The 909,339-nt window shown below is 69.4% G+C and carries 861 protein-coding genes, 22 tRNA genes, 3 rRNA genes, 2 other RNA genes and 2 riboswitches (2 of these 890 only partly in view); of the genes, 362 read left to right on the top strand and 526 right to left on the bottom strand.

Annotated elements, in window-relative coordinates; genetic code table 11:
• The 5 genes from ABCU91_RS11590 to ABCU91_RS11570 all read right to left on the bottom strand — a co-directional run.
• Positions 1–39 carry the beginning of a YciI family protein gene (locus ABCU91_RS11590; protein WP_413353776.1) on the bottom strand. It extends 294 nt beyond the left edge of the window, so the window shows 39 of its 333 coding nt (coding positions 1–39); its start codon is at positions 37–39; the stop codon falls past the left edge of the window.
• 164 nt (positions 40–203) lie between these two features.
• Positions 204–1,127, bottom strand: coding sequence for a carbohydrate ABC transporter permease (locus tag ABCU91_RS11585; RefSeq protein ID WP_091354930.1), 924 nt, complete (start codon positions 1,125–1,127; stop codon positions 204–206).
• Complete coding sequence (locus tag ABCU91_RS11580; protein ID WP_240741345.1) at positions 1,124–2,080, bottom strand: carbohydrate ABC transporter permease; 957 nt, start codon at positions 2,078–2,080, stop codon at positions 1,124–1,126. Before ABCU91_RS11580 ends, ABCU91_RS11585 begins: the two co-directional genes overlap by 4 nt.
• Before the next feature lie 62 nt (positions 2,081–2,142).
• Positions 2,143–3,489: an ABC transporter substrate-binding protein gene (locus ABCU91_RS11575; protein ID WP_413353775.1), complete on the bottom strand. Its 1,347-nt coding sequence runs from the start codon at positions 3,487–3,489 to the stop codon at positions 2,143–2,145.
• A gap of 30 nt (positions 3,490–3,519) precedes the next feature.
• Positions 3,520–5,625 carry a beta-galactosidase gene (locus tag ABCU91_RS11570; protein WP_413353774.1) on the bottom strand — a complete coding sequence of 702 codons (2,106 nt, stop codon included), beginning with the start codon at positions 5,623–5,625 and terminating at the stop codon, positions 3,520–3,522.
• A 107-nt stretch (positions 5,626–5,732) separates the two neighbouring features.
• Here ABCU91_RS11570 and ABCU91_RS11565 point away from each other — a divergent pair, with 107 nt between their 5' ends.
• Positions 5,733–6,731 carry a LacI family DNA-binding transcriptional regulator gene (locus ABCU91_RS11565; protein WP_413353773.1) on the top strand — a complete coding sequence of 333 codons (999 nt, stop codon included), beginning with the start codon at positions 5,733–5,735 and terminating at the stop codon, positions 6,729–6,731.
• A 48-nt stretch (positions 6,732–6,779) separates the two neighbouring features.
• Here ABCU91_RS11565 and ABCU91_RS11560 read toward each other — a convergent pair whose 3' ends face one another.
• Both ABCU91_RS11560 and ABCU91_RS11555 read right to left on the bottom strand, forming a co-directional pair.
• Positions 6,780–7,262, bottom strand: a complete 483-nt coding sequence (locus ABCU91_RS11560; protein WP_413353772.1) for a hypothetical protein — start codon at positions 7,260–7,262, stop codon at positions 6,780–6,782.
• Positions 7,262–8,434, bottom strand: coding sequence for a hypothetical protein (locus tag ABCU91_RS11555; protein WP_413353771.1), 1,173 nt, complete (start codon positions 8,432–8,434; stop codon positions 7,262–7,264). Before ABCU91_RS11555 ends, ABCU91_RS11560 begins: the two co-directional genes overlap by 1 nt.
• Positions 8,435–8,518: 84 nt before the next feature.
• On the opposite strand from ABCU91_RS11555, the gene ABCU91_RS11550 reads away from it, so the two are divergent.
• The 3 genes from ABCU91_RS11550 to ABCU91_RS11540 are packed head-to-tail and all read left to right on the top strand — an operon-like array spanning position 8,519 to position 9,874.
• Complete coding sequence (locus tag ABCU91_RS11550) at positions 8,519–8,944, top strand: MarR family winged helix-turn-helix transcriptional regulator (protein ID WP_231916581.1); 426 nt, start codon at positions 8,519–8,521, stop codon at positions 8,942–8,944.
• On the top strand, positions 8,941–9,354 hold the full coding sequence (locus ABCU91_RS11545; protein WP_413353770.1) for a hypothetical protein: 414 nt from the start codon (positions 8,941–8,943) through the stop codon (positions 9,352–9,354). The genes ABCU91_RS11550 and ABCU91_RS11545 overlap by 4 nt, the downstream gene beginning before the upstream one ends.
• A gap of 58 nt (positions 9,355–9,412) precedes the next feature.
• A complete protein-coding gene (locus ABCU91_RS11540; protein WP_406923902.1) occupies positions 9,413–9,874 on the top strand; it encodes a DUF3817 domain-containing protein in 462 nt (153 codons plus the stop codon).
• Positions 9,875–9,877: 3 nt separating this feature from the next.
• On the opposite strand, the gene ABCU91_RS11535 is transcribed toward ABCU91_RS11540, so the two are convergent.
• Positions 9,878–11,008, bottom strand: a complete 1,131-nt coding sequence (locus ABCU91_RS11535; protein ID WP_413353769.1) for a methyltransferase — start codon at positions 11,006–11,008, stop codon at positions 9,878–9,880.
• A gap of 60 nt (positions 11,009–11,068) precedes the next feature.
• Between ABCU91_RS11535 and ABCU91_RS11530 the strand changes: the two genes are divergently transcribed.
• Complete coding sequence (locus ABCU91_RS11530) at positions 11,069–11,449, top strand: hypothetical protein (protein ID WP_307470505.1); 381 nt, start codon at positions 11,069–11,071, stop codon at positions 11,447–11,449.
• A gap of 69 nt (positions 11,450–11,518) precedes the next feature.
• On the opposite strand, the gene ABCU91_RS11525 is transcribed toward ABCU91_RS11530, so the two are convergent.
• The 8 genes from ABCU91_RS11525 to ABCU91_RS11490 form a co-directional block, all read right to left on the bottom strand.
• On the bottom strand, positions 11,519–12,787 hold the full coding sequence (locus tag ABCU91_RS11525; protein WP_406923905.1) for a sugar ABC transporter permease: 1,269 nt from the start codon (positions 12,785–12,787) through the stop codon (positions 11,519–11,521).
• Positions 12,784–13,572 (bottom strand): ATP-binding cassette domain-containing protein, encoded by a 789-nt coding sequence (locus tag ABCU91_RS11520; protein ID WP_406923906.1) that lies wholly within the window; start codon positions 13,570–13,572, stop codon positions 12,784–12,786. Before ABCU91_RS11520 ends, ABCU91_RS11525 begins: the two co-directional genes overlap by 4 nt.
• An 87-nt stretch (positions 13,573–13,659) precedes the next feature.
• Positions 13,660–14,748 (bottom strand): sugar ABC transporter substrate-binding protein, encoded by a 1,089-nt coding sequence (locus ABCU91_RS11515; RefSeq protein WP_406923907.1) that lies wholly within the window; start codon positions 14,746–14,748, stop codon positions 13,660–13,662.
• A gap of 159 nt (positions 14,749–14,907) precedes the next feature.
• Entirely contained in the window at positions 14,908–16,095 is a 1,188-nt protein-coding gene (locus ABCU91_RS11510) for a sugar ABC transporter permease (RefSeq protein WP_413353768.1), read from the bottom strand.
• The gene (locus ABCU91_RS11505; protein ID WP_413353767.1) at positions 16,092–16,931 is read right to left on the bottom strand and encodes an ATP-binding cassette domain-containing protein; all 840 of its coding nucleotides are present in this window, start codon (positions 16,929–16,931) and stop codon (positions 16,092–16,094) included. The genes ABCU91_RS11510 and ABCU91_RS11505 overlap by 4 nt, the downstream gene beginning before the upstream one ends.
• Before the next feature lie 11 nt (positions 16,932–16,942).
• Positions 16,943–17,995: a sugar ABC transporter substrate-binding protein gene (locus tag ABCU91_RS11500; protein ID WP_413353766.1), complete on the bottom strand. Its 1,053-nt coding sequence runs from the start codon at positions 17,993–17,995 to the stop codon at positions 16,943–16,945.
• Complete coding sequence (locus ABCU91_RS11495; protein ID WP_413353765.1) at positions 17,992–19,173, bottom strand: ROK family transcriptional regulator; 1,182 nt, start codon at positions 19,171–19,173, stop codon at positions 17,992–17,994. Before ABCU91_RS11495 ends, ABCU91_RS11500 begins: the two co-directional genes overlap by 4 nt.
• A gap of 58 nt (positions 19,174–19,231) precedes the next feature.
• Positions 19,232–20,095, bottom strand: a complete 864-nt coding sequence (locus tag ABCU91_RS11490) for an NYN domain-containing protein (protein ID WP_413353764.1) — start codon at positions 20,093–20,095, stop codon at positions 19,232–19,234.
• Positions 20,096–20,177: 82 nt separating this feature from the next.
• Between ABCU91_RS11490 and ABCU91_RS11485 the strand changes: the two genes are divergently transcribed.
• Positions 20,178–20,540 (top strand): PLD nuclease N-terminal domain-containing protein, encoded by a 363-nt coding sequence (locus ABCU91_RS11485; protein ID WP_413353763.1) that lies wholly within the window; start codon positions 20,178–20,180, stop codon positions 20,538–20,540.
• Positions 20,541–20,547: 7 nt separating this feature from the next.
• On the opposite strand, the gene ABCU91_RS11480 is transcribed toward ABCU91_RS11485, so the two are convergent.
• Positions 20,548–21,528 carry a Gfo/Idh/MocA family protein gene (locus ABCU91_RS11480; RefSeq protein WP_413353762.1) on the bottom strand — a complete coding sequence of 327 codons (981 nt, stop codon included), beginning with the start codon at positions 21,526–21,528 and terminating at the stop codon, positions 20,548–20,550.
• 48 nt (positions 21,529–21,576) lie between these two features.
• On the opposite strand from ABCU91_RS11480, the gene ABCU91_RS11475 reads away from it, so the two are divergent.
• Complete coding sequence (locus tag ABCU91_RS11475; protein WP_413353761.1) at positions 21,577–22,920, top strand: M20/M25/M40 family metallo-hydrolase; 1,344 nt, start codon at positions 21,577–21,579, stop codon at positions 22,918–22,920.
• A gap of 1 nt (position 22,921) precedes the next feature.
• On the opposite strand, the gene hrpA is transcribed toward ABCU91_RS11475, so the two are convergent.
• The 12 genes from hrpA to ABCU91_RS11415 all read right to left on the bottom strand — a co-directional run bounded on the left by hrpA (position 22,922) and on the right by ABCU91_RS11415 (position 44,948).
• Entirely contained in the window at positions 22,922–26,794 is a 3,873-nt protein-coding gene (gene hrpA, locus ABCU91_RS11470) for an ATP-dependent RNA helicase HrpA (protein ID WP_413353760.1), read from the bottom strand.
• Positions 26,795–26,870: 76 nt separating this feature from the next.
• Entirely contained in the window at positions 26,871–27,617 is a 747-nt protein-coding gene (locus ABCU91_RS11465) for a hypothetical protein (protein ID WP_413353759.1), read from the bottom strand.
• Complete coding sequence (locus tag ABCU91_RS11460; RefSeq protein ID WP_413353758.1) at positions 27,617–28,156, bottom strand: hypothetical protein; 540 nt, start codon at positions 28,154–28,156, stop codon at positions 27,617–27,619. Before ABCU91_RS11460 ends, ABCU91_RS11465 begins: the two co-directional genes overlap by 1 nt.
• Positions 28,149–28,994: a PP2C family protein-serine/threonine phosphatase gene (locus ABCU91_RS11455; RefSeq protein WP_413353757.1), complete on the bottom strand. Its 846-nt coding sequence runs from the start codon at positions 28,992–28,994 to the stop codon at positions 28,149–28,151. Before ABCU91_RS11455 ends, ABCU91_RS11460 begins: the two co-directional genes overlap by 8 nt.
• A gap of 2 nt (positions 28,995–28,996) precedes the next feature.
• Positions 28,997–30,214 (bottom strand): FHA domain-containing protein, encoded by a 1,218-nt coding sequence (locus ABCU91_RS11450; protein WP_413353756.1) that lies wholly within the window; start codon positions 30,212–30,214, stop codon positions 28,997–28,999.
• A 48-nt stretch (positions 30,215–30,262) separates the two neighbouring features.
• Entirely contained in the window at positions 30,263–32,740 is a 2,478-nt protein-coding gene (locus tag ABCU91_RS11445) for a transglutaminase domain-containing protein (protein WP_413353755.1), read from the bottom strand.
• Positions 32,737–34,086 carry a DUF58 domain-containing protein gene (locus tag ABCU91_RS11440; RefSeq protein ID WP_413353753.1) on the bottom strand — a complete coding sequence of 450 codons (1,350 nt, stop codon included), beginning with the start codon at positions 34,084–34,086 and terminating at the stop codon, positions 32,737–32,739. The genes ABCU91_RS11445 and ABCU91_RS11440 overlap by 4 nt, the downstream gene beginning before the upstream one ends.
• Entirely contained in the window at positions 34,083–35,075 is a 993-nt protein-coding gene (locus tag ABCU91_RS11435) for an AAA family ATPase (RefSeq protein WP_413353752.1), read from the bottom strand. Before ABCU91_RS11435 ends, ABCU91_RS11440 begins: the two co-directional genes overlap by 4 nt.
• 53 nt (positions 35,076–35,128) lie before the next feature.
• Positions 35,129–41,023, bottom strand: a complete 5,895-nt coding sequence (locus tag ABCU91_RS11430) for an Ig-like domain-containing protein (protein ID WP_413353751.1) — start codon at positions 41,021–41,023, stop codon at positions 35,129–35,131.
• 30 nt (positions 41,024–41,053) lie between these two features.
• Positions 41,054–42,211 carry a serine/threonine-protein kinase gene (locus ABCU91_RS11425; protein WP_413353750.1) on the bottom strand — a complete coding sequence of 386 codons (1,158 nt, stop codon included), beginning with the start codon at positions 42,209–42,211 and terminating at the stop codon, positions 41,054–41,056.
• Positions 42,208–43,329 carry an FHA domain-containing protein gene (locus ABCU91_RS11420; protein WP_413353749.1) on the bottom strand — a complete coding sequence of 374 codons (1,122 nt, stop codon included), beginning with the start codon at positions 43,327–43,329 and terminating at the stop codon, positions 42,208–42,210. The genes ABCU91_RS11425 and ABCU91_RS11420 overlap by 4 nt, the downstream gene beginning before the upstream one ends.
• 26 nt (positions 43,330–43,355) lie before the next feature.
• Complete coding sequence (locus ABCU91_RS11415) at positions 43,356–44,948, bottom strand: dolichyl-phosphate-mannose--protein mannosyltransferase (RefSeq protein WP_413353748.1); 1,593 nt, start codon at positions 44,946–44,948, stop codon at positions 43,356–43,358.
• 23 nt (positions 44,949–44,971) lie between these two features.
• Between ABCU91_RS11415 and rsmI the strand changes: the two genes are divergently transcribed.
• Positions 44,972–45,802, top strand: a complete 831-nt coding sequence (gene rsmI, locus ABCU91_RS11410; RefSeq protein ID WP_413353747.1) for a 16S rRNA (cytidine(1402)-2'-O)-methyltransferase — start codon at positions 44,972–44,974, stop codon at positions 45,800–45,802.
• Here rsmI and ABCU91_RS11405 read toward each other — a convergent pair.
• The 4 genes from ABCU91_RS11405 to ABCU91_RS11390 form a co-directional block, all read right to left on the bottom strand.
• Complete coding sequence (locus tag ABCU91_RS11405; RefSeq protein ID WP_413353746.1) at positions 45,792–46,721, bottom strand: sugar ABC transporter permease; 930 nt, start codon at positions 46,719–46,721, stop codon at positions 45,792–45,794. The two genes, rsmI and ABCU91_RS11405, sit on opposite strands and share 11 nt — an antisense overlap.
• Positions 46,721–48,328 carry an ABC transporter permease subunit gene (locus tag ABCU91_RS11400; protein WP_413353745.1) on the bottom strand — a complete coding sequence of 536 codons (1,608 nt, stop codon included), beginning with the start codon at positions 48,326–48,328 and terminating at the stop codon, positions 46,721–46,723. Before ABCU91_RS11400 ends, ABCU91_RS11405 begins: the two co-directional genes overlap by 1 nt.
• A 67-nt stretch (positions 48,329–48,395) precedes the next feature.
• Positions 48,396–49,643: an extracellular solute-binding protein gene (locus tag ABCU91_RS11395; RefSeq protein ID WP_413353744.1), complete on the bottom strand. Its 1,248-nt coding sequence runs from the start codon at positions 49,641–49,643 to the stop codon at positions 48,396–48,398.
• Positions 49,644–49,786: 143 nt separating this feature from the next.
• Positions 49,787–51,808 (bottom strand): beta-galactosidase, encoded by a 2,022-nt coding sequence (locus ABCU91_RS11390; RefSeq protein WP_413353743.1) that lies wholly within the window; start codon positions 51,806–51,808, stop codon positions 49,787–49,789.
• 181 nt (positions 51,809–51,989) lie between these two features.
• Between ABCU91_RS11390 and ABCU91_RS11385 the strand changes: the two genes are divergently transcribed.
• The 3 genes from ABCU91_RS11385 to ABCU91_RS11375 all read left to right on the top strand — a co-directional run bounded on the left by ABCU91_RS11385 (position 51,990) and on the right by ABCU91_RS11375 (position 55,525).
• Complete coding sequence (locus ABCU91_RS11385; protein ID WP_091354808.1) at positions 51,990–53,003, top strand: LacI family DNA-binding transcriptional regulator; 1,014 nt, start codon at positions 51,990–51,992, stop codon at positions 53,001–53,003.
• A 63-nt stretch (positions 53,004–53,066) separates the two neighbouring features.
• Positions 53,067–54,635: a methionine--tRNA ligase gene (metG, locus tag ABCU91_RS11380; RefSeq protein ID WP_413353742.1), complete on the top strand. Its 1,569-nt coding sequence runs from the start codon at positions 53,067–53,069 to the stop codon at positions 54,633–54,635.
• The gene (locus ABCU91_RS11375) at positions 54,632–55,525 is read left to right on the top strand and encodes a TatD family hydrolase (RefSeq protein ID WP_413353741.1); all 894 of its coding nucleotides are present in this window, start codon (positions 54,632–54,634) and stop codon (positions 55,523–55,525) included. The genes metG and ABCU91_RS11375 overlap by 4 nt, the downstream gene beginning before the upstream one ends.
• On the opposite strand, the gene ABCU91_RS11370 is transcribed toward ABCU91_RS11375, so the two are convergent.
• Complete coding sequence (locus ABCU91_RS11370) at positions 55,504–56,532, bottom strand: LacI family DNA-binding transcriptional regulator (protein WP_413353740.1); 1,029 nt, start codon at positions 56,530–56,532, stop codon at positions 55,504–55,506. The two genes, ABCU91_RS11375 and ABCU91_RS11370, sit on opposite strands and share 22 nt — an antisense overlap.
• Entirely contained in the window at positions 56,529–57,800 is a 1,272-nt protein-coding gene (locus tag ABCU91_RS11365) for a glutamyl-tRNA reductase (protein ID WP_413353739.1), read from the bottom strand. The genes ABCU91_RS11370 and ABCU91_RS11365 overlap by 4 nt, the downstream gene beginning before the upstream one ends.
• Positions 57,801–57,859: 59 nt before the next feature.
• On the opposite strand from ABCU91_RS11365, the gene hemE reads away from it, so the two are divergent.
• From hemE to hemL, 8 genes are read left to right on the top strand one after another with little or no spacing between them, the layout of a single operon-like run.
• Positions 57,860–58,981 (top strand): uroporphyrinogen decarboxylase, encoded by a 1,122-nt coding sequence (hemE, locus tag ABCU91_RS11360; RefSeq protein ID WP_406924553.1) that lies wholly within the window; start codon positions 57,860–57,862, stop codon positions 58,979–58,981.
• Entirely contained in the window at positions 58,978–60,339 is a 1,362-nt protein-coding gene (locus ABCU91_RS11355) for a protoporphyrinogen/coproporphyrinogen oxidase (protein ID WP_413353738.1), read from the top strand. The genes hemE and ABCU91_RS11355 overlap by 4 nt, the downstream gene beginning before the upstream one ends.
• Positions 60,329–61,012: a hydrogen peroxide-dependent heme synthase gene (gene hemQ / locus ABCU91_RS11350; RefSeq protein ID WP_413353737.1), complete on the top strand. Its 684-nt coding sequence runs from the start codon at positions 60,329–60,331 to the stop codon at positions 61,010–61,012. The genes ABCU91_RS11355 and hemQ overlap by 11 nt, the downstream gene beginning before the upstream one ends.
• On the top strand, positions 61,009–62,247 hold the full coding sequence (locus ABCU91_RS11345; RefSeq protein ID WP_413353736.1) for a ferrochelatase: 1,239 nt from the start codon (positions 61,009–61,011) through the stop codon (positions 62,245–62,247). Before hemQ ends, ABCU91_RS11345 begins: the two co-directional genes overlap by 4 nt.
• The gene (gene hemC, locus ABCU91_RS11340; protein WP_413353735.1) at positions 62,244–63,161 is read left to right on the top strand and encodes a hydroxymethylbilane synthase; all 918 of its coding nucleotides are present in this window, start codon (positions 62,244–62,246) and stop codon (positions 63,159–63,161) included. Before ABCU91_RS11345 ends, hemC begins: the two co-directional genes overlap by 4 nt.
• Positions 63,158–63,928 carry a uroporphyrinogen-III synthase gene (locus ABCU91_RS11335; protein WP_406923941.1) on the top strand — a complete coding sequence of 257 codons (771 nt, stop codon included), beginning with the start codon at positions 63,158–63,160 and terminating at the stop codon, positions 63,926–63,928. The genes hemC and ABCU91_RS11335 overlap by 4 nt, the downstream gene beginning before the upstream one ends.
• Positions 63,925–64,920: a porphobilinogen synthase gene (gene hemB / locus ABCU91_RS11330; protein WP_413353734.1), complete on the top strand. Its 996-nt coding sequence runs from the start codon at positions 63,925–63,927 to the stop codon at positions 64,918–64,920. The genes ABCU91_RS11335 and hemB overlap by 4 nt, the downstream gene beginning before the upstream one ends.
• Positions 64,917–66,221, top strand: coding sequence for a glutamate-1-semialdehyde 2,1-aminomutase (gene hemL / locus ABCU91_RS11325; protein WP_413353733.1), 1,305 nt, complete (start codon positions 64,917–64,919; stop codon positions 66,219–66,221). Before hemB ends, hemL begins: the two co-directional genes overlap by 4 nt.
• A gap of 93 nt (positions 66,222–66,314) precedes the next feature.
• On the opposite strand, the gene ABCU91_RS11320 is transcribed toward hemL, so the two are convergent.
• Positions 66,315–66,737 carry a YkvA family protein gene (locus ABCU91_RS11320; protein ID WP_406923944.1) on the bottom strand — a complete coding sequence of 141 codons (423 nt, stop codon included), beginning with the start codon at positions 66,735–66,737 and terminating at the stop codon, positions 66,315–66,317.
• Between the two features lie 54 nt (positions 66,738–66,791).
• On the opposite strand from ABCU91_RS11320, the gene rsmA reads away from it, so the two are divergent.
• Positions 66,792–67,631 carry a 16S rRNA (adenine(1518)-N(6)/adenine(1519)-N(6))-dimethyltransferase RsmA gene (gene rsmA, locus ABCU91_RS11315; protein WP_413353732.1) on the top strand — a complete coding sequence of 280 codons (840 nt, stop codon included), beginning with the start codon at positions 66,792–66,794 and terminating at the stop codon, positions 67,629–67,631.
• Positions 67,632–67,866: 235 nt separating this feature from the next.
• A complete protein-coding gene (locus ABCU91_RS11310; protein WP_413353731.1) occupies positions 67,867–68,781 on the top strand; it encodes a phosphodiesterase in 915 nt (304 codons plus the stop codon).
• Here the strand turns inward: ABCU91_RS11310 and ABCU91_RS11305 are convergent.
• Entirely contained in the window at positions 68,741–70,309 is a 1,569-nt protein-coding gene (locus ABCU91_RS11305) for a stealth conserved region 3 domain-containing protein (protein WP_413353730.1), read from the bottom strand. The genes ABCU91_RS11310 and ABCU91_RS11305 overlap by 41 nt on opposite strands.
• A gap of 93 nt (positions 70,310–70,402) precedes the next feature.
• Between ABCU91_RS11305 and mgrA the strand changes: the two genes are divergently transcribed.
• From mgrA to ABCU91_RS11280, 5 genes are read left to right on the top strand one after another with little or no spacing between them, the layout of a single operon-like run.
• A complete protein-coding gene (gene mgrA, locus ABCU91_RS11300; RefSeq protein WP_413353729.1) occupies positions 70,403–71,476 on the top strand; it encodes an L-glyceraldehyde 3-phosphate reductase in 1,074 nt (357 codons plus the stop codon).
• The gene (locus ABCU91_RS11295) at positions 71,473–72,399 is read left to right on the top strand and encodes a 4-(cytidine 5'-diphospho)-2-C-methyl-D-erythritol kinase (protein WP_413353728.1); all 927 of its coding nucleotides are present in this window, start codon (positions 71,473–71,475) and stop codon (positions 72,397–72,399) included. Before mgrA ends, ABCU91_RS11295 begins: the two co-directional genes overlap by 4 nt.
• A 38-nt stretch (positions 72,400–72,437) precedes the next feature.
• The gene (locus ABCU91_RS11290) at positions 72,438–73,748 is read left to right on the top strand and encodes a GNAT family N-acetyltransferase (RefSeq protein WP_413353727.1); all 1,311 of its coding nucleotides are present in this window, start codon (positions 72,438–72,440) and stop codon (positions 73,746–73,748) included.
• A gap of 2 nt (positions 73,749–73,750) precedes the next feature.
• Complete coding sequence (locus tag ABCU91_RS11285) at positions 73,751–74,014, top strand: hypothetical protein (RefSeq protein ID WP_413353726.1); 264 nt, start codon at positions 73,751–73,753, stop codon at positions 74,012–74,014.
• Between the two features lie 58 nt (positions 74,015–74,072).
• Entirely contained in the window at positions 74,073–75,881 is a 1,809-nt protein-coding gene (locus ABCU91_RS11280; RefSeq protein WP_406923952.1) for an ABC-F family ATP-binding cassette domain-containing protein, read from the top strand.
• Here the strand turns inward: ABCU91_RS11280 and ABCU91_RS11275 are convergent, their stop codons facing one another.
• Complete coding sequence (locus ABCU91_RS11275) at positions 75,882–76,796, bottom strand: pseudouridine synthase (protein ID WP_413355401.1); 915 nt, start codon at positions 76,794–76,796, stop codon at positions 75,882–75,884.
• Between the two features lie 13 nt (positions 76,797–76,809).
• Entirely contained in the window at positions 76,810–77,307 is a 498-nt protein-coding gene (locus ABCU91_RS11270; protein WP_091354740.1) for a MarR family winged helix-turn-helix transcriptional regulator, read from the bottom strand.
• An 86-nt stretch (positions 77,308–77,393) separates the two neighbouring features.
• On the opposite strand from ABCU91_RS11270, the gene ABCU91_RS11265 reads away from it, so the two are divergent.
• The 7 genes from ABCU91_RS11265 (at position 77,394) to ABCU91_RS11235 (ending at position 86,693) form a co-directional block, all read left to right on the top strand.
• Positions 77,394–81,002, top strand: coding sequence for a glycosyl hydrolase 53 family protein (locus tag ABCU91_RS11265; RefSeq protein ID WP_413353725.1), 3,609 nt, complete (start codon positions 77,394–77,396; stop codon positions 81,000–81,002).
• A 68-nt stretch (positions 81,003–81,070) separates the two neighbouring features.
• Positions 81,071–81,142 (top strand) — tRNA-Gln (locus tag ABCU91_RS11260).
• 1 nt (position 81,143) lies between these two features.
• The gene (gene glmU / locus ABCU91_RS11255) at positions 81,144–82,616 is read left to right on the top strand and encodes a bifunctional UDP-N-acetylglucosamine diphosphorylase/glucosamine-1-phosphate N-acetyltransferase GlmU (protein ID WP_413353724.1); all 1,473 of its coding nucleotides are present in this window, start codon (positions 81,144–81,146) and stop codon (positions 82,614–82,616) included.
• Positions 82,588–83,625 (top strand): ribose-phosphate diphosphokinase, encoded by a 1,038-nt coding sequence (locus tag ABCU91_RS11250; protein ID WP_406923956.1) that lies wholly within the window; start codon positions 82,588–82,590, stop codon positions 83,623–83,625. Before glmU ends, ABCU91_RS11250 begins: the two co-directional genes overlap by 29 nt.
• A 178-nt stretch (positions 83,626–83,803) precedes the next feature.
• Positions 83,804–84,280: an FMN-binding protein gene (locus ABCU91_RS11245; protein WP_413353723.1), complete on the top strand. Its 477-nt coding sequence runs from the start codon at positions 83,804–83,806 to the stop codon at positions 84,278–84,280.
• Positions 84,277–85,143, top strand: coding sequence for an FAD:protein FMN transferase (locus ABCU91_RS11240; protein WP_406923958.1), 867 nt, complete (start codon positions 84,277–84,279; stop codon positions 85,141–85,143). Before ABCU91_RS11245 ends, ABCU91_RS11240 begins: the two co-directional genes overlap by 4 nt.
• Positions 85,140–86,693, top strand: coding sequence for an FAD-dependent oxidoreductase (locus tag ABCU91_RS11235; RefSeq protein WP_406923959.1), 1,554 nt, complete (start codon positions 85,140–85,142; stop codon positions 86,691–86,693). Before ABCU91_RS11240 ends, ABCU91_RS11235 begins: the two co-directional genes overlap by 4 nt.
• Before the next feature lie 7 nt (positions 86,694–86,700).
• Here ABCU91_RS11235 and ABCU91_RS11230 read toward each other — a convergent pair whose 3' ends face one another.
• From ABCU91_RS11230 to gndA, 4 genes are read right to left on the bottom strand one after another with little or no spacing between them, the layout of a single operon-like run.
• Entirely contained in the window at positions 86,701–88,182 is a 1,482-nt protein-coding gene (locus ABCU91_RS11230; RefSeq protein ID WP_413353721.1) for a sensor histidine kinase, read from the bottom strand.
• Complete coding sequence (locus ABCU91_RS11225; RefSeq protein WP_133399886.1) at positions 88,179–88,904, bottom strand: response regulator transcription factor; 726 nt, start codon at positions 88,902–88,904, stop codon at positions 88,179–88,181. Before ABCU91_RS11225 ends, ABCU91_RS11230 begins: the two co-directional genes overlap by 4 nt.
• Before the next feature lie 50 nt (positions 88,905–88,954).
• Positions 88,955–89,377, bottom strand: coding sequence for a VanZ family protein (locus ABCU91_RS11220; protein ID WP_413355400.1), 423 nt, complete (start codon positions 89,375–89,377; stop codon positions 88,955–88,957).
• 56 nt (positions 89,378–89,433) lie between these two features.
• Complete coding sequence (gene gndA, locus ABCU91_RS11215) at positions 89,434–91,023, bottom strand: NADP-dependent phosphogluconate dehydrogenase (RefSeq protein WP_413353720.1); 1,590 nt, start codon at positions 91,021–91,023, stop codon at positions 89,434–89,436.
• A 486-nt stretch (positions 91,024–91,509) separates the two neighbouring features.
• On the opposite strand from gndA, the gene ABCU91_RS11210 reads away from it, so the two are divergent.
• The 3 genes from ABCU91_RS11210 to mfd all read left to right on the top strand — a co-directional run bounded on the left by ABCU91_RS11210 (position 91,510) and on the right by mfd (position 96,435).
• A complete protein-coding gene (locus ABCU91_RS11210) occupies positions 91,510–92,142 on the top strand; it encodes a 50S ribosomal protein L25/general stress protein Ctc (protein WP_406923963.1) in 633 nt (210 codons plus the stop codon).
• A 66-nt stretch (positions 92,143–92,208) separates the two neighbouring features.
• Positions 92,209–92,793, top strand: coding sequence for an aminoacyl-tRNA hydrolase (gene pth / locus ABCU91_RS11205; RefSeq protein WP_406923964.1), 585 nt, complete (start codon positions 92,209–92,211; stop codon positions 92,791–92,793).
• Positions 92,794–92,847: 54 nt separating this feature from the next.
• Complete coding sequence (gene mfd / locus ABCU91_RS11200; protein ID WP_413353718.1) at positions 92,848–96,435, top strand: transcription-repair coupling factor; 3,588 nt, start codon at positions 92,848–92,850, stop codon at positions 96,433–96,435.
• A 74-nt stretch (positions 96,436–96,509) separates the two neighbouring features.
• Here the strand turns inward: mfd and ABCU91_RS11195 are convergent, their stop codons facing one another.
• Together ABCU91_RS11195 and ABCU91_RS11190 are read right to left on the bottom strand one after the other, a co-directional pair.
• Positions 96,510–99,182, bottom strand: coding sequence for a phosphoenolpyruvate carboxylase (locus ABCU91_RS11195; protein WP_413353717.1), 2,673 nt, complete (start codon positions 99,180–99,182; stop codon positions 96,510–96,512).
• 74 nt (positions 99,183–99,256) lie between these two features.
• Positions 99,257–100,687: a basic amino acid/polyamine antiporter gene (locus ABCU91_RS11190; protein WP_413353716.1), complete on the bottom strand. Its 1,431-nt coding sequence runs from the start codon at positions 100,685–100,687 to the stop codon at positions 99,257–99,259.
• Positions 100,688–100,751: 64 nt separating this feature from the next.
• Here ABCU91_RS11190 and ABCU91_RS11185 point away from each other — a divergent pair, with 64 nt between their 5' ends.
• From ABCU91_RS11185 to ABCU91_RS11170, 4 genes are all read left to right on the top strand, one after another.
• Positions 100,752–101,402 (top strand): MazG family protein, encoded by a 651-nt coding sequence (locus tag ABCU91_RS11185; RefSeq protein ID WP_413353715.1) that lies wholly within the window; start codon positions 100,752–100,754, stop codon positions 101,400–101,402.
• A 57-nt stretch (positions 101,403–101,459) separates the two neighbouring features.
• Entirely contained in the window at positions 101,460–102,716 is a 1,257-nt protein-coding gene (gene hisS / locus ABCU91_RS11180; protein WP_413355399.1) for a histidine--tRNA ligase, read from the top strand.
• A gap of 31 nt (positions 102,717–102,747) precedes the next feature.
• Entirely contained in the window at positions 102,748–103,200 is a 453-nt protein-coding gene (locus ABCU91_RS11175; protein ID WP_413353714.1) for a YdeI/OmpD-associated family protein, read from the top strand.
• 77 nt (positions 103,201–103,277) lie between these two features.
• A complete protein-coding gene (locus ABCU91_RS11170; RefSeq protein WP_413353713.1) occupies positions 103,278–104,156 on the top strand; it encodes an SGNH/GDSL hydrolase family protein in 879 nt (292 codons plus the stop codon).
• Here ABCU91_RS11170 and ABCU91_RS11165 read toward each other — a convergent pair.
• Complete coding sequence (locus ABCU91_RS11165; RefSeq protein WP_413353712.1) at positions 104,062–105,309, bottom strand: APC family permease; 1,248 nt, start codon at positions 105,307–105,309, stop codon at positions 104,062–104,064. The two genes, ABCU91_RS11170 and ABCU91_RS11165, sit on opposite strands and share 95 nt — an antisense overlap.
• Positions 105,310–105,371: 62 nt before the next feature.
• On the opposite strand from ABCU91_RS11165, the gene ABCU91_RS11160 reads away from it, so the two are divergent.
• The 9 genes from ABCU91_RS11160 to ABCU91_RS11120 all read left to right on the top strand — a co-directional run bounded on the left by ABCU91_RS11160 (position 105,372) and on the right by ABCU91_RS11120 (position 112,762).
• Positions 105,372–105,728 carry a GntR family transcriptional regulator gene (locus tag ABCU91_RS11160; protein WP_413353711.1) on the top strand — a complete coding sequence of 119 codons (357 nt, stop codon included), beginning with the start codon at positions 105,372–105,374 and terminating at the stop codon, positions 105,726–105,728.
• Positions 105,718–106,728 (top strand): DUF1648 domain-containing protein, encoded by a 1,011-nt coding sequence (locus ABCU91_RS11155; protein ID WP_413353710.1) that lies wholly within the window; start codon positions 105,718–105,720, stop codon positions 106,726–106,728. Before ABCU91_RS11160 ends, ABCU91_RS11155 begins: the two co-directional genes overlap by 11 nt.
• A gap of 8 nt (positions 106,729–106,736) precedes the next feature.
• Positions 106,737–107,417 (top strand): O-methyltransferase, encoded by a 681-nt coding sequence (locus tag ABCU91_RS11150; protein WP_413353709.1) that lies wholly within the window; start codon positions 106,737–106,739, stop codon positions 107,415–107,417.
• A gap of 94 nt (positions 107,418–107,511) precedes the next feature.
• Positions 107,512–108,792: a phosphopyruvate hydratase gene (gene eno, locus ABCU91_RS11145; protein WP_413353708.1), complete on the top strand. Its 1,281-nt coding sequence runs from the start codon at positions 107,512–107,514 to the stop codon at positions 108,790–108,792.
• 42 nt (positions 108,793–108,834) lie between these two features.
• The gene (locus ABCU91_RS11140) at positions 108,835–109,338 is read left to right on the top strand and encodes a septum formation initiator family protein (RefSeq protein WP_406923976.1); all 504 of its coding nucleotides are present in this window, start codon (positions 108,835–108,837) and stop codon (positions 109,336–109,338) included.
• Between the two features lie 87 nt (positions 109,339–109,425).
• Positions 109,426–109,896, top strand: coding sequence for a DUF501 domain-containing protein (locus ABCU91_RS11135; protein ID WP_406924557.1), 471 nt, complete (start codon positions 109,426–109,428; stop codon positions 109,894–109,896).
• Positions 109,893–111,173, top strand: a complete 1,281-nt coding sequence (locus ABCU91_RS11130) for a S8 family serine peptidase (RefSeq protein WP_406923977.1) — start codon at positions 109,893–109,895, stop codon at positions 111,171–111,173. The genes ABCU91_RS11135 and ABCU91_RS11130 overlap by 4 nt, the downstream gene beginning before the upstream one ends.
• A gap of 32 nt (positions 111,174–111,205) precedes the next feature.
• On the top strand, positions 111,206–112,600 hold the full coding sequence (locus ABCU91_RS11125) for an NAD(P)/FAD-dependent oxidoreductase (RefSeq protein ID WP_406924558.1): 1,395 nt from the start codon (positions 111,206–111,208) through the stop codon (positions 112,598–112,600).
• Between the two features lie 89 nt (positions 112,601–112,689).
• Positions 112,690–112,762: transfer RNA gene (locus ABCU91_RS11120), tRNA-Leu, on the top strand.
• Between the two features lie 5 nt (positions 112,763–112,767).
• Here ABCU91_RS11120 and ABCU91_RS11115 read toward each other — a convergent pair.
• Positions 112,768–113,580 (bottom strand): hypothetical protein, encoded by an 813-nt coding sequence (locus ABCU91_RS11115; protein ID WP_406923978.1) that lies wholly within the window; start codon positions 113,578–113,580, stop codon positions 112,768–112,770.
• A gap of 111 nt (positions 113,581–113,691) precedes the next feature.
• Here ABCU91_RS11115 and ABCU91_RS11110 point away from each other — a divergent pair, with 111 nt between their 5' ends.
• From ABCU91_RS11110 to ilvA, 3 genes are read left to right on the top strand one after another with little or no spacing between them, the layout of a single operon-like run.
• Positions 113,692–114,258 carry a LemA family protein gene (locus tag ABCU91_RS11110; RefSeq protein WP_091354640.1) on the top strand — a complete coding sequence of 189 codons (567 nt, stop codon included), beginning with the start codon at positions 113,692–113,694 and terminating at the stop codon, positions 114,256–114,258.
• A 55-nt stretch (positions 114,259–114,313) separates the two neighbouring features.
• A complete protein-coding gene (locus tag ABCU91_RS11105) occupies positions 114,314–115,498 on the top strand; it encodes an AI-2E family transporter (RefSeq protein ID WP_413353707.1) in 1,185 nt (394 codons plus the stop codon).
• Positions 115,495–116,742 (top strand): threonine ammonia-lyase, encoded by a 1,248-nt coding sequence (ilvA, locus tag ABCU91_RS11100; RefSeq protein ID WP_413353706.1) that lies wholly within the window; start codon positions 115,495–115,497, stop codon positions 116,740–116,742. The genes ABCU91_RS11105 and ilvA overlap by 4 nt, the downstream gene beginning before the upstream one ends.
• 19 nt (positions 116,743–116,761) lie before the next feature.
• On the opposite strand, the gene greA is transcribed toward ilvA, so the two are convergent.
• Positions 116,762–117,241, bottom strand: coding sequence for a transcription elongation factor GreA (gene greA, locus ABCU91_RS11095; RefSeq protein WP_413353705.1), 480 nt, complete (start codon positions 117,239–117,241; stop codon positions 116,762–116,764).
• 71 nt (positions 117,242–117,312) lie between these two features.
• Positions 117,313–117,717, bottom strand: a complete 405-nt coding sequence (locus ABCU91_RS11090; RefSeq protein ID WP_413353704.1) for a DUF4307 domain-containing protein — start codon at positions 117,715–117,717, stop codon at positions 117,313–117,315.
• Between the two features lie 60 nt (positions 117,718–117,777).
• On the opposite strand from ABCU91_RS11090, the gene ABCU91_RS11085 reads away from it, so the two are divergent.
• Positions 117,778–118,068: a hypothetical protein gene (locus ABCU91_RS11085; RefSeq protein WP_406923983.1), complete on the top strand. Its 291-nt coding sequence runs from the start codon at positions 117,778–117,780 to the stop codon at positions 118,066–118,068.
• On the opposite strand, the gene trhA is transcribed toward ABCU91_RS11085, so the two are convergent.
• Complete coding sequence (trhA, locus tag ABCU91_RS11080; protein ID WP_406924559.1) at positions 118,040–118,744, bottom strand: PAQR family membrane homeostasis protein TrhA; 705 nt, start codon at positions 118,742–118,744, stop codon at positions 118,040–118,042. The genes ABCU91_RS11085 and trhA overlap by 29 nt on opposite strands.
• A 119-nt stretch (positions 118,745–118,863) precedes the next feature.
• Here trhA and ABCU91_RS11075 point away from each other — a divergent pair, with 119 nt between their 5' ends.
• From ABCU91_RS11075 to ABCU91_RS11065, 3 genes are all read left to right on the top strand, one after another.
• On the top strand, positions 118,864–119,649 hold the full coding sequence (locus ABCU91_RS11075) for an isoprenyl transferase (protein WP_413353703.1): 786 nt from the start codon (positions 118,864–118,866) through the stop codon (positions 119,647–119,649).
• 71 nt (positions 119,650–119,720) lie between these two features.
• Positions 119,721–120,869: an aminotransferase class V-fold PLP-dependent enzyme gene (locus tag ABCU91_RS11070; RefSeq protein ID WP_413353702.1), complete on the top strand. Its 1,149-nt coding sequence runs from the start codon at positions 119,721–119,723 to the stop codon at positions 120,867–120,869.
• 179 nt (positions 120,870–121,048) lie between these two features.
• Complete coding sequence (locus tag ABCU91_RS11065) at positions 121,049–122,404, top strand: PhoH family protein (protein ID WP_406923985.1); 1,356 nt, start codon at positions 121,049–121,051, stop codon at positions 122,402–122,404.
• Between the two features lie 59 nt (positions 122,405–122,463).
• On the opposite strand, the gene ABCU91_RS11060 is transcribed toward ABCU91_RS11065, so the two are convergent.
• From ABCU91_RS11060 to xseA, 7 genes are read right to left on the bottom strand one after another with little or no spacing between them, the layout of a single operon-like run.
• On the bottom strand, positions 122,464–123,120 hold the full coding sequence (locus ABCU91_RS11060; RefSeq protein WP_413353701.1) for a response regulator transcription factor: 657 nt from the start codon (positions 123,118–123,120) through the stop codon (positions 122,464–122,466).
• Positions 123,117–124,097 carry a sensor histidine kinase gene (locus ABCU91_RS11055; protein ID WP_413353700.1) on the bottom strand — a complete coding sequence of 327 codons (981 nt, stop codon included), beginning with the start codon at positions 124,095–124,097 and terminating at the stop codon, positions 123,117–123,119. The genes ABCU91_RS11060 and ABCU91_RS11055 overlap by 4 nt, the downstream gene beginning before the upstream one ends.
• A gap of 10 nt (positions 124,098–124,107) precedes the next feature.
• A complete protein-coding gene (locus tag ABCU91_RS11050; protein WP_413353699.1) occupies positions 124,108–125,505 on the bottom strand; it encodes a class II fumarate hydratase in 1,398 nt (465 codons plus the stop codon).
• A gap of 47 nt (positions 125,506–125,552) precedes the next feature.
• On the bottom strand, positions 125,553–126,191 hold the full coding sequence (locus tag ABCU91_RS11045; protein WP_406923988.1) for a carbonic anhydrase: 639 nt from the start codon (positions 126,189–126,191) through the stop codon (positions 125,553–125,555).
• Positions 126,188–126,811, bottom strand: coding sequence for a DUF4245 family protein (locus tag ABCU91_RS11040; protein WP_413353698.1), 624 nt, complete (start codon positions 126,809–126,811; stop codon positions 126,188–126,190). Before ABCU91_RS11040 ends, ABCU91_RS11045 begins: the two co-directional genes overlap by 4 nt.
• The gene (locus tag ABCU91_RS11035; RefSeq protein WP_406923990.1) at positions 126,811–127,032 is read right to left on the bottom strand and encodes an exodeoxyribonuclease VII small subunit; all 222 of its coding nucleotides are present in this window, start codon (positions 127,030–127,032) and stop codon (positions 126,811–126,813) included. The genes ABCU91_RS11040 and ABCU91_RS11035 overlap by 1 nt, the downstream gene beginning before the upstream one ends.
• Before the next feature lie 10 nt (positions 127,033–127,042).
• Positions 127,043–128,332: an exodeoxyribonuclease VII large subunit gene (gene xseA, locus ABCU91_RS11030; RefSeq protein ID WP_413353697.1), complete on the bottom strand. Its 1,290-nt coding sequence runs from the start codon at positions 128,330–128,332 to the stop codon at positions 127,043–127,045.
• 85 nt (positions 128,333–128,417) lie between these two features.
• Here xseA and ABCU91_RS11025 point away from each other — a divergent pair, with 85 nt between their 5' ends.
• The 3 genes from ABCU91_RS11025 to ABCU91_RS11015 all read left to right on the top strand — a co-directional run bounded on the left by ABCU91_RS11025 (position 128,418) and on the right by ABCU91_RS11015 (position 131,294).
• Positions 128,418–129,452 carry a 4-hydroxy-3-methylbut-2-enyl diphosphate reductase gene (locus ABCU91_RS11025; protein ID WP_413355398.1) on the top strand — a complete coding sequence of 345 codons (1,035 nt, stop codon included), beginning with the start codon at positions 128,418–128,420 and terminating at the stop codon, positions 129,450–129,452.
• Positions 129,449–129,973: a DUF6264 family protein gene (locus ABCU91_RS11020; protein ID WP_413353696.1), complete on the top strand. Its 525-nt coding sequence runs from the start codon at positions 129,449–129,451 to the stop codon at positions 129,971–129,973. Before ABCU91_RS11025 ends, ABCU91_RS11020 begins: the two co-directional genes overlap by 4 nt.
• Before the next feature lie 232 nt (positions 129,974–130,205).
• Positions 130,206–131,294: a peptidoglycan DD-metalloendopeptidase family protein gene (locus ABCU91_RS11015; RefSeq protein ID WP_413353695.1), complete on the top strand. Its 1,089-nt coding sequence runs from the start codon at positions 130,206–130,208 to the stop codon at positions 131,292–131,294.
• A gap of 66 nt (positions 131,295–131,360) precedes the next feature.
• Here the strand turns inward: ABCU91_RS11015 and fbaA are convergent, their stop codons facing one another.
• Positions 131,361–132,392 (bottom strand): class II fructose-bisphosphate aldolase, encoded by a 1,032-nt coding sequence (gene fbaA, locus ABCU91_RS11010; protein ID WP_413353694.1) that lies wholly within the window; start codon positions 132,390–132,392, stop codon positions 131,361–131,363.
• A gap of 183 nt (positions 132,393–132,575) precedes the next feature.
• On the opposite strand from fbaA, the gene glpX reads away from it, so the two are divergent.
• Together glpX and ABCU91_RS11000 are read left to right on the top strand one after the other, a co-directional pair.
• Entirely contained in the window at positions 132,576–133,565 is a 990-nt protein-coding gene (gene glpX, locus ABCU91_RS11005; RefSeq protein WP_307470361.1) for a class II fructose-bisphosphatase, read from the top strand.
• Between the two features lie 136 nt (positions 133,566–133,701).
• Positions 133,702–133,983, top strand: coding sequence for a hypothetical protein (locus ABCU91_RS11000; protein ID WP_091354578.1), 282 nt, complete (start codon positions 133,702–133,704; stop codon positions 133,981–133,983).
• Here the strand turns inward: ABCU91_RS11000 and ABCU91_RS10995 are convergent.
• Positions 133,961–135,280 (bottom strand): DNA recombination protein RmuC, encoded by a 1,320-nt coding sequence (locus tag ABCU91_RS10995; protein ID WP_413353693.1) that lies wholly within the window; start codon positions 135,278–135,280, stop codon positions 133,961–133,963. The two genes, ABCU91_RS11000 and ABCU91_RS10995, sit on opposite strands and share 23 nt — an antisense overlap.
• Before the next feature lie 29 nt (positions 135,281–135,309).
• On the bottom strand, positions 135,310–135,900 hold the full coding sequence (locus tag ABCU91_RS10990; protein ID WP_406923996.1) for a 3'-5' exonuclease: 591 nt from the start codon (positions 135,898–135,900) through the stop codon (positions 135,310–135,312).
• Between the two features lie 110 nt (positions 135,901–136,010).
• Between ABCU91_RS10990 and ychF the strand changes: the two genes are divergently transcribed.
• A complete protein-coding gene (gene ychF, locus ABCU91_RS10985; protein ID WP_406923997.1) occupies positions 136,011–137,084 on the top strand; it encodes a redox-regulated ATPase YchF in 1,074 nt (357 codons plus the stop codon).
• A gap of 37 nt (positions 137,085–137,121) precedes the next feature.
• Positions 137,122–137,961, top strand: a complete 840-nt coding sequence (locus tag ABCU91_RS10980; protein WP_413353692.1) for a hypothetical protein — start codon at positions 137,122–137,124, stop codon at positions 137,959–137,961.
• Positions 137,962–137,996: 35 nt separating this feature from the next.
• Here ABCU91_RS10980 and ABCU91_RS10975 read toward each other — a convergent pair whose 3' ends face one another.
• Positions 137,997–138,500 (bottom strand): hypothetical protein, encoded by a 504-nt coding sequence (locus ABCU91_RS10975; protein WP_413353691.1) that lies wholly within the window; start codon positions 138,498–138,500, stop codon positions 137,997–137,999.
• A gap of 344 nt (positions 138,501–138,844) precedes the next feature.
• Here ABCU91_RS10975 and ABCU91_RS10970 point away from each other — a divergent pair, with 344 nt between their 5' ends.
• Positions 138,845–139,618 carry an alpha/beta fold hydrolase gene (locus ABCU91_RS10970; protein WP_413353690.1) on the top strand — a complete coding sequence of 258 codons (774 nt, stop codon included), beginning with the start codon at positions 138,845–138,847 and terminating at the stop codon, positions 139,616–139,618.
• A 15-nt stretch (positions 139,619–139,633) separates the two neighbouring features.
• Here ABCU91_RS10970 and ABCU91_RS10965 read toward each other — a convergent pair whose 3' ends face one another.
• Positions 139,634–140,566 carry a helix-turn-helix transcriptional regulator gene (locus tag ABCU91_RS10965; RefSeq protein ID WP_413353689.1) on the bottom strand — a complete coding sequence of 311 codons (933 nt, stop codon included), beginning with the start codon at positions 140,564–140,566 and terminating at the stop codon, positions 139,634–139,636.
• Between the two features lie 17 nt (positions 140,567–140,583).
• The gene (locus tag ABCU91_RS10960; protein ID WP_406924002.1) at positions 140,584–140,916 is read right to left on the bottom strand and encodes an ATP-dependent DNA ligase; all 333 of its coding nucleotides are present in this window, start codon (positions 140,914–140,916) and stop codon (positions 140,584–140,586) included.
• Between the two features lie 144 nt (positions 140,917–141,060).
• Between ABCU91_RS10960 and ABCU91_RS10955 the strand changes: the two genes are divergently transcribed.
• Complete coding sequence (locus ABCU91_RS10955) at positions 141,061–141,984, top strand: helix-turn-helix domain-containing protein (protein WP_413353688.1); 924 nt, start codon at positions 141,061–141,063, stop codon at positions 141,982–141,984.
• A gap of 24 nt (positions 141,985–142,008) precedes the next feature.
• Here the strand turns inward: ABCU91_RS10955 and ABCU91_RS10950 are convergent, their stop codons facing one another.
• Entirely contained in the window at positions 142,009–142,245 is a 237-nt protein-coding gene (locus ABCU91_RS10950; RefSeq protein ID WP_413353687.1) for a hypothetical protein, read from the bottom strand.
• A gap of 101 nt (positions 142,246–142,346) precedes the next feature.
• On the opposite strand from ABCU91_RS10950, the gene ABCU91_RS10945 reads away from it, so the two are divergent.
• The gene (locus ABCU91_RS10945) at positions 142,347–142,913 is read left to right on the top strand and encodes a copper resistance protein CopC (protein WP_413353686.1); all 567 of its coding nucleotides are present in this window, start codon (positions 142,347–142,349) and stop codon (positions 142,911–142,913) included.
• 30 nt (positions 142,914–142,943) lie between these two features.
• Here ABCU91_RS10945 and ABCU91_RS10940 read toward each other — a convergent pair whose 3' ends face one another.
• The gene (locus ABCU91_RS10940; RefSeq protein ID WP_307470342.1) at positions 142,944–143,492 is read right to left on the bottom strand and encodes a type 1 glutamine amidotransferase domain-containing protein; all 549 of its coding nucleotides are present in this window, start codon (positions 143,490–143,492) and stop codon (positions 142,944–142,946) included.
• 87 nt (positions 143,493–143,579) lie between these two features.
• On the opposite strand from ABCU91_RS10940, the gene ABCU91_RS10935 reads away from it, so the two are divergent.
• Complete coding sequence (locus ABCU91_RS10935) at positions 143,580–143,717, top strand: hypothetical protein (RefSeq protein WP_406924007.1); 138 nt, start codon at positions 143,580–143,582, stop codon at positions 143,715–143,717.
• A 17-nt stretch (positions 143,718–143,734) separates the two neighbouring features.
• On the opposite strand, the gene ABCU91_RS10930 is transcribed toward ABCU91_RS10935, so the two are convergent.
• Positions 143,735–145,213 (bottom strand): MDR family MFS transporter, encoded by a 1,479-nt coding sequence (locus ABCU91_RS10930; protein WP_413353685.1) that lies wholly within the window; start codon positions 145,211–145,213, stop codon positions 143,735–143,737.
• A gap of 144 nt (positions 145,214–145,357) precedes the next feature.
• Here ABCU91_RS10930 and ABCU91_RS10925 point away from each other — a divergent pair, with 144 nt between their 5' ends.
• Complete coding sequence (locus ABCU91_RS10925; protein WP_413353684.1) at positions 145,358–147,235, top strand: ABC transporter ATP-binding protein; 1,878 nt, start codon at positions 145,358–145,360, stop codon at positions 147,233–147,235.
• Between the two features lie 4 nt (positions 147,236–147,239).
• Here ABCU91_RS10925 and ABCU91_RS10920 read toward each other — a convergent pair whose 3' ends face one another.
• From ABCU91_RS10920 to ABCU91_RS10895, 6 genes are read right to left on the bottom strand one after another with little or no spacing between them, the layout of a single operon-like run.
• On the bottom strand, positions 147,240–148,202 hold the full coding sequence (locus tag ABCU91_RS10920; RefSeq protein ID WP_413353683.1) for a glycosyltransferase family 2 protein: 963 nt from the start codon (positions 148,200–148,202) through the stop codon (positions 147,240–147,242).
• Positions 148,202–149,341 carry a cysteine desulfurase family protein gene (locus ABCU91_RS10915; protein ID WP_413353682.1) on the bottom strand — a complete coding sequence of 380 codons (1,140 nt, stop codon included), beginning with the start codon at positions 149,339–149,341 and terminating at the stop codon, positions 148,202–148,204. The genes ABCU91_RS10920 and ABCU91_RS10915 overlap by 1 nt, the downstream gene beginning before the upstream one ends.
• 1 nt (position 149,342) lies before the next feature.
• A complete protein-coding gene (nadC, locus tag ABCU91_RS10910; RefSeq protein WP_413353681.1) occupies positions 149,343–150,197 on the bottom strand; it encodes a carboxylating nicotinate-nucleotide diphosphorylase in 855 nt (284 codons plus the stop codon).
• The gene (gene nadB, locus ABCU91_RS10905) at positions 150,197–151,729 is read right to left on the bottom strand and encodes an L-aspartate oxidase (RefSeq protein ID WP_413353680.1); all 1,533 of its coding nucleotides are present in this window, start codon (positions 151,727–151,729) and stop codon (positions 150,197–150,199) included. The genes nadC and nadB overlap by 1 nt, the downstream gene beginning before the upstream one ends.
• Positions 151,726–153,039, bottom strand: a complete 1,314-nt coding sequence (gene nadA / locus ABCU91_RS10900) for a quinolinate synthase NadA (RefSeq protein WP_413353679.1) — start codon at positions 153,037–153,039, stop codon at positions 151,726–151,728. Before nadA ends, nadB begins: the two co-directional genes overlap by 4 nt.
• A 15-nt stretch (positions 153,040–153,054) precedes the next feature.
• A complete protein-coding gene (locus ABCU91_RS10895; protein ID WP_413353678.1) occupies positions 153,055–153,732 on the bottom strand; it encodes an NUDIX hydrolase in 678 nt (225 codons plus the stop codon).
• Positions 153,733–153,872: 140 nt separating this feature from the next.
• On the opposite strand from ABCU91_RS10895, the gene ABCU91_RS10890 reads away from it, so the two are divergent.
• The 5 genes from ABCU91_RS10890 (at position 153,873) to gcvP (ending at position 161,075) form a co-directional block, all read left to right on the top strand.
• On the top strand, positions 153,873–155,042 hold the full coding sequence (locus tag ABCU91_RS10890; RefSeq protein WP_413353677.1) for a MarP family serine protease: 1,170 nt from the start codon (positions 153,873–153,875) through the stop codon (positions 155,040–155,042).
• Positions 155,043–155,104: 62 nt separating this feature from the next.
• Positions 155,105–155,190, top strand: a riboswitch (glycine riboswitch).
• Positions 155,191–155,283: riboswitch (glycine riboswitch) on the top strand.
• A gap of 74 nt (positions 155,284–155,357) precedes the next feature.
• Positions 155,358–156,722 carry an L-serine ammonia-lyase gene (locus tag ABCU91_RS10885; protein WP_406924017.1) on the top strand — a complete coding sequence of 455 codons (1,365 nt, stop codon included), beginning with the start codon at positions 155,358–155,360 and terminating at the stop codon, positions 156,720–156,722.
• Positions 156,723–156,733: 11 nt separating this feature from the next.
• Positions 156,734–157,852: a glycine cleavage system aminomethyltransferase GcvT gene (gene gcvT / locus ABCU91_RS10880; RefSeq protein ID WP_406924018.1), complete on the top strand. Its 1,119-nt coding sequence runs from the start codon at positions 156,734–156,736 to the stop codon at positions 157,850–157,852.
• The gene (gene gcvH, locus ABCU91_RS10875) at positions 157,849–158,229 is read left to right on the top strand and encodes a glycine cleavage system protein GcvH (protein WP_406924019.1); all 381 of its coding nucleotides are present in this window, start codon (positions 157,849–157,851) and stop codon (positions 158,227–158,229) included. The genes gcvT and gcvH overlap by 4 nt, the downstream gene beginning before the upstream one ends.
• Before the next feature lie 53 nt (positions 158,230–158,282).
• The gene (gene gcvP / locus ABCU91_RS10870) at positions 158,283–161,075 is read left to right on the top strand and encodes an aminomethyl-transferring glycine dehydrogenase (RefSeq protein ID WP_406924561.1); all 2,793 of its coding nucleotides are present in this window, start codon (positions 158,283–158,285) and stop codon (positions 161,073–161,075) included.
• 276 nt (positions 161,076–161,351) lie between these two features.
• Here the strand turns inward: gcvP and ABCU91_RS10865 are convergent, their stop codons facing one another.
• Together ABCU91_RS10865 and ABCU91_RS10860 are read right to left on the bottom strand one after the other, a co-directional pair.
• Positions 161,352–162,374, bottom strand: coding sequence for a hypothetical protein (locus ABCU91_RS10865; protein ID WP_406924020.1), 1,023 nt, complete (start codon positions 162,372–162,374; stop codon positions 161,352–161,354).
• A 217-nt stretch (positions 162,375–162,591) separates the two neighbouring features.
• Entirely contained in the window at positions 162,592–163,374 is a 783-nt protein-coding gene (locus ABCU91_RS10860; RefSeq protein ID WP_406924021.1) for a CPBP family intramembrane glutamic endopeptidase, read from the bottom strand.
• Positions 163,375–163,582: 208 nt separating this feature from the next.
• On the opposite strand from ABCU91_RS10860, the gene ABCU91_RS10855 reads away from it, so the two are divergent.
• The 17 genes from ABCU91_RS10855 to ABCU91_RS10775 all read left to right on the top strand — a co-directional run bounded on the left by ABCU91_RS10855 (position 163,583) and on the right by ABCU91_RS10775 (position 182,236).
• Positions 163,583–165,211 carry an ABC transporter substrate-binding protein gene (locus ABCU91_RS10855; protein ID WP_406924022.1) on the top strand — a complete coding sequence of 543 codons (1,629 nt, stop codon included), beginning with the start codon at positions 163,583–163,585 and terminating at the stop codon, positions 165,209–165,211.
• Between the two features lie 189 nt (positions 165,212–165,400).
• Positions 165,401–166,330: an ABC transporter permease gene (locus ABCU91_RS10850; protein WP_307470304.1), complete on the top strand. Its 930-nt coding sequence runs from the start codon at positions 165,401–165,403 to the stop codon at positions 166,328–166,330.
• Positions 166,320–167,255, top strand: coding sequence for an ABC transporter permease (locus tag ABCU91_RS10845; protein WP_307470302.1), 936 nt, complete (start codon positions 166,320–166,322; stop codon positions 167,253–167,255). Before ABCU91_RS10850 ends, ABCU91_RS10845 begins: the two co-directional genes overlap by 11 nt.
• Positions 167,252–168,976: an ABC transporter ATP-binding protein gene (locus ABCU91_RS10840; RefSeq protein ID WP_413353676.1), complete on the top strand. Its 1,725-nt coding sequence runs from the start codon at positions 167,252–167,254 to the stop codon at positions 168,974–168,976. Before ABCU91_RS10845 ends, ABCU91_RS10840 begins: the two co-directional genes overlap by 4 nt.
• Complete coding sequence (locus ABCU91_RS10835) at positions 168,973–169,539, top strand: hypothetical protein (RefSeq protein ID WP_413353675.1); 567 nt, start codon at positions 168,973–168,975, stop codon at positions 169,537–169,539. The genes ABCU91_RS10840 and ABCU91_RS10835 overlap by 4 nt, the downstream gene beginning before the upstream one ends.
• A 142-nt stretch (positions 169,540–169,681) precedes the next feature.
• Positions 169,682–170,665: an ABC transporter permease gene (locus ABCU91_RS10830; RefSeq protein ID WP_413353674.1), complete on the top strand. Its 984-nt coding sequence runs from the start codon at positions 169,682–169,684 to the stop codon at positions 170,663–170,665.
• Positions 170,666–170,667: 2 nt separating this feature from the next.
• On the top strand, positions 170,668–171,594 hold the full coding sequence (locus tag ABCU91_RS10825) for an ABC transporter permease (RefSeq protein ID WP_413353673.1): 927 nt from the start codon (positions 170,668–170,670) through the stop codon (positions 171,592–171,594).
• Positions 171,587–173,701 carry a dipeptide ABC transporter ATP-binding protein gene (locus ABCU91_RS10820; protein WP_413353672.1) on the top strand — a complete coding sequence of 705 codons (2,115 nt, stop codon included), beginning with the start codon at positions 171,587–171,589 and terminating at the stop codon, positions 173,699–173,701. Before ABCU91_RS10825 ends, ABCU91_RS10820 begins: the two co-directional genes overlap by 8 nt.
• Before the next feature lie 49 nt (positions 173,702–173,750).
• Positions 173,751–175,439 carry an ABC transporter family substrate-binding protein gene (locus tag ABCU91_RS10815; RefSeq protein ID WP_413353671.1) on the top strand — a complete coding sequence of 563 codons (1,689 nt, stop codon included), beginning with the start codon at positions 173,751–173,753 and terminating at the stop codon, positions 175,437–175,439.
• Positions 175,440–175,579: 140 nt separating this feature from the next.
• Positions 175,580–177,493: a translational GTPase TypA gene (gene typA / locus ABCU91_RS10810; RefSeq protein WP_406924029.1), complete on the top strand. Its 1,914-nt coding sequence runs from the start codon at positions 175,580–175,582 to the stop codon at positions 177,491–177,493.
• Between the two features lie 2 nt (positions 177,494–177,495).
• Positions 177,496–178,200, top strand: a complete 705-nt coding sequence (locus tag ABCU91_RS10805) for an AzlC family ABC transporter permease (RefSeq protein ID WP_413353670.1) — start codon at positions 177,496–177,498, stop codon at positions 178,198–178,200.
• Positions 178,197–178,511: an AzlD domain-containing protein gene (locus tag ABCU91_RS10800; protein ID WP_133400195.1), complete on the top strand. Its 315-nt coding sequence runs from the start codon at positions 178,197–178,199 to the stop codon at positions 178,509–178,511. The genes ABCU91_RS10805 and ABCU91_RS10800 overlap by 4 nt, the downstream gene beginning before the upstream one ends.
• Before the next feature lie 26 nt (positions 178,512–178,537).
• On the top strand, positions 178,538–178,930 hold the full coding sequence (locus ABCU91_RS10795) for a histidinol dehydrogenase (protein WP_406924031.1): 393 nt from the start codon (positions 178,538–178,540) through the stop codon (positions 178,928–178,930).
• A 9-nt stretch (positions 178,931–178,939) separates the two neighbouring features.
• Complete coding sequence (gene fdxA / locus ABCU91_RS10790) at positions 178,940–179,260, top strand: ferredoxin (protein WP_018188277.1); 321 nt, start codon at positions 178,940–178,942, stop codon at positions 179,258–179,260.
• Positions 179,261–179,267: 7 nt separating this feature from the next.
• On the top strand, positions 179,268–180,380 hold the full coding sequence (gene dapC / locus ABCU91_RS10785; protein ID WP_413353669.1) for a succinyldiaminopimelate transaminase: 1,113 nt from the start codon (positions 179,268–179,270) through the stop codon (positions 180,378–180,380).
• Positions 180,381–180,504: 124 nt separating this feature from the next.
• Positions 180,505–181,776 carry a citrate synthase gene (locus ABCU91_RS10780; RefSeq protein WP_406924562.1) on the top strand — a complete coding sequence of 424 codons (1,272 nt, stop codon included), beginning with the start codon at positions 180,505–180,507 and terminating at the stop codon, positions 181,774–181,776.
• A 28-nt stretch (positions 181,777–181,804) separates the two neighbouring features.
• The gene (locus ABCU91_RS10775; RefSeq protein WP_413353668.1) at positions 181,805–182,236 is read left to right on the top strand and encodes an SHOCT domain-containing protein; all 432 of its coding nucleotides are present in this window, start codon (positions 181,805–181,807) and stop codon (positions 182,234–182,236) included.
• A 5-nt stretch (positions 182,237–182,241) separates the two neighbouring features.
• On the opposite strand, the gene dapD is transcribed toward ABCU91_RS10775, so the two are convergent.
• Entirely contained in the window at positions 182,242–183,186 is a 945-nt protein-coding gene (dapD, locus tag ABCU91_RS10770) for a 2,3,4,5-tetrahydropyridine-2,6-dicarboxylate N-succinyltransferase (RefSeq protein ID WP_413353667.1), read from the bottom strand.
• 37 nt (positions 183,187–183,223) lie between these two features.
• Here dapD and dapE point away from each other — a divergent pair, with 37 nt between their 5' ends.
• The 3 genes from dapE (at position 183,224) to ABCU91_RS10755 (ending at position 185,748) form a co-directional block, all read left to right on the top strand.
• Positions 183,224–184,300 (top strand): succinyl-diaminopimelate desuccinylase, encoded by a 1,077-nt coding sequence (gene dapE, locus ABCU91_RS10765; RefSeq protein WP_413353666.1) that lies wholly within the window; start codon positions 183,224–183,226, stop codon positions 184,298–184,300.
• A complete protein-coding gene (locus tag ABCU91_RS10760; protein ID WP_413353665.1) occupies positions 184,282–185,481 on the top strand; it encodes a hypothetical protein in 1,200 nt (399 codons plus the stop codon). Before dapE ends, ABCU91_RS10760 begins: the two co-directional genes overlap by 19 nt.
• Before the next feature lie 93 nt (positions 185,482–185,574).
• Entirely contained in the window at positions 185,575–185,748 is a 174-nt protein-coding gene (locus tag ABCU91_RS10755) for a DUF3117 domain-containing protein (protein ID WP_064506455.1), read from the top strand.
• Between the two features lie 65 nt (positions 185,749–185,813).
• Here the strand turns inward: ABCU91_RS10755 and ABCU91_RS10750 are convergent, their stop codons facing one another.
• A complete protein-coding gene (locus ABCU91_RS10750; protein ID WP_406924037.1) occupies positions 185,814–186,452 on the bottom strand; it encodes an O-methyltransferase in 639 nt (212 codons plus the stop codon).
• 74 nt (positions 186,453–186,526) lie between these two features.
• Here ABCU91_RS10750 and ABCU91_RS10745 point away from each other — a divergent pair, with 74 nt between their 5' ends.
• Positions 186,527–186,913 (top strand): Sec-independent protein translocase TatB, encoded by a 387-nt coding sequence (locus ABCU91_RS10745; RefSeq protein WP_413353664.1) that lies wholly within the window; start codon positions 186,527–186,529, stop codon positions 186,911–186,913.
• 19 nt (positions 186,914–186,932) lie between these two features.
• On the opposite strand, the gene ABCU91_RS10740 is transcribed toward ABCU91_RS10745, so the two are convergent.
• The 3 genes from ABCU91_RS10740 to ABCU91_RS10730 are packed head-to-tail and all read right to left on the bottom strand — an operon-like array spanning position 186,933 to position 189,861.
• Positions 186,933–188,066: an Mrp/NBP35 family ATP-binding protein gene (locus ABCU91_RS10740; protein ID WP_406924039.1), complete on the bottom strand. Its 1,134-nt coding sequence runs from the start codon at positions 188,064–188,066 to the stop codon at positions 186,933–186,935.
• Positions 188,063–188,599 (bottom strand): DUF1003 domain-containing protein, encoded by a 537-nt coding sequence (locus ABCU91_RS10735; protein WP_091354419.1) that lies wholly within the window; start codon positions 188,597–188,599, stop codon positions 188,063–188,065. Before ABCU91_RS10735 ends, ABCU91_RS10740 begins: the two co-directional genes overlap by 4 nt.
• A complete protein-coding gene (locus tag ABCU91_RS10730) occupies positions 188,599–189,861 on the bottom strand; it encodes a magnesium transporter MgtE N-terminal domain-containing protein (protein WP_091354415.1) in 1,263 nt (420 codons plus the stop codon). The genes ABCU91_RS10735 and ABCU91_RS10730 overlap by 1 nt, the downstream gene beginning before the upstream one ends.
• Before the next feature lie 72 nt (positions 189,862–189,933).
• On the opposite strand from ABCU91_RS10730, the gene ABCU91_RS10725 reads away from it, so the two are divergent.
• Together ABCU91_RS10725 and ABCU91_RS10720 are read left to right on the top strand one after the other, a co-directional pair.
• Entirely contained in the window at positions 189,934–190,644 is a 711-nt protein-coding gene (locus ABCU91_RS10725) for a general stress protein (protein ID WP_307470266.1), read from the top strand.
• Complete coding sequence (locus tag ABCU91_RS10720; protein ID WP_413353663.1) at positions 190,641–191,312, top strand: alpha/beta family hydrolase; 672 nt, start codon at positions 190,641–190,643, stop codon at positions 191,310–191,312. Before ABCU91_RS10725 ends, ABCU91_RS10720 begins: the two co-directional genes overlap by 4 nt.
• Here ABCU91_RS10720 and ABCU91_RS10715 read toward each other — a convergent pair.
• From ABCU91_RS10715 to ABCU91_RS10705, 3 genes are read right to left on the bottom strand one after another with little or no spacing between them, the layout of a single operon-like run.
• On the bottom strand, positions 191,294–193,072 hold the full coding sequence (locus ABCU91_RS10715; RefSeq protein WP_413353662.1) for a gamma-glutamyltransferase family protein: 1,779 nt from the start codon (positions 193,070–193,072) through the stop codon (positions 191,294–191,296). The genes ABCU91_RS10720 and ABCU91_RS10715 overlap by 19 nt on opposite strands.
• A 10-nt stretch (positions 193,073–193,082) precedes the next feature.
• Positions 193,083–194,495 carry an aminopeptidase P family protein gene (locus tag ABCU91_RS10710; protein ID WP_413353661.1) on the bottom strand — a complete coding sequence of 471 codons (1,413 nt, stop codon included), beginning with the start codon at positions 194,493–194,495 and terminating at the stop codon, positions 193,083–193,085.
• A 31-nt stretch (positions 194,496–194,526) separates the two neighbouring features.
• Positions 194,527–195,540, bottom strand: a complete 1,014-nt coding sequence (locus tag ABCU91_RS10705) for an endonuclease/exonuclease/phosphatase family protein (protein WP_413353660.1) — start codon at positions 195,538–195,540, stop codon at positions 194,527–194,529.
• Between the two features lie 56 nt (positions 195,541–195,596).
• On the opposite strand from ABCU91_RS10705, the gene ABCU91_RS10700 reads away from it, so the two are divergent.
• The gene (locus ABCU91_RS10700; protein ID WP_413353659.1) at positions 195,597–196,472 is read left to right on the top strand and encodes a PHP domain-containing protein; all 876 of its coding nucleotides are present in this window, start codon (positions 195,597–195,599) and stop codon (positions 196,470–196,472) included.
• 14 nt (positions 196,473–196,486) lie between these two features.
• Here the strand turns inward: ABCU91_RS10700 and ABCU91_RS10695 are convergent, their stop codons facing one another.
• On the bottom strand, positions 196,487–198,007 hold the full coding sequence (locus ABCU91_RS10695) for a DEAD/DEAH box helicase (protein WP_413353658.1): 1,521 nt from the start codon (positions 198,005–198,007) through the stop codon (positions 196,487–196,489).
• A 144-nt stretch (positions 198,008–198,151) separates the two neighbouring features.
• Between ABCU91_RS10695 and ABCU91_RS10690 the strand changes: the two genes are divergently transcribed.
• Complete coding sequence (locus tag ABCU91_RS10690) at positions 198,152–198,886, top strand: ferritin-like fold-containing protein (protein WP_406924047.1); 735 nt, start codon at positions 198,152–198,154, stop codon at positions 198,884–198,886.
• A 16-nt stretch (positions 198,887–198,902) separates the two neighbouring features.
• Here ABCU91_RS10690 and ABCU91_RS10685 read toward each other — a convergent pair whose 3' ends face one another.
• Positions 198,903–199,193: a hypothetical protein gene (locus ABCU91_RS10685; RefSeq protein WP_413353657.1), complete on the bottom strand. Its 291-nt coding sequence runs from the start codon at positions 199,191–199,193 to the stop codon at positions 198,903–198,905.
• A 1-nt stretch (position 199,194) separates the two neighbouring features.
• Positions 199,195–199,416 (bottom strand): DUF3107 domain-containing protein, encoded by a 222-nt coding sequence (locus tag ABCU91_RS10680; protein ID WP_091354373.1) that lies wholly within the window; start codon positions 199,414–199,416, stop codon positions 199,195–199,197.
• 165 nt (positions 199,417–199,581) lie between these two features.
• Between ABCU91_RS10680 and ABCU91_RS10675 the strand changes: the two genes are divergently transcribed.
• Positions 199,582–202,659, top strand: coding sequence for an ATP-dependent helicase (locus ABCU91_RS10675; RefSeq protein WP_413353656.1), 3,078 nt, complete (start codon positions 199,582–199,584; stop codon positions 202,657–202,659).
• Entirely contained in the window at positions 202,656–205,937 is a 3,282-nt protein-coding gene (locus ABCU91_RS10670) for a UvrD-helicase domain-containing protein (protein WP_413353655.1), read from the top strand. Before ABCU91_RS10675 ends, ABCU91_RS10670 begins: the two co-directional genes overlap by 4 nt.
• 28 nt (positions 205,938–205,965) lie before the next feature.
• Here ABCU91_RS10670 and ABCU91_RS10665 read toward each other — a convergent pair whose 3' ends face one another.
• Positions 205,966–207,195: a phosphotransferase gene (locus ABCU91_RS10665; RefSeq protein ID WP_413353654.1), complete on the bottom strand. Its 1,230-nt coding sequence runs from the start codon at positions 207,193–207,195 to the stop codon at positions 205,966–205,968.
• Positions 207,196–207,259: 64 nt separating this feature from the next.
• Between ABCU91_RS10665 and nudC the strand changes: the two genes are divergently transcribed.
• Positions 207,260–208,162, top strand: coding sequence for an NAD(+) diphosphatase (nudC, locus tag ABCU91_RS10660; RefSeq protein WP_413353653.1), 903 nt, complete (start codon positions 207,260–207,262; stop codon positions 208,160–208,162).
• Positions 208,159–209,871, top strand: a complete 1,713-nt coding sequence (locus ABCU91_RS10655) for an ATP-dependent helicase (protein WP_413353652.1) — start codon at positions 208,159–208,161, stop codon at positions 209,869–209,871. The genes nudC and ABCU91_RS10655 overlap by 4 nt, the downstream gene beginning before the upstream one ends.
• A 789-nt stretch (positions 209,872–210,660) precedes the next feature.
• Here ABCU91_RS10655 and ABCU91_RS10650 read toward each other — a convergent pair.
• Positions 210,661–212,079, bottom strand: coding sequence for a zinc-dependent metalloprotease (locus ABCU91_RS10650; RefSeq protein ID WP_413353651.1), 1,419 nt, complete (start codon positions 212,077–212,079; stop codon positions 210,661–210,663).
• Between the two features lie 126 nt (positions 212,080–212,205).
• Between ABCU91_RS10650 and ABCU91_RS10645 the strand changes: the two genes are divergently transcribed.
• Complete coding sequence (locus tag ABCU91_RS10645; protein ID WP_413353650.1) at positions 212,206–213,330, top strand: PDZ domain-containing protein; 1,125 nt, start codon at positions 212,206–212,208, stop codon at positions 213,328–213,330.
• Between the two features lie 78 nt (positions 213,331–213,408).
• On the top strand, positions 213,409–216,327 hold the full coding sequence (locus tag ABCU91_RS10640; protein WP_413353649.1) for a UPF0182 family protein: 2,919 nt from the start codon (positions 213,409–213,411) through the stop codon (positions 216,325–216,327).
• Positions 216,328–216,354: 27 nt separating this feature from the next.
• Here the strand turns inward: ABCU91_RS10640 and ABCU91_RS10635 are convergent, their stop codons facing one another.
• The 7 genes from ABCU91_RS10635 to idi are packed head-to-tail and all read right to left on the bottom strand — an operon-like array spanning position 216,355 to position 221,919.
• A complete protein-coding gene (locus tag ABCU91_RS10635) occupies positions 216,355–217,230 on the bottom strand; it encodes a prenyltransferase (protein ID WP_413353648.1) in 876 nt (291 codons plus the stop codon).
• A complete protein-coding gene (locus tag ABCU91_RS10630) occupies positions 217,227–217,535 on the bottom strand; it encodes a lycopene cyclase domain-containing protein (RefSeq protein WP_413353647.1) in 309 nt (102 codons plus the stop codon). The genes ABCU91_RS10635 and ABCU91_RS10630 overlap by 4 nt, the downstream gene beginning before the upstream one ends.
• The gene (locus tag ABCU91_RS10625) at positions 217,532–217,873 is read right to left on the bottom strand and encodes a lycopene cyclase domain-containing protein (RefSeq protein WP_413353646.1); all 342 of its coding nucleotides are present in this window, start codon (positions 217,871–217,873) and stop codon (positions 217,532–217,534) included. The genes ABCU91_RS10630 and ABCU91_RS10625 overlap by 4 nt, the downstream gene beginning before the upstream one ends.
• Positions 217,874–217,878: 5 nt before the next feature.
• A complete protein-coding gene (crtI, locus tag ABCU91_RS10620; protein ID WP_413353645.1) occupies positions 217,879–219,432 on the bottom strand; it encodes a phytoene desaturase family protein in 1,554 nt (517 codons plus the stop codon).
• Positions 219,429–220,313: a phytoene/squalene synthase family protein gene (locus tag ABCU91_RS10615; RefSeq protein ID WP_413353644.1), complete on the bottom strand. Its 885-nt coding sequence runs from the start codon at positions 220,311–220,313 to the stop codon at positions 219,429–219,431. The genes crtI and ABCU91_RS10615 overlap by 4 nt, the downstream gene beginning before the upstream one ends.
• The gene (locus ABCU91_RS10610; RefSeq protein ID WP_413353643.1) at positions 220,310–221,374 is read right to left on the bottom strand and encodes a polyprenyl synthetase family protein; all 1,065 of its coding nucleotides are present in this window, start codon (positions 221,372–221,374) and stop codon (positions 220,310–220,312) included. The genes ABCU91_RS10615 and ABCU91_RS10610 overlap by 4 nt, the downstream gene beginning before the upstream one ends.
• Complete coding sequence (idi, locus tag ABCU91_RS10605; protein ID WP_413353642.1) at positions 221,371–221,919, bottom strand: isopentenyl-diphosphate Delta-isomerase; 549 nt, start codon at positions 221,917–221,919, stop codon at positions 221,371–221,373. Before idi ends, ABCU91_RS10610 begins: the two co-directional genes overlap by 4 nt.
• A gap of 72 nt (positions 221,920–221,991) precedes the next feature.
• Here idi and ABCU91_RS10600 point away from each other — a divergent pair, with 72 nt between their 5' ends.
• Positions 221,992–222,465, top strand: a complete 474-nt coding sequence (locus tag ABCU91_RS10600) for a MarR family winged helix-turn-helix transcriptional regulator (RefSeq protein ID WP_413353641.1) — start codon at positions 221,992–221,994, stop codon at positions 222,463–222,465.
• A 57-nt stretch (positions 222,466–222,522) separates the two neighbouring features.
• Here ABCU91_RS10600 and ABCU91_RS10595 read toward each other — a convergent pair.
• Positions 222,523–222,596 (bottom strand) — tRNA-Met (locus ABCU91_RS10595).
• 82 nt (positions 222,597–222,678) lie between these two features.
• Between ABCU91_RS10595 and ABCU91_RS10590 the strand changes: the two genes are divergently transcribed.
• Both ABCU91_RS10590 and ABCU91_RS10585 read left to right on the top strand, forming a co-directional pair.
• Positions 222,679–223,188: a DUF6328 family protein gene (locus ABCU91_RS10590; RefSeq protein ID WP_413353640.1), complete on the top strand. Its 510-nt coding sequence runs from the start codon at positions 222,679–222,681 to the stop codon at positions 223,186–223,188.
• The gene (locus ABCU91_RS10585; protein ID WP_406924066.1) at positions 223,185–223,994 is read left to right on the top strand and encodes a carbon-nitrogen hydrolase family protein; all 810 of its coding nucleotides are present in this window, start codon (positions 223,185–223,187) and stop codon (positions 223,992–223,994) included. The genes ABCU91_RS10590 and ABCU91_RS10585 overlap by 4 nt, the downstream gene beginning before the upstream one ends.
• 15 nt (positions 223,995–224,009) lie before the next feature.
• Here the strand turns inward: ABCU91_RS10585 and ABCU91_RS10580 are convergent, their stop codons facing one another.
• Positions 224,010–225,218 (bottom strand): aminotransferase class I/II-fold pyridoxal phosphate-dependent enzyme, encoded by a 1,209-nt coding sequence (locus ABCU91_RS10580; RefSeq protein ID WP_413353639.1) that lies wholly within the window; start codon positions 225,216–225,218, stop codon positions 224,010–224,012.
• Positions 225,219–225,344: 126 nt separating this feature from the next.
• On the opposite strand from ABCU91_RS10580, the gene ABCU91_RS10575 reads away from it, so the two are divergent.
• The 3 genes from ABCU91_RS10575 to ABCU91_RS10565 are packed head-to-tail and all read left to right on the top strand — an operon-like array spanning position 225,345 to position 229,543.
• Positions 225,345–226,808, top strand: coding sequence for a S1C family serine protease (locus ABCU91_RS10575; RefSeq protein WP_413353638.1), 1,464 nt, complete (start codon positions 225,345–225,347; stop codon positions 226,806–226,808).
• Positions 226,809–226,859: 51 nt separating this feature from the next.
• Entirely contained in the window at positions 226,860–228,101 is a 1,242-nt protein-coding gene (locus ABCU91_RS10570; RefSeq protein WP_413353637.1) for a CDP-glycerol glycerophosphotransferase family protein, read from the top strand.
• Entirely contained in the window at positions 228,098–229,543 is a 1,446-nt protein-coding gene (locus tag ABCU91_RS10565) for a CDP-glycerol glycerophosphotransferase family protein (RefSeq protein ID WP_413353636.1), read from the top strand. Before ABCU91_RS10570 ends, ABCU91_RS10565 begins: the two co-directional genes overlap by 4 nt.
• A gap of 6 nt (positions 229,544–229,549) precedes the next feature.
• Here the strand turns inward: ABCU91_RS10565 and ABCU91_RS10560 are convergent, their stop codons facing one another.
• The 6 genes from ABCU91_RS10560 to ABCU91_RS10535 form a co-directional block, all read right to left on the bottom strand.
• Positions 229,550–230,617 (bottom strand): glycosyltransferase family 2 protein, encoded by a 1,068-nt coding sequence (locus tag ABCU91_RS10560; protein WP_413353635.1) that lies wholly within the window; start codon positions 230,615–230,617, stop codon positions 229,550–229,552.
• Positions 230,614–233,145 (bottom strand): CDP-glycerol glycerophosphotransferase family protein, encoded by a 2,532-nt coding sequence (locus ABCU91_RS10555; RefSeq protein ID WP_413353634.1) that lies wholly within the window; start codon positions 233,143–233,145, stop codon positions 230,614–230,616. Before ABCU91_RS10555 ends, ABCU91_RS10560 begins: the two co-directional genes overlap by 4 nt.
• 29 nt (positions 233,146–233,174) lie before the next feature.
• Positions 233,175–234,317, bottom strand: coding sequence for an acyltransferase family protein (locus tag ABCU91_RS10550; protein WP_307470210.1), 1,143 nt, complete (start codon positions 234,315–234,317; stop codon positions 233,175–233,177).
• 76 nt (positions 234,318–234,393) lie between these two features.
• Positions 234,394–234,618, bottom strand: coding sequence for an SCO4848 family membrane protein (locus ABCU91_RS10545; protein WP_406924073.1), 225 nt, complete (start codon positions 234,616–234,618; stop codon positions 234,394–234,396).
• Positions 234,619–234,627: 9 nt separating this feature from the next.
• Positions 234,628–235,464, bottom strand: coding sequence for a hypothetical protein (locus tag ABCU91_RS10540; protein WP_406924563.1), 837 nt, complete (start codon positions 235,462–235,464; stop codon positions 234,628–234,630).
• 37 nt (positions 235,465–235,501) lie between these two features.
• A complete protein-coding gene (locus ABCU91_RS10535; RefSeq protein ID WP_413353633.1) occupies positions 235,502–236,191 on the bottom strand; it encodes an NTP transferase domain-containing protein in 690 nt (229 codons plus the stop codon).
• A 266-nt stretch (positions 236,192–236,457) separates the two neighbouring features.
• Between ABCU91_RS10535 and ABCU91_RS10530 the strand changes: the two genes are divergently transcribed.
• From ABCU91_RS10530 to ABCU91_RS10520, 3 genes are read left to right on the top strand one after another with little or no spacing between them, the layout of a single operon-like run.
• The gene (locus tag ABCU91_RS10530) at positions 236,458–237,606 is read left to right on the top strand and encodes an ABC transporter ATP-binding protein (protein ID WP_413353632.1); all 1,149 of its coding nucleotides are present in this window, start codon (positions 236,458–236,460) and stop codon (positions 237,604–237,606) included.
• Positions 237,582–239,135 carry a hypothetical protein gene (locus ABCU91_RS10525; protein ID WP_406924075.1) on the top strand — a complete coding sequence of 518 codons (1,554 nt, stop codon included), beginning with the start codon at positions 237,582–237,584 and terminating at the stop codon, positions 239,133–239,135. The genes ABCU91_RS10530 and ABCU91_RS10525 overlap by 25 nt, the downstream gene beginning before the upstream one ends.
• 41 nt (positions 239,136–239,176) lie before the next feature.
• Positions 239,177–239,443 carry a DUF3039 domain-containing protein gene (locus ABCU91_RS10520; protein ID WP_091354268.1) on the top strand — a complete coding sequence of 89 codons (267 nt, stop codon included), beginning with the start codon at positions 239,177–239,179 and terminating at the stop codon, positions 239,441–239,443.
• Here ABCU91_RS10520 and ABCU91_RS10515 read toward each other — a convergent pair.
• Positions 239,422–240,750 carry a nicotinate phosphoribosyltransferase gene (locus ABCU91_RS10515; RefSeq protein WP_413353631.1) on the bottom strand — a complete coding sequence of 443 codons (1,329 nt, stop codon included), beginning with the start codon at positions 240,748–240,750 and terminating at the stop codon, positions 239,422–239,424. The genes ABCU91_RS10520 and ABCU91_RS10515 overlap by 22 nt on opposite strands.
• A 56-nt stretch (positions 240,751–240,806) precedes the next feature.
• Here ABCU91_RS10515 and murI point away from each other — a divergent pair, with 56 nt between their 5' ends.
• From murI to ABCU91_RS10490, 5 genes are all read left to right on the top strand, one after another.
• Positions 240,807–241,634, top strand: a complete 828-nt coding sequence (gene murI, locus ABCU91_RS10510; RefSeq protein ID WP_413353630.1) for a glutamate racemase — start codon at positions 240,807–240,809, stop codon at positions 241,632–241,634.
• The gene (gene rph / locus ABCU91_RS10505) at positions 241,631–242,374 is read left to right on the top strand and encodes a ribonuclease PH (protein WP_307470199.1); all 744 of its coding nucleotides are present in this window, start codon (positions 241,631–241,633) and stop codon (positions 242,372–242,374) included. Before murI ends, rph begins: the two co-directional genes overlap by 4 nt.
• Positions 242,371–242,964 (top strand): RdgB/HAM1 family non-canonical purine NTP pyrophosphatase, encoded by a 594-nt coding sequence (gene rdgB / locus ABCU91_RS10500; RefSeq protein WP_406924078.1) that lies wholly within the window; start codon positions 242,371–242,373, stop codon positions 242,962–242,964. Before rph ends, rdgB begins: the two co-directional genes overlap by 4 nt.
• Positions 242,965–243,060: 96 nt before the next feature.
• Positions 243,061–243,972 (top strand): cation diffusion facilitator family transporter, encoded by a 912-nt coding sequence (locus ABCU91_RS10495; protein WP_413353629.1) that lies wholly within the window; start codon positions 243,061–243,063, stop codon positions 243,970–243,972.
• Positions 243,973–243,995: 23 nt separating this feature from the next.
• Positions 243,996–244,358 (top strand): bleomycin resistance protein, encoded by a 363-nt coding sequence (locus ABCU91_RS10490; protein WP_413353628.1) that lies wholly within the window; start codon positions 243,996–243,998, stop codon positions 244,356–244,358.
• A gap of 9 nt (positions 244,359–244,367) precedes the next feature.
• Here ABCU91_RS10490 and ABCU91_RS10485 read toward each other — a convergent pair whose 3' ends face one another.
• The gene (locus ABCU91_RS10485; protein ID WP_413353627.1) at positions 244,368–246,752 is read right to left on the bottom strand and encodes an ATP-dependent DNA ligase; all 2,385 of its coding nucleotides are present in this window, start codon (positions 246,750–246,752) and stop codon (positions 244,368–244,370) included.
• A gap of 61 nt (positions 246,753–246,813) precedes the next feature.
• Between ABCU91_RS10485 and ABCU91_RS10480 the strand changes: the two genes are divergently transcribed.
• Positions 246,814–247,725, top strand: coding sequence for a Ku protein (locus tag ABCU91_RS10480; RefSeq protein WP_413353626.1), 912 nt, complete (start codon positions 246,814–246,816; stop codon positions 247,723–247,725).
• Here ABCU91_RS10480 and ABCU91_RS10475 read toward each other — a convergent pair whose 3' ends face one another.
• Both ABCU91_RS10475 and ABCU91_RS10470 read right to left on the bottom strand, forming a co-directional pair.
• Positions 247,726–248,505 (bottom strand): DedA family protein, encoded by a 780-nt coding sequence (locus ABCU91_RS10475; RefSeq protein ID WP_413353625.1) that lies wholly within the window; start codon positions 248,503–248,505, stop codon positions 247,726–247,728.
• Between the two features lie 71 nt (positions 248,506–248,576).
• Positions 248,577–248,658 (bottom strand) — tRNA-Leu (locus tag ABCU91_RS10470).
• A gap of 112 nt (positions 248,659–248,770) precedes the next feature.
• On the opposite strand from ABCU91_RS10470, the gene ABCU91_RS10465 reads away from it, so the two are divergent.
• Genes ABCU91_RS10465 through ABCU91_RS10435 form a run of 7 tightly spaced genes read left to right on the top strand, consistent with a single transcriptional unit; the run spans position 248,771 to position 253,174 of the window.
• Complete coding sequence (locus ABCU91_RS10465) at positions 248,771–249,934, top strand: CpaF family protein (protein ID WP_413353624.1); 1,164 nt, start codon at positions 248,771–248,773, stop codon at positions 249,932–249,934.
• Positions 249,931–250,791, top strand: coding sequence for a type II secretion system F family protein (locus ABCU91_RS10460; protein ID WP_413353623.1), 861 nt, complete (start codon positions 249,931–249,933; stop codon positions 250,789–250,791). The genes ABCU91_RS10465 and ABCU91_RS10460 overlap by 4 nt, the downstream gene beginning before the upstream one ends.
• Positions 250,788–251,699 carry a type II secretion system F family protein gene (locus ABCU91_RS10455; RefSeq protein ID WP_413353622.1) on the top strand — a complete coding sequence of 304 codons (912 nt, stop codon included), beginning with the start codon at positions 250,788–250,790 and terminating at the stop codon, positions 251,697–251,699. Before ABCU91_RS10460 ends, ABCU91_RS10455 begins: the two co-directional genes overlap by 4 nt.
• Before the next feature lie 23 nt (positions 251,700–251,722).
• The gene (locus ABCU91_RS10450) at positions 251,723–251,926 is read left to right on the top strand and encodes a hypothetical protein (RefSeq protein ID WP_413353621.1); all 204 of its coding nucleotides are present in this window, start codon (positions 251,723–251,725) and stop codon (positions 251,924–251,926) included.
• A gap of 9 nt (positions 251,927–251,935) precedes the next feature.
• Positions 251,936–252,325, top strand: coding sequence for a TadE/TadG family type IV pilus assembly protein (locus ABCU91_RS10445; protein WP_413353620.1), 390 nt, complete (start codon positions 251,936–251,938; stop codon positions 252,323–252,325).
• Positions 252,300–252,767, top strand: coding sequence for a TadE/TadG family type IV pilus assembly protein (locus tag ABCU91_RS10440; RefSeq protein WP_413353619.1), 468 nt, complete (start codon positions 252,300–252,302; stop codon positions 252,765–252,767). The genes ABCU91_RS10445 and ABCU91_RS10440 overlap by 26 nt, the downstream gene beginning before the upstream one ends.
• Entirely contained in the window at positions 252,764–253,174 is a 411-nt protein-coding gene (locus ABCU91_RS10435) for a pilus assembly protein TadG-related protein (RefSeq protein ID WP_413353618.1), read from the top strand. Before ABCU91_RS10440 ends, ABCU91_RS10435 begins: the two co-directional genes overlap by 4 nt.
• 7 nt (positions 253,175–253,181) lie before the next feature.
• On the opposite strand, the gene ABCU91_RS10430 is transcribed toward ABCU91_RS10435, so the two are convergent.
• Positions 253,182–254,456 carry an MFS transporter gene (locus ABCU91_RS10430; protein ID WP_413353617.1) on the bottom strand — a complete coding sequence of 425 codons (1,275 nt, stop codon included), beginning with the start codon at positions 254,454–254,456 and terminating at the stop codon, positions 253,182–253,184.
• Between the two features lie 26 nt (positions 254,457–254,482).
• Between ABCU91_RS10430 and prfB the strand changes: the two genes are divergently transcribed.
• The 4 genes from prfB to smpB all read left to right on the top strand — a co-directional run bounded on the left by prfB (position 254,483) and on the right by smpB (position 258,221).
• The gene (prfB, locus tag ABCU91_RS10425; RefSeq protein ID WP_406924091.1) at positions 254,483–255,595 is read left to right on the top strand and encodes a peptide chain release factor 2; all 1,113 of its coding nucleotides are present in this window, start codon (positions 254,483–254,485) and stop codon (positions 255,593–255,595) included.
• A 93-nt stretch (positions 255,596–255,688) separates the two neighbouring features.
• Positions 255,689–256,768 carry a cell division ATP-binding protein FtsE gene (ftsE, locus tag ABCU91_RS10420; protein WP_413353616.1) on the top strand — a complete coding sequence of 360 codons (1,080 nt, stop codon included), beginning with the start codon at positions 255,689–255,691 and terminating at the stop codon, positions 256,766–256,768.
• A complete protein-coding gene (ftsX, locus tag ABCU91_RS10415) occupies positions 256,765–257,679 on the top strand; it encodes a permease-like cell division protein FtsX (protein ID WP_413353615.1) in 915 nt (304 codons plus the stop codon). The genes ftsE and ftsX overlap by 4 nt, the downstream gene beginning before the upstream one ends.
• A 65-nt stretch (positions 257,680–257,744) precedes the next feature.
• Positions 257,745–258,221, top strand: coding sequence for an SsrA-binding protein SmpB (gene smpB, locus ABCU91_RS10410; RefSeq protein WP_091354186.1), 477 nt, complete (start codon positions 257,745–257,747; stop codon positions 258,219–258,221).
• Between the two features lie 2 nt (positions 258,222–258,223).
• On the opposite strand, the gene ABCU91_RS10405 is transcribed toward smpB, so the two are convergent.
• Positions 258,224–258,442, bottom strand: a complete 219-nt coding sequence (locus ABCU91_RS10405) for a hypothetical protein (protein ID WP_413353614.1) — start codon at positions 258,440–258,442, stop codon at positions 258,224–258,226.
• Complete coding sequence (locus tag ABCU91_RS10400; RefSeq protein WP_413353613.1) at positions 258,439–259,908, bottom strand: SDR family NAD(P)-dependent oxidoreductase; 1,470 nt, start codon at positions 259,906–259,908, stop codon at positions 258,439–258,441. Before ABCU91_RS10400 ends, ABCU91_RS10405 begins: the two co-directional genes overlap by 4 nt.
• A 41-nt stretch (positions 259,909–259,949) precedes the next feature.
• Between ABCU91_RS10400 and ABCU91_RS10395 the strand changes: the two genes are divergently transcribed.
• Together ABCU91_RS10395 and ssrA are read left to right on the top strand one after the other, a co-directional pair.
• A complete protein-coding gene (locus tag ABCU91_RS10395) occupies positions 259,950–260,357 on the top strand; it encodes an NUDIX hydrolase (protein ID WP_413355397.1) in 408 nt (135 codons plus the stop codon).
• Between the two features lie 117 nt (positions 260,358–260,474).
• Positions 260,475–260,846: a transfer-messenger RNA gene (gene ssrA / locus ABCU91_RS10390) on the top strand.
• A 60-nt stretch (positions 260,847–260,906) separates the two neighbouring features.
• Here ssrA and ABCU91_RS10385 read toward each other — a convergent pair.
• Together ABCU91_RS10385 and ABCU91_RS10380 are read right to left on the bottom strand one after the other, a co-directional pair.
• A complete protein-coding gene (locus ABCU91_RS10385) occupies positions 260,907–261,479 on the bottom strand; it encodes a hypothetical protein (protein WP_413353612.1) in 573 nt (190 codons plus the stop codon).
• Complete coding sequence (locus tag ABCU91_RS10380; protein ID WP_413353611.1) at positions 261,476–262,300, bottom strand: inositol monophosphatase family protein; 825 nt, start codon at positions 262,298–262,300, stop codon at positions 261,476–261,478. The genes ABCU91_RS10385 and ABCU91_RS10380 overlap by 4 nt, the downstream gene beginning before the upstream one ends.
• A 115-nt stretch (positions 262,301–262,415) precedes the next feature.
• Between ABCU91_RS10380 and ABCU91_RS10375 the strand changes: the two genes are divergently transcribed.
• Positions 262,416–262,488: transfer RNA gene (locus ABCU91_RS10375), tRNA-Lys, on the top strand.
• A 78-nt stretch (positions 262,489–262,566) separates the two neighbouring features.
• Here ABCU91_RS10375 and corA read toward each other — a convergent pair.
• The 9 genes from corA to ABCU91_RS10330 form a co-directional block, all read right to left on the bottom strand.
• Complete coding sequence (corA, locus tag ABCU91_RS10370; RefSeq protein WP_413353610.1) at positions 262,567–263,565, bottom strand: magnesium/cobalt transporter CorA; 999 nt, start codon at positions 263,563–263,565, stop codon at positions 262,567–262,569.
• A gap of 311 nt (positions 263,566–263,876) precedes the next feature.
• On the bottom strand, positions 263,877–264,089 hold the full coding sequence (locus ABCU91_RS10365) for a DUF2945 domain-containing protein (RefSeq protein WP_091354169.1): 213 nt from the start codon (positions 264,087–264,089) through the stop codon (positions 263,877–263,879).
• Complete coding sequence (locus ABCU91_RS10360) at positions 264,077–264,679, bottom strand: DUF2238 domain-containing protein (RefSeq protein ID WP_413353609.1); 603 nt, start codon at positions 264,677–264,679, stop codon at positions 264,077–264,079. The genes ABCU91_RS10365 and ABCU91_RS10360 overlap by 13 nt, the downstream gene beginning before the upstream one ends.
• Complete coding sequence (locus ABCU91_RS10355; RefSeq protein WP_413353608.1) at positions 264,676–265,494, bottom strand: endonuclease/exonuclease/phosphatase family protein; 819 nt, start codon at positions 265,492–265,494, stop codon at positions 264,676–264,678. Before ABCU91_RS10355 ends, ABCU91_RS10360 begins: the two co-directional genes overlap by 4 nt.
• Positions 265,491–266,282 carry a glycosyltransferase family 2 protein gene (locus tag ABCU91_RS10350; RefSeq protein ID WP_413353607.1) on the bottom strand — a complete coding sequence of 264 codons (792 nt, stop codon included), beginning with the start codon at positions 266,280–266,282 and terminating at the stop codon, positions 265,491–265,493. Before ABCU91_RS10350 ends, ABCU91_RS10355 begins: the two co-directional genes overlap by 4 nt.
• Positions 266,283–266,285: 3 nt before the next feature.
• Positions 266,286–267,200, bottom strand: coding sequence for an ABC transporter substrate-binding protein (locus ABCU91_RS10345; protein ID WP_413353606.1), 915 nt, complete (start codon positions 267,198–267,200; stop codon positions 266,286–266,288).
• Between the two features lie 38 nt (positions 267,201–267,238).
• A complete protein-coding gene (locus ABCU91_RS10340) occupies positions 267,239–267,961 on the bottom strand; it encodes an ABC transporter permease (RefSeq protein ID WP_413353605.1) in 723 nt (240 codons plus the stop codon).
• Positions 267,958–268,635 carry an ABC transporter permease gene (locus ABCU91_RS10335; protein WP_413353604.1) on the bottom strand — a complete coding sequence of 226 codons (678 nt, stop codon included), beginning with the start codon at positions 268,633–268,635 and terminating at the stop codon, positions 267,958–267,960. The genes ABCU91_RS10340 and ABCU91_RS10335 overlap by 4 nt, the downstream gene beginning before the upstream one ends.
• A gap of 7 nt (positions 268,636–268,642) precedes the next feature.
• Positions 268,643–269,479 carry an ABC transporter ATP-binding protein gene (locus ABCU91_RS10330; RefSeq protein WP_406924105.1) on the bottom strand — a complete coding sequence of 279 codons (837 nt, stop codon included), beginning with the start codon at positions 269,477–269,479 and terminating at the stop codon, positions 268,643–268,645.
• 135 nt (positions 269,480–269,614) lie between these two features.
• Between ABCU91_RS10330 and ABCU91_RS10325 the strand changes: the two genes are divergently transcribed.
• Positions 269,615–271,030 carry a dihydrolipoyl dehydrogenase family protein gene (locus tag ABCU91_RS10325; RefSeq protein ID WP_413353603.1) on the top strand — a complete coding sequence of 472 codons (1,416 nt, stop codon included), beginning with the start codon at positions 269,615–269,617 and terminating at the stop codon, positions 271,028–271,030.
• Positions 271,031–271,036: 6 nt separating this feature from the next.
• Here ABCU91_RS10325 and ABCU91_RS10320 read toward each other — a convergent pair whose 3' ends face one another.
• The gene (locus tag ABCU91_RS10320) at positions 271,037–271,828 is read right to left on the bottom strand and encodes an IclR family transcriptional regulator (RefSeq protein WP_413353602.1); all 792 of its coding nucleotides are present in this window, start codon (positions 271,826–271,828) and stop codon (positions 271,037–271,039) included.
• Between the two features lie 104 nt (positions 271,829–271,932).
• On the opposite strand from ABCU91_RS10320, the gene ABCU91_RS10315 reads away from it, so the two are divergent.
• From ABCU91_RS10315 to ABCU91_RS10305, 3 genes are read left to right on the top strand one after another with little or no spacing between them, the layout of a single operon-like run.
• Entirely contained in the window at positions 271,933–272,706 is a 774-nt protein-coding gene (locus ABCU91_RS10315) for a CoA transferase subunit A (protein WP_413353601.1), read from the top strand.
• Position 272,707: 1 nt separating this feature from the next.
• Positions 272,708–273,358 carry a CoA transferase subunit B gene (locus tag ABCU91_RS10310; protein WP_413353600.1) on the top strand — a complete coding sequence of 217 codons (651 nt, stop codon included), beginning with the start codon at positions 272,708–272,710 and terminating at the stop codon, positions 273,356–273,358.
• Positions 273,355–274,536: an acetyl-CoA C-acetyltransferase gene (locus tag ABCU91_RS10305; RefSeq protein ID WP_413353599.1), complete on the top strand. Its 1,182-nt coding sequence runs from the start codon at positions 273,355–273,357 to the stop codon at positions 274,534–274,536. The genes ABCU91_RS10310 and ABCU91_RS10305 overlap by 4 nt, the downstream gene beginning before the upstream one ends.
• A 12-nt stretch (positions 274,537–274,548) precedes the next feature.
• On the opposite strand, the gene ABCU91_RS10300 is transcribed toward ABCU91_RS10305, so the two are convergent.
• On the bottom strand, positions 274,549–274,803 hold the full coding sequence (locus ABCU91_RS10300; RefSeq protein ID WP_311856886.1) for a hypothetical protein: 255 nt from the start codon (positions 274,801–274,803) through the stop codon (positions 274,549–274,551).
• Positions 274,804–274,876: 73 nt separating this feature from the next.
• On the opposite strand from ABCU91_RS10300, the gene ABCU91_RS10295 reads away from it, so the two are divergent.
• The 9 genes from ABCU91_RS10295 (at position 274,877) to serA (ending at position 284,903) form a co-directional block, all read left to right on the top strand.
• The gene (locus ABCU91_RS10295; protein WP_413353598.1) at positions 274,877–276,289 is read left to right on the top strand and encodes an alpha,alpha-trehalose-phosphate synthase (UDP-forming); all 1,413 of its coding nucleotides are present in this window, start codon (positions 274,877–274,879) and stop codon (positions 276,287–276,289) included.
• Positions 276,286–277,053, top strand: coding sequence for a trehalose-phosphatase (gene otsB, locus ABCU91_RS10290; RefSeq protein ID WP_413353597.1), 768 nt, complete (start codon positions 276,286–276,288; stop codon positions 277,051–277,053). Before ABCU91_RS10295 ends, otsB begins: the two co-directional genes overlap by 4 nt.
• Positions 277,054–277,062: 9 nt before the next feature.
• Entirely contained in the window at positions 277,063–278,769 is a 1,707-nt protein-coding gene (gene ilvD / locus ABCU91_RS10285; RefSeq protein WP_406924113.1) for a dihydroxy-acid dehydratase, read from the top strand.
• A 41-nt stretch (positions 278,770–278,810) separates the two neighbouring features.
• Positions 278,811–280,604, top strand: coding sequence for an acetolactate synthase large subunit (locus ABCU91_RS10280; protein ID WP_413353596.1), 1,794 nt, complete (start codon positions 278,811–278,813; stop codon positions 280,602–280,604).
• A 2-nt stretch (positions 280,605–280,606) separates the two neighbouring features.
• The gene (gene ilvN, locus ABCU91_RS10275; RefSeq protein ID WP_020097174.1) at positions 280,607–281,116 is read left to right on the top strand and encodes an acetolactate synthase small subunit; all 510 of its coding nucleotides are present in this window, start codon (positions 280,607–280,609) and stop codon (positions 281,114–281,116) included.
• A 45-nt stretch (positions 281,117–281,161) separates the two neighbouring features.
• Entirely contained in the window at positions 281,162–282,187 is a 1,026-nt protein-coding gene (ilvC, locus tag ABCU91_RS10270) for a ketol-acid reductoisomerase (RefSeq protein WP_406924115.1), read from the top strand.
• 157 nt (positions 282,188–282,344) lie between these two features.
• Positions 282,345–282,827 (top strand): hypothetical protein, encoded by a 483-nt coding sequence (locus ABCU91_RS10265; RefSeq protein WP_413353595.1) that lies wholly within the window; start codon positions 282,345–282,347, stop codon positions 282,825–282,827.
• A 4-nt stretch (positions 282,828–282,831) separates the two neighbouring features.
• Positions 282,832–283,176: a hypothetical protein gene (locus ABCU91_RS10260; protein WP_413353594.1), complete on the top strand. Its 345-nt coding sequence runs from the start codon at positions 282,832–282,834 to the stop codon at positions 283,174–283,176.
• Positions 283,177–283,298: 122 nt separating this feature from the next.
• Positions 283,299–284,903, top strand: coding sequence for a phosphoglycerate dehydrogenase (gene serA / locus ABCU91_RS10255; protein WP_413353593.1), 1,605 nt, complete (start codon positions 283,299–283,301; stop codon positions 284,901–284,903).
• Positions 284,904–284,942: 39 nt separating this feature from the next.
• Here the strand turns inward: serA and ABCU91_RS10250 are convergent, their stop codons facing one another.
• Positions 284,943–285,485 carry a TetR/AcrR family transcriptional regulator gene (locus ABCU91_RS10250; protein WP_406924119.1) on the bottom strand — a complete coding sequence of 181 codons (543 nt, stop codon included), beginning with the start codon at positions 285,483–285,485 and terminating at the stop codon, positions 284,943–284,945.
• 65 nt (positions 285,486–285,550) lie between these two features.
• Here ABCU91_RS10250 and ABCU91_RS10245 point away from each other — a divergent pair, with 65 nt between their 5' ends.
• The 8 genes from ABCU91_RS10245 (at position 285,551) to ABCU91_RS10210 (ending at position 293,331) form a co-directional block, all read left to right on the top strand.
• Positions 285,551–287,098: an MFS transporter gene (locus tag ABCU91_RS10245; protein WP_413353592.1), complete on the top strand. Its 1,548-nt coding sequence runs from the start codon at positions 285,551–285,553 to the stop codon at positions 287,096–287,098.
• A gap of 34 nt (positions 287,099–287,132) precedes the next feature.
• Positions 287,133–288,185: a 3-isopropylmalate dehydrogenase gene (locus ABCU91_RS10240; RefSeq protein ID WP_413353591.1), complete on the top strand. Its 1,053-nt coding sequence runs from the start codon at positions 287,133–287,135 to the stop codon at positions 288,183–288,185.
• A 49-nt stretch (positions 288,186–288,234) separates the two neighbouring features.
• Entirely contained in the window at positions 288,235–289,329 is a 1,095-nt protein-coding gene (locus ABCU91_RS10235; protein WP_413353590.1) for a branched-chain amino acid aminotransferase, read from the top strand.
• A 3-nt stretch (positions 289,330–289,332) separates the two neighbouring features.
• Positions 289,333–290,100: a fumarylacetoacetate hydrolase family protein gene (locus ABCU91_RS10230; RefSeq protein WP_413353589.1), complete on the top strand. Its 768-nt coding sequence runs from the start codon at positions 289,333–289,335 to the stop codon at positions 290,098–290,100.
• A complete protein-coding gene (locus ABCU91_RS10225; RefSeq protein WP_413353588.1) occupies positions 290,093–291,328 on the top strand; it encodes an MFS transporter in 1,236 nt (411 codons plus the stop codon). Before ABCU91_RS10230 ends, ABCU91_RS10225 begins: the two co-directional genes overlap by 8 nt.
• A gap of 42 nt (positions 291,329–291,370) precedes the next feature.
• A complete protein-coding gene (gene gltX, locus ABCU91_RS10220) occupies positions 291,371–292,885 on the top strand; it encodes a glutamate--tRNA ligase (protein ID WP_413353587.1) in 1,515 nt (504 codons plus the stop codon).
• A gap of 69 nt (positions 292,886–292,954) precedes the next feature.
• Positions 292,955–293,026, top strand: a tRNA-Gln gene (locus ABCU91_RS10215).
• An 86-nt stretch (positions 293,027–293,112) separates the two neighbouring features.
• A complete protein-coding gene (locus ABCU91_RS10210) occupies positions 293,113–293,331 on the top strand; it encodes a hypothetical protein (RefSeq protein ID WP_406924126.1) in 219 nt (72 codons plus the stop codon).
• 2 nt (positions 293,332–293,333) lie between these two features.
• Here ABCU91_RS10210 and ABCU91_RS10205 read toward each other — a convergent pair whose 3' ends face one another.
• Positions 293,334–295,346, bottom strand: coding sequence for a DUF262 domain-containing protein (locus ABCU91_RS10205; RefSeq protein ID WP_413353586.1), 2,013 nt, complete (start codon positions 295,344–295,346; stop codon positions 293,334–293,336).
• A 123-nt stretch (positions 295,347–295,469) separates the two neighbouring features.
• Here ABCU91_RS10205 and ABCU91_RS10200 point away from each other — a divergent pair, with 123 nt between their 5' ends.
• From ABCU91_RS10200 to ABCU91_RS10180, 5 genes are all read left to right on the top strand, one after another.
• Positions 295,470–296,243, top strand: a complete 774-nt coding sequence (locus ABCU91_RS10200; protein ID WP_065570413.1) for a hypothetical protein — start codon at positions 295,470–295,472, stop codon at positions 296,241–296,243.
• Positions 296,244–296,359: 116 nt separating this feature from the next.
• A complete protein-coding gene (locus ABCU91_RS10195; RefSeq protein WP_413353585.1) occupies positions 296,360–297,142 on the top strand; it encodes a DeoR/GlpR family DNA-binding transcription regulator in 783 nt (260 codons plus the stop codon).
• Entirely contained in the window at positions 297,139–298,122 is a 984-nt protein-coding gene (locus ABCU91_RS10190) for a 1-phosphofructokinase family hexose kinase (RefSeq protein WP_413353584.1), read from the top strand. The genes ABCU91_RS10195 and ABCU91_RS10190 overlap by 4 nt, the downstream gene beginning before the upstream one ends.
• Positions 298,115–300,190: a fructose-specific PTS transporter subunit EIIC gene (locus ABCU91_RS10185; protein WP_413353583.1), complete on the top strand. Its 2,076-nt coding sequence runs from the start codon at positions 298,115–298,117 to the stop codon at positions 300,188–300,190. The genes ABCU91_RS10190 and ABCU91_RS10185 overlap by 8 nt, the downstream gene beginning before the upstream one ends.
• An 18-nt stretch (positions 300,191–300,208) precedes the next feature.
• On the top strand, positions 300,209–300,478 hold the full coding sequence (locus tag ABCU91_RS10180; RefSeq protein ID WP_018188079.1) for an HPr family phosphocarrier protein: 270 nt from the start codon (positions 300,209–300,211) through the stop codon (positions 300,476–300,478).
• A gap of 72 nt (positions 300,479–300,550) precedes the next feature.
• Here ABCU91_RS10180 and ABCU91_RS10175 read toward each other — a convergent pair whose 3' ends face one another.
• Complete coding sequence (locus ABCU91_RS10175) at positions 300,551–301,189, bottom strand: MBL fold metallo-hydrolase (RefSeq protein WP_406924132.1); 639 nt, start codon at positions 301,187–301,189, stop codon at positions 300,551–300,553.
• 115 nt (positions 301,190–301,304) lie between these two features.
• Between ABCU91_RS10175 and ABCU91_RS10170 the strand changes: the two genes are divergently transcribed.
• Positions 301,305–301,377 (top strand) — tRNA-Glu (locus ABCU91_RS10170).
• Positions 301,378–301,434: 57 nt separating this feature from the next.
• Here ABCU91_RS10170 and ABCU91_RS10165 read toward each other — a convergent pair.
• Both ABCU91_RS10165 and ABCU91_RS10160 read right to left on the bottom strand, forming a co-directional pair.
• Positions 301,435–302,496 (bottom strand): DUF4349 domain-containing protein, encoded by a 1,062-nt coding sequence (locus ABCU91_RS10165; RefSeq protein WP_413353582.1) that lies wholly within the window; start codon positions 302,494–302,496, stop codon positions 301,435–301,437.
• Entirely contained in the window at positions 302,493–303,053 is a 561-nt protein-coding gene (locus ABCU91_RS10160; RefSeq protein WP_413353581.1) for an RNA polymerase sigma factor, read from the bottom strand. Before ABCU91_RS10160 ends, ABCU91_RS10165 begins: the two co-directional genes overlap by 4 nt.
• 104 nt (positions 303,054–303,157) lie before the next feature.
• Between ABCU91_RS10160 and ABCU91_RS10155 the strand changes: the two genes are divergently transcribed.
• Complete coding sequence (locus tag ABCU91_RS10155) at positions 303,158–304,252, top strand: TerC family protein (RefSeq protein WP_413353580.1); 1,095 nt, start codon at positions 303,158–303,160, stop codon at positions 304,250–304,252.
• A 9-nt stretch (positions 304,253–304,261) separates the two neighbouring features.
• On the opposite strand, the gene ABCU91_RS10150 is transcribed toward ABCU91_RS10155, so the two are convergent.
• Both ABCU91_RS10150 and ABCU91_RS10145 read right to left on the bottom strand, forming a co-directional pair.
• Entirely contained in the window at positions 304,262–305,572 is a 1,311-nt protein-coding gene (locus ABCU91_RS10150; protein ID WP_413353579.1) for an LLM class flavin-dependent oxidoreductase, read from the bottom strand.
• Positions 305,569–306,888, bottom strand: a complete 1,320-nt coding sequence (locus ABCU91_RS10145; RefSeq protein WP_413353578.1) for an O-acetylhomoserine aminocarboxypropyltransferase/cysteine synthase family protein — start codon at positions 306,886–306,888, stop codon at positions 305,569–305,571. Before ABCU91_RS10145 ends, ABCU91_RS10150 begins: the two co-directional genes overlap by 4 nt.
• Positions 306,889–307,111: 223 nt before the next feature.
• Here ABCU91_RS10145 and leuC point away from each other — a divergent pair, with 223 nt between their 5' ends.
• The 6 genes from leuC to ABCU91_RS10115 all read left to right on the top strand — a co-directional run bounded on the left by leuC (position 307,112) and on the right by ABCU91_RS10115 (position 313,467).
• Complete coding sequence (leuC, locus tag ABCU91_RS10140) at positions 307,112–308,554, top strand: 3-isopropylmalate dehydratase large subunit (protein ID WP_413353577.1); 1,443 nt, start codon at positions 307,112–307,114, stop codon at positions 308,552–308,554.
• 1 nt (position 308,555) lies between these two features.
• Positions 308,556–309,152: a 3-isopropylmalate dehydratase small subunit gene (gene leuD, locus ABCU91_RS10135; protein ID WP_406924138.1), complete on the top strand. Its 597-nt coding sequence runs from the start codon at positions 308,556–308,558 to the stop codon at positions 309,150–309,152.
• A 66-nt stretch (positions 309,153–309,218) separates the two neighbouring features.
• Positions 309,219–310,583 (top strand): UDP-N-acetylglucosamine 1-carboxyvinyltransferase, encoded by a 1,365-nt coding sequence (gene murA, locus ABCU91_RS10130; protein WP_406924139.1) that lies wholly within the window; start codon positions 309,219–309,221, stop codon positions 310,581–310,583.
• Positions 310,580–311,350: a lysophospholipid acyltransferase family protein gene (locus ABCU91_RS10125; RefSeq protein WP_413353576.1), complete on the top strand. Its 771-nt coding sequence runs from the start codon at positions 310,580–310,582 to the stop codon at positions 311,348–311,350. The genes murA and ABCU91_RS10125 overlap by 4 nt, the downstream gene beginning before the upstream one ends.
• The gene (locus ABCU91_RS10120; protein WP_406924141.1) at positions 311,340–312,488 is read left to right on the top strand and encodes an NAD(P)H-dependent glycerol-3-phosphate dehydrogenase; all 1,149 of its coding nucleotides are present in this window, start codon (positions 311,340–311,342) and stop codon (positions 312,486–312,488) included. Before ABCU91_RS10125 ends, ABCU91_RS10120 begins: the two co-directional genes overlap by 11 nt.
• Entirely contained in the window at positions 312,388–313,467 is a 1,080-nt protein-coding gene (locus ABCU91_RS10115; RefSeq protein WP_091354010.1) for a D-alanine--D-alanine ligase family protein, read from the top strand. Before ABCU91_RS10120 ends, ABCU91_RS10115 begins: the two co-directional genes overlap by 101 nt.
• Positions 313,468–313,473: 6 nt before the next feature.
• Here the strand turns inward: ABCU91_RS10115 and ABCU91_RS10110 are convergent, their stop codons facing one another.
• Positions 313,474–313,950, bottom strand: coding sequence for a DUF3515 family protein (locus ABCU91_RS10110; protein WP_091354006.1), 477 nt, complete (start codon positions 313,948–313,950; stop codon positions 313,474–313,476).
• A 22-nt stretch (positions 313,951–313,972) separates the two neighbouring features.
• Between ABCU91_RS10110 and thiL the strand changes: the two genes are divergently transcribed.
• Entirely contained in the window at positions 313,973–314,944 is a 972-nt protein-coding gene (gene thiL, locus ABCU91_RS10105; protein WP_413353575.1) for a thiamine-phosphate kinase, read from the top strand.
• Here the strand turns inward: thiL and rsmD are convergent.
• Positions 314,914–315,522, bottom strand: a complete 609-nt coding sequence (gene rsmD / locus ABCU91_RS10100) for a 16S rRNA (guanine(966)-N(2))-methyltransferase RsmD (protein WP_413353574.1) — start codon at positions 315,520–315,522, stop codon at positions 314,914–314,916. The two genes, thiL and rsmD, sit on opposite strands and share 31 nt — an antisense overlap.
• 38 nt (positions 315,523–315,560) lie before the next feature.
• Between rsmD and ABCU91_RS10095 the strand changes: the two genes are divergently transcribed.
• The 6 genes from ABCU91_RS10095 to mutM all read left to right on the top strand — a co-directional run bounded on the left by ABCU91_RS10095 (position 315,561) and on the right by mutM (position 320,701).
• Positions 315,561–317,708 carry an ATP-dependent DNA helicase RecG gene (locus tag ABCU91_RS10095; RefSeq protein WP_413353573.1) on the top strand — a complete coding sequence of 716 codons (2,148 nt, stop codon included), beginning with the start codon at positions 315,561–315,563 and terminating at the stop codon, positions 317,706–317,708.
• 42 nt (positions 317,709–317,750) lie between these two features.
• Positions 317,751–318,248, top strand: a complete 498-nt coding sequence (gene coaD / locus ABCU91_RS10090; RefSeq protein WP_406924145.1) for a pantetheine-phosphate adenylyltransferase — start codon at positions 317,751–317,753, stop codon at positions 318,246–318,248.
• A 113-nt stretch (positions 318,249–318,361) separates the two neighbouring features.
• On the top strand, positions 318,362–318,865 hold the full coding sequence (locus tag ABCU91_RS10085; protein WP_413355396.1) for a YceD family protein: 504 nt from the start codon (positions 318,362–318,364) through the stop codon (positions 318,863–318,865).
• 2 nt (positions 318,866–318,867) lie between these two features.
• Entirely contained in the window at positions 318,868–319,077 is a 210-nt protein-coding gene (gene rpmF / locus ABCU91_RS10080) for a 50S ribosomal protein L32 (protein ID WP_018188062.1), read from the top strand.
• 10 nt (positions 319,078–319,087) lie between these two features.
• Entirely contained in the window at positions 319,088–319,780 is a 693-nt protein-coding gene (rnc, locus tag ABCU91_RS10075) for a ribonuclease III (protein ID WP_413353572.1), read from the top strand.
• A gap of 6 nt (positions 319,781–319,786) precedes the next feature.
• On the top strand, positions 319,787–320,701 hold the full coding sequence (mutM, locus tag ABCU91_RS10070; protein WP_413353571.1) for a bifunctional DNA-formamidopyrimidine glycosylase/DNA-(apurinic or apyrimidinic site) lyase: 915 nt from the start codon (positions 319,787–319,789) through the stop codon (positions 320,699–320,701).
• Here the strand turns inward: mutM and ABCU91_RS10065 are convergent.
• Positions 320,698–321,786, bottom strand: coding sequence for an N-acetyltransferase family protein (locus ABCU91_RS10065; protein WP_413353570.1), 1,089 nt, complete (start codon positions 321,784–321,786; stop codon positions 320,698–320,700). The genes mutM and ABCU91_RS10065 overlap by 4 nt on opposite strands.
• A gap of 60 nt (positions 321,787–321,846) precedes the next feature.
• A complete protein-coding gene (locus ABCU91_RS10060; RefSeq protein ID WP_413353569.1) occupies positions 321,847–322,104 on the bottom strand; it encodes a hypothetical protein in 258 nt (85 codons plus the stop codon).
• A 423-nt stretch (positions 322,105–322,527) separates the two neighbouring features.
• Here ABCU91_RS10060 and smc point away from each other — a divergent pair, with 423 nt between their 5' ends.
• Genes smc through ABCU91_RS10040 form a run of 4 tightly spaced genes read left to right on the top strand, consistent with a single transcriptional unit; the run spans position 322,528 to position 327,690 of the window.
• On the top strand, positions 322,528–326,031 hold the full coding sequence (gene smc, locus ABCU91_RS10055) for a chromosome segregation protein SMC (RefSeq protein WP_413353568.1): 3,504 nt from the start codon (positions 322,528–322,530) through the stop codon (positions 326,029–326,031).
• A 48-nt stretch (positions 326,032–326,079) separates the two neighbouring features.
• Positions 326,080–326,244: an excalibur calcium-binding domain-containing protein gene (locus ABCU91_RS10050; protein WP_413353567.1), complete on the top strand. Its 165-nt coding sequence runs from the start codon at positions 326,080–326,082 to the stop codon at positions 326,242–326,244.
• A gap of 28 nt (positions 326,245–326,272) precedes the next feature.
• A complete protein-coding gene (ftsY, locus tag ABCU91_RS10045; RefSeq protein WP_413353566.1) occupies positions 326,273–327,145 on the top strand; it encodes a signal recognition particle-docking protein FtsY in 873 nt (290 codons plus the stop codon).
• Between the two features lie 44 nt (positions 327,146–327,189).
• Entirely contained in the window at positions 327,190–327,690 is a 501-nt protein-coding gene (locus ABCU91_RS10040) for a DUF2004 domain-containing protein (RefSeq protein WP_065570437.1), read from the top strand.
• A gap of 3 nt (positions 327,691–327,693) precedes the next feature.
• On the opposite strand, the gene ABCU91_RS10035 is transcribed toward ABCU91_RS10040, so the two are convergent.
• The 3 genes from ABCU91_RS10035 to lipB all read right to left on the bottom strand — a co-directional run bounded on the left by ABCU91_RS10035 (position 327,694) and on the right by lipB (position 329,781).
• Positions 327,694–328,023, bottom strand: a complete 330-nt coding sequence (locus ABCU91_RS10035) for a hypothetical protein (protein ID WP_413353565.1) — start codon at positions 328,021–328,023, stop codon at positions 327,694–327,696.
• A 124-nt stretch (positions 328,024–328,147) separates the two neighbouring features.
• Complete coding sequence (lipA, locus tag ABCU91_RS10030) at positions 328,148–329,113, bottom strand: lipoyl synthase (RefSeq protein WP_413353564.1); 966 nt, start codon at positions 329,111–329,113, stop codon at positions 328,148–328,150.
• A 26-nt stretch (positions 329,114–329,139) separates the two neighbouring features.
• Positions 329,140–329,781: a lipoyl(octanoyl) transferase LipB gene (gene lipB, locus ABCU91_RS10025; RefSeq protein WP_413353563.1), complete on the bottom strand. Its 642-nt coding sequence runs from the start codon at positions 329,779–329,781 to the stop codon at positions 329,140–329,142.
• A gap of 58 nt (positions 329,782–329,839) precedes the next feature.
• On the opposite strand from lipB, the gene ABCU91_RS10020 reads away from it, so the two are divergent.
• Both ABCU91_RS10020 and ffh read left to right on the top strand, forming a co-directional pair.
• On the top strand, positions 329,840–330,421 hold the full coding sequence (locus ABCU91_RS10020; protein ID WP_406924153.1) for a TetR/AcrR family transcriptional regulator: 582 nt from the start codon (positions 329,840–329,842) through the stop codon (positions 330,419–330,421).
• A 12-nt stretch (positions 330,422–330,433) separates the two neighbouring features.
• Positions 330,434–331,984 carry a signal recognition particle protein gene (ffh, locus tag ABCU91_RS10015; protein WP_413353562.1) on the top strand — a complete coding sequence of 517 codons (1,551 nt, stop codon included), beginning with the start codon at positions 330,434–330,436 and terminating at the stop codon, positions 331,982–331,984.
• Positions 331,985–331,990: 6 nt separating this feature from the next.
• Here the strand turns inward: ffh and ABCU91_RS10010 are convergent, their stop codons facing one another.
• Positions 331,991–333,148 (bottom strand): glutamate--cysteine ligase, encoded by a 1,158-nt coding sequence (locus tag ABCU91_RS10010; protein WP_413353561.1) that lies wholly within the window; start codon positions 333,146–333,148, stop codon positions 331,991–331,993.
• A 185-nt stretch (positions 333,149–333,333) separates the two neighbouring features.
• On the opposite strand from ABCU91_RS10010, the gene rpsP reads away from it, so the two are divergent.
• The 13 genes from rpsP to ABCU91_RS09945 all read left to right on the top strand — a co-directional run bounded on the left by rpsP (position 333,334) and on the right by ABCU91_RS09945 (position 342,316).
• The gene (rpsP, locus tag ABCU91_RS10005) at positions 333,334–333,744 is read left to right on the top strand and encodes a 30S ribosomal protein S16 (RefSeq protein ID WP_133399687.1); all 411 of its coding nucleotides are present in this window, start codon (positions 333,334–333,336) and stop codon (positions 333,742–333,744) included.
• A 4-nt stretch (positions 333,745–333,748) separates the two neighbouring features.
• Positions 333,749–333,979: an RNA-binding protein gene (locus ABCU91_RS10000; RefSeq protein WP_018188045.1), complete on the top strand. Its 231-nt coding sequence runs from the start codon at positions 333,749–333,751 to the stop codon at positions 333,977–333,979.
• Position 333,980: 1 nt separating this feature from the next.
• Positions 333,981–334,586 carry a ribosome maturation factor RimM gene (rimM, locus tag ABCU91_RS09995; protein ID WP_406924156.1) on the top strand — a complete coding sequence of 202 codons (606 nt, stop codon included), beginning with the start codon at positions 333,981–333,983 and terminating at the stop codon, positions 334,584–334,586.
• A gap of 1 nt (position 334,587) precedes the next feature.
• The gene (trmD, locus tag ABCU91_RS09990) at positions 334,588–335,298 is read left to right on the top strand and encodes a tRNA (guanosine(37)-N1)-methyltransferase TrmD (RefSeq protein ID WP_413353560.1); all 711 of its coding nucleotides are present in this window, start codon (positions 334,588–334,590) and stop codon (positions 335,296–335,298) included.
• 46 nt (positions 335,299–335,344) lie between these two features.
• On the top strand, positions 335,345–335,812 hold the full coding sequence (locus tag ABCU91_RS09985) for an MFS transporter permease (protein ID WP_413353559.1): 468 nt from the start codon (positions 335,345–335,347) through the stop codon (positions 335,810–335,812).
• Between the two features lie 168 nt (positions 335,813–335,980).
• Complete coding sequence (gene rplS / locus ABCU91_RS09980; RefSeq protein ID WP_065572175.1) at positions 335,981–336,328, top strand: 50S ribosomal protein L19; 348 nt, start codon at positions 335,981–335,983, stop codon at positions 336,326–336,328.
• A 135-nt stretch (positions 336,329–336,463) separates the two neighbouring features.
• Complete coding sequence (gene lepB, locus ABCU91_RS09975) at positions 336,464–337,204, top strand: signal peptidase I (protein ID WP_406924159.1); 741 nt, start codon at positions 336,464–336,466, stop codon at positions 337,202–337,204.
• Positions 337,204–337,863 (top strand): ribonuclease HII, encoded by a 660-nt coding sequence (locus ABCU91_RS09970; RefSeq protein ID WP_406924568.1) that lies wholly within the window; start codon positions 337,204–337,206, stop codon positions 337,861–337,863. The genes lepB and ABCU91_RS09970 overlap by 1 nt, the downstream gene beginning before the upstream one ends.
• A gap of 39 nt (positions 337,864–337,902) precedes the next feature.
• Positions 337,903–338,226: a DUF2469 family protein gene (locus ABCU91_RS09965; protein WP_036309185.1), complete on the top strand. Its 324-nt coding sequence runs from the start codon at positions 337,903–337,905 to the stop codon at positions 338,224–338,226.
• Between the two features lie 89 nt (positions 338,227–338,315).
• Positions 338,316–338,678, top strand: a complete 363-nt coding sequence (locus ABCU91_RS09960) for a YraN family protein (protein WP_406924160.1) — start codon at positions 338,316–338,318, stop codon at positions 338,676–338,678.
• On the top strand, positions 338,675–340,201 hold the full coding sequence (locus ABCU91_RS09955) for a YifB family Mg chelatase-like AAA ATPase (protein ID WP_413353558.1): 1,527 nt from the start codon (positions 338,675–338,677) through the stop codon (positions 340,199–340,201). The genes ABCU91_RS09960 and ABCU91_RS09955 overlap by 4 nt, the downstream gene beginning before the upstream one ends.
• Positions 340,195–341,361, top strand: a complete 1,167-nt coding sequence (dprA, locus tag ABCU91_RS09950) for a DNA-processing protein DprA (RefSeq protein ID WP_413353557.1) — start codon at positions 340,195–340,197, stop codon at positions 341,359–341,361. Before ABCU91_RS09955 ends, dprA begins: the two co-directional genes overlap by 7 nt.
• Before the next feature lie 55 nt (positions 341,362–341,416).
• Positions 341,417–342,316: a tyrosine-type recombinase/integrase gene (locus ABCU91_RS09945; protein ID WP_413353556.1), complete on the top strand. Its 900-nt coding sequence runs from the start codon at positions 341,417–341,419 to the stop codon at positions 342,314–342,316.
• A 9-nt stretch (positions 342,317–342,325) separates the two neighbouring features.
• Here ABCU91_RS09945 and ABCU91_RS09940 read toward each other — a convergent pair whose 3' ends face one another.
• On the bottom strand, positions 342,326–342,817 hold the full coding sequence (locus ABCU91_RS09940) for a murein hydrolase activator EnvC family protein (RefSeq protein WP_413353555.1): 492 nt from the start codon (positions 342,815–342,817) through the stop codon (positions 342,326–342,328).
• Between the two features lie 286 nt (positions 342,818–343,103).
• Between ABCU91_RS09940 and rpsB the strand changes: the two genes are divergently transcribed.
• From rpsB to ABCU91_RS09900, 8 genes are all read left to right on the top strand, one after another.
• Positions 343,104–343,985 carry a 30S ribosomal protein S2 gene (gene rpsB, locus ABCU91_RS09935; protein ID WP_406924165.1) on the top strand — a complete coding sequence of 294 codons (882 nt, stop codon included), beginning with the start codon at positions 343,104–343,106 and terminating at the stop codon, positions 343,983–343,985.
• 78 nt (positions 343,986–344,063) lie between these two features.
• Entirely contained in the window at positions 344,064–344,891 is an 828-nt protein-coding gene (tsf, locus tag ABCU91_RS09930; protein ID WP_406924166.1) for a translation elongation factor Ts, read from the top strand.
• An 87-nt stretch (positions 344,892–344,978) separates the two neighbouring features.
• Entirely contained in the window at positions 344,979–345,698 is a 720-nt protein-coding gene (gene pyrH, locus ABCU91_RS09925) for a UMP kinase (RefSeq protein ID WP_091353904.1), read from the top strand.
• A 56-nt stretch (positions 345,699–345,754) separates the two neighbouring features.
• Positions 345,755–346,309: a ribosome recycling factor gene (frr, locus tag ABCU91_RS09920; protein WP_091353901.1), complete on the top strand. Its 555-nt coding sequence runs from the start codon at positions 345,755–345,757 to the stop codon at positions 346,307–346,309.
• A 7-nt stretch (positions 346,310–346,316) separates the two neighbouring features.
• Positions 346,317–347,348 carry a phosphatidate cytidylyltransferase gene (locus ABCU91_RS09915; protein ID WP_413353554.1) on the top strand — a complete coding sequence of 344 codons (1,032 nt, stop codon included), beginning with the start codon at positions 346,317–346,319 and terminating at the stop codon, positions 347,346–347,348.
• A 29-nt stretch (positions 347,349–347,377) separates the two neighbouring features.
• Positions 347,378–347,902, top strand: a complete 525-nt coding sequence (locus ABCU91_RS09910) for a DivIVA domain-containing protein (RefSeq protein WP_413353553.1) — start codon at positions 347,378–347,380, stop codon at positions 347,900–347,902.
• Between the two features lie 43 nt (positions 347,903–347,945).
• Positions 347,946–348,677 carry a phage tail tip lysozyme gene (locus ABCU91_RS09905; protein WP_413353552.1) on the top strand — a complete coding sequence of 244 codons (732 nt, stop codon included), beginning with the start codon at positions 347,946–347,948 and terminating at the stop codon, positions 348,675–348,677.
• Between the two features lie 4 nt (positions 348,678–348,681).
• On the top strand, positions 348,682–348,963 hold the full coding sequence (locus ABCU91_RS09900; protein ID WP_091353888.1) for a hypothetical protein: 282 nt from the start codon (positions 348,682–348,684) through the stop codon (positions 348,961–348,963).
• A 1-nt stretch (position 348,964) separates the two neighbouring features.
• Here the strand turns inward: ABCU91_RS09900 and ABCU91_RS09895 are convergent, their stop codons facing one another.
• A complete protein-coding gene (locus ABCU91_RS09895; protein ID WP_091353885.1) occupies positions 348,965–350,038 on the bottom strand; it encodes an AI-2E family transporter in 1,074 nt (357 codons plus the stop codon).
• 157 nt (positions 350,039–350,195) lie between these two features.
• Between ABCU91_RS09895 and ABCU91_RS09890 the strand changes: the two genes are divergently transcribed.
• Positions 350,196–351,974 carry a glycosyl transferase gene (locus ABCU91_RS09890; protein ID WP_413353551.1) on the top strand — a complete coding sequence of 593 codons (1,779 nt, stop codon included), beginning with the start codon at positions 350,196–350,198 and terminating at the stop codon, positions 351,972–351,974.
• Positions 351,971–352,912, top strand: coding sequence for a tetratricopeptide repeat protein (locus ABCU91_RS09885; RefSeq protein WP_413353550.1), 942 nt, complete (start codon positions 351,971–351,973; stop codon positions 352,910–352,912). Before ABCU91_RS09890 ends, ABCU91_RS09885 begins: the two co-directional genes overlap by 4 nt.
• Positions 352,913–352,951: 39 nt before the next feature.
• Here the strand turns inward: ABCU91_RS09885 and glgB are convergent, their stop codons facing one another.
• The 3 genes from glgB to glgX are packed head-to-tail and all read right to left on the bottom strand — an operon-like array spanning position 352,952 to position 359,304.
• Entirely contained in the window at positions 352,952–355,087 is a 2,136-nt protein-coding gene (glgB, locus tag ABCU91_RS09880) for a 1,4-alpha-glucan branching protein GlgB (protein ID WP_406924172.1), read from the bottom strand.
• Complete coding sequence (locus ABCU91_RS09875; protein WP_406924173.1) at positions 355,084–357,159, bottom strand: maltotransferase domain-containing protein; 2,076 nt, start codon at positions 357,157–357,159, stop codon at positions 355,084–355,086. The genes glgB and ABCU91_RS09875 overlap by 4 nt, the downstream gene beginning before the upstream one ends.
• Before the next feature lie 45 nt (positions 357,160–357,204).
• Positions 357,205–359,304, bottom strand: coding sequence for a glycogen debranching protein GlgX (glgX, locus tag ABCU91_RS09870; protein ID WP_413353549.1), 2,100 nt, complete (start codon positions 359,302–359,304; stop codon positions 357,205–357,207).
• A 54-nt stretch (positions 359,305–359,358) separates the two neighbouring features.
• Between glgX and ABCU91_RS09865 the strand changes: the two genes are divergently transcribed.
• Both ABCU91_RS09865 and mnmA read left to right on the top strand, forming a co-directional pair.
• The gene (locus ABCU91_RS09865; RefSeq protein WP_413353548.1) at positions 359,359–360,540 is read left to right on the top strand and encodes a cysteine desulfurase family protein; all 1,182 of its coding nucleotides are present in this window, start codon (positions 359,359–359,361) and stop codon (positions 360,538–360,540) included.
• Positions 360,541–360,549: 9 nt separating this feature from the next.
• The gene (gene mnmA / locus ABCU91_RS09860; RefSeq protein WP_413353547.1) at positions 360,550–361,647 is read left to right on the top strand and encodes a tRNA 2-thiouridine(34) synthase MnmA; all 1,098 of its coding nucleotides are present in this window, start codon (positions 360,550–360,552) and stop codon (positions 361,645–361,647) included.
• Here mnmA and ABCU91_RS09855 read toward each other — a convergent pair.
• Positions 361,604–362,626, bottom strand: a complete 1,023-nt coding sequence (locus ABCU91_RS09855) for an epimerase (RefSeq protein ID WP_413353546.1) — start codon at positions 362,624–362,626, stop codon at positions 361,604–361,606. The two genes, mnmA and ABCU91_RS09855, sit on opposite strands and share 44 nt — an antisense overlap.
• A 41-nt stretch (positions 362,627–362,667) precedes the next feature.
• Here ABCU91_RS09855 and ABCU91_RS09850 point away from each other — a divergent pair, with 41 nt between their 5' ends.
• Together ABCU91_RS09850 and ligA are read left to right on the top strand one after the other, a co-directional pair.
• Positions 362,668–363,363 carry a DUF4166 domain-containing protein gene (locus ABCU91_RS09850; protein WP_413353545.1) on the top strand — a complete coding sequence of 232 codons (696 nt, stop codon included), beginning with the start codon at positions 362,668–362,670 and terminating at the stop codon, positions 363,361–363,363.
• Positions 363,336–365,660, top strand: a complete 2,325-nt coding sequence (ligA, locus tag ABCU91_RS09845; protein WP_413353544.1) for an NAD-dependent DNA ligase LigA — start codon at positions 363,336–363,338, stop codon at positions 365,658–365,660. The genes ABCU91_RS09850 and ligA overlap by 28 nt, the downstream gene beginning before the upstream one ends.
• A 3-nt stretch (positions 365,661–365,663) precedes the next feature.
• Here the strand turns inward: ligA and ABCU91_RS09840 are convergent, their stop codons facing one another.
• Positions 365,664–367,364: a long-chain-fatty-acid--CoA ligase gene (locus tag ABCU91_RS09840; RefSeq protein WP_406924180.1), complete on the bottom strand. Its 1,701-nt coding sequence runs from the start codon at positions 367,362–367,364 to the stop codon at positions 365,664–365,666.
• Positions 367,365–367,420: 56 nt separating this feature from the next.
• On the opposite strand from ABCU91_RS09840, the gene gatC reads away from it, so the two are divergent.
• The 6 genes from gatC (at position 367,421) to ABCU91_RS09810 (ending at position 373,009) form a co-directional block, all read left to right on the top strand.
• A complete protein-coding gene (gene gatC, locus ABCU91_RS09835; protein ID WP_413353543.1) occupies positions 367,421–367,720 on the top strand; it encodes an Asp-tRNA(Asn)/Glu-tRNA(Gln) amidotransferase subunit GatC in 300 nt (99 codons plus the stop codon).
• Positions 367,717–369,228: an Asp-tRNA(Asn)/Glu-tRNA(Gln) amidotransferase subunit GatA gene (gene gatA, locus ABCU91_RS09830; protein ID WP_406924182.1), complete on the top strand. Its 1,512-nt coding sequence runs from the start codon at positions 367,717–367,719 to the stop codon at positions 369,226–369,228. The genes gatC and gatA overlap by 4 nt, the downstream gene beginning before the upstream one ends.
• On the top strand, positions 369,228–370,745 hold the full coding sequence (gene gatB, locus ABCU91_RS09825) for an Asp-tRNA(Asn)/Glu-tRNA(Gln) amidotransferase subunit GatB (protein WP_413353542.1): 1,518 nt from the start codon (positions 369,228–369,230) through the stop codon (positions 370,743–370,745). The genes gatA and gatB overlap by 1 nt, the downstream gene beginning before the upstream one ends.
• Before the next feature lie 73 nt (positions 370,746–370,818).
• Positions 370,819–372,075 (top strand): DNA polymerase IV, encoded by a 1,257-nt coding sequence (dinB, locus tag ABCU91_RS09820; RefSeq protein WP_413353541.1) that lies wholly within the window; start codon positions 370,819–370,821, stop codon positions 372,073–372,075.
• A gap of 54 nt (positions 372,076–372,129) precedes the next feature.
• Complete coding sequence (locus ABCU91_RS09815; RefSeq protein WP_406924185.1) at positions 372,130–372,453, top strand: hypothetical protein; 324 nt, start codon at positions 372,130–372,132, stop codon at positions 372,451–372,453.
• The gene (locus tag ABCU91_RS09810; RefSeq protein ID WP_413353540.1) at positions 372,437–373,009 is read left to right on the top strand and encodes a hypothetical protein; all 573 of its coding nucleotides are present in this window, start codon (positions 372,437–372,439) and stop codon (positions 373,007–373,009) included. Before ABCU91_RS09815 ends, ABCU91_RS09810 begins: the two co-directional genes overlap by 17 nt.
• Positions 373,010–373,020: 11 nt before the next feature.
• Here the strand turns inward: ABCU91_RS09810 and ABCU91_RS09805 are convergent, their stop codons facing one another.
• The 7 genes from ABCU91_RS09805 to ABCU91_RS09775 form a co-directional block, all read right to left on the bottom strand.
• Positions 373,021–373,509 carry a DUF2017 family protein gene (locus ABCU91_RS09805; protein WP_413353539.1) on the bottom strand — a complete coding sequence of 163 codons (489 nt, stop codon included), beginning with the start codon at positions 373,507–373,509 and terminating at the stop codon, positions 373,021–373,023.
• Entirely contained in the window at positions 373,506–373,805 is a 300-nt protein-coding gene (clpS, locus tag ABCU91_RS09800; protein WP_413353538.1) for an ATP-dependent Clp protease adapter ClpS, read from the bottom strand. The genes ABCU91_RS09805 and clpS overlap by 4 nt, the downstream gene beginning before the upstream one ends.
• On the bottom strand, positions 373,796–374,146 hold the full coding sequence (locus ABCU91_RS09795) for a metallopeptidase family protein (protein WP_091359555.1): 351 nt from the start codon (positions 374,144–374,146) through the stop codon (positions 373,796–373,798). The genes clpS and ABCU91_RS09795 overlap by 10 nt, the downstream gene beginning before the upstream one ends.
• 25 nt (positions 374,147–374,171) lie before the next feature.
• Positions 374,172–374,247: transfer RNA gene (locus tag ABCU91_RS09790), tRNA-His, on the bottom strand.
• A 34-nt stretch (positions 374,248–374,281) separates the two neighbouring features.
• The gene (gene orn / locus ABCU91_RS09785; protein WP_413353537.1) at positions 374,282–374,902 is read right to left on the bottom strand and encodes an oligoribonuclease; all 621 of its coding nucleotides are present in this window, start codon (positions 374,900–374,902) and stop codon (positions 374,282–374,284) included.
• Between the two features lie 46 nt (positions 374,903–374,948).
• Positions 374,949–375,021 (bottom strand) — tRNA-Arg (locus ABCU91_RS09780).
• 27 nt (positions 375,022–375,048) lie between these two features.
• On the bottom strand, positions 375,049–375,657 hold the full coding sequence (locus tag ABCU91_RS09775; RefSeq protein ID WP_413353536.1) for a YczE/YyaS/YitT family protein: 609 nt from the start codon (positions 375,655–375,657) through the stop codon (positions 375,049–375,051).
• Between the two features lie 60 nt (positions 375,658–375,717).
• Here ABCU91_RS09775 and ABCU91_RS09770 point away from each other — a divergent pair, with 60 nt between their 5' ends.
• On the top strand, positions 375,718–377,142 hold the full coding sequence (locus ABCU91_RS09770) for a PLP-dependent aminotransferase family protein (RefSeq protein WP_406924190.1): 1,425 nt from the start codon (positions 375,718–375,720) through the stop codon (positions 377,140–377,142).
• A gap of 10 nt (positions 377,143–377,152) precedes the next feature.
• Here ABCU91_RS09770 and ABCU91_RS09765 read toward each other — a convergent pair whose 3' ends face one another.
• The gene (locus ABCU91_RS09765; RefSeq protein ID WP_413353535.1) at positions 377,153–377,398 is read right to left on the bottom strand and encodes a hypothetical protein; all 246 of its coding nucleotides are present in this window, start codon (positions 377,396–377,398) and stop codon (positions 377,153–377,155) included.
• Positions 377,399–377,521: 123 nt separating this feature from the next.
• Between ABCU91_RS09765 and msrA the strand changes: the two genes are divergently transcribed.
• From msrA to ABCU91_RS09740, 5 genes are all read left to right on the top strand, one after another.
• Complete coding sequence (msrA, locus tag ABCU91_RS09760; RefSeq protein WP_091353812.1) at positions 377,522–378,046, top strand: peptide-methionine (S)-S-oxide reductase MsrA; 525 nt, start codon at positions 377,522–377,524, stop codon at positions 378,044–378,046.
• A 181-nt stretch (positions 378,047–378,227) separates the two neighbouring features.
• Positions 378,228–378,698: a single-stranded DNA-binding protein gene (locus ABCU91_RS09755; protein WP_406924192.1), complete on the top strand. Its 471-nt coding sequence runs from the start codon at positions 378,228–378,230 to the stop codon at positions 378,696–378,698.
• A 45-nt stretch (positions 378,699–378,743) separates the two neighbouring features.
• Positions 378,744–379,235 (top strand): DUF6993 domain-containing protein, encoded by a 492-nt coding sequence (locus ABCU91_RS09750; protein ID WP_406924193.1) that lies wholly within the window; start codon positions 378,744–378,746, stop codon positions 379,233–379,235.
• 50 nt (positions 379,236–379,285) lie between these two features.
• A complete protein-coding gene (ettA, locus tag ABCU91_RS09745; RefSeq protein ID WP_406924194.1) occupies positions 379,286–380,965 on the top strand; it encodes an energy-dependent translational throttle protein EttA in 1,680 nt (559 codons plus the stop codon).
• Positions 380,958–381,437 (top strand): acyl-CoA thioesterase, encoded by a 480-nt coding sequence (locus tag ABCU91_RS09740; RefSeq protein ID WP_406924195.1) that lies wholly within the window; start codon positions 380,958–380,960, stop codon positions 381,435–381,437. The genes ettA and ABCU91_RS09740 overlap by 8 nt, the downstream gene beginning before the upstream one ends.
• Positions 381,438–381,443: 6 nt before the next feature.
• Here the strand turns inward: ABCU91_RS09740 and ABCU91_RS09735 are convergent, their stop codons facing one another.
• Entirely contained in the window at positions 381,444–382,316 is an 873-nt protein-coding gene (locus ABCU91_RS09735; protein ID WP_413353534.1) for an acyl-CoA thioesterase, read from the bottom strand.
• 61 nt (positions 382,317–382,377) lie between these two features.
• Here ABCU91_RS09735 and ABCU91_RS09730 point away from each other — a divergent pair, with 61 nt between their 5' ends.
• Positions 382,378–383,052, top strand: coding sequence for a hypothetical protein (locus ABCU91_RS09730; protein ID WP_406924197.1), 675 nt, complete (start codon positions 382,378–382,380; stop codon positions 383,050–383,052).
• An 11-nt stretch (positions 383,053–383,063) separates the two neighbouring features.
• Here the strand turns inward: ABCU91_RS09730 and ABCU91_RS09725 are convergent, their stop codons facing one another.
• The 7 genes from ABCU91_RS09725 to pepN (ABCU91_RS09695) all read right to left on the bottom strand — a co-directional run bounded on the left by ABCU91_RS09725 (position 383,064) and on the right by pepN (ABCU91_RS09695) (position 391,008).
• Positions 383,064–383,513, bottom strand: coding sequence for a globin (locus ABCU91_RS09725; RefSeq protein WP_406924198.1), 450 nt, complete (start codon positions 383,511–383,513; stop codon positions 383,064–383,066).
• Positions 383,510–384,613, bottom strand: a complete 1,104-nt coding sequence (locus ABCU91_RS09720) for a mechanosensitive ion channel family protein (protein WP_413353533.1) — start codon at positions 384,611–384,613, stop codon at positions 383,510–383,512. Before ABCU91_RS09720 ends, ABCU91_RS09725 begins: the two co-directional genes overlap by 4 nt.
• Positions 384,614–384,623: 10 nt before the next feature.
• The gene (locus ABCU91_RS09715) at positions 384,624–385,349 is read right to left on the bottom strand and encodes a response regulator (protein WP_413353532.1); all 726 of its coding nucleotides are present in this window, start codon (positions 385,347–385,349) and stop codon (positions 384,624–384,626) included.
• Positions 385,346–386,599, bottom strand: coding sequence for a sensor histidine kinase (locus tag ABCU91_RS09710; RefSeq protein WP_413353531.1), 1,254 nt, complete (start codon positions 386,597–386,599; stop codon positions 385,346–385,348). Before ABCU91_RS09710 ends, ABCU91_RS09715 begins: the two co-directional genes overlap by 4 nt.
• A gap of 9 nt (positions 386,600–386,608) precedes the next feature.
• Positions 386,609–387,439, bottom strand: a complete 831-nt coding sequence (locus tag ABCU91_RS09705) for an ABC transporter permease (RefSeq protein ID WP_406924200.1) — start codon at positions 387,437–387,439, stop codon at positions 386,609–386,611.
• Positions 387,436–388,350, bottom strand: coding sequence for an ABC transporter ATP-binding protein (locus tag ABCU91_RS09700; RefSeq protein WP_406924201.1), 915 nt, complete (start codon positions 388,348–388,350; stop codon positions 387,436–387,438). Before ABCU91_RS09700 ends, ABCU91_RS09705 begins: the two co-directional genes overlap by 4 nt.
• Before the next feature lie 108 nt (positions 388,351–388,458).
• Positions 388,459–391,008, bottom strand: coding sequence for an aminopeptidase N (pepN, locus tag ABCU91_RS09695; RefSeq protein WP_413353530.1), 2,550 nt, complete (start codon positions 391,006–391,008; stop codon positions 388,459–388,461).
• Positions 391,009–391,132: 124 nt separating this feature from the next.
• Between pepN (ABCU91_RS09695) and ABCU91_RS09690 the strand changes: the two genes are divergently transcribed.
• The 6 genes from ABCU91_RS09690 to lnt are packed head-to-tail and all read left to right on the top strand — an operon-like array spanning position 391,133 to position 396,985.
• Complete coding sequence (locus tag ABCU91_RS09690) at positions 391,133–391,669, top strand: ribose-5-phosphate isomerase (protein WP_406924203.1); 537 nt, start codon at positions 391,133–391,135, stop codon at positions 391,667–391,669.
• On the top strand, positions 391,669–392,661 hold the full coding sequence (locus ABCU91_RS09685; protein ID WP_413353529.1) for an Fpg/Nei family DNA glycosylase: 993 nt from the start codon (positions 391,669–391,671) through the stop codon (positions 392,659–392,661). The genes ABCU91_RS09690 and ABCU91_RS09685 overlap by 1 nt, the downstream gene beginning before the upstream one ends.
• Positions 392,662–392,683: 22 nt before the next feature.
• Positions 392,684–393,337 carry an FMN-binding negative transcriptional regulator gene (locus tag ABCU91_RS09680; protein WP_413353528.1) on the top strand — a complete coding sequence of 218 codons (654 nt, stop codon included), beginning with the start codon at positions 392,684–392,686 and terminating at the stop codon, positions 393,335–393,337.
• Complete coding sequence (locus ABCU91_RS09675) at positions 393,334–394,836, top strand: amidohydrolase (protein WP_413353527.1); 1,503 nt, start codon at positions 393,334–393,336, stop codon at positions 394,834–394,836. Before ABCU91_RS09680 ends, ABCU91_RS09675 begins: the two co-directional genes overlap by 4 nt.
• Positions 394,837–394,844: 8 nt before the next feature.
• A complete protein-coding gene (locus tag ABCU91_RS09670; protein WP_413353526.1) occupies positions 394,845–395,375 on the top strand; it encodes a gamma carbonic anhydrase family protein in 531 nt (176 codons plus the stop codon).
• A gap of 56 nt (positions 395,376–395,431) precedes the next feature.
• Positions 395,432–396,985 carry an apolipoprotein N-acyltransferase gene (lnt, locus tag ABCU91_RS09665; protein WP_413353525.1) on the top strand — a complete coding sequence of 518 codons (1,554 nt, stop codon included), beginning with the start codon at positions 395,432–395,434 and terminating at the stop codon, positions 396,983–396,985.
• 3 nt (positions 396,986–396,988) lie between these two features.
• Here the strand turns inward: lnt and ABCU91_RS09660 are convergent, their stop codons facing one another.
• The 4 genes from ABCU91_RS09660 to ABCU91_RS09645 form a co-directional block, all read right to left on the bottom strand.
• Positions 396,989–397,360: an RNA polymerase-binding protein RbpA gene (locus tag ABCU91_RS09660; protein WP_091353755.1), complete on the bottom strand. Its 372-nt coding sequence runs from the start codon at positions 397,358–397,360 to the stop codon at positions 396,989–396,991.
• Positions 397,361–397,466: 106 nt separating this feature from the next.
• Positions 397,467–398,240 carry a glycerophosphodiester phosphodiesterase family protein gene (locus tag ABCU91_RS09655; protein ID WP_413353524.1) on the bottom strand — a complete coding sequence of 258 codons (774 nt, stop codon included), beginning with the start codon at positions 398,238–398,240 and terminating at the stop codon, positions 397,467–397,469.
• Entirely contained in the window at positions 398,237–399,193 is a 957-nt protein-coding gene (locus tag ABCU91_RS09650; protein WP_413353523.1) for an SPFH domain-containing protein, read from the bottom strand. Before ABCU91_RS09650 ends, ABCU91_RS09655 begins: the two co-directional genes overlap by 4 nt.
• Entirely contained in the window at positions 399,190–399,660 is a 471-nt protein-coding gene (locus tag ABCU91_RS09645) for an NfeD family protein (protein WP_406924211.1), read from the bottom strand. Before ABCU91_RS09645 ends, ABCU91_RS09650 begins: the two co-directional genes overlap by 4 nt.
• 134 nt (positions 399,661–399,794) lie before the next feature.
• Here ABCU91_RS09645 and ABCU91_RS09640 point away from each other — a divergent pair, with 134 nt between their 5' ends.
• Positions 399,795–400,556 (top strand): SDR family oxidoreductase, encoded by a 762-nt coding sequence (locus tag ABCU91_RS09640; RefSeq protein ID WP_406924212.1) that lies wholly within the window; start codon positions 399,795–399,797, stop codon positions 400,554–400,556.
• A gap of 13 nt (positions 400,557–400,569) precedes the next feature.
• On the opposite strand, the gene ABCU91_RS09635 is transcribed toward ABCU91_RS09640, so the two are convergent.
• Positions 400,570–401,502: an AEC family transporter gene (locus ABCU91_RS09635; RefSeq protein WP_406924213.1), complete on the bottom strand. Its 933-nt coding sequence runs from the start codon at positions 401,500–401,502 to the stop codon at positions 400,570–400,572.
• An 85-nt stretch (positions 401,503–401,587) separates the two neighbouring features.
• Here ABCU91_RS09635 and ABCU91_RS09630 point away from each other — a divergent pair, with 85 nt between their 5' ends.
• From ABCU91_RS09630 to ABCU91_RS09620, 3 genes are read left to right on the top strand one after another with little or no spacing between them, the layout of a single operon-like run.
• The gene (locus ABCU91_RS09630) at positions 401,588–402,052 is read left to right on the top strand and encodes a DUF2975 domain-containing protein (RefSeq protein WP_406924214.1); all 465 of its coding nucleotides are present in this window, start codon (positions 401,588–401,590) and stop codon (positions 402,050–402,052) included.
• Positions 402,052–402,279: a helix-turn-helix domain-containing protein gene (locus tag ABCU91_RS09625; RefSeq protein WP_307469600.1), complete on the top strand. Its 228-nt coding sequence runs from the start codon at positions 402,052–402,054 to the stop codon at positions 402,277–402,279. Before ABCU91_RS09630 ends, ABCU91_RS09625 begins: the two co-directional genes overlap by 1 nt.
• A 24-nt stretch (positions 402,280–402,303) precedes the next feature.
• Positions 402,304–403,308: a hypothetical protein gene (locus ABCU91_RS09620; RefSeq protein WP_413353522.1), complete on the top strand. Its 1,005-nt coding sequence runs from the start codon at positions 402,304–402,306 to the stop codon at positions 403,306–403,308.
• 58 nt (positions 403,309–403,366) lie between these two features.
• On the opposite strand, the gene ABCU91_RS09615 is transcribed toward ABCU91_RS09620, so the two are convergent.
• The gene (locus tag ABCU91_RS09615; RefSeq protein ID WP_413353521.1) at positions 403,367–404,596 is read right to left on the bottom strand and encodes an ROK family protein; all 1,230 of its coding nucleotides are present in this window, start codon (positions 404,594–404,596) and stop codon (positions 403,367–403,369) included.
• A gap of 187 nt (positions 404,597–404,783) precedes the next feature.
• On the opposite strand from ABCU91_RS09615, the gene ABCU91_RS09610 reads away from it, so the two are divergent.
• From ABCU91_RS09610 to ABCU91_RS09590, 5 genes are read left to right on the top strand one after another with little or no spacing between them, the layout of a single operon-like run.
• Positions 404,784–406,028 (top strand): ABC transporter substrate-binding protein, encoded by a 1,245-nt coding sequence (locus ABCU91_RS09610; RefSeq protein ID WP_413353520.1) that lies wholly within the window; start codon positions 404,784–404,786, stop codon positions 406,026–406,028.
• A 17-nt stretch (positions 406,029–406,045) separates the two neighbouring features.
• Positions 406,046–407,032: a carbohydrate ABC transporter permease gene (locus tag ABCU91_RS09605; RefSeq protein WP_413353519.1), complete on the top strand. Its 987-nt coding sequence runs from the start codon at positions 406,046–406,048 to the stop codon at positions 407,030–407,032.
• Positions 407,029–407,877, top strand: a complete 849-nt coding sequence (locus ABCU91_RS09600; RefSeq protein WP_413353518.1) for a carbohydrate ABC transporter permease — start codon at positions 407,029–407,031, stop codon at positions 407,875–407,877. The genes ABCU91_RS09605 and ABCU91_RS09600 overlap by 4 nt, the downstream gene beginning before the upstream one ends.
• A 31-nt stretch (positions 407,878–407,908) precedes the next feature.
• The gene (locus tag ABCU91_RS09595) at positions 407,909–409,192 is read left to right on the top strand and encodes an ROK family protein (RefSeq protein WP_413353517.1); all 1,284 of its coding nucleotides are present in this window, start codon (positions 407,909–407,911) and stop codon (positions 409,190–409,192) included.
• Positions 409,193–409,212: 20 nt separating this feature from the next.
• Positions 409,213–410,523 (top strand): glycoside hydrolase family 27 protein, encoded by a 1,311-nt coding sequence (locus tag ABCU91_RS09590; protein ID WP_413353516.1) that lies wholly within the window; start codon positions 409,213–409,215, stop codon positions 410,521–410,523.
• A 12-nt stretch (positions 410,524–410,535) separates the two neighbouring features.
• On the opposite strand, the gene ABCU91_RS09585 is transcribed toward ABCU91_RS09590, so the two are convergent.
• From ABCU91_RS09585 to ABCU91_RS09570, 4 genes are read right to left on the bottom strand one after another with little or no spacing between them, the layout of a single operon-like run.
• Positions 410,536–412,788 carry a beta-L-arabinofuranosidase domain-containing protein gene (locus ABCU91_RS09585; protein WP_413353515.1) on the bottom strand — a complete coding sequence of 751 codons (2,253 nt, stop codon included), beginning with the start codon at positions 412,786–412,788 and terminating at the stop codon, positions 410,536–410,538.
• On the bottom strand, positions 412,785–414,254 hold the full coding sequence (locus ABCU91_RS09580) for an alpha-N-arabinofuranosidase (RefSeq protein WP_413353514.1): 1,470 nt from the start codon (positions 414,252–414,254) through the stop codon (positions 412,785–412,787). The genes ABCU91_RS09585 and ABCU91_RS09580 overlap by 4 nt, the downstream gene beginning before the upstream one ends.
• A 36-nt stretch (positions 414,255–414,290) precedes the next feature.
• Positions 414,291–416,333, bottom strand: coding sequence for a TIM-barrel domain-containing protein (locus tag ABCU91_RS09575; protein WP_413353513.1), 2,043 nt, complete (start codon positions 416,331–416,333; stop codon positions 414,291–414,293).
• Positions 416,330–417,334, bottom strand: a complete 1,005-nt coding sequence (locus ABCU91_RS09570; RefSeq protein WP_413353512.1) for a substrate-binding domain-containing protein — start codon at positions 417,332–417,334, stop codon at positions 416,330–416,332. The genes ABCU91_RS09575 and ABCU91_RS09570 overlap by 4 nt, the downstream gene beginning before the upstream one ends.
• Positions 417,335–417,521: 187 nt before the next feature.
• On the opposite strand from ABCU91_RS09570, the gene ABCU91_RS09565 reads away from it, so the two are divergent.
• Complete coding sequence (locus tag ABCU91_RS09565; protein ID WP_413353511.1) at positions 417,522–419,225, top strand: glycoside hydrolase family 35 protein; 1,704 nt, start codon at positions 417,522–417,524, stop codon at positions 419,223–419,225.
• Between the two features lie 15 nt (positions 419,226–419,240).
• On the opposite strand, the gene ABCU91_RS09560 is transcribed toward ABCU91_RS09565, so the two are convergent.
• Entirely contained in the window at positions 419,241–419,543 is a 303-nt protein-coding gene (locus ABCU91_RS09560; RefSeq protein ID WP_091353688.1) for a DUF427 domain-containing protein, read from the bottom strand.
• A gap of 64 nt (positions 419,544–419,607) precedes the next feature.
• Between ABCU91_RS09560 and ABCU91_RS09555 the strand changes: the two genes are divergently transcribed.
• Positions 419,608–420,948, top strand: coding sequence for a nitrate/nitrite transporter (locus tag ABCU91_RS09555; RefSeq protein WP_406924227.1), 1,341 nt, complete (start codon positions 419,608–419,610; stop codon positions 420,946–420,948).
• Between the two features lie 62 nt (positions 420,949–421,010).
• Here ABCU91_RS09555 and ABCU91_RS09550 read toward each other — a convergent pair whose 3' ends face one another.
• The 6 genes from ABCU91_RS09550 to polA all read right to left on the bottom strand — a co-directional run bounded on the left by ABCU91_RS09550 (position 421,011) and on the right by polA (position 428,987).
• Positions 421,011–421,268: a DUF6458 family protein gene (locus ABCU91_RS09550; RefSeq protein WP_091353681.1), complete on the bottom strand. Its 258-nt coding sequence runs from the start codon at positions 421,266–421,268 to the stop codon at positions 421,011–421,013.
• A 92-nt stretch (positions 421,269–421,360) separates the two neighbouring features.
• Positions 421,361–422,131, bottom strand: a complete 771-nt coding sequence (locus ABCU91_RS09545) for an SGNH/GDSL hydrolase family protein (RefSeq protein ID WP_413353510.1) — start codon at positions 422,129–422,131, stop codon at positions 421,361–421,363.
• Positions 422,132–422,147: 16 nt separating this feature from the next.
• Positions 422,148–423,497: an MFS transporter gene (locus tag ABCU91_RS09540; RefSeq protein WP_406924229.1), complete on the bottom strand. Its 1,350-nt coding sequence runs from the start codon at positions 423,495–423,497 to the stop codon at positions 422,148–422,150.
• A 34-nt stretch (positions 423,498–423,531) separates the two neighbouring features.
• A complete protein-coding gene (locus ABCU91_RS09535; protein ID WP_413353509.1) occupies positions 423,532–424,578 on the bottom strand; it encodes an LLM class flavin-dependent oxidoreductase in 1,047 nt (348 codons plus the stop codon).
• 73 nt (positions 424,579–424,651) lie between these two features.
• On the bottom strand, positions 424,652–426,328 hold the full coding sequence (locus ABCU91_RS09530; protein ID WP_413353508.1) for a DUF885 domain-containing protein: 1,677 nt from the start codon (positions 426,326–426,328) through the stop codon (positions 424,652–424,654).
• Positions 426,329–426,359: 31 nt separating this feature from the next.
• Positions 426,360–428,987, bottom strand: coding sequence for a DNA polymerase I (gene polA / locus ABCU91_RS09525; RefSeq protein ID WP_413353507.1), 2,628 nt, complete (start codon positions 428,985–428,987; stop codon positions 426,360–426,362).
• A gap of 84 nt (positions 428,988–429,071) precedes the next feature.
• Here polA and ABCU91_RS09520 point away from each other — a divergent pair, with 84 nt between their 5' ends.
• A complete protein-coding gene (locus ABCU91_RS09520; protein WP_413353506.1) occupies positions 429,072–429,503 on the top strand; it encodes a PaaI family thioesterase in 432 nt (143 codons plus the stop codon).
• Positions 429,504–429,508: 5 nt separating this feature from the next.
• Here the strand turns inward: ABCU91_RS09520 and ABCU91_RS09515 are convergent, their stop codons facing one another.
• Positions 429,509–430,021 (bottom strand): N-acetyltransferase family protein, encoded by a 513-nt coding sequence (locus tag ABCU91_RS09515; protein WP_413353505.1) that lies wholly within the window; start codon positions 430,019–430,021, stop codon positions 429,509–429,511.
• Between the two features lie 10 nt (positions 430,022–430,031).
• Positions 430,032–430,655 (bottom strand): ANTAR domain-containing response regulator, encoded by a 624-nt coding sequence (locus tag ABCU91_RS09510; RefSeq protein WP_091353649.1) that lies wholly within the window; start codon positions 430,653–430,655, stop codon positions 430,032–430,034.
• 57 nt (positions 430,656–430,712) lie between these two features.
• Here ABCU91_RS09510 and ABCU91_RS09505 point away from each other — a divergent pair.
• A tRNA-Leu gene (locus ABCU91_RS09505) sits at positions 430,713–430,798 on the top strand.
• Positions 430,799–430,851: 53 nt separating this feature from the next.
• On the opposite strand, the gene pyk is transcribed toward ABCU91_RS09505, so the two are convergent.
• From pyk to ABCU91_RS09265, 48 genes are all read right to left on the bottom strand, one after another.
• Positions 430,852–432,300: a pyruvate kinase gene (pyk, locus tag ABCU91_RS09500; protein ID WP_413353504.1), complete on the bottom strand. Its 1,449-nt coding sequence runs from the start codon at positions 432,298–432,300 to the stop codon at positions 430,852–430,854.
• A gap of 42 nt (positions 432,301–432,342) precedes the next feature.
• Positions 432,343–433,809: a glutamate synthase subunit beta gene (locus ABCU91_RS09495; protein WP_413353503.1), complete on the bottom strand. Its 1,467-nt coding sequence runs from the start codon at positions 433,807–433,809 to the stop codon at positions 432,343–432,345.
• Positions 433,802–438,394 (bottom strand): glutamate synthase large subunit, encoded by a 4,593-nt coding sequence (gene gltB, locus ABCU91_RS09490; protein ID WP_413353502.1) that lies wholly within the window; start codon positions 438,392–438,394, stop codon positions 433,802–433,804. The genes ABCU91_RS09495 and gltB overlap by 8 nt, the downstream gene beginning before the upstream one ends.
• A gap of 57 nt (positions 438,395–438,451) precedes the next feature.
• Positions 438,452–439,423: a prolipoprotein diacylglyceryl transferase gene (lgt, locus tag ABCU91_RS09485; RefSeq protein WP_413353501.1), complete on the bottom strand. Its 972-nt coding sequence runs from the start codon at positions 439,421–439,423 to the stop codon at positions 438,452–438,454.
• Positions 439,424–439,433: 10 nt separating this feature from the next.
• Entirely contained in the window at positions 439,434–440,234 is an 801-nt protein-coding gene (gene trpA, locus ABCU91_RS09480; protein WP_413353500.1) for a tryptophan synthase subunit alpha, read from the bottom strand.
• On the bottom strand, positions 440,231–441,490 hold the full coding sequence (trpB, locus tag ABCU91_RS09475) for a tryptophan synthase subunit beta (protein ID WP_413353499.1): 1,260 nt from the start codon (positions 441,488–441,490) through the stop codon (positions 440,231–440,233). The genes trpA and trpB overlap by 4 nt, the downstream gene beginning before the upstream one ends.
• Positions 441,487–442,263 carry an indole-3-glycerol phosphate synthase TrpC gene (gene trpC / locus ABCU91_RS09470; protein ID WP_406924240.1) on the bottom strand — a complete coding sequence of 259 codons (777 nt, stop codon included), beginning with the start codon at positions 442,261–442,263 and terminating at the stop codon, positions 441,487–441,489. Before trpC ends, trpB begins: the two co-directional genes overlap by 4 nt.
• A 1-nt stretch (position 442,264) precedes the next feature.
• A complete protein-coding gene (locus ABCU91_RS09465; RefSeq protein WP_091353625.1) occupies positions 442,265–442,492 on the bottom strand; it encodes a DUF6704 family protein in 228 nt (75 codons plus the stop codon).
• Between the two features lie 93 nt (positions 442,493–442,585).
• A complete protein-coding gene (locus ABCU91_RS09460; protein ID WP_413353498.1) occupies positions 442,586–443,170 on the bottom strand; it encodes a Trp biosynthesis-associated membrane protein in 585 nt (194 codons plus the stop codon).
• Positions 443,167–443,526 carry a phosphoribosyl-AMP cyclohydrolase gene (gene hisI / locus ABCU91_RS09455; protein WP_413353497.1) on the bottom strand — a complete coding sequence of 120 codons (360 nt, stop codon included), beginning with the start codon at positions 443,524–443,526 and terminating at the stop codon, positions 443,167–443,169. Before hisI ends, ABCU91_RS09460 begins: the two co-directional genes overlap by 4 nt.
• Complete coding sequence (gene hisF, locus ABCU91_RS09450) at positions 443,523–444,287, bottom strand: imidazole glycerol phosphate synthase subunit HisF (RefSeq protein WP_406924243.1); 765 nt, start codon at positions 444,285–444,287, stop codon at positions 443,523–443,525. Before hisF ends, hisI begins: the two co-directional genes overlap by 4 nt.
• Position 444,288: 1 nt before the next feature.
• The gene (gene hisG / locus ABCU91_RS09445; protein ID WP_018186765.1) at positions 444,289–445,131 is read right to left on the bottom strand and encodes an ATP phosphoribosyltransferase; all 843 of its coding nucleotides are present in this window, start codon (positions 445,129–445,131) and stop codon (positions 444,289–444,291) included.
• A 46-nt stretch (positions 445,132–445,177) separates the two neighbouring features.
• The gene (locus tag ABCU91_RS09440) at positions 445,178–445,441 is read right to left on the bottom strand and encodes a phosphoribosyl-ATP diphosphatase (RefSeq protein WP_018186764.1); all 264 of its coding nucleotides are present in this window, start codon (positions 445,439–445,441) and stop codon (positions 445,178–445,180) included.
• Between the two features lie 56 nt (positions 445,442–445,497).
• Positions 445,498–446,181 (bottom strand): ribulose-phosphate 3-epimerase, encoded by a 684-nt coding sequence (rpe, locus tag ABCU91_RS09435; protein ID WP_406924245.1) that lies wholly within the window; start codon positions 446,179–446,181, stop codon positions 445,498–445,500.
• Positions 446,182–446,196: 15 nt separating this feature from the next.
• Positions 446,197–447,552 carry an RsmB/NOP family class I SAM-dependent RNA methyltransferase gene (locus tag ABCU91_RS09430; protein WP_413353496.1) on the bottom strand — a complete coding sequence of 452 codons (1,356 nt, stop codon included), beginning with the start codon at positions 447,550–447,552 and terminating at the stop codon, positions 446,197–446,199.
• Positions 447,549–448,481: a methionyl-tRNA formyltransferase gene (fmt, locus tag ABCU91_RS09425; protein WP_406924247.1), complete on the bottom strand. Its 933-nt coding sequence runs from the start codon at positions 448,479–448,481 to the stop codon at positions 447,549–447,551. Before fmt ends, ABCU91_RS09430 begins: the two co-directional genes overlap by 4 nt.
• 8 nt (positions 448,482–448,489) lie before the next feature.
• Positions 448,490–450,439 carry a primosomal protein N' gene (locus tag ABCU91_RS09420; protein WP_413353495.1) on the bottom strand — a complete coding sequence of 650 codons (1,950 nt, stop codon included), beginning with the start codon at positions 450,437–450,439 and terminating at the stop codon, positions 448,490–448,492.
• 5 nt (positions 450,440–450,444) lie between these two features.
• Positions 450,445–451,638, bottom strand: a complete 1,194-nt coding sequence (gene metK, locus ABCU91_RS09415) for a methionine adenosyltransferase (RefSeq protein ID WP_406924249.1) — start codon at positions 451,636–451,638, stop codon at positions 450,445–450,447.
• 116 nt (positions 451,639–451,754) lie between these two features.
• A complete protein-coding gene (rpoZ, locus tag ABCU91_RS09410; RefSeq protein ID WP_064002061.1) occupies positions 451,755–452,009 on the bottom strand; it encodes a DNA-directed RNA polymerase subunit omega in 255 nt (84 codons plus the stop codon).
• A gap of 105 nt (positions 452,010–452,114) precedes the next feature.
• The gene (locus tag ABCU91_RS09405) at positions 452,115–452,693 is read right to left on the bottom strand and encodes a CoA-binding protein (RefSeq protein WP_406924250.1); all 579 of its coding nucleotides are present in this window, start codon (positions 452,691–452,693) and stop codon (positions 452,115–452,117) included.
• Positions 452,690–454,027 (bottom strand): O-acetylhomoserine aminocarboxypropyltransferase/cysteine synthase family protein, encoded by a 1,338-nt coding sequence (locus tag ABCU91_RS09400; protein ID WP_406924251.1) that lies wholly within the window; start codon positions 454,025–454,027, stop codon positions 452,690–452,692. Before ABCU91_RS09400 ends, ABCU91_RS09405 begins: the two co-directional genes overlap by 4 nt.
• A gap of 43 nt (positions 454,028–454,070) precedes the next feature.
• Positions 454,071–456,086 carry an acetate--CoA ligase gene (gene acs / locus ABCU91_RS09395; protein ID WP_413353494.1) on the bottom strand — a complete coding sequence of 672 codons (2,016 nt, stop codon included), beginning with the start codon at positions 456,084–456,086 and terminating at the stop codon, positions 454,071–454,073.
• Positions 456,083–456,904 carry an ABC transporter permease gene (locus ABCU91_RS09390; protein ID WP_413353493.1) on the bottom strand — a complete coding sequence of 274 codons (822 nt, stop codon included), beginning with the start codon at positions 456,902–456,904 and terminating at the stop codon, positions 456,083–456,085. Before ABCU91_RS09390 ends, acs begins: the two co-directional genes overlap by 4 nt.
• 2 nt (positions 456,905–456,906) lie before the next feature.
• The gene (locus ABCU91_RS09385; protein WP_413353492.1) at positions 456,907–457,935 is read right to left on the bottom strand and encodes an aliphatic sulfonate ABC transporter substrate-binding protein; all 1,029 of its coding nucleotides are present in this window, start codon (positions 457,933–457,935) and stop codon (positions 456,907–456,909) included.
• Complete coding sequence (locus ABCU91_RS09380; protein ID WP_413353491.1) at positions 457,932–458,771, bottom strand: ABC transporter ATP-binding protein; 840 nt, start codon at positions 458,769–458,771, stop codon at positions 457,932–457,934. The genes ABCU91_RS09385 and ABCU91_RS09380 overlap by 4 nt, the downstream gene beginning before the upstream one ends.
• Before the next feature lie 84 nt (positions 458,772–458,855).
• Positions 458,856–459,752 carry a guanylate kinase gene (gmk, locus tag ABCU91_RS09375; RefSeq protein WP_413353490.1) on the bottom strand — a complete coding sequence of 299 codons (897 nt, stop codon included), beginning with the start codon at positions 459,750–459,752 and terminating at the stop codon, positions 458,856–458,858.
• Positions 459,745–460,608 (bottom strand): orotidine-5'-phosphate decarboxylase, encoded by an 864-nt coding sequence (gene pyrF / locus ABCU91_RS09370; protein ID WP_406924257.1) that lies wholly within the window; start codon positions 460,606–460,608, stop codon positions 459,745–459,747. The genes gmk and pyrF overlap by 8 nt, the downstream gene beginning before the upstream one ends.
• Positions 460,605–463,892 (bottom strand): carbamoyl-phosphate synthase large subunit, encoded by a 3,288-nt coding sequence (gene carB, locus ABCU91_RS09365; RefSeq protein WP_413353489.1) that lies wholly within the window; start codon positions 463,890–463,892, stop codon positions 460,605–460,607. The genes pyrF and carB overlap by 4 nt, the downstream gene beginning before the upstream one ends.
• Complete coding sequence (gene carA / locus ABCU91_RS09360) at positions 463,885–465,045, bottom strand: glutamine-hydrolyzing carbamoyl-phosphate synthase small subunit (protein ID WP_406924259.1); 1,161 nt, start codon at positions 465,043–465,045, stop codon at positions 463,885–463,887. The genes carB and carA overlap by 8 nt, the downstream gene beginning before the upstream one ends.
• A complete protein-coding gene (locus tag ABCU91_RS09355) occupies positions 465,042–465,575 on the bottom strand; it encodes a hypothetical protein (RefSeq protein ID WP_413353488.1) in 534 nt (177 codons plus the stop codon). The genes carA and ABCU91_RS09355 overlap by 4 nt, the downstream gene beginning before the upstream one ends.
• Positions 465,572–466,876, bottom strand: a complete 1,305-nt coding sequence (locus ABCU91_RS09350; RefSeq protein ID WP_413353487.1) for a dihydroorotase — start codon at positions 466,874–466,876, stop codon at positions 465,572–465,574. Before ABCU91_RS09350 ends, ABCU91_RS09355 begins: the two co-directional genes overlap by 4 nt.
• Positions 466,873–467,844, bottom strand: coding sequence for an aspartate carbamoyltransferase catalytic subunit (locus tag ABCU91_RS09345; RefSeq protein WP_406924262.1), 972 nt, complete (start codon positions 467,842–467,844; stop codon positions 466,873–466,875). The genes ABCU91_RS09350 and ABCU91_RS09345 overlap by 4 nt, the downstream gene beginning before the upstream one ends.
• Positions 467,841–468,371: a bifunctional pyr operon transcriptional regulator/uracil phosphoribosyltransferase PyrR gene (gene pyrR / locus ABCU91_RS09340; RefSeq protein ID WP_133399591.1), complete on the bottom strand. Its 531-nt coding sequence runs from the start codon at positions 468,369–468,371 to the stop codon at positions 467,841–467,843. Before pyrR ends, ABCU91_RS09345 begins: the two co-directional genes overlap by 4 nt.
• Before the next feature lie 214 nt (positions 468,372–468,585).
• Positions 468,586–468,993 (bottom strand): transcription antitermination factor NusB, encoded by a 408-nt coding sequence (nusB, locus tag ABCU91_RS09335; RefSeq protein WP_091353558.1) that lies wholly within the window; start codon positions 468,991–468,993, stop codon positions 468,586–468,588.
• A gap of 7 nt (positions 468,994–469,000) precedes the next feature.
• The gene (efp, locus tag ABCU91_RS09330) at positions 469,001–469,561 is read right to left on the bottom strand and encodes an elongation factor P (protein WP_091353554.1); all 561 of its coding nucleotides are present in this window, start codon (positions 469,559–469,561) and stop codon (positions 469,001–469,003) included.
• Positions 469,562–469,651: 90 nt separating this feature from the next.
• Positions 469,652–470,098, bottom strand: a complete 447-nt coding sequence (locus ABCU91_RS09325; protein ID WP_413353486.1) for a type II 3-dehydroquinate dehydratase — start codon at positions 470,096–470,098, stop codon at positions 469,652–469,654.
• Positions 470,099–470,107: 9 nt separating this feature from the next.
• On the bottom strand, positions 470,108–470,641 hold the full coding sequence (locus ABCU91_RS09320) for a GNAT family N-acetyltransferase (RefSeq protein WP_413353485.1): 534 nt from the start codon (positions 470,639–470,641) through the stop codon (positions 470,108–470,110).
• Positions 470,638–471,717: a 3-dehydroquinate synthase gene (gene aroB / locus ABCU91_RS09315; RefSeq protein ID WP_091353542.1), complete on the bottom strand. Its 1,080-nt coding sequence runs from the start codon at positions 471,715–471,717 to the stop codon at positions 470,638–470,640. Before aroB ends, ABCU91_RS09320 begins: the two co-directional genes overlap by 4 nt.
• Complete coding sequence (locus ABCU91_RS09310) at positions 471,714–472,259, bottom strand: shikimate kinase (protein ID WP_413353484.1); 546 nt, start codon at positions 472,257–472,259, stop codon at positions 471,714–471,716. Before ABCU91_RS09310 ends, aroB begins: the two co-directional genes overlap by 4 nt.
• The gene (aroC, locus tag ABCU91_RS09305) at positions 472,246–473,472 is read right to left on the bottom strand and encodes a chorismate synthase (RefSeq protein WP_413353483.1); all 1,227 of its coding nucleotides are present in this window, start codon (positions 473,470–473,472) and stop codon (positions 472,246–472,248) included. Before aroC ends, ABCU91_RS09310 begins: the two co-directional genes overlap by 14 nt.
• 4 nt (positions 473,473–473,476) lie before the next feature.
• Positions 473,477–474,310, bottom strand: coding sequence for a shikimate dehydrogenase (locus ABCU91_RS09300; protein WP_413353482.1), 834 nt, complete (start codon positions 474,308–474,310; stop codon positions 473,477–473,479).
• Positions 474,310–475,710, bottom strand: a complete 1,401-nt coding sequence (gene mltG, locus ABCU91_RS09295; RefSeq protein ID WP_406924268.1) for an endolytic transglycosylase MltG — start codon at positions 475,708–475,710, stop codon at positions 474,310–474,312. Before mltG ends, ABCU91_RS09300 begins: the two co-directional genes overlap by 1 nt.
• A 19-nt stretch (positions 475,711–475,729) precedes the next feature.
• Positions 475,730–476,182: a Holliday junction resolvase RuvX gene (gene ruvX, locus ABCU91_RS09290; protein WP_406924269.1), complete on the bottom strand. Its 453-nt coding sequence runs from the start codon at positions 476,180–476,182 to the stop codon at positions 475,730–475,732.
• Entirely contained in the window at positions 476,179–478,845 is a 2,667-nt protein-coding gene (gene alaS / locus ABCU91_RS09285; protein WP_413353481.1) for an alanine--tRNA ligase, read from the bottom strand. The genes ruvX and alaS overlap by 4 nt, the downstream gene beginning before the upstream one ends.
• A gap of 70 nt (positions 478,846–478,915) precedes the next feature.
• Positions 478,916–479,164: an ATPase gene (locus ABCU91_RS09280; protein ID WP_413353480.1), complete on the bottom strand. Its 249-nt coding sequence runs from the start codon at positions 479,162–479,164 to the stop codon at positions 478,916–478,918.
• Positions 479,165–479,245: 81 nt separating this feature from the next.
• Positions 479,246–479,902, bottom strand: coding sequence for a 30S ribosomal protein S4 (gene rpsD, locus ABCU91_RS09275; RefSeq protein WP_018186731.1), 657 nt, complete (start codon positions 479,900–479,902; stop codon positions 479,246–479,248).
• 139 nt (positions 479,903–480,041) lie between these two features.
• Positions 480,042–480,953, bottom strand: a complete 912-nt coding sequence (locus tag ABCU91_RS09270; protein WP_413353479.1) for a tetratricopeptide repeat protein — start codon at positions 480,951–480,953, stop codon at positions 480,042–480,044.
• Positions 480,946–482,298, bottom strand: coding sequence for a replication-associated recombination protein A (locus ABCU91_RS09265; protein ID WP_406924273.1), 1,353 nt, complete (start codon positions 482,296–482,298; stop codon positions 480,946–480,948). Before ABCU91_RS09265 ends, ABCU91_RS09270 begins: the two co-directional genes overlap by 8 nt.
• Before the next feature lie 127 nt (positions 482,299–482,425).
• Between ABCU91_RS09265 and ABCU91_RS09260 the strand changes: the two genes are divergently transcribed.
• From ABCU91_RS09260 to ABCU91_RS09250, 3 genes are all read left to right on the top strand, one after another.
• Entirely contained in the window at positions 482,426–482,728 is a 303-nt protein-coding gene (locus ABCU91_RS09260) for a dioxygenase (RefSeq protein WP_413353478.1), read from the top strand.
• A gap of 60 nt (positions 482,729–482,788) precedes the next feature.
• A complete protein-coding gene (locus ABCU91_RS09255) occupies positions 482,789–484,051 on the top strand; it encodes a DUF349 domain-containing protein (protein WP_406924275.1) in 1,263 nt (420 codons plus the stop codon).
• A 113-nt stretch (positions 484,052–484,164) separates the two neighbouring features.
• The gene (locus tag ABCU91_RS09250) at positions 484,165–484,716 is read left to right on the top strand and encodes an SAM-dependent methyltransferase (RefSeq protein ID WP_413353477.1); all 552 of its coding nucleotides are present in this window, start codon (positions 484,165–484,167) and stop codon (positions 484,714–484,716) included.
• On the opposite strand, the gene ABCU91_RS09245 is transcribed toward ABCU91_RS09250, so the two are convergent.
• The 10 genes from ABCU91_RS09245 to pdxS all read right to left on the bottom strand — a co-directional run bounded on the left by ABCU91_RS09245 (position 484,695) and on the right by pdxS (position 494,906).
• Positions 484,695–486,962: a RelA/SpoT family protein gene (locus ABCU91_RS09245; RefSeq protein WP_091353502.1), complete on the bottom strand. Its 2,268-nt coding sequence runs from the start codon at positions 486,960–486,962 to the stop codon at positions 484,695–484,697. The two genes, ABCU91_RS09250 and ABCU91_RS09245, sit on opposite strands and share 22 nt — an antisense overlap.
• A 69-nt stretch (positions 486,963–487,031) precedes the next feature.
• Positions 487,032–488,021, bottom strand: coding sequence for a protein translocase subunit SecF (gene secF, locus ABCU91_RS09240; protein WP_406924277.1), 990 nt, complete (start codon positions 488,019–488,021; stop codon positions 487,032–487,034).
• Entirely contained in the window at positions 488,021–489,736 is a 1,716-nt protein-coding gene (gene secD / locus ABCU91_RS09235) for a protein translocase subunit SecD (protein WP_406924278.1), read from the bottom strand. The genes secF and secD overlap by 1 nt, the downstream gene beginning before the upstream one ends.
• A 38-nt stretch (positions 489,737–489,774) precedes the next feature.
• Positions 489,775–490,227, bottom strand: a complete 453-nt coding sequence (locus ABCU91_RS09230; protein ID WP_413353476.1) for a preprotein translocase subunit YajC — start codon at positions 490,225–490,227, stop codon at positions 489,775–489,777.
• Between the two features lie 76 nt (positions 490,228–490,303).
• Complete coding sequence (gene ruvB / locus ABCU91_RS09225; protein WP_413353475.1) at positions 490,304–491,335, bottom strand: Holliday junction branch migration DNA helicase RuvB; 1,032 nt, start codon at positions 491,333–491,335, stop codon at positions 490,304–490,306.
• Positions 491,328–491,939 carry a Holliday junction branch migration protein RuvA gene (ruvA, locus tag ABCU91_RS09220; protein WP_413353474.1) on the bottom strand — a complete coding sequence of 204 codons (612 nt, stop codon included), beginning with the start codon at positions 491,937–491,939 and terminating at the stop codon, positions 491,328–491,330. Before ruvA ends, ruvB begins: the two co-directional genes overlap by 8 nt.
• 47 nt (positions 491,940–491,986) lie before the next feature.
• Positions 491,987–492,550, bottom strand: a complete 564-nt coding sequence (ruvC, locus tag ABCU91_RS09215; protein ID WP_413353473.1) for a crossover junction endodeoxyribonuclease RuvC — start codon at positions 492,548–492,550, stop codon at positions 491,987–491,989.
• Between the two features lie 55 nt (positions 492,551–492,605).
• A complete protein-coding gene (locus ABCU91_RS09210; protein ID WP_406924283.1) occupies positions 492,606–493,370 on the bottom strand; it encodes a YebC/PmpR family DNA-binding transcriptional regulator in 765 nt (254 codons plus the stop codon).
• A gap of 58 nt (positions 493,371–493,428) precedes the next feature.
• Positions 493,429–494,019, bottom strand: coding sequence for a pyridoxal 5'-phosphate synthase glutaminase subunit PdxT (gene pdxT / locus ABCU91_RS09205; RefSeq protein ID WP_413353472.1), 591 nt, complete (start codon positions 494,017–494,019; stop codon positions 493,429–493,431).
• Entirely contained in the window at positions 494,016–494,906 is an 891-nt protein-coding gene (gene pdxS / locus ABCU91_RS09200; RefSeq protein WP_406924285.1) for a pyridoxal 5'-phosphate synthase lyase subunit PdxS, read from the bottom strand. The genes pdxT and pdxS overlap by 4 nt, the downstream gene beginning before the upstream one ends.
• A 40-nt stretch (positions 494,907–494,946) precedes the next feature.
• Between pdxS and ABCU91_RS09195 the strand changes: the two genes are divergently transcribed.
• On the top strand, positions 494,947–496,299 hold the full coding sequence (locus tag ABCU91_RS09195; RefSeq protein ID WP_413353471.1) for an aminotransferase class I/II-fold pyridoxal phosphate-dependent enzyme: 1,353 nt from the start codon (positions 494,947–494,949) through the stop codon (positions 496,297–496,299).
• Complete coding sequence (gene pdxY / locus ABCU91_RS09190; RefSeq protein ID WP_413353470.1) at positions 496,296–497,147, top strand: pyridoxal kinase PdxY; 852 nt, start codon at positions 496,296–496,298, stop codon at positions 497,145–497,147. The genes ABCU91_RS09195 and pdxY overlap by 4 nt, the downstream gene beginning before the upstream one ends.
• A gap of 21 nt (positions 497,148–497,168) precedes the next feature.
• On the opposite strand, the gene ABCU91_RS09185 is transcribed toward pdxY, so the two are convergent.
• The gene (locus tag ABCU91_RS09185; protein WP_406924288.1) at positions 497,169–497,720 is read right to left on the bottom strand and encodes an HIT family protein; all 552 of its coding nucleotides are present in this window, start codon (positions 497,718–497,720) and stop codon (positions 497,169–497,171) included.
• Complete coding sequence (gene thrS, locus ABCU91_RS09180; protein WP_406924289.1) at positions 497,717–499,726, bottom strand: threonine--tRNA ligase; 2,010 nt, start codon at positions 499,724–499,726, stop codon at positions 497,717–497,719. Before thrS ends, ABCU91_RS09185 begins: the two co-directional genes overlap by 4 nt.
• A 154-nt stretch (positions 499,727–499,880) precedes the next feature.
• Here thrS and ABCU91_RS09175 point away from each other — a divergent pair, with 154 nt between their 5' ends.
• Positions 499,881–501,047, top strand: a complete 1,167-nt coding sequence (locus ABCU91_RS09175) for an SLC13 family permease (protein ID WP_413353469.1) — start codon at positions 499,881–499,883, stop codon at positions 501,045–501,047.
• Between the two features lie 4 nt (positions 501,048–501,051).
• On the opposite strand, the gene ABCU91_RS09170 is transcribed toward ABCU91_RS09175, so the two are convergent.
• Both ABCU91_RS09170 and ABCU91_RS09165 read right to left on the bottom strand, forming a co-directional pair.
• Positions 501,052–501,708, bottom strand: coding sequence for a DNA alkylation repair protein (locus tag ABCU91_RS09170; RefSeq protein WP_413353468.1), 657 nt, complete (start codon positions 501,706–501,708; stop codon positions 501,052–501,054).
• Between the two features lies 1 nt (position 501,709).
• Positions 501,710–502,222, bottom strand: a complete 513-nt coding sequence (locus ABCU91_RS09165; protein WP_406924292.1) for a glycine cleavage system protein R — start codon at positions 502,220–502,222, stop codon at positions 501,710–501,712.
• Between the two features lie 76 nt (positions 502,223–502,298).
• Between ABCU91_RS09165 and ABCU91_RS09160 the strand changes: the two genes are divergently transcribed.
• Positions 502,299–503,342 (top strand): NAD(P)-dependent alcohol dehydrogenase, encoded by a 1,044-nt coding sequence (locus ABCU91_RS09160; protein ID WP_406924293.1) that lies wholly within the window; start codon positions 502,299–502,301, stop codon positions 503,340–503,342.
• Between the two features lie 18 nt (positions 503,343–503,360).
• On the opposite strand, the gene ABCU91_RS09155 is transcribed toward ABCU91_RS09160, so the two are convergent.
• Positions 503,361–503,711, bottom strand: coding sequence for a YnfA family protein (locus tag ABCU91_RS09155; RefSeq protein ID WP_406924294.1), 351 nt, complete (start codon positions 503,709–503,711; stop codon positions 503,361–503,363).
• Positions 503,712–503,847: 136 nt separating this feature from the next.
• Between ABCU91_RS09155 and ABCU91_RS09150 the strand changes: the two genes are divergently transcribed.
• Positions 503,848–504,162: a hypothetical protein gene (locus tag ABCU91_RS09150; protein ID WP_406924295.1), complete on the top strand. Its 315-nt coding sequence runs from the start codon at positions 503,848–503,850 to the stop codon at positions 504,160–504,162.
• A 50-nt stretch (positions 504,163–504,212) separates the two neighbouring features.
• Here ABCU91_RS09150 and ABCU91_RS09145 read toward each other — a convergent pair.
• From ABCU91_RS09145 to ABCU91_RS09135, 3 genes are all read right to left on the bottom strand, one after another.
• Positions 504,213–504,284: transfer RNA gene (locus ABCU91_RS09145), tRNA-Val, on the bottom strand.
• 24 nt (positions 504,285–504,308) lie between these two features.
• Positions 504,309–504,382, bottom strand: a tRNA-Cys gene (locus ABCU91_RS09140).
• A gap of 55 nt (positions 504,383–504,437) precedes the next feature.
• A tRNA-Gly gene (locus ABCU91_RS09135) sits at positions 504,438–504,509 on the bottom strand.
• 160 nt (positions 504,510–504,669) lie between these two features.
• Between ABCU91_RS09135 and ABCU91_RS09130 the strand changes: the two genes are divergently transcribed.
• Positions 504,670–504,742: transfer RNA gene (locus tag ABCU91_RS09130), tRNA-Val, on the top strand.
• A gap of 45 nt (positions 504,743–504,787) precedes the next feature.
• Here the strand turns inward: ABCU91_RS09130 and ABCU91_RS09125 are convergent.
• The 6 genes from ABCU91_RS09125 to zapE form a co-directional block, all read right to left on the bottom strand.
• Positions 504,788–505,258, bottom strand: a complete 471-nt coding sequence (locus ABCU91_RS09125) for a type II toxin-antitoxin system PemK/MazF family toxin (protein WP_413353467.1) — start codon at positions 505,256–505,258, stop codon at positions 504,788–504,790.
• Positions 505,259–505,290: 32 nt separating this feature from the next.
• On the bottom strand, positions 505,291–506,574 hold the full coding sequence (locus ABCU91_RS09120) for an ABC transporter substrate-binding protein (RefSeq protein WP_406924297.1): 1,284 nt from the start codon (positions 506,572–506,574) through the stop codon (positions 505,291–505,293).
• A gap of 104 nt (positions 506,575–506,678) precedes the next feature.
• Positions 506,679–507,431, bottom strand: a complete 753-nt coding sequence (locus tag ABCU91_RS09115; RefSeq protein ID WP_406924298.1) for an MBL fold metallo-hydrolase — start codon at positions 507,429–507,431, stop codon at positions 506,679–506,681.
• A 2-nt stretch (positions 507,432–507,433) separates the two neighbouring features.
• Positions 507,434–507,883, bottom strand: a complete 450-nt coding sequence (locus tag ABCU91_RS09110; protein ID WP_413353466.1) for a DUF6098 family protein — start codon at positions 507,881–507,883, stop codon at positions 507,434–507,436.
• A gap of 127 nt (positions 507,884–508,010) precedes the next feature.
• A complete protein-coding gene (locus ABCU91_RS09105) occupies positions 508,011–509,279 on the bottom strand; it encodes an ammonium transporter (protein WP_413353465.1) in 1,269 nt (422 codons plus the stop codon).
• A gap of 165 nt (positions 509,280–509,444) precedes the next feature.
• Positions 509,445–510,476: a cell division protein ZapE gene (zapE, locus tag ABCU91_RS09100; RefSeq protein WP_413353464.1), complete on the bottom strand. Its 1,032-nt coding sequence runs from the start codon at positions 510,474–510,476 to the stop codon at positions 509,445–509,447.
• A 64-nt stretch (positions 510,477–510,540) separates the two neighbouring features.
• Here zapE and ABCU91_RS09095 point away from each other — a divergent pair, with 64 nt between their 5' ends.
• Positions 510,541–511,245 carry a dihydrofolate reductase family protein gene (locus tag ABCU91_RS09095; protein WP_413353463.1) on the top strand — a complete coding sequence of 235 codons (705 nt, stop codon included), beginning with the start codon at positions 510,541–510,543 and terminating at the stop codon, positions 511,243–511,245.
• Here ABCU91_RS09095 and ABCU91_RS09090 read toward each other — a convergent pair.
• A complete protein-coding gene (locus ABCU91_RS09090) occupies positions 511,217–512,437 on the bottom strand; it encodes an alpha/beta hydrolase family protein (RefSeq protein ID WP_413353462.1) in 1,221 nt (406 codons plus the stop codon). The genes ABCU91_RS09095 and ABCU91_RS09090 overlap by 29 nt on opposite strands.
• Before the next feature lie 25 nt (positions 512,438–512,462).
• Between ABCU91_RS09090 and ABCU91_RS09085 the strand changes: the two genes are divergently transcribed.
• The 4 genes from ABCU91_RS09085 (at position 512,463) to ABCU91_RS09070 (ending at position 517,664) form a co-directional block, all read left to right on the top strand.
• Positions 512,463–513,044 (top strand): DUF3000 domain-containing protein, encoded by a 582-nt coding sequence (locus ABCU91_RS09085; RefSeq protein ID WP_406924304.1) that lies wholly within the window; start codon positions 512,463–512,465, stop codon positions 513,042–513,044.
• A complete protein-coding gene (locus tag ABCU91_RS09080) occupies positions 513,037–514,233 on the top strand; it encodes a ribonuclease D (RefSeq protein ID WP_406924305.1) in 1,197 nt (398 codons plus the stop codon). The genes ABCU91_RS09085 and ABCU91_RS09080 overlap by 8 nt, the downstream gene beginning before the upstream one ends.
• Positions 514,234–514,305: 72 nt before the next feature.
• Positions 514,306–515,511 carry a thiolase family protein gene (locus ABCU91_RS09075; protein WP_413353461.1) on the top strand — a complete coding sequence of 402 codons (1,206 nt, stop codon included), beginning with the start codon at positions 514,306–514,308 and terminating at the stop codon, positions 515,509–515,511.
• A gap of 11 nt (positions 515,512–515,522) precedes the next feature.
• Entirely contained in the window at positions 515,523–517,664 is a 2,142-nt protein-coding gene (locus ABCU91_RS09070; RefSeq protein ID WP_406924307.1) for a 3-hydroxyacyl-CoA dehydrogenase NAD-binding domain-containing protein, read from the top strand.
• Between the two features lie 55 nt (positions 517,665–517,719).
• Here ABCU91_RS09070 and pepN (ABCU91_RS09065) read toward each other — a convergent pair whose 3' ends face one another.
• From pepN (ABCU91_RS09065) to dut, 7 genes are all read right to left on the bottom strand, one after another.
• Positions 517,720–520,227: an aminopeptidase N gene (pepN, locus tag ABCU91_RS09065; RefSeq protein ID WP_413353460.1), complete on the bottom strand. Its 2,508-nt coding sequence runs from the start codon at positions 520,225–520,227 to the stop codon at positions 517,720–517,722.
• A gap of 20 nt (positions 520,228–520,247) precedes the next feature.
• A complete protein-coding gene (gene dxs, locus ABCU91_RS09060; RefSeq protein ID WP_413353459.1) occupies positions 520,248–522,215 on the bottom strand; it encodes a 1-deoxy-D-xylulose-5-phosphate synthase in 1,968 nt (655 codons plus the stop codon).
• Positions 522,216–522,289: 74 nt separating this feature from the next.
• Positions 522,290–525,154 carry an aconitate hydratase gene (locus tag ABCU91_RS09055; protein WP_413353458.1) on the bottom strand — a complete coding sequence of 955 codons (2,865 nt, stop codon included), beginning with the start codon at positions 525,152–525,154 and terminating at the stop codon, positions 522,290–522,292.
• A 149-nt stretch (positions 525,155–525,303) separates the two neighbouring features.
• Complete coding sequence (locus ABCU91_RS09050; RefSeq protein ID WP_406924310.1) at positions 525,304–525,945, bottom strand: LON peptidase substrate-binding domain-containing protein; 642 nt, start codon at positions 525,943–525,945, stop codon at positions 525,304–525,306.
• Between the two features lie 42 nt (positions 525,946–525,987).
• On the bottom strand, positions 525,988–526,764 hold the full coding sequence (locus ABCU91_RS09045) for a DUF3159 domain-containing protein (RefSeq protein ID WP_413353457.1): 777 nt from the start codon (positions 526,762–526,764) through the stop codon (positions 525,988–525,990).
• A complete protein-coding gene (locus ABCU91_RS09040; protein WP_406924312.1) occupies positions 526,761–527,345 on the bottom strand; it encodes a DUF3710 domain-containing protein in 585 nt (194 codons plus the stop codon). Before ABCU91_RS09040 ends, ABCU91_RS09045 begins: the two co-directional genes overlap by 4 nt.
• Complete coding sequence (dut, locus tag ABCU91_RS09035) at positions 527,342–527,791, bottom strand: dUTP diphosphatase (RefSeq protein ID WP_406924313.1); 450 nt, start codon at positions 527,789–527,791, stop codon at positions 527,342–527,344. Before dut ends, ABCU91_RS09040 begins: the two co-directional genes overlap by 4 nt.
• A 12-nt stretch (positions 527,792–527,803) precedes the next feature.
• Between dut and ABCU91_RS09030 the strand changes: the two genes are divergently transcribed.
• The gene (locus ABCU91_RS09030) at positions 527,804–528,274 is read left to right on the top strand and encodes a DUF3093 domain-containing protein (protein WP_406924314.1); all 471 of its coding nucleotides are present in this window, start codon (positions 527,804–527,806) and stop codon (positions 528,272–528,274) included.
• Positions 528,275–528,286: 12 nt separating this feature from the next.
• Here ABCU91_RS09030 and ABCU91_RS09025 read toward each other — a convergent pair whose 3' ends face one another.
• Positions 528,287–528,580 (bottom strand): DUF4193 domain-containing protein, encoded by a 294-nt coding sequence (locus ABCU91_RS09025; RefSeq protein ID WP_018186686.1) that lies wholly within the window; start codon positions 528,578–528,580, stop codon positions 528,287–528,289.
• 218 nt (positions 528,581–528,798) lie between these two features.
• Here ABCU91_RS09025 and sepH point away from each other — a divergent pair, with 218 nt between their 5' ends.
• On the top strand, positions 528,799–529,827 hold the full coding sequence (gene sepH, locus ABCU91_RS09020; protein ID WP_413353456.1) for a septation protein SepH: 1,029 nt from the start codon (positions 528,799–528,801) through the stop codon (positions 529,825–529,827).
• Between the two features lie 2 nt (positions 529,828–529,829).
• On the opposite strand, the gene ABCU91_RS09015 is transcribed toward sepH, so the two are convergent.
• Positions 529,830–530,960, bottom strand: a complete 1,131-nt coding sequence (locus ABCU91_RS09015) for an alkaline phosphatase family protein (protein WP_413353455.1) — start codon at positions 530,958–530,960, stop codon at positions 529,830–529,832.
• A gap of 75 nt (positions 530,961–531,035) precedes the next feature.
• Between ABCU91_RS09015 and ABCU91_RS09010 the strand changes: the two genes are divergently transcribed.
• Complete coding sequence (locus ABCU91_RS09010; RefSeq protein WP_413353454.1) at positions 531,036–533,489, top strand: DNA gyrase/topoisomerase IV subunit A; 2,454 nt, start codon at positions 531,036–531,038, stop codon at positions 533,487–533,489.
• 7 nt (positions 533,490–533,496) lie between these two features.
• Here the strand turns inward: ABCU91_RS09010 and ABCU91_RS09005 are convergent, their stop codons facing one another.
• Both ABCU91_RS09005 and ABCU91_RS09000 read right to left on the bottom strand, forming a co-directional pair.
• On the bottom strand, positions 533,497–533,745 hold the full coding sequence (locus ABCU91_RS09005) for a DUF4287 domain-containing protein (RefSeq protein WP_413353453.1): 249 nt from the start codon (positions 533,743–533,745) through the stop codon (positions 533,497–533,499).
• Between the two features lie 25 nt (positions 533,746–533,770).
• Positions 533,771–535,843: a DNA gyrase/topoisomerase IV subunit B gene (locus ABCU91_RS09000; protein ID WP_413353452.1), complete on the bottom strand. Its 2,073-nt coding sequence runs from the start codon at positions 535,841–535,843 to the stop codon at positions 533,771–533,773.
• A 193-nt stretch (positions 535,844–536,036) separates the two neighbouring features.
• On the opposite strand from ABCU91_RS09000, the gene ABCU91_RS08995 reads away from it, so the two are divergent.
• Positions 536,037–536,258 (top strand): hypothetical protein, encoded by a 222-nt coding sequence (locus tag ABCU91_RS08995; RefSeq protein ID WP_091353368.1) that lies wholly within the window; start codon positions 536,037–536,039, stop codon positions 536,256–536,258.
• Between the two features lie 68 nt (positions 536,259–536,326).
• Here ABCU91_RS08995 and ABCU91_RS08990 read toward each other — a convergent pair whose 3' ends face one another.
• The 5 genes from ABCU91_RS08990 to ABCU91_RS08970 form a co-directional block, all read right to left on the bottom strand.
• Positions 536,327–537,340: a sugar-transfer associated ATP-grasp domain-containing protein gene (locus tag ABCU91_RS08990; protein ID WP_413353451.1), complete on the bottom strand. Its 1,014-nt coding sequence runs from the start codon at positions 537,338–537,340 to the stop codon at positions 536,327–536,329.
• A gap of 24 nt (positions 537,341–537,364) precedes the next feature.
• Positions 537,365–538,387: a sugar-transfer associated ATP-grasp domain-containing protein gene (locus ABCU91_RS08985; RefSeq protein WP_413353450.1), complete on the bottom strand. Its 1,023-nt coding sequence runs from the start codon at positions 538,385–538,387 to the stop codon at positions 537,365–537,367.
• 2 nt (positions 538,388–538,389) lie between these two features.
• A complete protein-coding gene (locus ABCU91_RS08980; RefSeq protein ID WP_091353357.1) occupies positions 538,390–539,094 on the bottom strand; it encodes a coenzyme F420-0:L-glutamate ligase in 705 nt (234 codons plus the stop codon).
• The gene (locus ABCU91_RS08975) at positions 539,091–540,422 is read right to left on the bottom strand and encodes an RNA polymerase sigma factor (protein ID WP_413353449.1); all 1,332 of its coding nucleotides are present in this window, start codon (positions 540,420–540,422) and stop codon (positions 539,091–539,093) included. Before ABCU91_RS08975 ends, ABCU91_RS08980 begins: the two co-directional genes overlap by 4 nt.
• 225 nt (positions 540,423–540,647) lie before the next feature.
• Complete coding sequence (locus tag ABCU91_RS08970) at positions 540,648–541,574, bottom strand: proteasome assembly chaperone family protein (protein ID WP_406924323.1); 927 nt, start codon at positions 541,572–541,574, stop codon at positions 540,648–540,650.
• Positions 541,575–541,660: 86 nt separating this feature from the next.
• Here ABCU91_RS08970 and ABCU91_RS08965 point away from each other — a divergent pair, with 86 nt between their 5' ends.
• The 3 genes from ABCU91_RS08965 (at position 541,661) to sucB (ending at position 546,267) form a co-directional block, all read left to right on the top strand.
• On the top strand, positions 541,661–543,133 hold the full coding sequence (locus ABCU91_RS08965) for a leucyl aminopeptidase (RefSeq protein WP_413353448.1): 1,473 nt from the start codon (positions 541,661–541,663) through the stop codon (positions 543,131–543,133).
• Positions 543,130–544,500, top strand: a complete 1,371-nt coding sequence (gene lpdA, locus ABCU91_RS08960; protein ID WP_413353447.1) for a dihydrolipoyl dehydrogenase — start codon at positions 543,130–543,132, stop codon at positions 544,498–544,500. The genes ABCU91_RS08965 and lpdA (ABCU91_RS08960) overlap by 4 nt, the downstream gene beginning before the upstream one ends.
• Positions 544,501–544,563: 63 nt before the next feature.
• A complete protein-coding gene (gene sucB / locus ABCU91_RS08955) occupies positions 544,564–546,267 on the top strand; it encodes a 2-oxoglutarate dehydrogenase, E2 component, dihydrolipoamide succinyltransferase (protein WP_413353446.1) in 1,704 nt (567 codons plus the stop codon).
• A gap of 18 nt (positions 546,268–546,285) precedes the next feature.
• On the opposite strand, the gene ABCU91_RS08950 is transcribed toward sucB, so the two are convergent.
• Positions 546,286–547,584 (bottom strand): hypothetical protein, encoded by a 1,299-nt coding sequence (locus ABCU91_RS08950; protein ID WP_413353445.1) that lies wholly within the window; start codon positions 547,582–547,584, stop codon positions 546,286–546,288.
• Positions 547,585–547,700: 116 nt separating this feature from the next.
• Between ABCU91_RS08950 and ABCU91_RS08945 the strand changes: the two genes are divergently transcribed.
• Positions 547,701–548,411, top strand: a complete 711-nt coding sequence (locus ABCU91_RS08945) for a DUF4191 family protein (protein ID WP_413353444.1) — start codon at positions 547,701–547,703, stop codon at positions 548,409–548,411.
• A 6-nt stretch (positions 548,412–548,417) separates the two neighbouring features.
• On the opposite strand, the gene ABCU91_RS08940 is transcribed toward ABCU91_RS08945, so the two are convergent.
• Positions 548,418–548,846: an RDD family protein gene (locus tag ABCU91_RS08940; protein ID WP_091353333.1), complete on the bottom strand. Its 429-nt coding sequence runs from the start codon at positions 548,844–548,846 to the stop codon at positions 548,418–548,420.
• A gap of 131 nt (positions 548,847–548,977) precedes the next feature.
• On the opposite strand from ABCU91_RS08940, the gene glnA (ABCU91_RS08935) reads away from it, so the two are divergent.
• Positions 548,978–550,402: a type I glutamate--ammonia ligase gene (gene glnA, locus ABCU91_RS08935; protein ID WP_018186667.1), complete on the top strand. Its 1,425-nt coding sequence runs from the start codon at positions 548,978–548,980 to the stop codon at positions 550,400–550,402.
• Between the two features lie 84 nt (positions 550,403–550,486).
• Here the strand turns inward: glnA (ABCU91_RS08935) and ABCU91_RS08930 are convergent, their stop codons facing one another.
• The 7 genes from ABCU91_RS08930 to ABCU91_RS08900 all read right to left on the bottom strand — a co-directional run bounded on the left by ABCU91_RS08930 (position 550,487) and on the right by ABCU91_RS08900 (position 557,714).
• Positions 550,487–550,846 carry a GntR family transcriptional regulator gene (locus ABCU91_RS08930; RefSeq protein WP_406924329.1) on the bottom strand — a complete coding sequence of 120 codons (360 nt, stop codon included), beginning with the start codon at positions 550,844–550,846 and terminating at the stop codon, positions 550,487–550,489.
• Positions 550,847–550,917: 71 nt separating this feature from the next.
• Positions 550,918–551,844, bottom strand: a complete 927-nt coding sequence (gene glsA / locus ABCU91_RS08925; RefSeq protein WP_413353443.1) for a glutaminase A — start codon at positions 551,842–551,844, stop codon at positions 550,918–550,920.
• Positions 551,841–552,107, bottom strand: coding sequence for a hypothetical protein (locus ABCU91_RS08920; RefSeq protein ID WP_091353326.1), 267 nt, complete (start codon positions 552,105–552,107; stop codon positions 551,841–551,843). Before ABCU91_RS08920 ends, glsA begins: the two co-directional genes overlap by 4 nt.
• Positions 552,108–552,188: 81 nt before the next feature.
• The gene (locus ABCU91_RS08915) at positions 552,189–553,097 is read right to left on the bottom strand and encodes a DUF808 domain-containing protein (protein WP_413353442.1); all 909 of its coding nucleotides are present in this window, start codon (positions 553,095–553,097) and stop codon (positions 552,189–552,191) included.
• 31 nt (positions 553,098–553,128) lie between these two features.
• Positions 553,129–556,110 carry a bifunctional [glutamine synthetase] adenylyltransferase/[glutamine synthetase]-adenylyl-L-tyrosine phosphorylase gene (locus ABCU91_RS08910; RefSeq protein ID WP_413353441.1) on the bottom strand — a complete coding sequence of 994 codons (2,982 nt, stop codon included), beginning with the start codon at positions 556,108–556,110 and terminating at the stop codon, positions 553,129–553,131.
• Between the two features lie 4 nt (positions 556,111–556,114).
• Positions 556,115–557,452, bottom strand: a complete 1,338-nt coding sequence (glnA, locus tag ABCU91_RS08905) for a type I glutamate--ammonia ligase (protein ID WP_091353318.1) — start codon at positions 557,450–557,452, stop codon at positions 556,115–556,117.
• A gap of 79 nt (positions 557,453–557,531) precedes the next feature.
• Entirely contained in the window at positions 557,532–557,714 is a 183-nt protein-coding gene (locus ABCU91_RS08900; RefSeq protein WP_413353440.1) for an SPOR domain-containing protein, read from the bottom strand.
• A gap of 91 nt (positions 557,715–557,805) precedes the next feature.
• On the opposite strand from ABCU91_RS08900, the gene ppgK reads away from it, so the two are divergent.
• Positions 557,806–558,627, top strand: a complete 822-nt coding sequence (gene ppgK, locus ABCU91_RS08895; RefSeq protein ID WP_413353439.1) for a polyphosphate--glucose phosphotransferase — start codon at positions 557,806–557,808, stop codon at positions 558,625–558,627.
• Between the two features lie 20 nt (positions 558,628–558,647).
• Here the strand turns inward: ppgK and rnpB are convergent.
• From rnpB to ABCU91_RS08880, 3 genes are all read right to left on the bottom strand, one after another.
• Positions 558,648–559,008: RNase P RNA component class A (gene rnpB / locus ABCU91_RS08890), an RNA gene on the bottom strand.
• Between the two features lie 31 nt (positions 559,009–559,039).
• Positions 559,040–560,803, bottom strand: a complete 1,764-nt coding sequence (locus tag ABCU91_RS08885) for a bifunctional 3'-5' exonuclease/DNA polymerase (protein ID WP_413353438.1) — start codon at positions 560,801–560,803, stop codon at positions 559,040–559,042.
• The gene (locus ABCU91_RS08880; RefSeq protein WP_413353437.1) at positions 560,761–561,492 is read right to left on the bottom strand and encodes a zinc ribbon domain-containing protein; all 732 of its coding nucleotides are present in this window, start codon (positions 561,490–561,492) and stop codon (positions 560,761–560,763) included. Before ABCU91_RS08880 ends, ABCU91_RS08885 begins: the two co-directional genes overlap by 43 nt.
• Before the next feature lie 107 nt (positions 561,493–561,599).
• Here ABCU91_RS08880 and ABCU91_RS08875 point away from each other — a divergent pair, with 107 nt between their 5' ends.
• A complete protein-coding gene (locus ABCU91_RS08875) occupies positions 561,600–563,099 on the top strand; it encodes an amino acid permease (RefSeq protein WP_413353436.1) in 1,500 nt (499 codons plus the stop codon).
• A 20-nt stretch (positions 563,100–563,119) separates the two neighbouring features.
• On the opposite strand, the gene ABCU91_RS08870 is transcribed toward ABCU91_RS08875, so the two are convergent.
• Positions 563,120–563,195, bottom strand: a tRNA-Val gene (locus ABCU91_RS08870).
• Positions 563,196–563,346: 151 nt separating this feature from the next.
• On the opposite strand from ABCU91_RS08870, the gene aceE reads away from it, so the two are divergent.
• The 6 genes from aceE (at position 563,347) to ABCU91_RS08840 (ending at position 570,895) form a co-directional block, all read left to right on the top strand.
• Positions 563,347–566,073: a pyruvate dehydrogenase (acetyl-transferring), homodimeric type gene (gene aceE, locus ABCU91_RS08865; protein WP_406924337.1), complete on the top strand. Its 2,727-nt coding sequence runs from the start codon at positions 563,347–563,349 to the stop codon at positions 566,071–566,073.
• Positions 566,074–566,081: 8 nt separating this feature from the next.
• Entirely contained in the window at positions 566,082–567,284 is a 1,203-nt protein-coding gene (locus ABCU91_RS08860; RefSeq protein WP_413353435.1) for a PucR family transcriptional regulator, read from the top strand.
• An 87-nt stretch (positions 567,285–567,371) separates the two neighbouring features.
• Positions 567,372–568,289 (top strand): ACP S-malonyltransferase, encoded by a 918-nt coding sequence (locus tag ABCU91_RS08855; RefSeq protein WP_413353434.1) that lies wholly within the window; start codon positions 567,372–567,374, stop codon positions 568,287–568,289.
• On the top strand, positions 568,286–569,287 hold the full coding sequence (locus tag ABCU91_RS08850) for a beta-ketoacyl-ACP synthase III (protein ID WP_091353294.1): 1,002 nt from the start codon (positions 568,286–568,288) through the stop codon (positions 569,285–569,287). Before ABCU91_RS08855 ends, ABCU91_RS08850 begins: the two co-directional genes overlap by 4 nt.
• Before the next feature lie 70 nt (positions 569,288–569,357).
• The gene (locus tag ABCU91_RS08845; protein ID WP_065570643.1) at positions 569,358–569,606 is read left to right on the top strand and encodes an acyl carrier protein; all 249 of its coding nucleotides are present in this window, start codon (positions 569,358–569,360) and stop codon (positions 569,604–569,606) included.
• A gap of 50 nt (positions 569,607–569,656) precedes the next feature.
• On the top strand, positions 569,657–570,895 hold the full coding sequence (locus ABCU91_RS08840; RefSeq protein WP_406924340.1) for a beta-ketoacyl-[acyl-carrier-protein] synthase family protein: 1,239 nt from the start codon (positions 569,657–569,659) through the stop codon (positions 570,893–570,895).
• A 169-nt stretch (positions 570,896–571,064) separates the two neighbouring features.
• On the opposite strand, the gene ABCU91_RS08835 is transcribed toward ABCU91_RS08840, so the two are convergent.
• Positions 571,065–571,568: a DUF3145 domain-containing protein gene (locus ABCU91_RS08835; protein ID WP_065570645.1), complete on the bottom strand. Its 504-nt coding sequence runs from the start codon at positions 571,566–571,568 to the stop codon at positions 571,065–571,067.
• Between the two features lie 197 nt (positions 571,569–571,765).
• On the opposite strand from ABCU91_RS08835, the gene ABCU91_RS08830 reads away from it, so the two are divergent.
• Entirely contained in the window at positions 571,766–571,912 is a 147-nt protein-coding gene (locus tag ABCU91_RS08830; protein ID WP_413353433.1) for a hypothetical protein, read from the top strand.
• Between the two features lie 574 nt (positions 571,913–572,486).
• On the opposite strand, the gene ABCU91_RS08825 is transcribed toward ABCU91_RS08830, so the two are convergent.
• A tRNA-Ile gene (locus ABCU91_RS08825) sits at positions 572,487–572,560 on the bottom strand.
• A gap of 14 nt (positions 572,561–572,574) precedes the next feature.
• Entirely contained in the window at positions 572,575–573,651 is a 1,077-nt protein-coding gene (locus ABCU91_RS08820; protein ID WP_406924342.1) for a DMT family transporter, read from the bottom strand.
• 41 nt (positions 573,652–573,692) lie between these two features.
• Between ABCU91_RS08820 and def the strand changes: the two genes are divergently transcribed.
• Together def and ABCU91_RS08810 are read left to right on the top strand one after the other, a co-directional pair.
• Positions 573,693–574,259 (top strand): peptide deformylase, encoded by a 567-nt coding sequence (def, locus tag ABCU91_RS08815; RefSeq protein ID WP_413353432.1) that lies wholly within the window; start codon positions 573,693–573,695, stop codon positions 574,257–574,259.
• 9 nt (positions 574,260–574,268) lie between these two features.
• Complete coding sequence (locus tag ABCU91_RS08810) at positions 574,269–574,658, top strand: ester cyclase (protein ID WP_406924344.1); 390 nt, start codon at positions 574,269–574,271, stop codon at positions 574,656–574,658.
• A gap of 3 nt (positions 574,659–574,661) precedes the next feature.
• Here the strand turns inward: ABCU91_RS08810 and ABCU91_RS08805 are convergent, their stop codons facing one another.
• On the bottom strand, positions 574,662–575,405 hold the full coding sequence (locus tag ABCU91_RS08805; RefSeq protein WP_413353431.1) for a DUF4328 domain-containing protein: 744 nt from the start codon (positions 575,403–575,405) through the stop codon (positions 574,662–574,664).
• A 72-nt stretch (positions 575,406–575,477) separates the two neighbouring features.
• Between ABCU91_RS08805 and ABCU91_RS08800 the strand changes: the two genes are divergently transcribed.
• Positions 575,478–575,915 (top strand): hypothetical protein, encoded by a 438-nt coding sequence (locus ABCU91_RS08800; RefSeq protein WP_413353430.1) that lies wholly within the window; start codon positions 575,478–575,480, stop codon positions 575,913–575,915.
• Between the two features lie 63 nt (positions 575,916–575,978).
• Here the strand turns inward: ABCU91_RS08800 and ABCU91_RS08795 are convergent.
• Positions 575,979–576,054, bottom strand: a tRNA-Asn gene (locus ABCU91_RS08795).
• A gap of 61 nt (positions 576,055–576,115) precedes the next feature.
• Positions 576,116–576,883 carry an ATP-binding cassette domain-containing protein gene (locus ABCU91_RS08790; protein ID WP_406924346.1) on the bottom strand — a complete coding sequence of 256 codons (768 nt, stop codon included), beginning with the start codon at positions 576,881–576,883 and terminating at the stop codon, positions 576,116–576,118.
• A gap of 101 nt (positions 576,884–576,984) precedes the next feature.
• Here ABCU91_RS08790 and ABCU91_RS08785 point away from each other — a divergent pair, with 101 nt between their 5' ends.
• The gene (locus tag ABCU91_RS08785; protein WP_413353429.1) at positions 576,985–578,307 is read left to right on the top strand and encodes a DUF222 domain-containing protein; all 1,323 of its coding nucleotides are present in this window, start codon (positions 576,985–576,987) and stop codon (positions 578,305–578,307) included.
• A gap of 77 nt (positions 578,308–578,384) precedes the next feature.
• Here the strand turns inward: ABCU91_RS08785 and dnaG are convergent, their stop codons facing one another.
• The 3 genes from dnaG to dusB are packed head-to-tail and all read right to left on the bottom strand — an operon-like array spanning position 578,385 to position 582,764.
• A complete protein-coding gene (dnaG, locus tag ABCU91_RS08780; RefSeq protein ID WP_413353428.1) occupies positions 578,385–580,235 on the bottom strand; it encodes a DNA primase in 1,851 nt (616 codons plus the stop codon).
• Positions 580,235–581,632 carry a deoxyguanosinetriphosphate triphosphohydrolase gene (locus tag ABCU91_RS08775; protein WP_413353427.1) on the bottom strand — a complete coding sequence of 466 codons (1,398 nt, stop codon included), beginning with the start codon at positions 581,630–581,632 and terminating at the stop codon, positions 580,235–580,237. The genes dnaG and ABCU91_RS08775 overlap by 1 nt, the downstream gene beginning before the upstream one ends.
• Entirely contained in the window at positions 581,604–582,764 is a 1,161-nt protein-coding gene (dusB, locus tag ABCU91_RS08770) for a tRNA dihydrouridine synthase DusB (protein WP_413353426.1), read from the bottom strand. Before dusB ends, ABCU91_RS08775 begins: the two co-directional genes overlap by 29 nt.
• A 63-nt stretch (positions 582,765–582,827) precedes the next feature.
• Here dusB and ABCU91_RS08765 point away from each other — a divergent pair, with 63 nt between their 5' ends.
• Entirely contained in the window at positions 582,828–583,322 is a 495-nt protein-coding gene (locus ABCU91_RS08765; protein ID WP_406924351.1) for a glutathione peroxidase, read from the top strand.
• A gap of 66 nt (positions 583,323–583,388) precedes the next feature.
• On the opposite strand, the gene ABCU91_RS08760 is transcribed toward ABCU91_RS08765, so the two are convergent.
• The gene (locus ABCU91_RS08760) at positions 583,389–584,066 is read right to left on the bottom strand and encodes a DsbA family protein (protein WP_413353425.1); all 678 of its coding nucleotides are present in this window, start codon (positions 584,064–584,066) and stop codon (positions 583,389–583,391) included.
• 60 nt (positions 584,067–584,126) lie between these two features.
• On the opposite strand from ABCU91_RS08760, the gene ABCU91_RS08755 reads away from it, so the two are divergent.
• On the top strand, positions 584,127–584,690 hold the full coding sequence (locus tag ABCU91_RS08755) for an AAA family ATPase (RefSeq protein WP_413353424.1): 564 nt from the start codon (positions 584,127–584,129) through the stop codon (positions 584,688–584,690).
• Between the two features lie 3 nt (positions 584,691–584,693).
• On the opposite strand, the gene ABCU91_RS08750 is transcribed toward ABCU91_RS08755, so the two are convergent.
• Positions 584,694–585,500: an isoprenyl transferase gene (locus ABCU91_RS08750; protein WP_413353423.1), complete on the bottom strand. Its 807-nt coding sequence runs from the start codon at positions 585,498–585,500 to the stop codon at positions 584,694–584,696.
• Entirely contained in the window at positions 585,497–586,225 is a 729-nt protein-coding gene (recO, locus tag ABCU91_RS08745) for a DNA repair protein RecO (protein WP_406924355.1), read from the bottom strand. The genes ABCU91_RS08750 and recO overlap by 4 nt, the downstream gene beginning before the upstream one ends.
• 35 nt (positions 586,226–586,260) lie before the next feature.
• Between recO and ABCU91_RS08740 the strand changes: the two genes are divergently transcribed.
• Positions 586,261–586,947: a trimeric intracellular cation channel family protein gene (locus ABCU91_RS08740; protein ID WP_400364670.1), complete on the top strand. Its 687-nt coding sequence runs from the start codon at positions 586,261–586,263 to the stop codon at positions 586,945–586,947.
• Between the two features lie 33 nt (positions 586,948–586,980).
• Here the strand turns inward: ABCU91_RS08740 and leuA are convergent, their stop codons facing one another.
• Entirely contained in the window at positions 586,981–588,741 is a 1,761-nt protein-coding gene (leuA, locus tag ABCU91_RS08735) for a 2-isopropylmalate synthase (RefSeq protein WP_413353422.1), read from the bottom strand.
• 186 nt (positions 588,742–588,927) lie between these two features.
• Between leuA and ABCU91_RS08730 the strand changes: the two genes are divergently transcribed.
• Entirely contained in the window at positions 588,928–589,554 is a 627-nt protein-coding gene (locus tag ABCU91_RS08730; protein WP_413353421.1) for a hypothetical protein, read from the top strand.
• A 7-nt stretch (positions 589,555–589,561) separates the two neighbouring features.
• Here the strand turns inward: ABCU91_RS08730 and ABCU91_RS08725 are convergent, their stop codons facing one another.
• The 12 genes from ABCU91_RS08725 to lepA all read right to left on the bottom strand — a co-directional run bounded on the left by ABCU91_RS08725 (position 589,562) and on the right by lepA (position 601,381).
• A complete protein-coding gene (locus ABCU91_RS08725; RefSeq protein ID WP_413353420.1) occupies positions 589,562–590,491 on the bottom strand; it encodes a quinone oxidoreductase family protein in 930 nt (309 codons plus the stop codon).
• Positions 590,492–590,524: 33 nt separating this feature from the next.
• A complete protein-coding gene (gene era / locus ABCU91_RS08720) occupies positions 590,525–591,421 on the bottom strand; it encodes a GTPase Era (protein WP_413353419.1) in 897 nt (298 codons plus the stop codon).
• Positions 591,418–592,734: a hemolysin family protein gene (locus ABCU91_RS08715; protein ID WP_413353418.1), complete on the bottom strand. Its 1,317-nt coding sequence runs from the start codon at positions 592,732–592,734 to the stop codon at positions 591,418–591,420. Before ABCU91_RS08715 ends, era begins: the two co-directional genes overlap by 4 nt.
• Entirely contained in the window at positions 592,731–593,198 is a 468-nt protein-coding gene (gene ybeY / locus ABCU91_RS08710; protein ID WP_406924361.1) for an rRNA maturation RNase YbeY, read from the bottom strand. Before ybeY ends, ABCU91_RS08715 begins: the two co-directional genes overlap by 4 nt.
• The gene (locus ABCU91_RS08705) at positions 593,195–594,223 is read right to left on the bottom strand and encodes a PhoH family protein (RefSeq protein ID WP_231916591.1); all 1,029 of its coding nucleotides are present in this window, start codon (positions 594,221–594,223) and stop codon (positions 593,195–593,197) included. The genes ybeY and ABCU91_RS08705 overlap by 4 nt, the downstream gene beginning before the upstream one ends.
• A gap of 46 nt (positions 594,224–594,269) precedes the next feature.
• Complete coding sequence (locus ABCU91_RS08700) at positions 594,270–594,617, bottom strand: histidine triad nucleotide-binding protein (RefSeq protein ID WP_091353211.1); 348 nt, start codon at positions 594,615–594,617, stop codon at positions 594,270–594,272.
• Positions 594,618–594,661: 44 nt separating this feature from the next.
• The gene (locus ABCU91_RS08695) at positions 594,662–595,399 is read right to left on the bottom strand and encodes a 16S rRNA (uracil(1498)-N(3))-methyltransferase (protein ID WP_413353417.1); all 738 of its coding nucleotides are present in this window, start codon (positions 595,397–595,399) and stop codon (positions 594,662–594,664) included.
• A 2-nt stretch (positions 595,400–595,401) separates the two neighbouring features.
• Positions 595,402–596,517, bottom strand: a complete 1,116-nt coding sequence (gene dnaJ / locus ABCU91_RS08690; RefSeq protein WP_413353416.1) for a molecular chaperone DnaJ — start codon at positions 596,515–596,517, stop codon at positions 595,402–595,404.
• A 31-nt stretch (positions 596,518–596,548) separates the two neighbouring features.
• Positions 596,549–597,583, bottom strand: coding sequence for a heat-inducible transcriptional repressor HrcA (hrcA, locus tag ABCU91_RS08685; RefSeq protein ID WP_091353200.1), 1,035 nt, complete (start codon positions 597,581–597,583; stop codon positions 596,549–596,551).
• A 70-nt stretch (positions 597,584–597,653) separates the two neighbouring features.
• Positions 597,654–598,871 (bottom strand): radical SAM family heme chaperone HemW, encoded by a 1,218-nt coding sequence (gene hemW, locus ABCU91_RS08680; RefSeq protein WP_413353415.1) that lies wholly within the window; start codon positions 598,869–598,871, stop codon positions 597,654–597,656.
• Entirely contained in the window at positions 598,871–599,521 is a 651-nt protein-coding gene (locus ABCU91_RS08675; protein ID WP_091353193.1) for a DUF1990 family protein, read from the bottom strand. Before ABCU91_RS08675 ends, hemW begins: the two co-directional genes overlap by 1 nt.
• A gap of 9 nt (positions 599,522–599,530) precedes the next feature.
• On the bottom strand, positions 599,531–601,381 hold the full coding sequence (lepA, locus tag ABCU91_RS08670) for a translation elongation factor 4 (protein WP_413353414.1): 1,851 nt from the start codon (positions 601,379–601,381) through the stop codon (positions 599,531–599,533).
• Between the two features lie 214 nt (positions 601,382–601,595).
• On the opposite strand from lepA, the gene ABCU91_RS08665 reads away from it, so the two are divergent.
• The 3 genes from ABCU91_RS08665 (at position 601,596) to rpsT (ending at position 607,533) form a co-directional block, all read left to right on the top strand.
• On the top strand, positions 601,596–606,326 hold the full coding sequence (locus ABCU91_RS08665) for an ExeM/NucH family extracellular endonuclease (RefSeq protein WP_413353413.1): 4,731 nt from the start codon (positions 601,596–601,598) through the stop codon (positions 606,324–606,326).
• Between the two features lie 84 nt (positions 606,327–606,410).
• Positions 606,411–607,145 carry an alpha/beta fold hydrolase gene (locus ABCU91_RS08660; RefSeq protein WP_413353412.1) on the top strand — a complete coding sequence of 245 codons (735 nt, stop codon included), beginning with the start codon at positions 606,411–606,413 and terminating at the stop codon, positions 607,143–607,145.
• Positions 607,146–607,272: 127 nt separating this feature from the next.
• Positions 607,273–607,533 carry a 30S ribosomal protein S20 gene (gene rpsT / locus ABCU91_RS08655; RefSeq protein WP_065570668.1) on the top strand — a complete coding sequence of 87 codons (261 nt, stop codon included), beginning with the start codon at positions 607,273–607,275 and terminating at the stop codon, positions 607,531–607,533.
• Between the two features lie 68 nt (positions 607,534–607,601).
• Here rpsT and holA read toward each other — a convergent pair whose 3' ends face one another.
• The 7 genes from holA to ABCU91_RS08620 all read right to left on the bottom strand — a co-directional run bounded on the left by holA (position 607,602) and on the right by ABCU91_RS08620 (position 616,857).
• On the bottom strand, positions 607,602–608,636 hold the full coding sequence (holA, locus tag ABCU91_RS08650; RefSeq protein WP_413353411.1) for a DNA polymerase III subunit delta: 1,035 nt from the start codon (positions 608,634–608,636) through the stop codon (positions 607,602–607,604).
• Positions 608,637–608,656: 20 nt separating this feature from the next.
• Positions 608,657–609,295 (bottom strand): Pr6Pr family membrane protein, encoded by a 639-nt coding sequence (locus tag ABCU91_RS08645; protein WP_413353410.1) that lies wholly within the window; start codon positions 609,293–609,295, stop codon positions 608,657–608,659.
• Positions 609,296–609,313: 18 nt separating this feature from the next.
• Complete coding sequence (locus ABCU91_RS08640; protein WP_413353409.1) at positions 609,314–611,617, bottom strand: ComEC/Rec2 family competence protein; 2,304 nt, start codon at positions 611,615–611,617, stop codon at positions 609,314–609,316.
• Positions 611,618–611,768: 151 nt separating this feature from the next.
• Positions 611,769–612,203 (bottom strand): hypothetical protein, encoded by a 435-nt coding sequence (locus ABCU91_RS08635; protein WP_413353408.1) that lies wholly within the window; start codon positions 612,201–612,203, stop codon positions 611,769–611,771.
• 34 nt (positions 612,204–612,237) lie between these two features.
• Positions 612,238–612,828, bottom strand: a complete 591-nt coding sequence (locus ABCU91_RS08630) for a ComEA family DNA-binding protein (RefSeq protein ID WP_413353407.1) — start codon at positions 612,826–612,828, stop codon at positions 612,238–612,240.
• A gap of 92 nt (positions 612,829–612,920) precedes the next feature.
• A complete protein-coding gene (gene leuS, locus ABCU91_RS08625; protein WP_413353406.1) occupies positions 612,921–615,500 on the bottom strand; it encodes a leucine--tRNA ligase in 2,580 nt (859 codons plus the stop codon).
• A gap of 67 nt (positions 615,501–615,567) precedes the next feature.
• The gene (locus ABCU91_RS08620) at positions 615,568–616,857 is read right to left on the bottom strand and encodes an anthranilate synthase component I family protein (RefSeq protein ID WP_413353405.1); all 1,290 of its coding nucleotides are present in this window, start codon (positions 616,855–616,857) and stop codon (positions 615,568–615,570) included.
• 33 nt (positions 616,858–616,890) lie between these two features.
• On the opposite strand from ABCU91_RS08620, the gene ABCU91_RS08615 reads away from it, so the two are divergent.
• Genes ABCU91_RS08615 through ABCU91_RS08590 form a run of 6 tightly spaced genes read left to right on the top strand, consistent with a single transcriptional unit; the run spans position 616,891 to position 620,956 of the window.
• Positions 616,891–617,568: a DedA family protein gene (locus tag ABCU91_RS08615; RefSeq protein WP_406924375.1), complete on the top strand. Its 678-nt coding sequence runs from the start codon at positions 616,891–616,893 to the stop codon at positions 617,566–617,568.
• Positions 617,569–617,572: 4 nt separating this feature from the next.
• The gene (locus ABCU91_RS08610; RefSeq protein WP_133399507.1) at positions 617,573–618,619 is read left to right on the top strand and encodes an App1 family protein; all 1,047 of its coding nucleotides are present in this window, start codon (positions 617,573–617,575) and stop codon (positions 618,617–618,619) included.
• 10 nt (positions 618,620–618,629) lie between these two features.
• Positions 618,630–619,337 (top strand): SOS response-associated peptidase, encoded by a 708-nt coding sequence (locus ABCU91_RS08605; protein WP_406924376.1) that lies wholly within the window; start codon positions 618,630–618,632, stop codon positions 619,335–619,337.
• A gap of 11 nt (positions 619,338–619,348) precedes the next feature.
• Complete coding sequence (locus tag ABCU91_RS08600; RefSeq protein ID WP_413353404.1) at positions 619,349–620,245, top strand: 3-methyladenine DNA glycosylase; 897 nt, start codon at positions 619,349–619,351, stop codon at positions 620,243–620,245.
• 41 nt (positions 620,246–620,286) lie between these two features.
• Complete coding sequence (locus tag ABCU91_RS08595) at positions 620,287–620,481, top strand: hypothetical protein (protein WP_413353403.1); 195 nt, start codon at positions 620,287–620,289, stop codon at positions 620,479–620,481.
• 49 nt (positions 620,482–620,530) lie between these two features.
• Positions 620,531–620,956: a hypothetical protein gene (locus ABCU91_RS08590; RefSeq protein ID WP_406924379.1), complete on the top strand. Its 426-nt coding sequence runs from the start codon at positions 620,531–620,533 to the stop codon at positions 620,954–620,956.
• A gap of 223 nt (positions 620,957–621,179) precedes the next feature.
• Here the strand turns inward: ABCU91_RS08590 and ABCU91_RS08585 are convergent.
• The 10 genes from ABCU91_RS08585 to rplU all read right to left on the bottom strand — a co-directional run bounded on the left by ABCU91_RS08585 (position 621,180) and on the right by rplU (position 627,916).
• Positions 621,180–621,255 (bottom strand) — tRNA-Ala (locus ABCU91_RS08585).
• 72 nt (positions 621,256–621,327) lie between these two features.
• Positions 621,328–621,705, bottom strand: a complete 378-nt coding sequence (gene rsfS, locus ABCU91_RS08580) for a ribosome silencing factor (RefSeq protein ID WP_413353402.1) — start codon at positions 621,703–621,705, stop codon at positions 621,328–621,330.
• Positions 621,705–622,730, bottom strand: coding sequence for a hypothetical protein (locus ABCU91_RS08575; RefSeq protein ID WP_413353401.1), 1,026 nt, complete (start codon positions 622,728–622,730; stop codon positions 621,705–621,707). The genes rsfS and ABCU91_RS08575 overlap by 1 nt, the downstream gene beginning before the upstream one ends.
• Positions 622,727–623,323: a nicotinate-nucleotide adenylyltransferase gene (nadD, locus tag ABCU91_RS08570; RefSeq protein ID WP_133399504.1), complete on the bottom strand. Its 597-nt coding sequence runs from the start codon at positions 623,321–623,323 to the stop codon at positions 622,727–622,729. The genes ABCU91_RS08575 and nadD overlap by 4 nt, the downstream gene beginning before the upstream one ends.
• A gap of 10 nt (positions 623,324–623,333) precedes the next feature.
• The gene (locus tag ABCU91_RS08565) at positions 623,334–623,558 is read right to left on the bottom strand and encodes a hypothetical protein (protein WP_413353400.1); all 225 of its coding nucleotides are present in this window, start codon (positions 623,556–623,558) and stop codon (positions 623,334–623,336) included.
• A 44-nt stretch (positions 623,559–623,602) separates the two neighbouring features.
• Positions 623,603–624,862: a glutamate-5-semialdehyde dehydrogenase gene (locus ABCU91_RS08560; protein ID WP_413353399.1), complete on the bottom strand. Its 1,260-nt coding sequence runs from the start codon at positions 624,860–624,862 to the stop codon at positions 623,603–623,605.
• A 38-nt stretch (positions 624,863–624,900) separates the two neighbouring features.
• Complete coding sequence (gene proB / locus ABCU91_RS08555; protein ID WP_413353398.1) at positions 624,901–625,731, bottom strand: glutamate 5-kinase; 831 nt, start codon at positions 625,729–625,731, stop codon at positions 624,901–624,903.
• Positions 625,728–627,236: a GTPase ObgE gene (gene obgE, locus ABCU91_RS08550; RefSeq protein WP_133399502.1), complete on the bottom strand. Its 1,509-nt coding sequence runs from the start codon at positions 627,234–627,236 to the stop codon at positions 625,728–625,730. The genes proB and obgE overlap by 4 nt, the downstream gene beginning before the upstream one ends.
• 92 nt (positions 627,237–627,328) lie before the next feature.
• Positions 627,329–627,586 carry a 50S ribosomal protein L27 gene (rpmA, locus tag ABCU91_RS08545; protein WP_064002214.1) on the bottom strand — a complete coding sequence of 86 codons (258 nt, stop codon included), beginning with the start codon at positions 627,584–627,586 and terminating at the stop codon, positions 627,329–627,331.
• Positions 627,587–627,607: 21 nt separating this feature from the next.
• Positions 627,608–627,916 (bottom strand): 50S ribosomal protein L21, encoded by a 309-nt coding sequence (gene rplU, locus ABCU91_RS08540; protein WP_413353397.1) that lies wholly within the window; start codon positions 627,914–627,916, stop codon positions 627,608–627,610.
• 211 nt (positions 627,917–628,127) lie between these two features.
• Here rplU and ABCU91_RS08535 point away from each other — a divergent pair, with 211 nt between their 5' ends.
• Positions 628,128–628,400 carry a DUF4031 domain-containing protein gene (locus ABCU91_RS08535; RefSeq protein WP_413353396.1) on the top strand — a complete coding sequence of 91 codons (273 nt, stop codon included), beginning with the start codon at positions 628,128–628,130 and terminating at the stop codon, positions 628,398–628,400.
• Between the two features lie 9 nt (positions 628,401–628,409).
• On the opposite strand, the gene ABCU91_RS08530 is transcribed toward ABCU91_RS08535, so the two are convergent.
• On the bottom strand, positions 628,410–630,809 hold the full coding sequence (locus ABCU91_RS08530; RefSeq protein ID WP_413353395.1) for an Rne/Rng family ribonuclease: 2,400 nt from the start codon (positions 630,807–630,809) through the stop codon (positions 628,410–628,412).
• Positions 630,810–631,109: 300 nt separating this feature from the next.
• On the opposite strand from ABCU91_RS08530, the gene ABCU91_RS08525 reads away from it, so the two are divergent.
• Positions 631,110–631,715, top strand: coding sequence for a vitamin K epoxide reductase family protein (locus tag ABCU91_RS08525; protein WP_413353394.1), 606 nt, complete (start codon positions 631,110–631,112; stop codon positions 631,713–631,715).
• Between the two features lie 51 nt (positions 631,716–631,766).
• On the opposite strand, the gene ndk is transcribed toward ABCU91_RS08525, so the two are convergent.
• From ndk to ileS, 4 genes are read right to left on the bottom strand one after another with little or no spacing between them, the layout of a single operon-like run.
• Positions 631,767–632,183 (bottom strand): nucleoside-diphosphate kinase, encoded by a 417-nt coding sequence (gene ndk, locus ABCU91_RS08520; RefSeq protein WP_091353108.1) that lies wholly within the window; start codon positions 632,181–632,183, stop codon positions 631,767–631,769.
• 1 nt (position 632,184) lies between these two features.
• Entirely contained in the window at positions 632,185–632,583 is a 399-nt protein-coding gene (locus ABCU91_RS08515) for a DUF4233 domain-containing protein (RefSeq protein ID WP_413353393.1), read from the bottom strand.
• Positions 632,580–633,932 carry a bifunctional folylpolyglutamate synthase/dihydrofolate synthase gene (locus tag ABCU91_RS08510; RefSeq protein WP_413353392.1) on the bottom strand — a complete coding sequence of 451 codons (1,353 nt, stop codon included), beginning with the start codon at positions 633,930–633,932 and terminating at the stop codon, positions 632,580–632,582. The genes ABCU91_RS08515 and ABCU91_RS08510 overlap by 4 nt, the downstream gene beginning before the upstream one ends.
• Positions 633,929–637,306, bottom strand: coding sequence for an isoleucine--tRNA ligase (gene ileS, locus ABCU91_RS08505; protein WP_413353391.1), 3,378 nt, complete (start codon positions 637,304–637,306; stop codon positions 633,929–633,931). Before ileS ends, ABCU91_RS08510 begins: the two co-directional genes overlap by 4 nt.
• A 221-nt stretch (positions 637,307–637,527) precedes the next feature.
• On the opposite strand from ileS, the gene ABCU91_RS08500 reads away from it, so the two are divergent.
• A complete protein-coding gene (locus tag ABCU91_RS08500; RefSeq protein WP_406924392.1) occupies positions 637,528–638,190 on the top strand; it encodes a hypothetical protein in 663 nt (220 codons plus the stop codon).
• Positions 638,187–638,699 (top strand): GNAT family N-acetyltransferase, encoded by a 513-nt coding sequence (locus ABCU91_RS08495; protein WP_406924393.1) that lies wholly within the window; start codon positions 638,187–638,189, stop codon positions 638,697–638,699. The genes ABCU91_RS08500 and ABCU91_RS08495 overlap by 4 nt, the downstream gene beginning before the upstream one ends.
• Here ABCU91_RS08495 and ABCU91_RS08490 read toward each other — a convergent pair.
• Positions 638,696–639,109 (bottom strand): OsmC family protein, encoded by a 414-nt coding sequence (locus ABCU91_RS08490; protein ID WP_406924394.1) that lies wholly within the window; start codon positions 639,107–639,109, stop codon positions 638,696–638,698. The two genes, ABCU91_RS08495 and ABCU91_RS08490, sit on opposite strands and share 4 nt — an antisense overlap.
• 48 nt (positions 639,110–639,157) lie before the next feature.
• Between ABCU91_RS08490 and ABCU91_RS08485 the strand changes: the two genes are divergently transcribed.
• The 5 genes from ABCU91_RS08485 to ABCU91_RS08465 all read left to right on the top strand — a co-directional run bounded on the left by ABCU91_RS08485 (position 639,158) and on the right by ABCU91_RS08465 (position 644,458).
• Positions 639,158–639,901 (top strand): ATP-binding cassette domain-containing protein, encoded by a 744-nt coding sequence (locus ABCU91_RS08485; RefSeq protein WP_406924395.1) that lies wholly within the window; start codon positions 639,158–639,160, stop codon positions 639,899–639,901.
• Complete coding sequence (locus tag ABCU91_RS08480; protein WP_406924396.1) at positions 639,898–640,590, top strand: methionine ABC transporter permease; 693 nt, start codon at positions 639,898–639,900, stop codon at positions 640,588–640,590. Before ABCU91_RS08485 ends, ABCU91_RS08480 begins: the two co-directional genes overlap by 4 nt.
• Before the next feature lie 24 nt (positions 640,591–640,614).
• Entirely contained in the window at positions 640,615–641,424 is an 810-nt protein-coding gene (locus ABCU91_RS08475; RefSeq protein ID WP_413353390.1) for a MetQ/NlpA family ABC transporter substrate-binding protein, read from the top strand.
• Between the two features lie 207 nt (positions 641,425–641,631).
• Complete coding sequence (gene valS, locus ABCU91_RS08470; RefSeq protein ID WP_413353389.1) at positions 641,632–644,208, top strand: valine--tRNA ligase; 2,577 nt, start codon at positions 641,632–641,634, stop codon at positions 644,206–644,208.
• 1 nt (position 644,209) lies between these two features.
• The gene (locus ABCU91_RS08465; protein ID WP_091353075.1) at positions 644,210–644,458 is read left to right on the top strand and encodes a hypothetical protein; all 249 of its coding nucleotides are present in this window, start codon (positions 644,210–644,212) and stop codon (positions 644,456–644,458) included.
• Positions 644,459–644,465: 7 nt separating this feature from the next.
• On the opposite strand, the gene ABCU91_RS08460 is transcribed toward ABCU91_RS08465, so the two are convergent.
• Positions 644,466–644,681, bottom strand: a complete 216-nt coding sequence (locus ABCU91_RS08460) for a hypothetical protein (RefSeq protein ID WP_413353388.1) — start codon at positions 644,679–644,681, stop codon at positions 644,466–644,468.
• The gene (locus tag ABCU91_RS08455; RefSeq protein ID WP_413353387.1) at positions 644,678–645,280 is read right to left on the bottom strand and encodes an ArsR/SmtB family transcription factor; all 603 of its coding nucleotides are present in this window, start codon (positions 645,278–645,280) and stop codon (positions 644,678–644,680) included. Before ABCU91_RS08455 ends, ABCU91_RS08460 begins: the two co-directional genes overlap by 4 nt.
• Positions 645,281–645,362: 82 nt before the next feature.
• Between ABCU91_RS08455 and ABCU91_RS08450 the strand changes: the two genes are divergently transcribed.
• Positions 645,363–647,420: a M3 family metallopeptidase gene (locus ABCU91_RS08450; RefSeq protein WP_413353386.1), complete on the top strand. Its 2,058-nt coding sequence runs from the start codon at positions 645,363–645,365 to the stop codon at positions 647,418–647,420.
• Between the two features lie 2 nt (positions 647,421–647,422).
• On the opposite strand, the gene ABCU91_RS08445 is transcribed toward ABCU91_RS08450, so the two are convergent.
• From ABCU91_RS08445 to ABCU91_RS08420, 6 genes are all read right to left on the bottom strand, one after another.
• Positions 647,423–647,986 (bottom strand): dihydrofolate reductase family protein, encoded by a 564-nt coding sequence (locus ABCU91_RS08445; RefSeq protein ID WP_413353385.1) that lies wholly within the window; start codon positions 647,984–647,986, stop codon positions 647,423–647,425.
• 43 nt (positions 647,987–648,029) lie between these two features.
• On the bottom strand, positions 648,030–649,298 hold the full coding sequence (clpX, locus tag ABCU91_RS08440) for an ATP-dependent Clp protease ATP-binding subunit ClpX (RefSeq protein ID WP_413353384.1): 1,269 nt from the start codon (positions 649,296–649,298) through the stop codon (positions 648,030–648,032).
• A gap of 131 nt (positions 649,299–649,429) precedes the next feature.
• Positions 649,430–650,095, bottom strand: coding sequence for an ATP-dependent Clp protease proteolytic subunit (locus ABCU91_RS08435; RefSeq protein WP_018186570.1), 666 nt, complete (start codon positions 650,093–650,095; stop codon positions 649,430–649,432).
• Positions 650,096–650,112: 17 nt separating this feature from the next.
• Positions 650,113–650,937 (bottom strand): ATP-dependent Clp protease proteolytic subunit, encoded by an 825-nt coding sequence (locus ABCU91_RS08430; protein WP_413353383.1) that lies wholly within the window; start codon positions 650,935–650,937, stop codon positions 650,113–650,115.
• On the bottom strand, positions 650,876–652,387 hold the full coding sequence (gene tig / locus ABCU91_RS08425) for a trigger factor (RefSeq protein WP_413353382.1): 1,512 nt from the start codon (positions 652,385–652,387) through the stop codon (positions 650,876–650,878). Before tig ends, ABCU91_RS08430 begins: the two co-directional genes overlap by 62 nt.
• 70 nt (positions 652,388–652,457) lie before the next feature.
• Positions 652,458–652,531 (bottom strand) — tRNA-Pro (locus tag ABCU91_RS08420).
• A gap of 94 nt (positions 652,532–652,625) precedes the next feature.
• Here ABCU91_RS08420 and ABCU91_RS08415 point away from each other — a divergent pair.
• Positions 652,626–652,699: transfer RNA gene (locus tag ABCU91_RS08415), tRNA-Gly, on the top strand.
• A gap of 17 nt (positions 652,700–652,716) precedes the next feature.
• On the opposite strand, the gene ABCU91_RS08410 is transcribed toward ABCU91_RS08415, so the two are convergent.
• From ABCU91_RS08410 to ABCU91_RS08375, 8 genes are all read right to left on the bottom strand, one after another.
• Positions 652,717–655,176, bottom strand: a complete 2,460-nt coding sequence (locus ABCU91_RS08410) for a DEAD/DEAH box helicase (protein ID WP_413353381.1) — start codon at positions 655,174–655,176, stop codon at positions 652,717–652,719.
• Entirely contained in the window at positions 655,173–655,928 is a 756-nt protein-coding gene (gene tatC / locus ABCU91_RS08405) for a twin-arginine translocase subunit TatC (protein ID WP_413355394.1), read from the bottom strand. The genes ABCU91_RS08410 and tatC overlap by 4 nt, the downstream gene beginning before the upstream one ends.
• Before the next feature lie 61 nt (positions 655,929–655,989).
• A complete protein-coding gene (gene tatA, locus ABCU91_RS08400) occupies positions 655,990–656,247 on the bottom strand; it encodes a Sec-independent protein translocase subunit TatA (RefSeq protein ID WP_406924408.1) in 258 nt (85 codons plus the stop codon).
• A gap of 59 nt (positions 656,248–656,306) precedes the next feature.
• The gene (locus tag ABCU91_RS08395; RefSeq protein ID WP_406924409.1) at positions 656,307–657,266 is read right to left on the bottom strand and encodes a helix-turn-helix transcriptional regulator; all 960 of its coding nucleotides are present in this window, start codon (positions 657,264–657,266) and stop codon (positions 656,307–656,309) included.
• Positions 657,263–658,261 carry a helix-turn-helix transcriptional regulator gene (locus tag ABCU91_RS08390; protein WP_406924410.1) on the bottom strand — a complete coding sequence of 333 codons (999 nt, stop codon included), beginning with the start codon at positions 658,259–658,261 and terminating at the stop codon, positions 657,263–657,265. Before ABCU91_RS08390 ends, ABCU91_RS08395 begins: the two co-directional genes overlap by 4 nt.
• A 44-nt stretch (positions 658,262–658,305) precedes the next feature.
• Positions 658,306–659,271, bottom strand: coding sequence for an FKBP-type peptidyl-prolyl cis-trans isomerase (locus tag ABCU91_RS08385; RefSeq protein WP_413353380.1), 966 nt, complete (start codon positions 659,269–659,271; stop codon positions 658,306–658,308).
• Between the two features lie 4 nt (positions 659,272–659,275).
• Positions 659,276–660,289: a tRNA (adenine-N1)-methyltransferase gene (locus ABCU91_RS08380; RefSeq protein ID WP_413353379.1), complete on the bottom strand. Its 1,014-nt coding sequence runs from the start codon at positions 660,287–660,289 to the stop codon at positions 659,276–659,278.
• Complete coding sequence (locus ABCU91_RS08375) at positions 660,286–660,966, bottom strand: HAD family hydrolase (protein ID WP_413353378.1); 681 nt, start codon at positions 660,964–660,966, stop codon at positions 660,286–660,288. Before ABCU91_RS08375 ends, ABCU91_RS08380 begins: the two co-directional genes overlap by 4 nt.
• A 78-nt stretch (positions 660,967–661,044) precedes the next feature.
• On the opposite strand from ABCU91_RS08375, the gene ABCU91_RS08370 reads away from it, so the two are divergent.
• Positions 661,045–661,908: a PAC2 family protein gene (locus ABCU91_RS08370; protein WP_406924414.1), complete on the top strand. Its 864-nt coding sequence runs from the start codon at positions 661,045–661,047 to the stop codon at positions 661,906–661,908.
• Between the two features lie 11 nt (positions 661,909–661,919).
• Here the strand turns inward: ABCU91_RS08370 and ABCU91_RS08365 are convergent, their stop codons facing one another.
• The 5 genes from ABCU91_RS08365 to ABCU91_RS08345 form a co-directional block, all read right to left on the bottom strand.
• A complete protein-coding gene (locus ABCU91_RS08365) occupies positions 661,920–662,753 on the bottom strand; it encodes an undecaprenyl-diphosphate phosphatase (RefSeq protein WP_406924415.1) in 834 nt (277 codons plus the stop codon).
• 9 nt (positions 662,754–662,762) lie between these two features.
• Positions 662,763–664,061 carry a M20/M25/M40 family metallo-hydrolase gene (locus ABCU91_RS08360; RefSeq protein ID WP_413353377.1) on the bottom strand — a complete coding sequence of 433 codons (1,299 nt, stop codon included), beginning with the start codon at positions 664,059–664,061 and terminating at the stop codon, positions 662,763–662,765.
• Positions 664,062–664,152: 91 nt separating this feature from the next.
• Positions 664,153–664,237, bottom strand: a tRNA-Leu gene (locus ABCU91_RS08355).
• A 105-nt stretch (positions 664,238–664,342) separates the two neighbouring features.
• Positions 664,343–665,446: a VIT1/CCC1 transporter family protein gene (locus ABCU91_RS08350; protein WP_413353376.1), complete on the bottom strand. Its 1,104-nt coding sequence runs from the start codon at positions 665,444–665,446 to the stop codon at positions 664,343–664,345.
• Positions 665,447–665,532: 86 nt separating this feature from the next.
• The gene (locus ABCU91_RS08345; RefSeq protein ID WP_413355392.1) at positions 665,533–667,377 is read right to left on the bottom strand and encodes a DEAD/DEAH box helicase; all 1,845 of its coding nucleotides are present in this window, start codon (positions 667,375–667,377) and stop codon (positions 665,533–665,535) included.
• Between the two features lie 99 nt (positions 667,378–667,476).
• Between ABCU91_RS08345 and ABCU91_RS08340 the strand changes: the two genes are divergently transcribed.
• Positions 667,477–668,319 (top strand): SGNH/GDSL hydrolase family protein, encoded by an 843-nt coding sequence (locus ABCU91_RS08340; protein WP_413353375.1) that lies wholly within the window; start codon positions 667,477–667,479, stop codon positions 668,317–668,319.
• Positions 668,320–668,321: 2 nt separating this feature from the next.
• On the opposite strand, the gene ABCU91_RS08335 is transcribed toward ABCU91_RS08340, so the two are convergent.
• On the bottom strand, positions 668,322–669,113 hold the full coding sequence (locus tag ABCU91_RS08335) for a TrmH family RNA methyltransferase (protein ID WP_413353374.1): 792 nt from the start codon (positions 669,111–669,113) through the stop codon (positions 668,322–668,324).
• A gap of 102 nt (positions 669,114–669,215) precedes the next feature.
• Here ABCU91_RS08335 and ABCU91_RS08330 point away from each other — a divergent pair, with 102 nt between their 5' ends.
• Together ABCU91_RS08330 and ABCU91_RS08325 are read left to right on the top strand one after the other, a co-directional pair.
• Positions 669,216–670,127, top strand: coding sequence for a Sir2 family NAD-dependent protein deacetylase (locus tag ABCU91_RS08330; protein WP_406924420.1), 912 nt, complete (start codon positions 669,216–669,218; stop codon positions 670,125–670,127).
• A complete protein-coding gene (locus ABCU91_RS08325; RefSeq protein ID WP_413353373.1) occupies positions 670,090–670,695 on the top strand; it encodes a histidine phosphatase family protein in 606 nt (201 codons plus the stop codon). The genes ABCU91_RS08330 and ABCU91_RS08325 overlap by 38 nt, the downstream gene beginning before the upstream one ends.
• 9 nt (positions 670,696–670,704) lie before the next feature.
• Here the strand turns inward: ABCU91_RS08325 and ABCU91_RS08320 are convergent, their stop codons facing one another.
• From ABCU91_RS08320 to pdhA, 4 genes are read right to left on the bottom strand one after another with little or no spacing between them, the layout of a single operon-like run.
• Positions 670,705–671,859: an acyl-CoA dehydrogenase family protein gene (locus ABCU91_RS08320; protein WP_413355391.1), complete on the bottom strand. Its 1,155-nt coding sequence runs from the start codon at positions 671,857–671,859 to the stop codon at positions 670,705–670,707.
• Positions 671,860–671,867: 8 nt separating this feature from the next.
• Entirely contained in the window at positions 671,868–673,196 is a 1,329-nt protein-coding gene (locus tag ABCU91_RS08315; protein ID WP_413353372.1) for a dihydrolipoamide acetyltransferase family protein, read from the bottom strand.
• The gene (locus ABCU91_RS08310) at positions 673,193–674,203 is read right to left on the bottom strand and encodes an alpha-ketoacid dehydrogenase subunit beta (protein ID WP_406924423.1); all 1,011 of its coding nucleotides are present in this window, start codon (positions 674,201–674,203) and stop codon (positions 673,193–673,195) included. Before ABCU91_RS08310 ends, ABCU91_RS08315 begins: the two co-directional genes overlap by 4 nt.
• Positions 674,200–675,321, bottom strand: a complete 1,122-nt coding sequence (pdhA, locus tag ABCU91_RS08305) for a pyruvate dehydrogenase (acetyl-transferring) E1 component subunit alpha (RefSeq protein WP_413353371.1) — start codon at positions 675,319–675,321, stop codon at positions 674,200–674,202. The genes ABCU91_RS08310 and pdhA overlap by 4 nt, the downstream gene beginning before the upstream one ends.
• Before the next feature lie 177 nt (positions 675,322–675,498).
• Here pdhA and ABCU91_RS08300 point away from each other — a divergent pair, with 177 nt between their 5' ends.
• Positions 675,499–675,972 (top strand): Lrp/AsnC family transcriptional regulator, encoded by a 474-nt coding sequence (locus ABCU91_RS08300; RefSeq protein WP_091352975.1) that lies wholly within the window; start codon positions 675,499–675,501, stop codon positions 675,970–675,972.
• Here ABCU91_RS08300 and ABCU91_RS08295 read toward each other — a convergent pair.
• Positions 675,920–676,921: an EamA family transporter gene (locus tag ABCU91_RS08295; protein WP_413353370.1), complete on the bottom strand. Its 1,002-nt coding sequence runs from the start codon at positions 676,919–676,921 to the stop codon at positions 675,920–675,922. The genes ABCU91_RS08300 and ABCU91_RS08295 overlap by 53 nt on opposite strands.
• Before the next feature lie 91 nt (positions 676,922–677,012).
• On the opposite strand from ABCU91_RS08295, the gene ABCU91_RS08290 reads away from it, so the two are divergent.
• On the top strand, positions 677,013–677,570 hold the full coding sequence (locus ABCU91_RS08290; RefSeq protein WP_413353369.1) for a CGNR zinc finger domain-containing protein: 558 nt from the start codon (positions 677,013–677,015) through the stop codon (positions 677,568–677,570).
• On the opposite strand, the gene ABCU91_RS08285 is transcribed toward ABCU91_RS08290, so the two are convergent.
• Complete coding sequence (locus ABCU91_RS08285) at positions 677,530–678,426, bottom strand: alpha/beta fold hydrolase (RefSeq protein ID WP_413353368.1); 897 nt, start codon at positions 678,424–678,426, stop codon at positions 677,530–677,532. The two genes, ABCU91_RS08290 and ABCU91_RS08285, sit on opposite strands and share 41 nt — an antisense overlap.
• An 87-nt stretch (positions 678,427–678,513) precedes the next feature.
• Here ABCU91_RS08285 and ABCU91_RS08280 point away from each other — a divergent pair, with 87 nt between their 5' ends.
• Positions 678,514–679,341, top strand: coding sequence for an exonuclease domain-containing protein (locus ABCU91_RS08280; protein WP_413353367.1), 828 nt, complete (start codon positions 678,514–678,516; stop codon positions 679,339–679,341).
• Positions 679,342–679,401: 60 nt separating this feature from the next.
• Here the strand turns inward: ABCU91_RS08280 and ABCU91_RS08275 are convergent, their stop codons facing one another.
• The 3 genes from ABCU91_RS08275 to glgA all read right to left on the bottom strand — a co-directional run bounded on the left by ABCU91_RS08275 (position 679,402) and on the right by glgA (position 681,752).
• Positions 679,402–679,653 (bottom strand): type B 50S ribosomal protein L31, encoded by a 252-nt coding sequence (locus ABCU91_RS08275; RefSeq protein WP_018186539.1) that lies wholly within the window; start codon positions 679,651–679,653, stop codon positions 679,402–679,404.
• An 80-nt stretch (positions 679,654–679,733) separates the two neighbouring features.
• Complete coding sequence (locus ABCU91_RS08270; protein WP_413353366.1) at positions 679,734–680,519, bottom strand: ABC transporter ATP-binding protein; 786 nt, start codon at positions 680,517–680,519, stop codon at positions 679,734–679,736.
• A 39-nt stretch (positions 680,520–680,558) separates the two neighbouring features.
• A complete protein-coding gene (gene glgA, locus ABCU91_RS08265; RefSeq protein WP_413353365.1) occupies positions 680,559–681,752 on the bottom strand; it encodes a glycogen synthase in 1,194 nt (397 codons plus the stop codon).
• Between the two features lie 76 nt (positions 681,753–681,828).
• On the opposite strand from glgA, the gene glgC reads away from it, so the two are divergent.
• Genes glgC through ABCU91_RS08250 form a run of 3 tightly spaced genes read left to right on the top strand, consistent with a single transcriptional unit; the run spans position 681,829 to position 684,473 of the window.
• Entirely contained in the window at positions 681,829–683,073 is a 1,245-nt protein-coding gene (gene glgC, locus ABCU91_RS08260; RefSeq protein WP_406924431.1) for a glucose-1-phosphate adenylyltransferase, read from the top strand.
• A 40-nt stretch (positions 683,074–683,113) separates the two neighbouring features.
• The gene (gene serB / locus ABCU91_RS08255) at positions 683,114–683,749 is read left to right on the top strand and encodes a phosphoserine phosphatase SerB (protein WP_413353364.1); all 636 of its coding nucleotides are present in this window, start codon (positions 683,114–683,116) and stop codon (positions 683,747–683,749) included.
• Between the two features lie 40 nt (positions 683,750–683,789).
• On the top strand, positions 683,790–684,473 hold the full coding sequence (locus tag ABCU91_RS08250) for an alpha/beta fold hydrolase (protein ID WP_413353363.1): 684 nt from the start codon (positions 683,790–683,792) through the stop codon (positions 684,471–684,473).
• Positions 684,474–684,479: 6 nt separating this feature from the next.
• Here the strand turns inward: ABCU91_RS08250 and fabG are convergent, their stop codons facing one another.
• The gene (gene fabG / locus ABCU91_RS08245) at positions 684,480–685,190 is read right to left on the bottom strand and encodes a 3-oxoacyl-ACP reductase FabG (RefSeq protein ID WP_406924434.1); all 711 of its coding nucleotides are present in this window, start codon (positions 685,188–685,190) and stop codon (positions 684,480–684,482) included.
• Between the two features lie 91 nt (positions 685,191–685,281).
• On the opposite strand from fabG, the gene ABCU91_RS08240 reads away from it, so the two are divergent.
• Genes ABCU91_RS08240 through ABCU91_RS08225 form a run of 4 tightly spaced genes read left to right on the top strand, consistent with a single transcriptional unit; the run spans position 685,282 to position 687,204 of the window.
• Positions 685,282–685,785 (top strand): DUF4190 domain-containing protein, encoded by a 504-nt coding sequence (locus ABCU91_RS08240; RefSeq protein WP_406924435.1) that lies wholly within the window; start codon positions 685,282–685,284, stop codon positions 685,783–685,785.
• Positions 685,686–686,159, top strand: coding sequence for a DUF3099 domain-containing protein (locus ABCU91_RS08235; RefSeq protein WP_413353362.1), 474 nt, complete (start codon positions 685,686–685,688; stop codon positions 686,157–686,159). The genes ABCU91_RS08240 and ABCU91_RS08235 overlap by 100 nt, the downstream gene beginning before the upstream one ends.
• On the top strand, positions 686,156–686,380 hold the full coding sequence (locus ABCU91_RS08230) for a hypothetical protein (RefSeq protein WP_413353361.1): 225 nt from the start codon (positions 686,156–686,158) through the stop codon (positions 686,378–686,380). Before ABCU91_RS08235 ends, ABCU91_RS08230 begins: the two co-directional genes overlap by 4 nt.
• Positions 686,377–687,204 carry an SURF1 family protein gene (locus ABCU91_RS08225; RefSeq protein WP_413353360.1) on the top strand — a complete coding sequence of 276 codons (828 nt, stop codon included), beginning with the start codon at positions 686,377–686,379 and terminating at the stop codon, positions 687,202–687,204. Before ABCU91_RS08230 ends, ABCU91_RS08225 begins: the two co-directional genes overlap by 4 nt.
• A gap of 22 nt (positions 687,205–687,226) precedes the next feature.
• Here ABCU91_RS08225 and ABCU91_RS08220 read toward each other — a convergent pair whose 3' ends face one another.
• Positions 687,227–688,777: an ABC-F family ATP-binding cassette domain-containing protein gene (locus tag ABCU91_RS08220; protein WP_413355390.1), complete on the bottom strand. Its 1,551-nt coding sequence runs from the start codon at positions 688,775–688,777 to the stop codon at positions 687,227–687,229.
• A 211-nt stretch (positions 688,778–688,988) separates the two neighbouring features.
• On the opposite strand from ABCU91_RS08220, the gene ABCU91_RS08215 reads away from it, so the two are divergent.
• The 5 genes from ABCU91_RS08215 to ABCU91_RS08195 are packed head-to-tail and all read left to right on the top strand — an operon-like array spanning position 688,989 to position 693,887.
• Positions 688,989–690,035, top strand: a complete 1,047-nt coding sequence (locus tag ABCU91_RS08215; RefSeq protein WP_406924439.1) for an iron-siderophore ABC transporter substrate-binding protein — start codon at positions 688,989–688,991, stop codon at positions 690,033–690,035.
• Between the two features lie 25 nt (positions 690,036–690,060).
• Entirely contained in the window at positions 690,061–691,110 is a 1,050-nt protein-coding gene (locus ABCU91_RS08210) for a FecCD family ABC transporter permease (protein WP_406924440.1), read from the top strand.
• On the top strand, positions 691,107–692,156 hold the full coding sequence (locus ABCU91_RS08205; RefSeq protein WP_413353359.1) for a FecCD family ABC transporter permease: 1,050 nt from the start codon (positions 691,107–691,109) through the stop codon (positions 692,154–692,156). The genes ABCU91_RS08210 and ABCU91_RS08205 overlap by 4 nt, the downstream gene beginning before the upstream one ends.
• Positions 692,153–692,962 (top strand): ABC transporter ATP-binding protein, encoded by an 810-nt coding sequence (locus tag ABCU91_RS08200; protein WP_406924442.1) that lies wholly within the window; start codon positions 692,153–692,155, stop codon positions 692,960–692,962. Before ABCU91_RS08205 ends, ABCU91_RS08200 begins: the two co-directional genes overlap by 4 nt.
• Before the next feature lie 19 nt (positions 692,963–692,981).
• Entirely contained in the window at positions 692,982–693,887 is a 906-nt protein-coding gene (locus tag ABCU91_RS08195) for a siderophore-interacting protein (RefSeq protein WP_406924443.1), read from the top strand.
• 59 nt (positions 693,888–693,946) lie between these two features.
• On the opposite strand, the gene ABCU91_RS08190 is transcribed toward ABCU91_RS08195, so the two are convergent.
• Genes ABCU91_RS08190 through sufB form a run of 5 tightly spaced genes read right to left on the bottom strand, consistent with a single transcriptional unit; the run spans position 693,947 to position 698,011 of the window.
• Positions 693,947–694,276 carry a metal-sulfur cluster assembly factor gene (locus tag ABCU91_RS08190; RefSeq protein ID WP_400364787.1) on the bottom strand — a complete coding sequence of 110 codons (330 nt, stop codon included), beginning with the start codon at positions 694,274–694,276 and terminating at the stop codon, positions 693,947–693,949.
• A gap of 9 nt (positions 694,277–694,285) precedes the next feature.
• Entirely contained in the window at positions 694,286–695,056 is a 771-nt protein-coding gene (gene sufC, locus ABCU91_RS08185; RefSeq protein ID WP_406924444.1) for a Fe-S cluster assembly ATPase SufC, read from the bottom strand.
• A gap of 14 nt (positions 695,057–695,070) precedes the next feature.
• Positions 695,071–695,400: a non-heme iron oxygenase ferredoxin subunit gene (locus tag ABCU91_RS08180; protein ID WP_091352925.1), complete on the bottom strand. Its 330-nt coding sequence runs from the start codon at positions 695,398–695,400 to the stop codon at positions 695,071–695,073.
• A complete protein-coding gene (gene sufD / locus ABCU91_RS08175) occupies positions 695,397–696,593 on the bottom strand; it encodes a Fe-S cluster assembly protein SufD (RefSeq protein ID WP_406924445.1) in 1,197 nt (398 codons plus the stop codon). Before sufD ends, ABCU91_RS08180 begins: the two co-directional genes overlap by 4 nt.
• Positions 696,593–698,011, bottom strand: coding sequence for a Fe-S cluster assembly protein SufB (gene sufB, locus ABCU91_RS08170; RefSeq protein ID WP_091352920.1), 1,419 nt, complete (start codon positions 698,009–698,011; stop codon positions 696,593–696,595). The genes sufD and sufB overlap by 1 nt, the downstream gene beginning before the upstream one ends.
• A gap of 220 nt (positions 698,012–698,231) precedes the next feature.
• On the opposite strand from sufB, the gene ABCU91_RS08165 reads away from it, so the two are divergent.
• Both ABCU91_RS08165 and ABCU91_RS08160 read left to right on the top strand, forming a co-directional pair.
• On the top strand, positions 698,232–699,161 hold the full coding sequence (locus ABCU91_RS08165) for a COX15/CtaA family protein (RefSeq protein WP_413353358.1): 930 nt from the start codon (positions 698,232–698,234) through the stop codon (positions 699,159–699,161).
• 95 nt (positions 699,162–699,256) lie between these two features.
• Complete coding sequence (locus ABCU91_RS08160; protein WP_406924447.1) at positions 699,257–699,631, top strand: dinucleotide-utilizing enzyme; 375 nt, start codon at positions 699,257–699,259, stop codon at positions 699,629–699,631.
• A gap of 21 nt (positions 699,632–699,652) precedes the next feature.
• Here the strand turns inward: ABCU91_RS08160 and ABCU91_RS08155 are convergent, their stop codons facing one another.
• Positions 699,653–700,579: a heme o synthase gene (locus ABCU91_RS08155; protein ID WP_406924448.1), complete on the bottom strand. Its 927-nt coding sequence runs from the start codon at positions 700,577–700,579 to the stop codon at positions 699,653–699,655.
• 223 nt (positions 700,580–700,802) lie between these two features.
• Here ABCU91_RS08155 and tkt point away from each other — a divergent pair, with 223 nt between their 5' ends.
• Genes tkt through pgl form a run of 5 tightly spaced genes read left to right on the top strand, consistent with a single transcriptional unit; the run spans position 700,803 to position 707,260 of the window.
• On the top strand, positions 700,803–702,884 hold the full coding sequence (tkt, locus tag ABCU91_RS08150; RefSeq protein ID WP_413353357.1) for a transketolase: 2,082 nt from the start codon (positions 700,803–700,805) through the stop codon (positions 702,882–702,884).
• A complete protein-coding gene (tal, locus tag ABCU91_RS08145) occupies positions 702,881–703,993 on the top strand; it encodes a transaldolase (RefSeq protein ID WP_413353356.1) in 1,113 nt (370 codons plus the stop codon). Before tkt ends, tal begins: the two co-directional genes overlap by 4 nt.
• Positions 703,994–703,996: 3 nt before the next feature.
• The gene (zwf, locus tag ABCU91_RS08140; RefSeq protein WP_413353355.1) at positions 703,997–705,544 is read left to right on the top strand and encodes a glucose-6-phosphate dehydrogenase; all 1,548 of its coding nucleotides are present in this window, start codon (positions 703,997–703,999) and stop codon (positions 705,542–705,544) included.
• On the top strand, positions 705,541–706,473 hold the full coding sequence (locus tag ABCU91_RS08135) for a glucose-6-phosphate dehydrogenase assembly protein OpcA (RefSeq protein WP_413353354.1): 933 nt from the start codon (positions 705,541–705,543) through the stop codon (positions 706,471–706,473). Before zwf ends, ABCU91_RS08135 begins: the two co-directional genes overlap by 4 nt.
• A gap of 7 nt (positions 706,474–706,480) precedes the next feature.
• On the top strand, positions 706,481–707,260 hold the full coding sequence (pgl, locus tag ABCU91_RS08130; protein ID WP_406924452.1) for a 6-phosphogluconolactonase: 780 nt from the start codon (positions 706,481–706,483) through the stop codon (positions 707,258–707,260).
• A 37-nt stretch (positions 707,261–707,297) separates the two neighbouring features.
• Here pgl and ABCU91_RS08125 read toward each other — a convergent pair whose 3' ends face one another.
• From ABCU91_RS08125 to ABCU91_RS08075, 11 genes are all read right to left on the bottom strand, one after another.
• Positions 707,298–707,654: an RNA polymerase-binding protein RbpA gene (locus ABCU91_RS08125; protein WP_091352889.1), complete on the bottom strand. Its 357-nt coding sequence runs from the start codon at positions 707,652–707,654 to the stop codon at positions 707,298–707,300.
• Positions 707,654–707,902: a preprotein translocase subunit SecG gene (gene secG / locus ABCU91_RS08120; RefSeq protein WP_091352885.1), complete on the bottom strand. Its 249-nt coding sequence runs from the start codon at positions 707,900–707,902 to the stop codon at positions 707,654–707,656. The genes ABCU91_RS08125 and secG overlap by 1 nt, the downstream gene beginning before the upstream one ends.
• Before the next feature lie 97 nt (positions 707,903–707,999).
• Entirely contained in the window at positions 708,000–708,791 is a 792-nt protein-coding gene (tpiA, locus tag ABCU91_RS08115; protein ID WP_413353353.1) for a triose-phosphate isomerase, read from the bottom strand.
• The gene (locus ABCU91_RS08110; protein WP_413353352.1) at positions 708,779–709,996 is read right to left on the bottom strand and encodes a phosphoglycerate kinase; all 1,218 of its coding nucleotides are present in this window, start codon (positions 709,994–709,996) and stop codon (positions 708,779–708,781) included. The genes tpiA and ABCU91_RS08110 overlap by 13 nt, the downstream gene beginning before the upstream one ends.
• Before the next feature lie 2 nt (positions 709,997–709,998).
• On the bottom strand, positions 709,999–711,009 hold the full coding sequence (gene gap, locus ABCU91_RS08105) for a type I glyceraldehyde-3-phosphate dehydrogenase (RefSeq protein ID WP_091352875.1): 1,011 nt from the start codon (positions 711,007–711,009) through the stop codon (positions 709,999–710,001).
• Between the two features lie 137 nt (positions 711,010–711,146).
• The gene (locus ABCU91_RS08100; protein WP_065570773.1) at positions 711,147–711,773 is read right to left on the bottom strand and encodes a superoxide dismutase; all 627 of its coding nucleotides are present in this window, start codon (positions 711,771–711,773) and stop codon (positions 711,147–711,149) included.
• A 113-nt stretch (positions 711,774–711,886) separates the two neighbouring features.
• Positions 711,887–712,864, bottom strand: a complete 978-nt coding sequence (whiA, locus tag ABCU91_RS08095; RefSeq protein WP_091352869.1) for a DNA-binding protein WhiA — start codon at positions 712,862–712,864, stop codon at positions 711,887–711,889.
• 56 nt (positions 712,865–712,920) lie between these two features.
• A complete protein-coding gene (gene rapZ, locus ABCU91_RS08090) occupies positions 712,921–713,793 on the bottom strand; it encodes an RNase adapter RapZ (RefSeq protein ID WP_413353351.1) in 873 nt (290 codons plus the stop codon).
• Between the two features lie 33 nt (positions 713,794–713,826).
• Positions 713,827–715,746 carry an excinuclease ABC subunit UvrC gene (gene uvrC, locus ABCU91_RS08085; protein WP_413353350.1) on the bottom strand — a complete coding sequence of 640 codons (1,920 nt, stop codon included), beginning with the start codon at positions 715,744–715,746 and terminating at the stop codon, positions 713,827–713,829.
• Position 715,747: 1 nt separating this feature from the next.
• Positions 715,748–718,633 carry an excinuclease ABC subunit UvrA gene (gene uvrA, locus ABCU91_RS08080; RefSeq protein ID WP_413353349.1) on the bottom strand — a complete coding sequence of 962 codons (2,886 nt, stop codon included), beginning with the start codon at positions 718,631–718,633 and terminating at the stop codon, positions 715,748–715,750.
• A 54-nt stretch (positions 718,634–718,687) separates the two neighbouring features.
• Positions 718,688–719,128: a MarR family winged helix-turn-helix transcriptional regulator gene (locus ABCU91_RS08075; protein ID WP_413353348.1), complete on the bottom strand. Its 441-nt coding sequence runs from the start codon at positions 719,126–719,128 to the stop codon at positions 718,688–718,690.
• A 40-nt stretch (positions 719,129–719,168) separates the two neighbouring features.
• Here ABCU91_RS08075 and ABCU91_RS08070 point away from each other — a divergent pair, with 40 nt between their 5' ends.
• Positions 719,169–719,405 carry a hypothetical protein gene (locus ABCU91_RS08070; protein WP_406924459.1) on the top strand — a complete coding sequence of 79 codons (237 nt, stop codon included), beginning with the start codon at positions 719,169–719,171 and terminating at the stop codon, positions 719,403–719,405.
• Between the two features lie 15 nt (positions 719,406–719,420).
• Here the strand turns inward: ABCU91_RS08070 and uvrB are convergent, their stop codons facing one another.
• The 6 genes from uvrB to ABCU91_RS08040 form a co-directional block, all read right to left on the bottom strand.
• Complete coding sequence (uvrB, locus tag ABCU91_RS08065; protein WP_406924460.1) at positions 719,421–721,502, bottom strand: excinuclease ABC subunit UvrB; 2,082 nt, start codon at positions 721,500–721,502, stop codon at positions 719,421–719,423.
• A gap of 65 nt (positions 721,503–721,567) precedes the next feature.
• Positions 721,568–722,164 carry a dephospho-CoA kinase gene (gene coaE, locus ABCU91_RS08060; protein WP_413353347.1) on the bottom strand — a complete coding sequence of 199 codons (597 nt, stop codon included), beginning with the start codon at positions 722,162–722,164 and terminating at the stop codon, positions 721,568–721,570.
• A 23-nt stretch (positions 722,165–722,187) separates the two neighbouring features.
• Positions 722,188–723,375, bottom strand: coding sequence for a diguanylate cyclase (locus ABCU91_RS08055; protein WP_406924462.1), 1,188 nt, complete (start codon positions 723,373–723,375; stop codon positions 722,188–722,190).
• Positions 723,372–725,021, bottom strand: coding sequence for a sensor histidine kinase (locus tag ABCU91_RS08050; protein WP_406924463.1), 1,650 nt, complete (start codon positions 725,019–725,021; stop codon positions 723,372–723,374). Before ABCU91_RS08050 ends, ABCU91_RS08055 begins: the two co-directional genes overlap by 4 nt.
• 164 nt (positions 725,022–725,185) lie before the next feature.
• Positions 725,186–726,637, bottom strand: coding sequence for a 30S ribosomal protein S1 (gene rpsA, locus ABCU91_RS08045; protein ID WP_065570782.1), 1,452 nt, complete (start codon positions 726,635–726,637; stop codon positions 725,186–725,188).
• Between the two features lie 147 nt (positions 726,638–726,784).
• Positions 726,785–727,204 carry a YchJ family protein gene (locus ABCU91_RS08040; RefSeq protein WP_413353346.1) on the bottom strand — a complete coding sequence of 140 codons (420 nt, stop codon included), beginning with the start codon at positions 727,202–727,204 and terminating at the stop codon, positions 726,785–726,787.
• Positions 727,205–727,295: 91 nt separating this feature from the next.
• Here ABCU91_RS08040 and ABCU91_RS08035 point away from each other — a divergent pair, with 91 nt between their 5' ends.
• The 3 genes from ABCU91_RS08035 (at position 727,296) to ABCU91_RS08025 (ending at position 729,656) form a co-directional block, all read left to right on the top strand.
• On the top strand, positions 727,296–727,817 hold the full coding sequence (locus ABCU91_RS08035) for a hypothetical protein (RefSeq protein WP_413353345.1): 522 nt from the start codon (positions 727,296–727,298) through the stop codon (positions 727,815–727,817).
• A gap of 125 nt (positions 727,818–727,942) precedes the next feature.
• The gene (locus ABCU91_RS08030) at positions 727,943–728,722 is read left to right on the top strand and encodes a hypothetical protein (protein WP_413353344.1); all 780 of its coding nucleotides are present in this window, start codon (positions 727,943–727,945) and stop codon (positions 728,720–728,722) included.
• Positions 728,723–728,738: 16 nt separating this feature from the next.
• Positions 728,739–729,656: a 5'-3' exonuclease gene (locus ABCU91_RS08025; protein WP_413353343.1), complete on the top strand. Its 918-nt coding sequence runs from the start codon at positions 728,739–728,741 to the stop codon at positions 729,654–729,656.
• Between the two features lie 4 nt (positions 729,657–729,660).
• On the opposite strand, the gene ABCU91_RS08020 is transcribed toward ABCU91_RS08025, so the two are convergent.
• Both ABCU91_RS08020 and trpD read right to left on the bottom strand, forming a co-directional pair.
• A complete protein-coding gene (locus tag ABCU91_RS08020; RefSeq protein ID WP_413353342.1) occupies positions 729,661–730,653 on the bottom strand; it encodes a PHP domain-containing protein in 993 nt (330 codons plus the stop codon).
• A gap of 7 nt (positions 730,654–730,660) precedes the next feature.
• Entirely contained in the window at positions 730,661–731,713 is a 1,053-nt protein-coding gene (trpD, locus tag ABCU91_RS08015) for an anthranilate phosphoribosyltransferase (protein ID WP_091352829.1), read from the bottom strand.
• A gap of 122 nt (positions 731,714–731,835) precedes the next feature.
• Here trpD and ABCU91_RS08010 point away from each other — a divergent pair, with 122 nt between their 5' ends.
• The 5 genes from ABCU91_RS08010 (at position 731,836) to ABCU91_RS07990 (ending at position 736,745) form a co-directional block, all read left to right on the top strand.
• Positions 731,836–732,480 carry a heme-copper oxidase subunit III gene (locus ABCU91_RS08010; RefSeq protein WP_091352826.1) on the top strand — a complete coding sequence of 215 codons (645 nt, stop codon included), beginning with the start codon at positions 731,836–731,838 and terminating at the stop codon, positions 732,478–732,480.
• A 24-nt stretch (positions 732,481–732,504) separates the two neighbouring features.
• On the top strand, positions 732,505–733,305 hold the full coding sequence (locus ABCU91_RS08005) for a c-type cytochrome (RefSeq protein ID WP_091352823.1): 801 nt from the start codon (positions 732,505–732,507) through the stop codon (positions 733,303–733,305).
• A 39-nt stretch (positions 733,306–733,344) separates the two neighbouring features.
• Entirely contained in the window at positions 733,345–734,421 is a 1,077-nt protein-coding gene (locus tag ABCU91_RS08000) for a ubiquinol-cytochrome c reductase iron-sulfur subunit (protein WP_307468871.1), read from the top strand.
• On the top strand, positions 734,418–736,241 hold the full coding sequence (locus ABCU91_RS07995) for a cytochrome b (protein ID WP_413353341.1): 1,824 nt from the start codon (positions 734,418–734,420) through the stop codon (positions 736,239–736,241). Before ABCU91_RS08000 ends, ABCU91_RS07995 begins: the two co-directional genes overlap by 4 nt.
• Positions 736,242–736,319: 78 nt before the next feature.
• A complete protein-coding gene (locus ABCU91_RS07990) occupies positions 736,320–736,745 on the top strand; it encodes a rhodanese-like domain-containing protein (protein WP_406924470.1) in 426 nt (141 codons plus the stop codon).
• Positions 736,746–737,053: 308 nt separating this feature from the next.
• On the opposite strand, the gene ABCU91_RS07985 is transcribed toward ABCU91_RS07990, so the two are convergent.
• The 5 genes from ABCU91_RS07985 to ABCU91_RS07965 form a co-directional block, all read right to left on the bottom strand.
• Positions 737,054–737,488 (bottom strand): cytochrome c oxidase subunit 4, encoded by a 435-nt coding sequence (locus tag ABCU91_RS07985; RefSeq protein ID WP_091352812.1) that lies wholly within the window; start codon positions 737,486–737,488, stop codon positions 737,054–737,056.
• Complete coding sequence (gene ctaD / locus ABCU91_RS07980; protein WP_133399447.1) at positions 737,489–739,231, bottom strand: cytochrome c oxidase subunit I; 1,743 nt, start codon at positions 739,229–739,231, stop codon at positions 737,489–737,491.
• The gene (coxB, locus tag ABCU91_RS07975) at positions 739,231–740,130 is read right to left on the bottom strand and encodes a cytochrome c oxidase subunit II (RefSeq protein WP_406924471.1); all 900 of its coding nucleotides are present in this window, start codon (positions 740,128–740,130) and stop codon (positions 739,231–739,233) included. The genes ctaD and coxB overlap by 1 nt, the downstream gene beginning before the upstream one ends.
• A 114-nt stretch (positions 740,131–740,244) precedes the next feature.
• Positions 740,245–740,610 carry an iron-sulfur cluster insertion protein ErpA gene (gene erpA / locus ABCU91_RS07970; protein ID WP_091352806.1) on the bottom strand — a complete coding sequence of 122 codons (366 nt, stop codon included), beginning with the start codon at positions 740,608–740,610 and terminating at the stop codon, positions 740,245–740,247.
• 116 nt (positions 740,611–740,726) lie between these two features.
• Positions 740,727–742,118 carry a dipeptidase gene (locus tag ABCU91_RS07965; protein ID WP_413353340.1) on the bottom strand — a complete coding sequence of 464 codons (1,392 nt, stop codon included), beginning with the start codon at positions 742,116–742,118 and terminating at the stop codon, positions 740,727–740,729.
• Positions 742,119–742,170: 52 nt separating this feature from the next.
• Here ABCU91_RS07965 and ABCU91_RS07960 point away from each other — a divergent pair, with 52 nt between their 5' ends.
• Positions 742,171–742,731 carry a DUF3043 domain-containing protein gene (locus tag ABCU91_RS07960; RefSeq protein WP_406924473.1) on the top strand — a complete coding sequence of 187 codons (561 nt, stop codon included), beginning with the start codon at positions 742,171–742,173 and terminating at the stop codon, positions 742,729–742,731.
• Between the two features lie 65 nt (positions 742,732–742,796).
• Here ABCU91_RS07960 and ABCU91_RS07955 read toward each other — a convergent pair whose 3' ends face one another.
• The 5 genes from ABCU91_RS07955 to dnaE all read right to left on the bottom strand — a co-directional run bounded on the left by ABCU91_RS07955 (position 742,797) and on the right by dnaE (position 750,372).
• A complete protein-coding gene (locus ABCU91_RS07955; RefSeq protein WP_133399445.1) occupies positions 742,797–743,816 on the bottom strand; it encodes a quinone-dependent dihydroorotate dehydrogenase in 1,020 nt (339 codons plus the stop codon).
• A 37-nt stretch (positions 743,817–743,853) separates the two neighbouring features.
• Positions 743,854–744,327, bottom strand: a complete 474-nt coding sequence (gene nrdR / locus ABCU91_RS07950; RefSeq protein WP_091352791.1) for a transcriptional regulator NrdR — start codon at positions 744,325–744,327, stop codon at positions 743,854–743,856.
• Positions 744,328–744,340: 13 nt separating this feature from the next.
• Positions 744,341–745,642 carry a histidinol dehydrogenase gene (gene hisD, locus ABCU91_RS07945; RefSeq protein ID WP_413353339.1) on the bottom strand — a complete coding sequence of 434 codons (1,302 nt, stop codon included), beginning with the start codon at positions 745,640–745,642 and terminating at the stop codon, positions 744,341–744,343.
• A 20-nt stretch (positions 745,643–745,662) separates the two neighbouring features.
• Positions 745,663–746,757 carry a hypothetical protein gene (locus ABCU91_RS07940; RefSeq protein ID WP_413353338.1) on the bottom strand — a complete coding sequence of 365 codons (1,095 nt, stop codon included), beginning with the start codon at positions 746,755–746,757 and terminating at the stop codon, positions 745,663–745,665.
• A 96-nt stretch (positions 746,758–746,853) separates the two neighbouring features.
• Complete coding sequence (gene dnaE, locus ABCU91_RS07935; protein WP_413353337.1) at positions 746,854–750,372, bottom strand: DNA polymerase III subunit alpha; 3,519 nt, start codon at positions 750,370–750,372, stop codon at positions 746,854–746,856.
• A gap of 48 nt (positions 750,373–750,420) precedes the next feature.
• Between dnaE and ABCU91_RS07930 the strand changes: the two genes are divergently transcribed.
• On the top strand, positions 750,421–750,894 hold the full coding sequence (locus tag ABCU91_RS07930; protein WP_133399441.1) for an NUDIX hydrolase: 474 nt from the start codon (positions 750,421–750,423) through the stop codon (positions 750,892–750,894).
• 22 nt (positions 750,895–750,916) lie between these two features.
• Here the strand turns inward: ABCU91_RS07930 and ABCU91_RS07925 are convergent, their stop codons facing one another.
• The 19 genes from ABCU91_RS07925 to ABCU91_RS07835 all read right to left on the bottom strand — a co-directional run bounded on the left by ABCU91_RS07925 (position 750,917) and on the right by ABCU91_RS07835 (position 769,376).
• Positions 750,917–751,837 carry an RluA family pseudouridine synthase gene (locus tag ABCU91_RS07925; RefSeq protein WP_413353336.1) on the bottom strand — a complete coding sequence of 307 codons (921 nt, stop codon included), beginning with the start codon at positions 751,835–751,837 and terminating at the stop codon, positions 750,917–750,919.
• Positions 751,824–752,456, bottom strand: coding sequence for a signal peptidase II (gene lspA, locus ABCU91_RS07920; protein ID WP_133399439.1), 633 nt, complete (start codon positions 752,454–752,456; stop codon positions 751,824–751,826). Before lspA ends, ABCU91_RS07925 begins: the two co-directional genes overlap by 14 nt.
• A gap of 11 nt (positions 752,457–752,467) precedes the next feature.
• Positions 752,468–753,082: a DivIVA domain-containing protein gene (locus tag ABCU91_RS07915; RefSeq protein WP_091352762.1), complete on the bottom strand. Its 615-nt coding sequence runs from the start codon at positions 753,080–753,082 to the stop codon at positions 752,468–752,470.
• A 114-nt stretch (positions 753,083–753,196) separates the two neighbouring features.
• Positions 753,197–753,499, bottom strand: coding sequence for a YggT family protein (locus ABCU91_RS07910; protein ID WP_091352759.1), 303 nt, complete (start codon positions 753,497–753,499; stop codon positions 753,197–753,199).
• Between the two features lie 4 nt (positions 753,500–753,503).
• Complete coding sequence (locus ABCU91_RS07905) at positions 753,504–753,959, bottom strand: cell division protein SepF (protein ID WP_091352756.1); 456 nt, start codon at positions 753,957–753,959, stop codon at positions 753,504–753,506.
• Between the two features lie 32 nt (positions 753,960–753,991).
• Positions 753,992–754,675, bottom strand: a complete 684-nt coding sequence (locus ABCU91_RS07900) for a YggS family pyridoxal phosphate-dependent enzyme (RefSeq protein ID WP_091352753.1) — start codon at positions 754,673–754,675, stop codon at positions 753,992–753,994.
• A 7-nt stretch (positions 754,676–754,682) separates the two neighbouring features.
• The gene (gene ftsZ / locus ABCU91_RS07895; RefSeq protein ID WP_091352750.1) at positions 754,683–755,843 is read right to left on the bottom strand and encodes a cell division protein FtsZ; all 1,161 of its coding nucleotides are present in this window, start codon (positions 755,841–755,843) and stop codon (positions 754,683–754,685) included.
• Positions 755,844–756,000: 157 nt separating this feature from the next.
• Positions 756,001–757,032 carry a cell division protein FtsQ/DivIB gene (locus tag ABCU91_RS07890; protein WP_413353335.1) on the bottom strand — a complete coding sequence of 344 codons (1,032 nt, stop codon included), beginning with the start codon at positions 757,030–757,032 and terminating at the stop codon, positions 756,001–756,003.
• A 35-nt stretch (positions 757,033–757,067) separates the two neighbouring features.
• Entirely contained in the window at positions 757,068–758,468 is a 1,401-nt protein-coding gene (gene murC / locus ABCU91_RS07885) for a UDP-N-acetylmuramate--L-alanine ligase (protein ID WP_413353334.1), read from the bottom strand.
• 69 nt (positions 758,469–758,537) lie between these two features.
• The gene (locus ABCU91_RS07880; protein ID WP_413353333.1) at positions 758,538–759,611 is read right to left on the bottom strand and encodes a UDP-N-acetylglucosamine--N-acetylmuramyl-(pentapeptide) pyrophosphoryl-undecaprenol N-acetylglucosamine transferase; all 1,074 of its coding nucleotides are present in this window, start codon (positions 759,609–759,611) and stop codon (positions 758,538–758,540) included.
• A gap of 10 nt (positions 759,612–759,621) precedes the next feature.
• Positions 759,622–760,836, bottom strand: a complete 1,215-nt coding sequence (gene ftsW, locus ABCU91_RS07875; protein WP_091352737.1) for a putative lipid II flippase FtsW — start codon at positions 760,834–760,836, stop codon at positions 759,622–759,624.
• Positions 760,793–762,334, bottom strand: coding sequence for a UDP-N-acetylmuramoyl-L-alanine--D-glutamate ligase (murD, locus tag ABCU91_RS07870; protein ID WP_091352735.1), 1,542 nt, complete (start codon positions 762,332–762,334; stop codon positions 760,793–760,795). Before murD ends, ftsW begins: the two co-directional genes overlap by 44 nt.
• Positions 762,331–763,440, bottom strand: coding sequence for a phospho-N-acetylmuramoyl-pentapeptide-transferase (mraY, locus tag ABCU91_RS07865; RefSeq protein WP_091352732.1), 1,110 nt, complete (start codon positions 763,438–763,440; stop codon positions 762,331–762,333). The genes murD and mraY overlap by 4 nt, the downstream gene beginning before the upstream one ends.
• Complete coding sequence (locus tag ABCU91_RS07860) at positions 763,437–764,849, bottom strand: UDP-N-acetylmuramoyl-tripeptide--D-alanyl-D-alanine ligase (RefSeq protein ID WP_413353332.1); 1,413 nt, start codon at positions 764,847–764,849, stop codon at positions 763,437–763,439. The genes mraY and ABCU91_RS07860 overlap by 4 nt, the downstream gene beginning before the upstream one ends.
• Positions 764,850–764,876: 27 nt before the next feature.
• Positions 764,877–766,688 (bottom strand): peptidoglycan D,D-transpeptidase FtsI family protein, encoded by a 1,812-nt coding sequence (locus ABCU91_RS07855; RefSeq protein ID WP_413353331.1) that lies wholly within the window; start codon positions 766,686–766,688, stop codon positions 764,877–764,879.
• Between the two features lie 4 nt (positions 766,689–766,692).
• A complete protein-coding gene (locus ABCU91_RS07850; protein WP_091352724.1) occupies positions 766,693–767,301 on the bottom strand; it encodes a hypothetical protein in 609 nt (202 codons plus the stop codon).
• The gene (gene rsmH / locus ABCU91_RS07845) at positions 767,298–768,257 is read right to left on the bottom strand and encodes a 16S rRNA (cytosine(1402)-N(4))-methyltransferase RsmH (RefSeq protein WP_413353330.1); all 960 of its coding nucleotides are present in this window, start codon (positions 768,255–768,257) and stop codon (positions 767,298–767,300) included. Before rsmH ends, ABCU91_RS07850 begins: the two co-directional genes overlap by 4 nt.
• A gap of 103 nt (positions 768,258–768,360) precedes the next feature.
• Entirely contained in the window at positions 768,361–768,792 is a 432-nt protein-coding gene (gene mraZ / locus ABCU91_RS07840; protein WP_091352717.1) for a division/cell wall cluster transcriptional repressor MraZ, read from the bottom strand.
• A 206-nt stretch (positions 768,793–768,998) separates the two neighbouring features.
• A complete protein-coding gene (locus tag ABCU91_RS07835; RefSeq protein WP_091352712.1) occupies positions 768,999–769,376 on the bottom strand; it encodes a DUF3040 domain-containing protein in 378 nt (125 codons plus the stop codon).
• Between the two features lie 60 nt (positions 769,377–769,436).
• On the opposite strand from ABCU91_RS07835, the gene ABCU91_RS07830 reads away from it, so the two are divergent.
• Complete coding sequence (locus tag ABCU91_RS07830) at positions 769,437–770,531, top strand: polyprenyl synthetase family protein (RefSeq protein ID WP_413353329.1); 1,095 nt, start codon at positions 769,437–769,439, stop codon at positions 770,529–770,531.
• A 19-nt stretch (positions 770,532–770,550) separates the two neighbouring features.
• Here the strand turns inward: ABCU91_RS07830 and ABCU91_RS07825 are convergent, their stop codons facing one another.
• Positions 770,551–770,877 carry an Rv2175c family DNA-binding protein gene (locus ABCU91_RS07825; protein ID WP_091352706.1) on the bottom strand — a complete coding sequence of 109 codons (327 nt, stop codon included), beginning with the start codon at positions 770,875–770,877 and terminating at the stop codon, positions 770,551–770,553.
• A gap of 167 nt (positions 770,878–771,044) precedes the next feature.
• On the opposite strand from ABCU91_RS07825, the gene ABCU91_RS07820 reads away from it, so the two are divergent.
• Both ABCU91_RS07820 and pknB read left to right on the top strand, forming a co-directional pair.
• Positions 771,045–772,253: a LysM peptidoglycan-binding domain-containing protein gene (locus ABCU91_RS07820; RefSeq protein WP_413353328.1), complete on the top strand. Its 1,209-nt coding sequence runs from the start codon at positions 771,045–771,047 to the stop codon at positions 772,251–772,253.
• Between the two features lie 69 nt (positions 772,254–772,322).
• Entirely contained in the window at positions 772,323–774,281 is a 1,959-nt protein-coding gene (gene pknB / locus ABCU91_RS07815; protein ID WP_413353327.1) for a Stk1 family PASTA domain-containing Ser/Thr kinase, read from the top strand.
• A 69-nt stretch (positions 774,282–774,350) separates the two neighbouring features.
• Here pknB and ABCU91_RS07810 read toward each other — a convergent pair whose 3' ends face one another.
• Genes ABCU91_RS07810 through ABCU91_RS07800 form a run of 3 tightly spaced genes read right to left on the bottom strand, consistent with a single transcriptional unit; the run spans position 774,351 to position 777,353 of the window.
• Complete coding sequence (locus ABCU91_RS07810) at positions 774,351–775,679, bottom strand: class II 3-deoxy-7-phosphoheptulonate synthase (RefSeq protein WP_091352699.1); 1,329 nt, start codon at positions 775,677–775,679, stop codon at positions 774,351–774,353.
• A gap of 50 nt (positions 775,680–775,729) precedes the next feature.
• On the bottom strand, positions 775,730–776,416 hold the full coding sequence (locus ABCU91_RS07805) for a lysophospholipid acyltransferase family protein (protein WP_413353326.1): 687 nt from the start codon (positions 776,414–776,416) through the stop codon (positions 775,730–775,732).
• Between the two features lies 1 nt (position 776,417).
• Positions 776,418–777,353 (bottom strand): ROK family protein, encoded by a 936-nt coding sequence (locus tag ABCU91_RS07800; protein WP_091352696.1) that lies wholly within the window; start codon positions 777,351–777,353, stop codon positions 776,418–776,420.
• A gap of 146 nt (positions 777,354–777,499) precedes the next feature.
• Here ABCU91_RS07800 and ABCU91_RS07795 point away from each other — a divergent pair, with 146 nt between their 5' ends.
• A complete protein-coding gene (locus tag ABCU91_RS07795) occupies positions 777,500–779,335 on the top strand; it encodes an AMP-dependent synthetase/ligase (RefSeq protein WP_133399427.1) in 1,836 nt (611 codons plus the stop codon).
• A gap of 50 nt (positions 779,336–779,385) precedes the next feature.
• On the opposite strand, the gene ABCU91_RS07790 is transcribed toward ABCU91_RS07795, so the two are convergent.
• Genes ABCU91_RS07790 through ABCU91_RS07780 form a run of 3 tightly spaced genes read right to left on the bottom strand, consistent with a single transcriptional unit; the run spans position 779,386 to position 784,840 of the window.
• Positions 779,386–779,874: a peptide deformylase gene (locus tag ABCU91_RS07790; RefSeq protein WP_413353325.1), complete on the bottom strand. Its 489-nt coding sequence runs from the start codon at positions 779,872–779,874 to the stop codon at positions 779,386–779,388.
• Positions 779,874–781,379 carry a MinD/ParA family protein gene (locus ABCU91_RS07785; protein WP_413355389.1) on the bottom strand — a complete coding sequence of 502 codons (1,506 nt, stop codon included), beginning with the start codon at positions 781,377–781,379 and terminating at the stop codon, positions 779,874–779,876. Before ABCU91_RS07785 ends, ABCU91_RS07790 begins: the two co-directional genes overlap by 1 nt.
• Before the next feature lie 53 nt (positions 781,380–781,432).
• Complete coding sequence (locus ABCU91_RS07780) at positions 781,433–784,840, bottom strand: pyruvate carboxylase (RefSeq protein ID WP_413353324.1); 3,408 nt, start codon at positions 784,838–784,840, stop codon at positions 781,433–781,435.
• A 97-nt stretch (positions 784,841–784,937) separates the two neighbouring features.
• Between ABCU91_RS07780 and ABCU91_RS07775 the strand changes: the two genes are divergently transcribed.
• Entirely contained in the window at positions 784,938–785,753 is an 816-nt protein-coding gene (locus tag ABCU91_RS07775) for a ParA family protein (protein WP_406924504.1), read from the top strand.
• Between the two features lie 48 nt (positions 785,754–785,801).
• Here the strand turns inward: ABCU91_RS07775 and ABCU91_RS07770 are convergent, their stop codons facing one another.
• From ABCU91_RS07770 to ABCU91_RS07760, 3 genes are all read right to left on the bottom strand, one after another.
• Entirely contained in the window at positions 785,802–786,347 is a 546-nt protein-coding gene (locus ABCU91_RS07770) for a MerR family transcriptional regulator (protein WP_406924505.1), read from the bottom strand.
• A gap of 100 nt (positions 786,348–786,447) precedes the next feature.
• Positions 786,448–787,128, bottom strand: a complete 681-nt coding sequence (locus ABCU91_RS07765; protein WP_406924506.1) for a MerR family transcriptional regulator — start codon at positions 787,126–787,128, stop codon at positions 786,448–786,450.
• Positions 787,125–787,613, bottom strand: coding sequence for an FHA domain-containing protein (locus ABCU91_RS07760; RefSeq protein ID WP_065572210.1), 489 nt, complete (start codon positions 787,611–787,613; stop codon positions 787,125–787,127). Before ABCU91_RS07760 ends, ABCU91_RS07765 begins: the two co-directional genes overlap by 4 nt.
• Positions 787,614–787,858: 245 nt before the next feature.
• Here ABCU91_RS07760 and ABCU91_RS07755 point away from each other — a divergent pair, with 245 nt between their 5' ends.
• Together ABCU91_RS07755 and lpdA (ABCU91_RS07750) are read left to right on the top strand one after the other, a co-directional pair.
• Positions 787,859–788,428: a copper resistance protein CopC gene (locus tag ABCU91_RS07755; protein ID WP_406924507.1), complete on the top strand. Its 570-nt coding sequence runs from the start codon at positions 787,859–787,861 to the stop codon at positions 788,426–788,428.
• A 29-nt stretch (positions 788,429–788,457) separates the two neighbouring features.
• Entirely contained in the window at positions 788,458–789,858 is a 1,401-nt protein-coding gene (gene lpdA, locus ABCU91_RS07750; RefSeq protein ID WP_406924508.1) for a dihydrolipoyl dehydrogenase, read from the top strand.
• A 112-nt stretch (positions 789,859–789,970) separates the two neighbouring features.
• Here lpdA (ABCU91_RS07750) and ABCU91_RS07745 read toward each other — a convergent pair whose 3' ends face one another.
• The 8 genes from ABCU91_RS07745 to ABCU91_RS07710 form a co-directional block, all read right to left on the bottom strand.
• Entirely contained in the window at positions 789,971–790,600 is a 630-nt protein-coding gene (locus ABCU91_RS07745) for a CYTH domain-containing protein (protein WP_413353323.1), read from the bottom strand.
• On the bottom strand, positions 790,590–790,832 hold the full coding sequence (locus ABCU91_RS07740; protein WP_091352663.1) for a response regulator: 243 nt from the start codon (positions 790,830–790,832) through the stop codon (positions 790,590–790,592). Before ABCU91_RS07740 ends, ABCU91_RS07745 begins: the two co-directional genes overlap by 11 nt.
• A gap of 88 nt (positions 790,833–790,920) precedes the next feature.
• Positions 790,921–793,404 carry a glycogen/starch/alpha-glucan phosphorylase gene (locus ABCU91_RS07735; RefSeq protein ID WP_413353322.1) on the bottom strand — a complete coding sequence of 828 codons (2,484 nt, stop codon included), beginning with the start codon at positions 793,402–793,404 and terminating at the stop codon, positions 790,921–790,923.
• A gap of 85 nt (positions 793,405–793,489) precedes the next feature.
• Positions 793,490–794,503, bottom strand: coding sequence for a YihY/virulence factor BrkB family protein (locus ABCU91_RS07730; RefSeq protein ID WP_406924511.1), 1,014 nt, complete (start codon positions 794,501–794,503; stop codon positions 793,490–793,492).
• Between the two features lie 74 nt (positions 794,504–794,577).
• The gene (locus ABCU91_RS07725) at positions 794,578–795,099 is read right to left on the bottom strand and encodes a prepilin peptidase (RefSeq protein WP_413353321.1); all 522 of its coding nucleotides are present in this window, start codon (positions 795,097–795,099) and stop codon (positions 794,578–794,580) included.
• A gap of 4 nt (positions 795,100–795,103) precedes the next feature.
• Complete coding sequence (locus ABCU91_RS07720; RefSeq protein WP_406924513.1) at positions 795,104–795,400, bottom strand: DUF1905 domain-containing protein; 297 nt, start codon at positions 795,398–795,400, stop codon at positions 795,104–795,106.
• A 57-nt stretch (positions 795,401–795,457) separates the two neighbouring features.
• Positions 795,458–796,444, bottom strand: a complete 987-nt coding sequence (locus ABCU91_RS07715; RefSeq protein WP_406924514.1) for an aldo/keto reductase — start codon at positions 796,442–796,444, stop codon at positions 795,458–795,460.
• A 5-nt stretch (positions 796,445–796,449) separates the two neighbouring features.
• Entirely contained in the window at positions 796,450–797,418 is a 969-nt protein-coding gene (locus ABCU91_RS07710) for a LysR family transcriptional regulator (protein ID WP_413353320.1), read from the bottom strand.
• An 80-nt stretch (positions 797,419–797,498) separates the two neighbouring features.
• Here ABCU91_RS07710 and ABCU91_RS07705 point away from each other — a divergent pair, with 80 nt between their 5' ends.
• Positions 797,499–798,539, top strand: coding sequence for an aminotransferase class V-fold PLP-dependent enzyme (locus ABCU91_RS07705; protein WP_413353319.1), 1,041 nt, complete (start codon positions 797,499–797,501; stop codon positions 798,537–798,539).
• 6 nt (positions 798,540–798,545) lie between these two features.
• On the opposite strand, the gene ABCU91_RS07700 is transcribed toward ABCU91_RS07705, so the two are convergent.
• Positions 798,546–800,213: a cation:proton antiporter gene (locus ABCU91_RS07700; protein ID WP_413353318.1), complete on the bottom strand. Its 1,668-nt coding sequence runs from the start codon at positions 800,211–800,213 to the stop codon at positions 798,546–798,548.
• 68 nt (positions 800,214–800,281) lie between these two features.
• Here ABCU91_RS07700 and ABCU91_RS07695 point away from each other — a divergent pair, with 68 nt between their 5' ends.
• A complete protein-coding gene (locus ABCU91_RS07695) occupies positions 800,282–801,304 on the top strand; it encodes an NADPH:quinone reductase (protein WP_413355388.1) in 1,023 nt (340 codons plus the stop codon).
• Between the two features lie 31 nt (positions 801,305–801,335).
• Here the strand turns inward: ABCU91_RS07695 and ABCU91_RS07690 are convergent, their stop codons facing one another.
• The 3 genes from ABCU91_RS07690 to ABCU91_RS07680 all read right to left on the bottom strand — a co-directional run bounded on the left by ABCU91_RS07690 (position 801,336) and on the right by ABCU91_RS07680 (position 807,341).
• A complete protein-coding gene (locus ABCU91_RS07690; protein ID WP_413353317.1) occupies positions 801,336–801,665 on the bottom strand; it encodes a ribonuclease E inhibitor RraB in 330 nt (109 codons plus the stop codon).
• A 67-nt stretch (positions 801,666–801,732) separates the two neighbouring features.
• Positions 801,733–806,973 (bottom strand): GDSL-type esterase/lipase family protein, encoded by a 5,241-nt coding sequence (locus tag ABCU91_RS07685; protein ID WP_413353316.1) that lies wholly within the window; start codon positions 806,971–806,973, stop codon positions 801,733–801,735.
• A gap of 294 nt (positions 806,974–807,267) precedes the next feature.
• Positions 807,268–807,341 (bottom strand) — tRNA-Pro (locus ABCU91_RS07680).
• A 104-nt stretch (positions 807,342–807,445) separates the two neighbouring features.
• Here ABCU91_RS07680 and ABCU91_RS07675 point away from each other — a divergent pair.
• From ABCU91_RS07675 to ABCU91_RS07665, 3 genes are read left to right on the top strand one after another with little or no spacing between them, the layout of a single operon-like run.
• The gene (locus tag ABCU91_RS07675; protein WP_413353315.1) at positions 807,446–808,024 is read left to right on the top strand and encodes a GNAT family N-acetyltransferase; all 579 of its coding nucleotides are present in this window, start codon (positions 807,446–807,448) and stop codon (positions 808,022–808,024) included.
• Positions 808,021–808,524: an O-acetyl-ADP-ribose deacetylase gene (locus ABCU91_RS07670; protein ID WP_413353314.1), complete on the top strand. Its 504-nt coding sequence runs from the start codon at positions 808,021–808,023 to the stop codon at positions 808,522–808,524. Before ABCU91_RS07675 ends, ABCU91_RS07670 begins: the two co-directional genes overlap by 4 nt.
• Before the next feature lie 40 nt (positions 808,525–808,564).
• Positions 808,565–808,921: an RNA-binding S4 domain-containing protein gene (locus tag ABCU91_RS07665; RefSeq protein ID WP_413353313.1), complete on the top strand. Its 357-nt coding sequence runs from the start codon at positions 808,565–808,567 to the stop codon at positions 808,919–808,921.
• Here the strand turns inward: ABCU91_RS07665 and ABCU91_RS07660 are convergent.
• The 36 genes from ABCU91_RS07660 to ABCU91_RS07485 all read right to left on the bottom strand — a co-directional run bounded on the left by ABCU91_RS07660 (position 808,907) and on the right by ABCU91_RS07485 (position 846,651).
• Complete coding sequence (locus ABCU91_RS07660; RefSeq protein ID WP_413353312.1) at positions 808,907–809,323, bottom strand: DUF2809 domain-containing protein; 417 nt, start codon at positions 809,321–809,323, stop codon at positions 808,907–808,909. The two genes, ABCU91_RS07665 and ABCU91_RS07660, sit on opposite strands and share 15 nt — an antisense overlap.
• Positions 809,302–810,198: an NUDIX domain-containing protein gene (locus tag ABCU91_RS07655; protein ID WP_413353311.1), complete on the bottom strand. Its 897-nt coding sequence runs from the start codon at positions 810,196–810,198 to the stop codon at positions 809,302–809,304. Before ABCU91_RS07655 ends, ABCU91_RS07660 begins: the two co-directional genes overlap by 22 nt.
• A 170-nt stretch (positions 810,199–810,368) precedes the next feature.
• A complete protein-coding gene (der, locus tag ABCU91_RS07650; RefSeq protein ID WP_413353310.1) occupies positions 810,369–811,898 on the bottom strand; it encodes a ribosome biogenesis GTPase Der in 1,530 nt (509 codons plus the stop codon).
• Positions 811,895–812,572: a (d)CMP kinase gene (gene cmk, locus ABCU91_RS07645; protein WP_406924525.1), complete on the bottom strand. Its 678-nt coding sequence runs from the start codon at positions 812,570–812,572 to the stop codon at positions 811,895–811,897. The genes der and cmk overlap by 4 nt, the downstream gene beginning before the upstream one ends.
• Positions 812,565–813,680 (bottom strand): prephenate dehydrogenase, encoded by a 1,116-nt coding sequence (locus tag ABCU91_RS07640; protein WP_406924526.1) that lies wholly within the window; start codon positions 813,678–813,680, stop codon positions 812,565–812,567. The genes cmk and ABCU91_RS07640 overlap by 8 nt, the downstream gene beginning before the upstream one ends.
• Positions 813,677–814,459 carry a pseudouridine synthase gene (locus ABCU91_RS07635; RefSeq protein ID WP_133399408.1) on the bottom strand — a complete coding sequence of 261 codons (783 nt, stop codon included), beginning with the start codon at positions 814,457–814,459 and terminating at the stop codon, positions 813,677–813,679. The genes ABCU91_RS07640 and ABCU91_RS07635 overlap by 4 nt, the downstream gene beginning before the upstream one ends.
• A complete protein-coding gene (gene scpB / locus ABCU91_RS07630; RefSeq protein ID WP_413353309.1) occupies positions 814,456–815,061 on the bottom strand; it encodes an SMC-Scp complex subunit ScpB in 606 nt (201 codons plus the stop codon). Before scpB ends, ABCU91_RS07635 begins: the two co-directional genes overlap by 4 nt.
• Positions 815,051–815,905 carry a segregation and condensation protein A gene (locus ABCU91_RS07625; protein ID WP_413353308.1) on the bottom strand — a complete coding sequence of 285 codons (855 nt, stop codon included), beginning with the start codon at positions 815,903–815,905 and terminating at the stop codon, positions 815,051–815,053. Before ABCU91_RS07625 ends, scpB begins: the two co-directional genes overlap by 11 nt.
• The gene (locus tag ABCU91_RS07620) at positions 815,889–816,722 is read right to left on the bottom strand and encodes a ParA family protein (RefSeq protein WP_091359460.1); all 834 of its coding nucleotides are present in this window, start codon (positions 816,720–816,722) and stop codon (positions 815,889–815,891) included. The genes ABCU91_RS07625 and ABCU91_RS07620 overlap by 17 nt, the downstream gene beginning before the upstream one ends.
• A 146-nt stretch (positions 816,723–816,868) precedes the next feature.
• Complete coding sequence (gene xerD / locus ABCU91_RS07615; protein ID WP_413353307.1) at positions 816,869–817,792, bottom strand: site-specific tyrosine recombinase XerD; 924 nt, start codon at positions 817,790–817,792, stop codon at positions 816,869–816,871.
• 6 nt (positions 817,793–817,798) lie between these two features.
• Positions 817,799–818,449: an NUDIX domain-containing protein gene (locus ABCU91_RS07610; protein ID WP_413353306.1), complete on the bottom strand. Its 651-nt coding sequence runs from the start codon at positions 818,447–818,449 to the stop codon at positions 817,799–817,801.
• A 3-nt stretch (positions 818,450–818,452) separates the two neighbouring features.
• Positions 818,453–820,153 (bottom strand): CTP synthase, encoded by a 1,701-nt coding sequence (locus ABCU91_RS07605; RefSeq protein WP_413353305.1) that lies wholly within the window; start codon positions 820,151–820,153, stop codon positions 818,453–818,455.
• Positions 820,154–820,225: 72 nt separating this feature from the next.
• Positions 820,226–821,920, bottom strand: coding sequence for a DNA repair protein RecN (gene recN / locus ABCU91_RS07600; protein ID WP_413353304.1), 1,695 nt, complete (start codon positions 821,918–821,920; stop codon positions 820,226–820,228).
• A complete protein-coding gene (locus ABCU91_RS07595) occupies positions 821,917–822,837 on the bottom strand; it encodes an NAD kinase (RefSeq protein WP_413353303.1) in 921 nt (306 codons plus the stop codon). Before ABCU91_RS07595 ends, recN begins: the two co-directional genes overlap by 4 nt.
• Complete coding sequence (locus tag ABCU91_RS07590) at positions 822,834–823,640, bottom strand: TlyA family RNA methyltransferase (protein WP_413353302.1); 807 nt, start codon at positions 823,638–823,640, stop codon at positions 822,834–822,836. Before ABCU91_RS07590 ends, ABCU91_RS07595 begins: the two co-directional genes overlap by 4 nt.
• A complete protein-coding gene (locus tag ABCU91_RS07585; RefSeq protein WP_157681063.1) occupies positions 823,637–823,801 on the bottom strand; it encodes a hypothetical protein in 165 nt (54 codons plus the stop codon). The genes ABCU91_RS07590 and ABCU91_RS07585 overlap by 4 nt, the downstream gene beginning before the upstream one ends.
• A 56-nt stretch (positions 823,802–823,857) precedes the next feature.
• The gene (locus ABCU91_RS07580) at positions 823,858–824,889 is read right to left on the bottom strand and encodes an HAD-IIA family hydrolase (RefSeq protein WP_413353301.1); all 1,032 of its coding nucleotides are present in this window, start codon (positions 824,887–824,889) and stop codon (positions 823,858–823,860) included.
• Positions 824,889–825,674, bottom strand: a complete 786-nt coding sequence (locus tag ABCU91_RS07575) for a hypothetical protein (protein WP_413353300.1) — start codon at positions 825,672–825,674, stop codon at positions 824,889–824,891. The genes ABCU91_RS07580 and ABCU91_RS07575 overlap by 1 nt, the downstream gene beginning before the upstream one ends.
• The gene (locus ABCU91_RS07570; RefSeq protein WP_413353299.1) at positions 825,602–826,204 is read right to left on the bottom strand and encodes a hypothetical protein; all 603 of its coding nucleotides are present in this window, start codon (positions 826,202–826,204) and stop codon (positions 825,602–825,604) included. Before ABCU91_RS07570 ends, ABCU91_RS07575 begins: the two co-directional genes overlap by 73 nt.
• A gap of 183 nt (positions 826,205–826,387) precedes the next feature.
• Positions 826,388–826,504 (bottom strand): 5S ribosomal RNA (gene rrf / locus ABCU91_RS07565).
• A gap of 98 nt (positions 826,505–826,602) precedes the next feature.
• Positions 826,603–829,708, bottom strand: a 23S ribosomal RNA gene (locus tag ABCU91_RS07560).
• A gap of 375 nt (positions 829,709–830,083) precedes the next feature.
• Positions 830,084–831,606 (bottom strand): 16S ribosomal RNA (locus tag ABCU91_RS07555).
• Together the 16S, 23S and 5S rRNA genes form the textbook arrangement of a ribosomal RNA operon.
• Positions 831,607–832,188: 582 nt before the next feature.
• Positions 832,189–833,502 (bottom strand): tyrosine--tRNA ligase, encoded by a 1,314-nt coding sequence (gene tyrS / locus ABCU91_RS07550; RefSeq protein ID WP_413353298.1) that lies wholly within the window; start codon positions 833,500–833,502, stop codon positions 832,189–832,191.
• A 32-nt stretch (positions 833,503–833,534) separates the two neighbouring features.
• A complete protein-coding gene (locus ABCU91_RS07545; protein WP_406922210.1) occupies positions 833,535–833,885 on the bottom strand; it encodes a VOC family protein in 351 nt (116 codons plus the stop codon).
• Positions 833,886–833,923: 38 nt separating this feature from the next.
• Positions 833,924–834,619, bottom strand: a complete 696-nt coding sequence (locus ABCU91_RS07540; RefSeq protein WP_413353297.1) for a hypothetical protein — start codon at positions 834,617–834,619, stop codon at positions 833,924–833,926.
• Positions 834,616–835,257: a SatD family protein gene (locus tag ABCU91_RS07535; protein ID WP_413353296.1), complete on the bottom strand. Its 642-nt coding sequence runs from the start codon at positions 835,255–835,257 to the stop codon at positions 834,616–834,618. The genes ABCU91_RS07540 and ABCU91_RS07535 overlap by 4 nt, the downstream gene beginning before the upstream one ends.
• A gap of 73 nt (positions 835,258–835,330) precedes the next feature.
• A complete protein-coding gene (gene argH / locus ABCU91_RS07530) occupies positions 835,331–836,761 on the bottom strand; it encodes an argininosuccinate lyase (RefSeq protein WP_413353295.1) in 1,431 nt (476 codons plus the stop codon).
• Positions 836,758–837,885, bottom strand: coding sequence for a DUF418 domain-containing protein (locus ABCU91_RS07525; protein ID WP_413353294.1), 1,128 nt, complete (start codon positions 837,883–837,885; stop codon positions 836,758–836,760). The genes argH and ABCU91_RS07525 overlap by 4 nt, the downstream gene beginning before the upstream one ends.
• Entirely contained in the window at positions 837,864–838,787 is a 924-nt protein-coding gene (argF, locus tag ABCU91_RS07520; protein ID WP_413353293.1) for an ornithine carbamoyltransferase, read from the bottom strand. The genes ABCU91_RS07525 and argF overlap by 22 nt, the downstream gene beginning before the upstream one ends.
• Complete coding sequence (locus tag ABCU91_RS07515) at positions 838,784–840,028, bottom strand: acetylornithine transaminase (RefSeq protein WP_406922216.1); 1,245 nt, start codon at positions 840,026–840,028, stop codon at positions 838,784–838,786. Before ABCU91_RS07515 ends, argF begins: the two co-directional genes overlap by 4 nt.
• Positions 840,025–840,924 carry an acetylglutamate kinase gene (gene argB / locus ABCU91_RS07510; protein ID WP_413353292.1) on the bottom strand — a complete coding sequence of 300 codons (900 nt, stop codon included), beginning with the start codon at positions 840,922–840,924 and terminating at the stop codon, positions 840,025–840,027. Before argB ends, ABCU91_RS07515 begins: the two co-directional genes overlap by 4 nt.
• Positions 840,921–842,078 carry a bifunctional glutamate N-acetyltransferase/amino-acid acetyltransferase ArgJ gene (gene argJ, locus ABCU91_RS07505; RefSeq protein ID WP_413353291.1) on the bottom strand — a complete coding sequence of 386 codons (1,158 nt, stop codon included), beginning with the start codon at positions 842,076–842,078 and terminating at the stop codon, positions 840,921–840,923. The genes argB and argJ overlap by 4 nt, the downstream gene beginning before the upstream one ends.
• The gene (gene argC / locus ABCU91_RS07500; RefSeq protein ID WP_413353290.1) at positions 842,075–843,124 is read right to left on the bottom strand and encodes an N-acetyl-gamma-glutamyl-phosphate reductase; all 1,050 of its coding nucleotides are present in this window, start codon (positions 843,122–843,124) and stop codon (positions 842,075–842,077) included. Before argC ends, argJ begins: the two co-directional genes overlap by 4 nt.
• A 208-nt stretch (positions 843,125–843,332) precedes the next feature.
• Entirely contained in the window at positions 843,333–844,319 is a 987-nt protein-coding gene (locus tag ABCU91_RS07495) for an NAD-dependent epimerase/dehydratase family protein (RefSeq protein WP_413353289.1), read from the bottom strand.
• The gene (locus ABCU91_RS07490; RefSeq protein WP_413353288.1) at positions 844,316–845,899 is read right to left on the bottom strand and encodes a hypothetical protein; all 1,584 of its coding nucleotides are present in this window, start codon (positions 845,897–845,899) and stop codon (positions 844,316–844,318) included. Before ABCU91_RS07490 ends, ABCU91_RS07495 begins: the two co-directional genes overlap by 4 nt.
• A complete protein-coding gene (locus ABCU91_RS07485; RefSeq protein ID WP_406922222.1) occupies positions 845,881–846,651 on the bottom strand; it encodes an ABC transporter ATP-binding protein in 771 nt (256 codons plus the stop codon). Before ABCU91_RS07485 ends, ABCU91_RS07490 begins: the two co-directional genes overlap by 19 nt.
• A 59-nt stretch (positions 846,652–846,710) precedes the next feature.
• Here ABCU91_RS07485 and ABCU91_RS07480 point away from each other — a divergent pair, with 59 nt between their 5' ends.
• A complete protein-coding gene (locus ABCU91_RS07480; RefSeq protein ID WP_413353287.1) occupies positions 846,711–847,835 on the top strand; it encodes an AAA family ATPase in 1,125 nt (374 codons plus the stop codon).
• Between the two features lie 2 nt (positions 847,836–847,837).
• Here ABCU91_RS07480 and ABCU91_RS07475 read toward each other — a convergent pair whose 3' ends face one another.
• The 11 genes from ABCU91_RS07475 to infC form a co-directional block, all read right to left on the bottom strand.
• Positions 847,838–848,236 (bottom strand): hypothetical protein, encoded by a 399-nt coding sequence (locus tag ABCU91_RS07475; RefSeq protein WP_413353286.1) that lies wholly within the window; start codon positions 848,234–848,236, stop codon positions 847,838–847,840.
• A gap of 59 nt (positions 848,237–848,295) precedes the next feature.
• Entirely contained in the window at positions 848,296–850,806 is a 2,511-nt protein-coding gene (gene pheT / locus ABCU91_RS07470) for a phenylalanine--tRNA ligase subunit beta (protein ID WP_413353285.1), read from the bottom strand.
• On the bottom strand, positions 850,806–851,846 hold the full coding sequence (gene pheS / locus ABCU91_RS07465; RefSeq protein WP_406922226.1) for a phenylalanine--tRNA ligase subunit alpha: 1,041 nt from the start codon (positions 851,844–851,846) through the stop codon (positions 850,806–850,808). The genes pheT and pheS overlap by 1 nt, the downstream gene beginning before the upstream one ends.
• Before the next feature lie 48 nt (positions 851,847–851,894).
• Positions 851,895–852,815 (bottom strand): amino acid ABC transporter permease, encoded by a 921-nt coding sequence (locus tag ABCU91_RS07460; protein WP_406922227.1) that lies wholly within the window; start codon positions 852,813–852,815, stop codon positions 851,895–851,897.
• On the bottom strand, positions 852,812–853,468 hold the full coding sequence (locus tag ABCU91_RS07455; protein ID WP_091352501.1) for an amino acid ABC transporter permease: 657 nt from the start codon (positions 853,466–853,468) through the stop codon (positions 852,812–852,814). Before ABCU91_RS07455 ends, ABCU91_RS07460 begins: the two co-directional genes overlap by 4 nt.
• A gap of 70 nt (positions 853,469–853,538) precedes the next feature.
• Positions 853,539–854,435 carry a glutamate ABC transporter substrate-binding protein gene (locus tag ABCU91_RS07450; RefSeq protein ID WP_406922228.1) on the bottom strand — a complete coding sequence of 299 codons (897 nt, stop codon included), beginning with the start codon at positions 854,433–854,435 and terminating at the stop codon, positions 853,539–853,541.
• Positions 854,436–854,495: 60 nt separating this feature from the next.
• Positions 854,496–855,290, bottom strand: a complete 795-nt coding sequence (locus ABCU91_RS07445) for an amino acid ABC transporter ATP-binding protein (RefSeq protein WP_091352495.1) — start codon at positions 855,288–855,290, stop codon at positions 854,496–854,498.
• 77 nt (positions 855,291–855,367) lie between these two features.
• The gene (locus tag ABCU91_RS07440; RefSeq protein ID WP_091359454.1) at positions 855,368–856,168 is read right to left on the bottom strand and encodes a TrmH family RNA methyltransferase; all 801 of its coding nucleotides are present in this window, start codon (positions 856,166–856,168) and stop codon (positions 855,368–855,370) included.
• A gap of 83 nt (positions 856,169–856,251) precedes the next feature.
• Positions 856,252–856,632, bottom strand: a complete 381-nt coding sequence (gene rplT, locus ABCU91_RS07435) for a 50S ribosomal protein L20 (protein ID WP_064003211.1) — start codon at positions 856,630–856,632, stop codon at positions 856,252–856,254.
• 30 nt (positions 856,633–856,662) lie between these two features.
• A complete protein-coding gene (gene rpmI, locus ABCU91_RS07430; RefSeq protein ID WP_018187228.1) occupies positions 856,663–856,857 on the bottom strand; it encodes a 50S ribosomal protein L35 in 195 nt (64 codons plus the stop codon).
• Between the two features lie 47 nt (positions 856,858–856,904).
• Positions 856,905–857,579 carry a translation initiation factor IF-3 gene (infC, locus tag ABCU91_RS07425; RefSeq protein WP_406923395.1) on the bottom strand — a complete coding sequence of 225 codons (675 nt, stop codon included), beginning with the start codon at positions 857,577–857,579 and terminating at the stop codon, positions 856,905–856,907.
• 202 nt (positions 857,580–857,781) lie between these two features.
• Between infC and ABCU91_RS07420 the strand changes: the two genes are divergently transcribed.
• Positions 857,782–858,180, top strand: a complete 399-nt coding sequence (locus tag ABCU91_RS07420; protein ID WP_413353284.1) for a DUF1844 domain-containing protein — start codon at positions 857,782–857,784, stop codon at positions 858,178–858,180.
• Positions 858,181–858,225: 45 nt separating this feature from the next.
• On the opposite strand, the gene ABCU91_RS07415 is transcribed toward ABCU91_RS07420, so the two are convergent.
• The 6 genes from ABCU91_RS07415 to ABCU91_RS07390 are packed head-to-tail and all read right to left on the bottom strand — an operon-like array spanning position 858,226 to position 862,577.
• Entirely contained in the window at positions 858,226–859,005 is a 780-nt protein-coding gene (locus ABCU91_RS07415; RefSeq protein WP_413353283.1) for an SseB family protein, read from the bottom strand.
• Positions 858,989–859,735, bottom strand: a complete 747-nt coding sequence (priA, locus tag ABCU91_RS07410; protein WP_406922232.1) for a bifunctional 1-(5-phosphoribosyl)-5-((5-phosphoribosylamino)methylideneamino)imidazole-4-carboxamide isomerase/phosphoribosylanthranilate isomerase PriA — start codon at positions 859,733–859,735, stop codon at positions 858,989–858,991. Before priA ends, ABCU91_RS07415 begins: the two co-directional genes overlap by 17 nt.
• A 50-nt stretch (positions 859,736–859,785) precedes the next feature.
• Complete coding sequence (gene hisH / locus ABCU91_RS07405) at positions 859,786–860,433, bottom strand: imidazole glycerol phosphate synthase subunit HisH (protein WP_091352483.1); 648 nt, start codon at positions 860,431–860,433, stop codon at positions 859,786–859,788.
• Complete coding sequence (gene hisB, locus ABCU91_RS07400; RefSeq protein WP_413353282.1) at positions 860,430–861,041, bottom strand: imidazoleglycerol-phosphate dehydratase HisB; 612 nt, start codon at positions 861,039–861,041, stop codon at positions 860,430–860,432. The genes hisH and hisB overlap by 4 nt, the downstream gene beginning before the upstream one ends.
• Before the next feature lie 57 nt (positions 861,042–861,098).
• Positions 861,099–862,172, bottom strand: a complete 1,074-nt coding sequence (locus ABCU91_RS07395) for a histidinol-phosphate transaminase (RefSeq protein WP_406922234.1) — start codon at positions 862,170–862,172, stop codon at positions 861,099–861,101.
• Positions 862,173–862,199: 27 nt separating this feature from the next.
• On the bottom strand, positions 862,200–862,577 hold the full coding sequence (locus tag ABCU91_RS07390) for a LysM peptidoglycan-binding domain-containing protein (protein ID WP_406922235.1): 378 nt from the start codon (positions 862,575–862,577) through the stop codon (positions 862,200–862,202).
• 303 nt (positions 862,578–862,880) lie between these two features.
• On the opposite strand from ABCU91_RS07390, the gene lexA reads away from it, so the two are divergent.
• Positions 862,881–863,546, top strand: coding sequence for a transcriptional repressor LexA (gene lexA, locus ABCU91_RS07385; RefSeq protein ID WP_091352471.1), 666 nt, complete (start codon positions 862,881–862,883; stop codon positions 863,544–863,546).
• Between the two features lie 57 nt (positions 863,547–863,603).
• Here lexA and metE read toward each other — a convergent pair whose 3' ends face one another.
• Both metE and ABCU91_RS07375 read right to left on the bottom strand, forming a co-directional pair.
• Positions 863,604–865,925 (bottom strand): 5-methyltetrahydropteroyltriglutamate--homocysteine S-methyltransferase, encoded by a 2,322-nt coding sequence (metE, locus tag ABCU91_RS07380; protein ID WP_413353281.1) that lies wholly within the window; start codon positions 865,923–865,925, stop codon positions 863,604–863,606.
• On the bottom strand, positions 865,922–866,878 hold the full coding sequence (locus ABCU91_RS07375) for a methylenetetrahydrofolate reductase (protein ID WP_413353280.1): 957 nt from the start codon (positions 866,876–866,878) through the stop codon (positions 865,922–865,924). Before ABCU91_RS07375 ends, metE begins: the two co-directional genes overlap by 4 nt.
• Before the next feature lie 245 nt (positions 866,879–867,123).
• Here ABCU91_RS07375 and ABCU91_RS07370 point away from each other — a divergent pair, with 245 nt between their 5' ends.
• Positions 867,124–869,019, top strand: coding sequence for a S9 family peptidase (locus tag ABCU91_RS07370; RefSeq protein ID WP_413355353.1), 1,896 nt, complete (start codon positions 867,124–867,126; stop codon positions 869,017–869,019).
• A gap of 18 nt (positions 869,020–869,037) precedes the next feature.
• Here ABCU91_RS07370 and hflX read toward each other — a convergent pair whose 3' ends face one another.
• On the bottom strand, positions 869,038–870,552 hold the full coding sequence (hflX, locus tag ABCU91_RS07365; RefSeq protein ID WP_091352457.1) for a GTPase HflX: 1,515 nt from the start codon (positions 870,550–870,552) through the stop codon (positions 869,038–869,040).
• 78 nt (positions 870,553–870,630) lie between these two features.
• Between hflX and ABCU91_RS07360 the strand changes: the two genes are divergently transcribed.
• The gene (locus tag ABCU91_RS07360; RefSeq protein ID WP_413355352.1) at positions 870,631–871,272 is read left to right on the top strand and encodes a class I SAM-dependent methyltransferase; all 642 of its coding nucleotides are present in this window, start codon (positions 870,631–870,633) and stop codon (positions 871,270–871,272) included.
• A gap of 5 nt (positions 871,273–871,277) precedes the next feature.
• Here ABCU91_RS07360 and dapF read toward each other — a convergent pair whose 3' ends face one another.
• The 21 genes from dapF to thyX form a co-directional block, all read right to left on the bottom strand.
• Positions 871,278–872,144, bottom strand: coding sequence for a diaminopimelate epimerase (gene dapF / locus ABCU91_RS07355; protein ID WP_091352451.1), 867 nt, complete (start codon positions 872,142–872,144; stop codon positions 871,278–871,280).
• 38 nt (positions 872,145–872,182) lie between these two features.
• Complete coding sequence (locus ABCU91_RS07350) at positions 872,183–872,761, bottom strand: TetR/AcrR family transcriptional regulator (protein WP_413355350.1); 579 nt, start codon at positions 872,759–872,761, stop codon at positions 872,183–872,185.
• Positions 872,754–873,608: an alpha/beta fold hydrolase gene (locus ABCU91_RS07345; RefSeq protein ID WP_413355349.1), complete on the bottom strand. Its 855-nt coding sequence runs from the start codon at positions 873,606–873,608 to the stop codon at positions 872,754–872,756. The genes ABCU91_RS07350 and ABCU91_RS07345 overlap by 8 nt, the downstream gene beginning before the upstream one ends.
• A 48-nt stretch (positions 873,609–873,656) precedes the next feature.
• Entirely contained in the window at positions 873,657–874,577 is a 921-nt protein-coding gene (miaA, locus tag ABCU91_RS07340) for a tRNA (adenosine(37)-N6)-dimethylallyltransferase MiaA (RefSeq protein WP_413355348.1), read from the bottom strand.
• Positions 874,578–874,581: 4 nt separating this feature from the next.
• Positions 874,582–876,138 (bottom strand): tRNA (N6-isopentenyl adenosine(37)-C2)-methylthiotransferase MiaB, encoded by a 1,557-nt coding sequence (gene miaB, locus ABCU91_RS07335; RefSeq protein WP_413355347.1) that lies wholly within the window; start codon positions 876,136–876,138, stop codon positions 874,582–874,584.
• A gap of 49 nt (positions 876,139–876,187) precedes the next feature.
• Positions 876,188–877,066, bottom strand: coding sequence for an ABC transporter permease (locus tag ABCU91_RS07330; RefSeq protein WP_413355346.1), 879 nt, complete (start codon positions 877,064–877,066; stop codon positions 876,188–876,190).
• Positions 877,063–877,983 carry an ABC transporter ATP-binding protein gene (locus ABCU91_RS07325; RefSeq protein ID WP_413355345.1) on the bottom strand — a complete coding sequence of 307 codons (921 nt, stop codon included), beginning with the start codon at positions 877,981–877,983 and terminating at the stop codon, positions 877,063–877,065. The genes ABCU91_RS07330 and ABCU91_RS07325 overlap by 4 nt, the downstream gene beginning before the upstream one ends.
• Before the next feature lie 65 nt (positions 877,984–878,048).
• Positions 878,049–878,756, bottom strand: a complete 708-nt coding sequence (locus ABCU91_RS07320) for a regulatory protein RecX (RefSeq protein ID WP_406922246.1) — start codon at positions 878,754–878,756, stop codon at positions 878,049–878,051.
• A 2-nt stretch (positions 878,757–878,758) separates the two neighbouring features.
• Positions 878,759–879,814 carry a recombinase RecA gene (recA, locus tag ABCU91_RS07315; protein ID WP_307468575.1) on the bottom strand — a complete coding sequence of 352 codons (1,056 nt, stop codon included), beginning with the start codon at positions 879,812–879,814 and terminating at the stop codon, positions 878,759–878,761.
• A 227-nt stretch (positions 879,815–880,041) separates the two neighbouring features.
• Positions 880,042–880,263 carry a DUF3046 domain-containing protein gene (locus tag ABCU91_RS07310; RefSeq protein ID WP_091352418.1) on the bottom strand — a complete coding sequence of 74 codons (222 nt, stop codon included), beginning with the start codon at positions 880,261–880,263 and terminating at the stop codon, positions 880,042–880,044.
• 7 nt (positions 880,264–880,270) lie between these two features.
• Positions 880,271–880,591, bottom strand: a complete 321-nt coding sequence (locus ABCU91_RS07305; RefSeq protein ID WP_091352414.1) for a helix-turn-helix domain-containing protein — start codon at positions 880,589–880,591, stop codon at positions 880,271–880,273.
• A 149-nt stretch (positions 880,592–880,740) separates the two neighbouring features.
• Positions 880,741–881,277, bottom strand: a complete 537-nt coding sequence (locus tag ABCU91_RS07300; RefSeq protein ID WP_091352411.1) for a CinA family protein — start codon at positions 881,275–881,277, stop codon at positions 880,741–880,743.
• Positions 881,277–881,843, bottom strand: coding sequence for a CDP-diacylglycerol--glycerol-3-phosphate 3-phosphatidyltransferase (pgsA, locus tag ABCU91_RS07295; RefSeq protein ID WP_406922247.1), 567 nt, complete (start codon positions 881,841–881,843; stop codon positions 881,277–881,279). The genes ABCU91_RS07300 and pgsA overlap by 1 nt, the downstream gene beginning before the upstream one ends.
• Before the next feature lie 31 nt (positions 881,844–881,874).
• Positions 881,875–884,583, bottom strand: a complete 2,709-nt coding sequence (locus ABCU91_RS07290) for a DNA translocase FtsK (protein ID WP_413355344.1) — start codon at positions 884,581–884,583, stop codon at positions 881,875–881,877.
• Between the two features lie 57 nt (positions 884,584–884,640).
• On the bottom strand, positions 884,641–885,132 hold the full coding sequence (locus ABCU91_RS07285) for a GNAT family N-acetyltransferase (protein WP_413355343.1): 492 nt from the start codon (positions 885,130–885,132) through the stop codon (positions 884,641–884,643).
• Positions 885,133–885,170: 38 nt separating this feature from the next.
• A complete protein-coding gene (locus ABCU91_RS07280) occupies positions 885,171–886,847 on the bottom strand; it encodes a ribonuclease J (protein WP_091352397.1) in 1,677 nt (558 codons plus the stop codon).
• Positions 886,844–887,821, bottom strand: a complete 978-nt coding sequence (gene dapA, locus ABCU91_RS07275) for a 4-hydroxy-tetrahydrodipicolinate synthase (protein ID WP_413355341.1) — start codon at positions 887,819–887,821, stop codon at positions 886,844–886,846. Before dapA ends, ABCU91_RS07280 begins: the two co-directional genes overlap by 4 nt.
• Positions 887,822–887,980: 159 nt before the next feature.
• Positions 887,981–888,247 carry a DUF559 domain-containing protein gene (locus ABCU91_RS07270; protein WP_413355340.1) on the bottom strand — a complete coding sequence of 89 codons (267 nt, stop codon included), beginning with the start codon at positions 888,245–888,247 and terminating at the stop codon, positions 887,981–887,983.
• A gap of 51 nt (positions 888,248–888,298) precedes the next feature.
• A complete protein-coding gene (locus ABCU91_RS07265; protein WP_413355339.1) occupies positions 888,299–888,853 on the bottom strand; it encodes a type IV toxin-antitoxin system AbiEi family antitoxin domain-containing protein in 555 nt (184 codons plus the stop codon).
• A gap of 192 nt (positions 888,854–889,045) precedes the next feature.
• The gene (locus ABCU91_RS07260) at positions 889,046–889,798 is read right to left on the bottom strand and encodes an SDR family NAD(P)-dependent oxidoreductase (RefSeq protein ID WP_413355338.1); all 753 of its coding nucleotides are present in this window, start codon (positions 889,796–889,798) and stop codon (positions 889,046–889,048) included.
• A 27-nt stretch (positions 889,799–889,825) separates the two neighbouring features.
• On the bottom strand, positions 889,826–890,569 hold the full coding sequence (gene thyX, locus ABCU91_RS07255; RefSeq protein WP_413355336.1) for an FAD-dependent thymidylate synthase: 744 nt from the start codon (positions 890,567–890,569) through the stop codon (positions 889,826–889,828).
• Positions 890,570–890,652: 83 nt separating this feature from the next.
• On the opposite strand from thyX, the gene ABCU91_RS07250 reads away from it, so the two are divergent.
• The 4 genes from ABCU91_RS07250 (at position 890,653) to ABCU91_RS07235 (ending at position 893,052) form a co-directional block, all read left to right on the top strand.
• The gene (locus ABCU91_RS07250) at positions 890,653–891,090 is read left to right on the top strand and encodes a TlpA family protein disulfide reductase (protein ID WP_091352384.1); all 438 of its coding nucleotides are present in this window, start codon (positions 890,653–890,655) and stop codon (positions 891,088–891,090) included.
• Positions 891,083–891,649, top strand: coding sequence for a DUF4395 domain-containing protein (locus ABCU91_RS07245; RefSeq protein ID WP_413355333.1), 567 nt, complete (start codon positions 891,083–891,085; stop codon positions 891,647–891,649). The genes ABCU91_RS07250 and ABCU91_RS07245 overlap by 8 nt, the downstream gene beginning before the upstream one ends.
• 94 nt (positions 891,650–891,743) lie before the next feature.
• Complete coding sequence (locus tag ABCU91_RS07240; protein ID WP_091352375.1) at positions 891,744–892,169, top strand: OsmC family peroxiredoxin; 426 nt, start codon at positions 891,744–891,746, stop codon at positions 892,167–892,169.
• The gene (locus ABCU91_RS07235; RefSeq protein WP_413355332.1) at positions 892,162–893,052 is read left to right on the top strand and encodes a TIGR01777 family oxidoreductase; all 891 of its coding nucleotides are present in this window, start codon (positions 892,162–892,164) and stop codon (positions 893,050–893,052) included. The genes ABCU91_RS07240 and ABCU91_RS07235 overlap by 8 nt, the downstream gene beginning before the upstream one ends.
• 4 nt (positions 893,053–893,056) lie before the next feature.
• On the opposite strand, the gene ABCU91_RS07230 is transcribed toward ABCU91_RS07235, so the two are convergent.
• The 6 genes from ABCU91_RS07230 to ABCU91_RS07205 form a co-directional block, all read right to left on the bottom strand.
• Positions 893,057–893,506: a tetratricopeptide repeat protein gene (locus tag ABCU91_RS07230; protein ID WP_413355331.1), complete on the bottom strand. Its 450-nt coding sequence runs from the start codon at positions 893,504–893,506 to the stop codon at positions 893,057–893,059.
• Entirely contained in the window at positions 893,503–894,315 is an 813-nt protein-coding gene (gene dapB / locus ABCU91_RS07225; RefSeq protein ID WP_413355330.1) for a 4-hydroxy-tetrahydrodipicolinate reductase, read from the bottom strand. Before dapB ends, ABCU91_RS07230 begins: the two co-directional genes overlap by 4 nt.
• Before the next feature lie 9 nt (positions 894,316–894,324).
• Positions 894,325–895,146 carry a TSUP family transporter gene (locus tag ABCU91_RS07220; RefSeq protein ID WP_413355329.1) on the bottom strand — a complete coding sequence of 274 codons (822 nt, stop codon included), beginning with the start codon at positions 895,144–895,146 and terminating at the stop codon, positions 894,325–894,327.
• Position 895,147: 1 nt separating this feature from the next.
• Positions 895,148–895,747: a histidine phosphatase family protein gene (locus ABCU91_RS07215; RefSeq protein WP_406922259.1), complete on the bottom strand. Its 600-nt coding sequence runs from the start codon at positions 895,745–895,747 to the stop codon at positions 895,148–895,150.
• A gap of 73 nt (positions 895,748–895,820) precedes the next feature.
• Positions 895,821–896,840, bottom strand: coding sequence for an aldo/keto reductase (locus tag ABCU91_RS07210; protein ID WP_406922260.1), 1,020 nt, complete (start codon positions 896,838–896,840; stop codon positions 895,821–895,823).
• A gap of 214 nt (positions 896,841–897,054) precedes the next feature.
• Positions 897,055–899,319 (bottom strand): polyribonucleotide nucleotidyltransferase, encoded by a 2,265-nt coding sequence (locus ABCU91_RS07205; RefSeq protein ID WP_413355328.1) that lies wholly within the window; start codon positions 899,317–899,319, stop codon positions 897,055–897,057.
• Between the two features lie 295 nt (positions 899,320–899,614).
• Between ABCU91_RS07205 and ABCU91_RS07200 the strand changes: the two genes are divergently transcribed.
• The gene (locus ABCU91_RS07200; RefSeq protein WP_413355327.1) at positions 899,615–899,797 is read left to right on the top strand and encodes a DUF5302 domain-containing protein; all 183 of its coding nucleotides are present in this window, start codon (positions 899,615–899,617) and stop codon (positions 899,795–899,797) included.
• A 63-nt stretch (positions 899,798–899,860) separates the two neighbouring features.
• Here the strand turns inward: ABCU91_RS07200 and ABCU91_RS07195 are convergent, their stop codons facing one another.
• Positions 899,861–901,300: a cation:dicarboxylate symporter family transporter gene (locus tag ABCU91_RS07195; RefSeq protein ID WP_413355387.1), complete on the bottom strand. Its 1,440-nt coding sequence runs from the start codon at positions 901,298–901,300 to the stop codon at positions 899,861–899,863.
• 125 nt (positions 901,301–901,425) lie between these two features.
• On the opposite strand from ABCU91_RS07195, the gene ABCU91_RS07190 reads away from it, so the two are divergent.
• Both ABCU91_RS07190 and ABCU91_RS07185 read left to right on the top strand, forming a co-directional pair.
• Positions 901,426–902,691, top strand: a complete 1,266-nt coding sequence (locus ABCU91_RS07190; RefSeq protein WP_413355325.1) for an ATP-binding protein — start codon at positions 901,426–901,428, stop codon at positions 902,689–902,691.
• Positions 902,688–903,368, top strand: coding sequence for a response regulator (locus ABCU91_RS07185; RefSeq protein ID WP_406922262.1), 681 nt, complete (start codon positions 902,688–902,690; stop codon positions 903,366–903,368). Before ABCU91_RS07190 ends, ABCU91_RS07185 begins: the two co-directional genes overlap by 4 nt.
• 7 nt (positions 903,369–903,375) lie before the next feature.
• Here ABCU91_RS07185 and ABCU91_RS07180 read toward each other — a convergent pair whose 3' ends face one another.
• Entirely contained in the window at positions 903,376–905,331 is a 1,956-nt protein-coding gene (locus tag ABCU91_RS07180; protein ID WP_406922263.1) for a GDSL-type esterase/lipase family protein, read from the bottom strand.
• A 152-nt stretch (positions 905,332–905,483) separates the two neighbouring features.
• Here ABCU91_RS07180 and ABCU91_RS07175 point away from each other — a divergent pair, with 152 nt between their 5' ends.
• Complete coding sequence (locus ABCU91_RS07175; protein WP_413355324.1) at positions 905,484–906,080, top strand: DedA family protein; 597 nt, start codon at positions 905,484–905,486, stop codon at positions 906,078–906,080.
• Between the two features lie 4 nt (positions 906,081–906,084).
• On the opposite strand, the gene ABCU91_RS07170 is transcribed toward ABCU91_RS07175, so the two are convergent.
• Positions 906,085–906,729 (bottom strand): FMN reductase, encoded by a 645-nt coding sequence (locus ABCU91_RS07170; protein WP_413355323.1) that lies wholly within the window; start codon positions 906,727–906,729, stop codon positions 906,085–906,087.
• Positions 906,726–907,922 (bottom strand): LLM class flavin-dependent oxidoreductase, encoded by a 1,197-nt coding sequence (locus tag ABCU91_RS07165; protein WP_406923396.1) that lies wholly within the window; start codon positions 907,920–907,922, stop codon positions 906,726–906,728. Before ABCU91_RS07165 ends, ABCU91_RS07170 begins: the two co-directional genes overlap by 4 nt.
• Positions 907,923–908,064: 142 nt before the next feature.
• Here ABCU91_RS07165 and ABCU91_RS07160 point away from each other — a divergent pair, with 142 nt between their 5' ends.
• Positions 908,065–909,177: an acyltransferase family protein gene (locus ABCU91_RS07160; protein ID WP_413355322.1), complete on the top strand. Its 1,113-nt coding sequence runs from the start codon at positions 908,065–908,067 to the stop codon at positions 909,175–909,177.
• Here ABCU91_RS07160 and ald read toward each other — a convergent pair.
• Positions 909,150–909,339 carry the final stretch of an alanine dehydrogenase gene (gene ald, locus ABCU91_RS07155; RefSeq protein ID WP_406923397.1) on the bottom strand. It continues 920 nt past the right edge of the window, so only the last 190 of its 1,110 coding nucleotides appear in the window; its start codon lies beyond the right edge, outside the window; the stop codon is at positions 909,150–909,152. The two genes, ABCU91_RS07160 and ald, sit on opposite strands and share 28 nt — an antisense overlap.

Raw genomic sequence — 909,339 nt, 5'->3', positions numbered from 1 at the left:
GGCGGCGGGATCGCTGACGATGAACAGCAGATACTCCATGGTTCTCTCTTTCGAAGGTCGGTGTCACAGGGACGACGCAGGTGGGGTCCGGACGAGGACACCGTGTGGAAGATCCGGTCGTTCCTGATTACACGACGGATGCCCCGCCGCCCAGAGGACATCTGGGACAGCGGGGCATCCGTCGACGTCACGCCGGGCGTCGATCAGCCCTTGACGCTCCCGGTCGCCAGCCCGCTCTGCCAGTACCGCTGCAGGAAGAGGAACGCGATGATCAGCGGCAAGATCGAGACGAACGAGCCCGTGATCACCGTGGAGAACAGCGCCTGCGCGCCGCCGCCCGCGGAGGCGGCGGACTGCAGCTGAGCGAGTCCCACCGTGACGGGGTACAGCTCCGACGTGTTCAGCATGATGAGGGGCAGGAAGTAGTTGTTCCAGGTCGCCACGAGCGAGAACAGGAACACCGTGACGAGGCCGGGCCCGAGCAGACGCAGCCCGACCTGCCAGAAGATCCGGAACTCGCCCGAGCCGTCCACCCGTGCCGCTTCCATGAGCTCGGTCGGAATGGAGTCGGCCGCGTAGACGCGCATCAGGTACACGCCGAAGGGGCTCACGAGCGACGGGACGATGATCGCCCACGGCGTGTCCGTCAGACCCGCGTTCGAGAACAGCAGGTAGGTCGGCAGTGCGAGGGCGGTGAGCGGGATCATGATGGCGCCGAGGGTCGCGCTGAACAGCGCCTTCTTGCCCGGGAAGTCGTACTTCGCGAACGCGTAGCCGGCCATCGCCGAGAGGAGGGTCGCCCCGGCCGCCGACACGACGGCGTACAGCACCGTGTTGACGAGCCAGCGCCAGAAGATCCCGCCCCGCACGGTGAAGAGGGTCGCGAGGTTGTCCCACAGGTGGAAGTCGCCGCTGAACCACAGTCCGAAGGTCGCGAACAGGTCGGAATTGTCCTTCGTCGCCGACACGATCAGCCACCACAGCGGTAGGACGAAGTACGCGGCGCACAGCCACAGCAGCACGGTCAACGGCACGTTCCGCTGACGCCCGCGGTCGTAGGCGCGACGGGCGCCGACTCGGCGTGCAGGCGTGCCGGTCACGACAGCCCGGGTCTCCAGATCGGTCATCGGACGGCCTTCCGTTCGCGACGCTCGCTGCGCTGGCTGGCGAGCTGGACGACGTACGAGACGATCGCGATGAACAGTCCGAGCAGGAATGCGATCGCCGCGGCGTAGTTCAGCTCCTGGTTGATGAACGCGAGGTTGTACGCGTAGTAGTTCGGCGTGTACGAGTTGGTGATCGCGTCCGGCGCGATGTTGTTGAGCAGGCTCGGCTCGGCGAACAGCTGGAAGGTCCCGATGATCGAGAAGATGACCGTCAGCAGGATGGCGGGGCGGATGGCCGGGATCTTGATGCTCCACGCGACACGGAACTGTCCCGCTCCGTCGATCTCCGCCGCCTCGAACAGGTCGGCGGGAATCGCGCGCAGCGCCGCGTACATGATGATCATGTTGTAGCCGACGAACTCCCACGTGACGATGTTCATCATCGAACCGAGGATGCTGCCGGGCGAGAGGAACTCCGGAGTGCCCCAGCCGATGCCGCGGGCGATCTGCGCGATGGGGCCGAAGTCGGGCCCGTACAGGTAACCCCACATGAGGGTCGCGACGACCGCGGGCACCGCGTACGGCATGAACACCAGCAGGCGGACGCTGCGCGAACCGCGCACCCGGCCGCTGTCGAGCGCGAGCGCGAGGAACAGCGCGAGCCCGAGCATGATCGGCACCTGGATGACGAGGAACAGCCCCATACGTCCGATGCTCGCGAGGAATGCGGAGTCCTGCAGGGCGCGGACGTAGTTGGCGAAGCCGGCGAACACGTCGCCGCCGATGAGCTTGCTCTGGAAGAGCGAGAGGTAGCCGGAGTAGGCGAGCGGCACGATCAGCATCGCGATGAACACGATGAAGAACGGCAGGATGAAGAGGTAGGCGGCGACGTTCTGTCGGCGGCGGTTCGAGCCGGTGCGACCGCGAGACGCGGCGGGGGAACGCTCAGCGCTGAGCGTCGAGGTGGTGGTCACGGATCCTCCTGGGATCGGATGCGGAGGGGATCGGGGCGCCCCGAGGGACGCCCCGATCGCACTCACTTGACGGTGAAGCCCTGGTCCTTCGCGTAGGAGACGAGCTGGTCCTGCCAGGTGTCCAGCGCCGCCGCGATGTCGCCCTTGTCGGCGATGACCGTGCCGAGGGTCTCTTCGTAGCTGGAGTAGACGTACTCCATGAAGGGGAGCCACTGGAAGTCGGTGTCGACCGTCTGAGAGATGTCGGCGAACAGCTTGTTCACCTGCTGGCCGCCGTAGAACTCCGACGTAGCGTCGAGGAACGCGGGGTCTTCGAGCACCGAGTTCTGCGGCGGGAAGAAGAACTGCTCCGTCGCCAGCATCATGGCGGACTCCTCGTCGTGGTTGATGAACTTCGCGAGCTCGGCTGCCGCGATCTTGTTCTCCGACGATGCGAGGACGGCGTCCGAGGACCCGCCCCAGTTGCCCGAGACCTGCGACCCGGCATCCCACTGCGGGAGCGGTGCGGCGCGCCAGAGACCGGACGTGCCCTCGGCGGTGCCCTGCAGGAACACGGGCCCCCACGCGGCGGTCAGCCATCCGGCGTATTTGCCGCTGGCGAGGCCCTGGTACCACTGGTCGTTGAAATCGACGTCGGTCGAGACGAGGTCGCGCTGGATGAGATCAGTCCAGTAGGCGGCGACCTCCTTGGCCTCGGTGCTGTTGACGTCGATCGACACGGTCTCCTTGCCGTCGTAGCCGAACGGCTTGATGCCGCGCTGCCAGAAGAACCCGATGAGCTGGCCGGCCTGGGTCGCGCCGAGGTTCGAGATGTACGAGCCCGTCTTGGACTTCACCGCCTCCGCGGCCGTCGCGTACTCCTCCCACGTCGTGGGGGCCTCGGTGACGCCGGCCTTCTTCAGGATGTCCTCGCGGTAAAGGTTGCCCATGGGGCCGACGTCCTGCGGGATCGCCCACACCTCATCGCCAGGGGACACTTGGTTCCACGCCCATTCGACGTAGTCGCCCGAGAGGTCGTCGGCGCCGTAGGGCGCGAGATCGAGGAGCGAGTCGGCCAGGACGAACGACGGGATGTACTGATACTCGATCTGCGCGACATCGGGCGCACCCTGGCCGGCTTCGATGGAGCTCCGGAGCTTCTGGTAGTGGGGGAGGCCCTGGCCGACGTTCTCGACCGTGACGTCGATCTTCGGGTACTTCTTCTCGAAGAGGGCCACCTCCTTCTCGATGTCGGGCACCCACGTCCAGAACGTGAGCTTGGTGGGGGTGTCCATCGCCTCGTCGATCTGATCCTGCGTGACCGTCTCCTGCGAGGGCCCGTCGGAGGATGCCGGGGCGCAGGCCGCGAGCCCGCCGATGGACATGGCGCCGACTGCCAGCGCCGCTGCTGTCTTGCGTGCCGTTCTCATGTGATCTTCCTTCGTGGTGGGTGGGGTGGTTCAGTTGTCGGGAGTGGAGCTGAGGAAGCAGCGGGTCGCCCACGCTGCGAGGACGAGGTCTGCGCCGGGAGCGAGCTCTTCGCCCGTCACCGCGTCGCGCGCGCCGACGGCGAGCTCGACGGTCTGCGGCTCCCAGCCCCAGTTGAAGACGAACCAGGCCCGGCGACCGTCCGGAAGCGTGCCGGACGCGACGGAGACGGGGAGGGCGGCCTTGTGGAGCAGTCCCACCGAGATCGGTTCGGGGACGGCCCAGCGCACCAGATCGGCCGCGAGGGCGGGGGAGGGCAGCGTGCCGACGACCGTGATCCTGCCGCTGCCGTGCGAGCGCGTCGTGACGGCAGCGAAGTCGCGGAACCGCGGGTGATCGTAGGTCACGAGCGTGTCCGCATCCGTCGGCATCAGTCCGTCGGCCCAAGCCTCCGCAGTCGCGCCGGGCGTCACCTCGAAGGTTCCGACACCGATCGCGGTCACGGACCGCTGAAGGTTCGAGAACTCCTCGTACGAGACTCCGGCGGGCCCGGCGAGGCGGGCCGGCGCGACCTCGATACGGGCCCGCGCCTCGTGATCGCCGTAGCCGGTGCGGATGCCGACGATCAGGTGGCCACCGGCATCCGCGTAATCCCGGAGGAACTCGAGAGCGTCGTCGTCGGCGACGTAGACACCGGCCGCGATGAGGACGGGGAAGCGTGCCGCGAGCTCGGCTGCGCCGAGATCGCGGGCCTGCGCGACGTGGATGACCCGTGCCTGGGCGCCCGCGTCGAAGACACCCCGGTACGAGGCGTCGAAGATGCGCTCGTACGACGCGGCGGCAGGTTCCCCGGCGTCGTCCATGAGAGGCGGGAAGAAGTCGAACGCGAACCGGCTGTCGGTGGACCAGAGGAGGGCGACGTCGGCGTCGGGCTCGAAGCCGTCGAGGGTCGGCCCGATGGCTCCGAAGGCCGCGCCGACCTCGGACAGCTCGCGGTACACACGTCCGGGCTCGAGGCTGTGGGGCAGGATGCCGCCCCAGTAGGTCTCCGTGCCGTACGGCAGCGTGTGCCAGTGCCAGTACTCGATCATGGCCGCGCCGCGCGAGACGAAGGCGAAGGCGGCTTGCGTCAGCTGGCCCGGGTAGGGCGGCAGGTTGAAGGCGGAGCCGCCGATGGACTGGGCATCGGTCTCGGTGATGAGGAACCGCTCCTGCTTCGAGGAGAACGTGCGGTCCGCCTGGCGGAACATGCTGCTGACGCCCGACGTCGTCCACGGCGTGACCGGGGGGAGTTCCTGGGTCGCGTCGAGGTGGTCCTGCATCGCGTAATAGGGGTTGCCCGCCGTCACGTCGAGTTCGAGTGTCACCGAGCGGTCGTCGAGGGCCGGTCGCGGATAGGCGATGCAGGTCGTCACGAATTGGTCCGGTGAGGCGTACTCCCGCACGATGGCGGCCTGCCAGGCGATGAACTCGGTCGTGAGGTCGGCCTGGTAGCGCCGCCAGGCCAGGTCGTACTGCGGCAGGCTGTTGCCGTCCGGTGTCCACAGTTCCGACCAGTCCGCGATGCGGTGGGACCAGTAGGTGAGCCCCCACTCTCGGTTGAGCGTCTCGACGTCGCCGTAGGTGGCAGCCAGCCGCCGGACGAATCGCTGGAACGTGCTCCGGTTGTGAGGCAGGAGCATGCCCGGTTCGTTGTCCACCTGGTAGCCGATCACGGCAGGGTGATCGGCGTAGCGGGCGACGACGGCGCGGATGATGCGCTCGGCGTAGTGGCGGAAGGTCGGATGGGAGTAGTCCACTTCCTGACGAGCTCCCCGCGGGTGCGGATGGCCGGTGGCGATCTCCGCAGCGATCTCGGGGTGGGCGGCCTGAAGCCACGGCGGGACGGCGTAGGTGGGCGTGCCGAGGATGACCGCGATACCCCGGTCGTGCGCCCCGTCGAGCACGGGCTGCAGCCAGTCGAGGTCGAACTCGCCGTCACGGGGCTCCCAGGTCGACCAGACCGACTCGCCGACACGGATGACGGTGAACCCCGCCTGCTTCATCAGGTCGAGGTCGAGTTCGGTGCGCTCCGTCCAGTGGTACTCCGCGTAGTACGCGGCGCCGAACAGAAGGTGCGAGGGCAGGGGCGCAGGCATGCAGGGACTCCGTCGTCAGGCTGGATGTTGTCGGAAACATCTCCGATGCGCACCATGATGTTTCCGATAACATCAGATGTCAAGTAACAGTTCGGGGACGAGGGTGCATGGCTGGTCGGAGCACGAAGCCGGCGACGATCTACGACGTCGCCGAGGCGGCCGGTGTCTCGCATCAGACTGTCAGCCGGTACTTGGCGGGGTACGAGGGCATCCGCCCGGCGACCCGGGAACGCGTCGAGCATGCCCTCCACCGGCTCGAGTACCGGCCCAACCTCAGTGCGCGGGGCCTGAAGCTCGGTCGATCGCACATCATCGCCGCCCTCACCCACGAGCTCGGGCAGGTGGGGCCGGCACGCGTTGCCGAGGGTGCCGCGGCCGCAGCCCGCGAGGCCGGGTACGTCCTCGACCTCATCACCCTCGACGTCCACAATCCGCGCGCGATCGAGGAGTCTCTGCGTCTGCTGAATCAGCAGACGCTCGCCGGCGTCCTCGCGCTGTCCTCGACGGACGAGATGAACCGGGTGTTCGCCGGAGCCGACTTCGCCGTGCCCCTTCACGTGCATTCCGAGCCCGACGATGCGACGGGCGCCCACGACACCGGTCTCCCGACGCTCATCGCGCACCTGGCCGCGCTCGGCCACCGTCGCATCGTGCACATCTCCGGCGCGGGCAACTGGCCAGCCAGCCGTAACCGCAGTCGGGCCGTCGCGGCCTCCGCGGCCGCCCACGGGCTCGAGGTGGTCGCGGAGTTCCAGGGCGATTGGTCGGCGGCGTCGGCTCACGCCGCCCTCGCTTCGCTCGAGCGGCTGCCCGCGGCATCCGCCTACGTCGCCTCGAATGATCAGATGGCACTCGGTGCCATGCTCGCCCTCAAGGAGCGCGGTCTGCGCGTGCCGGAGGACGTCAGCGTCGCGGGTATCGATGACATCCCCGAGGCGGCGTTCTTCGACCCGCCGCTCACCACGCTTCGCGTCGACTTCGCTGCGCGCGGGCGTCAGATCGTCGCCGACATGCTCGACAAGATCGGCGCTCCCGCTCCCGCGAGCCCCGTCGTCGACGTGCCGACGCTGCAGGTCCGCAGCTCCACGGCCCCACCGCCCGACTGAACGGGTGCGGCTGTCGAGCGGAGGAGAACGGCGACGACCGGCGCCCCGTCACTCGATCCGGCCGCAGGGTGAGACGGCGAGGATGTCGAGCGTCTTCGGGCCGCCACCGGCCTGTTCCGTCACGTCCACCGACACTCCGGTTCCCGCCCGGTTCACGCGGACGGTGGCGACGTCGGTGTCGATGCCGACGGGCTCGACGGCCCACTCCTCGCCCAGGGTCGTGGGGAGCTCGGTCAGTACGGCCCCGGTGTCCGCCGTGTCGGGGAGCACCGCCGACCCGTGGAACGTGGCGAAGGCGGTTCCCTCGGGACCGGTGGGGCCCGCGGTGCCGCTGTCGCACGCGGTCGACGTGGGGTCCCCGGTCGGGGTGAACTCGGCTCCGTCGGGCAGGGCGGCGACGACATCGGCGACCGCCTCTTGGGCGTGAGCGCGCACCGATGCGAACGTCGCTCCCTGCGGTGAGGCGCATCCCGCGAGGGCGATGACGAGAAGACCGACGAGCACCGTTGCTGCGGCGGAGCGGGGTGCCATCAGCCGGTTCTCTCGCGAGCGAGGGAGGTGAGGAGGAGGCGGACATCGGCGAGCACGGTTCCGTTGGCCGACGCGTCGCCGCTGAACAGGCGGTTGTGGAGCGTCAGCCCGCGAGCGAGCATGCCGCCCATCGCCGAGACGGGAACGTCGGACAGGCCGGGATCGATGATGGTGATGCCGGGGAATTCCTCGGGTCCGACGCCGTAGCCGATGTCGCCCATCTGGAATCCGGCGTAGAGGCGGTTGATGTCGTCGGTTGCCTGGGCGGCGTAATAGGCCGTGCCGGGGGAGGTCGTGTAGCCGTCGGTCGCCCCGACACCGGCCGCGAGGAAGCGGGCGTCGAAATGGGCACCGTCTTCCTCGGCGGCGCTGCCGACCTGCGATCCGGCGCTGTGCTCGTAGCTGAGCGTCGGTAGACCCGGGAAAGCGACGTCGATTCCCTCCACGATACGAGCGTAGCTCGCGCCCGCTGCCGTCGCGATCGTGTTGTTCTGCGGCCCCGAGGCGAGATCGATCGAGAGCTGCGGCATCGGGGCGGCGAGCACGGTGAAGGCGAGAACGGGTGTCGACGGGTCCGCGTGGTCCACCTGCCAGTCGGCGAATGCGGTCACGGGGTCCGGCACCATGAAGCTTCGTACCGTTGCGTTCGTCCCCGGAACGACCAGGAGGATGCCGGTGGCGGTCGCCGGTTCTCCCGTCATCTCGACGAGGGCGCCGCGGTCCGGGGCGAAGAGGTAGAGGTTCACCGCGCCGCTGACGACTCTCGCCAGGTAGGAGTGCTCCTGCAGCAGGGGCTCGAGTTCCGCCTCCGACGCGGGAGCGGACACCCGTCGCGCGAGTGTCGCGAGGACCGTCTCTAGCTTGCTGAGTCGTTCTCGGGCCGCGACGCGGTTGGCGGCGACACGCACGTCGGCCGGAAGGCCGTCGAGTGCGCCGATCTGCTCGGGGGAGGACCGGATGAGGGTCTCGCGGGTCGCGGGGGAGAGGCTCGACCACCACACGGCGGCGGCATACGGACCGATGTGACCGGCGTCGATCGGTGTCGGCGCGTCGGAACCGGGGGAGTCGTGAGCGGGAGAATGGCGCGTGCTCCCCGACGATCCGATGTGGCCGAAGAGCAGGACGGCGGCAGCGGTCAGCGCGACGGCGGGGTGGGCGAGCGCGCTCAGCATACCGCTGATGATAGAGCTCCGCAGAGATGCTCATCTCCCTCTTGAATACTGACCGCGGGCGCGGGTGACTCATAGACTTCTGCCGTGGTAGATACCCCCGCAGAGGACGCACCGCGTTTCAGCCCCGTCATCGCGCTGCTCGCCGTCTCGGCATCGTGGGAGGCCCAGCTCGCGGCAGAGCTCCGGGGCCTCGGTATCTCGACCCGGAAGTTCGGGTTGCTCGGGCACATCGGGGCCGAGCCGGGGATCTCCTTCTCGGAGCTCGCCCGTCGCTCGCGCATCACCGTCCAGTCCGCTCATGCCGCCGTGCACGCTCTGGTGGACGACGGACTCGTCGCCGACGCGACGGCCCAGGCCGGGGCGGCGAGCGACCTGAGCGTGACCGAACGCGGTGCCCAGGTGCTGCGCGACGCTCAGGACCGCCTCGAGCGACTCGACGATGCGCTGTCGCAATCGCACCCGCGCATCGCGGACTCCCTCGGCGGCATCCGTGCGGGCGTGATCGAGTGACCTCTCGCCGCGGCCGGTCGCTCACGGTCGTCCGCGGGGTGGCGCGGGCCCTTCTCGCCGTCCTCCTGACCGGGGCGGGCCTCGGCCACTTGACGGTGCTCCGGCGCGGGTTCCGGGTTGCCGTCCCCGACTGGTCCACCCGCGTGCTGCGGATGGACAAGGACACCATCGTCGTCGCCTCGGGCGTCGTCGAGATCATGCTCGGCGTCGCCCTAGCCGCACTGCCTCGAGAGCGACGTCGGGTCGGGTTCGCCATCGCGGCGTTGTTCGTCGCCGTCTTCCCCGGGAACATCCACCATTGGCGCTCGGGGCGGGACGTGCCCGGGCTCGACTCGGACGCGAAGCGGTTCGGGCGGCTCTTCCTCCAGCCGGTGCTCGTCGCATGGGCCGTGTGGTCGACGCGGCGCTGACCCGCGTTCCCGCCACGCCGCGTTCTCACCGCCCCGGTCCTTCAGGTAGGCTGAAGGCGTGTTCCGCACCCCTCTCTCGATCTTCCGCATCCTCGCCATCGCCGAGGTGTTCTCGTGGACCCTGCTCATCGCGGGTCTCATCATCCGTGCCGTGGGAGGACCCGCGCTCGCCGTCACGATCGGCGGCGGCATCCACGGCTTCGTCTTCCTGTCCTACGGGGCGACCGCGCTCGTCGTCGCCCTCAACAACCGGTGGGGTCTCGGCACGGCGGTACTGGCGGTCGGATCGGCCGTCGTCCCCTACGCGACGCTCCCCGTGGAGATGTGGCTGCGACGCAGCGGAAGGCTCGACGGTGCGTGGCGACTCGAGGAGACCTCGGACCCGCGCGACCGTCGCCCCGTCGACCGGCTGCTGCGCTGGTTCCTGCGGCACGCCGGCATCCTGATCGCGCTCGTCGTGGTCGCGGTCGTCGCTCTCTACGTCGTCCTTCTGATCGTCGGCCCTCCCGGAGGGCGTTGATCGTCAGCGACGCGTCGACACCGTCACGGTGAACTTGGCGTCCCTCGCCACCTGACGGGTGGGCCCGACGAGGCGTTCGAGATCGCCGCGGTACCGCATTCCCGAATTCCAGACGCACCAGAGCTCGCCGCCCGGGCGCAGGACGCGTGCCGCGTCCGCGAACAGATGGAACGCCAGCCGCTCGGTCAGCGCCGCTCCGCTGTGGAACGGGGGGTTCAGTGCGATGAACGAGGCGGATGCCGCGGCTCGGCTCGCGAGCAGATCATCGCGGACGACCTCGATCCGGTCCGCGACGCCGTTCGCGGCTGCCGTCGCGCGCGCCGAGGCGACCGCTGCCGCGGACTGGTCCGAGGCGTAGACGGAGGCTGCGGGATGCCGCTTCGCGAGGTGTGCGGCGACGGCACCCGTTCCGCACGCCATGTCGATGAGCGGATCCTCCGGCGATCCGCCGGCAGGGTGCTCCGGCAGGTTTGCGAGGAGGAGCCGGGTGCCGTGGTCGAGGCGCGCGCCTGCGAATGCGCCGCCGAAGGCGCGGATCTCGAGATCCCTCTCGCGTCCTTCGGCAGGCACGGGGTCGCCGCCGTATCGCGGTTCCCGTGCGAACAGGACGCGGGATTTCTGTCGGGCGTGCGAAACGTCGATGCGTCCGAAGTGCTCGCCCAGGACGTCGTTCATCGTCGGGGTCATGTGCTTCAATCGGCCGCCGGCCACCACGACGACGTCGGGGGAGGCGTGGGCGGAGATCAGCCCCGCGACGTCGCGGAGCGCGTCGAGCGCGCGCGGCAGGCGCACGAGCACGACCCGAGCGTCTCGGACGGCGTCGGCGTCGAGCCCGACGACCCGGACGCGATCGCTCAGCCCGAGCTCCGCGGCGTTCCGGGAGATCGCCTGCTCGCCGGCCAGCGCATCCTGATGGACGCGGACGCCCTGCGCGCCGTCATGCGCGGCGGCCAGGGCGAGAGCGCCGTGGGTGTCGCCGATCGCGACGATCGACCCGGCCGGTGCACCGGCGCGGAGGTCGGCGGACTCGTCCAGGATGAGCCGGTCGGCGGCATCCGATGCCACCAGATCCGGACCTTCGACGTCGGGGCGACGGGAGAGCCGGTCGAAAGGGAACGGGTCTGGTCGCGTCACCTCACCAGCGTAGGTGAGGGCATCGGCCGGTTCGTCGCCTGCGCGGGGGATACTCGGAGGATGAAGACAATCGCTCGCTGGGCTCTCGCCGGCGCCATGGTGTTCGCCGGTCTCAGCCACCTGTTCTGGGCGCGCAAGGAGTTCCAAGCTCAGGTGCCCGACCTCGTGACGGACACCCTGCCGATCGACAAGGACGGTGTCGTCGTCGCGTCCGGGGCCGTCGAGATGATGCTGGGCGCCGCGCTCGTGGTGCTCCCGAAGGAGCGGCGCCGGATCGGCGTCATCCTCGCGGCCTTCTTCGTCGCGATCTTCCCCGGCAACATCGGTCAGGCGCTCGGCAAGCGCGACGGGTTCAGCCTCGACAGCGACAAGGCTCGGTGGGGCAGGCTGCTGTTCCAGCCCGTGCTCGTCGCGTGGGCTCTCTGGTCGACGCGCGACTGACCCGGCCTGACACGCGACGAGGCCCTCGACCTGCTCCGGTCGAGGGCCTCGTCGCGTCACTGCGGACGATCAGGTCCGCATGCCGCCCGTTCGCAGTCGCGACAGGGCGTCGACGGTGGCGGCGAGGATCAGGACACCGCCCGTGACGATCAGGTTGAAGCCGGCATCCATCTTCAGCAGGCCGAGACCGTTGATGATGACGGCGATGACGAGCGCACCGATCGCGGCGTGGATGAGCCGGCCGCGACCGCCGAACAGGCTCACGCCGCCGACGACAGCCGCCGCGACACCCGACAGGACGACGTCGCGTCCGACCGCACCATCCACGGATCCGACGCGCGTCTGCGCGAACAGCAGCGAGACCACAGCGAGGCCCGACGCGGCGACGAAGCACCACCACTTCACCCAGCGCACCTTGATCCCCGCGCGACGAGCTGCCTCGGCGTTGCCGCCGATGGCGTAGACGTAACGGCCGAACCGGGTGCGGTCCAGGACGAAGGTGCCGATGAAGAGGATCGTCAGCACCACCGGGACGATGATCGGGACGCCCTCGATCGGGATGATCGACTGCGACCGGTTGAGGTTGAGGACGAAGACCGCGGCACCGCCGAACAGCGCGATGACGGCGAGCTTGGCCCACACGAGCGCCATGGGCCGGTTGGGGACGCCGGCGCGGGTGCGACGGCGACGATCCCAGAACGACAGGCCGCCCGAGATCAGAAGCATGACGGCGAGCATGGCCCACCCGGCCCATATCGGCATGCGTCCGTTCTGGAGTGCCAGGAGTTCGGGCACCTGGATCGGGTAAAGCCCGCCCGCTCCGATGATGAGGAGAGCGAGACCCTGGTACCCCAGGAACAGACCGAGGGTGACGACGAAGGACGGGATGCCGATCCTCGCCACCAGGAAGCCGATCAATGCTCCGGTCGCCAACCCGATCAGGAAGCCGATGGCCAGGGCGAGGGGCCACGGGAACTCGAACTTGACGTTGAGCACCGCGAATGCCGCGACGCCGACACCGCCGGTCACACCGGCCGACAGGTCGATCTCGCCGAGCAGCAGGACGAACACGAGCGCCATGCCGAGCACGACGAGCGAGGCTGCCTGGCTCATGAGGTTCGCGAAGTTCACCGGGGTGAAGAAGAACCTGCTGAGCACGCTGAAGAGGATCACGAGCAGGATCAGCCCGCCGACGGCGGGGAGTGCGCCCATCTCGCCGCCGCGCACGCGCTGCCACCAGGCGCCTATCTGGTCTCCGACGCCGCCTTCGACGCCGCTTCCGATGAGGTCGCTCGCGACGGGGTCGGGTGCCGCCGCGGTTCGGGTGCTGGTGCTCATGCGTCGCCTCCGACGGGGATGGTGGACGTGCCCACGAGCTGGACGCCCGGCGGGACCTTGGTTCCGGTGATGTAGCCGACGATCTCGTCGCGGGTCGACTCGGTGGTCGGCACCTGCGCGACCATCTGGCCGAGGTAGAGAACGGCGATGTCGTCGGCGACCGCGAAGACATCGGCCAGGTTGTGGCTGATGAGGACCACGGCGACGCCCTGGTCGGCGAGGCGACGGACGAGGTTCAGCACCTGCTCCGTCTGGGCCACGCCGAGCGCGGCGGTGGGCTCGTCGAGGATGACGACGCGCGCCTTCTTGAGCACGGCGCGCGCGATGGCGACCGTCTGACGCTGGCCGCCGGACAGGCTCGACACCTTCTGCCGGACGCTCTTGACGGTGCGCACCGACAGAGACCGCAGGGTGTCGGAGGCCTCTTTCTCCATCCGACCTTCGTCGAACGTGCCCGCGCTGACCTCTTCGCGCCCGAGGAACATGTTCTGGACGATGTCGAGGTTGTCGCAGAGCGCGAGGTCCTGGTAGACGACCTCGATGCCGAGGGCACCGGCATCGCGAGGCGTGCGGAGGTGCTCCTCGGTGCCGTCGACGAGGATCTGGCCGGTGTCGTAGGGCTGCACACCGGCGAGGCCCTTGATGAGGGTGGACTTTCCGGCGCCGTTGTCGCCGACGAGGGCGGTCACCATGCCCGGGCGGACCTTGAGGTCGACGCCCTTGAGGACGCTGACGGGACCGAAGGACTTCGTGACGTGCCGGAGTTCGATGATGGGTTCGCTCATGCGGTTTCTCCTGAGAGATCGAGGGGGATCAGCGCAGACAGAGGGGAGTGGGGATGCCGCGGGTGCGGCATCCCCACTCCCGTCAGATCACTCGACGCCGAACTCGGCGCACTTGTCGGCGAGGCTCACGCCGGCGATGTCGCCCGAGCAGATGTCCGAGGCCGACGCGTCACCGGCGGCGACGACGTCCTTGACCTTGTCGGGGCCGACGAGCTGAGGCGTGACCGCGATGTACGGCGTGCCGTCCTCGAGCTTCTGGTCAGCCGTCGGGGTCGAACCCTTGAGGAGGTCGGTCGCGACCTTGATGGCGGCCTCGGCCTCGTCCTTGACCGGCTTGTAGACCGTCGCGGTCTGCCATCCTGCGAGGATGTTGCGCAGGCCCTCGACGTTGGCGTCCTGACCCGAGACGGCGACACCCTTCAGGTCGCGATCCTGGAGCACCTTGATGACGCCGTCGGCGTTCGTGTCGTTGGCGGCCCAGACGCCGTCGACCTTGCCGCCGTTGGCGGTCAGTGCCTGCTCGAAGTTGGTCTGGCTCTTCGCGCCGTCCCATGCCCCCGGAGGCTCGGCGACCGGCTTGATGCCCGCCGCTTCCATGACCTCGACGGCGCCCTTGCGGAACATCGCGGCGTTGCCATCGGCGGGGTCCCCGCCGATGTAGAAGACGGCGGCCGTCTTCGGGTCCTTGCCCGCAGCCTCGAGGCCGTCGAGCACGGTCTGGCCTTCGAGCTTGCCGACCTCGACGTTGTCGAACGAGACGTAGTAGTCGGCGCCCGCGAAGGGGCGGTCGTAAGCGATGACCGGGATGCCCTGCGACTTCGCCTTGGAGGCGACACCCGCGGCAGCGCCGTTGTAGTCGACGAGGAGCATGACGCCGCAGCCCTGGGTGAGCTGCTGGTCGGCGATCGTCGCGTACTTGGACGTGTCGCCCTGGGCGTTCTGGATGTCGACCTCGAAGCCGGCGCTCTTGAGCCCCTCGTCGAGGTACTTGCGGTCGAAGTTCTCCCAGCGGGGCGACGACGCGGCGTCGGGGAGGATGACGCAGGCGCGGCCGGCGTCGGCGGGGGCGTCGCCGCCGCTCGACCCGCCGGGAGCGGGGGTGCTCGTGCTGGAACAGCCTGCGAGCAGGAGTGCCGCGGCCCCGAGGGCTGCGGCAACGGACAGGGACTTCTTCATCGTTCGCCTTTCGACAGTGAAATCGAGCGAGCGCGACTTCGCGCTTGACGACGATCTTGATGTGTTCACGAAATGAAGTCAAGATGTGAACATAACGCTTTCGTCACCGTCGACGGTCGTCCCGAGCCCTCTCCGGAAGCGGCGTCCGGCGTGCCAGGATCAGGTCCGGCCGGTGCCGAGCTGCATGCGTCGCGTGATGGCGTCGAGAGCGACGGCGAACACCAGGACGGCGCCGGTCACCATGAACTGGACGGCCGAGCTGAGGTTGATCAGGGTCAGCCCCGACGAGATCGCCTGGATGACGACGACGCCCAGGAGAGCGGCGAAAGCCGAGCCGCGCCCGCCGAACAGGGACGCGCCGCCGATGATCGCCGCGGCGATCGCGTTGAGGTTCGTGTCGGCTGCACCTGTGCTCTGGTTGGCGGCCGCCAGTCGGGCGGCGGCGAGGACACCGCCTGTCGCCGCCAGGACCGAGCAGAGGACGAACACCGAGACGACGATCCGGTTGACCCGGATGCCGGCACGCCGCGCGGCCTCGATCGAGCCGCCGACCGCGAACACCGCCCGCCCCCACCGGGTACGGGTCAGAGCGAAATGGGCGATCACGACGAGAACGACGAACAGGACGAACATGACGCCCACGCCGCGGGACAGGTTGAGGTACCAGGACCCGCCCACGAGTCCGACGAGCAGAAGCCCGCCGCGGATGAGGATGCTGACCGTGCGATCACTCTCGAGTTCGGCAGCCGTGCGTCGCCGCGCGCGACTGAGCAGAGTGCCGGTGTAGCCGAGCGCGGTGGCCGCCGACAGGGCGTACGACAGCCACGCGGGCAGGTACCACTGCTGCGCGAACTGGACGATCCACGAGTCGAAGGGCAGGTTGATCGACCCCGCGTCGCCGAGGACCCACAGCTGCACGCCCAGCAGGCCCAGCAGGCCCGCCAACGTCACGACGAAGCTCGGGAGGCCCAGCGTCGTGCGGAGCAACCCGTAGACCGCGCCGACGACCGCTCCGGCGGTCAGAGCGGCCCCGATCGCGAGCCCGAGCGGCCATTGCAGCTGCACCGCGCCCACGGTCAGGATCGCGGCGGCCACACCGGACATGGAGCCGACGGAGAGATCGATCTCGCCGATGAGGAGGACGAGCACGATGCCGAGCGAGATCGTCCCGAGCGCGGCGCACTGCATGAGCATGTCGCTCAGGTTCCGGCTCGTGAGGAACACGGGGTTCAGGGCCTGGAACACGATCGCGATCACGACCAGGGCGAGCACCACCGGCATCCGTCCCACGTCCCCGGACCGGACACGGGCGACGACGCGTGCGAGGATCCCGTCGTCGCGGTTCACCGGTCGCCGTCCAAGCGGCGTCGGGCGCCCGCGAGGGGGATGACCGGAGCGCGCGGCTCCTCGGGAGGCGGCACCGGTCGCGGAGTGTCGAGCGCGCCGGTGATGGCGGCGATCAGGACTTCGCTCGTGGCCGTCTCCGCATCGAACTCGCCGTTGTTGCGGCCGAGACGGAGGACGACGATGCGGTCCGCGACGGCGAGGACGTCGGTCAGGTTGTGGCTGATGAGGATCACGCCGTGGCCGCGATCGCGCAAGCGTTCGATGAGGTTCAGGACTTCTGCCGTCTGCGCGACGCCGAGGGCGGCGGTCGGTTCATCGAGGATCACGATGCGCGGCTCGCCGATCAGCGACCGGGCGATCGCCACCGTCTGACGCTGGCCGCCGGAGAGCGTCGAGACGGGGACGCGGACGGAGGGGATCTTCGCCGCGAGCTCCCGCAGCAGCATCCACGTCCGCTCCTCCATGCCGACCTCGTCGAGGCGTCCGCGGTCGATGAGCTCGCGACCGAGCCAGAGGTTGGCGACGACGTCGAGGTTCTCGCAGAGAGCGAGGTCCTGGAACACCGTCGCGATGCCGAGGTCCTGCGCGTCGGCGGGGCTCGAGAGCTGCACGAGCTCGCCGTCGAGCTCGATCGTGCCGGCGTCGGCGGGGTGCACGCCTGCGAGGACCTTCACGAGGGTCGATTTGCCCGCGCCATTGTCGCCGACGAGGGCGACGACCTCGCCCTCGCGTACACGGAAGTCGACGCCGTTGAGCGCGCGCACAGCGCCGAATCGTTTGTCGATGCCTCGCATCGACAGGACGTGGTCGCCGGTGCGACGGGAGGAGACGCTCACGCGGGGTGCTCTCATTCCAGGCCTGCGGCGGCGCAGGCCTCGGCGTAGGGGGGCGTGCAGATGTCCTCGACGGTCCAGAAGCCGTCGGCGACGACGGTCGAGGCGATGTCCTTCACGGTCACGGCGACGGGGGTCAGGAGGGTGGAGGGGATGCCGTCCACCGTCGTGTCGCCCGTGGGTCGCTTGCCCGCCGCCAGCTCCGTCGCGACGTCGGCGGCGATCGTCGCCTGTTCGCGGATCGCCTTGTAGACGGTCATGTACTGATCGCCCGAGACGATGCGTTGCAGCGCCGTGAGTTCGGCGTCCTGTCCGGTGACGATGGGGAAGGGTGAGACGTCGGCGGCACGCAGCGCGGCGATCGCTCCGCTCGCGGTGCCGTCGTTCGCGGCGTAGACCGCCGCGACCTCGTCGCCGTACTGCGCGAGTTGCCCCGCGACCCAGGACTGAGCCTTGTCGGGACTCCAGTCGGGGGTGTCGTATTCGGCGAGGACGCGCAGGCCCGCCTTCTCGATCACACGCCGGGCACCCTCGCGGAACTGCGCCGCGTTGCTGTCGGTGGGAGCCCCGTGCACCATCAGGATGCCGCCGTCCGTTCGGCCTTCGGCGTTCAGACCGGCGACGAGAGCTTCGGCCTGCAGTTCGCCGACGCGCTCGTTGTCGAACGAGACGTAGTAGGCGGGCTCTCCGCCCCCGATGATCATCCGGTCGTACGAGACGACCGGCACGCCTTCGGCTGTCGCGGAGGCGAGGATGGATGCCGCGGCCCGCCCGTCGACGGGATCGAGGACGAGCACCGCAGCGCCCGCCGCGAGTGCCGATTCCGCCTGCTGCTGCTGGCGGGCGGCATCCTGATCGGCGTTCGTGTACAACACCTGCGCGTCACCGAGCTCGGCGATCCGCTTCTCGAACACGGGGCGATCGAACGTTTCGTAGCGCGCCGTCTTCTTGTCGGGCAGGAGCAGCGCGATCGTCGTCTGCGCGGGTGAGTTGTCGGGAAGGGCGCACCCCGAGAGTGCGGCAGCAGATGCCGCCGCGAGCACGACGGCGGTGACGAGTCGCCTCATGCGGGAAGAGCGACCAGATCGGCGTCGACGGCCACGTGGTCCAGGGCCAGGGCGATCGCCCCGCGGGTCTCGGCCCACTCCGCGAAGGCGGACGCGACGATTTCAGGAACCCCGCCGCCGAGGATCGCGCGTTCCAGGGCGTGTCGGAGCGGTGCCAGGAGGATCTCGCCGGCACGCGCCAACTCGCCGCCCACGACGATGCGTTCCGGATCGATGAGGTTGCACAGGCTCGCCGCGGCGATGCCGATGTGGCGGCCGGCATCCGCGATCGTGCGCTGCGCGGCCGGGACGCCGTCGCCCGCCGCCGTCACGAGATCACGGAGGCGATGGATGCCGTCGGCTTCGCTGAAGCCGGCCAGGAGAGCGGGACCTGCGGCCACTGTCTCGAGACAGCCTCGGTTGCCGCAGCGGCACAGCGCACCGTTCTCGTCGATCGTCATGTGACCGATCTGACCGGTGCGGCCGCTGACTCCGCGGAAGAGCTCGCCGTCGACGAGGAGCCCTGCGCTGATGGAGTGGCCGACCGTGACGTACACCGACGACGAGGCGCCTCGGGCGGCGCCTTCGCGCGCTTCGGCGAGCGCACCGAGGTTCGCCTCGCTGTCCACGTGCACGGGGCGGCCGATCCGCGCGGAGAGGCTGCGGGCGATGTCGACCCCGTCCCATCCGGGCAGGAGGCCGGGCGTCGAGATGACGGACGTGCGCGGATCCACCGGGGCGGGCAGCGCCAAGCCGACGCCCAGCAGATCCGACAGGGACCCGCCGAGCCCGTCGACCATGTCGCCGAGCAGCAGACTGAGCCGATCGAGCTCGGCATCGTGCCGGTGGTCGGGGGCGAGGGGGATCGATGCCTCGGCGACGACGGACCGCGTGGCGTCGGCGATCGCGACGTGGAGCTTGCGGGTCGAGAAGTGCGCACCGGCGACGAGGCCGACCTGCCGGGCGAGCGAGACGAGGGTCGCGCGGCGGCCGCTGCGGGACGTGAAGGAGGTGTGGAGCACGCCGGAGGCGGTGAGCTCCTTGACGATGTTCGACACCGTCGCGGGGGAGAGGCCGGTGGCGCCGGCGAGCTCGATCTGCGTCAAGCGCCCATGCCTCTTGAGCGAATCGAGCAGTCGTGCACGATTCGCCTCTCGCAGTGAGGACTGCGAGCCGGGCGGAGTTGACCGGCGAGCCACGGGGACACCCTACCGTGCCGGGGGTCGTCCGAGTCGGGATGCGGCCCGGATCGCGCCGTCAGGAGCCGTCGACGGCGCGCACGCGGACGATGTTCGTCGATTCGTCGAGTTCGGCGATCTTCGGGTGCGCCTTCACGAAGTCCGAGAACGAGCGGTGACCCAATGCCTTCTCGCTGAAGGACGGGTCCATGCGCTTGAGCAGGTTCTTGACCGCCGAGAGGTGCATCCACTCCTCGTCGGTGCGGACCTGCTCGAGGCGCAGCGCGCGGGAGAGGAGCTGCTCCACGGGATCGACGGCCTTTCGGCGGCGGCGTGCCGTCGAGGGTGCGGTCTCCGGGGCGGGCTCGGGCTCGCGGGTCGCGACGCCCGGCAGGGCGTCGTAGGCGTCGAACTGGTCGCAGGCGGCAGCGAGCGACTTGGCGGTCGAGCCCGCGACGCCGACGGCGACGACGACGCGCCCCAGCCGCTTGCACCGCTGCGCGAGCGGGACGTAGTCGCTGTCGCCCGCGACGATGACGACGTGGGTGAGGTCCTCGAGACGGAACAGGTCCTCAACGGTGTCCACGGCGAGTCGGATGTCGGCGCCGTTCTTCGCGTAAGCGGCCGCCGGGAACAGCTGAACGAGGTCGACCGCGCGCGCGACGAGCTGCTGACGGTACAGCGAGTTCACGGGCGACGACCAGTCCGCGTACGCGCGCGTGAGGACGAGCGTTCCGAAGGATGCCGCGTAGTCCATGATCGCGCCGACGTCGATCATCGCGGCGGCCAGGCGCTCCGAGATCTCCTTCTCGTCGGGGTCGGCGGCGATCCGCTGGCGGTCCCGCGAGTAGCTGTTGCGACCGTGGACCCGGTCGTACCAACTCATGACGATGTTGTCGAAATCGAGGTAGACCGCGACGCGAGGAGTGGAGGAATCCGGCATCCCCCCAGTCTTACAGCTTGTCCCGCGAGGGTGGTGAGGACGAGGGTGCGCGACGACATGGCGCACTCATAGACTCTGGCCCATGCCGTACCTCATCTCGCTCGTCGTGCTGGCGGGCATGATCTTCGCGCTGATCGACATCATCACGCGGGACCAGAGCCTCGTGAAGCACATGCCCAAGACGATATGGCTGTTCGTCGTGATCCTGCTGCCGTTCCTCGGCACGGTGCTGTGGTTCGCGATCGGCCGGGAATACCCGCAACGCGAGGTGCGCCGCGCGCCGCAGTTCGCGCCGTGGGCGACCGAGCCGGCGGCCGCGCCGGTGCGCCGATCGGACGCCCGATCGACCGAGCAGCAGCTCGCCGATCTCGAGCGTGAGATCGAGGAGGAGCGGCTGCGCGCCGAGCTCGCCCGGCGTCGCCGGGAGCTCGGAGACCCGGCCTGAGGCGAACTCAGCTGCGCGGGTAGACGACGCCGATCTGGCGCCGGATCTCGTCGAGGGTGCCCATGATGGCGACGCTCTCGTCGATCGGCAGGAGCTCGCTGTCGGTGCGGCCCTCGGCGATGAGCTGTTCGGCGTAGAGCGCCTGGAACTGCATGCCGCGTCCCTCGATCTCGGTGCGGAACTCCTCGACGACCGCGCCGTCGATATCGAACACCCGGAAGGACGTCGGGGCGTAGAAGACCCCGTCGATCTCGATCCGCCCCTTCGTCCCGACGATCTGCGCCGCGTTGGCGCCGGCGCCCCGCATGGAGGTGAGGAGCGACGAGACCCCGCCCGACGCGTGGCGCACGGAGATCGCGACGTCGGTGTCGGCGCCGGTCTCGCCGAGCTGCGCCGTCGCGAGGATCTCGGCGGGCGCGCCGAGGACGTCCCACGCGAACGAGACGGGGTAGATCCCGAGGTCGAGGAGCGCACCGCCGCCGAGCGCGAGATCGTTGAGCCGGTGACCGGAGTCGGTGGGGAGGTTCTGCGTGTGGTCGGCGCTGAGGACCCGCACCTCGCCGATGACGCCCGCCGCGAGGACCTCCCGCAGGCGCACCATGTGGGGCAGGTACCGCGTCCACATCGCCTCCATCGCCAGCAGGCCGTGCTCGGCGGCGCGGTCGCGGATCGCGACGGCCTGGTCGGCGTCGAGGGTCAGGGGCTTCTCGATGAGCACATGCTTGCCGTGCTCGAGGGCGAGGGTCGCGCACGCGAGGTGGTGGCTGTGGGGCGTCGCGATGTAGACGATGTCGACCTCGGGGTCGGCGACGAGCTCTTCGTACGACCCGTAGGAGCGGGGGATGCCGTACTTCGCGGCGAATTCCTGCGCCGACTCCGAGCGGCGCGAGCCCACGGCGGTGACCGTGAGACCCGCCGTCTTCAGGTCGGCGGTGAAGGCGTGCGCGATGCCGCCGGTGGCCAGGATTCCCCATCGAAGAGCGGTCATGCCCCGAGCCTATCGGCGGGCGCGGGTGGGTCGATCTAGAGTCGGACCGTGGCCCGCACCTCCGATTCCTCCCTCGGCCGCTTCCGCGAACTCCTGCAGATCCCGACGGTCTCCCTGGATCCGGGTGATGCCGACGCCGACGGCACGCACTTCCTCCGTTTCCACGACGCTCTCGTTCGTCTCTACCCGGCCCTGCATGCGGTCCTCGAGCGGGAGGTGGTGGCCGGCTATTCGCTCCTCTACCGCTGGCGCGGGCGGGATGCCGCGTCCCCGCTCGTCCTCATGGCGCACATCGACGTCGTTCCCGTCGTCGCGTCGGAGTGGTCGCATGAGCCGTTCGGCGCCGAGCTCGTCGGTTCCGGGGACACCGCCGAGATCCGTGCGCGCGGCGCCGTCGATGACAAGGGGTCCCTCGTCGCGATCCTCGAGGCCGTGGAATCGCTCGTCGCGGAGGGCGTTGTGCCCGAGCGTGACGTGTACCTGGCCTTCGGGCACAACGAGGAGGTCGCCGGCGACGGTGCGCAGGCGATCGTCGAGGTGCTGCGACAGCGGGGCGTGCGTCCATCGCTCGTGCTCGACGAGGGTGGTGCCGTCGTCGAGGGAGCGCTGCCGGGGGTGACCGTCCCGACCGCCGTCATCGGCGTCGCCGAACGCGGCGTGATGACGGTGCACCTGACCGCCCGCGAGCTCGGCGGGCACGCCTCGACGCCGCCCCGCGATCCCGCGACCGCACGGCTCGCCCGAGCCGTCCTGCGGCTGCACCGGCGCCCGTTCCCGACCCGCCTCGTGCCGCCGGTGCGCGCCATGTTCGAGACGGTCGCGCCATACACGTCGGGGCCGCTCCGGCGCGTGTTCGCGAGCATCGGGGTGACCGGCCGGCTCCTCGTGAAAGTCTTCCCCCGCCTCGGGCCGGAGCTCAACGCGCTCGTGCGGACCACCGCGGTGGTGACCGAGCTCTCCGGTGCAGCCGGGGCGAACGTCCTGGCCACGGCGGCACGGGCGAGCGTCAACGTCCGGCTCCTCCCCGGAGACACCGCGACGTCGGCGGAGGCGCGCATCCGCCGTGTCGTCGGCGACCCGCTCGTCGAGGTCGACGTGGTCTCGGCATCCGACCCGTCACCCGTGTCACCCTGGTCGGGTCCCGCGTGGGACCGTCTCGCGGCGGCGACGCGGTCGGCGCTCGGCGAGGAGGTCCTGCCGACCCCCTACATCCAGCTCGGCGCGAGCGACAGCCGCTGGTTCACCGAGATCAGCGGACACGTGTACCGCTTCACGCCGTTCCACCTGACGCGGGGCGAGCGCGAGGCGCTGCACTCGCACGACGAGCGGATCCGTGTGGGCTCGTGGCTGCGCGGCATCGAGTTCTACCGCGAGCTGCTGCGGGCGAGCTGACTCAGCCCGCGAGCGCCTTCGAGATGCGCTGCAGCGAGACGGGCTCGGCTGTGCCGAGGCGCTGCGCGAACAGGCTCACGCGGAACTCCTCGAGCAGCCAGCGAGCGTGTTCGAGTCGCGCGGAGGTGCCGGCGGGCAGCGGGAGGGTGCCCCCGGCATCCGCGAACAGGGCGGCGGCGCGCTCGTACTCGGTCATTCGCTGCCGGTCGCGACCGGGGTTGTCCGAGAGCCCGTCGACCCGCTCCTTCGCCCCCTGCAGGTAGCGGGGAAGGTGCGCGAGGCGCGCGGTGCCGGTGCGCGAGAGGAACCCGGGGTGGATGAGGCCGGCGAGCTGGCCCTTCACATCTCCCAGGGCGGCGAGGAGCGTCATGGAGTTCTGGTTCTTCACCGCCCGCTCGACGTCGCGCTGCAGGGTGAGGATGCGGGCGGCCAGCGACACGGTCTGGAACAGCTCGTCGACGACCCGGGAAGAGAACGCGTCGCGGGCGGCGATGAACGCGGCCTCGGTCCGGATGACCGCGTCCCCCATGACGGCGTCGGCGACCGCGACCCGGGCATCTTCGATGAGGGCCTTCGCCGACGGATAGGGCGAGGCCGCCAGGGCGAGCTTCTCGGGCGCCGTCAGGTGGTCCATGACGTAGCCGGTGGGCGAGGGGACGGCGAGAAGCAGCAGCCGCCGGGCGCCGGCGCGGGTCAGGTCGGCGGCGCGTTCGGCGGTCGCCTCGATGCGCAGCGACACCCCGTCCTTCGCGTCGACGAGCGCCGGGTACCCGCGGACGACGCCGCCGGCGACCTTCGTGTCGACGACCTCGGGCAGGTCCCCGACGTCCCACGTCGTGATACCGGTGCGCTCGACGGGGGCGCTCGCGGCGGCGACGGCCGCGGCGGGGGATGCCGCCGGCTGCGGGCCGCGCTTCGACGCGAGCGAGCGGGCGACCGACTCGCGGGCGCGGCCGGCGAGGCGGTCCTGGAGCTCGCGCAGGTCGCGGGAGGACCCCACGGTACGGCCTCGCTGGTCGACGGCGCGGAACGAGACACCGAGGTGGGCGGGCACGCGCTCGAGGTCGAAGTCGCCCTCGGTGACCGGCTGGTGCGCGACGCGCTGGATGCGCGCGGCGAGGGCTGCACGGAGCGTGGATGCCGGGAGTCCGTCGGTGTCCTCGGGGCCCGACCCGCGCAGCTCGTCGCCGAGGGTGCTCGCCCAGTCCGCGGCGGGGACGACGTGGCGGCGGATCGCCTTGGGGAGCGCCTTGATGAGCCCGGTGACGAGCTCGTCCCGCATGCCGGGGACCTGCCAGTCGAACCCGTCGGGGCGCAGCTGCGCGAGCAGGGCGAGGGGCACGACGACGCTGACACCGTCGTCGGGTGCACCGGGCTCGAAGCGGTAGGCGAGCGAGAGCACCTGGTCGCCCTGCCGCCAGCGCGTCGGGAAGTCGCGCTCGTCGGTGCGCGCGGACTCGCCGAGGAGGTCGGCCTCGGTCATGTCGAGGAGCTTCGGGGCGGCGGGCTGCGTCTCGCGCCACCACGCCTCGAACGAGCGGACGTCGAACACGTCGTGCGGCACGCGGGCGTCGTAGAAGGCGTACACCGCTTCGTCGCCGACGAGGATGTCGCGGCGGCGCTCGCGCTCCTCGATGCGTTCGAGCCGACGCCGCAGCTCGCTGTTGCGGCGCTCGAACGCGGTGAGCCGCTTGTCGAGGTGCTGACTGTTCCACTCGCCCTCGACGAGCGCGTGGCGCAGGAACAGCTCCCGGGCGAGGTCGCGGTCGCGGCGGGCGAGCTGCACCCGGCGGCGCGGGATGATCTCGACGCCGAAGAGCGTCACCTTCTCGGCCGCGACGGCAGCGCCGGCATCCTTCGACCAGTGCGGGTCGCTGAGGCTCCGGTGCGCGAGGTCGCCGGCGAGGTCCTCGGCCCACGCGGGATCGATCGCGGCGACCGTACGGCCGAACAGGCGGGAGGTCTCGACGAGCTCGGCGGCCATGACGGCGTCGGGGGAGGCCTTGCGGAGGCCCGAGCCGGGGAACACGGCGAACGAGGCGCCGCGCGCGCCGCGGTACTGGGGCAGGGGCTTCCGGGCGTTCTTCTTCGCCGGATCGGTCGTCACCGAACGCGTATCGAGGATGCCGATGTGCGAGAGGAGCCCCGACAGGACGGCCCGGTGGAGCGCGTCGGGATCGGCGGCGCCCGCGGCCTGACGCGGGGCATCCTTCGGCGAGCCGGAACGCGACAGCGTCGAGAGCTGCCGGTGCACGTCGAACCATTCGCGGACCCGCACGTAGTTCAGGTGCTCGCTGCGGCAGAGGCGCCGGAACGCGCTCGAGCCGAGCTCGCGCTGCTGCTCGCGCAGGTGGTTCCAGAGGTTCAGCAGGGTGAGGAAGTCGCTCGTCGGGTCGACGAACCGCGCGTGCAGGCGGTCGGCCTCCTCGCGGCGCTCCTCGGGACGCTCGCGGACGTCCTGGATGGACAGCCCCGACACGATCGCGAGGACGTCGCGCGAGACGCCGAGCTTCTCGGCCTCGAGCAGCATCCGCGCGAACCTCGGGTCGATCGGCAGGCGCGCGATGCGGCGACCGAGGCTCGTGAGCCGCAGTGCGCCGGTGCGCCCTGCGACGGCGCGGAGCTCGGTCAGCAGCTCGACGGCTGCCTTCACGCCGCGGCTGTCGGGTTTGGTGAGGAACGGGAACTCGGTGACGTCGCCGAAGCCGAGCGAGAGCATCTGCAGGATGACCGACGCGAGCGAGGTCCGCAGGATCTCGGGCTCGGTGAACTCGGGGCGCGCGGTGAAGTCGTCCTCGCCGTACAGGCGGATCGCGATGCCCGCCGACGTGCGGCCGGCGCGGCCGGAGCGCTGCTGCGCCGAGGCCTGCGAGATCGCCTCGATCGGCAGACGCTGGATCTTCGACCGCACGCTGTAGCGCGAGATGCGCGCCGTGCCGGTGTCGATGACGTAGCGGATGCCGGGGACCGTGAGGCTCGTCTCGGCGACGTTCGTGGCGAGGATGATCCGTCGCCGGACGCCGGCGACCGCGGACGGCTCGAAGACACGGTGCTGCTCGGCGGACGAGAGCCGTCCGAACAGAGGCAGCACCTCGGTGGGACGGGCGTCCTTCGCGTACAGGCCCCGGACGGCATCCATCGCGTCGCGGATCTCGGCCTCGCCGGGGAGGAAGACGAGCACGTCCCCGTCGGGCTCCCGGTCGAGTTCGCGGAGCGCCGCGAGCAGACCGTCGACGTCGTCCTCCGTCTCCTCGTCTTGGGCGCGGTAGCGGATCTCGACGGGATACGTGCGGCCCGACACCTCGATGATCGGGGCGGGGACGCGCTCGCCGTCCGGCGCCGCCCCGGCGAAGTGCGCCGCGAAGCTATCGGGGTCGATCGTCGCCGAGGTGATGATCACCTTCAGGTCGGGGCGCTCGGGCAGGATGCGGGCGAGGTAGCCCAGCAGGAAGTCGACGTTGAGGGACCGCTCGTGAGCCTCGTCGACGATGATCGTGTCGTAGCGGCGCAGCAGCCGGTCTCGGTGGATCTCGTTGAGCAGGATGCCGTCGGTCATCAGCGTGACCTGCGTGGCGTCGGTCACCTCGTCGGTGAAGCGGACCTTGTAGCCGATGGCGCCCCCGAGGGGCACCTGCACCTCGTGCGCGAGGCGCTCGGCGATCGACCGCGCCGCGATACGCCGTGGCTGCGTGTGCGCGATGCGCGTGCGGCCGAGCTCGAGGCACATCTTCGGCAGCTGCGTCGTCTTGCCCGAGCCGGTGGCGCCGGCGACGATGACGACCTGGTTCTCCGCGATGGCGCGCGTGATCTCGTCCCGCGCGGCGCTGACGGGCAGCTCCGGGGGATACGAGAGGACGGGGGCGGGTGCGGACACAGCCTTCGATGCTATCGCGCGGGCGGATGCCGGCGGGCGCCCGCGCGTGTCGGGCCCGCCGCGCGCCGCCGCAGGCTCAGCGGTCGGTGTTCTGCGGTTCGTCGAGCAGCGGCAGGTCGGCCGCCGTCACGAGGCGCGAGAGGATCGCGTGCTCGACGAGGCGTGCGCGCCGATTGGTGGCCAGCTTGCCGACGCCGCCGCGGAGCCCCTGGACGCCCTCGCGGTCGAACTTGTCACACACGTTGTCGAGCTTGCGGTTGAAGGTCGTCAGCGGCCACCCGAGCCGTTCCGCGGCCTTCGCGGACGTCGGGATCTGGCTCGAGCCCATCATCCCGCCGCGCAGGATCGGCTCGCAGAGCGCGATCAGGAGGAGACGCTGACTGGCCGTCAGAGGGACCGCGCCGATGGTCGTGCCCCCGTCGGTGCTGTCGCCGTCGAGCCCCGTGATCCGGCCCGTGAACCGAGCGGCTCCGTTGCGGATCGTGAATTCGTACGTGTAGGCCCCGGCCGTGAACATGACGATCAGCTCGGGGAAGACGAGCGGCACCCGGGTGCCGGGACCGAGCATCGCCTGGTAGGCGCCGTCCGAGGTCGCCAGGGCGACGGAGATCGATCGCCCCGTGTTGGTGAGCCACCACATGCCCTGGGAGGACTCGATCTCGAGCAGCCGTCGGTGCAGGTACGGGTTCGTGTCGATCACGAGATCGGCGTCGCGTCCGATCGAGTACGTCTGGCCCGGCGTCGGGTGGAACCACTCACCGCAGAACTCGATGCCGAGCTCGGCGGCATCCGTCTCGGCTGTCAACTCGACGTCTTCTCTCATCACATGCCCCCTTGAACGATCTGGATGATCCCCCACACGGCGCCGGCGACGAGCGTCACGCCGACGACCGCGATCGCGATGAGACCACCGCGGCGCGGACGTGCCGCCGGCGCGGGGGTCGGCGCGGTCGGCGGTGCGACCGGTGCGCGGGTGATCGCCGGCGGTGCCTCGCCGCCACGAGGCGCGTAGACCGCGCGGGAAGCCAGGGTCCCCGCCGCCGAGGCGGAGCGGGGCGTGTCCGCCCGCCCGTGGACGACACCGCGCCCGGGGGGATCGGATGCCTCCCGCCGTTCGGCCACCCGGGTCTCCTCGTCGACACGTCGCTCGGCGAGGAGCGTCGCGTCGTCGGCCCGTCGCTCGGCGAGGAGCGTCTCATCGTCGGGCGTGCGGCGCGCCGCGAGCAAGGTCTCGTCATCAGGTGACCGCCGCTCGACCAGAAGCGTTTGGTCGTCCGGGGCGTGTCGCGAAGCGAGCAGGGTCTCGTCGTCGAGGTCGTCGTGGTCGGCGCGATGAGTGCGGTCGTCGACCGGATCAGTCATGACGTCTCCGGCGGGAGGGGACCGTCTCGACCTCGATCGTGCCGGAGGCGGGTTCGCTCGTGACGAGGCCGCCCGTCGTGTCTTCGAGCCGGGGATGGATGCCGCCGCCCACCACGTCCACGACGATCGCCGTGACGTTGTCGCGACCACCGTGAGCCAGGGCCTGCGAGATGAGCGCGCCGGTCGTCTGAGCGGGGGAGGCTCCCGAGAGGAGCCCGGCGCGGATCGCCTCGTCCGTGATCTCGCCGGAGAGACCGTCCGAGCACACGAGCAGGCGCTCGCCGGTGACCACGGGCAGGAGCCAGAAGTCGGCGGGGCTCTGCTCGCCGCCGACGGCTCGCGTGATGACGTTGCGTCCCTCGAACGACGACATGTCCTCGCGGGCCAGCCGGCCGGCATCCACCATCTCCTGCGCGACCGAGTGGTCGACGGTGAGCTGCTCCAGACGCTCGGACAGCAGCCGGTACACACGGGAGTCCCCGACGTTGACGACGAGCCAGCGGTTCTCGCCGTTCTGCTGGACCGCCACGATGCCGGTGAGCGTCGACCCCGCGCCGCGCGTCGTCCGGCGCGAGATCGCGCCGACCGACGCATGCGCGGCGTGGACCGCGTCGGCGACCTCTTGGGGCGTCACGTCGCCGCGGCCCACGAAGCCGCGGAATGCATCGATCACGGCGGCGGAGGCGAGATCGCCCGCCTCGTGGCCGCCCATCCCGTCGGCGACGACGAAGACGGGGAAGCTCGCGAGGTGCGAGTCCTCGTTTACGCGACGGCGGAGCCCCGTGTCGGTGAGGGCACCGCTGATGACCTCGAACGGGAGAGGTGAAGGTTCGCGCATCGTCATCGCGTACCTGCGTCGAGGGTGAGTTCGGCGTCGCCGAGGAGGAACCGGCCGGCCAGGGGAGTCGGCGTCCCGACCGGGATCTCGGACTCGCTGTCGCCCACGAGAACGCCGTTCGTGGACGAGAGGTCGGTGATGGTCCAGCCGTCATCCGTGCGGCACAGGAGCGCGTGGGTCTTCGAGACCGTACGGGTCGCGTCGTCGATCGCTACGGATTGCGCCCCCGGCTCGTCGGCCGGCGGTGCGGGGTTGCGGCCGAGCACGACCACGGCGGCGGTGAGCGCGACGGTCTGCCCGGTCGGCAGCCGGAGCGTGGCGCTCGGCCGGCGGTGCGCGGCGAGGACGGTGTGCTCCTCGATCCCGGTCTCGGCGGCCGGCGCCGCGTCGAACGACGGTGCGACGGGAGCGGCGATGATCGGAGCGGCGGCCGGCGTCGTGGCCGCGAGCGGCGGCGGGGACCAGGGATTCGTCGGTACCGGCGCGCCCGGCTGCAGGGGCACCGCGACGGGGGTCGGGGATGCGATCGGCGGTGCGGGAGCGGCCGGGGCGGGAGCGGGCGGCGGCGCGAAGGCGGTGGTGTCGGCGGCCACGGGCGCGGCGGTCGGGGCAGCGGGGGGCGCGGCGAACGGAGTCGGCGGGATCCCGCCCCGAGGGATGCCCTGCCAGGTCGCCGAACCCCACCCGATCACCGAGGCCCAGACGGGGAGGAGCAGGGCGCCGAGCACGACGAACCCGCCGCCGCGGCCGAAGCCGCGGTTGAGGGGACCCATCATGCGCAGCATCAGGATCACGGCGGCCGCGGCGAACACCAGGAAGAAGACGACCGGGACGACGGCCGCGGCCAGGAGGGCGCCCGAGGCGTCTCCGCCCCCGCCGAACGCGGCGTTCTGCGCGGACTGAGCGAACAGCGACGCCGTCACCGTCGACAGGATGACGGTCAGGATGCCGCTGCCCACCAGGACGGCAGCCCACCAGCCCTTCATCCCGGCGAGTTCGAACAGCAGCCAGAGGTTCCACACCGGGACCCAGGCCCGACCGGGCGGACGGTCCGTCTTGCGGAAGACGGCCGCGAGCGCCATCGACCCCCAGACGTACACGCCGACCGCTGCGATCAGCTGGATCACGACGGCGACGAGTGACACCGCTGCGACACCCGCCAACGATCCGGCGGCGTCTTCGGCGATCGGGAGCACGCTCCCCGTCGTCACGCTCTGCATCTGTCCTCGTCCTCCGTCATCGGTTCCCTCGGTCCCGCATCGCACACCCTATCGGCGCCGAGGCCGTGCGCGCGGCAGCAATGAGCGCAGCGACAGTCGCGCCCGCAGTCGCGCCCAGAAGCCCTTGTCGGCCGCGAACCGGGAACGCTCGGCCGCCACGATCCGCCAGAACTCCTCGTTCTCCTCCGTCGTCGGAGGAGCCACATCGAACACCGAGCGGTCGGCCCACGTCGCCAGCCGTGTTCCGGCGCCCCCTGCGGTACCCTGCGCGAACAGGAGCGCGAGCTCTTGCCGCGTGAGATGCGCCGGCGCGGGGTATCCGTGGTCGACCGCTGTGTCGACGTACTCCTCCCAGCCGCCGGTGAACCGTCCGGCGACATCGGGGCGGCGCCGTCTGCCGCGTCGTCGAAGCGCCTTGATCGCGAGAACCGTGACGAGCGGGCCGACGAGGACGACGACGGCGAGCAGGGAGATGCCGCCGATGCGGACCGCCGTCCAGAGCGCGGAGAGGTCCGCCTGCTCTTCCGGCGCATCCTGCGCCGTGCGGTCGCCGTCGGCGGGAGACGCGTCGGCGGGCAGGACCGGCTCGGCCTCGTCCCGTCGGACGTCCGTCGGGTTCTCGGGATCGCGTCGCTGTTCGAGGTCGGGGGAGGGGAAGCTCTCGTGCTGCGGCGTCACGTCGATCGGAGTCCACCGGCCCGCGGCATCCTGCACCTCGATCCACGCGGCGAGATCCCCGCCGCGACAGGTGCCCTCGTCGCACACCGGCAGGTCCTCGGCGGACGCGAGGCGGGTGCCGACCACGACGCGGGCGTCGAAGCCGAGCTGATCGGCGATGAGCATCCCGGCGACCGCGAACTGCTCGTCGTCGCCCACGGCGGCCACGAGGTCGGCATCGGAACGGCCGGGCGCCTCCGCCTCGCGGTCCAGGAGCTGAGTGAAGAGCGCACCGATCCGGTCCGCGGAGTGACCGGCTCGCGACGATTGGAAGCCGCCCTCGCCGAGGTCCTGCAGCCACGACGGGGTCTGACCCGGGGTCAGCTGCAGCGCGTGGCTCAGGTAGCCGCGCGAGCGCAGCCGGTCGAGCAGCGTCTCGAGTCCGCTCCCTCCCGCTCCCGCCTGCTGCGCCTCGATCCATTCCGTCAGCGACGCCGGGACGACGTCGGCCGGCAGTGACGATCCGGTGCGCGACGGAACGAGGGATGCCACGGGTGCTGCGGCGGGCTCCGGGGCGACTTCGAGCCGGTACGCGTCTTCCTCGGCGAGCCCGGGGTCGGCGATCTCGATGGCGCCTCCGGTCGCCGCGTTGTGGAAGAACCCGTCGGCGAGGTCGGCCGCACGCGGTCCCTCGAACGCGATCGCCCGGAGGGTGCCGATGGTCGGAACCCAGATGCCGGTGCCGGTGCCCATCCGCACCGTGACGACGGCGGTGCCGGCCGCACTCTCGTCGAGGCTCGAGGGAACCCGGGTGAAGGAGGTCAGCGGGTCCGTGGTGCCCGTGGCCGGGTCGACCGCCCGGACGGTGCGACCGTCGTAGAACGGGAGCGTCGCGAGTCGCACGCGATCGATCCCCGTCGACGCCGTCACAGTGAACAGCGTCTCGTCGTACCGTTCATCGGTGAACGACGCGCGGTAGGCGGCAAGCGGACTCGGTGCCCGTTCGAGTTCGAGGATCGGGTCGACGACGCTCCGCGCGACCGACCGGGGCTGGTCGGCGAGAGCCCACGGGCCCCAGGCGGCGGCGGCCGCGATCGCGACGACGACCATCCCGACCGCCGTCGCGGCACGTGCCGCGCTGCCCCGTCGGCGGCCACCGGGTCCCCGGACGACCCCGGTCGCAGCGCTCGCTGTCGCGAGAGCCCGACGGCGTTCGTCGGCCCTCCGCCAGATGACCGCGACGAGAGCGGTCACGAGGGCAGCGACGCCCACCAGCGTCTCGGGCTGAACCGCCACCGGACCGACGCGCAGGGGCGCGGCGAGCGAGCGGGCGCCGAAGACGACCCCGAAGACGGCGGGCACGAGCGCCACGGCGACCGCAGGCATCCACCATCTCGTTCCCCGCCAGGCGATCGAGAGAGCCGCGACGGCGCTGCCGAAGAAGAGCAGCAGGGTGGGCGCGAGGGTCGCCTGGTAGCTGCCGAGAGGCAGGTCGAGGGTGAGGAGGTCCTTCCACCCGGTCACGGGGGCTGTCGCGACGCTCACCAGCGCCCGGAGGGCGGCGTCGGCCGAGGAGAGGGATCCGGCGGCTGCGACGGGCACGCCCAGGGCCAGGTATGCGCCGAGTGCCGCGAGCGCGACCCACCAGCCCGACCAGCGCCACCGGGCGCCCATGGCGGCCACGCCGTGGCCCGCGGCGATGCCCGCCGAAACGACCACGATGAAGGCCGTGCTGCGATAGATGGGCCAGGCAGCGATCGCGCCCACCGCCAGGAGCAGGTCGATGACGACCGCCTGACCGACGTAGAAGCCGAGGCGCGAGGATCCCCGGCGCCGACGGGCGTCGCGACGGGTCGGTGCGGCGGTCATGATCGCCCGCCCCGTGCCAGGAGCTGCCGGAGGTCTTCGAGCAGACCGATGGAGATGACCGTCATGCTCCCGAGGCGCCGGATGCCGGGGGCCGCGGTCGGCGCGCACACGAGGGCGACGACGGCGACCTCGGAACCGAACGCGAGGGCTGCGCTCTGCAGTTGGGTGGGAGTGGGGGCCGAACCGCACACGAGGAAGGCGATCGAGGCATCCGGATGACGTCCCGAGGCGAGCGCCGCGACCTCGCGCAGCCGACTCGGGTTCTCGCCGCGCTCGATGCCGGCCAGGTCGTCGAGGAGGGTTCGGCTGGAGATGGTCGTGAGAGTGCGGAAGGTCCGCATCCGGCTGCGCGCGAACTCGGGGATCTCCGACCCCGCGACGACGTCGACGTCGCGCCCGTCGCGGATGCCGCGGACGCCGATGGATGCCGTAGCGCTGACGGCGAGCTCGAACTCGTCCTCGTCGGCGTATTCGTCGGCGCCGAGGGCGAGGACGAGGATCATGCGGGAGCGCCGGGTCTCCTCGTACTGACGCACCATCATGGCGCCGGTCTTCGCCGTCGACTTCCAGTGCACCTGGCGGGGGGAGTCTCCGGGGGCGTAGGGGCGCAGCGCGTGGAACGAGAAGTCCGCGTCGACGATGGTGCGGGAGGGGCTGCCCTCGAGGTCGCGGATGAGGCCGGCCGCGGAACTGCGGAGCGCGGTCGTCACGGGGTGCACGTAGAGCGTGTGCGTGTCCTGCCAGGTTGCTTCGCGGGTGAGGATGCCGAGAGGGTCGCCGCGGACGGTGCGCGCGGGACCGACCGTGATGACGCCACGATGCTGCGTCGGGATGACGACGGTCTCGGAGAGCTCGTGCCCTGGACGCAGAAGCGGCACGTGCACGTCGACGAGGCCGTCACCGACCGGCAGATCGACCCTGCCGGGGAGCGCCGTGCGCCTGCCGACGTTCGTGACGACGAGAGCGCCCTCGACCGGGGTTCCCGCCACGACGCGGTCATGGGCCAGGCGGAGGGTGACCTGGTAGGCCCGCGCCCCGAAGAGGAACGGGACGGACAGAGCAAGGAGCAGAAGAGCCGCGCCGCCTGCGACGGCGAATTCGAGCAGTCCGAATCCGAGCCCGAAGCCGAGTCCCACGACCGCCACCGCGACGACGACCCAGCCCGCGGGCGCGACGGTCTCAGCGGTGTTCCGCGCGGCACGGGCGACGGCGCGGCGGAGCCGCCGCCAGCCCTGGACACCGCGAACGGCGAGCACGGCCGCCGAACGCTCCGAGCCGAAACGGGTGCGGGTGTACCCCGTCGTCCCCGAGGTCCGGGTGAGACGGGACTCGGTCGACGAGCTCACACGTTCTCTCGCTGACGACGGTCGTCCGCGCGCTCCTGCTGCGACGGCGGGACGACGTCCAGAAGGACCTGCCCGATGACGGCCTCGGCGGTCACGCCGTCGAACTCGGCCTCGGGGTCGAGGATGAGGCGGTGGGCGAGAACGGGGACCGCGAGCGCCTTGATGTCGTCGGGGGTCACGTAGGTTCGCCCGTGGGCCAGGGCCCACGTCCGGGAGGCCTTCGTGAGAGCGAGCGCGCCGCGGACGCTCACGCCGAGACGAACCTCGCGGGCGAGACGGGTCGCCTCGACCAGGCGCGCGATGTAGTCCAGGACGAGCGGCGCGAGATACCCCCCGCGCGCGATGTCGGCCATGCTGACCACGCCCTGCGGAGTGACGACGGGCGCCACGTCGCGGGATGCCTCGCCGGAACCCTCGAGGATCCGCAGGGTCGCGGCGTGATCGGGGTAGCCGAGCGAGGTCTTCATGAGGAACCGGTCGAGCTGGGCTTCGGGCAGCCGGTACGTTCCGGCCTGCTCCACCGGGTTCTGCGTGGCGACGACGAGGAAGGGGACACCCACGTCCCGGGTGATGCCGTCGACGGTCACGTGCCCTTCCTCCATCACCTCGAGGAGGGCGGACTGCGTCTTGGGGGACGCGCGGTTGATCTCGTCGGCGAGGACGATGTTGGCGAAGATCGGGCCCTGGTGGAACTCGAACTCGCCGCGCCGCTGGTCGTAGACGGTGATGCCGGTGACATCGCCCGGGAGGAGGTCCGGTGTGAACTGGATGCGGGAGCTCGTCCCCTGGACCGAACGTCCCATCGCCCGCGCCAGCGAGGTCTTGCCCGTGCCGGGGTAGTCCTCCAGGAGCAGGTGGCCCTCGGACACCATGGCGGTGAAGGCCAGCTCGATGACGTGGCGCTTACCGAGCACGACCTGCTCGACGTTGTCGACGAGCGAGGTGAAGGTCTCGGCGAACCAGGCGCTCTGCTCCTGGGTGATCGTCATCGTGTTCCTCTCGAAGAACGGGTGTTCTTGGTGATCTCGGCGGCGGGGGCGATTCAGCCCGCCGGGGCCTCGGGATCGGGCTCCGGCTCGGGATCCGGCGGCGCGATCTGGCGGCAGTCGACGGTGATACCCGGAGGGCTCTGCAGCTCCGCGAGCGCGCCCGTCCAACGGATCGTATACGTGACCGACACCGGGCCGAGGTCACCGGGTAGCACGCTCGTCTCGACGGTCGCGACATTGCGCCCGATGCCGCGGGGGAACCAGTCCCGTACCGCCTCGTCGGATCGGCAGGAGGGGATGTCGTCGGTGGCGACGTACACGGGCCAATCCGCGCTTCCGGACGCAGGCTCGATGGGCGTCTCGCCGGAGCATTCCGCGTCGAACCCGAGGAACGTGTCGCACCAGACGGCGCCCCAGCGGTCGCCGGGTTGGTTGAGTCGCGGCACGAACGCGTCCACGGCTCGACCGTTGAGCCGGTAGCGCAGCTGTGCTACCTCGAACGGCGGGGCGCCGGCGTTGCTGTGTCCGCTCGCGGCGTAGGTGAAGCCGGAGCCCTGGTTCCCGCTGGGGCTCGAGGAGACGGTGTAGGTCAGGCGCGGGGGTGCGTCGACACTGCCGGTCGGCCGCGCGGTGATCTGATCGCTCGTGACACCGAACCCTCCTGTGCCGTTGAAGGTGCTCGTCACGCAGACGTAGATCGTCTTGCGCTGGAAAGCGACGGCGTCGAACCTCTGGTTGGACGAGCGGCTGTTCGGAGTGCAGGCGGGAGACTCGCTGAACCCGAACAGCGGCTCGGTCCCGGCGCTCTGTCCGGTGACGCGGACCGACACCGTCATCGAGCTCGACGTCGTCGTTTCGGACAGCTCGATGGTGGGCGCACCCACGCCGTGAGCGGAGAGCTCCAGCGCGCGTCCCTCGCTCGATCCGCCCGCGATCGGAGGCAGGTCGAATTCGGTGAGCGGCGTCGCGGTGAGCTGGGTGGGCTCGTTCGACCCGACGCGGTAGCCCGTGAAGGTCGCCGTTCCTCCGCTCACCGGCTGCGTCGCGCTGCCCGCGACTCCGCCCGACAGTCGCACCGTCCCCGTCGTGTCGTCGAGGCCTGTGACGGTGATCGTGGCCACGCCGCCGTCGCGCCCGTTCGGCTCGGGCTGGAACGACGCGGACCCGGGGCGGGCGGGCGGGCGGTACGACCAGGCCGTCGTCCGGACGGCGCCGCGGGACGCGCCGACGTCGTTCGTCGCGCGCGCCTCGTACACGCGCTGCTCGCCGACGGGCGCGGAGATCGGTGCGCACACACCCGAGGCGGGGCAGGTCGCGACCTCGCGGCCGCCCGTCGTGATGCGATAGCCCTGGACCGAGGGGTAGGAACCGGCATCCGATGTCACCCGGAGGCTCACCGAGTCCTCGCTGTAGGCGGTCCATTCGACGCGCGTCGGGTTCGCGGGGAGCCCCCGCAGGTCCAGGACGATGGAGCCGTTGCGGTCGCCGCTGGACTGCCGGCCCTGGGCGTCCTCGACGACGAAGGTCCCGGCACAGCGTGCCGCCCCCTCGGCATCCGAGCTCCAGCTGGCGCGGACGGCGCGGTCTCCCGCAGGCGCGAAGCGCACGCCGTCGCAGTTGCCCGAGCTCGATGCGGCGACCACGCGAAGCGGCGTGCCGGGGAGGGGATTGACCTCGCCGTCGGCGCCGACGACGTCGATCGTGCAGGAGGTGGTGCCGTCGGCCTGTGAGCACGTCTGGACCGCGGAACCGCCGCGGGGGAGCGTCGAGGGCGACGGGCCGACGGTGAGGATGAGGCTCGCGGCGGCGGCGTCGGGATGGCTCGGCAGCGAGACCGTCACCTCCTCCTCGCGCCCGGGACGGGCCTCGTCGCGCCCGGTTACCGTCACGACGGCATCCTTCTGCGTGACGTCGAACTGGTCGCCGCGGTACGAGACGTCGAACTCGAGCGCCCCCTCGTCGGCGGCACCCGCCCATCGCACCATCCGCGTGAGGTCGAAGGTCTGCGTCTGCCCCGGCCGCACCCCGATCGATGCGCTGCGCAGCGACGGCTGCGGGATCTCCGCCTCGATCTGCACGGGCACGGGCAGCACGGTCGGGGTGTCTCCCCCCGCCAACCGCGCCGTCACGATGCACGAATCGGTCCACGGTGCGCCGCGTCCCGCGCTGTAGCGGATGACGGTGCCCGACAGGATGCGGCAGGTCGCCTCCGGGCGGGCGCCCCCCGCTTTCGTCCCCGTGCCGTCCAGCACGAGCGTCGCGTTTTCGGGAAGCGCGACGAGCTCGGCGAGATCCGCGTCGACGCTCTCGCCCTCACGCACGCGGAGCGGCTCGGCCCCCGCGCGGAGCGTGAGACGCACCTCGTCCGTCCCGGGAACGCGCAGGAATCCGTACGTCGTGACCTCGGTGCCGTCGAAAGCCGTTCCGGTCACCTCGAAGGGGATGAGGCGGCTCTGCGCGGGCAGCTCGCCCGAGATCTCCCAGCCGGACACGCGCAGATCATCCGGGGCGCCCCACAGGCGCAGCGTCAGTGACGACGGGTCCCCGCCGGTCCAGGCGACCCGTCCGCTCAGGACGTCGACACCGGTCGGGAACCGGTCCCGGTCCTCGATCGTCAGCACCGTGTCCGAGACGACGGGGTGGTCCGGCACCGGGTCCCGCACGACCTTGACGACCAGCAGACCGATCGCGGTGTCGCCGTCGGCATTGGCGACCTCGTACGAGTAGGAGAACGTCCCGAGGGCCGTACCCGCCCGGACCGTGACGGCGGGGCCGTCGACGCTGACTCGATCGGCCAGCGCGGCGTATTCGGGGCTGTCCGCGGGGGCGTTCGGGACGACGTCGGTGAGTTCGAGAGCGCTGCCGAACGGATCGACGTCGTTGTCGGCGGGCCGGACGACGACGGTGCTGTCGGCTCCCGCCTGCACCTGCACGTAGTCGCTGAAGGTCACGGGGCTGGGGTCGCTCTGACCGGCGATGACGCCCACGCGGACCTCGCCGACACCGGTGGCACCACGGGCATCCTTCACCTGGTACCCGAACCGCACCTGCCCCGACGTGCCCTCGCTGCTCGTGTAGACGATCGACCGGCCGTCGGCGGAGATGGCGGCGGAACCCTGCTCCGGCTGGGTGGTGATCGTCTCGAGCACGACGTCGTCGCCGTCGGGGTCGACCGCGTACGGATCGAAGCGGATCGTGACGGACTGTCCGGCGACGACGCGTCCGACGAGGGTGCGCGGCACCGGGGAGCGGTTGTCGTCGCCGCCGGTGACGGTCACGGTCACGCGCGCCGTGTCGACGACCTCGGGGAAGCCCACCCGGTAGATCGTGTAGGTGAGGGCGTAGGTGCCTGCTTCGCGCGGTGCGAGGTAGCGGAGCACGCGTCCCGAGGCGAAGGCGAGACCGCCACCGGTCTCGTTGACGACGGACCCCGGGTCGATGCCGATGAGTGCACCCGCGGGCGCCCGGTCGTTGTCCAGGACCGGGATGTCGATCTGCGTACCGCTGCGCACGGTGACGGCGTCGTCGACCGCTATCGGCTGCTCCGCGGAACCTGCCGGCAGCAGGATGACGGTGACCTCGCCCTCCGCGGTCGTCGCGTCTCCACCTCCGTCGGTGAGCGTGTACCGGACGACCCCGAGGCGTCCGGGCCTGCCGTCGCCGGTGGTGCCGCTGACGCGGAGGAGGCTCTGCCCCACGAGGTCGACGCTGAGGGATGCCGTCGGGTCGCTGTCGGGACGGACGTCCTCGAGCAGGAGGACGAGCCCGGCGGGGTTCGCCGCGGCCGACGCGACGTCGATCGTCGCATCCTCGCCGGGGCGGACGAAGGCGGTGAGCGGCGGCGTCGTCACGACGGTGTCGGCGGGTTCGCGGACCGTCACCCGGGCGAGGGCGGATGCCTCGGTCACGCCGTCGCGCACGGAGTACTGGACCACGTACGAGCCCGCCTCGCGTGCCGTGAAGGTCATGCGCAGGGCCGAAGGGGTGGGCGTCACCGTGGCGCGCTCGGAGTCCAGCGCGACGAGGGATCCGATCGTGAGCGGACCCGACGCGCCGGTGACGTACGGGGTCAGGTCGACGTCCAGCGGTTCGCCGACCACGCCGGTCACCGCGAAAGACTCGGCCCGCAGGTCGGGGGCGGGGGTCACCTGCACCGTGACGGACTGCGTGGTCGTGGCGCCGCGCGAGTCCGAGACCACGACCGGGACCGGGATGCTGGCCGCCTCCGTCTCGCTCGGATCGGGATGCTGGTACGTGAACTCTCCCTCGGGGGAGGTCGTGGCCGTCCCCACGGAGGGTGCCCCGTCGATCCCGGCGAGATAGACCGGGTCGCCGTCGGGATCCACCCAGCCCCGGAGGAGGTCGGCCGACACGGTTCCGCCCGGCGCCACCGACAGGACGGGCCAGGTGGCGAGGCACTCGGCGACGCCGCACCAGACGGGAGGCGAGTTCTCCTCCTCGGGAATCACGCGGACGGTGACCGTCGCATACGCCGACAGACGTCCTCCCGACGACGTGCCGTCGGTGACGCGGTATCGGAACGTCGTCGTGCCCGTCGCGTCGGGGGCGACGTCGAGGGCGATCTGCTGTTCGGCGCCGGTGATGCTCGCGCGGCCGAAGGCGGCATCCACTCCGTCGAAGCCGCCGACGTCGATGCTGAGGACGTCCTCGTTCGGATCGTGGTCGTTCAGCAGCACCGGGAGCAGGGCGACAGAGCCGGCGCGGACCCCGAACTCGTCATCGACGGCCACGGGCGGTTTGGGTTCGAGGACCCGCTCGACGTCGTCCTCGGTGTCGGGTGCGGCTTCGCTCGTGTCCTCGGGGCGCCACTGCTGCGACGACGGCACGATCGCGCCGTCGGGCACCCGCCACACCCAGCCCGACCCGCGATCGTTGACGGCCAGCCTCGATCCGTTGCCGACGAAGACCGGGTCGACGCCGTCGCCGATGTCGGCACCGGCGTAGTCGAGGGGAACGGTCGCATCCGGTCGAGCGCTGGACCAGAGGCTGCCGCTGCCGGTGCCGTCCCCGAGCCATGCAGCGTGGACGGTGTTCCCCGACGGCGTCGGGACGGCGGGCGTGCCGAGGCCCGGGGACTCCACCGGGCGGTCCGCGGTGCCCGACTCGATCGGAACGCGCGTGAGGCCGGTCGGGTCGGCGATGTAGGCGGCGTCGCCGCTGGTCGCCGCGCGCTGCAGCACGGCGCCGGGGAGCGGGGTGGTCTCCACCAGGCCGTCCCGGCCGCGGACGGCCACGTCGCCCGTCGTCACGTCGTAGAGGACCCAGCGGCCGCCCACGGCGCTCAGCTGGGCGTCGACCGGGGCGATGGGGGTCTCGTCCTGCCCGACGATGCGTCCGGTGGCGGCGTCGGCGCGGACGATGAGCTTCTCGGCGGCTGAGTAGGCGTAGACGAGGCCGTCAGCGTCGACGGCGACGGCGGATGCCGAGAAGCGCGGCGCCTGCTCGTCGGCGTCGCGTTCGACCTCCGCGTACGGGTCGATGGGGGAGGCCGCACCGCCGCCGGACAGGGTCGCTCCGAAGACGCCGCCGCCCTCGGTGCGGTAGACGATCGCGTCCCCCGCGGTCACGATCTCGACGGTGCCCGCGGGCGTCGGCGCCGTCGTGTCCTCGTCCTCACCGGTCAGATCGGCGGGCTGGGCGAGGTCGACGTCGGAGAAGGCGGAGCCGCCCTCGCTGAAGACGAACAGGCGGTCCGAGGTCTGCGCGACCTGGGTGCCGTTGACGACCTGCTTGACGGTGTCGATCTCGCCGAGGTCGAGGTTGACGCGGGCGTAGCCGCTGCCGGCACCGGTCTGCAGCGCCCACACCGTCGGATCCTCGACGGGCGTCTGCTGCGCGTCGTAGCCGGGCCAGACGACGGCGAGCGTGCCGACGACGGCGACGACCGCCGTGACGGCGCCCGCGCCGATCCAGGTCGACCTGCGCACGCGCGGTCGCTCGGTGCTCGCGCGCGCCATTCAGCCGGCTCCGCCGAGAAGGACGAACGTCGTCGCTGCGGTCGCCGCGGCGACGAGGACGCCGGCGCCGACGATCAGCGCGACGACCGTGCCGCGCCGCATCCGCGATGCGGGTTCCGCGCCCGCCAGGATCGTGCCCTCGTCGGGCCGGCGTGCGGGCGTACTCCGGCGTCGCGCGGGACGGGACGAGGCGTACTCGACGGCGGGTCGCACCGGGCCGCGTGGCTGGTCGTCGGCGAAGTCGACGGTCGCCCCGGCGGACGCCCACTCGTCCACCGCGACTTCGAGCGGCGTGTGCGGCAGGCCCATCCGGTGCTGGATCAGTTGCAGGTCGTGGGCGAACGCCGCGGCGGAAGGATGCCGCGCGGCGGGGTCGCGGTTCAGGGCGCGCGCAAGGACGGCATCCAGTTCGCTGGGGACGTCTGCGCGCCCGATCGGCGTGTAGACGGCCTTGCGGATGCGGGCCTTCAGCTGGTCGCGGGTGTTCTGGCCCCGGCCGGGACGTTCGAAGGGGCTGCGGCCTGCCAGCAGGGAGTAGACGGTGGCGCCGAGGCTCCAGACCTCGGCGGCGATCGATCCGGAGACGCGCTCGTCGACGACCTCGGGTGCGGACCACGGCACCGACATCGCGAAGACCTCCTCCGTGTCGGGACGGGCCTCGACGGCGGCAGCGATCCCGAAATCGGACAGGACGGGCGATCCGAACGCCGTGATGAGGATGTTCGACGGCTTGATGTCGCGGTGCAGGAGTCCCGCTCGGTGCGCCGTCTCGAGCGCGGAGCCGATCTTGACGCCCAGCTGCAGGACCTCCGCGACGGGGATCTCCTCGCGGCGGTAACGGTGCGTGAGCGAGGTGGGGCAGTACTCCATGACGAGGTACGGCCGCCCGTCGGCCGACACCGACGCCTCGTGGATCGTGAGGATCGACGGATGGGCGCTGAGGCGGGCCATCACGTCTGCCTCGGCGTTGAACATCCGCAGCACGTTCTCGTCGACCACGTCCTCCAGCAGCACCTTCACCGCGACGGGGCGCCGCGGGAGGTTCTGCTCGAAGAGGAACACGTCGGCGAAGCCACCCGCGCCCAGCGGACGGACGTACGTGAACCCGGACAGCCCGGGCGGCGAAGACGGAAGCCTGCTGGACACGCGCTCGATCATCCCGCCGTCGAGGGTTCGAGCGCGTCGAACACGGCGGTCACACCGTCGCCGAGGTCCAGCTCCGTTCCGACCGGCACGCGGGAGGCCGCGCCTCCGCGCAGCAGTGCAGCCGCACCGGTGGGCGGGCGCACGATCGTGCCGTTCGTGGAGCCCAGGTCGCGGACCACCAGGGTGGCCCCGTCGAGGACCGCCTCGAGGTGCGTCCCGGAGATCTCCTTGTGCGGCGAGGACACCCGCTCGATGCGGGCGTCGGGGTGCTCACCCGCGCGCGGCCCGCGACCGAGGACGACGGGCCTGTCGAGCGGGACCGTCCGGCCGCCCGGGAGTCTGAGACCGTAGGACGTCGCGGGTGCGGCCGGACGCGAGCCGCGTCGCGAACCGAACCGCGTGCGCTCGTCCGGAAGGTCCCCGCCGCGCGCGTCGTCGCGCAGGAAGTCGGGGAGCTCGAGGTCGTCCTCGTCCTCGAAGAGCCGTGCGAAGAGGCTGCGGTCGACCGAGATGGTCTGGAGGACGTCGATCTCCTCATCGCGGGCCACCGGCGCCGGCGTGCGAGGAGCAGGGGCGGCCGGGGCGATCGTGGGGACGGCGACAGTCACGGGCGCGAGGGTGCCCGGAGGAACCTCTCCCGCGGCGGCGGGCGTGACGTCGGCATCCGGTTCGCGGCCGGCGGGGAAAGGTCGCCCCCATGACAGCTCGTGGGCGCGCGTGACACCGAGGCCGAGGGGCAGCAGGTCGCCGCCGGCGGGTCCGGTGCCGAGGGCGAGACGGATGCCGACGGCCCCCGCGAGCGCCGTCTCGATCCACGTCCGCGCATCGGCACCCGACACGCGCGTGCGATCGGAGGTCTCGACGATCGCGGCACCGCGCACGGCGACGCGGACTGGCTGCGCATCGTCGTCGGGGAACTCGGCCACGGCGAAGTCCGGAAGGTCGTGGATGCCGCCGGCGACGAGCACGCTGAGGACGTCCTCGAGGACGGCGGTCTCGGCCGCGGCGGCGTTCCACAGCCGTGCGATCACGCCCTCCGTGACGCCGGCACCGAGCAGGATGGCGAAGCGATCGCCGGCGATCGCGTACCCCGCCTCGGCGGCGAGCGTCGGGGTGGGGTAACGGAACACGGTCACAGCCTACTGATGGCTGACACTCACACCCATCCGCGAAGCCAGTTGTGCATCCAGTAGAACTCCATCGGCACGCTGATCGCGGCCCAGAGCGGATACCAGAACACCGAGACGGCGAGGACGATCGCCGCCGTCGCGAGCACGATCCGCCGGCCCGCGAGCCGCGATCCCGCCGCGTGGCGCCCCGACCCCCAGAGCGTACGGAGCGCGAAGACGACGGCCAGCAGCAGGAAGGGGAGGATCAGCACCGTATAGAACTGGAAGATCGTCCGCTCCGGGTAGAACAGCCACGGCACGTAGGTCGACCCGACACCGACGAGCACGATCCCCGCGCGCCAGTCGCGGGTGCGGACGCCGTGCACGGCGAGCCACAGGACGGCCAGGACCCCGAGCCACCACAGGATCGGGTTCGGCATCGAGTACAGGATCTCGATGCAGCCGCGCGCACTCACGCACCCGTCGACGCCGTTCGCCGTGTTGCCCACGTACATCGATGTCGGGCGCAGCAGGAGAGGCCACTGCCAGGCGGGACTCGCGTAAGGGTGCGAGGAGGTGATCTGCGCCGTCGCCGTGTAGATCGTCTCGTGGTAGTGCCACAGGTTCTGCAGGGGGAGGGGCACCCACGACCAGAACCCCTGTGCCGGGGTGGCGTCGACCGCGTGCCTGCCGTAGCCGCCGTCGCTCGACAGCCAACCGATCCAGGTCGACAGGTACACGACGACCGCGACGGGAACGAACACGAGGAAGGTCGCCGCGCCCTGGCGGACGGCATCCATCGGCCAGAAGAAGACGCCGAGCCGCCGCCGAGCCAGGGCGTCGCTGATGACCGCGTAGATCCCCAGCGCACCGAGGACCCACGCGCCCGACCACTTCACGCCGCACGCGGCGCCGCCGGCGATGCCCGCCGCGAACAGCCACGGACGCCACCACAGCACCGGCCCCCACCACGGCGCCCGGCCCGCGGCATCCCGTCGCTGCATCGTTCGGGCGAGCCGATCGAGGTGACGCCGACGGTCCAGCAGGACGAACCAGACCATGAGCAGGACGAAGAGGGTGAGCAGGATGTCGAGGATCGCGACCCGGCTCATGACGATCGCGAGTCCGTCGATCGCCATGAGTCCCGAGGCGACCGTGCTGAAGACGATCGAGCGGCTCAGCTGCCACGCGATCGCGTAGAGGACGAGGACGGCGAGGGTGCCCGCGAGGGCGACCGCGAAACGCCAGCCGAACGACGACGTCGGCCCGAACAGCGCCATCCCCGCGCCGACCAGGAACTTCCCGAGCGGCGGGTGGACGGCGAAACTCGGCTCCGTCTCGTAGATGCCGGTCTCGCCGTCGGCGAAGCGCTGGTCGGCGTCGTCGGGCCAGGTGGCGGCGTAGCCGAGGCTCCACTGGGTCCAGGCATCCTTCACGTAGTACGTCTCGTCGAAGACGATCGCGTGCGGGTGGCCGAGATTCCAGAACCGCAGGATGCCGGCGAGGATCGTGACGATCAGCGGCGCGATCCACGACGCGGCTGGGAGAGTGTTCACCCGGCGGAGCAGGGCGTCCGCGCGGGCGTCGAGGCGAGGACGGACCGGGAGCGGCGGCAGCAGCGGTTCCGCGGTCGAGCTCACGGCGACCAGCCTATGCTGGGGCGGTGCTGATCCTCGCCGCGACCCCGATCGGAAATCTGGGCGACGCGACCGGGCGCCTGCGGACCGCCCTCGAGGACGCCACGATCGTCGCCGCCGAGGACACCCGCACGACGCAGCGACTGCTGCAGGCCCTCGGGATCGAGAACCGGCCGAGGCTCATCGCCCTGCACGACCACAACGAGAAGCAGCGCGCCACGGAGCTCGTCGCCCTCGCTGCGACCGAGGATGTGCTGCTGCTGAGCGATGCCGGGATGCCGACGGTCAGCGACCCCGGCTATGCGGTCGTCGCGGCCGCCGTCGAGCAGGGCGTCGACGTCACGGCGCTCCCGGGGCCCAGCGCCGTGATCACCGCGCTCGCCCTGGCCGGCCTGCCGACGGACCGTTTCACCTTCGAGGGCTTCGCGCCCCGCAAAGCGGGCGAGCGGCGGACGATCTTCGGCGCGCTCGCCTCGGAAGCCCGCACGATGGTCTTCTTCGAGGCCCCATCGCGCCTGGCCGACACGCTCGCCGCGATGGGGGAGGCGTTCGGCGCGGAGCGTCGCGCGGCCGTCTGCCGCGAGCTCACGAAGCTTCACGAGGAGGTCGTCCGCGGCCCGCTCCGCGACCTGGCGGAGTGGGCCGCCCAGGGCGTCCGCGGCGAGATCGTCGTCGTGGTCGAGGGAGCGAGCGTCCGCGCCGTCAGCGAGGACGACGCCGTCGCCCAGGTGCAGGCTCTCGTGGCCTCCGGCATCCGGTTGAAGGATGCCGCCGGCGAGGTCTCGCGAGAGACCGGACTGCCCTCGCGAGACCTCTACCGTGCCGCCGTCGCGGCGAAGAAGCCGCTCAGCCCTTGACGGACCCGGCAGTCAGACCGCCGACGATGTAGCGCTGCAGCGACAGGAACAGCGCCAGCACGGGGATCGACGCCAGGATCGCACCGGCGGCGAACAGACCCCAGTTGCTGGCGAGCTGGTTCGAGACCCACTGGAACATGCCGACCGCGAGGGTCCAGTTGTCCTCCGAGACGAGGACGATCTTGGCGATGATGTAGTCGCCGAACGCCGCGATGAAGGCGAGCAGCCCGACGACCGCGAGGATCGGGGTCACGAGCGGCATGATGAGGCGCCAGAAGATCTGCGCGTGCGTCGCGCCGTCGATCTTGGCCGATTCGTCGATCTCCATCGGGATCGTGTTGAAGAACCCGTACATCAGGAACGTGTTCACGCCCAGCGCGCCACCGAGGTAGACGCAGATGAGGGCGATCTTGGAGTTGAGCCCGAGGACGGGGAACACCTCGCCGAGGGTCAGCAGCATGAGGAAGATCGCGACGAACGCGAGCGCCTGCGGGAACATCTGGACGATGAGGAGCGCCGTCAGGCTGATCCGTCGTCCGGTGAAGCGGAAGCGCGAGAACGCGTACGCGGCCGCCGCACCCATGAGGACGGCCCCGGCCGCCGAGGCCCCGCCCACGATGAGCGTGTTGCCGTACCAGGCCCAGTAGCTCGTGCCCGACAGTGCCGTGTAGTTGCCGATGTCGATGACCGAGAACAGCGCGTTCGCCGCCGACAGGGTGCCGTTCGGGTTGAACGACGCCGACAGGATGTAGACGAGCGGGAACATCGCGTAGAAGAGGATGCCGGCGGCCACGAGGTACTTCCAACCGACCTCGAGCACCCAGCGCTTGCGCTGAGCAGGACGGAGGGCGGCGGTACGTGTCGCGGAGGAACCGGTCGTGATCGTCGCGGTGTTCGCGGCGGTGGAGGGAGCGGACATCACTGGTACTCCTCGAGCTTCTTGGTCTGACGGAACGCGAGGGCCGATACGACGCCCACGACGATGAACACGAGGATCGACAGGGCGCTGGCGAGGCCGTAGTCGGCTGCGCCCCCTGAGACGCCGGAGATGTCGTAGATCGCCGAGATCAGGATGTCGGTGTAGCCGAGCGCATACGGCGCTCCGGGGATGGCCGGACCGCCGTTGTTGAACATGTAGATGATCGTGAAGTTGTTGAAGCTGAACGCGAACGACGAGATCAGCAGCGGTGCCGTCGAGACCAACACGAGGGGCAGGATGATCGAGCGCAGCTGACGGAACCGGCCCGCCCCGTCGATCGACGCCGCTTCGAGCGCGTCCTGGGGGAGCGCCTGGAGGGCGCCGGTGCACACGAGGAAGTAGTACGGGTACGTGAGCCAGACGTTGACGAACAGCACGGCGGCCCGGGCCAGCCACGGATCGCCGAGCCAGTCGATGTTCTGGCCGCCGAAGAAGAACTCGTTGATCACGCCGAACTCGGCGTTGAACATGCCGCGGAACAGCAGCGCGGACATGAAGGCCGGGAACGCGTACGGGAGGATGAACAGCGTCCGGAGAATCTTCCGACCGCGCACGCGCGGGTCGTTGAAGATGAGAGCGAAGATCAGACCCATCGCGAACGGGATGAGTACGGACAGGACCGCCCAGACGAAGGTCCACCCCGTCACGAGTCCGAGGGGCTCGAGGATCGCGGGGTTCGTGAACAGTTCCACGAAGTTCGAGAAGCCGACGTTGACGACCCAGCCGGTCGGCAGCGTCGTGCCGTCGTCGGCGACGAAGTTGCCGGTCGGGCTCGCGGTGTAGACGAGGCCGGTGGCGCTGTCGGTGATGGTCTGCGACTCGGCATCCCACGTCATCGTCGAGAGGTAGGTGGCGCCGCTCGACCCGTCGCGGGTGCGGATCGAGCCGTCGTTGGGGTCGTCCGAGACCGGCACACGGAGGTCGATGACCGCCTGCTGAGTCGCCTGGTCGCCGATGATCTGGTTGCGGGGGACGACGTTCCACCCCGGGACCTCCGTCGCGGCACCGGATGCCGGGGCCGGACCGACCACACTGAGCGGGTCGTCGGCGGAGCCCGCCAGCAGCTGGCCGTCCTCGACGACGGCGAAGCCGAGGTCACCGTCGCGCTCGACGACGGTGAGAGGGAGCGTGGGAGCACCCTCGACGCGGCGCTCGCCCTGCGCGAGCGAGGCGGCGACCGCCTGCTCCTGCGAGCCGATGTGGCCGGCGCCGTAGTTCGTGAAGGCGATGTACCCGGTGTACAGGAAGATGAACACCTGGAACACGAGCAGGAACGACAGCCCCGGCAGCAGGTACTTGAGGGGGAGCGCGCGTTTCGTGAAGTAGACGACGTCGGCTGCGAGCAGCAGCGCGACGGCGACGCCGAACACGATCCAGGACTCGGCCTGGAATGCGGCGATGATGCCCAGCAGGCCCACCGCGTTGATGAGGCCCATCAGGACCAGCTTGACCAGGAAGCCCCAGCCGAGGCCTGACCAGCGCCGGGCGTGGGACTCCGCCGTCGGCGGTGCCTCTTCCGGCAGGGTGGGGCTCTGCAGAGCCGTCATGTCGTCTCCCTCTCGAGGAAAGTGGTCTCCGGGGGCGGGGCGTGGCCGCCCCGCCCCCGGAAGTGTGTCAGCCGATGGTCTTCTCGAGGTCGGCGACCATGGTGGTCCAGGTCGACTTGGGGTCGGCGCCCTTGATGATCTGCACCTGCGCGGCGTTCCAGAGGTCCCACACCGATCCCATCTGGGGGATGTTGGGCATCGGAACGCCGTTCTGCGACGAGGCGACGAAGCCGGCGATCACCGGGTCGGACGAGACCTCTTCGGCGAGGTCGGACCAGGCCGGGATGCGCGGGTCGGCCTCGTACAGAGCCTTCTGCGCGTCGTAGGTCGCGAGGTACTTCGTCAGGAACTCCTGAGCGACCAGTGCGTTCTTGCTCTCGGCGCTGATGTAGAAGCCCTGCACGCCGACGAACGGCGACGCGGTCTCGTCACCGGCCGAGGGGATCGGGTTGACCTTGATCTTCGCGCCCTGTGCGGTCAGCGCCTCGACGGCCCACGGACCCTGGATCGTGTACGCGGCCTTGCCCGAGGCGAACAGCTCGTTGTTGGTGTCGTAGTCGATCGTGGTCGAGATGTCGCCCGACCCCTTCTCACCGTTCTCACCGAGCCACTCGGCGAAGGCGTCGCCGGCGTCGCCGCCCATGCCGACCTCGGCCGTGTACGAGCCGGAGTCGTCCTGGACGAAGACCGGAGCGCCGAACGAGGTCTGGAACCCGTACATCGTGTACGCGTCACCGGTCTGACCGGCCGTGTTGATGACGACGGGACGCTCGGCGCCCGCCTCCTTGGCCGCGGCGATCATGTCGTCCCACGTCGCGGGGGCGTCCTCGCCGACGAGGTCCGTGTTCTGCACGAGGGCGATGGTCTCGAGCGAGTACGGCAGCGCGTAGGTCTGGCCTTCGTAAGTGAACGCGTCGGTGGCGACCTTCTCGAAGTTCGCCGCGGACTCGCCGAGGTCGACGGTGGCCACGACACCCGCCTGGACGAGGCTGCCCAGCCAGTCGTGCGCACCGATCGTGATGTCGGGGCCCTCGCCGGTCGGGACCTGGTTGGTGAAGTCGTTGCGGATGTCCTCGAAGTTCTTCTGGACGAGCTCGATCTTGGCGCCGGTCTCCTCCTCGAACGTCTTCGCCGCAGCCTCGATGGCGGGCTTGCGGTTCTCGTCCGTCCAGACGGTGAGGGTCACGCCGCTGGCGTCGATCGGAGCCGCGGACTCGGACTGTGCCGGGGCGGTGTTGCCGCTGCCGCCGGCGCAACCGGCCAGCAGCAGGGAGCCGGCCGCCAGTGCGGCGATGCCGATACCCATCTTGCGCATGGATCTTCCTTCCGGATGTGGTCGCTCCGGCGGCCCTCTTGCGAGGTCGCGCCGTCACGACCGGGGTGTGATCGCCGCAGCCGGGTGGCCGCGACGGGTTTTCTCTCAGTGCGTTCGACGGTGTCCCGTCGTGGGGCGATCGGTCATCGATCCCCCCGAGGAGCTGTGTGCGCCAGTCGGACGACGGCGACGTCGCCCCCCGGAAGCACCAGCGTGTCCCGGACCTCGGCCTGCGCCAGCAGGTCGGTTCCGGAGGTCGTGAGCGACACCTCACGGGTGCCGTGGTTGATGGCGACGAGGTAGTCCGCGTCGCATCCGTGACGGACGATCGTCTCGACGCCGTCGGGCGTCGCGGGGATCTCGATCCCGGCGTCGGCGTAGACCTCGCGCATGATCGCGCGGAGACCCTCGGCATCCGGTCGCGTGCTGATGTACCAGCCGACACCCTGACCGTGGACGTTCCGCGTCACGGCGGCTCGACCCTCCGCAGGACCGGAGGTGTAGGTCCCGCGGACGTCGGCGGTGGTGACGACGAGGTCCTCCTGCCAGATGTCGGCGGCGACGTCCCCGTCGCCCAGGCGGATGCCGGTGACGTGACCTTCGCGCAGGGGCAGGTGCTCCTCGACGCGGACTCCGAGCGCGTCCGCCAGCACGGCGCCGTAGCCGCCGGGGTGGACGGCGTCGTTCTCGTCGACGACGGCCGAGAAGAAGGAGACGACGAGCGTCCCGCCCTGGGCGACGTAGGCCGTGAGGTTCGCGGCATCCGCTGCGGTCAGCAGATACTGCGACGGGACGACGACCAGGCGGTAGCGCGACAGGTCGTGACCGGGGAGGGCGAAGTCGACGGTGATGTCGTCGCGCCAGAGCCGCTCGTAGAAAGCCCGGATGCGCTCGTCGTGGCTCACGTCCTCGGAGGGGCGCCACTCGAGGTCCTGCGCCCAGAACGACTCGAAGTCCCACAGGACGGCGACATCGGCCTCGACACGCGACCCCTGCACCTCGGCCAGGCGGCCGAGCTTCGCGCCGAGGTCCACGACCTCGCGGAAGACCCGGGACTCGGTACCGGCGTGGGGGAGCATCGCGGAGTGGAACTTCTCGGCGCCGGAGCGTCCGGCGCGCCACTGGAAGAAGAGGATGCCGTCGGCTCCGCGACCGAGGTGGCTCAGGGAGTTCCGGGCCATCTCGCCGGGGCGCTTCGCGACGTTCCGCGGCTGCCAGTTGACGGCGGAGGTGGAGTGCTCCATGAGGATCCAGGGCTTGCCGCGGCCGACGGAGCGGCTGAGGTCGGCGGCGATCGCGAGCCCGATCTCACCCTCCTCGTCGGCTGCCCACAGATAGTGGTCGTCCGAGATGATGTCGACCTCGTCGGCCCAGGCCCAGAGGTCCACGCCGTGGTGCTGGTTGGCCATGAAGTTCGTCGTGATGGGCTGCGAAGCGTGCGCGCGGATCGCGTCCTTCTCGGTGCGGAAGCACGCGCGGAGCATCTCGTCGGTGAACCGCGCCCAGTCGAGCTTCTGCGACGGGTTGATCGTCGAGGGAGCCGCGGCGGGCGCGCCGACGTGGTCCCACTCCTCGTAGTGCTGGCCCCAGAAGGCGGTGCCCCACGCGGCGTTGAGCCCCGCGACATCGCCGTACTTCTCCTGCAGCCAGAGGCGCCAGGCGCGGACGGAGTGCGGGGAGAAGTCCTCTCCGACGGGCACGCCGTATTCGTTGTGGATGTGCCAGAGGACGACGGCGGGGTGGTCGCCGTATCGCTCCGCGAGCGCTCCGGCGATGCGGGAGATCGCGGTGCGGTATTCGGGAGCGGAGTGCGACACCATGCCGCGCGCGCCGAAGCCCATCGGGACGCCGTCCTTCGTGACGGCGCGGGCCTCGGGGTACTGCGCGAAGAACCAGGCCGGGGGTGAGGCGGTCGGGGTGCCGAGATCGACGGCGATGCCGTTCGCGTGCAGGAGGTCGATGATGTCGTCGAGCCAGGCGAAGTCGAATTCGCCCTCGCGGATCTCGAGGAGACCCCACGAGAAGATGCCGATGCTCACCATCGTGACGCCGGCTTCGCGCATGAGCCGCACGTCGTCGTCCCAGACCTCGCGGGGCCACTGCTCCGGGTTGTAGTCACCGCCATAGGCGATGCCGTCCAGTCGCGGCCAGGCGGGGGTCGTCATGCTGCGGTGCCATCCTCATCGATCGAAGCGCTGACCGGTGCCGCGGTGATGCGACTGGGACCGGTAACAGGTACGTCTGGAAGTGTAAATCGGATGCCGCGCCCCACCGGCCCCCGTTACCGAACTGTGACCGGTCCCAGAAGTGATCGGCGCCGTCGCCGCCGGGGTATAGAGTCAGCGCGTGGTTCTCCCTTCCGAACGCAGACGTCCCACCATCCGCGACGTCGCGGAGGTCGCGGGGGTGTCGCACGGGACGGTGTCGCGCGTCATCAACGGCGGACGCTGGGTGTCGGAGGAATCCCGCCTCGCCGTCGAAGAGGCGATCCATGCGACCGGCTACACCGTCAGCCACGCGGCCCGCTCCCTGGCGACCGGCAGGGCGAACTCCGTCGCGTTCCTCCTGACCGAGCCGCAGCACCTGCTCTTCGCCGATCCCACCTTCGCCCTCCTGCTGCGCGGGGCGACGGAGGCCCTCGCCGCCCGCGACATGACGCTCGTCCTCCTCATCGCGGAGCACCCCTCGCAGTACGCGAACATCGAGCGCTACGTCCGTGCCGGCCACGTCGACGGCGTCCTGCTCATCTCGTCGCACGAGTCCAATCCGCTGCTGGCCGCGCTGACCGAAGCCGGCGTCCCGACGGTGTGCACGGGGGTCCCTCTCGGCGACCGGGCGCACGTGCCCACCGTCTCCGTCGACGAGGAGGCGTCGGCGCGCGCGATGACCCGTCATCTGATCGGCCGCGGTTACGAGCGCATCGCGATCATCACCGGTCCCGACGACACCCCGGGCGGCCGCTACCGGTTGGTCGGCTTCCGAGACGAGATGGGCGAGCGCTTCGACCCCTCACTCGTCGAGCAGGATGTCTACTCCAGCGACGCGGGCGAGGCCGCCATGACGCGACTCCTTCGACGGGCGCCCGACATCGACGCCGTGTTCGCGGCATCCGACATCATGGCCGTCGGGGCGATCGCCGCTCTCCGAAAAGCCGGACGACGCGTCCCCGAGGACGTCGCCGTCGCCGGCTTCGACGACTCGGGGCTGGCGGCCACCACCGACCCGCCGCTCACCACGATGCGCCAACCGTGGACGGAGATCTCGCGGCGCATGGTCGAGGTGCTGCTCGAGGTCGTGGACGGCGGTCCCGGCCAGTCCATCGTGCTGCCGACCACGCTCGTACCGCGCGCGAGCGCCTGAGCGACCGGGGGATGGACCCGTCATGAACGACGGGGGTCGCCGCGTCGCCCGTAGAATCTCCAGGTGACTTCCGGCGGCGCCTTCTACATCACCACCCCCATCTACTACCCGAGCGATCTGCCCCACATCGGGCACGGGTACACGTCGGTGGCGGTGGACACGCTCGCGCGCTGGCACCGCCAGTCGGGCGACGACACCTGGATGCTCACCGGCACCGACGAGCACGGGCAGAAGATGCTCCGTGCCGCGACGGCGAACGGCGTCACCCCGCAGGCGTGGGTCGACAAGCTCGTCGAGGAGTCGTGGTTCCCGCTGCTGAAGACCCTCGATGTCGCCAACGACGACTTCATCCGCACGACGCAGCCTCGCCACGAGGAGCGCGTCAAGACCTTCGTGCAGGCGCTCTACGACAGCGGGTACATCTACGCGGGTGAATACGAGGCGCTGTACTGCGTCGGCTGCGAGGAGTTCAAGCCCGAGGCCGAGATCGTCGACGGCACCGGCCCCTTCGAGGGCCTCAAGGTCTGCGCGATCCACTCCAAGCCGCTCGAGCTGCTGCAGGAGAAGAACTACTTCTTCAAGCTCAGCGAGTTCCAGGACCGCCTTCTCGAGCTCTACAAGACCCAGCCCGACTTCGTGCGCCCCGACTCCGCCCGCAACGAGGTCGTCTCCTTCGTCCGCTCAGGCCTCAAGGACCTGTCGATCTCGCGGTCCGCGTTCGACTGGGGCATCCGCGTCCCGTGGGACGACTCGCACGTCATCTACGTGTGGGTCGATGCGCTGCTGAACTACGCGACCGCCGTCGGATACGGCGACGACCCCGAGCAGTTCGAGCGTCGCTGGCCGGCGTATCACGTCGTCGGCAAGGACATCCTCCGCTTCCACGCCGTCATCTGGCCCGCCATGCTGATGGCCGCGGGTCTCGAGGTGCCGAAGGGGATCTTCGCGCACGGCTGGCTGCTCGTCGGCGGCGAGAAGATGTCGAAGTCGAAGCTCACGGGTATCGCGCCGACCGAGATCACCGACGTGTTCGGATCGGATGCCTACCGGTTCTACTTCCTGTCGGCGATCGCCTTCGGCCAGGACGGCTCGTTCTCGTGGGAGGACCTGTCCGCGCGCTACCAGGCCGAGCTCGCCAACGGGTTCGGCAACCTCGCCTCGCGCACCGTCGCGATGATCGGTCGCTACTTCGACGGCGTCGTGCCGGCCGCGGGTGAGGCCGCGGAGATCGACCTGCGGGTGCAGCGGACCGTGGCGGATGCCGCGACCGCTGCGGACGCCGCGATGACGGCGTTCCGTCCCGACGAGGCGATCGCGGCGATCTGGACGATCGTCGACGAGCTCAACGGCTACATCACCGAGAACGAGCCGTGGGCGCTCGCGAAGGACGAGGACAAGCGCGAGCGGCTGTCGACCGTGCTCTACACGGCGGCGGAAGGGCTGCGGGCCCTCGCCGTGCTGCTCTCGCCCGTCATGCCGCAGTCGACGGCGACGCTCTGGAACGCTCTCGGCGCCCCCGGCGAGCTGACGGCTCAGCCGCTGCGCGACGCCGGGACGTGGGGCCAGCTCCCCGCAGGGAGCCGCGTGGCTGCGCTCGCACCGCTGTTCCCCCGCGTCGAGCAGACCGCATGACGACGGAACCGACGGATCCGAGCGGCTACGTCCGTCAGCGCGAACAGTCGGCGCGGGACGTCCGCTGGCCGGACGCGCCCGAGCCGCTGCCCGTGGCCGTCTACGACAACCACACGCACCTCGAGATCGAGGACGGCGATGAGCCGCGCGGCCTCGATGAGCAGCTCGCCCTCGCAGCGGGCGTCGGTGTGGCGGGTGTCGTGCAAGCCGGCGGCGACATCGATTCGTCGCGCTGGTCCGCGTGGGCCGCGGCATCCCACCCGTCGGTGCTGGCAGCCGTCGCCATCCACCCGAACGAGGCGCCCGCCTACAAGACGGCCGGGCGTCTCGACGAGGCGATCGCCGTCATCGACGAGCTCGCTGCGCAGCCGCGTGTGCGGGCCGTGGGCGAGACGGGGCTGGACTTCTTCCGCACGGACGCCGAGGGCATCCCCGCGCAGGTCGAGAGCTTCGAGGCTCACATCGACATCGCGAAGCGCCACGGCATCGCGATGCAGATCCATGACCGCGACGCCCACGACGCCGTCCTCGAGACCTTGGAGCGGGTCGGTGCGCCCGAGCGCACGGTCTTCCACTGCTTCTCGGGCGACGCGGACATGGCCCGCTACTGCGCCGACCGCGGCTATTGGCTCAGCTTCGCCGGGAACGTGACGTTCAAGAACGCGCAGAATCTGCGGGACGCCCTCGCGGTCACCCCGCGTGAGCGGATCCTCGTCGAGACGGACGCCCCCTTCCTCACGCCCGTGCCGCACCGCGGGCGACCGAACGCTCCGTACCTCGTGCCGGTCACGGTGCGCTTCCTCGCGGCGGAGCTCGGCATCGACCTCGACGACCTGTGCGCGCAGCTGGCGCAGAACACCCTCGAGGTCTACGGAGCCTTCACCGACTGAGCCGCCTGAGCGGCGACGAGGCTCGCCGTGAGAGGTGGCCGCGTCGTCGCTCCGGGGACGAGCTCCCACGGCAGGTCGACGACGCGAGGCCCCTCGTCCAGGAGGGCGGCCGGAAGTGTCTCGAACATCGCCTCGGCGGCGAGGTCGGGACGGATGCAGACATGGGTGACGCCAAGTCTCCGGTTGACGGCGCAGTCGGTCGTGCAGAGGGCCACCAGCTGGACGTCCCGCGGGATGACGAGGCGCATCTCCTCGAGCTGGAGGTAGACGTCGGGCCCGTCTTCGGCGCCCGCGAAGACGGCGTCGGCTCCGTCGGAAAGGGCCTCGGTGAGGAGGCGGGGGAGCGTCCGACGGGACGGGTCGACGGCGCGCACGAGCGGCTCGCGTCCGCGCACCGAACTCCAGATCTCGTACGCCGCGCGCCCGATCTCGTCGCGGGGCTCCCGCCCCTCCTCGGTCAGGAAGAGGATCCGCTTGGCCCCTGCGCGCTCGAGCTCGTCGAGTCCGGCACGGACGGCGGCGTCGTAACCGGTGCGGATGCTGAGGCCGCGCGAGCCGTCGACGAACTGGTCGTCGGCGACGATCGGGATGCCGCGGGCGATGGCCGCCTGGAGGAGTGGCTGATTGCCCCGCGCATCGGGCACGTAGAGAGCGTCCAGGGTCGTGCCCGAGATGAGATCGGGGTTCGAGTCGGGGAGGACGGTAACGGTGAATCCGTGGACGGCGGAGGCGCGGACGAGCGAGATGAGTTTGCGTGCGCGCTGCAGTTCGGCGCGCCGGTCGGCCTCGGAGTCGTCGACCATGACGAACCCGACCGTCATCGTGCGGCCGCTGCGGAGGGCGGTGGCGTGCCGGTTGGGTACGTAGCCGAGTTCGGCGGCGATCGCCTTGATGCGCTCGCGCGTCTCGGGACGCATGCTTCCGCGATCGTTGAGCGCCTGGCTGATGGCCGCCGTCGACACGCCTGCGGCGCGCGCGATGTCCTTCAGCGTGACGCTCGGGCTCACGGCTGTTCGCCCTCGTCCGGCGAGATGCCCTCACGGCTGTCCGGAAGGACCGTACGGATCGCCTCGGCCCACTCGGTGCCCGCGCCCGAGGAGGCGAGCGTGTGGCCGCGGGCGATGAGCTGGTGCATCAGGACGCCCGAGAAATGGCGCAGGGCCGTCTCGACCTCGGGCGAGTCGCCGCGGCGGCGCGCGCGTGTCAGCTCCTCGTCGAGGACGCCGTGGACGAATCCGCGGAGGTCGACGACAGAGGGTGCGACCTCGTGCACGCGGCGGGCGGCGGCGTGGCGCTGTGCGGCGGCCTGCACGATCTCGCGGGCCTGACCGACGGTCTCGGCCTCGTCGACGGGCGCGTGGAGACGGATGGTCTCGAGGTCGAGCAGTTCGACTCCGGGCAGGAGTGCGACTTCGGGGTCGACGTTGCGGGGAAGACCGAGGTCGATGACGACCTGGGCCTGTGTGCTGCCCGCGCGGGCCGTCGCATGCGAGAACGCCTCGAGGGCGAAGGTGTCGGTCGTCGCCGTACACGTGACGACGACGTCCGCGGCGGCCGCCTCCTCGGCATAATCCTCGGTGCTCACGTGGACCAGGTGCTCGCGATTCGCGAACCGCTGGCGTCCGGACCGGGAGTGCACGCGGATGTCGGTGGCGCCGACGGCGCGGAGGGCGGCGAGCGCCGCCGCGGCGTAGCGTCCGGTGCCGACGAGCAGGACGCGCGCGGTGTCCCAGTCGACGCGGGAGCTCACGAGGTCGACGGCGAGACGGACGAGCGAGCGGCCGGATTCGCCGAGGCGCGTCGTGTTCTTGACGGCACGGGAGGTCTCGGTCGCGCGTTGGAAGAGATGCTCGAGGGGTGCGGTCGTCAGGCCGCGACCGCGGGCGGCCTCGAGGGCGCGCCGCACCTGTCCGGCGATCTCGTCCTCGCCGACGGCGACCGAGTCCAGGCCCGACGCGACGGTGAAGAGGTGATGGGCGACCTGATTGCCGTGGGCGAAGTCGACGTTCTCGCGAAGCGATCGGTAGTCCATGTCGGCGGCGCCGGCGATCGCCTCCATCGCGGCATCCATCGCGGGGACGGGGGAGGCGAGGTCGGGCTCCTCAGCGAGGTCGAAGTACGCCTCGAAGCGGTTGCAGGTGGCGAGGACGACGGCGCCGCGCACCGAGTCGTGGACCGCGGACAGACGCTCTGCGAGGTCGTCGCCGACCGTCGAGAGCCGCTCGAGCGAGTCGAACGGTGTGGAGCGCTGATGCGCGGTCAGGCAGACGAGCACGGTGCGGAGAACCCCCTTGGATCGCGACTAGTATATCGATTAACCGATTCGAGGAGTTCATCATTCCCGGCCTCAGCCACCCTCTCGTCGCCGCACGCACCCGCGAGTCGCGACTCGTCCGTGCACTCCTGGGCGACCGCCCCGACATCACCCCCGTCTGGTTCATGCGCCAGGCGGGTCGTTCGTTGCCGGAGTACCGGGCGCTGCGGTCCCAGGGGACGATGCTCGACGCGTGCCTCGACCCTGCTCTGGCGAGCGAAATCACGATGCAGCCCGTGCGCCGTCACGGCGTCGACGCGGCCATCTTCTTCAGCGACATCATCGTGCCGCTCGCGCTCCTCGGCATCGACGTCGAGATCGCCGCCGGCCGAGGCCCCGTGTTCTCCGAGCCCCTGCGCACCGCCGCCGACATCGCCCGCACGACGGCGATCGACCCGGCGCTCGTGACCGAGCGCGGTGAGGCCATCGCGGATGCCGTCGGTCGCACGACCGCCATGCTCGCCGACCTGTCCGAGGAGCGCGGTGAGCCGCTGCCGCTCATCGGGTTCGCCGGGGCCCCGTTCACCCTCGCCGCCTACCTTGTCGAAGGCGGACCGTCGAAGGATCACCTCGCCGCCCGGCGCCTCATCCACGAGGATCCCGCGGCATGGCAGGACCTCACGATGTGGCTCGCCGAGGTCACGGGCCGATTCCTCGCCCTCCAGATCGAGGCGGGCGCCAGCGCCGGACAGCTGTTCGACTCGTGGGCGGGTGGCCTGAACCCCGATGACTACCGCGCGTCGGTGCTCCCGGCATCCGTCGCCGCACTTCAGCACGCGCGGTCGCTCCCGCTCCCGGAGGGCGTCGACCGCCTGCCGCTCGTGCACTTCGGCGTCGGCACGGGCGAGATCCTCGCCGACATGGCGACGCCCGACATCGACGCGCTCGGCGTGGACTACCGCGTGCGCCTCGCCGACGCACGTGAGCGGATCGGACGCGACCTGACGCTGCAGGGCAACCTCGACCCGGCGCTGCTGTTCGCTCCCGAGGCGGTGCGGACGGCGGAGGTCCACCGCGTCCTCGAGGACGGCCTCGCCGCCCGCGCCCACGTCTTCAACCTCGGTCACGGCGTGCCGATGGAGGCCGACCCCGACGCCATTTCGGCGGTGGTCCGGACCGTCCACGATTGGCGGGCACCGTGACCTCCGACGTGACCCACGACGTCGTCATCGTGGGCGGCGGCATCGCCGGCCTGACGATCGCGTGGGAACTCGCCCGCGCGGGTCGGGACGTCGTCCTCGTCGAGGCGTCGGACGACGCCGGTGGGATGTTGCGTCGCGGTGCGGTGGCCGGCCTCGACGCCGACCTCGGCGCCGAATCGTTCGCCACCCGGACGACGGGGGTCGCCGACCTCGTCGCCGACGCGCGCCTTCCCGTCCAGCTCGTCGAGCCCGCACCCGCCGGCGCCCACGTCGCCTTCCGCCGCCGGTCCGGCCGGGTGGACCGGGCGCCCCTGCCCCGCCGCGCTCTCGTCGGGATGCCCGCCGACCCGCCGGCCGCCGACGTCGTCCGCATCATCGGGCGCGCCGGCGCGCGGCGCGCGGCGCAGGAACGCTCGATGCCCTGGTCGACCGGCCCCGAGCCGACGCTCGCCGAGCTCGCCACGAGCCGCTACGGTGCGCGCGTCACGGCCCGCCTCGTCGAGCCGCTCTGCCGAAGCGTCTACTCGCAAGCCGCCGACAGCGTACGTCTGTCCGCGCTCCACCCGGTGCTGTGGGAGAGGGCAGAGGCCCTCGGCTCTCTGACCGCTGCGGTCGACGCTCTCGCGCCGGCCGTCCGCGCCGGATCCGCCGTCCGCGGCGTCGAGGGCGGGCTCTGGCGTCTCGCCGCGGAGCTCCACGCCGCTGCGCTCCGCGTGGGCGCCGTCATCCGCACCGGTGCGCCCGCCCGCGCCGCCACGGCGACGACCGTCGAACTCGACGGCGAAACCCTCTCGGCGCGCGCCGTGGTCCTCGCGACCGGGCCGACGGCCGCGGCACGGCTCCTCCACGTCGAGGTCGCTCCCGCGCCGCCGGTCGGACTCATCGTCGCCGAGGTCGTCGCCGACGCCTTCGACGCGTTCCCGGTGGGGTCCGGGGTCATCGCCGCCCCTGACATAGACAGTGCGGCGAAGGCGCTGACCCACGTCGACGCGAAGTGGGAATGGGCCGCGGCCGCCCTCCCCGCCGGCACGCACCTCGTCCGCCTCTCCGCGCAGGAGGGTCGCCACGGGGAACTGACGGATGCCGCCGGTGCCGCCACCGCGATCCGCACCCTGACCGGGGTCCGCATCACGCCCGCCGACGTGCGACGCGTCATCCCGGTCGCGTGGCCGGACGCCGTCGCGACCCCGTCCGCCCGCGCGGCGGTCACCGAGGCTGCGGCGACCCGCGGCATCCGACTCGCGGGAGCCGTCGCGGCCGGAACCGGACTCGCCTCGGTCATCCCGCATGCGCGAGCCCTCGCCGCCGCCCTCACGTCCTCTCCCACCCCATCCGAAGGAGCACGTCATGTCCGCTGACGAGACTGTCCCCGGCCTCGGCTACACCCTCTTCGCGATCCTCGCGGGTCCGCGTCCCCGTGCGGGGACCCCGTCGCCGAGCGATCTCGACGCCCTGCGTGCCGTCGCCGAGGGACTCCCCGCGGACGGCGTCACCCTGCGCGGTCTGTACGACGTCACGGGCATGCGCGCCGAGGCGGACCTCATGGTGTGGCTGCACGGCGAAGATCCCGCTGCGCTCCAGAAGGCCCTCCGTCAGCTGCGTCGGACCTCCCTGCTCGCCTCCTTCACCAACGTGTGGAGCGCGATGGGCGTGCACCGCGAGGCCGAGTTCAACAAGCGTCACGTGCCCGGCTACCTGCGCGGCGAGCACGCGCGCGGCTGGTTGTGCCTCTATCCCTTCGTCCGCAGCTACGAGTGGTACCTGCTCCCCGAGGACGAGCGCTCGCGGATGCTCGCCGAGCACGGCCGCAAGGGCGCCGCGTTCCGCGACGTCGTCGCGAACACGGTCTCGACCTTCGGGCTCAGCGACTACGAGTGGCTGCTGCCGCTCGAGAGCGACGACCCGATCAGCCTCGTCGACATGATGCGGGAGCTCCGGGCCACCGACGCGCGTCGCCACGTGCGCGAGGAGGTCCCGTTCTACACCGGCCGTCGCGTGGAGATCGATGAACTGACGGAGGTGCTCTCGTGAGCGCACAGAACATCGGCGCGAGGAACCCGGAGTTCCGTCCCAAGCCGCCGCGGGCGAGCGGCGTGGTCGTCGCCGAGGGCGCCGTCATCCCGAACGCGACCGAGGGGGCGCGCGCGGGCGATCCGCACGCGACGATCCCCGTCGACTACGACGGGATCCTGCTACTCGGCTTCGGCGGACCCGAAGGACAGGACGACGTCATCCCGTTCCTGCGGAACGTCACGGCGGGCCGCGGCATCCCCGACGAACGTCTCGAGGAGGTCGCGCACCACTACCGTCACTTCGGCGGCGTGTCGCCGATCAACGAGCACAACCGCGAGCTGAAGGCGGCGCTCGACGCCGAGCTCGCGTCCCGCGGACTCGACCTGCCCGTCTACTGGGGCAACCGCAACTGGATGCCATACGTCACCGATGCGATCGACTCCGCCGTTGCGGACGGGCGACGCAAGCTCCTCGCGATCGCGACGAGCGCGTACAGCTCGTACTCGTCGTGCCGGCAGTACCGCGAAGACCTCGCCGACGCCGTCGAGGCCACCGGCCACCAGACCGACGTGCAGATCGACAAGGTCCGGCAGTTCTTCGACCACCCCGGCTTCGTCGCGCCGTTCGTCGACGGCATCCGAGCGGGCATCGCCGAGCTCGCCGAGCGCGGAGTCACCGACCTCGCGAACGAGGTCGAGATCCTCTTCTCGACCCACTCCATCCCGACCTCCGACGCCGACCGCTCCGGCCCGCCCGAGCGCGGCTTCGGCCCCGGCGGCGCCTACGTCGCGCAGCATCTCGCGGTCGGCGAGGAGATCATCTCGCGCCTCGGCTTCCCGGGCGCCTGGCAGCTCGTCTTCCAGAGCCGGTCCGGCCCGCCGCAGGTCCCGTGGCTCGAGCCCGACATCAACGACGCGATGCAGGAGCTGCCCGGCCGCGGCCGGAAGGCGGTCCTCATCGTGCCCCTCGGCTTCGTGAGCGACCACATGGAGGTCATGTGGGACCTCGACACCGAGGCGATGGAGACGGCGGAGGAGCTCGGCCTCGTCGCCGTCCGCACCGCGACCCCCAGCACGCACCCGACCTACGTCGCCGGTCTCGTCGACCTCGTCGAGGAGCGCCTGAAGGGCACTCCGGCTGCCGATCGACCCGCCGTGACGGACCTCGGTCCCTGGTACGACGTGTGCCGTCCCGGGTGCTGCGAGAACAAGCGCCTCGGCTTCCAGCCCGCTCTGTCGGGGGTCGCACCGTGACCGGCGCCTTGCGTCTCGGCACCCGGGCGAGCCTGCTCGCGACGACCCAGTCGCAGCATGTGGCGGATGCCGTGGCCGCGGCATCCGGTCGCGATGTCGAACTCGTGCCGATCACCAGCGAGGGCGATGTCCTCACCGGGCCGCTCGCGCAGATGGGCGGCACCGGCGTCTTCGCGACGGCGCTTCGCGATGCGCTCCTGCGGGACGAATGCGACTTCCTCGTGCACTCGATGAAGGACCTGCCGACGGCGCCGTACCCCGGCATCGTCGTGGGCGCCGTGCCGGCGCGCGCCTCGCAGCGCGACATCCTGCACTCCCGCGACGGGCTGACCCTCGACGCGCTGCCCGCCGGCGCCCGTGTCGGCACCGGCTCGCCGCGTCGCGTGGCCCAGGTGCTCGCGCGCCGCCCCGACCTCGTCGTCGAGGGCATCCGCGGCAACGTCGACAGTCGACTCCGCAAGGTCACCGACGGTCAGTACGACGCGATCGTCCTCGCCGAGGCGGGCCTGCGACGCATCGGGCGCGACGCCGCGATCACCGAGGTGCTCGACTGGCCGACCTCGGCCGCACAGGGCGCCTTGGCCGTCGAGATCCGCGACGGGGATGCCGCCGTGGCCGACGCCGTGCGACTCATCGAGGACGCCGACACGGCCCTCGCCGCGAACCTCGAACGCGCTGTGCTGCGTCGGCTCGAGGCGGGCTGCGCCGCGCCGGTCGCGATCGACGCGGAGCACCACGGCGACACGGTGACGCTGGTGGCCCACGTGTACGCCGAGGACGGGCGCCGGTCCGTCGTCGCGTCCCGTCGCCTCGACCCGCACATCGATGCGGATGCCGCTGCCGCCGACGTCGTCGCCGAGCTGCTCGAGGGCGGTGCCGCCGACCTCGCCGATCTCGCGGGGTCGTCGCGATGAGCGGCGCGTTGCACGGCGCACGCGTCCTCGTCCCCCGCGCGGGGGCGTGGGGGGAGCGGGTCCGCGCCGACCTCGCCTCGCGGGGCGCGGAAGCCGTGGTCGCGCCGGTGATCTCGTCTGCGCCGCCGCGCGACACGACGACCCGCGATCGCGCGTTCGCCGCCCTCGCGCACGGTGCGTACGCCTGGCTGTTCGTCACGAGCGCCGCGAGCGTGGAGCAGCTGCGTCAGCACGGTGTCGTGATCCCCGCGACCACCCGGATCGCCGCCGTCGGTCGGGCGACCGCCCGCGCCGTCGCCGACGCCGGGTGGGAGGTCGACTTCGTCCCCGCGGGTGCCTCGTCGGCTGTGGCCCTGGTGACCCAGTGGTGCGCGGCCCGCACGCCCGCCACGACCGGCCGCGCCCTCGTCGTCCGCAGCGATCTCGCGCAGGCCGTCGTGAGCGACGAACTCGAGGTCCGCGGCTTCGCCGTCGACGTCTGCATCGCCTACCGGACGATCGGGGTCGACCTCGCGCCCGCCGTGGTCGAGGGGCTCCGGTCCGGGGACATCGGCGTCGTCCTGCTCACGTCGCTGAGCGTCGGACGCGAGCTCCGCCGGCAGGTCGGAACCCTCCCGGCATCCACCCTCGTCGCCTCGATCGGTCCCGGTACGACCCGCGACGCCACCGCCCTCGGGTTCACCGTCGGCCACACCGCCCAGAGCCAGAGCATCGACGCGCTGATCGCCGAGCTCGACGCCCGCGTCCTTTCGGAGAAGTCCTCATGACCTCGTTCCCCACCCGCCGTCTCCGTCGTCTCCGCGGCACGCCCGCCCTGCGCCGCCTCGCCGCCGAGCACCACCTCGTGCCGTCGCAGCTCGTGCTGCCGGTGTTCGTGAAGGAGGGCATCACCGCCTCGCAGCCCATCGCGAGCATGCCGGGGGTGTCGCAGCATCCGATCGACGCGATCGCCGCCGTCGTCGACGAGGCCGCCGCCGCGGGCATCGGCGGGATCATGCTCTTCGGCGTCCCGGCCGTCCGCGACGCGGTCGGCAGCGGCGCCACCGATCCGGACGGCATCCTCAACCGCGCGATCGCCGTCGCGGCGCGCGCCGCCGCGGGTCGCCTCACGGTGCAGGCCGACCTGTGCCTCGACGAGTTCACCGACCACGGCCACTGCGGCCTGCTCGCCGCCGACGGCTCGGTCGACAACGACGCGACCCTCGAGGTGTACGCCGAGATGGGCGTCGCGCAGGCCCGCGCCGGCGCCGACGTGCTCGGCCTCTCGGGGATGATGGACGGCCAGGTCGCCGCGGTCCGTGCGGGACTGGATGCCGCCGGCTTCGCGCACGTCGCGATCCTCGCCTATTCGGCCAAATACGCCTCCGCCTTCTACGGCCCGTTCCGCGACGCCGTCGAGTCGACCCTGCAGGGCGACCGCCGGACGTACCAGATGGACCCCGCGAACGCCCGCGAGGGCGTCGAGGAGGCGCTCGTCGACATCGCCGAGGGCGCCGACGTCGTCATGGTCAAGCCCGCCATGCCGTACCTCGACGTGCTCGCCCGGGTCTCCGACCGCTCGAACGTGCCGGTCTGGGCGTACCAGGTGTCGGGGGAGTACGCGATGATCGAGCATGCCTCGGCCGCGGGCCTCATCGACCGAGAGCGCGCCATCGGCGAGAGCCTCCTCGGCATCCGCCGGGCCGGCGCCGACGTCATCCTCACCTACTGGGCCGTCGAGGTCGCGCACTGGCTGCGCGCCGGGAAGGAACTCGCATGAGCCGCAATCAGGAGCTGTTCGACCGCGCCCGCGGAGTGATCCCCGGCGGTGTGGACTCGCCCGTCCGGGCCTACGGATCGGTCGGCGGCACGCCGCGGTTCATGGTGTCGGCGCAGGGCGCCTACGTGACGGATGCCGACGGCCGCGACTACGTCGACCTCGTCGCCAGCTGGGGGCCCGCCCTGCTGGGTCACTCGCACCCTGCCGTGATCGACGCGGTGGTGCAGGCCGCCCAGCGCGGGCTCTCGTTCGGAGCGCCGACGGCGGCCGAGACCGAGCTCGCCGAGGGGATCCGCTCGCGCGTGCCCGCCGCGGAGAAGATCCGACTCGTCTCCACCGGCACCGAGGCGACGATGACCGCGATCCGCCTCGCGCGCGCCGCGACCGGCCGCGACCTGCTGATCAAGTTCGCCGGGCACTACCACGGGCACTCCGACGGCCTCCTCGCGCAGGCGGGCTCGGGCCTCGCGACCCTCGCCCTGCCCGGCTCGGCGGGCGTCCCGGCTCCGATCGCGGCGCAGACCCTCGTCATCGGCTACAACGACCGCGCCGCCGTCGAGGAGGTGTTCCGCGCCCACGAGGGCCGGATCGCCGCGATCATCACCGAGGCCGCTGGCGCCAACATGGGCGTCGTGCCCCCGGCATCCGGCTTCACGTCGTTCCTCTCCGAGATCGCACACCGGAACGGCGCGCTTCTCATCAGCGACGAGGTCCTCACCGGGTTCCGCTCGTCGCGCTCGGGCTATGCCGGTGTCCTCGAGGCGGCGAGGGAGCACGTCGTCCCCGACCTCATCGCGTTCGGCAAGGTCATCGGCGGCGGGCTCCCCGTCGCCGCCGTCGCCGGGCGGGCCGACATCATGGACCTCCTCGCGCCGACCGGTCCCGTCTACCAGGCCGGCACGCTGTCGGGGAACCCGGTCGCCGTCGCCGCGGGCCTCGCGACCCTCACGCACGCCGACGACGCGGTGTACCGCACGCTCGACTCCGTGGCGCACACCGTCGCGGACGCGGCATCCGCTGCGCTGACGGATGCCGGGGTGCCGCACGTCGTGCAGTGGGCGGGGACCCTGTTCAGCATCTTCTTCGGCGAGTCCGTCGTGAACGGCGTGCCCGACTACGCGACGGCGACGTCGCAGGATGCCGACGCCTACGGCCGTTTCTTCCATGCGATGCTCGAGGGCGGCGTCTCGATGCCGCCATCGGCGTTCGAGGCGTGGTTCGTCACGGCCGCGCACGACGACGCGGCCATCGGCCGGATCGTCGACGCCCTGCCCGCTGCTGCGAAGGCGGCCGCCGGCTGAACGACCGTCCGGGCGACGACGGCACGGTCCGTCGCCCGGACCTCGTCCCGCCCGCCCCTCGGGATCATTCCCGTCCCGGCGGTCGCGCACCCGTCAGCGCGTGCGTGAGCGACCGACGAGCGCGAGCACGCTGTCGAGTCCCGCCGGAGTGCCCGGCCAGTGCCGTTCGAGGGCGTCCCTCCCGGCGTGACGCAGGGCGAAGCGCAAGGCGATGACCACGACGATCGCATCGTCCGCGTACCCGAGGACGGGGATGACGTCGGGCACGAGGTCGATCGGTGACAGCAGGTAGACGAGGAGCCCCGCGAGCCACCAGCGGACGGCGCGGGGCACGGTGTCGTCGGCGACCAGCCGGCGGATCAGGCGAACCACGTCGGGAACGAGCCGCACCGCCTCGCGCCAATCGATCGTGCCGCCGGAACGTCGCACCTGCACCCAGAGCACGACGAGCAGGGCGACCCACAAGAGGACGACGCCGCCGACGATGCTCGCCGCGACCACCCAGCCGTCCACCATGAGCTCATCATCCCCTGATCGGCGGCACGGGGCCCGGCAACTAGGCTGGAACCCATGCCCGTCACCCTCCTCGGAGCCGCCGAGATCCGCGCCCTCGCCGCCGACCTCGACGTCACTCCCACCAAGAAGCTCGGGCAGAACTTCGTCGTCGACGCCAACACGGTCCGCAAGATCGTCACCGCCGCGCGGGTGACCTCGGCCGACCGCGTCGTCGAGGTGGGGCCGGGCCTCGGCTCGCTGACCCTCGCCATCCTCGAGACCGGCGCCCCCGTCACCGCCGTCGAGATCGACCACCGCCTCGCCGAGCGCCTGCCGGCCACGGCCGCGGCGCACGGCGTGCCCGACGGAGCCCTCACCGTCGTGGCCCAGGACGCCCTGCGGGTGAGCGAGCTCCCCGGCAACCCCGACGTCCTCGTCGCGAACCTGCCCTACAACGTCAGCGTCCCGGTGCTCCTGCACTTCATGGAGCACTTCCCGACCATCCAGCGCGGCGTCGTCATGGTCCAGGCCGAGGTCGGCGAACGCCTCGCGGCGCCGTCGGGGTCGAAGGTCTACGGCGCCCCGAGCGTGAAGGCTGCCTGGTACGGCACGTGGCGCCTCGCCGGCACCGTCTCGCGTCAGGTGTTCTGGCCCGTCCCCAATGTCGACAGCGTCCTCGTCGGCTTCGAGCGGGATGCCGCGGCCCGGGGCACCGAGCAGGAGCGCCTGCGCACCTTCGCGATCGTCGACGCGGCGTTCCAGCAGCGCCGCAAGATGCTCCGCCAAGCGCTCTCGACGGTCCTCGGCGGCTCGTCCGCTGCGGCGAGCGAGGTCCTCGAGCGCGCCGGGGTCGCCCCGACTGCGCGCGGCGAGGAACTCACGATCGAGGACTTCGTCCGCATCGCCCGCGCCTGAACCAGCGGCATCCCACCGACGGGCACTCGCGCGCAGATTCGCGAGGAGATGACGCGTCCAGAGGAGCGGATGCCGGGCCTCTGCCCTCGGCATCCGTCATCTCCTCCCGAAGCGACACAACGCCCCGTTCTCAGCGTGTTCGCGCGTCGTTCATCACAGGTTCCCGAAACATGCCGGTAACGTGGCGGAGCAAGGCGGGGGCACCCGAGCTCTCGCACTGACGGAAGAAGTGACCATGCGCCGCGCCGAGCATCCGGCCGCCGAACGGATCCTGCTCCACCTGAGTGACACCCATCTGCGCGGCCCTGGCCCGCAGTTGTTCGACAGCGTCGACGGCGAGGCGTCCCTCACCGCCGCTCTCGACGCCATCGAATCCAGCGGCATCGCCCCCGACGCAATCGTCTTCACGGGCGACCTCGTCGACCTCGGCGAGGCAGCGGCCTACGACGCGATACGCGCGCTCGTCGACCCGTTCGCCGATCGCCTCGGGGCGCGTCTGCTGTGGGTCATGGGAAACCACGACGACCGCGGTGCGTTCCGCGAGCACCTGCTCGACGAGACGCCCGCCGACCCGACGGCGCCCTACGACCGCGTCGACGAGCTCGACGGGCTCCGGATCGTCACCCTCGACACGAGCGTTCCAGGTCATCACCACGGCGAGCTCTCGGCCGAGCAGCTCGAGTGGCTGCGCGACGTGCTCGCTACCCCGGCCCCGCTCGGTACCGTCCTCGCGATGCACCACCCGCCGGTTCCGAGCGTCCTCCCGCTGGCGGCGAGCGTCGAACTCCGCGACCAGAACCGGCTCGCGGACGTCCTCCGCGGCACGGATGTCCGCGCGATCATCGCCGGACACCTGCACTACTCGACGTTCGCGACGTTCGCGGGCATCCCCGTCTCGGTCGCGTCGTCCACCTGCTACGCGCAGGATCTGACCGTCCCCGTCGGCGGATCGCGTCCGCAGGACGGCGCGCAGGCGTACAACCTCGTGCACGTCTACGACGACACGGTCGTCCATTCGGTCGTCCCGATCGACGTGCCGCGGCCGCTGGAGTACATCGCCCCCGACGAGGCTCAGCGACGCCTGCGGGAGGCGGGCGTCACCGGGTCCGTCACGCGTGCAGCTCGACCGGGCGTGCCGGCGCTGCACTGACCGCGGGATCCTCCCATGGCGCGCGCACCGGGAAGAGCCGCTCGAGCAGACCCGTCACGGCGCGCACGCGCACCGCTTCGGGCACCTCGAGGTCGCCGCCGTCGTTGAGGCAGAACATGTCCACATCGCTGCGCTCGGCGAGTCGCTCCATGCGGCGGAGCGACGCGGCCTGCGTCGTCTGGAAGTACCGCACGCGCGGCGCGGTCGACGCGATCGCGCGCCCCGTGAACTGCGCGTAGTAGTGGTACAGGCAGTTGGTCACCGACACGTCGGTGGCGGACCGGAAGCGGGATGCCGCGGTGCGCCGGATCTCCTCGGGGAACTCCCGCTCGAGCTCGAACATCACCGAGCGACGCAGGGGCGCTGCGCAGTGCTCGAGGTCGCGGACGATCGTGCGGCCGAACCGCTCCTGCAGCAGCTCGCGGTTGAGGCGCAGCGCGTTGTCGTGGCCGCTGCGGGCGACGCGACGTGGTCCGGTGCCGATGCGCACGTCGCACTCGACGAACGACGAGACGCCCGCGGGCGAGAAGAAGAGCTCGGGCGACAGCGGCCGACCGAAGAACATGTCGTCGTTCGAGTAGAGGAAGTGCTCCGACAGCCCCTCGATGCGGTGCAGCTGGGCTTCGACCGCGTGCGAGTTGTGGGTCGGCAGCACCGAGGTGTCCTCGAAGAACTCCTCGCTGCGGACGATCGTCACCTTCGGGTGGTCGAGCAGCCACGCGGGGGCGGGGGAGTCGGTCGCGATGAAGATGCGGCGCACCCACGGCGCGTACATGTGGACGCTCCGCAGCGCGTACCGCAGCTCGTCGACGTGTCGGTAGCGCGCGGGCCCGTCGTCGCCGTCGCCGACCACGTACTCCGACATCTGCGCCGCGCGCTGGCGCTGGAACTCCGACGACGAGCCGTCGACCCACGAGAAGACCATGTCGATCTCGTGGGTCACGTCGCCCGGATGCGGGTCGAACATGCCGTGCAGGGTCTGCCAGGTGCGGCCGTACCGGTCGACGGTCGCCGGCTCGACGTCTTCGGCCGCGAAGACGCGACGCGTGAGGTCGTTGGTGTGGGGCGCTTCGACCAGCTCCTCGCCGAAGCGCCAGAACTCGACCCGCACGCCGTGGCCGGCGCCGTAGCGCAGCTCTCCGGCGATGCGCGGGCGGAACACCCGCACCGAGGAGGGTCCCGACGCGCGCAGGCGGAGCTCGCCGAGCGGCACGGGCGTACCGCCCTTGGCCTTCGCGTACAGCGGCTCGGTGACGGCCCGATCGGCGAGCGCGCTCAGCGCGCGGTCGCGGTGGTCGAGGTCGACGACGAGACCCGGCACGGAACGGGAGTGGCGGATGAGGAGATGCGGGATGCCGGCATCCGAGAGGGAGTCGGCGATCAGCAGCAGGTCGGCGATGCGCGCCTGCTCGGGAGTGGTGTCGTCATGGCGCAGATGCAGCATGCCTCCGATGAGGACGATGTCCTCGCGTTCGAGGAGTGCGGTCCAGGAACCACCCTCGGACGGCAGTGCAGTCAGTCGCGCCATATGTTCTCCTTGTTGTGCATGTTCGGTCGGGCAAGAGTAGATGTCGGTCGTTTCGCCGACGTTTCGGGTGTCCGGCATCGCTAGCCTGGGGTGATGACCGACTACCCGGACCGTTTCCCCTCGTCGCGCAATGGCGACACCCACCGCCCCTATCAGGCGGCGTCCTCCCGCTACGATGCGGGGGCCTTCCGCCAGGTCGGCTCGAGCGGCCTGTATCTGCCGGCGATCTCGCTGGGACTCTGGTGGAACTTCGGGGACAACATCCCCTTCGACAACCAGCGTACTCTGCTCCGGCACGCCTTCGATCGAGGCGTCACCCACTTCGACCTGGCGAACAACTACGGCCCGCCGTTCGGTTCGGCCGAGACGAACTTCGGCCGCATGATGCGCGAGGACTTCGCGCCCTACCGTGACGAGCTGATCCTCTCCTCCAAGGCCGGCTACGACATGTGGCCGGGTCCCTACGGCAACTACGGGTCGCGGAAGTACCTCATCGCGAGCGCCGAGCAGTCACTCACGCGAATGAGCGTGGACTACGTCGACATCTTCTATTCGCACCGCGCGGACCCCGTGACGCCCATTGAGGAGACCATCGGCGCCCTCGACACGCTCGTGCGTCAGGGCAAGGCTCTGTACGTCGGGATCTCCTCGTACAGCGCCGAGCGCACCGAAGAGGCCGTTGCGGTGGCGAAGAGCCTCGGCACGCCGCTCATCATCCACCAGCCCTCGTACTCGATCCTGAACCGCTGGGTCGAGGACGGGCTCACGGACTCGCTCAAGACGGCGGGTATGGGGGCCATCGCGTTCACCCCGCTCGCGCAGGGACTCCTCACCGACAAGTACCTCGGCGACGGCCGCGCGGAGCGCGCCCAGAGCCGCTTCTCGCTGCCCGACGGGCAGCTCAACGAGAAGGCGCTCGACACCCTGCGCTCGCTCAACGACATCGCTCAGCAGCGCGGGCAGACGCTCGCGCAGATGGCCATCCAGTGGGTGCTGCGCGACGAGGTCGTCACCTCCGCGCTCATCGGGGCCTCGCGTCCGGAGCAGCTGGACCAGAACCTCGCCGCCGTCGACGGGGCGCCGTTCGACGACGATGAACTCGCCCGCATCGACGAGCTGTCCGGGGCGATCGACGTCGACCTGTGGGCCGACTCGGCGAACGCGTGAGTCTGCCCTTCGATGACGCCCGGCGCGTCCACGTGCGCGCGCCGGGCAAGATCAACCTCTTCTTCGAGGTCGGTCCCGTCGGAGACGACGGCTACCACGACGTGGCCTCCGTCTATCAGGCGGTCTCGCTGTTCGAAGACGTCTGGGCTTCTCACGCCGACACCACCTCCCTCTCCGTCAGCGGCGACGTCGACGTGTCGGGCGTCCCGCTCGACGAGTCGAACCTCGCCCTGCGCGCGGCCCGCCTGGTGACGGGCGCCGTCGGATGGGAGGGCGGCATCCGCCTCGAGATCCACAAAGGTGTCCCCGTCGCCGGCGGCATGGGAGGCGGGTCGGCGGACGCGGCGGCCGCTCTCGTCGCGGTCAATGAGCTGATCGACGGCGGTCTCAGCGCGGCTGACCTGCACGCGCTGGGTTCGCAGCTCGGCGCGGACGTCCCGTTCGCGCTCCTGGGCGGCACAGCGGTCGGGACGGGGCGCGGAGACGAGCTCGCTCCGGCCCTCGGTCGCGGTTCCTTCGCGTGGGTCCTCGTCGCGGACGGCGGCGGGCTCTCGACCCCCGAGGTGTACGGCACGCTGGACCGCCTGCGCGCGGACGCCGACATCGCCCCCGACCGGGCGACCCCGTCGGTCGGCCCCGCGGTCCTGCGGGCTCTTCGATCGGGGGATGCCGCGGCCCTGGGCGCGGCGATCCGCAACGACCTCCAGCTCGCCGCCGTCCACCTCCGCCCCGACCTCGCCGTGCTCCTCGATGAGGGGCTGGACGCCGGTGCGCTGGGCGGCATCGTGTCAGGGTCGGGCCCGACGACCGCGTTCCTCGCCTCGAGCGCGGGACACGCCCGCGAGGTCGCGGAGCGTCTGGGGGCGGCCGGTCGGCAGGCCCACACGGTCTCGGGTCCGGTCGCCGGCGCGAGGCTGATCTGACCTGGCATCGTGTCGCCACCCCCGCATAGCCTGGGGGCATGAGCTCTCTCGCTGACCAGTTCCATTCGGCCGCGCTCGACGAACAACTCGCCTCGACATTCGAGGCCCGGGGCCTCCAGGCTGCTCGCGTCGGAGACGACGATCGTGAAGGCACACGCCGGTGGCAGGATGCCGTCGCCCGCGGCTTCCTGGACGGAGAGCCCACCGAGGTCCAGTACACCGAGTCCTTCGCGCGCAACGGATACCGGCGCAAGGTGGGCGTCTACGACGACGGCGGTGTACAGGCGGACGTCCCGGTCGCGACATTCGCGTCGTGGGGGACGGAGCTCACCCTGCCTGGCGGTTCGGCGATCCCGATGTGCGCCATCAGCGCGGTCACGGTGGCGCCCACGCATCGGCGCCGCGGCATCCTCAGCACCCTCATGCGCGGCGAGCTGCGCACAGCGGTCTCGCTCGGCTTCCCGATCGCGGGGCTCACCGTCAGCGAGTCCGGCATCTATGGCCGGTTCGGCTTCGCTCCCGCGGTCACCGCCACCTCGTGGGAGATCTCCACACGCCGCACCGGGTGGATCGGCCCGGTCGCCCCGGGGCGCATCGACTACGTCACGCGGGAGCAGGGGCGGGATGCCGCGACCGCGCTGTACGAGAGGGTCCGTCTGGACACACCCGGCGAGATCACCATGCCCGGGGGCCACTGGGACCGCACATTCGGCACGCGCCCTGATGTCGAGAAGGCCGACAAGCTGCGCGTCGTCCAGTACCGATCGCCGTCGGGTGAGGTCGAGGGCGTTGCGATCTACAGCATCAGCGAGGACGACGACGATTGGGCCGCCTCGACGGCCACGGTGTCGCGGGTGGTGGCGGGGACGGATGCCGCCTACGCCGGGCTCTGGCGCTTCCTGCTATCCCTCGATCTGGTGGGCACCGTCCGGGCCAGCGAGCTCTCGGTCGACGAGCCGCTCTGGTGGATGATCGATAACAAGCGAGCGGCCCGCATCACCAGTCGCGACCACCACTACCTGCGCGTGCTGGACGTCCCGGCGACCCTGGCGGCACGCAGCTACGACGTCGACGACGTCATCGCACTCGAGGTGAGCGACCCGCTCGAGATCGCCGGCGGCACGTTCATCCTGTCGGCGGGTGAGACTCCCGGCGTCGACGTCGTCGACGAGCCGCCCCTCGGGGTGCCCGTCGTCCGACTCGGCGTCGCGGAGCTGTCCGCGATCCTCCTCGGCGGGGTCTCGCCGGTGACCCTCGCGCGGGCCGGCCGCATCGAGACGGACGACCCGCACCGCGCCGCGCGGGTCTTCGCCGCGACCACCACGCCGCGCCTCAGCTTCTGGTACTGACCGTGGACACGCTCGCCTGGGTAGGGATCTTCGTCGGCGGTGTCCTGCTGGCGTGGTCGCTCTGGGCGACGCTGCGCGCCAACGCGGGACGCCGCATTCCGATGCTGAGGAATGCGGACGTCGTGCCACCCGGGTCGATCGTGACGCGCGTCGTCGGCATCGTCGTTTTCGTGTTCTCGGCGTTGAGCCTCGCGGGCCGTTCGGGTGTATGGCCGGCGGTCATCCTCTTCGCGGGCGCGCTCGTCGGTCTTCTCGCGATCGCCTAGCACAATCGGCAGACCGCACACGCGGGCCGGTCAGGCGACGCCGCGTAGCCTGGAGGCGATGGCACATCTTCTCGGGGCCGAGGCCCTGCACCTGGAATACCCGACCAAGGTCGTCTTCGACGGCGTCTCGCTCGGCGTCGACGAAGGCGACCGCATCGGCATCGTCGGCCGCAACGGCGACGGGAAGTCGAGTCTCATGGCGATGCTCGCGGGCCGTCGCGAACCCGACTCCGGCCGGGTGACCGTTCGCGGCGGAGTGACGATCGGGGTGCTCGAGCAGAGCGACGTCCTCCCCGACGACCTCACCGTGGGACGCGCCGTGGTCGGCGACGGCCCCGAGCACGAGTGGGCGCGGGACGCCCGCGTCCGCGACGTCATCGCGGGCCTGCTGTCCGACCTCGACTGGGATGCCGCCATCGGCACGCTCTCTGGCGGTCAGCGTCGCCGTGTCGCCCTCGCGCAGCTGCTGACGGGGGACTGGGACGTGCTTGCGCTGGACGAGCCCACGAACCACCTCGACGTCGAGGGGATCGCCTGGCTCGCCGAGCATCTGAAGCGGCGCTGGTCGGCCTCCTCCGGGGCGCTCATGGTGGTGACGCACGACAGGTGGTTCCTCGACGAGGTCTGCACGAAGACCTGGGAGGTGCACGACCGCATCGTCGAGCCGTTCGACGGCGGCTACGCGGCGTACATCCTGCAGCGCGTCGAGCGCGATCGCCAGGCGGCCTCGATCGAGGCGCGGCGCCAGAACCTCGCACGCAAGGAACTCGCCTGGCTCCGCCGCGGTGCCCCCGCCCGCACGAGCAAGCCGAAGTTCCGCATCGACGCGGCCAACGAGCTCATCGCCGACGTCCCCGAGATCCGCGATCGGGTCTCGCTGCAGTCCCTCGCGGTCGCACGGCTCGGCAAGGACGTCGTCGACCTGCTCGACGCGGGTGTCGCGTACGACGGCCGTGACATCCTGCGCGGGGTCGAGTGGCGCATCGCGCCGGGGGAGCGCACCGGCATCCTCGGCGTAAACGGCGCCGGCAAGTCAACGCTCCTCGGTCTCGTCTCCGGCGCCGTTCAGCCCACGAGCGGACGGGTCAAGCACGGCAAGACCGTGAAGGTCGCAACCCTCACGCAGCGGATGGACGAGCTCGATCCGCATCTGCACGAGCCCGTGCGCGTCGTCGTCTCGCGGTTGCGGACGACCTACACGTTCGGTGCCGGTTCGAAGGCTCAGGAACTCACGCCCGGGCAGCTGCTCGAGCGGATGGGCTTCGCCTCGGCGCAGCTCTCCACCCCCGTGAAGGACCTCTCGGGCGGTCAGAAGCGGCGCCTGCAGCTGCTGCTGATCCTCCTCGACCAGCCGAACGTGCTGATCCTCGACGAGCCGACGAACGACCTCGACACCGACATGCTCGCGGCCATCGAGGACCTCCTCGACTCCTGGGCGGGAACGCTCATCGTCGTGTCCCACGACCGCTACTTCATGGAGCGCGTGACCGACCAGCAGTACGCGGTCATGGGCGGCGGGCTCCGTCACCTCCCCGGCGGCATCGAGGAGTACCTGCGCCTGCGGGCCAGCCAGCCGCAGGCGACGGGAGCGGCGACTCCCGGTGGTCAGAAGGCGGATGCCGCGGCACCGACGGCATCCGCTCTGTCGGGCGCCGACCGCCGCGCGGCCGAGAAGGAGGTCACGAGCCTCGAGCGCAGGATCGCCAAGCTCTCCGACCAGATCACGAAGGCGCGGACGGCGCTCGCCGATCACGACCAGGGCGACTACGTCGGTCTCGGCGAGAAGATGCACCAGATCACCGCGATGGAGACCGAGGTCGCCGAGGCGGAGGAGCGCTGGTTCGAACTCAGCGAGCAGCTGGGCTGATCAGACGCGACCCGCTTCGCGCAGCGCCAGGCCGGTCGTGAACTCGCGCGTTTGGCCGCTCAGGGGATCTACGAAGCGCAGTTCGCGGGCCAGCAGCTGCAGCGGGTGCTCGGGGTCGTCGGGCGCCTCGTCGAGGAGATCGGGGTAGAACCGGTCGCCCAGGATGCCGAGGCCGATCCCGGCGAGGTGGGAACGCAACTGGTGCATGCGGCCGGTCCGCGGGTGCAGGCGCAGATGGGCGGCGGTCTCGCCGATGCGGATCGCCTCCACGAGCGTCTCGGCGTTCGGCTCGCGGTCGTCGTGCACGACCGCCCGGAGGCTCCCGCGCGTGCTCGTGAGGTGGGATCGGACGACGAGGGGGAGCTCCGGCATCCCGTCCGCCGGAACCGCGGTGACCGCCTCGTACACCTTCTCGACGGTGCGGTCGGCGAACAGGGTCTGGTACGCGCCGCGGGTCGCGGGGCGGACGGAGAACATCACGAGACCGGCCGTCGCCCGGTCGAGTCGGTGGATAGGCGTCAGATCCGGGTTGTCGAACCGCCGGCGCAGACGCACGAGGGCGGAGTTCATCAGGAACCCGCCGCCCGGTGTCGTCGGCAGGAAGTGCGGCTTGTCCACGACCAGCAGATGGTCGTCGAGGTGGCGCACCGCGACGTCGTACGGGATGTCGGGCTCGTCGGGCGGCTCGCGGTAGTACCAGACGAAGTCCTCGGCCCCCAGCGGTGTCTGCCGCGTGAGCTGCGAGCCGTCGAAGGCGACGACCTCACCGCGGTCGAAGCGGCCGAGGAGGATCTCAGGGTCGATGTGCGAGAACCGCCCGGTCACGTAGTCGGCGATCGTCTCCCACGGACCCGTCCGCGGTACCCGCAGCCGGGTGGGACCCACCCCGTCGCGGACGGGGAGCGGAGCGCGCATCGCCATGTCGCGCTCAGGCGTCGAAGCCGAGGCTGAGCTTGCGCAGCAGCCCGGCGAGCCGCTCGCGGTCGGCGCGGGAGAGCTGGCCGAGCAGCTCCGCCTCGGCGTCGACGAGCCTCGTGATCGCGGCATCAACTCGGTTCCGGCCCTCTTCGGTCAGGGTCACGAGGACGCCGCGGCCGTCGCCGGGATCGGCGGCACGGACGACCAGCCCGCGCTCGACCAGGCGGTCGATGCGATTGGTCATCGTGCCGCTCGAGACGAGGGTCTGCTGCAGGAGCTGCTTCGGGCTCAGCGTGTAGGGCTCGCCGGCGCGGCGGAGCGCGGAGAGCACGTCCCACTCCCACGGCTCCAGATCGCTGCGGTGGAACGCCTCGCGGCGGGCGCGGTCGAGGTGGCGAGACAGACGGTCCACGCGCGAGAGGACCTCGAGGGGGGAGAAGTCGAGATCGGGCCGCTGTGCGACCCACGCGCTCACGATCCGATCGACCTCGTCATGTTCGGGGACCATCCCCTCATCATCGCAGAGCGCCTGCTACTGTGACCGGTAACAGGCGGGCGATGACGTGACCGCCGAGATCGAAGAGGATCCCCTCGATGCCTGCATCGCGCGCCCGGCGGACGACCGCCGTCTCCACCACCACCGCCCTCGTCCTCGGCCTGCTGGGTGCCGGCGCGATCGTCGCGCCCGCCGCTTCGGCCGCGGAGGGACCCGTCGACGCGGGCATCGCCGTCCGAAAGGTCGACGGCCTGCCGGCCGATTTCATCAACGGCGTGGATGTCTCCTCCGTGCTCTCCCTCGAGGCCTCCGGCGTCGTCTTCCGCGACGACGAGGGTGAGCCCGCCGACCTGTTCGACGTCCTCGCCGATCACGACGTGACCGACGTCCGCGTCCGCGTCTGGAACGACCCGTTCGATGCCGACGGCAACGGTTACGGCGGCGGTGACGTCGACGTCGACCGCGCCGTGGAGATCGGGAAACGCGCCACCGAGGCCGGGCTGCGCGTCCTCGTCGACTTCCACTACTCGGACTTCTGGGCGGACCCGGCGAAACAGCAGGCGCCGAAGGCGTGGCGGGATCTCAGCGTCGATGAGAAGGCCGGTCGGACCCGGGAGTACACCACCGACGCCCTCGAAGAGTTCGCCGACGCGGGTGTCGACGTGCACATGGTGCAGGTCGGAAACGAGACGAACAACGCCGTCGCAGGGGTCACCGGGTGGCCGGGGATGTCGAAGATCTTCTCCGCCGGTTCGGCCGCCGTCCGCGACGTGTTCCCCGACGCGCTCGTCGCGGTGCACTTCACCAACCCCGAGACCGCGGGCCGCTATGCCGGTTACGCCGCCAACCTGAAGTCCTACGGCGTCGACTACGACGTCTTCGCGTCGTCCTACTACCCCTTCTGGCACGGGAGCACCGCGAACCTGACCTCCGTCCTCCGGCAGGTGGCCGACACGTACGACAAGAAAGTCATGGTCGCCGAGACGTCGTGGGCGCACACCCTCGACGACGCCGACGGCCACGGCAACGTCATCGACCTCCCCTCCGAGGCGACGCAGTACCCCGTCTCAGTGCAGGGACAGGCGACCGCGGTGCGGGACGTCATCCAGGCCGTCGTCGACGTGGGCGACGCCGGTATCGGCGTCTTCTACTGGGAGCCGGCTTGGCTCCCCGTTGGCCCGCCCGAGCGGCTCGAGCAGAACAAGGTGCTGTGGGAGCGCGACGGATCAGGCTGGGCGTCGAGCTTCGCGGGCGGATACGAGCCCGAGGACGCCGGGCACTGGTACGGCGGATCGGCGTGGGACAATCAGGCGCTCTTCGCCGCGGACGGTGTCCCGCTCGAATCGTTGAACGTGTTCTCCTACGCCCGCACCGGCGCCGTCGCCCCGCGCCAGGTCGTCGACGTCGAGGAACCCACGGTCACCCTCACCGACGGGGACGAGATCGTCCTCCCGTCGACGGTCGCCGTCACCTTCAACGACGGTTCCGTCGACGACGAGACGGTCGAATGGTCGCGGGATGCCGAGTGGATCGGCGGACCGGGCACGTACACGCTCGGTGGCACGACCGCATCGGGACATGCGACGACGGCGACTGTCGTCATCCGTCCGGTCAACGCACTGCGGAACCCCGGATTCGAGGACGCGGACGTGTCCATGTGGCGTGCCACCGGTGCGGGACTGACGCTGCGGTCCACTGACGATCCCCGCACGGGGGAGCGCTCGGCTCACTTCTACTCCGGGTCGGCCTACACCTACACGCTCCGTCAGACCGTGACGGGGCTCCCCGCGGGCCGGTACACCGCATCGGGAGCGCTCCAGGGCGACGGGGAGGGCAGCGACGGGACCGTCCGGCTGACCGTCTCGTCCGGGGACGCTGCGGCCTCGGCTGACTTCGGGCTCGACGGCTGGCGTGCCTGGTCGACGCCCGCGACGGACGCCGTCACCGTCGTCGAGGGCGGCACCGCGACCATCGAGGTCACAGCATCCCTCCCGGCCGGTGCGTGGGGCACGCTCGACGACCTCGTGCTCACCCGGGCCGCCGACGCGGTCGACACCGCCGACCTCCGGGCGCTCGTCACGCGAGCGGGCGACGTCGAGCGCTCGGCTGCCACCACGGGATCGATCGAGACGCTCGACGAGGCCGTGCGCATCGCGCGTCTCGTCTTGTCGTCGTCGGCCCCGAGCGCCGACCGCGTCACCGCCGCCGAGACCGCGCTGGCGGCTGCCTTCGAGGGTCTCGTGCTCGTCGGCGAGGCACCCGCGCCCGTCGTGCTGCCGGTCGCCGTGACCGTCGGCGAAGGCGAGCCGGTGGCCCTGCCCGCCGCCGTGACCGTCCGCGCCTGGGACGGTGCGGTCCGCACGACGCCCGCTACGTGGTCGGACGCGGTCTCATGGATCACCGGGCCGGGCGAGTACACCGTGAGCGGTCGTGCCGCCGACACGGACGTGACGGCCGCCGTCACCGTCACCGCAGCCGCCTGGGTGCGCGACGGGGGCTTCGAATCCTCGGGCGCATCGCCGTGGACCGTGACCGGCACCGGCGCCACGATCGGTGCGACGACGGATGCCGCGGCCGGCGCTCGTGCCGTGTCGTTCTGGTCCGGGTCCGCGTACCGGTTCGCCGTGACGCAGCGCATCGAGGGCGTCACGCCCGGCACCTACGCCGTCTCGGCGACCGCGCAGGGAGACGGAGAGGGGAGCGGCGCCCTCACGGTCACCGCGACCAGCGGAGGCCGCACCGCCGATGCACGCGTCCCGCTGGAGGGCTGGCAGCAGTTCCGCGCCGGCACGACCCCCGCCATCACGGTCGGGTCGGACGGGATCCTCACCGTCGGTGTCGCCGCCGATCTGCCCGCCGAGGCGTGGGGCACCGTCGATCAGATCCGCGTCGTCCGCACCGGCGACCGGGTGTCGACCGACGAGCTCGCCGCGCAGATCGCCGAGCTCGCCGAGCTCGACCCCGCACCGTACACGGCGTGGTCGGCGAAGCGGATCCCGGCGGGGCTCGAGAAGGCCCGCATCGTCGTCGCCGCCGCCTGGCCCACTGCGGCCGACGTCGACCGCGCCCGGGCCCTGCTGTCCGACATCCGCGCCGGACTCGTCCGGGCGGACGGCGACACCGCCACGGCGCGGCCGGCGGAGGCGACCCTGTCGAACGACAACGGTTACGACACCGGACTGAGGGACGGCGACTTCACCGTCACCATGAACCTCTGGTGGGGTGAGAACGCGTCGTCGGTGCGCTTCTACGAGAACGGCACTCTCCTGAGCACCGTGCCCCTCGCGTACCGGGGTACGCGGGCGCAGACCGCCCGGGTGCCGGTCACCGGACGAGCCGACGGCACGTACCGCTACACCGCCGTGCTGGCGAACACGCGCGGCGAGACGCGCACCGCGGAGATGACGGTCCTTGTGGATGCCGCGGCCCCCGGCATCCCCGTCCTCAGCCACGACGACTACGACGGCGACGGCAGCTTCACCCTGATCGCGGACCTGTGGTGGGGCACGAACGCCACGTCCTACCGGGTGTTCGAGGGCGGGCGCGTCGTGGCGGAGGGCGACCTGGCGGCGCGTACACCCAAGGCGCAGCGGGCGAGCTATGCGGCATCCGGTCTCAGCCGCGGATCGCACGTGTTCACGGTGGAGTTCCGGAACGCCGCCGGGACGACGACGAGCAAGCCGCTCACGGTGACGGTGCGTCGCTGACGCGCCCGGAGGGACGGCGGTCGCATGGCAGACTTGTCAGGCGGCCGCCGGACCCCGGACGGCTGCGGTCCGCCGTGGTGTAATGGCAGCACGACAGCCTTTGGAGCTGTGAGGTCTAGGTTCGAGTCCTGGCGGCGGAGCATGACCGAGAACCTCGATTCGCGCCTGGCCGTCGTCATCCTCGCCGCTGGACAGGGCACGCGGATGAAGTCCTCCCTCCCCAAGGTCCTGCACCGCATCGGCGGACGACCTCTCCTCGGTCACGTCCTCGACACCGCACTCGACCTCGGGCCCGCGCACGTCGTGGTCGTCGTGCGACACGAGCGCGACCAGGTCGCCGACGCCGTGCTGGGCGTCGCACCCAAGGTCGTCGTGGTGGATCAGGATGAGATCCCCGGGACGGGACGTGCCGTCGAGGTCGCGCTCGGTGCGCTGACCGACTTCGACGGGGACGTCCTGGTTCTCAGCGGCGATTGCCCGCTGGCCGACTTCGGCACGCTCGACGCCTTCGTCGCCGAGCACCGTGCAACCCGGGCAGAGGCGACGCTCATGACCGCCGTCGTCGACGATCCGACCGGGTACGGCCGCATCATCCGCGAGAGCGACGGCAGCGTCGCCCGCATCGTGGAGCAGAAGGATTCCTCGCCCGACGAGGCCGCCGTGACCGAGGTGAACGCGGGGATGTACGTCTTCGCGGCATCGGCCCTCCGCACGCACCTGCCGCAGCTCGGCACCGACAACGCGCAGAGCGAGAAGTACCTCACCGACATCGTCGCGCTGCTGCGCCGCGCGGATGGGCGGGTCGCGGCATCCGTCGCCACGGACGTCACCGTCACGTACGGCGTGAACGACCGCGTCCAGCTGTCCGAGGTGGGCCGGCTGCTCAACGCCCGCACCGTCCGCCGCTGGCAGCTCGAGGGCGTCACGATCATCGACCCGGCGACGACGTGGATCGACGTCACGGCGACGCTCGCCCCCGACGTGACGGTGCTGCCGAACACGCACATCCTGCGCTCGACGAGCGTCGCCGAGGGTGCGACCATCGGGCCCGACACGAGCCTGGTCGACTGCGAGGTCGGTGCCGGTGCGACCGTGACGCGCACGGACGCGACCCTCGCCGTGATCGGTGCCGGCGCGACCGTCGGTCCGTTCGCCTATCTGCGTGCGGGAGCCGAACTCGGCGAGCGCGGCAAGGTCGGCACCTTCGTCGAGATCAAGAACTCCGTCATCGGCGAGGGCAGCAAGGTTCCGCACCTGTCCTACATCGGTGACACGACGATCGGGCGAGGGGTGAACCTCGGCGCCGGGGCGATCACCGCGAACTACGACGACCTCACCAAGCACCGCACCGAGATCGCGGACGAAGTCCACGCCGGCTCGCACAACGTGTTCGTTGCGCCCGTTAGGATCGGTGAGGGCGCGAAGACGGGTGCAGGAGCCGTCATCCGCAAGGATGTTCCGGCCGGCGCCCTCGCCCTCAGCATCGCCCCCCAGCGGAACATCGCCGGGTGGGTCGAGAACAATCGACCGGGAACGGGAGCGGCAGAAGCCGCCGCTCGCGCCCGGTCCGCACAGGAAGCTGGCGATGGGTCGCAAGAAGCAGCAGACGGTTGACCTCGACACCGAGCGCGGAATCGCGCCGGGCCTGGTAGCCAAGACCAAGAAGCGCCTCGTCGTCGCGTCGGGCCGCTCGCACGAGGAGCTGTCGACCGACGTCGCCGCAGCCCTCGGCACCCAGCTGGTGCCCACCGAGCACCGCACCTTCGCCTCGGGGGAGATCCTGACCCGTTTCGAGGTCTCGATCCGCGGCTGCGACTTCTTCCTCATCCAGAGCTTCGGTCCGCCGGTCAACGAGTGGCTGATGGAGACGCTCATCATGCTGGATGCCGCCAAGCGTGCATCCGCCAAGCGGATCACCGTCGTCGCGCCCTACTTCCCGTACTCGCGTCAGGACAAGAAGGGCCGCGGCCGCGAGCCGATCAGTGCCCGCCTCGTAGCGGACCTCTTCAAGACCGCCGGCGCTGACCGGGTCATGAGCGTCGACCTCCACGCCGCCCAGATCCAGGGCTTCTTCGACGGCCCCGTCGACCACCTGTTCGCCAAGCCCGTCCTCCTCGAGTACTTCGAGAACACGCTCTCGGCCGAGGACCGCGCCAAGCTCACTGTCGTCTCGCCCGACACCGGCCGCGTGCGGGTCGCCGACACGTGGTCCGACAGCCTCGGCGCACCCCTCGCAATCATCCACAAGCGCCGGGACCCCAACGTCGCGAACCAGGTCACGGTCAACGAGATCGTCGGCCAGGTAGACGGCCGCGTCTGCCTCCTCGTCGACGACATGATCGACACCGGCGGCACCATCGTGAAGGCAGCGCAGGCGCTCAAAGCGAACGGCGCCGAGCGCGTGATCGTCGCGGCGACGCACGCGATTTTCAGCGACCCCGCCGCCGAGCGTCTCCAGGATGCGTCGATCGACGAGGTCGTCGTCACGGACACGGTTCCGCTGCCCCCCGAGAAGCGTTTCGAGAGCCTGACGATCCTGCCGATCGCCCCGCTGCTCGCGCGCGCCATCCGCGAGGTCTTCGAGGACGGGTCCGTGACGAGCATGTTCGACGGCGCGGCCTGATCTCAGGTCCTCGTGCTGGACAGGAACCCGGCTGTCCGTTAACCTCGCGTTCACGTACGGCCGTCGTCTTCAGCCGATGCATAGGCTTCTGCAAGCATCGGCATGTGAGGACTGGCTTTTCTTGAGGTCAACGCCCCCTACCCCAGACCGGGCGGGAACGACACAAGGAGGACCTCTCATGATCCGCACCACCGCCGTACCCCGGCCGATCCGCGTCGGTGCCGCCGCCGCATCCGTCGCGGGGCTCGCCCTGCTCGCCGGCTGCGCCGGCCAGACCACGTCCGGATCAACGGACGCCGGCACGTCGTCGCAGAACCCTTCCGCCTCCACCGACGCGGGGAGCGGTGCGTCGACCGGCACCTACAAGGACGGTACGTACACAGCCAACGGCACGTACCAGACCCCGGAATCGGTCGAGGAGATCTCGGTCACCCTGACCCTCGCGGACGGCACCGTCACCGACGTCGAGGTGACCGGCGAGCCGAAGGCTCGGGAGACGCGCCAGTACCAGGGCGACTTCATCGGCGGCATCCAGGACGAGGTCGTCGGCAAGAAGCTCGACGACATCTCGGTCGACAAGGTCGGCGGCTCCTCCCTCACCAGCGGCGGGTTCAACGCCGCTGTCAAGGAGATCCGGACCGAAGCCGCGTCATGACCGAGATCGCCCCCCTCGCCCACTCCTGGGCGTTCGAGGCGATCGGAACGGTATGGCGAATCGACGCCGCATCCCCACTCGACGATGGCGTCCGTGACGAGATCACGGACGCCATCGCCGCGTTCGACCTGGAGTGGTCGCGTTTCCGCGCCGAGTCGCTCGTCAGTCGGCTGGGGACGGAAGGCGGGGAGGTCCCGGCTCCCGCCGACGCCGTCGCCATGCTGAACGCCTACGACGCTCTCGACACCGCCACCGCCGGGGCAGTGAATCCCCTCGTCGGAGATGCGCTCGCGCGGCGCGGCTATGACGCCGACTACTCTCTCGTCGACCGCGGTGTCGTATCGGCACCGCAGAACTGGCGGGATATCCTCGCGTGGTCTCCCGGCACGCTCTCCCTCGCAGAGCCTGCCCTGATCGACGTCGGAGCGCTCGGCAAGGGGCGTCTCGCGGACATCGTGCTGGATCTCGTCCCGGCGGGCCCCGCGGTCGTGGATGCCGGCGGCGACATCGCCGTTCGCGCGGTAACGCAGCGGATCGCTCTCGAGCATCCGTACGACGCGTCGCGTGCGATCGGTGTCTGGTCGGTGACGGATGCCGCCCTCTGCGCCTCGGCGATCAACCGGCGCGCATGGGGCGACGGTCTCCACCACGTGCTCGACGCCCGCACCGGCCAGCCGGTGCGGCGATACGCGGCCACCTGGGCCGCATCCTCCGACGCGATGACGGCCGATGCCGTCGCGACCGCGTTGTTCTTCGACGGCGGCCCTCAGCTGGCCGCCGAATGGGGAGCCGAGTGGGTGCGAATGGGCACCGACGGCTCCGTCGAATGGTCCCCCCGATGCGAAGCGGAGTTGTTCTCGTGATCTCGTCCCTCAGCGCCGGATGGACGCGCCTCATCGGCGCGCTCGGTCGGCTGTCCATGTACCGCCTGGTCCTGCTGGCGTTGTCGGCTCTCGCCGTCATCGCGCTGGTGCTCTCCTTCACCGGTGCGGTGTCGGTGGCCCCGCTCGACCTCGTGGTCTCGTTCGCCGTCCTCGCCGCATCGATCATGGTGGTGGATGCCGTTGCCCAGCGGATCGTCCGCAGGCCGTGGCGCATCGAATCGGCCCTCATCACCGCCCTCATCCTGATGTTCGTCCTCCGTCCGGGGATCGAACCAATGGCGCTCCTGGGGCTCGCCCTGGCCGGGGCGATCGCGTCGGCGTCGAAGTACATCCTCGCCTGGCAGGGGCGCCACATCTTCAATCCCGCAGCGGTGGGTGCGAGTGCCCTCACGATCATCAGCATCTGGGCGCCGGATCTCGGATTCTCCGCCTGGTGGATCGGCTCTCCCGCGATGACCGTTCCCGTGGTCCTGCTGGGGCTGGCCGTTCTCGTGCGCACCGAGAAGGTGCGCGTGGTGGGGCTGTTCCTCGTCGTCGCGATCGCTGTCGGCCTCGTCCGCACGATCGTGCAGGCGCAGGAAGCGGGCCTCGCCCTCGATCCCGCCATGACGTTCTCGAGCCTCGTCCTGTCGTCGCCGTTCCTGTTCCTCGGCGCGTTCATGCTCTCCGAGCCGCTGACGCTCCCGCCGCGACGGTGGCAGCAGTTCATCGTTGCGGCCGTGGTCGGCATCCTGGCGGGCTGGCCTCTCGCGGTCGGCGACATCACCCTCGGCCAGGAGCGTGCGTTGCTCATCGGCAACCTCGTCGCTTTCGTCTTCGCACTCCGGACCGCCGTCCGCCTCACGATCGTCGAGCGCACCGCGGTGACGCCGAGCGTGCGCGAGTACAGCTTCCGCGCGGAGCGGCCGGTGAAGTTCACTCCGGGCCAGTACCTCGAGCTCGAGGTGCCTCATGCGCGACCCGACTCGCGCGGCACACGGCGCGAGTTCAGCATTCTCTCTTCGCCGGCAGAACTGCCGGTCGTGCGGATCGCGATGCGGGAGGGGTCTCAGTCGAGCTACAAGAAGGCGATCGCGACGGTCGAACCGGGGGACGAGCTGACCATCACCGGCATCTGGGGTGACTTCGTGCTGCCGCGCAAGACCGAGACGCCCGTCCTCATGGTCGCCGCCGGCATCGGGGTCACGCCGTTCGTGTCGCACCTGCGGCACCTGCGGATGACCCAGGAGCAGCGCGATGTGGTGTTCGTCTACGTGGCATCAGCGAGCGAGGAGCTGGCCTTCCGCGACGACCTCGAAGCCGCCGGCATTCCGGTCATCGTCGTGACCCGTGACGAACCGGCGAACCTGCCCGACGGCTGGACGTGGGGCGGCGGGAACCGGCTCGATGCCGAGAGCCTCGTGCGCCACGTTCCCGACATCGACCGGCGACACGCCTTCGTGTCCGGTCCGCCGGCGCTCATCGCCACGCTGACACCCGCGCTGAACCGCGCGAAGTCCGTCACCACGGACGCCTTCAGCGGCTACTGAGCTGCCTTCACTCGGTGGTGGCGTCGGCGGGGGAGTCGGGGCGGGCGGGCAGCCGCACCTCGAACGTGGTCGAGCCGGGCTCGGAGTCCACGACGATCCGGCCGCCGTGTCCGGTGATGATCGCCCTGGCGATCGAGAGCCCGAGTCCGGTACCGCCGGTCTGACGGGCTCGCGAGGAGTCCGCCCGGCTGAACCGCTCGAAGAGTTCGTTCACGACGGAGGGGTCGATGCCGGGGCCGTCGTCGTGGATCCGCAGGATCGCCTCACCGTCCTCGGTTTCGACGGTCGTCGTGACACGGGTGCCGGCGGGGGTGTGGAGTCGGGCGTTCGCGAGGAGGTTGGCGGCGACCTGGTGCAGGCGCCCTGCGTCACCGGCGACGATCACCGGGTCGTCGTCGACCTCGAGCACCCAGTCGTGATCGGTGCCCGCGACACGGGCGTCCGAGACCGCTTCGACGGCGAGCCGGGTGAGGTCGACGGCGCTGTAGACCAGTTCCGTGCCCTCGTCCAGGCGAGCCAGGAGCAGCAGATCCTCGACGAGCGCCGTCATCCGGAGAGACTGCGCCTGGATCCGCTCCAGAGACTCCTTCGTCGTGTCGGCGATCACCCCGGACGCGTGCGGGGCGGACGCCTCCGCCTGACGGATGCCGCGGAGGGAGAGTTCGGAGTATCCGCGGATCGAGGCGAGGGGCGTGCGCAGCTCATGGCTCGCATCGGCGACGAACGCCCGCATCCGATCCTCGTTGCGCTGGCGGGCGGCCAGGGAGCTCTCCACATGGTCGAGGAGGGTGTTGAGGGCGTGACCCACCTGTCCGACTTCCGTGTGCGCGTCGGTGTCCTCGTCGGGGACGCGCTCGGTGATCGTGACGGCACCCTCTGCGAGGGGGAGCGACGCGACACGGGATGCCGTCGCGGCGACCGATCGCAGCGGTGCGAGCGCGCGACGGATCAAGAGGGCGATGACCGCGGCGAGCACGAGGAGACCGCCCGTCGTCAGCAGCGCGACTGTCGTGACGATGCGGGCGCTGACGCTCGTCACCTCCGAGGTGGGAAGGCCGGTGATGGTCGTGTACGGCCCCGGCTCTTCGTGGACGCGATAGTGGCCGAGGCCGGTGACGGTCGCGTCGGCCCAGCCGTCCTGGTCCGACGGGACGAGCATGATGCGGCTGACATCGAGCGAGCGCACATCGTTCTCGTCATCGACGTACGCCGCGGTGATGCCGCTGATGTTGCTGACGACGAGGATCGTGCCCCGTTCCTGACGGCTGCGGCTGAGGATGTCTTCGGCGCGGTTGTTGAGATCGACGTAGATCGAGTCCTGCGCTCGGGTGACCTTCGCGTCGAGGTTCTCCCGCAGGATCGACTCGAGCACCGTCCCCGTCCCGAGCCCGACGGTGATGAGGATCACCGACACGAACGAGACGACGGCGGTGATGAGCCGCGCCTGCAGACTCCAGCGGTGCCGCCGCCGTCGGGGTTTCGTGCTCACTGGCTCGCTTTGATCATGTATCCGACGCCGCGCACGGTGTGGATGAGGGGCTCCTTGCCCGCGTCGATCTTCTTGCGGAGGTAGGAGATGTAGAGCTCGACGACACTCGAGCGTCCGCCGAAGTCGTAGTTCCAGACGCGGTCGAGGATCTGCGCCTTCGACAGCACGCGGCGCTGATTGCGCATGAGGTAGCGGAGCAGTTCGAACTCGGTGGCGGTCAGTTCGATCTCGTCGTCGCCGCGGAACACCTCGTGAGAGTCCTCGTTGAGCGTGAGGTCGCCGACGCGGAGGATCGGGTCGGCGGTGTCGGTGGATGCCCCGGCCCGGCGCATGAGGCCGCGCAGGCGTGCCACGACCTCCTCCAGGCTGAACGGCTTCGTGACGTAGTCGTCGCCGCCGGCGGTGAGGCCGGCGACGCGGTCGCTGACCGAGTCCTTCGCGGTGAGGAAGAGGACGGGGACGTCGTCCCCGGCCTGGCGGAGGCGCTGCAGGACGGCCATGCCGTCGAGGTCGGGCATCATGATGTCGAGCACCATGGCGTCGGGGGCGAATTCGCGCGCCACGTTGAGCGCGTCGAAGCCGGATGCCGCTGTGCGGACCTCCCATCCCTCCATGCGGAGCGCCATCGAGAGCAGGTCGGTCAGCATCTGCTCGTCGTCGACGACGAGGACGCGCAGAGGGGAGCCGTCGGGGCGCTGGAGGAGGGGGGCAGGCATGGTCATGTCTCTCATTCTCATGACATTCCTATGCGCACGCTATGCGGTGCCTTCGGTCACGCTTCGGATCGCACCGGATGCCGCGGGCGGGGCGGCGAGAGCAGGAAGGCGAGCAGGAGCATGAGGCACATGCCGATCACCGAGCCGAGGGTATTGGCGACGACGTCGCGCACGTCCGAGACGCGGGTGTCGATGAAGATCGCCTGGAGCACCTCGATCGCCGCGCTCCCGAGGGCGCCGAGGATCGGGGCCGCCCACCAGCCCCGCACGCCGAACCACAGGACCGCGATGACCCCGAGGGGCACGAACATCGCCACGTTCGCGCCGAACTCCACCCGGTCGAAGGTGATCCACGCGGTGGAGGGCCGTTCGGCGAACCAGGCCAGCAGCCTGTCCAGGGCGGAGCCGATGTCCGACCCGTACGGCGCCGCGCGCAGCGTCATCCACCCCACCGTCCACGCATAGAGCGCGGTGAGGATCGCGAGGACGATGCGCGCGGCGACGCGGTGGACGCGGAGCGCCGTGTCGGTGCGACTCAGTGGGTGTCCTCGGCCTCGATCTCACTGCGGTCGCCGGACCACACCGTGTGGAAGGTGCCGTCCTTGTCGATCCGCTTGTACGTGTGCGCGCCGAAGAAGTCGCGCTGCCCCTGGATGAGGGCGGCCGGCAGGCGGTCCGCACGGAGCCCGTCGTAGTACGCCAGCGACGAGCTGAAGGCGGGAGCCGGGATGCCGGCGGCCGCCGACACGCGGACGATCTCGCGCCAGGCATCCTGCGTGCGGCCGAGGGCCTCGACGAAGTAGGGCGCCGTCAGCAGGACGGGCAGGTCGGCCTGCTCGTCGTACGCGTCGGCGATGCGGTTCAGGAACTGCGCACGGATGATGCAGCCGCCGCGCCAGATCTTGCTGACCGCTCCGAGGTCGATGTTCCAGCCGTACTGGGCGGCTCCGGCGCGGATCTCATCGAAGCCCTGGCTGTAGGCGACGATCTTCGAGGCGTAGAGGGCGAGGCGGACCTGCTCGATGAACGCGTCCGCGTCGGGGACGGTGAAGTCCTCCGAGGACGGGCCGGGGAGCTCACCCGCGACGTCGCGCTGTTCGCGGTGGCTCGAGAGCGACCGGGCGAACGTGGCTTCGGCGATGCCGGAGACGGGGACGCCGAGGTCGAGCGCGGTCTGCACCGTCCACGCGCCGGTGCCCTTGGCGCCCGCCTGGTCGACGATGACGTCGACGAGGGGCTTGCCGGTGGCGGCATCCGTCTGACGGAGGACTTCGGCGGTGATCTCGATCAGGTACGACTCGAGTTCGCCGCGGTTCCATTCGGCGAAGACGTCGGCGATCTCGGCGGGGGACTTGCCGGTGCCGCGGCGGATGAGGTCGTACGCCTCGGCGATCAGCTGCATGTCGGCGTACTCGATGCCGTTGTGCACCATTTTCACGAAGTGACCGGCACCGTCGTGGCCGATGTGGGTGACGCAGGGCTCGCCCTCGGCGACGGCGGCGATCGACTTCAGGATGGGGCCGAGGGTGACCCAGGCCTCGTCGGGGCCGCCGGGCATGAGGGACGGGCCGTTGAGCGCGCCCTCCTCGCCGCCCGAGACGCCCATGCCGACGAAGTTGTATCCGGCTTCGGAGACCGCCTTCTCGCGGCGGATCGTGTCGGTGAACAGGCTGTTGCCGCCGTCGATGATGATGTCGCCGGGCTCGAACACGCGCATGAGCTCGTCGATGACGGCATCCGTCGGCTTGCCTGCCTTGACCATGATGATCGCGGTGCGCGGCTTCTGCAGCGACGCGGCGAACTCCTCGTAGGTGAACGCGGGGACGAACTCGGCCTCGGGGTGGGCCTCGATCAGCTCGTCGGTCTTCGACCGCGACCGGTTGAAGACGGCGACCGTGTTGCCCTCGCGGGAGGCGAGGTTGCGGGCGAGGTTCGAGCCCATGACCGCGAGGCCCACGACGCCGATGTTGGCGGATCCGGACTCGGTGCCGGTGGACGCCGCCTCCGGGTGGGTGGGGCGGTCGACCTCTTCGGGCTGCGGCGCCCCCTCGTGCTGCTGCGTGGCTTCGTTCGGAGCCTGGTCCTGGTCGTTGGAATGTCCGGTGGAAGAGGGGGACGACGACATGCGTAGCTCCAGGTCTGCGTGGGGTTCGAGCGGGAGGGAGGGGATGCCGGGAACCGGCTGAGCCCCATCGGTCACTGTATCGGCTGGACCGAAGGGGCGATTCGGTGTTGCGCTATCAGTCCTTGTAGCCGCGGCCCATCGAGAAGAACGCGCCGACGACGCAGACGGCGGTTGCGGCGCTCAGCGCTCCGACGAACCAGAGCAGTGCGTGCGACATCCATCCGTAGTCCATGGGTTCCTCCGTCTTTCGGGCGTGGCGGGACTGACGTTCCATCGTATCCATCGCGCTGATAGACTCGGTGCGAACTTCGGCGAGGGATGCACTGCATCCGTGATCGACGCGGTGAGCAGGCTTCGCGGCTTTCCTCACGCGCATGCGTTCGAGTCGAACCACAGACCACGTCGAGGCCGTATCGGCCCCGATGACAGACGAGGCCGTACCGGCCCCGATTGACTGGGCCGCGAAGGCCCGCAAGGAGAACACTCATGTCGACTGAGACCGACACCAAGGTCGTCGCCGAGCTGCGCGAGCAGTTCGGCAAGGGATTCGCCCGCCGTCTGCGCGCCGCCGGCAAGATCCCCGCCGTCATCTACGGCCACGGCACGGACCCCGTGCACGTCGCGCTGCCCGGCCACCAGGTCTCGCTGCTCATCCGCCGCGCCAACGCGCTGCTCGAGCTCGAGATCGACGGCAAGCAGCAGCTCACGCTGGTCAAGGACGTCCAGAAGGACCCCGTGCACCAGATCATCGAGCACATCGACCTCCTCGTCGTGAAGAAGGGCGAGAAGATCCAGGTCGACGTCCCCGTCTCCGTCACCGGCGAGCCGTTCTCCGGCACGATCGCGACGCTCGAGTACACGACCGTCACGGTCGAGGTCGAGGCCACGCACATCCCGCAGAACGTCGAGGTCTCGGTCGAGGGCCTCGAGGACGGTTCGCACATCACCGCCGGCGAGCTCACGCTGCCCCGCGGCGCCGTTCTGGTGACCGACCCCGAGACGCTCGTCGTGGCCGTGGCTCTGCCGCCGGCGCCTGTCGAGGACGAGGCGGAGGAGTCCGAGGAGGGCGCCGAGGCTGCCGACTCCGACGAGGCTCCCGCCGAGGAATCCGCCGAGTAAGACATCCACGTCCGAAGCCCGTCGCCGCATCCGCTGCGACGGGCTTCGTCGTCGAAAGGACCGTTCATGGCCGACACCTGGCTCATCGTGGGACTCGGTAACCCGGGCCCGCGCTACGAGGCGACCCGTCACAACGTTGGGCAGATGGTGATCGACGAGCTCGCGCGGCGCCGGTCCGAGTCGCTGCGCTCCCACAAGGCGGGGGCGCGCGTGGCGGAGTCCTGGCTGCGGCCGGGTGGCGCCAAGCTCGTGCTCGCGAAGCCGAACTCGTTCATGAACGTCTCCGGCGGGCCGGTCGCCGGTCTCGCCTCGTTCTACGGCGTGCCCGCTGAACGCGTCGTCGTCGTCCACGACGAGCTCGACATCCCGTTCGATTCGCTCAAGCTCAAGGTCGGTGGCGGGCACGGCGGGCACAACGGCGTCCGCGACGTGGCCAAAGCGCTCGGCACCCCGGACTTCCCCCGCGTGCGCGTCGGCATCGGCCGTCCGCCGGGACGCCAGGACCCGGCCGACTGGGTCCTCGATCCGTTCGGTTCGGCTGAGCGTCAGACGCTGCCGATCATGATCGGGGAGGCGGCGGACGCCGTGGAGCAGCTCGTCGACGAGGGGCTCCTCGCGGCCCAGCAGCGCCACCACGCGCCGCGCGCCTGAGCGGGCAGTGTCCGCGGCGGATCCGATGTCGGATGCGCCGCGTAGACTTCCCCGGTGACAATTCCCGGGATCGTGCGCGCCCTCGAACAGGCTGACAGCTTCCGGGAGGCCCTCGACGGCGCCGCCTCGGACGTCGACTTCTCGGCGGTGACGGGCCTCGACGCACCGTTGCTCGCCGCTCTCCTCGAGCGGCGCGCCGCGTCGGGACAGCCTCCCGTGCTGCTCCTCGTGGCGCCTACGGGCCGCCGCGCCGAGAGCATCGGCGCCGCCCTGCAGTGCCTTCTGCCCCACGCCGCCGTGCGCCACCTGCCCGCATGGGAGACGCTCCCGCACGAGCGCCTCAGTCCCAGCGCCGAGACCGTCGGGCGCCGTCTGAGCGTCCTCCGCGAAGCCGCGGACTGGGATGGTCGCACGCCCCTCGTGGTCACGGCATCCGTCCGCGGCGCGCTGCAGCCGATCGCGGCGGGACTGACGGATGCCGGTGTCGTCCGGCTCGAGCTCGGCTCGCGCGGGCAAGAGCTCGACGACATCGTCCACCGCCTCGTCGACCTCGCCTACCACCGCGTCGACATGGTCTCGCGCCGGGGCGAGTTCGCCGTGCGCGGCGGCATCCTCGACGTCTTCCCGCCGGTCGCGGACCACCCGTACCGCGTCGACTTCTTCGGCGACGAGATCGATCAGATCCGTGCGTTCTCGGTCGCCGACCAGCGCTCGCTGCCCGGCGACGTGCGCGACGTGACCCTGCTCCCGAGTCGCGAACTCCTCCTCACCGACGCCGTCCGCGAGCGCGCCGCGGGCCTTCGCGACCGGATGCCGGGGCTCGGCACCATGCTCGAGAAGATGAGCGAGGGCATCCCGGTCGAGGGCATGGAGTCGCTCCTCCCGGCCGTCGCCGACGCCGTCCTGCCGCTCGTGGACTACCTTCCCCAGGGTGCGGCCGTCGCGGTCGTCGACCCCGAACGCGCGGTCACCCGTGCGATGACCCTCTCCGAGACGAACCGCGAGTTCCTCGAAGCCGCGTGGAGCGCGGCGACGGCGGGCGCCGACAGCCCCGTCGACCTCGGCGCCGGGGACTTCCTGACCCTGCCCGAGCTGCGCGACGCGGCATCCGCCCGCGGCGGCGTGTGGTGGAGCCTCAGCACCTTCGACTCCGGTGCGGCGGACGCCGCCGAGGAAGGCCTCGTCGAACGGGCGGATGCCGCGGTGCGGATCCCGGCGACGGCCGTGCCCTCGTTCCAGGGCAACGTCGAGGGCGCGAGCGAGCACATCGGCAACCTGCTCGGCGCCGGATGGCGCGTCGTCGTCGCCGCTTCCGGCTCGGGGCTCGTCGACCGCTCGCGCGATGTGCTGTCCGAACGCGGGCTCGCGGCGCGGACCGCCGACGCGATCACCGAGGTCCCCGACGCGGGCATCGCCGTGTCGACCGTCGCGACGCTCGAGGCGGGGTTCCTCTTCGCCGATGCGAAGCTCGCCGTCTTCACCGAGAGCGACTTCTACGGCCGCACCATCGGCGGCGACAACCGGGTCGTGAAGAAGCTCGCCTCGCGCCGGCGCAACGTCGTCGACCCCCTGCAGCTGACGCCGGGCGACCACGTCGTCCACTCCACCCACGGCATCGGCAGGTTCGTCGAACTCGTCCAGCGCGAGGTGTCCTCGGGCGGACGGAACGCCGTCAAGAGCAAGCGCGAGTACCTCGTCCTCGAGTACGCGCCCTCCAAGCGCGGCCACCCGGGCGACAAGCTCTACGTGCCCACCGACCAGCTCGACCTGCTGTCACGCTACGTCGGCGGCGAGGCGCCGCAGCTGTCGAAGATGGGCGGTTCGGACTGGGCTGCGGCCAAGGGCAAGGCCCGCAAGGCGGTCCGCGACATCGCGGTGGAGCTCGTCAAGCTGTACTCCGCGCGCATGTCGTCGAAGGGCTACGCCTTCGGCCCCGACACGCCCTGGCAGCGCGAGCTCGAAGAGGCCTTCCCGTTCGCCGAGACGCCGGACCAGCTCCAGACGATCGACGAGATCAAGGCCGACATGGAGAAGCCGATCCCGATGGACCGCCTGCTCTCGGGCGACGTCGGCTTCGGTAAGACCGAGGTGGCCGTCCGGGCCGCGTTCAAGGCGATCCAGGAGGGCAAGCAGGTCGCAATGCTCGTGCCGACGACGCTCCTCGCCAAGCAGCACCTCGAGACGTTCTCCGAGCGGTTCGCCGGCTTCCCCGTCAAGGTGCGCCCGCTGTCACGGTTCCAGACCCCCAAAGAGGCGAAGGACACCCTCGCCGGGCTCGCCGACGGCACGATCGACATGGTCATCGGGACGCACCGCATCCTCACCGAGAAGGTGGTCTTCAAGGACCTCGGCCTCATGATCATCGACGAGGAGCAGCGGTTCGGCGTCGAGCACAAGGATGCGCTGAAGAAGCTGAAGACGAACGTCGACATCCTCGCGATGAGCGCCACACCCATCCCGCGCACGCTCGAGATGGCGGTCACCGGCATTCGCGAGATGTCGACGCTCGCCACGCCGCCCGAGGAGCGGCATCCGATCCTCACCTACGTGGGACCGCGCAGCGACAAGCAGATCGCCGCGGCGATCCGTCGCGAGCTGCTGCGCGAGGGACAGGTGTTCTTCGTGCACAACCGCGTCTCGTCGATCCAGCGAGTCGCCGCGCAGCTGGCCGAACTCGTCCCCGAGGCGCGCATCGCCGTAGCCCACGGCCAGATGGGCGAGCACGCCCTTGAGCAGGTCGTCGACGACTTCTGGGAGCGCCGGGCAGACGTCCTCGTCTCGACCACCATCATCGAGACCGGCCTCGACATCGCGAACGCGAACACGATGATCATCGACCGCGCCGACAAGTACGGCCTCTCGCAGCTGCACCAGCTGCGAGGCCGCGTCGGGCGTGCCCGCGAGCGTGCGTACGCCTACTTCCTGTACGACGAGAACAAGCCGCTGAGCGAGACCGCCGCCGACCGTCTCGAGACGATCGCGGTCAACAACGACCTCGGCTCCGGCATGCAGGTGGCGCTCAAGGACCTCGAGATCCGCGGCGCGGGAAACCTGCTCGGGGCCGAACAGGCCGGCCACATCGCCGGCGTCGGCTTCGACCTCTACCTCCGCATGATCGGAGAAGCGGTCGCGACCTTCCGCGGCGAGGACACCGAAGGCCCCACCGAGCTGCGCCTCGAGCTGCCCGTTCAGGCGCGCATACCCGAGTCGTACATCGACAGCGAGCGGCTGCGTCTGGAGGCGTACCAGAAGCTGTCCGCGGCGGCATCCGTCACGGCGGCGGACGATGCGATCGACCTCGTCCTCGAAGAGCTCCGCGACCGATACGGCACGCCGCCCGCGGAGGTCGACGGCCTGATCGCGATCGCGCGACTGCGTCGTCGCGCCGCGCAGTCGGGGCTCTCCGACGTCGTCGCGATGGGACCGAACCTCCGGATCGCCCCCGCGCACCTCGCGGACTCGATCCGCGTGCGCCTGCAACGGCTGCACCCGAAATCGAAGGTCGTCTCGGGCGGCGAGGCGATGGTCGTGCCGCTGCCGACCGCCGCGGGAGAGGCGCTCGCGGACGCGGACCTCATCGCTTGGACGAGCACGCTGCTCGACCAGATCTTCCCGCTGCCGACGGGCGACGCCACGGCCTGACTCACAGAACGGCCCGAACGAGGAACGCCCCGCCCGACGTCGTGTCGGGGCGGGGCGTTCGTCGGCTCGGGGTCTCAGCCGGTGTTCTGCAGGCCGGCCGCGACGCCCGACACCGACAGCAGCAGCAGGCGCTGCAGCTCGGGGTCGACCTCGCCGCCGGTCGAGTCCCGGAGTCCGCGAAGAGCACGCAGCTGCAGGAGCGAGAGGGCGTCGACGTACGGGCTCCGCATCTTCACCGCGCGGCCGAGGACCGGACGGTTGGAGAGCAGCTCGGTCCCGCCGGTGAGTTTCACGACCCAGGCCCGGGTGAGCGCCATCTCGTCGCGGACGAGGGACGCGAGATCGTCACGGTCGCCGAGCTCGAGATAATGCCGGGCGATGCGGTCGTCGGTCTTCGCCAGGCTCATGGCGACGTTGTCGATGAGGGTGCGGAACAGCGGCCACTGCTCGTAGGCCTCGCGGAGCGCATTCTCGTCGCCCACCGCGTCGAGAGCCGTGCCGAGGCCGAACCAGCCGGCCAGGTTGATGCGCGCCTGCGTCCACGCGAACACCCACGGGATGGCGCGGAGATCCTCGAGGGACTCGACCGACAGTCCGCGACGCGCGGGGCGGGACCCGAGTGCGAGCAGTCCGATCTCCTCCATCGGGGTGACCTGAGCGAACCACGGAGCGAACCCGGGCGCCTTGACGAGGGCGAAGAACCGCTCCCGGGATGCCGCATCCATGACGCGGGCGATGCCGGCGTACCGCTCGGCCGCCGACCGGTTCCGCTCCTCGATCGAGGGTGCCGAGGCGAGCAGCATGGCGCCCGCCACCTGATCGATGTGTCGCATCGCGATCGAGCGGTCGCCGTAGCGGGCGAAGATGACCTCGCCCTGCTCGGTCAGCTTGAATCGGCCGTCGACGGAGTGCGGCGGCTGCGCGAGGATCGCGGAGTTCGCGGGACCGCCGCCGCGCCCGAGCGCACCGCCGCGGCCGTGGAACAGCGTCAGTTCGATGCCCTGTTCGACGGCCCATGCCGAGATCTCGGCCTGGGCCTCGTAGAGTGCGAGGTTCGCGGCAACGGGCCCCACGTCTTTCGACGAGTCGGAGTACCCCAGCATGACCTCGAGCCGCCGGCCGGTCGAGGCGAGGCGCGACGCGAACTGCGGGTGCTCGACGATCTCGGCGAGGATGCCAGGGGCCGCCTGTAGGTCCGCGAACGTCTCGAACAGCGGGATGACGTCGAGCACCGGGGGAGTGCCGTCGGGGCCGACGGCGTGACGCGCGAGCGTGTGCACGGCGGCGAGATCCTCGGCCGACCGGGTGAAGGACACGATGTACCGGCCCGCGGCGCGGGGTCCGTAGCGCTCCTGCAGGAACCCGATCGTGCGGAACACCTCGAGGACTTCGTCGGCGAGCTCGGAGCGCGTCGAACCGCCTTCCTCGAGCTCGGCGAGCACCTTCGCGTGCACGGCGGAGTGCTGACGCACCTCGAGCTCGGCGAGGTGGAACCCGAAGGTCTCGACCTGCCAGATGAGCTGCTGCAGGTGGCCGTACGCCTGGCGTGGCGCGCCGGCCTGCACGAGCGCGTCCTGCACGATGCGCAGATCCGCCAGCAGGTGCTCGGGGTCGCTGTAGGCGAGGTCCGCGTTGCGGGTGCGGGTCGCGGCGATCTTGCGTGCGAGCAGCAGCAGGATGCGGCGGTACGGCTCGTTCGGCGAGCGCTTGGCGATCTCGGCGGCGGCGTCCTCGTCGGCATCCTTCAGCTTCTGCCAGAGGGCGAGCGCGGCGGACGTCGGCGGGGTGGTCGTGGCGTCCAGGGTCAGCGTCCGGCCCACACGGCCCGCGGTCCGCTCGAGGCCGAGGAGGACGTGCTCGCTCGCGATGCCGGCGGCTTTGCGGGTCGTCTTCGCCGTCACGAACGGGTTGCCGTCGCGGTCGCCGCCGACCCAGGAGCCGATGCGCACGAAAGGCTTCACGAGCGGGGGACGGGCACCGGCATCCTCACCCTGCAGAGCGTCGTCGACGCGGCGGTACACGTGCGGGATGGCGGTGTAAAGGGTCTCGTCGAAGACGCCCATGACCGAGCGGACCTCGTCGGTCGGCGAGGGCTTCTCGGCGCGCAGCGGCGCGGTCCGCCACAGGGTGTCGACCTCTTCGAGCATGCGTCGCTCCGCACGGCGGCGATCGGCGCTGTCGGTGTCGGTGGCGTCGCGGTCGGCGAGCAGCTCGGCGAGGCGTCGGATGCTGGAGGACACCGCGCGGCGTCGCGCCTCGGTCGGGTGCGCCGTGAAGACCGGGTGGAAGCGCAGACCCTGCAGGCGTTCGCGGGCGGCGTCCTCACCGATCTCGGATGCCAGGCTCCGGTAGGCCGCGGTGATCGAGTCGCTCGCGTTCTTCTCGTTCCCGCGGCCGCCGCGCTCGCGGAGGATGCGCACACGCTGGTGCTCCTCGGCGAGGTTCACCAGGTGGAAGTAGCACGTGAACGCCCGGGCGACCTCCTCGGCGCGTGCGAGCGTGTAGGACTCGGCGATCGCGGCCGCACGGGCGAACGCCTCGGGGTTGTCGTCGGTGTAGGCCTGGATCGTTGCGATCCGGAGGCGCTCGACGTCCTCGAACAGGCCCGGGGAACCGCTCTCGCGGAGTACTCGGCCCAGGAGCGAGCCGAGAACGCGCACGTCGGCGCGCATCTGTTCCGGGATGTTCTGCTCCGCCTCGTACCGTCCGACGAGGTCGATCGCTTCGGTGTTCGTGAGTTCGTGCACCGTCTCACGCTAGCGGGGGTTCTCGGGGCTTCCTGACACGATGACGCGGTGCGACCGCGGAGGCGCGGGCTCCGTCAGATCGAGATGGCGCCGGTTGCGATCAGCACGACGGCGACCGCCGCGCCGGCCGCGGCGAGGACGAAGAGCCCCCACTCGACGGGCGTGAAGACTCGGGCCCTCTGCTCGCGTCGGCCGATCATGTAGAGGATCGTGCCCGGCACGATGATCAGCAGGCACAGCAGCAGGTAGGTGAGCCCCGCGGCCCAGAGCAGGTACGCCGTGTAGATGGTCGCTGCGGCGGAGATGATCAGTTCGCCGGTGCGGCGGGACGCGCCGTCCTGGATCGCGAGCTTCAGCCCGTAGGCCGCCGAGAGGAAGAACGGGATGAGGACCAGCGCGCTCGTGAGCTCGAGGGCGGCATCGAAGGCGTTCTGCGCGAACAGGACCACGACGAGCATGACTTGCGCGAGCACCGTCGAGAGGGTCAGCGCGCCGATGGGCGTGTCGTTCTTGTTGGTGCGGCGCAGGAACGCGGGGAGGTCGCCGGCCTGCGCAGCCGACAGGAGGACCTCGGCGGCCATGAGCGTCCAGGCGAGGTAGGCGCCGAGGACGGCGACGATGAGTGCCACCGCGACGAACACGGCGCCCCAGCCGCCGACGGCCTGCTCGAGCACGCCGCCCATCGACGGCTGACGAAGTGCCGCCAGCTGCCCGCGGGGAAGGATGCCGTAGGACACGATCGTGACGGAGGCGAAGACCGCGAGCACGCTCAAGAACCCGAGCACGGTCGCCCTACCCACGTCGCTACGACGGCGGGCGTGACGGGAGTTGACGCTCGCCCCTTCGATGCCGATGAAGACGAAGACCGTCACGAGCATCGTCGCGCGGATCTGCTCGCCGAGGCCGGTCATGTCGCCGCCGCCCCAGTTCGCCGCGAAGACGGCGGGATCGAACACCGTCAGGCAGAGCACGACGAAGACGACGATCGGCAGGACCTTCGCGACCGTCACGACGCGGTTGAGCGCGGCCGCCTGCCGCACACCGCGGCGGATGAGCAGGAAGAACAGCCAGATCCCCACCGACGAGACCACCACCGCGAGAAGCGTGTTGCCCTCACCCAGGGCGGGGAAGACGCCGCCGAGGGTGGAGGTGATGAACACCCAGTAGAAGACGTTCCCGACGCACGCACTCGCCCAGTAGCCGAACGCCGCGAAGAAGCCGAGGTAGTTGCCGAAGCCCGCTTTCGCGTAGCTGAAGATCCCCGCATCGAGATCGGGGCGGCGGAGGGCGAGCCGGTGGAAGACGAGGGCGAGCATCAGCATCCCGCCCCCGGCGATCGCCCACGAGATGAGGGCACCGGCGACACCGGTCGATTCGGCGAAGGTCGAGGGCAGCGAGAACACGCCGGCGCCGATCATCGATCCGACGACGAAGGTCGAGAGCGTGAACATCGAGACGCGGGTCCCGCCGGCCGCGGGCGCCGCCGTCGAGACGGGGGAAGTCATCGAACCAGGGTACGTCGGCCGTCCCCGGATGCCGCGGCCCGGCATCCCTCGTATCGTTGCGGTCATGTCGCAGCCCCTTCCCTCGTCGAGCGACGCTCTCCGTCGCGCCGCCGAGACGATGCACGCCGTCCGCGACCGGTGCGTTTGGACGCAGCGGATCGATCACGACGACCTCGTGCCGTACCTGCAGGAGGAGGCGGCGGAGCTCGTCGACGCCGTCGAGACCGGCACGCGCGCAGACCTGAAGGAGGAACTCGGCGACCTCCTCTGGCAGGTGCTCTTCCACGCCGAGATCGCGTCGCGGGACGATCAGGACCCCTTCGACATCGACGACGTCGCCGATGCGCTCGCCGAGAAGATGGTCCGCCGGCATCCGCACGTGTTCGGCGACGCGGTCGCCACGACGCCCGAGCAGGTCCTCGTCCACTGGAACGCGGCGAAGGCGGCTGAGAAGCGGACGCGCACGAGCGTGCTCGACGGGGTGTCGACGCACATGCCCTCCCTCGCGCTCGCGCAGAAGATGCTCGGTAAGGCGTCGCAGGTGGGGGTGACGGGGTCGCCGGCACCGGCGGACCCCGCGGACGAGTCCGAGCTCGGCGACGCGCTCCTCGCCCTCGTCGCCCGTGCCCGTTCGGAGGGATGGGACGCCGAGCGCGCCCTGCGGCAGCGACTGCGCGCGCTCGCCGACGAGGTGCGCGCGGCCGAGTCCTCCTGAGCGCACGGCGCGGTCTGGAAGAATGGGGCCGTGCCCTCCGTGAACCCGCCGCGCGGTATGCGCGACTTCCTCCCCGCCGACAAGGCCCGCCGCGAGCGCGTACTCGCCGTCATCCGTGACCGCTACCGCGCCCACGGCTTCGACGAGATCGAGACGCCCGTCGTCGAGGACTACGAGCGGCTGCACTCGGGGATCGGCGGCGACAACGAGAAGCTCGCCTTCAACGTCCTCCGTCGCGGTCTCGACGCCGACGCGATCCGGGATGCCGCGGACGACCCGGCGGCACTGTCCGACCTCGGTCTGCGCTACGACCTGACGGTGCCGCTCGCGCGGTTCTACGCGACCAACCGGGCTCAGCTCCCGTCGGTGTTCCGCGCGATCCAGATCGCGCCGGTGTGGCGTGCGGAGCGCCCCCAGAAGGGCCGATACCGCCAGTTCGTGCAGTGCGACATCGACATCATCGGCGACGCGACGCCGCGAGCGGAGGTGGAGCTCCTGACCGCGAGTCTCGACGTCCTCGACGCGCTCGGCCTCGAGGGCGGCACGATCCGGATCAACGACCGTCGCGCGCTTGACGCGATGCTCGCGGTCTTCGGCTTCGCCGACGCCGACCGCGCGGGCGTCCTCATCACGATCGACAAGCTCGACAAGGTCGGTCCCGCAGGCGTCGTCGCCGAACTCCGCGACCGGGGAGCCGACGAGGCCGCCGTCGCCGCACTGGAGGCGTTCCTGACCCGCCCGCAGACCCGCGAGTACCTGCCGTTCGGCGAGGCGCAGATCCGCAAGGCGCTGCCCGCCGGGGTTCCCGACGACGTCGTGGCCCACCTGGTCGGGATCGGCGAGGCGGTCGCCGCGGCTCGCGGCGAGACCGACGTGCCGCTGCGCTTCGACCCCTTCCTCGTGCGCGGCATGGGCTACTACACCGGCACGATCTACGAGCTCGCCCACCCGTCGGTGTCGTACTCGCTCGGCGGCGGCGGTCGCTACGACGGCATGATCGGCCGGTTCCTCGGGCAGGACGTCCCCGCCGTCGGGTTCTCGATCGGCTTCGAGCGGATCGTCGACCTCGTGGGAGCGGCGGAGGATGCGGCATCCGCTGCCATCGTCCTCATCGCCGACCGCGACGTCCCGCTCGCGGAACTGGCGACCCACAAGGCGTTCCTCGTCTCGCAGGGTGCCCGTGTGCGCCTCGAGCAGCGCACGAAGAACCTCAAGGGTCTGCTGGAGCGCTCCGCAGCGGATGGGTACACATCGTTCGCGACCGTGTCGGCCGGCGCGGAATCGTCCTCGCTCGAGACGCGTCCCCTCGGCTGACACGGCAGGGTCTCGCTGCTAGCGTGCGGCCATGACTCTTCACGTCCGCACGGTGCTGCCGAAGAACGGGCCCGCCACCGCGATCGAGCTGACCGACGAGCAGGTCGAGGACCTCGGCGGCGGCAAGCGCGCCGCAGTCGTCGTCACGATCGACGGGCGCACTGCGCGCGTACGTCTGGGCGTCATGGGCGGACGCAACCTCATCGGCCTGTCGAAGGCCGCGCGCGCCGAGCTCGGCGTCGAGATCGGTGACGAGGTCGACGCGCAGATCGATCTCGACAGCGAGGAGCGCGCCATCGAGGTCCCGGAAGACCTGGGACGCGCCCTGGATGCCGAGCCGCAGGTTCGCGCCGCCTTCGAGGCCCTCGCGCCGTCGAGGCGCAAGGAGATGGTGCGCTCCGTCCTCGAGGCCAAGAAGGCGGAGACCCGCGAGAAACGGATCGCCTCGGCCGTCGATTCACTGCGCTCGCCCGGGAGCGCCTGAGCGCTCCTCCGCGAAGCGTCTCCCGCCCGATACCGGTGCGTCGGGTGCTGTTCACCCTTCGGGTGTGTGCTGTCCGCGTGGCACGTACGACGCGGACCCCCCTCGGACTCACCCTGCTCGCCTCGGGCGGCGCCGTGGCCGGAGCGCTGGCCGTCGGCATACGCGTGGGGCTCTCGCGCCAAGCAGCGCTCGCGCGGCGACGGATCGGCAAGCCCCTCGGTGAGACTCCGCCCGTGGCCGACCGCATCTGGCGGTCCGGGCTCGGCGGCGAGCCCGTCGACCTGCTGATGCTGGGGGATTCGATCGCCGCGGGACTCGGCGCCCAGCACCGCAAGGAGACCCTCGGCGGCCGGCTCGCGAAGGCGCTCGCGGGGGAGCTCGACCGGCCGGTGCGGCTCATGACGGGGGCGGTGGTCGGGGCCGAGTCGTCCGATCTGGCGGGTCAGCTCGCCGCGCTGCCGAAGGACTACCGCGCCGACGTCGCGGTGATCATCGTCGGGGGCAACGACGTCACGCACCGCGTTCCGGTCCCCGTGGCGACCGCCCACCTCGCGGACGCCGTCCGGCGGCTGCGAGAGATGGGCACCGCCGTCGTCGTGGGGACGTGCCCGGACCTCGGGGCGCTCCGTGCCGTCCCTCAGCCTCTGCGGAGCATCGGCTCGCGTGCCTCGCAGCAGCTCGCCGAGGCGCAGTCCGATCACGCGCGTTCCGCGGGCGCGGACATCGTGTCGCTGCGCCGGGCCGTGGGACCGTTCTTCCGCATCGATCCCGACGGCATGTTCAGCCTCGATCGATTCCACCCCAGTGCGCTCGGGTACCGCCGGACGGCGGAGGCGCTCCTCCCCGTGGTGAGGGATGCGTTCAGGCGCGCTGACGCCGAAGCCGCAGCATCCGATACCCCAGTCCCGCCAGGAGCACCCCGACCCCGGCGGGAACAGCCGGCCACGGCAGCGTGACGACGAGCGCGACGCACCCGGCCGCCCCGACGATCTGCAGGATGCGCGGATAGCGGCGGGCGTCGCCCGTCTGGCGGAAGGCCGCGATGTTGGCGACGAGGTAGTAGAGCAGGACCCCGAAGGACGAGAACCCGATCGCTCCGCGGACGTCCCCGAGGGCGACGATGACGACGACCACCGCAATGACGGTGATCTCCGCATTCCGCGGCACCCGCCACCGCGCATCCACCGTCGCCAGGATCCGCGGGAGGTCGCCCTCCCGAGCCATCGCGAACGAGGTGCGCCCGACTCCGGCGATCAGGGCCAGGAGGGCACCGAGGGATGCCGCCGCCGCACCGATCCGCACGGCCGGGTCAGCGGCATCCCACCCTGCGGCACGAACGACGTCGACCAGTGGCGCGGAGGACGCCGCGAGTGCGTCGGGCCCCAGGACGCCCAGTGCGACGACGCCGATGAGGGCGTAGACCAGCAGTGCCCCCGAGAAGGCGAGGACGATCGCGCGCGGGATGGTGCGCTCGGGGTCCCGGACCTCCTCGCCGAGGGTCGCGATGCGGGCATAGCCTGCGAAGGCGAAGAAGAGGATGCCGCCCGCCTGGAGGATCCCGAGAGGCCCCGCTGCGAGGGGGCCGGCGCTCCACCCGAGAGCGGACGGCGGCGCGGAGAACCCCGCCACGGTGACGAGCGCGAGGATCACGAGGACGACCGTCACGAGGGTGCGCGCCACCTGGGCGGTGCGCGTGATCCCAAGCAGATTCACGGCGCCGAGAGTGACGGCGGCGAGCGCCGCGAGAGGGCGTTCCCATCCGGGCGGCGCGACGTAGGCGGCGAAGGTGAGGGCCATCGCCGCGCAGCTCGCGGTCTTGCCGATGACGAAGCCCCAGCCCGCGAGGAACCCCCACCACGGACCGAGCTCCGCGCGACCGTACGCGTAGACCCCTCCCGAGGTGGGGTGCACGGCGGCGAGCTGCGCTGTCGATGTCGCGTTTCCGAAGGCGACGACCGCCGCGATCCCGAGCCCGATGAGGAGCCCGCTGCCTGCCGCCTGGGCCGCCGGGGCGAACGCGGCGAACACCCCGGCACCGATCATCGCTCCGAGACCGATGACGACGGCATCGCCGAGCCCGAGGCGACGGGACAGGCCGGGGGAGGACACGGCGCGAGCGTACCCGACCCGGGGAAACGTGAGGATAGTTATAGTTGCGCTATAATTACTGCATGCTCATCCGCGTCGACCCGCAAAGCACGGTGCCGTTGTTCGCGCAGATCGCGGACGCGCTCCGCGCCGACATCACCGGGGGCCACCTCACCGTCGGCGAGCGTCTGCCCTCCGCTCGGGAGGTGGCCGAGGCGCTGCAGGTGAACCTCCACACCGTGCTCCACGCCTACCAGGACCTCCGCGACGAGGGTCTCGTCGACCTCCGCCGCGGTCGCGGGGCGGTCGTCACCCCCGCCGGTGCGGCGCTCGCCGGCCTCCAGGCCGAGATCGTCGCGCTGGTCGACAAGGCGCGGTCCCTGAACGTCTCGCCCGACACCCTGTCCGCCCTCGTCAAGGAGGCTGCTCGTGACCGCTGACACCCTGAACATCGCCCGCCGCCGGTTCACTCTGATCGCCCTCGTCGTGCCGGCTGTCGTGACCGTCGCCGCGGCCGCGGCTCAACTGCTGCTGGTGGCACGCGTCCCCTCGACGGTCGCGACGCACTGGGGGTGGAGCGGCGCGCCGGACGGGTTCGCTCCCGCGTGGACCGTTCCCCTCGCCACGGTGCTCATCGGAATCGGGATGCCGGTCGCCCTCTTCGCCGCCAGCGTCGGAGGACTCCGCCGCGGTGACCACGGCACGGCCTATCGACTGCTGGGTGCGGTCGCCCTGGGCGTCGCCGTCCTGGTCGGCGCGCTCGGCACGGCGACCCTCGGCATCCAGATCGATCGGACGGACCCCGCCGTGACGCTCCCGGTCCTCCTCATCCCGACCGTGCTCCTCGCCGCTGTCGCCGCAGGCCTCATCGGGTGGGCGATCCAGCCCCACGTGCCGTGGCGACCGACGCCGGCGGGCGCGGCGATCGACGTGCCGGTCCGGGCGGGGGAGCGGGTCGTCTGGCTGCAGGGCGTCACGCTCGCACGGGCCGGCGCCGTCGTCCTGTGGATCGCCTTCGGGATCGGATGCCTCGCGGTCCTGCCCGTGCTCTTCCTCGGAGACCTCGTCTCGGCGGTCATCGCGGGAATCGTGGTCGTCGTCCTGTTCGTGGTCGTCGCCACGACGCTCCGCTTCCACGTGCGCGTCGACCCGGAGGGACTGACCGCCGTCTCGGCGGCGGGGTGGCCCCGGGTCCACGTCCCGAGCGCCGACATCGTCTCGGCCGAGGTCGTCGAGGTCTCACCCATGGGCGAGTTCGGCGGCTGGGGCATCCGCTGGGCGTCCGGCGGACGTCAGGGGGTCGTCCTCCGCACTGGCGAAGGCGTGCTCGTCCGCCGGCGCGACGGACGCACGCTGACCGTCACCGTCGACGACGCGGCCACCGCTGCCGGGCTCCTCACCGCCTACGCGGCGTTGACGCCCGAGCGCCGGACCGATTGAGTGGCGGCATGGTCCATCCTTCGCCCCTCGATCCCGTACCCGACCGCTGGAACGGCGTCGACGCCTACCTGACCGAGACGCTCGTCGCCCAGGACGGCGCGCTCATCGCGTCGATCGCGTCACTCGCGGCGGAGGGGATGCCGGAGATCGAGGTGGCGCCGCTGTCGGGCAAACTCCTGCACCTGCTGGCGCGACTCGCGGGTGCCCGGCGCGTCCTCGAGATCGGCACGCTCGGCGCCTACTCGACGATCTGGCTCGCCCGCGCCCTCCCCGAGGGCGGACGCGTCGTGACGATCGAGGCGGAGCCCCGCAACGCCGCCGTCGCCCGCCGAAACCTCGAGCGCGCCGGCGTCGCGGGCCGCGTCGACGTGCGGGAGGGGCGCGCCGCGGACGTCCTCCCGTCCTTGGCGGGATCCGAGCCGTTCGACCTCGTCTTCATCGACGCCGACAAGGAGTCCAACGTCCTCTACCTCGACTGGGCGGCGAGGCTCGGGCGCTCCGGCGCCGTGGTCGTCGTCGACAACGTCGTGCGATCCGGGCATGTCGTGGAGACGGATGCCGGGTCCCAGGTCGACGGCGTCCGCGCCGGGCTCGAGATGCTCCGCGATGATCCGCGGTTCGAGGCGACGGCACTCCAGACCCTCGACCGCAAAGGCTGGGACGGCCTCGCGATCGCGCTCCTCGTGTGACGTCCGGTCCTGTGCGGCATCCCTCGTCTCACTAGACTCGATGGCGGACCGACGACGCTCCCGTTCCATCCTCCACAAGCAAGGAGAAACCCCCGTGGCATTGATCGAGGCAGTAGGCGCACGCGAGATCCTGGACTCGCGCGGCAACCCGACCGTCGAGGTGGAGGTTCTGCTCGACGACGGCATCGTCCAGCGCGCAGCCGTCCCCTCCGGCGCGTCCACCGGCGCCTTCGAGGCGTACGAACTCCGCGACGGCGACAAGAGCCGCTACGGCGGCAAGGGCGTCCTGAAGGCCGTGAACGCCGTCATCGACGAGCTCGGCCCCGCCATCGAAGGCATCGACGCCAGCGAGCAGCGCATCATCGACGAGGTCCTCATCGCGACCGACGGCACCGAGAACAAGTCGCGCACCGGCGCGAACGCCATCCTCGGTGTCTCGCTCGCCGTCGCCAAGGCCGCCGCCGACAGCGCCGACCTGCCGCTGTACCGCTACCTCGGCGGACCCAACGCGCGCGTCCTGCCCGTGCCGCTGTTCAACGTCATCAACGGCGGCGAGCACGCGGACAACGGCATCGACATGCAGGAGTTCTTCCTCGCGCCCATCGGCGCCGAGACCTTCTCCGAGTCGCTGCGCTGGGGCGCGGAGGTCTACCAGGTCCTCAAGAAGGAACTGCAGGCCGCCGGCTACGCCACGGGCCTGGGCGACGAGGGCGGCTTCGCCCCCGACCTCCCCAGCAACCGCGAGGGCCTCGACTTCCTCGTCAAGGCGATCGAGAAGGCCGGCTTCACCCCCGGGCGCGAGATCGCCCTCGGCCTCGACGTCGCCGCCACCGAGTTCTTCTCCGACGGCGTCTACCGCCTCGAGAACAAAGACTGGTCCGCCGAGCAGCTCGTCGACTACTACGCCGACCTCGTCGACTCGTTCCCGATCGTCACGATCGAGGACGCGCTGGCCGAGGACGACTGGGAGAACTGGACCGCTCTGACCGAGCGCCTCGGCAGCAAGGTGCAGCTGGTCGGCGACGACCTGTTCGTCACCAACCCGCAGCGTCTCGCCGACGGCATCAAGCGCGGGGCCGCGAACTCGCTCCTCGTCAAGGTGAACCAGATCGGCACGCTGAGCGAGACGCTCGACGCCATCGACGTCGCGCACCGCGCGGGGTACACCACGATGCTCTCGCACCGCTCCGGCGAGACCGAGGACACCACCATCGCCGACCTCGCCGTCGCGGTGAACTCGGGTCAGATCAAGTCGGGCGCGCCCGCTCGGAGCGAGCGCGTCGCGAAGTACAATCAGCTTCTGCGCATCGAGGAAGACCTGGGCGAGGCAGCGGAGTTCATCGGCGCCGCCGCGTTCCCGCGCTTCACCGCCTGACCCGCGAGCGCACCGCACCGACATCCACGAGAAGGGGGAGCAATGGACAGACCATCGGCTCCCCCTTCCCGCGTCTCCCGGTCCCGACGCGGCCGGGGTGATGGGGCGCCGGAGCGCCTCGTAAACGTCCGCGACTGGGTCGGCGGCATCCGGATGTCGGGGTTCATGGGCATCATGCTCGGCCTCGTGGTCCTGGCCTCCCTGGTCCTCGTCCCGACGATCGGGACGTACGTCGATCAGCGTCAGCAGATCGCGGCGCTGCAGCACGACGTGAAGGCGACGCAGGACGAGATCGCCGAGCTGACCGCCGAGCGCGAGCGCTGGCGGGACGAGTCCTACATCGTCGCCCAGGCGCGCGAGCGTCTGTACTACCGGCGTCCGGGCGAGGTGGTCTACCTCGTCGCCGACGACCGGCCCGCCGACGTCATCGAACCCGAGCAGCGCCCGGTCAGCGGAAGCGTTCAGGAGACGCAGCGCGACTGGATGACGCAGTTCCTCCGGTCCGTCACCGAAGCAGGCCTCGCCAAGACCGTCGCGCCGGGCTGACACCCAGCCCCGACGCGCGTCGCCGGGTACCCTTGAGCGGTGCCCCATCCGACACTCTCGCCCGCGTCCGCTGCTGACCACGAGACCATGCGTGAGCAGCTCGGTCGGCCCATGCGCGGAGTGATCGGGATCGCGGCCCGGTGCGCCTGCGGCAATCCGACGGTCGTGGCCACCGAGCCGCGGCTACCCGACGGCACCCCGTTCCCGACGTTCTACTACCTGACCCACCCGGGTGCCACCGCAGCCATGTCGGCGCTGGAAGCCACCCAGGTCATGCGCGAGATGAACGACGAGCTGGCTGAGGACGAGGATCTCGCCGCTGCGTACTCCGCTGCGCACACCGCGTACCTCGCCGACCGCGAGGTCCACGGCACGGTTCCGGAGATCGCAGGAGTGTCCGCCGGTGGGATGCCGACCCGCGTGAAGTGCCTGCACGCCCTCGCCGCGCACGCTCTCGTGGCGGGTCCCGGGGTGAATCCCATCGGCGACATCGCTCTCGCCCGGGGATCGTGGTCGCCCGAGCGCTGCACGTGCGCGACACCGAGGACGACCGGATGAGGGCAGTCCGCGCCGTCCTGGCCACTGTGCTCGTGGCCGTGACGGCCGCGCTCACGGCCGCTGCACCGGCGCCCACTCCCACGACTGCCGTCGATCCTGTCCGCAACATGGAGTACTGGCTCACGGAGTATGGGATCTCCGACGCCTGGAAGACGACCAAGGGCGCTGGGACGACCATCGCGGTCATCGACACCGGCATCGCGAGCGGCCCGAAGGAACTGGACGGAGCCGTCGTCGGCGGCGCGGACTTCTCGGGCGTCGGCAAGGCGGACGGTCGCACCCCCGTGGGCGAGGAGGACCGCAACCACGGCAGCTGGGTCGCGTCCCTGGCCGCCGCCCGCGGAACCGGGGACGACAAGGGCATGATCGGGGTCGCGCCCGAGGCCGACCTCCTCTCCCTGTCGATCGGGTTCGGCGCAGATGCGAGCGTCCCGTTCGTCGATCAGGTCGCCGAGGCGATCCGGTGGGCGGTCGACCACGGCGCCGACGTCATCAACCTCTCCTTCACGACGAACACGCTCGACTGGGACCGGTCGTGGGACGACGCGTTCCTGTACGCCGCCGATCACGATGTCGTCGTGGTCGTCGCTGCCGGCAACCGCCAGAGCGGAACGGAGGAGGTGGGTGCTCCCGCCACGATCCCCGGAGTCCTCACCGTGGGCGGCGTGGACAAGGAGGGTCGCGCCAGCAGCACGGCGTCGACCCAGGGCATCACGATCGGGGTGTCCGCCCCGAGCGAGGAGCTGCTGGGCGTCTCCCCGAACGGCGACCTCGTCATCTGGGACGGCACTAGCGGCGCCGCGCCCATCGTCGCGGGTGTCGCCGCGCTCGTGCGATCCGCCCACCCCGACCTCGACGCGGCCAATGTGATCAACCGCATCGTCCGCACGGCGACGCCGTCCGACCGCGAGAAGAAGGTGCCGAACGCGCTGTACGGGTACGGATTGATCAACGCGGCCGAGGCGGTCTCGGCACCGGTGTCGGCGGTGTCCGCCAACCCGATGGGCGACCTCCGCGAATGGATCCGACTGTACCGCCGCGCCGAGTCGACGCCGGCGCCCAGTCCCACCCCGACACCCTTCAGCGTCGCGCCGCTGCCCGAGGCCGAGCCTCCCCGTGCGGAGGTCTCACCGTTTCTCCCCAGCAACGAATCACTGCGCTACGGTACGGTGCCGCTGATCGCGCTCAGCCTGGGGACTATACTGGTCGTGCTCGGGGTCACCGCTGCTGCCCGGCGCATCCGATCGGCGCGCACCCCGCGACCGCCGAGCCGTTGAATCAAGGAGTTCTTCCGACTGTGACTACCACTGTGCCCAAGATCCTGGTCGTCGGAGGCGGCTACGCCGGTTTCTACACGGCGTGGAAGCTCGAGAAGCACCTCCGCAAGGGCGAGGCCGAGGTCACCATCGTCGACCCGCTTCCGTACATGACGTACCAGCCCTTCCTCCCCGAGGTCGCGGCCGGTGAGATCGAGCCCCGCCACGTCGTGGTAGGCCTCCGTCGTCACCTGAAGCGCACCCGTGTCGTGATCGCCAAGGTCACCGGAATCGACCACGCGAACAAGACCGCCACCATCACGCCCGAGCTCGGCGAGCCGTGGCAGGAGCAGTACGACCAGATCGTCGTCACCGCAGGTGCCGTCTCGCGGACCTTCCCGATCCCGGGCATCGCCGAGAACGCGATCGGGCTCAAGACGATCGAAGAGGCCGTCGCCATCCGCGACCGCATCCTCACCAACTTCGACCGCGCCGCCAGCCTCCCGCCGGGACCCGAGCGCGATCGCCTGCTGACGGTCGTCGTCGTGGGCGGCGGCTTCGCGGGAATCGAGGTCTTCGCCGAGACCCGTGCTTTCGCCAGCGCGCTGCTGAAGGACTACCCGAACATTACGTTCGAGGAGACCCACTTCCACCTCATCGAGGCCATGGGTCGCATCATGCCCGAGGTGTCGCTGAAGACCAGCGAGTGGGTGCTCAAGGACCTGGCCAAGCGCGGCGCGAACGTGCACCTCGACACGCAGGTGAAGGGCGCCGTCGACGGCAACGTCGAGCTGTCGACCGGTCAGGTCATCCCGACCGACCTCATCATCTGGACCGCCGGTGTCATGGCGAACCCGACCGTCGTCCGCGGCGGCGACCTCCCCGTCGAGGAGCGCGGTCGCCTGCGCGCCCGTGCCGACCTCCGCGTCGGAACCCCCGAGGAGTTCGTCGAGGGCGCCTGGACCGCCGGTGACGTCGCCGCCGTTCCCGACCTCTCGGGCGGCGGCGTGGGCGGGTTCTGCGTGCCCAACGCCCAGCACGCCGTGCGTCAGGGCAAGCTGCTCGCGAAGAACGTCGTGGCGGTGCTCCGCGGTGAGGAGCCCAAGGAGTACTTCCACAAGAACCTCGGAGCCGTCGCAGGCCTCGGTCTCTACAACGGTGTCTTCCAGTCCGGCAAGATCGCCCTCAAGGGCTTCGTCGCCTGGGTCGCGCACCGCGGCTACCACGGCCTCGCGATGCCGACCTTCGAGCGCAAGTTCCGGGTCGTCGGCGACTGGTGGCAGAACTTCTGGCTCGGCCGCGACAACGTCTCGACCGAGACCCTCCAGAACCCCCGTCAGGTCTTCGAGGAGTTCGCCGCGCGCCCGCGCCCGGCCGCTCCGGAGAACCCCGCGATCGACCCGAAGACGGTCGCCGCGGAGAAAACCGGCAAGGTCGCCGCGGGCTGACCTCACCGCATCGAGCGACCCCCGCGACGGCACCCGCCGGAGCGGGGGTCGCTCTGCGTGACCGCTGGGTCGGGATACCCTGGCCGCGGGCCCCCATAGCCCAATGGCAGAGGCAGGCGACTTAAAATCGCTTCAGTCTGGGTTCGAGTCCCAGTGGGGGTACGGTCTCATCCGGCGAGGATGCTGGGCGGATCGGCATCCCGCCAACGTTCGATCGTCTGCGTCGTCCAGAACACGGCGAACGCCGTCAAGGCGACGGTCTCGCCGATGAGCACGCCACCGTCTTCGGGACGGACGATCGCAGCGACGAAGGTCACTGCCACGGCGACCACGATGACGAGAGCGACGACGAGGTAGATCAGGCGGTAGCGCCTCTCCGTCCGTTCCGCAGATCCGAACGCGGTGGTCAGCGGGATCGCTGCGAACATCGCGAAGAAGCACACCGTTGCGATGAGGTGGAGGTTCACGCCTCCCGCGAACGGGAACGACTGCGACACCCCCGGCACGAAGGTGAGCACCGCGAGCGCCGTGGACACCGCGCCCGCGATACCCCCGACGATCGCGACCCGCCGCCAGGCCACCTCGCCCCGCGCCGCGAGGACCACGGCGAGCACGAGAAGGGCGGCGACCATCACGAGGTAGACGCCGACGCCGTTGCGGACCGACGGGAGTACATCGTCCGGTATGAACTGCCGACCCCGATAGCCGGTCGGGATGATCGCGATGAGAGGCGCGAACACGGCGGCGACGTCGAGCATGATGGACTCCGCGTCGCGGCCCGACAGCGCGAGCAAGGCGACCGAGGCGGCCGTCAGCCCACCGATGAAGACGCCGCCGGCGGGGGAGTAGTAGTAGTCGCTGAGGGACGGCAGGGGGACCCAGCCGTCGTGCGCGAGCTGGATGAGGACGGATGCCGCGATCGCCACCGCGACGGCGACCAGAGCGAGCCGAAGAGAGCGATGCGTGCGCAGACCCGTCACACTGCGACCCTACAAGTGCCGCCCCGTGTGGAACATCTGAGAAGAGGCATCCTCCATCCGCACAGGCGCCACCCGCGTCGTTAGGATGAGGAGGCTATCGATCGGAGATTCATGGAATACCTCATCCCGGTCCTCGTGGTCCTCGCCCTCCTCGTCATCGTCGGCGTCTACCTCTGGGCCACTTACAACTCCCTCGTCGCCCTCGCGGTGCGCGTGGATGAGGCGTGGAGCGACATCACCGTCCAGCTCAAGCGTCGCGCCGACCTCCTGCCGAACCTCATCGAGACGGTGAAGGGCTACGCGGCTCATGAGAAGGCGGTCTTCGAGAACGTCACGCATGCACGCGCGGAGACGCTCACCGCGACGACGCCCGCTGATGCGGGGGTTGCCGAAGGGCACATGCAGCAGGCGCTGAAGTCGCTGTTCGCCGTGGCCGAGGCCTATCCCCAGCTCCAGGCGAGCCAGAACTTCCTGCAGCTGCAGCAGGCCGTCGTCGACACCGAGGACAAGATCCAGGCCTCGCGACGCTTCTACAACGGCGGCGTGCGGGAGCTGAACACGAAGATCAAAGTGTTCCCCAACAACCTCTTCGCCCGGCGACTCGGCTTCGGGGAACGCGAGTTCTTCGAGGTCGTGGACGGCGCGGCGATCGCCGAACCGCCACGGATCCAGTTCTGACGTCCGCCGAGCGGGGCGGGCGTCCCCTCGAGGCGCCGAGTCCTAGGATGGGCCAGTGAGCGGTACCGACGACAAGCCCCGAGGCGGGTTCTTCGAATCCCTGCGTGCTCGGACGGTGTCCACGGACGTGTCGGGCACCGTTCCGCGCGGTCTGAAGATCGCGACCGCGTACGCCTGGCGGTTCCTCGTCCTGGCGGCGGCGATCGCCGTTGTCGTATGGATCGTCATCCAGCTCCGGCTCCTGATCATCCCGTTGCTGGCCGCCATCCTCGTGACGGCTCTCGTCTGGCCGCTCTTCTCCCTCCTGCTGCGACGCCTGCCGCGCTGGCTGTCGCTCATCATCACCCTGCTTCTCACCGTCTCCGTCATCGCGGGACTCCTCTGGGTGGCGATCTGGCAGATCACCCGCGATGCGGCATCCGTTCGGGACCGCACCGTCGCCGGCATCGGCCAATTCCGGGACTTCCTCATCGAGGGCCCGCTGCACTTGACGGGCGGTCAGATCGACGACGCCGTCCGCCAGGGCTTCGGCATGCTCCAGGAACAGGCGCAGCTGCTGTGGTCGGGGGCGCTCGCGATCGGGTCGACTCTCGGACACGTCGCCACCGGCATCCTGCTGACGCTCTTCATCCTCATCTGCGTCCTCGCCGACGGCGCGGGCATCTGGCGCTGGGTGGTGCGCCTGTTCCCGTTCCGCGCCCGTGCCGCCGTGGACGGTGCCGGGCGGGCCGGATGGCGGACGGTCATCACCTACGCGCGAACGCAGTTGCTCGTCGCCACGATCGACGCCATCGGGATCGGGGTCGGTGCGGCGCTCCTCGGCGTTCCGCTGGCGGCACCCATCGGCGTCCTGGTCTTCCTCGGCGCCTTCGTCCCCTTCGTGGGAGCCGTCCTGACGGGTGCTCTCGCCGTCTTCCTCGCGCTCGTTTACAACGGCCCCTGGATCGCCCTCTGGATGCTCGTGATCGTCCTCGGCGTCCAGCAAGTCGAGGGACACATCCTCCAGCCCCTCCTCATGGGCGCCGCGGTGAAGGTGCACCCGCTCGCCGTCGTCCTCGCCGTCGCGGGCGGCGCCATGATCGCGGGTATCGCGGGCGCCGTCTTCGCCGTCCCCCTCGCGGCGTTCGTGAACGTCGTCTGGCTGTATCTGTCCCGACGCGGGTGGGAACGTCCGGTGGATCCCGGGCCGGACGACCTCATCTGGAGCACCGTGCCGCGAGCAAGAAGGACGACCACGTGAGCGAACAGACGAAGATCATCGCCCCGACCCTGGCCGAGTTCGAGACGGCCGCCGCGGAGCTCGCGGGCGTCGTGTCGCGGACGCCCGTCGAGGATTCCGAATTCCTGTCCGGCGTTCTCGGCGCGCCGGTCCACCTGAAGCTCGAGAACCTGCAGCGTACGGGATCGTTCAAGATCCGGGGAGCGACGTACCGCCTCTCACGGCTGACGGACGAAGAGCGCTCGCGTGGCGTCGTGGCGGCATCGGCGGGTAACCACGCGCAGGGCGTCGCCCTCGGTGCACAGACGCTCGGTATTCCGGCGACGATCTTCATGCCGCTCGGTGTTCCCGTCCCGAAGCTCCTCGCCACACGCGGGTACGGCGCAGACGTGATCCTCGAGGGGGCGACCGTCGAGACCCCGCTGCGCCTCGCCCAGGAGTTCGCCGAGCGTACGGGGGCGGTCTTCATCCCGCCGTATGACAACCACGACATCATCATCGGTCAGGGCACGCTCGGTCTCGAGCTGATGGACGAGATCCCGGGGCTCGAGACGGTCGTCGTGGGAATCGGCGGGGGAGGCCTCGCTGCAGGCGTGGCCGCGGCAGTCAAGGCCCGCGCCGCGGCGGAGGGCCGCACGATCCACGTGATCGGCGTGCAGGCCGAGAACTCCGCGGGCTACCCCGGCTCCCTGGTCGCAGGACGGCCTCTCGACGCGGAGCACGTCTCGCCGACGATCGCGGACGGCATCGCCGTCAAACGACCCGGGACGATCCCGTTCGACATCATCCGCGACCTCGTGGACGAGGTCGTGACGGTGAGCGACGACGACATCGCGCGTGCGATCCTCGTCCTCATCGAACGCGCGAAGCAGGTCGTCGAGCCCGCCGGTGCGGTCGGCGTCGCCGCGATCCTCACCGGCAAGATCCGCGCGTCCGGTCCTACGGCCGCGATCCTCTCCGGGGGGAACATCGATCCGCTGCTGCTGCAGCGCGTCGTCGCGCACGGACTCGCGGCATCCGGTCGCTATATGACCATCCAGGTGCCCCTGCCCGACCGTCCGGGGCAGCTGGCTCGTGTGTCGGAGCTCCTGTCCGTCGTCGGCGCGAACGTCATCGAGGTCCTGCACACACGACACGGTCAGGGACTGCAGATCAGTGAGGTGATCCTGCAGCTGAGCGTCGAAACGCGAGGCGAGGAGCACCGGGCGCAGGTCCTGGCGATCCTGCAGGACGCCGGCTACGCTCCGACGGTCGTCCCGAACTGAGCGTGCCGGCGCCGGCGCGTCACTGACCCGAGTAGGTCTCGACCTTGACGATCTCGACCGAGATCTCCTTGCCGTTCGGCGCGGTGTAGCTCGTCTTCTCACCCTCGCGCAGGCCCATGATGGCCTCGCCGAGGGGGGATGCCTCGCTGTAGACGTCCAATTCGCTGTTGGCGCCGATCTCGCGGTTGCCGAGGAGGAAGACCTCTTCGCCGCCGGCGACGATCGCCGTGACGACCGTGCCCGACAGGACCGTGCCGTCGGACTCCGGTGCGACGCCGACCTTCGCGTCCTTCAGCAGCTGCTGGAGGGTGCGGATGCGCGCCTCCTGCTTGCCCTGCTCGTCCTTGGCCGCGTGGTAGCCGCCGTTCTCCTTGAGGTCGCCCTCTTCGCGGGCGGCCTCGATGCGCTTGGCGATCTCCTCGCGGCCCGTCGTCGAGAGCTCCTCGAGCTCGGCGGCGAGGCGGTCGTAGGCCTCCTGGGTCAGGAACGTCTCGGACACGTGATCTCCCGGTGCGGTCGATGGGTAAGCCAAACGCCCCGGCAAGTCACCGGGGCGCGAGAACCCTCAGCTTAGAGGATCCAGCAGGAGCGGACAAAACCCGTCGTCGCCTCGGCGGTGGTCGGGATGCGCTCGGTGAGGGTGCGGGTGTGATCGGTCGACGGAGCGAGCTCCACGACCTTGAAGCCGACGATCCCGTGATCGGGATCCTGCGCCTCGAGAGCGCACGCGACCGCTGTCTCGGGTCGGATCGACACCTGGAACCGGACTTCGACGGAGTGCTCGTCCACGACGGAGAACCCGGTCGCATCGGCGTCCACCGAGTTGATCGCGTTCGAGACGGTCGACCACCCCAGCAGCCCGGTGGCGGCGACCGCGACGACACCGACGATCACCCAGGTCACGCGTCGGGAGGCCGACGACCGGGCGCGTCCGTACCGCTCCGCGAGCTTGCGGTCGAGGTCGGTCGGGGTCATGCGGCATCCGTTCTAGGCTGGGATCCCAGGCTATTCGCTCTGGCTGAGGAATGAGGTCACATGCCGGATCTGCGATGGCTCGCCGCCACCCCGTCGCCCACGCCCACCGGGCCGCCGGCCGAGGCGGTGACGCCCGGCGTCGCGGGGTTCATCGCGATCGCCCTCGTCGCGGTCGTGATCGTGCTCCTCGCGATCGACATGCTCCGTCGCATCCGACGCGCGCAGTACCGGTCGGACGTCAACGAGATGCTCGACGCCGAGGAGGCCGCCGCGAAGGAGCGCGACGCTGCCGACGGCGACGACGAGAGCGGGTCGGGCGAGGTCAGGCCGGAAGGCCCAGCGAAGGGCTGAGCGGCTCGAGCGAGATCAGCAGACACGCGGCCCAGTGGCAGAGGAATGCCAGGACCGTGCAGACGTGGAAGATCTCGTGGAAGCCGAAGTGCCCCGGCCACGGGTTGGGGCGCTTGAGGGCGTAGACGATCGCTCCGCCCGTGTACAGCAGACCACCGACGATCACCAGCACCATCATCGCGACGCTCGCCCGGAGGAGGTCGCCGAGGTACATGACGGCGGCCCACCCGAGGAGCAGGTACAGGGCGACGTAGAGCCACCGAGGAGCGCCGATCCAGAAGACTCGGAAGAGGATGCCGAGCAGGGCGCCCGACCAGACCAGGATGAGCAGCAGCGTGCCCTGCGGGGGCGACAGGGCGAGCGTGGCGATCGGTGTGTAGGTGCCGGCGATCAGCAGCAGGATGTTCGCGTGATCGATGCGCTTGAGGACGATCTTGGTCCGCGGCCCCCAATCGAAGCGGTGATACAGCGCGGAGTTGCCGAACAGCAGCAGCGACGTCGCCATGAACACAGCAGCCGCCCACTTGGCGGGAGCACCCTGCGCCAGGGTGATCAGCACGATGCCGGCGGCGATCGCGACGGGGAAGGTCCCGGCATGGATCCACCCGCGCCAGGTCGGTCGGATCTCAACCTGGTCGTCGACCGCCGCCGCTTCGAGGAGGGGCAGCTGAGGCATCTCGGCCCCGTCGTCGGAAAGGTGTCGGGTCACACGGGTGAGCCTACGCGCGGCGTCATACCGAGCGCTGAATACGCGGCCATCCCGTCCTGGCGGCGCGGTCGGAGTAGCGTATCCCTGTGACCCGCGCATCCTCGACCCAAGGCCGCGGACTCCTCTACCGCCTGTACAGCTCGAGGCTGCGGCGGGAGATCGAGGCGGGAACGGTCCCGCACCACGTGGCGATGATGATCGACGGCAACCGCCGGTGGGCGAGGCAACTCGGTTTCACGACGGTCTCGCACGGTCACCGCGCCGGCGCCGCGAAGATGCACGAGTTCCTGCGGTGGTGCGACGAACTCGGCATCCAGGTCGTATCGCTGTATCTGCTCTCCACCGACAACCTCGTCAAGCGCGATTCGCAGGAGCTCACCGATCTCATCGAGATCATCGCCGACCTCGCCGAGACCCTCTCGCAGGAGCCCGGCTGGCGGGTGAAGCACGTGGGCCGCGCCGAGATCCTGCCGCCCGACCTCGCCGCGGGCCTTCGCACCGCCGAGGAGCGGACACGCGAGAACACGGGACTGCACGTCAACCTCGCGGTCGGCTACGGCGGCAGAGGCGAGATCGTCGATGCCGTCCGGAGCATCATCGCGAAGCACAACGAGAAGGGCGGGTCGCTCACCGAACTCGCCGAGAGCCTCACGCCCGAGCAGATCGGCGAGCACCTGTACACCGGCGGCCAGCCCGATCCGGATCTCGTGATCCGCACGTCGGGAGAGCAGCGTCTGAGTGATTTCCTGCTGTGGCAGTCGGCGCACAGCGAGTTCTACTTCGTGGAGGCTCTCGGTCCCGATCTCCGCGAGGTGGACTTCCTCCGCGCGATCCGCGACTTCGGCGACCGGGACCGGCGCTTCGGGAGCTGACTCTCCAGGGCGTTGATCGACCGGGGCGCTGCGGTGGCGGCGACCAGCGGCATCCGTGGGAAAATCGCTCGGTGAGTGATCTGCAGTCCTACCTGGCCGGCTTCGAGGTCGAGACGGGCTACTTCAACTGGGCCTCGTTCGGCCCGCTGTCCGTGGCGGTCCGTGAAGAGGCCCGTGCCGACGACGAACTCTCGGCGTCGGGACGGCCGTCCGGCATCGACCTCGTCGCCTCGCATGTCGACGAGGCTCGCTCGCTCGTGGCGTCGATGCTGGGAGCGGATGCCGACGAGGTCGCCCTCGCACCCTCGACGACCGACGCGATGTTCCACGCCCTGTTCGGGCTCTCGGGAACCGTTCTCCTCTCACCGAACGAGTACCCGACGATCCCGGTCGCGGCGCGTCGCGCCGCCGACCTCCGGGATCTGCTGAGCGTCCGCGAGCTCGATCCGACGGTCACCCGCGTGACCCCCGACGCCGTCCGTGCCGCCCTCAGCGACGAGGTGACGGCCGTCGCGGTCAGCCTCGTGGACTACCGGACCGGGTACGTCGCCGACCTGCCCGCCCTCCGCGAGGTCGTCGGCGATCGGCTGCTGATCGTCGACGCCATCCAGGGCTTCGGCGTCGTCGACACCGACTGGGCGGCGGCGGACGTCGTCGCAGGGCACGGGTACAAGTGGATCCGCGCGGGGCGGGGTACCGGCTTCGCCCGATTCTCGGCCCGCGCCCGCGAACGCATCACTCCCGTTCTGGCCGGAGTCGCCGGCACCGCGGTCGAGCTCGGCGACCTCGAGGTGCGAGGACCCCGTGACGGTGCCGCCGCCTACGCGATCTCCCGCCCCGACCCGCAGGCGGCAGGACGACTGAGCGCGGCGCTCCGGGACGTGACGGATGCCGGGGTGTCGGCGATCGCCGCGCTCGTCGCCGAGAAAGCTCGCCGTGTGATGGAGATCGCCGACAGCCACGGCATCCCGGTGCTCACCGATCGCGATCGCCACGCGGGGATCGTCGCACTGACTCCGGAGCCGGAACGCACTGGCGTCATCGCTGCAGAACTGGTCAACGCGGGGATCACCGCGACCGTCCGGGGCGGGATCGTCCGGATCTCGCCGCACGCGGGGACATCGGACGATGCGTTCGGGATGCTGGATGCCGCGCTGGCCGCGTCCCGCGTCGGTCCCGTCGCGACGCATCCCTCTGCTCTGTTCCCGTTGGAGCGCTGACACGGAGAGTTCACGCGTCGGACACATCCGGCGGCGTGTCGCGACCGTGCCGCGTCGCCGGGCGACCCTAGGTTCATCCCAACGGGCAAAGCGCCTGTTCGAGTCGGCCTCTCACGACTCGTGACCCCTGGTCGACTCGTGACTGCCGGGTGGGTTCCCACCCGGGGCGGGAGTGGGTTGTGACCACACGAGCACCTGAGAAGCAGCGTCACCAGCACGAGTCCGCGGAGGCGGCTCAGGACCAGGAACTCCGCACGTACGTGCTGGACACCTCCGTCCTGCTGAGCGATCCGCGCGCGCTGTTCCGTTTCGCCGAGCATTCCGTCGTGCTGCCGGTCGTCGTCATCACGGAATTGGAGCGCAAGCGCCACGACCCCGAGATCGGGTACTTCGCCCGCCAGGCCCTGCGCCACCTGGACGAGCTGCGCGTCGAGCACGGCCGTCTGGACTTCCCGGTCCCCGTCGGTGCCGACGGGACCCTGCGCGTCGAGTTGACGAACACCGACCCCACCGTCCTCCCCGCCGGCATGCGCCTCGGCGACAACGACACGAGGATCCTGTCGGTGGCCATGCACCTCAGCCAGGAGGGGCAGGCCGTCACCGTCGTGTCGAAGGATCTGCCGATGCGGGTGAAGGCCGCGTCGCTCGGCCTGAACGCGGAGGAGTACCTCGCCGAGCAGGCCGTCGACTCGGGGTGGACCGGGATCGCCTCGATCGACCTCTCCGGCGACGAGGTCAGCGACCTCTACGACAGCGAGGTCGGCGTCAGCGAGGATGTGCGGGGCCTTCCGGTCAACACGGGCCTCGTCATCCATTCGGAACGCGGGTCGGCGCTCGGCCGCGTGACCGGCGACGGGTCGTACAAGCTCGTCCGCGGCGACCGCGACGTCTTCGGTCTGCACGGGCGGTCGGCGGAGCAGCGCATCGCCATCGACCTGCTGCTGGACCCGGAGGTCGGGATCGTGTCGCTCGGTGGACGCGCCGGCACGGGAAAATCGGCTCTCGCGCTCTGCGCGGGGCTCCAGTCGGTCCTCGAGCAGCAGCAGCAGAAGAAGATCATCGTCTTCCGCCCGCTGTTCGCCGTCGGGGGCCAGGAGCTCGGCTACCTCCCGGGCGACGCGCAGGAGAAGATGAACCCGTGGGGTCAGGCGGTGTTCGACACCCTCGGCTCGGTGGTCACGGGCAACGTCCTCGAAGAGGTCGTCGCGCGCGGCATGCTCGAGGTCATGCCACTCACCCACATCCGCGGGCGATCGCTCCACGACGCGTTCGTGATCGTGGACGAGGCGCAGTCCCTCGAGCGGAACGTTCTCCTCACCGTCCTCAGCCGCATCGGCCAGAACTCCCGCGTCGTGCTGACCCACGACGTCGGCCAGCGCGACAACCTCCGGGTCGGACGCCACGACGGCATCGCCTCCGTCATCGAGACCCTCAAGGGCCACGACCTGTTCGGACACGTCACGCTTGTGCGTTCCGAGCGCTCGGCGATCGCCGCGCTCGTCACGGACCTGCTGGAGGCCGGCGAACTCAGCTGAACCTCCTCGAACGCAGGACACCCCCGGCCGCGTGGCCGGGGGTGTCCTGGCTCACGGGGTCACTCCCAGAGGTAGCCCTCGCCGCGCACGGTGACGATGTGATCCGCTCCGAGCTTGGCCCTCAGATACCGGACGTAGACGTCCACAACGTTGGATCCCGGGTCGAAGTCCAGCCCCCACACGCGGCTCAGCAGGACCTCGCGGGTGAGGACCTCGCCCGCGTTGCGGACGAACTGCTCGGCCAGAGCGAACTCCCGGCTGGACAATTCCACCTCTCGACCCGCGACGCTCGCCCGACGCGCCAGGATGTCGAGCGTCACATCACCCCGGGTGAGCGAGGTGGGCGCACTCGCGGCCACGTCCCGCAGACGTGATCGCACCCGCGCCATGAGCTCGGCCACCGCGAACGGCTTCGGGACGTAGTCGCTCGCCCCGGCATCCAGTCCTTCGATCGTGTCGTCCGTGCCGCTTCGTGCCGTGAGCATGATGACGGGCGTCGTGTGCCCCGCTCCCCGGAGTTCCCGCAGGACCTCGAAGCCGTCCATCGTCGGAAGCCCGACGTCGAGCACGATGAGGTCGACGTCGCCGGCGAGGGCGATCTCGAGGGCGTCCGGGCCGTCCTCGACGCCCACCGCCTCGAAGCCTTCGGCGTGGACCGCACGCGAGACGAGCGAGACGATGTGCGGTTCGTCGTCGACGATCAGGATGCGGGTCATTCGGTTGCCTCTCGCTGCAGCAGCACGTCGCCGGCGCGGATGGGGGACGGCAGCGCCCCACGCGTGCCGATCGGTATCTCCAGGGTGAACGTAGCACCGCCGCCGGGGGTGTCCGCGACGGTGCAGTGTCCGCCGTGCGCTTTGGCGATGACATCGACGATCGCAAGACCCAGTCCGGACCCGCCGACGTGACGTTTTCCGGCGCCGCGGTCGAAGCGGCGGAAGATGCGGTGACGGACGGCGGGAGGGATGCCGGGGCCGTGATCGCGGACCCAGAGTTGTGCGCCGGCGGCGTTGACCGCGCTGCCGATCTCGATCGCGGTCCCGGTGGGGGAGTACTTCGCGGCGTTGTCCGCTAGGGCCACCCACGCCTGCAGGAGGCGATCCCCGTCCGCGCGGATGACGGCGTCCGCCGACTGCTCGACGCGCCACGCATGATCGCCGATGACCCCCACCATCTCGAAGACCCGCTGCGTGAGTGCCGCGAGGTCCACGTCGCCGCGCGAGAGCCGCCCGCCCTCGACCGCCGCGAGGACGTCGATGTCGCCGATCAGCCGGGTCATCCGGTCGAGCTCGGCGATGCCGAGGGCGCGGATCGACTCGACGTCGTCGGAGTCGGCGGCATCCATCATCTCCAGGTGACCGCGCACGATCGTGATGGGCGTCTTCAACTCGTGCCGGACGTCGTCGAGCAGTCGCTGCTGGGTCTCGAACGCACCCTCGATGGAGTCGGCCGTGATCGCCGCGGCGAGACCGCGCCGCTCGAGCACCGCCCATCCGACGACGCCGATGCCCGCGAGCGCCGGCACCGCCGCGACGGTCCACGCCAACGCCGTCCAGCCCGCGGCCTGAGGCGCGACGAGCAGGACGACGACGAACGCCGCCGCACCCACGCCGACGAGGCCCGCTGCGGCGACGGCGAGAAGGATCCCGAGTCCCGGCGTGCCCCGTCGCGGCGGTGTGGCGGCGCTGTTCACGCTCCGATTATCACCCCGGGCGCGTCATCGAGAGGAGGTCGAGCTTCTCATCGAGCTGCTGCTCCGTGAGCTCACCCCGCTCGACGTACCCGAGGTCGATGACGGCGTCGCGGACGGTGATGCCCTTGGCGACAGAGTGCTTCGCGATCTTCGCAGCCGCTTCATAACCGATCAGCTTGTTGAGCGGCGTTACGATCGAGGGCGACATGCCGGCGTATGCGGCGGCACGCTCCACGTTCGCCTCGAGACCGGACACCGCCTTGTCCGCCAGGACGCGCATCGCGTTGGAGAGCAGGCGGATGGACTCGAGCAGGGCGGTTCCCATTACCGGGATCGCGACGTTCAGTTCGAACGATCCGGATGCCCCGGCCCAGGCGACCGTCGCGTCGTTGCCGATGACGCGCGCCGCGACCATGAGGGTCGCTTCGGGGACGACCGGGTTGACCTTGCCGGGCATGATCGAGGAGCCGGGCTGGAGGTCGGGGATGTGCAGCTCGCCGAGCCCGGTGTTCGGGCCCGAGCCCATCCATCGGATGTCGTTGTTGATCTTCGTCAGCGACACCGCGATGGTGCGGAGCGCACCGGATGCCTCGACGAGACCGTCGCGGTTGGCCTGAGCCTCGAAGTGGTCCTTCGCCTCGGTGATGGGCAGCTCGGTCTCGGCCGCCAGCAGCTCGATGACCTTCTGCGGGAAGCCGAGGGGCGTGTTGATGCCCGTGCCGACGGCGGTTCCGCCGAGGGGGACCTCGCCCACGCGGGGAAGGACCGACTGGACGCGCTCGATGCCGAGCCGCATCTGCCGGGCGTAGCCGCCGAACTCTTGACCGAGGGTCACGGGGGTGGCATCCATGAGGTGGGTGCGGCCGCTCTTGACGACGCTCTTCCACGCGTCGGCCTTCTCTTCGAGCGCCACGGCGAGGTGGTCGAGGGCCGGGATCAGGTCGTCGATGAGCGCCTGCGTGACCGCGATGTGGACCGAGGTCGGGAAGACGTCGTTCGACGACTGCGACGCGTTGACGTGGTCGTTAGGGTGAACGGGGCCGCCGAGCTTGCGGGTGGCGAGCGTCGCGAGCACCTCGTTCATGTTCATGTTCGACGAGGTGCCCGAACCGGTCTGGTACGTGTCGACGGGGAAGTGCGCGTCGTAGGCACCGGTGACGACTTCGTCCGCGGCCCAGGCGATCGCGTCGGCGATCGCGCCGTCGAGGGTGCCGAGGTCCTTGTTCGCGAGCGCTGCGGCCTTCTTGATGCGCGCCAGCGCCGCGATCTGCGTCGACTCGAGGCCGGACCCGGAGATGGGGAAGTTCTCGACCGCTCGCTGGGTCTGTGCGGCGTAGAGGGCGTCCTTGGGTACGCGCACCTCACCCATCGTGTCGTGCTCGATGCGGTAGTCGGTCTCGTCGGTCATGGTGGTCAACGTCCTCGTTTCACGTGTGTGCGGTGGGGGAAGAGTGGTCAGCCGGCTTCGCCGACGACCACGTCGGGGATGGCGGTCCCGTCGGCCAGGCGGTAGTTCGCGCCGACGACGGCCAGGCGTCCTTCGGCGACCGCGTCGCTGATGAGCTCGGAAGAGTGCAGGATGCCGGCGATCGTGTCGCGCAGGTGCTCGCGACCGACCTCCTCGGCGTCCACCGTGGCGGAGGTCGTGCCGGGGGATGCCTGCAGCACGCGACGGACGGCGGGGACGATGGGGGCGACCTGGCGCCAGATCCCCGCCGGGAGAGCCGGAGCATCCGGAGCGGTGGAATCGATCGCCGCGCGGACGGCGCCGCATTCGTCGTGGCCCAGGACCACGATCAGGGGGACGCCCAGCACGGCGACGGCGTACTCGAGGCTGCCGACGACGGAGTCCGAGATGACCTGCCCCGCATTGCGGATGACGAAGAGGTCCCCGAGCCCCTCGTCGAAGATGATCTCCGCAGCCAGGCGGGAGTCGGAGCACCCGAAGAGTGCGGCCGTCGGGCGCTGCGCGTGTGCGAGCTCGTGGCGACGCTCAGCGTCCTGCCGGGGGTGCTCGGGTTCACCTGCGACGAACCGCCGGTTCCCGGCGAGCATCGAGGACCACACGTCGGACGGGGTCGGGTGTGCGCTCATCGCGCCTCCTCTCGCAGGGTGCGAATCTGGTCGCCGAGGCTCTCGGCGACGGTTGCGGCGGCCGAACGATCGGTGGACTCGGACAAGCCGATGATCACCGTGTCGGAGCCGATGGTGGTGGCCAGCGCGTAGTCGATCTGCTGGACGGGGCTCGGGAGCTCGTACACGTCCCACTCGATCGCGTCGATCGTCGTCGAGCCGGTCGGCGCGAATCCGCCGAGCTCGCGGGAGACCCAGCCGTCCGGAGCGCTGAAGGACTGGGTGACCTCGACATACCCCCGGGCGGGGGCGTAGACGATGCGCCACTCTCCGCCCTCGACGAGCGCGGAGTTGGCACGCCAGGCATCCGGGACATCGGGAATTACCACGCCGTGGCCCGCGATCTCCTCAGCCTGAGTCGCGGATGCGGCGACGTCGGCTTCGGGGACGTCCGCGGGGGTCCCGCGCGGCACGCCCAGATAGACGACCGCCATGATCCCTACACACACGATGAGGGCGGCGATGAGGTTCCGGAAGGTCTTGCTCGACCGGTAGCGCTGAGACGCCGCCGCCTTGCGTGCGGCGGTCTCCGCCGGGGTTTCGGGCCGTCCCAGCTCGGCGACGATGCGCTGCCTCGCCATCAGGACACGGCCTCGCCATCGGGTCGGGCTTCGTCGAGCCGGCGTTTGGCGCCGAGGAGCCACTCTTCGCAGCGGGCGGCCAGTGCTTCGCCGCGGGTCCAGAGGGACAGCGACTCTTCGAGGGTCGGTGACCCCTGCTCCAGCTTCGCGACCACCTGCACGAGCTCATCGCGGGCCTGTTCGAAGGAGAGGGCCGACACATCCCCGGCGTCGCTCGTCATGTCTCCCATCCTAGATCGCGGAGCCGGCGGCATCCGTCTCCGCCACCTCGCCGGTCGACCGCGCAGCGAACGATCCGCGACCGACCATGACGACGACGTCCGCGCCCGCCGGCGCCTGCTGTGCGTCGCGGACGATGCCTCCGCCGGGCAGGTGCACGATCGCGTAGCCCCGGTCGAGGGTCGCGCCGGGGGAGAGGGCGCGCAGAGATGCGCGCAGCTCCGCCGTCGTGCGGGCCGCGGCATCCCACCGCCTGGCCATCACGTCGCGACCGCGGGACGAGAGTGCGACGACCTCCTGCGCACGGCTCGTGAGGAGAGACTCGGGATCTCGCAGCACCGGACGCGAGCGCAACTGCGCGAGAGCGACGATGTCATGCGTCACGCGCTGGGTGAGCCGGGTGCGGGCTCTGCTGCGCAGCTGCTGGACCAGGGCACGCTGTTCCGACACGTCGGGGACGACGCGCTTGGCGGCATCGGTGGGCGTCGATGCGCGCAGGTCGGCGACGTCGTCGAGGAGGGGATGGTCGTTCTCGTGCCCGATCGCCGAGACGACCGGGGTGGATGCCGCGGCCACCGCACGGAGCAATCGCTCGTCGCTGAACCCCAGCAGGGTCTGCGGATCGCCTCCGCCACGGGCGATGATGATGACGTCGACCTCCGGGTCGGCGTCGAGGGTCCGCAGGGCGGCGAGCGTTTCAGGGACGCAGCGGTCGCCCTGGACCGCGGCGTGGATCGTGCGGAAGCGCACGTGCGGCCAGCGCAGCTCGGCGTTGCGATGGACGTCCTTCTCGGCGTCGCTGCGTTCGCCCGTGATGAGGCCGATGACGTGCGGGAGGAAGGGGAGCGGCTTCTTGCGCGCTGCGTCGAACAGGCCTTCCGAACGCAGCGTCGCCCGCAGTCGTTCGAGGCGCTCGAGCTGATCGCCGAGGCCGACGTGGCGCATGGCCGACACGGTGAAGCTGAAGTCGCCGGTCTTGACGAAGTAGTCGGCCTTGACGCAGGCGATGACGCGGTCGCCCACCTTGAGGTCGCCGGGGGTGCGCTGCAGGGTCGAGGACCACATTCGGAACGAGAGCATGCCGTCGGCGTCGGCATCCTTCAGCCGCCCGAACACGTGGCCGCCGCGGAGGTTCCACGCGGTGATCTCACCCTCGACCCAGACCGCGCCCCATTTCTGCACGAAGTCGCGGATCGTCTCGTTGAGCCGGGAGACCGACGTGGGCGTGTCGGGGGAGGAGTCCCGCGGGTGCACCGCATCCGGTGGGGGGACGGCTCCCGCCTCGGTCTGGAAAGTGGTCACGGACACCCATCTTGGCCTACACGTCCCCCACCCAGCCGGGGGTTCGTACAATCGAGGTGTGACCTCACCAGCCGTTTCGCTGCCGATGCCCCGTATCCCGGGAGCCCGCGGGCGGCTCGTCGACCTTCCCGTCCAGGGCGACAAGCGCGTCCTCCTCGCCGCCCCCCGGGGGTACTGCGCCGGCGTCGACCGGGCGGTCATCGCCGTGGAGAAGGCGCTGGAGCGCTACGGCGCACCCGTTTACGTCCGGAAGCAGATCGTCCACAACATCCACGTCGTGACCGAGCTCGAGTCGCAGGGCGCGATCTTCGTCGACGAGGTCGACGAAGTGCCGGCAGGGGCGCACGTCGTCTTCAGCGCGCACGGGGTCTCGCCCGCCGTCGTGAACGCCGCGGCGGATCGTGGTCTGCAGGCCATCGACGCGACCTGCCCCCTCGTGACGAAGGTCCACCGCGAGGCCGTGCGCTTCGCCCGTGACGACTTCGAGATCCTCCTCATCGGACACGACGGTCACGAGGAGGTCGAGGGCACCGCGGGTGAGGCTCCCGAGCACGTGACCATCGTGAATTCTCCGGAGGACGCCGACACCGTCGTGGTGAAGGACCCCGACAAGGTCGTGTGGCTGTCCCAGACGACCCTGTCGGTCGACGAGACGATGGACACGGTCCGGCGCCTTCGCGAGCGGTTCCCGAACCTGCAGGACCCGCCGTCGGACGACATCTGCTATGCGACGCAGAACCGTCAGGTCGCGATCAAGAAGGTCGCGCAGGATGCCGACCTCGTCATCGTCGTCGGCTCGGCGAACTCGTCGAACAGCGTCCGCCTTGTCGAGGTCGCGCTCGAGTACGGCGCGAGGGCCGCCTATCGCGTCGACTACTCGCACGAGATCAAGCAGGAGTGGCTCGACGGCGTGCAGACCGTCGGCGTGACTTCCGGTGCGTCGGTTCCCGAGGTGCTCGTGACGGAGGTGCTCGAGGATCTCGCAGGAGCGGGGTACCGCGACGTCGCGGAGGTGAAGACCGCGGAGGAGGACCTCATGTTCTCACTGCCGAAGGAACTGCGGCAGGACCTCGAAGGCCGCCGCGACGAGCGCGCTCTCGGGGGGCGGAACCGCTCGTGAGCGACGAGCCCCGACCGCGACCGCCGTACGGGGAGTACGCGACGCCCGAGGAGCAGCGGGCCGCCATCCGTCAGCCCACGCCGGAGCCTGCGGCACCCGTCGATCCGCCGCACCCGCCGACCGCACCGGCGACCACCGTGGCCGCGCGTCCGACGCGGATGGCCGATCGCGTGATCACCCTCGCGCTCCTCGCGTACGGATTGGTCACGGTGATCGGCGCGATCCCGCAGCTGGTCGACTACGGCTCGTTCGCGAAGACGTGGATGGAGGTCGCCGGCGTCAGTGGCGAGTTCACCAACACGGCGCAGGGAGCCCTCTGGGGTGGGATCGGTGCGACGGTGTTCGCGGTGGGGTGGCTGCTGACCGCGATCCTGTCGTGGTGGTCGTTGTCGCGCGGAAGGCTGAGCTGGTGGATTCCGCCCGTGGGTGCCATCGTGACGTTCCTCATCGTCAGCGTCTGTCTCGTCGTGCCGCTGTTCGGCGACGCGGATCTCCTGCGGGGGGTCGCGCCCGGCTCGTGACCCGCCGTTCCCGCCCACGCGGATGAGCGGTAGGAGGCCGTTCGCGTGACCTGGTACTTTTACGGCTGGTGCGGGCTCTCCCTCGCGCGTCGGATTCGGGAGGAGAACCGTGACCAGAACCCGGAGGATCGCCTCCCTCTCGATCGCTGCGGCGTCGGCCGTGGTCATGTTGCTGTCAGCGCCGAGTGCGGCGACCGCAGCGCCAGAGGTCCTCTCTCCGTGGAGCATCACCATGGCGCCCGCCGCGACCCAGGCCGCCTTCACGCGGGCCCCGGCACCCACCATCAGCGGTACCGCCGTCGCCGGCAACGTGCTGACGGTTAGTGCGGGCTCCTGGCAACCCGCGCCCAGCCGACTCGACATCCAGTGGCGAGTCGACGGCAACCCCGTCGATGGTGCGACGGGAACCGAGTGGGAGCTTCCGACCGGGGTCGCGGGCCGTTCTGTCTCGGTCGCGGTCACGGCCAGTCGCGCGGGGTATCAGACGAAGACGACGACCTCGGCAGCTCGCGCCGTCTCGTGGTCGCTCGGATCCGTGATGACGCCCGGAACCATCCTCCGGCCCGGGGTGAAGCTGACCTCTCCGGACGGCCGGTACTCGTTCGGCATCCTCGGCGACGGCAACGTCGCGCTCACGCGGGGGACCGCCCTCGTCCGCACCGCGAAGACGACGCTCGTGCTCGACGGCAGGCTGTCCTTCACGAAGGACGGTGAGCTGCTGCTGCTGAACCAGTACGACGTCGCGCTCTGGAGCTCGGGGACCGGCGGACTCGGCGCCACGGGCGCGGTTCTGGGCAACGACGGTGTGCTGCGTCTCGTCGACGGCAACAGTGACGACGTGTGGACGAGCGCGAAGATGGCGGCGCAACCGGACGCGACGGCAGCCGCGGCATCCGTTCCCGGTCGTTTCGGTTGGGCCTACCCCTTGCGTCCCTCGGGCACATTCACGACCTACGCCGGCCACAGCGGCGACGACATAGCGGCCTCGACCGGGACGCCCATCTACGCGATGCGTGGCGGTACGGTCTCGGTCCGCGAGCTCTGGATCACCTCGGGCTGCCCCTCCTGGGCGCCGAACACCACGAAGCAGAAGGAGGTCGTCGTCACCTCGACCGTCGACGGCCGCCGGCTCGAGCAGGTGTACGCGCACCTCAGCGCCTTCTCGGTCAAGACCGGGCAGAGCGTGACCGCCGGGCAGCGCATCGGTTCCGTCGGATCGACGGGCTGCTCGACCGGCCCTCACCTCCACACGGCCTTCACCGTCGACGGTGTGAGGTTCGAGCTCTACCCGCGCGACGTCCTGGGCGGCGCGAGCTACTGACTTCAGACAGCACCGACGACGAAGCCCCGGTCCGATGCGGACCGGGGCTTCGTCGTCGGACGGGTGTCAGACGCCGAGCGACTTGCCCGCCGAGCCGAGCTGCTGCGTCGCAGCGACGACGCGCTGAGCCATCGCGGACTCGGCGACCTTGCCCCAGGCGCGCGGGTCGTACTGCTTCTTGTTGCCCACCTCGCCGTCGAGCTTCAGGACGCCCTCGTAGTTCGCGAGCATGAAGCCGGCGACCGAGCGAGTGAAGGCGTACTGGGTGTCCGTGTCGATGTTCATCTTCACGACGCCGTTCTGGACGGCCAGGGCGATCTCTTCGTCGGTCGAGCCGCTGCCGCCGTGGAAGACGAGGTCGAGGGGCTTCGGGCCGGTGCCGAAGTGCGCGGCGATGCCCTCCTGGATCTCGCCGAGGAGCTCGGGGCGCAGCTTCACGCCGCCCGGCTTGTAGACGCCGTGGACGTTGCCGAAGGTGAGGGCGGAGATGTAGCGGCCGTTCTCGCCGAGGCCGAGGGCCTCGACGGCCTTGGTCACGTCTGCGACGGTCGTGTAGAGCGCATCGTTCGAGCCCTCGTGCTGGACACCGTCCTCTTCCCCGCCGACGACGCCGACCTCGATCTCGAGGATGGCGTTGATGTTCTTCATGCGGGGGAGCAGGTCCTTCGCGACCTCGATGTTCTCATCGAGGGGAACAGCCGAGCCGTCCCACATGTGCGACTGGAAGATCGGGTTGCGGCCGGCCTTGACCTCGGCCTCCGACGCCTCGATGAGCGGCAGAACGAAGCCGGGGAGTGCGTCCTTCGGGCAGTGGTCGGTGTGGAGGGCGACCGTGATCGGGTAGTTCTTCGCCACCTCGGTGACGTACTTCGCGAAAGCGAGGGCACCGGTGGCGCGGCCCTTGACCGTGTGGCCGGCGAAGTAGTCCGCACCGCCGGTGGTGACCTGGAGGATGCCGTCGGAGCCGGCCTCGGTCAGGCCCTGGAGCACGGCGTTGATGGTCTGCGAGCTCGAGACGTTGATCGCGGGGTAGGCGAAGCCGCCTGCCTTCGCGCGGTCCAGCATGTCGGCGTACTGGTCGGGTGTGGCGACGGGCATGTCAGCTCCTCGGAGAAGTCGGTGATTCGCTGCAACTCTATCGAAGGGATGCCGCCCCCTCCGGAGCGAGCCTGCTGATCGAGAAGGTGCCCTCTCTTCCGGATCGGAAAGAATCCGCATTCCTTCGTCCCCGTGCCCCGAGAAACCGGCGGCGGACTGGGCTGGCAGTCCTAGGCTGAGCCCATGGTGAGCCTGACTGCCGACATGAGCCCTCTGCACCCCGACCGGAACCTCGCGCTGGAGCTCGTCCGCGCGACCGAGGCGGCGGCGATCCGCTCCGTACCCTTCATCGGGCGAGGGAAGAAGGAGCTCGCCGACGGCGCCGCGGTCGACGCCATGCGCGCCTTCCTCACGACCGTCAATTTCGACGGCGTGATCGTCATCGGCGAGGGCGAGAAGGACAACGCGCCGATGCTGTTCAACGGCGAACGCGTCGGCACGGGCCGGGGACCGCAGTGCGACATCGCCGTCGATCCGATCGACGGCACCACGCTGACGGCGGAGGGGCGCAACAACGCTCTGTCGGTGATTGCCGTCGCCGACCGAGGCGCGATGCTCGACGCATCCACCGTGTTCTACATGGACAAGATCGTCACCGGCCCCGAGGGTGTCGGCGTCGTCGACATCCGGCTCCCGATCGCGGAGAACATCCGTCGTCTCGCGAAGGCTCTCGGCAAACCCGTCGAGGAACTCGTCGTGTCCGTGTTGAACCGGCCCCGGCACGCTCAGCTCATCGATGAGATCCGGGATGCCGGCGCGGGGACGCGCCTCATGAGTGACGGTGACGTGGCCGGCGGGATCAATGCGGCGCGCCACAACGCCCGCACCGACATGTGCGTCGGCGTCGGCGGGAGCCCCGAGGGCATCGTCACCGCCTGTGCCATCAAGGCACTCGGCGGACACATCCAGGGTCGCCTCTGGGCCCGCGACGACGACGAGAAGCAGCGGGGGATCGACGCGGGCCTGAAGCTCGACGATCACGTGTATGAAGCGGACGATCTGGTCCGGGGGAACAACACGCTGTTCGTGGCGACGGGTGTCACCAACGGCGAGCTCGTGGCGGGGGTGCGCCGTGCCGGCGACTTCGTCTACACCGAGAGCGTGGTGCTCCGCGGGGCCTCGGGCACGCTCCGTCGCATCTCGTCGGAGCACCTCACGTCGAAGTGGCTGTGACCCCGTGACGAGCAGCCGGGCCCTCTAGCGGACACGCGCGCGGAGCGTCAACCCAGGATCGCGGACGTCCCCTCTGGCACAATGGGCGGTGGTGTCAGCGGTCCCCGGCACTCGTCACCGCCCCTCAGGAGTCCCCATGTCCACCGCATCCAGTGACCCGCGCACAGGTCAGCTCTCGCTCACCGGTCACCTGCCCGTCACACCGACGGGGCAGATCCCGATCGTCGGTCAGACGGCAGGCGGCGTACGTCCGGTGACGGCACAGGTCCCTGTCGTCGACGACCCCGCGCGTCGCCCCGACGTGCTGCTGCGTCGCCGCATGCCCCCCGGCCATGAGATCAGTGCGTGGTGGATGATCGGCGCGTTCGTCGCCGTATCCCTCAGCGTCATCGGGCTCATGACGTTCTTCCCGGCCTGACCTCCCCGTCGCGTCCCAGCCTCTCCCGCAGGTCGCCGAGGTCCGCCGGCTGGGGGATGTCGTCGAGGAGTTCCGGCGCGGTCAGCCGACGAGTCGTAGACTCGATGGGCTGCGGCGTCGACAGTGTCTCGAGCTGCGTGTCGTCGATTCCGGGGAACCTCCGCGCGCTGACCAGAACCCGCGTCTCCAGAGACCCGGCGAATCGGTTGTAGCTGTCGACGGTCCGTTCGATGGCTCGACGCAGATCGTCCGCGTGCCCGGCGAGCGATCCCAGTCGGTGGTACAGCTCGTTCCCCAGGTCGAAGAGCCGTCGAGCCTCGGTGGACACCTCCTGCTGCGTCCACGTGTAGGCGACCGTCTTCAGAACGGCCCACAGGTTCACCGGGGAGGCGAGTGCCACCCGCCTCCCGAAGGCGTACTCCAGCAGTGCGGGGTCCTCCTCGAGCGCGGCCGCCAGGAGCGATTCGCTCGGGATGAAGCAGACGACGAACTCCGGGCTCGACGGCATCCCCGCCCAGTACCGCTTCTTCGCGAGGGCGTCGATGTGGGCACGGACGGCAGTCACATGTTTCGCGAGCAGGCGCGATCGTCGTGCCGCTTCTTCGCCGACCGCGGTGACGGGGATCGCGCTCGCTTCGAGGTAGGCGTCGAACGGGGCCTTCGCGTCGACGGCCAGCGCCTTCTGGCCGGGGAGGCGGACGATCAGATCGGGTCGTCCGCTCCCGGCATCCGAGGAGATGGATGCCTGCGTGTCGAAGTCGACGTAACGCGTGAGGCCCGCGGACTCGACGATACGACGCAATTGCGTCTCGCCCCAGACTCCCCGGGTGCCGTTGGAGCGGAGCGCCCCGGCGAGCGACTCGGTCGTCGCGCGTAGGGCCTCGTCGGATTCTGCGGAGCGTCGCAGCTGCTCGGCGAGAGAGCCGAACTGCTCCTGCCGGTCGCGCTCGAGGTGGTCGACCTTCTGCTGCATGGCGGAAAGCGTCTCCTGCACGGGAGCGAGAGCGCGCAGGACAGTCTGCTCGCGTCGTTCACGTTCATCGCGTGCGGCTTGCTCGGCATGAACCCGGCTGGTCACGTCGCGGTGGAGCGCCCGCTGCTGATCGAGCTGGGTCTGGAGAGCGTCTCGCGCCGCTTCCGCAGCGGACGCGCGCGCCTCCAGGCCTACGCGGCGATTCGCCTCGCGTGCGGCGATGAACGCCCCGGCCGCGAGCGCGCCGACGATGAGGCACACGAGAGCGAGGACGGTGACGAAGGCGGCATCCATGTCGTCCATCGTGGCGGAGGCCACCGACATCGAGGCGCCGCCGCGCGGTCCCGCTCGGGTCAGGCCGCGGAAGCGGGCACCGGGTGCGGGATCTGGGGGATGCGGACGCCGAGCAGCATCGCGAGCTCCACGAGGTCCTCAGCGCCGGCGCGAACGGCGGAGTCGATGACGACCTGGGCGCACGCCAGGGCGTCGGCGGTCGCATCGTGATGCGCGAAATCGAGGTGACCGGCGGCGGCCGCGACGAAGGGGAGCCGGTAGGACGGCAGATCGTAAGTCTTCCGGGCGACGTGCAGGCTGCAGAGGTAACGAGCCGGCGGTGCCGCGTGACCCGTGACCTCGCACGCGGTGCGGAGCACCCGCATGTCGAAGCCGGCGTTGTGGGCCACCAGGATGTCGTCGCCGACGAAGTCGAGCAGGCGGGGAAGCTGGTCGGCCCATGTGTCTGCGGTCAGGACGTCGTCCGCCTGGATCCCGTGGATGCCGACGTTGATCTCGAAGAACCGGTCGTGACCGGCAGGCGGACGGATGAGCCACCCTTCCGAGGCCACGACCCGGCCGTCTCTGACCCGGGCGAGTCCCACCGCGCAGGCGGACGCATTGGAGGAGTTCGCCGTCTCGAAGTCGATCGCGGTGAAGTCCAGACCCATGCGCTCAGCCTCTCCGCCGGCATCCCGGCGACGGGGGAGGCGCGCCGCGGGTGGTCTCAGCCGGCCTTCGGCGCGGGCTCCGGCCTGCCCGCCGCGTAGAGTGGATGCCCGTGGCTCTCACCATCGGAATCGTCGGACTGCCCAACGTCGGCAAGTCCACCCTCTTCAACGCCCTCACCAAGAACGACGTGCTCGCGGCGAACTACCCGTTCGCGACGATCGAGCCGAACGTCGGCGTCGTGAACCTGCCCGACCCGCGTCTGGACGTGCTCGCCGGGATCTTCTCGTCGGAGCGCATCCTCCCCGCGACGGTCTCCTTCGTCGACATCGCGGGCATCGTCCGCGGCGCGAGCGAGGGTGAGGGGCTCGGCAACAAGTTCCTCGCCAACATCCGCGAAGCTGACGCGATCGCGCAGGTCGTTCGCGGCTTCGCGGACGACGACGTCGTCCACGTCGACGGCGCGGTGAACCCGAAGAACGACATGGAGACCATCAACGCGGAGCTCCAGCTCGCCGACCTCGAGACGCTCGAGAAGGCGATCACCCGCTACGAGAAGGAAGTCCGGGGCAAGAAGCTCGACCCGACGGTCCTCGAGACCGCGAAGGCCGCGCAGGAGGCGCTTCAGCGCGGTGAGCTGCTCGCGGCGTCCGGGATCGACCTCGCACCGATCCGCGAGCTCGGCCTCCTCAGTGCGAAGCCGTTCATCTTCGTCTTCAACGTCGACGAGGCCGTGTTGACGGATGCCGCGCGCAAGGCGGAACTCGCCGCGCTCGTCGCGCCCGCCCAGGCCGTCTTCCTCGACGCCAAGATCGAGTCGGAGCTCGCGGAGCTCGACCCGGAGGATGCCGCGGAGCTGCTCGCGTCCACCGGCCAGGACGAGTCGGGCCTCGACCAGCTCGCCCGCGTCGGCTTCGACACCCTGGGCCTGCAGACCTACCTGACGGCGGGCCCCAAGGAGGCTCGCGCCTGGACGATCGGGAAGGGCTGGAAGGCCCCGCAGGCTGCCGGGGTCATCCACACCGACTTCGAGAAGGGCTTCATCAAGGCGGAGGTCATCTCGTTCGAGGATCTCGTCGCGACGGGGTCCGTCCAGGAGGCACGTGCCAAAGGCAAGGCGCGCCTCGAGGGCAAGGACTACGTCATGCAGGATGGCGACGTCGTCGAGTTCCGCTTCAACAACTAGTCGCGACCGCTGATGGACGACGTGTCACAGTAGCGGGGTGACATCCCACGTGACCTCGACCGAGGCGATTCGCAGGCTCCTGAGGACCGGCCGCGCGCACGAGATCGGTCACGTGCTCGCTCGTCTCGAACCGACGGAGCGCCGTGTCGTGTGCTCGCCGCTGACGCGGCAGGCGAAAGCCGTACTCAACGCCCGTTTCGGATCGACGGTGGCCTCGTGGTTGGGCGGTCTGCGAGAGGACTATCCCGGTGGTCACGGGCAGTTCATCGACGCGTGGACGGGACGGTTGAGAGGCGGGCATTGGGATGCCGCCACCGCGGTTCTGCTAGGGGCGAAGACTGCAGGTCAGGCCGCCAGGGTGTGGCCCATCCCCGAGGATCAGGCGTTCGCTCGGTGGATTTACCCTGCATTCTTCCCAGACGAGGTCGCAGAGATCGTCGAGCGGTGGTCGGCCGATTTCGCGTCGAACCCCACGCACTGGGATCGCAATCGCGGCCGTGCCGTGATGTACGAGTGGATCGAGAGCGGTGTCGTCGAGACTCCACGTCATGACGGCGCGGTCCTCATGCTCGTCGGCGGCTGGGCTGCCGATCCCGGCAGGCCGCTGTTGGGCTGGCTGCTCGCGCGGCCGAAGGTCACCGCCGAGATATTCACCCGCATCTTCTCGACACCAGGCGTCAGGGGTGCGTCTCTCGAACAGGCAGACCATGCCTCGGTCGACCATCCGATGCGGACCGTGGTGGTCCCGGGGCTCGTGACGGCGGGCGTCTGGAAACGTGGTTTCGTCGTTGAAGGTACCCGATCAGCCCTGAGCGGCGATCTGCCCGCGTATCAGCGTCGCTGGTTCGCCCGGCTCGCGTCAGATCTCGGCGTGTGACGGGCCGACGAGCGTCACCCGAGATCCTGTGAACATCACAGCGGCAAGCGGGTCTCATCCGTGATCGGGCTGAATCGTCGGACGTAGGCGCGTTGCACGAGGCGGTCGACCAGCGAGTAACCGCGGATCTCCCGCACCGGGCCGCTGATCGGCATACCCTGCTCTATGAGGAGCCGTCGCGCCTGTGGGGTCCAGCGAGCCGTTTCGGCCATCTGCAGCGCCCTATCGGCGAGGACGTACTTGTCGTGCGCTTTCGCGAGCTTCCAGGCATGCGCGATCTGATGGGGCCTCGCGAGAGCGGTCGTGGAAGCCTTGATCTCTCCCGCGAGCCACATCGCTATCACGGACTCGATTGACGGGAGGCGTGTGATGAGGGGGATCAGCAGCGTTTCGACATCGAGGAGCAACGGGTCCCGCGCGGCTTCATCTGTGTCCCGGTACCTGCGTCGCGAAGCGCCGTGGAGGTCCGGCAACCCGAGGCTGACGACGTGCATGGCGTCCTCCAGGAGCTGACCGTCCTCCAAGACGGTCGCGCCCACCGAGAGCTCGTGTTCATGCGGATCGAACTTGGCGGTCCCCAGGTACACCCACCACCGCAGCTCGGATGTCTCGAGGATCCATTCGTCGCCGCGTCGCTCGAACCCCGCTCGCGTGAAGACTCGGGTCAGTTCCCGGGTTCGCATGCCTCGTGACCATTTCTTCGTCGGTACCGGGTCGGTCATAGTAGGAGGCTAGCTGGGTCCCCGTCAGGGCTCACTCGCTCGGCGCGGCGGAGCGCCTGTGCTCGCTCGGGTAGGGTTTCCTGTTGGTCAGGAACTCCGTGCAACCGACCCGTATTCCGGAGTTCTCGTCGAGTTCCGCGTCACCAACCGAGGATTTCCCCATGACACAGATTCAGCGCCAGGTGTTCGACGCCGAGGCTCGTGCCATCCCGTTCATCGACGAGGGCGACGGCCCTGCCCTCGTCCTCGTTCCGGCGCAGGGGCTCGACGTCGCCTACCTCGGTGGGCTCGCGAGCATCCTCGAGGAGGAGGGCTTCCGGATCGTACGCATCGGCTCCCGCCGTCCCGGCGAGTCGGTGCCCTCGATGCATGACCTCGCGCAGGACGTGGTCGACGTCCTCGATCACCTCGGCGTGGGCTCCGCATGGATCGGCGGCCACGCGTTCGGTGGCGCCGTCGCCCGCACCGTCGCGCTCGACCACCCCGGCCGCGCCAGCGGCGTCCTTCTGCTCGGCGTCGAGGCGGCCCGCGCGCTCGACGACGACGCAGCCCGCGCCCTGCACAGTGCCTTCTCGGCACCCGTCGACGCCCCCGACGCCGACGCCGTTCGCACCCTGGTCGGGCCCGGCATCTCCATCCCCGTCGCCTGGGACGTCTTCGCGCGGTCGCGCGACCTCGATGTCGAGGAGCTGCAGAGCGCCGCCCTCGCCTCGACACCCGTCGCCGAGTGGGCGAGCCTCGCCGCGTCGCTGCCGATCCTCATCATCCAGGGTGCTGAGGATCCCATCACGCCGCCCGCGAACGGCGACGACCTCCAGGCGACGGCCGCCGACCGGACGAGTGTCGTCCGTCTGCCGGATGCTGGACACCTGTTCCCGATGACGCACCCCGGTGAGACGGCGTTCCAGATCGAGGACTACCTCGGCTGGGACTGAGCCCGGGGTGACGCGTCAGCGTCGGAGCGTCGCGTGGGGCTGCTCGCCGAACTCCACGCGATAGTGCTGAGCGAAGCGCGGGAGATGGGCGAAGCCCCAGCGCCGGGCGACCTCGGCGACCGTCGTGGCGTCGGCATCCGACGCTACGAGGTCCCGCCGCACGGCCTGCAACCGCTGAGCCCGGACATACGTCGCCGGCGTCACGCCGAGGGCGCGCTGGAAGGCGCTCTGCAGACCTCGGACGCTCAGCTTCGCAGCCGCAGCGATGTCCGCGACGCTCAGCGGGTCGCCGAGGTTGTCGTCGATGAACGCCGTGGCGCGGTGGACGGCACGTGAGCCGACGGCTGCCTTCTCGGCATCCGCGTCGATGCCGAAGGTGCTGATCGTGGCCGCGAACACGGCGTCGACGGCCGCCTGACGGATCAGGTCGTTGTGAAGCAGCGCGGCGTCGTCGAAGATCCGGCCGACGTGGGTGATCGTCGACTCCCAGTGGCGCTGCAGATCCGGCGTGAGCGCGCAGGAGTGCGGAAAGCGCCCGTGGCTCCCGAGGTCCATCCCGGTGAAGGCCCCGAGCGCGGGGAGGCCGATTCCGACCACCTCGGCGTTGACGGCGGAGGACCAGGTCTCGGCCGAGCCGGGACCGAGCAGGAACGGAGCGTCCACATCCACGCGCGCGCCGTTCGACTCGGCGCGGAGGCCTCCGTCGTCGAGCCGCGCCACCCCGACGTACCCGCGGATGTCGATGTGCGAGTGCAGGAAGCCGGTCGTCTGGAACCTCGTGACCTGCAGCCGCTCATCGCCCACGATCCGCTGGCGCAGCGAGAAGGCGTCATCCGACTCCCGGATCGATGCTCCCGCGGCGACCTGTCGCAGCAAGGTTGCGGCGGCGTCGACGTCGAGAGCTTCGCGCGTGACGTCGATGACGCGCGGCTCGTGGTCAGTAGACATGGATCATCTTTACGGTGTCATTCCATGGCTTCGCTGGGTGCGCGGCTGGCGGATCCCTGCGGTTCGGGGATGACGTAAAGACCTGTCGGCGAGTTCGCGACGTGGCTGAGCGCGTCCAGCCAGGCCGGGTTCAACGACGGCTGGCGGCTGCCGAAGTACTGCCAGTTGAGGTCGGCACCAGGGTGCAGCCACACCACCTGTCGACCGTCGCCGAGGCTCTGGTCGTTGCGCCACATGAAGGTGAACGCTTCGCCACGACGCAGCTTCGTGGTGATCACGAGCTGCAGGTGCGCGAGGAGCCGATCTTCGAACTCGGCCCGGATGCGGTCGTTGTAGATGAACTTGCCCACTGTGTCCTCTCGGGGGTCGTAATATCCATTATGCGCACGTCATCCGTAATACGCAGAACGACGTCGGCCCCCGGCGCGCCCGGGAGACGTAGGCTCTGAACGGGTCCGGTCGGACCGCAGCCGACCGGGAAAGAGAGGGACAGCGTGCCTGCGTTTCGTGAGCATTTCCGCTCCGCCGATCTCGGCGAGGCGGAGGCGTACATCAACCGCAGTTACGGGAGCGTCGATCTCGATGCGCAGGACCTCGTGTTCGAGGAATCGAGCGTGGGCGACGATCGGTTCGGGCTCCGGCGGCTGAACGTCCGCGGTGGGTACAGCGCGGAGTGCGACCTCGACGCGATCATCGTCGTGCACAGTGACGCGCGTTACGAATGGGAGATCGACGGGGAACGGGGCGACGCGGCGGACCCGGTCCTGTTCCAGCCGGGCTCGACTCTCGCCTGCCGACTCCAGGACACGCGCGTGCAGGTCGTCGCGCTACCGATGGACGCTCTGACGGACCTCGCACGGACCGTCTACAACGACGACACCGTGACGGTGCGTTTCGACGGTACGCGCGCTGCCGACCCCGCGCTCCTGCGCGCGTGGCGGTCGGCGTCCGCGATGGCGTTCGCCGCCGAGACCGCCCTCGACAACGACCTCGCGCGAGCCTCGCTCTTCCGCTCGATCGCGGTGTCGACGCTCGAGGCGTTCCCTCTCATCGGCGATCGCGCCGAGCGCAGGGAGACTGTCGCCCAGCAACAGCGGGCGTACCGCTCGGCGGTCGCGTTCTTCGAGCAGAACGCATCATTGCCGATCACGGTGGACGATGCGGCCGCTGCGGCCGGCGTCGGCAGCGCGGCGCTTCGACGCGCCTTCCGCGCGCACTCGGCTGCCGGACGCACACCGATGGAGCACCTCACCGCCGTCAGGCTCGACGCCGCCCGTGCCGAGATGGTCGGGACGCCCATCGGCTCGGTCGACGACCTGAGCGAGATCGCCTCGCGTTGGGGCTTCTCCGTCGCCGGCCTGAGGCGGCATCACCTCGCGGCGTACGGGCACCGTCCCGAGGACCTGCTCGGCCTCTGAGAGGTCGCCAGAGCGAGCCCGACGTCACTCGGCGTCAGCCTCGGGCTGCCCTTGGCCGGGACCGGGTCGGAAGGTCGCGTCGTCGGCGATGTCCACCCGGGTGACGCCGTCGTGCTCCGTCACGAGGTAGTGCGATTCGGCGGAGGGTGCACCGCGATCCTCGGGACGCTCGAGCTCGGGAGAGAGGTCCTCCGGATTCGTCCGCGCGCCGCTGTCGTCGATGTCCATCTCGTCGTCCTTCCAGGATGTCGTGACGGCCACGGTAGACGCGGGGGCGACGTGTTCGCCGGGGGTTGCTCCGCAGCCGTGCGGGCGGTACGCCGACGCAGAAGGTGCACAGCGTCCGATGGCAGGCTGGAGTCATGTCCGCCGCGTCGTCCCGCACTGCCCCCGTCCGCTCCGCGCTGTCCCGCATCCTGGCGGTCTCCGCCGGCATCGCGGCCCTCCTGGTTCTCGGAGTTGCCACTCCGGCCCTCGCCCACGACGAGCTCATCGGCAGCACGCCATCGCCCGACGAGCAGGTCACCACAGCGCCCGCGTCGGTGGTGCTCACGTATTCGGCCGCGATCATGCCGGAGGGGGCCGAAGTCATCGTGGTGGATGCCGCGGGCAAGGACTGGACCGATGGCGCGCCCGTCATCGACACCAACACCCTGACCGCCCCGCTGGCTTCCGGTATGCCCGAGGCGGGCTACCTCGTGGAATGGCGGGTCGTCTCGAGCGACGGCCACCCGATCAGCGGCACGATCCCCTTCGCCGTCGGGCAGGCAACGCCCCTGCAGTCGTCGCAGGCGACCCCGGATGCCGGGGCTGACGGGATGTCCGTCGTCCCCTTCGTCGTCGGAGGCATCGTCGTCGTGGTCGTCGTGGTGGTGGTGGTCGCCCTCGCGGTGGCCCGTCGACGCACGACGCCCCCGGCGCGCGACTGAGTCGCGGACGGGGGCGTCGGGGTGCCGGTGTCAGACGGTCTGGGCGGCGTGAGGGCCTTCGGCGATCTCCTCGACCAGCTTCGCGTTGAACGCCGGCAGGTCATCCGGAGTCCGGCTCGAGACGAGGCCGGCGTCGACCACGACCTCTTCGTCCTGCCAGGTGGCGCCCGCGTTGACGAGATCGGTGCGAAGGCTGGGGTAGCTCGTCAGGGTGCGCCCACCGAGGACGTCCGCCTCGACGAGGAGCCAGGCGGCGTGACAGATCGCGCCGACCGGCTTGTGCTGCGCGAAGAAGTCGCGGGCGAAACGCGCGGACGCAGCGTCGAGGCGCAGGTCGTCGGCGTTCACGACGCCGCCGGGCAGGACCAGGGCGTCGTACTCGGCGGCTTCGGCATCCGCCGACGTGGCGTCCACGGACTGTTCGTGCCCGTTCTTGCCGGTGATGGTGCCCGCCTCGGGGGCGATCATGACCGCGGTGGCCCCGGCATCCGTCACTGCCTCCCACGGGGAGGTCAGCTCGCTGTCTTCGAATCCGTCGGTCGCGAGGAACGCGACGCGCTTTCCGCTGAGGGTGCTCATGCCATCGACGGTAGGCGTCGGACCGCCCGGTCTTCAGGCCCTTGACCCTCGCGCCGGTGCGGGTTACGCGGGCGTAGCATGGAGACCATGGCCACCTCGAACCTGCCTACCCCGTCCCTGCAGCCGATCTCGACGCTCCAGAACGCGACGGAGGAGACGGACGCCGTCGACCTTCTCGACGAGGGTGCGTCGTGCTGCGGCGGAGGATGCTGCAGCACCAACTGAGCTGTCGCTAGGACTGATCAGTGGGCGAGGGGGGCTCCCTCGTCCGCAGACCCCTCGGCCGGCTTGCGGACGAACAGCGCGAGCACGACCGCGGCGCTCGCCACGATCGCCCCGACGAGGAACGCGGCGTGGACACCGCCGGCCTTGGCCAGCACCTCGGTCTGCCCGTCGGCCAGTCCGGCCGCCGTGGTCACGGTCATGATGGTGACGAACAGCGCGGTCCCGGCGGCTCCGGCGACCTGCTGCAGGGTTCCCACCGTCGCGGAGCCGTACGGGTAGTAACGCCGGGGGAGTGAGCCGAGCGCCGACGTCAGCAGCGGCGTGAACGTGAGACCGAGCCCGAGGTTCAGGGCCAGGTGCACCGCGATCACGAAGGGGACGCCCGTGTTCGCGTCGAACAGGGTCATTCCCCACAGGGCTGCGGCCGCGATGATCATGCCCGGGATGACGAGCGGAGTCGGCCCCACCCGGTCGAAGGCGTTACCGACGAAGGGCGCCATGGCACCCATGAGGATGCCGCCGGGAAGCAGCATGAGCCCGATGCCGAGGACGTCGAGTCCCAGCACCTGCTGGAGGTAGATGGGCAGCAGGACGATCGAACCGAACAGGGCGGCGAAGACGACGACCACGAGGACGACCGCGAGCGAGAACGCCCGGGTCTGGAACGTGCGGAGGTCCAGCAGCGCGCTGTCGGTCTTCTGCAGGTGCAGCTGGCGGAGGACGAAGAGCACGAGTGCCAGTGCGCCGACGGCCAGCGGGATCGCGACCGGGACCGGGGCATGCCCCGATGCCGACTCGCCGATGGCGCTGAAGCCGTAGATGAGGCCGCCGAAACCGAGGGCGGACAGCGGGACGGACAGCACGTCGAAACGCGCGTCCGGGCGGGTCTCGGTGACGTTCTTCACCCACACCGCGCCGAGTGCGATCGCGATGAGGGAGATGGGCAGCATCACCCAGAAGATCGCATGCCAGGTGAGCGTGGAGAGGATCAGGCCCGAGACGGTGGGACCGATCGCCGGGGCGACGGCGATCACGACGGTGATGGTGCCCATCATCCGGCCGCGGTGCGACGGCGGGACGATGTTGAGGACCGTCGTGAACAGTAGCGGCATCATGATCGCCGTGCCGCTGGCCTGCACGATCCGGCCGGCGAGGAGGAATTCGAAGCCCGGTGCGAGGGCGGCGATCAGGGTTCCGGCCGAGAACAGGGTCATGGCGGCGAAGAAGACGGTCCGCAGCGTGAACCGCTCCAACAGGTACCCCGTCAGCGGGATGACCACGGCCATCGTCAGCAGGAAGCCGGTCGTCAGCCACTGGCCGGTGGCGACGGTGATTCCGAGGTCGACGACGATGTCGGTCAGGGCGACACTCATGGTCGTCTCGTTCAGGATGACGACGAAGGCGGCGACGACGAGCAGTGCGATGACCGGACCCGTCCTCGTCGGCGCCGGAGCGGGTGCGGCGGTGGGCGTGGATGTAGTGTCCGAGAGGGGCACGAGAGTCCTTCGAGTGGGAGGGGCGGTCGGCGCGGCGGAGACAGGCACACGCGTCTCGCGAGTCGTTCAGCCTAACGGATGCGGGTTGCGCTTCATTCCCCGGGCCGGCGGGGGATCGGGCGGGGTTATGGTGACGAGATGAGCATGGGCGGACCCGGAGGCTTCCGAGGAGGGTTCCGCGGAATCGATGAAGACACGCAACGGGAGCGGAACGCGTCGGCTCCCCGCATCCCGGATCTCGGCCGGCGCGTGGTCGCCCTCTTCCGCCCGTACCGCCGCCGACTGGTCGCCACCGCGGCGCTCGTGGTCCTCGGCGCGGCCGTCGGCGTCATCCCGCCGCTGCTGGTCCAGCGCATCTTCGACGACGCCCTCTTCCCGGTCGACGGCTCGTCTCCCCAGCTTGGGCTCCTGGGCGTCCTGGTGCTCTCGATGATCGGGCTGTTCGTCCTCGGCGCGGCGCTCGGGATCGCGCAGACCTGGCTGACCTCGACCGTAGGCAACCGGGTGACGGGCGACCTGCGTGTGCGGATGTTCGCGCATCTGCAGGCGATGGACCTCGGATTCTTCACCCGGACGAAGACAGGCGTCATCCAGTCGCGGCTGCAGAACGACGTGGGCGGGGTGTCCGGCGTCCTCACCAACACGGTCACGAGCATCCTCGGCAACACCGTCACGGTCATCTCCGCGCTCGTCGCGATGCTCCTCATCGACGTGCGGCTGACCCTCATCGCCGTCGTCATGATGCCCGTGCTGATCCTCGTGCAGCGACGGGTCGGTCAGGTGCGCGCCCGCATCGCCGGTCAGACGCAGGAGTCGCTGTCGGAGCTCAGCGCCATCACCCAGGAGACCCTGAGCGTCTCCGGCATCCTGCTGTCGAAGTCGTTCAACCGCCAGCGGGCCGAGTCGGATCGCTACGCCGCCGAGAATCGGACCCAGATCGGTCTGCAGGTGCGGCAGGCGATGAGCGGTCAGGGCTTCTTCGCCGTCGTGCAGATCATCATGTCGTCGGTCCCGGCGATCATCTACCTCGTCGCCGGGTTCTTCATCACGGGGGACGCGGTCCCCATCACGGCGGGGGCTGTCGTCGCGTTCACGACGGTGCAGGCACGGCTGCTCATGCCGCTCATGGGATTGATGCGCGTTGCGCTCGACGTGCAGACCTCGCGGGCGCTGTTCGCCCGCATCTTCGAGTACCTCGATCTGCGCCCCGCCATCGCCGACGCCGCCGACGCGCTCGACGTGACGGACGCCCCCGGCCCGGTGGGGCGGATCGAGTTCCGAGACGTGTCGTTCCGATACCCGGATGCCGGGTCCGACAGCCCTGCGACCCTCGACGGAGTCTCTTTCGTGGCCGAGCCCGGGCAGCACGTCGCCTTCGTGGGACCCTCCGGCGCCGGAAAGACCACGATCCTGTACCTCGCGCCGCGCCTCTACGAGCCGACAGCGGGCACCGTGCTGTTCGCCGGAGCCGATGTGCGCTCGCTCTCGCAGGCCTCGATCATCGACCGGATCGGCATCGTGTCGCAGGAGACCTATCTCTTCCACGCGTCGATCCGCGACAATCTCCGCTATGCGAAGCCCGAGGCGACGGATGCCGAGATCGAGGCCGCCTGCGTCGCGGCGAACATCCACCACGTCATTGCCGGCTTCGAGGACGGCTACGACACCGTCGTCGGCGAGCGGGGCTACCGCCTGTCCGGTGGCGAGAAGCAGCGGATCGCGATTGCGCGCGTGCTGCTCAAGGATCCGCCCGTGCTGCTGCTCGACGAGGCGACCTCGGCGCTCGACACCGTCTCGGAGCGGGTCGTGCAGGAGGCCATCGACGAGGCGGCGCGGGGGCGGACGACATTGTCGATCGCGCACCGGCTGTCTACGGTGATCGCCGCCGACGTCATCCACGTCGTCGAGGCGGGTCGCATCGTCGAGTCGGGCACGCACACCGAACTGCTGGCTGCGGGCGGTCTCTACGCCGAGCTCGCGGCGCAGCAGGTCGCGGCAGCGCGTATCGACGGCGCCGGCTGAGCCCTCACCAGGCCCGCGCGGCGGCGAGCAGGGGAGCGGATGCCTCGTCGAGGACGACGCCCTCGTTCTCGGCGCGCTCGACGAGCTCTCGCGTGAACGCGCCGAGGAGCTGCCGATAGGTGTCGTCGGGGTGGTGCTCGGCGACCCTCACGAGGGCGGGGACGTCCATGTCGAGGATGAGGCGGACACGGGAGCGCGCCGCGCCGTCGAACCCCGCGTCATCGAGGACGGCGATGCCGCCCCGCATACCGTCGAGGTAGTCCTGCAGGACCGGGACGGCGTGGCGCCGCTGCGTGATCGAGGTGCCGTCTGCTCGCTCGCGCCAATGCACCACGATGTCGGGGATCACGTCGATGGCTGCGGCCGCCGCATATAGCTGCTGTGCGACGACCTGGTCCTCGTACGCCCGCTCCTCGGTGAAACGCAGACCCTCGCGACGCCACAGGTCGATGCGGCTGACCTTGGACCACGCGACGATGTTCCCCGAGACGTCCGGGTGGTCGGTGAGGGTCGTGCTACGCCGGGCGGGCGAGGTGGATGCCGCGACCCAGGGCTGGACGACCCCCGGGGCGTAGTGACCCGAGGCATCCGCTCGCAATCGGACGTAGGCGCCGACGGCGATGTCGCTGCCGGATTCCTCGAGGCTGCCCACGAGGGTGGCGAGCCCGCCCGGCAGCATGACGTCGTCGGCGTCGAAGAAGCCGACGTAGGGGGTGTCGACGAGATCGAGTGCCTCGTTCCGGGAGGCGCCCAGGCCGCGGGCGACGTCGTGGCGCAGCACCGTGAAGCGAGGATCCGCGGCGGCCGCCGAGGCGAACACCTCGGCCGTCCGATCGCGTGAGGCGTCGTCGACGAGGATCGCGCGGAAGTGCTCGTACGTCTGCCCGCGGAGGGAGGCGAGGGCCTCGTCGGCGAACGCGCCGACGTCGCGTCCGGGAACGACGACGGTGACGGTCGGGGTGCTCATCACCGCGATCGTACCGCCGCCACAGATGCGGCGACGGCGTCGGCGAGGGGGGCGGGGTCGATCGTCGCGTGGTGACCGAAGCTGAAGCGGACCGACGTCTGGGCGACCTCGGGTGCGACGCCGAGCGCCAGGAGCACATGGGAAGGTTCGTCGCTGCCGGCTGCGCAGGCGGATCCGCTCGAGGAGACGACGCCGCGCCGTTCGAGTTCGAGCAGGACCGCTTCACCGCTGACGCCCGAGAATGTGAAGCTCGCCGTCCCCGGCAGGCGGTGGGATGCGTGGCCCGTGAGCCGCGCCTCGGGGATCAGCGCGAGAACGCGGGCGACGAACGCGTCACGCAACGCTGTGACGCGCGCCGCCGCGTCGAGTCGTTCCGCCTCGGCGAGTTCGAGCGCGACGGCCAGGCCCACCGCACCGGCGACGTTCTCCGTGCCGCTGCGACGCTCGCGCTCCTGACCGCCGCCGTGGAGGAGCGGTTCCACCGGGATGCGACCGCGGATCGCGAGGACTCCCGTCCCCTGAGGGGCGCCGATCTTGTGCCCCGCGATCGAGAGCGCGTCGGCGCCGGTCCCCGCCAGCGGCAGCCACCCCGCTGCCTGGACGGCGTCGAGGTGGAGCGGCACACGCGCCGCTGCCGAGACGGCGGCGAGGGCGGCGGCATCCTGCACCGTCCCGATCTCGTTGTTGGCATACCCGAGCGAGACGAGCACGGTGTCCTCCCGGAGGGAGGCCGCGAGGTCGTCGGGCGAGACGAGACCGTCGTGGTCGACCGGCAGCCGGGTCACGGCCACCCCGTGGACGCGCTCGAGGAACTCCGCCGACGCGAGCAGCGACTCGTGCTCGATCGCGCTCGTGACGAGGTGCCCGGGGCGTCCGGTGCGCAGGAGGTCGGCGATCGCAACGCCCTTCAGCGCGAGATTGTTCGCCTCGGTCGCCCCGGAGGTGAAGATCACGTCTCCCGGCCGCATCCCGAGGACGGCTGCGACCCGGCGACGCGCGTCGGTGAGGGCGGCGGCGGCAGCCTCGCCGACCGTGTGGTGGCTGGAGGGGTTGCCGTAGCGCTCGCCGAGGAAAGGCAGGATCGCCTCCCGCACCTCGGGACGGACGGGGCCGGTCGCCGCGTGGTCGAGGTAGAGCACCTCAGGCCTCGATGCGGACGTCGAGTCCCAGGTCGAGCGCCCGCGCCGAATGCGTCAGCGCGCCGACCGAGATGACATCGACACCGGTCTCGGCGATCGCCCGCACGGTGTCGAGGGAGACCCCGCCGGATGCCTCGACGGTCGCCCGCCCCGCCACCTGCGCGACACCCGTCCGGAGGTCCGCGAGGGTGAAGTTGTCGAGCATGATCGTGCCGATGCCCGCGGCGAGCACGGCCTCGATCTGGTCGAGACGGTCGACCTCGATCTCGATGTGGGCGGTGTGGGGCAGACGGGTCTTGGCCTCGATGATCGCCTCGGTGACCGACAAGCCCGAGCGCGTGAGCACGGCGAGGTGGTTGTCCTTGGCCATCACGGCATCCGACAGCGAATGGCGGTGGTTGGCGCCGCCGCCGCTGCGGACGGCGTGCCGCTCGAAGGCGCGCAGGCCCGGTGTCGTCTTGCGGGTGTCGGCGATGCACACGCCCGTCCCGGCCACCGCATCCCGGTAGGCGGCGGTCACGGTCGCGATGCCCGACATCCGCTGGACGAAGTTCAAGCCGATCCGCTCCGCCGTCAGGATGGCGCGGGCGGGTCCCGTCACGACGGCGAGGACATCGCCGCGGGAGAAGCGGGCTCCGTCCGGCACCCGGAGATCCGTTTCGACACCGTGGTCGGTGAGGGTGAACGCCGCAGAGAACACGGCGCCGCCACTGAACACGCCGGCTTCCCGCGCGACGAGTTCGGCCGTCGCGGTGGCGGATGCCGGGATCAGCGCTTCGCTCGTGATGTCACCCCACGGGGCGTCCTCGAGGAGGGCTGCGCGGACAGTGGTCTCGATGACGGCGGGTGAGAGCATCACGCAGCCCCTTCCAGGTCGGGTCGGATGCGCGCGTCAGCGGAGGCCGGGTCGTCCGTGCGCTGGTGGGAACCCACCGAACCGGTCCGCGCGAGGGCGGCGGCGACCATGAGCTCTGCGACGAGCAGGAGGTTGGCGTCCTCGTGCTCCGGCAGGGTCAGCGGCGACGTGGCGGAGGCGCGCCACGCCGCGAGGGTGCGCACCGCACGGCGAAGCCCGTCGCCGTCGCGCGTCACCCCGGCATCCGCCCACATGAGCTCCTGCAGTGCGCGCCGACTGAAGGGCGGGTGCGGGATGCCGTCGGCCGCCGTCTCGCGGACAGTCGGGGCGTCGGCGTGCACGGGCCACGCCGCACCGTCTGTGGCCGCGGCATGACCGGCACGGGCGCCGAAGACGGCGCCCTCGAGCAGGGAGTTCGACGCGAGACGATTCGCCCCGTGGACTCCGGTCCGCGCGACCTCGCCGACCGCGTACAGGCCTGGGACGTCGGTGCGGCCGTCGAGGTCGGTGACCACGCCGCCCATCAGGTAGTGGGCGGCCGGTGTGACGGGGATCGGCTCGCGCGCCCAGTCGAGCCCGCGCGAGCGGACGGCGGCGTCGATGGTGGGGAACCGGGCGGCGAGGAACCGTGCTCGCTCGTCGGGGTCGGGGCTGTGGACCGCCGTGGCGTCGAGGAGGACGGGTCGTCCGCCCTGGCGCGCCATGGCGGCCGTGATCGCGCGGGCGACGACGTCGCGGGGCGCCAGTTCGCCGTCCGGGTGGACGTCGACGGCGAATCGGCGTCCGCTCTCGTCGCGGAGGACCGCGCCGTCGCCGCGCACGGCCTCGGAGACGAGGAACGCGTCGCCGGTGGCGAGCACCGTGGGGTGGAACTGCACGAACTCGAGGTCTTGCACGGCAGCGCCCGCCCTGGCGGCGAGGGCGATGCCGTCGCCGGTCGCCACGGCGGGGTTGGTCGAGTGGGCGAACAGCCGGCCTGCGCCACCCGTCGCGAGGATCACGGCGTCCGCCTCGATGCACTCGCCGCCGAGGATGTCCACACCGACGACACGTCCGCCCCGGCGGACCAGGTCGGTCACGAAGCAGTGCTCGAGGACACGGATGCCGCTCCGGTGGATCTGCTCGACGAGCGCGCGCTCGATCTCGGCGCCGGTGGCGTCGCCCCCGGCGTGCAGGATGCGGGGGAACGAGTGCGCGCCCTCCAGTCCCGCGCGGAGTGTTCCGTCGGCGTCCCGATCGAACTGCACGCCCGCGGCGATGAGGTCCCGGATGCGGTCCGGACCTTCCGTGACGAGGACGTCGACGGCGGCCGGGTCCGCCAGGCCCGCTCCGGCGACGAGGGTGTCGCGGGCGTGATCGGCGGTCCGATCGGCGGGGGAGAGCGCGCCCGCGATGCCGCCCTGCGCGTACCGCGTGTTGGCTTCGGCCAGCTCGCTCTTGGTGACGATCGTCACCGTCGAGCCACCGGCATCCGCGTGGAGGGCGGCGGTCAACCCGGCGATGCCCGAGCCGACCACGACGACGCAGGTCACGGCTTGGCCGCCAGCATCCGCTCGAGGGCGACGCGCGCCGGTTGGGCGACGTCGGCCGGCACCGTGATGCGGTTGCGCACCTCGCCGGCGACGAGCCCTTCGAGGATCCAGGCGAGGTAGCCAGGGTGGATCCGGTACATCGTCGAGCACGGGCAGACGACCGGGTCGAGACAGAAGATCTCGTGCTGCGGGAACTGCGCCGCCAGACGCTGGACGAGGTTGATCTCGGTGCCGATAGCGAATGTCGTGGGCTCGGTAGCCGCGGCGATGGCCTTCCGGATGTAATCCGTCGAGCCCGCCTCGTCCGCCGCGTCGACGACGTCCATCGGGCATTCGGGGTGCACGATCACCCGGACGCCCGGGTGATCCGCCCGCGCGGCGGCGATCTGGTCGACCGTGAACCGGCGGTGCACCGAGCAGAAGCCGTGCCAGAGGATGACGCGGGCGTCGGCGAGCTCGCTCTCGGTCGATCCGCCGAGCGCTTTTCGCGGATTCCACATCGGCATCTGCTCGAGGGGGACGCCCATGGCCTTCGCCGTGTTGCGGCCGAGGTGCTGGTCGGGGAAGAAGAGCACGCGACGTCCCCGGGTGAAGGCCCACTCGAGGACGGTCCGTGCATTCGACGAGGTGCAGACGATCCCGCCGTGGCGGCCCACGAAGCCCTTGATCGCCGCGGACGAGTTCATGTACGTCACGGGAATGACAGGGAGCAGCCCCTCGGCATCCGGAGTGTCCATGTCGCCGTACACATCGGCGAGCTGCTCCCAGCACTCCTCGACCTGGTCGATGTCGGCCATGTCGGCCATGGAGCAGCCGGCCGCGAGGTTGGGGAGGATGACGGCCTGCTCCGGGCGGGAGAGGAGATCGGCGGTCTCGGCCATGAAGTGCACGCCGCAGAAGACGATCGCCTCGGCGTCGGGGTGCTCGAGGGCGGCGTTGGCGAGCTGGAAGCTGTCACCGACGTAGTCCGCGTGGGTGACGACCTCTTCGCGCTGGTAGAAGTGCCCGAGTACGACGACGCGCTCGCCGAGGGTCTGCTTCGCAGCGACGATGCGCGCGGCGAGCTCTGACTCGTCCGCCTCGCGGTACTCGGCGGGCAGCTGCCCCTGTCGGGGCGCGCCCGTGGGGATGACGTCGCCCATCGACGAGCCGGGTCCGTAGCCCGGGCGGGTGTCGAAGGTCCAGGGGCCGGCGGCGAGGTCGGTGTTGCACGTCTCGGCGGTGGTCTCACCGGCGACGATCGCCTGGATCTCGTGATCGACGCTGGGGTCTATGGGACGGGGCTGGATGGTGACGAGGGTGGCGCTCATGTCGGTTCGGGTCCTTCACTGCGGGAGCGGGCCGCGATCGGCCAGCTCGACGTCCTGGTTGTAGCGGTAGAGGCGGGCGGGGCGGTGGCTCCCGGTGCGGAAGTCATCGGTGGGGATGAGGGTGCCGGATCCGTCGACTTGGCGGCGGAAGTTCGCGGGGTCGAGGCGCCGGCCGAGGATCGCCTCGTAGACCTCCCGGAGTTCGGCGAGGGTGAAGCGGTCCGGGAGGAATCCGTGGGCGATGCGGCTGTAGCCCACCTTGTTGCGCAGCCGCCACAGGGCGTAGTCGACGATGTGGTTGTGGTCGAAGGCCAGGGCCGGCAGAGCCGTGGCATCGAACCAGGCGACGTTGTGCAACTCGGTGGCCTCGGTGACGTCCTCGCGCACGAGCGCCCAGTACACGATCGACACGACGCGGCCGGGGGACCGCCCGACATCCCCGAAGGCATACAGCTGTTCGAGGTAGCTCGGTGCCAGCCCGGTCGTCTCGGCGAGGGTGCGGGATGCCGTCGCCTCGATGTTCTCGACGGGGTCGACCCACCCGCCCGGCAGGGCCCACTGGCCCTCGTGCGGGTCGCGCGTCCGGCGCACGAGCGGCAGCTCGATGCGCGCATCGTCGGCGTCCCGTCGCAGGCGGAAGATGACCGTCGACACGGCGACGCCGATGGGGGAGGAGGAAGGTGTTCTTGTCATGGTGACCTTAAGTGCTGGCTCGATCTTAGAGTCAGAGTGACAAGAACAGCAACACGAACCGATTTCACAGGGGGCGAGTCCTACGCTGATCACGAGGAACCGCCGGCTCTCCCGGGCGGACTCGTCAAGGGAGGCCCGCCGTGCTCGTCGTCGACATCATCGTCGTGCTCGTGCTCATTGCGGCACTGTTCGGCGGGCTGTTGCGCGGCCTCGTCGCGACGGCGGGGACCCTCGTCGGCATCATCCTCGGCGCGGTGATCGCGGTCTGGCTCACGCCCGTCATCGCGCCCACCTTCGCCGGCTGGGAGTACCGCAGCCTCGTCCTCGCGATCATCGCCCTCGGGATCGTCGTCGTCCTCGCCTCGATCGGAACCGCCGTCGGCGCGCGCCTGCGCCGCGGGGTCGACCGCGCCAAGCTCGCGCCCCTCGATCGGATCCTCGGCGGGCTCGTGAACACGGTCGCCGCCGCCATCGTCCTCCTGCTCGCGAGCGGTGCGATCGTCGGGTCCGGGATGCCGGTGGTCGCCCCCGCCGTGGCGTCCTCCCGCGTGCTGGGCGCCATCGACGCGGTCACGCCGCCCGCGGTCGATTCCGCGCTCGCCGAGCTCCGCGGCTTCATCGTCGACGAGGGCATCCCGCGCGTCGGCGACCTGCTGGCACCCGAGGTCGAGCCCACGGCGCCCCCGGTGTCGCTCGACGATCCGCAGCTCGAGCGGGCCGCGGCATCCGTCGCCCGCATCAGCGGCAACGCGTACGCGTGCGGAGCGTCGCTGACCGGTTCGGGGTTCGTCGTCGCGAACGACCTCGTCGTCACGAACGCCCACGTCGTGGCGGGCGTCGACACCCCGCTCGTCGAGCTCCCGGGCCGGGATGCCGAGGAAGGACGCGTCGTGTACTTCGACCCGATCGATGACATCGCCGTGATCAGCGTCGCCGGTCTCGACGCGCGGCCGCTCCCCATCGTGGGCGACGTTGCGGCAGGCACGCCGGTCGCCGTCCAGGGCTACCCCCTCGGCGGTCCCTTCACGAGCACCTCGGCGTATGTCCTCTCGGTGGGGAACGCGATCGTGTCGGACATCTACGAGGACAGCTCGCAGCCCCGTGAGATCTACGCGCTCGAGGCGGACGTGCGCCCGGGCAACTCCGGTGGCCCGCTGCTGACGGCGAATGGCGAAGTGACCGGCCTCGTCTTCGCCCGGGGGCAGGACGACGCGACGCGCGGGTACGCCATGACGACGGAGGAACTCCAGCCTGCGCTCGAGGTCTCGGCCGACGCGGCGACCGTGTCTTCCGGGAAGTGCGCGCGCTGAGGCCGTATCGGCGCTGCGGGGGCCGGTGATAGGCTCGCGCTCACAATCGCACACCGGACCATCGCGTCTGCTCGGGAGAAGCCCTCGTGGCTGCCGAAGGAGCAATCCCTCCCCGGAATCTCTCAGGCCCCCGTACCGAGCCGACATGGTCACTCTGAAAAGCGGCACCCTCGGGTGCCCGCCGACGGGGCAAGCGGGCACCGCCCGTGAAATCTCTCAGGCCGATGACAGAGGGGGAGGAACTCACCCGCATCCCGCTGCGCCGTCAGGAGTTCCGTTGTTCCCACCGTCTCACCCACCCGCTCGCTCACCGCGATGACCCCGAGCATCGGCGTCTTCGACCTGTTCACCGTCGGTATCGGGCCGTCCAGCTCGCACACGGTGGGGCCGATGCGGGCCGCGGCGGACTACGTGTCGCGGATCGACGCACGACGTGTTGCTCGAGTGCAGGTCGACCTCTACGGGTCGCTCGCGGCGACCGGCCGCGGACACGGCACGCTCACGGCCGTGCTCCTCGGGTTGGAGGGGCTCGAGCCCGAGGAGGTTCTGCCCGCCGAGGTGGAGGAGCGGACGGCGGCGATCGCGGAAGAGCGTCGGGTTCGCCTCGGCGGTACCGGGGATGTGCCCCTCTGCGAGGACGACATCGTCCTGCACCCCCTCACGATCCTCCCCGGGCACACCAACGGCCTGCGACTGCAGGCGTGGGACGCCGAGGGGCTGCTGCTCGACGAGGCTGTGTACTACTCGACCGGTGGTGGGTTCATCGTCCGCGACGGCGAGCAGGCGCAGGCGACGACGGCGACCGCCGTCCCGTACCCCTTCGAGACGGCGGCCGAGCTCCTGGCCCATTGCGACAGCGAAGGCGTCTCGATGGCCGAGATCCAGCGCCGCAACGAGCTCGCCTCGCGCGATGAGGTCGAGGTCGAGACCGGCATCCTCCATCTCGCCGACGTCATGCGCGAGAGCGTCGCCTCCGGTGCGTCGCGGGACGGGATGCTGCCGGGCGGCCTGCGGGTCCCGCGCCGTGCGCCCGCGTGGCGGAACCGGCTTCGCCTCGACGACCCGACGGGGGAGGATCCCGCGCTCTGGCAGGAGTGGGTGAACTTCGTCGCCCTCGCGGTCAACGAGGAGAATGCATCCGGCGGACGGATCGTGACCGCACCGACGAACGGCGCCGCGGGGATCATCCCCGCCGTCCTGCACTACGCGACCCACTACGCGGCGAAGGGGCGGCCTCGCGACGAGGTCGTCATCCCCTTCCTGCTGACCGCCGCGGCGATCGGGGTCCTCTACAAGGCCCGCGCGTCGATCTCGGGCGCCGAGGTCGGCTGCCAGGGCGAGGTCGGCTCGGCATCCTCGATGGCGGCAGCAGGGCTCGCCGAGGTCCTTGGCGGAACGCCCCGGCAGGTCGAGAACGCCGCCGAGATCGCGATGGAGCACAACCTCGGCCTCACGTGCGACCCGATCGGCGGTCTCGTCCAGATCCCGTGCATCGAACGTAATGCGATCGCCGCGGCGAAGGCGATCAACGCCGCCAAGATGGCGCTGTGGGGCGACGGCACCCACCGCGTCTCGCTCGACGAGGTCATCGTGACCATGCGCGAGACGGGGCGCGACATGAGCAGCAAGTACAAGGAGACGGCGCTCGGCGGCCTCGCGGTCAGCGTCGTGGAATGTTGAGCGGAGACGGCATGACCGAGACCACGACCGAACCGCGGCGATCGCCGCTGCACGAGCTGCACGAGCGGCTCGGCGCGTCCTTCACCGATTTCGGCGGCTGGCTCATGCCCGTCCGCTACACGTCGGATCTCGCCGAGCACCATGCGGTGCGCAGCGCCGCCGGGATCTTCGACATCTCGCACATGGCGGAGTTCCGCGTCGAAGGGGTTGGCTCGGCGGACTTCCTCGACCGGGCACTGGCCGGACGGATCTCCTCGATGAAGGCGGGGAAGGCGAAGTACTCCCTCGTCCTCGCCGCCGACGGCGGCATCGTCGACGACGTCATCGTGTACCGGATCACGGACGACGAGTTCCTCGTCATCTCGAACGCCGGCAATCGCGCGGACGTCGCAGCCGCCTTCGCGGCCGTCGACCCGGGCGATGCCCGCATCCAGGACCTCACGGACCGGATGTCGCTCATCGCCGTGCAGGGCCCCGCGGCCCGCGGCATCCTCGAGGCAACTGCGGGGATCGCGGACGTCGACCCCGCCCTCGCCGACATGACCTACTACTCCTGGGCGCTCGGCTCGTTCCACGGCCGGAGCCTGTTCGTCGCCCGCACCGGGTACACCGGCGAGGACGGCTTCGAGCTCATGGTCCCGAACGAGACCGCTGCCGCCCTCTGGGAGGCCGTCACCGAGGCGGGCTCCGCGCACGGGCTCGTGCCCGCCGGGCTCGCCGCGCGCGACACCCTCCGCCTCGAGGCCGGGATGCCGCTCTACGGCCATGAGCTCTCGCGCGACATCGCACCCGCACAGGCGGGCCTCGGCCGCGTCGTCGTCACGGACAAGCAGGAGTTCGTCGGCAAGGACGGCCTCGCCGCCCGCGACCTCGACGGCGCTCCCGTCCTCGTGGGGCTCGTCACGGAGGGCCGCCGCGCCGGACGCGCCGGCTACGCCGTGCTCTCCGGGGACGACACCGTCGGCGAGATCACCTCGGGAGCCCTCAGCCCGACCCTCGGCCATCCCGTCGCGATGGCCCTCGTCCACCCCTCGGCATCCGCTGAGGGCACCGAACTGACCATCGACGTCCGGGGGACCCGCATCCCCGCGACCGTCACCGCCCTGCCCTTCTACCGGAGACAGAAATGACCGACCTCACCGCCCTCTCCTACACCGCCGAGCACGAGTGGATCGCCTTCGACGGCGACGTTGCGACCGTCGGCATCACCGACTACGCCGCCGAGAAGCTCGGTGACGTCGTCTTCGTCGAGCTCCCCGCCGTGGGCACCGCTGTCACCGCCGGTGACACCTGCGGTGAGATCGAATCGACCAAGTCCGTCGGCGAGCTCTACGCGCCGCTGACCGGCGAGGTCGTCGAGATCAACGACGCCGTCGTCGACGACCCCTCGTCGGTCAACGCCGGCGCGTTCGACGCGTGGCTCGTGAAGATCCGCGTCGACGGCTCGCCCACGGGCGACCTCCTCGACCGCGACGCCTACGTCGCGCTGACGGGCGGCGACGCGTGAGCTCGACCTTCCAGGGCCGCCACATCGGTACCGACGCGGCCGCGCAGGCCGAGATGCTCCGCGTCCTCGGGCGCGATTCCGTCGAGGCGCTCGTCAACACGGCCGTCCCCGACGCGATCCACGTCGCCGAGCGCGAGAGCATCATCCCACCCGCGGCGACCGAGGCCGAGGCGCTCGCAGAGCTCCGCGACCTCGCGTCGCAGAACCGTGCGGCGCGCGCGATGATCGGCCTCGGCTACTACGACACGCTGACGCCGTCGGTGATCCAGCGGAACGTCCTCGAGAACCCGTCCTGGTACACGGCCTACACGCCGTACCAGCCCGAGATCTCGCAGGGCCGCCTCGAGGCGCTCATCAACTTTCAGACGATGGTGACCGACCTCACCGGGCTCGCGACGGCGAACGCGTCGATGCTCGATGAGTCCACCGCCGTCGTCGAGGGGATGCTGGTCGCCCGCCGCGCGTCGAAGTCGGCGTCGAACGTGTTCCTCGTCGACGCGGACGCGATGCCGCAGACCAAGGCGCTGCTGCATCACCGGGCCGCCGCGGTCGGCGTGGAGATCCGGGAGACCTCCTACGGCGACGAGGTGCCCGCGGCGTTCGGCGCCTTCGTGCAGTACCCCGGCGCGACCGGACGGGTCTGGGACCCCTCCGAGGTCATCGCCGCCGTGCAGGCGCAGAAGGGCCTCGTCGTCGTCGCGGCCGACCTCCTCGCGCTCACCCTCCTCCGCTCGCCGGGGTCGATGGGCGCCGACGTCGCCGTCGGGACGACGCAGCGCTTCGGCGTGCCGATGGGCTTCGGCGGACCGCACGCCGGCTACATGGCCGTCCGCGCCGGTCTCGAGCGTCAGCTGCCGGGACGCCTGGTCGGCGTGTCGATGGATGCCGCGGGCCAGCCCGCCTACCGCCTGTCGCTGCAGACCCGCGAACAGCACATCCGCCGTGAGAAGGCGACCTCGAACATCTGTACCGCCCAGGTGCTGCTGGCCGTCATGGCCGCGATGTACGCCGTCTACCACGGTCCCGACGGCCTGCGCCGGATCGCCGAGGAGACCACCGCGAAGGCGTCCCTCCTGCGCGACTGGCTGATCGGCTCCGGGGCGGACGTGATGCACGAGGCGTTCTTCGACACGCTCGTGGTCCGCACGCCGGGTCGCGCGGAGGACCTCATCGCCGATGCGCGCCGCCGCGGTTACCAGCTGTGGTTCCGCGACAGCGACTCCGTCGGGATCTCGGTCGACGAGACGACGACCGTCGCGGACCTGCAGGCCGTGGCATCCGTCTTCGGCGTAGATTCGTCGAAGGTGTTCGTGCCGCTGCGGGACCGGAACGCCCACCTGCCCGAGTCGCTCCGGCGCGCGGAGGAGTACCTGACGCATCCCGTCTTCAACACGCACCGCTCCGAGACGGCCATGATGCGGTACCTGAAGCAGCTCGCAGACCGCGACTATGCGCTCGACCGCGGCATGATCCCGCTCGGGTCCTGCACGATGAAGCTCAACGCGGCGACCGAGATGGCGGCCGTGTCGTGGCCCGAGTTCGCGCGGGTCCACCCGTTCGCCCCGGCCGAGGACGTCGCCGGGTACCTCGTGATGATCGAGCAGCTCGAAGCGTGGCTCGCCGAGGTGACCGGGTACGACGCGGTGTCGCTGCAGCCGAACGCGGGGTCGCAGGGCGAGCTCGCGGGCCTGCTCGCCATCCGCGGGTACCACCACTCGCGAGGCGACCTGCACCGCGACGTCTGCCTCATCCCGTCGTCCGCGCACGGGACCAACGCGGCATCCGCCGTCCTCGCGGGGATGCGGGTCGTCGTCGTCGCGTGCGACGAGGCCGGCAACGTCGACCTCGAGGACCTGCGCGCCAAGGTGGCTGCGCACGCCGACAACCTGGCAGCGCTCATGATCACCTACCCGTCGACGCACGGCGTGTACGAGCACGACGTCATGGACATCACCGGCGCGGTGCACGAAGCCGGCGGCCAGGTGTATGTCGACGGTGCGAACCTCAACGCCCTGCTCGGGTTCGCCCGGTTCGGCGACCTCGGCGGCGACGTGTCGCACCTGAACCTGCACAAGACGTTCGCGATCCCCCACGGTGGTGGCGGACCCGGTGTGGGTCCCGTCGCGGCGAAGGCGCACCTCGCTCCGTTCCTGCCGTCGCACCCGATGGCGCAGCGCGCCGAGCACGCCGGCGGCCATGTCTTCGACGGTGGACCGGTGTCGGCCGCGCCCTACGGCTCGGCGTCGATCCTGCCGATCTCGTGGGCGTACGTGCGGATGATGGGCGCCGACGGCCTCCGGCAGGCGACCGGCGCGGCGGTGCTCGCGGCGAACTACGTCGCCCGCCGTCTTGAAGGCCACTATCCGGTGCTGTATGCGGGCGAGGGCGGGCTCGTCGCGCACGAGTGCATCCTCGACCTGCGTCCGCTCAAGGAGGCCACCGGCATCACGGTCGACGACGTCGCGAAGCGGCTCATCGACTACGGCTTCCACGCCCCGACGATGTCGTTCCCGGTCGCCGGGACGCTCATGGTAGAGCCGACGGAGTCCGAGGACCTCGCCGAGCTCGACCGCTTCGTCGAGGCGATGATCGCGATCCGCGGCGAGGCCGACGCGGTGGCGGCGGCGGAGTGGCCGGCGAACGACAACCCGCTGGTGAACGCACCGCACTCCGCGGCATCCGTCATCACCAGCGAATGGGCGCACCCGTACCCGCGCGAGATCGCCGTGTACCCCGTGCCCGGCATCGTGCGCACGAAGTACTGGCCGCCCGTCCGCCGCATCGACAACGCCTACGGCGACCGCAACCTCGTCTGCGCCTGCCCCCCGATCGAGGCCTTCGCCTGACGCTCGGCCCGGGGTGTCCGCCCCGCGGGGTGGACGCCCCGGGCGCCGTCGGGCTCGGCAGCGCGCGACCTCGCTACGCGCGCCCCCGTTTCGCGAGACTGCACCTGTACGCCAAGACCGCGGTTCCATACGGCTGTCTCGGCGCGCAGATGCAGTCTCGCGGCACGGGCGGCGGGCGGCGGGAGACCGCGTGCTCCGACACCGCGCGGCGGACGGGCGCACACGCGCAAGCCCGGCTTTCCCGCGAGACCGCGCGTGGACGCCGAGACCGCGGTTTCAGACCGCTGACTCGGCGCGTGCGTGCAGTCTCGGGGCGCAGTGGCGCGGGGCGAGCGCGAGTCGGGCGGTCGCGAGGCGATACGGGTCGGGGAGCGCGATGCGCGGGAGGCCCGCGCCCCGAAGGATGCCGTCCAGAGCGTCGGGGTCGACGAGGTCTGACCAGCCCCAGTGCACGACTGAGCGGATGCCTCGCGACCGGAGGCGGTGATCCCGCTCTCGGCGCGCGCGCAGCAGAGACACGGGGTCACCGAACCGGCCGTCGAATTTGAGGTCGCCGTCCGCCTCCCCGGCAATCCCCGATCCTGGCCACCAGAAGTCGGTCCGGTCGGTGACGGCTGGCCCGCTCCAGTCGGTCTGCAGCTCCGGTTCCTCGTAGCCGAGCAACTCGATGATCGCCCGACTCGCGGACTCGAGAGTGGACTCCGCTTCAGCCCTGGCACGATGCAGGGGCCACCGGGCGATGCGGCGCCCCCGCGAACTCGGCCGCTGCTCGTTCTGTTCGACGAGCGATTCCACGGATGCCGCTGGATCCAGACGCAGCGCGGCATCGGCAGCGATCAGCCCCACCACCACGTGGCGAGCCCTCGCGAGATCGACGGCGCAGTCCGCCGGCGCGACGGCGGCGAATCCGCCGAAGTCGACGACGTCCCGCGCGCCCGTCGTCGTGTGAAGGCGGAGCCCGGCGTGCAGGCGCGACGTGCGGGTCGGGTCGCCCACGGCGTGGACGACGCCGGGGTCGCCGAGCACCGGCATCCCCCAGATCGCCGCGGCCGACTCGTGGCTCAGGACGAGTCCGGGGTGCACCAGGATCGTGGCGTGAACGCGAGCCAGATAGCGGTCCCACGGGGGGAGCGGTCGCCACGACGCCGTTGGCGAGTAGACCCCGCGCACGACCGACACGAGCTCGCCTCGTGACGCGAGGCGGGCGGCGTGGGGCACATCCCGCGCGCGCAGGAGCGGTACCGGGCAGGCGACGGGAGCGGGGCGGGCGACGGGCAGGAGGTCGGCGTTCCACGGCATGGCCCCGATGTTCGCGAGGCGCCGTCCGCCCGAGCGCCACCGCACCCCGCCTGGTGGACTCCGCGCCGAGCGCGCACGCGGTGGAGGAACCGTCGCCCGTCCCGTCCCCACCGTGAGACAGCACGCGGCGCACGAGACCGCAGCGCCGCGCGGCAGCCTCGGCGCGCACGTGCAGTCTCGCGGGATCGGAGCCCGAAACCCGGCCCGCGCGTCCGGGCTACGCCGGCGGGCCGAACACGCCGGGCCACCAGGCGGCGGCGAGGGGGTATCCCACGAACGCGATGATGTCGATGAGCACGTGGGCGACGACGAGCGGCATGACCCGGCCCCAACGGGAGTACACCCATCCGAAGACGACGCCCATCGCCATGTTCCCGATGAGCGGACCGAAGCCCTGGTACGCGTGATACGCCCCGCGCAGCGCCGCTGTCGACACGATGATCGTCCACGTGTTCCATCCGAGGCGTCGCAGGCGGTCGAAGAGGTAGCCCACCATGACGACCTCCTCCAAGAGGCCCGCGCGGAGTGCCGCGAGGAGGAGGAGCGGAATCGTCCACCAGGACGAATCGAGCGGCGAGGCATCCACCTGCACGGTGATGCCCAGAACGCGGCCGAGCGCGTAGAGTCCCAGGCCGGGAACGCCGATGATCAGCACGAGGAGTGCGCCGCCGCCCAGGTTGCGTCCGAATCGTTCGAAGGTCAGGCCGATCTTCGCGAAGCCCGAACGTGCGGGCTCCCACAGCAGATAGATCGCCAGCGCGACGGGGGCGAACGCGAAGAACGCATCGACGAACCGGCCGATGACGTCCCATACGGCCGAGGGCGCCGCCCCGGGGTTCAGGGACGTCTGCTGATCCCCGAGGGGTGCGCGTGTGAGCGCTTCGACGAGAGCGAGCACCGAATAGACCGCAGAACGCCCCAGCGAGAGCGCGAGGACGATTCCGATCTCCCACCACAGCCGCGCGCGGTGTGGAGCGGGGGAGTCCGCGAAAGCTGCCATCCGGTCAGGATGCCACGTCCAGCTCGGCCACCGGCGCCGATACACGTGAGCTATCACACTGCTTTATCCAGAGCGTCCCAAGTAAAGGCTGTGTAACGGTCTTGTGAGGGATTTGTCGCATTGCGCTCAGCCTGCTTAGTGTGCTTCTCATCACGCCTGGGTCTCGAAGCCTCGACCCGGGCTTTCATTAGGTCTCTTGGAGGACACTTTGAAGCGCAACAAGATTGGCGTGGCGGGCCTCGCCCTGCTCGGTGCGACCAGCCTGGTTCTCGCCGGCTGCGCCAGCGGCGGTGGCGACACCAACACCGACGACAACAGCTCCGGCGGCACCACGACCGAGGTCATCTCGACCAACGGCTCGGAGCCCCAGAACCCGCTGATCCCCACCAACACGAATGAGACCGGTGGTGGAAAGGTCGTCGACTCGATCTTCGCGGGCCTCATCTCCTACAAGGCGGACGGCGCCGTCGAGAACGACGTCGCCGAGTCGATCACCACCGACTCGCCCACCCAGCTGACGGTCAAGATCCGTGAGGGCCTGAAGTTCACCAACGACGAAGAGGTCACCGCTGACAGCTTCATCAATGCGTGGAACTACGGTGCACTGGCATCCAACAAGCAGAATTCGTCGTACTTCTTCGAGGACATCGAGGGCTTCAGCTACGACGAGGACTCGGAGCTGAGCGGTCTGAAGAAGGTCGACGACTACACCTTCACCATCACGCTCAACAAGCCGGCCTCCGACTTCGCGCAGCGCCTGGGCTACTCGGCCTACGCGCCGCTCCCGTCGGTCGCGTTCGACGACATGAAAGCCTTCGGCGAGAACCCGATCGGCAACGGCCCGTACAAGCTGGCCAAGGAGGGCGCGTGGCAGCACGACGTCCGCATCGACCTGGTCCCCAACGAGGACTACGACGGGCCGCGTGCTGCCAAGAACGGTGGCCTCGACATCGTCTTCTACGCGACGCAGGATGCCGCATACCAGGACCTGCAGGCCGGTAACCTCGACGTCCTCGACGCTATCCCGGAGAGCGCGCTCGAGACCTACGAGTCGGACCTGGACGGACGTGCGGTCAACCAGCCCGCTGCCATCTTCCAGTCGATGACGATCCCCGAGTGGGTCGACGGTTTCCAGACGGACGAAGAGGGCAAGCTGCGTCGTGCGGCAATTTCTCACGCGATCAACCGCGACGAGATCACGAAGGTCATCTTCAAGGACACCCGTACCCCCGCCCAGGACTTCACGTCGCCGGTCATCGACGGCTGGAGCGACTCGGTTCCCGGCAACGAGGTCCTGGAGTACGACCCCGAGCTCGCCAAGGAACTGTGGGACCAGGCCGACGCGATCAAGCCTTACAGCGGCGAGGACTTCACGATCTCGTACAACGCCGACGGCAACCACCAGACGTGGGTGGACGCGGTGTCCAACTCGATCTCGGGTGTTCTCGGGATCAAGGCTGTCGGCAAGCCCTTCCCGGACTTCGCCACGTACCTCGACGCTCGCGACAACGAGAAGGTCGACGCGTTCCGCTCCGGCTGGCAGGCCGACTACCCCGGTCTGTACAACTTCCTCGGCCCGCTGTACGCGACCGGTGCAGGTTCTAACGACGGCAAGTACTCGGACAAGAAGTTCGATGACCTCCTCGCGAAGGGCATCAGCGAGACGGACGAGGCCGCCCGTAACGCGACGCTCCTCGAGGCGCAGTCGGTTCTCTTCGAGGACCTTCCCGCCATCCCGCTCTGGTACTCGAACGTGAACGGCGGTTGGGCTGAAGGCGTGAAGAACGTCGAGTTCGGCTGGAACTCCGTGCCGCTGTACTACGAGATCACCAAGTAATCTGTCTACAGCATCACCTCACACGAGGCGGTGACGGTCACCCGTCACCGCCTCGTGGCGTGACCCGACCATCTCACCTTTCTCCCAGGAACGCGGGATGAGTATGGGAGCGTCAGGGGCGCCGCTTTGCGGGGCCCTTCTTCGTGCGTGAGCACCGATTACGTCTTTTCCCTGAAAGGGGGGCCGAGGGTGGCCTACTACATCCTCCGACGGATCCTGCAGGTCATTCCGGTATTCATCGGTGCGACGCTGCTGATCTATTACATGGTCTTCGGACTACCCGGCGACCCGGTTGCCGCACTCTTCGGTGACAAGCAGCCGTCGCAGGCCGTCATCGATGCGCTCCGGGACCAGTACAAGCTCAACGAGCCGTTCATCGTCCAGTACGCCAACTACCTGAGTGGGGTGCTGCGGTTCGACTTCGGCAACACCTTCTCCGGACAGAGCGTGAACGACGTCATGGCGCGGACGGTCCCCGTGACTATGCGCCTCGCGATCATGTCGGTCGCCATCGCCTTCGTCCTCGCGGTCGTCATCGGTGCGCTGTCGGCCGTGTGGAAGGGGTCGATCTTCGACAATGGCGCGCTCGTGACCGCCCTCGTCTTCATCGCGATCCCGATCTTCGTCCTCTGCTTCCTCGCCCAGTACTTCCTCGGCGTCCAGCTCGGTTGGTTCCGTCCGACAGTGGGTGGACGCAACGACTGGGGTGACCTGTGGTTGCCCGCCATCGTCCTCGGGCTCAGCATCTACGCCTCGAGCATGCGTCTCACCCGCTCGTCGATGATCGAGTCGCTCGGTCAGGACTGGGTCCGTACCGCGTACTCGAAGGGTTTGTCGCGTCGCCGCGTCATCCCGGTCCATGTCCTGCGTAACTCGATGATCCCGATGGTGACCGACACGGCCACGCAGTTCGGTGTCCTGATGGTGGGCGCCACGGTCACCGAGGGCATCTTCAACGTGCCCGGCGTCGGCAACACCCTGTTCCAGGCAATCATCCGCCACGAGACCCCGACGGTCGTCTCCTTCGTCACGATCTTCGTCGTCATCTACGTGTTGGTGAACCTGGTCGTCGACCTCCTGTACGGCCTGCTCGACCCGAGGATCCGCTATGTCAAGTAATTCCAGTCACTACGTCGCACCGGTGAAGGCCGATGAGTTGGTCGTCGACCAGTTACGGCTGAGCGAGAAGAAGAGCAACCTGTGGCTGGACGCTTGGCGTGACCTGCGGCGTCGGCCCATGTTCTGGGTGTCGATCGTCCTCTGCCTGTTCATCATCGTGATCGCGGTCGCTCCCAACCTCTTCACGTCGGTAGCGCCCTCCGGCGGCGCGTGCCAGCTCTCCAAGAGCAACGGCGGGCCCGAGCCGGGTCACCCGCTCGGCTTCACTCTGCTCGGCTGCGACATCTGGTCCCGCGTGGTCCACGGAACGAGCGTGTCGATGTCGGTCGGTGTCCTGGCGACGGTCATCTCCACGGTGATCGGCCTGATCATGGGCGCTCTGGCCGGCTTCTACGGCGGTTTCCTGGACTCCCTGCTCTCGCGCGTCGGCGACATCTTCTTCACGATCCCTTACATCGTGGCCGCGGTCGTGGTCATGTCCGTTCTCGCGGAGCAGAAGAACGAGTTCGTTCTCGCCTTGGCGATCGGTGGCTTCTCGTGGGCCAGCACGGCGCGTATCGCTCGCGCTGAGGTCCTCCGTGTGAAGCAGTCGGACTACGTGACGGCATCCATCGCGATCGGCTTGTCACGATTCCGCACCCTCATCACCCACGTCATCCCGAACTCCATGGCGCCCGTCATCGTCGTGACCACCCTCGGTCTAGGCACCGCGATCGTCGCCGAGTCCACGCTGTCGTTCCTCGGTGTGGGCTTGGGCGGCGTGTCGTGGGGCGCTGACATCAGCCAGGCCCAGACGTCGATCCGGACGGCGCCGTTGTCGCTGTTCTGGCCGTCGCTCGCACTGACGATCTCCGTGCTGGCGTTCATCACGCTCGGAGAGCTCCTGCGCGACGCCGTCGATCCTAAGTCGAGGGCGCAGCGATGACGAGCGACAACGAGAACCCGACCAGCCGCGCGCGTCCGCGCAGCAGCCACAAGGAGAGCGCCGTGTCGCAGCCCCTCTTGCAGATCCGCGACCTGAGGGTCGCCTTCTCCGTCGGCAAGAAGGATCGAGAAGTCCTTCACGGCGTCGACCTCGACGTCTTCCCGGGTGAGACGGTCGCGATCGTCGGTGAGTCCGGATCCGGGAAGTCGACGACGGCAGCTGCCGTCATCGACCTCCTTCCGGGCACCGGCAAGGTGACCAGCGGCTCGATCCTTCTCGACGGCGTCGACCTGACCGCGGCGAGCCGTCGCCAGATGGAATCCATCCGCGGGCGCGACATCGGCTACGTCCCGCAGGACCCCATGTCCAACCTGAACCCGGTTTGGTCGATCGGGTTCCAGGTCGAGGAGGCCGTCCGTGCGAACGGTTTGGCTTCCACGCGGAAGCAGACGCGCGAACGCGCGATCGAGGTGCTGAAGCAGGCGGGACTGTCCGACGCTGAGCGTCGCATGCACCAGTTCCCGCACCAGTTCTCCGGAGGTATGCGCCAGCGGGCGCTGATCGGCATCGGTCTGGCGGCCGACCCGAAGCTCCTGATCGCCGACGAGCCCACCAGCGCACTCGACGTGACGGTGCAGCGCGTCATCCTCGACCACCTGGCTTCCCTGACTCGGGAGAAGGGCACGTCCGTGCTCTTCATCACGCACGACCTCGGTCTGGCTGCGGAGCGCGCGGACCGCATCGTCGTGATGAACCAGGGCGAGATCGTCGAGTCGGGACCGAGCCGCACCATTCTCGAATCGCCTCAGCATCCGTACACTCAGCGCCTCGTCGCTGCGGCCCCGAGTATCGCCTCGCAGCGAATTCAGTCCGTCGTGGAGCGTCGTGGCGTCGAGCACGCCGAAGAGGTGCTCGACGCGGAGCCGGTCGTCGAGGTCCGGAACCTCGTCAAGGAGTACAAGATCCGGTCGGGTGGCTTCCGCAGTGAGCCGTTCCGCGCGGTGGACGGAGTGTCCTTCCAGATCCCGCGGGGCAAGACCCTCGCGCTGGTGGGGGAGTCCGGCTCGGGCAAGTCGACGGTCGCCAAGATGGTCCTCCAGCTCGAGAAACCGACGAGTGGTTCGGTTCTCGTGGACGGTGCCGACACCTCGGGTATGAGCCGCAAAGAGGTCTTCGGCCTCCGCAGCCGCATGCAGCCCGTGTTCCAGGATCCCTACGGTTCACTCGACCCGCTCCGGAGCATCGGCGCCTTGATCGCCGAGCCGCTGCGTGTGCACGGCGTCGGTGATGAGAAATCGCGCCGCGAGCGCGTGTTCGAGCTCCTCGAGCAGGTGTCGCTCCCGCGTGAAGTCGCGTGGCGCTACCCGAACGAGCTCTCCGGCGGCCAGCGTCAGCGCATCGCCATCGCGCGCGCGCTCGCACTCAAGCCGTCGATCGTCGTCCTCGACGAGGCGGTATCGGCACTCGACGTGCTCGTGCAGGACCAGATCCTGCGTCTGCTCGCCGATCTTCAGTCCGAGCTCGACCTGACGTACCTCTTCATCACGCACGACCTCGCGGTCGTCCGTGTCGCCGCGGACCTGGTCTGCGTCATGGAGCAGGGGCGCGTCGTCGAGCAGGGCACGGTGGACGAGATCTTCACCACGCCCGCTCAGGACTACACGAAGCGGCTCCTCGCGGCCATCCCCGGGGCGGACATCCCCCTGGGTGGGCGTGCATGACGAGCCCCCTGGAGAGCGGAGGAACCGGGCACGACGCCCGGTTCCTCCGCCCTCGAGTCTTCCGCGCCTCGTCGACGCTGGTCTCCTTCTGGGTCGTCGTCGCGGTGCTGGCGTTCTTCCTCGGTGATGCCGCGCTGCGGGGCAGTTGGGCCTTCCTCGCTCGGTGGACCGCGCTTCTCGTCCTCATCGGCTGGCTCGCGTGGCTGTTGTTCTGGCGGTCGCAGGTTCGGGCCGATCGTGAGGGTGTCGTGATCATCAATGCTCTTCGCATCCACGATCTCCCCTGGTCGTCGGTGGCGGAGGTCGTCCAGTCGGCGCAGCTGCGTGTGGTGCTGGTCGAGGGCCGGCGCATCGATTGCTGGGGTGGGCCGTTCCCGCCGCGTCGGCGGATGACGAGGACACCGGATGCCTCGACGGATGCGGCGCTCGTCATGGAGGCTCTGCGGGAGGCGGCGACGCCGTCCACTCGTCCCGCGTCCTCTCGATGGGACCTCCCTGTGCTGTTCACCGGACTAGTGCTCGTCGCGCTCTCGATCGCTTCTGTGACACTTGTGCATCCGTGAAGTAAAGATCGTGAAACGAACTGTTCACCGTTTCGTCGGATCGGTGGGCATGTTTGTTAGCGTTGTGCCGGCGGGGCAGTGAAGCCCCCCATTGGCAAGGCGTCCTCGACGCCGGAACGGCCGGAGAGGACACCCGAGACGCGTGACGTTGTACCTGATCAGGAGAATCCTGAATTACGCGATCCTCACCCTCGTAGCCACGTCGATGGCCTACGTGCTCGCGAGCATCGGACTCGTGCCGGAGCGACGGTTCCTTCAGCGGAACCCTCCGGTTCCCCAGTCGACGATCGACGGGATCCTCGACCGCTGGGGCGTGAATCCTGAGGACCCTCTGCTGCTCCGACTCTTCCGCTGGCTGGGCAACCTCGTCACCCAGGGATCGCTCGGGCTGACGACGGGCAACCAGCCGGTCGTCGAGCAGATCTTCGTGCGCGCGGGCGTCAGCCTGCAGCTCCTGCTCGTCGGCTCGATCATCGGGGCCGTCCTGGGCGTGATCCTGGGAGTCTGGGGCGCGGTGCGGCAGTACCGCGCGAGCGATCGCATCGTCACCGCGGCCTCCTACCTCCTCTTCGCAACGCCCACCGTCGTCATGGCGATCCTGCTGATGATCCTGGCGACCTACTTCAACCAGGCTGCGGGTTCGCAGATCATCCGGTTCACGGGGCAGTACTCACCGGGCATACCCAACGAGTTCTGGCCGCAAGTGGGAGACCGGTTGTCGCACCTCCTGCTGCCGACCCTCGTCCTGATCCTCGGCGCCGCCGCCTCGTACAGCCGCTACCAGCGCAGCGCGATGCTCGATGTCCTGGGCGCCGACTACATCCGTACGGCGCGCTCGAAGGGACGCACCCGCGGATCGGCCCTCGTGCGCCACGGGGTGCGCGTCGCCCTCATCCCGATGTCGACCTTCTTCGCGTACAGCTTCGGCACGCTGGTCGCCGGCGCCACGATGCTGGAGATCATGTTCGGCTGGCACGGGATGGGTGAGTTGACGATCCAGGCGGTGCAGCAGGACGACATCAACGCCGTGGCGGGCTCGACGATGTTCGTCGCCGTTCTCATCCTGTGTTCGTCGACGCTGTCCGAAATCTTGTACGCCGCCCTCGATCCGCGCGTGCGGAGGTAATCATGGTCATCCCTCTCGAACAATCTGCCGAGGTCGCAGAGCTGTCGGTCTCGGCGGATCAGAAGACCCGCAAGCCGCTCACCCGTTCGCGCCTGATCTGGCAGCGGCTGCGGTCGTCGAAGCAGTTCTGGATCGGCGCCACGGTCCTCGTCGCCATCGTCCTGTGGGCTGTCATCGGGCCACTCGTGTGGCCGATCTCGCACACGACACGCGACTACTTCTCCCTGAACCAGGGACCGAGCCCGGCGCACCCGTTCGGGACCGACACCCTCGGCTACGACCTGTTCGCCCAGACGATGACCGGCCTGCGCATCTCCCTCATCGTCGGCTTCGTGGCGGGTCCGCTGGCGACGCTCATCGCGGGGTTCGTCGGCGCGATCGCCGGATACGTCGGAGGATGGAGCGACAAGGTCATCGCGTGGTTCATCGACCTCCTCCTCGTGCTGCCTGCCTTCTTCATCCTCGTCCTGCTCTTCCCCTTCTTCCGGGAGTCCGGCTGGATCGTCATGACCTTCTTCCTGGCCCTGTTCGGCTGGATGATCATGGCCCAGGTCATCAGGTCGCAGACGCGGTCGTTGCGCGAGCGCGAGTTCGTCAAGGCCGCGCGGTACATGGGCTTCGGCACCTGGTCGGTCGTCACCCGACACGTCGTTCCGAACGTCGCGTCGCTGCTGATCATCGACGCCACGCTGGGTGTGGGGGCGATGATCCTCGCCGAGACCAGCCTCAGCTTCTTCGGCTTCGGCGTGCAGGCGCCCGAAGTCTCCCTCGGCACCCTCATCGCGGCTGGTAACACCGCCGCGGCCACCCGACCCTGGCTTTTCGTGTTCCCCGCGGCGACGCTCGTCGTCCTGCTCCTGAGCCTGAGCCTCGTCGGCGACGCTCTCCGCGACGCCATCGATCCCACTTCCGGAGCCAACCGTGGTTGATGAACTGCTGCATTCGATCGAGGAGACCGTTCGCGACGTACGACGTCCGATCCTCGAGGTGAAGAACCTCTCCGTCACGTTCCCGCAGCGTGACCGGTCGCCCGTTCGCGCGGTGCGCGACGTGAGCTACACGATCCACGAGGGCGAGTTCCTCGGCATCGTGGGGGAGTCCGGCTCCGGCAAGTCGGTCTCGTCGCTCGCGGTGATGGGGCTGCTGCCTGATACGGCACAGATCGAGGGGGAGATCCTGTTCCAGGGGCAGAACCTCCTCGACCTGGACGACCGTCGCCTCTCCCGCATCCGAGGACGCGAACTGGCGATCATCTTCCAGGATCCGCTGTCGGCCCTGACCCCGGTCTACACCGTCGGCGACCAGATCTCCGAGGCGCTGCGGCTGCACGACTCAGCGCTCAGCAAGCAGGCGGCCGCCGCGCGTGCGGTCGAACTGCTGAAGGTCGTCGGCATCCCCGACGCGCCTCGTCGTGCCAAGGCGTTCCCGCACGAGTTCTCGGGCGGCATGCGTCAGCGCGCGATGATCGCCATCGCGATCGCGAACAATCCCCGCCTGATCATCGCGGACGAGCCGACGACGGCGCTCGACGTGACCATCCAGGCGCAGATCCTCGAGGTTCTCGAGGAGGCGAAGCGGATCACCGGCGCGGCCGTCTCCCTCATCACGCACGACCTCGGTGTCGTCGCCGGCCACGCCGACAACGTCGGCGTGATGTACGCCGGCAAGATGGTCGAGTACGGGAGCGTCGACACGATCTTCCGCGAGCCGGTGATGCCGTACACGGTCGGTCTCCTGCGGTCCGTGCCCAACATCCGCACAGCGGGGACCGAACGCCTCGTCCCTCTCGAGGGGCGTCCGCCGTCCCTCGCCTCCCTGCCTAAGGGGTGCCCGTTCGCGGAGCGCTGCCCCGCAGCGATCGCGGTCTGCCACGACGTCGAGCCCGAGCTCGTTCCTGCGGGACGTTCCGTCGGTCAGCTGGCTGCGTGCCACCGTTCCGACGAACTCGCCGAGGGGATCCTCCGGCGCTCCGACATCTTCCCGCGTCCCGAGCCGCTGCCTGCAGAGGTCGTCGCCGAGACGACCGAAGCCCCCATCGTCGAGGTCCGCTACCTCAAACGGCACTTCCCCCTCTACCGGGGCGGCGTGTTCCGTCGCCGTGTCGGCGACGTCAAGGCCGTCGACGGTGTGTCCTTCGACCTCCGGGAGGGCCGCGTGCTCGCCCTGGTGGGGGAGTCCGGATGCGGCAAGACGACCACCATCTTGGAGATGATGGAGCTCACTGCACCGCAGGGTGGACGGATCACCTTCGACGGCAAGGACGTCGCCTCGCTCACCCGCAAGGGCCGGCGCGAGCTCCGTCGCGACATCCAGATCGTGTTCCAGGATCCAGCCGCCGCCGTCGACCCGCGTCTCCCGATCGGCGAGGTCATCGCCGAGCCGCTGCTCGTACACGACGTCCCGAAGGCCGAGCGTGACGAGCGTGTGGTGGAACTCCTCGAACTCGTGGGGCTCGACCCCGCGATGGCGGATCGGTACCCGCACGAGTTCTCGGGCGGTCAGCGTCAGCGCATCGGCATCGCCCGCGCACTTGCGACCAACCCGAAGGTGCTCGTCCTCGACGAGCCGGTTTCAGCGCTCGACGTGTCCATCCAAGCCGGTGTCATCAACCTGTTGCAGGACCTCCGCGACCGGCTCGGACTGTCCATGGTGTTCGTCGCCCACGACCTGGCTGTGGTCCGCCAGCTGGCCGACGACGTGTCCGTCATGTACCTGGGACGGATCGTCGAGTCCGGCCCGATCGCCGAGGTGTTCAGCAACCCGCGGCATCCGTACACGCAGGCGCTCATGTCGGCGGCCCCGATCCCGGACCCGCACATCGAGCGCACCCGGGAACGCGTGCTGCTGGACGGCGACCTGCCGAGTCCGGCCGTCGAGATCCAGGGATGCCGCTTCCGCACCCGCTGCCCGCTGTTCCGCCTCCTCCCCGAAGACGATCAACGGCTCTGCCTCGGCGAGTATCCCGATCTGGCGAGGCGCGGCCGCGCCGAGGTGGCCTGCCACCACGTCGAGAAGAACGTCCTCGTCGTCACCTAACCCCTGAACTCCGTCTTTTCCGGCGGACCCAAGAAGAAAGTAGATGCACATGATCCGTAAGACAGCACTTGCGGGTCTTGCTGTGCTCAGCGCGGGAGCTCTCATGCTCACCGCCTGTGCTGGCGGGACCACGTCGTCGCCGTCGCCGTCCTCCTCGGCGTCGCCCGAATCGCTCCCCCTGGTCGGCTACGAGACGGTGGACTACGGCGACCTCACCGACGGTGGCACGCTCAACCTCTCCGTCACGAGCAGCCCGACGGATGAGGGCAGCTGGAACCCGAACCATGCCCTCGCCCAGAACGTCGACGTCCAGCGTCTCCTCGAGCCCACGCTCTCGTCGATGTGGGTCATCGCGGACGACGGCAGTTGGACCGCGAACCCGGACTACGCCACGTCCATCGAGCTGACCAGCGAAGAGCCCCAGGTGGTCACGGTCAAGCTGAACGAGAACGCCGTCTGGCCCGACGGCAAGCCGATCACCGCGGAGGACTACGTCGCGACGTACGCCGCCGCCGGTGGCGCTGCCGACGGCTACGAGACGGTCCCGTCGTCGGTGTTCGACGCCATCGACAAGGCTGAGGTCGTCAGCGAGTTCGAGTACACGGTCAGCTTCAAGGGCGCCTACGCCGACTGGCCGAGCCTGTTCAGCACCCCGGTGCTCCCGGCGGCGATCGCCAACGACAAGGAGGCCTTCAACAGCGGCTTCGCGTCCGAGGCCGTTCCCTCCGCAGGTCCGTACGTCGTCGACGCGATCGACAACAGCGCCAAGATCTTCAAGCTCGTCCCCAACCCGAACTGGTGGGGTGCCAACAAGCCGAAGCTCGACAGCATCACCTTCAAGGTCATCGCGCAGGAGACTCTGCCGCAGGCGTACTCCAACGATGAGATCGACGCGATCGAGATCCAGACGCCCGACGCCCTGGAGACCGCCAGCGGCAAGGCGGGCGCGGTCGTCGGCCGCTCCGGTGGTGTCACCTGGTCGCACCTGACCTTCAACGCGACCGCCGCGCCGTTCGACGACGTGAACGTCCGTAAGGCCATCGGTATGGCGATGGACCGCGAGCTGATCGCCCGCGTCGCCAACGAGCCCCTGGGCGCCCCGGCGACCACGCTCGGCGACTGGATCTTCATGCCCGGTCAGGCAGGCTACAGCGACGTCTTCGACGAGAAGATCGGCAGCGACCCGGCCAAGGCCGAGAGCACGCTGGAGGAAGCCGGCTGGACCAAGGAGGGCGACTCCTGGACGAAGGACGGCAAGCCGCTCGAGTTCGCGATCACCGTTCCCGCGGGCACGCAGTCGAACATCACCCGCGCTTTGGGCGTCCAGGACGCCCTCGCCAAGATCGGCGTCAAGGTCACCCTCAACGAGGTCCCCAGCGAGAACTACTTCACGAACATCGAGGCCGGGGACTTCCAGGCCGTCACGTTCGGGTGGCAGGGCACGCTGTTCCCGATCTCGTCCGCCGAGACGATCTACACCCCGGCTGACTCGCCGCAGAACTACTCGCGCGTGACGGACGACCGTCTCGCCGACCTGTGGGAGCAGGCCAACTCCGAGCTCGACGAGACCAAGCGTTTGGAGATCGCGAAGCAGATCAACGAGGTGATCGCCGACTTCCTGCCGAGCGTTCCGATCTACCCGTACCCCGAGGTGGTGGCCACCGACGAGGGTCTCGCCAACTACGGCACGGCGACGTTCAAGAACATCGACTGGTCGCTGGTCGGCTACACCGAGTGATCCGAGGATCGCTCATCAGCATCGCCTGATACACGGCGGGGCGGGGACCGAGAGGTCCTCGCCCCGTCGGCGTGTCGCCGTCTGCGGTAAAGTGGACTGCCGGCATCCCGGCATCACCCTCTCTGCAAGGAATCCCCTTCATGGCGCACGCCCTTCGTCCTGACCTCCGTAACGTCGCGATCGTCGCGCACGTCGACCACGGCAAGACGACGCTCGTCGATGCCATGCTCCGCCAGACCGGCTCGTTCGGTGAGCACGCGCACGTCGAAGAGCGCGCGATGGACTCGAACGACCTCGAGCGTGAGAAGGGGATCACGATCCTCGCCAAGAACACGGCGATCACGTACAACGGCATCCACACCGATGAGCCGATCACGATCAACGTGATCGACACCCCGGGCCACGCCGACTTCGGCGGCGAGGTCGAGCGCGGCCTGTCGATGGTCGACGGCGTCGTCCTTCTGGTGGATGCCTCCGAGGGCCCGCTCCCGCAGACTCGGTTCGTCCTGCGCAAGGCGCTCGAGGCGAAGCTGCCGGTCATCCTGCTCGTCAACAAGACCGATCGTCCTGACGCGCGCATCGCCGAGGTCGAGGAGGAGGCGCACGACCTGCTGCTGGGCCTCGCCTCCGACCTGCAGGACGATGTCCCCGACCTCGACGTCGACGCTCTGCTCGATGTCCCCGTCGTCTACGCCTCGGGGCGCGCCGGCGCGGCGTCCCGCACCCGGCCCGACAACGGCTCGCTGCCCGACAACGACGACCTCGAACCGCTGTTCGAGGCCATCCTGGAGCATGTCCCCGCTCCGGCGTACGACGACGAGGCGCCGTTGCAGGCCTGGGTCACGAACCTCGACTCGTCGCCGTTCCTCGGTCGCCTCGCGCTCCTGCGCGTCTTCAACGGCACGCTCAAGAAGGGTCAGACGGTCGCCTGGGTGCGTGCCGACGGCACGACGAGCAACGCCCGCGTCACGGAGCTCCTGAAGACCCGCGCGCTCGAGCGCTACCCGGCCGAGTCCGCCGGCCCCGGCGACATCGTCGCCATCGCCGGTTTCGAGAACATCACGATCGGCGAGACGATCGCCGACCCCGAGGACGTCCGCCCGCTGCCTGCGATCACGGTCGACGACCCCGCGATCTCGATGACCATCGGTACGAACACCTCGCCCCTCATGGGCAAGGTGAAGGGCCACAAGCTCACCGCACGCATGGTCAAGGACCGCCTCGACCGCGAGCTGATCGGCAACGTGTCGCTCAAGGTCGTCGACATCGGCAAGCCCGACGTGTGGGAGGTCCAGGGCCGTGGCGAGCTGGCGCTGGCGATCCTCGTCGAGAACATGCGTCGCGAGGGCTTCGAGCTCACGGTCGGCAAGCCGCAGGTCGTGACGCGTCGTGACGAGAACGGCAAGCTCACCGAGCCGTTCGAGCACCTCACGATCGACGCCCCCGAGGAGCACCTCGGCGCGATCACGCAGCTCATGGCCGGCCGCAAGGGCCGCATGGAGACCATGACGAACCACGGCACCGGCTGGGTGCGCATGGAGTTCATCGTCCCCTCGCGCGGTCTCATCGGCTTCCGGAGCGAATTCCTCACCATCACGCGCGGAACCGGCATCGCCAACGCGATTTCGCACGGCTACGACGAGTGGGCCGGTGCGATCTCGACGCGTCAGAACGGCTCGATCGTCGCCGACCGTTCGGGTGTCGTGACGCCGTTCGCGATGATCGCTCTGCAGGAGCGCATGAGCTTCTTCGTGCAGCCGACCGAAGAGGTCTACGAGGGCATGGTCATCGGCGAGAACTCGCGCGCCGACGACATGGACGTGAACATCACCAAGGAGAAGAAGCTCACGAACATGCGTTCGTCGACCTCCGACTCCTTCGAGTCGATGACGCCGCCGCGTGTGCTGACCCTCGAGGAGAGCCTCGAGTTCGCGCGCGACGACGAATGCGTCGAGGTCACGCCCGAGAAGGTCCGCATCCGCAAGGTCGTCCTCGACGCGACCGAGCGTGGCCGCACGGCGTCCCGCCTGAAGCGCCAGGACGCCGGCTCCTGACGGTGACGGGGGAGCAGCCTCCGACTCGTCGGGCCTGGCGTGACTCCCTCGGGGTCGTGCTCGCGACGAGTGCCTACGGCATCTCGTTCGGCGCACTCGCGGTGACGTCGGGCCTCGACGTCTGGCAGACGTGCGTCCTCAGCCTCCTGATGTTCACCGGCGGATCGCAGTTCGCGTTCGTCGGTGTCATCGGGGGAGGCGGACTGCCGGGCGCGGCGATCGCATCAGCGGGGCTCCTCGGCATCCGCAACGTCGCGTACGGGCTGCGGATGTCCCCGGTCATCGGCGAGGGCTTCTGGCGTCGTGCCGCGGCATCCCACTTCACGATCGACGAATCGACGGCCGTCGCGCTCGCGCAGCCGGATGCCGCGGCTCGCCGCGTCGGCTTCTGGGTGACGGGCATCGGCATCTACCTCGGCTGGAACGTGACGACCCTGGCGGGTGCCCTGCTGGGCGACGTGCTCGGCGACGTGAAGGCGTACGGATTGGATGCCGCGGCCGCCGCCGCCTTCCTCGCCCTGCTCTGGCCGCGCCTGCGTCGTCGTCAGGCGATCGCGGTGGGGGTCGCCGCCGCCGTGGTCGCCGTGGTTCTCACCCCCGCGCTCATGCCGGGAGTGCCGGTCCTCGTCGCCGCGCTGGTCGCAATAGTGGTGGGGTGGACCAACTGGTTCGCGTCGCGCACCTCCTCGCCTGGAGCCGCCGCGTGACGCTCTGGCATTCCGTTCTCCTGGCCTCCATCGTCTGCGTGGCGCTGAAGACCGCCGGCTACCTCGTTCCACCCGCCTGGTTCGAGGCGCCTCGGCCGTCGCGGACGATCGACCTCCTCACGGTCGCCCTCCTCTCCGCTCTCGTCGTCGTCCAGACCCTGGGCGTCGGCCAGGCGATCGTTGTGGACGCCCGAGTGCCGGCCGTCGTCGTCGCCGGGGGCCTCCTGGCGCTGCGGGCGCCCTTTCTGGTGGTGGTGCTGGCCGCGGCGGTCGTCGCTGCGCTCCTGCGGCTCTCGGGCCTCGCGGCCTGAGAGCACTCAGGTCCCGCGCCTAGACTGTGCGGGTGAACGCCCTCCTCGCCCGCATCGCCACCTGGGTGCTCGCCGCCGTCATCGGCGTCGTCTACGGCGCGGCGGGGACGATCGGGCAGGCCGCCGTCTGGGGAGTCATCCCGGTGGGCCTTCTGGTCGCATCCATCGGCTTCATCGCCCTGCTCATCGCCGTACGCACCCTCACGGGCGAGCGCACGTCCGCCCTCGCCTGCGGCATCGGTGCCATGCTCGCGACGCTCGTCTTCGCCAACGAGGGGCCGGGCGGTTCGGTAGTGGTCCCCGCGCCGCCGGAGGGTGCGGCGGTCACCCCCGGTCTCATCTGGACGTTCCTGGTCCCGCTGGCCGCTGCGCTCGTCGTCGCGTGGCCGACGGCATCCCGCCTCCGATCCACGAACTAGACTCGTCCTGTGACGTATGTGATCGCTCTCCCGTGCGTGGATGTGAAGGACCGAGCCTGCATCGACGAATGCCCCGTCGACTGCATCTACGAAGGCGAACGCTCTCTCTACATCCACCCCGATGAGTGCGTCGACTGCGGCGCCTGCGAACCGGTGTGCCCCGTCGAGGCCATCTACTACGAAGACGACCTCCCCGCCGAGTGGCAGGACTACTACACGGCGAACGTCGAGTTCTTCGAGGACCTCGGTTCGCCGGGTGGTGCCGCCAAGGTCGGCGTCATCGCCAAGGATCACCCCGTCATCGCCGGGCTGCCGCCGCAGGCGCACTGATCCGTCGATGAGCGTCCACGATCTCGCCGATTACCCGTGGGACGCCGTGGCCCCGTACGCGGAGCGCGCCCGGCAGCATCCCGACGGCATCGTCGACCTCTCGATCGGCTCGCCGGTCGACCCGACCCCGGCGGTCGTCGCCGACGCGCTGCGAAGCGCGACCGACGCCCACTCTTATCCGCAGACGGTCGGCACGCCCGCCCTGCGCGAGGCCATCGCCGGCTGGTACGCCCGCCGGCGCGGCGTTCCAGGATTGACTCCGGCGCACGTCATCCCGACGGTGGGCTCGAAGGAGCTCGTGGCCCTGCTGCCGCTTCTCCTGGGCGTCGGAGCGGGCGGCACCGTCGTTCACCCTCGCGCCGCGTACCCGTCCTACGAGGTGGGGGCGCGCCTCGTCGGTGCGACCGCACTCGCGTCGGACGATCCACGCGAGTGGCCGGAATCGACGCGTCTGGTGTGGCTGAACACCCCCGGGAATCCCGACGGCCGTGTCCTCGCCGTCGACGAGCTCCGTCGCGCGGCAGCCCGGGCGCGGGAGCTCGGTGCCGTGCTGGCCTCGGACGAGTGCTACGCCGAGTTGGGTTGGGAAGGTCCGTGGGCGGATGCCGCGGTCCCCAGCATCCTCGATCCCCGCGTCACCGACGGCGACCTGTCGGGCCTGCTGTCGGTCTACTCGCTGAGCAAGCAGTCGAACCTCGCCGGTTACCGTGCCGCTTTCCTCGCCGGCGATCCTGCGATCGTCGCGAGCCTCGTCACCGCGCGGAAGCACCTGGGGCTCATGGTCCCCGGTCCGGTGCAGGCCGCGATGATCGCGGCTCTCGGGGACGATGCCCACGTGGATCACCAGAAGGAGCTCTACCGCGCCCGTCGTGCCGTCCTCAAGCCGGCCGTCGAAGCCGCGAGGTTCCGAGTCGATCGGAGCGAGGGCGGGCTGTATCTCTGGGCAACGGCGGGGGAGGACGCGTGGACGTCACTCGGCAGGCTCGCCGAGCTCGGGATCCTGGCTGGCCCCGGACACTTCTACGGCGCTCACTTCCCCGAGCACATCCGCTTCTCTCTGACGGCGACCGACGATCGGATCGCGGTAGCCGCCGCACGACTGACGGCATCCACGTCGTAGGTTTCCTCACACGGATCGCTCGATCCGTTGGCGCCGTTCGGAGACGCGCTCACACCCCATTAGGCTGTAAAAACCGCCCCGACGACCGCAAGGAGGCTTCGTGACCAACGCGGACACCCCCCAGATGGCCACTGTGACCATCGGTGACAAGACCGCAGAGCTTCCGCTCGTCGCCGGTACCGAAGGCATCCCGAGCGTCGACTTCTCTTCTTTCACGAAGCAGACCGGCCACACGTCGCTGGACTACGGCTTCGTGAACACGGCATCGACGAAGTCTTCGATCACCTACATCGACGGCGATCAGGGCATCCTGCGCTATCGCGGATACCCGATCGAGCAGCTCGCGCAGCACAGCACGTACCTCGAGGTCGCCTGGCTCCTGCTCTACGGTGAGCTTCCCACGGCCGACGAGCTCGCCGGGTGGGACGAGAAGATCCGTCGCCACACGCTGCTGCACGAGGACCTCAAGCACTTCTTCTCGGCGCTCCCGCACACTGCGCACCCCATGTCGGTGCTGTCGGCGGCCACCGCCGCCCTCTCGACGTACTACGAGGGGCAGAGCGATCCGCACAACCCCGAGCACGTCGAGCTCAACACGATCCGCATGCTCGCGAAGCTCCCGGTCATCGCGGCGTACGCGCACAAGAAGAGCATCGGGCACGCTTTCCTGTACCCCGACAACTCGTTGAGCTTCGTGGACAACTTCCTCAAGCTGAACTTCGGCAACAACGCCGAGCCGTACGAGATCAACCCGGTCATGTCGCGCGCTCTCGAGCGGCTGCTGATCCTGCACGCGGATCACGAGCAGAACGCCTCGACGTCGACGGTGCGCCTCGTCGGATCGACCGGAGCGAATCAGTTCTCATCGATCTCCGCCGGGATCAACGCCCTCTACGGGCCGCTTCACGGCGGCGCGAACGAAGCCGTCCTCGACATGCTGGGCCGCATCCGCGATTCCGGAGAGAGCGTGCAGCGCTTCGTCGAGCGGGTCAAGAACAAGGAGGACGGTGTCAAGCTCATGGGCTTCGGGCACCGCGTCTATAAGAACTACGACCCGCGCGCGAAGCTCGTGAAGGAGTCCGCAGACGAGGTGCTCCGGGAGCTCGGTGTCGAGGACCCGCTGCTCGCCCTCGCGAACGAACTCGAAGAGATCGCGCTCAGCGACGACTACTTCAAGGAGCGTCGCCTCTACCCGAACGTCGACTTCTACACGGGCGTCATCTACAAGGCGATGGGCTTCCCCACGCGGATGTTCACCCCGCTGTTCGCGATCGGACGCCTGCCGGGCTGGCTCGCCCACTGGCGCGAGATGCAGAACGACCCGCAGACCAAGATCGGCCGCCCCCAGCAGCTGTACACCGGGGCCGGCGAGCGGGACTACCCGACCTCCCGCTGATCCGCGCCTCGCCCGCTAGGGTGAGCCCATGATGGTCCATGGGGGAGTCGTCGATGCAGTCCGTTTCGCGCCGGTGATGCCGGTGCCTGACGACGGGGACGGCGGGTTCTTCGATCCCGGGATGCCCGGGCCGGACATGGGTGCGGCCGGAGACGCGTTCGGTGCAGTGTTCGGGCTCGTGGTCGTCGTGATCCTCGGCGTCGCCGTGTTCGGATTCGTCGTCGCAATACGCAAGCACCGGATTCTGAAGGATGCCGGCGTCGATCCGTTCACGGTGGATGCGGCGATCGCCGCGAAGGTCCTCCGGAGCAACGCGCTCTCGCCGGCGGCGCCCACACCCGAACCCCGGCCCGCGCCGACGATCGAGATGCGTCTCGCCGAGCTCGATGACCTGCGCTCCCGCGGCGTCATCAGCGAGGAAGAGCACCGCGACGCGCGTGCGGCGGTGTTGCGGGGCTGAATCCCTCAGGCGTGCAGGTCGGCGTTCAACGTGACGCCGACGCCGTCGCGGCGCACCGCCTCGACAGCGCCGGTGAGCGAGTTCCGGCGGAACAGGATGCCGTCCTGGCCCGAGAGCTCTGCGCCCTTCGCCGTGGGACGCGTGCCGTCATGGCGCGCGGGTTCGCCGGCCAGGACGATCTTGGTACCCGCGGTCACGTAGAGGCCCGCTTCGACGATGCAGTCGTCGCCGAGGGAGATCCCGATGCCGGCGTTCGCGCCGAGCAGCGTGCGCCGGCCGATCGAGACGCGGTGGTCACCGCCTCCGGACAGCGTCCCCATGATGGAGGCGCCCCCGCCGATGTCGCTGCCGTCGCCGACGACGACGCCCTGAGAGATCCGGCCCTCCACCATCGAGGCGCCGAGGGTGCCGGCGTTGAAGTTCACGAAGCCCTCGTGCATCACCGTCGTGCCGGGTGCGAGGTGCGCGCCCAGGCGCACGCGGGAGGCATCCGCGATTCGGACTCCCGCCGGAACGACGTAGTCGGTGAGCCGGGGGAACTTGTCGAGACCGCTGACCTGGATCCCGGCGCGCTGCAGCCCCGGACGCAGACGCGTGAGGTCATCGGGGTGGACGGGGCCCGCGCTCGTCCACGCGACGTTCGGAAGGTGCCCGAAGACGCCGCTGAGGTTCAGCTCGTTCGGGGCGACCAGCAGGTGGGAGAGGGCGTGGAGACGCAGGTAGGCATCGGATGTGCCGGCGGGGGCAGCATCGAGGTCGATCTCGACGATGACGACATCGACGGTGACGCCGCGGCGCTCGTCCGAGCCGGCGAAGGCGGCGAGCTCACTCGTGTCGGCGTGGGAGGGGGCTCGGCCCGAGGCGGGAGCCGGGTACCAGGTGTCGAGCACCGTGCCGTTCTCGCTCGTCGTCGCCAGACCGATACCCCATACCCACCGCGCGTCACTCATGATTCCAGGCTATCGGCCCCTCGTTAGACTCGACGTCATGCCCCGGCTCGACCTCCGCTCCAGCGCCGTCGATCTGACGCGCACCATCTGCGACATCCCCAGCGTGTCCGACGATGAGACCGTCCTCGCCGACGCGATCTTCGAGGCCGTCTCGGCGCTGCCGCACCTCGAGGTGCACCGCGACGGCGACACGATCGTCGCTCGCACCTCGCTCGGGCGCGCGCAGCGCGTCGCGATCGCCGGGCACATCGACACCGTGCCGATCAACGCGAACGTCCCGACCCGGGACATCGACGTGGACGGCGAGGCGTTCCTGTGGGGACGCGGCACGGTCGACATGAAGGCGGGCGTCGCGGTGCAGCTGAAGCTCGCCGCGGAACTCACCGACCCCCGAGTCGACATCACCTGGATGTGGTACGACCACGAGGAGGTCGCGGCCGATCTCAACGGGCTCAACCGGCTCGCGGCATCCCGTCCCGACCTCTTCGAGGCGGACTTCGCGATCCTCGGCGAACCCTCGAACGGCGAGGTCGAGGGCGGCTGCAACGGCACGCTCCGCGCTGTCGTGCGCACCTCCGGCGTCCGCGCGCACAGCGCGCGTGCCTGGATCGGCGAGAACGCGATCCACAAGGCCGCGCCCGTCCTCAGCCGGCTCGCCGAGTACCGGCCCCGCGAGATCGAGGTCGACGGGCTCCTCTACCGCGAGGGACTCAACGCCGTCGCCATCCGTGGCGGGATCGCGGGCAACGTCATCCCCGACGCGTGCGAGGTCGACGTCAACTACCGCTTCGCCCCGAGCAAGGATGCCGCGGCCGCCGCCGCGCACGTGCGCGACGTCTTCGCCGGATTCGAGGTCGAGATCGTCGATCTCTCCGAGGGCGCCCGTCCGGGGCTCGACGCGCCCCTCGCACAGGAGTTCGTCGCCGCCGTCGGGGCGGTGCCGAAGCCGAAATACGGCTGGACCGACGTCGCCCGGTTCTCGGCGATGGGTGTGCCCGCCGTCAACTACGGCCCCGGTGACCCGTCCCTCGCCCACCACGACGAGGAGCGGGTTCCGCTCTCGCAGATCGAGGACGTCGAGCGGGGTCTGCGGGCATGGCTGATCGGCGACTGAGGACCGCAGCCTCCGTCGCCGGCACGGTCGCCGCGGTCTACGTCTCGGCGCGTCTGGTCACCACCCTCTTCTTCTGGATCGCCGCGGAGCTGTCGGGCCCGACCTCGCGATTCGGACCGGATGCCACGATCCAGTCGCTCGCGATGGGATGGGACTCCCAGTGGTACTGGGTCATCGCCGATCGCGGCTACCCGACCCAGCTCCCGGTGTCGGACACCGGTCAGGTCACCGAGAACGCCTGGGCGTTCATGCCGCTGTACCCGTGGCTGGCACGTGCTCTCGGGACGGTCCTCGGCGGCTACCCCGCCGGCGCCATCGCGCTGGCCGTCGTCGCGGGGTACGCGGCATCCGTCGTCCTGTTCCTCCTGCTCCGCGATCGCATCGGTGACACGGCGGCCCTGTGGACGGTGGTGTTCTTCGCCAACGGGCCGCTCGCCGCCGTGTTCCAGATGGGGTACGCGGAGTCGCTCCTGCTGCTGTGGCTGTTCCTCGCCCTCTGGGCGCTCGTGCGCCGGCGGTTCGGGTGGATCTATCCGCTCATCGTCGTGATGGGCTTCACGCGGCCCGGTGTGCTGGCTTTCGCGCTGCTCCTCGGTCTGTACGGCATACACCGGTGGTTCCGGCGCAGGCGCGACCCGCTGCCGACGTCGCACGTCGTCCACATCATCGCGCTGGGGGCGCTGGCCACCATCGTCGGCTTCTCCTGGCAGGTCATCGCCGGTGTCGTGACGGGGGATCCCTCTGCCTACCTCGACACCGAGCTCGCCTGGCGCCGGAGCTGGGTGGGGTCGGACGAGCATTTCCTTCCCTTCGCGGGATTCGTCCAGGCAGCCGGGATCTGGTTCGGCATCTGGGGCATCCCCGCACTGTGGGGGCCCGTCGTCCTCGTTCTGCTCGTGGCAGGCGCCGGGGCGCTCCTCCTCCGGTCACCGCAGGTCCGCAGGCTCGGGCCCGAGATCCGGCTGTGGGGGGCCAGCTATCTGGTCTACCTGCTGGCGGTGTTCTTCCCGCAGTCGAGCGTGTTCCGACTGCTCCTCCCGCTGACTCCCGTCGCGGCGGCCGTCGCGGTGCCGCGGGCGCGCTGGTGGCGGATCGGCGTTCTCGTGCTCTGCCTCGGTGCTCAGTGGCTCTGGATCCACGAGATGCTCGCCCTCGGGGACACGTTCTTCCGGATTCCGTGACGATAAGCGTCCGCTGAGAGGTGCGCGCGCCGAAGGCGTTCACCCCATTAGGTAGACTAATGGGGTAGGCCGAAGACGAAAGGGAGCCCCACAATGGCAGCCATGAAGCCGCGCACCGGAGACGGACCTATGGAGGCCGTCAAGGAGGGCCGTCTCATCATCGTGCGTGTTCCGCTCGAGGGGGGCGGTCGACTTGTCGTCTCGGTGAACGATGACGAAGCGAAAGAACTCCACAGCGTTCTCAGCGGGGTCGTCGGCGCCGCCTGACCCCGGTTCGATGCGAAAGGCCGGCCCCTCGGGGCCGGCCTTTTTCGTCATGTTCCGACGGCGGATCAGTTCGAGTCGGCGACGGTGGTCAGCTGGAGCAGACCCTCGCCGACGATGGAGAGCGCACCGAGGACCGCGGGCGAGGCCTGGGTCTCCTGGATCAGCGATCGATACGCGCTCTCGATCGGTCCGCGCTTGACCGGGTCGGCGACCGCCCCGCCGGCGAGGACGCGAGGCACGAGGACGGTGCCTCCGGCGCGCGCGAGACGCAAGCCGTGCTCCACGTACTCGATGACACCCTCGGGGTCGGCGTCGATGAGGACGATGTCGTACGACGCCTCGTTCATGCGAGGGAGGACGTCGGCGGCACGGCCGGTGATGAAGCGCACGCGAGCAGGCGGGACGCGGGCATCGGTGAACGCCTTCCGCGCCACCGCGAGGTGCTCGGGCTCCTTGTCGATGGTGGTGAGCGTCGCGCGCGGCGATCCGTGCAGCAGCCACAGACCCGAGACGCCACCGCCGGTCCCGATCTCGACGATGTTCAGCGCCCGGCTGGTCGCGGCGATGACCGCGCACTGCGCGCCCACCTCGGGACTGATCGGATTCGCGCCGATCTCGAGGGCGTGGGCGCGCGCCCGTGCGATGGCATCGGTCTCGACCGTCGCCTCAGCAGCGAACCGGCGTACCGCCTCGTGATCTCCCATGTCGTGAACCTCCACGCTCAGCCTAGGGGCGTGATCACCGCTGAACCCCCAGGCGCACGGGTAACCTGGGAACCATGTCATTCGGGCTCGATCTGGAGAAGATCCTCCTCATTGGGTTGATCGCCGCCCTCCTGCTCGGGCCCGAGCGTCTGCCCGGCTACGCCGCGTCGCTGGCGCGCCTCACGCGCCGGGTCCGCGAATGGCTCGACGGTGCACGGACGCGCGTCAAAGAGGAGATGGGTGACGACTTCGACGAGATCGAATGGCGCAAGCTCGATCCCCGTCAGTACGACCCGCGTCGGATCATCCGCGAGGCCCTCATCGACGATGCCCCGGTGAAGCCGGTGTCGGCCTCGCCCACCGCTGCCGTCGCGGTCGCCGAGCCGCTCGCCGGCGTCGCGGAGACGGATGCCGTGTCGGAGGCGCCGTCCACGGTGCCGTTCGACTCCGAGGCGACCTGAGCCGAGGCATCCGTTTCCGTCAGGTGCGCGACACCGGCAGCGACCGCCCCGCGAGCGAGCGCCGCGTCGACGTGATGGCGTCGGCGATCCCGGAGATCGCGCGGGCCGCAAGGTCGTCCGGTGCGCCCACCACCACGGGGACCCCCGCATCTCCGCCGCGGCGGAGCGCGGGGCTGAGGGGGACCGATCCGAGAAGGGGGACGACGACGTCGTCTGTGGCGAGCGCCGCCGCGACGGCTGCACCGCCGCCCTCGCCGAAGAGGTCGACGACGGAGCCGTCGGGCAGAGTGAACGCCGCCATGTTCTCGATGACGCCGAGGATCGACTGACCGGTCTGACGGGCGACGACGCCGCTACGGACGGCGACCTCGGCTGCGGCGGCCTGCGGCGTCGTCACCACGAGCACCTCGGCGTGGGGCAGCAGCTGTCCCACCGAGATCGCGACGTCGCCGGTACCGGGGGGCATGTCGATGAGCAGCACGTCGAGGTCGCCGAAGTGCACGTCCGTGAGGAACTGCTGCACCGTGCGGTGGAGCATCGGTCCGCGCCACGCGACGGCGGGGGAGGCGTCCGGCGGGAGGAACATGCCAATGGAGATCGTCTTCACGCCGTGGGCGACGGGCGGCAGCATGAGGTCGTCGAGCCGCGTCGGCTGGGGCGGACGACCGTCCGCGTCCGCGAGACCGAGGAGCCCCGGGATCGAGAACCCATGGACGTCGGCGTCGATGAGGCCCACCGCGAGTCCGCGAGCGGCGAGGGCGACGGCGAGGTTCGCGGTCACGGTGGACTTCCCCACGCCGCCCTTGCCACTCGTGACCGCGATGACCCGGGTCAGGGAGTCGGCGGTGAACGCCATCCGCTTGGTGCCGCGGATGCGCTCGACGAGGGCCGAACGCTCCGCGGGCGTCATGACGCCGACCTCCACGGCGACGCCGCTCACGCCCGCGACGGATGCCGCGGCATCCCGGACGTCCTTCTCGATGCGATCAGCGGCGGGACACCCGACGATGGTCAGCGCGATGCCCACGTGAGCGACGGCACCGTCCACGACGACGTCCCGGACCATGTCGAGCTCGCCGATCGGGCGGCGCAGCTCCGGGTCGATGACCGCGGCCACCGCCCGGCGGACGTCCTCTGCGGCGACGGCGCTCACGAGGTCGGAGAGGCGTCGCCGCGGCGGTCGGCGTCGCGCTCGTCGAGGCGGTCCAAGAGCGTCTTGAGCTCCTGGCGAAGGACGTCGCGGCTCACCACCTCGTTCTGCATGTCGGTGAGGGCCATACGGAGGGCCACGACCTCGCGGGCGAGGTACTCGGTGTCGGCGAGGTTCCGTTCGGCGCGCTGGCGGTCCTGCTCGATCTGCACGCGGTCGCGGTCGTCCTGACGGTTCTGCGCGAGCAGGATGAGGGGGGCGGCGTACGAGGCCTGGAGCGACAGCATGAGCGTGAGGGCCGTGAAGCCCAGTGCGGCGTCGTCGAAGCGGAGCTGGTCGGGTGCGGCGGTGTTCCACACGATCCACGCGACGCAGAACAGCGTGAGGATGAGCAGGAACGCGGGTGTCCCCATGGCCCGAGCGATCCACTCCGTGAATCGACCGAAGCGGTCACGGGAGGGCTGCGGCGCGCGGGTGAGGACGCTCGCCCGACGGCCGCGGGGAGCCTCGAATCCCGACTTCGGGGCCCGCGCCATCATCGCTGCGCCTCCGGGACGTCGCGCGGCGCATCCTGCGAGCGCCAGTCGTCGGGCAGGAGGTAGTCGATGACGTCGTCGACCGTGACCGTGCCGACGAGGTGGCGGGCCTGGTCGACGACAGGGAGCGAGACGAGGTTGTAGCTCGCCAGCAGGCGCGCCACCTCGGCGGCGCTGGCCGCGGTCGTCACGGGCTCCACCGTGTCGTCGATGATCGCGCCGAGGCGCTCGTGGGGCGGGTAGCGCAGCATCCGCTGGAAGTGGACCACGCCGAGCAGGCGTCCGGTCGGGGTCTCGTAGGGCGGGAGCGTCACGAACACGGCGGCCGCGAGGGCCGGGTGCAGCTCATGACGACGGATGAGGGCGAGCGCCTCGGCGACCGTCGCATCGGCGGACAGGACGATCGGCTCGCTCGTCATGAGACCGCCGGCTGTGTCGGGGCCATGCACGAGGAGGGCGCGGACGTCCTCGGCCTCTTCGGGCTCCATGAGATCGAGCAGCTGGCCGGCGCGCGCGTCGGACAGCTGACCGAGCACGTCGGCGGCGTCGTCCGGCTCCATCGCGTCGAGGACATCGGCGGCGCGCTCGTCGCCCAGGGCTTCGAGGATGTGCACCTGGTCGTCCTCGGGCATCTCCTCGAGTGCGTCGGCGAGGCGGTCGTCGGGAAGCTCTTCCGCGACCTCGAGCAGCCGCTCCTCGGGCAGGTCGAGGAGCGTGTTGGCGAGGTCGGCGGGCTTCAGCTCGGAGTAGGAGGCGACCAGGAGCTCGGCGGACTGCGTCTGGCCGGCGACCTGCTCCTCGCGGACGTCGTCCCACTGCGCGAACGTGGTCGGTCCTTTCGCGAACGGCGACGCGCTCGTCTTGGGTCGGCGCAGGAACAGCTGACCGACGTGCCACTCGCCGAGACGGTCGCGTTCGATGGCGACGTCCTCGATGACGGCCCGACCCGACCCGTCGCTCAGGTGCACGTTCCGGCCGATGAGCTCGGTCATGACCCGGACCTCGCCGCCGCGCTGCTCGAAGCGGCGAACGTTGATGAGTCCCGTCGTGATGACCTGGCCGCTCGCGATCGAGGTGACCCGTCCGATGGAGAGGAAGACATTGCGTCTGCCGGGGATCTCGACCACCAGGCCGACCACTCGCGGGGGGTCGTCCTTGCGGTAGATCACGACCACGTCGCGGACCCGCCCGAGGCGGTCTCCCGACGGGTCGAAGACGGCGCACCCGGTCAGGCGCGCGACGAAGACCCGCTGCGTACTCACCCGACCAGCGTAGTCGGCGGATCCCTCGCGGTTCCTGCGCCCACGCAAAGACCACCGTGCGAGACTGAGCGCATGAGCATGATGGGCGGAGCCCCCAAGGAACACGGCGCGACGGTCGCCGAGTACACGGCGTACGAGGCGGCGCAGAAGGCCGTCTCGACCCTGATCGCGGCCGACGTCCCCGCGCAGGACATCGCGATCGTCGGGCGCGGTCTGCGCTCGGTCGAGCGCGTGACCGGTCGTCTCGGCTACGCCACAGCGGCGCGTTCGGGCGCCATCAACGGCGTCCTGCTCGGGCTCCTGTTCGCGGCGATCTTCGTGCTCGGAAGCCCGGGAGCCGTCCTGCAGCTCTTCGTCGGCGTCATGCTCGTCGGTATCGCCCTCGGCATGCTGCTGAGCATCATCAGCTACTCGATCCTCCGGCGTCGGCGCGACTTCACCTCGGTGACCCAGGTGATCGCCGACCACTACGACGTCACCGTGCTGCCGCGCAGCATCGGCCGTGCGAAGCAGCTGCTCGGCGCGCCCGCCGCTCCGTCGTCACCGCCGGCGCGGCCCGCCGATCCCTCCGAGCCGCCGCGGTACGGCGAGCGGGTCGATCCCGGCGCGCCGGTGCCGCAGGCGGGCGAACGCGTCGATCCGGCCCCGGCGCCCGTCGCGGGCGAGCGCGTCGATCCGGCGGAGCCGCCGCGGTACGGCGAGCGGGTCGATCCGGCACCGGCGCCGCCCGCGCTGCCTCCGCAGGAGGGCGCGAACCCCGCAGGTCCCGACCCGCAGCGATGATCCCGGTCTCCCTGCCCTCGGGCCGGGTCGAGCTCGACGCCTGGATCGATGAGGCCACCGATCCGATCGCCGTGATCGCCCTCGCTCACGGCGCGGGTGCGGGCCACGAGCATCCCTTCCTCGAGGGCGTCGCGCACGCGTGGAGCGCAGCGGGCTTCACCACGGTCCGCTTCGACTTCCCCTATCGGCACGCCGGGCGACGGATGCCGGGTCCCGCCGCGCACGCGATCGAGACCTGGTCGGCTGTCGAGACCTACTGCCGAGGGCTGCGGCCCGGCATCCCCTTCGCGGCAGCAGGCAAGTCCTACGGCGGGCGGATGGCGTCGATGGGGGCCGCGGAGGGGCGGATCACTCCCGACGCACTCGTCTACCTCGGCTATCCGCTGCACCCTCCCGGGCGCCCGGAGAACGCGCGCGCGGCGCATCTGCCGTCGGTGTCCGCACCGCAGCTGTTCCTCGCGGGCACGAAAGATCCGTTCCTGCAGCCGCTCGCCGATCTCGAGGCCGCCGTCGCGTCCTGCCAGGTCGCCGACATCGAATGGTTCGAGGGCGGGGGACACTCGTTCGAGGTCGCCGGGAAGAAACTGCCCGCACACGAGGTCGGTGCGGCCACCGCACGGACCGCCGTCCCGTGGCTCTCAGCGCGGCTTCAGCGTCCCGTCGCGTAGCCCTGCACGCCGCGCGGGTTGGCCGCGCCCCACAGGATGCCGGTGCCCCGGTCGACGCCGACCGCCGACAGCCGGCCGAGAGACCAGTCCCCGGCCCGCGTGACGCGGTGACCCCGCTCGACCAACCCGTCGAGGACGCGGTCGCCCAGACGGTCCTCGGCGGCGACCCCGGTCGGATCCCACGTCCGCGGCCAGAACGAATCCACCATCGCCGTCGTGTGCAGCGTGGGAGCGTCAATCGCCTGCTGCGCCGTGTACCCGCCGACGAACATGCGCAGCAGCATCGGCAGCTGCCACTGGTCCTGCTGGTCCCCGCCGGGGGTCCCGAGCGCGATACTCGTGTCACCGTCGTGGACGAGCGTCGGCGACAGCGTGGTCCGCGGACGGTGCCCGGGGCGAAGGGCCGCGGGCGCATGCTCGTCGAGCCAGCACATCTGCAGGCGTGTACCGAGACAGAACCCGAGCGAGGGGACCGTGGGGGAGGACTGCAGCCAGCCTCCTGACGGAGTGACCGAGACGATGTTGCCCCATCGGTCGACGACGTCGATGTGGCACGTATCCCCGCGCGTCTCGCCTGTACGCGCCACGGTGGGCTCGCCGGTACCGGCCGCGGCCGCGCCCTCCCGGCGCAGCGGAGGCCGCCAGGGGGGCATGCCGGGAAGCTCGGCGGGGCGCCACTGCGACGAGGCGCGGTCGCCGATCTCGGCCCGCCGCGCCGCGACGACGGCGTCGGCCAGGAGAGGAGCAGCATCCGCACCCTCTCCGAAGTAGGCATCACGGTCGGCGAGGACGAGCTTCAGAACCTCGATGAGCGTGTGTGCGCCGTCGGCGGTCGAAGGATCGAGCTGCACGTCCGGGAGCGGCTCGAGGATGCGCAGGGCCTCGAGAAGAGCGGGGCCCTGCGACCAGGCATCCGCTTTGAAGACCGTCCGGCCGCGGAAGCCCACGGACAGCGGAGCCTCGTACCGCGCCGGCGCGTCGACGAGGTCGGCGGGGGCGAGGACGCCCGCGTGATCGGTGCCGCTGGAATGCCGGTGAGGGCGGGCGAGGAACGCGCAGGCGTCGGTGAGAAGCCGCCGCCACTCCGTGCGCGCCGCGTCGATCCGCGCGGCGCGCTCGTCGACGGGGTCGCCGGCATCGGCGAGGCGGCGCAGGACACCGGCGTAGGCGGGGTTACGGTGCAGGGCACCCGCCGCAGGGACGTCGCCTCCGAGCAACCACAGGTCCGCCGAGGACGGCCAGTGGTCTCGGAACAGGTCGGCGACGCGGCCGATCGTCGCCGCAGCGGACGGGAGGAGCGGATGCCCCTCTTCGGCGTACGCGATCGCGAACGAGAGGACGTCGGCGACGGACCATGTGCCGTGGTCGCGGAGCAGGAGCAGCCAGGCATCGACGGCGGCGGGGATCGCCGCGGCCAATCCGCCGGCGCCGGGGACGAGATCGAGACCTTGTCCGACGACATGCTCGATCGTCGCCCCGGCGGGTGCCGCGCCCTGGCCCATGAGGACTGTCGGCGTCGCGGCATCCGCCGGCTGGAACAGCCCCACGAGGTCGCCGCCGGGACCGTTCAGGTGCGGTTCGACGATGTGCAGCACGAATCCGCCGGCGCAGGCCGCGTCGAACGCGTTGCCGCCGCGCTCGAGGACGGCCTGCGCGGCGGCGGTCGCCGTGGCATGGGTGGATGCCGCCATCCCGAACGTCCCCGTCAGTTGAGGGCGCGTCGTGAAAGCGGGCGGCGGCGTGTACCCCGACATCGTCATCGCCGCGACCTCAGGCGCGGGCGATCCAGGCCTCGATCTCATCGGCGGTGCGGGGGATGTCGGCCGACAGGTTGACCGGACCGTCCTCCGTCATGAGGATGTCGTCCTCGATGCGTACGCCGATGCCGCGGTACTCCTCGGGGACCGTCAGGTCGTCGATCTGGAAGTAGAGCCCCGGCTCGATCGTGAAGACCATGCCGGGCTGCAGTTCGCCGTCGTAGTACATCTCGCGACGCGCCTGCGCGCAATCGTGGACGTCGATGCCGAGGTGGTGGCTCGTGCCATGGACCATGTAGCGACGGTGCTGTCCGCCGCGGTCCGCGTCGAGCGCCTCCTCGGCGGTCACGGGGAGAAGGCCCCACTCGGCCGTCCGTGCCGCGATGACTTCCATCGCGGCTTCGTGGATCGTGCGGAACTTCACGCCCGGGCGTGCGGCGGCGAAGGCCGCATCGGCCGCTTCGCGGACCGTCTCGTAGATCCGCCGCTGGACGGCGGAGAACGTGCCCGACACGGGAAGGGTGCGCGTGATGTCGGCCGTGTAGAGACTGTCGACCTCGACGCCCGCGTCGATCAGGACGAGGTCGCCCGGGACGACCGCGCCGTCGTTGCGCGTCCAATGCAGGTAGCAGGCGTGCGGTCCCGACGCGGCGATCGTGTCGTAGCCCTCGCCGTTGCCGTCGGTGCGTGCGCGGAGGTGGAACACCCCTTCGATCGCCCGCTCGCCGCGCGGCGTGTCGATGATGCGGGGGAGTTCGGCGACGATGTCGTCGAACCCGCGTCCCGTCGCCTCGACGGCCAGACGCATCTGCGCGATCTCGTACGGATCCTTCACGAGACGCATCTCGGACACGAAACGGGTCAGCTCGTCGTCGACCTCGACCGTCCTGTCGCGATCTGACTCCCGGAACGCATCGACGTGCGCGGTCGCGATGCCGAGCTCGGCCGCCACCTCGTCGAGGGACGGACGCGGCCCGATCCAGAACTCGCCGATCGCGGCATCCGCGTAGAACTCGGTCGTCGTCCGATCGGCGCGCTCGCGGAGGTGCAGCGTGACCTCGTGCCCGCTGTCAGTCGGGTCGAAGACGAGGACGGAGTCGGGGACCGCATCCGCGCCCCACCCGGTGAGGTGCGAGAACGCCGAGTGCGCGCGGAACGGGTAGTCGGTGTCGTTCGACCGCTGCTTGAACGAGCCGGCGGGGATGACCAGGCGCGAACCCGGGAAGGCGGCCGAGAGGGTTGCTCGGCGTGCGGCGGCGTAGGGCGCCTCGGCGCGCTCCGAGGGGCGCGACGCGGGGCGTTCGGCCCAGCCCGTCGAGATCGAGTCGAGGAAGCCGGCGGGGAAGGGCTGCTTGCGATTGGTGGTCGCTGCAGTCGGGGTCTCAGGGGTCTCCGTTGCGATGGTGTCGCGCTCGTCGGTGGTCATCGTCCCAGTCTCGCACCGACCGCCTGGGACGTCAGCCCACCGGCTCCAACTGCACGATGACCGGACGGTGGTCGCTGCCCGACCCGTCGAGCGAGGTCACGACGACCGACCCCGTCGCGCGCCAGGCATCCGTCGCCATGACGTGGTCGATGGGAGCGCCCAGCAGAGCGGGCCAGTCGGTGTCCCACGTGCCGACGGCACCGTTCCCCGTGACCGATGCCGCGTCATGGCATCGACCGAGGGTTCCGCCGCCGGTGCCGAAGCGGCTCATATGGTCGACCGTGGCGTTGAAGTCGCCGGCGAGGATCACATCAGGGCTCGCGCACTGATCCGCGACCCACCGGAGGTCGCTGCGCCAGTGGTCCATGTCGTTCGGCCTCGGCGCGACGGCGTGCACGGCGACGATCGTCGGTCCGTTCCCGTTGACGGGCATCGCCACGACGCTGGGGACGACCGACGTGTTGCGCGTTCCGGAGGAGTCGGACGTCACGACGGCGTAGTCGCCGAGCTCGGGGGAGATGAGGAGCGTCGTGTAAGTGGCATCCCACCCCTGGTAGTTCTCCTCGTGGACCCACATCGGGTTTCCACGTTCGCGCATCGCGACCGCGATCGCCTTGCCCGTCTCCTCCGTCGTCTCGGGGAGTGCGACGACGTCGACGTCCATCGCGATGGCCGTCTGCACGATCGCGTCGACGTCGGTCGCCGCCCCTGCGGTGTTCCATGTCATCACGCGGATGCTGTCGGCGGTGGGTTCCGGGAGCTCCGGCGTCCCGACACCGCGGAAGGCGAGGATGCCGACATTCGCCGCACAGGCGAGGATCCCGATCATCGCGATCCCCGCGCCGAAACCGCGGGTGCGGCGGCCGAGGCAGACGAGGAGGCCGAGCAGGGCGACGACGGCGAAGCCCACGGCGACGATGGGGCGGAGCGAGACGAGCTGGGCGATCGGGAAGCTCTGCTCGAGTCGGAAGAACTGCGGCCACGTGAGGATCGCGGCACCGATGGCGGCGGCGATCGTGAAGAGGATCCCCGTCAGTCGCAGCACACCACGACACTAAGCGGGGAGGCTGGGGAGTTTCTGCGCGCGCTACGCTCGTGAGCATGTCCGCCGGGTCGCACGCTCCATCTGCCCCCCTCGGGCCGGGCGATCTGCACCTGCATTCGGACCACTCGGATGGGACCGAGCCTCCCGCCGCGGTCATGGCGGCCGCGCACCGCCACGGCATCCGCACCGCCGCTCTCACGGACCACGACACGACGTCGGGGTGGGCCGAAGCCGCAGACGCGGCCGTCTCGCTCGGGATGTCCTTCCTCCCGGGCATGGAGCTGTCGGCGCGCCATGAGTGGCGGAGCGTCCATGTGCTCGCCTACCTGATCGATCCCGAGGATGCGGGTCTGCGCGCATTGACCGATCGCATCCGCGCCTCGCGCCTCACGCGCGCCCGTACCATGGCCGACCGCATCGGCCGCGACTACGACCTCACGTGGGAGGACATCGAGGAGCAGACCGCCGACGGAGCGACCGTGGGGCGGCCGCACATCGCGGACGCACTCGTCGCGCGCGGACACGTCCGCGATCGGGGCGAGGCGTTCGGCGGCATCCTGTCACCCGCGAGCGAGTACTACGTCGCGCTGTACGCCCCTGATCCCGTGACCGCCGTCGCCGCCGTCGCGGGGGCCGGAGGCGTGCCCGTCATCGCGCATCCGGCGGGCCGCGCCGGACTGCTGCCCAGTCGGATCGTCCGGGGCATGCTCGACGCGGGCCTCGCCGGATTCGAACTCGGCCACCGTGAGAACGTGGAGCCCGCGCTGAGCGAGCTCCACCGGCTGGTCGCCGAACGGGGCCTGATCGCCACCGGGTCGAGCGACTACCACGGACGCGGTAAGCCGAACGTGCCGGGGGAGAACACCACGTCCGAGGAAGCGATCGCGCGGATCGTCTCCCTCGGGACGGGGAGTTCGCTCGTCACGCCCTAGCAGGGCGCCCGCGCTCAGGCGCCGGCGACCGGCGCGCCGGAGCCCGACCCGCCGCGACGGCGACGACGGCGACGTGCGGGAGCGGGCTTGCCGTCATGGTGCTCCTTGCCGGCACCGTCGTGGGTACCCGCGCCGTCGACGGTGCGCTCGGCGCCGTCGGATGCGGCGGGTGCGGCGTCGGCTGCCGACGACTCGCCGTCCGCGGTGAACGTCGAACCGACCTTCGCGTCCGCGCCGCCGGTGCGGCGACGACGGCGACGGCGGGTACCGGCATCCGTCGACTGTTCCGCGGCGGCGTCGGCCGCACGTGCGGGTGCCGAGTTGGTGCGCGCGGGTGCGGCCTTCGGTGCCGTCGCGATCCGACCCTTGGTGCCGACCGGGATGTCGAGGTCCTCGAACAGGTGCGGGCTCGACGAATACGTCTCGAGCGGTTCGGGCTGACCGAAGTCGAGAGCGCGGTTGATGAGGGCCCACTTGTGCAGGTCGTCCCAGTCGACGAACGTCACCGCGATGCCGGTCTTGCCGGCGCGGCCGGTGCGGCCGGCGCGGTGCAGGTAGGTCTGCTCGTCGTCGGGGATCGTGTGGTTGATGACGTGGGTCACGTCGTCGACGTCGATGCCGCGGGCGGCGACGTCGGTCGCGATGAGCACGTCGCGCTTGCCCGCCTTGAAGGCGGCCATCGAACGCTCGCGCGCTTCCTGGCTCATGTCGCCGTGCACGGCGCCGGCGCTGAAGCCGCGGTCGCCGAGCTCGTCGACGAGTCGCTGCGCGGCGCGCTTGGTACGCGTGAAGATGACGGTCTTGCCCCGGCCCTCGGCCTGCAGGATGCGCGCGATGACCTCGTCCTTGTCGAGTGAGTGCGCGCGGTAGACGACGTGCTTGATGTTGGCCTGCGTGAGGCCCTCGTCGGGGTCGCTCGCCCGGATGTGGATGGGGTTCGACATGAACCGGCGCGCGAGCGCGACGATCGGGCCCGGCATGGTGGCCGAGTAGAGCATCGTGTGGCGGACGGGCGCGACCTTCTGGAAGATCTTCTCGATGTCGGGGAGGAACCCGAGGTCGAGCATCTTGTCGGCCTCGTCGAGGACGACCTCGGTCGCGTGCGACAGGTCGAGCAGGCGCTGGTTGTTGAGGTCGATGAGTCGGCCCGGCGTGCCGACGACGATCTGCGCGCCGGCCTTCAGCTGGTCGATCTGTCCTTCGTAGGCCTTCCCGCCGTAGATGGCGACGACGCTCGTGGCGCGCCCCGAGGTCAGCATGTCCATGTCCTCGTAGACCTGAACGGCGAGCTCTCGCGTCGGGACGACGATGAGGGCCTTGACGCCGGGCTCGGGGTTCAGGCCGAGGCGCTGGACGACGGGGATGCCGAAGCCGAAGGTCTTGCCGGTACCGGTCTTCGCCTGGCCGATGATGTCCTGGCCGGGCAGGCCGAGGGGGATGGTCTGCTCCTGGATCGGGAACGTGTCGACGATCCCCTTGGCGGCGAGGGTGTCGACGATGTCCTGATCGACGCCGAGCTCTGCGAACGTGGTCATGCTTTTCCGTGCCTGTCTGGCGGTGAGATGCCGCCGTGATGAGGGTCCACGCCCTTCACTCAGCCCCAGGCGCGGGGTCCCGATCCGACGCCGGGACGGATCCACCCTACCGGAGGGGTGCCTCCCGCCCCGTAGGCTGGCCCCGTGGTGAGGTGGTTCTGGCAGCGACGGCGACCCCCCGGGCGCATCCTGCGGTTGCGGTCCCGCGATGAGGCGAGCGATGTTCGCCGTGTCGACTTCCAGCAGCTCGCTCCCGACGTGGCGACCTACCTCGGACAGGCGGCCTACCTCCAGCTCGGGTACGCCGAAACGCTGAGCTCGGTCATCGAGCGGAGCCCCGAGCTCGCGCACAAGGAATCGCTCTCCCGGGCGACGGGCGCGGCGCTGCTCAAGCACCAGGCGCTGGTCGAGCTCATCCGCGACCGGGGCGATGACCCGCTCGAGCTGATGCTCCCGTTCCGGGAACCGCTCGACGCCTTCCGCATGGCGACCCACGGGATGCGTCCGCTCGAGACGATGCTCACCGTGCACGTCACGGCGGGTCTGCTCGACGACTTCTATCTGTCCCTCTCGGGCAGCTACGGCGATACGGGTCGCCGAGCCGCAGCGATCCTCCGAGCGGATGCCGACCGCTCGCCGCTCGTCGCGATCATCTCCGATGCGATCTCGACCGATGACGAGCTGCGCTCCCTGCTGAGTCTGTGGGGTCGGCGCCTGGTGGGCGACACGCTCTTGGTCGCGAGGGGCGCGCTGCGCTCGAGTGCGACGGAGCGTCGCGGCGCGCTCGACCTCGACGACGAGAAGCAGGTCGAGCCCGTGTTCACCCAGCTCCTGGGGGCGCACTCCCGCCGGATGACGAGCATCGGGCTCGACGCCTGATCCCGCCGATCCGCGCTCAGGCGATGCCGAGTTCGCGCTGCGTCCGAGCGTCGCGCGCGGCGCGGAGTCGGGAGACCACGAGCAGTGCGATCGGGACGACGATCACCGGGACCGCGATGCTCAGGAGCCAGATCCAGCCGCTGTCGGGACCCATGCCGGCCCAGGTGAGCGCGGTCCACGTCCCGGTCCCGAGCAGGGCGCCGAGGATCGCTCCCACGGATGCGCCGCGCATCGAGCGGAGCGGAAGCGCGTAGTGCGCGGCCGCTCCGGCGATCGCTCCTAAGACGAGCGCCAGGACGACGAGCATGTCAGGCGACGAAGCCCACGCGGCGGGACTGGTCGGTTCCGACCTCGACGAAGGTGATGCCCGCGGTCGGGATGAGGTAGGTCGCGCCCTTCGCATCGGCGAGGGTCACGTAGTTCGCGCCGCTGTCGAGCGCGGCGCTGACCGTCTGCTTCACAGCCTCGGCGGTCTCGTTCGAATCGAAGCCGAGCTCGCGCGAGTTGGCGATGCCGATGCGGATCTCCACGGTGATGCCTGCCTTTCCCGGCCCGGGTCTCCGGGCGCGTTTCGAGCCTACGACACCGGCCGGTCCGGGGATGCGGGTGGCTGCTCGCTGTCGGCGAACGAACGCGGGCCCGGCGCGCGGGGCGCCGCGCCACGGGTGTCCGCGGTGCCGGTTAGCGTGGACGGCATGCCCGCTGTGCCTTCCCGACCCGACCCGGCGCAGCTGGCGGTGATCGCGCTTGACGACACCGCCTCCGGCGTCGTCATCGGGGCGCCCGGAACGGGGAAGACGGCGACCCTTGTGAACCGCGTCGTCGCTCTCATCGACGGGGGGATGACGCCTGAGGAACTGCTCGTGCTGACCCCGACCCGGACGGCGGCTACCGGGTTGCGGGATCGCCTCGCGGTGGGTGTCGGCGTCGCGACGAGCGGTCCGCTCGCCCGGTCGGTGGCTGCCTTCGCGTATCAGGTGGTGCGCGCGCATGCCGTCCACACCGGTGATGAGCCCCCGCAACTCCTGACCGGGCCCGACGAGGACCGCATCATCGGCGACCTGCTCGCCGGTGACGCCGAGGACGAGCAGAACGGGCCGTCCCGGTGGCCGGAGTGGCTCGCCTCCGACATCCGCTCCACTCCGGGCCTGCGCGCGGAGATCCGCGCCTTCCTCGCGGAGATGACCACGCTCGGCATCGAACCCGGCCGGCTCGCCGCGCGCGCCGACGCGACGGACAGGCCGGTGTGGGCGTCGCTGGCGTCGTTCGCAAGGGAGTATCGCGCCGTCCGCGCGCGCATGCGCGGCGCGCACCGGGATGCCGCCGGCCTCGTGCGCGAGGCCGTGGGGCTCCTCCGCGACGCCCCCGCGGGCTCGCCCGCTCTGGGCTCGGTCGCCGGCCTCCGAGCGATCCTCGTCGACGACGCCCAGGAGTTGACTCTCGGTGGCGTCGAGCTGCTCGAGGCATGCCGGACGCGCGGCATCTCCGTCCTCGCTTTCGGTGACCCCGACGTCGGCTCGGGGTCCTTCCGCGGTGCGCATCCCGAGAACTTCGCGCGACTCGCCACGACGACGCACGTCCTCGACCGCGTGCACCGCGGGACGGCGGCGCAGCGCGACCTCACGGCACAGGTCACCTCGCGTATCGGCGCGGCCGGCCTCGTGGCGCACCGGCATCCACCCGTCGGCGTCGATCCGGATGAGAGCGTCCGCGCATTCACGCTGCGATCGGGAGCCGAGGAGTTCGACGTTATCGCCCGACTCCTGCGGGAGCGCCATGTACACGACGGGATCCGCTGGGAGGACTGCGCGGTCATCGCCCATGACTCTCGACAGGTCACGGCCCTCGAGGCGGAGCTGTCTGCGCGCGACGTCCCGACCGCGGCGGTCGGCCCCGCCCGTGCCCTCGCCGAGACGGTGATCGTCCGGGATCTCCTGCGCACCGTCGATCTCGCCGCGATCGCATCGGCGGAACGCACGGACGACGACGTGCTCGATGCGTTGGTCGGCGGTGGCCTCGACCCGGTGGAACTGCGTCGCCTGCGCGCCGCACTCCGCCACGCGGAGCTCCGGAGCGGCGGCGAACGGTCCGCCCGGGATCTGCTCGCGTCGGGGATGCGGCATCCGATCGAGTTCGACATGATCGACACCCCCGAAGCTCGCCGCGCCGCGCGCGTGGCCCGCACTCTCGCAGACCTGGGAGAGCAGTTGCAGGCCGGTGCGACCGCCCACGAGCTCCTCTGGACGGTCTGGGAGCAGCGTGGCCTCGAACGTCAGCTGCGATCCCTGGCGGACGGTCAGGGATCGATGGCCGACGGAGCCCGTCGCGACCTCGATGCCGTCGTCGCCCTGTTCGAAGCGGCGAAGCGGCACGGGGAGCGCGAGGACGGCACGGCGCCGATCGACTATCTGCGCGCTCTGCTGCACTCCGAGGTCGCCGAGGATCGCCTGCGGACCGGGACCGTGACGAGCGGCGTCCAGATCTCCACGCCGGCTGCAGCCCTCGGCCTCGAGTTCGACACCGTGATCATCTCTGGTGTGCAGGACGGGGTGTGGCCGAACCTCCGACTGCGCGGCAGCCTCCTGGAGACCGCGCGGCTCGCCGAGGAGGACACCGACCGCGACACCGCGGACCGGCGCCGCGCGGTCCTTCACGACGAGCTCCGACTGTTCGCGCGTGCGGTGTCCCGGGCGCGGTCCCGGCTCGTGGTGACCGCGGTGGACGACGACGACTCCGGCCCCAGCGTCCTGTTCGAGCTGCTGCCCCCCGCGATGCCCGCTCCGCGCTCGGCAGAGCACCCGCTGACGCTGCGCGGTCTCGTCGCAGCCCACCGTCGCACGCTCACGGATCCGCGCAGCGCGGAATCGGCGCGAGCGGGGGCGGCGGGGCAGCTCGCTCTCCTCGCCGAGGCCGGCGTCCCCGGCGCGGATCCGGCCCAGTGGTACGGACTCGCCGAGCCGACCTCGACGTCTCCCATCCGAGACCTCGATGCCGCCCCGCTGCACATCTCGCCGTCGCGCATCCACGCCCTCGAGCAGTGCCAGCTCGACTGGGTCATCGGCGACCTCGGAGGCGATCCCGGGACTGCCGTCGCGGGACTCGGAACCCTCCTGCACGCTGCCCTGGAACGTGCGGAGGCGTCGGATGCCGAGACGCTCTGGGCCTTCGTCGAGGAAGGCTGGTCGCAGCTCGAGTTCGACGCCGCGTGGATCGACGAGGCCGAGCGCCGTCGCGCCCGCGACCTCGTCGACAGACTCGCCGCCTACCTCCGCGACACGGAGCGGGACGGCACCACCCTCGTGGGCGCGGAGCCGCACTTCGAGGTCACGCTGCCGGTTCCGGATGCTGCGCACCCGGCGATCCTGTCGGGGTACATCGACCGGGTCGAGCGCACGCGGGACGGCCGCGTCGTCATCGTCGACCTGAAGACGGGTCGGTATGAGGCGACGGGGGACCAGGCCGCTGCGGAGAACCCGCAATTGGCTGCATACCAACTGGCCTTCGAGCGCGGGGCGATCCCCGAGGTGGCAGGTGCCGACGGGGGCGGGGCGAAGCTCCTGGTCCTGAAGGGGACGCGGAACGCTCCCTACGCTCAGCCGAGGCAGGCACCGTTCGACGACGAGACGCGCGCGGCGTTCCTCTCCCGCGTCGATGAGGCGGTCCGTGTGATGCGAGGAACCTCGTTCATCGCCCCCTTCGAGGAGCACTGCCGCGACGACCACACCCGCGGGCTCTGCCGCATCCACACGATCGGGCCGGTGAGTTCTGCGTGAGTGCCCCGTTCGTCAGTCCCGAAGCGGTCGCGGCGGCCCTCGGCCAGTTCCCGCCGACGACCGAGCAGTCAGCGGTCATCTCCGCGCCCATGTCTCCCGCGCTCGTCGTCGCGGGAGCCGGGAGCGGTAAGACGGAGACGATGGCCGGCCGCGTCGTGTGGCTCGTCGCCAACGGCCTCGTCCGCCGCGACGAGGTGCTCGGACTCACCTTCACCCGCAAGGCCGCGGGCGAATTGGCGGAGCGCATCGGGTCGCGGCTTCGCCGGCTCGCCGAGTTCGAGCGGCGAGGACTGCTCCCGCAGCTCGAACGACTCCACGCCGACGGTCGTCTCGCCGTGTTCGGAGAGCTCGAGCGCTCGGGCGCCCCCGACTCGGCCCGCCGCGCCGCGCTCGACGCTCTCGCGCCCGATGGCGCCGCGCCGGACGCGGGAGACGCGCTGCTCGAGCGGCCCGCCGTCTCGACGTACAACAGCTTCGCGGATGCGATCGTGCGCGAGAATGCGGTCCGGATCGGCCGCGACGCCGAAGCGGTGGTGCTCAGCGAGTCGGCGGCGTGGCTGCTGATGCGCCAGGTCGTGCTGTCCTCCGACGACCCGCGCCTGCCCGATCGCCCGGAGCGACCCTCGACGATCATCGACGCCGCTCTGCGGATCGCTCGGGACAGTGTCGACAACCTCGTCGCCCTCGCCGACCTCGAGGCATTCGCGAGCGGGTTCCAGGACGTCCTCGACAGGCCGAGTCAGCGCGCCGGGACGACGGTCTATGCGGACGTGCGGACGGCGGCTGAGAAGGTATCGGGGCTCACAGTCCTGACCGCTCTGGCGCGCACGTACGACGCCGAGAAGCGTCGCCGCGGCCTGATCGACTTCTCCGACCAGGTGGCCGGCGCTCTGCAGGTCGTCCGCGTACATCCGTCGGTGGCCGACGAGGTGAGGCAGCGCTACCGGGTCGTCCTTCTGGACGAGTACCAGGACACGTCCGTCGTGCAGACGGATCTGCTGGCCGCCCTGTTCCGCGGAACCGCGGTCATGGCGGTCGGCGACCCGCACCAGTCGATCTACGGGTGGCGCGGCGCGAGCGCGGGCAACCTCGGCGACTTCGCGCGATCCTTCGATCCGGATGCCGCGGCTCGCACCTACTCGCTCCTGACGAGTTGGCGCAACGGCGTCGACGTCCTCCGCGCCGCCGGCGCCGTCCTCGAGCCGCTCCACGCACCCGTCGAGGTCGGAGCTCTCCGCCCCCGCCCGGGAGCCCCCGCCGGACGCGTCGACATCGCCGTCGAAGACGACGTCGACGCGGAGGCGGGCGCCGTGGCCGACTGGTTCCGCGACGTCCGAGAGGAGCGTCAGCGTGCCGGTCGTCAGACGACGGCAGCGGTGCTGGTCCGGAGCAAGAAGCACATGGTCCGGTTCGCCGACGCGCTGGGGCGGCGCGGCATCCCGCATCGCATCCTCGGGCTCGGCGGACTCCTCTCGACACCGGAGGTGGTCGACGTGGTCGCCGCGCTCCGGGTGATCAGCGACCCGCGAGCGGGGTCCTCTCTCATCCGCTTGCTCGCCGGGCCGAGGTGGTCGACCGGGCTCGCGGATCTGCGCGAGCTCGCCCAGGTGGCTTCCCGGCTGGTCCGTCACGACACGGCGCTTCAGCCGCTGCCGCCCGAGCTCGCGGAGACGATCCGCTCCTCGGCCGGGGACGAGGGCGGCTCGCTCGTCGCGGCACTCGACTTCGTCTCGCGGCAGAAGCCCGACCACGGCTGGCTGGGCGGATTCACCCCGGCGGCGCGGACGCGGTTGCGAGAGGCGGGCGCGGTCTTCGCGGGACTGCGCCGCGCATCGGCCCTTCCGATTCCCGAGCTCGTCCGGCTCATCGAGGCGGAACTGCGTCTGGACGTGGAACTGGCCGCGAACGAGTCGCGCGGCCCCGCCCGGACGGCCTCGGATCAGCTCCGCGCCTTCATCGATGAACTGCACGGCTTCCTGCAGACCGACGAACGCGGCTCGCTGCCGAGTCTGCTCGCCTGGTTGGACCGGGCGGAACGCATCGACGAGTTCGCCCCGCGCACGGAGCCCCCCGAGGAGGACGTGGTCCAGCTGCTGACGATCCACGGTTCGAAGGGCCTCGAGTGGGATGCCGTGGCCGTCGTCCGCGGCGTCGAGGAGGAGCTTCCTGCTCGGCTGCAGGACGCGAAGGGCTGGGTGGGGTTCGGGGTGCTGCCGTACTCCTTCCGAGGGGACAGGGATTGGCTCCCCGACCTGAGATGGCGCGCGCACGACGCACCCACCCAACAGGACCTCAAGACCGCTCTCGGATCGTTCACCGAGGGGATCCGTGAGCGCCACCTGGCAGAAGAGCGGCGTCTCGCGTACGTCGCCGTCACCCGGGCGCGTGAGCATCTGCTGATCTCCGCCTCGCCGTGGGCGGGTACCAAGAAGCCGCGCCGAGTGAGCAGATTCGTCACCGAGATCGCCGCGGAGCTCGAGATCCCGCTCCCCGAGGTGGACGTGACCGAGAACCCCTACGAGGGTGCGCGAGCCACCCTCGAGTGGCCCATCGACCCGCTCGGCGCACGCGGGCCGAGGGTCCGGGATGCTGCTGCGCGCGTGCGAGAGGCGATGGTTTCGACCCCGGCGACACCCACCCGCGACCTCGAGCTGCTGCTCGCCGAGCGGGCCGCGCGCGCGGCCGGCCAGGAACGCGCCGCACCGACCCGCATCCCGGCATCACGGTTCAAAGACTTCGTCGCCGACTACGACGCGGCGGCGACGGCGGTCGCGCGCCCGCTGCCGGAGCGGCCCTACCGGCAGACCCGGCTCGGGACGCTGTTCCACTCCTGGGTCGAGCAGCGCTCCGGCCTCGTGGGGAGGTCCCGTTCCGCGGACGACGTCCTGTGGGACGACGACGAGGACGTCGTCTCGATGTCCTCCGCCGACGCCGATGCGCTGGACCGACTGCGGGAGGCCTTCCTCGCGTCGGAGTGGGGCCCGCTGCAGCCGATCGAGGTGGAGACCGAGATCGACTTCGTCGACGTGGACCCGTTCGGTGACGGGCGCCCGCACATCGTCATCTGCAAGCTCGATGCCGTCTACCGGCGGGGGGACCGCATCGAGATCGTCGACTGGAAGACCGGCCGCCCGCCGCGCACGGCAGCCGAACGGACCGAGCGGATGCTGCAGCTCGAACTGTACCGACGGGCGTACCACGCCAAGCACGGGGTGCCCCTGGAGATGATCGACGTCGCGCTCTTCTACGTCGCGGACGGACTCATCCTCCGGGCCTGACCGGACGCCCCTCAGCGGGCGGGAGGGCTCAGGCGGTTCCCGTCCAGCGGCGGAGCGCATTCTTCGCGGCGTCGTCGGGGTCGCGCTCCTCGGCCGCCGGCGCCTCGTCGGTTCCGGGCCAATCGCTGAACTCGATCGGTTCGGTCTCGTCGCCCTCGCGGGATGCCGCCGGCTCAGGAGCCTCGTCCTCGTAGCCGTCCAGCATCCCGGGGTCGTACGCGTCGGTCTGCATCGACGTGTCGATGGACTCGGTGGTCGCTGCGGGCACGCGGCCGATCGCCGCGATGGCGTCGTCGATGCTCACCGTGCCCGATCCGATCGGCGGCTCGTCGCGGACGCTCTCGTCGAGGGAGGTGAGCAGGGCGACGGCATCCGTCATCACCGAATCGGACGCGGATTCGTGTCCGTGCACGAGCCACTTGGCGAACTCGAGCTCGGCATGCAGGCGAGCGCGCTCGGCGAGCATCGTGTCGGGCGAGCGTCCCGCGGCCGCGGTGTACGCGGCGATGACGTCGGGGGCGGCGTCGGGGGCACTGGCGATCCAGCGGAGGTCCTCGGCGGGGTCGCCGACGCTCAGTCCGCCCCAGGCCAGCAGGCCGTCGACGGTCGGAACGCCGTCGACGTCGGTCAAGGTGAAGGAGGCGGGATCGATGCCGCCCAGGACGACCGTGGGCTCGACGTTCCACAGGCCGTCGAGCGCGATCGCGCGGCTCCACCGACGCAGGAGCCCGAACGGGAGACGACCGGTGGCTTCGGCGCGGTCGAGGAGGCGCTCGGTGTCGGAACGGACCTGCGCGGCCGTGCGGAACGGAAGGCCCGCGCTCTGGACGATCGAGGTCGGCAGATCGTGGATGCCGGCGATCGCCGTCGCAACGGCTGTCGCCACACCGCGGCCGGCCGGGATGTGCGCCGCGTCCACGCGGTACCCCGGCAGGTGGGTCTCGACACGCGCGGTGCGGCCGTCGATCCGTGCGTGGCCGAGGACCTCGGGGGCGCGGAACGGAAGCATGGCCCGGACACCGGCCGTCAGCGCAGCGAGCGCGGCAGCCTCCCGCGAGGCGTCCGTTTCGGCCTCGTCGCTCTCGGGCACCCGGACGACCAGCCGTGTGCCGTCATCGAGGTGGACGAGCGCGCTGTCGTACCGTCCGCCGGCCCCTTCGCTCAGCCGTCCCGCTGCGGTGATGCTCGTGCGCACGCCCGAGGCTTGCGAGAGAGCTGCCGTCGCCGCCGCGGCTAGAGTGAGAGGAGAGCGTGCCATGCCCCCCAGGGTAGGCGGGGCCCGCCGCAGCGCATTCGCGCCACGCCCGCAAGAGAGGTCCTCGATGACGACGAAGGACGTCCCGCCGCCACTGGCTCGAGCGGTCATCGACCGTGCAGCCGACGAGCGGCTCGACGAAGGTCTGCTCACCCGCATCCAGCAGGACGCCGGCACGCGTGTCTTGCTCCTGCACGGCGACCGAGCCCCGCTCGACCAGCATTCCGCGCTCCGGTGGCTGCGGCCGGACGCCGTCCCCGGAGACGCCGTCTGGGCCTTCCTGGGACGGGACGCAGGCAAGCATGCCGTCGCGCTGGCGGCTCTGCCCGCCGCGGCCCCCGAGCCGGTCGTGGATGCGGCGGGCTGGGGCAGCCTGCGCGTGATCGGCGGAGAACTCGATCCCGACGACGCCGGACGCGTCGTCCAGGGGCTGAGCCTCGGGCGCTGGCTTCTCGACGCGCCGTTCTGTCCGACCTGTGGAGGCGCGACGGAGATCCAGCAGGCCGGCTGGTCCCGGCGATGCGTCGTCTGCGGACGTCAGCACTTCCCCCGAACGGATCCCGCCGTCATCGTGGCTGTCGCGAGCGCGGACGGTGAACGACTCCTGCTCGGGCGCAACGCGGCGTGGGGCGACATCCCGGTGTACTCGACGTTCGCCGGATTCGTCGAGGCGGGGGAGTCCCTCGAGACCACCGTCGAACGCGAGGTCGCCGAGGAGGCGGGCGTGCGCCTGGACCGCATCGTCTATCGCGGTTCGCAGGCGTGGCCGTACCCGCGTTCGCTCATGCTCGGGTTCACCGCCTACGCCGTCGCCGATGACGAGGCGCGTCCCGACGGGGAGGAGATCCTCGACGTCCGTTGGTTCACGCGCGCGGAGATCCGCGAGGCTCTCGCGGGTCGCGGTGAGATCCGCCTCCCGGGGTCCGCGTCGATCGCACGCAGCCTGATCCTGCGGTGGGTGGGGGAGTGAGCTCGGACCCCCTCGCCGATCTCGACGACCGTCAGCGCGAAGCGGCGAGCACCCTCCGGGGTCACGTGTGCGTCCTCGCGGGTGCCGGTACCGGAAAGACGCGTGTCATCACACACCGGATCGCTCACGGCGTCGACACCGGCGCCTACTCGCCGCAGCGCGTCATGGCGGTCACGTTCACGACGAAGGCCGCCGGCGAGCTGCGCGGCCGACTCCGGTCGCTCGGCGTGGAGGGAGTCGCGGCACGCACGTTCCACGCTGCCGCCCTCGCACAGCTGAACTTCTTCTGGCCCCAGGTCGCGGGAGACACCGCCCCGGCGATCGTCGACAGCAAGGTGCGCCTCCTCGCTCACGCCGCCGACGGGATCGGGCTCCGCCTCGATGCGTCGACGCTGCGTGACGTCGCCTCGCAGATCGAGTGGCGCAAGGTCACGATGCGATCGATCGAGGACTACGCGCAGGTGCGGCCCACCGGCATCCCGGGTCTTTCGATCGACCCCCTCGTCGGCCTGCAACGCGCCTACGAGAAGCTGAAGGACGAGCGTCGTCAGCTCGACTTCGAGGACGTCCTGCTCGCGTGCGCCGGGATGATCGAGTCCGAGCCACGCGTCGCGACGGCCGTCCATGAGCAGTACCGGCACTTCACGGTCGACGAGTATCAGGACGTCTCGCCAGTCCAGCACCGCCTGCTCCAGCTGTGGCTCGGCGACCGCAAGGATCTGTGCGTCGTCGGCGACGCGAGCCAGACGATCTACTCGTTCGCGGGCGCCGATCCGCGCTATCTTCTCGAGTTCGCCCAGCGCGACGAGGACGTCACCGTCGTGCGCCTGGAGCGGAACTACCGATCGGATGCCGCGGTCCTGGCCGTCGCGAACGAACTCATGCGCGGGCGGCCCGGGGCGCTCCAGCTCGTGACGCCGGCCCCCGCCGGTCCCGCGCCCGAGGTCACCTCCTACGACGACGACGCCGCTGAGGCCGACGGCATCGCGGATCGGATCGCCGCGCAGCTGAAGGCGGGAATCGACCCGCACGACATCGCGGTCCTCTACCGTTTGAACGCCCAGTCGGCGCCGCTGCTGGCTGCGCTCTCGTCGCGCGGCATCGCCGCGACCGTCCTCGGCGGCAAGAGGTTCTGGGACCTGCCCGAGGTCCGTCAGGCGCTCCTCGCACTGCGTGGCGCGTCGGTCGCGCCGATGTCCGGATCCTTCATCGCGACGGTGCGGGACGTGCTGCGGTCGCTCGGGTTGAGCGACGAGGCTCCGCCCGCGGGCGGCGCGCTGCGCGATCAGTGGGAGGCGCGGGCTGCGGTCCTCCGCCTCGCCGAGGAGGCGCCGGAGGGCACGACCCTGCGGGCGTTCACCGACGAGCTGACCGCCCGCGCCAAGGCCCAGCACGAACCGGCGATGCGCACCGTGACCCTCGCGACCCTTCACGCGGCCAAGGGGTTGGAATGGGCGCACGTGCATCTCATGGGATTGAGCGAGGGATTGCTCCCGATCTCCTACGCGACGACGTTCGAGCAGGTCGACGAGGAACGCCGCCTGGCCTACGTCGGCGTCACGCGGGCCGCGCGAACGCTGTCACTGTCGTGGGCGCAGCGGTCGGGGAATCGGGAGCGTCAGCGATCCAGATTCCTTCAGGAGATCGGCAGAGGCACGCTCCGTGAGGCCGGTGCTCGCGGAGCTCGCGCCGGTCGACCGTCGCGCTGACGACGATCGATCGCCCGGCGTCTCCGGTCCGGAGCACGCGCGCGGCGAGCGTCGCCGCCTCGACGAGGAGCAGCGGGTCCGTCGGGACCGATGGCCGGGCGAGCAGTTGAGCGGCGACGAGCGGCCACTCCGGATCACGCTCGCGTCGTTCGGCGTGCACGCACGCGAGGCAGGCGGTGGCGCCGGGGATCACGAGCGGTCCCACCACGACCCGATCGCCCGACAGCTCGATGGGAAGGTGCGGGATGTCGCTCGCCGTGAGGCGCGCGGCGCGATGCGGGTCGACCAGGCGAGCCGCCACGAGGATGATCGGCGCGTACCCCGATGGCAGCGTCCAGCGCGCCGTGTCCTCCACGGTCAGGCCCGCGCCCGCCATACCCGCCAGCAGCGTCCGCTCCTCCTCCTGCGCGAGGTCTGCGGGGAGCTCGACGCGCACCGGAGGGCTCGCGACCTCGTCGGTGACGAGCGAGTCCTGGATGCGGCGGATGAAGGCGCTCGCTTCGGCATCGCTCGCGCCCAGTTCGCGTGCGAGCGGACCGAGTCGCGCGTCCGGGATGCCGCTGACGAGTTCATCGAGCAGTCGCTCCTGCCACGGGCGCAGTCCCGTCAGGGGAGTCTCGTCGTCGATCCCCAACTGGACGCTCGTGGGTGTCCGCCAGAGCGGAGGATGCGAGGGAGCGAGGCGCAGCATGCCGCGATTCTGTCGGCGACCGCCGCGCGGCGTGGGCCCCCTCCACAGCCGCCGCGATCACGATCCGCTGCGGGGCTTCTGTGGAGGAGGCTGTCGGCTCAGACCGGGCGCGGGCCCGTCGGGCCGTCGTCACCCGGCTCGTCGTCGTTCTGCGGGGTTTCTCCGGAGGCGTCGTCCGCCGCGGCTTCCTCGTCGAGCAGCGCCGCGAGGGCGTCGTCGAAGGCGTCGCGCTCGGGTTCCTCGCCCCGCTGGCGGGCCTGCAGGCGGGCGATGAGACCCGCGGGGTCGTCGATGTCCTCTGCGGTGGGCATCAGGTCCGGATAGTCCCACAGCCCATCGCGGACGGTGGGGCCGACGGCATCCGTGACGGCCCGCCACATCGCGGCGGCCTCACGCAGGCGACGCGGACGCAGCTCCAGACCCACGAGCGAGGCCATCGCCTGCTCGCCGGGTCCACCGACGGCGCGGCGGCGGCGTACCGCCTCGGCGATGCGATCGGCTGCCGGGACGCGCGTCGTCGCGTCCGCGGTCACGACGTCGACCCACCCCTCGATCGTGGCGAGGAGGTTCTCGAGCCGGGTGAGGGCGTCGACCTGGGCTTCGGAGCGCTGGGGGAGGAGTGCGCCGCTCTCGATGGCCGCCTTCAGCTCCTCGGGTGCCGACGGGTCGAAGCGCGACGCGAGCTCCTCGAGTGCATCCGTGTCCACGTGGACGCCGCGCGCGAAGTCGGTGACCTGCGAGATGACGTGCAGGCGCAGCCATCGGGCGTGGCGGAACAGGCGGGCGTGTGCGAGCTCGCGGGTCGCCAGGACGAGGGCGAGCTGATCCTCCTCGATCTCGAGATCGCGTCCGAAATCGGCGAAGTTCTGCGGCAGGATCGCGGCATCGCCCGTGGGCATGAGGGGGATGCCGACGTCGCCGCCGCTGACGACCTCGAGGGAGAGCTTTCCGATCACCGACCCGAGCTGCCCGGCGAAGAGCGCGCCGCCCACGCGGCGCATGAGGCGTCCCGCCCCCTGGATCGCCGGCCGCATCTCTTCGGGCGTCTGCGATTCGAGAGCCGCCATGAGAGCGTCGCTGATCGACGTGGCCACCGGCTCGGCGAGCTCCTGCCACACCGGGAGCGTGGCTTCGACCCACTGGCCGCGCGTGATGGGCTTCGGCTCCTGGGCGAGTTCGGCGATCGCGGTGACCTCGCTGAGCCAGAGCGAGGCGAGGGCGAACGCCTGATCGAACTCGGTTCGGGCACCGGAACTGATGCCCAGCCCGTCGCGATTCGCGATGTGCAGCGCCTGCGTCTTCGCGGCGGACCAGTCGAGGCCGTCGTCGTCGCCGTCAGCGGACATCGCGGCCTGGAACTGCCGCATGATGTTCTGCATCATCGCCGGATCGATGCCCATGCTCGAGAGCTGACGGAGCTGCTCGGGGTCGATCCCGCCCTGCCCGCCGAGCATGCGCCGGAGCATCTCGGCGAGGTCGTCGTCACCGGGCAGATCGTCGTCCGCAGGATCGGTCATGTCAGGCGCCTTTCAGCAGGGGGGAGACGTCTCGTTCTACGCTAGTCGCAGGTTTTCTCCGCCCGGTCCGAGCGGGAGACGTCCCGTGTACGCCGGTCGCGAACGAGCACCGGAGGAAGGACCCGCGTGTCGTTCTTCACGCCTGTACCCGAGCGCGCCGAGCGTCGCTCCTCCACCCGTTCGCGGCGGTTCGCCGCCGGCGTCTGGGCTCTCGTCGTCGCGCTCGTCGCCCTGCTCATCCTGAGTTTCCTTCCGACCGGCTACGTCATCCAGCGACAGGGGCCGGTGGTCAACACGCTGGGGACGGCCGAGAACGCCGACGGCGAGGACGTCCCGCTGATCTCGGTGTCGGGTGCGCAGACGTACCCGACGGGAGGCGCGCTGGATCTGACGACGGTGCAGGTCCTCGGGAACCGCGAGCAGACCCCCTCGTGGTTCGAGCTCGCGCTCGCCTGGTTCGACCCCGCCGAAGCCGTCCTCCCGGTCGACAGCATCTTCCCCGCCGGGACGACGACGGAGCAGCGGAACGAGGAGAACGCCGCGCTCATGGTCGACTCCCAGAAGGAAGCAACCGCCGCCGCCCTCACCCAGCTCGGCTACACGGTGCGCGAGCACGTCGGGGTGGGCGCCCTCCCGAAGGATTCTCCCGCGACCGGGATTCTCCAGGTGGGCGATGAGATCGTCTCCGCCGGCGGCACGACCATCAAGGACACGGCGCAGCTGCGGTCCGTCATCAATGACGGCGAAGGCGACCCGGTCGACCTCGTGATCCGTCGCGATGGCGAAGAGCGCCCGGTCACGATCACTCCGGCCCGCACCGAGTCGAAGGACGGACCGGTCTGGATCATCGGCATCACCACCGAGCGCGACTTCGACTTCCCGATCGACGTCACGATCCAGCTCGACCGCATCGGCGGCCCGAGCGCGGGTCAGATGTTCGCCCTGGGGATTATCGACACCCTGACACCCGGCGAGCTCAACGGCGGCAAGCAGGTCGCCGGCACCGGGACCATCGACGCCGCCGGCACGATCGGTCCGATCGGCGGCATCCGACAGAAGCTCTACGGTGCGCGGGATGCCGGAGCGACCTACTTCCTCGCCCCGAAGGAAAACTGCGGCGAAGTCGTCGGACACGTCCCGAACGGGCTCCGCGTGATCCCCGTCTCGAAGCTCGCCGACTCGCTGGGTGCGCTCGACGCGATCCGAAGCGGCACGGGCGTAGACGAGCTGCCCGTCTGCGCGGCGGGGTGAGGGCAGCACCCCTGCGATTCCGCCGAGAGCGCACGGGGGCGAGGCCGGGTCGCAACAGCCGCCGCCTAGGATGAGGGTGTGACCTCGACACCTGCCGGGCCGGCCACGTCCACCCCTCCGAATCCTGTCCGCCGCACGATCGCCATCACCGTTGGAGTGTTGGTTGTGCTGGTGATCGCGTTCTTCACGTTCGCGAACCTGTACACGGATTGGCAGTGGTACCGGCAGCTCGGTTTCGACGGCGTCCTCGTGACGCAGTGGACCGCGCGGGTCGTCATGTTCCTCATCGGATTCGTGGCGATGGCCGTCCCTGTCTTCGCAGCCATCCAGCTGGCCTACCGCCTGCGTCCCGTGTACGCACGACTGAGCTCGCAGCTGGACCACTACCAGGAGGTCGTCGAGCCCCTGCGTCGCCTCGCGATGTGGGGCATCCCGGTGTTCTTCGGCTTCTTCGCCGGGTTCGCCGCGTCGGCGCAGTGGGAGACGGTGTGGCTCTGGGTCAACGGCGTCTCGACCGGCCAGAAGGACCCGCAGTTCGGTCTCGACACGGGCTTCTACCTGTTCCAGATGCCGTTCTACAGCATCGTGCTCGGCTTCGCGTCGGCGGTTCTGCTCATCTGCCTCCTCGTGACGGTGGTCGTCGCCTACCTCTACGGCTCGGTCCGGGTGGGTCAGCGCGAGCTGCGCATCTCGAAGGCGGCTCGCATCCAGCTGGCGGTCGTCGCGGCGCTCTACCTGGCCGTGCAGGCGGTCAGCCTGTGGTTCGACCGCTACAAGACCCTCACGACGCAGGGTGACCGGTTCACGGGAGCCAGCTACGTCGACGTCAACGCCGTGATCCCGGGTCTCGCCATCGTCTCCATCGCCGCCGCCATCGTCGCGGCGCTGTTCATCGTGACGGCCATCATCGGCCGGTGGCGCTTCCCCCTCATCGGTACCGCACTCCTGATCGTCTCGTCCCTCGTGGTCGGAGTCGCCTACCCGTGGGCGGTCAGCCAGTTCCAGGTCGCGCCGAACCTCGAGACGTACGAGGCGCCGTTCGTCGACCGCAACCTCGCCGCGACGAAGTTCGCCTACGGGATCAACGGACTCGAGAAGACCGACTACGAAGCGGTGACCACGGCCGAGGAGGGGCAGCTGCGGGCGGACGCCGACACGACCGCGTCGCTGCGCATCATGGACCCCGCCATCATCGGCCCCACCGTCCGTCAGCTCGAGCAGTACCGCTCGTACTACCAGTTCCAGAATCCGCTGGACGTCGATCGCTACGAGATCGAGGGCAAGACGCAGGATGCCGTGGTCTCGGTCCGTGAGCTGAACCTCGGCCAGCTGGGCAACGCGCAGTCCTGGTACAACAACACCCTGGTGTACACCCACGGCTACGGCGTCGTCGCTGCGAAGGGCAACGAGCGGACCGATGACGGCAACCCCGTCTTCATGGAGCGCGGCATCCCGACCTCGGGCGAGTTGACCAAGAACGAGAACTACGAGCCGCGGATCTACTTCGGTGAGTATTCGCCGCCGTATTCGATCGTCGGCGCCCCGAAGGGATCGGATCCCGTCGAGCTGGACTACCCGCGCGGCGAGGACGGGTCGGACCAGACGCGGACGACCTTCGCCGGGAACGGCGGACCGGACATCGGCAACCCCTTCAACCGGCTGCTGTACGCGCTGAAGTTCCAGTCCACGGACATCCTGTTCTCGGACGGGATCAACGACAAATCCCAGATCCTCTACGACCGGAACCCGCGCGACCGCGTTAAGAAGGTCGCACCGTACCTCGAGCTCGACAGCGACCCGTACCCGAGCGTCGTGGACGGGCGCGTCGTGTGGATCATCGACGGGTACACCCTGAGCAACAACTACCCGTACTCGTCGATCGTGAGCCTCCGGAACGCGATCTCCGACACGACGAACACGCAGCCGCGGGTGGCGCTCGATGACATCAACTACATCCGCAACTCCGTCAAGGCGACCGTCGATGCCTACGACGGTTCGGTGAAGCTGTACGCATGGGACGAGACCGACCCCCTGCTGCAGGCGTGGCAGAAGGTCTACCCCTCGACGCTCCGCCCCATCAGCGAGATGTCGGGCGACCTCATGAGCCACGTGCGGTACCCGACCGACCTGTTCAAGGTGCAGCGCGCGATGCTCGGCACCTACCACGTCGACGATGCGCAGTCGTTCATCCGACGCGACAACGCCTGGCGGACCCCGCAGGATCCGGTGGACAACTCGAACCTGCAGCCCCCCTACTACCTGACGATGCAGATGCCCGGGCAGGACAATCCCTCCTTCTCGATGTTCACCTCGTTCATCCCCGCGTCAGAGGGCGACGGAGAGCGGAACGTCCTGCTCGGATATCTGGCCGTGGACTCCAACGCAGGGTCGGAGAGGGGCAAGAAGGGCGCCGACTACGGCAAGCTCCGCATGCTCGAGATCGGCGCGGACGTGTCGGTCCCGGGACCCGGTCAGGTGCAGAACGACTTCCGGTCGAATGCCACCGTGGCGCGGGAGGTCAACCTCCTCCAACAGGGTCAGTCCGATGTGCGCAACGGAAACCTGTTGACTCTGCCGGTCGGCGGCGGTCTGCTCTATGTCCAGCCGGTGTTCGTCCAGGCCTCGAGCGGGACGCAGCTCCCGCAGCTTCGGAAGATCCTCGTCTCGTTCGGTAAGGAGGTCGCCTTCGAGGACACGCTCCAAGAAGCGCTCGACCAGCTCTTCGGCGGCGACTCCGGTGCCACCGCGGGTGACGAGGGGACCACCCCGACGCCCTCGGGCTCGCCCGAGGCGACGCCGTCCCCCGAGGCGACCGACGGCACCGAGCCGCCGACCGCCGGCACCGGCGATGAGACCGCTCGGCTCCTGCAGGAGGCCCGCGACGTCATGATGGCGCGCGACGCAGCGATGCAGAAGGGCGACTGGGCGACCTACGGCCAGGAAGACGAGAAGCTCACCAACATCCTCGACCGGCTCATCCAGCTCGACGGGAACTGATCCCGCGATGATCCCGGTGGCGGCTGTTCAGGACAGGAACAGCCCCCACCAGATCATCAGCAGTGTGACCACGAACCCGGCGAACTGGTTGAGCCAGAGGAACCGGTCCCAGCCGCGGGTGGCGGACGAGGCATCCTCGTCGCGGACCGAACGGTACGGCCACACCGTCGCGAGGTAGGGAAGAGCGACGATCGCCGCGAGGGGCCCCGGCCACGCGGTGCCGAGCATCGCGAGTCCCGCCGCCGCGTAGGCGACGAGCGAGAAGCGCACCGTCCAGGCTGCGCCGCGGACCGTCGCGATCGAGGAGATCCCCGCTTCGCGATCGGCCACGACGTCCTGCACCGCTCCGAACGCGTGCGAGGCCGCGCCCCACAGCGCGAACGCGGCGATGATGAGGACGAGTTGCGGCGTCCACGTCGCGTCCGTCAGCACCAGCGCATAACCGGCCGGCGAGAAGAAGTGGATGCTGCTGGTCGCCGAGTCGGCGAAGGGCCGCTCCTTCAGACGGAGCGGCGGTGCGCTGTAGAAGACGACGGCGAGCAGGCTGATGAGGAGGACGAGCCACGACAGCGGCGGACCGACGATCACCAGGAAGATCACGAACGGCGCGCACAGCAACGCGGAGGCCCAGAGGGTCGGGGCGTGCAGGCTCTTCTCGAGGACGGCTCCGTGCGCCCCGCCCTTCCGCGGGTTCCGGAGGTCCGACTCGTAGTCGAAGACGTCGTTGATCCCGTACATCGCGACGTTGTACGGGACGAGGAAGAAGATCGTTCCCGCGATGAGGACGAGATCGATCTCGCGTGCGCTCAGAAGGTACGCGGCCGCGAACGGGAACGCGGTGTTGATCCAGCTGACCGGTCGGGAGGACACGAAGAGCTGTCGGGCGAAGCGCACCGGCGTCATGCGGCGTCCCTTCGTTCGGGAAGCAGGGCCGAGATCGCGGGGAGGAGGAAGGCGACGCAGAGCGGGTAAGCGAAGTCCTCGACAGGAGCGAGCCCGATGCGGATGCCGCTGATGTGCTCTTCGGGGTACGTGAAGAGGTCCGCGGCGATCATGATGTTGTCGAAGATCGCGGTGAGGACGAACAGAACGGCAGCCGTCCACGCCGACGCGATCAGTCGTTCGAGACGGCCGGGGCGCCGGAGAGAGGCGAGCGTCACGGCGACGGTGAGGCCGAGGAACGGGAGAACGATCAGCGGGTACGTCACATCGTCTCCTGTCCGCGGGGTCGGCGTCGTGCGGCGCGGGCGCGCGTCACGCCGGCGTGGACCACGAGCGCGAGGTGACAGAGGAAAGCGAGGAACACGGGCTCCTCGAGGGGCAGGTGCGGCGCGAGGTCGATCCCGATGAGGAGCGGGCTGTCGCCACGGACGAAGACGCCGGTCGCGATCCCGACGAGATCCCAGACGAGGAGGAAAACGGTCCCGCAGAGGACGAGGACAGCAGTCCGCCGCGGGGCCCCTCCGAAAGCGAGTCGGTGGCGCAGGTCGACGGCGAGTACGCCGAGCGCCGAGACGATCAGGGCGCCGAGGTAGAGACCCGGCATCGACCTCAGCGCTCCGAGGAGAGGGACTCGGGGATCTGACCCGTCGAGATGTCGCCGTCGAGGAGTTTGACGATGAGCTCGGCCGAGATGAGGCACATCGGCAGACCGACGCCCGGCAGGACCGTCTGGCCGGCGTAGAGCAACCCGTCCACCTTGGAGCGCAGGCCCGGGCGGAACATGGCCGACTGCCGCAGGGTGTGGGCGAGGCCGAGCGCACCGCCCCGGAACGAGCCGAAGTCGGCGGCGAAGTCGCCGGGCGAGATGGTGCGGCGCACGCGCACGCGGTCGGCGAGGTCGGCGACGCCCGTCCAGGCGGCGATCTGAGCGACCACGGCGTCCGCGGCGGCCTCGATCGGGGCGTCGCCGGCGCCGTCGACGCCGCCGCGACCGAGCTCGGGAGCCGCGGGCATGGGGACGAGGACGAACAGGTTCTCGTGCCCGGCGGGTGCGACGTCGTCATCCGTGGCGCTCGGTCGGCACACGTACAGCGATGCGGGATCGGGGATCGCGCCGGCGGTGTCCTCGCCGAAGATCGCGTCGAAGTTCGCCTTCCAGTCCTTCGTGAACAGGAGGGTGTGGTGCTCGAGCTCGGGCAGTTCGCCTTCGACGCCGAGGAGGATCAGGAGCGCGCCGAACGAGGGGACGCGCTTGTCCCACCAGGCGTCGCTCCGCGAGCGGAGGTCGGGCTCGAGCAGCTCCGTCTCGGTGTGGTGCATGTCGGCCGTGGAGATGACGTGATCGGCTTCGACGCGGGTGCCGTCGGCGAGACGGATGCCGGTGGCCACGTCGCCGACGGTGATGATCCGATCGACCCTGCTCGAGGTCCGGATCACGGCGCCGCGCTCCTCGGCCAGGCGGGCGATGGCGCGGATGATCTGCACGAACCCGCCCCGCGGGTACAGCACGCCGTCGTCGAGGTCGAGGTGGCTCATCAGGTGGTACAGGCTCGGAGCGTCGTACGGGGATCCGCCCAGGAACACCGCCGGGTACCCCAGCACCTGCTGCAGGACCGGATCGGAGAACTGCTTCTCGACGTGGGTCGAGAGCGGGCGCAGCAGGAGCGGCAGCAGCGTGCCGAGCTTGCTGAGGACGTCGGGGTGGGCTAGCCCCTTCAGGGAGACGTACGGGTCGTAGAGGAACCGCGAGACGGCGAGATCGTAGATCTCGCCGGCGGAGTCGAGGTACGCGGCGAGCTTCGCACCGGCGCCGGGTTCGCGCGCCTCGAAGGCGGCGACGGCGGCATCCCGTCCCGACACGACGTCGAACGGCTCGCGCTCGCCCTCGTGGTAGACGCGGTAGGCGGGGTCGAGCCGTACGAGGTCGAGCTGTTCCGCCGCCGTCGTGCCGAGCAGGGCGAAGAAGTGGTCGAAGACCTCGGGCATGAGGTACCAGCTGGGGCCCGTGTCGAACCGGAAGCCGTCCTTCTCCCAGCTGCCGGCGCGGCCGCCGACGTCCTCCAGCGCCTCGAACACGGTCACCTCATCCCCGCGGTCGGCGAGGAGCGCAGCGGTCGCGAGACCGGTGATCCCGCCTCCGATGATGGCGATGCGGCGGGTCATGCGGGGGACCTCCGTGAGGGTGCGGATCGTCGGGCGGGAAGGAGCGTGCGGTGCGTGACCGCGGCGCGCACGGCGATCGCGGCCTTGACGGGATTCGGCACGCGTACGCGGGTGTCGACATCCTCGGTCCGGTGCATCCTGTCGGCGAGCGAGGCGAACAGCCCGTGCGCCGTCGCGACCGCGACACGGCAGTCCGCGGGAAGGAGGGGGATGGTCGCGGCGGCGGCATCCAGATCCGCGTCGATGCGTGCGAGGACGTCGGCCCGACGCTCAGCGCCGACACCCACGCCGAGGTAATCCCGGCCGAGGCGACCCGCGTCATCGGCGTGATCGCGCAGGAAGTTGATGTCCTGAAACGCCGCCCCGAGGCGCCGGGCACCCGAGACGAGCTTCGCGTCGGGATTCCGCGGTGACGCGCTCCCCGCGTTGACGAAGACCTGCAGGCACATGAGGCCGACGACCTCCGCGGAGCCGTACACGTAGTCGTCGTGCGAGGCGTCGTCGTGCTCGGCCCGCTCGAGGTCGGTTCGCATCGACGCGAAGAACGGCTCGATGTGCACCTTCGCGATCCCGCACTCCCTCGAGGTTCGTGCGAACGCATGCACGACGAGGTTCGCGCTGAAGCCGCGGTCGATCGCCGCGTAGGTCTCCGTCTCGAGCGCGTCGAGGACGCGTCGCTGCTCGTCGAGAGGGACGCCTGCGGCCTCGGCGGCACCGTCGACGATCTCGTCAGCGACCCGGACGAGCGCGTACACGTTCCGCACATGGCCCCGCACGCGAGCCCCGAGAAGAGAGGTCGCGAGTCCGAAGGACGTGGAGTAGGCGCGGATGACGGATGCCGCCGCTGCTGCTGCGGTCTCGTCGTAGAGGGAGTCGCTCATCGCGGGATGCGGTCCTCCACGGCAGCCGCGAGGGAGGCGAGCAGGACGACGGCGTCGCGCGGGAGCGCGGCGTCGGCCGCATGGCTGCGCGCGGATCGGAGCGTCTCGGTGATCATCTCGACTGCACGCTCCCGGGCGCCGCTGGCGGCCAGCTCGCGCTGCGCCTCGGCGATGGCGATGGGACCGGTCGGCGCCATGGCGAGGGCGGACGCGATGCGCGGCCACGCCTCGGTCTCGGCGGCCATGGCGATCAGAGGCGTCCGCTTGGACGCGCGGAGGTCGGCACCCGGCTCCCGCCCGGCCTCCGCCCGGGATCCGAACGTGCCGATGAGGTCGTCGGCGAGTTGGAAGGCCACCCCGATCGCCGAGCCCGCGGATTCGAGCGCGGCCCGTTCGTCGTCGCTGGCTCCCGCCAGGAGCGCACCGGCGGCGAGCGGGGCCTGGAAGGAGTAGAAGGCCGTCTTGTCGCGGGCGGTGCGGATCAGTGAATCGGTGGGCGGGAGGTCAGCCCCGATGGTCTGTTCGACGTCGGCGAGTTCGCCGGCGGCCGAGACCAGCAGGGCGTCGTCGAGGAGGACGAAGAGCGCGGCGCGCTGCGGCGCGGTCACGGGAGCGGTGGCGATCAGGCGCGTCGCTTCGAAGAGCAGGAGATCGCCCGCGAGGACGGCGGCAGCGGCCCCGAGCAGGTTCGCGTCGTCGGCATCCCCGCCGCGCGCAAGAGCGCGTTCGCGGAACCGTCCGACGACGTTCGGGATGCCGCGACGCTCGACGTCGCCGTCGATCAGGTCGTCGTGCACCACGAATGCGGCGTGCAGGAGTTCGAACGCGGCGGCGACCCGCCAGAGGCCGGGGGAGTGGCCGAGGTCGCCGCCGAAGGCCTGGAACGCCGCGACGACGAGCGCCGGCCGCAGCTGCTTGCCGCCGGTGGCGGAGGCGGCGGTGGCCTCGCCGAGGGCGGCCGATGCCTCGCCGAGGGCTGCGGAGCGGATGCGGAGACGCTCGAGCGCGACCTGCAGGGCGTCGTCGATCTCTCGTCGGGCGATCGCGGAGAGGGCGATCATGAGACTCTCCGGACGGACACCGGGTCTGCCAGATCGAACTGCTGCGCCTGGAGGACGAGCCACGGGCTGAATGCCCAGGGCGCAGCCGAGACCGAGGCGGCGAGGTCGGCGGGGTCGACCCACCGTGCCTCGGCGACCTCGTCGGGGTTGAGCGCCGGCTCTTCGTCCGTGTAGGCGACGTAGACGGGGCAGATCTCATTCTCGACGATCCCGGATGCGTCGACCGCACGGTAGCGGAAGCCCGGGATGGTCGGTGTCACGTCGCGTACGGCCAGTCCGACCTCGTGCGCAGCGCGCCGGTGGACGGCATCGAGGACCGCCTCGCCGGGGCCCGGGTGACCGCAGAACGAGTTGGTCCAGACTCCGGGCCATGCGGCCTTGCTGAGCGCTCGGCGCGTCACCAGGATCTGCCCCCGGGAGTTGTAGACGTGGCAGGAGAATGCGAAGTGGAGTGCCGTGTCGGTACCGTGGACCGTTGCCTTGGGAGCAGTCCCGATGTCGCGGCCGTCATCATCCATCAAGACGACGTACTCGATGTCAGACACGATATCCTCCGTAAGTTGCTAGATTATCTAGCGATCATCCGTCATGCTACCTACCGACCCAGGAGGTGTCCAATGGTTGCAGAACCGTGGATCCCGACGACCGAACGTGAGGCCGTCGTGATGAACGCGCTCGAGGCCATTCGCGCGTTCTCGGACTCTCTGGATCGAATGTACGCGGGTATGCGCGGCGACATGGACATGAACGCGACAGATCTCGCGGCGCTGCGGATGCTCATCATCCGGGAGCAGCACGGCGAGGTCGTGAAGCCGAACGACCTGGCGTCCCACCTCGCCATCTCGACGGCGTCGACGACGAAGCTGCTCGACCGGCTCACCGCGGACGGCTACCTGACCCGCATCCCGCATCCGCACGATCGTCGCGCTCGGATCGTGGTGCTGACGGACGAGGCGCGCACGACGTTCCGTCGTCACTTCGGCGACAGGCTGCGGCGGATGCGGACCGCCGCGGACGCCTACACGGATGCGGAGCTTCGCGCGATCGTGCGTTTCCTGGCGGACATGGAGACAGCGATGGTGCCGGAGTGACCCGCCCTGACACGCGAAGAAGGCGTCCCCTCCGGAGAGGGAACGCCTTCTTTTTCGTTGCGGGGACAGGATTTGAACCTGCGACCTCTGGGTTATGAGCCCAGCGAGCTACCGAACTGCTCCACCCCGCGGCACAAGAGAAAACACTAGCACGCGATTCGGGGGGACGCGAATCGGGGCGCACATGGCGTCCGGAATGGGAAGGATGAGGACATGTCTGCGCGAGAGTCGGATGTCACTTCGGACGCCCAACCCGACGGTCGGGACGAGACGCGGGACGAGCGCGCGGACCGCAACTGGAGCGAGGTCCTGCAGGAGCTGCGCGTGCTCCAGACCGGAACCCAGATCCTCACGGGGTTCCTTCTCGCCCTCGCCTTCCAACCCTCGTTCGGCGAGCTGAACACGACACAGCGGGCGATGTACCTGGTCTTGGTCGTGCTCTCGGCGCTCAGCGCCGTCGTCGCGCTCGCTCCCGTATCGGTCCACCGGCTCCTCTTCGCGCGGCGTGCGAAGCCGGCGATCGTCCGCTTCGGTCACTTCTGCATGCTGGGCTCGCTCGGGTTGGTGTCCCTGCTCCTCGTCGGCGTCGTGGTGTTCGTGTTCGACGTCGTCGTCGGTGGTGCGGCATCCTGGGTGGCGGGTGTCGGTCTCGCGGCCGTCATCGTCGGATTGTGGGTCGTCTTACCCGTGATCGCCCGTCGTCGTTCGGAGAGGACCTCATGACCGTCACGCCCCTCGGCGTCGCCGTGGCCCAGTTCGCTCCGACCGCCGATGAGTCGGCCAACCTCGACGCGATCGCGGACCTGGTGGAGCGTGCACGCCGCCGCGGTGCCGACGTCGTGCTCTTCCCGGAGTACTCGAGCTACTTCGTCGACCCCTTCGACGCCTCTTTGGCGGATCACGCGCAGGACCTCGACGGACCGTTCGTCAGCGCGCTCACCGCGCTCGCGGCGGCACACGACGTGCACATCGTCGCGGGGCTGGTCGAACGGGCTGCGTCCCCGGGCCGAGTCCGCAACACCGTCGTCGCCGTGGATGCCGGTGGCGTCGTCGCGCGGTACCGCAAGCTCCACCTGTACGACGCTTTCGGGCAGCGCGAATCGGACTGGGTCGAGCCGGGGGACATCGACGTCGCCGAGACGTTCGACGCCGGCGGCATCCGGTTCGCCCTCATGACGTGCTACGACCTCCGTTTCCCAGAGGTCGCCCGTGTGCTCGCGGACACCGGAGCGCACGTCGTCCTCGTCGCGGCCGAATGGGTGCGGGGCCCCCTGAAAGAGGACCACTGGCGCACGCTGCTGCAGGCCCGCGCCATAGAGAACACCCTGTACGTCGCCGGCGCGGACCATCCGCCGCCGCTCGGCGTGGGGCACTCGGTCGTCATCGACCCGCAGGGCGTGCCGGTCGTGCACATCGGGACGGCCACCGATGTCGCCGTCGCCTTCGTCGACGCGCGTGCCGTTGAGCGGGTGCGCCGCGTCAACCCCGCCCTCGCCTTGCGCCGGTACACGGTCGCGCCGCGCGTGTGACGCGCGCGTCCCGAATCAGCGGGCGGATGCCGCCAACCGCCGCGCAGCCTCTGCGATGACGTCCGTCCGCTTGCAGGATGCGAAGCGGACGAGCGTTGCGTACTCGGACTGGTGGTCGGGCGTCACGAACGCCGTCACGGGAATCGCCGCCACGCCGACGCGCTCGGGGAGCGCGCGGCAGAAGTCGGCGGCATCCTCCCCCTCGTCGAGCATCGAGCGGACGTCGGCAACCGTGAAGTACGAGCCCGCGGGGGTGCTCACCTCGAATCCCGCGGCGACGAGTCCGGCGCCGAGCAGGTCCCGCCGTTCCCGCTGGGTCGTCGCCAGATCCTCGAAGTATCGGTCGGGCAGACCGAGGCCGACGGCGATCGCGGGCTGGAACGGTGCCCCGTTCACGTAGGTGAGGTACTGCTTGACGGCAAGGACGGCGTCCACGAGATCAGCGGGCCCGCTGATCCACCCGACCTTCCATCCCGTGGTGCGGAACGTCTTCCCTCCCGACGAGATCGTGAGCGTCCGCTCGGCTGCACCGGGGAGCGTCGCGATCGGTGTGTGGCTGCCCGACATGACGAGGTGCTCGTAGACCTCATCGGTCAAGATGAGCGCGTCGTGCAGATGCGCGAGCCGGACGATCTCCGCGCGGACCTCGGCGGAGAACATCGTTCCGGTCGGGTTGTGAGGATCGTTGACGAGGATGATCCGGGTCCGGTCGGTGACGGCGGTCCGGAGATCGTTCAGGTCCGGCTCCAAGCCCGGCCACCGCAACGGGACCGGGATGAGGTGCGCCCCGGCGAGTGCCACCGCAGCCGCGTAGGAGTCGTAGAACGGTTCGAACACGACGACCTCGTCGTCGGAGCCGTCGAGGAGCGCGAGGATAGCGGCGGTCAGGGCCTCCGTTGCACCCGCGGTGACGAGGACCTCGCGGTCGGGATCGAGGTCGACGCCGTAGAACCGGTGCTGGTGGTCCGCGACGGCCTCACGGAGGACCGGCATGCCGCGCCCCGGCGGGTACTGATTGACGCCGCTGCGGATGGCGGCGAGAGCTGCGTCGAGCACCTCGGCGGGCCCGTCCTCGTCGGGGAAGCCCTGGCCGAGATTGACGGCGTCGTGCCGGAGGGCCGCCGCCGTGATCTCGGCGAAGATCGTGGGGGTCAGGTCGCCGTCGGGGGACAGGAGGCCCGCTCCGCGGGCCGCGCGTTGCCAGGCGCCGGATATGTGCAGCACGAGCCCAGCGTATCGCCGGGCGGCCCGGATGCCCGGTGCACTCCCATAGGCTGATCGGAGGGGTGGCATAGCTGGTCCACAGACTCCGGGAGCACTCTGAAGTCGCCTCGAAAAAGGAGCAGTCCCATGAGCGATTCGAACACCCCCGACCCGAACACGTCCGGAGCGAACGTGCCCCCGCGTCCGCCTTTGCCTGAATCCGGTGCGCCCGGTCACCGGGGTGCCCCGGACGCCCAGGCCACGGCTGCGCATCACTCCGGCCAGGGGTGGTACGGGCAGGCGCCCCACCCGCAGGGCGCCCATGATGCCGGCCGCCACGCCCCGGGCGCGGCGTTCTCGACGCAGCCCCAGCCCGGTGAGCCGGCGGCGGAGCGGTCTCACGACGCGAAGGTCGGCTCGGGCAAGATCGTGGCGGTGCTCGTCGCCGCGGCCATCGTGGGCGCGGTGTCGGGCCTCGGCGGTGCAGCGATCGGGAACGACGTCTTCCAGCCGCAAGCGGCTGCGGTCGCGCCCAAGGGGTCGACCCAGATCACAGTCAACGATCCGGACCAGGTCAACCAGACCACGGGCATCGCTACCAAGACACTTCCCAGCGTCGTGACCATCAGCGCCACGTCGTCGAGCGGCGGCGGTACGGGATCCGGAGTCATCCTCAGCGAGGACGGCTACGTCGTCACCAACACGCATGTGGTGACCCTGGACGGAGCGAGCTCCGACGCGTCCCTCCGGGTCACGACCTCCGACGGCCGCGTCTTCAACGCGAAGATCGTGGGCACCGATCCGATCTACGACCTCGCCGTCATCAAGCTGACGGACGCGACCGACCTCACTCCCATCACCTTCGCCGACTCCGCCAAGCTCAATGTCGGGGACACGACCGTCGCTGTGGGCGCCCCGCTCGGCCTGTCCAACACGGTCACGACCGGCATCGTCAGCGCACTGAACCGCTCCATCCAGATCGCCTCCTCCGCCGTCCCCGACTCGGGCGAGCAGGAGCAGGGACAGGGCCAGAACGGCGAGTCGCCGTTCCAGTTTGATTTCGGCCAGGGCGAGCAGCGCGGTTCGGGTTCGTCGGGAACGATCTCGATCGCGGTCATCCAGACGGACGCCGCCATCAACCCGGGGAACTCGGGTGGCGCACTCGTCGACGATGAAGGCAACCTCATCGGCATCAACGTCGCGATCGCGACAGCGGGCGGCGGTTCGTCCTCCTCCAGCGAGGCGGGCTCCATCGGAGTCGGCTTCTCGATCCCGTCGAACGTGGTCAAGCGCGTCGCGGACGAGATCATCAAGGACGGCAAGGCCACCCACGGCCTGCTCGGCGCGATGGTCGGCAATGCCGCGGACGCGGAGAACAGCACCGTCGCCGGTGCGCTCATCAGCCAGGTGACCCCGGGCGGCGCAGCAGCGCAGGCGGGCCTCAAGGCGGGCGACGTCGTCACGGAGTTCGAGGGAGTCCCGGTCCGCGACGCGACCGACCTCACGGCCCAGGTCCGCGCTCTGGCGGCAGGCAGCTCGGCGAACCTCGTCTACGTCCGCGACGGCAGGTCGCAGAGCGCCGACGTCACGCTCGGCACGCTGACCGACTGATCGCTCCAGCGACCTCCGAGGCGCGACCCCATCCCGCGATAGGCTCGCGGGATGGGGTCGTTCTCGTTCTCGTCGGGCAATGCGGCGCAGGTGCTGAGACTCCCACTCCACGCGCTGGGTCTCGTCGCGACGCGTCTCATCCCTCGGTCCAAGGATCTGTGGGTGTTCGGCTCCGCCGCCGGAATCGGCGAGGGAGCGTGGGCGCTCTGGCAGGTCGCCGCGGCGAACGGGGAGCACGCCGTCTGGCTGACGGGATCCGAGAAGGATGCCGCTGCCGCCCGACGCGCCGGAGTCCCGTTCGCCCCGAAGGGCGGTGTGCGCGGGTTCTGGCTCACTGCCAGGGCCCGGGTGGTCGTCGTCACCCACGGTGCCGGCGATGTGAACCGGTACGGGACAGCGGGATCGTTCCTCGTCCAGCTGTGGCACGGCATCCCTCTGAAGCGCCTCGGACTCGACTCCCCGGTCACCGCGAAAGCGCCGGTGAACCTGCCGGGACTGGCTCCCCTCCTGCGGTACGCCTATCGGCGCACGCAACGACGCATCCGTCTGCTGCCCGCCGCGTCGCATCTCGTCCGCGGACGCCTGGAGTCGGCCTTCGGGCTGAGTTACGACAGGATTCCGGTCACCGGTGAACCTCGCGTGGACGTGCTCGCCGACGGCTCGGCGGCCGACGCGCGGGCCTCGGTCGAGGCGCTGGTCGGACCGGCTTCCGACGCGCGCCTCGTGCTCTACGCGCCCACGTGGCGCGACGGGGCGCCGGATCCCGCTATCCCGGGGCCGGACGAATGGGCGACGATCATCGAGGCGCTCGACGCCGCGAACGCCGTCCTCGTGATCCGTTCGCATCCCCTCGGCGCGGGGGAGTACGCGCCACCCCCGGGAACGGACCGCGTCCGGCGGATGGGAACGGGCCTGATCGCCGACGTCACGCCGGTCCTCCCGGCGTTCGACGCGCTGATCACCGACTACTCCTCCCTCATCTACGACACGGCGCTCATCCCGCTTCCCGTCGTGTTCTTTGCTCCGGACGAGCGCCGGTACGCCGTCGAACGCGGGTTCTACGGCAGATATGGCGACCTCGCGGGCGAGGATGCGGCGACCACGTGGGGCGAGGTCGCGCGCCGCCTCACGACCGTTCTGCTCGACGACTCCGACCGCGCCCGGCGGATCGCGCGAGCACGCGACCTCAGCTCCCAGGTCCACGCCTACCGCGACGGCCGGAACGCCGAGCGCGTGTACCGCGCCATCCGGCGCGGTCTCGACGCATCGCGAACGACGAAGGGCAAGGAATGATCCAGGCCGCACTGGCATCGGGAGACGCGCTCATCCTCGAGGGGGCGGGGACGGCTCCTGCCGACATCCGTCTCGAGGGTCCGCGTGCCCGCGTCGCGGGCTCCATCGCTGAGACGGATGCCGGATGGCGGGCCACGGTCCCGCTGCGCATCTCGCGATGGGGCGGCCCGCTTCTCGCCCTCCCGAGCGGCACATACCGCGTCGCGGCGGACGGCCGCGATGTCCACGCCGCAGATCTCGTGGCGTTCCCGCGGGCGGTGGGCGAGATGCTCGCCGTCGAGGTCCATGGTGGGCGTGTGATCGTCTCACCCCCGCTGACGGACGCGGATGCCTCCGTCGGCGGCCAGTCCGCGCTCGAAGACGCCTATGCTCGCGCATCGTCTCCGCTCGAGAACGCGGTGATGTTCGAGAGCTTCTACGGCCGGAACGCGAGCTGCAACCCCCGAGCGATCGACGCGGAGCTCGCTCGCGTCGCTCCGGAGGTGACGCGGTACTGGAGCGTGGCCGACCGCTCCGTCGAGGTACCCGACGGCGCCGTCCCCGTGGTCGAAGGGTCTCCAGAGTGGTGGCGGGTCCGGGGGGCGGCGCGTCTTCTCGTCGTCAACGACTGGCTCCGCAAGCGGTTCGTCCGCCGTCCCGGCCAGCGGGTCCTGCAGACCTGGCACGGTACCCCCCTGAAGCGTCTTGCCCTTCAGCGTCCGGGATTCGACCCTCGTCGCATCCTCGCCGTCATCCGCGAGAGCAGGCGATGGGACGTCCTCCTCGCACAGAACCCCTACGCGGCCGGCATCCTCGCCCAGGCGTATGCATTCGGTCGACGACCGATCTGGGTGGAGGGGTACCCGCGCAACGACGTCCTCTCGACGGGCGACAGGGATCGCATCCGCCGGGGTCTCGGCGTCTCACCGGGGGAGCGGGTCCTCCTCTACGCGCCGACGTGGCGGGACGACCGGGATCAGATGGTCGACTTCCTCGACCTCGAACGACTGGCAGCCGACGCCGGTGCGGTGGTCCTCGTGCGGGGACACTCGCGCACCCTGGTGCCCGGCACGGACACGACCGGCTCGCGAGTGGTCGACGTCACGGCCTACCCCGACACCTCCGCGCTCCTGCTCGCCGCGGATGCGCTCATCACGGACTACTCCTCGGTGATGTTCGATTTCACCGTCACCGGTAAGCCCGTCTACTTCTTCGCTCCGGATCTCGACCACTACCGCGGCAAGCTGCGCGGCTTCTACTTCGACCTGGCCGCACGGGCGCCCGGCCCGCTGACCTCGACGCAGGAGGAGCTCACGGCGGCGCTCACCGACGCGGGCACGCCCGAGCGCTACGCCGAACGCTACGCGTCGTGGGTCGCGCGGTTCAACGCCCGCGACGACGGGCGGGCCGCCGAGCGCATCGTGGCCAGGCTCCTCGACCAGGGCATGATCCTCCGCGACTGAGGCGCGTCAGGGCAGCGGCGTGTTGCGGTCCAGGCGGGACGTGTCGACGGTGTCGTGAGCGCCTCTGAGGGCGCCGATGAGGAAGCCAGCGCCCCACGCGAGGTGCATCGTGGGGAGCACCGCCGCGAGCCACGCGCGCTGCCCGAGGGTCCGTCCGGCGATCGCGCTGAACGCGAGCACTCCCAGGACGTAGAGGGCCACGGGAAGGTGGACGACGGAGAGCATCGCTGCGAGAAGTCCGCTCACGAGCCCCGTGACCTGCAGCGCGCCGAGGACGATGCTGACCGTGAGGGCGACGACGAGCGCCGGTGGGGCGAAGAAACGCAGTGAGTTCTGGCGTCCGAACCGGCGGACGAGTTCCCCGCGCCACGTGCCCGTGGCGACGAACTGGCGGGCAAGACGCGCCCAACTCTCGCGCGGCCAGTAGGTGACGGCGAGTTCCGGGTCGAACCACACCCGGTAACCGGCCTGCCGGATGCGGAGATTGAGCTCCCAATCCTCCCCGCGCCGGATCGACTCGTCGAAGAGGCCGACCTCCTCGAGCACCCTCCGGCGCATGACGCCGAGGTATGCGGATTCGGCAGGTCCCTCCGGGGCGCCGCCGTGGTACGCGCCCCCACCGAGGCCGGCCGGGGAGTTGTAGGCGATCGCGACGGCTCGTTGGAACGGGGTGCGCCCGTCCGCGCGCATCACACCGCCGACGTTGGCGGCGCGAACGCGGTCCAGCGTGGAGAGCGCTCGACGCGTGTACCCCGGCGCGAGTTCGGAGTGGGCGTCGACGCGGACGATGGTGGGATGCCGCGCCGCGCGGATCGCCAGGTTCAGCGCGACGGGGATGTCGGCTCGCGGGTTGTCGACGAGGCGGATGCGTTCGTCGGCCGAGGCCAGCCGCTGTGCGAGCTCGGTCGTCCCGTCCGAAGACGGTCCGAGGGCGAGGATCAGCTCGGCGGGGCCGTCGACGTCCTGCTGCAGGACCGTCTCGACCGCACGTTCGAGGTAATCGCGCTCGTTGAGTACGGGCATCACGAACGTGACGCCGGCGTCGGGCGCCGGAACCGGCGCGTCGACCGTCACTGCGTGCCCGTGGCGTGGGGAGCGCGCACGGGCGCACCGCGCGGGATCAGCGCATCGAACTGCGAGAGCACCTCCGCGGTGTACGCCTCCGCGTCGAGCGATGCCGGCGCGACCCGGCCCTCGAGGAATGCGGTCATCCCTTCGGCGAGCGCCTCGTCGTCACGATCGACGATGTGCATGTCATCGCCCGGCAGAGCGCCGCGCGCGGAGCCGAACGCCGTCGAGACGATGGGCAGCCCCAACTGGGCGGCTTCGATGAGGACCATCGGCTGCCCCTCGTAGTCGCTCGAGAGGACGAAGCAGTCGCACCGTCGCATGACGGACACCGGGTCCCGGAGCGGTCCGGTCAGGAAGACCCGTCCGGTCAGACCGGCATCCCGCACCTGCTGCTCGAGCTGCGCGCGCAACGGCCCGCCGCCGACGATGAAGAGCTGAGAGTCGGGAGCTTCCGATGCGAGGCGCGCGAACGCGCGGATGAGGCGGGCATGGTTCTTCTCGGTCGACAGTCGGCCCACCGAGACGAACCTCCGAATGCCGGGGGCCGAGAGCGCGGCCTCGAGCACCTGCCCCAGGATCGCGTCGTCCTCGGGTTCGTCCCCGTCTTCGTCGCGCTCGTCGACGGCCTCGGCGGAGACGAGGTCCGGAAGGTTTCTGAGGGTCACGAAGCTGTCCGGGCGGGCGTAGTCGGCGAGCTCGGCGCGGTTGAGATCCGTGAGGGCAGGGGAGACGGATACGAGCTGGTCGTAGGCCCGGTACATCGCGAAGACCCGCCCCAGCGAACGCCGGAACGCCTGCTTGCCGTTGACCGTCCGGTCGCGGTCGGCGGCCATCTCGTTGTGCAGCCAGATCGCGCGCACCGCGCGAGGCGAGTGCAGCATCAGGTGCGCCCAGAACGGGCTGTATCCGCTGAAATCCGCGACCCAGTCGAACTTGGCCGACCCGAAGATGCGTGTCCACTCGTCCCGCCACAGTGTGCGATGCCCGAGGCGGCGGTGCGCGCGGAGCGGGTCGGTGCTGACATCCGCGACGCGTCGCATGATCTGACGTGCTTTCAGGCCGTTCATGCCGCCGACGCGGAAGATCTGACGGATGTTCGGGTTCAGGCGTGTCTGGTTGTGACGGGTCGTCGCCCCCCGGGGGAAGGCCATGAGAGCCGTCACGTCGTAGCGCTCGGTGTCGAGCGAGTTCAGGAGGTTCACGGCGGCCGTGGTGATGCCGTTCAGACGCATCCCGCCCAGGTAGAACAGCAGACGGGGACGGTCGTCCCGCCGCACGGGGCGCACGCGGCGTCCCTCCTCGCGGCCACGGAACACGACGTCGACGACGCGAGAGGTCGCTCGGCCGTCGTCGTACGGGACGAATCGCTCCGCCCATTCTGCGTACCGCGGGTGTGCCGCGGCATCCGGTCGCAGCAGGTCGGCGAGGTCGCGCCCGAGCGCCCGAGGATCGGTCTGCACGGGGCCGGGCAGTTCGTCGAGCGGCATGTACGTGCCTCGATCGGCGGAGTACGCGTCGCCGTCGGGAACGAGGAAGCCGATGGGTCTGCCGGTCGCCAGGTAATCGAAGAAGATCGACGAGTAATCCGTGACGAGCGCGTCGGCGAGCCCGAGGAGGACGTTCGTCGCGACGATGTTCGGCACGAGGACACGCCGCAGAGCCGGGATGCCGCTGGCCGCCCGGTGCACCACCTGGTGGGTCTTCAGGAGCACAGCGACCTTGTCGCCGAGCTCCCGCTGGAGTCCGGCGACCTGGTCGGCCAGGTGCGCGAGATCCGCATCCGGGGCCTGGAAGGAGTTGCCCCGCCAGGTCGGGGCGAACAGCACGATGCGTTTCCCGGTCAGCGACGTGCCCAGCTGAGCGGCGAGCGCACCGACGCGCTGCTCCCGCTCCGCATCCGACATCCACTGCCGGTCGATACGCGGATAGCCCTCTTCGATGATCGCGCCGCGGTAGACGTTGCGGAGCTGGTACGCATCCTCGTACATGGTCTCGGCCATGAACGGGTTGGCGGCGAGGAGGTAGTCGGCGTTCAGGAGGTTGCGCAGGGTGTTGGCGGACTCCCGCGCACCGCCGGGCATGTCGAAGCCCATGAGCTTCAGGGGCGTCCCGTGCCAGGTGTTCAGGTAGACCTGGCCGACGCGCTTGCTGAACGCCGGAGGGAAAGTGGCGTTGTTGACGAGATATCCGGCCGTCGAGACCGCGCGCCAGTACGCGGCACTCCCGCGTGCCACGATGACGACGTTGCGGGTGTCCGCGAACTCCGCGCGAAGTGCCGCCGCGGCATCCGGATCACTGATCGACCAGATGTGCGTCAGATCGGCGAACTCGGGGTCGGCGAGCAGCGTTCGGAAGATCGCCTCGGGGTTGCAGAGCGCGCCGTTGCCGGCGAAGGATTCGTAAACCACCGTCCGGTGCCGGATCGGCCGGGATCTCGCCCAGGCGATCTGCTCCGACGTCGGGATGCGCTTCGCGCGGCTCAGCGCCGAGCGGACAGCACGGGTGACGGCGGGCGGAAGGGGCGAACGCATGTATGTGCTGTGCTCTCGTCGACGGCAGGTCAGGGCGCGACTTCACCGGCCCGGCGACGGGCTCGCGCCGCAACAGCTCGGTGGACGCGTCGCGCCGCCTTATGCATTCTAGCTTCGACAACCTCGTAGAACCCCCAGGCCACGAGCAGGCTGATCGGGATGCCGAGAAGGCCGACGAGCCCCCATGCCTCGGAACCGAAGGCGAAGGCGAGGGTTGCCAGCACGGGGACGTGCACGAGGTAGAGGCTGAAGGAGATCTTGCCGAGCCACTGGATCGGGCGCGTCTCGAACAGCCGGATCGCGGGTCCCCACGCGAGCGCGACGAGGACGATCCCCGCAGCGCCGGGGGCGGCGAAGGCCCACAGCACCTGGCTGAGGTCGGTGCCGCTCGGGACGATCGGGCGCGCGAGCCAGCTGCCGATGAGCATGAGGACGCTCACGAGCGTGAACAGCGGCATGAACCACCGAGGTCGCGGGCGTTCGACCCACGCCAGCAGATCGGGCATGCGCGCGGCCATGATCGTACCGATCACGAAGACGGGGAAGTAGAGGAGTTCGCTCTGCTCGAACAGGCGACCTGCGACGCTCAGCGCGCAGCAGAGGAGCACCGCGGCCAGGGCGTGCCGCCGGACGAGGAGCGCGAGAGCCGTGGCGAGCGGCAGGACGATGGAATACAGGAGCTCCCAGTGGAGCGACCAGAGGGGGTTGTTCAGGGAGTACTGACGCGGGACGAGGGATGCCTGAGCGAGGAACGACTGCCACGTGACGCTCTCGGCGTGCGTCTCGGCCATCCAGGACCCCGGGGGCATCGTTGACCGGTCGCGCGGAACGAGGAATATCAGCAGGGCGCTCAGTCCCAACGAGGCGATGACCGGTCCGTACAGTCGAACGACTCGTGCGGAGAGGAATCCCATCCAGGAGAAGTTCTCGCGGAACACGGGGAGGACTACGACGAGCCCCGAGAGGACGAAGAAGACGAGGACCGCCTCATTGCCGGCCGTGAGGAGCTTCACCGGCGACTCCGAGATCACTGCCCAGCTGACGGTGCCCTCGAGCAGCGGGCGTGCGATCAGCAGCCAATGGTGCAAGAGGACGACCAGAGCCGCGACTCCACGGAGGCCGTCGAGGCTTCGGATGCGGCCGGGCGGGTGCGTCGGGGGAGTCGTTACCACCCGACAACGCTAGTCAGTGTTGCGAGGCGGGCCGAACCACTTGCGCGCGCACCACGGGGTGTGCAGGCCGCGCGGGTCAGGTCCAGGCACCTGTCGCGGCGATGATCCCGGCGAGGATCGAGACCGCCGCGAGGACGAGTGCCACCGCGATCAACACCGTGTGGACGACAAGGAAGCGAGTGGCATGACCACGCTCGTCCCGCGAACGTTCGTCGCGCGCCACGCGTCGGTAGAAGGCAGGCCAGACGACGGCGTTGAAGACACCGTTGAGGATGAGCAGAGTGACGAGTACCGGGATCACCCGGCCACGCTACCCGTTGATCTCGTCGCCGTGCCGCGCGCGACGACGCGGTCCACGAAGACGCCGAGGCTTCTCAGCGTCCGGGGGCGTCACGGTCAGTTCCGCGGGGAACACCGGGGGAGGAGCGCCGAAGGCGCGCCGGGCACCCGTGACGACGCGCCGACCCAGGATGTGGTTGCCGCTGCCGCCGACGACGGCGCCGACCCCGAAGGGCAGCGCACGGCCGACCACCGAGACGCCGCCTTGCACGGCGAACCGGCGGATGAAAGCGGATTTCAGTCGGTCGAGGAGAGGTCCGACCATCGCTCGGGGCAATGATGTGGTGACCAGCTCCCCCCAGTAGGCCTGCCGGGGCTTTCCGCCCCCGCTGACCTGCCCGGCGAACTGGCTGACGAGGTCCACACCCTCGCGCCCGACCATCAGGGTGAGAACGAGCGCGCGCGCCCGGTCGGGATCGGACAGACGGATGCCGTGCACCTCTGCGAGTGACTGCGCGAACAGTGCCGTCGCTTCCAGGAAGCCGACCGTCTCCGCACCGGCGAGTGCGAGGGTCACCCCGGTTCCGATGCCGGGGACGACCGCCGTGGCACCGACGGCGGCTCCGCCGGTCGTGACCGTTGCGAGATAGCGGCGTTCCAGGATCCGGCAGATGTCTGCGGGTGCGGCATCCGGATGCCGCGCACGGATGGCCCGGAGATGGGAGAGGACCGCCGGGCGCTGGGTGGCGAGGACGCGGTCCAGTATCCGGATGAGCCAGGGATGCTCCGACGAACCGACCGGCGGCAGTCCACCTGCCCAGGCCGAGTCATCCGGCAGCGAATGGATTCGGGGGACGTTCGCCGTCACAGGGTTCACGGCGGGCTCCCCAGCGCCGCCTCGTGCGTCAGACGTAGAAGTTCGCCCGGTCGAGGTCTTCGGCGAAGTCCACCTCGACCGCATAGAGGTCGGAGATGTCGAGGGGACGCAGCTTCAGCCCGTTCTCGGCGACGGCGAGCTCGAGGCCGCGCTCGAAGTAGTCCTGGTTGTCGACGTGGTTGAGTTGGGCGATCAGCGCCGGCTTGTCGGCACGCGAGATGTAGTTGATGCCGACCGCCTCGCCGAGCCCTCCGGCGACCGTCTTGGACAGCTCCGCGATGTTGCCGTCGGCGTCGACGGTGTACTTCACCTCTTCGTCGCTGACCTTCGACGTGTTCACGGTGACGAAGGACTGCTCCGCCTCGATGAGGGCGATGGCGCGGCCGAGCACACGCGGGTCGAAGACGACGTCGCCGTTCATCCAGAGGACGCCGGACTTGCCCGTGGCCTTCAGTGCGCGCAGCAGGCTCTTCGAGGTGTTCGTCTGGTCGTAACGGTCGTTGTAGACGTAGTCGGCGTCGGGGAACGCCTCGACGATCGTCTCGGCGCGGTAGCCGACGACGGTCGTGATGGATGCCGCGGGCCCGAAAGCGGCGTGGATGTTGTCGTGCTGCTGGCCCATGATGCTGCGGCCGTCGCTCAGCGGCGTCAGCGGCTTGGGCAGGCTGCGGCCGAGCCGCGAGCCCATGCCGGCTGCGAGGATGACGATCTTGGTCACGGGGGTGCTCCTGACGATGTGGTCACTGTCCGTACATCGGAAAGACACATCCTTGTGCCAGCTAAATGGTAGCCGGGGCGCCTGGCAAAGGCCCGAATCCGGGTATGGCGTTGCGCATTCGTGATAACCGTGCTGCGGTTACGAGGTCCCAGGAGACGGTGGTCACCCCTTGGTAGGTTTGAGGAGTGACGCCTCCGAAGACACGACAGCCCCGCGGTAAGGCACGAGTGTCCGGCGCCGGCACCGCTGTCCCACCTCCGCCACCTTTGCCTGCCGATGTCGCCGCAGCCCGAGGGGCGAACGCCCCCGCTGATGAGGAGGCGACCGTCGCCCTTCCGCCGAAGCCCGATCTGCCGGCATCCGTCGCCGCGGCACAGTTCGAAGGCACCCGCACAGATCCCGAGATCCATGTCGGGGACGAAGGAGAGGCCGACACCGAGCTACACCCGGAGTCTGAGCCGGAGCCCGACCCCGAACTCGAGCCCGAGCTCGAGCCGGAGCCCGAGCCCGAACTCGAGCCGGAGCCGGAGCCGGAGCCCAAACTCGAGCCGGAGCCGGAGCCGGAGCCGGAGCCCGAACTCGAGCCGGAGGGCCCCGCGCCCGTCACAGCCGTGCTGTCCGCGCCCGGCGAGGGAGAGGTCGCCCAGAGCGGCACGGCTCCCGCACTCCGGATGTCGAAGGTGTCGAAGTCCTTCGGTCGGACCCTCGCCGTCAACGCAGTCGATCTCGAAATCCCGGCCGGCACGTTCTACGGCATCGTCGGACCGAACGGCGCCGGAAAGACCACGACGTTGTCGATGATCGCGGGTCTCCTGCGTCCCGACGGCGGCTCCATACAGGTCGGCGGCGTCGACCTTCGCCGCGATCCTCGGGGCGCGAAAGCGCTCATGGGGGTCCTCCCGGACCGTCTGCGCACGTTCGACCGTTTGACCGGTCGTCAGCTCCTCCACTACTACGGTGTGCTGCGCGGGCTTCGCCCCGCTGTCGTCACCGAGCGCACGCAGGACTTGGCGCGCGCGTTCGACCTGACCGCCGCACTGGCGCGTCCGGTGTCCGACTATTCGGCAGGCATGACGAAAAAGATCATGCTGGCGGGAGCGATGATCCACGCGCCGAGGCTGCTCGTCCTCGACGAGCCGTTCGAGGCGGTGGATCCGGTCTCGAGCGCCGTCATCCTCGACATCCTGTCGGCGTACGTCGCGAGAGGCGGCACCGTCGTCCTTTCGAGTCACGGCATGGAGCTCGTCGAGCGGGTGTGCGACGGGGTCGCGGTCATCGTCGCCGGCCAGGTGCTCGCGCAGGGCACGGTCGACGAGGTACGCGGCGACAAGACTCTCGCGGAGCGCTTCGTCCAGCTCTCCGGCGGAATCAGCGATGTGGAAGGCCTGGAGTGGTTGCACACGTACTCCGACTGAGACTCGCCCTTCTCATCGGCGCGCTCAATGCACGCCCTGCCGTCGTCGCGCGCCGCCTGATCGCATTCGGTGTCCTCGCGGTCGCCGTCGCCGCCGTCTGCGTCGCCTTCGTCAGGCTCGACCGCGTCCCGGCCGACGAAGCGGCCACACTGGCCGTGGTGGGAGGCGCGGCGCTGATCGCGGGGTTCCTGCTGATACCGCTGTTCGCCGGCGCCGATGACCCCCTCGATCCGCGCCGCTTCGTCACGACGGGTGCTGAGCCGCGGACCGTCGCCTGGACGGTCGCTGCCGCGTCGCCCCTGGGCGTCCCCGGTGTCGTCGTGCTGGCGATCGCCGTGGCGATGGCCGTCGCGGCGACCGGACACGGAGCCCCGGTCTGGCAGGCCGTCCTCAGTGCCGTCCTGCTCGTCGCCACGACGGTGCTCGCGTCGCGGTGTGCCATGGCCGTGTCGGCGGTCGCTCTGCGAGACCGACGCTCGCCGCAGCTGACCGGGCTGATGGTGACGGCAGCGGGAGTCGTCGTGATCCCGGTGGCCGCCTTCGCGTTCTCGCTCGAGTGGTCGGGCGGGCTTCCGTCGCCTCTGACGGAAGCGGCTCAGGTGCTCGCGATCACTCCCTTCGGCGCGGCGCCCGCGATCGCGGTGCGGGCGGGCGGCGCGCTGGTCGCGTCGCTGCTCGTCGCGGTGGGAACGATCGTTCTCCTGGCGCTCGCGTGGTATCTGCTGGTCCAGCTGATGATGACCCGGACGGAGCGCCCGGTTCCCGTCCGCGAGCGTCGCGGCCTCGGCTGGTTCGCCGTCATGCCCGGGCTGCCGGGCGGCGCGGTCGCCGCGCGCAGCATCGTCTACTGGTTCGGCGATGCCCGCTACCTCGCCAACGTGATCGTCGTGCCGATCGCCTCCATCCTGATCGTGACGCCGTTGCTCATCGTCGGCGTTCCGCTGCAGACCGTCGCGCTCATCCCTCCGCCGATCCTCGCCCTCTTCCTCGGATGGCTGATCCACAACGATCTGGCCTACGACTCGACCGGCGTTTGGCTCCACATCTCCGCGGGGGTGCGCGGTGTCGCAGACCGGATCGGACGGCTCGTGCCCATCCTCATGATCGGCATCCCGCTGCTGGCGCTCATGATCACGGGGTCCATCTGGTTGCACGGCCGGTGGGCCGTCCTCCCGGCCCTCGTCGGTGTCTGCATCTCGCTGTTCGCGGCCGGTCTCGGGTTGGGCTCGATCGCGTCGGTCGCGGCGCCCTACGCCGTCTCGCGCCCCGGCGAAGGGCCGTTCGAGCAGCCGCAGCGCACGGGCGGCGGGGTGACCCAGGCGGTCGTCCTCTTCGGCGCCATCGTGTTCTCCGCCCCGTCGCTCTGGTGGGGATGGTTGTCACTGAGTGGCGACGAGGATGCCGCGTGGACGTCGTTCTGGTCCGGTATCGGCGTCGGGGTCGGTGTGCTGGTCGTAGGCATCGCTGTCGGCGGAGCGCTCTTCGAGCGTCGCACCGGACGCATCATGGAGTTCGCAGAAACCCTCTGACGCCCGGCCACCGCGGCCCCGACCCCAGTACACTCGGGGGAATGAGCACGCCGATCGACAGCCCTGATCAGGGCGGCCTCGCCACACTCGACCGCGAGCTCGAGGAGCTCATCCGCGAGGAGTCCATCGAGCCGGGCGACCATGAGCGGTTCTCGCACTACGTCAAGAAGGACAAGATCATGGAGTCCGCCATCACCGGCAAACCGGTGCGCGCACTCTGCGGCAAGAAGTGGACGCCGGGACGTGATCCCGAGAAGTTCCCGGTCTGCCCGACGTGCAAGGAGATCTACGCCTCGCTGACCTCGTAGACGGTCGGCAGAGCGGGATCGGCGCGGCTGAGCGCCAGCGCCGTCACGGGAAGCTCCTCGCGGACGCGCAGGTGATGCGCGCGCGCAGCAGAGACGCCGTCTGGGCCGAGGTGAGCGGCATCCGTCTCGCCGTGTTCGACGAGCACGGTCTGCAGCGGGCGGGCGTCGGGGTGGGCCGAGGGGGCGTCGAGCTCCTCGAAGCCGTCGGCGACGGCGATGACTTCTGCGGTGGCGACCCCGTCGGCGCGGCGGCGGAATGCAGCCTTGCGACCGCCGATGGACGCCTTGGAGGTCGAGGCCTTCGCCACCGGCACCCAGCCGCCGTCCGAGCCCTGCCGGGCGACGAGCTTGTAGACCATTCCCGCCGTCGGCGTGCCGGATCCCGTGACGACAGAGGTTCCGACGCCGTATGCATCGACGGGGGATGCCGCCAGTGCCGCGATCGCGAATTCGTCGAGGTCGCTCGTCACGGTGATCTGTGTCGCTGTCGCGCCGAGCTCGTCGAGCTGCTGACGCACGGAAGCGGCCACGGTCGGGAGGTCGCCGGAGTCGAGCCGGACGCCGCCGAGCCCGGTGCCTGCGACCCGGACGGCGGTCTCGACTCCCTGGCGGATGTCGTAGGTGTCGACGAGAAGCGTCGTCCCCGTGCCGAGGGCCTCGATCTGGCTGCGGAACGCATCCTCCTCGGTGTCGTGGAGGAGCGTCCAGGCGTGTGCGGCGGTACCCATCGTGGGAATGCCCCACGAGCGTCCGGCTTCGAGATTGCTGGTCGCCGAGAAGCCCGCGATGTAGGCGGCCCGTGCTGCCGCGACGGCGGAACGTTCCGCGGCGCGACGGGACCCCATCTCGGCGAGCGGACGGTCGCCGGCGGCGATGCTCATACGCGCGGCAGCTGTTGCGACAGCCGAGTCGTGGTTGAGGATGCTGAGCGCCAGGGTTTCGAGGATCACCGCTTCGGCGAACGTGCCCTCGATCGTGAGGATGGGGGAGCCGGGGAAGTAGATCTCGCCTTCGCGGTACCCGCTGATCGTGCCGGTGAACCGATAGCCCTCGAGGTAGCCGACCGTCTCGGGACTGACGATGTCGTTGTCGCGCAGGTAGGCGAGCTCAGCCTCTTCAAAGCGGAAATCCGCGATCTCCGAAAGGAGGCGGCCGGTGCCGGCGACGACGCCGAAGCGGCGGCCGCCCGGAAGACGCCGTCCGAACAGTTCGAAGACGCACCGGCGATTCGCGGTGCCGTCGCGCAGAGCGGCATCCAGCATCGTGAGTTCGTAGCGGTCGGTCAGCAATGCCGTGGACGTGGCCATCCGGTCACTCTATCCAGGCGCGGAGTCGGGTCGGACCGAGACTAGGCTGGTCGATCGTGACGGACGCACCGATCGGGATCTTCGACTCCGGAGTGGGCGGTCTCACCGTGGCCCGTGCCGTCTCGCAGCTGCTCCCGCGCGAGTCGATCCTCTACATCGGCGACACCGCGCACTCCCCGTACGGACCCAAGCCCATCGCCGATGTCCGGCGGTACGGTCTAGAGGTCCTCGACTCGCTCGTCGACCAGGGCGTGAAGATGCTCGTCATCGCGTGCAACACCGCCTCCGCCGCGCTGCTGCGCGACGCGCGAGAGCGCTACGACGTGCCCGTCGTCGAGGTCATCGGGCCGGCGGTCCGGACCGCTATCTCGACCACGCGCAACGGACGAATCGGCGTGATCGGGACTGCCGGCACCATCGGCTCGGGGGTGTATCAGGACATGCTCGGCGTCAACGAACGCCTCAGCGTCTTCGCGCAGGCGTGCCCCCGCTTCGTCGACTTCGTCGAAGCGGGAGTGACCGACACGACCGACGTCCTGCGCGTCGCGGAGGAGTACCTCGCACCGCTTCGCCACGCCGCCGTCGACACCGTCGTCCTGGGGTGCACGCACTACCCGTTCCTCGAGGGGGCCATCAGCTACGTCATGGGTCCGGACGTGTCTCTCGTTTCGAGCGACACCGAGACGGCGAAGGACGTCTACCGGCAGCTCGTCTCCCGCGACCTGCTGGCAGGGCCGGACGCGCTTCCGACCCACGTGTACGAGGCCACCGGCGATTCCGCCGACGACTTCATCCGACTCGCCGATCGGCTGATGGGTCGCGGCGTCAGCGCCGTCCGGCTCGTGCAGACCGGCGCTATCGATCTACCCAAGGAGACCCCATGAGCGAGACCACCCGTGCCGACGGCCGCGTCGTCGACCAGCTGCGACCCGTCACGATCGAACGCGGCTGGAGCGCCCACGCCGAGGGCTCCGCACTGATCTCCTTCGGCGGCACCAAGGTGCTGTGCACGGCATCCTTCACCAACGGCGTTCCGCGCTGGCTGACGGGCAAGGGCAAGGGCTGGGTCACCGCTGAGTACGCGATGCTCCCGCGTGCGACGAACTCGCGCAACGACCGCGAGTCGATCAAGGGTAAGGTCGGTGGTCGCACCCACGAGATCTCGCGCCTCATCGGCCGCGCGCTCCGGGCCGTCGTCGACACGAAGGCCCTCGGTGAGAACACGATCGTCATCGACTGCGACGTCCTGCAGGCCGACGGCGGCACCCGCACCGCGGCGATCACCGGTGCGTACGTCGCCCTGGCGGACGCGATCGAGTGGGGTCGGGCCAAGGGCTTCGTCGGTAAGAACGCCAAGGCGCTCCTCGACTCCGTCTCGGCGGTGTCGGTCGGCATCATCGACGGCGAGCCGATGCTCGACCTGGCCTACGTCGAGGACGTCCGCGCCGAGACCGACATGAACGTCGTGGTCACCGGCCGCGGGCTGTTCGTCGAGGTGCAGGGCACCGCGGAGGGTGCGCCGTTCGACAAGCGCGAGCTCGACGCCCTCCTCGAGCTCGGTGTCAACGGGTGCGGCGACCTCCGCGAGGCGCAGCTCGCCGCGTTGGCGCAGGAGCTCGCGTGACGACGCGCCGCATCGTCCTCGCCACCCACAACGCCCACAAGGTCGAGGAATTCGGGGCGATCGTCGCCTCGACCCGTCCCGATCTCGAGGTCGTCGGTTACGACGGACCCGAGCCTGTCGAAGACGGCGTGACGTTCGCGCAGAACGCGCTCATCAAGGCGCGCGCCGCGGCCGCACACACCGGCCTTCCGGCGATGGCGGACGACTCCGGGATCGCCGTCGATGTGCTGGGCGGCTCGCCCGGGGTGTTCTCCGCCTACTGGGCGGGTCACAAGAAGGACGGCGTCGCGAACTACGAGCTGCTGCTCGACCAGCTGGCCGACATCGCCGATCCGCACCGGACGGCGCAGTTCGTCTCCACGATCGCTCTCGTCGTCCCCGGCGGTGAGGAGCACGTCGTGACCGGTGTCTGGCCCGGGCGTCTCGCGGCGGCGCCCGCGGGCGAGAACGGCTTCGGCTACGACCCCGTATTCCTGCCGGACGACGCGGCGGGCCGATCCGCGGCGGAGTTGACGCCGGCCGAGAAGAACGCGTCGTCGCACCGCGCGCGGGCATTCGCCTCGCTCGGACCCCTGCTCGCGACCCTCTGAGGACCCGCCCCCGCCCGCTGAGGCTGAGAATCGGACTCATTCCCGAGTTCGCCGATGGGGCCGGTCGGGGGGACGGCGGGTCCTACCCTCGTAGGTATGCACGATCACGCACCCGCCGGCATCCGGGGAGGACATCCGCGACGCCTGCTCGCGGTCTCCCTGGGGATCACGGCCACGGTGCTCATCGTTCAGCTCGTCGGGGCGATCCTGACCGGGTCGCTGGCGCTGCTCGCGGACGCCGGCCACATGTTCACCGACAGCTCGGGGCTCGTCATCGCCCTCATCGCGGCCTCGGTCGCGGCGCGCCCCGCCGACGAACGTCAGACGTACGGATACCAGCGCGCCGAGGTCTTCGGCGCTCTGCTCAACGCCGTGATCTTGATCGCCCTCGGAGCCTGGATCGCGGTCGAGGCCGTCGGGCGACTGATCCGCCCCGCTGAGGCCGAGGTGCAAGGTCTGCCGATGCTCGTCGTCGCCATCATCGGGCTGGTCGCCAACGGCGTGTCGCTCTTCGTCCTGAGCGTCGCGCAGCGCACGAGTATCAACGTGCGCGGCGCGTACCTCGAGGTCCTCGGCGACCTGCTGGGGTCGGTCGTCGTGATCATCGCGGCGGGCGTGATCTGGCTGACGGGATGGATGACGGCCGACGCCGTGGCCTCGCTCGTCATCGCCGCCCTCATCGTGCCGCGCGCCATCACCCTGCTGAGGGAGGTCTTCGCCGTGCTGGGGGAGCGGGCGCCAGCGGGGACGAAGGTCACCGACATCCGCGACCACATCCTCGGCACCGAGGGAGTCGTCGACGTGCACGACGTGCACGTCTGGCAGCTCACGCGCGGCGCGCCGGTGTTCACGGCGCACGTCGTCGTCGCGACGGACTACTTCGCCGACGACCGCGCGGGTCTGCTTCTGTCCCAACTACAGTCCTGCCTCGCCCGCCATTTCGACGTGGAGCACTCGACGTTCCAGCTCGAGCCGGCGGGTCACGTCGAGCACGAAGCCCACGCGTGACCCCCGACCTGAAGGGATCTCCGATGACGGATTTCGCCACCCCCAACCTGCCGTCCCGAGGGTTCGACGCCACTGTCGGGTTCTACGGAGTGCTCGGCTTCGATGTGGTCTACCGCGCCGAGGACTGGCTGATCCTGCGCCGGGAGCAGCTGCAGCTGGAGTTCTTCCCCGATCCTGTGCTCGACCCGGCGGCGAACGCGGTCATGTGCTGTCTGCGGGTGGATGACCTCGACGCATGGTACCGACGGATATCCGACGCCGGTGTGCCCGAGGGGGCGACCGGCTTCCCGCGGCGGCATCCGCCGAAGACCGAGGTGTGGGGCGGGCGAGTCGCGTATCTCGTGGACCCCGACGGCACTCAGCTGACTCTCGTCCAGAACGGGTGACGGTCGCCGTCAATCTTCGATGCGCACGTCCGCGGGAGTCTTGTCGGGGCGGAGTCCTCGCCATCGGGCGTGACGGAGGGTTCCGCTCGGTGTCGCCTCGGCGTACTCCACCTCGCCGACGATCTCCGGTCTGACCCACAGCGCGTCGGATGCCTCGGCACGGCCGATGTCGATGAAAGGGTTCTCGGCGGTGCGGAGCGGTGAGAGTGCGGCATCCAGGCGGGCGAGCGTCGCCTCGCTGATACCCGATCCGACGCGACCGATGTAGTGCAGACCACCCTCGGCGGGCACTCCCATGAGCAGCGAACCGATCTCGCCGGTGCGGCCGCCCTTGCCCGGCCGGATGCCGCCGATCACCACCTCCTGCATCAGAGTCAGTTTCACCTTGAGCCACTGCTCGCTGCGGACGCCACGGCGGTAGACGGACGCGGGATCCTTCACGACCACGCCCTCGAGTCCGAGCATCCGGGCCGTCGCGAGGGCGTCGTCGACGTCGCTCGCGACGGGCGGCACGACGATCGTGTCGATCGTCTTCTCGGCCACGCTCTCCAGCAGCTCGCGCCGGTGCGAGAGCGGGAGTGGCGCGGCATCCGTCCCGTCGACCTCGAGGAGGTCGAACAGCAGGAACTGCACGGGGATCCGCGCGGACTCGCGGTCGATCTCGCCGGCCTTCGTGAGATGCATCCTGTGCTGGAGCAACGAGAAGCTCGGCCGGTTGCGATCGTCGAGTGCGACGATCTCGCCGTCCACGACGCAGGGCGCGGCGCCGAACCCGGGATCGCCGCCGGTCAGCTCGGGATACCGCGCCGTGATGTCCGTCCCGCTTCGGGCGCGGAGGCGGAGCCGCTCGCCGTCCCAGATCCCGAGGGCGCGCACCCCGTCCCACTTGAACTCGACCCACGGACCCCACCGGGTCGCCGCCTGCCGCGAAAGCGCTGCGGTCGAGGATGTCGCGAGCATCGGCGCCGGCGCCGGTGCTGGTGTCGGCCCAGGGGGCGGCGCGTTCGAGGGGGTATGAGGGGAGGGGGGAGCCGCGGCATCCGTCTTCATCCGATGCAGCAGCCACTGCGACTTCTCCCCGTCGCCGCTCGTTCGGATGAGCGCGAGCTTGATGGTACCGAGCGGGCCGTCGCCGCGTCCGGTCGCGGTGAAGATGACCTCGTCCTCGCGCCACTTCTCGAGCTCGAAGGTGCCGGTGTCCCAGATCGACATCGATCCGGCCCCGTACTCACCGGCGGGGATGTCTCCGGCGAAATCCAGGTACTCCATCGGGTGCGGCTCGGTCATGACGGCGAGGTGGTTGGTCGAGGGGGACTCCGGGATGCCGCGCGGCACCGCCCAGCTGACGAGGACGCCGTCGCGCTCGAGCCGGAGGTCGTAGTGAAGTCGCCTCGCGTGATGCTCCTGGATGACGAACCGGGAGGATGCCGGGCGGACGGAACCAGCGGGGGATTTCGGCACCGGTTCCGGGGTCCGCGCCGCGGTGCGTTTGGCGATGTAGGACGTCAGCGGCCCCGTGCCCGTGGGCGCGAGCGGCGCGATCAGATCGCCGCCCGCAGCGACCCGGTCGAGGACCTCGTCGAAGAGCAGGTGTCGCAGGTCGGGATCGTCGAGTTCGGCCCACGTTCGCGGCGCGGCGACCGTAGGACGTTCACGGCCCCGCAGCGAATACGGCGCGATGGTGGTCTTCTTGCCGTTGTTCTGGCTCCAGTCGAGGAACACCTTCCCCGGCCGGGCGGCCTTGGACATCTGACTCACGACGAGGTCGGGATGATCGGCCTCGAGCGCTCGCGCGAGTTCCTTCGCGAAGGCGCTGATCTCGTCGCTCGTGCGGCTGCCGTCGAGCGGGGTGTACAGGTGGATGCCCTTGCTGCCGCTCGTGACAGGAAGGGGTTCCATGCCCAGGTCGGCGAGGATCTCGCGGGACCACCGGGCGACTTCCGCGCACTCGGCGAGGCCGACACCGGGGCCGGGATCGAGGTCGAGTACGAGCCGGTCGGGGTTGCGTCTCACGCCCTCGGCGTCGAAACGCCACTGCGGGACGTGCAGTTCGATCGACGCCACCTGCGCGAGGTAGACGAGGGTCGGGACACCGTCGACGAGCGGATAGTCTTTCGCGCCGGTCGAATGCTCGATCGGTCTCCGGGCGACCCATGACGGCGCGCCCGCCTCGAGGTGCTTCGCGAAGAACGAGCCCGCGCCCGTCCCGTCGGGCCAGCGGATGCGGGTGACCGGTCGGCCGTCGAGATGAGGGAGGATCGCCGGCGCGATCCGCGTCAGATAGTCGATGACCTCGCCCTTGGTGGTCCCCGTCTCGGGGTACATCACCTTGTCGAGGTTCGTCAGCCGCAGTCGGCGTCCGTCGACGACGACCTCCTGCGGCGCGGCTGGCATGGGGCCAGATTAGTGCGCAACCCCCATTGGTCGTCGCGTCGGCGGGGTGTGTACTGAGGGCATGAGATCGATCTGGAAAGGCGCGCTGACCTTCGGACTCGTCAATGTTCCCGTCAAGGTGTACTCGGCGACGGAGGACCACGACGTGTCGCTGCACCAGGTGCACGCGGCCGACGGCGGCCGCATCCGGTATCAGCGCATCTGCGAGATCGACGGCGAGGTCGTGCCGTACTCCGACATCGACAAGGCCTACGACGACGGCGAGCGCACCGTCGTCCTGACCTCCGACGACTTCGCGGCGCTGCCGAGCGAGCGCAGCCGCGAGATCGAGGTCGTCGAGTTCGTCCCCACCGAGCAGATCGACCTGCTCACCCTCGACAAGGCGTACTACCTCGAACCCGACTCGAAGAGCCCGAAGGCGTACGTGCTCCTGCGTCAGACCCTCGAGCAGACAGACCGCACCGCGATCGTTCGGTTCGCGTTGCGGCAGAAGACGCGGCTCGCCGCCCTCCGGGTGCGAGGCGACGTGCTGGTTCTGCAGACGCTTCTCTGGGCGGACGAGGTGCGCGAGGCATCCTTCCCCGTGCTCGATGAGGCGGTGAAGATCTCGAGCAAGGAGCTGGAGCTCTCGGCATCCCTCGTCGACAGCTTCTCGAGCGACTTCGATCCGAGCGAGTTCACCGACGAGTACCAGAAGGAACTGCGCACCCTCATCGACGCGAAGCTTGAGAAGGGTGACGCGTTCGACACCGCCGAGACCTTCGGGGAGAAGGCGGATGCCGAGGGTGGCGAGGTCATCGATCTGATGGCGGCCCTGCGGGCCAGCGTCGAGAAGAGCCGAGCGGCGAGAACGGGCAAGGATGCCGGTGGGAAGACGAAGGCCGACGCCGACGAGACGTCGGCGCCGGCCACGAAGGAGCCCTCGAAGAAGACTCCGGCGAAGAAGGCTCCTGCGAAGAAGAAGGCGTCCTGATCAGAGGCGGGGGGTGTGCCCGCCGCGACCGTCGGTCTTGTCGTCGAAGGCCTCCGGTTCGAGGACCAGCTCCTGTGCCTCGGAGGTGTCCGTTACGCCGTCGGGACCGGCGGCCATCTCACGCTTGACCTTGCGCTTCTCGGCGAAGTAGTGCCAGACGATGAAGATGATCGTGCCCGCCACCGCGACCAGCAGGATGACGTCGATGTACTCGGCGACGAACTGACCGACGCCGGGGATGAGGCTCACGAGGTAGCCGATGACGGTGAGACCGAAGCCCCAGATGACGGCACCGATCAGGTTGTACAGCGAGTACTTGTGCCAGGCCATCTTGCCGACGCCCGCAGCAACGGGTGCGAAGGTGCGGACGATCGGCACGAAGCGCGCGAGGATCACCGTCACGCCGCCGTACCGTTCGAAGAACGCATTCGTGCGCTCGACGTTGCTGCGACTGAACAATCCCGATTCCTTGCGCTCGAAGACCGCGGGTCCGCCCTTGCGCCCGATGAGGTAGCCCACCTCTCCGCCGAGGAAGGCGGCAAGACCGATGAGGAGACCGACGATCCAGACGTTCACGCCGAAGACGCCGTTCGGTGCATGCGTCACCGGGTTCGAGAGCAGGCCCGCCATGATCAGGAGGGTGTCGCCCGGGAGGAGGAAGCCGACGAGCAGTCCCGTCTCGGCGAAGACGATGAAGCAGACCACGACGAGCGCCCAAGGACCGGCCGCGTTGATGATGGTCTCGGGATCCAGCCAGGGGATCAAGGCGAAGGGGTGCACAGAGGTCCTTCAGATCGCGGCGGAGATCCGCCGACAGATGGGCGCAAGGTGTGAGGCACGTCAGTACCCCGTGCGGAAGGGGGGACTTGAACCCCCACGCCCGAAGGCACAGGAACCTAAATCCTGCGTGTCTGCCAATTTCACCACTCCCGCTGGTGGGATCAGTCTAGAGCGCGCGGTGGGAGGGACCTGGGAGGGATAACCCCCGAATCAGGTGTGGATAACTCCGGCATCGGCGGCGGCAGGGTTGCGAGGATCCCAGACCATGAGCTTTCCGCAGACCACGTCGACGACTCGGGGCCTGACCTCGATCGCCGAGCGCGTGCGAGAACGACTGCGGACCGAAGAAGTCGACCCGTCGCGGGACCCCGAGCGGGCGTCCTACATCGCCCGGGCCGAGGTGCGGCGGCACAATGATTTCGCCCTCGCGCGCGGCGTCGACGTCATCGAGGACGAAGCGGCATCCGTTCGAGACATCCTCTCGACGGTCTCCGGTTACGGTCCGCTTCAGGCGCTCCTGGACGATCCGGACGTGGAGGAGATCTGGATCAACGCGCCCGACAAGGTCTACATCGCTCGAGACGGACGCAGCGAACGGGCCCCGATCATGCTCAGTGACACGGCGGTGCGGGACCTGGTCGAGCGCATGCTGCACGCCACCGGGCGACGGGTCGATCTGAGCCAGCCGTTCGTCGACGCCTCCCTGCCCGACGGATCCCGGCTGCACGTGGTCATCCCCGACATCACGCGCCGCCACTGGGCCGTGAACATCAGGAAGTTCCTGACACGCTTCCGCACCCTCGACGACCTCGTCGCAGCCGGATCGGTGGGCTCTGCGGAGGCTGCGATACTCCGCGCAGCGATGCGCGACGGCACCAGCGTGATCGTGTCCGGTGCGACGCACGCCGGCAAGACGACGCTGCTGGGTGCGTTGATCGCTGCGGCGCCCTCGCACCACCGCATCGTGACAGTGGAGGAGACGTTCGAGCTCACGGCGCAGGCGCCTGACCTGGTCGCGCTCCAAGGACGGCAGCCGAGTCTGGAAGGCACCGGCGAGGTGTCCCTCCGACGACTCGTCAAGGAAGCACTCCGCATGCGACCCGACCGGCTCGTGGTCGGCGAGGTCCGCGACGCCGAAGCACTCGACCTCGTCCTGGCGCTCAACACCGGCGTGCCCGGAGCCGCGACGATCCATGCGAACTCCGCGACCGACGCGCTCCGCAAGCTCGGCTCGCTCCCGCTCCTGGCCGGCCGGAACATCGACCGCGATTTCCTCCTCCCGGCCATCGCCGCCTCCGTCGGGCTCGTCATCCACTGCCGACGCGATGCCGACGGCCGGCGAGCCGTCGACGAGATCGTCGCCCCGACCGGTCGGGTGGTCGACGGTGTCATCGAGACCCGTCCCGTGTTCGGGGGTGAGCCGGCATGACGACCGTTCTCGGCGTGACGCTCGCCGCCGGCATCCTCCTCGCCCTCTCACCGTGGTTGTGGCCGCCTCGCACCGTCCGCGAGGAGGGGGCTCGGCGGGACGGTCGAGCCGCGCGCCTGCTGCAGGATGCGGGGTTCGGGCATGCCACCGTCGGGCATCTCGCGACGGTCTCGCTCGCCGCGGCAGCCCTCGCCGGTGCGGCGGTTTGGCTGGTGACAGCTCTCCCCGCTTTCGCCGCCGTCGCCGCGGTGGCCGGCTTCTTCGCTCCGGCGGCGTGGTTGCGCGGACGCGTGCGTCGCCTGCAGAAGGGACGTCGGCAGCTGTGGCCCGACGTCTGCGACCTCCTCGTCGCCTCGGTCCGTTCGGGGATGTCGCTCCCCGACGCGGTCTCCGCCCTGGGTGAGGTCGGGCCACCGGCACTTCGTCCCGCTTTCGCGGCCTTCGCGTCGGACGTCTCCGCCTCCGGGCATTTCGATTCCAGCTCCCTGCGCCTCAAAGCACGCCTCGCCGATCCCGTCGCGGACCGGATCATTGAGGCGCTCCGGATGGCGCGGCAGGTGGGGGGCACCGAGCTGACGAGCGTCCTCCGGGCCCTGTCGGCGTCCGTCCGTGCCGAGGCGGCGCTGCGGGCGGAGATCGAAGCGCGCCAGTCGTGGATCCGCGGCGCCGCCGTCCTGGGTGTCGTCGCACCGTGGGTGATCCTCGGACTTCTCGCCCTGCGGCCCGAGGGCGCCACGGCGTACAGCAGCCCGGAAGGGGTGACCGTCATCATCCTGGGTGCGGCCGTCTCGGTCGTCGCGTTCCGACTCATGCTGGGGATCGGTCGCCTGCCGGAGCCGCGGAGGTGGTTCGCGTGAGCGGCCTCACGCAAGTGGCACTGGCGATCGTCCTGGGCGGCGCCTTCGCCAGTGGCCTCGTTCTCGTCGCGACGCGCATTCCGCGTCTCGCCGCCCCGACGCTCTCCCGTCGTATCGCGCCGTACCTGCGCGACATCGCGGATCCGCGCGGCTTGACACCCTTGGCCCCGGTTCCCGGGGACTGGCGTGCGCGCCGCGATCGCCTCATGGCATCGGTCGGTGGGGCGGCGCGACTGGAACATCGCCTGCGCCAGGCCGGCTGGACGCAGGATGCCGCAGGCTTCCGCGCTCGTCAGCTCACGTGGGTCGTCGTGGGTGCCCTTCTCGGCGGCGTCGTCGTCGTGATCCTCACCGTCAGCGGCAGACTCACGCCCGGAGCCGCCGTCCTGCCGCCGGTCCTCGCCCTGTCGGCGGCGGCACTCGTGGACTTCCGTCTCACGGCGGCCGCCCGCCGTCGTCGGACGCGCGTGGAGGAAGAGCTTCCCACCCTCCTGGAGTTCCTCTCCCTGTGCCTCGCGGCCGGCGAGGGACTGCGGGACGCGCTTCATCGGGTGGGCGAGATCGGCAGCGGCGAGCTCACCGTGGAGATCCGACGCGCAGTCCTCGACAGCGGCACCGGATCGAATCTTTCCGACGCGCTCCTCGACCTGGGGCGGCGCCTGGATGTGCCCGCGCTGTCGCGAGCCATTGAGCACCTCGTCGCCGCGATCGACCGCGGCGCCCCGCTCGCCGGCGTCCTGCAGGCGCAGGCGGGCGATGCCCGCGAGGACGCCAAGCGTTCGCTCATCGAGCAGGCCGGGAAGAAGGAGATCGCGATGCTCTTCCCGATCGTGTTCCTCCTGCTTCCCATGAGCGTGCTCTTCGCCGTCTTCCCGGGCATCGTCATGCTTCGCCTCGGGGTCGGCTGACCCTCGATCGAAAGGAGATCACCATGATCCATTCCACCCTCATACGACTGCGGACCGCGTGGGGAACCGTGCAGGCGGACCTTCGAGACGATGAGCGCGGAGATGTGCCCGGCTGGGTGCTGATCACGCTCATGACCGCCGGTCTCGTCGTCGTCATCTGGGCGCTCGCGGGGCCGGCGCTCGCACAACTGTTCCAGCAGGCGATCGACCAGGTCTCCAGCTTCTGAGGTTCTGAGATGCGGCGGCTCCTCTCAGATGAGCGCGGATCGACCCCGGTCGAGTTCGTGCTCGTCGGCGTGCTGTTGACCGTCCTGACCCTCGGGGTGCTCCAGCTGGGGCTCGCTGTCTACGTCCGGAACGTCGTCCACGATGCCGCCGTCGAGGGCGCCTACCACGCTGCTCTGGCGGATGTGGAGACGTCTGCCGGCGCCGCCCGGGCACGAGAGCTCGTCGACCGTGCGGTCGGCGGCGGGTTCGTCGAGAGCGCGACTGCGACCGAATCCGGTGCCTTCGGGTACGAGACGGTGTCGGTGACCCTGACGACGCGGTTGCCGATCATCGGACTGCTCGGCGTCCCCCACGGATGGGAGGTGACGGTGCATGCGCCCGCGGAGAGCTTCGACTGACCGCCTGCTCGACGATGAGGCGGGCTCGGCGGCGCTCGAGTTCATCGTCGGTGGCGTCATCCTGCTCGTTCCGATCGTCTACCTCGTCGTCACCCTCGGCATCATCCAGTCACACGCTCTCGGCGTCGAGTCCGCTTCCCGTCACGTCGCTCGGGCGGTCGCGTCCGCGGAGACGGTGGAGGATGCCGATGACCGCGCCGCCGCCGTCCTGGACTCCCTCGTGACCGAGTACGACCTCGACCGCGACGCGCTGGCAGTCGACGTGTCCTGCGTGGGCGACGCCGCCACCTGCCCCACCGCGGGTGCCATCGTTCGAGTGACCGTCTCCTCGTCGGTCCAGCTTCCGCTCGTCCCGCCCGTCCTCGGTCTCGACGACGCGGCCCGGGTCGGGGTGGAGTCGTCCTCGGTGCAGAAGGTCTCGCGGTACTGGAGAGACGGATGATCCGGCGCGATGACGAGGAGGGCAGCATCCTGCTCCTGACGATCGGCTACGCACTGCTCGCTCTCGTCCTGGTGTTCGTGACGGTCGACGCGACCAGCCTGTACCTCGCTCAGAAGCGCACGCAGGCGACGGCGGATGCCGCGGCTCTCGCCGGCGCCGACGGTTTCACCCTCGACGTCGTCGACGGCGAGCCTCGTGCGGAGCTGACGGACGGGGGAGTGCGCGAGCAGGCGCAGGCGATCGTCGCCACCGAGCCTGATGCGACCATCGTCTCCGCAGCCAGCCCCGACGGGGTGTCGGCGCGGGTCGTCGTCAGCTCGGTGTGGCATCCGCCCATCTCGACGCTGTTCGTCCCCGAGGGTGTCACCTTGCAGGCGACGGCGACGAGTCGCACCGCGCTGGAATAGCGGCCGATCAGCGTCCCGCGTGGGGGAGGAACCTCGGCAGCCAGCGGATGAAAGCGACGGCGCCGAGCAGCCCGATGACGCCGACCGCTCCGGCCGCGAACGACAGCGACGAGACCGCGGTGATGCCCGTGACGATCAGCGGCGTGGTGGCACCACCGGCATCCGTCAACGTGCGCCACGACCCGAGGAACGGCGCCGGATCGTCCTTCGGTGCCAGATCGGCGCCGATCGTCAGCAGGATGCCGCTGGAGAGGCCGTTGCCCACGCCAAGCACCGCCGCGAACATCGCGAACCACATCTCGGCGCTCGCGCCGTCGTGCGTGACCGAGAGGGCGAGGAAGCCGCTTCCCATGAGGACCATCGCCGGAAGAGCCGCCCACAGCCGGCCGAAGCGGTCCATCACCTGACCGCTCGCGTAGAAGAGGGCGAAGTCGAGGGCGCCGGAGATGCCGACGACGAGGGCGATCGACTGCGCGTCCAAGCCGATCGACACGCCCCACAGCGGCAGGACGACCTGACGCGCCGATCGGACGGCCGACAGGCTCGCCGCCGCGAGTCCGACGCGGGACAGCACCCTCCGGTGCAGCCACATCGTGCGGAACACGCCGACCCGCTCGGCGACCGGGATCGAGCCGGTCACGGGTTCGCCCGAGTCCTCAGCCTCGTGGCTGCGCACGGTGTCGGCGACGAACTGCTTCTCGGGGTCGGGCCCGAAGGTCACCAGGACGATGAGGGCGGCGAGACACACGGCGAAGAACCAGATCGTCGACCGCTCGTCGCCGAAGAGTCCGATGAGCGCCGCCGCGATGAAGGGGCCGGTGAACATGCCGAGGCGGAAGGTGCCGCCGAGAAGGGACAGCGCACGCGCGCGGAACTTCACCGGTACCCGCGTCGTCATGAAGGAGTGGCGCGCCAGGCCGAAGGCGGCCGCGCATGAGCCGATGAGGAACACCGCGCCTGCGAAGACCGGCAAGGACGGCACCAGCGCGGCGGCCAGCGAGACGACGAGCGCCACGGAACCCGCGATCATCATCGTCACCCGCTCGCCGACCCGGGCGACCGCCCAGCCCGCGGGCAGGTTACCGACCAGCTGTCCGATGACGAGCAGCGAAGCGATGAGTGCCGACAGCGCGACGTCCGCGCCCAGGTTGCCTGCCAGAATCGGGATGAGGGGGAGCACTGCTCCCTCGCCGATCGCGAAGAGGACGGTCGGCGCGTAGACCATGGGTCCGAAACGCCAGAGCACCTCCCGAGCAGTGGGGGAGTCGGGTCGGTCGGTCATCGCCATCCACGTTACTCTGGAGTGTCATGCTTGAATTCGATCCGTCTGCGGACATCCAGGCCCTCCGTTCCACCTTCGGTGAGATCAAGGCGGTCGTCGATGTCGACGCACTCACTGCCGAGATCGCCCGTCTGTCCAACGAGGCGGGCGCTCCCGACCTCTGGGACGACGTGGAGAAGGCGCAGAAGGTCACCAGCGCCCTCAGCCACCGCCAGTCCGAGCTGAAGCGCGTCACCGAGGTCGAGCAGCGACTCGACGACGTCGAGGTGCTCGTCGAGCTCGCGCAGGAGATGGACGACGAGGACTCCGCCGAGGAGGCCCGTCGCGAGATCGCGGACCTCGAGAAGGTCATCAGCCAGCTCGAGGTGCAGACGCTCCTCGACGGCGAGTACGACGACCGCGGCGCGGTCGTGACGATCCGCTCGGGCGCCGGCGGCGACGACGCCACCGACTTCGCCGAGATGCTCATGCGCATGTACCTGCGCTGGGCCGAGCGCCACAAGTACTCCGTCAAGGTGATGGACACGTCCTTCGCCGAAGGCGCGGGCATCAAGTCCGCCACGTTCGAGGTCGACGCGCCCTACGCCTACGGCACGCTCTCGGTCGAGGCCGGCACGCACCGACTCGCCCGCATCAGCCCGTTCGGCTCGGCCGACAAGCGCCAGACGAGCTTCGCGGCCGTCGAGGTCATCCCGGTGATGGAGGAGGCCCAGGAGGTCGACATCCCCGAGGGCGACATCCGCGTCGACGTCTTCCGCTCCTCGGGTCCCGGTGGTCAGTCGGTCAACACGACCGACTCCGCCGTTCGCCTGACGCACCTTCCGACCGGCATCGTCGTCTCGATGCAGAACGAGAAGAGCCAGATCCAGAACCGCGCCGCCGCGATGCGCGTGCTCCAGACCCGCCTCATGCTGCTGCAGAAGGAAGAGGAAGCCGCGAAGAAGAAGGAGCTCGCCGGTACCATCACGGCGAGCTGGGGCGACCAGATGCGCTCCTACTTCCTCTACGGTCAGCAGCTCGTCAAAGACCTCCGCACCGGCCACGAGGTCGGCAACCCCGCGGTCGTCTTCGACGGCGACCTCGACGGGTTCATCGCGGCCGGCATCCGCTGGCGCAAGCGCAAGGACGACGACGACTGATCCGAGCTGGGTCGTCGGAACCCTGTCAGCCCCTGAGCCATCGGGAGTGTCGCTGACGGATGCCGGTGTCTTCCCGCTTAGGCTCGTCAGGCCATGATCCGGTTCGAAAAGGTTTCCAAGCGCTACCGAGGCACCAGCAAACCCGCCCTCAGCGACGTCGAGTTCGATGTCCAGCGCGGTGAGTTCGTGTTCCTCGTCGGCGCCTCCGGCTCGGGGAAGTCCTCGTGCCTGCGTCTCATCCTCCGCGAGGACACCGCCTCCGACGGCCGCGTCGTCGTGCTCGGACGCGACGTGCGGGGGCTCAGCACCCGCAAGGTTCCGTACTTCCGCCGCCACATCGGGTCGGTGTTCCAGGACTTCCGTCTCCTCCCCAACAAGACCGTCTTCCAGAACGTCGCGTTCTCGTTGCAGGTGATCGGCTCCAGCCGCGCCTTCATCCAGCAGTCGGTTCCCGAGGCCCTCGCGCTCGTCGGCCTCGCGGGCAAGGAGAAGCGCCTGCCGCACGAGCTGTCCGGCGGTGAGCAGCAGCGCGTCGCGATCGCGCGGGCCATCGTCAACCGGCCGCAGATCCTCCTCGCCGACGAGCCGACCGGAAACCTCGATCCCGGCACGTCGATCGACATCATGCAGTTGCTCGCGCGCATCAACGCCGGTGGCACGACGGTGGTCATGGCCACGCACGAGGCGGGCTTCGTCGACCAGATGCAGCGCCGCGTCATCGAACTGCGCGGCGGCGTCGTCGTCCGCGATGAGCGACACGGCGGGTACGGCGACACCTCGGGTCTCCCGGTCCTGACGCCCGAGACGGTCAAGGGTGCCGCGGCCACCGCTGCGCTGACCGCGGTCCTCGAGCTGCAGAAGCAGATCGCCTCATCGGGTGACACCGGCGATGTCGAGCCGCTGCCGGAGCCCGTGGAGCTGCCCGCACCGCAGCAGGACGCCGTGCTCCCCGCCGTTCCGGTCGTGCAGGACCCGCCGGCGTCGCCCGAGCGCGGAGACGAGACCCGGACGGATGCCTCGGCCACCCCGGCGGACGCCGAGCCCGACACCGGAACCCGCGGCATCCCGATCACGCCTGCGGACATCGACCTGGCGGACATCGACGGCCTCGGTGCCGCCGACCGGCTGGGTCTGGGCCGCCGCGACGACGATGAAGTGGGGCCGACCGCATGAGAGCCCGTCTCGTCCTCGGCGAAGCGCTCACCGGCCTTCGCCGCAACGCCTCGATGGTGATCTCTGTCATCCTCGTCACCTTCGTCTCGCTCACCTTCGTCGGCGCCGCGATGCTCATGCAGATGCAGATCGCGAAGATGCAGGGCTACTGGGCCGAACGCGCACAGGTCGCGGTTTTCATGTGCCGCGACGGTTCGACGCAGACGACCTGCAGCGACGGCGAGGCCACGGAGGACCAGCTGAAGGAGGTCGCCGACAAGTTGGACAGCCCCGCTCTGAAAGACATCGTCCGCAGCGTCCGCTTCGAGACACGCGACGAGGCCTACCAGAACGTCCTCGACCTGATGGGTCAGGACTACAAGGACTTCATCACCCCCGCTCAGCTCAACGAGACCTACTGGGTGAACCTGACCGACCCCACGCAGACGGACGTCATCGACGAGGCGTTCAGCGGCATGAGCGGCGTGGAGGAGGTGAAGGACCAGATGGAATACCTGCAGCCCCTGTTCTCCGCGCTGACGATCGCCACGTACATCGCGGTGGCGATCGCAGGCCTCATGCTCGTGGCGGCCGTCCTCCTCATCGCCACCACGATCCGCCTGTCCGCCTACGCCCGACGTAAGGAGCTCGGCATCATGCGGCTCGTGGGGGCATCCAACCGGTTCATCCAGACCCCCTTCGTCCTCGAGGGCGTGTTCGCGGCGTTCATCGGATCGGCGCTGGCGAGCGTCGCGATCTGGTTGGGTGTGCAGTACGGGGTGCGTGGGTACCTGGTCGATGAGATCGACTTCGTGACCACCTGGATCGACGGACGCGATGCTCTCTTGGTGATCCCCGTCATCGTCGGGCTGGGACTCGTCCTCGCCGCTTTGTCGGCGAGCTTCGCGATCCGCAGATGGCTGCGCACCTGAACCGGCGCCTCCGCTAGACTGGCAGGCCGGCCGCGCGCGGAGTGCGGCCGCGTCGAGGAGTCATCATGCCCAGGGAACGCGGAGAGCAGGTCATCGCGACCAACCGTCGCGCGCGCCACGAGTACGCCATCGAGAAGACGTACGAGGCGGGCCTCGTGCTCACCGGAACCGAAGTCAAGTCGCTCCGGCAGGGGCGCGCGAACCTCAGCGACGGCTACGCGTTCATCGACGGTGGACAGGCCTGGCTCGACGCCGTGCACATCCCGGAATACTCGCAGGGTCATTGGACGAACCACTCGACCAAGCGCACCCGCAAGCTGCTCCTGCACAAGGACGAGATCATCAAGCTCTCGCATGCGATCTCGGCAGGCGGCTACACCCTGGTCCCCCTCAAGCTCTACTTCTCCGACGGGCGCGCGAAGGTCGAGATCGCCGTGGCGAAGGGCAAGCGGGAGTTCGAGAAGCGCCAGACCATCCGCGAGCGCGAGGACAAGCGCGAAGCCGAGCGCGCGATGCGCGGCCGCAACCGTCTCGGGGAGTGACCTCACGGCCGCCGGAGGCGTTGCCGAGGTTCCGGTGGCGGGGGAACGGCTTTCGCCGCGATGATCGCACCGCGCGGGATGCGCACGGTTCCGCGGACGCCGTCGACCACGACGAGGTCCGCCTCGACGCTGACGAGCGGACCCAGAGCATCGGTGGCGCGTCCATCCGGCAGCACGTAGCGCACCACGACGCGGGCTCCGGGTTCGGGAAGAGAGATCACCAGCGGCTCGGGGCGTAGTCCTTGAGGAAGACGCCGAAGACATCGTCACCGGCCTCACCCCGGACGATCGGGTCGTACACGCGCGCGGCCCCGTCGACGAGGTCGAGCGGAGCGTGGAAGCCCTCTTCGGCGAGGCGGATCTTCGTGGGGTGGGGGCGCTCGTCGGTGATCCACCCGGTGTCGACGCTCGTCATCAGGATGCCGTCTGATTCGAACATCTCGCGTGCGCTCGTGCGGGTGAGCATGTTGACCGCTGCCTTGGCCATGTTGGTGTGCGGGTGCCCTGGCCCCTTGTAGCCACGTTCGAAGACGCCCTCCATCGCGCTGACGTTGACGATGTAGGTGCGTCGCGCCGGGCTCGCGGCGAGGGAAGGCCGCAGCTTCGACACGAGCAGGAACGGAGCGGTCGTGTTCGCGAGCTGGACCTCGAGCATCTCGAGCGGGTCGACCTGCTCGACGCGCTGCACCCAGGAGTTGGAGTGGTCGAGGTCGGGGATCAGTCCGCCCGCATCGATCGCGGTCCCGTCCGCGAGGCGGTCGAGCGAGGTGGATCCGGCGGTCATCGCCTCGCGGGTGAGGATGTCCGCACGGTCGGCTGCGGCAGCCAGGATCGGATGGGCGCTCACGGAGCGCTCGAGGGCTTCGGGATGCCGGTCGTTCGTGTGCCCGAAGGTGACCAGTTCGGGGAGCGGACCGTCGGGCAGCGGTGCGAGCTCGGCGTCGATGAGCGGCTGGTAGGCGCCGGGGGAGCGCCTCACGGTCTGCGTGGCGTTGTTGACGATGATGTCGAGCGGGCCGTCCGCGGCGACGTCGTCGGCGAGAGCGATGACCTGTGCGGGGTCGCGGAGGTCGATACCGACGATCTTGAGGCGATCGATCCAGTCCGCCGAGTCGGGCAGGGCGCGGAAGCGTCGCACCGCGTCCCGGGGGAACCGGGTGGTGATGGTCGTGTGCGCGCCGTCTCGCAGCAGGCGAAGTGCGATGTACATGCCGATCTTCGCCCTACCGCCGGTGAGGAGGGCGCGGCGGCCCGTCAGATCGGTGCGTGCCTCGCGCTTGGCGTGGCTGAGGGCCGCGCAGTCGGGGCAGAGCTGGTGGTAGAAGGCGTCGACGATCGTGTAAGGCTGCTTGCATATGTAGCACCCGCGCGCCTTCTTCAGCACACCGGCGATGGGCGCGGCGGTTCGCGCCGCGATGGGGATGCCTCGTGTCTCGTCGTCGATGCGGTCGGGTGCGCCGGTTGCCGTCGCATGGACGACATCGCGGTCGGCGTCGGCGATCGTCTGGCGGATCTCACGCCGCCGCTCCTTCTTCGCCGCCTTGAACATGGCGGCGGTCGCCTGTCGGACCGTGATGAAGTCCGGATGCGTCTGGGGGAGCGACGACAGCGTCGCGAGGACGCGGAGCGTCGTTGCGAGGTCGTCGGGATCGATCCCGGGTTCATCGGGCAGGGCGTCGGGGAGCACATGAGATTGTACGTCGACCCGCCTGTTAGCGTTTTCGCGTGATGCTCCCCGACGCCGGCTCCGCTCCGTCCATCCGCGTCTCGGCGGCCGTGATCCGCGACGACGCCGGCAGGTTGCTGCTCGTGCGCAAGACCGGCACGAGCGCCTTCATGCAGCCCGGCGGCAAGCCGGAGCCGGGGGAGACGCCGGCCGAGACGCTCGTCCGTGAACTGGGCGAGGAGCTCGGCGTTGCGGTCGGGCTCGAGGATCTCCGAGGGCTGGGCGTCTTCCGCGCGGATGCCGCGAACGAGCCGGGCCATGCGGTTGTCGCGGACGTGTTCGAAGTGTCTCTCGGGGGCCAGGTACCGGTCGCTGCCGCGGAGATCGCGGAGCTTCGATGGGCGTCGCGCGGCGATGCCGGCGGGATCGAGATCGCGCCTCTCGCCGCCGAGTACTTTCTCGCCGAGTGATCCCGACGAGAGCGGTGGCGACACGAGCGGTGGTAGTCTGGGACGCTCGGACGCTCCGGCATCCGAGAAATGACAACTCCACAGCGTGACAACGGTCCATACGCCGTCAGGCGTCTCGGGGATGATCGGTTTCGACATCGCCTGTGACTCTGCGGGAAGCGGGCCGAGGATGCAGGGTTATCTCGTAAACGATCTCTGCGAACCAATAACTGCCAATAAGAAGCAGTCCGACTTCGCCCTCGCTGCGTAAGCAGCCAGCTCGAGTCCGTCAGTCCGTGAGTGATCCCCTCATGGTCCCTGGCGTCATCTAAGGGATCTCGCTGCGTGGCGTCGCCTGAGCGTCACGCGGGACTTTTTCAGGCTGGGCTCGTCGACTTATGTGTCTGTACAAAAGGTCGGAGCCGAGCAGAACGCCTCTTACAGACTGCGCCCGGAGAAGACGCCGTCTCTCAGCGATGGACGGGGGTTCGATTCCCCCCATCTCCACGAACCGTTGTCACGGAGTGAAGCCCCCGGTCCGTTCGCGGACGCGGGGGCTTCGTCTTTGCCTCAGCCCAGGTCGATCAGGTCGAGGCCTTGTCTCGTGTCGGAGACCTCCACCCACCCGTTGCGGAACAGATAGGTCATTCCGTACCCCTGGTCGTCCAGGCGCAGGGCAGACGACGGATCCTCGGTGATCATGATGCCGCGGGGGTCGTCCTTGCGGAGCCATCCCTCCGCTTCCAGAGCGGCCTCCGCCGCAGACGCGTCGGCCTCGCTGATCGGCGACCACCCGAAGAGGATGAGGTCGTCGTTCGTGGGGGAGCTGAAGTCCCCCCAGGTGCACGCGATCCCCTTCGGCAGTTCGAGGTCGAGGATGACGAACGGATCCTCCCGTACCGTCCACCCCGTCGAACCGAACGTCTCGACGGTGTCGGGAGAGAGCATGTTCTCGCAGGTGACGTCGTCCGGATCGATCTGCGCCGGCGCAGGTACCGCCGTCGACGACGCCTGCGGCGTGCCGTCGGAAGGAGCGGCGCCGGGGGTGCCCCCGGGGACGCAGGCGCTGAGCAGGACGACCGAGCCGACCGCGACGAGGGCGGCGATCCCGGCCGCCCGCAGACGTGCGGAGAGGAGCGTCACGTTCGCAGCATCTCCAGGAAGGCGTCGTGCAGGATGCCGTTGGTCGCCAGCGACGACCGGGCGTCGAGTCGCTCCTCGCCGTCGATGTCGGTGAAGCGGCCGCCGGCCTCGATGATGATGGGGACGTGAGCCGCGATGTCGTACTCGCGGACGTCGAACTCCGCAACGAACTCGAGGCGCCCCTCGGCGAGGAGCATGTACGGCCAGGCGTCGCCGTACCCGCGGTCCCGCCACGCGGCGCGTGTAAGGCGCAGAAGCGCGTCTGTGCGACCCGCGGCATCCCACTGACCGATGCTCTGGAAACTGATGCTCGCATCGCCGAGCGAGGTGACGTCCGAGGTCCGGATCGGGCGGGTCGCGCCGTCGGCGGTGCGCGTCCACGCACCGGACCCCGTGGCGCCCCACCAGCGGCGGGAGATGGCGGGCTGGCTGACGACTCCGACGCGCGGGACGCCGTCGATGACGAGGGCGATGAGGGTCGCCCACATGGGGATGCCCTTGAGATAGTTCGCGGTGCCGTCGATCGGATCGATGATCCACTGGCGGCGGGTGTCGCCGCTCGTGCCGTACTCCTCGCCGAAGATGCCGTCGCCGGGGCGCTCCGCGGCCAGGAGGTCGCGGATGGCGCGCTCCGTGGCGAGGTCAGCCTCGGTGACGTGTGTGTCGTCCGCTTTCGTCCTGATCTCGAGGTCGGGTGCGTCGAAGCGTTCCATCGAGACGCGATCCGCGGCATCCGCGAGGCGGAGGGCGAGCGCGAGGTCGTCACTGAGGTCGTCGCCGAAGGGGGCTGTCCAGTCCGTCGAAGAGGGAGAGGGCGTCACGGTGACCAGGATACGGCGTGCACCTGAGTGCGCCGACGCGCGCAGGGTGCCTCGATTGGCGCGGGACGCGATCGTGATGCTAGTGTTGACCCTCGGTTCGAGTTCTTCGAATCACGCACCTCTAGCTCAATCGGCAGAGCAACTGACTCTTAATCAGTGGGTTCTGGGTTCGAGTCCCAGGGGGTGCACGGACGGCCCCGATCACTCTCGCCAGTGATCGGGGCCTTCTGCTTTTCCCGCACCTTCCTCCGATGCCGGAGTCGCCGTCAGAGCCAGTGTTTGCGCTTGAACACGACGTAGAGGGCGATGGAACTGGCGACCATCAGGCCGAGCGCCATCGGGTAGCCGTAGGTCCAGCGGAGCTCGGGCATGTTCTCGAAGTTCATGCCGTAGATCGTTCCCACCAGGGACGGGCCGAACAGGATCGCCGCCCACCCGGAGATCTTCTTCACCTGATCGTTCTGTTCCAGTGACGTGTCGGTCTGACGCTGGGTGACGAGGGTGGAGTGCACCGTCAACGCGTTCTCGAGGATGGAGCGGAACGCCACGATCCGCTCGTTGAGGCGGATGACGTGATCGAGGACGTCCCGCAGGGAACGCTGGAGTTCGATGTCGACCCCGTACTTGTCCGACCCCTGCAGCAACCGCTGAAGCATGTCGTCGAGCGGGAGCGTCGACTTGTGGAGCGCGATCACCTCGCGGGCCAAGCCGTAGATGCGCTGCGAGAGGCCGGCATCCGATCCGCCGAAGAGCACCTCCTCGATCTCGTCGATGTCGTTCTCCACGCCGGCGGTGACCGGCGCGTACTCGTCGACGACCTGATCGAGGATGGCGTAGAGGATCGCTTCCGGTCCCATACGCAGGAGCTCCGGCTGCTGCTCCATCCGGGCGCGTACCTGAGCGAGATCGGGCGAGTCCGCGTGCCGCACCGTCACAACGAAATCTGGGCCCACGAAAACATGCAGCTCACCGAACGCCACCGACTCCGTCTGGTCGTCGTAGCGTGCCGGCCGGAGCACCGCGAACAGGACGTCGCCGTACCGTTCGAGTTTGGCGCGCTGATGACCGGTCAGGGCGTCTTCGACGGCGAGCGGGTGCAGCGAGAACTCCGCGGCGACAGCGGCGACCTCGTCCTCGGTCGGGCGGTACAGCCCGATCCAGGCCATCCCGTGATGATTCCGCATGTACTCGAAGGTCTCGCTGAGATTCGAGGGGTCTTGGATGCGATGGCCGTCCACGTATACGGCGTTGTCGACGATGGGCATGGGACGATTCTCCGTCCTGCGAGGGAGTGGATGCCGCCGCCGCGCTCGCGTGCCTCAGCCCAGATGTGGGCGCAGGTCCCGCTCGACGGCATCCAGGGTGTCCGGAGTCACCCGCCATCGTGAGGCATCGGAGTCTTCGAACGTGATCTCATAAGCCCCCGCGACGCGGTCAGGCGTGACCGTACGTTCCCCTTAGACGCCCTCCGCCGACGGTGAGCACCATCGCGAAGGACGTCCACTCGTCCGGAGCACCCATCAGGTGGCCTGCGACGGCGCCGATGAGGTCGCCGGTCGTGTCAGGCGTCGTCGCGTCACGACGAGAGTTTGCGCAACGCGGAACCCTTGTGCGCTGCCTTCGCTCCGGTCTTCTCGGATTCCACGATGAAGGCGGGCTCGTCCGATGAGGCGGTGAAGTCCTGGCCATCGAAGGTGAAGTCGCTTGTCTTCCGCTCGGTGACGGTGCCCTGCGTCCGTCCCTGCGACGTGTTCCAGCTGACGCGATCGCCCTTCTTCAGATCTGCCATGTCTCTTCCTCCTTGTTCACCGCGGCGAGCGCGGACCGGTCGATGGGGACGCGAGTGAGCACGATGCCCGTCAGAAGCGAGCCGAGCCCGCCGACGGCCATATCGCCGATCGTGTCCTGGTACGTGACGAAGATGTCGGGAGCCAGGTAGGTCTTGCCGAGCCATTCGACCATTTCCCACAGGGCGCTGATGGCGAGTCCGATCGTGGGGACGAGGACGACGGTGCCCCGGCGTGGAAGCGTCGGGGGCACGACGTCGAGGCGCTGCAGGAGCAGAAGCGTCATGGCCGCAATCAGGCCGGTGGCGGCGAAGTGCACGACGAGGTCCCACCAGGCGATCGATCGGTACAGATCGAGGACGTTGCTCCAGGCAGCGACGGTGACCGTGGCTCCGTAGAGGAGATCGAAGCCCGGCCTGGCAGCGATCGCTCGAGGGATCAGAAGCGCGGGCAGGGCGAGCGCCAGGATGCCAGCATCCGTCGGAGTCCACCAGATGGCGGCGGCCAGCACGCTCACGAGACCCAGGAGGCGGACGCCGTCGGCCATCCATTCCGTCGCGGTGCGGGGACGGCGGAGGGCCTCGTGTCTCATCTGGGCACCTCGATCGCCGTGTGGATCGCCAGGTGATCCGACGGCGCGATGCCGTCCTCTCGCCGAGCATCGATGCCGATGCGGTCCACCGCGATGTCGGGAGTCGTCAGGATCACGTCGATCCGTGCACCGCCGCGGACCGGGTCGCGGTATCCCGTATAGGTGCCGAGCTCGGGCGTCACGCGCTCGTCCGCCGTGGCCCAGGCATCCGTCAGGAGATCGCCTTTCAGAAGCGCACGCTGAGTCGCCGAGTCCGGTCCGGCGTTCAGGTCACCCGTCACGACGGCCGGGATGCCGAGGCCCCGGACCTCGTCTCGGACAGCCTCGGCCGCACGCAGGCGGGAACGAGCGGAGAACGGATCCAGGTGGGTATTGATCACTGCGAACCGTGCGCCCGTGGTCCGATGCCGGAAGACCCCGACGACCACGATCCGGGGGACGAGGTTGCCCCACGAGCGGGATCCCGGGAGCTCCGGAGTGTCGGAGAGAGCGAGCTGTCGTGCCGCGACGAGCTCGAGTCGCGCTGTGTCGAAGAAGATGGGACAGCCTTCGCCGCGTCCTCCGCGTCCGCGCCCCACGCCGATCCGCGTGTACGACGTTCCCAACGACCGCAGGATGTCGCGCGCAGGTGAGGGCAGGACCTCCTGCGTGGCGAGAACCGCCGGGGCCTCGCGGGCCAGCATCCGCATCATCGCCGGCCGGCGACGGTCCCAGCTGTCAGCGGGAAGGGAGAGGAAGCGGGGGAGGGGACGGCGCACGTTGAACGTCGCGAGGTGGATGAGGGCCCCATCGACATCGCCGAGGAGAGAAGTCATGTCTGCCGCTCCCTGAGCGCGCGATGCCGCCGTGCGCGGCGCAGGACCGAGCGGGCCACTCGGATCGGCGCGAAGTCCGCGGGCCAGTGCGACACGACCGTACGGATGCCGCGGACGATCCGGCGCCGGAATGCCGACGCGGAGGCGAACGGCCGCATCGAGATACCCATTCCTGCCTCGGGGACGAAGCGGATCCGGTGATGTTCGCCCAGGTGGAATGCGAGGTCGAGGTCGTCGTGGAGTTCCGGATCGCCGCGGTGCACCGCGGCACTGACCTGCCTCCACGCGCTGCGACGCATCGCCAGGTTCGACCCGAAAAGAGGGAGGTGGCCGAGGGTGGGGGTGAGGACCAGTCCGTAACTGCCGAGGTACGCCGCGGCCAGGGGCCGTCGAAGAGTGCGGGGGCCGTCGATGAACCGAGCGCCACCGGCGAAGACGTCGACGTCGAGTCGTCGATGGGCGACTGTGCTCATGGTCTCGATCCATGACGCGGCCGGCACGCAGTCCGCGTCGAGCCGGAGGATCAGCTCACCCCTCGCAGCGTCGTAACCGGTCGCTGCGGCGGCGGGGATCCCTGGCTGGGCGCACGCGACGACTCGGGCGCCGCCCTCACGCGCGACGCGGGCGGAATCGTCGTCCGAGCCGTTGTCGACGACGACGATCTCGTCGGCCGCACGTGTCTGCAGCGCGAGGGCCCGCAGACATCGCCGGAGTCCTTCGGCGTCGTCCTTCACGGGGATGACGACGCTGACGGATCCGGTGGCGTCCTGCGGGCCCTCGCCTGTCATGACTCAGCCGAGGTTCTCAGCGATCCAGTCCTTGGCGATGTCCGCGCTCGAGCGCTGCCCGTCGGTGGACTCGACGTTCATGGCCACGAGCTCTTCAGGGCTCATCGCCGCGCTCACCTTGTTGATGACGTCCGCGATCTCATCAGCCTTGTCGGCGTTGGCGATGGGGACCACGTTCGCTGCGAGGAAGAGCCCCTTCGGGTCCTGGAGCGTGACGAGGTCCTCGGTCTCGATACGCGGGTCCGCGCTGTACACGTTGGCCACCTGGATGTTGCCCGCGACGAGTTCGTCGACGGTCGTGTCGGCGGTCGCCTCGAACTTGGCATCGACGCCGTACACCTTCTGGAGGTCGGTGAAGTAGGGGCGCTGCTCCAGCTCGGGCGCGCCGCCGAACGTCAGATCCGTGAGGCTGGCCAGGTCTCCGATCTCCGTGAGGTTGTTCTCCTCCGCGAAGGCGGCGGTCACGTTGTACGAATCCTGGTCGGTCGCCGGCGAGTAATCGAGCGCCGTCAAGTTCTCCGGCAGCACTTTCTCCATGGCTGCGTAGACCTCGTCGGCCGATCCCGCCGTCGCGGACTTGTCGTAGTACTGCAGCAGGCTGCCCGTGTACTCGGGGAAGAGATCGATGGAGCCGTCCTCGATCGACGGCATGTACGCGTCGCGCTGTCCGATCGCGAACTTCCGTTCGACCGTGAAGCCGTCGCTCTCGAGCACCTGCGAGTAAATCTCGGCGATGATCTCGTTCGACGGGTACGACTGCGAGCCGACGACGATCGTCTTCGACTGGTCTCCTCCGCCCTCGTTGCCGTTCGAGCCGCTGCCCTCGAGGGAGTCGCTCGAGCCGCAGGCGGAGAGGGCGACGATGGCGACGGCAGCGAGGCCGACGGCTGGCAGGATGCGGGTGCGTGTGATGGACATGGATGCCTCCGGGTGGGGTGGTGGTCGGGATGTCTGGGTCAGGTGGTCGGAAGGGCCGTGCGCCGGGTGCGGCGACGCGCGGGGGAAGCGTGCTGGACGGCGACGCCGCGAGGCACGACGATGCGCTGGAAGAGGGCGAAGATCCCGTCCAGTGCGAGGGCGAGGATGACGACGACGATCGACGCCCCGAGGATCTGCGCGGCGTTGCGGGTCTGGATGCCCTGGATGAGGGCGAAGCCGAGACCGCCCAGGCCCACGTACGCCGCGATGGTGACCGTCGCCACGACTTGCAGGACCGCTGAACGGATGCCGCCGATGAGCAGGGGGAGGCCGAGGGGGACCTCGATCTTCCAGAGGATCTGCATCGGCGTCATCCCGACGGCGCGTCCCGCCTCCACGGTGGACCGGCTGATCGCTTCGACGCCGGCGTAGGCCCCGGCGAGGATCGACGGGATCGCGAGGAGGACGAAGGCCACCACGGCGGCCTGCTCCTTGAAGTTGACGCCGATGACGAGGTACAGCAGGACGACGAGCCCCAGCGAGGGGAGGGACCGCGCGGCTCCCGAGAGGAACACGGCGATCTCACGGCCCTTGCCGGTGTGGCCGATCGCCCACCCGGCGGGGATCGCGATGATCGCGGCGATAGCAACCGAGCCGAAGGTGAAACCGAGGTGCTGCAGGACCGCCTCCCAGAGGGGGAGGTAGCCGGTGGCCCGGTCGGGGGAGAAGATCCACGCGAAGGCCTCGAGGAAGATGTTCATGCCGTCACCTCCGCCGCGCGTGCACGCTCGCGGGGCACTCGTGTCCGACGGGTCCACGGCATGAGCGCACGCCCGGCGAGCACGAGGATGAGGTCGATCACGAGAGCGATGACCACGACGGCCAGGACACCCGCGAGCACTTCGGGGATGATCCGCCGCTGCGATCCGTTCGTGAAGAGGTACCCGAGGTTCTGCACCCCGATGAGTGCTCCGACCGTGGCGAGCGAGATCGTCGACACGGCGGTCACACGCAGACCGGCGAGCATGACCGGGCCGGCGAGCGGGAAGTCGACCGTCCAGAAGCGCCGGACGGGTCCGAACCCGACGGCCACCGCCGCGCTACGGACAGCGGCATCCACCGATGCGAGCCCGTCGGTCACGGAGCGCGTCATGATCGCGACCGCGTAGATCGTGAGGGCGACGACGAGGTTCGTCTCGGAGAGCAGACCGATGCCCGTCGTCGCGCTGATGAGGGCGAACAATCCGAACGAGGGGATCGTGTAGAGGATGCCGACCACGCCCAGCAGCGTGCCGCGGAGCCTCGTGAACCGGAACGCCGCCCAGCCGAGGGGGATGGCGATGACGAAGCCGAGGACGATGGAGATGGCGCTCTGGCGGAGATGGGCGAGAGTCAGCTGCCCGATCAGGTCGAGGTTCTCGGTGACCCAGTTCATTCGGGCGTCACCCTTCGGCACCCGGCGCGCCGGGGAGAAGGACGCCCTGCGTCCGGCCGGACCCGTCGACGAGCACCGTGCCCCGGTCGGTCTGCTTGGCGTGGAAGGCCCGTGCGCCGCGGTCGGCGCCGATGAAGCTCGCGACGAACTCGTCGGCGGGGGCCTCGATGATCTCCGACGGCGTCCCGCGCTGCGCGATGCGAGCGCCCTTCTGCAGGATGACGACCTGGTCGCCCAGCAGGAATGCTTCGTCGATGTCGTGGGTCACAAAGACGATCGTCTTGTCGAGCTCGCGCTGCAGCCGGATGACCTCTGCCTGCAGCTCCTTTCGCACGATGGGGTCGACTGCCCCGAAGGGCTCGTCCATGAGCAGAATGTTGGGGTCCGCGGCGAGTGCGCGTGCGACCCCGACGCGCTGCTGCTGACCGCCCGAGAGCTGCGCGGGGTAGCGGTCGGCGAACGCCGTGTCGAGGCCGACGACCTCCATCAGCTCCAACGCGCGACGCCGGGCGCTCGCGCGGGTCTGGCCCGTGAGCACCGGCACGGTCGCGATGTTGTCGGCCACGGTGTAGTGGGGGAGGAGACCGGCGTTCTGGAGCACGTAACCGATGCTGCGACGAAGCTGCACGGCATCGCGCGAGCGGATCGACTCGCCGTCGATCGTGATGTCGCCCGAGGTCGGTTCGATGAGCCGGTTGATCATCCGGAGTAAGGTCGTCTTGCCGCAGCCGGAGGATCCGACCAGCACCGTCGTCTTGCGAGCCGGCATCTCGAGGGAGACGTCGTCGACGGCGGGTGCTCCGTCGCCGAATCGCTTCGTGACGGATCGGAATTCGATCGCCATGGGGGTCCTTTCGGCCGGTGCTTCAGCAAACCACAGACCCCCGACATCCCGGCAGTCCCCGACGTCCATTGACGTCATCTGCCTGATATGGCAAGGGGCGGCCTCGGGAGGCGTCCGCTCGGTACGGTGTGGGGCATGACCACACGCGAGTACGACCTCATCGTCATCGGAGCCGGCCCTGTCGGCGAGAACGTCGCCGACAGGGCCGTGCGCGGCGGATTGTCGGCCGTGATCGTGGAGAGCGAACTCGTCGGTGGCGAGTGCTCGTACTGGGCGTGCATGCCGTCGAAAGCGCTCCTGCGGGCACCCGCCGCTCTGCGCGCTGCCCGGGATGTCGCGGGTGCGGCCGAAGCGGTGAGGGGCAGTGTCGACGTCGCGGCTGTCCTCGCACGGCGCGACCGCATGGTGCATGACTACCAGGACACGTCGCAGGTCGAGTGGCTTCAGAGTGCGGGGATCGATCTCGTCCGGGGCCACGGCCGCCTGTCAGCGGAGAAAGAGGTCACGGTCGAGGCTTCCGACGGGTCGACGACGGTGCTCCGAGCACGCCATGCGGTCGCCGTCTGCACGGGGTCGGCCGCGCTGCTGCCCGATATCCCCGGACTGCGCGATGCCGCGCCGTGGACGAGTCGCGAGGCGACCGGCGTCACCGACGTGCCGGCCTCCCTCGTCGTGCTCGGTGGCGGCGTCGTCGGGGTCGAGATGGCGACGGCGTTCGCCGCATTCGGATCCGAGGTCACGGTGATCGCCCGGTCGTCCCTCCTGGGCGGCCTCGAGGACTTCGCCGGAGAGGCCGTGGGCAAGGCTCTCACCGCTGCCGGCGCAACCGTCCGCACCGGCGTCGGGGTCACCGGGGTCGAGCGTGCCGAGGGCGGGGTGACCGTGTCGCTCGACGACGGGTCGACGGTGCGTGCCGAGGAGGTCCTCGTCGCCACGGGTCGGGTGCCCCGGACCGACGACGTCGGGCTCGACGTCGTGGGGCAGAAGGCCGGAGAGTGGATCGAGGTCGACGACACGCTCCGTGTCCCCGGAACCGACTGGCTCTACGCCGTCGGCGACGTCAATCACCGCGCGCTCCTCACTCACCAGGGCAAGTACCAGGCCCGGATTGCCGGAGACGTCATTGCGCGGCGCGCGGCTTCATCCGACGTCGACACCTCGGCCTGGGGCCCGCTCGCGGCGACGGCCGACCACAGCGCCGTGCCGCAGGTCGTGTTCACGGACCCCGAGGTCGCCGCCGTCGGGCACACCGAGGCATCCGCACGAGCCGCCGGCATCGCCGTCCAGGTCGTCGACTACGACCTGTCGTGGGTCGCCGGGGCCAGTACCCACTCGGACCGCTACGAAGGCATGTCGCGGGCCGTCATCGACACCGAGCGGCGTGTCCTCGTCGGAGCGACGTTCGTCGGACCCGACGTCGCCGAGCTTCTGCACGCCGCGACCATCGCGATCGTCGGCGAGGTCCCGCTCGAGCGGTTGTGGCACGCTGTCCCGGCGTATCCGACGATCAGCGAGGTCTGGCTCCGGTGGCTGGAGTCCGCCGGACTCTGACCCGCGTCACACCCGTCTCGCGGACTGGACGCGCGTCGTCAGCTGGTGCGCGTGGGCAAGCAGCAGCCTGCCCAGTTCCGGCAGCCGGTCCGCGCCGAACCGGAACTCGACCCCGGTGAGGCTGAGGGCCCACGCCGGTCGTCCCGCGTGATCGAAGACGGCCGCGCCCAGCCCCCAGGACCCCGGCACGATGAGTCCGGGATTGACGGCGTACCCGCGGTCGCGTGTCTCGGCGACTCGCCGTGTGAGGGATGCCGCATCGTGGGCCTCACCCCATCGTGCGACGAGTTCGGGATGTCGGACGAGGTAGGCATCCACGTCCTCCTGGGGCAGGAAAGACAGGACGGCGAGTCCGGCGGACGCCACGCCGAGGGGGAACCGGACGCCCTCGCTGAGAACGAAGGACCGGATCGGGAACGAGCCCTCCTCGCGCACCAGGCACACGGTCTCGTCGCCTCTCCGGACGGACAGGAACGCGCTCTCCTCCGTCTTGACTGCGAGGGAGCGGACGATGTCGCCCGCGAGATGGGTGACGTCGTAGCGAGGGGCGGCCGCGGCGCCCATGAGGAACAGCTCCGGGCCTGCGAGCCAGCGCGCACTCCGTTCGTCCTGGTCGACGAGCCCCTCCGCGCGGAGGGCGGACAGCAGGCGGTGGGTGGTGGTGCGTGTGAGGCCGGCGTCGGCGGCCAGCTCCCTCACACCCTTGCCCGTCGTCCCCGCCGCGCTGACGAGTCGCAGCAGGTGGGCTGCGCGCGCGATCACTTGCGCGCCGGGGACGGATGCCGCAGGTCGTTCCACAATGTGGACCCTAGGCGCCGGCTCGCCCACATGGCAATCATCCGTTCCCGTTCCGGTGCACCGGCGGGGGAGTCTGGACGGCGGACGACACGAAGGAGTGCGCAGTGATCGACAAGACGGTGGCAGGCGCGGCGGAGGCGGTCGCCGACATCTCGGACGGGGCGAGCATCGCCGTGGGTGGCTTCGGGCTCTCGGGCAATCCGATCGCCCTGATCGAGGCCCTGCTCGCGCAGGGGACCACGGGCCTCTCCATCGTCTCCAACAACTGCGGGGTGGACGACTGGGGGCTGGGGGTGCTCCTGCGCGCGCGCCGCATCCGGAAGATGACCTCGTCGTACGTCGGTGAGAACAAGGAGTTCGAGCGACAGTTCCTCTCGGGTGAACTCGAACTCGAGCTGACGCCTCAGGGGACCCTCGCCGAGAAGCTGCGTGCCGGCGGATCGGGCATCGCGGCGTTCTTCACGCAGACGGGTGTCGGGACGCAGGTCGCCGATGGCGGGTTGCCACGGCGCTACGACGGCCGGGGCGGGGTGGCGCTGGCATCCCCGGCCAAAGACGTCCGGACGTTCGCGGTCGATGGCGTCGAGAAGGAGTACGTGCTCGAAGAGGCGATCACGACCGACTTCGCTTTCGTGCACGCGCTCCGCGGCGATCGGCACGGGAACCTCGTCTTCGCGAAGTCGGCCCGCAACTTCAACCCGTTGGCCGCGATGGCGGGTCGCGTCTGCATCGCGCAGGTCGAGGAGCTGATCGAGTTGGGTGAGATCGATCCGGATGCCGTCCACCTGCCCGGCGTCTTCGTGCACCGTGTGGTGGAGGTCGGGACCGAGATCGAGAAGCGCATCGAGCGACGTACGGTCGCTGCGGAGGGGGAGTGAGATGGCGCTGACCAGGGATCAGATGGCGGCACGGGCGGCTGCGGAGCTGCAGGACGGCTCCTACGTGAACCTGGGGATCGGGCTCCCGACCCTGGTTCCCAATCATGTGCCTGAAGGGGTCGTGGTCGTACTGCAGTCCGAGAACGGCATCCTGGGGGTCGGGCCCTACCCCCGAGAGTCCGACGTCGATCCCGACCTCATCAACGCGGGAAAGGAGACGGTGACGACGCTCCCGGGGGCTGCGTTCTTCGACTCCGCACTCAGCTTCGGGATGATCCGCGGGGGGAAGATCGACGCCGCGATCCTCGGCGCGATGCAGGTCTCGGCGACCGGCGACCTCGCGAACTGGATGATCCCCGGGAAGATGGTCAAGGGTCCGGGCGGGGCGATGGACCTGGTCCATGGCGCAGCCCGCGTGATCGTCCTGATGGAGCACGTCGCCCGGGACGGCTCCCCGAAGATCGTCGACGCGTGTTCCCTGCCGCTGACCGGCCGCGGCGTGGTCGACCGCATCATCACGGACCTCGCCGTGATCGACGTCACGGGCGAGGGTCTGGTGCTGGTGGAGACCGCCCCGGGCGTCAGCGTGAAGGATGTCCGCGACGCGACGGAGCCGGGCCTCATCGTGTCCGATGCGAAGGTGGAGTCATGAGCGAAGAGATCGTCATCGTCGGTGCGGCCCGCACCCCGCAGGGCAAGTTGAAAGGCGCGCTGTCGTCCTTCTCGGCGCCGCAGCTCGGGTCGTTCGCGATCCGCGGAGCCCTCGAACGCGGTGGGGTGGATCCCGCGATGGTCGACGCGGTGATCATGGGGCAGGTCCTGCCTGCCGGTTCGGGTCAGAACCCGGCACGGCAGGCGGCTCTCGGGGCCGGGATCGGCTGGGGCGTCCCGGCATCCTCCGTCAACAAAGTCTGCCTGTCGGGTCTGACCGCGGTGATCGACGCCAAACGCATGATCGCGTCGGGGGATGCCGCGGTCGTCGTCGCCGGCGGGATGGAGTCGATGTCCCGTGCTCCGCACCTCCTCAAGGGCTCGCGCGACGGCTGGACCTACGGCTCGATCGAGGTCCTCGACCACATGGCGCACGACGGACTCACCGACGCCGCGGAGGGGATCTCGATGGGGCTCTCCACCGAGCGGCGCAATGCCGGCCTCGGACTGACGAGGCGGGAGCAGGACTCCGTCGCGGCGCTCTCGCACCAGCGTGCTGCCGCCGCGGCCGAGGCAGGCGTGTTCGACGCCGAGATCGTGACGGTCGAGGTTCCGCAGCGGAAGGGCGAGCCGCAACGGATCACCGCCGACGAGGGCGTCCGCCCCGGTACGACGGTGGAGAGCTTGGCAGGGCTGCGACCGGCGTTCTCGCCCAACGGCGACATCACCGCGGGGAACGCCTCACCGATCTCGGACGGCGCGGCCGCGGTCGTCGTGACGACCCGATCCCGCGCCGAGGCAGAAGGATGGACTGTCCTCGGGGTGATCGGCGCCGCAGGGCAGGTGGCGGGACCCGACAACTCGCTGCACTCCCAGCCGGCCCGCGCAATCGCTCACGCCCTCGAGCGGCAGGGGCTGTCGGCATCCGACCTGGACGTCGTCGAGATCAACGAGGCCTTCGGCGCGGTCGTCGCCCAGTCGCAGCGCGAGCTCGGCGTCGACGAGGACATCGTGAACATCCACGGCGGCGGTATCGCGATCGGTCACCCGATCGGCGCCTCCGGTGCACGATTGGTCGTCCACGCGGTGCACGAACTCGCCCGTCGAGGGAGGGGTACCGCTGCGGTCGGGCTGTGCGGCGGCGGCGGTCAGGGCGAAGCCCTCATCCTGACGCGCTGAATCCGACAGGCGTCAGCGGGAGAGGCGGCGCTTGAGCAGCTTCTTCTTCTCGCCGTCGCGCGGCGAGTCCATCGGGATGAGCTTGCCTCGGGATGCTCGCCGCGTGTCGACGACCGAGCCGATCGCGAGCGCAAGGGTGATGCCCCAGCTCAGCCAGGCGAGGGCGGTGCGCCACGTGAACGGCTCCGGGCTGCGCGCGGAGCGCAGCAGCGTGACACCGCCGGTGAGGGCTGACAGCAGTCCGGTTCCGAACAGGTATTTTCGCATACCACCCACGGTACTGCGCCGGACGCATGCCGCGGCGGTTGTTAGCCTGAAGTCATCCATCGAGAGGAACACCGTGACCGTGGCTTCCGACTTCGTCGTCGTGTCCAACCGCCTTCCCGTCGACCGGACCGACGACGAGAACGAACCCTGGCGACGCTCTCCCGGTGGACTCGTCACCGCTCTCGATCCGGTGATGCGCAGCACCAACGGTGCCTGGGTCGGGTGGCCCGGCCAGCCGGGTGTCGAGCTCGACCCATTCGAGTTCGACGGCCTGCACCTGGTGCCCGTCACGCTCTCGGCCGACGACATGCAGCTCTACTACGAGGGCTTCTCGAACGACACGATCTGGCCGCTGTACCACGACGTCATCGCTGCTCCCACCTACCACCGCACCTGGTGGGACGCCTATGTCAAGGTCAACAAGAGGTTTGCCGAGGCGGCGTCGGAGCACGCTGCCGAGGGGGCGACCGTGTGGGTACACGACTACCAGCTCCAGCTCGTGCCGAAGCTTCTCCGCGAGCTCCGCCCCGACCTCACCATCGGATACTTCCACCACATTCCGTTCCCCGCATACGGTCTGTACGCGCAGCTGCCGTGGCGTCGCCAGGTGCTCGAAGGTCTGCTGGGCGCCGATGTCATCGGCTTCCAGCGGGTGGCGGATGCCGGCAACTTCGCGCGTGCCGTGCGCCGCCAACTGGGATTCGACACCAAAGCGGGCGCCATCGCCGTCCCCACCGAGGACGGGGGAGTGCGCACCGCCGTAGCCCGCGCCTATCCGATCTCGATCGACGCCGCGGAGTACGAGGAGCTCGCGAAGCGGCCCGACATCCGGGCGCGCGCAGAGGAGATCCGCTCGAGTCTCGGCAACCCGAAGGCGATCCTGCTGGGCGTGGATCGGCTGGACTACACGAAGGGGATACGTCACCGTCTGAAGGCGTACGGCGAACTGCTCGCCGACGGCCGGCTGTCGGTACACGACGTGATCCTCGTGCAGGTCGCGAGCCCCAGCCGCGAGCGGGTGCAGACCTACATGGAGCTTCGTGACGAGATCGAACTGACGGTCGGTCGCATCAACGGCGACGCGGATGAGCTCGGCTACAGCGCGATCCAGTATTTGCACCACTCGTACCCTCGCGAGGAGATGGTCGCGCTCTTCCTCGCCGCCGACGTCATGCTCGTCACAGCCCTGCGCGACGGCATGAACCTGGTCGCGAAGGAGTACGTCGCGAGTCGAGTCGACGGTGGCGGCACGCTCGTGCTCAGCGAGTTCACCGGGGCAGCGGACGAGCTGACTCAGGCGATAAAGGTCAACCCGCACGACATCGCGGGGTTGAAGGACGCGATCATGCAGGCGATCGAGATGCCTGAGAAAGAGAAGGACCGCCGCATGCGTGCGCTTCGGCGCCGGGTGCGCGAGAACGACGTCGCGAAGTGGTCCGAGCGGTTCCTCTCGGACCTGAGCGCCGCACGCAAGGAGCGTTCATGAGCGACGTCGACGCTGTCGCGCGGACGAAGAAGCTGCTCGTCGCGCTGGACTTCGACGGCACGCTCTCGCCTCTTGTCGACGACCCGATGAGCGCCCGCATGGCGCCGGAGGCGCGCGCCGCCGTGGATGCCCTCGTCGCCGCGCCCGCGACGGTCGTCGCGTTCGTCTCCGGCCGCTCGCTCGGCGATCTCCGCATCATCGCGGAGCACACCGACGACTCGCCGATCCTGCTCGCGGGATCACACGGCGCGGAGTACCTCCTCCCCGGGGCGGACTCCGATCCCGCTCTGGATCCCGGCGACACGGATCTGCGCGACCGCCTGCGCACCGAGGCCGAGGAGATGGCCCGCGAGGTGCCGGGAGCCTGGATCGAGCCGAAGACCTTCGGGTTCGGGGTCCACCTGCGCACCGTCTCGGACCCGGCGTCGGCCGAGCGTCTGCGGTCCGCCGTCGATGCACTCGTGGCGGAAGCCGCACCCCGCTGGCGTCGCCGGCAGGGGCACGGCATCGTCGAGTACGCCTTCACGGATGTGGGGAAGGATGCCGCCGTCGCGCACCTCCGAGATGTCGTCGACGCATCGGCGGTGATCTTCGCCGGGGACGACGTCACCGACGAGGACGCGCTCGGCTCGCTCGGACCCGACGATCTCGGGATTCGGGTCGGCGCGGGGGAGACCGCGGCATCGGTTCGTGTGGGAGACATCGAAGAACTCGCCGCTTTGCTGTCGACTGTCGCACGCGAGCGCGTCGCCGCACGGCAATAGACTTCGAGAATGCCCTCTCCCGACGAGAACATCGACATCAAGCCCCGCAGTCGCGCGGTCACCGACGGCATCGAAGCCACCACCTCACGCGGAATGCTCCGCGCGGTCGGCATGGGCGATGAGGACTGGGACAAGCCCCAGATCGGCATCGCCTCGAGCTGGAACGAGATCACCCCCTGCAACCTGAGCCTCGACCGGCTCGCCCAGGGCGCGAAGGAGGGAGTGCACGCCGGCGGCGGCTACCCCCTCCAGTTCGGCACGATCTCGGTCTCGGACGGCATCTCCATGGGCCACGAGGGCATGCACTTCTCGCTCGTGAGCCGCGAGGTCATCGCCGACTCCGTCGAGACGGTCATGATGGCCGAGCGCCTCGACGGCTCGGTGCTGCTCGCCGGCTGCGACAAGTCGATCCCGGGCATGCTCATGGCCTCCGCCCGCCTCGACCTCTCGAGCGTCTTCCTCTACGCGGGCTCGATCGCGCCGGGCTGGGTCAAGCTCAGCGACGGCACCGAGAAGGACGTCACGATCATCGACTCCTTCGAGGCCGTGGGAGCGTGCCTCGCGGGCAAGATGAGCGAAGCAGACCTGAAGCGCATCGAATGCGCCATCGCGCCCGGCGAGGGCGCGTGCGGCGGCATGTACACGGCCAACACGATGGCATCCGTCGCCGAGGCCCTGGGCCTCAGCCTCCCCGGCTCCGCCGCCCCGCCCTCCGCCGACCGCCGCCGCGACTACTTCGCGCACCGCTCCGGCGAGGCCGTCGTCAACCTCCTCCGCCAGGGCATCACGACCCGAGACATCCTCACGAAGGAGTCGTTCGAGAACGCGATCGCGCTCGCGATGGCCCTCGGCGGTTCGACGAACGTCGTGCTGCACCTCCTCGCCATCGCCCGCGAGGCCGACGTCGACCTGACGCTCCACGACTTCAACCGCATCGGCGACAAGGTCCCGCACGTGGCCGACATGAAGCCGTTCGGCAAGTACGTCATGAACGACGTCGACCGGCACGGCGGCATCCCGGTCATCATGAAGGCCATGCTCGACGAGGGCCTCCTGCACGGTGACGCGCTGACCGTCACGGGCAAGACGCTCGCCGAGAACCTGCGCGACCTCGACCCCGACCCGATCGACGGCACCGTCATCCACACCTTCGACGACCCGATCCACGCCACGGGCGGCATCACGATCCTGCACGGCTCGATGGCGCCCGAGGGGGCCGTCGTCAAGACCGCCGGATTCGACGCCGCCGTCTTCGAAGGACCCGCCCGGGTGTTCGAGCGCGAGCGCGCCGCGATGGACGCCCTCGAGGAGGGACGCATCGCCGCCGGCGACGTCGTCGTCATCCGATACGAGGGCCCGAAGGGCGGTCCCGGCATGCGCGAGATGCTCGCCGTGACGGCCGCCATCAAGGGCGCAGGCCTCGGAAAAGATGTACTACTGTTGACGGACGGACGATTCTCAGGCGGCACAACCGGCCTGTGCATCGGCCACATAGCACCCGAAGCGGTGGACGCTGGTCCCATCGCCTTCGTGCGCGATGGTGATCTGATACGGGTCGATATCGCGGCTCGTTCTCTCGACCTACTCGTCGACGAAGCTGAGCTGAACTCCCGCCGTGAGGGCTGGGAGCCCCTTCCCCCGCGCTATACCCGTGGCGTGTTGGCCAAGTACTCGAAGCTCGTGCGCTCCGCTGCGGAGGGCGCGACGACGGGCTAGGCCCCACACACTCGTCATCCATCACCACAGAGGTCTCTCTCATGTCTTCTGACACCGTCGCCGCTGTGCCCCGGCCACCGGCCGGAGGCTCGTCCACGCCTCTGCTCACCGGAGCTCAGGCCGTCGTCCGCTCGCTGGAACTCCTCGGCGTCACCGACGTCTTCGGTCTCCCGGGTGGCGCCATCATCGAGGTCTACGACCCGCTGATGGACTCCACCGCTCTGCGTCACATCCTGGTCCGCCATGAGCAGGGCGCCGGCCACGCTGCCGAGGGCTACGCCGCGGCATCCGGTCGCGTCGGCGTCGCGATCGCGACGTCCGGCCCCGGCGCCACGAACCTCGTCACCGCGATCGCGGACGCCTACATGGACTCGATGCCGATCGTCTGCATCACCGGGCAGGTGTACTCGACCCTCATGGGGACGGACGCCTTCCAAGAGGCCGACATCGTGGGCATCACCATGCCGATCACGAAGCACTCGTTCCTCGTGAAGGACCCGGCCGAGATCCCCGGTGCCATCGCGGCGGCGTTCGAAATCGCCTCCACGGGTCGCCCGGGACCCGTTCTCGTCGACATCACGAAGGACGCCCAGCAGGCCAAGGCTCCCTTCGTCTGGCCGCCGAAGGTCGACCTCCCCGGCTACCGCCCGGTGACGAAGGCCCACGGCAAGCAGATCCAGGCAGCGGCCCAACTGATCGCAGAAGCGAAGAAGCCGGTGCTGTACGTCGGCGGCGGCGTGGTCCGTGCGGGCGCGGCCGCGGAACTGCGGCGGTTCGCTGAGGCGACCGGTGCGCCCGTCGTCACGACCCTCATGGCGCGCGGCGCGTTCCCCGACTCTCACCCGCAGCAGCTGGGCATGCCGGGCATGCACGGCACGGTGCCGGCCGTCCTGGCGCTGCAGGAATCCGACCTGCTCATCGCGCTGGGTGCGCGCTTCGACGACCGCGTCACCGGGAAGGCGGCCCTGTTCGCCCCCGACGCCAAGGTCGTCCACGTCGACATCGACCCTGCCGAGATCTCCAAGATCCGGACGGCGGACGTTCCGATCGTCGGTGATCTGAAGGACGTCCTGGTCGACCTCGATGCGGCGTTCGCGGGGGTCGAGAAGCCGGACATCTCGGAGTGGTGGTCCTATCTCGAGGGCCTCCGCACCGAGTTCCCGCTGGGGTACGCGCCGACCACCGACGGTCTCATGTCGCCGCAGCACGTCATCCAGCGCATCGGCGAGCTGACCGGGCCCGAGGGCGTCTACGCCTCGGGCGTCGGGCAGCACCAGATGTGGGCGGCGCAGTTCATCGGATACGAGCGCCCCAACGCCTGGCTCAATTCCGGCGGCGCCGGGACGATGGGCTACGCGGTCCCTGCCGCGATGGGCGCCAAGGTCGCCGAGCCGGACCGGACGGTGTGGGCGATCGACGGTGACGGCTGCTTCCAGATGACCAATCAGGAGCTTGCCACCTGCGCGATCAACAACATCCCCATCAAGGTCGCGATCATCAACAACTCGTCGCTCGGCATGGTGCGGCAGTGGCAGACGCTCTTCTACGAGGGGCGCCACTCGAACACCGATCTCAACACGGGCCACGACAGCATCCGCATCCCGGACTTCGTGAAGCTCGCCGAGGCGTACGGCTGCCTCGGCATCCGCGTCGAGAAGGCGGAGGACGTGGATGCCGCGATCCAGACTGCGCTCGAGACGAACGACCGTCCCGTCGTCATCGACTTCGTCGTGAGCGCCGACGCGATGGTGTGGCCGATGGTGCCGCAGGGCGTCAGCAACAGCTACATCCAGTACGCGCGCGAGCACGCGCCGGCGTTCGAGCAGGGGGACTGACGATGAGCAAGCACGTCCTGAGCCTCCTCGTGGAGGACAAGCCCGGTCTGCTGACCCGCGTCGCGGGCCTGTTCGCCCGCCGCGGATTCAACATCGACTCGCTCGCCGTGGGCGTCACCGAGGTCCCCGGGCTCTCCCGGATCACGGTGGTCGTCGACGTCGAAGAGCTGCCCCTCGAGCAGGTGACGAAGCAGCTGAACAAGCTCGTCAACGTCATCAAGATCGTCGAGCTCGACTACGCGACGTCGGTCCAGCGCGAGCACATGCTCGTCAAGGTCCGCGCCGACAACCAGACGCGCTCGAACGTCATCGAGGTCGTCAACCTCTTCCGCGCCTCGGTCGTGGACTACGCCACCGACGCACTCGTGGTGGAGGTCACCGGCGACCGCGGCAAGGTCGACGCCTTCCTCAAAGCCCTCGAGCCGTTCGGCGTGAAAGAGCTCGCGCAGTCCGGCATGGTCGCCATCGGCCGAGGCGGCAAGAGCATCACCGAGCGCGTCCTGCGCGGCTGACGCCACAACTTCTCTACCGACATCTACAAGGAGACACACACGAACATGGCTGAGATCCTCTACGACGCCGACGCCGACATCTCGCTCATCCAGGGCAAGAAGGTCGCCATCGTCGGGTACGGCTCGCAGGGCCACGCCCACGCCCAGAACCTCCGCGACTCCGGCGTCGAGGTCGTCATCGCCCTCAAGGACGGCTCGAAGTCCGCGCCGAAGGCGGAGGAGGACGGCTTCCAGGTGAAGTCCGTGGCGAATGCCGCCGAATGGGCCGACCTCATCATGATCCTCGCGCCGGACCAGCACCAGCGCGGCATCTTCAACGACGAGATCAAGCCGCACCTCGCCGCCGGCAAGACGCTCGCCTTCGCGCACGGCTTCAACGTGCGCTTCGGCTACATCGAGGTCCCCGACGACGTCGACGTCATCCTCGTCGCCCCGAAGGCCCCGGGCCACACGGTGCGTCGCGAGTTCGTCGCGGGCCGCGGCATCCCCGACATCATCGCGGTCGAGAAGGATGCCTCGGGTCACGCCTGGGACGTCGCGCTCTCGTACGCAAAGGCCATCGGCGGCACCCGCGCCGGCGTCATCAAGACCACGTTCACCGAGGAGACCGAGACCGACCTGTTCGGCGAGCAGGCCGTCCTCTGCGGCGGTGTGTCGCAGCTCGTTCAGTACGGCTTCGAAACCTTGTCCGAGGCGGGCTACCAGCCCGAAATCGCCTACTTCGAGGTGCTCCACGAGCTGAAGCTCATCGTCGACCTCATGTGGGAGGGCGGCATCGCCAAGCAGCGCTGGTCGGTCTCCGACACGGCCGAGTACGGCGACTACGTCTCGGGCCCGCGCGTCATCGACCCGAGCGTCAAGGAGAACATGAAGGCCGTCCTCGGCGACATCCAGTCGGGTGCCTTCGCGAAGCGCTTCATCGACGACCAGGACAACGGTGCCGTGGAGTTCCAGGAGCTCCGGGCCAAGGCCGCCGCACACCCGATCGAGGCCGTCGGCAAGGACCTGCGCGCGCTCTTCGCGTGGAAGCAGCAGGACTCGGACTACACAGAGGGAAGCGCCGCGCGCTGACCGACCGCGCCGACGGCGCGCAGAACACCGAGGGGTCGGCCGCGCGCTGACCTCCGGCATCCAGCCCTCGGCGCATCCGCCGGGATCGGCTTGACATGAGCCACGGAGGCCCGACTCTTACAAGGGGTCGGGCCTTCGGCGTCGGTAGACTCGGACCGTGGCTTCCGACCCCCGAGACGACGAGGATGCCTTCCGCTGGGAAGGCGACGATTCTCCGACGCGACCGCCGCGCCCCGAGCGCACCGATGCGTCTCTGCCGAGCGGCTGGCAGGCTGTGGGGAAGGGGAGCGGTGCAGCCGTCACCGAGCCGGAGTCGGCTGGTGACGTCGCGACGGACGAGGCGGAGCCCCCGGCATCCCTCGGCAACGTCGCCCTCGTCTCGCTCGGATTGCTCGGAGGGATTTACCTGCTCTACACCGTGGGCTGGATCCTGGCGGCCTCCCGCCTGTCGGCAGCGACGTCGTTCTGGCTCGAGCCTGCCTCGGTCGTCCCGGCCCTGTTCGTGGCCGCTGCGGCCCCGGTGCTGTGGTTCGGCGGCACCTTCCTCCTGACCCGCTCCGCTGCGACGTGGGTTCGATTCGTCTGGCTGGTCGTCGGCGTCTTCCTCCTCGTTCCCTGGCCCTTCGTGATCGGACTGTGACGCCGTGACGACTTCGTCTTCTCCTGTCCGCCGCGGAACGTCCTGGGTGCTCGCGGCCATCTCGGGTGTCTTCGGGCTCTTCTACGCCTACGCGGTGTGGACGGCGGTCGCCTTCCTCGTCGCGCAGGCGAGCGGCGTCGAGGGACTGAACGGCGGTGGATGGGCGATCCTGCTGTTCTCGGTCGTCTTCCCGATCATCGTGTTCGTCGCAGCCGTGGTGCTCGGGCGTAGGCGCCCGCTCTTCCAGCTCGCGGTCGTCCTCCTCGTCGGGCTGGGGCTCGTCGCCGTCTTCTGGCTGAACATCCTCACCTACGCGATCACCAACGGGAACTCCCTCATCGGGTCGTGATCGGCGTCACACGGTCGGGGCCGTCCGGTCGGATTCGCTAGGCTGGCCGTGCCGCGTACCGTCGTCGGTCCCAGCCCGGCCGGACTCGTGGCGATCCACACTCGCGTACCCGAAGGTCTGCCGTGCCCAAGCCTGTCGTCCTGATCGCCGAAGAACTCTCTCCCGCCACGATCGAGGCCCTGGGCCCCGATTTCGACGTCCGATCCGTGGACGGTGCCGACCGTGGCGCGCTCCTCCCGGCCCTCGCCGATGCGGACGCCGTCCTCATCCGCTCCGCGACGAAGATGGATGCCGAGGCGATCGCCGCAGCTCCGTCGCTCAAGGTGATCGCGCGGGCCGGAGTCGGTCTCGACAACGTCGACATCAAGTCGGCTACGAGCGCGGGCGTCATGGTCGTCAATGCACCGACGTCGAACATCATCTCGGCCGCCGAGCTCACCGTCGGTCACATCCTGAGCCTCGCCCGTCACATCCCGGCGGCGCACGCGTCGCTGGCGACCGGCGCGTGGAAGCGCTCGTCGTTCACGGGCACCGAGCTCTACGAGAAGACCGTCGGCATCATCGGCCTCGGTCGCATCGGCGCGCTCATCGCTGCGCGTCTGCAGGCCTTCGGGGTCTCCGTCGTCGCCTACGACCCCTACGTCACCCCCACGCGCGCGCAGCAGCTCGGAGTGCAGCTCCTGGGTCTCGACGAGTTGCTGAGCTCCAGCGACTTCGTCACGATCCACATGCCGAAGACCCCCGAGACGACCGGCATGATCGGCGCCGCACAGTTCGAGATCATGAAGGACACCGCCTACGTCGTGAACGTCGCCCGCGGCGGCCTCATCGACGAGGCGGCGCTGCACACGGCGCTGACGACCGGCCAGATCGCCGGCGCCGGACTCGACGTGTTCACGAGCGAGCCGCCGAAGGAGGACGGCACGGCCTTCCCGCTGCTGTCGCTGCCGAACGTCATCGTCACGCCCCACCTGGGCGCGTCGACCGAAGAGGCCCAGGAGAAGGCGGGCGTGTCGGTCGCGAAGTCCGTCAAGCTTGCGCTCGAGGGCGACCTCGTTCCGGATGCCGTGAACGTCGCCGGTGGCGTCATCGACCCGTTCGTGCGTCCCGGCATCGCGCTCGTCGAGCAGCTGGGTCAGATCTTCACGGGGCTCGCCCCGAGCGCCCTCACGAGCCTCGACATCGAGGTCCGCGGCGAACTCGCCGACTACGACGTCAGCGTCTACCGGCTGGCAGCTCTGAAGGGCATTTTCACGAACATCGTGAGCGAGAACGTCTCGTACGTGAACGCGCCGCTGTTCGCCGAGCAGCGCGGCATCGAGACCCGACTGATCGTCGAGTCCGAGAGCCCGCTCTACCGGAACATCACGATCCTCCGAGGGACGCTGTCGGACGGCACCGTGCTCACCGTCGAGGGGACCCTCGCCGGGACGCGCATGGTGCCGAAGGTCGTCGGCATCAACGGCTACGAGGTCGAGGTGCCGATCAACCGCTATCACGTGGTCATGCGGTACGCCGACCGGCCCGGCATCGTCGCGATCTATGGGCAGAAGCTCGGCGAAGCGGGCATCAACATCGCCGGGCTCCAGGTCGCGCGCCCCGACGCGAGCGGCCGTGCTCTCTCGGTCCTGACGGTCGACTCGCCGATCCCCGAGGCGATGCTCGACGAGCTCCGCGCCTCGGTCCAGGCGGACCTTTTCCGGCAGATCGAGCTCACCGAGGTCTGAGGCGCTGCGGCATCCTTCGCCAGGTCGGCGGTGGATGCCTCAGCGCGCCGCGCGCTCGACGAGCGCGATCAGTGCGTCGAGGTCGGCGCCTTGCGGGATGGGGCCGGGCACGCCCGTCGTCGCCAGCGCGCTGTTGAAGTAGAGCCCGTCACTGACGAGCAGCACCAGCTGCAGAGCGCTCTCGTCGCGCGTGTGCGGCCGGAGAGCATCCTCCCACACCCGCCGCACGTCGCGAAGGGCGACGGATGCCGCGTCGTGCCCGGTCTGCGCCAGGCGGGAGGTCGCCACCATCGCGCGGTCCAGGGGAGTGTCGGACTGGACGGAGGTGCGGACGAAGGCGGCGACGATCCCGTCGGGGGAGCGGAGCATGTCTTCCACGTCTGCGTCGACGAGGCGTCGCATCCGCTCGATCAGGGCGGCTTCGAGCGCCTCCTTCGTGGCGTAGTGGTAGAGCAGTCCGCCCTTCGAGACGCCGGCGGCGGCGGCCACGGCGTCCATCGTCGCGCCGCGGGCGCCCCCGTCGATCAGGGCGGCTTCGAAGGCGTCGAGGACGCTCTCGCGCGCCCGAGGTGGTCTGCTCATGTCTCCGATCCTCTCCCGGCCAGCATCCGATTCTGTTACTATACCGGCTGGACGGTGTATAAATCATGACGTTGACAGAAGAGATCCGAGTGGCCGACGCCGCCGGGACGCGACAGGGATGGCGGGGCTGGGCGGCGCTCGCGGTGCTCATGCTGCCGGTGCTCCTGGTGTCGGTGGACAACACGGTGCTGAGCTTCGCGCTGCCCGAGATCGCACGCGACCTGACCCCGACGAGCGCGCAGCAGCTGTGGATCATTGATGTGTACCCGCTCGTTCTGGCGGGCCTGCTGGTGACGATGGGCTCGTTGGGAGACCGTCTCGGTCGCCGGCGCCTCCTGATGATCGGCGCGACCGGGTTTGCGGTCATCTCCGCGCTGGCGGCGTTCGCGCCCTCGCCGGAGCTCCTGATCGTCGCCCGCGCGGCGATGGGCTTCTTCGGGGCGATGCTCATGCCGTCGACGCTGTCGCTCCTGCGGAGCATCTTCACCGACCGGGACCAGCGCCGGCTCGCGATCGCGGTGTGGGCGTCGATGTTCTCGGCCGGTTCGGCCCTCGGCCCGATCATCGGCGGTGTGCTCCTCGAGCACTTCGCGTGGGGTTCCGTCTTCCTCCTCGCCGTGCCGGTCCTCGTTCCGCTCCTGGTGCTGGCGCCGATCCTCGTGCCCGAGAGCCGGGATCCGAAGCCGGGCAGGATCGATCCGCTGAGCATCGTCCTCAGCATGGCGACGATGGTTCCGATCGTCTACGCCATCAAGGAGTTCGCGGTCCACGGTCCAGGGGTGCTGCCGGTCGTGCTGGTCCTCGCTGGTCTGGCCTTCGGGTGGATGTTCGTGCGCCGTCAGCTGCGCTCCGACGCCCCCATGCTCGACATGCGGCTGTTCCGGCAGGGTGCGTTCACGGGCGCTCTGCTGGTGAACCTCCTCAGCGTCGTCGCCCTCGTCGGGTTCTTGTACTTCGTGACCCAGCATCTTCAGCTGATCGTCGGCCTCAGCCCGCTGAAGGCCGGTCTCGCCCTCGTGCCCGGGCTCGTGCTGATGATCGTCTCCGGCCTCGCCGTCGTGCCGATCTCGCGCCGTGTCTCTCCGCGAGCGGTGGTGCCCGTCGCGTTGGCGCTGTCGGTCGCCGCGTACGTGATGATCGCCCTGTCGACGGATGCCGCGGCCCTCGGCACGCTCATCGCCGCCTTCGGGCTCCTCGGTCTCGGCATCGGCGCCGCGGAGACGGTGTCGAACGAGCTGATCCTCGCGACCGCTCCGCCGGCCAAGGCGGGCGCCGCGAGCGCGGTGTCCGAGACGGCATACGAGCTCGGCGCGGTCTTGGGCACGGCTGTGCTCGGCGGCATCCTGACCGCCCTCTACCGCTCCGGCATCCGCCTTCCCGAGGGAGTGCCCGCCGGCGCTGCGGACGCCGCCCGCGAAACGCTGGGCGGCGCGGTGACGGTGGCGGAGGGCCTGCCGGCGGGGCTCGGCCGGCGCGTGCTGGATGCCGCGGCATCCGCCTTCGACTCCGGTGTCGGCGTGACGTCGATCATCGGCGCGGTCCTCGTCGTCGGCGCAGCCGTCATCGCGGCCACTACGCTGAAGGGAACCCGCACTCCGCGCGTCGACCACTGACGACACGCGGGTCCCCCCGACAACGAGGAGAGCGATGTCGCGCGTCGTGAAGCTGGCCATCATCCCCGGAGACGGCATCGGCCCCGAGGTCGTCGCAGAGGCCGAGAAGGTCCTCGACGCCGTCACCGAGGGGGCGGAGGTGGCGTTCGAGAAGACCCGGTTCTCACTGGGTGCCGTACGCTTCCTCGAGACCGGTGACACTCTCACCGACGATGACCTCGCAGCCATCGCGTCTCACGACGCGATCCTGCTCGGCGCCGTCGGCGGGATGCCGGGGGACCCCCGCTTGAAGGACGCGAACATCGAGCGGGGCCTGCTGTTGAAGCTGCGCTTCGCCCTGGACCACTACGTCAACCTCCGCCCGTCCGTGCTCTACCCGGGCGCCTCCGGGCCGCTCGCGAACCCCGGGGACATCGACTTCGTCGTCGTCCGCGAGGGCACTGAGGGTCCCTACGTCGGCAACGGCGGCTCCATCCGTACGGGGACCCCGCACGAGATCGCGAACGAGACGTCGGTCAACACGGCGTTCGGCATCGAACGGGTCGTCCGGTTCGCCTTCGCGCAGGCCGAGAAGCGTCGCAACAAGCTCACCCTCGTCCACAAGACGAACGTCCTCGTCCACGCCGGGGGAATGTGGAAGCGGATCGTCGACGAGGTGGCGCAGGAGCACCCCGACGTCGCCGTAGACTACCTGCACGTCGACGCGGCAACGATCTTCCTGGTCACGAACCCGGGCCGCTTCGATGTGATCGTCACCGACAACCTCTTCGGTGACATCCTGACCGACTTGGCCGGCGCCGTCACCGGAGGCATCGGCCTCGCCGCTTCGGGGAACATCAACCCCGACGGCGCGTTCCCGTCGATGTTCGAGCCCGTGCACGGTTCCGCGCCCGACATCGCCGGACAGCAGATCGCCGATCCCACCGCCGCGATCCTCTCCGTCGCCCTCCTGCTCGAGCACCTCGGGTTGAGCGACGAGGCGCAGCGCGTCACCCGCGCTGCGCGAGAGGACATCGAGGCGCGGGACGGCTCCGCCCGCACGACCGCGCAGGTCGGCGACGCCATCACCGCACGCCTCCGGGCGTAATCTGACTGGATGCGCGCCGCGCAGACGCCGCGCGAGGAACAGGAATGACATGACCCTCACCGACTCGACCGCAGCCCCCCTCACCTTCTCGGTGACGAAGAACCTGGCCGCCGTCTCGCCGTCCGCCCGCGAGGAGATCCTCGCGAACCCCGGCTTCGGCACGAACTTCACCGACCACATGGTCGACATCTGCTGGTCTGTGAAGGGCGGGTGGCATCGTCCGCGCGTCTCGCCCTACGGCCCCATTTCGCTCTCGCCAGCCGCGGCGGTGCTGCACTACGGCCAGGAGATCTTCGAGGGCATCAAGGCGTACCGCCACGTCGACGGCTCGATCCACACGTTCCGTCCTGAGGAGAACGCGGCGCGCCTGCAGCGGTCGGCTCGTCGGATGGCGCTTCCGGAGCTCCCCGAGGAGTACTTCCTGCAGTCACTCCGCGAGCTCATCGCCGTCGACGGCGCGTGGGTCCCCTCCGGCGAGGACCAGAGTCTCTACCTGCGCCCCTTCATGTTCGCGAAGGAGGCCTTCCTCGGCGTCCGCCCCGCGGAGAAGGTCGCGTACTACCTGATCGCGAGCCCCGCGGGCGCCTACTTCAAGGGGGGCGTGAACCCCGTGAAGATCTGGCTGAGCGAGGACTACGCGCGGGCCGGCAAGGGCGGCACAGGAGCAGCGAAGACCGGCGGCAACTACGCCGCGAGCCTTCTGCCGCAGTCCGAGGCCTACGAGAAGGGCTGCGACCAGGTCGTCTTCCTCGATGAGGACGGCAACGTCGAGGAGCTCGGCGGGATGAACGTCGTCTTCGTGATGAAGGACGGCACGCTCGTGACGCCCGAGTCCGAGTCGATCCTCGCCGGCATCACCCGCAACTCGATCCTGCAGCTCGCGGAGGACCGGGGGCATCGCGTCGAGCGCCGCCCCGTATCGCTCGCCGAGTGGCGCGACGGCGTGGCATCGGGAGACATCGTCGAGGTGTTCGCGTGCGGCACCGCGGCGGTGGTCACCCCCATCGGCGCACTGAAGGCCGCCGGATTCGAGGACGCGCAACCGACCGGCACGCTCGCGCTCGAACTGCGGCAGCACCTGACCGACATCCAATACGGTCGCGCCGAAGACGTGCACGGCTGGCTCACCCGGCTGGACGGCTGAGCCGTGCGCATCGTCCGCTACAGCCGCAACGAGGCCATCCGCTACGGGATCATCGACGAGAAAGAGGTCGTCGAGCTCACGGGGGACCCGCTTTTCGCCGGTTTCGAGACGACGGGCGAGCGCATCCCGCTCGCCGAGATCACCCTCCTCGCTCCGTCGATCCCGCGGTCGAAGATCGTCTGCGTCGGCAAGAACTACCGGGACCACGCCGCGGAGATGGGCGGCGAGGCGCCCGCCGAGCCGCTTCTGTTCCTGAAGCCGAACACCTCGGTCATCGGCCCCGATGACGCGATCGTGCGGCCGCCGCAGTCGCAGCGCACCGACTACGAGGGCGAACTCGCCGTCGTGATCGGCCGCGTCGCGAAGAACGTCCCGGCCGAGAAGGCCCTCGACTACGTCTTCGGGTACACGATCGGCAACGACATCACGGCCCGCGATCTGCAGCGCTCGGACGGACAGTGGTCGCGTGCCAAGGGGTTCGACACGTTCTGCCCCCTGGGACCGATCATCGAGACGGAGTTCGACCTGGAGGGCGGGGCGCGGATCGTCTCCCGCGTCAACGGAGAGGTCCGTCAGGACGGCCCCATCTCCGACATGGTCCATTCCGTGCCGGATATCATCGCCTACGCGTCCGCCGCCTTCACGCTTCTGCCGGGCGACGTGATCCTGACCGGCACGCCCGCGGGGATCGGTGAATTCCACGCCGGTGATGTGCTCGAAGTCGAGATCACGGGTCTCGGCATCCTGCGCAACACGGCGCGGAATGCCTGACGGGGGAGACCTCACCCTCTCGGCGGCCGACGTCGCCCGCATCCAGCGGCGGACGGTCGGCGTCCTCGCCACCGGGCAGGTCCTCGGCGGCGTCGCCTTCGGCTCGACGGTCTCGCTGGGGGCGCTGCTCGCGGCCGACCTGTCGGGCGAGGAGTCGCTGTCGGGGTTCGCGACGGCGTCCGTCACCCTCGGAGCCGCGCTCTGCGCGATCCCCCTCGCCCGACTCGCGTCGGCGCAGGGGCGCCGTCGCGCGCTGACCCTGGGGAACCTGCTGGCCCTCGTCGGGATCGCCGTGGTGATCACGTCGGCCGCCCTGCGGCTGTTCCCGCTCCTGCTCGTCGGTGTCATCCTCATCGGCGCCGGCAATGCGGGCAACCTGCAGTCGCGGTTCGCCGCGACCGATCTCTCGGGGCAGGGGCGTCGCGGACGGGACCTCGGCACCGTGGTGTGGGCGACGACCGTGGGCGGGGTCGTGGGGCCCCTGATGCTGACACCGGGCGAAGCGGTCGGCCAGTGGCTCGGGATGCCGCCGCTCACCGGCTCGTACGCCTTCTCGATCGTCGCGCAGACGCTCGCCCTGATCCTGTACCTCGTCGCCCTCCGGCCGGACCCGTTGAGGGTCGCGCAGCAGCTCGCGCGCACGAGGGACATCGGGGCGCAGCGAATCGTCGAGGTCGACCGTCCCATCGTCGCGAGATACGCGGTGTTCGCCGTGGCGGGGTCGCATGTGACGATGGCGTCCGTCATGGCGATGACGCCGGTGCATCTGTCCCACCTCGACCCCCGGAACGTGACGACGATCGTGGGCGTCACCATCGCGTCGCACGTGTTCGGCATGTATGGTCTCTCGCCGGTCTTCGGCATCCTGGCCGATCGGTGGGGGAGGCTGCAGACGATCCTGCTCGGGCAGGCGATCCTCGCCGCCTCGCTCGTCACGGCGGCGATCGCGCCGAACTCGCCCACAGCCGTGTTCATCGCGCTCCTGCTGCTCGGGCTCGGATGGAGCGCCGCGACCGTGGGCGGTGCGGCGCTGCTGACCGAGGCGACGCCGACCGAGCTCCGACCGCGCCGGCAGGGACGCAGCGACACGGCGATGACGCTGTCGGCGGCCATCGGGTCCGTGCTGGCCGGTGGCATCCTGAGTCTCATCGGGTACGGCGGGCTCGCGCTCGTCGCTCTCGCGGTCGTCGTCGCGATCACGGCCCTCTCGCCCTACGCCCGCCGCTGAGCTCGCGGGAGGGCGCGGGCCGCGGCCGTAGACTTGAGGGCGATGTCCACTGCACCGCACCCCCTCACCACGACCGCTTCCGGCTCGGACGTCCGCGTCCGCTTCTGCCCCTCGCCGACCGGCTTGCCGCACGTCGGCATGGTCCGCACCGCCCTGTTCAACTGGGCGTATGCGCGGCACACGGGCGGCAAGATGATCTTCCGCGTCGAGGACACCGACGCCGCCCGCGACAGCGAGGAGAGCTACCGTCAGCTCGTCGATGCACTCACGTGGCTCGAGATCGACTGGGACGAGGGCGTGGAGAAGGGCGGACCGCACGAGCCGTACCGGCAGTCTCAGCGCCACGACACCTACCGTGAGGTGCTCGACAAGCTGGTCGCCAGCGGAGCGGTCTACGAGTCCTACTCGACGGCCGAGGAGATCGACGCTCGGAACGTCGCGGCGGGTCGCGCGAAGCAGCTCGGGTACGACAACTACGACCGGACCCTCACCGACGAGCAGAAGGCCGCCTTCCGCGCCGAGGGGCGCGAGCCCGCGTGGCGCCTGCGCGTGCCCGACGAGGACGTCACCTACGTCGACCTCATCCGCGGCGAGGTCACCTTCCCCGCCGGGTCCTTCCCCGACTTCGTGGTCGTTCGCGCCGGCGGCATCCCGCTCTACACGTTCACCAACCCGGTCGACGACGCGCTCATGGGGATCACCCACGTCCTCCGCGGCGAGGACCTCATGCCGTCGACGGCGCGCCAGCTCGCGCTCTACGGCGCGCTGATCGACGCCGGGGTGACCGACTTCGTGCCGCGCTTCGCGCACATGCCGCTCGTGCTGGGCGAGGAGGGCACCAAGAAGCTCTCCAAGCGCGATCCGAAGGCCGACCTCTTCCTGCAGCGCGAGAAGGGCTTCATCCACGAGGGTCTGCTGAACTACCTGTCGCTCCTCGGCTGGTCTATCGCCGCCGACCGCGACGTCTTCACGCGTCAGGAGCTGATCGAGGCGTTCGACATCGTGAACGTCAACCCCAACCCGGCCCGCTTCGATCAGAAGAAGGCCGAGTCCATCAACGGAGACCACATCCGGATGCTGGAGCCCGCCGACTTCGCGTCGCGTCTGGTGCCCTACCTGGTCGGCGCCGGTGTCGTCAGCACGCCTCCCACCGACGCGCAGCGCGAGATGCTCGCGAAGGCCGCACCGCTCGTCCAGGAGCGCATGCAGATGCTCGGTGAGGCCCCCGGCTTGCTCGGCTTCCTCTTCCGCGACGTCGAGACCTACGACGAGGACGCCCTCAAGGGGCTGCCCGCGAACGCCGCCGAGGTCCTGGCCGCGTCCATCGACGCACTCGAAGGCGTGCCGGCCGACGCGTTCCGCGCCGACGCCATCCAGGCGGCCCTCGCGGGCTCGCTCATCGACGGACTGGGCCTGAAGCCGCGCGTCGCCTACGGGCCGGCCCGTGTCGCGCTCAGTGGCCGTCGCGTGTCCCCGCCGCTGTTCGAGTCGATGGAGCTTCTGGGCAAGGACGTGTCGATCGCGCGTCTCGAGAAGCTGCGGGCGACACGCGGCTGATGCCCCGGTTTGGCCGGGACCGCGCCGTGGGCTAAGCTTGACCCTCGGAACGGTTCCGGCCGGATCCAGTGGGGTATGGTGTAATTGGCAACACGGCGGTTTCTGGTTCCGTTGTTCTTGGTTCGAGTCCAGGTACCCCAGCAAGATAAAAAACCCCCGCTCCGGCGGGGGTTTTGCTTTTCCTGCGACACCTTTCGCCGTTGCGAGCGCAGGCGCAGAATGGTCCCATGGGACTCTTCACGCAACGACCCGAAGAACCGTCCGAATGGGGCGGTCTTCCGTCCGAGCCTCTCGAACCGACGAACCCGATCGATCGGCTGGGTGAGGGTCCGGCGGTCGGCGGGTGGACGCCCGATCTGCTGTCGCAGGCGCCCGTAACGGCCACCTGGATCGAGATCCCGGTCGACCCCGCGCCCGAGGCCGATGGCGGAGCCGACGGCGACTGACCTCAGCGCATCGCGTCGCCGATGTAGGAGTAGATGACGAAGACCTCCGACGCCCAGCCCGCCTCTTCGAGCACGCCCTGGATCGCGGAGAGCATGTACTTCGAATCCCACCCGAGGTACAGGTACTGACCCTCACCCAGCTGGTCCCACTGACCGTTCCACGCCATCGCGGGGTACACCGGACCACCCTGGCGTGCGCTGTAGTCGATGACGCTCTGACGTGAGTCTGCCCAGAGTCGGGCGAACACTCGGTTGAAGAGGTAGCGGACGTCCCGCACATCCCAGTGCTCGCCGCGGTACTCGACGTAATCGAACTCCCGTTGCCAGCCGCGCGGCCACCCGCGCCGCTTCTTGGCATCGAGGATCGGCGTCAGGTTGTCGTCGTCGATCCCCACGACGGCAGGCCGGCGCCAGGCATCCATGAAGCGGGCGGTCAGCTGTTCGGTGCGCGCCGCGATCTGCGCCGTCGACCATGCCTCGGCGCCCGCGACCTCACGGGTAAGCGGCACCGAGCTCGACTCGTACGCCGTGCGCTTGTGGGCGAATGACGCATCGAACACGCGGTCCGCGAGGTGCTCCTCGAGGAGGGTCAGGTTTCCGAAGGTGTTCACGAGCGCCCGGTGCGCGTTCTGCTCATCGTCGGTGAGAGCCGCCCACCGGCGGACCCCGTCCCCGCTCCAGTCATCGGCGGGAGCGGTGGGCAGGATGTGCTCGAGGACGAGGTCCGAATCGGGGCCGACTCCCGCGAGGCGCTCGAGGACGAAAGCCGGGTGCGGCAGCTCCCCGTAGCGGAGGCCGACCCGGGTCCGCTCATCGGACGGCGTGATGCGCGCGATCGCGAGGACGAGCGACTCCATGCCCTCGTCCGCGGCCCGGCAGAAGCGGGCGACGAGGCGGTCGATCGGCAGGCCGACGACCGTCCGACGCAGCAGGAGCGACTCGACGTGGGTGAGGGCCTGAGAGAGATCGGATGCCGACAGCTCGCCCCGCAGGTGATCGCGGTACAGACGCATCGCGATCGGGAACATGCCGCGACCGAGGACGTTGATCGCCCCGAAGTGGCGCGCGACGGCGGGATCCGTTGCTGCGGACGGTTCGAGCAGGAGCCGGTAGATCTCCGACAGCTCCCGCCACTGCGCCGCGTTCGCACGGAGGGTCTCGCGATCGAGGCGCGGGAATTCGTGCCGGAACGCGTCGTACACACCGCGCTCACCCTCGATCAGCACCTCGCGACCGGTCAGCATGACGAGGTAGTCCCGCCAGAACGCGCCGATCTGTTCACCGGTGTTCGCCTCGATCGGGAGCCAGTACTCGTTCTCGATCTCGCTCTGCTCGGCGTGCGACAGCCCCATGAGGACGTAATTGTGGATGAGCTCGTGATCACGGAGGGGCTCACCCGTCGAGTTGAGGCTCTCGAAGATCTGCTGGGCGTTGGCGCCTACGCCCAGGGTGATCGCCACATGTTCGAGCTTGCGCAGACCGCGCCAGATCCCCGCGGCCTCGTCGGGGCGGATCTGACTCCGGAAGAACGCGTAGTTGTCGTCGAAACGCGATGCGCGGTCGGCGTCTGCGGGGGAGCGGTGGTCAAGGACCACGCTCTCGAACACGTCCGCCCACGCCCGGTGCGGACGAAGCTTGGTCCGGAGGGGATCGTCGCGGCGAACGAGGACGGCTTCGAGCTCGGTCGCGAGAGCCGGATCGTCGTCGCGGAGCGTGTGGTGGAGTGCGGCGATGAGCAGCATCAGCGTGGTCACGCGCTGCTGTCCGTCGATGAGCACGAGGTGCGCGTCGTCATCAGCCGCCGTGCTCGCGGTGGAGAGGATCGACCCGATGAAGTGTGTCTGGCCGTCGTCGCTGGCGGCGACGGCGCGGATGTCGCCGAGCAGCTGCTCGCACCCTCCGATGTCCCACCGGTACTGCCGCTGGTACACCGGAACGACGATCGTCGTGTCCGAGGCCGAGAGCCAATCGATCGTGTTGACGGCGGTCGCATCGACGTTCGTGGCGCTGCTCATGTTCCTCGAATCGCTCCTCGAATTTTCCCGGTCGAGTCTACTGACGGTCTCAGAGGCGCTAGGTAGGCTGACCTAAGTCGGGCCTGTAAAAACTTCGCTCGTCCGACAGAAAGGTTGATCCGCATGGGTTACATCAAGAGTGCTCTGCTCGAGGAGACCGGCTACGTCGTCCTCGACATGTACGGCAAGGAAATCGATCCCAAGGAATGGCTCGACATCGAGTACGTCGACTGGAAGTCCTCCGGTGACACCCGATTCGCGCCGCTGGCGTCGGCCAAGGGCGAGATCGAGTGCAACGGCTTCTGGAACCACCAGCCGCCGCGCACCGACAAGGACGGCGTCTGGATCCCGTCCCAGACCGAGAAGGCGCCGACCCTCACCGAGCGCGCGCTCGAGCCCGGTTCGAACGTCGGACGTTGCCGCATCATCGAGCTGCAGCCCAACACGTACGCCGACGCTCTGTACAACCTGCACCAGGACGACAACAACCGCCTGAACCCCGATGGGACCGGCTGGGTCGTCCGCAGCTTCTTCAACCTCACCGATGACAAGGACAGCTTCTTCGTCCTGCGTGACAACCGCACCGACCCGAACGGCGAGACGCGCATCGCTCTGCCCGCCGGTGCGCAGCTCGTCATCGACACGCAGCGCCTCTGGCACGCCGCCTACCACCCGGGCGACGCTCCTCGCTACTGCCTCATCACGTCGTGGGAGTCCGGCCCCGAGCTCGACGCCTACATGGAGAAGTACAACGGCGTGAACACCGTCGAGAGTGTTCCGCTCGACCAGGAGACCATCGACGCCGGGCAGGCCGAGCAGGAGCGTCGCATCGCCGCTCGTGCCGCCGCACTCGCGGCGCGCGGTCAGCGCGAAGTCCTCGCCATGAGCGAGGCCTGACCCTCCGCATCACGCGACGACGCCCCCGGTCCTGGACCGGGGGCGTCGTTCGTTATCGCATTCTTGTTTCGTGTTGGTTTCTGTTGTAACGTGTGGAATTGTTCAAGGAGGACCACATGTACGCAACGGAGCGCCAGCAGCAGATCGAGCAGCTGATCGCCAGCGATGGCCGCGTCGCCGTCATGGACCTCGCCGACCGATTCAGCGTCACGACCGAGACCGTCCGCCGCGATCTCGCCGCCCTCGAACGGGCCGGCATCGTCCGACGGGTCCACGGGGGAGCGGTGCACCGTGCCCGTGCCAGCACTGCGGAGGCATCCGTCGCCGAGCGCGCCTCGCAACGCAGCGGTTCCAAGCAGGCCATCGCCCGCGCGGCGGTCGACCTCCTCGGCTCCGAACTCGACGGTGCCCTGTATCTCGATGCCGGGACCACGACCGGTGCCATCGCGCAACTCCTCGCCACCGGTCCCCATCCTGCCGGCGACCTCGAGGTCGTGACCCATTCGATGTCGGTCGCTCACACACTGGCCGGTGCCCACGGGATCGGGCTGACCGCGATCGGCGGGAGGGTCCGCGGGCTTACCGCCGCGGCCGTCGGCGCTCAGACCGTGGAGGCGATCGCCCGCCTGCGACCGGACATCGCCTTCATCGGCACGAACGGCGTCGCCGCGGGGTTCGGCCTCAGCACCCCCGATCCCGACGAAGCGGCCGTCAAGCGCGCGATCGTCGCATCCGCGCGTCGGATCGTCGTGGTCGCCGACGGCGACAAATTCGATGCGGAGCTCCTGGTCTCCTTCGCCTCGCTGTCGGACGTCGACGTGCTCCTGACCGATACGACGCCCGGAAGGGTCCTCGCGGAAGCTCTCCGCGAGGCCGATGTGGAGGTGCTCGTCGCATGATCGTCACGCTGACCACGAACCCCTCGCTCGATCGCACCATCTCGCTCGGCGAACCGCTGCGCGTCGGCGAGGTGCAGGCGGCCCTCGGTGCGCGCGAGGATGCGGGCGGGAAGGGCATCAACGTTGCGCGGGTCGTCGCGGCGGCATCCCGTCCCACTCTCGCGGTTCTGCCGCTCGATGCCGGCGACCCTTTCGCCGTCGCGTTGACGGCTACCGGCATCCCCGCCCGGGTCGTCCCGCACGACGGCGCCACCCGCGCCAACGTCACGATCGCCGACGAGGCGGGCACCACGACGAAGCTGAACCTTCCGGGTGCGGCGTTCACCGAAGCGGATGCCGCGGCCCTGACCGCCGCGGTCGTCACCGCCACGGAGGGCGCCTCCTGGCTCGTCCTCGCCGGCTCGCTCGCACCGGGACTCCCGGACGACTACTACGTCTCCGTCATCGAGGCCGTCCGTTCGACGTGGGGTGCTGCGGCTCCTCGCATCGCCGTCGACACCTCGGGGCCGGCGCTCGCGGCCGCCGTCGCCTCGGGCCGCCCGGATCTCATCAAGCCGAACGACGAGGAACTCGCCGAGCTCGCCGGGCGGGACCTCGACACCACGGTCGCCCTCGCCGACGCCGTCGCCGCGATCGCCGCGGACCTCGTGCCCGCACGGGTCGGCGCCGCACTCGTCACCCTCGGCGGTGACGGCGCGGTCCTCGTGACCGGCGACGGTTCCTGGCACGGCACGCCGCCCCCGACGCGGGTCCGGAGCACTGTCGGCGCGGGGGACAGCTCGCTCGCCGGGTATCTCCTTGCCGAGACGACCGGCGCCGCGCCCGAAGAGCGACTGCGCACCGGCATCCGTTACGGATCCGCCGCGGCCGCCCTGCCTGGAACCCAACCCCCGACCCCGAACGACCTGTCGACCGGCGAGGTGCCGGTCCGACGACTCCCGCAGCAGGAAAACCCGACCACTGGAGGTCACCGTGACTGAGATCATCACCGCGGAACTCGTCAGTATCGACGAGCCGCTGGGCGCGGACAAGCGCGCCGTCATCGACGCGCTTGCGCAGCGCGTCGCCGCGCAGGGGAGGGCCACCGACGGCGGCCGCCTCGCCGACGACGCGTGGGCGCGTGAGGAGAAGGACGAGACCGGGCTCCCGGGCGGCATCGCCATCCCGCACGCCAAGAGCGCCGCGGTGACGCAGGCGTCGCTCGCCTTCGCTCGCCTGAACCCCGGCGTCGACTTCGGTGCCGAGGACGGTGGGGCGGACCTGGTCTTCCTCATCGCCGCTCCCGACACTGCGGCCGAGGAGCACCTCGCGGTGCTGTCGAAGCTCGCGCGCAGCCTCATGCGCGATGACTTCACCGCGGGCCTTCGCGCCGCGTCGAGCGCCGACGAGGTCGTCGCCATCGTCCGCGACGCGATCTCCGACGCGCCCGCCGCCACAGAGGCGCCCACGTCCCGCGCCGAGGCGCGCGCGGCGGCGCCGTCCGCGCCCGCCGTCGACGACGAACTCCTCATCGACGGTCGGCCGGCACGCATCGTCGCGGTCACCGCGTGCGCCACCGGGATCGCCCACACCTTCATGGCCGCCGACGCACTTACCGCGACCGGCAAGAAGGACGGCGTCGACCTCACCGTCGAGCCGCAGGGATCGAGCGGCTACAAGGCGATCGACCAGCGCATCATCGATGAGGCGGACGCCGTCATCTTCGCCGTCGACGTGGACGTCCGCGAGCAGGCGCGGTTCGCCGGCAAGCCCGTCGTCCGCTCCGGTGTGAAGCGCGGTATCGAGCAGCCCGCGCAGATGGTCCGTGAGGCCGTCGCCGCGGCGAAGAACCCGAATGCGGCCCGCGTTCCCGGCTCCGCAGCAGCCTCCTCGGGGTCTGCGCCTGCGGCCCCGATGTCCGTCGGCGCGAAGATCCAACGAATTCTGCTCACGGGCGTCAGCTACATGATCCCCTTCGTTGCGGGTGGTGGCCTTCTCATCGCGATCGGGTTCGCGCTCGGCGGGTACAAGGTCACTGACAACGCGGCGAAGGTCATCATCGCCAACTCGCTCTGGAACCTGCCGACCGAGAACATCACGTCGCAGTTCGGTCCCCTCGGCCAATACCTCGGGTCCGTCGCGTTCATGATGGGGTCCACATCGATGGGCTTCCTCGTGGCCGCTCTCGCGGGCTACATCGCCTATGCGATCGCCGACCGCCCGGGCATCGCACCGGGCTTCGTCGCCGGAGCGATCGCGGTGACCATGAATGCCGGCTTCCTCGGTGGCATCGTCGGCGGATTCCTCGCCGGCGGCGTGGCCTACGCGCTCGGTCGCCTCAACGCTCCGCGCTGGCTGCGGGGCCTGATGCCGGTGGTCATCGTGCCGTTGATCGGCTCCATCGTCGCCTCTGGGCTTCTCATTCTGTTCCTGGGGCGCCCCATCGCCACCCTGATGGCATGGCTCACAGACGGGCTGACAGGCCTCACTGAGAGCGGCGCCGGCCTGATCCTGGTCGGCGTCATCCTCGGGCTCATGATGTGCTTCGACCTCGGTGGGCCCGTCAACAAGGTCGCCTATGTGTTCGCCACCACGGGGCTCGCTGCAGCGTCGACCTCGAACCCCGCCCCGTATCTGATCATGGCTGCCGTGATGTGCGCCGGCATGGTCCCGCCGCTGGCGCTTGCACTGGCATCGACCGTCCTCGCTCGACCTCTCTTCACTCCCGTGGAGCGAGAGAACGGCAAAGCGGCGTGGCTGCTGGGTGCTGCCTTCATCTCCGAAGGTGCGATCCCGTTCGCGGCAGCGGACCCGTTGCGTGTCATTCCTGCATCCATGGCTGGAGGTGCGGTCACCGGCGCGTTGAGCATGTGGTTCGGTGTGACCAGCCTGGCCCCTCACGGTGGCATTTTCGTCCTGTTCGCCATCGATCCCATCTGGGGTTTCGTGGTGGCGCTCGTCGCGGGTACGGTCGTTTCTGCGCTTCTGCTCGTCGTGCTCAAGAGATACGTCGGAAAGCGGAAGCCCGTAGAGGTCGACGCGGCTGAGGCCGTGCCGGTCGCCGCTTAACTCGGAGGAAGAACCACCATGGCCGAACGGACCGCAACCGTCGCGAGCAGCTCTGGACTGCACGCCCGCCCCGCAAAGCTCTTCGTGCAGGCGGTCAAGGAGACGGGTGTGCCCGTCACGATCGCCGTGCCCGGCGGTCCCGACCAGAACGCCGGCAGCATCCTCACCCTCATGGGTCTGGGCGCGACGCAGGGCACTGTCGTGACGCTCAAGGCCGAGGGCGAGGGCGCCGACGAGGCGCTCGACAAGCTCGTCGCCTTCATCGAGACGGACCACGACGCCGAGTGAGTCTCGACCCCCACGAATGACGGATGCCGCGGAGCGAAAGCCCCGCGGCATCCGTCATTCTGTCGTGTCCGATCAGAGGTCGGCCGACTCTCCCGGTTCGAGTTCGAGGAACTCGCCGCCGTTCTGCTCGGTCGCCCACTTGAGGCGGTCGCGGTGCATCGCGAGCCCGGCGCGCGACAGCGTCATGTCGTGGGTGCCGAACGCGCGGCGGGGCTTCACGGCGAGGACGTAGTCGATCGCCTCGCCGATCTTCAGCCAGGGCGCTCCGACGGGCGCGGCGAGAAGCCCGACGTCGACGCCCTCGGGGACGGCGTACGAGTCGCCGGGGTAGTAGAACTCGTCATTGACGAGGACGCCGAGGTTGTCGATGACCGGGATCGATTCATGGATCACGGAGTGCGTCCCGCCGAAGAACCGCAGCCGGAACGGACCGATCTCGACCTCGTCCCCGACTGCCACCGTCGTGACGTCGTAGTCGGATGCCGCGGCCGCCACCCCAGCCGGCCCGAACACCGGCACCGTGGGCGCCTGCGATCGGATCGCGTCGAGCTGGGCGGGAGTCCAGTGGTCGGGGTGCTCGTGGGTGAGGACGACACCGACCAGGTTGCCCAGATCGTCGAGGGGGAGGGTGAACGAACCCGGATCGATGAGAAGGGTCTTCCCCTCGCTGTCGAGGCGGAGGCAGGCATGTTCGTGCTTCGTAACGCGCATGCATCCAGTCAACTCAGGACGCGCGGTCATTGGCAAGGGCGCGCCGATTTTGCACGACTGTGAACGTCGTGCATAATTGAACGGTTGCCTCCGCAGGGAGGGAACGAAAAAGTACGGCCCCATCGTATAGCGGCCTAGTACGCCGCCCTCTCACGGCGGTAACGCGGGTTCGAATCCCGCTGGGGTCACACAGATGACGAAACCCCCGACCATCAGGTCGGGGGTTTCGTCGTTGCGGCGCTGCGTCACGACTCTTCGGTCGTGGCCCTCGCGCGCCGGTTCCGTCGTGCGCGCCGTGCCGCGCGCACGATGACGATGACGACGGCGGCGACCGCGAGCCAGGGGAGGAGGAATCCCAGCCCAATCACGACGCCGTTGAGGGTCACGAGGAGGGCGTTCCACCCGGTGGCGAGACCGTCACCGAAACCTTCCGGTTCGGCGGCCACCGACTGGCCGGGTCGAGAGATCGTGATCGTCGCGCTCGACAGCGCGACGTCGTCCGAGAAAGCCTTCTCCTGGGCCCGCAGCGAATCGAGCTCGGCCTGACGTCGCGCCAGGGCGTCCTCAGCCGCGAGGACGTCCGCCGTGGTCGCGGCCTCCGAGATCAGTACCCGAAGGCGCTCCGCGGACGTCTCGAGCGACGCGATCCGGGCGCGCAGATCCGTCGTCTCGGCGGTGACGTCATCCCGCGAGATGTCGGTCGCGCCGACGGCGCCGAGCTCGTCGAGGTCGCGAAGGAACTCCGCGAGGTCCGACGCCGGGACGCGCACCGTGACGCGGGCGTCGTCTGATCCCGTCGTGCCTCCCGTCGTCACGTTGCTGACGTTCAGGGATTCCACGTAGCCCCCGGATGCCTGAGCCCTCGTCGCGATCTCATCTGTGGCGTCGGCGGGGTCCTCGGCCTCGAGGCGGGCTTCGGCACGAGCGATCACGGCTCTCTCGCCGACGGAGGTCGTCGCTGCGCCGGAATCCTCGACGTCCTGGCTCCCGCCGTTCACCTGCGTGCCGCCGCTCATCTCGCCGCCCCCGTCATCGGGGCGTGTCATCGACTCCTCGGAGGCGGCACCGTCCGCCAGGGACCCGGCAGAGCCGGTGCCGACCCCGTTCGCGAGGACAGGACCGATGAAGCCGGCGACCACGATGACGGCCGCCGCCGCTCCGGCGTATGCCCACCCGCGCCGACGCCGACGGCCCGTGGCTTTCTGAGCCGGGCGCGTGGTTTCCGCGATCTCGGCGAACAGCGCGCGCTCGATCTCGTCCTGCCGGGTCCGGGTGAGGGTGGGAAGGGCGATGTCGTCCGGAGTCATGATCCCTCCGTTCCCAGGGCGGTCCGCAACCGGGTACGGACCCGCGAGAGGCGGTTGCGGACGACGGCGTGCGAGATGCCCAACTCATCGGCCGCAGCGGCGTAGGCGTACCCCTCCGTGGCGCAGAGCCGGAAGATCTGCTGATCGAGGGCCGAGAGCGTTCCGAGCTCGGCGACGACGCGCTCGGCGAGCGCGGAACCGATGACCTGATCCTCGACGTCGACGGTCGCGGGGATCGTCTCGTCCGCCGCGGCGTCGGTGTTCACGCGGTCGCGCCGCTGCCGCCGCATCCTGTTCGCGCTTTGGAACCGGCAGATCGTGACGAGCCAGGGCAGAAGCGAGTCGCTGACGAGATCGAGCGTCGGCAGGCGCCGCCACGCGACCAGGAAGGTCTCCTGCATGACGTCCTCCGCATCCGATGTGTCGCCGAGGAGGCCGTGGGCGAGCCAATAGACCGGCCGCGCGTACGCGCGATAGAGCTCGCGGAAGGCCTGCTGGTCGCCGCTCGCGGCGGCTGCCACCAGGTCCGCGTCACTCTTCGCGAGCGGGTCGGCCATGGCATCCTCGTTCGTTCTGTCGCTGGGGGAGTGTCGCCACTTCGGGGATCGTCTCAGACATCTCGAAAGGTACTCTTAGGGTCGCCCCCGCATGAAAGGCCCCCATGGAGCTCCCCCTCTGGTTCGAGGTCGGCTCGCTCGTTGGTCTGACGCTCATCCTCGTCGCCGACCTGCTGTTGATCATCAAGCGCCCGCACGTCCCGTCGACGAAGGAATCCACCCTCTGGGTCGTGTTCTACGTCGCGCTCGCCCTGCTGTTCGCGCTGCTGATGCTCGTCGTCACGAACGGGGAGTACGCGGGGCAGTTCGTCGCGGGATGGCTGACCGAGTACAGCCTCTCCATCGACAACCTGTTCGTGTTCGTCCTGATCATGAGCCAGTTCTCGGTGCCGCGCGCCGCGCAGCAGAAGGTGCTGATGGTGGGCATCATCATCGCGCTGATCCTCCGAGGCATCTTCATCCTCCTCGGCGCGGCCATCATCGAGCAGTTCAGCTGGGTCTTCTACATCTTCGGCGCCTTCCTCATCTACACCGCTTGGAAGCAGGCTTTCGACGGTGACGACGACGAGGACGAGGAGAAGAAGGAGAGCTTCCTGGTCCGCCTGCTCCGTCGCCGCATGAAGGTCAGCGAGGAGTACGACGGCGCGAAGGTGCGCACCGTCATCGACGGCAAGAAGGTCTTCACTCCGATGATCATCGTGTTCGCGGCACTCGGCATGACCGACCTGCTGTTCGCGATCGACTCGATCCCGGCGATCTTCGGCATCACGCAGAGCGCCTTCATCGTCTTCACGGCGAACATCTTCGCGCTCATGGGGCTCCGCCAGCTCTACTTCCTGCTCGGAGGGCTGCTGGACCGACTCAAGTACCTCCACTTCGGCATCGCGTTCATCCTCGCCTTCATCGGCGTGAAGCTCGTCCTCCACGCCCTGCACGAGAACGAGCTGCCCTTCATCAACGGCGGCGAGCACGTCGAATGGGCGCCCGAGATCTCGACGTGGGTGTCGCTCGGCGTCATCGTCGGGTCGATGGCCGTCGCGACGGTCGCCAGCCTCGTCGCCGCGCGCCGCGAGGGACTGCGGGAGCCCGTGCCAGCGACGGGTCCCACGCCGGTCCGCCATGCGGAGGACGTCGCCGAAGAGCAGGGCACTCCCCGCACCGTCGACCCGCACCCGTCGGACGGCAACACGTCGCGCTGAGCGCACCCGTCAGAACGGTCGGAGGTTCTTCCGCAGGGTGTCGTCGTACTCGCGGCGGAGGATGCCGCGGCGCCGCAGGATCGGCACCAGCTCGTCCAGCGTGCGGTGCACGGTGACGGGATGCAGGTCGCCCCAGAGGAGCACGCCGTCGTTGCCCCACGTGCCGTACTCCTCGATGCGGTCGGCCAGCTCGGCGGCGGTTCCCACCCAGCCGGACCCGTCTCGGAGGCGGCCGAGCCGAGCGTGCGCGGTGAGGATCGTGCGCAACGGCGCATCGTCGTCGTGATCCCCGATGAGACGGCGGATGCTGCCGTGGGAGACGTGCTCGCCGAAGATCCCTCGGTCGATGGGGCGGTCCAGGTCGAGTGCGGTCAGGTCGGTCTCGAGGTCGCTCGATTGTCGTTCGGCGATCGCCCGCAGCGTCCTGTCGTCGGGATGCTGCGACGCGGCCACCAGCCGGTCGGCCTCTTCCGGTGAGGACACGACGACCGGCTGGATGGCGAACAGGATCGTGATGTCGTCGGGCGAGCGCCCGGCGGCGGCGGCCGCCTCGTGGATACGCGCGCGGTACGACCGCACCGATTCCTCTGTCATCGGCGCCAGCGCGAGCTGCACGTCGGAGTTCGCTCCGGCGAAGCCGAGACCGCGCGCCGATCCGCCCGGCGAGACGATGACGGGCTCGCCCTGAGCGAAGGGGATCGCGTTCAGCGGCCCGTCGAAGGAGTAGTACTCGCCCCGGTGCACGGTCGGTTCCAACAGCGAGCCGTCCGCGTAGCGACCCGTGGCGGGGTCTGCGATCAGAGCGCCCTGGGGCCAGCTCCGCCACAGGGCGGTGACCGCCGACATCCATTCCTCGGCGCGGTCGTACGCGGCGTCGTGACCGAGCTGCGGCGCCGTCCCGAAGTGGCGCGCGCTGCCGGTGTCGGTGACGACGTTGAGGCCGAGCCGATGCCCGCTCAGGTGCTGCAGCGTCGCGAACTGACGGGCAGCGGTGTACGGCAGGGTCGCCGCCGGGTTGACGGTGGGGACGATCCCGATGTGCTCGGTGGCAGCGAACAGGTACGGCGCGAGCAGGAGGGGGTCGAGCTTCGGCCCGCCGAAGGCCTGCCGCACCCGCAGGTCGATCGTCGCGGCCGAGCCGAGCGAGGGTGCGTCCTCGATGATGAGCAGGTCGAATCCGGCCTGTTCGAGGGTGCGCGCCGCCTGCTGGTACAGGGCGGGCGAGGTCCAGTCGTAGTCCCAGTCGAGGTACGGATGGCCCCAGCCGTGCGGTCCGAATCCGCGGGCGAGGAACCAGCCGAAGTGCTGCGGACGGCTCACGCCACGACCGCCACATCGGGTTCGGTGACGGATGCCGCGGCCCGCAGTCCCCGCGCGAGATCGCCGATGAGGTCATCGACGTCCTCGATGCCCACCGAGAGCCGGACCGTCCCCGGGTGGACGCCGTGCTGCGTCCGCTGCTCCGGTGACCGGCGTGCGTGACTGGTCGTCGCGGGGTGCAGGACGAGCGAGCGTACGTCTCCCAGGTGGGTCATATGTGTGATGACCGAGAGCTCCTCGATGAACGCCCGCGCCGCAGCCAGACCGCCCCGCAGGGTCACGGCGAAGACGGAGCCGTATCCACCGCTCAGGTAGGTCCGCGCGAGGTGATGGGTGGGATGCGTCGGCAGGCCGGCGTAGTCGACCGCTGCGACGTCGGGGCGGGCATCGAGCCAGCGCGCGACGGCGAGTGCGTTCTCGGACTGACGCTGCACGCGGAGGCTGAGCGTCTCGATTCCCTGACCCACGAAGAACGCCGTCAGCGGGGACGGCGTCGGACCGTACCGCGGGGCGACGCTCTCTCGGAGGTGCGCGATGCGCGCGCGCCCCGCGTGGCGTTCCCACGGGCTGGGGGAGCCGTCGGGACCGCGCCGCGCGAGATGGGGGAACAGGCGGCCCGCACGCGCGCCGTCGAACCGGCCGTCGTCGACGACGACTCCGCCCAGGACGGATCCGTGGCCCGACAGGAACTTGCTCGCCGAGTGCACGACGATCGCGGCGCCGTGCTCGAGAGGACGCAGGAGGTAGGGAGTCGCGAATGTGTTGTCGACGATCAGCGGGATGCCGGCGGCTTCGCCCACGGCCGCGATGGCCGCGACGTCCAGGACGTCGTTCCGTGCGTTCGCGATCGACTCGCCGAACAGCACGCGGGTCTCGGGCCGGATCGCGCGACGCCAGGCATCCGGATCAGCGATGTCGTCGACGAACGTCGTCTCGATCCCGAGGCGGGCGAGGTTGTCGAGGAGGAGGCCGCGCGTGCCTTCGTAGATGTGCGTCGAGCTGACGATGTGCGAACCGGACTCGACCAGACCGAGGAGGGCGACCGCGATCGCTGCTTGGCCGGAGGCGACGAGGAGCGCCTCGGCCCCGCCCTCGAGGGATGCGAGCTTCCGCTCGACGGCATCGACCGTCGGGTTGCCGGTGCGCGAGTAGCCGAACCCGTCGCCCGAACCGAAGTGCGCGGCGGCGTCGTCGAAGGAGTCGAACGTGAAACCGGCGGTGAGGTGGATGGGGAGGGCGCGCGGCGTCGCCGGTGCGGCATCCGCCCCGATGTGCACCTGACGCGTCGTGAATCCGCCGGGGGCTCGTTCGGTCATGCGGCTCTCCTGTCCTCAGACCGACACAGTGCCACGGCCCCGCGCGCGGCGATCGTCGTGAGACGCGGTGTTACGGGCAGCGGCCACGCGGGTCCGGCCGCGCCGGTGATAGTCTGGCGCCGTGCGGACCGCTCGACTCCTTATCGGCCGCGACGAGACCTCGTTCTGAGCCCTCTCTCGTCGCGGAGGCTGTCGCGGGCGCCATCCGACATCAGGAGACATCATGAGCACGATTCCCGACCGTCCGCGGACCCTCGCCGAGAAGGTGTGGGACGACCACCTCGTCGTGAAGGGTGAGGACGGCAGCCCCGACCTCATCTACATCGACCTCCACCTCGTGCACGAGGTGACGAGCCCGCAGGCCTTCGACGGGCTCCGCGCCGAAGGGCGCCCCGTGCGTCGCCTCGACCTCACCATCGCGACCGAGGACCACAACACGCCGACCCTCGAGATCGACAAGCCGATCGCCGACCTCACGAGCCGGACCCAGATCGAGACCCTCCGGCGCAACGCCGAGGAGTTCGGCGTCCGCCTGCATTCGCTGGGCGACAAGGAGCAGGGCATCGTCCACGTCGTGGGGCCCCAGCTGGGTCTGACCATGCCCGGCATCACGGTCGTCTGCGGCGATTCGCACACCTCCACGCACGGCGCGTTCGGAGCCATGGCCTTCGGCATCGGCACGAGCGAGGTGGAGCACGTCCTCGCGACGCAGACGCTCCCGCTCAAACCCTTCAAGACGATGGCGATCACCGTCGAGGGGACGCTGAAGCCCGGTGTGAGCGCGAAGGACATCATCCTCGCGATCATCGCCAAGATCGGTGCCAACGGCGGTCAGGGCTACGTCCTGGAGTTCCGCGGATCCGCCATCCGCTCCCTCTCGATGGAGGGGCGCATGACGATCTGCAACATGTCGATCGAGGCGGGCGCCCGCGCCGGCATGATCGCCCCCGACGAGACGACCTTCGCGTACGTCAAGGGCAAGCCGCACGCCCCCCAGGGCGCGGACTGGGACGACGCGGTCGCCTATTGGCGGACACTGCCCTCCGACGAGGGGGCGGTCTACGACGCTGAGGTCTTCCTCGATGCCGACGAGCTCGAGCCCTTCGTCACGTGGGGGACGAACCCCGGTCAGGGGGTGTCGCTGAGCGGCGTCATCCCGAACCCCGAGCAGATGACCGACCCCAATGAGCGCGCAGCCGCCGAACGCGCCCTCGAGTACATGGACCTCGCTCCGGGGACGGCGCTGAAGGACGTGTCGGTGGATGCCGTCTTCATGGGCTCGTGCACGAACAGCCGCATCGAGGACCTCCGTCAGTTCGCGTCGATCGTGCAGGGTCGGGCGAAGGCCCCGGGCGTCCGGGTGATGGTGGTTCCGGGCTCCGCCCGGGTGCGCCTCGAGGCCGAGGCCGAGGGGCTCGACAAGGTCTTCACCGACTTCGGAGCGGAGTGGCGCTTCGCCGGTTGCTCGATGTGCCTCGGCATGAACCCCGACCAGCTGGCGCCGGGGGAGCGATGCGCCTCGACGAGTAACCGCAACTTCGAGGGCCGGCAGGGCAAGGGCGGTCGCACACATCTCGTGTCACCCCTGGTCGCCGCGGCGACGGCCGTCCTCGGCCGCCTCGCGAGCCCCAGCGATCTCGACGCACTGACCCTGACGGAGGCCTGACATGGAGAAGTTCACTCGCCACACCGGCGTCGGCGTGCCCCTGAAGCGCTCCGCCGTCGACACGGACCAAATCATCCCCGCCGTCTACCTCAAGCGCGTCACCAAGACGGGTTTCGAGGACGCGCTGTTCGCCAACTGGCGTCAGGACCCCGCGTTCATCCTCAACCAGGAGGCCTACCGCGGCGGTTCCGTCCTTGTGGCGGGCCCTGACTTCGGCACGGGCTCGAGTCGCGAGCACGCGGTCTGGGCGCTTCGCGACTATGGCTTCCGTGTCGTCCTCAGCACGAAGTTCGCGGACATCTTCCGCGGCAACTCGGGCAAGCAAGGCCTGGTCACAGGCGTCGTCACCGAGGACGTCCTCGAGGCGATCTGGGCTGCGCTCGAGGCCGAGCCCGGGCGGGAGATCACCGTCGACCTCGAGACACGGAGAGTGGAGGTCGGCGACCTCCAGGCCTCCTTCGACATCGACGATTACACTAGGTGGCGGCTTCTCGAAGGGCTCGACGACATCGGGCTCACGCTGCGCAGCGAAGATCAGATCGCGCAGTTCGAGGCGCGCCGCGAGGCGTGGCGGCCGCGGACGCTCCCCGTCCGCTGATCGGCCAGCGCCCCGCACAACGGGGCCGGACCACGCTTCCACGACACCAGTAATGAGGTCCCACCCATGAACACACTTCTCAGCGACTCCGCGTCGACGCCCGCCAGCGGCGGAAACACCGGTCAGACGCTCCGGATCCGCGGCGGCCGACCGCTGCGGGGCCGCGTCGAGGTGAAGGGGGCGAAGAACCTCGCCACCAAGGCGATGGTCGCCGCCCTCCTGGGTGAGACCGCCAGCATCCTCCGAGACGTGCCGGACATCAGCGATGTCCACGTCGTGCGTTCGCTCCTCGAGGTCCACGGCGTCCGCGTCGAGGACCTCGAGGAAGGTGTCCTCCGACTCGACCCGAGTGGCGCCGTCTCAGCGCACATGGAGGAGATCGACGCGCACGCCGGTGCCTCCCGCATCCCGATCCTCTTCTGCGGCCCCCTGCTGCACCTGCTGGGTCAGGCGTTCATCCCGGACCTCGGCGGATGCCGCATCGGCGACCGCCCGATCGACTTCCACCTCGATGCCCTCCGCTCGTTCGGTGCCATCGTCGACAAGCTGCCCAGCGGCATCCGTCTCTCGGCACCCGGTGGCCTGCACGGCGCGAACATCGAGCTTCCGTACCCCAGCGTCGGTGCGACCGAGCAGGTGCTGCTCACCGCGGTCCGGGCGAAGGGCACCACCGAGCTTCGGAACGCGGCCATCGAGCCCGAGATCATGGATCTGATCGCCGTCCTGCAGAAGATGGGCGCGATCATCTCCTACGAGCCCAATCGGGTCATCTTCATCGAGGGTGTCGAGTCGCTCCGCGGCTACGACCACCGGGCGATCTTCGACCGCAACGAGGCGGCCTCGTGGGCCGCCGCTGCCCTAGCGACTGACGGCGACATCTTCGTCGGCGGTGCCAAGCAGCAGGAGATGCTGACCTTCCTCAACGTCTTCCGCAAGGTCGGCGGCGACTTCGACATCGCCGAGGACGGCATCCGCTTCCGTCGCGGCGGCGCACTCAAGCCCGTCATGGTCGAAACCGACGTCCACCCCGGCTTCATGACCGATTGGCAGCAGCCGCTCATCGTCGCTCTGACGCAGGCCGAGGGCGAGTCCGTCGTCCACGAGACCGTCTACGAGAACCGGCTCGGCTTCACGCGCGCCCTCGTCCAGATGGGCGCCGACATCGTCGTTCACCCCGACGGCATCGCGAGCTCCGAGCGGCGCGTCCCCCGACGCGCGCTCGAGCAGGCGGCCGTCATCAACGGGCCGACTCCGCTCCGCGGCGCCGACGTCGTCGTGCCCGACCTCCGGGGTGGGTACTCGTACGTGATCGCGGCCCTCGCCGCCGAGGGCGAGTCGACCGTCCGCAACATCGGGATCATCCGCCGGGGGTACGAGAAGTTCCTCGAGAAGCTCACCGATCTCGGCGCCGACTTCGACGTCACGGAGTGACCCGGGTGAGCCCGCGTCGCCGCGCGTCGGCGGAGAAGACGAGCCCCAGCGTGTTCTGGCCCGCCGCCATGATTGTCGTGCCGGCCACGGGGTGGTTCGCGAGGATCGAGATCGAGGGCGCGGAGAATCTGCCGCTCGAGGGCGCGTACGTCCTGGCACCCAACCACTACAGCGAGTTCGACCCCGTGATCATCGCGGTCGCGACCTGGCGCATGGGCCGCGCTCCGCGCTTCATGGCGAAGGAGAGCCTCTTCAAGGTCCCCGTACTGGGCGCTCTGCTGCGTGCGACCGGCATGATCCCCGTCGCACGGGCGTCGAACTCGGCAGCTGCGACGCAGACGCTCGCGCAGTCGAACGCCCTCGTGGCCGCGCAGCGCGGCGTCATCGTCTACCCGGAGGGCTCGCTCACACGGGACCCCGACATGTGGCCGATGCGCGGCAAGACGGGCGCCATCCGGCTCGCCCTCGCCGCAGGCCGGACGCTGCCGGTGATCCCCGTCGCGACGTGGGGCGTGCAGGAGATCCTGCCGCGGTACGGCCGTCTTCGGCTGTGGCCGCCGCGTCGCCGTGTGCGCGTCCTCGTCGGCCCTCCCGTCGATCTGACCGCTTTCACCGACACGACGCCCGCCACCCTCGCCGCCGCGACGGATGCCGTCATGCGCGACATCTCGATCCTCCTGGGCCGCCTTCGAGGCGAGGAGCCTCCTCCAGAGCGGTGGAACCCGGCCAAGCACGGGCAGAACGAGACGGGGCGTCTTGACTCCTAGGGAATCGCCGCGCCGCGACGTCGTCGCTCCTCGCGTCGCCGTTCTCGGTTCCGGGAGTTGGGGGACGACCTTCGGCAAGGTCCTCGCAGACGGTGGCGCCGACGTCATGATGTGGGCACGTCGAGCAGAGCTCGCGCACGAGATCCGCGAGGGCAAGCGCAACACGCAGTACCTCCCGGGCATCAACCTGCCCCGCGGGCTGTCGGCGACCCACCATCTCGCGGAGGCGCTCGACGGTGCGACTCAGGTCTACATCGCGATCTCGAGCCAGGCACTGCGGCAGAACCTGAAGGGCGTCCGCCCGTTGCTCGGCAACAGCGACGCTCCGATCGTCTCCCTCATGAAGGGCGTGGAGAAGAAGACCGGGCTCCGCATGAGTCAGGTGCTCGAAGAAGAGCTCCGTTGCGATCCCGCCCGCATCGCCGTCGCCTCGGGGCCCAACCTCGCCCTGGAGATCGCGCGCCAGCAGCCCACCGCCGCAGTCATCTCGTCCTCCAGCCAGGAGACCGCTGAAGCCGTCGCCCGCGTCGCGCGCAACGGCTACTTCCGCACCTTCGTCAACACCGACGTGATCGGCACCGAGTTCGGCGGTGTGCTGAAGAACCTCATCGCCGTCGCGATCGGGATCGTCGACGGGGTTGGCTACGGCGAGAACACGAAGGCGTCGATCATCACCCGAGGTCTCGTGGAGATGACGGACTTCGCCGTCGCGCAGGGCGCTCAGCCCGAGACGCTGCAGGGACTCGCCGGTCTCGGCGACCTGATCGCGACGTGCCAGTCGCCCCTCAGCCGCAACAACACGGCCGGCCGCCTGCTCGGACAGGGATACAGCTTCACCGAGGTCGTGAAGCAGATGGACCAGACGGCCGAAGGCCTCGCCTCCGTCGCTCCCGTCCTTCAGCTGGCGCGGGCAGCCGGCATCCAGATGCCCATCGTCGAGCAGGTCAAGATGGTGCTCGACGGCACGATGAACCCCCGTGACATCGCTCCGCACCTGACGACGGATGACGATGAGCCCACGGAGGAGAGGACTCAGAATGGTTCAGGCGGTAGTGGTTCTGCTCTTCGGCGGGCGTTCCAGCGAGCACTCGATCAGTTCCGCCACGGCGGGCGGGGTGCTGCGCGCGATCGATCGTGAGCGCTACCGGGTCATCCCCGTCGGCATCACCCGCGACGGCGCTTTCGTCCTCGAGGAGGACGACCCCGACAAGTTCGCGCTGAACCCCGAGCGGCTTCCCGAGGTCGTCGACAACGGCACTCGCATCGTCTGGCCGGATTCCACGGCGACACGCACGCTCTCGGTCCGTCGTCCCGATGGGACCGTTGAAGATCTCGGCGACATCGACGTGGTCTTCCCCATCCTCCACGGCCGGTTCGGCGAGGACGGCACGGTGCAGGGGTTCCTCGAGCTCCTCGACCTGCCCTACGTCGGAGCGGGGCTCCTCATGTCCGCGATCGGCATGGACAAGCACACGACCAAGAGCGTCCTGCGCGCCGCCGGCGTCCCCGTGGTCCCGTGGGTGACGGTGACGCGTGCGGCACTGGAGCGCGACGACGACCTGTGGCGTCGCCGCATCCGCGCCCTCGGTCTGCCGGTCTTCGTGAAACCCGCTCGTGCGGGATCGAGCGTCGGGGTGTCGAAGGTCTCCGAATGGAGCGAGTTGGATGCCGCCCTCGACACCGCCTTCGATGAGGACACGAGCGTCCTCGTCGAGCAGGCTGTCTCGGGTCGCGAGGTGGAGTGCGGCGTCCTGCAGGGCCGCGACGGAGCGGAGCCCCGTGTCAGCGTCGCGGGCGAGATCGTCGTCAGCGGTCGGGACTTCTACGACTTCGAGGCGAAGTATCTCGGTGCCCCGGGTATCGATCTCGTCTGCCCTGCGGAGCTGCACGACGGCGAACTCCGCGAGATGCAGCGCATCGCCGCCCAGGCATTCGAAGCCGTCGGCGGACAGGGACTGTCCCGCGTCGACTTCTTCTACACGGGATCCGAGTTCTTCGTGAACGAGGTGAACACGATGCCCGGTTTCACGCCGATCTCGATGTTCCCGACGTGCTGGATCCAGAGCGGCCTCAGCTACCCGGACCTCATCACGGAACTCGTCGAGCTCGCGCGCTGACCCCGGTCAGGGCTGCGTCTCTGTCGGCGCGACGCACTTCGCTGTCGTCTCGAACCGCTTCGTGATGAGTCGGCTGAGGGCGGAGACGGGACCGCTCGACGAGACGACGTCGTAGTCCAGGATGAGCTCCGCGGCGGGCACCCGGCCGTATGTGGTGATCCGGTAGAGCGGCGCCTTCGAGTCGTCGACGACCCAGTCGACGCCGTCGACGGTGAAGCACGGCAGGGTGGTCGGTCCGAGCGGCTGCACTCCGCAGGCGAACTGCACCGTCGTCGGCTCGCCCCACGCCGCGGTCGACTGCGCATCGGTCCACCGCCGCTGCTGGTCCTCGAGGACGTCCGGCAGCCGGACCATGACCTGCGCGCAGCGCGGATCCTCGGCCTGCGGAGGGGTGTCGACGGCGACCGTCCCGGAGCACCCGGACAGGACGGCCGTTCCCGCCACGAGCAAGGCGAGCGCAGCGGACGAGCGGGTTCGGGGCATCGCTCCAGGCTACCGTGGACGCATGGGTGAGCTCCGTGTGCGCGACGTGTCCGAGAGGGAGCTGCTGGCCCGGATCCTTCGCGTGCTCGGCCCGGCATCGCGTGCCGAGGTTGGCCCCGGCGACGACGCAGCCGTCCTCGCGGTCCCCGGCGGACGCGTCGTCGCCACGACCGACACGCTCGTCCACGGGCCCGACTTCCGGCTCGCCTGGACGTCCCCGTACGACCTCGGATTCAAATCGGCTGCGGTGAACGTCGCCGACGTCGCCGCGATGGGGGCACGGCCGACGGCGCTCCTCGTCGCCCTCGCGCTCCCGGACTCGCTTCCCGCCGCGTTCGTCGATGCGCTGGCCACCGGCTTCCGCGACGCCCTCGCCGAGCTCGCACCGGGCTGCGCCGTCGAAGGGGGCGACCTCACCGTGTCCGAGACGCTCACCGTCGCCGTCACCGCCCTCGGCGTCCTCGACGGCGTGGAACCGGTCCGCCGGTCCGGGGCGCGTCCCGGCGACGAGGTCGCGGTGGCGGGCGAGCTGGGTGCGGCGGCTCGAGGCTTGCGCATCCTTTTCGACCGGTTCCGGGATGCCGACGGCATCCCTCTTCCCATCGATGACGATGTGCTGTCGGTCGCCGATCGGCACGACCTCGAGGCGCAGTTGCGTCCGCGGCCGCCCGTGGAGCTCGGTGTGATGGCCGCCCGGGCGGGCGCGACGGCGCTCATGGACGTCTCCGACGGTCTCCTGCTCGATGCGTCGCGGATCGCGGACGCGTCGGGGGTGACGATCTCCATCGACACAGGTCTCGACGACGATGCCCTCACGGGCGGGGAGGATCACGCGCTCCTCGCGTGTTTCCCGGCGGGGTCCGCCCCGCGCGGCTTCGACGTCATCGGGCATGTCCGCGAGCGTTCGGAAGCCGCCGTCCTCGTTGACGGCGTGGTTCCGTCGGCCCGGGGCGGGTGGGACCCCTACGTCGATTGGGACTCGGCGCTCGGGTGAGGAGCGGCCGCGGGATCCGCGGGGCTGAGCCACCAGAGCGTCGTGTCGCCGTACTTCTTCGCGCGCCCCGCCACCAGGCCGGCGGGCACATCCGGTTCGCCGGACCGTGTGGCGCGCTCGACGACGACCACCGCGGAAGCGGTGAGTCGAGGGGTGAGGAGCGCGAGGGTCGTGGACACCTCGGCATCCGTCATGTCGTACGGCGGGTCCACGAACACGAGGTCGAACGACGACGCTCCGCTCCGGAGGAATGCGTCCGCGGCGGAGCGGTGCACCGTCAGCCGTCGTCCCGGAAGGCTCCGCGCGACGGCGCGGACGTTCCGTTCGATGACGGATGCCGCGCGCGGCGCGCGCTCGACGAGGTCGGCCGACGCCGCGCCCCGACTGACCGCTTCGAGGCCGAGCGCGCCCGAACCCGCGAACAGGTCCAGGACGGCCGCACCGTCGACGAGGCCGGCGGACTCCAGCGCACCGAACAGCGATTCGCGCACACGTTCGCTCGTCGGTCGCGTGCCCGCGCTCGGCACGGCCAGCGGGAGCGACCCGGCGTCACCGGCGATGATCCTCGTCACCCCCACACGATATCCGCGTCGGCGCCCGCTCGTAGACTCGTCGCATGGCCTCGTACTCGCTCGACACGTCCCTCCCGGAGGCCGTCGGCGAGAATCTGGCGAAAGGGCTCAAGCGCGCCTTCCAGATGACCACGGTGGGGGAGCTGCTGGGTCACTACCCGCGCCGGTATGCGAGCCGCGGGGAGCTGACACCCATCGCGGCGCTCCCGGTCGGCGAGCTCGTGACGATCGTGGCCGAGGTCCGCTCCGCGTCGACGAGGCAGATGCGAGGCCGCCGCGGAGAACTCGTCGAGGTCGTCATCGGCGATGGCGAGGGCACCATGTCGCTCACGTTCTTCGGTCAAGCGTGGCGCGTGAAGGATCTCACTGCCGGTCGGCAGGGCATCTTCACCGGCAAGGTGGGGGAGTACCGCGGGCAGAAGCAGCTCACGCATCCCGATTATCAGCTCTTCGACGACGAGGGAACCGCCCGGCTCACGGCGGAGGCGTGGCGGAATCGTCCGATCCCGATCTACCCCGCGACGAGCACCCTCTCGAGCTGGCAGGTCAAGAAGTGCGTGGACCTGGTGCTCCCCAAGCTCGGGGCCGTCCCCGAACCCCTGCCCGCCGCCTTCCGTGCCGAGCAAGGCCTCCTCGACGCCCGCATGGCGCTGACCCGCATCCACGACCCGGAGTCGTTCGACCAGATCGGTCCGGCGCGGGAGACGCTCCGGATGCACGAGGCATTCGTCCTGCAGGCGGCGCTCCTGCAGCAGCGTCACTTCGTCCGGATGATGTCGGCCACCGCTCGGCCCTCCGGTGAACTCCTGTCGCGATTCGACGCCGCTCTGCCCTTCGAGCGCACTCCCGACCAGGTGACCGTGGGTGACAGGATCGCCGCGGACCTCGTGGCCCCGTGGCCGATGAACCGTCTCGTGCAGGGCGAAGTCGGTTCGGGGAAGACGCTCGTCGCCTTGCGAGCGATGCTGCAGGTCGCCCAGTCCGGAGGGCAGTCCGCGCTCATCGCCCCGACGGAGGTCCTGGCCGCTCAGCACGTGCGCTCCATGGCGCGGATGCTGGGCCCCGAGCTCGCACCCGAGCTCATGCCGACGCTGCTCACCGGGCAGCTGGGCGCGGCCGAGCGCCGACGCGCGGCCCTGCGCGTGGCGTCCGGGCAATCCCGCATCGTGGTGGGGACGCACGCCCTCCTGAGCCAGTCCACGACGTTCGCTGATCTGGGACTCGTCGTCGTCGACGAACAGCACCGTTTCGGCGTCGATCAGCGAGAGACGCTCCGCGCTAAGGGCAGCTCACCGCACGTTCTCGTCCTGACGGCCACGCCGATCCCGCGGACCGTCGCCATGACCGTGTTCGGCGATCTCGACGTGTCGACCATCCGCACCATGCCGGGCGGCAGGGCCGGGATCTCGAGCTTCGTCGCTCCCGTGGGGGAGAAGCCCGCATGGTTCGCGCGCGTCTGGGAGCGCGTCGCTGAGGAGGTGCGTCTCGGAAGGCAGGCTTTCGTGGTGTGTCCGGCGATCGACGCCGCGACCGACACGGATGACGAGGAATCGGTCGAGACGGAAGAGCCGGGCCGCACCCGGTGGGGTGTCGTTCAGGCCGCAGCGCTGCTGGCGGGGCATCCCGACTTCCGGGACATCCGCGTCGAGATCCTGCACGGCAAGATGCCCGGTGACGAGAAGGATGCCGTCATGCAGGCCTTCGCCCGCGGGGATATCGACGTACTCGTCGCCACGACCGTGGTCGAAGTCGGCGTCGACGTTCCCAACGCTTCGACGATGGTGATCCTCGAAGCGGACCGGTTCGGCGTATCCCAACTGCACCAGCTGCGAGGTCGCGTCGGTCGCGGCTCGGTCCCCGGGCTCTGCTTGCTGGTGACCGAGGCCGACCCGTTCACACCCGCGCGACAGCGCGTCGAAGCCGTCACGGCGACGACGGACGGCTTCGAACTGGCCGAAGTCGACCTCGATCTGCGCGGCGAGGGGGATGTCCTCGGAGATGCGCAGTCCGGCGTCCGGTCCTCCCTGCGACTCCTTCGTGTCGTCGCCGACGCGGACCTGATCGCCACGGCTCGCGCCGAGGCGGAACGTCTGCTCGCGGAAGACCCGACCCTGGACGGAGCGCCGGGTCTCACCGCCGCCATCGCCGGGCGGGTGAGTCAGCGCGAACGCGCCGCACTCGGAAAGAACTGAGTCGCGGCGCGGCAGGCGCAGGGTGTCGTTAGGCTCGACGGCATGAACAACCGGATCGCCGTCGTCCCGGGTTCCTTCGACCCTCCGACCCTCGGGCATCTCGACGTCATCCGGAGGGCTGCAGCGCTGTACGACCAGCTGCACGTCCTCGTCGTGCACAACCCCGGCAAAGAGGCGATGCTGCCGATCGCGCAGCGTCTGTCCCTCCTCGAGCAGTCGATCGAGGAGGGAGGCATCGAGGGCGATGTGGTCGTGGCCGCCTGGAGCGTGGGACTTCTCGTGGATTACGCGACAGATGTGGGCGCCGGCGTGCTGGTGAAGGGGATCCGGTCGCAGGTGGACGTCGCGTACGAGACGCCGATGGCCATCGTGAACCGTCATCTCGCTCACATCGAGACGGTCTTCCTACTGCCCGATCCCGCGCACGCGCTTGTGTCCAGTTCGCTCGTCCGTCAGGTCGCCTCGCTCGGGGGCGATGTGTCCCCGTTCGTGCCCGGCCCCGTCGCGCGCTTCCTCGACAACGGTGCGCGCACCGGCTGATCCGGCCCGCGTGGTCTCCGTCACGCGTAGCATGGACGACCGTGGTCAGAAAGCGTGTGAACAGCGGTCCCTTCGTCCTCCCCGTTCGGGACATCGTCCGAGCACCCGGGGAGATGCGCGAGTTCGAGGTGACGGTCCCGGCACCCGAGAAGTGGGGCGAGGGGCTGGCGTGGGTCGACCAGGGGAGCGACGTCCATGTCGACGCCCGGCTCGAATCGGTCCACGAGGGGATCCTGGTCACTGCGGACATCACGGCGACGTACGAGGGGCAGTGCAGCCGGTGCCTCATGGACCTGACACGCCCGCTCCAAGTCGAGTTTCAGGAGCTCTTCGGGTATTCTGGGGACGAAGCGACTGACTTCCAGGTTCAAGACGACCACGTGGATCTTGAAACAGGTGTCAGGGATGCGATCGTCCTGTCGCTTCCGTTCCAGCCGGTGTGTCAGCCGGACTGCCCCGGACTCGATCCGAACACGGGCGAGAAGCTGACCGAAGCACCGGTACCGGAGACTCAGATCGACCCGCGCTGGACTGCGCTGGCCGCCTTGTCGGCCCCATCCACAGACCACGACGACGAGGCAGTACGCCCCGCCGCCGACGACACAGAGAAGAGCTGACCATGGCAGGTAACCCCCCGAAGCGGAAGGTCTCCCGCTCCAACACCCGTTCGCGTCGCGCGCAGTGGAAGGCCGAGGCCCCCACGCTCGTCAAGACCATCGAGAACGGCAAGGTCGTCTACAGCCGTCCCCACCAGGCGAAGGTCGTCACCGACTCGCAGGGCACGGAGCTGTTCCTCGAGTACAAGGGCCGCAAGGTCGCCGACATCTGATCGCCGCGTCGTGACCGACGCAGTGACCGATCACTCGGTACTCACACACAAGCTCGGGGTCGATATCGACCCCGAGCTTGTGTCGCTTGCGCTCACCCATCGCTCGTATGCGTACGAGCACGGCGGGATCGCTCACAACGAGCGGCTGGAGTTCCTCGGCGATTCGATCCTCGGCATGGCCGTGACGGTGCACCTCTACCGGTCGCATCCAGAGCTGGACGAAGGCTCGCTGGCGAAGAGGCGCGCGAGCGTCGTATCCACCGTCGCCCTCGCAGAAGTGGCTCGCGGCATGGGCCTCGGCGCCCACCTGCGACTGGGGCGAGGTGAAGATCAGACCGGCGGCCGCGACAAGGATTCCATCCTCGCGGACACGACCGAAGCACTCATCGGTGCCGCCTACCTCTCCGCAGGCATCGACGAAGCGACCGCGCTCGTGCTCCGTCTCGTCTCGCCGCTGATGGCCGACCCGGAGCGGTACGGCGCAGCGATGGACCCGAAGACCGCGCTCCAGGAGCTCGCGGCACGGCGCGGGATGTCGGCACCGACATACAGCGTGGATGCCGCCGGGCCCGATCACCATCGTGTCTTCACCGCAACGGTCGCCGTCGGCGACGTCTCGCGCACCGGGGGCGGCTCCAGCAAGAAGCAGGCCGAGATGGCGGCTGCCCTCGCCGTCTGGCGCGAGCTGTCGTCGCAGCCGTGAGGCGCCATGCCCGAGCTGCCTGAGGTCGAGGTCGTCCGCGCAGGCCTCGAACCGGCTCTGGCGGGCTCGCGGATCGACGCCGTGACCGTCTCGGACGAACGAGCGTTGACACGGCACGCGGGCGACGCCGCCGACTTCGAATCCCGGGTCACCGGTCGACGCGTCGACGGTGTCGTCCGTCGCGGCAAGTTCCTGTGGATGCCGCTGGCGGCGACCACGGTGGGGACTGACCGTGAGCCTGAGGCGATCGTCGGCCACCTCGGTATGAGCGGTCAGATGCTCCTCCGAGAGTCCGGGACCCCGCCGCTGCGACACGAGCGCATCCGGCTCGACGTACGGCATCCGGAACACGGAGATCTGGCCGTCGTCTTCGTCGATCAGCGCACGTTCGGATCTCTGGCCGTTGATCGTCTGGACCCCACGCCTGATGGTGCGGCCGGCGGGCGGGGGAGCGGCGTCGCGCTGGTGCCGAGCCAGGTCGCGCACATCGCGCGCGATCCGCTCGATCCGGCCTTCGACGAGGACGCTTTCCGGCGCGCGGTGCTCCGCACTCGTTCCGCGATCAAACGGGTACTCCTCGACCAGACCGTCGTGAGCGGCGTCGGCAACATCTACGCCGACGAGGCGCTCTGGGCATCACGGCTGCACCCTGAGCGCCTCGGCCACGATCTCTCGTCTCGGTCACTCGGGCGCCTCCTCGGCGAGGTCCGGGCGGTTCTGCACCGGGCACTCGCCGAGGGCGGAACGAGCTTCGACGCGCAGTACGTGAACGTCAACGGTCAGGCCGGCTACTTCGCCCACTCGCTGAACGCGTACGGTCGCACGGGGGAACCATGTCCTCGATGCGGGACGCCCATCGTCAGGGTGAGCTTCACCAACCGGTCGAGCCACTACTGCCCGAAGTGCCAGCGCCGAGCCTAGGCGAGCACCTTCTTCCAGGCGCCGATGTAGGCGGTGGGGACGAACCCGATCGCCTCATTGATGCTCAGCATCGGCCGGTTCTCCTCGGCGTTCCAGGTGATGATCCGGCGTGACTCGGGTGCGATCTCTCGCCACCGCAGGATTCCCGCGCACTTGATGAGCTGCCCCAGACGGTGACCACGGTGCTCTCGGAGCACCAGGGTGTCCATCTGCTGCGTGGTCGCGGTCGGGTCGGCTCCCGAGCAGAGCTCGTTGAAGGCGACGACATCGCCGGTGGCCTCGTGGACCGCTGCAGTGATCAGGACCGTCTGACCGGCGTCCAGGTAGCGCGCCTCGTGACGATCGAGGCGATCGAGATCCCACTTCTCCTCATCCACCTCGAGGCCGGCCGTGGGGGCATCCGTCGACATGCGGGACTTCGCCCAGGCGAAACTCTCGCGGTACTGCGCGGGAATGGGGAGCAGCCACTGTTCGACGCGGTACCCGGCCGAGTGGGACTCGGCATCCGCCAACAGTTCGCGGGTGGTCGCGAGCGAGGCATCCAGGTCGAGGATGCTCTTGCGGTCCACCTGTTCGAGGGTGTGCCCGTGGCGCAGGTAGTACCGCGCCGGACGGTCCTGTGGGATGGTGCCGAACCCGGTCGGCGCGGGGAGCCGTGTGACCGACACGCCTTGCGCCGGTTCCGGGTGCTCCGCCCAGGATTCCAGGACTGTTCGTCCTGCTCGGCGCGCGGTCTCCTCGACGAGCTCGAGAAGGTCGGAGCCGATTCCCCTGCCCTGGACGCGCTCGAGGAGTTCGACCGTCCAGAACGCGACCTGTGATCCCTCCTCGGCGGGGATGTCGACGATGACGCGTCCGGCCACCTCGTCGTCGACGAGGACGATCCAGCTGTGTTTGTCGTTGTCGGGGTCCTCCTGGAAGTGGGGCAGCAGCTGTGCCGGAGTCGCGGCTTCATCATCGTTCGCACTGATCTCGCGGTAGATCTCATTGCGGACGCCGACCATCGCGATGAAGTCCTTCGCGTCCGGTGCGTCGAGCGAGGTGGGGACGATGAGCGGCCGAATCTCGTAGTCGGGGGTGGTCATGATCGTGCTCCTGACGTGTGTGGGTCCGGGGCCGCGACGGTGTCGCAGCCCCGGACGGGATCAAAGGCGGGGGCCGAGGAACGCGCGGCGGCGGTCCCACTCGGCTTCCCGCTCGCGGCGAGCGAGGCTCTCGCGGTGTCGAGCCTCGATCTCCTCCCGGTTCGCGCCGGGGCGGGTGCTCCACAGGAGCAGCGCCAGCGCGATCCGGAGGGCGAGTCGGTCGATGAACGTCTGACGGGGACCGGGCCCCGTCGGGGTCGGATGCTGCAGCGCGGCGAGGACCGCCGTTGTGCGCTGCGGCGCGGTGAGAGTGCGCATGAGTGATCTCGTTTCGATCGTTGCAGTGGGTTGTGCCGCGGGCGCGGCGGGGATCGTGCCGCAGCACGAGAGAGCACGACCGTGGGCGGGCCTCGAGGGCCGCCGCACACGGCGGGGAGGGACGAAGAGTCCGAGCGGGTCCGACGCGGTCATCCGTCAGAAGACGGAGCTCACGGGCGCCGTGGTCAGCGGCCGGTGAGGGCGCGGGTGTCCGCTACGGCGTCGAAGGAGACGGTCCCCCCTGCGAACGGGAACGCGGTGAACGCTTCTCCGGTGGGCATCATGCGAGTAATCATGTCGGGGACCTCCTTTCTCAGACTTCTGACGCGAGCCCTGACACTAGCGCCGCCCCGGGCGCGCCGTCAAGTGGCGTCCGTGATTCGTCCGCTAGCGTGGACGGGACGACGACCCCGGAGGCCCCGCATGCACCTGAAGAGCGTGACGCTCAAGGGGTTCAAATCCTTCGCCCAACCGACGACCTTCGCCCTGGAACCGGGGGTGACCTGCATCGTGGGACCCAACGGGTCGGGCAAGTCGAACGTCGTCGATGCCCTCGCTTGGGTGATGGGTGAGCAGGGCGCGAAGACTCTCCGCGGCGGCAAGATGGAAGATGTCATCTTCGCTGGCACCGCGACGCGTGGCCCGCTCGGTCGCGCCGAAGTGCAGCTGACGATCGACAACGCGGACGGTGTCCTGCCGATCGAGTACAGCGAAGTCACCATCAGCCGGACGCTGTTTCGCAACGGCTCCAGCGAGTACGCGATCAACGGTGAGACCTGCCGTCTCCTCGACGTGCAAGAGCTCCTGAGCGATTCCGGCCTTGGTCGAGAGATGCACGTCATCGTCGGACAGGGCCGACTCGATACCGTCCTCCAGGCGAGCCCCGAGGATCGCCGCGGATTCATCGAGGAAGCGGCCGGCATCCTCAAGCATCGCCGCCGCAAGGAGAAGACCCTCCGCAAGCTCGAGGCGATGGAAGCGAACCTGACGAGGCTGAGTGATCTCGCCGGTGAACTGCGTCGCCAGCTCAAACCCCTCGGCAAACAAGCGGAGATCGCCCGCGAGGCGGCATCGATCGCTGCGGTGGTGCGCGATGCGAAGGCGCGCCTCTACGCCGACGAACTGGCGCGTCTGCGCACGGAACTCGCGGACCATTCCCGCAACGAACAGGAGCGCCACGCCGAGCGTCTCGTTCTGCAGGATCGCGCCGACGGATTCCGTCGTCGGATCGATGAGCTCGAGAACGACCAGCGGGCGGAAGCGGTCGACAGCGCCCGCGCCGTCACCTTCGAGCTCGGTCGTGTGCAAGAACGCCTGCGGGGTCTCTACTCGCTCGCCGGGCAACGACTGACGCTCCTCGAGGACGACGGAGAGGCTCCCGACGCGAGCGCCACGGTGACGCAAGCCGTCATCGACGAGGCGCGAAGCGAGATCGACGAGATCGGCTCCGGTCTCGGCACAGCTCAGGATGCCGCAGCCGCGGCTGCGCGTGATGTCATCAGGTCCCGCGCCGACCTGGATGCACTCGACACCGACATCGCCGCGCAGAGCGCGCTCGTGTCGGAACACGACATGCGCCTCGCCTCTCTGCGCGGCCGCGCGGAGGCGGCCGCGTCGAAGGCGGAGGCTCTGCGCGCAACCGTCGAACGCCAGCAGAAGGCGCTCGACGCGGCCGAACAGCGTCGCTCCGAGGCGGAATCCGCATTGGCGGAGATCACCCCGGCTGCGGAGACGCCGGAGGATTCCGCCGTCGAGTACACGGCTGCGTATGAACGCGCCCAGCGGGATGCAACCGACGCCGAGCGCGAACTGGGATCGATTCGCGAGCGGCTGCACGCGGCGGAGCGCGAGCGCGAGTCCCTGCTGGCCGAGACGGCTGCACTGGGTCGCGCGCTGGACATCCGGAACGCCGCTGCGGCCGTCGTCGAGCGGGGCGGCGCCGGCATCCGGGGCATCGTCAGCGATGCGATCCGCGTGACTGCGGGGTACGAAGCCGCGGTAGCTGCCGCCCTCGGAGCCCTCGCGGACGGTGTGCTCGTGGACGACCTCGAGACGGCGCGGACGGTCATCACGACCGCTCGGGACCACGATCTGGGCGCTGTCGACATCGCCTTGATGGATGGACCGGATTCACGTGAACCGCACCTCGACGGGGAGTGGACGTGGGCGGCTGACGTGGTGGACGCGCCCGCGGGCGTGCGGGCAGCGCTGGGGGGCGTCGCCATCGCCGATGACATCGACGGCGCCTTCGCCGCGTGCCGGAGCGCTGCCCGCGCAGGCAGCCGCATCGTCGCCGTCACCCGCGCAGGGGAGACCGTCACCGCGAGCACCCTCCAGGCGGGTTCGGGACAGTCTCGATCGCGTCTGGAGCTCGCGGCCGAGCGCGACGCTGCCCGGGAGCGGCTGACGGAGGTCTCGGTCATCGCCGACTCCCTGCGCGAGGCCCTCGACGAGGCGCAGTCCGCGTGGGATGCCGCCCGCCAGCGGACACGCGAGTCGCTGACCGCATTGCGGGAGCACGACTCGGAGCGCGCGGCGCAGGCGGAGAAGTTCAACCGTGCGACGGTTCGCCTCGAGGCCGCCATCGCCGAGTGCGAACGCTTGGAGGCCGGAGTCCGACAGGCGGAGGCTGCTGCGCGGGATGCCGACACGGCTGCGGGGACGGCGCGGGAGGCGTTCAGTGCCGCGGAGGAGACTCCCCGGCCGATCCTCGATGCGTCGGCTCGGGATGGCCTCCTGGATGCGCTCGAGGCTGCCCGCGCTCGGGAGATGGACACGCGTCTGGATGTCGAGACGCTGCGGGAGCGCGTCCGCGCGGCGGAGGCGCGCGTGGTCCAGCTCGAGCGTCAGCGCGAGAAGGAACGTGCGGCGGCAGAAGCGGCCGCGCGTCGTGCCGTCGTCCGTCGTGCTCAGCGCACGATCGCGTCCGAGGTCGTGACGGCGCTGCCGCCCGTGCTGGACTCGATCGACCGTTCGACCGCCCAGGCGCGGGTCGAGCTGGAACGTGCGGAGCAGACCCGCACGGCCCTGACCGCGGAGCTCGCGCAGCTCCGGCGTGAGGACGGACAGGCGCGGGAGCGCCTCTCACGCGTGACGGAGTCCGTCCACGGGCTGGAACTGCAGATGCACGAGAAGCGTCTCCACGTGCAGAGCCTGCTCGACAGGGTCCAGTCCGAACTCGGCTTCGACGACAATATTCTCCTCGCGGAATACGGTCCGGACGTGGCGATTCCGCAAGAGTCCGGCGAGGATTCCGCAGTATTCGACCGCGCGACCCAGCAGAAGCGTCTCCATGACGCGGAGCGCAAACTCGCTCAGCTCGGCCGGGTCAACCCGCTCGCTCTCGAGGAGTTCGCCGCGCTCGAGCAGCGACATTCCTTCCTGACGGCGCAGCTCGATGACCTCGTGCGTACACGCACCGATCTGCTCACGATCATCGAGGAGCTGGACGAGCGGATGCAGACCATCTTCCTCGCCGCGTTCGAGGACACGCGAACGGCGTTCGGTGAGGTCTTCCCGATCCTGTTCCCCGGCGGGACGGGGTCCATCTCCCTCACCGATCCCGATCACCCGCTGACGACGGGCATCGACGTCGCGGTGCGACCGGTCGGCAAGAAGATCGAGCGGCTCTCGCTGCTGTCGGGCGGAGAACGTTCACTTGCCGCGGTCGCGCTTCTGACGGCGATCTTCAAGGCGCGTCCGAGTCCGTTCTACATCCTGGACGAGGTGGAGGCTGCGCTCGACGACGCCAACCTCGGGCGGCTGCTCGGCGTTTTCGAGCAACTCCGGGAATCGAGCCAGCTGATCGTGATCACTCATCAGAAGCGGACGATGGAGATCGCGGATGCGCTCTACGGCGTGTCGATGCGTCAGGACGGTGTATCGGCCGTGGTGGGCCAACGCGTCCGCGAGCGGGCCGCCGTCTGAGAGCCATGGGCTCTGCACCGGGGCCGCGTCCTCGGTCTGTCGTGGCGGGTGCTCTGGTGGGCGCGCCCTCGGTGGCGTCCGCGGCACCCGTGCCGACGGCATCCGTCAGCGCGACGCGAGTGGCTCCGGCGGCGAAGCCCCACGTTCTCGACGGCCCTGTACAACGCCAACAGCAAGATGGACCGCGACAAGGACGGCATCGCCTGCGAGTAGGGCTGATCGGGTCAACTAGCCTGGGGGCATGGCGGAGAGCTCTTGGTCACTCGGTCGCGCGCTGCGCGGCCTGTTCGTCAAACCGACGATCGATGAGACGACATGGGATGACCTCGAGACGGCACTCCTGACGGCCGACTTCGGTCCGGACATCACCGAACGCATCATCGACGAGCTCCGCGACAAGGTGGAGCGGTTCCGAACGACCGATCCGAAGGACCTCCAGCGCATGCTGCGGGAAACGCTCGAGGAGCATTTCGCCAAGTTCGACACCACCCTCCGCCTCAGCGAACGCCCCGCAGTCGTCCTCGTGGTCGGGGTCAACGGCGTGGGCAAGACGACGACGATCGGCAAGTTCGCCGCCTACCTGCGCCGGTTCGAACGGAGCGTCGTGGTGGGGGCTGCAGACACCTTCCGCGCGGCCGCGGTCGATCAGCTCGCAACGTGGGCCGAGCGCGGGGGTGCGGCCATCGTGCGTCCTCAGCAGGAGGGTCAGGACCCGGCATCCGTCGCCTTCCAGACGATCGACCACGCGATCCGCACCGGCACCGAGATCGTCCTCGTCGACACTGCGGGGCGTCTTCACACGAAAGCCGGGCTCATGGACGAGCTCACGAAGATCCGCCGCGTGATCGAGAAGCAGGCACCCATCAGTGAGGTGCTCCTCGTCCTCGACGCCACGACGGGTCAGAACGGGGTCATGCAGGCCGAGGCATTCCTCGAGCACGCCGGCGTGACAGGTCTCGTCCTGACGAAACTCGATGGCTCGGCTCGCGGAGGCTTCGTCCTCGCCGTGCAGGAGCGCACCGGCATCCCCGTGAAGCTCCTCGGACAGGGCGAGGGCATCGGAGATCTGACCGGTTTCACGCCGCACGTGTTCGCTTCAGCCCTGGTGGATTGACCCGAGCGGTCGCGCAGGGCCGTCAAGGCTGGTTTCATTGACGCATGGCGATCGAGCACGACTACTTCGGACTTCTGGAGTCCGGACCCGACGGGTCGATCTTCTGGTCGGAAGTCGTCGACTTCGGTGATCAGCGGGTGACCGTCGATCTCACCGCGCCCGATCAGGACGACGTGTCCATCGAAGCGCTCGACGTCGCCGCTGCGATGATCGCCGCGCTGGAGACCATCGACCTCCGCGCGCGGAACGCGATGGTGTCGGAGCTCGACGACCGCACCAGCGAGGTGACCGAATTCATTCTGCAGCAGCAGGAGATGCTGGGGGAGGACATCGAGGACCTCCTCGTCGATGTCTCGGGCGACACGCACATGGACGTGATCCGTTCCCTTCAACTGATGAGCATGACGATCCTCGCCGACGAGCACAGCGGCAAGGACCCCTTCGCGGTCCTCGAGTATGCGCTCGATCCCGACTCGACCGACGACGTCCTCCTGGTCAACCTCGATGTCGCGGGGGCCGTGCAGTCCGTGACCAGCGCAGACTGAGCATCAACCGCGTGACGCGTGCGCCCAGTCGAGGGCATCACGCAATGCGGCCAGGTCTCGGTACCAGGTCCGCACCTCGGCTCGGCATCTGACCCGCTCGATCCGCGTCTCGTACTCGGCGCATTCCGCCATGGCCTCGGAGTCGGTAGGGGGATACTCTCCGGATCCGTCGTAGTAGGTGATCTCGAACCCGTTCGCGGCGTCACCCGTGACGGAGACCACGGTGTCGGCAGCCGGCTCGGCCGGGAGCTGCGCCCCGTGGGTCTGGGGGAGCGCCGCGGCGACCGCGATCGCGGCTCCGAGTAGGGCGGTGAGGGCGAGAGGAGTGCGCATGAGGGCTCTTCCGTTCGTGGTGCCGGTCGGTCCGGCACCACGAAAGTACGAGCGGGAGCACTCCGCGCCTGCGGAAACGGCGGTCCCGGTGGACGGATGCCGCCGCCCGGCGCCTGTGGAGGAATCAGACGGCCTGCGCGAACCCCTCGGCAGCGGCCTCTTCCGCCAGGTGCGCGAACTCAATGGGGATGTCGCGGCCCTTGGACGTCATCGACCGCGCCCACAGCCGACCTGCGCGGTACGACGAACGGACGAGCGGTCCTGCGAGCACGCCGAGGAAGCCGATCGATTCGGCGAGCTCTCTGAGTTCGACGAACTCCTGGGGGGTCACCCATCGCGCCACCGGCAGGTGTCGGGGCGACGGACGCAGGTACTGCGTCAAGGTGATGATGTCGGTCCCCGCAGCGTGGAGATCGCGCAGCGCCTCCTCGACCTCGTGCCGTTCCTCGCCCATGCCCAGGATGAGGTTGGATTTCGTGATCAATCCGGCATCCCGCGCCCGCGTGAGGACACCCAAGGACCGTTCGTACCGGAAGGCGGGGCGGATGCGCTTGAAGATCCGGGGAACGGTCTCGACGTTGTGGGCGAAGACTTCGGGTCGCGAGGCGAAGACGACGTCGAGGAGTTCGGGGTCGCCGTTGAAGTCCGTGGCGAGCAGCTCCACGCCTGTTCCCGCGTTCGTCGCGTGGATCTGGCGCACGGTCTCGGCGTTGAGCCACGCACCGCCGTCGGGCAGATCGTCGCGGGCCACGCACGTGACGGTTGCGTATCGCAGGCGCATGCGCGTGACGCTCTCCGCGACGCGGCGGGGCTCATCCGTGTCGTAGTCGGCGGGTTTTCCGGTGTCGATCTGACAGAAGTCGCATCGACGCGTGCACTGCGAACCGCCGATGAGGAACGTCGCCTCCCGGTCCTCCCAGCACTCGAAGATGTTGGGGCACCCCGCTTCCTGGCAGACCGTGTGGAGTCCCTCGTCCTTCACGAGGGCCTGCAGCTCCTGGTATTCGGGTCCCATGCGCGCCTTCGTGCGGATCCACTCGGGCTTGCGCTCGATGGGGGTCTGCGCGTTGCGCACTTCGAGGCGGAGCATCCGCCGGCCATCGGGACCGGCCGCGCTCACGCCGCCACCTCCGCGCCGAACTCCGCTGCGAAAGCGGATGCCACCGTGGGAAGGACATCGCAGGGGGCTACGTCGCGGCCGAGGAGCGACGACAGCGTCGAGACGCCGGCGTCGGCGATCCCGCACGGGATGATCCGAGAGAACGGTTCGAGGGAGTTGTCGCAGTTCAGCGCGAACCCGTGCATCGTGACCCCGCCCTGCACTCGGACGCCGATGGCGGCGAGCTTCGCTGTCGCGCCGGCGTGATCGACCCAGACCCCGCTTCGCCCGTCGACGCGTTTTCCGTCGACACCGAGCGCTCGTGCGACGCGGATGAGAACGTCCTCGAGTCGGCGGACGTGCGCCACGACATCGACCGGCTCCGGGAGGCGGACGAGGGGGTAGCCGACGAGCTGGCCCGGACCGTGCCAGGTGATCTTCCCCCCGCGGTCGACATCGATGACCGGCGTGCCGTCGACGGGGCGCTCGTCTGGGGCCGTGCGCGCTCCGGCCGTGTAGACGGCCTCGTGCTCCAGAAGGAGAAGCGTGTCGCCGCGGCTCCCGTTCACGATGTCGGCGTGGAGCTCGCGCTGGAGCGCCCAGCCGTCACGGTAGGGGACGAGGTCGGGCGCCATGCCGACGGTGCGGATTTCGATCATGAGGGCCTCTCGCGTTGTTGGACTGCGTGCAACAATACGCCCCCGATAGGCTGACGTCATGACGACCGGTCGGCCCCGCGCGTCGTCTCGCGAGGTGTTGTCGGAGGCGGCGTGCGAACTCTTCCTCGAGCGCGGTTTCGACGCGACATCGATCACGGACATCTCGGCGCGCGCGGGGGTCAGCAGGTCGAGTTTCTTCAACTACTTCGAGTCGAAGGAAGCCATCCTCTGGTCCTCGCTCGACGGTCGGATCGAGACGCTGCGGGCAGGCGCGCCGGTGGAGGACCCGGCGGCGGCTCTGATGTCCATGTGTCGAGATCTCCAGCCCGACAGCCTCGCCCTCGCCCTGGTCAATGCTCACGCCATGGGCCTGGTGGATGAATTGGAGCGGGGCGCGGCGGTCCGCAGTGCGCGGATCGCCGCGGTGGTCTCGGCATCCCTCGTCGCGCATGGTGCGGAGCAGGTGGCTGCCGCGGTCTGCGGCGCTGCCCACGCCGAGGCCGTGATGATCGCCATCGAGCGCTGGGCACGCGCCGGCGCTGGCCGGGCCTCGCTCTCCGACGAGCTCGAGGGTGCCCTTGGCGTAGCCGCGATCACGCTGCCTGCCCGAGGCGCCGGGCGGGCGCTCCCGCTCGACTAAACTCGAGTCATCATGGCTACCTTCGGCACCCTCTCCGATCGTCTCACCGAGACCTTCCGCAACCTCCGCACGAAGGGAAAGCTGTCGCCCGCCGACGTCGACGGCACCGTGCGTGAGATCCGTCGCGCCCTGCTCGACGCTGACGTCGCGCTCCAGGTGGTCAAAGAGTTCACCGGCAAGGTGCGCGACCGCGCGCTCGGCGACGAGGTCAGCCGCGCACTGAATCCCGCTCAGCAGGTCGTCCAGATCGTCAACGAGGAGCTCGTCGCGATCCTCGGCGGTGAGCAGCGTCGCCTGCAGTTCGCCAAGCAGCCGCCCACCGTCATCATGCTCGCGGGGCTGCAGGGTTCCGGTAAGACGACCTTCGCCGGCAAGCTCGCCAAGCAGCTCGAGAAGGACGGCCACACGCCTCTGCTCGTCGCGTGCGACCTGCAGCGCCCGAACGCCGTGAACCAGCTCACCGTCGTCGCGGAGCGCGCCGGTGCCGCCATCTACGCCCCCGAGCCGGGCAACGGCGTCGGCGACCCCGTGAAGGTCGCCCGCGACGGAGTCGAGCATGCTCGTCGCCAGCAGTTCGACACCGTCATCATCGACACCGCCGGCCGTCTCGGTGTGGACGCCGAGCTCATGAAGCAGGCAGCAGACATCCGCACGGCCACGGCGCCCGACGAGGTCCTGTTCGTCATCGACGCGATGATCGGTCAGGATGCCGTCAACACGGCCAAGGCGTTCCAGGACGGCGTCGACTTCACGGGCGTCGTGTTGTCCAAGCTCGACGGCGACGCCCGAGGTGGCGCTGCACTCTCCGTCGCGTCGGTCACCGGGCGCCCGATCATCTTCGCCTCGACGGGTGAAGGCCTCGACGACCTCGAGCCCTTCCACCCCGACCGCATGGCGAGCCGCATCCTCGACCTCGGTGACATCCTCACCCTCATCGAGCAGGCTCAGCAGGCGTTCGACGAAGAAGAGGCCCAGCGCGTCGCGGAGAAGCTCGCGACGGAGCAGTTCACGCTCGAGGACTTCCTCGAGCAGCTTCAGCAGGTCCGCAAGATGGGCTCGATGAAGAAGATGCTCGGCATGCTGCCGGGCATGGGCCAGATGAAGCAGCAGATCGAGAACTTCGACGAGCGCGAGATCGATCGCACCGAGGCCATCATCCGCTCGATGACGCCGATCGAGCGTCGCAATCCGAAGGTCTTGAACGGCTCGCGCCGCCTCCGCATCGCGCGGGGGTCGGGCATGACCGTCACCGACGTCAACCAGCTCGTCCAGCGCTTCGATCAGGCCGCGAAGATGATGAAGACGGTCGCTCGCGGTGGCGTCCCCTCCATGCCCGGAATGGGCGCCGTCGGCGGAAAGCCCGGCGCGTCCAGCAAGCGTGGGAAGAAGCAGAAGAGCAGCGGGGGCTCCCGGTCGGGCAATCCCGCAAGGCGGGCGGCCGAGAACGCCGGTCTTTCGGCGGCGGCGACGGCGGCATCCGGGTCGGGCTTCGGCCTCGGCTCGCCGACGGAGCCGACCGAGGCGGACCTCGCCGAGATCCAGAAGCTCTTCGGGAAGAGCTGACCGGTCTCAGCCGACCGAGACGACCTCGCGGAGGCTCGGGCCGCCCCGGAACTCCCGGATGAGGTGATGCACGACCTCGCGGAGGTCTCCGTCGGCGGCATCCGCCACTCGGATCTGACGCTGATAGCTCGCGCCCTGATCCAGGATCTGGGCGATGCCGGCGAACTCCTTCGCGCAGTGGAGTTCGGATGCGATGGGAGAGAGGGACTCCACGAGCTCGCGGAGGTGTTCGGCGACGGGTCGTTGACGTCCCTCGCGGTCGACGATGATGTCGGCGTCAATGCCATAGCGGGCTGCGCGCCATTTGTTCTCGCGGACGAACCAGGGCTGGATCGTCGGCAACGGCATGCCCTCGTCGATCATCCGGGAGAAGTGCTCCGCCAGCACCTGCACGAGCGCGGCGACGGCGGCGAGCTCGGGAAGCGTGGACATCCCGTCGCACGCTCGGATCTCGATCGTCCCCCATCGGGGAGCGGGACGGATGTCCCACCGCACCTCGGTGGCGTCCGCCATGACGCCCGTCCGCTCCATGTCGGCGAGGTAGGCCTCGTACTCGGCCCAGGTCTCGAGCGGCCAGGGGAGTCCCGCCGTCGGGAGTTGCTGGAACACGAGCGCGCGGTTCGACGCGTAGCCGGTTCGGTCGCCCGCCCAGAACGGGCTGGACGCGGAGAGCGCCTGCAGATGGGGGAGATAGGCGGAGAGTGCGTTGATCATGGGGATGACCTTCGACACGTCCTCGACCCCGACGTGGACGTGGATGCCCCAGATCATCATGTTTCGCCCCCACCACTGCGTGCGCTCGATGAGCTTGTGGTACCGGGTCTTGTCCGTCACCTGCTGGTCGTACCAGCGGGCGAACGGGTGGCTGCCGGCGCACAGGAGTTCGATGTCGCGCGGGTCGGTGACCGTACGGATCAGGTCGATGGCGTCGCCGATGTCGTCGACGGCGGCGGCGACGGTGTCACCGACCCCGCTCGTCACTTCGATCGTGTTGGTCAGCAGTTCTCCGGTGACGGTGTGACGCTCGTGGCGGGTCTGCTCCTCGATCTGATCCAGGATGCCGGGAGCCGCGGGGACGAGGTCGCCGGTCGACCGGTCGGCCAGCATGATCTCCCATTCGATCCCGACGGACGAACGAGCGGATGTGGCGAAGGTCACCGTCATGGGCTCAGTGTGGCACGCCGGTGCGGCGGTTCGCGGCATCCCTCTCCATCTGGCAGAATGGACGGTTGGACCGCCTTGCCCGACCCTCTATCCGGCTCGGAGGTCCACCGCAGAGCTCCCGCCGGGTGTGCACCCCACGCTCCAGGCGACGTTCATCATCACTCGCAACACCATTCAGGAGAATTGTGGCTGTCAAGATCCGTCTGAAGCGCATGGGCAAAATCCGTGCGCCGTACTACCGCATCGTCGTCGCCGACTCGCGCACCAAGCGCGACGGCCGCGTCATCGAGGAGATCGGCAAGTACCACCCCACCGAGCAGCCCTCGTTCATCGAGGTCGACTCGGAGCGCGCGCAGTACTGGCTCTCCGTCGGTGCTCAGCCGACCGAGCAGGTCGCCGCCATCCTCAAGCTCACGGGCGACTGGGGCAAGTTCAAGGGCGACAAGGACGCGGTCTCGACCGTGAAGACCGCCGAGCCGAAGGCCCCCTTCGAGCTCGACTCGTCGAAGAAGTCGGTCATCAAGCCGAAGGCGGAGAAGAAGGCCGAGGCGCCTGCCGCCGACGCCGAGGCCGCCGACGCGACCGAGTCCGAGTAAGACCTTGCTGGCCGCCGCGCTCGAACACATCGTCAAGGGGATCGTTGATCACCCGGACGACGTCACCATCGCTTCCAGCTCCTCGCCTCGCGGCGAGGTGCTCGAGGTGCGTGTGCACCCCGATGATCGGGGTCGTGTGATCGGGCGCGGCGGACGCACGGCGAAGGCCCTGCGCACCCTCATCTCCGCCCTGGCAGACGGCTCGCGCGTCCGCGTCGACGTGGCGGACGACTGACGTGTCGGTCAACCCGGCTCGGACGCAGCTGCGTGTCGGCCGTCTCGTCAAGGCACACGGGCTCAAGGGCGCCCTCAAGCTCGAGCTGTACACCGATGACCCCGACGGCCGTTTCGTGCCCGGTGCGGTCTTCACACTGCAGGTCCCGGAGTCCTCGCCGTGGCACGGGAAGACCGTGACGGTGCGCGAGTTCAAGTGGATGAACTCCCACCCGGTCGTCTTCCTCGACGGGGTCGAGGACCGCGACGGCGCGGAGTCCCTCGTTCGCGCGATCCTCTGGATCGATCAGGATCCGACAGCCCCGGTCGTCGAGGACGACGCCTGGTACGACCACCAACTCGTCGGCCTGGATGTCGTCCGGGACGGTGAGGTCGTGGGACGGGTCGCCCGTGTCGACCACTTCCCGGCACAGGATCTGCTCGGCGTCCAGCTCACCGGCGGGGAGGACCGCGAGGTCCTCGTCCCGTTCGTGAAGGCCATCGTCCCCGAGGTCGACATGGCCGCCGGACGACTCGTCGTCACGCCGCCGGCAGGTCTGTTCGAAGACCTGACCGCCGAGGACGACTCGCCCGCAGAATCGGGCGACGAGGGTACCGCCGGGTCCTGACGTGCGCATCGACGTCGTCACGATCTTCCCCGCGTTCTTCGACGTCCTCGAAGTCTCGCTGCTCGGGCGCGCGCGCGGCGCCGGCCTGCTGGACATCCGCGTGCACGATCTCCGCGACCACGCCACCGACCGGCACCGGACCGTGGACGACACCCCCTACGGCGGCGGTGCCGGCATGGTCATGAAGCCCGAACCGTGGGGCCTCGCCCTCGATGAAATCGCGTCTCGACCGGACGACGGCGCGGGGGATCCGGCATCCGGGCCCCTGTTCGTGTTCCCGTCGCCGGCGGGGGAGCGGTTCACGCAGGCGACGGCCCGCCAGTGGAGCGCCGAAAACCACATCGTCTTCGGATGCGGGCGGTACGAAGGCATCGATGAACGAGTCTTCTCGTATGCAGCGACCCTCGGCCGGGTCCGCCTCGTCAGCCTGGGCGACTACGTGCTCAACGGCGGCGAAGTGGCGGCGATGGCGATGATCGAGGCCGTCGCGCGGCTCGTGCCGGGAGTCGTGGGAAACCCCGAGAGCCTCGTCGAGGAGTCCCACGAAGACGGACTCCTCGAGTACCCGTCCTATACGAAGCCGGGCTCCTGGCGTGGGTACGACGTGCCGGACGTCCTGTTGAGCGGGCACCACGGTCGCGTCGCCCAGTGGCGCCGTGACCAGCAGGTGGAGCGCACCCGCGCGCGGCGGCCCGACCTGCTGGCCGACTGAGCCTCCTCTCCGGGATCGCCCAGCCCCGGCGGCGTAGCATCGGAGGATGCCACTGCGTCGCGGACTGTTCCATTGGTTGCTGCCGAGCGCCGTCATCCTGCCGCTGTGGCTGTTGATCGGCTGGATCGCTTCGGATGCCGGGGGATGGGCCCTGGCATGGGTGATCGTCATCGCCATCCCGTCTGTGTTGGTGGGGCAACTCGTCCTGACGCTCCTTGTCCGGTCGCGTGGAACGGTACGTCACACGCGGGCGCTGTCGTGGTGGGATGTCGCCGGGGTCGGCCTCTGGCACGCTCTGACCATCCTCGTGGGGTTCTTCAGCCAAGCCTGGTTCTGGCCGCTGCTGATCGGCGCCACCCTCGTCTTCTTCGCGGTGTTCTGGTCGTCGCTGTGGCAGCTGTTCCAGGAGGCTCGTCCGTCCGTCATCCTGCGCCGCTACACCGCGCCGGCACGCGGTCCGCAAGCGGACCCGACGGTCGTGATCCTCGAGGAGAAGCGCGACCCGCTGCGCTGATCCGTGCGTGTTTGGCGGGGGTCGGCATCCATGGCAGAATGGACGCTTGTGCCCTGACAGATCTCTGCCTCAGGGGAGTTCGGAGCCGCATCGGCACCGACGGGGCACCGCATCCTTTCTCCTCTAACTCTCGCGGTCGACCTGGGGCGGTCGCAGGAAGTGATGATCATGCAGATCCTCGACTCCGTCGACGCAGCCTCGCTGCGCTCCGACATCCCCGTCTTCAACGCCGGCGACACCGTCAAGGTGCACGTCAACATCACCGAAGGCAACCGCTCGCGTATCCAGGTGTTCCAGGGTGTCGTCATCGGTCGCTCGGGTGATGGCGTCCGCGAGACGTTCACCGTTCGCAAGATCAGCTTCCAGGTCGGCGTGGAGCGCACGTTCCCCGTGCACAGCCCCGTCATCGACCACATCGAGGTCGTCACCCGCGGTGACGTCCGTCGCGCGAAGCTGTACTACCTGCGCGAGCTGCGCGGCAAGAAGGCCAAGATCAAGGAGAAGCGCGACCGCTGAGCGCCTCTCCGAAGGGATGCCCTGGGACTTCGGTCCCGGGGCATCTTTCGTTCCCGGGTGTTTCGATGCTCCGCGCGCACGTCATGTGCGACGCTGGATACCGGTCGCCGAACCCCGGCACCGGTGAAGGACAGCATGACCACCGACTCCCCGTCGTCCGCTCTCGACAGCGACGTCCGCGCACGTCCCCGACGCCGGGGACCCTGGCCCTTCATCCGCGACGTGCTCGTGATCCTGCTGGTCGCGATCCTCGTGTCGTTCCTCGTGAAGACGTTCCTCGTCCGGTCGTTCTACATCCCCTCCGGCTCGATGGAGAACACGCTCCTGAAGGGGGATCGCATCCTCGTCGACGAGCTCACGCCGCGGTTCGGCGACTACGAACGCGGGGATGTCGTCGTGTTCAAGGACCCTGGCGGGTGGCTGCCCACGACGTATCGCCCCGAGGAGCCGCCGCTGACGGCTGCCGTGGACTGGCTCGGCTCGCTCGTGGGGCTGTCCGCGTCGGACAGCGAGGATCACCTGATCAAACGGGTCATCGGACTGCCGGGCGATCACGTCGTCTGCTGCAACACGCTCGGTCAGGTGACGGTCAACGATGTTCCGATCGATGAGACGCCTTATGTGGCGCTGAGCCCGTCGCAGTCCGCGCCTGACGAGTTCGATTACGACGTCACCGTGCCGGAAGGATCGGTGTGGGTGCTCGGTGACAACCGGGACAATTCGCAGGACTCCCGGTACCAGCAGGAGCAGCCGGGACATGGCTTCGTGCCCATCGACAACATCGTCGGACGCGCGTTCCTCATCACGTGGCCGTTCGACAGGTTCGGCACGATCGATTTCCACCACGAAGTCTTCCGCGGGGTTCCTGCGCCATGATGGCGGCCGTCGCTCCGACGCTCACCCTCGAGCGGCGTCTCCTGCGCGAACACACCCTCGTCATCGCGTGCGACGAAGTCGGCCGCGGGGCGCTCGCGGGTCCGGTCGCCGTGGGAGCGGTGGCTGCGGATGCCGCCTTCAGCCGTCGACGCGTACCCGAAGGGCTGCGCGACTCGAAGCTCATCGTGGAACCGCGCCGTGCTGGCGTGGCGGAGCGAGCGCGTGCCTGGGTGCCGGCCCATGCGGTGGGGTGGGCGACAGCCGGCGAGGTCGACGAGGTGGGCATCATCCGCGCCCTGGGGCTCGCCGCCGTGCGGGCGATCGACGACCTTCGGGCGCAGGGGGTGGAGGTCGAGGACGCGCTCGTGATCCTCGACGGTAACCACGACTACATCACGCCGATCGCGTCCGTCGGGCGGGGTGTTCGGCCCGTCATCAAGGCCGACCGTGATTGCGCGTCTGCGTCGGCGGCATCCGTCATCGCGAAGGTCGCGCGCGACGAGTACATGGGGGATCTCGACGAGCAGGCACCGGTCTACTGCTGGTCCCGCAACAAAGGGTATGCGAGCGCGGAGCACCGTGCCGCGATCGAGAGCCACGGGCTCAGTGCTCACCACCGCGCGTCATGGTCCATCGCGGCCGCCCCCACCCTGTTCTAGGTCTGCGACGGTCCGCCGCCCGCCTAGGATGGAGTCACCATGGATGACGAAGTCTTCGAGGACTATGACCGCGAACTCGAGCTGGCTCTGTACAAGGAGTACCGGGACGTCGTCGGTCAGTTCCAGTACGTGATCGAGACCGAGCGCAGGTTCTACCTCGCCAACGAGGTCAACGTCGTCCGTCGTGACACCGAGCATGACTTCTACTTCGAGATCTCGATGAACGACGTCTGGGTCTGGGACATCTACCGCGCGGACCGGTTCGTGAAGTCCGTGCGTGTCCTCACCTTCAAGGATGTCAATGTCGAGGAGCTTCAGCGGCGCGACTTCCAGCTCCCCGAGGAGTTGTCGCTCGACGGCTGAGCCTTCTCCCCAGGCGCGCGAGGCGTCGGCGGGTCCACGGATCCGAGCGGACGCGGAATCGGAGTGCGCGGTGCCCCGACAGTAGGGGCATGGCAGCGAAAGACGACCTCGGCCGAGCCGGCGAGAATCGTGCGGAGGAGTACCTCCGTACCCGCGGGTACCGCATCCTCGATCGCAATTGGCGAAGTCCGGGCGGCGAGATCGACATCGTCGCCGAACGGGGTCGCCACCTCGTCGTCGTGGAGGTCAAGACGCGACGAGGGGAGTGGTTCGGTCATCCCTTCGCTGCAGTGACGGCGCGCAAGCGGGACCGGCTGTGGCGGTTGGGAGCGGCGTGGGTCGTGGCGCACCCGGATGCCGCGCGGGGCCGACGGCTCCGGCTCGATCTGATCGGCATCACGGGGCCAGACCCCCGCTCCGCGGTCGTCGAGCACCTGGAAGACCTCCGATGAGCCTCGGCCGGACCTGGTCCGTCGTCTTGTCCGGACTCCTGGGAGACATCGTCGAGGTGGAGGCCGACCTATCGAATCAGATCCCGGGATTTTCGATCATCGGACTGGCGGACAAGGCTCTCGGTGAAGCGCAGCAGCGGGTCCACAACGCGTGCGCCAACAGCGACTTATCGCTGCCGCGGCGCCACGTCACCGTCAATCTGTCGCCGGCGAATCTGCCCAAACGAGGCTCGGCGCTGGACGTCGCCATCGCGATCGCGGCCGTCGCGACGGAAGCCCCGCTCGACCGTCAATCGCTGTCGGAGACCGTTCACCTGGGGGAACTGGGGCTCGACGGGAGACTGCGACCGGTCTCGGGTGTGCTGCCCGCCGTTCTCGCAGCGGCTCGTGCCGGATTCCGACGCGTCATCGTCCCCCACGGCAACCTCGCCGAGGCGGAACTCGTCGACGGCATCGAGGTGCGCGGTGCCGTCACCCTTCGCGATGTCGCGCGGGCGCACGGGTTGGACGTCCCCGACGTCGAAGCCGAGCCGGTGCCGGCGCTCGAGGCCGCGGTGACGGACGAGACCCAGACCCCTGACCTCGCCGACGTGATCGGTCAGCGGGACGCCGTGGAGGCGCTCGTCGTCGCCGCGGCCGGCGGGCACCACCTGCTCATGAGCGGACCGCCCGGCGCCGGCAAGACCATGCTCGCGAAGCGCCTGCCGGGGCTCCTTCCGGATCTGGACGACGACACGGCTCTCCAGGTCGCCTCGATCCGCTCACTCGCGGGGCTTCCCGTGACGACCCTCCGACGACGTCCTCCGTTCGAGGCTCCGCACCACACCGCCTCCGCGGTCGCTCTCGTCGGCGGTGGCAGTCGCGTCCTCCAACCGGGGGCGATCGCCCGCGCGAGCGGCGGGGTGCTGTTCCTCGACGAGGCGGGTGAGTTCAGCGGTCATGCCCTCGACGCGCTCCGTCAGCCGCTGGAGTCGGGCCGCATCGAGATCCACCGCGTCGGATTCCGCGCCGTGCTCCCTGCCCGGTTCCAACTCGTCATCGCGACGAACCCCTGTCCGTGCGGAAATTACGGGGTCCCGGGCGGTGCGTGCACGTGTCCGTCTCTCGCGATCCGCCGATACCTCGGTCGATTGTCGGGCCCCCTCATCGACCGCATCGACATCGAGCTCGGGCTTCAGCGCGTCTCCGCGACGCAGTCACTGGCGACCGGTGTGACGACCGACGATGCCCGTGGCCGGGTGATCGAGGCGCGGCGCCGGGCGGAGCGACGGTTGTCGGACACACCCTGGCGAACCAACAGCGAGGTCGAGGGGACGTGGCTCCGATCCGGACCTCTCCGCGTGGCTCGGGCGATCACGCGCCCCCTCGACGACGCGCTGCACCGCGGGTCCCTTACGCTCCGGGGGTACGACCGCGTCCTCCGTGTCGCCTGGACCCTCGCGGACCTCGCGGGAAGAGATCATCCGGATGCCGCTGACGTCGGGGGTGCGCTGTACCTGAAGCGCGGAGGATCGGCATGTTGAGGGAAGACATCGAGCTCTGGCGGCGGCGTCTGAAGGGGCTCGTTCCAGAGGATGTCCTGGATGACGCGGATGCCGTCGCGCACCAACACGCGCACGCGGTGTGGTCGTGCCTGACCGAGCCGGGAGACAGCGTGGCCGGCACGCTGATCGAGGAGCGGGGACCGGTGTCCGCGCTGCGCACCGCCTTCGAGGACGGCGCGGGGATGAGCCCGTCGCTCGACGCGGGCCGGCGCCGGTGGCGTTCACGGCTGGAGTCCGTGGACGACGCGTTCGACCGAGCGCGACGCGCGCGTGCGAGGCTCCTCGTCCCCGGAGGCGCGGGGTGGCCGGGCAGCGTCGCCGACCTCGGCGTACACGGTCCGCGAGCGTTGTGGGCGCGCGGACGGCTCGATTCTCTTGCTCACGGTGAGACGGCCATTGCGCTCGTCGGTGCCCGTGCCGCGACGGGATACGGCGAACACGTCACGGGAGAACTCGCGACCGGCCTCGCACAGCGGGACATCGCGATCGTCTCCGGCGGCGCGTACGGGATCGACGGCATGGCCCATCGGGCGTCCCTCGCCGTCGGCGGGGTGACGGTCGCAGTGCTGGCGGGCGGCGTCGACCGCGCCTACCCCGCCGGGCATGCCGACCTCTTCGGCCGCATCGCCGCCGGGCCTGGCGCCATCGTGGCCGAAGTCCCCTGCGGCACACCCCCGACGAAATGGCGGTTTCTTCAGCGCAACCGGCTCATCGCCGCGCTCAGCGGCGCTACCGTCGTCGTCGAAGCCGGGTGGCGGAGCGGGTCCCTGAACACCGCAGGGCATGCCGCTGCCCTGGGGAGGCCCCTCGGAGCTGTCCCCGGGCCGGTGACGAGCGCGGCGTCAGCCGGGTGCCACCGGCTGCTCAGGGAGTACGACGCCCGGTGCATCACGTCGGCAGACGATGCCTGCGAACTCGTCGGCGCGGACGTGCACCTGTCGGAGACCGCCGGCGGGCGGACCGACGACCGGACCCGTGTGCTCGACGCATTGAGCGTGCGCAGCCCCCGGTCGTCAGAGGACGTGGCCCGCCGCGCCGGCTTCGCCCCCGAGGAGATCCGTGGTCTGCTCGCGCTCCTCGAGCTCGACGGCAGGGCACGCCGAGGACCGGAGGGGTGGCGCCGCGCAGCATCCTCCTGACCCTGTCGCGGCACGCCTCACCTCGCACTCACGGTCCGGACGTCATCCTGAGAACGTGCGCGTGTCATCGGCAGCCCTGCTCTACATCGAGCACGTCGAACGCGTGCGCCGATTGTCGCCCGCGACCGTGCGCGCCTACCGCTCCGATCTCGCCGATCTCGCGGACTTCCTCCGCGACCCCGAGCTCGGCGACGTCGATGTCGAACACCTGCGGGAGTGGCTGTGGGACGCGACGCAACGGGGCATCGCGCGCACGAGTCTCGGGAGGCGGACGGCCTCGGTCCGGGGGTTCTTCGGATGGGCGACGGACGAGAAGATGCTTCCGGGCGACCCGAGTCTCCACCTCGTCACCCCCAAGCGAGGACGCACCCTTCCCGCGGTCGCCTCCTCGCAGTCGCTCGCCGACGTCCTGGACACGGCGCGTGCTGCGGCCGACGAGAGCGGAGACGCGCTCGCCCTCCGCGACGCCGCACTCCTCGAGATCCTCTACGGAGCCGCGCTGCGCGTCTCCGAGGCGTGCGGGCTCGACCTCGCCTCTCTCGACCGTTCCGCGGCGACCGTTCGAGTGCTCGGCAAGGGCGGCAAAGAACGCGTCGTGCCCTACGGCGCACCCGCTCAGCGAGCCGTCGAGGCGTGGATCGTCCGCGGACGTCCGGTACTCCTTTCCGACCCGAAGGCGACGGCGCTCTTCCTCGGCGTGCGCGGTGGTCGACTCGGCGTCCGCGCGGCGTATGACGTCGTGCGACGTGTCGTCGGGCCGGTCGTGGGGACGGATGCCGTGGGTCCGCACGCGCTGCGGCACTCCGCCGCCACGCACCTCTTGGACGGAGGCGCCGACCTCCGCGCCGTTCAGGAGATGCTCGGGCACGCGAGTCTCGGGACGACGCAGATCTACACGCACGTCTCGACGGAGCGCCTCACCGCCGCCTACCGACTCGCGCATCCTCGGGCCTGAGCGGCACCGTCAGCAGCAGGGGAGGAGCACGGCCCGCGGAACCCGCCCCATCAGCACCAGCGGATTCACGTACCGTCCATCGTGACGGACGCCCACGTGGAGGGCTCCCGGCGGCGCATGACCGCCGAGGCCGATCGTGCCGAGGGGATCCCCGGCGGATACCACGTCCCCGACCGCGACGCTCGGGTCGATCGGTTCGACGCTCGTCACCCAGCCGTCGCCGTGATCGACCGTGACGACTCCCCGATCCACGACGGTTCCCGCGAAGGCGACGACGCCGTCGGCCGGGGAGAGGACGGTCCCGTCGACCGGGCCGATGTCGATGCCCCGGTGACCCGCCGCATAGTCATGGGCGGGTGCCTCGAAAGGTCTCAGGACGCTCGCACCCGGCACGGGAAGTGTCCACGATGGACGGCCTTCGCCGAGCCCCTCGTCGACCGAAGAGGACAGCGCAGCGAGGAGGACGATCGTGACGGTGAGAACGAGGCGGAACCGCGGCATCCGATGATCGTCGAACGGCGGCGACGAAGGCGGCGCGGAGCGATCCTGATCGTGGATGATCTCGGTGGCGGCGGCGCGGGGGAGAAGCCCCCGTTCTTGCTATGCTTGCAGGGCACCTCGCTCGTCGGGGTGACTACGCGTGCCCAGAGCGGCTCGATCCGACACGTCGATCGACATCGCGGCATCCCACCCAACGGTCTCCTTCGGGAGTGGGTGCGTGCCGGGCACCAGGCTCGTCGCGACCAACGGTCCGGCGCGATCAACCACACAGAACAGGAGAACGGCCATGGCCGTCGTCACCATTCGCCAGCTGCTCGACAGCGGCGTTCACTTCGGACACCAGACCCGCCGGTGGAATCCGAAAGTCAAGCGCTTCATCCTCACCGAGCGCAGCGGCATCCACATCATCGACCTGCAGCAGTCGCTCGGCTACATCGACAAGGCGTACGAGTACGTCCGCGAGACCGTTGCCCACGGTGGCACCGTCCTCTTCGTCGGTACCAAGAAGCAGGCACAGGAGATCATCGCGGAGCAGGCCACGCGTGTGGGCCAGCCCTTCGTCAACCAGCGCTGGCTGGGTGGCCTCCTCACGAACTTCTCGACCGTCTCCAAGCGCCTCGCACGCATGAAGGAGCTCGAGGAGCTCAACTTCGAGAACCCCTCCGAGAGCGGCTTCACGAAGAAGGAGCTGCTGCTCAAGAAGCGCGAGCTCGACAAGCTGCACAAGTCGCTCGGCGGTATCCGCAACCTGACCAAGACGCCGTCGGCCATCTGGATCGTCGACGCCAAGCGCGAGCACCTCGCGGTCAGCGAGGCGCAGAAGCTCGGCATCCCCGTGATCGGCATCCTCGACACGAACGCCGACCCGGACGAGTTCCAGTTCCCGATCCCGGGCAACGACGACGCGATCCGCTCGGTCAGCCTGCTGACGCGCATCATCGCCGACGCCGCCGCCGAGGGTCTCATCCAGCGTCACAACCCGACCGACGAGTCGGCCGAGGCCGAGCCGCTGGCCGACTGGGAGCGCGAGCTCCTCGAGTCCGCTCCCGCAGAGCAGGCTGAGGCACCGGCTGCCGAGGAGTCCGCTCCCGCTGCCGAGGCACCCGCCGAGGAGGCTCCGGCCGCCGAGGCGACCGAGGCTCCCGCCGAGGCCAAGTCCGCCGAGTGATCTTCCCGTCGGCGCCCCGTCACCGGCGGGGCGCCGACGTCCGGATACAACCACCCAACTACTGAGGAGCCGCCACCCATGGCAAACTTCACCATCGCCGACATCAAGGCGCTGCGCGAGCAGCTCGGCACGGGAATGGTCGACACGAAGAAGGCGCTCGAGGAGGCCGAGGGCGACCTCGAGAAGGCCGTCGAGATCCTCCGCCTCAAGGGCGCGAAGGGCAACGCGAAGCGTGCCGACCGCTCCACGAGCGAGGGCCTGATCGCCGCGCGCGAGCAGGACGGCAAGGTCACGCTCATCGAGCTGAACACCGAAACCGACTTCGTCGCCAAGAACGAGCGTTTCATCGCGCTCTCCGAGAAGGTCCTCGACGCGGCTGCCGCTGCCGGTGCCGACTCGGCCGAGGCCGCTCTGGCCGCCGACGCCGACGGCAAGACGGTTGCCGACCTGATCTCCGACGAGGCCGCGATCATCGGCGAGAAGGTCGAACTGCGACGCGTCCGCACCCTCTCGGGCGACGCCTTCCAGGTCTACCTGCACAAGACGAGCAAGGACCTGCCCCCGCAGGTCGGCGTCGTCGTCGCCTACTCGGGTGACGACGCCGAGACCGCTCGCTCGATCGCGCAGCACATCTCGTTCGCCAACCCGACGTACCTCTCGCGTGACGAGGTCCCCGAGGCCGACGTCGAGAAGGAGCGCGAGATCGTCACCGAGATCTCCCGCAACGAGGGCAAGCCCGAGGCCGCCCTTCCGAAGATCGTCGAGGGCCGCGTGAACGCGTTCTTCAAGCAGGTCGCCCTGCTCGACCAGGACTACGCGAAGGACAACAAGCTGTCCGTCGCCAAGGTCGCGGCCGACGCCGGGATCACGATCACCGGCTTCGCCCGCTTCAAGGTCGGCGCGTAAGCAGATGGACGAGGGGTTCGCATCGCGAGATGCGAACCCCTTTTCCATGCCGTTCGATAGTCTCCCCCTAGACGAGAGGATCCCCGCGTGATCGATGAGAACACCGGACGCCGTCGCGTCCTTCTGAAACTTTCCGGCGAAGCCTTCGGCGCCGGCCAGCTCGGCGTCAACCCCGATGTGGTCAGCCAGATCGCCCGTGAGATTGCGGCAGCGGTCGACCGCGTGGAGGTCGCCGTCGTCGTCGGCGGCGGGAACTTCTTCCGCGGCGCCGAGCTGAGCCAGCGCGGCATGGACCGCGGCCGCGCGGATTACATGGGCATGCTGGGCACGGTCATGAATGCGCTCGCCCTCCAGGACTTCCTCGAGCAGGCCGGCGCCGCGACACGCGTCCAGTCCGCCATCTCGATGACGCAGGTCGCCGAGCCCTACATCCCGCGTCGCGCCGAGCGTCACCTCGAGAAGGGCCGTGTCGTCATCTTCGGCGCCGGCGCCGGACTCCCGTACTTCTCGACCGACACCGTCGCCGCGCAGCGCGCGCTCGAGATCGGTGCTGTCGAGGTCCTCGTGGCCAAGAACGGAGTGGACGGCGTGTACACCGCGGACCCGAAGGTGGATGCCTCGGCTCAGAAGCTCGACACGATCACCTACCGCGACGCCTTGCAGCGCGGACTGAAGGTCGTGGATTCGACGGCCTTCAGCCTCTGCATGGACAACGGGATGGACATGCGCGTGTTCGGGATGGAGCCCGCGGGGAACGTGACCCGCGCGCTTCTCGGCGAATCGATCGGCACGCTCGTCAGCGTCTGAGGTCGGGCCCTCCTGACGACTAGACTTAACCGGACGTACCGACGAATGGAGAGACCGTGATCGCCGAGACCCTGGCCGACACGAAGACCCGCATGGACCGCGCCGTCGAGGCCGCGAAAGAGGACTTCTCGACCGTCCGCACGGGCCGCGCGAACCCGCAGCTGTTCCAGAAGGTCATGGTCGAGTACTACGGCACGCCGACGCCGCTCGCGCAGTTGGCGTCGCTGAATGCCCTCGAGGCGCGCACGCTCGTCATCACTCCGTACGACAAGTCGGCGCTGAAGAGCATCGAGCACGCCATCCGCGACATGCCGAACCTCGGCGCGAACCCCTCGAACGACGGCAACGTCATTCGCGTGACGATGCCCGAGCTGACCGCGGACCGTCGCAAGGAGTACGTCAAGCTCGTCAAAAGCAAGGCCGAGGATGCCAAGGTCCAGGTGCGCGGCATCCGGCGCAAGTCCAAGGACGAGCTCGACGCCCTCAAGGGCGAAGTGAGCGACGACGACCTCGCTCGGGCCGAGAAGGAGCTCGACGCGGTGACCAAGACGCACGTCGACCTGATCGACGAGGCGTTGAAGCGCAAAGAGGCAGAGCTCCTCGAGGTCTGACATCGCCATGTCCGGAGACGCATCGGGGGACGCGGCCGGATCGGATACCTCGTCGAGTCGATCCGATCTGCGCCGCGCAGGGGGACCGGGGGGCGATCCGTCGTCCTTCCAGGCGCACGTCAAAGCGGCGCGGACCGAGTTCGAGAGCCAGCTCGAGCGGGCTCGAGTCGAGTTCGAAGAGGCGAACGAGCGACTGAACGCACGTTCCGGGCGCAACCTGATCATGGCGACCCTCATCGGTCTCGCCATCGGGGCCGTCGTGCTGGGATCGCTCCTGTTCTGGAAGTGGGCGTTCATCGCCTTCGCCGTACCCCTGTGCCTCATGGGTGCCCTCGAGTTCACCCGTGCGCTCCAGGCCGCCGGACGCCGGATCGACCTGGCGGCGCAGCTGTCCGCGGGTGTCGCTGTGCTCGGGGCAGCGTTCGTGGGCTATCTCACACATTGGTTCGTGATCTTCGCCGCCGTCGTCCTCGTCGTCGTGTGGCGTCTCGTGGCTCAGATGGCGGCCGGTGACGGTCGTCGATACGGCGACGTGGTGAACGACGTTCTCGCTGGTGTTCTGATCCAGCTGTACGTGGTGTTCCACGGCAGTCTCGCCCTGGTCCTCCTCCGGCAGGAACACGGCGAGCTCTGGCTGCTGGCCGTCCTCATCATCGCCGTCGCCGTCGACACCGGGGCCTACGCGAGCGGTGTCGCGATCGGGCGGCATCCGATGGCACCCCGCATCAGCCCGAACAAGACGTGGGAGGGGTTCGGCGGCGCCGTACTCGCGAGCCTCATCGCCGGTGGACTGCTCGGCGTACTGATGTTGCAGATCCCGTTGTGGGCCGGCCTCGTGCTGGGCGCCGCGATCCTCGTGTCCGCCACGGTGGGCGACCTCGGCGAGTCGCTCATCAAGCGCGACCTCGGCATCAAAGACATGAGTTCGTTCCTGCCCGGACACGGGGGAGTGCTCGACCGGCTCGACTCGATCCTTCCCTCGCTCGTTCCCGGCCTCGCCCTGTACATCCTCCTGAACCCGTTGAGCGCGCTTCCATGACCGAACTGACCTCACCCGCAGCCTTCCCCATGACGTCTGGACGTCGGAAGGGCTACGACCCCGGTGCCGTCGACGACTTCCTCTCCGGCGCGCGCGCGGCCTTCGAAGACGAGGCGGCGACGCTCACCTCGGATGACGTCCGCGCTGCGGCGTTCCCGCTCGTGCGCCACGGGTACGCCGTCGACGCCGTCGACGGCGCGCTCGCTCGGATCGAGGACGCTTTCGCGCAGCGCGAGCGAGCGTCAGCGATGTCTCGGCGAGGCGCGCGTGCTTGGGTGGGCGCATCTCGCGCGCTCGCTCAGGAGATCCTCGACCGTCTGTCCCGCCCCTCGCGTCGTCGCTTCCGGCGCGTCTCGCTCCTTCGTTTCGGCTACCGCATCGATGAGGTCGACCTCGTGGCCGGCCGGATCGCTCGGTACCTCGAGTCGGGTGAGAGTCTCACGATCGAGCAGGTCCGCACGGTGGCGTTCCGCATGCAGTTGGGCGGGTACGACGAAACCCAGGTGGATGCGGTTCTGGATGCGGTCGTGGATGTGATGCAGTCGGTCGGATGATCGCGTGGCGACCGCTCACGAGCGCGGATATGATCGGGGGACTGTGACTTCCGGCAACGAGATCCTCCCGACGCGTTCCGCCGTCCAGACGCGTGGCGCGGTGTCACCGCGCCGGGCGGTTTCCGCGCCGCGGTGGTCCCGGAGGCGCGGTGTCCTGGCGGCGTTCTCCGTCATGGCGACGGCGGGCTTCGTCGCGGCATCCCTCGTCCCCCTGGTGTCGTTCCAGGCCCAGGCGCAGGCGACGGAACTCGATCCCCTGTCGCTGTACGCCACCGCCGTGCACGATGCTCAGCGTTATCAGGCAGGAGACGCGCCGGACCTGGAGTTGGAGCGGGCGAGCGACTACACCGTCTACGTGAAGCCCACCCCGACGCCAACGCCCACCCCGACGCCGGTGAAGAAATCCTCCTCCGGCTCGTCATCGTCGGGATCCTCCTCGTCCGGGTGGAGTCCGCCCTTCGTCACCCCGAACCCCGGCAGCGCGCAGGCGATCGCTTACGACATGGTGACCGCCCGTGGCTGGGGGGACTCGGAGTTCGCCTGTCTCGTCGCGCTGTGGAACAAGGAGTCCGGCTGGCGTGTCAACGCCTTCAATGCATCCAGCGGCGCGTACGGCATCCCCCAGGCCACGCCGGGGCGGAAGATGGCGTCCGTCGGCTCCGATTGGGAGACGAACCCTGCTACTCAGATCACCTGGGGGCTCGGCTACATCCAGGGACGTTACGGCACTCCCTGTGGCGCCTGGGGGAAGTCGCAGCGCTCGGGCTGGTACTGAGCCGATGCCCCGATCCAACAGGCGTAAGCCCGCCGGTCCCGACGCATCGTTCGATCGCCTCCTCGCGGGGTGGAAGCGGACGGAGAGCCGTCGCGGCGTCGAATGGACGGTGCAGCCGGTGTCCGCCGTCCAGGCGCAGAAGGACTACGTCTGCCCCGGTTGCGGGCGCGTCGTTCCGTCCGGGACGGCGCATGTGGTGGTCTGGCGCGCGGACGGTGTGCTCGGGGATGCCGCCGACCTGGCTGCCCGCCGGCACTGGCACACGGCCTGCTGGCGGATCGCCTGAATCAGAGCTCGTTCTGCCGCGGGATGAGCACCTGGCGGTAGATGATCAGGACGCTCGCGGCCACCGGGATCGCGATGAGCGCGCCGAGCAGGCCCAGGAGGGATCCACCAGCGAGCGCGGCGATGACGACGACTGCTCCGGGGACGGAAACAGCTCGGCTCATGATGCGCGGCGAGAGGAAGTACGCCTCCACCTGCATGTACACGAGGTACCAGATCAGGGCGACCAGCGCCGTCAGCGGCGACGCGAGGCCGAGGCAGGCGATCACGATGATCGCGGAGCCGGTCAGCGTGCCCACGAGGGGGATGAGGGAGAAGAAGAAGGCGATGACGGCGAGAACGGCGGGGAAGGGTGCCTTGATGATCGACAGGAAGACCGCACTCAGGATGCCGTTGATGGCCCCCAGGACGACCTGCCCCATGACGTAGTAGCCGACGGACGCGGTGATCTGCTCCGAGAGACCGACGAATCGCTCGCGCTTCGACGCCGGCGCGAGCTGGTACACGGAGCGCTTCAGGGACCGCATCGACGCCGTGAAGTAGATGGTCAAGATCAGAACGATGATCGTCCCGGTCGCGAACGCGACGATGCCCGCGCCGAAGGACAGCAGCCCCGTTCCCAGGGAGGTGCCGATGTCGGCGAAGTCGAGGCCGTTCCACCAGTCGTTCACGTACCCGAGCACCATGTCGACCTGGAGCAGCGGGAACGTCTGCGAGAGCCAGTCGCTCGCGACGGTGACCGGGTTCCACTGTCCTTCCACCGCGCTCTGCACGAGCTTCTGCGTCTGCTGCACGAGCTTGGCGATCTGATCCACGAGGACGGGCACGACGATGAGGACGAGTGCGGTGGCGATCGCCAGGAGCCCGGCGAACGTCGCGACCAGGGCACCCCATCGCGGGAGGCCGCGGCGCTCGAAGAAGGAGACCACGGGGTCAAGGCCCAGCGCGAGGAACAGCGCGGTCCCGATGTACAAGAGGACCGTCGAAAGAGTCTCGACCCCGGTCAGGATCAGGATGCCGACGCCGACGCCGAGCGTGGCGACGAGCGCGGTGCGGAACGCATGTTGGATCTTCACGACTGCCCTTTCCCAGGTCTGCACTCACCCTAGTTCGCTCGGCCTCTCCCTTCGGGCAGCGACTCCCTCCCACGTGTTTGCCAGCGCCGTTCGCTAGGCTGGAATGTCGAAGATCGGCCGCACACCCGTGATGGCGGCTGGAGGAGGGCGGCGGTTCGTGAGATTCGTGTGGGCGATCATCGCCTTCGTACTTGCCACGCTGATGATCGGTGCGGGAGTCGCACAGCGCACGGTCCTCGAGGCACCGACGACGGAGACGGCGAAGATCGCCACGGACGGCTCGACGCCGTACGTCCTCATCGACGGCTCCGTCCTCGACAGCCGCCCGGGATCCCAGACCCTGCGGATCCAGGGCGACGGGCGGGTGTTCGCCGCCTACGGCCGGACCCAGGACGTCGCTGCGTGGCTCGCTCCCACGTCGTATCAGCACGTGACGGTGAACGGCGAAGGCGAGCCGGTGACCAAGACGGTGCCGGCGTCGGTCACCCCGGACGGCGAATCCCCGACCTCCTCGCCGGTCGGTTCGGATCTGTGGCTCGACGAATTTCAGCAGGATCGCTCGCTCGCGACGACCCTGAGGCTCCCCGCCGACATGAGCGTGCTCGTGGCCACCGACGGCACCTCTGCCGCACCGTCGTCGTTGAGCGTCAGCTGGCCGACGGGGGCGACGACACCGTGGGCCGGCCCTCTTCTCGTCGGCGGGATCCTGATGGCACTGGTCGGACTCGTCCTCTACATCTTCGCGCTGCGCCACGTCCGACGCTCACGCGGCCCGCGTCGGAAAGGACTGCCGTTGACAGCCACACAGCCGATCGACCTGTCCGTGGAAGAAGCCGAGAAGGGCGTCATCACGGCGGCGCCCGCACGGCGCCGACTGACGATCGGACGGCGCCCTCTGATCGCGGTCTCCGCCGTCGTGCTCGGCGGCATCGCTCTCACCGGATGCTCGCCCGAGGCGTGGCCCGACCTCCAGCCCGAGGCGACCCCGTCGCCCACGGCGTCGGTGATCGTCCCCGAGGGCCAGGGTGCACCCGCGGTCACCCAGACGCAGGCCGAACGGATCCTGTCGCGCATCTCGGAGCAGGTCGCGGCGGCCGATGAGGTCAACGACCCGAAGGCGGCTGCGATTCGCCTGACCGGGCCGGCGCTCGTCGAGCGGGAGACGAACTACCGCCTTCGCAAGGAGCTCTCGAAAGCGGAGTCGCTCCCGGCGATTCCGTCCGGGGACATGACGGCCTTCCTGCCCCAGGCGAAGAACGATTGGCCTCGGATGTTCCTCGCCGTCGTCGAGGACGCCGACGGCGTCGGCACGATGGTGACGGCCACGCAGGAGAATCCGTGGGCCGAATACAAGGTCGCCTACATCTCGAGCCTCCGCGCTGATGCGAGCATGAACCTGGCCGCGAAGTATGTCGGAGCCGTCGCGGTGGAACCGAACTCCCCGTTCCTGCTCATGCCGCCGAAGGATCTGGCGGCGGCGTATGCCGATGTCCTGGACAAGGGCGCGAAGAGCGAGTACGCCGCGATGTTCGACGAGAAGTCCGACACGTTCCGCTCCCTCGTGGCGGAGAACCGGGCCACGCTGTTGAAGAACTTCAACGAAACCGGCGAGAAGACCGGACGCGTCTCCTTCGAGGCCGAAGCCGGTCCCTCCGAACCGCTGTCGCTGGTGACTCTCGACAGCGGAGCAATCGTGGCGGTCACGGTGACGGAGAACGAGACGATCGTTCCGACGGACAGCGACGCCGTCATCAAGTTGGGCGACAACGTCGTGGTGAAGGCCCTTTCCGGCGTCTCGCAATCGAGCACCGGGTTCCGCACGCAGTACACCGACCAGCTGTACTTCTTCGTCCCCGCGCAGGGATCCAACGAGAAGATCCAGCTGCTCGCTTCCCGTTCCAACGTCCTCGACGCCAAGGTGGTTAAGAAAGAGTGAGCACTCCCGCACCCGGTGCCGTCATGCGCGGCGCCGTCGACCTCTCGTCCCTCCGCAACCGACCCGCCGCCGATCAGCCCGCCTCGCCTGCACCCTCGCCGGACGGGCAGGCACCGGCATCCCGTCTGGTCTTCGACGTCACGGATGCGGACTTCGGTCAGGTCCTCGAACTGTCGAAGACCGTACCGGTCGTCGTCGACCTCTGGGCCGACTGGTGCGGGCCGTGCAAGCAGCTGAGCCCCGTCCTCGAGAAGGTCATCACCGAACTCGGCGGGCGTCTCGTCCTCGCGAAAGTCGACGTCGACGCGAACCCGCAGCTCGCCCAGAGCTTCCGTGCGCAGTCGATCCCTCTGGTCGTCGCGCTCGTCGCGGGTCAGCCGGTGCAGCTGTTCACCGGCGCAGTGCCCGAAGTGCAGGTCCGCGAAGTCTTCACGCAGCTTCTGCAGCTCGCCGCCCAGCACGGAGTGACGGGGACCGTCCCGATGGAGGGCGCGCCGGCGGATGCCGAACAGCAGGCGCCCGCCCTGCCGCCGCTTCATCAGGCCGCCTTCGACGCGATCGAGGCGGGCGACTACTCGGCCGCGGCGACCGCGTACGAGCAGGCTCTGACGGAGAATCCTCGCGACGAGGATGCGAAGGCGGGCCTCGCGCAGGTGCAGCTTCTCGCGCGGGTCCAGCGCCTCGATCTCGCTGAAGCGCGAGCGGCCGCCGCGGCGGGGCCGACGGACATCGCGGCCCAGTTCGACGTGGCGGATCTCGACCTGGCCGGGGGACACGTGGACGACGCGTTCGCGCGGTTGCTCGACCTGTTCGCCGCGCTCCCGGCGGATGAGCGCGCACCGGTGCGGGAACGACTACTCGAGCTGTTCGGTGTGGTCGGAGACGCCGACTCCCGCGTCATCCGTGCACGCGGACGCCTCGCCAGCCTGCTGTTCTGAGATGGATCGGGGCCCGGGATCGTCCCGGACCCCGATCGGTCACGCCTCGTAGCGAAGCCAGAGCACACCGAGCGGCGGCAGCGTCACCTGGGCGGTGCCATCGGCATCCGTCGTCACCCCGCCGAAGTTGCCGACGCCCGATCCGCCGAACTCCTCTGCATCGGAGTTCAGGACCTCCGTCCACGCACCGCTCTCGGGGAGCGTGAGACGCACGTCGTGACGCGGTGAGCCGGCGAAATTGCAGAGGACGACGACGGTCCCGCCGTCGTGGTCGCGTCGCGCGAACCCGAGCACATTGCTGTCGGGGGAGTGCGGCCACACTCGGCTGAACGCCGATCCGTCGCTGTCGCGCGCCCACAGCGGCGACTCGGCGCGGTAGGTGTGGTTGAGGGCCGAGACGAAGTGCTGCAGCTGCTGATGGGCCGGCTGGTCCAGCATCCACCAGTCGAGTCCGCGTCCCTCGGACCACTCGGACATCTGCCCGAACTCCTGCCCCATGAACAGCAGCTGCTTTCCGGGGTGGCCCCACATGTAGGCGAGGAATGCCCGCATGTTGGCGAGCTGCTGCCAGTGATCGCCCGGCATCCGGGTGAACAGCGATCCCTTGCCGTGAACGACCTCGTCGTGGCTGATGGGAAGGACGAAGTTCTCGCTGAACGCGTAGACGAACGAGAACGAGAGCTCGCCCTCGTGGTGCGACCGGTACAGCGGATCACGCCCGATGTAGACGAGCGAGTCGTTCATCCAGCCCATGTTCCACTTGAACCCGAACCCGAGACCGCCCTGACTGGTCGGTGCGGTCACGCCGGGGAAGCTCGTCGACTCCTCGGCGATCATCGCGATGCCCGGGTAGCGCTTGTACGCGGTCGCGTTGACCTCTTGCAGGAAACGGATCGCCTCGAGGTTCTCGCGGCCGCCGTGGATGTTCGGCTCCCATTGGCCCTCTTCCCGCGAGTAGTCCAGGTAGAGCATGGAGGCGACGGCGTCGACCCGCAGTCCGTCGACGTGGAACTCCTCGAACCAGTACAGCGCGTTGGCGACGAGGAAGTTCCGCACCTCGTTGCGGCCGTAATCGAAGATGTAGGTGCCCCAGTCGCGGTGCTCACCACGACGCGGGTCCGGGTGCTCGTACAGCGGTGCGCCGTCGAAACGTGCGAGCGCGAAGGCATCCTTCGGGAAGTGACCGGGGACCCAGTCCATGATCACGCCGATGCCGGCCTGGTGGAGACGGTCGATGAGGTAGCGCAGCTCGTCGGGGGTGCCGAACCGGCTCGTCGGTGCGTAGTATCCGGTGACCTGGTAGCCCCAAGACCCGCCGAAGGGGTGCTCCGCCAACGGGAGGAACTCGATGTGGGTGAAGCCCTGCCCGCCGACGTAGTCGACGAGTTCGTCGGCGGCCTCGCGGTAGCCGAGTCCCGGACGCCACGAGCCGAGGTGCAGCTCGTACGTCGACATCGGCCGGTCGTGCACCGATCCGCTCGCGCGGTCGGCGAGCCACGCGTCGTCCGACCAGGTGTACTCGCTGTCGGTGACGACGGATGCCGTCGCGGGGGGCACTTCTGCGCGACGCGCCATCGGGTCGGCCTTCATGACCCACTGCCCGTCGGCGGTGAGGATCTCGAACTTGTACGCGGATCCCACGCCGATGCCGGGGACGAACAGCTCCCAGACGCCGGAGGATCCCAGGGAGCGCATGGCGTGCTGCGTGCCGTCCCACCCGTTGAGGTCGCCGACGACGCGGACGGCCCGGGCGTTGGGAGCCCAGACGGCGAAGGACACGCCGCTCAGCGCGTCGTAGTGGCGCACGTGCGCACCGAGCACCTTCCAGAGCTGCTCGTGCCGTCCCTCACGGATCAGGTGGAGGTCCACTTCGCCGACTGTCGGCAGATGACGGTACGGATCGTCGACGCGGTAGTCGGGCGCACCCTCGTACGTGGCGACGATGTCGTAAGCGGTGGGCTGGACCGTCGCCTCGCCTTCCCAGACACCCGCGCGGACGTGTCGGAGCTCGACACGAGCACCGTCGGACAGCACGGCGGTCACCGTCTGAGCGAACGGACGGCGGGCACGAACCACCCACCCCTCACCGTCCTGGTGGGGGCCGAGCACGTCGTGGGGGGCATGGTAGGCGCCGGCACCGACGGCATCCAGGATCGAATCGTCGGGACGGGTCATGAGCGTGCCTTCACGTGGAGGATGTGGACGGGTTCGGCGAAAGCGTCGAGGCGGACGTAGTTGTGTTCGTTCCAGGTCCAGCGCGCGCCCGTGATCAGGTCCTCGACGTCGTAGTCGTGGCCGCGGGGGAGGCCCCACAGCTCCGAGTCCACATGGACCGTCGTCTCGCGGGTCGAGTGCGGGTCGACATTCGCGACGACGATGATCGTGTCGGAGTCGCCGCTTGGGGAGAGGGATTCCGGCAGGTGCTTGACGTAGGCGACGATCGCGTCGTCGTTGGTCCCCTGCAGGTGCAGGCCGCGCAGCTGCCGCAGTGCGGGGTGCGCGCGACGGATCTCGTTGAGCCGGCGCAGGTACGGCGCAAGCGAGTCACCGGCGGCTTCGGCCGCGTCCCAGTCGCGGAATTTGTACTCGTACTTCTCGTTGTCGATGTTCTCCTCGGAGCCCGGGCGGGCGACGTTCTCGTAGAGCTCGTAGCCGGCGTAGACGCCGTAGCTCCCACCCGCGGTCGCGGCGAGCGCGGCGCGGATGCGATACGCCGGCCGTCCGCCGAACTGGAGGTACTCGGTGAGGATGTCGGGCGTGTTGACGAAGAGGTTCGGGCGCATGAAGTCCGCGGTCTCGTCGGAGATCGATGCGAAGAATTCCTCGATCTCGGTCTTCGTGTTGCGCCAGGTGAAGTACGAATAGCTCTGCTGGAAGCCGCTCTGCGCGAGCGCGCGCATCGGCATCGGGCGGGTGAAGGCCTCGGCGAGGAAGACCACGTCGGGGTGCTCCGCGTTCACGGTGCGGATGAGCCATTCCCAGAACTGCAGCGGCTTGGTGTGCGGGTTGTCAACCCGGAAGATCTTCACGCCCTGTCGGATCCAGTGCTGGACGATGCGGAGGACCTCGGTGCGGATGCCCACGGGATCGTTGTCGAAGTTGACGGGGTAGATGTCCTGGTACTTCTTGGGCGGGTTCTCGGCGAACGCGATCGAGCCGTCCGGGAGGGTCGTGAACCACTCGGGGTGCTCGGTGACCCAGGGGTGATCGGGGGCTGCCTGCAACGCGAGATCGAGCGCGATCTCGAGTCCCTGCTCGGCGGCCGCGTCGACGAACGCGCGGAAGTCCTCGAGCGTGCCCAGGTCGGGGTGGACGGCGTCGTGCCCGCCCGCGGCGGAACCGATGGCCCACGGGGAGCCGGGGTCGCCGGGTCCTGCGTCCAGCGTGTTGTTGGGTCCCTTGCGGTTCACCTCTCCGATCGGGTGGATCGGGGGGAGGTAGAGGACGTCGAAGCCCATCGCCGCGACGGCGGGGAGGCGCTTGGTCGCCGTCCGGAAGGTGCCGCTGCGCACGGTGCCGTCCGGCATCCGCTCCGCACCCTCGGAACGCGGGAAGAATTCGTACCAGGCGCCGACACCGGCCCGCTCGCGCTCGACCAGAAGGGTGTTCTCCTCGTGCAGCGTGTGGAGGGAGATCGCGGGTCGGTCGGCGAAAGCCCGCGCGAGGCCGGGGTCGCGGACGACGATGAGCGCAGCGTCGTCGTCGACGCTCTCGTCCCGTAGGGCACGAGCAGCCGTGGTGAGCGCGGCTCGCTCGTCGGCGGGACGGGTCTTCTCCGCGGCCGCGCCGTCGAACAGGCGCGCACCCATCTCGCGCATGAGGATCGGGTCCACGCCCGCGGCGATCTTCAGCTCCGCCGCGTGACGCCACGTCGCGTAGTCGTCGCCGAAGGTCTCGAAGCGGAACTTCCACGTGCCCTGCTCCAACGGCGCGACGCTCACCTGCCAGGTGTCGAAGCCGTCCTCGAGCGGCCGCAGCCGATGCAGCGTCGAGACACCCGAGGGCGAGGTGAGACGAAGGTGGACGCCGATCCGGTCGTGCCCTTCACGGAAGGCCGCAACGGTGAACGGAACGGCTTCGCCGACGAACGCCGACGGCGCGAAACGGCCGCCGGGAACGCTGGGACGATGAGAAGCGATCGGGATCCGGCCGTTGCGGACGCCGGCATCCTTCCGGGTCGCCTTCGCCGGGCGAAGCGGGATCTCTGCGGAGCTGCGGACGGAAGCGGGGGAGATCTGTGAGGCCACGCTCTGAACCTACCGTCGCGGAGCCGACCCGGAAACGGGCCTGGATCACTCGGCCCGGAACAGGTACATTGACGTCCCCTCGGCGGTGAAGGTCTCTCCAGGGCCGCGCACGGGCGCCTCCGCGCACGGCCGCTCGTCGACGCTCGACCACAGTGGGACGAAGCGCGTCACCCCGTCGAGCGCGGGGAGCGTGACCTCGACGGCGTCCTCGCGTCCGTGGACGATGAGGAGCGTGCGGTTGGGTGCCTCGTGTTCCGGTGTCGACTGCGCGGCGTACTGGAGCGTGCGGTGCGAAGGATCCGTCCACTGCTCGACCGACATCGTCTGCCCGGTCTCGTCGTACCAGTCGATCACCGAGGCGCCGGGGACGGTCCTGTCGGCATGCGCGAATCGGCCGGGGCGCAGTGCCGGGTTCTCCCGGCGGATGCGGGTCAGGAGTGCGACATGCGCGCGCAAATCCTCCTGCCAAGGTTCCAGCGACCAGTCGTACCAGGTGAGCGTGGAGTCGTGACAGTACGCATTGTTGTTTCCCTGCTGCGACCTGGCGATCTCGTCACCCGCCGTGATCATCGGGACGCCGGCGGACAGGAGCAGGGTGCCTAAGAGGTTCCGCATGGCGCGGCGACGCGTCGCCAGCACGCCTTCGTCGTCGGTCGGTCCCTCGAAACCGTGGTTGAAGGACCGATTGGTGCCCGCGCCGTCTCGTCCGTGCTCGCCGTTGGCCTCGTTGCGCTTCACGTCGTAGGAAACGAGGTCGTGCAGCGTGAAGCCGTCGTGCGCGGTGACGAAGTTGACCCCGGCGAGCGGTCCGCGTTCCGCGCTGAAGGTGTTGGCGGAGCCGGCCAGACGAGTGGCGAACCCGCCGATCCCGACCGGGGTGGCAGCCGCCCGCCGGGAGTAGTCGATGTCGCTCAGCCAGAAGTTCCGGACGCGGTCGCGGTACCGGTCGTTCCACTCGGCCCAGCCGTCTCCGAACGCGCCGGTCTGCCAGCCGCCGAGTCCGACGTCCCAGGGTTCGGCGATGAGCTTGACGCCCGTGAGGGCCGGGTCCTGGGCGATGGCGCGCAGGAGGGGGTGATCGGGGGTGAAGGTGTGGGATGCATCCCGCCCGAGGGTGGGTGCGAGGTCGAAGCGGAATCCGTCGATCTGCACGTCGTTCGCCCAGTAGCGGAGGGAATCGAGGACGAGGCGGGCCGCGGCATCCGTCGACGTGTTCACCGAGTTCCCGCATCCGGTCACGTCGACGTAGGTGCCGTCGTCGGACTGCCGGTAGTACGCGCGGTTGTCGAGGCCGCGGAAGCTCGAGCGGGGTTCGCCGAGGCCCTGTTCCGCGGTGTGGTTGTAGACCACGTCCAGGATGACCTCGATGCCGGCCTCGTGGAGGAGCTTCACCATTCCCTTCACTTCGCGCAGGACCGCGCTCGCCCCTTCCGCCTGCGCGGCGGCGGTCGCGTATGGGGCGTGCGGCGCGAAGAAGCCCACCGAGTTGTACCCCCAGTAGTTCGTGAGCCCCAGCTGCAGCAGGCGCGGCTCGCTCGCGAACGCATGGATCGGCAGGAGTTCGATCGCGGTGACACCGAGGCTCCGATAGTGCTCGATCATCACCGGGTGCGCGATGCCGGCGTACGTGCCGTGGAGGGCCGCGGGGACGTCCGGGTGGCGCTTGGTGAGTCCCTTCACGTGGGCTTCGTAGACGACGGTCCGGTCCATCGGCGTGCTCGGCTTCGCCACGCCGCCCCAGTCGAAGCCCTCGTCCACGACGACGGAGCGCCAGGAATGGATGCCGGGGCTCGCGAGTCCGCGTGCGTACGGGTCGATGAGCAGAGTCGCCGGATTGAAGGTCATCCCGGGGCCGTGCGGGCCGTCGACGCGCACGCTGTACGACGCGCCGACGCGGAGCCCGGGCGTCGTCGCCTCCCATACTCCGCCGCCCACGGGCGCCAGGGGGAGGGTGTCGACGATCCAGTCAGGGTCGTCGTCGTCGAAGACGACGACCTCGACGGCGCTCGCGTTCTCGGACCACACGCGCAGTGTGCCGACGCCGTCGTGCACGCGCACGCCGAGGTCTTGGAAGGCGTCCGAGAGGAGACCCGGGATGGGGGACTCGGATGCCGCGGTCGTCGGGTCGGCCGAGGCGGAGATCATGCGTTCTACAGTAGTGAGCGGGCGATGGCCGACTGCGGCGGGCGGAGGATGAGGATGGTCTATCTCGACCACGCGGCATCCACACCGCTCCGGCCGGAGGCGCGTGACGCGTGGCTGGCGGCGACGGAGTTGACGGGTAACGCCTCGTCGGTGCACGGAGCAGGGCAGGCACTGCGCCGGGTTTTGGAGGACGCACGCGAGCGCGTGGCCGCCGTCCTCGGCTGCGACCCCATCGAGATCGTCTTCACGTCCGGCGGGACCGAATCCGTGAACCTGGGCGTCAAAGGCCTGTGGTGGGCGCGGGAGCAGGACCGTCAGGCGATCGTGCTGCCTGACGGCGAGCATCACGCGACGCTCGACACCGTCGACTGGCTCGCGGGCGCGCAGGGCGCGGAGGTGCGGTCCGTGCGTCTGCGGCCGGACGGAGCCATCGACCTCGACGCCTTCGTCGATGCCCTGCCCGGTGCTGCGCTGGCCACGGCTCTCGTCGCCAACAACGAGGTCGGCTCGGTGTCGGATGTCGCCGCGATGGCCGCCGCGTCCGCCGACGCGGGCGTGCCCCTCCACCTCGATGCCGTCGGCGCGATCGCGCACGTCGCGCTGGACTTCGGCGATCTGCGGGGCAGCGGGCGGGAATCAGGCGGGCTCGTCGCGCTGAGCGTCGCCGGCCACAAGGTCGGGGCGCCGGTCGGGACGGGCGCCCTCGTCGTGTCGCGGTACGCGCGAATGGGCGCCGTCCTCCACGGCGGTGGGCAGCAGCGCGGGCTGCGCTCCGGGACGCCGGACGTCGCCGGGGCAGCCGCACTCGCGGTCGCGCTCGAACTCACGGCGAGGGAACGGGACGAGGAAGCCCGACGGCTCCGCGCACTGGCGGATCGGCTGGGAACCGGCATCCGCGCCGCGATCCCGCGGGCCACTCTGCTCGGGGCGGAGGAACGCCGACTGCCGGGCCATGTGCACGTACTCTTCCCGGACGCGCTGGGGGAGACCCTGCTGTTCCTGCTCGATCATTCCGGCGTTCAGGTGTCGACCGGGTCGGCCTGCCAAGCCGGCATCGCAGAGCCCAGCCACGTCGTCCTGGCGCTCGGCTACGGCGATCGTGAGGCGCGCTCCGTGCTCCGGATCACGCTCGGCCGCTCCAGCAGCGACGCGGACGTCGATGCGTTCCTCGCGGCGCTCCCGGATGCACACCGGCGGGCAGCGGCATCCAGCGCCCGTGCGGCTTCGCGTTCGTAGACTGGAACGATGCGCGTACTGGCAGCCATGAGCGGCGGGGTCGATTCGGCGGTGGCCGCGGCCCGAGCCGTCGACGCCGGACACGATGTGGTCGGCGTCCACCTCGCGCTCTCACGCGCGGGCGGCACACTCCGGACGGGGAGCCGCGGGTGCTGCACGATCGAGGACGCCCTCGACGCGCGGCGCGCCGCCGACCTGCTCGGCATCCCCTTCTACGTGTGGGACTTCTCTGAACGCTTCCGCGACGATGTGATCGACGATTTCGTGAACGAGTACCGCGCCGGGCGCACGCCCAACCCGTGCATGCGGTGCAACGAGAAGATCAAGTTCGCCGCCCTTCTCGAGCGCGCGCTCGAGCTCGGCTTTGACGCGGTCTGCACGGGGCACTACGCGACCCTGGTCGATGGTCCCGAGGGTCGCGAGCTGCACCGCGCGTCGGACGAGGCGAAGGACCAGTCCTATGTCCTCGGCGTGCTGACGGCGGACCAGCTCGCGCACACGTACTTCCCGCTCGGCACGACCCCCTCCAAGGCGGTCGTCCGCGCCGAGGCCGCCGAGCGCGGTCTGACCGTCGCCCAGAAGCCCGACAGCCACGACATCTGCTTCATCCCCGACGGCGACACCCGTGGCTGGCTGGCCGAGAAGGTCGGTGCCGAGCAGGGCGACGTGCTCGACCGGGACGGCGCCGTCGTGGGTCGCCACGAGGGTGCGCATGCGTTCACCGTCGGTCAGCGTCGCGGGCTGCAGCTGGGGGTCCCCGCCGCCGACGGGAAGCCGCGGTTCGTCCTCGAGGTGCGGCCCGTCTCGAACACCGTCGTCGTCGGTCCCAAGGAGGCTCTCGCGACGGCGGAGATCGCCGGCGAACGGCACAGCTGGGCGGGGCGCGCACCCGCCCACGGCGCGTTCGACTGCCATGTGCAGATCCGCGCGCACGCCGATCCGGTTCCGGCCCGCGCGACGGTCGACGCCGGCACGGTGACGGTGGTCCCGGAGGAGCCCTTCGACGGGGTCGCGCCCGGTCAGACTGCGGTCCTCTACGACGGGACGCGGGTCATCGGCCAGTTCACGATCGCGCGGACCGTGTCCGCCGTTCCGCAGCACGCCTGAGCCTCCGCTCCGCCTCGATGGAGGCGAGCGCCGCCCGGAGGTCGGTGTGCGCGAAGCGGAATCCGGCATCGAGCAGCCTTTCGGGCGCGACCCAGCGGCTCTTGAGGATGAGCTCGGGCTCGGTCCGCAGCGCCCACATGGCGAGCTCCAGCATCCAGCGGAGCGAGGGAACGCCGACCGGCATCCCGACGACACTGCGGAGCGATCGCATCAGCGAACGGTTGTCGGATGCCTGGGGCACCGCGACGTTCAGGACTCCCGCGATGTCGTCCCGACGGACCACGAAGCGGACGGCGTCGAGGACGTCGTCGATGTGCACCCAGCTGAATCGCTGACGGCCGCGGGTGCGGTACCAGGGCGGGCGGTCGCCCGTCGGATCATCGCCGATGCCCCGGTAGCGGCGGTGCGGCGGCACCCAGCCGTCGTGCTGCGGTCCGCCCAGACCGGTCCGGGCCAGGGTGAGGAGCATGCGCGTCGCGGGACCGTCACCGACCACGATGGCGAGCCGGAGAGCCACCCGCCGGGTCGCGGGGAGGTCTCCCGCGAAGAAGGCCTTCTCCCACGCCTTCGCGACGTCGACGGAGAAGCCGGCGCCGAGTTCGCCGGTGGATTCCGTGTTCGGCCGGTCCGTGGCGTGCCGGTAGATCGTCGCCGTCGATGAGTTGATCCACAGCCGCGGCGGGACGGATGCCGCCGCCACCGCGTCGTGCAGCGCTCGTGTCGTCTCGACTCGGGACGACAGGATCGCGTTCCGGTTGGCATCGGTGTAGCGACAGTCGACGGACTTTCCGGCCATGTTCACGAGAAGGTCAGCGCCGTCGACCGCCGCGTGGAGCGCCTCCAGATCGTCCCAGGACACGGCGGAGGTGCGGCCGACGGGGACGACGTCGTAGCCGTCGGCCTCGAGGGCGGCGACGAGAGCCTCGCCGATGAAGCCGCCGGCTCCGGCGACGACGGCACGGGGACGGTCGGTGCGCATGTCTCGACCGTACCGGTCGGCGCGGCGGGTAGATTCCGACCATGACCACGGCCGACGGGGGAGCCCCGGCATCCGTCTACCAGTCCGCCCTCTGCGACGCGTTCGCGGACCTGCCGCCCGTGCTCGCACGCTATTTCGGACCGATCCCTCCGGGTCACGTCGGCGTGGGCGAGGGCGTCTACGACATCGTCGGTTCCCGATTCGGGGCGATCGGATGGCCGCTGCTGCGCTGGGCGGCACGTCACGAGACGCTGTTCCCCGAGAGCGGCCGCCGTGTGCCTTTCGTCGTCGAGAACCGTCCGAGCAGGGACGGGCTGGCGGGGTCGCGGTGGTTCGGGTTCCCGCGAGTGGTGCGCGTCATGCGCGACTCGATGCACGCTGACGGCGGGGAGATCGTCGAACGGCTCGGACGTCGCGGCGGCCTCGAGGTGCGCCTGCGCCCGAGCGTCCAGGACGGCGGAATGGTGCTGCGTTCGCGGGCGCTCGCGTGGTGGGTCCGGGACGTGCGCGTACCGGTCCCGCCGCTGGCGCATGTCGAGGTGCGAGAGAACGCGGATCCCGGTGACAGCGGCCGCCAGCGTGTGGACGTCCGCCTCCGGATGCCGCTCCTCGGCGAGGTCTTCCGCTACACGGGATCGTTCGCGTACCGCATCCTGCCCGAGAGCGACACCGTCTCGGGAGTGTCGGCGGCCGTCCCTACACTGTCGATGTGGCTGACGCAGAACTCCCCGCACTGACGCTCGACGAGGCTCGCGCCGCAGCAGAGGGCCTCACCGAGAAGATCCTGGGCGCGCGCGAGGCGTACTACGGCGGGGACATCGGTCTCGTCGACGACGCGACCTACGACGCGTGGATGCACGAGCTCGAGGCCATCGAACGTGCCCACCCCGAGCTGCAGGGGCAGGACTCGCCGACGCAGACCGTCGGAGCCGCGGAGTCGTCCATGTTCGCGCCCGTCGAGCACGCCGAGCGGATGCTGAGCCTCGACAACGTGTTTTCGCCGGACGAGCTTCGAGAATGGTGCACGAAGGCCGAGGCCTCGGCGGGACGCCCGGTGCGGTGGCTGACCGAGCTCAAGATCGACGGACTCGCCATCTCGCTGCGATACGAGGACGGGGTCCTGACCTCTGCCGCGACGCGCGGCGACGGCCGCATCGGCGAGGACGTTACCGTCAACGCCGTGCGCGTGGCCGGTATCCCCGAGCGGTTGTCGGGGGAGGGGCATCCTGCGCTCGTCGAGGTTCGGGGCGAGGTCTTCATCCCCGTCGCGGCGTTCGAGGAGCTGAACGCCCTGCAGGCGCGCCTGCGGGAACGCGTGATCTCCGACGCCGCCGCGCGGCCGAGGTACGACGAGGAGAAGGCCCAGAAGAGCGCCGCGCGTCGCTTCCCCGCCTTCGCCAACCCGCGCAATGCGGCCAGCGGCGGGTTGCGGCAGCAGCTCGACAAGAAGTCCGGGATCGAGCTCGAAGCAGGCGAAGCCCGACTCGCCTCGCTGCGCATGTACGTCCACGGCATCGGCGCGTGGCAGAACCCTCCCGTCGCTGCGCAGAGCGAGGTGTACGACCTGCTGGCGGCCTGGGGACTTCCCGTGAGCCCGTACCCCCGCACGTTCGACGACGTCGACGGCGTCCTCGCCTTCGTCTCCGAATACGGCGAGAAGCGGCACTCCGTCGCGCACGAGCTCGACGGGATCGTCGTCAAGGTCGACGAGCTCTCCCTCCACGACGAGCTCGGCACGACCAGTCGCGCACCGCGGTGGGCGATCGCCTACAAGTACCCGCCGGAAGAGGTGCAGACGCGGCTCGTCGACATCATCGTGTCGGTGGGGCGCACGGGCCGGGCCACACCCTACGCGCAGATGGAACCGGCCCTGGTGGCCGGCAGCGTCGTGCGGCAGGCCACCCTCCACAATCAGGACGTCGTCAAGGCCAAGGGCGTGCTGATCGGAGACATGGTCGTGCTGCGGAAAGCGGGCGACGTCATCCCCGAGGTGCTCGGGCCGGTCGCGGAACTGCGCGATGGTACGGAACGGGCGTTCGTCATGCCGACCGAGTGTCCTGAGTGCGGCTCCACCCTCGCCCCCGCGAAAGAGGGCGACATCGACCTGCGCTGCCCGAACACGCGCGGATGCCCCGCCCAGGTCCGCGGCCGCGTCGAGCACATCGGCTCCCGCGGAGCGCTCGACATCGAGGCGCTCGGCGAGGTCACCGCTGCAGCCCTGACGCAGCCGCTCCCGCCGCAGAACCCCGCCCTCGACACCGAGGCGGGACTGTTCGACCTGACGGTCGAGCGGCTCGTCCCGATCGAGGTCATCGTCCGGGACTCCGAGACGGGCGAGGCGCGCGTCGACGAGAAGACCGGTGACATCGTCCGCCGCGCCCCCTTCCGCCGAAACCCCAGCGCAGCTGAGAAGAAGGAAGGCCTCACGGGCCCCCAGCCTTCGGCACAGGCGCTCACTCTCATCGACGAACTCGAGAAGGCGAAGACGAAGGACCTCTGGCGTTTCCTCGTCGCCCTCAACATCCGGCACGTCGGCCCCGTCGCCGCGCGCGCGCTGGCGCAGTACTTCGGCTCCCTCGAGGCGATCCGTGCTGCGTCTCGGGATGAGCTCGCCGCCGTGGACGGCGTGGGCGGGATCATCGCCGACGCGTTGCAGGACTGGTTCGCCGTGGACTGGCACGTCGACATCGTCGACCGCTGGGTCGCAGCCGGGGCGCGCCTGTCGATCCCGGGTCACCCGGGCCCGGGCGCGGCCGCCGCTGCCGGCGGAGTGCTCGATGGCATCACCGTCGTCGCGACCGGCTCCCTCGAGGGGTATACGCGTGAAGGCGCTCAGGAAGCGATCATGCAGGCCGGCGGCAAAGCGGCATCCAGCGTGTCGAAGAAGACCGACTTCGTCGCGGCGGGTCCCGGAGCAGGGTCGAAGCTCGCCAAGGCGGAAGCCCTCGGCCTGCGGATCATCGACGCCGCGCAGTTCCATCTGCTCGTCACGGAGGGGCCGGCGGCCCTGGGCGAGGTGCCCGCCGCGGAGTGAGGATCAGTCCTTCTTCGCGAGCAGCGCGTCGCGCACCTGACGCCGGAGCACCTTTCCGATGAGCGAACGGGGCAGGTCGTCGACCGGTTCGATCTGCCGCGGGACCTTGTAGGGCGTCAATCGCGTCCGGGCGAAAGCGCGGATGTCGTCGACGTCCAGCGCGGTGACACCCGGAGCGGGGATGACGGCAGCGACGACTTGTTCCCCACTGCGCGGATCGGGCAGACCGACGACGGCGGCATCCGCGACCTGAGGGTGCTGACGAAGCGTCGCCTCGACTTCGGACGGCGACACATTGAAGCCGCCCGTGACGATCAGCTCCTTGAGGCGATCGACGACGCGGAAGAAGCCGTCCTCGTCCCGCTCGACGATGTCGCCCGTGTGGAACCAGCCGTCGATGAGAACCTTCTCGGTCTCCTCCGGCTTGCCGTAGTACCCCGAAAACACCTGCGGACCGCGCACCACGAGCTCACCGGGCTCGCCGACGCCGAGGACCCGCGCCGGGTTCTCCGGGTCGACGACGCGCGCGTCGGTCCCGGGTATCGGGATGCCGATCGTCCCCGCTTTGCGACTGTCGGCCGGCGGGTTCACCATGAGGACGGGAGAGCATTCGCTGAGGCCGTACCCCTCGATGAGGTAGCCGCCCGTAGCCTCTTCGAACGGTTCGACCAGGTCGGGCGACAGTGCCATCGCTCCGGACACGCCGATCTTGATCCCCCGGATCGAGGCGCCCTTCTCGCGGGCACGCGCCAGCAACCGCTCCGCGATCGGCGGGACGAGCGGGAGGACGGTCGGCGGATGCTTCTTGATGACGTCGATGACCATGTCGGCGTCGAACTTGGGGAAGAGCACGAGCCGTGCCCCCATCGACATCGCGAAGGTCAAGCACAGCGTGAGCCCGTAAGCGTGGAACATCGGCAGGACGGCGTAGAAGACGCATCCGTCTCCGCGGACCACCGCCGGGATGAACGCCTGACTCTGGCGGGCGTTGGCGAGGAGGTTGCGGTGCGTGAGCATCGCTCCCTTCGGGGTTCCGGTCGTCCCCGACGTGTACTGGAGCACGGCGAGATCATCGGTCTGTGGACGGGGGTGGGATGCCGGGAGTGGCTCCTCCCGGATGAGGTCCTCCCACGTGCGCGTCCCGCGCACCGGCGCGGTGAGCGCGTCGCGGGATTCGCGGGCTTTCGCGACGGGCAGCCGCAGGGCGAGTCGCGTGTGCAGCGGAAGTGCCTTCGTGATGTCGACCGACACCAGGGCGTCGACGTGGAGGTCCGCGGGAAACTCCTGAACAGTCGCGACGACCTTGTTCCACACGATCGCGTGGCGCGCGCCGTGGTCCTGGAACTGCGTCCGCAACTCCCGCGGGGTGTAGAGCGGGTTGTGCTCGACGACGACGGCGCCCAGGCGCAGCACGGCATAGAAGGCGACGATGTGCTGCGGGCAGTTGGGGAGGACGATCGCGACCCGGTCGCCCTTGTTCACACCGAGGCGACGCAACCCCGCAGCGGCTCGGTCCACGGCATCCGCCAACGCGGCGTACGTCGTCTCCTTGCCGAAGAACTGCAGCGCCGGCGCCTGCGGATAATCGCGCGCCGAGTCATCGAGGAGGTCCATCAGCGACCCGGTGACGGGTGGGAGATCGAGGGGGACGCCCGTGTCGTAGGACGAGAGCCAGGGGCGATCAGCGGAGATCGAATCGGTCACGTCCTCAGCCTAGGGTGAGCGCTCAGACCGCGAGTGGCCCGAACTAGACTGGGGGAGTGTCTGAAATCACCCCCGATCTCGTGCGCCATCTCGGCGTGCTCGCCCGGATCCAGCTGAGCGACGAGGAGGTGGAACGCCTCACCGGCCAGCTCGACGCGATCGTCGACAACATCGCCAAGGTGTCGGAAGTGGCCACCCCCGAGGTCGCCGCGACGAGCCACCCGATCCAGCTGAGCAACGTGTTCCGTCCCGATGTCCCCGGCGACATGCTGACCGTCGACCAGGTGCTCCAGAACGCGCCGGATGCCGCCGACGGCCGCTTCCGCGTCACCGCGATCCTGGGGGAGGAGCAGTGAGCGACATCCTGAAGCTGACCGCCGCCGACCTCTCGGCGAAGCTCCGTGCCGGCGAGCTGTCGAGTGTCGAGGCCACGCAGGCCCACCTCGACCGGATCGCCGCCGTGGACGGCGACGTCCACGCCTTCCTCCACGTCTCGGATCACGCGGTCGAGGTCGCCCACGACATCGACCGGCGCCGCGCCGCGGGCGAGGAGCTCGGCGAACTGGCCGGCGTCCCGCTCGCGATCAAGGACGTCCTCGTGACGACCGACATGCCCTCGACCAGCGGATCGAAGATCCTCGAGGGCTACATGTCGCCCTACGACGCAACGGTCGTGGCCCGCTCCCGCGCCGCCGGTCTCGTGCCGCTCGGCAAGACCAACATGGACGAGTTCGCCATGGGCTCCTCGACCGAGCACTCCGCGTACGGCCCGACGCGCAACCCGTGGGACCTCGACCGCATCCCCGGCGGCTCGGGCGGTGGCTCCGCTGCAGCCGTCGCCGCCTTCGAAGCGCCCCTGGCTCTCGGCTCCGACACCGGCGGATCCATCCGGCAGCCCGCTCACGTGACCGGCACCGTCGGCATGAAGCCCACGTACGGCGGCGTCAGCCGCTACGGCGCGATCGCGCTGGCGTCGAGCCTCGATCAGGTCGGCCCCGTCTCGCGGACGGTCCTCGACTCGGCGCTCCTGCACGACGTCATCGGCGGCCACGACCCGCACGACGCCACATCCCTCACCGACACCTGGCCGTCCTTCGCCGCCGCGGCCCGCGATGGTGCGACCGGCGAGGTCCTGAAGGGCTTGAAGGTCGGCGTCATCCGCGAGCTCGACGACTCCGGCTTCCAGGCCGGGGTGTCGGAGTCGTTCCGTGCCTCCCTTGCCGCGATGGAGGCCGCCGGCGCCGAGGTCGTCGAGGTCAGCGCACCCCACTTCGAGTACGGGGTCGCCGCGTACTACCTGATCCTCCCCGCAGAGGCCTCCAGCAACCTCGCCAAGTTCGACTCCGTGCGCTTCGGCATGCGGGTGAACGTACCCGGCGGCACGGTCGAGGACGTCATGGCCGCGACCCGCGACGCGGGCTTCGGCGACGAGGTCAAGCGGCGCGTCATCCTCGGCACGTACGCCCTGTCGGCCGGCTACTACGACGCTTACTACGGCAGCGCGCAGAAAGTCCGCACCCTCATCCAGCGCGACTTCGACGAGGCGTTCGCGCAGGTCGACGTCATCGCGACGCCGTCGGCGCCGACCACGGCTTTCCGCCTCGGCGAGAAGCTCGACGACCCGATCCAGATGTACCTCAACGACGTCACGACCATCCCGGTCAACCTCGCCGGCGTCCCCGGCATCTCGATCCCCTCGGGCCTCGCGGCGGAGGACGGGCTGCCCGTCGGCATCCAGTTCGTCGCCCCCGCCCGGGAGGACGCACGTCTGTACCGTGTCGGCGCGGCCCTCGAGGCCCTGCTCGTCGACAGCTGGGGCGGTCCTCTGCTGGACCGCGCCCCGATCCTCGGAGGAGCCCGCTGATGGCCAAGGACGCGCTGATGGACTTCGACGCCGCGCTCGAGATGTTCGAGCCGGTCCTCGGTTTCGAGGTGCACGTCGAGCTCAACACCGAGACCAAGATGTTCTCGCCGGCGGCCAACCCGGCGCACGAGGCGAACCACGACGCAGCGCCCAACACGCTCGTCGCCCCGGTCGACATGGGCCTGCCCGGTTCGCTTCCGGTCGTCAACGAGACCGCCGTCCGGTATTCGATCAGCCTGGGCCTCGCCCTCGGCTGCTCGATCGCGCCGTCGAGCCGGTTCGCGCGCAAGAACTACTTCTATCCGGACCTCGGCAAGAACTATCAGATCTCGCAGTACGACGAGCCCATCGCGTTCGAGGGCAGCGTCGAGATCGAACTCGAGGGCGGCGACGTGGTCGTGGTTCCGATCGAGCGAGCGCACATGGAGGAGGATGCCGGAAAGCTGACCCACATGGGCGGCTCGACCGGACGCATCCAGGGTGCGGAGTACTCGCTCGTCGACTACAACCGCGCCGGAGTCCCGCTCGTCGAGATCGTCACGAAGCCCATCTTCGGCACCGAGCACCGTGCCCCCGAGGTCGCCAAGGCGTACGTCGCGGCGATCCGCGACATCGTCCGGTCGCTCGGCATCTCGGAGGCGCGAATGGAGCGCGGCAACCTCCGCTGCGATGCGAACGTTTCTCTCCGCCCACGGGGGCAGGAGAAGCTCGGTACCCGCACCGAGACGAAGAACGTCAACTCGATGCGCTCGGTCGAGCGGGCCGTCCGCTACGAGATCCAGCGTCAGGCGGCCATCCTGGCCGGTGGCGGGACGATCACGCAGGAGACGCGTCACTGGCACGAGGACACCGGACGCACCTCGCCCGGCCGACCGAAGTCGGATGCCGACGACTACCGCTACTTCCCCGAGCCCGACCTGCTTCCCGTCGAGCCGTCTCCGGAGCTGATCGAGGAGCTGCGCGCCGCGCTCCCCGAGGCTCCCTCGGTGTACCGGCGACGCTTGAAGACCGAGTGGGGCTTCACCGACCTCGAGTTCCAGGACGTCGCCAACGGCGGCCTGCTCGCCGAGGTCGAGGCGACGATCGCCGCCGGTGCGTCCCCGGCATCCGCCCGCAAATGGTGGACCGGCGAGATCACCCGCGTCGCCAACGCGCAGGGCGCCGAGCCCGCCGCGCTGGTCTCGCCCGAGTCGGTCGCCGAACTGCAGAAGCTGGTGGACGCCGGCACGCTGACGGACAAGCTCGCCCGTCAGGTGCTCGAAGGCGTCATCGCGGGGGAGGGGACCCCGCAGGAAGTCGTCGACGCGCGTGGTCTCGCCGTGGTCTCGGATGACGGCGCGCTGATCGCCGCCATCGACGAGGCCCTCGCCGCGCAGCCCGACGTCCTGGCGAAGATCCAGGACGGCAAGGTCCAGGCCGCCGGTGCCGTCATCGGCGCCGTCATGAAGGCCATGAAGGGCCAGGCGGATGCCGCACGCGTACGCGAGCTCATCCTGGAGCGCGCCGGACAAGCCTGACGCTGATCGATGATGCCGCCGCGCCGATGCCCGATCCGGGCTCGGTGTCGGCGGCATCGTCGACAATGGAGGTATGGGACGCGGTGACGGGACGGGACGGATCGTCTCACCCGACGGTGCCGACGACACCGGTACGCGCATCCTCCACGTCGACATGGACGCGTTCTACGCGTCGGTCGAGGTCCTGTACGACCCGTCGCTGGCGGGTAAACCGCTGATCGTGGGCGGGATGGAGGGGCGCGGCGTCGTCTCCAGCGCGTCGTACGAGGCGCGCCGTTTCGGGGTGAGGTCCGCCATGTCGGTCGGCCGGGCTCTCCAGCTGTGCCCGCAGGCGATCGTCGTCGTCCCGCGTTTCGAGCGGTATTCGGAGCTCTCCAAGAAGATCATGGCGATCTTCCGCGACATCACCCCGCTCGTGGAGCCGCTGTCGATCGACGAGGCGTTCCTCGACGTGAGCGGAGCCCGCCGACTCTGGGGGAGTCCCGGCGAGATCGCCCGGATGGTCCGTCGGCGCGTGCTGGAGGAGACCGGCCTGACGTGCAGCATCGGCGTCGCTGCCACGAAGCACGTCGCGAAGATCGCCTCGACGGTGTCGAAGCCGGACGGTCTGCTGATCGTCAACGAGCCGGACACGCAGGCGTTCCTGGCCGCTCGCCCTGTCGGCGCGCTCTGGGGCGTCGGCCCCAAGGCTGCAGAGGCCCTGGAAGCCCGCGGCATCCGGATGGTGTCCGACATCCTGAACACCCCGCGGAGCGTCCTCGATCGAGCCCTCGGCCCCGCAATGGGCGCGCGCGTCTCGCAGCTCGCCCGCGGCCACGATCCGCGGTCAGTGCAGACGGAGCACACCGAGAAGAGCGTCGGCCACGAAGAGACCTTCCTCGAGGACGTCACCGACACGGCGATGCTCCGGAGCGAGTTCCGTCGCCTCGCCGACAGGGTCGCGTCGAGGCTCCGCGCGGGCGCCTGGGAGGCTCGGACGATCGCCATCAAGGTGCGCTTCTCGGACTTCACGACGCTCTCGCGGTCGGTCAGCGTTCCCGAGCCCACCAATGTCGGACAGCGGATCGGCGACGTCGCCCTCGAGCTCTTCGGCAAGATCGACCTCGTCCAGCCGATCCGGCTCATCGGCGTCCGCGGCGAGAAGCTGACGGGGGACGGGATGGGCGGGCTCGCTTTGTGGGACGACGACGCGGAGTGGCGCCGAGTGGATGCCGCCCTCGACGACGCGCGTTCTCGTTTCGGCCGCGGCGCCGTGACGAGGGCGAGCACGCTCGGGCCTCGTCGCGACGTCAACGCCCTCCCCACCAACCCGCGCCCCTCGCGGGACTGAGGGGAACCGGCGCAACCCCCTGTTTTCCTCGCCCGGTCCGGCTACCGTGAGGACATGGCAAACCTCCCTCTCGAACTCGGCAAGCAGTTCGCCTCGCTCGGCGTGACCACCGTTTACGGCGAGCAGCAGGACGTCGACGGCATCCGCATCATCCCCGTCGCTCTGACCTGGTCCGGCTTCGGTGCGGGCGAGGACGCCTCCGGCGGCGCTGGCGGAGGCGGCGGCGGAGGTGCGGCCGTCCCGATCGGCGCGTACATCCGGAAGGGCGACGACCTGCGCTTCGAGCCGAACCTGGTCTCGCTCGTCGCCGTCGGCATCCCGTTCGTGTGGATCGCGGGACGCGCACTCAGCCGCGTCATCCGTGCGCTCAAGCGCTGAGTCGCTCGGGGACGCCCTCGCCGCTGCTGCGGACGAGGTCGTGCGGGCCGTCGCCGAGGTTCGCCGCGTCCCGGCCATCGTCGTCATCGACGGACGTTCGGGCGCCGGGAAGTCCACGTTCGCGGACATGATCGCCGCTCTGCTCGGGAGCGCGGCGATCGTGCGTCTGGACGACATCTATCCGGGATGGGACGGGCTGCAGGCGGGCGCGGACACCGCTCGTGAGCGCGTCCTCGCACCGCTGCGCCAGGGAAACCAGGGGTCGTGGCTCACGTGGGACTGGAGCTCGGATCGGCAGTCGGACCGGGTGCGGAGCGTCGCGCCCGCGCCCGTCGTCATCGTCGAGGGCGCCGGCATCCTGACCCCGGAATCGGCGGAACTGGCAGACGTGACCGTCTGGCTCGATGCGCCCCGGGGCGCACGACGCGCGCGTGCCCTCCATCGTGACGGAGAGACCTACCGGCCGCACTGGGAACGCTGGGAACGCCAGGAGGACGCACACCTCCGCGAGCACGACCCTGCGCGGATCGCCCGCTACGTCTTCCGCCTGCCCTGACCTGCGGCCGTTCAGGAGTCGAGCGCCTGGACGAGCATCTCCAGGCGATACCCGATCCACTCGTAGACGCCGAACCGCACGTCGCCGTCGCTGCGCTGGTCCTCGTCGGTGACACCCAGCCGATCCGCCAGGACGAGACGAAGGGCGGCGAGCGTACGAAGCCAGGAACCGGCGGCATCCGGAGTCAGGTCGACGACGAGGATGTCCTCCGCAGCCGCACGGTCGAGCTGATCGGCATCGACATCGCGCCCATCGCGGCGAAGAGACGACCGAACGACTCCCGCGTCTGCAGCGCGTCGTGAGAGGAGATCGCCCTCGGTGAGGCGACGGAACTCCGAGGCGGCCTCGGCGTCGTCGGCGTAGGCATCAGGGACGAGTCGGCGGAGCGCCGGATCGGACCCGTCCGCCGAGGTCACGAGATCCTCAAACTGTCCGATCAGGTCGGACAGGTGCGCCGCTTCGAGGAGGGTCAATTCCATGACGACCCCGGAACCGGTCACGACCCCGCCTCGCGGACGGTGGCCCACAGCCCGTAGTCGTGCATCGCCTGCGTATGCAGTTCCATCTGCTCCCGCGACCCCTCGGCCACGACCGCGTGTCCGTCGTGATGCACGGCGAGCATCAGGCGGTGCGCCCTTTCACGGGAGAACCCGAAGTACTGCCGGAAGACGTGCTCGACGTAGCTCATGAGGTTGACCGGGTCGTTCCAGACGACGGTCTGCCAGGGACCGGATGTGGATGCATGGAGGTCCGTCTGCTCATCGATCTCGGGCGACGCGGTGCTCATCAGGCCCACCCCAGTTCGTGAAGGCGCGCATCGTCGATGCCGTAGAAGTGGGCTATCTCGTGGACGAGAGTCGTGTGCACCTCGTCACGGAGGTGGTCGACGTCGTCGCACACGTCGAGGTGCGGCTCCCGGTAGACGATGATGCGATCGGGCAGATCGCCCATCCCGTACCGGTCGCGCTCGGTCAGCGCGAGCCCGTCGTAGAGACCCAGCAGATCGAGAGAGCCGTCCTCGGGACGGTCCTCGACGACGAACACGACGTTGTCGAGGCCTGCGACCATGTCATCGGGCAACGCATCGAGCTCGGACGCGACCAGATCCTCGAATGCCTCAGCATCCATATCGATCATGACCACGCCTCACGCGGAGAAGATATGGGGTGAGTAACGGGACTTGAACCCGCGACCCCCTGGACCACAACCAGGTGCTCTACCAACTGAGCTATACCCACCATGTGCCCGTCTCCGGGCAACCCCCCAAGTGTATTACAGTCCGGAGGCGAACGACGACACGGTGGATGCCGCGGCGATTCGCGCGTCCTCGCTCGAGGGCCCGGGGGCGGCCACGAAAACGGTCTCGCGGTAGTAGGCGAGTTCCCGGACGCTCTCACGGATGTCGGCGAGGGCGCGGTGACCGCCGTCCTTCGCAGGAGCGTTGAAGTACGCGCGGGGGTACCACCGCCGCGCGAGTTCCTTCACGCTGGACACATCGACGTTGCGGTAGTGGAGCCAGCGGTCGACACGCGGCATGTACCGCGCGAGGAACATCCGATCGGTCCCGATCGTGTTGCCTGCCAGCGGAGCCTTGCCCTCGGGGACGAACCGCTGGATGTACTCGAGCACCTGAAACTCGGCGTCGGCGAGGCTCACGCCGTTCGGGATCTCCTCCAGCAGGCCCGAGCTCTCGTGCATCTTCGTCACGAAGTCGTTCATGTGGGCGAGCGCGGAATCGTCCGGCTTGATGACGATCTGGAACCCGGGGTCGAGGACGTTGAGCTCGAAGTCGGTGATGACGACGGCGACCTCCACCAGCTCGTCGACCGACAGGTCGAGACCCGTCATCTCGCAGTCGATCCAGACGAGGCGGTCGTTCTCCGCAGCTGACACGTGGTCTCCTCCCACAGGAGTCGACCGCAGATGCGGCGACTCGGAGCCCCTCCAGGAGGATTCGAACCCCCGACCTTGCGGGTAGAAACCGCTCGCTCTGTCCACTGAGCTATGGAGGGAAGGATGCTCGCCCCCCAGGCTACCGCTCAGACGGCGATGGTCGCTCGACGCACGCGCAGGGCGCGCCATCGTGCGGACACATCGAGTGCGAGGTGGACGGCGGGCCCGATGAGGACGGCGAACAGAACCGTGCCGAGGCCGACGGTGCCGCCGAGGAGCCAGCCGGTGACGAGGACGCTCCCCTCGACCGCGAAGCGGCAGACCCAGATCGGCCAACCGAACCGTGCGTGCAGGCCGGTCATCAGCCCGTCGCGCGGTCCCGGTCCGAGATCGGCTCCGAGATAGATCCCGGATGCCGCCGCGATGAGCGCGATCCCGGACAGGAACACCACGATTCCCCACAGGTAGTTCTCAACCGGCGGGATGACCGCCAGCGCACCCTGCATGACGGTTCCCACGATGAGGATGTTCGCGACCGTGCCGATTCCGGGACGCTGCCGCAGGGGGATCCAGGCGAGCAGGACGATCGCCCCCGTGATGACGACGATCCATCCGATCCCGATCCCCGTCTGCACCGAGAGCCCCTCGGCGAGGACCGTCCACGGGTCGAGGCCGATGCCGGCCTGGACGAGGACCGCGCACCCGATGCCGAACAGGGCGAGACCGATGACGAGGCGGAGGAGGCGGAGAAGCATGTGACCATTTCACCGTAGGATTGGCCCCCTGCGTGCAGTCCAATCGCGGAAAGGTGGACCATGGATTCGCGAATCGGTGCGCGCGCCCTCGCCCTCACGTTGGGAGGGTGGCGCACGCGCACACCGACCTACGAGGCCCTGGCCGACGGTATCCGTCTGCTCTGCCTCGACAATCGCATCGCCGCCCACACCGCCCTGCCCGCCGAGCGGGAACTCGCAGCGGCGCTCGGCCTCAGCCGGGCGACGGTTGCGGCGGCGTACCGTTCCCTGCGTGAGAGCGGGCACATCGAGAGCACGCGCGGGTCGGGGAGCATCACCCTCCCGCAGGTGCGCCGAGGCGCCGGGCGGGTCTTCGACGACGGCGACGGGATCGATCTCCAACAGGCCAGTCCTGCGGCGTGGCCCGGTCTCGCGGGCGTGATGGCCGAGGTCGGGGCGGATGCCGCGTCCCTCGTCGGCCGGCCGGGATACGACATCGTCGGGAGCATCGACCTCCGGGCGGCGATCGCGGATCGATACTCGGCGCGCGGCATCCCGACCGATCCCGAGGAGATCCTCGTCACGAACGGGGGACAGCACGCGATCCATCTGGTGACGGATGCGCTTCTGCACCCTGGGTCGACGGCGCTTCTCGAGACGCCGACGTATCCGCACGCGACGGAGGCGATCAAGGCGACCGGCGCCCGCGTGACGGGCACGCCGGTGACCGTCGACGACGGCTGGGACCTCGACCGTGCCGTCCAGGCGTTCCGACGCGCACGACCGGCGCTCGCCTACCTGATGCCGTGGTTCCAGAACCCCACCGGGCGGACGATGACGTCCCTCGACGCCGCGACCTTCCGAGCTGCGGCGGATGCCGCCGGATCGGTCCTCGTGATCGACGAGACGACGGCGGAGCTCGCGATCGACGCCGCGGCCCCCGTCGCCCTCGACTTCGGGCATCGTGCGGTTCGGATCGGATCCCTCGGCAAGACCGTGTGGGGCGGCCTCCGGGTGGGCTGGGTGCGAGGCGATCGGGCCTTCATCCGCCGTCTCGTGGCCTCGAGACCCCGCCGCGACCTCGGAACCGCCGAGTTCGAGCAGGCCGTCGCCACCCGGTTGCTGCGGATGATGCCCGACATCCTGCCTCAGCGCGCAGCGCTGCTCGGTCGGGGGAGGGATGCCGTCGTCGCGGCGCTCCGGACCTCGTTGCCCGGGTGGAAGGTCCCCGTGCCGCACGGCGGTGTGTCCTTATGGGTCGGACTCGACGCGCCGCGAAGCGGGTCCCTCGTGCTCGCCGCGCGCCGGGAGGGCGTGTTGCTGTCCGCGGGACCCCGGTTCTCGGTCGACGGGGGCTACGAGTCCTACCTCCGCGTGCCCTTCACGGCCCCTGCCGGCCAGATGCGCGACGCGGTGGCCGTCCTCGCGCGGCTGTGGCCCGAAGTGAGCGGCCACGCTGCGGCTCCTGCCATCGACGAGACGGAGGCCGTCGCCGCGATCGTCTGAGCAGACCCGCTCAGCGCGAGTCGTGGAGAGCGGCGACCGCATCCTCGATCCGACAGAACTCGCCGAGTTCGACGAACCCCCCGACGTAAGCGCGGAATCGGCGCGCGCCGAACCGGTCCGCCCCCTCCCCGCCGACGCGGGCGAGATGGCCGATGACGAGGCCCGCGGCATCCACGACACGCCACAAGCGGTCGGACGCGGGCGCAAGCCGGTACGAGCGGAGCCGGGGATCGGTGCTCACTGAGATGGTGGTCAAGGTGCCTCCTCTGCGTCGAGTCGCACGGTACGCTCGGCCTCCGACACGCACCCCGCCACGGAACACCGGAGGCGTCGACAGCGTTGTCCTCCTCGACGATCAACAGTGAAAGGAAGGTCTCGAATGCAGACCTATGTGCTTGCCGGCGGATGTTTCTGGTGTCTCGATGCCGCGTACCGCGCGCTCGAGGGTGTCGTCTCGGTCGAGTCCGGCTACGTCGGCGGATCCGTCCCTTCACCGAGCTACGAGCAGGTGTGCACCGGCACGACCGGGCATGCCGAAGCGGTCAAGGTCACGTTCGACGAAGAGGTCATCCCGTCCGACGTCATCCTCGACGCGTTCTTCACGATGCACGACCCGCGCCAGCTCAACCGGCAGGGGAATGACGTCGGGACCCAGTACCGGTCGGCCATGTTCCCCGCCGACGACGCTCAGCGTGAGACGTTCGAGAAGGCGGCCGAGCGCGCGTCGGATTGGTGGGGCGGCGGACTCGTGACGACGATGGAGCCCCTGAGCGAGTGGTACCCGGCTGAGGACTACCACCAGGACTTCTTCACGAAGAACCCCGGACAGGGCTACTGCCTCGCGGTCGCCGTTCCGAAGGTGAACAAGGTCCGTGCGCGCTTCGGGGAATACGCGCGCCGCTGACGCGCAGACGGAGTCTCCTCCCCAGCGCCCCTGCTCCCGACCATCTCCACCGGTCGGGAGCAGGGGCGCTGCGCATCCCGCGGGGGCCGCGATCCTGAGTGCGCTCCGACGTCCGCCGGGCACGCGGGCGTCGGAGCATCGATCGGGCACGCCCGTGCCCTCGACGACTGGAGGAATCGCCATGAAAGACCACATCACGATCGTCGGCAACGTCGCTGCCGACCCCGAGTTCCGGCGCCTGCCGGACGGCACCCCCGTCGTGTCGATGCGGGTCGCCAGCACCGACCGCCGATACGACGCGAAGGCGGGCGCATGGGTCGACGGACTGACCAGCTGGTACCGGGTATCGATCTTCAGGACACTGGGCGAGCACGTCGCGGCGTCGGTCCGTAAGGGCCAGCGCGTCGTCGTCCACGGGGTCCTCGCGATCAAGCGGTGGGAGGCGGGGGAGAAGTCCGGAACGGATGCCGAGATCGACGCCCTCGCGATCGGCCACGACCTCGCCTTCGGCACGACCGTCTTCACCGGCGCCGCGCGGCCGCGAAGTGAGGCGCCCGCGGCGGACGCCGAACCGGGATGGGCCCCGGCGGACGCCGTTCCCGCCGCGGACGAGGCGCACTGGGACGCCGCCCCCGTGCCCACTCCGTTCTGAGTCGGCTCAGCAGGCTCGGAGGTCGCACCCCCTAGACTCTGGCCCGTGCGCAGACACCAGCCCTCCGTGGGATCCCGCCTGCTTCTTCTCGTGCTCGCGCCCACTGTGGCGGTGTCTCTCGCCGCCTGTGCTCCAGAGCCGACTCCTGCGCCCTCCGAGCCCGCGCCATCGTCGCCCGTCGCGCCGAGCCCCTCCGCGGATCCCTCGCCGACACCGGCGGCTGACACCGCCGAGGCGCAACTGTCCGACTTCACCGCCGCGATGAACGGCGTGTGGAACGGGTCGAAGTCGGTCAAGGGCCGCGACTACATCGACGCACTCGTCTCAGCGGGCTTCCCGAAGGACGCCATGCAGGTGACGCAGGACGAGACCTCGGTCGACGACCCCGCGGACAGCATCCAGTTCTCGGTTCGCGTCGGCGACGAGTGCCTCGTGGGCCAGGTCGGTCCCTCCGTCTCGCGCCCGACTGCGATCGTCATGCCTGGCCTGCCCGAGGGCGAATGTCTCGTGGGGCAGACGCGTCGCATCGATTGGTGACGCCCGGACGGTCCCGCCGCGAGGGACGGCACACGTAGACTTGGGCCGTTATGGCCGAATACATCTACTCCATGGTCCGCGCCCGCAAGGCGGTCGGCGAAAAGCTCATCCTCGATGACGTCACGATGGCGTTCCTGCCCGGCGCCAAGATCGGCATGGTCGGCCCGAACGGCGCCGGTAAGTCGACGATCCTGAAGATCATGGCGGGTCTCGACACCCCGTCGAACGGCGAGGCCAAGCTCTCGCCCGGGTTCTCAGTCGGCATCCTCATGCAGGAGCCGGAACTCGACGAGTCCAAGACCGTCCTCGAGAACATCCAGGACGGCGTGGCGATCAAGCCCAAGCTCGACCGGTTCAACGAGATCTCCGCCCTCATGGCCGATCCCGACGCCGACTTCGACGCGCTCCTGGCGGAGATGGGGACGCTGCAGGAGGAGATCGACGCGGCCGACGGCTGGGACCTCGACTCCCAGCTCTCGCAGGCCATGGACGCGCTCCGGACGCCTCCGGCAGACGCCGCCATCGCGCCGCTTTCCGGTGGCGAGAAGCGCCGTGTCGCGCTCGCCAAGCTCCTCCTCCAGAAGCCGGACCTCCTGCTCCTCGACGAGCCCACGAACCACCTCGATGCCGAGAGCGTGCTCTGGCTCGAGCAGCACCTGCAGGCGTACAAGGGTGCGGTCATCGCCATCACCCACGACCGGTACTTCCTCGACAACGTCGCGGAGTGGATCGCGGAGGTCGACCGCGGCCGCCTCATCGGCTACGAGGGCAACTACTCGACCTATCTCGAGAAGAAGGGTGAGCGCCTCGACATCCAGGGCAAGAAGGACGCCAAGCTCGCGAAGCGCCTGAAGGAAGAGCTCGAGTGGGTGCGCTCGAGTGCCAAGGGCCGCCAGACGAAGTCGAAGGCTCGTCTCGCTCGCTACGAGGAGATGGCGGCAGAAGCGGAGCGGACGCGGAAGCTCGACTTCGAGGAGATCTCGATCCCGCCGGGGCCGCGCCTCGGAAGCGTCGTGATCGAGGCGAAGAAGCTCCAGAAGGGCTTCGACGGCCGCTCTCTCATCGACGGCCTCAGCTTCAGCCTTCCGCCGAACGGCATCGTCGGCGTCATCGGCCCGAACGGCGTCGGCAAGACCACGCTCTTCAAGACGATCGTCGGCCTAGAGCCCCTGGACGGTGGCGACCTGAAGATCGGCGAGACGGTCAAGATCAGCTACGTCGATCAGTCGCGCTCCAACATCGACCCGAACAAGACGCTGTGGGAGGTCGTCTCGGACGGCCTCGACATCATCACGGTCGGCAAGACCGAGATCCCCTCGCGCGCCTACGTGTCGAAGTTCGGGTTCAAGGGACCGGACCAGCAGAAGAAGGCCGGCGTGCTCTCCGGCGGTGAGCGCAACCGCCTGAACCTCGCTCTCACGCTCAAGGAGGGTGGCAACCTGCTCCTCCTCGACGAGCCGACGAACGACCTCGACGTCGAGACGCTGAGCTCGCTCGAGAACGCGCTGCTCGAGTTCCCCGGCTGCGCGGTGGTCATCACGCACGACCGGTGGTTCCTCGACCGCATCGCGACGCACATTCTGGCGTACGAGGGCACCGCCGAGGCGCCCGACCAGTGGTACTGGTTCGAGGGCAACTTCGAGGCGTACGAGGCGAACAAGATCGAACGGCTCGGGGCCGACGCGGCGAACCCCGCGAAGTCGACGTACCGCAAGCTCACGCGTGACTGACGCTCGCATCCGCGTTCCCATCCACCTGCGGTGGGGCGACCTCGACGCGTACAACCACGTCAACAACGCGTCGATGCTCAAGCTCCTCGAGGAGGCGCGCGTGCGCGCCTTCTGGGTGCCGGGAGCAGGAGAGCGGGTCGTCCCCACCGCGGTGATCGACGCGAGCCACGGTGCGGCTCACCTCACCCTCATCGCCCGGCAGGAGATCGAATACCTCGCGCCCGTCCCGTATCAGCGCGACCCGATCGACGTGCAGATGTGGTTCGGCAAGATCGGCGGCTCGAGCGCCGAAGTGCACTACGAGGTCTTCACTCCTGCCGGCCAGGAACCGCGGACGCTGTACGCCCGGGCATCCACGGTCATCGTGCAGGTGGATGCCGTGAGCGGGCGGCCCGTGCGCCTCGCGCCCGAGACGCGAGCGGCCTGGGAGCCCTACCTCGGCGAACCGCTGCCACCGCTCGGACGGCGCTGAACCGGCTCAGCGCACGTCGGGCATCCGAACCATGATCTCCTGTGCGACGGAGGCGACGAGCAGTCCCTCGCGGGTGAAGATGCGACCGGTGGCGAGTCCGCGGCCCCCTTGCGCGCTCGGGGACTGCTGGACGTACAGCAACCACTCGTCGACCCGCGCCGGTCGATGCCACCACATGGCGTGATCGAGGCTCGCGACCTTGAGACCCGGAGTCGCCCACGACGCGCCGTGCGCCCGCAGGACCGACTCCTGGATCGTGAGATCGCTCATGTACGCGAGGGCCGCGCGGTGCAGCCGCGGGTCGTCGGGGACCTCGCCGCGCGTGCGGACCCACACCGACTGGTGCGCGACGCGCTCGCCCCCCACGCTCGCGTAGATCGGATCCTCGACGTGTCGGACCTCGACGGGACTCTGGTCGAAGTGCCGCTTGCTCATCGGGTGCAGCCCGGCCAGGACGGAATCGTCCGAGAGGCGGTCGGGCCCGGGGATGCCGGCGGGCATCTCGTCCTGGTGTTCGAGCCCGGTGGCATCCACTTCGAAGGACGCGATCATCGAGAAGATCGGCACCCCCTCCTGGAAGGCCTGGGTCCGTCGCGTGGAGAAGGAGCGCCCGTCGTGGATGCGGTCCACGGAGAAGGTCATGCCGCGGGTCGAATCGCCGGGCCGGAGGAAGTAGCCGTGCATCGAATGGGCCGCACGGCCGTCGTCGACGGTGCGCTCCGCGGCGATGACCGCCTGAGCGAGGACCTGACCGCCGAAGACCCGCCCCAGGGGCATCGCCTGCGAGACACCGGTGAAGATGTCCTCTGTGGTCCGGGCGTCGCTGGATGCGAGGTCCAGTACCGCCAGGAGCCCGTCGACGTGTCCAGATTCCGGCACGGTGCGTCCCTTCCAGGCGCCCGATGCGATCACGATGCCCCCGGTTGGTAGTTTAGGTCGGATGGCTCCGCACCTCGTCTTCCCCGACTCGCGCACGGCGACCGACCTCCTCACCTTCGCCGCTCGTGCCGCCCGGCTCGGGGACCCGGCGGTCCGCCTGCGCGCCGTCGGCGGGACACTCGCGGTGTCCGCCGCGCCGCTGTCCCCCCGGGGGTTCGGTGACGACACACCGACCGTTCTCGGGATGCGCTTCCTGCGGATCGACCCCGAGCTCGAGTGCGACCTCGTCGTGGATGCCGGGGCCCTGAGAGCCGGTGGCGATGCGAGCACCGTCGCCCTTCCCGACAGCGGCGTCACGGCCGCGTGGGCCGGGATCTCGCCGCCGCGCGGCGGATGGGTCCCGGGGGAGCCTGTCGCAGCGGATGCGCTCGCGCTTGCCGTGCGTCGCGGCGTCGACGCGGTCGCCACGGCCCTGCCCGCCTCGCCCGGAGAGGATCTCGTCCGAACCGTCCGGGCGGCCGTGTGGGGCGCTCCCGAACCCGAGCTGAGGGGGCTTGTCGCCGGTGTCGCCTTCGCCGCCGACGCGCTGGGATTCCTGGGAGAGGACCGCGACGAACAGGCATCCGTCCGTCGAACGGGCACGTGGACCCGCGTGAGCCTGGCCCGAGGCCATGTGCTCGTCAGGGCGGGGAACCCCACCGGGCTCACGACGGTGCGGACGACCGGCGGCCGCTGACCGGCGAGTCGTCAGGACTCGGGGTGCAGCGGCAGCGTCGTGCCGCCGTGCGGCTTCGCCACCGGCCCGATTCCCGTCGGCTCGAAGGTGTTCACCATGGCGTGGGCAGCGCGCTGCAGGTAGTCCCACAGAGTGGCCTCGTGCAACGGCGACAGCTCCGCTTCGTCGACGGCGATGCGCATGGCTCGCAGCCACCGGTCACGCGCGTCGGGGTTCACGTGGAACGGCTGATGACGCATCCGCAGGCGCGGGTGCCCGCGCGTCTCGCCGTAGGTGGTCGGGCCACCCCAGTACTGCTCCAGGAAGAGCAGCAGGCGCTCGGCAGCCGGTCCCAGGTCCTCTTCGGGGTACATCGGACGCAGGACGTCGTCCGTGGCGACTTCGCGATAGAACGCGTCGACGATGCGGCGGAAGACCTCGTGTCCGCCCACCTCGTCGTAGAAGGTGCGCTGATCGCTCATGGTGCGGATGTCCCCTCCGGCGCGTCGCCGTCGGTCCGACCGCGCTTCTTCGGCCGCCATGCGAGACGCGGCGGGGTCGCAGGCGGCGTGACCTGCTGCGGCTTCGTCTTGGGAGGGTTGGCTCCTCGCACGCTCTGCGCTGCGTCGGCGCCCGTCAGGAAGGTCGATTCCAGCTGGGGGAGCGGGACGCCCAGGTCGTCCAGCGCCTTCTTCAGACGGGTGCGGAGGGCGCGTGACACGTCGTCCTTCGCGTTGGGCCGGGTCCGGACCACGAGGCGGGTGACGATCGTCTCGCCGCTGATCGACTCCAGGCCCCATACCTCGGGCTTGTCGATGATGCGGGTGCGCCATTTGGGCTCGCGCACGAGGTCCTTCGCCGCGGCCAGCATGGCCTCCTCGACGGCCTCGAGGTCGGCGTCGAGGGGAACTCCGACGTCGACCACCACCCGCGCCCACCCCTGCGACATGTTCCCGATGCGGGTGATCTCGCCGTTGCGGACGAACCACAGGGTGCCGTTGACGTCACGGACGTGCGTCACTCGGACGCTCACGTACTCGACGACGCCCGTGGCCAGCCCCACGTCGACGACGTCGCCGATGCCGATCTGGTCCTCTGCGACGATGAAGATCCCGTTGAGGACGTCCTTGACGATGTTCTGCGCGCCGAAACCCAGACCGGCTCCGATCGCCGCAGACAGCAACGTGAACGACGCGAGGACGTCGCGATTGAGGATGAAGACGATGGTGAGGGTGGCGATGATGACGATCGCGACGTTGACGATGTTCGTGAGGATGGACCCGAGGGTCCGGGTGCGTTGCACGATGCGCACCTGAGCCAGCGGCGACATGTCGATCGCGCGGGTGTCCTCCGCCGCGGCCCGGGACTTCGCCCCCGTGACGATGCGATCGACGACGCGGCCGATGAGGCGACGCATGACCCACGACAGCAGCAGCGCGACGACGACGGTCACCGCCACCCAGAGGAGACTCCACCCCGCGGACACGAGGAAGGCGAGGAATCCGTCGCGAATACCCTCCCATCCGCCGGGCGCGGGGGCAGGCGACGAGGAAGAGGACGCGGCGAGATCGGTCGAGGTCATCGTTCCGATCCTATCGAGGCCACCCTTCCTCCAGCTGGGCACCGCCGCTGTCGACGGGGTCCGCGAGTCCGTGCGCGATGAGGACTGCATGCACGCGATCCCGGGCCGGGAGCTTCGCCAGGATGCGACCGACGTGAGTCTTCACCGTCGACTCGCCCAGGAACAGCTCGTCTGCGATCTCGGCGTTCGTCAGACCCCGCGCCATCGCCCCGAGGACCTCCTCCTCGCGGGCGGTCAGCGAGCCGTGTCCGCGCGGCGCAGGCTCCGGAGACCCTCCCGGGAGGGTTCCGCCGGTGTCCGTGACCAGCTCGATCATCCGTCGAACGATCCGCGGCGCGAGAGTGGCTTCGCCCGCGGCCACGGCGCGGACGGCGGCGACGAGCTCGTCTCGGCCGGCATCCTTCAGCAGGAAGCCTCCTGCTCCGGCGCGCAGTGCGCCGAACGCGTACTCGTCCAGGTCGAAGGTCGTCAAGACGAGGACGCGCACCGTGGGGTGGTCCCGCGCGATGCGCGCCGTCGCCTCGATTCCGTCGACTCCCGGCATCCGGACGTCCATCAGCACCACGTCGGGTCTCAGCCGCGCCGTCGCCTCGACGGCGCCGGCTCCGTCGGCGGCCTCGCCCACGACCTCGATCCCGTCGGCGGCTTCGAGCACCATGCGGAAACCGAGACGGATGAGCGACTGGTCGTCGACGATCAACACCCGCACGGAGGCGGGGGAGGGGGACGTGCTCACGCGGTGGTCTCCTGTCGGGGGATGTGGGCCGTCACGGACCACCCGTGCGGCTGTCGCGGGCCCGCCGTGACGGTACCGCCGGCCAGCCCGACGCGCTCGCGGAGCCCCCGGAGCCCGAAGCCGCCGGCGTCGGTTCCGACGGTCGTCGGAAGGCCGTCGTCCGTGACGCTGACCGAGACGCCGTCGGGTGCGTGGCGGATGGCCACATCGATGTGCGTCGCAGCCGACGCGTGGCGGAGGACGTTGGTGACGCCCTCCTGCACGATCCGTGACACCGCGAGCTGCGTCCGGGAATCGAGATCCCCAGGATCGCCCGAGACGACCAGACGTGTGTCGAATCCGGCGGCGCGCGCCGACGCGACGGTCTCCGCCGTCGTGTCACGGGCGAGCGGCGCGAGAGGTGCCGCTTCGTGCTCGCGGAGGATGCCGAGGGTCGCCCGCATGTCGCGGAGCGCCTCTCTGCCGGTCGCCGCGATGGCTTCGACCCCGGGTCGCGAGCGTTCGGCGTCGCGCGAGGCCGCGACGCCTTCCGCGAGGGCGACCATGACGGTCAGCGAGTGAGCGACGATGTCGTGGAGCTCGCGCGCGATCCGCTCGCGCTCCGACGACGCGGCGAGCTGCGCCTGCTGGTCGCGTTCGACCACGAGACGCTGCGAGTGATCGATGAGCGCCTTCACGTAGCGTGCCCGGGAACCGACGTTGGCTCCGATGAGACCGCCGATCACGGCGTTGAGGGTCTCGTTGACGAGGGACCCCCAGACGACAGTCGCCGAGCTGGCCTCGGTTGCGGTGAGAATGAGCCCTGCGCCCGCGAGCGCCGCTGTCCCGATCATGCCGCCGACGAGTGCGGCGCGGGAACTGACGTAGACGGCGACCGAGTACGTGGCGACCAGCAGCAGCGGCCCGGTGATCGGCGCGGGAGCGAACATGTACGCCAGAGCGACGACGTACGAGGTCGCGAGGACGATCAGCGGATGACGGCGCCGCAGGAGAAGCGCTACGGAGCCGAGGACGACGATGACTCCCAGAGTCGGCAGCACGTCCCGCCACTCGCGGGCGTTGGTGCCGACACCCTCCGGCAGGATCGGGGTCGCGATCACCGGGATGGTCGACACGAGGAGGCAGATGACGGTGACGAGGATGTCGGCGAACAGCGGATGCCTCGCCCAGTAGCGTCGCAGGATGCCCGGCGGACGAGGAAGCCGCAGCTCGCCCTCCGCGGAGGAGGAGCTGCGGCTTCGAGTCGTCACGCCAAGACCTTACGCGTCCCGCGTGCGCAGGAGAGCCCAGCCGGTGATCAGAGCAGCAGCGGGCCAAGCGACGATCGCGATCAGCGCAGGCACGACGTCATCGCCGCCGCCGTTCACCAGGGTTCCCGCCGCGTTGTACGGAAGGTACTGCGCGAGGTCGACGACCCAGCGCCAGCTCTCTCCGAAGGCCGCGAAGATGCTGAGGATCAGCGGAGCGACGAAAAGCAGACCGACGGTGGCCCCGATCGCCCCCGCCCCGTTGCGGATGATGAAACCGGCGCCCAGACCGAGAAGCGTCACGCTGGCGATCGCGAGGAGCGAGTAGCCCAGCGGGACCCAGGTGAGGTCTGCGTCGTCCCAGGCGAATCCATTGCTGCCGTAAATCGGTGTCAGGATCACGATCGCGATGAGCGAGGTCAGGACGGTGGTGGCCACCAGAGTGGCGCCGGCCACGATCGTCTTCGCGAGGAGGACGGCTCCGCGCCGAGGCTCGGCAGCGATGGTGGATCGGATCATCCCCGTGGAGTACTCGCCGGTGATCGCCATCGCGCCGAAGATCCCGGCGACGAGCATCGTCAGCTGCAGCGGTGACACGACGGCCGTGACCGGGTTGAGCGGGACCTGGTCGCGGAACTCGTCGGGGAGGCTCTGGGTCGCTAGACCGACAGCCACCGCGATGCCGACGGCGAGGAGAACCGTGATCCCAAGGGACCACCAGGTCGATCGAAGTGTGAAGAGCTTCAGGGTCTCGCTCCGAAGAAGACGTCCGAAACTCAGCCGGTAGGAGGACGACGATGCCGTGGGTCGCGCCGCGGCGCGTGTTTCGGTCGTGACGCTCATGCTGCTGCTCCTTGCGTGCGGTACTCGACGGAACCCTCGGTCAGGGCGAGATAGGCGTCCTCGAGCGAGCCGCTGCGCGGCGTCAACTCGTGGAGTGCGATCCCGTGCTGCGCCGCGATGTCGCCGACCACGGCGGCCGTGGTGCCGGTGATGTCGAGGAGACCGGACTCCGAGGATGTGACGATGATGTCCGGTCCTGCGACCAGCTGCGCGAGTTCGGCGGCACGCGGCGAACGCACGCTGACGGCGCTGCGCGTCCACGCGCTCACGAGATCCGAGATGCCGGCGTCCGCCAGTACGCGGCCTCGCCCGAGCACGATGACGTGGTCGGCCGTGAGGGACATCTCGCTCATCAGGTGACTCGACAGCAGGACCGTGCGTCCGGAGGCCGCCTGGGCGCGGACGAACTGGCGCACCCAGCGCACACCCTCGGGGTCGAGCCCGTTGACCGGCTCGTCGAGGATGAGCGTCTGGGGGTCGCCGAGAAGAGCTGCCGCGATCCCGAGCCGCTGACCCATGCCGAGGGAGAACTTGCCGGCGCGCCGCTTCGCGACGCTCTGGAGGCCGGTGATCTCGATCACCTCGTCCACCCGTGAGCGCGGGATGCCGTGGGTCGCCGCCATCGCCAGCAGGTGGTTGCGGGCGCTCCGACCGGTGTGGACGGCCTTCGCGTCGAGCAGGATTCCCACCTCGGTCAGCGGGGAGCGCAGCGACCGGTAGTCGCGCCCATCGAGGGTAACGCGCCCCGCAGTGGGACGGTCGAGTCCCACGATCATCCGCATGGTGGTCGATTTGCCTGCGCCGTTGGGCCCCAGGAAGCCGGTCACCTTGCCGGATTGAACCGTGAAGCTCACGCCATCGACGGCTGTCTTGTCTCCGTACCTCTTCGTGAGGCCTTCTGCAACGATCATGTGCTTCACGCTACGGACGGACTGGGATCCGTCGCGTCCCCCGCGAGCAGGAGATCGGGGCGGTCATGTCCTCCCGTGGTACGACATGACCGCCCCGACGGGCCGTGCTCAGTCCTGTGCGTCGCGCTCCTGGACGGACAGCGCCCGCTCGACACCGGCCAGGTTCTCGTTCACGAGACGTCGCAGAGCGGCCGGGGCGTCGCGGTGCTCCGCGAGCCACCCGCGCGTCGCGTCTCGCAGGGCGGCGTCGGCCAGCGGCGCGGGGAAGAGGCCCACGATCAGGTACTGGGCGATCTGATAGGTCCGCGACTCCCAGACGGGCAGAAGCATGTCGAAGTACGCGCCGACGAACTCGCTGAGGGCGCCGGTGCCGGCGGGGTGAACGAATCCTGCCGCGGCGGAGCGGACCACGGTGTTCGGCAGGTCACCGCTGTCGATGAGGGAGGACCAGGCGGCACGCTTCGCTTCGACGGTCGGGAGAGCAGCCCGTGCCTGGGCGGCGAACTCTCCGCCCTTCGCGGTGTTGTCGGCGGCCAGCGCCTCGTCGATGTCGGCCGCGGAGACGACCCCGCCCGCCGCGAGCGAGACGAGCAGCGCCCACGACAGGTCCGCGTCGATCTCGAGACCCTCGAGCGCGAGCTCACCGGAGCGCAGCTGTCCGACACGCTCCCACTGTGCGGTGGTGGCCGCAGCAGAGGCGAACGCGGTTACGAACTGAAGCTGGCTGTCGCTTCCCGCTTCGGCGCCCTGGGCGAGGTCCCAGACACCGTCCGCGACGCGCCGGCGCGCGGCATCCCGCCTGTCCGGAGCGACATACGAATTGGCGGCTAGCTGCAGCTGAGCGAGGGTCGTCCGCACGGTGGTCGACTCGGTCTCGGAGCCGATGTTCTGGAGGACGAGATCGATGTACTCGGATGCCGAGGCCTCGGCGTCACGGGTCTGGTCCCACGCGGCGCCCCAGACGAGGGAGCGCGCGAGCGGGTCGCTGATCTTGCTGAGGTGCGCCGTCGCGGTTCGAAGGGAGCGCTCGTCGAGACGGATCTTCGCGTACGCGAGGTCGTCGTCGTTGAGGAGGACGAGGTCGGGCTGCGAGAGGCCGACGAGCTCGGGGACCTCGGTCAGGTCGCCGTCGACGTCGAGTTCGACGTGGTGGGTGCGCACGAGCGCGTCACCGTCGAGGGTGTAGAAGCCCACTCCGAGGCGGTGCGGACGGATCGTCGGGTAATCGGCGGGCGCCGTCTGCACGATGGCGAATCGCGTGATCGCACCGTCGCCGTCGACGCGGATCTCGGGCGCGAGCGTGTTGACGCCGGCGGTCTCGAGCCACTTCTTCGACCAGGTCGTCAGCTCGCGACCGCTGGTGGACTCCAGCTCCACGAGCAGGTCGCTGAGCTCGGTGTTGCCCCATGCGTTCTTCTGGAAGTACGCGGAGACGCCGGCGAAGAACGCTTCGATGCCGACCCAGGCCGCAAGCTGCTTGAGGACGGATCCGCCCTTGGCATAGGTGATGCCGTCGAAGTTAACCTGCACATCCTCGAGGTCGTTGATCTCGGCGAAGACGGGGTGGGTCGAGGGGAGCTGGTCCTGGCGGTACGCCCAGGTCTTCTCCATAGCGTTGAACGTCGTCCAGGCCTCCGTCCACTCGGTGGCCTCTGCGGTCGCGATGGTCGACGCCCATTCGGCGAACGACTCGTTCAGCCACAGGTCGTTCCACCACTTCATGGTGACGAGGTCGCCGAACCACATGTGGGCGAGCTCGTGGAGGATCGTGACGACGCGACGCTCTTTCACGGCATCCGTCACCTTGGAGCGGAAGACGTAGGTCTCGGTGAAGGTCACCGCGCCGGCGTTCTCCATGGCGCCGGCGTTGAACTCCGGCACGAAGAGCTGGTCGTACTTCGCGAAGGGGTACGGCACGCCGAACTTGTCCTCGAAGTAGGCGAAGCCCTGGCGGGTCTTCTCGAAGATGTAGTCGGCGTCGAGGTACTGCCAGAGGCTCTTGCGGGCGAAGACACCGAGGGGGATGGTGCGGCCGTCGGCGCTCGTGAGCTCCGAGAACACCTCCTCGTACGGGCCGGCGACGAGCGCGGTGATGTACGACGAGATACGCGGCGTCGGCTCGAACGACCAGGTCGCGACGCCGTGGCCCGCAGCGTGCGGCTCGGGCGTGGGGGAGTTGGACACGACCTTCCACGCGGCGGGGGCCGTGACCGTGAAGCGGAACGTGGCCTTCAGGTCGGGCTGCTCGAACACGGCGAAGACGCGACGGGAGTCGGGAACCTCGAACTGGGAGTACAGATAGACCTCGCCGTCGACGGGGTCGACGAAACGGTGCAGGCCCTCGCCGGTGTTCGTGTACTCGCAGTCGGCGACGACGACGAGTTCGTTCTCGTCGGTGAGCCCGTCGAGTGCGATGCGGGAATCGGCGTAGACCGCGGCAGGATCGAGAGAGCGGCCGTTGAGGGTGATCTCGCGGATGCCGCGGGCGATCAGGTCAACGAAGGTCGAGGCGCCGGCGGTCGCGGCGAAGCGGATGACGCTCCGCGAAGCGAAGACCTCGTCACCAGTCGTCAAATCGAGCGTAACGTCGTACGAATGCGTCTCGACGGTCGCGCGGCGCTCCTGCGCTTCGATGCGGGTGAGGTTCTCTCCAGGCACGTTCGTGTCTCCCAGGGGTGAGGGTGGGGTGCCGCGGACGGGCGCTGCTGGCGCCGACGGCAACCGTCACAGCCTACGCCGATGGCTCGCCGGAACGGGGTACCGGCGTCCCTAGAATCGTCACATGCGCATCCACATCGCGACCGACCACGCGGGCATGGAATTCTCCACCCGTCTGCAGCATCACCTGGCCGAAGCCGGTCACGACGTCGTGGACCACGGTCCGGTCGAGTACGACCCGCTCGACGACTACCCGTCGTTCTGCATCCGTGCGGCGCAGGCCGTCGCCGAGGACCAGGCTCGCGGCATCCAGACCCTCGGCGTCGTCTTCGGCGGCTCCGGCAATGGCGAGCAGATCGCCGCGAACAAGGTGCGCGGCATCCGTGCCGCCCTCGTGTGGAGCATCGCGACGGCGGAACTCGCCCGTGAGCACAACGATGCGAACGTCATCGCGATCGGTGCGCGCCAGCACACGTTCGACGAGGCTGTCGGCTTCATCGACCGCTTCATCGCCACCCCGTTCTCGGGTGAGGAGCGCCACGCGAGGCGGATCGCGCAGCTCGCGGCGTACGAGACCGACGGCACGCTCGAGGCCGACCCTCGCGCCGTGACCCCCGACGTGCTCGATGCTTCGGAGACCTTCGACCCGGAAGCCGGCTGATGCCCGAGGGGCATTCCGTCCACCGCATCGCCCGCCAGTTCGACCGGAACTTCGTGGGGCGGCCTGTGTCCGCGTCGAGCCCTCAGGGCCGGTTCGCCGAGGGCGCCGCGGTCCTCGACGGCCGCACGCCGGTCGAGGCGCGCGCCGTAGGCAAGCAGATGTTCCTGGACTTCGGCGACGACGTCTGGCTGCGCGTGCACCTCGGCATCTACGGGGCGTGGGATTTTGCGGGCGAGATCCTCCTCGATCCGACGATCGCCTCGGCAAACGGACGCATGGGACAGACGAACCAGCGCGGCGTCGACCCGGTCTACGACGACGCAGGCGAGAACTCCCTCTCGTCGATCGGCGCGCCTCGGCGCGCGCGCGGAGCGGTCCGGATGAGCGAGCAGACGAAGGGCCTCGCCGAGCAGACGGATGCCGAATGGCCGCCTCCGATCGTCGGGCAGGTTCGCCTGCGCCTGCTGACCGATTCGACGTGCGCGGACCTCCGTGGTCCGACTGCCTGCCAACTGCAGACGACCGACGAGATGCTCGCCACCGTCGCAGCGCTCGGGCCCGACCCCCTCGTCGATGACATCTCGGAGGGCGAGGAGCGCTTCGTCGCCGCGGTGCGCCGCAAGCCGACTCCGATCGGGCAGCTGCTGATGGACCAGAAGGTCGTAAGCGGGATCGGCAACGTGTACCGCGCCGAGATGCTGTTCCGGGCGAACCTGAACCCGCACACGCCCGGCCGTGACGTGCCGGAGGAGACCCTCCGGCTGCTCTGGCAGGACTGGGTGCGCCTCCTCGCGATCGGCGTCGAGACCGGTCAGATGATGACGGTGGACGACCTCGATCCGGAGGCCTACCGACGTGCGATGGCCAGCCGCGACGACCGTCACTGGGTCTATCACCGGGTGGGACTGCCCTGTCGTGTCTGCGGGACGGAGATCCTCCTCGAGGAGATGGCGGCGCGGAAGCTGTACTGGTGCCCGCGGTGCCAGGCCTGAGCGCGGCAGAGGAGCACGAAGAGTGAGACAGAACCCGAGCTTCGCGATGAGCGACGTCGCGGAGATGCGCCGTGTCATCGACGCTCACCCGTGGGTGACGATCGTGAGCGACACCGAGACGGGTCTCGTCGCGTCGCACTACGCCGTCCTGCTCGACCCGACGCGCGACGACCTGACGATCGTCGGCCACGTGGGGCGTCCGGACGACCTCATCCACGGACTGGGGGAGTCCGAGCTCCTGGTCGTCGTGCAGGGGCCGCACGGATACATCTCGCCCGGCTGGTACGGCGACGGCCCGGCCGTACCGACCTGGAACTTCGTCTCCGTCCACCTGCGCGGAGTGCCCGAGATCCTCTCCGCGGAGGAGAACCTCGACGTCCTCGAGAAGCTCGTCGACCGCTTCGAGTCGGGGCTGCCCGAGCCGCGTCCGATGTGGGAGGCACCCAACGACGCCGAGTTCGTCCGGCGCCTCGAGAAGGGGACCGTCGGCTTCCGGCTCACGCCCACCCACGTGACGGCCAAGCGCAAGCTCAGCCAGAACCGTCCCGAGGACGTCGTCGACACGATCATCGAGCGGTTGGATGCCGGGGCGAGTCCGTACGCGGATCCTCGCCTGGCCGACGAGATGCGTCGCTCGCGAGATGCCATGCGGCACGCGCGGGAGACCCGGCCGTGACCCCCGGGCGGGGCGAGGCGATCAGCGTCGTCGCCGATGTCCGGCTCACCGGGGCGGACCGTGTGGACCCGTTCGGGGACGATCCCGTCGACGTGCACGTCCGCGACGGTCTGATCATCGACATCGCTCCCGCGGGCGCTCTGCCGGCACGAGGAGTCGTCGTCGACGGCTCCGGCGGCTGGCTCGTGCCGGGTCTGTGGGATCACCACGTCCACACGGTGCAATGGGCCCTCACCGCGCAGCGGACCCCGCTCGGTGACGTCGAGAGTGCGGCCGAAGCGGCATCCGTCATGGGACGTTCACCCGTCCTGGACGACGGGAGGCGCGTCGGCACGGGGTTCCGGGATGCCTTCTGGGCCGATACCCCCAGCCTCACGCTGCTCGACGAGAGAACCGGCGATGTGCCGACGTACCTCATCAACGCCGACGTCCACAGCGTCTGGCTGAACAGTGCGGCCTTCCGGCGGGAGTCCATCGTCCCCCCCGCCGATGGCATCCTGCGCGAGGAGCCCGCGTTCGAGATCTCCCGCCGTCTCAACGACCTGGACACCGCCGTGGTCGACCGGTACGTTCACGCCGCCCTGAACCGCGCGGCGGCACGGGGCGTGACCGGCATCGTGGACCTCGACATGGCCTGGAACGCGGATGCCTGGACTCGACGCCTCGCGGCGGGCTTCGACGGCATGCGGGTGTCGTTCGGCGTGTATCCCGACCTTCTGGAGCGGGCGATCGCCGAAGGCCTCGCGACGGGCGATGCGCTCGACCCCCTGGGTCTGGTCCGCGTGGGATCGCTCAAGGTGATCACCGACGGATCGCTGGGTACCCGCACCGCCGCGTGCTCCCACCCTTACCCGGACGATCCGCACAACACCGGAGTCATGACTGTCGCCCCGGAGAACCTCCGCGCCCTCATGGTGCGCGCCACCGGATCCGGAATGTCGTGCGCTATCCACGCGATCGGCGACGTCGCCAACTCCCATGCGCTCGATGCCTTCGCGGCTTCGGGTGCAACGGGAACGATCGAGCACGCACAGCTCGTCGCCCACGCCGACATCCCTAGGTTCGCTCGCCTCGGCGTCGGTGCGAGCGTGCAGCCGGAGCACGCGATCGACGACCGCGACCTGACCGACTCGGTGTGGGCCGCGCAGACGGCTCTGCCGTACCCGCTCCGCTCGCTCGCCGACACCGGGGCGAACCTCCTGTTCGGATCGGATGCCCCGGTCTCGCCGCTCGATCCGTGGGCGGCGATGGCGGCGGCCGTGCACCGCACGCGCGGCGGCCGCGAGCCGTGGCACCCGGATCAGGGCGTCTCCGCAGCCGTCGCGCTCGCGGCATCCACCTCCGGCGGATCGGCGGCCGGGAGTGCGCTCGAGCCCGGGGCAGTCGCGGACCTCGTCGTGGTCGACCGTGATCCGCTCACGGCGTCGGACGCGGAGATGCGCACGACGCAGGTCGCTGCCACGATCCTCGCGGGTCGGCTCACCCACATCGCCCCCTGAGGAGAACGATGACCGTCTCACCGCACGCCAGCGTCATCCCCCTGCCCGGTGCGGCGCCCGCCATCGCGGAGTCCGCCTTCGTCGCGGCGGGTGCCCGTGTGGTCGGGGCCGTGACCCTGGGGGTGCTTTCGAGCGTCTGGTACAACGCGGTGCTGCGTGGCGACAGCGCCCGCATCGTCATCGGCGCACGGAGCAACGTCCAGGACGGCGTCGCGATCCATGTCGACGCGGCGCACGGCGTCGAGGTGGGAGACGACGTCTCGATCGGACACAACGCCGTCGTGCACGGATGCCGAATCGGCGAGGGCACGCTCATCGGGATGGGCGCCGTCGTGCTCTCCGGTGCCGTCGTCGGGGCAGGATGCCTCGTCGCGGGCGGTGCTGTGGTCCTCGAGGGCACCGAGATTCCCGACGGCTCTCTCGTGGCGGGCGTCCCCGCGAAGGTCCGCCGCGAGCTCACAGCGGAGGAGCGAGCGGGCATCCTTCGGAACGCCGAGATCTACCTCTCGCACTCGGAGCGGCACGGGTCGGCCATGTGATCGATGCGCGCTCCGCCTTCAGCGGCGCCATAGCGGGACTCCTCTAAGCTTCGTCCGTGCCCGGCCGTCCTGTCCTCCCGCTCTGGCTCGCGCTTCCCGTGGCGGTCGCCGGTGGCGCGGTCCTCGATCTCGCGTATCCCGACATCGGCATCTGGCCCCTCGCCTTCGTCGGCGCCGCCATGACCCTCCTCACCCTCATCGGTCGGTCCGCCTGGGGCGCCGTCGCGGTCGGCGCCGTCTTCGCCGCATCCTTCTACCTCCTGCACATCGCGTGGATCACGCGCTACCTCGGCCCCGTGCCGTGGTTCGCCCTCGCAGGCGTCGAGACCGTCCTCAGCGCCGTGGGTGCGATCGCCATCACGCTCTGCTATCGATGGCTGCCTCGGGTGCTACCGGCGCGCTGGGCGCGCGTGACGCTCCTTCCCGCACTGGTCGCAGCCGCGTGGACGGCGAGGGAGCAGTTCATGGGCTCCTGGCCGTACACGGGCTTCCCGTGGGCCCGGCTGGGCATGAGCCAGTCGGATGGACCGCTCGCCGAGCTCGCGTCGTGGCTCGGCGTCAGCGGACTCACCTTCGTCATGGCCTTCACCGTCGCGGCCGCCATCGAGGCGGTCCGGATGCGGTTCTGGCGTCGACTGCGGCTCGCCGCCCCCGTTGTGGCCGCCGCAGCCCTCCTCATCCTCATCCCGCAGTTCCCGACGACGGACGCCGGCACGATGCGCGTCGGGGCGGTGCAGGGCAACGGGCCGTCGGGCTATTTCGACGAGCGGAGCTCATACGACGTCTACCGTGCGCAGCTCGCGGCGACCCAGCCGCTCGTCGGCGAGGACATCGACGTCCTGTTGTGGCCGGAGGGCGGTGTCGATTCGGACCCGCTGAATGACGAGTCGATGGCGAAGGCCCTGGACGAGCTCTCGAAGAAGGTCGACGCTCCGCTGATCATCAACGCCGCCACCGAGCGCGGCAGCAAGGTCTACAACTCGTCGATGCTCTGGCAGGCGGGCGCGGAGAACCCGATCGCCATTCACGACAAGACGCACCCGGTCCCGATGGGGGAGTACGTCCCGGACCGCTGGTTCTTCGAGGCGCTCGCTCCAGACCTGGTCGGTCTGATCCAGCGGGAGTACACGCCGGGCACCAACCCGCCGTTCTTCAACGTGAACGGCGTCGGCGTCGGGTTGGCGATCTGCTTCGATGTCATCTACGACGACGTCATCTGGCAGGGCGCTCGCGATGGGGCCGAGGTGTACATGTTCCAGACGAACAACGCTGATTTCCGCGGAACCGACGAGAACGTGCAGCAGCTCGGGTTCGCTCGCATGCGGGCGATCGAGACGGGCCGCGCCGTCGTCAACATCTCGACGGTGGGGACGAGTCAGGTCATCGGCCCCGACGGCTCCGTCATCGACGGCCTGGCCGCGGACACCGCCGGGGCGCTCCTGGTGGACGTGCCGCTTCGCACCGGTCTCACGCCAGCCGTGATCATCGGCCCGGCGATGCAGTGGGTTCTCGGGTGGTCCGCCGTCCCCGCTCTTCTCCTGCTCGGCTTCGTGGTTCGCCGGCGCACGAAAGCGGCGCCGTCCCCGAAGGACGACGCCGCTGAAGTGTGAGTGTCAGGCGCTCAGCTTGCCGGAGTTCTCGCCGCGTCGGGACCGCAGGAGAGCCAGTCGCTCCTCGAGCAGCTCTTCGAGCTCGGGGATGGTGCGACGCTCCATGAGCATGTCCCAGTGGGTACGGGCTGCCTTGTCGCCGGAGTGATCCACGACGGCGACGGTGTCGCCGATACGGCGGACTGCTTCGGCTCCGCAGGTCCGGCATTCCCAGGCCTCGGGAACCTCAGCGTCTGCAGCAAAGGTCAGAACGGTCTCCCGCTCGCACTGCGTGCAGACGTAGGTGTGGTTGGTGCGCTCTACGAACACGACGCCTTCTTCGCTCTGTAGGCTCGAAGCGCCGAGACGCATGCCGCGAAGGCTGCGATCTGCCATTGTGTGGTCCTCTCGTCGTCCTCAGGTATAACGAACTCACCTGTGCGGATCATCCGAGAAGTCCTCAATCGATGTGCTATTCACAGCCGATCTCCAGGGCCGCCGACTATAGAACTCGCGCTCGCTCGATGACAGCGAGATCCACCCGGTCGGTGACGATGCCGTCGACGCCCAGGTCGATCAGGCGCCGCATCTCGCCCGGCTCGTTGACCGTCCACACGTGCACTTCCGCGCCGACGCCGTGAGCGACATCCAGCAGGCGGCGCGAGAGGATTCTCACGCCACGGTGGCGTTCCGGGATCTGCAGGGCCTGCACGCCCTCGAGACGTCGCGCAGCGAGCCGGGGGAGTCGGAATGCGAGCGCCGCGAGGACCCCCGCGATGGTGCTCGAACCGGCCGAAGTCGCCGGTTCGCCGCCGCGATCCCGCGCTGCTCGCAGGGCGACCTCTCGCCGCCGGTCCGAGAAGCTCGTCAGGAGCACGCGATCCGACTCGCGAGCGACCAGCGCGCCCACAGGCTGAGCAGCGGCATCCGCTTTCACATCGAGGTTGAAGCGCGCATCCGGGAAGGCTCGCAGGACGTCGGGGAGGATCGCCAGCCCACCTCGGGTGGACATGATGTCGGCCAGCTCTCGGGTGCGAACAGCCGCGACCGGACGAGGATCGCCTGCCACGCGCTGCAGGTCGTCGTCGTGGAAGAGGACGACATCGCCGTCCGCGGTCACGTGGCAGTCGGACTCCAGATACACCGTCCCCGTCGAACGGCCGGCGGCGAGAGCCGCGACCGAGTTCTCGGCGACGTTCTCGGAATCGGGCGGCACGAATCCCCGGTGAGCCAGGATGCGGGGGGTCGACTCACCAAGGAACCACGGATGGGTCATGACGCGGGGGTCGTCCCGTCTGACGGCTTCGCAGTGTGCTTGTCCGTGCCGCCGAACGCCGTGCTGAACGAGTTGAGTGCATTCGTGAACTCGCTCGGGATGATCCAGAGCTTGTTGGAGGAGCTCTCGCTGATCTTCGGCAGCATCTGCAGGTACTGATAGGCGAGGAGCTTCTCGTCCGGGTCGCCCTTGTGGATGGCGTCGAAGACGAACTGGATGGCCTCCGCCTCACCCTCGGCGCGGAGCACCGCGGCCTGCTTGTCACCCTCGGCTCGCAGGATCTCGGCCTGGCGTCGACCCTCCGCCTCGAGGATCTGAGACTGCTTGGAGCCCTCCGCCGTGAGGATCGCGGCGCGGCGGTCGCGCTCCGCCCGCATCTGCTTCTCCATCGAGTCCTGGATCGAGACGGGCGGGTCGATCGCCTTCAGTTCCACGCGCGACACCCGGATGCCCCACTTACCCGTCGCCTCATCGAGGACGACACGCAGTTGCGTGTTGATGTTGTCTCGACTGGTCAGCGCCTCTTCCAGATTGAGGCCACCGACCACGTTGCGGAGGGTGGTCGTCGTGAGCTGCTCGACGGCGCCCAGGTAGTTGTTGATCTCGTACGTGGCCGCGCGGGCGTCGGTGACCTGGAAGTAGACGACGGTGTCGATGGAGACGACGAGGTTGTCCTCGGTGATGACGGGCTGCGGAGGGAAGGAGACGACCTGCTCGCGCATGTCGACGAGCGGCAGCAACCGGTCGATGAAGGGGACGAGGAGGTTGAGTCCGGGGGAGAGGGTCCGCTGATAGCGACCGAGTCGTTCGACCACGCCGGCGTAGGCCTGCGGGATGATGCGGATGGCGCGGAACAGGACGACGACGACGAAGATCGCGACGACGACCAGAAGGACGACGACGAAGATCTGGCCGACGAAGCCGCCGACGTCGACTCTGGCGGGGAGGATCATGCGGGGTTCCCTTCTTCGGGTGCCACCACGACGGTGGCGCCGCGGACGGCGGTGACGGTGACACGCTGACCGGGAGCGACGGATGCCGCGGCGTCCGTCAACCGGGCCGTCCAGGTCTCACCGTTGTCGAGCTTGACCGAGCCGTCGCCGTCCACGAAGACGGAGACGACCCGCGCGGACATGCCCGTCAGGGCGTCGACGTTGGTCGGGATGTGCTGGCTGGAGCGGTGGAGAGCGCGCAGCAGGAGCGGCCGGATCGTGAACAGGAGCAGGGCCGACACGGCCGCGGCGGCGAGGATCTGAAGCCACCAGACGCCTCCCGCGAGGTTGACCCCCAGGCCGCCGATCAGAGTCCCCGACGCGAGCATCAGGAAGGTGAACTCGAGGGTCAGCAGTTCGATGATGACGAAGAGGACCGCGAGCGCCAGCCATCCGATCCACAGGTACTGGATGAGATCCGGGAACATCGTCGGCTCCTTCGGTTGGCGTGTCCTGGCACACTACCAACCGGCTCCGTCGCTCAGGCCCGGCGCGCCAGATTGGTAGGCTCGACGGCGCCCCATCCGCCTCGCATCCGCCGAGCACGTCGCAGGAGAGCCCCATGTCGCAGCCCGTCCCCGCCGCATCCCTGACCGGTAAGACCGCCCTCGTCACCGGGTCGTCCCGGGGAATCGGCGCCGACACGGCGCGCTACCTCGCTCAGGCGGGTGCCAACGTCGTGATCAACTTCCGCAACAAGGCCCCCCGCGCGGAGAAGCTGGCCACGGAGCTGCGGGGACTCGGCGTCGAGGTCCTCACCGTCGGCGCGGACCTCACCGATGCGGCATCCGTGTCGGAGATGTTCGCGGCGATCCAGGAGCGTTTCGGAACCCTCGACATCCTCGTGCTGAACGCCTCCGGCGGCATGGAGGGCGGCATGGCCGAGGATTACGCCCTCACGTTGAACCGCGACGCCCAGGTCGGCGCGCTCGAGGCGGCGCTGCCCTTGATCCCGGCCGGTGGCCGAGTGGTCTTCGTCACGAGCCACCAGGCCCACTTCATCCACACGACGCCGACGATGCCGGAGTACGAGCCCGTCGCACGCTCGAAGCGCGCCGGCGAGGACGCGCTGCGCGAGCGCATCCCCGCACTGACCGAGAAGGGCGTCGAGTTCGTCGTCGTCTCGGGTGACATGATCGAGGGCACCATCACCGCGACGCTGCTGGAGCGTGCGAACCCCGGGGCCATCGCCGAGCGCCGCGAGAGCGCCGGCAAGCTCTACAACGTGTCGGAGTTCGCCGCTGAGGTCGCCCGCGCAGCCGTCGAGCCCGTTCCGGCCGACAACACCCGCCTCATCGGCGACACCGCTTCGTTCGGAGCGTGATCGGCGGCCGGGGTCACACCCCGGGGCTCAGCAGCACGACGACGAGGAACAGCACCGGCACGCATCCGATCGTCGTGAGGAACACCGTGTCGCGCGCGATGGTCTGACCGATCGTGTACCGCTGCGCGTAGTTGAAGACGTTCTGCGCGGTGGGAAGAGCGGCGAGAACGGTCACGACGAGGACCTCGGCAGGGGAGAGCCCGAAGGCGAAGCGCGACAGCGCCCATGCCGCAAGAGGCATGAGTACGAGCTTGAGGCCGGTGGCAAGGAGGATGTCGCGCCGTCGCCCGGGTATGCCGAGCACCCGCTGGCCGTTGAGCGAGATCCCGTAACTGATCAGGAGGACCGGAACAGCGGCTCCCGCGACCAGTTCGAGCGGATCGATGACGATCTGGGGGAGTGGGATGCCGGTCGCCGAGACGATCGTGCCGAGTACCGAGCCGACGACGATCGGATTAGTGATGGTCCGTCGCAGGATGGGCCACGGCCTGCGCCGACCGTCCGTCGTCAACGCCTCGAACATCGCCATGACCACCGGCGTCAGAACGAGAAGCTGGAACAAGATGACGGGGGCCGGATAGGCCGCGCTCCCGAGGAGGTACAGCGAGAGCGGGATGCCGATGTTGTTCGAGTTCACCTGGCCCGCGGACAGCACCCCGATGAGCACTTCACCTGCGGGGCGGCGCCAGACGAACCTCGACACGAGGCCGAAGACGGCGAAAACCGTCACGGCGGCGAGTGCCGACACTGGCAGGAGCGCCGAGAAGAGCGTGGCGACGTCAGCCCGAGCGAGCACGACGAACAGCAGGAACGGACTGAGGACGAAGAAGGTGAGGCGACTGAGAACGTGCGACCCCGTCGGGCCGAGGAGGTCGATCCGCCCGATGATCCACCCGACCAGGATCGCAACCCCGATGACGACGAATCCGGTCAGCACCTCCAGCACGGTTAGAGCCTACGTCTCGGCATCCCTTGTCGCAGAACCGGGGGAGATGTATCGTTTTTCGATAGATGTCCATCGAAAGGCAATCATGACTCGTGCCACGATCCTCACCCTTCGCATCGCGATCGCGTTGTCCCTGGTCGGTTCTCTGGCGATCCAGGTCCTGATCCTGCCCACGGTCTGGCGTGACCTCTCCGACGCCCCGACAGGGTGGCGAGTGGCCTCGGTCACCACCGTCGCCCTGTGGCTCGTCTGCCTGCAGGTGGTCGCGATCTGCGTCTGGCGGCTCGTCTCGATGGCGGCCGACGATGCGGTCTTCTCCGCAGGTGCATTCCGATTCGTGAACGTCGTGATCGGGGCTATTTCGGCGGCGGCGATCCTGACGGCAGGGTTCGCGACGCTCCTGGTGCCGGGTGAGGTCGCGCCCGGGGCGGTCGGGATCATCTACGGAGCCGCCTTGGCCACCGGGGGAGTCGCGCTCGTCGTCGTCGTGATGAAGTCGTTGCTCCGGAAAGCGATCGAGATGCGCTCCGAGCTCGACGAGGTCGTCTGATGCCCATCGTCGTCGACATCGACATCATGCTCGCCCGTCGGAAGATGGCGGTCGGCGATCTGGCTGCGCGCATCGGCATCACCCCGGCGAACCTGGCTGTCTTGAAGAACGGCCGGGCGAAGGCGGTCAGGTTCACGACGCTCGACGCGTTGTGCGAAGCGCTCGAGTGCCAGCCCGGCGATGTGCTGCGCTGGGAGCCCGATTCCGACGCGGACGCCGGTCACTGACGCATATGCCGGTGGGCGGGGCGTATGTCGGTGAGTGAGGTGCGACGGGGGACCGTCGGCATCCGCGTGGCCGCAGCGGTGGTCGCGGTCCTGATCGTCGGCAGCATGACGGCCGTCACCGCGCTGACGACCGCGAACACGACGGTCCTCGTGGGGACGCTCGACTCACCCCAGATCATGGCCGTCCTCGTTCTGGCGGGCGCCGTCGACGCTGTCGTCGTCGCCTTCAGCCTCCGCGGGCAGAGCATCGCAGGACGCGTGGGAGTGGTCCTGACGCGCATGATCCTGTCCGGTGCAGTGGTCGTCGCGGGCGCGGGCGTGTTCCTGGCGACGCTGTCCACCACCGTCGTGTCGACACTCGTCGACGATGACGGGTGCGACACCGGGTACGTCGTCCGGGAGGAGACGCACTGGCTCTCCAGCTCGAGCACGCTCTACCGGATGGATGGGTTCGTCGGCACGCGGGCGGCGACGCTGTCGAACCCCGACGCCGCGATGCCGTTCCACGACGGTGAATACGCGGTGACGACGCAGAACGGAACGCTGCGGGTGTCGTCTGCTTCCGCGGAGGGCGGGCCCGTCGCCGTACCGAAGCTGACGCCACGCGCAGCGGACTGCGGACTGACACGTCCGACGCATCAGGCGGTGCCGCCGGCACCGACCCCGGCGGCGCCGATCACCCTGGACCGTGCCGAGGCCGAGGTGACGGAGATGTACGCGCGGACACGTGCCTCGGTTGCCGGGGATCACGGCCCGGCGGGCGAGACGCCGACTGCGCCGACGCGAACGGAATGCGACAGCTCGACCGCGCGATCATCGGTGACCTTCACGCTCGCAACACCGGACAATGCCGCATCCGTCGCGAGGATCCTCGCGACATGGGATGCGGCCGGCTACGAGCGCGACCGTGCGATCCAGCTCGACATACGATTCGACCCGGAGACGACGGTGTCTCTGCGTCTGGCGGACCGCTCGACGATCGATGGGCTCATCCATGCGACGATCGCCACGGCCTGCCTCGCCCGGTGATGCCTCTTTTCTCGTTCGCCGATAATGCACATTATGTCAACTCGGATTCGAGACCGCCTTACAGCGCGAGCGGGAGACGCGTCGTCGAGAGGCCGACATCGCCCAGGAAGCGCTCGAACGCGAGCGTCGCCATCCCGATGGCGACTGAACTCCCCCGCACCGTCGAGACGCCGAGCTCCACCGGCGCCGTCGCGCCTACCGGCGCCCTCCGTTGCAACTCATGCTTCGTCGGCTCCACTAGATCATCGCCGAGGATCCACGCGGTCCAGCCGGTCAGCATCAGGACTTCAGGATCGATGATCGAGGCCAGGTCGCCGAGGGCGACACCCAGGTAGTGAGCCGTGCGCGTCAGCACCTCGTCGACGACGGGGTCACCCCCGGGCTTGCGGTGCGCGCTCGCCAGTCCGTCGACGAACTCGCGCTGCGGGACGACGGCGAGCGGATGATCCGGCGCGATCTCGCGAAGTGTCACCTGGATGCCGGGGGCACCGACGTACGCCTCGACGCATCCCCGGCGACCGCACCGGCAGGAGCGCCCGTCGAGCATGAGCACGGCGTGACCCCACTCCCCCGCGCTGTGCGTCGCGCCGCGGAGGATCTTGCCTTCCAGGACGATACCGGCGCCGACGCCGGTACCGAGGTTGGCGATCACCATGGACGACGCCGTTCGGCCGCGTCCGAACCAGAGCTCCGCCGTGGCGATCGCCTTCAGCGGGTTCTCGACCACGAGAGGCAGCCCGATGCGCTCGCGCAGCTGCCTGAGGACCTCCACGTTCCGCGCCGCCCATCGAGGCGCGACGGCGTCTGCGGATTCCTCGGCGCTGATGAGGCCGGGAAGAGCGATCCCCGCTCCGAGGACCCGCTCGCGGTCGATGGCCCTCTCGCGCAGCGCCGTGTCGACGGCGCGGACGATGCTCTCGGTCACGCTGCTGGCAGACGGGAGGGACTCGTCCATCGGGACCTCGACGGAGCCGATCTCTTCGAGACTGGCGTCGAACACGATCGCGCGGACGTAGGTCTCGGCCACATCGATGCCGAGGATTCGGCCCCGCTCCCCATTGACGCGGAGCATGGTCGTCGGCCGCCCCGCGCCGAGAGCGGAACTGCCGGCATCCACCACCAGGTCCTCGCCGCGAAGATCCTGGACGATCGTCGCCACCGTCGCGACGCTCAGCCCCGTCGTCTGCGCGAGCTCGTTGCGGGTGGAGGTTCCTGCGGACAGCAGTGCGTGGAGCACGTCGAGTCGCGACTCGCTGCGGATGTCACGTGACGATCTCTTGGCGACCACGGTGTCCTCTCCCCCTGCGCACGCATCGTCCTGCGCGAACGCCTGCATGAATACTGCCAGAGAACACGATTCGGTATCGGGTCTAGACCATCCCTTCTTTTAAGCGTTAGATTAAGGCCGATCGGTGCGACGGCGGACCGATCGGACACCTGAATCGCCGTCACCATCCCGCAGAGAGGCGAGAAGGATGACATCACCCAAGCGACGCAAGATCGCAGTCACAGCAGCAATCCTCGGCGCGTCGGCGCTGTTGATCTCGGGTTGCTCGAGCAACGCCGGCGGAGGCGCAGACGGCCCGGTCTCGCAGTTCTACCACCAGTACGGAGAAGCGGGCGTCCAGGAGGCCGTCAACCGCTGGGCAGACGAGGACAAGGACGCGAAGATCGACGTGCAGTGGGTCGAGGGAGACTACGCGCAGCGCGTCAACGCCCTCCTCGCCTCGGGCAAGGGCATCGATCTCTTCGAATACAACGCGATCAACGTCGAGGCCGCACGCCAGGGCCAGTACGCCGACATGACCGACATCGTCGAGCCGGTCAAGGACCAGATCCTCCCGATCGCCCTCAAGCCCGTGACGATCGACGGCAAGTACTACGGCATCCCGATGATCACGGACGCCCAGCTGTTCATCTACCGCCCGTCCATGTTCGAGGAGGCCGGTGTCGAGGTCCCCCAGACGTGGGACGAGCTCATGGAGGCTGCGAAGAAGCTCACCAACTCGGAGCACAAGGGTCTGTTCCTCGGCAACGACGGCGGCGCGGGCATCCTCGCCGCCAACCTGCCCCCGGCAGCTCCCGGCGGGATCATCGACGACGGCAACACGAAGGTCTCGCTGGAGTCGCCCGAGCTGGCCGAGGCCCTCACCTCCGCCCACGATCTCTACGACTCGGGGTCGCTCCTCATGGGCGCTCCGACCGACTGGTGGGACCCGACGTCCTTCATCGCCGGCGATGTGGCGATGAGCTGGCAGGGCCTCTGGGCCATCCCGGCCATCAAGGAAGCCCTCGGCGATGACGTCGGCGCGTTCGCGGTGCCTGCTCTCGAGGGCGGACAGCCCATCGTCGGCGTGTCGCAGTGGAACCAGATGGTCGCCGGCAAGTCCGGCAAGATCGAGAAGGCCAAGGAGATCGCCAAGAAGCAGTGGGTCGACGACGCCGACTGGCAGATCGAGTTCAGCACCAAGTACGGATTCCACATCCCGCCGCTGAAGGACGCTCGCGAGCAGGCGGAGACCCTCGGCGACGGCATCGCGAAGGACATCGTCGACCTGACCACCGAATACGGCTGGACCGGCGGCCCGTACTACACGCCCGCGATGAGCACAGCGCTCACCGACGCGGTCAACCGCATCGTCGTCGAAGGCGCGGACGCGAAGTCGGAGCTGGCTGCGGCTCAGACCACGATGCAGGGCATGCTGGACGCACTCCAGTGACTCAGCTCAACACTCCGGTGGCCCGGGTCTCAGACCCGGGCCACCGGCCCACTCCCCCGCCCTCCGTGCCGCGTCGCCGGCGTCCGATCCGCGGCACGCGTCGTGCCTTCTGGATCTTCGTCGGCCCCTTCTTCACCGGCCTGCTGATCTTCAGCATCATCGCCCTGTTCTGGGGCTTCTACCTGAGCTTCACCCGCGCCGTCGCGACGATCTCGCCGACCGAGTTCGTGTGGTTCGACAACTACGTCTCGCTCCTGACCGACCCCAGCTTCCTCTCGTCGCTGCTGTCGTTCACCGTGTTCGCGATCCTCGTGGTGCCGACGACGCTCCTGGTCTCGCTCGTCCTCGCGATGCTGGTCGCCAACCTGCCGGTGGCACGCGCCTTCTTCCGCTCCGTGTTCTTCCTCCCGACGGCGTTCTCGTACGTGATCGCCTCGCTCATCTGGAAGCTCGGCATCTTCAGCGGGTCGCCGTCGTCCGTCGCGAACACCGTCCTTTCCTCCGTCGGGCTCCCGCCCATCGACGCGTGGCTGACGCAGTCTCCCTACTACTGGGTCGTCATCGTCACCGTGCGCCTCTGGCTGCAGGTCGGCTTCTACATGCTGCTGTTCATCGCAGGCCTCCAGCGGATCCCCGACACGCTGTACGAAGCCGCCGCCCTCGACGGGCTCTCCCGCGGCCCGCGGCGCTTCTTCGCGATCACGTGGCCCCAGCTCCGGCCCACCACGGCAGCCGTCCTGCTCCTTCTGCTCGTCGCCGCATTCCAGGCCTTCGACGAGTTCTACAACCTCGTGCGGACGATCCCCTCGGCCAGGCCGCCGCTGCTCTACATCTACAACCTGTCATTCCAGCAGCTCGACTACGGGAAGGGGTCCGCCGGTGCGTTCGTCGTCACCGCGGTCGTCGTCCTCGTCGCCCTGCTCCAGTCGCGCTTCTTCGGGTTCGGAGCGGCGGACGAGGCCAAGAAGCCCCGCCGTGGGGCACGGAAGGAGCGCGCCTCATGAGCGTCGTCGGAAACCCGGTGCGACGTCGAGTCGAGCTCTCGCTCCGCTACGCCGTCCTGATCGTCCTCGCGATCGTCTTCCTCCTCCCGCTGTACGTCATGGTGAAGACGGCCGTCTCGCAGCCCGAGGACGTTACCTCCAAGACCTTCGTCTGGTGGCCCGCCGACCCGAACTGGGGGAAGTTCGCCGAGATCTTCGCCGATGAACGATTCGGCCAGTCTCTCGTGACGTCGGCGATCGTGGCCGTCTCGATGACCGTCGGGCAGATCATCATCGGCGCCCTCGCCGGCTACGGTCTCGCCCGCATCCCGAACCGGGCGTCGAAGCCTCTGCTGGCTCTCACGGTCACCATGCTCCTCATCCCCAGCGCCACGACGTTCCTGCCGAACTACCTCATCGTCTCGTGGCTCGGTTGGACGGAGACTCTGCAGGGCATCGTCGTCCCGACGCTGTTCACGGCGTTCAACGTGTTCCTGTTCCGACAGTTCTTCCTGTCATTCCCGAAGGAACTGGAGGAGGCCGGGAAGCTGGACGGACTCGGGTACATCGGCACCTTCCTCCGAGTCGTCCTGCCCAACTCGCTCGCATTCGCCTCGGCTCTCACGGTCCTCGGCTTCCTGGGTGCGTGGAACGCGTTCCTGTGGCCGCTGGTCGTCGCCGGGACCGGCTTCGGCGCGCTCACGGTGCAGGTCTACCTGTCATCGTTCATCACGGCGCAGACCTTCGACTACACCGGTCTGTTCGCCGCAGGGTTCCTCGCCTCCATCCCCGTCCTGCTCGTCTTCATCCTGCTGCAGCGGTGGCTGCTGCGCGGTGTCGCGGAGACGGGCCTCGGGGGCTCCTGAGCCGAGCTCCGGGAAGAAACCTGCGACGAACATGACCCGGACACGGTCCTCGAGTGAGATCCGCGACGCCTCGCGCCGGGAGATCGTCCGCGCGCTCGTCGTGGGCGGCACGGCGACGAGGAACGACCTGGCCCGGTCGACCGGGCTGAGTGCCGCGACCGTCTCGAACCTCGTCACCGAACTGCGCGAGGCCGGACTGATCGCGGATGCCGGCACCGACAACGCCGGAACGGGCCGGCCGACGACGGTCCTCCGCATCGACGGCGAGGGAGGCTCCTTCCTCGGGATCGATGTCGCGGAGACCTACATCCGCGCGGTCGTCTTCGATGCCGCCCTCACCGAGATCGGCGCGGCGGACGTAGATGTCGACGAAGCCTGGTCCTCCGTCGATCGTGTCGCCGAGGCGCTCGTGAGGGCGGTCGACCAGGCGCTGGTTCGGGGCGGGCGGCATCGCGACGACATCCTCGGCGTCGGCCTCGGCCTCCCCGGGATCGTGTCGATGGACCCCCGCGGCTCGGCATCCCCCCAGGGGTGGGCGGCGCAGATCCGCGAACTCGAGCATCGCGTGCGGCCCCACCTGCCGAATCCCGTGGTGACGGCCAACCCGCTGCAGGCGGTCGGGCACTCGGAGATCTGGTTCGGCACCGCACGGGGCCGCTCGAGCGCGGTCGTCGTCAACCTCGGCACGGGAGTGGGCGCGGGCATCATCGTCGAGGGGCGCGTCCTGCGGGGCGCGACCAGCACCGCCGGTGAGTGGGGCCACACGGTGCTCGAACTCGACGGGCGCATGTGCCGTTGCGGCCGCCGGGGATGTGTCGAAGCGTATGTGGGGGTTCCCGGCATCCGTCACACGCTCCGCGATGTGGATGCCGCGCATCCGCTCCTGCGTCTGCATCAGCGGGACTTCATCCGCGGCCTCCGGAACGCGGTCGACGACCCGGCCGTGTCCCAGACTCTCACGCACACCGCGCGGTACCTCGGGATCGCGCTGTCCGACATCGTCGCCGTCCTGAATCCGGAGGTCCTGACGCTCACGGGGTGGACGGCCTGGGCCCTGGGCGACGCCCTCCTGCCAGGTGCGCGCGCCGCTCTGGCGGAGCGCGCACCTGAGCTGACCGCGTCCCGCCTCGACCTGGGCGTCTCGCCCGTACGCATCAACAGCGTCGCGACCGGCATGGCGGTCCTCGCGTTCGAGAACCATCTCGACTCCCGGGCCCTGGCGCGCCGCTCGCGGCCGCGAACCGACCCGATCATCTCAGCCGATACGCTGACGCCGCCGTCTCTTCCGCAGACCCCGCAGCCGATCGCCGGCTGATCACGACCGACAGGAGCCTCATGGTCCTCGCGCGCCCCGAACGTCCGCCGATGGGATGGAACAGCTGGGATTGCTTCGGCACGACGGCGACCGAAGCCGAGGTGCTCGCCAATGCCCGGTTCATGGCGGACCACCTGCGGGACGCCGGGTGGGACACCATTGTCATCGACGCGGACTGGGCCGACCCCGACGCGCGCGCCCACGGCTACAACGACGACGCCCGTCTGCACCTGGACCCGCACGGCCGGCTCCTGCCCGACCCCGTCCGCTTCCCGTCCTCGGCGGGGGGCGCCGGGTTCGCGCCGCTCGCCAAACAGGTCCACGCCCTGGGCCTTCGGCTCGGCCTGCACGTCATGCGCGGCATCCCCCGTCGCGCCCTCGCAGAGGGAATGCTCCTGCACGGGACGTCGACACCGCTGTCGGACATCGCCGACCCGGCGAATGATTGCGAGTGGAACCCCCATTTCGTCGGCATCGACCATGGACATCCGGATGCCGCGGCTTACTACCGCTCGACGGTCGCCCTCTACGACTCCTGGGGTATCGACCTGATCAAGGCCGACGACATGCTGTGGCCCTACCAGGAGCGCGACATCACGGCCTACAGCGAGGCGGTGCACGCGGCCGAGCGGGAGATCGTCCTCAGTCTGTCGCCCGGACGCGACCTGTCGGCGGCGCACCTGGAGCATCTGTCGGAGCACGCGAGCATGTGGCGCATCTGCGACGACGTCTGGGACCGCTGGGAGGACGTCCTCGACAACCTCAGCCGCATGGCGCGGTGGGCCCCCCACGCCCGTCGCGGCGCGTGGCCGGATGCCGACATGCTGCCGCTCGGTCGCATCGGGATCCGCGCCGAACGCGGCGAGCCGCGGGACGACGCGCTCACCGCCGCCCAGCGGCGAAGCCTGCTGACGCTGTGGACGATCGCGCGCTCACCGCTCATGTTCGGTGGAGACCTCCCGAGCACCGACCCCGCGACCATCGAGCTTCTCCGCAACCCCGCGCTCGCGGACCTGTTGGCGCGAGCCGATCGGAGCGCCGAGATCCGCCGCGAGCACGGCCTCGTCCTGTGGCAGGCCACGGGTGGGGGAACGACGTGGATCGCCGCGGTGAACACGACGGACGACGACCTCACGGCGACGCTCGACACCCGCGATCTCGGACTGGGAGCCGAGCCGGCGACCATCGTGGACGTATGGACGGGGCGACGGGTGCCGGCGCGACCTGGACGCACGGGATCGACGACGACGCGGGGTGTCGCGCCCGACTCGCACGCGATCGATCTGACACTCCTGCCGCACGAGAGCGTCTTCTGGCGACACGACCGCTGAGGCGCACGGAGGTCACACGGCCGGCGCGCTCATCAGCCGTGCTTCGGTGAGGCGCGGCGTGCCCGCCTCTGCCCCGGAGACCGTGATCGACCATCGCGCGCGGCCGTCGGCGTACCCGGAGAGGTCGATCTCGATGGCATCCTGATCCCGCGTCGGCGCTACCCGCACATCGGCCGCCACGTCATCGTCGATCCGGACGACGAGGCGCCGAGGCGACGTATCGCCGAGCCAGCCGATACGCATCGTCGCCGCGGCGCCACCCCAGTCCTGAAGGACGAAGGTCGACTCCGCCCCGAACCGTCGCCAATGCGACCCCTCGTCGTAGCCCGACTCCGAGTCGGCGAGGGCGAGAGCATGATCGGACTCGGGCTGCTGCTGCCCGAAGGTCACGACGTCGATCGTCCGCGCATCCACCGCGTCCGCGCGGGCATCCTCCGCCGCGAGGTCCGCGCGGCGACCGTCGGCGTCCCCGTCCCGGGCATAGGGGAACGCGAGGATGTAGCGGTCGTCGTGGAGTGAGGCGAACGGTTCCAGGACGACCTCGCGACGGGTCGCGGATGCCGGCAGGATCACGGTTCCCTCAACGGTGCGGCGCGCGGCCGTCAGGTCCTCCGGCGTGAGGACGGGTGCGTCAGCCAGGGGCAGGAGCGCTCCCCGGGCGATGTGTCCCATGCGGGCGTCGGTCGCCAGCGGGTCGACCGGCGGACCCGCGAGGCGCTCCGCGAGCACGCGCGGCCCGTCGACGAGCGAGACCCAGCCGGAACCGTCCGGCGCCTCCGTGCTGCGGATGATGGGCGGAAACACGAGACGAACCGTCGTTCGACCGTGCCACTGGCGATCGATGCGCAGCCATCCGTCAGGTCCCGGCCCGAGAACGGCACCCGCGATGTGCGCTTCGACCCGTTCGGCATCCACTCCCTCGGGCATCCGGACTCTGACGACGAACGCGCCCGGGTTCGGCACGGTGACGTGCAGGAGCGCGTCGTCGCCGAACGGGCGTTCCGTCTCGATCTCGACGACCGCGTCGCCCCACTGGACGCGCGACCCGAGCAGCATGTTCACGTCGAGCTGTCCCGGACCGGTCGAGAACGCAGACGCAGCGAATCGAGCGGGTGCTTCGAGGCCGGTACCCATGCAGCACCAGAACCCCGTCTCCGATCGGGAGTACACCCGGTGATGGCCGGGGCGGTGCGAGGTGAAGTAGACGATTCCGCCGTGATCGGGATGCTGCATCGAGAGGATGTGTGCGCTCAGCGCCCGCTCGATGTAGGCCAGATGCTCGACCCTTCCATCGAGCCGGTACAGCTCGCGCGCGAGTTCGACCATGTTCACGGTGTTGCAGGTCTCAGGGCCCTCACGGGCCGTGAACATGCTCGACCAGTCGTCGCGAGGCGGGAAGTGTTCGCGCACGCTGTTGCCACCGATCACCGTCGTGCGGTGCTGCGTCACGCTCTCCCAGAAGGCGCGCCCCGCCGCGGCGAACTCGTCGCCACGGCCTTGTCGCGCGAGGACCGCGTGACCCACGACGAGCGGGATCTGCGCGTTCGCGTGCAACCCGTCGAGCGGATCCCGGCCGGCGGCGAGCGGCTCCCACAGCGCCCGCACCGCAAGGCGCGCGGCCAGCGTCGCGGCATCCTCATCGCCGGTGTGGTCCGCCCACCGGGCGAGGGAAGCCGCCAGACCGCCGGATTCGGTCCGGAGGATGAGGTCGACGTCGGCGTCGCTGATGGGGGCGAAGACACGGATCCACCACGCGACGAACTCCGTCGCGATCGTCCGGCCGAGCGCTGATTCCGCGTACACCGTCGCATCGATGACCCCGGTCAGCACCTTGTGGAGGTTGTACAGCGGAACCCAGCGTCCGTCGAGGTCGAAGGTCTGCGGCTCGATCCGGCCGCCTTCGATGTCGTGCCACAGCGCGACACCGTCGGGAACCCCGCCGATGTACCCCGTTCCGAGCGTCACCTGGCACTCACGGAGACCGGTGAGCAGCAGCTCCATTCGATCGCGCGCCGGTGCGGAGCCGCCGGCAGCATGAGCGGACAGGGCGCTCAGGACGTGCCCGAGCGTGTGCCCGTCGAGGCCCTCCGTCTCCCACCCGCCGTACCCGGCGCCGGTGGGCACGCCCGACTCGCGTCGGTAGGGCGCCAGCAGTCGGTCCGGATCGAGCTCCAGGGCCGTCCGCAGGGCGCGCTGCTGCGCGCGCGCGAACGGCCCCGACGTCAGCGTGACGGCGCCGAGCGGCAGCGGCTCGGCTCCCGTCATCCCGCGGTCCGCACCCGGGCGGTGACGATGCTCCGCGGCGGCAGCGGGAGCCGGAGGTCGCTCCCCTCGACGACGGTCCCGGCGAAGTCCGTCGGGGCGACGGCATCCGGCTCGTCGAAGGTGTTGTGGGCGGATGCCGGCGCATGCAGGATCCGTGCGCTCACCACCTCGCCGACGCGCTCGGGCAGCCGCAGGGTCAGGTCGGCATCGGCCTCCAGGTCCCAGTTGACGGCGCTGACGGTGTAGACGCCGTCCTTGACGCTCACGGTGTGGTCGAGGTGCGCGCCGCCGCGACCGTTCGCGCGTCCGCCGTCGTCGACGGTCTCGACGAAGTCGGCATCCTGATGGTCGACGTACATCCCGAACGCGTGGAACGTGGGGGTCTTCAGCATGCGCGCTCCGTCGGTGAGGAGCATCGCCTGGAGGACGTTCACCATCTGCGCGATGTTCGTCATCCGCACGCGGGCGGCGTGCCGGTGGAAGATGTGGAAGTTGACGGCTGCCACGATCGCGTCGCGCATCGTGTTCTGCTGGAACAGGAACCCGGGGTTGGTTCCCTGCTCGACGTCGTACCAGGTGCCCCACTCGTCGACGAAGAGTCCGACGCGACGCGACGGGTCGTGCCGGTCCATGATCTCGCCGTGACGCCGCAGGAGCGTGTCCATCGCGCGGGTGCGGTGGATGGTGTCGTACCAGGCGGCATCGTCGAAGCTCAATGCGGCGCCCTTCACGTCCCACTCCCCCGTCGGCAGCGTGTAGTAATGCAGGCTCAGCGCGTCCATGTGGCCGGCCGCGCGCGCCATGAGCACCTCCGTCCACTCGTAATCGTCGGCGTTCGCGCCGCACGCGACCTTGGCGACGTGGCTGTCGCCGTAGTCGCGCACGAAGGTCTGGTACTGGCGGTAGAGGTTCGCGTAATGCAGCGGGAGCATGTTGCCGCCGCACCCCCAGCTCTCGTTGCCGACACCGAAGAACTGCAGCTTCCAGGGCTGCTCGCGGCCGTGCGCGCGACGGAGCTCGGCCATCGGGGTGTGCTGATCGAGGGTCATGTACTCGACCCAGTCCTGCATCTCGGCGACCGACCCGCTGCCGACGTTGCCGTTCACATAGGCTTCGGCGTCGAGCTGGTGCAGCAGTTCGAAGTACTCGTGCGTGCCGAACGTGTTCGGGTCGACGACGCCGCCCCAGTGCGTGTTGACCATCGCGCGGCGCTGCTCGCTCGGGCCCACGCCGCCCAACCAGTGGTACTCGTCCGCGAAGCAGCCCCCCGGCCACCGCACGACGGGGACCTTGATCTCGCGGAGGGCTGCGATCGCGTCCACCCGAAGGCCGTTCTTGTGCGGGATCTCGTTCTGCTCGCCGACCCACAGGCCCTCGTAGATGCCGCGTCCGAGGTGCTCGGCGAACTGGCCGTAGATCCTGCGGTCGATGCGGTGGGCGCGGGTGGTGGCGGTGATGAGGCTCATGCGGTTCTCTCCGTCGAGGGTGTGGGGTCGGTCGTATCAGGGCTGGTGGAGATCGGGAAGGGTTGCGAGCCGGGCGAGCGCGGCTCCGACGCGTCCATCGCGGTGGAACACGGGGATCGACGCGAGGGGGGCGTCGACTGCGACCGTCTGCCCGCCGCGGTGCGTGTTCCCCGTCCGGGCGTCGGTCCACTCCGCTCCGGCGGGGAGGTAGACCTCCCACCGGGTCGCCCCCGGCTCTGTGACCGGGGCGACCAGGATGTCTGGCCCGAACAGGTACTGCCCGGGTGTCGTCCACGCTCTCTCGTCCTCGGGGAACTCGAAGAACATGCCGCGCATGACGGGCGCACCGCGCCGGTGCGCGTCCGCCATGGCCTCACGCGTGTAACCCCGCAGGTCCTCGCGCAGCCGGATGTACTCCACGAGGAGCGACTCGATCCGGTCGCCGAAGCTCCACACCTCGTTGTCGGCACCGGTCCCGACGCGCGCCACGCCCTGCGCGTCGATGATCGGCGTCCCGGGCACGCGGTCGCCGTGCAGACGCATGACGGGGCTGAACGCGCCGAACTGGAACCAGCGGACGAGGAGTTCGTGGAATGCCGGCTCGCGCACATCCCCACCCGTGAATCCGCCGATGTCGGTCGTGAACCACGGGATGCCGGCGGCACCCATGTGGACCCCCGCAGCGATCTGCGCCTTGAGGTCGTCGAAAGTCGAATGGACGTCGCCCGACCACACGAGCGCGCCGTGCCGCTGCGATCCCGCCCAGGCCGCACGGACCAGCGAGACCGGCTGATCGTTGCCGTCGGCACGAAGGCCGTCCGCGATCGCGCGGGTGAACTCGCGCGGGTAGAGGTTCGCGACCTGAGCGCTCGGCCCTGCCGCCAGGCGGTAGTTCTCGAAGTGGTAGGCGCCGTACTCGGGCTCGGCCTCGTCGAGCCAGAACGCCGTGATGCCGTAGGCGCCGTAGTTCTCGGCGAGCTTCTGCCACAGGAACTCGCGCGCGCGAGGCTCGGTCACATCGAGGAAGCGCGTGTACTGGCCGTCGAAGTAGTACTGCACGTCGATGCCGCGCCGGGTGCGCACGAGCATGTTCCCGTCGCGCAGCTCCTCCCAGTTGTCGGACTGCGGGGCCACCTGCGGCCACACCGACACCATGAGTTCGATACCCAGCTCACGGAGCTCCGCCGTCATCGCGGCGGGATCGGGCCAGAACTCCTCCTCGAAGCGCCAGTCGCCCATCCACCGCCAGTGGAAGAAGTCGGCCACGATGACATCGATGGGGATGCCGCGCCGCCGGTACTCCCGCGCGACGGCCAGGAGCTCCTCCTGGGTCGAGTACCGGAGCTTGCACTGCCAGAAGCCGAGGCCGTACTCCGGCATCATCGGCGCGTGCCCGGTCGCCTCGGCGTACGCGGCGGCGATCTCTGCGGGGCGTGGATCGGCGCACACCCACCAGTCGAATTGCGTCGCGCTCTCCGCCTCCCACTCGGTCCGATTCGACCCGAACACGGCTCGCCCGATTGCCGGCAGGTTCCAGAGGAATCCGTACCCCGCGCTCGAGACGACGAAGGGGACGGAGGTCTGCGAGTTCCGGTGAGCGAGCTCGAGCACCGTCCCCTTCAGATCGACGAGGTCCTGCTGATAGAGACCCATGCCGACGAGGTGCTCGTCAGCGGAAGTCGCGAGGCTCAGCCGCAGCCGCTGATCGCCGCCCTCGCTGGGACGGAACTCACGGGCGGAGAGCTTGAGTGCCCCGCCGTCGGTGATCTCCTCGAACAGGAGGCGACCGTCGGCATCCTGCACCCGCAGCCGCAGCCGCGTCGTGTGGAAACCCACCGACCAGTCGTTGAAGTCCGATTCCTCGGCCACCACGCGCACGCCGCCGGCCGAGACGGTCGCAACCGCGCCGTCGACCGATACATCAGCGCGGGTGTCGGCGGCCTCGACGAGCGCGCCCGGGGCGTCGTCGATCGGACCGAGCGCGGCGCGCACGCGGACGCCGCGGCCCCACGCCTCGATCAAGACGGTCTGACCGTCGCCGTGCCAGCGCACGCCGGTGTCCGAAGCGTGGAACGTCATGAGATCGCCTTCCGTGGTGCCGCGGCCGTGCTGCCTCGCACGACCAGTCGGGTGGGTACGAGCAGTCGGCGGACCGCGTCCGCGTCGTCGATCCGGGCGAGAAGCACGTCGACCGCGGCGCGACCGACCTCGTCGAACTCCTGATGGATCGACGTGAGCGGCGGCCAGAACTGTGCGGCCTCGGGCATGTCGTCGAAGCCGACCACACTGACCCGGGCGGGAATCGCGACCCCCGCCTCGTGGAACGCGCGGATAACGCCGAGCGCCATCTGATCGTTGGCGGCGAACACGGCGGTGACGGCCGGAACCTCGCGCAGGCGGCATCCCGCGTCGTACCCGGACTGCGCGCTCCAGTCCCCGCGTTCGAGGGAAGGAGCCGCTCGTCCCGCGTCGGACAGAGCCGCCCGCCAGCCCTGCTCCCGACGGACCGCCGAGTACGAGCGCGCCGGACCCGCGACATGGTGGACGGTCTCGTGGCCGAGGTCGAGCAGATGCCTGACGGCCTGCCCCGCGCCCATCGTCTGATCGGTGTCGACGAAGGAGCGGTCTTGGAGCGCCGAGGCGTCGACGACGACGACCGGGAGGTCGTCCGGCAGTGGAAGGTCCTCCCCCGCCGAGAGGTGGTCGCCGATCGCGATGACGAGCCCGTCGACGGCTTGGTCACGTGCGCGCTCGATCGCCTCGGCGACGGCGCTCCGATCGAACCGGGTGGTCGGGACCAGAGCGACGGCGTACCCGGACTCCGCGCCCGCGCGCGAGATGGCCTCCCAGGTGCGGACGCTGCCGTACGAGGTCAGGTCGCTCATGACGACGCCGATGCTGCGGTAGCGGGCGGAGCGCAGTGCCCGCGCCGCCCGGTTCGGCCGATAGCCGAGCTCGAGCATGCTGGCGAGGACCCGCTCCCGTGTCGGCTCGTCGACCCGCGCAGCCCCCGTGACGACGCGGGACACCGTCTGCGCGGAGACGCCTGCGTGACGGGCGACATCGGCCTGCGTGGGCACCCCGTGGGGCGTACCCCCACGACGCGCCGCGGGCTCGTCGAGGGGTGCAACGACACCCGTCTCCGGGGTCGGTCGCGTGCTACGCTGAGGCGACATGATTGCGTAAACATAGCAGTTGACGCAGCGGCAGGACACCCCTTCTCGCGACATCAGGGTGTCTGGACGGACAGCTCCGAGCGGAGATCACATGAGCACTTTCGCCATCGGCGACCGCGACTTCCTCTTGGACGGACAGCCGCACCGGATCATCTCCGGAGCGATGCACTACTTCCGCATCCACCCTGGCGACTGGGCCGACCGCATCCGCAAAGCGCGCCTCATGGGGCTCAACACGATCGAGACGTACGTCGCGTGGAACGCGCACGAACCCGTCGAGGGCGGATGGGACGAGTCCGACGGGCTCGACCTCGGTCGATTCCTGGATCTGATCGCCGCCGAAGGGCTGCACGCGATCGTCCGGCCGGGACCCTACATCTGCGCCGAGTGGCACAACGGCGGTCTGCCCACGTGGCTCACCGCGACCCCCGGCATCCGACTGCGGCGAACGGATGCCGCCTACCAGGCGGCGCTCGAGACGTACCTCCGCCGCGTGTACCGCGTCGTCGCGCCGCGTCAGATCGACCGCGGCGGCAATGTCGTCCTCGTGCAGATCGAGAACGAGTACGGCGCGTACGGTTCGGACAAGGACTACCTCGCGGAGCTCGTCCGCGTCACACGGGATTCGGACATCACGGTTCCCCTCACCACGGTGGACCAGCCCGAGCCAGACATGCTCGAGGCGGGGTCGCTTCCCGGCCTCCACCTGACCGGCTCGTTCGGCTCGCGGGCGCATGAGCGCCTCGCCACGCTGCGCGAGCACCAGCCGACCGGCCCTCTCATGTGTTCGGAGTTCTGGGACGGGTGGTTCGACTGGTGGGGTGGACCGCACCACACGACGGATGCCGCGACCGCCGCCGCCGAATTGGACGATCTCCTCGGAGCCGGCGCATCGGTGAACATCTACATGTTCCACGGCGGCACGAATTTCGGGACGACCAACGGGGCGAACGACAAGGGCCGCTATCTGCCGATCGTGACCTCCTACGACTACGACGCCCCCCTCGACGAAGCGGGCGACCCGACAGAGAAATACCACGCGTTCCGCGATGTCATCGCGAAGTACGCGGATGTGCCCGCGGAGGCCCCCACGCCGGCCGCGGCACGGCCGGCGATCACGGTGGCATTGGCCCCGGTGTCCCGGACGGCCGACACGAGTCTCGCCTCCCTGCCCGGCCTCGCGACATTCGAGGAGGCCGAGCACACCGGTTCGCTGCTGCGGCACGAGACCGCTCTGCCGGACGGGTTCTCCGGCGGGGTGCTGTCGATCGGTGAAGCCCGCGATCAGGCCTGGGTGTCCGTCGACGGCATCCGCGTCGGATCGCTCTCACGGACGCGGCACGAGCATGCGCTCCGATTGCCCCCGGGGAGAGACCTCTCGATCCTGGTGGAGGAACAGGGGCGGGTGAACTACGACGACCGCCTCGGCGAGGCGAAGGGCCTCATCGGGCCGGTGGCCGTCGACGGCCACGCGCTGTCCGGGTGGCGGACGACACCCGTCCCCCTCGACCAGGCCGCGGCCGCACCGGAACTGCTCGTGACCGAGGGGAGCTTCGATCTGGACGCCCCGTCGGATCTGTTCCTCGACACGACCGGATGGGGCAAGGGGTACGTCTTCGTCGGCGGCTTCCTGCTCGGCCGGTACTGGTCGAACGGTCCACAGCGGACGCTCTACGTCCCTGCCCCGGTGACGCAGGCGGGATCGAACACGATCACGGTCGTCGAGATCGAGCAGCCGGTGCCGGATTCGGCGCGATTCGTCAGTGCGCCGTCACTCGGGCCTCTGCACGAGTGACGGCGCGCGCCCGGATCACTGGCCGACGGTGATCCCCGGCGAGAACGCGACGTAGCCGGAGAAGTCCGCGCCGACGCGGTCGAACGCGGACGGGTACGGGTTGGGGTACGACCACGCGCCGTCGGTCATCCGCTCGGAGCCGGCCTCGACGTGGAAGTACTGGCACTCCCCCTTCCACGGGCACGTGTACGGGGTCGGGCTCTCGACCAGGACACCCTGCTTCACGGATGACGGCGGGAAGTACGCGTTCCCCTCGATCCGGATGATCTCGTCGTCGGCCGCCTCTGCAATGACGGTGTCACCGATGGTCGCTTTCATGTGTTCTCCGATCGCCCGAATGGTGTGGGCTCAGAGTACGCCCGCCGGAGAGTAGCGTGGGCGGGTGAGCGGAGCACGTCGGCAGGAGACCACCCCGACGAACGGCCCCGGCTTCCGTGCCTGGCTGATCTGGGGCACCGGCGTCGCCGCGTACGTGCTCGCCGTGACGAACCGTACGTCGCTCGCCGCAGTCGGCGTCGACGCGGCCGACCGCTTCCAGGCGGATGCCGCGACCCTGTCGCTGTTCGCGGTCGTCCAGCTCGCGGTCTACGGCGGCATGCAGATCCCGGTCGGGGTCCTCCTCGATCGCTACGGGTCGCGCCCGATCATGACGATCGGGATGATCCTCATGGCTGTCGGTCAACTCACGATGGCCCTCTCGCCGAGCGTGGGCGTCGCGATCGTCGCCCGCATGCTGTTGGGCGCCGGGGATGCCGCGGTCTTCCCCGCGGTCCTCCGTCTCGTCGCAACCTGGTTCCCCGCGCAACGGGGTCCCCTCATGGTGCAGCTGACGGGGATCCTCGGACAGGCGGGACAGCTCGTCGCCGTGATCCCGATCGCCGCCGTCCTCCACGCGACGAGCTGGTCGGTGACCTTCGGTGGCATCGCCGGACTGTGCGTCCTCTTCGCCGTCCTCGTCTTCGCCGTCGTGCGCAACCGGCCGCCCGAGCTCGCCCGCGACGTCAGCGTCGACACCGACACCGGGGCGATACGCGTCGTGACCTCCACGATCGACACCGGCGTCGGGATACGCGCCGCCCTGGCTCACCCCGGGACGCGACTCGCGTTCTGGTCGCATTTCACGACGCCCTTCGCCGGCACGGCGTTCATCCTGCTGTGGGGCTTCCCCTACCTCACGGCGGGAGAGGGCCTCACCACCGGGCAGGCCGGCCTCCTCACGTCGCTCTACGTGTTCGCGGGGATGGCCCTGGGGCCCGTCCTCGGAGAGCTCTCCCGACGGGTACCGCACCGACGCTCCCGCGCCCTCGTCCTCCCCGCCGTCGCCTTCCAGCTGATCGCCTGGACCGCTGTGATCGTCTGGCCCGGCCGGGCTCCGATCTGGCTCCTCGTCGTCCTGCTGGTCGCCCTCGCCATGGGTGGCCCCGCATCGATGATCGCCTTCGACCATGCCCGCACCCACAATCCGTCCCACCGTCTCAGCACGGCGACGGGCGTCACGAACGCGGGCGGTTTCCTTGCGGCGCTCATCGCGATCTTCGCCATCGGCTTCGTGCTGGACCTGCAGGGCGCAGGGACGCCGGACACCTACCGTCTCGACGCCTTCCGGGTCGCCTTCCTCGTCCAGATCCCGCTCTGGCTCATCGGTGCGACCTTCATCAGCATCGAACGGCGACGCACCCGCATCCACATCGGTATGGATCAGCCTCGTCGCCCTCGGCGCTGACCGGGACGACGAACGGCCCGTCCCCGGGAGGGGAACGGGCCGTTTCGATGTCGCGGGCGTCGTCAGACGGTGCCGTCTCCCGACGTACGGGTCTCGGAGCGGGTGACCCGCTCCCCTGCGACGGGGTCGACCGTTCGGACGGTCGACTCGCTGGAACGTCGACGCAGCATCAGCACGAGGCCGAGCAGGAAGACGACGACACCGGCTGCCATCAGGATGTAGCCGATCAGGTTGAGGTCGACGTACTGGACGTCGACGTTCACGGCGAACGCCAGGATGGCGCCGATCACGAACAGCACGATTCCGGATCCGATGCTCATGCGCACCCTCACTTTCTTGGCGGTGTGGTTCCGATCATCGCCGCCCCTGATAGGAAGCTGATAGCCCTTGACAGGCGCGCAGGGTGGTGGATTCAGCCGCGCGGACGAGGTTCGACGCGGAACCAGTCCCCGTACTTCGCCTCGCGGCCGTCCCCCGACGACGTTCCGGTCAGGCGGCGGCGCAACCACGGTCCGAGGTGCTCGCGGAAGTACCGGCCCCGCGTGAGAGCGACGGCCGAATCCGTCTCGTCCAGGCGCCACCACTCGCCGGGGGCCCTCTCGCCGAGAGCCTCGAGGACCCGAGCGGCGACGCGGTGATGCCCTCGATCGTTCATGTGGAGCCGGTCCTCGGACCAGAACGACGGATCCGACAGGTCGGTGTCGGGCCAGTTCAGCGCCACGACGACATCATCGCGCCCGGCGATGCGTTCGGTGACGGCGCGCGAGAGCTCGTCGCCGCGTCGCTGGATCAGGCGCGCGAGGGGCAGCTGAGCCGACGGGTTGGCTCCGGAGAGGACGATGAGGGTCACCCCCTCCTCGTCGCAGCGACGGAGGACGCGGGTGAACACGTCCGCGACCCGCGCGATGGGCGTTCGAGGGCGAAGCATGTCGTTACCGCCGCCGTTGAAGGAGAGGTGCGTCGGCCGGAGTGCGAGAGCGCGTTCGAGCTGCTCCTCGACGATCGGCTGGATGAGCTTCCCGCGGATCGCGAGGTTCGCGTACGAGATCGCCTGGCCGCGGGAGTCGGCCCAGCCCTGGGCGACGAGGTCCGCCCAGCCGCGGACGCTGCCGCCCGGCAGCTCGTCACCGACGCCTTCCGTGAACGAGTCCCCGATCGCGACGTAGCGGATATCCTGCGGCATCCCCTCAGCCTATGACTCAGTCCGCGAGCGACCGTCCCCGCGACTCCGAGAGACCCCACGTCGCCGCTGCGGCGATCGCGAAGAAGGTGCTCAGGACGATGAAGACGACGGGGATGCCGCCGACGGCCTGGAGCACCGGCACGATCGGCGGCGCCAGGATCGACGCGATCCGCCCGATGCCGGCGGCCCACCCGGCCCCGGTCGCGCGGAGCGACGTCGAATAGGTCTCCGGGGTCACCGCATACAGCGCGCCCCAGGCGCCCAGGTTGAAGAACGACAGCGCCATGCCGGTCGCCAGGATCACCGGAATAGTCGTGGCCTGCCCGAAGAGAATCGCCGCGACCGCCGATCCGGCGAGGAAGACGGACAGGGTCGCGCGCCTCCCCCACACCTCGATGAGCCACGCCGCAACGGCGTAACCCGGGAGCTGTGCGAGCGTGATCAGGAGCGTGAACTCGAAGCTGCGGACCAGGCCGAACCCCTGCGAGACGAGCAGCGTGGGGATCCAGATGAAGGCCCCGTAGTACGAGAAGTTGACGCAGAACCAGACGATCCAGAGGGATGCCGTCCGCCGGCGCATGGCTGGAGCCCACAGGCCCCGCAGTCGCTCCCCAACGGTCGTCGCGCGGCCCGGGGCGACCTCCGCGGCCTCGGTGGGAGGCGCCGCGGGACGGCCGAACAGCGCCGGAGAGGTTTCCAGCCCCGCGACGACGCGTTCGGCTTCGGTCGCGCGTCCCCGCGAGGCGAGCCAGCGCGGCGACTCCGGCAGGGCCCATCGGACGATCAGTGCGTACACGGCGGGGACGGCGCCGATGGCGAGAGCCCAGCGCCACCCCTCGGGAACGGACGGGATGACGAGGTAGCCGATGAGCGCGGACGCCGTCCAGCCCACCGCCCAGAACGCCTCGAGCACCACGATGATGCGTCCCCGCATCCGCGCGGGCGCGAACTCGCTGACGTACGTGCTCGCGACGGGCAGCTCCGCTCCGAGCCCCAGCCCGACGACGAAGCGCAACGCGATGAGGGCGACGAGCCCACCCGCCAGCGCACTCGCCCCGGTCGCGAGGCCGTAGACGAGCAGTGTCAGCGCGAAGACCGAGCGGCGACCGATCCGGTCTGCGAGCAATCCGCCCACCGTTGCGCCGATGGCCATCCCCGCGAAGCCCGCCGAGGCGATCCAGGACGTCGACGCGGTCGTCAGATTCCACTCGCTCACGAGCGCGGCGATGACGAAGGAGATGAGACCCACGTCCATCGCGTCGAGCGCCCAGCCGGCGCCCGATCCGGTGAGGACGCGCAGGTGCGTGCGGGTGAAGGGAAGGCGATCGAGCCGGCTGCTGACCGAGCCGGTCGTGGTCGTGGTCATCCTCGCATCGTACGAGGCCGCGGGAGCGTCGCGATCACTCGCCGAGCATGTCGCGCACGAGCGGGATCACGCGGGTGCCGTAGAGCTCGACCGAGCGCATCAGCTTGTCGTGCCCGAGGGTGCCGTTGGCGTACTTGAGATCGAAGCGGCCGGCCCCGAGAGTCGTGATCGTGTCGGCGATCTTGCGCGCCACCGTCTCGGGCGAGCCGGCGTAGATCGATCCTCCCGGACCGACCTCCTGCTGGAACCGCAATCGGCTGTAGGGCGGCCAGCCGCGCTCGCGCCCGATAGAGTTGTTCTGCGCTTCGAAGCCGGGGTACGCCTCTTCCCACGCCTGCTCGTCGGTGTCGGCGATGTGCCCCGGCGAGTGGATGCCGACGGGCTGGGCCTCGGTACCGAGTTCGCCGATCGCCCGGTGGTAGAGGTCGACGTAGGGGCGGAATCGGGCGGCGGGACCACCGATGATGGCCAGCATCAGCCCGTACCCGTACCGTGCTGTACGAATGACGGACTCGGGCGAGCCGCCCACACCGACCCAGGCGCGGATGCCGCCCTCGGTCTTCGGGAAGATGTCGGCGTCGGTGAGGGCGGCGCGCGTCGACCCCTGCCACGTGACGGGCTTCTCGCTCCGCAGCAGCGAGAAGAGCTCGAGACGCTCCTCGAAGAGGGCCTCGTAGTCCGCCAGGTTGAACCCGAACAGCGGGAAGGACTCGGTGAAGGAGCCGCGTCCCAGGATCACTTCGGCGCGCCCGTTGGAGATCGCCGACAGCGTCGCGAACCGTTCGTAGACCCGGACGGGATCGTCGCTGGAGAGGACGGTCACCGCCGTTCCGACACGGATGCGTTCCGTCTTGGCGGCGATGGCGGCGAGGACGATCTCCGGGCTCGAGACGGAGTACTCGGCCCGGTGGTGCTCCCCCACGCCGATGAAGTCGACATTCACCTGATCGGCGAGAGTCGCCTGTGCGACGAGGTTCCGGATCGCCTGCGCACCCGAGACGCGTTCACCGCTGTCGTCCACGGTGATGTCACCGAATGTGTCGAGTCCCAGCTCCACTGCGGCCACGTCGGCCCCTTTCATTCATGTGCATAAAGCCTACGGGGTAGGAACGACGGAGGGCGTCGGGTATTCCCGACGCCCTCCGTCGTTCCTCTCAGCCGTCGCGCAGAGCGGCGCGGAGGGTGTCGAGCCCGACCCCGCCGAGGCGCAGCGCCCGCATGTGGAACGTCTTGATGTCGAAGTCGGATCCGCCGCGCTGGGCGGCCTCGTCGCGGATCTGCTCCCAGATCCGCTGCCCGACCTTGTACGACGGTGCCTGACCCGGCCATCCCAGGTAGCGGTTCACCTCGAACTGGATGAACTCGTCGGACATGTTGACGTTGCGCCGCATGAACTCCAGCGCGTAGTCGGCGTCCCAGGTGCCGGTGCCGTCGAGCCGCGGCTTGCCGAGGTGGACGCCGATGTCGAGGACGACGCGGGCCGCCCGCATCCGCTGACCGTCCAACATCCCGAGCCGGTCAGCCGGGTCGTCGAGGTAGCCGAGTTCGGCCATCAGCCGCTCGGCGTACAGGGCCCACCCCTCGGCGTGGCCGCTGGAGCCCGCGAGGAGTCGGCGCCACGAGTTCAGTTCCGTGCGGTTGTAGACAGCCTGCGCGATCTGCAGGTGGTGCCCCGGGACGCCCTCGTGATAGACCGTCGTGAGCTCGCGCCACGTGTCGAACGTGTCGACGCCCTCGGGGACGGACCACCACATACGGCCCGGACGCGAGAAGTCGTCGGTCGGGCCGGTGTAGTAGATGCCGCCCTCGTTGGTCGGCGCGATCATGCATTCGAGTCGGCGGATCGGCTCCGGGATGTCGAAGTGGGTGCGTCCGAGCTCGTCGACCGCGCGGTCGCTCGTCTCCTGCATCCATCGCTGCAGGGCGTCCGTGCCGCGGAGCTTCCGCTCCTCGTCCTGCTCGAGGAAGGCGACAGCCTCCTCGACGGTGGCGCCGGCCTTGATCTCGTTCGCGATGGACTCCTGCTCTGCGACCATCCGCGACAGCTCTTCGACACCCCAGCCGTAGGTCTCGTCGAGATCGATGGTCGCCCCCAGGAACTGACGCGAGTGGAGCGCGTAGAGCTCTCGGCCCACGGCATCCACATCGGAGGCCGCCGGGGCCAGCTCGTCCCGGAGGAACGCGGCCAGCTGGTCGTAAGCGACGCGAGCGGCACCCGCGTTGTCGGCGAGCTCGCGCGCGAGCGTGGCGGGCAGGTGCCCCTCCGCGGGAGCGGCGTCACCGACGAAGGTCGCGAAGAAGCCGGTGTCGCTCGTGTAGCGGGCGATCTGCGTCACGACTTCGCGCACCTGCCGGCGCGCCGGGACGACGCCCTCGGAGATGCCCTGACGCAGGGTCTCGACGTACCCGGCCAGCGCCGTCGGAATCGCCGAGAGGCGCGTCGCGACGACCGACCAGTCGTCGACGGTGTCCGTCGGCATGAGGTCGAACGCCGCGCGGATGTCCTGCGAGGGTGAGGCGATCACGTTGATGTCGCGCAGGTGCGACTTCGCCGCGTGCAGGTCGAGCTGCAGACCGAGCTCCGCGGACAGGTCCATCTTGGTGACCTCGTCGACGGAATCGACGGCCTCGGCGGCCTCGAGCGCGCGAAGGGTGTCGGCCGCCGCGGCAGCGAGCCGCTCGTGCCCTTCGGGAGAGAAGTCGTCGAGACGGCCGTTGTACTCGGTCCGTCCGATGTACGTCGCGAGGCTCGGAGAGAGCTCGGCCAGCGTATCCACCCAGCGTTCCGCGATCGTGTCGATCGGAGTGGGCGTGCGTTGTGCGTCGGTCATTCCTCGAGCGTAGAGCGTCGTGCGCTCCGCGTCAGTGAGCCGCCTCGTCCCAGTGGCTCCCACGACCGATCTGCACATCGAGCGGCACGGAGAGCTCCGCCGCATCGCCCATGCGGGTGCGGACGATCGTCTCGACCTCCTCCCACTCCCCTGTCGCCACCTCGACGACGAGTTCGTCGTGGATCTGCAGCAGGACGCGCGACCTCAGATCGCGTGCGCGGAGGTCGTCGTGGATCTCGACGAGAGCGATCTTCATGATGTCGGCCGCACTCCCCTGGATCGGGGCGTTGAGCGCGGCGCGCTCGGCGTTCTCGCGGAGGACCCGGTTGGGGCTCGTCAGGTCGGGGAATGGCCGGCGGCGGCCGAAGATCGTCTCGGTGTAGCCGTCGATCCGCGCCTGCTCGACCGAGGAGCGCAGGTAGTCGCGCACCGCGCCGAAGCGGGCGAAGTACTCGAGCATGAGCTGCTTCGCCTCGGACTGCTCGATGCGCAGCTGCTTCGACAACCCGAACGCGCTCAGTCCGTACACGAGGCCGTACGACATGGCCTTCACTTTCGTACGCATCGGCGCGGTGACCTCGGCGGGCTCCACCCCGAACACGCGGGCGCCGACGAAGCGGTGGAGGTCCTCGCCCGAGTTGAATGCCTCGATGAGTCCGGGATCGCCCGACAGGTGCGCCATGATGCGCATCTCGATCTGCGAGTAGTCCGCAGTCAGCAGCGTCTCGTACCCCTCGCCGACCTCGAAAGCCGCGCGGATGCGGCGCGACTCCTCGTTGCGGATCGGGATGTTCTGCAGGTTCGGATCGGTGCTCGAGAGGCGACCCGTCTGACTGCCGGTCTGCACGTAGGTGGTGTGGATGCGGCCGTCGTCGGCGATCCCCACGGTCAGCGACTCGATGATCTGACGGAGCTTGGTCGCCTCACGGTGCTGCAGGAGCAACCCGAGGAACGGATGCGGGTGGGAGTCCTGCAGATCGGCGAGCACCGCGGCATCCGTCGAATAGCCCGTCTTGGTCTTGCGGGTCTTCGGCAGCTCCAGCTGATCGAACAGCACCTCCTGCAACTGCTTGGGCGAGCCGAGGTTCACCTCGCGCCCGATGATGCCGTACGCCTCCTGCGCGATCGCGTCCGCCCGCGCCGCGAGCTCCCCCGAGAACCCGCCGAGCTTGTCCCGCGACACCGAGACACCCGCGAGCTCCATGTCCGCGAGCGCGTCGAGGGTCGGAATCTCGATGTCGCTCAACACCGCACCGACGGATGCCGGGAGTTCCGCGCGCTCCTGCTCGGCGACGCGCAGGGCGAACCAGGCCAGCTGCCCGGGCGTGGCCCCCTCGGTCTCGGGGACGAGCTGCGAGGGATCGGCCTCGGGCAGCTTCTCGTCGAGGTAGCGGTCGACGAGATCGGCGAGGGTCTTGTCGGGCAGGCTCGGACGCAGCAGCCAGCCGGCGAGCAGGACATCGAAGGTCAGCCCGCCCAGCCGCACGCCGGCGCGGCGGAGTGCTTTCACCTGGGGCTTCGCGTCGGTCATGATCTTCGCCGCGTCGCTCTCGAGCCACGGGGAGAGCGCCGCACGGGCGCTCTCGTCCCAATCGAGCTCGTGGACGGTGTCCGAGGTCGCGACGCCGAGGCGCGTCGGAAGGCCACCGGCGACGGTGACCGTCAGGGCCAATTCGCTCGTCTGCTGCGAAAGCCATGCGGCCAGGGCCGCGGCATCCGTCTGCTGCGGGTCGGGCGCCGAGACCTCGGGCGCGGGCGGCTCGTCAGTCGCGTCGAACGCCTCGAACACCCGCGGCAAGAGGGTGCGGAACTCCAGGCGCGCGAAGATGTCGCGAACGGCCTGCGTGTCGAGGGGGCGGATGACGAGGTCCTGCGGCGCGTACTCGAGCTCGACGTCGCGGAGCAGCCGGTTGAGCTGACGGTTGCGGCGGACGTCGTCGAGGTGCTCGCGGAGATTGCCGCCCACGACACCCTTGATCTCGTCGGCCCGCTCGAGGAGGGCGTCGAGGGTCCCGAACTGGGTGATCCACTTGACGGCCGTCTTCTCGCCGACCTTCGGGACGCCCGGGAGGTTGTCGCTCGTCTCGCCCACCAGCGCGGCGATGTCGGGGTAGTTCTCGGGCGGGAGGCCGTACTTCTCCACCACCGCGTCGGGGGTGTAGCGCTTCAGCTGCGAGACGCCCTGCACGCTCGGGTAGAGGAGCGTGACGTCATCGGTCACCAGTTGGATCGTGTCGCGGTCGCCGGAGCACACGAGCACGTCGTAGCCGCTGTCGACACCCTGCGTCGCGAGGGTCGCGAGGATGTCGTCGGCCTCGACGTCCTCCTTCGTCAGAACCGGCACACCCATGGCGGTCAGGCAGTCCTGCAGCAGCGGGATCTGCCCCTTGAACTCGGCGGGAGACTCCGACCGGTTGGCCTTGTATTCCTCGTAGACACGCGTGCGGAACGACTGACGCGACGTGTCGAAGGCGACGGCCAGGTGCGTCGGCTTCTCGGCCTTGACGAGGTTGACGAACATCGACAGGAAGCCGTAGATCCCGTTGGTGTGCTGGCCGTCCTTCGTCGAGAAGTTGTCGACGGGGAGGGCGTAGAACGCCCGGTAGGCCAGCGAGTGGCCGTCGACGACGAGCAGAGTAGGCTTTCCGGAGTCGCTCACCCGACCAGCCTAGTTCGGGCCCGCGACATCGACTTCCCCGCACCGGTGCCGGGTCGGCACCACCCGAACCGAAGGTGATGCGCCATGCCCGAGACCGCCTCCTCCCCCGCCGACGCGCTCGATTGGGCCGCCGGCCGCGGGATGGGAGCCCTGGCCGAGAAGATGGGGATCGAGTTCATCGAATTCACCCCGGAACGGGCGGTGGCGCGGATGCCGGTGGCCGGCAACACGCAGCCCGTCGGTCTCCTGCACGGCGGCGCCTACGTCGTCCTCGGCGAGTCGCTCGGCTCGATGCACGCGAACCTGCACGCAGGCGAGGGACGACTCGCGGTCGGCATCGACATCAACGCGACTCACACTCGCTCGGCGACGGAGGGGTGGGTCACCGGGGTCTGCACGCCGATCCACCTCGGCCGGAGCATGACCGTCCATGAGATCGTCGTCACCGATGATCAGGGCAGGCGGTGCTCGACGGTGCGGATCACCAACATGGTGCGGGACCTGCCGGCATCCTGATCCGCTCAGCGCGGAACGGCGAGCTTGAAGCCGATGTGCGAGTCCACGAAGCCCAGTCGCGTGTAGAACCGGTGGGCGTCGGTGCGCGCGGCATCCGACGTCAGCTGCACGAGGGATGCTCCGACGGCGGGAGCGGCGACGTCGGCGACCCACGTCATCATCGCGGCGCCGATCCCCGCCGAACGCTCCGTGCTGGCGACCCGGACGGCCTCGACGAGGAGTCTCGTGCTGCCGCGGCGCGCCATCCCGGGGATGACGGTCAGCTGCATGGTCGCGACGACACGGTCGTCGCTCTCCGCGATCAGGACGTCGTTGCTCTCCGAGTCCAGGATGCGCAACAGGCCCCGCAGGTACAGGCCATGGTCCTCCGCTGCCGCGACGTCGCCGCGACCGGCGCTGACGGGGTCGTCCGACAGCAGCGCCACGATCGCATCGAGGTCGCCCTGCGTCGCGCCCCGCAGCAGCACCGATCCGCCTCGCACAGCGAGATCGACCGGGAGATCGAGCTCGTCGATCATGACGGAGGCGTCACGCCTTCTTGGGCGCCAGCTGCTCGATGATCGCCTTGGCGACGTCCTGCATCGTGAGGCGACGGTCCATCGACGCCTTCTGGATCCAGCGGAACGCCTCGGGCTCGGACAGGCCCATCTTCTCGTTCAGCAGGCCCTTGGCCCGGTCGACGAGCTTGCGGGTCTCGAAGCGCTCGACCATGTCGGCGACCTCGGCCTCGAGCGTGATGATCTGCTCGTAGCGCGCGAGGGCGATCTCGATTGCGGGCAGCAGGTCGTTCGGCGTGAACGGCTTCACGACGTAGGCGAGCGCGCCGGCTTCGCTAGCGCGCTCGACGAGCTCCTTCTGGCTGAACGCCGTGAGGAGGACGACGGGTGCGACGTGGTTCTTGCTCAGCTTCTCGGCGGCGCTGATGCCGTCGAGGATCGGCATCTTGACGTCCATGATGACGAGGTCCGGACGGAGTTCGGTGGCCAGCTGCACGGCGGTCTCGCCGTCGCCCGCCTCGCCGACCACGTCGAAGCCGCTGTCGCGCAGGATCTCGACGATGTCGAGGCGGATCAGCGACTCATCCTCCGCGACGACGACGCGTCGAGGGGCGGGAGCTGCCTGGGGGGCGGAGGTGGGTTCCTGCTCAGTCACTCGTCCATCCTAGGCCAGGGTGCACCCGCATCCTGCGGTATCGTCGTTGAGGCGCGCGCCGGTGTGGCGGAATGGCAGACGCGACCGACTCAAACTCGGTTGCCCGAAAGGGCGTGTGGGTTCGACTCCCACCACCGGCACCACAGCGAAACGGCGCCCCCGAAGGGGCGCCGTTTCGTGCATCACAGGCGAGGGATCAGCTCTCCGCCTTGTAGATCGGAGCCTTGCCGTGAACGGCGTCGCCGATCTTGTGGATCCGGATGTCGTTGGTCGCACCGATGATTCCAGGAGGGGACCCGGAGATCACGACGACCTTGTCCCCCTCTTCCAGAAGGCCGCGCGACAGGAAGTAGTCGTCCACCTGGAGGAACATGAGGTCGGTGTGGGCGACGTGCTCGACGAGGGCTGACTGGATGCCCCACGTCATCGCCATGCGGCGACGGATCGCCGGCTCGATGGTGAAGGCGAGCATCGGGATGCCGGAGCGCAGCCGCGACATGCGACGCGCGGTGTCACCCGACTCGGTGAAGAGGCAGATGAACTTCGCCTCGACGAACTCTGCGACCTCGTTGGCGGCGAGGGTGATGATGCCACCCTGCGTGCGCGGCTTCGCCGTCAGCGGCGGGATGCGCTCGAGCCCGTGCGTCTCGGTCGCATCGATGATCCGGGCCATCGTCTCGACCACGCCCACGGGGTGCTTGCCGACGCTCGTCTCGCCCGAGAGCATGACCGCGTCCGCGCCGTCGAGGACGGCGTTGGCGACGTCGCTCGTCTCAGCGCGGGTGGGGACGGGGTTCTCGATCATGGTCTCGAGCATCTGCGTCGCGACGATGACCGGCTTGGCCATGCGGCGGCACAGTTCGACGGCGCGCTTCTGAACGATCGGCACGGCTTCGAGGGGCAGCTCGACGCCGAGGTCGCCGCGCGCGACCATGATTCCGTCGAACGCGTCGATGATCTCTTCGAGAGCGTCGACGGCCTGCGGCTTCTCGATCTTCGCGATGACGGGGACCTTGCGGTCCTCCTCCGCCATGATCTCGTGCACGCGGGTGACGTCGGCGGCGTTGCGCACGAACGACAGCGCGATGATGTCGGCTCCGGCGCGCAGACCCCAGCGGAGGTCCGCTTCGTCCTTCTCCGACAGCGCGGGCACGTTGACCGCGACGCCGGGCAGGTTGATGCCCTTGTTGTTCGACACGTAGCCGGCGACGATGACCTCGGTCGTGACGACCGGCCCCTCGACACCGGTGACCTGGACGCGGACCTTGCCGTCGTCGATCAGGAGGAAGTCACCCTTCTTGACGTCCTCGGGCAGGCCCTTGAAAGTCGTGCCGACGATCTCCTTCGTCCCGGCGATGTCTTCGGTCGTGATCTTGAAGACGTCGCCGACGGCGAGGAAGTGGGGACCTTCGGCGAACCGGCCGAGTCGGATCTTGGGGCCCTGCAGGTCGACGAGGACGGCGACGGCACGGCCGGCGTCATCCGCCGCCTTGCGCACGTTCGCCAGTCGGGCGTCGTGGTCGGGGTAGTCGCCGTGGCTGAGGTTGAAGCGGGTCACGTCCACACCGGCGTCGATGATGGCGCGAACCATCTCGTAGCTTTCGGTGGCGGGACCCAGAGTGGCGACGATCTTCGCGCGTCTCACAGAAATAGCTCCGTCGGGTAGTGATGTGGGAACGATTCCAGCCTAGGCGTGCTGGAGACCGATCGCGACGTCGGTCGGTCGGACCGGCGCCGGGAGGCTGGTCGACCCCATGAGGTACTCGTCGACTGCCGAAGCCGCCGCGCGCCCTTCTGCGATCGCCCAGACGATGAGGGACTGGCCGCGTCCGGCGTCGCCGGCCACGAAGACACCCGGTGCCGTCGCCTGCCAGTCGTCCGCCCGCTCGACGTTGCCGTTCGAGGTGAAGACGGCGCCGAGCTGCTGCTCGAGCGCCGACCGCTCCGGGCCGGTGAAGCCCATCGCGATCAGGACGAGGTCGGCGGGGATCTCGCGCTCGGTGCCGCTCTTGGGGACGCGGCGGCCATCGACGAACTCCGTCTCGGCGACGCGGAGGGCGCGCACCTCCCCCGCCTCGTTACCGAGGAACTCGACGGTCGAAGCCAGGTAGGAACGGTCACCGCCCTCCTCGTGCGCAGAGGCCACTTCGAAGAGAGTCGGCATCATCGGCCACGGCTGATGGTCGGGACGCGCCTCGGGCGGCTGCTTTCCGATGGCGAGGTTCGTGACGCTGAGCGCCCCCTGTCGGTGCGCCGTGCCGATGCAGTCCGCACCCGTGTCGCCGCCGCCGATGACGATGACGTGCTTGCCCTCGGCGTGGATCTGGTGCGGCACCTGGTCGCCCGCGACGGTCTTGTTCGACTCGACGAGGTACTCCATCGCGAAGTGGACACCGTCGAGGTCGCGGCCGGGGATCGACAGGTCGCGCGGCACGGTCGACCCCGTCGCGACGACGACCGCGTCGTAGCGGGCGCGGAGGTCGGCCCACGACAGGTCCTTGCCGATCTCGACGCCTGCCCGGAACCGCGTGCCCTCGTCGCGCATCTGACGCAGTCGCGTCTCGAGGTGGCGCTTCTCCATCTTGAAGTCCGGGATGCCGTAGCGCAGCAGGCCACCGATGCGGTCGTCGCGCTCGTACACGGCGACGGTGTGCCCCGCGCGCGTCAGCTGCTGCGCGGCGGCGAGACCCGCGGGTCCCGACCCGACGACCGCGACCGTCTTGCCGGTGAGGCGTCCGGGGGGCTCGGCCTCGACCCAGCCGTGCGCGAACGCCTCGTCGATCGTCGAGACCTCGATCTGCTTGATCGTGACGGCGGGCTGGTTGATGCCGAGGACGCACGAGCTCTCGCACGGGGCGGGACACAGGCGACCGGTGAACTCCGGGAAGTTGTTCGTCGCGTGGAGCCGCTCGATCGCCGCGCGGCCCTCGCCGCGCCAGGTGAGGTCGTTCCACTCCGGGATGAGGTTCCCCAGCGGGCAGCCCTGGTGGCAGAACGGCACGCCGCAGTCCATGCAGCGGCCCGCCTGGCGACGGAGCACGGCCTGGTCGCCCTGCTCGTACACCTCTTTCCAGTCCATGATGCGAACGGGAACGGGCCGGCGCGGCGGGAGCTCGCGCTCGGTGACTTTGAGGAAGCCCTTCGGGTCAGCCACGGGTCACCTCCAGGATGCGGTTCCAGACGACGTCGCTGTCGGGGTCGAGCCCCTCAGCGGCCGCCTCCTGGCGGGTTTTCAGGACAGCCGCGTAGTCGCGCGGCAGGACACGGGTGAAGTTCGCGGCCTCGCTGTCGAGGTCGGCGAGCAGCCCCTCGGCCAGATCGGAGCCGGTCTCCTCGGCGTGGCGGGTCAGGAGATCCCCCAGGATCTCGACATCACCGGCGCCGAGCTCGAGGAGCTCGAGTTCGCCGGTGGCGAGGGCTTCGCGGTTGATGAGCGCACGGTCGAGCTTGTAGATGTACGCTGATCCGCCGGACATGCCGGCGCCGAGGTTGCGCCCGGTGGCGCCGAGGATGACGGCGAGACCGCCGGTCATGTACTCGAGGGCGTGATCGCCAACCCCTTCGACGACCGCCGTCGCGCCGGAGTTGCGCACGAGGAAGCGTTCGCCGACGACGCCGCGCAGGAACATCGACCCCTGCGTCGCGCCGTAGCCGATCACGTTCCCGGCGATGACGTTCTGCGAGGCGTCGAAGGCGGCGTCGCGCGGGGGCCGGACGACGATCTCTCCACCTGAGAGCCCCTTGCCGACGTAGTCGTTCGAGTCGCCCTCGAGTCGCAGTGTGATGCCCGACGGCAGGAACGCACCGAACGACTGGCCGGCCGAACCGGTGAGGTTGACCTCGATCGTCCCGGACGGCAGCCCGTTCTCGCCGTGCGCCTTCGTGACGTGGTGGCCGAGCATGGTGCCGACAGCGCGCTCGGTGTTGCGCACCGGCAGGTCGATCACGAGATGACCGCCGTGCTCCACGACGTCACGTGCCCGGTCCAGCAGGGCTACGTCGAAGTGGTCCTCGAGCTCGTGGTCCTGCTCGCGGACGCGGTGGCGCGGTGCGTCCTCCCCGAAAGCCGGTCCGTGGAGGATGGGCGAGAGGTCCAGACCGAATGCCTTCCAGTGGTCGACGGCCGGCTGGACATCGAGGACCTCGGTGTGGCCGACGGCTTCCTCGATAGATCGGAACCCGAGCTCGGCGAGGTACTCCCGCACCTCCTGGGCGATGAACTCCATGAAGTTCACGACGTGCTCCGCCTTGCCCGTGAAGCGCTTGCGCAGTTCCGGGTTCTGGGTCGCGACGCCGACCGGGCACGTGTCGAGGTGGCACACGCGCATCATGATGCAGCCCTCCACGACGAGCGCGCTCGTCGCGAAGCCGAACTCCTCGGCCCCCAGGAGCGCCGCGATGAGGACGTCACGGCCGGTCTTGAGCTGCCCGTCGGCCTGGACGACCACCCGACCGCGCATGTCGTTGATCATCAGGGTCTGCTGCGTCTCGGCGAGCCCCAGCTCCCACGGCGTGCCCGCGTGCTTGAGCGAGTTCAGCGGGCTCGCGCCCGTCCCACCGTCGTGACCGGAGACCAGGATGACGTCGGCCAGGGCCTTGGCGGTGCCTGCCGCGACCGCGCCGATCCCGGACTGGCTGACCAGCTTCACGTGCACGCGCGCGGACGGATTGGCCCGCTTGACGTCGAAGATGAGCTGCTTGAGGTCCTCGATCGAGTAGATGTCGTGGTGCGGCGGCGGCGAGATGAGGCCGACGCCCGGGGTGCCGCCGCGGGTGCGCGCGATCCACGGGTAGACCTTGCCCGGAGGGAGCTGCCCACCCTCACCGGGCTTGGCGCCCTGAGCGAGCTTGATCTGGATGTCATCGGCGTGGGTCAGGTACATGCTCGTGACACCGAAGCGTCCCGAGGCGACCTGCTTGATCGCGCTCCGACGCTCGGGGTCGAGGAGCCGGTCGACGTCCTCGCCGCCCTCCCCCGTGTTCGACTTCGCGCCGAGCCGGTTCATCGCGATCGCGAGCGTTTCGTGCGCCTCCTGCGAGATCGACCCGTAGCTCATCGCACCGGTCGAGAACCGCTTGACGATCGACGACACCGGTTCGACCTCGTCGATCGGGACCGCGGGGCGGGTGCCGTTCTTGAGTCGGAAGAGCCCTCGCAGGGTCTTCAGCTCGCTCGCCTGCTCGTCGATCAGCTGCGTGTACTCGCGGAAGATGTCGTAGCGGCGCGTCCGCGTGGCGTGCTGGAGACGGAACACCGTGTCGGGGTTGAACAGGTGGGGCGAGCCGTCCCGCCGCCACTGGTACTCGCCGCCCGTCCACAGGCGCTCGTGCGCGCGCGCCGCCTGGTCGGCGGGATACGCGAACTCATGACGGGCGAGGTTCTCGCGCGAGATCTCTTCGATCCCGATGCCGCCGAGCTTGGTTTCGGTGCCGGTGAAGTAGGTGTCGATGAACTCCTGCGACAGACCCACGGCTTCGAAGACCTGCGCCCCGGCGTAGGAGGAGACCGTCGAGATGCCCATCTTCGACATGATCTTCAGCACGCCCTTGCCGAGCGCGTAGATCAGGTTCCTGACGGCCTTCTCGGGCTCGACGCCCGTGATGTACCCCGCCCGCACCAGATATTCGACCGTCTCCATCGCGAGGTACGGGTTGACCGCCGACGCGCCGTAACCGATGAGGGTCGCGACGTGGTGGACCTCGCGCACGTCGCCGGCCTCGACGACCAGACCCACCTTCATGCGGTTCTCGTTGCGGATGAGGTGGTGGTGGACGGCGGAGAGCGTCAGCAGCGACGGGATCGGCACGAGGTCCGACGTCGAGTCGCGGTCGCTCAGGATGATGAACTCCACGCCGTCGGCGATGGCGGCATCCACCTCTGCGCAGATCTCATCGAGCCGCGAACGCAGCGAATCCGCATCGGCGTCGGAGCGGTAGAGACCGCGGATGGTGATCGACCGACGACCGGGCAGGGCACGGTCGATGTTCTGCAGCTTCGCCAGCTCGTCGTTGTCGATGACAGGGAAGTCCAGCGTGATGACACGGGTGTGGTCCGGACCCGAGGCCAGGAGGTTCCGCTCCGGGCCGAGGCCGAGGCCGAGGGAGGTGACGACCTCTTCGCGGATCGAGTCGAGCGGCGGGTTCGTGACCTGCGCGAACTGCTGCACGAAGTAGTCGAACAGCAGGCGCGGACGCTCGCTCAGGACGGCGATCGGCGTGTCGGACCCCATCGCTCCGAGGGGCTCGGCACCCGTCTGCCCCATCGGCGTCAGGAGGATGCGCACCTCCTCCTCGGTGTAGCCGAAGGTGCGCTGGCGCCGTGTGATCGAGGCGATCGGGTGCACGATGTGCTCGCGCTCGGGCAGATCCCTCAGGCGCACGCGGCCCTCGTCGAGCCACTCCTGCCACGGGTGGAGGGCGGCGAGGTCGCGTTTGATCTCCTCGTCCTCGACGATGCGACCCTGTGCGGTGTCGACGACGAACATGCGCCCGGGCTGCAGACGTCCGCGGCGCTTGATGCGCTCCGGCTCGAAGTCGAGCACGCCGGTCTCGCTGCCGATGACGACGAGGCCGTCGGTGGTCTCGGTCCACCGACCCGGACGCAGACCGTTGCGGTCGAGGGTCGCACCCACGAGCGAGCCGTCCGTGAAGATGAGGGCGGCCGGGCCGTCCCACTGCTCCATCTGCATCGAGTGGTACTCGTAGAAGGCGCGCAGCTCGTCGGAGATGTCAGCCTGCTTCTCGTACGCCTCGGGGACCATCATCATGATGGCGTGGGGCAGGCTCCGCCCGGTGAGCGTGAGGAGCTCGAGAACCTCGTCGAAGGATGCCGAGTCGCTCTGACCCGGGCTGCAGATCGGCAGCAGCGGGCTGATGTCGCCGAGGAGCTCCGACTCGAGCTGGGACTGACGCGCCCGCATCCAGTTGCGGTTGCCGTTGACGGTGTTGATCTCGCCGTTGTGGGCGAGCATCCGCAGCGGCTGCGCGAGCGGCCACGACGGGAAGGTGTTCGTCGAGTAACGCGAGTGCACGACGGCGAGCTCGGTCGCGAACCGCTCATCCTGCAGGTCGGGGTAGAACGGCTCCAGCTGGAGCGTCGTCACCATGCCCTTGTAGCCGAGGGTGCGGCTGGACAGCGACACGAAGTAGGCGTCGAGTTCGTGCTGCGCGCGCTTGCGGAGCCGGTAGGTGCGGCGATCGAGAGCGATGCCCGCCAGGGCCGGCGCGTCGCCGACCGCGGGGCGCGACACGAAGAGCTGCTCGAACACCGGTCGCGCGTTGAACGCCAGCTTGCCGAGGTTCTCGTCGGCCGTGGGAACCGTGCGCCACCCGAGGACGGTCAGACCTTCGCTCGCCGCGATCGACTCGACGGCCGCCTTCTGGGCGACGCGCTCGTCATGATCCGTGGGCAGGAACGCCAGACCGGCGGCGTACTCGCCGACCGCGGGCAGGTCGAAATCGACGACTGCGCGCAGGAAGGCGTCGGGCATCTGAGTCAGGATGCCCGCACCGTCGCCGGTTCCGGCATCCGATCCGATGGCGCCGCGGTGCTCGAGGTTGCGGAGCGCGGTCAGCGCGAGGTCCACGATGTCGTGGCCCGCCTCGCCGCGCAGCGTCGCGACCATCGCGAGACCGCAGGCGTCCTTCTCGAACGCCGGGTTGTACATCCCCTGCTTCGCAGGGAACGAACCACCGGTGATGGTCGTCGTGGTGTCTTCGTGACGGGAGCTCGAGGGCATGCCTACCGTCCTCACATGGGTGCTCAACCTGGGACGACGTCGGCCCTGCGGTACTTGCTATCGGGTGGTGAGGGAGCTTGTGGCCCCACCGGAGGATTCTTCGGACGCGGGGGGTGCGCTCACGTCCACGAAGTCATCGGTTCCCTGTGAGTGTACCTCCCCGGAAGGGGTCCACTCGCGACCAGGCTGGTACGGCGAAGGCTCGAAGCCCGGGTGCCGGCGGTTCTGGACGATCATGATGACCAGACCGACCACGACACCGAGGATCGCGGCCCACACGTTGGTGCGGAGACCGAGGAAGATCTCGCTCGGGTCGATGCGGATCGACTCCCAGACGATGCGACCGGCCGAGTACCAGACGAGGTACAGACCGAACAGGCGGCCCCACTGCAGCCGGAAGCGTCGTCCGGCCGCGGCGATGATGATGACGCCCATGACATTCCAGATGACCTCGTAGAGGAAGGTCGGGTGGAAGAGGGTTCCCTCCGGGAGGCCTGCCGGCCACGCGGAGTTCGGGTAATCGATCTTCAGCCCCCACGGAAGGTCGGTGGGAAGGCCGTACAGCTCCTGGTTGAACCAGTTGCCGAACCGCCCGAAGGCCTGCGCGAGCAGGAGGGCAGGCGCGAGCGCGTCCGCGAAGCTCCAGAAGCGGATGCCGCTCCACTTGCAGCCGAGCCACGCACCGATGGCGCCGCCGATCAGGGCGCCGAAGATGGCGATGCCGCCCTCCCAGATCCGGAAGATCGCCCAGATGTCCTTGTCCTCGCCGAAGTAGAACCCGGGGTGGGTCAGGACGTGGAAGATGCGTGCGCCGATGATGGCGAGCGGGACCGCGAGCAGGCAGATGTCGATGACGACCCAGGGCTCCGCGCCGCGCTTGGTGAGACGGCGGTTGGTCCAGAACGTCGCCACGACGATGCCCGCCAGGATGCACAGGGCGTAGAAGTGGATCGTCAGCGGGCCGAGCTGGAACGAACTGATCGGCGGGCTGGGAATGCTCGCGACGACGGAGAGGGCTGCAGAAGTCACGACGGCGAGTCTACGCGGTGACGGTGCGGGGTCCTGCGCCCTGCGACAGCTCGCGCGCCGTGGCCGCGAGCCCCTCGACGCCGCCGTCACGCAGTGCGCGCACCAGGGCCGTACCGACGATGGCACCGTCGGCGTAATCGAGGACGCCGTCGACCTGATCGGCCGTGGAGATGCCGATACCGACGCACGCGTTCTCGACCCCGTGCGCGCGGAGACGGCCGACGAGGGCGCGAGCCGCGGCATCCAACTCCGCCCGCTCCCCCGTGATGCCCATCGTCGAGACGGTGTAGACGAATCCGGTCGAGTGCTCGGCGATCATCTTCAGCCGCTCCTCGGTGGACGAGGGCGCGGCGAGGAAGATCCGGTCGAGGCCGGTGCGCTCCGACGCGGCGATCCAGTCGGCGGCCGCGTCGGGGGTGATGTCGGGGGTGATGAGCCCCGCTCCCCCCGCAGCGGCGAGGTCGTCGGCGAAGCGGTCGACGCCGTACTGGAACACCGGATTCCAGTACGTCATGACGACGATCGGCACGTCGACCCGCTCGGCGATCGCGCGGACGGCGGTGAACGTGTCGCGGAACCGGAACCCGGCTGCGAGGGCGGCCTGCGTCGCCTCTTGGATGACGACGCCGTCCATGACGGGATCGGAGTACGGCGGACCCAGCTCGAGGATGTCGGCGCCGTTCTCAGCCAGGGCGACCGCGGCGTCGATGCTCGTCTGCAGGTCGGGGTAGCCGATCGGGAGGTAGCCGACGAAGGCCCCTCGACCCGCGTCCTTCGCGGCGGAGATGGCAGCCGCCACGCGGGAGGTCACAGCTCGACTCCTTCGCCGCTGCCGTGCTCGGGGTCGGAGGGGACCTCGACGGGCTCCTTGTCTGCGTCGTACAGCTCGAACCACCGGGCGGCGGTGTCCATGTCCTTGTCGCCGCGACCGGAGAGGTTGATCGCGATCACGCCCTCCGGGCCCAGTTCGCGTCCGATGCGCAGTGCACCGGCCAGGGCGTGCGCGGATTCGATGGCGGGGATGATCCCTTCGGTCCGGCTCAGCAGACGCAGGGCCTCCATCGCCTCGGTGTCGGTCGCAGGGATGTACTGCGCCCGGCCGATGCTCGCGAGCCACGCGTGCTCGGGACCGACGCCCGGGTAGTCGAGTCCCGCGGAGATCGAGTGCGATTCCGTCGTCTGACCGTCTTCGTCCTGCAGGACGAACGTCTTCGCGCCGTGCAGGATGCCGGGACGACCGCGTTCGATGGATGCCGCATGCTTGGGCGTGTCGACGCCGTCACCGGCAGCCTCGACGCCGTAGAGGGCCACGCCCTCGTCGTCGAGGAACGCGTCGAACATCCCGATGGCGTTCGACCCGCCGCCCACGCACGCGACGACCGCATCGGGGAGTCTGCCGATCTCGTCGAGCAGCTGCTGACGAGCCTCTTCGCTGATGATCTTCTGGAAGTCGCGCACCATGGCGGGGAACGGGTGAGGGCCCGCGGCCGTGCCGAAGATGTAGTTGGTGGTGTCCACGGAGGCGACCCAGTCGCGGTAGGCCTCGTTGATCGCGTCCTTGAGCGTGCGCGAGCCGGTCGTGACCGGGATGACCTCGGCGCCGAGCAGACGCATGCGCGCGACGTTGAGCGCCTGGCGCTCCGTGTCCACCTCGCCCATGTAGATCGTGCACTCGAAGCCGAACAGGGCGGCCGCGGTCGCCGTGGCGACGCCGTGCTGGCCGGCACCGGTCTCCGCGATCACGCGCTTCTTGCCGAGACGCTTCGTGATGAGCGCCTGACCGATGACGTTGTTGATCTTGTGCGAACCGGTGTGATTGAGGTCTTCGCGCTTGAGGAACACCCGCGCCCCGCCGGCGTGCTCCGCGAACCGCGGCACCTCGGTGAGGGCGGAGGGCCGGCCGGCGTAGACGTTCAGCAGTCGCGCGAACTCCGCGGCGAACGCCGGGTCCGCCTTGGACTCCTCGTACACCGCCGTCAGCTCGTCGATGGCGGCGATGAGGGACTCGGGCATGTACCGCCCGCCGAACTCGCCGAAGAAGGGACCCGCGGCTGCGCGCAGACTCATGAACCTGCCTCCAGGAACGAGGCGAGCGTCGACACGGGGTCGTTCGTGACGAGCGCTTCACCGATCAGGACGACGTCGGCACCCGCGGCGCGGTAGTGCGCGACGTCGGCGGGTGCGAGGACCGCGGACTCCGCGATCTTGATCACACCCTCGGGGATGTCGGAGACGAGCCGGCCGAAGAGGTCGCGGTCGAGCTCGAAGGTCGAGAGGTTGCGCGCGTTGACGCCGATCAGACCTGCGCCGATGTCGTTCGCGCGCGCCAGCTCCTCTGCGGAATGCGTCTCGACGAGCGGGGTCATGCCGAGTTCCCGGATGAGGCCGTAGAGCTCGGCGAGGACGTCCTGCTCCAGCCCTGCGACGATGAGGAGCACGAGGTCGGCACCGGCAGCGCGCGCCTCGAACACCTGGTACGGCGTCGAGACGAAGTCCTTCCGAAGGACCGGAAGGGTGACCGCGGCACGAACGGCCTCGAGGTCGGCAAGGGAGCCTTTGAACTTCCGCGCCTCGGTCAGGACAGAGATGGCGGACGCCCCGCCCAGCTCGTATCGGCGTGCCTGGAGGGCAGGGTCGGGGATGTCGGCGAGGTCGCCACGGGACGGACTCGCGCGCTTCACCTCGGCGATGATCTTCACGCGATCAGCGGGTGCGAGTGCAGCCAGGGCGTCGATCGCGGCAGGCTGCGCCAGAGCGAGCTTCTCGACGACCGCCAAGGGGCGGACGGACTCCCGCTCTCGTGCATCCTCCACCGCGCCGGCCATGAGGTCGGCGAGCACGTCAGTGCTGCTTCGTGACGGTCTTCGACCCACCGACGCCGTAGCCGGCCTTGGTCATGATGTAGCCGACGATGAGGCCGATGAACAGCAGGACGACCGAGAGCCAGACGAGCAGCGGCATGTCGAAGAAGAAGAAGACGGTGCCGATCGTCACGGCGACGAGCATGATGATGACCGTCGTCCATGCCGCCGGGGAGTGTCCGTGGCCGGGGTCCTCGATGCCGCTCATAGTTCTCCTTCGATGCGAAGCACGGGTTCTCTGGGTCGGCCGGAGCCGCGTCACCAGTCTAGCGGGGCGTGCACGCTGCCCCGCCCCGCCGGGTCAGGTCGTCGGATCCTCGCCGCGCGACAGGTCGTCCCACGAGTCGATGCTGTCGCGGGGCCCGCTCGTACGGTCGGTCCGGTACTTGCGACCGGCGCTCGTCCAGCGGTGGGCGGTCGCGAGCGCGACGACTCCGCCGAGGATGATGAGAACGGATGCCGCGACCGTCACCGCCGGCCACGGCGTCGCCGTGATCTCCGACACGACCCCGGCGATGCCCTGCGCGCCGCTCAGACCCGTCGCGTCGGTGACCGGCCCCGCGACGGCGTCGACGGGGCGCTGCGAGGCTATCCGGAACGCACCCCACCCGAGGCCCGCGCCGAGGGCGACCGCGATGACCGCGAAGGCGTAGCGGAGGACGCGCCCCACGATCGTCAGGGCGAGTGCCAGGGCGAGTGCCGCGAGACTCAGCGGTGCCACGACGGCGAGGGCATCGGTCCCGGGGACCGGGATCGGGACGGCGGAGCCGTCGTCGACCGTCGCCTCGAGCCAGGTCTGGGTCGACCCGATGATGCCGATCGCGCCGCCGATGAGGATCGCGAGCACGGCCGCGAGCCGTGTCCGGCGTGAGGCCGCCTCGGTCATGAGAACTCGCCGACGACGGGGTCGAGGTCGTCCGCGTCGAAGCACGTCCGGTCGCCGGTGTGGCAGGCCGCGCCGACCTGCTCGACGGACACCAGCAGCGTGTCGCCGTCACAGTCCAGCCGCACGCCCTTCACGAACTGCGCGTGACCCGACGTGTCGCCCTTGCGCCAGTACTCCTGACGCGAGCGCGACCAGAACGTCACGCGACCCTCGGTGAGCGTCCGGCGGAGGGCCTCGGCATCCATCCACCCGAGCATGAGCACCTCGCGAGTGTCGTGCTGCTGCACGATCGCGGGGACGAGGCCGTCCGCGTTGTAGACGACCCGCGCCATGCGCTCGTCGACGAGGCGCGTCATCGCCGCACCTCCACGCCGTCGGCCACCAGGGCATCCTTCACGTCGCCGACCGTCAGCTGTCCGGAGTGGAAGACGGATGCCGCGAGCACCGCGTCGGCGCCGGCGGCGATCGCCGGGGCGAAGTGCGCGGCATCCCCCGCCCCGCCGGAGGCGATGACGGGGACCGTGGAGACCTCGCGCATGAGCGAGACGAGTTCGAGGTCGAAGCCGTCTTTCGTGCCGTCGGCGTCGATCGAGTTGACGAGGAGCTCCCCCGCGCCGCGCTCGATCGCCTCGCGCGCCCACGCGAGCGCGTCGAGGTCGGTGAGGGTGCGGCCGCCGTGCGTCGTGACGGCGAAACCGGACGGCGTGCCGGGAGCGCGCTTGACGTCGAGGGAGAGGACGAGCACCTGCGCCCCGAAGCGGTCGGCGATCTCGCCGAGGAGCTCGGGCCGGGCGATCGCGGCGGAGTTGACGCCCACCTTGTCGGCGCCGACCCCGAGGAGCCGTGCGACGTCCTCGGCAGAGCGCACTCCCCCGCCCACCGTGAGCGGGATGAAGACCTGCTCGGCGGTGCGCTGCACGACGTCGTACGTCGTGTCGCGCGCATCGACGGTGGCCGTCACGTCGAGGAACGTGATCTCATCCGCGCCCTGCTCGTAGTACCGGCGAGCGAGTTCGACCGGGTCGCCCATCTCGCGCAGGTTCTCGAAGTTGACGCCCTTGACGACCTTGCCCGCGGCCACGTCGAGACACGGGATCACGCGGCTGACAAGCGACACGTCAGAGCCTCGCGTTGTGGATCGCGGTCACAAGGATCGCACGAGCGCCGATCTCGTAGAGGGCGTCCATGACCTGGTTCACGGTCTTCCGCGGGCTCATGACGCGGACCGCGACCCACTCGGGGTCGCGCAGCGGCGAGATCGTGGGCGACTCGATCCCGGGAGCGAGGGCGACCGCCTGGTCGACCAGGTGCGCGGGCAGGTCGTAATCGATGAGGACGTAGCGCCGGGCGACCATGACGCCGCGCAGGCGCCGGAGGAGCGTCTCGGTGCCGTCCGCCTCGGTCGGCGCGCCGATCAGGACCGCCTCGGACTCCAGCAGCACCGGCCCGAAGATCTCGAGGCCCGCCTGGCGGAGGGTCGTGCCGGTCGAGACGACGTCGGCGACGGCATCCGCCACACCCAGCTGGACGGCGGACTCGACCGCGCCGTCGAGCGGCACGAGGTCGACCGCCACGCCGAGGTCGTCGAGGTAGGCGTCCACGAGGCCGGGATAGGCCGTCGCGACGCGCAGTCCGTCGAGATCGGCGAGCTCGGTGAAGCGTCCGGGAGGACCTGCGAACCGGAACGTCGAGCCGCCGAAGCCGAGCTTCTCGATCTCTCGGGCACCCGGCATCCGGGCATCCAGCAGCAGGTCACGGCCCGTGATGCCGACGTCCAGCGCACCGGAGCCGACGTAGGTGGCGATGTCCTTGGGACGGAGGTAGAAGAACTCGACGTCGTTGACGGGGTCGATGGCGTGCAGGTCCTTGGGGTCGCGCCGACCGGTGTACCCGGCCTCGGCGAGCATCCCCGCGGTGGTTTCGGCGAGCATGCCCTTGTTGGGGACGGCGATGCGCAGCATGGAGCGTCTTTCGGTGTGGAGGTGGGCGGACGGCACGAGGGACCGATCAGAGATGTCGGTACACGTCCTCGAGCGTCAGGCCCTTCGCGAGCATCATCACCTGCAGGTGGTAGAGCAGCTGCGAGATCTCCTCGGCCGTCTCGGTGTCGGACTGGTACTCAGCGGCCATCCAGACCTCAGCGGCCTCTTCGACGATCTTCTTGCCGATGGCGTGGACGCCGCGGTCCAGCTGCGCGACCGTGCCCGATCCCTCGGGACGGCTCGCCGCGGTCTCGCTCAGCTCGGAGAACAGTGCGTCGAAGGTCTTCACACCTTCCAGGGTACCGGCCCGCCGATCCCGGCCGGTTCGCGTGACGACCGTGGGCGTCAGTGCCGGTGGGCGGATGCCGCAGCCGAGCGGAGCGCGCTGATCGCCGCTCCCGGATTCTCGGCACCGAACACGGCCGAGCCCGCCACGAATGTGTCGGCACCGGCATCCGCTGCCTGCGCGATGGTCGATTCGCCGATGCCGCCGTCGACCTGCAGCCAGACCTGCGACCCGCGGCGACGGGCCTCGTCGCTGAGCCGGCGGAGCTTGGGCATCTGGTCGGCCATGAAGCTCTGCCCGCCGAAGCCCGGCTCGACGGTCATGACGAGGATCTGATCGAACTCGTCGAGGACGTCGAACAGCTGCTCGACGGGGGTCGCGGGCTTCACCGCCACGCCGGCGCGCGCACCGATCTGCCGGAGCCTGCGGGCCAGGGCGACCGGCTCGGCGGCGGCCTCGAGGTGGAACGTGACGGATGCCGCGCCGATCTCGGCGTACTCGGGAGCCCAGCGGTCGGCGTCGCTGATCATGAGGTGGACGTCGAGCGGCACAGGGCTCGTCGCCTGGATCCGCTCCACCATCTGCGGGCCGAACGTCAGGTTCGGGACGAAGTGGTTGTCCATGACGTCGACGTGGACGAAGTCGGCCGACGCGATGCGGGCGAGTTCAGCCTGCATGTTCACGAAGTCGGCGGCGAGGATGCTGGGGTTGATGCGTACGTCGGAGTCGGCCACGTCAGTCATTATCCCGGTGCCTGCTCAGTTCTTCCGGAGCAGCCAGATCGACATCGCGTCGGTGCTGTGGCGGTGAGGCCACAGCTGGGCGCGTCCCGATCCGTCCGCAGGCGCCGCGAGGTCGATCGCGTCCCCGGCGACCTGCCGGAGCACCTCGCGTGTGTCGAGCTGCGCGAGCGCCTCACCGAAGTGGCGTTCGACCTCTGACACGACGCCCGCGGTCTCGGCGAGGTGGGGCGAACAGGTCACGTAGGCGACGACGCCGCCGGGGGCCAGCGCGCCGACCGCCGCGGTGAGGAGTTCGGTCTGCAGCTGGGTGAGTTCGGGGACGTCCGCCGGGGCCTTCCGCCACCGCGCCTCGGGCCGGCGTCGGAGCGCGCCGAGGCCTGTGCAGGGGGCGTCGACGAGGATCCGGTCGTAGACGCCGCGGCCCGCGCGGGTGCGGCCGTCCTCCTCCGACACGGGGACCTCGAGAGGAACGGCGGCGACGGACTGGCGGACGAGTCGTGCGCGGGCCGCGGACAGCTCGTTCGCCTCGAGGGTCGCGCCGGCGGCCGCTGCCTCGGCCGCGAGCACAGCGGTTTTGCCTCCCGGCGCGGCGCAGAGGTCGAGCCACCGCTCACCCGCGCGGACCGGGACGGCACGGGAGAGGGCGAGAGCCGCGAGCTGCGATCCTTCGTCCTGCACGCGGACCGCGCCCCCCGACCCGCGGACGACCCGGTCAGGGTCACCTCCGGCGAGGCGGAAGCCGATCGGCGAGAAGGGAGTGCGCTCCGCATCGTCCGGGATCTCACCGACGTGAGGCAGAGCCGCGAGGGTCACCGTCGGTGCGGCGTTGTCCGCCGCCAGCAGGTCCAGGAGTTCGTCGGCACGTCCCTCGGCGGCCAGCGCGCGCCGGAAGGCGCGGATGATCCAAACGGGGTGCGCGAACCGGACAGCAAGGCGCTCGTCGTCGGAGCGGGCGGCATCCTCGATGCGGGTCAGCCACTCCTCCTCATCCCGTTCCGATACGCGGCGGAGCACGGCGTTGGCGAACCCCGTCGCACGCCGGCCCGCGACGCGGCCGACGAGGTCGACCGTCTCATGGACGGCGGCGTGAGCGGGGACGCGGGTCGCGAGGAGCTGGTGCGTTCCGAGACGGAGGGCGTCGAGGACGGGAGCGTCGATCCCCGAAACGGGTCGGGATGCCGCCATCTCGATGATCGCGTCGTACGTCCCGACGCGGCGGAGCGTGCCATACGTCAGCTCGGTCGCGAGGGCAGCGTCCGCCGTCGACAGTCGCGCGCGTTCGAGTTCGCGCGGCAGGAGCAGATTGGCGTAGGCGTCGTCCTCGCCGACCGCGCGGATGACCTCGTACGCGACGTCGCGGGCGGCGCTCACGAGGCCGCTCCGGGGAGATCGATCCGGGGACCGTCGGAGCGGAGCCCGCGCCACCAGTCCGCCGCGTTCATGGCCCCCTTGCCGGCGGGTTGGACCGTCCGGAGAAGGACGGTTCCCTCCCCCGTCCCGGCGACGACGTCGCGTCCGACGAGCGCGACCTGTCCCGCCTCGAGAGAAGCGTCGGGTCCGCGGAGCGCGGCGAGCACCTTCACCCGCTGACCGTCGAGCGAGAGGTGGGAACCGGGCTCGGGTGTCGTCCCGCGGAAGCGGTCGAGGACGCGATCGGCGGGTTCGGCGAAGTCGAGAGCGCCGTCGGCCTGCGAGAGCTTCGGCGCGAGGGTGGCCTCGCCGACCTGCGGCGTCGCGACCGCGGAGCCGTCGGCGATCGCATCCACGACGGACGTGACGAGTTCCGCACCCGACGCAGCCAGGTCGGTGAGCACGTCGCCCGCCGTGGCGCCGCGCGGGACGTCGTAGCGGAGCTCCGCGAAGACGTCACCGGCGTCGAGGGCGGGGACCAGCTGGAACACGGCGGCGCCGGTCACGCGGTCGCCCGCGATGAGGGCGTGCTGCACGGGCGCCGCGCCGCGCCAGCGCGGCAGGAGCGAGAAGTGCAGGTTGATCCAGCCGTGCGGAGGCATCGACAGGAGCGGTTCGCGCACCAGCCCGCCGTAGGCGACGATCACGCCCAGATCCGCGCCGAGGGCGGCGATCTCAGCCGTCGCAGCGTCGTCGAGGCGGTCCGCCTTGATGACGGGGAGACCGAGATCCGCCGCCGCCGCCGCTACCGGGGAGGGCGTCAGGACGCGCTTGCGGCCGATCGGAGCGTCGCGTCGCGTGACGACGCCGACGACGTCATGGGACGAGGCCGCGAGGGCGCGGAGAGAGGGGACGGCCGGTTCGGGGGTTCCGGCGAAAACGACGCGCATGCAGGTCCTCACAGATCGAGCTCGGGCACATCGAGCCGAACCCTGAGTGTAGTCCGGGGCCCCGGACCCCGGCGCCGACCGCTGACCGCATCGGCGACGACGGACGCCCGCAGCTGCTCGGCGACCGCGCGGCCGTGCGCGTAGTCCACCCGGACGAGCGCGCGCGTGCCGTCATCGGTGGGCACGGGTCCGACCGCCGACAGCGGGGCGAGATCGGGAACCGCGTCGCGCAGCTCCGCGAGGGCACGGTCGACGGATGCCGCGGCCCCCTCGACGGCGGCGACCCGGACGGTCGGGGGCATGAGCAGCGGAGCTCGGTCCGCGAGCTCGGCGCGGGCGTAGGCGGCGTGCGTCCACGTCGCGAGGGCACGGGCGACCGGTCCCGTGACGCCGACGAGATGGACCGGCGAGCCGGGAGCCGCGAGCGCGGCGGCATTCGACCACCACCGGAGGCACGATTCGCCGATCCGCAGCTGCTCGGCCATGAGCATCTTGTCGCCGTCGAGGAGGATGACCGCTCGGTAGCCGCCCTCCGCCGGGGGCTCCGCCCCGCGCGTGGCGATGACGAGGGCAGGCCGACTGTCGACGGACGCGACGGGGTGGTCGCCGTCGGCGACGATGACCCGGATGCCGGGGAACGCCCGACCGAGTTCGTCCGCCGTCCGCTCACTCCCCGACGACGCCATCCGGAAGCGCGTCCCGGCGCAGTTGGCGCACGTCCAGTTCGGCGCCGACCGGCCGCACCACCCGCAGTCCGGCGTCGCCCCCGGTCGGCGGGCCCGGAGCGGGCCGGAACAGTGCCGGCATCGGGCGGGAGTGCGGCACTCCGCACAGACGAGGACCGGCGAATAGCCGGGTCGAGCGACCTGGACGAGCACCGGCCCGTGCTGCAGCGCCTCCCGCGCAGCGCCGAACGCGGCAGAGGGGACGCGCGCCCCGCGGTGCTCGGCCTCGTGCGTCGCGGACAGGACGACCCGTGGGCTGACCCGACGCGCCGCGGCGATCTCCCGCACCCACCCGAGCTGCACCAGACGCTCGACATCGGTCGTACGGGTGTGGCCCGCGAAGACGAGAGCGGAGTGCTCCTCCTCCTGCCGGACGAGCGCGGCATCGCGTGCGTGCACCCCCGGGCTGAGCGGCTCGGCGAGCAGCGTGTCGCCGTCGTCCCACACGAAGACGGCACCGACATCGTGAGCAGGCGCGTACACGGTGGACCGGTTCCCGACGACGATGCAGGGAACGGGGCTCAGCATCCGGAGGTACGTCGCGTACCGCTCCGGCCCCGAGCGCCTGGCGTCGTCGCGGACGACCGCGTCGCCCGGGACGAGGGCCGCGAGAGCGTCGAGGAGCTGCGTCTGGTCGCGGTGGTCCGGGACGACGAGCAGCGCGCTCCGGCCGCTGTCCAGGACGAGCGCAGCGAGGCCGGCGAGCAGGTCCGCCCAGGCACCGCGGAGAGCTCCGGGAGTCGGGTGCGGCGGTGCGTCGACCGCGACCCGCTCCCCCGACAGGACGGCATCGGCGAGCCCGGGATAGGGCGATGCGAGCGCGTGGGCGCGGGTCACGGCATCCGGATCCACCTGCGGCACTCCGGGCGGATCGGCGGCGAGCCAGGCCTTCTCAGCCCGCACCATCCGCTTCGGCACCGCGAGGCGCAGGATGTCGCTCGCAGAACCGGCGGCCCGATCGGCGACACGCCGCGCCAGGGCATAGAGGGATGCCGGGAGCACCGGCACCGGGGAGACGACGGACGCCACCTCGGACAGCGGACGGCCGCCGGGTTCGACCTCCGCCCGCTCGATGACCCAGCCTTCGATCATCCGCCCGGCGCTGCGCAGCGGAACCTTCACCCGCACACCCGGCTGGGTGTCGGCATCCAGAGCGTTCGGGACGGCGTAATCGAAGAGCCGGTCGAGCTGAGGGAGCGGCGAATCGAGGAGGATCCGCGCGACGGCGATCACGGGCGTCAGAGCCCGGCGGCGGCCCGCAAGGCGTCGACGCGGTCCGTGCGCTCCCACGTGAACTCGGGCAGTTCGCGCCCGAAGTGTCCGTACGCCGCGGTCTGTCCGTAGATGGGACGCAGCAGGTCGAGGTCGTCGATGATCGCCTGCGGCCGGAGGTCGAACGACTCCCGGATCGCGGCCGTGATCTTCTCGTCGGAGACGTGTCCTGTGCCGAACGTCTCGACGTACAGCCCGACGGGGGCGGCGCGACCGATGGCGTAGGCGACCTGCACTTCGAGCCGGTCGGCGAGCCCTGCCGCGACGGCGTTCTTCGCGACCCAGCGCATCGCGTACGCCGCCGAGCGATCGACCTTGGACGGGTCCTTGCCGCTGAAGGCCCCGCCGCCGTGACGTGCGGCACCGCCGTACGTGTCGATGATGATCTTGCGGCCGGTCAGGCCGGCGTCGCCCTTCGGTCCGCCCACGACGAACGGACCCGCCGGGTTGATGACGTAACGGACGTTCGATACGTCGAGGCCGGTCTGTGCGAGGACGGGGTCGATGACCTCGGCCTGCACTGCGGCGCGGAGGGCCGGCAGCGAGATGTCGGGGTGGTGCTGCGTGGAGAGGACGACCGTGTCGACCGTCCGCGGCGTCGTGCCGTCGTAGCCGAGGGTGACCTGCGTCTTGCCGTCGGGACGGAGGAACGGCAGGGCGCCGCTGCGACGGGCGTCGGTCAGCCGCTCGGCGAGCCGGTGAGCCGTCCAGATCGCGGTCGGCATGTACGAGGGCGTCTCATTCGTCGCGTAGCCGAACATGATTCCCTGGTCCCCCGCGCCGAGCGCGTCGACGGGGTCGACGGACCCGCCCTCGCGGTGCTCGAGCGCGTTGTCCACACCCGCGGCGATGTCGCCCGACTGCTCGCCGATCGACACCGTCACACCGCACGAGTCGCCGTCGAAGCCGGTCTCGGAGGAGGTGTAGCCGATGCGGTTCACGACCCGGCGGACGATCCCCGGGATGTCGACGTACCCGTCGGTGCGGACCTCGCCGGCGACGTGGACGAGTCCGGTGGTCACGAGCGTCTCGACGGCGACACGGCTGCCGCGGTCGACCGCGAGGAGGGCATCGAGGATGCTGTCGGAGATCTGGTCGCAGATCTTGTCGGGGTGACCTTCGGTCACAGACTCCGACGTGAACAGGCGCAGCGCGCTCATCGGTCCTCCAGAGGGCGGATCGGGGGTGTGAAAACCATCATGCCCGCGGTCCCCGACACGGGGGACACGCGGGCATGAGGATGACGCCGTGTGGCGCCCGGGTCATGATGTCGAGGTCACTCGGCCGCGCGCAGGCGCAGCTTGTCCTCGTGGATCTCGTGGAGGGCGATCGTCAGGGGCTTGTCCTCGACGTTCGAGTCGACGAGCGGGCCCACGTTGTCGAAGAGGTTCCCCTCGTGGAGGTCCGAGTAGTAGTCGTTGATCTGACGCGCGCGCTTGGATGCGTAGATGACGAGCTGGTACTTCGAGTCGACCTTGTCGAGCAGTGCGTCGATGGGCGGGTCGATGATGCCCTGGTCACGGTTGGCCATGGTGGTCCTCCAGGATCGGTGAGGCGAGAGGTCTGCCTGAGCGCACGCTGAAGCGGCGCGGCATCCTCTCAGTCTACAGGTCGCGACGAGCCGGCGCGCGCCGCGTCAGCGGCTGAGCAGCTGCCGCTTCGAGCTGAGGACCCCGGTGTCGAAGCCCGCCAGGTGGAGCCCGCCGTGGAAGCGGGCGTGCTCGATCTTGACGCACCGATCCATGACGACCGACAGCCCCGCGTCGGCGGCGATCTTCGCGGCGCCCTCGTGCCACGAGCCGAGCTGCAGCCAGAGGGTTGCGGCACCGGCATCCACCGCCTCCTGCGCGACACCGGGCAGGTCGTCGTGCTTGCGGAAGACGTCGACGATGTCGGGGACGACGGGCAGGTCCGCGAGCGACGCGTAGGCGGGCTCACCGAGGATCTCGCTCGCCCGCGGATTGACGTAGTACACGTCGTACGGCGAGCTGCCGCTCAGGTAGGTCGCGACGAAGTAGCTCGCGCGCGCCGGGTTGTCGGACGCGCCGACGATCGCGATGGTCTTCGCACGGCGGAGGATCTCGAACCGCTCCTGAGGGCCGGCAGCCGGCCAGGTGCGCTCCGCGTGCGCGGCCGGAGCCGCACCGGGAAGCGCGCACGCGGCGCCATCGGTCGGGGCGGGCTGGGGCACGGCGCAGGCGTTCGCGTCGGTCATCGGGAGACTCCTGTCGCGGCGGTGAGGGCCTGATCGAGGTCCCACACGATGTCCTCGGGGTCTTCGAGACCCACCGAGATGCGGATGAGGTCGGCGGGCACGCCGGCGGCGACGAGCTGGTCGGCGCTGAGCTGCTGATGCGTCGTCGAGGCCGGGTGGATGACGAGGGTCCGGGCATCGCCGATGTTGGCGAGGTGCGAGGCGAGCTGGAGCGCGTCGATGACGGCCTCCCCTGCTCGCCGGCCCGCGGCGACCCGTTCCTCGTCGCTGGCGGCGTCGCCTGCGGCCTTCACGCCGAACGCGAAGACCGACCCCGGACCCAGCGGAAGGTACTTCTCCGCCCGCTCGCGGTGGGGGTGATCCGGCAGGCCCGCCCACGTGACGAAGGACACGCGCGGGTCGGAGTCGAGCCACTCCGCGACGATCCGCGCGTTCGCACCGTGCGCATCGATGCGCTGCGGCAGGGTCTCGATGCCCTGCAGCAGCAGGAAGGCCGAGTGCGGGCTGAGGGCCGCGCCGATGTCGCGGAGCTGCTCGCTCCGGAGCTTGGTCAGGAAGCCGTACTCGCCGAAGTTGTCCCACCACTTGATGCCGCCGTAGGACGCGACCGGCTCGGTCATCTGCGGGAACTTGCCGTTCCCCCAGTCGAAGGTGCCCTTCTCGATCACGACACCGCCGAGGGTGGTGCCGTGTCCGCCGAGGAACTTCGTGACCGAGTGGATGACGATGTCGGCGCCGTGCTCGAGCGGTCGCGCGAGGTAGGGGGTCGCGAGGGTCGAATCGACCACGAGCGGGATGCCGGCGGCGTGGGCCACCTCGGCGAGCCCCTCGATGTCGGCGATCTCTCCCGACGGGTTGCCGATGGTCTCCACGTAGAGGACCTTCGTCTCGGGCCGGATCGCCGCCGCGTAGTCGGCCGGATCGCTCGAGGCGACGAAGGTCGTGTCCACGCCGAAGCGGCGAAGCGTCACGTCCAGCTGCGTGACCGTGCCGCCGTAGAGCTGCGCCGAAGCGACGACGTGGTCGCCGACGCCGACGAGCGCGGCGAACGTGATGAACTCCGCGCTCATCCCCGACGCGGTCGCCACCGCTCCGATGCCGCCCTCGAGCGATGCGAGGCGCTCTTCGAGGGCCGCGACGGTGGGATTGCCGATGCGCGAGTAGATGTTGCCGTACTTCTGCAGCGCGAACAGGTTCGCGGCATCCGTCGCATCGTCGAAGACGAACGATGACGTCTGATAGATCGGCACGGCGCGGGCGCCGGTGGCGGCGTCGGGTGTCCCGCCGGCATGGAGGGCGCGTGTGCGGAAGCCGAAGCGGTGTTCGTCAGTCATGTTCTCTCTCTGGCGGGTGGATGCCGGGGGTGGATGCGGCAGGTCACGCCGCTGCCAGGGCGGCGGCGATACGCGCGACGGCGTCGGGGTTCTGCAGCGACGTGGTGTCGCCGAGGGGTGCGGGTTCGCGGCCCGCTCGACGGTCCTGTTCGGCCTCCCACAACTGGGCGAGGAGGCGTCGGAGGATCTTGCCCGAGCGGGTCTTGGGAAGATCGGGCACGACGACGACATGCCGCGGCTTGGCGATCGGTCCGATCTCCCGCGCCACGTGCGCGCGGAGATCGGCGGCATCCGGCTCCCCGGCGCCGGACGGGACGACGAAGGCGGCCACGGCATGGCCGGTGAGCGCGTCGACCACCCCGGTCGTCCCCGCCTCTCCGACCGAGGCGTGAGCGACGAGCGCGGACTCGATCTCGATCGTCGACAACCGGTGGCCCGAGACGTTCACGACGTCGTCGAGTCGGCCGAGAATCCAGATGTGGCCGTCGGCGTCGCGCGTCGCTCCGTCGCCCGCGACGTAGTAGCCGCCGTGTTCGCCGTGACCGGCGTAGGCCGACCAGTAGGAATCGCGGTAGCGTTCGGGGTTCCCCCAGACGGTCCGCGCCATCCCGGGCCAGGGACGACGGACGACGAGCGTGCCGGACCTGCCCGGTTCGACCTCGCGCCCATCGGGGTCGACCACGGCGGCGTCGATCCCGGGCAGCGGCACGGTCGCCGATCCGGGCTTCAGCGTCGTGACTCCCGGCAGCGGCGCGATCATGGCGGCGCCGGTCTCCGACTGCCACCACGTGTCGACCACGGGGACCTCGTCGCGGCCGAAAGCACGGCGGAACCATGCCCACGCCGCGGGGTTGATCGCCTCGCCGACGGTGCCGAGGAGACGGATGCTCGACAGGTCGTGCCCCTCGGGGAGATCCTCGCCGAACCAGGTCATGAAGGTGCGGATGAGGGTGGGCGCCGTGTAGTAGACGGTCACGCCGTACCGCTCGATGATCTCGAGGTGGCGCTCCCGGTGGGGCGCGTCCGGCGTGCCCTCGTAGATGACCTGGGTGAGGCCGTTCGACAGCGGGCCGTAGATCTCGTAGGTGTGGGCCGTGACCCACGCGAGGTCGGCGGTGCACCAGTGGACGTCGTCCGGCTTCCCGTCGAAGTGCGCCCAATGGGCCCAGCTCGCGTGGGTGAGGTATCCGCCGGAGGTGTGGACGAGGCCCTTCGGCTTCCCGGTCGTGCCCGACGTGTAGATGATGAAAAGGGGATGCTCGGCCTCGAACGCTGCGGCCTCGTGGACCGTCGACGCGGTGTCGACGACGTCGTGCCACCAGACGTCGCGCCCCGGGGTCCACTCGACCTCGTTCCCCGTGCGCCGGACGACCAGGACGTGCTCGAGCTCGGGGAGGCCTGCCGCAGCGGCATCCGCGGCGGATTTGACTTCGACCGCTTCCCCGCGACGGAACTGACCGTCGCTCGTGACGAGCAGCTTCGCGCCGGTGTCCTCGAGCCGGAACCGCACGGCTTCGGCGGAGAACCCTCCGAAGACGAGGGAGTGCACCGCACCGACGCGCGCGCAGGCGAGCGCGATGACGACGGTCTCGACGAGGACCGGCAGGTACACGACGACGCGGTCGCCGGGTTGGATGCCGAGGGCGACGAGCGCGTTCGCCGCCTGGGACACGCGGCGTTGCAGGTCGGCGTAGGAGACCGTCGTACGGTCGCCCGGTTCGCCCTCGAAGTGAAGGGCGACCTTCTGACCACGGCCGGCAGCGACGTGGCGATCGACGCAGTTCACCGCCACATTGAGGGTGCCGCCCTCGAACCAGCGCGCAGCGGGGATCGTCAGCTCACCGTCGGCGTCGCGGACGGGCGGGCGCCAGTCGAGCGCGGTGTGCCAAGGCGTGACCCAGTCCAGGCGCGCGGCCGCCGTCTCCCAGAAGCGGGTCGGGTCCGCCGACGCATCCGTGTACGCCGAGGCGGTCACATTGGCCTGCGCCGAGAAGCCGGCCGGTGCCGGATAGGTGCGGTTCTCGACGAGACGGACCTCGTCGATGTCCGTGCCGCTCACGTCCACTTCCTCAGGACGCGCCGCTGCAGCAGCGTGACGAGGGCGTTGGACAGGGTCCCGAGGGCCGCGAGGATCACGATCGCCAAGAAGATGCGGTCGACGCGACCCGTGCTCTGCGAATCGGTCAGCAGGTATCCGAGTCCCATCGAGGCCGAGATCAGCTCCGCCGCAACGAGGAAGAGCCACGCCTGCGCCAGGGCCAACCGCAGACCCGAGACGAGCGCCGGGACGGTCGCCGGCAACTGCACCGAGCGGAAGAGCTCCCAGCCGCGCAACCCGAACGAACGCCCCATCTCGACGAGGTGCGGGTCGACGTGTCGGAGCGCGCCCGCGACGGTCGTGAAGACGGGGAAGAAGGCGCCGATCGCGACGAGGGTCACCTTCGGCTCCTCGCCGATGCCCATCCAGAGCAGGAGCAACGGGACGAGGGCGAGCGACGGGATCGCGCGGAACGCGGCCAGGATCGGGCTGAGGAGCACATCGCCCGCGCGGGTCAACCCGACGACGGCCGCGACGGCGAGCCCCACGAGCGATCCGATCGAGAACCCGAGGATCACGCGCTGCACCGAGATCGCGATGTGCCCCCACAGCACACCCGAGTCGCCGAGCTGCACGGCGGCGCCGACGACGTCGATCGGAGCCGGCAGACGATACGTCGGGATCAGGCCGAACGCCGTCACCGCCTGCCAGAGCGCGAGGACGGCCAGCGGGACGACGAGGCCGCCCACGACCCGGACACTCGTCCGGGTCCAGAACGGCCGCACCGCCGCGGCACCCGAAGGCGCGGCGGCGGCGGTCGTGTCGACGGATGCCGTCATCGTCAGCCTGCCGCCTTCTCGGCGAATGTCGGCTCGATGATCGTGTCGAGCGCCTGGTCGACGGCGTTCTGACCACCGGTCACGGCGTCGGAGTCGACGAGGACCGGAGCGATCTTCTTCAGGACGGCGAGCTGGGCGTCGCCCGGGATGCCGCTGACGTCGAGGTTCGAGCGCTCGCCGATGACGGTCGTCGCGACCTTCGGGTCGATCCCCGCGACGTCCGCGAGGAGCGCCGCGGTCTCGTCGGGGTTCGCGAGCGCCCACTCGCGGGCCTCCTCGTAGGCGTCGACGACGACCTGCGCGACGTCCTCGTGGTCGGTGAGGAACTCTTCCGTCGCGTTGAGGAAGCCGTACGAGTTGAAGTCGACGTTCCGGTAGATGAGCTTGTCGCCGGATTCGACCTCGGCCGCCGCCATGATCGGGTCGAGACCCGCCCACGCGTCAACGGAGCCGCCGTCGAGGGCAGCGCGCCCGTCCGCGTGCTGCAGGTTCTGCACGTCGACGTCCGCGACGCTCAGCCCCTCGGCCTCGAGCGCCTGCAGCAGGAAGAAATACGGGTCGGTTCCGCTCGTCGCGGCGACCTTCTTGCCCTTGAGGTCGGCGACCGAGGTGATGTCGCTGTCCGGGCCGACGACGATCGCCGACCACTCCGGCTGCGAGTACACGTCGATGACCTTGATCGGCGAACCGTTCGCCCGGGCGAGGAGCGCGGCCGAACCGGCCGTCGATCCGACGTCGAGCGCTCCGGCGCGGAGGAGCTCGTTGGCCTTGTTCGACCCGGCGGACTGCGTCCACTCGACGTCGACGTCGTCGCCCAGCGCCTTCTCGATGAGGCCCTGGTCCTTCACCACGAGGCTGAGCGGGTTGTAGGTCGCGAAGTCGATCGAGAGGGTGTCGGTCGACCACGATCCGGCGCTCGCGCCGTCGGAGGTCGAGCTCGCGTTCTCGCCGGCGAGGCATCCCGTCGCCATGAGCATCACCACGGCACCCACGGCGAGGGCGGGAACGGTGCGGCGGATGACGGTGCTCATCGGGTCTCCTGAAGGGTTGAGCGGTGGGTGTCGACGCCGAGCCCCGCGAGGAGCTCGGCGCGGAGGTCCGTGAACCCGCGATCGGCGCGGTCACGGGGACGGATGCCGGGGACCTCGATCACGCGGGCGATCGAGGAGTCCTCGGAGTCGGCGTCGATCGCGCGCAGCTGGATCACGCGATCTGCCAGGTAGAGGGCTTCCTCCACGTCGTGCGTCACGAGGACGACGGTCGTGGGTTCGGCGGAATGGATATCGAGGAGCAGGTCCTGCATCCGGAGGCGGGTGAGGGCGTCGAGGGCTCCGAACGGCTCGTCGAGAAGCAGCACCTCGGGTCCGCGCGCGAGAGCCCGCGCGAGCGACGCCCGCTGGGCCATCCCACCCGACACCTCACGGGGACGGAGAGAAGCGGCGGCGGTCAGCCCCACGAGTTCGAGGAGCTCGGCCACGCGAGCGGACGCGTCGGAACGCGCGGTGCCGCGCGGCATCCCGATGGCGACGTTCTGCGAAATCGTGCGCCACGGCAGCAGGCGCGGTTCCTGGAAGGCGACCGCGGTGCGCTCGTCCGTGTCGCGCAGTGGTGTGCCGTCGACGGTCACGGATCCGGCCGTCGGCGCGTCGAGACCGGCGAGGAGGCGCAGGAGCGTCGACTTGCCGCATCCCGAGGGCCCGACGATCGCGATGATCTCACCGGGTTCGATGTCGAGGTCGACCCCGCGGAGGACGGGGACGGGCCCGCTCGCTCCGGAGAAGGTCCGACGAACGCCCGACAGCGACACGGCACCCCGCGGCGCGGGCGTGCTCCGGGCAGCGTCGGAGGCGGTGAGGACGGTGGACATGAGTCCAGCTTCCCGGACCCCGACGCGGCTCCCGCATCGGGGCGTAACGATGTGAAACGAAACGCCGGGATGCCGCGGCGGGCGTCAGTGCGCCAGTCGGGCGACTTCCGCCGCGGCCCGCGCGACGTCGTCGTTCACGACGCGGTAGTCGAACTCGCCCTGCGACGCGAGCTCGACGCGTGCGGTCTTCAGCCGGCGTGCGCGCTCCTCTTCGCCCTCGGTCCCCCGACCGACGAGCCGGTTGACGAGCTCGTCCCAGCTGGGCGGCAGAAGGAAGACGAGCGTCGCGTCGGGAGCGGCGGCGCGCACCTGACGCGCGCCCTGCAGATCGATCTCGAGCAGGACGGTCCGCCCCTCGGCGAGGGCGGCATCGATCGGGCGACGCGGGGTGCCGTAGCGGTAGGCGTTGTGCACCGTCGCGTACTCGAGGAGCTCGCCCGCCTCGACCATCCGGTCGAATTCGGCGTCGTCGACGAAGAAGTAGTGCTCGCCCTCGACCTCGCCCGGGCGCGGCGGACGCGTCGTCGCGGACACCGAGAGGAGGATCTCGGGGTGGTGCTCTTTGATGTGCGCGGCGACCGTTCCCTTCCCCACGGCGGTGGGGCCGGCGAGCACGATCAGACGGCTGCGCGCGTCACGCGCGCGCGGCTCGGGCAGGCGACGGTCGAGGTAGTCCTGCAGCACCTGCCGCTGGCGGATGCCGAGACCGCCGATCTTCTTCACGGGAGCGATCTGCAGGTCCGCGAGGATGCGGTCGCGCTTGCCCTCGCCGATGGCAGGGATCGCGGTGAGGAATTCGGTGACGCGCATCGCGGCGGCTGCGGACTGCGGCTCGGCCCATGCGCGCCGCAGCAGGTCCTGCGGGCTGATGACGCGCGTCGACACGTCGCGCTTGAGGGCGGCACGCTCGCGGCGCGCGGCGACGGCGCGACGCGACGCGGCGGCGCGGTCGACCTCGGGAGGGGTGCGGGAGTCAGGCATGTCGGGCGTCCTGGAGTTCGGAGTTGTGGGTGTCGATGGCGGCGGCGATCCCGTCGGGACCCGCGCCGAGGATGCTGCGGCTGGCGCTGGCGAGCACCTGCGGTGCCAGGGCACCGAACCGCTCGGAGATGTCGCGAAGGCGGGCACCCTGCGCTCCGAATCCGGGGGCGAGAAGGGACGCGCGGTGCAGCGAGGCATCCGTCAGTCCGAGATCTGCGCGCTCCACTGTAGCCCCGACGACGAAGCCGACCGGACCGAAACGGTCCTCCCCCACGACTGCCGACGAGTTCGCCGCGCCGGCGCGCTGCGCGACCCAGTCCGCCACCGTCTGGCCGCGCTCGGCGTCGACCGCCGTGATCTCAGCGGACTGCAGGCCTGCGGCCTCGGGGTTGCTGGTCGCCGCGAGGACGTAGACGCCCTTGCCCTCTCGGACGGCCGTCGCGATCGTGCCGCGCAACGAATCGGGTCCGAGGTACGGGCTCACGGTCACAGCGTCGGATTCGAGCGGAGAGCCCGCCGACAGCCAGGACTCGGCGTACCCGTCCATCGTCGTCCCGATGTCGCCGCGCTTCGCGTCGGCGATGACGATCAGGCCCGCTGCCCGGGCCGTCCCGATGACGTCCTCGAGCGCCGCATAGCCCGCTGATCCGAACCGCTCGAAGAACGCCACCTGGGGTTTGACGACGCCGACACGGGTGCGCGCGGCATCCACGACGCGGAGCCCGAAGTCGCGGACGCCCGCAGCGGATGCCGGGAGCCCCCACGCGTCCAAGAGCGACGCGTGGGGGTCGATGCCGACGCACAGCGGGCCGCGGGCGTCGAGCGCCGCGGCCAGCCGCGAACCGAATGAGGTCACACCGCCGCCTTCCGGTCGGCGGCGTACTCCTGCAGGCTCCGGACCTCGAAGCCGCTCCGGAGGACGGGCATCGCCGACACCGCCGCGCCGAGCACGGCCATCGTGGTGAACAGCGCCTTGTCGGCGGCCACCGCGGCGGCGCGGATCTCGTAGCCGTCGGCCCGCGCGATGCCGCCCGAAGGGGTGTTCACGACGATGTCGATCTCGCCCGCGTTGATGAGGTCGACGACGTTCGACTCACCTGAGTCCTGTGTCTCGGAGTACTTGGAGACGACTTCGACCCGGATGCCGTTGCGGGCGAGGATCTCCGCCGTGCCCTCCGTGGCGATGAGCGTGTACCCGAGCTCCTGCAGGCGGTGCGCCGGCAGGATGACGGCGCGCTTGTCGTCGTCGGCGACCGAGAGGAAGACGGTGCCCGAGGTCGGCATCCCGCCGTAGGCCGCGGCCTGGCTCTTCGCGAACGCCGTCGGGAAGTCGCGGTCGATGCCCATGACCTCGCCCGTCGAGCGCATCTCGGGGCCGAGCACGGAGTCGACGGTGCGGCCATCGGCGGTGCGGAACCGCTTGAACGGCAGCACGGCCTCTTTGACGGCGACGGGGGCGTCGAGCGGCACGCGCGAACCGTCCTGCTCGGGGAGCAGGCCTTCGGCGATGAGCTCGGCGATCGAGGCGCCCGCCATGATGCGGCTGGCGGCCTTGGCCATCGGGATGCCGAGTGCCTTCGAGACGAAGGGCACCGTACGCGACGCGCGCGGGTTGGCTTCGATGACGTAGAGAACCCCGGCCGAGACGGCGAACTGCACGTTGAGCAGACCTCGCACGCCGACGCCCTCGGCGATGGCGTGCGTCGCAACGCGCACCCGGTCGATCTCGCCCCGGCCGAGCGACATGGGCGGCAGTGTGCACGACGAGTCGCCGGAGTGGATGCCGGCCTCCTCGAGGTGCTCCATCACGCCGCCGATGTAGAGCTGCTCGCCGTCGAAGAGGGCGTCGACGTCGATCTCCACCGCGTCGTCGAGGAAGCGGTCGACCAGCAGCGGTGCGTCCTCGCGGATGATCGCCTGGTCGGCGATGCGGACGAAGTAGTCGCGCAGGCTGTCGGTGTCGTAGACGATCTCCATGCCGCGGCCGCCGAGCACGAAGCTCGGCCGGACGAGCACCGGGTAACCGATCTCCTCGGCGATGGCGATAGCGCCCGCCTCGTCGGTGGCCGTCCCGTGACGCGGGGCGGTGAGACCCGCGCGGTCGAGCAGCTGCGAGAAGAGCTCGCGCTCCTCCGCGATGTCGATCGCAGCGGGCTTCGTGCCGAGGATGGTGTACCCGGCCGCCTCGATGCCCTTCGCGAGGCCCAGCGGCGTCTGTCCGCCGAGCTGGCAGATGACGCCGACGATCTCGCCCGACAGCGCCTCGGCGTGCAGCACCTCGAGGACGTCCTCCAGGGTCAGCGGCTCGAAGTACAGCCGGTCGCTCGTGTCGTAGTCGGTCGAGACGGTCTCGGGGTTGCAGTTGACCATGATGGTCTCGAAACCGGCGTCCGACAGTGCGAACGAGGCGTGGACGCAGGAGTAGTCGAACTCGACGCCCTGACCGATGCGGTTCGGACCCGAGCCGATGATGACGACCTTGCGGCCCTCGCTGGGCGTGACCTCGGTCTCGCGGTCGTAGGAGGAGTAGTGGTACGGCGTCAGGGCCGGGAACTCCCCCGCGCACGTGTCGACCGTCTTGTAGACGGGGCGCAGTCCGAAGCCGTGACGGATGCCGCGAACGCCTGCCTCGTCGAGGCCGCGGAGTTCCGCGATCTGGGCGTCGCTGAAGCCGTGATCCTTCGCGAGGCGCAGGATGTCCTCGGTCAGCTCGTCCGCCTCGCGGATGTATTCGGCGACCTCGTTGATGAGGATCATCTGGTCGAGGAACCACGGATCGATCGCCGTCGCGTCGAACGCCTGCTCGAGCGTGGCGCCCTTGCGCAGCGCCTGCTGCAGCACGACGATGCGGCCGTCGGTGGGCGTCTTCGAGATCTCGAGAAGCTCCTCCATCGAGCGCTGCTCGGGCCCCCAGTGGAAGCTGGAGCCGCGCTTCTCGAGCGAGCGGAGCGCCTTCTGGAGAGCGGTCGTGTAGTTGCGCCCGATCGCCATCGCCTCGCCGACCGACTTCATGGTGGTCGTGAGGGTCGTGTCGGCGGCGGGGAACTTCTCGAAGTTGAAGCGCGGCACCTTGACGACGACGTAGTCGAGCGTCGGCTCGAAGCTCGCCGGCGTCGCCTTCGTGATGTCATTCGGCACCTCGTCGAGGCGGTAGCCGATCGCGAGCTTCGCGGCGAGCTTCGCGATCGGGAAGCCGGTCGCCTTCGAGGCGAGCGCCGACGAGCGCGAGACGCGCGGGTTCATCTCGATGACGATGATGCGGCCGGTCGCCGGGTCGACGGCGAACTGGATGTTGCAGCCACCGGTGTCGACGCCGACGGCGCGGATGATGTCGATGCCGATGTCACGGAGCTTCTGGTACTCACGGTCGGTCAGCGTCAGTGCCGGAGCGACGGTGATCGAGTCGCCGGTGTGCACGCCGACGGGGTCGACGTTCTCGATCGAGCACACGACGACCGTGTTGTCGGCGGTGTCGCGCATGAGCTCGAGCTCGTACTCCTTCCACCCGAGAATCGACTCCTCGAGGAGCACCTCGGTCGTGGGCGAGTCGCGCAGGCCCGCGCCGCCGATGCGGCGGAGGTCCTCCTCGTCGTACGCGAACCCGGACCCGAGGCCCCCCATCGTGAAGGACGGGCGGACCACGAGCGGGTAGCCGAGCTCCTCGGCACCGGCGAGCAGGTCGTCCATGGTGTGCGCGATGACGCTGCGCGCGACGTCGGCTCCGGACTCGAGGACGAGCTCCTTGAAAACCTGGCGGTCCTCGCCCTTGCGGATCGCGTCGACCTTGGCGCCGATGAGCTCGACGCCGTACTTCTCGAGGATGCCGCGGTCATGGAGCGCCATCGCGGCGTTGAGCGCCGTCTGGCCGCCGAGGGTCGGCAGGATCGCGTCGGGCTTCTCCTTGGCGATGATCGTCTCGATGACCTCGGGGGTGATCGGCTCGACGTAGGTCGCGTCGGCGAAGTCGGGGTCGGTCATGATCGTGGCCGGGTTCGAGTTCACGAGGATGACGCGCACGCCCTCCTCGCGGAGCACGCGGCACGCCTGGGTGCCGGAGTAGTCGAACTCGCAGGCCTGACCGATGACGATCGGGCCCGATCCGATGACGAGGACGCTCTGGATGTCGTCGCGCTTAGGCATTCTTCGTCTCCTGGGTGGCGACCACGAGGTCGCGGAAGCGGTCGAACAGGTAGTTGGCGTCGTGCGGGCCGGCGGCGGCCTCGGGGTGGTACTGCACGCTGAACGCCGGGAGGTCGAGGGCGCGGAGCCCCTCGACCACGTTGTCGTTGAGGCCCACGTGGCTCACCTCGACACGGCCGTAGCCGTGCGGGCTGTCGATGACGCCCTCGATGGGCGCGTCGACGGCGAAGCCGTGGTTGTGCGCCGTGATCTCGACGCGGCCCGTGGTCTTGTCGAGGACCGGCTGGTTGATGCCGCGGTGCCCGAACGGCAGCTTGTACGTGCCGAACCCGAGGGCGCGGCCGAACAGCTGGTTGCCGAAGCAGATGCCGAAGAACGGCAGTCGGGCGTCGAGGATCTCGCGCAGGAGCGCGACGTGACGATCGGATGCCGCGGGGTCGCCGGGGCCGTTCGAGTAGAAGACGGCGACGGGGTCGACGGCCTGGATGTCCGCGAACGAGATCGTCTGCGGCAGCACGTGGACCTCGAACCCGCGGGCGGCGAGGTTGTTCACCGTCGCCTGCTTCACGCCGAGGTCGAGGATCGCGAGGTTGCCGACCTTCTCGCCGATCGCCGGGGTCACCTGCGCGGCGGGCACGGAGACGTCGGCGGACAGGTTCTGCCCGCTCATCTCGGGCGCCTCGCGCACGATGCGCAGCTGCTCGTCATCGCTGAGCGCCGCGGCATCCCCTGAGAACACCCCACCCCGCATGGAGCCCGCCGATCGCAGCACCCGGGTGACCGCGCGCGTGTCGATGCCGCTGATGCCCACGATGCCGTCGCGGACGAGCGCGTCCTCGAGCGAGTGGTCGGCGCGCCAATTGGAGACGATGCGCGAGGGGTCGCGCACGACATACCCCGACACCCAGATTCGGCGGGACTCGTGGTCCTCGCCGTTCATGCCGGTGTTGCCGATGTGAGGGGCGGTCTGCAAGACGATCTGACCCGCGTAGGACGGGTCGGTGATCGTCTCCTGGTAGCCGGTCATCGCCGTGGCGAAGACGACCTCGCCGAGGGTGGTGCCGCGGGCGCCGTAGGCGTGGCCGGGGTGTCGGGAACCGTCCTCGAGGACGAGGACGGCGGGTTCGGGAGCCTGGAATCTCTGAATGCTCATGCGTCGCTTCCGGGGGTCTGCTGGGGAGAGGTGGGAGAGGAGGTGGCGGGGAGGACACGGCTGATCGCGTCGCTGAGCGATCGCGCGGAGAGGTCCTGCGGGCGGAGGTAGCTGTCGACGACCGTGCCTTCCGGGGTGGTCCACGCGAGACGCACGAGACCGTCGCGCTCGACGACCCGGTCGATGGCGACCGTCGCCTGGCCCACGGAGACGAGGGCGTCCGCGGCGAGGAAGATCCGCGGCTGGCCGGTCAGATCGAGAGCCACGCCGGCGTCGGTCACGGTGACGTCGACGCGGGACCGGAAGGCGAGCCCGCGGATCGCGAGCCGTTCCAGCGCATCGTCGTGACGGGTCGTGGCGACGTAGAGGCCCTCCGAGCGGAGACTCGTGACGGCACCGTCGGGGGCGTCGCCGACCGGGGCGGTCAGGTCCGCATCCCGCCTCGATCGTCGTCGCCAGGCGACGAGCCCGATCACGATCAGGATGACGGCGACCGCCACCATGACCAGGACGGCGGCCTCGCGCGTCACGAGGCGACCTCGGCGATCACCGCGCCGTCGGCGACGGTCTGCCGGCCGCGGAAGAACGTCGCGCGCACCTCGCCCGGCAGCTCCCGCCCGAGGTAGGGCGAGTTCACACTGCCTCCCCGCAGGTCTTCCGTGCTGAATGCGCGGACCGGCGCCGGGTCGTAGAGGGCGAGGGATGCCGGCGATCCGACCGCGATCGGGGTCCCGGCATCCGCGAGCCTGCCGATGCGGGCAGGGGCCGATGACATGACACGGACGACGTCGGACCACTCGAGCAGACCCGTCTCGACCATCGCGGAGTGCACGACGCGCAGGGCGGACTCGAGTCCGACCATCCCGTTGGCCGCAGCCTGCCATTCGCAGGTCTTCGCTTCGGCGGGGTGCGGGGCGTGGTCGGTGGCGACGATGTCGATCGTGCCGTCCGCGAGTCCCTCTCGGACCGCGCGCACATCCTCGTCCCGCCGCAGCGGCGGGTTGACCTTGAAGCGCGGGTCGTATCCGCGGACGAGGTCCTCGGTCAGCAGCAGATGGTGGGGCGTGACCTCGGCCGTGACGTTGATGCCGCGCTTCTTCGCCCACCGGATCAGGTCGACGGAGCCGGCGGTCGAGAGGTGGCAGACGTGCAGCCGCGAACCGACGTGCTCGGCGAGGAGCACGTCGCGCGCGATGATCGACTCCTCGGCGACGGCCGGCCATCCCGTGAGGCCGAGCTCGGCCGAGACGGTGCCCTCGTTCATCTGGGCACCCTCGGTCAGTCGCGGGTCCTGCGCGTGCTGCGCGACGACGCCGTCGAAGGACTTCACGTACTCCAGCGCCCGGCGCATGATGAGCGGGTCGAAGACGCAGAAGCCGTCGTCGCTGAAGACGCGGACGCGCGCGCGTGATGAGGCCATCGCGCCGAGCTCGGCGAGGCGCTCGCCCTTCTGCCCGACGGTGACGGCGCCGATCGGCTGGACGTGGGCGTAGCCGGCGGCCTCGCCCAGGGCGAGCTCCTGCTCGACGACGCCGGCCGTATCCGCGACCGGAGAGGTGTTCGGCATGGCGAACACCGTCGTGTAGCCGCCGGCGGCGGCGGCACGGGAGCCCGACAGGATCGTCTCGGACGCCTCGTAGCCCGGCTCTCGGAGGTGGGTGTGCAGGTCGACCAAGCCGGGCAGCGCGATCAGGCCGTCGGCATCCACCGTCCGTGCGCCGTTCTCGCTGAGGCCCGTGCCGAGCTCGGCGATGACCCCGTCTCGGATCAGGATGTCCGCGGCGATGCCGCCGTCGATCCGCGCCCCGCGGATGAGGATGCTCTCGCTCATCGGGCCTCCTCCTGTGGGTGGGTGGTGGGTCGCTCCCCCGCAAGGAGCAGGTAGAGCGCCGCCATGCGGACCGAGACACCGTTCGCGACCTGCTCGAGCACGGTCGATCGTGGTGAATCGGCGGCGTCGGCGGAGATCTCCAGACCCCGGTTCATGGGTCCGGGGTGCATGACAATGCTAGCGGTCGGAAGAGATCCCATCCGCGCGGCATCCAAGCCCCAGCGGCGTGAATACTCCCGTTCAGTGGGGAAATAGGCGGCGTTCATCCGCTCGAGCTGGATGCGGAGCATCATGACGGCGTCCGGCGCGGAAGCGATGGCCTCATCGAGGTCATAGGAGATCGTCACCGGCCAGGCCGAGACGTCCTGCGGGACCAGCGTCGGAGGTGCCACCAGGGTGACCCGAGCCCCGAGCGTCGTCAGGAGCCAGACGTTCGACCGCGCGACGCGCGAGTGCAGGATGTCGCCGACGATCGCGATGTGGAGCCCCGCGAGGTCGCGGCCCCTGCTGTCATCCCCGAAGAAGCGCTTGCGGATCGTGAACGCGTCCAGCAGAGCCTGTGTGGGGTGCTCGTGCGTGCCGTCACCGGCGTTCAGGACTCCGGCCGAGATCCAGCCGCTCGTCGCGAGCGTGTGCGGGGCTCCCGAGGCACCGTGACGGATCACGACCGCGTCGGCGCCCATCGCCTGCAGGGTCTGCGCGGTGTCCTGGAGGGACTCGCCCTTTGAGACCGAGGACCCCTTCGCGGAGAAGTTGATGACGTCGGCCGAGAGCCGCTTGGCAGCCGCTTCGAAGGAGATCCGGGTGCGCGTCGAGTCCTCGAAGAAGAGATTGACGACGGTCTTCCCGCGGAGGGTGGGGAGCTTCTTGACCTCGCGGGACTGCGTGTCGCGCATGTCCTCGGCGACGTCGAGGATGCGGAGCGCGTCGTCCCGACTGAGGGTGCGGGTGTCGAGGAGGTGTCTCATGACGCGATCGTCACCTCTTCGGCGCCGTCGACGTCGGCCAGCCGCACGTTGACGCGCTCCTCACGCGAGCTCGGCAGGTTCTTGCCGACGAAGTCCGGCCGGATGGGGAGTTCGCGGTGACCGCGGTCCACGAGGATCGCGAGGCGCACGACGGCGGGCCGGCCGATGTCCTGCAGCGCGTCGAGGGCGGCACGGATGGACCGACCCGAGAACAGCACGTCGTCGACGAGGACCACGGTCTTCGCGTCGATGCCGCCGGGCGGGATCTCGGTGGGGCGCGGCGTCCGCGTGGGATTGCGGTGCAGATCGTCGCGGTACATCGTGACGTCGAGCGATCCGACCGGGACGGTCACGCCCGTGAACGACGCGATGAGCCCCGCGATGCGTTCGGCGAGAGTGACGCCGCGAGTGGGGATCCCGAGGAGCACGAGCCCGTCGGGGCCCTTGTTCGACTCGAGGATTTCGTGAGAGATGCGCGTGAGTGCGCGGGCGATGTCAGCGTCGTGCAAGACGATGCGCGAAGTCATCCGCCGCTCCCTTCTCCGCCTCACAGGACGGTGTTAAAGGTTGCTTGTACGAGACCACTCTAGCGGGGCCGGGCGGGCGGCCGCGGCATCCGGTCGCTCTCCAGGACTCCCCCGCCGACGAAAGACGGCATCGCGGCCGAGACTCGACGCGAAGCCGCGCATCTCGGACGGGATGCCGTCTGTCGGTGGATGTGCCGGGTCGCCGGCCCTCGGGTCAGGAGCGCGCGATGCGGGCGAGGACGCCGTGCACGAACGAGCCGGAGTCGTCGGTGGAGAACTCCTTCGCGAGCTCCACCGCCTCGTCGATGGCGACCGCGGTCGGGATCTGGTCGTTGTGCAGGATCTCCCACACGCCGATCCGAAGGATCGCACGGTCGACCGCCGGCATCCGCTCGAGCTTCCAGTCACGCGCGTGCGTGACGATCTGCTCGTCGATCTCGCTCTGCGCGTCGATGACGCCGTCCACGATCTCGCGGGCGTACAGCCACGAGGCCTCGCGCGCCGGCTCGTTCGCGGCGCGTTTGGCCTCGGCGGCGAGGGTGACGCCGAGGTCATCGCCCCGGATGTCGGACTGGTACAGGATGTCGAGGGCGCGCTTGCGCGCCTTGCTCCGAGCGCTCATCGGGCGGTCAGTTCACGCGGCCGAGGTAGTCCCCGGTGCGCGTGTCGACCTTGACCTTGGTGCCCTGGTCCACGAACAGCGGGACCTGGATCTCGTAGCCGGTCTCGAGGGTCGCGGACTTCGTGCCGGCCGAGGAGCGGTCGCCCTGCAGGCCCGGCTCGGTGTACGTGATCTCGAGGACGACAGAGGCGGGCATCTCGACGTAGAGCGGGTTTCCGTTGTTGAGCGCGATCTGCACCTGCTGGTTCTCGAGCAGGTAGTTGGCCGCGTCGCCGACGACGGTGGCCGAGACGTTCAGCTGGTCGTAGTCGGCGACGTCCATGAAGACGTAGCTGTCGCCGTCGTTGTAGAGGTACGTGAAGTCGCGGCGGTCGACGTTCTCGATCTCGATCTTCGCGCCCGCGTTGTAGGTGCGGTCGACGACCTTGCCCGAGACGACGTTCTTGAGCTTCGTGCGGACGAAGGCGCCACCCTTGCCGGGCTTCACGTGCTGGAACTCGACGACGTTCCAGAGCTGTCCGTCGATGGACAGGACGACGCCGTTCTTGATGTCTGCAGTGGATGCCATGAGAGTGCGATTTTCCGTTCCGTGGGTTCGAGGCCGATGCGGCCGACGATCGATTCTACGGGATGCCGCAGCATCCGCCCCGGAAAGCGGTCAGCCGTCGAGGGTCGAGAGCAGTTCGCGGGTCGCGGCGGCGTATCCGGCGACCCCGCGGCCGACGACATGCACCACGGCGACGTCGGCGACGTAGGAGTGGTGGCGGAACGGTTCTCGGACCATCACGTCGGAGATGTGGACCTCGGCGACAGGGAGAGCGACCCCCGAGAGCGCGTCGCGCAGCACGACGGAGGTGTGGGTCAGCCCGCCCGGGTTGATGACGATGCCGGCGCAGTCCGTGCGGGCCGCGTGGATCGCGTCGATGAGGACGCCTTCGTGGTTGCTCTGCACCGCGCGCACCTCGAAGCCGGACTCCGCGGCGGTCCGCTCGACGAGCGCCTCGACGTCGGCGAGGGTCTCGCGCCCGTAGACGTCGGGTTCGCGGATGCCGAGAAGGTTCAGGTTCGGTCCGTTGACGAGGAGCAGGCGGCGGGCGGTCGACACGTGACGACCCTACTGGGACGGGCGGTGCATCTGGATCTCGCGGCCGACCTCGGTGTCGAGCGCGAGTCCCGTCGGGACGAACCCCAGGCGACGGTACGCCGCCTGGGCACGGGCGTTGTCGATGTGGACGTCGAGGGTGAGCCCGTCGGCGCCGACGGCCTCTGCCCAGGCGGATGCCGCGGCCACGAGCTCGTCAAGGACGCCCCGCCCGCGGTGCTCGGCATCGACGAAGACACCGACGAGCTCGGCCCGCGGGGCGGCGACGCCGCGCCCCAGGGCGTCGGCAGCACCGGCATCCCGGATGAGGACCGTCGCGGAGCCGACCCACCGCTCCCCCGCGATCGCGACGAACTGCGCCGCGTTCTGACCCAGGGCGGCGTCGGCGGTCCGCGACTGCCAGTGCACGTCGTCGCGGGCGAGCTCCTGCTCGCGGGTGGTCAGAAACGCGATGGACGCGGCCGGATCGCTGACCGCGCGGATGCGGAGGTCGCGGACCTCGCGCCACTCGTGCAGGCGGACGCGGCGAACCGCGGCATCCGTCACCCGGCGATCTCCTGGTAGGCCGCGAACAGCAGCGACTCGTCGGGAGCCTGCATGACGGTGGGCTTGCCGATCGCGTCGAGGACGATGAAGCGGAGCATGCCGGCGCGCGACTTCTTGTCGCGCTGCATGACGCCCAGCAGGTGCTGCCAGCCATCCATCCGATAGCTCGTGGGAAGGCCCAGGAGGTCGAAGATCCGGCGGTGGCGCGCGACGTCGTCGTCCGAGAGCCGCCCGGCGAGGCGCGAGAGCTCGGCGGCGTACATCATGCCGATCGAGATGGCGGCGCCGTGGCGCCAGCGGTACCGCTCGGCGTGCTCGATCGCGTGACCCAGGGTGTGGCCGTAGTTCAGTACTTCACGCAGGCCTGCCTCGCGGAAGTCCTCGCTCACCACGCGCGCCTTCATCTCGATCGCGAGCTCGATGCACCGGCGGAATTCGTCCGTCGTCGGGTCGACCGCCGCCTCGGGGTCGCGCTCGACGATGTCGAGGATCTCGGGGTACCAGATGAAGCCGGCCTTCACGACCTCCGCGAAACCGGCGACCGTCTCGTTGCGCGGCAGCGTGTCGAGTACGTCGAGGTCGCAGATCACCGAACGGGGAGCCCAGAACGCGCCGACGAGGTTCTTCCCCTCAGCGGTGTTCACGCCCGTCTTGCCGCCGACCGCGGCATCCACCATCCCGAGGACGGTCGTCGGGATCTGCACGACCTGCACACCGCGCAACCAGGATGCGGCCACGAACCCGGCCAGGTCGGTCACTGCACCGCCGCCGAAGCCGATGACCGCGTCGGTGCGGGTGAAGTCGGCCTGCCCCATGACCTGCCAGCAGAAGGCGGCGACCTCGATACGCTTGCCGTCCTCGGCGTCGGGAACCTCGGCGGTGAGCACCTCGAGCGAGCCGTCGGCGAGGAGCAGTTCACGGAGGTCGGCGGCCTTCGCACCCAGGCGCGGGGTGTGCACGATGAGCACCTTCTTGACGGTGGGGGCGAAGTGCTCGCGGACACCGGCGAGCAGGCCCCGGCCGACGTGGATGTCGTACGGCGAGGCCCCGGTAACGCTGATGGTGGTGTGGGTCATGGGGTGACTCCTGAGGTGTCGGCGGCGGGCCCTGCCCATTCCGCGATGGCGGTCACGATGTTCTCGAGCGGCCCCGACGAGGTGTCGAAGGTCGCGTCGGCGACGGCCTCGTAGACGGGCCGCCGTTCCGCGTAGATGCGCTCCCAGCGCTGGATCGGTGTCTCGTCGTCCCCCGAGAGCAGGGGGCGGGATGCCGCTTCGCCCAATCGACGGGCGACGACGCGCGGCGCGACGGTCAGCAGGGCCACCCGGTGGGAGCGCAGTCGCTCCCGCGTGGCCTCGTCGAGCACGGCTCCTCCGCCGAGCGAGACGACGCCGCCGCTGCTCAGGGCTTGCGCGACCGCATCCCGTTCGAGAGAGCGGAAGTGCGGCTCACCGTGTGTCGCGAACAGGTCGGCGATCGGCCCGTGGGTGCGGACGATCATCGCGTCGGTGTCGTGGAAGGTTCGCCCGAGTCGCTTCGCCACCCGTTTGCCGACGCTCGTCTTGCCGGCCCCCATGGGACCGATGAGCACGATCGCCCGGGCGTCAGGCGAGGTCATGCGCGAGGAGTGCCGCCTCAGACGCAGGGGTCGTCTTCAGCGTCTCGGGGATCGCCTCGAGGTAGGTCTCGAGGTTGCGACGCGTCTCACGGATGCTGTCACCGCCGAACTTCTCGAGGACCGCGTCTGCGAGCACGATCGCGACCATCGCCTCGGCGACGACGCCGGCTGCCGGCACCGCGCAGACGTCCGAGCGCTGGTGGTGGGCGGCGGCCGTGTCACCGGTGGCGACGTCCACAGTGCGCAGCGCGTGCGGGACGGTGGCGATGGGCTTCATCCCGGCGCGGACGCGGAGGACGGTGCCCGTCGACATCCCGCCTTCGGTGCCGCCGGCACGGTCGGACGCGCGCGTGATGCCGTCCTCGGTCGCGAAGAGCTCGTCGTGAGCCGCTGACCCGCGACGACGCGTGGTCTCGAACCCGTCGCCGACCTCGACCCCCTTGATCGCCTGAATGCTCATGAGGGCCTGGGCGAGCTTGCCGTCGAGGCGCCGATCCCAGTGCACGTGCGATCCGAGCCCCGGAGGCAAGCCGTAGGCGAGCACCTCGACGATGCCGCCGAGGGTGTCGCCGTCCTTCTTGGCGGCATCCACCTCGGCGACCATGCGCTCGGACGTGGCCGGGTCGAAGCAGCGCAGCGGATCGGCGTCGAGCGCATCGACATCGTCGGGTCCGGGGAGTTCCGCGCCCTCGGGCACCTGGACGGGACCGATCGACAACGTGTGGCTCACCAGGCGGATGCCGAGCTCAGAGAGGAAGCTGCGGGCGATCGCACCCAGCGCGACGCGAGCGGCTGTCTCGCGCGCGCTCGCGCGCTCGAGGATCGGCCTGGCCTCGTCGAAGTCGTACTTCTGCATGCCGACGAGGTCGGCGTGGCCGGGACGGGGGCGCGTGAGCGCGGCACCGCGGCCGCGGGAGCGCTCGCTCAGCTCGGTGGGCTCGGGGTTCATGACCTCGATCCACTTGGGCCACTCGGTGTTGCCGATGCGCAGGGCGATCGGGCTGCCGAGCGACAGGCCGTGCCGAACGCCGCCCGAGAGGTTCAGCTCGTCTTCCTCGAACTTCATCCGCGAGCCACGGCCGTAGCCGAGCTTGCGGCGGGCCAGGTCGGCGCGGATCGCGTCGAGCGAGACGGGGACGCCGGAGGGCAGACCCTCCATGATGGCGACGAGTTCGGGGCCGTGGGATTCGCCGGCGGTGAGCACGCGGAGCATTGCCCTAGTCTCCCACGAGCGCGCGGCGCATGACGGCCACCACCTCGGCCTCTCGCGGCAGCGGCTCGTCGACCCCGCCGGTCGCGAACGCGCGGATCTGCAGCACGGCCTGGTGCAGCAGCATCCCCTCTCCCCCGCGCGCCGACGCGCCCGCGCGATCCCACGCTCGCGAGAGGTCGGTCGGCCAGTGACCGTACACGACGTCCATCAGCGGACCGCCGGTCGCCGCCAGAGCACCGGCGACGGAGTCCTCCACCGATACGCCGCCGGGCAGGGTCGCGATCGTGACGTCGACGCGGCGCTCTGCAGGCTCGCTCAGAAGCACCTTCGTCACGTCGACACCGATGCGGTGGCCGAGGTCCACGAGCGGCGCCGCGGCCTCCGGGCGCCGAGCAGCGATCTCGACCTCGCCGACCCCGAGCTCCGCCAGCGCGACGAGGGCAGCGGATGCCGTCGCCCCCGCTCCGACGATGCGCGCCCGATCGGCGGACACGATGCCCTGCTCGCCCAACGCAGCGACGATGCCGCCGACGTCGGTGTTGTACGCATGCCACCCGTCGCCCGTCCGAACGAGGGTGTTGGCCGCTCCCGTCAGGATCGCGCGCGCGTCCCGATCGGCCGCGGCGGCGAATGCGGCGTGCTTCAGCGGCATCGTGAGTGAGAGACCGCGGTGTGCGGCATCCAACCCGGTCAACTCCGCGTGGAAGGAACGCTCGTCCACGCGCCGTCGACCGTACGTCCAGTCCCAGCCGAGGAAACCGTACGCCGCCGTGTGCATCGCCGGGGACAGGCTGTGGTCGATCGGATCGCCCCAGACCTCCAGGGCGACGTCGCTCATCAGGAGCAGCCCCCGTCAGGGTTGTCCCGGCACCACTGCTGGTACTGCGCGACGGCCTTCTCGTGCTCGGCGAAGGTCGCCGAGAAGACGGTCTCGCCCGTCTCGAGGTTGACGGTGACGAAGTACTGCCAGGGCCCGTCCGCGGGTTCGAGCGCCGCCTTCATCGCGAGCTCGCCCGGGTTCGCGATCGGGGTGACCGGGAGACCCTTCTTCTTGTAGGTGTTCCAGCCGTTGTCGTCCTCGAGCTCCTCCGCCCGCGAACTCGTGCCGCCCTCGCGGTCCTGGAAGGGGTATTGCGCGGTCGAGTCCATCTGCAGCAGCCCGTCGGTGTCGCTGATGGCCGGGTCGAGCCGGTTCTCGATGACGCGCGACACCTTGTAGAAGTCGTCGGCGTACCGCGCCTCCTTCTCGATGATGGACGCGACCGTGAGGATCCGTTCCCGCTGATCGGTGGGGACACCGGCGTCGTCGAGCGCTTGCACGGTGCGGTCGACCATCCTCTGGATGACCTCTTTCGCCGTCACGTCGGGGTCGAAGGTGTACGTGGCCGGGAAGAGCCACCCCTCCAGCGTCTCCGCCTTCACGCCGTACGCGCTCGGGTCCTTCACGGCGTTCTCGACGTCCTCCAGAGGCAGACCGATGCCCTCCGCGATGCGCGGGACGGATTGTGCGACCGTCAGACCCTCGCGGAGCTGCGCGGTGTACTCCTGCTTGTTCGTCGGGTCGAGCAGAGCCTGGTAGGCGGCCTCCGAGGTCATCTTCTTCTGCAGCGCGTAGACGCCGGGCTTGAGCGCGCTGGGGTCCTCGGCGCTGTCGATCAAGTACGAGTAGAACGCGTCGGAGGTCTTCGTCACGCCCGCGTCGAACAGCGCGCGGGAGATGTCCGCGCCGGTCTGTCCCGACAGCACCGTGACGCTGGCCTCGCCCTCGGCCATCCCCGCCTCGAAATCCTTCGGCTCCTCCCAGCCGAGGACCTTCCGGATCTGATCCTCGTAGGTGGTCCACACGGCGACGCCGCCGCCGACGAGCCCGCCGATGATCACGAGGACGATCGCGAACACGCCCCATGCCGCGACGCGGCTCTTCCGACGGTCCTTGTCGTGGCGCTTCGACGAGCTCGACGGGGCCTTCAAGCCCTTCTCCTCGAAGAGCGCGTCGATCGGCGCCGTCGTCGAGGCGAGAGGCCGCTCCGCCACGGGGGTACGACGAGGGACAGCGGATGCCGGGGGCACAGCTGCAACCGGCTCGCTGACCGACTGCGGGTCGCCCTGCACGTTCTCTGCAGCAGGAGCGTCGTCGACGCCCGAGAAACTCTGCGTGTTCTGGCGCTGCGCCTCTCGAGCCGCACGACGCGACGTCGGCGCCTCGGGGAGGTCGCCAGGCGACGGGGTCTCGGGCATCGATGGACTCCTGCGTCTTCTACAGCGCCGCACCGGCCGGGTTGCCGGTGCTCTTCTCGACATCGATCGCCTGCTGGAGGAGAACGACCGCGGCGATCTGGTCAACGATCCTACGAGACGACTTCTGCGAACGCCCGTTCTGACGTAGGACGGCGTTCGCCGACACCGTGCTCAGCCGCTCGTCCACCAGTCGGATGGGCACGTCGACGGCGGCCGAGAGCTCAGTGGCGAACTCGCGCGCATCGGTCGTCGACGCGGTCTCGGATCCCCCCAGGCTGATCGGAAGACCGACGAGGATCGCAATCGGGTCGTACTCGCGCGCGATCTCGACGATGCGCGCGACCGAGGTCTCGGAGCGGGGAACGGTCTCGACGGGGACGGCGAGCATCCCGTCCGGATCGCACCGGGCGACCCCGACGCGGGCTCGCCCGACGTCGATGCCGAGACGGACCCCGCGACGGAAACCGCTCACGCGGTCGCACCCTCCAGTGCCGCGACGATTCCGGTCAGCGCAGCCGGCAGAGCCGAGGCATCCGTCCCGCCTCCCTGTGCCACGTCATCACGGCCACCGCCACCGCCACCGAGCACTCCGGCAGCGGTCTTCGCGAGGAGTCCCGCCTTGGCTCCCGCGGCGCGCGCGGCTTCGGTGGTTGCGACGATGACGATCGGACGCCCACCGGCCTCACCCGCGAGGGCGACGACACCGGCGTCGGAACCGAGGCGCTCGCGCACCTGCAGGGCGAGCGTCCGCAGGTCGTCGGCGGAGGCGACCGAGCCGATCGACTGCGCCACCACGCGGTAGGAGCCGGCCGAGACGGCGGATGCCGCAAGAGTCGGCACCCGCTCGCCGAGGGCCTTCGCCTCGAACTGAGCGATCTTCTTCTCGGCCGCCTTGAGGCTCGCCTGCAGCTCCGCGATACGCGCGGGCAGCTGGTCGCGCGGGATCTTCAATCCCGACGTGAGCTGCGACACGATGGCGCGCTCGGCAGCGAGCTCACGGAAGGCGTCCTGACCGACGAGGGCCTCGACGCGGCGGTTGGAGGCGCCGACCGACGACTCCCCCACGAGGTTGATGAGCCCGACCTGCGCGCTCGAGGACACGTGGGTGCCGGCGCACAGCTCGCGCGACCACGGGCCGCCGATGTCGACCATCCGCACGGTGTCGCCGTACTTCTCGCCGAACAGCGCCATCGCGCCCGCCGCCTTCGCCTCGTCGAGCGACATGACCCGCGTCGTGACTTCGAGGTCGTCGCAGACGGCGTTGTTGGCGATCTCCTCGATCTCGCTGCGGGTCTCGGGCGAGAGCGCCTGACCCCACGAGAAGTCGAACCGGAGGTATCCCGCACGGTTGAGGGAGCCCGCCTGCGTCGCGCTCTTGCCGAGCGTGTCGCGGAGAGCCGCGTGCACGAGGTGGGTCGCGGAGTGGGCCTGCGCGGCCGCGCGGCGGTTGGCGGCATCCACCACCGTCGTCGCGGCGTGACCGACGGCGACCTCGCCCGTGGTCACCTCGACCGTGTGGCTGATGAGGCCGGGGACGGGCTTCTGCACGTCGAGGACCTCGAGCTCGTAGCCGGGCCCGACGATGACGCCCTTGTCGGCGACCTGACCGCCGGACTCGGCGTACAGTGCGGTCTCGGCGGTGATGACCTCCGCGATCTGCCCCTGCGACGCCCGGTCAGCCGGAGCGCCGTCGACGAGGATGCCGAGGATGCGGGACTCGGTCTCGAGATCGGTGTATCCCGTGAAGACCGTCTCACCCAGCGCGCGGAAGTCGCGGTAGACGCTCGTGTCGGCGAGCTGGCGCTTGCGGGAGCGGGCGTCGGCCTTGGCGCGGTCGCGCTGCTCCTTCATGAGGGTGTCGAAACCGGCGCGGTCGACCGAGAGACCGGCCTCTTCGGCGATCTCGAGCGTGAGGTCGATCGGGAAGCCGTAGGTGTCGTGCAGCAGGAACGCCTGCGACCCGCTCAGCGAGGTCGCCTGCGTGGACTTGGCGGACTCGATCGACGTGTCGAGGATCTCCGATCCGCTCGCGAGGGTGCGCAGGAAGGTCGCCTCCTCGGCCAGCGCGTACTGCGACAGCCGTGCGTAGTCGGTCTCGACGACCGGGTAGGACTCCTTCATCGCGTCGCGCGAGACCGCGAAGAGCTCCGCGAAGGTGGGTCCTTCCACACCGAGCAGCCGCATCGAGCGGATCGCGCGGCGCATGAGGCGGCGCAGGATGTAGCCGCGACCGTCGTTCGCCGGCGTCACACCGTCCGAGAGCAACATCAGCGACGAGCGGATGTGGTCGGCCACCACGCGGAAGCGGACGTCGTCGTCGTGGTTCTCGCCGTACCGCTTGCCCGAGAGCTCCACGGCCTTGTCGAGGACGGGACGGACCTGGTCCGTCTCGTACATGTTGTCGACGCCCTGCTTGATGAACGCGACGCGCTCGAGGCCCATGCCGGTGTCGATGTTCTGTGCAGGGAGGTCGCCCACGATGTCGAACTCGTACTTCGAGCGCACATTCGTGATCTCGTACTGCATGAACACGAGGTTCCAGATCTCGACATAGCGGTCGTCGTCCGTGGCGGGCCCGCCGTCGACGCCGTATTCGGGGCCGCGATCGAAGAAGATCTCGGAGCACGGGCCGGCGGGGCCGGGAAGCCCCGTGGTCCAGTAGTTGGTGTCCTTGCCCAAGCGCTGGATACGCTCCTCGGGCAGGGTCGAGTGCTCGAGCCAGAGCTGGATCGCCTCGTCGTCCTCCTCGTAGACGGTGACCCAGAGATCCTTCGGATCGAATCCGAGTCCGCCGTCTTCGTCGGCGGTGGTGAGGAGCTCCCACGCGTACCGGATCGCGTCCTTCTTGAAGTAGTCGCCGAACGACCAGTTGCCCAGCATCTGGAAGAACGTGCCGTGACGCGGGGTCTTGCCGACCTCTTCGATGTCGTTCGTCCGGATGCACTTCTGGTTGTCCGCCGCGCGCTTGTAGGGCGCGGGGACGTCGCCCGAGAGGTACGGGATGAAGGGGACCATGCCGGCGACCGTGAACAGCAGCGCCGGGTCATCACTGACGAGGGATGCCGAGGGCACGATCGTGTGCCCGCGCTTCTCGAAGTAATCCAGGTAGCGCCGGGCGATCTCAGCGGTCTTCATCGTGTGTCCTCAAACTGCATGCGGGATCGGTCGCGTCCCAGGGGCCGCGACCGGGAGATGGGGAAGTGGGTCAGTCGCCCCGCGGGGCGGACGCGGCATCCTTCGACAGGGCGTCCTGCGCGGCATCCTTCACCTCAGTGACGATGCCCTCGATCTTCGCCTCCTGCGTCCGGTAGGCCTCGCCCATCCGGTCGGTGAACTCGGAGATGCGGAGGTCGACCTCGGAGAGGAGCTCCTGGCCTCGCGGATCCTTGTTCACCAGGTGCGCAGCGACGAAGCCCGCGACGATGCCCATCAGGAACCAGAGGACTTTCTTCATGGGGTCCATGTTAGGTGCAAAGCAGAAGGGGCGCCGGGTGAACCCGACGCCCCTTCGAACCGCTGAGCGGCTACGACTCGCTTAGCGCGCGGCGTAGTACTCGACGACGAGCTGGACTTCACAGGTCACCGGGACCTCGGCGCGCTTGGGGCGACGCTCGAGACGGGCCTGGAGCTTGTCGAGCTCGACCGACAGGTAGCCGGGAACCGGGGGCAGGACCTCGGCGTGACCACCGGCGGCTGCGACCTGGAACGGCTCGAGAGCCTCGCTCTTGGCCTTGACGTGGATCGTCTGGCCCGGCTTCACGCGGAAGGACGGGCGGTCGACGAGCTGGCCGTCGACGAGGATGTGACGGTGCACGACGAGCTGACGCGCCTGTGCCGTCGTGCGGGCGAAGCCCGAACGGAGCACGAGCGAGTCGAGACGCATCTCGAGGAGCTCGACGAGGTTCTCACCGGTCAGACCCTCCGTGCGGCGGGCCTCGTTGAAGGTGTTGCGCATCTGCTTCTCGCGGATGCCGTACTGCTCGCGCAGACGCTGCTTCTCGCGAAGACGGACGGCGTAGTCGCTGTCCTGCTTGCGCTTGGTGCGGCCGTGCTCACCGGGAGCGTAGGGACGCTTCTCGAGGTAGCGGGCGGCCTTGGGGGTCAGTGCGACGCCGAGGGCGCGCGAGAGGCGCACCTTGCGGCGGTCCTGGGACTTCGTTGCCACGAAATCTTCCTTCCATGACGTGGCCATGTCTTTCACGGCTCACGGGCGTATCGCCTTCTCTCGCCCTTGCGGACTGCACGCCGGGGCACGCCGAAAGGTGGGAAAGAGAGAAGAGGATGCCCGAAAACACGGTTTCGAGCCGATTAAGCCTAACAGACGGGGAGGTTCAGCCCTGGCCGCGGGCCAGATCCACCGCGCCCGGCGGATAGAAGGGGAACGCATCCGGATCGAGGCGATCGAGTCGGTACCAGCCGACCGACGTGTCGCCGTCGAGCACCTGGATCCGCTCGTCGACGCCCAGGCCCTCGAGCTCCGGGCTGCGCACCGCGAAGACGTAGGCGATCTCGTGCCCGGGGCGGCCCTCGTTGTCGAAGATGTTCTCGATGACCCCGAGCAGCCGTGATTCCGTGACGCTCGCCCCGAGTTCCTCCGCGAGCTCCCGGCGTACCGCGGCGTCGGCCCCCTCTCCCGGCTCCACGCCGCCGCCCGGAGCCCGCAGGAAGGCCGGTCGCTCCGTCGTCGCCGGGTACAGCTCCCCGAGGACGTATCCGTCCCTGACGACGACGGCGACCGCGATGACGCGGATGCGGGGGCGCGATCGGACCTCCGCTGCATACGCTCGTAGCGCGCGGCCGTAGAGAGGTATCTCGTCCGCGAGAGCTCGGAGGGCGGTGCGGAGCGCGCGGACGGCCTTGTCATCGTCGTACAGGGCCAGCGCTCGGAATCCCGCCGCCGCGCCCGCCAACGGGTCGGTCGGCGGGACGTCCTTCAGGACGGCGATCGCGCCCGAGGCGTCCCCCACGTTCCGCAGGGAGCTCGCAAGTTGGATCCGCGCCTGAGTCTCGAATGGCGCGTCCAGACGCGCAGCGAGCGCCGCGCGGTACAGAGGAATGGCCGCAGCTTCTTCGCCGAGGAAGTCCTCGACCGACGCGCGTTCGAACAGGGCCCTGGGATCGTCCTCGGGTCGCCCGATGAGCGCCTCGCTCATCGGGGCCCGGAGGGCGTCGGGTTTCTCTTCATCGGCGGCCGCCCACACGTCGTCGATGCGGCTGTCGCTCTCACCCGGCGCGTCAGTCACCGAGGATCTTCCGGATCTTCTCCAGCCGCGCAGAGATGTCGCGTTCGACTCCCCGAGCCGTCGGATCGTAGTAGCGGCGCCCCCGGAGTTCGTCGGGCAGGTACTGCTGCGTCGCGACGCCGACCTCGAGATCGTGCGGATACACGTACCCCTTGCCGTGACCCAGGCGCTTCGCGCCGGCGTAGTGCGCGTCCCTCAGGTGGATCGGCACCCGCCCGAATCCGCCCGCCCGGACGTCGGCGATCGCCGCATTTATGGCGTTGTAGGCGGCGTTCGACTTCGCTGTGGTCGCGAGATAGGCGGTGGCCTCCGCGAGGGGGATGCGCCCCTCCGGCATCCCGATGAAGGCAACGGCATCCGCCGCGGCGACGGCGATCTGGAGGGCTTGAGGGTCCGCCAAGCCGATGTCCTCCGCCGCGGAGATCACGAGCCGCCGGGCGATGAACCGTGGATCCTCGCCGGCTTCGATCATTCGGGCGAGGTAGTGCATCGCGGCATCCGGGTCGGATCCTCGGATCGACTTGATGAAGGCGCTGATGACGTCGTAGTGCTCGTCGCCCTGCCGGTCGTACCGCAGCAGGGCGCGATCGACGGCCTGTGCGACGTGCTCGGCCGTGATGACGGGCGGCTCCGCCTCGGCATCCTCGCTCTCCTCACCGGACGACTCGACCGGCTCGGCCATAGACGCCGCGGCCTCGAGCGAGGTCAGCGCCCGACGCGCATCCCCGGAAGCGAGGTGGACGAGGGCGGCCCGCGCCTCATCCGAGAGGGTGACGGCGCCGGCGAGACCGCGGGCGTCGGTGACGGCGCGATCGACGAGCATCCCGAGATCCGCGTCGGTGAGGGGCTGCAAAGTGAGCAGCAGGGAGCGCGACAGCAGGGGCGAGATCACCGAGAAGGAGGGATTCTCGGTCGTCGCGGCGATGAGGATGACCCATCCGTTCTCGACGCCCGGGAGGAGCGCGTCTTGCTGCGCCTTCGTGAAGCGGTGGATCTCATCGAGGAAGAGGATCGTGGAGGCGCCGTACAGGTCGCGCTGCGTCATCGCCTCCTGCATGACCTCGCGGACGTCCTTGACACCGGCGGTGACGGCGGAGAGCTCCACGAAGCGACGTCCTGAGGTCCTCGCGATCGCCTGCGCCAGCGTCGTCTTTCCTGTCCCCGGCGGCCCCCAGAGGATCACCGACACCGCGCCGGTCGTCGCACGCCCGGGGTCGGCGAGGGCGACGAGCGGGGACCCCGGTCGCAACAAGTGGGTCTGGCCGGCGACCTCATCGAGGGATGCCGGGCGCATCCTCACGGCCAGAGGCGTCGCTCCGCGGAAAAGCGCATCACTCTGTGCCATCCCTCCAGGCTAATCGCCCCCACCGACATCGCGGTTCCGAGTGGTGCCGCCGGGTTTTGCCCCGGGCGCGGGGCCGAATAATCTGCAGGAGGCTGCGCTCTCGCTCAGCCTCGACGGGAGGAACGCCGTGGCAGCGGGCAAGGACAAGGGTCGCTCGAGCGCACAGGAGCGCGAGCGTGCACGTCTCTACGAAGCGCGACGACGCTTCCACGCCTCCGTCATACAGCGACGCCGCCGCGACAACGTGATCGCCGGCGTCGCTGGCGGCGCTCTTCTGCTCGCGATCCTCGGGGGGCAGGTCGCCTATTACACGCTCGGGCCCGGCACTCCGGAACCCGCTCCGTCTCCGTCTCCGTCGCAGACCCCGGGTGCGACCCCCACTCCCTCCCCCGAGCCGTCTGAATCCCCGACTCCCACTCCGACTCCGTGACCGCCGCGTACTAGGCTGAGTCACTAATCCGACCCCCATGCGGCGCATGCCGCCGACGAGGTGACCCCCGTGAGTTCCGCCACCCCCGAATCCGCCGAGACCCAGCCGTGGGGCCGCGTCGACGACGACGGCACCGTCTCCGTCCGCGAGGGCGATCAGTGGCGTGTCGTCGGCCAGTACCCCGACGGCACCCCCGAAGAGGCTCTCGCCTACTTCGAGCGCAAGTTCGCCGACCTCGCCTCTGAGGTCACCCTCCTCGAGGTGCGCCACCGGCGCGGCGGAGCGTCGGCATCCGATCTGCGCAGCACCGCCCGCACCATCCGCGAGCGTCTCGACGGCGCTGCCGCCGTCGGCGACCTCGCCTCACTCGAGGCCCGCGTCACGTCGCTCGAGGGTGCGCTGTCCGAGGCGAGCGCCGAAGAGGCGCAGGCTCAGCGGGCAGCGGTGGATGCCGCCGTCGCCGAGCGCGAGGGCATCGTCACCGAGATCGAGGCGATCGCCGCCAAGGACCCGCGCTCCATCCAGTGGAAGCAGACGACCGCCGACGTGGCGGCACTCTTCGCCCGGTGGCAGGAGCACCAGAGCACCGGACCCCGGCTGCCCAAGGCGGTGGGCCAGCAGCTCTGGAAGCGATTCCGCGACGCCCGCGCCATCGTGGACAAGAACCGCCGCGAGTTCTACTCGAGCCTCGACGAGCAGCACAAGAGCGCCCGCGACGCCAAGACGCGCCTCGTCGAGCGTGCCGAAGCGCTGGCCCCGAGGGGCGAGGACGGCATCTCGGCCTACCGCGAGCTGCTCGACCAGTGGAAGAGCGCCGGCCGCGCCGGTAAGAAGGCCGACGACGCACTCTGGGCCCGGTTCAAGGCTGCGGGTGACGTCCTCTACGGCGCGCGCATCGAACGCGAGAACGCGGACGTAGAAGCATCGAAGGAGAAGATCGAGGCCAAGCGCGCTCTGCTCGACGAAGCCGCCGCCGTCGCGAAGGAGAAGGACAACGCCAAGGCGCGCACCCTCCTCACGAACATCCAGCGTCGCTGGGACGAGATCGGTCGGGTCTTCCCGCGCGACACCGAGCGTGGCCTGGACGACCAGCTCCGCAAGGTCGAGACCGCGCTGAAGTCTCGTGAAGACGAGGACTGGAAGCGCAACAACCCCGAGACGAAGGCGCGTCAGAACGACATGACGAGCCAGCTCCAGGATGCGATCTCGAAGCTCGAGGACGAGCTCACGGCCGCAGAAGCCACGAAGGACAAGGCCGCCATCGCGAAGGCGAAGGACGCGCTCGAAGCCCGCAAGGGCTGGCTGCGGGCCCTCGGCGGCTGACACGTCGGATCTGACGAGAGCGGATCACCCTCCCGGGTGGCCCGCTCTCGTCGTTTCTCCACAGCCGGATCCCGACTCCCGCCCGGCGCTCCCGGATGGCGCAGACTGCCCTCATGTGGCCGTTCCTGTACTTCGCCGATGACCGTCTGTCGACCGCGGAGCTGACGGCGGCTCGCCTGGACGGCGACCTGGTGGAGATCGGCGAGGCCTTCATGCCGGCGGACGCCGTCGAAACACGCGAGCTGCGCGCGGCATCCTTCCGCTCGGTAGGCGGACCCGAGCGCGCCGTCACGCACGCGAGCGCCGCCTGGGTGCACGGCGCGATCCCGGAACCGCCGCTCATCCAGAGTCTGCAGCGGGCGGGCAGACGGCGTGCGGCCTTCCCGGTCGACGCTCGCATCCGGTTCCGCGACGTCGCCCTTCCGGCCCGTGACGTCGACCTCATCAGCGGCGTCGCCGTGACGACCCCGGTCCGCACTCTGGTGGACCTCATCCGCGAGGCCGCCGTGGGTGCCTCTCCGCACCACCTGGTCGATGACATGCTCGCGTGGCGACCGGATCTGCTCGACGATGCCGTGACCTGGATCGAGCAGGCGGGACCCGTCCACCACAAGCGCGCGGCGGCCGCCGAACTGCGACGGCGTCAGGAAGAGGTGACCCGGTAGACGTCGTAGACCGCGTCGATGCGCCGGACGGCGTTCAACACCCGGTCGAGGTGAACCGTGTCGCCCATCTCGAAGACGTACCGGCTGAGCGCGAGACGGTCGTTCGTCGTCTGGACGGATGCCGAGAGGATGTTCACGTGGTGCTCGCTGAGCACCCGCGTGATGTCGCTCAGCAGCCCCGAGCGGTCGAGGGCTTCGACCTGGATGTGCACGAGGAAGACGCTCTTGGACGTCGGCGCCCATGAGACCTCGATGAGGCGGTCCGGCTGGTCACGGAGCGCGCCGGCGTTCGTGCAGTCGGCGCGGTGCACGGAGACGCCGCTGCCGCGCGTGACGAAACCGACGATCTCGTCCCCCGGGACCGGCGTGCAGCACTTGGCGAGCTTCACGAGGATGTCGGGCGCACCCCGGACGAGGACGCCCGAGTCTCCGCCGCGCGGCGCCTTGGACCGGCCGACGGCGGGAAGGTCGATGGGACCGGTGGAGGTGTTCTCCTCCTCCGTGCGGACGAGGGCGGTGACCTTCTCGATGACCGACTGGGTCGACACGTGGCCCTCGCCGACGGCGGCGTAGAGGGCGGTGACGTCCTCGTAGCGGAGCTGGTGCGCGACCGCGGTGAAGGAGTCCTGGCTCATCAGACGCTGGAGCGGCAGGTTCTGTCGGCGCATCGCGCGCGCGATGGCGTCCTTGCCCTGCTCGACGGCTTCGTCGCGCCGTTCCTTCGTGAACCATCCGCGGATCTTGTTGCGTGCTCGGGTGCTCTTGACGAACGCCAGCCAGTCCTGGCTGGGGCCGGCATCCGGGTTCTTCGAGGTGAACACCTCGACGACGTCACCGGAGTGCAGTTCCGATTCGAGGGGCACCAGGCGACCGTTGACCTTCGCGCCCATCGTGCGGTGGCCGATCTCGGTGTGCACGGCGTACGCGAAGTCGACGGGGGTCGCACCGGCGGGGAGCCCCACGACGCGCCCCTTGGGGGTGAAGACGTAGACCTCCTTCGCACCGATCTCGAAGCGGAGGGAATCGAGGAACTCGCTCGGGTCGGCGGTCTCGGCCTGCCAGTCCGAGATGTGCGCCAACCACGCCATGTCCTGGTCGATGGCCTTGGAGTCCGCCTTGCCGCCGGAGATCTGCTCCTTGTACTTCCAGTGCGCGGCCACGCCGTACTCGGCCTGCTGGTGCATCTCGTGGGTGCGGATCTGAATCTCGACCGTGCGACCGCCGGGACCGATGACCGTCGTGTGGAGCGACTGGTACAGATTGAACTTCGGCGTCGCGATGTAGTCCTTGAACCGGCCCGGGATCGGCGTCCACCGGGCGTGGATCGCTCCGAGGACCGCGTAGCAGTCGCGAACGGTGTTCACCATGACGCGGATGCCGATGAGGTCGTAGATGTCGTCGAACTCGCGACCTCGGACGACCATCTTCTGGTACACGGAGTACAGCTGCTTGGGTCGTCCCATCACGCGACCTCGGATACGCAGATCCCGCAGGTCGGCTTCGACGTTGTCGATGACCGTGTGGACGTACTGCTCGCGCTGCGGAGTGCGCTGCTTGACGAGTGAGTCGATCTCCGCGTAGAGCTTCGGGTGGAGCACGGCGAACGACAGATCTTCCAGTTCGCTCTTGGCGGTCTGGATGCCGAGGCGATGCGCCAGGGGAGCGTAGATCTCGAGCGTCTCGCGAGCCTTCTTCGCGGCCTTCTCGGGCGGCACGAACCCCCAGGTTCGTGCATTGTGCAACCGGTCCGCGAGCTTGATCAGGAGGACGCGGATGTCCTTCGACATCGCGACGATCATCTTTCGGACGGTCTCGGCCTGCGCCGCGTCGCCGTACTTGACCTTGTCGAGCTTCGTCACGCCGTCGACCAGCATCGCGACCTCGTCGCCGAAGTCCGCGGTCAGCTGGTCGAGGGAGTAATCGGTGTCCTCCACGGTGTCGTGGAGGAGGGCTGCGGCGATGGCGCGTGGACCGAGGCCCAGTTCCGCAAGGATCTGCGCCACCGCGAGCGGGTGTGTGATGTAGGGCTCACCGCTCTGCCGCTTCTGCGATGCGTGAGCTTTTGCGGCGGTCCGATATGCACGCTCGACGATCGCGATGTCGCCCTTGGGGTGGTGCACGCGCACCGTCCGCATGAGCTCCTCGAGGGCGTCGCGAGATGGCGCACGGGAGAAGATGCGCGGGACGAGACGCCGGAGGGACTGCCCGCCCGTCGCCGACCCTGTGGGAGTGACCGCTTCAGCCATGCGATCGCCTCCTGCCTGCCCGTACGCGCGTGGAACTGGAGGTCAATCCTACGCCCGGGGCCATGCCGCTCAGACCGTGGCGACTGCGGCTGAACGGGACTCGAGGACGCGCTGATCGCGAGCCTTCAGGTCGCTCTCGTTCTCACGCAGAAGCGAGTAGAGCGGCGCAGCGACGAACAGCGTGGAGTACGCCGCGACGATCGTTCCGACGAAGATCGACAGCGAGATGTCCGTCAGAGTCTGAGCGCCGAGCCACAGCGCGCCGATGAAGAGGATCGCCCCTGTCGGCAGCACCGCCACGACCGTCGTGTTGATCGATCGGACGAGCGTCTGGTTCACCGCAAGGTTCACCGACTCGCCGAAGGTGCGGCCGGATTTCTCGCCGTCCTCGAAGGTGTTCTCACGGATCTTGTCGAAGACGACGGTCGTGTCGTAGAGCGAGTACGACAAGATCGTCAGGAAGCCGATCACGGCCGCCGGCGAGATCTCGAAGCCGAAGAGGGCGTAGACGCCGACGGTGACGACGAGTACGTCGACCAGTCCGATCATCGCGGCCACCGACATCTTCCATGTGCGGAAGTAGAGCGCGAGGATCAGGAACGTGAGGACGAGGAAGATCGCCAGACCCCAGAGCGATTGGCGCGTGACGCTCTCACCCCAGCTGGGCCCGATGAACGAGGAGCTGACGCTGTCGTCCGAAACGCCGTAGGCCGTGACGAGCGCGTCGGTGACCTCGCGCGTCTCGATCTCGCCGAGCTGGTCGGTCTGGATGCGGAGACTGTCGTCGCCGACCGTCGTGACGCGGGTCGCGGCATCCGGGACCACGGACTGGACCGCCTCGGTCGCGAGCAGCTGATCGGGCTTGGCGACGTCGTTGACGGTGAACTGCGACCCGCCGGTGAACTCGATCGAGAACTGGATGGGACGGAAGACGGGAACCAGCGCGGACCCGATCACCAGGATCGCGGCGATGAGGAACCAGAGCCGGCGGCGTCCGACGAACGGGAAGGAGACCTTCCCGGTGTAGAGGTCGTTTCCGAAGTCACTCATGGAACGCATCAGTCGTCCCCCTCCCCTGCCGAGCGCGTATCGCTGCTCTGCTGCGCGAGCTTGCGCTCGGCGATGGTCTGGCGGCGAACCGCCTCGTTGCGAGAACGCGACGACCGCTTCTCGGCTTGCGACGTACCTCCGGCCGCCACGGGCGTCCGGAACTGCGCACGCCCGCGGTAGACCGCGCCGAGCGCCGTCGGGTCGAGGCCCGAGAGCGTGTGTCCACCGCCGAAGAATCGCGTCCGCGCGAGGAGCTGGAGCACGGGGTGGGTGAAGAGGATGAAGATCAGGATGTCGATCACGGTCGTGAGGCCGAGGGTGAACGCGAAGCCCTTCACCGTGGCGTCGGCGAGGATGTAGAGCACGACGGCGGCCAGGATGTTGATCGACTTGGAGATGTAGATCGTGCGCTTCGCGCGCGCCCAGCCGTCCTCGACGGCGCCGGTGATCGACTTGCCGTCGCGGAGCTCGTCTCGGATGCGTTCGAAGTAGACGATGAACGAGTCCGCGGTGAAGCCGATCGTGACGATGAGACCCGCCACACCGGCGAGCGACAGGCGGAAACCCATGCGCCACGCGAGGATGCACAGCGTGATGTAGGTCAGGATGCCCATGACCGCGAGGGACGCGATGATCACGAAGCCGAGCGCGCGGTAGACCGTCAGCGAGTAGATCGCCACGAGGGCCAGGCCGATCAGACCGGCGACGAGACCGATGAGGAGCTGCTGGGATCCGAGCGTCGCGGAGATGGAGTTGCTGCTCTGCACCTCGAAGCTGAGCGGCAGCGCACCGTACTTCAGCTGGTCGGCGAGGGTCTTCGACGTCTCCTGGTCGAAGTTTCCGGTGATCTGCGGCTTGCCGTCGGTGATCACGGCGTTCATGGAGGGCGCGGAGATGACCTCGCCGTCCAGCACGAAAGCGAACTGGTTCTGGGGGGACTGCAGGTTGAACAGTCGCTGGCTGATGTCGCCGAAGGTCTTGGTGCCCTCACCGTTGAACACGATGTTCACGGCCCACTGGCCGTTCTGCGCGTTCAGTCCGTTGGTCGCGTCCGAGATCGCGGATCCATCGAGCTCCACCGGGCCGAGCAGGTACTTCGCAGCTCCGTCGGTGTCGCAGGTGATGAGCGGCTCGTTCGCCGGCTCCTGGGCCGGGTCGGTCGCCGGGTTCGCGCAGTCGTAGGCCAGGAACTGCGCCTGCACCTCTTCCGTCGCCCACGACAGGTCGCTGCCGTTGGTCGGGGCCGGGGTGGGCGTCGCGTTCAGAGACGGTCCGGGGGTCGGGTACGGCGTCTGCTTGCCGTCGTCTCCGACGAAAGTGTTGCTGGGCGCCGCCGTGTAGAGCACCGCGCGCAGCTGCATCTGAGCAGAGCGGCCGATGCGGTCACGGGTCTCCTCGTCGGCGATGCCGGGCAACTGGACGACGATCTGGTTTCCCGCCTGCGTGGTGATGTCCGTCTCACCCACACCCGAGGCGTCCACACGCTGACGGATGATCGAGACCGCCTGCTGCATCTGCTCCGGGGTCGGAGGCGTGCCCGCCTCCGTCTGCGCCTGAAGGATGATCTGCGTGCCGCCCTGCAGGTCGAGCGCGAGCTCCGGAACCCAGGAGCTCTTCTCGAAGAGGTGCACGCCCGCGGCGTTCACCCCGAAGAGGACAGCAGTCAGAGCGAGGAGTCCGATGAGTGCGCGCCAGGCGCGGCGGACAGGGGTGGATGAGGCCACGGAGGGAACTTTCGTCAGGGACCGCCGAAGCGGGAAGGTCAGGCCTTGGGCTTGTCGTCCGCGTCGGGGGTGCCGTCGGCAGGACGCGAGTCGAGGATCGTCTCATCGCGCGAGACGATGACATCGTCACCGGCGACCTGCTCGGTCTCCTCGACCACGGGCTCCTCGTCCTCGACGATGCGCAGGATCGCCTGGCTGTGGACCTCGACGACCAGGCCGGGGGCGAGCTCGACGTGCGCGGGCTTGGAGAGATCGGTGGGGTCGTACTCGACGATCGTGCCGTAGAGGCCGCCCTGGAGCAGGACCTTCACGCCCGGAACCATCTGCTGAGCCTTCTGCTCCTGCTGCTCCTTCATCTTCTTCGTGCGACGACGCGAGCTGATGAACATGAAGACCAGCAGCGCCGCCAGCAGGATGAGCAGGCCGTAGTCCGTGAAGAAGTTTCCTCCGGTCGGGGCCTGCGGGGTGTTCTGCTGGGCAAGAAGCAACATGGACGCGGGTCCGCCTTTCGGGAGGGCACGCCGCATCGATGCGGCGAAGAGGGTGGGAGGCCGGAGCCTTCAGCGATTATAGGTCATCGAGGGTGAGCGCCCCGTCGTGACGGGGGATGCCCAGGTGCGCGTAGGCCTCAGGGGTCGCCACCCGGCCTCGCGGGGTGCGCACCATGAAGCCGATCCGGACGAGGTACGGCTCGACGACCGACTCGATCGTGTCCGCTTCCTCCCCCACGGTGACGGCGAGGGTGTTGAGTCCGACGGGACCGCCTCGGAATCGCCGCACGAGCGCATCGAGCACCGCGCGGTCGAGCCGATCCAGCCCCAGATCGTCCACGTCGTAGAGGTCGAGGGCAGCCGAGACATCGGCCGTCGAGGCCTGCGTCGACGATCCGCCGTGCACGACGACGTAGTCGCGCACACGCCGCAGCAGCCGGTTCGCGATGCGGGGGGTGCCGCGCGAGCGCCGGGCGATCTCCTCACGGGATGCCGCGGGCACGTCGACGTCGAGCATGACCGCCGAGCGGGCGATGACCTGCTCGAGCTCTACCGGCTCGTAGTACTCGAGGTGCGCGGTGAACCCGAACCGGTCGCGGAGCGGGTTGGGGAGCAGACCGGATCGCGTGGTCGCTCCGACGAGCGTGAAGGGCGCCAGGTCGAGCGGGATGCTGGTGGCACCGGCGCCCTTGCCGACCATGATGTCGATGCGGAAGTCCTCCATCGCGAGGTACAGCATCTCCTCGGCGGAACGGGCCATCCGGTGGATCTCGTCGATGAAGAGCACCTCGCCCGGGACGAGGCTCGACAGCAGTGCAGCCAGGTCGCCGGCGTGCTGGATCGCCGGACCGCTCGACATTCGAAGGGGTCGCTCGCTCTCGTGCGCGACGATCATGGCGAGCGTCGTCTTTCCGAGCCCGGGAGGCCCGGACAGGAGGATGTGGTCGGCCGGCCGCTGCTGGATGCGGGCGGCATCCAACAGCAGCTGCAACTGACCCCGGACCTTCATCTGACCGATGAACTCGGCGAGCGAACCGGGCCGGAGCGCGCCCTCGACGGCCAGCTCGGTCTCGTCCTCGGGAAGACGCTGGTCGCGAGCGTCAGACACCGCTGCGCTCCGCACGAGCAGGACCGAGCTGGGCCAGGGCGAGCTTCAGGAGCGCCGGCACGGTCGCACCGGCCGGCGCGTCGGCGAGCACGCTCTCCGCCGTCTCGACGGCGACGCGCTCGTTCCACCCGAGCGCCATGAGGGCGGCCGACACCTGCGCACCGAGTCCCTGCGGGATCGGCGTTCCTACGGCGGTGCGGGCAGGGGGGGTCAGCTTGCCCGCGAGCTGCACAGCGATGAGCTTCGCGGTCTTCGGTCCGATGCCGGACACCCGTCGGAACGGTGCATCATCCTCGTCGGCGACGGCCGTGGCGATCTGGTCGACCGTGAGAGATGAGAGGACGCCGAGAGCGGACTTCGGCCCCACTCCCGAGACGCTGAGGAGCTGGCCGAAGACGTCGAGCTCGGAGCGCTCTTCGAAGCCGAAGAGCAGCATGGCGTCCTCACGGACGATCATCGCGGTGTGCACGAAGACCTCGTCGCCCAGGTGCAGCTGCCGCGCGTGCTGCGCGGTGACCGCCACGAAGTAGCCGACGCCGTGCACGTCGATGACGACGGAGTCCGGTTCGAGGTGCAGCACGCGGCCCCGCAGCGAAGAGATCATGAGTCGAGCCTAAGGGAGCATTCGGAGGTATGTTCGAGCGACACGCGTCAGCGCCGCGTCGCCTTCTCGGCTGCGGACCACGCGCGTTGCGCCGGCGTCAGCGCGGCGTCGGCGCCGACGGGCGAGGCGCCGCGACGCCATGCGTGGCAGAGCGCGAGCGCGAGGGCGTCGGCGGCATCCGCGGGCTGCGGCAGCGCGTCCAGACGGAGGACGCGCGCCACCATCGTCTGAACCTGGAGCTTCTCGGCGTTGCCGTACCCGGTGATCGCCGCCTTCACCTCCGAGGGAGTGTGCGTCGCGGCGGGCAGGCCATGCTCCGCCGCGAGGAGGAGAGCGATGCCGCTCGCCTGGGCCGTGCCCATGACGGTGCTCCGGTTCTGCTGGGCGAAGACGCGCTCGACGGCGACGACGTCGGGCCCATGCTCGGCCAGGACCGCCCGGATGCCGGCGGCGATCGTCGCGAGGCGCTGTTCGATCGGCGCTTCGGGCAAGGATCGGACGACACCCACGTGGACGAGCGACGCGGATCGATCACGCCGGACGTCGACGACGCCGACGCCGCAGCGGGTCAGTCCCGGGTCGATGCCGAGAACGCGAAGAGCGGATGCCACTCCCCCACGCTAGGCGGGGGATGCGGCATCCGCTCGTCGGCGCGCCCGGTGCGGCTTACTCTTGCTCGTCGTCCTCGAGCTCGGCCTGCACCTCGGCCGTGAGGTCGAAGTTGGCGTAGACGTTCTGGACGTCTTCACTGTCCTCGAGGGCGTCGATGAGCCGGAAGACCTTGCGCGCCGTGTCGGCGTCGATCTCGACCTTGAGGTTGGGGACGAATTCGACGTCCGCCGACTCGTACTCGATGCCCGCATCGGTGAGCGCGGAGCGGACGGCGACGAGATCGGATGCCTCGGTGACGACCTCGAAGCCCTCGGAGTGCGGTTCGATCTCCTCGGCGCCGGCCTCGAGAGCGGCCATCATGACGTCGTCCTCGGTCGTGCCTTCGCCTGAGACGACGATGACGCCCTTGCGTGCGAAGTTGTACGCGACCGAGCCCGGGTCGGCGAGCGTGCCGCCGTTGCGGGTGAGAGCCGTCCGCACCTCGGCGGCGGCGCGGTTCTTGTTGTCGGTCAGGCACTCGACCATGAGCGCGACACCGTTGGGACCGTACGCCTCGTACATGATCGAGGTGTACTCGACCGACTCGCCGCCGATGCCCGCACCGCGCTTGATCGCGCGATCGATGTTGTCCTTCGGGACGGACGTCTTCTTAGCCTTCAGGACGGCGTCGAACAGCGTCGGGTTGCCCTGCAGGTCGGCGCCGCCGAGCTTGGCGGCCACCTCGATGTTCTTGATGAGCTTCGCCCACGACTTCGCACGGCGCGCGTCGATGACCGCCTTCTTGTGCTTCGTGGTGGCCCACTTGGAATGTCCGCTCACGGGACTCCTCTCGGAAAAAGCGCAGCTTCCAGTCTACGACCGCGGCCGCGCTCATCCGCTACGCGTCGCGCGCGGTGTCCAGGAGCAGTTCGTGGAAGCGCGTCTCCCCGTCGAGCTCGGGGTGGAACGAGAGACCCACGACGCGCCCCTGTCGGACTCCGACCACCCCGCCGTCCGGAAGACGAGCGATCACCTCGGCTGACGGACCGACCTCGCTCACGATCGGCGCGCGGATGAACGTGGCCCGCACGCTCGGCTCCCCCACCGCCGGGACGTCGAGGTCCGTCTCGAACGACTCCGTCTGCGATCCGAACGCGTTCCGTCGCACGGTCACGTCCAGCCCGCCGAACGTCTGCTGACCGGCGATGCCGTCCTCGAGTCGGTCGGCGAGCAGGATGAGGCCGGCGCAGGTTCCGAGGACCGGTATCCCGTCAGCGATCGCCGTTCGGATGGGATCGCGCATCCCGAAGGCGCGCGACAGCTTGTCGATGACGCTCGACTCACCTCCGGGCAGGACGAGGCCCGCGACCTCCGCGAGATCCTCGGGCCGTCGGACGAGGACGACGTCGGCGCCGAGGCCCGCGAGCGCCCTGGAGTGCTCCCGGACATCACCCTGGAGGGCGAGGACGCCGATGCGAGCTCGCGTCACCAGCCCCGGTCCGCCAGCCGGTGCGGAGCGGGGAGGTCGGACACGTTGATGCCGACCATGGCCTCGCCGAGTCCTCGCGACACGTCCGCGACGACCTTCGGGTCGTCGAAGAAGGTCGTCGCCTTCACGATCGCCGCGGCGCGCTCGGCGGGATTGCCGCTCTTGAAGATGCCGGACCCGACGAACACCCCGTCGGCCCCGAGTTGCATCATCATCGCCGCATCCGCGGGGGTCGCGACGCCACCGGCCACGAACAGGACGACGGGGAGGGTGCCGGTCTCGGCGATCTCGGCGACGAGCTCGTACGGCGCCTGCAGGTCCTTCGCAGCGACGTAGAGCTGATCCTTCGACAGCGCCGACAGGGCGGCGATCTCGCCGCGGATCTTGCGGATGTGCTTCATGGCCTCCGACACGTCGCCCGTGCCGGCCTCGCCCTTGGAGCGGATCATCGCCGCGCCCTCGGTGATCCGCCGCAGGGCCTCACCCAGGTTCGTCGCACCGCAGACGAAGGGCACCGTGTAGCCCCACTTGTCGATGTGGTTCACGTAGTCGGCGGGCGAGAGGACCTCGGACTCGTCGATGTAGTCGACGCCGAGCTCCTGCAGCACCTGCGCCTCGACGAAGTGCCCGATGCGCGCCTTGGCCATCACGGGGATCGAGACCGACGCGATGATGTCGTCGATGAGATCGGGGTCGCTCATCCGCGCGACGCCGCCCTGGGCGCGGATGTCGGCGGGCACACGCTCGAGCGCCATGACGGCGACGGCACCGGCGTCCTCGGCGATCTTGGCCTGGTCGGCGGTGACGACGTCCATGATGACGCCGCCCTTGAGCATCTCGGCGAGGCCGCGCTTGACACGCGCCGTCCCGGTCACATTCGTTGGCATAGGCCAAAATTTAGCATGACCCGGACATAGACTCGAGGTCATGACGAACGATGTCCTGGGGATCAGCGGCGACACCGCCGCGGAGATCGCCGACAGCATCCGTTCCCTCATCGACCGCGGCGACCTCGGCCCCGGCGCTGCGCTTCCTCCGGTGCGCGCGCTCGCCGACACGATCGGCGTCAACCGGAACACCGTCGTCGCCGCCTACCGCCACCTCGCCGCTGCGGGCGCCGTGGAGACCGCCGGTCGAGCCGGAACCCGCGTCGCGCCGCGCTCGGACCCCGCCCAGGAGGGATTCGCCGCCGACACGGTCCTCCGCGACATCGCGACGGGCAACCCCGACCCCACTCTCATCCCCGACCCGTCCCATGCCCTGTCGAGCCTCGCCGGCCGCCCCGTCCTCTACGGCGAGCCGACCATCGACCCCGACCTCGAGGAGTGGGCCGCCCAGTGGATCGAGAACGACCTCCCAGGTCGAGACGATCTCCGCCTGACGATCACCGGCGGCGCCGTGGACGCGCTGGAGCGCCTTTTCGCCGACGCCCTCACCCGGGACGACGGCGTCGGACTCGAAGACCCGTGCTTCCTGTCGGCGCTCCGCACCGTGAGGATCGGCGGGTACCGGCCCGTCGCCATCCCCGTCGACGAACACGGGATGACGGTGGCCGGCCTCCAGGCCGCACTCGACGCGGGCGTCCGCGCCATCGTCTGCACGCCCCGCGCGCAGAACCCCACCGGCGTGAGCCTGACCGCCGAGCGGGCGGCGGAGCTCCGCGCTGTGCTGGAGCGGCATCCGTACGTCCTGGTCATCGAGGACGACCACTTCTCGTTGCTCTCGCGCGAGCCGTACCACTCGATCATCGGCCCGGACCATCGCCGGTGGGCGCTGATCCGGTCGGTCTCGAAGTTCCTCGGGCCCGACATGTGCCTCGCCGTGACCGCGAGCGACCGCGAGACCGCGGACCGTTTGGCACGCCGGCTGAGCCCCGGCTCCACCTGGGTGAGCCACCTGCTGCAGCGGCTCGCCGTCACGCTCGTGTCCGATGACGAGGTGATGGCCGGGGTCGAACGCGCGGCTCGGCACTACCGATCACGAAACGAGACGTTCGCCGACGAGCTGACCCGCCAGGGCGTCCCCACGACGGCGGGCGACGGCCTCAGCCTGTGGGTCCGGGTCCCCGCTCCCGCCCGAGCGGTCGCCGAGCAGCTGATGCGACGCGGCTGGCTCGCTCGGCCCGGCGACGAATTCGTCCTCGTCGACGACGACGCCCGCCATCGCCTGCGCCTGACCGTCCACGACCTGTCCGACATCGACCTCGCGCGGCTCGCCGCCGACGTCGCCGCCTCGGCGCGAGCGATCGCGCCCTCACCGGAAGCGAGTACCGCCCCGTGAAGATCCTCTCCATCCAGTCCGCCGTCGCGTACGGCCACGTCGGCAACTCCGCCGCCGTGTTCCCGCTGCAGCGCATCGGCGTCGAGGTCTACCCGGTCTACACCGTGAACTTCTCGAACCACACCGGTTACGGCGCCTGGCGCGGCCCGCTCATCAGCCCGCAGGACGTCGCCGACGTCATCACCGGCATCGAAGAACGCGCCGCCTTCGGCGAGATCGACGCCGTCCTCTCGGGCTACCAGGGCGGCGAGGGGATCGGCGACGTCATCCTCGACGCCGTCGCGCGCGTCAAAGCGGCCAATCCGAACGCGATCTACGCCTGCGACCCGGTCATGGGAAATGCGAAGAGCGGATGCTTCGTGGCCCCCGCCATCCCGGTCCTCCTCCGCGAGCGGGTCGTCCCGGCCGCCGACCTGATCACGCCCAACCAGTTCGAGCTCGGCTTCCTCACCGGCACCGACCCCGCCGACCTCGAGTCGACCCTCGCCTCCGTCGACGCCGCGCGTGCGATGGGACCGTCGACCGTGCTCGTGACGAGCGTCGAGCGGCCCGACCGACCCGAGGGGACGATCGAGATGCTCGCCGTGACGGACGACGGTGCGTGGATCGTCCGCACGCCGCACATCCCGATGAAGGCGAACGGCTCCGGCGACGTCACCGCCGCGCTGTTCACCGCGCACTTCCGCGAGAGCGCGAATGCCGCCGACGCGCTCGCGAAGACCACCTCGAGCGTGTTCGACCTGCTGCAGAACACCTACGACGCGGGCACGCGAGAGCTCCAGCTCGTCGAATCGCAGGAGGCGTACGCGCACCCGCGGATGCAGTTCGAGGTCACGCAGGTCCGGTGATCCCCGCGGATGGCGGGCCTGTCAGAGGATGGGCCAGCCGTCCGCCACCGACTGGCGGACCTCGCCGAGCAACTGCGGCAGTGCCTTCGTCTTCGCGATGATCGGGAAGAAATTCGCGTCCGTCGCCCAGCGGGGCACGATGTGCTGGTGGAGGTGCGCCGCGACGCCCGCGCCGGCGACCTCGCCCTGGTTCATGCCCAGGTTGAAGCCGTCGCAGTTCGCGACCTTCCGGAGCACCCGCATGGCCACCTGGGTCAGCGCGCCGATCTCCGCGACCTCTTCGGGTGTCGCCTCGTCGTAGGTGCCGAAGTGACGGTACGGGCACACGAGCAGGTGCCCCGAGTTGTACGGGAACAGGTTCAGCAAGACGTACGCCGTCTCGCCGCGGGCGACGATCAGCCCCTCCTCGTCCGACTTCCCGGGCGCGGCGCAGAACGGGCAGTCGTGCTTGAGCGGCTCAGGGCCCGCCTGGATGTACGCCATGCGATGCGGCGTCCACAGTCGCTGGAACTCGTCCGGAACCCCGGCGAAGTCGATCGACGACTCGCGGCCTACCTCGCCGGCGTCACTCATACGAGGTCCTCGGCCGTGTTGACGAGCAGCCGACCCGAGATCGCCGCGACGATCTTGTCGATCGCCTCGTCCACCGGGATGCCGTTGGTCTGCGACCCATCGCGGAACCGGAACGACACCGTGCCGCCCGATCGGTCCTGCTCCCCTGCGATGAGCTGGAGCGGCACCTTCTGGGTGGTGTGGGTGCGGATCTTCTTCGGCATGCGGTCGTCCGAGTGATCAACCTCTGCGCGGACGCCGGCGGCGCGCAGACGCGCGACGATGTCGTCGAGATACGGACCGTACTCCTCGGCGACGGGGATGCCGACGACCTGGACCGGTGCGAGCCAGACGGGGAAGGCACCGGCGTAGTGCTCGAGCAGGATCGCGAAGAAGCGCTCGATCGAGCCGAAGAGCGCGCGGTGGATCATGACCGGGCGGTGCTTCTCACCGTCGGGGCCGGTGTACTCCAGCTCGAACCGCTCGGGCTGGTTGAAGTCGAGCTGGATCGTGGACATCTGCCAGGTGCGGCCGATCGCGTCACGCGCCTGGACCGAGATCTTCGGACCGTAGAACGCCGCCCCACCCGGGTCTGGCACGAGCTCCAGACCGGAGCCCTCGGCGACCTCGCGGAGGGTCTGCGTCGCCTCGTCCCACAGGCGGTCGTCGCCGATGAACTTGGGGTTGCCGTCCTCCTTCGTCGAGAGCTCGAGATAGAAGTCGTTCAGCCCGTAGTCGCGCAGCGTCTGCAACACGAACTCGAGGCTGTGCTCGAGCTCGCCCTTGACCTGATCGGCGGTGACATAGATGTGGGTGTCGTCCTGAGTCATCCCCCGCACACGGGTGAGGCCCGCGAGCGTGCCGCTCTTCTCGTACCGGTAGACCGAACCGAACTCGCTCAGCCGCAGCGGCAATTCGCGGTAGCTGCGTCCGCGCGAGCGGAAGATCAGATTGTGGAACGGGCAGTTCATGGGCTTGAGGTAGTACTCCTGGCCCTCACGCGAGACGTGACCGTCGGCATCCACCACCTCGTCCAGCACCATCGGGGGGTACATGCCGTCGGCGTACCACTGCAGGTGGCCGCTCGTCATGAACAGATCGCCCTTGGTGATGTGGGGCGTGTTCACGACCTGGTAGCCGTTGGCGAGCAGGCGTTCGCGCATGTAGCGCTCGATCTCGTACCGGATGATGCCGCCCTTGGGGTGGAACACCGAGAGGCCGGGGCCGATCTCCTCGGGGAAGGAGAAGAGGTCGAGATCCTTACCGAGCTTGCGGTGATCGCGCTTGGCGGCCTCCTCGAGACGGTGCTGGTAGGCGCGGAGCTCGTCCTTCGTGGGCCAGGCGGTGCCGTAGATGCGCTGCAGCTGCGGGTTCTTCTCGCTGCCGCGCCAGTAGGCACCGGCCACGCGGGTGAGGTCCCAGCCGTTGCCGGCGATACGGGTGCTCGGCACGTGGGGTCCGCGGCAGAGGTCCTTCCACGCGGTCTCACCGTCGCGGGTGACGTTGTCGTAGATCGTCAGCTCACCGGCGCCGACCTCGACCGAGGCACCCTCGGCCGCCTCCTGGGACCCGCCCTTGAGCCCGATGAGCTCGAGCTTGAACGGCTCATTCGCGAGCTCGGCGCGCGCCTCGTCATCCGTGACGACGCGACGGACGAAGCGCTGCCCCTCCCGGACGATCCGCTCCATCTCCTTCTTGATGGCCTTGAGATCCTCGGGAGTGAACGGGTCGTCGACACCGAAGTCGTAGTAGAAGCCGTCGGTGATCGGCGGGCCGATCCCGAGGTTCGCCTGCGGGCGGACGCGCTGCACGGCCTGGGCGAGGATGTGCGCCGTCGAGTGCCGCAAGATATTCAGCCCGTCGGGGCTCGACACGGTCACGGGCTCGACGCCGTCCAGAGAGTCGACGACGGTTGCGAGGTCCTTCAGCTCGCCACCGATGCGGAGGGCGACGACGGAGCGGTCGGGGAACAGGGCGAAACCGTCGGCGGGGAGGTCGACGTCCGCCGGGGCGATCAGATCAGTCAAGGGGAGAACTCCAGGAAGTGGCTCGGATCAGGAAAGTCAGCTTCGAGCGCACGACGCGCTCCGCCCGCTCAGGCCCGCGGCGTTCGCGTGCCGGCGAGGTGGGACGACCTGCCGTTCTGCATCCTGCGAGTCTACTGGGCATGCGGGAGGCGCGATGATGGATGCCGTGAAGCTCGCTCTCGCGGGACTCGTCCTGCTCCTGGGGGCGATCGCCGCCCTCGTCACCGGCATCCTCCCCCTCGCCGACCTCAGCGACGTCGCGGAGCGCGTGCTGCCGATCCTCGCCTTCGTGGTGGCGGTCACGATCGTCGCCGAGCTCGCCGCGAAGGCAGGCGTCTTCGATGTCACCGCATCGTGGCTCGCACGCCTGTCTCGCGGACACACGACGCTCCTCTGGGTGCTGGTCGTGGTGCTCGCCGTCGTGACGACGGCGTTCCTCTCGCTCGACACGACGGCCGTGCTCCTGACGCCCGTCGTCATCGCCGTGGCGCGGGCCAACGGCCTGCCGCCGCTTCCGTTCGCACTGACCACCGTTTGGCTCGCCAACACCGCCTCACTCGTGCTGCCGGTGTCGAACCTGACGAACCTCCTCGCACTGGCGCGGATGCCGGGCGGCGGCGACCCGGCATCCTTCGTCCTTCTGCTGGGTCCGTCCGCTACCGTCGCCGTGCTCGTGACGGTCGCCCTGTTGTGGGCCTTCCACCGCCGATCGCTCGTCGGGACGTTCACGGTCGCGGCGCCGCCGCGGGTGAGCGACCGGGTGCAACTGGTCGCGGCATCTATCGTGGTCGTCGCGCTCCTGCCTCTGCTCGTCAGCGGGGTCGAACCGTGGATCCCGGCGACGGGAGCAGCGCTCGCGCTGCTCGGGCTGTTCGCGTGGCGCTCGCCGAAGGCCCTGAGCGTCGGGCTCGTGCCGTGGTCGCTGCTCGTCTTCGCCGCCGGACTGTTCACCGCCGTCGCGGCACTCGAGGCGTGGGGATCCGGTCAGCTCGCCGCCACGCTGGCCGGGACGGGCTCCGAACCGCTCGACCTGCTCCGCATGTCGGGAACCGCGCTGGTCGCCGCGAACGGTCTCGACAACCTGCCCGCCTACCTGCTGCTCGAGTCGACCGCGGATACGCCGGAGCGACTCGCGGCACTCCTGATCGGTGTCAACGCAGGGCCGCTCATTACACCGTGGGCATCGCTCGCCACCCTGCTGTGGCACCAGCGACTGGTGGCCGCGGAGGTCCACCTGCCGTGGCGTCGCTTCATCCTCTGGGGTCTCGTCGCGGCTCCCCTCGTCGTCGCCGCCGCGACGCTCCCGCTGTTCCTGCGCTGACGCGTCAGAGGTGCTTCACCGCCTCGCGACGGCTGAGCGGGCTGAGCGCGTGCGCGGCGACATACGCCTCCACCCACTGGGGATACGAACGAGCGGCGTCGCGGAGCGCCCAGCCGATGGCCTTCCGGATGAAGAACTCTCCGTCACGGAGGTTCGGCCGGAGCGCATCAGCCAGCAGGTGCAGGTCCGTCTGCCCGCGACGGCCGAGCTGGCTGAGAATCGCGAGTCGGCGCAGCCACATCTCCTCGCTGACGGACCAGCCGCGCACGAGAGCCTCCCCGTCGCGGGGGTGGGCGTCCAGGAGTTCCCGGATGCGGCCGCTCAACTCGTCGGTGATGTCCCACCACCGGCCGGCCCGGACCATGCGTTCGATCAGCGGGACGATGCGCAGGTCCGCCCGGGCAGGCGGCACCGCGAGGAGCATCATCGCCGCGTATCTCTCTTCGCGGTGGGATGCCGCGTCCCACAACTGCCGAGCATCCTCGATGATGACCGCGGCGTCCGACTCCCCCGCGACGACGGCACGAGCGACGCGTCGGGTGTCGGGTACACGGACACCGAGGAAGGGCAGGTCGGACTTCATATAGGCCTGCTGGCCGGCGGCACGCGACGGATCCGCCGCCGCCCGCAGGCGGGTGCGGATCTCGTCGGCGCGGCTCACGTCAGGCGACGGTCAGGTCCACCTGTATTTCGCCGGCGAGCTCTTCCAACGCGTGGGTCACGGTGACGGCATCCGCTCCGACCGGCAACCGGAAGGCGACAGTCGCCTCGAAAAGCGTCCCTCCGGCCATGGGAGCGTCGAGCGTACGGCTGCGGAAGGTGTCGATGCTGAGTGCGTGGTCCGCGATGGCCGCGGTGACGTCACGGACGATCCCGGGCCTGTCGTTGCCGAGAACGGTCACCTCGAGCGAGCGCTCGGCCGCCTCCGGGGCGACCGCCGCGCGTCCGCCGTGGACACTGACCCGCAGCATCCCGTCGAGCCCTTCGAGGGCGGAGACAAGGTCGGCCTGGCGGTCGTCGTCGATCGTGACGAGCACGATACCGGCGAACGCCCCCGCGAGCTCTGCGAGCTCGCTGCGTTCCCAGTTGCCGCCGACAGCGGACACCTGCTCGGCGAGGGCGTTGACGAGTCCGGGACGGTCGTCGCCGACCACAGTGAGCACGAGGTGGGCCATGGCCGGATCCTATCTCCCTGGCTGCGCGAGCGCAGGGCCGTGCGTGCGACGACGGTCGGCGCGTAGCGTGCCCGGCATGAAGGCACTTCAATACACACGAATCGGTTCCCACCCTGAAGTCGTCGAGATCGAGAAGCCCTCTCCCGGACCCGGTCAGGTCCTGCTGAAGGTCACGGCTGCCGGAGTCTGCCACTCCGACGAGTTCGTCATGAGCCTGAGCGAGGAGGAGTACGCGGCCGCCGGGTATCCTCTGCCGCTCACCCTCGGGCACGAGGGCGCCGGCATCGTCGAGGAACTCGGCGACGGCGTCGAGCACCTCCAGGTCGGCGACGCGGTCGCGGTCTACGGGCCGTGGGGTTGCGGCCGCTGCCGCAACTGCGCGCAGGGCAAGGAGAACTACTGCACGAACGCGCAGGCCGAGGGGATCATGCCTCCGGGACTGGGGGCTCCCGGCTCGATGGCCGAGTACATGATCGTCGACAGCGCACGGCACCTCGTACCGCTCGGCGACCTCGATCCCGTGCAGAACGTGTCGTTGACGGATGCCGGTCTGACGCCGTATCACGCGATCAAGACCTCCCTGCCGAAGCTCGGCGCGGGGACGACGGCGGTCGTCATCGGGACCGGCGGGCTGGGACACGTTGCGATCCAGATCCTGAGGGCGGTGTCGGCGGCGACGGTCATCGCGCTCGACGTCAGCGACGAGAAGCTCGCGTTGGCGCGCGAGGTCGGCGCACACCACACCGTCATCAGTGACGAGAACGCCGTCGATCGGATCCGTGAACTCACGGGCGGCCTGGGGGCGAACGCCGTCTTCGACTTCGTCGGCGCAGAGCCGACGATCGCGACCGCCGTCGGATCGGCCGCGCTCGATGCGGACGTGACGATCGTCGGCATCGGCGGCGGGACGGCGCACGTCGGCTTCGGGTCGATCGCTTACGACGCAGCTCTCCGCATCCCCTACTGGGGCTCGCGCAGCGAGCTGGTCGAGGTGCTCGACCTCGCCCGCTCCGGTCAGGTCGGGGTCGAGATCCAGCGGTACTCCCTCGACGACGGCCCGAAGGCCTATGAAGCTCTCGCCGCCGGGACCGTCCGCGGCCGCGCGGTCATCGTCCCCTGAGGCGACCCGGGGTCGCGATCATCCCCCCGACGTCTCGGTGACGACCGGCGCGAGGATGATGATCGCGGCCCCGACGAGGGCGATCACCGATCCGACGTAGTCCCACGCGGTCGGCCGGAATCCGTCGACGACGATCCCCCAGGCGAGCGACCCGGCGATGAACACGCCTCCGTAGGCGGCGAGGACCCGGCCGAAGTTCGCGTCGGGTTGGAATGCCGCGACGAAGCCGTACGCTCCGAGTGCGACGATCCCCAGCAGTGCGAACCACCACCCGCGGTTCTCCCGCACGGCCTGCCAGATCAGCCACGCGCCGCCGATCTCGGCGAGGGCGGCGACGACGAAGAGGGTGACGATCCGAGCGGTGGTCATGTCGTCAGTCTGTCAGCGACCGATGACGCGGACATGACACGGAGGAGCTGGCACGGGAACGCCTGTGTCGGGTGAGACAATGGCGGAGGAGACCGCAGCTCCACCCTCTCTGTACGCCTAGACCTGGGTCGGTTCCATGGGACTCCTCTCCTACAACGCCACGACGCGATTCGACATCGACGACCGGACGCTCGTCCACCTCGAGGCGGTCATCTACGCCAAACTCCGCCGCGGCGAATCGTTCCTGTTCACCTGGTCCCGCGCGGCAGGAGAAGGCACCGGACGCACGACCGTCTGGATGAACCGCGCGGCGCGCCTGGCGTTCCGACGCCGCCACGACACGCGCATCCCCCTCAACCAGGAGTGGATCGCGCGGCTTATGACGGCGGCGAACTCCCCCGCCGGCCTGCACGAGCTTCCGGAGTCCGAGAGCGCCGACGCCGTGGGCTGAGGACGCTGCACGGGCAACAAAAAACCCCCGCATTACCGGGGGTTTGTCTGTGCGCGATACTGGGATCGAACCAGTGACCTCTTCCGTGTCAGGGAAGCGCGCTACCGCTGCGCCAATCGCGCCTGTGAAGGCTGTTGAGTTGTGAGTGGAGGTGGCGACGGGATTCGAACCCGTGTGGACGGCTTTGCAGGCCGCTGCCTAGCCACTCGGCCACGCCACCGTGTGTGGTTTGACCCACGTGACGCGATCTCCCCGGAGGAAGATCCCCACACTCGAGCGGATGACGAGATTCGAACTCGCGACCCTCACCTTGGCAAGGTGATGCGCTACCACTGCGCTACATCCGCATTTCGTTCCGGATCTCTCCGGCACTCGTTAAACATTAGACGATTCCTGCGTCAGTGCAAAACCGGCGCCGCCCCGCGCGTGTCTCACCATCGCGGGCCGTGCCGGTTCGGTCGGGGCCGCCGGATCCGGTATGCTCGGTCATCGGCCCGAGTGTCATTCGGGCGATTGGCGCAGTTGGTAGCGCGCTTCCTTCACACGGAAGAGGTCGTCGGTTCGAGTCCGGCATCGCCCACCGAGGAGCCCCCGGAGATCCGGGGGCTTTCGTCGTTCTCCGGCGTCACGCCGACCAGCCGTACCGCGTCTTCAGGGCAGCTACGACGCGATCGAAACGGGCGCGGTCGAGGGCTGCTCCCTCGCGGCGCATTGCGGTGCGGGGAACGCTGTAGAGATGGCCGAGGTCCACCCACGACGGGCGACCCGCGGCATCCCAGTCCCCTGGACCGAGAGCGAGGTGCGCCCCGTCGCGGTCGTGCGGTTTGCTCGTGAGTCGCACCGCGTACAGCCGGTCGCGATCGTGGACCCCGATGACGAGGACCGGCCGGTCCTTGCCGCGACCGTCGGCCTCGTCGAACGGGACCCAGGTCCAGACGATCTCACCCGCATCGGGATCGCCGTCGGGCTCGGGCCGATAGCTGATGCGGGGGTCTCGGACGTCGGCGGGCATCACGCGCACAGTTCCGGCTGCCGGGGCCTCGTCGCGCGACGGCCGGAACAGACGGACGAGGGCTGAGATCAGGCGCGATGTCACGCCGTCACCCTAACCCTCGTCCGCGGATCCCGTCAGTTGTTGAGGATCACGTCCGCTTCGGCGAAGAACTCGTCGACGGCGGCATCCACCGTCTTCGTTCCGAGTCCGAGTTCCTTACCCAGGTCCCAGAACTTCTGCTCCAGCGAGCCGTAGCCGACGACCGCGGGCGGCGGTGCGTCGCCGATGCGGTCCGACACCGACTCGATGTAGTCAGCGACCTGCTGATCGGGGCCTTCGAGCTTCGTGCCCTCCAGCTTGCTGCTGGATGCCGGGAACCCGAGCGTCGTGCCGAAGATCTCTCCCGCCTCGGGGCTGTTCACGACGTAATCGAGGAAGATCGCAGCGGCCTCGGGGTGCTTCGTGCGTGAAGAGATCGCCACCTGCAGACCGCCCTGGCGGTAAAGGTCCTTCGCACCGGCATCCGTCGTCGGCGGAGCCACGATCCCGATCGACGATGCTCCGGAGTCGGCCAGGTAGCCGCCGAGGAAGTTGCTCCAGCTCATCTCACTCAGCGTCCGGGTCGAGCCGAAGCCCGAGATCGGGCTGATCTCCTCGAGCTGCTGCTGCGGGATCGTGATGCCGTCGCGCAGCGTCGCGCCGGATTCCCAGAAGTCCGCCAACTCGTCCTTCGTGAACCCGAGCTCGCCCTCCTCCGTGTAGAGCGCCTTGCCGGCGGCGCGCAACTGCAGCTCGAGCACCTGGATGCGCTGCGTGTAATCGGTGCCGCCGAACGGGTCCCCGCCGGTCTTGTCGGTGACCTCGGCGAGCCAGTCGTTGAACTCGTCGAACGACGAGCCCGCCGCGGGCAGCTCGAGACCGTGCTCCTTCAACAGGTCTTCGTTGACGAAGTTCGCCCAGAGGCTGTACCCCGTCGGGAGGGAGTACTGCGTGCCGTCCAGACGTCCGGTGCCGAGCAGGCTGTCGTCGAACGTCGTGAAATCGATCTGATCGGCCACCTCATCCAAGTCGAGGATCGCGCCGCTCTCGCCGTACTGGCGCAGGTAGCTGTCGGAGAACTGGAAGACGTCGGGCAGACTGCCGCTCGCCGCCTCGACCTGCCGCTGCTCCCAATAGCTCGGGAAGTCCGTGAAGGTCGTCTTGATGGTGATGTTGGGGTGCTCTTCGTTGAAGGCCTCGATGAGCTTCGCGTAGCGAGCGGCGCGGTCATCGTTGCCCCACCACGCGAAATCAAGGGACACCTTCTCGTCGGGGTCGAACGAGCCGCCCGGATCGGAGGCGGCGGGACTGCAACCGACCAGCGAGACAGCGAAGACGGCTGCGGCCGCCCAAGCGGCGGTCGTACGGATGCGGGACATCGTCGTCCTTTCTCGTCCAGCACTGGACGGAATCAGAGGGGAAAGCGCTTCCCGCTCAACGTAGGGCAGCACACCGCGGCGGCACAAGCACGAACTGAAACGACTCAGTGTCGCCCGACGATGCGAGCCCTCTGCACCGCGGTCGCGATCCCCCGCGTCCACGGTTCGCCGTGCCCGGGCAGAACGACAGCGGCATCCGTCTGCTCGAGGACCTCCAACGATCGGAGGGATTCCGCAGCGTCCGCCGTCGCCGCGTCTGCGACGATCTGCGGCCCGCTGACGCCGGTGTACGGGTCCAGGGTCACGAGGGCATCGCCCGAGGCGAGGACGCCGTCCGATGCGAACAACAAAGCGCAATGACCGCCGGTGTGCCCGGGAGTGTGCAGCACCGTCGGGCGGCCCGGGACGTCGAGGGTCTCCCCGTCTCGCACTGGGTGATCAGCGTCGACGCCCCGGACTGCGAGCGCCCCCGCCACTGCCATCCGCCCGATGAAGGGAAGACCTCCGGGGTGGCCGAGCAGGTACGGCACTCTGGCGACCGCAGGGCGATAACTGTAGGGATGCCGAGCCAATCGGTGGTCGCCGGGGTGGACGTGAACGGGCACTCCCTCCGCGCTCAACGCGCGGGCGAGCCCCACATGGTCGAAATGTCCGTGGGTGAGAATCAGCGCATCGATGTCGCGACGTCTGAGACCGAGGTGTCGGAGAAGCTCATCGAGCGGCCCGCCGGTGGCCGGGAGACCCCCGTCGACGAGCGTGACGCCCTCCGCAGTCGTGACGAGATAGCAGTTGGTCGCGGCGACGGTGAGTCGGAAGAACCCGGGTCGGTCCTCGACCCATCGGGATGCCGGTGCCACGATCAGTCCTCCGGCCCGCGGCCGGCATCGAAAGCGGTCGCGTATCTCCGAGCCGCCTCGTCTAGCAGAGCCGCATCCAGGATGGCAACCGGCTCCGCACCGGCGATCAGCGGCTCGCAGTCGGGACCACGTCCGACGTGCTCGCCGCGAAGGACCCAGGCGATCCGCTCCGGGTTGTCGGCCGCCAGGTGCCGGTACTGCGATAGCTGACGCGCCAGCCAGTCCTCGAGCGGCCGAGTCCACCACGCCTCCGCACCCAGCGGATTCACCGAGAGACCAGGCAGGCGAAGACCGCTCTCGGTGTCGACGCTCGTGCAGGCGGCATCCCTCTGCGGTCCTTCGGACCACCGGACGTGCAGTCCCGGGGACGCATGAACAAGAGCCGCGAGCTCCGCGAGGCGGCGGATGACGGGCAGATCGATGTCGACCGATGCGGTGTCGATGTGGGACATGTCCCGGACGCTACGAAATCCGCCGCGAGCGACCGGAGGGCCTTGACACCGTCGCGACGCGTCGCCCGTCACACCGACGGAGGGCGCCGCGGGTGACCCCGCGACGCCCTCCGTGTGATCGGTCGGATCAGGCCTTGGCGTCCTCCAGGACGTAGCCGGCCTCACCGTGGACGATCGTGTCGATACCGGCGATCTCGTCTTCGTTCTTCACGCGGAAGCCGATCGTCTTCTCGATCGCGAAGCCGATGACGAAGGCGAGCACGAAGGAGTAGGCCAACACGGCGACGGCGGCGATCGCCTGGACGATGAGCTGCGACGCGTCGCCACCCATGAACAGACCGGTGTCCCGGGCGAAGAAGCCGAGGTAGAGCGTTCCGATGAGGCCACCGACGAGGTGGATGCCGACCACATCGAGCGAGTCGTCGAAGCCGAGCTTGTACTTGAGCTCGATGGCCAGGGCGCAGACGGCACCGGCGATCAAACCGAGGACGATGGCCCAGACCGGGTCGAGGTTGCCGCACGCCGGGGTGATCGCGACGAGACCTGCGACGGCACCGGAGGCTGCACCGACCGACGTCGGCTTGCCGTCCTTGATCTTCTCGACGAGGAGCCATGCGAGCAGCGCGGCGGCGGGAGCGGCGATCGTGTTGACGAAGGCGAGCGCGGCGGTGTTGTCGGCGGCGAGCTCCGACCCGGCGTTGAACCCGAACCAGCCGAACCACAGGAGACCGGCGCCGAGGAGGACGAAGGGCGGGTTGTGCGGGACGTGGACGCCCTTCTGGAAGCCGACGCGCTTGCCCAGGACGAGGGCGAGGGCGAGGGCGGCCGCACCGGCGTTGATGTGGACTGCCGTGCCGCCCGCGAAGTCGATGGCGCCGACGCCGAACACGTCCTGCAGTCCGTGGGTGATCCACCCGCCGTACTCGAACGAGCCGTCATCGCCGAGACCGAAGTTGAAGACCCAGCTCGCGACCGGGAAGTAGACGACCGTCGCCCACACACCCGCGAAGATCATCCAGGCGCCGAACTTGGCGCGGTCGGCGATCGCGCCCGAGACGAGCGCGACGGTGAGGATCGCGAAGGTGGCCTGGAAGGCGACGAAGGCCAGCGTCGGGTAGTCGGCGCCCTCCGTGAGCTCGAGGACGTTGGTCAGACCGAGGGCACCCCCGTCGATCGACCACGGAGCCAGAGTGCCGCTGCTGCCCGGGAAGGCGATCGCGTAGCCGTAGAGCACCCACAGGACCCCGATGAGGCCGAGTGCGCCGAAGGACATCATCATCATGCTGATGACGCTCTTCGCCTTGACGAGACCACCGTAGAAGAACGCGAGACCTGGGGTCATCAGCAGGACTAGTGCGGCCGCGATGAGTATGAATGCGGTGTTGCCTTGATCCATCTCGAGGGGAACCTCTCTGCAGGGACGCAGGTGTAGCGTCGGGTGCCCCCAGTGTCGAGGTCCGTGGTTTCGCCCGACGGCGCACGGGTGTTTCGCGCTGGTTACGAGGGTGCCGAGAAGGTAAACATCAGGTTTCCCGTGGCTCCGAGAAACGCCTGCTGCCACTTACGAGTGGGTGAGAGCGACCAGACGCGAGACGGCGCGCAGGTACTTCTTGCGGTATCCGCCGGCGAGCATGTCCTCGCGGAACACCGAGTCCAGGGAGACGCCGGTGGCCCGGATCGGGATCTGCGCGTCGTACGCGCGGTCGACGAAGGCCACGAACCGCAGCGCGGCCGCCTGGTCGTCGAACCCGATGACGTCCCGCAGTCCGATCGTCCCGACGCCCTCGATGAGACGGATGTACCGGGACGGGTGCACCGAGGCGAGGTGGCGGATGAACCCGGCGAAGTCGTCATCGGAGGCGAGAATGGATGCCGCGGCATCCGTCATCGCGCTCTCGTAGGCGGCGTCGTCCAGCACCACCGCGTGCCCGTCGACGGCACGCTGACGGTAGTCAGTGCCGTCGATCCGGATCGTCTGGAAGTGCTCGGACATCGCCTGAATCTCGCGCAGGAAGTCCTGGGCGGCGAAACGCCCTTCGCCGAGGGCGTTCGGCGGCGTGTTCGACGTCGCGGCGAGCTTCGTGCCCGTCGGCACCAGTTCGGCGATCAGCCGGGTCATCACCATCGTGTCCCCCGGGTCGTCGAGCTCGAACTCGTCGATGCAGAGGAGGTCGGCGCCGCGGAACAGCTCCACCGTCTTCTGATACCCCAGCGCGCCGACGAGGGCCGTGTACTCGATGAACGAGCCGAAGTACTTCCGACGAGCCGGCATCGCGTGGTAGATCGACGCGAGAAGGTGCGTCTTACCGACACCGAAGCCGCCGTCGAGGTAGACGCCCGGCTTCATCGGAGCCTCGCGCTTGGCGCGGCGGAAGAGGCCACCGCGCGCCGCAGCGGCGGTACGGCCCGAGCTGAAGGTCTCGAGCAGGTCCTTCGCCTCCTGCTGCGAGGGGTACGCCTCGTCCGCCCGATAGGTGGCGAAGGTCGCCTCGTCGAACTGCGGCGGAGGAACAAGTGCGGCGACCATCTCGGCTCCGCTCACCTTCGGATCGCGTTCGCTCAGATGAGTGGTTCCGGAGGAGGTCACAGGCACCCGCCAAGCCTAGCCGCCGCGCCGGCGACCCTCGCGCCGCGACCGGTCGTGGGAGGATGGCGGCGTGTGGCTGACAGAGGTGCTTCCGACCGCGGGTGAGCGAGTGGATGCCGCGAGCCCGGAGGGTCGTCGCTGGATCGCCGACCGCTACACGCCGCCCCGGGAAAACTGGGTGCGGCTCAACATGATCACGTCGCTGACGGGATCGGCCGTCGGTCCGGACGGGACGAGCAACACCCTCACCAACCGGGCGGACCGGGCGATCCTCGGTGTGATCCGCGCGAGCGCCGACGCCATCATCGTCGGTGCGCAGACCGTTCGCGCCGAGGGCTACCTCCTCCCCCGGCGTTCCCGGCTGGCCATCATCACCGGCTCCGGCGATCTCGCGGGCCACCGGCTCGACCCGGATCCCGACGGACCGGACGACCAGGTCCTCTTCGTGATGCCCGAAGGAGCCGACGCACCGCCGCTCGAGCGCGGGATCACCGTCGTGCGCGTGCGCACGCACGGCGGACGGATGCCTGCCACCGGCATCCTCTCCGCCCTCACCGAACGCGGCCTGCGTCACATCGTCTGCGAAGGCGGGCCGATGCTGGCGGCGCAGTTCGCCGCCGACGACCTCATCGACGAGTACTGCGTGACGGCTGCGCCGCACCTCGTGCCCACAGCGGGGCCGTTCCTGCCCTTGCGTCGCCCCATCGATACGTCACCGGCGGGCGTCCTCATCGACGACCACGGGTTCAGCTATCTGAGGCTGCGTCGCCGCTGAGGCCCTGCCCGCGCAGCCACTCGCGGATGCGAGACGTCCAGCGCTCTTCGTCGTAGTTCCAGAGCTTCGTGTGGCGCGCCCCCTCGAACTCCTCGAGGTCGATGAGGTCCGGCCGGAGATCGCGCAGTGCGCGTGACGCGCCGACGGGGACGAAGTCATCCGCGTCGCTGTGGAGGATGAGGGTGGGCGCGACGAGTTCGTCGGCCCGCGTGAGCAGGTCGAGACGGTCCCAGGGGATCGGGTCCGCCGCGCCCGTCAGGGGCGACGCCCACCGCTGCGCCAGCGCTTCGAGGGCCGCCCGGGCGAGCGGGTTCGGGATGCCCATGAGTCCGGCGTGATGGGTGAGCACCTGCCGCCAGTCGATGACCGGTGAGTCGAGGACCAGTCCCACGATGCGGTCCCGATGCGCCGAGTTCACGGCGAGCTGCAGGGCGATCGCCCCGCCCATCGACCAGCCGACGAGCAAGATGCGCTGCGCGCCGGAGCGACGAGCGTGACCGATCGCCCGGTCGACGTCGCGCCATTCAGTCGCCCCGAGGGCCGACGCCCCTCCCCTGCTGCGCGGGGCGTCGCTGTCGTTCCGGTATGACACGAGCATCGACGTGATGCCTGCCGAGTGGAACGCCGGGACCCCGCGGAGCGTCTCGGAACGCGTGGTCCCGCGTCCGTGGATGTGGATCGCCCAGATGTCCGTGGGCGCATCGGCCGGGAAGACCCAGGCCGGGCACGAGCCCAGCGCCGTCGAGACCGAAACGTTCTCGAACGGCAGATGCAGCTCTCCCGGCTCGGAGAAGTACCACCCGCTGAAGGCAGCCGTCGCGGCGAGTCGGTCGGTCTCGTCGATCTGCGTCAGGAGCTTGCGTGTGACGGACTCCGCCCGGGTCGTCAGGACCGTGCCGACCTTCACGTAGGACTGCGTCCCCGTGGTGAACAGCCCGTACCGTCCCGGCAGGACGGTGTCGGCCGACCGCGACAGGGTGATGGTCTGGGCGACGGTGTCGACGTCCATGAGGGTGGTGTCAGGCGCCCGTCCGGCGGGGGTCACGACGCGACGTGCCACCCGCCCCGCGAGGAGCGCGAGCAATCCCGTGGCGCTGATGAATGCCGTGGCGAGCGCGACCACCGTGCTGCGGACCGCGACGACGGCTCCCGGCCGGGCGTCGTCGGGAACGGCGCGCCTGGAAGCCTTCATGGTGCCCTCACTCTAGTCTGTCGCCGTGACCGAACCCCCGTCCGGGCCGCCGGAATTCCTCGCCGTCGGCGACGCGCTGCGCGGCCTGCGTTTCCGCGACGACTTCGTGGTGCGCGAGATCGCCGCACCGTCTTCGCTTGCGCCGGACGCCATCGCGTTCGCCGGGGACGTCCGTCCGGAAGACGACGGCGAATCGATGTACGGCACGGGACGCATCGTGATCCTCCACGATGCGTCCGAACCGGATGCCTGGGGCGGCCCCTGGCGGATCGTCTGCTTCGCGCAGGCGCCGCTCGAACCCGAGATCGGGACCGATCCCCTGCTGGCCGACGTAGCCTGGTCTTGGCTGGTCGATGCCCTCGCCGCACGTGGAGCGACGTTCCATGCGGCATCCGGAACAGCGACGAAGACCCTCTCGAAGGGTTTCGGGACGCTGGCCGCCGAGGGCGACGGTGCGCAGATCGAGCTCCGCGCATCATGGTCCCCCGAGGGAGACCTCGCCAGTCATATGGATGCCTGGGGTGAGTTGGTCTGCATGCTGGCAGGTCTTCCCCCGGGCTCGGAGAACATCGCCGTGTTCGGCGGGCAGCGGAGTACACGTGGCTGAATACGAGGTCATCGCCGATCAGGAAGCGGCGGCGGCCGCAGCGTCGCGCCTGGCGACCGGGCACGGTCCGGTCGCCGTCGATGTGGAGCGGGCATCCGGATTCCGGTATTCGCAACGCGCGTACCTGATCCAGGTCTATCGGCGTGGGAGCGAGGTGTTCCTCTTCGACCCGCCCGCGATCGGCGATCTGTCGGCGCTGCAGGACGCGATCGGGGATGAGGAATGGGTGCTCCACGCCGCGAGCCAGGATCTGCCCTCTCTTCGTGAAGCCGGCCTCGAGCCGCCTCGCATCTTCGACACCGAACTCGCCGCCCGCCTGCTCGGGCATGAGCGGGTCGGCCTCGGCGCGGTCGTGGAGCAGACCCTGGGAATCACTCTCGCCAAGGCGCACTCCGCCGCGGACTGGTCGACTCGGCCTCTGCCGCAGGGATGGCTGGAATACGCCGCCCTGGACGTGCTGCACCTCATCGACGTCCGCGACGCCCTCGCCGCCGAGCTCGAGGAGCAGGACAAGGTCGCTTTCGCCGGGGAGGAGTTCGAGGCCGTGCGCACTCGCGCGCCGAAACCCGCTCGCGAAGATCCGTGGCGTCGCCTGAGCGGCCTGCACACGGTGCGGGGCCGGCGCGCTCTGGCCGTGGCCCGGGCACTCTGGACCGCGCGGGAAGAATACGCACGCGAAGAAGACGTCTCGCCGGGGCGGCTCGTACCCGACCGCTCCCTCGTCGCCGCCGTCATCGCCGATCCGGCGTCGAAGCAGGATCTCGCGCGAGTCAAGGACTTCACGGGTCGCGCGAGCCGCAGCCAGCTGGACCGCTGGTGGTCGGCGATCGAGGCCGGGCGCGCCGACCCCGCCCTCCCGTCCGAGCGCGGCCCGGGCGATGGGATGCCGCCGCCGCGGGCCTGGGCGGACCGCAACCCCGCCGCGGATGCGCGACTGAAGACAGCCAAGCCTCTCGTCGACGCGCGTGCAGAAGAGCTGCACATGCCGACCGAGAACCTCCTCACGCCTGATCTGCTTCGTCGCGTCGCGTGGAATCCTCCCACCGAGATCACGGCGGAATCGGTCGGGCAGGCCCTGATCGACCTCGGTGCACGGACGTGGCAGATTGAACAGACTGCACAGGTGATCGCCGCGGCTTTTGTCGATTCCGTGCAGAGCCCCGACGTGGCATCCGAGACCGCTTCGTAGGTTCGAACCAACCGATTTTCGCGGCTTCACGGCCTCTCTAGGCTGGGTGGGAACCCAATCTTTGGAGGCAGTGTGGCCGAGCTTTCGGACGTCTATTTCGTCGACGGAATGCGCACCCCGTTCGGGCGCGCCGGCGAGAAGGGCATGTATTGGAACACGCGGGCCGACGACCTCGCCGTCAAGGCGACGATCGGTCTGATGGAGCGGAACCCGGGCGTCCCGGCTGAGCGCGTCGACGACGTCGCGATCGCCGCGACGAGCCAGACCGGCGAGCAAGGACTCACCCTCGGTCGATCGGTCGCGATCCTCGCCGGCCTCCCGCAGACGGTCCCCGGCTTCGCGATCGACCGCATGTGTGCAGGCGCCATGACGAGCGTCACAACGATGGCCGCATCGATCGGCGTCGGGATGTACGACGTCGCCCTCGCCGGCGGTGTCGAACACATGGGGCACTATCCGATCGGCGGCAACGCCGACCCGAACCCCCGATTCGTCGCGGAGAAGATGGTCGACCCCGGCGCCCTCAACATGGGCGTGACCGCAGAGCGCATCTTCGACCGGTACCCGCAGCTGACCAAGGAACGCTCGGACCGCTTCGGCATGCTCAGCCAGCACAAGGCGCAGGCCGCCTATGAGGCCGGAAAGTTCCAGCCCGATCTCGTGTCCGTCGCGGTGAAGGATGCCGCCGGGGCCTGGGGCCTGGCGACCGAGGACGAAGGACGCCGTCCGCAGACGACGATGGCCGACCTCGCCGCGCTGAAGACTCCGTTCCGCCCGCACGGACGTGTCACGGCGGGCACGTCCTCGCCCCTCACGGACGGCGCCACGATGTCGCTCCTCGCCGGCGGCGGTGCAGTCAAGGAACTCGGGCTCGCACCGAAGATGCGGCTCGTCTCCTTCGCGTTCGCGGGTGTCCAGCCCGAGATCATGGGCATCGGCCCCATCCCGTCGACCGAGAAGGCACTGAGGAAGGCCGGTCTGACGATCGATGACATCGGCCTGTTCGAACTGAACGAGGCGTTCGCCGTCCAGGTGATCTCGCTCCTCGACCACTTCGGCATCGCGGACGACGACCCGCGCGTCAACCCCTGGGGCGGTGCGATCGCGCTCGGGCACCCGCTCGCGGCATCCGGAGTCCGTCTCATGATCCAGCTCGCGGCCCACTTCGCCGAGCGCCCCGACGTCCGCTACGGCCTCACGGCCATGTGCGTCGGCCTCGGTCAGGGCGGTTCGGTCATCTGGGAGAACCCGCACTACAACGGCAAGAGGAAGAAGTGAGGCAGCCGACGATGACGAACTACGACCAGATCGACTTCTCGCCCCTGCTCGCCCTCTCCGACACCGAGGTCGTGACGAACTCGCCCGTGCGCGACGTCACGCTCGCCAGCGGCAAGGTGCTCGCTCTCATCACGCTGGACAACGGCCGCGACCACACCCGCCCCAACACGCTGGGACCGGCGACGCTGACCGCTCTGAACGCCACCCTCGACGCACTCGCGGCTCGTGCTCGCGCCGGCGAGATCGACGCCGTCGCCATCACCGGCAAGCAGTACATCCTCGCCGCCGGCGCCGACCTCAGCGAAGTCAGCAACGTGGGCTCCGTCGAGAACGCGCGGCTCATCGCGCAGCTCGGTCACCACGTCCTCGGCAAGCTGTCCGATCTCGGCGTGCCGTCGTTCGCCTTCGTGAACGGGCTCGCCCTGGGCGGCGGGCTCGAGATCGCACTGAACTCCACGTACCGCACAGTGGATGCCTCCGCCGCCGCGATCGCACTGCCCGAGGTCTTCCTCGGCATCATCCCCGGCTGGGGCGGCGCGTACCTCCTGCCGAACCTGATCGGCATCGAGAACGCGCTCGAGGTCGTCATCTCGAACCCGCTCAAGCAGAACCGGGTCCTCAAGCCGCAGCAGGCCTTCGACCTCGGGATCATGGACGCGATCTTCCCCGCCTCCAGCTACCTCGAGTCGTCGCTCCGATGGGCTGACGGCGTGCTGAACGGCTCCGTCAAGGTCGAACGCAAGAACGCACCCGGGAAGATCGAGCGGCTCACGAAGTGGCCCATCGCCATCAAGATGGCGCGCGGCATGCTCGAGTCGAAGATCGGAACAGTTCCCCGCTCCCCCTACGTCGCCCTCGACCTGCTCGACAAGGCAAAGAGCGGGACGAAGGCGGAGGGTTTCGCGCGCGAGGACGAGGCGCTCGCCTCGCTCGTCACCGGTGACCAGTTCGCGGCATCCATGTACGCGTTCGATCTCGTGCAGAAGCGCGCGAAGCGTCCCGTGGGTGCGCCCGACAAGGCGCTCGCGAAGAAGGTCACCAAGGTCGGCATCATCGGCGCGGGCCTCATGGCCAGCCAGTTCGCGCTGCTGTTCGTGCGCAAGCTCCAGGTGCCCGTGCTGATCACCGACCTCGATCAGGCGCGCGTCGACAAGGGCGTCGCCTACATCCACGACGAGATCGGCAAGCTCGAGGGCAAGGGCCGGCTCGACGGCGACACCGCCAACAAGCTGCGGGCCCTCGTGACGGGGACGACCGACAAGACCGCGTACGCCGATTGCGACTTCGTCATCGAGGCGGTCTTCGAAGAGGTCGGGGTAAAGCAGTCCGTCTTCGCCGAGATCGAGGCCGTCGTGGCCGAGGACGCGATCCTCGCGACCAACACCTCGTCGCTGTCGGTCGAGGAGATCGGCGCGAAGCTCGCGCACCCCGAGCGCCTGGTCGGCTTCCACTTCTTCAACCCGGTCGCGGTCATGCCGCTCATCGAGGTCGTGAAGACGCCGCAGACGTCGGATGCCGCCCTCTCGACCGCTTTCGTCGTCGCCAAGGGGCTGGGCAAGAACGCTGTCCTCACCGCCGATGCGCCCGGCTTCGTCGTGAACCGGCTCCTCGCCAAGGTCATGGGAGAGGCCGCACGCGCCGTCTACGAGGGCACGCCCGTCGCGGACGTCGAGAAGGCGTTCGCGCCCCTCGGGCTGCCGATGGGACCGTTCCAGCTCATCGACCTCGTCGGCTGGAAGGTGGCAGCCCACGTGCAGGACACGATGGTCCGCGCCTTCCCCGACCGGTTCTACGCGAACGAGAACTTCCACGAGCTCGCCGCGCTGGACGAGGTCGTCGAGAAGGACAAGGGCGGCCGCGTGACCGGGTTCACGAAGGCTGCCGACAAGGTTGCGAAGAAGGCGACGGGATCCACACCGGCATCCGCCGACGACATTCTGCGCCGTGTTCAGGACGGCCTCGCTCAGGAGATCAAGCTCATGCTCGACGAGGGCGTCGTGCCCGAGGTCGAGGACATCGACCTCTGCCTCATCCTCGGGGCCGGCTGGCCCTTCATCGACGGCGGGGCGACGCCCTACCTCGACCGGGAGGGCGCGAGCGATCGCGTGTTCGGCGATACGTTCCACCACCCGCCGATCCGCGGCATCGCCTGACGCAGGCGCGTATGAGAACGGCCCCCGGGATGTCCCCGGGGGCCGTTCTCGCGAGTCAGAGTCGCGGCTGCGCTTCCCGGACCCGGAGGTCGCGTGCGAGGTGGTCGCGCTGCTCGATCACGATGCGCCGGAGCGAGCCGGGCGCGTCGGGGTGAGCGTCGAGCCACGCGTCGACCGCCGCGGTGTCGTCCGCCGCCGGGAAGAGGCCGCGCACGAGGCGCGCGGCGATCTCGATGCTGCGCGAACGCCACGCCGGGAGGATCCGCTCGAAGTACTCTTCGTCGAACTCCGCAACGAGGTCACGGCTCTTCCCCGCCCGCGCGCCGCGGATGGTGGCATCGAGGTGGTCGTTCGTCAGCGTCTCGTCATCCCACGCGTCGTGCCACGCGTCGCGACGGACGGATGCCTCCGGCCGCGCCGCGAGCGCCGCGAGACGCGCCGTGCGGCCCGACGCGGTCGCATCCCGCTCCGCCTCAGCCTCGATCCGCGCGGCGTCCGCATGACCGGAGGCAGCGAGACCGAACAGCCACCCCCACCGGAGATCGGGATCGAGGGCCAGGCCCGCCGGCGCCGGCGTCTGCCCCGCCAGAATCGCGGACATCTCGCCCGCCCGGTCCGCGCAGAGCTCCGCGGCCGCACCGACCGCGCGTGCCCAGATGAGCTGGGCGTCGGACCCGGCTTCGGCAGCCGACATGGCGCGCCACGCCCCCTCCAGCCAGGTGGCCGACGCCTCCCCGACGTCCGAGACGTAATGGCGGATCGCGAAGGCGGCGTGGGCGAGGACGTCGCCCAGGAGCGCCGGGTGGGACTCGCGGGGAGCGTTCTCCGCCGCGATCGCGAGATAAGCGGATGCTGCGAGCTCGCCATCGCGTACCGCATTCCAGAGAGCTGCCCAGACGACGCCTCGCGCGACCGCTTCCGGCATCGTCGACAGGCCCGCCCTGATGGCGGCGAGTGATCGGTCGTCGAGCCGCACCTTCGCGTACGAGCGATCATCGACATTGGCGATGACCAGGGCCGCGTCGGGGAGGACGGGCGCGTCGACGACGGTGCGCTCACCGAACAGGTCGACGGCGACGTCGCCGCGCGAGGCGAGAGTCCCGGCCTCGTCGTCCCACAGGCCGACGCGGACCGCGTGCGGCCGCGCGACGTCCTGCACGACCGTCAGGGGTCCGCGCTCGATCATGAGGGTCGGCAGCCCGGTCGTCTCGAGCCACGCCCTGCTCCACGACCGGAGATCGCGGCCCGACGCCTCTTCCAGCGCGACGAGGAGATCCTCGAGCGTCGTGTTGCCGTAGGCGTGTGTCGCGAAGTACCGCTGCGCGCCGCGGAAGAACGCGTCCTCGCCGACGAAGCCGACGAGCTGCTTCAGCACCGATGCGCCTTTGGCGTAGGTGATGCCGTCGAAGTTGAGCTTGGCCGCCTCGAGGTCGGGGATGTCCGCGACGATGGGGTGCGTCGTGGGCAGCTGGTCCTGGACGTATGCCCACCCCTTCCGCCGGCTCGCGAACGTGACCCAGGCATCCGGGTGGAGCCCTGTCGCGACATTCGCGTGCGTGCCCATGAAGTCGGCGAACGACTCTTTGAGCCACAGGTCGTCCCACCACTGCATCGTGACGAGGTCGCCGAACCACATGTGCGCCATCTCGTGGAGGATCGTGTTCGACCGCGCCTCGCGCTGCGCGGCGGTCGCCGCTCCGCGGAAGACGTACGCCTCGGTGAAAGTGACCAGGCCCGGGTTCTCCATCGCGCCGAGGTTGTACTCGGGGACGAAGATCTGGTCGTACTTGCCCCACGGGTAGTCCTGGCCGAATGCCACCGTGAAGAAGTCGAGACCGCGGCGGGTGATGTCGAGGATCTCGTCGGCGTCGAGGTGTTCGGCGAGAGAGGCGCGGCAGAGCACACCAAGGTCGACGCTCTGCCGTTCCCCTTTCCAGAGGCCGTCGACGCGGTGGTACGGACCGACGGCGACCGCAGTGACGTAGCTCGACAGCAGCGGCGTCTCGGCGAACGACACCCGGACGCCGCCGTCGACCTCGGCGCGGGCGGTCTCCGCGCCACCCGACAGGACGACGCCGTCACCCGACGCCGTGATGTGGAACGTCCACCGCGCCTTCAGGTCGGGCTGCTCGAAGCACGGGTAGACGCGACGGCTGTCGGCCGGCTCGTACTGCGTGTAGAGGTAGACCGCGCCGTCCACCGGGTCGGTGAAGCGGTGCAGGCCCTCACCCGATCGGCTGTACCGACCGCGCGCACGGACGCGGACCGTGTTCTCCTCGGCGAGTCCCGACAGGCGGATGCGGGCGCCGTCCCACTCCACCGGTTGCGGTGCGCCGTTGACCTCCACCTCGTCGACGGAGATGCCGAGGAAGTCGATCCACGTCTCCGTCGACGACGCGCGGAAGCGCAGGGTGCTCTGCGTGGCGAAGTCCCCGCGTGACGCATCGGGGGCCGAGCGGAGGTCCAGGTCGACCTCGATCGTGTCGAGGACGATGACGGATGCCCGGGCCGCGGCATCCTCTCGACTCAGGTTCTCATCGGAGGGATGCTGCGGTGTCTGCATCCCTCCATGCTGTCACGCGGTCAGTCGGAACCCGCGTCGGTCGGGCCCCGCAGTTCGACCTCGTGCGATGTCCAGACCGCATCGTCGGCCGACTGCCGTGCGACGGGTACGCGCGTGCCCAGCACCTGCGCGACGACGTCCTGCGCGATCTTGGAGGCCGTCAACCCGGCGTCGTCGAGGATCTGCTCGCGGGTCGCGTGATCGATGAACTCGTCCGGGAGGCCCAGCTCGTCGACAGCCGTCGAGACGCCCGACTCACGGAGCACCTGACGCACGCGCGTGCCGACACCCCCGACGCGGATACCGTCCTCGATCGTGATCACCAGGCGGTGGGATGCCGCGAGCTCGACGATCGAGGGACGGATCGGTACCGCCCACCGGGGATCGACAACGGTCGAGCCGATTCCCTGGGCACGGAGTCGTTCGGCGACCTCGACGGCCATGTGGGCCATCGGGCCGATCCCGACGATGAGGACGTCCTCGGAACCGCTTCGGAACAGCACGTCCGTGCCGTCCTGGAGTCGCTCGATGGCTTCGAGGGCATCGGGGACCGATCCCTTCGGGAATCGCACGACGGTCGGGGCGTCCTCGACGGCGACCGCCTCGTCGAAGAGCTCGCGGAGCCGCTCCGCATCGCGCGGCGCGGCGATGCGGATCCCCGGCACCAGTTGGAGCATCGCCAGGTCCCAGATGCCGTGGTGGCTGGGGCCGTCGGGCCCGGTGACGCCCGAGCGGTCCAGGACGAAGGTGACCCCCGCCTTGTGCAGGGCGACGTCCATCATGACCTGGTCGAACGCGCGGTTCATGAAGGTGGCGTAGATCGCCACGACCGGGTGGAGCCCGCCGAAGGCGAGCCCGGCAGCCGACGCGACCGCGTGCTGCTCGGCGATGCCGACGTCGTAGACCCGCGTCGGGAACCGCTGCGCGAAGTCCTGCAGACCGGTCGGTCGCAGCATCGCCGCGGTCATCGCGATGATGTCCTCGCGACGCTCACCGGCGGCCACGAGCGCCTCAGAGAAGACGTCCGTCCAGGCGACGGCATCCGAGGATCCGATCGGCTCCCCCGTGACGGGGTCGATCTTCCCGACCGCGTGGAACTGGTCGGCCTCATCACGACGGGCCGGTTCGAAGCCGCGCCCCTTGTCGGTGATGGCGTGGACGATGACGGGAGCGCCGTACTCCTTCGCGAGGCGGAGGGTCTCCTCCATGGCGTCGAGGTCATGCCCGTCGACGGGGCCGAGGTATTTGATGTCGAGGTTGGAGTACAGCGCGACGTTGTTCGTGAAGCGCGACAGGAAGCCGTGCGTGCCGCCCCGGACACCGCGGTACACCGCGCGACCGATCGGACCGAGAAGACGGGAGACGTGAGCGGAGCTCTGCCGCAGCGTCTTGTAGCTGTCCGCGGTGCGGACGCGGTTCAGGTAGCGCGCCATGCCTCCGATGGTGGGGGCGTAGGAGCGGCCGTTGTCGTTGACGACGATGACCAGGTTGCGGTCGTTGTCGTCGGAGATGTTGTTGAGGGCTTCCCACGTCATGCCGCCCGTGAGGGAACCGTCGCCCACGACGGCCACGACGTGACGGTCCTTGCGCCCGGTCACCGTGAGGGCGCGCGAGACGCCGTCCGCCCAGCTCAGCGAGCTCGACGCATGCGACGACTCGACGACGTCGTGCGGGCTCTCGGACCGCTGCGGGTAGCCCGCCAGGCCCCCGCGCGAGCGGAGCTGGGAGAAATCCTGACGGCCGGTGAGGAGCTTGTGGACGTAGGACTGGTGACCGGTGTCGAAGATGATCGGGTCGTTCGGGGAGTCGAAAACGCGGTGCAGGGCGATCGTCAGCTCGACGACTCCGAGGTTCGGACCGAGGTGGCCACCGGTGCGCGAGACGTTCTCGACCAGGAAGGTCCGGATCTCGTCAGCCAGGACGTGGAGCTGCTCGCTCGAGAACCGATCGAGGTCGCGCGGACCGGAAATTCCCTCGAGAAGACTCATGTCAGGAGTCTACGTGCCCGCATGCGAGAGGACCCCGACTCCACGCGGAGCCGGGGTCCTCTTGACAAGCCGGGTCAGACCAGCGAACGCAGCACGTACTGCAGGATGCCGCCGTTGCGGTAGTAGTCCGCCTCGCCAGGGGTGTCGATCCGGACGACCGCGTCGAACTCGATCGTCTGCTTGCCCTCGGCCGAGAACTCGCTCGGCTCGGCGACGACCTTGACCGTCTTCGGCGTGACGCCCTCGTTCAGCTGCTCGAGGCCCGTGATCGAGACGATCTCGGTGCCGTCGAGACCGAGCGAGCTCCAGCTCTCGCCGGCGGGGAACTGCAGCGGGACGACGCCCATGCCGATGAGGTTCGAGCGGTGGATACGCTCGAAGCTCTCGGTGATGACCGCCTTGACGCCCAGCAGGCTCGTGCCCTTGGCCGCCCAGTCGCGGGACGAACCGGAACCGTACTCCTTACCGCCGAAGACGACCAGCGGGGTGCCCTGCGCCTGGTAGTTCTGGCTCGCGTCGTAGATGTACGACTGCGGGCCACCCTCCTGGGTGAAGTCGCGGGTGAAGCCACCCTCGATGACCTTCCCGTCGTTCACTGCGGCGACGATCTCGTTCTTCAGACGGATGTTGGCGAAGGTGCCGCGGATCATGACCTCGTGGTTACCGCGACGCGAGCCGTAGGAGTTGAAGTCCTTCTGCGCGACGCCGTGCTCGGTGAGGTACTGAGCCGCCGGGGTGCCGGCCTTGATGTTGCCGGCGGGGCTGATGTGGTCGGTCGTGACCGAGTCGCCCAGGGTCGCCATGACTCGCGCACCGGAGATGTCGGTGACGGGAGCCGGCGTGTTCTCCATGCCATCGAAGTACGGAGCCTTGCGCACGTACGTCGAGTCCTCGTCCCATTCGAAGATGGGGCCGGTGGGCGTCGGAAGGTTCTGCCAGCGCTCGTCGCCGTCGAAGACGGTCGAGTACTGCTTGATGAACTGCTCGCGCGAGATGGAGTGGTCGATGACCTCCTGAACCTCGTCGGGCGAGGGCCAGATGTCCTTCAGGAACACGTCGTTGCCGGCCTCGTCCTTGCCGAGCGCGTCGGTCTCGAAGTCGAAGTTCATCGAACCCGCGAGGGCGTAAGCGACGACCAGCGGGGGCGACGCGAGGTAGTTCATCTTCACGTCGGGGCTGATGCGGCCCTCGAAGTTGCGGTTGCCCGAGAGGACGGCCGTGACGGCGAGGTCGTTCTCGTTGATCGCCGCGGAGACCTCTTCGATGAGCGGTCCGGAGTTGCCGATGCAGATCGTGCAGCCGTAGCCGACGGTGTAGAAGTCGAGACCCTCGAGCGCCTTGTCGAGGCCGGACTTCTCGTAGTAGTCGGTGACGACCTTCGAGCCCGGGCCGAGCGTCGTCTTGACCCACGGCTTGCGCTTCAGGCCCTTGTCGACGGCTTTCTTGGCGAGCAGGCCCGCCGCGATCATGACCGACGGGTTCGACGTGTTGGTGCACGAGGTGATGGCCGCGAGGGTGACCGCACCGTTGTCGAGCAGGTAGGACTGGCCCTCGGGCGTCGTCACCTTGACGGGCTTGGATGCCGCGTGGCGTGCACCGCTCGAGATCATCGAGGGGACGTGCTCGTGCTCGTGCTGGTGCGAGACGCCCTCGGCCGAGACGGTCTCGTGCTCGACACCCGGAGCGGAACCGGGGTCGGACGCGGGGAAGGTTCCCTCGATCTCGACGGAGTCTTCAGCGGCGGCATCCGCGTAGTTGAGGATGTCCTTCTCGAACTGGTTCTTCGCGTCGGAGAGGAGGATGCGGTCCTGCGGACGCTTGGGACCCGCGATGGAGGGCACGACCGTCGAGAGGTCGAGCTCCATGAACTCGCTGAAGCTGAGCTCGCGGGAGGCGTCGTGCCACAGCGACTGCGCCTTGGCGTAGGCCTCGACGAGGGCGACGGTCTGCTCGTCGCGGCCGGTGAGGCGCAGGTAGTCGAGCGTCACGTCGTCGACGGGGAACATCGCCGCGGTCGAGCCGAACTCCGGGCTCATGTTGCCGATGGTGGCGCGGTTGGCCAGCGGCACCTGCGCGACGCCCTCGCCGTAGAACTCGACGAACTTGCCGACGACGCCGTGCTTGCGCAGCATGTCGGTGATCGTGAGGACGACGTCGGTCGCGGTCACGCCGGCGGGGATCTCACCGGTCAGCTTGAAGCCGACCACGCGCGGGATGAGCATGGAGACGGGCTGGCCGAGCATGGCCGCCTCGGCCTCGATGCCGCCGACGCCCCACCCGAGGACGCCGAGGCCGTTGACCATCGTGGTGTGCGAGTCGGTGCCGACGCACGTGTCGGGGTAGGCGCGCAGGACACCACCGACCTCGCGGTCGTAGATGACCTTCGCGAGGTGCTCGATGTTCACCTGGTGGACGATGCCCGTCCCCGGCGGGACGACCTTGAAGTCGTCGAAAGCGGTCTGGCCCCAGCGCAGGAACTGGTAGCGCTCGCCGTTGCGCTCGTACTCGATCTCGACGTTGCGCTCGAGGGCGTTGTCGGAACCGAAGAGGTCTGCGATGACCGAGTGGTCGATGACCATCTCGGCCGGCGACAGCGGGTTGATCTTGCTCGGGTCGCCGCCGAGGGCGGTGACGGCCTCGCGCATGGTGGCGAGGTCGACGATGCACGGGACACCGGTGAAGTCCTGCATGACCACGCGTGCGGGCGTGAACTGGATCTCGGTGTTCGGCTCGGCGTCGGGGTTCCAGTTCCCGAGAGCCTCGATCTGCTCCTCGGTGACGTTCGCACCGTCCTCGGTGCGAAGCAGGTTCTCGAGGAGGATCTTGAGGCTGTACGGAAGCTTCTCGAAACCGGGAACGGTCTCGATGCGGAAGATCTCGTAGTCGGTGTCGCCGACTGTGAGTGTGCTCTTGGCACCGAAGCTGTCAACAGTGGACACGTGTGCTCTCCTTCGTCGGCGGGCGCGGCGTCAGCCGGCCCTCCCATCTTCGCCCCGCCCGGTCCCGGTGACTAGTGAGGTCCGCCTTACCCCGGCGGGCGAAATTTATCTTGATATCAAGATACCTCACTTCGCCCGGCGGCGAGGACTCAGAGCTCGTCGCCGTCCGACTCGGCGACATCCGCCGCCCGAGCGACGAGGACCGGCTCCTCCTCGAGACACAGGTCGATCAGCCTCGTGAGGAGCTCCGCCAGCGTCGTCGAACCGAGCAGGCGGAACCTGTCGTACTCGCCGAGCGGCGCCATAGCGGCGAGCTGCCACGACGACTCCACGGGATCGTCCGAGATCTCGGTGTCCGGATCCCACCGCGCTTCGTCGAGGACGGCGGCGAGGGTCGCGACCCGGCGCACGACCCGTTCCGCTTCGCGACGCAGCGGAAGGAGGTCGTCGTTCCAGCTCAGCGGCTCGACCGTCGTGACATCCGCGACGGGATGCGGGTCATCGGCGCGCCACCGGTCGACCGCGATCCGCTCGCCGCCGACGGCGATGACGAACAGATCGGCCGCGCCGGCCTCGATCCGGACGATGCGAGCCATCGTGCCGAGCGCACTGCGCTCGTCCCCTCCCCCGGATTCCAGTCCCCGCTCGATGAGGACGACGCCGAACGAGGGATCCTCCGCGTCTAGCAGGCGACCCATCATCGTCAGGTACCGCGGCTCGAACACCCGCAGCGCCAGCGGCGTGTGCGGGAAGAGCACACTGCCGAGCGGGAACATGGGGACGGCGTCCATGCGGCCCAGTCAACCACTCGGCACGCCCCGTCGCGCGGCTTGTCAGCTCTCGTCGGATCCTTCGGCGCGCCGCGGGTAGAGCGCCCGGACAGCCAGCCAGGTGACCGCCACCATCGGCGCGAAGAGGGGAAGACCCATGATGAGCTTCAGGGTGCCGAGCGCCGCCGTCTGATCGGCGAGGTACAGCGGGAGCTGCACCGCGAGGCGCGCGTAGAAAAGGGCAGCCCATGCGATCGCGAGCCAGAAGAAGACCCGACGCTTTCGCCGATCGGCCCGCCACGCCGTGCCCTCGTTCATGAGGAAGCCGACCGCTAAACCGATCAGCGACCAGCCGACCAGTGCCGACACGAGGAACCCGGTCCCGTAGGCGGCGTTGGTGATGAGCCCGGGGACGAAGTTGTCGACACCGCGCCCCGTGAAGAGGGCGAGTGCCGCAGCGACACCCGTCGCGACGAGACCACCGAAGGCGGCCGCAGCAGGCGAACGCTGGATGAGCCGGATCACGGTGAAGACGGCCGCCAGCCCCACCGAGGCCACGAGCGACAGCACGAGGTCCTGTCCGGTGACGGTGAAGAGCACGACGAACACGAGTCCGGGGAGGACCGACTCCGCGATGCCGCGCCATCCGCCCATCGCACGCCACACGACGTGACCTGTCGTTGCGTCCTCCGCCGGATCCAGACCCGCGCGCTTGGCTGCGCCGCCGAGAGCCTGACCGAGAAGGCCGGATGCCGTCGGCTCGCCCGCCGGCGGTGGCACGAGGTCTTCCCGCACCGGCTGAGGCTTCCCGGATTCGGGACGGTCCTGTGAGGTGGTCATGCGCTACCGGGGGATGCCGGCATCTTCAGCGGGATGAGGTCGCGCGGCGGCATGGGCGTGTTGCCGCGGACGACGACGATCGAGCGGAAGAGGTCTTCGACCTGCTCGGCGGCCGCGATGTCGCTCGCCGCGGCTCCTCCGATGACACCGCGCAGGAACCAGCGCGGACCATCGACACCGACGAAGCGCGCGAGGCGCTTCCCGGCGGCCCCGTCCGCACCGGCGACGGGCACCTCGGCGAGCAGCTCGGGGCCGAGCGGCCCTTCCCGCTCCTCGACGCGCCCACCCTGCTGACGGACCTGCTGACGGATCTGCTCGCGCGTCTCCTCCCACAGGCCGCTCGACCGCGGCGCGGCGAACGGCTGCACCTGCAGTGTCGATCCGGCGTAGTCGAGCCCGACGGCCACGATGCGTTTCGTCTGCTCTTCGACTTCCAGGCGGAGGTTCAGCCCCTCCCGAGGCAGGACTTTGACCCCGCCGAGGTCGATGTACGGACGGACCGGGTTCGCCTCCGCCTCGTCGAACGGACCGTTCTCAGCCCGATCGCTCGGTGCCGACTTGGGTGCGAGCTCGTCGCTCATGCGGTTGTTCCTGTCGTGTAGCCGGTGGATCCGAAGCCCCCTTCGCCGCGCACGCTGTCGGGAAGGGCGTCGACGGGGAGGAAGGTCGCCCGCGAGACGGGCATCACGATGAGCTGGGCGATGCGGTCGCCCGGAGCGATGTCGAAGGGCTCCGCGGCATCCGTGTTCAACAGCGTGACCTTGATCTCGCCCCGGTACCCCGCGTCGACCGTGCCCGGTGAGTTGACCACGGTGATGCCGTGCTTGGCGGCCAGACCGCTGCGAGGGACGACGAAAGCGACGTAGCCGTCGGGCAGCGCAATGCGCACTCCCGTGCCGATGAGAGCGCGCTGACCGGGGGCCAGACGGACCTGCTCTGTGGAGACGAGGTCGGCGCCGGCATCACCCGGGTGCGCGTAGACGGGCACATGAGCCGAGATAATGGGAACGTCCACGGTATCCATCACCCCCCGAGGCTAATGCACAACCCCGACCGCCCCGTCCCCTCCTCGTACCGCGAACGGCTCAGCCCTTCGCTGTGGCTCCTGGTGAGCGCCGCGGTCTGCGCGCCCATGGCGGCGGTGGTCTTCTCGCCGATCGACACGACCCTCGCCCTCGCCATCGGACTCGCCGTCGGCGTCGTCCTGGTGTCGTCGCTGATCCTGACTGCTCCCGTCGTGACGCTCGCAGACGGCGTGCTCCGCGTCGGGCGGGCGCACATCCCGGTCGCCGACCTCGGCGAGCCCGAGGTTCTGACGGGAGAAGAGGCGCGGGCTGCCCGAGGCGGGGGCCTCCGACGCGACGACTGGCATCTGCTCCGCGGCGGGATCGACGGGGTCGTGCGCGTCCCCGTCTCAGACGACGACGACCCCACAGCACGCTGGGTGTTCTCGTCCCGCACCCCTGATCGGGTGGCGGCGATGATCACCCGCGCGCAGCGGGGTCGCTGATATCGGCGCTGCTTACGCTGCGCACTCGGTGCAGATCGCGCCGATCGAGGTCTGGTGGTCGATCTGGGTCCGGTGCTTCACGAGGAAGCACTCGACACAGGTGAACTCGTCCTCCTGCGGGGGCAGGACGACGACGTCGAGGTCGACGTCGGACAGGTCGGCGCCGGGGAGCTCGAAACCGCTGGGGTTGTCAGAGTCTTCGACGTCGACCGAGCCGGACATCTTGTCCGGGACGCGTTCCTTGAGAGCTTCGATCGACTCGCTGTCGTCTTCGGTCTTGCGGGGGGCGTCGTAATCCGTGGCCATTCGAGAACGTCTCAACTTTCGGGGTGGTGCTGTGGGTGCGGCCCGTTCGGGCGGCCATAGTTTGCATCACCTGTCGGTGAATCGCAAATGAGCCGCCGGGTCGCCGCCGCCTTTCGGAGGGGCCCCACCGCAAACTCGCGGCACGCCCCGGATATTCCCGCCCTCGACCGTTCGCCGTGACACCATGAACGCACCCGCTGGATCTGGAGGACGTCCGCATGGAACAGCTCAAAGTGATCGGCACCGAAGACGGTCGCCTGATGCTCGCGACCGACGCCGGCGACCGATTCTCACTCGCCGTCGACGAGGCTCTGCGCGCCCAGTTGCGACGCCTGCAGCGCGATGCCGAGCCCCGCACCACGCGGCCGAACCCGCGTCACATCCAGTCCCACATCCGTGCCGGCATGACCGCGGAGGACGTCGCGCAACTTCTCGGAGTGCGCGTCGAGGACGTCCAGCGTTTCGAAGGCCCCGTCCTCGCCGAGCGCGAGCACGTCGTGGGCCAGGCCCTCGCGGTGACGGTGCTGATCGGCGGCGAACTCGACCCGGGTGCGCAGCCGACGTTCGGCAACGCCGTCCGTGCCAAGCTCACCGAAGCCGGCGCCACCGGCGAGCGGTGGACGAGTTGGAAGGACCAGAACGGCTGGACCGTGAAGCTCGAGTTCACGGTGGGCGAGGTGGAGCACGACGCACGTTGGTCGTTCGACCCGCGTCGTTCGTCCCTGTCTCCGCAGAACTCCGACGCGACCCAGCTGTCGCGCCAGGGTTCCCTGCCGGAGGGGCTCATCCCCCGTCTGCGCGCTCTCGATTCCGCGCCGCAGAAGGATGCCACGCGATTCGACACCGGCACGTTCGGTCCCCGCGCCGTGACAGAGCCGGAAGCGGACTTCGACACACCCGAAGCACGCCCGTCGTCCTCCCCCGCCGTTCAGCAGGCCGCCATCAAGCGCGCCCCGGACGCACCGGTGACCTCCGCAGAGACCGCGGACCTTCTCGAGGCGCTCCGTCGCCGTCGCGGCCAGCGCGAACCGATGCCCGCCGAGCACAGCGAGGAACGCTCGTCGACCCCCGTCGCGCTCTTCGACGCTCCGGAGACGGACGACGACCAGGCGACGCCCGCAGAGCCGGAGGATGCCGAGCCCGAGGCTGTCACCGAGCCGCCCGCCGAGCAGAGCCGTCGACGCGGACGCACGTCGATGCCGTCGTGGGACGAGATCGTCTTCGGCGCTCGCACCGAAGACGGCTGAGCTCAGCCGAAGGCCCCGAGCCGCACCAGGGGGACGACGCGTTCCTGGTCGGTGAGCGAGCCGTGCTGCCCGATCATGTTCTGCGGCTTCTTGTCGGCCTCCCGATCGTCGTAATAGGCGATCGCCGAGCGCGCCGCGACGAGGACGTCACCGATCCGCGGCAGGACTTCCGGGTCGGGCGACGTGCCGAACAGCCCAGCGGCGACCGCCTCGTCGCGTGACATCACCCAGGCGCGGGAGGACTCGGCATCCCGCCACCGATTCAGGACGTCGCCCGCTCTGCCCTCCTCGGTATAGAGATGCAGCATCCGCGGCTCGCCGCCGACGATGTTCACGCCCTCCACCAGCGGATCGCCCTCTTTGAGCAGGACCTGGCGATGGCGCGGGACGTCGACGATGCCATGATCAGCGGTGAGGATCGCCGCCGCGTGGGAGCCGATGGCTGCGTCGAGGTCCTTAGCCGCCCCGTCGACCCGTTCGAGGCCCGCGGCCCACTCGTCGCTCTCCCATCCCCGCGCGTGGGCGATCGTGTCGAGTTCCGGCACGTAGGCGTATACGAGGGCACCCGGATGCCGGAGGGCGAGGTCCGCGGCGCGTTCCACCCGCTCAGCGATCGAGGCGGCGCCGACGAACTCCGCACCCCGCTGGAGGGCGGCCGTGAAGCCGGTCCCGGCGTAGCGCGGCTGCGAGACGACGAAGCAGGGACGCCCGGCGGCGACCTCACGTTCGAGCAACGGGACCGACCGCTGCCAGGTCGACGGGTCCAGCCCGTCGGTCTCCCACCCTTTGAGCTGATTGGGCGCCAGGTCCGTACCGGGGATGCGGACCCGGTAACCGACGAGGCCGTGCGTCCCGGGCGTCTCGCCGGTCAGGAGACTCGCAAGCGCGACCGCCGTGGTCGAGGGGAAGACGGTGCGGGCGGCATCCTTCTTCGTCATCCGCCCGGTGAGGAACCGGGCGTACCCGGCGCGGGCGGTCAGGTTGGCGCGACCGAGACCGTCGACGAGCAGCACGATCGCCGACCGGGCCGGCGGAAACCATTCGCCGCGGCCCTCGAGAGAGGCCAGGATCTGCGGCACGACACCGGTGAGGCTCCGGGCTGACGGCGGGTCCGCGGGTAGGCTGAGTGACACCCGGGTCAGTCTTCCACACGGTGCTTCACCGCCGTCTCTGGCCCCCGCAGCATCTCCCGAAGACCGATCGAGGCCATGGCATCGCGCACTCCCCCTCCCCCGCCCGCTGTTGAACGCATCGAGGACGTCGACCTCGCTGACGAGATGCAGGGCTCGTTCCTGGAGTACGCCTACTCGGTCATCTACTCACGTGCCCTTCCGGATGCCCGCGACGGGCTGAAGCCGGTGCAGCGCCGCATCCTCTTCCAGATGTCCGAGATGGGTCTGCGCCCCGACCGCGGCCACGTGAAGAGCGCGCGCGTCGTCGGCGATGTGATGGGCAAGCTGCACCCGCACGGCGACTCCGCGATCTACGACGCGCTCGTCCGCCTCGCGCAGGACTTCGCGCTCCGCGTGCCGCTCGTCGACGGACACGGCAACTTCGGCTCGCTCGATGACGGCCCTGCGGCCGCTCGCTACACCGAGGCTCGCCTCGCGGCATCCGCTCTGGCCCTCACGGAGAACCTCGACGAGGACGTCGTCGACTTCATCCCGAACTACGACGGCCAGTTCCAGCAGCCCGAGGTCCTCTCCGCCGCCTTCCCGAACCTGCTCGTCAATGGCGCGACCGGAATCGCCGTGGGTATGGCGACGAACATGGCACCGCACAACCTCATCGAGGTCGTCTCGGCCGCCATCCACCTGCTCGAGCACCCCGGCGCGACCCTCGAGGAGCTCATGGAGTTCGTGCCGGGACCGGACCTTCCCGGCGGCGGCGTCATCGTCGGACTCGACGGCATCAAAGAGGCGTATCAGACCGGCCGCGGGACGTTCCGCACCCGTGCGAAGACCTCGATCGAATCGCTCGGCCCGCGCCGCACGGGCATCGTCGTCACGGAGCTGCCCTACATGGTGGGACCGGAGCGCGTCATGGAGAAGATCCGCGACGCCGTCTCGGCGAAGAAGCTCACCGGAATCTCCGACCTCACCGACCTCACCGACCGCAACAACGGCCTGCGCCTCGTGATCGGGATCAAGACCGGCTTCGACCCGAACGCCGTCCTGGAGCAGCTCTATCGCCTCACGCCGCTCGAGGACTCGTTCGGCATCAACAACGTCGCGCTCGTCGGCGGTCAGCCGCAGACCCTCGGGCTCAAGGAACTGCTACGCGTCTACCTGGATCATCGCATCCAGGTCGTCACCCGCCGCAGCCGCTACCGCCTCGCGCGCAAGCAGGAACGCCTGCACCTCGTCGAGGGTCTCCTCATCGCGATCCTCGACATCGACGAGGTCATCCAGGTCATCCGCACATCCGACGACAGCGAGCAGGCGCGGACGCGCCTCATGGACGTGTTCGACCTGTCCCAACTGCAGGCCGAGTACATCCTCGAGCTGCGGCTGCGCCGGCTCACGAAGTTCTCGCGCGTCGAGCTCGAGGCCGAACAGAACACGCTGAAGGCCGACATCGCCGCACTGGAGGAACTCCTCGGCAGCGACGTGCTCCTTCGCCGCCAGGTCGCAACGGAGTTGGATGCCGCGTCCGACGCCTTCGGCACGCCGCGGCGCACGCTGCTCATGAACGGCGGCCCCGTCGCCCCGCGCGGCCGTGCCGCGGCGCCGGCGGACCTGCAGATCGCCGATGCGCCGTGCCGCGTCTACCTCTCGGCGACCGGACGCATGGTGCGCGCGGAGCTCATCGCGGATGCGCCCGGCGGCGGCGTCGTCACGCCGACGCGACGCTCGAAACACGACGCCATTCGGTCCTCCGTCGACGGCACGACGCGTGGTGACCTCGGAGCGGTAACGACCCTGGGCCGGCTCGTGCGCTTCACGCCCGTCGACCTGCCGTCCGTGCCGGCGAACTCGGTGCAGCTCGCGGCGGGCACCCGCGCCGACCAGTATCTCGGCCTCGCCCCGACCGAGCACGTCGTCGCGATCGTCCCGCTGACGGCCGATGCCCCGATCGCGCTCGGCACGGCGCAGGGCGTCGTCAAGCGCGTCGCCGCGACAGAGCTGCCCGCCGGCAAGCCGGACGTCGAGATCATCTCCCTGAAGCCCGGCGATACCGTCGTCGGCGCCGCCCTCGCCCCCGACGCCACGGAGCTCGTGTTCGTGTCGAGCGATGCGCAGCTGCTGCGCTTCGACGCGTCCTCGGTTCGACCGCAGGGCCGCTCTGCGGGCGGCATGGCGGGGATCCGACTGTCGGACGGCGCCCGTGTCATCGCATTCGCGGCGATCAGCGCGACGGACGACACCGTGGTGGCGACGGTCGCGGGGGCGAGCGCCGCGTTGCCGGGCACGGATCCCGGATCGGCGAAGGTCTCGCTGTTCTCCGAGTTCCCCGCGAAGGGCCGGGCGACCGGCGGGGTCCGCGCGCAGCGTTTCCTCCGGTGGGAGGATGCACTGCTCGTCGCGTGGGTCGGCGATCAGCCGCGCGCCGTCGGCATCGACGGTGCGGTCCGACCGCTGCCGGAGACCGGTGCGAAGCGGGATGCCTCGGGCCAGGCGCTCGACGCCGCGGTCGGGGCCATCGGCACGACGGTGGCCTGAACCGGCCTCAGCCGGCGAGCTTCGCCTTCACGTAGGCGACGATGGCGTTGGCGTGTCCGTGCCCGAGACCGTGCTCGTCCTTCAGGACGGCCACCGTCTCCATGTGCGTGCGGGTGTCGAGGCTGTCCGCGGCGATGTCGAGCCAGCGCTGCACCGGCTGTCCGTACGTCTTCTCGATGCTCGGGAAGTACGAGGCAGGGCCTTTCGGCTTCTCCCCCGGGGCGATGACCGGTGCGACGACACGATGGGCTTCCATACCCGTCACGCTAGCGCCGCGGGCGTCAGGCGTCGATGCGCTCGCGGTCGAGGCGTTCGCTCGAGGTGACGATGAAGTCGCGACGCGGCGCGACCTCGGAGCCCATCAGCAGCTCGAACACCGTCGATGCGACCTCGGCATCCTGCACGCGGACCCGGCGGAGCGTTCGGCCCGCCCGGTCCATCGTCGTGGTGGCGAGCTGATCGGCATCCATCTCGCCGAGTCCCTTGTACCGCTGGACCGGTTCCTGCCAGCGCTTGCCGGACCTCGTCAGCTTCGCCAGCAGGGTGTGCAGCTCCTGCTCGCTGTAGGTGTAGATCGTCTCGTTCGGCTTGGTGCCCGGGTTCATGACGACCACCCGGTGCAGCGGCGGGACCGCGGCATAGACCCGACCCTCTTCGATCAGAGGCCGCATGTAGCGGAAGAACAGCGTCAGCAGCAGCGTGCGGATGTGAGCGCCGTCGACGTCGGCGTCGCTCATCAGGATGATCTTGCCGTAGCGAGCGGCCTCGAGGTCGAACGACCGGCCGGACCCCGCCCCGATCACCTGAATGATCGCGGCGCACTCCGCGTTCGACAGCATGTCGCTGATAGAGGCCTTCTGCACGTTGAGGATCTTGCCGCGGATCGGCAGGAGGGCCTGGTACTCGCTGTTGCGCGCGAGCTTCGCCGTGCCGAGTGCCGAGTCGCCCTCGACGATGAACAGTTCGGATTCGGCCACGTCGTTCGTGCGGCAGTCGGCGAGCTTCGTCGGCAGCGACGACGACTCGAGCGCGTTCTTGCGGCGCTGCGTCTCTTTGTGGGTGCGCGCGGAGATGCGCGCCTTCATCTCCGAGACGACCTTCTCGAGCAGGAGCGCCGTCTGCGCCTTGTCGTCGCGTTTCGGAGAGGCGAACTTCGCGGCGAGCTCCTTCGAGACGACGGATGCCACGATGTTGCGGACCGCAGGCGTGCCGAGGATCTCCTTCGTCTGCCCCTCGAACTGCGGTTCGGGCAGGCGCACCGTGAGCACGGTCGACAGACCCGCGAGGATGTCGTCCTTCTCGATCTTCTCGTTCGCCCCGACCTTGAGCTTGCGCGCGTTCGACTCGATCTGCCCCCGAAGGGTCTTCATGAGCCCCTGCTCGAAGCCCTGCTGGTGCGTGCCCCCCTTGGGCGTCGCGATGATGTTCACGAACGAGCGGGCCATCGTCTCGTACCCCGTGCCCCAGCGGAGGGCGATGTCGACCTCGCACTCGCGCTCCACCTCGGTGGGCACCATGGCACCGGAGGGCTGCAGGACGGGGACCGTCTCCGTGAAGGTGCCCGTTCCCGACAGACGCCACGTGTCCGTGATGGGCGCGTCCGGTGCGAGGAAGTCCGCGAATTCCGAGATGCCGCCGTCGTAGCGGAAGCTCGTCTCGATCTCCTCGTTGGTCCGGCGGTCGACGATGACGATCTCGAGCCCGGGAACGAGGAAAGCGGTCTGCCGCGCGCGCTGCTCGAGCTCGCTCAGATCGAAGGCGGCATCCTTCGTGAAGATCTGCCGGTCGGCCCAGTAGCGGATGCGGCTGCCCGTGACACCGCGAGGCGCCTTGCCGACGACTCTGAGCTCGCTCGACTTCTCGAAGGGACGGAACGGCGATGCCGGGCCGTCGCCGTCGAACAAGCCGGGTTCGCCGCGGTGGAACGACATCGCATACGTCTTGCCGCCGCGGTCGACCTCCACGTCGAGCCGCTCGGACAGCGCGTTCACGACGGACGCACCGACACCGTGGAGACCACCGGATGCCGCGTAGGACCCGCCGCCGAACTTGCCCCCCGCGTGGAGCTTGGTGAAGACGACCTCCACGCCCGACAGTCCGGTGCGGGGTTCGATGTCGACCGGGATGCCGCGGGCACGGTCGCGGACCTCGACGCTGCCGTCGGCGTAGAGCAGGATCTCGATCCGGTCGCCGTGGCCACCGAGCGCCTCGTCGACGGAGTTGTCGATGATCTCCCAGAGGCAGTGCATGAGACCGCGGGAGTCCGTCGAGCCGATGTACATGCCCGGCCGCTTGCGGACGGCTTCGAGCCCTTCCAGGACCTGGAGATGATGGGCGGAATACTCGGCGGTCACGATCTCCCATCGTATTCGGCGCCACCGACAGTCGCCTGACCGACACACGAGCGCGGGAGCCGACGCGGATGCGGCGGGCACATACCGTACGCCCGGAGCGAAATGTCACGCAATGGCGGCATACCCACAACATCCGCGTGGTTGTATGAAATGACAGTTCACCCGTCATGAGCAGTACGAGGAGGCACCTGACATGAGCACGTCGACCACCACCGAGCCCGGAGCCGTCCTCGAACACCGCCTGACGGCGATGGATCGCTGCGACTCCTGCGGAGCCCAGGCCTACATCGCCGCCGAGGTCAACGGGAGCGAGCTCCTGTTCTGCGCCCACCACGGCCGCAAGTACGAAGAGAAGCTGCGCGCCGTCGCCACCTCGTGGCACGACGAGACCGCTCGCCTGACCGAGGCGGTCTGAGCCGCGGCATCCCGATCACGACGAAAGCCCCCTGCATCATGCAGGGGGCTTTCGCGTAAGAGCTCGAGTCAGAACCCGACGGCCGCCTGGTAGACGGGCAACAGGCCGGTGCGGACACCCGACGCCGAGGGCTTCGGCTGGAAGACGCTCGAGTTGTGGTTCCCCTCGATGACGACCGGCCCGTTCGGGGTGATCGCGATGTCCCATCCCACGTAGGGCGCTTCGGGCGTGCGGCGTGCAAGGGCGGCGACGAGGTCGAGGACGCGGCTGTACTCCGGCACCTGGAATCCGACGATCGGAGTCCCGGTGACCGGGTGCTCACGGTAGACGTTGCTGTTCTTGTCGACTCCCGGGTACATCGCGATGCCGTCGTCGTCGAGCATCGTGAACATCCCGCCCGAGGCGAAGTTGTCGATCACGTCCCCGTTGCCGATGCGGAGCACCGCCGCCAGCAAGTGGACGCGGTCCTCCCCGTCGAGGAACGTGATGAGGCGGACGGTGTTCACGGCGTCCGGGTAGAGCGCCGACATCTCGGGATGCTGGACGATGAACTCGTCGAGAACGGTCTGCCCCTTGGCCGTGACCTCGGCGCGGAAGCGCGCCACGTCGACGTCAGGGTCGACTTCGTGCAGATCGATGCCGCCGCCGCCGTGCCCCTCGTTCGGCTTCGCGAGGACGCGCGGGTGGCGGGCGAGAAAAGCGGCCAGCTGGGTGTCGTCGACGTCGCGCAGGTCGATCGTCTCGCGGCCGAGGAGGTCCGCGTACTCGCGGGCGAAACGGCGCTTGTCCTCGAGCTTCGAGCGCCCCTCGGGCGTGTTGTACATCTTCGTGATCCGGAACGACTTGGGGTGCGTCATCCACGTCTTCCGCTCCTGCGCGTTCAGCAGGCGGATATCCCAGACGGCGTAGTCGCGGAAGGCCATGTCGTAGCGCACCGAGCACCACAGCATGTCGGCGATGATCACCGGCAGGGGCGCCTTCGACACGCGCTGCACGGTGCGCGCGAACTCGACGAGGTTGCCCGGTCGGATCTTCCGCGCACGTCGGATCAGGTACTGCAGGCGGACGCGGATGCGGCGCATGGCGGTCCCTTCGGTTCGGGTCGGTCAGAAACGCATCGCGGCGCGGTACCGAGGCAGCAGGCCACGGCGGATGCCGGAGACGGACGGCTTCGACTGGAACACACCCGAGTTGTGGTTGCCCTCGATGACGACCGGACCCTCGGGCGTGATGGCGATGTCCCACCCGATGTACGGGAACGCGGGCACGCGTCGCGCGAGCCGGTCCACCAGTGCCAGGACCTCGTCGTACAGCGGGACCTGGAAGCCCGTGATGGGCGTGCCGGTGGCGGGGTGCTCCGCGAACGGGCGCCCCTCCTCGTCGCTGGCGGCGTGGAGTGCGCGGCCGTTGTCGTCGAGCATCGTGTACATGCCGCCGTTGCTGAAGTTGTCGATGACGCCGCCGTTGCCGATCTTCAAGACGCCCGCGAGCACGTGCACCTCGCCGTCGGGGTCGAGGTACGACACCATCCGGAGCGAGTTGACGCTGCCCGGGTAGAGCGCGGCCATGTCGGGGTGCTGGACCAGCACCTCTTCGACCAGGTTCTGCCGGTCGGCGAGAAGCCGCTCGCGGAACGCGGCGGTGTCGCCGATCTCCGCGGAATCGATGAGGGTGATGCCGTTACCCCCGACGCCGCCGGGGTTCTTCGCGATGATGCGCGGATGCCGACCAACGAAGTCGGCGAAGGCCGCGGCATCCGTCTCTTCGAGATCGATCCACTCACGGCCGAGCTCCGGACCGAACCGCGTCGCGAACTGGAGCTTGTCGTCGAAGACGGCGCGCTGCGCGTTGTCGTTGAGGCGTCGCGACAGGTGGAACGACTTCGGGTCGGTCATGTACGTCTTGCGCTCGCGCCCCTTGAGGATGCGGAAGTCCCACTCCGAGTAGTTCTCGAACGTGGTCTCGTAGCGCACCGAGCACCACGCCATATCCGCCACGACCCACCACAGCGGAGCTTTCGAGAGCCGCGCAGACTGGCGGGCGAACTGGAGCACCCGATCGGTGTCGAAGTTGACGATGCGCTTCACGAAGAAGCGTCCGCGACGGTAGAGCCTGTTCACGGCACTCATGATCAGGCCTTCGTGGAACGGATGATGCCGAGCGGCGTGGACTGGTGTCCCTGACCGAGCGGATTGTCCGAGAGGATGCGGACGAGTCGCTGCTCCCCCGCCTTGTCGAGCGTCGACCCGAGGATGTTGCCGCCAATGTCGTTGATGTCGACGACGGCCACCTCGTAGGACCCACCGAGACGGGTCTTCAGTCGCGCCGCCACGGCAGCCGGATCCTTCGGACCGAGCACGACCGCCTTGTTGTAGGGCGGGATCGTGTGCGGCGTGGGCCCATCGATGGAGCGCGCCTTATCGCCGGCGATCCGGTAGAAGTCGCCACGGCGCCCGAAGAGCTTCGTCACAGCCGCGACACCCGCCGCGAACACGATCCGAGGCGTCCCGCATTCGCGGAGCGCCATCTCCATCGTCTCGGGCATGCCGAGGCCGATGCCGTACTTCGTCTTCACGACGTAGCGCGACAGGAACCGTGCGAGCGGCCTGGGCGTGATGTCCTCGACGAGATACGAGCGCCCCTGCGTGATCGCGACGATCTTCTCGGTCACGAAGAGCAGGTCGCCGGGCTGGAGCTCCGGAGCGGCGTAGGTTGCGACGATCTCGTCGATGTCCTCGCCCGGCATGACGACGTGCGTCCGGATGGGGATCCGGGCGTACGTCGCGCCGTCAACCGCTCGCGTGAGCTCCTTGCCCTCGTTCGCGGCGTCGCTCATTCGAGGTAGTCCCGGAGCGACTGGGACCGCGACGGGTGCCGCAGCTTCGCCATCGTCTTGGACTCGATCTGGCGGATCCGCTCGCGGGTCACGCCAAACGTGTCGCCGATCTGGTCGAGCGTCTTGGGCTGACCGTCGCCGAGGCCGAAGCGCATCCGGATCACGCCCGCCTCGCGCTCGCTCAGCGAGTCGAGGAGGGACTCCAGCTGCCGCTGCAGCATCGTGAAACCGACGGCGTCGGCGGGGACGACCGCCTCGGTGTCCTCGATGAGGTCACCGAACTCGCTGTCACCGTCCTCACCCAGGGGGGTGTGGAGCGAAATCGGCTCACGACCGTACTTCTGGACCTCGATGACCTTCTCGGGCGTCATGTCGAGCTCGCGGCTGAGCTCCTCGGGCGTGGGCTCGCGGCCCAGGTCCTGGAGCATCTGACGCTGCACGCGGGCGAGCTTGTTGATGACCTCGACCATGTGGACCGGGATGCGGATCGTCCGCGCCTGGTCGGCCATGGCGCGCGTGATGGCCTGACGGATCCACCACGTCGCGTAGGTCGAGAACTTGAAGCCCTTGGTGTAATCGAACTTCTCCACGGCGCGGATGAGGCCGAGGTTGCCCTCCTGGATGAGATCCAGGAACTGCATGCCGCGGCCGGTGTAGCGCTTTGCCAGCGAGACCACGAGACGGAGGTTGGCGCCGAGCAGGTGGCTCTTCGCACGCTGTCCGTCACGGGCTACCCACTGCAGGTCGAGACCAAGCTGCGACGACTTCTCGGCCGCCGTCATGTGGGAGAGCTTCTCCTCGGCGAACAGGCCGGCCTCGATGCGCATCGCCAGCTCGACCTCTTCGGCGGCGTTGAGGAGCGGAACCTTGCCGATCTGCTTCAGGTAGTCCTTGACCGGGTCGGCGGTCGCGCCGGTGATCTGCGTCGAGTAGACCGGGACCTCGTCGTCGTCCGACGACGAGATGACGATCGCGCCCGTCGGAAGCGGCTCGGTGAACGCCGGCTTGGTCGGCTCGTCCTCATCGTCGCCTTCGGCCTTGTCGGCGTCCTTCTTGGCGTCGTCCTCGGGTGCGTCGTCGGTCGCGTCGAGCTCGACCTCGTCCGCCTCGCCGTCCTCGTCGTCGTCCTCATCAGCGGACTTCTTCGCGCGGGACTTCGCCGGGGACGCCTTCGTCGCGGCCGGCTTCTTCGCGGGGGCCTTCTTCGCCGCGGCCTTCTTCGCCGGAGCCTTCTTGACAGGTGCCTCGGTCTCGGCAGCCTCGACGACGTCAGCTTCGTCGACCGCTTCTGCCGCTCGTGTACGGGTGGTCTTCGTGCTCGAAGTCACGTCTCGCCTTTCACCGACGGCACTCCGCCGGGTTTCGGACACTAGTAAGACCCTTGTCAAGTCCCGCGGACACGCACAGCGACGTTCCTTCGGACCGGACAACGGGTCATTTCGTCCATTCTCTCACAGGTGCGAGATGCATGAAGGACGCACCGGTGTCAACACCGAAAACCGTATGGGCATTCCCACGAGACGACGACCGCGGGCGTGGGATGGGCGGACGCCTCAGCCGAGGCCGGGACGACGATCGTCGTCCGACGGCCGGTTGGCGAGGAAGCGCTCGAGTTCCGCGGCCAGCTCGTCGGCGGAGGGGAGGTCGCCGGTGTGGATGATGGGCTGCGCTTGCGTCGCTCCTGCCATGTAAGCGTCGTAGCGCGTCTCGAGGTTGTGCAGCATGGTGGTCAGCTCATCGCTCGACGACACCTGGTCGTCGACCTTCTCGAGGTACTCGCGGTTCTCCTCGCGCAGCGTGTCACTGTCGAAGACGAGGCCCGTGGCGATCGAGACGCTGTCGAGGGCGGCGATGGCCGCGGCGGGGAAATCGGTCTCCGCCAAGTAGTGCGGAATGAGGAGCGCGAAGCCCGACACCGACACCCCGGCATCCGACAGTCGGTATTCGAGGAGGTGCCCGGCCGTCGACGGCACCTGCGTGCGCGGCTTCCACACGGAGTGGGCTTCGGTCAGATCGCTCCGATTGCCGCTCACCGTCGTCCCGAGCGGCCGGGTGTGCGGGACCGGCATCGGGATCGCATGGAACCACGTCACCGACCGGACCTGAAGTCCCTCGGCGAGTCCCACCACCGTGTCGACGAACGCCTCCCACGCGAAGTCGGGCTCGTACCCCGAGAGCAGGACGAACGGCTGCCCCAGCGCATCGTGCACGAGGGCGAGGTCGAGACGGGGCGCCTGATAGTCGGTCAGGTGGTCGCCGTCGAACGTGATGATCGGGCGACGGGCGCGGTAGTCGAACAGGACATCCGGGTTGAAGGTGACCACCGGCTGCGGGTCGTGCTCGGTGTGCAGGTGATCGACGACTCGCGTCACCGCGGATCCGGCATCGGTGAAGCCGGTCAACGCGACGACCAGAGGCAGACCCGCCGGAACGGGCGGAGCGGTCGTGATGCGCTCGTACAGGGGACCAGACAGGGGCATGTCTCCACTGTAGGAGCAGCCTTCACGGGGTCGGCGCGCCCGGTGTCCCGCTCTGAGCGAACGCCGCCCTCCATAGGATGGGAGGCATGCCGTACCCCGAGCTGACCGTGTCCACCTCTCCTGCACGCGACGGCGGCGCCGACGCGATCGTCCTGGCGCTTCCGCCACTCGATGAGGCGACGACGGTCCTCGCAGACTGGCCGGGCGTCGAAGACGTGCTGCGCGGTGTGGGGTACACCGGCGCCGCGGGCACCACAGCGCGTGTCTTCGCGCCGGCATCCACGGATCTGCCCCTCTTCGTCGTCGGGACGGGAGCGGCGCCTTCCGCGGATGCGGTCCGGGATGCCGTCGGTGCCGCCGTCCGCATCACGACCGGATTCGCGCACCTCGCCGTCGCGGTCCCCCACGCCGAGGATCACTGGCGTGCTGCTGCCGAGGGCGCCGTCCTCGGCGGGTACCGCTTCGAGGGCTACAAGTCGGGTGAGCCCGGCAAGACGCGCGCCGCTCACGTGACCCTCCACCTCGCCGCCGACGTCGATCCGGCCGATGTGCGCGGCGTCGACATCACCGGTTCCGCCGTCGCTCTCGTGAAGGACCTCGTCAACATCCCCGCCGAGTGGCTCGGCCCTGCCGATCTCGCGGAGCGCGCGATCGAAGCCGTCGCAGGGCTGCCCGTCGACGTCGAGGTCCTCGATGAGTCCGAGCTCGCCGCGCAGGGCTTCGGCGGCATCCTCGGGGTCGGCCAGGGCTCGGACCGCCCGCCGCGACTCGTCCGCCTGACCTACTCCCCCGCCGGCGCCGACCGCCATGTGGCGATCGTCGGCAAGGGCATCACCTTCGACACCGGCGGCCTGTCGCTGAAGCCGCCGGCATCCATGGTCGGCATGAAGTTCGACATGGCCGGTGCGGCGACGGCTCTCGCGGTCGTGCGGGCGGCCGCGCAGCGCGAGCTGGCCGTCGGGGTCACCGCCTGGCTCTGCATCGCCGACAACATGCCCTCCGGACGCGCGACCCGCCCCGGCGACGTGCTCCGCATGCTCGACGGGACGACCGTCGAAGTGCTCAACACGGATGCCGAGGGCCGCCTCGTCATGGCCGACGGTCTCGTCGCGGCGAGTCGCACCCGGCCCGACGTCATCGTCGACGTCGCCACCCTGACGGGCGCCGTCATCGTGGCGCTCGGCAACCGGCACACCGGCGTGATGGGCGACGACGACGCCGTGGCGCGCTACCTCGAGGCGGCCGCCTCCGTCGGCGAAGCCGCCTGGCGGCTGCCCCTCCCCGAGCACATGGAGGACGAGCTCGACTCCCCCATCGCCGACCTCCGCAACGCCAAGGTCGGCGATCCCGCCGGCGGCACGATGTTCGCAGGGCTCTTCCTGCAGCGGTTCGTCGGACGGACGACGGAGGATGCCGACGCTCCCCGTATCCCCTGGGTCCATCTCGACATCGCCGGAAGCGGCGAGAACAAGGCGTCGCCCTTCGGCCCGACGGACAAGGGACCGACGGCAGCGACGGTGCGATCGCTTCTCGCTTTCCTCGAGGCGGAATCGCGATGACCCGTCACGAGTTCGACCTGGTCGTCCTGGGTGGCGGCAGCGGCGGGTATGCAGCGGCTATCCGCGCCAGCGAGCTCGGCAAGACCGTGGCACTCGTCGAGAAGGACAAGGTCGGGGGGACCTGCCTGCATCGAGGCTGCGTCCCGACGAAGGCGCTGCTGCACACGGCCGAGATCGCCGATCACGTGCGCGAAGCGGCGTCCGTGGGCGTCGACGCGACGCTGTCGGGATTCGACACGTCGCGGATGACCGCGTACCGCGAGGGTATCGTCACCAAGAAGTACCGAGGCCTGCAGAGCCTGCTGTCGACGCGCGGGATCACCGTCGTCCCCGGCGAGGGACGGCTGACCGCCGACCGGACGATCGTGGTGGGCGACGACGAGTACGCCGGTGCGGACGTGATCCTGGCGACGGGCTCGCGGACGCGGTCCCTCCCCGGGATCGAGCCCGGCGGACGAGTCCTCACGAGCGAGACCGCGCTCACCCTCGACGAGGTGCCGTCGTCCGTCGTGATCCTCGGCGGCGGGGTGATCGGCGTCGAGTTCGCCAGCGCGTGGCGTTCGCTCGGCGCCGAGGTACTCGTCGTCGAAGCGCTCGACCGTCTGCTGCCTGCGGAGGAGGCCGCCTCGAGTAAGGCTCTCGAGCGCGCCTATCGCAAGCGCGGCATCCAGACCGCCCTGTCGACCCGGTGCGAGGGCGTGACCGCTCGCGCGGACGGCGTTGCGGTGACACTCTCGGACGGTCGGGTCGTCGACGCGGACTACGTCCTCGTCGCCGTGGGACGCGGACCCGTCACGGACGGACTCGGCCTGGCTGAGGCCGGAGTCTCGCTCGATCGGGGCTTCGTGACCGTCGACGCCGACCTTCGGACCACGGTCCCCCACGTCTGGGCCGTCGGCGACATCGTTCCCGGACTGCAGCTCGCCCATCGCAGCTTCCAGCAGGGCATCTTCGTCGCGGAGCGCATCGCGGGACTCGCGCCCGTCCCGGTGCCGGAGTCCACCATCCCGCGTGTCTCGTACTCGCACCCCGAGGTCGCCTCGGTGGGCCTGACGGAGGAGCAGGCGCGGGCGGCGCACGGCGACCGGGTCACCGCGTTCGAGTTCAACCTCGCTGGTAATGCGAAGAGCGAGATCCTCGGAACAGCCGGGTTCGCCAAGGTCGTCCGGGTCACGGACGGGCCGGTCGTCGGCGTGCACCTGGTGGGCGACCGCGTGGGCGAACTCATCACCGAGGCGCAGCTCGCGATCGGATGGGAAGCGCACCCCGAGGACATCGCCCCCTTCGTCCACGCCCACCCCACCCAGAGCGAAGCCCTCGGCGAGGCGTTCCTCGCCCTCGCGGGCAAGCCCCTCCATACCATCTGACCCCGTCGCACTCGCGACACTAAGCTAAAGAGCACATCGCTTTTTCTTGAAGGAGACACAGTCATGAGCACATCCGTGGTCCTCCCCGCGCTCGGTGAGAGCGTCACCGAGGGAACGGTCACCCGCTGGCTCAAGAAGGTCGGTGATTCGGTGCAGGCCGACGAAGGTCTCCTCGAGATCTCGACCGACAAGGTCGACACCGAAATCCCCTCGCCCGTCAGCGGCGTGATCGAGGAGATCCTCGTGGACGAGGACGAGACCGTCGAGATCGGTGCCGTCCTGGCCAAGATCGGTGACGGATCGTCGACTCCCACTGAGTCGGCACCCGCCGAAGAGTCTGCACCCGCCGAGGAGCCGGCCGCCGAAGAGCCCGCCGCCGAGGCGCGCGCGCAGGAGGAGGCACCGGCCGAGTCCGCACCGGCATCCTCCGCCCCCGCATCGTCCGGTGACGCGAAGGACGTCGTCCTCCCCGAACTCGGCGAGAGCGTCACCGAAGGCACCGTCACCCGCTGGCTGAAGCAGGTCGGCGATGACGTCGCCGTCGACGAGCCCCTCCTCGAGATCTCGACCGACAAGGTCGACACCGAGATCCCCTCGCCGATCGCCGGAACCCTGACCGAGATCCTCGTCCAGGAGGACGAGACCGTCGAGGTCGGTGCCGTGCTGGCTCGCGTCGGCTCCGACGCTGCCGCACCGGCCGAGGCGGCCCCCGCCGCGCCCGCCGAGGAGAAGGCTGCCGCGCCCGAGGCCCCGAAGGCCGAAGCCCCGAAGGCCGAAGAGCCCAAGGCCGAAGAGCCCAAGGCCGAAGAGCCCAAGGCGGAGGCGCCCAAGGCTGAGGAGCCTCAGGCCGCCCCGGCCGAGGACGGCGTGACCTACGTCACCCCGCTCGTCCGGAAGCTCGCTCAGCAACACGGCGTGGACCTGTCGACGGTCACCGGCAGCGGTGTCGGCGGGCGCATCCGCAAGGAAGACGTCCTGAAGGCCGCCGAGGCTCCGAAAGCCGACTCCGCTCCGGCGGCGACGCCGGCACCCGCTGCCGTCGAGGTGTCGCCGCTGCGCGGCACGACGCAGCCGATGTCGCGTCTGCGCAAGGTGCTCGCCAGCCGCGCCGTCGAGTCCATGCAGCAGACCGCTCAGCTGACCACGGTCGTCGAGGTCGACGTCACGAAGCTCGCGAACTACCGCGACTCCGTGAAGGCGTCGTTCCTCGAGAAGACGGGTGACAAGCTGTCGTTCCTGCCGTTCTTCGCGTTGGCCGCCGCCGAGGCTCTGAAGACGTTCCCGATCATCAACTCGACCGTCGACGGCGACCAGATCGTCTACCCCGCGAGCGAGAACATCTCGATCGCGGTCGACACCGAGCGTGGCCTCCTGACGCCGGTCCTGCGCGACGCGGGCGACAAGAACATCGCTCAGATCGCTCACGAGATCGCCGACCTCGCCGGTCGCACCCGCAACAACAAGCTGAAGCCCGACGAGCTCGCCGGCGGCACCTTCACGCTGACCAACACAGGTTCGCGCGGTGCCTTGTTCGACACTCCCGTCGTCTTCCTGCCGCAGTCCGCGATCCTCGGAACCGGCGTCGTCGTCAAGCGCCCGGGCGTCGTGTCGGTCGACGGGAAGGACGCCATCAGCGTCCGCTCCTACGTCTACCTCGCCCTGTCGTACGACCACCGTGTCGTCGACGGTGCGGATGCCGCGCGGTTCCTCAGCACGATGAAGGCTCGCCTCGAAGCGGCGCAATTCGAGGGCCAGCTCGGCGCCTGACGCTGACAGCTCGACCGGTCATGGCTGGTCCGCGAGGTCGTACACCTCGCGGGCCAGCCATTTCTCTTGCACCCGAACCATGACGAGCACCTGTGTGCGCTCCGCACCCACGATCTTCACCGCGGCCGCACCGCCGTACTCGTCGACGACCTCGATCGCGTAGTCGCCGGTGGCGGACGGCAAGGCGACGGGCGCCGATGGGTCCTCCCACAGCCGGGAGCGGCAGGCGTCGTCCGCGCAGGACCCCACCTCCGCGATCAGAGCGCGCGCAGCGGTCACGATGTCTTCGGGGCCGGCATCCTCCTTCACCGGGCGCTGATTTGTTGCCGGAGACGCCGCTGCCGGCTGAGGCGGTGCCGACACGGAGGGGCTCGGTGTCGGGGTGGCCGGCGCTTCGGACCCGGCCACATCGGCTGCAGCGGGCTTTTCCGCATCCCCGCTCGGCCAGAGGGCGCCGCCGAGGATCACCGCGGTCGCGACCGCACCGGCGACGAGCACGACGCGTCGGCGCCGGGGACGGGGTTGGGGGCGCGCGCGGTCCGGCCGACGAGGGCGGCGAACCGCGGAAGCCACCGCGCCGAGCGCGGCGCCCACGCGGTGCGCCACGCCGACGTCCACCAGACGCCCGACCAGGTCGCGCATCGTCGTCGCGAACCCGACCGGCTGCGCCGCTGCCGCCGCACGCGTTCGGTGAGCTGGACTGGCGGCAATCCCCTGACGATCGGTCGGCAGGGCCTCGGGCTCCGCGGCCGCGAACAGCGCACTTTCGATCTCGTCCGTCTCGCGACGCAGTCGACGCGGTTCCTCGATGACGTCCGCGGCGCGTTCGAGAGCCGCATCGAGAGCGGCGGCCCCCGAGTCCGGAGTGCGCCGGTCGGCCGCCTCTCGGAGCAGAGCGACGGTGTCGTGTCGCCAGGCCAGCGAGCCTGTCAGGGCGAGGACGGGTCGCCCCTCGGCCGTCACCCACCAGCGTCCCATCTCCGCACCCAGCCGATCGGCTTCGGCGGCGCCTCGCAACGCACTGATGGCGACCGTGACGAGTGCACCGTCGGACGGAGCACCGTGCCGCACGACCTCGTCGAGCGTGACGGGGCAGTGAGGAAGGATGACGCAGGATCCGTCGGGCGTACCGGCGGAGTCGAGTGGCGCGAGGATGTGCTCGGAGTCGACAGCCGACCAGGCGGGCGAAGCGCCGAAGTCTTCCGCGCCGACCCAGACGGTCGGGCTATCCCCGCCGCGCAGCACGCCCGCGAACGGGGCCTCGGCGGTGGTCAGATCGCGGAGCGCCGGTGGCATCTCGAGTGAGAGCGGATCCATCTCCTCAGGGTGCGCTTCGCTGCCGCCGCTGGGTGCGATTGCATGGCGATCGTGGACAGCCGGCAGCCGACGAACGGTGTGAAGAAGTCTGCGAGCCGCGAAGGTAGGCTGATCCCATGGCATCCCGCAGTACCGCACCTGAGAAGCGCCCTGGATTCTTCTCGCAGATCCGCTCGCTCTACACGTTCACCAAGAACGAGTTCCGGTGGCTGCCGTGGGCATTGGCCGGTACGGTGCTGGTCGGTATCGGCATCGGCGTCGGCATCGGTTTCCTCGTTCAGCCCGTGCAGCTCTGGAGCATCATCCTGTGGGGCGTCAGCGGCGTGCTCATGGGCGTCCTGCTCGCCATGATCCTTCTGACGCGACTGTCGACTCGGGTCATGTACCGGAAGCTCGACGGGATGCCGGGGGCCGTGGGGCACGTGCTGTCGACCGGTCTCGGCCGCAGCTGGGTGACGTCGGAGATGCCCGTCGGCGTCAACCCGCGCACGCAGGACGCGGTCTACCGCGCCGTCGGCCGCGGCGGCGTCGTCATCATCGGCGAGGGTGCTCGCGGACGTCTGACGCGCCTCATCAACGATGAGCGCAAGAAGGTCTCGCGAGTGGCATCCGGAATCAACGTCGAGGTTCTCTACGTCGGTGACGAAGAGGGTGACATCCACATCTCGAAGCTCGCCAAGACGATCAAGTCGCTCCCGAAGACGGTCGATCGCGCCACGCTCGCCGCCGTCGTCAAGCGCATCGACTCGGTGTCGCAGTCGGTCACGTCGTTGCCGATCCCCAAGGGCATCGACCCGGCGCGCGCGCGGGCTCAGCGTCCTCGGTGACCCGGCTCAGCCTCTGACGAGGACGGTTCCCACGACCTTGTCGTGGAGACCCCGCTGATCGGCGTCCCAGATGACCGCCGGCAGCACGAGGACGAGCAGCGCCGTCCGCACGATCGGCCGCCACAGACCCGGCCAGCCACCGCGGGCCAGTTCGACCCGCATCCCGAGGATGCGGTGACCGGGGCTCCCGCCGATGGTCGGGATGAAGAGGATCTGCAGAACGGCGAAGACGATCATCGGCGCGAAGAGGGTCCACCCGGCTTTCTCGGGCAACGCGAACTGGTCGTACCCGAAGAAGGCCGTGGCGAGGATCGTGGCTGCGGCGTAGTCGATGAAGAGGGCGCCGATGCGGCGACCGGGACGGCCGATGCTGCCGCGGCCGGTGGCGGGACGGCCGAGCCGCTCGCCGGGATAGTCGGGCAGGGTCGAAGACACCTCATCAGCGTAATCGCGCCCACGTAACATCCTCGAAACATCGGAGACACTGCCGGGCAACTGCTGCCCGATAGGTTCGAGGGGCGCCTGATCCGACGGGCGTCGACATCGCACCCGATCTTGGAGACTCCATGTTCAAAGATTCTTCCGAGGTGCTCGCGTTCATCAAGGACGAGGACGTCAAGTTCCTCGACATCCGTTTCACGGATCTCCCTGGTGTCCAGCAGCACTTCAACATCCCGGCCTCGACCGTTGACGAGGAGTTCTTCACGGTCGGCCAGCTCTTCGACGGCTCCTCGATCCGCGGCTTCGCGAACATCCACGAGTCCGATATGCAGCTGATCCCGGATGTCACGACGGCCTACCTGGACCAGTTCCGCGAAGCCAAGACGCTCGTCATGATCTTCGACATCTACAACCCGCGTACGGGCGAGATCTACCACAAGGACCCGCGCCAGGTCGCCAAGAAGGCGGAGAAGTACCTCGCGTCGACCGGGATCGCCGACACGGCGTTCTTCGCTCCCGAGGCGGAGTTCTACATCTTCGACGATGTGCGCTACGAGGTGAAGCAGAACTCCAGCTTCTACTCGGTCGACTCCGAAGAAGGCGCCTGGAACACCGGCCGCGTCGAAGAGGGCGGCAACCTCGCCAACAAGACCCCGTACAAGGGTGGGTACTTCCCGGTCAGCCCGGTCGACAAGACGGCCGACCTGCGCGACGACATCACCCTCAAGCTGATCGAGTCCGGCTTCGTTCTCGAGCGCTCGCACCACGAGGTGGGCACGGGCGGCCAGCAGGAGATCAACTACCGCTTCGACACCATGGTGCACTCGGCGGACGACATCCTGAAGTTCAAGTACATCGTCAAGAACACCTGCGAGGAGTGGGGCAAGGTCGCGACCTTCATGCCCAAGCCCCTCTTCGGTGACAACGGCTCCGGAATGCACACGCACCAGTCGCTGTGGCTCGACGGCAAGCCCCTCTTCTACGACGAGAAGGGCTACGGCGGACTCTCGGACACCGCTCGCTGGTACATCGGCGGCCTGCTCGCGCACGCTCCCGCGGTCCTCGCCTTCACCAACCCGACGATCAACTCGTACAAGCGCCTGGTCAAGGGCTACGAGGCTCCCGTCAACCTGGTCTACTCGGCCGGTAACCGTTCGGCTGCGATCCGCATCCCGATCACCGGCTCGAACCCGAAGGCCAAGCGCATCGAGTTCCGCGCTCCGGATGCCTCCGGCAACCCGTACCTCGCCTTCGCGGCGCAGATGATGGCCGGCCTCGACGGCATCATCAACCGCATCGAGCCGCACGAGCCGGTCGACAAGGACCTGTACGAGCTGCCCCCCGAGGAAGCGAAGAACATCCCGCAGGTGCCGAACTCGCTCCTCGACTCGCTCGAGGCTCTGCGTGCCGACCACGAGTTCCTCACCCGCGGCAACGTGTTCACGCCCGAGCTCATCGAGACGTGGATCGAGTACAAGATCGAGAACGAGATCAAGCCGATCGCGGCACGTCCGCACCCGTTCGAGTACGAGCTGTACTTCGGGGTCTGATCACCGGATCATCGCGAAGGGCCCGTCGGCATGCGCCGGCGGGCCCTTCCGCGTCTCCCCGTCCGGGAGGCGCGACGCCGTCGTTCAGGCGAGGGCGGCGTCGATGATCGCCCGCACCCGGTCCGCGGGCACGGCGCTCTCGCGCGAGACCTGGACGAGCTGGGCGGCGAGCTCCTGCACGCGACGCTCACCGGCATCCGGAGACCACGCCACGACGGTGCCGTTGCGCCCGCGGGTCTCGATCGCCCCGGCCGCCTCGAGCTCTTTGTAGGCGCGCGCGACGGTACCGGGCGCCACGCCGAGGTCTGCAGCGAGGTGCCGTACGGTCGGTAGCCGGGTCCCCGCGGGCAGCTCGCCCTCCCGCATCCGGTCCAGCAACTGTGCGCGCAGCTGCTCGAACGGCGGCACCGGTGACGCGGGCTCGATCCTGACATTCGGCTCCATTGCGCCCTCCGTTCGACTCTCATCTCATCGTATCGATACAGAGGTCGCGCTTCCGCGTCTCGCGGGCTCGGCTAGCCCACTCGACCGAAGGCGTGAAGCCCGAGCTCTGCGCTGAGGATGTCGGCCGCAGCGTGTCCTCGCACGCTCGTCCCCCGCTCGTCGAGCGGCGGGCTGATCGTCGCGGCGCCCAATACACCCGGCACCGACATGACCAGAGCCCCGGAGACGCTGGACTTCGCGGGAATACCGACGCTCCGCATCCATCTTCCGGAGCCGTCGTAAACCCCGCACGTGGCCATGACGGAGACGACGTCGCGTGCGACCGCCTCGGAGACCACCCGCTCCCCCGTCACGGGATTGGTGCCGCCGTTCGCAAGCGTGGCGCCCATGACTGACAGCGCCCGGGCGTCGACGAGGACCGCGCACGCGCGGGCGTAGACGGTGACGGCGTCATCGGCGGTGACCTTCAGCGTGCCCTCCGAGCGCATCAGGTGGGCGAGCGCGTGATTGCGATCGCCGAGGAGATGCTCGTCCCGCGCGATCTGATCGTCGACCTCGAGCGCTCGGCCCGCGAAGGCCGACAGCCCGCGCAGGATCCGCTCGTCGCGTACAGCGACATCCTCACCCTCGACCAGGGATGCCGTCAGGAGCGCCCCCGCGTTGACCATCGGGTTCGGCGGACGTCCCGTGCCGCTCTCGAGCTTGATCGCATCGAAGGATTCGCCGGTCGGTTCGATGCCGACACGGTCGAGCGCGGCCCCGTCGGTATCGGCGAGGGCGAGCGCGAACAGAAACGGCTTCACGGCAGACTGCAAACTGAATCGGACGTCGGCCTCCTCGGATGCCGAGATCTCCCCGTCCGTGCCGACGATCGCGACGGCGACCAGGTCAGGGTCGGCGGACGCGAGCGCGGGAATGCTGCGATCCACCTCCCCGCCGGTGTGCGTCCTGACCCTCGCCACCAGGGTCGCGAGGTCGCCCGACGACGGGATGCTCAAAAGCCCGGAAGGTTGATGTCCTTCGGGTCGACCTCGACCTCGCCCACGTCGTCCGGCCCACCCGTCCCGGGTGCCACCTGCACCTGGGACTCATCGACATCGCCGGCTACCTCGTCGGACACGTGTTCACCCTGCTTCTGCTGGGTCTCGGTCTCACTCCCGGGACTGTACGCGGTGTCCTGATCGACCTGGTCGTTCTGCGAGTGAGCGGTATCGGTGGCCGGGGTCGGCTCGTCGGCGGAGCTGTCGTGGTGACTCATCATGATCGGACGCTACGCGCGGGACGGTTCGCCGGCGGCCCCCTTGACAGTGCCGCGGCTCGGCGACCGACGTCCCCAGCGGTCTCAGTGCGCGGCAGCCGCGTCCTTCTCGCCGTGCGTGCGGTCCCCGCCCCGAAGGCGGCCGATGAGCATGATCACACCGACGATCACGAGCCCCAGGATCAGTCCGGCGACCGCGGACACGAGAGTCTCGCCTACCCACACGATGACGGGACCTGCGACTTCGAGGAGATGCTCGACACCGTGCAACAGGTCCGTCGTCCAGTGCCAGCCGACCTTCCCCACGTTCTCGAGCACGAGGTGGCCGCCGACCCACAGCATGGCGACGGTGCCGAGGATGCTGATGCCGCGGAAGACGGCGGGCATCGAGCGGACGATGCGAGCGCCGTTGTGACGCACGCGCTTGACCGGGCTCTTCGCCATCTTCAGACCGATGTCGTCGATCTTGACGAGGAGGGCGACGGCGCCGTACACGAGGAGCGTCATCATGAGGGCGATGACGGCGAGGATGGCCAGCGTCTGCCACACGCCCAGATCCTCCTCAAGGCTGTCGAGGGCGATGAGCATGATCTCGCTGGACAGGATCAAGTCCGTCCGCACGGCGCCGAGGACGAGCTTCTTCTCGTCGCGCTCCGCCTCCTCCTCCGCGTGCAGATGGAACCCAAACCATTCGAGGACCTTCTCCGCACCCTCGAAGCACAGGAACGCTCCACCGATGATGAGGAGGTACGGGAGGACCCACGGGGCGAACGCGGTCAGCACGAGCGCGATGGGGATGATGATGAGGAACTTGTTGACGAGCGATCCCAGAGCGATCTTGCCGACGATGGGGAGCTCGCGGGCAGGCGTCACGCCCTGCACGTACTGGGGCGTCACCGCGGCGTCGTCGATCACGACGCCCGCCGTCTTGGAGGATGCCTTGAGGGCGGCGCTCAGGATGTCGTCGACGACGGCCAGCAGTCCAACGGACATAGGTGGTGACCCTTTCGGTCTGGTTCGGCGATCAGCCGTAGAAGTGATTCTCGAAGGCACGTCGTGCACGACGGGCCGTCCGCAGCCAATCCTCCTCCACCTGAGTGGCGGAGCGGGGCTCGTACTCCAGAAGCCTGCCGATACCGTCGAGCTTGCCTCGGTCACTGGGCAGGACATCGCTCGTCTGGCCTGACAGCAGGGTGTTCGCCGATCGGAGTCGGCTCGCGAGCCACCATGCCTCCGACAGCCGTTCGGCCGCGTCATCCGGGATGAGGCCTGCTGCCCGGGCAGCCTCGAGCGCAGCCGTCGTCGACGTCGTGCGGAGCCCCTCGATGTCGGCGCCGTGCTGCAGCTGCAGGAGCTGGACGAGCCACTCGACATCGCTGAGGCCTCCGGGGCCGAGCTTCAGGTGCCGCGATCGGTCGACACCCTGCGGGAGCCGCTCGTTCTCGACGCGCGCCTTGATGCGTTTGATCTCGCGCAATCCCTGCGCGTCCGGATCCTGCGGGTACCGGAGGTCGTCCGCCAGCGCCATGAACCGCTCGATCAACCTGACGCTGCCTGCGACACCGCGGGCGCGCAGCAGCGCCTGCGCTTCCCAGGACAGCGACCACCGGCGGTAGTACTCCGCGTAGGAGTCGATCGATCGGGCCATCGGGCCGTTCCGCCCCTCAGGACGGAGGCCGGCATCGAGATCGAACGGCGCCCGCTGGTCCTCGGAGTGCGTCCGGAGGCCCTGCACGATCTTCAGCGCGAGCTCCTGGGCTCGTTGCGACGGAACGCCGTTCGCGTCGTAGACGAACATGACGTCGGCGTCCGACCCGAAGCCGAGTTCGGCGCCACCGAACCGGCCCATCGCGATCACGGCGAAATCGAGCGCATCGTCCTCGGGCGGCACGACCTCGCGCCAGACCGCCCGCAGCGTCGCCTGGATCGTCACCTCGCTGATCGAGGTGAGCCCCTGCGCGAGTTCGGCGATGGTGAGCTCACCGAGCAGCCCGCCCAGGGCGAGACGCAGCAGCTCGCGGCGGCGGAGCGCGCGAACCGACCGCATCGCGTCGTTGATCGACTCGTGCCGAGCCTGGATCGCGCGGGCCTCCTGCTGCAGCGCGAAACCCGACCGGGGCCGCAGCTGCTCCGACGAGTCGAGCCAGGCCACCGCCTCGGGGATCCACTCCATGAGGTCCGCCGCGTATCGAGAGCCCGACAGGACGTGGGTCAGCCGCTCCGCCGCGCCCGACGAGTCGCGCAGCATGCGAAGGAACCACGGGGTGTCGCCGAGCCGCTCGCTGATCCGCCGGAACGAGACCATGCCGTAGTCCGGGTCGACGCCGTCGGCGAACCATCGGATCATGACCGGCATGAGGTGCCGCTGGATGGTCGCCTTGCGGCTCAGACCGCTCGTCAGCGCACCGATGTGACGGAGGGTGCCAGCCGGGTCGCGGAATCCGATCGCCGCCAGCCGGTCGTGCGCCTGAGCCGAGGAGAGCGCACCCTGCTCGTCGGCGGGAAGCGCAGCCACGGCCGACAGGAGCGGCCGGTAGAAGAGGCGGATGTGGATCTCGCGCACCTGGAGCTTCACGCGCTCCCACACCGCGCCGATGCCCACGGCATCCGATGCCAGTCCCGTCGCCCGTGCGAGGACGCGCAGCTCGTCGGAGGAGGTCGGCATCAGGTGCGTCCGCTGGAGCCGACGCAGTTGCAGGCGGTGCTCCATCACGCGGAGCGTGCGGTAGTGCTGGCCGAAGGCGGCGGCATCCGTCCGTCCGATGTATCCCTCGCCGACCAGGGCGACGAGGGCCCTCAGGGTGCTCTGCTGGCGGATGCCCTCGTCGGCGAGGCCGTGGACGAGTTGCAGCAGCTGGACGGTGAACTCGATGTCCCGGATGCCGCCCGGTCCGAGCTTGAGCTGACGTGCGACCTCATCGGCCGGGATGTGGTCGGTGACCCGTTCCCGCATGCGCTGGACACTGTCGACGAAGTTCTCGCGCGCACTGCTGGTCCACACCAGCGGCTGCACGGCGGCGGAGTAGGCCTCTCCCAATTCGAGGTCGCCCGCGAGCGGTCGCGCCTTGAGGAGCGCCTGGAACTCCCAGCTCTTCGCCCACCGCGCGTAGTACGACAGGTGCGAATCGAGCGTGCGCACGAGAGCGCCCTGCTTGCCCTCGGGACGCAGGTTGGGGTCGACCTCCCAGAGCGGCGGTTCGATCTCGACGTCCGAGATGCCGCGCATCGTGAGGGTCGCGAGACGGGTCGCGATGTCGACGGCGCGTCCTTCGGTGAGGTCGGTCCACTCCTGCACCCCTGCGACGAAGATGACGTCGACGTCGCTCACGTAGTTCAGCTCGCGTGCGCCGGTCTTACCCATCCCGATGACCGACAGGCGCGTCGCGGCGACCTGCTCGCGCGGGTACATCCCCGAGACGGTCCGCGTCCGCGCAGCGCACAGGGACGCGTCGAGGGCGGCGCCGGCCGCGTCGGCGAGGGCTGCCGCGACGTCGGGCAGCACCTCGGTCGCGTCGTCTGCCGACAGGTCGTATGCGGCGATGAGGGCCACGATCCGGCGGTAGCGGACGCGCAGGGCGACCCACGCGGACTCATCGGATGCCGCCGCGAACCCCTCGGCATCCGCTCCGACCGCCTCGAGGAGGGTCTCGCGCATCGACTGCGCCGAGGGGAGCATGCGTCCGGCTCCGACCAGGTGCGTGAGTTCCTCGGGGTGGCGCAAGAAGAAGTCCGCGAGCCCGGACGACGCTCCGAGGAGGGACCAGACGACGTCCGACGCTTCCGTCAGGACCCGCGTCAGCGCATCCGCGTCGCGGCGCCCGATGCGCACACTGGACTGCGCGGCGCCGTCGGGATCGGCCGCCCGCCCCGCCGCGAGCACGAGGTCAGCCCGATCGATACCGGTGAGCGAACTCAGCTCGTCCAGCGCGTCGGAGGATGCCGCGAGATCGGAGAAGCCCGCACGGGCCAGGTCGGTGAGCGCCGCCCGTCGCTCGATGGAGGCCATTGCCTCAGAGCATCTCGAGGTTCTTCTGCAGCTCGAAGGGCGTGACCTGCGACCGGTACTCCTGCCACTCGCGACGCTTGTTCAGGAGCACGTAGTTGAAGACCTGCTCCCCCAATGTCTCGGCGACGAGCTCGGACTCCTCCATGTACTCGAGGGCGTGGTCGAGGCTCGACGGCAGCGGACCGTAGCCGAGGGCGCGACGCTCGGCATCCGTCAACGACCAGACGTTGTCCTCGGCCTCTGGCGGCAGCTCGTACTCCTCTTCGATGCCCTTGAGGCCCGCGGCCAGCATGAGGGCGTAGGCGAGGTACGGGTTCGCTGCGGAGTCCAGCGCGCGGTACTCGACCCGCGTGGACTGACCCTTGTTGGGCTTGTACATCGGTACGCGCACGAGCGCGGAGCGGTTGTTGTGACCCCAGCAGACGAAGCTGGGCGCCTCGTCGCCGCCCCAGAGACGCTTGTACGAATTCACGAACTGGTTCGTGACGGCCGAGATCTCGTTGGCGTGGCGCAGGAGGCCGGCGATGAACTGACGGCCGGTCTTCGAGAGCTGATACTGCGCGCCCTCTTCGTAGAAGGCGTTCATGTCGCCCTCGAACAGGGACATGTGGGTGTGCATACCGCTTCCCGGCTTGCCGCTGAGGGGCTTGGGCATGAACGTCGCGTACACGCCCTGCTCGATCGCGACCTCCTTGACGACGGTGCGGAACGTCATGATGTTGTCCGCCGTCGCGAGGGCGTCGGCGTACCGCAGGTCGATCTCGTTCTGACCCGGCCCGCCCTCGTGGTGGCTGAACTCGACCGAGATGCCGAGGTCCTCGAGCATCCGCACGGAACGGCGGCGGAAGTCGTGGGCCGTCCCGCCCGGCACGTTGTCGAAGTAGCCCGCCGAGTCGACAGGCTCGGGCCCGTCGGGACCGAAGGAGGACGACTTCAGCAGGTAGAACTCGATCTCGGGATGCGTGTAGAACGTGAAGCCCGCATCGCCCGCCTTCGCGAGCGCGCGCTTCAGGACATTGCGCGGATCGGCCACGGCAGGCTGTCCGTCCGGCGTCGTGATGTCGCAGAACATGCGCGCCGTCGGATCGATCTCACCCCGCCAGGGCAGGGTCTGGAACGTGGACGGATCCGGGTGCGCGAGGAGATCGGACTCGTACGACCGGGTCAGACCCTCGATCGCCGAGCCGTCGAAGCCGAGGCCCTCGGCGAACGCACCCTCCACCTCGGCGGGAGCGATCGCGACCGATTTCAGGGTTCCGGTCACATCCGTGAACCACAACCGGATGAACTTGACCCCCCGTTCCTCGATCGTCCTCAGAACGAAGTCACGCTGCTTGTCCATCGCATCCTTCCCGGTGCCGAGCCGACTGCCAGACTAGCGGTCCGACGCCGCGACCGAGTGACGCGACGCCGCGCCCCGGTCAGTCGTCCTCGGCGGCATCCTCTGCAGCCCACGCGCGCGAGCGCTCCCGCATGATCTCAGGCGCACGAGACGCCTCCTCGGCCGTGTCGAACGGGCCCGCACGGTCGACGGACGGGGCTTCGAACCCCTGCTGGACCTCGCCGGTCTTCAGGTTGTACCAGTACTTGTCGACGTCGCTCATGGGTCCTCCTCGGCCTCGTGGCGTTCATCCTACGGATGCCGGGGCCGGGCGCCTACGGTCTGCCCGCCGGGAGCGCACTAGGCTCGAAGGCATGACTGGGACCGCCACCACCGCCGTCGGAATCGACATCGGAGGGACGGGCATCAAGGGTGCCCTCGTCGACCTCTCGCAAGGAACCCTCCTCACCGACCGGATCAAGGTTCCGACACCGAAGGGTGCCGAACCGGACGACGTGCTGACCGCCGTCCGGGAGGTGCTCGAGAAGCTCGACGTCACCGACGCAGAGGTTCCGCTCGGTGTGGCCTTCCCCGCGATCGTGAAGAACGGCCGCACTCTGTCGGCCGCCAACGTCGCCGACACCTGGATCGACTTCGAGGCCGAGGCGTTCTTCGAGGAGGGCCTCGGCCGCCAGATCCACTTCGCCAACGACGCGGACGTCGCGGGCGTCGCCGAGATGCGGTACGGCGCCGCCAAGGACCGGAACGGCCTCGTCCTTCTGACCACGCTCGGCACCGGCATCGGCACCGCGATGATCTACAAGGGCGTGCTCGTCCCGAACACGGAGCTCGGACACCTGCACCGCCCCGGTCACAAGAAGGACTTCGAGCACTTCGCGGCCTACTCGGCCATGGAACGCGAAGAGCTGGAGTGGGATGCCTGGGCTGACCGCCTGCAGCAGTACTACAGCCACCTCGAGTTCCTCTTCACCCCCGACCTGTTCGTCGTGGGTGGCGGCGTCTCCAAGCACGCCGACAAGTTCCTGCCCCTGCTCGACCTGAAGACCGAGATCGTCCCCGCCGTGCACCGCAACAACGCGGGCATCATCGGAGCGGCCGCCCTGGCGCTGGCCGGCGACGACTCCGGCGCGTCGGTCGACGAGGGCGAGGACCTCGCGGGTACCACCGCGCGCTGACACTCAGGGGCCGGCGGGGGCGAATGGGCCGGCCTGTACGCCGGGTTCTGTCCGGGGGTCGAAACCCCGTGGACGGTCATCTCTCTCGGCGACACGTTGCCGTGCCGCTCCAGCGGTCTACCCGGGGACTCGGCGGGCCGCGTCGGCATCCCCTGTCTGACCTTGCTCCGGGCGAGGTTTACCGTGCGGGTCGTGTCACCACGACCCCGGTGGTCTCTTACACCACCCTTTCACCCTTACCCCGGTCGGAACCGGGGCGGTCTGCTCTCTGTGGCACTGTCTCGCGGATCACTCCGGGTGGGTGTTACCCACCGCCCTGCCCTGTGGAGCCCGGACGTTCCTCGGTGCGCTCTCGCGCCACGCGACCGTCCAGCCGACCCATTCGCGGGGTCGAGTCTAGTCGTCCGCGCGGTCAGCCCTTCGCCGCGTCGACCCGCACCTGCAGGTCGAGGCGGAAGTCGAGGGGGATGTCGCCGAAGAGGAGCCGGGTCGCCGCATCCGCGGCCTGGCGCACCGCCTCCGCCGCCTGCTCCGCATGCGCGGCGGGTGCGTGGACGATGACCTCGTCGTGCAGGAAGAACGCGAGATGCGCCTGCCGTGAGTGGAGCGCGCCCGACCGCGGTGCGGCATCCGCGTCATCGACCGGCGGAAGCGCAGCCAGCCGGGCGCGGAGATCCCCCAGCCACGCGAGAGCCCATTCGGCGGCCGTGCCCTGCACCACGAAGTTCCGGGTGAACCGGCCCCGGTCGCGCGCGATACGCCGGGCCTGGGTGCGGTCCGTCTCGGTCGCGTCGGGGTCGCCCGCTCGGCTCTGCACCGCGCGCCACCCGGGCGAGGGAGCCGGGCTGGACCGCCCGAGCCAGGTCGAGACGACGCCGCCCTCCTCCCCCTCGCGGGCCGCGTCATCCACGAGACCCATCGCCCGCGGGTATGCCCGTCGGAGGGCCGGGACGAGGCGGCCGCTGTCGCCCGTCGTCGCGCCGTACATCGCGCCCAGCAGGGCGAACTTCGCTTCGGAGCGGGTGCTGACCACGCCACGCGAGACGATCCCCTCGTAGAGATCGGTGCCGCGCGCGCTGTCGGCGAGGGCGGCATCCCGCGACATCGCCGCCAGCACGCGCGGCTCGAGCTGCGCGACGTCGGCGACCACCAGCGTCCATCCCGGGTCCGCGCGGACGGCGGGCCGGAGCTGCCGCGGCAGCTGCAGGGCGCCGCCGCCCGATGACGCCCACCGACCCGTCACGACACCGCCCGGGACGTACACCGGACGGAACCGGCCGTCGGGAGCCCATTCCTCGCGCCACGCCCAGCCGTTCGCCGTGTACATCCGCATGAGCCGCTTGTACTCCAGGAGTGGGGCGACGACCGGGTGGTCGTACTCCTTCAGCTCCCACTTGCTCGTGGACGTGGCAGCGACGCCGACGCGATGCAGCGCCCGCAGGAGCTTCGGCTGCGAATCGAGGCTCGCGCCGGGGTCGCCGAGAAGTCCGCGGATCTCGGCGGCGAGGGCGACGATGCGCGCGGGCGGCCGGCCGCCGGCATCCCGCTCGCCGAGCATCCCGGTGAGGATCTCGTCGTGGACCCGGCCGTCCCACGGAACGCCGGCCGCGTGCATCTCGGCCGCGACGAGCGCACCGACGGACTCGGCTGCGACCAGCAGTCGAAGGCTCGTCGCGCCGGCGGCGACCACCTGACGCTGCCGTTCGAACTCCGCGAGGGCGGCTTCGATGTCGTGCGGCGCCTCGCGGGAACCGGGATCGAGATCGAAGAGGGCGCTCGGGCCATCGTCGGCGACGGATGCCGCGGCATCCCACTCCGTCGCACGCCGAAGCACCTCCGCATCGACCGCGAGCGCACTGTCCCGCAGAATGGCGTGTGCGAGGCGGAGATCATGGCAGCGAGCGACACGCACGCCCGCCGCGATCAGCTCCGGGTACCAGTACGAGGTGTCGCTCCACACCCAGCGGGTGGACTCGTCCGCCCGTCGGACCCGGTCCGCGAGGCCGCCCTCGTCAACGAGTGCGCGTTCCGTCGGGCTCCCGTCGACATCGAGCAGGACGAGGGAGATTCGCCCCTCGGCGGCGCCCACGACGATCCACGGGACGCGACCCGCCGCGGGAGCACCCGGATCGGTCAGAGCCCGGAGTCGTCGTCGCGGACCAGGATGCACCCGCACTCCGGGCAAGTGACGACGTCGTCCTCCGCCGCGGCACGCACGACGTTCAGGTCGGTGCCCGAGAGCACCATGTGGCAGCCGCCGCACGTGCGACGCTGCAGGTGACCGGCACCGTTGCCGCGTGCGGCGAGACCGTCGTACATCGCGACGAGATCGGCGGGCAACGATGCGGCGATCGCCGCACGATCGCGGGTCGCGGCCTCGAGGCGGGTCGTCGCCTCGGCGACGGTGGCCTTGGCCTCGGCGCTCAGTCGCGCGCCCTCCTCGTTCACCGAAGCGATGAGCGCCTCTTGCTCCGCCACCGCGGCGTCCGCAGCCTCGAGGCGTTCCATGAGCTCGAGCTCGGCGTCCTCCAGATCGCTCTTGCGCCGGGCGAGCGATGCGATCTCATGCTCGAGGCCCTGGGCGTCCTTCGCACTCGATGTCGACGCCAGCAGATCGTTGTCGCGCGCCGTGCGGGCGTCGACGACCGCGACGTCGGACTGGATGCGGGCGAGCTCGGCCTTCGCATCGTCACGCTCGCCGAGGCGGCGGGTGAGCTCGGCCGAGTGGGTCGCCCGCTCCGCCAGCAGCTCCTTCACACGCGCAGCCTGCGCGGGGTTCTGTCGCGCATGATCCGCACGACGCACGGCGATGTCGGCGTCGGCGAGATCGAGGAGACGGCGCTGGTCGGTAAAGCTGGCTTTCACGTCCTCCAACCTACCCCGCGGGTGGCCGGCCGTCGGGGCGTGGTCTTCAGACCGGATGCCGCGACGCACTAGCATTGCGTGCCGGAATCGCGCGGGAGGAGAACAGCATGAGCGTGCTGCGCACCAAGACGGTCGAACAGTCGATCGCCGACACCGAGGAGCCGGAGTTCCGGCTCAAGAAGTCGCTCTCGGCCCTCGACCTCACGGTCTTCGGGGTCGGTGTCGTCATCGGCGCCGGAATCTTCACGCTCACGGGACGGGCCGCGCACGAGGTCGCCGGTCCCGCGATCGTCATCAGCTTCGTCGTGGCCGCCATCGCGTGCGGTCTCGCCGCGATGTGCTACGCCGAGTTCGCCTCCACCGTCCCGGTGTCGGGGTCGGCCTACACGTTCTCCTACGCCTCCCTCGGCGAACTGTTCGCGTGGATCATCGGCTGGGATCTCATCCTCGAGATGTTCCTCGGGGCGAGCGTCGTCGCGCAGGGGTGGAGCGCCTATCTCGGAGCGCTCCTGGAACAGCTCGGCGCCCCGATCCCCGAGGCGATCGGGTACGGCGGGACGATCGATCTGATGGCCGTGCTGCTTGTCGTCGTCCTCGGCGTGCTGATCACCGTCGGCATCCGTGAATCCCTGCGGGTGAACCTCGTGCTCGTCGCGGTGAAGCTGTTCATCGTCCTGTTCGTGATCGTCGCAGGGCTCATGTTCGTGAACCCCGCGAACTACTCCCCCTTCATCCCCGACGCCGCTCCACGCGAGACCGCGTCCGGTCTGACGCAGCCGCTTCTGCAGTTCTTCTCGGGCATCGAGCCGACCGCCTTCGGCGTGGGGGGCATCTTCGCGGGTGCGGCCCTGGTGTTCTTCGCCTACATCGGATTCGACGTCGTGGCGACGACCGCCGAGGAGACGAAGCGGCCGCAGCGCGACCTGCCGATCGGCATCATCGCCTCGCTCATCATCTGCACGGTGCTCTACGGCGCGGTCGCCCTCGTCGTGACGGGGATGGTTCCCTACGACAAGCTCGACCCGGCCGCAGCGCTCGCCAACGCCTTCGCCTTCCACGGGCAGACCTGGATGGCGACGGTCATCTCGGCGGGCGCCGTCGCCGGTCTCACGACGGTCGTGCTGACCCTCATGATCGGCGCGACGCGCATCATCTTCGCGATGTCGCGCGACGCCCTCCTGCCGCGCGGGCTCGCGAAGGTGCACCCCCGGTTCCGGACGCCGTGGGTGATCTCGATCATCGTCACGGTCGTCGTCGCCCTCGTCGCCGGCCTTACTCCGGTCGGGGTGCTCGAGGAGATGGTGAACATCGGCACGCTCTCGGCATTCGTGCTGGTGTCGGTGGGCGTCATCGTCCTGCGCCGCCGTCGCCCCGACCTCGAACGCGGGTTCCGTGTGCCGCTGAACCCGTGGCTACCGGCGCTGTCGGTGGTCGTGTGCGTCTACCTCATGCTCAACCTGACGGTGGAGACGTGGCTCCGCTTCCTCATCTGGCTCGCGCTCGGGTTCGTGATCTACTTCGCGTACTCGCGTCGCCACTCGCGCCTGGGCAAGGGCGGCGACCTGTACATCGACCCCGCGACGCCGAAGGTCGCCGGTCGGGACTGACAGGAGCGACGGGATGCCGGTGGTGGGCCCTGCCGGGATCGAACCGACGACATCCACGGTGTAAACGTGGCGCTCTACCAGCTGAGCTAAAGGCCCTGACGTACCGAGTCTAGAGGGGGCGCAGCGGCGTCCAGCACCGGGACCGTATGGGTAGGCTGAAGACAAGCGAGTTGTGCGCGGCGAACAAGCGCGCCCTCGCTCGATCCCTCCTTCCTGGCACGATCTGCCAGGCGACGAAAGGCCTCTTGTGACTGTCAACGATCAGGATCCGTACTCGCAGGGCCCGCAGGACAGCGACCCGGAAGAGACGTCGGAGTGGCAGGATTCCCTGCGCCAACTCGTCGACGCCCGCGGAGCGAGCCGCGGCCGCGAGATCATGCTGAGCCTGCTGCAGAGCTCGCGTGAACTGCACCTGGGCGTCCCGCAGGTCCCCACGACGGACTACATCAACACGATCCCCGTCGACAGCGAGCCCGAGTTCCCCGGCGACGAAGAGGTCGAGCGCCGCTACCGCAGCTGGATCCGCTGGAACGCCGCCCTCACGGTTCACCGCGCGCAGCGCCCCGGCATCGGCGTCGGCGGCCACATCTCCACGTACGCGTCCTCGGCGGCACTGTACGAGGTCGGCTTCAACCACTTCTTCCGCGGTCCGGATCACTCCAGCGGTGGCGACCAGGTCTTCTTCCAGGGGCACGCCTCCCCCGGCATGTACGCCCGCTCGTTCCTCGAGGGCGGTCTGACGACGCAGCAGCTCGACGGGTTCCGCCAGGAGGCATCCGCTGCCCCTCACGGTCTGCCGTCGTACCCGCACCCGCGCCTCATGCCGGACTACTGGCAGTTCCCGACCGTCTCGATGGGCCTCGGCCCCATCAACGCCATCTACCAGGCGATGACGAACAAGTACCTCACCAACCGCGGCGTCAAGGATCTCTCCGACGCGCACGTCTGGGCCTTCCTCGGCGACGGCGAGATGGACGAGGTCGAGAGCCGCGGTCAGCTGCAGGTCGCCGCCAACGAGGGCCTCGACAACCTGACCTTCGTCGTCAACTGCAACCTGCAGCGCCTCGACGGCCCCGTCCGCGGCAACGGCAAGATCGTGCAGGAGCTCGAGAGTTTCTTCCGCGGTGCCGGCTGGAACGTCATCAAGGTCGTCTGGGGCCGGGAGTGGGACGACCTGCTCTCCCGCGACACCGAGGGCGCTCTGCTGAACCTCATGAACAGCACGCCCGACGGCGACTTCCAGACCTACAAGGCCGAGAACGGCGCGTACGTCCGTGAGCACTTCTTCGGCCGCGACGAGCGCGCCGCCGCCCTCGTCAAGGATTACTCCGACGAGCAGATCTGGAACCTCAAGCGCGGCGGCCACGACTACCGCAAGGTCTTCGCGGCGTACAAGGCCGCCATGGAGCACAAGGGCCAGCCGACCGTCATCCTGGCGAAGACCGTGAAGGGCTACGGCCTCGGTCCGCACTTCGAGGGGCGCAACGCGACGCACCAGATGAAGAAGATGACGCTCGACGACCTCAAGCTGTTCCGCGACCAGATGCACATCCCGCTGACGGACGCCCAGCTCGAGGAGAACCCCTACGAGCCGCCGTACTACCACCCGGGCGCCGAGGACGAGACCATCAAGTACATGGTCGAGCGTCGTCGCGCGCTGGGCGGCACGCTCCCGCAGCGTCGCAGCACGCACACCTCGCTGAGCCTTCCCGACGACAGCGTCTACGCGCTGCCGAAGAAGGGGTCGGGCACGCAGGAGGTCGCCACCACGATGGCGTTCGTGCGACTGCTCAAGGACCTGCTGCGCTCGAAGGACTTCGGCCACCGCATCGTCCCGATCATCCCCGACGAGGCACGCACGTTCGGTATGGACGCGTACTTCCCGACGGCGAAGATCTACAACCCGAACGGGCAGAACTACACGTCCGTCGACCGCGAGCTGCTCCTGGCGTACAAGGAGAGCCCGCAGGGCCAGATCATGCACGTCGGCATCAACGAGGCCGGCGCCCTCGCCGCTTTCACCGGTGTCGGCACGTCCTACGCGACCCACGGCGAACCGCTCATTCCGGTCTACGTCTTCTACTCGATGTTCGGCTTCCAGCGCACGGGCGACGCCCAGTGGGCTGCCGGCGACCAGATGGCACGCGGGTTCATCATCGGTGCCACGGCCGGCCGCACCACCCTCACGGGTGAGGGCCTGCAGCACGCCGACGGCCACTCGCACCTGCTCGCGTCGACCAACCCGGCGACGGTCTCGTACGACCCGGCCTACGGCTACGAGATCGCGCACATCGTGCAGTCGGGTCTCGAGCGCATGTACGGCGGGGAGCACGAGGACCCGAACGTCATGTACTACATCACGGTCTACAACGAGCCGATCGTCCAGCCCAAGGAGCCGGAGGATGTCGACGTCGACGGCATCGTCCGCGGCATCCATCGCGTCTCGACCGGTGAGGGCGAGGGCCACCGCGCCCAGATCCTCGCGTCGGGCGTCGGCCTGGCGTGGGCTCACGAGGCGCAGAAGCTCCTCAAGGACGACTGGGGTGTCGTGGCGGACGTGTGGTCGGTGACCAGCTGGACCGAGCTCCGCCGCGACGGTCTCGCCGCCGACGAGCACAACTTCCTGCACCCGACCGACGAGCCCAAGACGGCCTACATCACCGACAAGCTCCGCGACTCGGAGGGCCCGATCGTCGCCGTGAGCGACTTCATGCACGCCGTCCAGGACCAGATCCGCCAGTGGGTGCCCCGCCGCTACGCGACGCTCGGTGCCGACGGCTTCGGCTTCTCGGACACGCGGGCCGCCGCCCGCCGTCAGTTCAAGATCGACGGCCCGTCCATCGTCGTGCGCACCCTGCAGGCCCTGGCCGAGGACGGCGTCGTCGACCGTGGCCTGTCGGCGCAGGCCATCGAGAAGTACCGTCTGCACGACGTCAACGCCGGCACCTCCGGCAACGCGGGCGGCGAAGCCTGACCCGCGCGATGACCGAACGGCCGACCGCCCAGGAGAAGGCGGAGACACTCGCGTGGCTCCGCCGGATCTCGGGTGATCTCGCGACCACGACGCTCCGGAGGCTCGAGGAGTACCTGCCCTGGTACGCCGAGATGCCTCCGGGCCGCCGGTCGGCCGTCGGTCTCGTCGCGCAGTCGGGCATCTCGTCGTTCGTCGACTGGTACGACGACCCGAACTCGACGCCCTGGATCGCGGCCGACGTCTTCGCATCGGCCCCGCGCGAGCTGCTCCGGAGCATCAGCCTCACCCAGACGCTCCAGCTCATCAAGGTGACGGTCGAGACGACCGAAGAGCGGGTCGCCGGACGGGGCAACGGACTGCGCGAGAGCATCCTGCTCTACTCGCGCGAGGTGGCTTTCGCCGCGGCGGACGTCTACGCCCGCGCTGCGGAGGCACGCGGCTTGTGGGACGCCCGCCTCGAGGCGCTCGTCGTCGACTCGATCCTGACGGGCGAAGCGGATGAAGAGCTCCCGAGCCGCATCGCTGCCCTCGGCTGGCACGGCCACGGCGAGGTCGCCGTCCTCGTGGGCACGACTCCTCCGCAGCTCGACGTCGACCAGGTGCGCCGAACCGCGCGCAAACTCGGCGTCGACGTCCTCATCGGCGTGCAGGGCTCCCGTCTCGTCCTCGTCATCGGTCGCGCCGACCAGGCCGGGCGAGAGGATGCCGAGGAGCTCCCGTTCACCGAGATCGCGACCCGCCTCGAGCCGGGGTTCGGGAGCGGTCATCTCGTCCTCGGCCCTACGGCGCCCGCCCTCCTGGACGCAGGCGTCAGCGCGCGCGCTGCTCTCGCGGGCTTCGCGGTGGCGAAGTCCTGGCGGCACGCCCCGCGTCCCGTGGATGCGGACGACCTGCTCCCCGAGCGCGCACTCGCGGGTGACCCGCTCGCGAAGGCGACCCTCATCGAACGCATCTACCGGCCCCTGCAGTCGCACTCCACCGATCTCGTCACGACCCTCTGGAGCTACCTCGACAACGGGCGTTCTCTCGAGGCGACGGCGCGGGAGCTCTTCGTGCACCCCAACACGGTCCGCTACCGCCTGAAGCGCGTTTCGGACGTCATCGGGTGGGATGCCACGGGGCCGCGTGAGGCGCTGATCCTCCAGACGGCGCTGATCCTCGGATCTATCGGCGGCGATGTGACCCGCCGCCGCGCCGTGCGCCGCACCTGATCTCCTGTACGACTCGAACAAACGAATCGCGCTTTCTTGTGCGCGGACCGACAGCATCGCCGACGCGAACTTGCAAGGATGGACATCGTGATCATTGCCGTCTTCCCGGGCCAGGGCTCTCAGACCCCCGGGTTCCTCACACCGTGGCTCGAGACCGAAGGGACGCGTGAGCTGCTCGAGCAGTACTCCACGTACGCCGAGGTCGACCTCGTCGCCGCCGGCACCGAGTGGGATGCCGACCGCATCCGTGACACGAAGGTCGCCCAGCCCCTCATCGTCGCCGCGAGCCTCCTCTCGTGGCGTGCGCTCGTCGATGCCGGCCACCGTCCCGATGGCGTCGCGGGTCACTCCGTGGGCGAGATCGCCGCGCTCGTCGCCGCGGGCGTACTCACCGAGGAAGACGGAATGCGCCTCGTCGGCATCCGCGGGCGCGCCATGGCCGAGGCCGCGGCCCTCGAGGAGACCGGCATGAGCGCCGTCGTGGGCGGCGACGAGTCCACCGTCCTCGCACGCCTGGAGGACCTCGACCTCACCCCGGCCAACTACAACGGCGGTGGTCAGATCGTGGCCGCCGGCGCGCTCCCCGCTCTCGCAGAGCTGACCGCTGAGGCACCCCGCGGCAGCCGGGTGATCCCGCTGCAGGTCGCCGGCGCATTCCACACGCGCTACATGGCGCCGGCCGTCGACACCCTCCGCTCCGCGGCAGCCGAGGTCGCGGCATCCGATCCTTCCCTGACACTCTGGAGCAACCGCGACGGCGGCACCGTCTCGGACGGGCGCGCCGCGCTCGACCTCCTCGTGGCGCAGGTCGCCAACCCCGTCCGGTGGGACCTGTGCATGGCGTCGTTCGCAGAGAACGGCGTCGCCGGCATCATCGAGCTCGCTCCCGCTGGCACCCTCGTCGGACTCGCCAAGCGCGGGCTGCGCGGCGTACCGTCTGTTGCGGTGAAGACGCCCGAGGACCTCGCCGCCGCGAACGGCCTCCTGACCGGAGAGAACGCATGACCCCCCAGCTGATCCAGCCGACCGGCGCGGCCCACACCCGCATCTACTCCTACGGCGCCGCGCGCGGTGAGAACGCGGTCCCCAACGAGGACCTGATCGAGCCGATCAACTCCAGCGACGAGTGGATCCGCCAGCGCACCGGCATCATCACGCGTGTGCGGGCGGATGCCGACACCTCGGCGATCGATCTCGCGGCCGACGCCGCCGCCGAGGCCATCGAACGCTCAGGTATCCCCGCCGACAAGATCGACGCCGTGATCGTCGCCACGATCTCCAACCCGAAGCAGACGCCCTCGGTGTCGGCCATCGTCGCGGACCGCGTCGGCGCGAACCCCGCGGCCGCCTACGACCTGAACGCAGCGTGCGCAGGATTCGCCTACGGCGTCGCGCAGGCCGACGCCCTCATCCGTGCAGGTGCCGCGCACTACGCCGTCGTCATCGGCACCGAGAAGCTCAGCGACGTCGTCGACCCGACCGACCGCTCGATCTCGTTCCTCCTGGGCGACGGCGCGGGCGCTGTCGTCGTCGGGCCGAGCGAGACTCCGGGTATCGGCCCCACCATCTGGGGATCGGACGGGTCGAAGGCGGATGCCGTCGGCATGAACCACACGCTGACCGAGTTCCGCGACGGAGTCGCCCCCTGGCCGACGCTCCGCCAGGAGGGTCCCACCGTGTTCCGGTGGGCGGTCTGGGAGATGGTCAAGGTCGCTCGCCAGGCCATCGAGGCCGCGGGCATCACCCCCGACGATCTGGCGGCGTTCGTGCCGCACCAGGCCAACATGCGCATCATCGACGAGTTCGCCAAGCAGTTGAAGCTGCCAGACACCGTCGTGATCGGCCGCGACATCGAGACCACGGGCAACACGTCCGCGGCATCCATCCCGCTGGCGACCCACCGTCTCCTGGAAGAGCACCCCGAGCTCAGCGGCGGACTCGCCCTGCAGATCGGTTTCGGCGCCGGGCTCGTGTTCGGCGCTCAGGTCGTCGTCCTCCCGTGACGACCGCCCTCCCCCACCTAAACTGACTAGCGGCCCGGCTGGGCCCGACCACCACAGAAGGAGAAATCCCATGGCATTCACCAACGACGAGGTCCTCGCCGGCCTGGCCGAGCTCATCACCGACGAGACCGGCATCTCGGCCGACGAGGTCGCGCTCGAGAAGTCCTTCACGGACGACCTCGACATCGACTCGATCTCGATGATGACGATCGTCGTCAACGCCGAGGAGAAGTTCGGCGTAACCATCCCCGACGACGAGGTCAAGAACCTCAAGACCGTCGGCGACGCCGTCACCTACATCTCGTCCAACCAGGCCTGATCCGCGCGTCCGGTGGGGGTCCGCCCCCACCGGAGCAGCACGAGGGAATCATGAGCAACACGCGAATCTTCGTCACCGGTATCGGTGCGACCTCCCCCATCGGCGGCACAGCGAGCGAAAGCTGGGAGGCACTCCTCGCCGGAGTGTCCGGCACCCGCACGCTCGAGCACGACTGGGTGGAGCAGTACCAGCTGCCCGTCACCTTCGCCGCTGAGGCGAAGGTTCGGCCCGAGACGGTCCTCGACCGTCCCGTCGCCAAGCGCCTCGACCCGTCATCGCAGCTCGCGATGGTCGCGGCGAAGGAGGCCTGGGAGGACGCCGGCGCGCCGGAGGTCGACCCCGACCGGCTCGGCGTCGAGTTCGCCACCGGCATCGGCGGCGTCTGGACGCTGCTGGATGCGTGGGACACGCTGCGCGAGAAGGGCCCGCGGCGCGTCATGCCCATGACGGTCCCGATGCTCATGCCCAACGCCGCGGCAGGCAACCTGTCGTTGCACTTCGGCGCGCGCGCCTACGCCCGCACGTTCGCGAGTGCCTGCGCGTCGAGCACCGAATCGATCGTCAACGCTCTCGAGCACATGCGCGCCGGTCTCGCCGACATCGTGATCGCCGGTGGCACCGAGTCGGCGATCCACCCGATCACGATCGCGTCCTTCGCCTCCATGCAGGCGCTGTCTCGTCGCAATGACTCACCGGAGACGGCATCCCGCCCCGGCAGCATCGACCGCGACGGCTTCGTCATGGGCGAGGGGGCTGCCGTCCTGATCCTCGAGACAGAGGAGCACGCGAAGGCGCGCGGCGCGAAGATCTACGCCGAACTCGTCGGCGGCGGCGTGACGGCGGACTCGTACCACATCACCGCCAACGACCCCGAGGGCACCGGTGCGGCGCGAGCTGTCCGTCTCGCGCTCGAGATGGCGGATGCCTCGCCCGACGACGTCACCCACGTCAACGCGCACGCGACGTCGACCCCCGTCGGAGACCCGAACGAGTACGTCGCCCTCAAGGCCGTCTTCGGCGACCGCGTCGACGAGCTGCCGGTGTCCGCCACCAAGGCGTCCACCGGTCACCTCCTCGGCGGCACGGGCGCGCTGGAGGCGATGTTCACGGTGCTGGCGCTCCGCGATCGCGTCGCTCCCCCGACCATCAACATCACAGAGCCCGACCCGGCCGTCCCGTTCCGCCTCTCCGGCGACACGGTCGCCCTCGGCGACGGCGACCAGCTGGCCATCAGCAACTCGTTCGGGTTCGGCGGCCACAACGCCGTCGTCGCATTCCGCTCGGTCTGAACCGAACACGACGAACGCCCCCGGGAAGCCACCGGGGGCGTTCGTCGTTTCAGATCAGGCGGGGCGGTAGCCGCCCCGGTCTCCGGGAAGCCGTCCGAAGCCGGTCGAGGCCCGCTCACCCCGCCTGAAAACCCTTCGTTCGTGGAGTGTCGACTCGCGTGGAGTCGTCTCAACCGACCTTGTGGAGCCAGACGACGGGGGCGTCGTCGCTCGCATGGCGGAACGGCTCGAGCTCCTCGTCCCACGACGCGCCGAGCGCGACGTCGAGCTCCCGCTGCAGTTCGCTCATGTCGCCGGCGGCGATCTCCATGGCGTAGCGGATGCGATCCTCTCCCACGACGACGTTGCCGGAGGCATCCGTCTGCGCGTAGTGGATGCCGAGGCTCGGAGTGTGGAGCCAACGTCCGCCGTCGCTGCGCGGCGTCGGATCCTCCGTCACCTCGTATCGCAGGTGCTCCCACCCGCGCATCGCGGTGGCGAGGGCCGCGCCACTGCCCACCGGGCCCTCCCAGTAGAACTCTGCGCGGCGACTGCCGGGCTGGACGGGCTGATCAGCCCAGTCGAAGCTGACGGCATGCCCGAGGGCACGACCAGCAGCCCACTCGAGGTGGGGGCACAGCGCGCGTGGCGCGGAGTGGATGAAGATCACTCCGCGCGCGTGAGGTGTGGCCATCGATCTCTCCGTTCGTTCAGGTACGTCTTCCCCTACGACCTGATGGAGAGTGCTGGCCGGATATCCGGTTGTGCGGCTATTATCGCTCATCCGGAGGTCGAATCACAACCGTGTAACACCAGGTCGCACAGCATTCGTCAACCCCGTGGGCCGTGCGATGTCGCGGGCGCAGGCTGAGGCCCGACGAAAGGAACATCATGAGCGACAACACCCCGCACACGCGCGACGCCGACGACGCTCACGCCGACGACGCTCCTCCCACCGATGCCGTCAGCGACGAGGTGAAGAACGATGCCGCCCGCGCCGGTGACGAGGTCACCGAGGAGGATGACGAGAATCCCTGACGCGCCGGCATCCCTCGGCGCGCTCGGTCGCGCGCTGCAGCTTCTTTTCCTCGCGTTGCAGGGGGTGCGCTCGCCGCGCCCCACCCATCCGCGTGGGCTGGTCCTGGGTGGCGACGTCCTCTGGGGAGATCGAGACCGTGCTTCCGGAATCGAGTGGATCCGTTCGCGCTCCTGAGCCTGAATTCCCGCGGAGGAGACTCGGAGGTCCGCTTCGACGCGGGGAGGAATGCGCTGCCTGGTGCACGGATGTATCGCTGGGTGAATGCCGTCCGGCAGCCGTCCTACGACGCCGTCCAGCGTCGGAACCCGTAGGGCTGTCAAGCCCCTGCGGGTTCAGTGCCGTCAGGGCGTTCGATGTGCACGTCGAAAGGAGACATGATGAGCGATTCCATCCCCGACAAGCCCAGCCAGGCCGAAGGTGACGTCGGCGACGACGACATCACGGCTGCCGAGCAGGAGAGCGACGAAATGGAGCCGGACGCCGAGGCCGGCTGAATCAGCGTGACAAGAACGCCCCTGCCCTTCTATCAGGAGCAGGGGCGTTCTTGTTACGTCTCGTCGCGTGCTAGCCGTGTAGGGCGGGTGGGACTTGAACCCACGATCGTCGGGTTATGAGCCCGCTGCCTTGACCAGCTTGGCCACCGCCCCCTGTGCAGACGAGCCTAGCGTTTGCGTCGGTCGTCGTCCTTCACGGGCGGGTCGGGCCACACCTTCGCCACTGCTTCCGTGATGCGCACCGAACCCGTGGAGGGCTGCGTCCCGTCCGCATCGCCGCTGCCACGAGTGATGGGGATCTCCTGGCTCTCGCTCACCACCTGCGGGTGGTAGCGGGCCAGCTGGAACACCCCGGTCACGGCGAGGGCGCCGGCGACGGCGAACCCGATGTAGGCGCCGAACGGTGCGCCCTGAGCCTCATTGAGGACCGCGAGCCCGATCACGATGGCCACGATCGGATCGATCACCGTGAGGCCCGCGATCACGAGGTCCGGCGGTCCGGACGAATACGCCGTCTGGACGAAGTACGCGCCCATCGCGGTGCCCGCGAGCAGCGCAACGACGCACAGTACGGTGAGCCACTCGAAGTCGCCGTTCGAGATGCGGTTGATGACGACCTTCGCGAGCGTGGCGACGAATCCGTAGACCACGCCGGCGGCCACGATGTAGAAGAGCGCCCGCATCCGCTTGCGAAGCGTGCCCCAGAGCACGCCGAGAACGACCACGACGCCCAGGAGGATGAAAAGAACGGTGAGGAGCTGGCCATCGCTGATCGGGCGCTCGGTGGCGTACAGGGCCGCCACCGTGACGAAGATGAAGATCCCGCCCACGCACAGCACGATCGACGTGATCGACCGCCGGGTCGGCTTGTGTCCGCTGATCCGCGCGTTGAGAAGCGTCGTGATCACCAGCGAGATCGCGCCGATCGGCTGGACGAGGATCAGCGGCGCGAACGACAGCGCCGCCAACTGACAGACGATCGCGAGCCCCAGCATGACGGTCCCGAGAACCCAGGACGGCCGGGTCAGGAGCCGGACCAGCTGACCGCCGGTCAGCCCCGAGACGCCGGCCTGCGCCGTGAGCCGCTCGACCTTCTGCACGCCGCGGTGCTGATACTGCGCACCGAACGACATGAAGACCGCACCGATGACGGCCAGCGGGATGCCGATGAGGATCGCCGGGTTCCCGAACACACCCACCAGCTCATCGGTGAGATCGTTGATCGGTGTTCCGGCATGAATCACGCCTCGACGATACCGGGCTCGAGCCTCGTTAGGCTTCTGACGTGGCCGTACTTCCGATTCGCATCATGGGCGATCCCGTCCTCCACTCCGTCGCCGCTGCTGTTCCGGAGGTGACCAATGAGATCCGCACCCTGGTCGCCGACATGTTCGAGACGATGGACACCGCCCCCGGCGTCGGCCTCGCCGCTCCCCAGGTGGGGGTCGGACTGCGCATCTACACCTACTCGTATCAGGACGACGACGGCGCCCCCTGGCGGGGCGTGATCATCAACCCCGAGCTCTGGATGTCTCCTCCCGAACCCGGCTCCCCCGATCCGGACGACGAGTCGGAGGGATGCCTGTCGTTCCCCGGAGAGCGGTTCCCGCTCCGCCGCGCCGACGAGGTGCTCGTCACCGGGACCGACCTCGACGGCGCCGAAGTCCGCATCCGTGTCGACGGCTGGCGCGCCCGAATCATGCAGCACGAGTTCGACCACCTCAACGGCATCCTCTACATCGACCGGCTGTCGGACTCCGATTGGAAGACGACGCAGAAGATCGCGCGCAAGCGCGGCTGGGGCAAGCCGGGACAGAGTTGGATGCCGGGCGTCGACGACCTCGACGCCTGAGGCGCCCGCGTGGAGCCGTGGGAACTGCACGGGTGGTTCGAGGAGTACCTCGACGCCTGCAACCGACATGACCTGACCGCCGTTCGCGCATTCCTCGATCCCGCGGTCCGCAGGGCGCACCTGGCCGCGGGGGCGGATGCATGGATCGACGACCTCGCGGACCTGTTCCACGGCTTCCCGGACTGGCGATGGAAGACGATTCAGCTCGTCGCGGAGGATGACCGCATCGCCGCGCACCTGCGCGGCAGCGGCACGCACACCGGGCCGTGGCGCGGCATCCTGCCGACGCGCCGTCACGTGAACGTGGCCGAGTTCCAGTTCCTCCGGCTCGAGCGAGGTCGCATCGTGGCGTCCAGCGGCTCCGGTGACGCCGAGGTGCGAGCGCTGCTCACGGCGTGAGGCTCAGCGCGCGGCCGGATCCAGGGCGTCCGTCGTTCGCGTCAGAATCATGATGGCCAACGGGACCGCGGCGATGGAGAGCAGCTCCCCCACCAGCGACGTGGCCATCACGGCACGGTAATCCGACAGGCTTTGGGCACTCCACGACAATCTGCCGGACAGCCCCACGAACGCCGTCGAGGCGATCCAGAGGCCCCACCAGGTGCCCAGGATCCCGGCCGTCAGGTTGGCGCGCGAGGCCACCACGAGATCCTTCACGTTCTGGAAGGGGAACCACCAGGAGACCACGGGGATGAGCCACGAGACGACGTGCCAGACGGGCGCGCGCCGGACGGCGGTCGGGTTCGCAGCGCGGACGCGGACTGCGGCGCGGTACTGCCACACCAGCCAGCAGATCCCTGCCGCCAGCAGGAGCGCCGACGACCCGAGGCTGCCCGGCACGGAGAGCCTGTCGTAGAGCTCGAGATCCGAGACCGGCGCGACCCCCCTGTCGAACGCCTCGATGGCGACGAGCCCCCACGCCTCGACAAGAACGGCGAAGAAGGAGAACACCGCGCCGACCATGAGGAGGATGCGGGTGGCACCCGCGATGCCACGGAGAGGTCGAACGATCGCGGGCGTCGGCCACGACGCCGGCGCAGCAGGCGGGGGTGTGGCCGACCACTCCCTGCCGTTCCAGTACCGCAGCTCGTTCCCGGCGTGCGGCGCCGGGTACCACCCGGCAGGCGCGCTCGTATGATCCGTCATCGTGATTCCCCCCACGTGCTCCTGCAATCCGCTCTGCACACTATCGGGTTCAGGTCGCGGTACCGTCACGTCATGGACCGAGCGCGCACGAGGATCCTCACCGAGATCGAGCAGAGCCTGGACCCCGGCGAATCAGTGGTCGCCGCGCTCCACACGTCCAACGGCGATGCGGGGCACGTGCAGCCTCACGAGGGGGTCCTCGCCGTCACTGATCGGCGGCTGCGCTTCCGCGGGAAGAGCGGGTGGACCGGTCGGCAGGTTCGCGACGAGACTTTCCCGTACTCCGAGATCCGAGACCTGGCGTTCTCCCGCATCGATGTCACCTCCTCAGCCGGCACATACGGCCGGATCATCACGAAGGGTCGTCTCGCCCTGACCTGTGGCGGCGTCTCCTGGGTGTTCGAGCGTCAGGGCCTTGTGGCCGTGGCGGACGATCGGGATGTCGAGGCGCTCGCCGACGAGATCGAGTCGCGGATCCGTGTTCTGGATACGCCTCCTGCGGAGGCGTGACGCAGCGACCGCGGGTCGCGTCGAACGACGAAAGCCCGGACCTCGCGAGGTCCGGGCTTTCCGTGGCTCCCCGGCTTGGACTCGAACCAAGAACCTATCGGTTAACAGCCGATTGCTCTGCCAATTGAGCTACCGAGGATCAGTCACCCGTCACCGGGCAACCACACAATCGTAGCAAAGCCCGAGGGGTGCTCGTGACATCAGCCGCCGATGCGTGTCGCCTCGTCGGGGGTCCAGAGAACGTCGTCCAGAGTCCGCCCGACACCGACGGGGTGCCCCGCACGCAACACGAGAACCTGCGCCTCGAGATCGGTCACGAGCTCCCTCTCGTTCGTCACGACCAGCAGCGCCATACCCTCCGCCGTGCGCCGCAGGAGGGCGTCGCGGACAGCGGGACGGACGTCCACGTCGAGATTCGCATACGGTTCGTCGGCGATGAGCACTTTCGGGTCGAGGACGAGGCTGCGGGCGATCGCGACGCGCTGACGCATACCCGAACTGAGCTCGTAGGGGTACTTCTCCGAGGCGCCGATGGGCAGTTGCAACTCGTCCAGGAGTGCGGCGACGCGGAGGGCGAGCGCGCGCTCGTTGACGCGGCGGTCGCGCGCCGTGATGGGTTCGGCCACGATCTCGGCGATCGTCAGCCTGGACGGCAGCGCCGAGTTGACGCCCTGCGCCAGGTGGCCCGTCCGGTAGCTGCGGATGCGGCGTGCACGACCACGGGCGCGCAAGGATATCCCGGCGACCTCGCCTGTGCCGCCGACCATGCGGAGATCACGGTGGTCCGCGCCCGCGAGACCCGACGCGAGGCTCGACTTGCCCGAACCGGTCGCGCCCATGACCGCGACCGTCTCACCGGGCAATATCCGCAGGGATACCCCGTCGACGACGCGGGTGTCGGCGGAGAGCCGGGCGATCGACAGATCCGAACAGAAGATCGCGGCATCCGCGTCGGTCAATCGAGGCATGCGATCCATCCTCATCCTTCCGGGCACGCGATGCCAGTTCAGCCCCGCTGCCTCCAGCCACGCACGAACGGGATGTCGGAGGTTGGTGCGAGAGTGGAGGCATGACGGAAGCAGCGGAAACCCCCGATGGTGAGCCGTATCTCGCCGCCATCGCGGGCATCGTCGCGGACGTCGAAGACGTAGGCCGCCAGATCGCCGCGGGGCAGATCGCGGAGCTTCGTGCGCTTGCAACCGCGGGGTGGTTGGCGGACGAACAGGGCGCGCCCCGGAACGCGAGAGTCCAGGTGCACGACATGGTGCTCCGGTCGATCTCTGCCGAGGTCGCCGGAGCGATGCGGATGACCGACCGGGCCGTGCAGCGTCGGATCGGCGAGGCTCGGACGATCATCGAAGGATTCCCGGCGTCGGTCGCTGCGTGGGAGTCCGGGCGGATCGTCCGGGGCCATGTGAAAGCGATCGTCGACGCCGGATTGAACTTGCCCGGCGAGATGTGGGCTCAGTTCGAGGCGATCGCCATCGAACGCTGCGACGGGCAGACTCCGAACCGAGTCCGGGGTGAGCTCGAGATCCTCGCGCACCGGATGCACCCGCGATCGTTCGCGGAACGGCATGAAGAGGCAGCCGCCGGCCGGTGCGTGCGACTGGTGCCGGGGCGGGATGGGATGAGCGATCTCATCGCAACCCTTCCGACGGTGATCGCGGAAGGGATCCACGACCGGCTCGCTCAGCAGGCACGCGCGATCATCGACACCCGAGACGAGCGCGCGTCCGGCGAGGACGCCGACGTTGTCGCGACCGACGCGCGCTCGACCGATCAGGTCCGGGCGGACGTGTTCGCCGACCTGCTCCTCGCGGGTACCCCTGCGCTCGATGACATGCGTGACACGACCGCCGGACCCCTCGGCGCGATCCGGGCGAGGGTGCAGGTACTCGTCCCCGCCGCGACGCTCACCGGTGCAGACGACGGGCCGTGCGACCTGGCCGGCCGCACGCCGATCGACCCCGCCACCGCCCGCGCACTCGCCGGGGCGACGCACATCTGGGAGCGCCTGTTCCACGACCCCACCACCGGGGTTACCGTGTCGACCGATTCGTACCGCGTGCCGTCCGGGATGCGCCGGTTCTTGCAGGCCAGGGATCAGCACTGCCGGTTCCCCGGATGCCGCGTCGCGGCGATCCGGTGTGAGGTCGACCACACCCACGACCACGCCCTCGGCGGGAAGACAGAACTCTCCAACCTCGCTCACCTGTGCCAACGGCATCATTCGATGAAGCAATTCACCGCCTGGAGGGTCCGACAACTCAAGGGTGGTGTCCTGGAATGGACCTCACCCCTCGGCAGGACCTACCGCGAAGACGCCCCCACCCCGGCCGTCGCCTTCACCCCTGCCACAGCCCATCCCGAAGACCCGGCACCCTTCTGAGTGCACGTGCCGTCCGAGAGGACGCGCACCCTCAGTGCTCGAGTTCCACGTGCCGACGACCTTCGGGTCTTCGAGGGTCAGATCGAGTCGGCCAGCGTCCGCCGTCGCTGATCGAGGTCTCGGAGGGCGACGCGGACGGCGCGACCCTGCTCGGACTCCGCGGAAACACGCTGAACCTCACCGAGCAACTCGGCCTTCTCGCGATCCATCGCACGGAGCCGTAGGCGCTGGCACATCGCACGCGCGGACGTCTTCGCTTCGATCTCCGTCAGGGCCGGGAAGGACGAGGTCAGCAACTCCGCGGCGAGTCCCCGGTACGGCTCACGCGTCGCATCGACCGCCGCCGTCGACCACCCCACGCGCGACCGGTCCGGTTGCGCGATGACCGCCTGCCGGACCGCCTCGAGCGCGGGATGCTCCATGGGGATCTGGAGCGCGGCATCCACCTCACCGGCATCCAAGACATGCCCGTACTGCAGGACGCCCATCAGCGCGTCACGCTCGAGGGTCGCGCTCGCGGTGCGCGGCAGACTCGCCATCGTCACCCGGACCGGAGCCGCACCCTCGTCAGGTGTCTCAGCCGGAGCGGGACCGCGCTCGCGGGGCGCATGGCTGCCCCGCGCGGCCCGCTCTACGGCCGGCGTCACCTCGCCCAGGTCCATTCCGAGCTTGCGCGCCAGAACGCGGGTGTATCCCGGCCGCAGCGACGGGTCGCGGATCTCGGCGACGATCGGGGCGGCGGCGCGCAGCGCACCGACGCGACCTTCGACACTGCGCAGATCAAACCCCGCCAGCTTCTGGTCGATGACGAACTCGAACATCGGAGCTTTCGCGTCCATCAGCGCCCGCACGGCACCGTCGCCCCGGTTCAATCGCAGGTCGCAGGGATCCAGGCCGTCCGGCGCGACGGCCACATACGTCTGGGCAGCGAATCGCTTTTCATCGGCGAAGGCGCGCAGTGCCGCCTTCTGGCCCGCGGCGTCCGGGTCGAAGGTGAAGATCACTTCGCCGGCCGCGCTGTCGTCGCCCATCACGCGTCGGAGCACCGTGATGTGGTCCGAGCCGAACGCCGTCCCGCAGGTGGCGATCGCCGTCGTGATGCCGGCGAGATGGCACGCCATGACGTCCGTGTAGCCCTCGACGACCACGACGCGGTGAGACCGCGACACGTCCTTCTTCGCGAGGTCGAGGCCGTACAGGACCTGCGCCTTCTTGTAGATCGGCGTCTCGGGGGTGTTCAGGTACTTCGGGCCCTGGTCGTCGTCGTAGAGCTTGCGCGCACCGAAGCCGATTGTCTGCCCAGTCAAGTCTCGGATCGGCCAGACCACGCGACCTCGGAACCGGTCGTACACCCCGCGCTGCCCCTGCGAGACGAGGCCCGCCGTCGCGAGCTCCTCGTCGCTGAATCCCTGGGCGCGGAGCGCGTCGCGCATGTTGTTCCAGCCCTTGGGCGCGTACCCGACACCGAAGTGCGCGGCCGCCCCGGCGTCGAAGCCCCGCTCGCCGAGGAAGCGACGCCCGGCATCCGCCTCAGCCGTCGCCAGCTGCGAGCGGAAGTACTCGGCGGCCGCCGTGTTCGCCTGGTAGAGGCGCGTGCGCCCACTCGTCTCGGGTGCCGCACCGCCGTCCTCGTAGTGCAGCTGGTAGCCGATGCGCGCGGCCAGACGCTCGACGGCCTCCGTGAACGTCAGGTGGTCCATGTTGCGCAGGAACGAGTAGACGTCACCCGACTCGCCGCATCCGAAGCAGTGGTAGTACCCCGCCTGAGGCCGGACGTTGAAACTCGGGCTCCGCTCATCGTGAAACGGGCAGAGCCCCTTCATCGACCCGACGCCGGCAGACTTCAGCGCGACCCGCTCGCCGACGATGTCGACGATGTTGGTGCGCGCCTTCACCTCGTCGACGTCCGCTTGACGGATGCGAGCCATCAGAGACCTTCGATCGGTTCGGGCAGCGCGTACCCGGGGTTCGCGGCGACACGCGAGCCCGCGGGCCACAGGCCGAGTTCGCGCAGGTCGACAGGACCGACCAGCGCGGAGTGCCATTCGATGGCGAACCGGTCGGTCAACGTCGCTACCTGGTCGACGACGACCCGCTTGCGCTCGGCATCCGTCTGCGCCGCAGCGAAGTCGACAGCGTGGATCCGGTCGAGGTGTTCGGGGCGCTCAAGCAAAGCCGACGCAAGCCGCTTCAGCACGCGACGCTGCTCCTTGTAGAGCCCCTTGCGACCGTCGATCGACACGACGAACGCGCCGATCGTGCCCTTCAGGACCGCCATCTCGGCCTCGATGACGCGCGGCACGATCATCCGACCGCGATAGCGCGTCAGCGCCGGGGTGTCGTAGTGCTCACGCGTCGCGGCGGTCGCGGCCCGCGCGAAGCGGCCGATGAAATCGGATGTCAGGTTCTTGAGGCGTGCGACCGAGGCGCGCGTCCCGTCGAACTCCGTCATCCACTCCGGCAGGCGCACCAGACGGTAGAGCGCATCGGCGAGCTCGTCACGGCTGAAGCCGAGGCCCACCCACGCCTGGATCGCCGTCAGCAGCGACTCGCGCTCGCGGCTGTCCGCGAGGCGCCGAGGGTCGAGGTAGCCGTTGAGCACCGCATCCTCGAAGTCGTGCACCGAGTAGGCGATGTCGTCGGAGAGATCCATGACCTCGGCCTCGATGCACCGCACCCGGCCGGGCGCACCCTGCCGCATCCAATGGAAGATCGCCTCATCCTCGGCGTACACACCGAACTTCTGCCGCCCACCCGGGTCGGGGATGGCGTGATCGGCCGTCCACGGGTACTTGCAGGTCGCGTCGAGGCTCGCACGGGTCAGGTTGAGGCCGAAGCTCTCACCGTCGTCGTCGACGACCTTCGGCTCGAGCCGCGCGAGGATGCGCAGCGACTGCGCGTTGCCCTCGAAGCCGCCGATGTCCTCAGCCCACTCGTTGAGCGCACGCTCGCCGTTGTGTCCGAAGGGCGGATGCCCGAGGTCGTGGCTCAGGCAGGCGGTGTCGACCACGTCGGGCGAGAGCTCGAGCGCGATCGCGAGTTCGCGGCCGACCTGCGCGACCTCGAGCGAGTGCGTCAGTCGGTTGCGCGCGAAGTCGTCGGGACTCGCGGGGCTCAGCACCTGGGTCTTCGCGGCCAGGCGACGGAATCCGGCGGAGTGCAGCACTCGCGCCCGGTCGCGCGCGAAACCGTCGCGAAGGGAACGGTGCTTCTCGGGATGGAACCGCTCGGCGTCGTGGTCGTCGTAACCCGTGGGACGTCCGGCGGCGACCCCCACGCTCGCGCCGATCACCGTCTCAGCCGCCACTGGTGTCGAGCTCCGCATCGGCGAGGGCGGTGGATGCCGCGTGTCCGATCTCGCGCGAGTCCAACCAACCGTCGGGCAGGGCGGGTCGCTTTGGCGTTCCCGCACGCCCGCGCTGGCCTTCGGCGGCCGCGCCGGGGTACGGCGCCTCGAGGTCGAGGGTCGCGAGCAGTTCGTCGATCTCCTCGAGGCTCGACACCGTCGCGAGCTTCGCGCGGAGGTCACCACCCACCGGGTACCCCTTGAAGTACCAGGCGACGTGCTTGCGGATGTCGCGGCAGCCGCGGTCCTCGCTCTCGAAGAACTCCACCAGGAGTTCCGCGTGGCGTCGGAAGGCCGCCGCGACGAACCCGAGCGTCGCGTCGACGGGATCGGCAGCGTGGCCGGTGCCGAGCTCGCGCGCGAGGTCACCGAAGAGCCAGGGGCGGCCGAGGCATCCGCGTCCGACGACGACCCCGTCGCAGCCGGTCTCGGCCATCATCCGGCGAGCGTCCTCGGCCGACCAGATGTCGCCGTTGCCGAGGACGGGGACGCTCGTCACCGTTTCCTTCAGCTTCGCGATCGCGGACCAGTCGGCGTGCCCGGAGTAGAACTCGGACGCCGTCCGCGCGTGCAGCGCGACGGCGGCGACGCCCGCGCCCTCGGCGATCCGGCCGGCCTCGAGGTAGGTGAGGTGGTCCGAGTCGATGCCCTTGCGCATCTTCACCGTCAGCGGGACGGGACCCGCGGCCTTCGCGGCGCGCTCGACGATCTCGCGGAACAGCTCGGTCTTCCAGGGCAGAGCCGCTCCCCCGCCCTTGCGGGTCACCTTCGGGACGGGGCAGCCGAAATTGAGGTCGACATGATCCGCGTGGTTTTCTTCGACGATGATCCGGACGGCAGCCTCAACGGTGGCCGGGTCGACGCCGTAGAGCTGGATCGACCGCGGCGTCTCGGACTCGTGGTGTCGGATGAGGCGCATGGTCGTGGCGTTCCGCTCGACGAGCGCGCGAGTGGTGATCATCTCGCTCACGTAGAGGCCGGCACCGTATTCGCGGCACAGGCGTCGGAAGGCGGTGTTGGTGATGCCCGCCATCGGCGCCAGCACGACGGGCGCGTCGAGGGTGATGGGCCCGATGCGCAGCGGCGCGGGCGGAGCGAGGGTCGTGGACATATCCTTCACATTCTCCCAGACGGCGAGCGCATCGGGCTTCTGCGCGAGTCCTATCGTGGAGACATGACCGAAACCTCCTCCCTGCGAGAGATCCCGTTCACCACCGCAGACGGGAAGGAGGCGACACTCGGCGACTTCGGCGACAAGGCGTTCCTCATCGTGAACGTCGCGTCGAAGTGCGGGCTGGCTCCCCAGTACGAGCAGCTTGAGGAGCTGCAGAAGCAGTACGGCGACCAGGGCCTGCAGGTCATCGGCTTCCCCTGCAACCAGTTCATGGGTCAGGAGCCCGGTTCGATGGAGGAGATCCTCGACTACTGCGCCGTCAACTGGGGCATCACGTTCCCCATCATGGACAAGGTGCGCGTCAACGGTTCGCACGCCGCCCCGCTCTACAAGGCGCTGAAAAAGTCCCCGAACGCCGAGCGCGCCAAGGGACCGGTGATGTGGAACTTCGAGAAGTTCCTCGTGACCCGTGACGGCGAGCTGCACCGCTTCCGCCCGCAGACGAAGCCCACCGAGCCCGAAGTGATCTCGGCGATCGAGAAGGCCCTCGCCTGAGATCTCGCACGAACGACGAAGGCCGCATCCCCGATCCGGGATGCGGCCTTCGTCGTGAGGGAGGGATCAGCTCGCGGCGGGCTCCTCGGCGCGCTCGGCCCACACCTGGCGGGCGATCTGCGCGAACGCCGCGGCGGGCTGTGCGCCGCTCACGCCGTACTTGCCGTCGATGACGAAGAACGGAACGCCCTGGATGCCGTAGGCCTGAGCCTGGGCTTGGTCGGCGCGCACCGCCTCGAGGTAGCGCCCCGACTCCAGCGCGTCGCGCGTCTGGTCGGCGTCGAGCCCCACCTCGCCGGCCAGCGCGACGAGGTCGTCGACCTTGCCGACGTGACGGCCCTCGGTGAAGTACGCCGACATGAGGCGCTCGGTCGTCTCCTTCTGGAGACCCTGCTCCTTCGCGAAGTGCAACAGCTCGTGAGCCTTGACCGTGTTGGTGTGCTTCAGGATGTCGAAGCGGTAGCCGAGCCCCGCGTCGGCGGCGACACCGGTCACGCGGTCGAGCATCTGCTGCACCTGATCGGCCGGCATCCCCTTGTACTCCGAGAGGAAGTCGATCTCGGTTCCGTCGAAGTCCACGGGAGTGTCCGGGGACAACTCGTACGAGTGGAAGGTCACCTCCACGCGGGGGGCGTCGGCGTCCGTCGCCGTCTCCGCGAGCCCGGTCTCGAGGTTCCGCTTACCGATGTAGCACCACGGGCAGGCGATATCGCTCCACACGTCGATCTTGATGGGTTCCGTCACATCCCGTGCAACACCGCCTGCCCCTCGCGGTATTCCCTCTGACGCTCCTAGGCTGGCCGGATGCTCTCTGCCGACGACCCGCTCCCGTTCCGTCCGCGGCGCGTCGTGATCGCCGGAACCACCGGCGTGGGAAAGTCGACGCTGGCTCGGCGGCTGGCGGAGTTGTGGGAGCTCGAGTACACCGAGCTCGACTCGCTCTTCCACGGTCCCGGGTGGACGACCCGACCCGAGTTCCTGAGCGACGTCCGCCGCGTGGCGGACGGAGAGCGGTGGGCGTCGGAGTGGAACTACTTCGGCTCCGGCGGCGGACAGATCCTCGGGGAGCGCGCCGACCTCGCCGTCTGGCTCGACTTCCCACGCCGCATCGCCCGCGCGCGGCTGCTCCGCCGCACCCTGCGCCGCCGCATCCGTCGCGAGCGACTCTGGAACGACAACGTCGAGCCGCCGCTGTGGACCGTCTTCCGCGACCCGGAGCACATCCTCCGGTGGGAGATGCGCACGCACGCCACGTGGAGGACACGGATGCCCGTGGTCGCCGCCGAGTACGACCTGCCCGTCGTGCGTCTCACTCACCCCCGCGAGGTGGAGCGCTGGCTCGCGGGGCCCGCCGCCGACGTCCGCTGACCGTCAGGACGCAGTCGGCGCGTCCTTCGCACCGCCGAATCGGCGATCGCGCGAGAGGTACAGCTCGATCGCTCCCCACAGGTCCGTGCGGGAGAAGTCGGGCCACAGCGTGTCGAGGAAGACCATCTCTGCGTAGGCCGCCTCCCACAGTAGGAAGTTCGACGTCCGTTGCTCCCCGCTGGAGCGTACGAAGAGGTCGACGTCGGGCATTTCGGGGACGTACAGGTGCCGGCGGAGCGTCTTCTCGGTGATGGCAGAGGGTTTGAGCTTCCCCCGGGCGATCTCCTCGCCCATCGCCCGCATCGCGTCGACGATCTCGTGTCTTCCCCCGTAGTTGACGCACATCGTCAGGGTGAGTCCCGTGTTGCCGGAGGTGAGCTGCTCCGCGTACTGGAGCTCCTTGATGACGGAGCCCCAGAGCCGGGGCTTGCGTCCCGCCCAGCGGATGCGGACGTTCCACTCGTTGAGCTGATCGCGACGTCGGTGCAGCACGTCGCGGTTGTAGCCCATGAGGAAGCGCACCTCCTCGGGCGAGCGCGCCCAGTTCTCGGTCGAGAAGGCGTAGACGCTCAGGTGCTTCACGCCCGCCTGGACCGCCCCGGCGACGACGTCGAGGAGGACCTCCTCGCCCGCACGGTGTCCCTCGATCCGCGTGAGACCGCGGCGGTTGGCCCAGCGGCCGTTGCCGTCCATGACGATCGCGACGTGAGCGGGGACCGAGCCCTTCGGGAACTCCGGCGGGTACACGCCGGTCCAGTCGAGGGGGCGGTAGGGCACCGCGTCGCGATGCGTGTACGGCTTGGGACTCACCGAGGCGCCTCCAGGTGGGACAGGGAACGGATGCCTCGTTCAGTGTGCCACTGCGCATAAGCCGCGATGAGACCGGAGGATGCCGCGGTGGCACCGTGGGTGGCGGCATCCACCACGTCCCACTCCCCCGCCAGCAGGGCACGGAGCAGGCCCGCGGTCTCGGGACTGATGCGAGGTGAGCCGGCCGGCGCGCACGCCGAGCAGACGATGCCGCCCAGCTGCGCGACGAACCAGTCGTGCGGTCCGGGCGCGCCGCATCGGGCGCACTCCTGCAGCGACGGGGCCCACCCCGAGAGGGACATGACGCGGAGGAGGTAGGAATCGAGGACCGATCGCGGTGCATGATCGCCGCGCGCGAGGGCCCGGAGACCGCCGACGAGGAGCAAGTACTGCTGCGGCGTCGTCTCGGCCTCGTTGAGCCGATCGGCCGTCTCGGACATGGCGGATGCCGCGGTGTAGCGGTCGTAGTCCGTCGCGATGTCGGCGCCGTAGGCCCCGAGGGACTCCGCCTGCTGCACGATGTCGAGCGACCGGCCCTTGTACATCTGCACGTCCGCCACCATGAACGGCTCGAGCCGCGAACCGAACTTCGACGACGTACGGCGCACGCCCTTCGCGACGGCACGCACTTTGCCGTGACGACGACTGAGCATCGTCAGGATGCGGTCCGCCTCACCCAGCTTGTGGGTGCGCAGGACCACGACCTCGTCGCGGTAAGTGGGCACCCATCGATTATCCCGTGACCAGGCACAATGAAGGCGTGACCGAGCCGCAGTTCCTCATCCCTCTCTGGGCGGACCTCACCGCCGTCGGCCTCGGCGGCGTGCAGGGCGCCCTCTTCGCCTCGGGGTTCCAGGGCCAGCGTCGCCTCGATCTTCTCGGGGTCGCCATCATCGGCGTCGTGATGGGTCTGGGCGGCGGCATGATCCGCGACCTGCTGCTCAGCACGACACCCGTCGCCCTGCAGAGCGACGGCTACCTGATCACCGTCACCGCCGCTGCACTGATCGGGATGCTGCTCGCGAACGTCTTCCAGCGCCTGAACGCGGTCATCGTGGGCCTCGACGCCGTCGCGATCGGGATGTTCGGGGCACTGGGGACGACGAAGGCGCTCGCCCTCGGGCTCCCGCCCATCCCCTCGATCTTCGTCGGGGCGTGCGCCGCCGTCGGCGGCGGCCTGCTCCGTGACGTGTTCATGGGACTTCCCGTCGCCATGATGCACGTCGGCTCGCTCTACGCCGTCGCGGCCGCTGTCGGATGCGCCGTCCTGGCGGTCCTGGACGTCCTCGGCGTCTCCGCTGTTCCGGCGGCGATCACGTGCATCGCGGTGACCGCCGTCATCCGCGTGCTCGCGGTCGTCTTCGACATCTCCCTGCCCGAGCAACGCGCCCTGTACCGCAGGAAGGTCGCCGTCGAGACCTCGACGATCCCGATCATCAAGCCCTGATCGGGCGCCGATCGACGGCGACCTCTGCGAGAGTCAGACGCCCGCCAACTCGCTCTCGGGGGTGCGGGTGCGGATCGCGCGATTCACGGCCGAGACGATCGCCTTGAGGCTCGCGGTCGAGATGTCACCGTCGATCCCGACGCCCCACAGGCGCTGGTCCCCGACCTGCAGTTCGACGTAGGCGGCCGCGTGCGCATCGCCGCCGGCACCGAGGGTGTGCTCGACGTAGTCGTACAGCGAGATCTCGAACCCGCGCTCGCCGAGGACCTTCAGGAAGGCCGCGATGGGACCGTTGCCCGCGCCCGTCGCCGCCACGCGCTCGTCGCCGTCGCGGAGCGTCACCTCAAGGGCCACGTCCCCGGACATGTCGCTCTGCGTGCGGGTCGACAGGAGCTCGAACCGACCCCACTTGTCGTCGGCCGCGCGGGCAGGCAGGTACTCGTCGGAGAAGATCGACCAGATCTGACCGCTGGAGACCTCGCCGCCCTCCGCATCCGTCTTGGCCTGCACGACCCCGGAGAACTCGATCTGGAGCTTGCGGGGCAGATCCAGCGAATGGTCGGACTTCAGCAGGTAGGCGACGCCGCCCTTGCCCGACTGCGAGTTGACGCGGATGACAGCCTCGTACGACCGCCCCAGGTCCTTCGGGTCGATCGGCAGGTACGGGACGGCCCACTCGATCTCGTCGACGGTGACGCCGGATGCCTTCGCCCGCGCCTCCATCGCCTCGAAGCCCTTCTTGATGGCGTCCTGGTGCGAGCCGCTGAATGCGGTGAACACCAGGTCACCCGCCCAGGGGCTCCGTTCGGGGACCGGCAGCTGGTTGCAGTACTCCGCCGTGCGCTTGACGTGGTCGATGTCGCTGAAGTCGATCTGGGGGTCGATGCCCTGCGTCAGCAGGTTGATCCCCAGGGCGACCAGGTCGACGTTGCCGGTGCGCTCGCCGTTGCCGAAAAGGCATCCTTCGATCCGGTCGGCGCCGGCCATGTAGCCGAGCTCCGCGGCGGCGATCGCGGTGCCGCGGTCGTTGTGGGGGTGCAGCGACAGGATGACGTTCTCGCGGTGAGCCAGGTTCCGGCTCATCCACTCGATCGAGTCGGCGTAGACGTTCGGCGTCGCCATCTCGACGGTCGCCGGAAGGTTGATGATGACCTTGCGCTCCGGCGTCGGCTCGAAGACCTCGATCACCTGGTTGCAGACGTCGACGGCGAACTCCAGCTCGGTCCCGGTGTAGCTCTCGGGCGAGTACTCGTAGTAGACGGTCGTCTCGGGGATCGTCTTCTCGTACCCGCGGCACAGCCGCGCACCCTCGAGGGCGATGTCGATGATGCCCTGCTGGTCGGTCCGGAAGACGACCTCGCGCTGCAGCACGCTCGTCGAGTTGTACAGGTGCACGATCGCCTGCTTGGCGCCGGCGATGGACTCGTACGTGCGCTTGATGAGGTGCTCACGCGCCTGCGTCAGCACCTGGATCGTGACGTCCTCGGGGATGAGGTCCTCGTCGATCAGCTGCCGTACGAAGTCGAAGTCGGTCTGGCTCGCGCTCGGGAAACCGACCTCGATCTCCTTGTAGCCCATCTTCACGAGCAGCTCGAACATGACGCGCTTGCGCTCGGGACTCATCGGATCGATGAGCGCCTGGTTGCCGTCACGGAGATCGACGGCGCACCAGCGCGGCGCGACCTCGATGCGGTTGCTCGGCCACGTGCGGTCGGGCAGATCGACGCGGATCTGCTCGTGGTACGGGCGGTACTTGTGGATCGGTGCGCCCGAGGGCTTCTGGGTGTTTCGCATGATGGGTGCTTCTTCTCTCGTCACTGGTGCGGACCCACGACAACCTCCGCGACGAGTTGGTCCTAGATCGAGGACTCGTCGCGGCGACGAAGAAGGAGGCCGCAGAAGCGCATACCGACACGTTACACCCCGCTCGCGGCGCTCGACATTCTGAGACGGATGCCGCGCCGCCGACACTCTCGGGGCATGATGCACCGTCGCTCCCTCGCCGCCTTCGTCGCCGGGGCCGCCCTCCTGCTCACCTCGTGCGCCGCCGCCGCCGATGCGGGGGGCTCCGCCGCCCCTCCGGGAGCGGCGCTCGCCGCGCTCACCCCCGAGGGCCCCACCGGCGAGGTCATCGCCCAGGGGACGGTCCTCGACGACGGATCGTCCGTCGAGCTGTGCCTCGGGGCTGTCGCCGAATCCGCGCCGCCCCAGTGCAGCGGCATCCCGCTCTCCGGCTGGTCGTGGGCGGGCCTCGACGAAGCCGCCTCGATGGGCGACGCCACCTGGGGGACGTATGCCGTCTACGGCACCTACGACGGCGATGCGTTCACGGTGACGCGCGCCCCCGTGCCCCTCGCCCTCTTCGACCCGGTCGCCGCGCCCGACCCCACGGAGGGGAAACCGGGCACGGCCACGGCAGCGGACGTCGCGTCCATCCAGGACGCGATCCCCGACGCGATCGGCGACGCCTACCTCGCATCCTCGGAGCAGGACGGCTGGGTGTTCGTCGACGTGGTGTGGGACGACGGCACCTGGCAGGAGGCCGCCGATCAGGACTTCGGGGCCGGCAAGGTGATCGTGCGCTCGGCGATCCGGGAGATCAGCTGACGGCGCCTCAGGTGAGCAGGGCGAGCTTGCCGCCGGGGTGGCCCTCCTTGAGGAAGCGCGCCGCCTCGACCGCGTCGACGAACGGGAAGGTGCGAGCGACGGGCACCTCGAGCAGCCCGCGCCGCGCGAGATCGACGAGCTCGCCCCGGACGGCGTCGCGGAAGGCGGCGCTCGCGGGCAGCATCCCGCCGATCGCGACGATGCCTTCGGACTCCAGGTCGCGACGGACGATCGTGATGATGCGCTTACGGTCCTCGATGAGCGCGAGGGAGGCGTCGATCGCCTCATCGGTCCCCACGCCGTCGAGCGATGCGACGAAAGAGGCGCCACCCGCGGCATCCTTCGCTCTGTCGATGAGGCCCGGACCGTAGGCGATCGGGATGCCGCCGTAGCGCCGGACGACGTCGGCGTTGCGCTCGCTCGCCGTCCCGACCACGCGGACGCCGTGCACCGCCGCCTGCTGCAGGAAGCTGACACCGACGGCGCCGGATGCCGCGTGGAACAGCACGGTGTCGCCACGGGCCGCGCCGCTCAGCTCGAGCAGCTCCGCGGCCGTGGCGCCCGCCAGGAACAGGTTGGCCGCCTCGGGATGCGTCACCGTCGCGGGCTTCGCGAAGGCCTTCTCTGCCGGAATCGTCACTTCGGTCGCGTACCCGCCCCGCAGTCGGAACGCGAGGACCTCGTCGCCGACGTTCGCGTGCCCCGAGCCGATCTCCGTGTCAGGACCCAGAGCGGTGATCTCACCGGAGACCTCGTAGCCGAGAGGGAACGGGAACGACGCATCGGGTCGGGTCGGGTACTTGTAGTCGGCGGGGTTCATTCCGACGGCGCGCACCCGGATCGTCACCTCGCCGGCTGCGGGCGCGGGGACGTCCACCTCTCGCAGCTCCCAATCGTCCAGCCCGTCGGGACCGGTCGCGAACCATGCCTGTGCCATGACGTCGTCTTTCCGTGGTGCCGGCGTCGCCGGTCAGAATCCGAGGCGCCCCAACTGCTTGGGGTCGCGCTGCCACTCCTTCGCGACGCGCACGCGCAGCGACAGGAACACGCGACCGCCGACGAGCGGCTCGATGCCGGCGCGCGAACGCGCACCGACGTCTTTCAGTCGCGATCCGCCGCGCCCGATGATGATCGCCTTCTGGCTGTCGCGTTCGACGACGATGTTCGCGTACACGTCGGTGAGGTCGCTGTCCTCGCGGGCGGCGATGTCCTCGACGGTCACGGCGATCGAGTGCGGCAGTTCGTCGCGGACGCCGTCGAGCGCCGCCTCGCGGATGATCTCGGCGATGCGATCCTCGAGGCTTTCGTCCGTGACGATGCCCTCCGGGTACAAAGCGGGACCGGTCGGCATGAGCTTCAGCAGCTCGTCGGCCAGCACGTCGAGCTGGTCGTCGGTCACGGCGGACAGCGGGATGACGGCGTCCCAGTCCTCGCGGAGCGCGTCGACCTCCATGAGCCGCTCGGTGATCTCCTCGCGCGACGCGATGTCGACCTTCGTGACGATGGCGACCTTCTTCGCCCGGCCGTAGCCGTCGAGGGATGTCGCGATGCGCCGGTCGCCGGGGCCGACCTTCTCGGTGGCCGGCACGAGGAACCCGATCGCGTCGACGTCGCCGAGCACCTGTTCGACGAGGTCGTTCAGCCGCTGGCCCAAAAGGGTCCGCGGCTTGTGGATGCCGGGGGTGTCGACGATCACGAGCTGTCCGCCCGGACGGTTCAGGATGCCGCGGATCGCCTTGCGCGTGGTCTGCGGCTTGTCGCTCGTGATCGCGACCTTCTCGCCGACGAGGGCGTTCGTCAGCGTGGACTTGCCGACATTGGGACGTCCGACGAACGTCACGAAACCGGAACGGCTGCTCACGGTCACTCCGATCCCCGCGCGACGCGGATCTCTGCGGTGGAAGGGGTGGCCGACTCGGCGGTCGGGGGTTCGGCGCGCTCGACGAACACCGTCGCGAGGCCTCGGCCCCGGCCGAGGGAGGTGCCTCCGGTGACGACGAGGCCGCTGTGCTCGACGCGGACGCCGGGGACGGGGACGCTGCCGAGCGCCTTGCCGAAGAGGCCGCCGATGGAATCCACGTCGTCGTCCTCGAGTTCGATCCCGAAGAGGTCGCCGACCTCGTCGAGCGCCAGACGGGTGCTGACACGGAAACGGCCGCCCCCGAGGTCGGAGACCTCGCTCGTGCGCAGGTCGTACTCGTCGGCGATCTCGCCCACGAGCTCCTCGATGAGGTCTTCGAGCGTCACGAGTCCCGACACCCCGCCGTACTCGTCGACCACGAGGCAGACGTGCACGGCTTCGCGCTTCATCTGCTGCAGGAGCGTCTCGGCGCGCATCGACTCGGGGACGAAGACGGCGGGCCGGGCGATCTGGGCGACCGGTACGCCGCGCCACGCGGTCTCGTCGCGGTAGGCGAACTGCACGAGGTCCTTGAGGTACACGACGCCCGTGATGTCGTCGGCCTCGCCGTCGGCGATCGGGATGCGCGAGACGCCCTTGTCGAGGAAGAGGGTCATCGCCTCCTGCGTCGTGGCCGCGGCATCCATCGTCACCATGTCGGTGCGCGGCACCATCACGGCGCGCACGAATCGGTCGGTGAAGTCGAAGACGGAGTGGATGAGGTCGCGGTCGTCGGCTTCGATGAGGTCCTGCGAGGCGGCCTCGTCGACCATGCTCAGCAGCTGCTCCTCCGACGCGAAGGACGCACCGCGGTGGATGCCGGGTGTCAGGCGGTCGCCGAGGAGGACCAGCAGGTGCGCGAGCGGCCCCAGCACGATGCGCGCCCCGCGGATGAGCCCGGCGCACGCCTTCAGGAACCCCTTCGCGTGCTGACGGCCCACGGCGCGCGGCGATGCGCCTACGAGGACGAAAGAGGCGACCGTCATGACGACGACCGCGGCGAGCATCGCCCACCAGATGTTGTCGAAGACGAGGGTGAGGGCGACCGTGACGAGGACGGCCGCTGCGGTCTCGATGAGGATGCGGATGAAGACGACGGCCGTGCGGTGCGCGTCCGGGTCCGCCGCGATCCGCCGCAGACTCGCGCCGGTGCGCGCCTCATCGGCCAGATCCGCGAGGTCCGTACGCGAGGTCACATCGAGCGCGGCCTCCAGCGAGGCCATCAGGCCGCCGAGCGCGACGAGGAGCCCCGCCGCGACGAAGAGGAGGATCTCGGTCATGCGCGCCGGTGGCGCTCACTCGTGTGGAACGCCCCGATGAGCTCCTTCTGGAGTCCGAACATCTCGCGTTCCTCTTCGGGCTCCGCGTGGTCGAATCCGAGCAGGTGGAGCAGGCCGTGCGTCGTCAGGAGGATGAGCTCGTCCATCGTGGTGTGCTTCGCCGCCTGCGCCTGGGTCTCGGCGACCTGGGGGCACAGCACGATGTCGCCGAGCAGCCCGGGAGGGGTGGGGGCCTCATCGGTGCCGGGCCGCAGCTCGTCCATGGGGAAGCTCAGCACATCGGTCGGCCCGGGCTCGTCCATCCACTGGACGTGCAGCGCCTCCATCGCACCCTCGTCGACGAGAAGGATCGCGACGTCGGCATCCGGGCTCACGTGCAGCTCGGCGAAGTTGTTCTCGGTGAGGCGGAGGAGGACGGTCTCGTCGACCTGGACGCCGGACTCGTTGGTGATCTCGATGGTCATGAACGTCCTCGCTTGGGCTGTCGGTCTCGGGGGCCGGCGGGGCGCAGCCCGGTCCGGCGCTCGGCGCGGTTGGCGAACTCGCTCGCCTCGTCGCGCTCGCGGCGCGCCACGAGCTTCTCCTCGTCGTAGGCGGTGTACGCGTCGACGATGCGGCCGACCAGCGTGTGACGCACGACGTCGTCGCTCGTGAGGCGCGAGAAGTGGATGTCGTCGATGTCCTTCAGGACCCGGGTGACGAGCCGCAGACCCGACGCACCCTGCGGCAGGTCGACCTGCGTGATGTCACCGGTCACGACCATGCGGGTGCCGAAGCCGAGGCGCGTGAGGAACATCTTCATCTGCTCGGGCGTCGTGTTCTGCGCCTCGTCGAGGACGACGAACGAGTCGTTGAGCGTGCGACCGCGCATGTATGCGAGCGGGGCGACCTCGATGGTCCCCGACGCCATGAGCTTGGGGACGAGCTCGGGGTCCATCATCTCGTTGAGGGCGTCGTAGAGCGGGCGGAGGTACGGGTCGATCTTGTCGGTCAGGGTTCCGGGGAGGAACCCGAGCCGCTCCCCCGCCTCGACGGCGGGACGGGTCAGGATGATGCGGCTGACCTCCTTGCGCTGCAGCGCCTGGACGGCCTTCGCCATCGCGAGGTAGGTCTTGCCGGTGCCGGCGGGGCCGATTCCGAAGACGATCGTGTTCTCCTCGATCGCGTCGACGTACTCCTTCTGACCGCGCGTCTTGGGCCGGATGACCTTGCCACGCGAGGACAGGATCGCCTCGCCGAGCACCTCGGAGGGACGCATACCGCTGTTCTCGCGGAGGATGCGGTTCGACTGGGTCACGTCGCTGGGGTCGAGGCCCTGACCCGCTCGCGCCATGCCGATCAGCTCGTCCACGAGCTCGTGGGCGCGGGCGACGGCGCCCTCGTCACCGGTGAGGGTGATCTCGTTGCCGCGGACGTGCACCTGCACGTCGGGGTGTTCGCGTTCCACGGTGCGCAGCAGACGATCCTGCGGACCGAGGAGCTGCACCATGGCGACACCGTCGGCGTAGATGTGCGCGACGGTGGGTTCGGCGCTGTCAGCCACCGAGGCTCCCTTCCGTGAGCCCGCCGCCCAGCACGTGTGCGTGGACGTGGAACACGGTCTGTCCGGCGTCGGGGCCGGTGTTGAATACGAGTCTGAAGTCTCCGCCGGCGTGTTCGGCGGCGACGCTGTTCGCGAGGCCGATCAGCTCGGCGAGGAGGGCGGGGTCGCCCGCCGCGAGCTCGACCACGTCGCGGTAGTCCTCGGTCTTGGGGATCACGAGGAGATGGACGGGTGCCTGCGGGGCGATGTCGCGGATCGCGAACGCGTTGTCGGTCTCGGCGACGATCTCGGAGGGGATCTCACCCCGGAGGATGCGGGTGAACACCGATGGCTCGCTCATCCTCCCAGTCTACTCAGCGCCTTCCCACGCCGGTCGGGTCCGGCTCACCAGCGGCCGAGGGCAGCGTTGACGACCGCGAGGGCGGCGGGACCCGCGGTGGAGGTGCGCAGCACCGTGTCACCGAGCCGCACCAGCGTCGCGCCCGCGGCCTGCAGCAGATCGAGTTCCTCGGGCGAGATGCCCCCTTCGGGCCCCACGACGAGGATCACGTCGCTCGCGTCGTCCGCATCGATCTCGATGCGCGACAGGGCGACGGACGCCGTGGGTTCGAGCACCAGCATCCGCGCGTCCCGAGCGCGCGCCGCCAGCTCCCGCGTGGTGACCGGCTGGTGGAGCTCGGTCAACCAGGGCCGGTGGGCCTGCTTCGCCGCCTCGCGGGCGATGGTCTCCCAGCGGGCGACGCCCTTGGCGACCTTCGGACCCTCCCACCGCGAGACCGAACGGGCGGCCTGCCACGGCGTGATCGCGTCGACACCGAGCTCTGTCGCGGCCTGGACGGCGAGCTCGTCGCGATCGCCCTTCGCGAGGGCTTGGACGAGGACGGTGCGCGGTGTCGCCGGCGGCACCACGGTGCGACCGGAGACCTCGACCGAGACCTCCTTGGGTGCGGCCGCGGACACCGTCCCGCTCAGCCACACGCCGCGTCCGTCGCCCACCGTGACCGCCTCCCCCACGCGGATGCGGCGGACGGCCGCGGCGTGGTGCGCTTCGGCGCCCGTCAACCGGACGACATCGCCCGGGCCGGCGGCACCGGCATCCTCGATCAGGAAGTGGAGGGCCACGATCAGCGCTTGAACTTGCCGCGGAGCTTGGAGAACAGGCCGGGGTGGAACTCCGCCAGGTGCGGCGGCGCCGGACGCATCCGCTTCGCGAGCTCTTGCACAAGAGCCCGGGACTTGGGGTCGAGGTGTGAGGGAGTGACGACCTGCACGCCGACGCGCAGATCGCCGCGCTGGTCACCGCGGAGCGGCGTGATCCCCCGGCCGCGGATCGTGAGCTCGTCGCCCGCCTGGACGCCGGAGCGGATGTCGAGGTCGACGGAGCCGTCGAGCGAGTCGATCGTGACGCTCGTGCCGAGGATCGCGTCGACCATCGAGACCTCGAGGGTCGCGAGCAGGTCGTCGCCGTCACGGCTGAACACGTCGTGCGGGGCGACGGTGACCTCGAGGTAGAGATCGCCGTTCGGGCCGCCGGCGGGGCCGACCTCGCCCGAACCGGGGAGCTGGAGGCGGAGGCCGGTCTCGACACCGGCGGGGATGTCGATCGACACGGTCCGGCGGGCGCGCACACGGCCTTGGCCCTGGCAGGTGGAGCACGGGTACGGGATGGTCGTGCCGTAGCCCTGGCACGTGGTGCAGGGCTGGGAGGTGACAACGTTGCCGAGGAGGCTCCGGACCGTCCGCTGGATCTGGCCCGATCCGTGGCAGATGTCGCACGTGACCGGCTGGGTGCCCGGCTGGCAGCACGAGCCCTGGCAGGTCTCGCAGAGGACGGCGGTGTCGACCTCGATGTCGCGGTGGACGCCGAAGACGACGTCGCCGAGGTCGAGGTCGACGCGCACGAGCGCATCCTGACCCCGCTCGCGACGGGACCGCGGGCGTCCGGCACGGGTCCCGCCTCCGCCGCCCCCGAAGAAGCTCTCGAAGATGTCGCTGAAGCCGCCGAAGCCGGCACCGGCCCCGCCGAAGCCGCCGGCGTCGCCGCCCATGTCGTAGCGCTGGCGCTGGTCGGGGTCGCTCAGCACGTCGTAGGCGTGCGTCACGAGCTTGAACTGCTCGGACGCATCCTCTCCGGGGTTCACATCCGGGTGCAGCTGGCGCGCCAGACGCCGGTATGCCTTCTTGATCTCCTCCGGGCTCGCGTCACGCGCGACACCCAGGACCTGGTAGTGGTCAGCCACAATCACCTCTCCGGCCCGCGGGCCGCTTCGTTCAGCGCGACGTCTCGTCTTCTTCGAGCAATCGCGTCAGATAGTGCGCGACGGCGCGAACCGCCGCGAGATTCGTGGGGTAATCCATCCGCGTCGGCCCGAGCACACCGATGCGGGCGTGAGAACCCCCGGCGTCGTACTCGCCCGCGACGATGGATGCCTCGGACAGCCCGAACGGCTCGTTCTCGCGTCCGATGCTGGTCGCCAGTCCGCGGTCGTCGGCGACCATCTCGCCCATCAGACGCAGGAGGGTCACCTGCTCCTCGATCGCCTCGAGGAGGGGATAAATGCTGCCGCGGAAGTCCGACTCGCGGCGTGCGAGGGTCGCGGATCCCGCCATCACCATGCGGTCCTGGCGGAACTCGTCGAGCTCCTCACCGATCGCCCGCAGCACGATGCGGCGGTTCTCCTCGCGTGGGGCGGCGGTCTCGGCCTCGAGGATCTTCGCGATCGCCGCCGCACCGTCCTTGACGCTCTTGCCGGTGAGGAGCGCCGTCATCGTGAGCTTGAGCTGCGATGCTTCGTCGGCGGACGGTTCGGTGGCGAGGAAGACGACACGCTGCGAGACCCGACCGGTGTCGGTCACGACGATGATGACGATGCGCGTCCCACCGAGGTGTACGACCTCGACGTGCGAGACGTTCGCCCGTGCGAAGGACGGGTACTGCACGATCGCGACCTGGCCGGTCAGCCGGGTGAGGGAACGGACCGTGCGGACGAGCAGGTCGTCGAGGTCGCCCGTGTCCTCGAGGAAGGCCCCGATCGCGGAGCGCTGCGCCGACGTGAGCGGGCGGACGTCGGCGAGGTGGTCGACGAAGACGCGGTAGCCCTTGTCGGTGGGCACGCGGCCCGACGAGGTGTGGGGCGCAGTGATGAGTTCCTCGTCCTCGAGGAGCGCCATGTCGTTGCGGATGGTCGCAGCCGAGACACCGAACTGGTGACGGTCGACGATCGCCTTGCTGCCGACCGGCTCGCGCGTGTCGACGTAGTCCTGCACGATCGCACGCAACACCTGAAGACCGCGTTCCGAGACCATCACCCCTCCTCCGCTGGCACTCTCGATCTGGGAGTGCCAATTCTACCGCGCGAGAAGCGATCTGCTCGGATCACGCGGTGAGCGCTCGGACGACCGCGTCGGCCAAGAGCCTCCCGCGCCGAGTGAGGATGACCCGTCCGCGGACGGCCGCAGCGCCGTCGACGAGTCCGTCGGCGATGAGGGATGCCACGTTCCGCCGCCCCGCGACGGTCGCCTCGTCGACCGCGACGCCGTCGACGATGCGCGAGCGCAGCAGGATGACCTCGAGGCGACGGGCCTCGGCATCCGGTCGCTCCCGTCCCGCCGCCGGGGACTCCCCCAGCGCCAAGCGCTGCGCGTACGCGGCCGGGTGCTTCACGTTCCACCAGCGCAGACCGCCGACGTGACTGTGCGCGCCGGGGCCGTAGCCCCACCAGTCCTGACCCCGCCAGTACGACAGGTTGTGACGCGAGCGCTGCGCGGGGCTCGTCGACCAGTTCGACACTTCGTACCACCCGTAACCGGCGCCAGCGAGCGACTCGTCGGCCAGCTCGTACATGTCGGCCTGCAGATCGTCGTCGGGGGCGGGCACCTCGCCGCGGCGAATCTGGCGCTCGAGCTTCGTTCCGTCCTCCACGATGAGCGCGTACGCCGAGATGTGATCGGGGGCGAGTGCGATCGCCGTCTCGAGCGAGGTGCGCCAGTCGTCCAGCGACTCCCCCGGCGCGCCGTAGATGAGGTCGAGGCTGACGGCGACCCCGGCATTCCGCGCCGCGGCGACGGCGGTCGCGATGTTCGCGGGATCATGGGTGCGGTCGAGCGCCGCGAGGACGTGCGGCACGGACGACTGCATGCCGATCGAGAACCGCGTGACACCGGCGGCGGCGAGTGTCCGCGCGACCTCGTCGGTCAGCGTGTCGGGATTCGCCTCGACCGTGACCTCGGCTCCGTCTGCGAGGCCGAAGGAGTCGCGGATCCCGCCGAGCATGCGCGCGAGGTCCCCCGGCGGCAGGAGCGTGGGAGTGCCCCCGCCGAAGAAGACCGTCTTCGCCGGACGGAGCGGACCTCGGGCTTCGAGCACGTCGCGGGACAGCGCGATCTCGTGGAGCACCTCGTCGGCGTAGGCGTCCTGACGCGCACCGCGCAGCTCGGTCGCCGTGTACGTGTTGAAGTCGCAGTACCCGCAGCGCACGCGGCAGAACGGCACGTGCAGGTAGACGCCGAAGTCGACGTCGGGATCGACCGGGACGTCGCGCGGCAGCGCGCCGTCGGCGGGTGCGGGATCGCCGAGGGGAAGAGCAGAGCCCATCAGGAACCGGTGGCGTACATGGGCGACATCGCCTGCAGGTAGCCCTGGAACAGCGCGCGACGGCGGCGCTTTACGAGCGGACGCCACAGGCGGTAGAGGACGCCCGTCGGCTTGTCGAACGCGCGGACCGTGAACCATACCTCGTCGTCGTCCCGCCACTCGAGCAGGAACGACTCCTCGCCGCTGACGACCGATCCGCCGACGGTGCCGAGCGAGAACCCGACGCGACGCGGCTCATCGATGACCGAGATGACGCGGAGTTCGGCATCCGCCCTCATCCCCGCGACCCGGCCGTGGAGGTGCGCCGTCGTGCCGGCGCCCACGAACGGGGTGCCGTCGGCGTCGAAGCGCTGTTCGTCGTCCAATCGGCTCGGCTGCACCGCGTTGCCCTCGGCGTCGAAGCCGACGCCCGAGTACATGGGGCCGGATGCCGGGCGCACGTCGACGACCTGCAGACCCGCCCCGCGCTGGGCGCCCCACCCGAGGAGCTGCTCGGTCGAGGTGACGAACCGGTCCTCGCCACTGCCGAGGCGCCATGACGCCTCCGCCGGGGTCGTGCCCTGCGGCGGATAGCCCATGAGGTCGGGGGCTTGCGTGGCCCCGACGGCGGCGTAGTCGACGGTCCCTGCCTGGAAACTCCCGCGGCGCATCGTGTCAGCCTACTTCTTGTCCTTGCCCTCGACATCGCCCGAGAGGGCGGCGATGAACGCCTCCTGGGGGACCTCGACGCGGCCGACCATCTTCATGCGCTTCTTGCCCTCTTTCTGCTTCTCGAGCAGCTTGCGCTTACGACTGATGTCACCGCCGTAGCACTTGGCGAGGACGTCTTTGCGGATCGCGCGGATGTTCTCGCGGGCGATGATGCGGGCGCCGATGGCGGCCTGGATGGGCACTTCGAACTGCTGGCGCGGGATGAGCTTGCGCAGGCGCTCGGTCATCAGCGTGCCGTAGGCATAGGCCTTCTCGCGGTGGACGATCGAGCTGAACGCGTCGACCTTCTCGCCCTGCAGCAGGATGTCGACCTTCACCAGGTCGGCGGTCTGCGAGCCCGCCGGCTCGTAGTCGAGGCTCGCGTAACCCTGCGTCTTCGACTTCAGGTGGTCGAAGAAGTCGAACACGATCTCGCCGAGGGGCATGTTGTAGCGGAGCTCGACGCGGTCCTCGCTGAGGTAGTCCATGCCGAGGAGCGTGCCGCGGCGCGACTGGCAGAGTTCCATGACCGTGCCGACGTAGTCCTTCGGCAGGAGGATGCCGACCTTCACGACGGGCTCGGAGACCTCGGCGACGCGGCCGTCGGGGTACTCGGATGGGTTCGTCACCGTGACGGTCTCGCCGGTGTCGGTCATGACCTCGTAGGTGACCGAGGGTGCGGTCGTGATGAGGTCGAGCCCGAACTCGCGGGCGAGACGCTCGGTGATGATCTCGAGGTGCAGCAGGCCGAGGAAGCCGCAGCGGAAGCCGAAGCCGAGCGCGACGGAGGTCTCGGGTTCGTACTGCAGCGAGGCGTCCGACAGCTTGAGCTTGTCGAGCGCCTCGCGCAGCTCGGCGTAGTCGCTGCCGTCGATCGGGTAGATGCCCGAGAAGACCATGGGCTTGGGACCGGTGTATCCCGCGAGCGCCTCGGTGGCGGGCTTCCGATGATTGGTGATCGTGTCGCCGACCTTGGACTGGCGGACGTCCTTCACACCGGTGATCAGGTAGCCGACCTCGCCGACGCCGAGTCCCTTCGTCGGGACCGGCTCGGGGCTCGACACTCCGATCTCGAGGAGGTCGTGGGCCGCCTTCGACGACATCATCTGGATGCGCTCACGCGGCTCGAGCTTGCCGTCGACCATGCGGACGTAAGTGACGACGCCGCGGTACGCGTCGTACACCGAGTCGAAGATCATCGCCCGGGCGGGGGCATCGGCGTCGCCGACCGGAGCCGGGATGCGCTCGACGATCCGGTCGAGCAGCGCCTCGACGCCCATGCCGGTCTTGCCGCTGACCTTGAGCACGTCGGCCGGGTCGCCGCCGATGAGGTTCGCGAGCTCCGCCGCGTACTTCTCCGGGTCGGCGGCGGGGAGGTCGATCTTGTTGAGGACCGGGATGATCTCGAGATCGTTCTCGAGGGCGAGGTAGAGGTTCGCGAGGGTCTGCGCCTCGATGCCCTGTGCGGCGTCGACGAGGAGGATCGCGCCCTCGCACGCGGCGAGCGACCGGCTGACCTCGTACGTGAAATCGACGTGGCCGGGAGTGTCGATCATGTTGAGGGCGAACGTGCCCTCATCGGTGGCCCACGGCATCCGGACAGCCTGGCTCTTGATCGTGATGCCGCGCTCACGCTCGATGTCCATGCGGTCGAGGTACTGGGCGCGCATGTCGCGGTCGGCGACCACGCCGGTGATCTGCAGCATGCGATCGGCCAGCGTGGACTTGCCGTGGTCGATGTGGGCGATGATGCAGAAGTTGCGAAGCTGCGCGGGCGGCGTGGCCGCAGGCTGCAGGGGCGTGAGTGCGCGGGGTGACATGACCAGGCGAGTCTACCGGCGACCGGCTGCGAGCTCGGTGCGCAGATCGGACAGGATAAACGCTCGCGCTGACGACACGCCAGCGCACGGAGTCATGAGAAAGAGTTAACCGATCTGACCCTTGCGGGGTGTCCCGGACCGCCCGAATGCTCAATGTGGCGGTCGGTTCCTGCGCGATAAGCCCCGCGCCCGAGCCGCCTCGGGAGAACCCACCGTGTCGCACCCACCTGCCCCCGCGCCCGTCGCGCGTCCGGTTCTCCGCCGGACCTGCGCGGTGCTGACCGTCGCCACCGTGACGGCAGCCGGACTCGCCCTCGTTCCCTCCGCAGCGTCCGCTGCCGTCTCGCCGGACTCGCCCGTCGTCATCTCGGAGGTGTACGGCGGCGGTGGCAACAGCGGCGGCGCCTTCAACCGCGACTTCGTCGAGCTGGCCAACACCGGCGACGAGACGGTCGACCTAAGCGGCTACAGCGTGCAGTACGCCTCCGCGACCGGCGCTTCGTGGCAGGTGACGAAGATCGGCGACGTCGATCTTCCCGCCGGCGCGAACCTCCTGATCGGTCAGGCTCCCGGCAGCAACACCTCGCTCCCCGGCTTCGACGCCGACATCGAGGGCTCGATCGCGATGAGCGGCAGCGGCGCCAAGGTCGCGCTGGTCTCGAGCGAGACGGCACTCACCGGCAGCACCGGCATCGCGACCCTCGACCAGGTCGTCGACCTGGTCGGCTGGGGATCGACGGCCACGGCCTTCGCCGGATCCGCGCCCGCGCCCGGAACCTCGAACGCGACCAGCGTTTCGCGCGACGACGACGCCACCAACACCGCCGACAACGCGGCGGACTTCACGGCCGGTGCCCCCACGCCCACCGGGCTCAGCGTCGGCACCGACCCGGAGCCCGAACCCGAGCCCGAGCCGCAGATCGCGACGATCGCCGAGATCCAGGGCACGACGGATGCCTCCCCCCTCGTCGGCCGCACCGTCACCACGACCGGTGTCGTCACCGCCCACTACCCCTCGGGCGGGTACAACGGCTACGTCATCCAGACGGCCGGGACCGGCGGCGAGCTCGACCTCGCCACGCACACGGCCTCCGACGCCGTCTTCGTCTACGCGCCCGGAGCGACCGGCGAGGTCGCCCTCGGCGACACCGTCACGGTCACCGGTGCCGTGTCGGAGTTCAACGGGCTCACCGAGATCACCGTCAAGGCCGGAGGCGCGCAGGTCATCGCCGACGCCGAAGCGCCGACGCCCGCCGCGATCGGGTGGCCCAAGACCGCTGCTCAGCGCGAGTCGCTCGAGTCGATGCTGGTCGCTCCGCAGGGCGAATTCACGGTCAGCGACACGTACAGCACCAACCGTTTCGGCGAGGTGGGACTCGCCGCCGGCTCCGAGCCGCTCCGCCAGCCGACGGACGCCGCGCGCCCCGGAAGCGACGCCGCCGCCGCGGTCGCCGCGGACAACGCCGCGCGCGGTGTGCGCCTCGACGACGGAGCCGGACTCGACTACACGTCGGCCGCGAACCAGGCTCTGACGCCCGCGTACGTCTCCCTCACCGAGCCCATCACGGTCGGCGCGGGGGTCACCTTCACGGCACCGCTCATCGTGGACTACCGCAACGACTCGTGGAAGCTGAACCCGACCCAGCCGCTCGTCGGCGACGGCACGGGCACCGACGAGGTCGTCTTCGAGAACGTCCGCACCGACGCTCCTGCCGAGGTCGGCGGGGACCTCTCGATCGCATCGTTCAACGTCCTCAACTACTTCACGACCCTCGGGACCGAGACCGCGAGCTGCGAGGCGTACACGGACCGCTTCGGTGACGGGGTGACCGTCCGAGACGGCTGCGCCCAGCGGGGTGCATGGGATGCCGACGACCTCGCGCGTCAGCAGGCCAAGCTCGTCGAGGCGATCACCTCGGTGGACGCCGGCGTCGTCGGTCTCATGGAGATCGAGAACTCGGCGGCCCTCGGCGAGGAGGCCGACGAAGCGACGTCGACCCTCGTCGCCGCGCTCAACGCGAAGGCCGGCGCCGGCACGTGGGCGTTCGTGCCCTCGTCGACGGACCTGCCCCCGGCATCCGAGCAGGACGTCATCACGAACGCGATCATCTACCAGCCCGCTCTCGTCTCCCCCGTCGGCGCATCGCGCGCCCTCGGCGACCAGAGCGCCGACGGCGAAGCCTTCGGCAACGCGCGCGAACCCATCGCCCAGGTGTTCGAGCCCGCAGCGGGCGGCGACCCGTTCCTGTTCGTCGTGAACCACTTCAAGTCGAAGGGCTCCGCCGGTCCTTGGCCGGGCGACGCCGACACCGGCGACGGCCAGGGGTCGTCGAACGAGTCACGCGTGCGTCAGGCGACCGCCCTCCGCGACTGGGTCGCAACGATCCAGGGCGACGTGGACGCGGTCGCCCTCGCGGGAGACTTCAACTCCTACAGCCAGGAGGACCCGCTGAAGGTCCTGTACGACACCGGGTACGCGGATGCCGAGCAGGCCTTCGACGTCGACTCGTCGTCGTACAGCTTCTCGGGGCTGACGGGATCGCTCGACCACATCCTCCTGAACGAGGCGGCTCTCGCCCGCTCGACGGATGCGGACATCTGGAACATCAACTCGGGCGAATCGATCGCGCTGGAGTACAGCCGGTTCCGCACGCACGGCACGGAGTTCTACTCCGCCGACCCCTTCCGCTCGAGCGACCACGACCCCGTGATCGTCGGGATGAACGCGAAGGCCGCTCCCGTCCAGCTGACCCTCCTCGGCATCAACGACTTCCACGGACGCATCGACGGCAACACCGTCGCGTTCGCGGGAACCGTCGAGGAGCTGCGGAAGGCGGCATCCGGCCCGACCCTGTTCCTGTCCGCGGGTGACAACATCGGGGCGTCGCTGTTCGCGTCGTCGGTCGCGAAGGACCAGCCGACCATCGACGTCCTGAACGCCATGGGCCTGCAGGCGAGCGCCGTGGGCAACCACGAGTTCGACCGCGGCTTCGACGATCTGTCGGGTCGCGTGTCGGACGCGTTCGACGCACCGCAGCTCGGGGCCAACGTCTACAAGAAGGGCACGACGACCCCGGCGCTCGACGAATACACGCTGCTCGAGGCCGACGGCCTCACGGTCGGTGTCATCGGCGCCGTCACCGAGGAGACCCCGACGCTCGTCACGCCGACGGGCATCGAGTCCGTCGACTTCGGCGATCCGGTCGAGGCGGTCAACCGCGTCGCCGCTCAGCTCAGCGACGGCGACGAGTCCAACGGTGAGGCCGACGTCATCGTCGCGATGTACCACGAGGGGGCCGGCGCGGGCACGCCCGACGGCGCGACCCTCGACGAAGAGGTCGCCGCGGGCGGCGCCTTCGGAGCGATCATCACCGACACCTCCGCCGAGGTCGACGCGATCTTCACCGGCCACACGCACAAGGAGTACGCCTGGTCGGCGCCGATCCCCGGCACGGACCGCACGCGTCCGGTCGTCCAGACAGGCTCGTACGGCGCCAAGATCGGCGAGATCACGCTGACGGTGGATCCTGCCACGGGTGAAGTCTCCGCACACACCGAGCGCAACGTGGCACGGACCGCGACGCCCGCCGCGGACCTCGTCGCCGCCTATCCCCGCGTCGCAGAGGTCGACCGTATCACGAAGGCGGCCCTCGCCAACGCCGCGGCCGTCGGCAACACCGAGGTCGGTCAGGTCGCCGGCGACATCACGACCGCCTACAGCGGCGGATCGTACGTCGACGGCGTCTACACCGGGGGCTCGCGCGACAACCGCGCCGCCGAGTCGACGCTCGGCAACACGGTCGCGAACATGCTGCGGGACAGCCTCGCCGACCTGCCGAACGGCGCCGTGATCGGCGTGACGAACCCGGGCGGCCTTCGCGCCGACCTGTTCGACACGCAGGCGGAGTTCGGCGCCGGCGCCGTGCCGGGTCTCGCGGACGGGTCGATCTCGTTCAGCCAGGCCAACGCGGTCCTGCCGTTCAACAACACGCTGGCGCTCGTCACCCTCACGGGCGAGGAGTTCACGCAGATGCTCGAGCAGCAGTGGCAGCGGGATGCCGCAGGCAACGTTCCGCAGCGGCCGTACCTGCAGCTCGGCCTGTCCGACAACGTGTCGTACACCTACGACCCGGCGCTGCCCGAGGGCGAACGCATCACGTCGGTGACGGTCGACGGAAAGGCGATCGATCCGGCCGGCACGTACCGCATCGGCACGTTCTCGTTCCTGGCGGCCGGCGGTGACAATTTCCGTGCCTTCACGGAGGGTGACGACTACGTCGACACGGGCCTCCTCGACTACGAGGCCTGGGTGGACTACCTCGCCGAGGGCTCCCCCGTCGCCCCGTCCTTCGCCAAGCTCGGCGTGCAGGTGTCGGGTGTTCCCGAGACCGTCGCCGCGGGCGACACGGTGACCTTCGAGGTGGCGGGCATGGACCTGACCAGCAAGGGCGCTCCCGCCAACACCGAGGTGACCGTGAGCCTGGGCGACCAGGTGCTCGGCACTGCGCCGGTGACCGGCGGCGCGGCATCCGTCAGCGTCACGCTCCCGGCGGGGACCCCTGCCGGGGCGGCGCAGCTGACGGTGACGGCCGCACCCAGCGGCACCGTCGTTCGAGTTCCGCTGACGGTGGAGCAGGCGGCGGAGCCCGCGGCGACGACGCGCACGTCGCTCATCGCCCTCCCGCCGGTGCACATCAACCGGCTGCTGCCGGCGACGCTCCTCGCGATCGTCAGGCAGGACGAGGGTCGTGCGGAGGGCGTCGTGCAGTTCCGCGAGGGCGACAAACTGATCGCGACGGCAGAGGTACGCGGCGGGTTCGCCTCGACCACGCTCGGTCGACTGTCCCGCGGCGTGCATTCGTACACCGCGACCTTCGTCCCGAAGGACCCGGCGGTCTCGGAGGGGTCGGTCAGCAACCGGTCGTCGGTGCTCGTCCTGTTCTGATCCCGGCGCATCGAGAACGGGGGCGGATCTTCGGATCCGCCCCCGTTCCGCGTTCCTGCAGGCGCCGGTTCGTAGGCTGGAGGCATGACGCCTCAGGTCGTGTTCGTCCACGGCATCCGGACCTCCGCGACGATGTGGCGCGCGCAGGTCGAGCACCTGACCACAGCCGGCATCGGCGCGAACGCCGTCGATCTGCCCGGACACGGTGCCCGCATGAGCGAGGCGTTCACGTTGGACGGCGCGTTCGAGACGATCGACGCTGCGGTGACGGATGCCGCGGCCCACGGTCCCGTGCTGCTGGTCGCCCACTCGATGGGCGGGCTCGTGTCCATCGAGTACATGGGCCGCGAGGACCGGCCTCCTGTCGACGCCTTCGTCGCGGCCGGGTGCACATCGATTCCGCGCGGTGCGGGGTTGCGGATCTACCGGACGCTCGCGCGCGGCTTCGACCGCCTTCCCGGTCGCGGCCAGCGGCTGACCGACATGGTCCTGGATCGCACGCTGCCACCCGAGACCCGTGCCGACTTCGGCGCGGGCGGGTACGCGTACGACACCCAGGACATCGCCCTGCGCAGCCTGTCCGTGCTCGACCTCGTGGCAGCGCTGAAACGGATCTCGGTGCCGATGTGGTTCGTCAACGGGCAGTGGGACCAGCTGCGCCTGAACGAACGGCTCTTCACCGCGCTGAAGCCCGAAGCCGAGCTCATCGTGGTGCCCCGGACATCCCATCTGGTCACCGCCATGCGCCCCCGGGTGTTCAACGCCGTGATCGACCTCGCCCTCGCGACGATGGCGCAGGAGCGGTCGACTTCGGGATGAGCCTCCCACCTGATAGAATCGGTTTTTGGCTTGCGTGTGGGTTCCTCCCTCACACGACCGCTGTGCGACAGCCCTCTTCTGTTGCCGGCACATCCACCCGTAACTCCGAACGAAAGATACGTCGAACGTGGCGAACATCAAGTCGCAGATCAAGCGCAACAAGACCAACGAGAAGGCCCGCGAGCGGAACAAGGCCGTCAAGAGCGAGCTGCGGACCGTCGTCCGTCAGACCCGCGCGGCGATCTCCGCCGGCGACAAGGCCGCTGCCGAGAAGGCTCTGGTGAAGGCGACCAAGAAGCTCGACAAGGCCGTCAGCAAGGGCGTCATCCACGAGAACCAGGCGGCGAACCGCAAGTCCTCGATCGCGAAGCAGGTCGCCGCTCTCTGAGCCGCGAACGCCTCGCTACGACGAAGGCCCGTCCCTCAAGGGATGGGCCTTCGTCGTTTCCGCGTGCGTCAGGCGCCGTACGGCGCGCGCGTGGCGACGACCGTGACGAGACGCTCGACCGCGAACACGGCGTCGCGGGATGCGCCTTTGACCTCGGCATCCGCTCGGGCGGCAGCCTGGATCGCGATGCCGAGCGAGGACTCCGTCCAGCCGGCGAGATCGCGGCGCGCACGGTCGACCTGCCAGTCCTTCATGCCGATGCGCGCGGCGAGGGCGCCGGAGGGCTCGCGGGTGCCGGCCACGCGGGCCATGGTGCGAAGCTTCGAGGCGATCGCCGCGACCATCGGCACGGGGTCCGCGCCCGACGCGAGGGCGTGGCGGAGGGTGACGAGGGCGTCGCCGTAGCGGCCGGCGATCGCGGTGTCGGCGACGGCGAAGGCGGTCGTCTCGACGCGGCCGCCGTAGTAGCGGCTGACGACCTGCTCGGTGATGTCGCCCTCGACATCCGAGATGAGCTGCTGGCACGCGGCCGCGAGCTCGGTGAGGTCGTCGGCGAAGGCCGAGACGAGGGCGCGGAGCGCGGGAGGCGCGATGCGGCGCTTCGCGGCCAGGAACTCCCCCGCGGCGAAGTCGAACCGGTCGGAGTCGCGCTTGACCGCGGGGCAGGCGATCTCGATGCCGCCGCCGGTGCCCGAGCGGATGGTGTCGAGGAGCTTCTTGCCGCGGACGCTCGCGCCGGTGTGGCGCAGCACGATGGTCGCGCCCTCCTGCGGCGCCTCGAGGTAGCGGATGGCCTCGGTGAGGAACGCGTCGGAGCACTTCTCGACGCCCGATACGCGGACCAGGCGCGGCTCGCCGAAGAGGGACGGTGAGGAGACCGCGAAGAGCGTGCCCGGCGCGTAGTCGTCGGCACGGATGTCGGTGACTTCGAGGCTCGCATCCTCGGCGCGCAGGTACTCGCGGATGCCGGCCGTCGCCCGCTCGGCGCAGATCTCTTCGGGCCCTGAGACGAGGACGACGGGCGCGGGCTGCGGCGCGCGCCACGAGACCTGAGGGATCGCCGACTTGGTCGCTTTCGCGGCAGGACGACGGGGGCTCGGCATGATGTCCAGCCTACCGACGGCTACCGACGGTCCGCCGTCGTGGCGACGCGGAGTCGGGACAGCGCCCACACTGCGGCGGCAGCCGCGAGGAGCATCGCGAGGAGACCGAGGCTCGTGAGGACCAGTGCTCCGAACCCGCGGCTGGGCAGCAGGAACCCGTAGGGCACCCAGCCGTCGGTCTGGCCGCGCACGAGGACGACGACCAGCCAGAGAAGCGGGTAGGGCAACACGAACCACAGACTCCGCCACGGCAGGCTCGAGTGGTCTCGGACGAACGCCCAGTCGAGCACGGCGTACAGCGGCAGTGCGATGTGCAGGACGGCGCTCACCCACGGCGGGGCGGAACCGGTGCCGGGAACGAACCCGTTGTAGACGACGCCCACGACGACGAGACAGGCCACCGCGACCCCGCGCGCCAGGGTCAGCCACGCAGGAACGAGCCGATCAAGGAGGAGAAGGATGCCGGTGGCACCGAGCACGATCGCGCTCCACAGCGCGGTCTGGTTCGTGAAGTAGCCGAAGAAATCGAACGGATTCACGCTCCCCCGCTGCGCGGAACGGACATAGGTCCACCCCAGGACGACGAGGACGCCGACGGCCACGCCGACGCGCACGCCGCCGATGGCGACGACGGAACGCGGCGTGCGGGAGGGGGGCATCCGGTCAGCCTACGAGAGTCAGCCGCCCTCCTCACGGGAGCGCCACAGCCGGATCCCGTCCCCGTCGCGCCAGAGCACGACGTCACCCGACGTGTCGGTGCGGGCGATGACCGCGTGCTCCGCTCGGAGCAGGTCGAGGATCTCGTCCCGCGGGTGGCCGTAGGTGTTCTCGCCGACGGTGACGAGGGCGACGGCCGCACCCAGGCCCTCATAGAGGCTGTGGTCCTGATCGGCGCTGCCGTGGTGCGCGACCTTGACGACCGCGTAGGTGCGGTCGATCGCACGGGAAGCCACCAGCGAGCGCTGCGACTGCGCCGACAGGTCGCCGAGGAAGATCGCGTCGGGGACGCGGCATCCGGTGATGTCGATCACGACGCTCGCGTCGTTCCCGTGCGGATAGACCGGGTCGCGCGGCTTCGGCCACAGCGAGCGCCAGCGGCACTCACCCAGCGCGCCGCTCTGACCTGCGGAGACCTCCTGCGCTCGCGCACCCGACTGTATGAAGCCGGCGATCATCGCGGCCGCTTCGGCGTCGGGAACGGGACCGTGCAGCACGACGTCGGCACGACCGACCAGAGCCTCGGCGCCGCCGCGGTGGTCCGTGTCGAAGTGGGTGAACACGAGGACGTCGACGCGGTCGACCGCGAACCGGTCAAGGCACGCGGCGAGGGGCGCTGGCTCCGGCCCCGTGTCGATGAGCATGATCGCGTCACCGGAGCGGACGAGGACGGCGTCGCCCTGTCCCACCTCGCATGCAGCAATAGCCCAGTCGTCCGGTGCCCGCGTCCGGTCGATGAGGGTCCGGAACGGGCCGGCACCTGCTGCAACGACGATGATCGCGACGAGCGCCCACCCCGCCCACCGCCGCAACCGGTGCCGGCGCGCCGCGACCACGATGCCGATCGCGGCTCCTGTCGCTGCAAGGGCGATGAGCCCCGGCATCCCTTCCAGCCACCCGACGGATGCCCCGGGCAGCCGCGCGGCCAGGTCCGCCGTTCCCGCTATCCAGGCGGCCGGCAGCCACGCGATCGCCGCCAGCCCCTGCGCGAGTACCGGGAACGGCAGGGCGAGGCAGGCGAGCAGACCGAGGACGGTCGCGGCGGGCGCGGCGGGCCCTGCGAGCAGGTTCGCGAGCACGCCGACGAGGGGCACGGTCGGCTCGATCAGCACGAGCAGCGGTCCGCAGGCGAGCTGCGCCGCGAGCGGGACGGACAGCGTGAGCGCGAGGGGTGCGGGCATCCACCGTGACATTCCGTCGGCGAGCGGCCCCGCGAACAGGAGCAGTGACCCGGTCGCCACCGCGGACAGCGCGAAGCCGAGGGATGCCGCGAGCCACGGATCGAGCACGAGCAGCACGCACACCGACGCGGACAGGATGGACATCCCCGCACCGATCCGCCCCAGCAGGACACCCAGCATCGCGATCGCCGCCATCGCCCCCGCTCGGACGACGCTGGGTTCGGGCGAAACGAGCACGATGAAGGCGACGAGCGTCGCCAGTCCCGCCGTGACGCGGATGCCGCGCCGCGCCCCGCAGAGGGCGGCGATGCCGAAGGCGATCCCGACGACGAGTGCGCAATTCGCTCCGGAGACGGCGGTCAGGTGCGACAGCGATGAGGCCTTCATCTGCTGGTCGAGATCCTCGGTGACCGCGGACGTGTCGCCGACCGCAAGGCCTGGAATAAGCCCTGCACCGGGGTCGGGGAGACCGTCGACCGCGTTCACCAGGCCCGTCCGCAGCTGGGACGCCGCGGCGAGCGAGCCCGTCGGCGGACGCGCGAGCTTGAGCGACGACGCCTCGACCACGAGGACCGCCCGGTCCCCGGCATCCGCTCGGAACGCCGTTCCCGTCACGATCGCGCGCGCACCCAGGTCGAGCCCGGCGGGTCGCTCCTGTACCCGGACGAGGACGGGAGCCGAGACGGTAGCCGTGTCGGGGCCGATCATGACGGACCGGGTGATCGCGTCGAAGCGGAACCCGGTGGCGGACCGTTCGACCTTGCCGACGACATCGACCTCGAACGTGGCGCTGCGACCCCCGGTGATCTGGAGACCCGCGACAGCCTCTCGCGCGGGCTGAGCGAGCGCGACGTGGGATGCCGCGCCCCCCGCGAAAGCGAACGCCACCGCGATCAGCGCCGCCGTCGTCGCCCGGGACCCTCGCGCGGCGATCGCGAGAGAGACTACGGCAGCCACCCACAGCGCAGCGGCGAGGGCAGTCGCCTTCTCAGGGAAGACGATCGCCGCGCCCGCGCCCGCCCAGGCCGTGAGCGCGACCGGCAGCAACCGCAGGTCGCGGCGTCGCGCGGTCCGGACACTCATGCCGCAAGCGTCGTGGAGATCTCACGTGTCCTGCTGCGCGTGACGATGATCAGGGAACCCGCGCGGTCAACGAGGCTCGGTGGAGGAAGCCACTCGACCGCAGCCGTCCCCGCGCTGCGTCTGTGGTGGCCGACTCAAGACCGCATGCGCATCAACGCTCCGAGCGCTGAACGACCCGCCTGAGGATCACCCAGAACGACAGCGTGCCCGCGGCAGCCATGAGCGCGATCCACACCCCCACGATGCCCCAGTTCCCGAAGAAGGCGAGCGGAACAAAGCCCACCGCCCCCGGCACGACATTGGCGATGAGCGCGACCCGGCGCGGATGAGATCCGCCGGCCAAGATCGTAGCGATCAGAGCTGCCGCCGCGCCGCCAGCGAGATGGAGGCCGAAGAAGTACCCGACCGCCTGCCCGTTCACGCCGAGCGGGTTGAGGCTCGGCTGCGGGATCCACACGACGACAAAGGCCGTGATCGCCGACAGGACGACCGCCACGCTGAACAACGCGAGCAACAGACACATACGCTTGCGGGTGCCAGTGGCCGCGACCACCGCGTGATCGACGACAGGGTGCGAAGGGGTCACGCCCACATCATCCACCCCGCCGGGCCATCCGCACTCACACCGTCACCAGGTCGCGGAGGGATTCGAGCATCTTCTCCCCGATCCCCGGCACCGCCATCAGATCGTCGACGCTGCTGAACCGGCCGTTCTCCTCGCGCCAATCGATGATCCGCTGTGCGATGGAGGGTCCGACGCGGGGCAGTGTGTCGAGGGCAGCGAGGTCGGCGGTGTTCAGGTTCACGCGCCCGTCACCTTCCGGCGCCGCAGGGGCACTGGCATCCGTCCCCCCTTCGCCCTCGGCGGGGATCAGGAGCTGCTCACCGTCGCTTACCGGACGCGCAAGGTTCACACCGTCGCGAGACGCCTTCTCAGAGAATCCCCCGGCGGCGGCGACGGCGTCCACGACGCGCGCACCCTGGTCGAGGCGATACAGACCGGGCTCGCGCACCTGACCCGAGACGTGGACGTACACCGACGCCGGCGCCACCGTCTCGGAGACGACCTCGGGCACCGTCTCAACGGCTGATTCCGCGCCCGTCCGGACAATCCCGATCGCAATCGTCACGGCGGCGACGACGACCACGAGGACGACGGCGGCACCGATCCCCAGCCGACGTCGAGACGTCGGCACCGCCTGCGCACCCATGGCACGATCATTCCGGCGCCGGGCCGCCCCTCGCAGCGCGGCGAGAGGGCGGTGGACGAACCGCGGTCAGATTGCCGCGGTGGAGAAGACGCTCAAGCGACGGTGAAGCTGACGACCTTCGGCGCGCGCACGACGGCGCGCGTGATCTCCTTGTCGCCGATCGCCCGACGCACCTTCTCGTCCGCGAGCGCGAGCTTCTCGAGTTCGTCGCCCGAGATCTTCGCCGGCACGGTGAGCGTGCCGCGCACCTTGCCGTTGACCTGCACGACCGCCGTCACCGACTCCTCGACGAGAAGCGTCGGGTCGGCCTGACGCCACGGCACGACGCCGACGAACGGCTCGTAGCCGAGGATCTCCCACATCTCCTCCGCGGTGTGCGGGGCGAAGAGGTCGAGGATCATCGCGACGGCCTCGGCGGCCTCGCGAACGGCGGGGTTGGCGGCACCGGCACCCGAGTCGATGGCCTTGCGCGTCGCGTTGACGAGCTCCATCAGTCGCGCGACGACGACATTGAACTTCGACTGCTCGACGAGGCCCACGACGTCCGCCCAGAGACGGTGGGTGACGCGGCGAAGCGACGTGTCGCCCTCCGCCCAGACGACGTCTTTCGGGCTGGCGACATCCGCCGCCACGCGCATCGCACGGGCGAGGAACTTCTGGGCGCCGGTGGTCGACACGTCCTCCCAGTTGATGTCGTCCTCGACGGGTCCGGCGAACGCGATGGCGACACGGACGGCATCCGCGCCCGGGTCGTCCATGCTCGACGCGAACTCGACGAGGTTGCCCTTCGACTTCGACATCTTCGAACCGTCGAGCAGCACCATGCCCTGGTTGATCAGGCTCGTGAACGGCTCGGTGAAGTCGACGAGGCCCATGTCGAACAGGACCTTCGTGATGAAGCGGGCGTACAGCAGGTGGAGGATCGCGTGCTCGACGCCACCGATGTACGAGTCGACCGGTGCCCACTTGGATGCCTCGGCGCTCGGGAACGGCTCCGTCGCCCCGTTCGGGGCCAGGAACCGCAGGAAGTACCACGAGCTGTCGACGAAGGTGTCCATCGTGTCCGCGTCGCGAAGAGCGGGCTCACCGGTCTCGGGATCGACCGTAGACATCCACTCCGTCGCGCCGCCCAGCGGCGAGGTGCCCTTGGGCTTCAGGTCGAGGCCCTTGGCGTCGGGCAGGATGACGGGCAGCTGCTCGTCGGGAACGGGGACGATGCGCCCGTCCTCGGTGTGGATCATCGGGATCGGGGTGCCCCAGAAGCGCTGACGCGAGATCAGCCAATCGCGGAGGCGGTAGGTCTTCGCGGCGCGGCCGGTCCCCGCCGAGGTGAGCTCCTCGATCGCGCGGGCGATCGCGTTGCGCTTGGACAGGCCGTTGAGCGACCCGGAGTTGATGAGGCGTCCGTCGCCCGTCAGGGCGGTGCCGGTGCGGGCGGGGTCGATCGATTCGAGGTCGTCGCCGATCGGCACGCCGTCCTCGTCGACCTCGATGACCGGGATCGCACCGGTGACCGGTGCGGTCGTGTCGACGACGACCTTGACCGGCAGGTCGAACGCACGGGCGAAGTCGAGGTCGCGCTGGTCGTGCGCGGGAACGGCCATGACGGCGCCGTGACCGTAGTCGGCCAGGACGTAGTCCGCGGCCCAGATCGGCAGACGCTCGCCGTTGATCGGATTGATCGCGAAACGGTCGAGGAAGACACCCGTCTTGGGGCGGTCGGCCGTCTGACGCTCGATTTCGCTGGTCTTCTGCACCGTGTCGAGGTAGTCGCGGAAGCGCTGCTGAACCGCGGGAGAGGCGCCCTCTGCGAGCTCCGCGGCGAGGTCCGAGTCAGGGGCGACGACCATGAACGTCGCGCCGTGCAGCGTGTCGGGACGCGTGGAGAAGACGGTGATCTTCTCGGCGCGACCCTCGATCTCGAAGTCGATGTCGGCGCCGATGGAGCGGCCGATCCAGTTGCGCTGCATCTGCAGCACCTTGTGCGGCCAGAAGCCCTCGAGCTGGTTCAGGTCATCGAGCAGGCGGTCGGCGTACTCGGTGATCTTGAAGTACCACTGCGTCAGCTTCTTCTTGACGACCTCGTACCCGCAGCGCTCGCAGTGACCGTCGACGACCTGCTCGTTCGCGAGCACGGTCTGGTCGTTGGGGCACCAGTTGACGGCGCTCTGCTTGCGGTAGGCGAGCCCACGCTCGAACAGTCGCTGGAACAGCCACTGGTTCCAGCGGTAGTACTCGGGGTCGCTCGTGTGGAGCACCCGGCTCCAGTCGTACGACGAACCGAAGGCGCGGAAGCTGACCTTGTGCTGGTCGATGTTGTTGTAGGTCCACTCGCGCGGGTCTGACCCTGCGCCGCCCTTGATGGCCGCGTTCTCGGCCGGCAGACCGAAGGAGTCCCAGCCGATCGGGTTCAGGACGTTGTAGCCGCGGTGGCGCCAGAACCGCGCGACGGCATCGACGTAGGCGTAGTTCTCGGCGTGACCCATGTGCAGGTCGCCCGAGGGGTACGGGAACATGCCGAGCACGTACTTGCGCGGTCGCGTGTCTTCGTCGCCCCCGGCCTTGAACGGGTCGGACTCCGCCCACCGGGCCTGCCACTTCGCCTGGATGGCGCGGGAGTCGAAACCGGTCTGCTCGGGAGCCGATGCGTCGGAGGAGGTGCTGGAGGACACGGAGAACCAATCGTGCAAGTCGGGAGGGCGCGCGAAAGCGCCTTTTCAGCCTAGCGGACCGGGACTTTCACCATCCCGGCGGCAGCTCGGCTCCGAGCGCCCGGAGCGGCGCTCGGGCCTTGATCCCGACCTCCGCGACCTCTTCGGCCGCGACCGAGCCCCACGTGATACCTCCGCCGGCGCCGACGTACGCTCCGCCCGGGTGCGTCACGATCGACCGGATCACCATCGCGAGGTCGAGGCCCCCATCGGAACCGATCCACCCGAAGCATCCCGCGAAGACGCCGCGCGGCGCGCCCTCCAGCCGGTGCAGGATCTGCATCGCCGACAGCTTCGGTGCGCCCGTCATGCTGCCGGCCGGGAAGGCGCCATCCCACAGGTCGCCGACCGTCGTCCCCGGCCGCACCCGCCCCGCGACCGTGCTCACCAGCTGGTGCACCGCGGGGTAGGACTCGACCTCGAGCAACCGCTCCGCCGCGACCGTCCCGGGCTCGCACACCCGCTGCAGGTCGTTGCGCATGAGGTCGACGATCATGACGTTCTCGGCCTGCTCCTTCTCGCTCCCCCGCAGTTCGGCGGCGAGAGCGGCGTCCTCCGCGGGGTCGGCGGAGCGTGGGCGCGTGCCCTTGATGGGCCGCGTGCGGACGATCCCCTCCGAGACCGACAGGAACTGCTCGGGCGACGCACTCAGGAGCGACCATCCGCCGCTGCGGATGAGTCCGCCGTGGTGCGCCGGCGTCGCGGTACGCAGACGCAGGTAGGTGTCGACCGGGTCGACGGATGACGCTGTCTCGAACCGCGTCGTCAGACAGAGCTGGTACGCACGCCCCTCTCGGATCTCGTTGCGGCATTGCTCGATGAGGGCCGCATACCCATCGGGATCGTGGCGGGCGCGGACTCCGACCGGAGCCGGGTCCGCAGGCCGCGGAGCCCCTACCGTCGACATCGCCCGCGCCACGGAGACGGACAGCCCGTCGAGGGCTTCCTCTGCTCCGAAGGCGACCAGGCGGCCCGCGGCGTGATCGAACCCCAGCATCCGATCGACACGGAGCCAGACCTCCGCGGGTCCCGCGTCGTCCGCGGCTGGCGCCCCGGCGCGACGCGCGGCCGCGTCGTACCCCGACCAGCCGACCCAGCCGCCGCGGAACGGTCCCGCAGCGGCATCCGTCGCACCATCGAGGCCCACATCGCGCGGAGGGGGCGACGGGATGCCGGTACCCACCCAGCTCCATCCGTGGGAAGCGTCGGGGCCGGCATCGAGCCAGAACGCGTCGGCAGCGTCACCGATGACCGCGGTGAAGGCGACCGCCGGATCGAGCCACCCGTGAAGGACGCGTGAGGCGAGGTCGCTGGACACTCCCTCAGGGTAGACGGCGGATAATCTGAGGTCGTGAACGAGATCCTCGACTGGCTGCTCGGCACCGTCCAGGCGGTGGATCCCGTTGTGCGCGTCATCGTCGCCGGCATCGCGATGATGCTCGAGACGAGCGTCCTCGTCGGACTCGTCGTCCCCGGTGACTCGATCGTCATCGTCGCCGGCACCGCCGTCGACAATCTGGCCGAAGGAACCTGGCTCGTCCTCGCGGTCCTCGTTGGCGCCCTCATCGGCGAGAGCATCGGATTCGCCCTGGGCAGGTGGCTGGGTCCCCGCATCCGGTTCTCGCGCGCGGGCCGGCTGATCGGCGAACGCAACTGGGTGCGCGCGGAGCTCTACCTGCGCCGCCGCGGCGGACCGGCCATCTTCCTGTCGCGCTTCCTCCCGGTGCTCCATTCCCTCGTGCCCCTGACCGTCGGGATGAGCGGGTTCGCCTACCGCCGGTTCCTCGCGTGGACCGTGCCCGCCTGCACGGTCTGGTCGGTCGCGTACGTCTCCGTCGCCGCTGCGGCGGCGGAGGGCTACCGTGAACTCTCCGACAGCCTTCACTACGCCGGTTACCTGTTCGTCGGGATCATCGCCGCCTTCCTGGTGCTCGTCTACATCGCCAAGCGCGTCATCAGCGCGCGGGAGGCTCGCCACCTCGAACTCGACGATGCGATGGAGGGTCGCGCCGACGACGTGAAAGACTGAACCGATGGCTTCCTCCTCTGCGCCCGACACGAAAGTGCTGTGGCTGGCGCGCCTCGAGTACCGGTTCCACTCCTGGCGTGAGAACCGTGCGCGCGCAAGGGGAAGGCGCCCGACCGTCGCCGCATTCCCCGGATACGGCAGCACCGAGTGGGTGCGCGTGCTCGGTCGCGTGCTCATCCCGCCGAAGGCGAAGCGTCGCGAGCGGGGCGACTACGCCGGCGTGCGGGGCTGGCGCAGCTTCGCCGCCGTGCCGATCGCCCACGCCACGGTCTCCGTGGTCATCGACGGGGTGAGTCATGAGGTCACGGCAGACCGCGGCGGCGTCATCGACGCGGTCCTGCCCGCCACCCTCTCCGCCGGCTGGCAGACGATCACGATGAGCGTCGAGGAGGCCGACCCCGTCGACGCCCGCGTCTTCATCGTGGGAGACGACATCCGGTTCGGCGTCATCTCGGACGTCGACGACACCGTGATGGTCACCGCGCTCCCCCGGCCCTTCGTCGCAGCGTGGAACTCCTTCGTCCTCAACGAGCACGCCCGCCAGCCGGTCCCCGGAATGGCCGTTCTGCTCGAGCGGCTCGCGCGTGAGAACCCCGGATCGCCCATCCTGTATCTGTCAACGGGAGCATGGAACGTCGCGCCGACCCTCGTGCGGTTCCAGCGCCGGCACCTGTTCCCCCTCGGCGCGATGCTCCTGACGGACTGGGGCCCGACGCACGACCGGTGGTTCCGCAGCGGCAAGGAGCATAAGAAGGAGAACTTGCGCCGCCTGGCCGACGAGTTCCCCCACATCGACTGGCTGCTCATCGGCGACGACGGACAGCACGACGACGAGATCTACACGCAGTTCACGATCGAGCATCCCGAGCAGGTCGCTGCCGTAGCCATCCGGCGACTGACACCGGCCGAGGCGGTCCTCGCCGGTGGACGGACCGCGGTCGATGATCACAGCGCGGCCGGCGTGCCGTGGGTGACGGGAGACGACGGCGCGGAGCTGCTCGAGCGTCTGACCGACGTCGACATCGTCCGCGATGTCCCCACCTCCTCCTAGGCTGACACCCATGTGCGGTCGCTTCGTCGTTGCCAACGTCGCCTCGGAACTCGTCGGTGTGCTGCGCGTCGACGTCGAGAGCGATGACCTGCCCGCTCCCTCGTACAACATCGCCCCGACGTCGCAGGTCGCGATCGTTCTCGACTCGGCCAAGACCGACCCGCCGACGCGGCGTCTGGAACCGGCGCGCTGGGGCCTCGTCCCCTCGTGGGCGAAGGACGTGAAGGTCGGCGCGCGGGCGTTCAACGCGCGTTCGGAGGAGCTCGAGGACAAGCCGATGTTCCGCCAGGCCCTCATCAAGCGCCGCGCCATCGTCCCTGCCACCGGGTACTACGAGTGGCAGACGACCGACGAGGGCAAGACGCCGTACTTCATCCATCCCGCCGACGGGTCGCCTCTTTTGTTCGCAGGACTCTACGAGTGGTGGAAGGACCCGGCCAAGGCCGAGGACGATCCCACAAAATGGGTGCTGTCGTTCACGATCATCACGCGCGACGCCGTCGCGCCGCTCGGGTCGATCCACGATCGGATGCCGCTGTTCCTCGACGCCGACTTCGCGGACGCCTGGCTCGACACCGAGGTCGACAACGTCGGGGATCTCCTGGACGCCGCCGTAGACGCGGCCCCCCAGGTCGTCACCGGGCTCACCGACCACGTCGTCTCGAGCGCCGTGGGCAACGTCCGCAACGACTCCCCCGAGCTGATTCAGCCCGTCTGATCCGCACCCGCATGCCCACCCTGACGAGCGCCGTCCTCGCACGGTCCGAATGGACCGAACGGATGCAGGCGCACGCCGAGCGGGCCGACGCCCTCACCGCCGGCCGCCGCCACCGCGCGGCGCGGCGCGAGACGCATCCGGTCGACGACTTCCTCTACACGTACTACTCCTACAAGCCGGCCGTCCTCCGCCGCTGGCATCCGGGGCGTGATGTCCGATTGGCGGATGCCGCCGACTCACCGCACGCCGCCTGGCGCTGGTACCGGGTGGTCGGCGACGAGGTCACCGCCGACACCGAGGCGTTCCTCACCGAAAAGGCGCCGCTCGTCCGGGCGATCCGCGGCATCCTGTCGAGCACTCTCGGGCGCACGGGCTCGTACGGCTGCTTCGGCCTGCACGAGTGGGCGATGGTCTACCGGGACGGCGAGACGCGGCATCCCGTGCCGTTGCGGCTCGGTGCGGACGGAACGGATGCCGTCGTCGAGGCGCACGATCTGCGGTGCACGCACATCGACGCGTTCCGCTTCTTCACGCCCCAGGCGACACCGCTCAACCGCTTCGCGCCGACGCGTGAGACGCAGGCGCTGACGGAGCAGCCGGGGTGTCTCCATGCCGGGATGGATCTGTACAAGTGGGCGGTGAAGCTCGGCCCGCTCGTCCCCGGGGAACTGCTTCTGGATGCCTTCGTGCTCGCCCGAGACATCCGAGAGCTCGACATGCGAGCCTCGCCGTACGATCTCAGCGATTGGGGCTACTCCCCTGTGCCCATCGAGACGCCGACGGGCAAGGCCCAGTACGTCGCCGCCCAACGTGCCTTCACCGAGCGGTCGCAGCCGATCCGTCGCCGGTTGCGGCAGCTCGTGGATCCGTCCGACGGCGACGGTGCCCGGTCAAGACCCTCGACGTGACGCGCAAGGTCCGACATGCTCGAAGCGTTGAGAGGACACCCATGAGCAACGATTCCACGCCCGACCTGGAGCGCCTCGTCGGCGGGGAGCAGGACGGCCTGCCTCCTGCGCCCGCCGGTACCGCTGATCGCCCGGACGAGCCGTCTCCCGACGAGCGGTTCGTCGCCCCCGACGCCGGAGATCTCGACGTCGAGGCCGCCCAAGCGGACGCGGAGGCTTCCGATCCCGCCGAATGAGCCGGGGTCGCGAGCTCTCGATGCCGGGGACGTCGCCCTCCTCACGCTCGTGACCTGGATCTGCTTCGTCCTGGTCACCGCCGTGGTCATGTTCATCGGATCGACCGCGACCGTCGAGGGCGCAGGAGGGCTGCTGGTCTTCGTCGTGCTGGGCGCGGCGGCGATCTCGTTCGCTTTGGTGTGGCTCGGTGCGCCGATCGCGTGGCTCGTCGGCCGCTGGATGGGCAACGTACCTGGAGTCCTCCCGCACGTGACGGTGTTCTGGCTACTAGGCGCCGTGACGTCCGGGATCGCTCTCCTGCTCCTCTCGTCTGTGACGGGCGCGGCGCAGGGTGCCGATCAAGCCGGCCCTGTCCTCGCTGCAGCGGCCGTGTGCGGTGTCTGCAGCGCCGTCGGGCGGGGCTCCGTGTTCGTGTCGGAGTGGCGTTACGCGCGCAGGCGCCGTCGCCGCGAACTCCCCTCGACGTCCAGCTGAGCGCACCGGTTTCGACGAGTCAGACGTCGACGAGCGCTCCACGAGATCGAAGAAGAGCTCCAGTGACGACGGCGCACGGCCCGCTTAGTGCGGATCACGCGGGGTCATAGGGACGAGGCGCAGAGCCGTGCGACCCGTGCCGCGCGCGATGTGCATGCGCCGAGCGTACGGCATCGACACGCATGACGGCAGAAACACAAAAACCCCGGCGAACCGGGGGATTTGGTGGACCTGAGGGGACTCGAACCCCTGACCCCCTGCATGCCATGCAGGTGCGCTACCAGCTGCGCCACAGGCCCTTGGTCGCCGCTCGCGGCAACTCATCCAGCTTACTACACGCGGAGGAGTGCTCTGAACACGAGGCGACGATGTCACTCGCTCGGGGTCGGCTCCGCGATCGTCACAGGGATGATCGGGCAGTCCTTCCAGAGGCGCTCGAGTCCGTAGAACACGCGCTCCTCCTCGTGGAAGACGTGGACGACCAGGTCGCCGAAGTCGAGAAGGACCCAGCGCGACTCGTCGCGTCCCTCACGCCGCAGACGCTTCTGGCCGACTTCGAGCATCTTGTCCTCGACCTCGTCGGCAATGGCGGCGACGTTGCGCTCGCTATTACCGGTGACGAGGAGGAAGGCATCGATCAGCGGGAGAGGGCCGGACACGTCGAAGGCGACGAAGTCCGTGCCGCCCTTGCTGTCTGCGGCGGCCGCGGCCACCTGGACGAGTTCGTGCGTGTGCTCTGCAGCAACCATCAGAAGTTTCCGTTCACAAGGATGAGGACGAGGACCGTCGCGATCGCGAGCCCGAGGGCACCGGCGCAGATCGCGAGGGTCATCATGAGGCGGCTGCCCTTTTCGGGCGCCGGAGGGCGGATGATCTCATCCGCACTCTTAATGGTACTGATTGCCGACGACGCGGCGATCGGGGTGGGCGAGGATGCCGGGGGCAGCTCTCCGTCGATGAGGGCGGCGTCCGCATCCTTGCCATCGGAGTTCCCCGGCCCGACTCCCGTCGAACCGAAACTCTCGGGGAGTGCGTAGCTGCCGGTGATGACCAACTCACCGGTTCCGAGGATGGGTACCGACAACGAGCCGGTCTCGGGCGTCTGGGACAGGATGAGGGCGTTGGGTGCCGAGGCGGAACCGCTCCCTCCTCGGGTCAGGAGCTGGTCGAACGATGGCGGAAGCTCGACCGGGGCCGCCCCTTCTTCGAGCAGCTGCGCTCCGAGTTCCGGGGCGATGACGGGCGTCCGCTCGGCATCATCCGCGGCGTCGCTCGCGTCCGCCGGCTTGTCCTCCGCGACGGGCTCGTCCTCCGCGACGGGCTCATCCTCGACGACGAGCTCATCCTCGACGACGAGCTCATCCTCGACGACAGGCTCAGACGACTCGACCTCGCCCACGTCGGTCTGAGACTCGCCGGGCTCTGACGGCTCGACATCCGCCGTCGCGACCTCACCCGTCTCGGGCTCCGAGGGGAGGACGTCCACGGCGCCGGTTCGCATCTTCGCGAGGTACCGCGCCTGGCGGCGGCTGACGGGGTGCGCATCCGGGTCGAGCTCGGCATCGTCCGCGAGGGCGACGGGGGTCCGCTCAGGCGCGACCTCGACCTCCTGCTCCACTGCAGCGGCAGCGGCTTCTTCCGCGGCGGCGTCCGAGGCGTCGGCATCCGCCTGGGCCTCTTCAGGGGTGATGATGGGCGTGGATGCCGTGTTGCGCAGTTCGCGCAACTGGCGCCGTGTGAGCGGCGGAGTGCCCGGCTGGTCTGGTGTACTCATGCCTTGCTCCGATACAGGTGATGCTTCGCAATGTATTGGACGACGCCATCGGGGACGAGGTACCAGACGGGGTGTCCGCGACGCACGCGAGCGCGGCAGTCGGTGGAGGAGATCGACAGAGCCGGGATCTCGAGCTTGCTCACGTCGTCGGACGGGAGCCCTTCGACGTTCAGGGTGTGCCCCGGACGGGACACCGCGACGAAGTGCGCCAGGTCCCACAGCTCCGCGACGTCGCGCCAACCGAGGATCTGCGCGATGGCGTCCGCTCCGGTGATGAAGAAGAGGTCGGCATCCGGCCGCTGCTCCTTCAGGTCCCGCAGCGTGTCGATCGTGTAGGTCTTGCCGGTCCGGTCGACGTCCACGCGGCTGACGGTGAACATCGGGTTGGATGCCGTCGCGATGACGGTCATGAGATACCGATGCTCGGCGGACGAGACACCCGACTTCTGCCACGGCTCACCGGTGGGGACGAAGATGACCTCGTCCAGCCCGAACGACTGCGCGACTTCGCTGGCCGCCACGAGGTGCCCGTGATGGATCGGGTCGAACGTGCCGCCCATCACACCGATACGCGGTGCGCGCGTGGTTGCCATCGACACGGCCTCAGTGGTGGCCGTGGCCCGCCTGCTGCACGGGGTTCTTCGCGGCGTACGCCTCGGCCTTGTGTGCGTGGCGGTTGGCCACGTTGCGGTACGACAGGGTAACGAGTCCGAGGAGCAGGAACAGCACGAACGCGACGATGCCGTAGCCGAAGGTCTCGGCCATGACGTTGCCACCGTGGTGCTCGGTCTCGGCTGCGGCGCGGACGATGGTCGTCGCGAAGTTCATTCGGGCTCCGTTCGAGGGGTCGGGTGCAGAAACAGTTTAGGTGGTCAGGACCGGATCTGCCCGGCGCCCCGCGCGAGCCACTTCGTCGTGGTGAGCTCGGGCAGGCCCATGGGTCCCCGCGCATGGAGTTTCTGGGTCGAGATGCCGACCTCCGCGCCGAACCCGAATTCGCCACCGTCGGTGAACCTGGTGGACGCGTTGACCATGACGACGGCGGCATCCACTTCGGCGAGGAACCGTTCGGCGATCCCGTCGTCCGTCGTGATGATCGACTCGGTGTGCTGCGTGGAGTAGCGCCGGATGTGCGCGAGGGCGTCGTCGAGACCGTCGACGACGCGGATCGAGATGTCGAGGCTCATGTGCTCGGTCGCCCAGTCGTCCTCGGTTGCGGGGACGATATCGGATGCCAGCGCGGCGACCTCGGCGTCGCCGTGAACCGTGACCCCTCGTTCCTGGAGCGCGGCGACGACCGGCGGGACGAGGCGCGTCGCGGCGTCGCGGTGCACGAGGAGGGTCTCGACCGCGTTGCAGACACTGGGCCGCTGAACCTTCGCGTTCACGGCGATGTCCGTCGCCCACTCGAGCGGGGCGGATGCGTCCAGCACGATGTGCACGACACCCGCGCCGGTCTCGATGACGGGCACCGACGACTCCGTCACGACGGTCTCGATGAGCTGCGCGCTGCCACGCGGCACCAGGACGTCGACGAGACCGCGCGCCCGCATGAGGGCCCGCGCACCGTCGCGACCGAAGTCGTCCACCGTTTGGATCGCCTCGGGATCGACGCCGGCGTCCGCGAGGGCGCCGCGCATGACCGAGATGAGCGCCGCATTCGAGGACTGGGCCGCACTGCCGCCGCGGAGGACCACGGCGTTCCCGGAGCGCAGCGCGAGCGCGGCGATGTCGACGGTCACATTGGGACGAGCCTCGTAGATCGAGCCGATCACCCCGAACGGCACCGACACCTTCTGGAGGTGCAGACCGTTGTCGAGGACCCGGTCATCGAGCACGCGGCCGACCGGGTCGGGGAGGTCGGCGACGTCGCGGACGGCGGTGGCCAGGGCGCGCACACGGGCCGGGTCGAGGGTGAGCCGGTCGATGAGACCCGTCGTGAGGCCATCGGCTCGACCTCGGGCCACATCCTCGGCGTTGGCCGAGACGATGAGGTCGACGTTCGCGTCGATCGCATCGGCGAGCCCCCGCAGGACGCCGGCCTTGGCGGCATCCGTTAACAGCCCGACGGAGCGGGAGGCGGTCCGAGCCGACTGCATGCGCTCCTGCGGCGTTGCGGCGGTGAGGGTCATCCGCCAAGTCTAGGCCGGGCGGCTGGCCGCCTCAGCCGTCAGGCGCCGTCGACGCGGACCGGCGCCGTCGTGATCGGAGCCGCGGGGTGCGGGTTGGGGGCGAACCACGTGCCGACCTGCTCGCCGCGGAGCGCGGAGTGCACGAGGTCGGCGCTCGTGACGAGGACGGCGATGCCCGCCGCGGATGCGAGGCGCGCAGCGGAGGCTTTCGTCGCCGCTCCCCCGGTGCCGACGCTGTTCACGACGACGGAGCCGAACTGGAAGCCGGAGAGGTCGTCACCGAAGGCGACGTCGATGATCGGCTCAGCACCCGGTTCGTCCGGTGGACGCGTGTACAGCGTCTCGATGTCGCTCAGGAGCACGAGGGCGTCGGCACCCACGAGTTGCGCGACGAGGGCCGCCAGCCGGTCGTTGTCGCCGAAACGGATCTCGTGGGTGGCGACGGTGTCGTTCTCGTTGACGATCGGGAGGATGCGCAGGCCCAGCAGCCGCTCCATCGCCCGCCGCGCGTTCGAGCGGTGCGTCGGGTTCTCGAGGTCTCCCGCCGTGAGCAGGACCTGGCCGGCGACGATGTCGAAGGGGCGGAGGGCCTCCTGGTAGCGGTAGATCAGAACGTTCTGACCGACGGCCGCGGCGGCCTGCTGCGTCGCGAGGTCGCTCGGACGGGCATCGAGCAGCAGGAACGGCATGCCGGTCGCGATCGCACCGGACGACACCAGGACGACCTCGGTCCCGCGGGCATGCGCCTCGGCGAGGGCATCGACGATCGGCCCGATCTTCTCCGCGTTCTCGCCACTGATCGACGATGAGCCGACCTTGACGACGACGCGACGTGCGCCGGCGAGGCCGGCACGGTCCTGCAGCGTCACGACTCGTCCTCGTCCTCCCCGCGAGTCGCGGCGATCCGCTCGGACTCGAGTTCGGCGCGCGCTTCGGCCTTGGCATCCATGCGCTCGTGATAGCGATCACGGCGCTGCGAGGTCGTGCGACGGGGGTTCAGGTCGAGACGCGGGTCGGTGCCACGCGGCGCGGTCATGAGCTCGGCGGCGGAGCCGAGCGACGGGTGCCAGTCGAAGACGATGCCGTCACCGGGGCCGATGACGACCGTCGATCCGGCCTGAGCGCCGGCCTTGAAGAGCCCGTCCTCGACGCCGAGCTTCTCGAGGCGGTCGGCCAGGAAGCCGACGGCCTCTTCGTTCTGGAAGTCCGTCTGCTGCACCCACCGCACCGGCTTGTCGCCCAGGATGCGGTAGATGTTGCCGTAGGTGCCGCCCTCGACGCGGATCTCGAAGTCCTTCTTCGATCCCTGCGGTCGGATGACGACGCGCTCGGGAGCCGGCGCCGCGGCCAGCGCCGCACGGTGCTCCTCGACGATCTCACCCAGGGCGAAGGTCAGCTGACGCAGGCCGTCGCGGCTGACGGTGGAGATGTCGAAGACACGGAATCCGCGCGCCTCGAGCTCGGGACGAACGAGATCGGCGAGATCCTTCGCCTCGGGCACGTCGAGCTTGTTCAGCGCGACGAGCTGCGGGCGCTCCAGGAGCGGAATCTGCCCCTCGGGGACGGGGTAGGCGGCGAGCTCCGCGAGGATCACGTCGAGGTCGCTGATCGGGTCGCGGCCGGGCTCCAGCGTCGCGCAATCGAGCACGTGCACGAGGGCCGTGCAGCGCTCGACGTGGCGGAGGAACTCGAGGCCGAGGCCCTTGCCCTCGCTCGCGCCTTCGATCAGGCCCGGGACGTCGGCCACCGTGTAGCGCGCGTCACCGGCCTGGACGACACCGAGGTTCGGGTGGAGCGTCGTGAAGGGGTAATCGGCGATCTTCGGGCGGGCTGCCGAGATCGCGGCGATAAGGCTCGACTTGCCGGCGGACGGGAAGCCCACCAGGGCCACATCGGCGACGGTCTTCAGCTCGAGCTGGACGTCACCGATCCACCCCGGGGTCCCGAGCAGCGCGAATCCCGGCGCCTTGCGCTTGGGGTTCGCGAGGGCAGCGTTGCCGAGACCGCCCTGGCCGCCGGGGGCGACGACGAAACGGATGCCGGGCGTCGCCATGTCGACGAGGACCTCACCCGTCTCGTCCTTGACGACCGTACCGACCGGGACCGGGAGTTCGAGGGCCTCGCCCTGGGCGCCGGAGCGGTGATCGCCCATGCCGAAACCGCCGTTGCCTGCGGAACGGTGCGGAGAGTGATGGTACGACAGGAGCGTCGTCACCTGAGGGTCGGAGACCAGGATGACGTCACCGCCGTGGCCGCCGTTCCCGCCGTCAGGACCGGCGAGGGGCTTGAACTTCTCGCGCTTGACCGACACGCATCCGTTGCCGCCCTTGCCGGCGCTCAGATGCAGCGTCACGCGATCAACGAACGTCACCATGCGGTGTCTCCTGACAGGGGGGCCGACGAACGTCGGCGGGGAAAGAGCGAGGGGCGGGCCGTAGCCCGCCCCTCGTCAAGGAATGTGTGTGGTCACTCAGCGACCGACACGATGTTGACGACCTTGCGGCCGCCCTTCGTGCCGAACTCGACCGCACCGGCGGCCAGAGCGAACAGCGTGTCGTCGCCACCGCGGCCGACACCGGCGCCGGGGTGGAAGTGCGTGCCGCGCTGGCGGACGATGATCTCGCCGGCGAGGACCTGCTGACCACCGAAGCGCTTCACGCCGAGGCGCTGTGCGTTGGAGTCACGACCGTTACGGGTGGAGCTTGCGCCCTTTTTGTGTGCCATCTCTCGTGTCCTCTCGGCTGCTTACTTGATGCCGGTGATCTTGACGCGCGTGAGGTCCTGACGGTGGCCCTGGCGCTTCTTGTAGCCGGTCTTGTTCTTGAACTTCTGGATGATGATCTTCGGGCCGCGCTCTTCACCGAGGACCTCGGCGGTGACCTTGACCGCGGCGAGCTTGTCGGCGTCGGTCGTCACGGCGTCGCCGTCGACGAACAGGACGGCGGGGAGCTCGATCTTGTCGCCGACCTTGGCCGACTGACGGTCGAGGACGACGATGGTGCCGACCTGAACCTTCTCCTGACGGCCACCGGCGCGCACAACTGCGTAAACCACTTCACACCTTGTTTCTTCTGTGGAGCGCACGGCTCCGATTGTCTGATGAGACTGGAAGTCATGGTGCGGAAGCCAGGCTCTGCATCGCAACTGCCTGCGACACGTGACGCACCAAGGGACCAGAATACCCGATCCCCGCAGCGAGGGCAAAAGCGCGGCCCGGCGCGCCGCGGCCCGTCCACGCGTTCCGGTGCCCGCTTATGATCGGCGGATGGCCATCCTCGTCGACTCAGCGATGTGGCCCGCGCACGGCAAACTCTGGGCCCACCTGGTCTCGGACAGCGACCTGGCCGAGCTCCACGCCTTCGCGGCGGCGCACGGCATCCCGCCCCGCGCATTCGACCGCGATCATTACGACGTCCCCGAAGACGTGATCGACAGGCTGGTCGCAGGCGGCGCGGAGCGCGTCGGAGCGCACGAGCTGGTGCGGCGTCTGATCGCTTCGGGCCTGCGCGTCACCGCCCGCGAACGTCGCGGGCGGTGACGGGCGAGGTCAGTCCTCGTTCGACGCGGTCTGGACCGGCGTACCCGTGAGGGCAGCGGTCGTGACGCGCCGACGCGCACGGCCCTGACCGGGCGCCTTCGGCTCCGGAAGAGCCTCCAGCACCGAGTCGAGGAGTCGGTCGGCGTCACTCTTGGGCGCCGAGTCGGCTTTCTTGCGACGGGGACGCTTCGCCCGCTCGGGACGCTCCGCGGCGACGGGCTCTTCGACGGCGGCGGCTGCCTCTTCGTGAGGCTGGATGGTGGATGCCGCGATCTGCGCGAGCGCCGACTTCACTCCCTCCGTGATGACGTGCGTGTGCCCCGGGGCTGCGGGAGCGTTTCCGCCGCCCTGGCTCTGCGACGCTCCGCCGTTCTGACGCGGCCGACGGTTGTTCCCGTTGCCACCGTTGCCGTTGCCGCGGTCGCCGCCCGAGGAGCGGTGCTTGACGACGGGGTCGTGGTGGACGATGACGCCGCGGCCGGCGCACACCTCGCACGCCTCGCTGAAGGTCTCGAGCAGGCCCAGGCCGATCTTCTTGCGGGTCATCTGCACGAGGCCGAGCGACGTGACCTCGGCGACCTGGTGCTTCGTCCGGTCGCGACTCAGGCACTCGACGAGGCGACGGAGGACGAGGTCGCGGTTGGACTCGAGCACCATGTCGATGAAGTCGACGACGATGATGCCGCCGATGTCGCGAAGGCGCAGCTGGCGGACGATCTCCTCCGCGGCCTCGAGGTTGTTCTTGGTGACGGTCTCTTCGAGGTTGCCGCCGGTGCCGACGAACTTGCCGGTGTTGACGTCGACGACCGTCATCGCCTCGGTGCGGTCGATGACGAGGGAACCACCGGAGGGCAGCCACACCTTGCGGTCCAGCGCCTTCTCGATCTGCTCGGTGACGCGGAAGACGTCGAACGGGTCCTGCTCGCCCTCGTATTTCTCGATGCGCTCGAGTAGGTCTGGAGCGACGCCCGTCAGATACGACGTGATGGTGTCGTATGCCTCGTCGCCCTGGATGAGCATCTTGCGGAAGTCCTCGTTGAAGACGTCGCGGACGATCTTGACAAGGAGGTCGGGCTCGGAGTGCAGGAGGGCCGGAGCCTGGCCCGTCTGGGCCTGCGCGCTGATGTGCTCCCACTGCGAGGTGAGGCGCTGGACGTCGCGCGTCAGCTGCTCTTCGGTGGCGCCCTCGGCCGCCGTTCGGACGATGACGCCCGAGGACTCCGGCAGGACCTCCTTGAGGATCTTCTTCAGACGCGCCCGCTCGGTGTCGGGGAGCTTGCGCGAGATGCCGTTCATGGCACCGCCCGGCACGTACACGAGGTACCGCCCCGGAAGCGAGATCTGGCTCGTCAGGCGGGCGCCCTTGTGACCCACGGGGTCCTTTGTGACCTGCACGAGGACGCGGTCGCCGGACTTGAGGGCGAGCTCGATGCGGCGGGGCTGGTTGCCCGTCTCGACGGCATCCCAGTCGACCTCGCCGGAGTACAGCACGGCGTTGCGGCCGCGACCGATATCGACGAAGGCGGCCTCCATGCTGGGGAGGACGTTCTGCACGCGGCCGAGGTACACGTTGCCGATGAGCGACGCGTCCTGGTTGCGGGCGACGTAGTGCTCGACGAGGACGTTGTCCTCGAGCACGCCGATCTGGATGCGGCCGCCGCGGGAGCGGACGATCATGTCGCGGTCGACGGACTCGCGGCGGGCGAGGAACTCGGCCTCGGTGACGACGGCACGGCGGCGACCGGCCTCGCGTCCATCGCGACGACGCTGCTTCTTGGCCTCGAGTCGCGTGGAACCCTTGATCCGCTGCGGTTCGGTGATGACCTCGACGGCACGGCGACGGGGCGCGGCGGGCTCGTCGCTCTGCTCCGGGGCGTTGCCGCCGCCACGGCGACGATTGCGACGGCGGGATCCACCGGATGCCTCGGCTCCGCCCTCCTCGCGGTCCTCGCGCTCGCTCTCATCCCTGGGCAGCGCCGGCAACGGGGCGACCTCGGGCGCGTAGAAGTGCAGCGCGGTCGACACGGCCGAGACGAACTGCTCCGGCAGCAGGCCCAGGCTGACCGCCGTCGGGATCTCGGGCTCAGCAGGCGCTTCGGGCTCGGCAGGCGCTTCGGGCTCGGCGTCCTGCTCGGGCTCCACCGGCGCCTCGGGCTCAGCGACCGCCTCAGCCTCGGCGACCTGCTCGACCTCGGCGACCTGCTCGGGCTCAGCCACGCCATCCTGCTGAGCGGCTGGCGCCTCACCCGCAGTCTCAGCCTCCGCCGCGGGAGCCGCGTCCTCGACCGGCTCCTCGGTGAAGGGTGCCGGGGTGATCTCCGCGGCCTGCTCCGTCTGCTCAGTCGTCTCGGGCGTCAGATCGCCGTCGATCGCATCGAATGCTGCTGTGTCGTTCTTCTCATCTGCCATCTCTGGCCTACTCCTAGCCGACGGCCCCGCGTGCCGTCCGGCGAAAATCGGGCGGCGCCGCTCCGTTGTCGGGGGTGCCGCGAACTCATTCGGTCTGCAGCCGATCCCCGCACACTCGGCGGGGTGATGCTGCGCGGGCGTCGATAGCCCGAAGTCTTCTGGTGACATCTTGGCGGCGCGGCCGCGGGGACGTCGACCCCCATTATCCCACTACCCGGGGTGAAACCGTGACCGCAGGCCTCCGATATGCACGGCCGGGTGGTCAGAGGACCGATCAGTCCCGGTGCGATAATCGCCCGCATGACCACGCGGACCCGCTCTCCCCGCCCGACCGTCTTCGCCATCTGGTTGATCTTCGCCGGTGTCGTGGGATGGATCGCCGCGTTCGCGCTGACCACCGAGAAGTTCTCTCTCCTCGAGAACCCCGGCTCCTCGGCATCCTGCGACATCAGCATCCTGGTCCAGTGCGGGAAGAACCTCGATTCGGCGCAGGGATCGGTGTTCGGCTTCCCGAACCCGATCCTCGGTCTCACCGGCTGGGTGGCCCCGATCGTGGTGGGCGCGGCGCTCCTGGCGGGGGCACGGTTCGCGCGGTGGTTCTGGCTGCTGTTCGGGCTCGGGGTGACCGCCGCGTTCGCCTTCGTCCTGTGGCTCATCACGCAGAGCATCTTCGTGCTCGCGACCCTCTGCCCGTGGTGCATGGTGACGTGGTCGGTCACGATCCCGACGTTCTTCGCCGTGGCCGTCCACCTCGTCAGGGAGGGCGCGATACCGGCATCCGCAGCCGTTCGGCGCCGGGCCGACGCGCTGATGGCGTGGACGCCGCTGATGGCGATCGTCGCATTCGCCGTCGTCGGTGTGATCGCGCAGGTGCGCCTGGACTGGATCGCGGAGTTCACCCGCTGAATCGACGATGCGCCCGCCCCGGAGCCGGGACGGGCGCATGCGGATCGATCGTCAGTCGAACCAGATCGCGAGTTCGCGGTTCGCGGATTCGACGCTGTCGCTGCCGTGGACGAGGTTCTGCTGCACGGCCAGGCCCCAATCGCGACCGAAGTCGCCGCGGATCGTACCGGGCGCGGCCGTGGTCGGGTCGGTGGTCCCCGCGAGTGAGCGGAAGCCCTCGATGACACGGTTGCCGGCGAGGCGGATCGCCACGGACGGCCCGGACATCATGAACTCCAGCAGCGGCTCGTAGAACGGCTTGCCTTCGTGCTCGGCGTAGTGCTGCTCGAGGCGTTCGCGGTCGGGCTCCACGAGCCGGATGTCGACGAGCGAGTACCCCTTCGCCTCGATGCGGGCGAGGATCGCGCCGGTCAGCCCGCGCGCGACGCCGTCGGGCTTCACGAGGACGAGTGTCTGTTCGGTGGCCATGTCAGTCTCCGTTCTTCTCCGCCTCGGCGGCGAGTGTGGCGTTGCGCTCGTCGAGCGCGCCGCCCTTGATGGTGCCATACACGTACAGCGCGCCGAAAACGGCGGCGGCGATCAGGAGCGCCGGCACGAGGAACGCACCGAGAGCGATGAGGACCTGCAGGGCGAAGCCCGCGATGACACCCCAGCGGTAGCGCGTGAACCCGCTGAGGATGATCATGACGACACCGAGGACCGCGCCGCCGACGATCCCCCACCACGGCTCGATGCCCGCGGGAAGGGCACGCAGGCCGTAGACGGCGAGACCTGCCAGGAACGCGACGATCGACTCGAAGCCGAGGATCACCGAGAGGAGCGACTCGCGCGCGCCGCGCTGTCGTCGCGGACGGGGCTGACGGCTCACGATCGGTACCCCGACTTCCAGTCCTCCGCCTCGGCGAGCACGACGGCCTCACCGGCGAGCACGACGCTGCCGGCGATCACCACGGCGCGGCGGTCGGATCCCGCCGCCCACGCGCGTGCCGCCTCGGCCGCCTCGGCGAGGTCGCGGTGGACCGTGACGGGTGTCTCGGTCTGCTCGACGAGGTCGGCGACGGCATCCGGCTCCTCAGCGCGGTCGGACTCCGGAGCGGTCGCGAACACGTGCGCGACCGCGGGGGCGAGCGTCTGCACGATGCCCTCGACGTCCTTGTCGGCGAAGGCGCCGAGCACGAGACCCCAGTCGTCGAAGTCGAACGAGTCACCGAGCGCGGCCACCAGCGAGCGGGCGCCGTGCGGGTTGTGCGCACTGTCGACGAGGACGGTGGGGGCGATGCCGACGAGCTGGAGACGTCCCGGAGAGGTCACGTTGCCGAGACCGTCGGCGAGCACGTCGGCGGCGATGGGCTGCGACCCGCCCCCGATGAGCGACTCGACGGCGGCGATCGCCAGCGCGGCGTTGTGACCCTGGTGCGCTCCGTACAGCGGCAGGTAGAGCTCGTCGTACGTCGCCGCGAGCCCGCGGACGGTCAGGAGCTGGCCGCCGACGGCGAGCTTCTGGTCGAGCAGGCCGAACTGCTCCCCCTCGACGGCCAGGGACGCGCCCTGAGCCCGCGCCGCCGTCGTCAGCACACTGAGCGCCGCGGTCTGCTGGGCCGCAGAGACGACGGCGGCGTTCGGCTTGATGATGCCGGACTTCACGGTGGCGATCTCGCCGATCGTGTCGCCGAGCTTGTCGGCGTGGTCGATGTCGATCGGCGCGAACACCGCGACGTCGCCGTCGGCGGTGTTCGTCGAATCCCACGCACCGCCCATGCCCACCTCGATCACCGCGACATCGACGGGCGCGTCGGCGAACGACACGAACGCGAGCACCGTCAGCAGCTCGAAGAAGGTCAGCCGCGGCTCGCCCTTCCCCGCCAGCTCCTCGTCGACGAGCGCAACGATCGGCGCGATCTCGTCCCACGCGTCCGCGATCGCCGCATCGGCGATGGGCTCGCCGTCGACCATGATCCGCTCGGTGAAGCGCTCCAGGTGCGGGCTCGTGAACAGTCCGGTCCGGAGCCCGTGCGCCCGGACGATCGACTCCGCGATCCGGCTCGTCGACGTCTTTCCGTTCGTGCCCGTCACGTGGATGACGCGGTAGGTCCGCTGCGGGTCGCCGAGGAGCTCGAGAGCGCGGCGCGTGCGCTCGACGCGGGGTTCGACCCAGCGCTCGCCCTGCCGCTCCAGGAGCGCCGCGTAGACGGCATCCGCTCGTGTCCGGTCGCTCATGAGGTCGCTCCGATCCGGCGCACGCCGATCGTGAAGGAGCCGGCGTTCGCGTACGTGCCGGCGGGGACGGATGCCGTGTGCTCGGGGCTCGAGCGGAGTGCCTCACCGCGCAGGGTGTCGCCGTCGGCGGTGGCGACGAGGTCGGCGACCGACAGGGTCTCCCCCGCGACGTCGGCGACGTCGAACGCCGACGCGACCGCCTCGGCGTCGCCGGTGTCGTCGAAGGTGAGCTGCAGCGCGATGCGGTCGCTCACCTCGAAGCCGGCGGCCTTGCGGGCGTCCTGCACGGCGCGGATGACGTCGCGTGCGAGGCCCTCGGCCTCGAGCTCGGGCGTCGTCGTGGTGTCGAGCAGCACGAACCCGCCCCGTGGCAGGAGCGCGATCGCGGTGCCCTCGGCGACGCCGCCCGCCTCGAGCGTGAGGTCGTACTCCCCCGGTTCGAGCGCGATGCCGTCGACGACGACCACGCCGTCCTGCTCGCTCCACAGGCCTGCTTTGGCGCCCTTGATGACGTGCTGCACCTGCTTGCCGAGGCGCGGACCGGCCGCACGAGCGTTGACGGCGAGTCGCTGGCTGATGCCGTACTGCTCGGCGAGGCCCTCGGTGAGCTCGACGACCTCGACGGCCTTGACGTTGAGCTCGTCGCGCACGATGTCCTCGAACCGCGCGAGCGCGTCCGCACCGCCGACCGCGACGGTGAGGTTCGCGAGCGGCAGACGCACGCGCTTGCCCTCCTTCTTGCGGAGGGCGTTCGCGACGGACGAGACCTCGCGGACGGTGTCCATCGCCTCGCGGATGTCGGATGCCGGGGCGAACTCGTCGGCGTCGGGCCAGTCCTCGAGGTGGACGCTGCGCCCGCCGGTGAGTCCCTGCCAGACGCGCTCCGAGACGAGCGGGATGAGGGGGGCCGCGACGCGGGTGAGCGTCTCGAGCACCGTGTAGAGCGTGTCGAACGCCTCGGTCGTGGTCGGGTCGGCGGCATCCACCCCCACCCAGAACCGATCGCGCGAGCGCCGGATGTACCAGTTGGTCAGCGCCTCGGCGAACTCGCGGAGCTTCGCCGCCGCCATCGTCGAGTCGAGCGCCTCGAGGTCGGCGGCGACGCCCCGGACGAGGTCACCCGTCAACGCCAGGATGTGACGGTCGAGGACGTTCGTCGAGTCCATCCGACGACGCGCCTCGTAGCCGGCACCGTCGGGGCCGCCCGCCGCGTTCGCGTACGTCGAGAAGAAGTACCACGCGTTCCACAGCGGGAGCAGGAACTCACGGACGCCGGAGCGGATGCCCTCCTCGGTGACGACGAGGTTGCCGCCGCGCAGGACCGACGAGCTCATGAGGAACCAGCGCATCGCGTCGGAACCGTCGCGGTCGAAGACCTCGCTGACGTCGGGGTAGTTCCGGAGCGACTTCGACATCTTCTGCCCATCGCTGCCGAGCACGATGCCGTGGCAGGCGACGCCCGAGAACGCCGGGCGGTCGAACAGCGCACCCGACAGGACGTGCATGACGTAGAACCAGCCGCGCGTCTGACCGATGTACTCGACGATGAAGTCCGCGGGGGCGTGCTCGTCGAACCACTCGCGGTTCTCGAACGGGTAGTGCACCTGCGCGTACGGCATCGAGCCGGAGTCGAACCACACGTCGAAGACGTCCTCGATGCGGCGCATCGTGGAGTTCCCCGTCGGGTCGTCGGGGTTCGGACGCGTGAGGTCGTCGATGAAGGGGCGGTGCAGATCGACCTCGCCCGCCTCGTTGACCGGCAGCCGGCCGAAGTCGCGTTCGAGATCGGCGAGCGAGCCGTACACGTCGACGCGCGGGTACTCGGGATCGTCGCTCTTCCACACCGGGATCGGCGAACCCCAGAACCGGTTGCGGCTGATCGACCAGTCGCGCGCGCCCTCGAGCCACTTGCCGAACTGGCCGTGCTTGACGTTCTCGGGCGCCCACGTGATCTGCTCGTTGAGCTCGACGAGGCGGTCCTTGATCGACGTGACCCGGACGAACCAGCTCGAGACGGCCTTGTAGATGAGGGGGTTCCGGCACCGCCAGCAGTGCGGGTACGAGTGCTCGTACGACGCCTCGCGCAGGAGGCGCCCCTCGGCCTTCAGCAGGCGGATGAGCGGACGGTTGGCGTCCATCCACAGCTCGCCCGCGACATCGGTCACCTGCGGCAGGAAGCGTCCACCGTCGTCGAGGCTCATGATGAGCGGGATGCCGGCGGCCCCCGTCACACGCTGGTCGTCCTCACCGTAGGCCGGCGCCTGGTGGACGATGCCCGTGCCGTCGGTCGTCGTGACGTAGTCGTCGACGAGGATGCGCCAGGCGTGCTGCGTGCCCCACGTCTCCTCGTCGGCGTAGTAGTCGAAGAGCCGGTCGTAGGCGACGTCGGCGAGGTCGGCACCGCGGACGGTCTGTTCGACGGCCTCGCGGGCCTCCTCGGCCGAGGCGTAGCCGAGGTCCTTCGCGTAGTTCGCCAGCAGGTCCGCGGCGAGCAGGTAGCGGTGCGACTGACCCTCGAGGGCGTCCTCGTGGACGTCGGCGGCCCCCGCCGGACCACCCGGCAGGACGACGTACTCGATGTCGGGGCCGACGGCGAGCGCGAGGTTGGTCGGGAGGGTCCACGGGGTCGTGGTCCAGGCGAGCGCGCGGACGGCGGTCAGGCCGAGGGCTTCGGCCTTCGCACCGACGAGCGGGAAGGTGACCGTCACGGACGGGTCCTGACGCATCTTGTAGACGTCGTCGTCCATGCGCAGCTCGTGGTTCGACAGCGGCGTCTCGTCGCGCCAGCAGTACGGCAGCACGCGGTGACCCTCATAGGCGAGGTCCTTGTCGTAAAGCTCCTTGAAGGCCCAGAGGACGGATTCCATGTACCCGGTGTCGAGCGTCTTGTAGCCGCGCTCGAAGTCGACCCAGCGCGCCTGGCGGGTGACGTAGTTCTCCCACTCCTGCGTGTACTCGAGGACGGATGACCGCGCCTTCGCGTTGAAGGCGGCGATCCCCATCTCCTCGATCTCGCTCTTCTCGGTGATGCCGAGCTGCTTCATGGCCTCCAGCTCGGCGGGCAGGCCGTGCGTGTCCCAGCCGAAGACGCGGTCCACCTTCTTGCCACGCATCGTCTGGAACCGCGGGAAGAGGTCCTTCGCATACCCGGTGAGGAGGTGCCCGTAGTGCGGCAGGCCGTTCGCGAACGGCGGGCCGTCGTAGAACACCCACTCGTCAGCGCCGTCGCGCTGCGCGATCGACGCGCGGAACGTGTCGTCCTGCTCCCAGAACGCGAGAACGTCGCGCTCGAGGTCGGGGAAGCGCGGGCTCGGGACGACGGCCGCGGGCGCATCGGCGGCGGGGCCGAAGGCGGAAGGTCGGGGGTAGGTCATGTCACTCCTGCAGGTCTGGTCCTGCGAGGACGATCCGGAGACCGCGGTACCACCCCGCTTGGCGCGACCCGGATCCGGGTGCACCCACTCACCTGCGGCGATGACGGGCCTGCCCCGCTCGGTTCTACTGAGCGGCGGACCGCTGTTCTTCCGAGAGCTCCCCGGTGATGGCCGGATCGGTGCTGATGAGCACAATCATACCGTCGGCATAGCCTGGCGTCATGGCCCGCCCCCGCATCCGCCCCGAGCCTCCCCGCATCCCGGACCCGGATCTCCCGCGCGAGCTGACGCCCGCGACGCTGCGCCGGTCGGGCGAGACGTCCGAAGCGCGCATCGATCTCGACCCCGGGGCGACGGATGCCGCGCACACCCGCATCAGCGAGAGCGTCGTGGCCCCGGCATCCGTCCAGACCCTCGATCTGACCGGCGCGATCCTCACGGACGTCGTCCTCGACGCCGTGTCGACAGTCGAGCTGCTCGCCCGCGAGGGGACGTGGCGGACCGTCGTCGTCCGCGGGGGACGGATCGGGACGCTCGATCTGTCGCGCGCGCGCTGCGACGGGCTCGTCCTGGACGGGGTGCGCGTCGACTACCTGACGGCGGGCGGCGCGACGCTCCGCGACATCGACGTGACCGGATGCCGCATCGGCACCCTCGACCTCCCCGGCGCCCGCCTCGAGCGGGTGCGGATCACCGGATCGACGGTGGACGAGATGGACATCCGGGAGTGGCAGGCGGCTGACGTCGATCTGCGCGGCGCCGACGTGCTGTCCTTCACGGACGTCCGGATGCTGCGGGGCGTCACCTTGACCGCCGATCAGGCGACCTCGCACGCACTCGCGCTCGCGGCATCCCTCGGCATCGACGTGCGGACGGACGAGTGACGCTGCGGACGGCTCGGCTGGTCCTCCGCGACATGAGCGAGGACGACCTGCCGGCGCTCCGGGCGATCCTCACCGACCCGGTCGCGATGACCGCATACGAAGGCGCGTTCACCGAGGCGGAGTCCCAGGCCTGGCTGGCCCGGAACCTGCAGCGCTACGCAGAGGACGGCTTCGGCCTCTGGGCCGTCGAGCTCGCCGACGCCCCGGGCGAGATGATCGGCCAATGCGGCATCACCCGGCAACGGATCGAGGACGACGAGGTCCTGGAGGTCGGGTACCACTTCCAACGCGCGCACTGGCACCGGGGATATGCGACGGAGGCCGCTGCGGCGTCGCGCGACTGGGCATTCCGCGAGTTGGACGCGCCGACCGTGTGGGCGAAGGTCCGGGACACGAACATCCCGTCGATACACGTCGCCACCCGCCTCGGGATGACCGTGCGTCGCCGCTTCGTCACGCGCTACCGAGGCGTCGACATGCCGCACCTCGGGTTCGCCGTGGACCGTTAGTCGGCCCACTCCTCGGCGCGGATGCCGACGGTCGCCGCATCCTGCAGCAGACGGGAAATCGGGCATCGATCGTGCGCGGCCTCGACGAGCTCGCCCGTCTCGGTGAGCGTGCGCTCCTCGGCGGACACGAAAGCCGTGACGTGGAACTCGTAGCCGCCGCGCGCCGGGGAGTCGTGGAGCTCGACCTCGACGCGGACCCGCGTGCGGTGCGCGCCCGCCACGATCGCCTGCAGGGTGGCGTCGAGGCAGGTGGCCCAGGCGAGGGCGAGGAGCTGTTCCGGATTGCTGCGCGACAGGTCCGCGTCGGGGCTCAGCGGGTTGGAGACCGCGACCTCCAGACCGCCCGTGACCCGGCTGAAACCGGTCCCGCCGTCGTCGTTGGTCGCCTCGGTCCGGTACCTGGTGCTCATGGCAGAACTATAGTTGGACGGCATCCAACAACGTTCTGAGGTCCTTTCGTGCTGTCCCCGTCGCCCGTCGAGCTCGCTCGCGCGGGCGTGGCGTACCCCGGAGGCGTGCAGGGACTCGCCGAGGTGGACCTGACCGTCGCCGACCGCGAGATCGTCGGCGTCATCGGCGAGAGCGGTGCCGGCAAGAGCACCCTGCTGAACCTCCTCACCGGCGAAGTCGCTGCTACCTCGGGTTCCGTCACGGTGCTTGGCGCCGACATCGGCCGCCTCGACCGCGCCGGTCTCCGCCGCCTGCGACGCGAGATCGGCGTCGTGTTCCAAGGGGTCCACCTGCTGTCGAACCGGACGGTCCGTCAGAACGTCGAGGTCGCCCTCCTGCTGCGCCCCCGGCGGGAGCGGGCGGCGAGCGCCGTCGACGACGCGCTGCGCTTCGTGGGGCTGGATCACCGCGCCGATGCGTACCCGGCGCAGCTCAGCGGCGGGCAGCGGCAACGCGTCGGGATCGCCCGGGCGCTGGTGAGCCGCCCCCGGCTGCTGCTGTGCGACGAGCCCACCTCCGCCCTCGATGCGGCGACGGCGGGCGAAGTACTCGATCTGCTCCGTGATGCACGCGACCGGTTCGGGACGACGGTCGTCGTCGTCACCCACGATCTCGACGTCGTGCGCAGCGTGTGCGACCGAGTCGCCCTGTTCGAGGACGGCCGGCTCGTCGACGTCCTCGAGGTCGCGCCCTCGGCACGCGGCGAGCGCGAGACGTACCTCGACCGCGCACGGCGAGAGCTCGGCGCATGACCGGCGCCGAGGACGTCTTCGCCTCGCTGGGGGCGTCGCTCGCCGAGCGCGGTGACGACCTCCTCGAGGCCCTCGGCGAGACCGGCTACATGCTCGGTGTCTCGCTCGCGGCCGCGGTGGTGTTCGGTCTGCCGCTCGGTGCCGCCGTATACCTCACCCGGCCCGGCGGGATCCTTCCCCAGCGCCTCGTCTGGTCGGTCGCGAACTTCCTGATCAACGTCATCCGCTCGTTCCCGTTCCTCCTCCTCGTCGTCTTCCTGGTCCCCGTGACGCGCGCGGTCTACGGCACGACCTTCGGCACGCCCGCGGCGACCTTCTCGCTCTGCGTCGTCGCCGTGGCCGTCTACGGCCGGCTGGTGGAGCAGATCCTCCGCGAGGTGAGCCCCGGCATCCCCCGTGTCGCGCAGACCCTCGGCGCGACCCTCCCGCAGACGGTCTGGCGCTTCCTGCTGCCCGAAGCCCTGCCCGGTCTCGTCTACGCGTTGACGTCCGCGAGTATCAGCCTGCTCTCGTACTCGACGGTGCTCGGGGTCGTCGGCGGCGGCGGCATCGGCGACTTCGCGCTGCGCTACGGCTACCAGGAGTACGACGACGTGCTCATGTACTTCACGATCCTCGTCATCCTCATCATCGTCCTCGTCATCCAGGCGATCGGGCAGCGGAGTTCCGTCCGCCTCGACCACCGCTGACACCCCTATCCCATAAGGAGCACCATGTCCCCGCGCCGCCTCACCCTCGCCGCCGCCCTCACCGCCGCCGCCGTCGCCCTCCTGGCCGGCTGCGCCTCGCCCGCCGGACAGGGCGGCGCCGAGGTCCAGACCATCCGCGTCGGTGCCGTCACCTCGCCGATGACCGACATCGTCGAAGCCGCCGCCGACGAGATCGAGGACGGCTACGAGATCCAGCTCGTCGAGGTCGCCGACTACGTCACGATCAACAAGATGCTCGCCGCGGGCGACATCGACGCGAACTTCTCGCAGCACAAGCCGTACATGGAGGAGTTCAACGCCGCCAACGGGGCGGACCTCACCGCCGTGCAGCCGATCTACAACTTCACGATCGCGTTCTATTCGAAGACCCTCGACGACATCGCCGACCTCCCGCAGGGCGCGACCGTCGCGATCCCGAACGATGCGTCGAACACCGGACGCGCGCTGAAGATGCTCGCCGACGCGAAGATCATCACTCTCGCCGAGGGCGTCGACCCGTACGCCGCAACGGTGGACGACATCGCCGAGAACCCGAAGGACCTGCAGTTCCTCGAGCTGCAGATCAACCAGCTCAACACCGCCTACGACGAGGCGGACCTCGTCTTCCAGTGGCCCTCGCACATCGCCGCGCTCGGCCTCACGCCGCAGGACGACGGCCTGCTGACCGAGCTCGACGACCGGTTCGCCCTGCAGCTGGTCGTCCCCGGCCAGGACGAGGATGCCGCGTCCACGAAGGCCCTCGTCGACGCCTTCACGAGCGACCCCGTGCGCGAGATCATCGACGGCAACGAGACCATCGAGACCGCGTTCTGAGTCTCCGACGCCCCGGCGCGCGTCGCTTCGCGAGGAGATGTCGCGTCCCGAGGGCCGGATCCCGGCATCCGCTCCTCGGGAACCCGCATCTCCTCGCGACGCCGCGCATCGCCACGGTCCCGCATGCGACCCGGCGGTAGACTGGGCGGCAACCCACACTCAGGCACGCTCACACAGTGCCGCACATATCGCTCGAGGAGCCTCACCATGACGAACGCGCACATTCCCGACAAGCCCGCCCTGGAAGGCCTCGAGCAGAAGTGGGATGCCGCGTGGTCCGACGCCGGCACGTACCTGTTCGACCGCGACGCCGCCAAGGCGAAGGGACGCGCGGGCGTCTTCTCGATCGACACGCCTCCCCCGACGGCATCCGGCTCGCTCCACATCGGTCACGTGTTCAGCTACACCCACACCGACGTGAAGGTGCGCTACGAGCGCATGCGCGGCAAGACCGTGTTCTACCCGATGGGCTGGGACGACAACGGCCTGCCGACCGAGCGTCGCGTGCAGAACTACTACGGCGTGCGCTGCGACACGTCGCTCCCCTACGATCCGGACTTCACGCCACCGTTCCGCGGTGACGCGAAGAGCCTGAAGCCGGCCGACCAGGTGCCGATCAGCCGACGGAACTTCATCGAGCTCTGCGAGGAGCTGACGATCGAGGACGAGAAGCAGTTCGAGGACCTGTTCCGCAAGCTCGGCCTGTCGGTGGACTGGACGCAGACCTACCGCACCATCTCGGACGACACGATCCGCACGAGCCAGCTCGCCTTCCTCCGCAACCTCGATCGCGGCGAGGCCTACCAGGCCATGGCGCCCACCCTCTGGGACATCGACTTCCGCTCGGCGATCGCGCAGGCCGAGCTCGAGGACCGCGATCAGCAGGCCTCGTACCACCGCGTCGCCTTCCACAAGAGCGACGGTTCGGGCGACATCCACATCGAGACGACGCGGCCCGAGCTGCTCCCCGCCTGCGTGGCGCTCGTGGCGAACCCCGACGACGAGCGCTACCAGCCGTACTTCGGCTCGACGGTGCGCACCCCGCTGTTCGACGTCGAGGTGCCGATCCTCCCCCACCCGCTCGCGGTGAAGGACAAGGGCACCGGCATCGCGATGATCTGCACGTTCGGCGACGTGACCGACATCATCTGGTGGCGCGAGCTCGACCTGCCGAACCGCACGATCCTCGGTCGCGACGGCCGCATCATCGACGAGGCCCCCGACGTGCTCGTGACGGATGCCGCGAAGGCGGCGTACGCGGAGCTCTCCGGCAAGACGGTGTTCAGCGCCAAGAAGCGCATCGTCGAGCTGCTGCAGGAGTCCGGTGAGCTGCTCGAGGTTTCGAAGCCCTTCACCCACCCGGTGAAGTTCTATGAGAAGGGCGACCGCCCTCTCGAGATCGTCTCGACGCGCCAGTGGTACCTTCGCAACGGCGCCCGCGACGCGGATCTGCGCGACAAGCTCATCGAGATGGGCCGCGGCATGGGCTGGCACCCGGACTTCATGCGTGTGCGCTACGAAAACTGGACGAACGGCCTCACCGGCGACTGGCTCGTCTCGCGGCAGCGCTTCTTCGGCGTGCCGATCCCGGTCTGGTATGGCCTCGACGAGAACGGCGAGCGGGACTACGACCGCGTGCTGACCCCCGACCTCTCGCGTCTGCCGGTCGACCCGACCACGGACGTGCCGGACGGCTACACCGAGGAACAGCGCGGCGTGCCCGGCGGCTTCGACGCCGAGCGCGACATCTTCGACACCTGGGCGACGTCCTCCCTCACCCCGCAGCTCGCGGGCGGGTGGGAGCGCGACCCCGAGCTCTGGGACCTCGTGGCACCGTTCGACGTCCGCCCGCAGGGTCAGGACATCATCCGCACATGGCTGTTCTCCACGATGGTGCGCTCCGTGCTCGAGGACGGCCGCGCGCCGTGGACGGATGCCGCCATCTCGGGCTTCATCGTCGACCCCGACCGCAAGAAGATGTCGAAGTCGAAGGGCAACGTCGTGACGCCCGCGGACATCCTCGACGCGCACGGGACCGACGCGGTCCGCTACTGGGCGGCCTCCAGCCGCCTCGGCGCCGACGCGGCGTTCGACCCGCAGAACCCGACGCAGGTGAAGATCGGCCGTCGCCTCGCCATCAAGGTGCTCAACGCGGCGAAGTTCGTGCTGTCGTTCCCGGTGCCCGAGGACGCCCGCATCACCCACGCGCTCGACGCGTCGATGCTCGCGACCCTCGACCAGGTCGTACGGGATGCCACGAAAGCGTTCGACGCCTTCGACCACGCCAGGGCGCTGGAGATCACCGAGGCGTTCTTCTGGACGTTCTGCGACGACTACCTCGAGCTCGTGAAGGAGCGCGCCTACAACCAGGCTGACGCCGGCCAGGCCTCGGCCGCCCTCGCGCTGCGCACGGCGCTGTCGACGCTGCTGCGCCTCCTCGCCCCCGTGCTGTCGTTCGCCGCCGAGGAGGCGTGGTCGTGGTTCGAGGAGGGGTCGGTGCACACCGCGTCCTGGCCCGAGGCGCTCGGCATCGAGGGCGACCCCGCCGTGCTCCGCACCGTCGGGGAGGCTCTCATCAGCGTCCGGCGTGCGAAGACCGAGGCCAAGGCGTCGCAGAAGACCCCCGTGGAGTCCCTGACGATCACGGGACCGGATGCCGCGCTCGACGCGATCCGCTCGGCGGAGGGCGACCTCGCCGCCGTCGGACGCATCGCGCACGTGTCCTACGCCGCCGGGGACTCCGTGTCGGTCGGCGACATCGTCCTCACCCCGCAGGAGGCCTGACATGCAGCTCGGAACCCGTTGGACGAGCGGCGACCAGCCGCCGTCCGCCGTACCGGAGATCCTCCGCGAGCAGATCGCGGCGGTCGACGCATCCGTGGATCAGGACCCGCTCGGGCAGCCGCGACCGCGATGGACGCTGACGTGGCTCGAGGGTCGCCCCGTGGCGGAACTCGAGACCGGGGTGGTCGTCCGCGTGGACCGCGAGGGTGAGGTCGTCGTCGGTCACCTCGACGACGACGGCATGTCCTGAATCCGGCTCAGCTTCGCGGGTGACGCGCGATGTGGGCGAGAACGTCCGCACGCGTGTCGTTCCTGCGCTCCTCGGCCGCTGAGCGAGCGACCGCCTGATCGGCGCGACGCAGCATCCGTGCGGCGACAGCCGCCTGGACCGAGGTCGTCGCCGCCCACAGCGCGGCTTCGAGCCGTGTGGGCCGGACGGTGACGTCCAGCGTGGGGATCGTGATCGTGGTCATCGTCCGTCTCCGTCCTCGGGCAGTGCGAATGCGTCCACCCGGACGGTGAACGGCAAGCGGTCGGGGTCTTCCTCGTGGCCGCGCGCAGACGCGACGACCTCGTCGACGATCTCGGACAGGCGCCGGATCATCTCCTTCGCCTGATCGGGGGTCAGATGGATGTTGGCGGTGGAGATGATGGCGGCGCCATCGTCCGCCTTGTTCGGGTCGGCGATGGCCTCGTTCACGTGCCGCATGAGCTGCTGCTGCCGGCGCCCGAGGAATTCGTTCATGATCAGTTGAGTCGCGGAGCGCCCTGCCGGTGAGGCCATGGCCTCAGGACTGTCGAACGACACCGACTTGTCGGCACGCTCCCACCAGCGCTCGCGCGCCGACCCCCGATCGGGGATCTCGCGGATGAGGTCCTGCTTCGCCAGCGCACGCAAGTGGTAACTGGTGGCGCCCGACGACTCCCCCGTGCGCTCGGCCAGCGAACTCGCGGTCTGGGGACCGTACTGCGACAGGATGTCGAAGAGCTGCACGCGAAGCGGGTGAGCGAGGGCGCGCAAGGCTCCGGCATCCAGACTGCGGTCTTCACGCCGCTTCGGTGTCTCGGTCATGATACAAAGATATCTTTGCAAGCGAATCTTTGCAAGCTTTTCTTTGCATATAGGTGCCTCATCGCCGACGTACGCTGGAACGATGACGGATGCCGCGACCAACCCGCTCCTCTCCCCCTCTCCTCTCCCCTTCGACCTGCCGGACTACCCGAGCATCCGCCCGGAGCACTACCTCCTCGCTTTCGAGCAGGCGTTCGCCTCGCACCGTGCAGAGATCGACGCCATCGCGACGTCCTCCGAAGAGCCGACGTTCGAGAACACGCTGGTCGCGCTCGAGCGGTCCGGCGAGTCCCTTGGACGGGTTGCGCGAACCTTCTACACGGTCAGCTCCGCGAACGCGACGGCGGAGATCCAAGAGATCGACGCGCAGCTCGCGCCGCTCATGGCCGCTCACCACGACGCCGTCACGCTCGATGCGCGTCTGTACGCGCGCGTCGCCGCGGTTCACGAGCGTCTCGATGAGCTCGGCCTCGAGGGTGAGGATCGATACCTCGTCGAGCGCACCTATCGCGAGATGACGGGCGCCGGCGCCGGCCTCGATGAGGCGGACAAGACCGTCCTCACCGAGCTGAACCAGCAGCTGTCCGTGCTCACGACGACGTTCGAGAAGAACCTCCTCGCCGACACGAACGACCTCGCCGTCGTCTTCGACGACGCGGCGGAGCTCGACGGGTTGACCGACGGCGAGCTCTCAGCAGCCGCGCGCAACGCCGCCGAGCGCGGCCTCGAGGGCAAGTACGTCGTCACCCTCACCCTGTTCACGGGTCACCCGTACCTCTCGTCGCTGACGTCTCGCTCCAGTCGGGAGCGTCTCATGGCGGCATCCCGCTCTCGCGGTCGTCGAGGCAACGCGAACGACAACCGTGAGGTGCTCACCGAGATCGTGCGCCTGCGCTCGGAGCGGGCGCGGGTCCTCGGCTACGACTCGCACGCGGCCTACGTCACCGCCGACGAGACCGCCGGCTCCCCCGAAGCCGTGCACGAACTCCTGCGCCGACTCGCGGTCCCCGCCGCAGCGAACGCGCGACAGGAGCAGGCGGCCCTGCAGGAGATCATCGACGGCGAGGGCGGCGGGTTCCCCCTCGCGGCCCACGACTGGGCCTTCTACACCGAGCGGGTGCGCGCCGCCCGGTACGACCTCGATCGGACGGCCCTGCGTCCCTGGTTCGAGGCCGAGCGTGTGCTCATCGACGGGGTCTTCCGCGCAGCCACGGACCTCTACGGCATCTCGTTCACCGAGCGTGGCGATCTACCCGCATATCACCCCGAGGCACGTGTCTTCGAGGTCCGGAACGAGGACGGCTCCCACCTCGGGCTCTACGTCCTCGACCTGTACACGCGCGACTCCAAGCGCGGTGGCGCCTGGATGAACTCGATCGTGTCGCAGTCCGCCCTGCGCGGCACGGCGCCGATCGTCGTCAACAACCTCAACGTGCCCCAGCCTGCTCCGGGGAGCCCCACGCTGCTGACCCTCGACGAGGTCACCACCCTCTTCCACGAGTTCGGTCATGCCCTGCACGGGTTGTTCGCCACGGTCACCTACCCGCACTTCGCGGGAACGTCGGTGTTCCGCGACTTCGTCGAGTTCCCGAGCCAGGTGAACGAGATGTGGATCTTCTGGCCCGAGGTGCTCGCGTCCTACGCACGTCACATCGACACCGACGAACCGCTTCCGGCTGACGTCGTGGCGAAGCTCCGGGAGTCCGAGGCCTTCAACCAGGGCTTCGCGACGAGCGAGTACCTCGCCGCATCGTGGATCGACCAGGCATGGCACAGTCTGGATGCCGATGACGCAGCCGTCGGCATCGACGTCGACGCGTTCGAAGCCACAGCGCTGGCCGACATCGGGTTGGACGACCCGGCGGTCCCGACCCGGTACTCGTCGACGTATTTCGCGCACATCTTCTCGGGTGGGTACAGCGCGGGTTACTACTCCTACATCTGGAGCGAGGTTCTCGACGCCGACACCGTGGAGTGGTTCCGCGACAACGGCGGCCTGACGCGCGAGAACGGCGACCGATTCCGCACCCGGCTGCTGGGCGTCGGCGGCTCGAAGGACCCGCTCGAGGCCTACCGCGACTTCCGCGGACGCGACGCGCGCATCGAGCCCCTCCTGGAGCGGCGCGGCCTCACCGGCTGACCTCACTCCGTGGCAGCGCGGACCTCGTAAACGAGACGGGCGAACTGGCCGACGGCCTCCGCCGACCGCAGACGCAGCCGCTCCGACCCGATCCGGCGCGGGAAGAGCGGCGCACCCCCGGTCAGGAAGACCGGGGCCACGGAGATCGCGATCTCGTCGAGTGCGCCTGCGTCGAGGAACTGGCCGGCGAGGTCTCCCCCGCCGACGACCCAGACGTCACCGGCGCCCGCAGCTGCACGGATCGTCGGGAGGACGGATGCCACCGGCCCCTGAACGAATCTGATGTCGGCGCCCTCGGGCTTCGGGAGCTCGCGGGTAGTGAAGACGAATGTGGGGCGGTCGCCGTGGAACTGCCCCCACCGTTCCGGGTGCGCGAGCATGTCGGACTCGGCGAGGACCCATTCGTAGGTCGTCGATCCTTCCACCAGCACGGTTGCATCCGCCGGCAACAGAGCGTCGTCCGGGGAGTCGCCGTTCTCCACGGCGAAGAGCCACGCGAGCGAGTTCTCGTCGTCCGCGATGCAGCCGTCGATCGAGGTCGCCGTGTCGAAGAGGATGCGTCCCATGCCGGAAACGCTACCCGCGGCATCCGACACCGCGGGCGCGACGTCAGGCGCTCTTGCGCTTCTGCCGCAGGACGAGGGTCGGGGGTGCGCCCTCTTCGACGGACGCCCGGGTGACGACGACCTTGTCGACGTCCTCGGCGGACGGGATCTCGAACATGATCGGTCCGAGGACGTCCTCGAGGATGGCGCGGAGACCGCGCGCACCCGTCTTGCGTGCGACGGCCAGATCGGCGATGGCACGAAGGGCGTCGTCGTCGAACTCGAGCTCGACGCCGTCGAGCTCGAACATCCGCTGGTACTGCTTGACGAAGGCGTTCTTGGGTCCGGTGAGGATCTCGATGAGCGCCGTCTGGTCGAGGGGCGACACGGTCGTGACGACAGGGAGCCGACCGATGAACTCGGGGATCAGCCCGAACTTGTGAAGGTCTTCGGGGAGGACGTCGCGGAAGACGTCGAGCTCCTGCTCCTTGTCCTGCAGCGGAGCACCGAAGCCGACACCGTGCTTGCCGACGCGCGACGAGATGATGTCCTCGAGGCCCGCGAACGCACCGGCGACGATGAACAGCACGTTCGTCGTGTCGATCTGGATGAACTCCTGGTGCGGGTGCTTGCGCCCGCCCTGCGGCGGCACGGATGCGACCGTGCCTTCGAGGATCTTCAGGAGTGCCTGTTGGACGCCCTCACCGGACACGTCGCGGGTGATCGACGGGTTCTCGGCCTTGCGGGCGATCTTGTCGACCTCGTCGATGTAGATGATGCCGGTTTCGGCGCGCTTCACGTCGAAGTCTGCGGCCTGCAGAAGCTTCAGCAGGATGTTCTCGACGTCCTCGCCGACGTAGCCGGCCTCGGTGAGCGCGGTGGCATCCGCGACCGCGAAGGGGACGTTCAGGCGCTTCGCGAGGGTTTGCGCGAGGTAGGTCTTGCCGCAGCCGGTCGGACCGAGGAGCAGGATGTTGCTCTTGGCGATCTCGACCTCGTCGGCCCGCTGCTCGGCGGACTGGATGGTGCTGCGGGCACGGACGCGCTTGTAGTGGTTGTAGACGGCGACGGCGAGGGCACGCTTGGCGGGATCCTGCCCGACGACGTACTCCTCGAGGAAGCTGAAGATCTCACGCGGCTTGGGGAGATCGAAATCCTTGACCTCGCCGTCGCCGGACTCGGCCATGCGCTCTTCGATGATCTCGTTGCAGAGCTCGACGCACTCGTCGCAGATGTAGACGCCGGGGCCGGCGATCAGCTGCTGGACCTGCTTCTGGCTCTTGCCGCAGAAGGAACACTTGAACAGGTCGGCGCTCTCACCGATGCGTGCCATGGTGTTCCCCCTCAGGATTCGTGCCGGTGCAGTCGAGCCTAATCGCAGATCCGTACACCGGGCGGATTGCGACACGAGTGTGGACGACGAAGCCCCGCCGACGAATCGGCGGGGCCTCGTCTGACGCGCGGTCAGGCCGTGATGGCGGCCGGAGTCCGCTTGCGGGACGTGAGGACCTGGTCGACGATGCCGTACTCCAGCGCCTCCTGCGCGGAGAGGATCTTGTCGCGGTCGATGTCCTTGTTGACCTGCTCGACGGAGCGGTTCGTGTGGTGAGCCATCGTCTCTTCGAGCCAGGTGCGCATGCGGAGGATCTCCGCGGCCTGGATCTCGATGTCCGACGCCTGGCCGTGACCGGACTCGCCGACGGCGGGCTGGTGCATCAGGATGCGGGCGTTCGGCAGGGCGAGGCGCTTGCCGGGAGCTCCCGCGGCAAGGAGAACGGATGCCGCCGACGCGGCCTGTCCGAGGACGACGGTCGACACCTGGGGCGAGATGTACTGCATCGTGTCGTAGATCGCGGTCATCGCGGTGAACGAGCCACCGGGCGAGTTGATGTACATGATGATGTCGCGATCCGGGTCCATCGACTCGAGGACCAGGAGCTGCGCCATGACGTCGTCGGCGGAAGCGTCGTCGACCTGCACGCCGAGGAAGATCACGCGGTCTTCGAACAGCTTGTTGTACGGGTCCTGACGCTTGTAGCCGTAGGCGGTGCGCTCCTCGAACTGCGGCAGGATGTACCGGCTCGAGGGCATCATGTCGCTCTGCGCGCGACCGAAGATGGGGGTGTTCATGCGTTGTCCTCCGACGCTCAGTTCTCGGTCCCGCCGCCGCCGGCGACGTCGGCAGCGTGTTCGCGGATGTGGTCGACGAAGCCGTACTCGAGGGCTTCCTCTGCGGTGAACCAGCGGTCGCGGTCACCGTCCGCGTTGATCTGCTCGACCGACTTGCCGGTCTGGGCGGAGGTGATCTCGGCAAGACGGTTCTTCATCGAGATGATGAGCTGCGCCTGGGTCTGGATGTCGCTCGCGGTGCCGCCGAAGCCGCCGTGGGGCTGGTGCAGCAGGACGCGGGCGTTAGGCGTGATGTAACGCTTGCCCTTCGTGCCGCTGGTCAGCAGCAACTGGCCCATCGAGGCGGCCATGCCGATACCGACGGTGACGATGTCGTTCGGCACGAACTGCATCGTGTCGTAGATCGCCATACCCGCGGTGATCGAGCCACCGGGCGAGTTGATGTAGAGGTAGATGTCCTTCTCGGAATCCTCGGCCGCGAGCAGCAGGATCTTGGCGCAGATCTCGTTCGCGTTCTCGTCGCGCACCTCGGAACCGAGCCAGATGATTCGGTCCTTCAGCAGCCGGTCGAAGACACTGGTCGCCATAAGGGGTTCAGCCATGGATGCTCTCCTGGATTCGTGTTCGTGCTTCGAATCTAGTGGCGCGTTCCGAGCGTCTCGCCCGTGTTCGCCGTGGGCATACCGGGGGCGGCATCGACCGCCTCCGGCGCCGTGGACGATGCCCGGAAACGACGACGGGCGGCGGGGCCCGAAGGCACCCGCCGCCCGTCGGTGAGGGTCACTCGCTGTCGGCGGCCTTCTTGGTCGCGCGCTTCGCGGGAGCCTTCTTCGCAGGCTCATCGGCGGCATCCGCGTCGGCCTTCTTGGCGGCCGGCTTCTTGGCGGGAGCCTTCTTCGCGGCGGGCTTCTTGGCCGGAGCCTTCTTCGCGGGGGCCTTCTTGGCGGCCGGCTTCTCGTCCGCTGCCTCGGTGGCCTCGTCCGCTGCCTCGGTGCCCTCGTCCGCTGCCTCGTCGTCCTCCGCGGCGAATCCGGTCAGATCGACCGTCTTACCGTTGGTGTCGACGACGGTCACCTTGCCGAGTGCGACGGCGAGGGCCTTGTTGCGGGCGACTTCACCGACCATCATCGGGATCTGGTTGCCCTCCTGGAGCGCGTTGACGAAGTCCTGCGGCGACATGCCGTACTGCGCCGACGACTGGATGAGGTACTGCGTGAGCTCCTCCTGGGAGACCTGCACCTCGTGCTTCTCGGCGATCTTGTCGAGGATCATCTGCGTGCGGAACTGCTTCTCGCTCGCCTCGGTGACCTCGGCACGGTGCACGTCGTCCTCGAGGCGACCCTCGCCCTCGAGGTGGGTGTGGACCTCGTCCTCGACGAGCTTGGCGGGAACGGGGATGTCCGCCTTCTCGATGAGGACCTCGATCAGCTTGTCGCGCGCGGCGGAGCCCTGCGTGAAGACAGCCTGCTCGGAGACGCGCTCGACGAGGCTCTCGCGGAGCTCGCCGATCGTGTCGAACTCGGAGGCGACCTGAGCGAAGTCGTCGTCGGCCTCGGGAAGCTCGCGCTCCTTGACGGCCTTGATGGTCACGGCGACCTCGGCCTCTTCACCGGCGTGGTCGCCGCCGACGAGCTTCGAACGGAACGTGGTGTCCTCGCCAGCGGTGAGCGACTCCACAGCCTCGTCGATGCCCTCGAGGAGCTCACCCGAGCCGACCTCGTACGAGACGCCTTCGGCGCGGTCGATCTCGTTGCCGTCGATCGTGGCGACGAGGTCGAGCTCGACGAAGTCGCCGGCCTTGGCGGGACGGTCGACGGTCACGAGCGTGCCGAAGCGGCTGCGGAGCTTGTCGAGCTCGGCATCCACTGCAGCCTCGTCGGTCTCGACCGCGTCGACCTCGATGGTGATGTCGTCGTAGGCGGGAAGCTCGAACTCGGGGCGGACGTCCACCTCGACCTCGACCTTGAGGTCGCCGGAGAAGTCCTTCGTGCTCGGCCACTCGACGATCTCGGCGGCGGGACGACCGACGATGCGGACGTCGTTCGCCGTCACTGCCTCGCGGTAGAAGACGTCGAGGCCTTCACTGACCGCGTGCTCGAGGACGGCCTCACGGCCGACGCGCTGATCGATGATCGGCGCCGGGACCTTCCCCTTGCGGAAGCCGGGGATCTGCACGTCCTGCGCGATGTGCTCGTACGCGTGCGAGATGCTCGGCTTGAGCTCCTCGGGGGTGACCGTGATGTGGAGCTTCACCCGGGTGGGGCTGAGCTGCTCGACGGTGCTGGTGACCATGCCTGTCGTTCTCCTTGTCCGGCCGCGCACACGCGCGTCCGTTCGGTGATCTGGGTTCGTGGGGCCGTTGTCGGGGCGACAGGATTTGAACCTGCGGCCTCCCGCTCCCAAAGCGGGCGCTCTACCAAGCTGAGCTACGCCCCGGGCGCGCACGCTGGCGAGCGCCGAAAAACGGCCGTTGGTAAGTCTAGCCGACCATGTCCGCTACACTCGTCGAGGCGCTGTTCACAGCGTCGACGGGGATGTAGCTCAATGGTAGAGCCTCAGTCTTCCAAACTGATTACGCGGGTTCGATTCCCGTCATCCCCTCCACACACCGGCGCCGGGGCTCACACAGAGCTGTAGGCGACGATCCCCCGCCGGACGGCATCCAAAGCCTTCCGAGCCGTCACCGCGACGTCGGCATCCGCGACGATCGACAGCTGGTCGAGCAGGTCGATGGTCTGCTTCGTCCAGCGCACGAAGTCGCCGGCCGCCATGTCGGCCTCGGTGAGGACGACGTCGAGAGACGCGCCTCGGGCCCAGGAGTTCATCGGCTGCGCCAGTCCCGTTGCGAGGGGCTCGGTCCCCGGCAGGTGGTGCTCCTGCTCGAGGTCGTCGAGACGGCTCCACAGATCCTGCGTCTTCGACAGCGCCTCGCGGAACGGTCCGCGCGGCAGCCGGAACTCCCCCGCCTCGTCGCGGCGCGGCTCGTACACGAGACACGAGGCGAGGGCGGCGAGACCCGCAGGGTCGAGGTCGCGCCACAGCCCCCTCCGGAGCGACTCCGCGACGAGCAGGTCGCGCTCCCCGTAGATGCGGCGCATCGTCCGCCCGGCGGCCGTCAGAGCCGCGGCGCCGTCGTCGAAGGCGACGTAGTTCAGCTCGGCGAGAACGTCGATGATGCGGTCGAAGATCCGCGCGACGGTGCCGGTGCGGGTCTCGATGTCGCGTCGCGTGCGATCCGTGCGGCGCCGCAGCTTCCAGTACCGCTCCGCCCAGCGGGCGTGATTCTCGCGGTCGGGGCAGGAATGACAGGGATGCCGCTGCATGCGACGCCGGAGCGATTGGATCTCGTTCTGGTGCTGCTGCCGGATGCGCGCGGGGGCGGCGCGGTCGGCTCTGTTGAGCTTCTCAGCGTCGCTCAGATCCCGCCGGATGCCGGAGTACTCGGCGAAGTCTCCCCGATCGCACGTCATCGACTTCTCGTAGCCCGCGAGGGAGGCCTCGGCATCCTTCACCTGACGGGCGAGACCGACGACGGCGCGGTCCGCCTGGAACTGGGCGAACGAGGACTCGAGGATCTCGCGGGCGCGCTCCCGACCGAACTGGTCGATCAGGTTGACGGCCATGTTGTACGTCGGGCGGAAGCTCGAATTCAACGGATAGGTCCGTCGCGACGCGAGCGCGGCGACGGCTTGCGGGTCGAGGGACTCGGTCCACTGGACGACCGCGTGGCCCTCGACGTCGATGCCGCGTCGGCCGGCACGACCCGTCAGCTGCGTGTACTCGCCCGAGGTGATGGCGACGCGCGCCTCGCCGTTGAACTTCTCGAGCTTCTCGAGGACGACCGTGCGAGCGGGCATATTGATGCCGAGGGCGAGAGTCTCGGTCGCGAAGACGACCTTGACGAGCTTGCGGCGGAAGAGCTCCTCGACGACCTCCTTGAACGCCGGCAGCATGCCCGCGTGGTGCGCAGCGACGCCGCGTTCCAGGTTCTCGCGCCACTCCCAGTAGCCGAGGACGGCGAGGTCCTCGTCCTGCAGCGGTTGGAGCCGTTCGTCGATGATGGCGCGGATCTCGTCGCGCTCTGCGGTGTCGGTCAGACGGACGCCCGCGCGGCGCACCTGCTGCACCGCGGCGTCGCACCCGACCCGGCTGAAGATGAAGAAGATCGCCGGAAGAAGATTCGAGCGCCCGAGGAGCTCCACGATCTGCGGGCGATCCATCCGCTCGATGCGCGCCGCTGTGGACGGACGCACGGGGCGCTTGCCGCCGCGGTGAGGCCTGCGCCGCTCCTGGTCGCCGCGCGACCGGTACTCCATCGCCCGTCGGTTGTTCTCGTAGGTGGCGCCCTTCGGCGATCGGATGCGCGTCAGCTCCTGGTTTACCTGAGCGGTGGCTACGCCCGCGCGATCATCGAAAAGCGGAAGCAGATCGCCGCGAACGAGGACATGCTGCTCGAGCGGCACCGGCCTCGTCTCGGACACGATGACCTCGGTGTCACCCCGCACCGTATCGAGCCAGTCGCCGAACTCCTCGGCGTTCGACACGGTCGCGGACAACGACACGAGCCGCACCGCCGGCGGAAGGTGGAGGATCACCTCTTCCCACACGGGTCCACGGAACCGGTCGGCGAGGTAGTGGACCTCGTCCATCACGACGTAGCGCAGGCCCCGGAGTGCCGGCGAATCCGCGTACAGCATGTTGCGGAGGACCTCGGTCGTCATCACGACCACGCGCGCGTTCCCGTTGATGTTCGTGTCGCCGGTGAGCAGGCCGACCTCGTCCGCGCCGTAGACCTCCTGCAGCTCCCGGAACTTCTGGTTCGACAGGGCCTTCATGGGCGTCGTGTAGAACGCCTTGTCGCCCGGCTCGCGCATCGCGAGGTGGATCGCGAACTCACCGACGATCGTCTTCCCCGCCCCTGTGGGCGCGGCGACGAGCACACTGCTGCCGCCCTCGAGTGCCTGGCATCCCACGATCTGGAACGGGTCGAGATCGAACCGTTGCATCTCGGCGAACGCCGCCGAGATCGGATGCCGACGGCCGGACTGCGCGCGTGCGTATCGAGCGGCGAAGTCCGTCATGCGATGGAACCGAGGAGTGCAGCCTCGCGCTTGCTCTTGCGGCGGTCGAACAGCATCGACAGACCGGCAGCAGCGAAGAACAGCAGAGTGAGGATGCCGGCGAGGATGAGCATGCTGACGACGTCCGCGGCCGGCGTGGCCGCGCCGGCGAACACCGTCGCGATGACGATCGCCACGCGCCACCCCTTCATGATCTCCTTCCCCGTCATGACTCCCGACAGGTTCAGGGCGACCAGGAAGACGGGCGTCACATACGAGACTCCGACGACGATCAGGAGCTTGAAGACGAAGTCGTAGTAGTACTTCGCGTCATAGAAGTTCGACGCCTCGTCGGGGGTGAACCCGGCCATGAGTTCCACGAGGTGCGGAAGGATGAGCCATCCCGTGAACGCGCCGGCGAAGAACAGCGGTACGGCCGCGGCGACGAAACCGATCGTGTACCGGATCTCCTTGCGGGTCAGTCCCGGCATGAGGAACGCCCAGATCTGCCACAACCAGACCGGTGCGGAGATCAGGATGCCGACGGCGAAGGCGATGCGGATGCGGAGATCGAAGGCGGACGTGACCGTCGCAAACATGAGGGTCACAGCGTTCTCGTCGCCGCGCCTCTCCGCCACGACGCGGATCGGCTCCGTGATCGCCCAGATGATCGCGTCGCCGAGGGTGAAGGAGACGACCATACCCGCGACGATCGCGATGGCGGCGATGATCAGACGTTTGCGGAACTCACGAAGATGATCGCCCAGCGACATCCGCTTGTCCCGGCGCGGGGCGTCGCCTGTCGCGGCGTCCCGTTCGGTGGTCGTCACCGCCTCAGGAAGAGCTGGGGCCCTGCGATGGGCCCTGCGCGGGCGGAGGCGTCAGCCCGGTGACGGACGTCGGCGCCTGAGGCTGCTGGTGGTTCGGCGTCTCGGCCGGACCGTCCTCTTCCTTCATCGCCTTCATCTCACCCTTGAACACTCGGGCGGACTGGCCGACGCTCTTCGCGAGGGCAGGCAGCTTCGCCGCTCCGAACAGGAGCAGGATCACCACCAGAACGACGATCAGGTGCCATCCTTGCAAGCCGCCCATGAAAGCTCCTCGGGTTGGGGTGTCGGTTCAGTCTAACCGCCCCAGGTGAACAGAGACCCTCAGGTGTACTGGGCGAGCCCGGTATCCGCCCAGGCGCGCGCCGCCTCCCGGGCGTCGGCCGGTGAGACGACCTCGACGTCGCCGCCGAGCCGCGCTGCGAGCCGCTTGAGGCTCCGCTCGTCGCCGACCCGCAGGCTCACGGTGCGGAACTCGCCCTTGCCCCGCACGACGGCACGAGCCGCGAACTCGCCGAGGAGGGGTACGACGTCCTTGCGGCACCGGAGCTCGACGACCACGTCGGTCTCGCCCGGCTCGAACAGCCCGGGGAGGGCGTCGGACTGGTGAGTGCTCGAGATGTCGGTCAGCACCACGTCCGACACCCGGTCGAGGTGGAAGGTGCGCACCGCCTGGCGCAAGTGACACCACCCCTGGAGGTACCACTGACCGTCGGCGATGTGGACCTTGACGGGGTCGACGGTGCGCGTGGTCACCGGCGCGTCCGGGGCGCGATACGCGAACGACACGGCCACTCCTCGCTGCACCGCCTCCGCGACGGTCGTCCGCACGTCGTCCACGACCGGTGTCGCGACGATGACCTCCGCCGGCGCACTCGATGCTCCCGCGGCGAGCTTCGCCAGAAGCCCCTGGACCACGCCACTGTCGCCGACGCCCGGCAGACTCGCGGCCATCTGCAGGCCGGCGAGCAACGCGGCCGCCTCGCGAGCCGTGAGTCGCGGGGTCCGCTCGAGGCCGACGGCATTCGTGATCGAGATGGTGTCCTGCTCGTCGAGCAGGTCCCAATCGATGTCGAAGAGGTCGTTGGCCATCTGCCAGAATCCGCCGTCCCCGGGAAGCCCGATGACGGTGAGCTTCTCGACCATCGAGCGCATCTCGTCGGGTTCCACATCGAAGTCGCGCGCCGCCTCGACAACGGTGACCTCGCCCTTGGAGATCAGGTACGGGACGAGCTGGAGGATGAGGGAGGCGCGATCGGTCGCGACCAGCGGTTGCGCCCTCATCCGGCCGCCTCCGTGTGCAGGTCACGCGCGCGACGCAGACGGGTCGCCACCAGTTCGGCGAGGTCGGGCGGATCGATCACGCGCACCTCCGGACCGTAGGACGCGAGTTCGTCGGCGAAGATCTGAGCGTCGACGTAGGGGACGAGGCATCCCGTGTCGTCTTCGCCGACAGACCGTCGATGCAGCCGCAGGACCGCTTCGGTGCCGGGCTCCACCTGAAGTCGCGCCCGCTGCCTGTCGGCGACCGCCCGGAGACCCGAGAGCGCCTTCTCCCCCGCGCCTTCTCGGAGCGCCAGGTCGAAGGACGTCCGCGTCACGACGACGTCCGATGCGATGCGGGAGAGAAGGAAGGTCCGCTCGGCGTCCTGCAGCATATCGAAGCCGTAGACGTGCCAGCGGCCGTCGTACTCGACGAGCGCCCACGGCTGCACGCGCCGACGGTGGGCGGCATCCGAACCACCCTTGATGTAGTCGAACTCGACGACGCGCGCCTGCTCGATGGCCCGCTGCAGCGGAGCGAAGGAGGGTTCGCGCAGACTGATGCGGGGCGCGTATCCGATGATCGGCGCATCGACCTCGATGCCGAGCGCCTGGATCTTGCGCAGACCGCTGCGCGCCGACGCCGACATGGACGTCTCCCCCCAGACACCGCTGGCGAGGTTCAGGACGGCGATCTCGGCCGGCGTGAAGTCGATGTCGACGGGGAGCGAGTACTCCGCCGTGGGGACCCGGTATCTGGCCTCGCGCAGATCATCGGGGTCGGCGTAGTCGCCGATGGTCTCGATGGGCACACCGAGAGAACGGAGACTGTCTTTGTCTCGTTCGAACATCTTCTCGAGGGCGTCCTTCGACGCACCGGCCGATCCCTGCTCCCGGTACCCCGAGACCGAGGAGAGGATCGTGTCCTTCGTCAGGCCCTGATCCGTGGCCAGCAGGGCGACGACGAGGTTGACGAGACGTTCCTCGGGCGCGCTGCGGATCGGTTCGGTGGACACATCGCAATCCTAGGCGCGGAGACGCCCGGCGGCCCCGCCCCGACTCACTGTGTCGCGCTCTGGGCGTCCTCGCTGGTGTCGATCCCGAGCACGTCGATTACGAACACGAGAGTCGAGTCCGCCGGGATGCTTCCCGATTCCTTGTCGCCGTAGCCGAGGCTCGGCGGGATGACCACGAGAACCTGCGATCCGACGGTCTGGCCCTCGAGCGCGTCGGCGAAACCCTTGACGACGTTCGTCATCGACAGGGTGACGGGCGTGCCCTTCTCCCACGTCGAATCGAACACCTCTCCGGTTTTCCAGAGGACACCCGTGTAGTGCAGACGCGGAGTCGAATCGGCGGTGATCTTCTCGCCGTCGCCCTTCTTCAGCGTCTTGACGACCAGATCCTTCGGCGGCGCGGCGTCGGGCACGATGACGCCGGGCGTGCCGTCGGGGGCGAGGACCACGGTGGGGATGTTGCTGCCGTCGACGTACTGCGGGACCCCGTTGGCAGCCGGGAGGAAGACGGTGTTCACGTCGACGACGAGGACGGCGGCCTGACCCTCGGTGAGACCGATCTGGCTCACGAGAGACGGTTCGAGGTCCCTCGCCGGGATCGCCGAGACGACGCGGGCGCCGGGTCGGGTGCAGTCGAGCGCCTTCGCGATGGTCGGGAAGGTCTGTTCGAGCACGCTGAGCTGGATCAGTCGCGACGGCGCGGACAGCACGGTCTGACCGGTGGCGCCGTTGAGAAGGGTGATGCCCAGCTGCACGTCCTGCTTGTCTGTCGTGATCGGCGTTCCCTTGCCCGTGGCGAGGTCGGTGTACGAGGTCTTCGTGACGTAGACCGGATCGGTCGTCTTGGCCGTCGGCGCCCCCTGCGCACCCGAGACGTCGACGAGGTCGAGCGAGGAGGCGGGAGCGGTCACGCGCTCGCATCCGCTGTCGGCGGGGCCGGACGGGGCGCACCCGACGAGGGCCAGGGCGGTCAGGCCGATAACGGCCACGGCAGCGGGGATCTGACGCATTCGTTCAGTCTACGGTCTCGCCGGAGCGATCCTCGGCAGCGTGCCGCGCCCCCTCGACGGCCTTCTGCGCATCGCGGACCCGCTTGCGGAGGTTCTTGTCGGTGATCTCGCGATCGCCGACGGCGCCGGGCGTCCACGCCTCGACATCCTCGTCCGCGTAGGACGGCTTCTTCAGCGCCCGTTTGCGGACATCGGGCGGCATCGCACCGGGGGCGAGACGGCGCGCTGTGAGGAGGAAACCGGTGTGGGCGACCATCCGGTGGTCGGGCCGGACGGCGAGTCCTTCGACGTGCCATCCGCGCACCATCGTCTCGGTCGCCTCGGGCTCGGTGAACAGACCCGAGTGGCGGATGTACTCCGCGACCCGGCTGAGCTGCGTCGCCGTCGCGATGTAGCAGAGGACGACGCCGCCGGGGGTCAGCGCCTCGGCGACGACGTCGATGCACTCCCACGGAGCGAGCATGTCGAGCACGACGCGGTCGACGCTGCCGGGTTCGGTGACCTCGGGAAGCTTGTCCCCCAAGTCGCCGACGACGACTTGCCACGACTCGGGGTAGTGCCCGAGGAAGGTCTCGACGTTCGCCTCGGCGACCTCGGAGAACTCCTCGCGGCGCTCGAACGAGAGCAGGCGCCCCTCGGGACCGATCGCGCGGAGCAGCCACAATGAGAGGGCGCCCGACCCGACCCCGGCCTCGACGACGGTGGCGCCGGGGAAGATGTCGGCCGAGGCGAGGATCTGCGCGGCATCCTTCGGGTAGACGATGGCGGCACCGCGGGGCATCGACATGACGAAGTCACGGAGCAGAGGCCGCAGGGCCAGATACTCGTGACCGCCGCTGTTGACCACGACCGATCCGTCGGGCTGACCGATGATCCCCTCGTGGCGGAGCACGCCGTGGTGCGTGTGCAGCTCACCGCCCTCGCGGAGGGTGACGGTGTGCAGGCGACCCTTGGGGCCCGTCAGCTGAACGCGGTCGCCGATGCGGAATGGACCGCTCGGGCGCAGGTCCGCGCTCATGCGCCGACCCCCTGACGCACGCGGGTCAGCACCGCGGCGACGTCGGCCACCGTCCGGCCTTCGAGGGTCGGCCAGAGCTCGTGAGCGCCGACCTCGTCGAGAGAGACCATGTGCGGGATGCCGACGGTCACCGTCCCGGCCGCGACGGCCGAACGAGCGCCCGTGATCGAATCCTCGAACGCGACGGTGTCGACGGGGTCCACCCCCAGCGCCTCGCACGCCTGGAGGTAGGGGTCCGGATGCGGTTTGGGGCGCGTGACGTCGTCGCCCCCGATGACGACGTCGAAGGCCTCGAAGTCGATGAGCTCGGTGATGCTCCGTGCCATCCGGCTCATCGACATCGTGACGAGCGCGGTCGGGATACCGGCATCCCGCAGTTCGCGGAGGAGTGCGCGCGCGCCGGGACGGAAGGGCACGCCCTCCTCGCGCAGCTGACGCATGACCTCGTCGGTCAGGTGGGCGACGATCTCGTCGACCTCCATGCGGACGCCGGCGCCCTGCAGGATGCGGGCGGCGTCGTCGAGGCCGAGTCCCACCATCTCGAGAGCGTCTTCGTGGGTCCAGGTACCGCCGAACCGCTCCACGAGCGGGGTCTCGGCGGCCATCCAGTAGGGCTCGGTGTCGACGAGGGTGCCGTCCATGTCCCAGAGGACCGCGGCGGGGAGGGGGGAAGTCACCGGTCAATGCTACGCGAGCGCATCCGCCCGCCCCGGGGACGGCGGCGTATCGTGGGGGTACCGACAGAGAGGACGTCCGTGCAGGGACTGGGACAGCGGGTGCTCGTGATCGCCGTCGACGGCTGGAACGATGCCGGAGAGGCGGCGACCGCTGCGGCCTCGCAGCTGCGTACGGCGGGGACGTTCGAGAAGGTGTTCGGCGTCGACCCCGAGCTGTACTTCGACTACCAGTACACGCGGCCGCAGATGCAGCTGGATGCCGACGGCTCCCGTCGCCTGGTGTGGCCCGACGCGACGCTGTGGCGTCCGGTGACTCCCCGCGAGGACGGACCCGACCTCTGGCTCCTCACCGGTACGGAGCCGGCGCGCGCCTGGCAGGCGTTCTCGGCCGAGTTCATCGATGCCGCCTTGAGGGAGGACATCACCGGCATCGTCGCGCTCGGCTCGATGATGAGCGACGTCCCCCACACCCGCCCGATCTCGGTGTTCGCCGGATCCGAGAACGAGGAACTCCGCTCGTCGCTCGGACTCGAGCGATCGACCTATGAGGGACCGGTCGGCATCCTGTCGGCTCTCGCCGCGGCCGGTGAGGCCGCCGGCATCCCGACGGCGGGCCTCTGGGCCAGCATCCCCCACTACGTCGCCGGGCACACGCCCTCGCCCAAGGCGACGCTGGCGCTCCTCGACAAGCTCGAGGAGATCACCGGCGCCACGATCACCCGGGGTGCTTTGCCCGCGGACGCGCTCGCGTGGGAGGCGTCGGTGGATGCCGCCGCCGCCGACGACGAGGAGATGACGGAGTACATCCGGCAGCTCGAGACCGCGCGCGACGCATGGGACTCCCCCGAGGCATCCGGAGACGCGATCGCACAGGAGTTCGAGCGCTATCTGCGCCGTCGCGGCGACGGGCCGCGCGGGCCGAAGGACGACCCCCGCCGCTGACGCTCCGGCGCTCAGTACGCCTGCAGCACTCCGAAGGCGAGCAGGATGAGCAGCACGACGCCGAGGATGACGCGGTACAGCACGAACGGCAGGAAGCTGCCGCGCTTGAGGTAGCGCATCAGGTAGGCGATGACGACGAGGCCGACGCCGAACGAGACCACGGTGGCGATCGCGGTCTCGCCGAGGGTGAACGGCGACTGACCGGGCTCGCGGATCGCCTGCAGGAGCTCGTACAGGCCGCTGCCGAAGACGGCGGGAACCGCGAGCAGGAACGCGACCTCGGCCGCTGCGGGACGCGTGTAGCCCATCGCGAGCGCAGCCGTCGTGGTGGCTCCCGAGCGCGAGACGCCCGGGACGAGGGCCAACGACTGGGCGATGCCGAGGGTGAGGCCGTGACCGACCGTGAGGTCCTTCTCGGTGCGGACGCGCTTTCCGAGCGCATCGGCGACGCCGAGGATGATTCCGAAGACGATCAGCACGATCGCCACGAGCCAGAGGTTCCGGAACGTGTCGCGGATCACGTCCTGGAAGAGGAAGCCGAGCACGCCGATCGGGATCGTGCCGATGATGACGATCCAACCCATGCGGGCGTCGGGGTCGTTGCGGGGCACGCGGCCGGTGAGCGACTTCGCCCACGCGGCGATGATCCTCATGATGCGGTTCCAGAAGTAGACCAGGACCGCGAGCTCCGTGCCGATCTGCGTGATGGCGGTGAAGGTCGCACCTGGGTCCTGCGCGTTGGGGAGGAACTCCCCCACGATGCGCAGGTGAGCGCTCGAGGAGATCGGGAGGAACTCTGTCAGGCCCTGGACGATGCCCAGGATGATGGCGTCGAGGATCGACATGGGGGCCTTTCAGTACGTGCGGATCAGATCGGTGAGCACGCGCTGCCCGAAGACGAGCGCGTCGATCGGGACGCGTTCGTCGACACCGTGGAACATCCCCGTGAAGTCGAGGTCGGCGGGCAGTCGCAGCGGTGCGAACCCGAACCCGGCGATGCCGAGCTCGGCGAGGGCCTTGTTGTCGGTCCCTCCTCCCATAAGGTACGGGATGACCGGGATTCCGGGATCGTGGCGCCCCAGCGCGCCGACCATCGCGTCGACGAGGTCTCCGGCGAAGGGCACCTCGAGCCCGATGTCGCGGTGGACGACCTCGATGCGGATGTCGTCGCCGACGATCCGCTGCACCTGAGCGAGGACCTCGTCCTCGTGCCCCAGCAGCGTGCGGATGTCGATCGCGGCGGTCGCGGCATCCGGGATCACGTTGTGCTTGTACCCGGCGGTCAGACCGGTCGGGTTCGTGGTGGTGCGGAAGGTGGAGCGCAGGAACGCGGATGCCGCGCCCGCCGTATCGGCGACGGCGTCGGGATCGTCGGCCAGGGTCCCCGAGAGATCGGCGAGCGATCCGACGAGCTGGCGCGTCGTCGAGGTGAGTTCGATCGGCCACCCCGTACGGCCGAGGGCCGAGACCGCCTCGGCGAGGCGGGTCACCGCGTTGTCGGGGTGATGGCGACTGCCGTGGCCGGCCTGCCCCGTGGCGTGGAGCCGGATCCAGATGAGCGCCTTCTCACCCACCTGCAGCAAGTAGGCGCGCTCATCCCCCACGGCGATCGAATAGCCGCCGACCTCGCTGATCGCTTCGGTCGCACCGGCGAACCACTCCGCACGGTCTCGGACGACCAGCTGGGAGCCTTCGACGCCGCCGTTCTCCTCATCGGCGAAGAAGGCGAGGATGAGGTCCCGCTCGGGGCGCTCACCCGCGCGCAGCAGGTCGGCGACCGAGGTGAGGATCATGGCGTTCATGTCCTTCATGTCGACGGCGCCGCGGCCCCACAGCATCCCGTCCTTCACGACGCCCTCGAAAGGGTCGACGCTCCAGTCGGCCGCCACCGCGGGGACGACGTCGAGGTGGCCGTGCAGGATGAGCGCGGGCTTGTCGGGGTTGCGTCCGGGCACCCGTGCGACCACGTTCGTGCGCCGTGGGATCGGCTCGTAGTACTCGGGGACCAGCCCGAGCGACTCGAGGTAGGCGCCGACGTACTCGGCGGCCTCGCGCTCCCCGTTCGCGCGTCCTTCGCCGTAGTTCGTCGTGTCGAAGCGGATCAGATCGCGGGCGACGCGCGCGACCTCGGGCAGATCGTCGGGAGCGGACATGCCGCCCACGCTACCCGCGGCGAAGGGGCCGACCCTGCCACCACCCCGGAAACGAGAAATGGGCCCCTTTCGGGACCCATCTCTTCCTCTGTGCGCGAGGGGGGACTTGAACCCCCACGCCCTATTCGGGCACTAGCACCTCAAGCTAGCGCGTCTACCTATTCCGCCACCCGCGCAGAGTTTTCTCCCTTTGTCTCCTCCGGGATTTCGGTTTCGCAACCGAGGATCGACAGTAGCACGTTCTCAGCGGTCCGAATAATCAGGCCAGGCGTGAAGCCCGATCAGGCGGCGGACACGCCGAACAGGAGACCCAGCAGGTACGTGATCGCCGCGGCCCCGAAGCCGATCGCGAGCTGGCGCAGACCGCGGCGCAGCGGCGGCGCGCCCGAGAGCAGTCCGACCGTCGCTCCTGTCAGGAGCAGCGCCAGCCCCACGAGGGCGAGGGCCAGTGCGACGGCGGCGAATCCCGACAGCCCGAAGATCCAGGGCAGGACCGGGATGACGGCACCCGAGGCGAAGAACGCGAAGCTGGATGCCGCGGCTCCGAACGCGGAACCGACGGACTCGAGGTCGGCGGGCGGCTCTGCGGCGCGTCGGTACGGGACGGCGCGATCGCTCGCCTGTGCCGTCGCGACGACCTGGCGCGCCCGCTCGAGCGCCTCCTCCTCGTCCAGTCCCCTCGTCCGGTAGACGAGCGCGAGTTCGTTCGCGTCGAGGTCGAGATCCGGGAGGACGTGGTCGGTGTCGTTGTTGGGGTGTGTGGCCTCGATCAGCTCTCGCTGGGAGCGGACCGAGACGAACTCCCCCGCCGCCATCGAAAGGGCGCCGGCGAGCAGGCCCGCGATGCCGCTGAAGAGGACGAACTGCGGTGCGACCCCAGTGGCGCCGATACCCATCACCAGCGCGAGGTTCGACACGAGTCCGTCGTTCGCACCGAAGACGGCGGCGCGGAAGGTGCCCGAAAGCCGCATGCGGCCTCGGGCTGCGAGCCCCCTGACGACCTCGCCGTGGATCTTCTCGTCGGCGCGCATGGCCGGCGTGGCATGGGGGTCGTCGTCATAGGGCGAGCGGTTCTCGGCGTTCTGCGCGAGAGCCAGGACGAAGATCGACCCGAACCGACGGGCCATCGTGGCCAGCAGGCGGGTGCGGACCGACGCGCGCGGGAGCCGCGCCGGCTCCCCGCCCAGGAGACCCAGCCAATGGGCCTCGTGACGCCCCTCGGCGTCGGCGAGCGCCTCGAGGATGTCGCGCTCCTCCCCGTCTTTGCGGGCAGCGAGCTCGCGGTACACACGGGCCTCCGCGCGCTCGTCGGCGAGGTACGCGGCCCACCGCCGTCGATCTCGCGGGGTGGCGTCGGGAAGGGGCGTGGCGTCGATCGTGCTCATGTCCCTTTCACGCTAACCAGCGGACGGGAAGGAGACGGCCCGAAAGCCGGAACTGCCAGCATTTCGGGGATCCGAAGCGGACCGCCTCAGGAGTGGACGCGCTTGCGCAGGACCTCGATGCGGGCCTGCAACTGCGCCACGGTGGCGCGGGCGACCTCGGGTCCGCCGCACACTCGCCGGAGTTCAGCGTGCACCGCGCCGTGGGGTTCGCCGCTCTGCCGCGCGTAGAGACCGACGAGACTGTTGAGGAGCTGCCGCTGCTCTCGGAGCGTGCGGTGGAGCGCCGGCGGCAGCGTATTTTCGGGCTCGCCGGTCGCCTCGGCCGTCGTCTTCTCCTGCGCTTCGCGCGCGTGGCGGTGGCGGGTCTGCCGCGACTGCCGCTGCATCAGCAGCTCATGCACGTGCTCGGGCTCGAGCAGCCCGGGGATGCCGAGGAACTCCTCCTCCTCCAGCGTCCCGGGCACGGCGAGCTGACCGAACTCCTTGCCGTCGTAGAGGACTCGGTCGAAGTGCGCGCTCGACCCGAGAGCCTGGTAGCTGCCCTCCTCGATGAGCGAGTCGGACGCCTTGTCCTCGCGCTCGGCCTCTTCGAGCAGCGAGTCTTCGAGGCCGTCGTCGTCGCTCTCCTCGCGATCGAGCGCATGATCGCGCTCGCGTTCCATCTCGTTCGCGAGGGCGAGCAGCGGGGGCACGTTGGGCAAGAAGACGGATGCCGCCTCGCCGCGACGTCGTGCGCGGACGAAACGTCCGATGGCCTGCGCGAAGAACAGCGGGGTCGAGGCACTGGTCGCGTAGACCCCGACCGCGAGCCGCGGGACGTCGACGCCTTCGGACACCATCCGGACTGCGACCATCCACCGGGTCGTCGACTGCCCGAAGGTCTCGATGCGCCCCGATGCCGCCTTGTCGTCCGAGAGAACGACGGTGGTCGGCTCCCCCGTGATGTCGCGGAGGATCGCGGCGTAGGCGCGCGCGGCGGTCTGATCCGTCGCGATGACGAGGCCCCCGGCATCCGGGACGTCCTGCCTCACCTCGGTGAGACGGCGGTCGGCGGAGCGCAGGACGGCCGAGATCCACTCCCCCTCGGGGTTGAGCGCCGTCCGCCACGCCTGCGAGTTGATGTCCTTCGTGTTGTCCTGACCGAGGTGGGCCTCGTACTCGTCGCCCGCCTTCGTCCGCCACTTCATCTGCCCGGCGTAGACGTGGAAGAGCACGGGACGCACGACGCCGTCCGCGAGGGCGCGTCCGTAGCCGTAGTTGTAGTCCGTCCGCGACAGGCGGATGCCCTTGTCATTCGGGTGGTACTCGACGAACGGAATGGGAGCGGTGTCGCTGCGGAACGGGGTCCCCGAAAGCAGAAGCCGCCGCGTCGCGCGGCCATACGCCTCGCGGAGCGCGTCGCCCCAGCTGAGCGCGTCGCCGCCGTGGTGCACCTCGTCGAGGATCACCAGGGCGCGCGAGTCGAGGACGAGTCGCTCGTGGACGGATGCCTTCACCGCGACCTGCGCGTAGGTGACGGCGACCCCGTGGTAGTGCCGCGCCGGCGAGAAGTGCTTGTTGCTGAACCGCGGGTCGAGGCGGATCGAGACGCGGGCCGCGGCATCCGCCCACTGGGTCTTCAGATGCTCGGTCGGGGCGACGACGATGATGCGGTCGATGATGCGACGCCGCATGAGCTCGCTCGCGAGGCGGAGGGCGAAGGTCGTCTTGCCGGCGCCGGGGGTTGCGGCCGCGAGGAAGTCGCGCGGGCCCCCGCCGACCCCGTCCGGACCGTCGGTCTCGAAGTACTGCTCGAGGGCCTCGGCCTGCCACGCGCGGAGGTTCTGCGCCGTGCCCCACGGCGCTCGCTGCGGGAAGGCGGGAGAGAGGTGCTCGGCGGCGAAGCTCCCGAAGTGGGGCTCGTCCGAGGCCGCCCCCTCTTCACTCGTCATCTCGCTCGTCACGTCGATCCACCCTAATCGCGGTCCCGACATCGAGATGCCGGGATCGAGGACCGGAGCGCCGCCGGGTAGCCTCGATGCGGAGGTGCCATGCGCGAGAACGACCAGGTTCCGGACGAGAACCGTTCGCCCTACGTCCCGAATGCGACCGCCCACCCATGGCGGCGGCTGGTCTCGATCGGAGACTCCTTCACGGAAGGCATCGGCGACCCCTACCTGGATCGCCCGGGTGAGCACTGCGGCTGGGCCGACCGCGTCGCGGCCGTGCTGTCCTCGCAGGTCGATGATTTCGCCTACGCGAACCTCGCGATCCGCGGCAAGCTCATCCGCCAGATCGTCGACGCCCAGATCGAGCCCGCGCTCGCGCTGAAGCCCGACCTGATCACCCTCTCCGCCGGCGGCAACGACGTGATCCGTCCGCAGGGTGACCCGGATGCCGTCGCCGAGCTGTTCGAGGATGCCGTCGCCCGCCTGTCATCGCAGGGCGCGACGCTGCTGATCTTCACCGCGATCGACACCGAGTTTACGCCGGTCTTCCGCGGCATCCGCGGGCGCGTCGCGATCTACAACGAGAACATCCGCGCGATCGCCGACCGCTACGACTGCATCGTGGCCGACCAGTGGGCGCTGAAAGAGGTGCAGGACATGCGCTTCTTCGACGACGACCGCCTGCACTACAACTCGCTCGGACACCACGAGGTCGCGCGTATGGTGCTCCGCGCGCTCAACGTGCCGAACGACCTGCAGCCGATGTCGCCCGAGGCTCTGCCGCCGACCACGTGGCGCGCGGCCCGGGCGAACGATCTCGTGTGGGCGCGCACGCACTTCGTGCCGTGGGTGCTGCGGCGCCTGCGCCACCAGTCCTCCGGCGACCACGTCACGGCCAAGCGCCCTGAGGCGCTGCCCTTCTCGGCGACGCCGCCCGGCGCCTGAGATCAGCGGAGGGCCCAGAGGGCGACGGCTGCCGCGGACGCGACATTGAGCGAGTCGACACCGCCCGACATCGGGATGGTGACGACTGAATCCGCGGCGTCGAGCGCCGACGCCGACAAGCCCTCGCCTTCGGACCCCATGAGGATCGCCAGCCGCTCCGGTCGGGCTGCGGCGAACTCGTCGAGCGTCAGAGCGTCGTCCGACAGCGCCAGCGCCGCCAGGTGCACCCCCGCAGCCGCGAACAGGGGCGCGGCGGCATCCCACTCCGGGAGGCGCGCCCACGGCACCTGGAAGACCGTCCCCATGCTGACCCGGACGCTGCGTCGGTAGAGCGGGTCTCCGCACCGAGGCGAGACGAGGACGGCATCGGCCCCCAGCGCGGCGGCGGCGCGGAACGCAGCGCCGACGTTGGTGTGGTCGACGATGTCCTCGAGGACGACGACCGTCCGCGCACCGTCGAGCAGCAGCGCCGGAGCGGGCTGCTCAGGGCGATGCATGGCGGCGAGTGCTCCCCGATGGACCGCGAAGCCGGTGACCTGTTCCGCGACGACGTCGGGGACGACGTACACCGGCGCGTCGCCGGCGAGAACCGCGACGTCGTCGAGCCACTTCTCCTGCACGAGCACGGACCGCGGCCGGTGCCCGGCACCGACCGCGCGGGAGATCACCTTCGCCGATTCGGCGATGTAGAGCCCTCCCTCGGGTTCGGCGATGCGGCGCAGGGCCGTGTCGGTGAGTCCCCGGTAGTCCGACAGACGCGGATCCGACGGATCGTCGATGCGGATCGTCGTCATGGCCTCATGCTTTCACGGGTGGGCTGTCACGGCGGGCTGTCACCGGCGGTCGTGACCTCCGCGAAACGACGACGGCGTAGGCTCGATCCCCTGAGGAGGGCCATGAGCGTGCTGGACCTGGATGCCGAGACGACGGCTGCCGTGGAACGCGCGGCCGACGCGCTCGCCGGGCACCGCGTCGCCGTCCTAACGGGCGCCGGTGTCTCGACGGACTCGGGCATCCCGGACTACCGCGGCAAGGGCGCTCCCGTGCGAACCCCCATGACGGCGCAGCAGTTCCTCGCCGACGACACGTCGCGGCGGCGCTACTGGGTCGGCAGCCATCTCGGCTGGCGGACGTTCGCCGCAGCAGCTCCCAACGACGGACACCGGGCGCTCGCGGCACTCGAGCATGCCGGCATCGCTTCGGGCGTCATCACGCAGAACGTCGACGGCCTGCACGTGCGCGCGGGCAGCAAGCGTGTCGTCGAACTGCACGGCACGATGCGGCGGGTCTCCTGCCTGCACTGCGGTCAGGTGTTCGACCGCCGCGATCTGGCGGTGCGGATCGAGCGCGACAACCCCTGGATCACGGTGCCCGAGAACGTCGAACTCGGTCCCGACGGCGACGTGCTGCCCGGCGCAAGCGACGGTTTCGTCATCCCCGACTGCTCCGTCTGCGGCGGGATGCTGAAGCCCGAGGTCGTCTTCTTCGGGGAGTACATCCCGCTCGAGAAGTTCCGTGAGGCGGAGCAGCTCGTCCGCTCGAGCTCGGCGCTGCTGATCGCCGGCTCCTCGCTCGTGGTGAACTCCGGCATCCGTCTCCTCGACCGCGCCCGCCGCCGCCGGCTCCCCGTCGTGATCGTCAACCGCGGCGAGACGCGAGGGGACACGCGAGCGACGGTCAAGATCGATGCCGGTACCTCCGAGGTACTCACCGCCCTCGGCCGGGAGCTCGCCGGTCGGTGGGACCGCACCGTCGTCGTAGGCTCGTCCGGTGACCCTTCTCACCCTCGTGCGCCACGGCGAAACTGATTGGAACCGCAACCGCCGAATCCAGGGGTCCACCGACATCCCGCTTAACGACACCGGACGGGAGCAGGCCCGCGCGGCTGGCCTCGCCCTCGCCGAAGTACTCGATCGGTCGACCCCGACGGTCATCGTCTCGAGCGATTTGTCACGCGCGAGCGAGACCGCCCGCATCATCGCCGGCATCCTCGACCTGCCTGAACCGCGTGCCTACCCGGAGCTGCGGGAACGTGGATACGGGGATGCCGAGGGTCTCACCGACACCGAATTCTTCGATCGCTGGGGGCCGTGGGCCACCGCGGAGGTCCCCGGCGCCGAACCGTGGCCGGAGGTCACGACCCGAGCACTCCGCGGGATCCAGGAAGCGGTGGCCGATGCTCGGGCGCTGGTCGCGCCCGAGGACCCGTACGTCATCGCGGTTGCGCACGGCGCGCTCATCCGCACCGTCATCTCCCACGCATCCGCGGGCGAGTTCCCCGAGCCCGGGCACAAGCTCGCGAACGGCTCGGCGCACACCTTCCGCGTCGAGGGTGACCTCCTGTCGCTCCTGACCTCGTCGGCGCTGCCCGTCTGAACTTCGGGCTCAGGAGAGCCCGAGCGACCGGGCGATGAGGAGCAGCTGCACCTCGGTCGTCCCCTCCCCCACTTCGAGGATCTTCGAGTCGCGGAAATGCCGCGCGACGGGGTACTCGTTGATGAACCCGTTGCCGCCGAAGATCTGCGTCGCGTCGCGCGCGTTGTCCATCGCCGCATCGCTCGAGGTGAGCTTCGCGATGGCCGCCTCGGTCTTGAACGGGCGTCCCGCGTCGCGCAGGCGTGCCGCGTGCAGCCAGGCGAGTCGTGACACGTGGACGCGCTGCTGCATGCGCGCGAGCATGAACTGGATGCTCTGGCGCGTCCCCAGCGTCTCGCCGAACACGACACGACTCTTCGCGTAGTCGACGGCCGCCTCGAGGCATCCCTCCGCCGCCCCCGTGGCGAGCGCGGCGATCGCGATGCGGCCCTCGTCGAGGATGTGGAGGAAGTTCGCAAACCCGCGCCCGCGCTGGCCGAGCAGATTCGCCTCGGGGACGCGCGCACCCGTGAAGACCAGGGGATGCGTGTCGCTCGCGTGCCAGCCGACCTTGTCGTACGCCGGCCCGACGGTGAACCCCGGCGTACCGTGCGGGACGATGATCGTCGAGACCTCGCGCGTCGCCGCACCCGGCTCGCTCGTCACCGCGGTGACGGTCACGAAGCGGGTGATGGAAGTGCCCGAGTTGGTGATGAACTGCTTCGCGCCGTCGATCACCCAGTCGCCGCCGTCGAGGCGTGCGGTCGTGCGGGTAGCCCCGGCATCCGATCCCGCATCCGGCTCGGTCAGCCCGAACCCGGCGAGCGCGCGTCCGGCGAGCAGGTCGGGCAGGTACTCCTCGCGCTGCGCGTCGGTTCCGAAGCGGAAAATCGGCATCGCGCCGAGACTCACCCCCGCTTCGAGCGTGATGGCGATCGACTGATCCACGCGCGCGAGCGCCTCGATCGCGAGCCCGAGGGTGACGTAGTCGCCGCCCTGTCCGCCGACCTCGTCGGGGAACGGCAGTCCGAACAGCCCCATGTCGCCCATCTGCGCGACGACGTCCATCGGCAGGGTCTTGGTGCGGTCGGCCTCGTACGAGACCGGCGCGACCACCTCGTCCGCGAACGAGCGGACGAGCCCGGCCAGTTCGACCTGCTCCTCCGTGAGGTCGTATCCCGTCATCGGCAGACTCATGCGAACACCATCGCCCTTCCCGGCTCACGCAACACGTCGGCCACGTCGGTGAGGAACCGAGCCGCTTCGGCCCCGTCCACCAGCCGGTGATCGAACGACAGACTCAACGTCATGACATCGCGCAGCGCGACGCCACCCTCGTGCTCCCACGGCCGGCGCTGCACAGCGCCGAGGCCGAGGATGCCGGCCTCCCCCGGCACGAGGATCGGGGTCCCGGCATCCACGCCGAACACCCCGTAGTTCGTGATCGAGAACGTCCCGCCCGACAGATCGGCGGGCGTCGCCTTGCCCGCCCGCGCCGTGTCGGCGAAGGCGCGGATCGACTGGGCGAGGTCCACGAGCGACAGGGCACCGGCATCCTTCACCGACGGCACGACGAGCCCGCGGTCCGTCGCCGCAGCGATCCCGAGGTTCACCCGGCCGAAACGGACGATCTCGCCCGCCGCCTCGTCCCAGGTCGCGTTGAGCTCGGGGGTCCGGCGAAGAGCCAGGCACACGGCCTTCGCGGCAACGGCCATGATCCCGATGCGGGCGTCCGCATAGCGCACGTCGGCGCGCAGTCCCGCCACGAAGGAGACGGATGCCGTCACGTCCACCGTCAGGAAGGTGGCCGCGTGCGGGGCTGTGAAGGCCGACCGCACCATGGCGTCGGCCGTGTGCTTGCGGACGCCGCGGATCGGGATCCGCTCGTCCGCCGTCGAGCTCGCCACGGGAGCAAGGGACGCCGGGGCCGCCACCGGCTCGGCGGAGGTCCGCGCCGCGTAGGCCTCGACGTCCTCCCGCGTGATCAGACCGTCGACACCCTGAGCCGCCACGAGATCGAGGTCGACTCCGAGGTCGCGGGCGAGCTTGCGCACCGGCGGTGTGGAGCGGGGACGCTCGCGCGGCTCGTGCTCCGCCACGCTCGGCGCGATCGCGTCGTGCGGCGCCGCCTCCCGGACGGCCAGGTCGACGACGTCGCGGCCTGCACCGGCGCGCGCCCGACGCTGCGGGCGGGCATCGCTCCGCGGCGCGGCACCGTAGCCGACGAGGTTCGGCTCGCGCTTCGCCTCGGCGGCGGGCGACGCTGCGGCATCCGTCTCCGCCCCGGCGATGTCGAAAGCGATCAGCACCTCCCCGACCGGGACGACATCGCCCTCGGCGTGGTGGAGGGCGGAGACCGTGCCGGCGAACGGCGACGGGAGTTCGACGACGGCCTTCGCTGTCTCGACCTCGGCGATGGTCTGATTGAGTGCGACCTCGTCGCCGGCGGCGACGTGCCACTGCACGATCTCGGCCTCGCGCAGGCCCTCGCCGAGGTCGGGAAGACGGAATTCCGTGATCATGCGGTCACCTCCGGGACGCCGGTCGGGCGGCCGAGCACGCGGTCGACGGCGTCGAGGATGCGGTCGAGATCGGGAAGATGGTGCTGTTCGAGCTTCGCCGGCGGATACGGGATGTCGTGGCCCGTCACCCGCAGCGGCGGGGCTTCGAGGTAGTGGAAGCACTTCTCCGTGATGCTGGCGATCACCTCCGCACCGACGCCCCCCTCACGGGACGCCTCGTGCGTGACCACCACCCGGCCGGTCCGACGGACGGATGCCGCGACCGTGCCGTAGTCGACGGGCGACAAAGAACGAAGGTCGATGACCTCGAGCGAGATCCCCTCGTCCTCTGCGGCGAGCGCGGCATCCAGTGCCGTCGTCACCTGCGCACCGTAGGTGACGACGGTGACGTCGGTGCCCTCCCGGACGACGCGGGCGAGACCCAGCGGGGCAGCATCGGCGATGTCGGCGTCGACGTCGACCTCGCCCTTCGCGTGATACAGCCGCTTGGGTTCGAAGAAGACGACCGGATCGTCGCTCGCGATCGCCTGTCGAAGCATCGTGTACGCGTCCTGCGGGTTCGACACGGCGACGACGCGGAGACCCGCCGTGTGCACGAAGTACGCCTCGGGCGACTCGGAATGGTGCTCGGCCGCACCGACACCACCCGCCCACGGGATGCGGATCGTGATGGGCATCTTCACGCGCCCCTGGGTCCGGTAGTGGAGTTTCGCGACCTGACTGACGATCTGGTCGAAGGCGGGATAGACGAACCCGTCGAACTGGATCTCCACGATCGGACGGAACCCGCGAAACGCGAGGCCGACGGCGGTCCCGACGATCCCGGACTCGGCGAGCGGGGTGTCGACGACCCGACGCGGCCCGAACTCGGACTGCAGTCCGTCGGTGATGCGGAACACGCCCCCGAGACGGCCGATGTCCTCGCCCATGACGAGGGTCTTGTCGTCGTCGGCGAGCGCACGGCGCATGGCGGCGGTGAGGGCCTTGCCCATCGTCATGTCGGTCATCGTGCGCCCCCACCCGAGAAACCGTCGAGGTACACGGCGAAGCGGGCGCGCTGCTCGTCGAGCCCGCTGTGCGGCTCGGCGTACACCTGGTCGAACACCCGCAGGGGCTCGGGAGCCTCGGCCCCCACGACGGCGCTGCGCATCGCAGCGGTGAAACGGTCGGCATCCGCGGTCAACGTCTGGGCGAACGCGTCGTCGAACGCACCGAGCGAGCGCAGATACGCCTCGACGCGTGCCAGCGGGTCGCGGGCCTTCCAATGCGAGACCTCGTCGGCGTCGCGGTAGCGGGTCGGATCGTCCGAGGTCGTGTGCGGCCCGACGCGATAGGTGACCGCCTCGAGGTAGGCGGGACCGCGGCCGCTGCGGGCGTGGTCGGCCGCCCAGCGCATCGCGGCGATGCAGGCGAGGACGTCGTTGCCGTCGACGCGCAGGCTCGGGATGCCGAAGCCCGGCGCCCGGTGCGAGATCGGCGTCCGCGACTGCAGCTGCACGGGCTCGGAGATCGCCCACTGATTGTTGGAGCAGACGAAGACGACGGGCACGCCGTAGGACGACGCGAAGATCATCGCCTCGTTGACATCGCCCTGACTCGTCGCGCCGTCTCCGAAGTAGGCCACCGCGACCTGGTCGCCGCCGTCGCGCTGGATACCCATCGCGTAGCCGACGGCGTGGAGGCTCTGCGCCCCGATGATGATCTGCGGGTTCGCGACGTGCACGTCGAACGGATTCCAGCTCGCGTGCTGCGCACCGTGCCAGACCATCACGAAGTCCTTCGGCTGCACGCCGCGCACGACCTCGATGCCGATCTCGCGGTAGCTCGGGAAGAGGAAGTCGTCGTCGTGGCACGCCCACGCGGTGCCGACCTGGACGGCCTCCTGCCCCTGCGCCGGCGCCCACAGACCGAGATGCCCCTGGCGCTGGAGAGCCACCCCCTCGGCGTCGAGCCGGCGGGAGAGGAACATGTCGCGGTACACCTGCCGGAGCATCGGCGCATCGACGTCGGCGGCCCACGGGTCGAGCCGTTCGTCCCGCACGCGTCGCCCCTCGTGGTCGAGCAGGCGGGCCACGTCCTCGGTATCGCTCGCCAGTGCGGCGGCGGGGGTCAGAGTGTCGGTCATCATCGTCCCTCTCTGATCGCGGGCGCACGTCTTGTGGACGGGCGACCGGCGCAGAACACCGGCCTCGTCGCCGGATGGTGCGAGACTAGGCCGACATCGCACCTCGCTCAAGCATCGTCACGAACATTGAGCAGGATGCGTAAGCGGGCGGGAACGCTGCTGCTATGGTGTGGCACTATGAGCGCCCTCGACCACGTGGATCTCGAGCTGCTGAACGCCCTCGCCGAGGATCATCGCGCCACCGTGGTCGCTCTCGCCGAACGGCTCGGCCTGTCCCGCAACACCGTCCAGGCCCGCATGGCCAAGCTGGAGAGGTCGGGCGTCTTCCTGTCCTTCGAGCGGGCCATGTCACCCGCCGCGCTCGGGTACACGATCGATGCGATCCTGCACGTGCAAGTGCGTCAGGCGGACCTCCCGCGCATCACCGCCGAATTGCAGGAGATCCCCGAGGTCGTGCAGTGCCACGGCCTCAGCGGGCCCGTGGATCTCCTCGTGCGCGTCGCGGCGCGGGACACGCAGCACCTCTTCGACATCGATGCACGGATCCTCGCGATCGACGGCGTCGAGCGCACCGAGACGTCCCTCGCGATGGGCGAGGTCATCGGGTACCGGGTGCGACCTCTCCTGGCAGCGGCTCGGCGGGAGAGCTGACATCCGCGGGTGCGCGCTCCTCCAGCCGGACGAGGACGACGCCCGCGAGGATCAACGCGCCCCCGGCGAACTGCACCACCGCGGGTGCCTCCCCGAGGAGCAGCCACGCGAAGCTGAGGGCGAACAGCACCTCCGAGAGCCCGACGAACGACGCGAGTCGGGAACCGATGCGCGGGACGGCCATGATCCCGAGGGAGTACCCCGCCGCCGTGCACAGCCCGACGAGGGCGAGCGGCACGAGCGGCGGGACCGTCATCCCCAGCAGATCGACGACCTCGGCCGAGGTCGTCAAGGGCAGGATGCCGGCGGCCGCCAGCACGAGGATGGTCACCGTCCCCACGAGCAGGCCACCCGCCGCGAGGGCGAGGGGCGGGAGGTCGTCGCCGGCGCGCTCGCTCATGACGAAGTAGACGCACGCGCACACCGCTGCCAGCAGCGCGAACGCGGTCCCCAGCAGGTCGAAGCGGGCGCCCGACACGTCGACGACCAGCACGAGCCCGATCATCGCGACGATCGATCCGACGACGACGATTCGCGACGGGGCACGGCGCGTCCTCGCCCAGACGAAGAGGACGAGCATGACCGGCGCGAGGTACTGGATCAGCAGAGCGACGCCCACCGGCATCCGTTGCAGCGAAGAGAAGTAAAACACCTGGCAACCGACCACCGGGATGAGGCCGAAGGCGACGAGCGACACCCCGTGCACGCGGAGGAAGTCGTGCCGGCGCAGCAGGGTGCGAACGAGCGCGGGCGAGAGCACGAGCCCCGCCACCCCCATGCGGATCGCGAGCACACTGGCCAGCGACCATCCGCCTTCGAGCAGCGGCTTGGCGATGGGGCCGCTCACCGAGAAGGTGAGGGCGCTCGCGACCGCGAGCAGGAGCCCGCGCGACGGGACCGAGCCGCGGCGGGCGGGTGGGGCGAGCCTTTCGGGCAGGGTGCGGGTCATCGGCGGTCCTGGAGGGTGGGAGCGGCAGGTCATGACCTAAGTGTCATTACACTGGTGACAGTACCGACGACGATCGTCAGGAGTCAAGAACATGTTCATCCGTGACACGGAGATCTCCCTGCGTGCAGCGACGGCGCTGGTCAACTCGCTCCCGGAGATCGACGGGGACGGCGTCGATCGCCTGGCCACGCTGGACGATCTGGCGGCTTTCCTGCGCGAACACCCCTACAGCGGCGTCATCCGTCGTGACGACGTCGAGCTCTCCGAACTCCGCGCCGCGCGCTCACGCCTGCGGATGCTCTGGACCGGCGACCGCGTCGCGGCGGTACCCATCGTCAATGCGATGCTCCGCGAGAGCAAAGCACTCCCCCAGCTGGTCATCCACGACGGCTACGACTGGCACATCCACGCGACCGACGACGCAGCTCCCCTCGCCACCCGCATCACCGTCGAGGTGGCCATGGCCTTCGTCGACGTCATCCGCTCCGACGAGTTCGACCGCGTGCGCGTCTGCTCCGCGGACGACTGCGAGGCCGTGTACATCGACTATTCGAAGAACGGCTCGAAGCGTTACTGCGACACCGGCAACTGCGGCAACCGCATGAACGTCAACGCGTACCGTCGCCGGAAGGCCGAAGAAAGCGCGTGATGGCGGATGCCGCGGCCCGCGGCGTCTCATAGTGGATGAGGTGCCCCACCTCGGGGATGACGACGAGGTCGGCATCCCGGAACATCTGCTGCAGCTCGAACTGGGCCGACAGCGGCGTGATGTCGTCGTTCTCGGCTGCGATGAGGAGGGTCGGGACGTCGATGCGCCCGGCGGCTTCACGAACGTCGTGCGAGACCGAGGTGACGAACGCCTCGTGCAGGGTGTCGCGGTCGGCGAACCGCGAGAAGTATGTGTCGTGCTGGTCATGGATGAAGGCGCGAAGGCCACGATCCTTGGTCTTGGCCATCGCCACGCTCGTCACCCGCACGATGACGCGGTTGCGCAGCAGGGCATCGCCGAGCGGCCGAGGCAACCGGGCGCCGGCCCAGTAATAGAAGATCGCGAGCCGCGTGAGGATCCCGCGGGGTCCCTCGAGCGCGGGCGCTCCGATGGGGTTCACGAGGATCAGCCGCGGGGTCGTCAGACCACGGCCGACGGCCGCCGACGAGACGATCGAGCCGAAGGAGTGCCCGAGCACGACGGCGCCGGGGGCGACCTCCGCCGCGAAGGCGATCAGCCACGACGCGTACGCGTCGAGATCGTGCCGACCCGGGAACGCCGGGGTCTCGCCGAAGCCGGGCAGGTCCGGAGACACGACCCGGACGCCGTCGAGCTGCGCCACGATCGGTTCGAGACCGTGGTGGTCTCCTCGGAAGCCGTGGACCGCGAGGATCGTCGTCTCGGCATCCACCGGTCCGTAGACCCAGTACGCCGTCGGAGTACCCGCGACGCTCACCTCATGTCGCTCGACGGGAACGGCCGCGAGGCGCTCGGCGTACGGATTCACGGCAGTCACCCGTCGAGTCTACGAGCGGGTGATGCGCCTGCCGGTCGGCGGCGCGTCGTCCGGCACGATGTCGGCGGTCGACCGTAGCGTCGGAGCATGGGCGCCTGGGACGAACTTCCGCTGTGGGACGACGACACCTGGGGTGAGCCCGCGCCCGCTGCGGTCGCCCCGTCGATCGCTGACCCCGCCCCCGCTGCCGTGGCGTCCGCCGTCGTCGCCGAGATCACTGCGGAGTCCGTCGCGCCGGGTCCGTGCGCGGGCCCGCTGGGCGTCTTCGATCTCGAGACGACGGGCATCGATGTCCGCTCCGATCGGATCGTGAGCGCCCACGTCGGCGTCCTCGACGCGTCCGGCGTCGTCATCGATGCACGCACGTGGCTCGCCGACCCCGGCGTCGAGATCCCCGCAGGCGCGACGGCCGTTCACGGCATCACGACACAGCGCGCCCGGGCCGAGGGTCGCCCTGCCGCGGAGGTCGTCGCCGAGGTGACGGCGTCGCTGCGCGACCTGTTCGCCGCCGGCATCCCGGTCGTCGCGTACAACGCGCCCTTCGATTTCTCGCTCCTCAAGTACGAGAGCCTCCGTCACGGTGTCGTGCCGATCGACGCCCCGTCTCCGGTCATCGACCCGCTCGTCGTCGACAAGACCTACGACCGGTACCGCCGCGGCAAGCGCACCCTCGAAGTCGTCGCCGCGCACTACTCCGTCACCCTCGAGGGAGCGCACGACGCCGCCGCCGACGCGATCGCCGCAGGGCGCGTCGCGCAGGCGATCGCCGCACGCTTCGACCTCGACGTCTCAGCCGACGACCTCCACACGCAGCAGATCGCGTGGGCGCGTGCGCAGGCGGAGAGCCTCAGCGAGTACTTCGTCCGCATCGGCCGGCTCGACGCCGACGTGGACGGCAGCTGGCCGATCCGCTGAGGGACCCGCGTCCGGGAACGACGAAGGCCCCGCTGGAGCGGGGCCTTCGAGGACGGCTGCTTACTTGCTGCCGAAGTTCTTGAAGCGCTGGTTGAACTTCTCGACGCGACCGGCCGAGTCCATGATGCGCTGCTTGCCCGTGTAGAACGGGTGCGAGGCGGACGAGATCTCGACGTCGATGACCGGGTAGGTCTCGCCGTCCAGCTCGATCGTCTTGTCGCTCGAGACCGTCGAACGGGTCAGGAAGGTCTCGCCGGAGCCGAGGTCGCGGAAAACGACGGCGCGGTACTCGGGGTGGATGTCAGTCTTCATTGGGTTCCTCACGAAGTGCCCTGGATTTTGCCAGGAGCGGGTGAAAGTCTGCAGCGCGAACGCGCCAACGCAAGATTCTATCAGGATGCCGCGCGCGCGGCGAACCGGCCGTCCTCCGACGTCAGCGTGATCGGCATCCCGAAGGTCGCCGTCAGGTTCTCCGCCGTCAGGGTCGCCGCGATCGGTCCCTGCGCGACCGCAGCGCCGTCGCGCAGCAGCAGGACGTGGGTGAAGCCGACGGGGATCTCCTCCACATGGTGGGTGACCATGATCATGGCGGGCGTCGACTCCTCCTTCGCGTATCCGCTCAGCAGGCTCAGGAGCTCTTCGCGGGCCCCGAGGTCGAGGCTCGCGGTCGGCTCGTCGAGCAGGAGTAGTTCCGGGTCCGTCATGACGGCGCGAGCGATCTGGACGCGCTTCTGCTCACCGTCCGAGAGGGTGCCGAACGTGCGGTCGGCCAGGTCGGCGAGGCCCCACTCCCCCAGGACGCGACGCGCCCGACGCTCGTCGATCGTCTCGTAGTCCTCACGCCAGCGCCCGACCACCGCATAGGCGGCGGTCAGGACGACGTCGAGGACGGTCTCGTCCTGCGGGACCCGCTTGGCCATCGCCGAGGAGGCGAACCCGATCCGGGGGCGGAGGTCGAAGACGTCGGTGCGCCCGAGGACCTCGTCGAGCACGGTGACCGATCCCGAACTCGGGTGGGTCAGGGTGGCGGCGAGCTGCAGCACCGTCGTCTTGCCGGCGCCGTTCGGGCCGAGGACGACCCAGCGCTGGTCCGCGTCGACGGTCCAGTCGATCCCGTCGACGATGTTGCGGGCATTGCGGCGGACGACGACGTCGGCGAGTTCGAGCACCTGAGGCATGCTCCCAGCCTATCGACCGGGCGGAGCCTCGCCGGCAGGCTACCGGCCGGTCGCGGTGACCTCTCGGTACAGCTCTGCCGTGGCATCCGCGATCGCCTCCCAGCTGAAGTCGGATGCCGCCCGCTCACGACCGGCGCGGCCGTAGGCGCGCGCCTTCTCGGGATCGGACACGACCTCCGTCAGGGTCGCGGCCAGGTCTGCGACGAAGCGATCGGGGTCGACGGGGGTTCCCGTGCCGTCCTCGACCTGGTCGATCGGCACGAGGCGTCCGGTCACGCCGTCGATGACGACCTCCGGGATGCCGCCGGTCGCCGTCCCGACGACGGCGGCGCCGCACGCCATCGCCTCGAGGTTGACGATGCCGAGGGGCTCGTAGATCGAAGGGCACACGAAGGTGGTCGCCGATGTGAGGATCGCGCAGAGATCGGGGCGGGGCAGGAACTCCTCGATCCAGACGACCCCCTCGCGTGTCTCCTGGAGCTTCCGGACGAGGTCCTGGACCTCGCTCATGATCTCGGGCGTGTCCGGGGCCCCGGCGCAGAGGACGAGCTGAACCTCGGGCGGAAGGAGCTCTGCGGCCCGCAGGAAGTACGGCAGGCCCTTCTGACGGGTGATGCGGCCGACGAACACGACGGACGGCCGATCCGGGTCGATCCCCCAGCGCGAGAGGAGCTCTGGATCCTCGCGCGGCTGCCAGGCGTCGACGTCGATGCCGTTGTAGATGACGCGAACCTTGGCGGGGTCGAGGGCCGGGTAGCTGCGGAGGATGTCGCGTCGCATGCCATCGCTGACGGCGACGACCGCGGCCGCATTCTCGTAGGCGGTCTTCTCCACGTAGCTCGACACGGCGTAACCGCCGCCGAGCTGCTCGGCCTTCCACGGGCGCAGCGGCTCCAACGAGTGGGCCGTCACGATGTGCGGGATGCCGTGGAGTTTCGACGCGAGGAATCCGGCGAAATTCGCGTACCAGGTGTGGCTGTGCACGACGTCGGCGCCGGCGACGTCGCCGACGATCTCGAGGTCGGTGCCGAGGGTCTGCACGGCGGGGTTGGCGCCCGAGAGCCCGTCGGGAACCGCGTACGAGGTGGTGTCCGCTTCGTCCCGCGGGCCTCCGAATGCGCGGACCTGCACCTCCATGCGCGAGCGCAGCGCCGAGACGAGTTCGGTGACGTGGACCCCCGCTCCGCCGTAGATCTCCGGCGGGTACTCCTTCGTGACGATGTCGACGCGCATGGACCGAACTCTAGGCCACACGGAACACGCACCAAAGTCCTCGCTTGCCCGTTGCAAATCGCCATAGTGTGAGCACATGCCAGCATCACCGAAGGTCCTCGGTATCGTCCTCGCCGGTGGCGAGGGCAAGCGCCTCATGCCGCTCACCCAGGACCGCGCGAAACCCGCCGTTCCCTTCGGCGGGCAGTACCGTCTCATCGACTTCGCGATCTCCAACCTCATCAACTCGGAGCTCCGCCAGATCGTCGTCCTGACGCAGTACAAGTCGCACAGCCTCGACCGCCACGTCTCGCAGACCTGGCGGATGTCCGCTCTCCTCGGCGCCTACGTCACCTCGGTCCCGGCGCAGCAGCGGCTCGGGAAGCGGTGGTTCTCCGGCTCGGCCGATGCGATCCTGCAGTCCCTCAACCTCATCCACGACGAGAAGCCCGACATCGTCGCCGTGATCGGCGCCGACCACGTGTACCGCATGGACTTCCAGCAGATGATCGACGCGCACATCGCCTCTGGCGCTCGAGCGTCGGTCGCCGGCATCCGTCAGCCGATCGGCCTCGCGAACCAGTTCGGCGTCATCGACGTCGACCCCGCCGACGGCATCACGATCCGCGACTTCCTCGAGAAGCCGCAGAACCCGACGGGCCTTCCCGACAGCCCAGGCGAGGTGCTCGCCTCGATGGGCAACTACGTCTTCGACACCGATGCCCTCATCGAAGCGGTCGAGGCCGACGGCGAACTGCCGACCTCGAACCACGACATGGGCGGCGACATCATCCCCTACTTCGTCTCGCGCGGTGAGGCGGCGGTGTACGACTTCAAGCGCAACGACGTCCCGGGGTCCACCGACCGCGATCGCGACTACTGGCGTGACGTGGGAACGATCGATTCGTTCTTCGACGCGCACATGGACCTCATCTCCGCGCTGCCGATCTTCAACCTGTACAACATGGACTGGCCGATCCGGTCGCAGTCGGTGAACTCGCCGCCGGCGAAGTTCGTCCGCGACGGGGTGGGGCGCATCGGCAACGCGATCGACTCGATCGTGTCGCTGGGCTGCGTACTGTCGGGCACGCACCTGGAGCGGAGCGTCCTCGGTCCCTGGACGCTCTCGGGCGGCGGATCGACCATCACCGACTCGGTCCTCTTCGACCACGTCAGCGTCGGCGCCGGCGCCCGCGTGCACCGCGCGATCCTCGACAAGAACGTCGTCCTGGAACCCGGCGCGACGGTGGGCGTGGACCGCGAGCTCGACCTCTCGCGAGGCTTCACCGTCACCGACAGCGGGCTGACGGTCGTCGGCAAGAACATCCGCATCACGTCCTGAGCGGACGTGCCGACGGCGTCGGAGCAGATAGCGTGGTCGGGTGCCTGACGCCCGGTTCCTCGTCGTGTTCGACGCCGACTCCACGATCATCCGCAACGAGGTCATCGAACTGATCGCCGATGAAGCGGGCCGCGGCGCTGAAGTGGCCGCTGCCACCGAGGCGGCGATGCGCGGCGAGGTGGACTTCGCCACGAGCCTCCGCTCGCGCGTGAGCGAGCTCGCGGGCGTGCCGATCGCGTCCTTCGGTCGCGTCCTGTCGCGCATCGAGCCCACCCCCGGCGTGCACGAACTGATCGCGGCGATCCATGAGCGCGGCGGCGTCGCCGCGGTCGTCTCGGGCGGATTCCACGAGATCCTCGACACGGTCGCGCCGGACCTCGGCGCGGACGTGTGGAGCGCGAACCGCCTGGCGGTGAGCGACGGCATCCTCACCGGCTCCGTCGACGGCGACATCGTCGATGCCGCCGCGAAGGCGTCGGCACTGCGCGAATGGAGCCTCTCCTACGGCGTGGCCCCTGACGCGACGATCGCCGTGGGCGACGGGGCGAACGACCTCATGATGATGGATGCCGCGGGCCTCGGCGTCGCCTTCAACGCGAAGCCCGCCGTGCGCCTCCGCGCCGACCTCGTAGCCGGCCGCGTCGACTTGGCGGAACTCATCCCCCTGCTCCCCTGACGGCGAGCGGGATGTCGGAGGCAGGTCGTACCCTGCCGGCATGGACATCATCCTGATCCCCGGCCTCTGGCTGACCGCCGACTCATGGGACGACGTCGTCCCCGCCCTCCGCGGCGCGGGGCACACGCCGCATCCGCTCACTCTCCCGGGCGTGGGCGCTCCCGAGTCCGACATCGGCCTCACCGATTGGGTAGACGCTGTCGTCGCCGAGATCGACCGCGTCGACGGGACCGTGGTCCTCGTCGGTCACAGCGGTGGCGGCAACGTGGCGTGGGCCGCCGCGGAGCGGCGCGCCGACCGCGTCCGACGGGTCGTCTTCGTGGACACGACGCCTCCGCCACCCGGCGCGGAGATCTCGGAGTTCCCCGTCGTCGACGGGGTGATCCCCTTCCCGGGGTGGGACTTCTTCGATGCGAAGGACACTGCGGACCTCGACGAGCAGACCCGCGCTCGCACGGCACCCCTCACGGCATCCGTCCCCCGGCGGGTGCCGACCGATGCCGTCGTGATGGAGGGCACCGAACGCCACCGGGTGCCGGTGACGATGTTGATGGGATCGATGGACGACGAGACGTTCCGTCGGGTCGTGTCGGCGTGGGGCGATTTCGCGGCGGAGTTCGCCTCGATCGAGGATGCCGAGGTCATCCGGCTCGGAACCGGACACTGGCCGCAGTTCTCGGCGCCGGCCGAGCTGTCGCGCCGGATCGTCGAGGCGGCGCGCTGACGCGGATCAGTGACCCATGCCGAGCCCGCCGTCGACGGGGATGACGGCGCCGGAGATGTAGGCCGCGTCGTCCGAGGCCAACCACACGACGGCGGCGGCGACCTCGTCAGCGGCACCGAACCGGCCGGCCGGGATGCTCTTCTTGTAATCGGACTGCGTCTCGTCTGGGAGAGCCGCCGTCATGTCCGTCTCGATGAACCCGGGCGCGACGACGTTGGCGGTGATCCCGCGTGAACCCAGCTCGCGCGTGAGCGAGCGGGCGAAGCCGACGAGGGCGCTCTTGGAGGACGAGTAGTTGATCTGCCCGGCGGAGCCGTAGAGGCCGACGACCGAGGAGATGAGGATGACGCGGCCCCACTTGGCCCGCAGCATGCCCTTCGCGGCACGCTTGACGACGCGGAAAGCGCCGCCGAGGTTGGTCGAGATCACGGAGTCGAAATCGTCCTCCGTCATGCGCAGGAGCAGCGTGTCCTTCGTGATGCCGGCGTTCGCGACGACCACCTCGACGGGGCCCAACTTCTGCTCGACCTCGGTGTAGGCGGCATCGAGGGAGGCGGCGTCGGTGACATCGGCCCGGACGGTCAGAGTCCCCTCCGGGCCCTCTCCCGAGCGCGCGGTGACCGCGACGGCGAACCCCTCCGCGACGAATCGCTCGGCGATCGCACGGCCGATGCCGCGGTTGCCTCCGGTGACCAGGACGACGCGCTCGCGGGACATTCTTCTCCTTGCTCCGAGGCGGGTGAATCGCACCAGCCTACCGGCGCGGTCGACGGGTAGTCTGGAGTCAACTCGCCTGAAGGAGACGGACGTGACCGACGCCACGAACACCCCGCCGCAGCCCTCGGAAGTGCCGCCGGCGCCTCCGGTGCCCGACGCCTCGTCGCCGGCCGCCCCGCCCTACGCGCCCCCCGCCTACGGCCAGCAGCCCGGGTACGGGCAGCAGCCGAGTGCGGCGCCCGCCTACGTGCAGCCGTCGTACCCGCAGTCCGGCTACGGGCAGCCCGGATACGGCCAGCCCGCGTACGGTTACGCACCGGCACGGCCGACCAACGTCCTCGCGATCGTCTCGCTCGTCGCTTCGATCGCGGGCCTCACGATCCTCCCCTTCATCGCCTCCATCCCCGGCATCATCACGGGCCACATGGCCCTGAAGCAGCTGAAGACCTCCGGGGAGCAGGGTCAGGGGCTCGCACTCTGGGGCACGATCCTCGGTTGGATCGGCGGCGGTCTGCTCATCATCGGCATCCTCATCTGGGTCTTCGTCTTCATCGCGATCGCTGCCACCGCGTCCAGCGTCGGCCTCTCTTCCTGAGGAGCTCTCCCACGTCCCGCCGCGCCGCGCACGATCGCACACCGTCGGCGACCTCGCTCACCACCGCCCCCGAGGTCGACGCCCGTTCGCGCACACGCCGATACGTCATCATGATGTCGGTCAGAGTGCTGTGCTTCATCCTCATGGTGACGGTGACCCCGTACGGCTGGCAGACCTGGATCTTCGCTGCCGGGGCCGCCGTCCTCCCCTACCTGGCGGTCGTGATCGCGAACGTCGGGAACGGCGACGAGGTCGTCGTGGCCGAACGACCCTCCCGCGAGATCGAGTCGACACCGTCGGCATCCACGCCTCCGGAGGACCCGAATGGAGGCGTCATCCGCATCCAGGAGAGCCCCCCGCAGGAGGACCGATGAGCCCCACGGCAGGAGCATCGGACGCGGCCCAGTGCTCGCGAGCAGGATGCCGCGCCGACGCCGCATGGCAGGTGGTGTGGCGCAATCCCCGCATCCACGCCGCGGATCGCCGCAAGGTGTGGGCCGCGTGCACCGATCACGTCGAGTTCCTGCGCGCCTATCTGGCCTCACGCAACTTCCCGGTCGAGGTCCTCGCCCTCGCGCCCGCGTCCGCATCGTGAACCGCGAGACGGCGCTCCGCTGGAGCGGCTACGTGGCGATGGCCGTCGTCTTCGCCATCGCCTGCGCCATGCTGTCCAACTGGCAGTTCTCCCGTAACGCGGAACGGGACGCGGAACTCGCTCTCGTGGAGAGCAACTACTCGCAGGCGCCCGTGCCGTTCGAGGAACTGCTGCCGGACGGCACGTTCGATCCCTCCGACGAATGGCGACCGGTCGAGCTCACCGGGCGATACCTGACGGATGAGAGCCTTCTGGTGCGGAACCGCCCGCACGGCGGCACGAGCGCATTCGAGGTACTGGTCCCCCTCCGCACGGACGACGGTCGCGTCGTCCTCATCGACCGCGGCTGGGTCCGGCCCGGCGACGACCAGCCCGCCCCGGACCACGTCCCCGCGCCGCCCGCAGGCGAGGTGACGGTCGTCGGCCGCCTCCAGCCCGGCGAGGCCGCCGCCCGGGAGGGTCGCTCGGCCGCCGACGGTCAGGTGCCCACGATCGACCTGCGTCTGATCGGGCAGGAGACGGGCCAGGCGGGGAGCCTGATCGAGTCCGCCTACGTGCTGATGACCGAGGAGACTCCGGCACCCGCCGAGCGTCCGAACGCCCTCGAGGACCCGTCCGCGGATCCCGGGCCCTACCTGTCGTACGCGATCCAATGGATCCTGTTCGCCGTCATGGGGTTCGTCTTCATCTGGTACATGATCCGCACCGAGATCCGACACCGCCGCGAGGACGAGGAGAACGGTCCGAAGACCCGGACCCCGCGGAGCGCGCGTCGCCGCGACCGCGACATGGAAGCCGAGGACGCGCTGATCGACGCCCGCTGAGATCGCGCAGCTGCGCGCGGAATCAGGCCAGCGTGATGAGGTCGATGTAGTCCCGCCCCCAGATGTCCTCGACGCCGTCCGGGAGGATCAGCACGCGCTCGGGATTGAGTGCCTCGACGGCGCCCTCGTCGTGCGAGACGAGCACCACGGCGCCCTCGTAGTGCGCGAGCGCGCCGAGGATCTCCTCGCGAGATGCCGGGTCGAGGTTGTTCGTCGGCTCGTCGAGCAGCAGCATGTTCGCGGACGAGACGACCAGCGTCGCGAGCGAGAGGCGCGTCTTCTCGCCGCCCGACAGCACGCGGGCCGGTTTCAGCACGTCGTCGCCGGTGAACAGGAACGAGCCGAGCACCTTGCGCGCCTCGGTGGCGGTGATGTCGGGCGCTGCCGACATCATGTTGTCGAGGACCGAACGGGTGACGTCGAGGTTCTCGTGCTCCTGCGCGTAGTACCCGATCTTCAAGCCGTGGCCCGGCTCGATGATCCCGGTGTCCGCCTTGTCGACGCCGGCGAGGATGCGCAGCAGAGTCGTCTTACCGGCACCATTGAGGCCGAGGACCACGACGCGGGAACCGCGGTCGATCGCGAGGTCGACACCGGCGAAGATCTCGAGCGAGCCGTAGGACTTCGAGAGGTTCTTCGCCATGAGAGGTGTCTTGCCGCAGGGAGCCGGCTTCGGGAAGCGCAGCTTCGCGACCCGGTCGTCCTGACGGACGTCATCGAGACCGGCGAGGAGCTTCTCCGCCCGCGCGACCATCTGATGCGCTGCGGCTGCCTTGCTGGCCTTCGCGCCGAAGCGGGCCGCCTGCTGCTGCAGGGCCGTGGCCTTCTTCTCGGCGTTGGCGCGCTCCTTGCGGCGACGCTCCTCGTCGGCGGCGCGCTGGCGGAGGTAGTTCCTCCAGTTCATGTTGTAGACATCGATGACCTGGCGCATCGCGTCCAGGTAGAACACGCGATTGACGGTCTCGCCGACGAGCTCGATGTCGTGGCTGATCACGATCAGCCCGCCCTTGTATCCCTTGAGGAACTCGCGCAGCCACACGACGCTGTCGGCGTCGAGGTGGTTCGTCGGCTCGTCGAGGATCATCGTCTGCGCATCGGAGAAGAGGATGCGAGCGAGCTCGATGCGCCGGCGCTGGCCGCCCGAGAGCGTCTTCAGCGGCTGGTCGAGGATGCGGTCGGGGAGCGAGAGGTTGTGGGCGATCGAGGCTGCTTCGGCCTCGGCCGCGTATCCGCCGAGCGCTTCGAAACGCTCGGTCAGCGAGCCGTACTTCCGCATGGCCCGGTCGGCCACCGCGGCATCCGACGACGCCATCTGCTCCGCCGTCTCCCTCATACCGATCGCGAGGGATCCGAGGCCACGGGCATCGAGGATGCGCGTGCGCGCGAGCATCTCGGGATCCCCCGTGCGCGGGTCCTGCGGCAGATAGCCGAGTTCGCCGGTGCGATCGACGCCGCCGTCCGCGGGGATGAGGTCGCCGGCGAGGACCTTGGTCAGAGTCGTCTTGCCGGCGCCGTTCCGACCGACCAGCCCGATCTTGTCGCCGGGCGACACTCGGAACGAGACGTCCGACATGAGGGTGCGCGCACCGACGCGGATCTCGAGATCGTGCACGGCGAGCACAGCAGACATCCGTTCTTCGTGGGAGGCGGCCGAGTGGCCAAACCCCCAGTATACGTCGCCGCGAGGACGCATCCGAAGACCGCTGCGGGGGCCGTTGGTTTCCGCGGAGCACCGAGTCGATGTAAGGTTAGGCGACCCTTATCACTTCACTCAGGAGACCTCTGTGCCTCGCATCCGCACTGCGTTCGCCCTCGTCGCAGCATCCGCCCTCATTTTGACCGGCTGCGCCACCACCGCCGCGCCCGCCGGCACCTCCTCTTCCGGAGGCACCGCTGCCACGGCCGACGACGCGTTCCCGGTGACGATCACGCACGCGTTCGGTGAGACGACGATCAAGAGCAAGCCCGAGCGGGTCGCCACGGTCTCCTGGGCAAACCAGGAGGCGGCTCTCGCCCTCGGTGTCGTCCCCGTCGGCATGCCTGCTGTGACCTGGGGCGACGACGACGGCGACGGTGTCCTCCCCTGGGTCGAGGAGAAGCTCGAGGAACTCGGCGCTGAGACGCCGGTCTTGTTCGACGAGGCCGACGGCTTCGACTACGAGGCGATCGCCGACGCGGCGCCGGACGTGATCCTCGCCGCCTATTCCGGCATGAACCAGGAGGAGTACGACACCCTCAGCAAGATCGCTCCCGTGGTCGCATATCCCGACGTCGCATGGGGCACCACTTGGCAGGAGCTGACCGTCGTCAACGGCACCGCCCTGGGAATGAAGGACGAGGCTGAGAAGCTGGTCGACGACCTGACCGGTCAGCTCGACGACCTCACCGGTGCGCACCCCGACATTGCGGGCAAGACCGTGATGTTCAGCTCGTTCGATGCGACCAACCTCGCCGAGATCGGCTTCTACTCGCTCGAGGACCCGCGGCAGCTCTTCCTCCAGGACCTCGGCATGGAACCGGCCTCGACGGTCGTGGAGCAGTCGAAGGACACCGACCAGTTCTGGATCACGAACAGCACCGAGGAGATCGAGCGTTTCAGTGACCTCGACGTGCTCGTGACGTACGGCGACGACACGACCCTGGCAACGATGCAGGCCGACCCGCTGCTGTCGCGGATCCCCGCGGTCGCCGACGGCTCGGTCGTCATCCTCCCCATTGCCAACGCTCCGCTCTCCGCCGCGGCGAACCCCAGCCCGCTGTCCATCCCGAACTCGCTGACGACCGACTACGTCGACCTCATCGGCAAGGCTGCCGCCAAGGTCTCCGACTGATCCGGACCGGCCTCCCGCTCGGACCATGACCGCACTCGTCTCCTCACCCGCAGCCGTCTCGACCGCGTCCCTTCGACGCCGGTCGGGGCGGCGACGGGTGATGTGGGTCTTGGTCCTCGTGGTCGCGGTAGCGGTGATCTGTGTGTTCTCGGTCACCTTCGGTAACCGCACGGTCGACGCGACGCAGATCATCGCCGGGCTCACCGGGGACCTGACGACGACGGATGCCGCCGCCGTGGCGCGCCGGGTGCCGCGCACCATCCTGGCTCTCCTGGTCGGCGCGTCACTCGCCGTCGCCGGCACCGTCATGCAAGGCGTCACCCGCAACCCGCTCGCCGATCCGCAGATCCTGGGCATCAACGGCGGCGCCTCCCTCGCCGTCGTGACCGGTCTCGCGTTCTTCGGGGTGACGAGCGCGCTCGGATACATCTGGCTCGCGATGCTCGGCGCGGCGCTCGCAGCACTGTTCGTCTACACCATCGGGTCCCTGGGCCGAGGAGGGGCGAGCCCGCTCAAGCTCGCGCTGGCGGGGGCGGCCACCGCGGTCGCGGTCACGTCACTGATCAGCGCGATCCTGCTCCCCCGCATCGATGTGATGAGCGTCTTCCGTTTCTGGCAGATCGGCGGCGTGGGGGGCGCGACGACGCAGAACATCCTGCTCGTTCTCCCCTTCCTCGCCGTCGGCATGCTCATCTGCATCGCCTCGGCGGCGGCGCTGAACGCTCTCGCCCTCGGTGAAGACCTCGCGACAGGGCTCGGCCAGAAGGTCCGCACGGCTCGACTGCTGTCGGCGCTCGGCGCCGTGATCCTGTGCGGCGCCGCCACGGCGGTCGCGGGTCCCATCGGCTTCGTGGGACTCATCGTGCCGCACGTGTGCCGCCTGCTCGTCGGTCCCGACCACCGCTGGCTCCTTCCTGTCTCGGCTCTCGTAGGCGCGGGACTGCTGACGGTCGCCGACGTCGTCGGTCGGGTCATCGCGCGGCCGCAAGAGGTCGAGGTCGGCGTTGTGACGGCTCTCATCGGTGCACCGTTCTTCATCGCCATCGTCCGCCGACAGAAGATGCGTGCACTATGACGGCGATCGTCCCGGGTGAGCTCACACTGTCCGCCGTCACGGCCGGTCGTGCACGCCGCACCCGTCGCCGAGTGCTCGTCACGGGCGGTCTCTTAGCCGCCGTGCTCGCGACCTACCTCGTCTCGCTCATGGTGGGTCAGACCTTCTACACGCCGGCCGAGGTGTGGGCGGTGCTGACCGGTCAGACGGTGCCTGGCGCTTCCTTCACCGTCGGCGAGCTGCGTCTGCCGCGCTCGACGGTCGCCCTCCTGACCGGGCTCTGCTTCGGCATGGGCGGAGCCGTCTTCCAGACCCTCCTGCGCAACCCGCTCGCCAGCCCAGACATCATCGGGATCAACGCGGGTGCGAGCGCGGCCGCCGTCGTGAGCATCGTCTTCCTGTCGCTCTCGGGAACCGCGGTCTCCGTCTTGGCCACCGTCGCCGCGATCGCGACCGCACTGACCATTTACCTGCTGGCCTTCAAAGACGGTCGTGCGGGGGCGCGCTTCATTCTCATCGGCATCGGCGTCGCGGCGATCTTCAACAGCGTCGTCGCGTACGTCCTCTCCCGCGCGGCCGAGTGGGACCTGCAGGCTGCGATGCGATGGATCACGGGAAGCCTCAACAGCGCCTCCTGGGACGACGTCGCCCCTCTGACAGCGGCGATGGTCGTCGTCGTCCCCCTGCTGCTCTGGCTCACCCGCGACCTCGAACTGATGCGTCTCGGCGACGAGACCGCCGCCGCGCTCGGCGTGCCCGTCGAGCGGCGGCGGATCCTTCTCATCATCGCGGCCGTCGTGCTGCTCGCGTTCGCGACGGCCGCCGTCGGCCCGATCTCCTTCGTCGCCTTCCTGTCTGGCCCCATCGCCGCGCGGATGCTCGGTCCGGTGGGTTCCCCTGTCCTGGTAGCCGGACTGTTCGGTTCGTTCCTCGTCCTGATCGCAGACCTCGCCGGGCAGTATCTGCTCGGGATGCGTCTTCCGGTCGGCGTCGTCACGGGCGTCCTGGGGGCGCCCTACCTGATCTTCCTTCTCATTCGCAGCAGCCGCTCGGGAGGCTCCCTATGACCGCGGAACGCACCCTCCACGCCTCCGGGCTCAAGCTCGCCTACGGCGACCGCCTCATCGTCGACGACCTCGACCTGGTCGTCCCGCCCGGCCGGATCACGGCGATCGTTGGAGCGAACGCCTGCGGCAAGTCCACACTCCTCAAGTCGATGGCCCGACTGCTCACACCTCGCACCGGCCAAGTGCTGCTCGACGGCAGGGACATTCACAAGCTGCCCACCAAGCAGGTCGCGCGCGAACTCGGTCTGCTCCCCCAATCCCCCATCGCTCCCGAAGGGATCGTCGTCTCCGACCTCGTGGGACGCGGCCGGACGCCCCACCACGGGCCCCTCTCCCGGTGGAGCCGCGCCGACGACGAAGCCGTCGCCGCCGCCCTCGACGCGACCGACACGGCAGGCCTCGCCGACCGCGCGGTCGACGAGCTCTCGGGCGGCCAGCGGCAGCGGGTCTGGATCGCCATGGCGCTCGCGCAGCAGACCGACGTCCTGCTCCTCGACGAGCCGACCACGTTCCTCGACGTGAGCCATCAGGTCGATGTGCTCGACCTTCTGACCGATCTCAACCGGCGTAGCGGCACGACGATCGTCATGGTGCTCCACGACCTCAACCTCGCGGCGCGGTACGCCGACCACCTGGTCGCCATGGCCCGCGGACGCCTGTACGCCGCCGGCGACCCCGGTGCGGTTCTCACCGCCGAGACCGTGAAAGACGTCTTCGGCATGGACAGCCGTGTCATCCCCGATCCGCTCACGGGGCGCCCGATGGTCCTCCCCATCGGACGCCATCACGTCCCCGCCGGCGTCTGACCGCACGAAAGCAGAGACCATGTCCCTCAGCACCATGAACTTCTTCCGCGCCCCCGTGGCGGCGGTCACCGACCTGACGCCGAGCTTCCGCCGGTTCACCTTCCGCGACGACGCGCTCGGCGCCTATGGCGATCCCGGGTACGACCAACGGGTCAAGATCATGTTCCCGACGCCGACCGCCCCCCTGGATTCGATGCCGACGGATGCCGACTGGTACGACCGCTGGCGCGCGATGCCCGAGGCCCAGCGCCCGATCATGCGGACCTACACGACTCGCGCGGTGCGCGGCGCCGCCGGCGAGGTCGACATCGACATGGTCGCTCACGACGTCCTGGGCCCGGCATCCGCCTGGATCGCCGACGCGGAGGTCGGCGACGAGGTTCTGATCCTCGCCCCCACGACCGAGCACACGGGCGTCAGCTACGGCATCGACTTCGTGCCGCCCGCCAGGACGGACGCGATCCTGCTCGCCGGTGACGAGACGGCTGCACCGGCGATCGCTCGGATCCTGGAGCAGCTCCCCGCAGACGCGCGTGGTGTCGTCGTACTCGAGCTGCCCCACCCGAGTGACGCCGCCTACGTGCCCTCGCACCCCGGTTTCGAGCTGATCATCGAGGCGCGTGGCGGCGAGGACCGCCGCCACACACACCTCATCTCGGCGGTTGCCGACGTCGCCCGACGCCTCGCTCCAGGGGGAATCGGAGCCGAGGTAGAGGAGATCGACGTCGATCACGACATTCTCTGGGAAGTACCCCGCACCGCAAGGGGTGGAGCGGCGCTGAAAAGCGCTCCCCTCTACGCGTGGCTCGCCGGCGAGGCGTCCGCCATTAAAGCGCTCCGCCGTCACCTCGTCAGCGAGGTCGGCGTCGACCGTCGCGCTGTCGCCTTCATGGGCTACTGGCGCCTCGGTCGGTCGGAGAACTGAGGAAGCGGTGCGACATCGTCGCACCGCTTCTTCGTCGGCCGAATGGCCGGGGTTTCAGCTCAGATCGAGAAGCCGAGCGCGCGCATCATGTCGCGCCCGTCGTCGGTGATCCGCTCGGGACCCCACGGCGGCATCCACACCCAGTTGATGCGGAATCGGTCCACGACGCCGTCCAGCGCCTGTCCGGTCTGTTCTTCGAGGACGTCCGTCAGCGGGCAGCCGGCGGAGGTCAAGGTCATGTGGATGACGAGAGCGTCGTTCTCGTCATCCCAGCCGAGGTCGTAGATGAGTCCCAGGTCGACGACGTTGACTCCCAGTTCGGGGTCCATGACGTCCTTGAGGGCCTCGGTGACCTCGTCGTACTTCTCGGGTGCGAGCGTCTCGGCCATGCGACGATCCTAGGCCTGCTCGCCACCGACGGGAGCGAGGAAACGGTCGTAACCCTCATCCTCCAGTCGCGCTGCGAGTTCGGGGCCGCCTTCTTCCGCGACGCGACCGTTCACGAGGACGTGGACGAAGTCGGGCTGGATGTAGCGGAGGATGCGGGTGTAGTGCGTGATGAGCAGCACGCCCATGTCGCTCTGCTCCTTGGCGCGGTTGACACCTTCGGAGACGATCTTGAGCGCATCGACGTCGAGGCCGGAGTCGGTCTCGTCGAGGATCGCCAGCTTCGGCTTCAGGAGCTCGAGCTGCAGGATCTCATGACGCTTCTTCTCGCCGCCGGAGAACCCCTCGTTGACGTTGCGCGCGGCGAACTTCGGGTCCATGCGGAGGTTCTGCATCGCCTGCTTGACGTCCTTCGTCCACGCGCGGATCGAGGGTGCCTCGCCGTCGACGGCGGTCTTGGCGGTGCGGAGGAAGTTCGTGACCGTGACACCGGGGATCTCGACGGGGTATTGCATCGCGAGGAACAGACCTGCGCGGGCACGCTCGTCGACGGACATCGCGAGGACGTCCTCGCCGTCGAGGGTGATCGTGCCGCCCGTGACGGTGTACTTGGGGTGACCGGCGATCGTGTAGGCGAGGGTCGACTTGCCGGACCCGTTCGGCCCCATGATGGCGTGGGTCTCGCCCGTGCGGACGGTGAGGGTGACGCCGTTGAGGATCGGGGTCTCGCCGGCTTCCGTCTCGACCGTCACGTGGAGGTCGCGGATCTCGAGGACAGACATGTCAGCTTCTTTCTTCAGTTCACGGCTTTGGTCACGGCGGGGTCGATGAGGATGTCGTCCCCGTCGATCGTGACCTCGTAGACGGGCACCGGCTCGTAAGCCGGAAGATTCAGGGGGCGACCGGTGCGCAGCGAGAACGCGGACCCGTGGGCCCAGCATTCCAGCGACTCTCCCTCGACGAAACCGTCGGCCAGCGAGATGTCACCATGGGTGCAGGTGTCGCCGATCGCGTGGACCTCGCCCTGGCCGTCGAGCACGACGGCGATGGCGACGCCGCCCACCTCGACACGCACGGCGGTGTCCTGCTCGAGGTCGCTCAGCTGCAGGACCTTCTCCGCGGTCACTGCGCACCCTCCCCGACGAGCTCGGCCTCGATGGCCGCGATGAACTCGTCCTCGAGGGAGGGGATGCCGATCTTCTGCACGATCTCGGCGAGGAACCCGAGGACCACGAGGCGCCGAGCCTGCTCCTCGTCGATTCCGCGAGCCTGCAGGTAGAAGAGCTGCTCGTCGTCGAAGCGACCGGTCGCGCTCGCGTGACCGGCGCCGACGATGTCGCCGGTCTCGATCTCGAGGTTCGGGATGGAGTCTGCGCGCGCCCCGTCGGTGAGGACCAGGTTGCGGTTCGCCTCGTACGAGTCGGTGCCGACGGCATCCGGTCCGATGAGGACGTCGCCGATCCAGACCGTGCGCGCCGAGGCACCCTGCAGCGCACTCTTGTAGAGCACGTCGCCGTTGGTGTGCGCGCCCTTGTGGTGCAGGTAAACCTGGCTTTCGAGGTGCTGACCCGCGTCGGCGAAGGAGAGGCCGTACAGGCGTCCTTGGGCGCCGGAGCCGGCGAGCTCGACGGACGGGTTGACGCGGACGAGTCCGCCGCCGAGGCTGACGACGATGTGCGTGAGGGTGGCGTCGCGGTCGACACGGGCCTGATGGGCAGCGAGGTGCACGGCGTCGTCGTCCCAACGCTGCACGGACACGACGGTCAGCGCGGCGCCGTCCCGGACGATGATCTCGACGTTCTGCGCCTGCGCGGCGGACCCCTCGTGACGTAGCACGACGGTGCCGCGGGAGTTCTGCTGCGCCTCGATCACGACGTGCGCGTGCGCGACCCCGCCGCGGCCGGTGAGCGTCACGACGACGGGCTCGTCGAGCTCGACGTCAGCCGGGATGCGGATGAGGGGGGCCTCAGGCTCCTGCGCCCACGCTATGGCGCTCACGACGTCCTCCGGCCGGAAGACCTCGCCGCGGGGAGCATCGTCTTTCTGCAGACGGATGTGCTCGACGGCATCCGGTCCGGTCACCTCGACACCGATGACGTCGTGCGGGGCCGGCTCGTCGGCCAGCAGCGACGCGACGCGGTCGAGCGGCGTGTGCTTCCAGTTGACCTCGCGGCCGGTCGGCGTGCCGAAGTCGGCCGGGTCGAACGACCACGGACGCTCCGAGCGGGTCTGCACGGGGACGCCCTGATCGGTCACTTTCGCCGCAGGGTCGATGTGGCCCTTCGCATCGGATGCGGGGGCCTGAGTCGCTGTCGTCATCAGCCGACGGATCCTTCCATGCCCATCTCGATGAGCTTGTTCAGCTCGAGGGCGTACTCCATGGGCAGTTCGCGGGCGATCGGCTCGATGAATCCGCGCACGATCATCGCCATCGCTTCGTCCTCGGGCATGCCGCGGCTCATGAGGTAGAACAGCTGCTCCTCGCTGACCTTCGAGACCGTGGCCTCGTGGCCGAGCTGGACGTCGTCGACGCGGATGTCGATCGCCGGGTACGTGTCCGACCGCGAAATGGTGTCGACCAGCAGGGCGTCGCAGCGCACCGTGTTCGCGGAGTGGTGCGCGTTCGCGTCCACCCGCACCTCACCGCGGTAACCGGCCCGGCCGCCGCCGCGGGCGATCGACTTCGAGACGATCGACGACTGCGTGTACGGCGCCATGTGGATCATCTTCGCGCCGGCGTCCTGGTGCTGGCCGGGACCGGCGAAGGCCACGGACAGGGTCTCGCCCTTGGCGTGCTCGCCCATGAGGTAGATCGACGGGTACTTCATCGTCACCTTCGAGCCGATGTTGCCGTCGACCCACTCCATGGTCGCGCCTTCGTGGGCGACGGCGCGCTTGGTGACGAGGTTGTAGACGTTGTTCGACCAGTTCTGGATCGTTGTGTATCGAACGCGGGCGTTCTTCTTCACGATGATCTCGACGACGGCCGAGTGCAGCGAGTCGCTCTTGTAGATGGGAGCGGTGCAGCCCTCGATGTAGTGGACGTAGCTGTCCTCGTCCGCGATGATCAGGGTCCGTTCGAACTGGCCCATGTTCTCGGTGTTGATGCGGAAGTATGCCTGCAGCGGGATCTCGACGTGCACACCCTTGGGGACGTAGACGAACGACCCCCCCGACCACACGGCCGTGTTCAGCGCGGCGAACTTGTTGTCTCCCGCGGGGATGACCGTGCCGAAGTACTCCTCGAAGAACTCGGGGTGCTCGCGCAGCGCCGTGTCGGTGTCCATGAAGATGACGCCCTGCTGTTCCAGGTCCTCACGGATCTGGTGGTACACGACCTCGGACTCGTACTGCGCGGCCACACCCGCGACGAGACGCTGGCGCTCCGCCTCGGGGATGCCGAGCTTCTCGTACGTGTTCCGGATCTCCTCGGGGAGGTCCTCCCAGGTCTGCGCCTGCTTCTCGGTGGAGCGCACGAAGTACTTGATGTTGTCGAAGTCGATGCCGGACAGATCGGCACCCCACGTCGGCATCGGCTTGCGGCCGAACAGCTGATAGCCCTTCAGACGGGTCTTCAGCATCCATTCGGGTTCGCTCTTGAGGGCGGAGATCCCGCGGACGACGTCCTCGTTGATCCCTCGCTGTGCGACGGCACCCGCGGCATCCGCGTCGTGCCAGCCGAACTCGTACACCCCCAGGCCTTCGAGTTCGGGGCGGTCGATGAGCACATCCGACATGAATTTCCTCCTCACGGGCGGCAACGGTGTCATCCGTTCCGGCATTCCCTCCCGCGAGAGGAGTGCACGAGGGGGATGCCGCTGCTGGCCGCTCTGACGACGCGATACCGCGCCTAGAATCGTTGTGCGGGCTGCGATGGGGATCGCGCTCGCCGACTCCTTCATTCTACAGGCACCGCCGTCCCCCGCGGCGTGCCGGCCCGCGCCCGGAGGCGACCCCATGCTCATCACCGCGTCGACACCGACCGCCCCGCCCGTCACGCGGATGCCGCGCCTGCTGCCCCTCGTCGCGTGGCTCTCGTTCATCGCCGAGACGCTCATCATCGCCACCGGCGGCGCCGTCCGGCTGACCGGCTCGGGCCTGGGCTGCCCCACGTGGCCGACCTGCACGCCGGAGTCGCTCGTCGCGACGCCCGAGATGGGCATCCACGGCGTGATCGAGTTCGGCAACCGCACGCTGACGGGGCTCGTCGGCATCCTCGCTCTGATCGTTGTCGTGCTGGTCTGGCGGATGCGCCGCAGCCGTCGCGACCTGTTCGTTCTGGCACTCGTCGTCCTCGGCGGCGTCGTCGCCCAGGCGATCGTCGGTGGCATCACCGTCCTGACGGGTCTCAACCCCTTCATCGTCGGCTTCCACTACGTCGTGTCGCTCCTCCTCGTCTGCGTCTGCGCCGCGTTCCTCGTCCGCATGAAGGAGCCCGCGGCGCCTCGCGGGCGGGTCGTCCCCGCGTGGTACGCCCGCCTGGCGCACCTGACGACCGCCGTTCTCGCCGTGACGATCGCCTTCGGCGTCCTGACCACGGGTGCCGGCCCCCACTCGGGTGACGCCGCCGCCGGGCGCAACGGATTCGACGCGGAGATCCTCGAGCACGTGCACGCTTGGCCCGGCTACACCCTGCTCGCGCTCACGCTGGTCCTGGTCGGAGTCGCGTGGGCCCGCCGACTCCGCCCGCGCGCGTGGGTCACCGTGCTGCTCGCCGCCGAAGCCGTCCAGATCGCCGTCGGCCTCTACCAAGCGCGCAACGGTCTGCCCGAGATCGCCGTCGGCGTGCACATGGTCCTGGCCGCGCTGACCGCGGCCGCCATGACGGTCGTCATCCTCCGCCTCAAGGCACCGGCGGCCGTCGAGGTGGAGCCTGCTTCTCACTGACTCCTCATAGGTTCCGCATCGGTCCCGTCAGGGTGCATCGGGAACAGTGGCCCGGGCCGTCCGAATCCGGGCGGCTTCGACCCGGAGGAGATTCGATGAACACCCGCCCCCGCCTGACCCGCAGCATCCCGTTCTGGGTGCTCGTGGCAGGCTCCCTCGCATCCAGCGCCGCCGGCGCCGTCGTCCTGATCGACAAGCTCGGGACGATGGAGACCGCGCTGACCGCCGGTACCGCGACCGGCGTGGAGGTCTATGTCGGACAGGTCTGGGCGATCCTGGGCGCGATCCTGATCGGCGTCGGCGTGACCGGCCTGCTGCTGGCTTTCGCGCTCGGTGCCCTGCGCGCCTTCGCGATGCCGCGCGAGCAGCTCGCCCCCGCGACCGAGACGTTCGCCGACGAGATCGAGACCGACGCGCCCGACGAGTCGGCTACGACCGAGCAGCCCGTCCTCGACGGCGCCGCACGCTGATCGCCAGGTCGACCCGCTGCGTCAGAACGGCAGCAGCGGGTCGATCGCGATCGCGACGAAGAGCAGCGTCAGGTAGGTGATCGAGGCGTGGAACACGCGCATCGGCTGCACCTTCTCACCGCGGACCGCACGCGCGTACAGAACGTGCGATTCGTAGATGAACCATCCGCCGAAGACGAGGGCGGACACGGTGTAGACGAGCCCCATTCCTGCGACCGGGATCAACAGCAGCGAGCTCGCGATCGTCGCCCAGGCGTAGAGGATGACCTGCAGACCGACCTGGACACCGTCGCGGGTCGCGCCCAGCATGGGAACGTCGACCTCGGCGTAGTCGCCCTTGTACTTCATGGACAGCGGCCAGTAGTGCGGCGGCGTCCACAGGAAGACCAGCAGGAACAGGATGAACGGCGTCCACGTGAGCGAACTCGTGACGGCCGACCACCCGATGATCACCGGGAAGCACCCGGCGATACCGCCCCAGACGATGTTCTGCTCGGTGCGGCGCTTCAAAAGCATCGTGTAGATCACGACGTAGAAGAAGATCGCCCCCGCGCTGAGGGCAGCGGCGACCCAGTTCGTGAAGACCCAGAGCCAGACGGTGGAGACGATCGCGAGCGTCCACGAGAAGACCAGCGCGCCGCGCGGCGAGACCTCGCCGGTCACGAGGGGGCGGTTCTCGGTCCGCTTCATGTGCGCGTCGATGTCGCGATCGAGGTACATGTTGAAGGATGCCGCCGACCCTGCACTCATGGCGCCGCCCAGGACGGTCGCGACGATGAGCCAGAGGTTCGGAAGACCGTCGGCCGCCAGGAACATCACCGGGATGGTGGTGACCAGGAGAAGCTCGAGCACACGCGGCTTCGTCAACTGGATGTACGCGCGGACGGTGCGGCCGACCGACTGTCGAGCGGGCGCGGATACGCGCGCGCCGGTGTCCGTGAGTGCCATCGCCCCTGCCGTGTAGATCGTCGGATCGAGTCTACGGCATCCTTCGCGAGCGGTCCCTGCGCCCCCCATCCACCGGCACTTCGCTCACAGCGCACGTCACAGAGCGCCACCCGGCCTCGGCGGGTGGACTACCTCGATATGCTGAAAATCCCGACGTGGGACGCCCCCTCTTCTTCCGAGATGAGCGGTCGTCCGCGCCGAATCACCGACGAAAGGCTTCCAGGTGTCAGAGCTGGTTTGGGACGAGATCGATCGACGCGCGGTGGACACCGCGCGGGTACTGGCGGCGGATGCCGTCGAGAAGGTCGGTAACGGCCACCCGGGGACCGCGATGAGCCTCGCCCCCGCGGCCTACCTCCTCTATCAGCGCGTCCTCCGGCATGACCCGACCGACACGCACTGGCTGGGCCGCGACCGCTTCATCCTCTCGGCCGGGCACTCGTCCCTCACGCAGTACGTGCAGCTCTACCTCGGTGGGTTCGGCCTCGAGCTCGATGACCTGAAGGCGCTGCGCACCTGGGGCTCGCTGACCCCCGGCCACCCGGAGTACGGACACACGAAGGGCGTCGAGATCACGACCGGCCCCCTGGGCCAGGGTCTTGCGTCCGCCGTCGGCTTCGCCTACGCCGCACGCTACGAGCGCGGTCTGTTCGACCCCGAGGCCGAGGCGGGCACGTCGCCCTTCGACCACCACGTGTTCGTGATCGCCGGCGACGGCGACCTGCAGGAGGGCGTCACCTCCGAGGCCGGATCGCTCGCGGGCCACCAGCAGCTCGGCAACCTGATCGCGATCTACGACTCCAACCAGATCTCGATCGAGGACGACACCAACGTCGCGTTCACGGAGGACGTCCAGGCCCGTTACGAGGCCTACGGCTGGCAGGTCCAGACGGTCGACTGGAAGAAGACGGGCGAGTACGTCGAGGACCTCGCAGCCCTTCACGCGGCTATCGAGACCGCGAAGGCCGAGACCTCCAAGCCCTCGCTGATCGTCCTTAAGACGATCATCGGCTGGCCCGCTCCCGGCAAGCAGAACACCGGCAAGATCCACGGTTCCGCCCTCGGCGCCGACGAGCTCGCCGCCACGAAGAAGGTCCTCGGGTTCGAGCCGGAGCAGAACTTCGCCGTCGCCGACGACGTGCTGGCGCACACGCGCGCACTCGCCGAGCGAGCCGCAGCAGACCGCGCCGGGTGGCAGGAGTCCTTCGACGCATGGGCCGAGGCGAACCCGGAGCGCAAGGCGCTCCTCGACCGCCTCGAGGCGGCGACCCTGCCCGACGGCATCGACGACGCCCTCCCCTCCTTCGAGGCCGGTAAGGACGTCTCCACCCGCGCCGCCTCGGGCGTCGTGATCAACGCCCTGGCCGCCGAGCTCCCCGAGCTCTGGGGCGGCTCCGCCGACCTCGCCGAGTCGAACCTGACCACGATCAAGGATGCGAAGAGCTTTATCCCGTCCGAGTGGTCCACCCACGAGTGGTCGGGTGACCCGTACGGTCGCGTCCTCCACTTCGGCATCCGCGAGCACGCCATGGGCGCGATCATCAACGGCATCAAACTGCACGGGCCGACACGTCCGTTCGGCGGCACGTTCCTGATCTTCAGCGACTACATGCGTCCTGCTGTTCGACTGGCGGCGCTCATGAACATCCCCTCGGTGTTCGTGTGGACCCACGACTCCGTCGCGCTCGGCGAGGACGGCCCTACGCACCAGCCGATCGAGCAGCTGGCGACGCTGCGCCTGATCCCCAACTTCACGGTCGTCCGTCCCGCGGACGCGAACGAGACGGCCGCGGCGTGGCTCGAGATCCTGCGCCGTCAGGACGGCCCGACCGGCATCGCCCTGACCCGTCAGAACATCGCGGTCTTCCCGCGCGGCGAGAACGGCTACGCCACCACGGAGGGCGTCGCCAAGGGTGCGTACACCCTCCTCGATGCTCCCGAGGGCGAGCCGGACGTGATCCTGATCGCCACCGGTTCCGAGGTCCAGCTGGCCGTCGCCGCCCGCGAGACCCTCGCTGGCGAAGGGATCGGCGCTCGCGTCGTCTCTGCTCCCAGCCTCGAGTGGTTCGCCGAGCAGGATGCGGACTATCGCGATTCGGTGCTGCCCCCCTCGGTCAAGGCGCGCGTCTCGGTCGAGGCGGGGGCCACCGGCCTCTGGCGCGCGGTCGTCGGCGACAGCGGACGCACCGTCGGCATCGATCACTTCGGCGCCTCCGCCGACTACAAGACCCTGTTCGAGAAGTTCGGCGTCACCGCCGACGCGGTCGTCGAAGCGGCCCGCGCAACCGTCAAGGAGAACGCATGAGCACCCCCACTGAGGACCTGTCCGGCGCCGGCGTCAGCATCTGGCTCGACGACCTCTCTCGATCGCGGATCGACACCGGGAACCTCGCCCAGCTGATCGAGACGCGCGACGTCGTGGGTGTCACGACCAACCCGTCGATCTTCCAGGCCGCCATCGGCAACACCGAGGACGACTCCTACGACGCACCGCTGCAGGCCCTCGCCGCGCAGGGTGCCGACGTCGACACCGCGATCTTCGAGATCACCACGACCGACGTGCGCGACGCCGCCGACATCTTCCGTCCCGTGTTCGATCGCACGAACGGCGTCGACGGCCGCGTGTCCATCGAGGTCTCCCCCGACCTCGCGCACGACACCGACGCGACCGTCGCGCAGGCGAAGGAGCTGTGGGCCAAGGTCGACCGCCCCAATGCGCTCATCAAGATCCCCGCGACCCTGGCCGGTCTCCCCGCGATCAGCGCGGTGCTCGCTGAGGGCATCTCGGTGAACGTGACGCTCATCTTCAGCCTCGAGCGCTACGCCGCCGTCATCGACGCGTACCTCGACGGGATCCGACGGGCGAAGGAGAACGGTCACGACATCGCGACCATCCACTCCGTCGCCTCGTTCTTCGTCTCCCGCGTCGACACCGAGGTCGACAAGCGCCTCGAAGCCGTCGGTACGAGCGAGGCCGCCTCCCTCAAGGGCAAGGCCGGCGTCGCGAACGCCCGTCTCGCGTACGAGCTGTTCGAGAAGCGCTTCGCCGAATCGGATGCCGCCGAGCTCATCGCCGCCGGCGCGACCGTCCAGCGTCCGCTGTGGGCGTCGACAGGTGTCAAGGACCCCGCTCTCCCCGACACGCTCTACGTGACCGAGCTCGTCGCTCCTGGAACCGTGAACACGATGCCGGAGAAGACCCTCGAGGCCACCTTCGACCACGCGAAGGTCACCGGCGACACGATCACCGGTGCGTACGAGGACGCCCACCGTGTCTTCGACCAGCTGGCCGAGGCGGGCGTCGATCTCGTCGACGTCACCCAGGTGCTCGAGGATGAGGGCGTCGAGAAGTTCATCGTCTCCTGGCATGACCTGCAGGGCACGGTGCGCACGGCTCTCGACAGCGCGCGCTGACCGATGGTGGTGCAGATCTCGCGGGGGACGAATCCCCTCCGCGACCCCGACGATCGTCGCCTCAACCGCATCGCGGGTCCGAGCGCGCTCGTGATCTTCGGCGTGACGGGCGACCTGTCGCGCAAGAAGCTCATGCCCGCGGTGTACGACCTCGCCAATCGCGGTCTGCTCCCGCCCGGTTTCGCGCTGGTCGGGTTCGCCCGACGCGACTGGGAGGACCAGGACTTCGCGAAGGTCGTCTACGAGGCGGTGCGCCAGTACGCTCGCACGCCCTTCCGCGAGGAGACCTGGAACCAGCTCCTGCAGGGCATCCGTTTCGTGCAGGGCGAGTTCGACGACCCGGCATCCTTCGCCCGTCTCCGCGACACCGTCGAGAAGCTCGACACCGAGCGCGGGACCATGGGCAACCACGCGTTCTACCTGTCGATCCCCCCGAAGGACTTCCCCGTCGTCGCGCGCCAGTTGCGCGATTCGGGCCTCGTCGACGAGAACGCCGACGGCGACACGTGGCGCCGTGTGGTCATCGAGAAGCCGTTCGGCAGCGACTTGCAGACCGCCCGAGAGCTGAACGAAGCGCTCGAGGTCGCCTTCCCCGCCGACGCGATCTTCCGCATCGACCACTACCTCGGCAAGGAGACGGTCCAGAACATCCTGGCCCTGCGCTTCGCCAACGAGCTGTACGAGCCGCTCTGGAACGCCAACTACGTCGATCACGTGCAGATCACCATGGCCGAGGACATCGGCGTGGGCGGGCGTGCGGGGTACTACGACGGGATCGGTGCGGCGCGCGACGTCATCCAAAACCACCTGTTGCAGCTCCTCGCCCTCACTGCGATGGAGGAGCCGATCTCCCTCGATGCGGAGCACCTGCGCGCAGAGAAGGAGAAGGTGCTCGCCGCCGTCACGCTGCCCGATGACCTCTCGACGGCCACCGCCCGCGGCCAGTACGCCGGCGGGTGGCAGGGCGGCGAGGATGTCACCGGCTTCCTCGACGAAGACGGGATGGATCCGCAGTCCCGCACGGAGACCTACGCGGCGATCAAGCTCGAGATCGCCACGCGTCGGTGGAACGGCGTGCCGTTCTACCTGCGGACCGGCAAACGCCTGGGCCGCCGCGTGACCGAGATCGCGGTCGTCTTCAAGCACACCCCTCCCCTGCTGTTCCTGCGCTCCCAGGCGCTGCAGCTGGGGCAGAACGCGCTCGTCATCCGCATCCAGCCCGATGAGGGCGTGACGCTGCGTTTCGGCTCGAAGGTGCCCGGCGCCGGCAACGAAGTCCGCGACGTGACGATGGACTTCGGCTACGGCCACGCATTCACCGAGTCGAGCCCGGAGGCCTACGAGAGACTGATCCTCGACGTGCTCCTGGGCGACCCGCCGCTGTTCCCCCGGCACGAGGAGGTCGAGTTGTCCTGGCGCATCCTCGATCCCGTCGAACAGTACTGGGCGGAGCAGGACGAGCCGCTCGAACAGTACTCCCCCGGCTCGTGGGGTCCCCCTTCCGCCGATGAGCTCTTGGCCCGCGACGGCCGCGTCTGGAGGCGTCCATGATCGTCGATCTGCCCGACACCACGGTGTCCACGATCGCGAAGAAGCTCGTGAGCGTGCGTGAAGAAGGCGGCGCCGTCGCCCTCGGCCGAGTGCTCACACTCGTGATCGTCTCGACCGGCGGTCTGGAGGAGGAAGCGATCGATGCCGCGAACGCGGCATCCCGTGAACACCCGATGCGCGTCATCGTCCTCGTCGTCGAACCCGATGCCCCGACGGGCCTGGACGCGCAGATCCGCGTCGGCGGCGACGCCGGTGCGAGCGAAGTCGTCGTCCTCCGCGCCCGCGGTGCGGCCGCCGGCAACCAGGAGAGTCTCATCAACGGGCTCCTCCTGCCGGACGCACCCGTCGTCGCCTGGTGGCCGGACGACCCGCCCACCGACACCGCGCACTCGCCCATCGGTCGCATCGCGAAGCGACGCATCACGGATGCCTCGACGGAGCCGTTCTCCCCCGATCGTCTCGAGCAGCTCGGCTCCGGGTACGAACCGGGCGACACCGACCTCGCGTGGACCCGTCTGACGCACTGGCGTGAGCAGTTGGCCGCCGTCCTGGACCAGCCGCCGTTCGAGCCCGTCACCGCCGTCACGGTCGTGGGTGCGGGCAGCTCGCCGTCCACAGGGCTCCTCGCCGCGTGGCTGCGACTCAAGCTCGACGTGGCCGTGCAGTGGCATTACACCGATGCGGACGAGTGGGCTCACGGCATTCGGTCGGTCACGCTGTCGCGCTCGTCGGGCGACATCGTGCTGGAACGCACCACCGCAACGGACGCGACGCTCACCCAGCCGGGTCAGCCCACGCACGACATCGTGCTGCCGCGTCGGTCGCTCCGCGAATGCCTGGCGGAGGAGCTGCGCCGCCTCGACCCGGACCTCTTGTATGGTCGAGTGATCACCGAAGGGTGGGAGCTCCTCGACCCTCCCACGAGGTAGGAGTCGCATGTCGGAGTTCCGCGCGGAGAAGCGCGTCGTCGTCAGTCCGGATGCCCGAAGCCTGGCAGAGGGTGTCGCGAGGCGCTTCTTCCAACGGATCTCGTCACGTGCCGCCGAAGGGAAGACGACGCACGTCCTCCTGACCGGCGGCACGGCGGGCACCTCCGTCCTGCAGGCGGCGGGCGAGAGCCCTGCGCGTCACGAGGTCGACTGGTCCAACGTGCACTTCTGGTGGGGCGACGAACGCTTCGTCCCCTCGGACGATCCGGCGCGCAACGAGACCGCGGCACGTGAGGCCTTCCTGTCGCACATCGATGTCCCGGCGCGGAACGTCCACCCGATCGCCGCCGCCGACGCCGGCCGTAGCCACGACCAGGCGGTCTCCGACTATGCTGCGGAGCTCGCGGGGCACGGTACCCCGGAGCAGGCGTGGCCGCGCTTCAGCATCGCTTTCCTCGGCGTCGGGCCGGACGGTCACATCGCGTCTCTGTTCCCCGACAGGAGCGAGATCGGCGACACCGAGAACTCGGTCCTCGCCGTGCGGGACTCCCCCGTCCCACCGTCGGATCGGATCACGCTGACGCGACCGGTCATCAACTCGTCCCGTCGCGTGTGGCTCGTCCTGCCCGGCACCGACAAGGCGTCCGCCCTGGGCCTCGCCCTCGCGGGCGCGAGTTACCACTCGGTACCCGCTGCCGGCGCGAAGGGCCGCAAGCAGACCGTGTTCTTCGTCGACGAGGCTGCCGCGCAGGGTGTTCCGGAGGAACTGATAGACCCCGAGTTCTGAACGAACCCGGGGTCTGTCGAGGTGAGTCGCGCGCGGCTCAGTCCTGGCCGCGGCGCTCCCGAAGCTGCTGGAGCGCGTCGTCGAGGATCGATTCGGCCTCCTGGTCCGTCCGACGCTCCTTCACGTAGGCGAGGTGCGTCTTGTAGGGCTCCGTCTTCGCGACTGCGGGCGGGTTCGCCTTGTCGCGGCCGGCCGGAAGACCGGAGTGAGGCGAATCGATCGTCTCGGGGATCTCCTCCTCGGCGATGCCTGCGGCGAAGTAACGCACCGTCTCATTGCCGAGTGCATCCCAGTAGGACACCGCCACGCGGTCGGCGTGGTGCCCGTGGTCTTGCTCCCCCATGGGGCCCGCGCCGACGCGCGTCCCCCGAATCGCGTTTCCCCCGGTAGCCATCAGATGCTCTGGAACTTCGTGATGAGACCGAGCGCCACGATGGCGACGAACCAGACGAGCGCCAGCACCACGGTGAAGCGGTTGAGGTTTCGCTCGGCCAGGCCCGAGGAGCCCATGGCCGAGCTCATGCCGCCTCCGAACATGTCGGAGAGGCCGCCGCCGCGTCCCTTGTGCAGGAGGATCAGGAGCGTGAGCAGGAGGCTGGTGATTCCCAGCAGCACCTGCAGCACAAGCTGGAGGATGTCCACAGTCGTTGAAAGCCTTTCGGGTCGCCGAGTGACTCGGCGTTCGCACGAGTATACCGGCTGAGCGGTGCGACGCCGTGAGGCGCCGCACCGCTCGAGGTCACACGCCGACGTGCTTCTGGTATCGGATGATCGCGGCGAACTCGTCCGCCAACAGGCTCGCACCGCCGACGAGGGCTCCGTCGACGTCGGGCTCGCGCATGAAGCTGGCGATGTTGCCCGACTTCACGGATCCGCCGTAGAGGATGCGGGTGCGCTCGGCAGCGGCATCCCCCAACGACTCGGCGACCACCGCGCGCAGGGCCGCGCAGACTTCCTGAGCCTGCTCGGGCGACGCGACCTGTCCGGTCCCGATGGCCCAGACGGGCTCGTATGCGACGACGACGTCCGCGTCGGACGCCACGCCCTCGAGCGCTGCGCGCAGCTGCGCCACGGACACGGCCGTGGGGCCGGACTCCTCGCGTTGCTCGAGCGTCTCACCGACGCAGATCACCGGAACGAGGCCGTGCCGAAGGGCGGCCTGCACCTTGGCTGCGACGACCTCATCCGACTCCGCGTGGTACTCGCGGCGCTCGGAGTGACCGATGATGACGTAGCCGACGTCGAGCTTCTTGAGGAACGCGCCCGAGACCTCACCGGTGTAGGCCCCCGAATCCTTCGCCGACACGTCCTGCGCGCCGAGGGCGAACGGGATCTTGTCGGCGTCGATGAGGGTCTGCACCGTGCGGATGTCGGTGAACGGGGGGAACACGGCGACCTCGACCGAATCGGTCTCGTGCGCGGCATCCTTCAGCGTCCAGTGCAGCTTCTGGACGAACGCGACCGCCTGCAGGTGGTCGAGGTTCATCTTCCAGTTGCCGGCGATGAGCGGGGTGCGGGTCACGCTTCCCATCCGAGGATCTCCAATCCGGGGAGCTTCTTACCCTCGAGGAACTCGAGGCTGGCTCCACCACCGGTGGAGATGTGGCCGAACTGGTCGTCGTCGAACCCGAGCTGCCGCACGGCGGCCGCCGAGTCTCCACCGCCGACGACGGACAGCCCGTCGACCTCGGTGAGCGCCTCCGCGACCGTCTTCGTCCCGGCGGCGAAGGCGTCCATCTCGAACACGCCCATGGGGCCGTTCCAGAACACCGTCTTCGCGCCGCGGATCGCGTCGGCGAACAGCTCCGCCGTCTTCGGCCCGATGTCGAGGCCCATACCGTCGGCACCGAAGTCGGTGTCCTCGAGGGCGTCGGCGGATGCCACGACGTGGTCCGCGTCGGCCGCGAAACCGGACGCCATCACAGCGTCGACGGGGAGGATGAGCTCGACGCCGCGCTCGTGTGCCGTCGACATGTAGCCGCGGACGGTGTCGAGCTGGTCGATCTCGAGGAGGCTTTTACCGACCTTGTGGCCCTGGGCCGCGAGGAAGGTGAAGAGCATGCCGCCGCCGACGAGGATCTTGTCCACGCGCGGCAGGAGGTGCTCGATGACGCCGAGCTTGTCGCTGACCTTGGAACCGCCCAGGACGACCGCGTACGGGCGCTCGGGGCGCTCGGTGAGGCGGTCGAGGACGTCGACCTCATTCTCGATCAGAAGCCCCGCCGCCGACGGCAGGAGCTCCGCGAGGTCGTAGACCGACGCCTGCTTGCGGTGAACGACACCGAAGCCGTCGGAGACGAGCGCGTCGCCGTGAGCAGCGAGCTGCTCGGCGAAGGCGCGACGGGTTGCGTCGTCCTTCGCCGTCTCGCCCGCGTTGAACCGCAGGTTCTCGAGCACGGCGACCTGGCCGTCCTCAAGGGCCGCGACGGTGTCACGAGCCGAGTCGCCCACGGTGTCCGTCGCGAAGGCGACGTCCTGGCCCAGCAGCTCGGACAGGCGCGACGCGACCGGCGCGAGGCTGTACTTCGCGTCCGGTGCGCCGTCGGGCCGGCCGAGGTGGGACACCGCGATGACGCGCGCCCCCTGCTCGACCAACGCGCGAAGCGTGGGGATGGCCGCACGCACGCGGCCATCGTCCGTGATGACGCCGTCCTTCAGGGGGACGTTGAAGTCGACACGGACGATGACGCGCTTGCCTGCGAGCGAACCCAGCGAATCGAGGGTGCGCAGAGCCATCGTCAGAGCTTGCTGGCGACGAGCTCGGTGAGGTCGACGAGACGGTTCGAGTAGCCCCACTCGTTGTCGTACCACGACGAGATCTTGACGAGGTTGCCCGACACGTTGGTCTGGCCGGCGTCGAAGACCGAGGAGTGCGGGTCGAGCTGGATGTCGCTCGAGACGATCGCGTCGGTGTTGTACTTCAGGTACCCGACGAGCTCGCCCTCAGCGGCGGCCTTCTCGAACGCTGCGTTGATGACCTCGGCGGTCAGGCCCTCGGTCGGGGTGACGACCGTGAGGTCGACGATCGAGCCGGTGGGGACCGGGACGCGGTACGACGAGCCGCTCAGCTTGCCGTTGAGCTCGGGCAGGACGAGGCCGATGGCCTTGGCCGCACCGGTCGCGGCGGGGACGATGTTGATCGCCGCAGCGCGGGCGCGGTGCAGGTCGCCGTGGGGGCCATCCTGGAGGTTCTGGTCTGCGGTGTAGGCGTGCGCCGTCATCATGAAGCCGCGCTCGATGCCGAAGTTGTCGTTGAAGACCTTGGCGATCGGGGCGAGGCAGTTCGTGGTGCAGGACGCGTTCGAGATGACGTGCATCGTCTCGGAGTCGTAGGAGCCGTCGTTGACACCCATGACGAAGGTGCCGTCGACGTCGGTGCCCGGCGCCGAGATGATGACCTTCTTCGCGCCGCCGTCGATGTGCTTCTTGGCGTCCGCGGCCTTGGTGAAGCGGCCGGTCGACTCGATGACGATGTCCACGCCCAGGTCGCCCCAGGGGAGGTTGGCGGGGTCGCGCTCTTCGAAGACCTTGATGGTCTTGCCGTTGACGGTGATCGAGTCCTCGGTGTACGAGACCTCGGCGTCCAGGCGGCCGCCGACCGAGTCGTACTTGAGGAGGTGAGCGAGGCTCTTGTTGTCGGTGAGGTCGTTCACCGCCACGATCTCCAGGTCAGCTCCCTGCGCGAGTGCCGCGCGAAGGAAGTTGCGTCCGATACGGCCGAAGCCGTTGATGCCGATCTTGACAGACACGTTGTCTCCCGTTTTTCTTCGCGCACGCCCCATGGACGGGGTCGACCCGCGATGTGCTGGAAATGAGAGAGGATGCCGGGGCTCAGCCCCCGTTGCCGGGAGGAGCCCGGCATCCTCACCTGTGAACGACCCTACTACTAGAGCAGGCCCGCCGTCTTCTCGCGCGCGGCGTCGAGACGCTGTGCGACGTTCTGCCAGTTGGCGATGTTCCATGCCGCCTTGACGTAGTCCGCCTTGACGTTGAGGTAGTCGAGGTAGAAGGCGTGCTCCCACATGTCGAGCTGGAAGATGGGGACGGTGCCCTGAGCCGTGTTCGACTGCTGGTCGAACAGCTGCTGGATGATCAGCTGCTGGCCGATCGGGTCCCAGCTGAGGACGGCCCAGCCGGAGCCCTGGATGCCGGTGGCGGCCGCGGTGAAGTGCGCCTGGAACTTGTCGAAGCCGCCGAAGAATTCGTCAATGGCTGCGCGCAGCTCGCCCTCGGGCTCGCCACCGCCACCCTGCGACGCGGGGGCCAGGTTGGTCCAGAAGATCGAGTGGTTGACGTGTCCGCCGAGGTTGAACGCGAGGTCCTTCTCGAGCTTGTTGACGTTCGCGAGGTTGCCGGTCTCACGCGCTTCCGCGAGCTGCTCGAGGGCGGTGTTGGCTCCCGTGACGTACGCCTGGTGGTGCTTCGAGTGGTGGAGCTCCATGATCTTGCCGCTGATGCTCGGCTCGAGCGCGGAGTAGTCGTACGGGAGCTCAGGCAGGGTGTACTTCGCCATGTCCTCTTCCTTCTGTAGGTGCCGCGCACAGGGCGCGGCCGGTCGGATTCATCCTATTGAGAGCCAACCCACCGGGCACCCGGTTGCTTCCCGGGAAGAGGGGATGTATCCCGTCAGTCTTCGAGACCGGCGGGAACGGCGGACTCCGTGTCCGGGACGCCGTCCTGCGCAGCCTTTTTGTCCGCCATCGCGAGAAGACGGCGGATGCGTCCGGCGACGGCATCCTTCGTCAGCGGCGGATCGGCGTGGTGCCCGAGCTCGTCGAGGCTCGCGTCGCGGTGAGCGAGGCGCAGGTCACCCGCCTGCTTGAGGTGGTCCGGGACGGTGTCGCCGAGGATCTCGAGTGCGCGCTCGACGCGGGCACAGGCGGCGACGGCGGCCTGCGCGGAACGACGCAGGTTCGCGTCGTCGAAGTTGACGAGGCGGTTCACGCCGGCGCGCACCTCGCGACGCTGCCGCATCTCCTCCCACGCGGCGGCCGTCTTCTGCGCGCCCATCATGAGGAGCGTGGCGCGGATCGCCTCGCCGTCGCGGACGACGACGCGAGGCACACCGCGCACTTCACGGGCCTTCGCAGCGATACCGAGGCGATGAGCCGCCCCGACGAGGGCCATCGCAGCCTCCCCCGACGGGCAGGCCACTTCTAGGGCGGCGGAGCGACCGGGGTCGGACAGTGTGCCGGCGGCGAGGAACGCTCCGCGCCACACCGCGGCCAGGTCGGGGCGTGCGCCCGTCGTGAGCTTGTTGGGAAGACCGCGGACGGGGCGACGGCGGTTGTCGAGGAGGCCCGTCTGGCGCGCCAGCGTCTCGCCGCCCTCGATCACGCGCACGGCGACCAGGTTCGCGGCGCGGCCGCCGGAGGACTGCACGTGGGCCAGCTCTGGGCGGACGCCGTAGATCTCCACGAGATCGCGGGCGACGCGGCGGGCCAGGATGTCGGTCTCGACCTCGGCTTCGACCGCCACGCGGCCGGCGATCGAGTGGAGACCGCCGGAGAACCGGAGGATCGTTGTCAGCTCTGCGACGCGGGCCGTGGGCCGGGGATCACGGACCGAAGTGAGTTCCGTCTTCACGTCAGCAGTCAGCGGCACGGGGATCCTTCGGTGGGGGCGATCGGGGACAAAGGATCAGCTTACTCGCGCACCGGTCATTCGCGACCCAGGTCACGGTGCGTGACTCTCACTGCCACGCCCGCTTCCTGCGCCAGACGCTCACCGAGCTCGAGTGCGGTCACCACCGAGCGGTGCTTGCCGCCGGTGCACCCGATCGCGACGACCGAGTGACGCTTGTTCTCGCGCTGATACCCCTGCAGAACGGGATGGAGCGCCGCCGCGTACGTGTCGATGAACTCGCGGGCGCCCTCCTGATCGAGGACGAAGTCGCGGACGGCCTCGTCCTCGCCCGTCAGAGCGCGGAGCGTCGGCTCCCAGTACGGGTTCGGGAGGAAACGCATATCCGCGACGAGATCGACGTCGGGAGGAAGCCCGTACTTGAAGCCGAAGCTCATGACGGTGACCGTGTGGCGGGCGTCCCCGTCGTCGCGGAACAGGTCGACGATCCGGTTCGCCAGCTGGTGGATGTTGAGGGAGCTCGTGTCGACGATGACGTCGGCGGCTTCCCGGATGATCGCGACGCGTTCGCGTTCGCGACGGATGCCGTCGAGGATCGTCCCCTCCCCCTGGAGAGGGTGCGGCCGACGCACGGCTTCGAAGCGGCGGACGAGCACCTCGTCGGCGGCATCCAGGAACAGGACGCGCAACTGACGGCCGTCGCGCAGAGATCGGGTCACCGACGGCAACTCGCCGAACAGCTGACGACCTCGGACATCGACGACGGCGGCGACCTTAGGGAGCGCGTCTGCGGCGAGGGCCGTGAGATCGAGAAGATGCGACAGCATCTGCGGCGGCAGGTTGTCGACGACGTACCAGTCGAGATCCTCAAGGGCGTTCGCCGCGGTCGTCCGGCCGGCGCCGGACATGCCCGTGACGATCAGGACCTCGCCCGCCGTCTGGCCGTCCATCCCTGCCCCGCCTTTCACGCGTGTGGACTCAGCCTAACCACCGGCACCGCTCGGGACCGAACCGGTCGCGAGATGCGAGTGGATGCTGGCGGCCAGTCGAGGGCCGATCCCGGGCAGCTCCTGGATCTCCTCCGGAGACGCCTGCTTCAGCTTGCTTACGGAGCCGAAGTGACGCAGGAGTGCCCTGATCCGCGACTCCCCGAGCCCGGGCACTTCCTCGAGCACGGTCGTGATGTCCCGTCGGCGCTTCTTGCGCTGATGGGTGATGGCGAATCGGTGCGCCTCGTCGCGGAGTCGCTGGAGCAGGTACAGCGCCTCTGACGAGCGCGGCAGGATGACCGGGAAGTCATCGTCGGGCAACCAGACCTCCTCGAGGCGCTTCGCGATGCCGCACAGGGCGATCTCCTCGTGGCCGGAGTCGCGGAGCGCGCGGGCCGCCGCGGCGACCTGCGGCTGGCCGCCGTCGACGAGGAGCAGCTGCGGACGGTACGCGAAGCGCGGGCGCTTGCGGGTGGCATCCACCTCGCCGTCGGCCGTCGGATCGATCGCGTCCTGCTCGGCTTCGTCCCGGTCGATGTGGGCGAGTCGGCGCATGAGCACCTGATACATGGAGTCGGTGTCGTCGGTGGTCTCGCTGACCGAGAAGGACCGGTACTGATCCTTGCGGGGCAGACCGTCCTCGAAGACGACCATCGAGGCGACCACACCCGTCCCGCCGAGGTGCGAGACGTCGAAGCATTCGATCCGCAGCGGAGCCTCGGACATCCCGAGGGCCTCCTGCAGGTCGGTCAGAGCTTTCGTGCGCGACGTGTAATCGCTCGTGCGGCGCGTCTTGTGGAGCATGAGCGCCTGCTGGGCGTTGAGAGTCGCCGTGCGCATCAGGTCCGCCTTCTGACCGCGCTGCGCGATCTGGACCGTGACCCTCTTGCCGCGTCGGGACTGCAACCACTCCTCGAGCTCGGCGGTGTCGTCCGGAAGAGTCGGCACGAGCACCTGACGCGGAATGTCTTCAGCGCCGGCGGCTCCGTACGCGCGCTGGAGGATCTGGTCGACCAGCTCCGGGCCCGAGATGTCGAGCTCCTTGTCGATCGTCGTCGCACGAACGCCTCGCACGCGCCCACCGCGGACGATGAAGTGCTGCACGGCCGCAGAGAGTTCGTCTTCGGCGACTCCGAACAGATCGGCATCCGTGTCCTCGCTCAGGACCAGCGCGCTGCGGTTGAGGACGGCGTCGAGCGCCTGCAGCTTGTCGCGGTACGAGGCCGCGGTCTCGTAGTCCATCGCGGCAGCGGCTTCGCGCATGCGCGCTTCCATCCGCTTCGTGTACCGCTTGTCGCTGCCCGACATGAAGGCGATGAAGTCGTCGACGATCGCGCGGTGCTCCTCGATGGTGACCTTCATCGAGCACGGGCCACCGCACCGGCCGATCTGACCGGGGAAGCAGGGCCGCCCCGTCGCCATCGCCTTCTTGTAGGACGAATCGCTGCACGTGCGGATCGGGAACACCTTGATCAGCTGATCGATGGTGTCGTGGACCGCCCAGACCTTGGGGTACGGACCGAAGTACTTCGCGCCACGGATGCGGCGGTTCCGTGTGACGATCACCCGCGGCGCCTCGTCGCCCAGGGTCACCGCCATGTACGGGTACGACTTGTCGTCCTTGTATCGGACGTTGAACGGCGGCGAGTACTCCTGGATCCACGTGTATTCGAGCTGCAAGGAGTCGATGTCGGTGGCGACGACCGTCCACTCGACCTTCGCAGCCGTCGTGACCATGCGACGCGTGCGCTCGTGCAGGGTGTGCAGCGGAGCGAAATAGTTCGACAGCCGTGCGCGCAGATTCTTCGCCTTGCCGACGTACAGGATCCGGCCGTCCGCGTCGAGGAACCGGTAGACGCCCGGGTCTGTCGGGATCTCCCCCGGCTTCGGCTTGTAAGGCAGCGCGGAGGCCACGTCAGCCCGCCTTGCGCGCGGGCGCCACGTCCAAGAGCTCGGCGAGGAACTGACCCGTGTGGCTTTCGGAGACAGCCGCGACCTGCTCCGGCGTGCCGGTCGCGACGATCGTGCCGCCACCGGACCCGCCCTCGGGACCGAGGTCGATGACCCAGTCCGACGACTTGATGACGTCGAGGTTGTGCTCGATGACGAGAACCGAGTTGCCCTTGTCGACGAGGCTGTTCAGGACCTCGAGCAGGCGCTGGACGTCTTCGAAGTGCAGGCCCGTCGTCGGCTCGTCGAGGACGTAGATCGTCCTGCCGTTGGAACGCCGCTGCAGTTCGGTGGCGAGCTTGACGCGCTGCGCCTCGCCCCCCGAGAGCGTCGTCGCCGACTGCCCGAGCCGGACGTAGCCGAGCCCGACGTCGACGAGCGTCTTCAGATAGCGGTGGATCGCCTGGATCGGCTCGAAGAAGTCGGCCGCCTCGGAGATCGGCATGTTGAGGACTTCGGCGATGTTCTTGCCCTTGTAGTGCACGGTCAGGGTGTCGCGGTTGTAGCGCTGGCCGTGGCACACCTCGCAGTCGACGTAGACGTCGGGCAGGAAGTTCATCTCGATCTTGATCGTGCCGTCACCCGAGCAGGCCTCGCAGCGGCCGCCCTTGACGTTGAAGCTGAAGCGACCCGGCTGGTATCCGCGGGTCTTCGCCTCGGTCGTCTCGGCGAACAGCGACCGTATCCGGTCGAAAACGCCCGTGTAGGTGGCCGGGTTCGAGCGGGGCGTGCGTCCGATGGGTGCCTGGTCGACGTGGACGACCTTGTCGAGGTGCTCGAGGCCGGTCACGCGGGTGTGCTTGCCGGCGACGCGACGCGCTCCGTTGAGCTTGGTGGCGAGGACTTCGTAGAGGATGCCGTTCACGAGAGACGACTTGCCCGACCCGCTCACACCGGTGACGGAGGTCAGGACGCCCAGCGGGAAATCGACCGTGACGTTCTGCAGGTTGTTCGCCCGGGCACCGACGACCCGCAGCTGCCGTCCCTTGTCGATCTTTCGACGCTTCTCCGGCATCGCGATCGCCCGGCGCCCGCTGAGGTAGGCGCCCGTGATGGACTCCTCATCGGTCAGGAGCTGGTCGACGGGACCCGAGTGGACCACGTTCCCGCCCTCGACACCCGCCCGCGGGCCGATGTCGACGATCCAGTCGGCCGCGTGGATGGTCTCCTCGTCGTGCTCGACGACGACGAGCGTGTTCCCGAGGCTCTTGAGACGCACGAGCGTTTCGATGAGACGGCGGTTGTCGCGCTGGTGGAGTCCGATCGAGGGCTCGTCGAGGACGTAGAGCACCCCCGTCAGCCCGGAGCCGATCTGCGTCGCGAGACGGATGCGCTGCGCCTCGCCGCCCGAGAGCGAACCGGCGGCGCGGCTGAGGCTCAGATAGTTCAAACCCACCTGGATGAGGAAGTCGAGCCGCGCTCGGATTTCGCGGAGCACCGCCGCCGCGATCGTCGCCTCGCGGTCGGTGAGGGCCATCTCGGCGAAGAAGGTCTGCGCCTCGCCGAGGCTGAGCCGCGAGGCATCCGCGATCGAGTGGCCGTGAACGAGGACCGAGAGGACCTCGGGCTTGAGACGGTCGCCGTTGCAGACGGGGCACGGCACCTCGCGGAGGAACTCCGCCCAGCGCTGACGCTGCGTGTCGGTCTCGGCCTGCGTGAACTGACGCTCGATGTAGGGGATCACGCCCTCGAAGCCGGACGCGTACCGCATCTCGCGTCCGTAGCGGTTCTTCCACTTGACCGTTACCTTGTAGTTCTCGCCCGAAAGGACGGCGTCCTGGATGTCGACGGGCAGGTTCTTCCACGGGGTGTCGAGTGAGAAGCCGAGGTCATCGGCGAGACCGACGAGCAGACGCTCGTAGTACTGGAACAACCCCTTGCCCTGCGTCGTCCAGGGGACGATGACGCCTTCGGCGATGGAGAGCTCCTCGTCGCCGAGCAGCAGCTCGGTGTCGACGGACATGCGCGTGCCCAGCCCGGAACACGCAGGGCAGGCACCGAACGGCGCGTTGAACGAGAATGTCCGCGGCTCTATCTCGGTGAGCTGGAGTGGGTGACCGTTCGGGCAGGCGAGCTTCTCGCTGTAGCTCTGCCACGCATCGTCGCCCTCTTCGTCGACGAAGTTGACCTGGAGGATGCCGCCGGCCAGACCGAGCGCCGTCTCGACCGAGTCGGTGACACGGCTGAGGATGTCGGGGCTGGCGACGAGTCGGTCGACGACGACCGCGATGTCGTGCTTGTAGCTCTTCTTCAACGTCGGCGGTTCGGCCAGCTGCACGGCCTCGCCGTCGACGATCGCGCGGGCGTAGCCCTTCGCCGACAGCTCCTTGAAGAGGTCGACGAATTCACCCTTCTTCTGCGAGACGACGGGAGCGACGATCTGGTAGCGCGTCCGCTCGGGCAGCTCCATGAGCTGGTCGGCGATCTGCTGCACCGTCTGTCGCTGGATGCGCTCACCGCACTCGGGGCAGTGCGGCACACCCACCCGCGCCCACAGCAGTCGCATGTAGTCGTTGATCTCGGTGATCGTGCCGACGGTCGAACGCGGGTTGCGGTTGGTCGACTTCTGATCGATCGACACCGCAGGGCTCAGTCCCTCGATGAAATCGACGTCCGGACGGTCGACCTGTCCCAGGAACTGCCGCGCGTAGGAGCTGAGCGACTCGATGTAGCGGCGCTGACCTTCGGCGAAGATCGTGTCGAATGCGAGGCTCGACTTCCCCGACCCGGACAGGCCGGTGAACACGACGAGCGAGTCGCGCGGGATCTCGAGGTCGACGTTCTTCAGATTGTGGACGCGAGCGCCGCGGACACTGAGTTTGGAGGCATGGGGAACGGGGACGATGGGCACCGGTCAATCCTAGGTTGGGCCACCGACACGGGCTCCGGTCTTCGCTCCGGGCGATCAGTCCGTTACGGTCGCACGCCCGCCGGCGAACGGCTGCAGGCCATCCCGAAGACGTGCGACGTCGTCGACGCCGAGCCCGACACGTTCCATTACCTGCCGAGGCACGTCGAGGGCGAGCTCGCGCAGCGCGCGCCCGTCGTCGGTCAGCTCGATGTCGAGGACGCGCTCGTCGGCCGCGCGACGTCGGCGGAGCACTCGCCTCTGCGACTCCAGGCGCTTGATCGTCGGCGAGAGACTCGCGGGCTCCACGGCGAGGGCGGATGCCAGCTCGCTCAGGGACTGCGGATCCCTCTCCCAGAGGGCGAGCATCACCAGGTACTGCGGGTGGGTGAGCCCGAGGGGCTCGAGGATCGGCCGGTAGATCGAGACCACGTTGCGTGCCGCCGTCACGATCGCGAAGCAGAGCTGGCTCTCCAGCTTCAGCGCGTCCTCGTCCATCCCGATCCTCACTTCACTAATAGTTAGTACACTAATGATTATGGATGAGGAACGGGAACCACGACCCCCACTCCGTCAGCGGATCCGTGCAGCCGGCGGCTTCTACTCGTGGTGGAACAGCCGCCTCATCCGCTATGCCGGCCCCGCCTCCGTCGGACCCTACGAGACCGAGCCGGAGCCGGTCCGCACGGAGCGCGCCTGTCCCCTGTGCGGGCAGCCGATGTCGCAGCACACGTTCGATCGCTCCGGCGAACGCCCGCTCATGCACTGCCCCTGATCAGCGTGGTCCGGGTCAGGCGTGACCGGCCCGCTCCATCGCCCGCAGTTCCTTCTTGAGGTCCTGGACCTCATCGCGAAGTCGACCGGCGAGTTCGAACTTGAGCTCATCGGCCGCCGCGAGCATCTGCCGGGTGAGGTCTTCGATGGTCGCCTCGAGCTGGTTCGCACCCTCCGCCGCGATGCCTTCGCGCCGAAGCTGCGGTGTCGGGCTCTTTCCCTTGCCCGACTTCGTCTTTCCCTTGCCTCGGCTGTCCATCATGTCGCGCGTGTCGCTCGCTTCGCGGGCGAGGGCATCGGTGATGTCGGCGATCTTCTTCCGCAGCGGCTGCGGGTCGATGCCGTGCTCGAGGTTGTACGCGATCTGCTTCTCGCGACGTCGCTCGGTCTCCTCGATCGCGGCCGCCATCGAGTCGGTGATCTTGTCGGCGTACATGTGCACCTCGCCCGACACGTTTCGGGCGGCACGACCGATCGTCTGGATGAGAGAGGTCCCGGACCGCAGGAAGCCCTCCTTGTCGGCATCCAGGATGGCCACGAGCGACACCTCAGGAAGGTCGAGGCCTTCGCGCAGGAGGTTGATGCCGACCAGCACGTCGTAGACGCCCTGACGGAGCTCGGTCAACAGTTCGACACGGCGGAGCGTGTCGACGTCCGAATGCAGGTAGCGCACCCGCACTCCGTGCTCGCCGAGGAAGTCGGTGAGCTCTTCGGCCATCTTCTTCGTGAGGGTCGTCACGAGGATGCGCTCGTCCTTGTCGACGCGGATGCGGATCTCCTCGAGCAGGTCGTCGATCTGTCCCTTCGACGGCTTGACGATGATCTCGGGATCCACGAGGCCCGTCGGACGGATGATCTGCTCGACCACGCCGTCGGCGATCCCCATCTCGTACTTCCCGGGCGTCGCGGACAGGTAGACGCTTTGGCCGATCCGCTGCTTGAACTCGTCGAAGCGCAGCGGACGGTTGTCCATCGCGCTCGGCAGCCGGAACCCGTGATCGACGAGCGTGCGCTTGCGGGAGGCATCCCCTTCGTACATGGCACCGATCTGCGGCACGGTCACGTGCGACTCGTCGATCACGAGCAGGAAGTCGTCGGGGAAGAAGTCGAGGAGCGTGTGCGGGGCCTCCCCCGGCATCCGTCCGTCGAGGTGGCGGGAGTAGTTCTCGATTCCCGAGCAGAACCCGAGCTGCTGCAGCATCTCGAGGTCGAACGTCGTGCGCATGCGCAGTCGCTGCGCCTCGAGGAGCTTGCCCTGCGACTCGAACTCCTTCAGTCGCTCCTCGAGCTCGTGCTCGATGGTGCCGATGGCGCGCTGGACGGTCTCGGTGCCCGCGACGTAGTGGGATGCCGGGAAGATCGGCACGCTCTCGAGCTTCTGCACGACGTCGCCGGTGAGCGGGTGAAGCATGTACAGCGCTTCGATCTCGTCGCCGAAGAGCTCGATCCGCACGGCGAACTCCTCGTACACCGGGATGATCTCGATGGTGTCGCCGCGCACGCGGAAATTGCCGCGCGAGAAGTCCACATCGTTGCGGTTGTACTGCATCGCGATGAACTTGCGGATGAGCGCGTCGCGGTCGTACCGCTCCCCCACCTGCAGCGCGACCATCGCGCGGAGGTACTCCTCGGGAGCACCGAGGCCGTAGATGCACGAGACGGTCGACACAACGACCACGTCGCGCCGGCTCAGCAGCGAATTGGTCGTCGAATGGCGCAGGCGCTCGACCTCGGCGTTGATCGAGGAGTCCTTCTCGATGAAGGTGTCCGTCTGCGGGACGTACGCCTCGGGCTGGTAGTAGTCGTAGTAGCTGACGAAGTACTCGACCGCGTTGTTCGGCAGGAGGTCGCGGAACTCGTTCGCGAGCTGGGCCGCCAGCGTCTTGTTGTGCGCCATCACGAGGGTCGGCCGCTGCACCTGCTCGATGAGCCATGCCGTCGTCGCGGACTTGCCGGTACCTGTGGCGCCGAGCAGCACGACATCGGTCTCGCCCGCGTTGATGCGCGCGGCGAGATCGGCGATTGCCTGCGGCTGGTCACCGCTGGGGACGTACTCGCTGATGACCTCGAACGGCCGGACGGATCGCGTGGTCTGCATGGATCCAGCGTAGGCCGGGCCTCCGACACCGGCTCCGGCGTTCGCCGTCGGCGTGGGGCCGGAACTCAGGCGGTGAGTCGGGTCCAGAGGTCGTCGGTCTGCGCGAGCGTCTCGTCGAGCGTGCCGGCCGTATCGATCACGACGTCGGCGATCGCGAGCCGGCGCGCATCGTCGACCTGGGCCGCCATCCGGGCGTCGGCGTCCTCGGGTGTCATCCCGCGCAACGAGACGAGTCGCTCCGTGCGAAGGGCCGCCGGGGCGTGTGCGACGACGATCAGCTCCCACGGGTCCGCGGCCCGAGCCTCCAGCAGGAGCGGCACGTCGTAGACGACGACAGCGTCGGGATCCGCGTCGAATGCCATCTGGAATCGGCGCGCGGACTCCGCGCGTACGGCAGGATGGACGATCGCGTTGAGGCGGCCGACGGCATCCGGATCACCGAACACCCGTGACGCGAGGCCGGGGCGATCGAGCTCGCCGTGCGGCGTCAGCAGGTCGTCTCCGAACTCTGCGGCGATCGCGTCGAGGACCGGTGAACCGGGCTGCTGCACTTCGCGGACGAGCGCGTCGGCGTCGACCACCACAGCACCGTGCTCGGCCAGTCGGCGGGCGATGGTGGACTTCCCCGAGGCGATTCCGCCGGTGAGCGCGATGAGAGGCACCCTTTGAGGATGCCACGGCTCTGTCAGGTCAGGTGCGAACGTGCTTCCTCGAGCCCACCGAAGAGCACCGATGCCTCCAGGCTCCGCGAGGCGCGCATGGCCGCCTCCCGAGCGGCGTTCATCAGGACGGTCGGGTCGTAGCCGACGGTCTCGGTCAGTCCGACTCCGATCCCGACGACCGGGAGGAGCCCCGTCGGATTGTCCGCGAGGTCGTCGATGCATCCGCGGTAGATCGCCGCACCCTGCCGCCGCGCATCGGCGGCGGTCGTCGCCACGCCGCACACGGCGAGCGTGGAGTCTCCGTCCTCCCCGACGAAGGCGGATGCCGGGGCATGGCGTCGGACGGATCGGCGCCACCGAGCCGCGAGCTCATCCGCGGCATCCGACCCGAAGGCGGCCGCCATCTCGTCCAACCCGTCGACGTGGACGATGATCACGCTGACGAGCTCTCGACGCCATCCGGCGCGTTCTGTCATGTCACGGAGCGCGTCACGGTAGGTGCGCCCGAGCATGATCCCGTCGGCGGCGACGCCGTTCTCGCCGAGCCATTCATACCGCTGGGTCGCGCTCTTGTTCGCTCTCAGGATGGAGGTGACCACGACGGCGACCATGGTCAGGACGACGGTTGCGATGTTGGCCGAGATGGAACCGAACCAGGTCACGAAGAAGGTTCCCTCAGGACCGTCGAGGACGAAAGCCGCCAGACGAGCGCCGTAGAAGGCGGCTCCGGCGAACAGGACCGCGGACAGCAGGTGGGCGTTGCCGATCCGGCCCATGGGACGACGCGTAGCCTCCCACCCGCCTGCGAGGAAGAACACCACGACGTTGGCAGCCATGACCACCCATCCGCCCCAGGAGCCCTCGACCGGGACACGGATCACGGCGGCGACGAACGTGAACACGGCGAGGACACCGACGATCACCGAGGACCAGCCGATGGGGCGGTCGTTGAAGCGGCGGTTCCCGAGCCAGATAAAGGCGGGGGTGAGCACGAAGGCGGAGTTGCCGATGGCGATCGCGACCGCTCCCCCGATGCCTGCCGCCCAGGAGATGTAGGCGAAGGTGGTGGCCGTACCGCACAGGTATGCGACCGCCCAGAGTCGCCCCGCGCCGGCGTCGCGGCGACGTAACGTCTCGACGACGAAGATGCCCGTGGCGACGAAGGCGACGAGGGCCGTCATCACGGTCACCGAGAACAGATCGAGGTTCATCGGTCGCCCTCCTCGACAGGACCCGTGACGGCTGACCTCGCGGGCAGGCGGACCATGAACGTCGTGCCCGTGCCCTTGGTCGAGGTCACGGTTATGTCGCCGCCGTGAGCGCGAACGATCTCGCGGCTGATGGCGAGCCCCAGCCCGGTTCCCGCGACGCCGGACTCCGCTCGGAAGAACCGTTCGAACAGTCGATCCTGGTCTTCCGGCGTCAGTCCGATCCCGGTGTCGCGGACGAGGAACCATGAGACGTCACCGTCCGTGGAGCTGCTGAGCGTGATCGAGCCGCCGTCCCGGTTGAACTTGATGGCGTTGCTGATGAGGTTGTCGGCGACCTGGCGGATCCTGGCGGGGTCGACGAAGGCCGGGGTTTCCAGGATGTCGTCGGCGTCGATACGGATCGCCCGCTCGCGGGCGATCGGCGTGAGGTCGGATGCCGATGCCCGAACGACGGACCCCAGGTCATGCATCACTGGCGAGATCGTCACTTCGGCCGACATGCGCGATGCCGTGGATGCCGCGAGGATGCCGGACACGATGCCGAGCAGCCGCTCGCTGTTGCGGTAGGCCACATCCACCTGCCGGTGCACCGTCTCGGGGAGGTCCTCCGTGTCGAGGACCAGTTCCAGGTAGCCGAGGATCGACGTGAGCGGTGTCCGCAACTCGTGCGAGACCGATGCGACCAGGCTGTCCCGGGCTTTGAGCGCCGTACGCTCGTCTGTCACGTCGCGCGCGACGAGGACCACCCCCGCCGGATCGCCGTCGGCATCCCGCATCCGGCGCGCCGTCAGACTGAGTGCCGCGCGCCGGGAGTCCGAGACGGCGTACCAGACGACGACGTCGCTGAAGGTCTCCCCCCGGATGATGCGGGACAGCGGACGGTCCTCGGTGGCCAGCGGCGTCTCCCCGTCGGCGGCGAAGATCTGTTCGCTGCCGTCAGACCTGCCGAATCCCGGAATCCGCTGCTGGAATCGACCGAGCGCGTCATTGACGAAGGTGATCTCACCGTCGGGACCCACGCGGAGGACTCCGAAATCGACGGTGTCGAGCACCTCCGTCAGCAGCTGTTCCTGCCGACTCGCGTGGCGCAGCGCCGCCGTCAGACGCTCAGCCTGACGATCGAGCAGAGCACGCTGTGCGAGGAAGCGACGCGTCGAGTTGTAGGTGGATGCCCCGATCGCGATGACAACGGCCGGGAGGACGATGACCGCCCAAGTGACCTGGAAATCGGGCACGAAGAGAAGCGCGGTCCAGTACGAACCGATCGATCCGACGCACGCGACGATGAACCAGAGTCGGCCCATTGAGGACAGCCACATCGTCGGGAACGCCCAGAGGAGGCCGATGCCCGGGACATCCGACGTGCGCATGAGCCCGATCGCGACGATGTCGAGGAGTGGGATGACGGCGACCCAGGACGGGTGCAGGCGGGACCAGGGGACGGCGAGACTCGCGACGGCAGCGACGACGACGATGACGACGCCGGGCGCGAACTGCGGAGCTTGGGCGAGCCACCCGCTGGGGATTCCCGACAGGAAGATCGCCGCCACGATCGACGTGAGGAGGAGCTGGTTGTTGGCGGCCACACGGTCGCGCAGTTCGGTCAGCGGCAACTGGCGCAGGGGGGCGTCGAAGAATCGGTGCATGCGCGTCCCCGCCCGATCGGGCGACGATCGATCTGCGGTCGATCCCTCGTTCTCATGCGCCACACCTGCACGTTACCGGGAGCCGGGGCCGTCGGCATCCGTCGGTACAACGACCGAGGGGCCGGAGCACATGGCTCCGACCCCTCGATTCAGGTGTGTGTCGATCAGCGACCGGACAGCTTCTCGCGAAGAGCAGCCAGCGCCTCGTCGTCGGCGAGGGTGCCGGCGCCGCCGGAGACCTCGGACGAGAAGGACGACGAGCCCGAGTCGGCCGGAGCGGCGGCCTCGGCCTCGAGAGCCTTGGCGACAGCGGCCTTGTGAGCCTCCCAGCGACCCTGTGCAGCGGCGTACTCGGCCTCCCAGGCGAGGCGGGCCTCGTCGAAGCCTTCCTTCCACTGGTTGGTCTCGGGGTCGAAGCCCTCGGGGTACTTGTACTCGCCGTTCTCGTCGTACTCGGTGACCATGCCGTAGAGCGCCGGGTCGAACTCGGTGCCGTTGGGGTCGACAGACTCGTTGGCCTGCTTGAGCGAGAGCGAGATGCGACGACGCTCGAGGTCGATGTCGATGATCTTGACGAAGACCTCTTCACCGACGGAGACGACCTGCTCGGCGAGCTCGACGTGCTTGCCCGAGAGCTCGGAGATGTGCACGAGGCCCTCGATGCCATCGGCGACGCGGACGAACGCACCGAACGGAACGAGCTTGGTGACCTTGCCCGGAGCAACCTGACCGATTGCGTGGGTACGGGCGAAGACCTGCCACGGGTCCTCCTGCGTCGCCTTCAGCGACAGGGAGACGCGCTCGCGGTCCAGGTCGACCTCGAGGATCTCGACGGTGACCTCCTGGCCGACCTCGACGACCTCGGATGCGTGCTCGATGTGCTTCCACGAGAGCTCCGAGACGTGGACGAGACCGTCGACGCCACCGAGGTCGACGAACGCACCGAAGTTGACGATCGACGAGACGGTGCCCTTGCGGACCTGACCCTTGTGGAGGTTGTTGAGGAAGTTCGAACGCGACTCCGACTGCGTCTGCTCGAGCAGAGCGCGGCGCGAGAGGACGACGTTGTTGCGGTTCTTGTCGAGCTCGAGGATCTTCGCCTCGATCTCCTGGCCGAGGTACGGCGTGAGGTCGCGGACGCGGCGCAGCTCGATGAGCGACGCGGGCAGGAAGCCGCGGAGGCCGATGTCGACGATGAGGCCACCCTTGACGACCTCGATGACGGAACCGGTGACGACGCCGTCGTTCTCCTTGATCTTCTCGACGTCTCCCCAGGCACGCTCGTACTGCGCGCGCTTCTTGGAGAGGATCAGGCGGCCTTCCTTGTCCTCCTTCTGGAGGACGAGTGCCTCGACCTGGTCACCGACGTTGACGACCTCGTTGGGGTCGACGTCGTGCTTGATCGAGAGCTCACGCGAGGGGATGACACCCTCGGTCTTGTAGCCGACGTCGAGGAGGACCTCGTCGCGGTCGATCTTCACGACGGTGCCTTCGATGAGGTCTCCGTCGTTGAAGAACTTCAGGGTCTTCTCGACCGCGGCCAGGAAGTCCTCAGCAGATCCGATGTCGTTGATGGCGACCTGCTTGGTGGCCGGGGCGGTCGTTGCGTTAGTCATGTAGGGGGTTGTCCTTGGATGGTGTTGTGATCGGGCCCCGAGGCACATCCGCGCGAGGACGCGCGGCAGCCGATCGGAGCAGAGTGGTTGTTGTTGCGATGTCGCGAGAGCACGGCGGATGAGCCACGCGTGCGACGCTCTATCTTATCAGAGCGCGTCGACGTAGTACCAGCGCCCAGCCCGCCGAATGAAGCGACTGTGCTCCTTCATCGTCTGCAGGTCCCCGCCGGGCCCCTCCCGCCATAACGCTCGGAAGCGCACCCGTCCCGACCTGCCGTCCGGAGCGATGTCGGAGGCCTGGACGTCGAGCCTCAGCCATTCCGTGTCGGGGTCGATCGTCAGGCCGCCCGGCCGTGTACCGGGGAACCATGTGTCGACCAGATGCCGCGCGTCACCGAGTGCGAACGCCGTGTACCGCGAACGCATGAGGTCTTCGGGTGTTTCCGCAGCGCGCCCGTCCAGCACCGGGCCGCAGCAGGACGCGAAGTCCCGCCGGCCGCAGGGACAGGGTGCGTCCGCGGCGAGTCGTCGCCCTCGACGAGCGGATGCCGCAGCCCCGAACGACATGATTCCTCCCCACGCTCACGAAAGACCCGAGTGAGCCTACGCGCTGTGGACAACCCTCGGGGAAGAGACCAGGGTTCACTACCGTGGTCGCATGATCGTTCGACGCACCGCAGCGCTGCTGGCCGCGACCGTGCTGGCCGCCGCCCTCTCGGCGTGCGCACCGACCGCCTCCGCGACCCCATCGCCGACAGCGACCGGATTCGCGTCGGAAGAGGAGGCTTTCGCTGCCGCGGAGGCGACCTACCGCGCATACGTCGACGCCCTCAACGAGGTCGATCTGTCCGATCCCGCGACATTCGAGCCCGTGTATGCGCATCTGTCAGGCGAGGCGCTCGACAGCGAGAAGAGAACCCTGACACAAATGCACTCCGATGGCTGGGCCGTGTCAGGTGACACGACGCTCCCAGCGATTTTCGAAGGCGAAGGTCTCGGCGAGCTAGTGGTCTGCCAGAACGTCTCAGGAGTCGACGTTCGGGACGCCGAAGGAACTTCCCAAGTGGCGGCTGATCGTCCGGACGTCTTCGCCCTAAAAGTGCGCGTTGTATTCGACCCGTCATCGGATACAAACGCAAGGGTCACTGAGAGTCAGGCCGTCCAGGACTCGCGGTGTTGAGAAATCTAACGTTGACCGTGATCGGCGTCCTGAGCGCCATCGCGATGTCCACTGCCGTTGCAAGCCCAGCTTCGGCCGATGAGAGCGGCGGCTGTTTCGGGTCCAACACTTGGACAAACTGCCAGGTGCAGAACAAGGGGTCATCCGTCTCGATCGGCGCGACCCGCGGCGAGTCGTCCACACCGACCCGTCCGCAGACCGGGCCTCGGGGCGGTGGCGGCTCATCGGTCGTTCCTCCGCCGGCGCGGAACCCGGACGCCTTCTACCCGGGTCAGCGGACCCGCGAAGAGTGGCTCGCAGAGTGCGCGTTCAACCAAGCGTGCGCAGGCGCCATCGCAGCCCCGGGCGGCGCCCCGATTCCCGGCACCGAGCAGGCCGAGCTGCCACCGGCCGATCCCGCTGCCCCGGCCGCACCGGATCCGACGACGGCGACCATCCAGGACGTCGCGCAGTTCGCACCGGCACCGCCGGCGATCGTCGGCGAACCCGGCGGAATGGGCGTGGTGGGTATGCCCACCAACTTCGTGGTCGGGGCTGAGGAGCACACCGTGCAGGGCGACATCTTCGACATCCCCGTCACCGTCCGCTTCACGCCGGTCTCCTACGCCTTCACCTACGGCGACGGGGCGACGCGGGAGACGAGGACCGCCGGCAGGTCGTGGGACGACCTGGGGGTTCCGCAGTTCACCGCGACCGCCACCAGCCACAGCTACGGCGCCGCAGGTGAGTACGAAGCCGCCGCGACCATCCGCTACGCAGCCGAAGCGGATGCCGGCGGCGGATGGTTCCCCATCGCCGGTCTCCTCGAGGTCGACACCCCGACCACCGTCATCCGGATCGTCGACGTCGAGACCGCGCTCGTGCAACGCACGTGCGACGAAGACCCGAGCGGACCCGGTTGCTGAGTGCGAGGATGAGCGCGTGACCGAACGCCTCATGCTGCTGGACTCCGCGAGCCTCTACTTCCGCGCCTTCTACGGCGTGCCCGACACGGTCAAGGCGCCGGACGGCCGCCCGGTGAACGCGGTCCGCGGGTTCCTCGACATGATCGCGAAGCTCGTGACCACCTACGAACCGACGCACCTCGTCGCATGCTGGGACGACGACTGGCGGCCCCAGTGGCGCGTCGACCTCATCCCCTCGTACAAGGCGCATCGGGTCGCCGAAGCCGTCGCCGCAGCACCGGACGTCGAGGAGGTCCCTGATCCCCTCGAGATCCAGGTACCGGTGATCCGCGAAGCCCTCGGGGTGCTCGGCATCCCGATCGTCGGTGCCGCGGAACACGAAGCGGACGACGTGATCGGCACCCTCGCATCGACCAGCACCATGCCCGTCGACGTCATCACCGGCGACCGGGACCTCTTCCAGCTCGTCGACGACTCGCGCGGCATCCGGGTCATCTACACCGGCCGCGGAATGAGCAAGCTCGAGGAGCTCACGGACGCCGCCATCGTCACGAAGTGCGGCATCCTGCCCTCGCAGTACGCGGACTTCGCCGCGATGCGCGGAGACGCGTCAGACGGACTCCCCGGGGTTGCGGGCGTGGGCGAGAAGACCGCAGCGACCCTCCTCGCGGCGCACGGCGATCTCGCCGGCATCCGCCGTGCCGCGGAAGCGGGCGAGGGCATGAGCGCGGGCGTGAGAACGAAGGTCCTGTCCGCCGCGGACTACCTCGACGTCGCACCACGCGTCGTCGAGGTGGTGCGAGACCTCCCACTTCCGGAGGTCGACGCTCGCATCACGGCACCCGACGACGCAGAGCTCGCGACGCTGGCGAAAGCCTGGTCGCTCGGTTCATCGGCGACGCGCGCGGCCGAGGCGCTGTCCGCCCGGGCCTGACGACTCACCGAGACGATTTCCACTCCCGCAACCGCGCGAGCGGCCAGGTGGTGATGATCCGCTCCGCGGGAACACCCGCACGCTCCGCCCGGGCGGCGCCATGATCCAGTAGCGACAGCTGACCGGGTGCATGCGCATCCGAGTCGATCGAGAAGAGGCATCCGATCTCGAGGGCCAGGGCCACCAGGTCGTCGGGAGGATCCTCGCGCTCCGGGCGGGAATTGATCTCGACCGCGGTGCCGTGCTCGGCGCAGGCCTCGAACACGGCCCGCGCATCGAACACCGACGGCGGGCGCGTGCCCCGAGAACCCGACACGAGTCGTCCCGTCACGTGACCGAGGACGTCCACACGAGGGTCGGATGCCGCGGCCACCAGCCGGCGCGTCATCGGCGCCCGCTCCATCCGGAGCGCGGAGTGCGCGGAGGCCACCACCACGTCGAGCGCGCGCAGCAGCTCATCCTCCTGGTCGAGGGAACCGTCGTCGAGGATGTCGACCTCGATCCCGCTCAGCAGAGTGAACGACTCATCCGCGAAGCCCGGGATCACTGCGAGCTGTTCGCGCAGCCGCTCGGCTGACAGCCCGCGCGCGACCCGCAACCGCGGGGAGTGGTCGGTCAGCGCGAGGTACTCGTGTCCGAGAGCGCGCGCCGCATCGACCATCAGGTCGATCGAAGTCAGCCCGTCGGACCATTCGGAGTGGGCATGGAGGTCACCGCGAAGCAGCGAGCGCAACTGAGACTGCTCGACGGGTGCGACCCGGTTCCGCAACTCGGCCAGGTAGGCCGGCACCTCACCGGAAAGCGCCTCGGCGATGACCTTGTAGGTGGAGTCGCCGATGCCCTTGCGCGATCGGAGGCGGCCGACGTCCGCACGCTCGTCCGCGCTCAGCCCCGCGAGCGTGTCGGCTGCGGCACGGAAGGCCTTGGACTTGTAGCGCGAAGCCCGGTCGCGCTCGAGGAGCTCCGCTATCTCGGTGAGCGCCTCGATCGGGTCCATCGTCTGCTCAGCGTCCGCTCGCCGAGACCCAGGCGTCGAGCTTGGCGCGCGCGGCGCCGGAGTCGACGGCGGCGCCGGCCTCTGCGTACGCGTCGGCGAGCCGTTCCACGAAGGGACGCTGCAGCTCGGCGGCATCCCGGAACAGGCGGTACGAGACGATCCCCGCGGCCGCGTTCAGAAGGACGATGTCGCGCACCGGCCCCGCCTCGCCGTCCAGCACCCGCCGGACGATCTCGGCGTTGTGAGTCGCGTCGCCGCCCAGCAGGTCCGCGATGTCCGCGCGAGGGATGCCCAGATCGCGAGGATCGAGATCGTGTTCACGAACGTCGCCGCGGCTGATCTCCCACACCCGGCTGTGGCCGGTCGTCGTGAGCTCGTCCAAGCCGTCGTCGCCGCGGAAGACCAGCGCGGTCGCCCCGCGAGTCTGGAAAACACCGGTGATGAGCGGGACGCGGTCGAGATGGGCGACGCCGACCGCGTTCGCCTCGGCCCGTGCCGGGTTGCAGAGCGGCCCGAGGAAGTTGAAGACCGTCGGGATGCCGAGCTCGGCGCGTGTCGGCCCCGCGTGCCGGAAGCCGGGGTGGAACGCCGACGCGAAAGCGAACGTGATGCCCACCTCGTCAAGTACCTCGGCGACGCGCTCCGGGGACTGGGTGAGGTCGACGCCGAGTGCCGCCAGCACGTCCGACGAGCCCGATTTCGAGCTCGACGCGCGGTTGCCGTGTTTGACCACCGGGATGCCGCTGGCCGCCACCACCACCGATGCGGTCGTGGACACGTTCACGGTCCCGTAACGATCACCGCCCGTGCCCACGATGTCGAGCACATCTGCGCGGACCGGGAGGGGCACCGCCGCCTCGAGGATCGCGTCGCGGAACCCGACGATCTCGTCGACGGTCTCGCCCTTCGCGCGAAGAGCCACAAGGAAACCGGCGAGCTGCGAAGGCGTCGCGTCCCCTTGCATCACCTGGCGCATGGCCCACGTGGATTCGGACACGCTGAGGTCCTTCCGGTCCAGCACCGTGGTGAGGATCTCGGGCCAGGAGTACATGTCCGCCATGACCCCCGATCCTACTCAGCACTCTGACAGCCGACTCCCGGCGGGCCCATCGACCGCCCTGACGCCGCGGAAAGACGGAAGTACCTTCAGGAATGCGAAACCCTCCCCCAACATCGGCCATAATGGGGAGTGTGACGACCACTCCCGCGACATACAACCAGGCGCTGCGTTCGGTGAAACGACCGGACCCCGTCGCCGTCGGCACGATCGTGTGGCTGGGCAGCGAGGTCATGTTCTTCGCCGGCCTCTTCGCCATTTACTTCACGATCCGCAACACCTCGCCGGAGCTGTGGGCCAGCCGAACCGAGCTGCTGAACGTGCCCTTCGCGGCCGTCAACACGCTCATCCTGGTGCTGTCGTCGTTCACCGCTCAGGCCGGCGTGTTCGCCGCCGAGCGCTTCCAGCCCTACCGCCGCGGATCGATCTGGAACTTCCGCCAGTGGGGCATGGTCGAGTGGTTCTACCTGACCTTCATCATGGGAGCCGTCTTCGTCTCGGGCCAGGTGTGGGAGTACGCAACGCTGGTCGCCGAAGGGCTGCCGATCAGCGCGGATTCCTACGCTTCCGCCTTCTACATCACGACCGGTTTCCACGCCCTCCACGTGACGGGTGGCCTCATCGCCTTCCTGCTCATCATCGGGCGTGCATTCGCGGTCAAGAACTTCGGCCGGAAGGAGATGACCTCCGCGATCGTCGTGTCCTACTACTGGCACTTCGTCGACGTCGTGTGGATCATCCTCTTCGCCGTCATCTACTTCATCCGGTAATACAGAGCGGAGCTGAGTTCCTCAATGGCATCCAAGACCCCGCGTCGGCACACGGGCCGTCGCAGCAAGTGGGCGGCCGCCGCTCTGATCGGCGTCGGCCTGCTGCTCACGGGTGGCATCTACGCCGGCGCGTCCGCGGCGATGGCCTCGACCTCCTCCACCGACTCGGCATCAACGCTGACCGTCGAGGATGGCAAGAAGCTGTTCCAGGCCAACTGTGCGACCTGCCACGGCCTCGACCTCGAGGGCACGGAAGACGGCCCGTCGCTCTACGGCGTCGGTGAGCTGTCGGTCGAGTTCCAGGTCTCCACGGGCCGCATGCCGCTGCAGGCCCAGGGTCCCCAGGCCCCGCAGAAGGCACCGCAGTTCACGGAAGACCAGATCAAGGCGATGGCCTCGTGGGTCCAGTCCGTCGCTCCCGGCCCGACGTACCCAGACAAGCGGATCCTCGACGGCGAAGGCGACCTCACCGAGGGCGCGGAGCTGTTCCGCATCAACTGCGCGATGTGCCACAACGTCGCCGCAGCAGGTGGCGCGCTGACCGAGGGCAAGTACGCCCCCGCGCTGACGAAGACCAGCCCCCTGCACATCTACGCGGCGATGGTCACCGGCCCGCAGAACATGCCCGTGTTCAACGACATGACCATCACGCCCGACGAGAAGCGCGACATCATCTCGTCGCTGATGTACCTGCAGAAGAGCGAGCCGGTCGGCGGCTTCACCCTCGGATCCCTCGGTCCGGTCTCCGAAGGCCTGTTCATCTGGATCTTCGGCATCGGCACGCTGATCGGCATCTCGGTGTGGATCACCGCGAAGTCCAACTGATTTAACACTGACGAAGAGAATTCCAGGACGAGGAGCACAATGTCACACGAGGAAGAGCCGCAGGCGCTCGAGAAGGCTCACCGGCCTTCGTCGGGACTCGTCGTCGCGGTCGCCGACCCCGTGCAGAACCCCGGTCTGCCACCCCACCGCGAGCGGATGACCGACAAGGACCCGGCGGCGATGAGCCGCGCGGTCCGCACCGTCTACACGCTGTTCTACATCTCACTCGCTGCGAGCCTCTGGGCTGTCGCCGCGTACATGCTCTTCCCGATCGAGAGCGGCAACTTCGGGGACATCCGGAGCAACAACCTCTTCATCGGCCTCGGGATCGGGTTCGCTCTTCTGACCATCGGGATCGCGGCGATCCACTGGTCGAAGGCGATCATGCCCGACAAGGAGCACATCGAGGCCCGTCACTCGACTCGCGGCAAGGAGTCGACGCGCGAAGCCGCCGTCAACGTCTTCCGCGAGGCGAACGAAGAGTCCGGCTTCGGGCGTCGCACCGCGATCCGAGGCGGTCTCATCGCTGCGGTCGTCGCATCGATCGTCCCCGGCGTCACGCTCTTCCGCGGCCTGGCTCCGCACTCCTCCGAGGAGAACCCGCTGGCCGGTGACCCGGTCGCCCTTCTGAAGCACACGATGTGGAAGGAAGGCGAGCGCCTGGCGCACGACCCCTCCGGCCTCCCGATCCGCGCGGCTGACGTCGCCCTCGGCTCGGCCGTCCATGTCATCCCCGAGTCCCTCAAGGATCTCGGTCACCTCGAGGGCTACCTGGAGGAGAAGGCGAAAGCGATCGTCCTCCTCATGCGTTTGCTCCCCGAGCAGCTCCCCGCCGAGTACAACCGCCTCGACTGGTCCTATGACGGGATCGTGGCGTACTCGAAGGTCTGCACGCACGTCGGATGCCCCGTCGCGCTGTACGAGCAGCAGACCCACCACCTTCTATGCCCCTGCCACCAGTCGCAGTTCGACGTGTCGCGCGGTGCCGAAGTCATCTTCGGCCCGGCCGCACGGCCGCTCCCGCAGCTGCCTATCGCGGTGGACGCAGAGGGCTACCTCGTCGCGAAGAGCGACTTCGAAGAGCCCGTTGGGCCCAGCTTCTGGGAGCGTCATTGAGCACCTCGACTGAATCAGCGCCGGCTACCGCTCTCGCCACGCCGGCCGAAAAGCCCCTCGGCGGCCGGTTCATCGGCGCGACGGCGAACTACATCGACGAGCGCACGAGCATCTCGGGCCTCGTCAAGGAGATCGGTCGCAAGATCTTCCCCGACCACTGGTCGTTCATGCTCGGCGAGATCGCTCTGTGGAGCTTCGTCGTCGTCTTCCTGTCGGGCTCGTTCCTGACCTTCTTCTTCGAAGCATCGATGGCTCCGACGCACTACAACGGCGCCTACGTTCCGTTGCGCGGTATCGAGATGTCCGCTGCGCTCGAGTCGACGCTGAACATCTCGTTCGACCTGCGCGGCGGTCTCCTGGTTCGTCAGATCCACCACTGGGCGGCTCTGCTGTTCATCGCGGCCATCGGCGTGCACATGCTCCGTGTGTTCTTCACGGGTGCATTCCGCAAGCCGCGCGAGCTCAACTGGGTGATCGGCTTCGTGCTGTTCATTCTCGCGATGGCGCTCGGCTTCACGGGTTACTCGCTGCCCGACGACCTCCTCTCGGGCAACGGTCTCCGCATCATCGACGGCATGATCAAGGGCCTCCCGCTGATCGGTACCTGGACCTCGTACCTCCTTTTCGGCGGCGAGTTCCCGGGTACGGCGATCGTCGGCCGTCTGTACACGCTGCACATCCTGCTGCTGCCGTTGATCCTCATCGCCCTGATCGCAGCCCACCTGATGCTGATGATCATCAACAAGCACACGCAGTTCGCCGGCCCCGGTCGCACGAATGACAACGTCGTGGGCTACCCGATGGTCCCGATCTACATGTCGAAGATGGGCGGCTTCCTGTTCATCACGTTCGGTGTCCTGGTGCTCATCGCCTCGATGTTCACGATCAACCCGATCTGGAACTACGGACCATACGACCCCTCCCCCGTTTCCGCGGGTACTCAGCCTGACTGGTACATCGGATTCGCCGACGGAGCACTGCGTCTGGCGCCGTCCAACCTCGACCTGGTGCTGTTCGACCACACCTTCTCGTTCGGCATCCTGTTGCCGGTCGCCGTGCTCGGCGTGTTCATCGTGCTCGTCGCGATCTACCCCTTCATCGAGGCGTGGGTCACGGGCGACAAGCGCGAGCACCACATCGCACAGCGCCCCCGTCACGCCCCGACGCGCACCGCGATCGGTGTGGCCGGTGTGATCTTCTACGCCGTCCTGTGGGCCGCTGCCTCGTCGGACATCATCGCGACGCACTTCCACCTGACGATGGAAGGCGTGATCCACTCCCTGCAGGCGCTGCTGTTCATCGGCCCCATCGTCGGGTACTTCGTCACGAAGCGCATCGCGATCGCACTGCAGAAGAAGGATCGCGAGATCGCGCTCCACGGCTACGAGTCGGGTCGCATCGTCCGCCTGCCCGGCGGCGAGTACATCGAAGTCCACCAGCCCGTCGACGCCTACGAGCGTGTGAAGCTGATCGACTTCGAGGTTCACGAGCCCCTCGTGGTTCGTCCGAACGACAACGGTCGCATCCCGTGGCACCAGAACGTCCGCGCCTCGCTGTCGCGGTGGTTCTTCGAAGACCGTCTGTCCCCGGTCACGCAAGCCGAAGTGGATGCCGCGATCGCTCACCAGCACCACGAGCTCGAGCACATCGACCACGAGGAGCAGGAAGAGATCCGCGGCGCGCACGAGCGTGCCGGTGCGGTCGATGCCCCGCTCCACCCGATCGATGACGGCCACAACCCGGAGACGGCCAACCGTCCGTCGAACATCATCGTGGTGGACGAGGACTCCAGCAAGAAGAACGACCGCCCGAGCGACTGACCGCTCTGGCAGGAAAGCGGCGGGGTCTGACCGAAAGGTCGGACCCCGCCGCTGTTCTTCGTGCGTAGCGTCGACAGCATGACCCTCTCCCCTGCCGTCGTCCTGTCCTACTTCGAGACGAAGCTTCTCGTCGAAACCGACCCGAGTGATGTCTACGCAGCCCAGCAAGCGAACGATCCCTTCGTGCTGGTCGACGTGCGCAACAGGGAGGCCTGGGATCAGGGGCACGCCGCAGGCGCGATCCACATGCCCCACCGTGAGATCTCCTCACGCGCCGTGAGCGAGATCGCGTCGCATATCCCTGTTGTCGTCTACTGCTGGAGCCCTGGGTGCAACGGCGGGGCGCGAGGCGCCGCGGAGTTCGCACGTCTCGGCTACGCGGTGCGGGAGATGATCGGTGGATTCGAGTACTGGGCGAGGGAGGGACTCCCCGTCGAGGACGTCAACGGGCCGCTCCCCCGCCGCTTCGATCCTCTGGTGATGCCCGTCCGTCCTGAGCGCTGACGCGAGGGCCCCCGAGCGCTCCGAACTCCGAGGCGCGCTTCCCAGCGACGCGCCGACCCCCGAGATCCGCCCGTCGGCGGGTGATCGACGCGCCCGTGCCCCAGGGGGCCCCGCGTTGGCCCCAGCGGGGTCTCAGCGAGGTCCTGCTCGCTCCTGAGTACCGCTCCCCGAGACTGAGGGCCTGGGGGGTCGTTCACGGCCGACGAAAGACCTCCGAGAGTGCGCTACGAATGAAGCCGCCCGCCACAACAAGTGGCGGGCGGCTTCATTCGAGCGACGTCGTGATCGACGTCCAGAGAATGCATGACTCAGCGGGCGAAGTAGCCCCGGTAGTACTCGTAGACCCAGCCGACGATGGCGACGACGAAGATGCCGACGCCGATCGGGATCATGAACTCACCGACAGCAAGACCGATGAAGGCGATCGCGGCCGAACCGGCGAGGACGAGAGGCCACCAGGACCACGGCGAGAACTCGCCCATCTCGGGGTCGCCGTCATCGATGTCCGCCGTGAGCGAGTCCTCGGGAAGCGTGCCGCCCTGGGCCTTCTCGACGCGGCTCGAGTAGAACGCGATCATCGCGGCCATCATCGTCACGAAGACGAGGCCCACGGACCCGACCCACTCGATCCGGTTGAACACCGGCAACTGCGGGTGGGCGAGGATGTTCCAGCCGACGTACACGACGGCGACGAGGGCGAAGAACGCCGCCAGCACCCACCAGAGGTTGACGTTGGTCTTCACTTACTTGACCTCACCGTTCGACAGATCGACAACAGGGGCGTCGGGCGCGTCCTTCGCAGGGCCCACACCGACCGGGATGCCGGCTTCGGGGTGGTTCAGGTCGAAGGCCGGGCGTTCGCTGCGGATGCGCGGGATGGATGTGAAGTTGTGTCGCGGCGGCGGGCAGCTGGTCGCCCACTCGAGCGATCCGCCGTAGCCCCACGGGTCGTTGACCGTGACGCGGGGTGCGGTGCGTGCCGTGATCCAGACGTTCAGGAGGAACGGAACCATGGATGCCGCGAGGATCATCGAACCGACCGTCGAGACCTGGTTCTGCCACGTCCAGCCGTCCGCTGCCGAATAGTCGGCGTAGCGGCGGACCATGCCGTCCGCGCCCAGCCAGTGCTGGATGAGGAAGGTCATGTGGAAGCCGATGAACAGGAGCCAGAAGTGGACGAGGCCGAGGCGCTCGTTCAGCATCTTGCCGGTCCACTTGGGCCACCAGAAGTAGAAGCCCGCGAACATCGCGAACACGACGGTTCCGAAGACGACGTAGTGGAAGTGCGCGACGACGAAGTACGAGTCCGAGACGTGGAAGTCGAGCGGCGGCGACGACAGGATGATGCCGGTCAGACCACCGAAGACGAACGAGACGAGGAAGCCGAGCGCGAAGACCATCGGGGTCTCGAAGGTGATCGACCCTCGCCACATCGTGCCGATCCAGTTGAAGATCTTCACACCCGTCGGGACGGCGATGAGCATCGTCATCAGCGCGAAGAACGGCAGGAGGACGGCGCCGGTCACGTACATGTGGTGGGCCCACACGGACACCGACAGGGCGGCGATGGCAATCGTCGCGTAGACGAGCGTCTTGTATCCGAAGATCGGCTTGCGGCTGAACACCGGGAAGATCTCCGACACGATGCCGAAGAACGGCAGCGCGATGATGTAGACCTCGGGGTGCCCGAAGAACCAGAAAAGGTGCTGCCAGAGCAGGACACCGCCGTTGGCCGGGTCGTAGATGTGAGCGCCGAGGATGCGGTCCGCCGCAGCGGCGAAGATCGCTGCAGCGAGCACCGGGAAGGCCATCAGGATCAGGATGCTGGTGACCAGGGTGTTCCAGCTGAAGATCGGCATGCGCCACATCGTCATGCCGGGAGCACGCATCGTCATGATCGTGGTGATGAAGTTGACACCACCGAGAATGGTGCCGAAACCGCTCATGCCGAGACCCAGCATCCACAGGTCACCGCCGGCGCCCGGGCTGAAGCTCTCGCCTGCCAGCGGCTGATAGGCGAACCATCCGAACGCCGCTGCACCCTGCGGGGTGAGGAAGCCGGCGACGGCGATCGTCGAGCCGAAGGTGAACAGCCAGAACGCGAAGGCGTTGAGACGCGGGAACGCGACGTCGGGGGCACCGATCTGCAGCGGCAGCAGCGCGTTCGCGAAACCAGCGAAGAGCGGCGTCGCGAACATCAGCAGCATGATCGTGCCGTGCATCGTGAACAGCTGGTTGTACTGCTCCTTCGTCGGCACGATCTGCATGCCGGGCTCGAAGAGCTCGGCACGGATGATCAGCGCCATGACGCCACCGAGCATGAAGAACAGCACCGACGCGATCAGGTACATGTACCCGATCGTCTTGTGGTCGGTGGAGGTGATCCACTTGACGACGATGTTGCCCTTGTGCTCGACGCGCGAGCTGCTGAGGAGCGCAGCCTGGCGAGGGGGAAGCGTCGGGGCCGGAGGTGCGATGGTGGCCATCAGTTGTGCTCTCCCTCAGCGGCGGGCGCGCCGGTGCCGGGCGCGTTCTGTTGCCGGTCGAACGCGTCGTCGATGTCGCCGGTCTGACCCTTGGCCTTCAGCGACGCGATGTAGGTCTCGTACTCGGACTCGGAGACGACCTTCACATTGAAGAGCATCATCGAGTGGTACTGGCCGCACAGTTCGGCGCACTTGCCGACGAACGTGCCTTCCTTCGTGGGCTCGAAGGACCAGTAGTTCTCGCGGCCGGGGTACATGTCCTTCTTGTAGAGGAAGTCCACGATCCAGAACGAGTGGATGACGTCACGCGATTCGAGCTGCAGCGTGACCTTCTTGTTCACGGGCAGAACGAGCTCGGGGATGTCGTTGGTGATGTTGCCCTCGGCGTCGGTCTGCGCCTGGACGCCCATGGTCCACACCGGGTCCTGCGGGTCGTCGCAGTTGTTGCCGTTGTACTGGAAGTCCCAGGCCCACTGCTTGCCGATGGCGGTGACGCACACGTCGGGGTTCTCGTACTGCGTCTCGAGGATCGCCTGGTCACGCGCGGTGAAGGCGAAGAAGCCGAGAACGAGGATGACCGGGGTGATCGTGAAGAACATCTCGATCGGCATGTTGTAGCGCAGCTGGACGGGAAGACCCGACTGGCCCTTGCGCCGACGGTAGGCGATCGCCGCCCAGCCCATGAGGGCCCAGGTGATGACACCGACGGCGAGGACGACGATCCACGACGTGGTCCAGAGGCCCGCGATCATCGACGTGTGGTTCGTCGCCTGTCCGCCTCCCTCATCGAAACCGGGGAGGAAGCCGTTCGCTGTTGTGGGGCTGCACGCCGCGAGCGTGACCGCGGAGGCGATCGCAAGCGGGAGGGCTACCCAACGGAGTCGGCGGTTGACGCGCACGGTGCACCTTTCGGGGACATGAAGGTCAGACTCATGCCAGTCTAGGGCAACCTCTTACGGGATTCCGGCCATCCGCTCAGGATGCCGGGACCACGGGAGGGAACCCGGGATGGGTCAGTGGAAGCTGTCGCCGCAGGCGCAGCTGCCCGCAGCATTCGGGTTGTCGATCGTGAAGCCCTGCTCCGAGATCGTGTCCTTGAAATCGATCTTCGCGCCGTCGAGGTAGGGCACCGACATGTCGTCGACGATCACCTCGACACCGTCGAAGTCGACGGTCTGGTCGCCGTCGAGGTAACGCTCGTCGAAGTAGAGCTGGTAGATGAGACCCGAGCATCCGCCGGGCTGCACGGCCACCCGCAGACGCAGGTCATCGCGGTTCTCCTGCGAGAGCAGGCTCTTCACCTTGTCGGCCGCTGCCTCGGTGAGGGCGACGCCGTGTGCGGGAACGGTCTCGGTGGACTGCGTGGCGATGTCGGTCATGACTCTCCCCATGGTCGGGCCGCCAGTGCTCTTCAGGAACGGGGGCGGCGTGCTGACTCGATTCTACGTCGCGTCGCGCGGTCTGGTCGGGTGACGCGGGGATCCGCACACGCGGATCATTCGGATGCGTCGAGGGATTCCAGCAGGAGCGCTTCGGAGAGCAACGCGTGACGGAACGTGTCGACGTGGAGCGACTCGTTCGGGCTGTGCGCCCGCGCGTGGGGGTCTTCCACTCCGGTGACGAGGATCTCCGCGCCCGGGAACTCCTGGACGAGATCCGCGATGAACGGGATGGACCCGCCCACGCCGATGTCGACCGGCGTCCGTCCGTATCCGCTCTCGAGGGCGGCCCGCGCCTTCTCCACGGCGGGGCCCGACGTGTCGACGAGGAACGGGTTGCCGAAGTCGACGTCACGGAAGCTCAGGCGCGCTCCGAACGGCGCGTGCGCGCGCAGGTGCGTCTCGATCGCGGCGAACGCCTCGGCCGCGGCCTGGCCCGGCGCCACACGGGTGCTGATGACGACCGTGACCTTCGGCGACAGGGTGTTGGACGCGTTCCGGACGCTGGGCGCGTCGATTCCCGTGATGGTGATCGAGGGCTTGTTCCAGATCCGACTCAGGATCTCGTCGCGTCCGATGGGCGATACGCCTTCCGGCAGTCCGGCTTCGCTTCGAAGGATCTCCTCCGAGTACGGCGGGGTCGCGGCTTCCCGGGACGTCAGACCCTCCACCGCGACGGCACCGTCTTCGTCCCAGAGGGTCGCCAGCAAGGTGACCGCCGCCATCATGGCGTCCGGGACGGCGCCGCCGAACATCCCCGAGTGGGAGGCGTGGTCGAGCGTCTCGATGTCGAGGGTGAAGCGCGCGTTTCCACGCAGCGACACCGTCAGCGCGGGAGTCTCGGAATCCCAGTTGCCGGAGTCGGCGACGACGATGACGTCGGCGCGGAGCGCGTCGGCGTTGTCGCTCAAGAACTGCGCGAACGATGCCGAACCGGCCTCCTCCTCGCCCTCGAAGAACAGGTTCACGCCCAGATCGAAGTCGTCGCCGAGCGCGGCCTTCAGGGCGCGGAGAGCTCCGATGTGCGCCATGATCCCGGCCTTGTCGTCTGCGGCGCCGCGGCCGTAGATGCGGCCGTCGCGCAGCGTCGGCTCGAACGGCGGGGACTCCCACAGCGATTCGTCGCCGACCGGCTGGACGTCGTGGTGGGCGTACAGAAGGATCGTCGGCCGACCGTTGCGGGGTGCGCGCGTCGCGAGAACGGCCGGCATCCCCACCTCCCCCGTCTCGGGGATGACGGCGGTCTTGATCTCGACGCGCTCGAAGAGCCCGAGATCGTCCACGAGTGCCTTCACCGCTTCGGCGCTGCGCTGCACCTCGGCACGGTCGAAGCCGGGGAAGGCGACGGACGGGATGCGGACGAGGGCTCCCAGATCAGCGAGGGCGGCGGGGACCTGGGTGAGGGCCGCCTCCCGCACCGCAGTGGACCGGGTCGTGTCGGAGGTCATGCGGGTAATCTTATGTGGCACGCCTTTTTCGCCGATTCCGAGGAACCGCCCCGTGGCAAAGACACCGCCCCCCGCCGACACCGCCCCCGACGCCCCCGTCGGCTCGGGAAAGAACCGCCCGACGCCCACGCGCGCCGAGCAGGAAGCGGCGCGCAAGCGGCCCCTCGTCGCGAACACGAAGGAGGCGCGCGCCCGCGCGAAGGCCGAGCTCGCCGCGCAGCGCGAGAAGGCCCGCGTCGGCATGGCGAACGGAGACGAGCGGTACCTGACTCCCCGCGACCGTGGCCCCCAGCGCCGGTTCGCCCGCGACTACACCGATGCCGGATGGCACTTCGGTGAGCTCATCATGCCGCTGCTGGTGATCGTCATCCTCTTCGCGCTCGTTCCGAACACGGCCATCGTCTTCTACGCCTACGTCGGGCTCTGGGCCTACCTGCTCTTCGTGGTCGCCGACATGGCGCTGCTCTCGCGCAAGGTGAAGAAACTCGCCGCTGCCAAATGGGGCGACCGCCGCGAGAAGGGCCTCGGCTGGTACGCCGCGATGCGGTCGGTGCAGATGCGCTTCATGCGTCTGCCGAAGCCGCAGGTGGGGCGCGGCGAGTACCCGAACTGACCTCACGACGAAGGGCCCGCACGAGATCGTGCGGGCCCTTCGTCGTTGCGGCAGGATGCCGCGTCTCAGCGCACCAGGCCTCGGTTGAGCTGTCGTCCCCACAGCGGTCCGCGGTAGACGAACGCGCTGTAGCCCTGGACGAGGTCGGCGCCGGCCGCGAGCCGCTCCCGGACGTCGTCGGCGGTCTCCACTCCCCCGGCGGCGATCACGCAGAACTCGGCGGGGACTGCCGCGCGGACCCGACGGAGCACCTCGAGCGAGCGTTCGCGCAAGGGCGCGCCGGAGAGTCCGCCCGCGCCCATGGCCTCGACCTGATCGGCATCCGTCGTCAGCCCACTCCGGGCGATCGTCGTGTTCGTTGCCACGATCCCCGCGAGACCGGCGTCGACCGCCATCGTCGAGATGCCATCGATCTCCTCGTCGGAGAGGTCCGGGGCGATCTTCACGAGCAGGGGCGTGTCGCCGGCGGCATCCTTCACGGCCGTCAGCAGCGGCCGCAGGGTCTCGACGGCCTGCAGCCCGCGCAGTCCGGGTGTGTTCGGCGACGACACGTTGACCACGAGGTAGTCGGCGACGGGTGCGACGAGTCGCGTGCTCGCGACGTAGTCCGCCGTCGCGTCGGCGACGTCGACGACGCGGGACTTGCCGATGTTCGCGCCGAGGACAGGGCGCCGACGACGGCGGCGTATGCGGGCGAGCCGCTCGGCGACCACGGCCGCGCCCTCGTTGTTGAATCCCATGCGATTGATGAGCGCGCGATCGGCGGGCAGGCGGAACAGCCGCGGACGCGGGTTCCCGTCCTGCGGAATCGCGGTGACCGTCCCCACTTCGATGTGCCCGAACCCGAGCGCGTGCAGCCCCAGAGCTCCGATCGCGTTCTTGTCGAACCCGGCGGCGATGCCGAAGGGCGAGTCGAAGACGAGACCGAGGGCCTCGGTCCGGAGCTCCGGATCCGGCCTGGTCAGCCCGCGCACGACCGCGGAGAACGGGGGCACCGCGGCGAGGCGGATGACCGCCATTCCGAGGTGGTGGGCGGTCTCGGGGTCGAGCCGGCGCAGGACGAGGTCGAAGAGGAGTCGATACATCGGCTCCCAGCCTAGAGGCGGCGCTCGCGTGGTTCGCTCAAGCGTCCTGTCGCGGGGCGCGCTGCGCCTGGTCCGCCCGCAGGAGGGCGATCGCCGCATCGAAGTCGTCGAGGGTCTCGAACGCCTGGTAGACGCTGGCGAAGCGGAGGTAGGCGATCTCGTCGAGTTCGCGGAGCGGCCCGAGGATCGCGAGACCGATCTCGTTCGTGTCGATCTGCGAGACACCTGTCTGGCGGACGGATTCCTCGACCGCCTGGGCGAGCATCGCGAGGTCCGCCTCGGTGACGGGGCGGCCCTGGCAGGCTTTGCGGACGCCCGACATGACCTTCTCCCGACTGAAGGACTCGATCACACCGGATCGCTTGATGACGTTGAGGCTCGCGGTCTCGATCGTGGAGAACCGACCGCCGCATTCGGGGCACTGACGGCGGCGGCGGATGCTGAGACCGTCGTCGCTCGTGCGCGAATCGATGACACGGGAGTCGGAGTGGCGGCAGAACGGACAGTGCATGGCGGCATCCAGCCTACGCGTCGAAGCGCGCCGTGACGGCTTCGCCGTGCGCGGGCAGCACCTCGGCGTTCGCGAGCGTCACGATGTCGCGGTGGACCGTCTGCAGCGCCTCGCGGTCGTAGGCGATCACCTGCTGCGGCCGGAGGAAGGTGGATGCCGACAGGCCCGACGCGTACCGGGCCTGACCACCGGTCGGGAGGACGTGATTGCTGCCGGCGAGGTAATCGCCGAGGCTCACGGGGGTCCACTGCCCGACGAAGACCGCGCCCGCGTTGACGTACTCCTCGGGACGGGGGTCGCGCAGGTGGAGTTCGAGGTGCTCGGGAGCGTAGGCGTTGCTGAAGGCCGTGGCCGTCGCGATGTCGTCGACGAGCACGACGGCGGACTGGGGGCCCGCGAGCGCCTGAGCCACGCGCTCCGCATGGTGCGTGGCCGCGGCGCGCTTCTGGACCTCGGCCACGACGGCCTCGGCGAGCGTCGCCGAATCGGTGACCAGGACGGCGGCAGCCTGCTCATCGTGCTCCGCTTGGCTCACGAGGTCGGCCGCGACGAGGCGGGCATCGGCGGAGTCGTCGGCGACGATGAGGATCTCCGTCGCACCGGCCTCGGAGTCGGTGCCCACCATGCCCGCCACGACGCGCTTGGCGAGGGCCACGAAGTTGTTGCCGGGCCCGGAGATGACGTCAACGGGGGCGAGGTCGATGGCGGGAACGCCGTGCGCGTAGGCGCCGATGGCCCCTGCCCCTCCCATCGCGTAGACCTCGGTCACCCCGAGGAGTTTGGCGGCCGCGAGGATGACGGGGTGCACCCGGCCGTCGTGGTCGCGCTGAGGCGGAGAGGCGAGCGCGACCTGCTGAACGCCTGCCACCTGCGCCGGAACCACGTTCATGACGACGCTCGACGGATAGACGGCCTTGCCTCCCGGGACGTAGACGCCGGCGCGACGGACCGGACGCCAGTGCTGCTCGACGCGGGCACCGGGACCGATCTCGGTCACGACCGGAGCCGGCACCTGCGCGGCGGACGCCAGTCGTACGCGACTGATCGCGTTCTCGAGCGCGGAGCGGATGCCGGGATCGAGGGACGCGAGCGCCTCGTCGAGGTGCGCAGCGGGTACACGGACAGCGTGACCGTCGACGCCGTCGAAGCGAGAGGCCTGCTCGCGGAGCGCGACCTCGCCCCGCTCCGCGACGTCGGCGACCACGGCGGCCGCCGTGGCGAGCGCCTCGTCGCGGGCAGCCGTGGCCCGGGGAACAGCGGCGAGGAGGTCGGTCGGCGTGACGGCGCGACCCCGGAGGTCGATCGTGCGGAGCATCCCTCCAGGCTACCGGCGGCTCAGCCCCGTGTGACGCCCGAGACGTCGGTCAGGTACCCGATCCGGCCGTCCTCGTGACGGACGACGAACGAGTCGCCGCGGTCTTCGATGACGAGCGCCCAGGCCGTCGGGCCGACACGGAAGAGCGGCGCGCCGTTCTCATCGACGACATCACGCTCGACCGGCGCGAGGGCCCAGAACGCCTGATGCGCCGATGCGGAAGCCGGTGCGGGCTCGTCGTCCTCCGCCGGCGCTCCGAAGGGGGTCGGGTCGGGCTCGACCTCCGGCGCCGCCATCGTGAATCGTGCGTCCGAGAGAGGACGCGCGACCACGGGACGCGCACGACGAGCCACGCGGTGAGCGGGCGCCTCGGCCCGGTGGAGGAAGTCCTCGTGGAACGGCGGGATGAACGGTGCGAAGACCGTCAACGCGACCTCGGCGGCCATCAGGAGGACCTCGACCCAGACCACCCAGCTGCTCAGCCAGACACCGGTGGCGGCACCGCGGGCGATGTTCGTCCACAGCCAGCTCAACCAGAGGACGGCGGAGACGGAGAACGCGACGGAGGCGAACTGGTCGACGCCGAGGGAGCCCACGCGGCGGATGCCGTCCGGCGAGAACCGGCGAAGGGTGATGAGGAACACGGCGACTGTCGGTGCGGCGATCGACAGGACCCAGTCGATGCCCGAGGTCCAGACCGACCCGCCGCCGAGGAGGCGGGTGAATTGGTTGTCGCCGTAGAGCGGGAAGAACGAGAAGAGGAACGCGAGCGCCCACACGCCCAGGAGCGAGACCTCGCGAAGGGAGAAGGGGCCGATCCCGTACTGCGGCGGGATGTGGCCCTCACCGGATGCCGCTGCGCCGGATTCGAGCGCGGCAGGTGACCCCGTCACGGCGGGATCGTCGACGACCGTCTCGGCCTCGACGGGCTCCGAGGCAGGCGCGTCGGCGTCAGCCGTGGCATCCGTCGAGAAATCGTAGGCTTCGGTCTCACGATCGAGGCCGTCCGCGTCGACGGCGGCGGTCTCGGGAGCCCGGACCACCGTGACGTCGAGGTCCTCGACGGTGCTTCCGGCGTCGTCGGGCGACTCGGGGTTCGTCTTCTGGTCGGTCACGGTGCTCCTTCCGAACAGCGCGGATCAGCGCCGCCTGCGATCCTACCCGCGTCGGCCCTGCGGATCAGCCCGCGCGACACGGCCTGTCGCACTCGCTCAGCCGAGGCACTGCGGACCGAGCAGCCCCTTCAACTCGCCGTACAGGTCGACGGTGACGCCTACCTGCGCCGGCACCTCGAAGACCTTCGCGACGCCGCCCTTGTGCAGCTTCAGCGTCACCTCCGTCGTCCCGGGGTGACGGTCGAAGACTGCCGCGAGCTGCCCGATCGTCGTCTCGGTCGCGCGATGCTCGGGCAGCAGCAGGACGAGCGGACCCGCGGCATCCACCGATCCGAGATCCGGGACGAATGCCGACTGGCCGTGCAGGTTGCGACCGTCGTCGCGCTGCGAAACGCGCCCTCGGACGACGAGGATCGAGTCGGCGACGAGCATCGACTGGAACTCGGTGTAGGTCTTGCCCATGAACATGACGGTCACCTCGCCGTCGAAGTCCTCGACGGTGATCATGCCGTAGGGGTTGCCGCTCTGCTTGGCGACGCGGTGCTGGACGCTCGTGACGAGGCCTGCCACGGTGACGATGTCGCCGTCGGAGATGTCCTCAGAGACCAGCAGGTCGTGGATGGACGTCGACGCGTGCTTCGCGAGCGGGATCTCGAGACCCGCCAGCGGATGGTCCGAGACGTAGAGGCCGAGCATCTCGCGCTCGAAGGCGAGCTTGTCCTTCTTCGTCCACTCGGGCCGTTCCGGCACGCGTGCGACCTGCTGCGGCTCGTCGTCGCCCCACAGGCTGTCGAAGTCGAACCCGACCTCGCCGTTGGCCTCGCGGCGCTTGTCGAGGACGGCCTGCTCGACGGCGTCCTCGTGGATTTCCATGAGGGCACGCCTCGTCGACCCGAGCGAGTCGAAGGCCCCGGCCTTGATGAGCGACTCCACGGTCCGCTTGTTCGCGACGTGGACCGGGACCTTGCCGAGGAAGTCGTGGAAGCTCGCATACGGACCGTCCGAGCGGGCCGACACGATCCCGTCGACGACGTTCGTCCCGACGTTGCGGACGGCGCCGAGGCCGAAACGGATGTCCTCACCGACGGCGGCGAAGAACCGGATGGACTCCCCCACGTCGGGCGGCAGCACCCGGATGCCCATGCGGCGGCACTCGTTGAGGTACACCGCCATCTTGTCCTTCGAGTCGCCGACGCTCGTGAGGAGGGCGGCCATGTACTCGGCGGGATAGTGCGCCTTGAGATAGGCCGTCCAGTAGGAGACGAGGCCGTAGGCGGCCGAGTGGGCTTTGTTGAACGCGTAGTCCGAGAAGGGGAGCAGGATGTCCCACAGCGACTTGATCGCCGCCTCACCGAAGCCGCGCTCCTTCATGCCGCCCGAGAAGCCCTCGTACTGCTTGTCGAGCTCCGACTTCTTCTTCTTGCCCATCGCGCGACGCAGGATGTCCGCCTGGCCGAGCGAGAAGCCGGCCACCTTCTGCGCGATCGCCATGACCTGCTCCTGGTAGATGATCAGGCCGTAGGTGGTGTCGAGGATATCGCGGAGCGGCTCTTCGAGCTCGGGGTGGATAGGGGTGATCGGCTGCACGCCGTTCTTGCGGAGCGCGTAGTTGGTGTGCGAGTTCGCGCCCATCGGACCCGGGCGGTACAGCGCGATGACGGCCGAGATGTCCTCGAAGTTGTCCGGCTTCATGAGGCGTAGCAGGGACCGCATCGGGCCGCCGTCGAGCTGGAACACACCCAGGGTGTCGCCGCGGCTCAGGAGGTCGTACGCCGCTCGGTCCTCGAGTTCGAGGTGCTCGAGGTCGAGCTCCTCACCGCGGTTGGTGCGGATGTTGTCGAGGGCGTCCGAGATGATCGTGAGGTTTCGGAGCCCGAGGAAGTCCATCTTGATCAGGCCGAGGGTCTCGCACGACGGGTAGTCGAACTGCGTGACGATCTGGCCGTCCTGCTCGCGGCGCATGATCGGGATGATGTCGATCAGCGGCTCGCTCGACATGATGACGCCGGCGGCGTGGACGCCCCACTGGCGCTTCAGGCCCTCGAGCCCGAGGGCGCGGTCGAAGACCGTCTTCGCGTCGGGATCGGTGTCGACGAGCGAGCGGAACTCGCTGGCCTCCTTGTAGCGCGGGTGCTTGGAGTCGAACATGCCGCCGAGCTCCATGTCCTTGCCCATGACGGGCGGCGGCATGGCCTTCGTGAGTCTCTCGCCCATGGAGAACGGGAAGCCCAGGACGCGACCGGCATCCTTCAGTGCCTGCTTCGACTTGATGGTCCCGTAGGTGACGATCTGCGCGACGCGCTCGGACCCGTACTTCTCGGTCACGTAGTCGATGACCTCGCCGCGGCGACGGTCGTCGAAGTCGACGTCGAAGTCGGGCATCGACACGCGGTCGGGGTTCAGGAACCGCTCGAAGATGAGGCCGTGCTCGAGCGGGTCGAGGTCGGTGATGCGCATCGCGTAGGCGACCATCGAGCCGGCACCGGAGCCACGCCCGGGCCCGACGCGGATGCCGTTGTCCTTCGCCCAGTTGATGAAGTCGGCGACGACGAGGAAATACCCGGGGAAGCCCATCTGCAGGATGATCCCGGTCTCGTACTCGGCCTGCTTGCGGACGCGGTCGGGGATGCCGCCCGGGTACCGGTAGTGCAGGCCCGCCTCGACCTCTTTGATGAGCCAGCTGTCCTCGGTCTCGCCGTCGGGGACGGGGAAGCGCGGCATGTAGTTGGCGGAGGTGTTGAACTCCACCTCGCAGCGCTCGGCGATGAGCAGCGTGTTGTCGCACGCCTCTGGGTGGTCGCGGAAGAGCTGGCGCATCTCCTGCGCCGTCTTGATGTAGTACCCGTCGCCGTCGAACTTGAAGCGGTTGGGGTCGTCGAGCGTGGACCCGGACTGGACGCACAGGAGCGCCTCGTGCGCGTCGGCCTCGTGCTGGTGCGTGTAGTGGGAGTCGTTGGTGGCGACCAGCGGGATGCCAAGATCCTTCGACAGTCGGATGAGGTCGGTCATGACGCGGCGCTCGATCGACAGACCGTGATCCATGATCTCGGCGAAGTAGTTCTCCCTGCCGAAGATGTCCTGGAACTCGGCGGCGGCGGCGCGTGCCGCGTCGTACTGGCCGAGCCGCAGACGGGTCTGCACCTCACCCGAGGGACACCCTGTCGTGGCGATGAGTCCCTTGCCGTAGGTCTGCAAAAGGTCGCGGTCCATGCGGGGCTTGAAGTAGTAGCCCTCGATGCTCGACAGCGAGCTCAACCGGAAGAGGTTGTGCATGCCCTCGGTGCTCTGACTCCACATCGTCATGTGGGTGTACGCACCCGAACCCGAGACGTCGTCGCTCTTCTGGTCGGGCGATCCCCACGCCACGCGCGATTTGTCGCTGCGGTGCGTGCCGGGCGTGACGTACGCCTCGAGACCGACGATCGGCTTGACGCCCGCTGCCTTGGCAGCGCGATAGAACTCGAACGCCGCGAACGTGTTGCCGTGGTCGGTGACGGCGATCGCCGGCATCCCGTAATCAGCGGCGGCCTGCGTCATCGCGCCGATCTTCGCGGCCCCGTCGAGCATCGAGTATTCGCTGTGGACGTGCAGATGAACGAAGGAGTCGGATGCCACGGATCGAGTCTACGTTCCGCCTCGGACAGGGCGCCTAGGCTGATCGACATGACCACCCCCGAGTTCGTCCTGACCCTCCGCGAGAAGATCGGCACCGCACCGCTCCCCCTGGTCGGAGTCACCGCGATCGTGTTCCGCGACGAGAAGGTCCTCCTCGGCAAGCGCGCCGACAACGGCGAATGGCAGGCGGTCTCGGGGATCGTCGAGCCCGGCGAGGAGCCGGCCGACACGGCCGTCCGCGAATGCCTCGAGGAGGCGGGCGTCGTCGTCCGCGCGACGCGGCTCGCCGCGGTGCAGCAGGTCCCCCGCATCGTCTACGCCAACGGCGATCAGGTCGACTACCTCGATCTCGTCTTTCGCTGCGATTGGGTCTCGGGCGACCCGCATCCCGCCGACGGCGAGTTGACCGAGGTCGGCTGGTACGGCCTCGGCGAGCTGGTCGAGGTCGATCAGACGCACGTACGGAAGATCGCGCTCGCGATCGCCGAGGACGACCCGGCCACGTTCGCCGGCGGGCGCTGACTCTTCGTCGATCTCCCGGACGTCACTGGTCGCGGAGGATCTCCAGAGCACCTGCGAGGTCCGCCGGGTAGTCCGATCGGAACGTCGCCCAGTCCCCCGTGGACGGATGCGCGAACGACAGTTCGTGCGCGTGCAGCCACTGGCGCGTGAGCCCGAGCTTCTGCGCCAGCGTGGGGTCGCCGCCGTACAACGGATCGCTGACGCAGGGATGCCGGTGCGCGGCCATGTGCACGCGGATCTGGTGCGTGCGACCGGTCTCGAGGTGGACCTCGAGGAGCGACGCCCGAGGGAACGCCTCGAGCGTCTCGTAGTGGGTCACCGAATCCTTGCCGTCGGGGATGACCGCGAACTTCCACGAATGGTTCGGATGACGCCCGATCGGAGCATCGATCGTTCCGACCAGGGGGTCGGGATGCCCCTGGACCACGGTGTGGTAGATCTTGTCGACTTCGCGCTCCTTGAACGCGCGCTTGAGCGCCGTGTACGAGCGCTCGGTCTTCGCCACCACCATGAGGCCGCTCGTGCCGACGTCGAGCCGGTGCACGACCCCCTGCCGCTCGGGCGCACCGGACGTGGCGATCCGGAAGCCGGCGGCGGCCAGGGCGCCGACGACGGTCGGCCCCTCCCACCCGAGCGACGGGTGAGCCGCGACGCCGGCGGGCTTGTCGACCACGACGATCTCGTCGTCGTCATGGACGATGCCGAGATCGGGTACCGCGATCGGCACGATCTCGGGGCCGCGCTTGTCCTCCCAATCGACCTGCAGCCAGGCGCCGGCGACGAGCTTGTCGGCCTTGCCGACCGTGCGCGCGTCGAGCTGGACACCACCCGCCTCCGCGACCTCCGCCGCGAAGGTCCGCGAGAATCCGAGGAGCTTCGCGAGCGCCGCATCGACGCGCGTGCCGTCGAGTCCGTCCGGAACAGGAAGGCTACGGCTGGGCATGAGGATCCGCCGACGTGGACGCGTCGTCGTCCGCATTCGACGAGGCCGCATCAGCCGAGGTCGCGGCGCGCGCGGCATCCTTCTCGCGCGTGCCGTCGAATCGGAGACCGATGAGCACCAGGATCGCGACCGCGATCATCATCGTGACGATGAACATGTCCGCGACGTTGTAGATGGCCGACGGGAACCACAGCCACAGCCAGGGTGTGTGGATGAAGTCCACGACGTGTCCGACCAGGAAGCCGGGCGCGCGCAGCAGACGGTCCGTGAGGTTCCCGAGGATGCCGCCGAGCAGCAGTCCGAGCACGACCGCCCAGGCGCGGGTGCGCACGCGCGTGATGCCCAGGGCGACGATCGCGATCGCCGCTGCGGCGAGCACAAGGGTGAAGACCCAGGTCACGCCCTCACCGAGCGAGAACGCCGCGCCCGGATTGAACGTCAGGTAGAGCTGGAGGAAGTCCCCGATGACGGGCACGGCCTGACGCTCGGGCAGGTTCTGGAGAGCGAGGTACTTCGTGAACTGATCAGCGGCCAGCACCAGCACCGCGAGGATCGCGATGGTGGTGCCGGCCGCTGCGGCGCGCAGTGTCGTCCGCGTCGCGGACGTTCGGCTCGACAATGTGCGAGTGGTCAGGACGCGGGGATGGGCGTCGAGCCCGACGTTCCGGCGACGTCGAGGTCGCGGAGCTTGTCCTCGATGAAGCCACGGAGCTGAACGCGGTAGTCGCGCTCGAACTGCCGGAGCTCGCTGATGCGACCCTCGAGCGTGCCACGCTCGCTCTCGAGGCGCGTGATCTCGTCGCGCGCCTTCGAACGTGCGTCGTTGAGGATGGCGTCGGCCTCGGCCTGCGCCTCGGAGATGAGCTTCTCCTTCTGAGCCTTACCCTCGGCGACGTGCTCGTCGTGCAGACGCTGCGCGAGCTCGATGATGCCGGCAGAGGCGGCGGCGGGAGCGGTACCTGCGGCGACGGGAGCCTCGGTCGGCTCGGCCGGGGTCGGGACCTCCTCGACGACCTGGGTCTCGGGCGCTGCTTCAGCCTCGGGAGCGGACTCCTGGGCAGCGGGGGTCTCGCCGGACTCGTAGGCGGCGAGCTTCGCCTTCAGTTCCTCGTTCTCGGCGATGGTCTTACGCCACTCGATGACGATCTCGTCCAGGAAGTCGTCGACCTCGTCGGGGTCGAAGCCCTCCTTGAAGCGGACATGCTGGAACTGCTTGGTGACGACGTCTTCGGGAGTCAAAGGCATGTGTCTTTCCTCTTTCGGGGCTCAGGAGGCGGGCCGGTCAATGAAGACCCGCGAGGCGCGAGCCGTACCCCGACAGCATAGTCCGCGGCTGTCATGGGTGCGACGAGGGCGCGGTCAGTATCGGCTCAGCACCTGCGTGATCGACAGCAGCACGAAGCAGCTGAGCATGGTGATGGGGAAGGCGAGGTCCAGGGCGATGGGACCGATGCGCAGTGGAGGGATGAAACGACGGAAGAACTTGATGGGCGGATCCGTCACCGTGAACACGACTTCTGCCACGACGAGCCAGCCGCCGCGCGGACGCCACTCCCGATTGAACATCGGGATGTACTCCAGGACCAGACGTGCCAGGAGGAACAGCACGTAGATGAGCAGGAGCGCGTTGAGGATCCCGGCGATGAGGCCGATGACCGACACGGCGTCAGTGGGTGAAGGGGGTGGAGTCCGTGTCACCCTGGGCGATCGCGCCCTCGCCCGACACGGCGACGTTCTCGGGCGAGAGCAGGAAGACCTTGCTCGTCACGCGCTCGATACGCCCGTACAGACCCAGCGACAGACCGCTCGCGAAGTCGATGAGGCGGCGCGCGTCGGCGTCGCTCATCTGCGAGAGGTTGATGATGATCGGGATGCCGTCGCGGAAGTTCTCGGCGATCGCCTGCGCGTCGCGGTACTGCTTCGGGTGGACCGTGACGATCTCGCTCACCGTCGCCGGAGCCGGCTGACGAACGACAGCGGGGCGGTGGATGGGCGTCACCGGCGCCGTCTTGTTCTCGACCTGCTTCTCCCGGCTCTCGCGGCGCGGAGTCGGCTCCTCGTAGACCTCTTCCTCATCGGCGAGGCCCAGGTACACCATGGTCTTCTTGAGCGGGTTCGACATCGCATCCTCCGTATTGCTCGTCTGTGACGAGGCTATCCGTGCACGGGCCTCGGGCCCGTGATTGCCGAACCGATCCGCAGGTGTGTCGCACCTGCCGCGATCGCTTCGACGAAGTCGCCGGTCATCCCGGCGGAGATCCAATCGGCATCCGGCACGACCGTCCGGACGCCGGCTGAGTAAGAGGCCAACCGCTCGAAGGCGGGCGCGGGCTCCTCGCCCAGGGGGGCGACGGCCATGACGCCCCGCAGGCGGAGCGACGGACAGGTCGCGGCGACGTGCTCGGCGAGCTCGTCCACACCCGATGGGGCGACTCCCCCACGTCCCGGGTCTTCGGTCAGGTTGACCTGGATGAGGACGTCGAGGACGTCGGCGTCATTCGCCCGCGCGGCGTGCAGCGCGTCGGCGAGGCGAGTCCGGTCGAGCGAGTGCACGGCATCCGCATCGCGGCGCACCGCCCGGGCCTTGTTCGTCTGCGCCTGCCCGATGAAGTGCCATCGGACCGGGTCTCCGGCGTAGGCCTCGCGCTTCGCGCTGAGCTCCTGCTGGCGGTTCTCACCGACGTCGGTCACGCCGAGTCCGGCGAGGTCCTGCACGAGGTCGACGGGGTGGAACTTCGTGACGACGATGCGGGTGATCCCCGACGGATCGCGGCCCGCCGACCGAGCGGCATCCGAGATGCGCGCGTCGATGTCGGCGAGCCGCGAACGCAGATCCACGATCCGGTTACTTCAGGAAATCGGGGATGTCGAGGTCGTCGTCGCCGAATGCCGAGTCGTAGTCGCTCGACGAGGACGGCGCGGACACCGACACCGACTCGCGCGTACCGGTGCTCTCGGCGGCCGCGAGGTCGCGCGCCACCGTGTCGGCCGGAAGCGGCGGCAGGACCGGAGCGGATGCCGGGCGGCTCGCTGTGATCGGCTCGACCTTCACCTGCGGCTCACCGCCGTCGAACCCGGCGGCGATGACCGTGACGCGCACCTCGTCGCCGAGGGTGTCGTCGATGACCGTACCGAAGATGATGTTGGCCTCGGGGTGCGCGGCCTCCTTGACGAGCTGCGCCGCATCGTTGATTTCGAAGATGCCGAGGTTCGACCCGCCCTGGATCGAGAGCAGCACGCCGTGCGCACCCTCGATCGAGGCTTCGAGCAGCGGGGACTCCACCGCGAGCTCGGCGGCCTTGATGGCCCGGTCGGCACCGCGAGCGGAGCCGATGCCCATGAGCGCGGATCCGGCACCCTGCATGACCGACTTGACGTCGGCGAAGTCGAGGTTGATGAGACCGGGGGTCGTGATCAGATCCGTGATGCCCTGGACACCGGCCAGGAGGACCTGGTCGGCCGTGGCGAACGCCTCGATCATCGAGATGCCGCGGTCGCTGATCTCGAGCAGGCGGTCGTTCGGAACGACGATGAGGGTGTCGACCTCTTCCTTCAGCTTCGAGACGCCCGACTCGGCCTGGGTCTGACGGCGGCGTCCTTCGAAGGAGAAGGGCTTGGTCACGACACCGATGGTGAGCGCGCCGATCGACTTCGCGATCCGTGCGACGACGGGAGCGCCACCGGTGCCGGTGCCACCGCCCTCACCGGCGGTCACGAAGACCATGTCGGCCCCCGCGAGAGCCTCTTCGATCTCCTCGGCGTGATCCTCGGCGGCGCGTCGGCCGACCTCGGGATCGGCGCCGGCGCCGAGACCGCGGGTCAGCTCGCGACCCACGTCGAGCTTGATGTCGGCGTCGCTCATGAGCAGCGCCTGGGCGTCCGTGTTGACGGCGATGAACTCGACGCCGCGAAGGCCGAGCTCGATCATGCGGTTGACGGCGTTGACACCGCCACCGCCCACGCCAACGACCTTGATCACAGCAAGGTAGTTCTGGTTCTGGCTCACGCCGGCCTCCGTATCGTCCTGAACCTCGAGTGCAAACCTTCAACCTCAACCAGAGGTTTAAAGAATTGCCGAGTATGCAATTCCTGATTCCGAAGGTATGCGTCGATGAGACGCCCGCCCGCATCGCAGCGGCGTGTCGTCGGATCGGATTTCCGCGTCAGCGGATGACGACGGCGGAGGGCGACGAGACGTCGTACTCCTCGACCTCGGACGGGGGTTTGGCGGTCATCGCGGCCGACAGCACCCGAGCTTTCTCGAGCGGCTCCTCAGGGCTCCCCCACAGCACGTCCGCGCCGTCGATCGTCAGCGTGACGTCATCCGGGGTGGTCGCGGACATGGCGCTGATCTGCGTGCGGAGGTCCGCCGGGAGCGACCGGTAGACGGCGCCGACCGCCCGGAAGGCGCGCGACCCCGCACCCCCCGACGCGTCGATGACGGGATACCCCTCGGGTGCATCCTTCGTCGTCGCGAGGACGACACCTGCGGCATCCACGAGCGAGAAGCCCGCCCTCGTGGAGACGACACCGACAGGGGTCCGCTCGACGATCCGCACCACGAGCTCCTGCGGCGGTCTCGCCTCGATCGAGTAGCTCTCGACGAGGGGGAAAGCGACCAAGGCCGCCTTCACGTCGCTCGAGTCGATCAGCGCGAGCGGCGTGCCCATCTCGCCGGCGAGGGCCTTCTCCACGGCGGCGCCGGCGAGACGGTCGGTCCCCACCACCGTGATCTTCGACACCGCGAACAGCGGGCTGTACGCCGTCGCGATCGCGCCCAGACCGACGAGTACGACGGCGGCGAGTCCACCGAGCCACGCGTACCGGCGGCGGCGCTGACGCACGGTGAAGCGCCGGACCTCGCGACGCAACGCACGTCGGCGGGCGCGTGCCGCCGCCCAGACGTCGCGCATGCTGAGCGGTCGCTCCGGCTCGGCATCCTCTCGGGGCGTCTCCGGCGCGACATCGTCCGGCTGCTCGGTCGGCGTGAACGGGACGACCCGCCCGAGTCGGCCGGGCCGCGACGGCTCGATGACCTCGGTGACCTGCGCATCGGAGGTCGCCGTCCCGTCCTCAGCTGCGGACGGTGCGGCGGCGGGATCGATCAGCAGCTCCGGTTCGCGAGCGCGCTCGGCGCGCGACGGCTCCTCGGGACGGCGCGTCGGCGTCGACGGGAGCGGCGACGGCCGCCGCATCTCAGTTCCGCTCCATCTTCAGGCCCGGCCCACGGTCAGTTCTCCGCCGAACCGAGGGCGTCGAGGACCTGCGGGATGATCCGGTACACGTCGCCGCACCCGAGGGTGATGATGTAGTCGCCCGGGCGGGCGATGGATGCCGTGTACTCGGCAGCCTGCTGCCAGTCGGCCACGAAACGCACCCGGTCCTGATCATCGAACGCCCCGCTGACGAGCGCGCCGGTGACACCCGGCACGGGGTCCTCGCGGGCACCGTACACGTCGAGGACGACGGTCTGATCGGCGCGCGACTCGAGAACGTCGGCGAACTCGCGGTACATCGCCTGGGTGCGCGAGTACGTGTGCGGCTGGTGGAGCGCGATGATGCGCCCCTCGCCGACGACGGTGCGGGCCGCTGCCAGGGCGGCGTCGACCTCCGTCGGGTGATGCGCGTAGTCGTCGTAGACCGATACGCCGGAGCGGATGCCGTGCAGTTCGAACCGGCGAACGGTGCCGCCGAACTCCTCGACCGCACGCACGGCGGGCTCGAGCTCGTGACCGAGCGTCAGCAGAACGGCCACCGCGCCGGCCGCGTTGATGGCGTTGTGCGCGCCGGGGACGGCGAGGGCGCCGGATGCCGCGCGTCCCCCGTGGTGGATAGTGAAGGACACCGGCCCCTCCGTGACGATGTCGCTCACGCGGACGTCGGCGTCGGGCGACGTCCCGAAGGACACCACGTTCGCGTGGGTCAGGGCGCCGGCGACCTCGCGGGCACCGGGGTCGTCGGAGGAGATGACGACCGCCTGGGACGCGGCATCCGCGAATCGGACGAACCCGTCATAGAAAGCCTCGCGCAACCCCCAGTGGTCGAGGTGGTCGGGGTCGACGTTCGTGATCAGAGCCACGGAGGTGTCATAGAGGAGGAACGAGCCGTCGGACTCGTCGGCTTCGATGACGAAGAGATCATCCGATCCGGTGCCGCTCGAGACGCCGAGCGATGCGATGACTCCGCCGTTGACGAACGTCGGGTCGGCCCCGATGGCGCGGAGCGCGGTGACGATCATGCCCGTCGAGGTCGTCTTGCCGTGCGCCCCGGCGACGCTCACCAGGCGGCGGCCTCCGACGAGCCAGTGGAGCGCCTGCGAGCGGTGGATGACGGCGACGCCGCGCTCCTTCGCCCGGAGGTACTCGGGGTTCTCGGGCCAGATCGCCCCGGTGAACACCACCGCATCGACGCCGTCCGGCAGGTTCGACGCATCGTGACCGACGTGCACATCGGCTCCGCGGGCGGCGAGAGCGCGCATCGTGGCACTGTCGGAACGATCGGATCCCGAGACGCGGATGCCGCGGTCGAGGAACATCCCGGCGAGTCCCGACATCCCGGAACCGCCGATCCCGATGAAGTGGGCGGCGGTGATGTCCGTGGGGATGGGGAGCGAGAGATCGGGGCGAATCATGGCCCGTCAAGTCTAGATCGGGCCCACCGGGAGGACGCTGCGGCGCGCTGGGGCGACGGGCCCGGCGGCTCAGCGACCGAGTGCGCGATCGATGAGCGCGACGACGTTCTCGCTGCCCGCTCGCGTCCCCACCGTCGACGCCGCGTCACGCATGCGGTCGAGGGCTTCCGGGTCGGCGAGCAGCGGAACGACGCTCGAGCGGATGCGGTCCCCCGTGAGCTCGCCGTCCGGAATGAGCACCGCGGCACCGGCGGCGACCGCGGACGCGGCATTGAGCGCCTGCTCGCCGTTGCCCACCGCATACGGCACGTAGACCGCAGGGATGCCCAGAGCGCTGATCTCGCTCACGGTCGCCGCACCGGAGCGCGACACGATCGCGTCGGCGAGGGCGAAAGCGAGGTCCATGCGGTCGATGTACGGAACGACTCGGTAGGCGTCGTCGCCGGGGTCGGCGATGTCGTTGCGCTCTCCGGCCGCATGCAGAACCTGCCATCCCGCGGCGACGACGTCCCGCCACGAATCGGCGAGGGCGCGGTTGATGCGGACGGCCCCGAGCGAGCCGCCGAAGACGAGGAGGACCGGCCGTTCGGCGTCGAGGCCGAACGCCTCTGCGGCCTCCGCTCGGAGCGCTGCCCGGTCGAGGTGCACGATCTCGGGACGCAGCGGCATCCCGACGACCTCCGCACCACGCAGCGGAGTGCCCTCGAAAGCGACACCGGATGCCGCGGCCCGCCGCGCGCCGAGGACGTTGGCGAGTCCCGGCTTGGCGTTCGCCTCGTGCACGACCACCGGGACGCCCGCGCGCCGCGCAGCGACATACGCGGGAGCCGAAGCGTAACCACCGAAGCCCACCACCACATCGACCCCCCGCTCGCGGATGTGCCCTCGGACCTGACGCACCGCGCGCGCGAAACGTGCGGGGAAGCGGAGAGCCGCGGCATCCGGTCGACGCGGGAAGGGCACCTTGTCGACGAACAGCAGCTCGTAGCCGCGCAGAGGCACCAGCCGCGCTTCGAGCCCTTCGCGGGTGCCGAGGACCAGAACGGTGGCGTCGGGTTCGCGAGCGACGAGAGCGTCGGCGACGGCGAGCAGCGGATTGACGTGGCCCGCGGTCCCGCCGCCGGCCAGAAGGTACGTGGTCACCGGATCGAGCCTACCGGCGGGCAGGCGCGGCCCCCGGCGCCGACGTCGGCAGCGTCCGGGCGAACGCGAGCAGTGCCCCGCAGGCAAGAAGCACCGACATCAGCGACGTGCCGCCTTGGGACATGAACGGGAGCGGAACGCCAAGTACCGGGAAGACCCGAAGCACGACGCCGATGTTGATGAGGGCCTGACCGACGATCCAGACGGTCACCGCCCCCGCGGCGATGCGGATGAAGGGGTCGGGAGTCTTCCGGATCACATGGAACGCACCGATGGCGAAGAGTGTGAACATCGCCAGCACCACGACGCACCCGATGAGGCCGAGCTCCTCGCCCACGATCGCGAAGATGTAGTCGTGGGATGCCGCTGGCAACCACGCGTACTTCTCTCGAGAATTGCCGAGCCCGAGCCCGAAGACACCGCCGCTTGCGAGCCCCCAGATGCCGTGGAGCGGCTGATAGCAGTCGCCGTAGTAGTCCGCGAGGCAGTCTGGGTTCATGAAGCTCATGATGCGCCGCATCCGGTCCGGACTCGTGATCGCCAAGAAGGCGACAGCGCCCACTGCCAGCACGAGCGGGATGACGAAGATCCGGAGTCGCACGCCGGAGAAGAACAAGGCCGCGAGGAGGATCAGCACGAGGATCATGGCTGTGCCGAGGTCCTTGCCTGCCACGACTGACCCGATGACGATGATGGCGACCGGGACGACGGGGATGAAGACGTGCCGCCAGTCACCGAGGAGCGTCTGCTTGCGGTAGAGGACGTAGGCGAGCCACAGGGCGAAGGCGAGTTTGAGGAACTCCGAGGGCTGGAGCTGGTTTCCCGCGATCATGATCCAGTTGCGGTTACCGCCGTCCGCGAACCCCAGCGGGGTGAAAACGAGCAGCTGGAGGAAGAGCGCCCCGATCAGCGCGATCCAGGAGATGCGCTTCCAGAACAGCATCGGCAACCGGCTCAGCACGAACATCAGCGGGATGCCGACCACAGCGAACACGCCCTGCTTGATAGCCGTCTCGAACGGGCCGCCCGCTCCGGAGGTCGCCATCGTCGCCGACAGCACCATCACGAGGCCGAAGATCGTCAGGATCAGCGCCGTCGAGGCGATGAGGAGGAACTCGCTCGGGACCGGCGCGAAGACCTTCCCGAGACCGACGCGCGCCGTGAAAGCGGACGAGCCGCGGTCAGCCGGATCCGACGGGGCCGGACGGTCGGTCGTGGTTGTCACCGGCGTCCTTTCCGATCCGTGCGTTCACTGCGGCGGCGAAGCGCCGGCCGCGATCCGAGTACGAGGCGAACTGGTCGAAGGATGCCGCTGCCGGAGCGAGGAGGACCACGTCTCCGTCCTGCGCGACGCCCGCCGCCAACGCGACGACCTCGGTCATGACGTCCTCAGTCTGAGCGTGGTCGACCTCGAACACCGGAACCGTCGGGGCGTGTCGCGCGAAAGCCCCCACGATGTCGGCGCGCTCGACGCCGATCACGATCGCCGCCGCGACCGCAGGGCCGCGAGACGCGATCAGATCGTCGATGTCGACACCCTTCAGAAGGCCGCCGACGACCCAGACGGCACCCGGGTAGGCCTGGAGGGAGGATGCCGCCGCGTGCGGGTTCGTCGCTTTGGAGTCGTCGACCCACGTCACGCCGTCGGCGACGGCGACGACCTCGATCCGATGCGGATCGAGACGGAAGGTGCGCAGGGCGTCTCGGACGGCGGCAGGAGGGACGTCGATCGAACGGGCGAGCGCAGCGGCGGCGAGGATGTTCGCCACGACGTGCGGAGCGGCCAGACCGGACTCGGCGAGGTCCTCGACGGTGGTGAGTTCCAGCGCGTTCGTGCGGCGCTCATCGAGGAAGGCACGGTCGACGAGGATGCCGTCGACGACACCGAGGTCGCTTGGGCCCGGGACGCCGAGATCGAACCCGATGGCGCGGCATCCCTCGACGACTTCGGCGTCCTCGACCATCTCGCGGGTCGCGACGTCGCTCTTGTTGTAGACGCAGGCCACGCGCGTCTGCCGGTAGACGACAGCCTTCGCGTCCCGGTACGCGTCGAAAGAGCCGTGCCACTCGAGGTGGTCCGCAGCGAGGTTGAGGCAGACGCTGGCGTGCGGCGACACCCGACCCGCGGCATCCGAGAGACTCAGGTACCAGAGCTGATGGCTCGAGACCTCGACCACGAGCACGTCGAACCCCGCGGGGTCGCGGACCGCGTCGAGGACCGGCACGCCGATGTTCCCGCACGGGGCGGCGCGGAGGCCTCCCGCCACGAGCATCGTGGCCGTGAGCTGAGTCGTGGTCGTCTTGCCGTTGGTGCCCGTGATGAGCATCCATTCGGCCGGCGTTCCGTCGGGACGGAGGACCTTGTCGCGGACGCGCCACGCGAGCTCGATGTCGCCCCACACGGCGACTCCCGCTTCGCGCGCCCATGCGACGACGGCGTGATGCGGGGGGAAGCCCGGCGACGCGATGACGACGTCGGGGCGGTGGGCGATCAGCTCGTCGGGGACGGCGTCGAGCGCCCCCTCCCAGAGGCTCGCACCTATGACCGGCAGCAGACGCGCGTACTCCTCGCTCGCCGTCTCGGTCACGACCAGGACGTCGGAGCCGAGCTCGGCCAGGGTGTCCGCGACCGAGAATCCCGTCATCGACAGGCCGAGGACCGCGACCCGCAGTCCCGACCAGTCCGCGTGCCAGCTCGTCAGGCGATCGAGGTCGGCGGTCACAGTGCAGCCAGCCAACCGACGTAGAACAGGGCGACCCCGAAGATGGCGAGGATGCCGGCGATGACCCACATCCGGACGACGATCGTGATCTCGGGCCACCCGCGCATCTCGAGGTGGTGGTGGAAGGGGCTCATGAGGAACAGCCGTTTGCCGCCCGTCGCCTTGAAGTAGTAGCGCTGCAGGATGACTGACGCGGGAGCGATGATGAAGACGCCCGCGAGGACGATGGAGAGGATCTCGGTACGGCTCAGAACGGCCATCGCGACGACGACACCGCCGATCGCCATCGAGCCCACGTCGCCCATGAACATCTTCGCCTTGGGGGCGTTCCACCAGAGGAACCCGACGAGGGCGCCGACGAACGAGGCGGCGACGATCGTGAGGCCCATGGGGTCCCGCGTGTCGTAGCAGGCGGCCGTGTACTCGGTCACCAGTGCGGCTGAGTGGCAGCGCTGCTGCAGTTGCCAGAACGTCACGAGGCTGTAGGCGGACACCGTGAAGATGCCGGCTCCCGTGGCGAGGCCGTCCAGCCCGTCCGTCAAGTTCGTGGCGTTCGACCACGCGACCGACATGAACGAGATCCACAGGAGGTAGAGGATCCAGCCGACGACGGCGCCGAGCGCCATGAAGGAGAGCGTCGGGATGTCGCGGAAGAACGAGATGTAGGCGGAACCAGGAGTCTCGCCGTACTGGTTCGGGAAGTTCAGCGCCATGATGGCGAAGGGGACGGCGACGGCGATCTGGCCGACGATCTTGCGCCATCCCGACAGGCCGAGGCTCCGCTGCGACCGCACCTTCATGTAGTCGTCGATGAAGCCGATGATGCCGAGGCCAACCATCATCCAGAGCACGAGCAGACCGGAGATCGTGGGCTCCGTGCCACCGGTGTAGCTGCCGACGAAGAACCCGACGATGGTCCCCAGGACGAAGACGATGCCGCCCATGGTGGGCGTCCCGCGCTTGGTGTGGTGACTCGGGTTGTGCGCATCCTCGGGGGTGCGGATGACCTGGCCCCACCCGATCTTCCGGAACAGGCGGATGAACAGCGGTGTCAGGAACAGGGTGAATGCCAGCGAGATCGTCGCAGCGGCCAACAGGGATCTCACGAGAAGAATTCTCCCAGACGATCGCCGAGGAACCTGAGCCCGGCGGAGTTGGAAGACTTCACCAGCACGCGATCACCGTCGCGGAGCTCGGCCGTCAGGTAGTCGTAGGCCTCGTCAGCGGTCTCGAAGAAGACGGCTTCGCCGTCCCACGAGCCTTCGCTGATGGCGGCCAGGTAGAGGCGTCGCGCCGCCGTCCCGATGACGACGATGCGTTCGTAGCGCAGCCGCACGGCCTGGAGCCCGATCCGATCGTGCTCCTCCCCGGCCTGCTCGCCGAGCTCCGTCATGGCACCGAGGACGGCGACCTTGCGCTGTCCCGGCTCGGCGATCTGGGCGACGGTCCGCAAGGCGGCGGCCATGGAGTCGGGGCTCGCGTTGTAGGCGTCGTTGATGATCCGCACGCGGTCGCCGCCGAGCGGCTGCATCCGCCAGCGCTCCGCGATCTCCACGGTCCCGATGCGCGCGATCGCGTCGGCCGGATCGACGCCGAGCAGCTGAGCGACCGTGATGGCGGCGAGGGCGTTCATGACGTGGTGTTCGCCGAGCACCTTCAGGTGCAGGGGCAGTCGACGGCCGTCGACGTGGACCGTCGCGGTCGTCCCGGATGCCGTGACTTCGACGTCGTCTGCGCGAACGTCGGCCGCGGTCCCGCGTCCGAACCACCGGACGTCGGCTCCGCGTTCCTGCGCCGCAGCTGCCATCGCCGCGACACGGGCGTCGTCCGCGTTGAGGACCGCGGTTCCGCCCGGACGGAGAGCCTGGACCAGTTCGGTCTTCGCCCTCTGCGTCGCCTCGACGCCCCCGAATCCGCCCGCGTGGGCGAGCCCGACCATGAGGACGACGCCGATGTCGGGCGTGATGAGACCTGCGAGCTCCGCGATGCGGCCCGGCCGCGAGGCGCCGAGCTCGCTGACGAGGAAGCGGGTGTCGTCGGTGACGCGGAGCATCGTGACGGGTGCGCCGACCTCGTTGTTGAACGACGCTCGCGGGGCGACCGTCGGCCCCTCCACCTCGAGGATGCGCGCCAGGAGGTTCTTCGTCGTCGTCTTGCCGTTCGATCCCGTGATGCCGACCACGCGGAGGTCTCCGGCGGCACGCACGCGTGCCACCACCTCGCGGGCGAGGGCACCCAGCGCGGCGACGGCGTCGGCGACGACGATCTGCGAGATCGCCGTCTCGACGCGGCGCTCGACGATCGCGAGCGTGGCGCCGGCTTCGGCGGCCACATCGACGAACAGGTGCCCGTCGGTCACGTCGCCGGGCTTGGCGACGAAGACCGAGCCCGGCTCCATCTCCCGGGAATCGGTGTCGACGGTGCCCGCGACAACCGTCTCGGGGGTGTCCGTGCCGTGGAGGTGGAGGGTGCCGCCGATGGCGTGCGTCACCTCGGCGAGCGTCATCCGGATCATGCTGGGGGTCTCCTCGTGCGCTCGGGTTCAGCCGGTGACGGGAAGGAGGGGGGTCTCCGAACCCGACGGCATGATGCGGTAGTGCGTGAGCACCTGCGCCATCGCCTTCTTGAACACCGAACGGTTGGCCGACGACATGCGCTGCTTCTTGGGCTCGTCGAAGACCGTCAGGACAACATACTTCGGATCGTCGGCCGGAGCGAAGCCGACCAGTGAGGTGAAGTACAGGTTCTTCTTGTATCCGCCGTGACCGTCGGGGATCTGCGCGGTGCCCGTCTTGCCGCCCATCCGGTACCCGGGGAGTTCGACGTCCTCGGCGAGCGTGCCCTGTGCGAACACGTTCTCGAGCATGAGCGAGACCTCCTTCGCCGTCTCCTCTGTGATGACGCGTTCGGGCTTCGCGAGCTTCGGGGTGACGACCTCGCCGTTCGCCTTCGTGCACGATTCGACGAGGGATGCCGGCATCCGGACACCGCCGTTGGCGAAGGTCTGGTACGCATTCGCGACCTGAACGGCCGTCACGGTGAAGGCCTGACCGAAGGTCGTCGCGTACTTCGTCTGGTTGTCCCACGTGTCGGCGGGTCGGAGGATCCGTTCGGGCTCTCCCGACCAGCCCAGACCGTCGGTTTCGCCGGCACCGAACTTCTTGAGGTAGTCGTACCGGGTCTGCGGATCCACCATCGCGCCGAACTGCGACATCGCCACGTTCGACGAGGTCACGAGGCCACCGTTGAGGGTGAGGTTCTGCGTCGCGTGGTTCTCGGAGTCGTTCACGACGGCTCCGTTGGAGAACACCATGCGATCAGGGACGGTGACCGTCGTCTCCGGCGTGACGCCCGCCTGTTCGATCGCCGTCGCCGCCGTGACGGGCTTGAAGGTCGAGCCGGGCTCGAACGAGGTCCGCAGGAGGCGTGAGCCCCGGTCCTCGGGTTTGCTGGCCCCCGGGTCGTTGGGGTCGACGGAGTCCGTTTCCGCGATCGCGCGGATCTTGCCCGTGGCGGTCTCCATCACGAGGATCCCGCCCCAGTTGGCCTGGTAGCGGTCGGTCTCCTCGGCGATCAGCTGCTGCATGTACCACTGCAGATCGGAGTCGATCGTCAGCTTGAGGGTGCCGCCGTCCACGGCAGGCTCCTCGACCGCCGTACCGGGGATCGTCACGCCGTTCGCGCCGCGCTGGTACTTGATGCTCCCGCTCGTGGGTTCGAGGCACGAGTCCTGCAGCTTCTCGACCCCTTCGAGGGGCTCCCCGTCCGAGCCGACGAAGCCGATGATGTTTCCCGCCACCGCGCCGTCGGGGTACGACCGCGAGGCGACCGGCTCGAACGAGAGGAAAGGGATGCCGAGATCGTCGAGCTCGCGGAACTCCGCCGTCGACACGAGCCGTTTGATCACCTGATATCGGCTCTCGGGGTTCTTCGCGTAGGCGTCGTCGACCATCGTCCGGACCTCGTCGGAACTCTGGTCGGTCACCTTGGCGATCTCTGCGGCGATCTCCGGCCACGTGACCATGACCGTGTCGCCGGCGTCGTCCTTCACGATCGCGCCATTGTCGTCGCGGAGGGACATGCCGCCCTCCGCGAGCTTCGGGTCGACGACGACGTTGTACCGCAGCATGCTCGTGGCCAACGGGCTGCCGTTCGCGTCGACGATGGTGCCCCGCGCGCCATCGAGGGTCGTCGTGGTCTGCATGCCCTTGCTGAAGGCGTCCTCGACGTGCTGGCTCGCGTTGACGACCTGGATGTCGATGAGGCGGGCGACGAAGGCGACCAGGACGACCAGGACGACGGCGAGGGCGACGACGGTGCGACGGCGCGGACTGCGGGTTGCTCGAGTCGTCATGTTCTCAGTGTGTGGCGGGGGTCGGCAGTCCGTCGGTGATGGACGGGGGTGTCGGCGTATCGGCCAGCAGCTTCGTGTCGATGGAGACCCCCGTGTCGAGGCTCGCCTCGGGATCGGTGACGAGCGGGACACCCGCCACGAGAGCGTTCGACACCGCCGCCCGCGACAGCGCCTCGATCGACGACGCGTCGGAGGCACCCGTCTTGGGGCCGAGGGTCGTGCCGTCGCTCAGACGGATGTAGCTGGGCTCGCCGCCCGCGACGAGGCCGAGTGCCGCCGCATTGGCTGCGAGGAACTGAGGCGAGCTGAGACCCGCGACCTCGTCCTCGAGGATGTTCTTCTGGTAGTTCGCGTCCCGCTGCTGCGCCGTGAGGTTCTTCACCTCGAAGGCATCCTGCGTCGTGACGATCGACAGCCCCATCTGCACTCCGGCGATCGCGAGGGCGCCCGCGACGGCGATGACTCCGAACGCCCGCCGGGGGCGACGCCGGGGCTGGGGCGCGACGCCCCACCCGACGCGACCGACGGGCCGAAGCGCAGGTGCTGCCGAGCCGAGGAGCTCCTCATCGGGCGCGGTGTCGATGGCGGTGGTGGCCAGTGCCGAAGCGCTCATGACGCCTCCCTCACTCTTTCGGCCGCACGCAGCCGCACCGGGGTGGCACGGGGGTTACGGATCTTCTCTTCGTCGGACGCCAGCTCTGCACCCTTGGTGAGGAGCCGGAAACGGGGGGCATGCTCGGGCGGTTCGATCGGGAGCCCGGCGGGAGCGGTCGACCTGGTCGCTTCGGCGAGCACGCGCTTCACGAGTCGGTCTTCCAGCGACTGGTACGACATGACGACGATCCGGCCCGAGACGGGCAGGATGCCGAGCGCCGCGGGCAGGGCGCGCTCGAGGACCGTCAGCTCGCCGTTGACCTCGATGCGGAGAGCCTGGAAGACGCGCTTGGCGGGGTGCCCGCTGCGCTCGCGCTGAACGGCGATCGGCGTCGCGGCGACCAAGATGTCGACGAGCTGCGCGGACCGCTCGATCGGTGCGTCCTGACGGGCGGCGATGATCGCCCGGGCGTAACGACCGGCGAGCTTCTCCTCGCCGTAGCGCTCGAAGATGCGACGCAGGTCACCCTCTCCGTACGTCGCGACGATGTCGGCCGCCGTCGTCCCCGCGGACTGATCCATCCGCATGTCGAGGGGCGCGTCCTTCGAGTAGGCGAAGCCGCGGTCCGCTTCGTCGAGCTGCAGCGACGAGACACCGAGATCGAAGAGGATGCCGTCGGCCCGGCGGACGCCCACGCTCGAGACGGCGTCGGCGATGCCGTCGTAGACGGTGTGCACGAGGTCCACGCGGTCGCCGAAGCGGGCGAGCCGCTCCCCCGCGATGCGCAGCGCGTCCGTGTCGCGGTCGAGGCCGATCAGACGCACCTGGGGGAAGCGTTCGAGAAGCGCCTCGGAGTGTCCGCCCATCCCGAGCGTCGCGTCGACGACGACCGCGGCGTCGTGCTGCAGCGCAGGCGCCAACAGCTCGATGCAACGGTCGAGCAGGACGGGGGTGTGGATCTCGTCGTGGGCCATGATTCCTTCGGGTCCGTGAGGCCCTCGACCCCGATCCCCATCCGCTCCGACCTGGCGCCGGGGAAGTGCGTCAGGGCGTGCGGCTGGGAGTCGCAGTCGAGGATCAGAAGAGTCCCGGGATCACCTCCTGCTCCATGTCCGAGTACGTGTCCTCATTGCTGTCGGCGTAGGCGTTCCACGCGTCCGCGTTCCAGATCTCGGCGTGTGCGCCGACACCCGTGACGATGAGCTCGCGCTCCAGCCCCGCGTAGGTGCGGAGGTGAGGCGGAATGGTGATGCGGTTCTGGGAGTCGGGCTTCTCGGCGCTGGCGCCCGAGAGGAACATGCGCTGGAAGTCGCGCGCCTGCTTGTTGGTCAGCGGTGCCTCGCGGATGCGCTCGTAGACCCGCTCGAACTCCGCAGAGCTGAACACGTAGAGGCAGCGTTCCTGGCCACGGGTGATGACGACACCGGGACCGAGATCGTCGCGGAACTTGGCGGGAAGGATGACCCGTCCTTTGTCGTCCAGCTTGGGGGTGTGGGTGCCCAACAACATCGCTCGGTCACCCCCTTCGTCCGGCCTGCTCCAGGATGACGCCACTTTACTCCACTTTCCTCCACTCCGCGACAGTTTCGAGGCACGCCGCATCCCTGCCGCACCACCGGACGACGGCAGGGCGGGTGGAGGCCCGCGCGGACACAAAAAAAGCACCGACCCGAGGGTCGGTGCTTCAGAAGTGGAGCGCGGTGGAGGGCGCCGGATCAGCGATCGTCGTTGCGGCGATCCCAGCGGTCGTTCATGCGATCCATGAAAGAGGCGGATGCCGCTGCCTTCGCGGCGCGCGGCTTACGCGTACCGGTCGCGTTCCGTGCGGCTGCCGCACCCTTGGCCGGTGTGAAGGCGAGGACGACGCCGACGACCATGACGACGAAGGCGACCACGCCGATCACGATCAGCGATGTGGCCACGCCGACGACGAGGCCGGCGATACCCAAGAGCACGATGACGGACCCGTAGACGATGTTGCGGTAGCTGAGCGGCGCCGCTCCACGGTCCGCGCTGACAACATCGGCGTCGTTGCGCATGAGATGGCGTTCCATCTCGTCCAGCAGACGCTGCTCCTGTTCTGACAGTGGCATGCATCCCCCTCGGGTCGGTCCGTCAAGTGTACGCGTCCGCGCGATCACTAGGCTAGGCCTGTGTCCTCCTCTCTCGACCCGATCGTCGCCGTTTCTCAGCGAGTCGAGAGGTTCCTCGAGGCGCAGCGCGAAGCCGCATCCGAATTCGGCGACGAAGCGCGCGCCTTCGTGGAATCCGGCGCATCCGCGGCGACCGGCGGCAAGGCGTTCCGAGCCCGCTTCTGCCTCGCGGGCTTCCGAGCGGTGGCGACGGCTGGCGGCGTGACGTCGAGCGTACCGGACGCGGTGATCACCGCCTCCGCAGCACTGGAGATCTTCCACGCCGCGGCGCTCGTGCACGACGACGTCATCGACAGGTCCGACACCCGGCGAGGACGCCCTGCGTCCCATCGCGCGTGGGAAGCAGAGCACCGCGCGACCGCCTGGGCGGGTGACGCCGAGGAGTTCGGTCGATCTGCGGCGATCCTCCTGGGCGACCTCCTGGTGGCGTGGAGCGACGACCTGCTCGAAGAGGGGCTGGCAGACGTCGAGAACCCACGGGCCCATCGTGCGCGCACGGAGTTCGCACGGATGCGCCGCGAGGTGACGATCGGTCAGTTCCTCGACGTCGCGGAGGAATCCGCCTACGTCGTGGCACCCGTCGACACCCACCCCGACCGCGCTCTGCGCGTCGCCTCTTTGAAGTCCGCCCGGTACAGCGTCCAGCACCCGCTCCAGCTCGGCGCCACCCTCGCCGACGCGGACGACGAGCAGTACCGTGCGCTGGCGGCGTTCGGTCACCCCATCGGACTCGCCTTCCAGCTGCGCGACGACGTCCTCGGGGTGTTCGGAGACAGCGCGGTCACCGGCAAACCCGTGGGCGATGACCTTCGCGAAGGCAAGCGCACACTTCTCATCGCGTACGCGCGCGCCTCCCTGCCTGCCGGCGCCCTCCGCATCTTCGACGAACTCGTCGGCGAGCGGGATCTCACCCCTGAGCAGGTGGCACACCTGCAGCAGACGATCGTCGACACCGGAGCGCTCGCACGCGTGGAAGAACTGATCACAGATTGGGCGGCCGAGGCGGACAGAGCGCTTCGCGGCGCTCGGCTCGGTCACGGCGCAGTCGGTGATCTGCGCGACCTCGCTCGGGCGGCGACGGTCCGCGCCGCCTGACGAGCAGGCATCCGCTTGGTCAGGCGAGCGTCTGCGCGACCCGACGGACCTCGCTCTTGCGTCCCTGACGCAGGGCGTCGATCGGCGCGAAGCCGATCGAGTCCTCGGGCGCGAGGAGCCAGTCGATGGTCTCGTCATCGGAGAACCCGGCATCGTGCAACACGATGATGGTCCCCCGGAGGGACGAGATCGGCGCCCCGTCCACCAGGAAGACGGAGGGAACCCGCGGCGCGCCGAAGCGGCGGGAGGCGACGAGCTGATGCTCGTCGAGCATCCGCCGCACGCGCCCGAGCGGCTCCCCGGTCAGCTCGACCAGTTCGGGAAGACTCAGCCAATCAGTGGACACGGGCGTCGCAGAACTCACTCCCCCACTATCGCATCCGCTCCGCCGGATCGTCGCACGCTCATCTCGTCACACCCGTCACATACACCACACTGATTGACAGCAGTCACATCGGCGTGTCACGGTTTCGGAGGGGGATCGACGATCTGGGACTGATTGAAGGAACACCTGTGCACCGGAACGACGTCATGCCCGCCTCTCTGTTCCACCGAGGCGCTCCCGCTGTGATCGGGTCGATCGCTCTCTCGCTGTCCCTTCTCCCCGTCGACGCGGCCACGGCCGACGATCACGACCGCTCGGCGCCCCGACCGCTGTCGGCGAAGGCCCACGCGACGCCCGTCCCAGCCGCGAGCCCCGCTACGACCGTCGGGACACCCGCCGCGCGCGCTGCTGTGCGGACACATGTCGTCGCCCACGGGGAGACCATCAGCGCGATCGCGGCGGCGAACGGTGTCCGCACGGCCGACGTCCTGGCATGGAACGACCTCGGATGGCGTTCGCTCATCCACCCCGGCGACGTCCTCCGCCTCGGACCGAAGACGGAGAAGACGGATGCCGAGCCCTCCCGGCCCGCCCCGGGTACGGCATCCGCCTACACAGTTCGTCCCGGCGACACGCTCTGGTCCATCGCAAAGCGCCACGGGATGAGCGTCGCCTCTCTGGTCCGCGCCAACGAGCTCGGCGCGTCGTCGATCATCCACCCGGGCCAGAAGCTCACGGTCACGGAACTCGCCGCGCATCGCGCCGCGGCACCGGCGCCGTCCCCCCGAGCCGCGGCGGGGCCCGTGCACGAGGTATCCGCCGGCGAGACGCTCTGGGCGATCGCCGCGGACAGCGGCACCACCCTCGCACGACTCCTCGACGCGAACGGGCTCGACGAGGCATCGATCATCTACCCCGGGCAGAAGCTCCGCATCCCCGCCGCTGCGGCGCCTCGGGCCGCCTCCACGCAATCGCGTCCTGGGCAGACCGACCTGGATGCCGAGCAGATCGCGAACGTCCGGACCATCATCGAGGTCGGACGGGACCGGGGCGTCTCACGGGACGGGATCGCCATCGCGCTTGCGACGGCGATGGTCGAATCCTGGATCCGCAACCTGGACGGCGGCGACCGGGACTCGGTCGGACTCTTCCAGCAGCGCCCGAGTGCCGGCTGGGGAAACGAGAAGCAGATCCGCGACCCCCGTCGGTCGGCGGCCGCGTTCTTCGGCGGCTCATCCGATCCGAACGGCGACCGCACGCGCGGCCTCCTCGACATCGACGGGTGGGAGGACATGGCCTTCGGGGACGCAGCCCAGGCCGTGCAGATCTCGGCGTACCCGGAACGCTACGGGCCCTGGAAGGACGAGGCCTACCGCTGGCTCGACCTGTACGGGTGATCACGTCTCCCCGCGTCGGAAGGTGCGCCGCTACCCGGGCTCGCAGGGTCTGCTCCGTAGACTTCTGACGTGACCGCCACCCCGCAGACCGACCCGCTGATCGGCCACCTGGTCGACGGCCGGTACCGCGTTCGCGGCCGCATCGCCCGAGGCGGGATGGCCACGGTCTACGTCGCCACCGATCTGCGTCTCGAACGCCGCGTGGCGCTGAAGGTCATGCACGGTCATCTCTCGGACGACACCGTCTTCCAGAACCGGTTCATCCAGGAGGCCAGGTCCGCTGCACGCCTGGCGGATCCGCACGTCGTCAACGTCTTCGACCAGGGTCAGGACGGCGAGATGGCGTATCTCGTCATGGAGTACCTGCCCGGCATCACGCTCCGCGAACTGCTGCGCGAACAGAAGCGGCTCACGCTCCCCCAGACGATCACCATCATGGACGCGATCCTGTCGGGTCTGTCCGCCGCGCACCGCGCGGGTATCGTTCACCGGGACGTGAAGCCGGAGAACGTCCTCCTCGCCGAAGACGGCCGGATCAAGATCGGCGATTTCGGTCTGGCACGCGCCACGAGCGCGAACACCGCCACCGGCCAGATGCTCCTCGGCACCATCGCCTACCTCGCTCCCGAGCTCGTCACGCGCGGCACGGCCGACGCGCGCAGCGACATCTACGCGCTCGGCATCATGCTCTACGAGATGCTCACGGGCGAACAGCCCTATAAGGGCGAGCAGCCGATGCAGATCGCCTATCAGCATGCGACGCACTCCGTCCCGCGACCGAGCGTCAAGAACCCCGCGGTGCCCGAACAGCTCGACGAGCTGGTCCTCTGGGCCACGGAACGCTCACCCGAGGACCGCCCCACCGATGCGCGCGAGATGCTCGAGCGCCTGCGCGATATCGAGAAGCAGCTCGGGGTCTTCCCTCAGGTCGTGCGGTCGACGCCGGCCGGCTCGACCGTGGTCGTCGACGATTCGCTCGATTCGGACGAGGTCACCCGTGTCATGCCGGGGACGTTCACCGCCCCCAGTGTCACCACCGAGATCGACAACGCCACCCGATTGCGCCGCCGTTCCCACCGCAACACGGTCAAGGGGAGCTGGCTCCTCGCCGTCGTCCTCCTCCTCGCCGCTGCCGCCGGCGGCCTCGGATGGTGGTTCGGGTCAGGGCCCGGATCACTCGTCTCCGTACCCACTGTCGAAGGGATGAGCTTCGAGGACGCTCGGGACCTCCTCGCCGACAACGCGCTCGTCGCGGAGCGCAGCGAGGTGCACAGCCTCACCGTGCCCGCCGGGCGGGCTGTCGACACCGACCCCGACCCCGGGACCTTCCTCGACCGCGACGCCACCGTGACGGTGAGGATCTCCTCAGGGCCGGCGACCGCGGAGCTGCCGGCGCTGCAGGACAAGACGCGCACCGACGTCGAGTCACTGCTGCAGGAGAAGAACATCGACGTCGCGGCAGTCAAGGAGTACTTCACGTCTTTCGCCTCGGGACGGGTCGTGCGCGTCTACGTCACGCAGACCGGCGCGGCGGACGCCGTCGAATGCACGGAGGGCTGTTCCGTCCTCGAGGGATCCCGAGCTGAGCTCCGTGTCTCTCTCGGGCCGCTCCCCGACGTCGTCGGGAAGAGCGCCGACGAGGCGTCCGCGGCCCTCACGGACGTTGAGATGAAGGTCGACGAGAAGCGCGAATACAGCAGCTCAGTGGCCGACGACCTCGTCATCCGCGTGGAGGATCGCCCCGGCGGCGGATCGTGGCAGCAGGGCGAAACCATCACGATCGTCGTCTCGGACGGGCCGAAGCCCGTGGAGGTTCCGAACGTCGTCGGCGAGACGGTGCGCACGGCCGTCGAGCGGCTGCAGTCCGCCGGGTTCGAGGTCAATCCGAACATCGACGACGCCGAGATCCCGCTCGGTGGCCGCTACTGGGATGTCTACCGCGTCCGCTCCATGACTCCCGAGGGCGGGACCCTGCAGCGTCCGGGCGCGACGATCAGCCTGACGCCGCAGTTCCAGCCGTTCGGCTGAGACCCGGCATCCGTCTCCGAGTACGACGAGGGCCCGACGGTCATCACCGCCGGGCCCTCGCTCCGTGCGTCAGCGCTTGCCGAGCTCCTCGGCGACGAGGAATGCCAGTTCCAGCGACTGCATGTGGTTCAGTCGCGGGTCGCACAGCGACTCGTACCTCGTCGCCAGTGTCGCCTCGTCGATCATCTCCGAGCCGCCCAGGCACTCGGTGACGTCGTCGCCGGTGAGTTCCACGTGGATGCCGCCGGGGAAGGTTCCGACGGCGCGGTGAGCCTCGAAGAAGCCCCGGACCTCGTCGACGACGTCGTCGAAGCGACGCGTCTTGTAGCCGGTGGGCGTCGTGATGCCGTTTCCGTGCATCGGGTCCGTGACCCAGAGCGGTGTCGCACCGGCATCCTTCACTGCCTGCAGGAGCGGCGGCAGGGCGTCGCGGATCTTGCCTGCGCCCATCCGGGTTATGAAAGTGAGACGCCCGGGCTCGCGCTCGGGGTCCAGCTTGTCGATGAGCGCGAGAGCCGTCTCGGGGGTGGTCGAGGGTCCGAGCTTCACCCCGATGGGGTTGCGGATCTTCGAGAAGTAGTCGACGTGGGCGCCGTCGAGGTCGCGCGTGCGCTCCCCGACCCAGAGGAAGTGCGCCGACGTGTTGTAGGGAGTGCCGGTGCGCGAGTCGATGCGGGTCATGGGGTGCTCGTAGTCCATGAGCAGACCCTCGTGACCGGTGTAGAACTCGACGCCGCGGAGCTCGTCGAAGTTCGCTCCCGCGGCCTCCATGAACTTGATGGCGCGGTCGATCTCACCGGCCAGGCGCTCGTAGCGCTGGTTGGCCGGGTTCTTGGCGAAGCCCTGGTTCCAACTGTGCACCTCGCGGAGATCCGCGAATCCGCCCTGCGTGAACGCGCGGACGAGGTTCAACGTCGAGGCGGCCGTGTGGTAGCCCTTGAGCAGCCGCTGCGGGTCCGCGGTGCGCGACGCCTCGGTGAAGTCGTACCCGTTGACGATGTCTCCGCGGTAGGCCGGGAGCGTCACCTCGCCCCGCGTCTCGGTGTCGCTCGAGCGCGGCTTGGCGAACTGACCCGCCATGCGGCCCATCTTCACGACCGGCATCGACGCGCCGTAGGTCAGGACGACCGCCATCTGCAGGACCGTCTTGATCCGGTCGCGGATCTGCTGTGCCGTGGCGCCCGCGAACGTCTCGGCGCAGTCGCCGCCCTGCAGGAGGAAGGCCTGACCGGACGCCGCCTTCGCGAGGCGCGCACGGAGGTTGTCGACCTCGCCGGCGAAGACGAGCGGCGGGAGGGTCGCGATCTCGGCGGAGACGGCCGCGACCGCATCCGCGTCGGGCCACAACGGCTGCTGCTTGATCGGGAGCGAGCGCCAGTGGTCGAGAGGAGTGGGCATCCGTTCATTCTACCGACGAGCCGGAAGGCCGTCGGCCGTGTGACGGCGCCTCAGGCCGCCGCGGGGCGGCGGTCCTTGACCGTGGACGCGTAGACGTCCTCGTACTCCTGCTCCCCCATGCGCTGCAGCGCGACCATGATCTCGTCGGTCACCGATCGCAGCACGAAACGGTCGGACTCCATGCCGTAGAACCGACTGAAGTCGAGCGGCTCCCCGATGACCATGCCCACGCGGCCCACCCGAGGGATGGAACGACCGATCGGCATGACCTCGTCGGTGCCGATCATGACGACGGGGATGACGGGCACCCGCGCGGTCAGCGCCATGCGCGCGAGACCCGTACGACCCCGGTAGAGCTTGCCGTCGGGACTGCGGGTCCCTTCGGGGTAGATCCCGAGGATGTCGCCGCGGCCGAGGACCTGCAGGCCGGTGTTGAGGGAGGCCTCGGAGGCCTTGCCGCCGGTGCGGTCGATGGGGATCTGTCCCGTCCCCTGCATGAACACCCGGGTCGCCCACCCCTTCAGGCCCTTGCCCGTGAAGTAGTCGCTCTTGGCGAGGAAGGACATGGACCTGTCGATCATGAGCGGCAGGAAGATGGAGTCGCTCACGGACAGATGGTTGCTCGCGATGATGGCCGCACCGGATGCCGGAATGTTGCTGCGTCCCACGATCCACGGTCGGAAGATCGCCTTCACGATCGGTCCGATGATCAGGTATTTCAGGACCCAGTAGATCATGTCAGACCCGGCCGCCCGCGAGGTCGGCGACGCCGATGAGGCCGGCATCGTTGCCGAGGGTCGCGATGGCGAACGACGCGATGGGCCTCTCGCCGTAACCGGGCAGCGCGGTGGCGTATGCCTCGCGCACGGGGTGCAGCAGGTGCTCGCCGAGGTCGGCGACGCCGCCGCCGATCACGAACAGTTCCGGGTCGAGCACCGCCTGGAATCCACCGCAGGCCTCCCCCAGCGCCGTCGCGACGCGGTCGACAGCCTCGAGGGCGCCCGCGTCGCCGGCGGCGATCAGCGCTTCCATCGCGGCGGCCGGCACGATCCCCTCGGCGGTGCGCGCTGCCGCCAGAGCCGCGCCCCGCGAACCGGACGCGGCGATATCGGCGGCCTCTCGCTGAAGCGCACGGCCGGACGCGTACTGTTCGAGGCACCCGTTCTGCCCGCATCCGCAAGGGCGCCCACCCCGTTCGAAGCGGATGTGGCCGAGCTCGGCGCCGATGCCGTTGCCTCCCACGAGAAGGTCGCCGTCGATGATCGCAGCGCCACCCACCCCGGTTCCCAGGGTGATCATGACCATGTCGCTGACCTCGCGCCCGGCGCCGAAGCGGAATTCGCCCCACCCGGCGGCGTTGGCGTCGTTCTCGAGCGTCACCGGACGCCCGATGCGCCGCTCGAGCTCGTCGCGCAGCGGCTCGTCGGTCCAGTCGATGTTGGGGGCGTGGAGGATGACGGCGCGGCTGGCATCGATGAACCCGGCTGCGGCGACGCCGACGGCGTGGACCACGCGACCAGAGACGAGTTCGTCGACCATTCCGGCCACGGCATCGGCCAGCGCGCCGGGGTCGGCGGGGGTCGGAACGCGGCGGCGGTCGACGATGACGCCGTCCGGGTCGACGATTCCGCCGGCGATCTTGGTCCCACCGATGTCGATGCCGACGTTGAGCACGCGACTCCTCTCCGCGCGTGCGAGGCCGCACGGCATCCGTGAGTCTAATGGGGCGGCGCATCCCGCTGCCGCCGCGGGATCGAGGATCACGATGCCCTAGACTCGGTCGCACCTGACGCCACCCGGTACCGAAGGAGTTGCCGCCCATGAGCGCCGTACAATTCGACGTCCCCGCTGTCGTGCCCGCGGATCCGACCGCGAACACCTCCGACATCCTCGTGGAGCGGGTGAAGGCGACTCCCTCGCTGGCCCTCTTCGCGGTCCCCGACGGGGACGGCTGGCGTGACATCACGGCCGCGGAATTCCACCGGGAGGTCCTCGCGCTGGCGAAGGGGTTCGCCGCGAGCGGCATCCAGCCCGGCGACAAGGTTGCGTTCCTCGCGCGGACCACGTACAACTGGACGCTCGTCGATTTCGCCCTCTTCTTCGCGGGGGCCGTCATGGTGCCCGTCTACGAGACGAGCTCGCCGTCGCAGATCAACTGGATCCTCAGCGACTCCGGGGCCATCGCCATCGTGGTCGAGAGCGACGTGCACGCGGATCGCGTAGCCGAGATCCGCTCCGAGGTACCTCTCCTGCGCGAGGTCTGGACGATGCAGTCCGGCGACCTCGACACGCTTCGCAAGAACGGCTCGTCCATCAGCGACGAGGAGATCGAACGCCGCCGGAACCTCGCGAACTCCGACGACATCGCGACCCTGATCTACACGTCCGGGTCGACCGGCCGACCGAAGGGGTGCGTCCTCACGCACAAGAACTTCGTCGAGCTCTCGCGCAATTCCGCCAGGGCGCTCCACGAGGTCGTCCAACAGCCGGGAGCCTCCACGCTGCTGTTCCTCCCGCTCGCGCACGTGTTCGCGCGGTTCATCTCCATCCTCAACATCCACGGCGGCGTCAAGACGGGCCACGAGCCCGACACCACGAAACTCCTCGCCGGACTCGGGTCGTTCAAGCCGACGTACCTCCTCGCCGTGCCCCGTGTGTTCGAGAAGGTCTACAACTCCGCCGAGCAGAAGGCCGAGGCCGGCGGCAAGGGCAAGATCTTCCGCGCCGCCGCAGCCGTGGCTGTCGAGCACTCGCGTCGCCTGCAGGACGGCGAGAAGATCCCGATCGGCATGAAGATCAAGTTCGCCCTGTTCGACCGGCTCGTCTACAGCAAGCTGCGCACCGCCATGGGCGGCCGTGTCCAGCATGCCGTGTCGGGATCCGCGCCTCTCGGGTCGCGCCTCGGCCACTTCTTCCACAGCCTCGGCGTACAGATCCTCGAGGGATACGGCCTGACCGAGACGACCGCTCCCGCGACCGTCAACCTCGCCACGAAGTCGAAGATCGGCACCGTCGGTCCCGCTCTCCCCGGCGTGGGTGTACGTCTGGCTGACGACGGCGAGATCGAGGTCCGCGGAGTCAACGTGTTCAAGGAGTACTGGCGCAACCCCGAGGCGACCGCCGAAGCGTTCGACGACGGGTGGTTCCGCACCGGGGACATCGGGACGTTCGACTCCGAGGGATACCTCACGATCACGGGCCGCAAGAAGGAGATCATCGTCACCGCGGGCGGGAAGAACGTCGCGCCTGCGGTGCTCGAGGACCCGATCCGCGCGAACCCGATCGTCGGTCAGGTCGTCGTCGTGGGCGATCAGAAGCCGTTCATCGGAGCGCTCGTCACCCTCGACCGCGAGATGCTGCCGACGTGGATGTCGAACAACGGCCTCTCGTCCGACATGCCGATGTCGCAGGTCATCGCCCACCCGAAGGTCCTCGCCGAGGTGCAGAGCGCGGTGGACCGCGCCAACGCGTCGGTGTCGCGAGCGGAGTCGATCCGCAAGTTCGTGATCCTGGACACCGAGTGGACCGAGGCATCCGGTCATCTGACGCCGAAGATGAGCATCAAGCGGAACGTCATCCTGTCGGACTTCGCTGCCGACATCGACGAGCTCTACCAGGCGAACGTCTCGACGACGAACATCTCGCTCGGCAACTGAACCGAATGAGAGAAGGCCCCGGCGAGCCGGGGCCTTCTCTCAATCAGCGGTCAGAACCAGTCGGACTCCCGCACCTCGCGCATGGCCTGTCGCCGGACATCCTTCGGAAGGCGGTCGAGGTACAGCGTGCCCTCGAGGTGGTCGCACTCGTGCTGGAGCGCCTGTGCGAGCAGCCCCTCCCCCTCGATGACGACCTCGTCGCCGCTGAGGTCCATGCCCGTGACCCGCGCCCACGGGTGCCGGATCGCGTCATGCCAGAGACCGGGGACGGACAGGCATCCCTCCCCCGTGGGCGCCGGATCGCCGGAGACCTCGAGGACGGGATTCAGGACGTATCCGATGACGCCGTCCACGTTGTAGCTGAAGGCCCGGACCCCTACACCGATCTGCGGGGCGGCGACACCGGCACGACCCGGCTCGGCGACGGAGTCGACGAGGTCGGCGACGAGTCGACGCACCCCCTCGTCGATCTCGTCGATCGGGGCGCACACGCTCCGGAGGACCGGGTCGCCGAAGAGCCGGATCGGGCGGACCGGCATCAGCGCACCACCCCGGCGGGGCGCAAGCCCTCGACCACGACGGCGGCGAGTTCACGCGCCGCGAGCCGCGTCGATGCCGACAGATCGCGGAACGTGATCGGCCCCCCGGTCGCGATGTGAGCGTCGTACGGAATCGACACGACCGCGCGCACGCGGGTGCGGAAATGCGCTTCGAGTTCGCTCGGGCGCACCAGGCTCGCACCGGGACGGGACGTGTTGAGGACGACGACCGCGCTGCGGGCGAGTTCGGCGTAGCCGTTCGACTCCAGCCACGACAGGGTCTCTGACGCGAGCTTCGCCTCGTCGACGCTACGACCGGCCACGATGAGCAGCTGGTCGGCCAGTTCGAGGGTCGCATCCATCACGGAGTGGACGATGCCCGTACCGCCGTCGGTCAGGACGATCGAGTAGTAATGCGCGGCGATGGCGGCGACGTCGTGGTAATCGCGGTCGCTGAATGCCTCCGACAGATGCGGGTCGGCGTCGGAGGCCAGGATGTCCAGTCGTGTCTCGTCGCGCGCGACGATCGCGGACAGGTCGTTGAAACCCGTCACCTCGTTGCGCGATCGGACGAGGTCGCGCACGGTCTTGCCGCTGGTTCGCTCGATCCGCTCGGCAAGTGTGCCGCGATCGGGGTTCGCGTCGACGGCGATGACCCGGTCCTCGCGCGCGTCGGCGAGGGCCATGCCGAGCAGCGTAGTGACGCTCGTCTTACCGACACCGCCCTTGCGGGAGAGGACGGGGACGAACTTGGCGCCACCGGTGAGCGGCGCCGAGATGCGACGGTCAAGCTCCTTGCGGGCGCGGACGCGGGGGCTGTCGGCGAGGATGACGCGGCGCGCGGTGGCGCCGTAGACGAGGCGCTGCCAGAGCCCCTCGGGCTCGGACGCGGCGACGCGCGACCGGTCGATGAGTCGGTCGGCGGTGAGCAGTTCGGGGCTCTCGCGGTCGGCGCCGAGCTGGTCGAGGCGTCGCGACTGCAGCGGCTCCTCCTCGACCCGTGCGCCGCGGACGCGCTCCAGCGCGTGCTTGTCGCCGGCGGCGTGGTGCATGGCGCGTCGGGTCGAGCCCGTCTGCGCGGACACGGCGGTCGTCGTCGCGGCCGGGACGACCTCGGCGTCGACGACATCGCCCTCGGACACGGCGCCGGTCGGCTCTTCGGCTGGCTCGCCCGAGGCGGGTTCCGCGATGACCTCAGCAGGGGACACCTCGGCATCGGAGATCTCCGCACCGGCGATCGGCTGATCGTCCGCGGCAGTCTCGTCACCGTGCGCGACCGAGATGCCGTCGGCCGCACCGTCGTCGGCTACCGGACCGGCGTCCCCGCCATCGACGTAGTCCTCATCGTCGACGTAGTCGTCGTCGTCCGAGAGTGACGGAAGCGCGAGGTCGATCTGCGCGGTCGTCCCGTCGACGATGCCGATGCCGGTCGTCTCGAGGTTGTCGGTGCGCTCGAGCACACCGTTGTCGACGTCGTCCGACGTCTCGTTGTCGCGCTCACGCATCACGGGGGTCACTCCTGGTGGATCTCGGGGCTCGAAAAGCCCGACGCACCAGGTTAGTCCGCAGGACGGACGACGAGCAAAAGGTCTCCCGCCTCCACCTGAGCCGTCGCGGCGATCACGACACGCTCGACGACGCCGTCCACGGGGGCCGCGATGGCGGCCTCCATCTTCATGGCCTCGATGGATGCCACGGGCTCGCCGGCTCGCACCTTCGCCCCCTCGTCGGTCTTGATCGTGACGACGCCCGAGAAGGGCGCCGCCACCTGACCGGGCTTCGATGTGTCGGCTTTCTCGGCCTGGCGCGCTTCGACCGCGACGGAGCGGTCGCGCACGGCTACCGGGCGAAGCTGGCCGTTGAGGGTGGCCATGACGGTCCGCATCCCCTTGTCGTCGACCTCGCCGACGGCCTCGAGGCCGACGTAGAGCTGGACTCCCCGCTCGATCTCGACGACATGCTCCTGGCCCGGACGCATCCCATAGAGGTAGTCGATCGTGTCGAGCGCGCTCAGATCGCCATAGGTCTCGCGGACCTCGTGGAACGCCTTGGTCGGTGCCGGGAACAGCAAGCGGTTGAGCTTGTCGCGGCGCGTGGCGGAGTCGGCGTCGAGGGCGGCCGTGTCGTCGAGGGAGATCTCCGTGACTCCCGTCTTGACGGAGCGGCCCGCGAGGACCTTGGAACGGAACGGCTCGGGCCATCCTCCGGGGAGGTCTCCGAGCTCGCCGGCCATGAAGCCGACGACCGAATCGGGCACGTCGTACTTCTGGGGGTTCGCCTCGAAGTCCGCGGGGTCGGCCTTCACCGCCGCGAGGTGCAGGGCGAGATCGCCGACGACCTTCGACGACGGTGTGACCTTCGGAACACGCCCGAGGATGCGGTTCGCCGCGGCGTACATGTCCTCGATGAGCTCGAAGTCCTCCGAGAGCCCGAGGGCGATGGCCTGCTGCCGGAGGTTCGAGAGCTGACCGCCCGGGATCTCGTGGTGGTACACGCGGCCCGTGGGCCCCGGCAAGCCCGATTCGAAGGGTGCATAGAGGTTGCGCACCGCCTCCCAGTACGGCTCGAGGTCCGAGACCGACTGCAGATCCAGACCGGTGTCGCGGTCCGTGTCGGCCAGCGCAGCGACGAGTGCCGAGAGCGACGGCTGGCTGGTGGTGCCCGACATCGGCGCGGCGGCGGCATCGACGGCATCCGCGCCTGCGGCACTGGCAGCGAGGAGTGTCGCGAGCTGACCGCCTGCGGTGTCGTGCGTGTGCACGTGGACGGGCAGGTCGAAGCGCTCGCGCAGAGCCGTGACGAGCTTCGTCGCGGCGGCCGGACGCAGCAGACCCGCCATGTCCTTCACCGCCAGGATGTGGGCACCGGCCTCGACGACCTGTTCAGCCAGACGCAGGTAGTAGTCGAGCGTATAGAGGTCCTCCGCGGGGTCGAGGAGGTTGCCGGTGTAGCAGACGGCCGCCTCGGCCACGGCGGTGTCGGTGGAGAGGACCGCTTCGATGGCGGGGCGCATCTGAGCGACGTCGTTGAGCGCGTCGAAGATGCGGAAGATGTCGACACCGGATGCCGCGGCCTCCGCGACGAAGGCGTCGGTGACCTTCGTGGGGTAGGGCGTGTACCCGACCGTGTTGCGTCCGCGCAGAAGCATCTGGATGGCGACGTTGGGGAGCGCCGCCCGGAGTGCGTCGAGCCGCTCCCACGGGTCCTCGCCCAAGAAGCGGAGCGCGACGTCGTACGTCGCCCCGCCCCAGGCCTCGACCGAGAGGAGCTGCGGCGTGAGCCGCGCGACGTGCGGGGCGACGCGCACGAGATCCTTCGTCCGCACCCGCGTCGCGAGGAGCGACTGGTGCGCGTCGCGGAATGTCGTCTCCGTCACCGCGAGGCCCGGCTGCGCACGGAGTGCCTCGGCGAACCCGCGAGGGCCGAGCTCGAGCAGCCGCTGTCGCGATCCCGGGACTGGTTCGGCGTCGAGATCCACGACGGGGAGCTTCGCGCTCGGATCGGTGTGGACGGGGCTGTCTCCGTTGGGGCGGTTCACCGTGACATCGGCGAGCCAGGACACGATCTTCGAGCCGCGGTCTTTCGACTCGCGTCCGAGGACGAGCTCGGGGCGCTCGTCGATGAACGCCGTGCTGAGGTCGCCGGCGACGAAGGCCGGGTCGTCTAGCACCCGCTGGAGGAAGGAGATGTTGGTCGACACCCCGCGGATGCGGAACTCCGCCAGGGCGCGACGCGAGCGGACGACGGCGGCCTCGAAGTCGCGGCCGCGGCAGGTCAACTTCGAGAGCATCGAGTCGAAGTGGGGGCTGATCTGCGACCCCGCTGCGGTCGTTCCGCCGTCGAGACGGATGCCGGCGCCGCCCGGGGACCGGTAGGTCGTGATCTTGCCGGTGTCGGGACGGAAGCCGTGCGCGGGGTCCTCCGTGGTGATGCGGCACTGGAGTGCGGCGCCGCGCAGCTGGATCTGATCCTGGCGGAGGCCGAGGGCCTCGAGCGTCTCCCCCGCGGCGATGCGCATCTGCGACTGCACGAGGTCGACGTCGGTCACTTCCTCGGTCACGGTGTGCTCGACCTGGATGCGCGGGTTCATCTCGATGAAGACGACCTCGCCGGTGCGGGGTCCCGCCGTCTCGAGCAGGAACTCGACCGTGCCGGCGTTCTCGTACCCGATCGATTCGGCGAAGGCGACGGCGTAGGCGTGCAGGCGGTGACGGACCTCGTCGGCCAGGTTCGGCGCGGGAGCGATCTCGACGACCTTCTGGTGGCGGCGCTGCACCGAGCAGTCGCGCTCGAAGAGGTGCACCGTCTCGCCCGCCTTGTCGGCCAGGATCTGCACCTCGACGTGGCGCGGCCGCTGGACGGCCTGCTCGAGGAAGACGCGGGCGTCGCCGAAGGCGCTGCCGGCTTCGCGCATGGCCTCGGACAACGCAGGCGGAAGAGCGTCGGGGTGCTCGACGCGCCGCATCCCGCGTCCACCGCCCCCGGCGACCGCCTTGACGAAGATCGGGAAGCCGATCTCACCGGCCTGCGCGATGAGAGCGTCGATGTCATCCGAAGCGTCCGTCGATCGGAGCACTGGAACGCCCGCGGCGATGGCGCGCTGCTTGGCGGTGACCTTGTTGCCCGCCATCTCGAGGACGGTGGACGACGGGCCGATGAAGGCGATGCCGTGCGCGGCGGCCTTCGCCGAGAGCTCCGGATTCTCGGACAGGAATCCGTACCCGGGGTAGATCGCGTCGGCACCGCACTCGAGCGCGACGCGGATGATCTCGTCGACGTCGAGGTAGGCCCGCACGGGATGCCCGACCTCGCCGATCTGGTAGGCCTCGTCCGCCTTCAGCCTGTGCAGCGAGTAGCGGTCCTCGTAGGGGAAGACGGCCACGGTCCGAGCACCCAGCTCATACGCGGCACGGAATGCGCGGATGGCGATCTCTCCGCGATTGGCGACCAGAATCTTGCGAAACATGCTCTTCACCTCTGTCAGGTGCGGGGCCGCTGCGCTGGGGCCACCGAGGTACGGGCTGAGTACCCTCACAGCCTAGGGGACGGTAACGTTGAGCCTTGTGCACGTACTCTCCGTCAGCTCCCTCAAAGGTGGCGTCGGCAAGACGACCGTGACCCTGGGCCTCGCCTCCGCGGCGTTCGCGCGCGGGGTACGGACCCTTGTCGTCGACCTGGACCCGCAGTCCGACGTGTCGACGGGCATGGACATCCAGGTCGCCGGGCGACTCAACGTCGCCGACGTCCTCGCCAACCCCAAAGAGAAGGTCGTCCGTCAGGCGATCACCTCGAGCGGGTGGGCGAAGGTCCACCCCGGCACGATCGACGTGATGATCGGCAGCCCGTCCGCCATCAACTTCGACGGCCCGCACCCGAGCGTCCGCGATGTGTGGAAGCTCGAAGAGGCGCTCGCGACCATCGAGGCCGACTACGACCTCGTCCTCATCGACTGCGCACCGTCGCTTAACGCGCTCACGCGTACGGCATGGGCGGCATCCGACCGTGTCGTCGTCGTCACGGAACCCGGACTCTTCTCGGTGGCTGCGGCCGACCGTGCGCTACGCGCGATCGAAGAGATCCGCCGCGGTCTGTCCCCCCGGCTCCAGCCCCTCGGCATCGTCGTGAACCGGGTGCGCCCGCAGTCGATCGAGCACCAGTTCCGGATCAAGGAACTTCGCGACATGTTCGGGCCGCTCGTCCTCAGCCCCCAGCTCCCGGAGCGCACCTCGCTGCAGCAGGCGCAGGGCGCGGCGAAGCCGCTCCACATCTGGCCCGGTGACTCCGCGCAGGAGCTCGCAGCCGACTTCGACTCGCTCCTGGACCGGATCGTCCGAACGGGCCGCATCCCGGTCGCCGGAACAGCGTCGTCGCCCGCCTGAGCACGCCAGTCGTAGGGACGAGGATGCCTCACGGCATCCGGATCGGCCTCAGGCCGAGCGTGCGGCGCGACGAGCGGCGAGCTCGTCGGTCTGCTCGGGCTGCTGCGCGTCGAAGTCGACCAGAGTGGTCTCGACTTCACGCAGCACCTTGCCCACGGCGATCCCGAAGACGCCCTGGCCGCGGCTGACCAGGTCGATGACCTCGTCGTTCGACGTGCACAGGTACACCGAGGCGCCGTCGCTCATCAGGGTCGTCCCCGCGAGATCGCGAATGCCCGCGGCGCGGAGCTGATCGACGGCGATGCGGATCTGCTGAAGCGAGATGCCGGTGTCGAGCAGACGCTTGACCAGCTTGAGGACCAGGATGTCGCGGAAGCCGTAGAGCCGCTGCGACCCGGAACCGCTCGCACCGCGGACGGTGGGTTCGACGAGTTCGGTGCGCGCCCAGTAGTCGAGCTGACGGTAGGTGATGCCGGCGGCCCGTGCCGCCTGGGCACCGCGGTAACCGACTTCGTCGTCCATCTCGGGGAGGCCGTCGGTGAACAGGAGTTCTGTCGAGAACTTCTGCTCGCCCAGCGCGTCGTGCGCGGTCATCGAGGCCTCCTGCAGGTGAGTGGTGATTCCACGCTAAAGGAGGGAACGGCCTCCGGCAACGACATCCGGCTCCCGGGTGTCGGCGTGTCGCGGACGCCGGTCACGGCGTCAGGCGTTCGAGCGCGGCGCTGACGAAGACCTGGCGGATCTCCTCCAGCCGACGCGCGAGTTCCGGGGCCGTCTCGCTCGCCTGCGCGCGCGATCCGGCGTCCGTCCGGCGCAGGAGCGGAGCGATGGCGCTCTCGATGAGAGAGACCTCGCGTTCCACGCTCTGACGGATCGTGCGGACGTGGCGGGGCTGGATGCCGTGGGCGTTCAGAGCGACCAGGGAACGGAGGATGCCGAGTGCTCGCTCGTCGAACGAGTCGGACGGGCCGATCAGCCCGGCGGAGACCGCCTCGTTCATCAGCGTGGCCGTGGCACCGGCTGCGGTGATGAGTTCATCCCGTCGGTAGCGCCGGGACGTCTGGACGATCGATGCCGGCGGCGCCGGGGACGCCTCGTCACCGTGCTCCTCGAGGTATTCGCGGATCCGCGCGAGCGGGATGCCGAAGTCGCGCTGCATCGTCAGGGCGGTGCGCAGGCGCTCGACGTCGGCAGCGGAGAACTTGCGGTAACCGGAGTCCGTGCGGACGGGAGTGACGATGCCCTGGACCTCGAGGAAGCGGAGCTTGCTGGCGGTGAGGGCGGGGAACTCCGGACTCAACCGGGCGAGGACCTGACCAATGCTCAATGACCCCGAGGGCGCTGCTCGTCCCCGGGTGGCGGCGGCCGAACTCACGCGCTGATCGCCCGCTCGGCGGGTGCGATGAAGAAGTTCAGGCGGAACTTGCCGACCCGGACCTCCGCGCCGTCGGTGAGTGTCGCGCGGTCCACGCGCTCGCCGTTCACGTAGGTCCCGTTGAGCGAGCGCTGATCGATCAGCTCGAACGTCGCTCCCGTGCGGGTGATCTCGGCGTGACGGCGCGACACGGTGACGTCATCGAAGAAGATGTCGGCCTCAGGATGCCGCCCGACCGTCGTCACGTCGGTGTCGAGCAGATAACGCGCCCCGGCCGTCGGGCCGGAACGCACGATGAGCAGGGCTGCACGTGCCGGCAAGGCGTTGATCGCCTCGACCTCGGCGGCCGTCAGTTCGGCGCCGAACGGCACGAAAGAAAGGTCGGAGTCATGCCCGAAGGTCTGCGTCGAGTCCACGAGCCGCGGGTGCGCCGACGTCTCGGCACCACGATGGATGTCGCCGTTCGGTCGCTGAGTGTCGTCCACGATGTCCTCCTTCTTCCACAGTAACCGATCGGTCACGCTCCCGGTGGCCGAGCACCACGGATCGACGCACGCCGACGGCGTTTGTCGCGTCTCGTCCGGGCGACGATCGCAACCCCGCCTGCGTAGCCTCGCGCACGGAGAGCCCGGCGCACAAGGAGGAGCAACAGACCGCCGCATAGTAGCGGCGTCCCGCCGCCGACGACAGGCCCGCGGACGGGGGCATCACGCGGACTAACCTCACGCGCATGTTCTCCACCACACGCCTCACCTCGCGGCGCGCGGGTGTCGTCGCCGCGACGGTCGCCGCCCTCCTCCTGCTCGCTCCGGCACCCGCGGCATCCGCTCACGACGAACTGCTCTCGTCGGACCCGAAGGCGGACGAGATCGCGGGCACCACCCCGGACAGCATCACCCTCACGTTCAGCGATGCGCCGTCGACGGAACCCGGGGCAACGCAGTTCGCCGTCTACGACGAGGCGTGCTCGACGATCGCGGCCGGCGAGCCGACGGTCGACGGCAACACCGTCTCGCAGGCAATCAGCGGCCCGGTCGAGGGCGCCGTCCTCGTGCAGTGGCGGGTTGTCTCGAGCGACGGCCACCCGATCTCGGACGAGTACACGTTCTCGGTCGGAGAGGACGGCAAGGTCTCAGCGGTCGAGCAGTGCGGCGAGACCCTCGCCGAGCAGTCGGAAGGGTCCTCCGAGGGCTTCAACGCCGTCCCGTACGCGGTCGGCGGAGCGATCATCTTCACAGCCGTCGGCGTCGTCATCGCGGTCGCGATCGTCCGTGGTCGACGCGGTGCGACGAAGGAGTGAGGGCACCCGCGGCGGACTAGGCTGGGGACATGCCTCACTACGACGTCGTCATCCTCGGTGCCGGCCCCGGCGGCTATGTCGCGGCCGTCCGCTCCGCACAGCTCGGACTGTCCACCGCCATCATCGAAGAGAAGTACTGGGGCGGTGTCTGCCTCAACGTCGGCTGCATCCCCTCCAAGGCTCTTCTGAAGAACGCCGACCTCGCTCACACCTTCACCCACAAGGCCGACCTGTTCGGCATCAGCGGCGACGTGAACTTCGACTTCGGGGTCGCGTGGGATCGCAGCCGCAAGGTCGCCGACACCCACGTCAAGGGCATCCACTTCCTCATGAAGAAGAACAAGGTGACCGAGTACGAGGGCCGCGGCTCCTTCGTCGACGCGAAGACGATCGAGGTCACGAAGGCCGACGGCTCGACCGAGACCGTCACGGCCGACAACGTCATCATCTCGACCGGCTCGACCGTGCGCCTGCTTCCGGGCGTCACCCTGAGCGAGAACGTCGTCACGTACGAGGAGCAGATCCTCACCCGTGAGCTTCCGAACTCGATCGTCATCGTGGGCGCCGGTGCCATCGGCATGGAGTTCGCGTTCTTCATGAGCAACTACGGCGTGAAGGTCACGATCATCGAGTTCCTCGATCGCGCACTGCCCAACGAGGACGTCGAGATCTCGAAGGAGATCCAGCGTCAGTACAAGAAGTACGGCATCGACATCCTGACCTCGACCAAGGTCGAGTCCGTCGTCGACTCCGGCGACAAGGTCACCGTGTCGTACTCGGCGAACGCTGACGGCGCGAAGGGTGAGATCGAGGCCGACAAGGTCCTCATGTCTATCGGCTTCGCCCCCCGCGTCGAGGGCTTCGGCCTCGACAAGACCGGTGTGAAGCTCACCGAGCGCGGCGCGATCGAGATCGACGACTACATGCGCACGAACGTCGAGGGCGTGTACGCCATCGGTGACGTCACAGCGAAGCTGCAGCTCGCCCACGTGGCCGAGGCGCAGGGCGTCGTCGCCGCCGAGACCATCGGCAAGGCGGAGACCCAGACGCTCGGCGACTACCGCAACATGCCCCGCGCGACGTTCTGCTCGCCGCAGGTCGCCTCGTTCGGCCTCACGGAGCAGCAGGCTCGCGACGCCGGCTACGACGTCAAGGTGGCGAAGTTCCCCTTCTCGGCCAACGGCAAGGCCAACGGCCTCGGCGAGCCGGTCGGTTTCGTGAAGCTGATCGCGGATGCCGAGCACCTCGAACTCCTCGGCGGTCACCTCATCGGCCCCGACGTGTCGGAACTCCTTCCCGAGCTCACCCTCGCCCAGAAGTGGGACCTGACCGCGCTGGAGGCGGCACGGAACGTGCACACGCACCCGACGCTCTCCGAGGGCCTGCAGGAGGCGTTCCACGGCCTCGCCGGCCACATGATCAACCTCTGATCATCGGGTAAGACCTATCGAAACGCATGGGTCTTCAGTAACCTGACGATCACGACTGACGCCGCCCCGAACGAAGCCGGGGGCGGCGTCAGTGCGTTAACGAGCGCTGCGGTCAGAGCCCGAGGGCGCGTTCGAGCTTGGACCCCGACGTCGAGACCTCTCCCCCGACGGCACGGACCAACAGGTCGGCCGCGTCGAAGAGCGCGTCGCGGGCAGCGGCATCCGTCGGCGCCGCAGGACCCAGCTCGAGCTCCCACTCACGCCAGGTGGTGTCGACACCCCGGCGGACATCCGTCGCGGTGACGCGGTCATCGACGAACTCGGCGAGGAGCCCGCCGGCGGTGTCGAGCAGGGCGTAGGCCGTCCGGGAGTTCCGGATCCGCGCAAGGGGTGGGAACGGCGGCTCGGCGATCTCGGCGAGGACGCTCTCGATCGCCGGCGGGACGACGATGTTCTCGGGGTCGCCGGCGTCGAGGGGCCACCGGGACTCGGCTTTACCCTCGGGCGTCACCCGCTTGATGTGCCACCCCTCGTCCGGGCCGCCGCTGCGGCGACGCAGGGCGACACGAGCCCGACCGAGCGAGCCCTCCGCCGTGTCGAGGTAGTGCGCGTCGAGTTCGCGTGGCTCAGGCGCGCCCACGACGGCGACGCCGGGAAGCCGTGCCCAATCGGGCAGAGGCGTCCCGGCGTCGACGTCGTAGGTCCGCTCGATCTCGAGCGAGTGCTCCGGCTCAGTCGTCAAGGGTCGATCGGTCGTCGCGCTCGTCTGCGGACGGGTCGATGTCGTCCTGGGAGGCGACGAAGTGGAAGTCCGCGGATGTCGGGCCGTCGCCCTCCCCCGTGTTCTCGTCGGCGCCCGATCGTTCGTACGTGATCTGCGTCTCGCTGTAGGGCAGGATCAGCCGATCCGTGTCTTCCTCGAGCGGGATGACCTGGCCGTCGAGCGGGCCGCCGTGAAGTCGTGCAATAGCCATTGTTGTACCTCCGGATCCGACTCTAATCGCGGGAGCGCACCGGCCCGGGACGCCTTGTCAGCGCGCCGAGCCGGTGATATCCCCGGGCTCAGACGATCGGCGGAGTGTGCCAGATGCGGTCGATGTAGTCGCGCATCGACCGGTCCGACGAGAAGAAGCCGCACCGCGCGACGTTCAGGATCGCGGCGCGCGTCCAGGCATCCTGGTCGGCGTACAGGGCGTCGACGCGCTTCTGCGCCGCGATGTAATCGGTGTAGTCCGCCAGGGCCATGAACGGGTCGTGATGGACCAGGTTCGACACGACAGGCTCGAAGACGGACGCATCACCGCCCGAGAACGCCCCGGAGGAGATGAGATCGAGTGCGCGCGACAGGTTCTCGTCTGCGCGGACGAAATCGATCGGGTGGTACCCGCGCGCCTGGAGATCGGCGACCTCGGGCTCGGCCATCCCGAAGAGGAAGAAGTTGTCGTCGCCGACGAGTTCGCGGATCTCGACGTTCGCGCCGTCGTCGGTGCCGATCGTGAGCGCGCCGTTCAGAGCGAACTTCATGTTGCCTGTTCCCGACGCCTCCTTTCCGGCGAGCGAGATCTGCTCCGACAGATCGGCGGCGGGGACGACGCGCTCGGCGAGGGTGACGTTGTAGTTCGGCGGGAACAGTACCGCGAGGCGACCCTCGACGCGCGGGTCGTCGTTGACGACCGAGCCGACCGCGTTGATGAGGTGGATGATCCGCTTGGCCATCGCATAGCCGGGCGCCGCCTTGGCGCCGAAGACGAAGGTCCGGGGCGTCACCTGATCGGCCGTGACCCGTCCCGAGGCGATGGCGTCGTACTCCGTGATGATGTGGAGGAGCTTGAGCGTCTGCCGCTTGTACTCGTGCAGCCGCTTGACCATGACGTCGAGCAGATGATCATCGGCGACCGTCAGCCCGTCGCGCTCAGCCAGAGTCCGTGCCAGGGTCCGCTTGTTCGCGGCCTTGACGGCCCGGAAGGCGGAGCGGAACTCGGCGTCGTCTGCGTACTCCTCGAGTTCGCGCAGCCGGTCGAGGTCGGTGAGCCAGCCGGCACCGATCGTATCGGTGATGAGCCGCGAGAGCCCGGGGTTCGCGAGACGCACGAAGCGGCGCGGCGTCACGCCGTTCGTGACGTTGGTGAACTTGCCGGGGTAGAACTCGTCGAAGTCCGGCAGCACCTTCTCGCGCAGCAGCTGCGAGTGGAGCTCGGCGACGCCGTTCACCTTCGATCCGGCGACCGTGGCGAGGTACGCCATCCGGATCGCACCGTCGGGCGAGACGATCGACATCCGCCGGATCCGCTCCGCGTCGTCGCCGAACCGCTCGCGGACCTCCTCGAGGAACTCGTCGTTGATCCGGTAGATGATCTCGAGGTGGCGGGGCAGCAGCCGGCCCAGCAAGTCCGCCGGCCATACCTCGAGCGCTTCGGGCAGAAGGGTGTGGCACGTGTAGGCGAAACACTGCTGCGTGATCTGCCACGCGGCATCCCATTCGAGTTTCTTCTCGTCCACGAGAACGCGCATGAGCTCGGGCACGCCGATGACGGGGTGCGTGTCGTTGAGCTGGAAGATGACGCGGTCGGGGAGGTTCGCGAGGTCGAAGTCGGCCGGCAGGATGAGGTTCACGAAGTCGCTGATGGATGCCGCGACGAAGAAGTACTGCTGCTGCAGCCGCAGCTCCTTGCCCTGCGGCGTGGAGTCCTCGGGGTAGAGCACCTTCGAGATGTTCTCGGCGTAGGTCTGCGCGCGGACGGCCTCCTGGTAGTCGCCCGCGTTGAACACGCGGAGGTCGAAGCCCTGCGTGGCCTGCGCACTCCAGAGCCGGAGCGTGTTGACGCGGCCGTTGTGATAGCCGGGGACCATGTAGTTGTAGGGGACAGCGAGGACGTTCCACGCCGGCACCCACCGGGTCCGTTCGACGCCCCCGTCGTCGTAGGTCTCGGTGTAGCCGCCGAACGAGATCGTCTGCGCGGCCTCGGGATGCGGGAATTCCCAGGGCGAGCCGAGCGCGAGCCACGAGTCGGCCTGCTCGACCTGCTCCCCGTCGACGAACGTCTGCCGGAAGATGCCGTATTCGTAGCGGATGCCGTAGCCCACGCTCGGGACGCCGAGGGTCGCGAGCGAGTCGATGAAGCACGCGGCGAGCCGTCCCAGGCCGCCGTTGCCGAGCCCGGGCTCGACCTCCATCGCGCGGACATCCTCGAGATCGAGGCCGCACGCCACGAGCGCTTCGTCGGCGATGTCGGTGAGGCCCGTCGCGAGCAGGTTGTTGTCGAGCTGACGACCGAGGAGGTACTCCGCCGACAGGTAGGCGACGCCCTTGGACTGGATCGTGCGCTGGCGGCGGACGTCCTCGAGCCAGCGGGCCATGAGGTAGTCGCGGACCGTGGCGGCCAGCGCGAAGTAGCGATCGTTCGCCGTCGACGTCGACAGGGCGACCCCACGGCCGTTGTTGAGGTTGCGGAGGAACTGCGTCACGAAACCGTCGACCGTGGGCTCGGGTGCCTGGACGGGGGCGAGGGCGATGGGGTGACTCGGTTGAAGGCGCTGGTTCTTCACGCTTCGACGGTACACACCCCGCACGGCGGCATCGAGTGGATGCGTCAGAGTTCACACAGCGGTGATGCGGTCGTGACGCCGGGCCTCACCCGGCCCGCTCGGCGGCGAGCGCTTCGCGCGCGGCGTGGAGCTCGTCGGCCGCTGCCTTCACCTGATCCTCGGCGGTCTGCACACGGCGCTCGATGAGGGTCGTCGCTCCGTGGACCCGTCGCACGCGATCCTCGCTCTCCAGCGTCGCGGCGACGATGTAGGACGAGGCGATGAGGATCACCTGGCACGACAGGTTGATCCACAGGAGCAGGGCGATGAGCGTGGCGAACGAGGCCAGCAGCGGGTTGGACCCCGCGCCGCCCACGAACAGGCTCGACAACTGCTGCAGGATGGTCAGCCCGAACCCGCCGATGAGCGCGCCGACCCAGAGGGCGCGAGCGGGGGCGCGCACGCCCGACAGCGCGCGGAAGAGGAGGGCGACGACGACGGTGTCGAGGATGAAGGTGACGAGGATGCCGACCCCGGCGCTGATTCCCACGGTGAGGGGACTGTCGGCGGACACCCCGACGAACTCCGAGACGAGCCCCACTCCCGCCGTACCGAGGACGGTCGCCACGGCGGCGGCGGCGAGCCCCGCGCCGATCACGATGGCGAGGACCAGGTTCCGCGCGAGGACGATGAAGAAGAGCGTGTCGTCATGCACCTTGTCGGCCAGGGTGCGCAGGGCCGTCCGGAGCGATCCGATCGCCCCGATGGCCGCCATCACGAGACCCACGAGCGACACCGCGCCCGCGAGGGAGAACGCGACCGGCTGGCTGAGGCTCTCGGGTTTGATGATGCCGTCCTCGCCGACGAGGCCGGGGATGACGCTGTCGACGGCGTCGATGAGGCCCTGCCACGCCTGCGGGTTCCCCGCGAGCCACAACGCCGCCACCGAGAAGCCCAGCAGGACCCCGGCGAACACGCTGAAGAGGGTGCGGTAGGTGACGCTGTCGGCGAGGAGGGGACCGCGACGCTCGCTGTACCGCAGGTACGCGCGCACGATCCGCCAGGACAGCGCCTTCGCGATCAGGCGCGGGACGAGCGGGGTCTTCGTACGGTCGGCCATCCCCTCACGCTACTGACGGAGGGATGCCGGTCGGAGACCCTTGCGCCGCGACGGGGGATCTGGCATCCGCCGGCTCAGAGCCCGACGCGGTCGGCGATCGCTCCGCCGAACACGATGCCCGTCCAGGCGCCGAGCAGCATCCACGGCCCGAAGGCGACGGCGGTGCGCCGGCCGGCCCTCCGCGTCGCGAGAAGGATCACTCCGTACAGACCGCCGAAGACGAAGCCGGCGAAGGCGCCCACGGCGAGCGCCGACCAGCCCGCCCATCCGAGTGCGATGCCGAGGACGCCCGCGAGCTTCACGTCTCCCCCGCCCATACCCCCACCCGCAGCACGGAGCAGCAGATAGAACGCGAACAGGACCGCGCCTCCGACCGCTGCGCGCAGCAGGGACGACCACGGCGCGCCCGCCAGACACGCGATCGCCAGCAGTCCGCCGAGCACCGGGTACCCGGGCAGGACCCAGGCGTTGGGCAGACGATGCGTTCGCGCGTCGATCAGGGCCAGAGCGATCGACACGACGAGGAGCCAGGCGTAGGCGAGCGCAACGGCGACGAGCGCGACAGGGCTGGGCGCATCGGTGAACAGGCCGAGCATCGGCTCAGCCGTCGAACACGTCGAGGCGAGCACGGACCGCGTCGCCGTCGGAGATGCCCTCCCGCTCGCGCACGGACCGTTTCAGCGGGAGCACGTACACCCCGCGGCCGGCGTCGGGGAAGATCGACGTCCGCCACCGAGAGGAGCCGATGGTCACCTCCACGGGGATCGATCCGAACCCACGCCCCGGACGCGGCACCTCGCGGATATCGGCGCTCACCTCTTCGGGCAGCGGGATGAAGTACCAGTCGTCCCTCCGCGACTCCCAGCGGTACAGGACTCCGGTGACGTTGACGATCATGTGGTCACGGTAGCGACGTCGCGCCCCGGGCGGCGGGCGGCATCCCCACCCCGGCAGTCACCACTGCGGGTGGATGTCGGCGCGGAGCCTGCGGTCGTAGACGTCGACGACCGCGGCGGCGAAAGTGTCGAGGTCGGCGGGATCGATCGACCCGGCGGCGGCGTTGCTGCGGGCCTGCGTCGTCGTCCGGGCCCCCGGGATGACGGACGTGACGCCGGGGCGGGACGCGATCCAGGCGAGGGATGCCGCGGGCAGCGACACCCCGTCGGGGAGGGCCGCGGCGAGTTCGTCTGCGGCGACGAGCCCGGTGTCGTAGTCGACGCCCGAGAAGGTCTCCCCGCGGTCGAACGCCTCACCGTTCCGATTGAAGGAACGGTGGTCGTTGCCCGCGAACGAGGTCGAGCTCGTGTACTTCCCGCTCAAGAGGCCGGAGGCCAGCGGAACACGGGCGAACACGGCGACGCCGGCCGCCTCTGCGGCGGGCAGCACCTCGTCGAGCGGCTTGAGCCGGAACGGGTTGATGATGATCTGCACGTTCGTCACACCGGGGCGCGAGATGGCGGACAGCGCCTGATCGCACGTCTCGACCGAGACGCCGTAGGCCCCGATGGCTCCGTCGGCGACGAGGGCGTCGAGGGCGTCGTACGTCTCGTCGGCGTCGATGACGGCCGACGGCGGACAGTGCAGCTGCACGAGGTCCAGGGTGTCGACGCCGAGGTTCGCCCGCGATCGGTCCGTCCACGCGCGGAAGTTCTCGGGGGTGTAGTTCTCGGGCTCCTGCGCGACGCGACGACCCATCTTGGTCGCCACGGTCACACCGTGGCCCGGGTGCGCGGCCAGGAACCTGCCGATCAGCGACTCACTGCGACCGTCTCCGTACACGTCGGCGGTGTCGAAGAGGGTGACCCCGGCCTCGACGGACGCGGCGAGGACCTCGAGGGCGTCGGCCTCGGATACATCACCCCAGTCCGCTCCGAGCTGCCAGGTGCCGAGACCGATGGTGGACACGGAGCGGCCGGTGGCGGCGAGAGGGCGCTGATGCATGCGGCTCACCCTACTTCGGCGCCGGGCGCTTCCGGGCCGGATGCCGCCATGTCCCTGACCGCGTCGGCGAGGTGCCGCAGGACCGTCGCGACGGCCGGCACCCGCGCCGCGCCGCGCGCGGACACGGCGTGGAGCTCACGTCTGTCGCGTGACGCGAGTGGCCGTGTAAGGATGCCCTCGACGAGCGGGAAGGATGCGACGGCGAGCCGCGGGAGCGTCGCGACGCCGACCCGCTGGGCGACGAGCTGCTCGACGGCCGCGACGTTGTCGGTCTCGAACCGGATGCGCGGGGTGAAGCCCGCACGAGAGCACGAGTCGAGGAGATGGCTGCGGCACCGGGGGCATCCTGCGATCCAGTCGTCCGCGGCGAGGGTCTCGATGTCGACGATCACGTCGGAGGCGCGCGGATGCCCCTCGGGCAGGATCAGCAACAGATCCTCCTCCCCGATCCGTCGGGCGTCGAGCCCGCGGATGCTGTCGCCGTGAGCGTCGGTCCCGTCGCCGGGGTGGCTGAATGTGAGGGCGATGTCGGCACGGTCGGCACGGACGGCGGCGACCGCCTCGGGCGGCTCGGCTTCGACGTAGGTGAGCGAGACGCCGGGGTCGGTCTCTGCGAGGCGCCGCATGAGCCGTGGCAGGACGGTCGGCGACGCCGACGGGAATCCGACCAAGCGGACGGTGCCGGTCCGACCGCCACTCAAGTCGGCGAGCTCGCCGGCCACGGCGCCGAGAGCCGTCGTGATCGACGCAGCGTGACGGGCGAGGATGCGACCGGCCTCGGTGAGCCTCATACGCCTGCCAACGCGCTCGACGACCGGCATGCCCAGACGTGATTCGAGCCGGCGGATCTGCTGACTGACCGCCGGCTGGCTGTAGCCGAGCGCGGCCGCGGCGGCGGTCACCGACCCTGCGTCGCCGACCGCCTTGACGATGCGGAGCTCAGCGACGGACAGGTCGGGCAACGAAGACGGCACACCGATATATAACGCGACGTCATGGACTAGATGCAATACCTGCCATGGTGCACTCTCACGGATGTCGGGACGATGGACGCATGGCCCTCTCCCCCGCCGACGTCCGTGCCGCGTTCCCCGATGCGCGCGGATACGTCGCGGCCTGCACCGCCGGCATCCCGACCCGCGCCACCCGCGCCGCTGTTCGAGCCGACCTCGACGCACTGCCCGACCCCGTCCGCTACGCCGCGGTGGCCGAGCGGTGCCGTGCGTCGTTCGCGCGACTCGTCGGGGTCTCGCCGGAGTTCGTCGCCCTCGGCGCCCAGACGTCGGCGATGGTGAGCCTGCTCGCGGCCTCCCTCCCCGACGGTGCGGTCGTCGTCTGCCCGGACGGGGAGTTCTCCTCGCTCGTTCTGCCCTTCGTTCACGCCGGTCGCGGCATCACGGTGCGCACCGTCCCCCTCGAGGCGCTCGCCGCGTCGATCGAGCCCGGCGACGCGATGGTCGCCTTCTCGATCGTTCAGTCCGCGACGGGAGCAGTGGCCGACGCGGACGCGATCGTCACCGCCGCCCGTTCCCACGGGGTGCGCACCCTGTGCGATGCGACGCAGGCCGTCGGATGGATGCCGGTGGCCGCCGGCGCCTTCGATGCGCTCGTCTGCCACTCGTACAAGTGGCTGTGCGCGCCGCGCGGCGTCGCGTTCCTCACGGTCACCGAGGACTTCGCGGCCTCGATCCTCCCCCGCCAGGCCGGGTGGTACGCGGGAACCGACCCGTGGGCGTCCTGCTACGGCGGGGACGCGGCCCTGGCGGCATCCGCTCGACGGTTCGACGTCTCGCCGGCGTGGCAGGCCTTCGTCGGGGCGGAGCCCGCGCTCGCGCTGTTCGCCGACGCGGATCCGGCCGCCCTCCGCGACGAGGTCACCGCGCTCGCCGCGGCGTTGAGGTCGCGCCTGGGGCTGCCGCAGCCCATCCGTGCGACGCCCATCGTGACGTGGCGGGACGAGGCCGGGGCCGATATCGCGCGTCTGCGGGAGGCGGGGATCGTCGCGTCGAGCCGGGCGGGCAACGCCCGCGTCGCACTCCACGTGTTCAACGACCTGCGCGACGTGGACGACATCGCGCGGACGCTCGGACGCTGACCCGGATCAGGCTCGGTCGGAGCGGAGCTCGATCGCGATCTGCGACGCGTCGATGACGGCGAGCTCGTGCGCGAGGACGTCGGCGTCGAAGGTCCCGCTGTCGCGCGCATCGAGGAGCACGCGGCGCTGAACGGCCAACACCTCGAGTCGTCGAGCGCTCTCGACCTCGAAGATCTGGGACCGGTCCGCGTCCGCCCGTCGTTCGGCGGGCGGAACGGTCGCGGCGCTGTCGCGGAGGAGTTCGAGGATGTGACGACGCTCCTCGTGTTCGCGCTGCCGGGTCTCCTCCTGCGACCCGGCGGACGTGAGGGCCGTGACCATGGGGGCGACCGTGGCTCCCTGCCCGACGAGCGAGACGACGGCGACCGCGAACGCGACGAGGATGAGGACCGACCGCTGCGGCGTGCCCTCAGGCAGCGTCTGCGCGGCGGCCAGCGTGATCGCACCCCGCATGCCCGCCCACACGACGAGGGCCCCTTCTCGCCACCCCAAGGGCGCCTCCTGGAAGTAGCGGATGTCCGCCAGCCCCCGGGTCACGCGCGGTCCGAAGCGGCGGACCGTGTCGCGCGAGACCGTTCTGCCCCGGCGCGCGAAGGCGTCGACGAGCTTTTTCTCGCCCTCCTCGCTCTCGAGCCGCTGAGCGATGGTCTCGAGTCGGGGCTGCAGCCGCCGCACGCGTCGCGCGTTCGCGGACAGGAGCGCCAGGAGCGGCGCGACGTACGCCGCGCGGACCACGATGGTGAGCAGCCATGCGCCCGCCGCGACGAGGAGCGCCGGCGCCACACCGGCATGCACGGCTTGCACGTCCGAGATGATCGTCGTGAGCTGCAGCCCCATGAAGAGGAAGACGAGCCCTTCGAGGATCAGCTCGATCGTGCGCCAGTTCTGCGCGTCCGACAGCCTGTTGCGCGCCGAGAACACGCGCGGTCCCCGGACACCTGTGATGATGCCCGCGACGACGGCGGCGACGAGGCCCGACGCCCCGAGGAGCTCGGCCGGGATCGCGGCCAGAAACGGCACGGTGAACGACAGGACGGTGTTCACGGTCGGATCCGTCGCCCGGCGACGAACGGTCAGGTTCAGCCAGCCGACGACGGCACCGATGATCACAGCGATGACGACCGCGTAGGCGAACGTGCCGACCGCACCCCAGAACGAGAAGGATGCCGCGGCCGCGGCGATCGCCGTCCGCAGCAGCACGAGCGCCGTGGCGTCGTTGAGCAGGCTCTCGCCTTCGAGGATCGCGACGACGCGCTTCGAGACCGGCGTGCGTTTGATGATCGACGTCGCGACGGCGTCGGTCGGGCTGACGATGGCGCCGAGCGCGACGCCCCACGCGAAACCGAGGTCGGGGATCACGATCATGAAGAAGAGCCCGAGGGCGAGCGCGGTCCCGATGACGAGGAACACCGACAGCCCCGCGATCGCTCCGAACTCGCGCCGGAAGTGCATGGCCGGCATGGACACGGCTGCCGAGTAGAGCAGCGGCGGCAGGATGCCGAGGAGGATCCACTCCGGGTCGAGGACGAAGTCGTCGAAGACCGGCAGGAAGCTCCCGCCGACGCCGACGGCGACCATGAGGATGGGCGCCGCGATCCCCGCCCACCGGCCGACGACCGTGGTGAGAGCGACCACGAGGAGGGCGACCACCAGGCCCAGGAGTGTCTCGATCACACCGAAAGCCTCTCAGAGCATCCCGCGGTCGTGGAATGCCCGCGCGCTACGGTCGGTTCATGCTCCACATGAAGGCCATCGTCTACCGCACCCCGGGCGCCTCCGACGTCCTGTCCCTCGTCGACCGCGAGATCGCGGCTCCCGAACCCGGCGAGGTGCGCGTGCGCATCGCCGTCTCGGGCGTGAACCCGACCGACTGGAAGTCCCGCGCCGGCGGCACGGCGCGGGCGTCGTTCGCCGAGACCGTCCCGAACCAGGACGGGGCGGGCATCCTCGATGCCGTCGGAGACGGGGTGGAGGGACTCGCCGTCGGCGATCGCGTGTGGGTGCACCTCGCGCAGCACCAGCGCCCCACGGGCACCGCGCAGGAGTACACGGTGGTACCGGCATCCCGCGCCATCCGGCTCCCCGAGGGCATCGACTTCGCGGCCGCCGCGAGTCTCGGCGTTCCCGCCGTCACGGCACACCGCGCACTCACCGTCCACGAGGACGGGCCCGCTCGCCTGGCGCCCGGAGCGCTCGCCGGACGCACCGTGCTCGTCGCGGGAGGCGCCGGAGCCGTCGGGCATGCCGCGATCCAGCTGGCCCGCTGGGCCGGCGCGACGGTGATCACCACCGTCAGCTCCGACGCCAAGGCGGAGCTCGCCCGCGCAGCCGGCGCGCATCACGTCATCGACTACACGCAGGGCGACCTCGTCGAGAACATCCGCGAGGTCGCACCCGACGGCGTCGACCAGATCGTCGAGGTGTCGCTCGCCACGAACGCGGCGGTCGATGCGGAGGTCGCGGCCAGCCACGCGGTCATCGCGTTCTACGCCGACGACAACGGCGACAGCTTCAGCATGCCGATCCGTCCGACCTTCGCGAAGAACATCCGTGTGCAGGGAGTCTTGCTCTACACCGTCGGAGAACCGGCTCTGGATGCCGCGGTCGCCGACATCACGCACGCACTGGAGGACGGTGCACTACCGGTGGGTGAAGACGCCGGCCTGCCGCTGACCTGGTTCCCGTTGGAGGAGACCGCCGCCGCCCACGACGCAGTCGAAGCCGCGACCGTGGGGAAGGTGCTCATCCGCGTTGCGGAGCTGTGAGCCGGAGCATGTCCCGCTCAGAGCAATCCGGCTACGCCTCGACGCTGGCGCCCCAGCCGTCGTAGTCGCCGCCGTGACGCTCGACGATGTCGATCACCTCGCGCAGGAAGCGGGCGACGTGCTCGTCGCCGAGCGCCTCGTCCCGAGTGGCCTGGAGCACGGTCTTGAAACGGTGACGGGCGCGTCCGACCTCGAACCCCGCTGCGATGAGATCGTTCGCCGCCGCCTGCGCGTGGGAGCGCCTCGAGAAGTACGCGTAATGCTCGACGCGCCGTGGCGCCTCGAGCACGTCGCCCATCTCGGCACGCTGTTCGCGCTGCGGTGCCCACATGGAGAGCTGGTACTCGTACGTCGACGTCATGCCCCCAGTATGTCGGGCGGGATGCCGCGGGTCGCCCCTTCGGCGAGGGCGACCCGCGGCATCCGTCTCAGCGGACGACGACCGTCAGCGGAGTCGAGCGGGTCGCGCCCGCCTCGTTGCGGTACTCGACGACGTACTCGTACGTGCCCGGGGCACGGCCCGTGACCGCGGTGCGGGCGCGCTGCGCATTCGGCGACGCGGCGGCGAGCTGCTGCTCATCGATGACCTTCCCGTTCTCGTACAGCGCGTACGAGGTCGCGTTGGTCCCCCACCACAGGTTCGACGTGACCGTGTAGGCGCCGTCCCGGTCGTGGTTGTCGTGCGAGAGCACGGGCGTTCCGGGAGCGGCATCCGTCACCGTGACGGTGATCGACGTCGTCTCGGTGACACCGGCCGCATTGATCAGCTCGCCCGTGTAGACGTACGTGCCGTTCGAGCGGCCGGCGATCGGCACCGCGACCTGCTGCGCCCCCGGCGACTGCGGGGTCAGCAGGCGGGTGTCGAGGAGTTCACCGTTCTCGTACAGCCGGAACACGGAGCCGTTGACGCCCCACCACAGGTTCATGGTGACCGTGAACGATCCGTCGCGCAGGCCGTCACCCCACCCGCTGTCGCTCGTAAGCGCACCCCGGCCGGGCCGGGCGGTCGCCCCTTCGTCGGCGTAGACCGAGAACCGGGACTCCGCCGTCGCGACGAGGCCGTCGTGGTTGACGGCCCGGACCGTCAGCACGTGGTCCCCGGCCTTGTCCGACAGATCGATGACGGCGTCGGCCGCGATCGGCTCCCCGTCGAGGGCGACGTCGAGGTTCCGCACGCCGGATTCGGGGTCTGCCGCCGACACCCCGAGCGCGAGCTCGCCGCTGTCGGGGAGGAGCGCACCGTTCTTCGGGAGACCCGAGATCACCGGAGCGGTCTCGTCGTCACCGCCCGAGGGACCGCCCGTCACCGCGATGCGCGGCATCGGAGCCGGCTCCATACCGTCGCCGATGAAGAAGCTCGGGTGCGGCGGCTGGTTGTATCCGGTGTTCTGCCAGGCGACAGCGACCCGGTACTGCATGTCGTGCATGAGCGTCGGGATGCGGATGTCGGTCTCGTCGGAGGTCGAGTAGATGCGCAGCTCCGACGAGTCCGCCGCGCGCCACACGATCTCTTCGCGCCAGTCGCCGAACAGGTCGGCCTGGAGGTTGGGCGTACCCTTCGTGCCGTTGTTCGACCGGGCCCCGGCATCCGAGAGGATCGTCTTCTGCTCCCCGGCCTCCCAGTCCCACTTCGCGACCACGGGCGTGCCCTGGGATGTCGTGGCATCCCAGTCGTGGTCGACGATCTCGCGCAGCGGGTCGCCGTCGAACCAGGCGAGGAAGTTCGCCGCCGGGATGCGGTCCCCGATGACCTCGCCGTCGGCGGCGACGAGAGTGCCGGTCCGGGAGTTCCACGCGGCGTCGCCACCGACGGCCCAGCCTTCGGCGCCGGGATGCCGCGGGTCGATGTCTCCCATGGCGGCACGGCCCGTGTCGACGGTGGCGGGAATGCTCCAGAGCACCTCGCCGGTCTTCGCGTCGCGGTACGTCGCGCCGCGGTTGCCTGATGCCGCCATGTTCTCGTGAGCGGCGAAGGCCTCGAGGCCAGGTCGCGACGGGTCGAAATCGCCGACATGCAGCGCGTCGCCGTGGCCGAGCCCCGTCGAATAGAGGAGCTCCCCGTCGTCGTCGATCGTGGCAGAGCCGAAGATGATCTCGTCCTTCGCGTCACCGTCGACATCGGCCACCGACATGGAGTGGTTGCCCTGCCCGTACAGGGCTTCGGCACCGTCCTCGTCCGAATCGGCGACCCACCGCGTCGTCAGCTTCTCGCCGTCGAAGTCGACGGCTGCGACGACGGCACGCGTGTAGTACCCGCGGCTGAAGATCGCGCTCGGGTGCTCGCCGTCGAGGTAGGCGACGGACGCGAGGAACCGGTCGACCCGGTTTCCGTAGGTGTCTCCCCACGATCCGACGTCGCCGCGCTGCGGGATGTAGTCGATCGTGTCGACCGCCTCGCCCGTCAGGCCGTTGAAGACCGTCAGGAACTCCGCCCCCTGGAGGACGTACCCCGAGCTGTTGCGGTGGTCCGCGCCGGCATCGCCGATGACGCGCCCGGCGCCGTCGACCGTGCCGTCCGCGGTCCGCGTGATCAGCTCGGCACGGCCGTCCCCGTCGAAGTCGTAGACCATGAGGTCCGTGTAGTGGGCGCCCGCTCGGACGTTCACGCCCAGGTCGATGCGCCAGAGGCGCTCCCCGTCGAGCCGGTAGGCATCGACGTAGACGTTGCCGGTGTAGCCGCCCTGCGAGTTGTCCTTCGCGTTGGAGGGGTACCACTTGACGATGAGCTCGTACTGCCCGTCACCGTCGACGTCGCCGGTGGTGGTGTCGTTGGCCGAGTAGGAGTAGGGCTGACCGTCCTTCGTGTAGGCGTCCGCCGGCTTCTGGAGGGCAACCGCTCGGTACGCCGCGGTCTGCACACCCACCGGATCGGACTCGGTCGTCTCTACGGTCTCGTCGCCCGAGCCGCTCAACCGGGTGACGAAGTACTCCGAGGCATCCGTCCCATCGGAGTCGAGCAGGTTGGTCGACGCGGTGATCGGCGCCGTGGTGATGCGCCGGCCGTCACGGTACACGTGGAAACCTGCGTCGGCCGGGTCGGTGCCCAGCAGCCGCCACGACACGAGCACGCCGTCACCCGTCCGGACCGCGGCGACACCACGGTCGAGGTACTCCGCCTGGCGCTGCAGCACCGTCGGCGCCGCCGTCTCGTACGGGTCGGATGCCGCACCGGCACCGCCCACGCCGACCGGAACGACCGTGTAGAAGTACGGCACCGTGGTCAGCACACCGTCGTCGTCGATGAAGCGCGGGACGTCAGTCGTGCCGACGAGGGTGCCACGCTCGCCCTCGACCTCTGAGCGGAATACGAGGAAGTAGAGGCTGTCATCGGCGGCCGCCCAGGCGAGCTCGACCTCGCGCGGGTCGATGCGGACCGCGTCGAGGCCCGTGGGCTTGCCGGGGGCGTCGACGTCGGGGTCGATCAGGCTCGTCTCGACCTTCGCCGACGGCACGGATTCGAGGCCCGTCCGGTCCACGGCGGTCACGTGGTAGCTGTAGTCCAGTCCGACGCGCGCCGTCCGGTCAGTGTACGCCGGCTCGGTGCTGCTGCCCACGAGCGCCGGGGCGGTGTCGAAGGCGGACGATCGGTAGATGTTCCAGGTGAGGCCGGATTCGGCATCCCATGCCAGGTCGATCTCGGGAGCGGCGGGGTCCGCCTCGACGCCCGTCACCTTCAGCCCCGTGGGGCCGAGGAGGATCGGCGTGATCTCGAGTCCGTTCAGACGCGTGCCGGCAGCGGCGCCGTAGGCCTCGATGTTCAGCTGACCGTCGGTGACGAGGAAGGGTCCGCGGAGGACGGCCGCGACCGAGCCTCGGCCGGCGTTGCCCGTTCCCGCTTCCTTCCCCTCGATGCGAAAGCTCGTGCGGGTCGACCCGATCCAGTCGCCCGAGAACGTCTTGACCGAGTAGGTGCCGTTCGGGACGTCGAGGGCGAAGGTCGAGCTGTCGCCCGGGAGGACGAAGTCGCGGATCAGGTCGTTCGACCCCTCGGCGGCGCCCCGGTCACGCCCCGCGCTGGCGGGCAGCGTGTTCGTGAAGCCGTACCCGCGGTCTTTCGTGTACCCGAGGTTCGGCGTGATCTCGGTGTACCCGGCGGCGAGCGGGTTGCCGGCGAGCTGGAAGTCGAACCGGTAGGCGGCCTGCTTGGTGGTGAACTCCACCGGCGCCGACGGTTCGGATTCGCCGCGACCATTGACCGCGACGACGCGGTAGCGGACAGTCGCACCTTCGCTGAGACCCTGCACGATCGTCGTGGGCTGAGTCACGGTGCCGACCAGAGTCCAGGTGTCCTCACCGGCCGCCTGGCGGAACACCTTGTAGATGTCCGCGGTCGGCACGGCGTCCCACTTCAGGGTGGCCCCGGCGTTGCTGATGGCGCCGGCGACGAGCTTCTGCGGGGCGGCTGGCGCATCGGCCGGGGGCTCCGTGTCGGTGATCTCGTCGGCGAGGGGGAGGTCGAGGGTGCTGATCCCCTGGGCCACCAGGCGAGCCATCTGGATGGCGCCGTACTCCTGGAAGTGCGTGTCGTCGACCGTTCCGGCGGGCCGGTTGGGGAACACTCCCGGGTCAACGTGCAGGAAGACGGCCTTGGCCGCTTCGGGGCCGATCTCGTCGAGGTAGGCGCGGCTGGATGCCGAGAGGTCGACCAGCGGCACGTCCTCCTCCGCGGCGAGCTCGGTCATCTTCTCGACGTACTCGGGGAAACTCACGCGGAAAACCCCCGTCTCGGGGTCGAAGTTCCGGCGGGAGACGGGCGTCACGAGAACCGGGGTCGCGCCACGCTGGCGCGCGCCCTCTACGTACGTGCGGAGGTACTCCTTGTAGTCGGCGGGCGAGGCGTAGCGGTCGTCCACTCCCTGCGTCGCGTCGTTGTGGCCGAACTGCGCGAACAGGTAGTCGCCGGGGCGGATCGCGCGCAGCACCTCGTCGAGGCGGCCCTGCGTGAGGAAGTTCTTGGACGAGCGCCCGCCGATCGCGTGATTCTTGACCGCGACGTCGTCCGAGAGGAAGCGCTCGAGCATCTGACCCCACCCCGCCTGCGGCGCGTACGCCGTCGCGTCGTAGGTCTGGACGGTCGAATCCCCCGTCAGATAGGTCGTGGGCACGGCGCCGGCGGTGCGCTCGGGCAGCCGCGTGATCGTGAGCGCGTTGAGGGATGCCGCCCCGCCCGCGATCTGCAGCGTCAGGCGCCCGTCGACGAGGGCGATGGGGAACGCCATCTCGAGGTACTCCCCCGCCGCCTTCGCCGTCGGCTGCACCTTGGCCATCGATTCGGCCGTGATCGCGATGTCAGTTGCGCCCTCCGCATCGCCGGCGACGAGCGAGACCGAGTAGTCACCCGGCGCGAGGTCGACCTCGAAGGTACCGCCCTGCGCCGCGACGAAGTCGGACCGCACGGCGTCGTCGCCCCCGCGGTCGACATCAGGGTCTGCGGATGTGGGCGCCGTGGAGAAGCCGTACCCCCACTCTGAGTCGAACGCCGTTGCGGACGTCACGCCGAGCGCGCCGGAGGCGACGGCGCCAGGCCCGAAGTCGAACGCGACGACGTCGCCGTCGGGGAGCGGCGCGGGGGTGTCTGCAGCGGCCGCGGGCGCTGCAGCGATGAGCGACGCGGTGAGTGCGGCCGCGGACGCTAGAGCGAGCGCGGAGCGGGGACGGCGGATGGGCATGGGTCCTCCTGGACGTCGTCGGCGAGAAGGCGCGCCGGACGACCCGCACCGGATGGGCGGAGAACGGTCCGACAACCTCGAGAGGGGCTTATGTCACGTCATCGAGCCCACGCGCTCCCGTCTTTGGAAAGCGCATTCCAGCTCGTTGCGACCGATCCTGGCATGACCGATGAGGCGCGCGCAAGGCATCCATCCGAAAGAATGAATCGTGTCAATTCGCGTGTAGGTACGGCACGAACGACGAAAGCCCCGGAACCCGCATCTTCTGCGTGATTCCGAGGCTTCCTCGAACCGTCGGGATGACAGGATTTGAACCTGCGACCCCTTGACCCCCAGTCAAGTGCGCTACCAAGCTGCGCCACATCCCGGTCCGTTGCCCTCGCGGACAACTCCACTATCCTAACCGGTCCTGAGGCCGCCCGCGAACCGCCACGGGGTTCCGCGTGTCCGATGTCGCCGCTACCCTGCCCGGATGGCCGAGATATCGATCGAACCGGCGCGTGCGAATCGCTTCGCCGACGCCGAGCACGCGTTGACCGGAGGCGGCGACGGCGCCGACTGCTGGTGCCAGTGGTGGATGCTCGCGCCGAAGGACTTCGAGGCGACCAGCGTCGACGAACGGCGTGAGCGGCTGCGTCGGGGTCTTTCGGCTTCTGTCCCGTCAGCGCTGATCGCGTACGTCGACGGCGTAGCCGCCGGCTGGGTGAAGGTCGCCCCTCGCCCCGATCAACCCCGCCTCGCCCGCACCCGCAACATCCAGACGTCGCCGGAGCCCATGGACGACCCGGCCGTCTGGACGATCACCTGCTTCGTCGTCCGCAAGGAGCACCGCTCCCAGGGCATCGCGAGCCGCCTCTTAGACGCCGCCGTCGACCATGCCCGCACGCACGGCGCTCGCATCGTTGAGGGATACCCGCTCGACACTGACGTGGGGCGCTTCTCGGCCAACGACCTCTACCACGGCACCCTCTCGAGCTTCCTCGCTGCCGGCTTCACCGAAACCGCCCGCCCCGGCGCGGCCCGTCCGATCGTCGCAAAGGAGTTGTCATGAGCCGCGTCACCGTCGTCCGCGGCGACATCACCCGCCAGCAGGTCGACGCCGTCGTGAACGCCGCCAACCGCGCCATGCGCGGCGGCGGGGGCGTCGACGGGGCCATCCACAGCGCGGGCGGTCCCGAGATCCTCGCCGACTGCATCGCCCGCTTCCCGCATGGCCTCGCGACCGGGGATGCCGGGTGGACGACCGCCGGCGACCTGCCCGCACACTGGGTCATCCACGTCGTCGGACCGAACCATACGGCCGGCGAACGCGACCGCGGCCTCCTCACCTCCTGCTACCGTCGTGCCCTCGAGGTCGCTGACGAACTCGGCGCGACGACCGTCGCCTTCCCGCTCATCAGCGCCGGGATCTACGGCTGGCCACTCGATGATGCGGTCGATGCCGCCGTCACGACGCTCACCGAGACCCCGTCGGCCGTGACCGAGGCGCGCATCGTCGCTTTCGACGACGCCATGTTCACCCGCGTCGAACGGCGACTCGCGGCATCCTGACCCGTCTTACGATGGATCCACCGGACGGGAGGAGGACCACATGGCGGATGCCGTGCGTGTCGACTCCTGGCTGTGGGCGGTCCGCGTCTACAAGACCCGTTCCGCTGCGACCACCGCCTGCCGCGCCGGGCACGTCCGGGTCAACGGCGACAAGGCGAAAGCCGCTCAGCAGGTCAAGCCGGGCGACGAGTTGCGCGTGCGAATCGCGGGTTTCGACCGCATCCTCGTCGTGCGCCAGACGCTCACCAAACGCGTCGGCGCTCCGATGGCCGCCGTCGCCGCCGAGGACCGGACGCCCGAACGCGAACCCGTCGCACGGATCGCGGTCCGCGACCGCGGCGCCGGTCGACCCACCAAGCGCGAACGCCGCGACATCGAACGGCTACGCGGCCGCTGACACCGCCCGGCGCCCGAGCGCGCGACGGACCGCGGCATCCGTCGTGGCGAGGACGGCACCCGTCACCGCGTACACGAGCAGGTCGCGGGCGTCGAAGACGGTCCCGAACACGAGGACGATCGGCGGCCACTCCCCCGCCCACGCGACCGGCAGCCCCGTGAGCTGGAACAGTTCGACGCCGGCCGACCACGCGACGACGATCGCGCCGGTCAGCCACGATGACAATCGAGGGAACAGCGCCACGAGCCCGCCCCACACCGCGACGACGTAGAACGCATCGCCGGCGATGTCGGATGCCGCGGTGTCCGCCGCCCCGAGGTGCACGGCCAGTCCGCAGGCCACCGCCGCCAGAGCGACGGCGACGCCGAGCAGCCGTCGCTTCACACCCGGTCGCGCAGCCACGACACCCCACGGACCTCCGCACCCACCGCGACCGCCCGCTCGCCGAGCGCGCGGTCGCTGGTCACGAGCAGGACTCGCTCCCCGTCGCCGACGCGCCGCCGCGCCTCGGCGACGAGCGTGTCGTCACCCGCGGCATCCGCTCGCACCACTCCGACGGAGCCGGCCGGATCCGCGGCGGCGCGCGCCTCGCCCTCGAGCACGGCGACGACATCCGGGTACCAGGTGTCGCCGGGGAGCGACAGCTCAGAAGCCGCCAGGCCCAGGCGCGGCAGACCCTGAAGCCGCTCGAGCAACCTCGACGCGGCACCGGCCCGGTCGCGCCACCATCCGTCGGGAACCGAGCCGACGACGTTCGCGGCGTCGACGAGCACGGTGAGTCGGACCGCGAGCAGGTCGCGCAGCGCCGGCCACGCGTCCGCGAAACCGGGATGCAGGGGCAGCGCGTCGACCTCGTCGAGCGGTACCCACTCCAGTGCGTAGCTCTCGGGATCCGCGATCACCGGCTCGAACGGGTCGACGACGTCGGCGACGAGCGTTGTGTACGACCACACGCCGAGGTCGAGGAAGCTCGTGAACTTCGGCCGGAGGGCTGCGACGGGAACGCCCGCCTCTTCGTGCGATTCGCGGATCGCGGCATCCGTGGCGCTCTCGCCCTGGTGCCGCGCACCTCCGGGGATGCCCCACGTGCCGCCGTGGTGACTCCACGAAACACGGTGCTGCAGCAGGACGCCGCGCGCGGCATCGTGCGCGAGCAGGCCAGCGGCACCGAACCGGCCCCAGTAGCGCTCACCGGCGTCGGTCACCACCCATGCATCGCCCGGATCGCGAGGACCGGAGGGGCGCGGCGGCCCGCTCGACGGTTCCTCGATCCTCATGCGATCAGCCTCTCACGCGCTCGGCGGCGAGGCGCGGCATCCGTCATGTCACGGAACAGATCCCCAGCCTGCCTGCAGACAACGAAGGAGATGACGGTTCGCGAGGACCGGATCGACCGGATGCCTCCTCGCGAACCGTCATCTCCTCTCGAAGCGACGGCGGGCGGGCGTCAGCGCTGGCGACGCTCGCGCACGCGCATGTTCGTCACGATCGGGGTGCCCGCGAACCCGAAGATCTCGCGCAGGCGCCGCTGGATGAACCGGCGGTACCCGGGGTCGAGGAACCCGGTCGTGAACAGCACGAATGTCGGCGGACGCGTCGACGCCTGGGTCCCGAACAGGATGCGGGGCTGCTTGCCGCCGCGGAGCGGGTGCGGGTGCTCGGCGATGAGTTCGGCGAGGAACGCGTTGAACTTGCCGGTCGGGATGCGCTGATCCCACGATTCCAGCGCCGTCTCGAGCGCCGGGACGAGCTTGTCGAGGTGACGGCCGGTGCGGGCCGAGAGGTTCACGCGCGGCGCCCACGTGACGTGCGCGAGGTCCTGCTCGATCTCGCGCTCGAGGTACCGGCGACGGTCGGCGTTGTCCATGTCGTCGTCGTTCAGGCGGTCCCACTTGTTGAACGCGAGGACGAGCGCACGGCCGGACTCGAGCACCAGGTCGATGATGTTGAGGTCCTGCACGCTGATGGATTCGGTCACGTCGAGCACGACGACGGCGACCTCGGCCTTCTCGAGGGCCGCGCTGGTGCGGAGCGACGCGTAGAAGTCGGCGCCCTGCTGCAGGTGCACGCGACGACGGATGCCTGCGGTGTCGACCAGACGCCACAGCTTGCCGCCGAGCTCGACGACCTCGTCGACCGGGTCGCGGGTGGTGCCGGCGAGGTCGTTGACGACGACGCGCTCCTCGCCCGCGGCCTTGTTCAGCAGCGACGACTTGCCGACGTTCGGGCGGCCGAGGATCGCGACGCGGCGGGGTCCGCCGAGCTCGTTCTTCGCGACGGCCGAGACCTCGGGCAGCACCTTCATGATCTCGTCGAGCAGGTCGGCGACGCCGCGGCCGTGGATGGCGGAGACCGGGTGCGGCTCGCCGAGGCCCAGGTTCCACAGCGCCGCGGCTTCGGGTTCCTGACGGGCGTCGTCGATCTTGTTGGCGACGAGGAAGACCGGCTTATCGGTCTTGCGGAGCATGCGGACGACCTGCTCGTCGGTCGCCGTCGCGCCGACCATGGCGTCGACGACGAACATCACGACGTCGCACAGCTCGATCGCGATCTCGGCCTGGGCTGCGACGGAACGGTCGATGCCCTTGGCGTCGTGCTCCCACCCGCCGGTGTCGACAAGCGTGAAGCGACGGTCCATCCACTCGGCCTTGTAGCTCACGCGGTCGCGGGTGACACCGGGGGTGTCCTCGACGACGGCCTCGCGGCGGCCGAGGATGCGGTTGACGAGGGCGGACTTGCCGACGTTCGGCCGTCCGACGATCGCGACGACCGGCAGGGCCGGCAGCATCTCGACGACCTCGCCGCCGGCGGTGAATCCCGCGAGCAGGTCGTCGTCGTCCTCGTCGAGCTCGTAATCGGCGAGCGAAGCGCGGAGCGCGGCAGCGCGCTGCTCGGCGAGGTCCTCGTCGAGGTTCGCGAGCTTCTCCTCGAGCTGGTCGGGCCCGCCTTCGTATTCGTAGTCGTCTTCGGCGCTCATCGCGAGCCTTCCGTTCCCGACCGCACGACGTCCAGGACGGCGTCGACGGTCTGTGCGAAATCCAGGTCGGTCGAGTCGACGACCGTCACGCCGGGGGCGGCGGTGAGGAAGTCGACGACCTGGGAGTCGGATGCGTCACGCTTGTGCAGCGCGGCGGCGACAGCCGCGGCATCCTCAGTGGTCAATTCAGCGCTGCGCCGCGCGGCGCGCACCTCGGGGGCGGCGGTCAGCAGGATCCGCACCGGGGCATCCGGGGCGACGACCGTCGTGATGTCGCGGCCCTCGACGATGACGCCGGGGCGACCGGACTCGGCCACGAGGCGACGGAACAGCACGTTGACCTGCTCGCGGATCACCGGCACGCGCGCCACGCCGCTCACGGCTGAGCTGACCCGGGGCTCGCGGATCGCTTCGGTGACCGAGGTCTCCCCCACCCGCACCCAGTACTCGTCGGGGTCGAGCGAGATGGCGTAGTCGAAGTCGCCGGCGGCGTCGACGACGGCCGAGGCGTCGGACGTGTCGGCGCCGTGGTCGAGGACGTGCCAGGCCAGGGCGCGGTACGCGGCACCGGTGTCGAGGTAGCCGAACCCGAGACGTCGGGCAGCTTCCTTCGACACGCTCGACTTGCCACTGCCTGCGGGGCCGTCTATGGCGATCGTGATCGGGTCAGTCATTGAGGCTCGCAATCTTCCAGCCGCGCGCCGAGAGGCCGTCGGTGGCGATGGTCACGGCGGAGGGGACGACGCTGATCTCGCCGAGGCCGAACTGGGCCCCCGGGGAGTGCTCGAGCCGGAAGTCCTCGACGTTGACGCTCAGCTCACCGAGGTCGCCGAACAGGCGCCCCAACTGGCCGGGGGTGTCGTCGACCATGACGACCACCGTCTCGAACCGGCGATTCTGTCCGTGCTTGCCGGGCAGTCGCTCGACGCCTTCGTTGCCGCGCCGGATCGTGTCGGCGACGGCGCGACGCGAACCGGGGGCGTCCGGGGCGCGGAGAGCGCCGGCGACGGTGGTCAGGTCGGCCGCGAGGGCGTCGAGCACGTCGACGACGGGCTCCGCGTTCGCGCCCAGGATCTGCACCCACAACTCGGGGGCGGACGCAGCGATGCGGGTCGTGTCGCGGACGCCCTGCCCGGCGAGGCGCAGCGACGCGTCCTCGGCGGCGACGAAGCGTCCTGCGAGGAGGGATGCCACGAGCTGCGGCACGTGCGAGACGAGAGCCACAGAGCGGTCGTGCTCCTCGGGGGTCATCTCGACGAGGCTGGCGCCGAGATCGAGGGCGAGGCCCTCCACGACGGCGAGGTCCCGCGCCGAGGTCTCCTCGTCGCGGCAGATCACCCACGGTCGTCCGAAGAAGATGTCGGCACGCGCCGAGATGGCTCCGCCACGTTCGCGACCGGCCATCGGGTGGGACCCGATGTAGCGCGACAGGTCGACTCCGCGCTCACGCAGCGCCAGGAGCGGCTCGAGCTTGACGCTCGCGACGTCCGTGACGACGGCATCCGGGAAGGCACCGAGTTCACGTTCGATGACATCGGCGGTGACATCCGGCGGGACGGCGACCACGATGAGGCTCGGCCGATCGTCGTCCCGGGCCACGCGCCCCGCGCCGTAGTCGACCGCCAGGCGGAGCTGGGCGGGCGACGCGTCGGCCAGGACGACGTCGACACCGAGCGCGCGCAGCGCATGGCCGATGCTCGAACCGAGCAGGCCTGCGCCGACGATGCGGACGAGTCCGCTCGTACGGACGGCGCGGGCGCGCGCGTCGATGGCGTCGGTCACAACTGCTCCTGAGTGGGATCCCCGGGCGGGGTCTCCGCCTGGCGCGCGAGAGTCAACAGCGCACCGCGTTCCACTGTAGTCAATTCGCGTGCCCGACCCGCTGGGAGCGTGCCCAGGTGGAGCGGCCCGAACTGGCGGCGGACCAGCTCTTCGACGGGGTGGCCGACCGCCGCCATCATGCGGCGGACGATGCGGTTGCGTCCCGAGTGCAGCGTCAGCTCGACGAGACTCGTGTCGCCGCTCGCGTCGAGCAGCCGCGCCTTGTCGGCCGCGATCGGGCCGTCCTCCAGCTCGATGCCCTTAGTGAGCTGCGCGATGGTTTGCGGCAGCACGCGACCCGACACCTTCGCGATGTACACCTTGGTGACCCCGAACGACGGGTGCGCGAGCACGTGGGCGAGTTCCCCGTCGTTGGTGAGGACGAGGAGGCCGCTCGTCTCGGCATCCAACCGCCCCACGTTGTAGAGGCGCTCGGGCCAGTCCTTCGTGAAGCGTCGCAAGTCGGGTCGACCCTGGTCGTCCTTCATCGACGACACGACGCCCGTGGGCTTGTTGAGGATCACGTACCGCTTGCTGGTGTCGAGCTGGATCGCGGTGCCGTCGACGTCGACCTGATCGGTCTCCGGGTCGATCCGCGATCCGAGCTCGGTGACCACGACGCCGTTCACCCGCACGCGGCCCTCGACGATGTACTGCTCGCAGACGCGGCGCGAGGCGACTCCCGCGTTCGCGAGGACCTTCTGCAGCCGGACCCGGTTCTCGTCGGACTGGTCGTTCATCGGATGGTCTCTCCTTCGAATCCCGCGGAGCCGTCATCCAGCAGCGGGGAGATGGGGGGCAGCTCGTCGAGGGAGTTGATCCCCAGGTGGCCGAGCAGCGCGTCGGTGGTGCGGTAGTTGATGGCCCCGGTCTCGGGGTCGGTGAACGCTTCGGTGATGAGACCGCGGGCGAGGAGTGTCCGGACCACCGAGTCGACGTTCACGGCGCGGATCGACGCGACCTGACTGCGCGACACCGGCTGCTTGTAGGCGATGACGGCGAGCGTCTCGAGCGCGGCCTGCGACAGCCGCGACGGCGCCTGCCCGTTGACGAACTCGGCCACGAGGTCGTCGTGCTCGTCGCGAACGTAGAAGCGCCATCCCCCGCCGACCTCGCGCAGCTCGAACCCGCGCCGCGGCCCGGAACGCTCCCCGTCGTAGTCGGCGACGAGCTCGTCGACGGCGCGACGGACGGCGGCGACAGGGGCGCCGACGGCGGCGGCGAGCGAGACGAGGCTCTGCGGCTCGTCGATGATCATCAGAATCGCCTCGAGGCGGCGAGCGATGTCCCCGGCGTCCTGCGAACGCGGGGGCGCCTCGATCTCGGTGGTGTCATCGGTCATAGTCGGCTCCCAACGTCGCGAGGTTCTCTTCAGACCACCGGTCGGCGGTCCATCGCAGGGTCAGCTCCCCCAGCGGCTCGAGCTGCTCGAACGACAGCGCGGCGTGGCGGTACAGCTCGAGGACGGCGATGAAGCGGGCCACGACGACGCCGGTCTGCGTGACACCGGCGACGAGCTCGCGGAAGTTGAGCTGACCGGCATCCCGCAGCAGCGTCACGACGATGGCGGCCTGTTCCCGGATCGAGACGAGCGGAGCATGCAGGTGGTCGAGCCCGACGTGCGGGATCTCCTTCGGTGCGAAGGCGAGCATCGCGATCGCGGCGAAGTCGTCCGGCGACAGCGTCCAGACGAGCTCGGGAACGGCTCGCCGGTGCTTCTCATCCAGCCGGACGGCCCGCATGTGACGCTTGCCCTCGCGCTCCAGGCACCGCGCGAACCACGTGGACACCTCTTTGAACGCGCGATACTGCAGCAGGCGGGCGAAGAGCAGGTCGCGCGCCTCGAGCAGGGCCACGGATTCGGCATCCACCAGCTCCCCCTGCGGCAGCAGCCCCGCGACCTTCATGTCGAGCAGGGTGGCTGCGACCACGAGGAACTCGGATGCCTGGTCGAGATCGGCATCGTCGTCGAGACCCTTCAGGTACGAGATGAACTCGTCGGTCACCTTGCTGAGCGAGACTTCGGTGATGTCGAGTTCGTGCTTGGAGATCAGCGTCAGGAGCAGGTCGAACGGGCCGTCGAAGTTGCCCAGCGAGACGCGGAAACGATCGCCCGCGGCCTCGGTCGACTCGGCCTGGGAAGGCTCAGCGGCGGCGTCGGGGCCTTCGTCAGGCGACGGCGCCACGGGAGACCAGCTCCCGCGCGAGGCGCAGGTACGCCTGGGCAGCGGAGTGCTCGGGAGCGAACTTCGTGATCGGCACGCCCGCGACGGACGCGTCGGGGAACTTCACCGTACGACCGATGACCGTCTCGAGCACGTCGTCACCGAAGGCGTCGACGACGCGCTCGAGGACCTCGCGGGAATGCAGCGTGCGCGGGTCGTACATCGTGGCGAGCACGCCGTCGAGCGTGATCGCCGGGTTCAGCCGGTCGCGCACCTTGTCGATCGTCTCGATGAGGAGGGCGACGCCGCGGAGAGCGAAGAACTCGCACTCGAGCGGGATCAGCACACCGTGGCTCGCGGTCAGCGCGTTGACGGTGAGCAGGCCGAGCGAGGGCTGGCAGTCGATGAGGATGACGTCGTAGTCGCCGGCGACCTTGCGGAGCACGCGGGCCAGGATCGTCTCGCGGGCGACCTCGTTGACGAGGTGCACCTCGGCCGCCGACAGGTCGATGTTGGCGGGCAGGATGTCGAGGCCTTCGACCGACGTCGAGACGATGACCTCGTTCGGGTCCCGCTTCGGGTCGAGGAGGAGGTCGTAGATCGTCGCCGTCTCGTGCGTCTGCACGCCGAGTCCGGCCGAGAGAGCGCCCTGCGGGTCGAAGTCGACCGCGAGCACCCGACGCCCGTAAGACGCGAGGCCGGCGGCCAGGTTGATGGTGGTCGTCGTCTTGCCGACGCCGCCCTTCTGGTTGCACAGCGAGATGATGCGTGCGGGACCGTGTCCGTCGAGCTTCGGCGGGGTCGGGAAGCCGTGGTAGGGACGACCCGTCGGCCCCATCGGGGTGTCGGTCGCCACCGCCCGATCGACGTCCGCCGTACTCCGCTTGCTCGCCACTGATCTCCCGCCTTCGCCGTGCTCACCCGAGTCTAGTCACCCCGTCGCGGCCCGCCGTGGAGCGACTCCCCGCAGCCGGGCACCCGGAGTCATCTCGCGCGCGGGTGCGAGGTGAGATACACGTCGCGGAGCGCATCGACCGTGACGTGGGTGTAGATCTGCGTCGTGGCGACCGAGGCGTGACCGAGGAGTTCCTGGACGACGCGGACGTCGGCGCCGCCCTGCAGCAGGTGCGTCGCGAACGAGTGCCGGAGGGTGTGCGGAGAGACGTGCGCGGTGATCCCCGCCCGCTCTGCGGCCTGCTGGATCACGAGCCACGCGCTCTGGCGCGACAGCGGAGCGCCCCGGGCCCCGAGGAAGGCGCGCGGTGTCGCGCGACCCCGGCGCGAGAGCTCCGGCCTCGCGCGGGTGAGGTAGGCGTCCACCGACGCCCGCGCGTACGACCCCACGGGGACGATGCGTTCCTTCGACCCCTTGCCACGCACCCGCAGGACCTCGCCGTGCATCAGATCGTCGACGTCCAGATCGACGATCTCCGACACGCGCGCACCCGTCGCGTACAGGAGCTCGAGCAGCGCGCGATCACGCAGGCCGACGAGGTCGCCGGGTGCGGCATCCTCGGGCGCGGGGCCTGCGGCATCCAACAGCCGGAGGACGTCCTTGACGGGCAACGCCTTCGGGAGGCGCATCGGCGCCTTGGGAGGCCGGAGCTTCGTCGTCGGGTCATCCGTCACGATGCCCTCGCGCGCGAGGAACCTGTGAAAGCTGCGGATGGCGGACTGCAGCCGCGCCAACGACGTCGACGCAGGCGGTGGATCGGATGCCGCGCGTTCCGCCGCGAACCCGGTGACGAGCTCCCCCGTCACGGCATCCGTGTCCTCGACACCGCGCTCATCGAGCCACGCCAGGTACCCGGCGAGGTCGCGACGGTAGGCCGCGACGGTGTGCGCCGACAGTCCGCGCTCGATGGTGATGTGCCGGAGGAACGCGTCGACGGCGCGCGCGAGCCTCACGGCGCCTCAGCCCTGCGGTCGGTCCGCGCCCACGGGACGCGAGCGTCCCGGCCACGGCGCGTCGGCGGCGCCGAGCGTCGTCCAGTCGCGGGAGCGGCCGGCAGCGGCGGCGAGGGCCGCGATGACGAGCGACGGGTTCTGGAGCTTCCGAGCCAGGACCGCGTCGACGACCTCATCCAGCGCCGCCCACCGCACCTCGATGTCCGCTTCCTCCTCGGTGCGGGCGAAGGCTTCGGGCGTCGCCGCGAGCCCGCGGGCCAGGTAGATGCGGATCGCCTCGTCGCTGCCGCCGGGGCTCGTGAAGAAGTCCGAGAGCACGTCCCACCGCTCCGCGGTCAGGTCCGCCTCCTCGGCGAGCTCGCGCTTCGCGGCTTCGAGGGGGTCCTCCCCCGGCACGTCCAGCAGGCCTGCCGGGATCTCCCAATCGCGGAAGCCGACCGGGTGACGGTACTGACGGATGAGGAGGACGCGACCGTCGTCGTCGAGTGCCAGGACGGCTACGGCACCGGAGTGGTCGACGTACTCGCGGACGATCGACCCGTCGCCGTAGGCGAACTCGTCGCGGCGGAGGTTCCAGACGTGCCCCTCGAAGACCGTCTCGGTCTGCGTCACACGAACGGCGACGGCGTCGTCCTGCAGAGGCGCGGCATCCGTCATGCGTCAGTCCTCGTTCTCGACGTCGAACAGCTCGCTCGCGCGGTGCCGGTCGAGAGCCGCGGCGATGAGTCCCCGGAAGAGCGGGTTCGCCTCGGTCGGCCGCGAGCGGAGCTCGGGGTGCGCCTGGGTCGCGATGTAGTACGGGTGCACGTCGCGCGGCAGCTCGACGTACTCGACGAGATCGAGGTCGGGATTCAGGCCCGAGAACCAGAGACCCGCGTCCGCGATCTGATGGCGGTAGGCGTTGTTGACCTCGTAGCGGTGACGGTGACGTTCGGTGGCACGGCTCGAGCCGTAGAGCTCCGCGGCGAGCGAGCCCTCGGCCAGTGCAGCCTCGTAGAGGCCGAGACGCATCGTGCCGCCCATGTCGCCGCGGTCGAGGATGTCGACCTGCTCCGCCATGGTCGCGATGACCGGGTGCGGCGTCTCCGGGTCGAACTCGCTCGAGGACGCGTCCTCGATACCGGCGACGTGGCGCGCGTACTCGATGACCATGCACTGCAGGCCGAGGCAGATGCCGAGCGTCGGCAGCCCCTGCTCGCGGGCGAACTTCAGCGCCCCCACCTTGCCCTCGATGCCGCGGATGCCGAAGCCACCGGGGATGACGATCCCGTCGACGGCCGACAGTGCCTTCGCGGCACCCTCGGGCGTTTCGCACAGGTCCGAGGGGATCCACACGATCTGGACCTTGGTCTCCTGCGCGAACCCGCCCGCCTTCAGGGCCTCGGTGACCGAGAGGTACGCGTCGGGCAGGTCGATGTACTTGCCGACGAGACCGACGGTCACCTCGTGCTTAGGGTTGTGGACCGCATTCAGGACCTTGTTCCAGCGGGTCCAGTCGATGTCGCCCGCCTTGGCATCGAGGCCCAAGCGCCGCACGATGTACGCGTCGAGCCCCTGGTCGCTGAGCGTCGAGGGGATGTCGTAGATGCTCGGCAGGTCGACGGTGTTGATGACCGCGTCCTCGTCGACGTCGCACATGAGCGCGATCTTGCGCTTGTTCGACTCGGTGACGGGGCGGTCGCTGCGCAGGACGAGAGCGTCGGGCTGGATGCCGATGGAGCGCAGCATCGCGACCGAGTGCTGCGTCGGTTTGGTCTTCTGCTCACCCGAGGCGCCCATGAACGGCACCAGCGAGACGTGCACGAAGAAGACGTTGTCGCGGCCGAGCTCGTGGCGGATCTGGCGCGCCGACTCGATGAACGGCTGCGACTCGATGTCGCCGACCGTGCCGCCGACCTCGGTGATGATCACGTCGGGGCGGGGCTCTTCGCTCGCCTGCAGGCGCATGCGCCGCTTGATCTCGTCGGAGATGTGCGGGATCACCTGGACGGTGTCGCCCAGGTACTCGCCGCGGCGCTCCTTGGCGATGACCTCGGAGTAGATCTGGCCGGTCGTGACGTTCGCCGCCTGGCTCAGCTCGATGTCGAGGAAGCGCTCGTAGTGCCCGATGTCGAGGTCGGTCTCGGCGCCGTCGTCGGTCACGAAGACCTCGCCGTGCTGGAACGGGTTCATCGTGCCCGGGTCGACGTTCAGGTACGGGTCGAGCTTCTGCATCACGACGCGCAGGCCGCGCGCGGTGAGGAGGTTACCGAGGCTGGCGGCGGTCAAACCCTTGCCGAGAGACGAAACGACACCACCCGTCACGAAGATGTGCTTGGTGATGTCGTTGTTTTTGCGTCCCGCGCCCGAAGAGTCCGTCACGGGCTTTCACTCTATCAGCCCTGCTGAGCGCCCGGCCCGGAGCCCACCCCGGGTGTCGCTCCGGCCGGCGTCTCAGCGAGCGCGTCCGAGCTCGAGCAGTTCGCGCGCGTGCCCCAGTGCCGCATCCGAATCAGCCATGCCCGACAGGAGCCGCGCCATCTCGGCTGCGCGCTCATCCCCCTCGAGGCGGCGCACGCTCGACGCGGTGACGGATCCGTCGTTCGACTTGACCACCGACAGGTGGTTGCCGGCGAAGGCGGCCACCTGCGCCAGGTGGGTGACGGCGATGACCTGACTCGTCTCGGCGAGTTTCGCGAGCCGGCGGCCGACCTCGATCGCCGCGGCGCCGCCGATACCGGCATCCACCTCGTCGAAGACGAAGGTCGGAACGGGATCGGTCCCCGCGATCACGACCTCGATCGCGAGCATGACACGGCTGAGCTCGCCACCGGACGCGCCGCGGGCGACCGGACGAGGGGACGCCCCGGGGTGCGGCGCGAGCTGGATCGTCACCACATCGCGGCCGTGAGCTGCCTCGGAGCCGGGGTCGACGGCGACCGTCAGCCGTGCGTCCGGAAGGGCGAGGTGACGGAGCTCGTCGGTGACGGCGTCCCCGAGACGGGATGCCGCGGCTCGCCGCGCCGCCGTCAGGTCGGCGGCGCGCGCGTCGAGTTGGTCGCGGAGCCGATCGCGTTCGGCGGAGAGCCGCTCGATGCGGTCCCCGTCGTCGTCGAGCTCGGTGAGGCGGGCCGAGCCCGTGGCGAGCAGCCCGATGGCCTCGTCCAGCGAACCATGGACCCGGATGAGAGCGCCCAGTGCGGCCCGTCGCTCTTCGACCGCCGCGAGCTCGTGCGGACCGCCCTCGTCGAGGTCGGCGAGATACCCGCTGAGCTCCCCCGCGATGTCGGCGACCCGGTAGCCGAGCTCTTCGATCGCGGCAGCGTGCGCTCGCAGCACCTCGTCGGTACCGGCAGCGCGCTCGAGGGCGCGTCGAGCCTCGGCGAGGAGCTCCTGCACGTCGGGCAGGTCGTCCTCGTTCGAGAGTGCCGTGTGCGCGGTGGCCGCAGCCATCCGCAGTTCTTCGACGTTCGCCAGGCGGTCGGCGCGCTGCGTCAGCTCGACGTCCTCGCCGGGCTGCGGGTCGACCGCTTCGATCGCGTCGATCGCGCCCCGGAGTTCCTCCGCCTCACGCGCACGCGCGCTCTGCTCGGTCGTCAACGTCTCGAGCTCTGCCGCCGCGTTCCGCCAGGCATCCCACACGACGCGGTACCTTTCGAGCGCCGTCGCGATCTCGGCACCGCCGAACCGGTCGAGCGCGTCGCGCTGTGCGGCGGCCGAGGTCAACCGGAGCTGGTCGGACTGACCGTGGACGACGACGAGCTGGTCCGCGAGGTCTGCGAGCACACCCGCGGGCGCCGTCCGGCCGCCGACGGTGGCACGACTGCGACCCTCGCTCGACAGCGTGCGACCGAGGTAAAGCTCCGCCCGTCCGTCGCCGAGCGGTTCGATGTCCCCCCCGGCATCCCGGACCCGTTCGACGACAGCGCCGGCCTCCGGGACGATCCACACGCCGTCGACCGCTGCCTGATCCGCTCCGGCGCGCACGGCGCCGGAGTCCGCCCGCGCTCCGAGGAGAAGGCCGAGACCCGTGACCACCATCGTCTTGCCGGCGCCGGTCTCACCCGTGATCGCGGTGAAGCCCGGACCGATCGGCAACGTCGCCCCCGCGATCACTCCGAGGTCGCGCAGGCGGATCTGCTCGATCACAGCACGGCCTCCGGGTCACCTCGCCACCCCGCGATGGGGAGCTGGAACTTGCGGACCAGGCGGTCGGTGAACACGGACCGATGCAGGCGCGCCAGGCGCACGGGCTGCATCGATCGCCCGACGACGACACGTGCGCCGGGCGGCAGATCGTGCGAGCGTCGCCCGTCGCACCACAGGACGCCCCGGCCCTGGTTGCGCTCGAGCACGTCGAGCGAGACGGACGTCTCGGGACCGAGCACGAGCGGCCGGGCGAACAGGGCGTGCGCCGACAGCGGCACGAGGCAGAGCGCCTGCACCGACGGCCAGACGACGGGGCCGCCGGCTGAGAAGTTGTATGCCGTCGACCCGGTGGGGGTCGCGACGACGACACCGTCGCACCCGAAGGACGACAGCGGCCGGCCGTCGATCTCGATCATGACCTCGAGCATGCGCTCCCGAGACGCCTTCTCGACGGTCGCCTCGTTGAGCGCCCACGTGGAGTAGACGACACTTCCGTCGGCGTCACGGACCTCGACCGACAGCGTCATCCGCTCGTGGATCTCGTAGTCGCGGGCGAGGGCGCGGCCGATCGCCTCGTCGACGTCGTCCGCTTCGAGCTCGGCGAGGAAACCGACGTGGCCCATGTTGACGCCCAGGAGGGGAACGGATGCCGCGCGCACCAGCTCGGCCGCGCGCAGGATCGTGCCGTCACCGCCGAGGACGATCGCGATCTCGATGTCGTCGACCTCGATGCCGCCTTCGCCGAGGATCGCCGTGTCGAGGTCGCCGAGCGCAGCCGCGAGCTCGGGGTCGTCGCCCGGAACCACGGGGCGCAGCCCCGCCGCGTGGACGGCGGCGACGACGCGCCGGGCGCCGGCCACGGTGTTCTCACGCAGCGCGTGCGCCACCACGAGGATGTTGCGCGTCGCGTCGGTCATGCGGCTCCCGCCAGTCGGTTCACGGTGTCCAACCATTGTGTCGGATTGACGTCGTCGGTCGTCCCGGGTCGCAGGTGGATGAGGAACTCGCGGTTGCCGTGGGTCCCGGCGATCGGCGACGCGATCACCCCGTGCGTCCCGAGGCCGGCATCCCACGCCGACCACAGAACGGTCGCCACAGCGTCCGCCCGGCGCCCGGCATCCGTCACCAGACCCTCCCGGACGCCGGTGCGGCCCACTTCGAACTGCGGCTTGACGAGCAGGACGAGATCGGATGCCGCAGCGCACACAGCCGCCGCTGCGGGGAGGACGTGCGTGAGCGAGATGAACGAGAGGTCCCCTGTCACGAGGGTCGGCACGTCGGCGACGCCGCTCGCCTCGGCGAGGGACGCGGGCGTCATGTGCCGTACGTTGAAGCCTTCGACCACGGCCACCTCGGGAAGGGCGGCGACCTCCGCCGCGAGTTGCCCGTGTCCCACATCGACGGCGAGCACCCGTGCGGCGCCGCGCTCGACGAGCACCTGGGTGAAGCCTCCCGTCGAGGCTCCCATGTCGAGCGCGACGCGCCCGCCCGGGTCGACTTCGAACGCGTCGAGGGCGGCCAGGAGCTTGTGGGCGGCGCGGCTGACGTAGTGGTCGGATGCCGCGACCTCGATGTGCTGTTCGTCGCCGACCTTGACCGAGGCCTTCACGACGGGCTGACCGTCGACGCTGACCAGTCCCGCGTCGATGAGCTGAGCCGCATGCGTGCGGCTGCGCGCGAGACCGCGTGCGGCCACGGCCGCGTCGAGCCGGCTGCTCATGCGTTCGGGTCGCGCGGACCCGATTCGAGACGCTTCGCGAGCTCGTCGTGCAGCAGCGCGTACGCGGCCGCGCGCTCCCCCAGCGGCTGATCCTCGATCACTTCGAGCGTCGAGAGCAGGTCCTCGCGGCGTGCGTCGCCGTCAGCGGCATCCATCGACATGTCCCCCACCCTACGCGGCGCGGAGGACCGCGGACGTGAACGCGGCGGCGCTGTCGTCAGCGTCGGTGGAACGGGTCGGCGTAGAGCCGCTCGGGCACCCGGAAGCCGTAGATCGCCCGTCCGGTGCCCCAGATCGCCGCGGCGCCGGCGCGCACGAGATCGATCGGACGATCACCCTCGGCGACGATGTGCACGTCCGGCCCGTCGATCCGCACCGAGGCGGAGCCGACGGTGGTCACGTCGCCCTTCACGATCGTCTCGGGGTACGGCTCGTGGAGCTCTCTCAAGTCGCCGACGATGTAGGTCGGCCTCGAGGAGTTCGGCGCGGCCAGGACGTGCTTGGGTCGGTCGATCCCGGTGAGCACCAGGACGGAGTCGATCTCCGCGGCCTGCGCGCCGGCGATGTCGGTGTCAAGTCGGTCGCCGATAAAGAGCGGATGCCGCGCCCCGAACCGCGCGACCGCCTCGTCGAAGATGGGGCGCTCGGGCTTTCCCGCGACGGTGGCCAGTCGTCCCACAGCCGTGTGCACCGCGGAGACGAGAGTGCCGTTGCCCGGCGCGATGCCGCGTGCCTGCGGGATCGTCCAGTCGGTGTTCGTGGCGATCCAGGGGATGCCGCCCTCCTCTTCGGGGAGAGCGAGCGCGTATGCGGCCTCGGCGAGCTGCGCCCAGCCCACCTCGGGAGCGAAGCCCTGAACCACAGCGGCGGGACGATCGTCCGCGCTCCGGGTGACCGAGTAGCCGGCCTTCTCGAGCTCGAAGACGAGCCCGTCGCCGCCGACGACGAGGATGGTGGCCCCCGAGGGGACCTTGTCGCGCAGCAGCCGGACGGCAGCCTGCGGACTGGTGACGACCTCGTGCGGCTCGGTCGCGAGACCGAGCTCCGTGAGGTGTCCGGCCACGACACTGTCACGACGGGAGGCGTTGTTCGTGATGTACGCGAGCGGACGGTCCCGGCGCGATGCGGTCAGACTCTCTACGGCGTGCGGGATCGCCGCGTCACCGGCGTAGACGACACCGTCGAGATCCGCCAGGACCAGATCGACACCGCCGAGAGGCGTGGGACGCGTGCGGGAGAAGAGTCCCATCAGGAGCGCTCCTCCTCGTCGTCCTCCTGAACGGATGCCGGTTCGTCGTCGACGTCGTCGCCACCGGCGTCGTCGGCCGGGTCCTCGATCTCTTCGCCGAGCTCGATCTCATCGACCTCGTCGATCTCGATCGTCTCCGAGTCGGCATCGATCTCACCCAGCGCCGCAGCGGCGATGTCGGCACGACGCTGCCACTGGGCGGCCTCGTCGTTCTGACCAAGCTCTTCGAGGACGGCGGCGCGCGCCGCGAACAGTCCGGGGCTCCACGGGAACGCCGTGTCCGGATCGAGTTCGGGAATGTCGAGTTCCTGGAGGGCACGGTCGGGTTGACCGAGGTCGAGACGGGCGCCCGACATCGCGATCGCGAGTTCGACACGGACGTCGGTCGGCAGGGAAGCACGGTCGACGGCACGTCCGACCTCGAGCGCGCGGTCGGGGCGACCGACACCACGCTCGCTGTCGACCATCAGGGCGATCTGGTCGTCTCGACCGGAGATCCGGCGGAACGTCCGCAGCTCGCGCAGGGCGAGGGCGAAGTCTCCGACGGCGTAGGCCGTGATCGCGACGGTCTCGCGGACCACGGCGATGCGACCGGCGCTGCGGGATGCCGCCAGGGCGTGCTGGTGGGCCAGGGTCGGGTCTTCATCGATGAGACGGGCGGCCATGGCGAGGTGCCGCGCAACCTGCTCGGCGTTGTCCTTGCTGAGGGTCTTCAGCTCGTTGCGCGCAGCACCGTTGAGATCGCGTGCCGTGACCTCATCGGGAACGACCGGGCCTGCCGGCATGCTCCGACGGTCCGAGTCCTGCGGCGGCCGCGAAGACCGCCGCTCCCCATCGCGCCGCGGGTATGACGGACGGTCACCGTCACGACGCGGGTACGACGGACGGTCACCGTCACGACGCGGGTACGACGGACGGTCACCGTCACGCTTCTCGTACGGACGACGGTCGCCGTCACGATTCTGATTCGGACGACGGTCGCCGTCACGATTCTGATTCGGACGACGGTCGCCGTCACGCTTGGGGTACGACGGACGGTCACCGTCACGGCGCGGGTAGGACGGACGGTCACCGTCACGCTTCTCGTAGGGACGTCGCTCGCCGTCACGCTTCTCGTACGGACGACGCTCGCCATCTCGCTTCGGGTACGACGAGCGGTCACCGTCGCGGCGCGGGTAGGACGGACGGTCACCGTCACGCTTCTCGTACGGACGACGCTCACGATCACGCTTGGGGTACGACGGGCGGTCACCGTCACGCCGCGGCTGGGAACCGCGCTCGCTGTCGCGGCGTTCGGAAGAGCGACGGTCGCCATCGCCACCCGACGGGCGTCCGCGATCCCGCGACCGCTCGTCGCGTGAGCTCGAGGAAGCAGGTGTGAACTTCCGTTTGCCGCCCGACTTTTCTGGGCGCTGCTCGTCCGTCATCTCTCTGTCCTCTCACAAACGCGTTAACGAGAAATGGCCACCCAACTCTGGGTGGCCATTTCACGAAAGAAGTCCGGCGGTGTCCTACTCTCCCACAGGGTCCCCCCTGCAGTACCATCGGCGCTGTGAGGCTTAGCTTCCGGGTTCGGAATGTAACCGGGCGTTTCCCTCACGCTATGGCCGCCGAAACACTATTGATGTTTCAGTCTGCACAACGATTATTCGTTATGCGGTTCTCGACCGTACATCGAGAACCACTCAGTGGACGCAAGCACCTAAACGGTGTGTTATCAAGTCATCGGCTTATTAGTACCGGTCAGCTTCACGTGTTACCACGCTTCCACATCCGGCCTATCAACCCAGTAGTCTGGCTGGGAGCCTCTCACCCGAAGGTATGGAAATCTCATCTTGAGGCCGGCTTCCCGCTTAGATGCTTTCAGCGGTTATCCATCCCGAACGTAGCTAACCAGCGGTGCTCTTGGCAGAACAACTGGCACACCAGAGGTTCGTCCAACCCGGTCCTCTCGTACTAGGGTCAGATCCTCTCAAATTTCCTACGCGCGCAGCGGATAGGGACCGAACTGTCTCACGACGTTCTAAACCCAGCTCGCGTACCGCTTTAATGGGCGAACAGCCCAACCCTTGGGACCTACTCCAGCCCCAGGATGCGACGAGCCGACATCGAGGTGCCAAACCATGCCGTCGATATGGACTCTTGGGCAAGATCAGCCTGTTATCCCCGAGGTACCTTTTATCCGTTGAGCGACAGCGCTTCCACAAGCCACTGCCGGATCACTAGTCCCGACTTTCGTCCCTGCTCGACCTGTCAGTCTCACAGTCAAGCTCCCTTGTGCACTTACACTCGCCACCTGATTGCCAACCAGGTTGAGGGAACCTTTGGGCGCCTCCGTTACTTTTTGGGAGGCAACCGCCCCAGTTAAACTACCCACCAGGCACTGTCCCTGAACCGGATTACGGTTCGAAGTTAGATATCCAGAGTGACCAGAGTGGTATTTCAACAATGACTCCACGGTAACTGGCGTCACCGCTTCAAAGTCTCCCACCTATCCTACACAAGCCACACCGAACACCAATACCAAGCTGTAGTAAAGGTCACGGGGTCTTTCCGTCCTGCTGCGCGTAACGAGCATCTTTACTCGTAATGCAATTTCGCCGAGTTCGCGGTTGAGACAGTTGGGAAGTCGTTACGCCATTCGTGCAGGTCGGAACTTACCCGACAAGGAATTTCGCTACCTTAGGATGGTTATAGTTACCACCGCCGTTTACTGGGGCTTAAATTCTCAGCTTCGCCTTGCGGCTAACCGGTCCTCTTAACCTTCCAGCACCGGGCAGGCGTCAGTCCGTATACATCGTCTTGCGACTTGGCACGGACCTGTGTTTTTAGTAAACAGTCGCTACCCACTAGTCTCTGCGGCCTCCACGCCCTTTCGGAGTAAATCCTAATAAGCGGAAGGCCCCCCTTCTCCCGAAGTTACGGGGGCATTTTGCCGAGTTCCTTAACCACGATTCTCTCGATCTCCTTGGTATTCTCTACCTGACCACCTGAGTCGGTTTGGGGTACGGGCAGCTAGAACCTCGCGTCGATGCTTTTCTTGGCAGCATAGGATCACCCACTTTTTATCCGCATCGTGTCTCAGCCTCTGTGAGAGACGGATTTGCCTACCTCTCGGCCTACGCACTTGCCCCGGGACAACCATCGCCCGGGTTGGGCTACCTTCCTGCGTCACACCTGTTAATACGCTAGCCGCACCAGAACGGGGTCGAGCGTTAGACCGGCCGGCTTCACCCCGAAGGGATCCACTCAGCCGGGTTAGGACTCTTAGCACCACTGGATTAGCTTGGGCGGTTCTTCGCCGGTACGGGAATATCAACCCGTTGTCCATCGACTACGCCTGTCGGCCTCGCCTTAGGTCCCGACTTACCCAGGGAAGATTAGCTTGACCCTGGAACCCTTGGTCTTTCGGAGGACGTGTTTCTCACACGTCTTTCGCTACTCATGCCTGCATTCTCACTCGTGTAGCCTCCACGGCTGGTTCACACCGCCGCTTCGCTGGCCACACGACGCTCTCCTACCCATCAACACGGCTGGACCACGAAGGCCTACCAATAATGTCAATGCCACAACTTCGGTGGCGTGCTTGAGCCCCGTTACATTGTCGGCGCGGAATCACTTGACCAGTGAGCTATTACGCACTCTTTCAAGGGTGGCTGCTTCTAAGCCAACCTCCTGGTTGTCACAGCAACTCCACATCCTTTCCCACTTAGCACGCGCTTTGGGACCTTAGTTGGTGGTCTGGGTTGTTTCCCTCTCGACTATGAAGCTTATCCCCCACAGTCTCACTGCTGCGCTCTCACTTACCGGCATTCGGAGTTTGGCTGACGTCAGTAACCTTGTAGGGCCCATCGGCCATCCAGTAGCTCTACCTCCGGCAAGAAACACGCAACGCTGCACCTAAATGCATTTCGGAGAGAACCAGCTATCACGAAGTTTGATTGGCCTTTCACCCCTATCCACAGCTCATCCCCTCAGTTTTCAACCTAAGTGGGTTCGGTCCTCCACGACGTCTTACCGTCGCTTCAACCTGGCCATGGATAGATCACTTCGCTTCGGGTCTAGGACATGCGACTGAATCGCCCTATTCAGACTCGCTTTCGCTACGGCTACCCCACACGGGTTAACCTCGCCACATATCGCTAACTCGCAGGCTCATTCTTCAAAAGGCACGCTGTCACCCCTACTAAGGAGGCTCCAACGGTTTGTAAGCAAACGGTTTCAGGTACTATTTCACTCCCCTCCCGGGGTACTTTTCACCTTTCCCTCACGGTACTTGTCCGCTATCGGTCATCTGGGAGTATTTAGGCTTATCAGGTGGTCCTGACAGATTCACACGGGATTTCTCGGGCCCCGTGCTACTTGGGATACTCTTCGCGTCAAGAGAAGCATTTCGACTACGGGGTTGGCACCCTCTATGACCCGCCTTTCAATGCGGTTCGTCTATACCTTCTTGTAACGCCGACAGTTCGGCAGAACTATCTGAAAAGTCCCACAACCCCGAATACGCAACTCCTGCCGGATATCACACGTACTCGGTTTAGCCTGTTCCGGTTTCGCTCGCCACTACTAACGGAATCGCGGTTGCTTTCTCTTCCTGTGGGTACTGAGATGTTTCACTTCCCCACGTTCCCTCTACCCGCCCTATATATTCAGGCGGGAGTCACTAGGTCGGCACGCCGCCCAGCGGGGTTTCCCCATTCGGACATCCTCGGATCAAAACTTGCTTATCAGTTCCCCGAGGCTTATCGCAGATTGCTACGTCCTTCTTCGGCTCCAGATGCCAAGGCATCCACCGTTTGCTCTTAAAGACTTGAAATCACATGAGTTGAATCGTCAATTTAAATTGACTAATGATCTTTAAGATCATCTATCACGAACCGATCAAAAGATCAGCTCGCAAGATGCTCGCGTCCACTGTGTAGTTCTCAAAGTACGGGCGGTACCCTCCCCCGCACCAGCATCGCCGGCACAAGAAAAGGCCCAGAGGTTCGGACTTCCATCCGGTCCCTCAGGACCCAACAGCGTGCATGCACCAAACCCCTCCGACCCTCCCGTTCCATCCACCGAAGTGAAGTACTAGGAAGAACCCTCAAGCTCTGATGCCTCGTCAAATGTTCCACCCATGAGCTCCGGCCGAGAACATTCGTCTCGAAACCGGCTCTGTCACTCCGAAGAGTGCAGTGCTCCTTAGAAAGGAGGTGATCCAGCCGCACCTTCCGGTACGGCTACCTTGTTACGACTTAGTCCTAATTACCGATCCCACCTTCGACGGCTCCCTCCACAAGGGTTGGGCCACCGGCTTCAGGTGTTACCGACTTTCATGACTTGACGGGCGGTGTGTACAAGACCCGGGAACGTATTCACCGCAGCGTTGCTGATCTGCGATTACTAGCGACTCCGACTTCATGAGGTCGAGTTGCAGACCTCAATCCGAACTGGGACCGGCTTTTTGGGATTCGCTCCACCTCGCGGTATTGCAGCCCTTTGTACCGGCCATTGTAGCATGCGTGAAGCCCAAGACATAAGGGGCATGATGATTTGACGTCATCCCCACCTTCCTCCGAGTTGACCCCGGCAGTATCCCATGAGTTCCCACCATTACGTGCTGGCAACATAGAACGAGGGTTGCGCTCGTTGCGGGACTTAACCCAACATCTCACGACACGAGCTGACGACAACCATGCACCACCTGTTTACGAGTGTCCAAAGAGTTGACCATTTCTGGCCCGTTCTCGTATATGTCAAGCCTTGGTAAGGTTCTTCGCGTTGCATCGAATTAATCCGCATGCTCCGCCGCTTGTGCGGGTCCCCGTCAATTCCTTTGAGTTTTAGCCTTGCGGCCGTACTCCCCAGGCGGGGAACTTAATGCGTTAGCTGCGTCACGGAATCCGTGGAATGGACCCCACAACTAGTTCCCAACGTTTACGGGGTGGACTACCAGGGTATCTAAGCCTGTTTGCTCCCCACCCTTTCGCTCCTCAGCGTCAGTAACGGCCCAGAGATCTGCCTTCGCCATCGGTGTTCCTCCTGATATCTGCGCATTCCACCGCTACACCAGGAATTCCAATCTCCCCTACCGCACTCTAGTCTGCCCGTACCCACTGCAGACCCGAGGTTGAGCCTCGGGATTTCACAGCAGACGCGACAAACCGCCTACGAGCTCTTTACGCCCAATAATTCCGGATAACGCTTGCGCCCTACGTATTACCGCGGCTGCTGGCACGTAGTTAGCCGGCGCTTTTTCTGCAGGTACCGTCACTTTCGCTTCTTCCCTGCTAAAAGAGGTTTACAACCCGAAGGCCGTCATCCCTCACGCGGCGTTGCTGCATCAGGCTTTCGCCCATTGTGCAATATTCCCCACTGCTGCCTCCCGTAGGAGTCTGGGCCGTGTCTCAGTCCCAGTGTGGCCGGTCACCCTCTCAGGCCGGCTACCCGTCGACGCCTTGGTGAGCCATTACCTCACCAACAAGCTGATAGGCCGTGAGCCCATCCCAGACCGAAAAATCTTTCCAACTGCTGACCATGCGATCGCAGCTCATATCCAGTATTAGACGCCGTTTCCAGCGCTTATCCCAGAGTCAGGGGCAGGTTGCTCACGTGTTACTCACCCGTTCGCCACTGATCCACAGAGCAAGCTCTGCTTCACCGTTCGACTTGCATGTGTTAAGCACGCCGCCAGCGTTCATCCTGAGCCAGGATCAAACTCTCCGTAAAAGAAAAATACTGACAACGACCGGAATAGGCCGAAGCAGCGAGTTTGAACTGACCAAAGAGATAAATCATTGCTGACTATCCATTGCCGACACCGAAGTGCCGGACTTTGATCCAAAGGAATCTCACCTCAGCCAAAACTGAGATCGAGGTTATTTGGCATTTGACAAGTGCACGCTGTTGAGTTCTCAAGGATCGGATGCTCCCACACCACCCCGCAGGGCTTCGTAGTGAGGCAACGCCACACTCTTCGCTCGACTCCCGAACGAGACTGCACGAAACGATCAGAAGATCGTGACGGGCTCATCACCACGGGGCTTCGAGGTGGAGTCCCCATCCTAGACCACAAGGCCTTGTTCTCTCTAGGAGAGGTTTGGGATGGATTTGGTTCTCCGCTTGAGGGGGCCGGAGGCCTTTCGGTCTCTCGCTCTTCCCTGTGGGGCGAACAAGTAATAAGTTACGCGGCTCCTGCAGGTCCGGCAAATCACGCCCGCATCCCGGGCGTGTCGCGCTGATCAGGAGCCCAAACGACAGAGGCCGCTCCCCCGACGGATCGGGAAGAGCGGCCTCGGAGAGGGCCATTCGTCAAGACACGAACACGCCGGCCATCGTCTTCTTGCCCCGCCGGAGCACGGAGACGCCACCGGGGAGCGAACCCGTGATGACGTGTCCTTCGTCGGCGACCTTGACCCCGTCGACCGAGACGCCACCCTGCGAGATCGCGCGTCGCGCCTCGCTCGCGCTGGACACCAGGCCGGTGTCCAGAAGCGCCTGCACGACCGGGATCTCTCCGGCCGTCGCCACGTGGGGCAACTCCTCGAGCGCGGAGCGGAGCGTGGGTGCATCGAGGGAGGTGAGATCCCCCTGCCCGAAGAGCGCATCGGAGGCGGCCGCGACCGCAGTCGCGGCATCCACTCCGTGCACGGTGGTCGTGACCTCCATCGCGAGACGACGCTGGGCCGCGCGCCGGAAGGGCTCGTCGGTGACCAGGCGCTCGTACTCCTCGATGTCGGCGCGCGTCAGGAACGTGAACACCTTCAGGCGAGCGATGACGTCGGCATCGTCCGTGTTGAGCCAGAACTGGTACATCCGGTACGGGCTGCACATGTCGGCATCCAGCCACACCGCGTTGCCCTCGCTTTTGCCGAACTTCGTCCCGTCGCTGTTGGTGATCAGCGGCGTGCCGATGGCGTGCACCGACGTCCCCTCGACGCGGTGGATCAGATCCGTCCCACTCGTCAGGTTGCCCCACTGGTCGCTGCCACCGGTCTGCAGGACGCAGTCGTACTGGCGGAACAGCTCCAGGTAGTCCATCCCCTGCAGGATCTGGTAGCTGAACTCGGTGTAGCTGATGCCTGCGTCGGAGTTCAGGCGGGCGGCGACGGCATCCTTCTTCAGCATCGTGCCGACGCGGTAGTGCTTGCCGATCTCGCGCAGGAAGTCGATCGCGCTCATCGGCGCGGTCCAGTCGAGGTTGTTCACCAGTCGCGCGGCGTTGTCGCCCTCGAAGCTCAGGAACCGTTCCACCTGGCCGCGCAGCCGCTCGACCCACTCGGTGACGGTCGCGCGGGTGTTGAGCGTCCGCTCCGCCGTCGGCCGAGGATCGCCGATGAGACCCGTGGACCCGCCCACGAGCCCGAGCGGCTTGTGACCGGCGAGCTGCAGACGCCGCAGGAGGAGGAGCTGCACGAGGTTGCCGAGGTGAAGGCTCGGTGCCGTCGGGTCGAAGCCGCAGTAGTACGTGATCGGCGATCCGGAGAGGAGTTCGCGAAGCGACGCTTCGTCGGTCGACACGTGCACGAGGCCGCGCCAGACGATCTCGTCCCACACGTTGGCGAAAGACGGGTCGTTGGCGGGCGCGAGCGCCGTCAGATCGGCGCTCGATACGGATTCAGACACGTCTTCCAGGCTATCAGCGGGGCTCCGGCTGATCAGTCCGCCGCAGCCTCGTCGTACAGGCCGATGACGTTCCCCTCGGAGTCGCGCAGGTAGACCCAGCGCGAGCGTTCGCCGAGGGGCTGGATCTCGCCCATCTGCTCCCCGCCGGCGGCGACCGCGAGAGCGACCGTGTCCTCGATGCGGTCGACCGTGAAGACGACCGTGGGATGCGGCAGCACGCCCCGCACGTGAAGGTCCCCGTTCACGCCCTCGCCCTCGGGTTGCTCGATCGTCCCCATGTCGTCGCCCCACGGGGTGTAGTCGAAGCCGAGCACGTCCTTGTAGAACGCCTGGGCGCGGGGCATGTCGTCGACCGGGATCTCGAAGTGTTCCATTTTCGCCATGACCAGAGAAAAGCAGACCCCGGCATCCGCGACAAGGGTCAGGCCGCAGTGCCCCACCACAGGAGGAACGCCGCTCCGAGGGCGGTCACCCAGCTGACGAGACTGCCGATGAGGAAGTACTCCGCGCGCGTGCCGAGATCGGTGTCGCGCGAGATCTCGGGAAAGCGCACGATCCCCTTCGCGGCGAGCACGGCGGCGAGGAGCGTGAACGCGCCGGTGACCGTCAATGCGAACACCAGGACGCGCTCGAGCGGGCCGATCAGGCGCCCGCCCCTGAGGATCGTCGGGGCGTCGGAGGCGACCTCGCCACCGCGCAGTGCCGCCCGGACGACGACGTTGCCCGACTCGGTGAGGAACGCGAGGGCACCGATCACGAAGACGCCGACGTCGAGACTCACCGCGCCGAGCGGGGAGCCGGTCGGCCAGATCGCTCCGAGCGGACCCTGATCGTCACGGACGCCCATGACGGCGACCGCAACCAGTGCGACCAGCGCGACGACGATCAGGGGCCAGAGGCCGGCCCGACCTCCTGTCGAACCGGGCGTCGTAATCACCCATAGGGAGGCGACACCGGTCGCGGCGAACGCCCAGACGGCGGCGTCCGCTCCGGAGGCGCCGACGAGGACGAGGAGGAACGCCACGATGTAGAGCAACGCTCTCAGCCGCGCGGGCGCATGACGACGGATGAGGTCCGCGAGACCGACCCCGAGCAGGACGATGCCGGCGCCGATCACGACGGATCCGTCGACAGCTCGGTGAAACCCGCAACGAGGGCGGCGGAACCCGCAGCGGAGAGAGCTTGCGAGACGGCGGGCTGGGTGATCCCTTCCGCCTCCGCCAACTCCCGTTGCGTGCGTCCGAGGCACCGGCCGTACGTGAGTCGGCGGGTGCGCCCGCTCATGGCCGACACGAGCTCGTCGCGCGCGAGAACGTACGCGTTGGCGTAGGCGATGCGTTCGGTCATGACGGCATCCTGTCCCTGTTCCGTCGCGATGCGCGTGCGCGCGTGCGGCACGGCGCGGTCCTGCAGTCGATGAGCATGCTCGATCGCCGCACGCGCAGCCCACCAGCCGGGCCCATCGGTGATGCCGTCGTCGACGGGATCGACCGCACCTACTCCGAGTCCGAACCTGAGCTGGATGCCCTCCGGGAGGTGGAGCTGCAGGAGCAGCAGCGAGGCGAGCGCCGCGGGCAGGTCGGGGTACACCGCCTGGAATTCGTCACCGACCGTGGCGGCGAGCGGGGAGACGGCGACCGGGTGATCCGCATGTACCTGATGCGACGAAGCGATGATCGCGCGCTGGGCACCGGCGCGATCGGTCAGGGTGCGGGACCCGACGATATCTGCGATCACGGCGACGTGAGAGGGCATGACGGCATGATATGGCGCTTATCATCGCAGCGCAATAAGCCTATTGCTTATTTTGTCGTCGGTATAAGTGGGATCAGATGTCGAGTTCGCGTGCGAGGTCCTGCACCCGGGACACCAAAGCCGAACGCTGCTCACCCACCCGCACAGGAGCGGTGCCGCCCACGCCGTCACGGCTGGCCACAGACCCCTCGACCGTGAGGACGTCCCGCACGGTCGGCTCGAGATGCGGCGAGACCTCGGCCAGCAGGGCGTCGTCCGCGTCCTCGAGACCGATCCCCCGCTGCTCGCACGCCTGCACCAACGCGCCGGAGATCTCGTGTGCGTCGCGGAACGGAACGCCGCGCTTGACGAGCCAATCCGCCACGTCGGTCGCCAAGGAGAATCCCTCGGGAGCGGATGCCGTCATCCGGTCGGTGTCGAAACGGAGAGTCGCGATCATCCCCGCGAACGCCGGGAGGAGGACTTCGAGCGTCGTCACCGAGTCGAAGACGGGCTCCTTGTCCTCCTGCAGATCGCGGTTGTACGCGAGAGGGAGAGCCTTCAGCGTGGCGAGCAGGCCGGTGAGGTTGCCGATCAAGCGGCCGGATTTGCCTCGAGCGAGCTCCGCGATGTCGGGGTTCTTCTTCTGGGGCATGATGCTCGAGCCCGTCGAGAAGCCGTCGTCCAGGCGGACGAACGAGAACTCCCGCGTGTTCCAGATGATGATGTCCTCAGCGAAGCGGGAGATGTCGACGCCGATCATCGCGGCGATGAAGGCGAACTCCGCCACCACGTCGCGCGCCGACGTCCCGTCCATCGAGTTCTCGGCCGGTCGCGCCAGACCGAGGTCCTGCGCAACGGCGTGGGCGTCGAGCCCGAACGTCGCGCCGGCGAGCGCTCCCCCGCCGTAGGGCGAGACCGATGCCCGGGCCGTCCAGTCCCGCAGCCGTTCCAGGTCGCGGACGAGGGGCCAGGCATGCGCCTGCAGGTGATGCGCGAGAAGCACGGGCTGGGCGTGCTGAAGATGTGTCCGCCCCGGCATGATCGCTGTCGAGTGGGCCTCGGCTTGCGCGACGATCGCGTCGACGACGCGCACGATGTCCCGCGCGATCACCCGCGAGTGATCGAGGAGGAACAGGCGCACCAGGGTCGCGATCTGGTCATTGCGACTGCGGCCGGCGCGGAGCTTGCCACCCAGCTCGGGACCGACCTCACGGATCAGGGCGGCTTCGAGCGCACCGTGGACGTCTTCGTCGGACTCCACGGCCACCAGGTCGCCGGAACGCACGGCGTCACCGAGCGCGTCCAACCCGGCATGCATCCGCGACTCTTCCTCGGCCGTCAGGTACCCGGCGGCGGCGAGCGCACGCGCATGCGCGTGGGAGCCCGCCAGGTCGTAGTGGGCCAGAGCCCAGTCGAAGTGCGTGGATCGACTCAGTTCGACGAGCTCCGGAGACGGTCCGGTGGCGAAGCGTCCGCCCCACAGTGCACCCTGGTTCGTCGCGTCGCTCTTACTCTCACTCACGTGACCACCCTATCGGCGGGGTCGAGGTTCCATCCGGGCACCAGCGTGCGGGACAGGAGGGCCAGCGCGCGTTCCAACGGTCCTTGTCCGCGTAGCAGCGCCCACGCTGTGCAGAAGACGACGGCCCCCAGGCAGAACCACCAGAAGAGTCCGAGATCGCGGAACGCCTGCAGGTCGGTCGTGTCGTCGAAGACGCCGAGCGCGATGACGGCCCAGACGAGGACCTGCCCCACGTAGGCGGTCAACGGCATGGACCCGACCGCACGGAAGGGGGCGACCAGCCACGTGATAGGCGTGCGGCAGAGGAGCAGGCAGGCTCCGAGGACCGCCAGGGCGAATCCCCCGGAGCCGATGACCTCCGCGACCCCGCCGCTGTGGGCCTCCCCCGAGAGCACCGCCTCTCCGTAGGTTCCCGGCGACGTCATACCGCTCGCCTCGGCGACGATCGAGATGATGCCGCCGACCACCACGGCGGCAACGCCCGCCGCGAGGATCGTCACCTGCACAGACAGGATGCGGAGGTCGGTGCGTCCGATGGCGATGCCGGCGACGACGAACGCGATCCACAGCGGGAACGGATACGCCCATCCCGTGAACAGGAAGAACTGCCTCCCCGACTCGCCATCCCACACCGGGAGCGCGTCGAGGAACGGCAGGACCCACGGCATCACGAGCGCGACGGATGCCGCGATGCCCCAGAGCGCGCGTATCGACAGGGCGAGCAGCGGAAGGGCGAGGAGGAAGAGGATGCCGTAGGCCTGGAGGATGACGTAGATCGGCACACCCGTCTGCGTGAGGAGCACCCCGATCAGCCAGAGCGCGACGGCGCGGACCGCGAGGCGCTTGCGGCTCACGCCCAGCCGCGCCCCACGATGCGGCATCCGCCCGCCGGTCATCAGCGCGATCGAGACTCCCGCGAGGGTGGCGAACAGGATCGACGATCGGCCGTTGACGAGGTCGGCCCACGTCGACGGGTCCGTGAGGACCAGGGGCTCCTCGATGGTGAGCAGGTGCGCAGCGAGCATGCCGAACACCGCGAGCGCGCGGGCGAGGTCGATGCCGTGGAGCCTGGCGGGGCCGTTCCAGCTCCGCCAGGTTCGGGTCAGCTCTGCCGCAACAGCCACACCAGCAGCGCCTTCTGCGCGTGCAGGCGGTTCTCCGCCTCATCCCAGACGACGCTCTGCGGTCCGTCGATGACGTCGGCGTCCACCTCGTACCCGCGGTCGGCGGGGAGGCAGTGGATGAAGACGGCATCGTCCTGAGCGAGCGCCATCGTCTCCTGCGTCACCTTGTACGAGCCGAGATCCCGCAGGCGCGCGATCTTCTCCTCCTCCTTGCCCATCGACACCCACGTGTCGGTCACGATGACATCCGCACCGGCGGCGGCCTCGTTCGGGTCGGTGTAGAGGGTGAGGGATCCGCCGGTTTCGGAGGCGCGGCGGTCGGCGTCGGCGACGACGTCCTCGCGGGGTGCGTAGTCCTCCGGCGAGGCGATGCGCACGTGCATGCCGGCCGTGACACCCGCCAGCGCGTAGGAGTGCGCCATGTTGGAGAGCCCGTCACCGAAGAACGCGAGGGTGAGACCCTTCAGCTCGCCCTTGTGCTCGCGGATCGTGAGCAGGTCGGCGAGCAGCTGACAGGGGTGGAAGTCGTCGCTCAGCGCGTTGACGACGGGGACGCGCGTGTCCTTCGCCATCTCCTCGAGACCTGCCTGCGCGTAGGTGCGCCAGACGATCGCGGCGACCTGCCGCTCCAGCACGCGCGCGGTGTCGGAGGGTGTCTCCTTGCCGCCGAGCTGGCTGTTCGCAGTCGAGATGATGAGCGGCGATCCGCCGAGGTCGGCGATGCCCACGGCGAAGGACACCCGCGTACGGGTCGAGGACTTGTCGAAGATGACCGCGACGGTCTGCGGACCCGCGAGCGGCTTCTCCTTCCAGCGGTCGGCCTTCAGCTCGAGCGCGAGGTCGAGGATCTCGGCCTGCTCGGCGGGGGTCAGGTCGTCGTCGCGCAGCAGGTGGCGGGTCATGCGGAGGCCTCCGAGGTGTCGTGGGTCGTGTCATCGAGCATCAGGGCGTCCTCGACGGTGGCGAGGGCCCGGGCGAAAAGGGTCTGGAACTCGTCGATCTCGACGTCTCCGATCGTGAGCGCCGGAGCGAGACGGATGGTCGAGTCGTTGGCGGCGTTGATGATCAGGCCGTGCTGCTGAGCCGCGGCGACCACGGCGCCGGCGACGGGATGCCGGAGGGCGACGCCGATCAGCAGCCCCTGGCCGCGGCATCCCTCCACCAAGGCCGAGCCGATCGCGTCGATGGCCTCGCGGACCTGACGGCCGCGTTCGGTCGCCGCCTCGACAAGGTTGGCGTTCTCGATCTCATCGAGGACCGCGGACGCCACGGCGGTCGCGAGCGGGTTGCCGCCGAACGTGGATCCGTGGGTGCCGGGGTAGAAGAGCTCGCTCGCGGCACCGAAGGTGATGAGCGCGCCGATCGGGATGCCGTTGCCGATGCCCTTGGCGACGGTGATGGCATCCGGGGTGATGCCGGTGTGCTGGAACGCGAACCATGCGCCGGTGCGCCCCGCTCCGGTCTGGATCTCGTCGATGATCAGCAGCGCACCGTGACGTTCGGTGATCTCCCGCGCGGCCGCGAGGTAGCCCTCGGGGAGATCGAGCACCCCCGCCTCGCCCTTGATCGGCTCGACGAACAGCGCCGCGACGCGGTCGTCGATGGCCTCTTCGAGAGCCTCGATCGTGGAGTCGAGGAACTCGACTCCCGGGACCATAGGCTCGAAGGGCTGCTGCATGGTGGGTTTGCCGGTCAGGGCCAGCGTCCCCATCGTGCGCCCGTGGAAAGCGTTCTTGAGTGCGAGGATGCGCGGGCGGTCGGTGCCGCCGTGAAGGCGCGCGAGCTTGAAAGCGGCCTCGTTGGCCTCCGCGCCGGAGTTGCCGAAGTAGACCCGGCCGGAGTCCCCTGTGCCGGCGAGCCGCTTCAGCCGAGCGGCGAGACCGAGCTGCGGCGGCGTGGCGAAGTAGTTCGAGACGTGGCCGAGGGTCGCGGCCTGCTCGGCGACGGCCTGCACGAACACGGGGTGAGCGTGACCCAGGGAGATCACGGCGATGCCGCCGAGGAAGTCGAGGTATCGGGTGCCCTCGTCGTCCCACAGGTGCGCGCCTTCGCCGCGCACAAGCAGAGCGAACCGGTCCCCCGAGTTGAGGACGAGGTCGCGCGCGGCGTCGTCCTTCCAGCTCACCGTCGTCTGCGCGGTCATCCCGCCACCACCTCTGTTCCGATTCCGCGTTGTGTGAAGAGTTCGACGAGCACCGAATGCGGCTGGCGTCCATCGATGATCGCCGCGCGATCGACGCCGCCGTCGACCGCGTCGAGGCAGGCCTGCATCTTCGGGATCATCCCCGACTCGAGGCTCGGCACCAGGGCGCGCAGCTCCGTTGCCGTCAGGTGCGAGACGAGGGAGTCGCGGTTGGGCCAGTCGGCGTAGAGGCCGGCGACGTCGGTGAGGATGACGAGCTTGACCGCGCCGAGGGCGACGGCGAGCGCTGCAGCCGCGGCGTCCGCGTTGACGTTCAGGGAGCTGCCGGGCTGATCGACGTCCGGCGCGATCGACGAGACGACCGGCACCCGGTCGGCGGCGAGGTGGTCGAGGATGGCCGTCGGGTCGACGCCGACGACGTCGCCCACGTGCCCGAGGTCGTGTTCGGCTCCGTCGACCACGACACCGCGACGGCGACCCTGGAAGAGTCCGGCGTCCTCCCCCGACATCCCGGTGGCGAACGATCCGTGCGCGTTGATGCGCGACACGAGCTGGGGGTTGATCTGCCCGGCGAGCACCATGCGGACGACCCCGATCGCCTCGGTGCTCGTGACGCGGTAGCCGCCCTTGAACTCGCTCGGGATGTCGAGGCGGTCGAGCATGGTCGAGATCTGCGGTCCGCCGCCGTGCACGACGACGGGCTTCACCCCGACGTGGTGCAGGTAGGCGATGTCCTCGGCGAAGGCGGCCTGCAGATCCTCGCTGACCATCGCGTTGCCGCCGTACTTGATGACGACGATCTGATCGCGGAAGCGCTGGAGCCAGGGCAGGGATTCGACGAGGACCGCGGCCTTGCCGGCGGCCTCTTCGGGCGTGGTCTGCTGGATGTCGGTCATGACGAATAGGCGCTGTTCTCGTGGACGTAGTCGTGCGTCAGGTCGTTGGTGAGGATCGTCGCCGCCGCCTGACCGACGCGCAGGTCGACGAGGATGTGCGTCGCGCGGGGAGTCAGGTCGACCTCCTCGCGGGGGCGGTCGGGTCCTCCGGCGGTGCAGACCCGGACCCCGTTGAACGACACGTCGACGTCGTACGGGTCGAAGGCGGCATCCGTCGTGCCGATCGCCGCGAGGACGCGACCCCAGTTCGGGTCGTTGCCGAAGATGGCGGCCTTGAAGAGGTTGTTGCGCGCGATCGAGCGGCCCACCGTGACGGCGTCCGCCTCGGTCTCGGCGCCGACGATCTCGATCGTGATGTCGTGGCTGGCGCCCTCGGCATCCCCCTGCAGCTGCGCGGCGAGGTCCAGGCAGAGCTCGGCGAGCGCGAGCGCGAAGGCGGCAGGCTCGGGACGGATGCCGCTGGCTCCGCTCGCGAGGAGCGTCACCTGGTCGTTCGTCGACATGCAGCCGTCGGAGTCGAGCCGGTCGAAGCTCACCCGGGTGGCCTCGCGGAGCGCGGCGTCGGCGGCCGCGGCATCCAGGTCAGCGTCGGTCGTGATGACGACGAGCATCGTCGCGAGGCCCGGAGCGAGCATGCCGGCGCCCTTGGCCATGCCGCCGATGGTCCAGCCGTCCTGCGAGACGACGGCGCGCTTGGGACGGGAGTCGGTGGTCATGATGGCGAGGGATGCCGCCTCTCCTCCGTCGGCGGAGAGGGCGGCGACCCCCTTCTCGACGCCGTCGAGGACCTTGCCGCGGAAGACCTCGTCACCGGTGCCGATGAGACCGGTCGAGCAGACGAGCACGTCCCCGGCGCCGACGCCGAGGAGCTCGGCGGCCTTCTCGGCGGTCTGGTGCGTGGTCTGGAACCCGAACGTGCCGGTGAAGCAGTTCGCTCCCCCGGAGTTCAGGACGATCGCCTCGACGATGCCGTCCCCGATGACCTGCTGCGACCACAGGATCGGGTTGGCCTTGGCGCGGTTCGTCGTGAAGACGGCCGCACCGACCTTCTTCGGGCCGCGGTTCACCACGACGGCGACGTCGTTCGCCCCGGTCGACTTGAGGCCTGCGGCGACGCCGGCCGCCTCGAATCCCTGTGCTGCCGTGACGCTCACGGTGCCACCCCGTTCACGCTCAGGCCCGTCGTCTCGGTGAGACCGAGGGCGATGTTCATCGATTGGATCGCGGCACCGGCGGTGCCCTTGACGAGGTTGTCGACGGCCGCGACCACGACGACGCGACCTGCCGCCCGATCGATCGCGAGTCCGAGGAGGGCCGTGTTCGCGCCCAGCACGTCGGCCGTCCGTGGGAACGAGCCCTCGGGCAGGAGGTGCACGAACGGCTCGTCAGCGTATGCGGACTCCCACGCGCCCCGGATCTGCGCGTCGGTGACACCGGGCGCGATGGGGGCGGTCGAGGTGGCGAGGATTCCGCGCGCCATGGGCACGAGCACCGGGGTGAACGAGATGCGGATGTCCGCGGCGGTCGGCGCGGCGGCGGCCAGCGCCTGCCGGATCTCGGGGATGTGCCGGTGCGTGCCGCCGACGGCGTACGGGTTGGCGGTGCCGAGGATCTCCGACGCCAGGAGGGTCGTCTTGAGGCTCTTGCCCGCCCCGGAGGGTCCGACGGCGAGCACGGTGACGATGTCACCCGGATCGATGACGCCGGCGGCGACGCCGGGTGCGAGACTCAACGAGACGGTGGAGGCGTTGCAGCCAGGGGCCGCGACGCGCGGCGCGCCGACGAGGGCATCACGTTGCTTCGCGCGTCCGACCGGGAGCTCCGGAACGCCGTAGGCCCACGGCTCGGAGAACGCGCCCCCGTAGAACGCGTCCCACGCGGACGGATCGGTGAGGCGGTGGTCCGCGCCGGCGTCGATGACGAGCGGAACGTCCTCGAGCATCTCGGTGTACTGCGCGGACTGGCCGTGCGGCAGGGCGAGGAAGACGACGTCGTGCCCCGAGAGGACCTCCGGGGTCGTGTCCTGCAGCGTCAGGTGCGCGAGGGACCGCAGGTGCGGCTGGTGGTCGATGAGGGGCTGTCCGGCGTTGGAGTGGGCCGTGACGGTGCGGATCTCGACGTCGGGATGCGACGCGAGGAGGCGGAGGATCTCTCCACCCGCATAGCCGGAAGCGCCGGAGACGGCGACCGAGAAGGTCATGGATTCAACCTTATTGTCTGGAGTGAGCGGGGCCGGAGACGGCGACACCTGCGGCTCGATCCGGCGTGCGCGGAGAGCGGGAGGGGTCGCCTAGCGTCGGCGGTCGCCCAGACGTCGACGCGCGCGGACCACCGTCGAGACGGTGAGGGTCGCGGGCGAGGACATACCGCGACGGTATCGCCGCGGCATCCGTCGTCGCAAATCGAGCTCAGCGCTCGGCGCGGAGCGCTTCGATGAGCGCGAGCTCCTCGGCGCGTTCGAGCCCGGACGTCCGGGCGCGCGCGACACCGCGTTCGCGTTCGTCCTCGAGGACGCGGGCGACCGTCTCGGCGAGCGGACGGGTTCTGCCCCCCGCCGCCCGGTAGGCCGCACCGCTTCGCGATGCGAAGCCCGGCATGTCGGCCGGCAGCCACAGCGGGAGCGATCTCGGTCCCGCCCAATGCGCGATCCCGTGACGCTCGAGCCAGTCGGCGGGAGCGGTGTGCACCTCGCCGGTGTGGCCCGCGGCATCCCGCGCGACGGTGACGACCTCAGCCAACGGGTGGGAGGGGCCAACCGCATCGACCAGGCCGTCGAATCCGCGTGCCCCCGAGGCGACGACGAAGGACACCAGGTCATCCACGTCGATCACCTGTGCGCGGAGCGCCGTCGCTTCGGGAACGAGGACCGCCTCTGCGCCCGCGGCTGAGAACCGGGCCGGCCAGTAGCCGAAGCGGTCCGTCGGGTCCCCCGGGCCGACGATCAACCCTGGTCGGATCACTGAGACGCGGGCGCCGAGAGCCGCCGCCTCACCCTCGGCGGCGACTTTGGCTCGCGCGTAGTCGTAGGCATCCGCCTCGCCCAGGGGCTCGACGATCGCCGCCCGCTCGTCGGCGCCTACCCGGGTTGCGTCGGCGTAGACCGACACGCTCGAGATGTACGTGGCGTGCGCCGCGCGATCACCGAGAGCGGATGCCGCCTGCGCGACGTGTGCGGGAACCGAGGAGACGTCGACGATCTCGTCCCATTCGGTCCCGGCCAGCGCATCGTAGGCCTCTGGCAGGTCGCGGTCGGTGACGACGAGATCCGCGCCCGCGGGGGCAGCGCGACCGCCGCGCGCCGTCACACTCACGCGGGCGCCGCGCTCGAGCCATGCCTCGGCGACGCGGCGACCCACCCACCCGGTGCCGCCCAGGACGAGGATGCGGTCGGTCATGACGGCAGCGCCCGGATGCGCTCGAGCAGTTCCGGACCGGACCGGTCGAAGGTCCGCCCGCCGAGGTGAACACCCAGCGCGGCGATGCCGCCGCCGACGACGACTCCCGTGGCGAGCGTCGGCAGGCCCCACGCCGCAGGTCCCTGAACCATCCCCGTGACCGCGAGGGCGAGGACGGGCAGCGAGAGCACCGCGACGACGGCCCACACGACGAACACCAGCAGACCGCCCACGAAGGTCTGACCGGGGACGCTCTTGAACGGGCTGTCCCCCGGCGCGGCGACGGGCGAGATGATCATCGCGGACGTCACGGCCGACACCCCGTACCCGGTGAGGAGGACCCCCAGGGCGGTGCCGAGGACGAGCGGGAGACGCCCGGCATCCGCACTCAGGACGCTGGTCGCGACCGTGAGTACGACGACCAGGGGGATGCCGAGACACGCCGCTCCGAGGAGCCGCCCGAGACGGTCGTCGCGACCCCGCACGCCCGTTGCGAGCACCGTGGCGTACGCCGTGCCGTCGTAGGAGATGTCGCTGTAGCAGGCGATGGCCAGCACGAACGCCACGAGGACCGGGGACGCCGCGAACAGGAAGCCGTCGACGCCGCTCACGAAGGCGAACAGGATCGGGAAGATCGGCACCACGAGAAGCTGGCGGAGGTACCGCGGATCGCGCAGCCAGGCGTTGAGCGAGCGTGCCCAGGTCGCACCGATTCCGCCGGTCGGCATGAGCCCGAACAGCCCGAGCTTGCCCGCGGCGACCTGCCGGCTGGACTGCCGGGCCGGAGAAGCCGTCGCCCCGGCGATGGCGCGCGACCACGCCCACCAGAGCGCGGCCAGAGCGGCGAGGGCGATCGCGAGGCGAGCGAGCGCGAGCAGTCCCTCGCCGGCGGCGAGCGCCGGCGCCACCGCCCACGCCGCTCCGAGCGGCGTCCACGGCAGGATCGCCGCCGCGGCGCCGAGCCTCTCGCCGAGCGATCCGTCGCCCCCGTCCAACAGGCTGAGGATGCCCGTGGTGATCGGTCCCGCGAGCATCACGACGACCAGCACGAGAGTCCCGATCAGCTCGCGCCCGCGGCGATTGCCGCCGACGCCACCGGAGAGCTCGGCGACGAGCCGGGAGGCGACCACGCAGATCGCCACGCCGACCAGGGCCGCGGGGATTCCCGCGAGCGCCGCGAGCGGCCATCGCGCCCACAGGATGACGGAGATGAGTGCGACCAGGGTCGACACGATGCCCGGGATCCCGGTCGCGCCCGTCCCGGCGAGCGCGAGCATCGTCTGACGGCGGCTGAACGGGTACGGCGCGAGACGACGCGCGTCGATCGCCGTGTCCATCCCCGCCACGACGATCGGCCCCACGACCCACCCGAGCACGAGTGCGCTGCCGCCGATGATGCTCACGGCGGCCGAGGCGTCGAGCGATCCGGCCAGGCTCAGCGAGACGATGCCGGCGGTGACGGAGATCAGGATGCCGGTTCCCCACAGCGCGCCGGCGATGAAGCCGACGAGCTGCCAGGGTCGACGGGCGAGGGTGTTGAAGAGCGCGCGGTACCGGAGCTTCAGGACTGTCGCAACCACTGCGGCCCCTCACTCGTGTGACGCCCGCCGACGAGATCGACGAATCGGTCCTGCAGACTCTGCCCGGCGCGAACCTCGTCGATCGTGCCGGACGAGAGGACCCGCCCCGCCGCGATGATGGCGACGTGATCGCACATGCGCTGCACGAGGTCCATCGAATGGCTCGAGACGATGACCGATCCGCCCGACGCGGTGTAGCTGCGCAGGACGTCCTCGATATTCGCCGCCGAGACGGGATCGACCGATTCGAACGGCTCGTCGAGGACGAGGAGACGGGGTGCGTGCACCAGCGCGCACGCGAGCGCGACCTTCTTGGTCATACCCGCGGAGTAGTCGGCGACGATCGTCCCCGCGGCGGGGCGAAGATCCATGAGATCCAGGAGATCCGAGACGCGCGGCGCGATCTCGTTGCGCGGCAGCCCGAACATCATGGCCGTGTAGGTGATGAGCTGCTCGCCGGTGAGGCGGTCGAAGAGTCGGATGCCGTCGGACAGGTTGCCGATGACGCGTTTGGCGGCCACCGGGTCCCGCCACACGTCGATCCCGTGCACCCAGGCGCCGCCCGCGTCGGGACGCAGAAGGCCCGTCGCCATCGACAGCGTGGTGGTCTTGCCGGCGCCGTTCGGGCCCACGAGGCCGTAGAACGAGCCGGACGGCACGATCAGGTCGATACCGGCGACCGCCGGGGTCGACCCGAAGTGCTTGACGAGGCCGGAGAGATGGAGGGCGGGGACGATCTGGTGCTCGCTCACCCGGCGAGCCTAGCGAACGGTCTCGTCGCGATGTCCACTCCACCTGGCACAGTGGGGGGATGCTGCGCACGCTCGCCGTCTCCGGCTACCGCTCTCTCCGCGATGTCGTGCTCCCGCTCGAGGAGCTCACCGTCGTGACCGGCGCGAACGGGTCGGGCAAGTCCAACCTGTACCGCGCACTGCGCCTGCTGGCTTCCGCCGCGCGCGGTGATCTCGTCGGTGCCGTCGCGCGGGAGGGCGGGCTGCCGTCGCTCCTGTGGGCCGGCTCGGAGGACGGCGGCGGGCAGGGCACCGTCCGACGCAACCCGATCGCGGTGCAGCTCGGTTTCGCGTCGGACGAGCTCGGGTACCTCGTGGACCTCGGCATCCCCCAGGCGTCGCAGAACAGCGTCTTCGCCCGCGACCCTGAGATCAAGCGGGAGCAGGTCTTCGCCGGCAGACTCGCGAAGCCGGCGACCCTGCTGATCGACCGGCTCCGGGCGCAGACGCGCGTCCGTGACGGCGCGTGGGTGTCCCTCGACCAGAAGCTCGCGCCTTTCGAGAGCATCATCACAGACCTCGCCGACGGCGACACGGCCCCGGAACTGCTCGGTCTCCGGCGGATCATGAACGGCTGGCGCTTCTACGACCACTTCCGGGTGGACGCCGACGCCCCTGCCCGTCGTCCGCAGGTCGGCACCCGCTCGCCCCTCCTCGCCCACGACGGATCGAACCTCGCCGCGGTGTGGGCCACCGTCCACGACGCGGGATTCGGGCACCTGCTGGACAGCGCCGTCGACGAGGCCTTCCCCGGCAGCCGGGTCAGGGTGGAGGCATCCGACGGGAACCTCCGTCTGACCCTGAGCCAGCCGGGCCTCCTGCGGCCGCTGGACGCAGCTGAACTCTCGGACGGAACCCTCCGCTACCTCCTCCTGTGCGCCGCACTGCTTCCTGCACGTCCGGCGCCGCTCACCGTCCTGAACGAGCCCGAGTCCAGCCTTCACGCGAGCCTGCTGGCGCCGCTCGCGAACCTGGTGCGGGCGGCGGCCGCGCAGACGCAAGTGCTGCTGGTCTCGCACGCGCCGGGACTCATCGACGCCATTCCTGATGCGCACCGCATCTCGCTCGAGCGTCGCATCGACGGCACCGTGGTCGAGGGTCAGGGAATGCTCGATGCTCCGCCCTGGAACTGGGGCACGCGCTGAGGTCAGAGGACGACGAACGACGAACCCAGCACCAGGACCAGGATGACGCCGGCGACGACCGCACCGCAGATCGTGATCGCGCGGAACGCTCCGTAGCCTCGGTGGCCGGCGGGAGACCGGAAGGCGCCGATGGCCGCCGTGGTTGCCGCGATCGCGACGACGACGAACCACACGACGCCGCTCACGACGGGGCCGGTCCATGCCGCCGGGAAGAAGACGCACGCCTGGGGGAAGAGCAGCATCCCGTACTGCCACCCGAGGGAGTACGACACCAGGCTCGCCGCCACCATCGTGACGTTGACAGCGGCGAGGAACCGGATGATCCTCGCTGCTCTCGGCATGCGTTCCGCCGCACCCTCGTGAGGAACGGGGGATGCCGGGGCTGCGGACGCGGTCGTCATACGCGAACCGTATCCTCCGAACGGCTGACTGTGCAGTCGGCCATTCGGAGGACAGCAGTTCAGTCGCGGATCGCCGCTCCGTGACGCTCGGCGGCGACAGCCACACCGGCGAGCTTCGCCTCCGTCGCCTCCGTCGCGGTCAGCGTGCGGTCGTCAGCGCGGAAGCGCAGGGCGAACGTGAGGCTCTTGGCTCCCTCGGGGACCCCGGCGCCGCGGTAGTCGTCGACGAGACGGAGGTCCTCCAGCAGAGGACCTGCGCCGTCGGCGAGCGCATCCCGCACCTCGCCGGCGGCGAGGTCGGCTGCGACGACGAGCGACACGTCCTGCGTCGCCGCGGGGTACGTCGCGAGTGACGGCGCGGCATCCGGTGCGGGTGTGAGGGCGAGGACGGCGTCGAGGTCGAGTTCGGCGACGAAGACCCGCCCCTGCAGGTCTGCCGCCTCTGCGACGGCCGGGAGCAGCTCGCCGACGTAGCCGACTTCGGCGTCCCCGACGAAGAGCGAACCGGCGCGGCCCGGGTGGAGCGCGGCGCGCTGGGTCTGCCGGACTTCGATCTCCACACCTGCGGCGGATGCGATCGTCCGCACCGCGCCGAGCGCATCGGCGAGGTCGAAGGCGACGGCCGGCTGGCCGGGTCGCTTCGCCAGCGCGTTGCCGTGCAGCAGGACGGCGACGTGCCGGGGCTGCGGCGGGATCGACGCGTGCAGTGCCGCGAGCGTCGCCTCATCGGGCAGCTGCGCGAGCGGCGGCACGGACGTGGTGCCGTACTCGACGCCCTCGACGGGTGCGAACACCGTGCCGGTCTCGAAGAGGGCCACGTCGGTGAAGCCCCGGGACACGTTCCGGTGCGCGATCTGCAGGAGTCCCGGCAGCAGCGAGCGCCGCAGGAACGGCGCCTGACCGTCGAGCGGGTTGGCGAGGCGGATGGAGGGCAGGTGCTCCCCCGTCGCCGAACCGTGGAGGTCGTTCTGCTCCTCCGTCGTGAACGGGAACGCGACGACCTCGACGTGGCCGGAGGCCGCCAACGCGTTCGCGACGCGACGACGTCCGCGCTGTGGCGCCGTCAGGCCGCGGCCGGAGGGAGGCGTCGGGAGGATCGACGGGATCCGGTCGAGCCCGTGCAGTCGCGCGACTTCTTCCGCGAGCGTCCACCGGTCCGTGAGGTCGGGGCGCCAGGAGGGCGGGATGACCTCCCAGCCGCCGTCGCCGTCGATGACCTCGCACCCGATGGTCTCGAGCGCGCCGACGATCTCGTCGGGCGTGTAATCGACGCCGATCAGGCCGCCGACGAACGACTCGGGGAGCTCGACCGACGGGACGAACACCTCGGCGAAGAGCGCGCCGCCCGTGGTCGTGTCGAGCGTGCCGCCCGCGAGTTCGACCATGAGGTCGGCGACGCGGCGTGCCGCGACGAACGGGATGAGCGGGTCGACGCCGCGCTCGAAGCGCCGGGACGCCTCGCTGGGAAGCTTGTGCCGACGCGCGGTGCGCGCGATCGACACGGGGTCGAAGATCGCCGCCTCGATGAGGACGTTGCGCGTGGCATCCCCCATCTCGGTCTTGCCGCCGCCCATGACACCCGCCAGGCCGATGGGGCCGGATTCGTCCGTGATGAGCAGGTCCTCGGCGTCGAGCGTGCGCTCCTTGCCGTCGAGGGTCGTGAGCTTCTCCCCCGCCGACGCGCGGCGCACGGTGATGCCGCCGGTGAGCGTGTCGAGGTCGTAGCCGTGGATCGGGTTGCCGAGTTCGAGCATCACGTAGTTGGTGATGTCGATCAGGATGCCGAGGGAGCGGATGCCGGCGAGCGACAGGCGCGCGGTCATCCAGGGCGGCGTCGGCAGCGAGGCGTCGACGTCGCGCACGATGCGCACGACGAACTCGCTCGCACCGGGCTTGCCGTGAATGGGCGCCGCGTCGTCGACAGTGATGCCGAACCCGCCGGTGGGCTGCTCGAGCTCTTCGAAGGCGCGCAGGCCCGGGTCGGTGAAGCGCGCGCGGGTCGCGTGCGCGTACTCGCGAGCCGCACCACGGATCGAGAGGGCGTACCCGCGGTCGGGCGTGACGTTGATGTCGACGGCGGCGTCGTCGAGTCCGAGGAGGGCGATCGCGTCGGTACCGACCTCGGGGTCGAGGCCCAGTTCCGTCAGGCGGAGGATGCCGGAGTGCTCCTCCCCCAGGCCGAGTTCCTTGGCGGAGGCGATCATGCCGTCCGAGACATGGCCGTAGGTCTTCCGCGCAGCTATCGGGAACGGGCCCGGGAGGATCGCTCCCGGCAGCGTCACGACGACCTTGTCGCCCTCGAAGAAGTTGCCGGCGCCGCAGACGATGCCGCGGACGCCGCCGTTCGCCTCGCCGACGTCGACCTGGCACCACCGGATGGTCTTGCCGTTGGACTGCGGCTCGGCCTCGAACGAGACGACACGTCCGACGACGATCGGGCCTGTGAGGTCGAACGCGTGCACGTCCTCCTCTTCGAATCCGACGGAGACGAAGGAGGCCAGGACGTCCTCGGGGGTCGTGCCTTCGGCTACATCGACGTACTCGCCGAGCCAAGAGAGCGGGACGCGCATCAGACCACCATTCCGAACTGCTCGCTGAAGCGGACATCGCCCTCGGCCATGTCGCGCATGTCCTGCACATCGCTGCGGAACATCAGGGTCCGCTCGATGCCCATGCCGAAGGCGAAGCCCGAGTAGACCTCGGGGTCGATGCCGGCGGCGCGGAGGACATTGGGGTTCACCATCCCGCATCCGCCCCACTCGATCCAGCGCGCGCCACCGGGGAAGGTGGGGTGCCACAGGTCGAGCTCGGCGGACGGCTCCGTGAACGGGAAGTAGTTGGTGCGGAACCGGGTCTTCGCTTCGGCTCCGAAGAGGACCTTCGCGGCATGATCGAGCGTGCCCTTGAGGTGCGCCATCGTGATGCCCTTGTCGATCACGAGCCCCTCGAACTGCGTGAAGGCAGGCAGGTGCGTCGCGTCGAACTCGTCGGTACGGTACACGCGGCCCGGGCAGAGGATGTAGATCGGGACCTCGCGCTCGAGCATCGAGCGGACCTGCACCGGGCTCGTGTGCGTGCGCATGACGAGGTGGCGGGCGACCGGGTCGACGAAGAACGTGTCCTGCATCTGGCGGGCCGGGTGATCGGGCGCGAAATTGAGGGCGTCGAAGTTGAACCACTCGTGCTCGAGTTCGGGTCCCTCCGCGATCTCCCACCCCATGCCGACGAAGAGGTCGGCGATCTCCTCCTGGAGGAGGGAGATGGGATGCCGCGCCCCGACCCGCCCGCGCGGGGCGATCGCCGTGATGTCGACGCGCTCCGCTTCGAGCTTCGCCGCCGTCTCGGCGGCGGCGAGCTCGGCCTCGCGAGCCGCGAGCGCCTGATTGACGCGGCCGCGAGCCTGGCCGACGAGCTTGCCGGAGGCGGCCTTCTGGTCGTTCGGGACGTTGCGCAGCTCGGCGTTGAGACGCGCGAGCGGCGATCCCTCCGCGGTGTGAGCCGAACGGGCGGCCTTCAGCGCGGCGGTGTCGGGGGCGGCGGCGAAGGCGGCCAGCGCTTCAGCGACGGCGGCATCCACCGCCTCGGGGGTGATCTCGGGTGCGTCGGACACGAGAGACGAGTCTACCGGCGGGCCGGAGTGCGGCCCGCCGGTAGGACGTCAAACCCCCCGGCCGGTACCCGAGTCCTTCGAGCTCGCCCTCAACTGAGTGGCGATGAGCTCGGTGTCGGTGGTCTCCTGAAGAGGCCGGGCCGGAGCCGCGCCGGGAGCGCCGGGATTGCGGCTGAGGCGTTTCTCGACCAGCTTCGCGACACCGGACAGTGCCAGACACAGACCGATGTAGATGATGCCTGCGACGATCGTCGCCTGCACGATGGGTCGGTCGAGCGAGTTCTGCGAGCCGAGGTACTTCGCGTAGAAGAGGAGTTCCTCGTACGTGATGATGAAGCCCAGAGCGGTGTCCTTCAGCGTCACCACGAGCTGAGCGATGATCACCGGCATCATGGCCCGGATCGCCTGCGGCAGGAGGACGAGGCGCATGACGCCCGACTTGCCGAGGCCGAGGGCATAGCCAGCCTCGGACTGTCCGCGCGGGAGCGATTCGACCCCTGCGCGGATCACCTCGGCGAGCACCGAACCGTTGTAGACGATGAGGGCGATGACGACGACCCAGTACCCCTCGATCCGAACGCCGAGCACCGGCATCCCGTAATAGAGGAGGAACATCGTCACGAGCACGGGCACCGCGCGCAGGAATTCGACGACGGCGGCGACCGGGACACGCACCCACGCGTGATCCGACAAACGGCCGATCGCGAGGATGAAGCCGAGGGCGAGCGCGCCCACCGCTGCGACGGCGAAGGCCGCCAGCGTCCGACCCGCGGCCATCAGGAACTGCTCCCAGATGCGGGTGTACGTGAAAGCGTTCCACTTCTCGGCGGAGAACTGTCCGGTGACCGCGAGGCGCCAGACGAGGAAGCCGATGACGGCCGCCACCACGAGGACGACGACCACACCGATGATGCGGTTGCGTGCGATCGCCCGAGGGCCGGGGACGTCGTAGAGGACGCTGCTGCTCATCGCGCCACCTTCCATCGGTTCTCGAGTGTCCGCTGACCCCACGACAGGAGCAGGACAAGGGCCACGAAGATGACCATCACGCAGATGATGACCACGAGCTGGTTCTCGCCTCGTTCGCTCAGCCAGTCGCGGGCGGACCCAAGGTTCATGACCGAGAATCCGGCGGCGACGGTCGTGTTCTTCAGAAGGGCGATGAAGACGCTCATCATCGGCGGGATAACGGATCGGAACGCCTGCGGGAGGACGACGAGGGACATCACCTGGCCGAAAGTGAGGCCGAGGGCTCGGGCTGCCTCGGCCTGGCCGACCGGGACCGTGTTGATACCCGACCGCACCGTCTCGGCGACGTACGTGGCGGTGTAGATACCGAGGGCTGCCACGGCGAAGATCACCTGGACGCCACCGCTCGCCCGGACTTCGAGAAGAGGCGGCAGGGTGAAGGCGAATCCGAAGAAGACGAGAGTCAGCGGTGTGTTGCGGATCGTGTTGACGTAGAACGTGCCCACGGCGCGGGCGATCGGCACCGGCGAGACGCGCATCGCGCCGACGATGATTCCGAGGATGAGGGCGATCAGCCCACCCCCGAAGAAGAGGACGAGCGTGCCGAGGAGCGCTTCACCCCAGAAGTCGAGGTTGTCGGTGATGACGCCCATGGGGTCCTTTCGAACGTCTCAAGAGAGGAGAAACCCCGGGGACACGAACACGTATCCCCGGGGTGAGAGGTCAGTCGACCTGGGGCTGCGTGGCCTCGACGCCAGCCGGCTCGAGGTACTTCTCGTACAGCGCGGTCCAGACGTCGCCGCCATCCGTGAACAGGGTGTTGATGTGGTCCTTCAGGACGGTGTCGCCGTCCGCGAGGCCGACGCCGTAGCGCTCTTCGCTGAAGGGGCTGCCTGCGAGCTTCAGGTTGTCCGGGTCCTCCGCGACGTAGCCGGCGAGAATCGCCTCATCCGTCGTGATGGCGTCGACCTGACCGTTCAGCAGCTGCTCCACGCACTCGGAGTACGTCTGACGCTCGGTGACCTCGCCGTTGTACTCGTCACGGATGCGCTGCAGCGGCGTGGAACCCGTCACCGAACACGTGACCTTGTCCTGAAGGTCGTCGGGACCGCTGATCGAGTCGTCATCGGCGGCGACCAGGAGGCCCTGGCCCGTGATGAAGTACGGCCCCGCGAAGTCGATGACCTCGTCGCGCGCGTCCGTCATCGAGTACGTGCCGACGTAGTAATCGATGTTGCCGTTGACGATCTCCTGCTCGCGGTTCGCCGACGGGATCGTCTGGAAGTCGATCTGGTCCTCGTCGAATCCGAGGGATGCCGCGATCCACCGAGCGATGTCGACGTCGAAGCCGGTGCGCTCACCCGAGACGGCGTCTTCGTAGCCGAGGCCGGGCTGGTCGCTCTTGACACCGACGACGATCTTGTCGGCCTTCGAGGCGCGGTCGAACGTCGGGCTGCCGTCGAGAGTCACGTCGCTCGCGACCTCCCAGAGGCCCTCCGTGTCGTCGTCACCGCCGGCAGCGCCGCCGGGTGCGGTGGGGCTGCCGCTGTTGCAGCCTGCGAGTGCGAGTGCCGCGATCGCGATGCCGGCGAAGGCGCCGGCGAGTCGTGTCTTACGCATGTGATCCTCCTGGTTTCGTGTCGTTCGTCGTTCGTCGCGCCGGTGCAGGGCGCGGACGTCTCAATGGGTGATGAGCTTGGACAGGAAGTCCTTCGCGCGGTCGCTCTTCGGGTTCGTGAAGAACTCTTGCGGAGCGGCCTGCTCGACGATCTGTCCGTCGGCCATGAAGACCACGCGATCCGCGGCCTTCCGGGCGAAGCCCATCTCATGGGTGACGACGATCATCGTCATCCCGTCCTGCGCGAGGCCGACCATGACGTCGAGGACCTCGTTGATCATCTCGGGGTCGAGCGCGGAGGTCGGCTCGTCGAAGAGCATGACCTTCGGCTTCATCGCCAGAGCACGGGCGATCGCGACGCGCTGCTGCTGACCACCCGAGAGCTGGGCCGGGAGCTTGTCAGCCTGATGACCGACGCCCACACGGTCGAGCAGCTCACGGGCGAGCTTCTCGGCATCCGCCTTCTTCATGCCCTTGACCTTGATCGGACCGAGCGTGACGTTCTCGAGGATCGTCAGATGCGAGAACAGGTTGAAGGACTGGAAGACCATGCCGACATCGGCACGGAGCGCCGCGAGCGCCTTGCCCTCGGCGGGGAGATCCGCGCCGTCGATCGTGATCGAGCCGCTCGTGATCGTCTCGAGCCGGTTGATCGTGCGGCAGAGGGTCGACTTGCCCGATCCGGACGGGCCGACCACGACGACGACCTCGCCGCGGTTGACCGACAGGTCGATGTCGGTGAGGGCCTGGAAGTCGCCGTAGTGCTTCTGCACGTTCGTCAGGACGACGAGCGGCTCGCCTCGGCGGACGTCGATGTTCGACGTACGCGGCGCAGGGTCGGCAGCAGGAGTGGTCATGTATCCGACCCTATGGGGCAGGGTGGCCCATAACCCTTCTGGTGGCGCGGGGTTTACAGTTCCGTAATGATTCGACCTCAGCCGGCCGAACGCTGCGCGAACGCCGATTCGTACAGGCACACGCTCGCCGCGGTCGCCAGGTTCAGCGACTCGGCCCGACCGTAGATCGGGAGACGGAGCGAAAGGTCGACGAGCGACAGTGCCTCGTCGTCGAGCCCGCGTGCCTCGTTGCCGAAGACCCACGCAGTCGGTTCGGCGAGCGTCGCACGGTGATCGACGAAGTCCTCTCCCCCGACGTCGGCGGCGACGATCCGGAGCCCCGCCGACCGGGCGCGGCCCGCGGCGTCCGCGAGATCCACCCCGACGGCGACGGGAAGGTGGAAGAGCGACCCGGTCGTCGCGCGGACGACCTTGGGGTTGAAAGGATCGACCGTCCGGCCGGTGAGGACGACAGCGTCGGCACCGACGGCATCCGCTGCACGGATGATGGTGCCGAGATTGCCGGGGTCCCGCACCTCCTCGCAGATCACGATGAGCTTGGGGTCGTCGGCGAAGATGTCGCGCACCGATGTCGGCACCTGACGTGCCACGGCGATGATCCCCTGCGGGGTGACCGTGTCGGCCATCGCCTCGATGACGGCCTCACTCGCGAACTCGACCTCGACGTCCGCGTCGGATGCCGCATCGCGAATGTCCTGGTGCTTCTCCCATGCCGAAGGAGTCGCATACAGCTCGATGAGCGTGTCGGGCCGCCACACGAGGGCCTCTCGCGCAGCCTGCGGACCTTCGAGGAGGTACAGCCCGGTCTCTTGCCGGGCCGCGCGCTTGGTCAGCTTCGCAACCGCGCGGACACGCGGCGATCGGGGGTTCTCGAGCACGTTCTCAGTGTAGGGCGCGGGCGCAGCGGGCATGCGAAAGGGCGCCCTCCGAAGAGGACGCCCTTTCTCAGAAGGTGACGCGATCAGGCCTTGGGGGCGTTGACGTCAGCCGGCAGCGCAGCCTTGGCGGTCGCGACGAGCGACGCGAAGACGGCGGGCTCGTTGACGGCGAGCTCGGCGAGCATGCGGCGGTCGACCTGGACACCCGCGAGGCCGAGACCCTGGATGAAGCGGTTGTACGTGATGCCGTTCTGGCGGGCAGCGGCGTTGATGCGCTGAATCCAGAGGCGACGGAAGTCGCCCTTGCGCTTGCGACGGTCGCGGTACGCGTAGACGAGCGAGTGGGTGACCTGCTCCTTCGCCTTGCGGTACAAGCGCGAACGCTGTCCGCGGTAACCGGAGGCGCGCTCGAGGATGACGCGACGCTTCTTGTGGGCGTTGACAGCCCGCTTGACTCTAGCCATTTCTTCTACTTCCTAAATCTGCGTCGGCGATCAGATGCCGAGGAGCTTCTTGGCGACCTTGGCGTCACCCTTGGCCAGGACCTGCTCCTGGTCGAGGCGACGGGTACGACGGGTCGCCTTGCCCTCGAGGTTGTGGCGCAGGTTGGCCTGCTGCTTCATCAGCTTGCCGCTGCCGGTGACCTTGAAACGCTTCTTGGCACCCGAGTGGGTCTTCTGCTTCGGCATATCTCTTCCTTCGTTGGGGATCCCGCGGACGGGAGTCTGTGGTGCGCTTACTCCGCCGGAGCGGAAGCGGGGGTCTGTTCGTCGTCGGCCTGACCACCGCGCGCATCACGCGCAGCCTGCTTCGTCGCGGCGCGGGCCGCGTTCTGCTCGGTCTTGACCTCGGACTTGTTCTTGTGAGGGGCCACCACCATCACCATGTTGCGGCCGTCGATCGTGGGATTGGACTCCACGGTGCCGAACTCGGCGACATCCTCGGCGAACTTGCGGAGGAGGCGGACACCCTGCTCGGGACGCGACTGCTCGCGCCCACGGAAGAGGATCATCGCCTTCACCTTGTCGCCCGCCTGGAGGAAGCCCTCGGCGCGCTTGAGCTTGGTTATGTAGTCGTGCGCCTCGATCTTCAGACGGAACCGGACCTCCTTGAGGACGGTGTTCGCCTGATTGCGCCGCGCTTCCTTGGCCTTCTGCGCAGCCTCGTACTTGAACTTGCCGTAATCCATGATCTTGACCACGGGGGGCTTCGAGTTCGGGGCTACCTCGACGAGATCGAGGTCGGCCTCCTGGGCCAGGCGCATGGCCACCTCGATGCGGACGACGCCGACCTGCTCACCCGCGGGTCCGACGAGGCGGACCTCGGGAACGCGGATGCGGTCATTGGTGCGGGGATCGCTGATGCGGAACTCCTCTTCGTGCGGTGGACGGCCTCCGGTGACACGGGAAATGTGTCGCCGGGCGGAAGATCGTCACGTCCACCCCGCACGATGCATGCATCGGCGTTCTGTTCTGCACCCTGGACAACCTCGACGAGCGAGGCGGAGTGCGAGACCCGGTAGCCTGGAGCGGCAAGCGCGGGTGGGATGTGATCCTCTTTCGACACGGAGCAGAACACTCCGGTGCCCGCAGAAGTCTAGCAGAGAGCAGCACGTGAGTACTATTCCGGCCGACCACAGCGATCACGACCCCGAGCGCCTCTCGCGCTGGGAGGAACAGGAACGGGTCGCGCAGTCCGCTACCCGAGACATCGCGGACGTCCCCGCGGTCGAGGTGATCACGACGACATCGGTCCACCTCATGAGCGCCGCCGCCGTCAAACTCGGCCTGGCAGACGACCCTAACCAGCAGAAGGACCTCGACGAGGCCCGCAAGCTCATCAACGCCCTCGCCGGCCTCATCACAGCCGCCGCCCCCGAGGTGAGCGACATGCACGCGCGCTCGCTCCGCGACGGGCTGCGCACCCTGCAGCTCGCCTTCCGCGAGGCGTCGTCCATCCCCGACCCCATCGGCAAGGGTCCCGGCGAGAAATGGACCGGCCCGGTCAACTGAGACGCTGAAAGGGGGGATGCCGCGCGGCATCCCCCCTTCTGCGTGTCAGGCGCGGACGAGTTTGACTGTCAACGAGTCCACGAGGACGGCGACGCGGTCGTCCGTCGACCACCTCGAGGCCAGTCGCTGCAGGATGGCATCGAGAGCCGCCTGGTCGAGGCCGTCGACGAGGTGCAGGCTCACGACGAGTTCGGGTCCGCGCAGACGCGAATGGGGATCGCCCGCGGCGACGGACAGATCCAGGACGCCGAGTTCGGTGCCGATCGATTCCTGAAGGCCGGCGAAGACGTCCGGTGAGACGTGCGGCGGCTCCCACGCCTGACCCTGCCCGATCGCCCAGACGGCGGGGCGGCGGAGGACGAACTCCGTGTCACTGCCCGGGTCGATGACGATGAGCTCGGTGTCATCGGCCGCGGCCGACAGCGCCGTCCGGACGCCGTCCGCGGGTACGGGGCGCGCAGCGGCATCCCATCGCGACATCGTCGAGACCGAGGTGAAGACAGGGAGCACACGCCGCCCGTCCGGCGCGGCGACCGTCACGATCGACAGCTCCTGCGTCTTGTCGACGGTCAGGCCCGTCGGACCGACGCCTTCGTCACCCTTCTCGGCGACCAGAGGGATGAGGAGGCGGGCATCTCGGTAGGCGTCGACGACGGCTGTCGCCGGCCCCTCCCCCGCGTGGAACGCGGTCAGCGCCGCGAGCAGCGCCGGGTCGGCGCTGCCGTCGTCGCCGCTGTGCGGATTCGCTTGGAAGCTCCGCCCCTTCCAGGGGACGCCCGCCGAGTCAGCCGCGTGACCCGAGTGCGGGTCAGTGTCCGGCGACATCCAGCGCCTCGGCCAGCGTGAATGCGCCGGCGTACAGGGCCTTTCCGACGATCGCACCCTCGACACCCAGCGGCACGAGTTCGCGGAGCGCTGCGATGTCGTCGAGGCTCGAGATCCCACCGGACGCGACGACCGGCTTGTCGGTGCGGACGGCGACCTCGCGCAGGAGCTCGATGTTCGGCCCCTGCAGCGTGCCGTCCTTCGTCACGTCGGTGAGCACGTAGCGGCTGCAGCCAGCATCCTCGAGGCGGTCCAGGACCTGCCAGAGGTCGCCGCCGTCGCGCGTCCAGCCCCGTGCGGCGAGCGTCGTGCCGCGCACGTCCAGACCGACGGCGATCGCCTCGCCGTAGCGGAGGATGACGTCGGCCGCCCACTCGGGGTTCTCGAGCGCGGCCGTGCCGAGGTTGATGCGGGTCGCGCCGGAGTCGAGCGCTGCGTCGAGGGACTCGTCATCGCGGATGCCGCCGGAGAGCTCGACCTTCACGCCGCGGAGGGACTTGATCACCTTGCGCATGAGCGACGCGTTCGAGCCGCGCCCGAACGCCGCGTCCAGGTCGACGAGGTGGATCCACTCCGCGCCCTGCCGCGCCCACTCCTGCGCGGCGTCGACGGGATCGCCGTAGCTGGTCTCGGTGCCGGCCTCGCCCTGCGTCAGTCGGACGGCCTTGCCGTCGGCGACGTCCACAGCGGGCAGGAGGGTCAGTTCGGGCGTGGATGCGAATTCGTTCATGGCTCCGGGTGGGACGGTGTGCACGCCGGGCGCGCGCACAAGGGGACAGGTTACTCCGACGCGGGCAGCGAGGAGATCCAGTTCGAGAGCAGGCGGATGCCGGCCGCTCCCGACTTCTCGGGATGGAACTGCGTCGCCGACAGCGGACCGTTCTCGACAGCGGCGAGGAACGGCCTGCCGTAGTCGCACCAGGTCAGCACCGGCTCACGGAACGGCTTGATGACGTCGAGGGTCCAGTCCTGCGCCCCGTAGGAGTGGACGAAGTAGAACCGCTCCTCCTCGAGGCCGGCGAACAGCGTCGATCCTTCGCCTGCGCGGACCGTGTTCCAGCCCATGTGAGGCAGGACCGGCGCCTCGAGTTCGGTGACCGACCCCGGCCACTCCCCCAACCCCTGAGTGTCGACGCCGCGCTCGACACCGAGTTCGAACATGACCTGCATCCCGACGCAGATGCCGAGGACCGGCATCCCTCCCGCAAGGCGGCGACCGATGAGTTCGTCTCCACGACTGGCGCGCAGAGCCGACATGACGGCGGAGAAGGCGCCGACTCCCGGGACGAGGAGCCCGGCGGCATCCGCGATCAGCCCGCGGTCCTTCGTGAGACGCGCGTCGGCCCCCGCCTCGATGAGCGCCTTGACGGCGGAGTGGACGTTGCCCGATCCGTAGTCGAGGACCGCGACCAGCGGAGGTGTCGTCACAGGGCGCCCTTCGTGCTCGGGATGCCCTGGACGAGCGGGTCGAGCGCCTTGGCCTGCCGGAACGCGCGGGCGAACGCCTTGTACTCTGCTTCGGCGATGTGGTGGGGGTCGCGGCCGGCGACCAGAGTGACGTGAACGGTCAGGCCGGCGTGGAAGGCGATCGCCTCGAACGTGTGACGCACGAGCGATCCGGTGAAGTGGCCGCCGATGAGGTGGTACTCGTAGCCCTCGGGCTCACCCGTGTGGACGAGGTAGGGACGACCGCTGATGTCGACGACCGCCTGCGCGAGCGCCTCATCCAACGGGACCAGCGCGTCGCCGTAGCGCGAGATGCCCGCTTTGTCGCCGAGCGCCTGCCGGATGGCCTGACCCAGCACGATCGCCGTGTCCTCGACGGTGTGGTGAGCATCGATGTGGGTGTCGCCGCTCGCGCGGACGGTGAGGTCGATGAGCGCGTGCTTCGCGAACGCGGTGAGCAGGTGGTCGAAGAACGGGACCGTCGTCTCGATCGTGCTCTGACCGGTTCCGTCGAGATCGAGCTCGAGCTCGATGGTCGACTCGCTTGTCGCACGCCGGACGGAGGCGGTGCGGGACGCGGGGATGCTCATACATCGAGTCTATCGACGCGCGGCATCCGCCCTGCCCTCGCGACGACGCCGCGCGACTCAGAGCGAGGCGAGCGCCTCGAGGAACGCCGTGGACTCGTCCTCGCTGCCGGCCGAGACGCGCAGTGTGTGCGGCAGTCCGACGTCGCGGACGAGGATGCCGCGGTCGTACAGGCCCCGCCAGGTCGCCTGCGGGTCCTTCACCCCGCCGAAGAGGACGAAGTTCGACCAGCTCTCGTAGGGCGAGTATCCGAGGGCGGACAGCGTCGCCGAGATACGATCACGCTGAGCGACGATGTCGTCCACCATCCCGAGCATGGTCGGTGCGTGCCGCAGGGCCGCGGTCGCCGCGGCCTGGGTGAGGGCGCTCAAGTGGTACGGCAGGCGAACGAGCCGGAGGGCGTCGATGACCGCCGGGTCGGCGGCGAGATAGCCGACGCGGGCGCCGGCGAACGCGAACGCCTTGCTCATCGTCCGCGACACGACCAGACGCTCGCGCCCGGGAAGGAGCGTGAGTGCTGACGGCTCGTCACGCGGGGCGAACTCCTGGTACGCCTCGTCGACGATGACGATGCCCCTCGAGGCTTCGTAGACGGACTCGATCACGTCGAGCCGAAGAGGGGTGCCCGTCGGGTTGTTGGGCGCGCAGAGGAAGACGACGTCGGGCTGTGCGCGATCGATCTGCTCCGCGGCATCCGAGGCCGTCAGCGTGAAATCCTCGCTGCGAGTGCCGCTGACGTACGTGGCACCGGTCGCTCCGGTGAGGAGCGGGTACATCGAGTAGGTGGGGGTGAAGCCGAAAGCCGTGCGTCCCGGGCCGGCGAAGGCCTGGAGGAGGTGGTGCAGCACCTCGTTCGACCCGTTCCCCGCCCAGATCTGTTCCGCCTGGAGGCCGTGCCCCAAGTAGTCCGCGAATCCTTCGCGAAGTCCGGTGAACTCCCTGTCGGGGTACCGATTGATGTCGCGGAGCGCCTGCGCGACCGCATCGAGGATGTCGTCCGCCACGTCCTCGGGGACGGGGTGGGTGTTCTCGTTGACGTTCAGCGTCACGGGAAGCGACGCCTGCGGGGCGCCGTAAGGGATCTGTCCCCGCAGATCGTCACGGAGGGGTAGGTCGTCGAGACTCGCACTCACCCCGCCATCGTAGGACGTCGCGCCGGTCTACTCGGCCGCCTGAGCCGTGTAGGCCGTGGGGATCGCGAGCGACTGGCCCGCGTCGACGACAGACGACGGCAGCGCGTTCAGCCGGACGATGTCGTCGATCACGTCGCGGGGGTCGCTGTCGGGGGCGACGTCCTGAGCGATGGTCCAGAGCGAGTCACCGGGGTGGACCGTCACGGTCTTGAACGTCCCCGCCGCAGACCCTGCGTCACCGCTGGCGAGTGCGCCACCGCTGGAGAGGATGCCGATCCCCAGTGCCACGACCGCCGGCAGTGCTGCGAGCGTCGCGACGACGCGACGACCACGCGTCGTGAGACGCATCCGCGTCCGGACGACGGGACGGGTGGGAACGGGCGTGATGGTGGTGATCGAGTTCATGGTGTCCTCCTCGGGGCGACCCCGGTCAGATGAGATCTTCGCCCCCGCCCGTCGGCCGGGACGAGCGGGTGCGAAGTTCTCTTCCGAATCTATCTTCGATATTCGTATACTGTCAAGGGAGCGGTTATCCGCAGATCGATCGAAGACGACACGCGGTCGGCTGCGGCACGATCTCATCGACACCGGATACGGTTTCGATGACCAGAGCCCATCACCAACCTCCGACATTCGAAGGCGAGTGCCCCCGGCTCGACGTTCTCCGCCGCCGAATCGGCGGGGACGCGGGGCCGCGAAAGGAACGACATGAGCGACAAGCCGCAGACGCGTCGGCGTAAGAGCCTGAGCGACAAGCAGCTCGCGATCCTCGAGGTGATCCAGAGGTCCATCGCTCGGTACGGGTATCCGCCGAGCATGCGAGAGATCGGGGACGCGGTCGGCTTGAAGTCGCTCTCAAGCGTGACTCATCAGCTGAACCAGCTCGAACTGAGTGGTTACCTTCGCCGTGACCCCGGCAAGACCCGCGCCATGGAGGTGCTGATCGACCTGCCGGGCGCCGCCGGCGAGAATCCCGCGGACGCCGCGCCCGCTGTGGGCGACGCCGCCATGGTCCCCTTGGTCGGACGCATCGCCGCGGGCGTCCCGATCACCGCCGAGCAGCAGGTGGAGGAGATCTTCCCGCTCCCCCGTCAGCTCGTCGGCAAGGGCGAGCTGTTCATGCTGAAGGTGTCGGGCGACTCCATGATCGACGCGGCGATCTGCGACGGAGACTGGGTCGTCGTGCGTTCGCAGGCGGATGCATCCAACGGCGAGATCGTCGCGGCCATGCTCGACGGCGAAGCGACGGTGAAGACCTTCCGCCAGCGCGACGGACACACCTGGCTCCTGCCGCGCAACTCGGCGTTCGAGCCCATCCTGGGCGACGACGCCGTCGTCCTCGGCAAGGTGGTCGCCGTGCTCCGCGCCGTGTGAGAACCGAGAACGTCGAAGGGGGATGCCGCGCGGCATCCCCCTTCGACGTTCCTGAGGTCAGACGTCTGCGGCCGCCCGTGCGCGAACGTTCCGAGCCGCGGCGACGATGTTCCGGAGCGAGGCTGCCGTCTCCACGTATCCCCGGGTCTTCAGCCCGCAGTCCGGGTTCACCCACAGCCGCCGGACGTCGAGCTCGGCGGCAGCTCGGTCGAGGAGGGCGGTGACCTCTGATTCCGAAGGGATTCGCGGCGAGTGGATGTCGTAGACGCCGGGCCCGATTCCATGATCGAAACCGGATGCCGCGACATCCGAGATCACTTCTCCCCGGCTCCGGGCTGCCTCGATGGACGTCACGTCGGCATCCAGGGCCGCGATCGCACCGATGACGACGCCGAACTCGGAGTAGCAGAGGTGCGTGTGGATCTGCGTCGCGTCGGCGGCACCGGCGGTCGCGAGGCGGAAGGACGCCACCGACCAGTCGAGGTACGCGGGCTGGTCCGCTGCGGTCAACGGCAGGAGCTCACGTAGCGCGGGTTCGTCGACCTGCACGATGGCGATGCCGGCGCCCTCGAGGTCGGCGATCTCGTCGCGCAGGGCGAGGGCGACCTGATCAGCCGTCTCGCTGAGCGGTTGGTCGTCCCGCACGAACGACCACGCGAGGATCGTCACGGGACCGGTGAGCATCCCCTTCACCGGCGACGCCGACAGCGACTGCGCGTACGCCGACCACCTCACGGTGATGGGTACCGGACGTGACACGTCGCCCCACAGGATCGACGGTCGCGTCGCGCGCGAACCGTACGACTGCACCCATCCGTTGCGCGTGACGGCGAACCCATCGAGGTTCTCGGCGAAGTACTGGACCATGTCGTTGCGCTCGGCCTCGCCGTGGACGAGCACATCCAGCCCGATCTCCTTCTGCACCTCCACGACGCGCGCGATCTCGTCGCGGAGGAAGCCCTCGTACGCGTCCGCGTCGATCTCGCCGCGACCGAACCGAGCGCGTGCTCGGCGGATCTCGCCGGTCTGCGGGAACGAGCCGATCGTGGTGGTCGGGAGCACCGGCAAACCGAGAGCAGCGTCCTGCACCGCGGCACGGACCTCGTACGGCGTTCGGATCCGGTCAGCGGGGCTCAGCGCGGCAACGCGGTCGCGGACGGCCCCGTCGCGCACACCCGCGGCGTGATGGCGATCGACGAGCGCGGCGGTCGCGGCATCCACCTCGTCGGCGATCGCGTCGCGTCCGTCACGGAGACCACGAGCGAGCGTCGCGATCTGGCGGACCTTCTGGTCGGCGAACGCGAGCCACGAGACCAGCCGCGGATCGAGCTCGGTCTCGTCGGCGAGGTCGTACGGGACGTGTTGGAGCGACGTCGACGTGCCCGCCACCGTCGCGGCAGCCCCCAGCCGCACCACCTGATCGAGCGCGTCGGCGGCAGCGGCGAGGTCGCCCCGCCACACGTTCCGACCGTCGATGACACCGGCGACGAGGACCTTCGACGCCAGGCCCGCCGTCGGGGCCGGGATCGAGCCGCGGATCAGATCGACCGCGATCGCGTCGACGGGTGATGCCGCGAGTGCACGCCATGCCGCCGCCGACAGCTGGCCGTATCCGGCGGCGACGAGGATCGCGGGTCGTCGTCCGGCCGAGGCGAGCACCTCAGCCGTTCGTGCCGCTGCAGCGGCGAGCTCGTCGTCGGTGTAGCCGAGCGACTGGCTCACGAGTGCGGGCTCGTCGAGTTGGACCCATTCCGCGCCGGCGTCGCGGAGGGCCGCGAGGAGATCGACGTACACCGGGAGGAGGTCGTCGAGACGGTCGAGGGGACGCGCGGCGGGAGCAGCATCGGTCGTCTTCGACAGGGCCAGGAAGGTCACCGGACCGACGAGGACGGGGCGGGTCGTGAATCCCTCGGCGACGGCCTCGGCGACCTGGCGCGCGAAGCGATCGCTCGACAGGGTGAACTGCGTCTCGGGACCGATCTCCGGAACGAGGTAGTGGTAGTTCGTGTCGAACCATTTCGTCATCTCCAGGGGCGCCGCGTCGCCCTCGCCCCGGGCGGCCGTGAAGTACGCGGCCAGCGGGATGGTCCCGTCCGCGCGGCGCAGGTGCGCGAAGCGTTCGGGGAGCGCGCCGACCGCCGCGGCGACGTCGAGCACCTGGTCGTAGAAGGAGAACGATTCGGGGATGGCCGAATCCGCGCGTCCGAGGCCGAGATCGGCGAGCCGGTGCCGGGTGTCTCGGCGCAGGTCGGCGGCGACCCGTTCGAGCGCCGTCTCGTCGAGCTCTCCGCGCCAATGCGCCTCTACCGCGCGCTTGAGCTCGCGGCGTCGGCCGATGCGCGGGTAGCCGAGGATCGTTCCGGCGGCGAGTTCGGTCATGATGTCTCCTCTGTCGGGGTGATGACGCCCGCCTCGGCCAGGGTGGCGAGGACGGTGCGGTGGTGGTTGAAGGCGTACAGGTGGATGCCGGGTGCTCCGCCCTCGAGGACGGCGCGGCAGAGCTCAGCGGCGTAACGCACGCCGACCTCGCGTCTCCCCTCGGCGGTGGGCTCCACGTCGAGGTCGACGGCGAGCGCGCCGGGGACGGGCTGGCCGGTGAGCTCGACGATCCGGGTCAATCGCGACGGCGAGGTGATCGGCATGATTCCGGGGAGGATCGGGATGACGACCCCCGCTGTGCGGGCGCGGGACACGAAGGCGAGATAGTCGTCGGCGTGGAAGAACAGCTGAGTGATGGCGAGGGTCGCTCCCGCAGCCTGCTTGGCGAGCAGTGCGTCGATGTGCTCGGCGGGGTACCGCGATCGCGGATGCCCGTTCGGGAACGCGGCGACGGCGATGTCGACATGTCGGCGCCGTTCGACCCGCGCGGCTCCCGGGACCCCGGGAATCGGTTCCTCCGTATACGGGGAGCATTCGGCCTGAACGCGGTCGATGAGCTGCACGAGTTGCGCGGCGCTTTCGAGGTCTCCCGCCCCGTCGGGGTCCTCGGGGGCACCCTGCGGCGCATCGCCGCGAAGCGCCAGGAACGAGCGGATGCCGGCATCCAGGAACTCGCGGATGAGCGCGGTCGCCTCGCGGTAGGAGTTGCCGACGCAGGTGAGATGGGCGAGAGGCTCGACGCGCGTCTCGCGGCGGATGTGTCGGAGTACCTCGAGCGAGCGCCCTGCCGTCGAGCCCCCCGCGCCGTAGGTGACCGAGATGAACGACGGCTCGACCTCGGCGAGACGCGCGATCGTCCGGTGCAACGCCGCGTCGGAGGCGTCGCTGCGCGGCGGGTAGACCTCGAAGGAGACCGGCACGGTGGTGACGGACGGGGTCTGGATGATCGACATGGGGGCTCCGGGGACGAGTCGGATGGCCTGGCGGCCGCGGACCGCACGCACTCGTGCGGGGACCTCGCGGGCGGGTGCCGGGCTCGGCTGTCGCTCCGGACCCGGGTCTCCGGGCCACTGATGCGGTCATGCTAGCCACGCGCCCCGCGGCTCCGACAGGACTGTGACGCTCCGTGTCCGAGCGTGTCGCGAGATGACTTCCGGTGACCTCGGTGTCGCAGTGTGACGCCGCGTAGCGTGGATGCATGACGACGATCGCCCCGTTCGGTTCCTGGATCTCACCCCTGTCGGCGGCGGACGCCTCAGCCGCGGCTGCGCGCTACGACGGCGCGCGCTTCGTCGGCGCTGAGGTGTGGTGGGGAGAGACCCTGCCTGACGAGGGCGGCCGATCCTCCGTGCGCCGTGCGATCGGCGAGGCGGCGGAGGACGTGCTCCCGGCACCGTGGAGCGCCCGCTCCCGTGTGCATGAGTACGGCGGCGGCTCGTGGACGACGGACGATGATGGGCGCCTGTTCTTCGTGGAGAAGACGGATCAGCGGGTGTGGACGATGCGGCCGGGCGAGCAGCCCGTCCCGCTCACCCCCGAGGACCCGGGGGCGCGGCACGGCGGTCTCCGCTGGCAGAACGGGACGCTGCTGGCCGTCCGCGAAGTCCACGACGACGCGCCCGTGCCTCGCCGCTCCGTGGTGTCGATCTCCCTCGACGTCACGGAGGTGCGTGAACTGGTGGCCGGGAGCGACTTCCTCGCCCAGCCCGCGCTCTCCCCCGACGGACGTCGACTCGCGTGGGTCGCGTGGGACCACCCCGACATGCCCTGGGACCGCACCGAGATCCGCGTCGGAGATCTCGAGGACGGCATCGTCACAACCTGGCGCGCCGTCACCTCCGGAGAGACAGCGGCCCTCCAGCCCGAGTGGGATGCCGCGGGTCGCCTCGTGTACGTCGACGACGCGAGCGGGCGGTGGAACATCCGGCGGTGGGATGCGGCATCCGATCGTCCCGCCGAGCTCATCGCCCCGGCCGACGCCGACACCGGCGGCGGCCTGTGGGTCCTCGGCGTCCGGTGGTACGCACTGCTCGAGGACGGCGGCATCGTCGCGGTCCGGACGAACGGGTCGGACGAGGTGGTCCGCATCGACGCAGACGGGTCCGTTCGCACCACCGACGTCCCCGCACGTTCGCGTGCGGTCGTCGAGGACGTGCAGGGTACGCGCGTGCTCGTGTCCGGCGCCGCGCCCGGGACGACGGGCATCTGGGAGATCGCAGCCGACGGGTCGAGCTCGCTCGTGGTCGGGACGCGCTCCGACCTCGACGACGCGTGGATCCCGGCGGCGCGGCCGTTCACCGTGCCCGGGCTGCACGGAGAGGTGCACGCCTTCGACTACCCGCCGACCAACCCGAATTCCGCCGCGCCCGACGGCGAACTCCCGCCGTACATCGTCTACGTCCACGGCGGTCCGACCGCGCACACCGGCGGCGTCCCCGACAGCCGGATCACCTACTTCACGAGCCGGGGCATTGGCATCCTCGAGGTCAACTACGGCGGCTCGACGGGCTACGGCCGCGCCTACCGTGAGCGTCTGCGAGGACAGTGGGGCATCGTGGACCGAGACGACGTCGCCGCAGCCGCGTCCGGGTTCGCCGCCGACGGGCGAGCGGATGCCGCGCGTCTCGGCATCGCCGGCGGATCAGCCGGCGGCTGGACGGTGCTGGCGGCCCTCGCCTGCACCGACGTGTTCGGCGCGGGGATCTCGCGGTACGGCGTCGGCGACGCGCGTTCGCTCGCCACGGACACCCACGACTTCGAGGCCCGCTACCTCGACGGTCTGATCGGACCGCTCCCCGAGGCCGAGGCGCTCTACCTCGAGCGCTCACCCCTCGGACACACCGACGGCTTCCGTGTCCCCGTGCTGCTCCTGCAAGGCGCGGAGGATGCGGTCGTCCCGCCCACGCAGGCCGAGGCGATCCGCGACGCCCTCGCCGAGCGCGGCGTGCCCCACGCCTACGTGCTGTACGACGGCGAGGGGCACGGCTTCCGGCGTGCGGAGACCGTCATCAACGCGCTCGAGACCGAACTCGCGTTCCTCGGCCGGGTCTTCGGGTTCGAGACGCCGGGAGTGCCCGCCCTCGCCCTCGACTGAGGTCGAGGCGGGGGACCGTCACCGGGCGTACGGTGCCAGCTCCGCCGCCAGTCGCTCGGACACGTGCGCGTGGACGGCGGTCCCGCCCTCCTCGTGCTGCGTGGACAGGATGTGGCCCGACTCATGGACCGCGTTGACGAGGTCGCCGCGGTCATAGGGAACGAGAGCGTGAACCTCGACCGCCGGGAGCGGCAGCGCGTCCTCGATCGTGGCACGGAGCTCCACGATGCCCTCGCCGGTGCGGGACGAGACGAAGTGCGCCTTCGGCTCGAGACCCCGGAGGACCAGACGGGTGTCCGGATCGATGAGGTCGGCCTTGTTGAACACGACGATCTCGTTCGTCGAGCGCGCTCCGACATCACCCATGACATCCCGGACGGTGGCCAACTGGGCCGCCGGGTCGGGATGCGATCCATCGACCACGTGGACGATGACGTCCGCGTCGCCGACTTCCTCGAGGGTCGAACGGAACGCCTCGACGAGCTGGTGCGGGAGGTTCCGGACGAAGCCGACGGTGTCGGTCAGCGTGTAGACGCGTCCGTCGGCCGCCTGCGCGCGGCGCACCGTGGCGTCCAGCGTTGCGAACAGGGCGTTCTCGACCAGCACTCCTGCGCTGGTCAACTTGTTGAGCAGGCTCGACTTGCCGGCGTTCGTGTACCCGGCGATCGCCACCGACGGGATCGTGTTGCGCTTGCGCTCGGCCCGCTTCGCCTCGCGGGCGGGCTTGTAGTCGCGGATCTGACGTCGCAGCATTGCCATCCGGGTGCGGATGCGGCGGCGATCCAGCTCGATTTTCGTCTCACCAGGACCGCGGGACCCCATACCGGCGCCACCGGCACCGACCTGGCCACCGGCCTGGCGGCTCATCGAGTCACCCCACCCGCGCAGGCGCGGGAGGAGGTACTCGAGCTGGGCGAGCTCGACCTGCGCCTTGCCCTCACGACTCTTCGCGTGCTGGCTGAAGATGTCGAGGATGACGGTGGTGCGGTCGATCACCTTGACCTTGACGACGTCCTCGAGGGCACGCCGCTGGCTGGGTGCGAGCTCGGTGTCGGCGATGACGGTATCGGCGCCCACGGCGACGACGAGGTCGCGGAGCTCCGCCGCCTTGCCGCGGCCGATGTACGTGGCGGGGTCGGGGTGGGGGCGACGCTGCAGCACGCCGTCGAGGACGACGGCGCCGGCGGTCTCGGCGAGCGCCGCGAGCTCGCGCAGCGAGTTCTCGGCATCCTCCGTCGACCCCTGCGGGTACACGCCCACGAGGACGACGTTCTCCAGCCGCAGCTGGCGGTACTCGACCTCGGTGACGTCTTCGAGCTCGGTGGACAGGCCGGGGACGCGCCGGAGCGCCGCGCGCTCCTCACGATCCCACTGATCGCCGTCCGTGTCGCCGTAGGCGACGGTGCTCTCGTCCTGCAACGCCTGTGCGGCGCCGAACACGCGCACCCCCGAACGCGACTCCGCTCGCGCGAGCACGCGGTCGACCGGGTCCACCGGCTCGTCCGTCGTGGCAGGGGTGGTGGTGTCTGTCATGTGTTCCTTTCGCGGCCTCGCGGCCATCCGTGCACTCTAGCTTCCCGCGGCTCGCACCGCCTCCGCTACGCTCGTCGCATGGGGAGCGACCACTACTTCAGCGCGTCCCCGTCCAGCTCTGAGAATCTCCGCCGTATCCGTGTGTCCCTCGCCGGTCGCGACGCCGAGGTGACGACGGCGGGCGGGGTGTTCAGTCCCGACCACGTGGACGGTGGGACGGCGGTCCTTCTGGCGAACACTCCCCCGCCCCCGGTGGGCGGTCATCTGCTGGATCTCGGATGCGGCTGGGGCCCCATCGCGCTGTCGCTCGCCATCGACGCCCCTCACGCGACGATCTGGGCCGTCGACGTCAACGAGCGAGCACTCGACCTCGTCCGCCGCAACGCCGCGGAACTCGGCCTCGACAACGTCAACGCCGTACTGCCCGAGGATGTTCCGGCAGACATCACCTTCCGCACGATCCGGTCGAATCCGCCGATCCGCGTCGGCAAGGACGTGCTGCACGGGCTGCTCGAGACGTGGATCCCCCGACTCGCCGAGCGCAGCGACGCCTGGCTCGTCGTGCAGCGGAACCTCGGCTCGGACTCCCTGCAGCGGTGGCTGGCGGCATCCCTCGACCGCGGCTACTCCGTCAGCCGCGCAGCGACGGGGCGCGGTTTCCGCGTCTTGAAGGTGCGCCGGCACGGCACACCCGCGACGGGGACGATCCCCGTTCCCTGAACCGGTCAGGCCAGCGCGATCTCGCCCGAGAAGACGAGCGTGGCGGGTCCCGACAGCAGAACCCGCTCCCCGGCATCCGTCCGGACGACGCGCACTCCGAGGCGGCCGCCAGGGACGTCGACCGTCCACCGGTCGGGAGCGCCCGCACCGGCCCAGTGCCGGACGGCCAGAGCGGATGCCGCGACTCCGGTGCCGCACGAGAGCGTCTCGCCGACGCCTCGCTCGAAGACCCGCATCCGGATCGCACCGACACCGTCGGTGACGAGCGGCTCCTCGGGCACGACGAACTCGACGTTCGCGCCGGCCGTGGGTACGGGGTCCAGGATCGGCTGAACGGTCAGATCGAGCCCGTCGAGTTCGGCGATGCTCGAGAGGGCGACGACGACGTGGGGGTTCCCGACGTCGATGCCGAGGCCCGGACGGGCGATCTTCAGACCGTGGGCGCGTACGAGGACCTCGTCGGAGGTCGGACGCCACAGACCGAGGTCGACTTCGAAGCCGTTGTCGGCGAGCGTGACGGTCTTCGTTCCCGCTCGCGTGCCGATGCGCAGGGTCTCGCCGGCGCCCAGCGTCGCATATCCCGCGCTCAGGAGGTACTTCACGAAGACGCGGACGCCGTTGCCGCACATCTCGGCGACGGAGCCGTCGGCGTTGCGGTAGTCCATGAACCACTCGGCGTCGGGGGTGTCGGCGCCCGCGTCGATGGCGGCCGAGCGGACGACGCGCAGCAGCCCGTCGGCTCCGATCCCGAACCGTCGGTCGGTCAGCGCGGCGATCTGCTCGCCGGTCAGGTGGAGCGAGCCGTCGGGGTCGGCGACCACGACGAAATCGTTGCCCGTCCCGTGGCCCTTCGTGAATGCGATCGTCGACACCCGCTCAGTCTAGGCGGGGGCGGATGCCGCTTCGCCGGTCACGACGAGGGTCGCCCTGCCCGGAGTCCGGCGTCCATCACCTCGAGCGACCATGCGACGCTCGCCTCGACGTCCACGTCGATCCGGAAGCCGTGCGCGGCGTCCAGGACGGCGAAACCGTGGAGGACGCTACGCAGCATCCGGATGGCATGGACGTGCTCCTGCTGCGGAAGACCGTAGCGGGCGAACACTTCGCCCAGGGCGTCGAGGCTGTCGCGGAGCGCGATCGCGAGCGGATCGTCCTCATCCGTCGGTTCCGCAGCGGCGGTGGCCGCGTACCGACCCGGATGGTCCATGACGTACCGCCGGAACCTTCCCGCGACGTCCGTGAGCGCCGGCGCACCTCCCTGGTCCGATCGCGTCCCGCGGAACAGCTCGGCGAGCTCCTGCGCCGCGAGGGTCGCCACCCGGTGGGTGAGCTCGACGAGCCCGCCCGGGACGTGCTTGTAGAGCGAGGGGGGACGAACGCCGACCCGCTCCGCGAGCGCTGTCATCGTCAGTGCGGCGAGCCCCTGTTCATCGACGAGCTCTGCCGCCGCACGCGTCACGGCGTCGACATCGAGTCCCGCCCTAGGCACCCGCCGCTCCCGTCTTGGCCGAGAAGACCGATCGCAGGAACGGGACGGCGAGCTCGACGACCTCGCCGGGGCGTTCGACGTGCGGGTAGTGTCCCGCCCCGTCGATGACCGCCAGTCGGCCGATGCGGGGTCGGAGCGCGGCGATGACGCCTTCGCCCTCGGCGCGGGGATCCGCCCAGTCCGGGTCGGCGGTACCCATCACCACGAGTATCGGTACGGTCACGTGCGGAAGCTGCTCTCCCGCATCGGCGGGACTCGTCTGCCCCATGGCCCGGAGCGCCGCCATGCGCGCGGGGTCACCGAGGTGACCGGCGATGCGGGCCTGCTCCTGCGGCCAGTCGGCGGGTTTCTGCGGGATGGCGAGGTCGAGGTAGCGGAGCCACGCGGGGACGCTCCCGCGGAGCAGCATGGTCGCCAGGTGCGTCATGCCTTTCCGGTGCCGGGCGTGCCGGAGCATGCCCATCAGGTCGAACCGCTGCGCGCGGGTGAAGGGGGCCAGCTCGATGGCACCCACCACGTCCTGCGGGGCGACCGCTGCGGCGACGGTCGCAGCTCCTCCGCTGATCGACTGGCCGATGATGACCGCGGGGCCGCCGAGGTGACGGATGACGGCGAGGAGGTCGCCGGCGATGTCGCCGCGACTGTAGCTCGCCCACGTGGCGCTCGACTCGCCGCATCCGCGGATGTCGACGTTGGCCACGCGGAACCCCGCCGCAACCAGAGCCGGCACGACGAAGCGGTAGGAGTGACGGGTGTCCCCCATTCCGTGCGCCAGGATCACGAGAGGCCCCTCCCCGACCACGTCGAACGCGATCTCGCCGCCCTCGACCTGCAGTTTCTCGACCATCGCCGTCTCCTTCGCATCGTGTCCGATGCAAGAAAGCTACGGCTAGCTTTAGCTTGTCAAGTGATCGAGTAACCGGATGCCGGGAGTCCCGGCATCCACCCAGCGAAGACCGGGGTACCGCTTGAACCACGAGACCTGGCGCCGCGCGTACCGACGGGTGAGGGCCTGGGTCTCGGCGATGGCCTCCTCCTCATCCATCCGCCCGGCCAGCTGCGCGAGCGCCTGCGCATAACCGATCGCGCGGGGCGCCGTCGGACCGGACTCGAGTCCCCGGGCCCGCAGGGCGTCGACCTCAGCCAGCAGGCCGCCCCGCCACATCCCCCGAACGCGCTCGTCGAGGCGCACGACGAGCTCTGCGCGGTCCAGGTGGACGCCGACGAGCTCGGTGGCGGGATGCCACAGCACCGGCGCTTCCGGAAGCGCAGCGCCGTGGGTGTCCGCCCCCTGGAGGAGCACTTCGAGAGCGCGGACGACACGCCGGCCGTTGCGCGGATCGAGGCGCTCGGCTGCGCCGGGATCGACCGCGCGGATGCGCTCGATCAACGCGACCGCACCGAGCTCGTCGAGGTCGGTCTCGAGCCGGGCGCGCAGTGCCGGGTCGCGGGGCGGGAAGCGGAAGTCGAAGACGACGCTCGAGACGTAGAGACCCGACCCCCCGACGAGGATCGCATCGGCACCGCGGTCAAAGATGTCGCGGATCGTCGCGCGCGCCCGCTCCTGGTAGACGGCGACGGCGACGTCCTCGGTCACGTCGAACTCGTCGAACAGATGATGCGGAATGCCGCGGCGCTCGGGCACCGGGATCTTCGCCGTCCCGACGTCCATGCCGCGGTAGAGCTGCATGGCATCGGCGTTCACGATCTCCGCCGGACGACCACCGCGGATCAGCTCCTCGGCGAGATCCAGCGACAGCGAGGTCTTGCCCGTGCCGGTCGCCCCGACGATCGCCCAGAGGCGCTCCGCGCCCACGAGGTCAGAGTCCGGGCGTCGCGGTACGGATCAGCGGCAGACCGAGTGACACGGCGCGCGGAGCCGCGTCACCGGCCGGAGCCGGGACGCCGCAGGAGTCGGCCTGCGCACGATCCCACGCGTCTCCGGCCCGCGTCCGGCGGATGCGCAGCGGAGCGCCGTCCGGGCTGTCGGCGAGCAGGTGGAACGGCGCGGCGTGCGTGACGACCGTCGTCACGACGTCACCGGGGCGCGGCGTCGGGGAACCCTCGGGAACCTCGAAGTGGACCAGGCGGTTGTCCTCGGCGCGACCCGTCAGGCGGCGCGTCGCGGCATCCTTCTTCCCCTCCCCCGTGGAGACGAGGACCTCGACGGTGCGACCGAGCTGCGCCTGGTTCTCCTCGAGCGAGATCCGCTCCTGGAGGGCCACCAGGCGGTTGTAGCGCTCCTGCACGACCTCCTTCGGGACCTGATCCGGCATGGTCGCCGCAGGTGTGCCCTCGCGGATCGAGTACTGGAAGGTGAAGGCCCCGGCGAAGCGCGCTTGCTCGACGACGCGCATGGTGTCCTCGAAGTCCTCGTCGGTCTCGCCCGGGAAGCCCACGATGATGTCGGTGGAGATCGCCGCGTCCGGCATCTTCTCGCGCACGCGGTCGAGGATGCCGAGGAACCGTTCGCTCCGGTACGACCGCCGCATCGCCTTGAGGATGCGGTCCGACCCGGACTGCAGCGGCATGTGCAGCTGCGGCATGACGGCGGGGGTCTCGGCCATCGCGTCGATGACGTCGTCGGTGAAGGCCGCGGGGTGCGGGCTCGTGAAACGGATGCGCTCGAGGCCCGGGATCTCGCCCGCTGCCCGCAGGAGCTTGCTGAACGCCTGTCGGTCGCCGAACTCGACCCCGTAGCTGTTGACGTTCTGGCCGAGGAGGGTGACCTCGATGGCGCCGTCGTCGACGAGCAGGCGGATCTCGTTCAGGATGTCGCCGGGGCGGCGGTCCTTCTCCTTGCCGCGCAGGCTCGGCACGATGCAGAACGTGCAGGTGTTGTTGCAACCGACCGAGATCGAGACCCAGCCGCTGTGGGCCGCGTCGCGCTTGGTGGGGAGCGTCGAGGGGAACACCTCCAGCGACTCGAGGATCTCGAGCTCCGCCTCGCCGTTGTGACGCGCGCGCTCGAGCAGGCTCGGCAGGGATCCCATGTTGTGGGTGCCGAAGACGACGTCGACCCAGGGGGCCTTCTGCTGGACGGCATCCTTATCCATCTGGGCGAGGCACCCGCCGACGGCGATCTGCATGCCGTCGTGCTTGTCCTTGCGGCTCTTCAGGTGCCCCAGGGTTCCGTAGAGCTTTCCCGCAGCGTTGTCGCGCACGGCGCATGTGTTGATGACGACGACGTCCGCGTCGACGCCCGCGTCAGCGCGGACGTAGCCGGCCGATTCGAGGGAACCGGACAGACGCTCGGAGTCGTGGACGTTCATCTGGCACCCGAAGGTCCGCACCTCGTAGGTGCGGACGCGGCCGTCGGCGGCGACGGCTGCGGCGGACGGGGCGATGAGAGTGGGGGCAGCGGAAGGGCTGGTCATGATCAGGCCATTCTACGAGCCGCGCTCTCCCGGCACGCCGCGTGCCGCCTCAACGCAGAAGGGAGCGGATGCGGGCAGCCGACATCGCACTGAAGGCGATGGCGACGACGATGAGAACCGTGACGGCGAGCCACACCGGAACGAGGCCCGAGCCGACGAAGAGGTCGATTCCGTAGATCTCCTTCAGGTCGCTGATCGCGCGACTGTCCCCGCCGGCCACAGACGCGAGCGTCTCATCGGTGAACGGACGACGCAGGAGCATCGCGCCCTGCGCGAAGGGCAGGGCGTTGATGGTCGACGCGACGCCGTCGGGCAGCGACCCGACCGGGATGTAGGAGCCCGCGACGAAGCCGAGGACGGTACCGACCACGGTGGAGAACGCGGAGTACGCACCGGTCGTCTTGAGGAAGGACGCACCGAAGGCGCCGAGCGACGTGAAGGCGACGCAGCAGAGCACCATCGCGCCGATCGCCCTCAGGATCTCGAGCGGACCCAGCCACGTGTCGCGGACGAATCCGAGTTCGAGGACGGTGAGAACGAAGATGACGCTCGACATGATGATCGCCACGGACACCGAGGACACCAGGTAACCGAGGACCAGCTGCGATCGTCGGATCGGGGCGACGAGGAAGTCGGCGAACCTGCCCGACGCGCGATCGTCCACGAACACGGAGATGGCGCCGATCCCCGAGGTGACGGTCGTGAGCAGGACGATGCCCGACAGCATCCAACTGTCGACGAAGGCCTCGATGTCCCTGCGGGACGCGCGTGGCAGCGTGCGCTCCAGCCCGTCGACCTGCAGCCGCGAGAGGAAGAGCGTGTAGAGGAGGAAGAGGATGAGCCCGCTCAGCAGCGAGAAGAAGACGTTCATCCGATCGCGGAAGAAGAGCGTCAGGTTGCGGCGCACGATCGCCGCGACGATCCTCACGCTGCGTCTCCGACCATCTCGCCGCGGCCGGTGAGGGCGAGGAAGACGTCGTCCATCCGGCCGTGCCGGAACTCGAAGTCCAGAACGTCCTCGCCGTGCGCCGCCAGCAGGTGTCGAGCGGCCCGCGCGTCGGGGACCTCGATCGTGACGACGTCGCCCTCCCGGCTCGCCCCCAGAGCGCCGCGGGTGGCGAGACCGGACAGCGCGTCGGGGTCGCGTGTCGTGACCGTGAGGACGCTGCGACTGTGGCGCGACCGCAGCTGCGTCGGAGTCCCGCTCGCGACGACGCGTCCCGCGTCGATGATGGTGACCTGGTCCGCCTCTTCGGTCTCGGCCATGTAGTGGGTCGTCAGGAAGACGGTGAGTCCACGCTCGGCGCGGAGCCGATCGATCGCCGCCCACACCGCGACCCGGCTGGCGGGGTCGAGACCCGCGGTCGGCTCGTCGAGGAAGAGGATCGACGGCTCATGCATGAGCGCACGAGCGATGTCGGCGCGGCGACGCTGGCCGCCCGACAACCGTCCATAGGGGCGGTCGATGAACTCGTCGAGTTCGATGAGGAGCGAGAGCTCGGCGAGCCTGTCCGCGAAGAGTTGTCGGTCGACGAGGGAGAGCGTGGCGCGCAGTGCCAGGTTCTCGCGGACGGTGAGGCCGTCGTCGAGCAGCGACCGCTGGAACACGACGCCGATCCGCGACCGCACCCGTTCGCTTTGCATCGACACGTCGTAGCCCGCGACGCGGACGGTTCCGCCGTCGGCGCGAAGCAGCGTGGTGAGGCATCCGATCGTCGTGGACTTCCCCGCTCCGTTGGCACCGAGGAAGGCGAACAGCTGACCCTCGGGCACCTCGAAGGAGACACCGTCGACCGCAGTGACGGTTTTGTAGGACTTCACGAGACCGTCGACCTCGATCGCCATGCGCACGCTCCTCCACCCGCGCGGGGCGCGCGTAGGGCGAGTCTGTCAGACGGACGCCACTGCGGTCACGGTTCGAAGCGAACCCCATGCCGCGGCGGTGCGCTGGCCTCGTCGAGGGCGCGACGCGCGACCGACAACGCGACGGAGCCGTACCCGCGCCGGGCCAGCTGCCCCGCGAGCCGCCGGAGTGCGGTGTCACGGTCGAGACCCTCGAGCCCGCGAGCCTTCGAGCGGGCGAACTCGAGCGCTCGCTCGGCCTCGTCGTCGGGGAGCTGGTCGAGCGCCTCATCGATGACCTCGCGAGGGATGCCGCGCTGCGACAGGCCCTGCGCGATGGCCATGCGTCCCTGCGCCTTGCGGGATGTCGCTTTGTCGATCAGCTGTTCAGCGAGGGCGGCGTCATCGAGATAGCCCAACGACAGGAACCGTTCGACGATGCCCTCCCGGTCGGCCTCGTCGAGGTCGTGCTCGGTGAGCACGGACCGGGCCTCGCGGATCGAGAGCGACCTCGTCCGGAGCTTGCGCAGCAACACGCGCTCTGCAACCGCCGCGGGTGCGTCCTCCCCTGCCGGGGCGACGACCGGCACCGTGCCGGTCGACGGGTGTGCAGCGCGCGCTGCGGACCGTTCGGACGCCGCACGTTCCGCGATCCAGGTCGCGTGCCACGGCTGCGAGTCGGCGGCGTCGGCGGCGTCGGTGGTGTCGGCGCGCGGGCCGAAGAGTGGGATGACGGGGGCGAGCGACTCGCGCTCGCCCCCGTTCGAGTCCGTCATGATCAGGCCGGACGGCGAGCCGCCAGCTCGTCGGGCGTCGCGGCATCTTCTGCCTGCTTCGACTGCCCGATGCCGAGCTTCTGCTTGATCTTCGTCTCGATCTCAGCAGCGACGTCGGTGTTCTTCAGGAGGAAGTTGCGGGAGTTCTCCTTGCCCTGACCGAGCTGCTCGCCCTCGTAGGTGTACCACGCACCCGACTTCTTCACGATGCCGTGCTCGACACCGAAGTCGATGAGGCTTCCCTCGCGGGAGATGCCGACGCCGTAGAGGATGTCGAACTCCGCCTGCTTGAAGGGCGGGGCCATCTTGTTCTTGACGACCTTCACGCGAGTACGGTTACCGACCGCCTCGGACCCGTCCTTCAGGGTCTCGATGCGGCGGATGTCGAGTCGCACGGAGGCGTAGAACTTGAGCGCCTTACCGCCGGCGGTGGTCTCGGGAGACCCGAAGAACACGCCGATCTTCTCGCGGAGCTGGTTGATGAAGATCGCGGTGGTCTTGGTCTGGTTCAGGCCACCGGTGATCTTGCGGAGAGCTTGAGACATCAGTCGGGCCTGGAGGCCGACGTGGGAGTCGCCCATCTCGCCCTTGATCTCGGCCTCGGGGACGAGGGCCGCGACGGAGTCGATGACGACGAGGTCGATGGCGCCGGAGCGGATCAGCATGTCGGCGATCTCGAGCGCCTGCTCACCCGTGTCGGGCTGCGACACGAGGAGTGCGTCGATGTCGACACCCAACTTCTCGGCGTAGCTCGGGTCGAGCGCGTGCTCGGCGTCGATGAAGGCGGCGATGCCACCGGCGCGCTGCGTGTTCGCGATGGCGTGGAGCGTGAGCGTCGTCTTACCGGAGGACTCCGGACCGTAGATCTCGACGACGCGGCCTCGGGGGATGCCGCCGATGCCGAGCGCGACGTCGAGGGCGATCGACCCGGTCGGGATGACCTCGACCGGAGCGCGCTCGTCGCTTCCGAGTCGCATGATCGATCCCTTGCCGAACTGGCGGTCGATCTGGGCGAGGGCCGATTCGAGGGCCTTCTCGCGGTCTGCAGGTGAGGGCATGTCGTGCTCCTTGATACTCGCGGTTCCGTCGCCCGTAGGCTGTCGCGCTCGTCACCGACGGATCGGATGCTGCGACAGGGCGTGGGTGTCATCTGACGAGATTCACGTTAGGAGGGGGCTCCGACATCGCTGCCGGATCCGGCCCTGACGTGAACGACGTGTCTACGACACCCGTTGTGCAGGAGACTACGCCCGTATCGAACGCATCTTCGATACGACACGCCGGATCATCGGCGCGGATCAAGCCTTCCGGCGCCGTGACGGCGGTCCACGGGAACGTCGGTCTCGGCGCACAGGGCGTACCAGACCTCACGCGGTGGGACGCCGGCGGCGAGGGCTTCCCTGGCGGTGCGGTTGCCGACGTCGGTCAGCACCAGGTCGGAGACGAGTGCGGCGCCTCCCGATCCGAACTCGTCGGCGACGGCGCGATCGAATTCGCTGTGACGCATCGAGCGGTCAGCGCAGCGACAGCTCGGGAGCGGGGACCTCGTCTCCCAACGACGCGAGGTCGTCCGGGACGACATCGGTGAGGGAGTGCAGGCCTTCGAGCACGGAGATGCGCTCTCCGACCTCGCGCATGATCGCCGAGATCGGCACATCGAGGGCTTCTGCGACCGCAGCGAGGATCTCGCTCGACGCTTCCTTTTGACCGCGCTCGACCTCGCTGAGGTAGCCGAGGGCGACGCTCGCCTTGCCCGACACCTGCCGGAGGGTGTGACCCTTCTGCAGACGGAAGTCGCGGAGCACGTCACCGATCTCTTGACGAACCAGGATCATGCGTGGGCCCTCCCTCTGCTGCGATCCACCGAAGCCCTTGCGGGGGAACCACGGTACAACACGTTCGCTGTCACCCTAGACCCCGAGCGCTGGGGAATGGATGGGAATCACCGAGACGTAACGTGCTCGGAACACGCGCTATTCCCGGGTCAGAGCGCGTCGACCGCCAAGGCGATCGCGCGGGCGGCGGCAGCGGTGCGGATCTCGTCACGGTCCCCGTCCAGGGCGAGGGACTCGACGCGCGAACCGAGCGGAGTGGAGACCGCGATGTGGACCGTGCCGACCGGTTGCCCGTCGGACGAAAGGGGGCCTGCGATCCCCGTCGTCGCGATTCCCACGTCCGCGGGTTCCTCCTCGCCGACGGCGCGGCGGACGCCCTCCGCCATCTGGCGCGCGACGCGCGGATGAACCGGGCCGTGCGCCTCGAGAAGCGTGTCGTCGACGCCCAGCAGCCGCGCCTTGAGGTCGGTTGCGTACGCGACGATCCCGCCCCTGAACACGGCGGACGCACCGGAGACGGAGACGACGGATGCCGCCACCAGGCCGCCGGTCAACGATTCGGCCACCCCGAGCGTCCATCCCAGCTCTTTGAGCCGTTCGACGAGACGCTCGGAGTCGGACCGGGGACCGCGGGCGACGGCCGTCTCCTCGAGTTCGTCCGGCAGTTCGCTCGGCGTCCGGGGCATCATGCGCTCCGGACCCGGCGGGAGCGGAAGGCGGTCACGACGTAGTCGATGCCGCTCGCCACCGTCAGCAGCACGGCGATCGTCATCGCGACCGTGTTTACCACGTGGATCCAGTCCCCCACCACGGTCCAGAGCGGCAGCAGCGCGAGCGACAGTGCGACGGCTTGGGCGACGGTCTTCAGCTTGCCCATCCACGCCGCGGCGACGACGTGGTCCGTAGCCACCACGAGGCGGTGCACCGTGATGCCGAGCTCGCGCACGAGGACCAGCACCACGACCCAGGCGGGCAGTTCGCCGAGGATCGAGAGAGCGACGAACGCGCACCCCGTGAGGACCTTGTCGGCGATGGGGTCGAGCAGCTTGCCGAGATCGGTCACGATCTCGTAGCGACGGGCGAGGTAGCCGTCGATCCCGTCGGTGGCGATCGCGACGATGAAGAGCACGCCCGCCCACCACCGCAGGGCGCCGTCCGTGCCGCCGTCGGCCAGGAGGAGCCACACGAACACAGGTGCGCACAGAATGCGCACGATCGTGATGGCGTTGGGCAGCTGCCGGGGGATCGTCACGGGACGAGCCTACCGAGCCGCACAGCCGACGTCAGTCGCGGCCGGTGAGGCCCCAGGCATCCTCATCACCCTCGGACTCGACGACCTCGTAGCCCTCGAACTGCTCCGTGACGGCGTCAGGGCCGTAGGGATCCGTTGCGAGCGCGGCAGCAGCGGGGGCGGCGGCGGGCGCGGCATCTTCGGGCGGCTCCTCGCCTCGCAGTCGTGCCAGGACGGCGGGGAGTTCGTCGGGTGTCACGAGCACGTCGCGAGCCTTCGACCCCTCGGACGGGCCGACGATCTCCCGCGCCTCGAGCAGATCCATGAGCCGGCCGGCCTTGGCGAACCCGACGCGGAGCTTGCGCTGCAGCATCGAGGTCGAGCCGAACTGCGTCGTGATGATCTGCTCGGCGGCCGCCAGGAGGAGCTCGAGGTCGTCACCGATGTCGGCGTCGATCTCCTTCTTCTCGACGATCGCCTCGACGTCCTTGCGGTACTCGGGTCGCGCCTGATTCTTGACGTGGCCCACGACCTTCTCGATCTCCTTCTCGGCCACCCAGGCGCCCTGCACGCGGACCGCCTTGGACGCACCCATCGGAAGGAACAGACCGTCGCCCTGACCGATGAGTCGGTCGGCACCGGGCTGATCGAGGATGACCCGGGAGTCGGTGACGCTCGTCACGGCGAAGGCGAGACGGGACGGCACATTGGCCTTGATGAGACCGGTGACGACGTCGACCGAGGGCCGCTGCGTCGCGAGGACGAGGTGGATGCCGGAGGCACGGGCGAGCTGCGTGATGCGGACGATCGAATCCTCGACGTCGCGGGGGGCGACCATCATGAGGTCGGCGAGCTCGTCGACGACCACGAGGAGGTACGGGTAGGGCTTGAGGACGCGCTCGCTGCCCGCGGGGAGCTGGATCTCGTTCGCGACGACGGCCCGGTTGAAGTCGTCGATGTGACGGAAGCCGAACGACGCGAGGTCGTCGTAGCGCATGTCCATCTCCTTCACGACCCACTGCAGCGCCTCGGCCGCCTTCTTCGGGTTCGTGATGATGGGGGTGATGAGGTGCGGCACGCCGGCGTAGGACGTGAGCTCGACGCGCTTCGGGTCGATGAGGACCATGCGGACGTCCGACGGCTTCGCGCGCATCAGGAGGCTCGTGATCATCGAGTTCACGAAGCTCGACTTACCCGAGCCGGTCGAACCGGCGACGAGCAGGTGGGGCATCTTCGCGAGGTTCGCGACGACGTACCCGCCACCGACGTCCTTGCCGATGCCGATCGTCATGGGGTGCGTCGCCTGCTGGGCGTTGGGCGAGCGCAGCACGTCGCCCAGGGTGACGATCTCACGGTCGGTGTTCGGGATCTCGACCCCGATCGCGCTCTTGCCGGGGATCGGCGCGAGGATGCGGACCTCGTTGGAGGCGACGGCGTAGGCGATGTTGTTGGTGAGGGCCGTGATCCGTTCCACCTTGACGCCGGAACCGAGCGCGATCTCGTACTGCGTCACTGTCGGACCGCGCGAGAACCCGGTCACCTTCGCGTCGATCGAGAACTGCTCGAAGACGCCCATGATGGCGCGCACCATCGCGTCGTTCGCCTCGGAACGGGCTTTGTGCGGCGTACCGGCCGCCAGAGCGTCGGCGGACGGAAGGCGGTAGTCGCCGGCATCCGGGTCGACGGAGTCGAGGTTCGCGGCGACGAAGTCGGGCACGGGCGGGATGGGCGGGGCCTCGGGCGTGGCGTCGCGCTTGCGGCCCGGTCTGCGCGGGGGTGCGGGCGCGATGATCTCGGTGACCGCGTCGGGCATGACGGCGGGCGTCGGAGTGGTGACGGGGTTGTCGAAGCTGCCGTCGCCGCTCGCCTCGAGCAGGGCGGTGAGGTCGTCGGCACCGAGGCCGCCGTCGGCGTCCTCCTCGCGGCCCGACTTGTTGCGGCGCCACCACGGCAGGGAGTCGCCGTCGTCCTCGGGGGCGTCGAACGCGACCGTGGGGCCGGTCTCGCCCTTCGTCGGCGCCGCGTCACGTTCGGGACGCTCCGCACCGAACATCCAGGCGTACAGGTCGCCGAGGCGCTGCCCGATGCGGTTCGGAGGCGTCTTCGTGAGGATCAGGACGCTCAGGAGCGCTAGGAGACCGAGGACGATGCCCGCCCCGATCTCCGTCATGACCGTCAGCGGCTCACCGATCGCCCATCCGAACAGGCCGCCGGCGCCGCTGAGCTCGACGAGACCCTCGCTGGGCTGCGGACGTCCTCCGGCGACTTGGCAGAAGCCTGCGACGACGAGGACGAAGAGTCCGGCGCCGATGCCGATGCGACCGTTGTCGTGCACGGACGGTGGATGCCGGAACAGCCACCCGGCGAGCAGCAGCAGGATGACGGGGAAGACGAACGCCTCGCGGCCGATGAGGGCGCCGACGCTGTAGGCGCTGATGTTCGTTCCCACGTCGGTGCCGATCAGGAACCACTCCACGACGGCCCCGGCGATGGCCATCAGGACGAGCAGGAAGGGGAACCCGTCGCGGCGCTGATCCTTCTCGAGCGACTCCGATCCGAAGGCTCGGAACATGCCCCCGGCGACGTGCGCGAGCCCCAGCCAGGCGCGGACGATGACAGGGGGGCGGTCGACGTCGTCGACGTAATGGCGCGGCGCCGGCTCGGCCTTGCGCCGCGGGGTCGGTTCGGCCTTCTTGGCCCGCGCCGAGGAGCCCGACGCGGTCGCGCGGGGTTTGCTGGTCGGACTACTGCTCCTGGGCATAGCTTCCACGGTAGGCGGCATGTCCGACATGTCGCCGGATTGACGCGGGTTTCGGCGTCAGCCGAGGCGCTTGACCATCGTGTCGCGGCCGATGCCGCTCCGCGTCACCGCGAAACCCTCGGTCCGGTAGAGCACCTGAGCGAAGTTGCCGCGCTCCACCGACAGGCTGATCCGTGCACGCCCTTCGGATCGCGCGGTCTCGCACAATCGGCGCAGCAGCGCGCGTCCGACTCCGTGGGACCGCCAGAGAGGCTTGACGCCGATGATGAGCTCCGGCACGCCGCTCCCGACATAGCCGAATCCCGACTCGATGCGCGGCAGCGTGCGATACCAGGCCGCGCCGATGTCCTCCGCCCCGGCCACGGCGACGAAGCCGACGTCCCCAGGGCGCATCCACCCCGCGAGGTAGCGACTATGGAACGGATCGGCGAGGACGTCGTGGCGCGGACGCGGCGGCCCCGGCCGCCAATTAGCGGCCTCGACGACCATCTCACCCAGGAAGACGCCGTCGGCCTGCGAGGCAGAGCGGAGCGTCCAGGACTCGGGCATGCCCGAATGCTAGCGGGCGGGCGAGCCCTTTCAGCGGGTCAGGCCTCGATGACCATCGGCACGATCATCGGACGGCGACGCAGCGACTGGTTCACCCAGCGGCCGATCGTGCGACGGACGACCTGCTGCAGGGCGTGCTGGTCGCGGACCCCCGACTGGGCCGCCTCGGTCAGCGCCTGCGCGATCTTCGGTTTGACCGAGTCGAACACGGCATCGTCTTCGGCGAACCCGCGAGCGTGGATCTCAGGACCCGTGATGATACGGCCGGACGCGGCATCCACCACCACGATGACGGAGATGAAGCCCTCTTCGCCGAGGATCCGACGGTCCTTGAGGTCGGCATCCGTGATCTCACCGACCGACGAGCCGTCGACGTAGACGAAGCCGAGATCGAGCTGACCGACGACGTTGGCGACCCCGTCCTTGAGATCGATGACGGTGCCGTTCTCGGCGATGATCGTATTCTCTGCAGGGATGCCGCTGTCCTGGGCGAGCTTCGCATTCGCCATCAGATGGCGGTACTCGCCGTGGACGGGGAGCACGTTCTTCGGCTGCAGGATGTTGTAGCAGTAGAGCAGCTCGCCGGCGGCGGCGTGACCCGAGACGTGGACCTTCGCGTTCGCCTTGTGGACGACATTGGCGCCGAGCTTGGTCAGTCCGTCGATGACGCGGTAGACCGCGTTCTCGTTGCCCGGGATGAGGCTCGAGGCGAGGATGACGGTGTCGCCCTCCCCCGGCTCGATGGCGTGGTCGAGGTTCGCCATGCGCGACAGGACCGCCATCGGCTCTCCCTGCGAGCCGGTCGACATGTAGACGATGCGATCGTCGGGGAGGTCCTTGGCCTTCTTGTAGTCGATCAGCACACCGTCGGGCACGTTCAGGTACCCGAGCTGCTCGGCGATCGTCATGTTGCGGACCATGGAACGCCCGAGGAAGGCGACGCGACGGCCGTGCGCGGCAGCGGCGTCGATGACCTGCTGGACGCGGTGCACGTGACTCGAGAAGCTCGCGACGATCACGCGACGCGGTGCCTTGCCGATCACCTGGTCGAGCACCGGCCCGATCGCACGCTCGAGCGGCGTGAACCCCGGGACGTCGGCGTTCGTGGAGTCGACGAGGAACAGGTCGACCCCCTCCTCGCCGAGGCGGGCGAACGCGCGGAGGTCGGTGAGCCGGCCGTCGAGCGGAAGCTGGTCCATCTTGAAGTCACCCGTCGCCAGCACGAGGCCCGCGGGGGTCCGGATGCCGACGGCCAGGGCATCGGGGATGGAGTGGTTGACGGCCACGAACTCGAGGTCGAACGGGCCGACCTGCTCGCGCTGGCCTTCTTTCACCGTCAGCGTGTACGGCTTGATCCGGTGCTCCTTGAGCTTCGCCTCGACGAGGGCGAGAGTCAGCTGCGAGCCGATGAGGGGGATGTCGCCCTTGCGCTTGAGGAGGTAGGGCACCGCCCCGATGTGGTCTTCGTGGCCGTGGGTGAGCACGACGCCGACGATGTCGTCGAGGCGACCGCGGATCGCTTCGAAGTCGGGGAGGATCAAGTCGACGCCGGGCTGGTGCTCCTCGGGGAAGAGGACGCCGCAGTCGACGATCAGCAGCTTGCCGTCGAACTCGAAGACGGTCATGTTGCGACCGACCTCACCGAGCCCGCCGACGGGGGTCACCCGGAGGGTTCCGGGCTCGAGCGGGTTCGGGGCGGAGACGGGGTTGCTCATCGAGTGGTTCCATGCACCTTCGGAAGGGCGCCGCCGGCAGCGGCATTGCGATCAGGTCGGAAATTGGAGAAGTCGGCGCCCTGGATGTCCTTCACGAGATCGAGCTCGTCCTCGATGAGGGCGGCCTCCCACTCCTCCGGGCCCACGAGCGGCAGGCGCACGCGGGGGCTGGAGATGCGGCCGAGGCCGTGGAGGATGTATTTCGCGCTGACGGTGCCCGGCACGTGCGTCATGACGGCGCGGACGAGGGGCTCGAGCTTCTGGTGCGCGGCGGTCGCCGTCGCGAGGTCACCACGATTGACGGCATCCACGATCACGCGGTAGGGCGCGGACGTGATGTTCGCCGTGACGCCGATGAGACCGGCGGCCCCGATCGACAAGTGCGGGAGGACGTTCGCGTCATCGCCGGAGAAGTAGAGCAGGTCCGTCTGGTTGAGGACCCGGCTCACCTCGCTGAAGTCGCCCTTGGCGTCCTTGACCGCGAGGATGTTCGGGTGCTTGGCGAGGCGCAGGATCGTCTCGTACTTGATGGGCACACCGGTGCGTCCGGGGATGTCGTAGAGGATCACGGGCAGGTCGGTGGCGTCCGCGACGAGGCGGAAGTGCGTGAGGATGCCCGCCTGCGTCGGCTTGTTGTAGTACGGCGTGACGATCATGATGCCGTCCGCGCCGGCCTTCTCACTCGCCTTGTAGAGCTCGATCGCGTGCGCGGTCTCGTTGGAACCGCCGCCCGTGATGATCTTCGCGCGGCCCGAGGACACGGACTTGCCGACCTCGACGAGCTTCAGCTTCTCGGCATCCGTCAGCGTGCTGGTCTCACCGGTCGTCCCGGTCACGACGATGCCGTCGGCGCCGCCGGTGATGACGTCGTCGATGTGCTTCTCGACGGCCGGCCAATCGACCTCGCCGTCGGCCGTCATCGGAGTGACGAGCGCGACGAGCACCTGACCGAACGGATTGGCGGAGTGCGTCATGGTTCCCAGGGTACCGGTCGGCGTCCGTCGGCCGTGTTCGGGGTTCGGTGGGGGTGAGGTCGCGCGGCGAAAGACCGGTCGGGTCACGGGCGCGCCGGCCTCGACGGTGCCCTCACGGGGTGCTGCGGACGAAAATCGGTCTTTCGCGACTCCGGCGCGTCAGGAGGACGCCCGGACCCGACGGCCGAAGTCCGACTCGTGATCTCCCCGGGCGAGGACCGCGAGGATGGCGGCCTCGGCGGTCGGCCAGTCGTGCAGGATCAGGGCGGCGTCGAACCGGAGGGTCGTGAAACCGAGCGTCGCGGCGACGGCATCCCGGATGAGGTCGCGGTGACGCCCCTCCCCGTCGTGGGTGCGGCCGTCGGCCTCGATGATGAGACGGTCGCCGACGACGATGTCGACTCGACCGACGCCCGGTATCGCCACCTGGGTGAGGCAGCCGATCCCGAGGAGGTGGAGCCGGTAGCGGATCAGGGTCTAGAGCCCGCTGTCAGCATCGCCCCGCGCGATGTCGATGAGCGGTCGGATGCCGACGGGCACCGTGGCCCGCAACCCGTCGAGCTCCGCGCGGGTCAGCAGCCGGTGCCGGAGCGCGGACTCGAGTGCGCAGAGGAACGCCTCCGCTCCGGCGCATCGAGTGATCTGCGCGAGGCAGTGGGCGAGGCGTACCGCGACGAGGGCGTCGGGCTCGCCCCTCCCGTCCCGGTGGACGATGAACCCCGGCGGAACGGATGACGGATGCCGGTCGGGGTCGATCCAGACATGGGGTGGTGACGCAGGGCCGCCGTCGAGGGTCCACACTCCGTGATGTCGAGCCGCGCTGACGCACGCGAGCCGGCCGCGGCATCCGAGCGCGGCCAGAACGACCGGCGACGTGCCCGGGACGGCGTAGACGCCCTGACGCGCCCGAACGAGAGCGCCCCGTCGAACAGCGACTCGGAGAGCGGCATCCGTCACTCCGGCAGCTCGAAGAGTCGAGGTTCGCGCGACACCGCCGTGCGCGACGACGACATCGACGGCTGAGCGGCTCACCCGGTCGAGTGTGCGGAACCACCCCCGAGGGCGACGATCGGACGGGCTCCCCTGTGGACCGATCCCGAGGTCGGCTGACTGGGGAGGAGCCTCGACGTGCGGCATCCCGGACCGAAAGACCGGTCGTAGAAACGACGCGCCGTGCCACACCCCTGTTCCCCGGGGCGTCGCGGGACGGACCGGTCTTTCGCGTCAGCGGCCGCGGGAGGCGGCGGCGACCACGAGGCGGTCGGGCAGCAGGCGCGACACGGCGACGAGCGCCTTGTACCGGAGGGACGGGATGCTGACGGCCCGGCCGTGCGCGGCATCCCTCAGAGACGCGCGCACCACCTGCCGGGCGGTGAGCCACATCCAGCGTGCGACGCCCTCCTCCCCCGGCGGCATGCCGAGGCGCTCGTGGAAGTTCGTGTGGACGAAGCCCGGGCAGACGGCCGTCACCGTCACGCCCTTCGGCGCGTAGACCGCGTTCGCCCAGCGGCTGAAGCTCACCACCCACGCCTTGGCCGCGCCGTACGTCCCCCGCGGGATGAGTCCCGCGACGGACGCGATGTTCAGAATGCGGCCCCGACCGCCCGCGATCATCGCCGGGAGCGCAGCCCGGGTGAGCCGCATCGTGACCTCGACGTGCAGCTCGAGGTGACGAACCTCGTCCTCGATGTCGCTCGACGCGAACCCGAGGGACAGTCCGTACCCGGCGCTGTTCACGAGGAGGTCGACGCCCTGCTCGAGTCGCTGTTCGACACGGTGCCGCTGGCCCGGGTCCAGGAGGTCCGCGACGAGGACCTCGGCATGCCCGCCGCGTTCGTCGATCTCGGCGGCGAGGGCCTCGAGGGCCGCACGGTCGCGCGCGACGAGGACGACGTCGGCGCCGCGCGCGGACAGCTGCCGGGCGTACTCGGCTCCGATCCCGGAGCTCGCGCCCGTGACGAGTGCGGTGCGGTTCATGCGCGTCAGCCTAGGACGCGTCGATCGTCAGGGGGCGACTCGCCCGTTCGCGTTGAACGCGGCGTACGTCAGCGGCATGAGCTCCCGCCAGACGTTCTCCATCTTCTCGGCGCACATCTCGATCTCGCGCTGCGGGAACGACGGGAAGTGCGTCCCCTCACGGGTCGTGCGCAGCGACAGGAAGTTCATGAGCGATCGCGCGTTCACCGTCACGTACATCGACGACATGATGTTGAGCGGCAGGACGATGCGGGCGACTTCGCGGGCGATGCCGGAATCCAGCATCCGCTGGTAGCTCTCGAAAGCGGCCACGGATGCCTCGCGCGTCTCGCGGGCGACGAGCTCGACCTGCTCGTCGGATCCGGGGAGGAAGTTGTACGCGCCGGGCTTGCCGACCTGCACGAGGTTGCGCTCGGCCGCGGGGACGTAGAAGACGGGGCGGAGCTCGCGGTACCGACCCGACTCCTCGTTGTACGACGCCATGCGGTGGCGCATGAACTCGCGGAAGACGAAGATCGGCGCCTGCACGTAGAAGGTCATCGAGTTGTGCTCGAACGGCGAGCCGTGCCGATCGCGCATCAGGTAGTTGATGAGGCCGCGGTCGCGCCCCGTCGCCTCGGACCCGTCGGCCGCCGCTGCGAGGGTCTGCTCGCCCTGGGTCGACACGCGTGCCGCGAAGAGGACGTCGCTGTCGGAGGCGGACGATCGCACCAGCTCGACCGTGACATCGCTGCGGAACTCGATCTCGGGGCTTTCGGGGCGCTCACTCACGGCTCACACACTACCCGCCGGGCTCGTCACACATGACGTCGCGCGAGCCGCGACACCGAACGCGGGACTACTGTGGAGCGGTCATGGATCTCCTTCCCGCCATCCTCGTGCTGACCGCGCTCCTCGTGGTCACCGTCGGCATCGGTCTGACCCTGCGGTGGCGGCAGAACCGGCCGCGCCCCTTCGACCCCCGCGAGATCGTCGAACCCACCCGCCTCGGGGCCGAACGCCTCGGCGAGACCGCGACGCTGCTGCAGTTCAGCACCGAGATGTGCAGCCGGTGCCCCGGCGTCCACCGCACGCTGCGCGAGATCGCCGACGACCGCGACGGCGTCCTGCACCTGAACGTCGATCTCACGCACCGCGTCGACATCGCTCAGCACTTCCACGTCCTGCAGACTCCGACGACCCTCATCCTCGACAAGGACGGCATGGTCCGTTCCCGCTTCGGCGGAGTTCCGGGTCGCCAGGTCGTCGAGATGGAATTGGACCGCGTGACGACGGGAGCCGACCGTGGCTGAGGTGCGAGGGATCGATCCCCGGGGGCCGCGCTTCGCGGCATCCATCACCGCTGTGCTGCTGCTCATCGCGACGCTCCTCGCGCTGATGGGCATCTCTACTCAGGGCTCCGCGTCGTTCGGTTGGTTCGCCTATCAGCCCATCGGGGACTTCGCCTTCATTGGTGGACGCGCGTGGACGATCGAGATGGCGCCGATCGGCGCCCGCGTCGCGGATCCCGGCTTCCTCGCCGTGCTCGTCATCGCCCTCCTGTTCCTCTGGGGCGTCGTCTCACCGCGCACCGCGCCGTGGAGCGTGCTCTATCGCCGTGCGATCCAGCCGCGCCTCGCTCCCCCGACCGACCTCGAAGACCCGCGCCCGCCGCGCTTCGCGCAGGGCGTCGGCCTGTTCGTCACGACCATCGGCCTCGTGCTCCACGTGCTCGGCGTTCCGCTCGCCCTGCCGATCGCGGCGGCGTTGGCGTTCATGGCGGCATTCCTCAACGCGGTGTTCGGCCTGTGCCTCGGATGCCAGTTGTGGCTCCTCCTGCAGCGCGTCGGTCTCGTCGGCCGCACCGCCTGAGTCCCCTCCCCCTCCTCGTCAAGACATATCGCCCGCTGATCCGCGAGGCATATGCTCGGCAGCGATTCGTCACGACCACGACAGAGGAGACACCATGAGCGTCACGAGCGAAGCCACCACCAGCTGGAAGGGCACCCTGTTCGAAGGGTCGGGCGAGGTCGCCCTCGAGAGCTCCAACCAGGGCCCGCTTCCCGTGAACTGGAAGGCCCGCAGCGAGGGATCGACGTCGGTGACGACGCCCGAGGAGCTCATCGCAGCAGCCCATTCGTCGTGCTTCAGCATGGCTCTCTCCAACGCCCTGGCCGAGAACGGCACTCCGCCTGAGAGCGTCGAGACGACGGCCTCCGTCACCTTCATCCCGGGGACCGGCATCACGGGCTCGCACCTGAACGTCAGCGCATCCGTCCCCGGCCTCTCGGCCGAGGACTTCGACCGCATCGCGAACGAGGCGAAGACCGGATGCCCCGTCTCGGCAGCCCTGTCGGGCATCGAGATCACGCTCGAGGCGACGCTTGCCTGAGCGCCGCGTCGTCGTCTCGGGCGCGTCGGGCTTGATCGGACGCGCCCTCATCGACTCCCTCGTCGCCGACGGCTACGCTGTCACGCGGCTCGTCCGCCACCCGGTCCAAGGCCCCGACGAGGTCACCTGGTCGCCCGGTGAGAAGGCGCTCGATCCTCAGGTGCTCGCAGGCGCAGAAGCTGTCGTCAACTTCAACGGCGCGACCATCGGACGTTTCCCGTGGACGGCCTCGTACAAGAAGCAGCTCGTCTGGTCGCGCCTGCGCCCGACGCAGACGCTCGCTCGCGCACTGCGGGAGCTCGGCGAGGATGCGCCTCTGTTCGTCAGCTCGTCGGCGTCGGGGTACTACCCGCCCGACGGACACGGGCGCACGTTCGACGAGACCGGTCCGCGCGGTGACGCATTCCTGTCCGAGCTGTGCGGCGAGTGGGAGGCTGCCGCCGTCGCGTCGGGCGCTCGTACGGCGCTCCTGCGCACCGCCCCGGTCGTGCACCGCGACGGCGTCCTCAAGCCGCTGCTGCTGCTCACGAAGCTCGGACTGTCGGGACCGCTCGGACGCGGGACCCAGGTCTGGCCGTGGATCTCGCTCGATGACGAGATCCGAGGCATCCGTCACGTCATGGACCGCGGCATCACGGGACCCGTCAACCTGACCGGGCCCGAGCGTGCCACGGCGAACGACCTCGGCTTCGCGCTCGCGCGTCGCCTGAACCGGCCGTACCTGCTCCGGGCGCCCCTGTGGGCGATCCGACTGGTCCTGGGCAAGGACGCCGTCGACGCGCTCCTCGCCACCGACTCGCACGTCGTGCCTGCGGTGCTCCTCGAGTCCGGGTTCGAGTTCCACCACCCGACCGTCGAGGACGCGGTGGCCGCGGCGGTCTGAGGACTCAGCGGCGCCGTTCGGCGCGCTCGTGCGAGATCGCGGTGCGGATCGCGCCGCGGGCGCGCCGACGGTCGCCTGCTCCGTCGTAGAGGAGCCCGAGCCGGTACCAGGCGCGCCAATCCGTCGGGTTCGCCTCGACGGCGTCGCGGTACGCGGGGAAGAGGGCGTCAACCTCGGCCTGGACGGGCCTGCCGCTGGGCCGGAGCGCGAGCTCTTCGGCGGGCAGGGCGCCCTCCGCCTCGAGCCGTCGCCCCAACCGCTCCGCGCCCGCGCCGAAGCTCAGCTCGCGCCACAGCGCCCAGACGGCGACGACGGGAAGCAGCACGAGCGCGACGCCCATCGCGATGCCCACGGCGTCGCCGCTCGTGAACAGCAGCACCGCACGCTGTGCCACAAGAGCGATGTACAGGACGAGGACGACGGCGACGATCCCGACGCCGATACGCGTCCTCATCGGATGGTCGCCGCCGCAGCCTGATCCGAGGCGTCCCCGTCGGCGACGGGCGACGTACGGGCGGGCTGCGGCATCCGGATCCCGATGTCGATCATCGAATCGAGCCCGAGGACGACGCCCGACGCGTCGCGAGCGGCAGCGAGGGCGACACGGATGCCGGGGGCATACGCCGCGGCCGGGTCGATCGTGTCGTGGACGATCGTGAGGGACTCCCCCGGCCCCGACAGGATCGTCTCCTGCCGTGCCACGACACCCGGCCGGCGCAGGGAGTGCACGGGAACGCTCGCGATCTGCTGCCCGCGGGCGCGCTGATCGACGTGCGGGGCCTCGACCGGGCCGGCCTCGGAGCGTGCGGCTGCGATCAGCTCCGCGGTGCGGACGGCGGTGCCGCTGGGCGAATCGACCTTGGTCTCACGGTGCGTCTCGACGATCTCGATCGACGGGAAGAACGGGGCGGATGCCGCCGCGAGAGCGGACCCGATGACGGAGCCGAGCGAGAAGTTCGGGATGAAGACCGCGCCGGTGCCCGCGGCATCCACGAGGGGACGGACGAGGGCGATGCGCTCGGCGGACCAGCCGGAGGTCCCCACAAGGATGTTCTTGCCGCGTTCGATCGCCGCGCGGACGACGTCGATCGACACGGCCGGCGTCGAGGCGTCGACGACGAGGTCGGCGGTGTCGATCTCGCCGAGATCGCTCGAGGAGCCGAGGACCGCGACGGTCTCGAAGCCGTCGGTCGCCGCGATGACCTCGGCGATGATGCTGCCGAGCTTGCCGGTCCCGCCCACGAGGGCCACACGCGTCGTCATGTCTCCAGCCTAGGCGGGCAGAAACCCGGCGACCGTGTCCCACGCGAGCTTCACGACCAGGAGTCCGAGGACGACGAGGAACACCACACGGACGAACCCGTTGCCCCCGCGGGTGGCCATCCGGGCTCCGATGAAGCCGCCGGTGATGTTCGCGCAGGCCATGACGAGACCGAGCGCCAGGATGATCTCGCCGTGGACGCCGTAGACGATCAGCGCGGCGAGGTTGGTGGTGAGGTTGGCGATCTTCGCATTGACACTCGCCTGCAGGAAGCCGAACCCGAGGACCCCGACGAGGAGGATGACGAAGAACGACCCGGTGCCGGGACCGAGGATGCCGTCGTAGAACCCCACGCCGAGGCCGATGACCCCCGAGCGCCACACGACCGCGACGCGCTCGGCGTGCCGCGGCTCGTGGTGCAGGCCCATCTTCGGGCGGAGGAGGGTGTAGACGCCCACTGCGACGACCGCCACCAGGACGACCGGCGTGAGCACCTCGCGGGGGACGTACCTCGAGAGCGCGGCACCCACGGCCGAGCCGCCGAACGCCCCGAGGACGAGCGGGATCAGGAGGACGAGATGGACCTTCACCCGTCGGAGGTAGACCCAGCTCGCCGACAGCGTCCCGAAGAACGAGCTCAGCTTGTTGGTGCCGAGGATGAACGGGGTGGCGACGTCCTTGGGCACGCCGATGACGAGGGCCGGCAACTGGATGAGACCGCCCCCGCCCACGACGGCGTCGACCCAACCGGCCACCCCTGCCGCGACCACGAGGAACAGCAGCGCGCTCGCGGAGACGGGGAGCCAGTCGGCGAGGAGAGGACCGGTCAGCACCTCACACCGAGAGGATGTCGGGAAGGCCCGTTCGGAGCTCCACCGGGAGGTGAGCGAGGTCGTTGTGGGCCACGAGGGACCACGGCCGCCCGGGACGCTGAGCGAGCACGGTGAGACCGCAGTGCGCCTGATTGATCGTCAGCCAGCGCCATTCCGGAGCCTGCAGCACCTCTCGGACGAACCAGGCGATGACGAAGTTGTGGGTGATGAGCAGCTCGTGGGCGTTGGGCCGGTGGGCGAGGAACTCTGCCCCGGCATCCGCCATCTGCGCCGAACCCGCGTCGGCTTCGGCCTCGGTCACTCCCCCGAAGAACGGCTCGTACACGCTCGGGGTGTCGGGCGTCATCCCGCTCGGGACGCAGTCGAACAGAAGGGCGGTCGGCTCGGGGTCGACGGCGGGGAGCCGCTCCGAGACGGCCCGTGCCGTCTCGGCGGCCCGCAACAGCGGCGAGTGCCAGACGGCGGTCAGCGGAACGCCCGACAGGCGGTCCGCGAGGAGGTCCGCCTGCCGCCGACCGCGCGGCGAGAGCGGTCCGTCGGCGAGTCCGTGCTCCGCGTCGAGGTGCTCGCCGTGCCGCACCAGGTACAGATAGTGCGTCACGTGGTCGCTCGCTTCATCGTGGTTCCCCCGGGTCCCCGGACGTTCCCGGAGTACCTCCAAGCCTAACCGAGGCTCAGTCGGTGGCCCTGGCGATCTCGGCGAGGTGCGCGCGGCTGAGGTGCACGCCGACGCCCTGGACGAGCTCCTCGACGTGCGCGACCGCGTAGGCGTTGACGATCGGCGCGACGACGACACGCTGCGCGAGCAGCCAGGCGATCGCGACCGCCGCGGGAGGAACGGCGAGCTCCGCCGCGATGCGGTCGAGGGCGCGCAGCGTGCGGGCGCCGCGACGGTTCATGCTGGCTGCCAGCTGCCGCCCCCGGACCGAGCCGCCGACCCGGTCGCGAGCCCGATGCACGCCGGAGAGGTAGCCGTGCTCCAACGCCTGCGAAGGCGTCACAGCGATGCCCTGGGCGCCGGCGACGAGGCGGAGGTCGCCGTCGAACTCGTCACGGCGGAGGACGTTGTACGGCACGTCGAGCACCGTGAACCGGGGATATCCCGCGGCCGAGAGGATGCGGGCCTCGACGAGCTGGGCGGCGCGGTAGCCCGCGGCACCGATGGCCCGCACCTTACCGGTCTCCACGAGCCATTCCGCCGTGGCGAGGGTGTCTTCGAGGAGCGTCGTGCGGTCGGCGGTGCCGTCGAGCGAGAGGATGTCGATCCGGTCGGTGCCGAGCCGGGTGAGGGATGCCTCGACCGCGCGCACGAGGTTGACGGACCCGAGTCCGGGGTTGTCGGCGCCGCGGCCGACCTTGACCGTGAGGACGAGGTCGTCGCGGTTGCGACGCGCGGCCATCCAGCGACCGATCGCGTGCTCGCTGCGGCCCGCCGCGTAGCTGTCGGAGGTGTGGACGGCGTTGCCACCCCGTTCGACGTAGCGGTCGAGAATCGCGTGCGCCGCGGCGAGGTCCACGTGCCAGCCGAACTCCGCACCGCCGAGGACGAGCGGGAACACCGAGAACCCGGTCTCGCCGAGCGGAACGCGGATGTTGCGGCCGACCGGCGCACCGTGCACGGGAAGCGGACCGGAGGGGTGGATGCCGGGCACGACCGTCGGCGACGCCTGATCCGCCGTCTCGAACGCTGCCATACCCGTCTCCTTGCGGAGCGCTCGGGGGTTCGCGTGCCCACGCATCCTCCGATGCGCTCCCTCCGAGGGTAGAACAGCCCTCAGACCCGACGCGGACGCGCGCGAGACAACGGGTGACGTTTCCATAACGGTTCGATCCCACCGGATCGACTGAGCGTCCCGACACGACGAACGCCCGCCCTCCGAAGAGGACGGGCGTTCGCCAGAGCGTGGTTCAGGCCTCGGCGGGCGCCTCGGCCGCCGCGTCGCCGGCCGGAGCCGACTCCTCGACGACGGGCTCGAGCGAGAGCTTGCCGCGGTCATCGATCTTCGTGATGCGCACGAGGATCTTCTGTCCGACACCGAGCACGTCTTCGACGTTCTCGACGCGCTTTCCGCCGGCGAGCTTGCGGACCTCGCTGACGTGCAGCAGGCCGTCCTTGCCCGGCAGGAGCGAGACGAACGCACCGAAGGTCGCGATCTTGACGACCGTTCCCAGGAACTGCTCGCCGACCTCGGGGTTGGTCGGGTTGGCGATCGCGTTGACCTGCGCACGGGCGGCCTCTGCCGAGGGACCGTCGACGGCGCCGATGTACACGGTGCCGTCGTCCTCGATCGAGATCTGCGCGCCGGTCTCGTCCTGGATCGCGTTGATCGTCTTGCCCTTGGGGCCGATCAGCTCGCCGATCTTGTCGACGGGGATCTGGACGCTGATGACGCGGGGCGCGGTGGGCGCCATCTCGTCGGGAGCGTCGATCGCCGAGTTCAGGACGTTGAGGATCGTGAGGCGAGCCTCCTTGGCCTGGGTCAGCGCGGCGGCGAGCACCGACGACGGGATGCCGTCGAGCTTCGTGTCGAGCTGGATGGCCGTGATGAACTCGCTCGTTCCGGCGACCTTGAAGTCCATGTCACCGAGAGCGTCTTCGGCGCCGAGGATGTCGGTCAGCGCGGCGTAACGCGTCTGGCCGTCGACCTCGTCGGAGACGAGACCCATGGCGATACCGGCGACGGGGGCGCGCAGCGGCACACCCGCGTTCAGCAGCGACAGGGTCGAGGCGCAGACCGAGCCCATCGACGTCGAGCCGTTCGAGCTCAGCGCCTCGGAGACCTGACGGATCGCGTACGGGAACTCCTCGCGGCTGGGCAGCACCGGAACGAGGGCGCGCTCGGCGAGGAAGCCGTGCCCGATCTCGCGACGCTTCGGGCTGCCGACACGGCCGGTCTCACCGGTCGAGTAGGGCGGGAAGTTGTAGTGGTGCATGTAGCGCTTGCTCGTCGTGGGCGACAGCGAGTCGATCTGCTGCTCCATCTTGAGCATGTTCAGCGTGGTGACGCCCATGATCTGGGTCTCGCCGCGCTGGAAGACCGCCGAGCCGTGGACGCGCGGGATGACCTGCACCTCGGCGTCGAGCGGACGGATGTCGGCGAGCCCACGACCGTCCATACGGACGCCCTCGGAGAGGATGCGGCCGCGAACGACGATCTTGGTGACCGACTTGTACGCCGCAGCGAACTCGATCGGCGCACCGGCGGGGAGCTGATCGGCCTCGACGGCGGCGATCAGCTCGGCCTTGACGCGGTCCTTGACCTTGTCATCGGCTGCCTGACGCTCCTGCTTGTCGGCGATCTGGTAGACGTTCACCAGGTCGTCGTACGCGCGGCCGGCGACGAAGTCGTAGACCTCGGAGCTGTACGAGGCGAAGACCGGGTAGACGCCGGGCTCGCGCGACGACGAGGCAGCCATCTGAGCCTGCGCCTCGACGAGCTGCTTGAGGAACGGCTTGGCGGCCTCAAGGCCGCCTGCGACGATCTCTTCGCTCGGCTTGACGGCGCCGCCCTTGATGAGGTTCCAGCTGTTCTCGGTGGCCTCGGCCTCGACCATCATGATCGCGACGTCGCCGTCGGGGAGGACGCGACCGGCGACCATGAGGTCGAAGACGGCCTCCTCGACCTGAGCCTGGTTCGGGAACGCGACCCACTGGTCGGCGTGCTCGCCGTGGCCGGGGATGAGCGCGAGGCGCACACCGGCGATCGGGCCCGAGAAGGGCAGACCGGAGATCTGCGTCGACGCGGAGGCCGCGTTGATCGCGAGTGCGTCGTAGTACTCGCCGGGTGCGATCGAGAGGACCGTCACGACGATCTGGACCTCGTTGCGGAGGCCGTCGACGAACGACGGGCGCAGCGGCCGGTCGATGAGGCGGCAGACGAGGATCGCCTCGGTGGAGGGGCGGCCCTCGCGACGGAAGAACGAACCGGGGATCTTGCCCGCGGCGTACGAACGCTCTTCGACGTCGACGGTCAGCGGGAAGAAGTCGAAGCCCTCACGGGGGTGCTTGCCTGCGCTGGTGGCCGACAAAAGCATGGTTTCTTCGTCGAGGTAAGCGGCAACGGCGCCCTGCGCCTGCTGTGCCAGTCGTCCGGTCTCGAACCGGACGGTGCGGGTGCCGAAACGGCCGTTGTCGAGAACGGCTTCGGCGGCGGTGATTTCTGGACCTTCCAAGAGGTCTCTCCTTCTTTGTTTAGACTCGCACGCGCGTTTCGCGCACGAGATCGTGCGAAGGAGCAGGAACAGGCAGTTATGGGCGCGCGGAGACATCCGCGAAGTCCGCCTGCGCTGGCCACCAGTCGAAGACCACCATCCATCGGAACGGGATGGGAATCCACCACAGGGGACCAGCTTCCTGCCGGGCCTGCTCCATGAGCTCACTGTGAAGTTGAGCGGATGCCGCGAACAGAACCGCGGGCAACCCGAGCCAGCCTATCAGCGCACCCCCTTCGGTGCGTATCGTTGCGGGATGAGCGACGACGAGAAGACCGCGGGCGCGGCATCCGATGACATGAAGCGGAAGTTCCGCGAGGCGCTCGAGAAGAAGAACTCGCGCACCCGGCAGGGTGAGGCCCACCTGGACGGCGACTCGGCCGTGCACGGCACGCACGGTGCGGTCACCAAGCGCGAGTTCCGACGCAAGAGCGGCTGAGCACGACATGACGAAGGCCCGGATGCCGAGTGGCGTCCGGGCCTTCGTCGTGACCGTCGCGTGTCAGCTGCCGAGATCGGCGCGGCGGGCGCGGGCCCGCTCCTCCTTGGCCTCCGCCTCGGCGAGCGCGGCGTCGTTGAGTCCCGAGGTGTCGACGGCACCGGTGTCATCAGAGACGCCGTGGGCGGTCAACGTCGCCTCGTCGAACGGGCGGCGCCCGGCGAGCACGGCCGCCACCTGCTCGCGGTCGATCTGCTTCGTCCACGTTCCGATGAGAAGGGTCGCCACAGCGTTCCCGGTGAAGTTCGTGAGCGCACGCCCCTCGGACATGAACCGGTCGATCCCGACGATGACGCCGACGCCGTCGACCAGGTCGGGACGGTAGGCCTGCAGGCCGCCGGCGAGGGTCGCGAGACCCGCGCCCGTGACGCCCGCGGCGCCCTTGGACGCGATGATCATGAAGACGAGGAGTCCGATCTGCTCGGGGATCGACATCGGGGCGCCGAGCCCGGTCGCGATGAACAGCGAGGCCATCGTCAGGTAGATCGCGGTGCCGTCGAGGTTGAACGAGTACCCGGTGGGGACCGTGATGCCGACGACCGGCTTGGACACGCCGAGGTGCTCCATCTTCGCGATGAGGCGCGGGAGAGCCGACTCGCTCGAGGAGGTGCCGACGATGAGGAGGTACTCGCGCCCGAGGTACTTCATGACCTGGAAGATGTTGACCCGGGCGACGGCGTAGAGCATCGTGCCGAGCACACCCACGATGAAGACGATGCACGTGATGTAGAAGGCGATCATCAGGATGCCGAGGCTCACGATCGCCGCGAACCCGGTCTTGCCGACGACGGCGGCGATGGCGCCGAACGCACCGATCGGGGCGAGCCAGAGGATCATGCCCAGGATGCGGAAGACAAGGGCCTGGAGGTTCTTGACCGCGTTCATGATGGGCTCGGCCTTCGCGCCCATCTTCTGCAGGGCGAAGCCGACCAGCAGCGCGATGAAGAGGACCTGCAGCACGCTCTCGCCGGTGAAGGCGGAGAAGAACGTGGTCGGGATGATGCCGAGGATGAACTCGGTCGTCGTCTTCGCCTCGCTCGTGTCGCCCGCGTCGTACTGGGCGTTCTGCATGTTCAGGCCCTCACCCGGGTGGATGATGTTGCCGACGACGAGACCGATCGCGAGGGCGAAGGTCGACATGGCCATGAAGTACAGCAGGGCGAGGCCGCCGATGCGACCGACCGTGGCTGCCTTCGCGATCGACCCGACACCGACGACGATCGTGCAGAAGATGATCGGCGCGATCATCATCTTGATGAGGTTGACGAACGCCTTGCCGACCGGTTCGAGGGACTCGCCGAAGGCGGGCCAGATCAGACCGACGACGCAGCCGATGACGACGGCGATGATGACGGAGACGTAGAGCCACGTGTGCTTGTCCCACGCCTGCTTGCCCCGGCGCGGGTTGTATCCGGGGAGCCGGAACGAGGATGTGAGGGCCATGATCTCTCCTGGGTGACAGTCGTTGTCGGAGTCGACGGCGGTGTCGACGAGGATCAGCGTGCCGGGTGTGCACGCGCCGGAGCAGTTGTGGTCGTATTGGTCGCAGATCGACGAGAGGAGGCGATGTGGCCCGGTCAGGCGCAGCGAGCGCGGCATCCCGCGTGTTCCTCGCCGTCGCCGCGGCCGTCGTGATCCTGTCGCTGGCGATCGCGGGGATCCTTCTGTGGGAGGGACAGCGCGCCGCCCGCGCCGAGGCGGAGCGCGTCACCCGCGCCGTCGCCGAGACGATCGCCGACAGCACCGGGGTCGCCGAGGCCCTCGCGCGCGGAGACCGCACCGCGGCGACGAGCCTCCTGCAGCCCGAGGTCGAGGCGGTCACGAAGGACGCCGGCGTCGATTTCGTCACGATCATGGACCCGGCCGGCATCCGCATCACCCATCCGGACCCGGCTCGCATCGGCAAGACGTACATCGGGACGATCCCGACCGGGACGGCCACGCTCACGGAGGAGTTCACCGGCACGCTCGGACCGTCGGTCCGCACCATCGCGCCCGTCCTGTCCGACGGCGTCGTGGTCGGACGGGTCTCGGTCGGCGTCACGATCGGCTCGATCACGGAGGCGCTCGGCCCGCGGATCCTCGTCGCCGTCGCCATCGCCGTCCTCCTCGCGGCGGCGGGACTCGCCGGCGCGGTCTACGCCCGTCGGGTGACACGGAGGGTCGCGGGCGACCTGCCCGCCGGGGCCGTCCGCGACGCCGTCTCGTCCTACGAGTCGATGCGGACACTCGGCGACGCGCTCCGCGCGCAGACCCACGAGCACGGGAACCGCCTGCACACGGCCATCGCCCTGCTCGAACTCGGACGCACGCGCGAGGCGATCGACATCCTCTCCGAGGACGCGCGGCAGAGTCAGCTCCTCGTCGACCAGGTCGCGGCTCGCCGTGAGGGTGATCCGACCGTCGGTGCGCTCCTGCTCGGCAAGGCGTCGCAGGCGGCCGAGCGCGGCGTGGAGTGGCGCGCACGCATCGACGCCGATGCTCAGCGCTCGGTCCTCTCCCCGGTCGACGCGGTCTCGGTCGTCGGGAACCTCATCGACAACGCGCTGGATGCCGCGGCATCCGCTCCCCCGCCGCGATGGGTCGACGTGCAGATGACGCGCACGACCGAGGACGAGCTCGCCCTCGAGGTCGCCGACAGCGGAGCCGGGATCCCCGCCGACATCGCGGACCGCATCTTCGAGCACGGGTTCTCGACGAAGCCTGCGGGCAAGGCGGGAAGAGGCGTCGGGCTCGCCCTCGTCCGCGCGATCGTCGACGAAGCCGAGGGCACGATCTCCCTGCGTTCCGACCCGACGACCTTCCGCGTGATCCTCCCCCGGGGTGACGCATGATCGGCGTCATGCTCGTCGACGACGACGCTCTGACCCTCGAACTGCACCGCGGCTACGTCGAGCGGCTCGACGGCTTCGAGGTCGTCGCGGAGTGCACGGGCGCGCGCGCTGCCCTGTCCGCGCTCCTGGGCAGCCCCGGTGCGGGCGAGATCGATCTGGTCCTCCTCGACATGACGATGCCCGACGGCTCCGGTCTCGACGTCCTCCGCCACCTGCGGGCGCGCACCGGCACCGTCGATGTGATCGCCATCACCTCCGTTCGGGATTCCGAGGTCGTCCGTCAGGTGATCGCCCTCGGCGCCGCGCAGTACCTCGTGAAACCGTTCACCTTCAGCGACTTCCGCGACCGGATGATGCAGTACCTGCGATTCCGCGAGCGACTCTCGCTAGCCGCGGGGACGGCGACCCAGGCCGAGATCGATGCGATGGTGGGCGCCCTCCGCACCTCGCCGACCCCCACCCTTCCGAAGGGCCTGTCCGCCGAGACACTGGACAGGGTGAGCGCGCTCCTGCGGTCCGGACCGGCATCCGCGAGAGAGGCCGCCGACAGTCTCGGGATGTCGCGGGTCGCCGCGCGACGCTACCTCGAACACCTCGCCGAGGCGGGGCGCGCCGAGCGTGCGCAGCGCTACGGGACTCCCGGCCGCCCTGAGGCGGAGTACCGCTGGGTGCGCTGACCGCCCGCTACCGGCGGACGTCCGCGTGTCCCGTGGGGCGCCCGACGACGACGTAGTCGGGCAGCTTCGCGGAGCGGCCGTCGCCTGCCGTCCGTCCCCGCAGCCGACGCCACATCCACGGGAGGGCATCGCGGCGCAACCAGGTACCGGAGGACGGCGGGTCCTCATCGACGTGGAACGCCTCGTCGAGGTCGGCGAGAGCGTCGGCGTGGGGCACGCCGAGCGCCTCAGCAGCGCGGTAGGCGACGGAGCGGTGCCCGCGGGAACGCAGGTGCACCTTGTCGTCCGCCCAGACGTCGACCCTCGCGAGATCGACGTCCGCAGCGAGATCGAGAAGGGTTGCCCCGGTGCGGGCGGCGACCGCACGTAGTCGGGCGTTGTAGACCGCGAACCGCCGCGTGAACACGCGCGCGGCCAGCCGGTCGGGCAGGAAGATCGTCGCCAGCAGCACGTCGCACCCGGCGCTCTGGAGCCGCGTGACGGCATCCTCCACCTCCGCCGCGAGGGAGAGGGGGTCGCACACGGGCTGGACGAGGTCGTTGGCTCCGATGAGGATCGAGACGAGGTCTGGACGCAGCTCCAGGCATCGCGGCAGCTGCTCGTCGACCAGGTGGGAGACCCGGCGGCTGCGGACCGCCAGATTCGCGTAGCGGAACGGCCGGGTAGCCCCGCCGCTCAGTGCGAGCAGGTGCGCCAGCCGGTCCGCCCAGCCGCGGAACGACCCCGCCGGCATCCGGGAGGTGTCGCACAGACCTTCGGTGATCGAGTCCCCCAGCGCGACATAGCGGGACCATCGACGCGCAGGTGCAGGTCGGGCGACCGTGTCCGGCCGGGGCCATGCGACGACGCGACGCCCGGCATCCCGTCGATGGAGGACGGCGGCACGGTCGTAGTGCTCGAGCAGGCGCTCGGCGAGCGCGTCCCATGTGCGTCCGGCGACCGCGGTCCGCGCGGCGTGGGCGAAGGCGCGGCGCTTCGCGTCGTCGCCCGCGAGGTCCACGACACGAGCGCGCAGGTCGTCGGCGTCCCCGGGACGGTACAGCCATCCGTCGACGCTGCTGCGGACGAGGTCGACCGGGCCGCCGGTCCCCGTCGCGACCACGGGGACCCCACTGGCCTGCGCCTCCTGGATGGTCTGCCCGAACGTCTCGCTCTCGCCGGGGTGGACGAAGACGTCGAACGACGCCAGGGCCGTCGCGAGCGCGTCACCGTCGAGGTGTCCGAGGAAGACGGCTTCCGGGAGGAGCCGCTCCAGCGATGCCCGCGCAGGGCCGTCGCCGACGATGACGAGACGGATGCCGGGGGTCCCCCGGAGCGCGATCAGATCCTCCACCTGCTTCTCGGGGGCGAGCCGACCGACGTACCCGACGATGACCTCGCCGGGGGCGATGCGGGCACGCCAGGCCTCGTCGCGTCGCTCGGGGGTGAACCGCTGCCCGTCGACGCCGCGCCCCCACAGGCCGACGCGGTCGACGCCGAGCGCCGCGAGCTGGACGCGCGCGGCCTCGGAGGGGGCGAGGGTGAGAGTGGCCCGCCGGTGCAGTCGTCGCACCTGCGCCTCGGCGAGCGCGGTGGCCTGCGGAACGCCGTATCGCCCCGCATAGGCGATGACGTCGGTCTGGTAGACGGCGACGCTCGGCAGACGCTGCGACTCGGCGGCGATAACGCCCTGCCACCCCAGCAGGAAGGGCGAGGCGAGATGGACGACGTCGGCATCGAAGCGTGCGAGGTCGCGCGCGATCGAGGCCGCGGGCGGGACCGCGAGCCGCACAGCGGGGTATTTCGGGAGCGGGATCGACGCGACGGCGCGGCCCGGCATCCCGAGGTCGTACCGCCTGACCCCCGGGGCGACCACGAACACGTCGTGCCCGCGGCGCTGGAGGTGCTCCCGGATCTGGAGGACGGATCCGGTGACCCCGTTCATGTGCGGGAGGAATGACTCGGTGACGACCGCGACTCTCACACGACCAGGGTGCCCGCGAGCACGGGGGTGGGACAGGGCTCAGACCGCCGGATCGCGGACTGTTCATCCACTTCTCGTCTCGCCGTCACCGGAGCGTTCCCCGCCGGCTTCGCGTTCGCGCGGCGTTCACATCGCACTGGTACGCAGGGGCCGTGATCGGCGATCTCTTCACGAGCGTGGCCTCGAGTCCTTGGGCGCTCCCCGCGCTGTTCGCCCTCGTCTTCGCCGACGCGGTGCTCGTCATCGTCCCCGGCGAGGTGGCGGTGACAGCGACGGGGGCGCTCGCCGCCGCCACGGGCAGTCCCCCGCTCGTCGCTGTCGTCATCGTCGCCGCGGTCGCCGCCTTCTGCGGGGACGCGCTCTGCTACGGCGTCGGCAGGGTCGCGGGCGTGGAACGATGGCGGTGGATGCAGCATCCTCGCGTCCGCTCGGCCTTCGCGTGGGCCGGCACCCGACTCGCTCAGGGCACGGCGACGGTCGTCTTCACGGCCCGATTCATCCCATTCGCCCGACTCGCGGTCAACCTCACGGCGGGCGCCACTCGGGTCCCGCCCGGTCGCTACTTCGTGGCGGTTGCCGTCGCGGCGACGGCGTGGGCCGTCTACCAGGCCGTCATCGGCGCCGCGATCGGCACGCTGCTGCCGGACAGCCCCGTCGTCGCCGTCATCGCCTCGATCGTCGTCGCGATCGCGCTCGGACTCGCGATCGACGTGGCGGCGGCCCGGCTGGCGGGCAGCCGCAGGCGATGATCGACTACTCGCCCGAGAGGCCGCCCAGCAGGTGGCCGAAGGATCCGCCCTTGCCGAGGTAGGACTCGGGGTCGAAGGGGTCGAGCGCCTCCTCTGCAGGGCGTCGGGTGACGGCATCCGCCAGTTCCCGTGCACCGCGCTCGATCCGCGCCGACAGGGGCGACACGTCGTCGGCACGGGCGCCCCAGTCCGACGATGCGGCGAACACACCGGTCGAGACGGCCTCGGCGTGCAGGTAGGCGAACAGCGGACGGATCGCGTAGTCGATGGCGAGCGAGTGCCGCGCCGTGCCCGCGTTCGCCCCGATGAGGACGGGCTTCCCCTGCAGCGCGTCGGGGTCGAGCACGTCGATGAACGACTTGAACAGGCCCGAGTAGCTCGTCGAGAAGATCGGCGTCACGACGATGAGCGCGTCGGCCGACACGACCGTGTTGATCATCGTCTCGAGGGCGGGCGGAGCGAACCCGGTGAGCAGGTTGTTCGTGATGTCGTGCGCGTACTCGCGGAGCTCGAAGGTGTCGACGGATGCCTCCACCCCCCGCTCGCGCAGGTCCGCCAGCACGGCGGCCGAGAGCTTGTCGGCCAGCATCCGCGTCGACGAGGGGTTCGACAGCCCCGCCGACACGACGGCGATGCGCCGGGCGGTCATCGTGCACCACCCAGACCGAACGCGGCACCCACGGGCGTCGGGGTGTCCTGGTAGGGGCTCGGACCCGACAGGTTGTCGCCGCGGTTGGCGCGCGGGCGCGCCTCGCGCGCCGGTCCGTCGCCGTACGTCGCCGCGACCCGTGCCGCGTGCGTGGGTGCGTCGGGGACGATCGTCGGGCGGTCCTTCGCGAGCTCCTTGCGGAGGACGGGGACGACCTCGCCGCCGAGGAAGTCGAGCTGCTCGAGGACCGTCTTGAGCGGGAGCCCGGCGTGGTCGACGAGGAACAGCTGCCGCTGGAAGTCGCCGAACAGGTCGCGCATCCCGGCGTAACGGTCGATGACCTGCTGCGGCGAGCCGACGGTCAGCGGCGTCATCTCGGAGAAGTCCTCCATCGACGGACCGTGGCCGTAGACGGGGGCGTTGTCGAAGTACGGGCGGAACTGCGCGACGGCATCCTGCGAGTTCTTCGCCATGAACGCCTGCCCGCCGATCCCGACGATCGCCGCCTCGGGGGCGCCGTGGCCGTAGTGCTCCCAGCGCTGGCGGTACAGGCCGATGAGGCGCTGGTAGTGCTCGGCGGGCCAGAAGATGTTGTTCGCGAAGAAGCCGTCACCGTAGTAGGCCGCCTGCTCGGCGATCTCGGGCGTGCGGATCGAGCCGTGCCAGACGAACGGCGGCACGCCGTCGAGCGGACGCGGCGTCGAGGTGAAGCCCTGCAGCGGCGTGCGGAACTTGCCCTCGAAGTCGACGACGTCCTCGCGCCACAGCTTGTGCAGCAGCGCGTAGTTCTCGATCGCCAGCGGCACGCCCTGACGGATGTCCTTGCCGAACCAGGGGTAGACCGGGCCGGTGTTGCCGCGGCCGAGCATGAGGTCCATGCGCCCGCCCGACAGGTGCTGCAGCATCGCGTAGTCCTCGGCGATCTTCACCGGGTCGTTCGTGGTGATGAGCGTCGTCGAGGTAGAGAGGATCAGGCGCTCGGTCTGCGCGGCGATGTATGCGAGCGTCGTCGTCGGCGAGGACGACCAGAACGGCGGGTTGTGGTGCTCCCCGATCGCGAACACGTCGAGGCCGACCTCTTCAGCGTGCTTGGCGATCTCGACGGTCGCCGAGATGCGCTCACGCTCGCTGGGCGTGTGACCCGTGGTCGGGTCCTGCGTGATGTCGGTGACGGTGAAGATGCCGAACTGCACCCCGGGCCAGCTGGCGGTGCTGTTGGTGTCGCTCACGATGTCTCTCTCGATTCCCGGACGGATCGCGTCCGATTCATGCAAGTGAATATACCGAAGTCAACGTCTCAGCGTCCACGTTATTCCCGCAGGTACGCTGGCCCGAATGAGCACCCCCGGCCGCACCCGCCGCGTGCCCATCTGGGACAACGCCCGGGCCGCCTGCATCCTTCTCGTCGTCCTCGGACACGCGATCCAGCGCCTGACCTACGACTCCGACATCGCGCAGAGCCTCTACTACCTGATCTACGCGTTCCACATGCCCGCGTTCGCGCTGATCTCCGGATACTTCTCGAGGTCCGATCCGCCGAACCGGCGCCGGATGGTCCGCATCCTCACCGACATCGTGCTCCCCTACGTCATCTTCGACGGACTCTGGACGCTCACGAAGCTGCTCGTCGAAGGACGCACCAACCCCAACCTCACGCAGCCGTCGTGGACTCTGTGGTTCTTGCTCGCCCTCGCGATCTTCCGACTCGTGCTCCCTTACCTCGCACTGCTCCGGATGCCGCTGCTCTGGGCGCTCGTCGTGTCGATCTCGGTCGGCTACCTCCCGAACGTCGACTCCACGCTCTCCCTGTCGCGCACCCTCGGCTTGCTGCCCTTCTTCACCCTCGGCTGGTGGCTGCATCAGCACGGCTTCCTGGAGCGGCACGGATTCCTTCACCGGCGACGCGTCTCGCTCCGGATCGCCGCCGCCGCCGCCCTGGCCGCGGCGGGCGTCTGCGCATGGCTCTTCGTCGACGAGCTCACGACCATGCACCTCGGACAGTGGCTCTTCTACGAACAGGACTACGCCGATCTCGGCGGAACGCAGTGGTGGGCCGGCGGCATCCGTCTGCTGCTCATGGCCATCGCGCTCGTGCTCAGCGCATCGTTCTTCGTCCTTATCCCACGACGGGAGTACCGCTGGACGGCGATCGGGCGTTACACGATGTACGTGTACCTGCTGCACTCGTTCGTGCTCTACCCGCTGCGCGAATCGGGGATCCTCCGGGGCCTCGACCCGACCTGGCTGTGGCTGCCCCTCGTCGCACTCCTGTCCGCGGCGATCACGGTCGGGCTCGCGTCGAAACCGGTTCGCCGCGTCTTCCGACCGCTCGTCGAACCGCGTCCGGGGTGGCTCTTCGCCGATCCCGACCTGGTCCGCCCCGGCGCGACGCGCACCGACCCGACCGGGTCGCGGCGTCCTCAGACGCCGACGCCGGCGGGGCCGTAAGCCAGCCCGAAAGCCGCCGCGACGCCCTCGTTGGTCACACGCCCGCCACGCACGTTGAGTCCCTTCGCGAGCGCGGGATCGGCGGCCGCCGCGGCATCCCAACCGCGGTCGGCGAGTGCCGTCACGTACGGGAGGGTCGCGTTCGTCAGAGCACGCGTCGAC

Source organism: Microbacterium phoenicis (assembly GCF_047302325.1).
Classification (GTDB): domain Bacteria; phylum Actinomycetota; class Actinomycetes; order Actinomycetales; family Microbacteriaceae; genus Microbacterium.
This window is presented reverse-complemented; position numbering and strand designations above follow the sequence as displayed.

What these genes read in the sequence shown, in the direction of transcription:
- ABCU91_RS10920 (WP_413353683.1), bottom strand. Translation starts at nt 148,202, where the DNA reads ATGAGCACCCCGACCGTCACCGTCGTCGTTCCCGGACGCGACGTCGGC.
- ABCU91_RS08575 (WP_413353401.1), bottom strand. Translation starts at nt 622,730, where the DNA reads ATGAGTACACCAGACCAGCCGGGCACTCCGCCGCTCACACGGCGCCAG.
- ftsY (WP_413353566.1), top strand. Translation starts at nt 326,273, where the DNA reads ATGGCGGAGAGCTCTTGGTCACTCGGTCGCGCGCTGCGCGGCCTGTTC.
- ABCU91_RS08100 (WP_065570773.1), bottom strand. Translation starts at nt 711,773, where the DNA reads ATGGCGAAGTACACCCTGCCTGAGCTCCCGTACGACTACTCCGCGCTC.
- gltB (WP_413353502.1), bottom strand. Translation starts at nt 438,394, where the DNA reads ATGCCCTCGAGCTCCCGTCACGAAGACACCACGACGACCATCACCGGT.
- ABCU91_RS07250 (WP_091352384.1), top strand. Translation starts at nt 890,653, where the DNA reads ATGGATCTCCTTCCCGCCATCCTCGTGCTGACCGCGCTCCTCGTGGTC.
- ABCU91_RS11160 (WP_413353711.1), top strand. Translation starts at nt 105,372, where the DNA reads ATGCTCATCCGCGTCGACCCGCAAAGCACGGTGCCGTTGTTCGCGCAG.
- ABCU91_RS11405 (WP_413353746.1), bottom strand. Translation starts at nt 46,721, where the DNA reads ATGTCCGCTCCCTCCACCGCCGCGAACACCGCGACGATCACGACCGGT.
- ABCU91_RS08395 (WP_406924409.1), bottom strand. Translation starts at nt 657,266, where the DNA reads ATGAGGGCGCAACCGCTGGTCGCGACCGATCGCGCCTCCCTCATCCTC.
- ABCU91_RS08320 (WP_413355391.1), bottom strand. Translation starts at nt 671,859, where the DNA reads ATGACGGGATACGACCTCACGGAGGAGCAGGTCGAACTGGCCGGGCTC.
- ileS (WP_413353391.1), bottom strand. Translation starts at nt 637,306, where the DNA reads ATGACCTACCCCCGACCTTCCGCCTTCGGCCCCGCCGCCGATGCGCCC.
- thiL (WP_413353575.1), top strand. Translation starts at nt 313,973, where the DNA reads ATGGGTGAGCTCCGTGTGCGCGACGTGTCCGAGAGGGAGCTGCTGGCC.
- ABCU91_RS07545 (WP_406922210.1), bottom strand. Translation starts at nt 833,885, where the DNA reads ATGGCGAAAATGGAACACTTCGAGATCCCGGTCGACGACATGCCCCGC.
- ABCU91_RS08595 (WP_413353403.1), top strand. Translation starts at nt 620,287, where the DNA reads ATGAGCAACGATTCCACGCCCGACCTGGAGCGCCTCGTCGGCGGGGAG.
- ABCU91_RS11585 (WP_091354930.1), bottom strand. Translation starts at nt 1,127, where the DNA reads ATGACCGATCTGGAGACCCGGGCTGTCGTGACCGGCACGCCTGCACGC.
- ABCU91_RS11275 (WP_413355401.1), bottom strand. Translation starts at nt 76,796, where the DNA reads ATGCGCGCTCCGCTCCCCGTCCGCGACGGGGTGGGTCCCACCCGGCTG.
- ABCU91_RS09155 (WP_406924294.1), bottom strand. Translation starts at nt 503,711, where the DNA reads ATGACCACCGCTCGGATCGTCACCCTCTTCGTCGTCGCCGCCCTCGCC.
- nudC (WP_413353653.1), top strand. Translation starts at nt 207,260, where the DNA reads ATGACGACGAAGGACGTCCCGCCGCCACTGGCTCGAGCGGTCATCGAC.
- der (WP_413353310.1), bottom strand. Translation starts at nt 811,898, where the DNA reads ATGAGCGCCGAAGACGACTACGAATACGAAGGCGGGCCCGACCAGCTC.
- ABCU91_RS08455 (WP_413353387.1), bottom strand. Translation starts at nt 645,280, where the DNA reads ATGACCGAGACACCGAAGCGGCGTGAAGACCGCAGTCTGGATGCCGGA.
- ABCU91_RS10695 (WP_413353658.1), bottom strand. Translation starts at nt 198,007, where the DNA reads ATGACCACGTTCGCAGAGCTCGGCGTCGATCAGGACATCGTCGACACC.
- dinB (WP_413353541.1), top strand. Translation starts at nt 370,819, where the DNA reads ATGGGACGCGGTGACGGGACGGGACGGATCGTCTCACCCGACGGTGCC.
- ABCU91_RS08450 (WP_413353386.1), top strand. Translation starts at nt 645,363, where the DNA reads ATGACGGATGCCGCGACCAACCCGCTCCTCTCCCCCTCTCCTCTCCCC.
- typA (WP_406924029.1), top strand. Translation starts at nt 175,580, where the DNA reads ATGGCGCACGCCCTTCGTCCTGACCTCCGTAACGTCGCGATCGTCGCG.
- ABCU91_RS08675 (WP_091353193.1), bottom strand. Translation starts at nt 599,521, where the DNA reads ATGCGCCGCGGGAGTTTCCAGGCAGGGACCGTCGACTACGCCGCCGTC.
- ABCU91_RS09040 (WP_406924312.1), bottom strand. Translation starts at nt 527,345, where the DNA reads ATGAGCGACGAGCTCGCACCCAAGTCGGCACCGAGCGATCGGGCTGAG.
- ABCU91_RS08645 (WP_413353410.1), bottom strand. Translation starts at nt 609,295, where the DNA reads ATGCCCCCCTCCCGCACGCCGCGTTCCGTCGTCGCCATCGGCGGCGTG.
- metK (WP_406924249.1), bottom strand. Translation starts at nt 451,638, where the DNA reads ATGAGCGCGCTGCGCCTGTTCACGTCGGAGTCTGTGACCGAAGGTCAC.
- ABCU91_RS08005 (WP_091352823.1), top strand. Translation starts at nt 732,505, where the DNA reads ATGGCATCCAAGACCCCGCGTCGGCACACGGGCCGTCGCAGCAAGTGG.
- ABCU91_RS07570 (WP_413353299.1), bottom strand. Translation starts at nt 826,204, where the DNA reads ATGGCGACCGTCGCTCTTCCGAACGCCGCGACAGCGAGCGCGGTTCCC.
- ABCU91_RS10175 (WP_406924132.1), bottom strand. Translation starts at nt 301,189, where the DNA reads ATGCGCGTTACGAAGCACGAACATGCCTGCCTCCGCCTCGACAGCGAG.
- ABCU91_RS08850 (WP_091353294.1), top strand. Translation starts at nt 568,286, where the DNA reads ATGACCCCCCAGCTGATCCAGCCGACCGGCGCGGCCCACACCCGCATC.
- ABCU91_RS08200 (WP_406924442.1), top strand. Translation starts at nt 692,153, where the DNA reads ATGACCGCGGAACGCACCCTCCACGCCTCCGGGCTCAAGCTCGCCTAC.
- ABCU91_RS07495 (WP_413353289.1), bottom strand. Translation starts at nt 844,319, where the DNA reads ATGACCGACCGCATCCTCGTCCTGGGCGGCACCGGGTGGGTGGGTCGC.
- ABCU91_RS10700 (WP_413353659.1), top strand. Translation starts at nt 195,597, where the DNA reads ATGTCCGCCGGGTCGCACGCTCCATCTGCCCCCCTCGGGCCGGGCGAT.
- ABCU91_RS10570 (WP_413353637.1), top strand. Translation starts at nt 226,860, where the DNA reads ATGGGGTCGTTCTCGTTCTCGTCGGGCAATGCGGCGCAGGTGCTGAGA.
- ABCU91_RS08290 (WP_413353369.1), top strand. Translation starts at nt 677,013, where the DNA reads ATGTTCATCCGTGACACGGAGATCTCCCTGCGTGCAGCGACGGCGCTG.
- ABCU91_RS11050 (WP_413353699.1), bottom strand. Translation starts at nt 125,505, where the DNA reads ATGACCGACGAGACCGACTACCGCATCGAGCACGACACGATGGGTGAG.
- sucB (WP_413353446.1), top strand. Translation starts at nt 544,564, where the DNA reads ATGAGCACATCCGTGGTCCTCCCCGCGCTCGGTGAGAGCGTCACCGAG.
- ABCU91_RS10710 (WP_413353661.1), bottom strand. Translation starts at nt 194,495, where the DNA reads ATGACCACCGACGAGCGCGACACCATCGCAACGGAGACCCCTGAGACC.
- ABCU91_RS09725 (WP_406924198.1), bottom strand. Translation starts at nt 383,513, where the DNA reads ATGAGCGATCAGCGCACCTTCTACGACGAGGTGGGCGGACACGAGGTC.
- ABCU91_RS11375 (WP_413353741.1), top strand. Translation starts at nt 54,632, where the DNA reads ATGACGACGGAACCGACGGATCCGAGCGGCTACGTCCGTCAGCGCGAA.
- mltG (WP_406924268.1), bottom strand. Translation starts at nt 475,710, where the DNA reads ATGCCCGAGACCCCGTCGCCTGGCGACCTCCCCGAGGCGCCGACGTCG.
- rpsB (WP_406924165.1), top strand. Translation starts at nt 343,104, where the DNA reads ATGGCCGTCGTCACCATTCGCCAGCTGCTCGACAGCGGCGTTCACTTC.
- ABCU91_RS09465 (WP_091353625.1), bottom strand. Translation starts at nt 442,492, where the DNA reads ATGAGCGGCATCGAGGACCCCGGCCACGGACACTCCCCGGCGGCATGG.
- ABCU91_RS11490 (WP_413353764.1), bottom strand. Translation starts at nt 20,095, where the DNA reads ATGCCGGATTCCTCCACTCCTCGCGTCGCGGTCTACCTCGATTTCGAC.
- ABCU91_RS08845 (WP_065570643.1), top strand. Translation starts at nt 569,358, where the DNA reads ATGGCATTCACCAACGACGAGGTCCTCGCCGGCCTGGCCGAGCTCATC.
- ABCU91_RS09565 (WP_413353511.1), top strand. Translation starts at nt 417,522, where the DNA reads ATGAGCACTTTCGCCATCGGCGACCGCGACTTCCTCTTGGACGGACAG.
- ABCU91_RS08125 (WP_091352889.1), bottom strand. Translation starts at nt 707,654, where the DNA reads ATGGCTACCGGGGGAAACGCGATTCGGGGGACGCGCGTCGGCGCGGGC.
- ABCU91_RS10520 (WP_091354268.1), top strand. Translation starts at nt 239,177, where the DNA reads ATGAGCACGCCGATCGACAGCCCTGATCAGGGCGGCCTCGCCACACTC.
- ABCU91_RS11245 (WP_413353723.1), top strand. Translation starts at nt 83,804, where the DNA reads ATGATCCGCACCACCGCCGTACCCCGGCCGATCCGCGTCGGTGCCGCC.
- ABCU91_RS11150 (WP_413353709.1), top strand. Translation starts at nt 106,737, where the DNA reads ATGGTCCATCCTTCGCCCCTCGATCCCGTACCCGACCGCTGGAACGGC.
- ABCU91_RS10610 (WP_413353643.1), bottom strand. Translation starts at nt 221,374, where the DNA reads ATGATCGCCCTCTCCGCGATCGCCCGACGAGAGATCGACGACGCCCTG.
- ABCU91_RS09560 (WP_091353688.1), bottom strand. Translation starts at nt 419,543, where the DNA reads ATGAAAGCGACCATCGGTGACACCGTCATTGCAGAGGCGGCCGACGAC.
- ctaD (WP_133399447.1), bottom strand. Translation starts at nt 739,231, where the DNA reads ATGGCCACCATCGCACCTCCGGCCCCGACGCTTCCCCCTCGCCAGGCT.
- rsmH (WP_413353330.1), bottom strand. Translation starts at nt 768,257, where the DNA reads ATGGCCCACGACGAGATCCACACCCCCGTCCTGCTCGACCGTTGCATC.
- tal (WP_413353356.1), top strand. Translation starts at nt 702,881, where the DNA reads ATGAGCACCCCCACTGAGGACCTGTCCGGCGCCGGCGTCAGCATCTGG.
- lpdA (WP_406924508.1), top strand. Translation starts at nt 788,458, where the DNA reads ATGCCTCACTACGACGTCGTCATCCTCGGTGCCGGCCCCGGCGGCTAT.
- uvrB (WP_406924460.1), bottom strand. Translation starts at nt 721,502, where the DNA reads ATGCAGACCACGCGATCCGTCCGGCCGTTCGAGGTCATCAGCGAGTAC.
- ABCU91_RS09385 (WP_413353492.1), bottom strand. Translation starts at nt 457,935, where the DNA reads ATGAGCACCGTCATCCGCCGCACCGTTCCCGCCCTCGCCGTGGGTGCC.
- priA (WP_406922232.1), bottom strand. Translation starts at nt 859,735, where the DNA reads ATGAACGAATTCGCATCCACGCCCGAACTGACCCTCCTGCCCGCTGTG.
- ABCU91_RS08075 (WP_413353348.1), bottom strand. Translation starts at nt 719,128, where the DNA reads ATGGACGAGGACGCGCTGAAGCTGGAGAGCCAGCTCTGCTTCGCGATC.
- lepB (WP_406924159.1), top strand. Translation starts at nt 336,464, where the DNA reads ATGACCACCGACTCCCCGTCGTCCGCTCTCGACAGCGACGTCCGCGCA.
- ABCU91_RS10450 (WP_413353621.1), top strand. Translation starts at nt 251,723, where the DNA reads ATGATCCATTCCACCCTCATACGACTGCGGACCGCGTGGGGAACCGTG.
- ABCU91_RS08435 (WP_018186570.1), bottom strand. Translation starts at nt 650,095, where the DNA reads ATGAACACCCCCATCTTCGGTCGCGCGCAGAGCGACATGATGCCCTCG.
- pyrR (WP_133399591.1), bottom strand. Translation starts at nt 468,371, where the DNA reads ATGACTTCGCGCATCGTCTTGCACGACGCTGACATCGCCCGCGCACTC.
- ABCU91_RS07715 (WP_406924514.1), bottom strand. Translation starts at nt 796,444, where the DNA reads ATGCATCAGCGCCCTCTCGCCGCCACCGGCCGCTCCGTGTCCACCATC.
- ABCU91_RS08910 (WP_413353441.1), bottom strand. Translation starts at nt 556,110, where the DNA reads ATGGCCTCCATCGAGCGACGGGCGGCGCTCACCGACCTGGCCCGTGCG.
- ABCU91_RS09105 (WP_413353465.1), bottom strand. Translation starts at nt 509,279, where the DNA reads ATGGATCAAGGCAACACCGCATTCATACTCATCGCGGCCGCACTAGTC.
- ABCU91_RS10200 (WP_065570413.1), top strand. Translation starts at nt 295,470, where the DNA reads ATGGGTTACATCAAGAGTGCTCTGCTCGAGGAGACCGGCTACGTCGTC.
- ABCU91_RS10440 (WP_413353619.1), top strand. Translation starts at nt 252,300, where the DNA reads ATGCGCCCGCGGAGAGCTTCGACTGACCGCCTGCTCGACGATGAGGCG.
- ABCU91_RS07210 (WP_406922260.1), bottom strand. Translation starts at nt 896,840, where the DNA reads ATGGCAGCGTTCGAGACGGCGGATCAGGCGTCGCCGACGGTCGTGCCC.
- gcvP (WP_406924561.1), top strand. Translation starts at nt 158,283, where the DNA reads ATGCTCCGCGTCCTCGGGCGCGATTCCGTCGAGGCGCTCGTCAACACG.
- ABCU91_RS08110 (WP_413353352.1), bottom strand. Translation starts at nt 709,996, where the DNA reads ATGGCTCTGCGCACCCTCGATTCGCTGGGTTCGCTCGCAGGCAAGCGC.
- ABCU91_RS09610 (WP_413353520.1), top strand. Translation starts at nt 404,784, where the DNA reads ATGACATCACCCAAGCGACGCAAGATCGCAGTCACAGCAGCAATCCTC.
- ABCU91_RS09670 (WP_413353526.1), top strand. Translation starts at nt 394,845, where the DNA reads ATGACCGTCTCACCGCACGCCAGCGTCATCCCCCTGCCCGGTGCGGCG.
- ABCU91_RS09580 (WP_413353514.1), bottom strand. Translation starts at nt 414,254, where the DNA reads ATGAGCCTCATCACCGCCACCACCCGCGCCCACCGCATCGACCGCAGG.
- ABCU91_RS08875 (WP_413353436.1), top strand. Translation starts at nt 561,600, where the DNA reads ATGAGCGTGCTGCGCACCAAGACGGTCGAACAGTCGATCGCCGACACC.
- ABCU91_RS11210 (WP_406923963.1), top strand. Translation starts at nt 91,510, where the DNA reads ATGTCGACTGAGACCGACACCAAGGTCGTCGCCGAGCTGCGCGAGCAG.
- ABCU91_RS07300 (WP_091352411.1), bottom strand. Translation starts at nt 881,277, where the DNA reads ATGCCCCGGACGCCGAGCGAACTGCCGGACGAACTCGAGGAGACGGCC.
- nrdR (WP_091352791.1), bottom strand. Translation starts at nt 744,327, where the DNA reads ATGCACTGTCCGTTCTGCCGCCACTCCGACTCCCGTGTCATCGATTCG.
- ABCU91_RS09110 (WP_413353466.1), bottom strand. Translation starts at nt 507,883, where the DNA reads ATGTCCCACATCGACACCGCATCGGTCGACATCGATCTGCCCGTCATC.
- secF (WP_406924277.1), bottom strand. Translation starts at nt 488,021, where the DNA reads ATGCGTTCCATGAGTGACTTCGGAAACGACCTCTACACCGGGAAGGTC.
- dapC (WP_413353669.1), top strand. Translation starts at nt 179,268, where the DNA reads ATGAGCGTCCACGATCTCGCCGATTACCCGTGGGACGCCGTGGCCCCG.
- ABCU91_RS11320 (WP_406923944.1), bottom strand. Translation starts at nt 66,737, where the DNA reads ATGGTGGACGGCTGGGTGGTCGCGGCGAGCATCGTCGGCGGCGTCGTC.
- ABCU91_RS11240 (WP_406923958.1), top strand. Translation starts at nt 84,277, where the DNA reads ATGACCGAGATCGCCCCCCTCGCCCACTCCTGGGCGTTCGAGGCGATC.
- ABCU91_RS07345 (WP_413355349.1), bottom strand. Translation starts at nt 873,608, where the DNA reads ATGGTCGAGAAACTGCAGGTCGAGGGCGGCGAGATCGCGTTCGACGTG.
- ABCU91_RS10360 (WP_413353609.1), bottom strand. Translation starts at nt 264,679, where the DNA reads ATGAGACACGAGGCCCTCCGCCGTCCCCGCACCGCGACGGAATGGATG.
- gmk (WP_413353490.1), bottom strand. Translation starts at nt 459,752, where the DNA reads ATGCCTGACTCCCGCACCCCTCCCGAGGTCGACCGCGCCGCCGCGTCG.
- ABCU91_RS09400 (WP_406924251.1), bottom strand. Translation starts at nt 454,027, where the DNA reads ATGACTGACGAACACCGCTTCGGCTTCCGCACACGCGCCCTCCATGCC.
- ftsX (WP_413353615.1), top strand. Translation starts at nt 256,765, where the DNA reads ATGAGAGCCCGTCTCGTCCTCGGCGAAGCGCTCACCGGCCTTCGCCGC.
- ABCU91_RS08430 (WP_413353383.1), bottom strand. Translation starts at nt 650,937, where the DNA reads ATGAGCCTGCGAAGAAGGCTCCCGCGAAGCGCGCGACCAAGAAGGCCG.
- ABCU91_RS08055 (WP_406924462.1), bottom strand. Translation starts at nt 723,375, where the DNA reads ATGAACCTCGATCTGTTCTCGGTGACCGTGATGACGGCCCTCGTCGCC.
- dapA (WP_413355341.1), bottom strand. Translation starts at nt 887,821, where the DNA reads ATGACGCACTCCGCCAATCCGTTCGGTCAGGTGCTCGTCGCGCTCGTC.
- ABCU91_RS09045 (WP_413353457.1), bottom strand. Translation starts at nt 526,764, where the DNA reads ATGACCACCTCACAGGACCGTCCCGAATCCGGGAAGCCTCAGCCGGTG.
- ABCU91_RS07725 (WP_413353321.1), bottom strand. Translation starts at nt 795,099, where the DNA reads ATGCTCGGCCTGTTCACCGATGCGCCCAGCCCTGTCGCGCTCGTCGCC.
- ABCU91_RS10925 (WP_413353684.1), top strand. Translation starts at nt 145,358, where the DNA reads ATGGGCGGACCCGGAGGCTTCCGAGGAGGGTTCCGCGGAATCGATGAA.
- rpsD (WP_018186731.1), bottom strand. Translation starts at nt 479,902, where the DNA reads ATGGCCACGTCATGGAAGGAAGATTTCGTGGCAACGAAGTCCCAGGAC.
- aroC (WP_413353483.1), bottom strand. Translation starts at nt 473,472, where the DNA reads ATGCTCCGCGTGCTCACCGCCGGCGAATCCCACGGCCCCGAACTCGTC.
- hemQ (WP_413353737.1), top strand. Translation starts at nt 60,329, where the DNA reads ATGTCCGCTGACGAGACTGTCCCCGGCCTCGGCTACACCCTCTTCGCG.
- glgC (WP_406924431.1), top strand. Translation starts at nt 681,829, where the DNA reads ATGCCAGCATCACCGAAGGTCCTCGGTATCGTCCTCGCCGGTGGCGAG.
- argC (WP_413353290.1), bottom strand. Translation starts at nt 843,124, where the DNA reads ATGACCTTCTCGGTCGCCGTCTCCGGCGCTTCCGGCTATGCGGGTGGA.
- ABCU91_RS11225 (WP_133399886.1), bottom strand. Translation starts at nt 88,904, where the DNA reads ATGACCATGCCTGCCCCCCTCCTCCAGCGCCCCGACGGCTCCCCTCTG.
- glgA (WP_413353365.1), bottom strand. Translation starts at nt 681,752, where the DNA reads ATGCGCGTCGACATCGTCACGAAGGAGTACCCGCCGGAGATCTACGGC.
- prfB (WP_406924091.1), top strand. Translation starts at nt 254,483, where the DNA reads ATGCTTGAATTCGATCCGTCTGCGGACATCCAGGCCCTCCGTTCCACC.
- ABCU91_RS10145 (WP_413353578.1), bottom strand. Translation starts at nt 306,888, where the DNA reads ATGACCGAACGAGCCCCCGGCGGATTCACGACGCGTCAGGTGCACATC.
- ABCU91_RS11435 (WP_413353752.1), bottom strand. Translation starts at nt 35,075, where the DNA reads ATGACGATCACCCAGGAGCAGAGCGCCTGGTTCGCCGAGACCTTCACC.
- ABCU91_RS07855 (WP_413353331.1), bottom strand. Translation starts at nt 766,688, where the DNA reads ATGACGACTCGAGCAACCCGCAGTCCGCGCCGTCGCACCGTCGTCGCC.
- glgX (WP_413353549.1), bottom strand. Translation starts at nt 359,304, where the DNA reads ATGATCTCCGCCTCGGCCGACCCGACGACCGCGGCATCCGAGTCCCCC.
- ABCU91_RS08020 (WP_413353342.1), bottom strand. Translation starts at nt 730,653, where the DNA reads ATGGACCCGATCGAGGCGCTCACCGAGATAGCGGAGCTCCTCGAGCGC.
- ABCU91_RS08640 (WP_413353409.1), bottom strand. Translation starts at nt 611,617, where the DNA reads ATGAGTGTCCGGACCGCGCGACGCCGCGACCTGCGGTTGCTGCCGGTC.
- ABCU91_RS10355 (WP_413353608.1), bottom strand. Translation starts at nt 265,494, where the DNA reads ATGACTTCTCTCCTCGGCGATGTCGATGGGGCCCTCATCCACCTCGCG.
- ABCU91_RS09775 (WP_413353536.1), bottom strand. Translation starts at nt 375,657, where the DNA reads ATGCTTCTCCGCCTCCTCCGCCTCGTCATCGGTCTCGCCCTGTTCGGC.
- ABCU91_RS08275 (WP_018186539.1), bottom strand. Translation starts at nt 679,653, where the DNA reads ATGAAGACTGACATCCACCCCGAGTACCGCGCCGTCGTTTTCCGCGAC.
- ABCU91_RS08970 (WP_406924323.1), bottom strand. Translation starts at nt 541,574, where the DNA reads ATGCCCCTGTCTGGTCCCCTGTACGAGCGCATCACGACCGCTCCGCCC.
- ABCU91_RS07480 (WP_413353287.1), top strand. Translation starts at nt 846,711, where the DNA reads ATGCTGCGCACGCTCGCCGTCTCCGGCTACCGCTCTCTCCGCGATGTC.
- ABCU91_RS08840 (WP_406924340.1), top strand. Translation starts at nt 569,657, where the DNA reads ATGAGCAACACGCGAATCTTCGTCACCGGTATCGGTGCGACCTCCCCC.
- ABCU91_RS08360 (WP_413353377.1), bottom strand. Translation starts at nt 664,061, where the DNA reads ATGTCCGCTCCCGACGATCTGCCCGAGGTCGCGCGCGTCGCCCGCGAT.
- ABCU91_RS10205 (WP_413353586.1), bottom strand. Translation starts at nt 295,346, where the DNA reads ATGAGCAGCGCCACGAACGTCGATGCGACCGCCGTCAACACGATCGAT.
- ABCU91_RS09540 (WP_406924229.1), bottom strand. Translation starts at nt 423,497, where the DNA reads ATGACCACGACCACGACCGGCTCGGTCAGCAGCCGGCTCGATCGCCTT.
- ABCU91_RS10020 (WP_406924153.1), top strand. Translation starts at nt 329,840, where the DNA reads ATGACGACCGGTCGGCCCCGCGCGTCGTCTCGCGAGGTGTTGTCGGAG.
- glnA (WP_091353318.1), bottom strand. Translation starts at nt 557,452, where the DNA reads ATGGACAAGCAGCGTGACTTCGTTCTGAGGACGATCGAGGAACGGGGG.
- ABCU91_RS08775 (WP_413353427.1), bottom strand. Translation starts at nt 581,632, where the DNA reads ATGCGGAGCTCGACACCAGTGGCGGCTGAGACGGTGATCGGCGCGAGC.
- msrA (WP_091353812.1), top strand. Translation starts at nt 377,522, where the DNA reads ATGCAGACCTATGTGCTTGCCGGCGGATGTTTCTGGTGTCTCGATGCC.
- ABCU91_RS08610 (WP_133399507.1), top strand. Translation starts at nt 617,573, where the DNA reads ATGGCTTCCTCCTCTGCGCCCGACACGAAAGTGCTGTGGCTGGCGCGC.
- ABCU91_RS10340 (WP_413353605.1), bottom strand. Translation starts at nt 267,961, where the DNA reads ATGAACATCTTCCTCGAGGCCTTCGCGTGGATCTTCTCCCCCGACCGG.
- ABCU91_RS08525 (WP_413353394.1), top strand. Translation starts at nt 631,110, where the DNA reads ATGACCACGCGGACCCGCTCTCCCCGCCCGACCGTCTTCGCCATCTGG.
- gltX (WP_413353587.1), top strand. Translation starts at nt 291,371, where the DNA reads ATGTCCACTGCACCGCACCCCCTCACCACGACCGCTTCCGGCTCGGAC.
- ABCU91_RS10650 (WP_413353651.1), bottom strand. Translation starts at nt 212,079, where the DNA reads ATGACCGATCCTGCGGACGACGATCTGCCCGGTGACGACGACCTCGCC.
- rpmA (WP_064002214.1), bottom strand. Translation starts at nt 627,586, where the DNA reads ATGGCACACAAAAAGGGCGCAAGCTCCACCCGTAACGGTCGTGACTCC.
- ABCU91_RS07590 (WP_413353302.1), bottom strand. Translation starts at nt 823,640, where the DNA reads ATGAGCAGCCGGCTCGACGCGGCCGTGGCCGCACGCGGTCTCGCGCGC.
- ABCU91_RS08605 (WP_406924376.1), top strand. Translation starts at nt 618,630, where the DNA reads ATGTGCGGTCGCTTCGTCGTTGCCAACGTCGCCTCGGAACTCGTCGGT.
- ABCU91_RS07810 (WP_091352699.1), bottom strand. Translation starts at nt 775,679, where the DNA reads ATGCCCACTCCTCTCGACCACTGGCGCTCGCTCCCGATCAAGCAGCAG.
- ABCU91_RS07675 (WP_413353315.1), top strand. Translation starts at nt 807,446, where the DNA reads ATGGCCGAGATATCGATCGAACCGGCGCGTGCGAATCGCTTCGCCGAC.
- ABCU91_RS08340 (WP_413353375.1), top strand. Translation starts at nt 667,477, where the DNA reads ATGCGCGAGAACGACCAGGTTCCGGACGAGAACCGTTCGCCCTACGTC.
- mgrA (WP_413353729.1), top strand. Translation starts at nt 70,403, where the DNA reads ATGACCGACTACCCGGACCGTTTCCCCTCGTCGCGCAATGGCGACACC.
- ABCU91_RS11450 (WP_413353756.1), bottom strand. Translation starts at nt 30,214, where the DNA reads ATGCAGAGCGTGACGACGGGGAGCGTGCTCCCGATCGCCGAAGACGCC.
- trhA (WP_406924559.1), bottom strand. Translation starts at nt 118,744, where the DNA reads ATGCCTCAGCTGCCCCTCCTCGAAGCGGCGGCGGTCGACGACCAGGTT.
- ABCU91_RS10495 (WP_413353629.1), top strand. Translation starts at nt 243,061, where the DNA reads ATGCACGATCACGCACCCGCCGGCATCCGGGGAGGACATCCGCGACGC.
- ABCU91_RS11570 (WP_413353774.1), bottom strand. Translation starts at nt 5,625, where the DNA reads ATGCCTGCGCCCCTGCCCTCGCACCTTCTGTTCGGCGCCGCGTACTAC.
- ABCU91_RS07730 (WP_406924511.1), bottom strand. Translation starts at nt 794,503, where the DNA reads ATGGCCGACCGTACGAAGACCCCGCTCGTCCCGCGCCTGATCGCGAAG.
- ABCU91_RS11110 (WP_091354640.1), top strand. Translation starts at nt 113,692, where the DNA reads ATGGAATACCTCATCCCGGTCCTCGTGGTCCTCGCCCTCCTCGTCATC.
- nadD (WP_133399504.1), bottom strand. Translation starts at nt 623,323, where the DNA reads ATGGCAACCACGCGCGCACCGCGTATCGGTGTGATGGGCGGCACGTTC.
- ABCU91_RS10365 (WP_091354169.1), bottom strand. Translation starts at nt 264,089, where the DNA reads ATGGCAGATCTGAAGAAGGGCGATCGCGTCAGCTGGAACACGTCGCAG.
- ABCU91_RS07905 (WP_091352756.1), bottom strand. Translation starts at nt 753,959, where the DNA reads ATGTCGAACCCGCTCAAGAAGACCATGGTGTACCTGGGCCTCGCCGAT.
- ABCU91_RS07835 (WP_091352712.1), bottom strand. Translation starts at nt 769,376, where the DNA reads ATGCCACTGTCAGAACAGGAGCAGCGTCTGCTGGACGAGATGGAACGC.
- ABCU91_RS10435 (WP_413353618.1), top strand. Translation starts at nt 252,764, where the DNA reads ATGATCCGGCGCGATGACGAGGAGGGCAGCATCCTGCTCCTGACGATC.
- valS (WP_413353389.1), top strand. Translation starts at nt 641,632, where the DNA reads ATGACGAACGCGCACATTCCCGACAAGCCCGCCCTGGAAGGCCTCGAG.
- ABCU91_RS07740 (WP_091352663.1), bottom strand. Translation starts at nt 790,832, where the DNA reads ATGGCTATTGCACGACTTCACGGCGGCCCGCTCGACGGCCAGGTCATC.
- ABCU91_RS07320 (WP_406922246.1), bottom strand. Translation starts at nt 878,756, where the DNA reads ATGACGGACTCGAACGGGGGCGAGCGCGAGTCGCTCGCCCCCGTCATC.
- ABCU91_RS07755 (WP_406924507.1), top strand. Translation starts at nt 787,859, where the DNA reads ATGTTCTCCACCACACGCCTCACCTCGCGGCGCGCGGGTGTCGTCGCC.
- ABCU91_RS10235 (WP_413353590.1), top strand. Translation starts at nt 288,235, where the DNA reads ATGACCCTCACCGACTCGACCGCAGCCCCCCTCACCTTCTCGGTGACG.
- ABCU91_RS10845 (WP_307470302.1), top strand. Translation starts at nt 166,320, where the DNA reads ATGTCAAGTAATTCCAGTCACTACGTCGCACCGGTGAAGGCCGATGAG.
- erpA (WP_091352806.1), bottom strand. Translation starts at nt 740,610, where the DNA reads ATGACCGACATCGCCACGCAGTCCACCGAGACCGTTCCCGCACACGGC.
- ABCU91_RS08930 (WP_406924329.1), bottom strand. Translation starts at nt 550,846, where the DNA reads ATGGAGCCGAATGTCAGGATCGAGCCCGCGTCACCGGTGCCGCCGTTC.
- ABCU91_RS07805 (WP_413353326.1), bottom strand. Translation starts at nt 776,416, where the DNA reads ATGATCTACTGGGTCCTGAAATACCTGATCATCGGACCGATCGTGAAG.
- ABCU91_RS09175 (WP_413353469.1), top strand. Translation starts at nt 499,881, where the DNA reads ATGATGGATGCCGTGAAGCTCGCTCTCGCGGGACTCGTCCTGCTCCTG.
- ABCU91_RS09705 (WP_406924200.1), bottom strand. Translation starts at nt 387,439, where the DNA reads ATGAGCGTCACGACCGAAACACGCGCCGCGGCGCGACCCACGGCATCG.
- ABCU91_RS10485 (WP_413353627.1), bottom strand. Translation starts at nt 246,752, where the DNA reads ATGCCAGCCGCGCCGCAGGAGGTCGTCGTCGACGGACGCCGACTGCGG.
- ABCU91_RS09165 (WP_406924292.1), bottom strand. Translation starts at nt 502,222, where the DNA reads ATGGCCCACCTCGTGCTCACTGTGGTCGGCGACGACCGTCCCGGACTC.
- lipA (WP_413353564.1), bottom strand. Translation starts at nt 329,113, where the DNA reads ATGCTCCGCCTCGAAGTGCGCAACGCGCAGACCCCCATCGAGCGCAAG.
- ABCU91_RS10935 (WP_406924007.1), top strand. Translation starts at nt 143,580, where the DNA reads ATGGCCACCTCGAACCTGCCTACCCCGTCCCTGCAGCCGATCTCGACG.
- glpX (WP_307470361.1), top strand. Translation starts at nt 132,576, where the DNA reads ATGGTGAGCCTGACTGCCGACATGAGCCCTCTGCACCCCGACCGGAAC.
- ABCU91_RS10515 (WP_413353631.1), bottom strand. Translation starts at nt 240,750, where the DNA reads ATGGCCACGTCCACGGCATTGCTGACCGACCGCTACGAACTCACGATG.
- ABCU91_RS11015 (WP_413353695.1), top strand. Translation starts at nt 130,206, where the DNA reads ATGGCGCCCGCCGCGACCCAGGCCGCCTTCACGCGGGCCCCGGCACCC.
- ABCU91_RS10555 (WP_413353634.1), bottom strand. Translation starts at nt 233,145, where the DNA reads ATGCGTTCGCCCCTTCCGCCCGCCGTCACCCGTGCTGTCCGCTCGGCG.
- ABCU91_RS08315 (WP_413353372.1), bottom strand. Translation starts at nt 673,196, where the DNA reads ATGATCACGGAATTCCGTCTTCCCGACCTCGGCGAGGGCCTGCGCGAG.
- ABCU91_RS10250 (WP_406924119.1), bottom strand. Translation starts at nt 285,485, where the DNA reads ATGAGCAGACCACCTCGGGCGCGCGAGAGCGTCCTCGACGCCTTCGAA.
- ABCU91_RS10995 (WP_413353693.1), bottom strand. Translation starts at nt 135,280, where the DNA reads ATGTCGGTGGCCTCCGCCACGATGGACGACATGGATGCCGCCTTCGTC.
- ABCU91_RS08270 (WP_413353366.1), bottom strand. Translation starts at nt 680,519, where the DNA reads ATGCCTCAGGTGCTCGAACTCGCCGACGTCGTCGTCCGCCGCAATGCC.
- ABCU91_RS08755 (WP_413353424.1), top strand. Translation starts at nt 584,127, where the DNA reads ATGCTCTCTGCCGACGACCCGCTCCCGTTCCGTCCGCGGCGCGTCGTG.
- ABCU91_RS07610 (WP_413353306.1), bottom strand. Translation starts at nt 818,449, where the DNA reads ATGACGGATGCCGCGCCTCTGCAGGACGACGCCGTCGCCGTTCGTGTG.
- lipB (WP_413353563.1), bottom strand. Translation starts at nt 329,781, where the DNA reads ATGATCGAAATCCGCACCGTCGGCATGGCGCCCGACCTCGTCCCCTAC.
- sufD (WP_406924445.1), bottom strand. Translation starts at nt 696,593, where the DNA reads ATGACGACAGCGACTCAGGCCCCCGCATCCGATGCGAAGGGCCACATC.
- ABCU91_RS08330 (WP_406924420.1), top strand. Translation starts at nt 669,216, where the DNA reads ATGAGCGTGCTGGACCTGGATGCCGAGACGACGGCTGCCGTGGAACGC.
- gatB (WP_413353542.1), top strand. Translation starts at nt 369,228, where the DNA reads ATGGCCAAGGACGCGCTGATGGACTTCGACGCCGCGCTCGAGATGTTC.
- ABCU91_RS08790 (WP_406924346.1), bottom strand. Translation starts at nt 576,883, where the DNA reads ATGCCTCGATTGACCGACGCGGATGCCGCGATCTTCTGTTCGGATCTG.
- ABCU91_RS07515 (WP_406922216.1), bottom strand. Translation starts at nt 840,028, where the DNA reads ATGACCGCGCAGACGACGGTGAGCTGGAAGGACGACGCCGCGCGCGAC.
- ABCU91_RS09985 (WP_413353559.1), top strand. Translation starts at nt 335,345, where the DNA reads ATGCCACTGCGTCGCGGACTGTTCCATTGGTTGCTGCCGAGCGCCGTC.
- ABCU91_RS10735 (WP_091354419.1), bottom strand. Translation starts at nt 188,599, where the DNA reads ATGGCGCGGGCCCCGAAGTCGGGATTCGAGGCTCCCCGCGGCCGTCGG.
- ABCU91_RS07860 (WP_413353332.1), bottom strand. Translation starts at nt 764,849, where the DNA reads ATGATCCGGATGACGCTCGCCGAGGTGACGCACGCCATCGGCGGCACC.
- ABCU91_RS08860 (WP_413353435.1), top strand. Translation starts at nt 566,082, where the DNA reads ATGACCGAACGGCCGACCGCCCAGGAGAAGGCGGAGACACTCGCGTGG.
- hisB (WP_413353282.1), bottom strand. Translation starts at nt 861,041, where the DNA reads ATGAGCATCCCCGCGTCCCGCACCGCCTCCGTCCGGCGTGCGACAAGC.
- murA (WP_406924139.1), top strand. Translation starts at nt 309,219, where the DNA reads ATGAACACACTTCTCAGCGACTCCGCGTCGACGCCCGCCAGCGGCGGA.
- ABCU91_RS09910 (WP_413353553.1), top strand. Translation starts at nt 347,378, where the DNA reads ATGACGTCTGGACGTCGGAAGGGCTACGACCCCGGTGCCGTCGACGAC.
- ABCU91_RS08155 (WP_406924448.1), bottom strand. Translation starts at nt 700,579, where the DNA reads ATGGCACTCACGGACACCGGCGCGCGCGTATCCGCGCCCGCTCGACAG.
- ABCU91_RS09640 (WP_406924212.1), top strand. Translation starts at nt 399,795, where the DNA reads ATGTCGCAGCCCGTCCCCGCCGCATCCCTGACCGGTAAGACCGCCCTC.
- ABCU91_RS09660 (WP_091353755.1), bottom strand. Translation starts at nt 397,360, where the DNA reads ATGGCAGATCGCAGCCTTCGCGGCATGCGTCTCGGCGCTTCGAGCCTA.
- ABCU91_RS11465 (WP_413353759.1), bottom strand. Translation starts at nt 27,617, where the DNA reads ATGAGAGAAGACGTCGAGTTGACAGCCGAGACGGATGCCGCCGAGCTC.
- ABCU91_RS11445 (WP_413353755.1), bottom strand. Translation starts at nt 32,740, where the DNA reads ATGACCGCCGCACCGACCCGTCGCGACGCCCGTCGGCGCCGGGGATCC.
- ABCU91_RS07620 (WP_091359460.1), bottom strand. Translation starts at nt 816,722, where the DNA reads ATGGGGCCGACGGGTCGTCCCTACCACGGCTTCCCGACCCCGCCGAAG.
- nusB (WP_091353558.1), bottom strand. Translation starts at nt 468,993, where the DNA reads ATGAGCGCTCGGAGCAAGGCGCGCAAGCGCGCCCTCGACATCCTGTAC.
- ABCU91_RS11060 (WP_413353701.1), bottom strand. Translation starts at nt 123,120, where the DNA reads ATGACCCGCATCCTGATCGTCGACGACGAACCGCACATCGTCTCGCTC.
- ABCU91_RS11395 (WP_413353744.1), bottom strand. Translation starts at nt 49,643, where the DNA reads ATGCGCAAGATGGGTATCGGCATCGCCGCACTGGCGGCCGGCTCCCTG.
- ABCU91_RS09150 (WP_406924295.1), top strand. Translation starts at nt 503,848, where the DNA reads ATGGGACTCCTCTCCTACAACGCCACGACGCGATTCGACATCGACGAC.
- ABCU91_RS10685 (WP_413353657.1), bottom strand. Translation starts at nt 199,193, where the DNA reads ATGCTCGTCGTCCTGGCGCTCGTCTTAGGAGCGATCGCCGGAGCGGCC.
- ABCU91_RS08835 (WP_065570645.1), bottom strand. Translation starts at nt 571,568, where the DNA reads ATGGCCACACCTCACGCGCGCGGAGTGATCTTCATCCACTCCGCGCCA.
- ndk (WP_091353108.1), bottom strand. Translation starts at nt 632,183, where the DNA reads ATGGCCACCGAACAGACACTCGTCCTCGTGAAGCCCGACGGCGTCGCG.
- ABCU91_RS08965 (WP_413353448.1), top strand. Translation starts at nt 541,661, where the DNA reads ATGCCGTACCCCGAGCTGACCGTGTCCACCTCTCCTGCACGCGACGGC.
- ABCU91_RS09690 (WP_406924203.1), top strand. Translation starts at nt 391,133, where the DNA reads ATGCGCATCCACATCGCGACCGACCACGCGGGCATGGAATTCTCCACC.
- mraZ (WP_091352717.1), bottom strand. Translation starts at nt 768,792, where the DNA reads ATGTTGTTGGGCACCCACACCCCCAAGCTGGACGACAAAGGACGGGTC.
- ABCU91_RS11555 (WP_413353771.1), bottom strand. Translation starts at nt 8,434, where the DNA reads ATGCTGAGCGCGCTCGCCCACCCCGCCGTCGCGCTGACCGCTGCCGCC.
- ABCU91_RS08900 (WP_413353440.1), bottom strand. Translation starts at nt 557,714, where the DNA reads ATGAGCGACGTCGACAAGTACTGGTACAACCTGAAGACCGGCGAGGTC.
- ABCU91_RS09405 (WP_406924250.1), bottom strand. Translation starts at nt 452,693, where the DNA reads ATGACCGACGCGAACGCCTGCGCCGTGCCCCAGCCCGCCCCGACCGAT.
- ABCU91_RS09730 (WP_406924197.1), top strand. Translation starts at nt 382,378, where the DNA reads ATGGCTCCGCACCTCGTCTTCCCCGACTCGCGCACGGCGACCGACCTC.
- gcvT (WP_406924018.1), top strand. Translation starts at nt 156,734, where the DNA reads ATGACCGAGACCACGACCGAACCGCGGCGATCGCCGCTGCACGAGCTG.
- dusB (WP_413353426.1), bottom strand. Translation starts at nt 582,764, where the DNA reads ATGTCCACGACCCTCGCTCCGCCCGCGCCGCTGCGCATCGGGCCCATC.
- ABCU91_RS10745 (WP_413353664.1), top strand. Translation starts at nt 186,527, where the DNA reads ATGTCATTCGGGCTCGATCTGGAGAAGATCCTCCTCATTGGGTTGATC.
- ABCU91_RS09685 (WP_413353529.1), top strand. Translation starts at nt 391,669, where the DNA reads ATGCCCGAGGGGCATTCCGTCCACCGCATCGCCCGCCAGTTCGACCGG.
- ABCU91_RS10600 (WP_413353641.1), top strand. Translation starts at nt 221,992, where the DNA reads ATGGTTGCAGAACCGTGGATCCCGACGACCGAACGTGAGGCCGTCGTG.
- ABCU91_RS07720 (WP_406924513.1), bottom strand. Translation starts at nt 795,400, where the DNA reads ATGATCGTCAACGTCACCGGAGTCCTGTACCGCTGGGAGTCGCGGAGG.
- ABCU91_RS08510 (WP_413353392.1), bottom strand. Translation starts at nt 633,932, where the DNA reads ATGAGCGACCGGACACGAGCGGATGCCGTCTACGCGGCGCTCCTGGAG.
- lpdA (WP_413353447.1), top strand. Translation starts at nt 543,130, where the DNA reads ATGACCCGTCACGAGTTCGACCTGGTCGTCCTGGGTGGCGGCAGCGGC.
- gndA (WP_413353720.1), bottom strand. Translation starts at nt 91,023, where the DNA reads ATGTCGTCGTCCCCCTCTTCCACCGGACATTCCAACGACCAGGACCAG.
- ABCU91_RS09855 (WP_413353546.1), bottom strand. Translation starts at nt 362,626, where the DNA reads ATGCGCACCGACCGTCCCCGTGCCGTCGTCGCCGGAGCCGGCGGCTTC.
- ABCU91_RS07770 (WP_406924505.1), bottom strand. Translation starts at nt 786,347, where the DNA reads ATGACCGCGCACGACGCGCTGGGCGAGCAGAAGTTCTCGACAGAACTC.
- dprA (WP_413353557.1), top strand. Translation starts at nt 340,195, where the DNA reads ATGTTGAGGGAAGACATCGAGCTCTGGCGGCGGCGTCTGAAGGGGCTC.
- ABCU91_RS08205 (WP_413353359.1), top strand. Translation starts at nt 691,107, where the DNA reads ATGACGGCGATCGTCCCGGGTGAGCTCACACTGTCCGCCGTCACGGCC.
- ABCU91_RS11575 (WP_413353775.1), bottom strand. Translation starts at nt 3,489, where the DNA reads ATGAGAACGGCACGCAAGACAGCAGCGGCGCTGGCAGTCGGCGCCATG.
- ABCU91_RS08920 (WP_091353326.1), bottom strand. Translation starts at nt 552,107, where the DNA reads ATGATGAGTCACCACGACAGCTCCGCCGACGAGCCGACCCCGGCCACC.
- ABCU91_RS07695 (WP_413355388.1), top strand. Translation starts at nt 800,282, where the DNA reads ATGAAGGCCATCGTCTACCGCACCCCGGGCGCCTCCGACGTCCTGTCC.
- ABCU91_RS07390 (WP_406922235.1), bottom strand. Translation starts at nt 862,577, where the DNA reads ATGAACTCGATCACCACCATCACGCCCGTTCCCACCCGTCCCGTCGTC.
- tig (WP_413353382.1), bottom strand. Translation starts at nt 652,387, where the DNA reads ATGGTCACCAGCACCGTCGAGCAGCTCAGCCCCACCCGGGTGAAGCTC.
- zwf (WP_413353355.1), top strand. Translation starts at nt 703,997, where the DNA reads ATGGTGGTGCAGATCTCGCGGGGGACGAATCCCCTCCGCGACCCCGAC.
- ABCU91_RS09865 (WP_413353548.1), top strand. Translation starts at nt 359,359, where the DNA reads ATGGTCTATCTCGACCACGCGGCATCCACACCGCTCCGGCCGGAGGCG.
- rpoZ (WP_064002061.1), bottom strand. Translation starts at nt 452,009, where the DNA reads ATGGCCAACCGTGACCAGGGCATCATCGACCCGCCCATCGACGCACTG.
- pepN (WP_413353460.1), bottom strand. Translation starts at nt 520,227, where the DNA reads ATGCAGACACCGCAGCATCCCTCCGATGAGAACCTGAGTCGAGAGGAT.
- ABCU91_RS11390 (WP_413353743.1), bottom strand. Translation starts at nt 51,808, where the DNA reads ATGACGACCCCCGCCTGGCCGCGACTGGACGGCATCGCCTATGGCGGT.
- pdhA (WP_413353371.1), bottom strand. Translation starts at nt 675,321, where the DNA reads ATGACCGACACTCTGACCCCCGCCGCCGCACTGGCGAGCGATACCGAG.
- ABCU91_RS09590 (WP_413353516.1), top strand. Translation starts at nt 409,213, where the DNA reads ATGGTCCTCGCGCGCCCCGAACGTCCGCCGATGGGATGGAACAGCTGG.
- recA (WP_307468575.1), bottom strand. Translation starts at nt 879,814, where the DNA reads ATGCCCTCACCTGCAGACCGCGAGAAGGCCCTCGAATCGGCCCTCGCC.
- ABCU91_RS10085 (WP_413355396.1), top strand. Translation starts at nt 318,362, where the DNA reads ATGCGCGAGTTCGAGGTGACGGTCCCGGCACCCGAGAAGTGGGGCGAG.
- crtI (WP_413353645.1), bottom strand. Translation starts at nt 219,432, where the DNA reads ATGACCCGCCGCATCGCCATCATCGGAGGCGGGATCACCGGTCTCGCG.
- murC (WP_413353334.1), bottom strand. Translation starts at nt 758,468, where the DNA reads ATGATTCGCCCCGATCTCTCGCTCCCCATCCCCACGGACATCACCGCC.
- ABCU91_RS09230 (WP_413353476.1), bottom strand. Translation starts at nt 490,227, where the DNA reads ATGTTGCTTCTTGCCCAGCAGAACACCCCGCAGGCCCCGACCGGAGGA.
- ABCU91_RS09655 (WP_413353524.1), bottom strand. Translation starts at nt 398,240, where the DNA reads ATGACCCATCCGTGGTTCCTTGGTGAGTCGACCCCCCGCATCCTGGCT.
- ilvC (WP_406924115.1), top strand. Translation starts at nt 281,162, where the DNA reads ATGGCTGAGATCCTCTACGACGCCGACGCCGACATCTCGCTCATCCAG.
- ABCU91_RS11025 (WP_413355398.1), top strand. Translation starts at nt 128,418, where the DNA reads ATGCCCCGTATCCCGGGAGCCCGCGGGCGGCTCGTCGACCTTCCCGTC.
- ABCU91_RS08995 (WP_091353368.1), top strand. Translation starts at nt 536,037, where the DNA reads ATGAGCACGTCGACCACCACCGAGCCCGGAGCCGTCCTCGAACACCGC.
- ABCU91_RS07260 (WP_413355338.1), bottom strand. Translation starts at nt 889,798, where the DNA reads ATGAACCGCACCGCACTCGTCACGGGCGCGAGCTCCGGGATCGGAGCC.
- ABCU91_RS11135 (WP_406924557.1), top strand. Translation starts at nt 109,426, where the DNA reads ATGCGTGAGCAGCTCGGTCGGCCCATGCGCGGAGTGATCGGGATCGCG.
- ABCU91_RS08475 (WP_413353390.1), top strand. Translation starts at nt 640,615, where the DNA reads ATGTCCCCGCGCCGCCTCACCCTCGCCGCCGCCCTCACCGCCGCCGCC.
- ABCU91_RS08410 (WP_413353381.1), bottom strand. Translation starts at nt 655,176, where the DNA reads ATGACGGACTTCGCCGCTCGATACGCACGCGCGCAGTCCGGCCGTCGG.
- ABCU91_RS10725 (WP_307470266.1), top strand. Translation starts at nt 189,934, where the DNA reads ATGAGCATGATGGGCGGAGCCCCCAAGGAACACGGCGCGACGGTCGCC.
- fabG (WP_406924434.1), bottom strand. Translation starts at nt 685,190, where the DNA reads ATGTCCCGCGAGCGCGTCGTCCTGGTCACCGGAGGCAACCGCGGCATC.
- ABCU91_RS11090 (WP_413353704.1), bottom strand. Translation starts at nt 117,717, where the DNA reads ATGACCCCGACCGACCTCGACCGCAAGCTCGCGGAGCGGTACGGACGC.
- ABCU91_RS09390 (WP_413353493.1), bottom strand. Translation starts at nt 456,904, where the DNA reads ATGACGGCATCCGTCGACACGACCGCCGCCGCCGCGCCTTCGGGTGCC.
- ABCU91_RS10665 (WP_413353654.1), bottom strand. Translation starts at nt 207,195, where the DNA reads ATGGCACGCTCTCCTCTCACTCTAGCCGCGGCGGCGACGGCAGCTCTC.
- dnaG (WP_413353428.1), bottom strand. Translation starts at nt 580,235, where the DNA reads ATGGCTCGCATCCGTCAAGCGGACGTCGACGAGGTGAAGGCGCGCACC.
- ABCU91_RS09595 (WP_413353517.1), top strand. Translation starts at nt 407,909, where the DNA reads ATGACCCGGACACGGTCCTCGAGTGAGATCCGCGACGCCTCGCGCCGG.
- ABCU91_RS08465 (WP_091353075.1), top strand. Translation starts at nt 644,210, where the DNA reads ATGCAGCTCGGAACCCGTTGGACGAGCGGCGACCAGCCGCCGTCCGCC.
- ABCU91_RS09460 (WP_413353498.1), bottom strand. Translation starts at nt 443,170, where the DNA reads ATGACCGAGGCGGCCTCACGCCGGACACGGCTCGCGGCCGTGCTCGCG.
- ABCU91_RS10345 (WP_413353606.1), bottom strand. Translation starts at nt 267,200, where the DNA reads ATGTCCATCACACGCACCCGCATCCTGCCAGCCGTCGGCCTCGCTGCC.
- ABCU91_RS07460 (WP_406922227.1), bottom strand. Translation starts at nt 852,815, where the DNA reads ATGAGCAGCAGCGTCCTCTACGACGTCCCCGGCCCTCGGGCGATCGCA.
- ABCU91_RS10635 (WP_413353648.1), bottom strand. Translation starts at nt 217,230, where the DNA reads ATGACGCCGGTGCGCTTCGCCCGACAGCTCTTCGTGTCCTCCCGACCG.
- leuD (WP_406924138.1), top strand. Translation starts at nt 308,556, where the DNA reads ATGGAGAAGTTCACTCGCCACACCGGCGTCGGCGTGCCCCTGAAGCGC.
- ABCU91_RS09970 (WP_406924568.1), top strand. Translation starts at nt 337,204, where the DNA reads ATGGCGGCCGTCGCTCCGACGCTCACCCTCGAGCGGCGTCTCCTGCGC.
- ABCU91_RS09720 (WP_413353533.1), bottom strand. Translation starts at nt 384,613, where the DNA reads ATGACCTCGACCGATCTCGCCGCGTCCTCTTCCTCGTCGCCTGCCCCC.
- smpB (WP_091354186.1), top strand. Translation starts at nt 257,745, where the DNA reads ATGCCCAGGGAACGCGGAGAGCAGGTCATCGCGACCAACCGTCGCGCG.
- ABCU91_RS07705 (WP_413353319.1), top strand. Translation starts at nt 797,499, where the DNA reads ATGGCCCTCTCCCCCGCCGACGTCCGTGCCGCGTTCCCCGATGCGCGC.
- pdxS (WP_406924285.1), bottom strand. Translation starts at nt 494,906, where the DNA reads ATGCCAACGAATGTGACCGGGACGGCGCGTGTCAAGCGCGGCCTCGCC.
- ABCU91_RS08480 (WP_406924396.1), top strand. Translation starts at nt 639,898, where the DNA reads ATGACCGGCGCCGAGGACGTCTTCGCCTCGCTGGGGGCGTCGCTCGCC.
- ilvN (WP_020097174.1), top strand. Translation starts at nt 280,607, where the DNA reads ATGAGCAAGCACGTCCTGAGCCTCCTCGTGGAGGACAAGCCCGGTCTG.
- gcvH (WP_406924019.1), top strand. Translation starts at nt 157,849, where the DNA reads ATGACCGACCTCACCGCCCTCTCCTACACCGCCGAGCACGAGTGGATC.
- ABCU91_RS09575 (WP_413353513.1), bottom strand. Translation starts at nt 416,333, where the DNA reads ATGACGTTCCACGCTTCGGACACCGGCGTGCGCTGGCACGGCGACGGT.
- ABCU91_RS08725 (WP_413353420.1), bottom strand. Translation starts at nt 590,491, where the DNA reads ATGGCACAGGCATGGTTCGCGACCGGTCCCGACGGGCTGGACGATTGG.
- ABCU91_RS07665 (WP_413353313.1), top strand. Translation starts at nt 808,565, where the DNA reads ATGGCGGATGCCGTGCGTGTCGACTCCTGGCTGTGGGCGGTCCGCGTC.
- ABCU91_RS10715 (WP_413353662.1), bottom strand. Translation starts at nt 193,072, where the DNA reads ATGACGATGTCGGGGTACACGCCGCCGCCCGCTTTCACGACGCGCCCT.
- mnmA (WP_413353547.1), top strand. Translation starts at nt 360,550, where the DNA reads ATGCGCGTACTGGCAGCCATGAGCGGCGGGGTCGATTCGGCGGTGGCC.
- ABCU91_RS08165 (WP_413353358.1), top strand. Translation starts at nt 698,232, where the DNA reads ATGCTCATCACCGCGTCGACACCGACCGCCCCGCCCGTCACGCGGATG.
- pgl (WP_406924452.1), top strand. Translation starts at nt 706,481, where the DNA reads ATGTCGGAGTTCCGCGCGGAGAAGCGCGTCGTCGTCAGTCCGGATGCC.
- obgE (WP_133399502.1), bottom strand. Translation starts at nt 627,236, where the DNA reads ATGGTGACGTTCGTTGATCGCGTGACGCTGCATCTGAGCGCCGGCAAG.
- ABCU91_RS11045 (WP_406923988.1), bottom strand. Translation starts at nt 126,191, where the DNA reads ATGAGCGCACACCCGACCCCGTCCGACGTGTGGTCCTCGATGCTCGCC.
- ABCU91_RS09545 (WP_413353510.1), bottom strand. Translation starts at nt 422,131, where the DNA reads ATGCCGCAGGATATCCGCTACGTCGCGATCGGGGACTCGTTCACGGAA.
- aroB (WP_091353542.1), bottom strand. Translation starts at nt 471,717, where the DNA reads ATGACCCACACCACCATCAGCGTTACCGGGGCCTCGCCGTACGACATC.
- rapZ (WP_413353351.1), bottom strand. Translation starts at nt 713,793, where the DNA reads ATGGACGGCCAGACGGCGGGCGAGGTCCTGATCGTCACGGGCATGTCC.
- ppgK (WP_413353439.1), top strand. Translation starts at nt 557,806, where the DNA reads ATGACTGGGACCGCCACCACCGCCGTCGGAATCGACATCGGAGGGACG.
- ABCU91_RS10760 (WP_413353665.1), top strand. Translation starts at nt 184,282, where the DNA reads ATGGCTGATCGGCGACTGAGGACCGCAGCCTCCGTCGCCGGCACGGTC.
- ABCU91_RS08805 (WP_413353431.1), bottom strand. Translation starts at nt 575,405, where the DNA reads ATGACGGATCATACGAGCGCGCCTGCCGGGTGGTACCCGGCGCCGCAC.
- clpX (WP_413353384.1), bottom strand. Translation starts at nt 649,298, where the DNA reads ATGGCACGCATCGGTGAGAGCGCCGACCTGTTCAAGTGTTCCTTCTGC.
- ABCU91_RS08915 (WP_413353442.1), bottom strand. Translation starts at nt 553,097, where the DNA reads ATGTCCGTTGGACTGCTGGCCGTCGTCGACGACATCCTGAGCGCCGCC.
- nadA (WP_413353679.1), bottom strand. Translation starts at nt 153,039, where the DNA reads ATGAGCGCCACCCTCGTCACCATCCAGCCCCGTCCCATAGACCCCAGC.
- fmt (WP_406924247.1), bottom strand. Translation starts at nt 448,481, where the DNA reads ATGCGCGTCGTTTTCGCCGGAACCCCCGAACCGGCCGTCCCCTCTCTC.
- ABCU91_RS08560 (WP_413353399.1), bottom strand. Translation starts at nt 624,862, where the DNA reads ATGACCCTCACCGCCGCAACGCCGCAGGAGCGCATGCAGTCGGCTCGG.
- ABCU91_RS09310 (WP_413353484.1), bottom strand. Translation starts at nt 472,259, where the DNA reads ATGACCTCGCCTGACGCCCGGGCGATCGTGCTCATCGGTCCCATGGGG.
- carA (WP_406924259.1), bottom strand. Translation starts at nt 465,045, where the DNA reads ATGAGCATTCAGAGATTCCAGGCTCCCGAACCCGCCGTCCTCGTCCTC.
- ABCU91_RS09965 (WP_036309185.1), top strand. Translation starts at nt 337,903, where the DNA reads ATGGATGACGAAGTCTTCGAGGACTATGACCGCGAACTCGAGCTGGCT.
- hisD (WP_413353339.1), bottom strand. Translation starts at nt 745,642, where the DNA reads ATGCTCCGCACGATCGACCTCCGGGGTCGCGCCGTCACGCCGACCGAC.
- ABCU91_RS08535 (WP_413353396.1), top strand. Translation starts at nt 628,128, where the DNA reads ATGGCCATCCTCGTCGACTCAGCGATGTGGCCCGCGCACGGCAAACTC.
- ABCU91_RS10180 (WP_018188079.1), top strand. Translation starts at nt 300,209, where the DNA reads ATGGCCGAACGGACCGCAACCGTCGCGAGCAGCTCTGGACTGCACGCC.
- rplS (WP_065572175.1), top strand. Translation starts at nt 335,981, where the DNA reads ATGCAGATCCTCGACTCCGTCGACGCAGCCTCGCTGCGCTCCGACATC.
- ABCU91_RS07535 (WP_413353296.1), bottom strand. Translation starts at nt 835,257, where the DNA reads ATGCCCTCTCACGTCGCCGTGATCGCAGATATCGTCGGGTCCCGCACC.
- ABCU91_RS08990 (WP_413353451.1), bottom strand. Translation starts at nt 537,340, where the DNA reads ATGCGCCGCATCCGCGTCCGCCTGCAGTACCTGATCCGACGTGCGCGG.
- ABCU91_RS10010 (WP_413353561.1), bottom strand. Translation starts at nt 333,148, where the DNA reads ATGACGGTGACCTTCGCCACATCCGCTCGTTCGTCCGTCGGGATCGAA.
- ABCU91_RS09280 (WP_413353480.1), bottom strand. Translation starts at nt 479,164, where the DNA reads ATGAAGAAAGTCCTCTGGTTCCTGATGGGCATCGTCGCGGGCTTCGTC.
- ABCU91_RS11270 (WP_091354740.1), bottom strand. Translation starts at nt 77,307, where the DNA reads ATGGTCCCCGAACATGACGAGGTCGATCGGATCGTGAGCGCGTGGGTC.
- trpB (WP_413353499.1), bottom strand. Translation starts at nt 441,490, where the DNA reads ATGAGTCTGCGCGCAGCCGCGGGTCCCTTCTTCGGCGAGTTCGGCGGG.
- sufB (WP_091352920.1), bottom strand. Translation starts at nt 698,011, where the DNA reads ATGTCGGATGTGCTCATCGACCGCCCCGAACTCGAAGGCCTGGGGGTG.
- ABCU91_RS11480 (WP_413353762.1), bottom strand. Translation starts at nt 21,528, where the DNA reads ATGACCGCTCTTCGATGGGGAATCCTGGCCACCGGCGGCATCGCGCAC.
- rpe (WP_406924245.1), bottom strand. Translation starts at nt 446,181, where the DNA reads ATGACTGACGTGGCCGACTCCGACGTACGCATCAACCCCAGCATCCTC.
- ABCU91_RS11280 (WP_406923952.1), top strand. Translation starts at nt 74,073, where the DNA reads ATGGCACATCTTCTCGGGGCCGAGGCCCTGCACCTGGAATACCCGACC.
- ABCU91_RS07290 (WP_413355344.1), bottom strand. Translation starts at nt 884,583, where the DNA reads ATGCCCAGGAGCAGTAGTCCGACCAGCAAACCCCGCGCGACCGCGTCG.
- ABCU91_RS08195 (WP_406924443.1), top strand. Translation starts at nt 692,982, where the DNA reads ATGTCCCTCAGCACCATGAACTTCTTCCGCGCCCCCGTGGCGGCGGTC.
- rpsA (WP_065570782.1), bottom strand. Translation starts at nt 726,637, where the DNA reads ATGACTAACGCAACGACCGCCCCGGCCACCAAGCAGGTCGCCATCAAC.
- ABCU91_RS10490 (WP_413353628.1), top strand. Translation starts at nt 243,996, where the DNA reads ATGACGGATTTCGCCACCCCCAACCTGCCGTCCCGAGGGTTCGACGCC.
- ABCU91_RS08700 (WP_091353211.1), bottom strand. Translation starts at nt 594,617, where the DNA reads ATGAGCGAGCCATCGGTGTTCACCCGCATCCTCCGGGGTGAGATCCCC.
- ABCU91_RS07635 (WP_133399408.1), bottom strand. Translation starts at nt 814,459, where the DNA reads ATGAACGACCAGTCCGACGAGAACCGGGTCCGGCTGCAGAAGGTCCTC.
- ABCU91_RS09940 (WP_413353555.1), bottom strand. Translation starts at nt 342,817, where the DNA reads ATGCCGCGGTTCCGCCTCGTTCTCACCGTCACGATCGTCCTCCTCGCT.
- ABCU91_RS08490 (WP_406924394.1), bottom strand. Translation starts at nt 639,109, where the DNA reads ATGAGCACCAGGTACCGGACCGAGGCGACCAACGACGACGGCGGGACC.
- ABCU91_RS09025 (WP_018186686.1), bottom strand. Translation starts at nt 528,580, where the DNA reads ATGGCCACGGATTACGACGCCCCCCGCAAGACCGAAGACGACAGCGAG.
- ABCU91_RS09350 (WP_413353487.1), bottom strand. Translation starts at nt 466,876, where the DNA reads ATGAGCGAGAGCATCCTCATCCGCGGGGCGCGGATCGACGGCGGCATC.
- ABCU91_RS09005 (WP_413353453.1), bottom strand. Translation starts at nt 533,745, where the DNA reads ATGGAAGCCCATCGTGTCGTCGCACCGGTCATCGCCCCGGGGGAGAAG.
- ABCU91_RS09520 (WP_413353506.1), top strand. Translation starts at nt 429,072, where the DNA reads ATGCCCGAGACCGCCTCCTCCCCCGCCGACGCGCTCGATTGGGCCGCC.
- ABCU91_RS07655 (WP_413353311.1), bottom strand. Translation starts at nt 810,198, where the DNA reads ATGAGGATCGAGGAACCGTCGAGCGGGCCGCCGCGCCCCTCCGGTCCT.
- ABCU91_RS07965 (WP_413353340.1), bottom strand. Translation starts at nt 742,118, where the DNA reads ATGACCTCCGACACGACCCGGTCCACTGCGGTGCGGGAGGCGGCCCTC.
- ABCU91_RS10095 (WP_413353573.1), top strand. Translation starts at nt 315,561, where the DNA reads ATGGCCTCGTACTCGCTCGACACGTCCCTCCCGGAGGCCGTCGGCGAG.
- ftsE (WP_413353616.1), top strand. Translation starts at nt 255,689, where the DNA reads ATGATCCGGTTCGAAAAGGTTTCCAAGCGCTACCGAGGCACCAGCAAA.
- metE (WP_413353281.1), bottom strand. Translation starts at nt 865,925, where the DNA reads ATGACCGAACTCGCCGCCGGAACGATCCTCGGCTACCCGCGCATCGGC.
- ABCU91_RS08335 (WP_413353374.1), bottom strand. Translation starts at nt 669,113, where the DNA reads ATGACGACGATCCGCATCGACGATCCGTCGGATCCGCGTCTGTCGGAC.
- ABCU91_RS09265 (WP_406924273.1), bottom strand. Translation starts at nt 482,298, where the DNA reads ATGGCACAGAGTGATGCGCTTTTCCGCGGAGCGACGCCTCTGGCCGTG.
- ABCU91_RS07585 (WP_157681063.1), bottom strand. Translation starts at nt 823,801, where the DNA reads ATGTCGATGGATGCCGCTGACGGCGACGCACGCCGCGAGGACCTGCTC.
- dapB (WP_413355330.1), bottom strand. Translation starts at nt 894,315, where the DNA reads ATGACGACGCGTGTGGCCCTCGTGGGCGGGACCGGCAAGCTCGGCAGC.
- ABCU91_RS08950 (WP_413353445.1), bottom strand. Translation starts at nt 547,584, where the DNA reads ATGGATCCGCTCTCACTCGAGATGCCACCGGCGCTCCGCGATCTGACC.
- ABCU91_RS09120 (WP_406924297.1), bottom strand. Translation starts at nt 506,574, where the DNA reads ATGTCCCGCATCCGTACGACCGCCGCTTGGGCGGCCGCAGCCGTCTTC.
- ABCU91_RS10245 (WP_413353592.1), top strand. Translation starts at nt 285,551, where the DNA reads ATGACGTTGACAGAAGAGATCCGAGTGGCCGACGCCGCCGGGACGCGA.
- ABCU91_RS10430 (WP_413353617.1), bottom strand. Translation starts at nt 254,456, where the DNA reads ATGACCGACCGACCCGACTCCCCCACTGCTCGGGAGGTGCTCTGGCGT.
- ABCU91_RS10060 (WP_413353569.1), bottom strand. Translation starts at nt 322,104, where the DNA reads ATGCGCACTCTCACCGCGCCGCAGCGCACAACGGCGGTCCTCGCCGCG.
- ABCU91_RS07955 (WP_133399445.1), bottom strand. Translation starts at nt 743,816, where the DNA reads ATGTATCGACTCCTCTTCGACCTCGTCCTGCGCCGGCTCGACCCCGAG.
- ABCU91_RS11310 (WP_413353731.1), top strand. Translation starts at nt 67,867, where the DNA reads ATGCGCCGCGCCGAGCATCCGGCCGCCGAACGGATCCTGCTCCACCTG.
- tatC (WP_413355394.1), bottom strand. Translation starts at nt 655,928, where the DNA reads ATGTCGCTGGGCGATCATCTTCGTGAGTTCCGCAAACGTCTGATCATC.
- ABCU91_RS09955 (WP_413353558.1), top strand. Translation starts at nt 338,675, where the DNA reads ATGAGCCTCGGCCGGACCTGGTCCGTCGTCTTGTCCGGACTCCTGGGA.
- ABCU91_RS10330 (WP_406924105.1), bottom strand. Translation starts at nt 269,479, where the DNA reads ATGGCGATCGAATTCCGATCCGTCACGAAGCGATTCGGCGACGGAGCA.
- ABCU91_RS07890 (WP_413353335.1), bottom strand. Translation starts at nt 757,032, where the DNA reads ATGCGGCGGCCGTCGCCGCTCCCGTCGACGCCGACGCGCCGTCCCGAG.
- ABCU91_RS08040 (WP_413353346.1), bottom strand. Translation starts at nt 727,204, where the DNA reads ATGTCGTTCGGGGCTGCGGCATCCGCTCGTCGAGGGCGACGACTCGCC.
- ABCU91_RS07375 (WP_413353280.1), bottom strand. Translation starts at nt 866,878, where the DNA reads ATGTCGATCATCCAGACCCCGTCCGTCACCACCGTGCCGGTCTCCTTC.
- ABCU91_RS08765 (WP_406924351.1), top strand. Translation starts at nt 582,828, where the DNA reads ATGACCGAAACCTCCTCCCTGCGAGAGATCCCGTTCACCACCGCAGAC.
- ABCU91_RS09535 (WP_413353509.1), bottom strand. Translation starts at nt 424,578, where the DNA reads ATGAAAGGGGCCGACGTGGCCGCAGTGGAGCTGGGACTCGACACATTC.
- ABCU91_RS08985 (WP_413353450.1), bottom strand. Translation starts at nt 538,387, where the DNA reads ATGAGTGCCGTGAACAGGCTCTACCGTCGCGGACGCTTCTTCGTGAAG.
- ABCU91_RS09245 (WP_091353502.1), bottom strand. Translation starts at nt 486,962, where the DNA reads ATGGCTGAAGCGGTCACTCCCACAGGGTCGGCGACGGGCGGGCAGTCC.
- ABCU91_RS09795 (WP_091359555.1), bottom strand. Translation starts at nt 374,146, where the DNA reads ATGATCGATATGGATGCTGAGGCATTCGAGGATCTGGTCGCGTCCGAG.
- carB (WP_413353489.1), bottom strand. Translation starts at nt 463,892, where the DNA reads ATGCCTAAGCGCGACGACATCCAGAGCGTCCTCGTCATCGGATCGGGC.
- ABCU91_RS10445 (WP_413353620.1), top strand. Translation starts at nt 251,936, where the DNA reads ATGCGGCGGCTCCTCTCAGATGAGCGCGGATCGACCCCGGTCGAGTTC.
- sufC (WP_406924444.1), bottom strand. Translation starts at nt 695,056, where the DNA reads ATGTCTGTCCTCGAGATCCGCGACCTCCACGTGACGGTCGAGACGGAA.
- ABCU91_RS07790 (WP_413353325.1), bottom strand. Translation starts at nt 779,874, where the DNA reads ATGCCGGTCCGCCCGATCCGGCTCTTCGGCGACCCGGTCCTCCGGAGC.
- ABCU91_RS09700 (WP_406924201.1), bottom strand. Translation starts at nt 388,350, where the DNA reads ATGATCGTTGCAGAAGGCCTCACGAAGAGGTACGGAGACAAGACAGCC.
- ABCU91_RS11265 (WP_413353725.1), top strand. Translation starts at nt 77,394, where the DNA reads ATGCCTGCATCGCGCGCCCGGCGGACGACCGCCGTCTCCACCACCACC.
- ABCU91_RS11190 (WP_413353716.1), bottom strand. Translation starts at nt 100,687, where the DNA reads ATGACTTCCCCCGTCTCGACGGCGGCGCCCGCGGCCGGCGGGACCCGC.
- ABCU91_RS09850 (WP_413353545.1), top strand. Translation starts at nt 362,668, where the DNA reads ATGACCACGGCCGACGGGGGAGCCCCGGCATCCGTCTACCAGTCCGCC.
- ABCU91_RS08980 (WP_091353357.1), bottom strand. Translation starts at nt 539,094, where the DNA reads ATGAGCGACGCCGCGAACGAGGGCAAGGAGCTCACGCGAGCGGTTGAC.
- ABCU91_RS08050 (WP_406924463.1), bottom strand. Translation starts at nt 725,021, where the DNA reads ATGCACCGATTCTTCGACGCCCCCCTGCGCCAGTTGCCGCTGACCGAA.
- ABCU91_RS08000 (WP_307468871.1), top strand. Translation starts at nt 733,345, where the DNA reads ATGTCACACGAGGAAGAGCCGCAGGCGCTCGAGAAGGCTCACCGGCCT.
- ABCU91_RS07445 (WP_091352495.1), bottom strand. Translation starts at nt 855,290, where the DNA reads ATGACCACTCCTGCTGCCGACCCTGCGCCGCGTACGTCGAACATCGAC.
- ABCU91_RS10575 (WP_413353638.1), top strand. Translation starts at nt 225,345, where the DNA reads ATGAGCGATTCGAACACCCCCGACCCGAACACGTCCGGAGCGAACGTG.
- ABCU91_RS09070 (WP_406924307.1), top strand. Translation starts at nt 515,523, where the DNA reads ATGACGAACTACGACCAGATCGACTTCTCGCCCCTGCTCGCCCTCTCC.
- ABCU91_RS10280 (WP_413353596.1), top strand. Translation starts at nt 278,811, where the DNA reads ATGTCTTCTGACACCGTCGCCGCTGTGCCCCGGCCACCGGCCGGAGGC.
- ABCU91_RS07160 (WP_413355322.1), top strand. Translation starts at nt 908,065, where the DNA reads ATGAGCACCCCCGGCCGCACCCGCCGCGTGCCCATCTGGGACAACGCC.
- ABCU91_RS08600 (WP_413353404.1), top strand. Translation starts at nt 619,349, where the DNA reads ATGCCCACCCTGACGAGCGCCGTCCTCGCACGGTCCGAATGGACCGAA.
- ABCU91_RS10195 (WP_413353585.1), top strand. Translation starts at nt 296,360, where the DNA reads ATGTACGCAACGGAGCGCCAGCAGCAGATCGAGCAGCTGATCGCCAGC.
- pth (WP_406923964.1), top strand. Translation starts at nt 92,209, where the DNA reads ATGGCCGACACCTGGCTCATCGTGGGACTCGGTAACCCGGGCCCGCGC.
- ABCU91_RS10395 (WP_413355397.1), top strand. Translation starts at nt 259,950, where the DNA reads ATGCTCCCCGACGCCGGCTCCGCTCCGTCCATCCGCGTCTCGGCGGCC.
- ABCU91_RS11455 (WP_413353757.1), bottom strand. Translation starts at nt 28,994, where the DNA reads ATGCGCGAACCTTCACCTCTCCCGTTCGAGGTCATCAGCGGTGCCCTC.
- ABCU91_RS07195 (WP_413355387.1), bottom strand. Translation starts at nt 901,300, where the DNA reads ATGGCCCTCACATCCTCGTTCCGGCTCCCCGGATACAACCCGCGCCGG.
- ABCU91_RS09090 (WP_413353462.1), bottom strand. Translation starts at nt 512,437, where the DNA reads ATGAAGGCTTCCAGGCGCGCCGTTCCCGACGACGCCCGGCCGGGAGCC.
- dapD (WP_413353667.1), bottom strand. Translation starts at nt 183,186, where the DNA reads ATGAGTGACGCGCGGTGGGTATGGGGTATCGGTCTGGCGACGACGAGC.
- ABCU91_RS10165 (WP_413353582.1), bottom strand. Translation starts at nt 302,496, where the DNA reads ATGACTCCGGACGACATCGCCCTTCCCACCCTCACCCGGACCCGGCAG.
- ABCU91_RS08530 (WP_413353395.1), bottom strand. Translation starts at nt 630,809, where the DNA reads ATGGCAGATGAGAAGAACGACACAGCAGCATTCGATGCGATCGACGGC.
- ABCU91_RS08380 (WP_413353379.1), bottom strand. Translation starts at nt 660,289, where the DNA reads ATGAGCGCGGACCTGCGCCCGAGCGGTCCATTCCGCATCGGCGACCGC.
- ABCU91_RS11460 (WP_413353758.1), bottom strand. Translation starts at nt 28,156, where the DNA reads ATGACTGATCCGGTCGACGACCGCACTCATCGCGCCGACCACGACGAC.
- ABCU91_RS09515 (WP_413353505.1), bottom strand. Translation starts at nt 430,021, where the DNA reads ATGATCGACGAGCTCGATCTCCCGGTCGATCTCGCTGTGCGAGGCGGA.
- fbaA (WP_413353694.1), bottom strand. Translation starts at nt 132,392, where the DNA reads ATGCCCGTCGCCACACCCGACCAGTACGCCGACATGCTGGACCGCGCG.
- ABCU91_RS08035 (WP_413353345.1), top strand. Translation starts at nt 727,296, where the DNA reads ATGATCGTTCGACGCACCGCAGCGCTGCTGGCCGCGACCGTGCTGGCC.
- hemL (WP_413353733.1), top strand. Translation starts at nt 64,917, where the DNA reads ATGAGCCGCAATCAGGAGCTGTTCGACCGCGCCCGCGGAGTGATCCCC.
- ABCU91_RS09300 (WP_413353482.1), bottom strand. Translation starts at nt 474,310, where the DNA reads ATGAGCGACGTCGCCCTGGAGGTCTGGGGCGATCCGATCGACCACAGC.
- scpB (WP_413353309.1), bottom strand. Translation starts at nt 815,061, where the DNA reads ATGACCGATGACACCACCGAGATCGAGGCGCCCCCGCGTTCGCAGGAC.
- ABCU91_RS07670 (WP_413353314.1), top strand. Translation starts at nt 808,021, where the DNA reads ATGAGCCGCGTCACCGTCGTCCGCGGCGACATCACCCGCCAGCAGGTC.
- ABCU91_RS08730 (WP_413353421.1), top strand. Translation starts at nt 588,928, where the DNA reads ATGATGCACCGTCGCTCCCTCGCCGCCTTCGTCGCCGGGGCCGCCCTC.
- ABCU91_RS09645 (WP_406924211.1), bottom strand. Translation starts at nt 399,660, where the DNA reads ATGTTCCCGGATCTCATCCAGTACCTGTGGATCGGATGGCTGGCGCTC.
- ABCU91_RS10065 (WP_413353570.1), bottom strand. Translation starts at nt 321,786, where the DNA reads ATGACCACCCCCGACTACGAGATTCGGCCGCTCATCGTCCCCACCTCG.
- ABCU91_RS08345 (WP_413355392.1), bottom strand. Translation starts at nt 667,377, where the DNA reads ATGACGAGTGAAGAGGGGGCGGCCTCGGACGAGCCCCACTTCGGGAGC.
- ABCU91_RS10160 (WP_413353581.1), bottom strand. Translation starts at nt 303,053, where the DNA reads ATGGCCGACCCGCTCGCGAAGAGTGACGCGGACCTGGTGGCAGCCGCC.
- lepA (WP_413353414.1), bottom strand. Translation starts at nt 601,381, where the DNA reads ATGTCACCCCGCGCACTCACGCCCCTGCAGCCTGCGGCCACGCCGCCC.
- ABCU91_RS11250 (WP_406923956.1), top strand. Translation starts at nt 82,588, where the DNA reads ATGGGTCGCAAGAAGCAGCAGACGGTTGACCTCGACACCGAGCGCGGA.
- ABCU91_RS11305 (WP_413353730.1), bottom strand. Translation starts at nt 70,309, where the DNA reads ATGGCGCGACTGACTGCACTGCCGTCCGAGGGTGGTTCCTGGACCGCA.
- ABCU91_RS10780 (WP_406924562.1), top strand. Translation starts at nt 180,505, where the DNA reads ATGGCCACTGTGACCATCGGTGACAAGACCGCAGAGCTTCCGCTCGTC.
- ABCU91_RS07595 (WP_413353303.1), bottom strand. Translation starts at nt 822,837, where the DNA reads ATGACCGACGCGACGCGCAACATCCTCGTGGTGGCGCACGCGCTGCGT.
- ABCU91_RS08785 (WP_413353429.1), top strand. Translation starts at nt 576,985, where the DNA reads ATGACGGAAGCAGCGGAAACCCCCGATGGTGAGCCGTATCTCGCCGCC.
- ABCU91_RS09600 (WP_413353518.1), top strand. Translation starts at nt 407,029, where the DNA reads ATGAGCGTCGTCGGAAACCCGGTGCGACGTCGAGTCGAGCTCTCGCTC.
- ABCU91_RS10840 (WP_413353676.1), top strand. Translation starts at nt 167,252, where the DNA reads ATGACGAGCGACAACGAGAACCCGACCAGCCGCGCGCGTCCGCGCAGC.
- ABCU91_RS07360 (WP_413355352.1), top strand. Translation starts at nt 870,631, where the DNA reads ATGGGGAGCGACCACTACTTCAGCGCGTCCCCGTCCAGCTCTGAGAAT.
- ABCU91_RS08460 (WP_413353388.1), bottom strand. Translation starts at nt 644,681, where the DNA reads ATGACCACGATCACGATCCCCACGCTGGACGTCACCGTCCGGCCCACA.
- ABCU91_RS07475 (WP_413353286.1), bottom strand. Translation starts at nt 848,236, where the DNA reads ATGACGACCGCGTCCGCAGCCCCGGCATCCCCCGTTCCTCACGAGGGT.
- ABCU91_RS11565 (WP_413353773.1), top strand. Translation starts at nt 5,733, where the DNA reads ATGGCTGGTCGGAGCACGAAGCCGGCGACGATCTACGACGTCGCCGAG.
- ABCU91_RS10860 (WP_406924021.1), bottom strand. Translation starts at nt 163,374, where the DNA reads ATGGCAGCTTTCGCGGACTCCCCCGCTCCACACCGCGCGCGGCTGTGG.
- ABCU91_RS07325 (WP_413355345.1), bottom strand. Translation starts at nt 877,983, where the DNA reads ATGGCGATCGAGGTCGACGGTCTCGTGAAGTCCTACAAAACCGTCACT.
- ABCU91_RS10035 (WP_413353565.1), bottom strand. Translation starts at nt 328,023, where the DNA reads ATGCGCACTCCTCTCGCCCTCACCGCCCTACTCGGAGCCGCGATCGCG.
- ABCU91_RS07925 (WP_413353336.1), bottom strand. Translation starts at nt 751,837, where the DNA reads ATGCCCAGCCGTAGCCTTCCTGTTCCGGACGGACTCGACGGCACGCGC.
- ABCU91_RS11525 (WP_406923905.1), bottom strand. Translation starts at nt 12,787, where the DNA reads ATGAGCACCAGCACCCGAACCGCGGCGGCACCCGACCCCGTCGCGAGC.
- ABCU91_RS09050 (WP_406924310.1), bottom strand. Translation starts at nt 525,945, where the DNA reads ATGGACGCCGTCCCCATGTTCCCGCTCGGCAGTGTGCTCTTCCCGCAC.
- tatA (WP_406924408.1), bottom strand. Translation starts at nt 656,247, where the DNA reads ATGGGCGGCTTGCAAGGATGGCACCTGATCGTCGTTCTGGTGGTGATC.
- pheT (WP_413353285.1), bottom strand. Translation starts at nt 850,806, where the DNA reads ATGCGCGTCCCGCTCTCTTGGCTCGGCGAGTACGTCGATGTAGCCGAA.
- ettA (WP_406924194.1), top strand. Translation starts at nt 379,286, where the DNA reads ATGGCCGAATACATCTACTCCATGGTCCGCGCCCGCAAGGCGGTCGGC.
- ABCU91_RS08565 (WP_413353400.1), bottom strand. Translation starts at nt 623,558, where the DNA reads ATGAACTTCGCGACGACCATCGTCCGCGCCGCAGCCGAGACCGAGCAC.
- ABCU91_RS07230 (WP_413355331.1), bottom strand. Translation starts at nt 893,506, where the DNA reads ATGAGGACGCGTATCGGCGTCGGGATCGTCGCCGTCGTCCTCGTCCTG.
- ABCU91_RS09530 (WP_413353508.1), bottom strand. Translation starts at nt 426,328, where the DNA reads ATGACCGACGCACAACGCACGCCCACTCCGATCGACACGATCGCGGAA.
- argB (WP_413353292.1), bottom strand. Translation starts at nt 840,924, where the DNA reads ATGACCGACATCCAGCAGACCACGCCCGAAGAGGCCGCCGGCAAGGCC.
- ABCU91_RS07575 (WP_413353300.1), bottom strand. Translation starts at nt 825,674, where the DNA reads ATGCCGGCAGGCCCGGTCGTTCCCGATGAGGTCACGGCACGCGATCTC.
- ABCU91_RS11140 (WP_406923976.1), top strand. Translation starts at nt 108,835, where the DNA reads ATGGACAGACCATCGGCTCCCCCTTCCCGCGTCTCCCGGTCCCGACGC.
- ABCU91_RS09650 (WP_413353523.1), bottom strand. Translation starts at nt 399,193, where the DNA reads ATGATCCTCCCCGCCAGAGTCGACGTCGGCGGCTTCGTCGGCCAGATC.
- ABCU91_RS10225 (WP_413353588.1), top strand. Translation starts at nt 290,093, where the DNA reads ATGCCTGACGGGGGAGACCTCACCCTCTCGGCGGCCGACGTCGCCCGC.
- ABCU91_RS11520 (WP_406923906.1), bottom strand. Translation starts at nt 13,572, where the DNA reads ATGAGCGAACCCATCATCGAACTCCGGCACGTCACGAAGTCCTTCGGT.
- ABCU91_RS10675 (WP_413353656.1), top strand. Translation starts at nt 199,582, where the DNA reads ATGCCCGCTGTGCCTTCCCGACCCGACCCGGCGCAGCTGGCGGTGATC.
- ABCU91_RS10585 (WP_406924066.1), top strand. Translation starts at nt 223,185, where the DNA reads ATGACCGTCACGCCCCTCGGCGTCGCCGTGGCCCAGTTCGCTCCGACC.
- ABCU91_RS07200 (WP_413355327.1), top strand. Translation starts at nt 899,615, where the DNA reads ATGAGCGACGACGAGAAGACCGCGGGCGCGGCATCCGATGACATGAAG.
- ABCU91_RS08715 (WP_413353418.1), bottom strand. Translation starts at nt 592,734, where the DNA reads ATGACCGAGATCCTCCTCTTCGTCGCGGCGGGGCTCCTCGTCGCGCTC.
- ABCU91_RS07780 (WP_413353324.1), bottom strand. Translation starts at nt 784,840, where the DNA reads ATGTTTCGCAAGATTCTGGTCGCCAATCGCGGAGAGATCGCCATCCGC.
- ABCU91_RS11085 (WP_406923983.1), top strand. Translation starts at nt 117,778, where the DNA reads ATGCCGGATCTGCGATGGCTCGCCGCCACCCCGTCGCCCACGCCCACC.
- rpmI (WP_018187228.1), bottom strand. Translation starts at nt 856,857, where the DNA reads ATGCCGAAGCAGAAGACCCACTCGGGTGCCAAGAAGCGTTTCAAGGTC.
- hrcA (WP_091353200.1), bottom strand. Translation starts at nt 597,583, where the DNA reads ATGGTCTCGGAACGCGGTCTTCAGGTGTTGCGTGCGATCGTGCAGGAC.
- ABCU91_RS08210 (WP_406924440.1), top strand. Translation starts at nt 690,061, where the DNA reads ATGACCGCACTCGTCTCCTCACCCGCAGCCGTCTCGACCGCGTCCCTT.
- ABCU91_RS10190 (WP_413353584.1), top strand. Translation starts at nt 297,139, where the DNA reads ATGATCGTCACGCTGACCACGAACCCCTCGCTCGATCGCACCATCTCG.
- hflX (WP_091352457.1), bottom strand. Translation starts at nt 870,552, where the DNA reads ATGACAGACACCACCACCCCTGCCACGACGGACGAGCCGGTGGACCCG.
- hemW (WP_413353415.1), bottom strand. Translation starts at nt 598,871, where the DNA reads ATGGGCTCTGCTCTTCCCCTCGGCGATCCCGCACCCGCCGACGGCGCG.
- ABCU91_RS11175 (WP_413353714.1), top strand. Translation starts at nt 102,748, where the DNA reads ATGACTCTTCACGTCCGCACGGTGCTGCCGAAGAACGGGCCCGCCACC.
- ruvA (WP_413353474.1), bottom strand. Translation starts at nt 491,939, where the DNA reads ATGATCTCTTCGCTGCGGGGCCGCGTGCTGCACCTCGAACCGGACTCC.
- ABCU91_RS10625 (WP_413353646.1), bottom strand. Translation starts at nt 217,873, where the DNA reads ATGCCGGGTCTCTACCTCGGCGCCCTGATCGTCTCGGCGCTCGGCGTA.
- glnA (WP_018186667.1), top strand. Translation starts at nt 548,978, where the DNA reads ATGTTCAAAGATTCTTCCGAGGTGCTCGCGTTCATCAAGGACGAGGAC.
- ABCU91_RS08830 (WP_413353433.1), top strand. Translation starts at nt 571,766, where the DNA reads ATGAGCGACAACACCCCGCACACGCGCGACGCCGACGACGCTCACGCC.
- ABCU91_RS08010 (WP_091352826.1), top strand. Translation starts at nt 731,836, where the DNA reads ATGGGGAGTGTGACGACCACTCCCGCGACATACAACCAGGCGCTGCGT.
- ABCU91_RS10895 (WP_413353678.1), bottom strand. Translation starts at nt 153,732, where the DNA reads ATGACAAGAACACCTTCCTCCTCCCCCATCGGCGTCGCCGTGTCGACG.
- ffh (WP_413353562.1), top strand. Translation starts at nt 330,434, where the DNA reads ATGGCTACCTTCGGCACCCTCTCCGATCGTCTCACCGAGACCTTCCGC.
- ABCU91_RS09250 (WP_413353477.1), top strand. Translation starts at nt 484,165, where the DNA reads ATGTGGCCGTTCCTGTACTTCGCCGATGACCGTCTGTCGACCGCGGAG.
- ABCU91_RS11560 (WP_413353772.1), bottom strand. Translation starts at nt 7,262, where the DNA reads ATGGCACCCCGCTCCGCCGCAGCAACGGTGCTCGTCGGTCTTCTCGTC.
- ABCU91_RS11000 (WP_091354578.1), top strand. Translation starts at nt 133,702, where the DNA reads ATGTCCACCGCATCCAGTGACCCGCGCACAGGTCAGCTCTCGCTCACC.
- ABCU91_RS11130 (WP_406923977.1), top strand. Translation starts at nt 109,893, where the DNA reads ATGAGGGCAGTCCGCGCCGTCCTGGCCACTGTGCTCGTGGCCGTGACG.
- ABCU91_RS10970 (WP_413353690.1), top strand. Translation starts at nt 138,845, where the DNA reads ATGACACAGATTCAGCGCCAGGTGTTCGACGCCGAGGCTCGTGCCATC.
- ABCU91_RS09900 (WP_091353888.1), top strand. Translation starts at nt 348,682, where the DNA reads ATGCCCCGATCCAACAGGCGTAAGCCCGCCGGTCCCGACGCATCGTTC.
- ABCU91_RS11500 (WP_413353766.1), bottom strand. Translation starts at nt 17,995, where the DNA reads ATGAGGCGACTCGTCACCGCCGTCGTGCTCGCGGCGGCATCTGCTGCC.
- alaS (WP_413353481.1), bottom strand. Translation starts at nt 478,845, where the DNA reads ATGAAGACCGCTGAGATCGCCCGGCGCTACCTGGATTACTTCGAGAAG.
- ABCU91_RS08350 (WP_413353376.1), bottom strand. Translation starts at nt 665,446, where the DNA reads ATGAGCACGATCGACGCCACGCCCCTTCCCGACGCCACCCCGCGAGAT.
- ABCU91_RS10825 (WP_413353673.1), top strand. Translation starts at nt 170,668, where the DNA reads ATGGTCATCCCTCTCGAACAATCTGCCGAGGTCGCAGAGCTGTCGGTC.
- ABCU91_RS10350 (WP_413353607.1), bottom strand. Translation starts at nt 266,282, where the DNA reads ATGACAGGCGAGGGCCCGCAGGACGCCACCGGATCCGTCAGCGTCGTC.
- ABCU91_RS08220 (WP_413355390.1), bottom strand. Translation starts at nt 688,777, where the DNA reads ATGTCGGACGTCTCGTTCCGAGTGTCGCCCGGCGACAAGATCGGGCTG.
- ABCU91_RS07305 (WP_091352414.1), bottom strand. Translation starts at nt 880,591, where the DNA reads ATGATCCTGGTTCGTCAAGAGATCGGTGACGTGCTCCGCGACTTCCGT.
- ABCU91_RS09620 (WP_413353522.1), top strand. Translation starts at nt 402,304, where the DNA reads ATGTCGGTGAGTGAGGTGCGACGGGGGACCGTCGGCATCCGCGTGGCC.
- ABCU91_RS08385 (WP_413353380.1), bottom strand. Translation starts at nt 659,271, where the DNA reads ATGCGTCAGATCCCCGCTGCCGTGGCCGTTATCGGCCTGACCGCCCTG.
- ABCU91_RS07690 (WP_413353317.1), bottom strand. Translation starts at nt 801,665, where the DNA reads ATGACGTCGACGTACGAGTACCAGCTCTCCATGTGGGCACCGCAGCGC.
- ABCU91_RS09185 (WP_406924288.1), bottom strand. Translation starts at nt 497,720, where the DNA reads ATGAGTGACGCCGGCGAGGTAGGCCGCGAGTCGTCGATCGACTTCGCC.
- ABCU91_RS09345 (WP_406924262.1), bottom strand. Translation starts at nt 467,844, where the DNA reads ATGAGACACCTCCTCGACACCCGCACCCTCAGTCGGGACGACGCGCTC.
- ABCU91_RS08280 (WP_413353367.1), top strand. Translation starts at nt 678,514, where the DNA reads ATGGGCGCCTGGGACGAACTTCCGCTGTGGGACGACGACACCTGGGGT.
- ABCU91_RS10465 (WP_413353624.1), top strand. Translation starts at nt 248,771, where the DNA reads ATGAGCTTTCCGCAGACCACGTCGACGACTCGGGGCCTGACCTCGATC.
- ABCU91_RS09030 (WP_406924314.1), top strand. Translation starts at nt 527,804, where the DNA reads ATGCACAACCCCGACCGCCCCGTCCCCTCCTCGTACCGCGAACGGCTC.
- ABCU91_RS08295 (WP_413353370.1), bottom strand. Translation starts at nt 676,921, where the DNA reads ATGACCCGCACCCTGCCCGAAAGGCTCGCCCCACCCGCCCGCCGCGGC.
- ABCU91_RS10720 (WP_413353663.1), top strand. Translation starts at nt 190,641, where the DNA reads ATGATCCCGGTCTCCCTGCCCTCGGGCCGGGTCGAGCTCGACGCCTGG.
- ABCU91_RS11185 (WP_413353715.1), top strand. Translation starts at nt 100,752, where the DNA reads ATGTCGCAGCCCCTTCCCTCGTCGAGCGACGCTCTCCGTCGCGCCGCC.
- ABCU91_RS08135 (WP_413353354.1), top strand. Translation starts at nt 705,541, where the DNA reads ATGATCGTCGATCTGCCCGACACCACGGTGTCCACGATCGCGAAGAAG.
- ABCU91_RS08445 (WP_413353385.1), bottom strand. Translation starts at nt 647,986, where the DNA reads ATGGGACGCATCCTCTTCGACACGGCGACCTCGATCGACGGCTGCATC.
- ABCU91_RS09915 (WP_413353554.1), top strand. Translation starts at nt 346,317, where the DNA reads ATGTCCGGAGACGCATCGGGGGACGCGGCCGGATCGGATACCTCGTCG.
- ABCU91_RS09585 (WP_413353515.1), bottom strand. Translation starts at nt 412,788, where the DNA reads ATGACGGGAGCCGAGCCGCTGCCGCTCGGCGCCGTCACGCTGACGTCG.
- ABCU91_RS11425 (WP_413353750.1), bottom strand. Translation starts at nt 42,211, where the DNA reads ATGATCGAGCGCGTGTCCAGCAGGCTTCCGTCTTCGCCGCCCGGGCTG.
- ABCU91_RS07915 (WP_091352762.1), bottom strand. Translation starts at nt 753,082, where the DNA reads ATGCCTTTGACTCCCGAAGACGTCGTCACCAAGCAGTTCCAGCATGTC.
- ABCU91_RS10240 (WP_413353591.1), top strand. Translation starts at nt 287,133, where the DNA reads ATGTCGCGCGTCGTGAAGCTGGCCATCATCCCCGGAGACGGCATCGGC.
- trpD (WP_091352829.1), bottom strand. Translation starts at nt 731,713, where the DNA reads ATGGCGGACATGTACTCCTGGCCCGAGATCCTCACCACGGTGCTGGAC.
- ABCU91_RS07450 (WP_406922228.1), bottom strand. Translation starts at nt 854,435, where the DNA reads ATGCGTAAGACACGACTCGCCGGCGCCTTCGCCGGCATCGCGATCGCG.
- ABCU91_RS07370 (WP_413355353.1), top strand. Translation starts at nt 867,124, where the DNA reads ATGACGACGATCGCCCCGTTCGGTTCCTGGATCTCACCCCTGTCGGCG.
- ABCU91_RS10885 (WP_406924017.1), top strand. Translation starts at nt 155,358, where the DNA reads ATGACCCCGAGCATCGGCGTCTTCGACCTGTTCACCGTCGGTATCGGG.
- ABCU91_RS11485 (WP_413353763.1), top strand. Translation starts at nt 20,178, where the DNA reads ATGCCGTACCTCATCTCGCTCGTCGTGCTGGCGGGCATGATCTTCGCG.
- ABCU91_RS11335 (WP_406923941.1), top strand. Translation starts at nt 63,158, where the DNA reads ATGAGCGGCGCGTTGCACGGCGCACGCGTCCTCGTCCCCCGCGCGGGG.
- dapE (WP_413353666.1), top strand. Translation starts at nt 183,224, where the DNA reads ATGCCCCGGCTCGACCTCCGCTCCAGCGCCGTCGATCTGACGCGCACC.
- ABCU91_RS10210 (WP_406924126.1), top strand. Translation starts at nt 293,113, where the DNA reads ATGGGACTCTTCACGCAACGACCCGAAGAACCGTCCGAATGGGGCGGT.
- ABCU91_RS09960 (WP_406924160.1), top strand. Translation starts at nt 338,316, where the DNA reads ATGGCAGCGAAAGACGACCTCGGCCGAGCCGGCGAGAATCGTGCGGAG.
- ABCU91_RS10835 (WP_413353675.1), top strand. Translation starts at nt 168,973, where the DNA reads ATGACGAGCCCCCTGGAGAGCGGAGGAACCGGGCACGACGCCCGGTTC.
- ABCU91_RS07415 (WP_413353283.1), bottom strand. Translation starts at nt 859,005, where the DNA reads ATGTCGCCGGACACTGACCCGCACTCGGGTCACGCGGCTGACTCGGCG.
- ABCU91_RS08160 (WP_406924447.1), top strand. Translation starts at nt 699,257, where the DNA reads ATGAACACCCGCCCCCGCCTGACCCGCAGCATCCCGTTCTGGGTGCTC.
- efp (WP_091353554.1), bottom strand. Translation starts at nt 469,561, where the DNA reads ATGGCATCCACTGCAGACATCAAGAACGGCGTCGTCCTGTCCATCGAC.
- ABCU91_RS11290 (WP_413353727.1), top strand. Translation starts at nt 72,438, where the DNA reads ATGAGCTCTCTCGCTGACCAGTTCCATTCGGCCGCGCTCGACGAACAA.
- ABCU91_RS10945 (WP_413353686.1), top strand. Translation starts at nt 142,347, where the DNA reads ATGTCCGCCGCGTCGTCCCGCACTGCCCCCGTCCGCTCCGCGCTGTCC.
- rph (WP_307470199.1), top strand. Translation starts at nt 241,631, where the DNA reads ATGAGCGAGACCACCCGTGCCGACGGCCGCGTCGTCGACCAGCTGCGA.
- ABCU91_RS10775 (WP_413353668.1), top strand. Translation starts at nt 181,805, where the DNA reads ATGATGGTCCATGGGGGAGTCGTCGATGCAGTCCGTTTCGCGCCGGTG.
- ABCU91_RS07185 (WP_406922262.1), top strand. Translation starts at nt 902,688, where the DNA reads ATGATCGGCGTCATGCTCGTCGACGACGACGCTCTGACCCTCGAACTG.
- mutM (WP_413353571.1), top strand. Translation starts at nt 319,787, where the DNA reads ATGCCCGAGCTGCCTGAGGTCGAGGTCGTCCGCGCAGGCCTCGAACCG.
- ABCU91_RS08070 (WP_406924459.1), top strand. Translation starts at nt 719,169, where the DNA reads ATGGATGAGGAACGGGAACCACGACCCCCACTCCGTCAGCGGATCCGT.
- leuA (WP_413353422.1), bottom strand. Translation starts at nt 588,741, where the DNA reads ATGCGAAACACCCAGAAGCCCTCGGGCGCACCGATCCACAAGTACCGC.
- ABCU91_RS10335 (WP_413353604.1), bottom strand. Translation starts at nt 268,635, where the DNA reads ATGAACTGGGTCACCGAGAACCTCGACCTGATCGGGCAGCTGACTCTC.
- ABCU91_RS09625 (WP_307469600.1), top strand. Translation starts at nt 402,052, where the DNA reads ATGCCCATCGTCGTCGACATCGACATCATGCTCGCCCGTCGGAAGATG.
- ABCU91_RS09160 (WP_406924293.1), top strand. Translation starts at nt 502,299, where the DNA reads ATGAAGGCACTTCAATACACACGAATCGGTTCCCACCCTGAAGTCGTC.
- ABCU91_RS08300 (WP_091352975.1), top strand. Translation starts at nt 675,499, where the DNA reads ATGAGCGCCCTCGACCACGTGGATCTCGAGCTGCTGAACGCCCTCGCC.
- ABCU91_RS07795 (WP_133399427.1), top strand. Translation starts at nt 777,500, where the DNA reads ATGAGCGCCGTACAATTCGACGTCCCCGCTGTCGTGCCCGCGGATCCG.
- ABCU91_RS11530 (WP_307470505.1), top strand. Translation starts at nt 11,069, where the DNA reads ATGAAGACAATCGCTCGCTGGGCTCTCGCCGGCGCCATGGTGTTCGCC.
- ABCU91_RS10750 (WP_406924037.1), bottom strand. Translation starts at nt 186,452, where the DNA reads ATGGGAGATCACGAGGCGGTACGCCGGTTCGCTGCTGAGGCGACGGTC.
- ABCU91_RS07280 (WP_091352397.1), bottom strand. Translation starts at nt 886,847, where the DNA reads ATGAGCAACCCCGTCTCCGCCCCGAACCCGCTCGAGCCCGGAACCCTC.
- ABCU91_RS10940 (WP_307470342.1), bottom strand. Translation starts at nt 143,492, where the DNA reads ATGAGCACCCTCAGCGGAAAGCGCGTCGCGTTCCTCGCGACCGACGGA.
- glgB (WP_406924172.1), bottom strand. Translation starts at nt 355,087, where the DNA reads ATGACCCGTCCCGACGATTCGATCCTGGATGCCGTCGGTGCCGGCGCC.
- ilvD (WP_406924113.1), top strand. Translation starts at nt 277,063, where the DNA reads ATGCCCTCTCCCGACGAGAACATCGACATCAAGCCCCGCAGTCGCGCG.
- ABCU91_RS10990 (WP_406923996.1), bottom strand. Translation starts at nt 135,900, where the DNA reads ATGGGTCTGGACTTCACCGCGATCGACTTCGAGACGGCGAACTCCTCC.
- hemB (WP_413353734.1), top strand. Translation starts at nt 63,925, where the DNA reads ATGACCTCGTTCCCCACCCGCCGTCTCCGTCGTCTCCGCGGCACGCCC.
- ABCU91_RS09755 (WP_406924192.1), top strand. Translation starts at nt 378,228, where the DNA reads ATGAAAGACCACATCACGATCGTCGGCAACGTCGCTGCCGACCCCGAG.
- lexA (WP_091352471.1), top strand. Translation starts at nt 862,881, where the DNA reads ATGAGCGACAAGCCGCAGACGCGTCGGCGTAAGAGCCTGAGCGACAAG.
- ABCU91_RS10300 (WP_311856886.1), bottom strand. Translation starts at nt 274,803, where the DNA reads ATGCGAAAATACCTGTTCGGAACCGGACTGCTGTCAGCCCTCACCGGC.
- ABCU91_RS07930 (WP_133399441.1), top strand. Translation starts at nt 750,421, where the DNA reads ATGACCACCCCCGAGTTCGTCCTGACCCTCCGCGAGAAGATCGGCACC.
- ABCU91_RS07285 (WP_413355343.1), bottom strand. Translation starts at nt 885,132, where the DNA reads ATGCCCGAGTCCTGGACGCTCCGCTCTGCCTCGCAGGCCGACGGCGTC.
- tpiA (WP_413353353.1), bottom strand. Translation starts at nt 708,791, where the DNA reads ATGGGAAGCGTGACCCGCACCCCGCTCATCGCCGGCAACTGGAAGATG.
- ABCU91_RS10305 (WP_413353599.1), top strand. Translation starts at nt 273,355, where the DNA reads ATGAGCGAAGAGATCGTCATCGTCGGTGCGGCCCGCACCCCGCAGGGC.
- hisI (WP_413353497.1), bottom strand. Translation starts at nt 443,526, where the DNA reads ATGACGCGCCTCGTCGACGAGCGCATGGCGCGGGTCGTCTACAACGCG.
- ABCU91_RS10040 (WP_065570437.1), top strand. Translation starts at nt 327,190, where the DNA reads ATGGCGATCGAGCACGACTACTTCGGACTTCTGGAGTCCGGACCCGAC.
- dxs (WP_413353459.1), bottom strand. Translation starts at nt 522,215, where the DNA reads ATGAGTCTTCTCGAGGGAATTTCCGGTCCGCGCGACCTCGATCGGTTC.
- holA (WP_413353411.1), bottom strand. Translation starts at nt 608,636, where the DNA reads ATGCCGAGCCCCCGTCGTCCTGCCGCGAAAGCGACCAAGTCGGCGATC.
- ABCU91_RS08630 (WP_413353407.1), bottom strand. Translation starts at nt 612,828, where the DNA reads ATGGGTGCGCAGGCGGTGCCGACGTCTCGACGTCGGCTGGGGATCGGT.
- ABCU91_RS10460 (WP_413353623.1), top strand. Translation starts at nt 249,931, where the DNA reads ATGACGACCGTTCTCGGCGTGACGCTCGCCGCCGGCATCCTCCTCGCC.
- coaD (WP_406924145.1), top strand. Translation starts at nt 317,751, where the DNA reads ATGAACAACCGGATCGCCGTCGTCCCGGGTTCCTTCGACCCTCCGACC.
- ABCU91_RS09380 (WP_413353491.1), bottom strand. Translation starts at nt 458,771, where the DNA reads ATGTCCACCGTCCTCACCGCCTCCGACGCTGCCCGGAGCACGCCCGCG.
- ABCU91_RS11040 (WP_413353698.1), bottom strand. Translation starts at nt 126,811, where the DNA reads ATGGCGAGGCAGCGCATCGTCGCCGAGCTGGGACGGCCCGAAACCCCG.
- argF (WP_413353293.1), bottom strand. Translation starts at nt 838,787, where the DNA reads ATGACCCGCCACCTGCTGCGCGACGACGACCTGACCCCCGCCGAGCAG.
- glmU (WP_413353724.1), top strand. Translation starts at nt 81,144, where the DNA reads ATGACCGAGAACCTCGATTCGCGCCTGGCCGTCGTCATCCTCGCCGCT.
- ABCU91_RS07580 (WP_413353301.1), bottom strand. Translation starts at nt 824,889, where the DNA reads ATGGGACTCTTCTCCCGCACGCGTCCCACGCCTCTCGGCGGTGTCGAT.
- ABCU91_RS08945 (WP_413353444.1), top strand. Translation starts at nt 547,701, where the DNA reads ATGGCATCCCGCAGTACCGCACCTGAGAAGCGCCCTGGATTCTTCTCG.
- ABCU91_RS08230 (WP_413353361.1), top strand. Translation starts at nt 686,156, where the DNA reads ATGAGCCCCACGGCAGGAGCATCGGACGCGGCCCAGTGCTCGCGAGCA.
- corA (WP_413353610.1), bottom strand. Translation starts at nt 263,565, where the DNA reads ATGCCCATCGTCGACAACGCCGTATACGTGGACGGCCATCGCATCCAA.
- ABCU91_RS10155 (WP_413353580.1), top strand. Translation starts at nt 303,158, where the DNA reads ATGGAGCTCCCCCTCTGGTTCGAGGTCGGCTCGCTCGTTGGTCTGACG.
- ABCU91_RS10755 (WP_064506455.1), top strand. Translation starts at nt 185,575, where the DNA reads ATGGCAGCCATGAAGCCGCGCACCGGAGACGGACCTATGGAGGCCGTC.
- ABCU91_RS10110 (WP_091354006.1), bottom strand. Translation starts at nt 313,950, where the DNA reads ATGCCCCGAACCCGCTCGTCCGCTGCGCTCGCCTTGCTCGTGGCGGGA.
- ABCU91_RS09550 (WP_091353681.1), bottom strand. Translation starts at nt 421,268, where the DNA reads ATGAGCATCGGATCCGGAATCGTGCTGTTCGTGATCGGCGCCATCCTG.
- rsfS (WP_413353402.1), bottom strand. Translation starts at nt 621,705, where the DNA reads ATGGTTGCTGCAGAGCACACGCACGAACTCGTCCAGGTGGCCGCGGCC.
- ABCU91_RS08365 (WP_406924415.1), bottom strand. Translation starts at nt 662,753, where the DNA reads ATGTCGATCCTCGACGCCATCATCCTGGGCATCGTCCAGGGCCTGACA.
- ABCU91_RS08250 (WP_413353363.1), top strand. Translation starts at nt 683,790, where the DNA reads ATGGACATCATCCTGATCCCCGGCCTCTGGCTGACCGCCGACTCATGG.
- ABCU91_RS07240 (WP_091352375.1), top strand. Translation starts at nt 891,744, where the DNA reads ATGAGCGTCACGAGCGAAGCCACCACCAGCTGGAAGGGCACCCTGTTC.
- ABCU91_RS07785 (WP_413355389.1), bottom strand. Translation starts at nt 781,379, where the DNA reads ATGCGTGAGCGCGACAACGAGACGTCGGACGACGTCGACAACGGTGTG.
- ABCU91_RS08660 (WP_413353412.1), top strand. Translation starts at nt 606,411, where the DNA reads ATGACGCCTCAGGTCGTGTTCGTCCACGGCATCCGGACCTCCGCGACG.
- ABCU91_RS10615 (WP_413353644.1), bottom strand. Translation starts at nt 220,313, where the DNA reads ATGAGCGACTCCCTCTACGACGAGACCGCAGCAGCAGCGGCGGCATCC.
- rplT (WP_064003211.1), bottom strand. Translation starts at nt 856,632, where the DNA reads ATGGCTAGAGTCAAGCGGGCTGTCAACGCCCACAAGAAGCGTCGCGTC.
- ABCU91_RS11400 (WP_413353745.1), bottom strand. Translation starts at nt 48,328, where the DNA reads ATGACGGCTCTGCAGAGCCCCACCCTGCCGGAAGAGGCACCGCCGACG.
- ABCU91_RS10115 (WP_091354010.1), top strand. Translation starts at nt 312,388, where the DNA reads ATGGTTCAGGCGGTAGTGGTTCTGCTCTTCGGCGGGCGTTCCAGCGAG.
- ABCU91_RS10865 (WP_406924020.1), bottom strand. Translation starts at nt 162,374, where the DNA reads ATGCCGTGGAACGCCGACCTCCTGCCCGTCGCCCGCCCCGCTCCCGTC.
- ABCU91_RS10815 (WP_413353671.1), top strand. Translation starts at nt 173,751, where the DNA reads ATGATCCGTAAGACAGCACTTGCGGGTCTTGCTGTGCTCAGCGCGGGA.
- ABCU91_RS07310 (WP_091352418.1), bottom strand. Translation starts at nt 880,263, where the DNA reads ATGCGTCACAGCGAATTCGATCGCGCCGTCGCCGACGAGTTCGGATCG.
- ABCU91_RS10565 (WP_413353636.1), top strand. Translation starts at nt 228,098, where the DNA reads ATGATCCAGGCCGCACTGGCATCGGGAGACGCGCTCATCCTCGAGGGG.
- ABCU91_RS11515 (WP_406923907.1), bottom strand. Translation starts at nt 14,748, where the DNA reads ATGAAGAAGTCCCTGTCCGTTGCCGCAGCCCTCGGGGCCGCGGCACTC.
- ABCU91_RS07850 (WP_091352724.1), bottom strand. Translation starts at nt 767,301, where the DNA reads ATGAGCGCTTCGGCACTGGCCACCACCGCCATCGACACCGCGCCCGAT.
- hisG (WP_018186765.1), bottom strand. Translation starts at nt 445,131, where the DNA reads ATGCTGCGCATCGCCGTCCCCAACAAGGGCATGCTCGCCGAAACCACC.
- ybeY (WP_406924361.1), bottom strand. Translation starts at nt 593,198, where the DNA reads ATGACCATCGAGATCACCAACGAGTCCGGCGTCCAGGTCGACGAGACC.
- tsf (WP_406924166.1), top strand. Translation starts at nt 344,064, where the DNA reads ATGGCAAACTTCACCATCGCCGACATCAAGGCGCTGCGCGAGCAGCTC.
- ABCU91_RS09010 (WP_413353454.1), top strand. Translation starts at nt 531,036, where the DNA reads ATGGCATCGCGCACTCCCCCTCCCCCGCCCGCTGTTGAACGCATCGAG.
- hisS (WP_413355399.1), top strand. Translation starts at nt 101,460, where the DNA reads ATGCGCGACTTCCTCCCCGCCGACAAGGCCCGCCGCGAGCGCGTACTC.
- cmk (WP_406924525.1), bottom strand. Translation starts at nt 812,572, where the DNA reads ATGACTGACCCGATCACGATCGCCATAGACGGCCCCGCAGGCAGTGGC.
- ABCU91_RS08800 (WP_413353430.1), top strand. Translation starts at nt 575,478, where the DNA reads ATGGACCGAGCGCGCACGAGGATCCTCACCGAGATCGAGCAGAGCCTG.
- rsmA (WP_413353732.1), top strand. Translation starts at nt 66,792, where the DNA reads ATGCCCGTCACCCTCCTCGGAGCCGCCGAGATCCGCGCCCTCGCCGCC.
- ABCU91_RS07455 (WP_091352501.1), bottom strand. Translation starts at nt 853,468, where the DNA reads ATGGGCGTCATCACCGACAACCTCGACTTCTGGGGTGAAGCGCTCCTC.
- ABCU91_RS11035 (WP_406923990.1), bottom strand. Translation starts at nt 127,032, where the DNA reads ATGACGAGCGACGCCGGGGATGTGTCGGCCCTCTCCTTCGAACAGGCC.
- ABCU91_RS09770 (WP_406924190.1), top strand. Translation starts at nt 375,718, where the DNA reads ATGGATTCGCGAATCGGTGCGCGCGCCCTCGCCCTCACGTTGGGAGGG.
- ABCU91_RS09195 (WP_413353471.1), top strand. Translation starts at nt 494,947, where the DNA reads ATGACGAACGATGTCCTGGGGATCAGCGGCGACACCGCCGCGGAGATC.
- nadC (WP_413353681.1), bottom strand. Translation starts at nt 150,197, where the DNA reads ATGCTCTCACCCGCCGTCATCGAGACCACTGTCCGCGCAGCCCTCCTC.
- miaB (WP_413355347.1), bottom strand. Translation starts at nt 876,138, where the DNA reads ATGACCAGCCCTTCCGCTGCCCCCACTCTCATCGCCCCGTCCGCCGCA.
- ABCU91_RS10480 (WP_413353626.1), top strand. Translation starts at nt 246,814, where the DNA reads ATGAGATCGATCTGGAAAGGCGCGCTGACCTTCGGACTCGTCAATGTT.
- ABCU91_RS10325 (WP_413353603.1), top strand. Translation starts at nt 269,615, where the DNA reads ATGACCACACGCGAGTACGACCTCATCGTCATCGGAGCCGGCCCTGTC.
- ABCU91_RS08500 (WP_406924392.1), top strand. Translation starts at nt 637,528, where the DNA reads ATGGCCCGCCCCCGCATCCGCCCCGAGCCTCCCCGCATCCCGGACCCG.
- ABCU91_RS09815 (WP_406924185.1), top strand. Translation starts at nt 372,130, where the DNA reads ATGGCAAACCTCCCTCTCGAACTCGGCAAGCAGTTCGCCTCGCTCGGC.
- ABCU91_RS10310 (WP_413353600.1), top strand. Translation starts at nt 272,708, where the DNA reads ATGGCGCTGACCAGGGATCAGATGGCGGCACGGGCGGCTGCGGAGCTG.
- ABCU91_RS08705 (WP_231916591.1), bottom strand. Translation starts at nt 594,223, where the DNA reads ATGGTGCAGCTCCTCGGTCCGCAGGATCGTCTGCTGCGCACCGTGGAA.
- ABCU91_RS07685 (WP_413353316.1), bottom strand. Translation starts at nt 806,973, where the DNA reads ATGCCCATCCGCCGTCCCCGCTCCGCGCTCGCTCTAGCGTCCGCGGCC.
- ABCU91_RS07990 (WP_406924470.1), top strand. Translation starts at nt 736,320, where the DNA reads ATGACCCTCTCCCCTGCCGTCGTCCTGTCCTACTTCGAGACGAAGCTT.
- ABCU91_RS10965 (WP_413353689.1), bottom strand. Translation starts at nt 140,566, where the DNA reads ATGTCTACTGACCACGAGCCGCGCGTCATCGACGTCACGCGCGAAGCT.
- ABCU91_RS07170 (WP_413355323.1), bottom strand. Translation starts at nt 906,729, where the DNA reads ATGACCGCCCGGCGCATCGCCGTCGTGTCGGCGGGGCTGTCGAACCCC.
- rpmF (WP_018188062.1), top strand. Translation starts at nt 318,868, where the DNA reads ATGGCAGGTAACCCCCCGAAGCGGAAGGTCTCCCGCTCCAACACCCGT.
- smc (WP_413353568.1), top strand. Translation starts at nt 322,528, where the DNA reads ATGCACCTGAAGAGCGTGACGCTCAAGGGGTTCAAATCCTTCGCCCAA.
- sepH (WP_413353456.1), top strand. Translation starts at nt 528,799, where the DNA reads ATGGAACAGCTCAAAGTGATCGGCACCGAAGACGGTCGCCTGATGCTC.
- ABCU91_RS08310 (WP_406924423.1), bottom strand. Translation starts at nt 674,203, where the DNA reads ATGACCGACATGACGATGGGCAAGGCCCTCACCGCCGCCATGCGCCGT.
- ABCU91_RS09630 (WP_406924214.1), top strand. Translation starts at nt 401,588, where the DNA reads ATGACTCGTGCCACGATCCTCACCCTTCGCATCGCGATCGCGTTGTCC.
- ABCU91_RS08190 (WP_400364787.1), bottom strand. Translation starts at nt 694,276, where the DNA reads ATGGCCGAGACGCTCGCACCCGAGAAGTACGACGAGGTCACCGAGGCC.
- otsB (WP_413353597.1), top strand. Translation starts at nt 276,286, where the DNA reads ATGAGCGACGTCGACGCTGTCGCGCGGACGAAGAAGCTGCTCGTCGCG.
- ABCU91_RS10590 (WP_413353640.1), top strand. Translation starts at nt 222,679, where the DNA reads ATGTCTGCGCGAGAGTCGGATGTCACTTCGGACGCCCAACCCGACGGT.
- leuC (WP_413353577.1), top strand. Translation starts at nt 307,112, where the DNA reads ATGAGCACGATTCCCGACCGTCCGCGGACCCTCGCCGAGAAGGTGTGG.